The sequence below is a fragment of the Variovorax brevis genome, assembly GCF_030317105.1.
Classification (GTDB): domain Bacteria; phylum Pseudomonadota; class Gammaproteobacteria; order Burkholderiales; family Burkholderiaceae_C; genus Variovorax; species Variovorax brevis.
In genome coordinates, this window is record NZ_JASZYG010000001.1 from 288,358 (window position 1) to 1,080,302 (window position 791,945).

General features: G+C 65.5%; 700 protein-coding genes, 1 tRNA gene and 5 pseudogenes (1 of these 706 running past the window's edge). 332 read left to right on the top strand and 374 right to left on the bottom strand.

All coding sequences use genetic code 11. The annotated features are described in order from the left end of the window. The 7 genes and pseudogenes from QTI66_RS01145 to QTI66_RS01175 form a co-directional block, all read left to right on the top strand. Positions 1-351 carry the 3' end of a 1-aminocyclopropane-1-carboxylate deaminase/D-cysteine desulfhydrase gene (locus tag QTI66_RS01145; RefSeq protein ID WP_286556881.1) on the top strand. Its footprint begins 558 nt before the window's first position, so only the last 351 of its 909 coding nucleotides appear in the window; its start codon lies off the left edge, out of view; the stop codon is at positions 349-351. Further along, positions 329-922 (top strand): GNAT family N-acetyltransferase, encoded by a 594-nt coding sequence (locus tag QTI66_RS01150; protein WP_286556882.1) that lies wholly within the window; start codon positions 329-331, stop codon positions 920-922. The genes QTI66_RS01145 and QTI66_RS01150 overlap by 23 nt, the downstream gene beginning before the upstream one ends. A 26-nt stretch (positions 923-948) precedes the next feature. Next, the gene (locus tag QTI66_RS01155) at positions 949-1,953 is read left to right on the top strand and encodes an ATP-grasp domain-containing protein (RefSeq protein ID WP_286556883.1); all 1,005 of its coding nucleotides are present in this window, start codon (positions 949-951) and stop codon (positions 1,951-1,953) included. Between the two features lie 21 nt (positions 1,954-1,974). After that, positions 1,975-3,219, top strand: coding sequence for a DegT/DnrJ/EryC1/StrS family aminotransferase (locus QTI66_RS01160; protein WP_286556884.1), 1,245 nt, complete (start codon positions 1,975-1,977; stop codon positions 3,217-3,219). Between the two features lie 97 nt (positions 3,220-3,316). Continuing rightward, entirely contained in the window at positions 3,317-5,623 is a 2,307-nt protein-coding gene (locus QTI66_RS01165; RefSeq protein ID WP_286556885.1) for a VanZ family protein, read from the top strand. A gap of 85 nt (positions 5,624-5,708) precedes the next feature. Further along, positions 5,709-6,608 (top strand): hypothetical protein, encoded by a 900-nt coding sequence (locus tag QTI66_RS01170; RefSeq protein ID WP_286556887.1) that lies wholly within the window; start codon positions 5,709-5,711, stop codon positions 6,606-6,608. 306 nt (positions 6,609-6,914) lie between these two features. Beyond that, positions 6,915-7,733 (top strand): annotated as a pseudogene (locus QTI66_RS01175) (polysaccharide biosynthesis protein); the annotation flags it as partial. 39 nt (positions 7,734-7,772) lie between these two features. Here QTI66_RS01175 and QTI66_RS01180 read toward each other — a convergent pair. Then, a complete protein-coding gene (locus tag QTI66_RS01180; RefSeq protein WP_286556888.1) occupies positions 7,773-8,000 on the bottom strand; it encodes a hypothetical protein in 228 nt (75 codons plus the stop codon). Positions 8,001-8,817: 817 nt separating this feature from the next. Here QTI66_RS01180 and QTI66_RS01185 point away from each other — a divergent pair. The 9 genes from QTI66_RS01185 to QTI66_RS01225 all read left to right on the top strand — a co-directional run bounded on the left by QTI66_RS01185 (position 8,818) and on the right by QTI66_RS01225 (position 20,151). Continuing rightward, positions 8,818-9,231 (top strand): polysaccharide biosynthesis/export family protein, encoded by a 414-nt coding sequence (locus tag QTI66_RS01185; RefSeq protein ID WP_286556889.1) that lies wholly within the window; start codon positions 8,818-8,820, stop codon positions 9,229-9,231. A gap of 22 nt (positions 9,232-9,253) precedes the next feature. Further along, a complete protein-coding gene (locus QTI66_RS01190) occupies positions 9,254-9,595 on the top strand; it encodes a Rossmann-fold NAD(P)-binding domain-containing protein (RefSeq protein ID WP_286556891.1) in 342 nt (113 codons plus the stop codon). Then, positions 9,579-10,139: a sugar transferase gene (locus QTI66_RS01195; protein ID WP_286556893.1), complete on the top strand. Its 561-nt coding sequence runs from the start codon at positions 9,579-9,581 to the stop codon at positions 10,137-10,139. Before QTI66_RS01190 ends, QTI66_RS01195 begins: the two co-directional genes overlap by 17 nt. Before the next feature lie 328 nt (positions 10,140-10,467). After that, positions 10,468-12,777, top strand: coding sequence for a VanZ family protein (locus tag QTI66_RS01200; RefSeq protein WP_286556894.1), 2,310 nt, complete (start codon positions 10,468-10,470; stop codon positions 12,775-12,777). Between the two features lie 161 nt (positions 12,778-12,938). After that, positions 12,939-15,011 carry a transketolase gene (tkt, locus tag QTI66_RS01205; RefSeq protein WP_286556895.1) on the top strand — a complete coding sequence of 691 codons (2,073 nt, stop codon included), beginning with the start codon at positions 12,939-12,941 and terminating at the stop codon, positions 15,009-15,011. 17 nt (positions 15,012-15,028) lie between these two features. Beyond that, positions 15,029-15,847: a Cof-type HAD-IIB family hydrolase gene (locus QTI66_RS01210; protein WP_286556896.1), complete on the top strand. Its 819-nt coding sequence runs from the start codon at positions 15,029-15,031 to the stop codon at positions 15,845-15,847. Continuing rightward, positions 15,844-17,766 (top strand): glycoside hydrolase family 15 protein, encoded by a 1,923-nt coding sequence (locus tag QTI66_RS01215; protein ID WP_286556898.1) that lies wholly within the window; start codon positions 15,844-15,846, stop codon positions 17,764-17,766. Before QTI66_RS01210 ends, QTI66_RS01215 begins: the two co-directional genes overlap by 4 nt. A 117-nt stretch (positions 17,767-17,883) precedes the next feature. Beyond that, positions 17,884-19,305, top strand: coding sequence for a DUF3300 domain-containing protein (locus tag QTI66_RS01220; RefSeq protein ID WP_286556899.1), 1,422 nt, complete (start codon positions 17,884-17,886; stop codon positions 19,303-19,305). A gap of 3 nt (positions 19,306-19,308) precedes the next feature. Continuing rightward, positions 19,309-20,151, top strand: coding sequence for a DUF2950 family protein (locus QTI66_RS01225; protein ID WP_286556900.1), 843 nt, complete (start codon positions 19,309-19,311; stop codon positions 20,149-20,151). A 54-nt stretch (positions 20,152-20,205) separates the two neighbouring features. Here QTI66_RS01225 and QTI66_RS01230 read toward each other — a convergent pair whose 3' ends face one another. From QTI66_RS01230 to argA, 8 genes are all read right to left on the bottom strand, one after another. After that, positions 20,206-20,436 carry a hypothetical protein gene (locus QTI66_RS01230; protein ID WP_286556902.1) on the bottom strand — a complete coding sequence of 77 codons (231 nt, stop codon included), beginning with the start codon at positions 20,434-20,436 and terminating at the stop codon, positions 20,206-20,208. 211 nt (positions 20,437-20,647) lie between these two features. Continuing rightward, the gene (locus tag QTI66_RS01235; RefSeq protein WP_286556904.1) at positions 20,648-22,678 is read right to left on the bottom strand and encodes an ABC-F family ATP-binding cassette domain-containing protein; all 2,031 of its coding nucleotides are present in this window, start codon (positions 22,676-22,678) and stop codon (positions 20,648-20,650) included. A 45-nt stretch (positions 22,679-22,723) separates the two neighbouring features. Beyond that, a complete protein-coding gene (prmB, locus tag QTI66_RS01240) occupies positions 22,724-23,584 on the bottom strand; it encodes a 50S ribosomal protein L3 N(5)-glutamine methyltransferase (protein WP_286556905.1) in 861 nt (286 codons plus the stop codon). Continuing rightward, complete coding sequence (gene dapE, locus QTI66_RS01245) at positions 23,581-24,753, bottom strand: succinyl-diaminopimelate desuccinylase (protein ID WP_286556908.1); 1,173 nt, start codon at positions 24,751-24,753, stop codon at positions 23,581-23,583. The genes prmB and dapE overlap by 4 nt, the downstream gene beginning before the upstream one ends. A 13-nt stretch (positions 24,754-24,766) precedes the next feature. Then, a complete protein-coding gene (locus QTI66_RS01250; RefSeq protein ID WP_286556911.1) occupies positions 24,767-25,915 on the bottom strand; it encodes a PilT/PilU family type 4a pilus ATPase in 1,149 nt (382 codons plus the stop codon). Between the two features lie 60 nt (positions 25,916-25,975). After that, positions 25,976-26,800 carry a 2,3,4,5-tetrahydropyridine-2,6-dicarboxylate N-succinyltransferase gene (dapD, locus tag QTI66_RS01255; protein WP_286556914.1) on the bottom strand — a complete coding sequence of 275 codons (825 nt, stop codon included), beginning with the start codon at positions 26,798-26,800 and terminating at the stop codon, positions 25,976-25,978. 36 nt (positions 26,801-26,836) lie between these two features. Beyond that, positions 26,837-28,042, bottom strand: a complete 1,206-nt coding sequence (dapC, locus tag QTI66_RS01260; protein WP_286556916.1) for a succinyldiaminopimelate transaminase — start codon at positions 28,040-28,042, stop codon at positions 26,837-26,839. Positions 28,043-28,115: 73 nt separating this feature from the next. Continuing rightward, positions 28,116-29,465 (bottom strand): amino-acid N-acetyltransferase, encoded by a 1,350-nt coding sequence (gene argA / locus QTI66_RS01265; protein WP_286556919.1) that lies wholly within the window; start codon positions 29,463-29,465, stop codon positions 28,116-28,118. On the opposite strand from argA, the gene hrpA reads away from it, so the two are divergent. Further along, on the top strand, positions 29,464-33,549 hold the full coding sequence (hrpA, locus tag QTI66_RS01270) for an ATP-dependent RNA helicase HrpA (RefSeq protein WP_444814934.1): 4,086 nt from the start codon (positions 29,464-29,466) through the stop codon (positions 33,547-33,549). The genes argA and hrpA overlap by 2 nt on opposite strands. A 6-nt stretch (positions 33,550-33,555) precedes the next feature. On the opposite strand, the gene QTI66_RS01275 is transcribed toward hrpA, so the two are convergent. Then, the gene (locus QTI66_RS01275; RefSeq protein ID WP_286556922.1) at positions 33,556-33,714 is read right to left on the bottom strand and encodes a DUF3309 family protein; all 159 of its coding nucleotides are present in this window, start codon (positions 33,712-33,714) and stop codon (positions 33,556-33,558) included. 120 nt (positions 33,715-33,834) lie between these two features. Then, positions 33,835-34,746, bottom strand: coding sequence for a LysR family transcriptional regulator (locus QTI66_RS01280; protein WP_286556924.1), 912 nt, complete (start codon positions 34,744-34,746; stop codon positions 33,835-33,837). A gap of 106 nt (positions 34,747-34,852) precedes the next feature. Between QTI66_RS01280 and QTI66_RS01285 the strand changes: the two genes are divergently transcribed. After that, positions 34,853-35,602, top strand: a complete 750-nt coding sequence (locus tag QTI66_RS01285) for an SDR family oxidoreductase (RefSeq protein ID WP_286556925.1) — start codon at positions 34,853-34,855, stop codon at positions 35,600-35,602. A gap of 13 nt (positions 35,603-35,615) precedes the next feature. Here the strand turns inward: QTI66_RS01285 and QTI66_RS01290 are convergent, their stop codons facing one another. From QTI66_RS01290 to lptF, 5 genes are read right to left on the bottom strand one after another with little or no spacing between them, the layout of a single operon-like run. Continuing rightward, the gene (locus QTI66_RS01290; protein WP_286556927.1) at positions 35,616-36,794 is read right to left on the bottom strand and encodes a pyridoxal phosphate-dependent aminotransferase; all 1,179 of its coding nucleotides are present in this window, start codon (positions 36,792-36,794) and stop codon (positions 35,616-35,618) included. Beyond that, positions 36,791-37,732, bottom strand: coding sequence for a CysB family HTH-type transcriptional regulator (locus QTI66_RS01295; RefSeq protein WP_286556930.1), 942 nt, complete (start codon positions 37,730-37,732; stop codon positions 36,791-36,793). Before QTI66_RS01295 ends, QTI66_RS01290 begins: the two co-directional genes overlap by 4 nt. 56 nt (positions 37,733-37,788) lie before the next feature. Further along, entirely contained in the window at positions 37,789-38,169 is a 381-nt protein-coding gene (locus QTI66_RS01300) for a sirohydrochlorin chelatase (RefSeq protein ID WP_286556931.1), read from the bottom strand. Between the two features lie 5 nt (positions 38,170-38,174). After that, positions 38,175-39,287: an LPS export ABC transporter permease LptG gene (lptG, locus tag QTI66_RS01305; RefSeq protein WP_286556932.1), complete on the bottom strand. Its 1,113-nt coding sequence runs from the start codon at positions 39,285-39,287 to the stop codon at positions 38,175-38,177. Further along, entirely contained in the window at positions 39,284-40,393 is a 1,110-nt protein-coding gene (gene lptF / locus QTI66_RS01310; protein ID WP_286556935.1) for an LPS export ABC transporter permease LptF, read from the bottom strand. The genes lptG and lptF overlap by 4 nt, the downstream gene beginning before the upstream one ends. A gap of 21 nt (positions 40,394-40,414) precedes the next feature. Between lptF and QTI66_RS01315 the strand changes: the two genes are divergently transcribed. The 4 genes from QTI66_RS01315 to QTI66_RS01330 all read left to right on the top strand — a co-directional run bounded on the left by QTI66_RS01315 (position 40,415) and on the right by QTI66_RS01330 (position 44,201). Then, positions 40,415-41,920: a leucyl aminopeptidase gene (locus QTI66_RS01315; protein WP_286556936.1), complete on the top strand. Its 1,506-nt coding sequence runs from the start codon at positions 40,415-40,417 to the stop codon at positions 41,918-41,920. Then, positions 41,917-42,354 carry a DNA polymerase III subunit chi gene (locus QTI66_RS01320; protein WP_286556937.1) on the top strand — a complete coding sequence of 146 codons (438 nt, stop codon included), beginning with the start codon at positions 41,917-41,919 and terminating at the stop codon, positions 42,352-42,354. Before QTI66_RS01315 ends, QTI66_RS01320 begins: the two co-directional genes overlap by 4 nt. Next, positions 42,354-42,869: a beta/alpha barrel domain-containing protein gene (locus tag QTI66_RS01325; protein WP_286556939.1), complete on the top strand. Its 516-nt coding sequence runs from the start codon at positions 42,354-42,356 to the stop codon at positions 42,867-42,869. Before QTI66_RS01320 ends, QTI66_RS01325 begins: the two co-directional genes overlap by 1 nt. Before the next feature lie 126 nt (positions 42,870-42,995). Continuing rightward, on the top strand, positions 42,996-44,201 hold the full coding sequence (locus QTI66_RS01330; RefSeq protein ID WP_286556940.1) for a branched-chain amino acid ABC transporter substrate-binding protein: 1,206 nt from the start codon (positions 42,996-42,998) through the stop codon (positions 44,199-44,201). A 191-nt stretch (positions 44,202-44,392) separates the two neighbouring features. Here QTI66_RS01330 and QTI66_RS01335 read toward each other — a convergent pair whose 3' ends face one another. Next, complete coding sequence (locus QTI66_RS01335; protein WP_286556942.1) at positions 44,393-44,677, bottom strand: hypothetical protein; 285 nt, start codon at positions 44,675-44,677, stop codon at positions 44,393-44,395. Positions 44,678-44,801: 124 nt separating this feature from the next. On the opposite strand from QTI66_RS01335, the gene QTI66_RS01340 reads away from it, so the two are divergent. Continuing rightward, on the top strand, positions 44,802-45,602 hold the full coding sequence (locus QTI66_RS01340) for a molybdate ABC transporter substrate-binding protein (protein ID WP_286556943.1): 801 nt from the start codon (positions 44,802-44,804) through the stop codon (positions 45,600-45,602). 40 nt (positions 45,603-45,642) lie between these two features. On the opposite strand, the gene QTI66_RS01345 is transcribed toward QTI66_RS01340, so the two are convergent. The 7 genes from QTI66_RS01345 to QTI66_RS01375 all read right to left on the bottom strand — a co-directional run bounded on the left by QTI66_RS01345 (position 45,643) and on the right by QTI66_RS01375 (position 51,405). After that, positions 45,643-46,386, bottom strand: coding sequence for an amino acid ABC transporter ATP-binding protein (locus QTI66_RS01345; RefSeq protein ID WP_286556945.1), 744 nt, complete (start codon positions 46,384-46,386; stop codon positions 45,643-45,645). Beyond that, positions 46,361-47,110 carry an amino acid ABC transporter permease gene (locus tag QTI66_RS01350; protein WP_286556947.1) on the bottom strand — a complete coding sequence of 250 codons (750 nt, stop codon included), beginning with the start codon at positions 47,108-47,110 and terminating at the stop codon, positions 46,361-46,363. The genes QTI66_RS01345 and QTI66_RS01350 overlap by 26 nt, the downstream gene beginning before the upstream one ends. Before the next feature lie 10 nt (positions 47,111-47,120). Next, positions 47,121-47,816, bottom strand: coding sequence for an amino acid ABC transporter permease (locus tag QTI66_RS01355; RefSeq protein ID WP_286556948.1), 696 nt, complete (start codon positions 47,814-47,816; stop codon positions 47,121-47,123). A gap of 75 nt (positions 47,817-47,891) precedes the next feature. Then, positions 47,892-48,719: an ABC transporter substrate-binding protein gene (locus QTI66_RS01360; RefSeq protein ID WP_286556950.1), complete on the bottom strand. Its 828-nt coding sequence runs from the start codon at positions 48,717-48,719 to the stop codon at positions 47,892-47,894. Between the two features lie 188 nt (positions 48,720-48,907). Further along, positions 48,908-49,303: a nuclear transport factor 2 family protein gene (locus QTI66_RS01365; RefSeq protein ID WP_286556952.1), complete on the bottom strand. Its 396-nt coding sequence runs from the start codon at positions 49,301-49,303 to the stop codon at positions 48,908-48,910. Positions 49,304-49,484: 181 nt separating this feature from the next. Continuing rightward, positions 49,485-50,576, bottom strand: a complete 1,092-nt coding sequence (locus QTI66_RS01370) for an OmpA family protein (protein WP_286556955.1) — start codon at positions 50,574-50,576, stop codon at positions 49,485-49,487. 223 nt (positions 50,577-50,799) lie between these two features. Next, on the bottom strand, positions 50,800-51,405 hold the full coding sequence (locus tag QTI66_RS01375) for a class I SAM-dependent methyltransferase (RefSeq protein ID WP_286556957.1): 606 nt from the start codon (positions 51,403-51,405) through the stop codon (positions 50,800-50,802). A gap of 194 nt (positions 51,406-51,599) precedes the next feature. Between QTI66_RS01375 and QTI66_RS01380 the strand changes: the two genes are divergently transcribed. Together QTI66_RS01380 and QTI66_RS01385 are read left to right on the top strand one after the other, a co-directional pair. After that, positions 51,600-52,442: a YihY family inner membrane protein gene (locus QTI66_RS01380; protein WP_286556958.1), complete on the top strand. Its 843-nt coding sequence runs from the start codon at positions 51,600-51,602 to the stop codon at positions 52,440-52,442. After that, entirely contained in the window at positions 52,439-52,789 is a 351-nt protein-coding gene (locus QTI66_RS01385; RefSeq protein ID WP_286556961.1) for a hypothetical protein, read from the top strand. Before QTI66_RS01380 ends, QTI66_RS01385 begins: the two co-directional genes overlap by 4 nt. Positions 52,790-53,107: 318 nt before the next feature. Here the strand turns inward: QTI66_RS01385 and QTI66_RS01390 are convergent, their stop codons facing one another. Next, positions 53,108-53,833 (bottom strand): oxygen-binding di-iron domain-containing protein, encoded by a 726-nt coding sequence (locus tag QTI66_RS01390; RefSeq protein WP_286556963.1) that lies wholly within the window; start codon positions 53,831-53,833, stop codon positions 53,108-53,110. Positions 53,834-53,952: 119 nt separating this feature from the next. Here QTI66_RS01390 and QTI66_RS01395 point away from each other — a divergent pair, with 119 nt between their 5' ends. The 3 genes from QTI66_RS01395 to QTI66_RS01405 all read left to right on the top strand — a co-directional run bounded on the left by QTI66_RS01395 (position 53,953) and on the right by QTI66_RS01405 (position 56,688). Further along, positions 53,953-54,534, top strand: a complete 582-nt coding sequence (locus tag QTI66_RS01395; protein ID WP_286556966.1) for an RNA polymerase sigma factor — start codon at positions 53,953-53,955, stop codon at positions 54,532-54,534. Then, complete coding sequence (locus QTI66_RS01400) at positions 54,531-55,106, top strand: anti-sigma factor family protein (protein ID WP_286556968.1); 576 nt, start codon at positions 54,531-54,533, stop codon at positions 55,104-55,106. The genes QTI66_RS01395 and QTI66_RS01400 overlap by 4 nt, the downstream gene beginning before the upstream one ends. 79 nt (positions 55,107-55,185) lie before the next feature. Beyond that, the gene (locus QTI66_RS01405; protein WP_286556969.1) at positions 55,186-56,688 is read left to right on the top strand and encodes an extracellular catalytic domain type 2 short-chain-length polyhydroxyalkanoate depolymerase; all 1,503 of its coding nucleotides are present in this window, start codon (positions 55,186-55,188) and stop codon (positions 56,686-56,688) included. A 7-nt stretch (positions 56,689-56,695) separates the two neighbouring features. Here QTI66_RS01405 and QTI66_RS01410 read toward each other — a convergent pair whose 3' ends face one another. After that, positions 56,696-57,175 (bottom strand): hypothetical protein, encoded by a 480-nt coding sequence (locus tag QTI66_RS01410; protein WP_286556970.1) that lies wholly within the window; start codon positions 57,173-57,175, stop codon positions 56,696-56,698. 243 nt (positions 57,176-57,418) lie between these two features. Between QTI66_RS01410 and QTI66_RS01415 the strand changes: the two genes are divergently transcribed. Continuing rightward, the gene (locus QTI66_RS01415; RefSeq protein WP_286556972.1) at positions 57,419-57,745 is read left to right on the top strand and encodes a hypothetical protein; all 327 of its coding nucleotides are present in this window, start codon (positions 57,419-57,421) and stop codon (positions 57,743-57,745) included. A gap of 6 nt (positions 57,746-57,751) precedes the next feature. Here QTI66_RS01415 and QTI66_RS01420 read toward each other — a convergent pair whose 3' ends face one another. Together QTI66_RS01420 and QTI66_RS01425 are read right to left on the bottom strand one after the other, a co-directional pair. After that, on the bottom strand, positions 57,752-59,272 hold the full coding sequence (locus QTI66_RS01420; RefSeq protein ID WP_286556974.1) for a tripartite tricarboxylate transporter permease: 1,521 nt from the start codon (positions 59,270-59,272) through the stop codon (positions 57,752-57,754). Further along, entirely contained in the window at positions 59,272-59,694 is a 423-nt protein-coding gene (locus tag QTI66_RS01425; RefSeq protein WP_286557790.1) for a tripartite tricarboxylate transporter TctB family protein, read from the bottom strand. The genes QTI66_RS01420 and QTI66_RS01425 overlap by 1 nt, the downstream gene beginning before the upstream one ends. A 451-nt stretch (positions 59,695-60,145) precedes the next feature. On the opposite strand from QTI66_RS01425, the gene QTI66_RS01430 reads away from it, so the two are divergent. Further along, positions 60,146-61,588 (top strand): NAD(P)/FAD-dependent oxidoreductase, encoded by a 1,443-nt coding sequence (locus QTI66_RS01430; protein WP_286556975.1) that lies wholly within the window; start codon positions 60,146-60,148, stop codon positions 61,586-61,588. Between the two features lie 292 nt (positions 61,589-61,880). Next, positions 61,881-62,561 (top strand): redoxin domain-containing protein, encoded by a 681-nt coding sequence (locus QTI66_RS01435; RefSeq protein ID WP_286556977.1) that lies wholly within the window; start codon positions 61,881-61,883, stop codon positions 62,559-62,561. A 53-nt stretch (positions 62,562-62,614) separates the two neighbouring features. Here the strand turns inward: QTI66_RS01435 and QTI66_RS01440 are convergent, their stop codons facing one another. The 6 genes from QTI66_RS01440 to QTI66_RS01465 form a co-directional block, all read right to left on the bottom strand. Beyond that, a complete protein-coding gene (locus tag QTI66_RS01440) occupies positions 62,615-63,625 on the bottom strand; it encodes a porin (protein ID WP_286556979.1) in 1,011 nt (336 codons plus the stop codon). A gap of 28 nt (positions 63,626-63,653) precedes the next feature. After that, entirely contained in the window at positions 63,654-64,058 is a 405-nt protein-coding gene (locus QTI66_RS01445) for a JDVT-CTERM system glutamic-type intramembrane protease (RefSeq protein WP_286556980.1), read from the bottom strand. Beyond that, entirely contained in the window at positions 64,055-66,358 is a 2,304-nt protein-coding gene (locus tag QTI66_RS01450; RefSeq protein WP_286556982.1) for a choice-of-anchor D domain-containing protein, read from the bottom strand. Before QTI66_RS01450 ends, QTI66_RS01445 begins: the two co-directional genes overlap by 4 nt. Before the next feature lie 14 nt (positions 66,359-66,372). Continuing rightward, positions 66,373-67,686, bottom strand: coding sequence for an OmpA family protein (locus tag QTI66_RS01455; protein ID WP_286556984.1), 1,314 nt, complete (start codon positions 67,684-67,686; stop codon positions 66,373-66,375). Positions 67,687-67,725: 39 nt separating this feature from the next. Further along, entirely contained in the window at positions 67,726-69,945 is a 2,220-nt protein-coding gene (locus QTI66_RS01460) for a hypothetical protein (protein WP_286556985.1), read from the bottom strand. A 103-nt stretch (positions 69,946-70,048) separates the two neighbouring features. Beyond that, positions 70,049-70,534, bottom strand: a complete 486-nt coding sequence (locus QTI66_RS01465; protein WP_286556987.1) for a hypothetical protein — start codon at positions 70,532-70,534, stop codon at positions 70,049-70,051. A gap of 125 nt (positions 70,535-70,659) precedes the next feature. Between QTI66_RS01465 and QTI66_RS01470 the strand changes: the two genes are divergently transcribed. Beyond that, entirely contained in the window at positions 70,660-71,025 is a 366-nt protein-coding gene (locus QTI66_RS01470) for a DUF1428 domain-containing protein (RefSeq protein WP_286557791.1), read from the top strand. 102 nt (positions 71,026-71,127) lie between these two features. On the opposite strand, the gene QTI66_RS01475 is transcribed toward QTI66_RS01470, so the two are convergent. Both QTI66_RS01475 and QTI66_RS01480 read right to left on the bottom strand, forming a co-directional pair. Beyond that, entirely contained in the window at positions 71,128-71,727 is a 600-nt protein-coding gene (locus tag QTI66_RS01475) for a dihydrofolate reductase family protein (RefSeq protein ID WP_286556989.1), read from the bottom strand. A 193-nt stretch (positions 71,728-71,920) separates the two neighbouring features. After that, positions 71,921-73,042: a LysR family transcriptional regulator gene (locus QTI66_RS01480; RefSeq protein ID WP_286556990.1), complete on the bottom strand. Its 1,122-nt coding sequence runs from the start codon at positions 73,040-73,042 to the stop codon at positions 71,921-71,923. On the opposite strand from QTI66_RS01480, the gene QTI66_RS01485 reads away from it, so the two are divergent. From QTI66_RS01485 to QTI66_RS01495, 3 genes are all read left to right on the top strand, one after another. Next, positions 73,026-74,243, top strand: a complete 1,218-nt coding sequence (locus tag QTI66_RS01485) for a PKD domain-containing protein (protein ID WP_286556991.1) — start codon at positions 73,026-73,028, stop codon at positions 74,241-74,243. The two genes, QTI66_RS01480 and QTI66_RS01485, sit on opposite strands and share 17 nt — an antisense overlap. A gap of 297 nt (positions 74,244-74,540) precedes the next feature. Then, positions 74,541-75,188 carry a CoA transferase subunit A gene (locus QTI66_RS01490; RefSeq protein WP_286556993.1) on the top strand — a complete coding sequence of 216 codons (648 nt, stop codon included), beginning with the start codon at positions 74,541-74,543 and terminating at the stop codon, positions 75,186-75,188. Positions 75,189-75,190: 2 nt separating this feature from the next. Next, entirely contained in the window at positions 75,191-75,844 is a 654-nt protein-coding gene (locus QTI66_RS01495; RefSeq protein WP_286556994.1) for a 3-oxoacid CoA-transferase subunit B, read from the top strand. A 97-nt stretch (positions 75,845-75,941) separates the two neighbouring features. Here the strand turns inward: QTI66_RS01495 and QTI66_RS01500 are convergent, their stop codons facing one another. After that, complete coding sequence (locus tag QTI66_RS01500; RefSeq protein WP_286556996.1) at positions 75,942-76,562, bottom strand: hypothetical protein; 621 nt, start codon at positions 76,560-76,562, stop codon at positions 75,942-75,944. Between the two features lie 373 nt (positions 76,563-76,935). Continuing rightward, positions 76,936-77,928: a response regulator gene (locus QTI66_RS01505; protein ID WP_286556997.1), complete on the bottom strand. Its 993-nt coding sequence runs from the start codon at positions 77,926-77,928 to the stop codon at positions 76,936-76,938. On the opposite strand from QTI66_RS01505, the gene QTI66_RS01510 reads away from it, so the two are divergent. Then, on the top strand, positions 77,908-78,738 hold the full coding sequence (locus QTI66_RS01510) for a Crp/Fnr family transcriptional regulator (RefSeq protein WP_286556998.1): 831 nt from the start codon (positions 77,908-77,910) through the stop codon (positions 78,736-78,738). The two genes, QTI66_RS01505 and QTI66_RS01510, sit on opposite strands and share 21 nt — an antisense overlap. A gap of 7 nt (positions 78,739-78,745) precedes the next feature. On the opposite strand, the gene QTI66_RS01515 is transcribed toward QTI66_RS01510, so the two are convergent. Then, positions 78,746-79,144 carry a response regulator gene (locus tag QTI66_RS01515; RefSeq protein WP_286557000.1) on the bottom strand — a complete coding sequence of 133 codons (399 nt, stop codon included), beginning with the start codon at positions 79,142-79,144 and terminating at the stop codon, positions 78,746-78,748. Positions 79,145-79,261: 117 nt separating this feature from the next. Between QTI66_RS01515 and QTI66_RS01520 the strand changes: the two genes are divergently transcribed. The 18 genes from QTI66_RS01520 (at position 79,262) to QTI66_RS01605 (ending at position 104,976) form a co-directional block, all read left to right on the top strand. After that, positions 79,262-82,315, top strand: a complete 3,054-nt coding sequence (locus QTI66_RS01520; protein ID WP_286557001.1) for a PAS domain S-box protein — start codon at positions 79,262-79,264, stop codon at positions 82,313-82,315. Between the two features lie 155 nt (positions 82,316-82,470). Beyond that, a complete protein-coding gene (locus QTI66_RS01525; protein WP_286557002.1) occupies positions 82,471-83,274 on the top strand; it encodes a hypothetical protein in 804 nt (267 codons plus the stop codon). A gap of 12 nt (positions 83,275-83,286) precedes the next feature. Next, complete coding sequence (locus QTI66_RS01530) at positions 83,287-85,044, top strand: SulP family inorganic anion transporter (RefSeq protein ID WP_286557004.1); 1,758 nt, start codon at positions 83,287-83,289, stop codon at positions 85,042-85,044. A 98-nt stretch (positions 85,045-85,142) separates the two neighbouring features. Next, positions 85,143-87,830: a winged helix-turn-helix domain-containing protein gene (locus QTI66_RS01535; RefSeq protein WP_286557006.1), complete on the top strand. Its 2,688-nt coding sequence runs from the start codon at positions 85,143-85,145 to the stop codon at positions 87,828-87,830. 195 nt (positions 87,831-88,025) lie between these two features. After that, entirely contained in the window at positions 88,026-88,949 is a 924-nt protein-coding gene (locus tag QTI66_RS01540; protein WP_286557008.1) for a TauD/TfdA dioxygenase family protein, read from the top strand. Positions 88,950-88,992: 43 nt separating this feature from the next. Further along, a complete protein-coding gene (locus QTI66_RS01545; RefSeq protein WP_286557011.1) occupies positions 88,993-90,051 on the top strand; it encodes a beta-keto acid cleavage family enzyme in 1,059 nt (352 codons plus the stop codon). A 2-nt stretch (positions 90,052-90,053) separates the two neighbouring features. Next, positions 90,054-90,698, top strand: coding sequence for an RBBP9/YdeN family alpha/beta hydrolase (locus QTI66_RS01550; protein ID WP_286557012.1), 645 nt, complete (start codon positions 90,054-90,056; stop codon positions 90,696-90,698). A gap of 23 nt (positions 90,699-90,721) precedes the next feature. After that, positions 90,722-91,693 carry a quinone oxidoreductase family protein gene (locus tag QTI66_RS01555; RefSeq protein ID WP_286557013.1) on the top strand — a complete coding sequence of 324 codons (972 nt, stop codon included), beginning with the start codon at positions 90,722-90,724 and terminating at the stop codon, positions 91,691-91,693. Positions 91,694-91,708: 15 nt separating this feature from the next. Next, entirely contained in the window at positions 91,709-93,070 is a 1,362-nt protein-coding gene (locus tag QTI66_RS01560; protein ID WP_353506175.1) for an MFS transporter, read from the top strand. Between the two features lie 47 nt (positions 93,071-93,117). Next, positions 93,118-94,740 (top strand): 3-(methylthio)propionyl-CoA ligase, encoded by a 1,623-nt coding sequence (locus QTI66_RS01565; protein WP_286557015.1) that lies wholly within the window; start codon positions 93,118-93,120, stop codon positions 94,738-94,740. Between the two features lie 7 nt (positions 94,741-94,747). Continuing rightward, positions 94,748-95,758, top strand: coding sequence for a YeiH family protein (locus tag QTI66_RS01570; RefSeq protein WP_286557016.1), 1,011 nt, complete (start codon positions 94,748-94,750; stop codon positions 95,756-95,758). A 24-nt stretch (positions 95,759-95,782) separates the two neighbouring features. After that, the gene (locus QTI66_RS01575; protein WP_286557017.1) at positions 95,783-96,784 is read left to right on the top strand and encodes a Bug family tripartite tricarboxylate transporter substrate binding protein; all 1,002 of its coding nucleotides are present in this window, start codon (positions 95,783-95,785) and stop codon (positions 96,782-96,784) included. 49 nt (positions 96,785-96,833) lie between these two features. Further along, positions 96,834-97,271, top strand: coding sequence for a hypothetical protein (locus tag QTI66_RS01580; RefSeq protein ID WP_353506176.1), 438 nt, complete (start codon positions 96,834-96,836; stop codon positions 97,269-97,271). Positions 97,272-97,324: 53 nt separating this feature from the next. Next, complete coding sequence (locus tag QTI66_RS01585) at positions 97,325-98,884, top strand: phospholipase D family protein (RefSeq protein ID WP_286557019.1); 1,560 nt, start codon at positions 97,325-97,327, stop codon at positions 98,882-98,884. 254 nt (positions 98,885-99,138) lie between these two features. After that, complete coding sequence (wecB, locus tag QTI66_RS01590; protein ID WP_286557020.1) at positions 99,139-100,317, top strand: non-hydrolyzing UDP-N-acetylglucosamine 2-epimerase; 1,179 nt, start codon at positions 99,139-99,141, stop codon at positions 100,315-100,317. Further along, the gene (locus QTI66_RS01595; protein WP_286557022.1) at positions 100,314-101,777 is read left to right on the top strand and encodes a glycosyl transferase family protein; all 1,464 of its coding nucleotides are present in this window, start codon (positions 100,314-100,316) and stop codon (positions 101,775-101,777) included. Before wecB ends, QTI66_RS01595 begins: the two co-directional genes overlap by 4 nt. Next, complete coding sequence (locus QTI66_RS01600; protein WP_286557023.1) at positions 101,774-104,014, top strand: NfrA family protein; 2,241 nt, start codon at positions 101,774-101,776, stop codon at positions 104,012-104,014. Before QTI66_RS01595 ends, QTI66_RS01600 begins: the two co-directional genes overlap by 4 nt. After that, the gene (locus tag QTI66_RS01605) at positions 103,996-104,976 is read left to right on the top strand and encodes a DUF4434 domain-containing protein (protein WP_286557025.1); all 981 of its coding nucleotides are present in this window, start codon (positions 103,996-103,998) and stop codon (positions 104,974-104,976) included. The genes QTI66_RS01600 and QTI66_RS01605 overlap by 19 nt, the downstream gene beginning before the upstream one ends. Before the next feature lie 66 nt (positions 104,977-105,042). Here the strand turns inward: QTI66_RS01605 and QTI66_RS01610 are convergent, their stop codons facing one another. The 9 genes from QTI66_RS01610 to QTI66_RS01650 form a co-directional block, all read right to left on the bottom strand. Continuing rightward, positions 105,043-107,496, bottom strand: coding sequence for an efflux RND transporter permease subunit (locus QTI66_RS01610; protein WP_286557026.1), 2,454 nt, complete (start codon positions 107,494-107,496; stop codon positions 105,043-105,045). 25 nt (positions 107,497-107,521) lie between these two features. Continuing rightward, positions 107,522-108,637 (bottom strand): WD40/YVTN/BNR-like repeat-containing protein, encoded by a 1,116-nt coding sequence (locus QTI66_RS01615; protein ID WP_286557028.1) that lies wholly within the window; start codon positions 108,635-108,637, stop codon positions 107,522-107,524. Between the two features lie 12 nt (positions 108,638-108,649). After that, the gene (locus QTI66_RS01620; RefSeq protein ID WP_286557030.1) at positions 108,650-109,999 is read right to left on the bottom strand and encodes a DUF1329 domain-containing protein; all 1,350 of its coding nucleotides are present in this window, start codon (positions 109,997-109,999) and stop codon (positions 108,650-108,652) included. A gap of 10 nt (positions 110,000-110,009) precedes the next feature. After that, positions 110,010-111,707, bottom strand: a complete 1,698-nt coding sequence (locus QTI66_RS01625; protein WP_286557032.1) for a DUF1302 domain-containing protein — start codon at positions 111,705-111,707, stop codon at positions 110,010-110,012. 233 nt (positions 111,708-111,940) lie between these two features. Beyond that, positions 111,941-113,203: a porin gene (locus QTI66_RS01630; protein ID WP_286557034.1), complete on the bottom strand. Its 1,263-nt coding sequence runs from the start codon at positions 113,201-113,203 to the stop codon at positions 111,941-111,943. 83 nt (positions 113,204-113,286) lie between these two features. Continuing rightward, positions 113,287-113,964, bottom strand: coding sequence for a DsbA family oxidoreductase (locus QTI66_RS01635; protein ID WP_286557036.1), 678 nt, complete (start codon positions 113,962-113,964; stop codon positions 113,287-113,289). 282 nt (positions 113,965-114,246) lie between these two features. Further along, positions 114,247-115,623, bottom strand: a complete 1,377-nt coding sequence (locus QTI66_RS01640) for an FAD-binding protein (protein WP_286557037.1) — start codon at positions 115,621-115,623, stop codon at positions 114,247-114,249. A gap of 10 nt (positions 115,624-115,633) precedes the next feature. After that, complete coding sequence (locus tag QTI66_RS01645) at positions 115,634-117,544, bottom strand: GMC oxidoreductase (protein WP_286557038.1); 1,911 nt, start codon at positions 117,542-117,544, stop codon at positions 115,634-115,636. Next, complete coding sequence (locus QTI66_RS01650; RefSeq protein ID WP_286557039.1) at positions 117,541-118,341, bottom strand: hypothetical protein; 801 nt, start codon at positions 118,339-118,341, stop codon at positions 117,541-117,543. Before QTI66_RS01650 ends, QTI66_RS01645 begins: the two co-directional genes overlap by 4 nt. A gap of 227 nt (positions 118,342-118,568) precedes the next feature. Here QTI66_RS01650 and QTI66_RS01655 point away from each other — a divergent pair, with 227 nt between their 5' ends. From QTI66_RS01655 to QTI66_RS01665, 3 genes and pseudogenes are all read left to right on the top strand, one after another. Further along, on the top strand, positions 118,569-119,810 hold the full coding sequence (locus tag QTI66_RS01655; RefSeq protein ID WP_286557794.1) for a glycosyltransferase: 1,242 nt from the start codon (positions 118,569-118,571) through the stop codon (positions 119,808-119,810). Between the two features lie 208 nt (positions 119,811-120,018). Continuing rightward, positions 120,019-120,672: pseudogene (locus QTI66_RS39890) on the top strand (IS6 family transposase); the annotation flags it as partial. Positions 120,673-120,754: 82 nt separating this feature from the next. Further along, positions 120,755-120,988: pseudogene (locus tag QTI66_RS01665) on the top strand (DDE-type integrase/transposase/recombinase); the annotation flags it as partial. A gap of 159 nt (positions 120,989-121,147) precedes the next feature. Here QTI66_RS01665 and QTI66_RS01670 read toward each other — a convergent pair. The 11 genes from QTI66_RS01670 to QTI66_RS01720 all read right to left on the bottom strand — a co-directional run bounded on the left by QTI66_RS01670 (position 121,148) and on the right by QTI66_RS01720 (position 135,441). Further along, complete coding sequence (locus QTI66_RS01670; RefSeq protein ID WP_286557040.1) at positions 121,148-123,202, bottom strand: ATP-binding protein; 2,055 nt, start codon at positions 123,200-123,202, stop codon at positions 121,148-121,150. A 24-nt stretch (positions 123,203-123,226) separates the two neighbouring features. Next, entirely contained in the window at positions 123,227-123,817 is a 591-nt protein-coding gene (locus QTI66_RS01675; protein ID WP_286557042.1) for an SCO family protein, read from the bottom strand. Next, entirely contained in the window at positions 123,814-124,827 is a 1,014-nt protein-coding gene (locus tag QTI66_RS01680) for an ABC transporter substrate-binding protein (RefSeq protein WP_286557043.1), read from the bottom strand. Before QTI66_RS01680 ends, QTI66_RS01675 begins: the two co-directional genes overlap by 4 nt. 29 nt (positions 124,828-124,856) lie before the next feature. Beyond that, positions 124,857-125,969, bottom strand: coding sequence for an alpha/beta fold hydrolase (locus QTI66_RS01685; RefSeq protein ID WP_286557046.1), 1,113 nt, complete (start codon positions 125,967-125,969; stop codon positions 124,857-124,859). A gap of 2,304 nt (positions 125,970-128,273) precedes the next feature. Next, positions 128,274-129,260, bottom strand: a complete 987-nt coding sequence (locus tag QTI66_RS01690; protein ID WP_286557047.1) for a Bug family tripartite tricarboxylate transporter substrate binding protein — start codon at positions 129,258-129,260, stop codon at positions 128,274-128,276. Positions 129,261-129,306: 46 nt separating this feature from the next. Beyond that, positions 129,307-130,002, bottom strand: a complete 696-nt coding sequence (locus QTI66_RS01695; protein ID WP_286557048.1) for an SRPBCC family protein — start codon at positions 130,000-130,002, stop codon at positions 129,307-129,309. Positions 130,003-130,012: 10 nt separating this feature from the next. After that, complete coding sequence (locus tag QTI66_RS01700; protein WP_286557049.1) at positions 130,013-130,747, bottom strand: enoyl-CoA hydratase/isomerase family protein; 735 nt, start codon at positions 130,745-130,747, stop codon at positions 130,013-130,015. Positions 130,748-130,776: 29 nt separating this feature from the next. Further along, positions 130,777-131,601 (bottom strand): alpha/beta fold hydrolase, encoded by an 825-nt coding sequence (locus QTI66_RS01705; protein WP_286557050.1) that lies wholly within the window; start codon positions 131,599-131,601, stop codon positions 130,777-130,779. Continuing rightward, positions 131,598-134,015, bottom strand: a complete 2,418-nt coding sequence (locus tag QTI66_RS01710; RefSeq protein WP_286557052.1) for a xanthine dehydrogenase family protein molybdopterin-binding subunit — start codon at positions 134,013-134,015, stop codon at positions 131,598-131,600. The genes QTI66_RS01705 and QTI66_RS01710 overlap by 4 nt, the downstream gene beginning before the upstream one ends. Next, positions 134,008-134,532, bottom strand: coding sequence for a (2Fe-2S)-binding protein (locus QTI66_RS01715; RefSeq protein WP_286557054.1), 525 nt, complete (start codon positions 134,530-134,532; stop codon positions 134,008-134,010). Before QTI66_RS01715 ends, QTI66_RS01710 begins: the two co-directional genes overlap by 8 nt. Positions 134,533-134,550: 18 nt before the next feature. Continuing rightward, entirely contained in the window at positions 134,551-135,441 is an 891-nt protein-coding gene (locus tag QTI66_RS01720) for an FAD binding domain-containing protein (RefSeq protein WP_286557056.1), read from the bottom strand. A gap of 243 nt (positions 135,442-135,684) precedes the next feature. Here QTI66_RS01720 and gcvA point away from each other — a divergent pair, with 243 nt between their 5' ends. Next, positions 135,685-136,647: a transcriptional regulator GcvA gene (gene gcvA / locus QTI66_RS01725; RefSeq protein ID WP_286557058.1), complete on the top strand. Its 963-nt coding sequence runs from the start codon at positions 135,685-135,687 to the stop codon at positions 136,645-136,647. Positions 136,648-136,835: 188 nt separating this feature from the next. Here the strand turns inward: gcvA and QTI66_RS01730 are convergent, their stop codons facing one another. Beyond that, positions 136,836-137,183, bottom strand: coding sequence for a LysR substrate-binding domain-containing protein (locus QTI66_RS01730; RefSeq protein WP_353506181.1), 348 nt, complete (start codon positions 137,181-137,183; stop codon positions 136,836-136,838). Then, positions 137,111-137,725, bottom strand: coding sequence for a LysR family transcriptional regulator (locus QTI66_RS01735; RefSeq protein WP_286557059.1), 615 nt, complete (start codon positions 137,723-137,725; stop codon positions 137,111-137,113). The genes QTI66_RS01730 and QTI66_RS01735 overlap by 73 nt, the downstream gene beginning before the upstream one ends. Positions 137,726-137,864: 139 nt before the next feature. On the opposite strand from QTI66_RS01735, the gene QTI66_RS01740 reads away from it, so the two are divergent. Next, positions 137,865-138,326 carry a cupin domain-containing protein gene (locus QTI66_RS01740; protein ID WP_286557060.1) on the top strand — a complete coding sequence of 154 codons (462 nt, stop codon included), beginning with the start codon at positions 137,865-137,867 and terminating at the stop codon, positions 138,324-138,326. Positions 138,327-138,354: 28 nt separating this feature from the next. Next, positions 138,355-139,221: an ester cyclase gene (locus QTI66_RS01745; RefSeq protein WP_286557061.1), complete on the top strand. Its 867-nt coding sequence runs from the start codon at positions 138,355-138,357 to the stop codon at positions 139,219-139,221. A gap of 69 nt (positions 139,222-139,290) precedes the next feature. Here QTI66_RS01745 and QTI66_RS01750 read toward each other — a convergent pair whose 3' ends face one another. The 10 genes from QTI66_RS01750 to QTI66_RS01795 form a co-directional block, all read right to left on the bottom strand. Continuing rightward, a complete protein-coding gene (locus QTI66_RS01750) occupies positions 139,291-139,962 on the bottom strand; it encodes a VIT1/CCC1 transporter family protein (protein WP_286557063.1) in 672 nt (223 codons plus the stop codon). Between the two features lie 78 nt (positions 139,963-140,040). Continuing rightward, entirely contained in the window at positions 140,041-140,493 is a 453-nt protein-coding gene (locus tag QTI66_RS01755) for a universal stress protein (RefSeq protein WP_286557064.1), read from the bottom strand. A 26-nt stretch (positions 140,494-140,519) separates the two neighbouring features. Then, positions 140,520-141,458 (bottom strand): carbamate kinase, encoded by a 939-nt coding sequence (arcC, locus tag QTI66_RS01760; RefSeq protein ID WP_286557065.1) that lies wholly within the window; start codon positions 141,456-141,458, stop codon positions 140,520-140,522. Positions 141,459-141,460: 2 nt separating this feature from the next. After that, positions 141,461-142,465: an ornithine carbamoyltransferase gene (locus QTI66_RS01765; RefSeq protein ID WP_286557067.1), complete on the bottom strand. Its 1,005-nt coding sequence runs from the start codon at positions 142,463-142,465 to the stop codon at positions 141,461-141,463. Positions 142,466-142,492: 27 nt separating this feature from the next. Beyond that, positions 142,493-143,719, bottom strand: a complete 1,227-nt coding sequence (locus QTI66_RS01770) for an arginine deiminase (protein WP_286557071.1) — start codon at positions 143,717-143,719, stop codon at positions 142,493-142,495. Positions 143,720-143,756: 37 nt separating this feature from the next. Next, complete coding sequence (locus QTI66_RS01775; protein ID WP_286557073.1) at positions 143,757-144,698, bottom strand: amino acid ABC transporter substrate-binding protein; 942 nt, start codon at positions 144,696-144,698, stop codon at positions 143,757-143,759. A 33-nt stretch (positions 144,699-144,731) separates the two neighbouring features. Further along, positions 144,732-146,078, bottom strand: coding sequence for a putrescine-ornithine antiporter (gene potE / locus QTI66_RS01780; RefSeq protein WP_286557076.1), 1,347 nt, complete (start codon positions 146,076-146,078; stop codon positions 144,732-144,734). 23 nt (positions 146,079-146,101) lie between these two features. Then, positions 146,102-148,465 carry an ornithine decarboxylase gene (gene speC / locus QTI66_RS01785; RefSeq protein WP_286557079.1) on the bottom strand — a complete coding sequence of 788 codons (2,364 nt, stop codon included), beginning with the start codon at positions 148,463-148,465 and terminating at the stop codon, positions 146,102-146,104. Positions 148,466-148,497: 32 nt separating this feature from the next. Further along, positions 148,498-150,759 carry an arginine/lysine/ornithine decarboxylase gene (locus QTI66_RS01790; protein WP_286557081.1) on the bottom strand — a complete coding sequence of 754 codons (2,262 nt, stop codon included), beginning with the start codon at positions 150,757-150,759 and terminating at the stop codon, positions 148,498-148,500. Positions 150,760-150,777: 18 nt separating this feature from the next. Continuing rightward, positions 150,778-152,175: a DcaP family trimeric outer membrane transporter gene (locus tag QTI66_RS01795; RefSeq protein ID WP_286557083.1), complete on the bottom strand. Its 1,398-nt coding sequence runs from the start codon at positions 152,173-152,175 to the stop codon at positions 150,778-150,780. A gap of 222 nt (positions 152,176-152,397) precedes the next feature. On the opposite strand from QTI66_RS01795, the gene cax reads away from it, so the two are divergent. The 11 genes from cax to QTI66_RS01850 all read left to right on the top strand — a co-directional run bounded on the left by cax (position 152,398) and on the right by QTI66_RS01850 (position 164,651). After that, positions 152,398-153,495 carry a calcium/proton exchanger gene (gene cax / locus QTI66_RS01800; RefSeq protein WP_286557085.1) on the top strand — a complete coding sequence of 366 codons (1,098 nt, stop codon included), beginning with the start codon at positions 152,398-152,400 and terminating at the stop codon, positions 153,493-153,495. A gap of 122 nt (positions 153,496-153,617) precedes the next feature. Next, the gene (locus QTI66_RS01805; RefSeq protein ID WP_286557087.1) at positions 153,618-154,178 is read left to right on the top strand and encodes a DUF3302 domain-containing protein; all 561 of its coding nucleotides are present in this window, start codon (positions 153,618-153,620) and stop codon (positions 154,176-154,178) included. Between the two features lie 11 nt (positions 154,179-154,189). Next, positions 154,190-155,410 carry an HlyD family secretion protein gene (locus QTI66_RS01810; protein WP_286557089.1) on the top strand — a complete coding sequence of 407 codons (1,221 nt, stop codon included), beginning with the start codon at positions 154,190-154,192 and terminating at the stop codon, positions 155,408-155,410. Next, the gene (locus tag QTI66_RS01815) at positions 155,410-156,834 is read left to right on the top strand and encodes a TolC family protein (protein ID WP_286557090.1); all 1,425 of its coding nucleotides are present in this window, start codon (positions 155,410-155,412) and stop codon (positions 156,832-156,834) included. Before QTI66_RS01810 ends, QTI66_RS01815 begins: the two co-directional genes overlap by 1 nt. Positions 156,835-156,956: 122 nt before the next feature. Continuing rightward, positions 156,957-159,296: a DUF3141 domain-containing protein gene (locus QTI66_RS01820; protein WP_286557091.1), complete on the top strand. Its 2,340-nt coding sequence runs from the start codon at positions 156,957-156,959 to the stop codon at positions 159,294-159,296. Positions 159,297-159,366: 70 nt separating this feature from the next. After that, positions 159,367-160,149: an enoyl-ACP reductase FabI gene (gene fabI / locus QTI66_RS01825; protein ID WP_286557092.1), complete on the top strand. Its 783-nt coding sequence runs from the start codon at positions 159,367-159,369 to the stop codon at positions 160,147-160,149. 12 nt (positions 160,150-160,161) lie between these two features. Further along, positions 160,162-160,416, top strand: coding sequence for an RNA-binding protein (locus tag QTI66_RS01830; protein WP_286557093.1), 255 nt, complete (start codon positions 160,162-160,164; stop codon positions 160,414-160,416). Between the two features lie 18 nt (positions 160,417-160,434). Beyond that, a complete protein-coding gene (locus tag QTI66_RS01835) occupies positions 160,435-161,454 on the top strand; it encodes a hypothetical protein (RefSeq protein WP_286557094.1) in 1,020 nt (339 codons plus the stop codon). A gap of 62 nt (positions 161,455-161,516) precedes the next feature. Next, positions 161,517-162,395 (top strand): polyphosphate kinase 2, encoded by an 879-nt coding sequence (ppk2, locus tag QTI66_RS01840; RefSeq protein WP_286557095.1) that lies wholly within the window; start codon positions 161,517-161,519, stop codon positions 162,393-162,395. A 2-nt stretch (positions 162,396-162,397) separates the two neighbouring features. Beyond that, positions 162,398-162,958 carry a GNAT family N-acetyltransferase gene (locus QTI66_RS01845; RefSeq protein WP_286557096.1) on the top strand — a complete coding sequence of 187 codons (561 nt, stop codon included), beginning with the start codon at positions 162,398-162,400 and terminating at the stop codon, positions 162,956-162,958. A gap of 22 nt (positions 162,959-162,980) precedes the next feature. Continuing rightward, entirely contained in the window at positions 162,981-164,651 is a 1,671-nt protein-coding gene (locus tag QTI66_RS01850; RefSeq protein WP_286557796.1) for a SulP family inorganic anion transporter, read from the top strand. Between the two features lie 27 nt (positions 164,652-164,678). Here the strand turns inward: QTI66_RS01850 and QTI66_RS01855 are convergent, their stop codons facing one another. The 4 genes from QTI66_RS01855 to QTI66_RS01870 form a co-directional block, all read right to left on the bottom strand. Continuing rightward, positions 164,679-165,740, bottom strand: coding sequence for a DUF2950 domain-containing protein (locus QTI66_RS01855; RefSeq protein ID WP_286557103.1), 1,062 nt, complete (start codon positions 165,738-165,740; stop codon positions 164,679-164,681). Continuing rightward, on the bottom strand, positions 165,625-167,097 hold the full coding sequence (locus QTI66_RS01860) for a DUF3300 domain-containing protein (RefSeq protein ID WP_353506178.1): 1,473 nt from the start codon (positions 167,095-167,097) through the stop codon (positions 165,625-165,627). Before QTI66_RS01860 ends, QTI66_RS01855 begins: the two co-directional genes overlap by 116 nt. 153 nt (positions 167,098-167,250) lie before the next feature. Continuing rightward, complete coding sequence (locus tag QTI66_RS01865) at positions 167,251-169,716, bottom strand: hybrid sensor histidine kinase/response regulator (protein WP_286557104.1); 2,466 nt, start codon at positions 169,714-169,716, stop codon at positions 167,251-167,253. Between the two features lie 82 nt (positions 169,717-169,798). Further along, complete coding sequence (locus tag QTI66_RS01870; RefSeq protein ID WP_286557106.1) at positions 169,799-171,502, bottom strand: SpoIIE family protein phosphatase; 1,704 nt, start codon at positions 171,500-171,502, stop codon at positions 169,799-169,801. Between the two features lie 172 nt (positions 171,503-171,674). On the opposite strand from QTI66_RS01870, the gene QTI66_RS01875 reads away from it, so the two are divergent. The 8 genes from QTI66_RS01875 (at position 171,675) to QTI66_RS01910 (ending at position 186,514) form a co-directional block, all read left to right on the top strand. Further along, positions 171,675-171,926: a hypothetical protein gene (locus tag QTI66_RS01875; RefSeq protein ID WP_286557109.1), complete on the top strand. Its 252-nt coding sequence runs from the start codon at positions 171,675-171,677 to the stop codon at positions 171,924-171,926. A 502-nt stretch (positions 171,927-172,428) separates the two neighbouring features. Then, positions 172,429-172,701: a hypothetical protein gene (locus tag QTI66_RS01880; RefSeq protein ID WP_286557110.1), complete on the top strand. Its 273-nt coding sequence runs from the start codon at positions 172,429-172,431 to the stop codon at positions 172,699-172,701. A 44-nt stretch (positions 172,702-172,745) separates the two neighbouring features. Further along, entirely contained in the window at positions 172,746-173,147 is a 402-nt protein-coding gene (locus tag QTI66_RS01885; protein WP_286557113.1) for a hypothetical protein, read from the top strand. Between the two features lie 23 nt (positions 173,148-173,170). Beyond that, a complete protein-coding gene (locus QTI66_RS01890) occupies positions 173,171-174,163 on the top strand; it encodes a hypothetical protein (protein WP_286557116.1) in 993 nt (330 codons plus the stop codon). A gap of 202 nt (positions 174,164-174,365) precedes the next feature. Continuing rightward, positions 174,366-181,148: a LamG-like jellyroll fold domain-containing protein gene (locus QTI66_RS01895; protein ID WP_286557118.1), complete on the top strand. Its 6,783-nt coding sequence runs from the start codon at positions 174,366-174,368 to the stop codon at positions 181,146-181,148. 22 nt (positions 181,149-181,170) lie between these two features. Further along, complete coding sequence (locus QTI66_RS01900; protein WP_286557119.1) at positions 181,171-183,207, top strand: cholesterol oxidase substrate-binding domain-containing protein; 2,037 nt, start codon at positions 181,171-181,173, stop codon at positions 183,205-183,207. A 113-nt stretch (positions 183,208-183,320) separates the two neighbouring features. Continuing rightward, on the top strand, positions 183,321-185,378 hold the full coding sequence (locus QTI66_RS01905) for a hypothetical protein (protein WP_286557121.1): 2,058 nt from the start codon (positions 183,321-183,323) through the stop codon (positions 185,376-185,378). Between the two features lie 20 nt (positions 185,379-185,398). Continuing rightward, positions 185,399-186,514 (top strand): lipase family protein, encoded by a 1,116-nt coding sequence (locus tag QTI66_RS01910; protein ID WP_286557122.1) that lies wholly within the window; start codon positions 185,399-185,401, stop codon positions 186,512-186,514. 60 nt (positions 186,515-186,574) lie between these two features. Here the strand turns inward: QTI66_RS01910 and QTI66_RS01915 are convergent, their stop codons facing one another. Further along, positions 186,575-187,789: a glycerophosphodiester phosphodiesterase gene (locus QTI66_RS01915; RefSeq protein WP_444814941.1), complete on the bottom strand. Its 1,215-nt coding sequence runs from the start codon at positions 187,787-187,789 to the stop codon at positions 186,575-186,577. A 215-nt stretch (positions 187,790-188,004) separates the two neighbouring features. On the opposite strand from QTI66_RS01915, the gene QTI66_RS01920 reads away from it, so the two are divergent. After that, positions 188,005-188,346 (top strand): hypothetical protein, encoded by a 342-nt coding sequence (locus QTI66_RS01920; protein ID WP_286557125.1) that lies wholly within the window; start codon positions 188,005-188,007, stop codon positions 188,344-188,346. 62 nt (positions 188,347-188,408) lie between these two features. Here QTI66_RS01920 and QTI66_RS01925 read toward each other — a convergent pair whose 3' ends face one another. After that, positions 188,409-189,143 carry a hypothetical protein gene (locus tag QTI66_RS01925; protein WP_286557127.1) on the bottom strand — a complete coding sequence of 245 codons (735 nt, stop codon included), beginning with the start codon at positions 189,141-189,143 and terminating at the stop codon, positions 188,409-188,411. A 253-nt stretch (positions 189,144-189,396) separates the two neighbouring features. Between QTI66_RS01925 and QTI66_RS01930 the strand changes: the two genes are divergently transcribed. From QTI66_RS01930 to QTI66_RS01940, 3 genes are all read left to right on the top strand, one after another. Next, complete coding sequence (locus tag QTI66_RS01930) at positions 189,397-190,521, top strand: AI-2E family transporter (protein ID WP_286557128.1); 1,125 nt, start codon at positions 189,397-189,399, stop codon at positions 190,519-190,521. Between the two features lie 72 nt (positions 190,522-190,593). Next, the gene (locus QTI66_RS01935; RefSeq protein ID WP_286557129.1) at positions 190,594-191,052 is read left to right on the top strand and encodes an ion channel; all 459 of its coding nucleotides are present in this window, start codon (positions 190,594-190,596) and stop codon (positions 191,050-191,052) included. A 105-nt stretch (positions 191,053-191,157) separates the two neighbouring features. After that, the gene (locus tag QTI66_RS01940) at positions 191,158-191,898 is read left to right on the top strand and encodes a DUF3047 domain-containing protein (RefSeq protein ID WP_286557130.1); all 741 of its coding nucleotides are present in this window, start codon (positions 191,158-191,160) and stop codon (positions 191,896-191,898) included. A 179-nt stretch (positions 191,899-192,077) separates the two neighbouring features. Here the strand turns inward: QTI66_RS01940 and QTI66_RS01945 are convergent, their stop codons facing one another. Continuing rightward, on the bottom strand, positions 192,078-192,641 hold the full coding sequence (locus tag QTI66_RS01945; protein ID WP_286557131.1) for a BPSL1445 family SYLF domain-containing lipoprotein: 564 nt from the start codon (positions 192,639-192,641) through the stop codon (positions 192,078-192,080). 501 nt (positions 192,642-193,142) lie between these two features. Here QTI66_RS01945 and QTI66_RS01950 point away from each other — a divergent pair. Continuing rightward, positions 193,143-194,546 (top strand): MATE family efflux transporter, encoded by a 1,404-nt coding sequence (locus tag QTI66_RS01950; protein ID WP_286557132.1) that lies wholly within the window; start codon positions 193,143-193,145, stop codon positions 194,544-194,546. 31 nt (positions 194,547-194,577) lie between these two features. On the opposite strand, the gene QTI66_RS01955 is transcribed toward QTI66_RS01950, so the two are convergent. Continuing rightward, positions 194,578-195,498: a LysR family transcriptional regulator gene (locus QTI66_RS01955; protein ID WP_286557133.1), complete on the bottom strand. Its 921-nt coding sequence runs from the start codon at positions 195,496-195,498 to the stop codon at positions 194,578-194,580. Between the two features lie 84 nt (positions 195,499-195,582). On the opposite strand from QTI66_RS01955, the gene QTI66_RS01960 reads away from it, so the two are divergent. Genes QTI66_RS01960 through QTI66_RS02005 form a run of 10 tightly spaced genes read left to right on the top strand, consistent with a single transcriptional unit; the run spans position 195,583 to position 206,013 of the window. Then, entirely contained in the window at positions 195,583-196,653 is a 1,071-nt protein-coding gene (locus QTI66_RS01960) for an LLM class flavin-dependent oxidoreductase (protein WP_286557134.1), read from the top strand. Between the two features lie 37 nt (positions 196,654-196,690). Beyond that, on the top strand, positions 196,691-197,704 hold the full coding sequence (locus QTI66_RS01965; RefSeq protein WP_286557135.1) for a flavin reductase: 1,014 nt from the start codon (positions 196,691-196,693) through the stop codon (positions 197,702-197,704). A 34-nt stretch (positions 197,705-197,738) separates the two neighbouring features. Then, positions 197,739-199,157 (top strand): MFS transporter, encoded by a 1,419-nt coding sequence (locus QTI66_RS01970; RefSeq protein WP_286557136.1) that lies wholly within the window; start codon positions 197,739-197,741, stop codon positions 199,155-199,157. A gap of 42 nt (positions 199,158-199,199) precedes the next feature. Then, the gene (locus QTI66_RS01975; protein ID WP_286557137.1) at positions 199,200-200,180 is read left to right on the top strand and encodes a Bug family tripartite tricarboxylate transporter substrate binding protein; all 981 of its coding nucleotides are present in this window, start codon (positions 199,200-199,202) and stop codon (positions 200,178-200,180) included. 28 nt (positions 200,181-200,208) lie between these two features. After that, a complete protein-coding gene (locus QTI66_RS01980; RefSeq protein WP_286557138.1) occupies positions 200,209-201,831 on the top strand; it encodes a 3-(methylthio)propionyl-CoA ligase in 1,623 nt (540 codons plus the stop codon). Positions 201,832-201,836: 5 nt separating this feature from the next. Next, positions 201,837-202,307 (top strand): GFA family protein, encoded by a 471-nt coding sequence (locus tag QTI66_RS01985; protein WP_286557140.1) that lies wholly within the window; start codon positions 201,837-201,839, stop codon positions 202,305-202,307. A gap of 6 nt (positions 202,308-202,313) precedes the next feature. Next, entirely contained in the window at positions 202,314-203,333 is a 1,020-nt protein-coding gene (locus QTI66_RS01990; RefSeq protein WP_286557142.1) for a YeiH family protein, read from the top strand. A 53-nt stretch (positions 203,334-203,386) separates the two neighbouring features. Further along, positions 203,387-203,920 (top strand): 6,7-dimethyl-8-ribityllumazine synthase, encoded by a 534-nt coding sequence (locus QTI66_RS01995; protein WP_286557143.1) that lies wholly within the window; start codon positions 203,387-203,389, stop codon positions 203,918-203,920. Further along, a complete protein-coding gene (locus QTI66_RS02000) occupies positions 203,917-205,392 on the top strand; it encodes a coniferyl aldehyde dehydrogenase (protein ID WP_286557146.1) in 1,476 nt (491 codons plus the stop codon). Before QTI66_RS01995 ends, QTI66_RS02000 begins: the two co-directional genes overlap by 4 nt. Positions 205,393-205,410: 18 nt before the next feature. Beyond that, the gene (locus tag QTI66_RS02005) at positions 205,411-206,013 is read left to right on the top strand and encodes an NAD(P)H-dependent oxidoreductase (RefSeq protein WP_286557147.1); all 603 of its coding nucleotides are present in this window, start codon (positions 205,411-205,413) and stop codon (positions 206,011-206,013) included. A 350-nt stretch (positions 206,014-206,363) separates the two neighbouring features. Here the strand turns inward: QTI66_RS02005 and QTI66_RS02010 are convergent, their stop codons facing one another. Both QTI66_RS02010 and QTI66_RS02015 read right to left on the bottom strand, forming a co-directional pair. Next, the gene (locus QTI66_RS02010; protein ID WP_286557149.1) at positions 206,364-206,960 is read right to left on the bottom strand and encodes an acyl-homoserine-lactone synthase; all 597 of its coding nucleotides are present in this window, start codon (positions 206,958-206,960) and stop codon (positions 206,364-206,366) included. Between the two features lie 74 nt (positions 206,961-207,034). Next, the gene (locus tag QTI66_RS02015; protein ID WP_286557151.1) at positions 207,035-207,427 is read right to left on the bottom strand and encodes a DUF4902 domain-containing protein; all 393 of its coding nucleotides are present in this window, start codon (positions 207,425-207,427) and stop codon (positions 207,035-207,037) included. A gap of 317 nt (positions 207,428-207,744) precedes the next feature. On the opposite strand from QTI66_RS02015, the gene QTI66_RS02020 reads away from it, so the two are divergent. The 3 genes from QTI66_RS02020 to QTI66_RS02030 all read left to right on the top strand — a co-directional run bounded on the left by QTI66_RS02020 (position 207,745) and on the right by QTI66_RS02030 (position 209,980). Further along, positions 207,745-208,458: an autoinducer binding domain-containing protein gene (locus QTI66_RS02020; RefSeq protein ID WP_286557152.1), complete on the top strand. Its 714-nt coding sequence runs from the start codon at positions 207,745-207,747 to the stop codon at positions 208,456-208,458. A 230-nt stretch (positions 208,459-208,688) separates the two neighbouring features. Continuing rightward, a complete protein-coding gene (locus QTI66_RS02025) occupies positions 208,689-209,462 on the top strand; it encodes a hypothetical protein (protein ID WP_286557155.1) in 774 nt (257 codons plus the stop codon). A gap of 125 nt (positions 209,463-209,587) precedes the next feature. Further along, positions 209,588-209,980, top strand: a complete 393-nt coding sequence (locus QTI66_RS02030) for a response regulator transcription factor (protein ID WP_286557156.1) — start codon at positions 209,588-209,590, stop codon at positions 209,978-209,980. 84 nt (positions 209,981-210,064) lie between these two features. Here the strand turns inward: QTI66_RS02030 and QTI66_RS02035 are convergent, their stop codons facing one another. Then, positions 210,065-211,024: a Bug family tripartite tricarboxylate transporter substrate binding protein gene (locus QTI66_RS02035; protein WP_286557159.1), complete on the bottom strand. Its 960-nt coding sequence runs from the start codon at positions 211,022-211,024 to the stop codon at positions 210,065-210,067. Positions 211,025-211,038: 14 nt separating this feature from the next. After that, a complete protein-coding gene (gene argH, locus QTI66_RS02040) occupies positions 211,039-212,616 on the bottom strand; it encodes an argininosuccinate lyase (RefSeq protein ID WP_286557160.1) in 1,578 nt (525 codons plus the stop codon). Between the two features lie 103 nt (positions 212,617-212,719). Here argH and QTI66_RS02045 point away from each other — a divergent pair, with 103 nt between their 5' ends. Continuing rightward, on the top strand, positions 212,720-213,613 hold the full coding sequence (locus QTI66_RS02045; RefSeq protein WP_286557161.1) for a LysR substrate-binding domain-containing protein: 894 nt from the start codon (positions 212,720-212,722) through the stop codon (positions 213,611-213,613). A 49-nt stretch (positions 213,614-213,662) separates the two neighbouring features. Here the strand turns inward: QTI66_RS02045 and QTI66_RS02050 are convergent, their stop codons facing one another. From QTI66_RS02050 to QTI66_RS02065, 4 genes and pseudogenes are all read right to left on the bottom strand, one after another. Then, on the bottom strand, positions 213,663-214,091 hold the full coding sequence (locus QTI66_RS02050) for a hypothetical protein (RefSeq protein WP_286557162.1): 429 nt from the start codon (positions 214,089-214,091) through the stop codon (positions 213,663-213,665). Continuing rightward, a complete protein-coding gene (locus QTI66_RS02055) occupies positions 214,088-215,122 on the bottom strand; it encodes an L-idonate 5-dehydrogenase (RefSeq protein ID WP_286557164.1) in 1,035 nt (344 codons plus the stop codon). The genes QTI66_RS02050 and QTI66_RS02055 overlap by 4 nt, the downstream gene beginning before the upstream one ends. Positions 215,123-215,133: 11 nt before the next feature. Beyond that, the gene (locus QTI66_RS02060) at positions 215,134-215,907 is read right to left on the bottom strand and encodes an SDR family NAD(P)-dependent oxidoreductase (RefSeq protein WP_286557165.1); all 774 of its coding nucleotides are present in this window, start codon (positions 215,905-215,907) and stop codon (positions 215,134-215,136) included. A 12-nt stretch (positions 215,908-215,919) separates the two neighbouring features. Continuing rightward, positions 215,920-216,075 (bottom strand): annotated as a pseudogene (locus QTI66_RS02065) (D-glycerate dehydrogenase); the annotation flags it as partial. A gap of 404 nt (positions 216,076-216,479) precedes the next feature. Between QTI66_RS02065 and QTI66_RS02070 the strand changes: the two are divergent. The 3 genes from QTI66_RS02070 to QTI66_RS02080 all read left to right on the top strand — a co-directional run bounded on the left by QTI66_RS02070 (position 216,480) and on the right by QTI66_RS02080 (position 218,962). Next, positions 216,480-217,448, top strand: a complete 969-nt coding sequence (locus QTI66_RS02070; RefSeq protein ID WP_286557167.1) for a LysR substrate-binding domain-containing protein — start codon at positions 216,480-216,482, stop codon at positions 217,446-217,448. A 108-nt stretch (positions 217,449-217,556) separates the two neighbouring features. Continuing rightward, positions 217,557-218,129 (top strand): carboxymuconolactone decarboxylase family protein, encoded by a 573-nt coding sequence (locus tag QTI66_RS02075; protein WP_286557169.1) that lies wholly within the window; start codon positions 217,557-217,559, stop codon positions 218,127-218,129. After that, entirely contained in the window at positions 218,126-218,962 is an 837-nt protein-coding gene (locus QTI66_RS02080; protein ID WP_286557170.1) for an amidohydrolase family protein, read from the top strand. Before QTI66_RS02075 ends, QTI66_RS02080 begins: the two co-directional genes overlap by 4 nt. Before the next feature lie 111 nt (positions 218,963-219,073). On the opposite strand, the gene QTI66_RS02085 is transcribed toward QTI66_RS02080, so the two are convergent. The 5 genes and pseudogenes from QTI66_RS02085 to QTI66_RS02105 form a co-directional block, all read right to left on the bottom strand. Next, positions 219,074-219,859 carry an enoyl-CoA hydratase-related protein gene (locus QTI66_RS02085; protein WP_286557171.1) on the bottom strand — a complete coding sequence of 262 codons (786 nt, stop codon included), beginning with the start codon at positions 219,857-219,859 and terminating at the stop codon, positions 219,074-219,076. Further along, on the bottom strand, positions 219,856-221,250 hold the full coding sequence (locus QTI66_RS02090) for a 3-hydroxyacyl-CoA dehydrogenase (protein ID WP_286557173.1): 1,395 nt from the start codon (positions 221,248-221,250) through the stop codon (positions 219,856-219,858). The genes QTI66_RS02085 and QTI66_RS02090 overlap by 4 nt, the downstream gene beginning before the upstream one ends. Continuing rightward, positions 221,219-221,317 (bottom strand): annotated as a pseudogene (locus QTI66_RS02095) (3-hydroxyacyl-CoA dehydrogenase NAD-binding domain-containing protein); the annotation flags it as partial. The gene QTI66_RS02090 and the pseudogene QTI66_RS02095, both read right to left, overlap by 32 nt. Positions 221,318-221,384: 67 nt before the next feature. After that, positions 221,385-221,990: a glutathione S-transferase family protein gene (locus QTI66_RS02100; RefSeq protein WP_286557174.1), complete on the bottom strand. Its 606-nt coding sequence runs from the start codon at positions 221,988-221,990 to the stop codon at positions 221,385-221,387. A gap of 11 nt (positions 221,991-222,001) precedes the next feature. Further along, positions 222,002-223,231, bottom strand: a complete 1,230-nt coding sequence (locus QTI66_RS02105) for a CaiB/BaiF CoA transferase family protein (protein ID WP_286557176.1) — start codon at positions 223,229-223,231, stop codon at positions 222,002-222,004. Between the two features lie 203 nt (positions 223,232-223,434). Between QTI66_RS02105 and QTI66_RS02110 the strand changes: the two genes are divergently transcribed. After that, positions 223,435-224,403: a Bug family tripartite tricarboxylate transporter substrate binding protein gene (locus tag QTI66_RS02110; RefSeq protein WP_286557177.1), complete on the top strand. Its 969-nt coding sequence runs from the start codon at positions 223,435-223,437 to the stop codon at positions 224,401-224,403. A gap of 83 nt (positions 224,404-224,486) precedes the next feature. On the opposite strand, the gene QTI66_RS02115 is transcribed toward QTI66_RS02110, so the two are convergent. The 3 genes from QTI66_RS02115 to QTI66_RS02125 form a co-directional block, all read right to left on the bottom strand. Next, the gene (locus tag QTI66_RS02115; protein ID WP_286557180.1) at positions 224,487-225,713 is read right to left on the bottom strand and encodes an acyl-CoA dehydrogenase family protein; all 1,227 of its coding nucleotides are present in this window, start codon (positions 225,711-225,713) and stop codon (positions 224,487-224,489) included. A gap of 119 nt (positions 225,714-225,832) precedes the next feature. Continuing rightward, positions 225,833-226,852: a Bug family tripartite tricarboxylate transporter substrate binding protein gene (locus tag QTI66_RS02120; RefSeq protein ID WP_286557182.1), complete on the bottom strand. Its 1,020-nt coding sequence runs from the start codon at positions 226,850-226,852 to the stop codon at positions 225,833-225,835. 3 nt (positions 226,853-226,855) lie between these two features. After that, on the bottom strand, positions 226,856-227,632 hold the full coding sequence (locus QTI66_RS02125; protein ID WP_286557184.1) for an enoyl-CoA hydratase/isomerase family protein: 777 nt from the start codon (positions 227,630-227,632) through the stop codon (positions 226,856-226,858). 348 nt (positions 227,633-227,980) lie between these two features. Here QTI66_RS02125 and QTI66_RS02130 point away from each other — a divergent pair, with 348 nt between their 5' ends. The 3 genes from QTI66_RS02130 (at position 227,981) to QTI66_RS02140 (ending at position 234,846) form a co-directional block, all read left to right on the top strand. Further along, a complete protein-coding gene (locus QTI66_RS02130; protein WP_286557187.1) occupies positions 227,981-232,021 on the top strand; it encodes a Pls/PosA family non-ribosomal peptide synthetase in 4,041 nt (1,346 codons plus the stop codon). Between the two features lie 127 nt (positions 232,022-232,148). Next, positions 232,149-233,471 carry an MFS transporter gene (locus QTI66_RS02135; RefSeq protein WP_286557189.1) on the top strand — a complete coding sequence of 441 codons (1,323 nt, stop codon included), beginning with the start codon at positions 232,149-232,151 and terminating at the stop codon, positions 233,469-233,471. A 289-nt stretch (positions 233,472-233,760) separates the two neighbouring features. After that, positions 233,761-234,846, top strand: coding sequence for a lipocalin-like domain-containing protein (locus QTI66_RS02140; RefSeq protein WP_286557191.1), 1,086 nt, complete (start codon positions 233,761-233,763; stop codon positions 234,844-234,846). Between the two features lie 32 nt (positions 234,847-234,878). Here the strand turns inward: QTI66_RS02140 and QTI66_RS02145 are convergent, their stop codons facing one another. The 6 genes from QTI66_RS02145 to QTI66_RS02170 form a co-directional block, all read right to left on the bottom strand. Continuing rightward, entirely contained in the window at positions 234,879-235,496 is a 618-nt protein-coding gene (locus QTI66_RS02145; RefSeq protein ID WP_286557193.1) for a GNAT family N-acetyltransferase, read from the bottom strand. Further along, positions 235,493-236,587, bottom strand: a complete 1,095-nt coding sequence (locus QTI66_RS02150) for a PHA/PHB synthase family protein (RefSeq protein ID WP_286557194.1) — start codon at positions 236,585-236,587, stop codon at positions 235,493-235,495. Before QTI66_RS02150 ends, QTI66_RS02145 begins: the two co-directional genes overlap by 4 nt. 2 nt (positions 236,588-236,589) lie before the next feature. Further along, positions 236,590-237,072, bottom strand: a complete 483-nt coding sequence (locus QTI66_RS02155; protein WP_286557195.1) for a hypothetical protein — start codon at positions 237,070-237,072, stop codon at positions 236,590-236,592. 118 nt (positions 237,073-237,190) lie between these two features. Then, positions 237,191-237,862, bottom strand: a complete 672-nt coding sequence (locus QTI66_RS02160) for an ankyrin repeat domain-containing protein (RefSeq protein ID WP_286557197.1) — start codon at positions 237,860-237,862, stop codon at positions 237,191-237,193. Next, positions 237,859-238,665, bottom strand: a complete 807-nt coding sequence (locus QTI66_RS02165) for a TatD family hydrolase (RefSeq protein ID WP_286557198.1) — start codon at positions 238,663-238,665, stop codon at positions 237,859-237,861. The genes QTI66_RS02160 and QTI66_RS02165 overlap by 4 nt, the downstream gene beginning before the upstream one ends. Continuing rightward, on the bottom strand, positions 238,655-239,515 hold the full coding sequence (locus tag QTI66_RS02170; RefSeq protein ID WP_286557199.1) for a PaaX family transcriptional regulator: 861 nt from the start codon (positions 239,513-239,515) through the stop codon (positions 238,655-238,657). The genes QTI66_RS02165 and QTI66_RS02170 overlap by 11 nt, the downstream gene beginning before the upstream one ends. Positions 239,516-239,610: 95 nt before the next feature. Here QTI66_RS02170 and QTI66_RS02175 point away from each other — a divergent pair, with 95 nt between their 5' ends. Continuing rightward, a complete protein-coding gene (locus QTI66_RS02175; protein WP_286557200.1) occupies positions 239,611-240,390 on the top strand; it encodes a crotonase/enoyl-CoA hydratase family protein in 780 nt (259 codons plus the stop codon). A 77-nt stretch (positions 240,391-240,467) separates the two neighbouring features. On the opposite strand, the gene QTI66_RS02180 is transcribed toward QTI66_RS02175, so the two are convergent. Genes QTI66_RS02180 through mltG form a run of 4 tightly spaced genes read right to left on the bottom strand, consistent with a single transcriptional unit; the run spans position 240,468 to position 243,461 of the window. Next, the gene (locus QTI66_RS02180; RefSeq protein WP_286557202.1) at positions 240,468-240,833 is read right to left on the bottom strand and encodes a PilZ domain-containing protein; all 366 of its coding nucleotides are present in this window, start codon (positions 240,831-240,833) and stop codon (positions 240,468-240,470) included. After that, on the bottom strand, positions 240,830-241,825 hold the full coding sequence (locus QTI66_RS02185) for a DNA polymerase III delta subunit-related protein (RefSeq protein WP_444814935.1): 996 nt from the start codon (positions 241,823-241,825) through the stop codon (positions 240,830-240,832). The genes QTI66_RS02180 and QTI66_RS02185 overlap by 4 nt, the downstream gene beginning before the upstream one ends. 5 nt (positions 241,826-241,830) lie before the next feature. Next, positions 241,831-242,463: a dTMP kinase gene (gene tmk, locus QTI66_RS02190; protein ID WP_286557205.1), complete on the bottom strand. Its 633-nt coding sequence runs from the start codon at positions 242,461-242,463 to the stop codon at positions 241,831-241,833. Continuing rightward, positions 242,460-243,461 (bottom strand): endolytic transglycosylase MltG, encoded by a 1,002-nt coding sequence (gene mltG / locus QTI66_RS02195; protein WP_286557206.1) that lies wholly within the window; start codon positions 243,459-243,461, stop codon positions 242,460-242,462. The genes tmk and mltG overlap by 4 nt, the downstream gene beginning before the upstream one ends. Positions 243,462-243,575: 114 nt before the next feature. Between mltG and ygfZ the strand changes: the two genes are divergently transcribed. Further along, complete coding sequence (gene ygfZ, locus QTI66_RS02200; RefSeq protein WP_286557208.1) at positions 243,576-244,499, top strand: CAF17-like 4Fe-4S cluster assembly/insertion protein YgfZ; 924 nt, start codon at positions 243,576-243,578, stop codon at positions 244,497-244,499. An 85-nt stretch (positions 244,500-244,584) separates the two neighbouring features. Here ygfZ and QTI66_RS02205 read toward each other — a convergent pair whose 3' ends face one another. The 3 genes from QTI66_RS02205 to QTI66_RS02215 all read right to left on the bottom strand — a co-directional run bounded on the left by QTI66_RS02205 (position 244,585) and on the right by QTI66_RS02215 (position 252,391). Further along, positions 244,585-249,996, bottom strand: coding sequence for an ESPR-type extended signal peptide-containing protein (locus QTI66_RS02205; RefSeq protein ID WP_286557209.1), 5,412 nt, complete (start codon positions 249,994-249,996; stop codon positions 244,585-244,587). 584 nt (positions 249,997-250,580) lie between these two features. Then, positions 250,581-251,438, bottom strand: a complete 858-nt coding sequence (locus tag QTI66_RS02210) for a YbgC/FadM family acyl-CoA thioesterase (RefSeq protein WP_286557210.1) — start codon at positions 251,436-251,438, stop codon at positions 250,581-250,583. Between the two features lie 11 nt (positions 251,439-251,449). After that, positions 251,450-252,391, bottom strand: a complete 942-nt coding sequence (locus QTI66_RS02215; RefSeq protein ID WP_286557211.1) for an alpha/beta hydrolase — start codon at positions 252,389-252,391, stop codon at positions 251,450-251,452. 122 nt (positions 252,392-252,513) lie between these two features. Here QTI66_RS02215 and gbd point away from each other — a divergent pair, with 122 nt between their 5' ends. Together gbd and QTI66_RS02225 are read left to right on the top strand one after the other, a co-directional pair. Further along, a complete protein-coding gene (gbd, locus tag QTI66_RS02220; protein ID WP_286557212.1) occupies positions 252,514-253,650 on the top strand; it encodes a 4-hydroxybutyrate dehydrogenase in 1,137 nt (378 codons plus the stop codon). Positions 253,651-253,759: 109 nt separating this feature from the next. Next, complete coding sequence (locus QTI66_RS02225; RefSeq protein ID WP_286557213.1) at positions 253,760-254,206, top strand: CHRD domain-containing protein; 447 nt, start codon at positions 253,760-253,762, stop codon at positions 254,204-254,206. Between the two features lie 60 nt (positions 254,207-254,266). On the opposite strand, the gene QTI66_RS02230 is transcribed toward QTI66_RS02225, so the two are convergent. Continuing rightward, positions 254,267-255,250 (bottom strand): tripartite tricarboxylate transporter substrate binding protein, encoded by a 984-nt coding sequence (locus QTI66_RS02230; RefSeq protein WP_286557214.1) that lies wholly within the window; start codon positions 255,248-255,250, stop codon positions 254,267-254,269. 103 nt (positions 255,251-255,353) lie between these two features. On the opposite strand from QTI66_RS02230, the gene nthA reads away from it, so the two are divergent. From nthA to QTI66_RS02255, 5 genes are read left to right on the top strand one after another with little or no spacing between them, the layout of a single operon-like run. Then, a complete protein-coding gene (nthA, locus tag QTI66_RS02235) occupies positions 255,354-255,986 on the top strand; it encodes a nitrile hydratase subunit alpha (protein WP_286557215.1) in 633 nt (210 codons plus the stop codon). Then, positions 255,983-256,642 carry a nitrile hydratase subunit beta gene (gene nthB, locus QTI66_RS02240; RefSeq protein ID WP_286557216.1) on the top strand — a complete coding sequence of 220 codons (660 nt, stop codon included), beginning with the start codon at positions 255,983-255,985 and terminating at the stop codon, positions 256,640-256,642. The genes nthA and nthB overlap by 4 nt, the downstream gene beginning before the upstream one ends. Continuing rightward, on the top strand, positions 256,639-257,001 hold the full coding sequence (locus QTI66_RS02245) for a nitrile hydratase accessory protein (protein WP_286557217.1): 363 nt from the start codon (positions 256,639-256,641) through the stop codon (positions 256,999-257,001). Before nthB ends, QTI66_RS02245 begins: the two co-directional genes overlap by 4 nt. Position 257,002: 1 nt before the next feature. Next, positions 257,003-257,485 carry a PaaI family thioesterase gene (locus QTI66_RS02250; RefSeq protein ID WP_286557219.1) on the top strand — a complete coding sequence of 161 codons (483 nt, stop codon included), beginning with the start codon at positions 257,003-257,005 and terminating at the stop codon, positions 257,483-257,485. Then, positions 257,482-257,946, top strand: a complete 465-nt coding sequence (locus tag QTI66_RS02255) for a PaaI family thioesterase (RefSeq protein WP_286557220.1) — start codon at positions 257,482-257,484, stop codon at positions 257,944-257,946. The genes QTI66_RS02250 and QTI66_RS02255 overlap by 4 nt, the downstream gene beginning before the upstream one ends. Before the next feature lie 57 nt (positions 257,947-258,003). Here QTI66_RS02255 and QTI66_RS02260 read toward each other — a convergent pair whose 3' ends face one another. The 14 genes from QTI66_RS02260 to QTI66_RS02325 all read right to left on the bottom strand — a co-directional run bounded on the left by QTI66_RS02260 (position 258,004) and on the right by QTI66_RS02325 (position 272,272). Further along, the gene (locus QTI66_RS02260; RefSeq protein WP_286557221.1) at positions 258,004-258,222 is read right to left on the bottom strand and encodes a hypothetical protein; all 219 of its coding nucleotides are present in this window, start codon (positions 258,220-258,222) and stop codon (positions 258,004-258,006) included. A gap of 66 nt (positions 258,223-258,288) precedes the next feature. Further along, positions 258,289-259,359, bottom strand: a complete 1,071-nt coding sequence (locus QTI66_RS02265) for a patatin-like phospholipase family protein (protein WP_286557798.1) — start codon at positions 259,357-259,359, stop codon at positions 258,289-258,291. Positions 259,360-259,401: 42 nt separating this feature from the next. Further along, positions 259,402-261,753, bottom strand: a complete 2,352-nt coding sequence (locus tag QTI66_RS02270; RefSeq protein WP_286557222.1) for a Tex family protein — start codon at positions 261,751-261,753, stop codon at positions 259,402-259,404. A gap of 185 nt (positions 261,754-261,938) precedes the next feature. Beyond that, a complete protein-coding gene (locus tag QTI66_RS02275; RefSeq protein WP_286557223.1) occupies positions 261,939-262,877 on the bottom strand; it encodes a 2-hydroxyacid dehydrogenase in 939 nt (312 codons plus the stop codon). A gap of 67 nt (positions 262,878-262,944) precedes the next feature. Continuing rightward, positions 262,945-263,943 (bottom strand): Gfo/Idh/MocA family protein, encoded by a 999-nt coding sequence (locus tag QTI66_RS02280; RefSeq protein WP_286557224.1) that lies wholly within the window; start codon positions 263,941-263,943, stop codon positions 262,945-262,947. Between the two features lie 119 nt (positions 263,944-264,062). Continuing rightward, positions 264,063-264,824 carry an SDR family NAD(P)-dependent oxidoreductase gene (locus QTI66_RS02285; RefSeq protein ID WP_286557225.1) on the bottom strand — a complete coding sequence of 254 codons (762 nt, stop codon included), beginning with the start codon at positions 264,822-264,824 and terminating at the stop codon, positions 264,063-264,065. A 55-nt stretch (positions 264,825-264,879) separates the two neighbouring features. Further along, on the bottom strand, positions 264,880-265,794 hold the full coding sequence (locus QTI66_RS02290) for a LysR family transcriptional regulator (RefSeq protein ID WP_286557226.1): 915 nt from the start codon (positions 265,792-265,794) through the stop codon (positions 264,880-264,882). Between the two features lie 30 nt (positions 265,795-265,824). Further along, the gene (gene fdxA / locus QTI66_RS02295) at positions 265,825-266,154 is read right to left on the bottom strand and encodes a ferredoxin (RefSeq protein ID WP_286557227.1); all 330 of its coding nucleotides are present in this window, start codon (positions 266,152-266,154) and stop codon (positions 265,825-265,827) included. A 32-nt stretch (positions 266,155-266,186) separates the two neighbouring features. Next, positions 266,187-266,963 carry an enoyl-CoA hydratase-related protein gene (locus QTI66_RS02300; RefSeq protein ID WP_286557228.1) on the bottom strand — a complete coding sequence of 259 codons (777 nt, stop codon included), beginning with the start codon at positions 266,961-266,963 and terminating at the stop codon, positions 266,187-266,189. Beyond that, positions 266,960-268,129, bottom strand: coding sequence for a CaiB/BaiF CoA transferase family protein (locus QTI66_RS02305; RefSeq protein WP_286557230.1), 1,170 nt, complete (start codon positions 268,127-268,129; stop codon positions 266,960-266,962). The genes QTI66_RS02300 and QTI66_RS02305 overlap by 4 nt, the downstream gene beginning before the upstream one ends. Further along, positions 268,129-269,508 (bottom strand): FAD-dependent oxidoreductase, encoded by a 1,380-nt coding sequence (locus QTI66_RS02310; protein WP_286557231.1) that lies wholly within the window; start codon positions 269,506-269,508, stop codon positions 268,129-268,131. The genes QTI66_RS02305 and QTI66_RS02310 overlap by 1 nt, the downstream gene beginning before the upstream one ends. A gap of 83 nt (positions 269,509-269,591) precedes the next feature. Further along, positions 269,592-270,443 carry an ABC transporter permease gene (locus tag QTI66_RS02315; RefSeq protein ID WP_286557232.1) on the bottom strand — a complete coding sequence of 284 codons (852 nt, stop codon included), beginning with the start codon at positions 270,441-270,443 and terminating at the stop codon, positions 269,592-269,594. 11 nt (positions 270,444-270,454) lie between these two features. After that, complete coding sequence (locus QTI66_RS02320) at positions 270,455-271,225, bottom strand: ABC transporter ATP-binding protein (RefSeq protein ID WP_286557233.1); 771 nt, start codon at positions 271,223-271,225, stop codon at positions 270,455-270,457. Positions 271,226-271,240: 15 nt separating this feature from the next. After that, positions 271,241-272,272, bottom strand: coding sequence for an ABC transporter substrate-binding protein (locus tag QTI66_RS02325; RefSeq protein ID WP_286557234.1), 1,032 nt, complete (start codon positions 272,270-272,272; stop codon positions 271,241-271,243). A gap of 143 nt (positions 272,273-272,415) precedes the next feature. Here QTI66_RS02325 and QTI66_RS02330 point away from each other — a divergent pair, with 143 nt between their 5' ends. From QTI66_RS02330 to QTI66_RS02345, 4 genes are all read left to right on the top strand, one after another. Continuing rightward, the gene (locus tag QTI66_RS02330) at positions 272,416-272,916 is read left to right on the top strand and encodes a hypothetical protein (protein WP_286557235.1); all 501 of its coding nucleotides are present in this window, start codon (positions 272,416-272,418) and stop codon (positions 272,914-272,916) included. A 60-nt stretch (positions 272,917-272,976) separates the two neighbouring features. Next, positions 272,977-273,573, top strand: coding sequence for a DUF2239 family protein (locus tag QTI66_RS02335; protein WP_286557237.1), 597 nt, complete (start codon positions 272,977-272,979; stop codon positions 273,571-273,573). A 137-nt stretch (positions 273,574-273,710) separates the two neighbouring features. Continuing rightward, positions 273,711-275,009 (top strand): MATE family efflux transporter, encoded by a 1,299-nt coding sequence (locus tag QTI66_RS02340; protein WP_286557799.1) that lies wholly within the window; start codon positions 273,711-273,713, stop codon positions 275,007-275,009. A gap of 110 nt (positions 275,010-275,119) precedes the next feature. Further along, positions 275,120-275,410, top strand: coding sequence for a nucleotidyltransferase family protein (locus QTI66_RS02345; protein WP_286557238.1), 291 nt, complete (start codon positions 275,120-275,122; stop codon positions 275,408-275,410). Positions 275,411-275,550: 140 nt separating this feature from the next. Here the strand turns inward: QTI66_RS02345 and acuI are convergent, their stop codons facing one another. From acuI to QTI66_RS02385, 8 genes are all read right to left on the bottom strand, one after another. Next, positions 275,551-276,543, bottom strand: coding sequence for an acrylyl-CoA reductase (NADPH) (acuI, locus tag QTI66_RS02350; RefSeq protein WP_286557239.1), 993 nt, complete (start codon positions 276,541-276,543; stop codon positions 275,551-275,553). Positions 276,544-276,553: 10 nt separating this feature from the next. Beyond that, the gene (locus tag QTI66_RS02355) at positions 276,554-277,810 is read right to left on the bottom strand and encodes a catalase family protein (protein ID WP_286557240.1); all 1,257 of its coding nucleotides are present in this window, start codon (positions 277,808-277,810) and stop codon (positions 276,554-276,556) included. Further along, entirely contained in the window at positions 277,807-279,327 is a 1,521-nt protein-coding gene (locus QTI66_RS02360; protein WP_286557241.1) for a Dyp-type peroxidase, read from the bottom strand. Before QTI66_RS02360 ends, QTI66_RS02355 begins: the two co-directional genes overlap by 4 nt. After that, positions 279,324-280,625, bottom strand: coding sequence for a hypothetical protein (locus QTI66_RS02365; protein WP_286557242.1), 1,302 nt, complete (start codon positions 280,623-280,625; stop codon positions 279,324-279,326). The genes QTI66_RS02360 and QTI66_RS02365 overlap by 4 nt, the downstream gene beginning before the upstream one ends. Then, the gene (locus tag QTI66_RS02370) at positions 280,622-281,065 is read right to left on the bottom strand and encodes a hypothetical protein (RefSeq protein WP_286557243.1); all 444 of its coding nucleotides are present in this window, start codon (positions 281,063-281,065) and stop codon (positions 280,622-280,624) included. Before QTI66_RS02370 ends, QTI66_RS02365 begins: the two co-directional genes overlap by 4 nt. A 49-nt stretch (positions 281,066-281,114) precedes the next feature. Further along, complete coding sequence (locus QTI66_RS02375; protein WP_286557244.1) at positions 281,115-282,977, bottom strand: GMC family oxidoreductase; 1,863 nt, start codon at positions 282,975-282,977, stop codon at positions 281,115-281,117. Positions 282,978-282,995: 18 nt separating this feature from the next. Beyond that, a complete protein-coding gene (locus QTI66_RS02380) occupies positions 282,996-285,542 on the bottom strand; it encodes a hypothetical protein (RefSeq protein ID WP_286557245.1) in 2,547 nt (848 codons plus the stop codon). Positions 285,543-285,719: 177 nt separating this feature from the next. Further along, entirely contained in the window at positions 285,720-286,166 is a 447-nt protein-coding gene (locus QTI66_RS02385) for a universal stress protein (protein WP_286557247.1), read from the bottom strand. Positions 286,167-286,421: 255 nt separating this feature from the next. Between QTI66_RS02385 and QTI66_RS02390 the strand changes: the two genes are divergently transcribed. Beyond that, a complete protein-coding gene (locus QTI66_RS02390; protein WP_286557248.1) occupies positions 286,422-286,718 on the top strand; it encodes a hypothetical protein in 297 nt (98 codons plus the stop codon). Positions 286,719-286,782: 64 nt separating this feature from the next. Here QTI66_RS02390 and pgm read toward each other — a convergent pair whose 3' ends face one another. From pgm to QTI66_RS02410, 4 genes are all read right to left on the bottom strand, one after another. Continuing rightward, positions 286,783-288,444 carry a phosphoglucomutase (alpha-D-glucose-1,6-bisphosphate-dependent) gene (gene pgm, locus QTI66_RS02395; RefSeq protein ID WP_286557249.1) on the bottom strand — a complete coding sequence of 554 codons (1,662 nt, stop codon included), beginning with the start codon at positions 288,442-288,444 and terminating at the stop codon, positions 286,783-286,785. Positions 288,445-288,485: 41 nt separating this feature from the next. Next, complete coding sequence (locus QTI66_RS02400; RefSeq protein ID WP_286557250.1) at positions 288,486-289,181, bottom strand: ATPase; 696 nt, start codon at positions 289,179-289,181, stop codon at positions 288,486-288,488. Then, positions 289,178-289,522 carry a type II toxin-antitoxin system prevent-host-death family antitoxin gene (locus tag QTI66_RS02405; protein ID WP_286557251.1) on the bottom strand — a complete coding sequence of 115 codons (345 nt, stop codon included), beginning with the start codon at positions 289,520-289,522 and terminating at the stop codon, positions 289,178-289,180. The genes QTI66_RS02400 and QTI66_RS02405 overlap by 4 nt, the downstream gene beginning before the upstream one ends. Positions 289,523-289,584: 62 nt before the next feature. After that, entirely contained in the window at positions 289,585-291,048 is a 1,464-nt protein-coding gene (locus QTI66_RS02410; RefSeq protein WP_286557252.1) for an MFS transporter, read from the bottom strand. On the opposite strand from QTI66_RS02410, the gene QTI66_RS02415 reads away from it, so the two are divergent. Next, positions 291,047-291,277 (top strand): hypothetical protein, encoded by a 231-nt coding sequence (locus QTI66_RS02415; protein WP_286557253.1) that lies wholly within the window; start codon positions 291,047-291,049, stop codon positions 291,275-291,277. The genes QTI66_RS02410 and QTI66_RS02415 overlap by 2 nt on opposite strands. On the opposite strand, the gene QTI66_RS02420 is transcribed toward QTI66_RS02415, so the two are convergent. Together QTI66_RS02420 and QTI66_RS02425 are read right to left on the bottom strand one after the other, a co-directional pair. Continuing rightward, positions 291,268-292,680 carry an MFS transporter gene (locus QTI66_RS02420; protein ID WP_286557254.1) on the bottom strand — a complete coding sequence of 471 codons (1,413 nt, stop codon included), beginning with the start codon at positions 292,678-292,680 and terminating at the stop codon, positions 291,268-291,270. The genes QTI66_RS02415 and QTI66_RS02420 overlap by 10 nt on opposite strands. Beyond that, positions 292,680-293,885, bottom strand: coding sequence for a multidrug effflux MFS transporter (locus QTI66_RS02425; RefSeq protein ID WP_444814936.1), 1,206 nt, complete (start codon positions 293,883-293,885; stop codon positions 292,680-292,682). Before QTI66_RS02425 ends, QTI66_RS02420 begins: the two co-directional genes overlap by 1 nt. A 252-nt stretch (positions 293,886-294,137) precedes the next feature. On the opposite strand from QTI66_RS02425, the gene QTI66_RS02430 reads away from it, so the two are divergent. Together QTI66_RS02430 and QTI66_RS02435 are read left to right on the top strand one after the other, a co-directional pair. Then, on the top strand, positions 294,138-296,264 hold the full coding sequence (locus QTI66_RS02430; RefSeq protein ID WP_286557257.1) for a YfaP family protein: 2,127 nt from the start codon (positions 294,138-294,140) through the stop codon (positions 296,262-296,264). Positions 296,265-296,358: 94 nt separating this feature from the next. Then, entirely contained in the window at positions 296,359-296,724 is a 366-nt protein-coding gene (locus QTI66_RS02435) for a hypothetical protein (protein WP_286557258.1), read from the top strand. Between the two features lie 21 nt (positions 296,725-296,745). On the opposite strand, the gene QTI66_RS02440 is transcribed toward QTI66_RS02435, so the two are convergent. From QTI66_RS02440 to QTI66_RS02455, 4 genes are all read right to left on the bottom strand, one after another. Then, positions 296,746-297,588 (bottom strand): hypothetical protein, encoded by an 843-nt coding sequence (locus QTI66_RS02440; RefSeq protein ID WP_286557259.1) that lies wholly within the window; start codon positions 297,586-297,588, stop codon positions 296,746-296,748. A 117-nt stretch (positions 297,589-297,705) separates the two neighbouring features. Continuing rightward, a complete protein-coding gene (locus QTI66_RS02445; RefSeq protein ID WP_286557260.1) occupies positions 297,706-302,538 on the bottom strand; it encodes a DUF4062 domain-containing protein in 4,833 nt (1,610 codons plus the stop codon). Between the two features lie 167 nt (positions 302,539-302,705). Further along, complete coding sequence (locus QTI66_RS02450) at positions 302,706-303,197, bottom strand: methylated-DNA--[protein]-cysteine S-methyltransferase (RefSeq protein WP_444814937.1); 492 nt, start codon at positions 303,195-303,197, stop codon at positions 302,706-302,708. A 77-nt stretch (positions 303,198-303,274) separates the two neighbouring features. Beyond that, on the bottom strand, positions 303,275-304,270 hold the full coding sequence (locus tag QTI66_RS02455; RefSeq protein WP_286557263.1) for a LysR family transcriptional regulator: 996 nt from the start codon (positions 304,268-304,270) through the stop codon (positions 303,275-303,277). Between the two features lie 89 nt (positions 304,271-304,359). Here QTI66_RS02455 and QTI66_RS02460 point away from each other — a divergent pair, with 89 nt between their 5' ends. From QTI66_RS02460 to QTI66_RS02475, 4 genes are all read left to right on the top strand, one after another. Next, on the top strand, positions 304,360-305,541 hold the full coding sequence (locus tag QTI66_RS02460) for an MFS transporter (protein ID WP_286557264.1): 1,182 nt from the start codon (positions 304,360-304,362) through the stop codon (positions 305,539-305,541). A 255-nt stretch (positions 305,542-305,796) separates the two neighbouring features. Beyond that, positions 305,797-307,008, top strand: a complete 1,212-nt coding sequence (locus QTI66_RS02465) for a patatin-like phospholipase family protein (RefSeq protein ID WP_286557265.1) — start codon at positions 305,797-305,799, stop codon at positions 307,006-307,008. Next, on the top strand, positions 307,008-307,757 hold the full coding sequence (locus QTI66_RS02470; RefSeq protein WP_286557266.1) for an acetoacetate decarboxylase: 750 nt from the start codon (positions 307,008-307,010) through the stop codon (positions 307,755-307,757). The genes QTI66_RS02465 and QTI66_RS02470 overlap by 1 nt, the downstream gene beginning before the upstream one ends. Before the next feature lie 58 nt (positions 307,758-307,815). Further along, positions 307,816-308,598, top strand: a complete 783-nt coding sequence (locus tag QTI66_RS02475; protein ID WP_286557267.1) for a 3-hydroxybutyrate dehydrogenase — start codon at positions 307,816-307,818, stop codon at positions 308,596-308,598. A 211-nt stretch (positions 308,599-308,809) separates the two neighbouring features. Here the strand turns inward: QTI66_RS02475 and QTI66_RS02480 are convergent, their stop codons facing one another. Beyond that, on the bottom strand, positions 308,810-309,817 hold the full coding sequence (locus tag QTI66_RS02480; RefSeq protein ID WP_286557268.1) for an AraC family transcriptional regulator: 1,008 nt from the start codon (positions 309,815-309,817) through the stop codon (positions 308,810-308,812). 205 nt (positions 309,818-310,022) lie between these two features. On the opposite strand from QTI66_RS02480, the gene QTI66_RS02485 reads away from it, so the two are divergent. Both QTI66_RS02485 and QTI66_RS02490 read left to right on the top strand, forming a co-directional pair. Continuing rightward, entirely contained in the window at positions 310,023-311,471 is a 1,449-nt protein-coding gene (locus QTI66_RS02485) for an FAD-binding oxidoreductase (RefSeq protein WP_286557269.1), read from the top strand. Further along, on the top strand, positions 311,468-312,796 hold the full coding sequence (locus QTI66_RS02490; protein ID WP_286557270.1) for a tetratricopeptide repeat protein: 1,329 nt from the start codon (positions 311,468-311,470) through the stop codon (positions 312,794-312,796). The genes QTI66_RS02485 and QTI66_RS02490 overlap by 4 nt, the downstream gene beginning before the upstream one ends. Here QTI66_RS02490 and QTI66_RS02495 read toward each other — a convergent pair. Continuing rightward, complete coding sequence (locus QTI66_RS02495) at positions 312,750-314,000, bottom strand: Ig domain-containing protein (RefSeq protein WP_286557271.1); 1,251 nt, start codon at positions 313,998-314,000, stop codon at positions 312,750-312,752. The two genes, QTI66_RS02490 and QTI66_RS02495, sit on opposite strands and share 47 nt — an antisense overlap. A gap of 171 nt (positions 314,001-314,171) precedes the next feature. On the opposite strand from QTI66_RS02495, the gene QTI66_RS02500 reads away from it, so the two are divergent. From QTI66_RS02500 to QTI66_RS02545, 10 genes are all read left to right on the top strand, one after another. Then, positions 314,172-315,200: a TRAP transporter substrate-binding protein gene (locus QTI66_RS02500; RefSeq protein ID WP_286557272.1), complete on the top strand. Its 1,029-nt coding sequence runs from the start codon at positions 314,172-314,174 to the stop codon at positions 315,198-315,200. Positions 315,201-315,203: 3 nt separating this feature from the next. Next, the gene (locus tag QTI66_RS02505; RefSeq protein WP_286557273.1) at positions 315,204-315,728 is read left to right on the top strand and encodes a TRAP transporter small permease; all 525 of its coding nucleotides are present in this window, start codon (positions 315,204-315,206) and stop codon (positions 315,726-315,728) included. Then, entirely contained in the window at positions 315,725-317,002 is a 1,278-nt protein-coding gene (locus QTI66_RS02510) for a TRAP transporter large permease (protein ID WP_286557274.1), read from the top strand. Before QTI66_RS02505 ends, QTI66_RS02510 begins: the two co-directional genes overlap by 4 nt. Before the next feature lie 28 nt (positions 317,003-317,030). Then, complete coding sequence (locus tag QTI66_RS02515; protein ID WP_286557275.1) at positions 317,031-318,056, top strand: TRAP transporter substrate-binding protein; 1,026 nt, start codon at positions 317,031-317,033, stop codon at positions 318,054-318,056. Positions 318,057-318,113: 57 nt separating this feature from the next. Further along, positions 318,114-320,015: a TRAP transporter large permease gene (locus QTI66_RS02520; RefSeq protein ID WP_286557277.1), complete on the top strand. Its 1,902-nt coding sequence runs from the start codon at positions 318,114-318,116 to the stop codon at positions 320,013-320,015. A 12-nt stretch (positions 320,016-320,027) separates the two neighbouring features. Beyond that, a complete protein-coding gene (locus QTI66_RS02525) occupies positions 320,028-321,140 on the top strand; it encodes a LacI family DNA-binding transcriptional regulator (RefSeq protein ID WP_286557279.1) in 1,113 nt (370 codons plus the stop codon). Next, complete coding sequence (locus QTI66_RS02530) at positions 321,137-322,144, top strand: NAD(P)-dependent oxidoreductase (protein WP_286557281.1); 1,008 nt, start codon at positions 321,137-321,139, stop codon at positions 322,142-322,144. Before QTI66_RS02525 ends, QTI66_RS02530 begins: the two co-directional genes overlap by 4 nt. A gap of 12 nt (positions 322,145-322,156) precedes the next feature. Continuing rightward, positions 322,157-322,969 (top strand): amidohydrolase family protein, encoded by an 813-nt coding sequence (locus QTI66_RS02535; protein ID WP_286557282.1) that lies wholly within the window; start codon positions 322,157-322,159, stop codon positions 322,967-322,969. Positions 322,970-323,035: 66 nt separating this feature from the next. Continuing rightward, positions 323,036-323,713 carry a YceH family protein gene (locus QTI66_RS02540; protein WP_286557284.1) on the top strand — a complete coding sequence of 226 codons (678 nt, stop codon included), beginning with the start codon at positions 323,036-323,038 and terminating at the stop codon, positions 323,711-323,713. A gap of 104 nt (positions 323,714-323,817) precedes the next feature. Next, positions 323,818-324,102 (top strand): hypothetical protein, encoded by a 285-nt coding sequence (locus QTI66_RS02545; protein WP_286557286.1) that lies wholly within the window; start codon positions 323,818-323,820, stop codon positions 324,100-324,102. 56 nt (positions 324,103-324,158) lie between these two features. Here QTI66_RS02545 and QTI66_RS02550 read toward each other — a convergent pair whose 3' ends face one another. The 4 genes from QTI66_RS02550 to QTI66_RS02565 all read right to left on the bottom strand — a co-directional run bounded on the left by QTI66_RS02550 (position 324,159) and on the right by QTI66_RS02565 (position 326,829). Further along, on the bottom strand, positions 324,159-324,374 hold the full coding sequence (locus QTI66_RS02550; RefSeq protein ID WP_286557288.1) for a hypothetical protein: 216 nt from the start codon (positions 324,372-324,374) through the stop codon (positions 324,159-324,161). Between the two features lie 143 nt (positions 324,375-324,517). After that, the gene (locus QTI66_RS02555) at positions 324,518-324,967 is read right to left on the bottom strand and encodes a hypothetical protein (RefSeq protein ID WP_286557289.1); all 450 of its coding nucleotides are present in this window, start codon (positions 324,965-324,967) and stop codon (positions 324,518-324,520) included. 137 nt (positions 324,968-325,104) lie between these two features. Next, entirely contained in the window at positions 325,105-326,379 is a 1,275-nt protein-coding gene (locus QTI66_RS02560; RefSeq protein ID WP_286557290.1) for an extracellular catalytic domain type 1 short-chain-length polyhydroxyalkanoate depolymerase, read from the bottom strand. A gap of 27 nt (positions 326,380-326,406) precedes the next feature. Further along, a complete protein-coding gene (locus tag QTI66_RS02565) occupies positions 326,407-326,829 on the bottom strand; it encodes a ribbon-helix-helix domain-containing protein (protein WP_286557291.1) in 423 nt (140 codons plus the stop codon). A 187-nt stretch (positions 326,830-327,016) separates the two neighbouring features. Here QTI66_RS02565 and QTI66_RS02570 point away from each other — a divergent pair, with 187 nt between their 5' ends. Continuing rightward, positions 327,017-329,059, top strand: a complete 2,043-nt coding sequence (locus tag QTI66_RS02570; RefSeq protein WP_286557293.1) for an AsmA family protein — start codon at positions 327,017-327,019, stop codon at positions 329,057-329,059. Continuing rightward, positions 329,056-330,216: a YihY/virulence factor BrkB family protein gene (locus tag QTI66_RS02575; RefSeq protein ID WP_286557295.1), complete on the top strand. Its 1,161-nt coding sequence runs from the start codon at positions 329,056-329,058 to the stop codon at positions 330,214-330,216. Before QTI66_RS02570 ends, QTI66_RS02575 begins: the two co-directional genes overlap by 4 nt. Here QTI66_RS02575 and QTI66_RS02580 read toward each other — a convergent pair. Together QTI66_RS02580 and ku (QTI66_RS02585) are read right to left on the bottom strand one after the other, a co-directional pair. Continuing rightward, positions 330,182-331,033, bottom strand: a complete 852-nt coding sequence (locus QTI66_RS02580; RefSeq protein ID WP_286557297.1) for a tetratricopeptide repeat protein — start codon at positions 331,031-331,033, stop codon at positions 330,182-330,184. The genes QTI66_RS02575 and QTI66_RS02580 overlap by 35 nt on opposite strands. After that, positions 331,030-331,971, bottom strand: coding sequence for a non-homologous end joining protein Ku (gene ku / locus QTI66_RS02585; protein ID WP_286557299.1), 942 nt, complete (start codon positions 331,969-331,971; stop codon positions 331,030-331,032). The genes QTI66_RS02580 and ku (QTI66_RS02585) overlap by 4 nt, the downstream gene beginning before the upstream one ends. A gap of 245 nt (positions 331,972-332,216) precedes the next feature. Here ku (QTI66_RS02585) and ku (QTI66_RS02590) point away from each other — a divergent pair, with 245 nt between their 5' ends. Continuing rightward, on the top strand, positions 332,217-333,137 hold the full coding sequence (ku, locus tag QTI66_RS02590) for a non-homologous end joining protein Ku (protein ID WP_286557301.1): 921 nt from the start codon (positions 332,217-332,219) through the stop codon (positions 333,135-333,137). Positions 333,138-333,158: 21 nt separating this feature from the next. Beyond that, positions 333,159-333,932 (top strand): exodeoxyribonuclease III, encoded by a 774-nt coding sequence (locus tag QTI66_RS02595; protein WP_286557303.1) that lies wholly within the window; start codon positions 333,159-333,161, stop codon positions 333,930-333,932. On the opposite strand, the gene QTI66_RS02600 is transcribed toward QTI66_RS02595, so the two are convergent. Continuing rightward, positions 333,929-334,849: a LysR family transcriptional regulator gene (locus tag QTI66_RS02600; RefSeq protein ID WP_286557305.1), complete on the bottom strand. Its 921-nt coding sequence runs from the start codon at positions 334,847-334,849 to the stop codon at positions 333,929-333,931. The two genes, QTI66_RS02595 and QTI66_RS02600, sit on opposite strands and share 4 nt — an antisense overlap. A gap of 138 nt (positions 334,850-334,987) precedes the next feature. Between QTI66_RS02600 and QTI66_RS02605 the strand changes: the two genes are divergently transcribed. Beyond that, complete coding sequence (locus QTI66_RS02605; RefSeq protein WP_286557306.1) at positions 334,988-335,761, top strand: SDR family NAD(P)-dependent oxidoreductase; 774 nt, start codon at positions 334,988-334,990, stop codon at positions 335,759-335,761. 9 nt (positions 335,762-335,770) lie between these two features. On the opposite strand, the gene QTI66_RS02610 is transcribed toward QTI66_RS02605, so the two are convergent. The 5 genes from QTI66_RS02610 to QTI66_RS02630 all read right to left on the bottom strand — a co-directional run bounded on the left by QTI66_RS02610 (position 335,771) and on the right by QTI66_RS02630 (position 337,931). Then, positions 335,771-336,001, bottom strand: a complete 231-nt coding sequence (locus tag QTI66_RS02610) for a hypothetical protein (protein ID WP_286557308.1) — start codon at positions 335,999-336,001, stop codon at positions 335,771-335,773. A 70-nt stretch (positions 336,002-336,071) separates the two neighbouring features. Then, positions 336,072-336,254: a hypothetical protein gene (locus tag QTI66_RS02615; protein ID WP_286557310.1), complete on the bottom strand. Its 183-nt coding sequence runs from the start codon at positions 336,252-336,254 to the stop codon at positions 336,072-336,074. Positions 336,255-336,283: 29 nt separating this feature from the next. Then, on the bottom strand, positions 336,284-337,246 hold the full coding sequence (locus tag QTI66_RS02620) for a sigma-70 family RNA polymerase sigma factor (RefSeq protein ID WP_286557312.1): 963 nt from the start codon (positions 337,244-337,246) through the stop codon (positions 336,284-336,286). Beyond that, complete coding sequence (locus QTI66_RS02625; protein ID WP_286557314.1) at positions 337,227-337,532, bottom strand: hypothetical protein; 306 nt, start codon at positions 337,530-337,532, stop codon at positions 337,227-337,229. Before QTI66_RS02625 ends, QTI66_RS02620 begins: the two co-directional genes overlap by 20 nt. Before the next feature lie 129 nt (positions 337,533-337,661). Then, positions 337,662-337,931: a hypothetical protein gene (locus QTI66_RS02630; protein WP_286557316.1), complete on the bottom strand. Its 270-nt coding sequence runs from the start codon at positions 337,929-337,931 to the stop codon at positions 337,662-337,664. 268 nt (positions 337,932-338,199) lie between these two features. On the opposite strand from QTI66_RS02630, the gene QTI66_RS02635 reads away from it, so the two are divergent. Then, positions 338,200-339,207 (top strand): acyl-CoA dehydrogenase family protein, encoded by a 1,008-nt coding sequence (locus QTI66_RS02635; protein ID WP_286557318.1) that lies wholly within the window; start codon positions 338,200-338,202, stop codon positions 339,205-339,207. Between the two features lie 254 nt (positions 339,208-339,461). Next, the gene (locus QTI66_RS02640; RefSeq protein WP_286557320.1) at positions 339,462-340,094 is read left to right on the top strand and encodes a response regulator; all 633 of its coding nucleotides are present in this window, start codon (positions 339,462-339,464) and stop codon (positions 340,092-340,094) included. 73 nt (positions 340,095-340,167) lie between these two features. On the opposite strand, the gene QTI66_RS02645 is transcribed toward QTI66_RS02640, so the two are convergent. Then, positions 340,168-340,530: a response regulator gene (locus tag QTI66_RS02645; RefSeq protein WP_286557321.1), complete on the bottom strand. Its 363-nt coding sequence runs from the start codon at positions 340,528-340,530 to the stop codon at positions 340,168-340,170. Between the two features lie 196 nt (positions 340,531-340,726). Between QTI66_RS02645 and QTI66_RS02650 the strand changes: the two genes are divergently transcribed. Beyond that, positions 340,727-342,013 (top strand): phospholipase D-like domain-containing protein, encoded by a 1,287-nt coding sequence (locus QTI66_RS02650; RefSeq protein ID WP_286557323.1) that lies wholly within the window; start codon positions 340,727-340,729, stop codon positions 342,011-342,013. A gap of 15 nt (positions 342,014-342,028) precedes the next feature. Here the strand turns inward: QTI66_RS02650 and QTI66_RS02655 are convergent, their stop codons facing one another. The 4 genes from QTI66_RS02655 to QTI66_RS02670 form a co-directional block, all read right to left on the bottom strand. After that, positions 342,029-342,787: an MHYT domain-containing protein gene (locus QTI66_RS02655; protein WP_286557325.1), complete on the bottom strand. Its 759-nt coding sequence runs from the start codon at positions 342,785-342,787 to the stop codon at positions 342,029-342,031. Between the two features lie 164 nt (positions 342,788-342,951). Continuing rightward, positions 342,952-343,833 carry a plasmid replication/partition related protein gene (locus tag QTI66_RS02660; RefSeq protein WP_286557326.1) on the bottom strand — a complete coding sequence of 294 codons (882 nt, stop codon included), beginning with the start codon at positions 343,831-343,833 and terminating at the stop codon, positions 342,952-342,954. A gap of 80 nt (positions 343,834-343,913) precedes the next feature. Further along, positions 343,914-344,564, bottom strand: coding sequence for a glutathione S-transferase (locus QTI66_RS02665; RefSeq protein ID WP_286557327.1), 651 nt, complete (start codon positions 344,562-344,564; stop codon positions 343,914-343,916). A 121-nt stretch (positions 344,565-344,685) separates the two neighbouring features. Then, a complete protein-coding gene (locus QTI66_RS02670) occupies positions 344,686-344,943 on the bottom strand; it encodes a hypothetical protein (protein WP_286557329.1) in 258 nt (85 codons plus the stop codon). A gap of 170 nt (positions 344,944-345,113) precedes the next feature. On the opposite strand from QTI66_RS02670, the gene QTI66_RS02675 reads away from it, so the two are divergent. The 4 genes from QTI66_RS02675 to QTI66_RS02690 all read left to right on the top strand — a co-directional run bounded on the left by QTI66_RS02675 (position 345,114) and on the right by QTI66_RS02690 (position 348,539). Beyond that, entirely contained in the window at positions 345,114-345,773 is a 660-nt protein-coding gene (locus tag QTI66_RS02675) for a YybH family protein (protein WP_286557331.1), read from the top strand. Between the two features lie 336 nt (positions 345,774-346,109). Beyond that, the gene (locus QTI66_RS02680; RefSeq protein ID WP_286557332.1) at positions 346,110-347,300 is read left to right on the top strand and encodes a PQQ-dependent sugar dehydrogenase; all 1,191 of its coding nucleotides are present in this window, start codon (positions 346,110-346,112) and stop codon (positions 347,298-347,300) included. 32 nt (positions 347,301-347,332) lie between these two features. Next, positions 347,333-347,977, top strand: a complete 645-nt coding sequence (locus tag QTI66_RS02685; protein WP_286557334.1) for a c-type cytochrome — start codon at positions 347,333-347,335, stop codon at positions 347,975-347,977. Positions 347,978-348,230: 253 nt separating this feature from the next. Further along, entirely contained in the window at positions 348,231-348,539 is a 309-nt protein-coding gene (locus tag QTI66_RS02690; protein WP_353506179.1) for a hypothetical protein, read from the top strand. Between the two features lie 79 nt (positions 348,540-348,618). Here QTI66_RS02690 and QTI66_RS02695 read toward each other — a convergent pair whose 3' ends face one another. The 22 genes from QTI66_RS02695 to QTI66_RS02800 all read right to left on the bottom strand — a co-directional run bounded on the left by QTI66_RS02695 (position 348,619) and on the right by QTI66_RS02800 (position 371,764). Continuing rightward, positions 348,619-349,287, bottom strand: a complete 669-nt coding sequence (locus QTI66_RS02695) for a PqiC family protein (RefSeq protein ID WP_286557335.1) — start codon at positions 349,285-349,287, stop codon at positions 348,619-348,621. Further along, positions 349,284-350,918 (bottom strand): PqiB family protein, encoded by a 1,635-nt coding sequence (locus tag QTI66_RS02700; protein ID WP_286557337.1) that lies wholly within the window; start codon positions 350,916-350,918, stop codon positions 349,284-349,286. Before QTI66_RS02700 ends, QTI66_RS02695 begins: the two co-directional genes overlap by 4 nt. Positions 350,919-350,958: 40 nt before the next feature. Next, a complete protein-coding gene (locus QTI66_RS02705) occupies positions 350,959-351,630 on the bottom strand; it encodes a paraquat-inducible protein A (RefSeq protein WP_286557338.1) in 672 nt (223 codons plus the stop codon). Next, positions 351,627-352,250: a paraquat-inducible protein A gene (locus QTI66_RS02710; RefSeq protein WP_286557339.1), complete on the bottom strand. Its 624-nt coding sequence runs from the start codon at positions 352,248-352,250 to the stop codon at positions 351,627-351,629. Before QTI66_RS02710 ends, QTI66_RS02705 begins: the two co-directional genes overlap by 4 nt. A 253-nt stretch (positions 352,251-352,503) precedes the next feature. Further along, positions 352,504-353,412, bottom strand: coding sequence for an SDR family oxidoreductase (locus tag QTI66_RS02715; protein WP_286557340.1), 909 nt, complete (start codon positions 353,410-353,412; stop codon positions 352,504-352,506). Continuing rightward, complete coding sequence (locus QTI66_RS02720) at positions 353,409-354,350, bottom strand: glutathione S-transferase family protein (protein ID WP_286557342.1); 942 nt, start codon at positions 354,348-354,350, stop codon at positions 353,409-353,411. Before QTI66_RS02720 ends, QTI66_RS02715 begins: the two co-directional genes overlap by 4 nt. 98 nt (positions 354,351-354,448) lie before the next feature. Further along, complete coding sequence (locus QTI66_RS02725; RefSeq protein WP_286557344.1) at positions 354,449-355,465, bottom strand: NADP-dependent oxidoreductase; 1,017 nt, start codon at positions 355,463-355,465, stop codon at positions 354,449-354,451. Between the two features lie 79 nt (positions 355,466-355,544). Next, positions 355,545-355,994 carry a PaaI family thioesterase gene (locus QTI66_RS02730; RefSeq protein WP_286557346.1) on the bottom strand — a complete coding sequence of 150 codons (450 nt, stop codon included), beginning with the start codon at positions 355,992-355,994 and terminating at the stop codon, positions 355,545-355,547. Positions 355,995-356,019: 25 nt separating this feature from the next. Next, entirely contained in the window at positions 356,020-356,814 is a 795-nt protein-coding gene (locus QTI66_RS02735; RefSeq protein WP_286557347.1) for an SDR family oxidoreductase, read from the bottom strand. A gap of 15 nt (positions 356,815-356,829) precedes the next feature. After that, complete coding sequence (locus QTI66_RS02740; protein WP_286557349.1) at positions 356,830-357,111, bottom strand: Dabb family protein; 282 nt, start codon at positions 357,109-357,111, stop codon at positions 356,830-356,832. Then, complete coding sequence (locus QTI66_RS02745; RefSeq protein WP_286557351.1) at positions 357,108-357,332, bottom strand: hypothetical protein; 225 nt, start codon at positions 357,330-357,332, stop codon at positions 357,108-357,110. The genes QTI66_RS02740 and QTI66_RS02745 overlap by 4 nt, the downstream gene beginning before the upstream one ends. Continuing rightward, positions 357,332-359,167: an acyl-CoA dehydrogenase gene (locus QTI66_RS02750; protein ID WP_286557353.1), complete on the bottom strand. Its 1,836-nt coding sequence runs from the start codon at positions 359,165-359,167 to the stop codon at positions 357,332-357,334. Before QTI66_RS02750 ends, QTI66_RS02745 begins: the two co-directional genes overlap by 1 nt. After that, positions 359,164-359,640 (bottom strand): PaaI family thioesterase, encoded by a 477-nt coding sequence (locus QTI66_RS02755; RefSeq protein WP_286557355.1) that lies wholly within the window; start codon positions 359,638-359,640, stop codon positions 359,164-359,166. Before QTI66_RS02755 ends, QTI66_RS02750 begins: the two co-directional genes overlap by 4 nt. A gap of 125 nt (positions 359,641-359,765) precedes the next feature. After that, positions 359,766-360,941 (bottom strand): acetyl-CoA C-acyltransferase, encoded by a 1,176-nt coding sequence (locus tag QTI66_RS02760; RefSeq protein ID WP_286557356.1) that lies wholly within the window; start codon positions 360,939-360,941, stop codon positions 359,766-359,768. A 45-nt stretch (positions 360,942-360,986) separates the two neighbouring features. Then, a complete protein-coding gene (locus tag QTI66_RS02765; protein ID WP_286557357.1) occupies positions 360,987-362,465 on the bottom strand; it encodes a M20 family peptidase in 1,479 nt (492 codons plus the stop codon). A gap of 18 nt (positions 362,466-362,483) precedes the next feature. Further along, positions 362,484-364,586: a 3-hydroxyacyl-CoA dehydrogenase NAD-binding domain-containing protein gene (locus QTI66_RS02770; RefSeq protein WP_286557358.1), complete on the bottom strand. Its 2,103-nt coding sequence runs from the start codon at positions 364,584-364,586 to the stop codon at positions 362,484-362,486. A gap of 211 nt (positions 364,587-364,797) precedes the next feature. Continuing rightward, positions 364,798-365,493 (bottom strand): ABC transporter ATP-binding protein, encoded by a 696-nt coding sequence (locus tag QTI66_RS02775; protein WP_286557360.1) that lies wholly within the window; start codon positions 365,491-365,493, stop codon positions 364,798-364,800. Between the two features lie 47 nt (positions 365,494-365,540). Then, complete coding sequence (locus tag QTI66_RS02780) at positions 365,541-366,311, bottom strand: ABC transporter ATP-binding protein (RefSeq protein ID WP_286557361.1); 771 nt, start codon at positions 366,309-366,311, stop codon at positions 365,541-365,543. A gap of 19 nt (positions 366,312-366,330) precedes the next feature. Continuing rightward, positions 366,331-367,644 carry a branched-chain amino acid ABC transporter permease gene (locus QTI66_RS02785; protein WP_286557362.1) on the bottom strand — a complete coding sequence of 438 codons (1,314 nt, stop codon included), beginning with the start codon at positions 367,642-367,644 and terminating at the stop codon, positions 366,331-366,333. Between the two features lie 4 nt (positions 367,645-367,648). Next, positions 367,649-368,596 carry a branched-chain amino acid ABC transporter permease gene (locus QTI66_RS02790; RefSeq protein WP_286557363.1) on the bottom strand — a complete coding sequence of 316 codons (948 nt, stop codon included), beginning with the start codon at positions 368,594-368,596 and terminating at the stop codon, positions 367,649-367,651. A 92-nt stretch (positions 368,597-368,688) separates the two neighbouring features. Then, positions 368,689-369,933, bottom strand: coding sequence for a branched-chain amino acid ABC transporter substrate-binding protein (locus tag QTI66_RS02795; RefSeq protein ID WP_286557364.1), 1,245 nt, complete (start codon positions 369,931-369,933; stop codon positions 368,689-368,691). 187 nt (positions 369,934-370,120) lie between these two features. Further along, entirely contained in the window at positions 370,121-371,764 is a 1,644-nt protein-coding gene (locus QTI66_RS02800) for a 3-(methylthio)propionyl-CoA ligase (RefSeq protein WP_286557365.1), read from the bottom strand. A 178-nt stretch (positions 371,765-371,942) separates the two neighbouring features. Between QTI66_RS02800 and QTI66_RS02805 the strand changes: the two genes are divergently transcribed. The 5 genes from QTI66_RS02805 (at position 371,943) to QTI66_RS02825 (ending at position 375,493) form a co-directional block, all read left to right on the top strand. Beyond that, positions 371,943-373,424 carry a protein adenylyltransferase SelO gene (locus QTI66_RS02805; protein WP_286557366.1) on the top strand — a complete coding sequence of 494 codons (1,482 nt, stop codon included), beginning with the start codon at positions 371,943-371,945 and terminating at the stop codon, positions 373,422-373,424. Further along, positions 373,421-373,831, top strand: a complete 411-nt coding sequence (gene msrB, locus QTI66_RS02810) for a peptide-methionine (R)-S-oxide reductase MsrB (protein ID WP_286557367.1) — start codon at positions 373,421-373,423, stop codon at positions 373,829-373,831. Before QTI66_RS02805 ends, msrB begins: the two co-directional genes overlap by 4 nt. Beyond that, positions 373,828-374,367 carry a septation protein A gene (locus QTI66_RS02815; RefSeq protein ID WP_286557369.1) on the top strand — a complete coding sequence of 180 codons (540 nt, stop codon included), beginning with the start codon at positions 373,828-373,830 and terminating at the stop codon, positions 374,365-374,367. Before msrB ends, QTI66_RS02815 begins: the two co-directional genes overlap by 4 nt. Next, positions 374,364-374,645 carry a BolA family protein gene (locus QTI66_RS02820; RefSeq protein ID WP_286557371.1) on the top strand — a complete coding sequence of 94 codons (282 nt, stop codon included), beginning with the start codon at positions 374,364-374,366 and terminating at the stop codon, positions 374,643-374,645. Before QTI66_RS02815 ends, QTI66_RS02820 begins: the two co-directional genes overlap by 4 nt. Positions 374,646-374,707: 62 nt before the next feature. Next, positions 374,708-375,493, top strand: a complete 786-nt coding sequence (locus QTI66_RS02825; protein WP_286557372.1) for a peptidylprolyl isomerase — start codon at positions 374,708-374,710, stop codon at positions 375,491-375,493. 132 nt (positions 375,494-375,625) lie between these two features. Here QTI66_RS02825 and ygiD read toward each other — a convergent pair whose 3' ends face one another. Continuing rightward, entirely contained in the window at positions 375,626-376,489 is an 864-nt protein-coding gene (gene ygiD / locus QTI66_RS02830) for a 4,5-DOPA-extradiol-dioxygenase (protein ID WP_286557373.1), read from the bottom strand. Between the two features lie 62 nt (positions 376,490-376,551). Beyond that, a complete protein-coding gene (gene purL / locus QTI66_RS02835; protein WP_286557374.1) occupies positions 376,552-380,733 on the bottom strand; it encodes a phosphoribosylformylglycinamidine synthase in 4,182 nt (1,393 codons plus the stop codon). 136 nt (positions 380,734-380,869) lie between these two features. Between purL and map the strand changes: the two genes are divergently transcribed. Both map and QTI66_RS02845 read left to right on the top strand, forming a co-directional pair. Then, positions 380,870-381,682, top strand: a complete 813-nt coding sequence (gene map, locus QTI66_RS02840) for a type I methionyl aminopeptidase (RefSeq protein WP_286557375.1) — start codon at positions 380,870-380,872, stop codon at positions 381,680-381,682. 45 nt (positions 381,683-381,727) lie between these two features. Beyond that, on the top strand, positions 381,728-384,319 hold the full coding sequence (locus QTI66_RS02845) for a [protein-PII] uridylyltransferase (protein ID WP_286557376.1): 2,592 nt from the start codon (positions 381,728-381,730) through the stop codon (positions 384,317-384,319). Positions 384,320-384,361: 42 nt separating this feature from the next. Here QTI66_RS02845 and oxlT read toward each other — a convergent pair whose 3' ends face one another. The 5 genes from oxlT to QTI66_RS02870 form a co-directional block, all read right to left on the bottom strand. Continuing rightward, on the bottom strand, positions 384,362-385,729 hold the full coding sequence (gene oxlT / locus QTI66_RS02850; protein ID WP_286557377.1) for an oxalate/formate MFS antiporter: 1,368 nt from the start codon (positions 385,727-385,729) through the stop codon (positions 384,362-384,364). Positions 385,730-386,178: 449 nt separating this feature from the next. Continuing rightward, complete coding sequence (locus tag QTI66_RS02855; protein ID WP_286557378.1) at positions 386,179-386,322, bottom strand: hypothetical protein; 144 nt, start codon at positions 386,320-386,322, stop codon at positions 386,179-386,181. 203 nt (positions 386,323-386,525) lie between these two features. Continuing rightward, positions 386,526-387,194: a hypothetical protein gene (locus tag QTI66_RS02860; RefSeq protein WP_286557379.1), complete on the bottom strand. Its 669-nt coding sequence runs from the start codon at positions 387,192-387,194 to the stop codon at positions 386,526-386,528. 203 nt (positions 387,195-387,397) lie between these two features. Next, positions 387,398-388,807 (bottom strand): MFS transporter, encoded by a 1,410-nt coding sequence (locus tag QTI66_RS02865; RefSeq protein ID WP_286557380.1) that lies wholly within the window; start codon positions 388,805-388,807, stop codon positions 387,398-387,400. Between the two features lie 28 nt (positions 388,808-388,835). Next, the gene (locus QTI66_RS02870) at positions 388,836-390,779 is read right to left on the bottom strand and encodes a bifunctional sugar phosphate isomerase/epimerase/4-hydroxyphenylpyruvate dioxygenase family protein (RefSeq protein WP_286557381.1); all 1,944 of its coding nucleotides are present in this window, start codon (positions 390,777-390,779) and stop codon (positions 388,836-388,838) included. A gap of 215 nt (positions 390,780-390,994) precedes the next feature. On the opposite strand from QTI66_RS02870, the gene QTI66_RS02875 reads away from it, so the two are divergent. Then, positions 390,995-391,765, top strand: coding sequence for an IclR family transcriptional regulator domain-containing protein (locus tag QTI66_RS02875; protein ID WP_286557382.1), 771 nt, complete (start codon positions 390,995-390,997; stop codon positions 391,763-391,765). Positions 391,766-391,976: 211 nt separating this feature from the next. Continuing rightward, positions 391,977-392,204, top strand: coding sequence for a hypothetical protein (locus tag QTI66_RS02880; protein WP_286557383.1), 228 nt, complete (start codon positions 391,977-391,979; stop codon positions 392,202-392,204). A 4-nt stretch (positions 392,205-392,208) separates the two neighbouring features. Here the strand turns inward: QTI66_RS02880 and QTI66_RS02885 are convergent, their stop codons facing one another. From QTI66_RS02885 to QTI66_RS02945, 13 genes are all read right to left on the bottom strand, one after another. Further along, on the bottom strand, positions 392,209-392,775 hold the full coding sequence (locus QTI66_RS02885) for a DUF2939 domain-containing protein (protein ID WP_286557384.1): 567 nt from the start codon (positions 392,773-392,775) through the stop codon (positions 392,209-392,211). Beyond that, positions 392,772-394,148, bottom strand: coding sequence for a BatD family protein (locus QTI66_RS02890; protein ID WP_286557385.1), 1,377 nt, complete (start codon positions 394,146-394,148; stop codon positions 392,772-392,774). Before QTI66_RS02890 ends, QTI66_RS02885 begins: the two co-directional genes overlap by 4 nt. Then, positions 394,145-395,827 carry a VWA domain-containing protein gene (locus tag QTI66_RS02895; RefSeq protein ID WP_286557386.1) on the bottom strand — a complete coding sequence of 561 codons (1,683 nt, stop codon included), beginning with the start codon at positions 395,825-395,827 and terminating at the stop codon, positions 394,145-394,147. The genes QTI66_RS02890 and QTI66_RS02895 overlap by 4 nt, the downstream gene beginning before the upstream one ends. Then, positions 395,827-396,873 carry a vWA domain-containing protein gene (locus QTI66_RS02900; protein ID WP_286557388.1) on the bottom strand — a complete coding sequence of 349 codons (1,047 nt, stop codon included), beginning with the start codon at positions 396,871-396,873 and terminating at the stop codon, positions 395,827-395,829. Before QTI66_RS02900 ends, QTI66_RS02895 begins: the two co-directional genes overlap by 1 nt. Continuing rightward, a complete protein-coding gene (locus QTI66_RS02905) occupies positions 396,860-397,402 on the bottom strand; it encodes a DUF4381 domain-containing protein (RefSeq protein ID WP_286557389.1) in 543 nt (180 codons plus the stop codon). Before QTI66_RS02905 ends, QTI66_RS02900 begins: the two co-directional genes overlap by 14 nt. After that, positions 397,399-398,409: a DUF58 domain-containing protein gene (locus QTI66_RS02910; protein ID WP_286557390.1), complete on the bottom strand. Its 1,011-nt coding sequence runs from the start codon at positions 398,407-398,409 to the stop codon at positions 397,399-397,401. Before QTI66_RS02910 ends, QTI66_RS02905 begins: the two co-directional genes overlap by 4 nt. A gap of 26 nt (positions 398,410-398,435) precedes the next feature. Continuing rightward, complete coding sequence (locus QTI66_RS02915; RefSeq protein WP_286557391.1) at positions 398,436-399,413, bottom strand: AAA family ATPase; 978 nt, start codon at positions 399,411-399,413, stop codon at positions 398,436-398,438. A 25-nt stretch (positions 399,414-399,438) separates the two neighbouring features. After that, positions 399,439-401,967, bottom strand: a complete 2,529-nt coding sequence (locus tag QTI66_RS02920) for a fused MFS/spermidine synthase (RefSeq protein WP_286557392.1) — start codon at positions 401,965-401,967, stop codon at positions 399,439-399,441. An 18-nt stretch (positions 401,968-401,985) separates the two neighbouring features. Further along, positions 401,986-403,629 carry an arylsulfatase gene (locus tag QTI66_RS02925; RefSeq protein WP_444814942.1) on the bottom strand — a complete coding sequence of 548 codons (1,644 nt, stop codon included), beginning with the start codon at positions 403,627-403,629 and terminating at the stop codon, positions 401,986-401,988. A 165-nt stretch (positions 403,630-403,794) separates the two neighbouring features. Next, a complete protein-coding gene (locus QTI66_RS02930; protein WP_286557394.1) occupies positions 403,795-404,820 on the bottom strand; it encodes an HAD family hydrolase in 1,026 nt (341 codons plus the stop codon). Between the two features lie 157 nt (positions 404,821-404,977). Continuing rightward, positions 404,978-406,036 carry an amino acid ABC transporter permease gene (locus QTI66_RS02935; protein WP_286557396.1) on the bottom strand — a complete coding sequence of 353 codons (1,059 nt, stop codon included), beginning with the start codon at positions 406,034-406,036 and terminating at the stop codon, positions 404,978-404,980. Beyond that, entirely contained in the window at positions 406,033-407,022 is a 990-nt protein-coding gene (locus QTI66_RS02940) for an amino acid ABC transporter permease (protein WP_286557397.1), read from the bottom strand. Before QTI66_RS02940 ends, QTI66_RS02935 begins: the two co-directional genes overlap by 4 nt. A 3-nt stretch (positions 407,023-407,025) precedes the next feature. After that, positions 407,026-408,057: an amino acid ABC transporter substrate-binding protein gene (locus QTI66_RS02945; RefSeq protein WP_286557398.1), complete on the bottom strand. Its 1,032-nt coding sequence runs from the start codon at positions 408,055-408,057 to the stop codon at positions 407,026-407,028. Between QTI66_RS02945 and QTI66_RS02950 the strand changes: the two genes are divergently transcribed. Beyond that, entirely contained in the window at positions 408,056-408,193 is a 138-nt protein-coding gene (locus tag QTI66_RS02950; RefSeq protein ID WP_286557399.1) for a hypothetical protein, read from the top strand. The genes QTI66_RS02945 and QTI66_RS02950 overlap by 2 nt on opposite strands. Before the next feature lie 14 nt (positions 408,194-408,207). Beyond that, entirely contained in the window at positions 408,208-408,612 is a 405-nt protein-coding gene (locus QTI66_RS02955) for a DoxX family protein (RefSeq protein WP_286557400.1), read from the top strand. 9 nt (positions 408,613-408,621) lie between these two features. Here QTI66_RS02955 and def read toward each other — a convergent pair whose 3' ends face one another. From def to smc, 5 genes are all read right to left on the bottom strand, one after another. Then, entirely contained in the window at positions 408,622-409,161 is a 540-nt protein-coding gene (gene def, locus QTI66_RS02960; RefSeq protein WP_286557401.1) for a peptide deformylase, read from the bottom strand. Between the two features lie 68 nt (positions 409,162-409,229). Next, positions 409,230-409,493, bottom strand: a complete 264-nt coding sequence (locus QTI66_RS02965; protein ID WP_286557402.1) for a hypothetical protein — start codon at positions 409,491-409,493, stop codon at positions 409,230-409,232. Positions 409,494-409,601: 108 nt separating this feature from the next. Beyond that, complete coding sequence (gene ligA, locus QTI66_RS02970) at positions 409,602-411,677, bottom strand: NAD-dependent DNA ligase LigA (protein ID WP_286557403.1); 2,076 nt, start codon at positions 411,675-411,677, stop codon at positions 409,602-409,604. Positions 411,678-411,823: 146 nt separating this feature from the next. Continuing rightward, positions 411,824-412,921, bottom strand: coding sequence for a cell division protein ZipA C-terminal FtsZ-binding domain-containing protein (locus tag QTI66_RS02975; protein WP_286557404.1), 1,098 nt, complete (start codon positions 412,919-412,921; stop codon positions 411,824-411,826). A gap of 16 nt (positions 412,922-412,937) precedes the next feature. Then, entirely contained in the window at positions 412,938-416,465 is a 3,528-nt protein-coding gene (smc, locus tag QTI66_RS02980; protein ID WP_286557405.1) for a chromosome segregation protein SMC, read from the bottom strand. 1,130 nt (positions 416,466-417,595) lie between these two features. Between smc and QTI66_RS02985 the strand changes: the two genes are divergently transcribed. Beyond that, positions 417,596-418,288, top strand: coding sequence for a P-loop NTPase family protein (locus QTI66_RS02985; RefSeq protein WP_286557406.1), 693 nt, complete (start codon positions 417,596-417,598; stop codon positions 418,286-418,288). Here the strand turns inward: QTI66_RS02985 and QTI66_RS02990 are convergent. The 7 genes from QTI66_RS02990 to QTI66_RS03020 form a co-directional block, all read right to left on the bottom strand. Continuing rightward, positions 418,258-418,794 carry a disulfide bond formation protein B gene (locus tag QTI66_RS02990; RefSeq protein WP_286557407.1) on the bottom strand — a complete coding sequence of 179 codons (537 nt, stop codon included), beginning with the start codon at positions 418,792-418,794 and terminating at the stop codon, positions 418,258-418,260. The genes QTI66_RS02985 and QTI66_RS02990 overlap by 31 nt on opposite strands. Continuing rightward, entirely contained in the window at positions 418,791-419,888 is a 1,098-nt protein-coding gene (locus QTI66_RS02995; protein WP_286557408.1) for a sulfate/molybdate ABC transporter ATP-binding protein, read from the bottom strand. The genes QTI66_RS02990 and QTI66_RS02995 overlap by 4 nt, the downstream gene beginning before the upstream one ends. A gap of 62 nt (positions 419,889-419,950) precedes the next feature. Then, positions 419,951-420,859, bottom strand: coding sequence for a sulfate ABC transporter permease subunit CysW (cysW, locus tag QTI66_RS03000; protein WP_286557409.1), 909 nt, complete (start codon positions 420,857-420,859; stop codon positions 419,951-419,953). Beyond that, positions 420,856-421,764: a sulfate ABC transporter permease subunit CysT gene (gene cysT, locus QTI66_RS03005; protein ID WP_286557410.1), complete on the bottom strand. Its 909-nt coding sequence runs from the start codon at positions 421,762-421,764 to the stop codon at positions 420,856-420,858. The genes cysW and cysT overlap by 4 nt, the downstream gene beginning before the upstream one ends. Positions 421,765-421,774: 10 nt before the next feature. Then, on the bottom strand, positions 421,775-422,779 hold the full coding sequence (locus tag QTI66_RS03010) for a sulfate ABC transporter substrate-binding protein (protein ID WP_286557411.1): 1,005 nt from the start codon (positions 422,777-422,779) through the stop codon (positions 421,775-421,777). Then, positions 422,776-423,360, bottom strand: coding sequence for an RBBP9/YdeN family alpha/beta hydrolase (locus QTI66_RS03015; protein ID WP_286557412.1), 585 nt, complete (start codon positions 423,358-423,360; stop codon positions 422,776-422,778). Before QTI66_RS03015 ends, QTI66_RS03010 begins: the two co-directional genes overlap by 4 nt. A 136-nt stretch (positions 423,361-423,496) precedes the next feature. Beyond that, complete coding sequence (locus tag QTI66_RS03020; protein WP_286557413.1) at positions 423,497-425,146, bottom strand: phospholipase D family protein; 1,650 nt, start codon at positions 425,144-425,146, stop codon at positions 423,497-423,499. A 193-nt stretch (positions 425,147-425,339) separates the two neighbouring features. Here QTI66_RS03020 and QTI66_RS03025 point away from each other — a divergent pair, with 193 nt between their 5' ends. Continuing rightward, positions 425,340-425,984 (top strand): Crp/Fnr family transcriptional regulator, encoded by a 645-nt coding sequence (locus QTI66_RS03025; protein WP_286557414.1) that lies wholly within the window; start codon positions 425,340-425,342, stop codon positions 425,982-425,984. 9 nt (positions 425,985-425,993) lie between these two features. Here the strand turns inward: QTI66_RS03025 and QTI66_RS03030 are convergent, their stop codons facing one another. Continuing rightward, entirely contained in the window at positions 425,994-426,914 is a 921-nt protein-coding gene (locus QTI66_RS03030; protein ID WP_286557415.1) for a LysR family transcriptional regulator, read from the bottom strand. Positions 426,915-427,038: 124 nt separating this feature from the next. Here QTI66_RS03030 and QTI66_RS03035 point away from each other — a divergent pair, with 124 nt between their 5' ends. Continuing rightward, positions 427,039-427,686 carry an FMN-dependent NADH-azoreductase gene (locus tag QTI66_RS03035; protein WP_286557416.1) on the top strand — a complete coding sequence of 216 codons (648 nt, stop codon included), beginning with the start codon at positions 427,039-427,041 and terminating at the stop codon, positions 427,684-427,686. Positions 427,687-427,752: 66 nt separating this feature from the next. Here QTI66_RS03035 and QTI66_RS03040 read toward each other — a convergent pair whose 3' ends face one another. The 8 genes from QTI66_RS03040 to QTI66_RS03075 form a co-directional block, all read right to left on the bottom strand. After that, positions 427,753-428,301, bottom strand: a complete 549-nt coding sequence (locus QTI66_RS03040; protein WP_286557417.1) for an NADPH-dependent FMN reductase — start codon at positions 428,299-428,301, stop codon at positions 427,753-427,755. 93 nt (positions 428,302-428,394) lie between these two features. Further along, complete coding sequence (gene epsC, locus QTI66_RS03045; protein ID WP_286557418.1) at positions 428,395-429,303, bottom strand: serine O-acetyltransferase EpsC; 909 nt, start codon at positions 429,301-429,303, stop codon at positions 428,395-428,397. Positions 429,304-429,372: 69 nt separating this feature from the next. Further along, positions 429,373-429,588, bottom strand: coding sequence for a TOBE domain-containing protein (locus tag QTI66_RS03050; RefSeq protein WP_286557419.1), 216 nt, complete (start codon positions 429,586-429,588; stop codon positions 429,373-429,375). Between the two features lie 42 nt (positions 429,589-429,630). Next, positions 429,631-430,452, bottom strand: a complete 822-nt coding sequence (locus QTI66_RS03055) for an ATP-binding cassette domain-containing protein (RefSeq protein WP_286557420.1) — start codon at positions 430,450-430,452, stop codon at positions 429,631-429,633. Beyond that, on the bottom strand, positions 430,449-431,288 hold the full coding sequence (ssuC, locus tag QTI66_RS03060) for an aliphatic sulfonate ABC transporter permease SsuC (protein WP_286557421.1): 840 nt from the start codon (positions 431,286-431,288) through the stop codon (positions 430,449-430,451). The genes QTI66_RS03055 and ssuC overlap by 4 nt, the downstream gene beginning before the upstream one ends. 12 nt (positions 431,289-431,300) lie before the next feature. After that, a complete protein-coding gene (gene ssuD, locus QTI66_RS03065) occupies positions 431,301-432,470 on the bottom strand; it encodes an FMNH2-dependent alkanesulfonate monooxygenase (protein WP_286557422.1) in 1,170 nt (389 codons plus the stop codon). Positions 432,471-432,652: 182 nt separating this feature from the next. Further along, positions 432,653-433,237 carry an NADPH-dependent FMN reductase gene (gene ssuE / locus QTI66_RS03070; RefSeq protein ID WP_286557423.1) on the bottom strand — a complete coding sequence of 195 codons (585 nt, stop codon included), beginning with the start codon at positions 433,235-433,237 and terminating at the stop codon, positions 432,653-432,655. Positions 433,238-433,242: 5 nt separating this feature from the next. Beyond that, positions 433,243-434,271: a sulfate ABC transporter substrate-binding protein gene (locus QTI66_RS03075; protein WP_286557424.1), complete on the bottom strand. Its 1,029-nt coding sequence runs from the start codon at positions 434,269-434,271 to the stop codon at positions 433,243-433,245. Between the two features lie 154 nt (positions 434,272-434,425). Here QTI66_RS03075 and QTI66_RS03080 point away from each other — a divergent pair, with 154 nt between their 5' ends. From QTI66_RS03080 to QTI66_RS03095, 4 genes are all read left to right on the top strand, one after another. Next, positions 434,426-434,698, top strand: coding sequence for an oxidative damage protection protein (locus QTI66_RS03080; RefSeq protein WP_286557426.1), 273 nt, complete (start codon positions 434,426-434,428; stop codon positions 434,696-434,698). 15 nt (positions 434,699-434,713) lie between these two features. Then, positions 434,714-436,564 (top strand): bifunctional tRNA (5-methylaminomethyl-2-thiouridine)(34)-methyltransferase MnmC2/FAD-dependent 5-carboxymethylaminomethyl-2-thiouridine(34) oxidoreductase MnmC1, encoded by a 1,851-nt coding sequence (mnmC, locus tag QTI66_RS03085; protein WP_286557427.1) that lies wholly within the window; start codon positions 434,714-434,716, stop codon positions 436,562-436,564. Positions 436,565-436,576: 12 nt separating this feature from the next. Then, positions 436,577-437,479, top strand: coding sequence for a transglutaminase family protein (locus QTI66_RS03090; protein ID WP_286557428.1), 903 nt, complete (start codon positions 436,577-436,579; stop codon positions 437,477-437,479). 273 nt (positions 437,480-437,752) lie between these two features. After that, positions 437,753-441,739 carry a patatin-like phospholipase family protein gene (locus QTI66_RS03095; protein WP_286557429.1) on the top strand — a complete coding sequence of 1,329 codons (3,987 nt, stop codon included), beginning with the start codon at positions 437,753-437,755 and terminating at the stop codon, positions 441,737-441,739. Positions 441,740-441,745: 6 nt separating this feature from the next. On the opposite strand, the gene QTI66_RS03100 is transcribed toward QTI66_RS03095, so the two are convergent. Further along, a complete protein-coding gene (locus QTI66_RS03100; RefSeq protein ID WP_286557430.1) occupies positions 441,746-442,780 on the bottom strand; it encodes an AraC family transcriptional regulator in 1,035 nt (344 codons plus the stop codon). Positions 442,781-442,949: 169 nt separating this feature from the next. Between QTI66_RS03100 and QTI66_RS03105 the strand changes: the two genes are divergently transcribed. The 4 genes from QTI66_RS03105 to QTI66_RS03120 all read left to right on the top strand — a co-directional run bounded on the left by QTI66_RS03105 (position 442,950) and on the right by QTI66_RS03120 (position 447,077). Continuing rightward, on the top strand, positions 442,950-444,590 hold the full coding sequence (locus QTI66_RS03105) for an AMP-binding protein (RefSeq protein ID WP_286557431.1): 1,641 nt from the start codon (positions 442,950-442,952) through the stop codon (positions 444,588-444,590). Next, positions 444,587-445,474, top strand: a complete 888-nt coding sequence (locus QTI66_RS03110; RefSeq protein WP_286557432.1) for an SDR family oxidoreductase — start codon at positions 444,587-444,589, stop codon at positions 445,472-445,474. The genes QTI66_RS03105 and QTI66_RS03110 overlap by 4 nt, the downstream gene beginning before the upstream one ends. A gap of 120 nt (positions 445,475-445,594) precedes the next feature. Continuing rightward, a complete protein-coding gene (locus tag QTI66_RS03115; protein ID WP_286557433.1) occupies positions 445,595-446,416 on the top strand; it encodes an alpha/beta fold hydrolase in 822 nt (273 codons plus the stop codon). Between the two features lie 22 nt (positions 446,417-446,438). Beyond that, positions 446,439-447,077, top strand: a complete 639-nt coding sequence (locus tag QTI66_RS03120; RefSeq protein WP_286557434.1) for a cysteine hydrolase family protein — start codon at positions 446,439-446,441, stop codon at positions 447,075-447,077. Positions 447,078-447,126: 49 nt separating this feature from the next. Here QTI66_RS03120 and QTI66_RS03125 read toward each other — a convergent pair whose 3' ends face one another. Then, positions 447,127-448,287 carry an HPP family protein gene (locus QTI66_RS03125; protein WP_286557435.1) on the bottom strand — a complete coding sequence of 387 codons (1,161 nt, stop codon included), beginning with the start codon at positions 448,285-448,287 and terminating at the stop codon, positions 447,127-447,129. A gap of 291 nt (positions 448,288-448,578) precedes the next feature. Between QTI66_RS03125 and QTI66_RS03130 the strand changes: the two genes are divergently transcribed. The 9 genes from QTI66_RS03130 (at position 448,579) to QTI66_RS03170 (ending at position 457,765) form a co-directional block, all read left to right on the top strand. Beyond that, a complete protein-coding gene (locus tag QTI66_RS03130) occupies positions 448,579-450,372 on the top strand; it encodes a nitrite/sulfite reductase (RefSeq protein WP_286557437.1) in 1,794 nt (597 codons plus the stop codon). Beyond that, positions 450,369-450,779, top strand: a complete 411-nt coding sequence (locus QTI66_RS03135; RefSeq protein ID WP_286557438.1) for a DUF934 domain-containing protein — start codon at positions 450,369-450,371, stop codon at positions 450,777-450,779. Before QTI66_RS03130 ends, QTI66_RS03135 begins: the two co-directional genes overlap by 4 nt. Positions 450,780-450,824: 45 nt before the next feature. After that, positions 450,825-451,631 (top strand): phosphoadenylyl-sulfate reductase, encoded by an 807-nt coding sequence (locus QTI66_RS03140; RefSeq protein WP_286557440.1) that lies wholly within the window; start codon positions 450,825-450,827, stop codon positions 451,629-451,631. Between the two features lie 19 nt (positions 451,632-451,650). Beyond that, complete coding sequence (gene cysD, locus QTI66_RS03145) at positions 451,651-452,604, top strand: sulfate adenylyltransferase subunit CysD (protein ID WP_286557442.1); 954 nt, start codon at positions 451,651-451,653, stop codon at positions 452,602-452,604. Between the two features lie 157 nt (positions 452,605-452,761). Next, positions 452,762-454,069 carry a sulfate adenylyltransferase subunit 1 gene (locus tag QTI66_RS03150; protein ID WP_286557443.1) on the top strand — a complete coding sequence of 436 codons (1,308 nt, stop codon included), beginning with the start codon at positions 452,762-452,764 and terminating at the stop codon, positions 454,067-454,069. Between the two features lie 62 nt (positions 454,070-454,131). Continuing rightward, positions 454,132-454,461, top strand: a complete 330-nt coding sequence (gene fdxA, locus QTI66_RS03155) for a ferredoxin FdxA (protein WP_286557444.1) — start codon at positions 454,132-454,134, stop codon at positions 454,459-454,461. Beyond that, positions 454,419-455,483, top strand: coding sequence for an NAD(P)/FAD-dependent oxidoreductase (locus tag QTI66_RS03160; RefSeq protein ID WP_286557445.1), 1,065 nt, complete (start codon positions 454,419-454,421; stop codon positions 455,481-455,483). Before fdxA (QTI66_RS03155) ends, QTI66_RS03160 begins: the two co-directional genes overlap by 43 nt. A 90-nt stretch (positions 455,484-455,573) precedes the next feature. After that, the gene (locus QTI66_RS03165) at positions 455,574-456,116 is read left to right on the top strand and encodes a phosphatase PAP2 family protein (RefSeq protein WP_286557446.1); all 543 of its coding nucleotides are present in this window, start codon (positions 455,574-455,576) and stop codon (positions 456,114-456,116) included. A 314-nt stretch (positions 456,117-456,430) separates the two neighbouring features. Beyond that, on the top strand, positions 456,431-457,765 hold the full coding sequence (locus QTI66_RS03170) for a purine-cytosine permease family protein (RefSeq protein ID WP_286557447.1): 1,335 nt from the start codon (positions 456,431-456,433) through the stop codon (positions 457,763-457,765). On the opposite strand, the gene thiD is transcribed toward QTI66_RS03170, so the two are convergent. Next, the gene (thiD, locus tag QTI66_RS03175) at positions 457,707-458,573 is read right to left on the bottom strand and encodes a bifunctional hydroxymethylpyrimidine kinase/phosphomethylpyrimidine kinase (protein ID WP_286557448.1); all 867 of its coding nucleotides are present in this window, start codon (positions 458,571-458,573) and stop codon (positions 457,707-457,709) included. The two genes, QTI66_RS03170 and thiD, sit on opposite strands and share 59 nt — an antisense overlap. A 44-nt stretch (positions 458,574-458,617) precedes the next feature. Between thiD and QTI66_RS03180 the strand changes: the two genes are divergently transcribed. The 4 genes from QTI66_RS03180 to QTI66_RS03195 are packed head-to-tail and all read left to right on the top strand — an operon-like array spanning position 458,618 to position 461,689. Further along, on the top strand, positions 458,618-459,748 hold the full coding sequence (locus QTI66_RS03180) for an FAD-dependent oxidoreductase (protein WP_286557449.1): 1,131 nt from the start codon (positions 458,618-458,620) through the stop codon (positions 459,746-459,748). Beyond that, on the top strand, positions 459,745-459,942 hold the full coding sequence (thiS, locus tag QTI66_RS03185; protein WP_286557450.1) for a sulfur carrier protein ThiS: 198 nt from the start codon (positions 459,745-459,747) through the stop codon (positions 459,940-459,942). Before QTI66_RS03180 ends, thiS begins: the two co-directional genes overlap by 4 nt. An 11-nt stretch (positions 459,943-459,953) precedes the next feature. Then, positions 459,954-460,769 carry a thiazole synthase gene (locus tag QTI66_RS03190; protein WP_286557451.1) on the top strand — a complete coding sequence of 272 codons (816 nt, stop codon included), beginning with the start codon at positions 459,954-459,956 and terminating at the stop codon, positions 460,767-460,769. Beyond that, the gene (locus QTI66_RS03195) at positions 460,766-461,689 is read left to right on the top strand and encodes a thiamine phosphate synthase (protein WP_286557453.1); all 924 of its coding nucleotides are present in this window, start codon (positions 460,766-460,768) and stop codon (positions 461,687-461,689) included. Before QTI66_RS03190 ends, QTI66_RS03195 begins: the two co-directional genes overlap by 4 nt. Before the next feature lie 6 nt (positions 461,690-461,695). Here the strand turns inward: QTI66_RS03195 and QTI66_RS03200 are convergent, their stop codons facing one another. From QTI66_RS03200 to QTI66_RS03215, 4 genes are all read right to left on the bottom strand, one after another. Further along, positions 461,696-461,941 (bottom strand): hypothetical protein, encoded by a 246-nt coding sequence (locus tag QTI66_RS03200; protein ID WP_286557455.1) that lies wholly within the window; start codon positions 461,939-461,941, stop codon positions 461,696-461,698. A 49-nt stretch (positions 461,942-461,990) separates the two neighbouring features. Continuing rightward, complete coding sequence (locus QTI66_RS03205) at positions 461,991-463,151, bottom strand: ABC transporter substrate-binding protein (RefSeq protein WP_286557456.1); 1,161 nt, start codon at positions 463,149-463,151, stop codon at positions 461,991-461,993. A gap of 271 nt (positions 463,152-463,422) precedes the next feature. Further along, positions 463,423-464,367: an alpha/beta hydrolase gene (locus tag QTI66_RS03210; RefSeq protein WP_286557457.1), complete on the bottom strand. Its 945-nt coding sequence runs from the start codon at positions 464,365-464,367 to the stop codon at positions 463,423-463,425. Further along, on the bottom strand, positions 464,357-465,913 hold the full coding sequence (locus QTI66_RS03215) for a long-chain-fatty-acid--CoA ligase (protein ID WP_286557458.1): 1,557 nt from the start codon (positions 465,911-465,913) through the stop codon (positions 464,357-464,359). Before QTI66_RS03215 ends, QTI66_RS03210 begins: the two co-directional genes overlap by 11 nt. A gap of 368 nt (positions 465,914-466,281) precedes the next feature. Between QTI66_RS03215 and QTI66_RS03220 the strand changes: the two genes are divergently transcribed. From QTI66_RS03220 to QTI66_RS03240, 5 genes are read left to right on the top strand one after another with little or no spacing between them, the layout of a single operon-like run. After that, positions 466,282-467,325: an SAM-dependent methyltransferase gene (locus QTI66_RS03220; protein ID WP_286557459.1), complete on the top strand. Its 1,044-nt coding sequence runs from the start codon at positions 466,282-466,284 to the stop codon at positions 467,323-467,325. Continuing rightward, positions 467,322-467,921: a DUF2878 domain-containing protein gene (locus QTI66_RS03225; protein ID WP_286557460.1), complete on the top strand. Its 600-nt coding sequence runs from the start codon at positions 467,322-467,324 to the stop codon at positions 467,919-467,921. The genes QTI66_RS03220 and QTI66_RS03225 overlap by 4 nt, the downstream gene beginning before the upstream one ends. After that, entirely contained in the window at positions 467,914-468,711 is a 798-nt protein-coding gene (locus QTI66_RS03230; RefSeq protein WP_286557461.1) for a DUF1295 domain-containing protein, read from the top strand. The genes QTI66_RS03225 and QTI66_RS03230 overlap by 8 nt, the downstream gene beginning before the upstream one ends. Before the next feature lie 35 nt (positions 468,712-468,746). Beyond that, complete coding sequence (locus tag QTI66_RS03235; protein ID WP_286557462.1) at positions 468,747-469,355, top strand: DUF6134 family protein; 609 nt, start codon at positions 468,747-468,749, stop codon at positions 469,353-469,355. A 41-nt stretch (positions 469,356-469,396) separates the two neighbouring features. Then, complete coding sequence (locus QTI66_RS03240) at positions 469,397-469,813, top strand: DUF2177 family protein (RefSeq protein ID WP_286557463.1); 417 nt, start codon at positions 469,397-469,399, stop codon at positions 469,811-469,813. Positions 469,814-469,817: 4 nt separating this feature from the next. On the opposite strand, the gene QTI66_RS03245 is transcribed toward QTI66_RS03240, so the two are convergent. Continuing rightward, positions 469,818-470,474, bottom strand: a complete 657-nt coding sequence (locus QTI66_RS03245; RefSeq protein WP_286557464.1) for a ChrR family anti-sigma-E factor — start codon at positions 470,472-470,474, stop codon at positions 469,818-469,820. 5 nt (positions 470,475-470,479) lie between these two features. Continuing rightward, complete coding sequence (locus tag QTI66_RS03250; RefSeq protein ID WP_286557466.1) at positions 470,480-471,130, bottom strand: sigma-70 family RNA polymerase sigma factor; 651 nt, start codon at positions 471,128-471,130, stop codon at positions 470,480-470,482. 106 nt (positions 471,131-471,236) lie between these two features. Between QTI66_RS03250 and QTI66_RS03255 the strand changes: the two genes are divergently transcribed. The 6 genes from QTI66_RS03255 (at position 471,237) to QTI66_RS03280 (ending at position 477,086) form a co-directional block, all read left to right on the top strand. Continuing rightward, positions 471,237-472,598, top strand: coding sequence for an NAD(P)/FAD-dependent oxidoreductase (locus QTI66_RS03255; protein ID WP_286557468.1), 1,362 nt, complete (start codon positions 471,237-471,239; stop codon positions 472,596-472,598). Continuing rightward, positions 472,598-473,389, top strand: coding sequence for a DUF1365 domain-containing protein (locus QTI66_RS03260; protein WP_286557469.1), 792 nt, complete (start codon positions 472,598-472,600; stop codon positions 473,387-473,389). The genes QTI66_RS03255 and QTI66_RS03260 overlap by 1 nt, the downstream gene beginning before the upstream one ends. Next, positions 473,386-474,651, top strand: a complete 1,266-nt coding sequence (locus QTI66_RS03265) for an SAM-dependent methyltransferase (RefSeq protein WP_286557471.1) — start codon at positions 473,386-473,388, stop codon at positions 474,649-474,651. Before QTI66_RS03260 ends, QTI66_RS03265 begins: the two co-directional genes overlap by 4 nt. A gap of 326 nt (positions 474,652-474,977) precedes the next feature. Then, a complete protein-coding gene (locus tag QTI66_RS03270) occupies positions 474,978-475,574 on the top strand; it encodes a DUF6088 family protein (RefSeq protein WP_286557472.1) in 597 nt (198 codons plus the stop codon). Then, positions 475,567-476,604, top strand: coding sequence for a nucleotidyl transferase AbiEii/AbiGii toxin family protein (locus tag QTI66_RS03275; RefSeq protein WP_286557474.1), 1,038 nt, complete (start codon positions 475,567-475,569; stop codon positions 476,602-476,604). The genes QTI66_RS03270 and QTI66_RS03275 overlap by 8 nt, the downstream gene beginning before the upstream one ends. A 101-nt stretch (positions 476,605-476,705) precedes the next feature. Beyond that, the gene (locus QTI66_RS03280; protein ID WP_286557475.1) at positions 476,706-477,086 is read left to right on the top strand and encodes a Shedu anti-phage system protein SduA domain-containing protein; all 381 of its coding nucleotides are present in this window, start codon (positions 476,706-476,708) and stop codon (positions 477,084-477,086) included. Between the two features lie 201 nt (positions 477,087-477,287). On the opposite strand, the gene guaA is transcribed toward QTI66_RS03280, so the two are convergent. The 3 genes from guaA to guaB are packed head-to-tail and all read right to left on the bottom strand — an operon-like array spanning position 477,288 to position 481,117. Further along, positions 477,288-478,901, bottom strand: coding sequence for a glutamine-hydrolyzing GMP synthase (guaA, locus tag QTI66_RS03285; RefSeq protein WP_286557476.1), 1,614 nt, complete (start codon positions 478,899-478,901; stop codon positions 477,288-477,290). Continuing rightward, on the bottom strand, positions 478,901-479,638 hold the full coding sequence (locus QTI66_RS03290; protein ID WP_286557477.1) for an STING domain-containing protein: 738 nt from the start codon (positions 479,636-479,638) through the stop codon (positions 478,901-478,903). Before QTI66_RS03290 ends, guaA begins: the two co-directional genes overlap by 1 nt. Positions 479,639-479,647: 9 nt before the next feature. Beyond that, the gene (guaB, locus tag QTI66_RS03295; protein ID WP_286557478.1) at positions 479,648-481,117 is read right to left on the bottom strand and encodes an IMP dehydrogenase; all 1,470 of its coding nucleotides are present in this window, start codon (positions 481,115-481,117) and stop codon (positions 479,648-479,650) included. Between the two features lie 177 nt (positions 481,118-481,294). Between guaB and QTI66_RS03300 the strand changes: the two genes are divergently transcribed. Beyond that, on the top strand, positions 481,295-481,825 hold the full coding sequence (locus QTI66_RS03300; RefSeq protein ID WP_286557479.1) for a DUF4124 domain-containing protein: 531 nt from the start codon (positions 481,295-481,297) through the stop codon (positions 481,823-481,825). 9 nt (positions 481,826-481,834) lie between these two features. Here the strand turns inward: QTI66_RS03300 and QTI66_RS03305 are convergent, their stop codons facing one another. Beyond that, positions 481,835-482,167, bottom strand: coding sequence for an RnfH family protein (locus tag QTI66_RS03305; protein ID WP_286557480.1), 333 nt, complete (start codon positions 482,165-482,167; stop codon positions 481,835-481,837). Further along, complete coding sequence (locus tag QTI66_RS03310; protein ID WP_286557802.1) at positions 482,164-482,613, bottom strand: type II toxin-antitoxin system RatA family toxin; 450 nt, start codon at positions 482,611-482,613, stop codon at positions 482,164-482,166. The genes QTI66_RS03305 and QTI66_RS03310 overlap by 4 nt, the downstream gene beginning before the upstream one ends. A 61-nt stretch (positions 482,614-482,674) precedes the next feature. On the opposite strand from QTI66_RS03310, the gene smpB reads away from it, so the two are divergent. Together smpB and QTI66_RS03320 are read left to right on the top strand one after the other, a co-directional pair. After that, on the top strand, positions 482,675-483,151 hold the full coding sequence (smpB, locus tag QTI66_RS03315) for an SsrA-binding protein SmpB (RefSeq protein ID WP_286557481.1): 477 nt from the start codon (positions 482,675-482,677) through the stop codon (positions 483,149-483,151). A 74-nt stretch (positions 483,152-483,225) separates the two neighbouring features. Next, positions 483,226-483,609 carry a COG4315 family predicted lipoprotein gene (locus QTI66_RS03320; protein WP_286557482.1) on the top strand — a complete coding sequence of 128 codons (384 nt, stop codon included), beginning with the start codon at positions 483,226-483,228 and terminating at the stop codon, positions 483,607-483,609. A gap of 34 nt (positions 483,610-483,643) precedes the next feature. Here the strand turns inward: QTI66_RS03320 and QTI66_RS03325 are convergent, their stop codons facing one another. The 13 genes from QTI66_RS03325 to QTI66_RS03385 form a co-directional block, all read right to left on the bottom strand. Beyond that, a complete protein-coding gene (locus QTI66_RS03325; RefSeq protein WP_286557484.1) occupies positions 483,644-484,072 on the bottom strand; it encodes a hypothetical protein in 429 nt (142 codons plus the stop codon). A 144-nt stretch (positions 484,073-484,216) separates the two neighbouring features. Then, positions 484,217-485,101, bottom strand: coding sequence for a DMT family transporter (locus QTI66_RS03330; RefSeq protein WP_286557485.1), 885 nt, complete (start codon positions 485,099-485,101; stop codon positions 484,217-484,219). Positions 485,102-485,124: 23 nt separating this feature from the next. Continuing rightward, entirely contained in the window at positions 485,125-486,963 is a 1,839-nt protein-coding gene (gene typA, locus QTI66_RS03335) for a translational GTPase TypA (RefSeq protein WP_286557486.1), read from the bottom strand. Beyond that, positions 486,960-488,036, bottom strand: a complete 1,077-nt coding sequence (truB, locus tag QTI66_RS03340; protein WP_286557487.1) for a tRNA pseudouridine(55) synthase TruB — start codon at positions 488,034-488,036, stop codon at positions 486,960-486,962. Before truB ends, typA begins: the two co-directional genes overlap by 4 nt. Positions 488,037-488,038: 2 nt before the next feature. Then, the gene (rbfA, locus tag QTI66_RS03345) at positions 488,039-488,410 is read right to left on the bottom strand and encodes a 30S ribosome-binding factor RbfA (RefSeq protein WP_286557488.1); all 372 of its coding nucleotides are present in this window, start codon (positions 488,408-488,410) and stop codon (positions 488,039-488,041) included. 24 nt (positions 488,411-488,434) lie between these two features. Next, entirely contained in the window at positions 488,435-491,428 is a 2,994-nt protein-coding gene (gene infB / locus QTI66_RS03350) for a translation initiation factor IF-2 (protein WP_286557489.1), read from the bottom strand. A 24-nt stretch (positions 491,429-491,452) separates the two neighbouring features. After that, positions 491,453-492,937, bottom strand: a complete 1,485-nt coding sequence (nusA, locus tag QTI66_RS03355) for a transcription termination factor NusA (protein WP_286557490.1) — start codon at positions 492,935-492,937, stop codon at positions 491,453-491,455. A 17-nt stretch (positions 492,938-492,954) separates the two neighbouring features. Next, positions 492,955-493,599, bottom strand: coding sequence for a ribosome maturation factor RimP (gene rimP / locus QTI66_RS03360; protein WP_286557492.1), 645 nt, complete (start codon positions 493,597-493,599; stop codon positions 492,955-492,957). Between the two features lie 162 nt (positions 493,600-493,761). Beyond that, positions 493,762-494,988, bottom strand: coding sequence for a YbfB/YjiJ family MFS transporter (locus tag QTI66_RS03365; protein ID WP_286557493.1), 1,227 nt, complete (start codon positions 494,986-494,988; stop codon positions 493,762-493,764). 20 nt (positions 494,989-495,008) lie between these two features. Further along, positions 495,009-496,616 (bottom strand): ABC transporter ATP-binding protein, encoded by a 1,608-nt coding sequence (locus QTI66_RS03370; RefSeq protein WP_286557495.1) that lies wholly within the window; start codon positions 496,614-496,616, stop codon positions 495,009-495,011. Further along, on the bottom strand, positions 496,613-497,665 hold the full coding sequence (locus QTI66_RS03375) for an ABC transporter permease (RefSeq protein ID WP_286557496.1): 1,053 nt from the start codon (positions 497,663-497,665) through the stop codon (positions 496,613-496,615). Before QTI66_RS03375 ends, QTI66_RS03370 begins: the two co-directional genes overlap by 4 nt. Next, complete coding sequence (locus QTI66_RS03380; RefSeq protein WP_286557497.1) at positions 497,649-498,683, bottom strand: microcin C ABC transporter permease YejB; 1,035 nt, start codon at positions 498,681-498,683, stop codon at positions 497,649-497,651. Before QTI66_RS03380 ends, QTI66_RS03375 begins: the two co-directional genes overlap by 17 nt. 3 nt (positions 498,684-498,686) lie before the next feature. Continuing rightward, positions 498,687-500,483 (bottom strand): extracellular solute-binding protein, encoded by a 1,797-nt coding sequence (locus QTI66_RS03385; protein ID WP_286557498.1) that lies wholly within the window; start codon positions 500,481-500,483, stop codon positions 498,687-498,689. 52 nt (positions 500,484-500,535) lie between these two features. Here QTI66_RS03385 and fabI (QTI66_RS03390) point away from each other — a divergent pair, with 52 nt between their 5' ends. Next, positions 500,536-501,318, top strand: coding sequence for an enoyl-ACP reductase FabI (gene fabI, locus QTI66_RS03390; protein WP_286557499.1), 783 nt, complete (start codon positions 500,536-500,538; stop codon positions 501,316-501,318). A 116-nt stretch (positions 501,319-501,434) separates the two neighbouring features. Beyond that, the gene (locus QTI66_RS03395; protein ID WP_286557500.1) at positions 501,435-502,286 is read left to right on the top strand and encodes a DNA ligase; all 852 of its coding nucleotides are present in this window, start codon (positions 501,435-501,437) and stop codon (positions 502,284-502,286) included. Between the two features lie 20 nt (positions 502,287-502,306). On the opposite strand, the gene phnX is transcribed toward QTI66_RS03395, so the two are convergent. Genes phnX through QTI66_RS03420 form a run of 5 tightly spaced genes read right to left on the bottom strand, consistent with a single transcriptional unit; the run spans position 502,307 to position 508,172 of the window. Next, the gene (phnX, locus tag QTI66_RS03400; protein WP_286557501.1) at positions 502,307-503,122 is read right to left on the bottom strand and encodes a phosphonoacetaldehyde hydrolase; all 816 of its coding nucleotides are present in this window, start codon (positions 503,120-503,122) and stop codon (positions 502,307-502,309) included. 23 nt (positions 503,123-503,145) lie between these two features. Next, on the bottom strand, positions 503,146-504,267 hold the full coding sequence (locus QTI66_RS03405; RefSeq protein ID WP_286557502.1) for a TIGR03364 family FAD-dependent oxidoreductase: 1,122 nt from the start codon (positions 504,265-504,267) through the stop codon (positions 503,146-503,148). A gap of 17 nt (positions 504,268-504,284) precedes the next feature. After that, positions 504,285-506,009 carry a putative 2-aminoethylphosphonate ABC transporter permease subunit gene (locus tag QTI66_RS03410; protein ID WP_286557503.1) on the bottom strand — a complete coding sequence of 575 codons (1,725 nt, stop codon included), beginning with the start codon at positions 506,007-506,009 and terminating at the stop codon, positions 504,285-504,287. 14 nt (positions 506,010-506,023) lie between these two features. Next, entirely contained in the window at positions 506,024-507,115 is a 1,092-nt protein-coding gene (locus QTI66_RS03415) for a putative 2-aminoethylphosphonate ABC transporter ATP-binding protein (RefSeq protein WP_286557504.1), read from the bottom strand. Positions 507,116-507,131: 16 nt separating this feature from the next. Continuing rightward, a complete protein-coding gene (locus QTI66_RS03420; protein WP_286557505.1) occupies positions 507,132-508,172 on the bottom strand; it encodes a putative 2-aminoethylphosphonate ABC transporter substrate-binding protein in 1,041 nt (346 codons plus the stop codon). A 158-nt stretch (positions 508,173-508,330) separates the two neighbouring features. On the opposite strand from QTI66_RS03420, the gene QTI66_RS03425 reads away from it, so the two are divergent. From QTI66_RS03425 to QTI66_RS03435, 3 genes are read left to right on the top strand one after another with little or no spacing between them, the layout of a single operon-like run. Beyond that, positions 508,331-509,071 carry a phosphonate utilization associated transcriptional regulator gene (locus tag QTI66_RS03425; protein WP_286557506.1) on the top strand — a complete coding sequence of 247 codons (741 nt, stop codon included), beginning with the start codon at positions 508,331-508,333 and terminating at the stop codon, positions 509,069-509,071. 8 nt (positions 509,072-509,079) lie between these two features. Further along, positions 509,080-509,628 carry a phosphonate degradation HD-domain oxygenase gene (locus QTI66_RS03430; RefSeq protein WP_286557507.1) on the top strand — a complete coding sequence of 183 codons (549 nt, stop codon included), beginning with the start codon at positions 509,080-509,082 and terminating at the stop codon, positions 509,626-509,628. 5 nt (positions 509,629-509,633) lie between these two features. Further along, positions 509,634-510,503: an EamA family transporter gene (locus QTI66_RS03435; protein ID WP_286557508.1), complete on the top strand. Its 870-nt coding sequence runs from the start codon at positions 509,634-509,636 to the stop codon at positions 510,501-510,503. A gap of 7 nt (positions 510,504-510,510) precedes the next feature. Here QTI66_RS03435 and QTI66_RS03440 read toward each other — a convergent pair whose 3' ends face one another. Continuing rightward, the gene (locus QTI66_RS03440; protein ID WP_286557509.1) at positions 510,511-512,787 is read right to left on the bottom strand and encodes an arginine/lysine/ornithine decarboxylase; all 2,277 of its coding nucleotides are present in this window, start codon (positions 512,785-512,787) and stop codon (positions 510,511-510,513) included. A gap of 172 nt (positions 512,788-512,959) precedes the next feature. Here QTI66_RS03440 and QTI66_RS03445 point away from each other — a divergent pair, with 172 nt between their 5' ends. Both QTI66_RS03445 and QTI66_RS03450 read left to right on the top strand, forming a co-directional pair. Continuing rightward, complete coding sequence (locus QTI66_RS03445) at positions 512,960-513,385, top strand: NfeD family protein (RefSeq protein ID WP_286557510.1); 426 nt, start codon at positions 512,960-512,962, stop codon at positions 513,383-513,385. 29 nt (positions 513,386-513,414) lie between these two features. Continuing rightward, the gene (locus tag QTI66_RS03450) at positions 513,415-514,338 is read left to right on the top strand and encodes an SPFH domain-containing protein (protein ID WP_286557512.1); all 924 of its coding nucleotides are present in this window, start codon (positions 513,415-513,417) and stop codon (positions 514,336-514,338) included. A gap of 134 nt (positions 514,339-514,472) precedes the next feature. Here the strand turns inward: QTI66_RS03450 and QTI66_RS03455 are convergent, their stop codons facing one another. Genes QTI66_RS03455 through QTI66_RS03465 form a run of 3 tightly spaced genes read right to left on the bottom strand, consistent with a single transcriptional unit; the run spans position 514,473 to position 520,323 of the window. Further along, positions 514,473-515,774 carry a T6SS immunity protein Tli4 family protein gene (locus tag QTI66_RS03455; RefSeq protein ID WP_286557513.1) on the bottom strand — a complete coding sequence of 434 codons (1,302 nt, stop codon included), beginning with the start codon at positions 515,772-515,774 and terminating at the stop codon, positions 514,473-514,475. A 45-nt stretch (positions 515,775-515,819) separates the two neighbouring features. Next, positions 515,820-517,616, bottom strand: coding sequence for an esterase/lipase family protein (locus QTI66_RS03460; RefSeq protein ID WP_286557514.1), 1,797 nt, complete (start codon positions 517,614-517,616; stop codon positions 515,820-515,822). Between the two features lie 7 nt (positions 517,617-517,623). Next, on the bottom strand, positions 517,624-520,323 hold the full coding sequence (locus QTI66_RS03465) for a type VI secretion system Vgr family protein (protein WP_286557516.1): 2,700 nt from the start codon (positions 520,321-520,323) through the stop codon (positions 517,624-517,626). Between the two features lie 321 nt (positions 520,324-520,644). Here QTI66_RS03465 and QTI66_RS03470 point away from each other — a divergent pair. Next, a tRNA-Ser gene (locus QTI66_RS03470) sits at positions 520,645-520,735 on the top strand. A gap of 83 nt (positions 520,736-520,818) precedes the next feature. Here the strand turns inward: QTI66_RS03470 and QTI66_RS03475 are convergent. Continuing rightward, a complete protein-coding gene (locus QTI66_RS03475) occupies positions 520,819-521,775 on the bottom strand; it encodes a LysR family transcriptional regulator (protein ID WP_286557518.1) in 957 nt (318 codons plus the stop codon). A 144-nt stretch (positions 521,776-521,919) separates the two neighbouring features. Here QTI66_RS03475 and QTI66_RS03480 point away from each other — a divergent pair, with 144 nt between their 5' ends. From QTI66_RS03480 to QTI66_RS03505, 6 genes are all read left to right on the top strand, one after another. After that, positions 521,920-522,849, top strand: coding sequence for a Bug family tripartite tricarboxylate transporter substrate binding protein (locus QTI66_RS03480; protein WP_286557803.1), 930 nt, complete (start codon positions 521,920-521,922; stop codon positions 522,847-522,849). 4 nt (positions 522,850-522,853) lie between these two features. Further along, on the top strand, positions 522,854-523,912 hold the full coding sequence (locus tag QTI66_RS03485; RefSeq protein ID WP_286557520.1) for a 4-hydroxythreonine-4-phosphate dehydrogenase PdxA: 1,059 nt from the start codon (positions 522,854-522,856) through the stop codon (positions 523,910-523,912). Positions 523,913-523,943: 31 nt separating this feature from the next. After that, positions 523,944-525,116, top strand: coding sequence for an L-rhamnonate dehydratase (locus QTI66_RS03490; RefSeq protein ID WP_286557521.1), 1,173 nt, complete (start codon positions 523,944-523,946; stop codon positions 525,114-525,116). A gap of 107 nt (positions 525,117-525,223) precedes the next feature. After that, complete coding sequence (locus tag QTI66_RS03495) at positions 525,224-526,153, top strand: dihydrodipicolinate synthase family protein (RefSeq protein WP_286557522.1); 930 nt, start codon at positions 525,224-525,226, stop codon at positions 526,151-526,153. 14 nt (positions 526,154-526,167) lie between these two features. After that, a complete protein-coding gene (locus tag QTI66_RS03500; RefSeq protein WP_286557523.1) occupies positions 526,168-527,604 on the top strand; it encodes an aldehyde dehydrogenase family protein in 1,437 nt (478 codons plus the stop codon). 41 nt (positions 527,605-527,645) lie between these two features. Beyond that, positions 527,646-528,620 (top strand): tripartite tricarboxylate transporter substrate binding protein, encoded by a 975-nt coding sequence (locus tag QTI66_RS03505; RefSeq protein WP_286557525.1) that lies wholly within the window; start codon positions 527,646-527,648, stop codon positions 528,618-528,620. Between the two features lie 76 nt (positions 528,621-528,696). Here the strand turns inward: QTI66_RS03505 and QTI66_RS03510 are convergent, their stop codons facing one another. Beyond that, positions 528,697-529,815 (bottom strand): beta-ketoacyl-ACP synthase III, encoded by a 1,119-nt coding sequence (locus QTI66_RS03510; RefSeq protein WP_286557526.1) that lies wholly within the window; start codon positions 529,813-529,815, stop codon positions 528,697-528,699. A gap of 170 nt (positions 529,816-529,985) precedes the next feature. Between QTI66_RS03510 and QTI66_RS03515 the strand changes: the two genes are divergently transcribed. Further along, entirely contained in the window at positions 529,986-531,053 is a 1,068-nt protein-coding gene (locus QTI66_RS03515) for a cyclase family protein (protein WP_286557527.1), read from the top strand. A 71-nt stretch (positions 531,054-531,124) separates the two neighbouring features. On the opposite strand, the gene QTI66_RS03520 is transcribed toward QTI66_RS03515, so the two are convergent. Further along, positions 531,125-531,940, bottom strand: a complete 816-nt coding sequence (locus QTI66_RS03520) for a DUF481 domain-containing protein (protein WP_286557529.1) — start codon at positions 531,938-531,940, stop codon at positions 531,125-531,127. Between the two features lie 424 nt (positions 531,941-532,364). Then, entirely contained in the window at positions 532,365-533,633 is a 1,269-nt protein-coding gene (locus tag QTI66_RS03525; RefSeq protein WP_286557530.1) for a porin, read from the bottom strand. 243 nt (positions 533,634-533,876) lie between these two features. Here QTI66_RS03525 and QTI66_RS03530 point away from each other — a divergent pair, with 243 nt between their 5' ends. The 5 genes from QTI66_RS03530 (at position 533,877) to QTI66_RS03550 (ending at position 540,770) form a co-directional block, all read left to right on the top strand. Then, positions 533,877-535,043 carry an ABC transporter substrate-binding protein gene (locus QTI66_RS03530; protein WP_286557531.1) on the top strand — a complete coding sequence of 389 codons (1,167 nt, stop codon included), beginning with the start codon at positions 533,877-533,879 and terminating at the stop codon, positions 535,041-535,043. 51 nt (positions 535,044-535,094) lie between these two features. After that, on the top strand, positions 535,095-536,066 hold the full coding sequence (locus QTI66_RS03535) for a Bug family tripartite tricarboxylate transporter substrate binding protein (protein WP_286557532.1): 972 nt from the start codon (positions 535,095-535,097) through the stop codon (positions 536,064-536,066). A 1-nt stretch (position 536,067) separates the two neighbouring features. After that, positions 536,068-537,948, top strand: coding sequence for an alkyl/aryl-sulfatase (locus QTI66_RS03540; protein WP_286557534.1), 1,881 nt, complete (start codon positions 536,068-536,070; stop codon positions 537,946-537,948). A 245-nt stretch (positions 537,949-538,193) separates the two neighbouring features. Next, complete coding sequence (locus tag QTI66_RS03545; RefSeq protein ID WP_286557535.1) at positions 538,194-539,624, top strand: aldehyde dehydrogenase family protein; 1,431 nt, start codon at positions 538,194-538,196, stop codon at positions 539,622-539,624. A 36-nt stretch (positions 539,625-539,660) separates the two neighbouring features. Next, positions 539,661-540,770 (top strand): zinc-binding dehydrogenase, encoded by a 1,110-nt coding sequence (locus QTI66_RS03550; RefSeq protein ID WP_286557536.1) that lies wholly within the window; start codon positions 539,661-539,663, stop codon positions 540,768-540,770. A gap of 9 nt (positions 540,771-540,779) precedes the next feature. On the opposite strand, the gene QTI66_RS03555 is transcribed toward QTI66_RS03550, so the two are convergent. From QTI66_RS03555 to QTI66_RS03565, 3 genes are read right to left on the bottom strand one after another with little or no spacing between them, the layout of a single operon-like run. After that, complete coding sequence (locus QTI66_RS03555) at positions 540,780-542,432, bottom strand: alkaline phosphatase family protein (RefSeq protein WP_286557537.1); 1,653 nt, start codon at positions 542,430-542,432, stop codon at positions 540,780-540,782. Beyond that, positions 542,429-543,028, bottom strand: a complete 600-nt coding sequence (locus QTI66_RS03560) for a YceI family protein (protein WP_286557538.1) — start codon at positions 543,026-543,028, stop codon at positions 542,429-542,431. The genes QTI66_RS03555 and QTI66_RS03560 overlap by 4 nt, the downstream gene beginning before the upstream one ends. Then, positions 543,025-543,816, bottom strand: coding sequence for a CDP-alcohol phosphatidyltransferase family protein (locus QTI66_RS03565; RefSeq protein WP_286557539.1), 792 nt, complete (start codon positions 543,814-543,816; stop codon positions 543,025-543,027). Before QTI66_RS03565 ends, QTI66_RS03560 begins: the two co-directional genes overlap by 4 nt. Before the next feature lie 46 nt (positions 543,817-543,862). Between QTI66_RS03565 and QTI66_RS03570 the strand changes: the two genes are divergently transcribed. From QTI66_RS03570 to QTI66_RS03585, 4 genes are all read left to right on the top strand, one after another. Beyond that, entirely contained in the window at positions 543,863-544,861 is a 999-nt protein-coding gene (locus tag QTI66_RS03570) for a zinc-dependent alcohol dehydrogenase (RefSeq protein WP_286557540.1), read from the top strand. Positions 544,862-544,884: 23 nt separating this feature from the next. After that, a complete protein-coding gene (locus QTI66_RS03575) occupies positions 544,885-545,283 on the top strand; it encodes a 6-pyruvoyl trahydropterin synthase family protein (RefSeq protein WP_286557541.1) in 399 nt (132 codons plus the stop codon). Then, positions 545,280-546,356: a glycosyltransferase family 4 protein gene (locus QTI66_RS03580; protein ID WP_286557542.1), complete on the top strand. Its 1,077-nt coding sequence runs from the start codon at positions 545,280-545,282 to the stop codon at positions 546,354-546,356. The genes QTI66_RS03575 and QTI66_RS03580 overlap by 4 nt, the downstream gene beginning before the upstream one ends. 80 nt (positions 546,357-546,436) lie before the next feature. Continuing rightward, positions 546,437-547,228 carry a class I SAM-dependent methyltransferase gene (locus tag QTI66_RS03585; RefSeq protein WP_286557543.1) on the top strand — a complete coding sequence of 264 codons (792 nt, stop codon included), beginning with the start codon at positions 546,437-546,439 and terminating at the stop codon, positions 547,226-547,228. A 192-nt stretch (positions 547,229-547,420) separates the two neighbouring features. Here QTI66_RS03585 and QTI66_RS03590 read toward each other — a convergent pair whose 3' ends face one another. Continuing rightward, positions 547,421-548,434 carry a LacI family DNA-binding transcriptional regulator gene (locus QTI66_RS03590; RefSeq protein WP_286557544.1) on the bottom strand — a complete coding sequence of 338 codons (1,014 nt, stop codon included), beginning with the start codon at positions 548,432-548,434 and terminating at the stop codon, positions 547,421-547,423. A 109-nt stretch (positions 548,435-548,543) separates the two neighbouring features. Here QTI66_RS03590 and QTI66_RS03595 point away from each other — a divergent pair, with 109 nt between their 5' ends. The 13 genes from QTI66_RS03595 to QTI66_RS03655 all read left to right on the top strand — a co-directional run bounded on the left by QTI66_RS03595 (position 548,544) and on the right by QTI66_RS03655 (position 563,454). Beyond that, on the top strand, positions 548,544-549,566 hold the full coding sequence (locus tag QTI66_RS03595) for a Gfo/Idh/MocA family protein (RefSeq protein ID WP_286557545.1): 1,023 nt from the start codon (positions 548,544-548,546) through the stop codon (positions 549,564-549,566). An 8-nt stretch (positions 549,567-549,574) separates the two neighbouring features. Beyond that, on the top strand, positions 549,575-551,170 hold the full coding sequence (locus QTI66_RS03600; protein ID WP_286557546.1) for an acyl CoA:acetate/3-ketoacid CoA transferase: 1,596 nt from the start codon (positions 549,575-549,577) through the stop codon (positions 551,168-551,170). Further along, a complete protein-coding gene (locus QTI66_RS03605; RefSeq protein ID WP_286557547.1) occupies positions 551,163-551,942 on the top strand; it encodes an enoyl-CoA hydratase/isomerase family protein in 780 nt (259 codons plus the stop codon). The genes QTI66_RS03600 and QTI66_RS03605 overlap by 8 nt, the downstream gene beginning before the upstream one ends. Before the next feature lie 22 nt (positions 551,943-551,964). Continuing rightward, positions 551,965-553,473, top strand: coding sequence for an aldehyde dehydrogenase family protein (locus tag QTI66_RS03610; RefSeq protein WP_286557548.1), 1,509 nt, complete (start codon positions 551,965-551,967; stop codon positions 553,471-553,473). Between the two features lie 44 nt (positions 553,474-553,517). After that, entirely contained in the window at positions 553,518-554,762 is a 1,245-nt protein-coding gene (locus tag QTI66_RS03615; protein WP_286557549.1) for an ABC transporter substrate-binding protein, read from the top strand. A gap of 60 nt (positions 554,763-554,822) precedes the next feature. Further along, positions 554,823-555,689, top strand: a complete 867-nt coding sequence (locus QTI66_RS03620) for a carbohydrate ABC transporter permease (protein ID WP_286557550.1) — start codon at positions 554,823-554,825, stop codon at positions 555,687-555,689. Positions 555,690-555,732: 43 nt separating this feature from the next. After that, entirely contained in the window at positions 555,733-556,590 is an 858-nt protein-coding gene (locus QTI66_RS03625) for a carbohydrate ABC transporter permease (protein WP_286557804.1), read from the top strand. A 160-nt stretch (positions 556,591-556,750) separates the two neighbouring features. Continuing rightward, positions 556,751-557,863, top strand: a complete 1,113-nt coding sequence (locus QTI66_RS03630) for an ABC transporter ATP-binding protein (RefSeq protein ID WP_286557551.1) — start codon at positions 556,751-556,753, stop codon at positions 557,861-557,863. Between the two features lie 5 nt (positions 557,864-557,868). Next, a complete protein-coding gene (locus QTI66_RS03635; RefSeq protein ID WP_286557552.1) occupies positions 557,869-559,389 on the top strand; it encodes a GMC oxidoreductase in 1,521 nt (506 codons plus the stop codon). After that, positions 559,386-560,153, top strand: a complete 768-nt coding sequence (locus QTI66_RS03640) for a 3-ketoacyl-ACP reductase (RefSeq protein WP_286557553.1) — start codon at positions 559,386-559,388, stop codon at positions 560,151-560,153. The genes QTI66_RS03635 and QTI66_RS03640 overlap by 4 nt, the downstream gene beginning before the upstream one ends. After that, positions 560,150-561,766, top strand: a complete 1,617-nt coding sequence (locus tag QTI66_RS03645; protein WP_286557554.1) for a GMC family oxidoreductase — start codon at positions 560,150-560,152, stop codon at positions 561,764-561,766. The genes QTI66_RS03640 and QTI66_RS03645 overlap by 4 nt, the downstream gene beginning before the upstream one ends. 30 nt (positions 561,767-561,796) lie before the next feature. Beyond that, complete coding sequence (locus QTI66_RS03650) at positions 561,797-562,966, top strand: dihydrodipicolinate synthase family protein (RefSeq protein WP_286557555.1); 1,170 nt, start codon at positions 561,797-561,799, stop codon at positions 562,964-562,966. Next, positions 562,963-563,454 (top strand): heme-degrading domain-containing protein, encoded by a 492-nt coding sequence (locus tag QTI66_RS03655; RefSeq protein ID WP_286557556.1) that lies wholly within the window; start codon positions 562,963-562,965, stop codon positions 563,452-563,454. The genes QTI66_RS03650 and QTI66_RS03655 overlap by 4 nt, the downstream gene beginning before the upstream one ends. Positions 563,455-563,493: 39 nt before the next feature. Here the strand turns inward: QTI66_RS03655 and QTI66_RS03660 are convergent, their stop codons facing one another. The 7 genes from QTI66_RS03660 to QTI66_RS03690 form a co-directional block, all read right to left on the bottom strand. After that, positions 563,494-564,390 carry a RibD family protein gene (locus QTI66_RS03660; protein ID WP_286557557.1) on the bottom strand — a complete coding sequence of 299 codons (897 nt, stop codon included), beginning with the start codon at positions 564,388-564,390 and terminating at the stop codon, positions 563,494-563,496. Beyond that, on the bottom strand, positions 564,387-565,247 hold the full coding sequence (locus QTI66_RS03665; RefSeq protein WP_286557558.1) for a hypothetical protein: 861 nt from the start codon (positions 565,245-565,247) through the stop codon (positions 564,387-564,389). The genes QTI66_RS03660 and QTI66_RS03665 overlap by 4 nt, the downstream gene beginning before the upstream one ends. 95 nt (positions 565,248-565,342) lie before the next feature. Continuing rightward, a complete protein-coding gene (locus QTI66_RS03670; protein ID WP_286557559.1) occupies positions 565,343-566,422 on the bottom strand; it encodes a beta-keto acid cleavage family enzyme in 1,080 nt (359 codons plus the stop codon). Between the two features lie 41 nt (positions 566,423-566,463). Next, the gene (locus tag QTI66_RS03675; RefSeq protein ID WP_286557560.1) at positions 566,464-567,456 is read right to left on the bottom strand and encodes a Bug family tripartite tricarboxylate transporter substrate binding protein; all 993 of its coding nucleotides are present in this window, start codon (positions 567,454-567,456) and stop codon (positions 566,464-566,466) included. Between the two features lie 19 nt (positions 567,457-567,475). After that, a complete protein-coding gene (locus tag QTI66_RS03680) occupies positions 567,476-568,456 on the bottom strand; it encodes a quinone oxidoreductase family protein (RefSeq protein ID WP_286557561.1) in 981 nt (326 codons plus the stop codon). A 238-nt stretch (positions 568,457-568,694) separates the two neighbouring features. Then, entirely contained in the window at positions 568,695-569,288 is a 594-nt protein-coding gene (locus QTI66_RS03685) for an RBBP9/YdeN family alpha/beta hydrolase (RefSeq protein ID WP_286557562.1), read from the bottom strand. Positions 569,289-569,294: 6 nt separating this feature from the next. Then, entirely contained in the window at positions 569,295-570,146 is an 852-nt protein-coding gene (locus QTI66_RS03690) for a TauD/TfdA dioxygenase family protein (protein ID WP_286557805.1), read from the bottom strand. 186 nt (positions 570,147-570,332) lie between these two features. Here QTI66_RS03690 and QTI66_RS03695 point away from each other — a divergent pair, with 186 nt between their 5' ends. The 3 genes from QTI66_RS03695 to QTI66_RS03705 all read left to right on the top strand — a co-directional run bounded on the left by QTI66_RS03695 (position 570,333) and on the right by QTI66_RS03705 (position 573,838). Then, positions 570,333-571,349: an AraC family transcriptional regulator gene (locus tag QTI66_RS03695; RefSeq protein ID WP_286557563.1), complete on the top strand. Its 1,017-nt coding sequence runs from the start codon at positions 570,333-570,335 to the stop codon at positions 571,347-571,349. A 220-nt stretch (positions 571,350-571,569) separates the two neighbouring features. Continuing rightward, positions 571,570-572,772, top strand: coding sequence for a porin (locus tag QTI66_RS03700; protein ID WP_286557806.1), 1,203 nt, complete (start codon positions 571,570-571,572; stop codon positions 572,770-572,772). Positions 572,773-572,806: 34 nt separating this feature from the next. Continuing rightward, entirely contained in the window at positions 572,807-573,838 is a 1,032-nt protein-coding gene (locus QTI66_RS03705) for a YeiH family protein (RefSeq protein ID WP_286557564.1), read from the top strand. Between the two features lie 88 nt (positions 573,839-573,926). On the opposite strand, the gene QTI66_RS03710 is transcribed toward QTI66_RS03705, so the two are convergent. The 6 genes from QTI66_RS03710 to QTI66_RS03735 all read right to left on the bottom strand — a co-directional run bounded on the left by QTI66_RS03710 (position 573,927) and on the right by QTI66_RS03735 (position 580,774). Beyond that, the gene (locus QTI66_RS03710) at positions 573,927-574,292 is read right to left on the bottom strand and encodes a nuclear transport factor 2 family protein (RefSeq protein ID WP_286557565.1); all 366 of its coding nucleotides are present in this window, start codon (positions 574,290-574,292) and stop codon (positions 573,927-573,929) included. A gap of 281 nt (positions 574,293-574,573) precedes the next feature. Beyond that, the gene (locus QTI66_RS03715; RefSeq protein WP_286557567.1) at positions 574,574-575,719 is read right to left on the bottom strand and encodes an alpha-hydroxy acid oxidase; all 1,146 of its coding nucleotides are present in this window, start codon (positions 575,717-575,719) and stop codon (positions 574,574-574,576) included. Between the two features lie 4 nt (positions 575,720-575,723). Further along, positions 575,724-577,322: an acetolactate synthase large subunit gene (locus QTI66_RS03720; protein WP_286557569.1), complete on the bottom strand. Its 1,599-nt coding sequence runs from the start codon at positions 577,320-577,322 to the stop codon at positions 575,724-575,726. Then, a complete protein-coding gene (locus QTI66_RS03725) occupies positions 577,319-578,701 on the bottom strand; it encodes an MFS transporter (RefSeq protein ID WP_286557570.1) in 1,383 nt (460 codons plus the stop codon). Before QTI66_RS03725 ends, QTI66_RS03720 begins: the two co-directional genes overlap by 4 nt. Positions 578,702-579,120: 419 nt before the next feature. After that, positions 579,121-579,516: a hypothetical protein gene (locus QTI66_RS03730; protein ID WP_286557571.1), complete on the bottom strand. Its 396-nt coding sequence runs from the start codon at positions 579,514-579,516 to the stop codon at positions 579,121-579,123. A 4-nt stretch (positions 579,517-579,520) separates the two neighbouring features. After that, positions 579,521-580,774 (bottom strand): acyl-CoA dehydrogenase family protein, encoded by a 1,254-nt coding sequence (locus QTI66_RS03735; protein ID WP_286557572.1) that lies wholly within the window; start codon positions 580,772-580,774, stop codon positions 579,521-579,523. Between the two features lie 123 nt (positions 580,775-580,897). Between QTI66_RS03735 and QTI66_RS03740 the strand changes: the two genes are divergently transcribed. Then, complete coding sequence (locus QTI66_RS03740; RefSeq protein WP_286557573.1) at positions 580,898-581,896, top strand: GlxA family transcriptional regulator; 999 nt, start codon at positions 580,898-580,900, stop codon at positions 581,894-581,896. 18 nt (positions 581,897-581,914) lie between these two features. Here the strand turns inward: QTI66_RS03740 and QTI66_RS03745 are convergent, their stop codons facing one another. Continuing rightward, the gene (locus QTI66_RS03745; RefSeq protein WP_286557574.1) at positions 581,915-582,931 is read right to left on the bottom strand and encodes an AraC family transcriptional regulator; all 1,017 of its coding nucleotides are present in this window, start codon (positions 582,929-582,931) and stop codon (positions 581,915-581,917) included. A 141-nt stretch (positions 582,932-583,072) separates the two neighbouring features. Between QTI66_RS03745 and QTI66_RS03750 the strand changes: the two genes are divergently transcribed. The 7 genes from QTI66_RS03750 (at position 583,073) to QTI66_RS03780 (ending at position 590,059) form a co-directional block, all read left to right on the top strand. Further along, positions 583,073-583,459, top strand: coding sequence for a carboxymuconolactone decarboxylase family protein (locus QTI66_RS03750; protein ID WP_286557575.1), 387 nt, complete (start codon positions 583,073-583,075; stop codon positions 583,457-583,459). A 47-nt stretch (positions 583,460-583,506) separates the two neighbouring features. Continuing rightward, on the top strand, positions 583,507-584,562 hold the full coding sequence (locus QTI66_RS03755) for a beta-keto acid cleavage family enzyme (RefSeq protein ID WP_286557577.1): 1,056 nt from the start codon (positions 583,507-583,509) through the stop codon (positions 584,560-584,562). Positions 584,563-584,653: 91 nt separating this feature from the next. Further along, on the top strand, positions 584,654-585,967 hold the full coding sequence (locus QTI66_RS03760; protein ID WP_286557578.1) for an MFS transporter: 1,314 nt from the start codon (positions 584,654-584,656) through the stop codon (positions 585,965-585,967). Beyond that, positions 585,961-586,341: a Rieske (2Fe-2S) protein gene (locus tag QTI66_RS03765; RefSeq protein ID WP_286557579.1), complete on the top strand. Its 381-nt coding sequence runs from the start codon at positions 585,961-585,963 to the stop codon at positions 586,339-586,341. The genes QTI66_RS03760 and QTI66_RS03765 overlap by 7 nt, the downstream gene beginning before the upstream one ends. 55 nt (positions 586,342-586,396) lie before the next feature. Further along, positions 586,397-587,389, top strand: a complete 993-nt coding sequence (locus tag QTI66_RS03770; protein ID WP_286557580.1) for a Bug family tripartite tricarboxylate transporter substrate binding protein — start codon at positions 586,397-586,399, stop codon at positions 587,387-587,389. Positions 587,390-587,412: 23 nt separating this feature from the next. Beyond that, positions 587,413-589,041: a 3-(methylthio)propionyl-CoA ligase gene (locus tag QTI66_RS03775; RefSeq protein ID WP_286557581.1), complete on the top strand. Its 1,629-nt coding sequence runs from the start codon at positions 587,413-587,415 to the stop codon at positions 589,039-589,041. Between the two features lie 4 nt (positions 589,042-589,045). Next, positions 589,046-590,059 carry a YeiH family protein gene (locus tag QTI66_RS03780; RefSeq protein ID WP_286557583.1) on the top strand — a complete coding sequence of 338 codons (1,014 nt, stop codon included), beginning with the start codon at positions 589,046-589,048 and terminating at the stop codon, positions 590,057-590,059. Between the two features lie 90 nt (positions 590,060-590,149). Here the strand turns inward: QTI66_RS03780 and QTI66_RS03785 are convergent, their stop codons facing one another. The 5 genes from QTI66_RS03785 to QTI66_RS03805 are packed head-to-tail and all read right to left on the bottom strand — an operon-like array spanning position 590,150 to position 594,638. Further along, positions 590,150-591,223 carry an aromatic acid exporter family protein gene (locus QTI66_RS03785; RefSeq protein ID WP_286557584.1) on the bottom strand — a complete coding sequence of 358 codons (1,074 nt, stop codon included), beginning with the start codon at positions 591,221-591,223 and terminating at the stop codon, positions 590,150-590,152. Positions 591,224-591,236: 13 nt separating this feature from the next. Beyond that, on the bottom strand, positions 591,237-592,454 hold the full coding sequence (locus QTI66_RS03790; RefSeq protein WP_286557585.1) for an HlyD family secretion protein: 1,218 nt from the start codon (positions 592,452-592,454) through the stop codon (positions 591,237-591,239). Further along, entirely contained in the window at positions 592,451-593,956 is a 1,506-nt protein-coding gene (locus QTI66_RS03795; RefSeq protein ID WP_286557587.1) for an efflux transporter outer membrane subunit, read from the bottom strand. The genes QTI66_RS03790 and QTI66_RS03795 overlap by 4 nt, the downstream gene beginning before the upstream one ends. A gap of 59 nt (positions 593,957-594,015) precedes the next feature. Continuing rightward, positions 594,016-594,141 carry a hypothetical protein gene (locus QTI66_RS03800; protein WP_286557588.1) on the bottom strand — a complete coding sequence of 42 codons (126 nt, stop codon included), beginning with the start codon at positions 594,139-594,141 and terminating at the stop codon, positions 594,016-594,018. 41 nt (positions 594,142-594,182) lie between these two features. Beyond that, positions 594,183-594,638 (bottom strand): GAF domain-containing protein, encoded by a 456-nt coding sequence (locus QTI66_RS03805; protein WP_286557589.1) that lies wholly within the window; start codon positions 594,636-594,638, stop codon positions 594,183-594,185. A 236-nt stretch (positions 594,639-594,874) separates the two neighbouring features. Between QTI66_RS03805 and QTI66_RS03810 the strand changes: the two genes are divergently transcribed. Next, on the top strand, positions 594,875-595,021 hold the full coding sequence (locus QTI66_RS03810; RefSeq protein ID WP_286557590.1) for a hypothetical protein: 147 nt from the start codon (positions 594,875-594,877) through the stop codon (positions 595,019-595,021). A gap of 24 nt (positions 595,022-595,045) precedes the next feature. Here the strand turns inward: QTI66_RS03810 and QTI66_RS03815 are convergent, their stop codons facing one another. Further along, a complete protein-coding gene (locus QTI66_RS03815; RefSeq protein WP_444814944.1) occupies positions 595,046-595,465 on the bottom strand; it encodes a secondary thiamine-phosphate synthase enzyme YjbQ in 420 nt (139 codons plus the stop codon). Between the two features lie 80 nt (positions 595,466-595,545). On the opposite strand from QTI66_RS03815, the gene QTI66_RS03820 reads away from it, so the two are divergent. The 4 genes from QTI66_RS03820 to QTI66_RS03835 all read left to right on the top strand — a co-directional run bounded on the left by QTI66_RS03820 (position 595,546) and on the right by QTI66_RS03835 (position 598,970). Beyond that, positions 595,546-596,394, top strand: a complete 849-nt coding sequence (locus QTI66_RS03820) for a helix-turn-helix transcriptional regulator (RefSeq protein ID WP_286557591.1) — start codon at positions 595,546-595,548, stop codon at positions 596,392-596,394. Between the two features lie 75 nt (positions 596,395-596,469). Next, positions 596,470-597,363 (top strand): NmrA family NAD(P)-binding protein, encoded by an 894-nt coding sequence (locus tag QTI66_RS03825; RefSeq protein WP_286557592.1) that lies wholly within the window; start codon positions 596,470-596,472, stop codon positions 597,361-597,363. A gap of 109 nt (positions 597,364-597,472) precedes the next feature. After that, positions 597,473-597,790 carry a hypothetical protein gene (locus tag QTI66_RS03830; RefSeq protein ID WP_286557593.1) on the top strand — a complete coding sequence of 106 codons (318 nt, stop codon included), beginning with the start codon at positions 597,473-597,475 and terminating at the stop codon, positions 597,788-597,790. A 205-nt stretch (positions 597,791-597,995) separates the two neighbouring features. After that, entirely contained in the window at positions 597,996-598,970 is a 975-nt protein-coding gene (locus QTI66_RS03835) for a thioredoxin family protein (RefSeq protein WP_286557595.1), read from the top strand. 113 nt (positions 598,971-599,083) lie between these two features. Here QTI66_RS03835 and QTI66_RS03840 read toward each other — a convergent pair whose 3' ends face one another. After that, positions 599,084-599,653, bottom strand: a complete 570-nt coding sequence (locus QTI66_RS03840; protein ID WP_286557809.1) for a helix-turn-helix domain-containing protein — start codon at positions 599,651-599,653, stop codon at positions 599,084-599,086. A 49-nt stretch (positions 599,654-599,702) separates the two neighbouring features. Here QTI66_RS03840 and QTI66_RS03845 point away from each other — a divergent pair, with 49 nt between their 5' ends. Next, on the top strand, positions 599,703-600,617 hold the full coding sequence (locus QTI66_RS03845) for a DMT family transporter (protein ID WP_286557596.1): 915 nt from the start codon (positions 599,703-599,705) through the stop codon (positions 600,615-600,617). 51 nt (positions 600,618-600,668) lie between these two features. Here QTI66_RS03845 and QTI66_RS03850 read toward each other — a convergent pair whose 3' ends face one another. The 4 genes from QTI66_RS03850 to QTI66_RS03865 all read right to left on the bottom strand — a co-directional run bounded on the left by QTI66_RS03850 (position 600,669) and on the right by QTI66_RS03865 (position 604,650). Continuing rightward, positions 600,669-601,322, bottom strand: a complete 654-nt coding sequence (locus QTI66_RS03850) for a glutathione S-transferase family protein (RefSeq protein ID WP_286557597.1) — start codon at positions 601,320-601,322, stop codon at positions 600,669-600,671. A 64-nt stretch (positions 601,323-601,386) separates the two neighbouring features. After that, positions 601,387-602,403 carry a Bug family tripartite tricarboxylate transporter substrate binding protein gene (locus tag QTI66_RS03855; protein WP_286557598.1) on the bottom strand — a complete coding sequence of 339 codons (1,017 nt, stop codon included), beginning with the start codon at positions 602,401-602,403 and terminating at the stop codon, positions 601,387-601,389. Between the two features lie 62 nt (positions 602,404-602,465). Beyond that, positions 602,466-603,425 (bottom strand): 2-hydroxyacid dehydrogenase, encoded by a 960-nt coding sequence (locus QTI66_RS03860; RefSeq protein WP_286557599.1) that lies wholly within the window; start codon positions 603,423-603,425, stop codon positions 602,466-602,468. A gap of 28 nt (positions 603,426-603,453) precedes the next feature. Then, positions 603,454-604,650: a mandelate racemase/muconate lactonizing enzyme family protein gene (locus QTI66_RS03865; RefSeq protein WP_286557601.1), complete on the bottom strand. Its 1,197-nt coding sequence runs from the start codon at positions 604,648-604,650 to the stop codon at positions 603,454-603,456. 149 nt (positions 604,651-604,799) lie between these two features. Here QTI66_RS03865 and QTI66_RS03870 point away from each other — a divergent pair, with 149 nt between their 5' ends. Together QTI66_RS03870 and QTI66_RS03875 are read left to right on the top strand one after the other, a co-directional pair. Further along, entirely contained in the window at positions 604,800-605,525 is a 726-nt protein-coding gene (locus QTI66_RS03870; protein WP_286557602.1) for a FadR/GntR family transcriptional regulator, read from the top strand. 108 nt (positions 605,526-605,633) lie between these two features. Beyond that, complete coding sequence (locus QTI66_RS03875; protein WP_286557603.1) at positions 605,634-606,878, top strand: MFS transporter; 1,245 nt, start codon at positions 605,634-605,636, stop codon at positions 606,876-606,878. Positions 606,879-606,922: 44 nt separating this feature from the next. Here the strand turns inward: QTI66_RS03875 and QTI66_RS03880 are convergent, their stop codons facing one another. After that, positions 606,923-607,780 carry a helix-turn-helix domain-containing protein gene (locus tag QTI66_RS03880; protein WP_286557604.1) on the bottom strand — a complete coding sequence of 286 codons (858 nt, stop codon included), beginning with the start codon at positions 607,778-607,780 and terminating at the stop codon, positions 606,923-606,925. A gap of 226 nt (positions 607,781-608,006) precedes the next feature. On the opposite strand from QTI66_RS03880, the gene QTI66_RS03885 reads away from it, so the two are divergent. From QTI66_RS03885 to QTI66_RS03900, 4 genes are all read left to right on the top strand, one after another. Further along, on the top strand, positions 608,007-608,876 hold the full coding sequence (locus QTI66_RS03885) for a fumarylacetoacetate hydrolase family protein (RefSeq protein ID WP_286557605.1): 870 nt from the start codon (positions 608,007-608,009) through the stop codon (positions 608,874-608,876). A gap of 11 nt (positions 608,877-608,887) precedes the next feature. Further along, the gene (locus tag QTI66_RS03890) at positions 608,888-609,670 is read left to right on the top strand and encodes an alpha/beta fold hydrolase (RefSeq protein WP_286557606.1); all 783 of its coding nucleotides are present in this window, start codon (positions 608,888-608,890) and stop codon (positions 609,668-609,670) included. A 54-nt stretch (positions 609,671-609,724) separates the two neighbouring features. Beyond that, positions 609,725-611,065 (top strand): metal-dependent hydrolase family protein, encoded by a 1,341-nt coding sequence (locus tag QTI66_RS03895; RefSeq protein ID WP_286557607.1) that lies wholly within the window; start codon positions 609,725-609,727, stop codon positions 611,063-611,065. Positions 611,066-611,173: 108 nt separating this feature from the next. Continuing rightward, complete coding sequence (locus QTI66_RS03900; protein ID WP_286557608.1) at positions 611,174-611,557, top strand: hypothetical protein; 384 nt, start codon at positions 611,174-611,176, stop codon at positions 611,555-611,557. 1 nt (position 611,558) lies between these two features. Here QTI66_RS03900 and QTI66_RS03905 read toward each other — a convergent pair whose 3' ends face one another. Next, a complete protein-coding gene (locus QTI66_RS03905) occupies positions 611,559-612,455 on the bottom strand; it encodes a helix-turn-helix domain-containing protein (RefSeq protein WP_286557609.1) in 897 nt (298 codons plus the stop codon). Between the two features lie 145 nt (positions 612,456-612,600). On the opposite strand from QTI66_RS03905, the gene QTI66_RS03910 reads away from it, so the two are divergent. From QTI66_RS03910 to QTI66_RS03920, 3 genes are read left to right on the top strand one after another with little or no spacing between them, the layout of a single operon-like run. Next, entirely contained in the window at positions 612,601-613,590 is a 990-nt protein-coding gene (locus tag QTI66_RS03910) for a Bug family tripartite tricarboxylate transporter substrate binding protein (protein WP_286557610.1), read from the top strand. Positions 613,591-613,594: 4 nt separating this feature from the next. After that, positions 613,595-615,322 (top strand): thiamine pyrophosphate-binding protein, encoded by a 1,728-nt coding sequence (locus QTI66_RS03915; RefSeq protein WP_286557611.1) that lies wholly within the window; start codon positions 613,595-613,597, stop codon positions 615,320-615,322. 15 nt (positions 615,323-615,337) lie between these two features. Then, positions 615,338-615,763: a GlcG/HbpS family heme-binding protein gene (locus QTI66_RS03920; RefSeq protein WP_286557612.1), complete on the top strand. Its 426-nt coding sequence runs from the start codon at positions 615,338-615,340 to the stop codon at positions 615,761-615,763. Between the two features lie 161 nt (positions 615,764-615,924). On the opposite strand, the gene QTI66_RS03925 is transcribed toward QTI66_RS03920, so the two are convergent. From QTI66_RS03925 to QTI66_RS03945, 5 genes are read right to left on the bottom strand one after another with little or no spacing between them, the layout of a single operon-like run. Beyond that, complete coding sequence (locus QTI66_RS03925) at positions 615,925-616,902, bottom strand: Bug family tripartite tricarboxylate transporter substrate binding protein (RefSeq protein WP_286557613.1); 978 nt, start codon at positions 616,900-616,902, stop codon at positions 615,925-615,927. Further along, entirely contained in the window at positions 616,902-618,497 is a 1,596-nt protein-coding gene (locus tag QTI66_RS03930; RefSeq protein WP_286557614.1) for a bifunctional 3-(3-hydroxy-phenyl)propionate/3-hydroxycinnamic acid hydroxylase, read from the bottom strand. Before QTI66_RS03930 ends, QTI66_RS03925 begins: the two co-directional genes overlap by 1 nt. A gap of 4 nt (positions 618,498-618,501) precedes the next feature. After that, on the bottom strand, positions 618,502-619,365 hold the full coding sequence (locus QTI66_RS03935) for a fumarylacetoacetate hydrolase family protein (RefSeq protein ID WP_286557616.1): 864 nt from the start codon (positions 619,363-619,365) through the stop codon (positions 618,502-618,504). Between the two features lie 26 nt (positions 619,366-619,391). Continuing rightward, positions 619,392-620,297 carry a VOC family protein gene (locus QTI66_RS03940; protein ID WP_286557617.1) on the bottom strand — a complete coding sequence of 302 codons (906 nt, stop codon included), beginning with the start codon at positions 620,295-620,297 and terminating at the stop codon, positions 619,392-619,394. Then, a complete protein-coding gene (locus QTI66_RS03945; protein WP_286557618.1) occupies positions 620,294-621,355 on the bottom strand; it encodes an amidohydrolase family protein in 1,062 nt (353 codons plus the stop codon). Before QTI66_RS03945 ends, QTI66_RS03940 begins: the two co-directional genes overlap by 4 nt. Positions 621,356-621,435: 80 nt before the next feature. Here QTI66_RS03945 and QTI66_RS03950 point away from each other — a divergent pair, with 80 nt between their 5' ends. Both QTI66_RS03950 and QTI66_RS03955 read left to right on the top strand, forming a co-directional pair. Then, on the top strand, positions 621,436-622,338 hold the full coding sequence (locus QTI66_RS03950; RefSeq protein WP_286557619.1) for a LysR family transcriptional regulator: 903 nt from the start codon (positions 621,436-621,438) through the stop codon (positions 622,336-622,338). Positions 622,339-622,441: 103 nt separating this feature from the next. Further along, the gene (locus QTI66_RS03955) at positions 622,442-622,795 is read left to right on the top strand and encodes a hypothetical protein (protein WP_286557620.1); all 354 of its coding nucleotides are present in this window, start codon (positions 622,442-622,444) and stop codon (positions 622,793-622,795) included. A 37-nt stretch (positions 622,796-622,832) separates the two neighbouring features. Here the strand turns inward: QTI66_RS03955 and QTI66_RS03960 are convergent, their stop codons facing one another. From QTI66_RS03960 to QTI66_RS03975, 4 genes are all read right to left on the bottom strand, one after another. Continuing rightward, entirely contained in the window at positions 622,833-624,563 is a 1,731-nt protein-coding gene (locus tag QTI66_RS03960; RefSeq protein ID WP_444814938.1) for a cation acetate symporter, read from the bottom strand. Next, a complete protein-coding gene (locus QTI66_RS03965; RefSeq protein ID WP_286557621.1) occupies positions 624,560-624,868 on the bottom strand; it encodes a DUF485 domain-containing protein in 309 nt (102 codons plus the stop codon). Before QTI66_RS03965 ends, QTI66_RS03960 begins: the two co-directional genes overlap by 4 nt. Positions 624,869-624,997: 129 nt before the next feature. Next, entirely contained in the window at positions 624,998-625,744 is a 747-nt protein-coding gene (locus tag QTI66_RS03970; RefSeq protein ID WP_286557622.1) for a response regulator transcription factor, read from the bottom strand. Further along, complete coding sequence (locus QTI66_RS03975; protein WP_286557623.1) at positions 625,741-627,699, bottom strand: hybrid sensor histidine kinase/response regulator; 1,959 nt, start codon at positions 627,697-627,699, stop codon at positions 625,741-625,743. Before QTI66_RS03975 ends, QTI66_RS03970 begins: the two co-directional genes overlap by 4 nt. 157 nt (positions 627,700-627,856) lie before the next feature. Here QTI66_RS03975 and QTI66_RS03980 point away from each other — a divergent pair, with 157 nt between their 5' ends. The 4 genes from QTI66_RS03980 to QTI66_RS03995 all read left to right on the top strand — a co-directional run bounded on the left by QTI66_RS03980 (position 627,857) and on the right by QTI66_RS03995 (position 641,204). Then, positions 627,857-629,500 carry an acyl-CoA synthetase gene (locus QTI66_RS03980; protein WP_286557811.1) on the top strand — a complete coding sequence of 548 codons (1,644 nt, stop codon included), beginning with the start codon at positions 627,857-627,859 and terminating at the stop codon, positions 629,498-629,500. A gap of 26 nt (positions 629,501-629,526) precedes the next feature. Then, a complete protein-coding gene (locus tag QTI66_RS03985; RefSeq protein WP_286557624.1) occupies positions 629,527-630,717 on the top strand; it encodes an acetyl-CoA C-acyltransferase family protein in 1,191 nt (396 codons plus the stop codon). A gap of 10 nt (positions 630,718-630,727) precedes the next feature. After that, positions 630,728-632,722 (top strand): acetate--CoA ligase, encoded by a 1,995-nt coding sequence (gene acs / locus QTI66_RS03990; protein WP_286557626.1) that lies wholly within the window; start codon positions 630,728-630,730, stop codon positions 632,720-632,722. 229 nt (positions 632,723-632,951) lie between these two features. Then, positions 632,952-641,204, top strand: coding sequence for a non-ribosomal peptide synthetase (locus QTI66_RS03995; protein ID WP_286557627.1), 8,253 nt, complete (start codon positions 632,952-632,954; stop codon positions 641,202-641,204). Positions 641,205-641,255: 51 nt separating this feature from the next. Here QTI66_RS03995 and QTI66_RS04000 read toward each other — a convergent pair whose 3' ends face one another. After that, positions 641,256-641,747 (bottom strand): cupin domain-containing protein, encoded by a 492-nt coding sequence (locus tag QTI66_RS04000; protein WP_286557628.1) that lies wholly within the window; start codon positions 641,745-641,747, stop codon positions 641,256-641,258. A gap of 286 nt (positions 641,748-642,033) precedes the next feature. Here QTI66_RS04000 and adh point away from each other — a divergent pair, with 286 nt between their 5' ends. After that, positions 642,034-643,554: an aldehyde dehydrogenase gene (gene adh / locus QTI66_RS04005; RefSeq protein WP_286557629.1), complete on the top strand. Its 1,521-nt coding sequence runs from the start codon at positions 642,034-642,036 to the stop codon at positions 643,552-643,554. A gap of 11 nt (positions 643,555-643,565) precedes the next feature. Next, positions 643,566-643,973 carry a DUF779 domain-containing protein gene (locus tag QTI66_RS04010; RefSeq protein WP_286557630.1) on the top strand — a complete coding sequence of 136 codons (408 nt, stop codon included), beginning with the start codon at positions 643,566-643,568 and terminating at the stop codon, positions 643,971-643,973. On the opposite strand, the gene QTI66_RS04015 is transcribed toward QTI66_RS04010, so the two are convergent. Together QTI66_RS04015 and QTI66_RS04020 are read right to left on the bottom strand one after the other, a co-directional pair. Further along, complete coding sequence (locus tag QTI66_RS04015; RefSeq protein WP_286557631.1) at positions 643,964-645,355, bottom strand: aminotransferase class V-fold PLP-dependent enzyme; 1,392 nt, start codon at positions 645,353-645,355, stop codon at positions 643,964-643,966. The two genes, QTI66_RS04010 and QTI66_RS04015, sit on opposite strands and share 10 nt — an antisense overlap. Continuing rightward, positions 645,352-646,953 carry an AMP-binding protein gene (locus QTI66_RS04020; RefSeq protein WP_286557632.1) on the bottom strand — a complete coding sequence of 534 codons (1,602 nt, stop codon included), beginning with the start codon at positions 646,951-646,953 and terminating at the stop codon, positions 645,352-645,354. The genes QTI66_RS04015 and QTI66_RS04020 overlap by 4 nt, the downstream gene beginning before the upstream one ends. A 169-nt stretch (positions 646,954-647,122) precedes the next feature. On the opposite strand from QTI66_RS04020, the gene QTI66_RS04025 reads away from it, so the two are divergent. Together QTI66_RS04025 and QTI66_RS04030 are read left to right on the top strand one after the other, a co-directional pair. Next, on the top strand, positions 647,123-650,494 hold the full coding sequence (locus QTI66_RS04025; protein ID WP_286557633.1) for an AfsR/SARP family transcriptional regulator: 3,372 nt from the start codon (positions 647,123-647,125) through the stop codon (positions 650,492-650,494). 124 nt (positions 650,495-650,618) lie between these two features. After that, positions 650,619-651,596 (top strand): NAD(P)H-dependent flavin oxidoreductase, encoded by a 978-nt coding sequence (locus QTI66_RS04030; RefSeq protein WP_286557634.1) that lies wholly within the window; start codon positions 650,619-650,621, stop codon positions 651,594-651,596. Positions 651,597-651,645: 49 nt separating this feature from the next. On the opposite strand, the gene QTI66_RS04035 is transcribed toward QTI66_RS04030, so the two are convergent. Then, positions 651,646-652,500, bottom strand: coding sequence for a transporter substrate-binding domain-containing protein (locus tag QTI66_RS04035; protein WP_286557635.1), 855 nt, complete (start codon positions 652,498-652,500; stop codon positions 651,646-651,648). Continuing rightward, positions 652,497-653,030: a cytochrome c-550 PedF gene (pedF, locus tag QTI66_RS04040; protein ID WP_444814945.1), complete on the bottom strand. Its 534-nt coding sequence runs from the start codon at positions 653,028-653,030 to the stop codon at positions 652,497-652,499. The genes QTI66_RS04035 and pedF overlap by 4 nt, the downstream gene beginning before the upstream one ends. A 241-nt stretch (positions 653,031-653,271) precedes the next feature. On the opposite strand from pedF, the gene QTI66_RS04045 reads away from it, so the two are divergent. After that, the gene (locus tag QTI66_RS04045) at positions 653,272-655,422 is read left to right on the top strand and encodes a sigma-54-dependent Fis family transcriptional regulator (RefSeq protein WP_286557637.1); all 2,151 of its coding nucleotides are present in this window, start codon (positions 653,272-653,274) and stop codon (positions 655,420-655,422) included. A gap of 142 nt (positions 655,423-655,564) precedes the next feature. On the opposite strand, the gene QTI66_RS04050 is transcribed toward QTI66_RS04045, so the two are convergent. From QTI66_RS04050 to QTI66_RS04060, 3 genes are all read right to left on the bottom strand, one after another. Continuing rightward, positions 655,565-655,906, bottom strand: coding sequence for a high-potential iron-sulfur protein (locus tag QTI66_RS04050; protein WP_286557638.1), 342 nt, complete (start codon positions 655,904-655,906; stop codon positions 655,565-655,567). 13 nt (positions 655,907-655,919) lie between these two features. After that, entirely contained in the window at positions 655,920-657,710 is a 1,791-nt protein-coding gene (locus QTI66_RS04055) for a PQQ-dependent methanol/ethanol family dehydrogenase (RefSeq protein WP_286557640.1), read from the bottom strand. A gap of 288 nt (positions 657,711-657,998) precedes the next feature. Then, complete coding sequence (locus QTI66_RS04060) at positions 657,999-659,144, bottom strand: Kelch repeat-containing protein (protein WP_286557641.1); 1,146 nt, start codon at positions 659,142-659,144, stop codon at positions 657,999-658,001. 92 nt (positions 659,145-659,236) lie between these two features. Here QTI66_RS04060 and QTI66_RS04065 point away from each other — a divergent pair, with 92 nt between their 5' ends. Then, positions 659,237-659,620: a VOC family protein gene (locus tag QTI66_RS04065; RefSeq protein ID WP_286557642.1), complete on the top strand. Its 384-nt coding sequence runs from the start codon at positions 659,237-659,239 to the stop codon at positions 659,618-659,620. Between the two features lie 62 nt (positions 659,621-659,682). Here QTI66_RS04065 and QTI66_RS04070 read toward each other — a convergent pair whose 3' ends face one another. The 4 genes from QTI66_RS04070 to QTI66_RS04085 all read right to left on the bottom strand — a co-directional run bounded on the left by QTI66_RS04070 (position 659,683) and on the right by QTI66_RS04085 (position 665,445). After that, positions 659,683-660,192 carry a nucleoside deaminase gene (locus tag QTI66_RS04070; protein WP_286557643.1) on the bottom strand — a complete coding sequence of 170 codons (510 nt, stop codon included), beginning with the start codon at positions 660,190-660,192 and terminating at the stop codon, positions 659,683-659,685. A gap of 58 nt (positions 660,193-660,250) precedes the next feature. After that, positions 660,251-661,234, bottom strand: a complete 984-nt coding sequence (locus QTI66_RS04075; protein WP_286557644.1) for a Bug family tripartite tricarboxylate transporter substrate binding protein — start codon at positions 661,232-661,234, stop codon at positions 660,251-660,253. 259 nt (positions 661,235-661,493) lie between these two features. Next, positions 661,494-662,243: a DUF899 domain-containing protein gene (locus QTI66_RS04080; RefSeq protein WP_286557813.1), complete on the bottom strand. Its 750-nt coding sequence runs from the start codon at positions 662,241-662,243 to the stop codon at positions 661,494-661,496. A gap of 241 nt (positions 662,244-662,484) precedes the next feature. Continuing rightward, positions 662,485-665,445, bottom strand: coding sequence for a protein kinase domain-containing protein (locus QTI66_RS04085; RefSeq protein WP_286557645.1), 2,961 nt, complete (start codon positions 665,443-665,445; stop codon positions 662,485-662,487). A 222-nt stretch (positions 665,446-665,667) separates the two neighbouring features. On the opposite strand from QTI66_RS04085, the gene QTI66_RS04090 reads away from it, so the two are divergent. The 3 genes from QTI66_RS04090 (at position 665,668) to QTI66_RS04100 (ending at position 668,636) form a co-directional block, all read left to right on the top strand. After that, positions 665,668-666,657: an ABC transporter substrate-binding protein gene (locus tag QTI66_RS04090; RefSeq protein ID WP_286557646.1), complete on the top strand. Its 990-nt coding sequence runs from the start codon at positions 665,668-665,670 to the stop codon at positions 666,655-666,657. 100 nt (positions 666,658-666,757) lie between these two features. Continuing rightward, complete coding sequence (locus QTI66_RS04095; protein WP_286557647.1) at positions 666,758-667,351, top strand: DJ-1/PfpI family protein; 594 nt, start codon at positions 666,758-666,760, stop codon at positions 667,349-667,351. 34 nt (positions 667,352-667,385) lie between these two features. Beyond that, positions 667,386-668,636, top strand: a complete 1,251-nt coding sequence (locus QTI66_RS04100) for a tetratricopeptide repeat protein (protein WP_286557648.1) — start codon at positions 667,386-667,388, stop codon at positions 668,634-668,636. Between the two features lie 11 nt (positions 668,637-668,647). On the opposite strand, the gene QTI66_RS04105 is transcribed toward QTI66_RS04100, so the two are convergent. Further along, a complete protein-coding gene (locus tag QTI66_RS04105) occupies positions 668,648-669,163 on the bottom strand; it encodes an Lrp/AsnC family transcriptional regulator (RefSeq protein WP_286557649.1) in 516 nt (171 codons plus the stop codon). Positions 669,164-669,254: 91 nt separating this feature from the next. On the opposite strand from QTI66_RS04105, the gene QTI66_RS04110 reads away from it, so the two are divergent. Then, a complete protein-coding gene (locus QTI66_RS04110) occupies positions 669,255-672,863 on the top strand; it encodes an indolepyruvate ferredoxin oxidoreductase family protein (RefSeq protein WP_286557650.1) in 3,609 nt (1,202 codons plus the stop codon). 34 nt (positions 672,864-672,897) lie between these two features. Here the strand turns inward: QTI66_RS04110 and QTI66_RS04115 are convergent, their stop codons facing one another. The 3 genes from QTI66_RS04115 to QTI66_RS04125 all read right to left on the bottom strand — a co-directional run bounded on the left by QTI66_RS04115 (position 672,898) and on the right by QTI66_RS04125 (position 675,525). Further along, positions 672,898-673,413: a M23 family metallopeptidase gene (locus QTI66_RS04115; RefSeq protein WP_286557651.1), complete on the bottom strand. Its 516-nt coding sequence runs from the start codon at positions 673,411-673,413 to the stop codon at positions 672,898-672,900. 40 nt (positions 673,414-673,453) lie between these two features. Next, on the bottom strand, positions 673,454-674,494 hold the full coding sequence (locus QTI66_RS04120; protein WP_286557653.1) for a L,D-transpeptidase family protein: 1,041 nt from the start codon (positions 674,492-674,494) through the stop codon (positions 673,454-673,456). Positions 674,495-674,637: 143 nt separating this feature from the next. Next, positions 674,638-675,525, bottom strand: coding sequence for an SMP-30/gluconolactonase/LRE family protein (locus QTI66_RS04125; RefSeq protein ID WP_286557654.1), 888 nt, complete (start codon positions 675,523-675,525; stop codon positions 674,638-674,640). A gap of 179 nt (positions 675,526-675,704) precedes the next feature. Here QTI66_RS04125 and QTI66_RS04130 point away from each other — a divergent pair, with 179 nt between their 5' ends. After that, the gene (locus QTI66_RS04130; RefSeq protein ID WP_286557655.1) at positions 675,705-676,175 is read left to right on the top strand and encodes an NUDIX hydrolase; all 471 of its coding nucleotides are present in this window, start codon (positions 675,705-675,707) and stop codon (positions 676,173-676,175) included. Positions 676,176-676,268: 93 nt separating this feature from the next. On the opposite strand, the gene QTI66_RS04135 is transcribed toward QTI66_RS04130, so the two are convergent. Next, positions 676,269-677,264, bottom strand: a complete 996-nt coding sequence (locus tag QTI66_RS04135) for an SLAC1 anion channel family protein (protein ID WP_286557656.1) — start codon at positions 677,262-677,264, stop codon at positions 676,269-676,271. A 110-nt stretch (positions 677,265-677,374) separates the two neighbouring features. On the opposite strand from QTI66_RS04135, the gene QTI66_RS04140 reads away from it, so the two are divergent. Then, positions 677,375-678,328, top strand: a complete 954-nt coding sequence (locus QTI66_RS04140; RefSeq protein WP_286557657.1) for a GlxA family transcriptional regulator — start codon at positions 677,375-677,377, stop codon at positions 678,326-678,328. A gap of 25 nt (positions 678,329-678,353) precedes the next feature. On the opposite strand, the gene QTI66_RS04145 is transcribed toward QTI66_RS04140, so the two are convergent. Beyond that, positions 678,354-679,568, bottom strand: a complete 1,215-nt coding sequence (locus QTI66_RS04145) for an ABC transporter substrate-binding protein (RefSeq protein WP_286557658.1) — start codon at positions 679,566-679,568, stop codon at positions 678,354-678,356. 203 nt (positions 679,569-679,771) lie between these two features. After that, positions 679,772-680,584, bottom strand: coding sequence for a class I SAM-dependent methyltransferase (locus QTI66_RS04150; protein ID WP_286557660.1), 813 nt, complete (start codon positions 680,582-680,584; stop codon positions 679,772-679,774). Positions 680,585-680,846: 262 nt separating this feature from the next. Between QTI66_RS04150 and QTI66_RS04155 the strand changes: the two genes are divergently transcribed. Continuing rightward, entirely contained in the window at positions 680,847-682,001 is a 1,155-nt protein-coding gene (locus QTI66_RS04155; protein WP_286557661.1) for a CAP domain-containing protein, read from the top strand. Between the two features lie 9 nt (positions 682,002-682,010). On the opposite strand, the gene QTI66_RS04160 is transcribed toward QTI66_RS04155, so the two are convergent. Both QTI66_RS04160 and QTI66_RS04165 read right to left on the bottom strand, forming a co-directional pair. After that, on the bottom strand, positions 682,011-683,303 hold the full coding sequence (locus tag QTI66_RS04160; RefSeq protein ID WP_286557662.1) for a glycosyltransferase: 1,293 nt from the start codon (positions 683,301-683,303) through the stop codon (positions 682,011-682,013). Positions 683,304-683,472: 169 nt separating this feature from the next. Then, complete coding sequence (locus QTI66_RS04165) at positions 683,473-683,625, bottom strand: DUF2200 family protein (RefSeq protein WP_286557663.1); 153 nt, start codon at positions 683,623-683,625, stop codon at positions 683,473-683,475. On the opposite strand from QTI66_RS04165, the gene QTI66_RS04170 reads away from it, so the two are divergent. Next, positions 683,620-683,760, top strand: a complete 141-nt coding sequence (locus QTI66_RS04170; RefSeq protein WP_286557664.1) for a hypothetical protein — start codon at positions 683,620-683,622, stop codon at positions 683,758-683,760. The genes QTI66_RS04165 and QTI66_RS04170 overlap by 6 nt on opposite strands. Positions 683,761-683,791: 31 nt before the next feature. On the opposite strand, the gene QTI66_RS04175 is transcribed toward QTI66_RS04170, so the two are convergent. From QTI66_RS04175 to QTI66_RS04195, 5 genes are read right to left on the bottom strand one after another with little or no spacing between them, the layout of a single operon-like run. Then, positions 683,792-684,760, bottom strand: coding sequence for a Bug family tripartite tricarboxylate transporter substrate binding protein (locus tag QTI66_RS04175; RefSeq protein ID WP_286557665.1), 969 nt, complete (start codon positions 684,758-684,760; stop codon positions 683,792-683,794). Between the two features lie 28 nt (positions 684,761-684,788). After that, positions 684,789-685,985 carry a DUF5624 domain-containing protein gene (locus QTI66_RS04180; protein ID WP_286557666.1) on the bottom strand — a complete coding sequence of 399 codons (1,197 nt, stop codon included), beginning with the start codon at positions 685,983-685,985 and terminating at the stop codon, positions 684,789-684,791. Further along, complete coding sequence (locus tag QTI66_RS04185) at positions 685,982-687,079, bottom strand: hypothetical protein (protein WP_286557667.1); 1,098 nt, start codon at positions 687,077-687,079, stop codon at positions 685,982-685,984. The genes QTI66_RS04180 and QTI66_RS04185 overlap by 4 nt, the downstream gene beginning before the upstream one ends. An 8-nt stretch (positions 687,080-687,087) precedes the next feature. Beyond that, complete coding sequence (locus tag QTI66_RS04190; protein WP_286557668.1) at positions 687,088-687,966, bottom strand: amidohydrolase family protein; 879 nt, start codon at positions 687,964-687,966, stop codon at positions 687,088-687,090. Continuing rightward, a complete protein-coding gene (locus QTI66_RS04195) occupies positions 687,956-688,807 on the bottom strand; it encodes an HpcH/HpaI aldolase family protein (protein ID WP_286557669.1) in 852 nt (283 codons plus the stop codon). The genes QTI66_RS04190 and QTI66_RS04195 overlap by 11 nt, the downstream gene beginning before the upstream one ends. Before the next feature lie 75 nt (positions 688,808-688,882). Between QTI66_RS04195 and QTI66_RS04200 the strand changes: the two genes are divergently transcribed. Next, a complete protein-coding gene (locus tag QTI66_RS04200; RefSeq protein WP_286557670.1) occupies positions 688,883-689,788 on the top strand; it encodes a LysR substrate-binding domain-containing protein in 906 nt (301 codons plus the stop codon). 90 nt (positions 689,789-689,878) lie between these two features. Here the strand turns inward: QTI66_RS04200 and QTI66_RS04205 are convergent, their stop codons facing one another. Further along, the gene (locus QTI66_RS04205) at positions 689,879-690,784 is read right to left on the bottom strand and encodes a LysR family transcriptional regulator (protein ID WP_286557671.1); all 906 of its coding nucleotides are present in this window, start codon (positions 690,782-690,784) and stop codon (positions 689,879-689,881) included. Positions 690,785-690,912: 128 nt separating this feature from the next. On the opposite strand from QTI66_RS04205, the gene QTI66_RS04210 reads away from it, so the two are divergent. The 8 genes from QTI66_RS04210 (at position 690,913) to selD (ending at position 696,441) form a co-directional block, all read left to right on the top strand. Further along, positions 690,913-691,590, top strand: coding sequence for a type 1 glutamine amidotransferase domain-containing protein (locus tag QTI66_RS04210; protein WP_286557672.1), 678 nt, complete (start codon positions 690,913-690,915; stop codon positions 691,588-691,590). 98 nt (positions 691,591-691,688) lie between these two features. After that, complete coding sequence (locus tag QTI66_RS04215; RefSeq protein ID WP_286557674.1) at positions 691,689-692,045, top strand: hypothetical protein; 357 nt, start codon at positions 691,689-691,691, stop codon at positions 692,043-692,045. A 51-nt stretch (positions 692,046-692,096) separates the two neighbouring features. Next, positions 692,097-692,729, top strand: a complete 633-nt coding sequence (locus QTI66_RS04220; RefSeq protein ID WP_286557675.1) for an NAD(P)-dependent oxidoreductase — start codon at positions 692,097-692,099, stop codon at positions 692,727-692,729. 133 nt (positions 692,730-692,862) lie between these two features. Beyond that, a complete protein-coding gene (locus QTI66_RS04225) occupies positions 692,863-693,288 on the top strand; it encodes a hypothetical protein (RefSeq protein WP_286557676.1) in 426 nt (141 codons plus the stop codon). Positions 693,289-693,321: 33 nt separating this feature from the next. Then, entirely contained in the window at positions 693,322-693,816 is a 495-nt protein-coding gene (locus QTI66_RS04230; RefSeq protein WP_286557677.1) for a methyltransferase family protein, read from the top strand. Between the two features lie 120 nt (positions 693,817-693,936). Next, positions 693,937-694,431 carry a cupin domain-containing protein gene (locus tag QTI66_RS04235; RefSeq protein WP_286557678.1) on the top strand — a complete coding sequence of 165 codons (495 nt, stop codon included), beginning with the start codon at positions 693,937-693,939 and terminating at the stop codon, positions 694,429-694,431. Further along, positions 694,415-695,374 (top strand): dihydrodipicolinate synthase family protein, encoded by a 960-nt coding sequence (locus QTI66_RS04240; RefSeq protein ID WP_286557679.1) that lies wholly within the window; start codon positions 694,415-694,417, stop codon positions 695,372-695,374. Before QTI66_RS04235 ends, QTI66_RS04240 begins: the two co-directional genes overlap by 17 nt. Then, positions 695,371-696,441: a selenide, water dikinase SelD gene (gene selD / locus QTI66_RS04245; protein ID WP_286557680.1), complete on the top strand. Its 1,071-nt coding sequence runs from the start codon at positions 695,371-695,373 to the stop codon at positions 696,439-696,441. Before QTI66_RS04240 ends, selD begins: the two co-directional genes overlap by 4 nt. 63 nt (positions 696,442-696,504) lie before the next feature. Here the strand turns inward: selD and QTI66_RS04250 are convergent, their stop codons facing one another. After that, positions 696,505-697,035: a peroxiredoxin family protein gene (locus tag QTI66_RS04250; protein WP_286557681.1), complete on the bottom strand. Its 531-nt coding sequence runs from the start codon at positions 697,033-697,035 to the stop codon at positions 696,505-696,507. 29 nt (positions 697,036-697,064) lie between these two features. Further along, a complete protein-coding gene (locus QTI66_RS04255) occupies positions 697,065-698,165 on the bottom strand; it encodes a transglutaminase-like domain-containing protein (RefSeq protein WP_286557682.1) in 1,101 nt (366 codons plus the stop codon). Between the two features lie 284 nt (positions 698,166-698,449). Here QTI66_RS04255 and QTI66_RS04260 point away from each other — a divergent pair, with 284 nt between their 5' ends. Further along, positions 698,450-698,887: a hypothetical protein gene (locus QTI66_RS04260; RefSeq protein ID WP_286557683.1), complete on the top strand. Its 438-nt coding sequence runs from the start codon at positions 698,450-698,452 to the stop codon at positions 698,885-698,887. Between the two features lie 15 nt (positions 698,888-698,902). On the opposite strand, the gene QTI66_RS04265 is transcribed toward QTI66_RS04260, so the two are convergent. Then, complete coding sequence (locus tag QTI66_RS04265) at positions 698,903-701,047, bottom strand: glycoside hydrolase family 3 N-terminal domain-containing protein (RefSeq protein ID WP_286557684.1); 2,145 nt, start codon at positions 701,045-701,047, stop codon at positions 698,903-698,905. Positions 701,048-701,175: 128 nt separating this feature from the next. Here QTI66_RS04265 and QTI66_RS04270 point away from each other — a divergent pair, with 128 nt between their 5' ends. The 4 genes from QTI66_RS04270 (at position 701,176) to QTI66_RS04285 (ending at position 707,928) form a co-directional block, all read left to right on the top strand. After that, positions 701,176-702,477 carry a glucoamylase family protein gene (locus QTI66_RS04270; protein WP_286557685.1) on the top strand — a complete coding sequence of 434 codons (1,302 nt, stop codon included), beginning with the start codon at positions 701,176-701,178 and terminating at the stop codon, positions 702,475-702,477. 71 nt (positions 702,478-702,548) lie between these two features. Then, on the top strand, positions 702,549-703,871 hold the full coding sequence (locus QTI66_RS04275) for a glycoside hydrolase family 15 protein (RefSeq protein WP_286557686.1): 1,323 nt from the start codon (positions 702,549-702,551) through the stop codon (positions 703,869-703,871). Continuing rightward, positions 703,868-705,631, top strand: coding sequence for an ABC transporter ATP-binding protein/permease (locus QTI66_RS04280; RefSeq protein ID WP_286557687.1), 1,764 nt, complete (start codon positions 703,868-703,870; stop codon positions 705,629-705,631). The genes QTI66_RS04275 and QTI66_RS04280 overlap by 4 nt, the downstream gene beginning before the upstream one ends. After that, positions 705,628-707,928 carry a CocE/NonD family hydrolase gene (locus QTI66_RS04285; protein ID WP_286557688.1) on the top strand — a complete coding sequence of 767 codons (2,301 nt, stop codon included), beginning with the start codon at positions 705,628-705,630 and terminating at the stop codon, positions 707,926-707,928. Before QTI66_RS04280 ends, QTI66_RS04285 begins: the two co-directional genes overlap by 4 nt. Positions 707,929-708,021: 93 nt before the next feature. Here the strand turns inward: QTI66_RS04285 and QTI66_RS04290 are convergent, their stop codons facing one another. The 20 genes from QTI66_RS04290 to QTI66_RS04385 form a co-directional block, all read right to left on the bottom strand. Next, entirely contained in the window at positions 708,022-708,453 is a 432-nt protein-coding gene (locus tag QTI66_RS04290) for a MarR family winged helix-turn-helix transcriptional regulator (RefSeq protein WP_286557689.1), read from the bottom strand. Beyond that, complete coding sequence (locus QTI66_RS04295) at positions 708,450-708,872, bottom strand: GIY-YIG nuclease family protein (protein WP_286557690.1); 423 nt, start codon at positions 708,870-708,872, stop codon at positions 708,450-708,452. Before QTI66_RS04295 ends, QTI66_RS04290 begins: the two co-directional genes overlap by 4 nt. Continuing rightward, positions 708,863-709,327, bottom strand: coding sequence for a hypothetical protein (locus tag QTI66_RS04300; RefSeq protein ID WP_286557691.1), 465 nt, complete (start codon positions 709,325-709,327; stop codon positions 708,863-708,865). The genes QTI66_RS04295 and QTI66_RS04300 overlap by 10 nt, the downstream gene beginning before the upstream one ends. Before the next feature lie 261 nt (positions 709,328-709,588). Further along, positions 709,589-709,843 carry a helix-turn-helix domain-containing protein gene (locus tag QTI66_RS04305; RefSeq protein WP_286557692.1) on the bottom strand — a complete coding sequence of 85 codons (255 nt, stop codon included), beginning with the start codon at positions 709,841-709,843 and terminating at the stop codon, positions 709,589-709,591. 52 nt (positions 709,844-709,895) lie between these two features. Next, a complete protein-coding gene (locus QTI66_RS04310) occupies positions 709,896-710,969 on the bottom strand; it encodes a LacI family DNA-binding transcriptional regulator (protein WP_286557694.1) in 1,074 nt (357 codons plus the stop codon). Positions 710,970-711,127: 158 nt separating this feature from the next. Then, a complete protein-coding gene (locus tag QTI66_RS04315) occupies positions 711,128-711,916 on the bottom strand; it encodes an amino acid ABC transporter ATP-binding protein (RefSeq protein ID WP_286557695.1) in 789 nt (262 codons plus the stop codon). A 43-nt stretch (positions 711,917-711,959) separates the two neighbouring features. Next, a complete protein-coding gene (locus QTI66_RS04320) occupies positions 711,960-712,613 on the bottom strand; it encodes an amino acid ABC transporter permease (protein WP_286557696.1) in 654 nt (217 codons plus the stop codon). 42 nt (positions 712,614-712,655) lie between these two features. Further along, complete coding sequence (locus tag QTI66_RS04325) at positions 712,656-713,327, bottom strand: amino acid ABC transporter permease (protein ID WP_286557697.1); 672 nt, start codon at positions 713,325-713,327, stop codon at positions 712,656-712,658. Between the two features lie 105 nt (positions 713,328-713,432). Next, positions 713,433-714,260 (bottom strand): shikimate dehydrogenase family protein, encoded by an 828-nt coding sequence (locus tag QTI66_RS04330; RefSeq protein ID WP_286557698.1) that lies wholly within the window; start codon positions 714,258-714,260, stop codon positions 713,433-713,435. Between the two features lie 4 nt (positions 714,261-714,264). Then, on the bottom strand, positions 714,265-715,248 hold the full coding sequence (locus QTI66_RS04335; protein ID WP_286557699.1) for a 2-hydroxyacid dehydrogenase: 984 nt from the start codon (positions 715,246-715,248) through the stop codon (positions 714,265-714,267). A gap of 19 nt (positions 715,249-715,267) precedes the next feature. Further along, entirely contained in the window at positions 715,268-716,440 is a 1,173-nt protein-coding gene (locus QTI66_RS04340; RefSeq protein ID WP_286557701.1) for a lactonase family protein, read from the bottom strand. Then, the gene (locus QTI66_RS04345) at positions 716,437-717,087 is read right to left on the bottom strand and encodes a bifunctional 4-hydroxy-2-oxoglutarate aldolase/2-dehydro-3-deoxy-phosphogluconate aldolase (RefSeq protein WP_286557702.1); all 651 of its coding nucleotides are present in this window, start codon (positions 717,085-717,087) and stop codon (positions 716,437-716,439) included. Before QTI66_RS04345 ends, QTI66_RS04340 begins: the two co-directional genes overlap by 4 nt. Further along, complete coding sequence (edd, locus tag QTI66_RS04350) at positions 717,084-718,988, bottom strand: phosphogluconate dehydratase (protein ID WP_286557703.1); 1,905 nt, start codon at positions 718,986-718,988, stop codon at positions 717,084-717,086. Before edd ends, QTI66_RS04345 begins: the two co-directional genes overlap by 4 nt. Positions 718,989-719,153: 165 nt before the next feature. Next, complete coding sequence (locus QTI66_RS04355) at positions 719,154-719,942, bottom strand: transporter substrate-binding domain-containing protein (protein WP_286557704.1); 789 nt, start codon at positions 719,940-719,942, stop codon at positions 719,154-719,156. 184 nt (positions 719,943-720,126) lie between these two features. Then, the gene (locus QTI66_RS04360) at positions 720,127-721,188 is read right to left on the bottom strand and encodes an ABC transporter ATP-binding protein (protein WP_286557705.1); all 1,062 of its coding nucleotides are present in this window, start codon (positions 721,186-721,188) and stop codon (positions 720,127-720,129) included. A gap of 24 nt (positions 721,189-721,212) precedes the next feature. Beyond that, positions 721,213-722,052, bottom strand: coding sequence for a carbohydrate ABC transporter permease (locus QTI66_RS04365; RefSeq protein WP_286557706.1), 840 nt, complete (start codon positions 722,050-722,052; stop codon positions 721,213-721,215). Next, the gene (locus QTI66_RS04370; protein WP_286557707.1) at positions 722,042-722,956 is read right to left on the bottom strand and encodes a carbohydrate ABC transporter permease; all 915 of its coding nucleotides are present in this window, start codon (positions 722,954-722,956) and stop codon (positions 722,042-722,044) included. The genes QTI66_RS04365 and QTI66_RS04370 overlap by 11 nt, the downstream gene beginning before the upstream one ends. A 25-nt stretch (positions 722,957-722,981) precedes the next feature. Beyond that, positions 722,982-724,256: an ABC transporter substrate-binding protein gene (locus QTI66_RS04375; protein ID WP_286557708.1), complete on the bottom strand. Its 1,275-nt coding sequence runs from the start codon at positions 724,254-724,256 to the stop codon at positions 722,982-722,984. Between the two features lie 41 nt (positions 724,257-724,297). Then, on the bottom strand, positions 724,298-725,908 hold the full coding sequence (locus tag QTI66_RS04380) for an FAD-dependent oxidoreductase (protein ID WP_286557710.1): 1,611 nt from the start codon (positions 725,906-725,908) through the stop codon (positions 724,298-724,300). Between the two features lie 35 nt (positions 725,909-725,943). After that, a complete protein-coding gene (locus QTI66_RS04385; protein ID WP_286557712.1) occupies positions 725,944-726,972 on the bottom strand; it encodes a LacI family DNA-binding transcriptional regulator in 1,029 nt (342 codons plus the stop codon). 149 nt (positions 726,973-727,121) lie between these two features. On the opposite strand from QTI66_RS04385, the gene QTI66_RS04390 reads away from it, so the two are divergent. The 4 genes from QTI66_RS04390 (at position 727,122) to QTI66_RS04405 (ending at position 731,581) form a co-directional block, all read left to right on the top strand. Further along, the gene (locus QTI66_RS04390) at positions 727,122-728,681 is read left to right on the top strand and encodes a glycosyltransferase family 39 protein (RefSeq protein WP_286557713.1); all 1,560 of its coding nucleotides are present in this window, start codon (positions 727,122-727,124) and stop codon (positions 728,679-728,681) included. A gap of 7 nt (positions 728,682-728,688) precedes the next feature. Further along, positions 728,689-729,789 carry a glycosyltransferase gene (locus QTI66_RS04395; protein WP_286557714.1) on the top strand — a complete coding sequence of 367 codons (1,101 nt, stop codon included), beginning with the start codon at positions 728,689-728,691 and terminating at the stop codon, positions 729,787-729,789. Positions 729,790-729,946: 157 nt separating this feature from the next. Further along, entirely contained in the window at positions 729,947-730,441 is a 495-nt protein-coding gene (locus QTI66_RS04400) for a hemerythrin domain-containing protein (protein WP_286557715.1), read from the top strand. A 195-nt stretch (positions 730,442-730,636) separates the two neighbouring features. After that, complete coding sequence (locus tag QTI66_RS04405) at positions 730,637-731,581, top strand: extracellular catalytic domain type 1 short-chain-length polyhydroxyalkanoate depolymerase (protein WP_286557716.1); 945 nt, start codon at positions 730,637-730,639, stop codon at positions 731,579-731,581. Here the strand turns inward: QTI66_RS04405 and QTI66_RS04410 are convergent. After that, entirely contained in the window at positions 731,547-732,026 is a 480-nt protein-coding gene (locus QTI66_RS04410; RefSeq protein ID WP_286557717.1) for a hypothetical protein, read from the bottom strand. The genes QTI66_RS04405 and QTI66_RS04410 overlap by 35 nt on opposite strands. A 52-nt stretch (positions 732,027-732,078) precedes the next feature. On the opposite strand from QTI66_RS04410, the gene QTI66_RS04415 reads away from it, so the two are divergent. The 3 genes from QTI66_RS04415 to QTI66_RS04425 all read left to right on the top strand — a co-directional run bounded on the left by QTI66_RS04415 (position 732,079) and on the right by QTI66_RS04425 (position 733,397). Next, positions 732,079-732,483 carry a DUF3597 domain-containing protein gene (locus QTI66_RS04415; RefSeq protein ID WP_286557718.1) on the top strand — a complete coding sequence of 135 codons (405 nt, stop codon included), beginning with the start codon at positions 732,079-732,081 and terminating at the stop codon, positions 732,481-732,483. A 6-nt stretch (positions 732,484-732,489) separates the two neighbouring features. Further along, the gene (locus tag QTI66_RS04420; protein WP_286557719.1) at positions 732,490-732,726 is read left to right on the top strand and encodes a hypothetical protein; all 237 of its coding nucleotides are present in this window, start codon (positions 732,490-732,492) and stop codon (positions 732,724-732,726) included. A gap of 101 nt (positions 732,727-732,827) precedes the next feature. After that, positions 732,828-733,397, top strand: coding sequence for a ferritin-like domain-containing protein (locus QTI66_RS04425; RefSeq protein WP_286557720.1), 570 nt, complete (start codon positions 732,828-732,830; stop codon positions 733,395-733,397). 46 nt (positions 733,398-733,443) lie between these two features. Here QTI66_RS04425 and QTI66_RS04430 read toward each other — a convergent pair whose 3' ends face one another. The 3 genes from QTI66_RS04430 to QTI66_RS04440 are packed head-to-tail and all read right to left on the bottom strand — an operon-like array spanning position 733,444 to position 735,984. Beyond that, complete coding sequence (locus QTI66_RS04430; protein WP_286557721.1) at positions 733,444-733,836, bottom strand: response regulator; 393 nt, start codon at positions 733,834-733,836, stop codon at positions 733,444-733,446. 23 nt (positions 733,837-733,859) lie between these two features. After that, positions 733,860-735,605 carry a RecQ family ATP-dependent DNA helicase gene (locus tag QTI66_RS04435; RefSeq protein WP_286557722.1) on the bottom strand — a complete coding sequence of 582 codons (1,746 nt, stop codon included), beginning with the start codon at positions 735,603-735,605 and terminating at the stop codon, positions 733,860-733,862. Next, positions 735,592-735,984: a hypothetical protein gene (locus QTI66_RS04440; RefSeq protein ID WP_286557723.1), complete on the bottom strand. Its 393-nt coding sequence runs from the start codon at positions 735,982-735,984 to the stop codon at positions 735,592-735,594. The genes QTI66_RS04435 and QTI66_RS04440 overlap by 14 nt, the downstream gene beginning before the upstream one ends. Before the next feature lie 283 nt (positions 735,985-736,267). Between QTI66_RS04440 and QTI66_RS04445 the strand changes: the two genes are divergently transcribed. Then, positions 736,268-736,801 (top strand): DUF421 domain-containing protein, encoded by a 534-nt coding sequence (locus QTI66_RS04445; protein ID WP_286557724.1) that lies wholly within the window; start codon positions 736,268-736,270, stop codon positions 736,799-736,801. 80 nt (positions 736,802-736,881) lie between these two features. Here the strand turns inward: QTI66_RS04445 and QTI66_RS04450 are convergent, their stop codons facing one another. The 4 genes from QTI66_RS04450 to QTI66_RS04465 all read right to left on the bottom strand — a co-directional run bounded on the left by QTI66_RS04450 (position 736,882) and on the right by QTI66_RS04465 (position 743,242). Further along, entirely contained in the window at positions 736,882-739,305 is a 2,424-nt protein-coding gene (locus tag QTI66_RS04450) for a catalase (RefSeq protein WP_286557725.1), read from the bottom strand. A gap of 128 nt (positions 739,306-739,433) precedes the next feature. Continuing rightward, positions 739,434-741,671, bottom strand: a complete 2,238-nt coding sequence (locus QTI66_RS04455; RefSeq protein WP_444814946.1) for a xanthine dehydrogenase family protein molybdopterin-binding subunit — start codon at positions 741,669-741,671, stop codon at positions 739,434-739,436. 9 nt (positions 741,672-741,680) lie between these two features. Then, positions 741,681-742,709, bottom strand: coding sequence for an FAD binding domain-containing protein (locus QTI66_RS04460; RefSeq protein ID WP_286557727.1), 1,029 nt, complete (start codon positions 742,707-742,709; stop codon positions 741,681-741,683). Beyond that, on the bottom strand, positions 742,706-743,242 hold the full coding sequence (locus tag QTI66_RS04465) for a (2Fe-2S)-binding protein (protein ID WP_286557728.1): 537 nt from the start codon (positions 743,240-743,242) through the stop codon (positions 742,706-742,708). Before QTI66_RS04465 ends, QTI66_RS04460 begins: the two co-directional genes overlap by 4 nt. Positions 743,243-743,507: 265 nt before the next feature. Here QTI66_RS04465 and QTI66_RS04470 point away from each other — a divergent pair, with 265 nt between their 5' ends. Further along, positions 743,508-744,803, top strand: coding sequence for an Nramp family divalent metal transporter (locus tag QTI66_RS04470; RefSeq protein WP_286557729.1), 1,296 nt, complete (start codon positions 743,508-743,510; stop codon positions 744,801-744,803). Positions 744,804-744,839: 36 nt separating this feature from the next. Here QTI66_RS04470 and QTI66_RS04475 read toward each other — a convergent pair whose 3' ends face one another. Further along, a complete protein-coding gene (locus QTI66_RS04475) occupies positions 744,840-745,160 on the bottom strand; it encodes a hypothetical protein (RefSeq protein ID WP_286557731.1) in 321 nt (106 codons plus the stop codon). Between the two features lie 262 nt (positions 745,161-745,422). Between QTI66_RS04475 and QTI66_RS04480 the strand changes: the two genes are divergently transcribed. After that, positions 745,423-745,935, top strand: coding sequence for a DUF3016 domain-containing protein (locus tag QTI66_RS04480; RefSeq protein ID WP_286557732.1), 513 nt, complete (start codon positions 745,423-745,425; stop codon positions 745,933-745,935). A gap of 30 nt (positions 745,936-745,965) precedes the next feature. Here QTI66_RS04480 and QTI66_RS04485 read toward each other — a convergent pair whose 3' ends face one another. The 3 genes from QTI66_RS04485 to QTI66_RS04495 are packed head-to-tail and all read right to left on the bottom strand — an operon-like array spanning position 745,966 to position 748,936. Further along, positions 745,966-747,453 (bottom strand): NAD(P)(+) transhydrogenase (Re/Si-specific) subunit beta, encoded by a 1,488-nt coding sequence (locus tag QTI66_RS04485; RefSeq protein WP_286557733.1) that lies wholly within the window; start codon positions 747,451-747,453, stop codon positions 745,966-745,968. Beyond that, positions 747,450-747,776 (bottom strand): NAD(P) transhydrogenase subunit alpha part 2, encoded by a 327-nt coding sequence (locus QTI66_RS04490; protein ID WP_286557736.1) that lies wholly within the window; start codon positions 747,774-747,776, stop codon positions 747,450-747,452. The genes QTI66_RS04485 and QTI66_RS04490 overlap by 4 nt, the downstream gene beginning before the upstream one ends. Before the next feature lie 17 nt (positions 747,777-747,793). Then, the gene (locus tag QTI66_RS04495; protein WP_286557737.1) at positions 747,794-748,936 is read right to left on the bottom strand and encodes a Re/Si-specific NAD(P)(+) transhydrogenase subunit alpha; all 1,143 of its coding nucleotides are present in this window, start codon (positions 748,934-748,936) and stop codon (positions 747,794-747,796) included. Positions 748,937-749,034: 98 nt separating this feature from the next. Between QTI66_RS04495 and QTI66_RS04500 the strand changes: the two genes are divergently transcribed. The 4 genes from QTI66_RS04500 to QTI66_RS04515 all read left to right on the top strand — a co-directional run bounded on the left by QTI66_RS04500 (position 749,035) and on the right by QTI66_RS04515 (position 753,435). Next, positions 749,035-750,966 (top strand): AMP-binding protein, encoded by a 1,932-nt coding sequence (locus tag QTI66_RS04500; RefSeq protein ID WP_286557739.1) that lies wholly within the window; start codon positions 749,035-749,037, stop codon positions 750,964-750,966. 126 nt (positions 750,967-751,092) lie between these two features. Beyond that, entirely contained in the window at positions 751,093-751,548 is a 456-nt protein-coding gene (locus QTI66_RS04505; RefSeq protein ID WP_286557741.1) for a MaoC/PaaZ C-terminal domain-containing protein, read from the top strand. A 29-nt stretch (positions 751,549-751,577) separates the two neighbouring features. Next, complete coding sequence (locus QTI66_RS04510) at positions 751,578-752,489, top strand: NmrA family NAD(P)-binding protein (RefSeq protein ID WP_286557742.1); 912 nt, start codon at positions 751,578-751,580, stop codon at positions 752,487-752,489. Positions 752,490-752,526: 37 nt separating this feature from the next. Beyond that, the gene (locus tag QTI66_RS04515) at positions 752,527-753,435 is read left to right on the top strand and encodes an SDR family oxidoreductase (protein ID WP_286557743.1); all 909 of its coding nucleotides are present in this window, start codon (positions 752,527-752,529) and stop codon (positions 753,433-753,435) included. Positions 753,436-753,473: 38 nt separating this feature from the next. Here QTI66_RS04515 and QTI66_RS04520 read toward each other — a convergent pair whose 3' ends face one another. Continuing rightward, a complete protein-coding gene (locus QTI66_RS04520) occupies positions 753,474-754,241 on the bottom strand; it encodes a TetR/AcrR family transcriptional regulator (protein ID WP_286557744.1) in 768 nt (255 codons plus the stop codon). A gap of 104 nt (positions 754,242-754,345) precedes the next feature. On the opposite strand from QTI66_RS04520, the gene QTI66_RS04525 reads away from it, so the two are divergent. Continuing rightward, positions 754,346-756,142 (top strand): acyl-CoA dehydrogenase C-terminal domain-containing protein, encoded by a 1,797-nt coding sequence (locus QTI66_RS04525; RefSeq protein ID WP_286557745.1) that lies wholly within the window; start codon positions 754,346-754,348, stop codon positions 756,140-756,142. Next, positions 756,142-757,371 carry a CaiB/BaiF CoA transferase family protein gene (locus tag QTI66_RS04530; protein WP_286557746.1) on the top strand — a complete coding sequence of 410 codons (1,230 nt, stop codon included), beginning with the start codon at positions 756,142-756,144 and terminating at the stop codon, positions 757,369-757,371. Before QTI66_RS04525 ends, QTI66_RS04530 begins: the two co-directional genes overlap by 1 nt. Positions 757,372-757,421: 50 nt before the next feature. On the opposite strand, the gene QTI66_RS04535 is transcribed toward QTI66_RS04530, so the two are convergent. Next, entirely contained in the window at positions 757,422-758,372 is a 951-nt protein-coding gene (locus QTI66_RS04535; protein ID WP_286557747.1) for a Bug family tripartite tricarboxylate transporter substrate binding protein, read from the bottom strand. A gap of 79 nt (positions 758,373-758,451) precedes the next feature. After that, positions 758,452-760,374: an AMP-binding protein gene (locus QTI66_RS04540; protein ID WP_286557748.1), complete on the bottom strand. Its 1,923-nt coding sequence runs from the start codon at positions 760,372-760,374 to the stop codon at positions 758,452-758,454. Between the two features lie 184 nt (positions 760,375-760,558). Between QTI66_RS04540 and QTI66_RS04545 the strand changes: the two genes are divergently transcribed. The 3 genes from QTI66_RS04545 to QTI66_RS04555 are packed head-to-tail and all read left to right on the top strand — an operon-like array spanning position 760,559 to position 763,700. Continuing rightward, positions 760,559-761,740, top strand: a complete 1,182-nt coding sequence (locus tag QTI66_RS04545) for an iron-containing alcohol dehydrogenase (protein WP_286557749.1) — start codon at positions 760,559-760,561, stop codon at positions 761,738-761,740. A 34-nt stretch (positions 761,741-761,774) separates the two neighbouring features. Then, a complete protein-coding gene (locus QTI66_RS04550; protein ID WP_286557750.1) occupies positions 761,775-762,749 on the top strand; it encodes a tripartite tricarboxylate transporter substrate binding protein in 975 nt (324 codons plus the stop codon). A gap of 21 nt (positions 762,750-762,770) precedes the next feature. Further along, positions 762,771-763,700: an SDR family NAD(P)-dependent oxidoreductase gene (locus tag QTI66_RS04555; RefSeq protein ID WP_286557751.1), complete on the top strand. Its 930-nt coding sequence runs from the start codon at positions 762,771-762,773 to the stop codon at positions 763,698-763,700. Between the two features lie 175 nt (positions 763,701-763,875). Here QTI66_RS04555 and QTI66_RS04560 read toward each other — a convergent pair whose 3' ends face one another. Continuing rightward, positions 763,876-765,057, bottom strand: coding sequence for an acetyl-CoA C-acyltransferase (locus tag QTI66_RS04560; protein WP_286557752.1), 1,182 nt, complete (start codon positions 765,055-765,057; stop codon positions 763,876-763,878). A gap of 71 nt (positions 765,058-765,128) precedes the next feature. Continuing rightward, complete coding sequence (locus QTI66_RS04565) at positions 765,129-767,255, bottom strand: 3-hydroxyacyl-CoA dehydrogenase NAD-binding domain-containing protein (RefSeq protein WP_286557754.1); 2,127 nt, start codon at positions 767,253-767,255, stop codon at positions 765,129-765,131. Between the two features lie 125 nt (positions 767,256-767,380). Between QTI66_RS04565 and QTI66_RS04570 the strand changes: the two genes are divergently transcribed. Beyond that, positions 767,381-768,283 carry a LysR family transcriptional regulator gene (locus QTI66_RS04570; RefSeq protein ID WP_286557755.1) on the top strand — a complete coding sequence of 301 codons (903 nt, stop codon included), beginning with the start codon at positions 767,381-767,383 and terminating at the stop codon, positions 768,281-768,283. Between the two features lie 164 nt (positions 768,284-768,447). Here QTI66_RS04570 and QTI66_RS04575 read toward each other — a convergent pair whose 3' ends face one another. Both QTI66_RS04575 and QTI66_RS04580 read right to left on the bottom strand, forming a co-directional pair. Next, a complete protein-coding gene (locus tag QTI66_RS04575; protein WP_286557756.1) occupies positions 768,448-768,819 on the bottom strand; it encodes a type II toxin-antitoxin system PemK/MazF family toxin in 372 nt (123 codons plus the stop codon). Beyond that, positions 768,819-769,067, bottom strand: coding sequence for an AbrB/MazE/SpoVT family DNA-binding domain-containing protein (locus tag QTI66_RS04580; protein WP_286557758.1), 249 nt, complete (start codon positions 769,065-769,067; stop codon positions 768,819-768,821). Before QTI66_RS04580 ends, QTI66_RS04575 begins: the two co-directional genes overlap by 1 nt. A 292-nt stretch (positions 769,068-769,359) precedes the next feature. Between QTI66_RS04580 and QTI66_RS04585 the strand changes: the two genes are divergently transcribed. The 16 genes from QTI66_RS04585 to QTI66_RS04660 all read left to right on the top strand — a co-directional run bounded on the left by QTI66_RS04585 (position 769,360) and on the right by QTI66_RS04660 (position 790,548). Next, complete coding sequence (locus QTI66_RS04585) at positions 769,360-770,331, top strand: sugar-binding protein (RefSeq protein ID WP_286557759.1); 972 nt, start codon at positions 769,360-769,362, stop codon at positions 770,329-770,331. Positions 770,332-770,392: 61 nt separating this feature from the next. Beyond that, complete coding sequence (locus QTI66_RS04590) at positions 770,393-771,898, top strand: sugar ABC transporter ATP-binding protein (RefSeq protein ID WP_286557760.1); 1,506 nt, start codon at positions 770,393-770,395, stop codon at positions 771,896-771,898. Positions 771,899-771,914: 16 nt separating this feature from the next. Beyond that, entirely contained in the window at positions 771,915-772,895 is a 981-nt protein-coding gene (locus tag QTI66_RS04595) for an ABC transporter permease (protein WP_286557761.1), read from the top strand. Between the two features lie 261 nt (positions 772,896-773,156). Then, a complete protein-coding gene (locus tag QTI66_RS04600; RefSeq protein WP_286557762.1) occupies positions 773,157-779,600 on the top strand; it encodes an autotransporter outer membrane beta-barrel domain-containing protein in 6,444 nt (2,147 codons plus the stop codon). A 97-nt stretch (positions 779,601-779,697) separates the two neighbouring features. After that, positions 779,698-780,141, top strand: a complete 444-nt coding sequence (locus QTI66_RS04605; RefSeq protein WP_286557764.1) for a YidH family protein — start codon at positions 779,698-779,700, stop codon at positions 780,139-780,141. Positions 780,142-780,153: 12 nt separating this feature from the next. Beyond that, positions 780,154-780,552: a hypothetical protein gene (locus tag QTI66_RS04610; protein ID WP_286557765.1), complete on the top strand. Its 399-nt coding sequence runs from the start codon at positions 780,154-780,156 to the stop codon at positions 780,550-780,552. A 158-nt stretch (positions 780,553-780,710) separates the two neighbouring features. Continuing rightward, the gene (locus QTI66_RS04615) at positions 780,711-782,201 is read left to right on the top strand and encodes an arylsulfatase (protein ID WP_286557766.1); all 1,491 of its coding nucleotides are present in this window, start codon (positions 780,711-780,713) and stop codon (positions 782,199-782,201) included. A 61-nt stretch (positions 782,202-782,262) separates the two neighbouring features. Continuing rightward, entirely contained in the window at positions 782,263-782,733 is a 471-nt protein-coding gene (locus QTI66_RS04620; RefSeq protein WP_444814939.1) for a (2Fe-2S)-binding protein, read from the top strand. A 7-nt stretch (positions 782,734-782,740) separates the two neighbouring features. Further along, entirely contained in the window at positions 782,741-784,975 is a 2,235-nt protein-coding gene (locus QTI66_RS04625) for a xanthine dehydrogenase family protein molybdopterin-binding subunit (protein ID WP_286557767.1), read from the top strand. 4 nt (positions 784,976-784,979) lie between these two features. Then, positions 784,980-785,210, top strand: coding sequence for a hypothetical protein (locus tag QTI66_RS04630; RefSeq protein WP_286557816.1), 231 nt, complete (start codon positions 784,980-784,982; stop codon positions 785,208-785,210). Then, positions 785,203-785,769 (top strand): cupredoxin domain-containing protein, encoded by a 567-nt coding sequence (locus tag QTI66_RS04635; RefSeq protein ID WP_286557768.1) that lies wholly within the window; start codon positions 785,203-785,205, stop codon positions 785,767-785,769. Before QTI66_RS04630 ends, QTI66_RS04635 begins: the two co-directional genes overlap by 8 nt. Continuing rightward, positions 785,735-787,375 (top strand): cbb3-type cytochrome c oxidase subunit I, encoded by a 1,641-nt coding sequence (locus QTI66_RS04640; RefSeq protein WP_444814940.1) that lies wholly within the window; start codon positions 785,735-785,737, stop codon positions 787,373-787,375. The genes QTI66_RS04635 and QTI66_RS04640 overlap by 35 nt, the downstream gene beginning before the upstream one ends. Further along, positions 787,372-788,199 carry a c-type cytochrome gene (locus QTI66_RS04645; RefSeq protein ID WP_286557769.1) on the top strand — a complete coding sequence of 276 codons (828 nt, stop codon included), beginning with the start codon at positions 787,372-787,374 and terminating at the stop codon, positions 788,197-788,199. The genes QTI66_RS04640 and QTI66_RS04645 overlap by 4 nt, the downstream gene beginning before the upstream one ends. 113 nt (positions 788,200-788,312) lie before the next feature. Further along, positions 788,313-788,729, top strand: coding sequence for a hypothetical protein (locus tag QTI66_RS04650; RefSeq protein WP_286557770.1), 417 nt, complete (start codon positions 788,313-788,315; stop codon positions 788,727-788,729). A gap of 40 nt (positions 788,730-788,769) precedes the next feature. Beyond that, the gene (locus QTI66_RS04655) at positions 788,770-790,152 is read left to right on the top strand and encodes a patatin-like phospholipase family protein (protein ID WP_286557771.1); all 1,383 of its coding nucleotides are present in this window, start codon (positions 788,770-788,772) and stop codon (positions 790,150-790,152) included. An 84-nt stretch (positions 790,153-790,236) separates the two neighbouring features. Beyond that, positions 790,237-790,548 (top strand): hypothetical protein, encoded by a 312-nt coding sequence (locus QTI66_RS04660; RefSeq protein ID WP_286557772.1) that lies wholly within the window; start codon positions 790,237-790,239, stop codon positions 790,546-790,548. Positions 790,549-790,597: 49 nt separating this feature from the next. Here the strand turns inward: QTI66_RS04660 and QTI66_RS04665 are convergent, their stop codons facing one another. Next, positions 790,598-790,960 (bottom strand): hypothetical protein, encoded by a 363-nt coding sequence (locus QTI66_RS04665; protein WP_286557773.1) that lies wholly within the window; start codon positions 790,958-790,960, stop codon positions 790,598-790,600. A gap of 18 nt (positions 790,961-790,978) precedes the next feature. Then, on the bottom strand, positions 790,979-791,945 hold a 967-nt coding region (locus QTI66_RS04670), incomplete at its 5' end, for a tetratricopeptide repeat protein (protein WP_286557774.1).

Consider the following 791,945-nt stretch of genomic DNA (forward strand, 5'->3'; position numbering starts at 1 on the left):
GGTGTGACTCGCAGCGGCATGAAGACTCGTGTAATCGGCATTTCTGTCGCGCGCGAACACGACCGAGGCGCAAACGCGGTGCGCGCTTTGCTTTCCAACGATCTCGGTGGCGATTTAATTGAGTTCAAAGATGACTATCGATTTGGCGGCTATGAATTATCAAGCCCCGAGTTGGTGGATTTTTTGAAGGCGGTCGCGCGCGTTGAAGGGTTACCGTTAGATCTGACGTACACGGGAAAGGCGATGTTCGGGCTTTCTCGACTGCTACTTAGCGGAGAGATCGGAAAAGGTTCGAAAGTTGTGTTTTGGCATACAGGTGGGATGCTCAATGCGAATTGCCGTCGTCAGTGAGATTGGCCTTATGAAGAATCGAAGAAGTTTGGTTGGTAGCCGTACAAAATTGGTTGCCCTTGAGCGGCATCACCTTTCCAGGCGCGTCGAATTCATAAACGATGTGGCAGTTCAGGAGACCTTGAATTTTGACTACCCCACGTCTGTTGCGAAGACAGAGGCGTGGTTTGCGCGGACTCTATTGGATCGGGCGCGGGTCGATTTTGCACTAGAAGACGTTAAAACATCCGAGATCATCGGATTTTGTGGGTTGCTAGGTATAGATCGAAGTGTGCGGAAAGCGGAGTTGTATATATTTGTTGGCAACAAAGTTTATTGGGGTCAAGGATTCGGGCGTGATGGTTACAAATTGCTAGTGAATTATGGTTTCAGCGAACTTGGACTTCAAAGAATTTACCTGTATCAACTAGCTGATAACTTGCGAGCTGTCACTGCGACTGCAGCCTTGGGATGGGTAAATGAAGGCCTCCTGCGCAAGAACATCTATTCTCACGGGCTTTTTAAAGATCAACTGATTCTGTCGCTTTTGAGGTCTGAATGGGAAGGCCTCGATTTTTATGACGAAATTTGATTTTCACTTAAAGTGAATAAACAGAAATGACAAATATCTTGTTGAGTTGCGCTGGTAGACGCCACTATTTGGCCGAGTATTTTAGAGCCGCACTGGCAGGAAGGGGGCGGCTTATCGGGGCGGATATGGATTTGTCGGCTTCCGCACTTACGGCTTGTGATGCACAGTATGAAATGCCGCCGGTGTTTTCGCCGGATTATATTCCTGCGTTGAAAGAGGTTATACGTAAGGAGAACGTTCGTGCGGTGTTCCCGTTGAATGACCTTGAACTGTTTGCACTTGCCAAGTCGCGGAGCGAGATTGAAGACGAAACTGGCGCCTTTCTCTATGTTCCTTCGGAGCAAGCTCTCGAGATTTGTTCTGATAAATGGCAGACGAGGGCTTTTCTAACCAAAATCGGACTTCCGTCTATTCCCACGTTCCTTACTGTCTTCGATGCTTTACAAGCAATTGCAGACGGTCATGTATGCTACCCACTAATTGTCAAGCCTAGATGGGGTAGTGGATCTATCGGTTTATTTCGTGTGTATGACGAAGAAGATCTACTCAATGCGTTTGTTGCATGTGAGGTCGCTATTAAGAAGAGCATTCTGTCAGCCATTGGTTCGGAAAACACGGTAGTCATTCAAGAGATAGTCCAGGGGCCCGAATACGGACTGGACATTCTTTACGGGAATGACGCCGAGTTGATTGGTTTTGCCGCAAAGCGAAAACTTGCTATGCGAGCTGGCGAGACTGACAAAGCAGTGACCGTGGCGCCAGATGCTTTTGTGGAGTCGGTGCGAAAGATTCACGCAAGCATGCCACATCGCGGGAATTTGGATTGCGATTTTTTGGAAAAAGATGGTGAGCTTTATTTGCTTGAATTCAATCCTCGTTTTGGGGGAGGGTACCCGTTTACCCATCTTGCTGGTGCAAATCATATTGAGATATTGATCAGTAGCCTTGAGGGGCGGAGTCATCGCCCTTATAAATATGCGATAGGCAGCGCTTATGCGAAATGCGACACGCTCGTGAATGTGTCAATTTAAAATGGAACAAGCCATTACAGCATGCTAAATACGTCTTTTTCTCCTTGGCCTAGTTTTACTCATGAAGAGGCTTCAGCAGTTCAGCAGGTAATTTTAGCTAATAAGGTTAATTATTGGACCGGTACTGAATGTCGCACGTTTGAGCGAGAGTTCGCCGAATGGGTCGGCACGCAATATGCGGTGTCGCTATCAAATGGCACGCTGGCGCTTGATATCGCACTTAAGGCCCTTGGTATTGGCCCAGGCGACGAAGTGGTTGTAACGCCGCGCACTTTTATTGCCAGCATTTCATGCGTGGTCAACGCTGGTGCCACGCCCGTGTTTGCCGATGTTGATGATGTCAGTGGCAACATTACTCCCTCTACCATCACCCCCGTTCTGACGCCTCGTACCAAGGCCGTAATTTGCGTGCATTTGGGTGGTTGGCCCTGTGACATGGACGGAATCATGGCGCTGGCGGACCAGCATGGCTTGAAAGTGATTGAAGATTGCGCCCAAGCGCATGGCGCTCGCTACAAAGGCCGGAGTGTCGGGTCGATTGGTCACATTGGCGCTTGGAGCTTTTGCCAAGACAAGATCATGACGACCGGCGGTGAGGGCGGGATGGTTACCACCAATGATCGCCAACTGTGGTCTGCTATGTGGTCATTCAAGGACCACGGCAAGAGTTGGGAAGCTGTGTATGAAATGGAGCATCCGCCGGGCTTCCGTTGGGTCCACGAAGGCTTCGGTACGAACTGGCGCATGATGGAAATGCAGGCTGTTGTTGGCCGCATCCAGTTGCAACGCATGGCTGACTGGACCGCGAAGCGGACGAAGAACGCGGAGGCGATCCAGGCAGCCTGTCGTCCCTATTCAATTGTTCGTGTTCCAGATTTCGAAACGGCAGGCGCAGGAAGCGTTCACGCCCATTACAAGTGCTACGTGTATTTGCGCCAAGCGGAACTGAATGAAGGCTGGACGCGTGATCGCATCGTCTCGGCCATCACGGCCGCGGGCGTGCCTTGCTTTCAGGGCTCGTGCTCGGAGGTGTACCTCGAAAAGGCGTTCGACAACACGGGATGGCGACCCGCCGAGCGTCTTGCAGGAGCGCGTCGCCTAGGGGACGACAGCCTCATGTTCCTAGTGCACCCGACCTTGACGAGCCTTGAGATCGACAAGACATGCGCGGTCATTCAGGGCGTGCTTCAAGAGGCGAGTGCCAATTGTCAAATTGACGTTGAAGGTGAAAAAATTTTGCCTGAGATGGTTGACAGTTGTCTCTGATAGTCATGTTTGCCCGTCAACATGTGCTTGCCTGCCGGCACGGCGGGTGAATTCACGCAACAAGAAAATGTCGACTCTGGACAGGCTCAAGACTCGAATGAACGCTGCAACTGCAATCTCAAAATTCAAACGCTGGGCATTCTTCGTCGCCGGCATTGGTGTGCTTGTACTCGCGCTTATCCCAAAAGTACCTGACGGGATTCCTTCGACCGGTTGGGACAAGTCCAACCACATGCTGGCGTTCGCTGTACTGGGCCTTCTTGGCCGCATCGCGTATCCTGGGCGATTAGTCAGGGTGCTTTTGGGCTTGTTTGCGTATGGTGGTTTGATCGAGATTTTGCAGGCGTTCACACCCGAGCGCCAAGCGGAATGGACAGACTTCTTTAGCGATAGCCTTGGCCTTGGATTTTCTTGCTTGCTGGGTGCGGCACTCGATTGGCGGCCGCTCGAAAAATCCGTCGGGCCGGTGCTTGGCCTATCTCGCACGACCAAGCGCGTTGTTGCCTTAGCCGTCGACGCTGGTTTGTGCGTGCTCACAGTGCGGATTGCGTTGTCGCTTCGCTTGGAAGAGTGGGTCACTCTGGCCGGAAACTATTGGTGGGCCGTAGTTGGCGCTCTGGCGTTGGCGCTACCTCTGTTTGTGATCTTCGGCCTGTATCGCGCTATTTTCAGATACGGCGGCGGAAGCGCCGTAGCTGCGATCTGGCATGCCTCGCTCATCTACGCGCTCATGTATGCGATGGCATTCACTGTGGTGGGTGTAGAAGGCGTGCCGCGCACGGTCGGGTTGATCCAGCCGCCCCTTCTGCTAGTCGCCATCGCCGCATCACGCGCCATTGCGCGGAATTGGCTCGGTGGCAGCTATCAGCCAAAAGTGGCACGCGCAATGCTCCCCCGAGCGTTGATTTACGGTGCCGGCTCTGCAGGTCGCCAATTGGCTGTAGCGCTTGCGAATAGCCCGGACATGCACGTCGTCGGATTCGTGGACGACGACGATCGCTTGCATGGCGGCAACATCATGGGCTTGCGCGTCTACAGTCCAAGCAATTTGGGCGATCGCATTCGCGGACTCAAGGTCGGCACCATCTTGCTGGCCATTCCATCTGCGTCGCGCAAACGGCGCAACGAAATACTGGAAACCATCCTCGCAGCACAGGTGTCTGTGCGCACGTTGCCCGGTCTGACCGACCTTGCCAACGGTCGCGTTCAAACCAGCGACTTGCGTGAACTCGAAATCGACGACTTACTCGGGCGCGATGCCGTGCCCCCCAATCGCGAACTGCTCGGTAAGAACATCAAGGGCAAGGTTGTGCTCGTGACTGGTGCCGGTGGCTCCATTGGCAGCGAACTGTGCCGGCAGATCCTTAAGGCCGGGCCCGACACCTTGCTGTTGGTCGAGAGGAGCGAATACGCGCTTTACGCCATTCATGGCGAACTGCAGCAATTGCTCGCCGTTGTGCAAAGTGCGCCGCACATGCGCGTGGTGCCGCTGCTCGCATCGGTGCGCGAAGAAAGCCGTATGCGCGAGATCATGCGCACTTGGCGCCCCCACACGGTGTACCACGCCGCCGCCTACAAGCACGTGCCGTTGGTGGAGCACAATCCGGCCGAAGGCGTGAAGAACAATGTATTCGGCACCTTGGTCACAGCACGCATGGCGGCGGATCATGGCGTGGACGACTTCGTGCTGGTGAGTACCGACAAGGCCGTGCGTCCGACCAATGTCATGGGCACCAGCAAGCGCGTGGCCGAGATGGCGCTACAGGCGCTGGCCGAGAAGTATTCGAAGACGCCGGGGAGCACGCGGTTCTGCATGGTGCGTTTTGGCAATGTTTTGGGCTCGTCCGGCTCGGTGGTGCCGTTGTTCCGCCAGCAAATCAGGGGAGGCGGCCCGATCACGCTGACACATGAAGACATCACGCGCTACTTCATGACCATTCCCGAAGCGGCGCAGCTGGTGATCCAGGCCGGCGCAATGGGGAAGGGCGGTGAGGTGTTTGTGCTCGACATGGGGGCGCCCGTCAAGATCGTCGACTTGGCGCGCCGCATGGTGGAAATGTCGGGCCTCACTGTGGCTGACGCTGCCAACCCCGAAGGCGATATCGCCATTTGCATCACCGGGCTGCGGCCCGGAGAAAAGCTGTACGAAGAGCTGCTCATCGGCGACAACCCCTTGGCGACCGAGCATCCGCGCATCATGAAAGCGCACGAAGATTTTCTGTCCTGGAGCCAATTGGACATCCGTCTCAAGACGCTGTCGGGCGCGCTGGACGTGAACGACGTCCCCAAAATCCGACAGTTGCTGCAACTCATTGTGCTGGGCTACCGACCTGACGGCGCAGTCGTAGATTGGGTACACATGGAGCAACTCGCGACTCAGCGCGCACGACCGCTGGTGGCGTGAGCTTGTGCGGGACCAAATTGCCGCGAACGGTGGACGGCACGATGACTCGATCTACCAATTTGCGACGCACATGTCGCCACGGAAAATGACTGCAAATAAACTGCTTCAAGCTTTGACAGCATTGCTACTCATCACTGCTCTCACCTCAGCACTGAGCGGCGAGCCGATGTCGATAATGACGTGGGGAGTTAGACCAAGCGAATTGGCATTGCCATATGTCACTGAGATTCGCCATGGATGTCATGCCGATCCGCTCGTATGCGTTGAGCGTTACAAATCCAATGGTCAAATCAACTATGTCGCAATTGCGTTTGCGCAGCCGGAACTTCCCGAACTGAACATTGGGAAGGCAAGGGCGTACTCCTTGCTATCTGAACGCATACCAGAACTCAAGGAAATTGGCCTTGACGATTTTTTTGCGTTCATGAGAAAACTTAAGGCGACTGCGAAGGATAACTACCTTGAGCAGTTGATTGATGCAACCAAGTCGGCAAATTCAAGCCTGAGATTTGGAGTCACCGTTTACGAGGATGAGATCAGCAAAATCAAGCGGGACCAATCGACTTTCTCTCCAAGTGCACTAGCAAAGATAGATCGGGTAGCCCTCTATGTTCATTACCGAACCAATGGGAGCAACTATCCGGAGTATGTTCGTGCTGTCAAGGGGCTGTTTCCGAACGCGAAAATATACGGCGGCGTGTATCACTATGACAGAGCGGATTACATAAGGTGCAGTCAAGACCTTCCAGGTAAGTGCAGTAAAGAGCGTGAGCTTGGTACGTACAGAGATCTCTTGCAAATGCAGTTCTCCATGCTTTTCGAAGGGCAGCTCAATGGTCTTGAGTTTTATCCTGGATTCTTCGGGAACGAGTCGGCTTGGTCGGGATGGTCGAAGGAGCGTAGCTGCAGCGTGGATCGCCGAAGCGAGTGCGTCGCGAATAGCCAAGCAATGACAAGGGAGACGCTGCAGTTATTTAGGCGCTGAAGGCGAGGCCGCGTAGGCCCCCAAGTGGCCTAGCTGGGATTCGGGGCAAAAATAAATAATGAACGCATTTCGTCTTGACGGTCAGAACTTGGCCTTGAGCTGCTCCGCCCCGAACCCCACCCAATTGCGAGTTGTGCCGGCAGGTCCTAAAACACGTTTGGAGACGATCAAATTGCGTCAGCCGTTAAAACGGGCGGAGCTAGGCATTAACTTTGACCAAGACCCGCCGCAGGATTGGCATCAGCGATGCGAAGTGCTAGAAGGGGCGAGGGGTATGGCGACCTGGGCCCGTCGAAGTTGTGTGGGCCGCGAGTGGAGCACAAGCCAGCCGAGCGCGTGAAGAACAACGTGTTCGGCACCCTGGTCACGGCGCAAATGGCAGCGGAACATGGCGTGTGCGACTTCGTGCTCGTGAGTACCGACAAGGCCGTTCGGCCCACCAACGTCATGGGCACGAGCAAGCGTGTCGCCGAAATGGCGTTGCAGGCGTTGGCCGAGAAGTATTCGAAGATTCCCGGCAGCACGCGTTTTTGCATGGTGCGCTTCGGCAACGTGCTGGGTTCGTCGGGCTCGGTGGTGCCGTTGTTCCGCCAGCAAATCAAGGATGGCGGGCCCATCACGCTCACGCACGAGAACATCACGCGCTACTTCATGACGATTCCCGAGGCGGCCCAACTGGTGATTCAGGCGGGCGCGATGGGGAAGGGCGGCGAGGTGTTCGTTCTCGACATGGGCGAGCCGGTGCAGATCATCGACTTGGCACGCCGCATGGTGGAACTGTCAGGCCTCACGGTGGCCGACGCCGCCAATCCCGAAGGCGACATCGCTATTCGCATCACCGGCTTGCGCCCCGGCGAGAAGCTGTATGAAGAACTGCTCATCGGCGACAACCCCTTGCCGACGCAGCACCCGCGAATCATGAAAGCGCACGAAGACTTCCTGTCGTGGCAGCAGCTCAATCTTCGGCTGCAGGCGCTGTCGGCGGCCGTCGAGGTGAACGACGTGCCGCGGATTCGTCAATTGCTCCAGCTCATGGTGCAGGGCTACCAACCCGACAGCGAAGTCGTGGATTGGGTGCACATGGAACAGCTTGCTACGCAGCTGTCGCAGCCTCTGGTGGCTTGATTCGGCGTCGGCACTCGGCTACGCGATGTGGCTCGCGGGTCAGTGGCCGTCGACCGGGCCTGAGGGCTGAAACTCCCAACGCGACGCCGCACCGCTCTGTAGGTTCCTTGACAGCATGGCGCTGTCGATCAAGGTGACCTGGCTTTCCGAGCTCAGGTAGGTGCGGTCACCCGCGACTGCGGGGTTCGGATGCAGCAGCGCGCTGGCCGCCGCGACCAGCGCCAGTGCGGTCGTCGACCAAAACAGGCTGCGCGATGAGAGTTTCATTGCCTTGCTCCGGAGGATTGGAACGCGCCGGGATGCGCGATTTCAGTGCCTCTTAATTTAGGCGTCCGTCCCTGATTGGCGAAGTACGGACTGCATAGGGCCGATGTGACTTTTTCAACTGCGTGGACGCGACGCCGACTTTGCTTCTTGCCCGCTGACCTGAAGCTTTGGGCATCGATGGCCCTGCGATAGCGCTGTTGCGGCCCATGTAGTGGGCTTCGCGTGTCTTCTGGCACCCGATTGCCTTTTGCGATGAGCGCCCGTCTGACCACCGTCGGGCTCGAGCCGTCCTGATGCCCCCTCCGGGAACGACCCGGTCTCCCGCCGAACGACGGCGCCCCCCCCAAAGTCTCTGTAGATCAACACGCGCGGCCCGCTTCTGTGGGCCGCGCGTTTTCGCTTTGCGCGCAAACGCCGCCCCATCCACGCGCCTCGGACCGCGCCTGCAAACACGGCAGATGTGACCGAATTAACGTAACGAATGTTGCAAATTAGTGTGGCGTTAGAGGAACATCGTTTTATCAATTGGGAGTGAATTGTCACCAATTGATTTGGCCGCCGATTCTTCCACTTCACCTTGTTTTTGAACCAGGAAAGCGCGTAGCAATTGGCGTCTTTGCATGATCTTGGGCGCCTTTTGGGGGTGCATCTGGAGGTGATGACAGTGTAAGATTCCGAGACGCAAATGTGTAAGGAAATGAGACATTGCGTGACAATTTAAGAATATTCTCGGCCAATGTTTTTAACCGTGAATTGACTCACATCGCGGCCTTAACCCCTAGTTTTTCTTCTTGCCTCCATGTTGATTCCTTTTCCAATGCAAGTCGCAAAGGGCAGTTCCATTGCCCGCTCGTTGGCACTTTCATGCACGGTTTTGCTGATTACCGGCTGTTCCTTTTCGCCTGGAATTTCGTTCAGCGACCCTCAGCCGACCTTGAAACGTATTGTGGGAACCCAGCCCGGCAACGCCACTGATCGGCCGCCACCGGGGGCGTTGCAAGAGGTCACTCCCGAACTCATTCAGCGCCAGCGCGCGGTTCAAGCCAGCGATGTAACGGCCGACGTCAAGCACTTGTTCGGCACGCCTGGACCGTATCGCGTCGGCTCGGGCGACATCCTGAATATCGTGGTGTGGGATCACCCCGATCTCGCGATGCAACGCGCCCGGAAACTTTGCCACCCTGGTGAGTTTCTTGCGGCGCGGCTGGCCCTTGCCTCTGGGCGCTATTGACAACCGGCGCAGCTATGTGGGCTTGGACAACCTGGCGGATTTTCTGTCCACGTGCGTCATTCACCCGGGCGCCGCCAACCAGACCTTTCTGGTCTCCGATGGCGCGGACATTTCAACCACCGAACTGCTGCGCCAGATGGCCAAGGCGCTGGGCACGCCCGCACGTTTGCTACCCATCCCTTCCTCGATTCTGGGGTTCGGCGCCAAGTTGCTGGGCAAGGCGGATATGGCGCAACGCCTGTGTGGTTCGTTGCAAATCGACATTTCCAGGACGCGGGATTTGCTGGGCTGGCGTCCGCCCATCGGTGTCCATGAGGGTCTCAAAAAAGCGGCAGGGGGGTACTTGTGTGAAACGCGCGTTTGATTTCGTTTTGGCGCTGGCGGCAGCGGTGATCCTGCTGGGGCCTGTGCTGGTCGTTGCATTGGCGGTGCGTTTGACATCGCCGGGCGCGGTGTTGTACTGGTCCGAGCGAGTCGGGCGCAACAACCGCATCTTCAAGATGCCCAAGTTCAGGAGCATGCGCGTGGGCACGCCGGCGGTAGCCACGCACATGTTGGCCAACCCCCAGTCCCACCTGACGCCCATCGGCAGCTTCCTGCGCAAGAGCAGCCTGGATGAGTTGCCCCAGCTGTGGAGCATCCTCAAGGGCGACATGAGTTTCGTGGGGCCGAGGCCGGCACTTTTCAATCAGCAGGATTTGATCGAGCTGCGAACCCAGCGCGGCGTGCACCAACTGGTGCCCGGCCTCACGGGGTGGGCTCAGGTCAACGGGCGCGATGAATTGCCGATTCCCGAAAAAGTCAAGCTCGACATTGAGTACCTGCACTGCCACTCTATTTGGCTCGATTTTCACATTATTTGGCTCACCTTCGTAAAAGTTATTCGCCGAGAGGGGATTGCTCATTGAAGCGCATGAGTGTGACTTTTGATTTATACACGTTATAATTACTTTTTGTGTACACCAAATTCGGATGCCTGCGTTTCTAAAATCAGCCTCGGTGCACAACACTGAAGCCGGCGCCATATCTATAAGAAGTGTGACGTAGTTCACCTAATACAAGCGGAGAGGGCATTACGAGGATATTCGTGTAAATCGCATTGTTACTGTGTGATAAAAACTTATACCTTGTCGCTTAGTCAGTCATGTATTTACTCCATGCGAGCGCGGCCGTTTTGACAGCTGACGCTTTCGAAAAACAAAAATCCCTGTCTGATTTCAACCTTGGTGCTCTGCAATGAACGCCGGAGCTTCGAAACAAAACTTCAAGCGCTGGTCGTTCTGGGTCGCCGCCCTGGTTGTCCTGGTGCTGGCGCTGATGCCATTTGTTCCTCGCGAGATTCCCTCCACGGGCTGGGACAAGACGAACCACATGCTTGCCTTCGCAGTGTTGGCGCTGTTGGGGCGGGCTGCGTACCCGCGTCGTGCGATGTCCGTGCTGACGGGGCTTCTCGCGTACGGCGCCCTGATCGAAGTGCTGCAATCCTTGACCCCCTCGCGAGTTGCTGAGTGGGGCGACTTGCTTGGCGACGGCGTCGGCCTCGTACTCGCCTACGTCATAGGCTTGGCGCTCGACAAGCATCCCTTTCGAAACTCCGTCGGCCCGGTTCTCGGACTCTCCCGAGGCACAAAGCGAATCGTTGCCCTTGCAGTAGACGCCGGCCTCTGTGTGCTCACCGTCTGGATGGCACTGTCATTGCGCCTCGATAGCTGGGTCGCGCTTCAAGGAGCGCACTGGTGGGCCGTTGCAGGCTCCCTGGTTCTCGCATTGCCTTTGTTCGTGACCTTCGGTCTGTACCGCGCCATCTTCCGCTATGGCGGCGGGGCCGCAGTCACGGCAATCTGGCAGGCATCCTTGATCTACGCCTTGCTGTACGGCGTGGTGTTCGCTGTGATCGGCGTTGCCGGTGTGCCGCGCACTGTCGGGATGATTCAGCCTGCGCTCCTGCTGGTCGCGATCGGCGCATCACGGGGCCTTGCCCGGCATTGGCTGGGTGGCAGCTATCAAAAAAGGATCTCTCGCGTTGCGCTTCCAAGTGCCCTGATCTACGGTGCCGGGTTGGCGGGCCAGCAACTCGCTGCCGCACTCCTGAACAATCCGGACATGCAAGTCGTCGGCTTCGTCGACGACGATGATCGCCTTCACGGCGGCATGGTTCGGGGCATTCCGGTCTACAGCCCCGACAGCTTGAAGGAGCATGTCCGCAAGCTGGAAGTCAGCACCGTCCTGCTCGCCATTCCCTCCGCATCGCGCAAGCGCCGCAACGAGGTCCTCGCGTCGATCCTCGAAGCACACGTGGCGGTTCGCACCTTGCCGGGCCTGATGGACCTGGCCCACGGCCGCGTGCAGACCAGCGACCTGCGCGAACTGGACATCGACGACCTGCTGGGCCGCGACCCGGTGCCGCCCAACCAGATGCTGCTGAGCAAGACCATCTCCGGCAAGGTCGTCCTGGTGACGGGCGCAGGCGGCTCCATCGGCAGCGAGTTGTGCCGGCAGATCGTCAGGGCCGCGCCCGACACCTTGCTTCTGCTGGAGCGCAACGAGTACGCGCTCTACGCCATCAACTCCGAACTGCAGAAGGAACTGGCCGAAGGCGGAATCGCCGAGACCATTCGCATCGTGCCCTTGCTTGCCTCCGTGCGCGAGGAAACGCGCATGCGCGAGATCATGCGGACCTGGCGGCCCCACACCGTGTATCACGCGGCCGCGTACAAGCACGTGCCGCTCGTTGAGCACAACGTCGCCGAAGGTGTGAAGAACAACGTGTTCGGCACGCTGGTCACGGCCCGCGTGGCTGCCGAGTGCGGCGTCAGCGACTTCGTGCTGGTGAGCACCGACAAGGCAGTGCGGCCCACGAACGTCATGGGCACGACCAAGCGGCTGGCGGAACTGGTGCTCCAGGCTTTGGCGGAGAAGGCTGCCCATGTGCCAAGCTCTACCCGCTTTTGCATGGTGCGCTTTGGCAACGTGCTGGGCTCTTCCGGCTCGGTCGTTCCCTTGTTTCGCCACCAGATCAAGGAGGGCGGCCCGATCACGCTGACGCACACGAACATCACGCGCTACTTCATGACCATCCCCGAGGCGGCCCAACTTGTGATCCAGGCGGGCGCGATGGCGACGGGTGGCGACGTGTTCGTGCTGAACATGGGCGAGCCGGTGCGCATCATCGACCTGGCGCGGCGCATGGTGGAACTGTCGGGTTGTACCGTGTGCGACGCACAGAATCCCGATGGCGATATCGAGATCCAGATCACCGGCCTGCGCCCCGGCGAAAAGCTGTACGAAGAGCTGCTGATCGGCGACAACCCCTTGCCCACGCACCACCCGCTCATCATGAAGGCGCATGAGGACTATCTGGCCTGGGACGAACTCGGCGTCAGGCTGCACGCGCTCTCGGGTGCCGTCGAGGTAAACGACGTTCCCTTGATTCGCCAACTTCTCAAGGAGGTGGTGGTGGGCTATCAGCCCGATGGCAAGGTGGTGGATTGGGTCCACATGGAGCAGCGCACGGCGCAGCCGTCGGTCAATCTGGCCGCTGCGTGACCCCGGACCAGGTGATGGAACCCAACAAGGGAAGAATGCTGACGTCTTGAACTACCGGCGAAGGCTATGGTCATAGCCTTTCGTTCGTCGGCGGCCGAAGGATGATCCATCATCCGGATGCGCGTTCGCGCGAACAGCATCCACACGATTGGAGCTTCGGTATGAACGAAGAGGCTTTCCGGGAAGACGGTTCGCCAGACCGCCTGGCCATCGACACGATCCGCACGCTCGCCATCGACGCGGTTCAAAAGGCCAACTCCGGCCACCCCGGAACGCCGATGGGGCTGGCGCCGGTCGCGTACACCCTGTGGCGCGACTTCCTGCGCTACGACCCCGAGGTGCCCGATTGGCCGAACCGCGACAGGTTCGTGCTGTCGGTGGGACATGCCTCGATGCTGCTGTACGCCATCCTGCACCTTGCGGGCGTCAGGGAAATCGACGCAGACGGCAAGCCGACTGGCGCGCCAGCCGTCAGCCTCGACGACATCCGCAGCTTTCGTCAACTGGGCTCCAAGACGCCGGGCCACCCCGAATACCGCATGACCACCGGCGTGGAAACCACGACGGGTCCGTTGGGGCAGGGCTGCGGCAACTCGGTCGGCATGGCGATCGCGGAACGAGCCCTTGCTGCCCGGTTCAACCGCGACGGCTTCACGCTGTTCGACCACGATGTCTATGTGCTTTGCGGCGATGGCGACATGATGGAGGGCATCTCCGGCGAGGCCGCTTCGCTTGCCGCGCACCTGGCGCTCTCCAGGCTTTGCTGGATCTACGACAGCAACCGCATCAGCATCGAAGGCTCGACCGAACTCGCCTTCACCGAGGACGTGGGGAAGCGCTTCGAGGCCTATGGCTGGAACGTGCTGCACGTCGACGACGCCAACGACACCCAAGCGGTCGCCCGCGCGCTGGAGACTTTCAGGAACACCCATGACCGACCGACGTTCATCGTCGTGCACTCGGTGATCGGCTGGGGCAGCCCGCGCGCCGGGAGCGAGAAGGCGCATGGCGAAGCCCTGGGCGTCGACAACGTCCGCGCCACCAAGAAGGCCTACGGTTGGCCCGAGGACGCGCAGTTCCTCGTGCCACCGGGCGTTGCCGAATCATTCAACGCTGCAATCTCGAAGCGCGGAAAAGCTGCACGCGAAGCCTGGGTCGGTGAGTTCGAACGCTACCGTCAGCGCTACCCACACGAGGCGACCGAATTCGAACTGCTGCGAGAAGGCAAGCTCGCCCCCGGCTGGGACGCCGACATTGCAGACTTTCCCGCCGACCCCAAGGGCATCGCCTCCCGCGACGCGGGCGGCAAGGTGCTGAACGCCATCGCGCCGCATGTGCCGATGCTCATCGGCGGCGCTGCAGACCTCTCGCCCTCGACAAAGACCAACCTGACGTTCGATGGTGCCGGCTCGTTCGGGCCCAACACCCATGGCGGCCGCAACCTGCACTTCGGCGTTCGCGAGCACGCCATGGGCGCCATCGCCAACGGCATGACGCTGAGTTACCTGCGGGCTTACACCGGCACCTTTCTCGTCTTTGCCGACTACATGCGCGCGCCCATCCGGCTGGCCGCCATCATGGAAGTGCCGACCATCTTCGTCTTCACCCACGATTCCATCGGTGTGGGCGAAGACGGACCCACGCATCAGCCCATCGAGCATCTCGCGACCCTGCGCGCCATTCCCGGGCTCGACACCATCCGGCCGGCCGACGCCAACGAAGTGGCGGTGGCATGGAAGGTGGCGCTGGAGCACACGCACGAACCCACCGCGCTGGTGCTGTCGCGCCAAGCCCTGCCGACGCTGGATCGCACGAAGTACGCCTCGCCCGAAGGCTTGCGCAAGGGGGCCTATGTGCTGGCGGATGCCAGCGATGGCCATCCCGAGATTATCCTGATCGCGACAGGAAGCGAAGTTTCCCTGGCCGTCGATGCGCACGAGCAACTGATTGCGCAAGGCGTACGCTCGCGGGTGGTCTCCATGCCGAGCTGGTATCTCTTCGAAAAGCAAGACCGTGCGTATCGCGATCAGGTCCTGCCGCCGCAGGTTCGAAAGCGCCTCGCGATAGAGCAGGCCGGATCTTTGGGATGGGACCGCTACGTGGGAAGCGATGGCACGACGATCACCATGTCCACCTTCGGCGCTTCAGCCCCGCTTGCCAAGCTTCAGGACAAGTTCGGCTTCACACGCGACAACGTGATGAAGGTGGCGCGCGAACTCCTCGCGGCTCCATGACGGCGGGGACAAGACCCTTGAGCACCGCTGACATCCGCCTCGTCGTCTGCGACATCGATGGCACGCTGGTCCGGCACGACAAGAGCTTGTCAAGCGGGAACATCGAAGCAGCAAAGCGGCTGGTCGCCACGGGCACGCAGATGACGCTCATCAGCGCGCGCCCCATGAGCGGCATGCAGTGGATTGCCGAGGCCCTCCACCTCGACGGCCCCTTCGGCGCCTTCAACGGCGGCACCGTGTTCCATCGAACGAACGGCGTGATTGGCCAGCCCACCCGCTTCACCCCCGAACTCGCCTTGCGAATCCTCTCGATCCTCGACGCCGCGCAGGTCGACGTCTGGCTCTTCGCGCACGATCGCTGGTATGCGCGCGACGCGCTCAACCCCCATGTGCCGCGCGAGAAGCTCTCCGCAGGCATCGATCCGACGCTGCGCCCCGATCTTGAAAACCTCTGTGATGCAGTCGACAAGATCGTCGGCGTCAGCGACGACGCACCATTGCTCAAGCAGCTCGAGGCCACGCTGCTCGGTGCCACGCGGGACGAAGCCACGGTCGCGCTTTCACAGCCGTACTTCCTCGACGCCACCCCATTGCTCGCCAACAAGGGCGACGGCGTGGCGGCCGTTGCGGCGGCGATGGGCGTGCCGCTTCAACACGTCGCAGTCATCGGCGATATGCCCAACGACCTGCCGATGTTCGCCCGCGCGGGCCTGTCGATTGCGATGGGGCAGGCGCCTGATTCCGTGCGGGCGGCAGCCGACTGGGTCACCGCATCCAATGAAGACGACGGCGTCGCCCGCGCCATTGAGCGACTCATCAGGGAGCGCACTGCATGACGCGCAAGGCCAAGTCCCCGCCCACCGCAACTTCGCGCAAGGCTCCGACCACAAGGCCCCGGCAACGCCGACCCATCGAAGACTACGCCCTCATCGGATCCACCCACAGCGCCGCACTCGTGCACCGCAGCGGCGAGATCGAGTGGCTGTGCCTGCCGCACTTCGATTCCAGCGCGATGTTCGCCAGCCTGCTGGGCGACGAAGGCAACGGCAGCTGGGCCCTTCATGCGCGCGACGCAAAGGCGCGCGTCACGCGGCGCTACCTCCCTGGCACCGTCGTGCTCGAAACGACCATCCACACCGCCAAGGGCAAGGCCACGGTCACCGACTTCATGCCGCGCCCCACGCACGACGGCACGCACGAGCTGGTGCGCATCGTCCACGGTGTCGATGGCACGGTGGCCATGCACACCGCGCTGCGCATCCGCTTCCACTACGGCCAGTGGGTGCCGTGGGTCCAGCAGCGCGAAGGCGCCGTCAACGCCGTCGCAGGCCCTGACGCCGTGCGCATCACCTCAGGTGTTCCGCTCGTCAACAAGGTTTTTGCGAGCACCGCGGATTTCAGTGTGACGGCAGGCCAGGCCATTGCCTTTGCGCTGGAGTGGTACCCCTCGCACCAGAAGCCGCCCATCGCGCGTGACGCCTATTCGCTGCTCGCGCGCACCACCGCCGAGTGGAACGCATGGACCGTGCGATGCGCCTACGAGGGCGAATACAGCGACGCCGTGACGCGGTCTTTGCTGACGCTCAAGGCGCTCACCTACGAGCCCACAGGCGGCATCGTCGCCGCGCCGACCACGTCGCTTCCCGAGCGGCCCGGCGGCGAGAGAAACTGGGACTACCGCTTTTGCTGGTTGCGCGATGCCGCCCTCACGCTCTATGCGCTCATCGGTTCAGGCTTTGTGGAAGAAGCCAGCGATTGGCGATGGTGGCTGATGCGCGCCGTCGGCGGCTCGCCCGAAGAGGTGCAGGTGATGTATGGCCTGCATGGCGAGCGCACCCTGACCGAACTCGAACTCGACTGGCTTTCCGGCTACGAAGGCAGCAAGCCGGTGCGCATCGGCAATGGCGCACAGGCGCAGCGGCAGCTCGACGTGTATGGCGCCGTGATTGCAGCCTTTCATGCATCGCGAAAGGCGGGCCTGGCTGACATGGACAAGGTCTGGCCGCTGGAATGCGCCATCGCCCACAAGCTCGTCGTGTTGTGGAAGGAACCCGATTGCAGCCTGTGGGAAGTGCGCGGCGAGTTGCGCCACTTCGTCCATTCGAAGTTCATGTGCTGGCTCGCCTTCGATCGCATGATCGCCAGCGCGCAGGAGTTCGGCCTGGAAGGGCCCGTCGACTTGTGGCGCACCGTGCGCGATGAGATCCACGCCGATGTCTGCAAGCAGGGCTACGACGAAGCCAGCGGATCCTTCGTGCAGTACTACGGTGCGAGTGGTGTCGACGCTGCCTTGTTGTTGATGCCGCTGACCGGCTTCCTGCCCATCCACGATCCGCGCGTCGAGGGCACCGTGGCCCGCATCGAGCGCGAGTTGATGATCAACGGGCTCGTCTACCGATACCGCACCGAAGAGCGCGTGGATGGACTCGAAGGCGGGGAGGGCGCCTTTCTCGCGTGCAGCTTCTGGCTGGTGAATGTCTATGTCGCGATGGGCAAGCTAAGAAAGGCCCGGACACTCTTCAAACATCTGCTTTCACTGGGCAACGATCTCGGCCTGTATGCGGAGGAATATGACCCCGTTGCAGGACGTCAATTGGGTAACTTTCCGCAGGCCTTCTCGCACATCGGATTGATCAACAGCGCCCATGCCATCGTGTCCGCAGCAGGCGGCGTTTGGGAGCTGGCCGACTGTGATGGCAAGAAGAAACGCACATCGAAACGCGTCAAGCGACGGTCCGGTTCCAGGCCTTCTTGATGCGCTTTTCCAGACCATTGCCGCGTCTCGTTTTTCGTCTATGCTCGCGCCTCCGAACGCCTGATGTGTGCGACGCATCAAGCGCTTCACGCTCCGCAAGAGAGGCAAAGGAAGCACATGCGCAAGTACGTTTCTCGATGGCTGATCGGTATCGTCGTCCTCTGTGGCAGTGCGCTCATCCATGCGCAGGACAAGCTTGACAACGCACAGTTGGACCAGCTGTTCGCACCGGTCGCGTTGTACCCCGATGCGCTGCTCTCGCAGATCATGATGGCCTCCACCTATCCGGATGACGTCAAGGCTGCAGCCGAATGGTCCAGGGTCAATCAGACCCTCAGCGGCGACGATGCAGTGAAGGCCGTGCAGAACACCGCCTGGGATCCCAGCGTGCAATCGCTCGCCGCATTCCCCTCGGTGCTCGACATGATGGGTCGTCAACCGCAGTGGGTCGAGTCGGTCGGCAATGCCTTCCTCGACCAGCCGGAAGATTCGATGAACGCCGTTCAACGCCTGCGCAGGCAGGCCCAGGACGCAGGCACCCTGAAGACGACGGAGCAGCAAACGGTCACGGTCCAGGCGCAAGGCGCGCAGCAGGTCATCGCCATCGAACCGGCCAATCCGCAAGTGGTCTATGTCCCGAGCTACAACCCGACGACGGTGTACGGCACATGGGCGTACCCCGCCTATCCGCCTTACTACTACCCACCGCCACCGGGCTCCTACTTTGCGAGCGCCATGGTCGCGGGCATCGGCTTCGGGATTGGCGTTGCAGCGGTCAACTCCTTGTGGGGTGGCTTCAACTGGGGGCGTGGCGATGTCAACGTCAACGTCAACCGCTACAACAACATCAACGTGAACAACCGCCTGAGTGCGAACCAGACGAACTGGAACCACAACCCGGCGCATCGCGGTTCGACGCCGTATCGCGGCAATGCCTCGCGCCAGCGCTTTGATTCGCAACGCCAGGCCGGGCTGGCGAACCGGGGTGCCGGTGGTGGTGGCGCACTCAGTGGGCGCGACGCCCAGCGCGACCGCGCTGCGCGTACGCTTGAATCGCGCACGGGCCAACCGATCAGGGGACACGAAAGCGGCGGCCTCCAGGGCAATCGCGGCGGCGGTGCAGGCGATCGTGTCGGACAAGGAGGCGGAGGACGCCAGAACCCCGCCGCGCGGCAGCATCAGGATCGAAGCGCCGCGCAGGATCGCGCGCGCGCCGCCAACCGGGACAGCGCCTTCCGCGACGCAGGCAATGGCGACAAGGTGCGTCAGCAGGCGCAGCGGCCGGGCGCCAAAACCGCAGGCGCTGGTGGCGGTCTTCACCAGACCGCAGCCGGAGCGGGCTCGCGCCCCAACGCGGGGTCCAGACCCAATGCGGGCTCGCGGCCCAGCGCAGCGTCCAGACCTGCAGCGGCCTCCCGGCCAGCTGCCGCCTCCCGGCCTGCAGCGCATGCAGGCGGCGGCGCCAGGGCAGGCGGTGGCGCCCACGCGGGTGGCGGAGGCGGCGGCCACAGGGGCGGTGGACATGGCGGCAGGAGGTAAGTGATGCGATTGATCAGCACCCTCCAACTGCGCCGCGCCGTGATGGCGTGTGTCCTGGCATTCGTTCCCGCTGCCGTCGTGCATGCGCAGGCGGCGTATCCCACGCCCGAAACCGCAGCCGATGCATTGGCAACGGCACTCTCCCGTGGCGACCGCGACGGCGTGCGCCACGTACTGGGCGCACAGTTCATGCGCTACGTGCCCGAGCATTCTGTGGATGCCGACGATGTCTATGCCTTCCTCGAAGCCTGGTCGAAGGCGCATGGCATCGAGCAGGTCAACCCGACCAGGGCCTTGATGGTCGTGGGGGAGAGCAAATGGCCCTTCCCCGCGCCCATCGTGAAGTCTGCGCGCGGCTGGCAATTTGACCTTCGCGCCGGGCAGGCTGAAATGCAGGGCCGACGCATCGGCCGCAACGAACTCGCCGCCATCGGAACGCTGCAGATGCTATGCGATGCGCAGGCGCGCTATGCGCTATCGGCGGGGCAGGGCAAGCCCGCCAGCCGCATCGTGAGCACGACGGGTCGGCAAGACGGCCTCTATTGGCCTGACGTTGGTGGGCAGCAAAGCATCCTGGGCCCCGACGCACTGATCATGGAAGCGGACACCCCGCCCGATGCCGCGCTGCATGGCTACCACTACCGCATGCTGCCCGGTGCAAGCGACGCCAGGGGTTGTGCGTTTGTCGCTTGGCCTGCGCGCTATGGCACTGATGGGGTTCACAGCTTTGCGATCAGTTCTGATCGCGTGGTGCGTGAGCGCGACCTGGGCCCGGCCACCGCCAAGTCGGCAAGCCGCCTGGCGCGAGATCGCCTGGAAACCGGCTGGACGCCTGTTCAGCAGTAGTTCAAGGGTGGTGGGAAACTTGTCGCCCCCGAAGAGAGGGCGACGCTTGCGGGATCAGGCGAACTGGTCGCCGTTGCCTTCGACGCGTGACGCGTCGGCCAGCGCGGATGCAAAGATGCCTACTGCATGGGCGCGAAGCAACTCTTCGCGCAAGGCCGTTTCGAGTTGGACTCGTGCCGAGTCCGGCCGGTCGTGATCGTATTCCTCGTCGAGTTCGCAATGCAGGTAGTAGTCGACCCGCCTCATCAACCGCTCAATGGACGCTGTGATGTCCGATTCGTTCATTCAACTGCTCTCCCGGGTGATTCATGCCGAAGTGAAGAATGCCATCCGCATGAACAACACTGTCTCCCGTCATACCTAAATGTGAATAGATATGACTTTATACAGTGTCGGCAAATCACCTATCCCCCACAGGGATGGTGTTTCATGAGTTTCGTCGTGTGACAGCAACTTATTTTCAGCGACCCACGGGAACTCCCTGGGCGGAACATTATCACGCGCCGGTGGCTTCCAGTTCGTCTGAAATCTCCAGCCAGCGTTCTTCAAGTCTGGAAATCTCGTCGTTGACGGTCTTGAGACGCTTGCCGGCCTCGGCGATGGCTGCAGGTGGCAACGATTGCGCGAGTTGCGCCTCAAGTGCGCCTCGCTCCGCCGTTGCCGCGGCCAGGCGCTCGTCGATTTTGGCGATCTCCTTGCGAAGAGGCTTTTGGCGTTCGTTGCGTTCCTGGCGGGCTTGCGCGTCGTGCTGACGTTGCTCGCGTGAAGTCGCGGCAGGCGCCTCGGCCACCGGCGCCTTGACCGCGGCAGCGACAGCGACAGCGACGGGCGCGGGCGCCGGCGTCGCCGCAGCTGCCGTGCGGGTCGCTTCACGCGCTTCCTCGCGCAGGCGCTTGGCTTCGTCCAGCAGGTAACGCTGGTAGTCGTCCAGATCGCCGTCGAAATCGGTGACGGCGCCGCGACCGACGAGCCAGAACTCGTCGCACACCGAGCGCAGCAGCGCGCGGTCGTGGCTCACGAGCATCAGCGTGCCTTCAAATTCGTTGAGCGCAACGGCGAGTGCCTCGCGCGTGGCCAGGTCCAGGTGGTTGGTCGGCTCGTCCAGCAGCAGCAGGTTGGGGCGCTGCCAGACCATCATGGCGAGCACCAGGCGGGCCTTTTCGCCGCCGCTCATGGTGCCGACGGCCTGCTTGACCATGTCGCCGCTGAAATTGAAGCTGCCGAGGAAGCCGCGCAGCGCCTGTTCACCCGTCGCTTCCTTGACCGAGGAACCCAACTCGCGCGCCATGCGCACCATGTGCTCCAGCGGCGTGTCCTGCGGGCGCAGAACGTCGAGTTCCTGCTGCGCGAAGTAGCCGATGTTCAGGCCCTTGCCTTCGGTCACGGTGCCGGCCAGGGCGCCCATTTCACGCGCGATGGTCTTCACCAGGGTCGACTTACCCTGGCCGTTCGCGCCCAGGATGCCGATGCGCTGGCCCGCGAGCACCGAGCGGCTCACGCCGCGCAGGATGGTCTTCGGTTCGGCGTCTTCCATGACGTAGCCGAAAGACGCATGGCTGATCGACAGCATCGGATTGGGGATGTTGCCCGGCTCCTTGAACTCGAAGGTGAAGTCGGCTTCCGCCAGCAGCGGCGCGACCTTTTCCATGCGCTCCAGCGCCTTGACGCGGCTTTGCGCCTGCTTGGCCTTGCTGGCCTTCGCCTTGAAGCGGTCGATGAACTTCTGCAGGTGCGCGATCTTGTCCTGCTGCTTGGCGAAGGCGACTTGCTGCTGCTCCATCTGGAGCGCACGCATTTCCTCGAACTTGCTGTAGTTGCCGCCGTAGCGGGTCAGGTTGGCCTGGTCGATGTGCAGCGTGACGTCGGTCACCGCATCGAGAAACTCGCGGTCGTGGCTGATGACGATCATCGTGCCAGCGTATTTCTGCAGCCAGGCCTCGAGCCAGACCAAGGCGTCGAGGTCCAGGTGGTTCGTGGGTTCGTCGAGCAGCAGCAGGTCGCTGGGGCACATCAGCGCGCGGGCCAGTTGCAGGCGCATGCGCCAGCCGCCGGAGAAGCTGTTGACCGGGCCATCGAGTTCGTGGCTCTTGAAACCCAAGCCGAGGATCAGCGCTTGGGCGCGCGGCACGGCGTCGTGCTCGCCGGCGTCGGCCAGGTCGGTGTAGGCGTGGGCCAGGGCCATGCCGGCGTCGTGATCGTCCGGATCGGCCTCGTGCGCGCGCTCGGCCGCATCGAGGGCTTCGCGCAGTTCGACCAGGCGCGTGTCGCCGCCCACCACGAAGTCGGTGGCCGACTCGTCGGTCTCGGGCATGTTCTGCGCGACCTGCGCCAGGCGCCATTGCTTCGGCACGGAAAAGTCGCCGCCGTCTTCATGCAGCGTGCCGTTGAAAAGCGCGAACAGGGTGGACTTGCCGGCGCCGTTGCGGCCCACCAGCCCGACCTTTTCGCCAGGGTTGATGGTGACGCTGGCGCCATTGAGCAGGACTTTGCTGCTGCGACGCAGGACGACGTTTTTTAAGGTAATCATGTCAGTGTGGCCCGGCTGCTCAGTGTGAGCGCACAGGCCGTTGATTCAAAGGGATTCGCGGGTGACCAGCAATACCTGGTCTTCGCCCGCACTGGTGCTGAGCCATACCACTTCGAGTTCTGGAAATGCTGCTTCGAAATAGGCGCGTTCATTGCCGATTTCGAGCACGAGCACGCCGTCGGGCGTGAGACACCCTGGCGCTGCGGCGAGCATGCCACGAATGAAGTCCATGCCGTCTTCGCCGCCCGCCAGCGCCATGTCGGGCTCGGCGAGGTATTCGGCGGGCAGGGCACGCATGCTCTGCGAATTGACGTAGGGCGGATTGCAGAGAATCAGGTCGTAGGGACCACGCACGTCGGCAAGGCCGTCGGACTTGAGCAGGGTGATGCGCGAGTCGAGTTCGTGCCGCGTGACGTTGATGGCGGCGACTTCCAGCGCTTCGGGCGACAGGTCGGCTGCGTCCACCGTCACGTCCGGATAGGCCATGGCCGTGAGCACGGCGAGGCTGCCATTGCCGGTGCACAGGTCGAGCACGCGCTTCGTGTGTTCGCCGAGCCACGGATCGATGGCGCCGTCGGCCAGCAGTTCGGCAATGAAGCTGCGCGGCACGATGGCGCGCTCGTCGACGTAGAAGGACACGCCTTGCAGCCACGCTTCGCGCGTCAGGTAGGCGGCAGGCTTGCGCGATTCGATGCGCTCGGTGAAGAGTTGCCCGATCTTTGCGGCATCGGCCGGCGCCACTTCGCGTTCGGCCACTGAGTCCAAGTCGTCCAGCGGCAGGCGAAGGCGCCACAGGACGAGCCACACGGCTTCGTCAAAGGCATTGGTGGTGCCGTGCCCGAAGGCCACGCCCGCATCGGTCAGCCGCTTCGCGCCGACCTCGATCAACTGCATGACAGTACTCATACGCGGCCCAATTCTTCAAGCTTGTGCAGCGTGCGGCCGTAGATGTTCTTGAGCGTCTCGATGTCATCGACGGCAATGTGCTCGTCGATCTTGTGGATGCTGGCGTTGACGGGGCCCAACTCCACCACCTGCTTGCAGATCTTGGCGATGAAGCGCGCGTCGCTGGTGCCGCCGCTGGTCGACAGTTCGGACTCGATGCCGGTTTCGTCGCGAATGGCTTGCTGCACCGCCGCCACCAGTTCGCCGGGCGTGGTCAGGAAGGGCAGGCCGCCGATCGTCCACTTGAGCGTGTAGTCGAGTTGATGCGCGTCGAGCACGCCGTGCACGCGCTTTTGCAGCGATTCAGGCGTCGATTCCGTCGAGAAGCGGAAATTGAAGTCGATCACCGCGTTGCCGGGGATCACGTTGCTCGCACCCGTTCCGGAGTGAATGTTGCTGATCTGCCAGCTCGTTGGCTGAAACCAGCTATTGCCGGCGTCCCAGCCGCCCGCCGCGTTGATGGCCACCAGTTCCGCCAGCGCCGGCGCAAAGCTGTGGACCGGGTTGCGTGCCAGATGCGGATAGGCGATGTGGCCCTGGATGCCGTTGATGGTCAGCCGCCCGCTCATCGTGCCGCGCCGGCCGTTCTTGATCATGTCGCCGGTGCGCTCGACTGCGGTGGGTTCGCCCACGATGCAATAGTCGATGACTTCGCCGCGCTGGGCCAGCTTGTTGCAGACGATGACGGTGCCATCGACGCCCGGACCTTCTTCATCGCTGGTGAGCAGCAGCGCAAGGTTGAGGCGCGTGTCGGGTTGCGCCATGAGGAATTCCTCGATTGCGACCACGAAGGCCGCGAGCGACGTCTTCATGTCGCAAGCGCCCCGGCCGTAGAGCTTTCCATCGCGGTGCGTTGGCGTGAAGGGCGGGCTGGTCCATTGCTCCAGCGGGCCGGTCGGCACGACGTCGGTGTGGCCGGCTAAAACAATCGTCCTGGCGCCGGGCGCCTGCGAGCGCCGGATGGCCCACAGGTTGGTCACCCGAAAGTCTTCAGGGCCGCTCTCAATGGTTTCCAGCGCGAATCCCAGTCGCTCCAGCCGCTCGCCGAGGATCTGTTGGCAGCCTCCGTCTTCCGGCGTGACGGAGGGACGCGAGATCAGTTGTTCGGCAAGGTGAAGCGTTCGGGACATTGAAAGGGAAAGGCTAGAACCTCACGTCGAGCGTGATGTCCGTGAAAGTAGGCTCCTCGACCTGATCCATCAGGTTTCGGTCGTCGGGGCGTTCGGCGGGCGCGTTGCGGTTTTGCAGGCGCCACATCAGGTTGGTGGGCGAATCGGCGTTGGCCAGGCCCTCGGCGCGGTCGACCATGCCATCGAGAATGAGGCGCGCGATGTCTTCCTCGAAGGTCTGCGAGCCTTCGGCCATCGACTGCTCCATCGCTTCCTTGACGCTGGAGAAGTCGCCCTTTTCGATGAGTTCGGCCACCAGCGAGGTGTTGAGCATGACTTCCAGTGCCGGCACGCGGGCGCCCGAGGGCGTGCGCAAGAGGCGCTGCGCGATGATCGCGCGCATGGCCGAGCCCAAGTCGCCCAGCAGGGTGGGCCGCACTTCGACAGGATAGAAACTCAGGATCCGGTTGAGCGCCCGGTAGCTGTTGTTGGCGTGCAGCGTGGCCACGCACAGGTGGCCCGACTGGGCATAGGCAATGGCCGCGCTCATCGTCTCGCGGTCGCGGATTTCGCCGATCTGGATCACGTCGGGCGCCTGGCGCAGCGCGTTCTTCAGGGCGAGTTGCAACGACTGCGTGTCGCTGCCGACGTCGCGCTGGTTCACCAGCGACTTCTTGTTGCGGTAGGTGAACTCGATCGGCTCTTCCACCGTGAGAATGTGGCCGCTGGCGTGCTCGTTGCGGTAGTCCAGCATCGAGGCCAGCGTCGTGGTCTTGCCGGCGCCGGTGGCGCCCACCATCAGGATCAGCCCGCGCTTTTCCATGATGAGGGTCTTGAGGATGTCCGGCAGGTTCAGGTCGGCAAAGGACGGAATGGTCGACGGGATGTGCCGCACCACCACCGCATAGGTGCCACGCTGGCGCATGGCGCTGATGCGGTAGTTGCCCGCACCGTCGAGCGCGATGGCCATGTTGAGCTCGCCGACACGCTTGAGTTCGTCAATGCGGTCGGCAGGCACGACTTCGGAAAGCAGCGATATGGGCGCTTCGGCCGGCAACACCTGGGCGTTGATCGGCAGGCAGTTTCCGTTGATGCGGATCAGTGCCGGCGAGTGCGCCGAGAGGTAGATATCCGAGGCCTTGCGCTCGGCCATCAGTCGAAGAATGCGCTCCATCGTGCTCATCGGCTCTTTCCTCATCGTGTTGTCGTTCAAATCGAACCCGGTTGCCCGTGAAAACGGCGATCAGTCGCGCAGCAGATCGTTCAGCGAGGTCTTGGAGCGCGTTTGCGCGTCGACCCGCTTCACGATGATGGCGGCGTACATGCTGTATCGGCCGTTGTCCCGGGGCAGCGTGCCGCTGATGACAACAGAACCTGCGGGCACACGGCCATAGGTGATTTCGCCAGTCGCGCGGTCGTAAATCGGCGTGCTCTGGCCGATGTACACGCCCATCGACAGCACGGAGTTCTCTTCGACGACCACGCCTTCGACCACTTCCGAGCGGGCGCCGATGAAGCAGTTGTCTTCGATGATGGTCGGGCCGGCCTGCAGCGGCTCGAGTACGCCGCCGATGCCGACGCCGCCCGACAGGTGCACGTTGGCGCCGATCTGCGCGCACGAACCCACGGTGGCCCAGGTGTCGACCATGGTGTTTTCACCCACGTAGGCGCCGATGTTCACGTAGCTGGGCATCAACACCGCGCCCTTGGCGATGTAGCTGCCACGGCGCGCGACGGCCGGCGGCACGATGCGCACGCCGGCTTCCTTGAGCTCGCCCGCCGACAGGTGCGAGAACTTGGTCGGCACCTTGTCGTAGAAGCCGAGCGAACCGGCTTGCATCTGCTCGTTGTCCTTCAGGCGGAACGACAGCAGCACGGCCTTCTTGATCCACTGGTGCACGGTCCACTGGCCGACAGCTTCGCGGGTGGCAACGCGCAGGCTGCCGTTGTTCAGCTCGGCGATCACGTGGTCGACGGCGTCGCGCACTTCCTTGGTGGACGCGGTGGAGGAGATGTTGGCGCGGTCTTCCCACGCGGCTTCGATGGTCTGCTGGAGTTGCTGTGTCATTGGACTGCTCTGGTTTGAATGGGGGCAGGGCGCGCGTCAGCGGCCCTTCTGGACAAATTGGACGATGCGTTGTGCGGCTTCCACGCATTCGGCGGTGTCGGCCACGAGGGCCATCCGGATGCGGCCACGCCCCGGGTTGTCGCCTTGCGCGTCACGGGCCAGGTAACTGCCTGGCAAAACCGTGACATTGTATTGAGCGTAGAGCTCGCGGGCGAAAGCAGCGTCGTCGCCTTGCCACGCGGGCGGCACGCCGGCCCATAGATAAAAGCTCGCGTCGGGCAGGCGCACGTCCAGAACGGGTTCGAGCAACGGGGTTACCGCGGCGAACTTGGTGCGGTACTGGAAGCGGTTGTCCACCACGTGCGATTCGTCGCCCCACGCGGCGATGCTGGCCGCCGCCACGGCACCGCTCATTGCGCTGCCGTGGTAGGTGCGGTAGAGCAGGAAGGCCTTGATGATCTCCGCGTCGCCCGCCACGAAGCCGCTGCGCAGCCCCGGCACGTTGCTGCGCTTGGAGAGCGACGTGAGCGCGATCAGGTTCTTGAAGTCGCCGCGCCCGAGCTGCGCCGCCGCTTCGAGCCCGCCCAGCGGCGGCTCGTCACGGAAATAGATTTCGCTGTAGCACTCGTCCGATGCAATGACGAAACCATGCTGGTCCGACAGCGCAAAGAGCTTGCGCCACTCGTCCAGCGGCATCACGGCGCCGGTCGGGTTGCCCGGCGAGCACACGAAGACCAGTTGCGTGCGCTGCCAGACCTCGGCGGGCACGCTGTCCCAGTCCACGGCAAAGTTGCGCGCCGGCACGCTCGGCACGTAGTACGGCTCGGCGCCCGCGAGCAGGGCTGCGCCTTCGTAGATTTGATAGAAGGGGTTGGGCGAGACCACGATGGGCGCCGGCGTTGCGCTCGCGTCGATCGCCGTTTGCGCCAGGGCAAACAGCGCCTCGCGCGAGCCGTTGACCGGCAGCACCTGCGTCGCCGCATCCAGCTCCAGCTTGTAGCGGCGCTTGAGCCACGCGGTGAAGGACTGGCGAAGCTTCAGGTCGCCGGCGGTGGCGGGGTAGGCCGCCAGCGCGCCGAGCCCGGCCGTCAGCGCGTCCTTGATGAAGCCCGGCGTCGCATGCTTGGGCTCGCCGATGCCCAGGCTGATGGGCGCAAAGGCCGGATTGGGCGTCACGCCCGCAAATAACTGGCGCAGCCGCTCGAAGGGATAGGGCTGCAGCTTGGCAAGCAGGGGATTCATGTCAGCGATTATCGGTGACCGATATCACGCAATGGGCATTGCCGATGCCGCCAGGCCAGGACGAGTCCTGCGCTCAAGTGAGTTTTTTCACCAGCACGAGGCTCTTTCGATCCCAGTTGTACTTTCGTTTGCGTGCCTCGGGCAGCCAGTCGGGGTCGACCTGCTGGAAGCCGCGCTTGATGAACCAGTGCATGGTGCGGGTGGTCAGCACGAAGATGCTGTCCAGCCCCATGGCCTTCGCCCTTTGCTCCACGCGCTTGAGGATCTTCTCGCCGTCGCCTTGCGACTGCACGTTGGGGGAAACGGTCAGCGCCGCCATCTCGGCCGTGCGCGCCTCGGGGTAGGGGTAGAGCGCCGCGCAGCCGAAGATCACGCCGTCGTGCTCGATCACGGTGTAGTTGTTGACGTCGCGCTCGATCTCGGTGCGGTCGCGCTTGACCAGCGTGCCGTCGCGCTCGAAGGGCTCGATGAGCTGCAGGATGCCGCCGATGTCATCGGCCGTGGCCTCGCGCAGGCTCTCCAGCTTTTCGTCGACGACCATGGTGCCGATGCCGTCGTGCACGTACACCTCCAGCAGCAGCGAGCCGTCCACCGAGAAGGGCAGGATGTGGCTGCGCTCGACACCCGCTTCGCAAGCCTTGACGCAATGCTGAAGGTAGAAGGCCGTGTCGGTCGGCCGCTGCGCTGGCGCCAGCGTCGCCATCAGCTTCTTGGCGGTGTCCAGCGGCAGCTCGGTGTCGATCGGGTTGTCTTCGCTCACCGGATGGGTGGCGTCCAGCGCGATGCCCGGAATCTCCGTCAGGAAAATCAGCTTGTCGGCCTGGATCGAAATGGCGACGCTGGTCGCGACTTCTTCCATCGTCAGGTTGAAGGCCTCGCCCGTCGGGGAGAAACCGAAGGGTGACAGCAACACCATCGCCCCGAAATCGAGCGCGCGGCGGATGCCGGCCTGATCGACTTTGCGCACCAGGCCCGAATGCTTGAAGTCGACGCCGTCGACCACGCCTACCGGACGTGCGGTGATGAAGTTGCCCGAAATCACGCGCACCGTGGAGCCGGCCATCGGCGTGTTGGGCAGGCCCTGGCTGAACGCCGCTTCGATCTCGTAGCGCAACTGGCCGGCGGCTTCCTGCGCGCAGTCGAGCGCCACTTCGTCGGTGATGCGCATGCCGTGCGAATAGCGAGCCTCGTGCCCCTTGGCGCGCAACTGCTCGTTCACCTGCGGCCTGAAGCCGTGCACCAGCACCACCTTGACGCCCATGCTCTGGATCAGCGCCAGGTCTTGCGCGATGTTCTGCAGCTTGCCCGCCGCAATGGCCTCGCCCGCCATGGCGACCACGAAGGTCTTGCCCCGGTGCATGTGGATGTACGGCGCCACCGAGCGGAACCACGGAACGAAAGTGAAGTTGAAGACTGTGGACATGCGCCAATCAGAGGGAGTCGCGGGCCCGCGCGGTCCCTGGAAAGGACGGGGCGGGGATAATCCCGCGATTGTCTCCCAAGCTTTTCCTTTTGAGCCCCATGCTCAACCTTTGCCCTTGTCCGACGCAGCACAAACCACCGCCCTGAAGATCGAGTTCCCCGAGTCGCTGCCCGTTTCGGCGCGGCGCGACGAGATCGCCACCGCCATTTCCAAGCACCAGGTGGTGATCGTCTGCGGCGAAACTGGATCGGGCAAGACGACGCAGTTGCCCAAGATCGCGCTGGCGCTGGGTCGCGGCAAGATCAATGCGCCACCCGGCAAGGGCCGGTTGATCGGCCACACCCAGCCGCGGCGCATCGCGGCCAGCTCGGTCGCCAAGCGCATCGCCGAGGAACTGAAGACGCCGCTGGGCGAGGTGGTCGGCTTCAAGGTGCGCTTCCAGGATCGGCTGAGCCGCGACGCCTCGGTCAAGCTGATGACGGACGGCATCTTGCTGGCCGAGACGCAGACCGATCCGCTGCTCAAGGCCTACGACACGCTCATCATCGACGAGGCGCACGAGCGCTCGCTGAACATCGACTTCCTGCTGGGCTACCTGCGCGAGATCCTGCCGCGGCGGCCGGACCTGAAGGTCATCGTGACCTCGGCGACGATCGATGCAGACCGGTTTGCGCAGCACTTCGGATCAATCAAGGGTCCTGCGCCGGTCATCATGGTGTCGGGGCGGACCTTTCCGGTCGAGCAGCGTTACCGGCCTTTCGAGGAGTCGCGCGACTACGACCTGAACGATGCCATCGCCGATGGCGTGGACGAGTTGTGGCGCGATCCGCACAACGCGGGTGACATCCTGGTCTTCCTGCCCGGCGAGCGCGAAATCCGCGAGGCGGCGGAGCATCTTCGCAAGCACCTGGCGCATCAGCCTGTGATGCGAAACGCCGAGGTGCTGCCGCTGTTCGCGCGCCTGTCGCAGGCCGAGCAGGACCGCATCTTCGACGGCCACACCGGGCGGCGCATCGTGCTTGCGACCAACGTGGCCGAGACCTCGCTCACCGTGCCGGGCATTCGCTACGTGATCGACGCCGGCACGGCGCGCGTGAAGCGCTACAGCTTCCGCAGCAAGGTCGAGCAACTGTTGGTCGAGCCGATCAGCCAGGCCGCGGCCAACCAGCGGGCCGGGCGATGCGGCCGCGTGGCCGACGGCATCTGCATCCGCCTGTACGACGAGAAAGACTTCAGCGGCCGCCCGCGCTTCACCGATCCGGAAATCCTGCGCAGCTCGCTGGCGGGCGTCATCCTGCGGATGAAGTCGCTGCACCTGGGCGACGTATCCCGCTTTCCGTTCCTCGAAGCGCCGGCGCCGCGTGCCATTGCCGACGGCTACCAGTTGCTCAACGAACTCGGCGCGGTGGATGACGCCAACGAGTTGACGCCCATCGGCAATGAACTGTCGCGCCTGCCGCTGGATCCGCGTGTGGGCCGCATGATTCTCGAAGCGCGTTCGCGTGGCGCGCTGGAAGAGGTGCTGGTGATCGCCTCCGCGCTCAGCGTGCAGGACGTGCGCGACCGGCCGATGGAGGCGCAGACGCAGGCCGACCAGGCGCATGCGAAGTTCGATGACGAGAAGAGCGAGTTCAGTGGGTATTTGCGGTTGTGGAAGTGGATTCATGATGCGCGTGGGGGGCAGGGGGCACCGCCCTCACCCCAACCCTCTCCCGCGGGCGGGAGAGGGGGCAAGACACTCCCTCTCCCGCTTGCGGTCGAGGGCCGGGGTGAGGGCCTGCCCACCCACAAACTCAGCAACCGCCAATACGAGCAACTGCTGCGCCAGAACTTCATCAACATCCGCCGCGTGCGCGAGTGGCGCGACATCCATTCGCAGCTGCTCACCGTCGTCACCGAGCACAAGTGGCGCATCAATTCGACGCCCGCCAGCTACGAGCAACTGCACCTGTCGATGCTCTCCGGCCTGCTGGGCAACATCGGCTGGAAGCTGGAGGATGACGAAGCCTACCTGGGTGCGCGTGGCATCAAGTTCTATCGCCATCCCGGCGCGCACCTGAAGAAGAAGCCGGGCCGCTGGATCGTCGTCGCCGAACTGGTCGAGACCACGCGACTGTTCGGCCGGGGAATCGCCAACATCGAACCGCAGTGGCTGGAACAGGTCGGAGAGCATCTGCTCAAGAAGCAGTTGCTCGATCCGCATTGGGAGAAGAAGGGCGCACAGGTCACGGCCTTCGAACGCGCGACCCTGTACGGCCTCGTCGTCTACAGCGGACGGCGCATGGACTACACCAAGGTCGACCCCGTGGCGGCGCGCGAGATCTTCATCCGCGAGGCGCTTGTCGCCGGCCAGTGGGAGAGCAAGCTGCCCTTCCTGCCCGCCAACCGCAAGCTGGTGCGCGAAGTTGAAGCGCTCGAACACAAGTCGCGCCGCCAGGACGTGCTGGTGGACGACGAACTCATCTACGCCTTCTACGACGCCCAGCTTCCGCCCGATGTGTCGAGCGGCATCACGTTCGAGAACTGGTACCGCGCGCATTCGAGGGAGCAACCGCGGCTGCTCTTCCTGTCACGCGACGAGTTGATGCGCCATCAGGCCGCGGGCATCACCACGCAATCCTTTCCGCCCACGATTCGCCTGGGCGGTGTGGACTGCGCCGCGACCTATCTGCACGAGCCCGGCGATGCGAAGGATGGGCTCACCGTCACCATTCCGCTCTTCGTCCTGAACCAGGTGAGCGAAGAGCGCTGCGAATGGCTCGTTACCGGCATGCTCAAGGACAAGATCCAGGCACTCCTCAAGAGCTTGCCGCAACGGCCGCGCTCGCGGCTGGTGCCGCTGCCGGAAACGGCTATGCGCTATGCCGGGCAGCTTTCCTCGCCCGAGGCCTTTGGCCATGGATCGCTGACGGATGCCGTTCTCAAGCTGGTGCGCGATGCCACGAGCCTGGACGTCAAGCGCGCGGATTTCAAGCTCGACATGCTGTCCCCGCACATGTTCATGAACCTGCGCGTGGTTGACGAGCATGGCCGTCAGTTGGGTACCGGCCGCAACCTTGGCGCCATCAAGGCGGAACTGGGATCGCAGGCACGCGGTGCATTCCAGGCGCTCGCCGGGCTCAATGTGAAGAAGGCACCTGTAGCTCCCACGGATGGGAAAGCCGCCGGGGCGACACAGGCCAACTCAGCGCCGGCGCCCACCGCCAAGCCGGATGCGAACAGCACCTTGCCAGCTGGACAACGCTACACCGCATGGACCTTTGGCGAATTGCCCGAACTCATGGAAGTGCGACGCGGCTCGCAATCATTGATCGGCTTTCCTGCGCTGCTGGATGGCGGCGATGCCGTGACCATCGAAGTGTTCGACGAGCCGGACGTCGCCGCGGCCAAGCATCGAACAGGCCTGCGCCGACTCTTCGCGCTGCAGCTGAAGGACGCGCTCAAGTACCTGGAAAAGAATATCCCGGACATGCAGAAGATGGCCGTGGCATTCATGCCGTTGGGCACCCTGGAAGATTTGCGCGCGCAGATCATCGACGTGGCGCTTGATCGCGCCTTGCTGCAGGACCCCTTGCCCACCGACGAGTTCGCCTTCAAGCGCCGCGCGGAAGAGGGCCGTGGCCGTCTCACCTTGATTGCAAACGAAGTGGCGCGACTTGCGGGCATGATCCTTGCCGAATACGCCACCGCCGCCCGAAAGATCAAGGACACCAAGATCCAGCCCGAAGCCACGCAGGATGCCGCGCAGCAATTGCAACGCCTGGTCGGCAAGCGCTTCATCGCGGACACGCCGTGGGCAGCGCTGCAACACTTCGCGCGCTATCTGAAGGCGATCACCTTGAGGCTGGACAAGCTGCGCGCCGATGCGGCGCGCGATACCGCCAAGCTGGCCGAACTCAGGCCGCAGGAGCAACGCTACTGGCGGCTGGTGGCCGAGCGAAAAGGCGTGGTGGACGAAAGAATGAGTGAATTCCGCTGGCTGCTCGAAGAGCTGCGGGTGAGCTTTTTTGCGCAGGAGCTGCGCACGCCCCAGCCCGTCAGCGTCAAACGACTCGACAAGGCCTGGGCGCAGCTCGGAAGTTGATGAAGGCTAGATGCGTCCCATGAGCAGCAGGACGACCACCACGACCAGCACCAGACCCAACCCGCCGCTTGGACCGTACCCCCAGCTGCGGCTGTAACCCCAGCTTGGAAGCGCGCCAATCAGCAGCAGGACCACGACGATCAGCAGGATGAGTGAAAGCGACATGGACTTCTCCTAACGTGTTTTGAAAGAAGCCCCATGTTCGGCCCCGGCGCCCCGTTTCCCTAGGGACAGTGGCGCCTTCCGCGGTCAGGGGAGTCCTACTGAACGTGTCAGCGCGCATGCTCATGCAGGCAGGCCCTGGACCAGTCGCCGGGCAAGGCGCGGTTGCTGGAGCTGCGCGATCCACCACGCCAGTGCGCGCCCGTCGTGGTCGCCGCGCCAGGCGATGTAGAGCGTGTTGGGCTCGCGGGGATCGGCCATCGCTTTTTCGACCAGTTCGCCGCTTTGCAGCAGATGCGCGACGCGCTGGCGCGGCAACCAGCCGATGCCGAGGCCTTCCTTTTGCGCCATCACCTTGGCGCGCATGCTGGGCACGGCCAGCACCGGCTGGCCGCCCTGCAGGCCGTAGCTGCGGGCATCGATGCGGCGCGAGCTGTCCGCGACGACGATGGCCCGGTGCGCCGTCACCGCCTCGCGTTCGAGCGGCTCGCTCGCCTTGGCCAGCGGATGGCGGGGCGACACGGCGAACACCCAATCCATCACGCCAAGCTCCGCCCATTGCAGCTTTGGAATCGCGGGCGGCTCGTTGGTCGCACCCACCACCAGATCGGCTCGGCCGTCGCGCAGCGCTTCCCACGTGCCGCCCAGCACCTCGTGCGTGATGCGCAGCGATACGCCCGACTGCAGCTTGTCGAAACTCTGGATGACCGGCAAGAGGCTCTGAAACTCGATGACTTCGTCGGTCACGATCGACAGGCGATCCTCCCATCCGCTAGCCACCTGCTTGACCCGCTGCGTGAGCCGCGACATGTCCTGCGCGAGGCGCGCGGATTCCTGCGTGAGCAACTGACCAGCGGGCGTCAGCTGCAGGCGATAGCGCCGCCGGTCGAACAGCAGCGCATCGAAGCGCGACTCGAGCTGGCGTGCTGCGTGCGAGATGGTCGAGGGCGCCTTGCCCAGCCGGGCGGCGGCCCGCGAAAGGCTCCCGCTTTGCTGGATGGCCTCCAAAAGGGCCATTTCATCTTCGGTCAACATGTTCGGATCCTTCGAACGAGTTCATCGAAATGATGGTACGGCAAAGCTCGAATGGAAGAACACCATTCGTCTCACGGCAATTCGTCCGTATCGAAGGAGTTTGAAAATGAAGCGATTTGAAGGAAAGACAGTCCTGGTCACCGGCGGCAGCAGCGGCATCGGCCTTGCAACCGCCCAGGCCTTCGCCACAGAAGGCGCGCGCGTCGCCATCACGGGGCGAGATGCCACGGCGCTGGACACGGCGCAGGAGTTGATCGGTGGCGGCACGCTCGCCTTGCGCAACGATGCAGGCGATGTCTCGGCCGCCCGCAATCTGGCCGATGAATTGACACGCGCCGACGTCAGGCTGGACGCGGTGTTCATCAACGCCGGCATTGCCAAGTTCGCCGCGCTGGCCGATGTGAACGAAGCGCTGTGGGATCAGACCTTCAACACCAACGTGAAGGGCGCGTACTTCCAGATCCAGGCGCTGCTGCCGCTGCTCAATGCAGGTGCTTCCATCGTCATCAATGGTTCGATCAATGCGCACATCGGCATGCCCAGTTCCTCGGTGTACGCCGCGAGCAAGGCCGCGCTGATCTCATTGGCGAAGACGCTGTCGGCGGAACTGTTGCCGCGCGGTGTGCGCGTGAACGTGGTCAGCCCCGGCCCGGTGGTCACGCCGCTTCACAGCAAGCTGGGGTTCGATGCGGCCACGCTGGAAACCACAGTCGCGCAGATTCAGGCGCAGGTGCCGCTGGGCCGCTTCGGCACGCCGCAGGAGGTTGCATCGACCGTCCTGCACCTGGCAGCGCCCGAGTCGGCTTTCATCGTCGGCACCGAAATCGTGGTCGACGGCGGAATGAGCCAGCTCTGACGCCTGGCCGGCGTCAGAGCTTCGCGAGCCGCTCCAGCGCCGTGTTGATCGTTTCGTCCTTCTTGGCGAAGCAGAAGCGCACCACGCGCTGGTCGAATTCGTTGCCATAGAAGGCGGACAGCGGAATGGCCGCGACGCCGATCTCGCTCGTGAGCCACTGGCAGAAGTCTGCTTCACCCAGGTCGCTCACGTCCGAGATGTCGACGCACTGGAAGTACGTGCCTTCCGAGGGCAGCAGGCGCAGCCGCGTCTTGGCCAGCCCCGCGGCAAAGAGGTCGCGCTTGCGCTGGTAGAAGGCGGGCAATTCCAGGTAGGGCTTCGGGTCCGCCATGAAGGCGGCGAGCGCATGCTGCATCGGCGTGTTGACGGTGAACACGTTGAACTGGTGCACCTTGCGGAACTCGGCCGTCAGCGGCGCCGGGGCGGCGACGTAGCCCACCTTCCAGCCCGTCACGTGATAGGTCTTGCCAAAGCTGCTGACGATGAAGCTGCGCGCCGCCAGCCCCGGAAAGCGCGCAGCGCTCTGGTGCAGCGCGTCGCCGTAGACCATGTGCTCATACACCTCGTCGCTGATGACGAACACGTCGGTGGGTGCCAGCAGCTCTTCCAGCTTGCGCATTTCGTCGGCCGTCCACACCGTCGCGCTCGGGTTATGCGGCGTGTTGACGATGATCGCGCGCGTGCGCGGCGAGAGAGCGGCGGCGATCTTGTCGAAGTCGGGTCGGAAGGTGCCCGGCGTGAGCGGCACGCGCACCACCGTGCCACCCGCCAGGTCGATGTTGGGCACGTAGCTGTCGTAGCAGGGCTCGAGCACGATCACCTCGTCGCCCGGACGCACGATGGCCAGAATGGCGGTGATGATGGCCTGCGTTGCGCCAGCCGTGACGGTGATCTCGTCGGCCGCCCGGTACGTGTGGCCGTACAACGCCGCGACCTTGCTTGCGATGGCCTCGCGCAGCGCCGCGATGCCGGGCATCGGCGGGTACTGGTTGTGGCCCGCCGCCATCGCGAGGGTCACGTCTTCGAGCAGCTTCGGGTCGCAGCCAAAATCCGGAAAGCCTTGCCCGAGGTTTACCGCGTTCTTCTCCGCCGCAAGCGCGGACATGACGGTGAAGATGGTCGTGCCGACCGCTGGCAGCTTGGTGTCGATGGCGGGCGTGCGGGCTGGAACGTTGGGGGCTGCGGTGCTCACAGTTCGTAGTCCTCTTGATGACCGCTCAAGGCCTTGGCGATCAGGTTGCGGTCGAGTCGGTCGGAAAGCAGTTCGGCAAAGCGGAAGACGAAGTTGCGCAGGTAGGCGCTGCGCTTGAAGGCCACGCGGGCGATGTTCTGGCCGAACACCTGGCCCATGGGCTTCACGACGAGGTCTGCGTTGGAATCGTCGCGCACCGCCATCTCGGCCACGATGCCGATGCCCAGGCCCAGCCGCACATAGGTCTTGATGACGTCCGAATCAATGGCTTCCAGCGCGATGCGCGGCGTCAGCTTCTTGTGCGCAAAGGCGTGGTCGATGCGCGTCCGGCCGGTGAACGACGGGTGGTAGGTGATGATCGGCTCGGCCGCCAGGTCTTCGAGCGAAATGCGCTCCTTGCCGGCCAGCGGATGGTCCTTGGGCAGCACCAGCACGTGCTGCCATTCGTAGCAGGGCAGGGTGACCAGGTCGGGGTAGTCGGCCAGCGACTCGGTGGCGATGCCGATCTCGGCGATCTCGTCCATCACCATGCGGGCGACCTGGTCCGGCGAGCCCTGGTGCAGGCTCACGTTCACCTTGGGATAGGCCTCGCGCAGCCGGGCCACCGGCACTGGCAGCACGTAGCGCGCCTGCGTGTGGGTGGTCGCGATGGAAAGCGTGCCGCTGTCCTGCGCGCTGAACTGCTCGCCGATGCGCCGCAGATTGCCGACTTCGCGCATGATGAGTTCGATGCTCGCAATGACGTGCTGGCCGGGTTCCGTCACGCGCTTGAGACGTTTGCCGTGGCGGGCGAAGATCTCGACGCCGAGTTCTTCTTCCAGTTCGATGATGGCCTTGGAGACGCCCGGCTGCGAGGTGTGCAAGGCTTTCGCGGCTTCGGTCAGGTTCAGGTTGCGGCGTACCGCTTCCTGAACAAACTTGAATTGGTGCAAATTCATAACGAATTCCGTCTTTATTCGGATTTCATTATGCATTCGGAATCTATCAAATGTTTCTAGGCATCCTCAAATTTGATGGCAAGTTGGGCGAGCACGTCGATGACTTCAGGGGTCTCGCCCACGGCCCGGCGTAGCCTGAATGTGACGGCGGGATAGGCGGCCTCGAGGTCCGTCAACAAGCGCGGCAGGTCCTCCCGCAAGTGCTTGCCGACGCCCAGGAACAGCGGAAGGACGTCGACCGAGCCTACGCCTTCAGACACGAGTTCGTTCACGGCTGTGGGCAAATCCGGCCTAGCCGCTTCCAGATAGGCACAACGCACTGCCACCCCCGGCCCCGATTGCGCAACGCGCGCCGCGACTGCCTCGACGGGTTCCCGCCAACGGGCATCGCGCGAGCCATGCGCGAAAAGGACGATCCCACGAAGCGTCAAGTGCATGCCCGCTACCGCCGTATGACTAGCCACCCGAAGGCCCCCAGCGACATCAGCGTATAGATGATCCCCGGCGCGGCCGCCGTGATCCACGGCGCCCAGTTGCCCAAGTTACCGATGTAGCCAAACACGTTGTTCAGCAGGAAGAAGCTGATGCCGATCATCACGCCGCCGAAAACGTAGCTCGTGATGCCGCTCTGGCGGAAGTGCAGGTAGGCAAAGGGCAGGGCCAGCACCACCATCACCAGGCAGGACAAGGGGTAGAACACCTTGCGCCAGAACTGGATCTCGTATTTCTGCGCCGTCTGGCCGTTGGCGTCCAGATGCCGCACATAGTCGAACAGGGCGGCCGTGCTCATGCGCTCGGGTTTGAGCAGAGCCACCGACACCATCTCGGCGGTCAGCGTGGTCTTCCATTCCAGCTGCGGCGGGTGCGTGGTCTCGATGCGGGCGACGTCGCTGTCGGCGCGCGTTTCGTAGCGCTGGTGCTCCGCGCCCGTCAGCGTCCAGCTTCCACTGCGCGTGATGCGTGCCGATTGCGCGGTCGTCTGCGAGGCGAGGAAGCCCCGATCGTCGAACTCGAAGATGCGCGGGTCGCGCAGGCTGCCGTCGGGGGCAATGGACACGACATTCACCGAATAGGACTTGTCGCCCTGCTTTTCCTTGAGCCATGCGCCGGTGTTGCCCGTCATCACGTAGTAGCCCTTGTAGCGTGCCTGCAGGAGCTGCGACAGGCGGTCAGAGGCAGGCGTCACGTAGTCGCCAATGGCAAAGGTCAGGAACACGAATCCGAGCCCCATGAGCAGCAGCGTGCGCAGCGCCCGCCAGGGCCCCAGCCCGCTTGTGCGAAGGATGGTGTATTCGGAGCTTTGCGCCAGCCGCGCCATCACGAAGATCGTGCCGATGAGCACGGTGATGGGCAGCAACTCGTACAGGTGGCTGGGAATCAGCAGCGTCACGTAGAGCAGCGCCTGCGGCGTGCCGTAGCCCACCAGGTCCGCCCGGCCGATGGACTGGAGTTCATCGACGAAGTCGAAGAAGAAGAACAGGCACACAAAGCCGAAGGTGACGAAGCCCACCGACTTCAGCACCTCCACGTAGATCAGTCGACGAATGGTTTTCAAGGCTTGGGCTTGCTTTTCGATGAGCGGCGGGGAAGCAGCCGCGGTCCGTGCCAGTTGTTGTGGCGCTTGGCCAGCCACAGCAGCGTCAGGAGCAGCACGCCCCCGTGCAGCGCCACCAGATAAGCGGGCAGGCTGAAGCGACCCGAGCCGACCCAGCTCTCACCGAGATTGAGAAGGTTGTAGTAAATGACGAAGGCGAACAGCGCAAACAGCATGTTGCCGCTGCGGGTCACGCGCGGATTGACGCTGGAAACCGTCAAGGCCAAGATCACGAAGTTGAGCGCCGCGAGCACCATTCCGAAGCGCCAGCTGAACTGGCCCTGGTTGGGTGCCGTGGGGTCGCGCAGAAGCTCCAGCGTGGACTTGGCGCGCGGGCGCACCGCGTTGGGAGGCGTCGAGCTGTTGGTGCCGATCTTGGCGCCGTACACGTCGAACTCGCTGATCTGCAAGCCCGAGCCATCCATGTTGCGTTCCAGCCGCTGGCCATTGCGCAGCATCAGGTAGCGGGAGTCGTCGATGTTTTCGATCTGCCCCGTGTGCGCCGAGGTCACGAGTTGCTGGCCGTGCTCGATCGACGAGATGAAAATATTGGACGCCGTGGTGCCGTCCGCCGTGTCCTTGTCGATGAAGAACACGCGGTTGCGGCCCGCCGATTCCTGGAACTCTCCCGGCGCCACGCGGTCGATGTCGCCGCGGCTCTGGTAGCGGTCGCGCATGCCCTGGGTCTGCGAATTGGCCCACGGCCATCCCACGAAAGACAGCGCGCCGATGAGAATGAGCACCGGCCACGCGAACTGGAACAGGGGCTTGACGAAATTGCCCAGGCCCTGGCCGCTGGAGAACCAGATGGCCATTTCGCTGTCGCGGTACATCCGCGACAAGGTGCCGACAATGGCAATGAACAGGCAAAGGCTCAGGATCGTCGGCAAATAGCCGAGCGAGGTGTAAGCCAGCACCAAAAAGACTTCTGCTGGATTCACGCTCCCCTTGGCCGCAAGGCCCAGGGTGCGGATCAGCATCATCGTCACCACGATGGTGAAGAGCACGACGAACGTCGCGCCAAAGCTGCGCGCGAGTTCCTTGCGTAAAGAGGAATGGAATAACATCGTCTTGGGAAAAAAAGGATTATGGACTTTCAACTCAAGACCCTCTCTCTTTCTCAGTCCGCGGCCGACAAGGCTGACGCATTGATCGTCCTTGTTGCCGAGGGCGCGCTCCCGGCAAAAGACCCGTTGACAACGCTCATAGCCGATGCGCGCAAGTCGGGCGACCTGTCCGACAAGGCGGGCAAGGTGCTGAGTCTTTACAAACCGGTGCAGGGCGGGCCGTCTGCGGTCGTGCTGGTCTCGGTGGGTGATGGCAAGGCCTCGTCGGTGAGAAGCGGCGTGAGCGCCGGCATCGGTGCGGCCAAGGGCGGGAAGCCCAAGCGCGTGGTGGTGGTGTTCGCGCAAGCCGCCGATGAAGGCGCCGTGCGCGCCGCCGTGCTCGCGGCCTCGGACGCCAACTACGTCTACGTCGCCACCAAGTCCAAGGCCGAGCCGAGCACCCTGAAGACGGTCGTCATCGGGGTTCCGGATTCGCGCGCCGTGGCCAAGGCCTTCGACGAAGCGGTGGCCACGGCCGCCGGCGTCGAGTTTGCGAAGGAGTGGGGCAATCGACCCGCCAACTTCTGCACCCCGACGATGCTGGCCGACGCGGCTATGGAACTGGCTGGGTCGTCCAAAATCAAGTGCCAGGTGCTGGGCCACAAGGAAGTCACCAAGCTGGGCATGGGGGCCTTTGCCGGCGTGGCGCAGGGCTCGCACGAGCCACTGAAGTTCATCGTGCTGCACTACGCCGGCGCGGCGAAGGAGCAGGCGCCGGTCGCGCTGGTGGGCAAGGGCATCACCTTCGACACCGGTGGCGTCTCGCTCAAGCCGGCCGCCGAAATGGACGAAATGAAGTTCGACATGTGCGGCGCTGCCAGCGTGCTGGGCGTGTTCCGCGCACTGGCCGACATCAAGCCCGCCATCAACGTGGTGGGCCTCATTCCCACCTGCGAGAACATGAACGATGGCAAGGCCATCAAGCCTGGCGACGTGTTGACCAGCATGAGCGGCCAGACCATCGAGGTGCTCAACACCGACGCGGAAGGCCGCCTGATTCTTTGCGACGCGCTGACCTACGCCAAGCGCTTCTCGCCCGCCGCGGTGATCGACATTGCCACGCTCACCGGCGCCTGCGTGATCGCGCTGGGCGGCGTGCGCAGCGGCCTCTTCTCCACCGACGACGGCCTGGCCGCGGCGCTCGAAGCCGCCGGTGAAAGCTCGCTCGATCGCGTCTGGCGCATGCCGCTCGACGAAGACTACGGCGAAGGGCTCAAGAGCAACTTTGCGGACATGGCCAACATTGCGGGCAGGGCGGCGGGCGCCGTCACCGCCGCCAAGTTCCTGCAGAAGTTCACCAACGACTTTCCGTGGGCGCACCTGGACATTGCCGGCACGGCGTGGAAGAGCGGCGCTGCCAAGGGTTCGACCGGGCGGCCCGTGGGGCTGCTGGTGTCTTATCTGCTGGGTCGCGCTGCCGCTGACGCAGGCAAGGCCGCCGAGGCGCCGGCACGCAAAACGGGTCGCAAGTCGCGATCGACCGCGTGACCGGCATCGAGTTCCGCTTCAACGCCGCCGACAAGGTCGACTACGCCTGCCGGCTGCTGCGCAAGGCCGTGGCGGCCAAGGGCGCGCAATTGGTGGTCACGGCAGACCCCGTCACGCTCGGCGCCGTCGATGCCGCGCTGTGGCAGCTTTCGCCCACGGACTTCGTTGCGCATTGCCACGCCGACGCACAGAAGCAGGTGCTGAGCCGCTCACCCGTGGTGCTGGCGATTCCCAACGCAGGCTCGCTGCCGGATCGGCCTGTGCTCATCAATCTGTCGAGCGAGGTGCCCGTGGGCTTCGAGCGCTTCGAGCGGCTCATCGAGCTGGTGGGTTGCGATGAAGGCGAGCGGCAGGCCGGCCGCGTTCGCTGGCGGCACTACACCGAGCGCGGCTATGCCATGACGCGCATGGACCTGTCGGGGAAAGACGCCTGATGGCCACCACCGGCCGCACCCCGCCGCGCTTTGTGCCCACGCTCACGACGGTGGTGGAACTGCCGCCCGAGCTGCCCACCGGCACGGAGAACATGATCGACGACCTCGGCTTCTCTAGCATGCCCGAGCAGCCGCCGCCGGTCCTGTGGCAACCGCCGCCGCCCGTCGCCGCAGCGCCGCAAGCAACACTGGAAGAACCCTCTCAAGAACACTCGCAGGAACACTCGCAAAAACCGCCTCTTGCCCAGACCGCCATCCAGGTATCCGAAGAGGACGCCTTCCGTCTTGAAGAGCAACTGCTGCACCGCGTTCTTCAGCGTGTAGACCTTTCGTTGGAAGAGCGACTGACGGACACGGTGTCGGCCGCAGTGCAGCGCCAGCTCGACGTGATGCTGCCGCGTTTGCGTTCAGAAATCGAGACGGTTTTGCGATCGCTGGTCGTTGAAGCGCTGGCTCAGGAACTTTCCGAAAACACAGGGTCTACGCCAGCATTCCGGCCATCAACCTTCGGCTAAACTGCGCCGCGTTCAGGTGCACGGGCACCATGAACGGGCGCGGCGCGGAACTTGCTCAGCACCTGCGCCCGGTTTCACAACCGGTTTTTTTTACTCTCTCTCTTATCCATATCCTGGAGGTTTCCCATGCAATTGAAATGGACTGCAGTAGCACTGGCTGCACTTACGCTCGTGGCTTGCGGCAAGAAGGAAGAAGCCGCTGCGCCCGCCGCAGCGCCGGCGCCCACTGCGGCAGCGCCTGCGGCTGCGCCTCCCGCTGGAGCGCTCGTCGTCAAGATCGGCCACGTCGGCCCGACCAGCGGCGCCATTGCCCACCTGGGCAAGGACAACGAACTCGGTGCCAAGATGGCCATCGAAGACCTGAACGCAAAGGGCATCAAGATCGGTGACAAGGTTGCCAAGTTCGAACTGCTGGCCGAAGACGACGCTGGCGATCCGAAGCAAGGCACCGCAGTTGCGCAGAAGCTGGTTGACAGCAAGGTCAACGGCGTCGTGGGTCACCTGAACTCGGGCACCACCATCCCCGCTTCCAAGCTGTACAGCGACGCTGGCATCCCCCAGATCTCGCCGTCGGCCACGAACCCCAAGTACACGCGTCAAGGCTACAAGACCACGTTCCGCGTGGTGGCTGACGACACGCAGCTCGGCGGCACGCTGGGCAAGTACGCTGTCGAAACGCTCAAGGGCAAGAACATTGCCGTGATCGACGACCGCACCGCTTACGGCCAGGGCGTGGCTGAAGAGTTCGAAAAGGCAGCCAAGGCTGCTGGCGGCACCATCGTCGGCCACGAGTTCACCACCGACAAGTCGACCGACTTCAACGCCATCCTGACCAAGCTCAAGGGCGAAAAGCCTGACGTCCTGTTCTTCGGCGGCATGGACGCTGTCGGCGGCCCGATGCTCAAGCAAGTCAAGCAACTGGGCATGACCGTCAAGTTCATGGGCGGCGACGGCCTGTGCACGGGCGAACTGGCCAAGCTGGCTGGCGATGCCATCGGCGAAGACATGGTGGTGTGCGCTGAAGCCGGCGGCGTTGAAGGCGACTTCAAGCAACCGCTGGAAGACTTCAAGGCCAAGTTCAAGGCCAAGAACGGTGTTGAAGTGCAGATCTACGCGCCGTACGTCTATGACGCCGTGAACGTTCTGGCTGACTCGATGGTTCGCGCCGGCTCGGCCGATCCGGAAAAGTACCTGCCTGAAGTTGGCAAGACCAACTACAAGGGCGTGACCGGCCCGATCGCCTTCGACGAAAAGGGCGACATCAAGAACGGCGCGCTGACGCTCTACACCTACAAGGGTGGCCAGCGTACGCAAATCGCAGTCGTGCGCTGAGCAGGGAGCGGCGCGAGCCGCTTCACGCAACGAAAAAAGGGCCTTCGGGCCCTTTTCTTTTTCTGCATGTGGATGGCGCGAGCGGCGCGCGAGACGCCCGGCGAAGGTGCAGGCGTTGCGCCATTTCGGTGTGCGCCGCGTCAAGCGGCGGCCGTTGCGGCCTTCACGCGGCCATTGCGGCGCTTGGGCGCCTATCGCGCGTTGATGACGCTCGTGACGTTGCCGTTCGTGTCGACCGTGCACTTGGAGCGCCGCCCCGTCGCGGTGTTGGTGAGCTGCACGTCGTAGACATCGTCCATCGAGGATGGGTTGGAACCATCGACCCTGAAGTTGTCGGCTGGCACCTTGTAGTAGCGCGCCGCCGCAGCCACGCAATTGTCCCGTCCTTCGAGCGGCGCGATCGTGCCTGGCGTGGCGCCGCAAGCGGCAAGAATGCAGCAGGAGGCGAGCAACAGGGGTGATGTGGTCCAGTGCATGAAGACTCCGTCGATCAGGTGTTCCTGAACATACAACAAAGGTCCGCATGCGGGGCTATGCATTTGCTTTCATAGCTCGCAAGGCCGGATGGCAATGGGGTCACAGCTTCGTAAAGTTGCGCCGATGAATGCACTCTCAAGCTCCGGCCTTGCGTTGGCCGCCGTCGTGGCTGTTTCGGCGGCGCACGCGCAGGCCGTTCAACTGTATGCGGCGGGCAGCCTGCGCGAATCATTGACCGACATCGCACGCCAGTACGAGTCCGACGGCGGCCAGCCCGTGAAGCTGACTTTCGGCGCGTCGGGCCTGCTGCGCGAACGCATCGAAAAAGGCGAGCCGGCGCAGGTGTTTGCATCGGCGGACATGCAGCATCCGCAGCGTCTGGCGCAAACCAACCAGTGGGATGCGCCGGTGGTTTTCGCACGCAACCTGATGTGCGTGCTGGCCTCGCCTTCGATCGACGTCAACTCCGGCACGCTGCTGGACGCGATGCTGGCGCCAGGCATTCGCGTGGGCACCTCCACACCCAAGGCGGATCCGTCCGGCGACTATGCGTGGGAGCTCTTCCGTCGCGCGGACGCCCTTCGCCCCGGCGCGTTCACGGCGCTGGATGCCAAGGCGCTCAAGCTGACCGGCGCGCCTGGTTCCGCGCAGCCGCCTGCCGGCCGCGGCACCTATGGGTGGATCATGGAAGAGGGCAAGGCCGACCTGTTCGTCACCTATTGCACCAATGCGGCTGCGGCGCTGCGCGAAGTGCCGCGGCTTCAACGCATCGAGGTGCCGGCTGACCTGCAGGTGGCTGCGAGCTACGGCCTCACGGTGCGCCGCGATGCAGGGGATGCAGCGGCGCGGCTGGTGCAGTACATCCTGTCCCCCGCGGCGCAGGCCGTGCTGCGGCGCTACGGTTTCGGCGCACCGGTGCCCTGAGGTTCGGCGGTTCGCCCGGTCCGCATACGTCGGCAGCAAATCACACCGCCGCCGCGAAGGGCGTGCGGATGTCCGCAAGAAACTGTTGCGCACGCGCGTGCTGCGGACGGTTGAAGAAGTCTTCCGGCGTCGCGCGCTCCAGCACCTTGCCTTCGTCCATGAACAGCACGCGGTCGGCGACGTCGCGCGCGAAGCCCATCTCGTGCGTGACGCAGACCATCGTCATGCCGTCGCGCGCCAGGTCGCGCATCACCAGCAGCACCTCGCCGACCATCTCGGGGTCCAGCGCGCTGGTCGGTTCGTCGAAGAGCATCAGCGGCGGCTGCATGGCCAGCGCCCGTGCAATCGCCACGCGCTGCTGCTGGCCGCCCGAAAGATCGGCGGGAAATGCGGCTGCCTTGTGCGCAAGGCCGACGCGCTCAAGCAGGGCCATCGCGCGCTCGTTGGCCTGCGCCTGCGAAAGGCCGCGCAGCTGCACCGGTGCCAGCGTGCAGTTCTGAAGCACGTTCAGGTGCGGGAACAGGTTGAACTGCTGGAAGACGAAGCCGATGTGCGAGCGGAACTCGTTGAGCTTGATGTCGCGCGCATGGATGTCCTTGCCATCGACGCGGATGGTGCCGGACTGGATCGGCTCCAGCCGGTTGACGGTGCGGATCAGCGTCGACTTGCCCGAGCCCGACGGCCCGCACACCACAACCACCTCGCCCTTGTTGACGGTCTCGGTGACATCGACGAGCGCGTGGTACGCGCCATACCACTTATTGACCTTCTCGAACTGGATCATAGGCAGTGACTTTCTGGAGCGCATCGCGCGGTGTGGGCCGCCTGGCCTGTTGCTGGACGAGCCGGCGTTCCAGCCAGTAGGCAATGCGCGAGAGCCCGAAGCAAAGGACAAAATAACTCAGGCCCAGGAAGAAGTACACCTCGGCCGGCTTGGTGAACACTTGCGAATTGATCTGCGACGCGATGAAGGAGACTTCGGTGAGCCCGATGATGTAGCCAAGTGACGTCTCCTTGATGGTGGAGACGAACTGGTTCACGAGCGAGGGCAGCATCGAGCGCACCGCCTGCGGAAGCACCACGAAGCGCATGCTGCGCCAGTAGCCCAGGCCGAGCGAGCGTGCGCATTCCACCTGCCCGCGTGGCACGCCCTGGATGCCGGCGCGAATGATCTCCGCAAGGTAGACGCCATCGAAGATCACCAGCGCGATCAGCATGGTGGTGAACTGGTCCGTCTTGTAGCCCGTTACGCTGGGCAGGAAGAAGTAGGCCCAGAAGACCACCATCAAGAGCGGCGTGCCGCGCACCACGAACACCAGCGCGGTGATCGGCACGCGAATCCAGGCGAAGGGGCTCACGCGTCCAATGCCCAGCAGCACGCCCACCGGCAACCCGAGCACCAGGCCCAGCGAGGCCAGCAGCACGGTCAACGCCAGTCCGCCCAGCGGTCCGTTGGGGTATTGGCCGATGAGGAAGTAAAGCCAGTAGGTGTCGATCAGTTGGAGCATCGATTCACCTTCAGGCAGGCCGCGCCGGGAAGCGCTGCTGGTACCAGGCCGCCAGCCCGGTGATGAGGAGCGACACCGTCAGATAGGCGGCGGTCGCGAACCCGAAGGCTTCGAAGCTGCGAAAGGTCGCGCTCTCGACCTGGCCGGCCTGGTACATCATTTCGGCCGCGCCGATCACCGTCGCGATGCTGGTGTTCTTCCAGAGGTTGAGCGTCTGCGAAATGAGGGGCGGCACCGTGATGCGCAGCGCCTGCGGCAGGATCACGCGGCGCATCGTGGCCAGGAAGCCGAAGCCGAGCGCACGGCCGGCCTCGAACTGTACCGAAGGGATCGCGCGGATGCCGCTGCGGATGTCCTCGGCCATGTAGGCGGCGGTGTAGAGCGTCAGCGCAATGATCGCGCTCACCGCTTCGATGTTGCCCGAGTAGAGCCACGCCTTGATCCGTTCGGGCAAGAGCTCGGGTGCACCGAAATACCAGAACAGCATGTGGGCCAGCAAGGGGATGTTGCGGATCGATTCGACGTACGCAAAGCCGATCCAGCGCAGCGGCGCGGCGGGTGCCAGGCGCAGCAACGCCACGACCAGTGCGAGGGGCAACGCGAACACCAGCGTGGCCGCCGCAAGCTGCAGCGACAGCAGCAGCCCAGCCACGAGCATGTCGTGGTACTGGCCACGCAGGAGCATGGAAAAGTCGAAGACTGGCATACAGGACGAAGCCCCATCACGTGAAGTGATGGGGCCAGAGCTTAAGGCCGATCAGGCTGTTGAAGCGTGCTGTGCTCAGCCGTCGATCTTGTCGGTCTCGATCTTGAAGGGGCGCTTGTCGGACTTGGTCTTGGTCGTGGGCCCGAACCACTTGAAGTAGGTCCTCTCGGCCTCGCCGGACTTCTCCAGTTCGCGCAGGGTTTCGTCGACCACAGCCTTGAGGGCGGGCTCACCCTTCTTGATGCCGAGCGCCAGCGGCTCGACGCTCAGGTTGGTGGGCAGCATGGTGTAGTCCTTGCTGCGATCGCCCAGCTTGCCCATGTCGTCGACCAGGGACATTTCGTCGTTCACATAGGCAGCGCCCTTGCCCTGCTGCAATGCCAGGAAGGCCTGCTGGCTGGTCTCGAAGGTCACGACATCGACGTTGGGGACGGCCTTGCGGATGTTGGGCTCCTGCGTGCCGCCCTTGGCGGTGAGAACGCGCTTGCCGGCGAGTTGCGGCACGTCGGTGATGCCGCTGGCCTTCTTGACCAGCACCTTCTGGCCCGTCACGAAGGTGGTGAGCGAAAAGTCGATCTGCGACTCGCGCTCCTTGTTGTGCGTGAGCGAGGCGGCCAGCAGGTCGACGTGGCCTTGCTGAAGCTCGGGAATGCGCGCGGCCACGGCAATCTGCTTGTACACCGGCTTGACGCCGATCTTCCTGGCGACGGCTGCGCCGAGGTCGACTTCATAGCCGATCACTTCACGGGTCTTGGGATCGACGAAGCTGTTGGGCTCGTCCGTGCCGAGCACGCCGATGACGATCTGGCCTTTCTTCTTGATGTCGGCAAGTTGATCGGCTTGGGCAACGCCAGCCAGCATGAAAGAGGCGGCAACAATGGAGGCAATGAAGCGGATTCGCATGGTCAATTCTTTATTGAAGTATGGGTGATGGGCCCACGTTGGCCGACAGGTGCGGCCTCATCCCGACGCGAGCCTGTCAAGCGTAACGTCAAATTCGAACGATGCAAATCGCATATTCAAATGCCGCGGGCATCAGCCTTGGCGATGCCCGCGACGTTGAAGGTGCAACGCAGCGATTCAGTGCGTCGTCAATGCGCCGGCCCCGCGGGCGTCTCCGTGTGCATCACGCACCGCCAGCCATCGCCGGACCGAACCCAGGTCGATGAATCGACCATGTCCTGCGTCTCGCCCTTGCCGGACTTGCCGCGCGCGGAAACGCCTTGCTTCACGTGGTAAGTGAGGATGGCAGTCTTGTCGTTGGGGTACACGACGTCCATGTCGCTGAGTTCGAAAGACGTCAGCAGCATCGTTCCCTGCTCGGCCAACTTTCGATAGCCCGCGTGGTCGAAGGAAAACGCCCCGTGTGCACTGACCATCACCGCGGGCTCGTTGAGCATGGCGAGTGCTGCGTCGGTGTTCTGGTCCACCATCGATTGCCAGAACCGGGTTTCCAGATCAATAAGGGTCTTGTCTTGGGTTTGCATGGAATAGCTCCTTTTCGGGATAGGGCATTCCATCCTTTCACCGGATGGGCGGGCGGGGATCGGACGACGCACTGTCAGGCAGTAGAACTGCTCCTACGCCCCACCGCGCGCCGGGCCGCTCGCCGGCCTTCCTCGCAGCCGGCGCATGCTCTTGCAGCCGAACACCAGTCCGGCGCTGCGTTCAAGGCCCCTGTTCGCCCGTGGCGCGGATTTCGACGCGGCGATCGGGCTCCAGGCAGGCAATGAGCGCCGTGCGGTTCTTCGCCTTGCCCTGGCCCTTGCAATCGGCTTCCGTGACCTTGAGCTCGGTCTCACCGCGGCCTTCGGTCTGGATCACGTTGGCCGGCACGCCCTGCCTCACCAGGTGGTCACGCACGGCGTTCGCGCGGGCCACGGACAGGCGCTGGTTGTACTCGGTGCTGCCCAGCGGATCGGTGTATCCCACGATGACGATCGAGCGCGGCCGGAAGTTCGCGGCCTTGAGTTCCTGCAGCGCGGTGTCGAGGCGGGTGCGGCCAACAGGGGTCAACTCAGCCTTGTTGAACGCAAACGTACCGTCGGCTGCGATCTGGATATTTCGCGACGGCGGCGGCGGTGGCGGCGGAGGAGGCGGGGCGATCACCGCCGGCGGGGGCGAGGGCGGCGGCGCCTGTGCCACGCGCGGGGCCGGCCCGAGCGGGATCTGCAGGCCCACCGTGAAGAGCCAGTCGTCGAAGTGCCCCTGGTTGTTGATGAACCTGTTGCTGTTGTCGTCATAGCGGTAGCGCGCATCGGCCACCAGGCGGCCCCACGAGGCAAAGGGCCAGACGATGCCCAGGCCCGCATTGGCCATGAAACTCGTCTTGTTGTCGCTGCCCGTGGGCGTGCTCACCTTGTCATTGATGGCGCCGATGCCGGCCACGAGGTAGGGCTGCACGCTGCCCGGCTGCCAGGAGCGCAAGCCCTGGCGGCCCAGGAAGAACCACTGCGCGTCGAGCGAGGCGCTCCAGTTCTTGTATTTGGTGAGGTTGTTCAAGTCCGAATCGAGTTCCTCGTACTGGCTGCGCAACTCGATGTTCCAGTAGGGGCTGATCGGCTTGCCGACGGCCAGCCCGCCGCCCCAACCGTCGTCTGCACGGCGGTCGGTGTCCGGTTTGACGTAGGCGCCGAAAGGCGTGATGTACCAGCGGTCGTCGAAGTATTGTTGATCCGATGAGAAGACGGTCTGCGCATGGCAGGCGGCATAGGGAAGGGCAAGCACGCAGCAAGCCGCAATGGCGCGTCGGTTGAACATGAAAAGCCTCACGAAGTAGGGTGTTGATCAGGACCTTCAGCCGCGTTCATTGAAGCCGAAAAACACATGCGACCAAATCGCAGCTTGCAGTACACGCAACCGAGTGTTGCCCTGCGGTGTGGGTGACCACTTGCAGTTGCAAATCTTGCAGCGATTCAACCGCTCGAGTGGCGTGTCGGCAACGTCGCCAGTGCCACCCCCTTGCGCGACGACGGGTTCGCAACTATTGCGCCGCGCACTCCAGCGCGAACAGCGGCACATCCGAGCGCCGGCTGAGCCACATGCCACCGCCCAGTTCCCTGAACTGCCGCGACAGGCCGCGCCGGTACACCTCGGCGCGGTGACGAAAGAGTTGCGGGTCGGTCAGGTCTTCGTCCACGATGTCGCGTTCGTAGTCCTCTTGCGTCACGACCTCCAGGTAGAGGGCGCCCTTGCTCAACGCACCGAGGTTGCGCAGCGCGCGCTTCAGGTCCGGCGGGCTCAGGTAGGCCAGCACGCCTTGGCAGATGACCAAGTCGAAGGGCTCCCCGGCCTGGTAATCCACCACCGAACCGCGCTCCCAGCCGTAGCGCTTGCACAGGTACTCGCTGACCTCCACGCCATGAAAGCTGGCCTGCGGGAAGTGCCTCGCCACGATGTCACGCCACAGCCCGACGCCGCAGCCCACGTCCAGCACCCGGCGCACCGGCACACGCAGGTATTTCAGATAGGAGCAGACAAAGGCCCCCAGGCGCTCCACGTGCAGCGGGTCCGCCACCTTGGTCTTCTTGTCGAAGTAGTAGCGTTGGTAGTAGGACTCGTCGAAAGTGGCGGCGTCAACCGATTCCATGTGGGGATCCTTTGCCGGGGTGTCGGTCCCAGGCGCCTGCTTTTGGCAAGCGTCTGGGGAACGAACGAAAGCTGGGATTGTGGCGGTCCGCGACAGACGCCCCGAGGGCCGCAGGGAAGAGCCTTCACAATCGCCGTCCAGCGGCAGAAGTCTTTCGCGCCGCCAAACCAGTTGTGTTCCCCCACCCGCGATCCATGTTGACCCTGACCCGCTTGACCATTCACCGCGCCAGGAAAGAGCGCTTGCCCCAGGTTGCCGGGAGCCTGACGTTCACGACCTTGCTGTCCATCGTGCCCTTGCTGGCGGCGAGCTTTGCGCTGTTCATGCGCTTCCCGATGTTCAGGCGCTTCAAGGACGCGCTTCAGGACCTGCTGCTCAGCCGGCTGCTGCCAGCCGACATCGCACGCACGGTGCTGAAGTACCTGAACCAGTTCGCCGCCAACGCCAGCGGCCTGACGTGGATTGGCTCGCTCTTCCTGCTGTGCACGGCCGTCGCGATGTTGCTGACCGTGGAGAACGCGATGAACCAGATGTGGGAGGTCAGGAAGAACAGGCCCTTCTTCAAGCGGGTTGGCTTGTACCTGATCGTGCTGGCGGTCGGGCCGCCCGTGCTGGGTTTGAGCTTGTGGGCCACCTCGTATCTGCTGGGCATTTCGATCGGGCTGATCGGCGCGCCGCCGCCTTCCCTGGCGTTCGTGCTTGACCTCGGGCCCTTCATGCTCGGCGTGACTGCACTGACCAGCCTGTTCTACTTCGTTCCGAACACCACGGTGCGGCTGCGCGACGCCGTCGCGGGCGGCGTGACGGCCAGCCTGGCCTTTGAACTGGGCAAGCGCGGCTTTACCGCTTACCTCGTCAAGGTGCCGACGTACAAGGCGCTGTACGGGGCCTTCGCGGTGCTTCCGATGTTCCTGCTGTGGGTGTACTTCTCGTGGCTGGTCACGCTGGTGGCGGCGATGATGACTGCCAACCTGGCGCAGGGGCGGCGGCGAGCGGGTGGCGCAAGGCCCGTGCGTGCTCAGGTGTCTGCGCGATGAGCGCTCCAGAACCTCGCCGCGCGTCGATCTGGAGTCGCTTCTGGTCGCCCAAGGGCTTGCTCGAGCAGGTTCCGCCCGGGGCGTCTGCAGGCGAAGCCGAAGCGGTCTATCGCAGGAACGACATCTGGCTCAAGACCTACATGGACATGTACATCTTGCGGTGGGGCGCATTGTGGGCGACGTCGCTGGCTGTGGCGCTTGTCTTGATGGACGAGCCGGGGCTTCTGTTCTTTCTCGCGCTGGCGTTGAACCTGACGGCCCTGGTGGGCTTGATCGTCATGGTCATGGTTTATCGACGCGCGTCCAGGGCCGTTCGGGACCGGATTCAGGACGACGGCAGGCGATGACGCGGTGTCAAGGTCGCGTGACGCACTGTGGACAAGCAGCGCACCGCGTTCGCGCATGCGCCCCACGTCGACCGGCGAAGTCGGCACCGAATTGGCGCACCACACAATGAAAAAGTCGTTTGTGCAGTGCACCATTTCGAGAAAGTCAAGCCTTGGTTGTCCACCCTGGCGGTGGACGACTCTGTGGATATCTCGTGGTGGGGTGCTCCAAACCGGCGTGCTGCCTTGCGCCGGACAAAATGCACAGTGAATAGGCAGCGCCACGCTGCACAAATTCTTTCTTGTTGCACTGGCCCGCGCAGACTCGCGAACGTGCGATCAGCGCGCCCCGAGCGCTTCCGCCAGATGACGCAACATGGCACCTCCGTCGCCGCGCCATGCGCTTCCATGCATGCACGCCAGCGTGGTGGGCCGCTGGGCAGCCAGTCGCGCCAGGATCTCCCCGGTTTGCGGCGAATGCGCGTAGTAGTCCATCGCCTTTCGGAACTCCTCGCTCGGCCCAAGAATGTCCGACTCGATGAGCGCCGCTTCGCCATTGCCCGGCTGCGTGAACAGGTCGCCGCAGAAGAGGGTGCCGGTGCGCTCGTCCATCATCAGCCCGCATTCCCAGCCGTGCGGCACGTGCGGCGCGTCGAACCAGCGGAGGGTGTGCCGGCCGAGCGACAGCGTCTCGCCATCCGCCAGCGCGCGTGGCGGCCGGTCGGCCAGGTCGGTGATGGACACCATCGCCGCGACCTGGCTGCACAGGGGAGCGGCCTGCGGTGCGATGGCCAGCCACTGGTTGAGCGATCCGCACTCGTCCGCCTCGACATGCGAGAAGCTGATGTGGCGCAGCCCCGATGCCGGCATGACGGCATCGACCGCCTCGCGCACCAGCGGGAACAACTGCCGCAGCCCGGTGTGGAACAGCAGGGGCTCGTCATCGACCACAAGGTACTGGTTGAAGCTGAACGCGCCGCCCGGCAGCGCAAAGGGCGTGTTGATGCGGTAGATGCCATCGGCGATCTCGTGGATGCTGGTGCCGGACTCGTTGTTGGTGATCATCGAAATGCTCCTTGACGAAGGGTGTTGGGGACAGGATGTGTCACGAACCCGGCGCGCGTTACAGCGCGTGCGCTCTGCCGATTCTGCCGCTATGCTCGCGCCCCATGGAACGAGCTGCGATGTCCGTCGAGCTTGCGGCAGATGAGGACGCACCGTGCGAGGAGGCGTTCATCGCCATGCGCATTGCGGCCGCGGCGCCCGGGCTCGACCATTCAGCGGAGGCCGATTTCTATCGCCGCATGGCGCCGCGCGTGCGCCGCTACGGCTTGCGCCATTTGCGCGACGGGCACGCGGCCAACGACCTGATGCAACTCGTCATGGTGCGCGTCATCGAGCATCTGCGCGAGGGCAAGGTCCGTGAGCCGGGGCGCATCGTCTCTTTCGTATTCGGCACCTGCCGCATGGCGCTGCTGGAGCAACTGCGCGGCGAGTCGCGCCATGAAAGGCTGCTCGAACAGTGGGGCGACGTGCTGTCCGTGGCCGACATCTCCATCGAGCCGCGGCTGGACCACGAGCGCGTGGCCGACTGCCTGCAGCGCCTGGCCGAGCGCGAGCGCAGCGTGATCGTTCTCAGCTTCTACGAGGAGCGCACGGCCGACGATGTCGCTTCCATGCTCGGCACCACGGCTGGCAACGTCCGCGTGATGCGCCACCGCGGGCTGGCGCGCCTGCGCGACTGCGTCGGTGTGGGGCCGCAATGAACTCAGCGCCACCGGCCTGCCGCCAGCCAATCGCATTCGACACGCTCGTCGAGCATTGGCTTGGCGAACTCGACGATGCGCGCACACAGCAGGTCGACGAACACCTGCTCGGCTGCGATGCCTGCGGCGCGCAACTGGACGAAATCATCGCATTGGGCGAGGGTGTGCGAGGCGCCTTCAACGCCGGGCTGTTCGGCACGGCCGTTGGCGCGGATTTCCCGCGGCGGCTCTCCGGGCGGGGGCTTCGGCTGCGCGAGTACCGGGTCGAGCGCAACGGAAGTGTCAACTGCAGCATCGACCCGCAGGACGACGTGTTGATCAGCCGCTTGAGCGCGCCCTTGTCCGGCATCGAGCGGCTCGATCTCGTGCGGGTCGGCGTTCCGGGCGAGCCCGAGTTTCGCGCCGCCGACATTCCCTTCGACGCGGCCAGCGGCGAGGTGGTTTTCGTCATGCCTGCCGCGCGGCTCAGAAAGATGCCCTCCTACGTGGAGCACATGCGACTGGTCGCGGTCGACCCGTCGGGTGAGCGCCTGATTGGCGACTACACCTTCAACCATCGCGCGTCGGGCTGAGAGGCCATTGTCAGTGGCGCGCCGCCATCCGCAGCGGTCGCCCATCCCGGTCAAGGAAAAATTTCAAGGAGACAACCTGATGCGCAAGCTCGTTCTCGCCGCCGTCGCGGCCATGCTGCTGCCGGCGTTTCCGGCGCGGTCAGCAGTCCCGCTGCCAAAACTGAACATCGACACGACCGCCACGACCGTGTCGGGTCTGTCGTCGGGCGGCTTCATGGCCAACCAGCTCGGCTACGCCTATTCATCAACCTTCCGCGGCGTGGGCGTCTTTGCCGCCGGCCCGTACATGTGCGCGGGCCACAGCAACTACACGGCCTGCATGTACAACGCGTCCATCAGCACCCAGATGCTGAACACAATGCAGGCCGACATCAACAACTGGAGCGGCACGGCCATCGACAACAAGACAAACGTGGCGCAGCAGAAGGTCTACCTGTTCGTTGGCAACAGCGACACCACCGTCGGGCCGAACCCGATGAACGCTGTGCAGACGCAGTACACCGCGAACGGCGTGACGGCGGCCAACATGGAATACGTGAAGCGCGCCGGAGCGGCCCACACCTTTCCGACGGACTTCGATGCCACGGGCAACAACGGATGCGGCTCCGCCTCGTCGCCCTACATCAGCAACTGCAGCTACGACGGCGCCAAGGCGGTGCTGACCAAGCTCTACGGCCCGCTCAACGCCCGCAACGACGCGCCCGGCGCGGCCAACTACATCGAGTTCGACCAGACGGCCTTCACCAGCAACCCCGGCATGGCGCCGACTGGATGGGTCTACGTGCCTGCGGCCTGCGCGAACGGCACGACGGCCTGCCGTGTGCACGTGGCGCTGCACGGCTGCCAGCAGAACTACGCGACCGTCGGCGACCGCTTCATCAAGAACACCGGCTACAGCCGCTGGGCCGACACCAATCGCATCGTCGTGCTGTTCCCGCAGACGCGCGTGGACAACACCAGCCGCCCGACCTCCGCCAGCGGATCGCTCGCCAACCCGAATGGCTGCTGGGACTGGATCGGCTGGTATGGCAGCAACTTCGCGCAGCGCGCGGGCAGCCAGCAGGTGGCGATCAAGGCGATGGTCGACCAGCTGTCTTCGGGGAGCGGCGGGGGCGGGGGAGGCGGCGGCGGCGGCGCGTTGCCCGCACCGACCGGCGTCACGCTGTCTGCGGCAACGTCCAGCAGCATGACCATCGGCTGGAGCGCGGTGGCGGCCGCGCAGGGCTACAACGTCTACCGCAACGGCAGCAAGTCGAACACCTCGCCGGTTGCCGGGACCTCCTACACGGACACGGGCCTCGCAGCCGCCACGCAGTATTCGTGGACCGTTGCGGCCGTCGACGGGTCGGGGCTCGAAGGCGCCATGTCGGCGCCGGCCACAGGCACCACGTCCGGTGGCGAGGCGGCGGTGTGCTACACGGCGTCGAACTATGCGCACGTGAGCGCCGGCCGCGCGCACATGATCTTCGGATATGCCTACGCCAACGGCTCGAACCAGAACATGGGGCTGTGGAACGTGTTCTTCACGACGACACTGAAGCGCACGGGCGCCGACTACTACGTGATCGGCAGCTGCCCGTGATGACACATCACGCCGTCAGCCGCGTCGGCGTCGTGGCGGCGTCGTCGGGCGCCAGTTTCCTGAGCAGCGTCTCGTAGGCTTTCGGGTCGTCGCGCTTCAGCGCATCGATCTGTTCCTCGAGCCGTTGCAGGCGGGGTTTGCGCGCAGCGTCCTTGATGTCTTCGACGTCCTGCACGAGTTGCTCCAGGGCGACGACGCGTTCGTCCTGCTTCACCTTCTCGGGCAGGCGCTCCACCAGCAGCGCGACCGCGTCCAGCAGCCGTCCGATCTGGCGCCCGTAGCTGTGCTGCTGCAGCACGTCACGCTCGATGTCCGGTGCCGACGAGTTCACGTTGGTCACGCTGATGAGGCTGCCCACCGAAAAGTCGCTGCTGATCGGCTGGTAGAGATTGCGCGGCGCGAGCGCCGGCCAACTCCAGCCCTGGGGCCAGAACCACAAGCCATTGCTGGCCGCATCGCCCACCGTGCCGTTGCCCTTCGTTGCCATGCCGACTCCTGCGCGCCCGTTGGTGGCGCGGGGGGATCGTAGTGGGAATAGGTTGCCTGGGCGATTGCACTTAAGGCGTAGTGCAGGAGGCGAGGCGCGCGCCCGGACTATGATTTCCGCCCCGATCGATCCGCATTTTGACGAAGGTGCCGCAGTGCCGACGAATCCCCGAAGAAGGGCCGTGATGGGGCGCAAGCCTCTCAAGGACAACCTGCACCGCCCGGCCAAGCCGGGGCGCAACTGATGCCCCGCAAGGGACGCCACAGCGTCTATGTCGTCGAACTGGACGACCGCGTCTGGAACCACGGCCGCTTTCGGCGTGCCAATCCTGACTGGCAACTGGGCTGCCCCTTTGTCTATGTCGGCATGACGGGGCTGGACCCCGACCTGCGCTTCGACAAGCACAAGGCCGGCATCCAGGCCAACGCCTTCGTCACGGCCTACGGGCTGCGCCTGCTGCCCGAGCTCTACGAGCGCTTCAATCCGATGACCTACGAGGAGGCACGGTCGATGGAGGTCGAGCTGGGCATCGCGCTGCGCCGCAAGGGCTACGGCGTCTGGCAGGGATGACCCGGGCTATTCGTGGACCGGCGCGGGCTCCACATGGAGCGGACCGCGGGACTTGCGCAGCTTCATGAAGAACGCGATGGATTGCCACACCACCACGATGGCGATCACCGAGAGCAGCGTCGCGCTGATCGGGCGCGTGACGAAGCCGCTGAACGATCCTCGGCTGAGCAGCATCGCACGTCGGAAATTTTCTTCCAGCATCGGCCCCAGGATGAAGCCCAGCATCAGCGGTGCCGCCTCCATGTCCAGCCGCAGGAACATGTAGCCGATCAGGCCGAACACGGCGGTCGTGTAGATGTCGTCCAGGCTGTTGTTGATGCTGAAGGTGCCGATGCAGCAGAAAAACAAAATCGCCGGAAAGAGCACCGTGTAGGGGATCTTGAACACCGACAGCCAGTAGCGCACCAGCGGCACGTTCAGGACCACCAGGAAACAGTTGCCCACCCACATGCTGGCCACCAGGCCCCAGAAGAGGTCGGGGTGGCTGGCGATCATGTTCGGGCCGGGCTGGATGCCCTTGACGATGAAGGCCGCCATCATCAGCGCCATGACGGCGTTTTCCGGAATGCCAATGGCCATGAGCGGGATGAAGCTGGTGCGGGCCGCGGCTTCGTCTGCCGCCGCTTGCCCCGCCACGCCCTCGATGGCGCCGGTGCCGATTTCGTCCTTGTACTTGCTGAAGCGCTTGTCGGCGGCGTAGGCCGCAAACTGCGCGATCGTCGGGCCGCCACCGGGCAGGATGCCCAGGACGGAGCCAATCACGCTGCCGCGCAGGGCGCTGGGGATGATGCGCTTGAACTCGGGCCAGGTCGGGATGAGATTGATCTTGCCGTTGAAGGGTGTGAGCACGTTCTTGCTGTCGAGGTTTTTCACGACCTCCGCAATGCCGAAGCATCCCAGCGCGATGCTGATGAGGCCGATGCCATCCAGCAGGAAGGGCAGGTCCATGGTGTAGCGCGCCACGCCGCTGTTGACGTCGGTGCCGACCATGCCGAGCAGCACGCCGACCATGGCCATGGCCAGGCCGTTCAGCAGGCTGCCGCTGGAGACGAAGCTCACGCAGAAAAAGCCCAGCAGCATCAAGGCGCAATAGTCGGCCGGGCCGAACAGGAAGCCCACTTCGCCCAGCATCGGCGCCATGGTCGACAGCACGATGATGGCCACCGTGCCGCCGATGAAGCTGGAGATGCCCGCGGTGAACAAGGCCAGGCCGGTCTTGCCCTTGAGCGTCATCTGGTAGCCATCGATGCAGGCCACGATGCTGCTCGCATGCGGGATCTTCATCGTGATGGCGCTCACGCTGTCACCGTATTGCGCGCCGTAGTAGATGCCGGCCAGCATGATCAGCGCACCGCCGGTGGGAATGGAATAGGTCAGCGGCAGCAGCAGGCTGATGGTGGACAAGGGGCCCAAGCCCGGCAGCAAGCCCACCAGCGTGCCCACGGTGCAACCGAGGGCGCAATACAGCAGGTTCTGCAGCGTCAGGGCTTGTTCGAAGCCGAACGCGAGGTTGTGCAGGATGTCCATCAGTAGAGCGGCAGGTTAAGGCCGAGAAGGTCTTTGAAAGCAAAGGCCACGGCGACGAGGCCCACCGAGATCTTGATGTTGCGCACCACCGAATACGAGGTGCCCGCCAGGGTGGAGCAGAACACCAGGAACACGATGCCGAGGATCATGTTGATGAATTCCGACAGCACCGCGAAGCCGACCAGGCTCAGCAGGATCAGGGCGATGTTCTTGACGTTGTAGCTCAGGGGCACCTGCTCGACGAAGTGCGAGCGCACGACGGTGAGCAGGCCGATCACGAACAGGAAGGAGCTCACCATCAGCGGGAACAGCCCGGGGCCTGATCTGGCCAGCTCACCGATGTTGTACCTGAGCGCCACCACGCCAAAAAGCAGGGCGATGGCCATGAGGCACAGCCCCCTGACGAAGTTGCGGTTGCTCATGTTCATGGGGTGCGCTCCGGGGCGGGCCGATGGCCGCTGGGGTTGAAGGGGGCAGGGGCCACGGGTGTCTCCAATTCGTTGTGTTTTTCGTGACTTCGCTGCATTGGTTCATGCAGCCGGTGAGGCGTCACGGGTTGGAAACGATCGTATGGATGAGGGCTTTCAAACTGCTTTCGTTTTGCCCCACGCCCCTCGAAATACGTGTTATCACTAAGCGGGTTGCGGATCGCGTTCGCAGGCAACAGTTGCCAGGTTGACGCGTTCGGCGCCCGCCCGTTGTCCCGGCCGGCGCTCTTGCAAAAGGGGACGCCGGGTGGTATTGAGGGGGCATGGGCACGGACAGTGCCTTGCAACAGTTCCCGGCCTGACTCGCTTTGCCGGGTCAAGGTCAAAGAGTCATCCCGCGCCGCAAGTTGGCGGCGCAGCAATTCAAACGAAGGCCAAACCTCGAATGAGCCCTGATTCAACAGAAGCGCGCGACAGCATCGCCGCGCCAGAACCGAATGCACGGTTTGCGTCCACGCCCCAGCCAGGCAGCAGCGCCGCGGCCGCGCATCCGGCCGCCTCCGCACGGCAGGACTTGCATCGCATCGTGATCGTCGGCGGCGGTGCGGGCGGGCTCGAACTGGCCACCCGGCTCGGGCACAAGCTGGCAAAGAAAAAGCTGGCGCACGTCACGCTGATCGAACGCGAGCGGACGCACTTCTGGAAACCGCACCTGCATGAAATCGCCGCCGGCACGGTGGACGTGCACACGCGCGCCGTCGACTACATGGCCCAATCGCACTGGCACGGATTCGACTACCGCATCGGCGAGATGATCGGGCTGGACCGGGTCCGGCGCGAAGTCCAGGTGGCGCCTTATGTGGACGCGGGGGAGGGCGAGCACGTCGCGGGTGCGCGGGTGTTCGGCTACGACACGCTGGTCATCGCGGTGGGCAGCAACACCAACGACTTCGGAACGCCGGGCGTCAAGGAGTACGCCATCGCGCTGGAGACGCCGGAGCAGGCCGACCGCTTTCACCGCCGGCTGGTCAACGCGTGCATGCGCGCCAATGCCCAAAGCGAGCCGCTGTCGCCCAAGCAGCTTCAGGTGGCCGTCATCGGGGCGGGTGCCACGGGTGTCGAGTTGGTGGCGGAGTTGCACCACACCACGCGCACCCTGGTCTCCTATGGCCTGGACCGCATCGACCCCGAGCGCGACATCCGCATCAATCTCCTGGAAGCCGGCCCGCGCATCCTGCCGGCATTGCCCGAGCGCATCTCCAGTGCCGCCAACGGGCTGCTCGATCGCCTGAAAGTGCAGGTGCGCACCAACGCCCGCGTCACCGGCGTCACGGCGGACGGCGTGGAACTCGCCAGCGGCGAAACGATTCCAGCCGAACTCGTGGTGTGGGCGGCGGGCGTGAAGGCGCCAGAGTTCCTGACCACGCTCGACGGGCTCGAGACGAACCGCATCAACCAGCTGGTGGTCGGCCCAACCCTGCAAACCACGCGCGACGAATCGATCTTCGCGATTGGCGATTGCGCGGCGGCGCCATGGCTTGGCCACAAGGACGCGACGACGGTGCCGCCGCGCGCCCAGGCCGCCCATCAGCAAGCTTCGCACCTGGTGGGACAGCTCAAGCGCCGTATTCGCGGCGAGGAAATGCGGCCCTGGCGCTATCGCGATTTCGGATCGCTGGTTTCCCTGGGGGAGTATTCGACCGTCGGCAACCTGATGGGCGCGCTGGTCGGCGGCAACCTGTGGATCGAGGGCCTGTTCGCGCGCAGCATGTACCTGTCGCTCTACAAGATGCACGAGGTCGCGCTGCATGGCTTCTGGAAGACCGCGCTGACGTCGGCGGGGCGCTTCATCACCCGGCGCACGGAGCCGCGCGTGAAGCTGCACTGACGCAGGTCGTCAGGGCGCGCAAGAAGTTGAAGTTGTAGCGCACCCCGACCGCAAGCGATAAAGCAGTTCAGCTTGGGGAAGGGGCGTGGAACTTGAGTTGCATTCCTTGATTGAAGGCGTTACAAGCGACCTCGCATCCACCCGGGGCGAAACAGTTGCCCGGGCAATTCCGCCCTGATTCGGCAGGGTCCCGGTTTCCAGAAAGGAGACACGCGCATGCCTACCTGCATCACCAACTTCAGCGACAAGGCGGGCAAGCTGGCCTATCCGGCGCCCAAGGGTTGAGGTTGACATGGGAGACCAGAAACGCCCCGTGCAACCGGGAGAACTGGCGCCCGCGTTTGCGCTTCCGGCGGCCAACCGCGAAGGAATGGTATCGCTCGACAGCTCGCGCGGCAGCCCGTTCCTGATCGGCTTCTATCGCGGGCTGCATTGCCCGTTCTGCAGACGCCAGCTGCTGCAGCTCGCGCAGATACAGCCGGCCTTGCGTGCCGAGGGGGTCGAGACCCTGGCCGTGATCAACACACCGTTGGACAACGCGCGCCTGTATTTCCGCCATCGGCCGACGCCGGTCACGCTTCTGTGCGACCCGGATTGCGTCACGCACCGGGCCTTCGGCGTGCCCTATGGCGAGTTCCTGCCCGATGGCAGCCGCGAGCAGCCCGCATGGCCCTATCAGGGAAGCCTGGCGGAATTCATGGCGTCGCGCATCAACCCCACCGGCGAATTGCCGGAACCGCTGCAACCGATGGAAGCCCAGGCCGCACTCAACGTCAAGGACGGTTTCGAGCTGAACAAAGCGGACAAGGCAATTTTCGCAAGCCACGGCACTCAACTGGTTGGACACTTCCTGGTCGACGCGGCCGGCATCATCGGCTGGGTCCGGATCGAGGCGCCCGACGGGCCCAACGGTCTCAGCATCTTCCCGATGGCGGCAGAGGTCATGGCCGTCGCTGGCAGCCTCAGGCATTGATCTGTGTTTGCAGGCGTTCGACCAACTTTGGCAGACCCGACTGTTACAGGCAACTAGAAATTGAAGTTGTAGCGCACCCCGACCGCAATCGAGAAGCCGCGCGTCTGGCCGCGCACGCGGTCGTCCATGGCGATGACGTAGAAGTCGGTCAGGCTGTCGTATGCCCAGACGTAGGCCGCACTGGTCGTCGTTTGCTTGCGCGAAACGGCGATGCCGTCGGCCTTGGCCGTCGCGATCTGCGCCTGCACGGTGCCCGGGCCCAGTGGAATCGAGGCGCCGACCGAGACGATGTCGCTGTTGACTTCGAGCCCCTTGTCGCGCGTGTGCGTGTACTGGCCGAAGAGCTTGGCCAGGCCCAGGTTGTAGCTCGCGCCGAGTTGCCAGGTGTCTTCCAGCGTCGGGTCGTTGAAACCATCGTCGATGTCGACACGCTGCGCCGACAGCGAGCCAGCAAACAGGCCCTTGGCCATGACCACGGTGCCGCCGTACAGGCGGCCGGGGTTCGACTTTTCGCCACGCGCTGCCATCAGGCCGCCGGTGATGCCGTCGAAGTTGGGCGTGGTGTAGCCGATGGCCTCGTTCCAGTAGAAGTCGCCCTGCACGCCGATGAGATTGCCGGCGGTGAAAAGCTGGCGCACCGAGGGCGAGAAGGTTGAATTGCCCAGGGCGTTGAAGCGCACGGTGGTGTTGAACAGCAGCGATTGAAGGCGGCCGACACGAAGCAGGCCGTAGTCGCGGTGCGACAGCGACACGAAGTTCTCGCGCGACAGGAACGGATCGTCGTCGTTGCGGCCGAACTTCATGTCCTGGAAGCGAAAGAACGATTCGAGCGCCATGCCGGTCGTCCACCCGCTCTCGAACCCGTAGCTCGCCTTGACCCCCACGAACGTGGGTGACAGCGAGTTGCTGTTGAAGCGGTAGTCGGGCTCGAAACCGCTGGGCTCGAAGCGGGCATAGGAGAGGTCCGCAACGCCGTAGAGGCCGTAGTCAAACTGGGCGTAGGCGGGCAGGGTCAGCAGGCCGCCAACGGCAGCGCACCAGCGCAATTTGTTCTTCGTTTTCATGGGTGGTTCGTCGTGGCCTGTGATCCATTCACGCCATGCCTTGCGTTGCGGCAAGCCATGTCAAATTCATCGCCATGTGCAGCGCAATGCAGATGCGCACACGCCGCCAGCGGTTGTAGGCGGCGCCGATCAGCAGGGCGGGCAACCACACCAGCGCGGTCTGCCAATGGATGCCGACGAGCAGCAGGTGTGCGGCGCAAAAGGCCATCGCCGTCATGAGGTTGGCCAGCCAGGGGGCAAGGCCGCCATCAAGCAGTCGGTCGTGCAGGCCGGCGCGAAACACCGTTTCCTCAAGCACGGGTGCGATCAGCAGCGACACGAGCAACGGCCAGGGATGGGCCGATGCGGCTGCCAGCGCGGCCCCGGTGGCTGCCAGAAGGCCCGCGGCCAACAGCGACGCGGCGGCGGTGGGGCCGGGCGCTGCGGCTTTCATGGCTGCCGGGCGTCCGCGCGGGATGTGCGGTGGGCGTTGCGCCGACGGCGTCTGGCGTAGAGGGCTGCGAAGGCGAGCAGCACGAGGGCCCACAGCGTTGGATCGGTGGGGGAGCGGCCGCTGGTCATGGAGCAACCGCCGCCACCGCTCCTGGCGCGCGGATCGCCTTGCGCCGACAGGGCGACCGACTGGCTTGGCGGGCTGGCGTCGCTGGTGACCGTCAAGGTGCCGCTGGCGGGACCTTCGGACTGCGGGGCAAAGGCAACGATGACCGTGCATGACGCACCAGCCGGAAGCGTGAACGGCGTCGCCGGGCAGGTCTTGTTGCTGAGTGTGAACGGTCCGCTGACGGCAATGCTCTGCGTCGTCAAGACGCCCGCACCGGTACTCTGGATCGTCACTTCACCTGGCGCAGATACGCTGCCGACGCGGGTGTTGTCGAGTGAAAGGTCGGTGGGCAGCAAGCGCAGGCTCGGCGTCGGGCCTGACAAGCCCGTGCCGGACAGGGACATCGTCGGCGGTGGCGATCCTTCGGAGACGATCTGCAGGGTCGCGCCGCGTGCGCCGCGGCTCCCGGGCCTAAAGCGCAGGTCAATGCGGCAGGAATCCTTCTCGTACAGCGGGCGACCGATCTTGCACGCCTTCTCATCGCGCGAATCGCTGATGACGACTTCAAACATCCCGGAATCGGTCCCGACAGCGTTGATGAGCAAAGGTGTCACGCCGCCTGGCCCATTGTTGAACAACATGACCGATTGCACTGCGGACGTCGCGCCGACCGAGACGATGCCAAAGTCCGCTTGAGTTGGGGCACCGTTCCAACTCAGTACCGGAACGGCCGCTCCGACCCCGTTGCCTTTCAGATCAGCACTGTCGATGCCAGCGTTGCTCTTGACGTGCAATTTTCCGACATAGTTCTGTTGGACTGCAGGAGGTGAAAAGAGAACGCGAATTTCGCAGCTCTGTTGTCGTTCCAGAGGGGCGCAGGTCGTCGCACCGACGATGCTGAAAGCCGCCCCCTCGATGCTGACGGAGATGTCCTTGAGAGTGACGTTGCCTGAGTTGGTAACTCTCAGCGAGCGCGTGTCGAACAAGCCACCGACGGTTTGGTTTCCGAAGTCCAAACCATTCATGGGAGATAGCTCGACGTCAGGTTCAGGAGGGCTGGTCAAGCCAATTCCGTTCAAGACGTATTCCACCTTTTCATCGATGCCGTTATGCCGAATGATGAGTTTTGCGCTGCCTCCTCCACCCGGCTTTGGACTAAAGGTCACCCACACCTTGCAGGAGGCGTTCATCTCATAGTCCGTTTCCATGAGGCAGTCGGTGCTGTGCGAGAACTCAACCGGCGACGTGGATTCGACGTCGATCAACGAGAACCTGAGCTTGGTCGGGGCGACGCTTTTGAGCGTGAGTTCTTGCGGCGGGCTCGTCTTCCCCACTTCTGTGTCCGGCATCTTCGGGAACAAGGGCGGCGCGTCGATGCGGAGTTCAGCCTTCAGAACTTCGGTGGCCCTGCCCTTGAGAATGATGGGCCTCAGAGGAAGCTGGGGATCGATGTCGTCGACGCCGGCTCCCGCAGTCATTACGACATTGAGTTGGGTGGTGCGCGCACCGTCGGCGGGCGTCGATGTGAAGGAGATGGTGAGGTCACACACCTGGCCTCCAGCCACGGTTCCCTTGGACTCCAGGCCTCCCACAGAAATGCTCCCGTTGCAGGAGTTTCCCGTGATGGTAAAGCCGGCGGTCGTCTGGATCCTGGCCGTGTATTCCATGGCATTTCCGCGCTCGTTGCCGATCCGGACAAAGCGGGGGCTAAACGCCGTAGCGACCTGATTGCCGAAATCCAACTCATCGGCGATCAATTCATCCTTGTTGTTCCCAAGCGGTCTGGCCCTGCCGTCGCGTGCATCCAGCAGGAGTTTCCAGAGCTCTTTGCGGTCGTCGACATCTTTAGGGGCGGTTGCAATTGCAAGCAAGATCATCTCGTAATACAGATTGGACGGATCTGGCGGAACTGGCGGAACTGGCCTTGGAACTGGCCTTTTGTCCAGCGCCTTGATGAAGTCATCTTCGGTCTTCATGTTGAGGAAACCTGAACTGGAAGCGTAATAGCTGGAGTTCGACAAGTCGGGCCTGCCGTCTACTCTGCCTGTGCTGCTATGGCAGCTCCAGCACGTGCGATTGTTCCAGGCAGCCCAAGCCTTTTCTGTTGCTGCAGACGCCGAAAATGTCGAGCCGAGCAGAAGCACCGCAACGATTGCGCGCAATGAATTGGTAAGCAGCGTGCCTCTGATCATTTGAAGCTCCTGACTCAAACGCAACCCACGACCCGAAACTCCACACGCCGATCCAACGCGTCGCGCAGATCGTCAGTACCCAATCCCACCAGCGCCTCTCGTGATCCAACCCCAGCCGCGGTCAGCCGCGTGCCCAGCGCGCGGTTGTCGCGCTCGAGCATGCTTTCCATGGCTTCCGCACGCTGGCGCGACAGCCGTTCGTTGGCACGGGCGCTGCCGGTGCGGCTGGTGTGGCCCACGATGCGCACGCAAGCCTTTGCCTTGCCGAGCTCTTGCGCGAGCGTGGTGACCCAGATGTCGTACTGCTTGTCCAGGTCGCCGATGGTTTCAAAACTGGTGGTGCCGGGCCGAAAGAGAAACTTCATCGGCAACCGCTCCGACTCCAGTCCGGATGCCACGAGCTTGCCGAAGGTCTCGCGCGCTTCATCGCGCTTGCCCAGTTGCCAGTTCGTGAGGTACAGGCCGTTGAGCACGCGCAAGTCGCCCGGTTCAGCCAGCTTGGCGGCCTCCTTGTAGAGCTGATTGGCGGCGGGAACCTGTCCGCCGCTGTAGGCAATGATGGCCTCGTTGACGACGGCCGCCGCAGGCAAGCGAGCAAGGTATTCGGGGTCTGCCGGATCGCCGATGCGCGTGTTGACCTGGCACGAATTGATGTAGCCCGACACCGTCTTGTCCTTGTGCCACGTCGGGCTGTCGCTGTAGAACTTGAGCGGCTCGGGGTTGACGGTCCCGACCGTCGAGCGGTCCAACTGCTTGGCGACGACTCGCCCGGTGCGCAGGTCGATCACCGTGAGCCAGACGCGGAAGGCATCGGGCACGGTGTCGATCGAGCGCTTAACGTTGACCGGTGTCAGCGTGCCAATCAGCAGCAGCGGCTTGTCGTTCAGGGCTTGGCGCGTCAGCGGCTGCACGCGCCAGTTGGCGTGCCGGGTCTTGACGATTGATTCGAGCTGGCCGCCCATCTTGACGGTGCTTGCTGTTTGCGCGCCGGTGTTCGCGTCGATCAGCGGGTCGACGACCAATGTGCGCGATTCGTCACCCACGCAGCGGCGCGCCTGGTCGAGCAGCCGCGCGCCGGCGCGTGCGATCGACTCTTCGAAGGAGGTCGCCTCCGGCGCCTCCAGCTCTTGCGAAGGGGCTGCGCATTGCATCGGCAGGTCCGCAGGCGAAGACGAGGCGGAGGCCACCCTTGCAGGGGCCGCCGACGCAGCCGACGCTGCAGGCGTTGCAGAAGTCGCAGCGGGCGTGCCAGGCGACGGGGCGCTGCAGCCTGCCATCAGCGAGACCGCGAGACACATCGGATAGGGCGTGAATCTGAAGGCTCTCATGATGCGTGTTCCTGTTCGGTCGATCAGGTGCCGTTGTTGTCAGCGCACCGGATAGGCGGGGTCGGGCAAGGGGCCGTCGCAGCCAAGGAAGGCGCGCATCAATGCGGCCAGGGTTGGGTCTCCACGCGCCTTTTCAGCCAAGCGGTCCCGCGTGATCAAGGCATTCGGCATCGTTGCGTTCTGTGCAAGCGAGGGGGAGCCGCCACACGCATGTATTTGCGTTACCGGCCCGGCAGCGAGCCCGGAATCCCAGTCGAATTTCGTACCCAGTGCGGTGTGGCAGGTGCGGCAAGAGGTGGCAACCACTTCCCGATAAAAGCGTTGGGCCCCTGGCCTTCCGTCCTTGAGCCATGCCTCTGGAACGTAACCGTGGTCGGGCGTATCGGTGCCCGCCTCGTACCAGCCTTTCACCAGGCGGCGTGTTGGGGTATCGCCTTTGCCCTCGGTGGCGCTGACGAATTGGTTCAGGCGCCGCAGATCGGCGGATTGAATGGGCTCGCCCAGCGCGCCTGCCGAGCCGAACAGGAAATTGGCGGTATCGAATGGCAGGAAGCGCGAACCAAGGTAGGGCGAGGGGTTGCCTGTTTCTGGAAAGCGCCCGTTGTAGGCCGAGCCGCCGTGGCAGGCCACACACGCGCCGGGCAGGTACTTTTCTCCGCGGCCGTCGAGGTTGATCGAGGTCAGGAGCGAACCGTCGGGACCAAAGGTGGCGAACTTGGTGAAGGGTTCGTTATTGTTGGCGCCGGGGGTGACGGACCACTCCATGCCTACGCATGCCACCAGGCGCTCGCCATCGAGCGCGTGGGCAAGGACGTCATCGACTTCCTTCTGTGACTGGCCATCGGGACCCGGAGCGTTGCAGACCAGGAAGGCGATGTTGTCGGGCGCCTTTTCCGTGGCCGTCATCCGGCGCACGAGGTTCAAGTCCATCTTGTTGATGTAGGTGGCGCTGGCTTGCCTGCCGGCCGACTTGTAGGGTGGAAGCTCTTGCTCACGTTTCCACTCTTCCATTGTCACCGGCTCGACCATGTTGCCTTGCGCATCGCAGTCCTTTGCCATGCCGAAGGCACGGTAGTAGCGGCAAGCAGACAGGCGTGTGTCCAGGCCCTTGTAGGAAAGGAACTGGTCTTCACCTGGCAGAATGTTGGAGCCGCTTCCCTGGTTGAAGGTGATCATGCGACCGCGGACGTTGCCGTCAGGGCCGTTGGCCACCATCCGCGTGATCTTCGGCCGGCTGTTGCTGATCTGATGCGACAACTCGATCGGGGTGCCCACCACGTACCCTGCGGGGTTCGAGGACGCGGGCACGTCCAGTGTGGTGCTGTAGCCCTCGCAGGAAATGCGCAACCGCAGGCTCGCGCGCACCGCCACTGCTGCCTCGATCATGTAGTCCCCGAAGCGGTTGACGCGGCGTGGCGCCGTGACCATGGCGCCATCGGTCTGCAGCAGCTGCACGGTGGCGCTCGAGAAGCGCTGGAAGTATTCGCTTTGCGTGCCGCAGACGCCGCCATCTGCGAGGCCGACGTGCCCGTACAACCGAAGGTTGAGGGCCTCGGTCGGGGCTCGCGAAACTTGAATCGCCCTGGCCGTGGCGCTTCCCGAAAACGAGTCGCAGTTCTGCAGCACCGAACCGGGCGCATTGCCACAAAGAACCTGGTAAGTGTCGCCGGCGACCAGCTTGGGGAGGCTCACTTCGCCATTGGCATCGGAGTTGCCGGTGAAGACGACAGCACCGCTGTTGATGTGAACCACCTGCACGGGCACGTCGGGCAGGTAGATCTGGCGCAGTCCCGAGTTGCCGTCGGGGCTTGTCAATTTCATGTCATTGCTTGCGTCAAAGCGCAAGCGCAAAGCGCTGCCATTGAAGTCCGCAATCGCCGGCGGCTTGTGACGGGCCTGCGCGGGCACCTGTGCCGCGATCTCCAACGCATCCGACGACACCGCGTACTGCTGCTGCACGTAGCCACCCTTGCCATCCGACACCGTCACATAGGCAAAGTGGATGCCCGGCCCCGGGGGCAGCTTCCACACCGTGGTGGGCGCATTGCGGTTGTCGATGGTGCCGGCGGTGGCGCGCCATTGGTAGTTGAGCGTGTCGCCGTCGGCATCGCTCGCGGCAACGGTGAGTGTCGTTTGCTGCGGTCCGCTGTCACGCGGGTTGCCGGTGCCGCCACCGCCGCATCCGGTCGCGAGCACGACGACGCATGCGGCTTGCGCGTAGCGCGTCCAATGCCAGTCCAGCAGCTGCGTCACGCCCATGGTTGAAACCCCTCGTTGTTCGTCGCAAGGAGGAAGGGTGCAAGCGCGCACGACTCATCGACGGCGCACACGGGCGACCGACAGGGCGGAGCAATGGCATTCTTCATTCTTGTTCCCCTTCTCCTCTTTTCCGGAATCCTCTGCCCTTCCGGGGTGCTGGCAAATATTGCTTACGTACTAATTTGAAGTACGCTTGCTCCGTCAGCGTCATTCGTGGTATTTGGGCGCTTTCGTCGTGCGAGAATTCTTCGGCCAGGTTCTGCGCTTGCGTTCCAGGAATTCCAGACGAGGAGCACGCCATGAGGATCAACCACGTGCGGCGATGGGCCAGTGCTGCTGCGCTCCTGACCTTGGCATTGTTCTTTGGGTGTTCAGTACGGGCACCGATGGCAGGCAGCGGTCCTGCGGCGACCATCGAGCGGATCGAAGTCGTCAGATGAAAGCCCGCGTTCGACGGTGCCCGCTTCGGCAATGCGGGTGAATACGAGTTGGTCGTGGCGGTCGCCCATGTCAAGGTGGATCCAGCCCATCCGGCCAGGACTTCCGCATTCCGGCGCTGGCGCAATAGCTGCGTGGGGTGATCGGGCAACCATCTCCGGTTGTGTGGGTGCAGCCACTGTAGGCAATCTCCTGCGAGGCGCCTTGAGCGCGACTGACAGGATGCAACGGGCGAACGAGGGGAGCATCGGCTTCATCTTTCAAGGAGCTCCAGAGATGGCATACATAGACGGGTTCGTCATCGCAGTGCCAACGGCCAACAAGGACAAGTTCATCGAGCACGCCAAAATGGGTGACGTGGTCTTCATCGAGAACGGCGCGACACGTGTTCTTGAGTGCTGGGGGGTCGATGTCAAGGCCGGCAAGCAAACCGACTTTCAGCGCGCGGTGCAGGCGAAGGACGACGAAACCGTCGTCTTCTCGTGGATCGAATGGCCGGACAAAGCGACGCGCGATGCCGCGATGGACAAGGTCATGAAGGACCCGCGCCTCGATCCCAAGGTCAACCCCATGCCCTTCGACGGCATGCGGATGATCTTCGGCGGCTTTACGCCGGTCGTGGAGCTGGGCAACCCGCGCTGAGAGACCCGGCAACAGAGTTGCCGGCCGAGCTCACCCGCTGCACCTGGGCGACTGCGCCCGTCAAAGTGATCGACGGCAAGAACCTCTGGTGAGCGACGGCCTTCAAGATGACTTCGCGTCGCCTGATGACCCCTTCAGACGCCCGGCGACCTTGTAGGCATTGAGGATAACGCCGGACGGCATGGCTTTCGTGCTGACCAGTTCGAGGGAGCACGCCGGGGATCCCTGTGCAAAGAAGCGCTTCCCGGTGCCGAGCAACACCGGATAGACGACCAGCAGGACTTCATCCGCAAGCCCATGCTCAAGCAGCGTCGATGTCAACGTGGAACTACCCCAGAGGATGAGCCCGGGGCCAGCCTGCGACTTGATGCGGCGAATGCCCTCGACGAAGTTCGATCCAAGGACCTCGAACGGGCCCCATTCAAGACTTTCCGGACGGTGGGTCACCACATATTTGACAGCCGCGTTCAGGGCGTCCGCCATCGGACTGCCGGGTGCCTTTGGCCAGAAGTCCGACCACATGTCGTAGGTGCGACGGCCGAGCAGGAGATCGAAGCGCCCGCCATGCGCGGCGAGGAGTTCATCGCGGCCAGCGGGGGTGCGATAGGGCGCGGTCCACTCGGCGTAGGGGAAATCGTCTTCGCCGGAAGCCTGGATCACACCGTCCAGCGAGATGTGCGCCATGATCTTGAGCTGTCTCATCCGGATCTCCGTGCTTTGGGTTGGAGATTCGGCGAATGCTGACTCCCCTGCGGACGCCGCCGCTCTTGCCGATATTGCCACTTTGAAGTTGCACCAGAAAGCCGAAATGATCCTGGATGCAAACAGCTTCGGGAACTTCCGGCTCTTCGCCGCTTGCCTGGCAACGACCGGCGCGACCCAAGGGTGCAAGTGGTCAACGCAAGTTGCGTCCCATGACAGCGCGTGATGCCAGCTCGATGTGCTTTCGAATGAACACCTGCGCTGGATCGGCTGTCTTGTTCGTGGCCCAGAAGAGCATGATGGGTATCGTCCTGGCAGTGACCGCAGCGGGTAGTGCCCGAAGTTGAAAAGAGTCGCGTGCCAGTTTCAGCATGCTCTGAGGTATCACGCCCACGAGGTCTGATTGGCTGGCAATCACCAGGACTTCGAGAAACTCCGACACTTCGAGCGCCGTGTTCAGCTTCAGTCGCGACCAATCCTGGAGGGCGGGCACAGGGCTTTCGCCCTCGATACGGCGGCGCAAGGCAACGAACTCCCACGCACTCAACTCGTCCTCCGTACGAGCCTTCCGGATCGCAGGGTGACCCTGTCGCGCCACCGCGACGAGGGCGTCTTCAAAAAGCGCGATTTCATTGAACCGGCTTCGCCGCGGGGCCAGCCAATCGACCGTTGCGTCGAATCGACCCTCCAGCAATGCTTGCTCTTGCTCGACGGGCCGCGATCGTGTGCTGAACGACATCTCGACCCCGGGCGCGGCCACTGCCAGTTGCGCTCGCAGGTGCAGGGCAATCATGGGGCCCAAGGGGTGCGGCACGCTGACGAAGAATGATCTTGTCGATGTCTTCGGGTCGAAGCCCCGGGCGCCGGAGACCGAGTCGCGAACCGTGCCCAGGGCTTCGTGCAGCTTCGCGTAGATCGCGTCCGCAGTCGGCGTCAGGAATACGCCTCGCCCGTGGCGCACAAAAAGCTCGTCGTTGAACACGGAGCGCAAGCGCGCCACGGCATTGCTGACAGCGGGCTGGCTCATCGCCAGGCGCAGGGCCGCACTCGACAGGTTTCTCTCTTCATACACCGCTTCAAAGATGGGCAGCAGATTCAGATCGACGCTTCTGAGATTGATCATGTGAATACCTGTTCTACGAACTATCAAGTAGACCCAATTTCCCGCAAATCCGAAACTACCAACGTGGCTCCAACTTCTGAAGGGAAAGAAGCCACAAAACCTGGCGCTCCGACCTCGACTCCAGTTTCGATGCGAGGCGAATGTGCGCCAGATAACCTGCCAAACGGACACACGCATGAACAAGACCGCCATTGCCTCCATCGCCATTTCAGCCCTGCTCGCCGCTTGCGGCGGGGGCGGGTCTGACGCCGCCGCGCCCGCGGGTTCCGGCGGCCCCATAAGCACCAACAGCGGGAGCGGGCCTGACGCCGCCGCGCCCGGGGGTTCCAACGGCCCCATAAGCGCCACACCGGAGCCCGGTGCACCGGAAAAATCCAACCCTGAACCATCTGCGCCCAAGACCAACACCGCACCGGTCGCCAGCGTCGCCGCGGTACAAGGCGCCATCACCGGCAAGGCGTTCACGCTGGATGGCAGCGCAAGCGCCGACGTGGACGGCGACACGCTGACTTTTGCGTGGACGATTCAAATCGCCCCGGCCGGCAGCGCAGCGACGTTGAGCGTCAACACCCAGGCCAAGCCCACTTTCAAGGCAGATCTGGCGGGCGACTACGTTTTTGCCCTGGTCGTGAATGATGGAAGCTTCAACAGCCCGCAGGTCACCGTGACCGTTCCGGTTGCCAAGGCCACCTGGAAAGACGCCGACTGCAGCCGCGCTGGCACCGATCTGCCCGCATGTGCGACGCCGTTCTCGGACAACCTGGCATCCGTCACCGTGCAACAAGACCATGGCGTTGCCGCCTTGAAGTTCGAGACCCTCAAGGGCGGCCCCGCGAACACGCCCAGTTCGAACACCGGCATCAAGGGCAACCGCGCCACCCTGGGCATGGACTTCCTGCATGGCGTGAAGCTGTCCGAATTCGGGGGCATCCGCTTCAAGTCAAAGGACGACGGCACGGGTGAGACCGGCGCGGGCCTGCCGTACGTGACGTACTCCATCAGCAAGGAATGCGATGGCGCCGCCTGGAACAACCTGATCACCAACCTGGCGGACATGAACGCCTCGGTACCGGACGCCAACGGCTACGTGACGTACACCGCGACGATCGACAGCCCAAGCTGGAAATCCACCAGTTGGGGTACGCCGATCCGCGCAAGGGATGGCTCCACGCAAGTGTTGCCGCCCAACGGCGCGCCAACCGCTGCCACCCTGGGAGCGCTCATCGCCGAATACCCGAACGCCTGCATCTACAACTGGCCGAACCCCAGCGCTGCGGATCCAACGACGGCCAAGACGCCGGCCGTCATGTTCATGCTGGGCAATAGCGCGAACACCACGGCGAAGCACGTGTGGGTCCAGGACCTGAGGATCGGCAACAAGTCAATCTTCTGATCCCTTTCACGGAGGACAAGAGCGGGCCCTTCGGGGCCCGTTCCCTTGAATGAGTCCACGGATTGATGGACGAAGAAAGGTGCGACCCAAGGTTGCTCAGTCAGGCGCAGCACCACGCGGCCTTCCAAGGTCATTTTGCTCACGCGCATCTTCGGTCCCAAGCGCGTTGCATATCGATACAGACACTTTTACGCCGCTGCAGATCCCGACGCTGCCCCTAGAATTTGCCCTTGCAGAAGACTTGGCACGGCAAGTCCGCCGCCACTGAATCTGCGCCACGGGCACAGGAGGTTGGGCATGCACACGACGAGCGCGGAAGAGGCAGTCGCTCTGATCCCTGACGGAGCGAGCCTGATGGTCGGGGGCTTCATGGGCGTGGGGTCGCCAGAGCGCATGATCGATGAGCTGGTGCGCCAGGGGCGGCGCGATCTCACCGTGATCGCCAACGACACCGCGCTGCCGGGCGTGGGCATCGGCAAGCTGGTCACCGCGAAGGTGGTGCGCAAGGTGATTGCCAGCCACATCGGCCTGAACCCGGAAACGCAGCGGCAGATGCTTGCCGGCGAGCTCGAAGTCGAACTGGTTCCCCAAGGAACGCTCATCGAACGGATCCGTGCGGCCGGCCACGGCCTCGGCGGCGTGCTGACCCCCACCGGCATCGGCACCGTGGTCGAGGAGGGCAAGCAGAAGCTCGAGGTCCAGGGGCGGCTCTACCTGCTCGAAACTGCGCTGCATGCCGACTTCGCGCTGGTGCAGGCCTTCATGTCCGACTACCTCGGCAATCTCATCTACGCCCTCACGGCGCGCAATTTCAACCCGGTCATCGCGATGGCTGGCAAGACGGTCGTGGCCGAAGTCGAGCAGATCGTGCCGGTAGGAATGATCTCGCCCGACCATGTCGTCACGCCCGCCGTGCTGGTGGACTACCTCGTCGGGAGGAACTGACCATGGAAGCGCAGACTGTGATCGCGCGGCGCATCGCCCTTGAGCTCAGGGACGGCATGCTGGTCAACCTGGGCATCGGCATTCCAACGATGGTGGCGAACTACGTGCCGCAGGGCATGCACGTGTACTTCCAGTCCGAGAACGGGCTGATCGGCACCGGGCCCATTGCGGACGGCGCGATGGTGCAGGCGCGGCTCACCGATGCCGGCGGACGTCCGGTCACCGCGATTCCCGGTGCCTGCACTTTCGACAGCGCAATCTCGTTTGGTCTCATTCGTGGCGGCCACGTCGACATGACCGTGCTCGGCGGCCTGCAGGTGGATGCGCAAGGGCTGCTCGCCAACTGGATGATTCCCGGCAAGATGGTGCCAGGCATGGGTGGGGCCATGGACCTCGTGACCGGCGCGAAGCGCGTGGTGGTTGCCATGCAGCACAGCGCCAAGGGCCAGGCCAAGATCGTCCAGCGCTGTGCGCTGCCCCTGACTTCGGCAAGGCCGGTAGACCTGGTGGTCACGGAGTTGGCGGTCATCGAGCAACGGGACGGACGTTTGGTGCTGCTTGAAACGGCACCCGGCGTCAGCGTCGAGCAGGTGCTGGCCGCCACCGAAGCAAAACTCGAAGTGGCCGACGAGATCCGCACGATGCCGTTGGCCTGACCTCGCGAGCGATCGGCGAAGGCGTCCTCCATCATTCGATCTTGTGGAAAAGACGTTGGCTGACGCGCCATGTTGAGGCTCATCGGCTCGGACGATGTCAGGTCTCTTGCTCCAGAAGTTCGAGCATCTCGACGACGACATCGGAGTCGACAGTGATTCCGATCATTCGACCGAGATTGGGCATAAAGGCGCTTCCGAACCAACTGTGCTGCGCGGGGAGCGATTTGAAGCACCTCAGATGCGCCATGGCGACTCGAACGACCAGCCCCCGGGCCGCTTGCGTGCCTGGCTGCGTGGCGCTTGGGCCCTCCAATGATTTCACGGCGCTTTCGCAGCCCGACATCAGGGCGTCCATGTCGGCACGCAAGCGGTCGACCAATTCAGCCGATGCATCGAGATGCAGTCTCAGCCGCTTTTCGATTTCCGGTTCACGCAGAACGCCCAGGGCAGTCCTGAAGGCGCTGGCGGCACCAGCAAGCTCGCCCAGCGCGCCGCGCACTTCTTTCGGTGCCAGTCGGGAGCACGTCTCGCGTGCCTCCAGCGCTGCACGCGCAACTTCCTCCAAAAACGACGACGCGTTGTCGTGGCCGTTCAGCTTTGCCGGCAGATACACCGACAGGCGAGCAAGATCCTCAAGGGACGGTCGAGGGGCCACGGTCGGCGAGACGCTTACGCCTGGCGTGCGGACCGTTTGCACGGGACTCCTTTCGGGGTTCATCAGTTTCTCAGACAGTTGCGGCCTGACAGCGCGCTTTCGTGGGTGCCGTGAAGGCGCATCGGATATTCAGTGTCATGCGTCGTCATGGTGGTTGGTCGGCCTGTTCTCAAGAACAAGGATCACCGCGGACGGGTTGAGTCATGCGCGCTGCATGAAGGGCCCAGCCTGTCGAGCGCCCGGTCGTCCTCAAATTCCTTTCGCACACCAGGCGCGCAGGCGTTTGAGGCAGCGTGCGGGAATGTCCTTCATCGCGAAATGCTTGCGCGAAGGCTGCGGAGTTACGTCGAAGATTTTGCCCGCTTGCTGCCGGCACCACCCCCTCCTTGTGGGTGGGGGTGTGGGCCAACGACTTCGCGTCCGCCCGCAGGCCCACTCACGCGATGCTGTTTTCCAGCGCGTACCGAATCAACTCCGCAGTGCTTGAGATTTGCAACTTCTCAAGAATGCGCGTCTTGTGCGTGCTCACGGTCTTCACCGACAGGTGAAGCGCATCGCCGATCTCGGTGAGGCGTTGTCCCGCAGCGACCCGGCGCAAGATGTCGAACTCGCGGTTGGTGAGTTGCGCATGCCGCGGCGCTTCAGCGCTTCCATTGAGTTGCCGCACCGCGTGTTCCGCAAGGCTCGGCGTCACATAGGCCCCGCCTGCCGCCACCTTGTTGACCGCACTCACCAGCTCGATCGCGGCAAGGTCCTTGGTGACATAGCCATCGGCGCCGGCCTTGAAGGCCCGGATGGCGTACTGCTCCTCCGAATGCATGCTCAGGACCAGCACGCGCACGCCGGAGAATTCGGTCTTGATGCGCCGCACCAATTCCAGTCCGGTCATGCCCGGCATCGAAAGATCGACAAGCGCGAGGTCGAAGCGACTTTGCCGCAGCATTTCAAGCGCCTGGAAGCCGGTGACGGCCTCGGCCAGTTCCCAACGGTTCGCCGGGCCATCGAGCAAGCGCATCAAGCCCTCCCGGACGATCGCGTGATCGTCGACCAGAAGCACCCGCAGCGCGGGCTCGGGCGTGGCCAAGGGAAGGGCACTCATGCCGCCCCCATGGAACGCCTGGACTTGTAACCCCCAACTGAACTCGTGCCGCGTGTCATATGTAGAGTTGCCGCCGCGTGGAAAGCCATGGTCATGCGGCTTCTGACAAAAATCAAGCTTTGTTGCAGAAGTCACAGACCGGTCGCGGCGATTCGGAATATTCCTAATCCGGTGCTGGGATAAAGCCGATGCCCTGAAGGCAAGTCCGAAACGCCGCGGGGCGAAAAGCCGATGTTCGAAAAGCCGGCTTGCGCGCAACCTTGCGCCGCCGCCAACCTTCCGGCGCCGTTGCAACTCGGGAACTTCGCCATGAACACCGCGCCCCTGCATGATTCGCAGCCGTTTTTCACTGCCAACCGCATGATGTGCAGCGCTGCCAACGAGCAGCGCGAAGCGTCGGGCTTGCACGAGATGTTCGACCTCATCGGCGTACCGTTGGCGCACGGCGAGCAGCTGCCAGCCAGACCGTTGACCGCGCGCCGCCTGGCCGCTGGCGAGACGCTGATCTTCGAAGGCGCGCTGGCCGCGTCCATCCATGTGGTTCGCTCGGGATCGTTCAAGGCCTTCCGCACGGCGGAAGATGGCTATGAGCAGGTCGTCGGCTTCATGCATCGCGGCGACCTGATCGGATGCGACGCCCTGGCCGGCGATCGGCACCTGGTGGCTGCGGTTGCCCTGGAAGATTCAAACGTCTTCGGCATCGCGTTGCCCGACTTCTTTGCACTGGCGCAAAGCCATGCGGCATTCGACCGGGGCGTGATGCGGGCGGTGAGCAACGCCATGATCGACCTGACGCGCCTGGCCGACATGATGGCTGCCGTGGCGGCGGAAGTGCGGCTGGCGAGGTTCCTGATCCACCTGTCGCAGCGGCTTGCCGCGAGTGGCCAGGCGGGAAAAGGCCTTCGCCTGCAGATGACTCGCCGCGACATCGGAAGCTACCTCGGCGTTGCGCACGAGACCATCAGCCGCTCATTCACCGTGCTGTCCGACTTGGGCCTGATCGAGGTGGATCAACGCAAGGTCGAGATCCGCGACCTCGCTGCGCTGCACCGGTTCGCGCAGGGAACGCGCGTGCCGGCCAAGGCACATCTCGGCATCCTGGATGCCCCGCGGCCCGCACGGGCTGTGGCGCTGGCCTGACAGGCTCTCAGCGCTCCTTCGGGCTGGTGTCCTTCGCATTGTGGGCACTGGCAAGTTCGGCGATCCAGTCCCGCGCCTGCTGAAACTCCAGGCCCTTGTCGAAGTAGGCCAGGGCGCCGCCTTCCAGGTGGACCTTGCGCATGGAAGCCCAGCCGTACTGGGAAAGAATGATGACCTTGATGTCGGGGTAGTGCTGCCTGACATGGCGCATCACGTCCAGCCCCCGGTCACGCCCGCGCAGCTTGGCATCCAGCACGATCAGGTCCGGGTGCCTGGAAGCGATCGATTCCCGGGCCGTCTCGAAGTCTTGCGCGTAGCCGACAACCTCAACGCCCGGCGCAGTCGCCAGCAGGGCGCCAAAGCTCTGCTGTATTGACGCGGAGTCGTCGACCAATAGCACTCTCACTTCCGGCCTCGTGTACGTTGTACTCCATTCATATTGCCTCAGGCTTGGCAGCCCCGAGATGCGCTTGCTCAAGTCCTGCCTTGAAAGCTGCATGTTTTTGAGTCCAAATTCACCCCCATGCATTTCCTGGCTTCATGGCTTGAGAACCTGTCGATCCGCCAGCGGATCGTCCTGCTGCTGGCGCAGGTCCTGCTCCCCGTTGCGGCGTTCCTGGGGTGGATGCTTGTCGCCGACGCGCGGCGGGAGCAGGACGTCGCGCAGGAAAAGGTCCGGATCCTCGCCACGGGGACGGCCGCGGACCTCCAGCGCGTGCTGGACCAGTCCCGGGCCGCGCTCGAGCAACTGTCAGCACGGCCCCTGGTCAAGGCCCTGGATCCGCAGCGATGCGATCCGCTGGTCGGCGAGTACCTGGCGGCCGGCGCGGCCACGCTGGGCTACGCGGTTCGTGACGCGCGGGGCAACATCGTTTGCCGCTACGAGGTGGGCTCGCAACCTGTCCGCACGCTCTCCGACGCCAGCTGGGCCCGGCCGGCCTCGCCCGACGGCGCCTTCGGGGCGAGCAACCTGCTCGTGGACGAGCGCACGGGCTTGAAGTTCGCAGCGCTGAGCGTTCCCATTCGCGATGAGTCAGGGGCGCAGACCGGCCTGCTGATCATGGCCGTGGACTTGCTGGAGCTCAGCCAACAGTTGCTTGCCTCGACGCCCGGGGACGCCGTCGTCACGGTCCTCGATCGGACAAGAACCCTCCTGCTTCGCTCGACGAGAGCGCAGGAATTCGTTGGCGCTCGCCTTCCAGGCGCCGACGTGGACCCGGCGAGGGGCGCGCGGCAAGGCCACTTCTCCCTGACAGGGGTGGATGGGGTGCCAAGGCTGGTGGCCTTCGAGACCCTGCCAGGCGTGGACTGGCGCGTGGCGGCCAGCTTGCCCGAGGCCCAAGTCCTCGCGGACTACAACGCCGCCCTTCGCAGGATCGTCGGCGTGGCGCTGGCACTGTGCCTTTTCGCGTTCGCGCTGGCGTGGCGACTGAGCGCGGCCATCGCCCGTCCCATCGCTCAACTGCGGGAGACGGCCGCGGAGATCGCGGCCGGCAAGCAGGGCGTCCGCGCCAAGGTCAGCGGCCCGGCTGAAGTCGAGTCCGTTGCGCGGGAGATGAACCGGATCCTCGACGCGCGCGCCTTGAGCGAAGCGCGTTTGCGCGGCATCTTCGAGTCGGCCGTGGATGCCATCCTCACGACCGATGAGCACCAGGTCATCGTGCATGCCAACCCGGCGGCGGCAAGGATGCTGCGTTGCACGATGGACGCCCTGATCGGTGCGCCGCTGGATCGCTTCATACCCGCACGCTTTCGCGAAAGCCACCGGCGCGACGTGGCTGCGTTTGGCGGTGACCCGGTCACTGCACGCCCCATGGCGCTTCAGCGGGACGTCTCGGCCCTGCGCGCGGATGGCGTCGAGTTCCCGATCGAGGCGGCCATCTCCCGCGCGTCCGTTGCCGGTGGTGTGCTGTACACGGTGATCCTGCGGGACGTGAGCGAACGCCGCCAGACCGAGCAAGCCCTTCGCACCGGCGCCTCGAAACTGAAGGCAGCGCTGTCGAGCATGAGTGACGCCGTGTTCATCACCGATGCGCAGGGCCGCTTCATCGAGTTCAACGACGCCTTCGTGACCTTCAACCGCTTTGCCGACAGGGCGGCCTGCAAGACGACCCTGTCGGAGTACGCGGCGACGCTGGACGGCTTCACGCCCGACGGCCATCCATTGCCGCAGGAACAATGGCCCGCCGCCAGGGCGCTGCGCGGGGAGACGGCGACCGGCGTCGAATACCGGCTTCGACGCAAGGACAGCGGCGAGACATGGATCGGCAGCTTCAGCTTCGCCCCCATCAAGTCGAAGGAAGGCGCCATCGTCGGCGCCGTGGTGACGGGCCGCGACGTTTCAGCGATCCGCCAGGTGCAGGCGGACCTGGAGTCTTCCCACGTCGCGCTGCAACAGCTCATCGCATCAAAGGATCACGTCCAGGAAGAAGAACGCAGGCGCATTGCGCGCGAACTGCACGACGACTTGCAGCAGACGCTGGCCGCCATCCGCATGGACCTGCGCGCCATCGGCGATCGCTTCGGCGCCCGCGCGCCGGACCTGCGGGCGCTGCTGCAAGGCGCGGACAGCCTTGCCGAGCAGGCGGTGGTGTCGACGCGCCGCGTCGTCAACGACTTGCGTCCACCCATGCTGGACGACTTGGGGCTGCTGCCATCGCTGGAATTGCTGGTGGCCCAGTTCATCCAGAAGCACCGCGTGGCCTGCGCCATCGACGCACCCGAAGAAGTGTCCGATGAATTGGCGCCGACGCCGGCGATCGCACTGTGCCTGTACCGCATCGCGCAGGAGGCACTCAACAACATTGCCAAGCACTCCGACGCGAGCCAGGCAAACATCCGTTTGGCGCTTGAGCCCGGACCGTCCGTCTCGCTTCGCGTCAGCGACGACGGCCGGGGCATGGACCCTGACGCCAGGCGTGAGCCGCAATCCTTCGGCATCCTGGGGATGCGGGAACGGGTGCGTGCGCATGACGGAATCCTGAATATCCGCAGCACGCCCGAAGGCGGCACCGTCCTGGAAGTCCTCATACCCCTGGCCAACGCTCTTGGCGAAGCGCCGCCGGGGGACGACAAGCCGGATCACGCCCTGGTGCACGATGCGCTTGACGAAGCCCACGCACTGCCAAGGCTCCTGAGCCATGCGAGCCACCGGGCGCTGCAGGACGTCATCGATGCGCTGGCGGGCAACGTGGCCATCGTGGATCAGCACGGCGTGATCCGCTTCGTCAATCGTGCATGGACCGACTTTGCCGAGCGCAACGGAAACCCCGGCGCCGCCCTGGTCGGTCCGGGGGTGAACTACCTTGAGGTTTGCCGCCGCAGCGCCGGTGCAGACAAGTCGGCGCTGCACGTCGTCGAAGGACTCGAGGATGTGGCCAGGCGCCGCCGCACGGTGTTCACCTGCGAATACCCGTGCCACGCGCCCAACGAGATGCGTTGGTTCCAGATGCACGCAACACCCATGGCCACCGGGGACGTCATGGTTGCGCACTTCCTGGTCAGCCGCGAGAGCCATCCCCACGTCGTCTTTGATGCGGGTCGCACCGTTCAGGCAGCTTTCACTGGCGCGAGCTAGCGTGGGCGTGTCAAATGCGGCACATGCCCCGAACGATGACGAGACAAGGCTTCTGGTCTTCAACGATGCGCCGCTCGCCATGGCGGGCCTGCCTGTTCGCTGCCCTGTGCTCAGTGGGTCCGGGCGGCGGCGCATGGGCTTCGACGGCACCTGAAATGCGGGCGACCTACCAACAGATGCAAGGCGCGCTGGCCAGCAGTCCATTGCGGCGCCCGCTGCAACTGTCGTCGTCCGAGACCTCCGATGGGCTCAAGGGCGACGTCTATGCCGTCGTCAACCATCCCATGTCATCCGTGATCGCTGCGTTTGGCACGGCGTCGCACTGGTGCGATGCGCTGCTGCTGCATCTGAACAACCGTGATTGCCGGGTTTCCCGCAACGGGGCTGGCGAGATGATCACGCTGAGCGTGGTGCGCAAGTTCGACAAGCCCGTCGACGACGCATTCCAACTGCCCTTCACCTACAAGGTTGTCGATCGCGCCGCCGACCACCTCGAGGCGACGCTCACCGCCGGGGAAGGGCCGTTCGGTACGAGCAACTACCTCATCGTCCTCGAGGCCGTTGCGCTGGATGCGCGCAAGAGCTTTCTTCACTTCTCCTACAAGTACGACGATGGCACCGTGGCGCGCAAGGCGACGCAGGCTTACCTCGCCACTTTCGGGCGAAACAAGGTGGGCTTCACCGTCACGGGAAAGCTGCCCAATGGCGAACCCGAGTATGTGCGGGGGACGGCCGGCCTGGTCGAACGCAATGCCATGCGCTACTTCCTCGCGGTCGATGCGTACCTGGGTGCCGGAACGCCCGGCCAGGGCGCCGAGGCGCAATCGGTGGCCCGGCAGAAGGCGTGGTTCGCGGCAACCGAGAAGTACCCGAAGCAGTTGCACGAGACTGACCTGGCCACCTACCTGGCATTGAAGCGCAGCGACGCGCAACGCCGATCCAGGGCGCCTGCGAAGTAGCCAGGGCGATTCATGAGCGGCACCACAGGACGCTTGGGCGGCAGTGAAGCAACGTGGCTCCGGTGGTTTCCGGGCTTGCAAATGTTGCGTGCCTACGACCCCGCCTGGCTGCGCCACGACATCGTCGCCGGCCTGGTGCTCACCACGATGCTGGTGCCCGTGGGCATCGCCTATGCCGAGGCATCGGGCGTGGGCGGCATCTACGGCCTTTACGCGACCATCGTGCCGCTGCTGGTCTACGCGCTGTTCGGGCCCAGCCGCATCCTGGTGCTGGGCCCGGATTCCGCGCTGGCGGCGGTGATCCTGTCGGTGGTGCTGCCGCTGTCGGCGGGTGATCCGGGGCGTGCCATCGCGCTGGCGAGCGCGATGGCCGTCGTCTCCGGCGTGGTGTGCATCGCGGCGGGATTCGCGCGGCTGGGCTTCGTGACCGAGCTGCTGTCCAAGCCGATCCGCTACGGCTACATGAACGGCATCGCGCTCACGGTGTTGCTGAGCCAGTTGCCCAAGCTCTTCGGCTTCAAGGTGGAAGGCGAAGGGCCGTTGCGGCAGGCGTGGGCCCTGGGGGAGGGCGTGCTGGCCGGCAAGACGCACGGCCCGAGCCTGGCGATTGGCGGCGCGACGCTGGCGCTCATCCTGCTGCTGCAAAGGGTGCCGCGCGTTCCGGCCGTGCTGGTGGGCGTGGTGGCGGCGACGCTCGCGGTCGGCTTGTTCGGCCTCGAGCGCTTCGGCGTTGCGGTGCTCGGCCCGTTGCCGCAGGGCCTGCCGGCGCCTTCGCTGCCGCTCGTGAGCATGGCGGATCTTCAGCCGGTGTTGCTGGGCGGGCTGGCCGTGGCGCTGGTCGCCTTCGCGGACACGAGCGTGCTGTCGCGCGTCTATGCGGCGCGGATGCAGACCCGCGTGGATCCGAACCAGGAGATGGTGGGCCTGGGCGCTGCCAACTTCGCGGCTGGCTTCTTCCAGGGCTTTCCGATCAGCAGCAGTGCCTCGCGCACGCCGGTGGCCGAGGCGGCAGGCTCGCGCACGCAACTCACCGGCGTGGTGGGGGCCATCGCGATTGCGGTGCTGCTGGTGGCGGCGCCGAACCTGCTGCGGCACTTGCCGAGCGCGGCGCTGGCGGCAGTGGTCATTGCGGCGGCGCTGGGCCTCATCGTGATCGCCGATCTGCGCCGCATCCACCGCATCCAGCCCTGGGAGTTCTGGCTGTCGCTCGTGTGCTTCGCGGGCGTGGCGGTGTTCGGCGCCATTCCCGGCATCGGCATCGCCGTGGGCATTGCGGTGATCGAGTTCCTGTGGGACGGCTGGCGGCCGCATTCCGCGGTGCTGGGGCGGGTGGACGGGCTCAAGGGCTATCACGACACCGGCCGCTATCCACAGGCGCACCGCGTGCCCGGTCTGGTCCTGTTCCGCTGGGACGCGCCGCTCTTTTTTGCCAATGCGGAACTGTTCCGTGACCGGGTGCTGGCGGCGGTGGCGGATTCGCCCACGGCCGTGCAGTGGGTCGTGGTCGCGGCCGAACCCGTGACCAGCGTGGACGTGACCGCCGCCGATATCGTTGCCGAACTGGACGACAGCCTGCAGGCGCAGGGCATCGAGTTGTGTTTTGCCGAGATGAAGGACCCGGTCAAGGACAAGCTCAAGCGCTTCGGCCTGTTCGCCCGCTTTGGCGCCGAGACTTTTCACCCGACCGTGGGCGAGGCGGTGAAGGCCTACCTGCGCAGCCACGACGTCGCGTGGCGGGACTGGGAAGAGGAACCGGCGCGCCCTGTATGACCCCTTGCGATGTGCCACGCCCACGCCCATCACCCCACGCCACGGCGCCGGAGTAGACTTCCTGCCCCGCCTATCCAGCGCCAACTGCGACCATCCAAGTGAATCTTGAAGCCGGCAGTGCCAACGACGACCTGCTGCTCAAGGTCTCGCCCCCGCGCGTGCAGCGCCATCTCATTTCCCGACCGCGCCTGCTGGCGAGCGATGCCGCTTTCCACGGTTTTCCGGCCATCCTGATCCAGGCCCCTGCCGGCTTCGGCAAGACATCGCTGCTGGCGCAGTGGCGGCTGGAGCACCTGTCGCATGGCGTCGTCGTCGCCTGGCTTTCGGCCCAGGCGCGCGACAACCCGGAGCGGCTGGCCCAGGCCCTTGCGCTGGCGGTACGGCAAGGGGCCGGGCGGCCGAGTTTCGGCCATGTGCTGCTCGAAGCTGTCGGCCCCGGCGGCCTGGAAGGCATCACCATCTGGCTGGCCGAACTGGCCCAGACGGCGCTCGACGTGGTGCTCTTCGTCGACGAGGCCAATCGCCTCCCGCCGGCCTCGCGCGAGGCCCTGGCTTACCTGCTGCGCAACGCGCCGCCCAACCTGCGCACGGTGGTCGCCGCGCGCCCGGATTGCCATCTGGACATCGACGACCTCATCGCCTACGGGCAGTGCGTGGTGATGGGGCCGGCCATGCTGCGCCTCCGGCTCAACGAGACGCTGGAACTGGTTCACGGACGCTTCGGCACCCGGGTGGACAACGACACGGCCGCGCGCCTGCACGAGCTGACGGAAGGCTGGCCGCTGGGCGTGCAGCTGGCGCTGACGGTGATCGCCCGGGGTGCCGACGCGCGGGCCGACGTGGCGGGCATGGCCGCGCTGGGCGGCGCGCTGCGCGACCACATCCCGGCGCTGCTGCTGGCCAATCTGGAGCCCGAGGATCGCGAGTTCGCGACGCGCATTTCCATCCTGGACAACCTGCATCCGGATCTTTGCCGTGCGGTCGCCCAGGCTGAGGATGCCGCGGAGCGCCTTGTCCGGCTGGGCCGCGACACGCCGGTCTTTGTGGTCTCGGAGCAGGGCGAGTGGCTGCGCATGCACATGCTGGTGCGCGACGTGCTGCGCCAGGCTTTCGCCGGATTGCCGGCAAAGCAGCAGGCCGCATCGCACGCGCGTGCCGCCACTTGGCTGGCGGAACGCGGGCAGCTCGAACAGGCCGCCCGCCACGCGCTGATCGCAGGCCAGAACGAAAAGGCGTATGAGCTGACCGAGCGCAGCCTTTATGAATCCATCATGGCGCACGGGCGCCAGGGCGTGGTGCTCGAATGGCTGAACCAGTTGCCCGCCGCCGAGCTCGACCGGCGGCCGCGCGTGCTGCTGGCCGTCGCCTGGACGCTGGCGGCCAGCGAGCGCCACGAAGATGCGGGTCGCTTCGTCGACCGCATCCTCGCGAAATCCGAGGTGAATGACGCGCTGCGCTGCGAGTGCGCGCTCATCCTCAGCGGCGCGGCGGTATTTGCCGACGATCCGGACCTCTTCGCGCAACTGCACGACCCGTGGGCCGAGTCGCCGCCGCTGCGCGATCCGCTGCTCCTGCAGGTGCACGCCAACCGGACCGCGTACCGCAGCCTGCTCGAGGGCGATCCGGCCCTGGCGCGGCTGCGGCAGCAGCAGTCGCCGCGGGGCGACTTCGGCCGCGGCTATATCGGGCGATGGGGCGAACTCATCATCGGCCTGAGCTACGTCTGGGAAGGCCAGGTGCAACTGGCCGACAGCCTGCTGCAACCCGCGCTGGCCAGTGCAGATGCCGACCTCGGCCGGCGCAGCCGCCTCAGCTGCATGCTTGCGGCGCTGCTGGCGTCTGCGGTGTGGGAGCGCGGGCGACCTGGCGACGCCGCCGCGCTGCTGGCCGACCGGCTCGACGTGCTGGAGCACGGCGGCTTGCCCGAAACCCTGTTGCTCGCCTACCGCACCATGGCCCGCATGGCGATGGCCGACGGCGCCGAGCACCGCGCCATGGAACTGCTGGCCGGGCTGGACGCCGTGGGCACGGCGCGTGCGCTGCCGCGCTTGCGCGTCGCCAGCCTGGTCGAGCAGGTGCGCATGCACGCGCGCCGCTACCGCGCGCAGACCTGCCACGCGCTGTGCGAGCGCATCGACGCCATGCTGGACGGCGACGACCTGCCGAAAGGCCGTTTCTGGCGGCGCAGCGTCGATGCCTTGCGAGGCCTCGCCAAGGGCTATGCAGCCATCGCCGCCCAGGACTGGCGCGGCGCACTGGAACCCCTGGCGCGCGCCGGGGAACACGCGCAGCTGATCCGGCAGGAACGGCTGCACATCGAGCTGCTCGCGCTGCGTGCCTTTGCCCTGGACCGTTGCGGCGAAAAGCAAGCCGGCGCGCTCATGCGCGAGACCATGGACCTGGCCGCCAGCTACGGTCTGGTGCGCGTGTTCGACGACGCCCATCCGGACGTGGGCCAATGGGCGCGCGAGATCGGTGGGCAGGGTGGGGCGCCGGTTGTGCGGCCGCCATCGCCCGCACCGGCTGCGGTGCTTGCGGCCCCGTCCGAGCGCGAGGCCGCGCGGCACATCGCCACGCGCGGCATGGTGCTCACGCCCAAGGAGCGCGAAGTGCTGGATTTGCTGGCCCGCAACCTCTCCAACAAGGAGATCGGCCGCGCCATGCAGGTGGGGGAAACCACCATCAAGTGGCACGTGAAGAACCTTTTGGCCAAGCTGGACGCCGGCACGCGCAAGGAGGTCGTCGTCCGCGCACGCATTCTGGGCCTCATCCAGCCGACGGCCTGAGTTCCTGACACCCTGGCCGCCTGCCAGGGAGGGGCCCAACCGCCCCCCAAAGCGAGGTCCTCCCCCCTCCGCCAAGGAGGGGGTCTGAACCCGCTCCGAATCCTATTCTTCAGCCTGCAAGGTCGCAAAGGCGGCCACCCGATCAACAACGGGGCTGGCGAATCGAAAGCCGGCCTCCAACAACGGAGACAAGGCATGAACGCAACCATCCACGCAGACACGCAGCAAGGGGCCCCCGCTGTCGTCTCGGCCGCCGCACTGAAGACCTCGATCAAGGTCGAGCAACTCACCTGCACCATCGGCGCCGAATTGTCAAATGTCGACCTCGGCGCCGCCTCGCGCGATGCGGAAACGGTCGCCGAAATCCGCGGCCTGCTGCTCAAGCACCGCGTGCTGTTCTTCCGCGACCAGGACATCACCCGCGCCGAGCACGTCGCTTTGGCCCGCCACTTCGGCGACCTGGAAGACCATCCCGTGGCCGGCAGCGATCCGGAGAACCCGGGCCTGGTGCGCATCTACAAGTCGCCCGAGACGCCCAACGACCGCTACGAAAACTCGTTCCACACCGACGCCACCTGGCGCGAGAAGCCGCCTTTCGGCTGCGTGCTGCGTTGCGTGGAATGCCCGCCCGTGGGCGGCGACACCATCTGGGTCAACATGGTCGAGGCGTACAACCGCCTGCCGCAGGACATCAAGCAGAAGATTTCGACCCTGCGCGCCCGCCACAGCATCGAGGCCAGCTTCGGCGCCGCCATGCCGATCGAGAAGCGCCTGGCGCTGCACGCCCAGTTCCCCGATGCCGAGCACCCGGTGGTGCGCACCCATCCGGAAACCGGCGAGAACGTCCTGTTCGTCAACGCCTTCACGACGCACTTCACCAACTACCACACGCCGGACAACGTGCGCTTCGGCCAGGACTACACCTCGGCCGGCCGCGACCTGCTGGGCTACCTGATCGAGCAGGCGGCGGTTCCCGAGTACCAGGTGCGCTTCCGCTGGAAGAAAAACAGCATGGCCTTCTGGGACAACCGCAGCACCCAGCACTACGCGGTCATGGACTACCCCCCGTGCCACCGAAAGATGGAACGCGCCGGAATCGTCGGCGAAGCGACTTTCTGATCGGCCCTTCCTTTTTTCCCCAATTTCTCTACGAGGTCTTCAAATGAACTTTCTCGACGGCTCCCTCTATCCTGAAAACCAGCAACCCCTGATCATCACCGCCGCGCCGTACGCGCCGTCGTGGGTGCCCTCCGACTTCCCCGAGGACATCCCCGTCACGATCGACCAGCAGATCCAGAAGGCGGTCGACTGCTACAACGCCGGCGCCACCGTGCTGCACCTGCACGTGCGTGAACTTGACGGCAAGGGCAGCAAGCGCCTGTCCAAGTTCAACGAGCTCATCGCCGGCGTGCGCAACGCCGTGCCCGAGATGATCATCCAGGTCGGCGGCTCCATCAGCTTCGCGCCGGAAACCGAAGGCGCCGCGGCCAAGTGGCTCTCCGACGACACGCGCCACATGCTGGCCGAGCTCGACCCCAAGCCCGACCAGGTCACCGTGACCATCAACACCTCGCAGATGAACGTGGTGGAGCACTGGGAATACGAGGACTACAAGGGCACCTCGATGGAAGACCCGGCGGTCTTCAATGCCTACAAGGAAATGACCGTGCCGGCGCAACCGGGCTGGGCTGAAGAGCACATCCGCCGCCTGAACGACGCGGGCATCCAGAGCGCCTTCCAGTGCTACAACATCAACAGCTTCGAGTCGGTCGAGCGCCTGATGCGCCGCGGCGTCTACAAGGGCCCGCTGGTCATGAACTGGGTGGCCATCAGCGGCGGCATGGACCAGCCGAACATCTACAACCTGGCCAACTTCGTGCGCGCCACGCCGGACGGCGCGGTGCTGACGGTGGAAAGCTCGATGCGCAACGTGCTGCCGGTCAACATGATGGGCATCGCCATGGGCCTGCACGTGCGCTGCGGCATCGAGGACAACCTGTGGAACCAGGCCCGCACCGAGAAGATGAGCACGGTCAAGCAAGTCGAGCAACTGGTGCGCATCTCGCGTGAGTTCGGCCGCCCGATCGCCACCGCACAGCAGGCGCGTGAGATCAGCAAGATCGGCGTGTTCTACGACACCGTCGAGGAATCGCTGCTGGCCAACGGCTTCGCGCCCAACCGCAACGGCGCCCACCAGGGCTTCCTGCGCAAGGCGGCTTGAAGATGAGCGTTGCAGCGACCATGCCGACGGTGCTCATCGTCCCCGGACTGCGCGACCACGTGGACGCGCACTGGCAGACGTTGCTGGCCGCCGAGCTTCAAGCGCGCGGAACCCGGGTCCGCACGGTGCCGCCGATGGGCCGCACCGACCTCGACTGCGCGGCGAAGGTCGCGGCGATCGAGTACGAGGCGCAGGCCATCGACGGCCCGCTGATCCTCGTGGCGCACAGCGGCGGCTGCGTGATGGTCGCCCACTGGGCACAGCAGACCAAGCGCGCCGTTCACGGTGCGTTGATGGCCACGCCGCCGGACTTCGAGGAAGCGATGCCCGAGGGCTACCCCTCGCTGGAGGCGCTGCGCGAAGGCGGCTGGCTGCCGGTGCCGCGCGAGCGCCTGCCGTTCCCGAGCATCGTCGCCGCGAGCCGCAACGACCCGCTGGCGCAGTTCGAGCGCGTGGCCGATCTGGCACGCGGCTGGGGCAGCCATCTGTATGACCTCGGGGCCGTCGGCCACCTGAATCCAGCCTCTGGATTCGGCGCGTGGCCGCTGGCCGAGGCCTTCATCGCCGCGCTGGTACGCCAGAAGAGCCATGAAGGCGCGAGCGGCGACAAGGCATCGATGGCCGACCACGGGTCAGCCGAAGTTTGAGAAACACATCAAGGAGACACACCATGGCCAAGGCCATTCGCATTTACGAAACCGGCGGTCCGGAAGTCCTGAAGCTGGAAGACGTCGACGTGCGCGAGCCGGGCCCCGGCCAAGCGCGCGTTCGTCACACCTACATCGCCGTCAATTTCATCGACATCTACTTCCGCACGGGCCTCTATCCGCTGCCGCTGCCCAATGGTCTCGGCTCGGACGCCGTGGGTGTCGTCGAGGCCGTCGGCCCCGGCGTGACCGACGTCCGCGTGGGTGACCGCGTCGGCTACCTCATCGGCCCGCAGGGTTCGTATTCGCAGGCTCGCGTGATGCCGGCCGACGTGCTGATTCCGCTGCCCGAGGGCGTGTCGGACCGCACCGCCTCGACCCTCATGATGAAGGGCATGACGGCGCAGTACCTGTTCCGCCAGGTCTATCCGCTCCAGGGCGGCGAGACCATCCTGTACCACGCGGCCGCGGGCGGCGTCGGCCTCATCGCCTGCCAGTGGGCGCGCGCCATGGGCGTGACGATGATCGGCACGGTCAGCTCGGACGAGAAGGCCGAGATCGCGAAGGCCAACGGCTGCACGCACACCATCGTGACTTCGCGCGAGAACATCGCCGAGCGCGTGCGCGAGATCACCGACGGCAAGGGTGTGCCCGTGGTCTACGACTCGGTGGGCAAGGACACGCTGATGGCATCGCTCGACAGCCTGTCGCCGCGCGGCACGCTGGTGAGCAACGGCACGAGTTCCGGCCCGGTCGTGATCGACACGATGCTGCTGGCGGCCAAGGGGTCGCTGTGGCTGACGCGGCCGGCGATGATGCATTACATCCAGCCGCGCGCGCACATGCTGTCGATGGCCGACGAGCTGTTCGGCCACGTGCTGGCCGGCAAGATCGTGAGCGAGCCCAAGCAGAGCTTCGCGCTCGCCGACGCAGCCCACGCGCACCGCGCGCTCGAATCGCGCAAGACCACCGGCGCGACCGTGCTGGTTCCCTGACGCAGCGAGGCCACCATGGACATGCACGCGCTCGACGCGAAGAAGACGGGTGCCGACAGCTATCTGTTCGGCCCGCGCCAGGCCTGGTTCGCCTTTGCGATGACCATCGGCCTCATGATGGTCGACTACATCGACCGGCAAGTGATCGTCTCGCTCTTTCCGCACCTGAAGGAGGCTTGGGGACTGTCGGACAAGCAACTCGGCGCACTGGTCTCGGTGGTGTCGGTGACGGTCGCGCTGGCCGCGCTGCCGATTGCGCTCTTCGCCGATCGCGGAAGCCGCGTGAAGAGCATCGTCGTGATGGCCACGACCTGGAGCCTGGCCACCATCTCCTGCATGTTCACGCGCAACTACAGCCAACTGTTGGCAGCGCGTGCCGTGGTCGGGCTGGGCGAGGCGGGCTATGGCGCCGTCGGCTCGGCGCTGATCGCCAGCCACTTCCCGGCGCGCATGCGTGGTGCGCTGCTGGCGGGTTTCTTTGCAGCGGCGTCGGTGGGTTCCGTGCTCGGCGTGATGCTGGGCGGGCTCATCGCCGCGCGTTGGGGTTGGCAAGCCGCCTTCGGGGTGGTGGGCATTCCGGGCCTGGTGCTGGCGCTGCTCTATGCCAAGGTGCGCGACTACCGCACCGTGGACCTGACGCCGCGGCTGGACCGCGCCACGCGCTCGACCGGCAGCGCCGTGCGTGCCATCGTCCAGGCGCTGACCCGTTCGCGCACCATGCTGTGGGTGTGCATCGGCGGCTCGGCACAACTGATCGTCGTGTCGGCCATCTGGGCCTGGCTGCCCAGCTTCCTGAACCGCGTGCATGGCCTTGCGCCGGACCGCGCGGCGATCAGCGCGGCCATGGTGGTGCTCAGCGGCGCCGTCGGCAGCGTGGTGTGGGGCGCGTTGATTGACCGTGCCGGCCGTGGCCGCCCGCGTGCCAAGTTGCAGGTCATGGCGCTGTTGTGCATCACCTCGCTGGTTGTGCTGGTCCTCGCATTCGGTGCGCATCGATTCGGCATTGCGATGACGGCCCACGCCCAGTTCCTGCTGGTCATCTTCGGCGGCTTCCTGATGACCTGCACCGTCGGCCCGGTCTCGGCCGTGGTGATCGACGTGATCCACCCCGGCATCCGTGCCACCGGCGCCTCGGTGCTGGCCTTGTTCCAGAACCTGTTCGGCCTGGCGGCCGGGCCCTTCATCGCCGGCATCCTGTCGGACGCGTGGACGCTGGAACAGGCGCTGACGGCCATGCCGCTCTTCGCCGTGGTGGCCGGTTGGGCCTTCATGCGTGCCTCGCGCAGCTACGAACCGGATCTGCAGCGCGTGGGCCAGACCCTGAAGGATGAACAAGCCGCCCTCAACACCAATGCGGCCCACAGCGCCGTCGCGTGACCGCGCTGCCCCCAAACCCTTGATCGAATCGAATTGAAAGAACGGACATGAACGGATTGATGATGGATCAGCCTCTGCTGATCTCGACCTTGCTCACCCATGCCGAGCGCCACCACGGCGACCAGGAAATCGTCTCGCGCCGCGTCGAAGGTGACGTGCACCGCACCACCTACCGCGAACTCGGCCAACGCGCCCGTCGCCTGGCCAACGCGCTGCGCGCACGCGGCATCTGCATGGGCGACCGTGTCGCCACGCTGGCCTGGAACGGCTACCGCCACATGGAGCTGTACTACGCGGCTTCGGGCTCGGGCGCCGTGCTGCACACGCTCAACCCGCGCCTGCACCCCGACCAGGTGGTGTGGATCGCCGACCATGCCGAAGACCAGATCCTGTTCTTCGACCTGACCTTCCTGCCGCTGATCGAGGCCATCGCCTCGCGCGTGACGACCATCAAGGCCTTCGTTGCCATGACGGACCGCGCGCACATGCCGGCGCACTCCAAGGTGCCGAACCTGCTGTGCTACGAGGAATTGGTGGCCGAGCATTCGCCCGACTTCCACTGGCCGGTCTTCGACGAAAAGGCGGCTTCCTCGCTTTGCTACACCTCGGGCACCACGGGCAACCCCAAGGGCGCGCTCTACAGCCATCGCTCGACGATGCTGCACACCTATGCGGCCGCGTTGCCCGATGCGCTGAACTGCTCGGCCAGCGACGTCATCCTGCCGGTGGTGCCGATGTTCCACGTCAACGCCTGGGGCCTGCCGTACATCGCGTGCATGGTCGGCGCCAAGCTGGTGTTCCCGGGCCCGTGGCTGGACGGCAAGTCGCTGCACGACCTGTTCGAAGCCGAAGGCGTGACCCTGTCGGCCGGCGTGCCCACGGTGTGGCAAGGCCTGCTCACGCATGTGGAGAGCAACGGCCTCGAATTCAGCACGATGCGCCGCACCATCATCGGCGGCTCGGCTTGCCCGCCGGCCATGATGCGTGCCTTCCAGGACCGCTACCAGGTCAACGTGCTCCACGCCTGGGGCATGACGGAGATGAGCCCGCTCGGCACGGCCTGCACGCTCAAGCCTTCGCACCTGAAGCTGGACGCCGAACAGCGCCTGGCCATCCAGTCCAAGCAAGGCCGCGCCGTGTTCGGCGTCGACATGAAGATCGTGGACGAGAACGGCGCCGAGTTGCCGCACGACGGCAAGGCCGCTGGCGAGCTGATGGTGCGTGGCCCCTGGATCATCTCGCGCTACTTCAAGGGCGACAGCCCGCTGGTGCACGGCTGGTTCCCGACCGGCGACGTGTCGACCATCGATGCCGAAGGCTTCATGCAGATCACCGACCGCAGCAAGGACGTGATCAAGTCCGGTGGCGAGTGGATCGGCTCCATCGACCTGGAAAACATCGCCATGGCCCATCCGGCCGTGGGCATGGCCGCCTGCATCGCCGCGCGCCACGCAAAGTGGGACGAGCGCCCGCTGCTGGTGGTGGTGAAGAAGCAGGGCCAGGACGTGACGCGCGACGAACTGCTGGCCTTCTACGACGGCAAGATCGCCAAGTGGTGGACGCCTGACGACGTGGTTTTCGTCGACAACATTCCGCTGGGCGCGACGGGCAAGGTGCAGAAGAACCTCCTGCGCGACGCCTGGCAAGACCACCTGTTGGTTGCAGCCTGAGGCAATCATGACGACCTTGTCCCTCGCCGCGTGGCCGGCGCGAAGCCGCACGCTCTTCCCTGGCGTCATCGCCTGTGTGGTGGTGGCTGCTGCATCGACCTTCCTGTCGCAGCACTACGGTGCGCCGGTGATGCTGTTCGCGCTCATCCTCGGGATGGCGATGAACTTCCTGTCGGGCGACGGCCCCTGCAAGCCCGGCATCGAATTCACCGCGCGGCAAGTGCTGCGCTGGGGCGTGGCGCTGCTGGGCCTGCGCATCACCGTGGGGCAGGTCGTCGCGCTGGGCTGGCATCCGGTGCTTCTGGTGGTGATCTCCATGGTGCTGACCATCGGCGTGTCGATGATCGTCGCGCGGATGATGGGCTTCAACACGCTGTTCGGCCTGCTGAGCGGCGGCGCCACGGCCATCTGCGGCGCGTCTGCCGCGCTGGCCCTGGCGGCTGCACTGCCGGCGCATCCGCAGAAGGAGCGCGCCACGCTGTTCACGGTGGTGGGTGTGTCGGTGCTGTCGACCCTCGCAATGATTGCCTACCCGATGATCGCGCGCGCCCTGGGGCTGCCGGAACACGCGGCAGGCATCTTCCTGGGCGCCACCATCCACGACGTGGCGCAGGTGGTGGGGGCAGGCTACGGCATGTCCAAGGACATCGGCGACGTCGCGACGCTGGTCAAGCTGATGCGCGTGGCGATGCTGCTGCCGGTCATCCTGTTTGCCGTGATGTGCACCCGTGCGCTGGGCAAGGGTGCAGGCGGCCCACGTCCGCCGCTGCTGCCCTGGTTCGCAGTGGCCTTCGCGGCGCTGGTGGCGATCAACAGCACCGGCTGGCTGCCGTCGGCGGTCACCACGGTGGGCAGTGACTTCTCGCGCTGGTGCCTGGTGGCGGCCATCGCCGGCATCGGCATGAAGACGCAGCTTCGCGAACTGGCGACCGTCGGTCTCAAGCCGGTGCTGCTGATGTTTGGCGAAACCCTTTTCCTCGCTGTGTTGGCCCTCGCGCTGTTGCGTTGGGCGCCCTGATACGCATACTCAAGAAACTCAAACATGAAAACCAATCTGACAAGACGGCGCATCGCGCAGGCATCGCTGCTTTCGCTCCTCGGCATGGCGGGCCTTGCCCAGGCCGACAACGGAACGCCGGCGGCCAAGTGGCCCGAGAAGACCGTGCGTGTCGTCGTGGCCGGCCCCGCGGGTGCATCCGCGGACATCATCGCGCGCCTGGTGGCCGACGGCCTCGCCAAGGAGACCGGCCAGCCGGTGGTGGTGGACCCCAAGCCCGGCGCGGGCGGCGTGCTCGCGGTGAACGACCTGTCGCAGTCGCCGCATGACGGCTACACGGTGCTGGTGGGCGTCAACTCGCTGGTCAGCGAGATCCCGCACATCATCAAGATGCGCAACGACATGTTCAAGGAGCTCAAGCCCCTGGCCGAACTCGGCCGCGGTGGCCTGGTGATGGTGGGCGGCCCCTCGGTGCCGGCCAAGAACTTCGGCGAGGTGGTGAGCTGGGTCAAGGCCAACCCGGGCAAGGTCAGCTATGCCTCCTACACGCCCGGCACGGTCTCGCACGTGATCGGCCTGCAGCTCAACAAGGCGGCCGGCATGGACATGACGCACGTGGGCTACAAGGGCTCCACGCCCGCGCTGACCGACGTGATGGGCGGCCACATTCCGCTCATGTTCGACGGCATCGCGACCTCGCTGCCGATGATCAAGACCGGCAAGATCAAGGCCTTTGCAGTGAGCACGCCCAAGCGCTCGCCGCTGCTGCCCGACGTGCCCACCTTCGGCGAGCTGGGCTACCCCCAGCTGGAAACAGTTGCGTGGATGGGCCTGTGGGTCAAGCCCGACGTGCCCGCTGCGGTGCAGGAGAGCATCCGCGAAGCCGTGGCCAAGGTCATGGCGCAGCCGGCCATGCGTGCGCGCCTGCAAGACCTGGGTCTGGAGGCCGTGACTTCGCGCACGCCTGAAGAGCTCACCAAGTCGCTCAACGCCGACTACCAGCGCGTCGGCGGCGTGCTCAAGTCGATCGACTTCAAGCCGGAGTGAAGTCCACAATGCGTCTTCGATGCGTCAAACCAAGGACGGAGAGGACGGCATGGACAACTTGAAGGTCACTCATGACAGGCTGGATGGGCGCGATGCGCGTTCCAGCCCTTCCGCAACGCCCGCTGTGCGCGGCCGCGACACGGTCGTGCGCGCGGCACGCATCCTTGCCTGCGCCGCGGCACTGGCCGTGGCGGGATGCGCCTACTACCCATACCCCTATGGCGCCGTGCCGGTCGCGGCGCCGACCAGCTTCGACCGTTCCTTCGCGGCCGCCGGCGGGGCGATGCGTGACCAGGGGCTGGCCATCAGCGTGGAGGACCGCAGCAGCGGCACCATCGTCGGCCAGCAAGGCGCGGGCACCGTGACGGCCACCCTGCGCCAGCAGGCCGATGGCAGCGTGCGCGTGCAGTTCGACGCCACGGGTCCGCGCGATCCGGCGCTGATGGACCGCGTTTCCCAAAGCTACAACGCACGCATGGGACGCTGAACACGTCGTGCGCAAAACGCCAGGAGCGTTGCCATGGTGACCTGATGCACGGCATGCGCGCCTTCGTTGCCTGCGCCCTGTTGGTCCTCTTGACGGGGTGCGCGAGCTTGCCCGGCGACGTGCAGCGCATTCCAAGCCACGCGCTGCCCGACACCGCCGACACCCCGCTCGGGCGGGCCGTGCGCCGCGAGACGAATCAACACCCCGGCAAGTCCGGCATCCATGCGCTGGCCGTCGCCAACGACGCATTCGCCGCCCTGGTCATGCTGGCCGGGAGCGCCCAACGCAGCCTCGACCTGCAGTACTACATCTGGCATCGCGACACGACGGGCCAGTTGCTGTGGCAGGCGGTGTGGCAAGCGGCGGAGCGCGGCGTGCGCGTGCGCGTGCTGCTCGATGACGCGAACACGCGGGGCCTCGATTCGATGCTCGCCGCGCTGGATGCGCATCCCAACATCGAGATTCGCCTGTTCAATCCGTTTGCGAACCGCGGCTTCAGGGCAGGGGACTTCGCCCTGGATTTCGCGCGCGTGAATCGCCGGATGCACAACAAGTCCTTCACCGCGGACAACCAGGTCGCGGTGACAGGCGGGCGCAACATCGGCGACGAATACTTCGGCGCGCACAGCGACGTCGGCTTCCAGGACCTCGACGTGATGGCCGTCGGGCCGGTGGTGAATGAAGTGTCGACGCAGTTCGACCTGTACTGGAACAGCGCATCGGCGTATCCCGCAGCCGGCCTGATGCCGCCCGCCACGCCCGAAGGCGCTGCCGACCTGCGCGCCGGCTGGGCCGCAGTTCACGAGACGCCCGCCGCGCAAGCCTACGTGGCGGCGACGCGTCAGATTCCCTTCGTGACGCAATTGGCCGAGGGCAAAGTGCCGTTCGAATGGACCACCGCGCGGGTCATCTACGACGCGCCCGGGAAAGCGCTGCAGGCTTCCGGCGGCGCGGACCTTCAGATGCTGGCGCACCTTGAAGAGGGACTGGGCAAGCCGGAACAGGCGCTCGACCTGGTGTCACCCTATTTCGTGCCCGGCAAGAATGGAACAGACAGCCTGGTCCAGCTCGCCAGGCGTGGCGTCAAGGTGCGTGTGCTGACGAATTCGCTGGCAGCAACGGACGTCGGGCCGGTCCATGCAGGATATGCGAAGTACAGGAAACAGTTGCTCGAAGCGGGCATCACCATCTACGAACTCAAGCGCGGCGCTGCGCTTCCCGCCCGCAAGGACGCCGACCGGCGCTCGGGCGTGCCGGGCAGCGGTGCGGGCAGCGGGGGTTCCGAATCGAGCCTGCATGCAAAGACCTTTGGCGCTGACCGAAAGCGGCTGTTCGTCGGCTCGTTCAATCTGGATCCGCGCTCGGCCCGCCTCAATACCGAGATGGGCGTGGTCATCGACAGCCCCGCGCTCGCGACAGTCTTGGCCAACCAGTTGGACAGTCGGCTTCCAAACGAGGCCTACCTTGTTCGCCTGCAATCCGACGGCAAGCTCGAATGGGTCGAGCAGGGCGGGGATGGCGAAACGACATTCACGACAGAGCCTGAATCGGGCGCTGTGCGACGGCTTTGGATCGACTTCCTGAAGGTCCTGCCGATCGAGTGGATGCTTTGACGGCAGATTCGGGGGACTATCGCTGCGATGTCGCGTGCAGGTCGCCGCATGCCTCGGCTTGCGAAGCGACATCGAGGAAGACCTCGATCGCCAGCGAGCGCTTTGTGCGCGCGTCGCGCTCGAAGCCTGTGATTGGCAACGCTTGCGCAGCAGTGGGCCGCTACCACGCATCTTCATGACGGCGAGCTCTGGCCGACGCGCGCCGCAGCGCTTATGCTTGCGCTCCCGAATGGAAAGCGGAAAGCGGCACCGCCATGCCCAAGTCCAGCGACCCTCAAGCCCCGCACCCTGTCGCCTCGCCGCTGCAGGCGCTGTGCGTGTTTGGCACCCGACCTGAGGCCATCAAAATGGCACCCGTGGTGCGTGCGCTGAAGGCCGACGCTCGTTTCGCCTGCCGTCTATGCGTCACGGCGCAGCATCGCCAGATGCTGGACCAGGTGCTGGAGCTTTTCGATCTGGTGCCCGACGAAGATCTGGACCTGATGCGCCCCGACCAGACCCTGGCCGAGCTGAGCGCCCGGGCGCTCAGCGGGCTGGACAAGGTGCTGCATCGGCGCCCACCGCACATCGTGCTGGTACACGGCGACACCACCACCAGCTTCGTCGCCGGCCTGGCGGCCTTTTATCGGCGCATCCCTGTCGGGCACGTGGAGGCCGGGCTGCGCACAGGCGACCTCTACGCGCCGTGGCCGGAGGAGTTCAACCGCCGTGTCGTCGGACTGGTGGGGAGACTGCACTTCGCCCCCACACAACGCGCTGCCGACGCGCTCATCAAGGAGGGCGTACCGCCAGCGCACATCGCCGTGACCGGCAACACAGTGATCGATGCCCTGAAAGCGGTGAGCCGGCGCATTGACGACGATGCCGCGCTGGGCGCGCGCCTGGCGGCCTCTTTGCCGCCGCTGGATCCTTCGCGCCGCCTGATCCTCGTCACCGGCCACCGCAGGGAAAACTTCGGCGAAGGCTTCGAGAACATCTGCCGTGCATTGGCCACGCTGGCCGAGCGCCCCGACGTGCAGATCGTCTACCCGGTGCACCTCAACCCCAACGTGCAGGCACCGGTGCAGGCCATGCTGGCCGGCCGCGCCCACGTGCACCTGATCGCACCGCAGGACTACCTGCCGTTCGTCTGGCTGCTGAAGAATTGCCATCTGGTGCTGACCGACAGCGGCGGCCTGCAGGAGGAGGCGCCTGTCCTGGCCAAACCGGTGCTGGTGATGCGCGAGACCACCGAGCGGCCCGAGGCGCTGGCCGCGGGCACCGCCGAGCTGGTGGGTACCGACGTGCAGCGCATCGTGGGCGCCGTCCAGCGCCTGCTCGACGAGCCAGCGGCCTATCAGCGCATGGCCCTGGCCCACAACCCGTACGGCGACGGCACCGCAGCACGGCAGATTGCCGAGCGCCTTGCGCAATGGGACCGGAGCCTGGCATGACGCTGGACCTGGTCGACTTCCTCGCCTTCTTCTGGTTCTGTATTTCGATGCTGCTGCGCATTGGCATCGTGATCATCCTGATCAGTTCGATCGACGATTTCTTCATCGACCTGCACTATTGGCTGTGGCGCCTGGCGCATTGGCGCAACTGGCGACGCAGCCCCGAGCTGCCGGCCCATGCCGACGTGCTCTACCAGGACGAGCAGCAGCACATCGCCATCATGATCCCGGCCTGGCAAGAGGCGCCGGTCATCGCGCGCATGGCCGACTACCTGGCCAGGAGCTTCGACTACGAGCGCTACCACGTCTTCATCGGCACCTACCCCAACGACGCCGAAACGCAAGCCGAGGTCGACAAGGTGGTGACCCGCTATCCGCACATCCACAAGGTGGTCACGAGCCGGCCCGGCCCGACGACCAAGGCCGATTGCCTGAATCACGTCATTGCCGCCATCACGGACTTCGAGACCCAGCAGGGCCTGCACTTCGGCTGCCTGTCCTACCACGACGCCGAGGACGTGGTGCATCCGCTGGAACTGCGCGTGTTCAACCACCTGGTGCCGCACTACGACCTGGTGCAACTGCCGGTGATGCCGCTGGTGCGGCGCTGGACGCAAATGGTAGGCAACCACTATGTGGACGAGTTCGCCGAGTGGCACGGCAAGGACCTCCTGGTGCGCCAGCACCTGACCGGCCAAGTGCCCAGTGCCGGCGTGGGCACGGCCTTCAGCCGCAATGCGATCGCGTTGCTGCAAGAGATCAACAGCGGGAGGGTGTTCGATGACTCCACGCTGACCGAGGACTACGAAATCGGCGTTCGCCTGCACGAGGTGGGTGCGCGCGAGATGCTGGTGCACTATCCGGTGCGCTTCGAAGGCCGGCCGCCGGCCTGGTTCGGCCGTCCCGGCGTGCATGACATGGTGTGCGTGCAGGAGTACTTCCCCGACAGCGCGTCGCGCGCGGTGCGGCAGAAAGCGCGCTGGGTGGTCGGCATCGTGTTCCAGAGTTGGCGCAAGCTCGGTTGGCGCGGTGGACTGGGCATGCGTTATGTGCTGATGCGCGACCGCAAGAGCGTGCTGGCTTTTCCCTCGCTGCTGCTGGGCTACCTGATCGTGGTCGTGGTGCTGCTGCGCAACTTGCACGAGGCGATCAACCCGACCTGGTGGCGCTTTCCTCATCTGATTCCACCGGAAAGCATCTTCTGGACACTGGCCCTCGTCAACTTTGTCTTCATGCTCAACCGGTTGCTGCAGCGCTTCATTTGCACCCAGCGCTTCTTTGGCTTCTGGCAGGCCGTGCAATCGGTGCCACGCATGGTGGTGGGCAATCTCATCAACATCGGCGCCTTCTTTCGCGCATTCAGCCTGACGCGGCGCAGCGAACGCAGCGGCCGACCGGTGCACTGGGACAAGACCCACCATGTCTTTCCGGACCTGCACGCCGGAGAGCACGAGCCATGAGGCGATGGGGGGTACTCGGCCTTTTGGTGGCGCTGGGCAGTGGCGCAAGCGCGCCGGCCAGCGCCACCTGGCTGGCCGGTGAATTGCGCAGCTTTCGCAGCTATCCGCGACTGGCCGAGGCCCACCGCCTCTACCAGGAAAAGCGCTACACCCAGGCTCGCCAGCAAGTCGAGCAGGCGGAGCGCATCGATCCCGGCAACCGTGATGCCGGGGTGCTCAAGTTCAACATCTGCGACGCGCAGCAAGACCGCGCCTGCATCCGCGAACTCGGCCAGGCGTGGCAGGTTCGCAGGCCTGAAGACGGAATGGGGACCGCGATGCTCGGCTATGTCGCCCACCTCGAAGGGCGCGACGCCGACCTGGTGCAGTTGGCACCCGCAGCCCTGCGCCTGGGCAGCCTGCGTGCCACGACGCGCAGCACGCTCGGCCGCTTCTGGGTGGATGCCCTGCTGCGCCTGGGGCGTGTCGATGAGGCGGCAGCGGCCGTGGCCTGGCTGGATGCCAACCAAGTCGGTATGGATGCGCGGGATCGCAAGGCTTGGCAGGATGCCTTCGCCAAGCGCCCGGCCCAGCCGCCAGCGCAAGCCCCGGCCGCGGCACCGGCCCCGCCACAGGCTGCCGCCAGTGCTTCGGCACCTGCACCGGCACCGGCACCGGCACCGGCACCGGCATCTGCGCTTCCCCGCACCGACGCCCGCGCCGCACCTGCGCCCCGGCCGGCACCGCGGCCGCGGCAACCGACGGTCGCGCCCGCGCAGGTGTCGACGCCCGCCACATCCCCGCCGCCACCACCACCGCCACCACCACCACCCACGGCTGAATCGGAAGTCCTGCCTTTGATCGATGCGGCGCGCTATCCCGAGGCGGTGGCCAGGCTGCAGCAACTGCAGGAGGCGGGCCGCCTGAACGCGCCGGTGCGCGAGGGTCTGGTTCTGACGCTGCAAGGCCGCGACTGCGCCAGCGTGCTGCAACTCGTGCCACCCGATGCGTCCGCGCCGCTCACGACCGCACGCCAGCAACTCGCGGCTGGCTATTGCAGCAACGACGATGCGGCACGTGCTGGCCGTCATTTCGCTGCGGCGCGCACCTTGGCCGGCGACGATGGCAGCCTGGCTGCGCAGGCGCTCGCCGGAGAGGCCGGCAGCCTGGCGAAGGGTGGCGACGCCGCCAACGCCCAAGCCGCCCTGGCCGAGGCGGCTCGCCTGGCACCGCAAGACGCGCAAGTGCGTGCGGCCTACGGCTATCAACTGAGGGCTGCCGGCGCTGAGGACGAAGCGCTGCGCCAGTTCGAGGCCGCATGGCAACTCGATGGCCAGCGCACCGAACTGCTGCCCGAGATGGCGTTGCTCGCGCAGCGGCAGGACCGGCCCGAAGACTCGATCCGCCTTGGGCGCGCCGCGATCGACGAGCACGCCAGCATCAGCCGTCGCCTGGGTCTTTCCGACGAAGAGGCGCAACGCCGCCTGTTCGGCTGGCGCCGCGCGGTGCAGACGCAGGAGGACCGATTCAACTGGGACGCCAACACGATCGTGCGGCTGGACCATGGACCCGACAGCGGCCGTCCCTTGTCGCCGATCGACTATGCCCAATACGGCGGCTCGCTGAACCTGGGTGCCTCCTACCGCTACACCCCACTGGGCGCGCAACTGCCCACCTGGGCCTTTGCGCGCGCCGCCCAGGGCCTGCAGGACCGCAGCCTGGAGCTGCAGCCCGACAACCAGTTGCTGGGCGTGGGTGTGCGACAGCGCCTGTCGCAAAGCTACATGATCGTCGGCTCGGCCGAGTACCTGTGGCGCAAGTCCGCCGAGCCCGAGGACGATTTCATGCTGCGCCTGTCCGGCTCCCACACCTGGGCCGGCGACTGGAACCCCGTGGCCAGTGGCTGGCTCTACGCCAACGTCTTCGCCGACCTGGCCTGGCTGGTGCGCGCGCGCAACTATTACGTGACGCTGTCAGGTGAATGGGGCTGGCAGCACAAGCTGCAGGACGCACCCTTCAAGGCGACCGTCATGCCCTACCTGACAGGCGGCTACGCGGCCAGCAACGACAGCCTGGCACGGGTCGATGTCACACGCCTGGATGTCGGGCTGGGCCTGGCGTTGCAGACATGGCACCAGGAAGACAAATACCGCGCGCCCGCTCTCAGCCAGCGCCTTTCGCTGGAAGTGCGCCGGGTGGTGGGCGGCAACACCACCGACCGCCATACCGTGCAACTGAGATGGGCCGTGCTGCATTGATCGCCTCATGTATTGCCAGGCCCGGCCTGGGCCTGCTGATTGCCGCAAGCGCCCTTGCCATGGCGGCCGATCCGTCCGTTTCTCCGATGTGCCCGGCGTCACCGCAACGGACCATCATCTGGCAGCCTTGGGCCGCGCACGCCGGGCTCGATGCATCCGGTTGGCGCGCCCTGGGGCAGGAGGTGCAGCGCCAGGGTTACGCGCATGTGCTGCTGCAATGGGCCAGCTACGGCGACCACGAGTTCTGGCCGCGGGGCGAGGCGGGCTGGTTGGCCACAGGCCTGCGGCAATGGGAGACGACTGGCCTGAAGCTGATCTTCGGGCTCCACATGGATCCGGACTACTACCGCGTGTTGCAGCAGCCCGACCCGGTGTTGCGCGCGCACCTGGCCGCGAGCCGGGACAAGTCCGTGGCGCTGGCGCGCCGGGTCTTGCGCCGCCCGCCGCCGTTGGAGTTGGCGGGTTGGTACCTGCCGCAGGAGATCGACGATCTGAATTGGCAAAGCCCGGCGCGCGAGCGCATGTTGCGCAACTACCTGGCACCCATGCGGGATGCACTGTCGGCCATGGCGCCCGGTGCGCCGCAAACCCCGCTGTACGCCAGCGTCTTCTACTCGGGCGCCAGTTCGCCGGAAGACTTCGCCCGCATGCTCCTGCGCTTGCACCGTGGCACGGGTGTGGTGTGGATCGTCCAGGACGGCCTGGGCACGGACCGCCTGCCGCCAGAGCGCACGGCCGCGTACTTGAGAGCGGTTGCCAGCACACTGCCGCCGGAAGGCTGGCGTGCACTGCTGGAGGTCTTCGACGAGCAGCGCACTCCCGGCCAGCCACCGCGCTTCGAGCCCAGCGACGAGGCCACCATTGCGCGCCGCGCCGGCCTGTGGTGCTTGGCCACGGGCCGGCAGGCGCAGATCGTGTTTTCGCTCAACCAGGTGATGGCGGGCATGTTGCCGCTGCGCTGAGCCGGGGGCTGCGCATGACCATGAGCGAGGGAAGCGGGAAGGGTCGCCTTTCGCGTATCAAGCGTATCAAGCCACCGCGGTCGGCTCGACGCGCGGCACCTCGACACCCGCCAGCGCCGTCACCGGCTTGCGCAGCAGGAAGTGCGACAACGCCGGGATCAGCAGCACCGCACCCACCATGTTCCAGATGAACATGAACGCGAGCAGGATGCCCATGTCGGCCTGGAACTTGATGGGCGACAGCGCCCACGTCAGAACGCCAGCCGCCAGCGTGACGCCCACCAGCACGACGACCTTGCCGGTGAACTGCAACGCCACACGGTAAGCCTGGCCCAGCGTGGCGCCGGCGCGTTGCTGCGCGAGCTGCACGCTCAGCAGGTACAGCGCATAGTCCACGCCGATGCCCACGCCCAGCGCGATCACCGGCAACGTGGCCACCTTGACGCCGATGCCCAGCCAGACCATCAAGGCCTCGCAAAGCACCGACGTGATGACCAGCGGCACGACAGCCACCACCACGGCACGCCAGCTGCGGAAGGTGACGAAGCACAGCACGATGACCGCTGCATACACGAGCACCAGCATCTGCGTCCAGGCCTTGTGCACCACGATGTTGGTGGCGGCCTCGATGCCGGCGCCGCCCGCTGCGAGCAGGAACTTGCGATCGCCGTTGTTGTGCGCGTCCGCGAAAGCGGCGCTGGTTTGCACCACGCGGTCCAGCGTCTCGGCGCGATGGTCGGACAGGTAGGCGATCACCGGCATCACCGAGCATTCGGTGTTGAACAGTTCGGGGTTGTTCACGCTGGCCTGCTGCGCGCCGTAGTTCAGCACGTCCTGGTTGCGCGCGATCGTCAGCCACTTGGGGCTGCCCTCGTTGCTGCCGGCGGTGATCTGGCGCACGGCATTGGTGAGCGACATGGTTGTCTGCACACCCGGCACCTGTTGCAGCGTCCACGCGAGGCGATCGGCCTCGACCAGCGTCTCGTAGCGCAGGCAGCCTTCCTTGGCGGTCTTGACGATCACCGCGAAGGTGTCGCTCGACAGCGAGTAGTGGCCCGTGACGTACGCGTTGTCGCGGTTGTAGCGCGAGTCCGGCCGCAGTTCGGGCGCGCCCGGGTCCAGGTCGCCGATCTTCAGGTGCGTGCTCGCTGCGAAGCCCACGGCCAGCAGTGCGGCGGCCGCAGCCACGGTGGCCAGCGCCCAGCGTCGTTCGGTGAAACGTTCGAGCCAGCCGTAGACGCGGTTGATGCCGCCCGACTCGCCCTGTTCGGCGCGCAGGCTGCGTTGCGCCGCATCGTCGCTGACGCCGATGTACGACAGCAGCACCGGCAACAGGATCAGGTTGGTCACGATGAGCACGGCCACGCCGATGCTGGCGGTGAGCGCCAGGTCCTGGATGACCGGGATGTCGATCATCATCAGCACCGCGAAGCCCACGGCGTCGGCCACCAATGCGGTGAGTCCTGCCAGGAACAGTCGGCGGAAGGTGAAGCGTGCGGCCACCAGTCGGTGGGCGCCGCGGCCGATGTCCTGCATGATGCCGTTCATCTTCTGCGCGCCGTGCGACACGCCAATCGCGAAGACGAGGAAGGGCACGAGAATCGAATAGGGATCCAGCTCGAAACCGAGCCCGGCCACCATCCCCAGTTGCCACACGACCGCCACCAGCGAGCACGCAACCACCAGCGCCGTACTGCGCACGCAACGCGTGTAGAAATAGATGATGAGCGTGGCCACCAGCGCAGCAATGCCGAAGTACAGCGCCACCGCATAGAGACCTTCGATCAGGTCGCCCACCAGCTTGGCGAAGCCGATGCTGTGCATGCGGATGCCCGTGGGCTGGCCTTGCGCATCCGTCTCGTAGCGCGCGCGCATCTGCTCCAGCGCGCGCGACAGGCCGCGGTAGTCGATGCGCTGACCGGTCGAAGCGTCCTGGTCCAGCAGCGGCACGACGATCATGCTGGACTTGAAGTCATTGCCGACCAGTCCGCCCACCAATCCGGCGCGTGCGATGTTGCCGCGCAGCTGCTCGGTGGCGGCGGGCGAGCCGTTGTAGTTGTCGGGCATCACCGGACCGCCGCGAAAGCCTTCCTCGGTCACTTCGGTCCAGCGCACGGCGGGTGCCCACAGTGACTTCAGCCACGCGCGGTCCACGCCCGGCGTCAGGAAGAGTTCGTCCTGGATCTTCTTGAGCGAGGCGAGGTACTTCGGGTCGTAGATGTCGCCGTTGGTGTTCTCCACGACGATGCGCAGGGAGTTGCCCAGCCCGCGCAGGTCGGCGCGATGCTCCAGGTAGTTCTGGATGTAGGGGTGGCCCTGGGGCAGCATCTTCTCGAAGCTGGCGTTGAGCGTGAGCTTCGTCGCGGCCACCAGGCCCAGCAGCAGCGTGATGAGGCCGCAGGCCACCATCACCACGAGGCGGTGGTTGAAGATGAGGTTTTCCAGGCGCGAGCCGGAGCGGGTGTCGAACTGGTCGAGCGAACCCGGCGCGGACAGGTCCGCGGACGTGGGGGTGTGCATGTGCGTTTCTCCGCTGCCCGTTTTGTCAGGGCAGTGCAAGCGTTTGGGCGCCGCGCGGCCCGGCGATGACGACCGTGCCCTTGGCGGGGACGACCACCGCGGCGGCGGGGACGGTGCGTTCGGTGGAGGCGGCCTTGAAAGTGGCGCCTTCATCGTTGCTGGTCAGGATGTGGCCCGCCTGGCTGACGATGACGATGCGTCCGTCGTCCTGCCGCGTGCCGGCCGTCAGGCCGACCTGCAGGCCCGTGGGCGTCTGCTGCCAGCTGCGCCCGCCGTCGGTGCTGCGCAGCACGGTGCCGCGCAGGCCATAGGCAAGCAATGAACCGGCATTGCCGGTGACGCCGAACAGCGTGCCCTTGTAGGGCAGTTCGAGCGCGCGAAAACGTGTGTCGCCCTGCGCGAGCTTGAGCAGCAGCCCTTGCTCGCCGGCGATGTAGATGTCGGAGCCGATGCCACGCACCGCATAGAGGTGCAGGCCCTTGGGGTTGTCGACGGCATGCAGGCGCGGCTCCCAGGTGGCGCCACCGTCGGCGGTTTGCAGCACCAGGCCGAAAGCGCCCACGACGTAGCCGTTGGTTGCATCGCGGAACCACACGTCGAGGAAGGGGTTCTCGGCGCCTTGCGCCTCGAAGCGCCGTGCCTCTTCAAGCAGCGCTGCGGCGCGCTTCGGGTCGCTGGCCGACAGGGCCTCGGCCTCACGTGCGTAGTAGCGCGACATGACCTCGCCGACCTGACGGCCGTCGAGCTTGCGGGTCCAGGTCAGGCCGGCATCGGTGCTGCGCAGCACGATGCCGTCATGGCCCACGGCCCATCCGTTCCTCTCATCCGGAAAGGTCACGGCAACCAAGTCCGAACTCACAGGCACTTCGGCCTGCTGCCAGCTCTTGCCGGCATCGTCGGAGTAGACGATGTGGCCGCGCTGGCCCACCGCCACGATGCGGCTGCCGGCACTGGCCAGTCCGTTGAGCAATGCGCGCGATGCGAGCGGGCTCTTCACGGCCGGCGTGTCCAGCACGTCGCGCCAGCCCTTGTCCGGCGCGGCCTGTGCGGACCACGCCGCGACGCCAGCGGCGCATGCGGCAACCGACAGTGCCAGGGCCAGGGCGCGACCGCCCCGGGTGACTCGCTTCGCGCTCATCATGTCGCTCCCCGATCAGCGCACGCCGGAACCGGCGAGCGAATCGGCGGTCCACTCGCGGTCGGACAGCGCCTTGGTGTGGCGCAGACCGCCGGTTTCCGCGATGTAGCCCGTCAGCGAATAGACGCGCGATGCGAAGTCGTAGTGGCCGAACATGTCGGTGTACGGCGCAGGCAGGTCGTAGCTGGGTGCCATGTAGGCGAAGCCGGCGCGGTAGAGCTGGCCGCGTGCGTCATAGTTGTCCGACGCCAGCGCTGCCCACGAGTCCTCGTCGAGGTAGAAGGTGCGCTTGCTGTAGACGTGGCGCTTGCCGTCGCGCAGCGTGGCTTCCACGGCCCACACGCGGTGCAGTTCCCAGCGCACGAGGTCGGGGTTCAGGAAGTTGGGCTTGAGCAGGTCGTCCTGCTTGGACTGGTACACCGCGCCATAGGCGTTGTAGGGCACGTACATCTCCTTCTTGCCGACCAGCTTGAAGTCGAAGCGGTCCATCGAGCCGTTGAAGATGAAGGTGTCGTCGAAGGTCGTGGCGCCTGCGGTGCCGGGGTTGGGCGTGTCGAACGACAGGTCCGGCGCCACCTTGACGCGGCGCTGGCCGGGCAGGTAGCTCCAGGCGCGGCGGTCCTTCTGGCCGATGTCCAGCGGGTCGACGATCAGCAAGGCTTCACCGGCGCGGCGCGCGGGGCCCGTGTAGGTGAGCTTGATGCGCCAGTAGGTGTCGGCAGCGCTCTTGCTGGTGTCCCAGAACGGAAAGTCCTGCACGCTGACGCCTTCGGTGGCCAGGGCAGGGCGGCCGCTGGCATCGACGTTCAGGTTGCGGTACTTGGCCTCGTAGCTCTGGCCGTTGAAGCGCACCAGGTGGTTCCACATGGCTTCATAGCCGTCCTTGGGAATGGGGAACGGAAAGCCCGCGTGCACGCCTTCGATCGAACGGCCATCGTTGGTCGTCTTGGCCGTGACCGCGCTCTTGGCGGTGTTGTCCAGCACGAACTTCGGAAAGGTCACGGTGCGGTGCGTCGGGTAGACGTCCAGGCGGAAGTCCGGGTACTTCTGCAGCAGGGCCTTGGTGCCGTCGGTCAGCTTGTCCGCGTGGCTGGCCATGTTCTTGGCGTCGATCACGAGGCGCGGCTTCTCGCCGGCGAAGGGGTTGGGGCGCACGCCGTCGCCGGCCTTGAAGTCCGCCGGTGCCTTGGTCAGGCCACCGGTGTACGCGGGGATGGTGCCGTCCTTGTTGGCGCCTTTGTCGGCGCCGACCGGCGTGAGCGTGGTGCCGAGGGCCTTGGCCTCGTCGGCCGTGATGGCCGCCTGCGCGGCCAGGCCGGTCGATGCGGCAACGATGCCGGCGATCAATGAGCTGGAGAGTTTCATGGTGGTTGTCTCAGAAAGAGGTCTTGAAGGTGAGGCTCACGAAGCCGCGGTCCTTGAGCAGCGTCGTGAAGCCGTTCTGGCTGGTGACCGCGGTGCCGTTGGTGCTGCGGTATTCGCCGAGGTAGTCGATGTATTTCAGGTCGAAGCGGTACTTCTGGCGTACATCGACACCCAGGCCAACGCTGTAGTTGCCATTGCGCTGGTTGCCGCCGAAGACCGTGGCAGCGTTGCCGCTGAGGCCCACCGCGTAGGTCATGGGCGCATAGAGATCGATGCCGGGCCACACCTGGTACCAGGTGGGCGTGAACGCGAAGCCGGCGCCGACGTAGTTCTTGGTGGTACAGCCGTCCCACTTGTCCTTGCCGGCGCAGGCCGCGAAGCCTTCGGCAAAGAACAGGTTGGCGCCGCTGTTCACCTTGGCCCATTGCGACCACACCAGTTCGGCCGCCCAGGTGGCGGTGTCGAACAGCGGGGTCTTGTTGATCACGCCCACGGCGTTGACGAGCCCGTGGTAGGTGTCGCCGCGCGGGCCCTTGGTGTCGCCTTGCGCGGGCAGTCCGGGCGCGATGCCCAGAACCGTGCTGTTGAGCGGCGTGTTGTGGCGATAGGAGAGTTCGCTGCCCACGCTGACGCCGGCGATGTTCTTCGCCAGGCTCACGCCGTACAGGTCGATGTTGTCGGCGTAGATGAGGTTGTAGCGGCTGACGCCGGGGCCGACCTGCGTCAGGAAGGTCTGCGGCAGCTTGTCGGCAAAGGTGCGCCAGTAGGCGCCCATGGTGCCGTCCAGCCATGCGGGGCTCCAGCGTGCCGAGAGGCCGCCTTCACCGCGCTGCTTGGGCTCCGAAGGGTCGCCGCGACGGGCGAAGCCCAGTGCGGGCGAGATGAACTGGCGGTCCGGGCCGTTGAAGGCGAAGTCCACCGGGCCGAGGTAGGTGCCGCCCTCGGGATAGCGGTAGGACTCCCACTCGAGCATGTACTGCGCGGCAACCGAGAGATCCTCGGTCAGCTGGGCCTGCGCCGACAACTGGTTCAGCGGGCGGAACAGTTCCTTGGCTTCCACGCCCGGCGTGGCGAAGCCCTTTTGCAGGTCCAGTGGGTTCTGCGCATAGGCCACGCCGTGCAGGTTGCCAGCGAGGAACAGCGACTCGCCCCAGTACACGGTGTGGCGGCCCAGCTTGGCATTGACGGGCACTTCGCCGAGGTCGACGCCGCCGAAGACGAAGGCGTCGAGCAGTTCGCCCGAGGGGCCTTCGTAGTAACGGCGGGTGTAGTCGCTGTACTTCTTGCCGATGTAGCTGGGAATGTTGGACAGCGGCGGGTTCGGGTTGGTCTTGCTGTCCGCGCCGTAGGCGGCGTCATACCAGCCGGCGGCACTCACGCGACCGCCGTAGCGCTTCTTGTAGGCAATGTCGAATTCGGTCAGCAGGTCGAGGCGGTTCGAGACGGTCTGGCCCTTGTTGAAGCTGTAGGTGCCTTCGTCCGATACGGCCGAGTTGCCGATCTTCGAGTCGCGCTCCTCGACACGGTTCGCGTAGTTGTAGCGCACCGTGTTGTCCCAGCGCACCGACAGGTCGGGGTTGCCGGTCTCCAGTTCGAACGCGCTTGCGCCCGAAGCAAGAGTCACGAGGGCGACAGCTGCTGCGACGGCAGCGAGTGGGAAGGACGAGCGGGCTTCGAGGGATCCCGTCTTGCGTTTGGCGTGGTACACGTGTTTCCAGGTCTTGGTTTGTGGTCGGATTCCCCTGCATGCAGGGGGCTGTGGAGCGTGTGAAATTCTGTAAGCGACGTCCCCACCCCAGCCCCTCCTTGGTGGAGGGGGCGAGGGGGTGGGAAACCCTCAGGGCGTGCGCCTGGAGGCAGGTGCTCCGCCTGGAATCCGTGACCGCGGGCCTGGCAGCCGAAGCACGAATTCAGGGGTGGCCATGAGCACTTCGCCCGCTTTCAGAACGAGTGGCGGATGCCGATGTCGTACCCGACGGACGAGCTCGGCAAGGCGATGCCTGCACCACCGGGGATCGTGCCCGCGATGAAGGTGGGCGCGCCGGTGACGGCCAGCGAGGCGCCGTTCTTGTTTTTCAGGTAGGCGGCGGTCGTATACAGCGCCGTGCGCTTGGACAGGTTGTGCACGTAGCCAAGGGCCCACTGGTCGGACTTCGGCTCGTTCGTCACGCCGGCAATGTTCGCGCTCACGTGGTTGTAGTAGACCGCCGAGTAGGACGCCCGGATCACGCCGACGCCGACCGGCACGTTCACGCCGACAACGCCGCCATTGGCACCGGGCTTGGTGAACCCGGCTGGAATGGGCGAGTTGGCCGCCAGGTCGGTGACCTGCCTGTTGTTCGAATACTCACCGAAAAGTTTTACAAGCCCGAAGTCGTACGAGGCACCCAGGTTCCAGGTGTCCAGCGTGGTCGTGCTGCCAAGGTAGTAGTTGGAGCCGATGGTGCTCTTGCCATAGGCAACGGCGACGTCGAGCGGGCCGCTGGCGTACCCCAGGCGGCCACCGATGTACCGGCCCACGCGCGTGTCGTCGGCCGTGGCTGCGAGCGCCGGGTTGGCGGCAATCGCGGCAGCGCCGGGAGGGGTCAGGTTGCCCGGGTTCGTGCTGACCTTCTCGTTCATGGCGTACATGAACTGGCCATAGAGGCCGCCCAGGTTGGAAGGCAGGAAGTAGCCGACCGAATTGGAGGCGCGAACGTAGTTGCGATTCGACTGGAAGCCGCTGTTGGGCACGCCCAGGGCGGTGCCGCCGCTGGCGGTCGCGATCAGGCTGGTGCCCACGCCGTTGGTGTTGAAGGGATCGAAGATGCCGTCGTTCCAGAAGGTCGGGACGTAGTCGCGACCCAGGCGCAGTTCACCGAGCGTGCCGGACAGGCTCACCGTCGAGCGCCGGTTGAAGCTCAGGCCGCCGCCCGTCGCGGCGCCGCCGCCGTTGTCGATGGTGAGCCCCGCTTCCAGCCAGAAGCCGGCGGAGACGCCGCCGCCCAGGTCTTCCGTGCCGCGCAAGCCCAGGCGGCTGTTGTTGTAGCCACCGCTGGACAAGACCGTCTGGCTCTTGGTGACCGTTACTCCGGCCGGCGTTTCCGACTGGTTCTTGTAGCCGCTGACGGCGACGTCTGCCACGCCGAACAGCGTCACCGACGATTGGGCCGAGGCGGCGCCGGCAACAGCCAGCGAGGCCAGGGCGATGAGGGATTTCTTCATTTCCGTATGTCTCCAGAGTGAATGCGGGCGAGCGAGCGCCGCGGAACGTGCCGCTCGAAGCTCCCGGTGGTTTTGAATTGAAGCTAGGCGTCGAGCGCCCGCAACATGAGGTCGAGCAGCGCATCGGGCGATGCGGCGCCCGATAGCGCGAACGATTCGTCGAGAACAAAGCAAGGCACCCCGCTGATCGGATAGCGGAGCCTTGCGGGCACATGAGGGTCGATGCCAGCTTGCGCATCCCCGGCGTCGAGCCCGCACTCCAGCGCCAGTCGCTTGAGTACGGACGTATTGCCGATGTCTTCGCCCTCCATGAAATAGGCCGTGAAGATCCGCTGGATCAAACGGGCCTGCTGCGCGTCGGTGCCGTGGACGGCCGCCTGCGCGAGCAGCGCGTGGGTAGCGGCGGTGTTCGGCAACACCCCGATTCGATCGAACGCGAAGCGGATTCCCGCGGCGGTGCCGGCTTGCTGCACCTGCGCACGGCGCATTGCGACGGCTTCGGGGCTGCCGAGGCGATTCACGTAGAACGCCTGGTAGGGCAGGCCGCCCACCGGGGTGTCGGGGAGCAGGGGATACGAACACCACACGACTTGCAGTTGCACATCGGGCCGCAGCTCTGCCAGCCGGCTCGCGGCGGTGTCGAGATGGCGTGCTCCGATCAGGCACCACGGGCAGACGAAATCAAGGAAAACCTCGACCTTGAGCGAAGACTTCACGGTCTCGCTGCCTTGGCGTACCAGTACTGGTTCAGGCGAATTCATGAATCGATCCTGTGTGCGTGATGCGGTGTGCGGCTACCGGGTGCCAGTCGCGACGCGTGACGCGCAATTCGTGCAAACACGCTCTGAGGAAAGCCATGCCGTTCTCCGGTGGGGTGAGCCGCGCCCGACGCTGCGGCAACGAAGAATGGGAGGTGTCGGGCTATGCGTAAATTTATCGCCCGGCCCTGCGCGCGCCCCCCTTCCTGAGGGAGGGGAAGGACGTAAACAGCGGACTTGCCTTGCGTCTCCAGAAGTCCTGGAGCGCCATGTCCGCGATTGAAGTCAATGGATCCCGAAGATCGCGCCGAGCGCCTCATTGACGAACAGGTCGTCCGGATCCACGTTCATCTGTTGGCGGACAGCCAGGAATTCATCGATTTGGGAAGCGAAAGCCTTTCGCATGGCGGTGGGTGCGTCGGGCATGTACTGGAACGCCTTGGCCCAATGCGTGCGCGCGCGGGGAAGTTCGGCCATCCACACCGACAGGACCTCGGCCGCGAATTCGGCGAACAGCGGGGTCTTGTGATAGCTGAAGAGTTCCGCCATGCAAGTGCGTGTGTTGCCCCGGCATGACGAGAGAAGCGCATCGCTGTTGCGTATGAAGCGAAATCCCAGCGTCGAGTTGAGCGGGTACTGGCCGCGCACCTTCCATTCGTCGACCTTGGCCGCGGTCAGGGCAAAGGCTCTTCGCACGCTGTCGAATTCCTCATCGATATCAAAGACCACTTCGATGTCCAGAAGGCGGTAGCGATCCAGAAAGAAACCATAGTCCGCGCAATGCACATAGTGCGTGATGCTGGAGACATAGTCGCCCGGATCGAGCATCTGAAAACTGGCGCGCAGCACGTCGGGGATGAGTGACGGGTTGGATTCGATCGCGTCCAGCGCAAGCGCGCTTCCGAATTCATAGAGCCGGTCGCGAAAGGCGTTGGCCGGCGGCGCAAAGCTGTTGCGCGTGACGGGCAAGTCTGTCTTGTTGGCCTTCTGCATCCACAGGCTGTCGTTGAAGGGCATCCAGGAGACTTCGGCGTAGTCGTTGTCCATCACCAGGCCTTTCACTCCCGCGAGCGCGGTGTCGACGCGTTCCTTCCATTCGACAACGTGGACATTGAACATGGGAAGCACACGAATGCGGTAGCGCGTGACGATGCCCAGCATGCCGAGCGACAGGCGCAGCGCATTCATCACCTGGTCACCGTCGCGCTCGAGCGAGTACTCGCGCAGTTCGCCCTGCGAGGTGACCAGTTCGACGCCTTCGATCCAGTCCGAGACGGACGGCGTGTCGATGCCGGAGCCGTGACACCCCGTGGAGAAAACGCCGCCCATGGTGGCCTCGCCCAGCCCGATGCCCACGCTGGAAGGGACGCAGACCTTGCGATCCAGCATGAATTGCGCGAGCTGATCGACCGTGACCCCCGACCCCAGGGTGAGCACACCCGCTGCGGCGTCGAGCGAGAGCTCGGCAAAGTTCGCCATGCTGATGAGCAATCCGCTGGTCTGCACCAGCGGACTCCAGCTGTGGCCGCTGCCGACCACACGCACGCGCTGCTTCGTCCTGCGTGCCTCGGCCAGCACCGCGCACAGCGCTTCGACGGTGACGGGGGCATGGATGCCCGCGGGGGTGGCCGTGACGTTGCCGGCCCAGTTTTGCCAGATCACAGCGGCCCCTTCAGTTCAGTTCGTTGCCGCGGCGCAGCGCGTCAACCAGGTAGCTGCCGACGCGCATGGCGTTGGCCATGGCCGTTGCCATCGGGTTGACGCCCAGCGATGTGGGAAAGCAACTGGTGTCGACGACGAAGACGTTGGGGACCTCGTGCATGCGGCAGTGGCGGTCGAGCACGGACGTGCGCGGGTCGTCGCCCATGCGGCAGGTGCCCATCTGGTGGTCGCCGAAGAGCGTGAGCAACTGCGGGTCGGACAGCGTGAAGTCGATGCCGATCTTTTCGTAGACCGCGAAGATTTCCCGAAAGCGCGCCTTCATCAAGCGGAACAACAGTTGCTCGTGTTCGCCGAAACTGCGCGTGATGCGTGCGACCGGCAAGCCGTACTCGTCCACGTACTGCGGATCCAGCGTGACGCGGTTGCGCGGCATCGGATGGTCGTCGCCCGTGGTGCGCAGGTCCAGCTGGCGCGTGTAGTCGTCCATCTGGCCCAGGAGGTCCATGCCGATGGCGCCCCCCTGAAGCGAATTGACGGCGCCGTGCAGCGGGTTCTTCTTTTCCGCGGCCGTCATGATGCCCATCTTCCACCAGGAGTCGGCGGTCTCGCCCGGAATGAAGTAGTTGTCGTAGCTGGTGGTCGAGCCGATGTTGCCCAGCTCGGGGTGCAGCAGGCCCTGGTATTGCGGTGGCAACTGCACGCTCGAACTCATGTTGAAGAGATGGAACATCACGTTGCGGCCGACGTTGCCGTAGCGGTTGCCCAAGCCTTCGGGCGGTCCTGACATCAGCAGCAGGCGGGCGGACTGCACGGCCCCGCAGGACAACACCACATACTTCGCGAGCACTTCGTGCTTCACGGGCCGGTCGGGATCGGTGATGTCCAGATAGCGCACGCCATTCGCGCGCCGCAGGCGAGAGTCGTACAGCACCTCGTAGACCTTGGCGTTGCAACGCACGTCGGCATGCTCGGGCAGGTCGCGCATCTCCACCAGCGTGGTCGAGAAGACGCCGCTCTTGGGTGCATTGCTGCCCCAGCAAATGAAGTCTTCGCAAAAGCCGCACATGTTGCAGGCCGCGCGCACGCGGTCGGACCACAGCGCTTCGGGATCCTGGTGCCAGAAGGCGCTGCCCGGGCCATCCGGGACGGTGCTGGCAGCCTTGGCCAACTCCGCACGGGTACGGTAGCCATCGCTGCCGGGGTTGACCAGTGCGGTGGGAATGGGCAGGCACGTCACGCCGGCCGCCTGGGCACCGTCGAAGAAGAACTGGCCCACCGGTTTTTGCGGATAGGGTGGTGACGGATAGGGAAAGGTGGACTCCCAGCGGCCATAGCCGGCGACGTCCGGGTTCAGTGTCTTGAAGGCCTTGTACCAGGGGCTGCCCACCAGGGCCTGGTTCATCGCCTCTCGGTCGCCATTGACGGCCAGCATTGCCTCGGTGACGTTGAAGTAGGGCTCCATCTCGTCATAGGACACCGGCCAGTCGGCGACGTCGTAGCCCCATGCCCGGAATTGATCGAGCTGGCCCGTTTTTGTGTAGTGGCTGCGCAGCCGGAAATCGATGGGCAAGGCGCGCACGGCCCAGCCGCCCCACAGGTTGGAGCCGCCGCCCAGGGTCGTCGCACTCCATCCGCCGATCATGTTGGAGTTGAGCGGGCGGGCTTGCAGTTCCTCGGTGGGCCTGAAGGTGTTGTAGTCGCCCCGCGGCTGGCGTTTGCCGTCCGGCTTTTGTTGCTGGAATCGATATTCGTCGTGCAGGCCGGGGTCGAAAGGCGTGTTCACTTCCTCCTTCGGCAGCGACCAGTCGGCGCCCTGGTCGAGCACGACGACGCGGTAGCCGGCCTTGGCCAGCATCCAGCTCAGGGTGCCTCCGCCGCCGCCGGAGCCCACGATGACAAAGTCCACGCGACGTTGGTTCATGAGCTTGCCCTTTCGGTCGCAGGCGCAACGGCCTTGCGAAGGTCGGCCTGGATCTGCGCCACGAAGCGCGTGACCGCTTCCCCGGCCTGGGCGGGCGTGTTCTTGTTGCCGCGTCTTCGCGCCTGTCCCAGTTCGGTCAGCACTGCGGTTGCATAGCTGGGTTGGCCGGGTACGGCAGACTCGTTTCGCATGCCCAGGAGCGCATACAACACGTCGGCGGCAAACTGGTTCATGAAAACGCTGGCGGGGTACACGGTGCCTGGCCAGGCGGGCAGTGTGTCGGTGAAGAGCGCATGCGCCAGGGCCTCCCAGCCCGCGTCGTCGTGTGGTCTCGAGACGCCCAGGCAATAGGCCAGGTCGCGCAGCGTGTCGGCGTAGAAGGGCAGGCGGGCGATCTGCTGGTTCTGGCTGTCCAGCAGCACGTTTTGCGAGGGCACGATGCCGAAGGATGCGAACTCCTCCAGGCCCCTTTCAGCGCGCCAGGCCGCAACGCGATCCAGTGGCGAAGCCGCCAGCGGTTGAGCGGCGACGCGCTGCCAGCGTGCCTGCGCCTGGATGTCGTCCGAGGTCTCGCGCAGCAGGCCTTCGAAAAAGCAATCGAAGCCGGTGTCCGCCGGGGTCAAGGACTGCCCCGGTGCCCGCCAAGGCATGGGTTGGCCGGCGAAGGTCGGGTCGGCCTGCGGGTTGTAGGCCTTCAGTGCGATCCAGCGCTGCAAGGGCACGGCGCCCTGCGCCAGGGCCGCCAGATCGGCGCGCATCGTCGGCGTGAGCAGGTCCTCGATTCTCGGCAATGACATGGGTGCCTCCGGGGGGAAAGGTCGGGCCTTGCGCCATTCGGATGGCGTCTCGATTCTTCTGGGCTCGCGTCGTTCAGACCTTTGAGGGTCTTCAAAAGAGAGCGAGCACTAACACCAAATGGAAGCGCAGCGTAGTGATCATCGGCAACGAAGTCAATCAGCCAAAAAGTCGAGGGCATGCGGATCTGCACATGAGCCACACTGCAAGCAATGACCATGGGCAAACGGTGAAGATCGTCGTCGTCACCTACGGAACCGAAGGCGATACCCGCCCACTTGCGGCGCTGTGCCGGGCCCTCATGGATGCAGGCCACCAGGTCCTGCTCCTTGCCGACGCTTCGACGCTTGGGTCGGCGACGGGGTTGGGCATTCCCTCGCAGGCGCTGTCCGGCGACATTCGAACAGCCCTCCAGCCCAAGGCGAAACTTTCAGGCTCGAGTGGCAAGAAGGGCGGGTTCACCAATGCCGCAAAAGCGCTTGCTGAACTGGCCAATGCGAACACCGCCGCGTGGATGCGGGAAGTGGCCGATGCGACGGCGGGCTGCGATGTCATCATGGCATCGGCGCTGGCCGCGTTCGTGGCCTTGTCGGTCGCCGAATATCGGGGCATTCCCGCCATCGGCACGGGCTTCATCCCCATCACGCCGACCGCCGATTTCCCGTCGCCATTTCTGCCGCCTGGCTTGGTCCCGCGCGTCCTGAACCGATCCAGCCACCGCCTCGTCAATGAACTGGTCTGGCGGACCTTGCGAAAGACGACCAACGCGGCGCGCGCCAGCGTCTGTGGCCTGCCTGCGCGTGCGCACGTCTGGACAGACCACCCCATGCTGTACGGCGTGTCCCCCGCACTGATCGCTCAACCGCAGGACTGGCCACCGAATGCCCTGGCCTGCGGCCAGTGGGCGCTGCCTGATCCTCAATGGTCGCCGCCGCCGGAGCTCGAAGCGTTTCTGGCATCCGGCGAACCTCCCGTCTACGTCGGTTTCGGAAGCATGGCCGGCCTGGACCCGCACCGAACGACTGAAGCGCTGATCGCTGCAGTCGATGGAAGGCGCGCCTTGTTCTACCCCGGTTGGAGCGGTGTGGAGCCTCCCAGTCTTCCAGACAACGTCTTTGTCGTCGGTGACACACCCCACACATGGCTCTTCCCGCGGACGTCCATGGTGGTTCATCACGGCGGGTCGGGGACCTCCCATAGCGCAGCGCGAGCCGGCAAGCCGTCGGTCGTGGTGCCCTTCGCCGGGGATCAATTCTTCTGGGCGGATCGCCTTCGCCGTCTTGGTGTGGCGGACAGGCCAGTGAACGCCAGGAAGATGGACCGTTCGGAGATCATGCGATGCATCGCCTTCGCCGAACGGGACGAGGTCCGCGCGCAAGCGATCGAACTGGGAAGCCGGATGTCCGGGGAAGAAGGGCTGGGGAGCGCGGTCCTCGCAGTCGAGCGACTGGTAGCCGCTGGGGTGAAGTGATCGCTGGAAGGCAGCGGCGCCAGCGGAAGCGGTCGTAGACTCAAGAATGGCGGCCGGCTCAAATCGGCCACAAGCCGTCATGGAGTGGGGCCGCCCCGCGCGGCCGAGGTGGACCTGAAAGCAGCCATGAGGCCTACGCGACGGGCTTGGTTCTGTCGCGGTAACGACGCACGGTAAGCTGCGGCGAGATAAAAAATAAAGCCCTGCGATGATCGGCTCTCTGCACAAGATGATCATGCGGATGCATTACCCGCTGGAGGTGATGCTGACTTCCGTACGTTGGTACGCCACCTATCCGCTGAGCCTGCGCCACATCGAGGAGATGATGGCCGAGCGCGGCGTATTCGTCGATCACGCGACGGTTCATTGCTGGTCAATCAAGATCCTGCCTGTGCGGGCCGCGGTCTTTCGGCGACGCAAGCGAGCGGTGGCGATGAGCTGGCGCATGGACGAAACCTATACTAAGGTCGCGGGCCAATGGAAGTACCTGTATCGAGCGGTCGACCGTGACGGTCATACATGCAGCCGCACGATGCATTTTCGAACAGGCCATCGGTTTGCATGGTGCGCCTGAGAAAGTCACCTTCGACAGAAGCGGTGCTAACGGGGCCGCCATCCAGAGCATTCAAGCCGACTCCGGTGCGCCCATCGAGATGCGCCAGTCGAAGTACCTCAACAACACGTCGAACAAGACCATCGGGCCGTCAAACGCATCGTGCGGCCGACGCTCGGCTTCAAGTCATTCCGATCCGCACGAGCGCTCATTGCCGGCATCGAGACCATGTACATGATCATGAAGGGGCAGATGGACTGCCTCGAAGGCCAAGCCTCGTCCGCAGCAACGAAGTTCTACTCGCTCGCTTTCTCAGCGAAACGGCACGACGCGAACTTGCTCGGCCCGGCACTGCGACTGCGACAGAATCGCGCAGAGCCCTCGCTGGAAAGACACGCGGTTGCGATCGTCGTGCTAGCTGAACAACATGGTGGGGCAGGACCATCGAGGTGTGAAGTCGCGCATCAAGCCGATGCTGGGCTTCAAGGTCTTCGATCGCGCGGCCGTCACGATCGCCGGCGTCGAACTGCTGCATCGCATCCGCAAAGGCCAGTTCAATGTCGGCAAGCTGCGTCTTCGAGGCCAAGCCGCGCCTGCAGTTTGGAATGCCATACTTTCTGCCTGAACCGTCCAGCACTCTCGCCGTGTCAAGCGGCCACGATCAATTTTTGCGCCAGAGCCCCGCTGTGCGGGTGGCTTCACTTTGGCCCGCTCTCGGTTGCCTTGGCTCGTGCAGCCCGGCATCGAACACCACAAAGCTCGCATCTACGTTTTGAGGCGCCCATTACGTTGACTCCCCCAGGAGCTCTGGAAGCGTGAACGCAAACTTCGAGCCCATCCCAGGCGCACTCTCAAGGTGGATCGCCCCGCCATGGAGTTCGACGAAGCGTTTCGCAAGCGCAAGGCCCAGCCCCGTGCCTTCGGACTTCCGGAGCTGATCGCTCCTAACCTGGCGGAATTCCTCGAACACCAGTGCCTGCTGGTCCGGCGCAATGCCGATGCCGTTGTCGATCACCGCGATCTCGACTTCGCTGCCTTCAACGCCTTGCAGGCGCCTGGCGCGCAGGGTCACGCTGCCGCCAACGGGGGTGAACTTGACCGCATTTGACAACAGGTTTACCACCACCTGCATGATCTTGCGCTGGTCGGCCACCCAGTCGCCCAAGTTGCCGGCCGCGTCGAGCGACAGCGTCAAACCATTGCGGGTGACACGCTCTCGCACCAGCATCGCTGCGCTGTTGAGCGTTTCGTGGATGTCAAAGCGCGTGAGGTTCAGCTCCATGCGGCCGGCCTCGATCTTCGACAGGTCGAGCACGTCGTTGATGAGGCTCAGCAGATGGTGCCCCGAGCTGTGGATGTCGCGCAAATACTCGAGTTGCTTGTCGTTGACCTCGCCGACCATGCGCTCGATCAGCACTTCGGAGAAGCCGATGATGGCATTGAGGGGCGTGCGCAGTTCGTGCGACATCGCGGCCAGGAACTCCGACTTGTGCCGGTTCGCCGCTTCGATCTGCCTGCTCTTGTCCTGGATTTCGTGGAACTGGCGCGAGTTCTGGATGGCGATCGCCGCCTGGTCGGCGAAGGTTTTCAGGAGAGCGACCTCCTTGTCGTCGAACGGGTGCAACTCGTCACGCGTGACGATGATCGCACCGACGCCCCTTTCTTCCCAAAACATCGGCGCTGCAACAAAGGCGCGCGCTCCCCCTTGCGCGGCGACCCGCCTGGTAATCTCCGGTGCACGTTCGTCGGACACGACGTTGTCGAATCGAACAACGCACCGCTCGGCAATCGCACGGGCCGTCGACGTTGAATCAAGCGGCATGGGAAAACTGTCAGCGATGAATTTTCGGCTCTCGGGCGTACCGCTATACGCGACCATGTGAAGCAAACCATCTGACCCGATCAGGTTGATCTGCGACGATTCGGCGTGAAGCAATCGCTCGCCAGACTGTGCGATGTGGTCGAAGACCGGCTGCGCGTCGGCGACCGAACTGCTGATGACCTGCAGTACTTCCGCGGTGGCCGCGAGCCGCTCGTACAGGCGCCCCAAGTCGTCGCTCATGTGATTCAGGTTGCCGGCCAAAGCCCCCAACTCGTCGCGGTTGGGCACCTGCAACTTACTTGTGAAGTCTCCGGCGGCGATCTGATCGAAGCGCTCACCCATCAGCTTCAGCGGGTCGATCAACGACAACGAGATCGCATAGCCCAGCCCCAGCGCAAGGACAATGCTGCCTACCGCAAAAGCCACCACCCAGCGCCGCGAGGCCGTGTAGCCGTCATGGGTTTCGTCAATGCGCGCCAGCATGTCGGCCTCGGCCTTGTTGACGAGTTCATTCGTCAGGCGCTCGAGCCGTTCGGCATGCGGCCCCGCACGTTCAAGCTGCGCCATTCGTCCTTCCGTCACCTTGCCGGCGCGGACCAGCGCGATCACTTCGCCTACCGCGGTGGTGAAGCCGTCGTATTCAAGGCGCACGCGCTGTAGCACCTCAACTTCGTCCTTTGCAACGAACATCAACCGGTCGAGGTCGTAGCCGAACTGGTCGAGTTGGCGCAGCGTCGCGTCCAGCGTGGCCGGCTCGGGCGCCAGCATCGCCGTGGCCACGCTGAACAACTGCGAGGTGGTGCTGTGCTGCATCTGCCGGTATGCCGCGATCTTGCGTTGCAGTTGAACGAACTCTTCGGCGCGCTGGTTAAGCCGACCCAGTTCGGCGAGGCTGACCGCACCGATCGCGATCAACAGCCCCACGATGGCAAGAAACGCCACCAGCAGCTTGGTGTGCACCGTGGCCGGCGCTCGCGCGACGGCCATGGGCAGCCAGCGAAGCAAGGGTGCAATCATGGGGTTTCACGGCATCGGCGCAAGTCACTCACTCGACAGCATCTGGAGGTCTCGCTGCATTTCCCGCGGGTCGAAGTGCGTGCCCATGTATTGCACGCGCAGCATGCCGGCGCGGTCGATCAGCGACGTCAGGAACAGGTGATCGACACCCCCATTGTCTGCCGCCTTCGCATACGCGCCATAGCGTCGCACCACCTCGTCAATGCCCTTGGGGGCTCCGGTCAGGAAATACCAGCCTGGCATGTCAACCCCGAATGCTGCCGCATAGCTGCGCAAACGCGCCGGCGTGTCGTTCAACGGGTCGACTGTAATGGCCACGAACGCGTACCGTGTGTCGAACTCGCCGCCCAGGCCGCGCCCGACCTCGGCAAGCTTGGCCGTGAGAATCGGGCAGCTCGCGCTGCAGGTTGTGAACACGAAGGTGACCAACAAGACCTTTCCGCGCAGATCGGCGAGCGCAACGCGAGGGCCCTTTGCAGACTCCAGTGCGAAAGGCGGTGCCGGGCCGAGCATGGGCAGGCGCTCGTCGACGGTGCTTGGCGCGGCGTGTGCGATCAGCGACCCCGCCAACAGAGACGAGATCGCCAAGGCAACGCTGGCCGCGGCATTCCTCACGCCTTCAACTCCCGCTTCAGTTCATCCAGAAACCGCCAGTCCGTAGCTTCCGCAATGAGCTTTTGCGGCGTGGACTTGATCAGGCCGACGTCGCGCAGGCGCAATGCGTGAAAGCGCAAGGTGTCTTCTGGGTTGGCGGTGCGGTAGTCATAGTTGAGCTTCTTCAGCGCTTCGAGCCCGATGTCATACCGCGGCTCGTAGCCGTGGTCGCGCAGGTAGCCCGCCGCCTGTTGCGGCGAGGCCTTGCACAGGTCGACGGCCTTCAAGATCGCGCGCAGCACGTGTTTTGTCGCCACTGGGTTGCGCTGGAGGTAGTCGCGGTTCGCGCCGATCATGCAGCAGTAGTACTGCGACCAAGGCCGATCAACGTTGGTGTCTAACAGCACTTGGCCGACCTTCCGCGCGCGCAACTCCTGCGGCTCAGGAGGAAAGGCAAGGAACGCGTCGGCCCGCTTGTCGATGAACGTGTTCATCGCGCTTTCGCCGGGGCGGGCCAGCCAGGTGACGTCTTTCGGGTTGAGGCCCGCATACGAAAGCATGCTGGACAGCAGGATTTGGTCGCCCCCCATGTACTTCTCGCAGACAAGCGTCTTGCCCTTCAAATCGCTCAGCTTTCGCATGCTCCCGTGGCCGAACAGTTCCCAACAGCCCAGATGCACGCCTGCCAGCAATACCACACGCTTGCCCGCATCAAGCACCGGCAGGAAGCCGGTTGTGTACCACATGGAGATGTCGGCCTCGCCGCCCGCCAGCGCGTCCGGGCCGGCGCGCGTACCCAGCGGAAGGTATTGGACACTGCTGAACCCCTCCATGCGCAGCAGTTCGCCGGCCAGGTATTGCGGCGCAACACAGATCGACGGCGAATGGCAAAAGCGCACGCTGCCCGTTTCGGGCGGCGAGTCGGCGACGGCCGCGCGGTGTTGAAGCCCCACCAAGGCAACCGCTGCGAGGGCGGATGCACGTTCGAGAAGTCCTCGGCGGCTCGGTCCCGGCGACATGATCTTGTCCATGATGTTTGCCCGGTTCTGCATGGTTCGTATCAGCGACCGGCGGTCTTGCTCGCCGTCAACTCGGCCAGGAAGGCCTTCATCGCGAGGCTCATGGCCACGGTGGCCTGCGGGTCGGCTCCATACCAGATGGTGTGGCCGGCTGTGGAGTCGATGGCGACGGCGCGCGCCTTCGGGATCATCTTGACCTCGGCGGCAATGTTTTGCGGCGGGACAAGTTGATCTTGCAACGAATGGATGAAGAGGGACTTTGCCTTGATCGAACCCAAGGCCGCCTCTGCGCTGCCGTTGAAGCCCGGCGTGTCACCGATGCCGTCAAACGATCGGTACATGTAGAAGAGGTCGCGGGTATCCTGGACATCCAGATAGTAGGCCCCCATCGCCACGCGCCATCGCTGGTAGGCCTCAGCGGTATCGAGGTGCTGCTCCCACCACTCGCGGCTGTAGAAGTTGCTGGTGAGCACGGAGAGCGATTGCGTTGCGCAGTTCTTCGGGTTCTCGTCATAGTTTCCCCCGTTCCAACCCGTGCAGGACTCGATCATCGAGATCATCAGCGGCCAGAAAAAGCGGCTCCCGCTGCTGGAGATATTGCTGCCACCGACGATTGGAACGATGCCATCCATGAAGTCGGGGTAGCTCACCGCGAACTGGACGCTGTACTTTCCCCCCGACGAGATCCCGGTCACTGCGAGCAGGTGCGAAATGCCGAGCCCTTCCGTCACGAGCTTGTACTGCGCCTTCACCATGTCGCGGCCGGTGTACTGCGGGAACGCCATCTTCAGCCCGCTGTTGGTCGGGCTCGTCGAATGCTCGTAGCTGGTCTGCGTAGCGCCGAGCGAGTCGGTGCAGATGATGAAGAACTTGTCGGTGTCCAAGGCCCGGCCCGGTCCGATGTGATGGTCGATGTTGTGATGGTTGCCGCCAAACCCGTGCAGGAACAGGATGGCGTTGTCCTTCGCGGCGTTGAGCTTGCCGTGGGTGACATAGCTCATCTTCAGGTTCGGGATCACAGCGCCGTTTTCGAGCTTGAGCTCGCCAAGCTGGGCCATCTGGTGCGGTGGTTGGTCCTCCCAGTGGGCGCTGGCCAAGCTCGCCGCGCCGAGTGCCAGCCCGAAGACCGCACACAGCTTCCACAGCGCTTTCATCACTTCGCTCCTTTTCGAGCTCAGGACGGGATCATTGGCAGATTCAATGCTGAAAGATACTGCCGTGCGCGATGCATGTCGAGCAGTGCTCCACTTTGTTCGCCCGTCGTCCCTCAGCGGCGGGATTTGGAAGCCTTGTCGTAAGCGATTGGCCGCCGGTTCCTTTGGCGTGTGCGCTGTCGACCAGCCTTGCACGAACGCTCGCCGAGACCGGTGTTGACCTCAAGCCGCAGTGACTTTCCCGGCCTGCGCCAAGGCGTTTCGCATCGTGGCAGTTATACGGTTCTCCGGAGGCTCTGGCGCAAAAATTGATCCTGCATAGCGTGAATGACCTGGCGTTGCCGGTGCAGGCAATAGGCGATACTGACGCCGCCACTCGTTGTGTACTTGGTGTCGGGTGTCATCGGTGTCACCCGCGCCGACTCTGCACGCAGCGGCGTGCGACAAGGACGCAATTCTGCGGATGCGTCAATCTCAGCAAACAGTGAATCGGCGTACATCGAGATCCGGAGACGGCCTGCCGCCAGGCACCGCGAACATGGAAGCTTTATCTCCTCGCGCCATTGTGCTCCGGCCTGCGCCAGGGCGCCATGGCCAAAATGGGGAAACCGAAATTCCGGCGAAAGTTTCCGAGTCCGGGCCGTCCCGAAGATGGAACGACGGCATTCTTTCGCGATATGCGGCGAAACCGGGCGTTGGCTGGTAAGCGCAACACACTGAGTTCATGCGCATCAGCATGCGCCGCTGCGGTCGGGATCGCGCTCATGCGAAGGTACCGTGCCCATCGTTGACGAAAGCCTCATCAACGAGTCGGCTCGGCGCGCGCGCTCAATGCCCAGGGGGCATCCCAAATCACGCTCTATCTCGGCCAGCATGGCTTCCAGCTGACCAGGCGTGCGACCGAAGGGGTGGTCCGGTGCGACCATCATGCGTGAATACGAACCAGCCATGATGGGTGCGGATGTGCGTTGACGGTACGTCGCCGCGAAAAGCGCACACATCGGCCCCACCCTCCGACCAGCCGAACAACGCGGCTCGCTGCGAGCCTACAGCGTCGAGCATTGCTCGAAGGTCGTCCATCCGCACCTCGAGCGCCCGGGCTGCTGCTGAGGAAGTACTCGTCTCGCGCACGGTGAAAGATCTGGTCTCAGGCTCTGGCATATTGTTCAATGACCGCGGGCAGCAATCATTGAAGGGCGTTCCCGGAAAGTAGCAACTGTGCTCTGTCACGCATTGATCGGTCGCCGCGACATATGCTGCGAGACCCACCTTCGGGCTTGGCCGAATCGGTGGCAAAAATGCTTCGCCACCATAGAGAGGGGGAAAGAGGGGGTTCAATGCCTGCAATCGGCCCACGAACTCTTCGACGTCACGCTTGCCGTGACGAAGTGGGATGAGCCCGTTTTTCGTGTGCCCCAGAATGTCACCGAAACCTTCAGCGCTGTTTCCCGCCAAATGACGGCAAAGGTGCAAAACCTGCTTCGCCGATGCTGCCGCAAACGGCAGCTCATATTTGCATTGCAGCCACTCCGAGGGATACCTCCAAGGGCGACAAGGGGCCCAGCCGAGCCTGTGGAGCAGTTGCAGCCAAGGGCAGCAACCAGTCTTGAAGCGACATTACCCTCCGGAGCGATGGGTTCGTCTCTCTTCGAATCCCGCTCTTACCCAAGTGAAATTCGTCATGTAGATGACAAAGGAGGCAAAGACGCGCCTGCCGCGTTCGTTCGACTTGGCTCCGCTGTGCGCAGCAAGTCGTGTGACACGGGGTAGCTGGCCCGTGTGGCGGCATCGTTCAGGGTCAGCCACGCATGTTGACGATACTTCTCCTTGCCCTTCTCCTTTCGCAGCCCTCTGCCCATGGCCTCCATGAGGTAGAAGCTGGTGGTGACCTCGATGTGATTTCGGCCATGCACCCGACTTGACCGGGCTCGATCGAACATCTGGAATTCGCCACATCTGGTCCCATGCGGGGCCTTTCGCGCTCAACGGATAGGGTACGCAAGCCGCGGTGAAAACATCCTCCAAAAGAATGGTCCGTATCGACAGCGGATTATTCGACGCCCGCGGCAACGAGCCGCTATCACATCGGTTGGGCTCAAGTACGGCGCCTGGAGGTTCAGAACCACGCTGGCGAGCTTCACCGCCAAGACTTCAACGCAGCGTTGGCAGTTGTTCCCGCACGCGGGGCGAACTCATGCTGTGAGCCACAGTCCGGCAGACCATTGACACCAAGCACCCTCTCCATTTTTCCGCAACCGGACAGGGACGCACATTGAGTACATCAATACGGAATTTCGCACCTGTCTAATCGAGCTGAACTCCGCTGCGTCTGACCGCCTCGCCCCAGTGGGCGTATTCGCTCCGCACGAAAGCCGCCGCTTCCGCCGGGCTCTTGCTGAACCTCGGAATGGTGCCAATCTGCCGCATGCGTGCATCGACTTCGGGCGTCTGCATGGCCTTGTTCATTGCCACAAAGGTGCTTTCCACCAACTTGCTGTTCGTGCCGGCAGGATAGAGAAGCATCAGCCAGGTGACGGCGCTGAAATCCTTGAAGCCTTGCTCCGCAATGGTCGGCACGTTCGGCATCGTGCTCAGCCGCGTGGTCGTGCCCACGCCCAGCGCCTTGAGGCGACCGGACTGGACAAAGGGCTGCACGGCCGCTGCCGTCTCCAGGGCGAGAGACACCTGACCCGCGACCACGTCCGTCAGGCCGGGGCCACTGCCCTTGTAGGGCACATGCAGGATGTCGATGCCCGCACGGCGCTTGAAGTCTTCCATGGCCAAGTGGGACACCGTGCCGTTGCCTGAGGACGCGTTCGTCAACTTGCCCGGGTTCTCCTTGGCGTAGCGCACCAGCTGCTCCACGTTGCTGAAGGGCAGCGATGGATTGCATACCAGCACAAAAGGAAGGTCGCCGAGCAGTCCCACCGGCACGAAGTCCTTCATCGAGTCGTAGGGCACCGACTTGTACATGTGCGGGTTGGTCGCGACGGCGGACATGTGCGTGAGCATCATGACGCTGCCATCGGCCGGGGATTTTGCAAGCGCCCCCATGGCGAGACTTCCACCTTGGCCCGGCTTGTTGTCGACGATGTAATTGGCACCGGTCACGGCGGGCAGCTTGTTGGCGAGCAGCCGGGCCACGATGTCGGTGGCCTGTCCGGCAGGGAATCCGACGAGGATCTTCACGACCTGCGATCCATTGGAAAGCTGAGCGCGTGTTGCCCCGGCGAAGCTGACGCCTGCAGCAGCAAGGACGACGCTGCGTCGGGTGATTCCAGCATTCTTCATGTCTGTCTCCATCAATCTGTCAGTGGGTGGTGGAAGATGTCGCCGCTCAGCGTGCGAACAAGACGCCTGCCAGCGTCGCGAAGGAGCCGATGGCTGCCGCAATGGCAAGCCACCAACCGGGCACCTGCACGCCAGCAGGGACGATTGCCGCCGGCTGGACGACGGGGACTGCTGGCGCTGCAGGGGCCACCACAGCGCCAGTGTCGTCGAGGCCTGGCGATGTCGGCACCGCATTGCCTGCTTGACCTGCGGAAGTTTTCGCAATGGGCACCGCCACGAGCGCGCTCTTTGCCGCTGCCGGCACGTCGCCCAATTGCGCCTTGAATGCCTTGAAGAAGTCGTCGGCCATCTTGCGCGCGACGCTGTCGATGAGCCGCGAACCCACCTGTGCGAGCTTGCCGCCCACCTGCGCCTCGGCGGTGTAGGTAAGCTCCGTCTGGCCGTTGGATTCGGTCAGCTTGACGGAGGAGTTTCCCTTGCCGAAGCCGATCGCTCCTCCCTGTCCCTCGAACAACATGGTGCAGGAGCCGGGCGCATCGACATCCGACATCTTGAGCAGCCCTTTGAAGCGCGCACGCAGCGGACCGATGGCTGCGGCGACGATCACCTTGAATTCCTCCGCGGATGTCCGCTCAACGGACTCGCAGCCGGGCAGGCTCAATTTCAGGATGTCGGGATCGTTCAGTGCGTCCCAGACGCGTTGGCGTGGGGCCGCGATGGTTTGTGTGCCGGTGATTTCCATGATGGCTGCCTCAATGCGTGTTCTTCTTCATTGCACCCGCCGTGTTCACCATGGAATGCAGGCTGCGCGCATAGTCGATGGCAGCCTGCTCGTCCATGCGAGGCGCCACGCGCAGGTATTCCTTGAGGCCCAGGATCGCCGGGCGCGGGCGAGACAACAGCACGCCGACGAAGCGATCCACTTCGGCGTCCAGCTTGGCGTCCGGCACCACCTGGCTGACAAGTCCATAGGCCAGGGCGCGCTGCGCGTCGATGAAATCGGTGGAGTACGCCATCCAGAGAATGGCGTTGCGGTTCATGCGGTCGTATACCGCCGACATCACCATCGTCGGCATCACGTTGTGGCCGATCTCCGGAATGTTGAACGTGGCGGTGTCGCTGGCGAAGCTGACGTCACACAAGGACGCGATCGCTGTGCCGAAGCCCATGCAACGCCCCTTGATCACGCCGATGATCGGCACCTTCGCACCGCGCATGGCCTGGTAGCTGCCGAAGATGCCGTCGTATTCATCGCGGCGGGTATACGCCTCGGAGGCTGCGGGCGTCGGCCCGGCATCGCGAATCCGGCCGGTGCAGAAGTCCGGGCCGGCGCTGCGCAGCAGGACGGCATCGGACGTCTGATGGGCGGTTGCCAACAGTTGCGACAAGGCCGAAGCCATGCTGTCCGAAACGCCGTTGTCTTCGGTGCGGTTGAGGGTCACGGACAACAGGCGGCCCTGCTGTTCGATGATGAGTTGGGGGTGCATGAGAGTCTCCGTGGGTCAGTGGGTGGGGGTTATTGGCGGACCTGCTCGAAGTGGCGCAGCAGCGCCGCGTTGAACGCAGTGGGTTGGTCGACGTTGGGCAAGTGCCCCGCGTGGGCAATCGTTTCGAGCGCAGCGCCCGGGATGCGCTGTTGCAGGGTGCGCATCGCCTCGGGCAGCACGCCATCGTTCGAGCCGACGATCAGCGTGGTGGGAGTTGCAATGCGCGCCACATCGGCGAGGTAGTCCAGGCCCTGTATGGCCCGGGCGCATCCGACAAACCCTTTGACCGAGGTGGAAGCAGCGATGCCCTGAAGTCGGCTGGAAGTCTCGGGGTTCGCAGCAACGAACTCCTTTCCAAACCAGCGCTCGATCGTCGGTCCGGCAAGCGGTGCGCAGGTCCCGTGCTCATTGGCAAGCGCGATGCGCTCGTCCCAGGGCACGGACACTGCAGGCGGTGCGTCGGCTCTCGCGGCGCACAGCACGAGGCTCAGGAGCCGCGCACCATGCTGGATGCCCAGCCCGAACCCGCTCATGCCGCCAAGAGACAGCCCCACGTAGTGCGCCCTCGCGATGCCCAGTGCATCCAGCACCGCGATGGTGTCCGCGGCCAGGCCGTCCATGGTGACTGCGTGGGCCGTTGGCACCGGGGAATCTCCGTGGCCCGTGGTATCGATGCGAACCACATGCCAACCTTGCCCGGCGAGGAGTGCGGCCTGCTCGTCCCACATGAGGCCGGACGACAGGATGGAGTGGGTCATGACGATGGCCGGGTCTTTCGGATCGCCTTGCAGGCGCACCGACAGTTCTCCGTGGTGGCCGCGCACACGGCGCTGCTGGATGTCTGAGTTCGTCATTCGGATTCCTTCACCCCGGCCGCGCGCAGGGCGCGCCAGACGGCTTGCGGCGTCATGGGCAGTTCGTTGATGTTTGCGCCGACCGGAGCGAGCGCGTCGTTGATGGCGCTGGCGATCGCAGCGGGGCCGCCGAGGTATCCGGCCTCGCCAGAGCCTTTCTGACCGAATACCGTCAGAGGCGATGGCGTGCAGTGGTCGACGATGGTGATCGAGGGCACCTCTTCCGCACTGGGCAGGAGGTAGTCCATGAAGGTGCCCGAGAGCAGTTGCCCTTCTTCGGAGAAGGCAAACTTCTCGAGCAGTGCAGCGCCCAATCCATGGGCGACACCGCCGTAGGTCATGCCGTGGACCACGTCCGGGCTGATCATCACGCCGCAGTCGTGGCCGACGGCGTAGCGATGCAGGTGTGTCTTGCCGGTCTGCTGGTCGATGCTGGCGAGCACGACGTGCGACTCGAAGGAGTGGCACGGGTACATCTGCACGCGCCCGTCCTCTGTGGGCATCTTGCCGCCCGTGGGCACTTCCCAGCAAAACTTCTCCTGCAGTCCGGGCTCCATGCCCGAGGGCATGCAGTGGTACTTGCGGTGGGCGATTTGTACGAGTTCGTCCCAGGTCATTCGGCGAGCCGGATCGGCCTGCACAAGGACGTTGCCGTCCTCATAGACCAGCTCTTCTTCTGCCACCTCCAGGTTGTGCGCAGCGATCGTGAGCAGCTTGTTTTTGAGGATCTTTGCGGCACCGGCCGCGGCGCCGCCGAGCATGATGGCCATGCGGCTGCCCACCGGGCTGTTCGATGGCAGCGCGTTGAGCGAATCCGCATGCAGAACGCGGATGCTGTCCGGCTCTCGCTGCAGCACTTCGCCGACCACGGTCGACACCAGCGTCTCATGCGCCTGCCCCGAGGTGGACGTGCCCATCAAGGCCGTCACCGCACCATTGAGGTCGATGCGGATGAGGCAGGAATCCATCCACGTCGTCGTCTCGTTCTTCGGATTGAAGAGGGGCTCGAAGGCGGAATTGCCGCCGGAAGGCTCGAGGCAGGTGGACACGCCGATGCCTGCCAGCAAGCCTTTGGACCGCAGCGCGTCCCGCTGCTGGAGCAGCTCGTCGTATCCCGCCGCCGCGAGCGCCTTGTCCATCACGGCCTCGAAGTCGCCCGAGTCGTACCAGGTGCCGCTCGGAATCAGGTAGGGGAATGAGTCCTTGTGAATCAGGTTCTTGCGCCGAAGCTCAACGCGGTCCATGCCGAGGTAGCGGGCGACCCTGTCGATGCCCGTTTCGATGGCGTAGTTGGTCGGCGCCTGGCCGAAGCCACGCACCGCTTCCTGCGGCGTCTTGTTGGTCATCACCGAGTAGGCGTCGTACTCGACGCTGGCGATCTTGTACGGCCCCACGATGGCGCCCACGGGCTTGCCAAGCTGCAGGGGAGAGCGACCGGAATACGCGCCGATGTCATCGATGGCGCGCATGCGCATCGACTGGATGGCGCCATCGCCATTGAAGGCCAGGCTGACCTCGAAGATTCGGTCCGGCCCCTGCATGTCGCCGCCGCGCATGTTCTCCAGCCTGTCTTCCAGGAAGCGCACCGGCCGACCCAGCTTGCGAGCCAGGAAGCCCACCAGGATTGTGTGCTTGAGGCCGCGCTTCAAGCCGTAGCTGCCGCCCACGTCCACGTCGAAGTGCACGCGCACGCCGTTGCCGGGCAGGCGCAGGCACTTGGCCAGCAGGTCGGGATACTTGGGCATCTGGATCGAGGCCCAGACATCCAGGATCTGCGTCGCATCGTTCCAGCTGCAGGTGGCGACGAAGGTCTCGATCGGCACGGTGGAGCTGCGCGCCCACCGCGCCCGGTAGCTCAGCTGGTGCTCCGCTGCAGCGAAGTGCTCGTCGACCTCACCCCAGGTGAACTTGCGGTTCCAGATGATGTTGCCGCCGTGCGCCGGGTGCACCTTGGGCGCATCGGGCGCCATGGCTGCCTCGGGATCCACCACGTGAGGCGTGGGCTCGTACTCGACATTGACCAGCTCGGCGGCATCCTCGGCCAGGGCGCGGGTCTCCGCCACGACGGCGACGACCCACTCGCCGGCATAGCGCACCACGCCCCGCGCCAGCGGGTAGCGCGCCACTTTGGGCGCGTCGACCCCGGGCAGCATGGGATCGATGGCGTCATTGAGTTCCTCGCCGGTCAGTGCCTCGTGCACCCCCGGCATCTCCAGCGCGGCAGACGTGTCGATGGACAGGATCCGGGCGCTCGCATAGGGACTGGCAACGATGGCCACATGCAGCAGTCCCGCCGGGACCACGTCGGCCGCATAGTGGCCCTGGCCCGTGACGAAGCGACGGTGTTCCACCGCCCGGCGATGCCGGCCGACGTATTTGAAAGCCTGGTAGGCAGGGTGCTTCGGATCAGCCATGGGACACCTCCTCGCGCTTGCCTTGGGCTTGCTTGACCTCATATCCCGGCGAGGTGGCCAGCTTCACGGCATCAACGATCTGTTGGTAGCCGGTGCAGCGGCAGAGGTTGCCGCCGATCGCGTCACGGATCTGGGCCTCGCTGGGTTGCGGCGTGCGCTCCACCAGTGCATGACAGGCGACCAGCATTCCCGGCGTGCAGTAGCCGCACTGCAGCGCGTGCGTTTCGCAGAAGGCGTCCTGGATCTTCGACAGGCATCCGCGCTGCGGCGCCAGGCCCTCGACGGTGGTCACCGACATGCCATCGGCCTGGACGGCGAACATGCAGCAGGAACGCACAGGCTCACCGTCCAGCAAGACGGAACACGCACCGCAGATGCCGTGTTCGCACCCCACGTGGGTCCCGGTGAGGCCCAGGTGGTCGCGCACGAAGTCGACCAGTGTGGTGCGCGCTTCGATGGCGCGGGGCTGTATGACGCCGTTGACCTTGATTTCTACGGTCACAAGGGAGGAAGACATGGCGGTTGCTTTCTTGTCTCAGTGTTGAAGGGTGGATGCGGGGCTATGCGCCTGGACGGCTTTGAGCAGGACGCGCGTGAGCATCACGACGCCCAGATGGCGCCGGTAGTCGGCGCTCGCATGCAGGTCCGAACCCGGCTCGGTCTGTTGCATGGCGGCTTGGGCCATTTCCCTGGCCATGGCCGAATCGATGCGATAGCCGACCAACTGCCGGGCCAGTTCGGGGAATGCCCTTGGCGTGCCATCCACCCCGCCGACGCCGAAGGCCACGCGGCGGCAGACGCCGTCTGCATCCAGTTCGATCTGGCAGGCGGCAGAAGCCATGGCGAAGTCGCCACTGCGCATCGCGGTTTCATCGAAGGCTGTGGTGACGGTGCCTTGCCACACCGGCCACTCGATTCCGACGAGGCATTCGGTTTCACCGGTAGCAGTAAACATGGGGCCGAGAAAGAATTCCTGTGCGGAAACGTGGCGCTCTCCATCGGCCTGGCTTCGCAGCCGCAGCGTCGCATCGAGCACCGCTGCAGCCAGCGGCAGTTCGGCCGAGGGGTCCGCGTGAACCAGGCTGCCGCCGACCGTCCCGCGATTGCGCGTCTGGATATGTCCCACCCAGCGCAAGGCGTCGCGAACCAGCGGCAGCGCCGCATGAAGTTCAGTCCCGTGCTCCACTGTCCGCTGCCGGGTCGTGGCGCCCATCCGGACCCTGTCCGCCTCGATGCTTACCTGCCGCAGATCGGCAAGGCGGTAGATGTCCAGAAGCACAGTGGGCCTTGCGAGGCGCATCGCCATCATGGGAACAAGGCTCTGTCCACCGGCGATCGCCTTGGCATCCATGCCGTACTGGTTCAGGCAGTCCAGCGCGTGCTCCAGGGATTCCGCGCGGACGTAGTCGAAGGGTGCTGCTTTCATGTTTTCACGCGGGTTGGTTGTTGCTTCAAGTGGGGAGAGCAGGTCAGCGCGGTCGGTGGCGGCCTCAGGAAATCTCACATTCCTGTGCTGCTGCGTGTTTGCTGGTCTCTTCGTTTGTCTCGTTTCGGTAGGAGAATTCTGTTTTCCCGCCGCCTTCCGGGCAATCGATCAAAACTGGCCCAGCGTGAGAAAATCTCACAGCGCGGCGCACGCCCGGACGCCGCGACTTTTGCGAGTGCCATCATGAGAAAGCTCCCGCCGCTCAACGCCCTGAAAGCCTTTGAGGCCGCCGCCCGCCATGTCAGCTTCACCAAGGCTGCGGAGGAACTGCATGTCACGCACGGCGCGGTCAGCAGGCAGGTCACGCTGCTGGAGGATTGGCTGGGCGTCGCACTCTTCCAGCGCAGTGCCTCGCAGATAGGACTGACGGACAGCGGCCGTGCCTATGCGCAGGAACTCACTTCGCTTCTCGATCGCTTGTCCGTCGCAACGGCGCAGGCCACGCAGACCACGTCGGCCATCAACGTGAGCGCCCCGCCGACTTTCACGATGCGCTGGCTGATCCCGCGGCTATCGACTTTTCAACGCAAGCGACCTGGCGTGGAAGTGCGGTTGACCACATCGATTGCCCCGGTGCACTTCCAGGAGAACAAGTACGACATCGCCATACGGGGGGCGCTGGAGCCGATGACAGGGTGCGACTCCGTGCCCTTCATGACGGAGACCATCGTTCCTGTCTGTCATGCGGACTTCGTCGAGTCGGGAGGCTTGCACAGCCCCGCGGACCTGGCACGACATACGCTGATTCGCTACACGACCGAGCCCTACCCGTGGTCGACGTGGTTCGAAGCGGCGGGCCTGCAGAAGATCGCAGGCGTCGGCACGCTTGACTTCGAGCAGATGTACTTCGCCTTGCAGGCTGCATCGGAGGGACTTGGCGTGGTGCTGGTGCCGCTTTTCCTGGTCGCAGACGACATCGTGGCGGGAAAGCTGTGCGCGCCCTTCGGCTTGCATGGGGCGATGCATCGGCACTACTACGCCAATACTTCACCTGCGTCCGCTCACAACGCGGTGATCGCTGAATTCCGCGCGTGGCTCGTCGAGGAAGGACGCAGCACGGAACGCGCCATCACCCTCTGGGCGCAGGAGACCCTGAAGCAGGCCGACCCATCGGCCACGACAAGGACGCGAAGACGAAAGCCGTAGCCGACCGGGGGAAGCGCTCGCCAATGAGTTGAAAAGGTGGTCGCGAATGCCGCAAGGGCCGCTTTCCTGAGCACCATCAAATTGCGGCTCCTGGCCGTTGTGGATACATGTCCATAACGGCCAGTGGCTGCCACTGCCGACCGGCGGTTTCCTGGCACCTCACCTGGCCTTGCTTGCGCCGTCGGACTTCACCAATTCTCCTCCCACGGCGGCACAGGCCCGAAGCGCGCGATGAAAAAGTCGATCAGCACCCGCACCCGCGACGGCTGCGTACGATTTGGCAGGTAGACCAGATAGATGGCGCCCTCGGGCACCGGTTGGAACTGCCGCAGCAGCGGCACGAGGGTCCCTTGACGCACGTCCGCGCCCACCATGTGGAGCGGCAGCAGGCCTACACCGAGGCCGCAAAGGGTGGCCGCACGGACGGCCTCCAGGTCATCGGTCTCGAACGAAGCCGGAACCTTCAGCGCGTATTTCCGCCCGCCGCGCCGGAACGTCCAGACCCTTTGGGCGCGAGCATTGGAAAGAACACGCAGTCGTGCTTCTCCAAGTCCTCGATCCGGCGCGGCGTGCCGCGCTGCGCGAGATAGGCCGGCGAGGCGAGCAAGACGAGCCGGCTGACCGCGAGCTTTCGTGCGACCAGATTCGGCGCCGGGGGCGACGAACGGATGCCGAGGTCGAAGCCCTCGGCGCCCAGGTCCACCGTGCGATTGCTGCAGGAGAGCCTGACCTGGATCTTTGGATATTGCTGCTGGAATTCGACAATTGCGGGCAACACGTGCCGCACCGCGAACGCCGGGATCGCGGTCATCTTCACGACGCCGGCCGGCTCGGACTGAGCCTGCGTCACGCGTCGCTCGGCAAGTTCCGCTTCCTGCAGGATGTTCGCGCAGTGCTCGTAGAAGATGCTGCCGGCTTCGGTCAGGCTGAGCTTGCGCGTCGAGCGGTTCAGCAGCTTTACCGCCAGCGAGCGCTCCAGCGCGCTGACCTCCCGGCTCGCCAGCGATTTCGAGATGCCGAGCTTGTCAGCGGCGGCGGAAAAGCTCTTCGCGCCCACCACCTCCGCGAACACGTTCATGCCGGTCAGCCTGCTTTTCATTGCATATGCATTGGCAACAATGGGTTGAACTGGACACTATTTATCAGATTACCGCAACGAACTAAATTTCGTCGCACCGGCCCGATACCCGGTCCGGCAACGAAGCAAGGAGACAGTCATGCGCGGCGAATTGATCAAGGTGGGCCAACTCGAGATCCGCTATCTCGTCGATGGTGCGGAAAAGGGCGGGTTGGGCATGTTCGAGATGACGGTGCCTGCGGGGGCCATGGTTCCCCCGCCACACAGCCACACCGACAACGAGGAGTGCGTCTACGTCCTGGAAGGCACGCTGCGCTACTCCGTCGACGGGGTATCGCGCGACCTCGAGCCAGGTGACTGGATGTCGACGCCGCGGGGCTCGACGCATCACTTCATCAACAAGGCCAATGCTGTGGCGCGCGCACTGGTCATCATGACACCGGACATCGGGCCGCAGTATTTCCACGATGTCGGCGCCGTCGTCAACGCGGGCGGGCCGCCTGATCGAGCCAGGTTGGCTCAGGTGATGGCGCAATATGGACTGATTCCGGCGCGGCCGCAGGCACCGGAAAACCTGCCGGTCGAGCAGATCCCCGGCTGACATGTCCGACCGAACCAGGAGCAGGGTCATGGATTCCGGGGAACTGGCCCAGCGGTACTTCTCGGCCTGGAACCTGCGCGATGCGGGAGCCGTGCTCGAAACGTTTGCGCCGGGTGGCACGTACTGTGACCCCATCACCGCAGGACCGATTGCGGGTGAGGCGTTCCGGTCGTACATGGAGCAGCTGTGGTCGGCGTTTCCCGACTTGAGTTTCAAACCGGGGCGCATGGACTCGGCATCTGACGGCGTCGTGTGCGCCGCGTGGACCATGCTGGGGACCAACACCGGGTCGCTGCTGGGACTCCCACCGACCGGGAGGTCGGCATTCCTGCCTGGACTGGATGTGATTCATGCGTCCCCGGACGGGATCAGGAGCGTGGTCGGCTATTTCGACTCAGCCACCTTGCAGCGGCAAATGGACTGGCAAATCATCGTTCAGCCAAAGGAATGGGGGCTGATAACGTTGGGCAAGGGCGCGACGGTGCGTCGCAGGCCCTTGGCCGATGCCCAGACATTGACCGTCACGGAGATTGTCGCGCGCGACGACGAAAACACGGTCTTCGTCAACGAGCTATCGCGTCAGGTCCTGGCTGAGCTCATTGCGGGCGATGCCATGCAGACATTCACCAGCGTGGTCGGTGGGAACCGTTTGACAACGGTCGTCACTTGGGCGTCTCCCGAGGAGATGAAGTCTGCAATGCATAGCGGCCCGCACGCGCAGGCGATGTCCAGGTTCTTTGCAACGCCCGGGATCGAGGGAGCCGCCATCGATGTCTTCACGCGGCTGAAGGAAGGCAAGCAATACCGGCGCTGCCACGCTTGCCAGAAGATGGTGGCCTTGGCAGGGTCCACGGGCCGATGTGGCTGCGGGGAAGTTGTGCAGGCGATCGCCTGAGGGTGCGACGACGCCGTCGGTCGGGCTGGCGCCTGTCGTCTGGAGCCTGCCGGCCCTTTGCTGGTGAAATTAGCCGCCGAGCGCCATGATCGCGCCCACCAGGGCCGTGCCCAGCCCTGCCATCGCGAGCCCGACCTTCCAGCTGCTGCCATAGCCCGCGTAGATCCCGAGCGTATAGCCACCGACGAAGAGCATCGCAAGCGCAACGAACCGGGAGATCCACTTTGCCGCCGCCACATCCGGGATCAGCGCGAAGGGCAGCACCACCGGAAAGGTCGCCACGACCACGAGCAGGAAGATGGCGACGCCAGCGACCACGTCACCCGAGGTCAGGCGCGGCCGGTCGGGAACGGAGGGCAGGGCCACGATCCGGCCGCGGATGGCTTCGAGTTCTTGTGCCGCGACGAACTTTGCCCCGACATTCGACAAGGCGCCCGCGATGAGTTCGCGTCCGGCTTCGGCGCCCGAGTTGCGAACCGAGCGCACAAGCGAGATCGACCGCCCGCGATCGGTGAGGGTGCGCACTACATACATGACCGCATCGACCAGGCCCCAGGCCAGGTTGCATCCGATGGCGGCGATGTACATCTCCCGCAGTTGCTCGCGACCGGAGTCTGCTACCGATATGGCACCCGTGAAGCTGAGTGCCATGAACAGGCCGAACAGCACTTCCGATACACGGTCCACGGGATTGAGCACCTGCGTGCGCGCCGTGTCTTCGCGCTTGTCTTCGTTGTTCATCGGCTTCGTCTCCTGCCCGCGTGGTGGATCGACGTCGCCGTTCGCCATACCGGAGGAGAGGGCGTTGACGTCAGGGGTTCATGAATTCTTCGGCTCGTGGACGATCAGCACCGGCACCGGTGCGCCGCGCACGACGCCTACCGTGTCGCTGCCCCAGAGGATCCGCTCGATGCCCTTGCGACCGTGCGTGCCGATCACGATGAGGTCGGCGCCCCAAGCCCTTGCGTCCGCTGCGATCACGTCCGAGAGCTTGCTGTTGGGCGAAGAGAGCAGCGCAGTTTCCACCGTGACGCCGGCCATCTCCGCGCGCTCCTGGCCCTGCTGCAGGACCTGTTGCCCCTCGTCCTTCGTCTTGGTGAGAAGCTCCATGTAGGCCGCGTGGCCGGCGATTCCGGGCAGGGGCTTGAACTGGTCGACGAAGTGGACGAGCCGCAGCGCTGCGCCGACGGACGAGGCCAGGCCAATGGCATGGTCCAGGCCGAGCGACGACGGTTCGCTTCCATCGAGCGGGACGAGAATTCGCTTGTACATGGCGGCCTTTCAGTTGCGTGCAGATGTCAGGCGTACACAAGGGCGCCGGCATCGGCGGCAATGGTCGTGCCGGCATCGCCCGCCAGTATGCGGCCAAGGTCCGCGAGTTCGCCAATGGCTGCGCGCTTGCCGGTCGCACGCACGAAGCGGCACGCGGCCTCGACCTTCGGCCCCATGGAGCCGGCGGCGAACTTGAAGGCCGACATGGCTTCGGGCGTGGCGCGGCGGATGGCCCGCTGCGTGGGTTGGCCCCAGTCGACATACACCGCGTCCGCATCGGTCAGCATCACGTACAGGTCCGCGCCCAGTTCGCGGGCCAGCAGTTCGGTGGCCAGGTCCTTGTCGATCACGCACTCGATGCCGCCCAGCTTCTTGTGGTCGGCCTCCGGCCCATAGGCGGCCGGAATGCCGCCCCCGCCCGCAGCGATCACGATGGTGTTGTGCTCGATCAGCCACTTGATGGGCCGCAACTCGAAGATGCGCTTGGGCTCGGGTGATGCGACCACGCGGCGCCACTTGTCGCCGTCCTGCTTGAACACCCAGCCCTTTTCGGCGGCGAGCTTGTCGGCCGCGTCCTTCGGATACACCGGCCCGATGAACTTGGTGGGGTTGGCGAAGGCCGGATCATTCGCGTCGACCTCGATCATGGTGAGCAGCGTTGCGAAAGGGCGCTCGAAGGGCAGCAGGTTGCCCAGTTCCTGCTCGATCATGTAGCCGATCATGCCTTCGGTCTGCGCGCCCAGCACGTCGAGCGGATAGGTCTCGACCTCGGTGTAGGCCGCGCCCTGAAGGGCCAGCAGGCCGACTTGCGGGCCATTGCCGTGTCCAACGACCAGGTCATGCTGGCGTGCGACCGGCGCCAGCGAGCGCGCGGCGATGCGCACGTTCTCGCGCTGGTTCTCCGCGGTCATGGGCTGTCCGCGCCGCAGCAGTGCGTTGCCGCCCAGGGCGGTGACGATGAGCACCTTCAGTCTCCCAGCGTGGCGACCAGGATCGCCTTGATGGTGTGCATGCGGTTCTCGGCCTGCTCGAAGGCGATGTTCCACTCGGACTCGAACACTTCGTTGTTCACCTCCAGCCCGTCGCTGATGCCGTAGGTCTCGGCGATCTGCTTGCCCAGCGTGGTCTCCGTGTCGTGGAAGGCGGGCAGGCAGTGCATGAACTTCACCTGCGGGTTTCCGCTGGCTTTCATGAGCGCGGCGTTGACCTGGTACTTCATGAGCAGGCCGATGCGCTCCTTCCACACCTCCTTGGGTTCGCCCATGGACACCCACACGTCGGTGTGGATGAAGTCCACGTCCTTCACGGCGGCCTGTGTGTCTTCGGTGATCGTCAGCTTGGCGCCATAGCGCGCTTCCAGGCCGCGCGCGATGTCGGTGAACTCCTGCGAAGGCCACAAGGACTTCGGCGCGCAGATGCGCACGTCCATGCCCATCATGCAGCCCACGATCATCAGCGAGTGGCCCATGTTGTTGCGCGCGTCGCCCAAGTAGGTGTACTTGATCTGGCTGATCGGCTTGTCGCTGTGCTCGCGCATCGTCATGACGTCGGCGAGCATTTGCGTGGGGTGGTATTCGTCCGTGAGGCCGTTGAACACCGGCACGCCGGCGTACTTGGCCAGCGTTTCGACGCCGGTCTGGCTGGCACCGCGGTATTCGATGGCGTCGTACATGCGGCCCAGCACGCGTGCCGTGTCCTTGAAGGATTCCTTGTGGCCGATCTGCGAGCCGGCGGGGTCGAGGTAGGTCACGTTGGCGCCTTGGTCGTGGCAGGCCACCTCGAAGGAGCAACGGGTGCGCGTGGACGTCTTTTCGAAGATGAGGCAGATCTCCTTGCCGAGCAGGTGCTGCTGCTCGGTGCGCGCGTATTTGGCACGCTTCAGGTCGCGTGCCAGGTCGAGCAGGTAGCGGAATTCGCGCTGGGTGTAGTCCTGCACGGTCAGCAGCGAGCGGTTGCGCAGATTGAAGCTCATGGCAATTTCCTTTGGACAATGAATGAATCAATAGGCCGGGTCGCGCGAGATCGGGCAGGTCATGCAGTGGCCGCCCCCACGACCGCGCCCCAGTTCGGAACCGCGTACGGTGATGACTTCGACACCCGCCTTGCGCAGCAGCGTGTTGGTGTAGGTGTTGCGGTCGTAGGCGACGACCACGCCAGGCTCCAGCGCCACGACGTTGTTGCCGTCGTCCCACTGCTCGCGCTGCGCCTGCCAGGCGTTGCCGCCGGTCTCCACCACGCGCAGCGCCTTGAGGCCGAGCGCGTCGCGCACCACGTCGAAGAGATGCCCCTTGTCCTCGTGCACCTCGATGCCGCCGCCATCGGCGGGACGCGCGCTGTAGCAGCGCACCTGGTCCGCCACTTCGCGGAAGGCGGTGACCAGGTCGCGGTCGCAGAAGCTGAACACCGTGTCCAGGTGCATCGCGGCGCGGCTCTTGGGCATCAGGCAGCCGATCACGCGCGTGGCGCCGCCTTGCCTGAGCAGGTTCTCGGCCAGCTGGTAGACGGCCTGCCGCGTGGAGCGCTCGCCCATGCCGATGAGCACCACGCCCTTGCCGATGGGCATCACGTCGCCGCCCTCCAGCGTCGCGGCGCCGAAGGGTTCGTCGGTGTCGCCCAGCCAGAAGGGGAATCCGGCGTCCTTGAAGCGCGGATGGAACTTGTAGACCGCGCGCTGCAGCAGGGTTTCGGGCTGCCGTGCGCGCCAGTACATCGGGTTGCAGGTGACGCCCTGGTAGATCCAGCAGGACGGGTCGCGCTGGAACAGGGTGTTGGGCACGGGCGGGATCACGAAGTCCGTGCCGCCGAAGGCCTCGAGCATGATCGTCGACATCTCGCTCTTGGGGATGTCCAGGATCGCGATGCCACCGATGAGGTGCTCGGCCAGTTTGGCGGCCGGCATCTCGTCGAGCCAGGGCCGGACGGCAGCGCGCACGCCAAGGCCCACGTCGTTGACGGTGATGCGCCGGTCCAGCACCCAGTCGCGTGCTGTCTTGTCCTGCAACGTCTCTGCGAGCATCTCGTGCAGGTCGAGCACTTCGGTTTCCCGCTCGCGCATCTTGAGCACGAAGTCGTAGTGGTCTTTCTGCGCCTCGTGCACCCAGAGCACATCGTCGAACAGCAGGTCGGCCGCGTTGCCCGGTGTGAGCCGCTGGTGGGCCAAGCCGGGCCGGCAAACCATGACGGTCCTCAATTTGCCGACCTCACTGTGTACGCCAAGGGGATGCATGCAATACCTCCTTCAATGAATCAGGAAATGCGTTTCGTCACTCCGGCAGGGCAATGGCGCGGAAGAAGTCCAGCGCCCCGGATTCGGGCGCGCCGAAATAGCGCGTGAAGAGCGTGCCGAACAGTTCCGATCGGTACAGGTGGCTCAGGCTGCGGTCGATCGCCAGGCGGAACGCGTCATCGCCGCGGCGCATGGCCAGCGAGAGCGGCTCGCGTCCGAAGTTGCGCTGGATGAGCATCAAGCGGCCATTCGATGAAGCGCTCTTCGCAGCCTCGACAAGCACCGGCCTGTCGCCGAACAGGGCCGCGACCTTGCCGTCCAGCACCATCTGTGCGCCGGTGGCGTAGTCCGCCACGGTGACCACGCTGACTTCGATGCGCCGCTGGGCCAGCGCGTCGATCAGCGAGCGCTCGACGGTCGTGCCGCCCACGACGGCAAACACGACCTTCGACAGCAGCACGGCCGGCGCGGCACGCCAGACGGGTTGCGACACGTCGGGCCGGTCGGCCAGTGCGTCGTGCAATCGGCGCGGCGTGTCGGTGCGCACCAGGGCACCCAACTGTGCGTAGAAGATGGGGATGGAGAAATCGAAGGTGGCGCGCCGCTCCATCGTCGGCGTGGAGGTGCCGCACAGCAGGTCGATCTTGCCTTGCGACAGCGCGGTGAAGCGGTCCGACGCCGTGACCGGCACGAAGTCGATGGCCAGCGACGGCAGCTTCAGGTCGGTCTTGATGGAATCGGCGACGTTCTGGCAAAGCACGACGGAAAAGCCTGCGGGCTTGCCCGCATCGTCGGTGTATGCAAAGGGCCGCGTGTCGGTGCGGTAGCCGAAGCTGAGCTTGCCGGTCTCCCTGGCCTTGTCCAGCGCGCCTGCCGCGAGGGCCAGCGCGGGTGCGGCCATGACCAGGCACAGCAGCGTGCGGAGAAGAAGGCCCCGCATGAGGCGGCGTTCGCCGGAAAGAGGGGAGGAAGTGTTCATGGTCGTTCCTTTGGTGGCGCGTCGGTCAGGCGCTCAGGCGGGCCTGACGACGGCGGCCGCGCGCACCGGTGCCGGTGCGCCGCCGCGCCTGGCGGCGATCAGGCCGTAGACGATGTAGCCGATGGCCATCACCAGCATGCCGCCGAGCACGGCGTCCTTGCCCGCGGTGTAGAGCGCATAGACCGAATACAGCATGGCGACGATCGCGACGATGCTGTTGCGCCGGTACACGCCGGGCTCGACCTTGGCATTGCGCATCATCACGAAGAGGGCCGACAGCGAGATGATGTAGGGCACGACGTTGGTGACCACAGCCAGGTTGACCAGTGCCGCGAACTGCTCGCTCAGGTTGGGCGAGATGGTCGACAGCGCCATCACCGACTGCACGATGCCCATGATCACCATGCCCGCGATGGGCGCACCCATGGAATTGGCCTTGCCGAAGACGGCGGGGAACATGTTGGTGTCGGCCGCGTCCTTGGCCGTTTGCGAGAGCGTGAACTGCCAGCCCAGCAGCGAGCCCACGCAGGCCATGGCCGCCAGCGCCATCACGATCTGGCCGACGACCGGCGTGAACATCTTCGCGAAGGCCAGGCCGAAGGGACCGGTGGACTTCGCCAGTTCGGCGTTGGGCACGATGCCCTGGATCACCGTGGTCGAGAGGATGTAGATGATGGCCGCGCCCAGCGTGCCGAACATGCAGGCCAGCGGCACGTCGCGCTTGGGGTTCTCCACCGCCGAGGCATTCTGCGAAGCCGACTCCATGCCCAGGAAGGCCCACAGCGTGAGCGAAATGCTCGAACCCATGCCCTCGATCAGGCGCATGCCCTTGGGGTTCCACGCTTCGCTGAACGTGGCGCCGCTGAACCAGAACCACCCGGCGATCGACATGAAGCCGACCGGCAGGATCACGCCCCACACCGTGACCGAACCGATCTTGCCCGTCAGGCTCGGTCCGCCGAAGTTGGCCACCGTGGTGAGCCACAGCAGCGCGATCACGCCGATGCAACTCGCGACCGGCGTGGAAGAGAGCACCGGGAAGAACGCCGCCAGGTAGCCCAGCGCCGAACTCGCCACCGCCACGTTGGCAATGGCCAGCGACAGGAAGTACAGGAAGAAGACCTGGAAGTAGCCGTCCTTGCCGTAGGCGTCCTCGGCGTACGCCGCCAGCCCGCCGGTGCGCTGGTTGAAGATGCCCGCCTGCGCGAAGCCGTACGCAATGGCCAGCGAACCGATGGCCGTGACGATCCACGACAGCAGCGAGATCGCCCCGACCTGCGCCATGTTGGCCGGCAGCATGATGATGCCCGAGCCCATCATGTTCACCGTGACGATGAAGGTCAGCTGGACCACGCTCATTTTCTTGTTTGCATCTGCCATGTCGGTTCTCCTTGGGAGCGCGATTACTCGCGGACCACGTAGGTGTGGAAACGGATCCGTCCGTCTTTCTTTTCCTGGTACACGCCCTGCACCTCGTAGTTGAAGCCGGGAAAGCGGTTGAACGATTCCTCGAAGGCTAGGAAGTAGTCGAGCATGGGTTGGGCACGATCGTCCCAACGCTCGCCCGGCACCACCACGCCGATGCCCGGCGGGTAGATCAATGCCAGCGTGGCCGAGATGCGGCCCTTGACTTCGTCCAGCGGCACGTAGTCCACCCGGTTGTCGACCAGTGCCTCGTAGGCGTCCTTCGGCAGCATCGCCAGTTGCGGGAAGCTCTGGGCGCGGAAGCACCGCCGCTGCAGGTCCTTGACGCCGCGCTTGCGATAGAAGTCGTGCATCTCGCTGCACACCCGGCGAAGGCCGTAGTCGATGTAGCGCTCGCTGTGGGCGGCGTAGAGCGTCGGCAACACCTCCGACAGCGGCGCATCCTCGTCCCACAGGTTCTTGAACTTGACGAGCTTGGCGATCAGTGTGTTGAGCTTGCTTTCATCCTCGGCTGGCGTCATCAGGAACAGGATGCTGTTGAGGTCGCACTTCTCGGGCACCACGCGCTGCTCGCGCAGGAAGTTGGCCACCACCGTGGCCGGCACGCCGAAGTCCAGGTATTCGCCGGTGGCCCGGTCGATGCCGGGCGTGAGCAGCGCCAGCTTGTTGGGATCGACCATCGCATAGCCTGGCGAATAGCCCTTGTAGCCGTGCCATGTGCTGTCAGGCCCGAAGTTCCAGCACTGCTGCTCGCGCTTGAGAAGATCCGTGGGCAGGTCTTCCCAGGGCACGTTGCTCGCGTCGGTCGCAAAGCGCGAGCCGCTGATCGTGACCCGGTCCGGGACGAAGGGGTCGAAGAACCATTGCTCCTGCGGGTCGCGTCCCACCTTGGCGTAGTGGCGCGCGTATTCGCGCAGCTTCTTGCGCGCCTCGATGCCCAGTTCGATGCAACTGTCCCACATCATCTCGCCGGCCTTGCCGGCATGCATGCGGGCATTGACGTCGAGCGAGGCGAACAACGGATAGAAGGGCGAGGTCGAGGCGTGCATCAGGAACGACTCGTTGAATCGCTTGTGCCCGATGTGGCGCTGCTGATCGCGGATGTGCTCGTCGCGCTTGTGGATCTGCGAGGCCTGCGAGAAGCCCGCGCCCTGCTTGTGCACCGACTGGGTCGAGAACAGCCCCGGCATCTTTGCGTCGAGGTCCTTCAGCCGCATCGGGCTGTGGTCTTCGAACAGGGGATGGAAGGCGTTGTAGCCAATCCAGGCTTCGTCCCACAGCACGTAGTCGCACAGGTGGCCGATTTTCTCGAGCACCTTGCGCACGTTGTAGATGGTGCCGTCGTAGGTGGCGAGCTGGATGCAGGCCATGCGAAACGGCCGTTCGGCCTCCGCGCGCTTCGGATCCTTGACCAGCGGGTTCTGGCGGATCTGCTCGCGCAGGTACTCCTCGTCCCATGCGTCCCAGTCCACGGCGCCGATCATGCCGAAGGCGTTGCGCGCGGTGGGCAGAAAGATCGGGATGGCGCCAGCACCCACCAGCGCACCCTGGTGCAGCGACTTGTGGTTGTTGCGATCGAACAGCACCAGGTCGCCGCGCTTGAGCACCGCGTTGGTCACCACCTTGTTGGAGGTGCTGGTGCCGTTGAGCACGAAGTAGGTGCGGTCGGCGCCGAACACCTTGGCCGCCTCCATCTGCGCCTGTGCGGCGGCGCCTTCGTGAATGAGCAGGTCGCCCAGGTCCACGTCGGCGTTGCACAGGTCGTTGCGGAAGATGCTCTCGCCGAAGTACTTGAAGAAGATCTGCCCGGTCGGCGACTTGCTGTAGAACTGCCCGCCCTGGTGGCCCGGGCAGTCGAAGGCGATGTTCGCCGCCGAGTCGTAGGCCATCAGCCCCCCGAAGAAGGGCGGCAGCAGCGACAGCCCGTAGTCGACAAGGCTCGCGATCACCTGCTTGGCATAGAAGGCCGGCGTCTGCTGGCCCAAGTAGATGTAGCCGTCGACTTCGCCCGTCATGCCCAGCACGGCCATGTCGGCGATGCGGTGCGAGTCGGCCAGCGCCCACAGGGGCGTGCGAAAGCCCAGCGCGCGCACGCCACGGGCGGCATCGCGTGCGGCCTCCCGGCGATCGCCGTCGACCAGCGCAATGTAGGCGCCGACCGCCGCATCCTCCGAGAGGTCACGCGTGTAGCTGTCGCACACCTCGACCTCGTAGTTCTCGGCCCGGATGTGGTCGAGCAACTGTTGGGTCTGCAGGTTGAGGCGGTCCACGATGGCGACCACCTTCAGCAACCTGTGAAAGGGAATGGGAATCGTCGGAGCCTTGACGGAACGCGGGATCATGGCGTGTAGTCCTTGTCGATGCGGCGTGGCCACTACTCGATGACGCAGTCCACCAGCCAGCGCTTGTGGCCGCGCTTGTCGAAATCGAAGCGCAGGCCGTGGATGTCGGCCTCGAAGCCCGGGAAGCGGTCGTCGGTGTCTCGCGCGAACTTCAGGTACTCGATGATCGAGTCGGTCATGAAGCGCTCGCCGGGCATCACCAGCGGAATACCGGGAGGGTAGGGAACCAGCATCACGGCCGTGATGCGCCCCTTCAATTCGTCGATGGGCACGGGTTCGACCTTGCCATGCACCAGGCGGTCATAGGCATCGCAGGGCTTCATGGCGGGCTCCGGCAGATCGGTGTACATCGCGTTCATGGCACGCGCCGTGTCGTTGTCGCGGTAGCAGGCGTGCAGCGCATCGCACAGGTCGCGCAGGCCCCAGCCGGCATAGGCATGCGCGCCGGCAGCGGCAACGCTGGGCAGCGCCTTGGCCAGTGGCGCGTTGCGGTCGTAGTCGGTCTTGAAGTCCACCAGCGCGTCCACCATGGAACTCCACTTGCCGCGCGTGATGCCCAGCGAGAACAGGATGAGGAAGCTGTAGAGCCCCGTCTTCTCGACCACCAGGCCGCGCTCCCACAGGTACTTGCTGACCACGGCGGCGGGGATGCCCGATGCATCGAGGACGGCGCCCTTGCCCAGGCCCGGCGTGAGCAGCGTGACCTTGATCGGGTCGAGCATCACGTAGTCCTCGGCGAGCTTGCCGAAGCCGTGCCAGTCGGCCTGCGGATCGAGCACCCAGTCGGCAGTCTCCGGTGCCTTGTCCAGGTCCAGCCCCTCGGGCTGCCAAACGCGGAACCACCAGTCCGGCGACTTGAAACCGGCGCCGATGGAAGCCAGCGCAAAGCGGAAGTGCATGGCCTCGTCGTGCGTTTCCTGCACGATGGCGCGGCCGCTGGTGCCCTCCATCATGGCGGAGCTGACGTCGAGCGAGGCGATGATGCCGTAGTGCGGCGATGTCGAGCCGTGCATCATGAAGGCGTCATTGAAACGCGTCGTGTCTATCTTGCGCTTGTCGGACTCCTGGATGTGGATCATCGAGGCTTGCGAGAACGCCGCCAGCAGTTTGTGCGTCGAATGCGTGGCGAACACCAGCGTGTGGTCGGCGCGCGGGTAGCCGCGCGGCACGCCCATGGCATGGCGGCCGGCATAGAACTCGTGGAAGGCGGCGTAGGCGTACCAGGCCTCGTCGAAGTGCAGGGCATCGACCTGGTCGGCCACTTGCGCCTTGATCTTCTCGGCGTTGTAGCAAAGGCCGTCGTAGGTCGAGTTGGTGACGACGGCAATGCGCACCGAGCCCTTGGCGTCACGCGCGATCGGGCTGGCGGCGACCTTCGCGCGGATGGCTTCGGGCGAGAACTGGTCCAGCCCGATCGGGCCGATGATGCCGTAGTCGTTGCGCGCCGGCGTGAAGTAGATCGGCGTGGCGCCCGTCATGATCAGCGAATGCAGCAGCGACTTGTGGCAGTTGCGGTCTACGATCACCAGGTCGTCGCGCCCGGCCATGGAATGCCACACGATCTTGTTGGCCGTCGACGTGCCGTTGGTCACGAAGTAGGTGTGGTCGGCGCCGAACACTTGCGCCGCATAGGCTTCAGCCTCCTTGATGGGCCCGGTGTGGTCCAGCAGCGAGCCGAGTTCGGGCACCGAGATCGACAGGTCCGAGCGCAGCGTGTTCTCGCCGAAGAACTCGTGCAGCGCGTAGCCCACCGGCGACTTCAGGAAGCCGACGCCGCCGGCATGTCCCGGCGTGTGCCACGAATAGGCCGAGCGTTCCGCGTGGCGCGTGAGGGCCTTGAAGAAGGGCGGCAGCAACTGGTCGAGGTAGTCCTCGGCGGCCCGCATGATCTGCCGCGCCAGGAAAGACGCCGTGTCTTCGTAGAGATACAGGATGCTGTGCAGGTTGCGCAGCCCCTGCACCGCCTTGGGGGAGGTGCCTTTCATCGTGGCGCTTTCGCCGAGCGCAACGATGGGCAGGCCCGGCGCACGCAGGTGCACCGAATTCATCAGGTCGATGAGGCGTTGAGCGGCCGTCGCGCCGTCCTGCGCCGCTTCGACGCGGAACACGATGGCCGCCAACCCACGATGCGCGCCGGCCACGATGCCGGCGTCGGACGCGTTGTCGACCAGGATGGTCTTCCAGCCGTGCTCGGCCAACTCGTGCTGGATCTGGCGCAGGCGCACACCTGCCACGCTTTGGGCCGCGACGTCCTGATGCGCAATGAGAATCGGAAAAGACGACCTGAACTGCATGGCGTGCTTCCTTCGCTGTCAGAAGCTGACCTTGGTGGAGAACTGGAAGCGGTAGTCGTCCGCCGTGAGGCCCAGCTTGTTTTCGAGACGACCCCAGATGAACTCGCCGCCGATCAGCACGTTGGTGGCGAGCGAATAGAGCAGGTTGACCGATGAGTAGCTGCCTTTCTGGAAGGCGGTGAGGAGCTGGCCGTCGGTGTTGTTCTGGCGGTGCTCGCTGTAGCCGATGGCGCTCGACCACTTGTCGCTCCAGGCGTGGTTGTAGTACACCAGCCAGCCCACCGAGGGCACCGCTTCGGCATGCAGGGTGGCGTCCGGTGCGACGTCCACGCCGCCGTCGTTCATGTAGCTGGCAATGCCCTTGCCGCCCACGACCTGCCAGCTCAGCTTGTCCTTGCCGAAGGCCTTGAGCGTGCCGCTGAGGTTCAGCCCGTAGCCGGTGACATGACCCGACGGGTCGCCGTTGGGCGATGCGGTGTTCTGGAAGCCCACTTGGCGAACGATGCCGGCCGCCTTGACATGGCCCCAGTCGCGGTCGAGGCGGTACGACACCACGCCGTCGGGCAAGCGGTTCCAGCCGGTGATGGCGGAGCCCAGGGCCGGATCCACGCGGCTGATCTTGCCGGTGTCAATGGCCGAGTTGGGGGACTCCAGCGAGATGGCGAAGCTTCCGCCGTCCTTGCTCCAGGGGGTGACGCGCAACTGCGGATTGCGCACGAACACCATGCCGCTCGGTCCCCAGTAGTCGATGGTGTTGGGGAACACGTCGATGTCCATGAAGTTCGAGTAGGTCTGGCCGGCGCCGTACATGCCCAGTTCGGCCCAGGCATTGAGCCAGTGGATCTGCGTACCGCCGTTGGTGCCGAACAGGTCGAAGCTCACGTCGGTCTTGATCTGGCCCATGCTGGTCGGGATGAAGGACCTGAAGCCCAGGCTGGTCTGCCGCACGCTGAAGATGGTGGCGCCATCCCGCCCGCAACCCGGCGAGCCCGGGCAGATGATCGGAATCTGCGAGGGCCGCAGCGTCGCGTTCCAGTCGGGGTTCATCTGCTTGGCGTCGTAGATCGCGTCGAGCATCACCTGCCCGTAGAGCTCTACGCGTGCCTTGTCCGGATCGGGTGCCCCCTCTTGTGCAACGGAGTTCACCGAGATCACCGGAGCGCCCGGCGTGACTCTGGACGCCGTGGTCGCCGGGGCGGGTGCCGTGGTTGCGACGGCTGGGGCTGCGGCGGCGGCTGTGGCGGCTGCAGCGGGTGGTGCGGCCTTTTGCTGTTCCAGGGCCCTGACGCGCGACTGCAGGTCCTGGATGGTCTTCATGGCCTGGTCCAGCGTGGCCTTGAGCTCTTCGTTCGACTGGGCGTGCGAAACGCCGCACACGGCCAGCGAGACGGCAGCGGCAATTGCCTGTCGTTTCATCTTGTCTCCTCTTGCAGGAAGATCAGCGTCTTGTTGGATCAATCCGTTACCAGTTTCCGCGCGCCAAGGGCCGTGCACATTGAGTTTCGTCAATCGGCTGCGTTTTTTTGCCCCGCCTCTTGTCGCCGACCTTGACGTTCCTCAATGCGCTGCGCCGGGCTGTCACTAGCATCGGCGCATCACACCGCAGGAAGCCGGTTGTCCTGACCTGGCAGAGTGCCCATGAAACCACTGCTCCTGGAAATCCGGCGGAACCCGCTGCTGTGGCTTCTGGCTTTCGTGCCGGTGGCGTTCATCTGCGAAAAGTTCAGGCCCGAGGCGCACACACTGCTCTTCGTGCTGTCCGTGCTCGCCATCGTGCCGCTGGCCACGTTGCTGAGCCACGCCACCGAATCGGTGGCGGCCAAGACGGGCGATGCCGCGGGCGGCCTGCTCAACGCCACGCTGGGCAACCTGACCGAACTGGTCATTGCGTTCACTGCCCTGAGGGCAGGACAGATCATGCTGGTCAAGGCATCCATTGCCGGCGCGATCGTCACGAACACGCTGTTCATGCTGGGCGCGTCATTCCTCATCGGAGGCCTTGCCCATCACGTCCAGGACTTCAACCGGGTTGCCGCCCGCATGCAGGCCGGCCTGCTCTTTCTTGCGACCGTGGCGCTGCTGGTGCCTTCGGTGATGATCACCGCCGATTCGACCGCGGCTGCAGCATTCACGCAGACATTGAGCACGGGCCTGGCGGTGCTGCTCATCGTGGCCTACGCACTGGGCATGCTCTTCTCGCTGAAAACCCACAGCGAACTGTTTGCCAGCGCGGAGCACGGCGAGGAGGGCGAGTCGCCCTGGCCCATCGGGCTGGCCCTGGGCACGCTGGCCGGCGTGACGGTGCTCGTGGCGCTGGTCAGCGAGATCTTCGTCGAGTCGGTGCAGAAAGCGGCCGAGGCCTTCGGCATGACGCCGGCGTTCGTGGGCTTCATCATCGTCTCGCTGGTGGGCGGTGCGGCGGAAATGGCATCGGCTTTTTCCGGGGCACGCAAGAACCGGCTGGACCTGAGCGTGGGCATCGCGCTGGGCAGCGCGTCGCAGATCGCGCTGTTCGTGGCGCCGGTGCTGGTGCTGGTGAGCTATTTCATCGCGCCGACACCCATGGATCTCCAGTTCTGGCCGGGCGCGGTGGTGATGGTGCTCATCGCCACGCTCACGGCGGTCTTCGTCACGAACAGCGGTCGCTCGGCGTGGTTTGTCGGCGTGCTGCTGCTGATGGTCTACCTGATCTTTGCCATGACGCTTTACCTCATGCCGCCGGGCGCCGGGAAATGAAGGGAACACGGGTGGCAGCGAAAACCGCGCTTTTGTCGCCGGCATTGACGTTTCTCAAGTCGCTGCGTCGCGACCTTCTCTAGCATCGCCGGATCACCATGTGCAAGCTCAGGAGCCCAGAGATGCGATGCTTCGCTACAGGTCGGACCCGGGCGGCGCGTGCGCTCGGCGTGTTTGCATTCGCAGCACCCCTGGGTGCGCACGCCTCGTTCCTGCCGCCCGAGATGATGGCCTCGGCAGCGACCGGGCTTGCGTGGTTCATCATCTTTGCCGTTCCCATCGGCGGGATCGTGCTGTTCTGGCTGGTGCACGTCATGCCGGAGAAGATCGCGCACAAGCGGCACCATCCCCAGCGCGACGCGATCAAGACGCTTTGCCTGCTCTCATTGGTGTTCGGCGGCATGCTGTGGCCGATTGCGTGGCTCTGGGCCTACGTGAAGCCTGTGGGCTACCAGGCGGCTTACGGCACGGAGAAGCACGAAGACTACTTCCACGAGCAGGGCGAGCGGGCGCTCGCCGGCGAGATGCTCGAGCATGATATGCAGCACCTGCGCGAAGAACTCGACGCGATGGATGCCAAAGGCACGCTCACCGCCGAGCTCAAGGTCCTGCGCAGGAACCTGGCGACTGCTTCTGCGGCGGCTGCCGCCAGATCAGAAGGCCAGCCGGGCAACCCGACATAAGCGAGCAACTGATGGAAGCCCTGCTCCTTGCCATTTACGCCTTCTTCGTCTGGCTGATCTTCATCAAGTTCAAGTGGCTGCCGTGGAACACCACGTCGCAGGTCACGGTGGTGATCATCCCGATCGTGGCGCTGACGGCGCTGGTCCTGACGCTCAACGTCGTGGCGCCATCGTCCAGCGATGTGCGGGTCATCAAGTACGTGGTGCAGGTGGTGCCGCAGGTGCGCGGCCGGGTGCTGGAGGTGCCCGTGGAGCCCAACCGGCTGGTGAAGAAAGGGGAGCTGCTGTTTCGCATCGACCCGACCCAGTACGAGAATGAACTGAACGCCGCCAAGGCCAAGCTCGCCGCGGACGAGGCGAAATTCGCGCAGGCGGGCGCGGCCCTGGTGGACGCGACGGCTGGCGCACGCCAATTGCAGGAACAACTCAAGGCCGCGACGGGACAGGTCAAGGCGCTGCAGCCGAGGCTGGAACTTGCACGGCTGCGCGTTCGCCAGAACAAGGAACTGGTGTCCACGGGCGCGGGCGACCGCTTTGCGCTGGAGCAGGCCGAATCGACCTTGCTCGAACTGCAGGGCCAGGTCGCGACGGCCGCCGCGAACGAAGCGCAGGTCACCCAGAAGCTTTCCGGGCAGGTCAACGGCGAGCAGGCGTCGGTTGCGTCTGCGCGGGCGCAACTGGCCACCGCCAAGGCCCAGGTGGACCTGAGCCGCGCCGACCTCGGCAATGCGCAATGGAACCTCGACCAGACCGCCGTGTACGCGCCGACGAGCGGCTATGCCATCAACGTCCAGCTGCGCCCCGGTTCCTTCGTGGTGTCGGTGCCGCTGGCGCCGGCGATGACTTTTGTCGAGGAGACGTACCAGGTCATCGCGCTCTACAGCCAGAACGAGTTGCGGCTTGTCGAGCCCGGCAACCGGGCGGAGTTCACGCTCAAGACCTATCCGGGACACATCATCGGGGCCACGGTCGATTCCATCGTGTGGGCACAAGGCCAGGGGCAAATCGCACAGTCGGGCAACCTGCCCCAGACCGGCGTCTATCCGCAGGTGCCGGGCCGCTTCCCCGTGAAGCTCATCGTCGACGAAAAGAACCGCGACCTGTTCCTGGCGGCCGGCGCGGACGGCGACGGCGCGATCTACACCGAGCACGTGGAGATGATCCACATCATCCGCATGGTGATCCTTCGCGTCGGCGCCATCACCAACTACCTCGTCCTGAAGCTGCACTGATGCGCACGCCATCGCTTCGCCTGCGGATTCTTGCGGCATGCCTGGTTGGCGTGCTGGGAGGCTGTGCGCTCAAGGCACCGCCGACGGCGCAGGACCTGCAAAAGGACGTGCTCCCGCAGGCACCCTTGCCAACGGCCTGGCGGGCCGGCGAAGGCGTGGCGGCGCCGACGGCAGACGGCTGGCTCGTATCCTTCAACGAACCCGCCCTGACCGCGCTCGTCAACGAGGCGCTCGTCTACAACGCCGACCTGAGGGTGGCGGCCGCGCGCGTCGAGCAAGCCGCCGGCTACGTGAAAGTGGCCTCCGGCGCGTTGCTTCCCTCGGTGGGCATCGTCGGCTTGGGCGGCGGCAAGTCGGGCGGCGGTGGCGGCCTGGACGGGATCTTCCTGAATGCCTCGCTGGAGCTCGACGTCTGGGGCCGCTTGCGCTACGGACGCGAGGCTGCCAGGGAGACGTCCGCGGCCGCCGAGGCCGACTATGCCTATGCGCGCCAGTCGCTTGCGGCGCTGGTGGCCAAGGGATGGTTCCTGGCGGTCGAGGCAGGATTGCAGCGCACGATCGCGCAGGATTCACTGAAGTCCGCAGAAGGCTTGCTGCGCATCGCCGAGGATCGGCAGCGCGTAGGCAACGGCAGCGTGGCGGCGGTGGCGCAGGCGCGCGCGAGCGTGGGCCCGTACCGCGACACGCTCCGGCAGGTCGAGCTGTCGCGCGAGCAGGCCCTGCGATCCCTTGAGTTGCTGGTGGGTCGCTATCCTGCGGCGGAGATCGCGGTGGCGGATCGCTTGGCGGCCATGCCGCCGCCACTGCCCGTGGGCATGCCGTCGGAACTGCTGGAGCGCCGGCCCGACGTGGTGGCCGCCGAACGCCGCGTGGCAGCCGCATTCAACCGCGTGGGCGAAGCCAAGGCGGCGCAACTGCCACGGATCAGCCTGACGGCCGGCGGCAGCAACGTGACGAGCGACCTGATCGTGCTGAAGGACGTCGACAGCCCGGTGTGGAGCGTCGGCGCCAACCTGATCGCGCCGCTGTACCAGGGCGGTGCGCTGCGCGCCCAGGTCGAGATCCGTTCGGCCGAGCAGAAGCAGGCCGTCGCCGACTACGCGCGCACCGGCCAGCGGGCTTTCGGCGAGGTCGAAGGTGCGCTGAGTGCGGAGGCGGCCTTGCGCGAACGCGAAATCATCCTCGACGGTTATGTGCGCGACAGCACGGATGCGCTGGACCTGGCCCGCATCCAGTACCGCATCGGCACCATCGACCTGCGAACGATCGAGCAGAGCCAGCTCTCGTTGTATGCGGCCCGCACCTCGCGACTGCGCGTGCAGACCGAGCGCCTGGCCCAGCGCACGAACTTGTACCTGGCGCTGGGGGGCGGTTTCGACCTGCCGGCGATGACCGCGGGGGCTTCGCCATGCTGCAAGGACTGACGAAGGCGCCGCGAAGCCCTGCGCGTTTGAGCAGGCTCAATGTCCGCCGGCCTTGACCGGACTAGCGTCGTATGCCGGGGCGCGTGAAGCATCCCATCACCTTCATTTCAAGAGGTCAGCACATGGACACCGCAGCGCAACTCGCGCGAAGCCAGCAGATCGGGACCAAGGTCGCCAAGGTTTTCCAGAAGCGGATGCAGATCGCGCAGGACCAGTTCAGGGACCGGGTGAGCCACGCCGTCCAGGAAGGCGGCGAGGCGGGCTTGCCCACGGCCGGCATGGACCCGCTGGCCTTCTTCCAGTACACCGTCGATGCCACGCAGCGGTCGGTGCTTTTCCTGGAAACGCTCTGGCGGCGCGGCAACGACTTCGTCGAAAGCGCCTCGCACGGCCTCAAGCCGGTGCTGCACTTCGACTCCGAAATCGTGCTGGACGGGCGCACTTTCGAGCGGCCGGTGAACTACGCCTTGCTGCGCATCACGCCGCCCGAGGGCGTGACCATCGACGCGAAAAGGCGCCCGTACCTCATCATCGATCCGCGTGCGGGCCACGGCCCCGGCATCGGCGGCTTCAAGGACGATTCGCAGGTCGGCGTTGCGCTGCGGGCGGGGCATCCGGTGTACTTCGTCATCTTCTTCCGTGACCCGGAGCCGGGGCAGACGCTGCTGGACGTCTGCAATGCGGAGCAGCAGTTCGTGAAGAAGGTGCGGGCACTGCATCCGCGCAGCGCCAAGCCGGCCATCATCGGCAACTGCCAGGGCGGCTGGGCCGCGATGATGCTGGCCGCGTCCGACCCCGAGGACACCGGACCCATCGTCATCAACGGTGCGCCCATGTCCTACTGGAGCGGCGCGTGGAGCGAAGGCGAGGGCGACAACCCGATGCGCTATGCGGGCGGACTTCTCGGCGGCTCGTGGCTGGCGTCGATGGCCGCCGACATGGGCAACGGCAAGTTCGACGGCGCCTACCTCGTGCAGAACTTCGAGAACCTCAACCCCGCCAACAGCCTCTGGGACAAGTACTACCACCTGTTCAACAAGGCCGACACCGAACCCGAGCGCTTCCTGGAGTTCGCGAAATGGTGGGGCGGCTACTACCTGATGAACCGCGAGGAGATCGAGTGGATCACCGGCAACCTCTTCGTCGGCAACAAGCTGTGGAAGGGCGACGTGAAGGCGGCCAGTGGCAAGGCCTTCGACCTGCGCGACATCCGCTCACCCATCATCCTTTTTGCATCGATGGGCGACAACATCACGCCGCCGCAGCAGGCTTTCAACTGGGTGGCGGACGTGTATGGCAGCACCGCTGAAATCAAGGCGCGCGGCCAGGTCATCGTCGGGCTCGTGCACCAGAGCATCGGCCACCTGGGCATCTTCGTGTCGGGTTCGGTGGCCACGAAGGAGCATGCGCAGATCGTCTCGGTGCTCAAGAGCATCGAGATGCTGCCGCCGGGCCTGTACGGCATGTCGATCACCGAGCACAAGCAAAAGAAGGGTGAGCCGCAGTACGAGGTCGATTTCCAGGAGCATCGGCTCGAGGACATCGTCGCGCGCATCAACCGCCTCAACCGCGCCGACGAAAAGCCCTTCGAGGCCGTGGCCGCCGTGTCGGACTTCAACCAGCGCGCCTATGAACTCTTCGTGCGGCCCTTCGTGCAGGCGACGTCGAACGAACAGTCGGCGGAGTTCCTGAGGAACTTCCATCCCTTGCGCTTGCAGAACTGGGCGATGTCGAGCCTGAACCCGTGGCTGTCGTGGATCGCGCCGGTGGCCCAGGTGGTCAAGTCCGAGCGCAAGGCGCTGGCCGAGAACCATCCGATGCGCCGCCGCGAAAAGGTCGGCGCCGAGGTGGTCAGCGCCTCGCTCGACTACTACCGCGCGGTGCGGGATGCCCTCACGGAAGCCGGCTTCTTCGGCCTGTACGGCAACATGGCATCCGCCCAGCCTGGCGCAGATGCGGCGGAGCAGGGCGTGTCGGCGCCGCGCGACCTGCCGGAAGTTCGCGATGCACTCGCCGCCGTCGACCAGGGCGGCTATGTCGAGGCGATTGCGCGCGTGGCCTTCCTGCTCACGCAGGGAAGCGAGCCGCTGCCGCTGTCGCGCCTGGAGATGCGCAAGGAACTGGTCGCCACCTACGCCGACTTCCTGCCGGAAGTCACACCGCACGCCTGGCGAACCATCCGCGGCGTGCAGGAAATCATTGCGCGCTGCGACCCGGAACGGGCCCTTGCGACCCTGCCTGCCTTGCTGAAGGACCCCGGGGACCGCGAGCGCTTCCTGATGTTGCTCGGCAAGCTGGTGGCAGACAAGCGGGTGCTCGAACGCGAGCCCACCAAACAGCAGGTCGAACTGGTCGGGCGCATCCGCCAACTATTGGGCGTGAAAGAGGCAGGCTCGTCGGTGGTGGTGCGCGGACGCTTCCGCGCGGCAGCGCCTTCGAAACGCAAGAAGGCATCGCCATGAACACGCAAGACGAAAAGGCCGCACCGGTGGTTGCGCGACATGCGCCGGCCGATGGATCAAGGAGTGATCAATGACGATCGAACTGCCTCGCCCCTTGCTCAAGGGCGCCAAGGTACTGGTCTGCGGCATTGCCAACGATTCTTCGATTGCCTACGGATGCGCGGCGGCGTTTCGCGAACTCGGTGCTGACCTGGCCATCACTTACGCGACCGAGAAGGCCAGGGCCCATGTCGCGCCCCTGGCGACCGCGCTGGAGGCGCCGATCTTCATGCCGCTGGACGTGTCCAAGACGGATGACCTCGAAGCCCTGTTCCGCCGGATCGAGAGCGACTGGGGCCGGCTCGACGTGATGGTGCATTCGATCGCCTGGGCGCCCAAGGACGATCTTCAGGGCGGGCTGCTGCAATGCTCCGCCGAAGGCTTCGGGCAGGCGATGGACATCTCGTGCCATTCCTTCATCCGCATGGCGCGGCTCGCGGCACCGCTGATGAAAGACGGCGGCACGCTCTTCACCATGTCGTACTACGGCGCCAACAAGGTTGTCGCCAACTACAACGTGATGGGCCCGGTCAAGGCGGCGCTCGAAGCCTCGGCGCGCTACCTGGCCTACGAACTCGGACCGCAGGGCATCCGCGTGCATGCGATCTCGCCGGGGCCGCTCAAGACCCGCGCCGCCTCCGGCCTCAAGGACTTCGACCTGCTGCTCAACGAGGCCGCACAGCGCGCGCCACTGGGCGAGCTCGTCGACATCATGGACGTTGGCTACACCTGCGCGTTTCTCGCGACGCCCTATGCGCGGCGGCTGTCCGGCGAAACGCTCTACGTCGATGGCGGCGTGAACATCATGGCTTGAAGGAGATTGAACATGTCAAGGCTGTACCTGGGGAATATCGAGGAAGGCACCTCCGATGAAGAGATCAAGGACTTCCTCGTGAAGTACGGGTTTCCGGAGTACGAAAAGATCGAGCACGTGCCGGGAGCAGGGTCGAGGCCGGCCGCGGTCATGACTTTCGAAAGCGTCAGTCCGGAGGTCCTGCACAAGCTCAAGGAAAGGATCCACGACATGTACTGGAAGAAGGGCCGGCTCGTTGCGCAGGTCCTGAGCGACGACCGCGCCTGAGCTTGCGGGGGCGTCGCCATGGGACTCATCGGCCGGCTGTTTGGCGTCAAGGGCGCCAGGGAGGCACCGCGTGACGAGGAAGTGGGCCAGTTGGTGGCACGGGTCATCGAACTGAGTCCGCGCCTGCGCCTCGCCCGGGGCCACGAGGCACAGTTGCGAACCGGGATGGCCAAGGCCCTGGCCCACCTTCGCGAACTGGTCGCCGAATTTCCGCAGGCGCATGTGGCCAGTGCAACGGCCTGGAACGCCGACCCCTCCATCAAGGCCTTCTTCGCGTCACCCGACGACATCGGCATGGTGCTGAGTCGCTCCTCCGAGTTGAGCACCTTCTTCGAACAGGCGCCAGGTGCGCAGGAGGCCAGCGCGGTGCTCGGCATGGGCATGAACGAGCGCAAGACGCTGGGCGTGGCGCTGGAGGGCGACCGCACGCGCTCGGACGTTGCGCAGACCACGCTGAGTTTCTGCGATCACCAAATCCGCATCTGCGCCGCTTCCGATGACGACCTGCGAAAGGAGATCGTGCGGCGCTTGGTGGACCAGCTGGCCATCGAGGGGCTCAGCCGCATCGCCGCGAACACGGACCGCCGCGAGGTGCTGGAGCAGGAGCACGCGCTGCTGGCCACCCGGCTGCGGCTGCTCGAACGCCAAGGCAGGGGAATGCGATCGGTGATCGGCGGCGACGGCGAGGTCGATGCCGGCGAACTGGCACGCCTGCGCGAACGGCTGGAAGAGAACGACAACGCGCTCAAGGGCCTTGGCACGCGATCGGAAGCGCTGGACCGGGAACTCGAGGGCATGTGCGAGGTGTTCGCGCAAGCCAGCCAATTGATTCGCGTCACGGCCAGGCGGCTGCGGCTGAGTCCGATGAACGTCGTCTTGCCGGAGCAGGGAGCCAGCGAAGGCCACCTGCTGGACCTGCAGATCGCGCGGGTGCCGGGCGACCCGCCGCGCGAGCGTGCATTTGCGCTGGTGCGGGTGTCCCGCGGGGATGTGCCCAAACCCCGGAACCTGCTGGACGAAGCCGCGCGGCTGCTCTGAGTTGATGTGCCCGCACGAATCTTGAGTGAGATGGATCTTTCAAACCACCGATGGAGGCAGCAATGTCAAAGGGCGAGAAGCGACACCATGGGGAGAAGTCAAACAAGGAAGCATCCGGCGAAGCACCGGCAAACGGACGCGAGGAAGACTTGAAATCCGGCGCAGGCAAGGAGTTGTCGAACAAGGAATACGCGAAGGCGTTGCGGGAACTGCACGTCGAACTGGTCAAGCTTCAACTGTGGGTGCAGCATGCCGGCCTGAAGGTGTGCGTGATCTTCGAAGGACGTGATGGCGCGGGCAAGGGCGGCACGATCAAGGCCATCACCGAGCGCGTCAGCCCCCGGGTGTTTCGCGTCGTGGCCTTGCCGGCGCCGACCGAACGGCAGAAATCGCAGATGTACATCCAGCGCTACATTCCGCACCTGCCAGCCGCCGGCGAGGTCGTGATCTTCGACCGCAGTTGGTACAACCGGGCCGGGGTGGAGCGCGTCATGGGCTTTTGCAGCGAGACGCAGGCCAAGAGCTTCCTTGCGGGAACGCCGCTGGTGGAACGGGCCATCATCGACTCCGGCGTCATCCTGCTGAAGTACTGGCTCGAAGTGAGCCCCGAGGAGCAGACGCGCAGGCTCGAGTCGCGCATCGAAGACGGCCGCAAGCTCTGGAAGCTGACGTCGATGGACCTCAAGTCGTACAGCCGCTGGTACGACTACTCGCGCGCCCGCGACGACATGTTCAAGGCCACCGACCTGCCCAATTCGCCGTGGTACGTCGTGCGATCGGACGACAAGAAGCGTGGGCGCCTGAACATGATCAAGCACTTGCTCGCGCACATTCCGTACGAAGAGCTGCCGCGCGAAAAGATCAAGCTGCCCAAGCGGCAGGCGGAGGGCGACTACAAGGAGCTGGACCACCCGTTCAGGTACGTGCCGGCGGTCTACTAGCCATGGCAGGCCAGGCTGCCCCGGCGCTTCCCGCGGCCGTGTCCCTGCGCGACGGCCGGCAGGTGACGGTGCGCGAGATCCTTCCGCAGGACAAGGATGCCTTGCAGGCCGCCGTCAGCGGCATGTCGACGCAAGCGCGCTACACCCGCTTCATGGCCTCGATTCGCGAGATTCCGGACAAGGCGCTGGAAGCGGCAACGCATCCCGTGCCGGACAAGGAATTCGCGCTGGTTGCCGTGAGCGCGGAAGGCACGCCCGGCGAAGTCATCATCGGCGGCGCGCGCTACGCGAGCGAAGCCGGCAGCGACACCTGCGAGTTCGCCATCACCATCGTCGACGGCTGGCAAGGGCAGGGCCTGGCGCCACGGCTCATGGAGATGCTGATGACGGCGGCGCAGGCGCATGGCTTCCGCGTCATGGAGGGCTGCGTGCTGACGAGCAACGCTGCCATGCGCGGTTTGGCCAAGCGGCTCGGGTTCGAGGACACCCGGTTTCCCGGCGACGCCACAACGCGCCTGGTACGGCGCAATCTGGTCGAAGGCCATGCGCCAGCATCGGCCTGACGCGCGCCGTGCGACGCGTTCGATGCGCGGCGTGGCCCTTCCACTGCCGCAGTGGCTCAGCGAGTACAAGGCGGGATGGCTCAAGGCGGACGTGATCGCCGGGTTGATTGCAGCGGCCGTCGTCATTCCCAAAGGCCTCGCCTACGCGACGATTGCCGGGCTGCCGGTGCAGGTCGGGCTGTACACGGTGTTCATCCCGATGGTGATCTATGCGCTGCTTGGCAGTTCGCGGCCGCTGAGCGTGAGCACGACCACGACGATCGCCATCCTGACCGGCACGGCATTGGCGGAAGTGGCTTCGGGCGACAACGCCGCCGGGCTGGTGGCGGCATGCGCAACGCTGACCTTGCTCACCGGCGCCATCCTCGTGGTGGCGGGATTGCTGCGGCTGGGCTTCGTCGCCAACTTCATCTCGGAGCCGGTGCTGGTCGGGTTCAAGGCGGGCATCGGCATCGTCATCGTCGTGGACCAGCTTCCGAAGCTGCTCGGCATCCATGTCCCCAAGGGTGGGTTCTTCGAGCACCTGTTGTCCATCGTGCAGGCGCTGCCGCAGACATCGGTCGCGACGCTGGCCGCCGGTGCCATCACGGTGCTGGGCCTGGTCGCGCTGGAGCATTTCGTGCCGCGCGCACCCGCGCCCTTGATCGCGGTGGCGGGCGGAATCGCCGCGATGAAATATCTCGGCCTGGAGGCGCAAGGCGTCTCGGCGGTCGGCACCGTTCCGACGGGCCTGCCGCGGCTGACGGCGCCGGATGTGCACCTCGTGCTGCAGCTTTGGCCCGCGGCCATGGGGATTGCGCTGATGAGCTTCGCGGAGACGATTGCAGCGGGGAGGGCTTTCTCGCGCCACGGGGAGCCCGTGCCGCAGCCCAATCGCGAACTGCTCGCCACCGGCATCGCGAATGCGGGCGGCGCGTTGTTCGGTGCAATGCCGGCCGGCGGGGGCACCACGCAGACGGCGGTGAACCGTCTCGCCGGCGCATGGACGCAAGTGGCGGCGCTGGTCACCGCGGCGGCCGCCCTGGGCACGGCGCTGTTCCTCGCGCCCTTCATCGGGCTGATGCCGCACGCCACGCTGGCTGCGGTGGTCATCGTGTATTCGGTGGGCCTGATCAAGCCTGCCGAGTTCAGGGCCATCCTGAAGATCCGCAAGACGGAGTTCGTGTGGGCGCTGGTGGCGATGGCCGGCGTCGTGCTGCTGGGCACGTTGCAGGGCATCGTGGCGGCGATCGTCGTGTCGCTGGTGGCGCTGGCCTACCAGATGTCCGACCCGCCGGTGTATGTGCTGGGCCGCAAGCCCGGCACCAACGTCTTCCGGCCGCGCAGCGACGAACATCCGGAGGATGAGACCTTTCCCGGCCTATTGATCCTGCGAGCGGAAGGGCGCATCTATTTCGCCAATGCGCAACAGGTCGGACGAAAGATGCAGGCCTTCGTCGACGAGGCGCAACCCAAGGTCGTGCTGATCGACATGGGCGGCGTCTTCGACCTGGAGTATTCCGCGCTGAAGGTGCTGATCGAAGCCGAGCAGCGCATGCGCGGGGACGGCATCATGCTGTGGCTCTCGCGCCTGAACCCCGGCGTGCTGGAAGTGGTGCAGCGGTCGACGCTCGGCGACACACTGGGCCGCGAACGGATGTTCATGAACTCCGAGCTGGCCATTGCGCGCTACCAGCGCCAGGGCGCGGCCTGACGGGAGCGATTGGAGCGATGGGAGCCCTCAGCTTCCGGGCACCGCCACCTTTCGCCAGCTCGCATCCGGGTTGAAGCGCACCATGGCGCGCGCCGCCGCGTCGGTGCCGGGTCCGAGATCCTTCTCGTACACCGTGCCGTCGTGGCTGACGATGAGGCTCATCACGCCGGTTTCGCCGTAGCGGATCGGCCATGCGACCAGGGCGAAGCCGGCGCGCATGCGGCCCGAGATCACGTAGTCGTAGGCGCCGCCCGGCGCGTCCTTGCCCTGCGCCTTGAGGATCTTGAAGTGATAGCCGTGGTAGCCCGAGCCGCCCTTGCTGCCAGAGTAAAGCGGGCCCAGCGGACTCGGGTCCTGGCCCTGCGCATCGGGCCAGTACAGGCCGTCGTGCTTGCCGGGCGTGCTCGCGAACTTGTCGGCGTATTCGAGCACGCCGTTGCCGTCGCGGTCTTTCTGCGCGTATTCCTTTTGCGCGTCGAAGTAGGCAAGCACGGCTTGCATGGCAGAGAGTTCGTTTCGGCCGATGCGCCGCGAGCGCATCTGGTCGGCGCCGGCGTGCGTGTCGAAGCGCCACCCGGCTGCGCCCTTGACGATGGGAATGGGCAGCGTCCAGTCGCCATCGCCGGCGGCCAGGTGCGCGCGGTCGGGCTTTTCCAGCACCGTCTTGTGCTGCTTGGCCCAGGCGCCCAGGAAATCGTAGATGTCGTCGCGATCGACGCTGCCTTCGGGTACGAAGCGTCGCCAGTCGGGGCCGAGCACGGTCCGCAGGGCGCTCACGTCGCTGCTGGCGATGGCATCGGCAAAAGCCTGTGCCGCGGCGTCGGGCGAGGGATAGGCGTGCTGCGCAAACGAAGCGCCTGAAGCGAGCGACAGCGCGGCGAAGGCTGCCGCTGCCGCGAGGGTCTTGAACGATGGCATGTGCGGGGTCATGGTCCGGCCTTTGAGATGATTGGATTGCGTCATGGCGCAGCTTTCAGCGGCGTCCGCCGCCGCCGCCACGTCCGCCTCCGCCACCACCGCGCCCGCCGCCGCCGCCACCGCCTGCGCGTGCGCCGCCACCGCCACCGCCACCACCCGCCCGTGCGCCACCTCCACCTCCGTGGTGCTGCGCCATGGATTGACGGCTTGCGTCGCCGCGCGCTGCCTGCTGGCGTGCCTGGCCGCTTGCGCCACCCGCGCCGCGCAGGGCGTTGTCGCCGCCACGCGAAGCGGCCTGCGAGAACCCGGCGTCATTGCGGCCGCCCGCGCCTTGACGGTCTCCAGCGCCCTGGCGGTCACGCGCACCCTGACCAGCACCTTGCCGATCACCACCCGCTTGACGGTCACCGGCGCGTTGACGATCGCCCGCGCGATCGCCTGCGCGATCTCCGGAGCGATCGCCTGCACGATTCCCCGCACCTTGCCCGTCGCGCCCCGTCCTGTCCGCCGCCGACTGCGCGCGCTCCCGCGTGGCCGGATCATTGCGAAGCTCATTGCGCCCCTGGCCCGGATCCATGCCGCGCTGCTGCAACTGCGATTGCGCCTGCTGGCGCTGCGCATCGCGCGCCGAATCCCGTCCACGGAAGTCGGAGCGCTGATCGGCGCCTGCAACGTTCTTGCCAAATTTCTGCTGGCTGGCCGAGTCGCGGTAGGGAACACCCCGCCGATTGGCCGCGTTGTGCTGGAAGGAGGTCCGGTCGGCGCTGATCTGCCGATTGGTGTTGATGCTGTTGTAGCGGTTGGTGTTGATGTTGACGTTGCCGCCGCCCCAATTGCAATTGCCCCAGAGTGCAGCCGTCGCGGCGATGCCGACGCCGAACGCGATCCCCGTTGCCAGCGCAGCGCCGGGATAGTAGGCCGCCGGGGGCGGGTAGTAGTAAGGCGGGTACGCAGGGTAGGGCCACGCGCCGTACACCACCGTCGGGTTGTACGACGGCACATAGACCACCTGCGGATCCGCCGGCTCGATCTTGATGACGGTCTGCTGCGTCTGCGGCTCCTGCTCGACGATCACGTTCTGTTGCTCGGAGCTCTTGAGGCTCCCGTTCTTCTGCGCCTGCGCGCGAAGCCGCTGCGCGGAATCGAGAACGTCCTTTGACGAAGCGAGAAAGGCGTCACCCAGGTTCTGCACCCAGTCGGATTTGTCGCCCATGGTCTGGATCACTTGGGGGAAGGCCACCAGCGATTGCACGCTCGGGTCCCAGGGCTGATCGGCCACGGCCTTCACCGCCGCTTCGCCTTTCAGGTTGGGGTTGGCCTTGGACCATTTGGCGGCATCCGCGACGTCCGCAGGGTAGGTGGCCGCCATGAGCACCTGCGACAGCAGCGAGTCCGGATACAGCGCGATCGGCGCCATCATCTGGTCGAGTTGCTCCCTGGAGAAGGTCTGCTGGGCACCCGCCAGCTGCGTGAACAGCATGGTGGCAATCAGAAGGACGTTGGCGAATCGACGGGCTAATGCACGCATGTCGCCTCCTTTGTCGTTGAAGGCTGGAATGGCTTGCCGGGCGGCGCCGGCATTTGCAGCTTGGTCACGGTGCCATCGTGAGGCAACGAAGCGATTGCCCGATTGAGGAAAATCAATCGGGGAACCCATGAAAACGCCAACGCCAACGCGACCTCAGGCCGTTTCCTTGCGACCCTCGAAATAGGCCGCCAGTCGCGCCTGCTCCTGCTCGAACACCGGCATCCCGCCGAGAACCGCGTTCCAGTCGCCGGTGCGGCTGGCGCGGTCGATGTGCTCGCAGGCGGTGGCGAAGGCGAGCGCCCCGACCATCTTGCTGGCACCCGCCATGCGGTGCGCGAACTGGGTGACTTGCGGAACGTCGTCAGCGGACACGGCCTGCCGCAGCCCGGCCGAGTCGTCTTCGCAGGTTCGCCGGAAGGCTGCGAGGACTTCGCCCACCATCGACGCGTCGCCACCGCATGTCGACGTGAGCAGCGCCTCGTCGATGGGGCCTGCGGACGGGACGGCCTGCGGGCTTGCCGCGCCGGCAGCCGCAGCGGACGAGGAAGGAGCCCGCGGAATGGGCAGCCACCGATCGAGCTTTTCCGTGAGCTGCGCCAGTTCCACCGGCTTGACCAGGAAGTCGTCCATGCCGGCGGCGAAGCAGGTCTCGGCCTCTCCCTGCATCGCGTTGGCGGTGCAGGCGATGATCGGCACGCGCTCGCGCCCTGCGGCGGTTTCCAGCGCGCGGATGTTGCGCGCCAGGTCGTAGCCGTCCATGTGCGGCATGTGGCAGTCGGTGATGACCAGCCCGAAGCGGCCTGCCTTCCACATCTCCAGGGCCTGCACGCCGTCGTCGGCCGTCTTGGCGGCATAGCCCTGCGTTCGCACCTGGCGCAAGATCAGCAGGCGGTTGACGGGGTGGTCGTCCACCAGCAGCACCAGCGTGCCTTCCGTCTCGGCCTGTGCGGCGCCGGGCGCCACGCGGCGCATGGCCGTGGCCACCGGCAGCGTGCTGGCGATGTCGGCGCTTTCCTTCGGGGGCTCGGCAATGGGCAGCGCCATTTCCAGGGTGATCGTCGAGCCCTTGCCCGGCTCGCTTTCCAGCTTGATCGAGCCGCCCATGATGTGCGCCAGCTGACGCGAGATGACCAGACCCAATCCGGTGCCGGCCGGCCGCCGCCGCGCCTCGTCGCCTTCGGCCTGGGTGAAGGGCTGGAACAGGCGCCGCTGGTTTTCGGGCGAGATGCCGATGCCGGTGTCCTTCACCTCGAAGCGCAGGCTTTCCTGGCCCTCCGAGCGCCCGAGCCATTGCACGTTGATGTCGATCCAGCCCTCCGAGGTGAACTTGATCGCGTTGCTCACGAAATTGTTGAGGATCTGGCGCAGGCGCACCGGGTCGACCCGCAGGGCAGGGCTCACGCGCGGATCGACCATGCGCCGCACGATCAGTCCCTTGCTGCTGGCGTTGCCCAGGTAGATGCTCTGCACTTCCTCGATGAGGCGCTTGATCGACACGACCTCGGGACGCACCTCCAGCTTGCCGGCCTCGATCTTCGAGAAGTCGAGGATGTCGTCGATGATGCGCAGCAGCGATCGGCTCGATTCCCGCACGAGGCCCAGCGTCTCGCGCTGCTCGGCGTCCAGCTCGGTCAGGCTCAGCAGTTCCAGCATGCCAAGGATGCCGTTCATGGGCGTGCGGATCTCGTGGCTCATGGTGGCCAGGAAGGTGCTCTTGGCGCGGTTGGCGGCCTCCACCTCGGAACTGCGCAATGCCAGCGCCGCGTTGAGTTGCTCGATCTCGCGCTCCTTCTTCTTGCGCTCCGTCACGTCTTCCGACATGGTCAGCAAATAGCGCGGTTCGCCGTTCTCGTCGAGGATGGGAATCTTCTTGGCGTGGAGCACGCGCACGGTGCCATCGCGTGCGTGCAGGTCTTCCTCGGGGATGTCGATTTCGCGGCGCAGCGCGAGCGCTTCCTTGTCCTTGGCGGTGAAGAAGTCGGCCTCTTCTTTCGAACTGACGTAGTCGTGCACCGTCTTGCCCAGCAACTCCTTTTCGCTGAGGCCCGTCAGTTCCTCGAGGGCGCGGTTGACGCGCACGAGCTTCAGGTCGCTCGCGTTCTTGACCATGAACTGGTAGGGAATGTGGTGGATCACCGAGTTCAGGAAGGCGTTGGCCGTTTCCAGTTCAGCGGTGCGAAGGCGCACGCGCGCCTCGAGGTCTGCGTTGAGGGCGCGCAGGTCTTCTTCGGCCTGGCGCAGCGCAAGCTTCTGCTGTTGCTCGGCGAGCGCCCTGCGCACGGAAAAGCCCAGGCGACGCAAGCGGTACTTGAGCACGTAGTCGGTGGCGCCGGCTTTCATGCAATCGACCGCTTCCTCTTCGGTCAGGCCGGTGGAAATCACGATGAGCAGCATCTCCGGCCGCTCCTGGCGCACCTGCAGCACCATCTCCAGGCCGCCGACTTCGTAGGCGCAGAGCAGCAGGTCGAAGGCCTCTCGCTGCAGGGTCGCCAGAAAGTCCTCTGCGCTTTGCACCCACACGATGTCGCAGGAAAGGTCTTCGTCCTGCAGCGTGCCCTGGATGCGCTGCGCATCGGTGGGGTTGTCCTCGAGGTGGAGGACGCGGATGGCGGTGGTCATTTATGCCCCCACGCTCGGCACTTCGTGTCCTCGCTGCCCCCCGAGGGGGCGCGAGCTTGCTTGGGGCGGCCCGGCACTGCGCTCATCTGTTCGCGTCCTGCTCCGCCCGCAGCGAGTCGACGACGTCCTTGAACTCCTCGCGGTTGCGATCGCTCAGCGCGGAGAGGGCCTCGTGCGCGTGCAGGATGCGCTTTTGCACGGCGGCCAGGTCGCCTCCCGTGCCTAGGGCATAGAACTCCGGCGCGCCGGGAATGTCTTCGCGGATGGCGGCTTGCACCTGCTCCATGCTCAGTTCCTCGAACATGGCGCGCACGGCGGGCGTCACGCCCGACAGGACCACGCCGCCGTGGGCGACCAGTTCGTGCACCGTGCCCAGCCAGGTGCTGTCCATGTACTCGCAACCGGAGAGGTCCAGCACCAGGGCGCGCCCACCATCCAGCACGGCCAGGGCCGTTTCGTGGAAGGCGTCGCAATGCATCCAGCTGGCCCGGCCGCGCAATGCGAGGTGGGCGGCGTTTTCCGTTTCGCCATAGAACACCACGTCGCCCTCGGGCCGCGGCGCGCTGGCGGACGCCGCCGAGGGGAGTTCGGCGCCGTTGTCGAACCACGAGGCGCCCGCGTGCGCGTCGATGAGCAGGATGGTCACGTCATCGCGGTCCGCGCCCGCCGGCGCACCGGCGTGAAGCTGCGCCATGATTTCCTGCGCGCTGGACAGCGGCTTGGCGAGCACCTGCTCCAGCAGTTGCAGGTCGTGTTCCGAACCGGAGGGCAGGAGCCCGTCGGTGTAAAGGAGGATGCGGTCGCCCGCCAGCAGTTGCAGACGCTCCTGGCGGAAGTGCGCGTCCGGTGCCAGTCCGAGCGCGGGGCCCGTGCGGCGGATCAGGCTCGTTTCCCGGCCCTCGCGTGCATGCAGCACCGGCGGATGGCCCGCCGATGCCAGCGTGAGGCTGGATTCCGACGTGTCCAGCAGGCCAAAGACGGCGGTCAGGAACAGCCCCGGCGCGGCATGCGCCTCGCAGATCGAGCGGTTCACCGCGTCGAGCACCTGCGACGGCGGCAGTGCCAGGCCCGTTGCCGGATCCACCAGCACGAGGCGTTGCTTGAACAGCACCGAGAGCATTGCCGAAGTGACCCCGTGCCCCGTGGCGTCGGCGAGGTAGAAGGCAAGGTGACGCTCGCTGAGCCGCACCACGTCGTAGAGATCGCCGCCCACATGCTGCCCCGGTCGGTAGACCGCGTGAATGCAATAGCCCTCCATGGGCGGCGGGCTGCGTGGCAGCAAGGCGCGCTGGATGACCTCCGCGCGCTCCAGGTCGCGGCGCAGCACTTCGGAGGTCTCCTCGAGTTCGCGCACCTTGCGCTGCAGCTCGCGGTGCAAGCGTTCGCGCTCAGCCAGCAGTTGCCTGCGCTCGAGCGCGTTGCGCACCGCGACGCCCATCTCTTCCGTGTGCGGCGACTTTGGCAGGAAGTCGAAGGCGCCCAAGCGGATGGCGGCCAGTGCCGAGTCGAAAGTCTCCAGCCCCGACAGGACGATCCACATGGTGTCCGGCACGGCCTGGCGTCCCCAGCGCAGCAGCTCCAGGCCATCCATGCGCGGCATCATGATGTCGGTCAGCACCAAGGCGACGTCGGGGTGCGCGCGCAGCACCTCCTGCGCCGCGATGCCGTCGGCAGCTTCCAGGACCGGAGAGCAGCCGAGGTTTTCCAGCGTTCGCTTCACCATCAGCCGGGTCACCGGCTCGTCATCCACCACCAGCGCGATGGGCGGGACAGGATCGAGGTTCATCACATCCACTGGCAGTGCTGTGGGAGACAGATTCTCGGAGCCGGCGAGCGCAATGGCAAGCCATTGGCGCAGCGAGGCGCGCGGGCGCGGGCATACGTGCGGAAACAGTTTCTCGTTGTGCAGTACAACCATCCACTGATACCGTCGGGTTTTGATGTGAGACCCACGCCTCATGCAACATCAACAAGTCCTGACGTACAAAGGCTGGACCATCGACATCGAACTGTCGTCATCCACTCCGGGCGAGATGACGGGGGCGGCCATGCTGTCCCAAGGGGAGGTCCACCGATGCCGGATTTCCCTTACGCAGCGCACCCACAGCGTGGACTCCGCGACCGATGCCCTGACCAAGATGGCTCGCGGCTTCGTCGACGACTGGCTCGCACGCGAACACGACGGCGACACGGACTTCTCCGAGTTGTAGGCCGCGGCGGTTCGCGCCGCCAGACCCGTATCACCACTTCGCCGTTGATCGCCTTTTGGTTGACATCTTCGCGGCGGCGTGGCTGCGTCTAATGCGCTACTTGCCTTTTTGACGCCGGCACCGCCACCCATCGAATTGGGATTGCAATTTTTTGTGGCGGCGCACAGAATTCCGACCAGAATCAATTTCAGTCGCACAAAACACCGTTTTGGTGCAGCGTGCGGCTCTATTGGACGGCAGCCGCTTATAACGGGCGGCCGCGGTGGGGAGAGTATAAATCCTGTCAATAGCCCTGACACCCAGGGAAGGGAGAGCCGCGTCCGCGCGAAATCTCCGGGTGATTCCGGAACGGCATATAAAGCACAGGAATGTCCGGCGCACCGTAAATAACAAAAATCACAGGTGCACGTTCAGGCTGTCTGAAACGTAAAAACGCTTCTTGAAGGTGACGCGATCGCGCGTCCGAACCGAAATTCATCCTCTTATTGAAGGAGACTTTGTCATGGCCGTTCATACCTTGAATACAGTCCAGATTTCTGGATTGTCCGCCGCGGGCTTCAAACGATTGACAGAGCAAATAGGCCACTTGGGCCTCGATGTCACCACGACCGGCAATGGCTGCAACGTGACGGGACAGAATCTGGCGGGGAGCCTGTCGCATGATGCATCGACGGAAATTCTGACCCTCCAGATCCAGCAGGTTCCACCCGAGGCCACTCCGGGCTATTTCGTGGGCCGGCTCTACGATGAAATCCTGACCATCGCCAGGTCCTGACCGAAATTGAATGGTTTTATCAATTCACTGGAGAGGTAATTAAAATGGCTATTTACTGGGATCGGTGCACCGTCACCTTCACCAACAAAACCAACAGGCCCATGACCTTTTCGGAGGGCAACGCCACCACCGGCTTCATCGATGGCACGCCGACGGCCAATGTTGCCAACAATGAAAGCGGAACATTCACGGGATCCAGCACGTCGGCCATTCTTTCCGGGTGTGGCGGCAAAATTGTCTACAGCCTGAACGATGGCACGCTGGTCAATATCACCTACTGGACGGCCTATCCCTATGGTCCGGCAGACAGCAGTTATTACAACTGCGGTTTTCAGGGCGCCAATGCGAACCGCTACAAAGCCGCGAACAGCGACGTCAAAACAGAGAGCTCCAATGGCGGCGCCGGAAAGCGCGTGACCTGGACATTCGACGTCGTCGCCGGCTGACCCGGATTTGCATTCGAATTCCCGTGAACAAAGGGCTGACGCTCAATGAACTGGCCGCGCTGTTCGAGGCGGCCGTGATTGGCGATGGATCCCACTGTGTCGTTCGCGCCACTGAAGGCGTCGCTGCAGCAAAACCAGGCGAGCTTGTCTTTGTGGAAGCGACCGGCCAACTGGAGGCATGCGCCAAATCCAATGCTGCCGTATTGGCATTGCCTTCCGTCGTAGAGCATGGCGGATCCGGGCTATCGGTCAACGGATTGGCCTGCGCCGAACCGCGCTTGCATTTTCATGTGGCAAATCGCCTGCTCATTGCGCATGACGACCTGGCGGAAGCAGATGGCGAGGGCGTGTGGATTGCGAAAAGCGCCACGGTGCATGAATCGGCAAGACTTGCGCCCGGATGCGTGGTGCTAGCGGGTGCTTGCATTCACGCAAATGCTGTGCTGTATCCAGGTGCGGTCATCGAAAAAGATGCCAGCGTCGGCGCCGGCGCCATCATCCGGTCGCGCGCGGTCATTGCGCGCGACACGGTGATTGGCCCGTTGTGCGATATCGGAAGCGGGAGCGTGATTGGCGCCGACCCGCAGGAATTCGAAGCAGCCAACGGCGTCTGGACACGCAAGCCAGGGAAGACGCGGGTGCGCTTGGGCAAGCGCGTGGCCATCGGCGCCAATTCGGTCATTGAAAGTGGTGCGCGACGCGAAACGCGCATCGAGTCTGACGTTCTCATTGGTGGCCAGGTCTATATCGCCCATGACTGCGAGATTGACAAGGGCGTATTGATCATTGGCCAAAGCGGCCTGGCGTCTGGCGTTCGCATTGAAAACGGCGCCGCCTTGATGGGGCGGGTGGCCGTGGATGTGGATGTGCAAATTGGCCCCGGCGCATTGGTGCTGGCCATGAGCGCGGTGACAAAAGACGTTTCTGCCGGTGCGCGGGTTTGGGGAAATCCGGCACGATCACGCAATGAGGCGCTGCGCAGGCTCCACCGTCAAATGACGGACACGAATCACTGAGTGCAAACAGTTCTGCCACAAGAAAAAGACCATCGCCATCGAATTTGAACAACAGGCGATTCAAGCAGGGTAATCAAACGATGAACATCGACCTCGGCGCGCTGCGCAAGCGCGCCCGGTCAGGGGATTGCGACGCCGCCATCCGATCGGTCATGACCGGCATCGGTAGTGCTTTCTGAAAATTTTGCCTGGAGCGATAAAAATGTATACAAAGTATCAGCGCAACTGGCCTTCCGCCACAGCCAACGGAATTCAATTGACGGATCCCGTGGCCGTTCCGTTCAACGGCGACGTGGTACTGCTTGCGCGACAGGCGGCGACGCCCACCACCAAGCTGTATTACAACGTCCGCCACAACAATCCGGACGCCACCGATGGCAATGTCGAATATTCAGGCTGGTATGAACTGGACCTGACATTGATCGCCGGCAGTGGAATTGAGAAAACACCGGTCAGCCTGCGTCAATTGGGCGCGGGTTTGATCACGCTTCCCGCATCAGCGCTCGCGGTATTGCCCGCATCTGCCAATGCATTCCAGCCCGCCGACCAGCCCTTCACGGCGCTCAGCGACGAACGCTATATCTACATTTTCCGCCCGTCGGTCAATGGCACGATCTATCTGGATCGTTTCGTCCTGATGCAAGTGGCCGCGCCGCAAGAGGCCAACAACCAGGCGCGACAGGATGCTGACGCCAAGAAGCCGTCGCGCTATCAAATGGATCGCATCTGGGAATCACGTTTTCGTGTAAGCGGAAAAAAAGACACGCCCGCAGATGACACGGATGTTCTCGGCTACAGCAATATGCTTGGCCATCCCTTCATAGAACCGACGCAGGAATTGGCTACGGTACCGCGTATTCGGGATGGACGATTTGCGGTGGCATTGTTGCCAACGAGTGTCATGGATCAGCGGCGCTGGTATTTCTTCGTCCTGACCGCCACGAATATTGCGGCGGTGAGTTGGTCGCAAAGCGCCGATGGCCTTTTTGATTTCCTCACGCCCGCCGACGCTTCATTGCCGCCCTCCAAATTCGAAATTACGCCGCTTTACGACGACGGGACGACCGCATTGGCCAGCGAGGGCGGATTTTCCGCGCGAGTCTACGCGGAACAGGATCTGGCCAAGGACGGCACCAAGCTGCGCCGGGCAATGCGGCTGATGCTCACCTTTCCCGTCTCGGCCGGCGGCGTCGGGCTGACGCGCGCGCTCGCGGTGTACGACTTCGGCATCCTGCCTTCCGGACACCTGCCGGTGCCGCCCACACCGTTGAAGAGCCCCTTGATCGACGGCACGCTGGTGAACAAGAAGTTCACGCCGCCCGCGCCGCTGCCAGCCCGGTTTCCCGTTCCCGCCAACGTCGTTCATCTGGCCGGCAACGCGACGATCTACGCGTACCTGCTCGGCGGCGTGCAGCCGGCTGCCGCGCCTTTCGTGATGGACGGCGGTGACGGCCTGGTGCATTGCTACTACGCGGGCCTGGAAGGTCCGGCCCCGTATCCCTTCCTGGTGGCCCAGTACAGCCCCGAAGTCCAGCGGCCATCCGCAAAGCTGGCGTGGGTCGCCGGCGACCAGAACGGTTCGCTGGAACTCACCGCACAACGGCCCGGCACGACGCTGAACCAGTTGAAGGTGACGGTCAGCGACGCCACCAGCCCGTCGGCGCCTGCGGACCTGTGCAACATGACGGTCGACTACGGATCGGCGGTTTCCGGCATCGGCACGGAGGAGTGGACCGGCCTTCCCCGCGACCTGGCAGCGCTGATGGCCGTGCTCAACGGCTACGCCTCGGGCGAACTCGCCTCGCGCGGCGTGCAGGAGGGAAGCCAGCGCTATTTCGATTACGCCGGTGTGCGCCATCAGGCGCGGCTGCCCTTGAGCTCGGGCACGCAGAAGGGATGGCTGACGCTGGTCTCCACGCGCCTGGATCTGCCGCTGACGGAAGTCAGGGTGTCCGCTGGCAGCGGGGCGGGAAAGATCACGGTCGTCCTCGTATTCACCCAAGCCGGCAACGTCGTCACGCAGACCTGGAAGGACGCGCCTGCCACAGCCGATGGACTGCGAAGCGTGTTGCGTGGCGACGGGGCCTCCTTCTCCTACGAGCCCGCGGCGAGCGACCCGTGGGCATTCGCGCTCAGCGCGGCGGGCGGCAGTTCCACCTTGCTGTGCTACGGCTCCACGCTGATGTCTGCCGGCAAGACTTCCCTGACGATCTCCGCCGGGAGCACCAGCGACAAGGTGGACGTCAAGCTCTACAGCGAAAGCGTCGCCCAGCCCCTGAAGAAAACCGACAAGACGTTGAAAGACCAGCCCAGGGACAGTTCGCTGCTGGCCAAGGCGCTGCTCGCCATCCCGGAAGTCACGGCAGTCTTTCCCGTGATTTCCGCAAGCGACAACACGACGACCTCGCCCTACCTGCCGGTCGATGTGGACCTGCAGACCATTGCCACCACGGTGGACCTGCGCGTGCTCAGCCTGTTGTTTGGCTCGGTCGCGCCGGGAATTGCGGGGACGGTGGACCCCAAGACCGTCAGCGCCAACGTGATCCAGGGGCACCTCCAGAAGGCGCCAAAGACCGCCGACGTGCTGGTGAACCGCCTCGTGGCGCTGGTGGCCGTGGCGCCGCAACTGCCCAACAACGGCCTTGCCGCGCTGGTCGGCAACCAGGCGGGAAGCGCGACGCCGGCTTCCGGCAATGGCGCCTGGGTGAAAGCCACGCCGCTGTACGCGCTCAACCTGGCGGGTGCGTCGGCCATGACCGTGCCGACGAACCTGCCACGCAAGGACGGCCTGGCCCCGGGCAAGACCTTCACGCTGGAAGCCTGGGTGCGCCCGGACCTCAGCAACCTGGCCCCCGCGGCGAAGGGCATTGCCCGCCTGTTGAGCTTCAACGGCGAGAACGCCGGGCAGACAGCGCCCGGCCTGGTGGTTCCGAGTTCCTTCGTCACCGTCTACGCGCAGCCTGCGCTGCAGTTCGGCCCGCTGAAGAGCGCAACGGCCACGCCTTCGTTCGGCTATGTGCAGCCGAGCGACTGGTTCGCGCCGGACCAGGCGTTCACGCTGGAGCTCTGGTTCAAGCCCACCTCTCCGGTGAGTCCGCAAGGGATGAATGGCGCGCTGCTGCAGATGCTGGAGCCCAACAACCCTTCGTCATGCGCCCTCGACATCGCGCTGGATGCGTCGTTGACGCCGGTTCTCACCGTCAATGACGGCAACGCACTGGTGGCGACCAAGGCATCCGCGCCGGTTCCAGACAAGGTGTGGACGCAAATCGCGGTGGCGGGCCAGTGCCTCGACACCCAGAAGGGACTCTGGCAGGTCTCGCTCTACATCAATGGCCAGAACACCAGCATCAAGGACAAGCAGCTCACGATCGCCTGGGCTCCGACGGGGCCCAACGCCTTCTTTGTCGGCGGCAATGGCAACAGCGTCAACGGGAGCGCCGCCGCATCGCTGACGGAATGCCGCTACTGGGAAATCTGCCGCACGCGCACCGATATCCAGGACTCCCTTTACTTCACCCTGGCCGGCACCGAGCCCGGCCTGGTCGGCTACTGGCGGCTCGACGATGTGCCCGGTGCGCCCAACACACCCTGGCCCTTCAAGAATTCGGCCAAGGCCTCTGGCACGGAACTGGACGGCAGCATCCAGCCTTCGGTGGACCAGCCGGTCCAGAGCAACGCCGATGGCGCATTCCTGGCGCTTGCCGCGGGCATCGGCGGTGCGCCGCCACAAAAGGTCAATGCCTTCCTGCGCTCGACGCACTGGAACCATATCGCCGTCAGCTACCGGGCGGGCAGCGCCATTCGCCTGAACGCGACCAAACGCAATTTCGCCAATTGCGGGCACAACAGCAGCCTGAATCTCACGGACGCTTTCACCGTGGAAGCCTGGGTTCAGGTGGATGCTTCCATCCAACCGGTGCCCCAGACATTCCTGGGCAAGTGGGGCAAGGACGCCACCCAGCAGAGCTTCTGGTTCGGCCTGTCAGCCGATGGCCTGCTCAACCTGCAGGCGCAGTACGAATACACCGTGGGTGGCAGCAAGGTGCTTCAGATGGTGGACGCCAAGGCCACCGGCAAGAGCCTTCGCGACGGGCTGCCGCACTACGTCGCGGCGACGGTGAGCACGGGCACGACGGTCGACAAGTCGTCGCCGAACAATCCCCGCACGTTCGTGGTCGCCACCGTGACCTTGTACGTGGACGATCAGGCGCCGCAGATCATCAAGGTCAACATCCCGGAGAAGACGCCGAACCTCAACATCTACGCTGCCAGCGTGCAGACCACGGCAACGGACTTGCTGGTGGGCGCCGCCAAGGCGAGCCCGGTGGGCGCCGCATCCGACACGGCGCCGGAGGCGCAGATGTACCTCACCGGCATGGTGACCGGCGTCGTGCTGTGGTCGCGCGCCGCCAGCGGCGCCGACATCGCCAAGGCGAGGGCAGGGGGCATCGGCGAGCCGCGCAGCGGCGCCATCGCGGCCTGGTGGTTCCGCGAGCAGGCGGGCGTGGACGCCGTCGACAGCGTTGGAGGACTGGTTGCCAAGCTCAGCTCGGACGACCTCTGGGCCGTCTACAACCGGCTGTCGGAAATGCTGTTCTACGCCAACGGCAGGCAAATATTGGGTGCCCGCAACCTGACGCCGGACGACGCGGCCATGCAGAAAGGGTATCCGGGCGGGACGACGCAGTTCACGCTGGGCGGCTATCAGAACGCAAGCGCCCTGGAAGACACACTGGTGGTCCAGTTCAACGAGGTTCGCCTGTGGCAGCAGGTGCGCACGCCACGACAGATCACGGACATGAGTTTCGTGCGCCTGGTCGGCAATGAGGCCGATCTCAGCGGCTACTGGACCTTCGACTCTGAATCCCTGGCCGACCAAAGCCCGTCGGGCAACGGCGGCGTGATGTGGAACCACGCGGCGCCTTCGTTCGTGCTGTCCGCCGCGCCGGTGTCCAACGAAGGTCCGGCCGTTCGCAACGTGTACGGCGGCCAGCCGACGGAATACCAGCAACGGATCAATGGAACGCCGGCGGCGATCGAGTTCAGCGAGGTATCGCGCGAACCCACCAGTGCCCTGCAGCCCGACCCCAGGGACGGCCAGCCGCCCAAGCTCGTGGGCAGCATCGAGCGCGCCTACTACTACGTGTCGGGCAGCGTGGTGCTGACGCCGGGGTTTTACGCCGGTGCACTGCGCCTGGTCTACTTCGGGCAGATCCAGACGGACGCCACGCTGCTGGGCTACATCGAGGGCGCGCCACCGGTCCCCAGCGAGAACCTGACGCGTCCCTACTACGGCTCGGCCACGGGGTACTTCGGCTACTACAACGCCAGCAGCGTCACCTTCAACACCACCGAGACCACGACGCTCGTCTTCAATTCGAGTTCCTCGTACAGCAGCACGCTGAACCATTCGACCAGCGGCGGCTTCCTGCTCAAGATCGATTTCACGGAGAACGACCTGCTGTTCTTCACGAAGGCCCTTTCCAACGAGCTCAAGATCGGCATCAAGGAAAGCGGCAGCTTCGCGGACCAGTCGCTCGCCGTTGAAAACGCTTCCTCGAGCTGGGCACTGGCGGTGACGGATTCGCTTGCCTTGCGGGGCAACTGGGAGCGACCCAGCCCGCTGGTCAATCCGCAGGTGGGCCGGCGCTTCCTGCCGGACAACGTGGGATACGCGCTGGTGAGCTCGTTGACCGCCGACGTCTACCTGACCTTCAACGCGGCGACTGGTGCGTCGGTGGGGCGCTCGGTGGTGCCCAATCCCTACATACCGCCCGACAGCAACGTCATCACGTTCCGCATCAACCCGAACTACGTCAAGAACGGGACGCTGGACGGCAAGGTGGGGCTCTACACGGACCCTGACTACCTGCGGGCGGGGGCCGTGCCCGGCAGCTACTTCAAGCCCATCGAAGCCTACCGGTTGAAAAAGCAGATTGCCAGGAAGGCGCTCGACGAAGAAAAGTACTACGCCCAGCTCGACACCTACAAGCGGGCCCTGGGTTCCACCAAAAACCTGGACGACCAGGAGCCCTACCGTCTCGTGGATCGAAGCGCCAGCCAGGCGGTCGCACGCAAGGGGATTGCCAACACCTACGTGTGGACGGCAGCCGGCGGCATGCACGCCGAGCAGGAGCAGTTCACCGACCAGTTCACGACCACCTTCACCGGCGGCTACAGCGTTGCGAACCAGTTCGGGCCCGTGCTCGATTTCAAGGGCGCGAGCGGGGAGCTCGCCATGGTGGGCGGCTTCTTCACGCTCGACTGGCTGGCGGGCTTCAAGATCGACATCACCGCCACCAAGACGCGCACCAAGGCCAACACCTTCGGCCTGAACGTCGCCGTGGTGGGCGAGCCTGCGTTGCTGGGCGGCTGGGACGATGCAAGCAAGACCTATTCGGACAAGCCCGTTGCGGGCAAGGTCGCGAGCTATCGCTTCAACACCTTCTACCTGCCGCCCGATGCCGCCAACGGCAGCGTGCTGATGAAAGGCGACGGGCTTGCAGAGCCGGTGGTCGACGTCGAATGGCTTCGAGGCAACGAGCCCGACGCCCTGACGCTGCGCACCGCCAACACCGCGAACCCCGCCTGGCGTGTGCTGCATCGCGTCACCTACGTCAATCGCATTCCGCCGGGTGCCGACAACATACCCAGCCAGGTGCTGCCGCCGCCGGTGGCGCGCATCGTGGACCTGGACAACAACGAGATTTTGGTGGGCCTGATCATGGCGGCCCTTGGCCCCAACGACCCGAGCGCGCAGAACGTGGGCACGGCCGTCATGGCCGTCATGAATCCGACGGGCTCCGCAGGGAACTACCCCAGGTCGCAGCTGGGGGCCGTGGTTCCGTGGTGGGAAGCCTTCCTGAACACGACGCGCGGCGCCAAGCCCGACAAGGACAACTATCAGTTGCTCCAGGGGCTCCAGCTGGACATCTTGAAGTACGTGCTGGCCGGTTTCGAAGACGGCACGCTTCGTTCATAGCGACATACGGAAGGACACCATCATGGTTGAAGCACAAAGAATCGCCTGCAGCAACGACGGCTGGTACACGATGTCGTTCACCGCCCGGTCGGACGGCTTCGAGTCGCCTGCGACAGGCACCATCTGGCGCGGCCAGCAGCAGGTGATCGACCTGGCCAACTACCCGGTGCCAGAAGGGCTCTCGTTCATGCCCGGCGTGTCGATCGACGCGGATGGCCGCAGCCACCCGCCGCCGCCGCCGGCCGCCATCACCTTCAAGATGAACGGGCGCACGGCCTTCTATGACGTCACGGGCAACGTCTGGACGTGGGAGGCCGTGTTCAACAAGCTCGGCGACCCCAGTGGCCGGCCGACGCTGCCTGGCTTTCCGGCGGACGTGCCGCTCAATGTCCTGCCGTATCACAACTGGGACAACCAGATCAACTCGCCCGGTATGCTCACCTGCGCCCCGCAATCGGCCGGCGACGTCGTGGCCGTCTGCAATTGGGCAAAGGACAACGGCTACCAGGTGAGGCCGCGCGGCGTCATGCATGGCTGGTCGCCGCTGACCGTGGCCGTCAATCCCGATCCGAAGGCCAAGATCCTGCTGGTGGATTTCACGAAGGGGCTGTGCCAGGCGACCGTGCTGGCGGCGTCGGGCGGATTGCCCACCCGCGTCAAGGTGCAGACCGGCAAGACCATGCTGGACCTGCTGAAGTACCTGGAGGCCCAGCCGGGCGGCAAGGGCCCGGCGCCCGGCTACAGCTTTCCCCACACGCCCGCACCGGGCAACCTGACGGTCGGCGGCGTGCTGGCCATCGACGCGCACGGCACCGCGGTGCCGACGCCGCCGCACGACGACTTTGCGGCCAGCTACGGATCGATGAGCAACCAGATCCTGGAGTTCACCGCCGTGGTCACGGACCCGGACTCCACCACGCCTGACCAATATTCCCTGCGCACTTTCAAGCGGGGCGAGGTCGATGCCAAGCTGTTCCTGGCCCATGTGGGGCGGGCGCTGCTGGTCGATGCCACCTTGCAGGTCATCGACAACTACAACCTGCGCTGCCAGAGCTTCACGAACTTTTCCGATGCCGTGGTGTTCGCCGCGCCCAGCGGGGCGACACCGATCCCCAAGGACAGTTTTGCGGACTACCTCGAGCGCTGCGGGCGCGTGGAGGTCATCTGGTTTCGCACCGGCACCAACCCGTGGCTCCATGTGTGGAGTGTCGAAGCCAGCAAGCCGGGTGGGTCAACGGCGGTGAGCGCGCCCTACAACTACCCGTTTGCCGACCACGTTCCCGATTCGCTGCAGAAATTCCTGAAGATGCTGCTCAACGGCGTTCCCTCGGCCACCCCGCTGTTCGGACAGACGGCCGCCAACGTCACTGCGAATGGGCTGGACGGGAAGAACATGGTGGGCCAGTCCGCCTACCCGCCTTCGCGCGACATCTGGGGTCCGTCCAAAAACTCGCTGCTTTACATCCAGGACACGACGCTGCAGGTGACCGCCAACGGCTACGCCCTGCAGATGAAGAAGGCCGACGTGCAGCAAGCGGTGCACGACTTCACCACGAAGTTCAGCAGCTTGCTGGCTAGCTACGAGTCGGCCAGCAAGTATCCGATCAACTCTGCCGTCGAAATTCGCGTCACCAGCCTGGACGATCCGGCGCGCGTGGCCGCCGGGTCGGGGCAGGGCGCAGAAAGCCCGCTGATCTCCGCGCTCAGCTTCGATGACACGGCGAAGCAGAACGGGTGGGACGTCGCCTTGTGGGTGGACGTGCTGACCCTTCCGGGAACCGAACATGCCAACGCGTTCTATGCGGAACTGGAACAGTGGCTCTTGCAGCGCTTCTCGGGCAAGGCGGCGCGCGCCCTGCCGGAGTGGTCGAAGGGCTGGGCCTATTCCGCAGGCCAGGGCGCATGGACCGACACGAACTTCCTTGCGCATGTCCGCGAGGCGTTCAGCACGGGCCGCACCGATCGCAACAACTGGAAGTTCGCGGTCGATGGACTCAAGAAGTACGACAAGTCCAACCTGTACTCGAACCCGCTGCTCGAACAGTTGTTCACCGGATAGTCGCCATGTGGTCGAAGGCTGCGCCGGCCTTCGACGGATGGCGCAGCGCGCGCGGACCGAATAGACTGTGTCCGCGAAATCGCTCGCAGGCAGCAGAGGGAAATTGTCCTGATGTGGCAACCACCGACATGGGCAGCGTGAGGACCTTCATCGCCAAGGCGCCCGACGCGCCCTCATCGGTCTGGAAAGCCCGTGCGGCCTTCTGCCTTCTTCTGGCCATTTTTCTTTTGAGCGCCGCCAGGCCCGCGGCCGCCTGGGTCTACCCCGAGCATCGTCAACTGGCGCTGCTGGCCGTCCAGCAACTCGATCCCGAGCGCAAAGTCGTCTTCGACCAGTTGTGGCAAGGCGCACGCACGGGCGACGAGCAGCGCCTTTGCGCGCAGGGCGCCGATGCCACGCAGGAGCTCACGCCCGCATGCATCGATTGGGCCGCCTTGTCGGCCATCGCCGGCGACCATTCCTGCTCGAGCCGCGAGATGCTGGACACCGCACGCAACGCGGCGTGGATCCTTTCCGTGGCCGACGTGGCCGCGCAGCTCAAGCTCGACCTGGGGCGCCTGCCTGTGACGGCGGAACCCGAACTGAGCGGCAAGGCGCCGGATGTGTTTTCGGATGCGCAGCGGCGGCTCGCGAGCCAGGCGGTGCAGGCGCAACGCGTGAATGCGCTGCGCACCGCCGACATCCGGCTGCAACGCGCCGATCCTGAATACGCCACGCGGGCCGGCTCCAACAACGCGCACTTCCTGCTGGCACGCCCCAGCACGCTGGTGAGCCCGCTCGACTACGCGGCATTGACGCTGCGCATCGGCTCGGACGTCAACGCGGTCGGCGTGTATTCCTGGTTCCACCTGAGCGCGCTGCAAAAGGCCAGCCGGCTGCGCGACGAATCGCTTTCGACTGCGCAACGCAACGAACTCGCACGCGCCGCACTGGCCGACGAGGCCTTCGCGCTGCACTTCCTGCAGGACGTCTTTGCCGCGGGGCACATCGCCGGCTCGTGGGGCGACACGTCGCAGCGGCAAGGCACGCACGACTACTACAACCAGAGCGGGCTCGAAGTCTTCACCTGGCGTGGAGGAGGGCACTCGCTGGTGCTGATGGGCGATGCCCACATGCGGCCCGAAGATGCGCAAGGGGTGGCCGTGTCGATCCAGGCCAGCCTGCAGCAGGTGCTTGACGTGGCGTCCGGCCGCACGGGAGCGGCGGAGTTTCCTGCGACCCCGGTGGCGCCGGCCGAACCGGACGCGTTCAACGTCTGCCGAACCAACAACTTTCCCCAACGCGATCCCGGCATCCGGGCGCGCCCCGAAGACCTGCGTCTCCTTGAAAGCACGCTGGTGGCGACGCCGGTGCCGGGGCTGGGCCCGGGGCTGGGCGCGATGCCTCGTTTTCGCAGTGAGGTCGGCCCCTTCATCGGGTTGGCAGGCTCTATCGACGGGCGCGTCATCGACGGCAGCTTCACGAGCGCCGACGCTTCCAGGGGAACCGTGATCGGCCTGGACCTGTCGGTGCGGGCCGGCTTCGGGCTCGACGGCGTGATGGGGCAGTCGGGTGACGGCCTGGTCTACGCCTCGGTCGGATTCCGCGCGGATTCGCCTTCCAGCAACCAGTTCAGCGACACCTCACGCGGCGCACTCGGCGGCAACCTGAGCGCCGCCGTGCCCGCGCGCGCGGGGCTCTCGCTGCGCCTGCGCATGCCCTATTACCTGGTGCCCGGCGATCTCGTGCTGGTCTCGCCGATGTATTTTGTCAACCCGAAGGCTTACGCGGACATGGCCGTGGCGGCGGCCAACGGCGGCCTGCTGCGCCTTCAGTCGGGCTGGGCCACAGCCGTCGGGCGCTTCCAGTTCGTGCTCGGCCGCGAACTGGGTGTGACCTTCTACGGGTTGTCAGGTGACGACCAGTTGCTGGCGCCGAGCGTTGCGCCCGGCGGGCTGGGACGGGCGGTCAACTTCAAGTCCACTTCCTTCGAATTGCCGATTGCCGAGTACCGGCCTTACCGGGCTTTCTCGACCAATCAAAGCTCGTCCGTGGTCGTTCAACTGTTTGCAGCGGCCGACGTACCGCGTGGCGGCACCGTGCGCTTCCCCGTCGGTGCGCCGGCGCCGGAGCTGCGCACGGTCTGGTCGATCGGCGTGCGTTTGGTCTTCGACTGGCGCTACTACTACTGAACCGAAGCATGAGGTCTGCGATGGGCAATGCGCTCCACCCGTTTCCCTGGCGCGGCGCGTGGCATGCGTGCCTTGCCAGCGCATGTCTTCTGATGGGCGGCTGCACCTCGTCGCCACTGATGCCTTTTGCCACGGACACCGTTCCGCTCGTGCTGGTGCCTGCCACGCAGACCGGCACGCAAGACCGGCGGCCGCGCTTCCGGGAGATCTTCTGCGCGGTGCTCGAGGCCCGCGGAACCGCGTTGCCGGACTATCGCCCTTGCGACGAAGCATTGACGCGCCTGGGCGCCGAGGCGGCCGGAACGGGGCGCCCGGTCGATCTCGGCGGCTCGAAACGGCGACTGGTGGCGGTGGTGGTGCCGGGGGTCGGGTACGAATGCTTCGAGCCCTGGCTGCATGCGCCCGGAACCTTGCGCCAGCACGTGCAGCAGTTCGGCTACGACCTGGACATGGTCAAGGTCGATGCGCTGTCAGGCACCGCCAGGAACGCGCAGATGATCCGCGATGCGCTGATGGCCATGCCCGCAGAACCCGGCGCGCCGCGCCTCGTGCTCATCGGCTATTCCAAGGGCGCGCCCGACATCCTCGAGGCCGTGACCCGCTATCCGGAGATCCGCAGCCGCATCGCCGCGGTGGTGAGCGTTGCGGGCGCAATCGGCGGCTCGCCGCTGGCGAACGACGCCACGCAGGACCAGGCCAACCTGATGCGCTACTTTCCGGGCGCGACCTGCGGCAAGGGCGACGGCGGCGCCGTGGAAAGCCTGCATCCCACGACGCGCAAGACATGGCTGGCGCAGAACCCGCTGCCCAGGGACTTTGGCTACTACTCGCTGGTCACGCTTCCGCAGCCCGATCGTGTGTCGCTCATCCTTCATGGCAGCCGCAACAAGCTGGCGCAGGTGGATGCGCGCAACGACAGCCAGGTGATCTTCTACGACCAGATCGTGCCGGGCAGCACCTTGATGGGCTACATCAACGCCGATCACTGGGCGATTGCGCTGCCGATCAATCGCACGCGCGCCGTGGCGGCGGCGATTGCGGTCACGGAGAACGCGTATCCCAGGGAGGCGATGCTGGAGGCGTTGTTGCGCTTTGTGGAAGAGGATCTTGGGGGTGCGGGGGCGGGCGGTCGGTGAGGTCGCTCGCCAGGCAGTCCAACATGCGTAGCGGTCAGTGAAAGCGACGCATGATTGGGTTCAATCGTTGTTGCGCTCGCACCTTCGCGAATTGATCAGGCACGACGCATAGTCCGGGTCGTTCTTGAGCAGGAACATGGCCCGCGCCGCGACCGCGGTGTCGGCGAAGTCGCTGAACAAGCCGTCGACACCCGCTTCGTAGAAGGCCAGGTATTCGTTCACCGCGTTGCCGCCAAAGCTGCCGGTCAGTCGCTTTTGCTCACTGCGGAAGGTGTACGGGTGCACCAGCAGCCCGAGCTTGTGGGCATTGGCGATGACGTCGGTGGGCGCAAGCAGGACGCGGTCGCGCTCGTCGACGGCGCCATCCCCTGTGACGTCGGCACAGGCGCCGTTCTGGACAGTCTTGCAGGCACTCGGGATCAGGTAGGGCTTCCACGGGCCGATGCCGTCGGCGTAGCCCTTGACCTCCTGGAGGCCGCGCCACGTCACCAGGTCCTTGAACAGGCCATCGCGGTTCGACACCACCCAGTCGTAGGGCTTGTCGAAGGGCGGGCTCAGGTCCATGGATCCGTCGGGCTTCACGTCGTTCGCGTCGATCAGCTGGATCAAGCGCACGCTGGTCTTGTTGCGAAGGTACTTCAGGTTCGCCGTCTCGAAGGACTGGATGAACACCGGCGCATTGCGGTGGTTCCACCCCGCGGCGGCCAGCACCGCCAGCAGCCGGTCTTCCAGTGGCAAGCCGATGCTCTGGTGATAGGTGGGGTGCTTGGTTTCCGGGTAGATGCCGATGCGGCGACCTTCGTCACGCGACTTGCGCTTGGCCAGATCGATGACTTCGGCCAGCGTGGGGATCTCGAACTTGCCATTGAAGTCCTGGTCCCGGTCCGGGAAGGACTGCACCGCGCGCAACTGCTTGATTTCCGCCAGTGTGAAGTCGCTGGCAAAGAAGCCATCGGTCGCCACGCCATCCAGCATGACGGTGCGCCGCCGCGCCGCGAACTTCGGGAAGTCCTTGACGTTGGTGGTGTCGATCAGGTTGGGCTCGTGCCGCGCGATCAGGTGGCCGTCCTTGGTGGCGACCAGGTCGGGCTCGATGTAGTCCGCGCCCAGCGTGATCCCCAGCGCATAGGCCTCGAGCGTGTGCTCCGGCAGGTAGCCGTTGGCCCCACCCCGGTGGCCGATGACCAGCGGCGCGTTGTCGCCGCGGCGGCGGCTGCGCTCGTCGTGCGCGGTGGCCGGGGCCGTGGCGGCAAGAAGGGTGCCGCAGCAAAGCATGGCGGCGAAGAGTCTATTGAAACGGGCCAAGGCGTTCTCCTGTTGAAGGTTGCGACCGAAAGATATGTGCCGGCCGTGACAGCGGTAAGTCCTGCAGGGTAGTGTGCTGTCCCATGAATAGCTGCGCTAAATGACCTGTTCTGACGATTTGGGGTGCGCGCAGAATGAAGCAGGTGGCGCTCCCAGGGCCACGCTGCCTCCATCCAGGAGTTCAAATGAAATTGATGCGCTCGAAGTCCGCACGCACCCGGGCCGTGGCAGCCGCCGCGACGGGTGCGCATGCCACAGGCACCGTTGCATTGGGCACCATCGCGATGGGCGCCGTCGCCGTCGGTGCGGTGGCCATTGGTGCCTTGTCCATTGGGCGGCTTTTCGTGGGCCGGGTTCGAATCCGGCGGTTGGAGATCGACGAACTGGTTGTTCACCGCCTTCGCGTCACGGAGCAACTCACGACGCCGTCGACGCCGTCGACGCCCGATGCTGGCGACGTCATTGAAGCTTCGGAACCTGATGCCGCGAGTGCAGTCGTCGAGGAGAACGCGGCGTCGAAGCAGTAGGCACGAACGCGCGCAAGCGTGGGCCTTGCGTTGCCGGCGCGATCAGTACACCCTGACCGAACTCAAGCGGTCCGGATTCGTCCCGCCGCCGGTTTCGTTGAAGGCGCTTTGGGCGGCACGGACAGCTGCTTATCCAGAGCTTTCTTCGTCGCGCGGGAAAGACTCAGTTCCTTTCCCTTGACGAGCCAATAGCTCGCGAACGCCCAGATGCCGAGCGCTTCCACGGCAATGACGAACTTGTTCTCGCCAACCGTCCACTGGATGATCAATGCGATCACAGGCGAAGCCAGCATGAAAAACCCGATGATGGCGTACTTGAGCTTGTAGGGCGTTTGCGAGACCCCTTCAGGCAGGTACTTGAGGGTGTCGCGTGCCCTGAACCAGACCACGTAGACGAGGCAACCGAACAAACCGAAAGCGCACAAGCCGTGGGGGGTCCAGCCCCCGCATCCGTCGCATGTCCACTTCATGGGGAAGCAGGCGACGCCCACCGCAAAAATGGCCGCGGCATTCAAGGCGAGGTTTTCCTCCCTCGTGAATCCCTTGTAGAGATACAGGAACGCTCCCACGGCGAACAAGCCTCCGACGAAGACAATCCGGCTCGGGTTGAAGCCTGTATTCGTCGCCCAGTAGTAGGCACTCAAGGAATCCTGGATCGGAAGCCCGCGGTCGAACAGGAGACCGACGCCCACGACGACGATGGGGAAAGCGAACGCGATGTACGCCATGCCCACTCGCAGGCTGATGTACGTGTCGAAGACATGGTCGTAGAGTTTCTCGCCGGTGGTCGTGTCCATGTTGCCCTCCGTTCCTGGTTTGCCAAAAGCAGGTGTTGCGCAAGCCAGTCTTTGCGCTGGCCCGGCAACCTTTGCCTGCCGGGATTCAATTTGTACGGCAGTCGTGACGGGACACGCATCCCACACCTGAAGGATGTTTTGCCGGCACCGGGTTGCATACGGGTTGCTGAATGCTGAAGTCTTGAGAGTTATCAAGTCAAGCAGGAAGAATCGCAGGAACAATGCGACGTCCTCCACCTTGAAAGGTCGACCGATGGCAACCCTTTTCAAGCCTGACCTCGTGCGCGAGACGCGGTGGTCCAGGAAGCTGATGGATGTGCTCATCCGGGCCGGGCTCGTGCTGGCGCTAACGCTGCTGTGCTTCCGCATCTTCGCGCCCTTCATCACCATGATGGCGTGGGCGCTGATCCTGGCGGTGACGGTCTACCCGGGCCATCAGGCGCTCGCACGCAAGCTGGGCGGCAAACAGGGGTTGGCGGCCACCTTGCTTGTGCTGGGAGGGATCGCCCTGATCGTGGTGCCCATGGCCGTGGTGCTGGGCTCGATGGGCGATTCGGTCCATGAAACCGTGGAACGGGTGCGCGGCAACAAGGTGGAAATTCCCGCGCCGCCGCCCGGCGTGGCCGAGTGGCCCGTCATCGGCCCGAAAGTGCATGCCGCCTGGTCGCTGGCGCATAGCGACATGCCTTCGGTCATCCAGCGGATGCAGCCGCAGCTTGGCGAGCTGGCCGCCAAGGCGCTGGAGATGGTGGCGAGCATCGCCGGAACGGTGCTGCTTTTCATGGCCTCCTTCATCATTGCCGGCATCATCATGACCTTCGGGGAATCGGGTGCCCAAGCCGCGCGGGCCATCCTGGGGCGCATCGTCGGCAGCGAGCGGGGGGTGGAGTTCGCGACGCTGTCCACCGCGACCATTCGCGCGGTGTCATTGGGCGTGGTCGGCGTCGCCTTCATCCAGGCCATGGTCGTGGGCATCGTGATGATCGTGGCCGCTGTTCCGTTCGGCGGCGTGCTGGCGATGATCGTGCTGGTTCTGGGGATCGCGCAGGTGCCGGCGCTGCTGGTCACCTTGCCAGTCATCGCGTATATCTGGATAAGCGGCAATTACGCCACCGTGCCGGCCGTCATCTACACGGTGTTGCTGGCGGTCGGCGGCATGCTCGACAACGTGCTCAAGCCGCTCCTGCTGGGCCGGGGCGTGGATGCGCCCATGCCGGTGGTGTTGCTCGGTGCACTGGGCGGTCTCGCCGGCGCCGGCATCCTGGGCATGTTCATCGGCGCCACCGCGCTGAGCCTGGGCTATCAGATCCTCATGCGGTGGGTCGCAACCGATCCGGACGTCGTCGATGTGGAAAGCATATTGCCGCCTCCACCTTGAGACGGTGGGCGCCATTGGCATTGCAGGGGTGAGGGTGCGGGCGATGGCGCCGCTGAACGCAGGAGCTACACCATGCTGATCAATCTGGCGATCGGGCTGCCAACCGTCCTGCTGTGCCTTGTGCTGCAGGCGGTCTTCACGTTCTGGTGCGTTCGCTACTACTCCGAGCGAACTCACCGCGAGGCCAACGCCGAGAGGCCATTCGTCCAGATCCGCTCGCTCCTGCTCGTGATGGTCGTGCTGATGATGGGCAACTTCATCCAGATCATGATCTGGGGATTGCTGTTCATGGCGCTGGGAGAATTCAGGGAGTTGTACGAGGCGGTGTACCACTCTGCAGTGAACTTCAGTTCGCTGGGCTACGGTGATGTCGTGATGACCAGGCCCTGGAAGCTGCTGGGCCCGCTCGAAGCCGGGAACGGGGTGTTGATGTTCGGGTTGACCGGTGCCGCGTTGATGGCGATCCTGCAACAGATGATCAGGGGCCAGGTCGAAAGCACGGCGCCGGGTCCGTCCGACAAGGGGAACTGAGAACTGCGTGATGCTGGCCCGCATCGAGCGCCCGGATCCCGTTGGCGCGCGCCGCCGACAAGGGATACATTCGGCCGTGTCAGCCACACTGGATTCGAGGCCCCCTTGACCGCTCCGCAACGCTTTCTCATGTGGTTCCTGTCGATGGCCTGCGTGATGGCGGGCGCCGCAACCCCGGATCCGGGCGTGCCCTGTGAGCCACGCAGTCTTGCCTTCGACGACAAGAATTCAGGGTGGTCACACGTGCCGCTGTCCAAGCTCAAGCGCGACACGGTGTACGACGTGGTGCAGGAGGGCGATCGCAAGGCCGTGCTGCGTGCCACCGCGGACCGATCGGCCTCGCTGTTCGTTGCGCCGCTGAAGCCTGCGCTGCGCACGCCTGTGACGCTCAGCTGGGAATGGAAGACCGATGCGCTCATTGCCGGCGCTGACAACCGCGTCAAGGAACGCGAGGACGCACCCCTGCGCGTGCTGGTGGCCTTCGACGGTGACGTCGCCACCTTGCCCGAAGCAGAGCAGAAGCGTTTCAGTCGAGCCAAAAGCCTGGGCCGGCGCGATCCCCCCTACGCAGTGCTGATGTATATCTGGACCAACCAGGGCCCGGTGGACAGCGTGATTCCGTCGGCGCACACGAGCCAGATCAAGATGCTGGCTGTGGCCTCGGGGACGGGCGGCCTGGGCAGTTGGCAGCGGATGCAGCGCAACGTCGCCGACGACTACAAGAAGGCCTTTGGCGCGGAACCGGGTCCGGTGCTGGCGGTTGCCGTGATGACCGACACTGACAACACCGGCACGAAAGCGGTTGGAAGTTACGCCGGCATCCAGATCGACTGCGGGAATCGCTGATCGCCTTGGCTCCGCCGCCGCGAAAGGCCGCCCCTGGGATCCAGCCACTTTCCCGCCGGGGTTTCGCGCCGGCCAAATGACGGGCCAACTGCAGTGGTGCGGCGCGCGCTTGATCAGCCGTCATGCGATGGCGCGGCTGCGAAATCCCTGAACGCGCAGGGCTTTCGCGCCGCCCCACATCACAGGTCGAGCTTGTTGATCTTGGTGCCGTCGAGGCTGAGGTTGGCCATCAGGCCGGCATTGCTCAGCGCATAGCCCACGATGGGTTGCTGGACGGTCTGCGTGTCCACGGCCGCTGACGCGCCCACCTTGAGCATGGTCACCGACGCATCGGCACCGGCGGTCCAGCCCTTGCTTGCGCGAAACTTGTCCAGCGCCTCTTGCGTCATGAAGAGCACATAGACCGCCTTGGAGTCGGCGCCGGCGAGCAGGCCCACCGATGCGGCGGTGGTGCTGTAGTAACCGTCGGTCTTGCCGCCAACGCGCAACGCGCCCTGGCCGTAGGAGCCGCCCACACCCAGTCCAGCAGAAAGCACCGAGGGGAACACCAGCACGCCCCTGGCCTTGGCCGTCATTTCACGCGAGCCCGGCACCTGGGCGTAGAGCTTGGACAGCGAACTGTCGATCGACGCATCGATGCTGTTGCGACTGGCCGCCGGGTTGCCGCCCGTGGTCGACGTGGTGGTGCATGCCGACGCCAGCACGGCGACGAGCCCCGCGACAAAGAATGATCGCTTGTTCATGTGGATGTTCTCCTGTAGTTGCCTGGCGGTCATTGTGCGTTGGCCAGTGCGCATCGAACAAGCCACTGCGCGTAGGCCTTCGCCGCGTTCTCGTGACGTGCCAAACAGACGCTGCTGCAACCGGAAAAGCACGCACGCGCACGGGTCCACCGTGCTGCACCTGGCTGTTGCTCAATTCACATGACTGTTTTGCACGGCGAGTGCACCAGCCAAGGCCTTGAGGCGGGTGCTGTCCGTTTGCGTTGTTCGACAGTCGCCCGACAGCGCACCGCCGCTCACGGCCATGTTGGCCACTTGGCCCGTCGCGCCATTGCAGGCCGATAGCCATTCAAATTGTGCATGGACGACATAAGTCGATTTCATTTTACTTATGCGCTCTTCACCGGTGCAATCGGGTCTTCAACGACGAGAAGACGCAACACAGAGACGACCACATGACCACCAAAAACATTCAATTGCAGGCCGCGCCCCTCTTGGCGAAACGCTGGCCCGACTTGTCCAATGACTGCCATTGATCCACGTACGCGCCTCCTTCTGGAGGCCCCCATCGTGCCGACCGTCCTGCGCCTGGCAGCGCCCAACGTGTTGGTGATGGTTGCACAGGCCTGCGCCGGCCTTGTCGAAACTTATTTTGTCGGCAAGCTCGGTACCGATGCGTTGGCCGCCATGGCGCTTGTGTTTCCGATTGTCATGCTCATGCAGATGACTTCCGCAGGCGCCATGGGCGGCGGCATTGCATCGTCGATTGCGCGAGCACTCGGCGCGCGACGCCGGGCCGATGCCGATGCGCTGGTGATCCACGCGCTGGTGATTGCGCTGGGCTTCGGGCTTGCTTTCACGTTGGCGCTGCTGCTGGGTGGCCGCTGGCTGTATGCGCAGATGGGCGGCACCGGGGCGTCGCTCGATGCTGCGCTGGTCTACTCGAACTGGGTGTTTGCCGGCGCGGTGCTTGTCTGGCTTTTCAACTCGCTGGCGGCGGTGCTTCGTGGCACCGGCAACATGGCCGTGCCAGCCAACGTCACCGTCGCGGGCGTCGTGGTGCTGGTTCCACTGTCGCCCTTGCTCATCTTTGGCTGGGGTCCGATTCCTGGCATGGGCATCGCCGGCGGTGCGGTGGCGCTGCTCCTGTACTACCTCGTGGGAACGATTGCGCTCTGGATGTACCTGCGTTCGCCGCGTAGCCTGCTCAAGCCAAGCCTCGCGGGTGTGCGGCTTCGCTGGCCGCTGTTCAGCGACATCTTGCGTGTGGGCCTTGTCGGTGCAATCGCAACGGTGGCGACCAACCTCTCAATCGGCATCGCAACGGCACTGTCGGGGCATTTCGGGCCAGGCGCGATCGCGGGCTATGGCACCGCAGCGCGCCTCGAGTACCTGCTGGTGCCGTTGGTGTTCGGCTTTGGCGCACCGCTGCTGGCCATCGTCGGCACCTGCATAGGTGCTGGCAAAAAGGAACGCGCCCTCAAGGCCGCATGGATCGGCGCAGCGATGTGCTTTGCCATCACCGAGGCGATTGGTCTGGCGGCGGCCATCTTCCCGCGTCCCTGGTTGATGTTGTTCGGCGACAACCCTGCGATGCTGGAGGCGGGGATCCAATACCTGCGCGCCGTCGGGCCGCTGTACGGTTTCTTCGGCCTTGGACAGGTGCTGCATTTCGCGTCGCAAGGCTCAGGGCGCCTGTTCTGGCCTGTGGTTGCAAACATCGCACGCCTGGCCGTGGCTGGCATCGGGGGATGGATTGCGTTGAACTGGGGCGGTGAGTTGGTGCACGTATTCGTTGCGCAGGGCATGGCACTGGTGGTGTACGGCCTTGGCATCGCGGCCGTGGTGGCCGGCGGTGCGTGGTTTGGCCGCCTGGGCTGGCCGCGCACCACGGCCGGGTTGATACAACGCATCCAGGCGACCTGAAGACTCCACGAAGATCGGTCGGTCTTGGGATTCAGGCGACCGTCGCCACCGCCTGCCGGATCTTCTGCAGCAGCCAGGCCAGCGCCTGGTCTGCCTCGAAGCGCTTGTGCCAGGCGATGTACAGGGGCGAGGGCGCGAAGTCGATCGGCGGCTCGTGCATGCTCAGGCCGAACAGGTCGGCAAAGGTCGGCGCCATGCCGCTGGGCAGGTTGCAGATGTAGCCGGTGCGCGCCGCGATCGCCGGCATCGCGATGAAGTGCTGCACCACTGCGCCGATCGGGCGCTTCAGGTTCTGCGCGGCCAGTGTCTGATCGACCACGCTGCCGCGCCGCTCGGCCAGGCGGATCACGATGTGCGGGCGCTTGAGATATAGCTCCAGCGGAAAGCGCTTCCTGGTCAGCCGCTCGCGCTTCCAGATCAGGGTGGTGAGCCCGATGCTCGCCGCCACCTCGCTGCGCACGCCCGAGCCCTTGACGGGGGCGGCGTCCAGCACCACGTCGACCTCCCCGGCTTCCAGCGATTCGTAGCCCATTTCGCCCTCGGGCACGGGCACCAGCTTGATGAGGATGCCCGGTGCCTCCTGCGCGACCGCTTCGATCAGTTGCGGCGCAATCGCGAACTCCACGAGGTCGCCGCCGGCGATGCGGAACTCACGCTGCGCCAGCGAGGGCACGAAAGCTTCGCCCGCCTGCAGGGCGAAGCCGATCTGCGAAAGCGCCTGGCGCACCGGTGTCAATAGTTGCTCGGCCCGTGCGGTGGGCACCAGCCCGTCGCGACCCGACACAAAAAGCTCATCTCCCAGGGCGTCGCGCAGGCGCCGCAGCGCATGGCTCACCGCCGGCTGGCTCAGGGCCAACTTGTCGCTGGCCCGCGTCACGCTGCGCGTCTCCCACAGCTTCAGAAAGACCGCCAGCAGGTTCAGGTCGAAGGTGTTGATATTCAGTTTGTGCATAGGTGCAATCCAATCGTTTCATTTTACTTATCACCCTGCCAGAGTTGCAATCGGGGTTCTGAGACATCAACCCCGGAGACACACATGGCCAACAAGGCACCCCTTTCGATGGGCTGGTTCTGCCCGACGCTCGGCGACACCAGCGCGTTCGGCGACCCGACCCAAAACATCCCCCAATCCCTCGAGCACTTCGAGCGCGTCAGCCTGGCGGCGGAAGCCGCCGGCTTCGACTACATGCTCGTGCCCGTCACGCCCCTGTGCTGGGACGCATGGGTCACGGCCTCCTTCATGCTGGCCCGCACGAAGAAGTTGAAGGCGCTGGTGGCCATCAAGCCCGGCTACTTCCACCCGGTGGCGCACGCCAAGATGGTGACGGCCATGGACCAGCTCTCGGGCGGCCGCGTCTACCTCAACCTGATCGCCGGCCTCAGCGAGAAGGATGCCGTCGCAGAAGGCGGTCACGCTTCGAAAGAACTGCGCTACGAGCAACTCGAGGAAGAAGTGCGCCTCATGAAGCGCCTGTGGACGGAGGAGGGCGTCAAGTTCGACGGCAAGCACTACCGCGTCGACGGCCCGAAGATCGTGCCCAGCGTGGTGCAGCGGCCGCATCCGCCTTTCTTCCTGGGCGGCGGCTCCGAGCAGGCGGCCGAGATCTCGGCGCAGCACTCGGCGGTGCACCTCTTCTGGGGCGACTACCCGGAAAAGATCGGCGAGGAAATCAAGGCGATGCGCCAGCGCGCCGCCAAGTACGGCCGTGAGCAGGAGATCCAGTTCTCGATGCGCCTGCAGGTCATCGTGCGCGAGACCGAGGAAGAAGCTTGGGCCGCAGCCGATCGCCTGATCGAGGGCGCGGACACGCCCGCTGCGAAGGCCATGGTGACGCACCTGGCCAGCTCCGCCAGCTCGGCGGCCAACAACCGCCAGCGCGAGTTGTCCAAGACCGTGGGCCGAAAGATGACCCCGCACCTGTGGACCGGCATCACAGAGGTGCGCCCCGGCGCCGGCGTGGCGGTGGTGGGCAACCCGCAGCAGGTGGCGGCGCAGCTGCGCGAATTCGTCGAGGTGGGCTGCACCGGCTTCTGCCTCTCGGGATACCCGCATCACGAAGAGGCCGAGCGCTTCGGGCGCCTGGTCATGCCGTTGCTCATGAGCTGACGCGGCAAATCACCCAGACAAAACAGGAGACAAGACAATGACTGCAACGATCGACAAGACCCAGTTCCGCAAGGCACTTGGCGCCTTCACCACCGGCGTCACCGTCGTGACCACGCGCGGTGCCGACGGCAAGGACTATGGCCTGACGGCCAACAGCTTCAACTCGGTGTCCATGGACCCGCCGATGGTGCTGTGGAGCCTGGGCAAGACATCTTCGAGCATCCAGGCCTTCACCGGCTCGGAGCACTTCGCGGTGCACATCCTGGCGGCCGACCAGGAGGCGGTGTCCAACCGCTTCGCCAAGAGCGGCGCCGACAAGTTCGCCGGCATCAAGCCGGCGCGGGGGCACGGGGAGGTGCCGCTGCTGGACGGCTGCTCGGCCCGCTTCGAATGCCGCGTGGCCTACCAGTACGACGGCGGCGACCACGTGATCTTCGTGGGCGAGGTGCTCAACTTCGACACCTTCGCTCAACCGCCCTTGATCTTCCACGGAGGGAACTACGGTTTGCTGCTCAAGAAAGCCGATGAGGCGGACATCAGCGCCACCTTCGGCGGCGACTGGCTGGGCAACCTGCTGGGGCGTGCCTACTACCAGCTGCTGATGCCGATCAAGGCCAACCTGAAGGACAAGGGACTTCGCGACATCCACTACAACATCCTGAGCGTGCTGAGCATGGGCGATGGCCGCAGCTGCGACGAGATCGCGCGCCTGGTGTCGATCGCTGGCGACCACGTCGACACGTCCCACGTGATGGCGCTGGCCGAACGCGGCCTGGTGCGCATCGAGCAGGGCGACGCCGGTGCGCAACTCGTGCACTTCACCCCCGAAGGCCGTGCTTACGCCATGGAGTTGCTGGCCTGCTGCAAGGCTGCCGAAGGCGACGCCGAGCGCGAACTCGACTACCGCGAGGCGCAGGTGCTGAAGCTGCTGCTCAAGCGCGTCATCCGCTCCACCGCGAACGGCCTGCCCGAGCACTGGCGCAAGGAAAACTTCTGGCGCGAGAACAACATCTGGCGCGAGGAAGCCCAGACCGCCCAAGCCCACGCCTGAGCTGCAGGCAAAGAACTACAGAAGCGAGACAAGCATGCATGCAGAAATCACCCGGGGCGGCGAAGGCCTGCCCGCGGTCAGCACGGGGCGCGCGTGGTACGCCGTCGCCGTGCTCCTGGTCGCCTACATCTTCTCGATCATGGACCGGCAGATCCTCTCCCTGCTGGTCGGCCCGATCCAGAAGACGCTGGGCGTGAACGACACGCTCATCGGCCTGCTTCACGGCTTCACCTTCGCGGCCTTCTATGCCGTGATGGGCCTGCCGATCGCGCGGCTCATCGACCGCGGCAACCGCCGCGTGATCATTGCCATCGGCATTGCCGTGTGGAGCCTGGCCACGGCCGCCAGTGGGCTGGCCCACGATTACTGGCACTTGCTCGTCGCACGCATCGTGGTCGCGGTGGGCGAGGCGGTGCTGATTCCGGGCACGGTCTCGTTGCTGGCCGACCTGTTCACCGCGGACAAGCGCGGCCGTGCGATCGGCGTCTTCGGCGCCGCGGGCCCGGTGGGCTCTGGCGTGGGGCTGTTCGCGGGCGGCCTGATCCTCGGCGCGTACACGCTGTCACGGCCCGTGCTGCCCTTCCTGGGCGCCATCGAGCCTTGGCAAGCGACCTTCATCGCAGTGGGTTTGCCGGGGGTCGTGGTGGCGGTCTTCATGCTGGCCGTGCCTGAACCGCGCGTCGCAAGGAAGGATCGCTCTGGCGCCCAGCAGCCGGCGTCGAAGGCCATCAACGTTCCGCTGTCGCAGGTCATGCACTACATCGTGAAGAACGGCCGCACCATCGGCACCTTCATCCTGGGGGCCGGGTTCTTCAACATGTGCGTGTACGGCTTCGGCGGCTGGGCGCCAACTTACTTCGTGCGCCATTTCGGCTTGAGTTACCAGGAGATCGGCAAGCTGCTTGGCGCGCTGATGATCGTCGTCGGACCTGCCGGCACGCTCTGCGCGTCCTGGCTGGGTGAGCGCTGGATCCGGCGCGGCGTCGCCCACGGCTACATGCGGGTCGCGATGCTGGTCGCCGTCGGCATCACGGCATCGGGCTGCGCGATGGTGCTGGCGCCCACGCTGCAGCTTGCGCTCATCTTCCTGGGCTTCACCTGCTTCTTCTCCTTCTCCATGTTCGGCGTCGGCCCGGCCATCGTTGCGCAGATCACCCCTGCGCCGATGCGTGGCCAGGTCGCTGCCATGTACACCGGCGGACTGAACCTCCTGGGTGCGGGCCTCGGCCCGGTCGCGATCGGCCTGATCACCGACTACGTGCTGCGCGACCGCAACGCGGTCGGCACGTCCATGGTCATCGTGTTTCTCGTGGCCGGTTCGGTGGCGCTCCTGCTCATTCGCAGCGGCATCCGCTCCTTTGAAGGCTCGATGAAGCAGGCGGCCCAGTGGCGACTGGCGCGCGAGCCGCAAGACACCGCATCCGCCAGGGCCACCAGCGCGGCGCCGGGCTGACGCAATCAAGCAATCCATCAACCACAACGAAAGAGACAAGCCATGCAAATCACGAAATTCCTGAAGGCGGCCGCGGTCGCCCTGGCGGGCGGCCTGATCGCCCTGGGCGCCGCGGCGCAAAGCTTTCCGTCGAAGAACGTTTCGCTGGTCGTTCCCTATCCGGCGGGCGGATCGGGCGACTACTTTGCGCGCCTCATCCAGCCGGAATACCAGAAGCGGCTGGGCCAGGCGATGATCGTCGAGAACATCGGCGGCGCCAGCGGCGCGCTGGGCGTGCAGAAGGTGCTGACTGCGCCCGCGGACGGCCACTACGAACTGCTCGGCACGCCCATGGACCTGGTGCTCGCACCGATGGCCCTGGCAGCCGTCAAGCACAAGCCCGAAGACCTGCGGCTGGCGGGCGTGGTCGCATCGAGTTCGCTGGTGCTGCTGGTCAACAAGGACATCCCGGCCAACAACATCGACGAGTTCATTGCCTGGGCGAAGAAGCGGCCCAGCGTGTCCTATGGCAGCTCGGGCACGGGCTCGCTGTTCCATGTGGTGGGCGAGAAGTTCGCGCAAAGCACGGGCCTGAACATGGTGCATGTGCCCTACAAGGGCGGCAGCCAGTTCTTTGCCGACATCGTCGGCGGGCAGATCGACATCGCCTTCTGGACGCTGGCCGGCCCCACGCTCGGCCTCCTGAAGGAAGGCAAGGTCAAGGCGCTGGGCATCACCTCGCGCGAGCCGCATCCGATGTTCCCGGAACTGCCGCTGATGAGCCAGCACAAGCTGCTGCCGGACTTCACCTACGACCTGTGGCTCGGCGTGCTGGTGCCCAAGGCGACGCCCGATGCCGCGGTCGCCACGATCCACACCGCGATGAACGAAATCATCCAGCTGCCTGCCGTGCGCAAAGGCACGCACGACACCGGCGCCCAGTCGCCGCGCGTCATGTCGCAGGCCGAGCTGGACAAGTACTACGCCAGCGAGATCGAGCGCTACAGGCGCGTGTTCAAGTCGATCAAGCTGGAACCGCAATAAGCAATCTGATTCTTTGGAGACACAAGAAATGTTTGGTTTGATGATGGATCGCCCCCTGCTGCTGTCAAGCCTGCTCGAGCACGCCGAGCAGCAGTTCCCGGACGTGGAAATCGTTTCGCGCGAAACGCACGGCCCGCTCTTTCGCTACACCTACCGTGACCTCGGCGCGCGCTCGCGCCGCCTGGCCAAGGCACTGGCCGCCCTCGGCATGGCGCGTGGCACCCGCGTCGCCACCGTGGCCTGGAACAACCACCGCCACCTGGAGGCTTACTTCGCGGTCTCCGGCAGCGGTGCCGTGCTGCACACCTGCAACCCGCGCCTGCATCCCGAGCAGCTCGCCTACATCCTCAACCACGCGGAAGACCAGGTCGTGCTGCTGGACAGCACCTTCCTGCCGCTGGCCGAAGCCGTGGCACCGCTGTGCCCCGGCGTCACGGCCTGGGTGCTGATGACCGAAGCCGCGCAGATGCCCGCGCAGTCGAAGCTGGGCAACCTGCTGTGCTACGAGACGCTGCTGGAGGCACAGGACGACGTGTTCACCTGGCCCGAGTTTGACGAGCGCACGGCCAGCTCGCTGTGCTTCACCTCGGGCACGACCGGCAACCCCAAGGGCGTGCTGTATTCGCACCGTTCCACCATGCTGCACAGCTTTGCACTGAGCCTGCCCGACACGCTCTCGCTGTCGGCGCGCGACTGCGTGCTGCCGGTGGTGCCCATGTTCCACGTTAACGCTTGGGGCATCCCCTATGCGGCGCCGATGAACGGCTGCAAGCTGGTGCTGCCTGGCCCCAGGCTCGACGGCGCCAGCCTGTTCGAGCTGATGGAAAGCGAAGGCGTCACCTGCAGCGCCGGCGTGCCCACCATCTGGCTCGGCCTGGCCCAGCACATGGAGGCCAAGGGCGTGAAGCCTTCGACCATGCACCGTTCGGTGGTGGGCGGTTCGGCCATGCCGCAATCGCTGATCCGCGACTTCGACCAGAAGTTCGGCGTCGAGGTGCGCCACTGCTGGGGCATGACCGAGACCAGCCCGCTGGGCACGCAAGGCGCGCCGATGGGCAAGCATGCGGCGCTGCCCATCGAGCAGCAGTACGCACTTCGCAGCAAGCAGGGCAGGGCGGTCTTCGGCGTGCAGCTGAAGGTGGTCGATGCCAACGGCCAGGACCTGCCGCGCGATGGCCAGTCGGCCGGCGAACTGATGGTGCGCGGTCCGTGGATCGTGTCCGAGTACTTCAAGGGCGAGAAGCCTGCGCTGCAAGGCGGCTGGTTCCCCACGGGCGACATCGCGACCATCGACGACGACGGCATCATGCAGATCACCGACCGGGTGAAGGACGTGATCAAGTCCGGTGGCGAATGGATCAGCTCCATCGACTTGGAGAACGCGGCCATGGGCCATCCGGCGCTCGCGATGGCGGCGGTGATCGGCGTGAAGCATCCCAAGTGGGACGAGCGTCCGGTGCTGTGCGCGGTGAAGAAGCCGGGCCATGAGGTCGACAAGGCCGCGGTGCTCGACTTCCTCGGCGACAAGGTGGCCAAGTGGTGGCTGCCGGACGAGGTGATCTTCATCGACAGCCTGCCCATGGGCGCGACCGGCAAGGTCCAGAAGATGGACCTGCGCCTGAAGTACGCCGACGTGCTGGTTTCGGAGTGACCTCCATGGCCGATACGCAATTCCGGCCCTTGGCCGCCTCCTGCGGTTGTGGCGCGAGCCGCTTCCGCGTGAACGCGCGCCCCTTCGCGCGCTTCATCTGCCACTGCACGATCTGCCAGGCCTACACGGGCAAGCCCTTTTCGGACGTGACGGTGCTGCGCGCCCGCGACGTCGACGTGGAGGAGGGGGCGCAGGTCACCTACCGCAAGCACAAGCTGCCGCCCAACATCGAGCGGGGCACCTGCGCATCGTGCGGCAAGCCGGTGCTCGAGTTCGGCCTGGCCGGACCGGCCAAGCTGGCCTTCGTGCCCACCGCCAACTACGCCGACACCGCGGCGCTGCCGCCGGCTTCGCTGCACATGTTCTATCACCGCCGCGTGCGCGACGCGCACGACGGCCTGCCCCGCTACAGCGGCTACCTGCGCAGCCAGTTGGCCGTGATCGGGCTCATGTTGCGCGGCCTCTTTTCTGGTTGAAGCAACATGCTGACCCTGACCCGACTGCGACCTGCCGCCTGGCAGGCCGTCATGCCCGGCGCGCTGACCGCAGCCACCATCGCGCTCGCCGCCACCTTCATCTCGGAGCACTATGGCGGTCCGCAACTGCTCTACGCATTGTTCTTCGGCATGGCGTTCAACTTCCTGGCCGGCGATGCGCGCATCCAGCCAGGCATCGACTTCGTGGCGCGCCGCCTGCTGCGCTTTGGCGTCGCACTTCTGGGCGCACGCATCACCGTCGGGCAGGTCACGGCGCTGGGCATCGGGCCCGTGGTGCTGGTGGTGGTGGGCACGGTGGCGACCATCGCCTTCGGTGCCTTCCTGGGCAAGCGCCTCGAACGCTCCACCAGCGAAGGACTGCTGACCGGTGGGGCCGTGGGCATCTGCGGTGCATCCGCCGCGCTGGCCCTGTCGGCGGTGATGCCGAAGAACGCCGAGAACCAGCGCTTCACGCTGCTCACGGTGGTGGGCGTGACGGCCCTGTCAACGCTGGCGATGATTCTCTATCCCGCCATCGCCCGGCTGTTCGGCCTGGACGCAACGGATGCCGGCATCTTCTTTGGCGGCACCATCCACGACGTCGCACAGGTGGTCGGCGCGGGCGCCATGGTCTCGCCCGAGGCGGCTGACACGGCCACGGTCGTCAAGCTTCTGCGCGTGGCCTTGCTGGTGCCGGCGGTGATGGTCTTTTCCCTGATCTATCGCGGCCAGCAATCCGGGGCACAACCGTCCGAACGGCCGCCCCTGCTGCCGGCTTTCCTGGTGGGATTCATCGCACTGGTGGCCCTGAACAGCACCGGCGCGATCCCGCACGAGGTGAGCGGCGCGCTGAGCCAGGTTTCACGCTGGTGCCTTGTCGCTGCCATCGCGGGCCTGGGGGTGAAGACATCCTTCCAGCAACTCGCCGCCCTGGGCTGGCGACCGGTCGCGCTGATGGTGGGTGAAACGGTGTTCCTGGCCGCGCTGAATCTGGGCGGCATCGCATTGCTGCACCGATGGGGTTGAGCTGCGCGACGGGAAATCCACTTTTTCAGTAATCGCTATTCATCATGAATCACATGAACCAACTTCTTGAAGAATCCGGACAACGCCTGGCTGCCAGCGAGGAAGGCCGTGTTGCGTTTATCGAAGCCCAGTGGCACTCCGACATCGTGCAACAGGCACGCGAGGCGTTCCTGGATGAGATGGAGCGCCAGGGATTTGCCCGCGCCCGCATCGACGTCATCGGCGTCCCAGGCGCATTTGAAATCCCGCTGCTTGCGAAGCGCCTGGCACTTTCCGGCCGGTATGCCGCCATCGTGGGTTGCGCACTGGTCGTCGATGGCGGGATCTACCGTCACGAGTTCGTTGCCGCCACGGTGGTCAATTCGTTGATGACGGTGCAACTGGAGACGAACGTGCCGATACTTTCCGCCGTGCTCACACCGCACCATTTCCATGAGCATGTGGAGCATCGCAAGTACTTCCACCGGCACTTCGCGGTCAAGGGCACGGAAGCTGCGCAGGCGTGCGCCAGGACGATCGAGGGCTTGCGAAGAGTCGAACAGTCGTCGGCCGCGCGGCGCGGGACACCATCAAGGCAATCAGCATGAACAACTCACCATTTCAATCGGCTTCGACTCTTGCGGCCAACGAGCGCGTCGCGCGCATCTTCGGCGCGCAGCAAGCCGCCTTCCTGGCGGCCCCTTCACCCACGGCCGCCGAGCGGCTCGGCCGACTCAAGGCACTCAAGGTACAGCTGTCGCGCTACCAGGACGTGCTGGCTGACGCCATGAGCCGCGACTTTGGCCATCGCGCGCACGCCGAATCGAAGATGCTCGACCTGCTGGGTTCGATGCTGGAGCTCAATCACGCCATCTCCCATGTGAAGCGCTGGATGAAGCCCAGCCGGCGCAGCACTGAACTGCTGTTCCTGTCCAACAGCGTCAAGGTGATGTACCAACCCAAGGGCGTGGTTGGCGTGATCACGCCGTGGAACTTCCCGATCTACCTGGCCCTGGGGCCAGCCATCGCTGCACTGGCCGCGGGCAATCGCGTGATGATCAAGATGCCGGAAGCGACGCCGGCCACCAATGCCGTCTTCAAGACGCTGCTGGCCGAGGTCTTTGCGGAAGACCTGGTGGCCGTGGTCGGCGAGGAACTGCTCGACCCGAACGTCTTCACCTCGCTGCCCTTCAACCACATCGTCTTCACCGGCTCGCCGGGCGTGGGCAAGATCGTGATGCGCACGGCTGCAGACAACCTGACGCCCGTGACGCTGGAACTCGGCGGCAAGTCGCCAGCCCTCGTCACGCGCAACTACGCCGTGGCCGATGCCGCCAGGCGCATCACGCATGGCAAGTCCACCAACGCAGGGCAGATCTGCGTGGCACCCGACTATGCGTTGGTGCCGCGCGAAAGCGTCGATGCCTTCATCGCCGGCGTGCGGCGCACCTTCGACGCCTTCTTCGACAACAAGACGGCGGGCAATCCGGACTACACCTCGGTCGTCGACGAGCGCCAATACCGGCGCATCAACAAACTGCTGGACGACGCGCGGGCCAAGGGCGCGCACATCGAGTCCTGCGGCCCGGCGCCGGTGGGCGAGGAGCGCACGCTGCCGCTGCAAATCATCACCAACGTCACGCCCGACATGCTGGTGATGAAGGAAGAGATCTTTGGCCCGGTCCTTCCGGTGGTTCCCTACGACACCATGGATGAAGCCATTGACTTCATCAACGCGCGCGAGCGGCCGTTGGCCCTGTACTGCTTCGGCCACGACAGCGCCGAGCGCGAGGATTTGCTGCGCCGTACCCATTCAGGCGGCGTCTCGGTCAACGACTGGGGATGGCACGTGGTGAACCACGACGCGCCCTTTGGCGGCATCGGCAATTCGGGAATGGGCAACTACCACGGAGAGGAAGGCTTCCGGGAGTTGTCGCACGCGAAGACGGTGTTCAAGCGCCACCGCTTCTTTCCCATCGACCTTTTCTATCCGCCGTACGGCACGTTCATCCAGCGCATGGCGCTGAAGTTTTTCCTGGGCAACGCGGATCCGAAGCTCGGGTCGCCGGACCAGCACTGAAGCGACAGGCGCAATCCCTTGCAAGCATCGATCGTCATCGGTGATCCGAAAGCGCGGTCACGCACGGCACGTGCCGCGGCCATGCTGGCGACGGCGCTGACCGGGAACGAACCCGCGAAGTCGATCGAAGTCGTCGGGTTCGGTCCCGACGCATTGGGGCGCAAGCGCCGGGGCGTCGAGGCGGCTGTGGGCACCGTGGCCAGATCGCGCCTCGTCATCGTTGCGAGTCCCATCGACAAGGGTACCTACACGGACCTGCTCAAGGTTTTTCTCGGGCAGTTCGACGGCGTCACGGGCTTGCATGATGTGGTGGCCATTCCCTTGATGCTCGGTGCGAGCAGCGTTCACGGCACGGCGGCGGAACGCTTGCTCAAGCCAGTGCTGGTCAAGCTTGGCGCCCTTTGCCCGGCGCCGGGTCTCTTCCTGCTGGAAAAGGGTTTTGAAGATGGCCTGGCCATCCAGTCCTATGCGAACAAATGGGGGAACGTGGTGCGCGCCGGTGCCACCCTGCGTGCCCACGGCAGAAGGTCGGACAAGTCCCCAGTGACTCAAAGCCAAGGCGACTTGCACGCCTCAACGCTGCGCGACCAGGCACTCGCGTGCGACGCGCAGCAGCGGTAGCGGATCAGCGTTCGCATTCGCAATATCAAACCTGCAGCTCAAGCATGACAGGCGGAGTCGCCATCTGGCAGATGCCTACAACAAGCGCATCCCAGCAAAGGCAAGTGTCACAAAGACAAGCACGATGAAGATAACCGTGCCCCACACAGACGGCTGCCGTGATCGCGGTTCTTCTCTTTTTGGCGCGTTCAGCGACGCGTACTGGCTTGGTCGCTCTTCGCGTTCGGGGCGATCAACCCACCAGCCGGTGTTGTGCTCTGTGTTTTCTGGCATCCGGAAAGTGTATTTACAAAGTACTACCTTGTACTTCCCAGCCTTGTGACTTCTGCCCGCATCTGCGGAACTTCTTGTCAGTGCGTCCGCGCGGAGGAGGCGATGCGTTGTTGCGTGCGCGGCTTGACCTCGATCCAGCAGGCAAAGATGGGATGGCCGTCCACAATGAGTGGCGGACCGGCCCGGCGGGCCTCAAAGCCTTCGCGGCGCAGCAGACGCTCAATGCCCAGGGGAGACACCGTGATGATGCGCTCGACGCCATGCGCGCGCGCAAGCTCCAAAGCGCTTGTCAGCAGCGCCACCGCGACCGGCGAAGAAAATTGCCCGAGTGCGTTGCCCACCGGCGACGTGAAGTCCACGGCCGCAAAACGCGACAGCTCCCACACACGCGCATCGCACGGCGGCGCCACGCCGCCCATCAGCTGGGGAAATACCTCGCCGAGCAGGTAAGGTGTGGTGGTAGGCAGCAGCCGCGCCACGCCCACCACGTTTTCCGACGCGTCGCGCGCCGCAAGGTACATCGTGTCCTGGTGATCGAACTGGTCCCGCTCCAGACCGTGCTCCGTGACCAGGTCCCATCCCAATGTTTCAACAAAGACCTTGTATCTGTACCGTCCAACTTCCTCGAGCACTTGCGTTGTGAGCTGATGTGGCCGTCCTGCCAGTATTTCCATTGCTTCTTTCCGATGACATTTCGGAAGCATTTCAGCCCGCTGTGCGCCAGCGCGAAACTATCAGTTCTGATAGGTCACAGCGCGTAACGCCTGCAGACGGCGTGGAAAGCTGGTGTGTTCCAATCGATCGCATCGATCCAGGAGGCTAGGACCTCGAGACTTTCGTCCCACGGCAGGGCCGAATGCGCCTCGCCCACCACCTGCACATTGGTGCGCGGCAAGCCCAGGCGGATCACCCGGGGAACGGACGATGCCGTGTCCAACTGCCAGTCCCAACCGAGACTGACGCGCGGTTCGCTCGCGCCAACCCACTCCGTGTAACCAGAAAGTGTCGTTGCAGCCCCACAACGCGTCGGTGCGGGAGCCGGGTCATGATCGTCAATTCCAGAGATCAGATGAACCAGTTCGATGTCGCTGAGGTCTTGCCGGCGCAGGCGCAAGAGCCCATCCGGGGCCAATGGAAGCATTTTTTCTCCGTTTACGCGTGTGGGTCGCCTTCGTCAGGCGGGGAACCATCCGAGCTTGCGTGTGCCTTACCGTTTCATCAAGCCGGCCGGGGCCATCTCCGGCAGTGCTTTCGCGCCCCATTTCACGGTATGGCGCAAGATGCATCGGTTGAACGCTTTACAGGGGGCCGGTCGGGACGCGAACCTTCGCATCTCAAGAAAACCGCTGGGCGACCCGCATCTCCTTCACCGCGTGGGCACATGACACGCAACTTTTATATTTGGCATCTTGAGTCCGAACGGCTTGTAAGGCAAATCTACTCCTCGCCAGCTGACGTATGCAACCCTTCAATGAGCATCTGCTGACCGCACTGGACCGTGCCAGCAACGAACACGTGGTGTTCGATGCACTGCTGGCCGCCGCGCAGGAACTCGGCTTCGAACACTGCGCCTACGGCTTGCGGCTTGCCGTGCCCGTGTCCAATCCGAAGGTCATCACGCTGAACAACTATCCGAAGTCCTGGCAGGAGCGCTATGCCCAGGCGGGCTACCTGGCGATCGATCCCAGCGTGCGCCATGGTCGCCGCAGCCAGGAGCCGCTGCTGTGGTGCGATGAAGTCTTCGCGCCGGCACCCGAACTCTGGGAGGAAGCCCAGCAGCAGGGACTGCGCGTGGGCTGGGCCCAGTCCAGCCTGGATGGCTTCGGCGTCGGCGGCATGCTGACCCTGTCGCGCTCGGGCGAGGCGCTCACGGCGGCGGAACTCCAGGGCAAGGAAAGCCAGATGCGCTGGCTCGTGCAGGCAGCCCACCTTTCGCTGTCGCGTCTGATGAAGCCGCGGTTCGCGATGCGGCCGGAAGTGCCCCTGACGCCGCGGGAGATCGAGGTGCTCAAGTGGACGGCGGATGGCAAGACCGCCAGTGAGATCGCCGACATCCTGTCCATTTCGATTCCGACGGCAAACTTTCACATCCAGAACGTCGTGCGCAAGATGAAGGTTGCCAACAAGACGGCGGCTGTGGTGCAGGCCCTGCTGTCGGGCATCCTGCACTGAGTTCAAGCGGGCGGATGCGGGCCTTGCGGCACGCGGCAATGTCCACGTTGCAGCTGTTCGCAACCGCGCACTCCGCCGGTTGCCATCAAGAAAACTGCTCGACCTGCCTGAACGGCGCCGGGCATTCCGTGCAGAAAATCACGGCTTTCCCCGCCTGAAAGCTCGCTCCGCAGCCCGTCCTAACAACGTTGATAGTTACCTTCGGTTGCAGTTGTGCGTCCAATACTTCCATGGACTTCACAGCTTTCCGCACCGACACCGAGATTCGCGTTCACCTCGCGCCGCACGCCCTCATTGCCTGCGAACTCCAGCGCCGCTGGCGCAAGACGACGGTCATCCGAAAAGCCAGCTTCGACTTCATCGCCGGTGAGCGGGCAGCCGCCATGGACCAACTCCAGGCGTGGATTGGCGACACGCGCGCGGAACGGACCATCACCTGGGTCGTGGGGCCAACCGAAGCCCTGTACTTCACATTGCCCTGGTCACCGGAATGGGTCGACCGCAGCGTGCGCGACAGCTTCGCCCGGGAGCGCTTCGAGCAGCTCTTTGAACGCGATGCCCGGACCGCCGCTTTCTGCTTTGCGGACCCGTCGCCCGATGGAGGCCAACTGGTGTCCTGCATTTCGATCGAACTGCATGCAGAGATCGTGGCACACGCGAAGCGCTCCAGGTGCACGCTCGGGGGCATCAAGCCCTCCATAGCCGCGGTCTGGAACCGTTTTCGCGATGTGCTGGAGACGGAGGAGGGCACCCTGTGCGTGATCGACGGCGACCGGCAGACGATCGTGCGACATGACCGAAGCCGGATCAAGGACATCGTCGTGAAGCCCTGCACGCAGGAAGCCCGCGCGGCCGCGTCGCGCGCCGGTGTCTTTCGACGCTTCACCAACGTTCCTGCCGGCGTGACAACGGGCCAGTCTGCCGACCTTCAATTGCCGACGCGGCGGGGCTTCGTGGCCACCCAGGATGCAGCATGGGCTTTCGCGCTCTGTGGCGCGCTGTGACGCCACATCCGCCGCGGACGCAGCATGGCCTGCAGACCGCACAGCGTCCACGCATCAGTGCTTTCGGGCACGCTATGAGAAACAGCAGTTTCCTTGGCCTGCTCCAGTCGTCCAGGGTTCGCCCCGTGGCCAACGCTGGCGCACTGATTGCCGTGGTGGACGATGATTCCGGCATGCGGGCGATGCTGGGCCGTGTGCTTCGGCGCGCAGGCTACGAGCAGTGTGCTTTCGCATCCGGCGAGGAGTTTCTCGATTCACTCCATACGCAGCGACCGGCCTGCGCCATCATGGATATCCACATGCCGGGCCTGTCGGGCTTCGAGGTGCTCACGCGTCTGCAGGCCGATCACCTTCGTATTCCGGGCATCTTCATCTCCGCCAACGAAGACGTCGCACTTGAGCGCTTCGCTCGTGACATCGGTGCGGTGCGACTGCTGCACAAACCGTTTGCCAGCGAGGACCTGGTGCGGGCGGTCCGATGCGCCCTTGAACCGGGCTTTGACCGGATGCGCGCGTAGGGAAGGCCAAGGGCGCTTGCTGAATCTGATGCCGCGGCAGTTGGATGCCTCAACAGGACACCGCCGTGAGCACAGCGCTCGCTCTCAGTCCATCTGGATGTTGCCATTGCGAACGATGTCCGCCCAACGCCTGACTTCCTTTTCCATGAGTTCCGTCGCATCGACGGTGGAACCAGGGAACGGATAGGCCCCTTGATCGGCCAGATGCGCCGCAAAGCTCTTTTCGTTCGCGATGCCCACCACGGTGTCCTGCAACTTCTTGACGACGTCGAGCGGCGTTCCAGCGGGCGCCATGACGCTGTACCAGGACTTCACCACGACGTCGTTCACGCCACTCTCAGCCAAGGTCGGCACATTGGGAATGACGGAACTCCGCTTGTCGGCGGCAATGCCGAGAATGCGCACCGAACCTGCCTTGGCATATGGAAGTACGTTGGGGAGGTTCGCAAACACCACCTGTATCTGGCCGGCTTGCAGGTCCGTCGTCGCGGACGATGCCCCCTTGTACGGAATATGGGTGAAGCTGACATGGGCGCGGTCCATGAAGATCGCGCCGAGCAGGTGGTTGATCGAACCAATCCCGGCAGAGCCCATGTTGAGCTTTCCGGGATTTGCCTTTGCGTAGGCCACCAGCTCGGCAACGCTTTGGGCGGGCGCTTGCCTGGAAACTGCCAGGACGTTCGGCACGGCGGCGAATGTCGCGACATTGATGAATGCCTTCGTTCCGTCGAAAGGGAGCTTCTTGTAGAGCAGCGGTTGCACGGCTTGGCCCATGGAGCCCAGCAAGAGCGTGTAGCCATCGGCGGGCGCCTTGGCGACGTAGCCGGCGCCGATCGTGCCACCTGCACCGGCCCTGTTGTCGACGATGACGGGCTGGCCCAGCACGTCGCCCATGCGTTGCGCAATGAGCCGGCCCATCAGGTTGACGGTGCCGCCCGCGGCGAAAGGGACCACAAGGGTGACCGGTTTGGTGGGATAGGTCTGCGCGCAAGCGCCGCCTGAAATGCCGAGTGCCATCGCAAAAACGGCAGTGAACTTGAACATGTCGAATTCCTTCTTCATTTGAATCCATTGATTTCGAGCCGTGTCGGCTCCACGATTCGATCCACCGCACGATCAAGTTCCCCGCGCGCCTCGATCAATCTCTTGCGCGCTTCTTCCAGCCAGCGGACGTCGCCTGCGTGTTCTTCCCGCGCATGCGCCAGCAAGCGTTGAACCTCCAGCGGACCCACACTTCCTGCGGTGACCCGTGAATCGACGAACTCGCGTGGACTCAACGCCGCCTGCACCGAACTGTCCGGGAGCCCGACCGGCCTTCCGACTGTCTCCATCGCCGCCTTGTCGACCATTGCGCCGGTGAGCTCATGGGGAGAGACCGATTCGGTCAAGCTGTTGCGCACGACGCGCGCCACGATGTGATGAACCTGCCTGAACGACATGCCGCAGTCTCGAACGATGACGTCGGCCAGGTTGCTTGCGGTGCACCAGCTTTCCTTCAAGGCTGCTGCCATGCGGTCTTCGTGCACGATGAGCGTTTCCACCACGCCCGTGAACAGGTCCAGCATTCCCTCGGTTGTGGCGAGGGCCTCATCCAGGATCGGCGCTTCACGCATCGCCTGGTCCCCTGTTCCCTCGCCGCGGAACGTGGCCAGGGCGGTCGAAACCCAGGTGACGGAAGCGCCTGCGACGCGTCGGACGTATTCGAGCGCGGTGGGGTTTTTCTTCTGCGGAAAAATGCTGCTGGTCCCGCAGTAGCTGTCGTCGCATTCGACCAATCCGAATTCACTGGTCGACCAGACGTGCAGGTCTGTCGCCAGGTCGTTCAGGTCGGCCATGACGAAAGACAATGCGCTGAGCGCATCGACCGCGTAGAAGGCCTCACGACCCAGTTTCGAGTTTTCCACCAGCCCGTCGAAGCCCAGGAAGCGTGTGGTCCGTTCACGGTTTAGCGGCCAGGACGTGCCTGCGAGCCCGACGGTGCCCAGGGGATTGCGGTTGGTTCTGGCGTAGGCCTGGGTCAGGCGCTCGAAGCTGTCGTGAAGACGCGAACTGAAGCTGAGCAGGTAGTGGCCGAAGACCCAGGGCTGTGCCTGCTGCATGTGGGTATAGCCCGGCATGATCGTGCGTGAATGCTTCTCTGCCTGCTCGGCGATGACCACCTGGAGCGTGTTCAGCCGGCTCAGCACGTCGAGGATCCGGTTGCGCTGGTAGAGCCTTCGAACGGTTGCACCCTGGTCGATACGACTGCGGCCCGTGTGCATCTGGCCGCCGATGTCCTCTCCGATCGCAGCGAAGAGGTACGACTCCACCTGGAGAAGAAAGCTTCCTTTGTGTACGTCGATGGGGAAGTCGTCGCTCCCCATTTCCCCAATCGTCAGGAGTTGCTGAAGAATGGCTCGCCCGGCCTCCAGCGTGATGATTTCCTGTTCAACGAGCATCGCCGTGTGCGCCATGTCGACCGCGAGAAATTCATCGAATCTTTTTCTTTCTCCCTGGAGCTTGGGCAGGTCGTTGTATTTCAACTGACGTGCCGCGGCGGGTGACTTCAGGCGGGCGTCGCTGAGCAGGATTTCCGGGTGGTGGGTCATACGAGAATCAATTGGGCGTTGGATCATTTGCGTGGAGAAATGATGCAATGCCCGCCACCCTCATACAACTGCACAAGGGGCTGGACGCACATAACGGAATGTTATGCACCCAGGCTGTTGAAACCGCCGTTCCGTCGTTACATTGAAAGCAATGGAACTCAACCCTCGACAGCTCGATGCGTTCAGGAAGGTCATGCTGACTGGCAGCATGACGATTGCGGCCGAGCGGCTGCAGGTCAGTCAACCGGCAGTCAGTCGCCTGATCAAGGATCTGGAAGCGTCGCTGGGTATCCGCCTGTTCCGGCGCGAAGGCAACCGTTTGATTCCAGGCGCCGAAGCACAACGGCTTTTCCGCGAGGTGGATCTGTTCTATAGGGGCATCGAGCAAATCGAAAAGGTCGCGCGGGACCTGAAGTCCGTTCGCATCGGAAATCTTCGCATTGCCTCCTTGAGCGCTTTGGCGCTCCACGTGATTTGCGAGTGCGTCAACGAGTTCTCGTCAACGCATCCAGAGGTGGTGATTTCACTGGATGTGCGCAATTCCCTGAGCGTCCTGGAATTGGCGGCGGCCAACCAGATCGATATCGGCTTTGTGAATCAGAGGGATATCGAATACCCGGGAGTGAATGTCCATCCGCTTCAAAGCTTGCCGGCCGTTTGCGTACTTCATCGCAGTCACAAACTTGCTGGCAAGGAAGCAATGGCGATCCATGACTTCGAAGGCGAGTCGATTGTTTCGCTGGGTCAGAACAACCCGCTGCGCGTTCGTTTGGAGATGGAGTTGGACGCGGCGGGTATCCGCTATCGCCGTCCGGTCGAAACAACGCTGGCGTACTCAGCGTGCAATTTTGTTCGGGGCAATCTCGGAATTGCTGTGATCGACCCGTTCACCGCGAGGCACTTCACGGATCCGGACATCGTGTTCCGTCCCATCGAACCCTCGATCCCGTTCGAATGTTCATTTGTCCTGCCTGCCCACCAGCCGCGGTCGAAGGTCGTCGAGGACTTCATCGATTCAGTGAAAGGGTTTTTTTCTTCAAGGTGAAGCAGCACCCGGGCACAAGGCCACGCGCAACAACTTGCGGATCCTCAGACTATCGAGCCGGATCGTCGCCGGGCATTGCGTGCGTGATCAGCCCGGGTTGCAGTTCTCGAATCCTTTGCTCTTCGTAGTAGCCACCGTACTCGGTGTAGCGCAGGAATGGCTTGTGGCAGGTGCGGCAGGCCCACAGCTCGGATCGGTTGTAGGGGTGAAAGTGCAGTGCGATGGGCGCTTGCGGCGACCAGAGCGACGTCGCCGCGTCATGCAGTTCTTCAAGCGTCGGGTCGTCATCTTGCGGGTCGCGCAGGGAGCCCAGCAACTGCAGCGCCTTGTCCGAAGCCGTCGATGGAAATGACTCCCAACCGCGCGACGCAAAGGGCAGGCAGCGAGCGCACCCCGGCAGATGGCCATGGAGTGCAGCCTCGCGATCGACGTCCTCTCCGGTCAGCCGACGGTCCGATGGCCTTGCTGCCGCGTTCACTCGAAATCCAGCAGCACCTTCATCGCCTGCGACCGGTCGGCGGCAAGTGCGAATGCGCGCGCCGAGTCGCGGTACGACAGCGTTGCAGAAATCAGCGGCTTCACGTCGACCAGTCCCTTGTTCAGCAGTTCCACCGCCATCGCGAACTCCTCATGGAAGCGGAAGGCGCCGCGCAGGTCGAACTCCTTGGCGACGATGGCATTGATCGGGAGCGTCATTTCTCCGCCCAAGCCGAGCTGCACGATGATGCCGCGCGGGCGAACCGCGTCGAAGGCGCCGCGCAAGGCGCGTTCGTTGCCGCTGGCTTCGAACATCACGTCGAAGCTGCCCTTGTCGGCCGTGAAGCGCGCGAGGCCCTCGGGCTCCTCGGCCACGTTCACCACTTCGTCCGCGCCCACCTTGAGCGCCTTGCCGAGCGTGTGCGCGCCGACGTCGGTTGCGACGATGTGCGTCGCGCCGGCACGGCGTGCGGCAATGATGGCCAGCGCGCCAATCGGCCCACAGCCGGTCACCAGCACGCGCTTGCCCAGCAGCGGGCCGGCGCGGCGCACCGCATGCAGCGCCACCGACAGCGGCTCGGCCATGGAACCTTCACCGTCGCTCACCCTGTCGGCCAGTCGATGCGCCTGCCAATGCTCGACCACGATCTCTTGCCGGAAGGCGCCCTGGACGTGCGGCGTGCGCATCGCACTGCCGTAGTAGCGCATGTCCAGGCAGTGGTTCTGCAGGCCCTGCTGGCAGAAGCGGCACAGGCCGCAAGGCCGGCTCGGGCTGATGGCGACGCGCTCGCCGCCGACGAAGCCGCCGGCATCCGCTCCAGCCTCCTCGACGATGCCGGCCACCTCATGGCCCAGCACCATGGGCTCCTGGATGCGCACGGTGCCAAAGCCGCCGTGCTGGTAGTAGTGCAGGTCCGAGCCGCAGATGCCGCCACAGCGCACGCGCACGCGCAACTGGCCGGCGCCGGTGGCCGGCGTGGGACAGGTCTCGACGCGCAGGTCGCCGGGGGCGTGGATGACGAGGGCTTCCATGATTGCCTTGATCAGAGTTGGGCGGTCACGCCGCCGTCGACGTAGAGGATGTGGCCATTGACGAAGTTCGACGCATCGCTCGCCAGGAACACGCCCGCACCCACCAGGTCTTCGACCTCGCCCCATCGCCGCGAGGGCGTGCGGCCGATCAGCCAGGCGGAGAACTCCGCGTTCTTGACCAGTGCATCGTTGAGCTCGGTCTTGAAGTAGCCCGGCCCGATGCCGTTGACCTGGATGCCATGCTGGCCCCAGTCGATCGCCATGCCCTTGGTCAGCATCTTCAGCGCGCCCTTGGTCGCCGCATAGGGCGCGATGCCCGGCCGGCCCAACTCACTCTGCACCGAGCAGATGTTGATGATCTTGCCGCGCTTGCGCGGGATCATGCGTTTGGCCACGGCCTGCCCGACGAGGAACACGCTGTCGAGGTTGGTCTTGATGATCTCGTGCCAGTGTGCCTCCTCGAACTGGTCGAGCGGGGCGCGGCGCTGCATGCCGGCGTTGTTGATGAGGATGTCGATGGGGCCGACATCGCGTTCGATCCTTTCGATGGCGGCGGTGACGGCTTCGCCCGAGGTCACGTCGAATGCGGCGGTGAAGACCGTGGCGCCTTCGTCGCGCAATCGCGCGGCGGCTTGTTCGAGCTTGTCGCTGCCGCGTGCGTTGAGGACCACACGGGCGCCCGCGCCGGCCAAGCCGCGCGCCAGCGCAAAGCCGATGCCGGCGCTGGAGCCTGTGATGAGGGCGGTGCGCCCGGTGAGATCAAAGTTCTTGAGGACCGATTGCAAGGGTTTCTCCAGTCAGTGCGCGAGCACCTGCGGGTTCACGGGCGTCGGCGGCCGACCCGCCGACGGGCCCAGGCCGAGTGCAGCGATGAGATTCTCCGCCGTGAGCGCGGCCATGGCGTGGCGGGTGCGCACCGAGGCGCTGCCGATGTGCGGTGTCAGCACGACATTGGGCACCGTAGCAGGTCGGGGTGGGCAATATCGTGCACAGGGCTTGCGCGCGTGGATCAGTGCGTGATGACCCGAAATTCCCACGACAGGGCCTCGAAGACGCTGCATGAGCACGTGCCGCGCTCGCGGCCTGTCTTGGGACCGCCACCGCGGCATCGCCCGGTTGGATCCGCAGCCACAAGGAGCCATTCATCACGCGATCTTCAACCTCCGCTTCCTCCGACATTGCTGATCATGGGCGCCGTCACGGTGATTGCGATCGGTCACCGATGTTGCGCGCGGCAGTACGCTCAAGCGCGCGCTCAACGCGGCAAGCATGACGGCACGCCCTGAGGGAAAGCCGGCATTCGCACGCCGCCCGCACGCGGGACAATCGCAGCATCCCATGCTGCGAGCAAGGTCCCATGCAAACCGGCAAAGCCACCCAAATCCAGCTCGACATCACGTCCGACCTCCAGAAGTGGCGCGCCTTCTTGGCCATTGCAGAACTCGGCAGCCTGACCCGCGCAGCGCTGTTCCTCGACAGCAACCAGTCGCTGCTAAGCCGTCACCTCAATGCGCTGGAGCGCGAGTGCAAGGCGCGCCTTTTCAACCGCACCGGCCGCGGCGTCGCGCTCTCGGATGTGGGCCAGCGCATCTTTCCGCTGGTGAAGGCCCTGCTGTCGGACGCGGAGCAACTCGAACTGGAAATCCACGGCGAAGCGCGCGAGCCTTCCGGGCGGGTCACCATCGGATCGCTGCCCTCGATCACGAATCCAATCGTCGGGCGCCTGTTCAAGCAGTTGCGCGATCGTCACCCCGGCATCCAGCTCAAGATCCTCGAAGGCTCCAGCGGGCAGGTGGAGGAATGGCTTTCGGACGCGCGGGTCGACATCGCCATCCTGTATCGATACGGCAGCGCGTTGCACGAGCAGGAGCAGGCGCTGGCAACTGTTGACAGTTATCTCATCGGGCCGGCGGGCGACCGGCTGACGGCGAAGCCCGAGATTCCCTTTGCCTCGCTGCACGAATTGCCCTTCATCCTGCCGGGCGCGCCGAACGGATTGCGCACGGCCCTCGACGCGATGGCACGGCAGGAACACATCACGCTGGCGCCTGTTCTGGAGGCCGATTCGCTTCCGCTCATGCGATTGACGGTCGCCGAAGCCAGGCTCTACACCGTGTTGCCCATTCATGCCGTGTGGACGGAAGTGCAGGAAGGACGGCTACAAGCCGCCAGGATCGTCTCGCCGGCGCTTCAGCGGATCGTCTCCATGGCGTTGGCACGCACCAAGGGACCGGGCCGGGCCGTGTCGGCCGTGGCGTCGGAAATCGTCAGCATCGTGGAAGACAGCGCACGCAGTGGCATGTGGCATTCCGGCGGTCCTGAATGAGCCCCGCGTTGCACGCGCGCGCATAGCAGCGTTGCGCCGGGCACGGATGCGCGCGACGCTTGCGTCACCTAAGCTCCCTGGCAACGATTGACCACAGGAGACACGTGCATGCCCAGAATTTCCCTGCCCGCGCCCGAGACCATGAGCCCGGAGCAGCGCGCCGTCTACGACAAGATCGTCTCCGGTCCGCGCGGGCGCATCCAGGGCCCGCTTCGGGCCGCACTCCACAATCCTGAGCTCGCGGACAAATGGCAAGCCATCGGCGCCTTGCTGCGCTATGGAACGGGCCTGTCGCCGCGCCTGTCGGAAATCGCCATCCTCGTCACCGGCCGCGCCTGCAACTCGCCCTTCGAGTGGTACGCGCACCGCGTTGAGGCCGAGAAGGCGGGCGTCGAGCAACCGGTCATCGAAGCGCTTCTCGCGCAAACCGAACCACCCGGCATGTCGCCAGATGACGCGGCCGTCTACCACTACGCCGTCGAGCTCAATCGCCACAACTCGGTGTCCGACGCGACCTACGCTGTGGCCCTTGCACGTTTCGGCGAGCGCACCGTGGTCGAGCTGACGGCGCTGATTGGCTACTACACGATGGTCGCGATGACGCTCAACTGCCACGAAATCCCCCTGCCGGAAGGCGTGGCGCCGGCGTTCCCATTGCCCCAGAAAGCAGCCCTGCAATGAGCGAAGCGGACAAGAACGCAGGCATGGCCAGTGCGGGCTGGGACTGCCATGCCCATCTGTTCGGTCCCTACGACCGCTTTCCCCTGGCCTCCGGGCGAAGCTACACGCCGCCCGAAGCGATCGAGACGGCATACATGGCGCTGCTTTCCCGGCTTGGCCTTGGCCACGGCGTGCTGGTGCATCCCAGCGCGTACGGCAAGGATCACACGCTGCTGCTGCATGCGCTGGCCGCGCAACCCGCGCTGCGTGGCGTCGTCGTCGTGCAACCGGGCGACGCATTGTCGCTTTCCGGCTTGCGCGAACGAGGTGTGCGTGGAGCGCGGTTCAGCCATCGCAGCGGGCCGGGCACCAACTTCGCCGGTAGTGCATCGTTCGGGGACCTGCTTGCGTTGGTTCCCGCGCTGGCCGATGCTGGCCTCCATGCGGAACTCTGGACAGACTGCAAGGCATTGCCCGCCATCGCGTCGCAGTTGCTGGAATTGCCAGTCCCGATCGTGATTGACCACATGGGTGGCTTCGACGTCACCGCCGGCGTCGACGATGCGGGGTTCCGCACGCTGCTTGAACTGCTCGCCACTGGCAAGGTCTGGGTCAAGCTCTGCGCCTATCGCAACCTGCTGGGATCGCCGGACTGGGAGCAAGGACGGCCGTTCCAGCAGAAGATGGTCGAAGCCAACCCCGAGCGCCTGCTGTGGGGCAGCGACTGGCCGCACCTGCGCGTGACGCCCGAACCCGACGCCGCGCAATTGCTCGCCATGTTCAAGGACTGGGCGGGGAGTGATGCCGTTGCGGACAGGGTGCTGCGCATCAATCCGGAAGTGCTCTACCGATAGACGCGATTCATCGCATCCACGCGTTGCTGCAAGTCACGGTGTGCAACAGGTGGGGCGCGGACCTTCGCCCCAAAGCGGCCCTCGATGCCTGTCGGGCGCGCAAGGCCCGATTCAACGCCCCTCGTAACGTGGTGCGCGCTTCTCCAGGAATGCCCGCATGCCTTCCTTCTGGTCATCGCTGTCGAACAGCCGCTCGAAGTAGCGGCGCTCGAGCGCCAATGCGCTGTCCATCGGCACGTCCGCGCCCAGGCGCACCGCATCACGAATCGACTGAACGGCGAGCGGCGGCATGCCGGCGATCTGCCCGGCCAACTCGATGGCCCGCGTCAGCGCCTGCCCCGTGGGCACCAGTTCGCTCACCACATTGGCCATGTAGGCGTCGCCAGCGGGAATCATGTCGCCCGTCAGGCTCCACAGCAGTGTCTTGTAGCGGCCGGCGGTGCGCAGCAAGCGCTGGGTGCCGCCAGCGCCGGGCATGATCCCGACACGGATTTCAGGCTGCCCGAACTTTGCATCCTCGGCCGCAATGATGATGTCGCAGGCCAGCGCCAATTCGCAGCCACCACCCAGCGCGTAGCCTTCCACGGCGGCAATCACCGGCTTCGGGAGTTGCCGAACGACGTGGAACACGCGGTCGGTGTCGAGCCGCACATGGTCGTTCGGCCGCATGGTCGACATCTCGGCGATGTCTGTGCCGGCGACGAAATAGCCTTCGGCGCCAGTCAGCACCACGGCGGCAATCGCATCGTCCCTTGCCAGAGCTTCCAGATGCTCGACCAGGTCGCGCTTGACTTGGAGATTCAGCGCATTGCGACGCTCCGGCCTGTCGATGGTCACGATGCCGACGCGGCCCCTTCGCTCGACGCGCACCACGGGATGAATGGTCTCGGCATTCATGATGCCGCCTGCACTTCGCGTTGCAGCCACACGGAGCCGCGGTAGCGGTCCTCGCCGTAGCTTGCGCCGAGATTGCGAACCGTGCGGAGCACCGTGGCCAACCCGATGTCTCGCCCCCATGCCATCGGGCCGACCGGGTAGTTGACGCCCTTGCGCATCGCGGCGTCCACGCTGTCGGCGGACGCGATGCCCTGGTACACGGCTTCGGCGCCTTCGTTGACCAGCATGGCCACCGTGCGCATCACCAGCATGCCGGGCACGTCTGCGAGTTGCGAGACGTGCTTGCCCAGGGCGCCGAACAGGCCCGCGGCCTTGCGCACATCGTCAGGGCTTGCCTGGGCCGCCGCTGCGATGGCAATCCGGCTGCAACTGGCGTAGTCGAGCGCGAGGTCGAACAGCACCACCGCCTCTCCCCGCGCGGCGGCGCGCTCGGTCGCAGTGCGGCCATCGGTCAACGCGAGCGCGAGTCCGTCGACGCGCAGAAGGCCGTCGCCTTCCGTCCGCTCGATGCGGAATTCATCGAGCTTCCCCAACAGGTCGGCCAAGGCTTGCGCCGGGCCGAGGTCGCCTTCAATGCGAATGACCGCAGGTGCCCGGTCCGTCGCGAGTTCGTCGACAACCACCGCGGCAGCACCCTCCCGGTAGTCGAAGAAGCCACGGCCTGACTTGCGGCCGAGCCAGCCCGCATCGACCAGATCCTTCTGCATCAGTGAGGGCTTGTAGCGCGGATCATCGAAGAAGGACTGGTACACCGAACGCGTGACTGCGAAGTTGACGTCATGGCCAATCAGGTCCATGAGTTCGCAAGGCCCCATCCGGAAGCCACCGGACTCGCGCATCACCGCATCGAGCGTCGCGGGGGAGGCCACCTGCTCCTGCAACAGGCGCAGTGCCTCGCCATAGAACGGACGCGCCACGCGGTTGTCGATGAAGCCCGGCGTCGAGCGGCAGTGCACCGGCGTCTTGCCCCAGGCCAGCGCCGTCGCGAAGATCGTCTGCGCCACCTCCGGCGCGGTGACGTGGCCGCTGACCACCTCGACCAACGGCAGCACGGTGGCCGGGTTGAAGAAATGCATGCCGACAACCCGCTCCGGCCGCTTCAAGCGGCCGGCCAGTGCGGTCACCGAGAGCGACGAAGTGTTGGTGGCGACGATGGCATCGGGCGGCAATCGGTCTTCCAGTGCCGAGAGCGCATTGACCTTGGCTTCGAGCTCTTCGTAGATGACCTCGATGACCAGGCCGACGTCCCGCATTGCGTCGTCGGGCAGGGTGGACCGCACGCGCTTCATGACGTCGTCGCGCGTCGCGCGTCGCGCTGTCGAGCTTGCCGCGCGCCACCCGCTTGTCCAGGCTTGCGCGGATCGTGCTGAGGCCGCGTTCGACTGCTGCATCGTTGGCGTCGCGCAGGTACACGGTGTGACCGGCGGTGGCCGCCACTTCCGCGATGCCGCTGCCCATGGTGCCGGTGCCGATCACGATGACGCTCTTGTCCAGCGGAAGCGCGCCGCTGATGCTTGTGGATTGATCAGCCATCGACAGGCTCCGTGGATTGAAAGGAGGGGCGGGCCTGCAGGCTTGCAAACCAGTCGGCAAGACGCGGTGCCAGCGTTCGCCAGCCAAGCGATGCGAAGCGGTAGTCGAGATACCCGAGCGCGCAGCCCAGCGTCACGTGGCCGATGGAGAAAGGCGCGCTGCCGATCAGGCCGGCCTCCGCATCGAGCAGCTTGAGCGTGGCCCGTGTCTTGAGCTCGAAAGCGTCCACCAATGCCTGCAATGGATGCTCGCGTTCGCGCTCGTTGCGCCACAGGATCAACACATCGAGCAAGCCGTCGCCCAGCGCATGCCAGCGCAAGGCTTGCCAGCGTGCCTCGCCCTGTAACGGAAAGAGCGCGCCACCAGCCCGATCGTTCAGGTACTCGCAGATCACGATCGAATCGAAGAGTGTCGAGCCGTCTTCGCGCACCAGCGTCGGGATCTTCGACAGCGGGTTGTCCACCATGATGGCGGCGTTGGGTTTGAGCATGGCCGCAACCGAACGCACGAGTTCGAGTTCAGGCAGCATGCCGAGTTCGTGCGCGCAGATCATCACCTTTCGCACATAGGGCGATTTGGGTGACCAGTGCAGTTTCATGCTTGCCGTCATCAGATCGCTCCCGCAGTGCGCAATGACTGGATGCAGGCCGGGCTGTAGCCCAGTTCCGCCAGGATGTCGTCGCTGTGCTGGCCGAGCAGTGGTGGCGCGCTCTGTGTTTGCAGCGGCGACTCGGCAAAGCGCATCGGGCTCGCCACCTGCGGCGCATCCACGCCGCACGGGTGCGGCACGTAGCGCAGCATCTCGCGGGCCTTGACCTGCGGCTCCTTGAACACATCCGCCACGGTGTTGATGGGGCCGCAAGGCACGCCAGCCTTGTCGAGCGCCGAAATCAACCGCTCGCGTTCCCATTCGGCGAACACGTCGCGCAGCATGCCCGACAGCTCGCCGATGTTGCGCACGCGTTGCGCGTTGGTGGCAAAGCGCTCGTCGGTGATCCAGTCCGGCCGGCCGAAGACTTCGCACAGCTTCGCAAACTGGCCGTCGTTGCCCACCACCAGGATCACATCACCGTCGGCGCATGCGTACACGTCCTGCGGCTGGATGTTGGGATGCGCGTTGCCATTGCGGCGCGGCACCTTGCCCGAGACCAGGTAGTTCATCGCCTGATTGGACAATGTAGCGACCTGCACGTCGAGCATCGCGATGTCGATGTTGTCGCCCACGCCCGTCTCGTTGCGCCGCGCCAGTGCGGCCAGCACCGAGACGGCGGTGTACATGCCGGTCATCAGGTCGACGATCGGGATGCCGACCTTCTGCGGCCCACCGCCTGGGCGGCCGTCCTTCTCGCCGGTGACGCTCATCAGGCCGCCCATGGCCTGGATCAGGAAGTCGTAGGCCGGCTGGTCGCGCCGCGGGCCGGTCTGGCCGAAGCCGGTGACCGAGCAATAGATGAGCCGCGGGTTGATTTCGCGCAATGAAGCCTCGTCGAGGCCGTAGCGCTTCAGCGTGCCGGCCTTGTAGTTCTCCAGCACGATGTCGGCCTTGGCCGCCAACTCCTTGACGATCCGCTGGCCTTCGGGCTTCTCGAGGCTCACCGTGATCGAGCGCTTGCCGCGATTGACGGCCAGGTAGTAGCCGGCTTCCTTCGTGTCCCTGCCTTCGGCATCCTTCAGGAACGGAGGGCCCCAGGTGCGGGTGTCGTCGCCGGCGCCGGGCCGCTCGACCTTGATGACGTCGGCGCCCAAGTCGGCGAGGATCTGGCTGGCCCAGGGGGCGGCGAGGATGCGGCTCAGGTCGAGCACCTTGACGTGCGAGAGGGGGCCTTGGGTGGTGGTCATGCAATGTCTCCTTTGGATGGAGACGATTCTGGAATTGCGATGCGCTCCGGACTACGCCCTGGGCGGCAACGCTGTGATGCGCCGCGGCGCATACCAGCGGCCTGCATGGTGGCAGGCTGCATATCAGCTATGCGCAAGAGATTGATGCGACAGGGCGGCCATGTTCCTAAAGTTCACTCATCACGAAACCGGAGACATTGACCATGAATAGACTCATCAAATCGACCGCCGCGCTGGCCCTTGCACTGGCCGCAACCTCAGGATGGGCGCAGGCTTATCCAACCAAGCCGATCCGCGTGGTCGTGCCGTTCCCCGCAGGCGGCCCTGTCGACCAGACAGCCCGTGCGCTCGGCTCAAAGCTCAACACGTCGCTGGGTCAACCCGTCATCATCGACAACAAGGGTGGGGCAGGTGGGTTGCTTGGCGCCGATGCTGTGGCCAAGTCACCGGGGGATGGCTACACGCTGCTCTTCTCGTCGGCCGGCGCACTGGCCATCGTGCCGCACATCGTGCCGTCGATGCCCTACAACCCGCAAAAGGATCTGGTCGCTGTGACCCAGGCGCTCAAGGTACCGGCAGTGCTGGTCGTGTCCGCCAACTCGAAGTACAAGACCTTTGCCGACCTGAAGGCCGCCGCTACGGGGGATGCCAGCAAGATCAACTACGCCTCGGCCGGCAGCGGCACCACGCCGCATCTGCAAGCCGAACTGCTCAAGCGTGAAGCGAAGCTCAACATCAACCACATCCCGTACCGGGGTGCGGCTCCTGCGCTGACCGACCTCATGGGCGGGCAGGTGGACATGATGATGGTCGACATCCCGGTGGTGCTGCCTTTCATCCAGTCGGGCAAGCTGCGCGCGCTGGCGGTGACCAACGCCAAGCGAATCGCGGTGCTCAAGGATGTGCCCACCGTCGGCGAGCTGGGCTTGCCCAAGGCCGAGGCCTACAACTGGTACGGCATGCTCGCCCCGGCCCGCACATCGCCCGAGATCATCAACAAGCTCTACACCTCCGTCGGCGCTGCGTTGCGCTCTCCCGAACTGAAACAGCAGTTCGACCAGCAAGGGGTGGAAGTCGTGGGCAGCAAGCCCGAGGAATTCGGCGCCTTTATCTCCGCAGAATCGGAGCGTTGGGGCAGCTTGGCGAAGGCCGTGGGCGCCAAGATGGAATGAAAAAAATGCGGCCGAAGTGGCCGCCTTTTACTTGAGCTTCGCTGGCTTCACCGACTCGTCATGAGCGCTGAAGCCTTTTTCTTTTATTCCGACAAAGGCCGCTTGGCCAGCTCGAGCTTTGCGATGGCATTGCGGTGCACTTCGTCCGGACCATCGACGATGCGCACGGTGCGCTGGTGCGCATAGGCCTCGGCCAGCCAGAAGTCCTGGCTGACACCGGCCGCGCCGTGCGCCTGGATGGCCCAGTCGACCACCTTGCACGACATGTTGGGCGCCACCACCTTGATCATCGCGATCTCGGCGCGTGCTTCTTTGTTGCCGACCGTGTCCATCTTGTACGCCGCGTTGAGCGTCAGCAAACGCGCCTGGTCGATCATGCAGCGCGACTCGGCAATGCGTTCATGCCAGACCGATTGCTCGGCCAGTGGCTTGCCGAAGGCGATGCGTTTGCGCAGGCGGTCGCACATCAGTTCGAGCGCGCGTTCGGCGGCGCCGATGGAGCGCATGCAGTGGTGGATGCGCCCCGGGCCAAGGCGGCCTTGCGCGATTTCGAAGCCCCGGCCTTCGCCGAGCAGGATGTTGCCCACCGGAACGCGCACGTTCTCGAGCAGCACTTCCATGTGGCCGTGCGGTGCATCGTCGTAGCCAAACACCGAGAGGTGGCGCAGCACGCTCACGCCGGGCGTGTCGCGCGGCACCAGCACCATCGACTGCTGCGCGTGGCGCGGCGCCTCGATGTCGGTCTTGCCCATGACGATGAAGATCTTGCAGCGCGGGCTGCCCGCGCCGGACGAGAACCACTTGCGGCCGTTGATGACGTACTCATCGCCGTCGCGCGAGATGGTGCACTGGATGTTGGTGGCGTCCGACGATGCCACCGCGGGCTCGGTCATCAGGAAGCCGGAGCGGATCTGGCCGGCCAACAGCGGCTCGAGCCATTCGTCCTTCTGCGCCTCGGTGCCGTAGCGCTCGATGGTCTCCATGTTGCCGGTGTCAGGCGCCGAGCAGTTGAACACTTCGCCCGACCATGACACGCGGCCCATGATCTCGCACAGCGGCGCGTAGTCGAGATTGGAAATGCCGGGCACGCCGCGATGTTCATGCGGCAGGAACATGTTCCACAGGCTGGCGTCGCGTGCCAGCGGCTTGAGTTCCTCGATCAGCGGCGACACCTGCCAGGCATTGCCCGAGCGGCGGAAGGCGTCCATCTCCGCGTGGTAGCGCGCCTCGTTGGGGTAGATGTGCTGGTCGAAGAACTGCCGCATGCGCTGCAGCAGGCCTTGGGTCTTGGGGGAGGGGTCGGCAAACATGGTGTGTCCTTGAGTCTTGAAGGCCGCGTCCGGTCCTGACGCCTGCTGTTCAAGATTAGAACGCTGCCGATCGAAAGAAGCCGTCTCGCGTGTGACGATGCGGCCGCGAAAACGAAAAATCAGTCGAGACGCACGCCGGAGCGCTTGACCACCTCCGACCACTTTGCGGTATCCGTGCGAATCAGCGCTGCGAATTCCGTCGGTGTGCTGAGCCGCACTTCGATGCCGGCATCAGCCATCTGTCGAACGATGTCGGGCGACGACATGGCCGCGCCGATCTCATCATGCAATTTCTGGACGATGGTGTCGGGCGTGCCGGCGGGCGCGAGCACGCCGAGCCAGAGGGACATCTCGTAGTTGCCCATGCCGGGTGTTTCGGCGATGGTGGGCACGTTCGGCATGGACGGCAGGCGTTTGCGACCCGTGACGCCGAGCGGACGCACCCTGCCGTTCTTGACGTACTCGACGAAGTTCGACGCGGTGTCAAACATCATCGAGGTGCGGCCGCCAAGGAAATCAGTCATCGCGGGCGCGCTGCCTTTGTAAGGAACATGCGTCAGGTCGACCTTGGCCAGGCTCTTGAAGAGTTCGCCTGAAAGGTGACTGGTGGTGCCATTGCCCGCCGATGCAAAGGCCAACTCGCCGGGCCGCTTGCGCGCAAACTCGATGAGTTCGGCCACCGACTTGACAGGCACGTCCGGATTGACCACCAGCAGGTTGGATGTGTTGTGCGTCAGCGTGATGGGCGCGAAGCTCTTGATCGGGTCATAGCGCAGGTTCTTGTACAAACCCGGGTTGATGGTGAGCGAACCCATCGTGGCGAACAGCAGTGTGTATCCGTCGGGAGCCGAGGTCGCCACCGCTTCGGCGCCAATGCCGCCGCCGGCACCGGCGCGGTTGTCAATGATCACGGCCTGGCCAAGTCGTTCTGCCAGCTTCTGGCCCATCGTGCGTGCCATCAGGTCGGTCGCGCCACCGGCGGGGAAGGGCACGACGAGGCGGATGGGCTTGTCCGGGTAGCCGGCAGCATGGGCGGGCACGCCCAGCGCCGAGAGGCCGAGCGATGCGCCGGCCAGCAGCATCGAGCGCCGGGTAGGGCGCAGCTTGCCGGGATGCATGGGTGAATCAGCAGCGGCCATGGTTCAGCGTCCGGTGAAGACCGGGGCGCGCTTTTCCGCGAACGCCCGTTGTGCTTCCCTGGCGTCGTCGGTCTTGCCGATCAGCGCCGTCATGTCCTGTTCGTAGCGATAGCCGTCGCGCAGGCTCATGTCCTCGATGACGTTGAGGGTGTGCTTGCCCATGCGGGTCGACACCGGGCTCTTGGACGCGATGGTGGCCGCGAGTTCCAGCGCCTTGGGCATCAGGTCCTCGGGCGTGGTGCACTCTTCGATGATGCCGAGGCGATAGAGTTCGGCACCCGGCACGCGCATGCCGGTCAGCATCATCCGGCGCAGGCGCGAGTGGCTGAACAGGCGCATTGCGTGACGGCAGCCGCCGAGCAGTCCCACGTCGACTTCGGGCAGGCCGAGCGATGCTTTTTCCGATGCGATCAGGATGTCGCTGGAGGCGGCCATCGCCACGCCAGAGCCGAGTGCGGCGCCGTTGATCGCGCAGATCACCGGTTTGGCGCACTCCCGGATCGCATGAAAACATTCTCGGGTTCGTCGTGAATGTGCGGGCAGGTCGCCTGGCCCTTTGATGACCGAGGCGCGACCCTTGAGGTCGGCGCCAGCACAAAATACTTTGCCCGCGCCGGTCAGCACGACGACGCGCACTTCGTCCATTTCGGAGATACGGTCCAGCGCCAGCGTGAGTTCGTCGTTGAGCGTGCGCGTGAGCGCGTTTACCGGCGGACTGTTGAGCGTGAGGGTGGCGACAAAGTCGTTCAGCTCGTAGTTGAGTTGGGTCAGGTCGTTCATGGTCTCCGTTCCGGCGCGAAGCGCGCTCGTCTTGTTCGGTCCTGCCAGTCTATTGACGCGGCCCGAATGACGAAGCCATCGCCAGCGCAGAGCTGCTATGCGGGTTTCCGCAAGTCGCTGCGCACTTGCGGCGCTAAGGGCCATGGAGCATCAGCGGTGCGCCCTTGATTTAACATAATATACATTGTATTTATTTCGTATGGATCAACGAGACCCGGCGATTCACACAAGTTCGCACTTTTGAGGCATCTCCCCCGCGGGGCCCGAACTACGACTCCGCAGACAGCGAAAATCAAGGGGATCGCAGCCGGCCGATTCCCAGCCGCGTACTGCCTGCAGATTCCCCCGATGTATCTCACCAACGACAGCCTTTCTCCCCACGCCAACCAATCCGACTCGCCACCCATCGTCCACGGCCCACGGCGGCCAGACCTGATCCGGACCGAAATCCTCGCTGACCTGTTCGAAGCCACCGCTGCACGAATCCCCAACCAGACGGCACTGATCTCTGGAGACCAGACGCTCAGCTACGGGCAACTGGACCAGTTGGCGGATCGTGCGGCGTCCAGACTCATCGCTGCAGGCGTTCGTCCCGGACACATCGTGGGCTTGTGGCTGCCGCGTGGCCTGGAACTCCTGACGATGCAACTGGCCATCGCGAAGACCGGCGCCGCATGGCTGCCGCTCGACGCCGACACGCCCGTGGAACGCATTGCCGTGTGCCTGGACGACGCGGATGCCGTTGGCATCGTCAGTTGCAACGCGTTTGCGCCGCGCTTGGCGGCCATCGGCCGACCGGTGTGGGCTGCGGAAACCCTGTTGGCAGAGTCCAGCGATGCAACTGCGCTGCACCGTCGCCAGGACGCGCTCCCCGAGCATCCGGCCTACGTGATCTACACCTCCGGTTCCACCGGAAAGCCCAAGGGCATTGCCATCACGCAAGGCAGCATCTGCCACTTCCTGCGCAGCGAAAACGAGCTTCTCGGCATCCGTCAGGACGACCGCGTCTATCAGGGCTTTTCGGTTGCCTTCGACATGTCGTTCGAGGAAATCTGGATCAGCTACCTGGTGGGTGCGACGCTCTGGATTGCCCCCAAAAGCATCGCGTCGGACGCCGAGGCACTGCCGCAGGCGCTGATCGAGCAGCGCGTGAGCGTGTTGCACGCCGTACCCACGCTGCTGGCCCTGTTCGATCGCGACGTGCCATCGCTGCGCCTGATCAATCTTGGCGGCGAAATGTGCCCGGCAACGCTGGTGGAGCGCTGGGCCACGGCGGACCGACAGGTCTTCAACAGCTACGGCCCGACCGAAGCCACGGTGTCGGCCAGCATGGCGCAACTGAAGGCGGGCGAGCCGGTGACCATCGGCCTGCCGCTGCCCAACTACGCGATGCTGGTGATCGCCCCCGAGATGACGGGCGCGCCCACCCTGCTGCCGTTGGGTGAAGTCGGCGAGTTGTGCATCACCGGCCCAGGCGTGGCGGCGGGCTACCTCGGCCGCCCCGAGCTGACGGCCGAGAAGTTCCTGCCCAATCCCTGGGCGACCGATGCGAGCGAGGCCCGGCTGTATCGCACCGGCGACCTGGCGCGCATCGATGCGGACGGGCGCGTGCACTGCCTCGGACGCACCGACGACCAGATCAAGATTCGCGGCTTTCGGGTCGAACTCGGTGAAATCGAAGCCGCGCTGGCGCAGCAGCCCAACATCGGCACCGTGGCCGTGGTGCTGCGCGAGGTGCAAGGTGTCGATCAGCTGATTGCCTTCCTCGTGGCGGAGACCGCTGGCAGCGTGTCGGCGGTTGCACTGCGCACGGCATTGGCCGAGCGCCTGCCGCCCTACATGGTGCCAAGCCGATTCGAGCTGTTGCCCGAAATGCCGCGCCTCACCTCGGGAAAGATCGATCGCAAGACGCTCAAGGCCCAGCCTTTGAGCGAGGCAATGGCATCCGCGGAAGGCTCGGACGTGGCGCAAACGCCCGCCGAGACCGCCCTGTTCGAGGCCCTGGCCAAGCTGTTCCCCGGCTTGGGCATCCGGCGCAACCTGGACTTCTTCGACGAGCTCGGCGGCCATTCGCTGCTGGCGGCCCGGCTGGCTTCGCTGCTGCGCACGGATCCGCGCTTTACGCAGATCACGGTGCGCGACATCTACAAGCACCGCACGGTCGGCGGCATTGCCGCCGCACTGCAAGCCAGCAGCGCAGCACCTGCTGCACGCGTGGCCGACTGGACGCCGCCTTCGGCCTGGCGCCGCTGGCGTTGCGGCATTGCGCAGGCCGCGGCCATTCCGGGATTGGTGGCGCTGCGCATGGGCCAGTGGCTCGCGCCGTTTTTCACCTACCACTTCTACACGGGCGGTCCGGGCGATTCGATTCCCTACGCCATCTGGATGTCGATGCTCGTCTTCCTGCTGAGCACGGTGCTGGAGTTCGCGGTGGCGATCGCCGGCAAGTGGCTTGTCGCAGGCCGCTTGAAGCCGGGGCGCTATCCGCTCTGGGGCATGACCTATTTCCGCTGGTGGCTGGCCGACCGGCTGTGCGACGCGGCGCCCACGTATTTCATCAACGGCTCCTCCTTGCAGGCCTGGTGGCTGCGGGCACTGGGCGCACGCATCGGCGAGGACGTGAACATCGGCTCGGCAAAGGTGCGCGCACCCGATCTGCTCAGCGTGGGCGACGGCGCCAGTGTCGGCAACGCGGTCAATCTCGAGAATGCGCGGGTGATGTGCGGCGAACTCCTGCTCGGCCCGATCGACATCGGCGCGCAGGCGCACATCGGCTCCTATGCCGTGCTGGAAGGCAACACGCGCGTGGAGGATTGGGGCCATCTGGATGGGCAGTCCGCGCTCAGCGACGGGCAGACCTTGCCGGCGCGACGCATCTGGAGCGGCTCGCCGGCACGCGACGTCGGCGCCTTCGATCCCGCCTCGCTGCGCCCTCGCCCGGCGGTCGGCAAACGCCGCTTGACGGGCGAAGCCCTGTTCTTCGTCGCAGGCGCGATGCTGGTGGCCGCCCTCTTCTTCCTGCCAGTGTTCCCGACCTTCATGCTGATCGACGTGCTGGACGACACGGAGCGCTTTCCGTGGCTCGACGTGGGTTCGGGAAGCCTGCAGTTGGTCAAGTACTTCGGGCTGGCGCTGCTGGCAAGCCCCGTGATGATCGTGCTGACGGCGCTCATCTCGGCGGGCATTCGCTGGAGCGTTCTGCCGCGCTTGAAGAGCGGAAGCTGGCCGGTGCACAGCAACGTCTACTGCGGCAAGTGGCTGGTCAACCAAATCCAGGAATCCAGCCTCCAGGTGCTGCACGGCGTGTATGCCACGCTCTATGCGCCCTTCTGGTACCGGCTGCTGGGCGCCAAGGTGGGCCGCAACGCGGAGATCTCGACGGCGCTCGGCGTGGTGCCGGACATGCTCACGCTCGGCGAAGGCGCTTTCATTGCCGACGCCGTGCTGCTCGGCGACGAGGAAATCGACGGCGGCTGGATGTCGATGCAGCCCACGGTCATCGGGCGCCGGACTTTCATCGGCAATGGCGCCTACATTCCCGATGGCACCACCTTGCCCGAGAACGTGCTGATCGGCGTGCTGGGCCGCGCACCCGATGCGGACGTGGTCCGCAGCGGCGACACGTGGTTGGGATCGCCCGCGCTGCGGCTGCCGGCGCGCGAAGTCCTCAGCGGCCACCCGGAGTCGCTCACCTTCCATCCGTCGCCGCTGCGGCGCCTCGGACGCGGCGTGGTCGAGGCCTTTCGCATCGTCGTGCCGCATGCCATCGTGATTGCCGCGGGCTACAGCATCGTGCTGGCGGTCATGCCGATGGCTGCCGCCGGCAACTGGGGCGCGGTGCTGCGCGACCTGACGATGGACGGCCTGATCTTCGGGCTCTCGACCTTCGTGTTCGTGGCCTTGTTCAAGTGGCTGTTCCTGCGCCGCTACAAGCCGCGCGCAGTGCCGATGTGGACACCCTTCGTCTGGCTCTCCGAGGCGGCCACCAACATCTACGAAGGCATCGCGGTGCCCAACTTCATGAACTACCTGCGCGGCACGCCGTGGCTGCCAATGGCCTTCAACCTGCTGGGCACGCGCATCGGCCGCGGCGTGTACCTGGACACCACCGACCTGACGGAGTTCGACTGCGTGCGCATCGGCGACTACAGCGAACTCAACGCGCAGTGCTGCCCGCAGACCCACCTGTTCGAAGACCGGGTGATGAAGATCCACCACGTCGACATCGGCTCGCGTGTGAACATCGGACCGCGCAGCACGGTGCTCTACGGCGCCGTCGTGCATGACGGCGCGCAACTCGGCCCGCTGACGCTGGTCATGAAGGGCGAAAGCATTCCGCCGGCATCGCGCTGGAGCGGAAATCCCGCGGTGCCGACGGCCGCGGGCTGAGCCCGCATTCGACTCCCCGTGGCGCGAGCGCCGAAGGTATATTTGATGGCGCAGCCCATGCCTGTCGTCAGGAATCTCCTGCACGTCGGCGGCTGCGGCCAAAAAGAAAACCAGGGAGACAAATCGAATGAACAAGACGACCAGCACGGCCGTTGGACAGGCCGTGGGCCACGCCCACCACGTTGCCGCAAGCGCCCCGGCCAAGCCGAAGCTGAGCACCACCAAGGTGATCACCGCCATCTCCATCGGCAATGCGCTCGAGTGGTTCGAGATCGTGATCTACGGCTTCCTCGCCGTCACGATTTCCAAGCTCTTCTTTCCCGCGGAGAACGAAACCGTGTCGCTGCTCATCACGCTCGGCACATTCGGCGTGACCTTCTTCATGCGGCCGGTGGGATCGATCGTGCTCGGCGCCTATGCCGACTCCGCCGGACGCAAGAACGCGCTCACCCTGTCGATGACGCTGATGCTGGCCGGCACGCTGATGATCGCGGTCGCGCCCACCTATGCGCAGATCGGCATCTGGGCGCCCATCATCATCATCATGGCGCGGCTGCTTCAGGGCTTTGCGGCGGGCGGTGAGTTTGGCAGCGCAACGGCGTTGCTGGCCGAGCAAGATCCCAACCGGCGCGGCTTTTTCGCAAGCTGGCAGTTTGCGAGCCAGGGCATCACCACCTTCCTGGGCGCTGCCTTCGGCATGGGGCTGAACACGCTGCTCACGCAGTTCCAGCTCTTGTCGTGGGGCTGGCGCATTCCCTTCTTCTTCGGGCTGCTGCTCGGGCCGGTGGGCCTTTACATCCGGCGCCACCTCGACGAAGGCGAGGAGTTCAGCAAGGACGCCGCCACAAAGGTCGCGCCGGTGCGCTCTGCCCTGCTCGACCAACGCGGCCGCACGCTGGCTTCGATGGGGCTCATCATCCTGGCCACGATCATTTCGTACACGGGGCTCTACATGCCGACCTTCGCGGTCAAGCAACTGGGCCTGCCGGCGTCGGTGTCGTTCATGGGCACGGTCTGGCTGGGCGTGCTGCAGTTCTCGTTGGTGCCCTTCTATGGCGCGCTGTCCGACCGCATCGGCCGCATCGCCATCATGCGCAACGCGGCCATTGCCATGGGCGTGATCATCGTTCCGCTCTTTTACTTGCTGGTGACCTTTCCGTCGGTGCTCACGCTCATGCTGGTGTTGACGGCCATTGGTCTCGTGGCGACCGCCTACTGGGGGCCGATTCCGGCAACGATGTCCGAGCTGTTCCCGTCGAAGACGCGCGGCACGGGCCTGTCGGTGAGCTACAGCCTTGGCGTCGCGATCTTCGGTGGCTTCGCGCTCTTCATCAGCGCGTGGCTGGTGACGACGACCGGCAGCAAGATCTCGCCGGCCTTCTACATGGTGTTCGGCGTCGCCGTGAGTCTCTTCGCGTTGCGGGCGGCGCGGCGCTACGGGATCAAGTAGACGCGGCTTGGTCGCGGGATGGTGACTCTTTGTTTCATGTTCATTCGCACGAAGGGCCGTCCCGCCTGTATGTCTTTCGCATACGCCAAGCGACGTATGCAGCTGGCTAAATCGGGGTGACCGTGAAAAAGTAGTGCAAAGTACTCTTTCGGCGCACACTGGCGGCATGTAGTCTTCTTCCTACGGATAACCGTAGGTAACACTAATGTCAAAGAATGAACAAATGAGGGGGCGATATTTGCGCCCGAAAGCGAGCCGATGGCGAAGAAACGGGCCTGTCAAGTTTTTCGTGAAGGCCCTGTTCCTTGTGATTGCGCTCGTTGGCGCCGGAGCCTTGTACGTGTGGACTTCCGAGCCGCTGCCACCCAACGCGGCAGAGGACCACGCCACGCCGCAGACCGCGCAGTCCAGGGAACGCACCGCCGCCCTCCCCCCGCTGAATCTTCCTGCGGATGACGCACCGCATGGCTCGGCCATGGAATGGTGGTACTACAGCGGCATCCTTGACGGCAACACGGGCGGGCGCTATTCCTTTCATGCGGCCGTCTTCGTGGCCAACGGGCTGATCAAGCACACGGTCATGCACGCGGCCCTCACAGACCTGCAGACTGGCAAGCGCTACATCAGCCAGTCGCGCACCGGGGGTGTTCCGGCGCAGCAGGTACGCCAGGGATTCGACTTCAAGCAGGAAGGGTGGCAGGTGGCCGCCAACGCCAGCTCGCATGAGTTGCGCACCCGCTTCGATGGCGCCGCACTGGCGCTCACCCTGGGCAATGCAGGCCAGGTGGTGGCGCATCGCGCCGCCGGATCCGAAACGCCCGGGCTTCTCGATTTCGGCGCCAGCGGCATCAGCTACTACTACTCGCGCCCGCGCCTGGCCGCAAAGGGCGAGATCACGGTGGCCGGCAAGCCGGTCGCGGTGAGCGGCAATGTGTGGTTCGACCACCAATGGGGCGAATTCGACGTCCTGAACCTCGGCTGGAACTGGTTTGCCCTGCATCTGGCCAACGGCTCGGACGTGATGCTCTATGAGCTCTTCGACGGCGAAGGCAAGAAGGTCATGACGGCCGGCACGATCTCTACTGCGGAAGGCTCTGCGCCGCTGTCCCCGTCTGAGGTTGAACTGAAGCCGCTCAGCACGTGGACCAGCGCCAGTACAAAGATCAACTACAGCGTCGAGTGGAACATCAAGCTGCCGACCGGCACGCTGAACGTCAAGCCCTACTTCGCCGAGAGCGAATTCGACGCCAGCAATTCGAGCTCGAACATCTACTGGGAAGGGCCAGTCAAGGTCACGGGCAGCACCACTGGCGAAGGGTTCTTGGAACTGAGTGGCTACGACCGCTTGACCGCTGCGAAAGCCAAGGGCAAGTGACTGGGCGAGCGCGTCCGCTGGCTGCCGCGCCTTCAGCTCTTGCCGATTTCGTCCGCCCCTAAGGCTGACAGGCGCGCGCCCACCGCCTCGACGTCGTGACTGAGCAGCACGACGTCGTGCTTGCGGCCACTGCGGTCGCGCACCTGCTCCGCGAGCAGCGCCTCCGCACGAAAACCCAGGCTTTCAAAAATGGCGATGGCGCTGCGCTGGTCGGTGGTCATCCGCGCCACCAGTTTTTCCAGCCCCAGTTCCAGGGCCTGCGCAAAACAGGCCTGGATCAGGAGCCGGCCCAAGCCCAGTCCCCGGACCGGCCGTGCCACCAAAATGCGTATCTCGCCCACATGGGATGACCACGACAGCTCGTTGCAGTACAGCGTCGAGCAACCCACCAGACCGCCGGCGACGCGCGCCATCAGGCTCGGCAGGCGACCCAATTCGACCGACTCCCGGATCCACGCCCGGATGACCCGCGGCTGGCTGATGTCGCGGTCGATGAACAGCAGGTCATGCTCGGGAAGCCCTTGCGCAAAGGCGAGCAGTTCGGCTTCGTCGCCGGCGCGCAGGAGGTCGAGTTCGATGGGCTTGCCCTCGCACAAAACGGTGCGCGGATAGCTGATTGTTGAATCGGGTGCTGCTGCAGTTTGGTTCATACGGATCGCACTCCCAGCCACTGATCGACTTTGGGCCACATGCGCTTGACCGCGTTCGGTCCCGCGACCAGGCTCACATGGCCGCCCTTGAGGATCACTTCTTCCTTGTCGGTGGAGCCCACCTTGTCCATCAACGGATGCGCGGCCGCATAGGGCACGATGTGGTCGTGCTCGGCCACGATGGACAGCAAGGGCACGGTGATCTTTCCGAGGTCGACCGGGTGGCCGCCGACGGTGAGCGTGCCTTCGTACAGCGCGTTGTCCCACATCAGGCGCTTGATGGTCTCCTTGAAATACGCGCCGGCCAGCGGCAGCGTCTCGGCGCCCCAGCGGTCCATCATGCGGTATTGGCGGACGTATTCGTCGTTCCAGATGTTGTCCCACAGGCGCAGCGTGCTCACCACGCGGCCCGTCGGCCGAAGGGCGTCAAAAGCGCTGACGATGACGCGCGCCGGCACGATGCCCAGCGCATCGGCCGCCTTGTCGACGTCGAAATGGCGCTTGTCCGACCAGGCCTGGAACATCTCCAGCTTCCTGAAATCGACCGGTGTCGTCAGGCACACGAGGTTGCGCAGCGGCCCCTCGGGGTGCAGCGCCGCGTAGATCGTCGAGAGCACGCCGCCCATGCAGTAGCCGATGATGTTCACGTCCTCCACGCCGGCGTTTTGCTGCACGCGGCGAACGCACTCGGGGATGAAGCCGAGCGTGTAGTCCTTGAGTTCCAGATTCTTTTCGTCGGGGCGCGGCGCATCCCAGTCCATCACGTAGACGTCGTAGCCGGCTTTCAGCAGGAATTCGATCAGGCTTTGTCCGGGCGCCAGGTCGAAGATGTAGGCCTTGTTGGTCGTCGCCATGACGAGCAGCAAGGGAATGCGATAGACCTCCTCGACCATCGGCCGGTAGTGGTACAGGCTCAGCGTCCCGCGGCTCAACATGACGTCCTTGGGCGTCGACCCGACCGTGGCGATCGGCGCCCTCAGGTATTCCATGCCCTTGACGCTGCGCTGGACGGCGCGCCCGATTTCTTCCTGGATCCGTGCGACCCACGACTCGTCGGGCACCTGCGTTTCGGTGGGCGTTGCGGTGGCCACGATCAGGCGCCCTTCCCTGTGCGGCGCCTGGGGGCGGGCGCCGCCTTGCGGGGCGCGGACGCTTTGCGGGGCGCGGCCGGAGCGCCGGTGGCAGTGACGGCAGGGGCGACGGCCGTCGCAGCCGCTTGCGGGGGCTTGCGCGTGCGCGCAGGCATGGGTTTGGGCGTGATGCCCGCAGGCTCGGCGGCGCGCTTTTCACGCGTCAGCAACTCCAGCGCTTCCTCGATGCGTTGCAGGCGCACGCCGATGTCGATCAGGTCGTTGCGGGTGGGAAGGTTGAGTTCCTTCATGAGCGCGGCATTGCCCTTGACCACCGCCTCCTGCATGCGCACGGCAGAGCCCGACAGCAGGTGCACGGCGCGAGCGAATTCAGGGGAACCCATCTCCCTGCCCGCGATGTCATTGACGCGCGTCTCCCACTGGCTCAACGCTTCACGCCAGAGCTGCAGGGGGTCGAAGGCGGCGGGTCCGTTGTTGGCGGCCATCACGTAAGTCTCCTCGCGCGACAGCATGGGCCGGCGGCCCGGGATCGTCAACTCCTGGATGCGCTGAACGAAGCGCGCCGGGCGTCCGGAAGCGGGGTCTGCCGTCCGGGTTGGCGGGCTACCACTTGCCGTCGGCAGGGCGTTTTGCAGGCGCCGGCGCCGCTGACTTCGCCAGCAAGGCCATGGCGTCCGGCCGCTTGCCGCGTGCCGCGAAATCGGCGGCCGTCATGCCCTGCTCGTTCTTCATTTTCTGGTCGGCGCCTTCGTCGATCAGGTACTTGACGGCTTCAGCAGAGCCATACATGGCGGCCATCATCAGCGGCGTCGTGCCGTTGGGCGACTGCGCGTCGATGAAGGCGTATTTCTCGATCAGGATCTTCATGATCGGCACGTTGCCACTGGTGGCGGCGTAATGCAGCGGCGTCCAGCCTGTCTTGTTGACATCGGCGTCGCGTGCGAGGAGCTTCACGACCAAGTCCTGCTGGCCCTTGAGCGCGGCCATCATCAGCGGCGTTTCATCCTTGGAATTGCGACCGTCGATGTTGACCTTGGGCGAATCGACAAGCACCTGGATGACCCGCGGCGCTGGCTCGCGCATGGCAAGGAGCAGCGCAGTTTGTCCGCTCTCATCCTTGACGTTGGGGTCAAACCCCTGCGCGATCATGTCTTTCACGCCGCCGGGGTTGTCGCTGCGCACGGCCCTGAAGAAGTCGACATTTGCATCTGCAACGGCTGAAGTAAATCCAGCAAAAACAACCGCGTACAGAAAATATTTGAAGTAATTTCTCATGTATTGACGCCAGTGAATAGTGCCTCGAAATTGGCACTGGTGGCCTGCGCCACCTCTTCGATGGAGATCTTGCGCACTTCGGCGATCTGCTTCGCGACGAAGGGAACGTAAGACGGATTGTTGGTCTTGCCGCGGTACGGCACCGGGGCCAGATAGGGGCTGTCGGTTTCGATCAGCATGCGGTCCATCGGCACGAAAGCCGCCACGTCCCGCAGGTCCTGCGCCTTCTTGAAGGTCAGGATGCCGGAGAAGGAAATGTAGAAGCCCAGGTCGAGCGCCGCCCTCGCGACTTCTGCCGTCTCAGTGAAGCAGTGAAACACACCGCCCGCAGCCCGGCCCGACCCGGTCTCGCCCTCTTCCTTCAGGATCGCGATGGTGTCCGCCGAGGCGCTGCGCGTGTGGATGATGAGTGGTTTGCGCGTGGCCTGCGCAGCCTGGATATGCACCCGGAACCGCTCGCGCTGCCATTCCATGTCGGCCACGGTGCGGCCGCCCTTGCGCTCTTCCATCTGGTAGTAGTCGAGCCCGGTTTCGCCGATGGCCACGACTTTCGGACGCCAGGAACGCTCGATCAAACTCTCGACAGTCGGCTCCTCGATGTCTTCGTTGTCCGGATGGACGCCTACGGAGGCCCAAAAGTTGTCAAATTCAGCCGCGAGACCCTGCACGGCGTCAAATTCTTCCAGCGTGGTGCAGATGCAAAGCGCCCGGTCGACCTTGGCGGCCGCCATCGCGGCGCGGATCTGCGGCATCTCGGAAAGCAGCTCGGGGAAGCTCAGGTGGCAATGGGAGTCAGTGAACATCCCTCATTTTCGCCCACTGGCCCGAATCGGGGGTCGCGGACGCTGGGGGCGGACCAAACCACTGTCGCCAGATGCGAAGCGCGTCGGCCTGGTAGCGCCGCATCGCATCGACCAGGGCCAGGCGCTCGCGCGGTGCCATCAGTTCGGGTGGCAACATGGGATCGCGCAAGAGATGGCCAATCACGGCACGCCCCAGCAGCAGGGATTCGCGAGCGGCGGCGTCGGTATTGAGCGTGCGCAGTCGCTTGCCGCTGCGCTCCAGGGCTGAAACCAGGCGCCGGTACTCGGTGTTGAGCTTCTGGACGTCCCACAGGGCGCAAGCCTGCGCCTGCCGCGCTGCGTCGAGGTCGGTGATGCGCAGCACCAACGATCGCACCGACAGACCCAGCGCCGCCAACTGCTCGCGTTCGGCTTCGACACCACCCTGCAGGTTGTTGGGCCGAATGTGCAACTGCGGCTGGAAGGTTGCGAAGCCGCGCAGCGCCAAGGCGAGGCAATGGTGGCGCCATGTGGTCTTGTCGGCGCGATCGACCGTCCCGTCGTGCACCGCGAGCCAGTCGCCGCGCCAGTCGACGATGCCGGTGTGCTTGTGCTGCCAGTCATCGACCGTGCGCGACAGGGCCGTTCCGGTGTTGTCGATGGCGTAGGAACCACGCCCTGCCCGCCGTACCTTGCCGGTCTTGACCAGCCGTGTCAGGCCCACACGCACCGAGACCTCGCCAATGCCCACGAGTGCGGCGGCGCGGCACAGGCCCTCGACGGGGAGCGCGCTGCCGCTGACCATCAGCAGGTCCAGGATGAGATCGGGCGCCGTCGGAATCTCGACGGGAATATTACTTATCTTGTCCATCGTTGAGTAACAATGAAATATTACCTAAGATTCGGAGATTGATCCAACTGTGTAACTTTTGAGCATCCGATCCGTCCGGGCGCAAGGAGCACGCCATGTCGCAGGTGAGCTTTGAAGTCGCAGACGCCGTCTGCACCATCACCCTGAACCGCCCGGAAAAACGCAACGCGGTTGACGGCCCCACCGCGCGCACATTGCGCGAGGCCTTCGAACGCTTCGAGGCGGATGCCGGCCTGCGCGTGGCGATCCTGACGGGCGCCGGCGGCAATTTCTGCGCGGGTGCCGACCTCTCGACCGTCGGCAATCCGGAACTGCGCAACGACCTCGATCCGCAAGGCGGCGTCGACGCCCCGATGGGGCCGACGCGCATGGCGCTGTCCAAGCCGCTGATTGCGGCCATCAGCGGCTACGCGGTGGCGGGCGGGCTGGAACTCGCCCTGCTTGCGGACCTGCGCGTGGCAGAGCCGCAAGTCGTGCTCGGCGTCTTTTGCCGGCGCTGGGGCGTGCCGCTGATCGACGGCGGCACGGTTCGCTTGCCGCGCATCGTCGGCATGGGGCGTGCGCTGGACTTGATCCTGACCGGTCGGCCGGTCAGCGCAACGGAAGCGCTGTCGATGGGTTTGATCAACCGCATTTCAGCGCCCGGCAACGCGCTGGCTGAAGCGCGGGCGCTGGCGCGCGATATCGCCGCCTTCCCGCAGCAATGCATGTTGACGGACCGCCAGTCCGCGTATGCGCAATGGGACCTGCCCTTGGCCGATGCGCTGCGCCAAGAAGGCGTGCATGGCGTACCCATCGTTGCGGCCGAGGGCAAGGCCGGCGCCGATCGCTTCGCCAAGGGCGCCGGGCGCCACGGAAATTTTTCGAACGACTGAAGCGCCAAACGTCAGCGGTGATGGCGTGCGCGGCGATCGGCTTGCCGAGCGAAAGACGGCTGCTGCCGCCCGGATTCCTAGATCGTCTGCGTCGGCCGGTCGGAGGCCATGGTGCCGCCGAGCGCTTCCTCGATCTTGGCCTTGAGCTGGCGCGACTTCTCATCCGAGGGAAAGCGCACGCCGACGCCCGGCGCACGGTTGCCGGCCGCGCGGGCGGGCGTGATCCACGCCACCTTGCCGGCGACCGGATAGCGCTGCGGATCGTCCGGCAGGGTCAAAAGGACGTACACATCGTCGCCCAGCCGGTATTCGCGCGCGGTCGGAATGAAGATCCCTCCCTCGGCGAACAAAGGAATGTAGGCCGCATAAAGCGCGCCCTTTTCCTTGATGGCGAGCTGAATGACGCTGGGGCGCGGGGTGTTGGGGGGTGCGGATGTGCTCATGGGCGGCGTTTGGCGGAGTCTAGGATGGTTCGCGCTTCGCTTACAAGTGTTTCCAACATGAGTCCGGCATTGAACGGGTGTTCTGCGGTTTTTGCCGCATTGGCGAGTGATTTGGACCACATCGCCAGCGCCTTGACCGGCGGCGCGGCTGGCAGGTCAGCCACTTCGAAGAACCTTGGCGCCGCTCCGGTACCGACGGCCATCAAATCGTGGCAGAGCTTTTGCAGCACATCGATGGCCTGAGCGGGCGCCTGGTCGGAGATGGCACCGACGTCCCCGCGCTGCATGGCTTTCGGAAATTGCGACCACGCCTTGGCCGATTGGCCGGAGCGCGCCAGACGCAGCGCGTCGCTCGGCCGGCCGCCCGCCGCACGCAGCAAGGCCGTTGCCTCGGCCGCCGCAACTCCCTGCTCCACCAGCCAGGTGCGCGCATCAGCTTCCTGCGGCCACGGCATCGTGAAACCCAGGCAGCGACTGCGGATGGTCGGCAGCAGTTGCCACGACGCCTCGCTCGCCAGCACGAAGCGCACGTCGCCGACGGGCTCTTCCAGCGTCTTGAGCAGCGTGTTGGCGGTGATGTTGTTCATGCGCTCGGCCGGGTATACGAGCACCACCTTGCCGCGCCCGCGCGCGCTGGTGCGCTGGGCGAAGCCGACGGCGTCGCGCATCGCTTCGACGCGGATCTCCTTGCTGGGCTTGCGCTTCTTGTCGTCCAGGTCGGCTTGCGACTTTTCGTCCAGCGGCCAGCCGAGTTCGAGCATCGCGACCTCGGGCATCAGCACGCACAGGTCGGCGTGCGTGCGCACCTCGATGGCGTGGCAGCTGGGGCAATGGCCGCAGGCGCCGGTCGCGGTCGGCGTTTCGCACAACCAGGCAGCAGCAAGCGCAAGCGCGAGCTCGTACTGCCCAAGGCCCGACGGACCTTGCAGCAGCCACGCATGTCCGCGCTGCCTCAGCAACTCCGCCAGCGGCGCGGCGAGCCATCGGGTCATCGTCGTCATTCCAGCAAGCCTCGCTGCTGCAATGCGTCCGCGACCTGTTGCCAGACTTCCTCGCGCGAACGGTTGGCGTCGATGCGCACAAAGCGCGACGCGGCGGCGGCGCGAGCCGCGTAGCCAGCGGCCACGCGGGTGAAGAACTCGACGGATTGCGATTCGAACTTGTCCGGCGTACGGGCATCGGCCAACCGCGCGGCAGCGATCTCCGGCGGAAGGTCGAACCAAAGCGTGATGTCGGGCTGCAGGAGTGAATCCGAATCCGGCTTCGACTGCGCCCATTGCTCCAGGCTTGCCAACACCTTGGCATCGAAGCCGCGCCCTGCCCCCTGGTACGCAAAGGTCGCATCAGTGAAGCGATCGCAAATCACGACATCACCCCGCGCCAGCGCCGGCTCGATCACGCGCACGATGTGGTCGCGCCGCGCCGCGAACACGAGCAGCGATTCGGTCAGCGGGTCCATCGACTGTTCGAGGATCATCCCGCGCAGGGTCTCCGCCAATGGCGTGCCACCCGGCTCGCGCGTGCGTGTGACCGCACGGCCTTTGGAACGAAACAGAGCCTCCAGGGCATCAAGGTGACTCGATTTGCCGGCACCATCGATGCCTTCGAGCGTCAGGAACAAGGCGCTCACTGGTTGGTGCCCTTTTGGTAGCGGTTGACCGCCCGGTTGTGCTCGTCGAGCGAACTGCTGAAATGACTGGTGCCGTCGCCACGGGAGACGAAGTAAAGCGACCTGCTCGCCGCCGGCTGAACGGCCGCAGTAAGCGACGCCTTGCCCGGCATCGCGATCGGCGTGGGCGGCAGGCCGCCGCGGGTGTAGGTGTTCCAAGGTGTGTCGGCCTGAAGGTCTTTTTTCTTCAGGTTGCCGCTGAAGCCGGGGCCCAAGCCGTAGATCACCGTCGGATCGGTTTGCAGTGGCATGCCGATGCGCAGGCGGTTGACGAACACCGCCGCGATTTCGGGGCGATCGCTGGCCTTGCCTGTCTCTTTTTCGACAATGCTGGCCAGGATGAGCGCCTCATCGGCCGTATGGAGCGGCAGGTTCGGCGCGCGAGCCGCCCAGGCGGCGTCGAGCTTCTTGTCCATCGCCCGCATGGCGCGCTGCAGCAGGGCGAAGTCGGTCGAGCCCTTGGAGTAGGTGTAGGTGTCGGGAAAGAAACGCCCCTCGGCCGCCACGCCGGGTCGGCCCAGTCGCGTCATCAGGTCTTCGTCGCTCACGCCGATCGTCTCGGGCTTGAGTTGGTCTGCCTTGGCGAGCGCGGCGCGCATCTGGCGGAAGGTCCAGCCCTCGACCAGCACGAGGCTGCGCGTGGCCTCTTCGCCGCGCACGAGGATGTTGAGCAGCGTCTTGGGCGTGACGCCCGCTTCAAGCTCGTAGCTGCCGGCGCGCATTTGCCTGTCCCTTCCGGAGATGCGGAACCACCAGTACAGAAGCCGGGGTTGCACCGCGACGCCCGCATCGGCCACGGCCCGCGCAATGCCGCGCGGCGTGGTGCCCGGCTCGATCGACAGGTCGACCGACGGCGCTGGCAGCTTCAGCGGCTGGTGCACCCACCACAGGCCCCATGCGCCGACGCCAAGGCCCGCAAAGGCAGCCAGAAAGAAGATGGTGAGAAAGAAGCGACGCACGGAGCGAAAGTGGCGGGCAGCAGTGAATGGAGACGCTGTATGCGCGAATTCGGGACGCCGGGCCAGTAAGCCCTGCGAACCGAAAGGATCGTGGGCGACCATGATAATTCAGCGATGAACCCCGTCGTCCTCAATGGCGTGACCGCCCTTTCCCATCTCGGTGTCATTCGCGCCGAAGGCCCCGATGCAGCCAGCTTCCTGCACGGCCAGTTGACCCAGGATTTCTCATTGCTCGACGCGTCGCAGGCGCGCCTCGCTGCCCTGTGCACAGCCAAGGGCCGCATGATCGCGAGCTTCATCGGCATCCGGCCGCAGCCCGAGACCATCCTGCTCGTGTGCAGCCAGGACATTCTTGCAGCGACGCTCAAGCGCCTGTCGATGTACGTGCTGCGCGCCAAGGCGAAGTTGACGGACGCCAGCGCCGAGTGGGTGCTGTTCGGACTCGCCGGCACCGCCGTTGCCGCCAATGGTGTCGATGCATCGGCAGCGCCGGGGCAGCGCACGGCCGTGGGCGATGCGAACGTCGTCTCGCTCTATCCGGCCGACGGCGTGCCGCGCGCTTTGTGGATCGCGCCGGCCGGCACCCCAGCGCCCACCGGCGCCGGGCTGGATGCCGACTTGTGGCAATGGAGCGAAGTGCGCAGCGGGGTCGCGACGCTGACGGCGCCGGTGCTCGACGCCTTCGTCCCGCAGATGCTCAACTACGAATCCGTCGGCGGCGTCAACTTCAAGAAGGGCTGCTACCCCGGCCAGGAAGTCGTCGCACGCAGCCAGTTCCGAGGCACGCTCAAGCGGCGCGCCTATGTGGTCAATGCGCCTTCGGAAGTGAAAGCCGGCCAGGAAGTGTTTGCCGCAAAAGACGCCGAACAGCCCGTGGGCACCGTCGTGCAATCGGCGCCGGCGCCGGGCGGCGGCTGGGCAGGCATCGTGTCCATGCAGATCGCTGCGCTCAATGCCGGCGGCCTGCGCGCAGGCGGCGCCGACGGTGTTGAACTCTCCGTCGATCCCCTGCCCTACCCCTTGCTGGCCGACATCTGACCCGCAAGAAAAAGCGGCCCCCGCGCAGATGCACGGGAGCCGCTTTCGGGCCCGGCCTTCTCGACCGGGCAAGCCGCTTATCGGCTTACTTCCACTTCCAGCCCACGCCGGCGTTGACGCCAACTTCCCGGCCGGTCGTCGAGACGCCCGCACCCCAGGCCATCTTGCCGTCCTTGGCGATCTGCTTGTAGTTCAGGGCCAGGGCGGTATTGCCCTTGTAGTTGCCAAGACCCGCACCCACTGCCTTTTCGCCGGGCGCAAGGTCAGGCATGTAGGTGCCCGCCATCGCCATGCTCATGGCCGTACCCGCATACGCGCTGCGCGCCACGTCCTGGATCTGGTTCTGCAGGTTGCCGATCTGGTTGTTGACTTGCGCCACATCGCCATTGATCGCCTTGATCTGCGCCACGTTGGCTGCGTCGGTGTCTTCCGAGCCTGCGGCCACGCCGGTGATCTGGCGCGTTTCGCCTTCACTGCCGACGGACACGGCGCCCTTCGTGCTGGTCGTTGCCTGCACGGCGGCCGCTTGCGATTGGGTCGCACCCTTGGCCACATAGCCCGCGACACCCGCTTCACGCGTTGCCACCGAACCCGCGCCGATCGCCACGCCGCCGTTGGACTGCACGTTGGCGCCGAAGCCCAGTGCCGTTCCCTGCGAGCCCGAGACCGCCGCGTTGGTGCCGATGGCAACCGCGTTGGTGCTCAAAGCCTGGGCGCCGTGGCCCATGGCCACCGCGCTGGCGCCGCTGGCAACCGACTGCGGGCCGATCGCCACTGCGTTGCTGCCCGTGGCCGAGGAATCGTCCAGCGTGGAGTTCGCATGGAAGTACTTCGTGCCCTTCGTGTTGATGCTGTTGATGGCATCGCCCACGTTGTTGACTTGCGAGGTCGATCCGTCCGCGTTGTGCACGGTGTAGCTCGGCGCTGACCACGTACCGGTCGATGCGTCGTAGCTGGCGCCGCCACCCATGCTGGCTGCCACGCCGGCGCCGATGGATTCGACCTTGCCGTTGGTCGTGCTCAGGCTTGCCGTCATTTCAACGACGCCACCCGAGATCGACAACACCGTCGTCGAGAGCGAGCTGAGGCCTGTGTTCATGTCGCCGACGGTGGTCGTCAACTGGCCGAGGCTGCCTTCGAGGCCATCGACACGCGTGGTGAGGTTGCCCAAACCGGTCGACAGGCTGCCGACGCTTTCAGCGGTCGAGGTCGAGAGCGAAGCGAGGCCGGTCGACAGGCTGCCGACGTTACTCGTCAGCGAGCCCAGGTCGCCAGCGGTCTTGTCGAGGTTGTTCGCCACCTGGAACAGCTGGCTGCCGTTGACCGCATCGGTGCTCGATGCGTCGAGCTGGCCCGCGGCAACGTTCTGCACCTGGCGTTCCTTGCCCACGTCGCCCACGCTGAAGCTGCCAACCGGCGCGCTGCCAGCGAACGAGTCGTAGGTCGCGGTGCCAACCTGTGCGGTGGTCACGGCCGTTGCCAGGCGTGTGCGGGAATTGGCGCCGATGGCGACCGAGTTGTCATGGCCTGCGTAGGCGTTCGGGCCGATGGCCACGCTGTCCATGCCGTAGGCGATGCTATCCGCAGCGGTCGAGTTGGCGTGGAAGTACTTGATGCCCTTCGTGTTGATCGCATCGATGGCATCGCCCACGTTGCTCGCCGTGCTGGTCGAGCCGTCGGCGTTGTACACCGTGTAGGCCGGTGCGCTGATGGCGCCCGTTGCCGCGTCGTACGTCGCGCCGCCGCCCAGGGCTGCAGCCGTCGTTTCGCCTTGCTTGTCGCTGGAGGCTTGCACGGTGGCCAGGCCCGTCGAGGTCGAGGTCGACAGCGAGTTCAGGTTGTCCGACATGGCGCTCAGGCCCGTCGACGTGGACGTCGACAGCGATCCGATGCTGGTCGACAGGCTGCCGAAGCCGGTGGACATGGAAGCGCTCAGCGAACCGAGGTCGCCGGTTGCCTTTTCCAGGCCGCTGGCCACTTGATAAAGCTGGCTGCCGTTGATGGCGTCCGTGCTCGAAACCGTCACCTGGCCGGCAGCCACGTTCTGGACCTGGCGCTCGGCACCGAGCGCGCCCACGCTGAAGCTGCCGGCCGGCGTGCTGCCTGCGAAGCCGCTCAGGTTGCCCACCGTCGCGCCGCTCACGGCCACGGCTTTCTGCGTTTGCGAACCGGCGCCGATGGCGACCGACTTGTCATGGCTGGCGACCGCATTCGGGCCGATGGCCACGCTGTCCGCGCCGCTGGCGATGCTGTCGGCTGCCGTCGAGTTGGCGTGGAAATACTTGATGCCCTTGGTGTTGATGCTGTTCAGCGCGTCGCCCACGTTGGTTGCCGAGCCGGTCGTGCCGTCGGCGTTGTACGTGGTGTACGAAGGCGCGTTGATCTTGCCGGTCACCGGGTCATACGTGGCGCCGCCACCCAGGGCCGCGGCCGTCGATTGGCCCAGCTCGCCCGTCGTCGAATCCAGGCGGGCGATGCCCGTGGAGGTCGAGGTCGAGAGCCTGTCGATGGCCAGGCCCGTGGACGTCGAGAGCGAGTTCAGGTTGCTGGCCAGGTTGCCCAGGCCGGTGGAGGCCGAGCTGGAGAGCGAACCGATGCTCGACGCCGTCGAGGTGGACAGCGAGTTCAGGCCGCTCGACACCGTCGTCAGGCCCGTCGACGTGGACGTCGACAGCGAATCGAGGCTGGTCGACAGGCTGCCCATGCCGGTGGACATGGAGGTGCTCAGCGAGCCGAGTTCGCCGTTGGCCTTGTCCAGGTTGCTGGCCACTTGATAGAGCTGGCTGCCGTTGATGGCGTCGGTGCTCGAATTCGTGATGCGGCCTGCGGCCACGTTGTGGATCTGGCGTTCGACGCCCGCCGCGCCCACGCTGAAGCTGCCCACCGGCGTGCCGCCTGCAAACGAACCGAAAGTGGTGTCGCCCACCGTGGCCGAGCTCACGCCGACAGCGGCAGAGGTCTGCGCGCCGGCGCCGATGGCGACCGACTTGTTGTGGGTGGCGACTGCGTTCGGGCCGATGGCCACACTGTCCACGCCGGACGCCACGCTGTCCGCGCCCACCGAGTTGGCGTGGAAGTACTTGATGCCCTTCGTGTTGATGCTGTTCAGCGCGTCGCCCACGTTCGAGACCAGGGTCGTCGAGCCGTCGGCGTTGTACGTCGTGTAGGCCGGTGCGTTGATCTTGCCCGTGATCGGGTCATAGGTCGCGCCGCCGCCCAGGGCTGCGGCTGCCGTCTGGCCCGTCTGGTTGGTCATGGCCGTCACGTTGGCCAGGCCCGTGGAGGTCGAGGTCGACAGCGTCGCGATGCTGGAAGACGTGGAGGTCGACAGCGAATTCACGCTGCTCGCCACGTTGGCCAGGCCGGTCGATGCAGAGGTCGAGAGCGAACCGATGCCCGAAGCCGTCGCCGTCGACAGCGAAGTCACGCTGCTGGCGACATTGCCCAGGCCCGTCGACGTGGAGGTCGAGAGGCTGTCGATGCGCGAAGCGGTGGCGGTCGAGAGCGAACCGACGCTGGAGGCGACGTTGCTCAAACCGGTGGAGGTGGAAGTCGAGAGCGAACCGATGCTCGAAGCCGTGGCGGTCGACAGCGACGTCAGGCCGGTGGACAGGTTCGCATTGCTCGTCGACAAGCTGTTCAGGCTGGTCGAGACCGAACCCTGCACCGTCGAGAGGCTGCTGACGGCCGAAGCCATCGTGCCTACGGTCGTGGACATCGAGCTGACGGTCGTCTGGATGTTGCCGACGCTGGTGGACATCGAATTGGTGGCCACTTGCAGGCTCGAGGTCGTGGTCGACAGCGACGCGAAAGCCGTGCTGACGCCGTTGAGTTGCGAGCCGTTGACCGCGTCCGTGCTGGTGGCCGAGATCACGCCGGCAGCGACGTTCTGGATCTGGCGCTCGGCGCCGGCCTGGCCGACGCTGACGACGCCGGAAGCTGCGCTTGCGATGCCGGCCGCAGTGGCGCCCATCAGCGTGGTATTGCCGGTGTGCACGGCCGAGCTGGTCGAGCCCGTGCCCAGCGCCACGTCATTGGCGTTGCTGGCGACCGCCGACTGGCCGATCGCCACGCTGTTGGCGCCCGTCGCCTTGCTGTCCGCACCGGTGCTGTTGGCGTGGAAATACTTGACGCCCTTCGCGTTCATGCTCGCAAGTGCTGCGCCCACGTCGCTGGCCGTGCCGGTCGTGCCGTCGGCGTTGTAGACGGTGTAGGCCGGTGCGCTGATGGCGCCGGTCGTCGGGTTGTACGCCGCGCCGCCGCCCAGGGCTGCCGCCGTGGTCTGGCCCTGCTTGTCGGCCTCTACGCTCAGTGCGTTCAGGTCGGTCCACAGCGAAGAGATGTTCGTCATCGCGGTGCTGAGGCCAGTGGAAGTCGAGGTCGACAGCGAGCCGATGCTGGTCGACAGGCTGGTGTTGCTGGTGCTCAACTGGGCCACCGTCACCGCGTCCTGCGGTGCCGCGCCGTCCACCACGTTGGTGATGCGGCGCTTGACCGTTGCGCCGCTCACCGAAACCTCGGCGGTCGGGGCGGCGGAGTCGGTCATGTAGCCCGTGCCGGTGGGTGCGGCTGCCCCGGTCGCGCTGGCCGCGCCGAGGGCCACGCTGGACGCATACTGGGCCTTGGAGGAATTGCCCAGCGCAAGGCTGGCGTCCCCGCTGGCGATGCTGCCAAAGCCCATTGCCGCACTGGAAGCGCCGCTGGCCGTCGAGACGGCGCCCAGGGAGACGGAGTTCAGGCCCGATGCCGAACTGTTGGTTCCGATGGCCGTGGCGTTGGTCATGAGCGCGCTGGACTGGTTGCCCATGGCCAGGGAGTTCTGGCCGGATGCGGTGGCCTGCGAGCCGATGGCAGCCGAGCGGATGCCGGTTGCTTGCGCACCGCGCACGTTGTCGCCGCCGATGGCGACCGAGCCGACAGCCGAAGCCAGAACGCCTTGGCCCGCGGCCGTGGTACCCGACCCGCCGATAGCCGTCGCCGCTTGTCCGGACGCAGTGGCGTTGTAGCCCAATGCGGTGCTGGAATTGCCGCTTGCCAGGGATTGCAGGCCGTACGCCGATCCGTACACACCCGCGGAAGAACCCATGCCGGTGGCGACTGCACCCTTGCCGGTGGCCTGGGCCCAGGAGCCCAGCACGGTGACGCCCGCGAGGCCGGCGCCGCTGGCGTTACAGCCCAGCACCGATGAGTAGTTGTTGGAACCGTCCGTGCCCATGCCGGTGGTCGCGCCATAGCTGACCACACCGTCCGGACCCACGCTGCCAGCGGTGGGCGTGCAGCTGTTCGAGGCCTGATTCCAGACAGTCGCTTCACTCGGGAAAGCCATGAACATCAACGTCGCAGCGCCGCTCAGCGCCATCAGGCGACGGGTGCCACCGACGACATTGCTCACGAGGGAGCCGGACTTGCTGCGCTTGCCCTTGGCATTCGTCAGTTCCGATGTCGCGACCCATGCGCCCAAGGATTCGTTCCAGATGGTCTTGTGTGACTTGTTCAAAGTGTCCGCCTATTAATACAGATGAATAAGTGCAGTGGTTTTTGCGCCTGAATTGGCGCGGAATTCACCGCAGTCAATTGATGCCGTATTGCAGGAGGACCCGTTTTGGTTCGGGGTCACACTGCACTGTCAGTGACAGTCGGCGCCATATGTGTATTAGAAACTTTCGGGACACAATTGAATGCAAGCCCTGTCCACTGTGCGGCTCAAAGATTTCCGAGTGTGCGTGGGCGATTTCCTTGTGGCGCCGTCCAGCGCCAATTCGTGAAATAGTTGCGGGCAAAAAAAATCCCCGGGAACTTGCGTTCCCGGGGAAGGTTTCCTCCCGGCGTCCCTGACGGGATCATTGTGCCGGTATCTTGTTTTTCTAACCCGACCCTCTTGCTCGCTCTTTGTGTGACAACCAATGAATGAATTGGATCACGTTAGTTAATTGGCGGGTGCAGGAATCGTATTCAAGTAGGCAGGGAAAATTCCTTGATGCGGTTTCAGCCAATGTTAATTGCGGAAATATTCACAATTCTAATTATCCATGCCTATTCCTGAGGCGGACTCAGACTGCGGGTTTAAATCCATGCGGCAACTCATAGCAACTTCTTCATCTCGATATGGACAATTCCCGCCTCCTCGAAAGGCGCGCCGCTTGGCGTGTAGCCCAGGCGGTCATAAAACTTCTGCGCGCTCTGCTGGGCGTGGAGCGTCACTTCGCGGTCGCCGCGCGCACGGGCGGCGTCTTCGAGCAAGCGAAGCACTGCCGCGCCATGCCCGCCGCCGCGCATCGCACGGTGCACCGCCATGCGGCCGATGCGGGCAATGCCGGGCGCTTCTGACACGAGGCGGCCTGTCGCGATGACCTTGCCGAGGCGGTTGCGCGCGACGCCGTGCACCGCGACGGCGTCGTGTTCGTCCCATTCCATGTCGGCCGGTACGCGCTGCTCTTCGATGAACACGTCGCGCCGAAGTGCGCCGGCGCCTTCGCCCAGCGTGGCCCAATCGCCGGCTTCGAGCGTGCAGACCGCATCGCCGCGCTCATAGGCTTCGAGCCACTCGCGCAGCAAGGGCGGCACCGGTTTGGAGGTCTGCGTGGCGGGGTCGGCGAAGACGTAGACCAGCTCGGTCGACACCAGCAATTGATCGCCACGGAACAGACCGCCTTCGAACAGGATCGACGAATTGCCGATACGCACGCAGCGCATGCCGACGTCGAGCATGTCGTCGAACAACGCGGATGCATTGAATTCGATGGTCGCCTTGCGCGCATACAGGTCGCCGCCCAGCGCCAGCATCGACTCTTCATAAGGCATGGCGAGCGCGCGCCAGTAGTCGGCGACGGCGGTGTCGAAGTACATCAGGTAGTTCGCGTTGAAGACGATCTTCTGCATGTCGACTTCGGCCCAGCGAACGCGCAGGCGATGGAAGAAACGGAAATCTGCTTTTTTCATGGCTTTGAGCATCAGGGAAAAAGGGCTTGCTTCAGGGCACGCGCCGCATCGGCATGTGCTTGCAAGGCTTCGGGAATGGCGCGGCCCATCTTGATGAACTCGTGGGTCACGCCGCGATAGATCTCGAGGTCGACCTGGACACCCGCCGCGCGAAGCTTGTCGGCATAGGCGATGCCTTCGTCCACGAGCGGATCGACTTCGGCCAGGCCGATCCTCGCCGGCGCCACGCCGTCGACGTCGTCGGCGTTGAGTGGTGCGAAGCGCCAGTCGTCGCGGTCGGACCGCTCGTTGACGTACTGCGCGAAGAAGTAGTTGATGTGGGCTGCCGACAGCACAGGCGCGTCGCCAAGCGTTTGGTGCGACGGCGTGTCCTGGTGCGCTGTCGTGCCGGGGTAGAAGAGCAATTGCAGCGCGAGTGGCAGACCGGCATCACGCGCCATGATGGCGCTGACGGCGGCCAGCGTGCCCCCTGCGCTGTCGCCGCCCACGGCCAGGCGCGTGGTGTCGAGCCCCAGCGCATCGCCCTGCCCCGCGACGTGCTGCAACGCGTCCCACGCATCGTTGGACGCGGTCGGAAACTTGTGCTGCGGCGCGAGGCGGTAGTCGGTGGAGATCACCGCGCAGCCCGCCAGTTGGCTGAGCACGCGGCATAGCGTGTCGTGCGTCGTGATGCTGCCGATGGTGAAGCCCCCGCCGTGGAAATACATCAGCAGCGGGAGTCGCTCGTGCGAGGGCGCGTACAGGCGCGCGGGCAGCGCGAAGCCGTCACGTGCCGGAAGGCGCAGGTCTTCCACGCGGGGCAACGCGGGCTTGGGCACTTCGAGCACGCCAGCGCCTTTTTCATACGCTGCCCTGGCTTGCTCGGGCGTGAGTTCGTACAGCGGTGGATGGCCCGCGCGGGCCATGCGGTCGACCACGCCGGCCATCTTGGGCGTGAGGGCGGGCGCGTTCATCCGGCTGCCCTGTCGCTCTGGGGACGGACGTGTGCCGTCACAAGGGTTTTATTCATGTCCGTTGCAAGGTCCACTTTGTTAGATTGGGCGGCTCGCATCGTAACGGTCACCACGAAACCCACATGGCGCTCATTCAATACCTCACCCAGATCCAGTTCGACTTCGGCGCGATCAAGCTGCTCAGCAGCGAGTGCGCGCGCATCGGAATCAACAGGCCGCTCATCGTCACCGACGCGGGCGTGCGCGCGGCGGGCATCTTGCAAAAGGCGCTCGATGCACTGGGGGATCTGCAAGTCGCTGTGTTCGACCAGACGCCGTCCAATCCGACGGAAGCCGCCGTGCGTGCCGCCGTGGAGGTGTATCGCACGCAGCGTTGCGACGGGCTGGTCGCCGTGGGCGGCGGATCGGCCATCGATTGCGCCAAGGGCGTGGCCATCGCCGCGACGCACGAAGGGCCCCTGACCACCTACGCCACCATTGAAGGCGGCTCGCCGAAGATCACCGATCGCGTGGCGCCGCTCATCGCCGTGCCGACCACCAGCGGCACCGGCAGCGAAGTGGCGCGCGGCGCGATCATCATCGTGGACGATCACCGCAAGCTGGGCTTTCACAGCTGGTTCCTGATGCCCAAGGCCGCGATCTGCGATCCGGAGCTGACGTTCGGCTTGCCCGCGCGATTGACCGCCGCCACCGGTATGGACGCGATTGCGCACTGCATGGAGACCTTCATGTCGGCCGCCTTCAATCCACCGGCCGACGGCATCGCGCTCGACGGACTGGAGCGCGCGTGGGGCCACATCGAGCGTGCCACGAAAAATGGGCAGGACCGCGAGGCGCGGCTCAACCTCATGAGCGCGTCGATGCAGGGCGCCATGGCCTTCCAGAAGGGCCTGGGCTGCGTGCATTCGCTCAGCCACAGCCTGGGCGGGGTCGATCCGCGCTTGCATCACGGCACGCTCAACGCCCTCTTCCTGCCGGCGGTGATCCACTTCAACTCCGGTGCCGAATCGGTGCAGAAAGACCAACGCCTGCAGCGCATGGCGCAGGCGATGCATCTCGATTCAGCAGGCGACATCGGCGCCGCGATCCGCGAGATGAACGCACGCCTGGGCTTGCCCAAGGGCCTGGCCGAAGTCGGCGTCACGAAGGATCTCTACGGGAAGATCATCGATGGCGCCATGGCCGACCATTGCCACAAGACGAACCCGCGCCTGGCGACGCGCGAGGACTATCGGGAGATGCTGGACGCGTCGATGTAGCGCTGATTCCGGACCTTCACGCACCGGCGGAAGTCGCGGCGATGGCCGACATGACGTTCGGACGCAACAAGCCTATGCTGGGCGACTCTGGAACGAAGGAGTCAACACCATGAACCGATACGGCACTGTCTTGCGTGCTTCCCTTGCTGCCGGCGTCGCTGCCATTGCCTTGGCGGGCTGCGGGATGATGGGCTCATCGAACACGGCCAGCTTCAGCGGCGCGATGAATGCGTCGAGCGAGGTACCGCCCAACATGACGCGTGGCAGCGGCACGGCGGAGGCATGGCTCAACAAGGACACCAACGTCCTCAAGTACAAGATCACCTATTCCGGTTTGAGCGGACCGGCCACGGCGGCGCATTTCCACGGTCCTGCCGCGGCAGGTGCCAATGCCGGCGTCGCGGTGCCCTTTGCCAATCCTGCCAGCCCCATCGAAGGACAGGTCACGCTCACGCCCGCCCAAGCCGCCGACCTGATGGCCGGCAAGTGGTACGCCAACATCCACACGGCTGCCAACGCCGCCGGCGAAATTCGCGGGCAGATGTTGCCCAAGTAGGCTTCGAACTTCTGGCGTTGTTGCAACGCCAGCCGGTCCGCGCAGCTGCGTTTCGCAGGCCTATTCGGCCTTCACCCCCGCCGTTCGGATCACGTCTCCCCACTTGCGCGTTTCGCTGGCGATGAACGCATCGAATTCTTCGGGCGTACTGCCTGAAGGAAAGGTGCCCATCGCCTCGAGTTTGGCGCGCGTGTCGTCGGACTTGATGATGCGCGCCACTTCTTCCGACATGCGCTTGACGATGTCGCGCGGCGTACCCGCGGGCGCGAGCATGCCGGCCCACGTGCTGCCCGTGAATCCGGGGAAGCCTTGCTCGATGAAGGTAGGCACGTCCGGCACGGCCGGAAGACGTCGATCGCTGGCCACGCCGATCAGGCGAATCTTTCCCGCCTTGCCCTGGTTGATGAGCCCGGTGGGCGCATCGAAGAAAAGCTGGATCTGCCCGCCGAGCAGGTCGGTCAACGCCGGCACCGCGCCGCGGTACGGAATGTGGATCATGTAGGTGCGCGTGAGCGACTTCCACAGTTCCGTCGTGAGATGCGCCGCCGAGCCGTTGCCGGATGATCCGAAACTGATCTTGCCGGGGTTGGCGCGCGCATAGTCGATCAGTTCTTTCGCGTTCTTGAAGGGTGCATCGTTGTTGATGGCGGCGAGCAACGGCGACACGCCCATCAGCGAGACGCCAACGAGATCCTTTGCAGGGTCATAAGGCAGCTTTGGATAGAGCGTGGTGTTGGCCGCGTACGCCGCGATCACGACGCCGAACGTGCTCCCGTCGGGCGGCGCCTTGGCGACTGCATCGACACCGATCAGGCTGTTCGCGCCGGGCTTGTTGTCGATGATCACCGACTGCCCCAGGCGCGCCTGCAATCCCGGCTGCACGAGCCGCGCCATCTGGTCGGTGAAACCGCCGGGCGTGTACGGCACGACGATGCGGATCGGCTTGTTCGGCCACGCGGATTGCGCGATCGAAGGCGCTGCAATCGACACCGCCGCAGCGGCGGCTGAAAGGCTGAATGTGCGGCGGGAAAGGCTGGAAGGCATTGACGGCGTCTCTCGTTGGAATTCACCCATTCTCAAAGGCGAGGCAGCTCACGCCCCTCAGGGTTTGCCCATGCGATCGGCCGCTACGCGCTAGCATGCAGGCATGGCACACGATCACCACGACCACGATCATCCTGACGACCACAGCGAACTCGGCGAGATGGACCTGCGGGTCCGCGCGCTCGAGTCGGTGTTGACCGAAAAGGGCTACATCGACCCGGCTGCGCTCGATGTCCTCATCGACACCTACCAGACGAAAATCGGCCCCCGCAACGGCGCGCGCGTGGTTGCGAAGGCGTGGGCGAATCCGGAATTCCTGGAGTGGTTGCAAAGGGACGCGACAGCCGCCATCGCCTCGATGGGCTTCACCGGCCGCCAGGGTGAGCACATGGTGGCTGTCGTCAACACCGGGACGCAGCACAACATGGTGGTCTGCACGCTGTGCAGTTGCTACCCCTGGCCGGTGCTGGGCCTGCCTCCTGCCTGGTACAAGAGCGCGCCCTATCGCTCGCGCGCCGTGAAGGACCCGCGCGGCGTGCTGGCCGAGTTCGGCGTGCGCTTGCCGGAATCCACCGCCATCCGCGTGTGGGACTCGACGGCTGAAGTGCGCTACCTCGTCATTCCCCGGCGCCCCGCGGGCACCGAAGGCTGGAGCGAGGAAGATCTCGCCGAGCTGGTGACGCGCGACTCGATGATCGGCGCCGGACTCGCACGCACGCCGGAGGTGACGGCATGACCTACATCTCCCATGCGGACCTGGGCGGCAAGGACATGCCCGGCGCCATCGTGCCCGAGCATGAGGACGATCTCTTTCATGCGGACTGGGAACCGCGCGTGCTCGCCCTCACGCTGGCGATGGGCGCCACGGGTTCGTGGAACATCGACGCGAGCCGCAGCGCACGCGAGACCTTGCCGGCCTATGCGCGATTGAGCTACTACCAGATCTGGTTTGCCGCACTCGAAAAGCTCATGCTGGAACGCGGCCAGGTTCAACCGGATGAACTCGACGCCGGCCACGCGCTGCATGCGCCGCTCAAGGTCCATCGCGTGCTGAAGGCCGCCGACGTCCCAGCAGCCCTCGCCAAGGGCTCTTCGACCGAACGAGCGAGCAATGCGCCGGCTCGATTCGCAGTCGGTCAGCGCGTACGTACGCGTGCCGGCCACGTCGAGCATCACACCCGTCTGCCCGGCTACGTGCAAGGCAAAGTCGGCACCATCGAGCACCTGCATGGCATGCACGTGTTTGCTGACACCCATGCGCAAGGTTTGGGCGAGCAGCCGCAGTGGCTCTACACGGTTGTCTTCGAGGGCAACGAGTTATGGGGTGCCGACGCGCAGCCCGGCCTCCAGGTGTCGGTCGACGCCTGGGAAAGCTACCTGGAGAACGCATGACCCAGGCCACGCCGCACTTCGAAGGCATGCCCATCGCCGACGGCGAGCCGGTGTTTCGCGAGCCGTGGGAAGCGCACGCCTTCGCCATGGCCGTGACGCTGCACCAGCGCGGCCTTTTCACATGGCCCGAATGGGCCGAAGCACTTGCCGCACAGATCGCCTCGGCGCAGGCCGCGGGCGACGCCGACAAGGGCGACACCTACTACCACCACTGGCTTGCCACGCTGGAAACGCTGGTCGCACGCAAGGGCGCGAGCAGTTCGAGCGAACTCGCGCGTTACCGCGATGCGTGGGACCATGCGGCCGACCGGACGCCGCATGGCCAGCCCATTGAACTGAACGAGCAGGACTTTGCCTGACGTGATCAACACCAAGACGAGCTCGACCTCGATCGAAGCACTGGCGCGTGGTTTCTCCTCGCGCATTCCCCATTCCCTGGACATCGGCATGGTGTTCGAAGACGCGTCGCCGGATGGCAAGACGCGCATGCGACTGCCGCCACAGCCGCATTTGTCCGGTGACCGCGGCGGCGCCTTCTTCTTCAACGGCGTGCTGTTCAGCCTCGCCGATTCGGCCTGCGGCCTGGCCGTGCTGCGCTCGCTTGGGCAGTTCGTGCCCATCGCGACGCTGGACATGCGCATCGACCATTTCTCGCCGGCAACCATGGACGCCGATCTCGTGGCCGTCGCCGAGGTGTACCGCATGACCCAGTCGATCGCCTTCGCGCGCTGCGAACTGCTTTGCGGTCCGCAATCGAAGCTCGCAGCCAATGTCGTCGCGACGTTCATGCTGTCGTCGAGTTCGACACCGCATCCGTCCGCATTGACCGGAAACGTGCCATGAGCGAGCGCGACACGAACGACCTGCCCGTGACGCGCGAGCGCATCGTCGCGACGCTGCAATTGATGCCGTACGCACAGTACCTGGGCATCGTGCTGGCAGACAACGCTGCGGAAGAGGCGCCGCTGTTCCACCTGCCCTTCCATGCGCGACTGGTGGGCAACCCTGCCTTGCCGGCCATCCATGGCGGCGTCGTCGCGGGCTTCATGGAGGCCGCAGCGCTGGCCACGACTTACACGCAGATGGACGAGGTAGTCCCGCCCAAGCTGGTGGACTTCTCGATCGACTACCTGTCTTCCGCCCGCGCGGTGGACCTGTACGCGCAATGCGAGGTGCATCGCATCGGCAGGCGCATTGCGGCGATCGGCATTCGTTGCTGGCAAACGAGCCCCGATGCGCCTGTGGCGCTAGCCCGGGCGCACGTGTTCGTGGCGCCTTCATCGTCAGACGCATCGGTGGTGTGAATCTCGGCCCGAAGTAGCCCTGCAGCGGCGCTTCGGACCGGCGCGCGAACACCGACCCTACTTCTTGCCGCCGAACACCAGCAACGCCCCGCCCACCACGATCACCGCAACACTGGCCCAGGTCGGAAAGCGGACATCCTGCTTTTCATCGACGGACAGCTCGATCGGGCCGATCTTGGCGCGGTGCGTTTCCTTGGTGAAGCTGAAGCCGCCGGTGCCGATCGCGGCAATGCCGGCGACGATCAGGATGAGGCCGATGATGCGGGTCAGGTTCATTTTTCAGGGCCTCCGCCGGTGGCGCGACGCGATTGGACATGCGCCGAATGTAGCGAGATCGGAGGGCTACAGGGGCAAGACTTCGCGCTCGTTGCCACTGTGCAGCCACTGCGCGAACTCATCGGCCAGGCGCTCCGACTCAGCCGTGGCCTTGGCCCACACCTTCGAGCGCGCCGGGCCGTCGTTGCCGTAGCGGGTGAAATCGGTGCGGTCCGGCAGCTTGCCGTTGGGGAGCGTTCGCACCCATTCGGCATCAGGCGCCAGCACCACCATGCGGTCCAGGAAAGAGGTTGACTGATGGCGCCACTTCAATCCCTTGTCGAGCCAGCCCGGCACCACCGCCTTCTGGAAGTGCGGATAGAGCACAACGCCGTCGTCGTTGTTGTAGTCCAGGTGCAGGTGGTAGTCCGTGATGCCGCCGTCCCAGTACGCTCCGGGTGGCGCGCCGGGGATGTCGTGCACGGCTTCGAGCATGAAGGGAATCGAGCACGAGGCTTGCAATGCCGCTTCGAAGTTCGTTTCGCTCAGCGCCACTTGCCGCGAGCGGAAATCGTTGGTTGAGAACGGCAACGCCGCGCCCGGCGTCGAGAACACGACGCGCTCCAGCCACGCGCCCAGGCTCTTGCGGCGCACGCTGTTGGTGATGAAAGCGCCCAGGTAACCGAAGGGCGTGCGCGCCGACCCTTCGCGGCCCAGGATGTGCCGACCGCGCGAAGTGATGACGTGCAGCTTGTAGCGCGGATGCCGGAGCACCTGCGCGATGCGGCCGCCGTAGAACTGCCGCAGCCCGTCGCCGAACTGTGCGCTCACCTGCCGGGCGGTCAGGCGCTTCTGTCCCGGTGGCACTTCGAAATGCTGGTGCACATAGCCGTGCTCGAAGTCCTTGAACGCGGTGATCGAGTCGTCCAGGCAGGCATTGGCCAAGCGCCACGCACCGATGGAGGCGCCCACCAGATGCACGGGCTGGCTCGATTGGGTAAGCCACTCGCCGAACAGGAAGCGATCGATCGGCCCCAGGATCAAGCCCTTGGGTCCGCCCGCGGCACCGGGCACGACGCGCACGTCCTGCGGACGCAGCCCGTTTTCGGCGATGTGCTTGCGCGCGAGTGGGCCGGCGTAGACGCGCAGCGCTTTCATCGCGCTGGCGTTGGCCATGACGTTCGCTGGCGCTTCATGCAGTTACTTGCGCAGGCCCTGCAGCTTGGCGAAGGCGTTCGCCATCTGGCTCGACGGCGCGGGCGCGTTGTCGCGGCGCGCTTGCTGTCCGCGCCCTGCCCCTTCGAAGCGGTTGTCGCGCGGGCCGTCGCGGCGCGCGGGTGCCGCGTCCAGCTTCATCGACAAGCCGATGCGCTTACGCGCCACGTCCACTTCCATCACCTTGACCTTGACGATGTCGCCGGTCTTGACGACCTCGCGCGCGTCGTTGACGAACTTGTGGCTCAGTTGGCTGACGTGCACAAGTCCGTCCTGGTGCACGCCGAGGTCGATGAAGGCACCGAACTGCGCGACGTTGCTCACCGTGCCTTCGAGCACCATGCCTTCGACGAGGTCCTTGATGTCTTCCACGCCGTCGTTGAAGCGCGCCACCTTGAAGTCGGGGCGCGGATCCCGGCCCGGCTTTTCCAGCTCGCCCAGGATGTCCTTGACGGTGATGACGCCGAACTTCTCGTTGGCGAAGAGTTCGGGGCGCAGCGTCTTGAGCATCTCGGCGCGGCCCATCAGTTCAGCGATCGGTTTGCCAGTGGTGCTGATGATCTTCTCGACCACCGGATAGGTTTCCGGGTGCACGCCCGATTGGTCCAGCGGGTTGGTGCCGCCGCGAACGCGCAGGAAGCCCGCGCTCTGCTCGAAGGTCTTGGCGCCGAAACCGCTCACGTCGAGCAACTGTTGCCTGCTCGCAAACGCGCCATGCGCCTCGCGCCAGCGCACGACCGCCTTTGCCACGCTGGCCGACAGGCCCGACACGCGGGAGAGCAAGGGAACGCTGGCAGTGTTCAAGTCGACGCCCACGGAGTTGACGCAATCTTCGACCACGGCATGCAATGTCCGCGCCAGTTCGCTCTGGTTCACGTCGTGCTGGTACTGGCCGACGCCGATGCTCTTGGGGTCGATCTTGACCAGTTCGGCCAGCGGGTCTTGCAGGCGGCGCGCAATGCTCGCGGCGCCGCGCAGGCTCACGTCCACATCGGGCATTTCCTGCGAGGCGAACTCGCTGGCGGAATACACCGAGGCGCCCGCCTCGCTCACCACCACCTTGTCGACCTTCATTTCCGGCGCGCCGGCTTGCGCGGCCATCTTGGCGAGCAGCTTGATGAGGTCGGCGGCTAGCTTGTCAGTCTCGCGGCTGGCGGTGCCGTTGCCGATCGCGATCAGGTTCACGCCGTGCTTGGCGCACAGCTTGCCGAGGGTGTGCAGCGAGCCTTCCCAGTCCTTGCGCGGTTCGTGCGGGAAGACGGTGGCGGTTTCGACCAGCTTGCCGGTGGAATCGACCACAGCGACTTTCACGCCGGTGCGGATGCCGGGGTCCAAGCCCATGACGACACGCGGGCCGGCCGGCGCCGCGAGCAGCAGGTCGCGCAGGTTGTCGGCGAACACCTTGATGGCGACCTTCTCGGCCTCCTCGCGCAGGCGCGTGAACAGGTCGCGCTCGGACGAAAGGCTCAGCTTCACACGCCAGGTCCAGGCGACGCACTTGCGGATCAGGTCATCGGACGGACGGCCGGCGTGGCTCCAACCGAGGTGCAGCGCAATCTTGCCTTCGGCGATGCTGGGCTTTCCGGGTTCGGGTTCGACGGGCAACACCAGCTTGGCGTCGAGGATTTCGAGCGCACGGCCACGGAACACCGCCAGCGCACGGTGCGAAGGCACGCGGCCGATGGGTTCGTCGTAGTCGAAGTAGTCGCGGAATTTCGAGACGTCTGCATTGTTCTCGTCCTTGCCGGCCATCAGGCTGGACTTGAACAGGCCCTCGGCCCACAGCCATTCGCGCAACCGTTGCACCAGCGCTGCGTCTTCGGCCCACCGCTCGGAGAGGATGTCGCGCACGCCATCGAGCACCAGTTGCACGGTCGAGAAATCCAGACCGTCGGCGGCGGGCTTCACGAAGGCTGCCGCCTCTTCCTGCGGGTTGAGCGAAGGGTCGGCAAACAGCTTGTCCGCCAGCGGCTCGATCCCGGCCTCGCGCGCCATCTGGCCCTTGGTGCGGCGCTTGGGCTTGTAGGGCAAATAGAGGTCTTCCAGTTCCTGCTTGGTCGGCGCGAATTCGATGGCGGCGCGAAGTTCAGGCGTGAGCTTGCCCTGCTCCTCGATGCTCTTGAGCACCGCGGCGCGGCGGTCTTCCAGCTCGCGCAGGTAGCCCAGGCGCGCCTCGAGTTCGCGCAACTGGATGTCGTCGAGCCCGTCAGTGGCTTCTTTGCGATAACGGGCGATGAAAGGAACCGTGGATCCGCCATCGAGCAGGTCGACGGCGGCTTTCACCTGGTGCTCGCCGACTTTGATCTCGGCGGCGATCTGGCGAATGATTTTCTGCATGTCTGAAACGAAGCCCTGGGCACGTGCCGCCGCAGGGTGCGACGGCGCAAATCGGATAAAGGCGCGAAGTTTGCCATAGGGGGCGAGGCCCCCTGCATCCAGCCGTATCCGACAGGGGCGCCGCGCTTACTTTGGCGACATCGTCGTGACGACCGCGACGCATGTCGCTCCGACGCCGGCCACCCTCACTGGCATTCGGGCACGGGCGTTGGCAGGGGCTGACCGGCCAGATGCGCCGTCAGGTTCGAAAGCGCCAGTTCTGCCATTGCACGGCGCGTGCCGGTGGTCGCGCTGCCGATGTGCGGCGAGAGCACCACGTTGTCCATTTCGCGCAGTGCTTGCGGCACATTGGGCTCGTTTTCAAACACGTCGAGCGCGGCGCCTGCGATGGTGCCGCTGCGCAACGCCTCGATGAGCGCCGTCTCGTCGATGACCGACCCGCGCGCCACGTTGACGACGCATCCTTGCGGCCCCAGCGCCTTGAGTACTTCCGCATCGATCAGCTTGCGCGTGGCCGCGCCGCCGGGCGTGATGATGACGAGAAAGTCGCTCTGCGCCGCCAGTGCCGCCGCGCTGGGCACGTAGGCGTAGGCCACGCCATCCTTGGCGCTGCGCGAGGTGTAGGCAATGCTCATCCCAAAGGCCTCGGCGCGCTTGCCGATGGCTTGGCCGATGCGGCCCATGCCCACGATGCCCAGGCGCGCGCCGGACACCTTGCGGCCGAGCGGAAGCCCGCCTTTGAGCCACTTCTCGTTGCGGATGAACTGATCGGCTTTGGGAATCTGCCGCGCCCACGCCAGCATCAAGGCCATGGCGAGATCGGCCACGTCGTCGTTGAGCACGTTGGGCGTGTGCGTGACCACGGCGCCCTTGGCCTTGGCGGCCGCCACGTCGATGCCGTCGTAGCCCACGCCCATCACCGAGATGATTTCGAGCGCGGGCAACTGCGCCTGCAAAGCGGCGTCGATCTTCGATTCGCCACCGGCGGCAATGGCGCGGATCTGCGGCGCAACTGTTGCGAAGTCGGCGTCCGCCTGACGGTGCACGGTGTAGGTTGGAGAGGTCAGCAGCTCGATGAACATCGGCTGCGCATTGGCCATCGCAAGGATGTGGGTGGTGGGCACGCTGGATTTTCCCGGTCAGGTTGAAACCGCGAGCCTAACGCGCGGCATGCGGTTGCCGCAACTGCGTTCACACGATGGGCACCGCCGTGCGCTGCCCGGTGCGCGAGGCCTCCAGCACGGCCAGCGCGGCAGCCAGCGAGCGAATGCCGTCTTCGCCCGATGCCGACGGTGCGCCGTTGCCGCGAACCGCCTGCGCAAATTCCGCCAGGGAATGCGTGTAGAGGTCTCGTGGCGCGAGCAACACCTCGCGCTCCCCGTCCTGCGTACGCAGCATCACCTGGCCAATGGGCGCCTGCGTCATCACGTCGCGGCCGATGATCGATCCGGACGTGCCGTGGATCTCGATGCCGGTGCCGGCGTAGGCCACGTTGAAGGCGTCGTGCAGTTGCGCGAGCACGCCGTTGTCGAAGCGCAGCACGGCCATGACCCCGTCTTCCACCGGACCGCTGCCCTGTGTCATTGCCACAACTTCGACCGGTTCCGCGTCGAGGATGAAGCGCAAGGTGTCGGCGTCATGCACGGTGATGTCCAGGACCACGCCGCCACCGGCGTCGGGCTTATGCACGCGCCAGCCTTGCAGGTGTTCGGGGAGCTGTACCGCGTGAAAAACGCGGGCGAACAAGGGCTGGCCGATGGAGCCTTCGCGCACCAGTTGCCGGATTGCCTGGTGCGCCGCGGCGTTGCGCAGATGGTGGTTGGTGCCCAGCACCACGCCCGCGGCGTGGCAGGCGTCCACGATGGCACGCGCGTCTTGCAGCGTCAGTGCCAAAGGCTTTTCGCACAGCACATGCTTGCCGGCGCGCGCGGCGGCGATGGCCTGCGGCGCATGCAGTTCGTTGGTGGTGCTGATGTAGACGGCACCCACATCGGGACGGGCCAGCAGTTCGTCCAGCGAAGTCGTCGAGGACGCAATGCCGTGGCGTTCCGCGAACGCCGCCCCGCGTGCAGGGTCGCTGCTCAGCACCCCGACGATCTCGTGGCCCGGTTGCGCGCGAATGGCGTTGATCATCCATTCGGTCGCGATCGTGCTGGCGCCGATCAATCCCCATCCCAGGGTGCTGTTCATCGCCCGCTCCTTCCGTTGAGTGACGCAAGGGTCCGGTGACCCGTGAACGCTTCAGGGATTCGAACGATGCCCTGCCGCCCCTCGCAAGTCAACGCCAACCGTGGGGAGGTGGGCCACCGTCAGGGCATGATCTGCCCGCCGTTCACCTCGATCACCTGCCCCGTCACGTAGCCGCTGGCCGATTCGCTGGCCAGGAACAGGAAGGCGCCGGTGCATTCCTGCGCCGTGCCCAGGCGGCCCATGGGGATCGCATTGGCAAAGTTCTTCAGCACCTCGGCGCTGGAATGCCCGTCATGGAACGGCGTTTCGATGACGCCCGGCGCCACCGCGTTGACGCGGATCTTGTCCTTGACCAGTTCCTTGGCCATCGTGCGCGTGATGGTCGAGATGAAACCCTTGCAGGCGGCATACAAGCCCGCACCCGGTCCACCGCCCGTGCGCGCGGCCTGCGAAGTCACGTTGATGATGGTGCCGCCGCCGCCGGCCGACATCAGCGGAATCACACGCCGACTCACCGCGACGACCGAACGCGCGTTCAGGCGGAACACCGCCTCGATGTAGTCGTCGTCCGCATCCACGATGGGCGAACGCTTGACGAATCCGCCCGCGTTGTTGATGAGCACGTCGATGCGCCCGAAAGCCTCGTGCACGGTGTTGACCATGCGGTCGACGCTGGCCGTGTCCGTGACGTCGGCCTGCACGAGCAAGGCCTTGCCGCCAGCGGCTTCCACGTCGCGCGCCACGCCTTCGGCCTCGCTTCGGCTGCCGCGGTAGTGCACCGCGACGCGCGCGCCGGCGGCGCCCAGTTCACGCGCCACGGCAGCGCCGATGCCGCTGCTGGCGCCCGTGATCAATACGGCCTTGTTCTTCAGATCGTTCATGTCGGTTTGTCTTTCCTGTGCGTTGAAGAAAAAGAAGCCACCGCCATGCAGCGAGTCAGAGCGCAGCGGCTGTGGCTTCGAGTTGAGAAAGGCGCCGGGCCATGCGCCCGACGAAGTTCTGCGTGACGTGCGGCAGCACGCGCTGCGTCGGCACGATGATTCCCACGTGCAGGTCGTTGAGCACCGGCAGTTCGAAGGGCCGCCACAGCAATTCGCCGCGCTTGAGCTCCTCGATGAAGGCGATCTTCGAAAAGCACGAGATGCCCTTGCCGCCCATGATGAGGCGCTTGAGCAGCGGCGTGGAATTGCAGGTCGCGGCAGGCTCCATGTCGTCCCAGAAGGCGGCGAACTCCGGCGAGAGCGAACCGCTCAGCACCGGGTACGAGCTCGATCGCAGGAAGGGGTACTTGGCGCACTCCTTCAGGGACACGCTGGCGTTCTTGGCCAATGGATGACCCGGCGGCATCACCAGCCCGATGGGCAGGCGCGCCAGGCTCACGGCCGTCACGCCACCCGGCAGGCGGCTCACGAAAGACAGCCCCACGTCCACCTGCCCCGACATCACCAGTTGCGGCACTTCCATCGGCTGGATCGAGGTGATGGTGTACGTCACCGCAGGGAAGATCTGCAAAAACTCCTCGACCGCGGACGGGAGCATCTCCTCGAAGAAGGAGTCCATCGCCGCGACCTTGACGTGGCCGGTGCGCTCGCCCTTGAGCGCATCGAGTTCGGTGCGCATCACCTGGAACTGGTGCAGCGTTTCCTGGGCGTGCTTGAGCAAACGCTCGCCGGCAGGGTTCAGGCGCAAGCCGGTGGGCAGCCGGTCGAACAGCTCCACGCCCAGTTCGTCTTCCAGCTTGTGGATCTGCCGGTTGACGGCGCTCGCGGCCACATAGAGCCGCTCCGAGGCCTTGCGGACGGAGCCGCAGCTCGCCACCTCGATGAAGTACTTCAGGACACTGGCGTGCATCAGGCAGCCCTCCTCCCTGAAGATGCGCCTTCATGCAGCTTTGGCAATGGGGATTTCGCGCCCGATGGCCGGGTGGTCGCAAGGCACGCGGCGGCCTTCCGCCCCGCCGGGCGAACCCAGTGCGCTGACCTCGAAGAACTCGCGATTGATCGCCGTGTAGTGGGCCATTTCGGGCGGCAGCCGAAACTCTTCGTAGATGGCCTGTACCGGACAGGCCGACACGCAAACGCCGCAGTCGATGCATTCATCGGGGTGAATGTACAGAGTGCGCGCGCCTTCGTAGATGCAATCGACCGGGCAGACGGGCACGCAGGCACCGTCCTTGCAGTCGATGCAGGCCGTGGTGATGACGTGTGCCATGGCATGAACCCCTGGTTGACCGTGCGTGCCGCTCAGCGGCCCTTCCAGACCGGCTTGCGTTTCTGCTGGAACGCGAGCACGCCTTCGTTCGAATCCTCGGACCGCAAGGCATCCACCAGCGCGGGCAGGCGCATGCCGTGGGCCTGCGATGGCGAGAGCTGGGCCGTCTGGCGCACCACCTGCTTGATGGCCTTGAGCGACAGCGGCGCGCAGGCGAGCAACTGTTGCACCCAGCGGTCGACTGCGCCGTCGAGTTCCACACGCGCAACGACCTCGTTGATGAGGCCCATTTCCAGCGCGCGCTTGGCCTTGATGCGCTGGCCGGTGAGCATCATGCCCATCGCCTGGCGATAAGGAATCTGGCGTTGCAGCAGGAGCATGCCGCCGTCCAGCGGAAGCCGGCCCACCAGCGGCTCGGGCAGGCCGAAGCTCGCCTCTTCGCAGGCCACGACCAGGTCGCAGCCCAGCACCATCTCGAAGCCGCCGCCGAGCGCAAAGCCGTTGACCTTGGCGATGACCGGCACGTTGAGCGTCTCGCGCAGCGCGATGCCGCCGAAGCCGCCCGGACGCGACGCGGCCCAGTACTCCACGCCCTTGAGGTTCGAGGTGTTCTTGAGGTCGGCGCCGGCGCAGAACGAACGCTCGCCCGTGCCGGTGAGCACCACGACGCGCACGTCGTCGCGCTTTTCGATGTCTTCCCAGATGCGGATCAGCTCCGCCTCCGTCGGCAGGTCGACGGCGTTGAGCACGTCGGGCCGGTCGATGGTGACGGTTGCGACGTTGTTTGCGACTTCGTAGATCACGCTCATACGGTCACCACCTCGACCAGTGCGCGGGCTTCGGCCAGCACTTCTTCCGTGTGCTGCCCGAGCCGCGGCGGCTCGCGGCGAATGCCCGTCGTGGCGCCGGACATCTGGATCGGGCTGGCGACGAACTTGTATGGCCGCCCGCCGGCGTCTCCGCCTTCCAGGATCATCTGGTTGTGCAGGGTCTGCGGATCGACCAGCGCCTCGCGCATGTCGCGCACGGCGGCCGAGAGCAAGTCTTGTTCTTCGAGACGCGTCAGCCAGTATTCCTGCGTGTTGCTGGCAAAACGCTCGCGGAAGATGGCGTGCAGTTCAGCCTTGTGCTTGAACTGCGCCTGCAGGTCGGCAAAGCGCGGGTCTTGCGACAGGTCGTCGATTTCCAGCGCCGTGCAGATGTCGCGCAGCGGATGCTGCTTGAATGCGCCCACCAGCACCAGCGCGCCCGTTTGCGTCTCGAACACGCCCGACAGCGGCATCGCAGCCCAGTTGACCTCGGAGTCCTCCATCATGATCATCGCGGCCTCCTGCATCTGCATGGCCAGCATGGAGTTGTAGAGGGAGACAGCCACCTTCTGGCCTTCGCCGGTGCGTTCGCGTTGCAGCAGCGCGAACAGGATGCCCTGCACCATGTGCATGCCCGCCGTGTAGTCGGCCAGTGCCGTCGGGTAGATGGAAATCGGAATCGACGCATCCGCGCGCCGCGCCATCACGCCCGTCAGCGCTTGCGCCAGAACGTCCTGCCCGCCCTTGTGCGAATACGGTCCCGTCTCGCCAAAGCCGGTGCCCACGGCGTAGATGATGCGCGGGTTCAGCCGCTTGCAATCCTCGTAGCCCAGGCCCAGTCGCTCCATCACGCCAGCGCGGAAGTTGTTGGTGACCACGTCGGCATCGGCGATCAGCGCCTTCACCAGGTCCACCTGCGCCGGGTCGCGCAGGTCGATTTCAACGCTGCGCTTGTTGCGGTTCAGGCTGCAGAAGATCGGGTTGTCATGACCAGCGACCGGTGCGAAGGTCGAGCGGCTCAGGTCGCCCGCGCCCTTGCGCTCGATCTTGATCACGTCGGCGCCGTGGTCGGCCAGCATCTGCGTGCAGACGGGGCCCATCATCACCTGCGTGAAGTCGATGACGCGGATGCCGGCGAGCGGCAGGGTTTGTTGTGCTGTCGACATCACGCGGCCTCTGCGAACGATCGGGCGATCTCGGGCACGTCGGCGTTCGGACCCTTCTGGTCGCCAGGATCGGCGCCCTGGGCGCGCAACACGCGCTGCAGCTTGCCGATGTCGACGTTGCGCACCGACACGCCTGCGTCGAGTGCCAGCGCTGCAGCGGTGCCGGTGGCCTCGCCCATCGCCATGCAGGGCGGGATCTCGCGGGAGATCTTCTGCGCTGCCGACGTCGATGAGTAGTGGCGACCTGCCACCAGCAGGTTCTCCACACTGCGCGGCACCAGCGTGCGGTAGGGGTAGTAGTAGTCGCGGCCACGCGCCACGCTGTCTTCGAAGCGGGTGCGCTGGGCCACGTCTTCCTTCGACATGACGTACTCGCCTTCGAGCAGACGCGTCTGGCGGATGCCGGTCTGCGGCGCCATGTCGATCATGTAGCAGTTCTTGAAGCCCGGCAGCTTGCCGCGGATGAACTCGATCACCTTGTGGATGGTGTTGCGGCCCTGGATTTCAGCGCGCGTCAGGTCGGCCACCTTCAGGCCGTCCAGTCCCGCCATGTGCGGGCAGTTGCACCACACGACGCCCGGCAGCGGCGTCTTGAGCCACCAGCTGTCCCACGCGCCGCCGAGCATGTGCTTGACTTCGCGGTCGATCGCCATGAAGGCGGCGGGCTCTTCGTATTCGAAGCGCTCGGCCTCCTCGGTGTCGACGCCGCCCAGGCGGAAGACCGTCGTCACGATGTAGGCACCGCTGATGTGCGGTGCGCCGGCCGATGCGGCCACGTCCAGGTCGCCAGTGGTGTCGATCACGACCTTGCCCAGGATGGCTTCACGGCCGCCCTTGGTTTCGCAGACCACGCCCTTGACCTTGCCCTCTTCCACCAGCGTGCGCGAGAACCACGAGTGCAGGCGCAGGTTGATGCCGGCTTCCTGCACCATCTCCAGCGACGCGCGCTTGAACGCGTCCGGGTCGAAGGCGGCGGCAAAGCAGATGGGGTGCGGCTTTTCCTTGCTGTGGAAGTCGAAGGTGCCCCAGCGCTTCCAGCGGCGCACGGATTCGGGCAGGGTGCCCCACTCGTGCTGCTTGGGGTATTCGGCCAGGCCGTGCGAGGCCATGCGCTCGATCATCTCCATGCAGATGCCGCGCACCGAGATCTCTTTCTGGTGGCTGTCCCACATGTCGTCGAGCACCAGCACCATGCCGCCCGAAGCGAGGCCGCCCAGGTGGTTGTAGCGCTCCAGCAGCGTTACGCTGGCACCGTTGCGTGCAGCGGCCAGTGCCGCGGCCTGGCCGGCGGGACCACCGCCGACAACGACCACATCCGATTCGGCTGCGACACGAACGTCGTGCGCAGACTCTTGCATCCAATCGCCAATGCGGCTCATAGAAATCTCCTGTATGAAATAACGAGGTGGGACGGCGGGGAATGTTGGTGTCGCCGTCCGCGATGCACTGATGTCTTCTTGACTCAGTGCGAGGTGTCTTCGGGATGCCAGCGGATGATCAAACGCTCGGCCACGGTGACCAGCAGGAAGAACAGTCCGGACAAGGTGGCGCTCATCACGATCGCGGCGTAGAGCAGCGGCGAATCGAAGTTGAAGGTGGCCTGCAGGATCATGGCGCCGATGCCGACCGTGGCACCCACCCATTCACCGACCACCGCACCGATCACGCACATCGACGCTGCAATGCGCAAGGCCGAGAACAGATAGGGCAAGGCGTTGAGCAAGCGCAGGCGGAAGAAGATCTCCGTCTTGCTGGCCGACAGCACGCGCATCAACTCCATCGCCTGCGGGTTCACGGACTCCAGCCCGCGCACCATGTTCACCAGCGTCGGAAAGAAGCACACCAGCGCAGCGATGGTGATCTTCGGCTCCATGCCGTTGCCCATGATCAGAACGAGCACCGGGGCCTTGGCCACCAGCGGAATCGCGTTGAACATCAGCACGACGGGAAAGAAGATGTCTTGCAGCGTCTTGTTGTGCACGAAGATCGTCGCAATGGCGATGGCCGCCAGGTTGCCCAGCAGGAAGCCGCCCGCTGCTTCCAGCGCCGTGGGAATCAGGTTGTCGAGCAGCACGGCGCGCTTGGCGTAGAGCGTTTCGACCACCGCCCATGGCGAAGGTGCAATGAAGGGCTTGACGTCGAAGATCGCAATCACCGCCCACCACAGCAACAGCAAACCGCTGATGCCGAGCGCCGGCAGGATGCGACGACGCCACAGGCGCCGGCGACGCGCAGCCGCCCACTTCAGGTATTCGGCGTCGACGGGCGTTTGGGGCAGGACGGCCACGGGAGTCTCGAGGGAACTGGTTGTCATGGCAGCAGGCCTCAGCAGGTTTCCAGCACGCGGCGCAGGTGCGCCGTGAGCTGCACGAATTCAGGCGTCTCGCGGATGTCGAGCGTGCGGTCTTCCGGCAGGTTGACGGGCACGATCTCGCGCACGCGGCCGGGGTTGGCGGCGAGCATCAGCACGCGCTGACCGAGGAAGGCCGCCTCGTGGATGCTGTGCGTCACGAAGAGGATGGTCACGCCCGTGTCTTTCCAGACCTTGCGGATTTCCTCGTTGAGCCGGTCACGCGTAATCTCGTCGAGCGCACCGAAGGGCTCGTCCATCAGCAGGATCTTCGGGTCGCTGGCGAGTGCGCGGGCAATCGAGACGCGTTGGCGCTGGCCACCCGACATCTCGTGCGGCCAGGCGTTGGCGCGGTCTTTCAGGCCGACGAGTTCGAGCAGTTCCTGCGGCGAACGGCGACCCTTGCGGCTCGCGCCCTTGCCCACTTGCAGCGGCAACTCGACGTTCTGCAGCGCGGTGCGCCAGGGCAGCAGCGCGGCGTCCTGGAACACGAAGCCGATGTCACGGTTCTTGCGCGCGATCTCCGGCGTGGTGGAGAGCACGTCGATGCTGCCGCGGCTCGGCTCCAGCAGGTCGGCCACGACGCGCAGGAAGGTCGACTTGCCGCAACCCGAGGGACCGAGCAGCGTCAGGAATTCGCCTTGCGCCACATCGAGGTCGAGGCTCTTGATGGCGGTGACGTCGCGACGCTCCGTGAAGAAGCGCATGCCGATGTCGCGGCAGCTGATCGCCGGTGTGGCGTTCATGACGGCGGACATTTCTTAGGCCACCTTCGTCCGCGCTGCCGAAGTCGCCTTCAGCGCGTCGAGCGTGATGACGTCTTCCAGCTTCGGCGTCTTGGCAGTGAACTGGCCCAGGTCCGAATACAGGCTGATCTGCGACTGCCACACGGCCGGGTCCATCGTGCCCCAGCCCTGGGTCGCTGCCTGTCCGCCGAGTGCGTACTCGAGCATGACGTCGATGGCCGCGCGTTCATCTTCGCGCTTGAGGTTCGGATATTCCTTGATCAACAGGTCAGCCGCTTCATCGCGGTTGGCCTTGGCGTGCAGCCAGCCGCGCGAAGTGGCACGCAGGAAGGCCTCGATGACCTTGGGTTGCTTCTCCAGCGTTGTGGTCGATGCGTAGTACGGCAGCGCGTAGAGCTGCACGCCGGCATCCCACAGCGTCAGGTCGACACGGCCCGCGCCGAGCGCCTTCAACGCGGTGGTGCTCGTGAGCCAACCGGTGACGACGTCGACTTGACCGGTCAGCAGCGGCGCCATGTCCGAGCCAACGGTGACGACGGTCACGTCCTTCTCGGCGATCTTGTTCTTGGCCAGCAAGGCTCGCAGCAAGATGGCGGCGGTCGAGGGGATGCCCACCTTCTTGCCGATCAGGTCTTGCGGCTTCTTCACCGGGTTCTTGGCCAGCGAGAAGAAGGTGAAGGGATGCTTTTGTGCGCCAACGGCGAAGCACTTGATCGGCAGGCCTTGCGACACCGCCAGCATCACCGACGGGCTGGAAGACACCTGCCCCACTTCGTAGCGGCCCGAGGCCACGATGGCCACGCCGTCGATGTTCGGGCCACCGGGCTGGATGGCGAAATCAATGCCTTCCTGCTCGTAGAAGCCCAGACGCTTGGCGACGATCTCGCCCACCTGGTTGACGCTGGGAATCCAGCCCAACTGCATGTTGATCTTGGCCTTGCCCTGGGCAAAGGCGTCGATGGACAAGAAGCTGCCGGCCGAAAGACCTGCGGCGGCCAGCGAGGACTTCAGGATGCGACGGCGGCTGGCGTCGTGAGGGGTGAACATGGCGGATTCCTTTTTTGATTGAATGCAAACAGGACGAGTGAGCGGAATGTAGGAGTCGCTGCCTGTGCTGGGAAGCACCGTTTTTAGGAACCGGCGATCTAAAAATTGGCTCATCCGGGAGAACCCGAAGGCTCACAATCACCATGATGCGGGCCCTTCGGAAACTCCTCGGCTACGTCGTCACGGCGCTGCTGGTGCCGGTGCTTCTCTTCGAGGAATGGGGATGGGAGCCGCTGTCGAACTTCGCGGCGCGGATGGCGCGGCACCCGCTGTGGGCACGGGTGGAAAGACGTATCGCGGCACTGCCACCGCGAGGCGCATTGCTGGCTTTTTCGGTGCCCGTGGTCGCCCTCTTCCCCATCAAGTTGCTGGCGCTGTTTCTCTTCGGCGAAGGGCACTTCCTGAGCGGGCTGAGCCTGCTCATCGGCGCCAAGATTGCCGGCACGGCCATCGTGGCGCGGCTGTTCCAGATCACCCAACCCGCGCTGATGCAGTTGCCCTTGTTCGCACTCTGGTACGGCCGCTGGAAGTACTGGAAAGACCGCGTGTTGGCGATGGTTCGCGGCAGCCAGCCATGGCGCACGATGGGCGATCTGGGGCGCCGGTTGCGCCGCAACTGGCGCGCATTTCGCGGCGTCGATTAACTTTGTTTTGCAATTATATTTAGTCCGGGTATAATAAGTTTCTTAGTTGGAGTGATCCAAATGCCTACTGAGACTGCACCCGAACACGCCGACATCCCGCCCGCTTCGCTCACCGCCTTTGCCGGCTTCCAGAAAGTCGCCAGCGGCCCGACGGCGGACGTGATTGCCCAATTGCGCCAGAACCCTGCGCAGCCGGACGTGCTGCTGCGCGTGTTCGACGACGCGACTGGCAAACGATTCGATGTGGACCTGCGGCCCGAAGCCGCGGAAGGCACTGCATCGGCGAACGCGCCTGCGGCTGCCCCACCACGTGGCGTCGGCCGTCCGCGACTGGGCGTCGTGGCACGCGAGGTCACCTTGCTGCCGCGTCATTGGGACTGGCTCAACCGCCAACCCGGCGGCGCCTCGGTCGCGCTGCGTCGCCTGGTCGACGAAGCGCGCCGCGTCTACGCCGAGCGCGATTCGACGCGCGCGGCCCGTGAATCCGCCTACACCTTCATGACCGAAATGGCGGGCGACCTGCCCCATTTCGAGGAAGCTGCGCGCGCACTGTTTGCCGGCGAACGCACGCGCTTCGGTGCGCTGGTGGCCGAATGGCCGCAGGACGTGCGCAGCTATTTGCAATCCCTTTCCCAGCACGGCTGGAATCCTCAATGACGTCTTCCATCGACAACGCGGGCATGGCCGAAACGCCGCCCGCGGTGGCCCCTGCGCAAACCGCTTCCGCCCACCATCCCACCGGCAGCACCGAGACCCGGCCGTTGTGGAAAACCTTTCTCGCCTTTCTCGCACCCATGTTGCTCAGCAACATCCTGCAGTCGATGTCGGGCACCATCAACAACATCTACATCGGCCAGATGATCGGCGTGAGCGCGCTGGCGGCGGTGTCGAGCTTCTTTCCGGTGATGTTCTTTTTCATCGCCTTCACCATCGGCCTGGGCGCGGGCGCGTCGGTGCTCATCGGGCAGGCGTGGGGCGCGAGGCAGCGTGACACGGCGCGTGCGGTGGCGGGCACCACGCTCACCGTGGGCGTGAGCTTCGCGCTCCTGGTCGCCATCTTCGGCGGCGCCTTCACGCAGCCGATGCTGGCCGCGCTCGGCACGCCGCCCGACATCATTCCCGATGCGACGCGCTATGCCCGCATCATCCTGATCGCGATGCCGGGGCTGTTCGTGTTCCTGCTGTCGACGGCGATGCTGCGCGGCGTGGGCGACACGGTGGCGCCGCTCTACACACTGGTGATCTCGACGGTGCTGGGCCTGGTCATCACGCCGGCCTTGATCCGCGGCTGGTTCGGCTTGCCGAAGATGGGCGTGGCCAGCGGGGCTTGCGCCACGGTGGTGGGCTTCATCGTCGCGACCGTGTGGCTGGCCTTTCACCTGCGCAGCAAGAAGAGTCCGCTGGCGCCTGACGCGGACTTCGTCCGGCATCTGAAGATCAACCCGAAGCTGCTCAAAGGCGTTCTGAAGGTGGGCGTGCCCACGGGCGTGCAGATGATCGTCGTGGCGGTGGCCGAGCTGGCGCTGCTGTCCTTCGTCAACGCCTATGGGTCGAGCGCGACGGCGGCTTATGGCGCGGTGAACCAGGTGGTGGCGTACGTGCAGTTTCCGGCGATCTCGATTGCCATCACGGCGTCGATCCTCGGTGCGCAGGCCATTGGCGCGGGCCGGGTCGATCGGCTTGGCGCCATCACGCGGACGGCGCTGCAGATGAACGTCGTGCTCACCGGCTCGCTCGTGCTGCTCGGCTACCTGCTGTCGCGCCAGCTGATGGGCCTGTTCATCACGAGCGAACCCGTCATCGAAGTGGCGCAGGTGTTGCTGCACATCATGCTGTGGAGCTGCGTGATTTTCGGGATGGCGTCGGCGCTGTCGGGGATCATGCGGGCAAGCGGATCGGTGCTGGTGCCAACGCTGATTTCCGTCCTGTGCATTGCGTTTGTCGAGTTGCCCACGGCGTACTTCATGAGCCACCGCATCGGGCTGAACGGGGTGTGGATTTCGTATCCGGTGGCGTTCAGCGCGATGCTGATCTTGCAGGCGACGTATTACCGGATGGTGTGGCGGAAGAAGGCGATCACGCGCTTGGTTTGAACGCGGCCGGACTGAGCAAGTTGCACACCACTTGCCGACCACGCCGGTTGGGCGGTTGAATGCTAATCTCAAGCACTCGCCGCAATGAGATTGAATAAGGAACGGTAGCCATGCGACCTTCAGACGTGCTTGAACTCAAGAGAAGTGCAGTCCGCGAAGCGGCGAGCCGCTTTCCCGTGGCGAACCCGCGAGTATTCGGCTCTGTCCTTCACGGCACCGATCAGGAAGGCGGCGACCTCGATCTGCTCGTTGACGCGTTGCCCAATGCAACGCTGTTCGATCTGGGTGGCTTGCAAATCGAACTGGAATCCCTGCTTGGCGTCCATGTCGATCTTTTGACACCCGCTGATCTGCCATTGAAATTCCGCGCCCAAGTGCTGGCGGAGGCGCAACCGATATGAACTGGCTCTTGCTCCCTCGCCCCTCCGGGGAGAGGGCTGGGGTGAGGGGCTTGGGCCGTGGCTATTGCACTGCCTTTTCATAGGCCCGGAGCCCTCACCCCAACCCTCTCCCGGAGGGAGAGGGAGTAAGACAGCGGGCGCTACTGGCGTGACACGTTCACCACCACACGGCCGCGGATCTTGCCGTCGAGGATGTCCTTGCCCGCCTGGATTGCCTCGCCCAACCCGATCTCATGCGTGATCGCATCGAGCTTGCGCATGTCAAGCTGCTTCGCCAGCCGCGCCCACGCCTCGCGGCGCTTGGCCATCGGCGCCATCACGCTGTCGACGCCGTACAGCGTGACACCACGCAGGATGAACGGCGCAACGCTCGCCGGAAAATCCATGCCCTGCGCCAAGCCGCACGCCGCCACCGCGCCGCCGTAGCGCGTCGTCGCGCAGGCATTGGCCAGCGTGTGGCTGCCCACGGCATCGACCACGCCCGCCCAGCGCTCCTTGCCCAACGGCTTGCCCGGTGCAGACAGTTCCGACCGGTCAATGACCTCCGCCGCGCCCAAGCCCTTGAGAAACTCCGCTTCACCCAGCCGCCCCGTCGAAGCCACGACGCGATAGCCCAGCTTGCCCAGCAGCGCAATCGCCACGGTGCCGACACCGCCGTTGGCACCTGTGACAAGCACGTCGCCATCGCCCGGCTTCACGCCATGTTTTTCAAGCGCCATGACGCACAGCATGGCGGTGTAGCCGGCCGTGCCGATCGACATCGCCTGCTTCGCCGTCATGCCGTCGGGCAGCGGCACCAGCCAGTCGCCCTTGACGCGGGCCAGTTGCGCCAGGCCACCACTGTGGGTTTCGCCCACGCCCCAGCCATTGAGCACGACGCGGTCGCCGGGCTTCCAGTCGGCATGGGTGCTCTGTTCCACCACGCCTGAAAAGTCGATGCCCGCCACCAGCGGAAACTTGCGAATGACGGGCGCCTTGCCGGTGATGGCGAGGCCGTCCTTGTAGTTGATGGTGGAGTACTGCACCCCGACGGTCACGTCGCCTTCGGGCAGTTGGGCGTCGTCCATGGGGCGGACGGCGGCGCGGTAATGGCCGCTTTCGTCCTTGTCGATCAAGAGGGCCTGGAATGTCATGGTCGTCAGCTTAATCAAAAGTTTCGTCGCCGGTGGGTTCGTAGTGCGGCACGGCGTTCATGCGGTGGCGAATCTGCGACAGCTCCCAGTACATCCGCTTCCTGGCGCGGCTCTGGTTGCCCAGCGGCCGGTGTTCGGCAATGGTGTGCCACGGGTTGTACGACAGCCGTTTGGCAAAAGCCATCTGCGCGGGTGAATTGAAAGTCTGGCGCGGCAGCCGCAGGGTCGCGACCGGAATGCGCGGAGAGAGCTTTTCCGGCCACAGCACGCCGGCGTTCTCAATCGGCATGAGGTGCGGGTCGGTCTGCATCTGCATGCGCACCTCCAGCTCCACATCGCCTTCGGACAGCGACTTGACCATGGCGTTGCGCAGGTAGTCGTCCGGCGGGCGCAGCGGCAGGCGGGGAATGGGTGTCTTCATGCTGGAGGTGGGCCACACCGAATACATCATCGCCTGCCCTTCGCCCATGAGGTAGGGCACGCAGCTGAAGTACGGCGCCTCGAAGGGGCTGCTCTGGGTCTTGATGCACAGGCTCTGCATGATGAAGTCGAGCACGTGCGGGTCGTGGAAGTTGAGGAAGTAGAAGATCGACGCGTTCTTCACGCTGTTGATCTGCAGCGCCGCATTGGCCTTGGCGTCAGGCGTGACGAAGGTCTGGGTCGACACGCCGAACATGTCCAGCGTGTGCTGTTCCTCGTCGATGAGCTTGGGGCCTTCGACGCCCATGAGCTTGATGCTGATGCTCATGAAGCCGACGTCGTCGATGTCCGGCGTGATGTAGGGCCCTGGCCCCGAAAAGCGCACCCAGGCCTTGAAGGTCTGCGGCTTGGCGTAGATGCCGCGCCGCATGTGCTCGGGCAGGTTGTCGTGCACGGTGAATTCGCCGCGGCAGATGCCGTGCGTCTTGGTGTTGCCGCCGCGCTCGTAGCCGCCGGGCTTCCACAGGTCGCTCATCTGCTGGGTGAAACTGCGCACGATGGAATCGGTCCACGCCTCCTCGTCCACCAGCAGCCGCTCTTCCGCGATCTTCAGGCCCTCGTCCTTTCGCTGCTTGTTGATGAGCGAGGTGGTCAGGCGCAGCAACGGGTCCATGAGCAAGGCATCAAAGGCCGGCCGGAAGAAGGGATCGAAGCGCCGCTCGAAGCGCACGAAGGCCATGCTTGCATCGCTGATGGCATTGAGCAGCGCGTTGCCCGTGTTGGCGCGCGGCGTGGGCCGGCTGACGTTGGAGTCGGCGTTCAGGTTCGGGAGCGGCGGGGGGTTCATGGCGGCACCTTTGACGACGACAGGAATCGCAGGGCACGAATGCCGGGCAGGAAGAAGTAGCCGCCACCCACGACGGTGATGAATTGCGGCAGGCCCGCAAGGCGCCTGTCGCAACCATTGGCCACCGGCATGGAAAAGCCATCCGTCGGTGCGCCGCCGGGGTCCGGCAGCCGGTTGCCCATGAGCGGATCGCTCTCGCCATGCAGGCCGCCAAAGCGCGTGCCCGCAAGCCACGCGCCTTGCACGAACTCGAACTGCCGCGTGATGTTGGCACCCAGGCAGATGAAGTGCAGGCCGGTGCCCTCGGGTGCTTCCGTCGTTGCGCCTGTCGCAGCGGCCAGCGCCTGCTGCATCGAAACCGCCGTGCCGTACTCGCGCCCGCGCCGCAGCAGCCGATGAAAGCGCGTGGATGAAATGTGGTCGTTGTCCAGCGCCTCGGCATCGAAGCCCAGGGTGCGCCAAAGCCAGGCCATCGGTCCGTTGGCGCCACCGGGCGGCAAGTCGGCCGTGCGCGGATTGCTGCGGCGAATGTGGGCGCCGATGGGGCAGCGCAGGCCTTCGCTGTCGTTCCTGAAGGTGAAGGTGTTGATCGGATCGTTCTCACCCTCGATCGACACGTCCTGTCGTCCCACCAGCGGCTCGCCCTTCATCGTGCGGCCGACCATCGACTCGGCGACGTGCTCGCGGGCGGCAGCGTCGCCGTGCGCAGCGCGGTCGGCGTATTGCCAGAAGCGCGCGACGTCCTGGCGCAACTGGCGCAGCACGAGGTAGCTGCCATTGCGCCCGAGGTCCACCATGTCAGGCGCTTCCTCGGCGCGCGGCAGCTTGCCCTCGGGGTCGCGCTGCCCGTCCAGCAAGGGGCGGTCGGTGTAGGCGCCGTATTCGTTCGGGTAGCCCAGGAGATATTCGCCAAGGCACGACAGGTTGCTGTAGTCGAGCACCTCCTGGTCGCGCACGGGCCGCGTGCGGCGCCAGTCCAGCGTCGGCTCCGAGATGCCATCGACGAAGCCGAAGGGCTCCACGCCGTCCATGTCCGAGGTGGTGAGGCAACCCACCTGCTCGAAGCCCGCGCTGCACTGCGCAAGCACCTGGCGCTTCCACGCGTCGAGGCCGCCCGGCATCGCATAGAGCATGACCATGACATGGGGCACCACCTCGGGGCTGCCGCCCCATCGCCATTTCGACGGATGGTTGGCGCCGAGGTCGCCGAGCCTGCGCGCCCTGCTCTCGTCGGCGCTCATGCCGGCGATGAACTCGGGTGAAAAGCCCTGCACGATGTCTTCCTCCACGGCGAGTGCCCGCAGGCCGGGGCAGCTCAACGCAACCTGCATCGCGGTGCGTGGCGGCGGCGATCGCTCCAGCGCGCTGCTGACCGGGCACCTGGCCAGCCATTCACGCGCGGCATCTGCGTCGCGAACGCGCAGCAGGACGAAGCAGGCCTGGGTGAGCTTGCGATAGCCGAAGCGCACCAGGCCCTGGATGTCGTTCAGGTCGACGGATGGCATCGTCGAATTCATATCAACCTCAACCAGTCCAGCGCTTCTTCATCGCTCATGCCCGGCGCATCGACGCCCTGGCGGATGCGATGGTTGCGTTCGAGGTCGCCGAGCGTCAGCCCGGGGTAGGCCTTGTACCAGACCTGCGTGGGCAACTGATGGCGCCGCTGGTAGTGCTTGAAGAGCAGTTCGCGACGCGCACCGCCCAGGATGAGCCAGTCCGTGCGCGGCCATCCGAAGCCGTTGCTGAACACCAGGTTCAGGCCCCACGCCGCCTTGTTGACGAAGTCGTCCATGTAGCTTTCGTGGCTGCCGTCGTAGTTGCTGCAGAACAGCACCCGCGTCCTGTTGTCCATGAACACCCAGCGCGCGAAATGGATGGTCTGGATGCGCGCCAGATGGCCCTTGTAGAACACGTGGCGGGCGGCGTAATCGATGGCCAGCAGCACCACCATCACCAGCACACGGCGAAACCAGCCCGGCTTGACCGCCCCCAGCGCAGTGAAGCTGTTGGTCAGGTCGTGGTCCTCCAGCCGCTGCATGGCCCGCACGTCGTGGGCGTCGGGGCGCGGGCAGCACTCGGGGTCGCGCTTCTCATGGCGGCGCAATGCGATGGCACCAAGAATCGCCAGCACGATCCACAACGGAAGCAACACGATCAGCACCAGCGGGATGCCGAGCAGATGAATCAGGTTGCGGATCTTCCAGTCCGTTGGCGTCGGCGCGGGCGGCGTCAGGGTCAAGGCGCCGGCCTTGCGCTGTTGGTCGACGAATTCAAGCAGATGGCGGCGCACTTCCTGCGGATTGCGCGCCGCGGCCCCGCGCGGGGCCTGCGCAAAGAGCGCACGTTGCAAGGCGCTTTCTTCATGCACTTGTCGAACGGTGCGGCCGATGCGGTTGACGTAGTTCGCGCCGATGGGCAGGTCGTGCGCCTTCATCCATTGCACGAGGTCGGTGCCAGCACCAAAGCCCGCGCAGTGCCCGAAGATTTTTGCAAGGCCTGCGCCCGCCACCGTGGCGAACTCTGCAAGCTGCTCATCGCCGGGCCCGTCGCATTCGCCCACGAAGGCAAGGTACAGCAGCGGCACCTGTGGACGCGGCAGGTCGAAGGCCTCGAGGTCGCCCAGCGTCGAATCGTCAAGCAGCGCAAAGCGCGCAAAGTGAAGCCGCTCGAACAATCCAAAAGGGACCAGGGCGTTCTTGGCGTCGGCCATGCCCGGCTGCGTATGCAGGTTCATCCCCTCCAGCAAAACGCGCAGCGCCCCCTCGCGGCCGTCGGCCACCGCCGCCACCACGGTGAACGCCGATTGCGGGGTCACGTCGCCGCATCAAACTCGAGGCAGAAGTCGATCAGCCGCGTCTTTCCCCAGTACACCTTGCCCAGGTAGAAGTTGGGGCCGATCAGGCGGATCTCATCGCGGATCCACTTGGCCACGAGCGAGGTCTTCGAGTAGTCGAGCACGATGCATTCCTTGCCATCGAGCCAGCTCTCGCCCTTGTAGACCTTGGCGACGATGGCTTCCACGCCAAAGGCCGAGACCTTGTTCTTGAGTTCGCCCTTGCTGGCATCGAAGACCTTGCCCTGCCAGCCAAAGACGCTGATGATTTTCGCGATGCTGTCCGACACGTGCGTGCCCGGCACCACGATGGCAGTCCCCTTCGCCTCCCCGTCGGGAATGTCCCCGGGCGGGCTGGCCTTGAAGAGCTCATCGAGCTGCTCCTGCGACATGTCCAGAAGTTGCTGTACGTCGTATGCCATGGGTCTTCTCCTTGTGACGAAAAAAGTGTCAGCCAATCAAGGTGACGCGTCAATTTGTCGAAAGAGGTGTTTGCGTTGCGGTGCTCAGCACCATGTCGGCCGCTTTCTCCGCCAGCATGTAGACCGCCGCGGCCACGAAGAAGCCGGGGATCTTCGGAAAGGCCGAGGCATCCACCACCCGCAGCCGCGACACGCCATGCACGCTGAGCGTGCTGTCGAGCACGCCGCCTTTGTCGCGATCGCCGATGGGGCATGAGCACGATGCATGGTGGCCCCATGCCGTATCCCGAACGTACTGCGCAACGGCTTCATCGCTGTCGACGCCGGCGCCGGGTAGCACCTCTTCCCGAATCCATCCGCTGGCCACCAGCGGCGCCGTGAGTGCGCGTATCTCGCGGATCGCCTGCACGATGGCCTGAAGGTCGTCCCGTGCGCCCTCACCGCTTTCCTCGAAGTAGCGAAAGCTGATCAAGGGCGGATCGAGCGGGTCCGCGGAGCGAAGCCGCACGCTGCCGGCGCGGTTGCGCGTGTGGCCCTTGAGGATGGCCCACGTCATCTGGTCCGAGTGCGCGCTGATGAGCCTCGAAAAGCCCGGAAAGTAGCCCTCGAAGCGCGCGAGCAGCGCCATGCAGAAGATGTCGGGCTCGGTGGTGGCGCGGTCCGAGCGCGTCACCAGGCCCACGGCCGCGCCGTTGGAGCCATACATGCCGGTGCGCGATTTCTTCCAGATGTCCCACAGCGGGTCGCCGCGCTTCCACTGCGCCCCTTCCAGCACTTCCCAGGGCGCCTTCATGCGGTGCGTCAGCGCCACCTCGTAACGGTCTTGCAGGTTGCGGCCCACGGCGGGCAGATCGACGCGTGGCTCGATGCGCAGCTGGCGCAGGTCCAGCGCACAGCCGATGCCCGAGAGCATCAACAGCTGCGGCGTGTTGAAGGCGCCGCCGCACAGGATCACTTCGCGTTGCGCGCGCACTTCGCGCCGGTCGCCCTGCCCTGCGTTGGGCTTGGCGTGCGCACGATAGAGGTGCGCGCCCTTGAGGAATTCCACGCCGTTGGCCGCGCCGCGCGCATCGAACAGCACGCGCGTGGCCAGCGCGTCGAGTTCGATGTGCAGGCGATCCGGAAAACGCCGCTTCACGTCGATGAGGCGCTCGCGCACGCCGAAGCGGCGATGGCCGCTGGTGGCCAGCGGCGTGTAGCAGATGCCTTCGAAACTGCCGGGCGTGAAGCGACGCGAGTTCGGGTCGCCCACGCCGCCACGAATCCAGTTCCACGCGCTGCGCAGCGGCGTCGGCAGCTTGTGCGTGAAGGTGCCCACCGTCGAGACCACGGTGCGGATCAGGCCGTTGTCATGCAGCACCGACAGCGGCATCGACTTTTCGGTGCGCAGCCAGCCGTTCCACCCGTGGCCGGTGGGGTCAAAGCCGACGTGGCGCAGCAGGCGCCACACCGGCCGATGCCTGCAGTTCTCGATGCGCTGGGCGTAGCGCCGCATGTGCGACGCGTTCCAGGACACGTCGCTGGTGCTGCGCGCGATCTCGTCCCAATCCGAGTCGTGCGGGGGCATGAAGATCATGGCGTTGTGCACGGTGCAGCCGCCCAGCGCGGCGGCGCGCGGGTACAGCACGCCGCCCTTGTCGGGGGTGTACTTGGGGTCGCGCTTCTGCCGCTCTTCGTCGTCGTAGTGCCGCACGAAGAAGTCCCATTTGAGCGCGTCGTTCTCGCAGGCAAAGGCGTGGAAGGCCGGCACGTCGTAGTCGTCGGGCATGCGCTCGCCCTTGCGCGGGTCGCCGCCGGCTTCGATCAGGAAGACGCGCATGCCCTCTTCCACCAGCCGAGCCGCCAGCACACCGCCCCCCGCGCCCGAGCCGACGATCACGTAGTCCCAGTCGGGCGCCTGATCAGCGTTCATCGAAGAACTTGGCACCTCTCAGAAGGTCTTGAGGAATGCAATGAGCGCGCGCTTGTCGGCGTCGCTCAGTTCGGGCTCCTTGCCGAAGGACTTCTCGTCGGCGCTCAGGCCGTCCTGGCGATTGAACTCGGCCGTGCCGAAATAGTGGCCGCGGTTGACGACGAAATCGGGGCACTTGCTCAGCGCCAGCATGGGTTCGCGCAGGTCGGCGAAGTGCTTGCGCAATTCTTCGTCTGTCGCGCCCTTGGGGGCCGTCAGCAGGTTGGCCTTGAGCCGCAGGGCCAGCCCGCTCATCTTCGCCACGTGCTCGGCCTTGTCGGCGATGCCGTCTTCCTCGGCGCGCAGCTTCAGGTTCGACAGGATGCCGATGGGCACGCCCTTGGGAATGGGCCCGAGGACCACGTCCCCGCCTTCGGTGACCAGATCGGGCACCCAGCGGTGCAGCGTGCCTTGCAGCGGCTTCAGGGCGTCGGGCACGAAACCCACCGGAATGACGATCTCGCTGCGCTCGGTGGTGCGGTCGATGGTGCCGTTGACCTTGTTGCCCAGCTCCGGATCACGCTCGCGCTTCTCAGGCCACAGCATCTGCTCGATGGATGCGTCGAAGACCTTCATGCGGGCCTCCACCGAGGGACTGATGTCGAAGGGCCCTACGGTGTTGTTGAGCAGGTAAGGCCCCGTCGACCACAGGCCGATGAGCGAAGGAACACGGGTGTAGCCGCGCCCGCCCGCCGGCATGGAATAGGGACGCGGCTCACCGGTGAATGGGTCCGCCACCGTGATGGTCCCCACAGAAGGCAAGGACTTGTAGGTGCTCGATGAGAAGTTGTCCCAGATATTGCCGGCCAGCGCGTTCGTCGCCAGCGGGCTGCAGGCGTTGGTGCGCAGCAGCGTCGCGGGAATGCGCACTTCGGTCGACAGGTAGTTGTTCTCCAGGAAGTCCGGCGCCTTCACGATGGCGCGCATCTTGGCCTTGTAGTCGTCCGTCTGCGTCCATGTCCAGTAGCGCTTGAAGCAATCCAGATAACCCGGCCCCGCGCATTGGGCGGGCGCGGTGTTGACCTCCGGTGGCGGCGCCTTGCTCGAATGACAGCGCGCGCAGGTGTCGGCAAAGACGGTCTTTCCCTTGTCCAGCGTCGCCGCGTCGGCTTCGAGGTATTTGCTGCCGCCGGGCGCGTCCTTGAGGTGGTCGGGGCGCGCGGCCTTCAGGAAGAACAGCGCCGTGTTGGGCGTGCCCGCCTCGGTGGCCTGCCAGTAGACCGAGTTCTTCTGCGCGTCCGCGATCCTGATCGGCGTGATGGTCTTGCCGCCAACCACCGCGTTGAAATGCAGCAGCCATTCCTCGCTGAACAGGCCGATGTTGAGGTACACACGGTTGAGGGCACCGAGCAGGCCGACGGAGTCGGCGCCGTCCTTCAGCACATGCGGCGTGCGCACGGTTTCGTCAGCCTTGGAGAAGAACTCCGTCAACGGTCCGCTGGTGACGAAATCGTTGAACTGCTTGTTGTCCCGCTCGCCGCCGCTGAGCTTTTCCTGCCCCAGCCGCTTGGCCAGCGCCATGCGCTGCGGAAACTCGTACACGGCGTTCATGGTGCGCGGGTTGTTGATGCTGTCGGTGGACACGAGCGAGGTGTCCATCGAGCCCGGCCGGAAGGTGTGCGCCAGCTGGAACATGAAGTTGCGCCGTCCCTCGGGCTTGTTGGCGTTGTAGATGAACAGGCGGTCCACCCACATGTACTGCGCGCCGACGGAGGAGCTCAGGTTCTCCCACTTCGGATTCTCCGGATCGGCCGGCGGCTTGACCGGGCTCGGGCCGATGTGGCAGAAGCCGCAGGACATGCCGACGCGGTAGGGCCGCACCAGGTCCTTGCGGTTGTAGTAGCTGGGGTCGGTGTAGTACTTGTCGGCGTCCCAGGCCTTGGCGGCCTTTTCGTCGAAGTCGGGATTGGGAAAAAGCCGCAAGCCGGCGATGCCCGTGCCCCAACCGTAGAAGGAACCCACCGGCAAGGTCGTGCCGTCGCCCAGCGGCTTGCCGCGTGCGCCGATGGCCACGCCGGGGTACTTGGTCTCGTTCTCGAAGGGATCGGGCGCGCAGTCCTTGCTGCGCACGTCCAGCCACAGGCCGCGACGGTTCTTGTCCGGGCCGGCGGCCTTTTCGAAGCAGGGTTCGTTCACCAGCCCGAAGTAGTCCCACCGATTGGCGCGCGAATAGCCCAGGCCCGGATGCGAACTCACGATCTTCAGCAGGTCGAAGGCGCCGTAGGTGTAGTCGGTCATCTTCGACCAGAAGCGGTCGTTGCCGCCGCTCCACATGAGCCACATGTTGCGGCCCTTGACTTCTTCAGGCGTCAGCGCGACGCCGCCGTCCATGTCCTTGAAGTAGTCCTCGTCGGCGTGGGGAAACGAGGCGACGGTGCGGCCGACCGTCTTCGCTTCGTCCAGCACGGTGCCGGGAGCGGGCTCGTTCTTCGAGCAGCCGGCCAGCCAACCGGCCGCCGCCAGGCACACGGCGGCGATGGCGACGAACGGAAGCGACCTTGTGGTGGCCGAAAATTTCTTCTTCATTGCCACTCCTCCTGCGCGGATCGGCCAACGGGCAGATACCGATGCCGGCGAAGTGTGTTCGCGGGGTGCCGCTTTGGCTATTGGCCATGCGCGGTAACGCGAAGGAGGTATGTTTGCGGCCCAAGCAGCAGAAAACCCTGAAGCGATGTCACGGGGAGGCCATGAGGCCCCCATATTTCAGCGCAACACGAGCACGGGGATGTGCGAATGCGTCAGCACATGCAACGTCTCGCTGCCCATCAGCATCCGCGTGAGCCCGCGACGTCCGTGCGAGGCCATCACGATCAGGTCGCAGTCGTGCGTTTGCGCGAACTCGATGATGGACTCCGCCACCAGGTTCGTCTTGACCACCACGGCTTCGACATTGCCCACGCCCTTGGCCAGCGCGGCAGCCTTGACGGCATCGACCAGGGCCTGCGCCTTCTCGACCGACCGGGCCTGTGCTTCCTCGGACTGCACCTGGCTCAACACCGATGAACCGTCGAAAAAGCTGTGCGCCGCCAGATGCGCCACCGTCATTGCGCGCAACTCGGCGCCGCACAACAGACTCAGGTCAATGGCTTTGCTGACGGCTTGTTCGGACAAGGAGGAACCATCCGTGGCGACAAGGATGCGCTTGAACATGTGAATCTCCTCGCGTTATGACAATCCCCGATTTGACGCCCTTCCGGCGCAGAGCGAAAGCCCGGTCAGCGCGCCGATTCCATCCATCGGATCGGCAGCTTGATCGTCGCGCTGAGACTTCCTTCACGCCCGGAGCGCGTTTCGCATATCGGGACGGTCATCTTCCATCAACTTCAGCGACGTTTAAGGACCAACACAGAGACTGACATCAACAAGACAACAAGTCCTGATTCCGGACTGAAAGGATCAACCCAAATGAAGCGCTCCAACGCCGCCCAGTCGCCCCAGCCACTCACCCCCTCGCAGATTGCGCTCGTGCTCGAAATGCTCGAACTGCACCAGCTGGCGCCCAAGGAGACGGCCGCCATGTTCAACCAGGTCACGCAGGCCGGCGTGTTCACCGAAGCCCAGCAGGACGCGATCGAGATCCTGTTTTCACTGGAAGAGCGCGAAATTCCCGACGCCCTCTTCGACTTTGCGGACGACGATGCGCGCGACATCGTTCGTGAAAGCCTGCCGCACGAAGCGCGGCTCAGCTACGTGCGCGCCTGAGAAGAGAAACTACCTTGCCCTTGCGGCCATCGCGTGCTGGGCGCTTGCCGCAAAGACCAGGAACCTAAGAGCCGCCTGCCGGCGCAATGGCTGCATCCACCATCGCCTGCGCCTCCTGCAAGATGCGCTGCAGATGCTCCGGCCCCTTGAAGCTCTCGCCGTAGATCTTGTAGATGTCTTCCGTGCCCGAAGGCCGCGCCGCAAACCAGCCGCCGCTGGAAATCACCTTGATGCCCCCGATGGCCGCGCCATTGCCCGGCGCATTGCTCAGGATCTGCTCGATCTCGTCGCCCGCCATCTCGCTCGACTTGACCTGATCAGGCGACAGCGCACCCAACTGCTTCTTCTGCTGCGCATTGGCCGGCGCATCGACACGGCTGGACACCGGCGAGCCGAACTCCTGCGCCATCTCCGCGTACAACGTGCCGGGGTCGCGCCCCGTGCGCGCCGTGATCTCGCCTGACAACAGCGCTGCCGTGATGCCGTCCTTGTCGGTGGTCCACACGCTGCCATCGAGCCGCAGGAAGGTCGCGCCCGCGCTCTCCTCGCCCACGAAGCCGAGCGAGCCGTCCATCAAGCCCTCGGTGAACCACTTGAACCCGACCGGCACCTCGTACAGCCGCCGCCCCAGCCGCGCCGTCAGCCGGTCGATGAGCGCCGTCGACACCGCCGTCTTTCCCACAGCCGTTTGCGCACCCCATTGCGTGCGGTTGCGAAAGAGATAGTCGATGCACACCGACAGGTAATGGTTCGGCGGCAACAGCCCCGTGGCCGGCGTCACGATCCCGTGCCGGTCATGGTCCGTGTCGCATGCAAAGCCCACGTCGAAGCGGTCCTTGATCGCCAGCAACTGCTGCATCGCGTACGGCGATGACGGGTCCAGGCGGATCTGGCCGTCCCAGTCGCAGGTCATGAAGCGAAAAGTCGGGTCGACCGCGTCGCTCACCACCGTGAGGTCGAGCTTGTAGCGATCGGCGATGGCAGCCCAGTAGTGAACCCCCGCGCCCCCCAGCGGATCCACGCCCATGCGCACCTTGGCGTCACGGATCACGTCCATGTCGATGACGTTGCCGAGGTCTGAAACGTAGGTGTCCAGGTAGTCGTAGCGGTGCGTCGTCGATGCCTTCAGCGCCTGCGCCAGCGGCATGCGCTTGACGTCCGCGAGTTTCTGCTCGAGGTACTTGTTGGCCGCCGCCTGCATCGGGCCGGTGATGTCCCCGCCGGCCGGTCCGCCGTTGGGCGGGTTGTACTTGAAGCCGCCATCGCGCGGCGGATTGTGCGATGGCGTCACCACGATGCCGTCCGCCAGTCCCGTCGTGCGTCCGCGGTTCCACTTCAGGATCGCGTGCGAGATGGCCGGCGTGGGTGTGAACTCGTCGTTGGTGGCCAGCATCACCTGCACGCCGTTGGCCGCCAGCACCTCCAGCGCGCTCTGGGCGGCCGGCGCCGACAGCGCGTGCGTGTCGATGCCCAGGAACAGCGGCCCGTCGATGCCCTGCCCCGCGCGGTAGTCGCAGATGGCCTGCGTGATGGCCAGCACGTGCCACTCATTGAACGATCGTTCGAGCGAGGTGCCGCGGTGCCCCGAGGTGCCGAAAGCGACACGCTGCGAGACCACCGAAGGATCGGGCTTCTCGGCGTAGTAGACGTGAATGAGCGCGTCCACGTCGATGAGCGAGGACGCGGGAGCCGGCTTGCCGGCAAGGGGGTGGATTCTTTCGGCCATGCCGCCAGCGTAAGCGCACGGCGCGGGCTGCGCCAGTATTTTCAGTTGGGCCGCGGCCGCTTCAAGGGCACGACCGCCGCCCCGCCCTGATGCTCCATCGCCGCCTGCACGATGGGCCGCGCCCACTCCGGCGTTGCGCCCAGCGCGGCGGCGTCGCCGGCGGGCGGATACAGCACCTTGCCCTTGACCATGTCCAGCACCAGCACGGGATCGGGAATGTCCTCGCCCGGCGCGGCCTCGGTGCTGTTGTCGAACACCTGCAGGCGCGCCAGCCCGGGCATCAGGCGGATGAGGTTCATGCGCGAGGCCACCCAGCGCTCGCGGATCTTCTTTTCGGGGATGTCATGCCCGCCGACGGCGACTCGGGCGCTCACGCGGCGCATGTGGTGTTCGATGGAATCGAGCCCGCAAAAGAGCATCACCACGTCGTGGGTGCGCGCCGCCTTGGCGAGCATGTCGGGGATGGTCCGGGCGCCGAGGGTGGTTTCAAAGGCGAAATTGATGCCCTCGGCCATGGCGGCGGCCAGTTGCGCGCGGCCGAATTCCCACGCCTGGCCGTTGGCCTCTTCCACGCCCAGTCCGAGGGTGGCGACCAGTTCGCGGGCATAGGTGTCGGGGTTGAACCACGTCAGGCCATGTTCTGCCAGCAAGGCGCCGCCGACGGAACTCTTGCCCGCGCCGTTGACGCCGGCCAGCACGAAGACAAAGGGCCGTGCCGCTGCCGCCTTGCGCGTCAAAAGGAGGCACCCGCCTTGGGTCGTTTGGCGAGCTTGCCCTTCGATTCAAAGAGCGCCGCCACGTTGTGCGCCGCATCGGGCGCCTGCAGCACCGACAGGCGCGTCTTGAAGCGGTCGGACAGATCGTCGAGCACCGATTGCTCCCGTGCCCGCAGCGCCAGCAGGTCTTCGGTGAGTTGCTGGTAGGTCGAGGCATCCAGCAGCACCATTTCGACCGCCGCATGGTTGGTGATGGCCACGCTGCCCGACTGGCGCACCTGCCGCACCACGTCGCCCCACTTGTTCTTGACCTGGGAAGCGTTTTGGCGCGGCAATTCTTCGAGACTCAACAATGCAGACATGATGGACTCCTGTGTTGAGCCATTATGGCAAAAATGTCCAGACTTTGGGGAACTGGTCTATTTCAGACAGACTTCGAAGCGCCACGGCCGATCCATACCCACGCGCTCAGCGCACTCAACAAGGCGAGCGCCGCGCTCATCAGCATGACCCACCGGAAGCCCGACACGAAAGCCGCGTGGATCTGCTCGCGCAAGGCGGCGGCGAGCGCGGCGTCGGTCCCGGCCGGCAACCCCGCCTCGGCCAGACGCACACGCTGCGTGTCCAGGAAGGCGACCACCTCGGGCGACGCGTTGATCGATTTCAGCCCATCGCCCAGGCTGGCGTTGAAGGCCCAGGCCATGAGCAGGCCGAACACCGCAATCGCCAGCACCGCCGCCACGCGCGACACGGCGTTGTTCACCCCGGAGGCGAGGCCCGCCGAATCGGTGCCCACGGAATTCATGACCGTCGTGGTCAGCGGCGCGATGGTCACGGCCATGCCCAAGCCGAGCACCGACACCGCCGGAAAGAAACCCGTCCAGTAGTTCGCGCCCGTGCCCGGCACCGCGAACAGGGCGAATCCGGCGGCGGCAATCGTCGGGCCGATCACCAGCGGCAGGCGCGCGCCCACGCGGTCCACGAGTTGCCCCGACCACCGCGACAACGCAAACAGAATCAGGATGAAAGGCAGCAGCGCCCCACCGGCGGCAGTCGCCGAGTAGCCCTGCACCTGGATCAGGTTGAGCGGAAAGAAATAAAGCCCACCGCCGAGCGCCGCATACAGCAGCAGGGTCAGCACGTTGGCGCCGCTGAAGTCGCTGATCCGGAAAAGCCCCAGCGGCAGCATCGGCTCGCGCACGAGCCGCTCTGCCATCACGAAGGCGCCGCCCGCGACGACGCCCGTCACCAGCGCCGCGATCACCGGCCACGCGTTCCAGCCCTGCGACGGCGCCTCGATGAAGGCGTAGACGATGCCCGCCAGCGCCAGCGTGGCCAGCAGCGCGCCCAGCCAGTCGAGCGAGCCCGCGGAAGCCGCGCCGCGGCTTTCCGGCACATGGCGCCACGTGATCGCCAGCACCACCGCCGCGAGCGGCACGTTCACCAGGAAAGCCCAGATCCACGAGTAATGATCGACCAGGAATCCGCCGATCACCGGCCCGACGGCGGCTGTGACGCCGCTGAATCCCGACCATGTGCCGATCGCCCGGCCGCGTTCCTTCTCGGTGAAGTTCGCGCTGATGAGCGCCAGGCTGCCCGGCACGAGCATCGCACCGCCGATGCCCTGCACCGCGCGCGCCAGGATCAGCATCTGCACGTCGGCCGCGAGTGCGCACCCCACCGATGCGCCTGCGAACAGCGCCACGCCCAGCGAAAACACCTTGCGCCGCCCGAAGCGGTCGCCCATCGAGCCGCCCACGAGCAGCAGCGCGGCCAGGAACAGCGCATAAGACTCCACCACCCATTGCGCCTGAAAGGCCGTCGCGTTCAACTCGCGCTGGATGGCCGGCAGGGCCACGTTGACGACCGTGCCGTCGACAAAGGCCATGCTCGAACCGATGATCGCCGCCACCAGCACCCACGGCTTGGAAGCGGGAGGGCAAGGCTGGGCGTCGCACCCGTGCGCAATGAAGGCAGCGTCGCTGGGTGCTTTGCCGATCTGGGCCATGGAGTCAGCGGTTCATTCGTCGGGCGATGATGTGCTGGCGCACAAAGGCGCAATGTACGTGTTCGATGCGGTTTGCGCGAATGGCCGCATGGCCATTGCTCAGCTGTGATCCGTGGACCCCGCGCCCGCCGCCGCCACGCCGCTGCTTTCGCGCAGCCGCAGCGTGCTGAATACCGCCGCCGTGGCCGCGCAAGCAGCCGCCAGCGCCAGTGCAATCACCGACCCATCGCCCGGATGCCAGAAGCTGAAGATGATCGCCAGGATCACCGCGCCCAAGGTCTGGCCCGTGAGGCGCGCCGTGCCCAGCATGCCGCTCGCCGCGCCGCTGCGATTTGGTGGCGGCGAACTCACGATGGTGTGGTTGTTGGGCGACTGGAACAGCCCGAAGCCCAGGCCGCACAGCGCCATGCGCCAGACGATGTCCGCATTGGACGGGTTGTCAGGCAGCAGCGCCAGCAAGGCCAGCCCCGATGCGAGCATGCCCAGGCCCACGCCACCCAGCAGCCCATCGGGAAAGCGCCCGATGAGCCGCCCTGCGATCGGCGCCATCACCACGATCGCCAGCGGCCACGCCGTGATGAGCAAGCCCGCTTCGACGTGCGAGCGTCCGTAGAAGCCCAGCAGCAGGAAAGGCAGCGAGATGTAGGCCAGCATCTGCGCGCTGAACGCCATCACGGAGGTGCACATCGACAGCGCAAACACCGGGATGCGCAACAGGTCCACCGGAAACAGCGGCGCCACCTGATGGCGCTGGCGCCGGATGTAGAAGATGCCGACGCCCACCCCCGCCGCCAGCATGATCCACGCCGAGGGCGACGCGCCTGCCCCCGTGGCGCCGTCCCGCACGCCGAGCCCGTCGGCGCCAATGAAGACCAGCGAGAACATGGCCACGTTGAGCGCCACATCGACGAGCGAGAAACGCTCCTGCGCCCCCTTGGCCACGTTGTGCGGTAAAGCGCGCGCGCCCAGGATCAGCGTGAGGATGCCCAGCGGCACGTTCAGCGCAAAGAGCCAAGGCCACGACGCCACCGACAGGATGGCCGCCGCGACCGATGGCCCCGCCACCGAAGCGGTTGCGACCACCAGCGAATTGGTCGCCATGCCGCGCCCGAGCTGGCTCCGGGGATAGGTGAGGCGCACCAACGCTGAATTCACGCTCATGATCCCGGCCGCGCCCAGCCCTTGCAAGGCGCGCGCGGCGATCAGCGTCCCCAGCGAATTCGCGAAGGTCGCCATCACCGACGACACCGTGAACAGCGCCATGCCGACCAGATAGACACGCCGATACCCGATGCGGTCGCCCAGCGAGGCGAGCGGCAGCAGCATCACCAGCGTGGCGATCTGGTAGGCGTTGATGACCCAGATGGTGTGCGAGGGACTCGCGTTGAGTTCGTGCGCGATGCCCGGCAAGGCGAGGTTGACGATGGTCCCATCCAGCACCGCCACGGCGATGCCCAGGATGATGACGATCATGGACCGCGTGCGTTGCGGCTGGGGGAGTCCGTCCTGCATCACTGGCCGACCGGGCAAGGTTGCGCTTGCCGCCCACCCAGCGTCGCCCACGTGAGCGCGAGCGAGATGCCGACGCCGGCCGCTATGCCCGCCACCATGGCCAGCGGCGTGCCGGTGGTGAAGAAGCCGACGATGCCCATCATCACCGCGCCGGTGAGCATCTGCAGCGTGCCCATCAACGCCGAGGCAGTGCCCGCGATGACGCCGTGCTTCTCCAGCGCCAGCACGGCCGTGGTCGGAATCACGAGGCCCATGAAAGCACTGGCGATAAAGTAGAGCCCGATCAGCACCTCCAGCCTGTCGCCCCCGGCAACGAAGTAGCCCAGCAGCGCGAGCATGACGAGGCAGCACGCCAGCACCGCCCTCTGCACCATGGCCACCAGCCCGATCCGCTCGCCCAGCGCGCCGGTGAACTGCGATGCCCCGATGAACGCCGCCGCATTCACGCCGAAGGCCACGCTGTACTGCGTCGGCGTGAGCCCGTAGTGGTCGATGAACACGAAGGACGAATTGGCCAGGTACACGAAGAATCCACCCATCGCGAAGCTGCCGATGAAGACCAGCCCGAGATAGTGCGGATCGCGCAGCAGCACGCCGTAGGAACGCAAGGCGCTGCCCAAGCTGCTTTCCAGCCGTGCTTCCGCAGTGCGCGTCTCCTTGAGAAATACCCCCGTCAGCACCAGCCCCGCCACCGACGCCAGCGTGACGGCCCAGAACACGCCACGCCAACCGGTGAACGCGATCACGGCGCTGCCGGCCAGGGGCGCGAGGATCGGCGACACGCTGAAGACCAGCATCAGCAGCGACATGAGCCGCGCAGCGTCCGTACCTGTGTGCAGGTCGCGCACGACGGCGCGTGGAATCGCCATGCCGGCCGCAGCGCCGAGGCCTTGCAGGAAGCGGAAAGGAATCAGCGTGTGGATGTCGCCCGCCAGCGCGCAGCCCACGCTCGCGCCGGCAAACAGCAGCAGTCCGAAATACAGCGGCGGCTTGCGGCCCACCATGTCCGACACCGGGCCATACAACAGTTGCCCGATGCCCAGCGCAATGAAGAAGGCCGTCAGGCTCATCTGCACTTCGCCGATGTTCGCGTGCAGGCTGTTGCCGATGTCGGGCAAGGCCGGCAGGTACATGTCTATGGCGAATGGCCCAATGGCCGACAGCAGCCCCAGCACGAGGGCGATGCGCAGAAAACGGGAATTCATCACCCTATTGTCGCGATCACGGAAAGGTCGCGCTGCGGCGGGCGTGTGCGGGCTGTGCTAGCGCCAGACAGTGAGCGCGCATGAACGCCCTCCCCGGCTTGCAAAGCGCCTTGCGCCTACCGCATGGGTGGGTCTAGCCAATTCGGCCGATTGACGCTGGCATGGGCCATCCATAACGTCCAGTTACAAAGTTCTCACGCGCAATGCGAAGGCGTTTGCCCTCGCGCGATAGAGCACGCCCTGGAGACATCCATGACCAACCCGCAGGCAGCCGCGTCCATATCCGGTCTCGCAGAAGCCAGTGTCCGGGCGCTCCATCGACCGCGCCGATGCTTCCGGGCGGGGCGCCTTGCCCGATTGGCCGCATTGGCTGCCCTGACGACGGCTTGCGGAGGCGGCGGCGATGGCCAAGGCCCTACCTATTCCATCGGCGGCACGGTCACCGGACTGGCTTCCGGCACGTCGTTCCAGATCGCCAATGGCGGCGACAGCCTGTCGATATCAACGATAGGCGCGTTCACCTTCTCAACCAAACTGCCTTCGCAGCGGACCTATGCGGTCACGGTGTCGCAGCAACCCGTGGGCCAGGTCTGCAACGTGGGCAACGGCTCCGGAACGGTGGCGTCGAGCAACGTCATCAACATCGCCATCGCGTGCGTCAAGAGCCTGCCGGGCGGCACGGGAACGGTCGCGGCCTCGGGCGGCATGGTGTCCACGCCGGTCGCCGACGTGACGGTGCCGTCAGGTGCCAGCCTGAAGCCGCAGACCATCACCGTGACACCCATGGTGCCGCCACCGGGCCTGCCGTTGATGCTCACGGCCATTGGCGCGGCCATCGACGTGGCTGTCGATCAGCCTGACGCACTCAACGCGCCCTTTCTCATCACCCTGCGGTACGACGCCAGTGCTGTTGTGGATGAAGACCAGTTGGCGGTGGTTCACTACGACGCAGGCAACCAGCGCTATGAGCCCGTGACCATCGTCAGCCAGGACAAGGCGGCGCATTCGTTCCAGGTCGAGGCGCGCAGCTTCTCGCACTTCCTTGTTGTTGCCTTCAACACGGCCAGCCTGCCAACCAGCCGCTCGCTGTCGAACTTCTCGCCTTCGGCCAGCGGCTGGAACATTCCGAACTTCGGCAGCTACTACAGCCCGGGCGGCAACAGCCTTGGCATGTCGGCGTACGCAAGCTGGTACTTCGCCAACCGCCCGGGGTCGAACCTGGGCACGAAGTACGCGGCAGCGGGCAACGCGGGCATCGCGCAGTTGGTGGCGGCTCGCGCGCAAGTCGCGCAAAGCCAATACTGGGCGATGAAGTCCAGCACGGTCCTGGGCGCCCTTGGCAACGCAGCGACGGCGCGGCTCATGAAGGTCTACCTCGCAGCGTTCAATCAACCCATGGTGCTGCTGCTCGGCCAGAACGGCATCCCGAAGCACGCAGCCGTCCTCCATGGCTATGACAGCACCGGCTTCAGGTTCCATGACGTCGACGTGATGGGTGCCGAACAGACCCTCGCCTTCGACGGCACGAACTGGGGCCGCTACGCGGGCTACGACTCGTTCTCGTACGTGGCGCTTCCAAGCCTGGGGCGCAACGAAGACTTTGCAACGCTCACGACGCAGGCCGAGGGCGGCTTCGGTTCTTCTCCCCTGATCGGCTTGACTTCTCCCTCGCCGGGCCAGCAGATCCCCAACCGCAGCGTGGCGCTCGCAGGCAATCTCTCGGGCAGCTTGGGCACCAACGCCAGCATCGTTGCCTACGTGAAAGGCGTGCCGCAACGGGTCGCCGTTGCTTCAGGGGCGTTCTCAGCCACCATTCCGGTTTCCGCGGGGGACAACACCGTCGTGGTCGTGGCAGGCCCTGGCCTCGCGCAGCAATCCAACTGGTATGCGAATGCAGCCACGCTGATCGTCGATGTCACGGGCACCGGCTCGCTGACGAAGCTGCTGACCACGCTGACATGGGACCAGGACAACGCGGACGTCGACCTGTATGTGACGGAACCGCCGCCCGGCAACCAGACGTCCTGGTATTTCAATCGCAAGACCGTGAACAGGATGAACCTCGATTTCGACAACACGCGCGGCTTCGGTCCCGAGCACACGACCCTGGCAACGGTTGGCACCAACGCCGGCACGGCGCTTGCCGGCCAGTATCCGGTTGCGGTTCACTACTATTCCGACCACGGCACGGGCCAGACCGCCACCGGGACCGTGACAATCATGCTGAACGAAGGGCAGCCGAACCAGCAGCTGGTCTCGAAGAACTTCAGCATCGCAACATCGAATTCAAAGAACGACGATCCGGGTCGCACCGGGCCCGACTGGGTGCGCATTGGCACGGTGGATCTCGAGGCGGGCACGATCAAGCTTGCGCCTTGATTTTCGCGGCCCCACGAAGGTCGTGAACCTGTTCAAATGGGGCGGAGACACTCGCCAGACCCCTGTCGAATGCCTGCCTCACAAGGAGAGCCCCATGCCCGATGCTCGCGCAGCCACTGGCCTTTGGCGCTTCGTTCATCTCGCCGCGCTCAGCGCCTTGCTGGTCGCATGTGGCGGTGACAGCGGGTCTGACGCACCGGATGGCCCCGCATTCACGGTCGGCGGATCGGTGACCGGTCTGGGGCTGAACAAGTCGCTTCAGGTGGCCAACGGACGGGACTCCCTCTTCATCACGGTGTCCGGACCCTTCACGATGCCAACGCCGGTGGCGACGGGGCAAACCTACGAGGTCACGGTGTCGCAGCAACCCCTTGGCCAGTTCTGCAGCGTTGCCAACGGCACGGGAACGATGGGTTCGCAGAACGCCGCCAGCGTCGTGGTCTTCTGCGTCAACGCCTAGAAGGCTGTTGAGTGCGTTCCGCTACCAACGGAAGGTGGCGCCAAGCATCGGCCCGTTGAAGTTCAGGTTGTCGATGGTGCTGCCCGACTTCATGTCGTACGAGATGTAGCGCCACATGGCCGTCAGCTCGCCCCATGGGTAGGCATAGCTCACGCCTGCCGCAGCCTGCCAGGTGAGGCGCGACTGCCCTGTGCCGACGTCGGCATAGAACGGGAAGGACCACCTGCGCGTCTCGCCCATCGTGTAGCGGCCCTTGAGGCCCGCGATGCCATCCCACAAGGTCTCGCTGTTCTCGAAGCTGCCTGAACGCCCCGCCGGTGCAATCGGCCCCAGATCGCCCGAGATGCCCCAGCGCAACGAGGGCTTCAAGGCAAACATGCGTGCGCCTGCCAGCAGGTCGATGGACAGCGCCGGCGTCTGCATCACGCGGTATTCACCACCCAGGGTCCACAGCGAGCCTTTCAGATCCCAGGTGAGATCGGCCTGCGTGCTCAGGGGAATCGCATTGCCGCCGATGGTGAAGTCGCGTGTGCCGTACTTGCTGCCGCCGAGGTCGAGGTAGATGTAGTCGGTGAAGACGCCCCAGCGTCCGTTGTGGGCCTCGAAGGCGCCCATGAAGGTGAACTTCAGGCTGTCGATGACGGTGCCGGCGTTCACGTCGATGGTGGGCCCGCCAGGTGTACTGGGCACGCTGCTCGAACCACCGATGCTCGGAAAGTACCCGTACACCGACAACGAATAACGCCAGTTGCCCGTGCCCGTGTCGGCCTGCGTTGATTGCGCCGACGCCAGGCACGGCCCCAGTGTCGCCGCCAGAAATACGCATCTGGCAACAGTGGGGCGAAGGCGGGAAAACGTCCTCATGCGTGCATTGAACCACGCCCTTTCGCCCATGGCTAGACCATCTTCCCCGGCGTGGAATTGTGTTGCTTCCACCCATCTGCCCCGGCGCGCAGGGTCCGGAAATTGCAGGCCCCAAGCTCAAGGCCAGAGGGCAAGAACATCAACTGCCGCAGCAGTGATCGCCGACAGTTCGCCCGGTCGGCTCAGGCCACGTGTCAGGCGCAGCAGGATGCGGGCCACCGACAGGGCCTGCTCGCGTTGCAGGGTGGACGCTGCGGCCAAGCCACATCGCCAGGCGGCATGGCGGGCAGCAGCAGGTGCTTCCAGCAGCGCTCGGACGACGGCCTCCAGGGCAGTGAGGACATCCTCGGGCACGCCGGAGCGCAGCGCCAACTCCATGGCGGGCACCGTCATTTCCAGCACCGCAAACCGGGTGGCGATGGCGGATCTTGCCCTGGGGTTGTCGCGCACATACGCCGACGACAAGTGTGCGAGAGCCTGCTCCAGCGCGGGCACGTCGAGGGTCGGCGCGAGATGGACCCAGACTTCGCCGTCTTTCATGGCAATGGCCCGGTCGACAGCCGTCTGGCGTTCACCCAGTGCCGCCCAACGAAGCGCGACGCCGCGCAGCGCTGGCCTGGTCCAATCTTCCGCCGGCCAATGCCCTGCGCCCGCCTCGAAGCGGCGCAGGAGGACCGCGTCGGCGTGTGGCGCCAATGCTGCCACGCCGCCCGCCTGCGCAGCTTCATCAACCCAGCCCATCACTGTCTCCACGGTCGTGGGCAAGTCTTGACAGTCCGCGGCGCGGCTTACCCAGGCGCATGCACATCGCTCGCGGTCCTCGGCCTTGTCCAGCCCAAGCAGCCAAGCCTCGGCGGCCGGCAACGTGGCAGCCGTGAGAACCTGCGCAAGCGGGGCGAAGACCTTGTGGAAGTTGTAGTGCATCCTGGTCAAGGCCTGCACGGCTTCCATGGCCCAGGCGTCGCCCTCCGCAGGGGGCAGCCGCTCGCACAGGGCCGCGGCCAACGCCACTTCTCCTTCGGGTTCGAGCCATCGGCTGCGACTGCGCGCCTCCTCCACATCACCCAGGCGGCCGAGCTGGATCAACAGTTCGGGCTCGAATTTCTCAGGCCCTGCAAAAGCCATGACAGCGCGCTCGTTGCGGTGGGCATCCAGCCATGCCAGCACGCTTTGAAGCGCAGCGCGCGACAGGCTGGGGGCCAGATCCCGGAGGGCGTAGCCAATGATTCTCCGTTCGCCGGCAGCGCCGCCAAGCAGTTCTTCAATGGCCTGATCCACAAGCAACTGCGCATGGTCGAAGCCGGCCAGAGCCTTCAGCATCAACTGCGCGCGCAGCATGCCCGGTGCAAGGGCGCGCAGGCAGCGCGCATGCGTGGCCAACGCGCCTTCAACCGGCACCCACCGCGTCACCATCGCGAGGAGACCTTCCTCCAGGTTGAACTGCGTGCCAACGGCATGGGCGCCACGCTCATCGGCAGCCCGTTGCCAGGCTTCGGCCAGCCGTTCCCAAAGGGCATCCCACTGAGCCAGTGGCATCACCGGCACAAGCGCCTTGAGTGCCTCGGCACGCTGCTCTTCAGTATCCAGCGCCATCGACTGCGCCAGGGCCTCATCGCCCAGGCCTGCTTCGGCCATCAACCAGGCCGCCGTGCCACGCAGCGCTGCCAGCGGGCGCGGGCGATCCTTGATGCGGTGCAGAACGGCCAGCGCCCTCGGGCCTTGGCCCAGCACCGCCAGGCGCTCGGCAAGCGCACCAGCGGCGCGCGACCACGCCGCGGCATCGCTCAGCTCTTCCGCCTTGGTCAGCGCCGCGTCGATGGCCTCCGGCGGCAGGACGGGTGCAATCGCCGCCAGCGCATCCGGCAGGAACTTGTCGTGCCGCAGGTCGCCGAGTGCCTGCAAGGCTGACGCGAGGTGGCCTGCCAGCACCAGGCGTGGAAGCATCGGCACCAGCACATCGGCACGATCGTAGGAATCCAGGCCCCGGGTGGCCAGGCGCAGCGCAGCCTCGGGGCCTTCAAGGCGGGCAAAGGCAACAGCGAGCGCGCCCAATGCTTCCCGACGGTCGTGGCGGTCCTCGATTTCGCCGGCCAGTTCCACGGCAAGACGCAGTGCGCCGTCGGTGAGCCACGGTTCGAGCGCTGCAAGGGTCCTCGCCGGAAGGAGCATGTGCTTTTTCAGCGCCGCGCGCACAAGCCTTTCGAGCCCCGTTTCGCGCGGACCACCCGGCAGGAACGCGGTCATTTCGGCCATGGCCTGCAACCACTTCGGGCTCGGGTGGTCGGGAGCTGCCTTCCACAACTTCGTCAGCAACGGCCCGGCCACTGACGATCGTTGGGCCTCGGGCCAACACCGCACCATGCCCGCTGCGGCAGTGGCCCGCACGGTGGGGGCTTTGAGCTTCGCCCATTGCGCGAGCGCTGCCGGCCAGTCGCCGGCCTCGACCAGGCGCAGCGCTGTGGCACGCGCGAGCGCGCCTGGCCAGAACAGACTCAGCGGCCGCGGTGGTGGTGTCGCCTCGAGCGCGCGCAGTGCGGGCAGCAATTGCGCATCCAGCGCCGCCTGCAATGAACCCAGGTGCCAGGTGTCGTCGGTGTCGAACGCGCCGCGCAACTTTCGCCGGGCACACTCCGCCGCCACGAGTTCGATGAGACGGACCAGGGCGACCTGGGCGTCGCCGGGTTCGAGCAGTGGGCAGATCGCGGCGATGGAACGCGCTGCGGCTTCGCTGTCGGCGAGGCCCAACGCCTCCGACAGCGCGCCTTCGACGTCGCCGATTCCAGCCTGGTGCCGCAGCAAGGACACCATGGCAGCGCGCCATGCAAATGTCTCGCTGGTGGTGCGCACGCGTTGCAGTGCGATGCGCACGTCTTTCAATTCATCGAGTGCGGGAGCCAGGGCCGCGTAGGCTTCCAGCCGCTGATCGGCCGCCGGCATGGCTTCGATCACGCGCATCGCAACAGCGGGGGTCCAGTGGCGGTGCCGCACCAGCGCGGCCAGCAGTCCGGGGCTGTGGTTGGACGAACGATGCCCCAGCGTGGCGGTGGTCAGGGCGCATCTCAATTCCCCGGCCAGCGCCGGCAGTGGCTGGCCTGCCGTCAGGGCCGCGTCGTCAATGGCCTCTTGCGTCGCCCAAGCTTGGGCCACGTCGTGCTGGAAGCCGGCGACGCTGGGGTCTGCCAACTGTTGCGCCGCGAACCAGCGTGGATCACCCACCAGCGCGAGCAACGCAGCATCTTCACCGGCGCGGCGCAGGTGCGTGGCCAGGTGGCGCAAGGCGTAGCCATCGAAGCGTGGCCAGCGCGACGCGTCCGCAAGATCGCGCTGCGCAATGGCACGGTGCATTGCCGGCAGATCGAGTTCGTCGCGACTGCCCAGAAAGTCGGCAAAGGACTTGTGCACGATGCGCCAACCCTGGCGACCGCCCGCCAGGAATCGCCGCCATGGCTGCAGCACGCGCGTGTGGATCTCGTCCGCAGGGCGGCCCGCATGATCGGCGAGCCAGGCCGTGCTCACCGGTTCGCCGGCCACGCCCAGCAGGGCGAGCACGGGTCGCCAGAGGCCGGTCCACTGCGCATAGTCGCGCTGCGGCAGTTCGTTGAGCCCCATGCGGGCCCAGAAGTGGGCGTAGTAGCTTTCCAGGCCCACCGGCAAGCGCTCTGCTTGCAGGGGACGAAAGCCGGGCACGCCCTCGGCAATATCGGCCAGCACGTAGGCCAGGTACATGAAGTTGTCTTCCGCGGCCGCCAGCAGGTGAGCAACAAATCCGGCTTCGTCGAGCGCAGGCTTGGCTGCGGCAGCGGCTCGCGCCACTTCGGGTCGGCGCCATGCGGCATGCAGGCTCGCGGTAATGTCGTCGCGCTGCATCGCATCGCCGGCGGCCAGCTCGCGCGGCATCAGGCGCGTGCCAGGAGCGCTGGCCAAGCTGTAGCCACCCGGCCGCGTCGTGAGCAGCACGTAGACGTTGTCGGGCAGACGGGTCGGCAGCCGCAGGGTGTTGCGACCAGGTTCCGCGGGATCCGCCTCGTCGAGGCCGTCCAGCACGAGCCACAGGGGTTGGCCGAGTCGACGTGCCTTGGCGCCGGCCTCGGTCAGGCGGTTGCCCAGCCAGGTGGCGTCATGCCCCGCGTTGTCAGGCAGATGGTCGTACGGCAGGTCCCAGCGCAATACCAGTTCTGCGCAGAGGTGCCGCAGGCAGCCTTCGGGATCCACGCGGTTCTCGGCCACGCTGCAGAAGTACGCCGGCGCGTCCCACCGGCGCGCCACGGCGGCGGCCCATGCTGTCTTGCCCAGGCCGGCGTCGGCAATGAACACGAAGTAGCCATTTGGCCCGCGGGCGACGAAGTCGGTCAGTTCGTCGAAAAGCCGCTCCCGGCCGGCGAAGTCCTGCAGTTCACGCTCGATGAGCGGGCGGAAATCGACCACCGCGTCGAGCAAGCCAGCGCGCCCGGCGGCCGCCTGTGGACGCGCCACGTCGAACAGCCAGCGGTGCACATCGATCGCCACCTGGGCAGCCAGTTCGTCGCCATTGCTGAATGCGGCGCGCACGATGTGGTGGCGCTTCAGTTCCTGCTTGAAGTCAGCCAGGCGCGGCGCCGCTGCCGGATCGTCATCGCGCCCACCGGGGCCGAAGGCATCGATCGCCGCTTCGTCCTTGAAGTAGATGAGGCAATGCAAGCGGCGCTCGCGGGCGCGGCGATATTCGTCGTGGGTGATGCCCGAGCCCCATCGGCCGGCGAAGATGCCAATGTAGAGCTCGCTGCGGTCGACCTCGTCGAGCGAGGCCTTGCCGGTGGATTCGTCGCGGCTGCCGAAGTGCTCCATGCCGACGAACTTGGTCTCGCGCAGGCCATCCAGCACGCGCGCCACCGCTTGGCGCTCGGCACTCAGGTCGAGCGAGGTCGAGCTGACGAAGACCGGGGCAATCTGCGCCATGGGCTTGGCGCGCATGCCGTTCTAGTGTTCCGAATTGGAAGTTCGTTGAACAAGCAAATCTCTCGAAATCGATGTCAGGCAAGGCGCAAAGCACAGCCATGCCGAGCGCATGGCGAGCATTTGCAACGCCGCATGGCGTCGATTCCCGGCAGATTTGTTCAACGAATTTCCGATTCGGGACACTAGGGCTGGCGCAGATCGTCCGTTTCGAACAGCGCGGCCGTGCCATCCGCGGACACGCGCTGCGCACCTTCGACCGCCAGCATCTTCACCTTGACGCCCGCCCCGCCGTGCGCAGAAAAGCCGCCCGTCTGCTGGCCCGCCGCGAGCACGCGATGGCACGGCACCACCGGCGCAAAGGGATTGAGCCCCAGCGCCTGCCCCACGGCGCGCGACAGGTTCTTGTCGCCCAGTTCGTCCGCGATCTCGCCGTAGGTGCGCGTCTCGCCGGGCAGGATGCGCCGGGCAATCTCGTAGACGTTGCGATGAAAGTCCGGCACCCCGTGCCAGTCGAGCAGCACGTCGGACAGGTCGTCGTGGCCGCCGGTGAGCAGGTGCGTGATGCGGGCCATGGCGGCCTTCACGTCGGGCGGCGGCAAGCCTTCCCGAAGCTGCGCAAAGCGTCGATGCATTCGGGCCCGCGTCGCGGTGGCGTCGGCCTCAGGAAGCTGCACGCCAATGATCCCCCGTTCGCCCCACGCAATCCCGCAAGGACCGTAGCGCGTGTCAAAAAGTGCGAAACCTTCAGCATTCATATGACCACCGGTTGTTTGCGTTTTGTGATGCGCCGTGGAGGCGCGGCTTTGAAATCGGTTGGTGAGGGAGGTGTGTGGGGCATGGCGCCGTGCAGGACGACGTTGGCGCTCAGGAAGTCGAGCACCGCCCGGACGCGGGCGGGCAACTGTCCGCCCTTGCCGAGGTAGACCGCGTGGATCGGCTCGACCTCGTTCGGATTGAAGGGCTCCATGACGGGCACGAGGCGACCGGCCTCGATGTCGGCGCCCACGTGGTAGAGCGACAGCCGGCCGAGCCCGACGCCCGACATCACCAGCCGCCGCAGGCTCTCGCCGTCGCCGGCGCGCACGTTGCCGGACACCGGCACGTCGACCTGGCGCCCGTCCACGCGCAACGGCCAGTCAGGGACGTTGCGACGGTAGTTGGAGCCGAGGCGGTTATGCAACATGAGTTCCTGCGGGGTGTGTGGCGTGCCGTGGCGGGCAAGGTATGCGGGCGAGGCGACGATGGCCTGCCCCGTCTCGCCCAGCTTGCGGGCAACGAGGTCGGACGGCGGCAGGCGCCCCCAGCGGATGGCGATGTCGGTGCGCTCATCCATGAGGTCGACCACGCGGTCGGTCACGACAATGTCAAGTGTGATCTGTGGATGCAGTTCGAGCAAGGGGCAGACCAGCGGAATAAGCACATGCTGGCCGAAGGACACGCTGGCGTTGATGCTGACCCGCCCCCGCGGCGCGGCCCCGGCGGCGGCGCTGCGCTCGGCTTCATCCATATCGGCCATCACGCGCACCCCGCGCTCGTAGTAGAGCCGCCCTTCGGGGGTGAGCTGCAGCTTTCGGGTGGAGCGATGCACCAGGCGGGTCGCCAGGCGGGCTTCGAGCCGGGCGATGAGCTTGCTCACGGCCGAGGGGGTCATGCACAGGGCGCCGGCTGCGGCCGAGAAGCTGCCGCGCTCGACCACCTGGATGAAGGCCTCCATCTCGCCGGAACGGTTCACTTCGGTGCGGGGCATGGCTGGTGATTCGTGAATTCAATTCACAGTAGTTCGTCCAAGCGGCATTCTAGTCATCGAAGGCGTTTGTCTCCACCATACGGGGCATCATGCCAATCGCCCTCCTCGCCCTCACCGCCGGTGCCTTCGGAATAGGCACCACCGAATTCGTGATCATGGGCCTGCTGCTGCAGGTGTCCAGCGATCTCCATGTCTCCATCGCGGCCGCCGGCCTGCTGATTTCGGGCTACGCGCTCGGGGTCGCCATCGGCGCGCCGGTGCTCACCATCGCCACGCGCAAGATCCCGCGCAAGACCGTGCTGCTCGTGCTGATGGCCATCTTCACGCTGGGCAACATCGCCTGTGCCATCGCGCCGAACTACGAAATGCTGATGGGCGCGCGCTTCATCACCTCGCTGGCGCACGGCACCTTTTTCGGCGTCGGCTCGGTGGTCGCCACCGGCCTGGTGCCGCCGCAAAAGCGTGCGTCGGCCATCGCCGTCATGTTCACCGGCCTCACGGCCGCCACGCTGCTGGGCGTCCCTGCCGGTGCCTGGCTGGGCGTGCATTTCGGCTGGCGCGCGACTTTCTGGGCCGTGACCGTGATCGGCGTGATCGCCTTCGGGGTGCTGGCCGCCTTCGTGCCGCGCGCCAAGGCCGCCGATGCCGACGAAAAGCCGGTGGCCCTGCGCGACGAAATCGCTGCCATCGCCCAGCCGCAAGTGCTGCTCGGGCTGGCCATGACGGTCTTCGGCTACGCCGGCGTGTTCGCCGTCTTCACGTACATCCAGCCGCTGCTCACCCGCGTGACCGGTCTGTCGGAGGCGGCCGTGTCGCCCGTGCTGCTGCTGTTCGGCGGCGGCATGGCGCTGGGCAACATCCTGGGCGGCAAGCTGGCCGACCGGGCGCTGATGCCGGCCGTTCTCGGCACGCTGGCGGCGCTGGCCGTCGTGCTGGGCACCACGCACTTCGCCGTGCAGACGCCGGTCACGGCCGTCGTCTTTGCAGCAGTTTTGGGCATCGCGGCCTTTGCGACGGTGGCGCCACTGCAGATGCGCGTGCTCGAAAAGGCGGCCGGCGCCGGCCAGAACCTGGCGTCGAGCCTGAACATTGCGGCCTTCAACCTCGGCAATGCGCTGGGCGCCTGGGTGGGTGGCGTCGTCATCGACCGCGGACCGGGGCTCGGCGCGCTGGGCTGGGCGGCCGCGCTGCTCACGCTGGGCGGGCTGGCGCTTGCCGTATGGAGCCACGGGCTCGACAAGCGCACAGCCACCGCGTACGCCGCGGCTTGATGACTTGGTACCCCCTTTCATAAATACAAGCACATGAAACCGCGCCTTTCGCGCCATGGCGGCGTTGCAAATCCTCGCGATACCACAAGGTATCGCTGCGGTTTGCGCCTTGCCCTGACACGAAACGCATCGCTTTCATTTGTGCCCGTACTTATGAAATGGGGTACTTAGCCGTGAATGAGGACCTGGGACTGCAGGGAACCAATTGGGACGCAGCGCCAACTCACAGGGAATCGCGATCCCTACGATCGCTGCATGAAAGACACTCTGCCGCTCTCTTCCTCCAAGCAGTTCAGCTCCACGGCCCTCAAGGCCGGGGGCCGCAAGGCACTGGTGCTGCAAGGTGGCGGTGCATTGGGCGCTTACCAGGCCGGCGTGTATGAGGCGCTGAGCCAGCATCGACAGCAACCCCAATGGGTGGCTGGCGTATCCATCGGCGCCATCAACTCGGCGCTGATTGCCGGAAACGCACCCGACAAGCGGGTCGAGCGCATGCGCGAGTTCTGGCAACTCGTTTCCTCGGGGCCGACGCAGCGCCTGCCTGCATGGATGGCCAGCCGCGCCACGCTCAACCAGTGGAGCGCCAATCTGGGCGCGCTGTTCGGCGTTCCGGGCTTCTTCCTGCCGCGCATGTCACCGGCGTGGCTCATGGGTGCCGCGGCACCCTTGCTGAGCTATTGCGATACCTCGCCGCTCAAGCAGACACTGGAGAGGCTCGTCGATTTCGACCGCATCAACGCACGCGAAATGCGGCTGAGCGTGGGCGCCGTCAATGTGCGCAACGGCAACTCGATCTACTTCGACAACTCGGTGCAAAAGATCGGCCCCGAGCACATCATGGCCAGCGGCGCCCTGCCGCCAGGCTTCGCGCCGGTGGAGGTGGATGGCGAAGCGTACTGGGACGGCGGCATCGTCTCCAACACGCCGCTCCAGTACGTGCTGGACAACCAACCGCAGACCGAGCCGCTGGTCGTGCTTCAGGTCGACCTGTTCAACGCGCGCGGCGCCATGCCGACCACGCTGTCAGAAGTGATGGAGCGCCAAAAAGACATCACCTACTCCAGCCGTACCCGCCTGAACACCGACACGCTCGCGGCCAACGTGAACCTGCAGCAGGCAATTGCCGACCTCATCGACAAATTGCCGGGCCATCTGCGCAAGGACCCCAGCGTGCAGGCAGTGCAGGCGCAACTCACGCATGCGCCCATCGACATCTTTCACCTGATCTACCGGCACAAGCCCTACGAGGGCGACTCCAAGGACTACGAGTTCTCGCGCGCCACGGTGGAAGAACACTGGGAAGCTGGCCGGCGCGACATGGACACCACCATGGCGCACCCCGAAGAGATGCACAGCGACGCGCACACCAATGGCGTCACCACCTTCGACCTTGGCGAACCCGGCGCACCCCGCGTCAAACGGCCGCTCACCGCCCGCGCGATGGCTGCGGCAAGCGAAAGGAACTGATGCTCATCGACGACGTCCGCGGCAAGGCCTTTTCCATGCCGCTCACCAGCCCCGCCTTTCCGCCGGGCCCCTACCGCTTCCTGCGGCGCGAATTCCTCATCGTGACCTACCGAACCGACATCGACGCCCTGCGCGCCGTCGTGCCCGAGCCGCTCGAAGTGATCGAGCCGCTGGTGAAGTACGAGTTCATCCGCATGCCCGACTCCACCGGCTTTGGCGACTACACCGAATCCGGGCAGGTCATTCCGGTGCAACTGCGCACCCGCAAAGGCGTCGAGCAAGGCGCGTATGTGCACGCCATGTACCTCAACGACCATCCACCCATTGCCGGTGGGCGCGAACTGTGGGGCTTTCCGAAAAAGCTCGCCTCGCCCGTGCTCGACTACGAAACGGACGTCATCGTCGGCACGCTGGACTACGGCAAGGTGTGTGTCGCGAAGGCCACCATGGGCTTCAAGCACCGCGCGCTGGCGCCCGAACCCATCCTGGCCGGCATCGCGCAACCCAACTTCCTGCTCAAGATCATTCCGCACGTCGACGGCACGGCGCGCATTTGCGAACTCGTGCGCTACCACATGGTCGACGTCACCCTTCATGGCGCGTGGACCGGCCCTGCGTCGCTGGAACTGCATCCGCACGCACTGGCGCCTGTGGCAGACCTGCCGGTGCGCGAAGTGGTCTCGGCCGTGCACTGCATCGCCGACATGACGCTGGCGCTGGGCACCGTCGAATACGACTACCTGGCCTGACCTTTGCCTGCCACCGATCCGCCCATTCCATCCATTTCATTCTTTAGAGGAACCCGAGATGCAACTCAAGGACAAAGTCGCTTTCATCACTGGCTCGGCCAGCGGCATCGGCAAGGAAATCGCCATCGTGTTCGCGCAGGAAGGCGCAAAGATCGTGATTGCCGACCTCAACAAGCAGGCGGCTGACGCCACCGCCGCCGAGCTCAGGGAAACGGGCGCGCAAGCCATCGGCGTGGGCGTGGACGTGACCAGCGAAGAGCAGGTCAACGCAGCCGTCGAAGAGGCTGCCAAGGCTTTTGGCGGCATCGACATCCTCATCAGCAACGCCGGCATCCAGATCGTGCACCCGGTGGAGGAGTTCAGCTTCGCGGACTGGAAGAAGATGCTGGCCATTCACCTCGACGGTGCATTCCTCACCACCAAGGCGTGCCTGAAGCACATGTACGCACAGGGCCGCGGCGGCAGCGTGATCTACATGGGTTCGGTGCACTCCAAGGAGGCGTCACTGCTGAAGGCGCCATACGTCACGGCCAAGCACGGGCTCATCGGGCTTGCGAAGACCGTCGCCAAGGAAGGTGCGAAACATGGCGTGCGCGCCAATGTGATCTGCCCCGGTTTCGTGCGCACGCCGCTGGTCGAAAAGCAGATTCCCGAACAGGCGAAGACGCTGGGCATCACCGAACAGCAGGTCATCAAGGACGTGATGCTCAAGGAAACGGTGGACGGCGAATTCACGACCACCGACGACGTGGCCCGCGTGGCGCTGCTGTTCGCGGCCTTTCCGACGAATGCGCTCACGGGTCAATCACTGGTGGTGAGCCACGGGTGGTTCATGCAGTGAGGTGATGCACCAAAAAAGAAAATCCCCGGGGCCAAAGCCCCGGGGATAAATCCACCAAGGAGGGTGGAGGAGACAACCGGTGCAAGCATTTGGGGCATATCGCCGCTTTGGCTTGCGAATGCTCTTGACGCACGCAAGACGTATGCCGATCCCCTGCGCAGGCGTTTCGAATGCGCCGATGTCCTACAAGCGCTGCGACGACCCCGCTCTTTCACGCCGCTGAATCGTCGCGCTCACGCCGCCACACACCCGGCGGCTTGCCGACCAGCCGCTTGAACGCACGCGCGAACGCCGCTTCGGAGTCATAGCCGACATCCAGCGCAATGGAGGCCACGGTGGCGCGCGTCTCCAGCAGCATCCGCGCACCCGCCTGCATGCGCCACTGCGCGAGGTACTGCATGGGCGGCATGCCGACCAGCTGCGTGAAGCGCTCATGCAGGGCCGAGCGCGACAAGCCCACGCGCCGGCCCAGTTCATCGATGGTCCAGTCACGCGCCGGTTCCTGGTGCATCAGGGCGAGCGCGTTGCCCACGAAGCGATCCTGCAATCCGGCGAGCCAGCCGGCGCTGTCCAGCGGCAGGCTGTCGGCATAGCGACGCACCGCATCGACGAACATCATCTCGCTCATGCGCGCGAGCATCGCCTCGCCGCCGGGGCGCTTGGCGTGCGACTCGGCCACGGCCTGCTGCGTGAAGGCCGCGATCCATGCGTCGCCATCGGTCGCGCGCAAATGCATCATGCGCGGCAAGGCATCGATCAGCGGATTGAAGGGTTGCAGGTCACAGCCGATGAAGCCGCACACGATCGATGTCTCGGCGTTTTCCATCGACTCCTTGGGCGCGGCCAGCAGCACGTCCGGTCCGTTGTAGGCCACGCGCAGCGGAAACTGGTCGACCTGCATGCCGGGGAACCAGCTCAGGTCCGCCTGCGCGCGCATGCCGGGTGCGCTCGACACCACGTGCGCGTCCCCATGCGGAAACATGACGACGTCGCCCGCGCCCAGTTGCACCGACGGCCCGCCGGGAATGGCGGCCCAGCAGGTGCCCCGGGCCACCGCGTGGTACTCGATGACGTGGTCGACGCCGCGCATCAGCAGTGGCGCCAGTTCGCTTGCGGGCGGCGCCTCGGCCGCCCAGTCGCTCCTGGCGCTGATGTTGAAGAACACGGCGCCGCGCAGACGCACGCCGCGCAAGACATCCGACAAGGTGTCTTGGCTCATCGATGTGCTGCCGCGGTGTTCCGGTCAAGGCGGCCGGACGCGCGATCAAGGCCCTGTGACAAAACGCACTCACGCGCGGACGCGCAGTCAATTTCGCCGGACGCGGAGTGATGCGCGCTACAGCCCGAATTCGAAGAATGAATGCACCCGCTGCGAGGCCATTGCGACGGCTGGTTTTTCAACTCATTCATCTCAGGAGCACTCCATGCAATTCATGAACTACCTCTCGCTCGACAAGGATGTCCGGCAAGTGAGCTGGACCGACATCGATGCGCTGGCGTCGCAGATCAGCGGCGGGTTGCTGACCGCTGGGGACGAAGCGTACGACACGGCGCGCAAGGTCTGGAACGCTACCATCGATCGGCATCCCGCGATCATCGCGCGGTGTTTGACGGACAGCGACGTGCAGGCCGCGGTGCGCTTTGCCGCCGAACACCGCATGCTGATGAGCGTGCGCGGGGGCGGCCATCACATCGCAGGCAACGCGGTGGCCGAAGGCGGCCTGATGCTCGACATGTCGGGCATGAAGACGATCAGCATCGACGTGGCCAAGCGCACCGCGCGCGTGGGCGCCGGCGCCTTGCTCGCCGACCTCGACCGCGAAGCGCAGGCGCACGGACTGGCCGTGCCGCTGGGCATCAACTCCACCACCGGCGTGGCAGGACTCACGCTGGGCGGCGGCTTCGGCTGGCTGACGCGGCGCCACGGCATGAGCATCGACAACCTGCTGAGTGCAACGGTCGTCACGGCCGATGGCGCGATCCGCATCGCATCGGCCGAGTCGCAGCCCGAGCTGTTCTGGGCGCTGCGTGGCGGGGGCGGCAACTTCGGCGTGGTCACTTCCTTCCACTTCCAGCTGCACCCTGTCGGGCCCGAGGTCTACAGCGGTCTGGTGGTCTACCCCTTTTCGCAGGCGCGGCAGGTGCTGCGCGCTTGGCGCGACTTCACGATGAAGGCGCCTGACGAACTGAGCGTGTGGATGGTGATGCGCAAGGCGCCTCCCCTGCCCTTCCTGCCCGAGTCCGTGCATGGCAAGGAGGTGGTGATCTTTCCTCTGGTGTACAGCGGCAACGTGGAAGAAGGCGAACAGGTGGCCGCGCCGGTGCTGAAGTTCGGTGACCCGGTCGGCACGCACCTGGGCGCTGCACCCTACGCCGCCTTCCAGCAGGCCTTCGATCCGCTGCTTGCACCGGGCGGACGCAACTATTGGAAGTCGAACAACTTCAGCACGCTGAGCGATGCGGCGCTCGACACGGTGATCGCATCGGCCAGCAACCTGCCCGGGCCGGAATGCGAGATCTTCATCGCGCAACTCGGCGGTGCGATGGCGCGGGTCAAGCCCGACGCAACGGCCTTCGTGGGACGCGATGCGCACTACATCATGAACGTGCATGGCCGCTGGTCCAGCCCGCACGACGATGAGACCGTGAGAGCGTGGGCCCGTCGCGCCTTCGAGGATGCGGCGCCCCATGCCACCGGCAGCGGCTACGTCAACTTCCTCACCGAGGACGAAGCGGAACGCGTGGCCGCGGCCTACGGCACGAACTACGAGCGCCTGCAGGCGGTGAAGCAGCGCTTCGACCCGGACAACCTCATGCGCATGAACCTCAACATCGCGCCGGCAACGTCACCACATCGGAGGGTGCAGGTATGAGCAGGATCGATTCACTGGGGCAACCCGTCACGGGCGCCACCCACACTGCCCTCGCCGCCTACGAGCGTGCGTTGGGTGCCTTTCAAAGCTGGCGCTGCGGGGCTGAAACGCATCTGGCTACGGCGATGCAGGAGGCGCCGAACTTCGTGATGGCGCACGTGCTGCGCGCGTATTTGCTGCTGTGCAGCCGCGACCCGCGGCGCGTGCGGCAGGCGCGGGCGGTGCTTGCGCGCGCCGCATGCCTGCCGACGAACGAACGCGAGCGCCACCACATCGCCGCCATCGCCGCCGCGCTGGCCGACGACTACGGCGGCGCAAGGATGTTGCTGGGCGACTTGCTGCACCTGCACCCGCGGGACGCATTGGCGCTCCAGGTGGCGCACGTGTTCGACCACATCATGGGCGACGCCGAGAGCATGCGCTCGCGGGTGGCCGGCGTGCTGCCGGCATGGTCGTGCGACATGCCGGGCTACCACGCGGTGCTGGCGATGCACGCCTTCAGCCTCGAGGAGTGCGGCGAATACGAGCAGGCCGAGGAAGACGCCCACACCGCCCTCGCACTGGACGCCCACGATGCGCGGGCCCATCACGTGATCGCTCATGTCTGCGAGATGACCGACCGCGCCAGCGAGGGCGTGCGCTGGATGATGGAGCACGCCCTGGCGTGGGGCAAGGACACGCTGGTCGCCACGCATGGTTGGTGGCACGTGGCGCTGTTCCATGTCGCACAGGGCCAGTTCGACCAGGCGCTCGCCCTTTATGACCGGCACATTCGCGCGAGCGATGGCGGTGAGTTGTCAGACCTGATCGACGCAGCCGCGCTGTTGTGGCGCATCGGCCTGGCGGGTGGCGATCCGGGCGCCGCGCGTTGGAGCGAACTGGCATCCGCGTGGACGCCGCACATCGACGACGCGTTCTGCAGCTTCAACGACCTGCACGCCACGCTGGCCTTTGTCGGTGCGCAGGACTGGGACCGGGCACGGCATCTCGAATCGGCACTGGTGCGCTCGCAATCGCAGGCCACGCGCCATGGCGAAAGCACGCGGGACGTGGGCCTGCCGACCTGCCGCGCATTGATGGCCTTTGGACGCGGCAACTTCACGCTGGCCATCACCCTGCTGGCGAGCGTTCCCGAGATGGCGCATCGGCTGGGCGGGAGCCACGCGCAGCGCGATGTGATCCACCTCACGCTGCGCGAAGCGGTCGAGCGCGTGCGGCGGCCCGTACGGCGGATGCGCATCACGCCTGTCGCGGGCCATGCGCCCGCCGCCTCACGCCTCAGTAAATCGCCAGCAAGTTCTGCTGTGCTTCAAGATCGAAGCTGACGCCGTTGATTCCCACCGTCAGGCCGTAGACATTGCCCGGGGAAGAAAACGTTGCAGTGGGCGTACCGCTGATGACACCGGTGCTGGCGTCCAGGACAAAGCCTGCGGGCAATGCGCCTTCCTTCAGCGTGTAGCTGTACGTCGCACCTGTGAGCGCTTGGCCGGACATGTTGTCGATGGTCGGCGCGCACTGGAAAGGCTCTCCCACGAAGCCGGGGCAGTACGCATAGGCCAAGGTGATCGGCGAGCGCGCATAGACGCTCACGTAAGCGAAGCCCTGAACCGCATGTCCGTTGACCTGCCCGGTGGCGGCAATGCGGTAGGCGTCATTCACAGGCGCGCTCGGCACGCCGGAAAGCGTGCCGGTCGTGGCGTCGATCTGCAGGCCTGCGGGCGGGGTTTCGCCAGCCGCCCATGCATACGACAGCCCGGAAGGACGCGCCCCGGTGGGCACCACCGACACGGGCAGCCCGAGCCAGGCGCTCACGCCGCCGTAGCTGCCATAGCTCAGCGCCAATCCGCCGACGCTCATCTGCGTGGGGTAGTCCTGGACGACACGTGCCGTTCCGGCGCTGTTGGTCACCGTGGCCGAGACCTTGAAGCTGTAGCTGCCCTGGGTCGCGGCCGTGCCGTGGATGCGGCCCGTGGCTGCGTCGATGCCGAGGCCCGTGGGCAGCGCGCCTTCCGCGATGGCATAGGTGACGCTGTCACCCGGTTGCGCAACCCAGAATATTGCATTCAGCGGACGGAAGTCGACCTCCTCCCCGAAGTTCACGCTGGCGGGTGCGCTGTAGATCACCGAAGGTCCGAAGACGGCGATGCCCTGGCCGAAGACAAGCTCGTTTTTGACGCCCGATGCGCCGAGCTCGACGTTGAACGAAAAGGCCCCGATCTCCGTCGGTGTGCCCGACAGGGTGCAGTCCCTGTTCAGCGTCATGCCTGCAGGCAGGCGGCCGCCGACAAGCGCGCAGCGAGGCGAATGATTCTTGAGCCCCGAGATCCTCGGCTGCACGACGGTGGGATGCAGCACATAGGCCGACTGGCCCGCGTACGTGAAGGTCGGATAGAGGGTCTCGTCGTCTCCAACGCCTCCTCCGCCGCCGCCACCACACGCAACGAGCGACGCGCAAAGTGCCGCACCCAGGCCGCAGCGCGTCACACGCGCCATCCAGTTCTTCATCACACCCACAACGCTTCCTGCCATCTGATTTGCGCAGCACCCATCGGCTGCGGCCGGCACTTTACATCATGAAACATTTACTAACAGCTGAAGACGCCTCGGCTTCGGGACAACCCTCTGTTTTCCGTCTAGTAAATCGATACAGTAAATCGATGTAGTAAACCGATGTACTAAATCAGAAGCAGGAGACAAGCCATGACCCAGCTCTCGCGCCGTCGATTCGTGCAGTCCGCGGCCGCCACCGCCCTTCCCGCCCTGGCCGGCTTCCCCGCCATCGTGCGGGCGCAGGCGCCGATCTCGCTGCGCATGTCCTCGTCCATGACGGCCGATGACAACGCCGCGCACTACGTCTGGTACCAGCGCTTCCAGGCCAACCTCAAGGCCGCGACGGGCGATGCCGTCAAGCTCGATTACTTTCCCAACAACCAGCTGGGCAAGGAAAGCGACGTGGTGCAGCAGGTGAAGGTGGGCTCCATCGACATGATGGTGACGGGCTCCTCCATCTGGGCCACGGCCCTGCCCGAGATCGGCATGCTCGACCTGGGCTATGTCTTCGAAAGCTACGCGCACGCTGCCAAGGTGCTGGAAAGCACCGTCGGCACCTCGCTCAACAACATGCTGCAGCAGCGCGCGGGCTGCACCATCCTCACCTGGGCCTCGCACTTCGGACCGCGCAACGTCTACACCAAGACGCAGGTGAAGTCGCTCGCGGAGATCAAGGGCGTCAAGCTGCGCGTGCTGCCCACGCCGGCCTTCATCGAGACCTTCAAGATCATGGGCGCCATCCCCACGCCCATTCCCTTCGGCGAGCTTTACATGGCGGCGCAGACAGGCGTTGTCGACGGCTTCGAGCATGACGCGGGCACCGTGCTGGCCAGCAAGCTCAACGAAGTGACCAAGTCGTGCTGGCAGACCGAGCACCTCTTCAGCCCCATGGTGGTGGTGATCGGCAAGCGCGGCATGGACAAGATTTCAGCCGACTTGCGCCCCAAGTTCATGCAGGCGGTGGCCGAATCGTCGGTGCAGCAGCGCGAGATCGCCAACCAGAAAGCGGTCTCCGCCATCGAAGACCTCAAGGGCAAGGGCATGACCTTCTTCCCGATGGCGCCGAACGAACGCGCCGCCGTGCGCAAGGAAATGGAAAACAAGCTGTGGGCGGACTTCGCCAAGCAGTACCCCAGCACGGCGCCGCTCTTCGCGGCCATTGCCAGCAACAAAGCCTGAGCCATGCGCGCCGTGCTGGCACGCGTGTTCAAGGCCGTCGAGGCCGTGCTCGCCGCCTTGATGCTGGGCATGGTGCTGACGGTGTTCGGCAACGTCGTGCTGCGCTACGTCTTCAACTCCGGCATCGTGGTCTCGGAGGAGCTTTCGCGCTTCTTCTTCGTGTGGCTGACCTTCATCGGCGCCATCGTCGCCGTGCGTGACGGCACGCACCTGGGCATGGACAACGTGGTGGCGCGGCTGCCCCGGCGCGGCAAGCTCCTGTGCTTGGCCGCCAGCCAGGTGCTGATCCTCGCGTGCTGCGCCATCCTGTTCCTGGGCACATGGAATCAGCATGACATCAACGCCACGACCTCGGCGCCAGTCACCGGCCTGTCGATGATCTGGATCTTCGGCATGGGCTATGTGTGCAGCGTGTGCATCGGCCTGCAGGCGCTGGAAACGCTCTACCGCATCGCCACCGGCCACATCGGCGAGCGAGAACTGGTGCAGGTGAGCGAGCGCGATGAGCCGCTCGAGGTGGCGCGGTGACCATCGCGGTCTTCACCTTCTCGCTGCTCGGCGCCATGGCGCTGGGCATGCCGATCGCGTTCGCGCTGCTGGTGTGCGCCGTGGCGCTGATGGTGTCGCAGGGGCAGATGGACGCCACCATCCTGTCGCAGAAGCTCTTTGAAGGCGCCGACAGCTTTCCGCTGCTCGCCATCCCCTTCTTCATGCTCGCGGGCGAGTTGATGAACGCGGGCGGCATCTCGCGGCGCATCGTGCATTTCGCGCTGACCTGGGTCGGGCACTTTCGCGGCGGACTGGGCCTGGTGGCCGTGTTCGCCTCGGTGATGATGGCCGCCATCTCCGGCAGCGCGGCAGCCGACACGGCAGCCATCGGCACGCTGCTCATCCCGATGATGCGCGAGGCCGGCTACAACGTGCCGCGCGCCGCGGGCCTCATCGCGGCGGGCGGCGTCATCGCGCCCGTCATCCCGCCGTCGATCGGGCTCATCATGTTCGGCGTCATCGCCAACGTATCGATCGGCAAGCTCTTCCTGGCCGGCTTCTTTCCCGGCCTGTTGATGGGCGTGTCGCTGGCCATTGCATGGCAGTGGGTGGTGCGACACGACAAGGTGACCGTGTTGCCGCGCCAGTCGTGGGATGCGCGCCTGCGCGCCGGCATCGACGGCGTGTGGGCGCTGGTCATGCCGCTGGGCATCGTCTGCGCGCTGAAGTTCGGCATCCTCACGCCGACGGAAACGGGCGTGGCCGCGTGCGTCTACGCCTTCGTGGTCGGCGCGCTGGTCTATCGCGAACTCGCCCTGCGCCAGATCTACGCGCTGCTGGTGTCTGCCGCCAAGACCACCTCGGTGATCGTGTTCCTGATTGCCGCGGCGCTCGTGTCGGCGTGGCTGATCACGCTGTCGGACGTGCCCGCGCAGGTCGTCGCCTTGCTGCAACCCTTCATGGGCAGCAAGACACTGCTGATGTTCGTCATCATGGCGGTGGTGGTCGTGGTGGGCACCGCGCTCGACTTCGCGCCCACGGTGATGATCCTCACGCCGGTGCTGATGCCTGTCATCAAGCAGGCCGGCATCGACCCGGTGTACTTCGGCGTGCTGTTCATCATGAACAACGCCATCGGCCTCATCACGCCGCCGGTGGGCATCGTGCTCAACGTGATCTGCGGCGTCGCGAAGATTCCCATGAGCGATCTCATGAGAGGGCTGTGGCCTTTTCTCTGGGCCGAATTGATCGTTCTTTTCCTGCTCGTGCTGTTCCCGGCCCTCGTTCTCGTGCCACTGAAGTGGCTGAGTTGAGTCACGCATATTTCGAGGAGACAACCCCATGAAGCAACGCAAGACACGCCAGCGGCTCTTTCAATGGCTCGCTGTGAGCGCCGCAACGGCACTCATCGCCACGCCCGCGCTCGCGCAGTTCCAGGACCGCACCCTGCGCATCTCGCTCTCGGTGCCCAAGGAGCACCCCATGGGAACCGGCGCCCAGAAGATGGCCGCCTGCGCGCAGGACAAGAGCGGCGGCAAGCTCAGGATCCAGCCCTTCTACGACGCCGCGCTCGGCAACGACATCGCCGCCACGCAAAGCGTGCGTTCGGGCACGCTGGACATGGTGATCGTCTCCACGGCGCCGCTGGTCGGCATCGTGCCGGCGCTGGGCGTGTTCGACCTGCCCTTCCTCTTCGACAACGAGCGAGAGGCAGACCAGGTGCTCGACGGCAAGGCGGGCGACTGGTTCGCCGCCAAGCTGCCGGCGGTGGGCCTCATCAACCTGGCGTGGTGGGAGAACGGCTTTCGGCACACGACCAACTCCAAGCGCCCGATCACGCGCATCGAGGACTTCGACGGCGTGAAGATGCGCGTGATGCAGAACAACATCTACATCGACACCTTCAAGACGCTCGGCAGCAACGCCGTGCCGATGGCCTTCTCCGAGGTCTATTCCGCGCTGGAAACGAAGACGGTGGACGGCCAGGAGAACCCATACGCCAACATCGAGAACATGAAGTTCTACGAGGTTCAGAAGTACCTCACGCTGACCAAGCACGCCTACGCGCCTCTGGCCGTGCTGCTGTCCAAGAAGGTGTCTGACGGACTCTCGCCCGCCGAGCAGGCGGCGCTGCGCGATTGCGCCATCGTCGGGCGCGACGAAGAGCGCCGCGTGAACCGCGCGCAGAACCAGACCAGCGTCGCGGACCTGAAGGCCAAGGGCATGGCCGTCAACGAGATCAGCCCGCAGGAGATGCAGCGCATCCGCGACAAGACCCGCGTGATCTACGAGACGCACGCCAAGGCCATCGGCGACGACGCCATCGCGATGGTCTCCGGGGAACTCAAGCGCATCCGCGGCAACTGACCGGCGCAAGCACGCAAGCACGCAAGCACGCAAGCACGGAAGAACGGAAGACCATCGATGTCCGCAGACCTCGCCGCCGCCCTGCCCCATTCGCCCGCCGCCTTGCCGGGCTGGGGCTTTCGCCACGACACGCATCCCGGACGCTTGCTGGCCTGGCTGACGCGCCAGATCGAATACCTCTCGGGCATCGTGCTGGCGGTGGACGTGTTGGTGGTGTTTGTCTCGGTGGTCTACCGCTACATGCTGCACGACCCCGTCGACTGGGCGGAGGAAGTGGCGCGGGCTTTGATGATCGTGCTGGTGTTCTTCGGCGCCGCGACGGTGCTGGCGCGCAGCCAGCATGTGGGCGTGGACCTGTTTCGCCAGATGCTGCCGGCGCGCTGGCAGCCGGCGCTGATCCAGACGGCGCACTGGATCATCGCGGGCGTGTCGGCGAGCCTGTTCTACACCTCGATCCTGCTGCTCATCGATTCCTACAGCCAGACGACGTCGCTTGGGCTGCCGCAGTGGCTCTACGTGTATCCGGTCGTGGTTGGCAGCTTTTTCATGTCGATCTTCGGCGTGGCCAACGCGCTCAACGGGCCGGCGCGCATCGTGTTCGGCACGCTCGCGGCCAGCGTGGTGCTGCTGGCCGCGGTGTTCGGCTGGAATGCACTGGTGCCGGGCCATGCGCTGTCGCACGGGCTGCTGCTCGCGGCCGGCTTCTTCGGCAGCCTGGTGCTGGGCGTGCCCATCGGCTTCGTGCTGGCTTTTTCGTCGCTGCTCTACTTCTTGTCGGATCCATCGCTGCCCATGCTCGTGTATTCGCAGCAGGTCATGGCGGGCAGCGACCACTTCGTGCTGCTGGCCATTCCCTTCTTCGTGCTGGCCGGGTTGCTGATGGAGTCCAACGGCATGTCCTCGCGCCTCATCGAGTTGCTGCTGCGCATCTTCGGGCGGGTGCGCGGCGGGCTGGGCCTCATCACGATCACGGCGACGGCCTTCTTCTCGGGCGTGTCGGGCTCCAAGCTGGCGGACATCGCGGCGGTGGGCGGCATCGTGATGCCCGCGGTGCGGCGCACGCGGCAAGACCCCAACGAAGCCGCCGGCCTGCTGGCGTCGACGGCGATCATGGCCGAGACCATTCCGCCGTGCATCAACATGATCATCATGGGCTTCGTGGCGAACATCTCCATCGCTGGGCTGTTCATGGCGGGGCTGGTGCCTGCAGCCGTGATGGCGCTCGCGCTGGCGGCATTGGCCGTCATCTTCGGGCGCAAAATCAATCCTGACGAAGCCTTCGAGTCGCGAACACCCCTGCTCAAGCTGCTGGGCGGCGCGCTGGTCGCCATCGTCATGGTCGGGATGATCGGCAAGGGCGTGACCTCCGGCGTCGCCACGTCGACGGAGGTGTCGGCCTTCGCGGTCATCTATGCGCTGGTCGTGGGCAGCGCGGCCTTTCGCGAGCTGAGCGTGAAAGACATCGCGCGCCTGTTCGTGAAGTCGGCGTCCATGGCGGGCAGCATCCTGTTCATCGTGGCGGCGGCGTCGAGCCTGTCGTTCGCGCTCACCATCGAGCAGATTCCGCAGCTGGTTTCCGGCTCGATGATCGCCTTTGCGCACCAGTACGGCAGCGTGATGTTCATCCTGCTGTCGGTGCTGATGATGATTGTGTTTGGCGCCGTGCTCGAAGGCGCGCCCGCGCTCATCATTTTCGGGCCGCTGCTCACGCCGATTGCGCAGCAACTGGGCATCAGCCCGCTGCACTTCGGAACGGTGATGGTCATTGCCATGGGGCTGGGCCTGTTCTCGCCGCCCATCGGGCTCGGCCTCTTTGCCACCTGCGCGCTGACGGGCACACAGGTGAAAGACGTCGCGCGTCCTATGATGAAGTACCTTGCCGTGCTGCTGGCGACGCTGGTCCTGCTGGTGCTCGTTCCTTCCTTTTCCTTGTGGCTGCCCAGCCGGCTCGGACTCTAGCCAAACGACGACATGACCACGATCCAGGACGTTGCCAAGCGCGCCGGCGTGTCGGTGAGCACGGTGTCGAACGTGCTCAACGGCCGCGCCGACCGGATGCGCGCCGAGACGCTCTCGCGCGTCGAAGCCGCCATCGAAGCGCTCGGTTTCCGGCCGAGCAAGCTCGCGCAGCAGCTCAAGACGGGACAGACGCCGCTCATCGGCCTGCTCGTGCCGTCGCTCACCAACCCCATGTACGGCTACATCGCCCGCGAGATCGAGAACGTGGCGCAGGAGCAGTTCGGCTACCGGCTGCTGATCGGCAGCACCTACCGCGACCGCGAGAAAGAAAGCGCCTTCTTCGAAGACCTGTTCTCGCAAGGCGTTCGGCGCGTGATCGTGATCTCCTCGCTGGCCGACGAGCGCCACTTCGAGCTGGCGGCACAACGCGGCATGGTCGTCGTCAGCTACGACCGCGGCGCCACGCCCGGCCAGCGATCGAGCCTGGAGCACGTGATGCCCGACAACTTCGAGGCGGCGCGCATGGCCACGCAGCACCTCATCGACAGGGGCCACCGTGCGCTGGCCTTTGCCACTGTGGCAGGCATGACGATGAGCCGCAGCGCCAAGATCGACGGTTTCTACGCCGCGGCCGAGGCAGCGGGCTTGCGCGGCAGCGCGCAGGTGCTCGACGGCGGCCAGCTCAACGAGTACGGCGACGCGGTCATTGCCGAAGTCGGCCGCGCCACGGCGCTCAAGATCGCGGCGGCACCGAAGCGCCCCACCGGCATCGTCGCGCTCAACGACCTGATGGCGCTCGGCCTGATGGCCGGGCTGCGCGAAGCGGGCCTGTCGGTGCCGCGCGACGTGTCGGTCGTCGGCATGGACGGCCTTTTTCTTTCCACCCTTTCCAACCCGACCTTGACGACCGTCGAATTGCCGGTGCGCGCGATGGCACGTGCGATGGTGCAACGCGTGATGCGCCAGCGCGATGACACCGACATGGCCGACGAGCGCACGCTGGTCTTTGCGCCCACGCAACTGGCGCAGCGCGAATCGGTGGCGGCGCCGCCTTCCCGTTCAGAAGATGCGGCCCCTCGATCGTCCACGTCGGCCAAGGCCAAAGCGGCCAAGACACCCACATGACCACCGTCTTCGTTACCCATCCAACCGACAAGGCAGGCCAGTATTTCGGCCGCAAGGCCACCGATGCGCTGCGCGTCATTGCGGATGTTCGCTTCAACATCCACGCGCGCGACATGACGACGGACGAACTCATCGCTGCGGCGCAGGGCTGCGACGCCATCATTGCGTACCGGCAAACGCCCGCGCCGGCCGAGTTGTTCAGCCAACTGCCCGAACTGGCCGCGTTCATTCGCTGCGCGGTGGACATTCGCACGATCGACGTGGCGGCGGCAAGCGCGCATGGCGTGCTCGTGACGCAAGCCAGCGCGGGCTTCGTGCCGGCGGTGGCCGAATGGATCGTCGGCGCCATGATCGACCTGGGGCGTGGCACGAGCCAGTACGCCGCAGCCTGGCGTCAAGGCGCGCCCATCGCTCCATTCATGGGACGCGAATTGCGCGGGTCGACGCTGGGCGTGATCGGCTACGGCCAGATCGCGCAATACCTGTGCCGCGTCGCCCTGGCCTTGGGCATGCAGGTGCGGGTCAGCACGCCGGAAAGCATTGCGGCGCACGACGGCTTGCGCCAGGTGCCGATGCAGGCCCTGCTGGGCGAATCCGACTTCGTCGTGTGCCTGGCGCCCGCCACGCCGCAGACCGACAAGCTCATGAACGCAGCGGCCTTCGCGGCCATGCGGCAAGGCACGTTCTTCATCAATGCAGCACGCGGCGAACTGGTCGACGATGCAGCCCTGCTCAAGGCACTCGACGTCGGCCACCTCGCCGGTTGCGCACTCGACGTGGGCCGCGCGCCCGACCAGATGCCGACACCCGAACTGGCCCGGCATCCGCGCGTGCTGGCCACGCCGCACATCGGCGGTCTGACCCTGCCGGCCGTCGAACACCAGGCGCTGGAAACCGTCGCGCAACTGGCCGCACTTCAACGCGGCGAGATGCCGCGCGGCGCCGTCAATGCCGCCCACGCCACGCGCGTGAAGGCATGGATGCAACGCAGCACCGCCACCTGAAGGATCCAGCACATGCCCGCGAGCTTCGACAACGCATGCGACTGCCATGTGCACATCTTCGACGACGCGTATCCGCTGGCGCCCACGGCGACCTTCAAGCCGCCTCACGCGCCCGTCGCGGACTACCGCGAAGTTCAGCGGCAACTGCAATTCACGCGCGTGGTGATCGTGCAGCCCACGGGCTACGCATTCGACAACCGCTGCACGCTGGGCGCCGTGGAGCAACTGGGTCCCGGGGCCCGCGCGATCGTCGTGGTGCCCGCGGATACGCCGGACGTCGAATTGGCGCGCATGCATGCCGCAGGGGCACGCGGCGTGCGCTTCATGATGCTGCCGGGTGGCGTGCTGCCGTGGTCCAGCCTCGAATCCATCGCCGCGAGAATTGCCCCGCTGGGCTGGAACATCAACCTGCAACTCGATGGCCGCGAACTGCCGCAGCATGAGGCGACGCTGCGCAAGCTCCCCTGCCCGCTGGTCATCGATCACATCGGCAAATTCCTTGGCCCGACCACGCCGCAAGACGACGGCTTTCTGGCGCTGCGCCGCCTGCTCGATGCGGGCAACTGCTGGATCAAGCTGTCCGCGCCCTATGAAAGCTCACGCACCGGCAGCCCCGCGTTCGAAGACGTCGCGCTGCTGGCGCGCACGTTGGCCAGCAGCTACCCCGATCGGTGCCTGTGGGCCAGCAACTGGCCGCACCCCAACGTGAAGCCGCAGCCGGACAACAAGCCGCTGCTCGACTGGATGCTCGCCTGCACGGATCACAACGAAGCGACGCAGCGAAAAATCCTCGTCGACAATCCGGCGCGGCTCTACGGCTTCTAGCAGGCTTTCAACAGCCTGCCAGCGAGCGACAATGCCGCCTTGTTGTTCTTGCGGTCACGTCACGCCATGTCCGGATCCATCCCCACGCTCTCGCTTCTTGAAACCCGTGTACTCGGTGTTCTCGCCGAAAAGCAGCGCACCGTTCCGGACAGCTATCCGCTGACGCTCAACGCCCTCGTCTCCGGCTGCAACCAGAAGACGAGCCGCAATCCGATCATGGAGATATCGGACGCGGATGCGCAGGCGGCCATCGACAGCCTGAAGGGCTACAGCCTCGTAACGGAAAGCAGCGGCGGCCGCGCCTTCCGCTACGCGCACAACGTGGACGGCGTGCTGCGCATTCCGTCGCAATCGATCATCCTGCTGACGGTGCTGATGCTTCGCGGACCGCAGACGGCCGGCGAGCTTCGCATCGCGTGCGACCGCATGCACAACTTCGCAGACATCTCTTCGGTGGAAGGCTTCCTTGACGAGATGGCGGAGCGGCCCGCTGGCAGCCTCGTCGTCAAGTTGCAGCGCTTGCCAGGTTCACGGGAAAGCCGTTGGGCTCATCTGTTGAGTGGCGCGCCGGCCGAAGAGGTCTACAGCGCATCGGCCGCAGCGGGCGGTGGCAATGCCGACGTGTCGTTGGGGGAAATCGCCGCGCTCAAGGCCAACGTGGCGCGGCTCGAGCAGGAAGTCGCCGGCCTGAAAGCACTTGTCACGCGTATTACGTCCGAATTGGGTATGACCAACGACCTGTAGCGCTGAAGCATCATGGCTCTTGGCCGCATGCACGAATGAGCCCGAACGGCCTACACTGGTGTCGAAGTTGCCGTACCCGGCCTTCCACCCAAAGGGGATCCGTGATGTTCAACTTTCTGCAATTCAATCGCAACAGCCATCTCCGCCGCGCGATGGCGCTGCTCGAGGAAGCGCACATGGCTCGCCTCGAACATCAAGCCGCAGCCGAACACCACGCCGCACTGGCGCGCATGTATTCAGACCGTGCCAAGCGGCTTGAACGCGAGATCTACGGCACCGCACACCAGTCTTTGCAGGAGGGGGCGGCAGCGACCCCTAAAGTGGGCCATGACAAGCCCGCGATCTATGCGCTGGACGCTGCACGCCAACCCGATCACGCCAAGGGCTGACGCGCGTCCCGCATTTAATAGTTGCATCACGACCACTGGCCTGTGAGGCCAGTGGCTCACCGGGCGCTGGCTTGCAACACCGCAACGTCCGTCGATGCCCGCTGCAGCGCTTCCTTCTGTTTCTTTTCGGCGTAGAACGCCTGTGCCTTCTCGACCTGCCCCTGGGTCACCATCACCATCGCCGCCGCTTGCGCAAGCACGATGGCGCCCAGCACCGCGAGCGCAAGCAAGCGGTACGGATGAACACGGCGAAGGTACTCCAGCACAAACATGATCTCGCTCCTTTTGAAGACCATGCGATGTGCATGGATTGAGATCAATGGTGCCGGGAGAGGCGGCGGGCACAACGGCGTCAGGAACGCATCAAGATGTAGGACCGCGTTGTCTGGCCGCCGTTGATTTGCGGAAGAAGGCTTCAGCGCCGGCCGCCGCGCATGAACGAGATGAACACCGCGGTGAGCAACGCGCCGCCGGCGGCCGCCAACATCACCGAGCGCACTGGCTGCTCCGCCACGTATTGCTCGCCCTGCTGGCGCGCGGACTCGAGTTGGCCCTTGACCTCGCTGATCTTCTTGCCCGCGGAGTTGACGGCGTCCTTTGCATAGGCGCGTGCGGTGGCCATCGCATCCCTGGCTGTTTCTTCAGCCTCTTGCGCATAGGTGCGTGCGGCAACCGCGGCGTCAGCGCCCAGTTCGCTCGCCTCGTTGGCGCTGTCGGCCAGGCTTTCCTTGACGGACGCCAATGCATCGGCGCCGATGCCAGCAGACGCTTGCGCGATGTTCTTGGCGGTGTCGAGCGCAGCGAGCCCGGTGTCCTTTGCTTCGTCAGCAAGTTGCTGGGGGGTCTTGACGTCGTCGGTGTTCATGGAAACCTCGCTGAAATAGGCAGGCGGCCGAACAACCCCGTGCTGTTCGGCGAGACACGAGTCTGGCGCAACATGCGCCGCGCCCTGTAGGCGCGAGTGCACTTTGGACCCAGGGTTTTCGCTTGCGCAGCGCGTGCTTACATGGCAGGCGCGCGCGGGTGATCGAAGAAGAAGCGCAGCATTTCCGCACTCGCATCCGGCCCCTGGCCATCGGTGAACGAGCCCTTGGCGCTGCCACCCGACCACGCATGCGGCGCGCCATGCACCTTCCACATTTCAGCCAGCACCCGGCCGTCGGCGCTCCGGTAGACCGTGCGCGTGGCTTCCCGAACGCCGCCGGCGCTCACGCGCTGCGTTTCAAGCTCGCACGTGTCCCCCACGCAGGCGCCCATCACGTGGTCGCCATTGCTCGGATGCACGGTTGAATCGGCATCACCGTGGAAGGCGATGGTCGGCACGCCGCTCGCCTGGCGGCCCACGACGGGGGTTCCACCCATCATGGCCATCATGGCCGACGGCAGGTCGGAGGCCATGCCAGCCGCCAGCCCCGAGTGCACGCCGACCGCGGCGTACAGGTCGGGATAGGCATCGCCCAACACCGCCGACATCGCGCCGCCGGCGGACAGCCCCGCCACGTAGACGCGATCGGCGTCGATGCGGTATGTGGCCATCACCTCCCGTGTCATGCCGGCCAGCAGCGCCGGCTCACCGCGGTCGCGCTTTTGATGGTTGTGCTTGAACCAGTTCCAGCAGCCTTGCGGATTGGCCCGGCGCGACTGGCCGGGATACAGCACGAAAAAGCCTTGGGACAGCGCGAAATCATTCATGGCCGTGCCGGCCGCGAAGTCGTCAGGGTTCTGCGTGCAGCCATGCAGCATCACGACCAGCGGCAGCGCGCGATCGCTTGCATGCGGGGGAACGAACAGCTTGTAGTCGCGGTGGTCATGCCCGATGGCAAAACTGCCTGCAAGAAACTGCCCTTCGCCGGGCGGTGTATCGACGATCGGCGGTGGCGTGTCGACCACGACCTCATCCGGTGTGGGCTGCGGCACGAAGCGTGCGAGCACGTCGACGACATCCGTGAAGCCGTCCGCCTTTGCACCATTGGCCGCCTCAGGGCGTTTGAAGCCCTTGAAATCCTTGAAACCCTTGAAGCCGTTAAAGCCCTTGAAACCAGCGGCGCCACCGGCCGCGTTGGCACCGCTGGCACCGTTGACTCCGCTGGCCAAGGGGTCCGCATCGACGAATGCCGCCGTCGTCGCAGCGTGCGGTGCGTCTGCATGCGGTGCATCCGAAGGCTCAGCCTTGTTGCGCGACAGCGCGGCCTGGATCACGGCGGTTGCGCCGCGAAGATTGCCTGCGCGCACCATGCGCGTCGCTTCGGCCATGGTCTGCTTGAAATGGAAGTTCATGCGTTCCTTCGTTGAAATGGGGGAGGATCAGCCGATGCGCCCTGCGAGCGCCGCCTTGACGGCCGGACTCGCATGCAGGGCACCCAGCACGGTGATGGATTCGATGGTGGCCAGTGCCAAAGCCGGCGTCACATCCGGCGCAATGACTGCGAGCCCGAGCACGCGGATCTGCATCTTTTGCCCCGCCGCCTCGATGGCTTGCAGGTCGGCAGCGGTGTATTGCTGGATGCCCAACACCATCGACCGGCGCGAGACGACCTGGCGCACCACGTCGGTCTGCGCCGCCAACTGGTTGCGGATGGCGGTGCGGATGAGGTCGGTGCGGTTGGCATAGAAGCCTTCCTGCACCAGCAAGTCGATCTGGCCCAGGTCCACGCAGCCGATGTTGATGGTCAGCTTTTCGTCGGCAGGCTTGGTGATGGCAGCGAGGGATGTGCTTTTCTTGGGCATGACGCCATCCTAGCACCATCCACTTGGATGGTGCAATGGGCATTCCATGGCACCGCGAGGTGCGTTCGTCCCACAAGCACTGCGTCTGCCTTCCGACGGGCCGCTTCCCCTTGCCCGCTCACCCTTCTTGTTCTCGCGTGCACCCCCACGCCCAGGACGGCAGCACGCCCAAGTTGATGGACGACCCATGAAGATGCAGATTTCCGGATTCCCCCGCCGCCACCCTGTCTGGACGGGGCTGCTGGGCTTCCTTGTTCTGCTGATCGCGGTGGTGGTGCTGTTCGACTGGAACTGGGTGCGTCCGCCGCTGGAGCGCTACATCTCCAAGAAGACCGAGCGCGAATTCCGGATGTCAAACCTGGACGTCAAGCTCGGCCTGACGCCCACCATTGAGATGCGCGACGTCTTCTTCGGCAACGCCAAGTGGTCCGAGGAAGAAGAGCCGATGGCCCGGATCGAGAAGCTGGAGTTCTCTGTCTCCTTGCGCGACTTGCCCGAAAAATTCCTCATTCCACGCGTCGCCTTGACGCGCCCCAACCTCGTCTTCGAACGCTTGCCCGACAACCGCAAGAACTGGATTCTTTCGGAGCCGGACGACACCTCGCCGAGCAAGCTGCGCATCAGCACGCTGTCGGTGGACAACGGTCGTGTGCGCTACATCGACCACGGCGAGCCCTTCTCCATCGACGTGCAAGGCAGCACCTTCGACCCGGCCAGTCAGGAGAAGGTGAAGGACGCCAAGGCGCCGCCGGAGAACAACCGCTTCACCACGAAGTACGTCTTCAACGGCAAGTACCACGACGCCAAGTTCAGCGGCAACGCCTTGACCGGCGACGTGCTGAGCTTCCAGGAATCCGGCGAGTCCTTCCCGCTCAAGGGCGACCTGGAGGCGGGCACGACCAAGGTGTGGATCGACGGCACCATCGCCGACGCCGCCAACATCTCCGCCATCGACACCAAACTGCGCATCGAAGGCAAAACGCTCGCCAACCTCTACCCCTTCCTGCTGCTGCCCCTGCCGGCCTCGCCGCCCTATCAGCTCGAGGGCCACCTGATCCTCAAGGGCAACCGCTACACGATGGACGACTTGGCCGGCAAGATCGGCTCGACCGACGTCACCGGCCAGGGCGCCTACGTGGACAAGAAGCCGCGCCCGCTGCTCACCGCCAAGCTGCACAGCAAGCTCCTCAACATGGCAGACCTTGGCCCCCTCGTCGGCGTGCAGACCAAGGAGACCGGTGGCAAGCCAGCCGCCACGCAGGCGCAAGTGAAAGACCGCCCGGCCGCCAAGACCCAGCAAAAGGTGGCAGACCCCGACCACCTGCTGCCCGCCGGCACCTTCGAAGGCAGCCGCCTGCAGAAGATCGATGCCGAGGTCGACTATTCAGCCGTCAAGCTCCAGGTGCCGGACACCTTGCCGCTTGAAAGCCTGAAAGCCTCACTGCGGCTGAACGACTCCATCATGAAGATCGCGCCGCTGGACTTCGGCTTTGCCGGCGGCACCATCGCCTCGCGCGTGATGCTCGACGCGCGCGAACCGACGATCAAGACCGACTTGCAGGTCGACCTTCAGGGCATCCGCGTGGACAAGCTCATTCCCGACAGCCAGACCCTCGCCAAGGGCGCGGGCCGCTTCGGCGCGACACTGCATCTCACGGGCACCGGCAACTCCATCGCGGAGGCGGCGGCCAAGGCCAATGGCCGCATCGCGACCATGGTGGTCAATGGCAAGGTGTCGAATCTGCTGGACGCCGCGAGCGGCCTGAACGGCGGAAAGGTCATTGCCCTCTTGGCGGGCGGCGACAAGGACATCGTCATCAACTGCGGCGGCGCGGTGTTCGACGTGAAGTCGGGCAAGGGCAAGTCGAGCCTCTTCGTGGTCGACACCGAGCAGACGCAGGTGCTGGGCGACGGCTGGTTCGATCTGGAACGCGAGCGCTTCGACATGACGATCGCGCCCAAGCCGAAGGATTTCGGCATTCTTTCGCTGCGCACGCCGGTGCGGGTCTACGGCAGCTTCAAGAACCCGGAATTCGAGATCGTCAAGGGGCCGCTCATGGCGCGTGCCGGTGCCGCGATTGCGCTGGCCGTCACCGTGCCGATCGCCGCCCTGCTCCCGCTGATCGAGACCGGCCCGGGCGAAAACACCAACTGCGGCGCGGTCGACCAGAAGGTGGGCAGCGCGACAAAGAAGGCAACCGCGCCCAAGCCCCAACGGAGGCCCCAGTGAATCCCAAGTACCTCTTCGACCTGTGCCGCAAGGCCGTGACGGCGTGGATCGACGACTACGCGCCGAGCATGGGCGCCGCGATCTCGTACTACACAATCTTCTCGCTCGCGCCGCTGCTCATCATCGTGATTGCCGTCGCGGGCGCCATCTTCGGGCGCGAGGCGGCGCAGCACCAGATCGTGGCCCAGATCGGGGGGCTCGTCGGTCCCAACGGCGCAGCCGCGGTTGAAGCATTGCTGGCCAGCGCCAGCGATCCGGACAAGGGATTGATTGCCGGTGCAATCAGCGCCGTTGTGCTGCTGATCGGCGCGACGACGGTGTTTGCCGAACTCCAGAGTGCGCTGGACCGCATCTGGCACGTGCCTGAAAAGGAAAAGCCTTCGGGCGTGTGGGCGGTGCTGCGTGCAAGGCTTCTTTCCTTTGGCCTCATTCTCGGGTTGGCCTTCCTGCTCATTGTCTCGTTGATGGTAAGCGCGGCATTGGCTGCCTTCGACGCATGGTTCGGCGGCCTGATGCCGGGCTGGGAGCTGCTGCTGCAGGTGGTCAACGTCGTGTTCTCCTTCGGCATCGTCACGCTGCTGTTCGCGATGATCTTCAAGCTCATGCCGACGACGCCCATTGCGTGGCGCGACGTGTGGATCGGCGCGGCCGTGACGTCGGCCTTGTTCGAGTTGGGCAAGCTGGGCATTGGCCTGTACCTGGGCAAGAGTGGCTTCACCGAATCCTTCGCGGCCGCAGGCTCGCTGGTGGTGTTGATCGCGTGGGTCTACTACGCAGCGCAGATCTTCTTGCTGGGCGCGGAGTTCACCAAGGTCTATGCGGATGAACACGGCTCGCTGTCGGGCATCAAGGCGCAGGAAGCCACCAAGGCGATGGCACACGTCAAGGAGGTGGGCGCCCATGCAGCGGTGTCGTCGCTCGCGACCGAGGCCGAACTGGGCTCCGACGTGCCGGACTACTCGGGCATCGGCCGCGCCGCGCAAGCCCAGCGCGAAGTCGACCAGCGCGTGGCGGGCGCCAAGAAGCTCCTGGCGCAACAGTTGGCAGTGCTGCTGGTCGTGACGCTGGCGAACTACCTCACCCAACGCTGGACGAAGACCCAGCGCAAGCGCAGGAACCAGCTCAGCCGCGCGGCTGCAGACGCCGGTACGCGCTGAAGTGCCGGATGGCGAGTTGCTTCTGGCCTGATTGCGCGTACAGCAGCGCGGCGTTCTGATGGGCGTCCGCCATGTCGGGCGCGATGCGCAGGCACGCCTCGTAGCTGTCGATGGCTTCCTGCGTCCGACCCAGCGCCTCCAGCGCGACGGCACGGTTGTAGTGGATGAACGGGTCGTTCGCGCAATGCACGACCGCCTGCGCGTAGAGCGCTGCCGCTTCCTCGCAGCGTGACGATTCGCAGAGCAGGAAGCCCAGGTTGGTGTACGCATCGGCGTAGTCAGGCGCCGCGTCGATCACGCGCCGGTAGGCTTTTTCTGCCGCTTTCGGATCGCCCTCTTCCAGCGCTTCGGCCTTGGCGAAGAGCGCTTGCGGGTTGTCCTTCTTCGCGCTTGCGGGCTGCGACGGTTGCGCGTCGATGACGTGGACGGATCCGGCCGGTGGCGCCACGCCGAAGTCCATCATCAGTTGGCCGGTGTCGGCGTCCCATTGCGCGTCACCCCAGCGCACCGCGACCCGGTCGCCAACCGCCTTGATGCGAAAGCTGCCCGCCGATGCGTCCTGCGGCAGTGCCTTCTTGAGTTGGCGCAGCGACTTGAGGATCTGCCGCGTCGGAATGTCCGCCGCGCGCAGTTCATTGGCCGTGCGCAGCAGGATCACGTCCCGAAATGAAAAGCGGTAGGCCCGACCCGCCGCGCGCTCAGGCTGCACGAAGCCCAGTTCGATCAGTCCGTTGATGGCATGCCGCGTGAGGCCCAGCATCTGCATGATGCCGCGCAGGGTGTAGGGGTGGGTGCTGTCGAGCGAAGGCGCCGTCACTTCTTCATTCGTGCGCGCGGAGCCGGCGCCGTTGCTTCTTCATCAACGACCTTTTTGGGCGCGCGCTTGGCGCCCTTGGAGGCACCCGCGCCGGCCAAGGCCGTGACGTTGGCGCCGGCCGGCTTGGCGGCCGCGGTCTTCTTCGCCGGCTCGGGCTTGGCGGCGGTGCGCGACAGGCTGGCGCGCAGCATCTCCGTGAGGTCGATGACTTCGCCGCCGGAGCGGTCCTCGGCATGTTCCATCGCCACGACCTCCTCGCCAGCGATCTTGGCGTCGATGGCAGCCAGGATGCGCTTCTTTTCCTCGTCCTCGAAAAGTGTCGGGTCGTAGGTGTCGGTGGAAATCTGGTCGATCAGTTGAAGTGCCAGCTTCAGTTCGGCCGCGGACGGCGTCGATTGCTCGATGTCCAGGTCCTTGAGCGAGCGCACTTCCTCGGCATACAGGAGTTGCTGCAGCACCAGTCCCTCGTCGCTCGCGCGCACCTGCACGACGTACTGCTTGGACTTCCACGCCCACTTGGCCAAGGCGCAGCGGCCGCTGTCGAGCATGGCGGCCTTCAGCAGGTTGTAGGGCTTGCCGCCGCGCTTGTCGGGCGCCAGGAAGTAGGCCTTGTCGAAATAGATCGGATCGATGGCGCTCACCGGAATGAAGGAGACGATGTCGATCACGTGGCTGCCGCCGTCTTCGAGTGCCTTCAATTCCTCGGGCTGGAAGATCACGTAGCGGTCTTTCTCGAACTCGTAGCCCTTGACCATTTCGGAGCGCGGCACCACCGACTGGTCCTTCTCGGAAACGTATTGCTGCTTGACGCGCGAACCGTCCTTGGCCAGCAGGTTGAACCGGACCGACGCCGAGCTTTCGGTGGCCGAATACAGCTTGACCGGAATCGAGACCAATCCGAAACCAAGCGACAGCGAAGCGATCGAGCGTGCAGCCATGGACGTCCTCATCGGGAAGCGGAGATGCAAGCTTGCCACTTTTTGCGGCTCGCGAGAACTTTTGGACGCATATACCCCTGCAAGCTGTTGCGTAGCGGCCAAGTCCTGCAAGGGATGACGCCCTGGTCCGCCTTGTCCGCCGCTGGCTGGCGATCAGAGTGCCAAGGGTCCACGAAGGAGCCCTGCATGACGATCGACCCCACCAACACCGCCCTGCCTTGGCCACGCGAAAGGAGCGCCTGACCATGGCCACCGGAAGCCGCACCCTCTGGAAAGGCGCCATCACCTTCGGCCTCGTCCACATTCCCGTGGGCCTGCACGTTGCGAGCACCGAGCAAGGCGTGGACTTCGACTGGCTCGACAAGCGCAGCATGGACCCGGTCGGCTACAAGCGCATCAACAAGAAGACCGGCAAGGAAATCGGGAGCAAGGACATCGTCAAGGGCGTCGAATACGAAGACGGCAAGTACGTCGTTCTCTCGGCCGACGAGATCGAGGCGGTGTATCCCCGCACCACGCAAACCATCGAGATCCAGCGCTTCGTCGAGGCCAGCGAAATTCCCTTCGTGTACCTCGAGCGGCCCTACTACGTCGCGCCGATCAACCGCGGGCAGAAGGTCTACGCGCTGCTGCGCGAAGTGCTGGTGAAAACCGGCAAGGTCGGGCTCGCGAAAGTCGTGATCTCCACCAAGCAACACCTGGCCGTTTTGATTCCTTCGGGCCGCGCGCTCGTGCTCAACCTGCTGCGCTGGGGCGACGAGGTGAAGTCGATGGAAGGCCTGGACCTTCCCGCGGCCGGCGCCAAGGGCGCCAACCTCACGGCCGCCGAGATGAAGATGGCCGAGCAACTCGTCAGCTCCATGAGCGGCAAGTGGAAGCCCGAGGACTTCAAGGACGAGTTCAAGCACGAGGTCATGAAGCTGGTCGACAAGAAGGTCAAGGCCGGCAAGACCGAAACCGTGATCCAGCCGGAAGAGGAAGCGCCGTCCGAAGGCGCGGAAGTCATCGACTTGACGGAACTGCTGGCGCGCAGCCTGAAAGGCGGCAAGGCCGGTAAGGCCAGCGCCAAGCCGGCGGCGAAGAGCGCACCGGCAAAGAAGACTGCGGCACGCAAGAAATCGCCGGGTTCAAAGACAGCAGAGCCAAAATCGCGCAAAGTCGCGTGACCCCATCACGCCGGCTGAACGATGCGCATCGCGACCTGGAACATCAACAACGTATTGACCCGCCTGCCCCAATTGCTGGCTTGGCTCGACGTGACCGCGCCCGACGTGGCGTGCCTGCAGGAGCTCAAGTGCACCAGCAAGGACTTTCCGTTGGCGGCACTGAGGGAAGCCGGCTACGGCGCCATCGTTCACGGCCAGAAGACCTGGAACGGCGTCGCGATCCTGGCCAAGGGCGACGCGCCGATCGAGACGCGGCGCGGCTTGCCCGGTGACCCGGACGCCACGCAAAGCCGTTACCTCGAAGCGGCGGTGAACGGCGTGATCGTCGGCTGTCTCTACTCGCCGAACGGCAACCCGCAGCCCGGCCCCAAGTTCGACTACAAGCTCGCTTGGTCCGAGCGGCTCAACAAGCACGCCGCAGCGCTGCGCAAGACGGGCCATCCCGTCGTGCTGGCGGGCGATTACAACGTCGTCCCGACCGACCGCGACATCTACTCAATGGCCTCGTGGAAAGACAACGCACTGGTGCAGCCCGAGGCCCGCGCAGCGTATGCCAGGCTGCTCAAGCAGGGATGGATCGATGCGATCCGCCATCGCTATCCGCAGGAAGCGGTCTACACCTTCTGGAGCTACCTGCGCAATCGCTGGCCACGCGATGCGGGCCTGCGCATCGACCACCTGCTGTTGAGTCCTTCGCTGATGCCCCGACTGCTGGACGCGGGGGTCGACAAGGCCATGCGCGGCATCGAAGGGGCAAGCGACCACGCGCCTGTGTGGATTGAGTTGTCGGATTAGGCGCGACGAGCCTGCTGCGCGCCCGGCAATTCGCGTGTCCGCTCGACCAGCCAGTCGATGAACACGCGCACCCGCGGCATCATTTGCCGCTGTGTCGGGAACATCACCAGGACTGGCATCGGCGGCGGCGGTGTGTCGGCGAGTACCTCGACCAACTCGCCCGAGTCGAGCAAGGGAGCGATGCCGAAGCGTGGACTCTGGATGAAGCCCAGGCCCTGCAGGCAGCAAGCCCGATAGGCCTGCGCAGACGTCACGCAGACCTGGCCGCGCATGCCAATCGTCCGCAGCTTGCCGTTCACCACGAACTCGAACTGCGCGGCCCTCCCCGTCGAAGTGGACAGGAAGTTCACCGCCTGATGCTCGCGCATCTGGTCGATGGTCAAGGGGGTGCCGTGGGCGGCGATGTAGTGGCGGCTCGCGCACGTCACGACGGGCAGCTCGGCCACGCGGCGCGCGACAAGCCCGGAGTCCTGCGGTGTCCCGCCGCGCAGCACGCAGTCCACGCCTTCCCGGACCAGGTCGACCAATCGGTCGCCGGTGCCGATCACCAGTTCGATGCCCGGATAACGCCGGCAGAAGTCACCCAGGTGCGGGAACACGAGCGCCGCCGCCAAGCCCTCCTGCAGATCGACGCGCAAGCGGCCACGCGGTTGCAAGGCTGCGTCCCCCAGCAGCGACTCGGCGTGCTCGACCTCCTCCAGCACGCGCCGACAGCGCTCGTAGTAGGTCAGCCCTTCCGGCGTCGCACTGACGTGTCGCGTCGAGCGATTGAGCAGGCGCGCACCCAGGCGCTTTTCGAGGTGCTGCACCGCGTAGGTGACGTTGGAGCGGGGCATGTCCAACTCCTCCGCAGCAGCGGTGAAGCTGCCAAGGTCCACGATGCGGATGAACAGACGCATGGCGTCGATGCGGTCCATGGGCAGGCTCCCGATTGTTCGAATGCGCTGGACAGTGATTTCGACATTGCACCATTTATCGGACGGGTCTGCACGTTCACGATAGGACCACGCCTTCCCGGCGCACTCCATTCCTCAACCTTTCCAGGACTCAAGACCATGACCCGTTCTCACGCTTCCTCCCGCATCGCCCTGATCACCGGCGCCAACCGCGGCATCGGCCGCGCCACGGCATTGCAACTCGCCCGCGACGGCATCGATGTCATCCTCACCTACCGCACGCACCGCGAGGAGGCCGACGAGGTGGTCCGCGAAATCAGGGCGCTCGGCCGCATCGCCACCGCACTGCAACTCGACGCGGCGCAGGTCGCCACCTTCGACGTGTTCGTCGCAGGGGTGCGCGCCGTGCTGCGCGATACCTGGCAGCGCGACAGTTTCGACTTCCTCGTCAACAACGGCGGCGTGCAGGTCGCCGAGCCGCTCGAGAAGGTCAGCGAGGAAGGCTTTGACCGCCTCGTCGACGTGCATTTCAAGGGTGTTTTCTTCCTGACCCAGAAGCTGCTGCCGCTGATCGGCAATCCGGGTTCGATCGTCAACGTTTCCAGTGGCACGGCGCGCTTCTACACCCCGGACCGCGCGATTTACAGCTCGGTCAAGGGCGCGGTCGAAGTGCTGTCCCGCTACCTCGCCCACGAACTCGGCCCACGCGGCATCACGGTCAACGTGATTGCCCCGGGTGCCGTGGCGACCGATTTCAGCGGTGGAATGCTTCGTTCGAACGAGCAGGTCCAGAAGCACATCGCGTCGCTGACGCCGCTGGGTCGCTTCGGGGTGGCCGAGGATGTGGCAGGCGCCATCGGTGCGCTGCTGGGCGACGGCAACCGCTTCGTGACGGGGCAGCGAATCGAGGTTTCAGGCGGAATCCACCTTTGATCGGGACGTCTAGATCAATCCCCGCAATCGGCGCTGCGCGCGGTCAAGCCCGACGACCAAGCGGTTCTCGATGCTTTCAGCCTCTGTGATTCGCTCGTCGAGCCAGGCTGCGTCGGTGCTCGCGACCTGGGACATCTTCTGCATCATGACGACGATGAGGGCGTTTTGATCCTTGATCAATCCATCCCAGAGGTCGACATCCGCCTGGGCGCCTTGTATATCCACGTAGCTGGCCGTCATCGTTGTCTCCTGCGCGCTTGTGCTGCGTAGCGTAGCACTGCGCCCCGGCCCAACCACATGCAGGCAGACGCTACGAATGCTCAGGCGTGATCGGACTCAGCCACTCCTGGGCGGCTTCGCCGGGCGGCTTTGATCGCAGGCGCTCATCGGCCCACAGTTCGGCAGCGACCTCGTCGAGTTCCTGCGGGGCAACGGTGCGCCAATGCCGTTGCAGGTGGTGGGCGCAAATGGCGATCCAGTCATCTCTGTTCATGCCGTCAAGCATAGTTGAACACTGTGTATTTATCCAGTATTTTGTGCGACGGATTCGAAGACGGCCTCCTGCGCGATGTACGGCACAAAGTGGAAATCGCGAATCGCGACGATGTGCTCATCGCGCCACTTCAGCTCCACGAAAGCGCCCGGCCGTTCCACCCCGTGCTCGCGCCAGAACACCGCGAGCACTTCGCGGCCCTCCAGCCAGGCAGGCTCGACGCGCCAGTTGCCCAGGCGTTCGTAGTTCGCGAAGTAGCGGCCGACCTGGGCCCGGCCCGACGCACTGTGACGCGCCACCAGGTCCAGCCGGACCTCGTCTGCGAGCATGGCCCGCACCGCGTCCCAGTCATGGGCGTTGAAAAGCGTTGCGTAGCGTCTCAACAGCGGCGAAACGACACGCTCCGGCGACATCGACGGCTTGGGCGTTGCGGACGCAGCCTCCTGGCTCAACACACGAAGCTGCACGCGCCCCCGATGCAAGGCCGCCTTGACCGCTGGCACGCTCATCTCCAGTTCGGCCGCGATGTCCTCCAGCGAATGGTCGAGCACGTCCTTCAGGATCACGCAGCCGCGCTGCGCCGGCGGCAGCTGCAGGAAACACGACAGCGCTGCTTGCACGGCCTGGCGTCGCGCCAACGCGTTGTCCGGTTCCAGTTCATCGTCGTCCGCCACGTCCATGGCGGCTTCCAGCGGCTGCGCCGCGCGCAGGCTTTCATGGCGCCAATGGTCGATGGCGCGGTTGTGGGCAATGCGAAAAAGCCAGGGGCGCAGCGGCGGCAACGCCTTCAGGTCCGACAGCTCGTAGTAGGCACGAGCCAGCGTGTCCTGCACCACGTCCTCGCCATCGGCCACCGAGCCCGTCATGCGGGTGCAATAGCGGTGCAGTTCAGGCCGTATGCCGTCGACAAGCGCAAGAAACCGGCGGCGCGCCTCGTCGAGCGTGGCGATGATGGCGTTGTCGCCTGACCCTTCAGCTGCCGGCGAATCCATAGGAGCCGATCTCCTGAAGCTCGGTTGTGGCGGGCAGGGTTTCGCAGCGCTCGCGAATACCGGCCACGAAGGCCTTGAAGGAGGGAAGCGTGGTCAGCACGCTGCTGTCGACGCCCTCGTCATAGGTCGCGACGTGCACGAAGCTCACGCCATCGTCCTGCCGCACCGTCACATAACGAAAGCCCTTCGGACGCACGCGACCGAGTTCTTCGAACACCGCCTTCACCAGCCGCTCGTTTTCGGCCGAGGCATCGGCCTTGACCTTGTATTGAATCATTCGCTTCATGATCTCACCCTTTCGCCGCCGGCTGTGCGCCGGCATGGTTGCCGAACCACCGGTGTGCGCAGCACATCGGCCCGTCCAGCAAAGACGTTTGAGCAAGAGAAAAGGATGCGCCGTCAGCGGCGCATGACGTCAGCCGTGATAGGCCGTGGCACCACCGGAACGCGCCGGGTTCCAGATCTTCCACCACGGCCGCTGGTACTGCGACGACACGCTTTCTGCAACGTGCGGTCGGGCACTGGGCCCGCGCAGGCGTCGACGGCATTCGACTTCCAGCGAGTGCGCCACGCCGAAGGCTTCCCGCATGCCGTGCGAGGCCCGGGTGCGCCACTGATGGGCAAGTTGTAGAAGTTCGTCGTCCGACAACAGGGCGACGTCCGCGGGCGTGGGCAAGGCAGTCATGGCGAGCGCATTCTGAAACAGGTGGTTTCTTCAGTTTCGTCTTGCATATTGGCTCGTTTCGTCGTCCTGCGCCTACGCCGAATGTAAGAATTTTTCCTTCACAACCCGTCGTCTCCGTGTGGCAGGCTGGCTAACGCAAGACGCCCTGTTACGCGCCGCCCTGAATTGCCCCGGAGAATTTCCGCAAGCGGCAACGCGACACGGGCTCTTGTTCGAAGCTCACTGCAATAGTTGTTTCCCTCCAGACGAAGACGAGGCTTCCCACACGATGCTCGCGCCCGTATCCGAAGACGCTCTCAGCCGCCTCCAGCAGCAGTTTGGCGCCGCCCTGTCGCTGGCACACCTTGTGGAGGCCGGACTCGACAAGGTACCGACGCCGGGCGCCGGCCGCACGCTCGATCGCTGGCGCGTGCTGACCGACACGGGCGCCCACAACCTGTCGCTTGCCAAGCTCTTCGAAGGCCACATCGACGCGCTGGCCATCCTTGCAGAACTGGGCGGCCCGCCCTCGCCTGCCGGCGCGCGCTGGGGCACGTGGTGCGCGGAGACGCCGGAGGCGCGCGTCACGCTGGTGCAGGCCCCAGGCGGTGACGGAACGGCAGGGCTTTCCGGCACCAAGGCATGGTGCACGGGCGCCGCAACGGCGACCCACGCCCTGGTGAGTTGCTGGAACGCCGCCGGCGAACCCTGCCTGGCGGCCGTCGAGATCAACCAGCCTGGCATCACCGTCACGACGCGCGGCTGGTCGGCCGTGGGCATGGCGGAAACCGGCAGTGTCGACGTGGAATTCCATCAGGCCGCAGCCGTGCAGATCGGCAAACCCGGCGACTACACCCGGCGCCCCGGCTTCTGGCACGGCGAGGCCGGCGTTGCCGCGTGCTGGTATGGCGGCGCACTGGGCATTGCGCGCATGACGCGCGCCCTCACCGGCACGGAGCCGGACGCCCAGCGACTGGCGCACGTGGGCGCCATCGACGTCGCCATCGGCGCCGCAGCGTCGGCCCTTCGCGAATGCGCCGAGTGGATCGATGCGCACCCCACCGAAGACGCCCATCGCGTCGCCCTGCGCGAACGGCTCCTCGTCGAGGAAGCCTGCAACGTCGTGATGCTGCATGCAGGACGCGCGCTGGGTGCCGGTCCGCTGTGCCGCAATCCACGCTTCGCGCGCTTGATGGCAGACCTGCCGGTGTACCTGCGGCAAAGCCATGCCGAGCGCGACCTGGCAAGCCTGGGCCGCAAGGTGATGGAGTCGGAAGGCGCGCCGTGGACCTTGTGATCGCGGCTGCACGATCGGCTCGCCGGGTATGCAGCAACAGGAACAGCGAAGCGAGTGCGCGCTGATTCAGCGCTTCCCTGACAGACCCTCGACGTCCCATTCATCGGTGTTTTCCGACAAGCGTGGCAGACAAACGCTCTTTTGAGCGAAGGACACCCGCGAGACCCGACTTTGGCATCGTACAAGTGTCAAGTTGTGTGTCATCGTCCGCTCCACGCACACAGCGCAAAGCTTCATTCGCGCAGGAGAACACCATGATCAAGATCGGCATCGTCGATGACCACGCAATCGTCCGCACGGGCTTGCGGGACTATTTTTCCAACCATGTCGACCTGCGTGTCGTGGGCGAGGTCGGAACGGGCCGCGAAGCCATCGACCTGGTGCGCACGACCGAGATCGACGTGCTGGTGATGGACCTGTCCATGCCCGGCCAGAGCGGAATGGACGCGCTGGCGATGATCAAGGCCAAGGCGCCGGACCTGGGCGTGCTCATCCTCACCGGCTACCCGGAAGAACACTATGCGGTGAACCTGATTCGCCAGGGCGCTTCGGGTTACCTGAACAAGGAATGCGACCCCGCCGAGATCGTGAACGCGATCCGCACCATTGCGCTGGGCCGCCGCTACATCTCGCCGCCGGTCGCCGAACTGCTGGCCCGGCAGCTGGACCGCAAGGACAACGCGGCGCCGCACGAGCAACTGTCCGAGCGCGAGTTCCAGGTCTTCCTGAAGCTGGCCAAGGGCGAATCGGTCGGCGTGATCGGCGAGACGCTGTCGCTGTCGGTGAAGACCGTGAGCACCTACCGCTCACGGCTGATGGAAAAGATGAACCTCGCGACCAACAGCGACCTGACGTATTACGCGCTCAAGGCGCAGTTGATCGACTGAGATGGGTCCCCGGAGCGGCGCGCGCATTGCGCCGCCGCGCCACCGCCGCACCACAGGCCGCCGCGGGCGGCCATCACAGCCGACGTGAAACGTCCTTCAACGCGGCGTCCAATGCATCGAGGGTGTACGGCTTGACCAGCCACGGCGACATCTCGCCCGACGGCTGCGGCGTACCCGTCGCAAAGATCACCTCGAGTCCGGGAGAGCGTTCACGCAGCAGATCGGCCAGCTCGCGCCCCGAAACAGCAGGCAGGCCGACATCCGTCAGCAGCACGTCGAAGGCGCCGTCGAGATAGCGGATGCGGGCCATCTCGGCGCTTTCCACACCGATGGCGGAATGGCCGAGCAAGTGAAGGGCTTCCAGCGTCGTCGCCAGGGTGTCTCGCTCGTCCTCCACGACAAGAACGCGCAAGGGCCTGGGCGAATCGGTGGTCATTGGGAGCGGCAGGTTGTGGACGAAGCGATCAGCATGCCCTGCCCCGCGGCGCTGCGCATTCGGCGACGGGCGCGATCGCTTGTAGGCCTGCTGCTGACTCCGACAGCGCGCGGGGGCCTTGTCTGGCGCTCGCCGTGTGCGGCGCGGGCTATGGTGGCTCTCCCTGCTCCCCAGAGAGCGCCACGGCGGTCGCCGCATGAAGAAGAACTACTCGCGCATCAAAACCATCCTGCTGGTCTTCGTGCTCACGCTCGCCGGCACCCTGCTCGTGCTGAACATCACCACCGGCAGCGAAAAGGAGATCGACGAGCAGGTGAACCACGAATACGCGCTGCACGACGCGCAATACCAGCGCGCGCTGGGCGTGCTGCTCGGACCGCCCATCACGCAGGGCAACCGCTTCGAGGCGCTCTACAACGGCGACCAGATCTTCCCGCCCATGCTCGCCGCCATCCGCAGCGCGAAACAGAGCATCACCTTCGAGACCTACATCTACTGGTCGGGCGACATCGGCCGCGAATTTGCCGACGCGCTGTCAGAACGGTCGCGTACGGGCGTCAAGGTGCATGTGCTGCTGGACTGGGTGGGCAGCGCAAAGATCGACGAACAGTTCCTGCAAGAGATGGAACGCGCCGGCGTGCAGATCCGCAAGTTCCACAAGCCGAACTGGTACGACATCGCCCGCATGAACAACCGCACGCACCGCAAGCTGCTGGTGGTCGATGGGCGGGTGGGCTTCACCGGCGGCGTGGGCATCGCACCGGAATGGACGGGCAACGCGCAGGACGCCGGGCATTGGCGCGACTCGCACTACAAGGTCGAAGGCCCGGCCGCCCTGCAGATGCAAGGTGTGTTCATGGACAACTGGGTCAAGGTGTCAGGCGAGGTGCTGCATGGCGAGCGCTACTTTCCTGCCGTGCCTGCCGTGGGTACCGGTCGCGCACAGGTCTTCAGCAGTTCGCCTTCGGGCGGCAGCGAAAGCATGCACCTGATGTATTTGCTGTCGATCGCCGCAGCGACGAAAACCATCGACCTTTCGAGCGCCTACTTCGTGCCTGACAAGCTGACGATCCGCACACTTGTCGACGCCATGAAGCGCGGCGTGCGCGTGCGCATCATCACGCCGGGGCCGATCATGGATTCGCAGACCGTGCGCGGTGCCTCGCGCGCCAGCTGGGGGCCGCTGCTGGCGGCGGGTGCCGAGATCAGCGAATACCAGCCGACCATGTTTCACTGCAAGGTCTTCACGGTGGACGGGCTGCTGGTGTCGGTGGGTTCCACCAACTTCGACAACCGCTCGTTCCGGCTCAACGACGAAGCCAACCTCAACATCTACGACGAGGCCTTTGCCGCCGCCGAGACGGTGCGCTTCGAAGCCGACCTGAAGCAATCGAAACGCATCACCTTCGAAGCGTGGCGCGACCGGCCTTTGCAAGAGAAGGCGCTGGAGCACCTGGCATCGCTGCTGTCGCTGCAGCTCTAGCCGGCTGTCAAGAGATCAGGCGCGCTGCGCCGCCGGGATGCCTGCGGACTGGCGGATGAACTGGTCCATCGCAATGACGAAGGCGCTGCCCACCGCGAACACCAGCACCCACACCGGCATCTGCAAGGAGCTGATGACGCCGAAGCCATCGGGAATGGCGCGTGGCGTGGCGGTGGTGCAGATGAAGTCCGCCGCCGCCATGCCGGTGTAGTGCATGGCACAAACCGCCACGCCCATGATGAGCGCGCTCAGGATGCGCGTGGTCCACGTGGGTGTGTTGAAGGCCAGCCAGAGCGCGGCCGAGGCAGCCACCATCGCCATGAAGATCGACAGGGCCACGATCGGCATCTCCCACGCGATGAAGCCGCCGAAGCGCATGCCGTACATGCCCAGGTAGTGCATGAGCGCGACGCCCAGCCCGAGGAAGGAGCCCGCGCCGACGACGCGCCGCAGTTGCCTTGGCGCCTGCGCCACGTACACCAGTGCCACCGACGTGGCCGCCACTGCCGCCACGAGGGAGACGATGGTCTCGAGCATCGAATACGACACGCCCATGTTGATCTTCACGGCCAGCATGCCCACGAAGTGCATCGACCACACGCCAATGCCGCCCAGTGCAATGCCGGCGGAGATGGCGCTGTAGCGATTGACTTTGCCGTTGCGGCCGATGAGCCTGCGCGCAGCCGTCAGGGCAACCAGCGAACCGATGACGGCCATCGCATAAGACAGCACGACAAGGGGGATTTGGTACGTGGGCGTAACAGGGACGTTCATGCGATCAATTCGATGGAGCCGTTGGCGTTAATCTAATTGTATCTATTTGTGTCTCGATTTTGCCCAGACGAAATGTAACGGGCGCGACCCAGCTGGCGCCTCCATGTCGGCGCCTTTGAATCGGCCTGTGTTTTTCCAGCGCCCGCCCTCGAGCGGGCGCCTGATCAGAACGGCGCGGGGAGCTCAGCCTCGGCGTTGCTGCCGGAGCGCGCCATCAACTGGTCCAGCAGGTTCGCGACCTGCTTCTTGAGCGCGGTGTTCTCGGTCGTCAACGCGGCCACGCGCTGGCGCAGCGATTCGACCTCCGCCGAGTCGCCTTCGCCACCGTCCGCGGACTTGCCTTGCGACGGTGCATCGTCGGATGACTCGGCACGCGGCTTCTTCTTTGAATCGCGCACGCGCTTGGCGGCTTGCTTGAGTTCATCCTTGCCGGCGGCCGCAGCGGCGACCTGCTCTTCGGCCGGCAGCGAAGCGACGGCCGCGGCGGCGTTGATCGAAATCGTGCCCGACTTGACGGCCGCCACCAGTTCCGGCGTGGCCTGCTGGTGGATCTTTTCGATGGCCACGACCTGGCTGCTCTTCAGGCGCGCGGCACGGGCAATGGCCTCGCGCGTGTCCAGCGGCGCGGGCGTTGCGTGGTCGTTCGCGCTTGCTGCCGGCGCGTCGGTCGCGCCATCCTGCGACGCGGCGCCATCGGCCGACGCGGCGGCCACTGCCGCACGCTTGGCAGCGACGATCTCGCGCTTGCGCAGCGCCAGCACGCCGCGCTGGAAATCGGAGACGCTGCGCCGACCCAGGTGCTGGTCGATCATCCACAGGTGCACGTCCTCGATGGACTGGAAGCGCGTGTTCTGCACGGTCTGGAAGGGCAAGCCGTGCTTCTGGCAGATGCCATGGCGGTTGTGGCCGTCGACCAGCACGTCGCCCCACAGCACGAGCGCGTCGCGGCAGCCTTCGGTGAGGATGCTGCGCTCCAGCGATTCGTATTCCTCCGGGGTCAACGGGTCGATATAGGCTTTGAGTTCTTCGTTGACGACAATGTCCATGGTGGGCGCGATGTTCGAGTGGGGCAAAAGGGGTCGAATTGTAGTGACTCGGCGCGCCCCGAAACTCGGCCTCGACTGTGTTATGGCGGTGGAAAAACGACGCCCGTTTCGCCGGCTTTCCATGCCGGGTACTTCAACGTGGCGGCGGTCCACAAGGGCGAGGTGGTGAGGCGCGATAGCCAGTCTTGCAACGCGGGCCAGGGCTGGGCTGCAAACCAGTTCGCATCGGTTTGCGCAAACTGCCGGACGAAGGGCGCAATGGCCATGTCGGCCAGCGTGGGCCTGTGGGCGAACAGGTATGGAGCGTCACCCAATCGGGCGTCGAGGTCTTGCAGGAAGCGCGCTCCGTTCGAACGATGAAGGTGCGCGTCCGCGCCTTCATAACGGTCCGGGTACTTGTAGCGGTCGAGCTGCAGCTTGAAGTCGCCATCGCATTGCGCGATGAGCGCCAGCATGTCGCTGAGCGAGCCGCGCTCGGGCTGCAGCCACCCGTCGGGGTCGTGGCACCGCAGCGCCCATAGCATGATGTCAAGGCTCTGCTCGATCACCCTTCCCTCTGCCAGCACCAACACGGGCACGGTGCCCTTGGGGGAAGCTGCCAGCAGCTCGGCAGGCTTGTCGCGCAATACCACCTCGCGCAGTTCGCAACGCTGGCCCCTGGCCAACAGCGCAAAACGTGCGCGCATGGCATAGGGGCATCGCCGAAACGAATAGAGGACGGGGTCGGTCATGATGGGAAAGCATATGACAGGCACTTGGCGACATGCGAACGGCGCAGGGCGACGGTGCTTGTCAATGACGAGCAGGCGCACTCAGCGACCTGGTCACCGAAGACGCGGCAGGCCCAGCGTATCAACTCGCCGCGGCATCCCGCTCGTACAGCGCCCACTTCACGGTGAGGATGTCCGCGGCAATCTTGGCGGCGTTGGCGCCCGCATAGGTTTCAGCGGGATCGAATTCGAACCCCTCCTGGTAGCGCACGACCTCCCCGTAGTCCTTGTCGAACACCATCGGGCCGGTGAGCCCTGCAGGGTCGACGCCTGCCGGAACGGCCAGGAACTTGTCGGCGTTGGTGGCGCTTTGATAGAGGTCGACGGTCATGAGGGTCATGGCGAAATTCCTCGAAGGTTCAAGTTGGTGAAGCCCAAGGCAAGGAGGAATCTTGTCGCGCACTCGCACCCGTTGCAATCGGCCTTCGCCTACATCTGCATCCCGAAAATCTTGACAGCGCGTGCTTGTGCCAGCGGGTCTTGCAGCACCGGGGCTTGCGACCGACTCATTTGCCACCAGCCGCCTCGCGACGACACCACTGGCGCACTGTCGCCGATGGCATCGCCCACCGAGCGACTTTTCGGCATCGAGGCGATTCGCTTGATCTCACCAGGCAAGACCTGGGACGACGGGACAACCCGGCGCGGCGCCGCCTGCCTAAAGTTCATGCCTCTTCTACTTCTATACAAGGTGTTTTCATGAACGTCCGGATCGACCCCGCGTCGCGCATTCATCTTCCTGCGCACGACCAACAAGCCATCGCCCACACGCTGCGTACGCTCCAGCAGGGCTTTGTCGCGCGAGACGCGCAAATGCTGTGCGACGTCTACAGCGACGACGCCGACTGGGTGAACGCCTTCGGAAGCAGAAAGCGCGGCGGCGCGGAAATCGTGACCTACCTGCGCGGCTTGTTCAAGGACGGCAACTTCAATGCAGGCACGCTCGTCGCCGATCCCGAGATCACTGTGCGCGTGCTGAATGCCGAAACAGTGATCGTGTCGGGCCACCTGCGCATCCGCGGTCAGCGTCTTCTGAATGGCGGCGTGATCGAGGAACGCGACAATCACTCGATCCGTCTCCTTCAGCGACAGCCCGACGGCCGCTGGTTGATCGTGTCAGAGATGTACATGGACGCCAACCGGGAACAGACATACGCCGGGCACTCTTGAGAAGCTTGCGCGCAGATCCAGGCATCGACGACCGATTCGAGGGCAGAGCAACATGGCCCTTCGCTGGCCCTTGAATGGCCGCACTACGGGAACACCCGCATCCCGCTGAGCAGTTCCGGACGAGTCCCGATACAGCCGAGCCACAAAGGGTTCCAGCAATGCAACAGCGAATCGTTGTTGATTGTGAACAAATACTTGGCGAGATCGATCCCAACGTACAGAATCGCCGTGCGCATCGGCTTCGGGTGAGTCGATGGAGCTTCGCAGGCCCATCGAGGCACTTGTTGCCGCCGCCGCAATATGCAAGGTCCGGTCGAACAATAGGAGACAACTCTGATGCTCAAGATCACCCGATTCGCCCCCGTCGCGGCTGCACTGCTGTGCACCGCCGTGTGGGCGCAGACCCCGCCCACCGAAGAACCCGGCTGGGCCAAGGGCAGACCGAAGACAGAAGCGGCCAGCCGCATGGCGCCGGTGCCGGCCTTCCCGATTCCGACCGCGGCTGACAAGTTGCCCACGTCGAAGCTGAAGCTGCCGCCGGGCTTCAAGGTCGAAACCTGGGCTTCGGGCGTGCTCGACGCACGCGAACTGCGCAGCAACGGCAAGGGCACCGTGTTCGTGAGCACGCTCTTCGTCGGCAACAAGGTCTACGCCATCAGCGAGAAGGACCCGAAGCACGAGGCCAAGGTCATCATCGACAAACTGCCGATGGCGGCCGGGATCGAGTACTACAAAGGCACTCTTTTCGTGGCGACGAACAAGCAGATCCTGCGCTTCGACGACATCGATTCCAAGCTGGACAACCCCGGCCCGGGCAAGGTGATCTATGACAAGCTGCCCGGCGGCGACGATCACAGCTGGAAGTATCTGCGCGTGCACAACGACAAGCTCTACTACAACATCGGCGCGCCCTGCAACATTTGCGACCCGGGCGAGTACGCCAAGATCTACCGCATGAACCTGGATGGCAGCGGCATCGAGACCGTGGCGGCCGGCGTGCGCAACACCGTGGGCTTCGACTTCGATCCGAAGACGGGCAACCTCTGGTTCACCGACAACGGACGCGACTGGTTCAGCGAGGAACTTCCGAACGACGAGCTGAACGTGGTCACCGGCCCGAACCAGCACTTCGGCTATCCGTACTGCCACCAGGGCAACATCCCCGACCCCGAGTTCGGCTGGGGCAAGTCGTGCAGCGACTTCAAGAAGCCCGCCGCGCTGCTCGGCCCGCATGCCGGCTCGCTGGGCCTGAGCTTCTACAAGGGCAAGATGTTCCCGGCGAAGTACCAAGGCGCGATGTTCATCGCCCGCCACGGTCCGTGGAACCGTACTGTCAAGTACAACGACGTGTCGGTCGCATGGCCTGACGGCAAGGGCGGCGCCCGTGTCGAACCGTTCATGACGGGCTTCGTCCAGGACAACACCTACCTCGGCCGGCCGGTCGACTTCCTGGTGCTGCAGGACGGCTCGATGCTGGTGAGCGACGACCACGCAGGTGCGATCTACCGCATCAGCTACGGGAAGTGAGGCTGGCGGGCTCCGTCATCGCAAGCGCGGCCATGGCGGCCGCGCTTGTCGGGCTCGCCCCGCTGGCCAGCGCGCAGCAGCAGCCGGCCAGCAAGGCCAAGCCACCGGCTGCGGCGCCTGCCGCCGCGCCGGCAACGGTGCCCTACGCGCAGCGCTTCGCACAGGTGTGCGCGGCCTGCCACGGCGCCAACGGCCGCAATGACGCCATGCCGGGCACGCCGGCGCTGGCCGGCCAGCATTCCTTCTATGCCATCACGCAGCTCTTCCTGTTCCGCGAAGGCCGGCGCGACAACCCGGCGATGACAGCCATCGCCAAGGGCATGAAGGACGACGAGATGCGCGGCTTCGCGGACTTCATCGCGACGCTGCCGCCGGTTCCGCCCGCGCCACCGGCCACGCCCAACGATGCGGCCCGCATGACCAAAGGCCAGGCACTGGCGCAGGAACACAAGTGCCTGTTCTGCCATGGCGCCGACCTGAGCGGCGGACAGCAGGTTCCGCGCATCGCGCTGCAGCGGGAGGACTACCTCCAGACGACGCTGCGCGAGTTCAAGAGCGGCAAGCGGCCCGGCTACACGATGGCCATGGCGGGTGCCGTCTCGCAGATCCCGGTCGAGGATCTGGACACCCTTGCCTACTTCGTCTCGCGATTTCCCGCGGGCACGCCGGGCAAGTGAACTGGGGCGCACAGCGCCACACCCTGCCACGCACACAGCAAGCGCGCGTTCAAGTCGACGTACGCCGGCTATGTGCATCGGTCTACCCCCTTCGGGGCGGCGTAGTCCAGAAGCATGGATCATCCCTTTTGACGATACGCAAGTGTCTTAGCTTGCCCTATTGTTCCCATACGCCCCGTTGATGTTGGCCCCGAAGACCACACGACAAGAGCCATCCAGCGAAGGCAAAACGGCACAGCCAAAGGAGGTTGCCATGCAAGTCACGCAAAGCTGTTCACCGACAAGCCGTCCGATGCCATCGAGTGGCGAGTCGTCGTCGTCATCGCAATACCAGTTGCGCTTTCGATCGCTGTTCAGGGAAGGCCGCGCCTACGCATTTCCGTGCGATGTCGAAGGCCACGTGGACATCGATCTGCTCAGCGAGCGCGCCCGGGACAACTATTTCTTCGCGCGCATCTCGATCGGCCGGGAACTGTCGATTCCCGAGGTGTGCCGCTGCGACTCGCTGGCGCCCGCCGGCCCGCGGCAGCATTTTGCCGAAGGTGCGCAGGTTCACGCCTGAAGAACTGAGGGGATCGGTATCGCGCCGGGCGCGCCGGCGCAATGCCTTCGCGGGAACGAATCAGCTGAAAGGCTGAGCGCTACCCTTCGACCGGGCAGCGCGCGCCATGCCGCCCCGCCATCGACGCCACGCTCCCGGCAATCCCGTCGGCCAGCCGCCCCGTCACGCGCCGCGCGCCCTGCGCCACGCCTTCGAGCCCGCCCGACAGCGCCTCTGAAACCCTCAGGTTGCAGGTCACCAGTGGCTCTTCATCCGTGCGGCGAAGCGTCCAGCTGAATGCTCCATCCAGCTTGCCGCCCTCCACCGCATCGAACTGCCCCATCTGCACGACGACCCGGTACACGGGCTGGCCGCGCGATTGTCCGCTCTTGGTGACGTCCACCGCCGACAGCCGGCTCGCAATGCCAGCGGCCAGCGCATCCCGCAACTCGCTCTCGAAGGACGACGACCAGCGCGACTGCTCCAGGATCTCGACCTGCGCATCGGGCTCGTTCTGGCGGCGCACCACCATTTGCGGTCTGGCAAAGCGCTCGGGCATGGCGATGGGCGACACCTCGAAGTAGATCCGCTCGCCGGAAGAAGCCCGCGCTGCCGTAGCGGTGGCGGGCGCGGAAGTCACATCGCGCGATGGCTCGGCCAGCGTGTAGTAGCGCGTCGGCGTGCCCGCGCAGCCGGCCATGAGCACGAGTGCGGGCACGGCAGCCAGAACCCTGCGGGCCAGCCCTTGACGACGACAGGCGATCTTCATTTCTTGTCCTCCGGCTTGCCGCGCAGCAGCGACTCGGGGTGCCGTTCCAGGTAGTCGGTGAGCGTGCGCAGCGAGGCGGCCGAGCGCGTGAGTTCCTGAAGTGTCTGGCGCAGGTCCTGCTGGAGCGGCGAGTCGTTGGCCAGCGTGCGGTCCGCCGAGTTGAGCGTCTTGCGCACGTCCTTCATGGCCGCGGTCATCTCGGGCGTGACGTCCTTGTTCAACTGCGCGGCCAGCACTTCGACGCTCTTCAGGGTCTTGTCGAGTGAAACCAGTGCGGTGCGTGCGTCGTTGCCGATCTGCTCGATCGGCACCTTGTTGAGCTTGCTCGCAATGTCCTGGATCTGCGCCTGCAGGTCGTCCAGGCTGTTGGGCATGGTGGGCAGCTCGATCGGGTTTCTTTCGACATCGACCTTGACGGCCGGCGCCTTGGGGAAGAAGTCGAGCGCCACGTACACCTGCCCGGTCAGCAGGTTGCCCATGCGCAGTTGTGCGCGCAGGCCCTTGCCGATGAGAAAGCGAAAGCGCTGGTCGGGCGTCCAGTTGCCCTGGTTGGTCGTCTCGTAGGCGCGGCGGCGCAGGCGCTCCGGATAGATCTCCACGAACACCGGCATGCGGAATTCGCGCTCGTTGCGGTCGAACTCCACGCCGATGGATTTCACCTCGCCGATCACGATGCCCCGAAAGTCCACCGGCGCCCCCGGCGTCAGGCCGCGCAGCGACTGGTTGAAGTACATCAGCATGTGCCGGGATTCACCGTCGGGCTCGCGCATCGCGGAGGCCTCGTCATTGGCCAGCGCAAAAGCCGCGCCTTCGCCCGCGAGCTCGCCCAAGTTGTCATCCGGCGCCTGGAAGGCAATGCCGCCGAGCACGATGGTGGCCAGCGCCTGCGTGCGCAGGGTCAGGCCGCTGGCGCTCAGCTGCACGTCGATGCCGCTGGCGTGCCAGAAGCGCGTATTGACGCCCACGTACTGGTCGTAGGGCGTGTTGATGAACACCCGAAGCGTCACGCCGCGGCCGTCGGGGTCGAGCTGGTACGACGCCACCTGCCCCACCTTGATGCGCCGGAAAAACACGGGCGAGCCGATGTCGACCGACCCCGCGTCCCGGGCGTGCAGCGTGAACTGCCGCCCCGGCGCATCGCGCGTGATGATGGGCGGCACCTCCAGCCCTTTGAACTCGCTGGCCGTCTCTTCCGCGCTGCCGGCGTCCGCGCCGATGTACGCGCCCGAAAGCAAGGTGCCCAGACCCGAAATGCCGGAGGTGTCCAGCCGGGGCCGCACCACCCAGTAGCGCGTGTCTTTGGCGGTGAAGGAGTCGGCTTCCTTCTTGAGCTGCACCGTCACGTTGACGTGCGAGCGGTCGCGCGCCAGCCGGATGGTCTGCACGGTGCCGATCTGCACCTCCTTGTACTTGACGGCAGTCTTGCCCGCCTCCAGCCCCTCGGCGCTGAGAAAGGTGATGTCGATTTCCGGCCCGCGATTGAGCAGGATCTTTGCCACCAGCCAGAACCCGACCAGCGCCGCCACCACGGGAATGAGCCAGATGAGCGAAGGCATCCAGTCGCGGCGCTTGGCGACGACGGGCCGGGGCAGTTCGGTGTCCGGAGCGGACGCAGACTGTTCGTCGGTCATGGCGGAAGAACCTTGTGGCTGCGGTCGGGCCTGTGACTGCTCATGCGGTGTTCCGGATCCTTGTTGTTGAATTGTCGGTCGATGGGGCCGGCACGGATTCGTCGTCCCACGTCAGGCGAGGATCAAAACTCAGGGACGCCAGCATCGTCAACACCACGACCGCTGCAAAGGCTGCGATGCCAAAGCCGGCCGTGATCTCTGCAAAACCCTGGATGCGCACCAACCCGGCCAGGAGCGACACCACGAACACGTCGAGCATCGACCAGCGTCCGATCACCTCGATGATGCGGTAGAGCCTGGCCCGCTCCGGCCGACCCCATGCACTGTGCCGCTGCGCGCCCAGCGCGAGCACCATGAGCGCGGCCAGCTTGAACAGCGGCACCAGGAAGCTCGCAATGAAGATGATGGCCGCCAGCCCGTACGCGCCCGACACCCAGAAGTAGATGACGCCACTGAGGATGGTGTCGTACTGCGCCCCGAAAAGCGAGCGCGTGATCATCACCGGCAGCATGTTCGCCGGCACGTACATGATGGCCGCCGCAATCAGCAAGGCCCAGGTGCGGCTCAGGCTGTGGGGCTTGCGGCGGTGCAGCTTCGTGCCGCAGCGCCCGCACGGCTCTCCATCTTCCGCTCCGCGCCAGGCGGTGCCGCAGTGATGGCAGGCCATCAGGCCCATCTGTTGGGCCGTGCGGGGCGGTGCCTGTTGCGTCATGGCCCTGCATCCGGCTTCGGGCTGAACATCACCGTCCAGAAGGCCCGGGGATTGAAAGCCAGCACCGCCGTCAGCAACACCGTGAGCCCCACGAAGGCCCACAGCGCCGGCCCCGGAATCACCTGCGCCATGCTGGAGAGCTTGACGATGGCCACCAGCACGCCCAGCAGGAAGACCTCGATCATTCCCCAGGGCTGCAGCGCCTGCATGGCGCGCACCAGGATGTTGAACCCCGGCCGCGGGCCGCCGGAGCGCACGGGAACCAGCAGGTAGAAAAGAATGCAGAGCTGGAAGAAGGGAAAAAGCAGCGTCGTGGCGAGCACCAGCATTGCCACTTCCGACAGCCCGCCCGTGCTCAGGGCCACCACGGCGCCTACCAGCGTGGTCTCGTTGCTCAGTCCTTGCAGTTCGATCTCGACGATCGGAAAGGCATTGGCGATGACGAAGAGGATCAGGCAAGCCGCCGTGAGCGGCAGGATGCGCTCATGGAGCCGGCCCCAGGCCCGTTCGAGTTCCGTGCCGCAGCGCGGGCACGTGGCCACCTGACGGCGGCCCAGAGGCGCACGGTGGTACACCGCGTCGCATCCTTCGCAGACGATGGCTTCGGGGACTTCCTGCATATTCCGGGAAGGTAACCGATTCCTGTGTTGCGGGCCCGTCAGCGGATGCCGATTCCGCGGGGATCTTCAGGAGCGCGCCTTGGCTCCCTCGCCCCTCCGGAGGAGGGAGCAACAAGCCAACATTCTTGCTCGGGTGTTTCTCCCTCGCCCCTCCGGGGAGAGGGTTGGGGTGAGGGGCATGGGCGATGGATGCAATGCAGCTTGTCTACCGCCCGGTGCCCTCACCCCTGCCCTCTCCCGGAGGGAGAGGGAGTCAATCCGCCGCGCGCAGGGCGGCTTTCAGCTGGATGCCGATTTCGGGGCGCTCGAGGAAAGGGTCCGCCGGGTTCGCACCCGACACGATGCCTTCCATGCGCGACTGCACATTGCCCAGCGCCTTGGGATGGCTGTAGACGTAGAACTGGTCGGCCGAGATCGCGTCGAACACCTTTTGCGCGACGTCGGCGGCGGACACCTTGCCGCTGCTCACGGCCTTCTCGCTCATTGCCCGGCCGATGATCTGGCTCTTGGTCGGCTTGTTGGCGGACAGTTCGCCCGGACGGTTGCGGTCGCTCGCCGCGATGCCAGTCGGCACGAAATACGGGCACAGCAGGCTCGCGCCGATCTGGTCCGTGACCAGTCGCAAGTCCTGGTACATCGTCTCCGTCAGGCTCACGACCGCGGCCTTGGCGGCGTTGTAGATGCCCATGTTCGGCGGTGTGAGCAGGCCGGCCATGCTGGCGGTATTGGTGATGTGGCCGCGGTAGCCCGGGTCTTTTGCGGCGGCTTCCAGCATCATCGGCGTGAACAGGCGCACGCCGTGGATCACGCCCCACAGGTCCACACCCAGCACCCAGTCCCAATCGGCGACGGTGTTTTCCCAGACCAGGCCACCCGCGCCGACGCCGGCGTTGTTGAACACGAAATGCGGCGCGCCGAAGCGTTCCTTGACGGCCTGCGCCAGGCTTTCCATCTGCACGGCGCTGGACACGTCGACCTTGCGTGCCAGCACCTGTGCGCCGGCGGCTTCCATCTCGGCCTGCGCCTTGTCGAGCGCGTCCTGCTGCACGTCGACGAGCACGAGGTTCATGCCGCGCGCAGCGCCGATGCGCGCGCATTCGAGGCCGAAGCCCGAACCGGCGCCCGTCAATACAGCCGTCTTGCCCTTGAAATCCTGAATCATGCGGTCTCTACTTTCTTGAGTACGTAGCCAATGCGGGGGAAATGAACGTGCACCGTGCCGGCGCGCGGGTCGGTGCGGCTCAGGGTGAAATGGGTGCGCGTGGCGGCGACGAGATCGCCTTCCGTCGGTTCGGGGCCGAAGCTCTCGGCGGAAATCGCGACGCGCGTGCCCAGCGGAATGCCATGGTCGTCCTGGAAGGTGCTGTCGGTGAGCAGCGTGTGGGGCGTCGACGCCGCGGCCACGGCAATGGCGCCAGCCGAATCGAACTTCTCCATCTGGCCGTGGCCGATGGCGGCCATGCGGTCCATCCATGCGACAACCGCGGGCGTGTGCTGCAGGACGTCCGACACCGAGGGCGTGCGCACGCGCGTGAACCACAGCGGGTGATACAGCGCGAAGTCCGCCACGGTGGGCACGTTGCCGAGCACGAAGTCTTGCCCGTCGAGCATGTCGGAGATGCGGCGCAGGTAGGACTTGTAGGCCGCAGCGGCGTCCGTCGGGCGGATGCGCGTCATGTTGAAGCTCATCGCCTTGCGGTCTTCGGCAAAAGCCTTGCCGACTTCCGGTGGTGCCTTGCCGAACATGTCGCCCGCGCCCTTGGGCTGGAAGTTGAAGCCCATCGAGGTCCAGAACAGCGTCGTGTCACCCCACTGCGCCACCGTCCGGGCCAGTCCCTTGTCCTGCTTCGGATACAAGGCCGGATCGGGTGCGAGGTGTTCCAGCACGTCGCAGATGAGCGCGGTGTCGCAATAGATGTCGGCGCCGATCTGCAGGACAGGCGTCTTGCGGTAGCCGCCCGTGAGCGCCACCACGTCCGGCTTGGGCAGGATCGGCGGGATGATGACCGACTTCCACGCGAGCTTCTTGAAGCCCAGGATGGTGCGCGCCTTCTCCGCGAAGGGAGAGGTCGGATAGTGATGAAGGATCAGCTCGGCCATGGTGTTGTCTCTCTGCTAAAGGAAGTTCAGTCAATGCTCCGGGATAGCCGCCAATCCCGAAGCGACACGAAGTGCGTGCAGCCTGGGGGCGAGCTTCATCAGATCAGCTTGACCAGTTGCTTGCCGAAGTTCTTGCCCTTGAGCAAGCCGAGGAAGGCTTCGGGCGCCGACTCGATGCCCTGCGCAATCGACTCGCGCGGCTTGAGCTTGCCGGTGGCGACCAGCGTGCCCAGTTCCTTCAGCGCCTCGGGCCACACTTCCATGTGCTCGCTGACGATGAAGCCTTCGAGCTTGAGGCGATTGATGAGGATGAGCGAGGGGTTGGCCAGCGGCAGTGGTGCGCCGTCGTAGCCCGCGATCATTCCGCACAGGGCGACGCGCGCGAACGCGTTGGTGCGCAGCAGCACCGCGTCGAAGATGTAGCCGCCAACGTTCTCGAAATAGCCGTCGATGCCCTTCGGGCAGGCTTCCTTGAGCGCTTGGCTCATGCTCTTGGTGTCGGCGTGCTCGCGGTAGTCGATGCACACGTCGAAGCCCAGTTCTTCCACCGCGTACTTGCACTTGTCCGGACCGCCCGCGATGCCGACCACGCGGCAGCCGCGCGCCTTGCCCAGCGCCGCAAACGCGCTGCCGACAGCGCCGCTGGCAGCCGAGACGACGATCGTGTCGCCCGCCTTCGGGTTGATGATCTTCACCAGGCCGTACCAGGCCGTGACGCCCGGCATGCCGACCGCACCGAGGTAGTGCGACAGCGGCACATGCGTGGTGTCGACCTTGCGCAGCGCACCGGGCTGCGAAGCGTCGACCACGCTGTATTCCTGCCAGCCGCCAAAGCCGACGACCTTGTCGCCGACGGCGTATTTCGGGTTTTTGCTCTCGACGACCTCGCCGACCGTGCCGCCCTGCATCACCTGCCCCAGCGGCTGCGGCTGCGCGTAGCTCTTGGACTCGTTCATGCGTCCGCGCATGTAGGGGTCCAGGCTCAGGTAGTGATGGCGCACCAGGACTTCGTTGTCCTTGAGCTCGCGCGTCTGCGAGGTGACGAGCTTGAAATTGCTGGCAACGGCTTCGCCTTCGGGGCGGTTGTCGAGCAACTGTTGCTTGTTGGCTGGCATGGATGTGTCTCCTTGATCCGGTGAAGTCAGTTGAATACGCGCAGCGCTTGCGCCGTGCGCTCGCCGCGAAAAGCGCGGCTCAGTCGGTGGACGGTGGGCGCTGTTCGTTCGCACTGCCCGGCCCGACGGGCAGGCGCTTGCGCACGTACTTGAAAGTGCCCGTCGAATGGGCGCAGGCGCGGCCTTGTTCGTCGTAGATCGTCGCCTCGGTGAAGGCGAGCGTGGTGGTGCGGTGCATCAGGTGGCCCTTGGCGACGAGCGGGCCGACCGAGGGGTGCATGAAGCTCGTTTTCATCTCGATGGTGACGACGCCCACTTCCGGCGTGTCGCTGCGCGCCGCCGCGGCCATGGCGATGTCCAGCAGCGTCATGCAGGCGCCGCCGTGCGTCACGTCGAAAGTGTTGAGGTGCTCCGGCTTGGCCGTGTAGTGGATCTCCGACTGCCCGCCTTCGAACTTCGTCAGTTCGAAGCCGAGGTGCCGCGCAAACGGGATGCGGCTGGTGTAGGCGCGGGTTTCGATGTCGGACATGTGATTTGCCAGGGCCGAAAGAGGCTCAAGAGCCTGTGACGACGCTCACGCCGCCATCCACCGCCATCCATTGGCCTGTGATGTGCTTGCCAGCGTCGCTCGCGTAGAGGAGCGTGATGCCCTTCAGGTCTTCGTCGTCGCCCAGGCGGCCGAGGGGCGCGTGCGAAGCCATCTTTTCCTCACCGATCGACTTGATCAGGCCGGCCGCCATCTTCGTCATGAAGAAGCCGGGGCAGATCGCGTTGACGTTGATGTTGTACTTGCCCCATTCGGCCGCCAGCGTGTGCGTGAAGCCGATGACGGCCGTCTTGGAGGTGTTGTAGGCAATGGTCTGCATCTCGGGCGGGTTGCCGTTCAGGCCAGCGATGGACGCGATGTTGATGATGCGCCCCGACTTCTTCGGGATCATGTAGCCGCGTGCGACCTGTTGCGCCAGGATGAAGTAGCCGCGCACGTTGAGGTTCATCACCTTGTCCCAGGCTGGCACGGGATGGTCTTCGGCGGGTGCGCCCCAGCTCGCGCCGGCATTGTTCACCAGGATGTCGACCGCGCCCATGCGCTCGAGCGTTTCGTCGGCCAGGCGGCGGGTGTCTTCTTCCTTCGAGCAGTCCGCGGCGATCCAGCGCGCGTCGATGTTGGCGGCCTGCAATTCGGCGGCTGCCTGCTCCAGGTCTTCCGCCTTGCGCGAGCTCAGCATGATGCGTGCGCCGGCCTCGCCCAGCGCGTGGGCCATCTGCAGGCCCAGGCCGCGCGAGCCACCGGTGATGAGGGCCGTCTTGCCCGTGAGGTCGAACAGTTGCTGGATGGTTCGTTGGGTCATGTGTGTCTCCGGGAATCAGATTTCGTAGTCGAGCACGCTACGGGATTCGCGCAACGTGCCCAGGGTCGCAACGACCTGCTTGTGGTGCGGATGCACGAGGTACGCCTCGAGCGACGCCCTGTCGTCGAACACCGAATACAGCACCACGTCGTGGTTCGCCTCGAATCCTTCGGCGCGCACGGCCGTTTCGAACTCGCGCATGCCGGGCACGATGCCCTTGCAGCTGTCGAGTTCGGCCTTGAAGCGCGGCGCGTCGGCCGCGTTGAGGAGCTTCCACATCACGATGTGCTTGATCATTTCTTGTCCTTGGGTGGGTCCAGACGGGATCGTACGTAAATGAGCACCGCACCGACGGTCGCAATGACGACACCCGGCACGCCAATGATCCAGCCGAGCATCGTGTCGTTGCGTGCCGTGGCAATGCCCAGCACGAGCGCGAACAGCCCGCCGTAGATCAGGGTCCAGGTCCAGGCTTCGAGCCTTGCGTGCGGATTGCGCTCTTCGGGGGCATCGGCCATCAGAAAGCCTCTTCTGGCATGGCCACGCAAATCGGGTCGCGGCTCTCGACGACGTTGAGCCAGGCGCCGATTTTGGGCAGCTCGTAATGGAAGAAGTAGGACGCCGCGCCCAGGCGCCCTACCGTCGCGGGCTGCGCAGCTGCCGCGTCCAGCGCGATCGAACGCGTGGCCACGTCCAGCCACAGCCAAGCCAGCACGGTGTGGCCGAAGGCCTGCATGTAGGGCACGGCGTTGATCAGCGCATCCTTCGGGTTGCCGGTGGACCAGGCCTGGCGCGTCGCGGACACCACGCGGGTGAGCGCTTCGCCCAGCGCCTTTGCATGCGCGGCCACCTGCGGCACGCCGGCCGCGGCTTCGATGGATTCCTTCATGCGCGCAATCAGCAGTTCGAGGCCACGGCCGTTTTCCATGAGCACTTTCCGGCCCAGCAGGTCGGCTGCCTGAATCCCGTGCGTGCCTTCGTGGATCATGTTGAGGCGATTGTCGCGCCAGTACTGCTCCACCGGGAAGTCGCGTGTGTAGCCGTAGCCGCCGTGGATCTGGATCGCCAGCGAATTGGCTTCCAGGCACCACTCGCTGGGCCAGCTCTTGGCAATGGGCGTGAGCACTTCGAGCAGCAGGCGCGCGTCGTCGGCGGCCTGCGCGGAACCCGTCTTCTGTTCGTCGACCAGCCGAGCGCAATACAGCGACAAGGCCAGCGAGCCTTCGCAGTACGACTTCTGCGCGAGCAGCATGCGCCGCACGTCGGCGTGTTCGATGATGCGCACCTGCGGCCTGGCGGCGTCCTTGCCTTCCGGGCCGACCGGGCGGCCCTGCGGACGGCTCTTTGCGTATTCCAGCGAGGCGTAGTAGCCGGCCATGCCGAGCATCACCGCGGCCGTGCCGACGCTGATGCGCGCCTCGTTCATCATGTGGAACATGCAATGCAGACCCTTGCCGGGCTGGCCCACGAGGTAGCCGACTGCGCCGGCCTTGCCGCCGACGGGGTACTTGCCTTCGCCGAAGTTCAGAAGTGTGTTCGTGGTGCCGCGCCAGCCGAGTTTGTGATTCAGGCCCGCCAGTGCGACATCGTTGCGTTCGCCGGTCAATTGGCCCTGCGTGTCGACCATGCGCTTGGGCACGATGAACAGCGAGATGCCACGCGTACCCGGAATCAACTTGCCGTTTTCATCCGGAATCTTCGCCAGCACGATGTGAACGATGTTCTCGGTCAGCTCGTGGTCGCCCGAGGAGATCCACATCTTGTTGCCCGTGAGGCGGTAGCGCGGGCCGAGCGGATCGTCCTGGAAGTCCGCGCCATCCGGCACCGCACGCGTTGCCACGTCGCTCAGCGACGAGCCGGCCTGCGGCTCCGACAAGCACATCGTGCCCGCCCAGCGTCCCGAGAACTCGTTCTTCGCAAAGACTTCCTTCTGCATTTCGGTGCCATGCACCATCAGCAGATTGGCGTTGCCGCTCGTGAGCATGTTCGAGCCGATGCTCACCGACGCCATCGCAAAGAAACTGTTCGCCGCAGCCTGCAAGGTGAACGGTAACTGCATGCCGCCGATTTCGTAGTCCTGCGCGGCGCTCATCATTCCGGATTCGACAAAGGCCTTGTGCGCGTCGTGCGTGGCCTGCGGCAGGATCACCTTTTCACCGTCGAAATGCGGCTCCTGTGTGTCGACCGTGCGGTTGTGCGGCGCGTACTTCTCGCGGGCGATGCGTTCGCAGGTGTCGAGCACGGCGTCGAAGGTCTCACGTGAATGGTCGGCAAAGCGCTCGCGCTCGTTGAGCTTGTCGGCGTGCAGCCAGTCGTAAAGCAAGAAATCGAGCGTGGGACGGAGAAGGCTCATGGAACATCCTGTGAAGCGTGCGACGGCGGTGGCGAAGGCAGGCGCGCGATGGTGCCCTGCGCAATCGCGCAAAGCTTCTCGACGCCGTCCGTCACCGTGAACACCTCGCAGGTGCAGACCGATTGCGACGTACCCACGTGCACGGCCTGCGCCCGCGCGATCAGGCGTTCGCCTGTTGCCGGTCGCGTGTAGTTGATCTTGAATTCGGCCGTGACGACCGGGACTTGCATGGCGGTGCCGCCAGCGAATGTGAGTGCGTTGTCGGCAAGGTAGCTGATGACCCCGCCATGCACGAAGCCGTGCTGTTGCAGCAGCTTGGGGGCAACGGGCAGATGCAGCTCGATGCGCCCCGGAGAAGGCGCGTGCAGCTCGGCGCCGAGCAGCACGCTGAAGGGTTGCGAGGCCAATGCCTCACGTCCCATCGCGAGAAAGGCCTCCGGCGTCGCTTTGGACGATTCGGTGGACGCTTTCATTCAGTACCTCCAGCGCGCGAATTGCCTCATTCGGGAAACACCGCGGAACCGGCTTTGCCGGGCCGCTGGTGTTGCCCCCTTGAGGGGGTACTCGGCTACACGAAGTGAGCCGATACGGGGGTGGGTCAAATGATTTCGAAGACGCCTGCGGCGCCCATGCCGCCGCCGATGCACATCGTGACGACGACCTTTTTCGCGCCGCGGCGCTTGCCTTCGATGAGGGCGTGGCCTGTCAGGCGCTGGCCGCTCACGCCATAGGGGTGGCCGACGGCGATGGCGCCGCCGTTCACGTTCAGGCGGTCATCGGGAATGCCCAGCTTGTCGCGGCAGTAGATCACCTGCACGGCGAAGGCTTCGTTCAGTTCCCACAGGTCGATGTCGCTGACCTTGAGGCCCAGCTTGCCCAGCACCTTCGGGATGGCGTAGACGGGGCCGATGCCCATTTCGTCCGGCTCGCAGCCGGCGACGGCAAAGCCCAGGAAACGGCCCAGGGGCTTCAGGCCCTTCTGCTCCGCGAACTTCTCGCCGACCACGACGCAAGCGCCGCCGCCGTCCGAAAACTGGCTGGCATTGCCGGCCGAGATCAGGCCGCCGGGGATGGCCGTGCGGATGCCGCTGATGCCTTCCTTGGTCGTGCCGGCGCGGATGCCTTCGTCGTTCTCGACGGTGACTTCCTTGGTGCGCAGGCCCAGCACGGCGTCAGCCACGCCCATGGTCACGGTGATCGGTGCGATCTCGTCCTTGAACTTGCCCGCTTCCAGCGCGGCCGTGGCACGTTGCTGGCTGCGTGCGCCGTATTCGTCCATCGCGTCGCGGCCGATGTTGTAGCGCTTGGCCACGTTCTCCGCCGTTTGCAGCATGTTCCAGTAGATCTCGGGCTTGTTCTTCACGAGCCACGGGTCGGCCAGCATGTGCTTGTTGGCTTCGTTCTGCACGCACGAGATGCTCTCGACGCCGCCGGCCACGTACACGTCGCCTTCGCCCGCGATGATGCGTTGCGCAGCGGTGGCGATGGTCTGCAGGCCCGAGGAGCAGAAGCGGTTGATGGTCATGCCCGACGTGGTGATCGGCAGGCCGGCGCGCAGCGCGATCTGGCGCGCGATGTTGGAGCCGGTGGCGCCTTCAGGCGTCGCGCAGCCCATGATGACGTCGTCGACCTGGGCACCTTCGATGCCGGCGCGCGCCACCGCGTGCTGCACGGCGTGACCGCCCAGCGTCGCGCCGTGCGTCATGTTGAAGGAACCCTTCCAGCTCTTGGCGAGCGGTGTGCGGGCGGTGGAAACGATGACGGCGCTGGTCATGGTGATGTCCTTTGCAAGAGAGAGAGGGTCGTTCGGATGAAGGGGTCAGCCCGGCGACGCCGCACTGCCGGCGTTGCGCAAGAGCTGGTGATAGAACTGGATCATCTCGACGTAGTTGTCGATCGAGACGCGTTCGTTGGTGCCGTGGAAGCGCGGCAGGTCTTCGGGACGTGCGCGCACCGGCGAGAAGCGGTAGATGGCATCGCTCACGCCGGTGAACAGGCGCGAATCGGTTCCGCCGATCATCAGGCCCGGCGCCACGACGCCTTCGGGGAAGACCTGGCGAACCGATTTCTGGATGGCGGCGTAGCCCGCCGCATTGATCGGCGACACCGGCGATGGGTCGGTGTTGCCCGGATGCTGCCTGACCTTGATCGCGTCGACGGCCATGGTCTTGTGCATGTGCTGCTCCACGGAAGCCAGCGTTTCGCCGGGCAGGATGCGGAAGTTGACGGCCGCCTCGACATGCCCCGGCAAGACGTTGTCCTTGTTGCCTGCGTTCACGATGGTCAGGGCCGTCGTGGTGCGCAACATCGCATTGCTGCTCGGACCCGCTTCCAGCTGCTTTTGCACCAGCGGCCCGAAAAGCCACAGGTTGGAGAGCGCAAAGCGGTTGAAGCCGGTCATCTCGGGCGCCAGCGTGGTGAACATGCTTTCAGCCACACCGCTGATGGAGGCAGGCAGCGGATTCGCTTCCAGCTTGGCCAACCCCGCGCTCATCGTGCCGATGGCCGACTTGCCCGGTGGCATCGACGAATGGCCCGGCGCCATGTCCAGCGACAGGAAGAAGGTGCCGTAGCCCTTCTCGGCCAGGCCGATGAGCGCAGCCGGCATGTTCAGGCCCGGCAGCACGCCTTCGGTGACCAGCAGCCCTTCGTCGAGCACCCACTCCAGCCGCACGCCGCGGGACTTGAGCAATTCGGCGATGGCACCGGCGCCGCGCTTGCCGAGCACTTCCTCGTCGTCGCCGGAGATCAGGTAGATGGTTTGCTTCGGCTTGAATCCGCTGCCCACCAGCATCTCCACGGCTTCCATCTGCGACAACAGGTTGCCCTTGTTGTCCCAGGCGCCGCGGCCCCAGACGTAGCCATCCTTGATGACGCCGCTGAAGGGTTCGACCTTCCACTCCGCCTCCGTGCCGGGCGCGATCGGCACCACGTCCTGGTGCGCCATCAGCGCAATCGGATTGGCCTTGGGATCGCTGCCTTGCCACGTGTAGAGCAAGGCGTGCTCGCCCACCACTTCCTTTTTCAGCGTGGCATGCAGCTTGGGAAACTGCTGCGCAAGGTAGTCCTGCAGCTTGACGAACTCGCCGCTGTTGAACTTGGGATCGTCCAGGCTCGACACGGTCTTGAAACCGATGGCACCCGAAAGCCGTTTTGCAACGGCCTGCGCGTCCACCGCAACCTTTTGAACCGGCTCCACCTTGACCTGCCTTGAGGGCGTGCGCCAGGTGTTGATGCCGACCGCCGCGGCCAGTGCAACCAGCACCAGCAGCAGCCCGAGAAAAACGCGTTTGATCAAGTCAGGACTTTCCGTTGCTTAGCTGAATTGCTTGCCTTCTGCGGCCAGCTTGGCCAGCAGTGGAGCAGGTTCCCAGAACTTGCCGTCGTCGCGCGGGTTCTGCGCAAAGCGCTTCATTGCCGACGCCACGTTGTAAAGGCCCACCTGGTTCGCGTAGTGCATCGGGCCACCGCGCCAGATCGGGAAGCCGTAGCCGGTGAGGTACACCATGTCGATGTCACCGGACTTGCCGGCAATGCCGTCTTCCAGGATGTGCGCGCCTTCGTTGACAAGGGCGAACACCAGGCGCTGGACGATTTCTTCGTCAGAGATCTTGCGCGGCGTGATGCCTTCGTCCTTGCGATGCTGTTCGATCAGGTCGAGCACGACCTTGCTCGGGATCGCGTCGCGCTTGCCGGCCTGGTAGTCGTACCAGCCTGCGCCGGTCTTCTGGCCGAAGCGGCCCAGTTCGCACAGCTTGTCGGCGGTGCGGCTGTACTTCATGTCGGCACGCTCGGTGGCGCGGCGTTTGCGGATGGCCCAGCCAATGTCGTTGCCGGCCAGGTCGCCCATGCGGAACGGGCCCATGGCAAAACCGAACTTTTCGATGGCCTTGTCGACTTGCTGCGGCGTGGCGCCTTCGTCCAGGAGGAAGCCGGCTTGACGCGAGTACTGCTCGATCATGCGGTTGCCGATGAAGCCATCGCACACGCCAGAGACGACAGAGGTCTTCTTGATCTTCTTGCCGATGGCCATGACCGTGGCGAGCACGTCCTTGGCGGTCTGCTTGCCGCGCACGACTTCCAGCAGCTTCATCACGTTGGCCGGACTGAAGAAGTGCATGCCGACCACGTCCTGCGGACGCTTGGTGAAGGCGGCGATCTTGTCGACGTCCAGCGTCGAGGTGTTGGAGGCCAGGATGGCGCCGGGCTTGGCGACTTCGTCCAGCTTCTTGAACACGGCTTCCTTGACGCCCAGCTCTTCGAACACGGCCTCGATGATGAGGTCGCAGTCTTTCAGGTCGGCGTAGTCGAGCGTGGTCGACAGCAGCGCCATGCGCTGGTCGTACTTGTCCTGCTTGAGCTTGCCCTTCTTGACCTGCGCTTCGTAGTTCTTCTTGATCGTGGCGATGCCGCGGTCGAGCGCTTCCTGCTTCATCTCCAGGATCTTGACGGGGATGCCAGCGTTCAGGAAGTTCATCGAGATGCCGCCGCCCATGGTGCCGGCGCCGATCACGCCCACCGTCTTGATGTCGCGCTTGGGGGTGTCTTCCGGCACGTCGGCGATCTTGCTCGCCGCGCGCTCGGCCATGAACAGGTGGCGCAGCGCCGCCGATTCCGGCGAGAGCATCAGCGCCGTGAAGATGCGGCGTTCTTCGGCCATGCCGGCGTCGAACTTCATCTTCGTGGCGGCCTGCACGGCTTCCACGCACTGGACCGGCGCCGGGAAATTCTTGGCCATGCCTGCAACCATGTTCTTGGCGAACTGGAAGTAGGCGTCGCCTTGAGGGTGCTTGCACGGCAGGTTGCGCACCAGCGGAAGTTCTGCGCCCTTGGCTGCGATGTCCTTGGCGAACTCGATGGCTTCCTGCACCACCGTTTCAGCCGACGCGGCGACCTTGTCGAACAGCTTCTGGCCGGGCAGGCTCGCGAGCAGTTCGCTCTTGACGGGCTCGCCGCTCACAATCATGTTCAGCGCGGTTTCCACGCCCAGCACGCGCGGCAGGCGCTGCGTGCCGCCCGCGCCGGGGATGAGGCCCAGCTTGACTTCAGGCAGTGCCACGCTGGTGCCCGGAGCGACCACGCGGTAGTGCGCGCCCAGGGCCAGTTCGAGGCCGCCACCCATGCACACCGTGTGGATCGCCGCCACCACCGGCTTGGTGGTGGCTTCGACCGCGAGGATCACGCTCAGCAGGTTCGGCTCTTGCAGCGCCTTGGGCGTGCCGAATTCCTTGATGTCGGCGCCGCCCGAAAAGGCCTTGCCGGCACCCGTGATGACGACCGCCTTGACGGCTGCGTCGGCTTGCGCCTTGGCCAACCCGTCGGTGATACCGAGGCGGGTTGCGTAACCGAGGCCATTGACCGGGGGGTTGTTCAGCGTGATCACGGCAACGTCGCCGTGAACCTTGTATTCAGCCGTCATGCTGCGTTCCTTTGGATGGGAAGAAGTAATGGAATGAACCGGGAACATGGGCCTCTGGACGGGTGTCCGCCAGAGGAGCCTGCTCCGAAAAGCACGAGTGTTCTTTTTCGCGATTCTAGGCCTTTGTCCCCAGTGGGCAATCGACCCAAGTCTCTGCCGGGACAACCCGGCGCAATTTCAACTCAACAACGGGAAGCGGCCCGCATCGTATTCACACTTCGAGCCATTCCTTGCGCGTGGACGCGTCGGCGCGCAAGGAGTCTGGCGTACCGTCAAACACGATGCTACCGTGGCCCATCACGAGCGCGCGATCGGAAATGTGCATCGCAATGGTGAGCTTCTGTTCAATGAGCAACACCGAGATGCCGCGGTCCTTCAGGCGCTTGAGGTATTCGCCCACCAGTTCGACGATCTTGGGCGCCAGGCCTTCGGTCGGCTCGTCGATGATGATGAGGTCCGGATCGCCCATGAGTGTGCGGCAAAGCGTGAGCATTTGTTGCTCGCCACCTGAGAGCACGCCGGCTTCGGTGTGCTGGCGCTCCTTCAGGCGCGGGAACATGGCGTACATGTCGTCGAAGGACCAGCGACTGCCCTTGCCCGTGCCCTTCTGGCCGAGCAGCAGGTTCTGGTGCACCGTGAGCTTGGGGAAGATGTCGCGGTTCTCGGGCACGTAGCCGATGCCTGCGTGCGCCACTTCATAAGCCTTCTTGCGCAGGATGTCCTGGCCTTTCCAGTGCAGGCCACCTTCGGCATGCACGAGGCCCATGATGGCCTTGGCGGTGGTCGAGCGGCCGGAGCCGTTGCGGCCCAGCAGCGCGACGATCTCGCCCTTGCCAACTTCGAAGGAAACGCCATGCAGGACGTGGCTCTTGCCGTAGTAGGCGTGGATGTCTTGTAGTTTCAGCATGTCAGTTGTCGCGCTGCGCCTGTGTTGACTGTTGCTTGAGATTCATCTCAGTGCCCCGCCCCTTGCGCGTCCGCCACCGAGGAGCCAAGGTAGGCCTCTTGCACCTTCGGGTTGGAGCGCACCGCCTCAGGTGTGTCGAAAGCGATCACCTCGCCGTAGACCACCACGGCAATCTTGTCGGCGAGCCCGAACACCACGCCCATGTCGTGCTCCACCGTCAGCAGCGTGCGGCCCACCGTCACCTGCTTGATGAGCGCGATGAAGTGCGCCGTCTCGGTCTTGCTCATGCCGGCCGTGGGTTCGTCCAGCAGGATGACGTTGGCGCCGCCGGCGATCGTCACGCCGATCTCCAGCGCGCGCTGCTCGGCATAGGTGAGGTTCACCGCCAGCACGTTGCGCTTGCGGGCCAGACCCACTTGCTGCAGCAGTTCTTCGGTACGCTCGTTCGCGTCATCAAGCCCGGAGAGGAAGCGCAGGAACGTGTACTTGTAGCCCAGGCTCCACAGCACGCCGCAGCGCAGGTTCTCGAACACGCTCAGCTTCGGAAAGATGTTCGTGATCTGGAAGCTGCGCGACAGGCCCTTGCGGTTGATCTCGAAGGGCTTGAGCCCGTCGACCCGTTCGCCGTTGAGATGCACCTCGCCGCTGGTCGGCGTGAGCCGCCCGCTGATGAGGTTGAACAGGGTCGACTTGCCCGCGCCGTTGGGGCCGATGATGCCGATGCGCTCGCCCGCGTTCACTTGCAGGTTGGCGCCGCGAATGATCTCGGTCTTGCCGAAGCTCTTGCGCAGGTCTTTGAGTTCGAGTGCGTAGGTCATTTTTCTGCTTTCCCCTTGCTCACGCTGCCGTCTCGCGGCGCTTGATCTCGGCTTCGATTTCTTCCTGCGCGTGGCCCCATACGCGGGCAAAGCGCCGGCGCAGGATCTCGAACAGCACACCGCCAACGACGATGAGCACGGCCGCAATGGCCCAGCTCGCCACCGACGACGTGTCAAGCTCGAAGCCCGCCAGCCGCACCAGCGGGCCGAGCGCCGCGTTGAGCTGCATGTGATAGATCATCTCGACGACCGCCGCCAGGCCGGCCACGAGAATGGCCGCCGTGACAATCAGGCCTAGGTAGAGCTTCCACAGGCGATTGAACTTGCCGAAGGCCGCCACCCGCACGTTCATCATGAGCAGGCTGGCCACGCCGCCGGGCGCGAACATGACCATCAGCAGGAACACGAGGCCCAGGTACAGCAGCCACGCCTTGCTGATTTCCGACAGCAGCACCGACGCGAACACCAGCAGCACCGCGCCGATCATCGGCCCGAAGAAGAAGGTCGCGCCACCGAGGAAGGTGAACAGCAGGTAGCCGCCCGACCGCAGGGCGTTCAGGCTGTCGGCCGCGTTCACGATCTCGAAGTTGATCGCCGCCAGCCCGCCGCCGATGCCGCCGAAGAAGCCCGCGATGATGAAGGCGAAGTAGCGCACGCGCTGCGTGTTGTAGCCGATGAACTCGACGCGCTCGGGGTTGTCGCGCACCGCATTCAGGATGCGGCCCAGCGGCGTGCCCGTGAAGGCGAACATCAGCGCCGTGCAGACAAAGCAATAGACGGCGATGAGGTAGTACACCTGCATCTGCGAACCGAAGTTCAGGCCGAAGAAGCTGCTGTAGGTGCGGTCGGTGGTCACCCCGCCTTCGCCGCCGAAGAAGCCGGGAAACATCAGTGCCATGGCCGCCACGAGTTCGCCGATGCCCAGCGTGATCATGGCGAAAGTGGTGCCCGATTTCTTCGTGGTGACGAAGCCGAACAACACGGCGAAGAACGCACCGCCGAGGCCGCCCACAATGGGGATCAGCACCAGCGGCACGGGCACCGAACCCTTGGTGGCGAGATTCATCGCATGCACCGCGATGAAGGAACCCAGCCCCACATACACGGCGTGCCCGAAGCTCAGCATGCCGCCCTGCCCCAGCAGCATGTTGTAGCTCAGGCAGATGATGACCAGGTAGCCGATCTGCGAGAGCATGGTGAGCGCCAGGCTGCTGCGGAAGATGTGCGGCGCGACGATGAGAAAGATCGCGAACAGCGACCAGATCGCGATGCGGCCGATGTTCATCGGCTTGTAGCGATAGTAGGCGGTAGGGGTGGTGCGTGTGGTGCTCATTGTCTTAGTCCTCACGGGTACCCAGCAATCCCTTGGGCCGGAATATCAGGATCAGCACCAGGAACAGATACGGAAGAATCGGCGCCACCTGCGAGATCGTCAGCGACAACAGGGGATAGGCGAAGTTCTCGGGGGTGACGGTCATGCCCAACTGCTGCAGGGTCGACACGCCCGAATAGTCGAGCGCCACCGCAAAGGTCTGCACGATGCCGATCAGCAGCGACGCGAGGAAGGCGCCGGCGAGCGAGCCCATGCCGCCCACCACCACCACCACGAAGATGATCGAGCCGACCGAGGCCGCCATCGCGGGCTCCGTCACATAGGTGTTGCCGCCGATCACGCCGGCGAGGCCCGCCAGCGCGGCGCCGCCGCCAAACACCAGCATGAACACGCGAGGCACGTTGTGGCCTAGCGCCTCCACCATCTCGGGATGCTTCAGCGCGGCCTGGATCACCAGCCCGATGCGCGTGCGCGTGAGCAGCAGCCACACCGAGATCAGCATCAGGATCGCCACCAGCATGATGAACGAGCGCGACTTCGGAAACTGCGTGCCGTACAGGGTGAACAGCGGGCCTTGCAGTTGCGTGGGCAAGCCGTAGGGAACGGTGGACCGGCCCCACACGAGTTGCACCAGTTCGAGAATGAGGTAGGACAGCCCGAAGGTCACGAGCAATTCAGGCACGTGGCCGAACTTGTGCACGCGACGCAGGCTGTAGCGCTCGAACAGCGCCCCCATTCCGCCCACCAGCAGGGGCGCGATGAACAGCGCCGGCCAGAAGCCGATCACGCCCGAGAGCGTGTAGGCGATGTAGGCGCCCAGCATGTAGAAGCTGGTGTGCGCGAAGTTGAGCACACCCATCATGCTGAAGATGAGCGTCAGGCCAGAGCTCAGCATGAACAGCAGCAGCCCATAGCTCACGCCGTTGAGCAGCGAGATGACGAAAAATTCCATGGTGGTTCCACTCCCGATACGAGAAGAAAAAAGGGCCCGATCGTGTGTCGGGCCCTTCGCGACGCGGAGCCTGCGAGAGGCTCAGTGCCTCATCAACCCGGCTGGCCGGGGCGCTTCATCTGGCACGAGGTGGGCGTGCTGGCAACGTAGGCGTCGAAGTACTTCACGGGCACGAAGGTGTAGCCGGTGCCTTCGGAGTCAATGGGGTATTTGCCGCCAGCCTTTTCCCACTTGGTGATGAACAGGCCCTGCTGCATCTGGTGGTCCGCCTTGCGCATGTCGACATCGCCGTTGAAGCTCTTGAACTTCATGCCCTCGAGCACCGCTGCCACCTTGACCGGATCGGTCGACTTGGCCTTGACGAAGGCGTCGCTCATCATCTGGAAGGCGGAGTAGGCCGCATAGGTATAGAGGTCATCCTTGAACTTCTTGTTGAACTCCACACTCAGGCGCTGGATTTCGCCACCCATGTTGGCGTGGCCGTAGCCCACCTGGTAGACCTTGCCGGCCGATGCCGCACCCATGGCCGTGGGCGTGCCGCTAACCGTTCCGTAGTAGGTGTAGAAGTTGACGTTGCTCAGGCCCGCGTCATTCGCGGCCTTGATCAGCAGCGCCAGGTCCGAGCCCCAGTTGCCGGTGATGACGGTGTCGGCGCCGGAAGCCTTGATCTTCGCCACGTAGGGCGCGAAGTCGCGCACTTGCGCCAGCGGGTGCAAGTCTTCGCCGACGATCTCGACGTCGGGGCGCTTAACCTTGAGGTTTTCCTTGGCGTACTTGGCCACCTGAACGCCGTGCGAGTAGTTCTGGTTGATCAGGTAGACCTTCTTGACGCTCGGCTGGTCCTTCATGAAGGTCGTCAGCGCTTCCATCTTCATGGAGGTGTCGGCGTCGAGGCGGAAGTGCCAGTAGCTGCACTTGCTGTTGGTGAGGTCGGGATCGACCGCGGCGTAGTTGATGTAGAGCAGTTCCTTGCCCGGATTGCGCGCGTTGTTCTTCTCGACCGCATCGATGATGGCCAACGCAGCGCCGGAGCCGTTGCCTTGCAGCACGTAGCGTGCACCCTGGTCCTGCGCAGAACGCAGCGCAACCGTGGTCTCTTGCGGGCTGAGCTTGTTGTCGATGCCGATGATCTCGAACTTCACGCCGGCGGCGTTCTTCTTGTTGAATTCTTCGGCGAGGAACTGATAGGTCTTGAGCTGGTTGGTGCCCACGGCAGCCATCAGGCCCGACAGCGGGTCCAGCCAGGCGACTTTCACGGTCTCGCCCTTCTGGGCAAACGCGCCAGTGGCACTTGCCACGAGGATGCTGGCAGTAACAAATTTCAGAGCGAGCTTCATGTAAATCTCCAAGTTTCGAACGTGCGTCTAAGTCTCAAAAGCCGAGCGAGATTACAAGCCTTTGCACACCCAACCCTCAGGGAATGCCCCTAAGCAATCGAGTGGCGGGCCCGTTTCTATCACTCAGGTGACAGTGCGTGCGCTTTGTGTTCTACCGGGCGGTAGGAAATGCGCGATTTCTCAAGGGTCAAACGCCGGGCAGCTTGTAACCCTTGAGCAGTTCGCGCAGCCTCGTTTTCAGGATCTTGCCGGTGGCGCCGATCGGGATGGCCTCGACGAACACGACGTCGTCGGGAATCTGCCACTTGGCTGTCTTGCCCTCATAGAACGCAAGGAGATCCTCTCGGCTGACCTCCGCGCCCGGACGCTTGACCACGGCCACGATGGGACGCTCATCCCATTTCGGATGGGCCACGCCGATGCACGCCGCCATGGCGATGGCCGGGTGCGAGACGGCAATGTTCTCGATGTCGATGGAACTGATCCATTCGCCGCCGGACTTGATCACGTCCTTGCTGCGGTCGGTGATCTGCAGGTAGCCGTCTGCGTCGATCGTGGCGACGTCGCCGGTGGGGAACCAGCCGCGGCCCTGTTCGTCGGGAACCAGCGGATCGCCTCCCTCGCCCTTGAAGTATTCCTTGACGATCCAGGGGCCTTTGACCAGCAGGTCGCCGTAGGCCTTGCCGTCCCAGGGCAATTCCTTGCCGTCCACGTCGACGATCTTCATGTCGACGCCGAAGATGGCGCGGCCCTGCTTCAGGCGGATGGCCAGGCGGTCGTCCGGCGTCATCTCCAGATGCTTGTTCTTGAGCGTGCACAACGTGCCCAGCGGCGACATCTCGGTCATGCCCCAGGCGTGCAGCACCTCGACGCCGTAGTCGTCCTGGAAGGCGCGGATCATGGCCGGCGGGCAGGCGGAGCCGCCGATCACCGTGCGCTTGAGCGTGGAAAAGCGCAGGCCGTCGGGCTTCATGTGGCCGAGCATCATCTGCCACACGGTCGGCACGCCGGCGGCAAAGGTCACCTTTTCCTTTTCGATGAGCTCGTAGATGGACTTGCCGTCGAGCGCGGGGCCGGGGAACACCAGCTTGCAGCCCGTGAGCGCCGCCGAATAAGGAATGCCCCAGGCGTTGACGTGGAACATCGGCACCACCGGCAGCACCGAATCGCGCGCCGACAGGCACATGACGTCGGGCAACGCCGCGGCGTACGCGTGCAGCACGGACGAACGGTGGCTGTAGAGGGCCGCCTTCGGGTTGCCCGTGGTGCCGCTCGTGTAGCACATGCTGGAGGCGGAGTTTTCGTCGAAGGTCGGCCAGTCGTAGCGGTCGGACTGCCCGCTCATCCACGTTTCGTAGCTCACCAGGTTCGGGATGCCGGTGTCGGCGGGCAGTTTGTCGGCGTCGCACAGGGCGATCCACTTCTTGACCGTCGGGCAGCGCGCATGCACGGCCTGCACGATGGGCAGGAAGGTCATGTCGAAGGCCAGGATCTGGTCTTCGGCATGGTTGGCAATCCACGCGATCTGGTCCGGATGCAGGCGCGGGTTGATGGTGTGCAGCACGCGACCCGTTCCGCTCACGCCGTAGTACAGCTCCAGATGGCGGTAGCCATTCCACGCCAGGGTGGCCACGCGGTCGGAAAAGACCAGGTTCTCGCCCTCGAGCGCATTGGCGACCTGGCGGGAGCGGCGTGCAACATCAGACCAGGTGTATCGGTGGATGTCGCCTTCGACCCGGCGCGACACGATTTCGCCGTCGCCGTGGTGGCGGTCGGCAAATTCGAGCAGCGACGAGATCAACGACGGTTGGTCTTGCATCAAACCCAGCATGGAAAGTCTCCTTGGAATCAGTGAATGTCTCTCGGCCGAGTATTGCGCAGCGCAGCATCGCACCGCTTGGGGGAATGCCCGTAAGCAGGCGTCTCTGAAATTCTTCAACGCGTTCGCGCGGTAAGCCTTTTCAGCCCCGCCCAAGGCGTCTGGAAGCAGTTGCTGGACAATCCGGGGAATGAGCTCATCTTCAGCCGCCGCCGTCGCGGCAGACGCCCCCGTCGCATGGCGCGAGGGGTATTCCGGTCTCGGCCCGGCGTTCTACACCCGCCTGCGGCCCACGCCCCTTCCCGATCCTTACTGGGTGGGTCGATCGCAAAGCGTTGCCGACCTGATCGGGCTGGACGCGCAATGGTTTCGGGGCAACGAGGCCCTGCAGGCGTTCACCGGCAACGAACTGCTGCCCGGTAGCGACCCCTTTGCAACGGTCTATAGCGGCCACCAGTTCGGCGTGTGGGCCGGCCAGTTGGGCGACGGTCGCGCCATCATGCTGGGCGAAACGCAGGGCGGCTTCGAAATCCAGACCAAGGGCAGCGGCCTGACGCCCTACTCCCGCATGGGCGACGGGCGCGCCGTGCTGCGCTCGAGCATCCGCGAGTTTCTTTGCAGCGAGGCGGTGAACGCGCTTGGCATTCCGACCACGCGGGCGCTGTGCGTGACCGGCTCCGACGCCCGCGTTCGCCGGGAAGAGTTGGAAACCGCGGCGGTGGTCACCCGCGTGGCGCCGAGCTTCATCCGCTTCGGGCACTTCGAGCACTTCGCGGCCAACGAGTTCGACAAGGAATTGCGCCAACTGGCCGACTACGTCATCGACCGCTACTACCCCGAATGCCGCAGGACGCAGGAATTTGGCGGCAACGCCTACGCCGCCTTTCTTCAGGCGGTGAGCGAGCGCACGGCGGCACTCATGGCGCAGTGGCAGGCCGTCGGCTTTTGCCACGGCGTGATGAACACCGACAACATGAGCATCCTGGGGCTCACGATCGACTACGGCCCTTTCCAGTTCCTGGACGGTTTCGATCCGCGCCACATCTGCAACCACAGCGACAACTCGGGGCGCTATGCCTACAACCAGCAGCCCAACGTGGCGTACTGGAACCTCTTTTGCCTTGCGCAGGCCCTGCTGCCGCTCATTGGCGACGCTGACGTGGCGCGTGCCGCCCTGGAGTCCTACAAGACGGTGTTCCCCAACGCGTTCGAAGCGCAGATGCGCGCCAAGATGGGTTTGAGCACGGCCGACGCGGGCGACCGGCCATTGGTCGAGCAGTTGCTCAAGTTGCTGGCGGCAGAGAAGGTCGACTGGACCATCTTCTGGCGTCGCCTTTCGCACCACGTGGCCGGCAGCGCGGCAGAACCGGTTCGCGACCTCTTCATGGACCGGCCGGCGGCGGACGAATGGCTGCGGGTTTTTGCAGAACGCCATTCGCAGGAAAATGCGGAAACGGCTGGCGCGCTGATGCTGCGGAGCAATCCGAAATTCGTGCTGCGGAACCACCTGGGCCAGCAAGCCATCGAAAAGGCGGAACAAAAGGACTTCTCCGGCGTCGCAAGCTTGCTCCAGCTTCTGGAGTCCCCATTTGAGGAGCATCCCGGCCACGAGGAGTTCGCCGGATTCCCGCCCGACTGGGCGTCCACCATCGAAATCAGTTGCTCATCATGACCCACCCCATCGAAAAGACCGACGCCGAATGGAAAGCCCTGCTCGCCGAAAAAGGCGCCGAGCGCGGCGCTTTTGAAGTCACGCGCCATGCCGCGACCGAACGCCCGTTCACCGGCAAATACGAGGCGCACTGGGACGATGGCACCTACCACTGCATCTGCTGCGGCGCCAAGCTGTTCGAATCGGCCACCAAGTTCGACGCGGGCTGCGGCTGGCCGAGCTTTTCGCAGGAAGCGGTGCCGGGCGCCATCAAGAACATCGTCGACCGCTCGCACGGCATGGTTCGCACCGAAAATGTGTGCGCGAATTGCGGGGCGCACCTCGGGCACGTATTTCCTGACGGCCCGACTGAAACCGGCCTGCGCTACTGCATGAACTCCGCCTCCCTCGACTTCCAGCCTAAATGAAACTCCTGCTCGATTTTTTCCCGATCCTGCTGTTCTTCGGCGCGTTCAAGCTTTACGACATCTACGTCGCCACGGCCGTGCTGATGGGCGCCACGGCCATCCAGATGGGTTTCATCTACATGACCCATCGGCGCCTGCAGACCATGCAGAAGGCCACGCTCGTGCTCATCCTGCTGTTCGGAACGCTGACGCTGGCCCTGCACGACGAGCGCTTCATCAAGTGGAAGCCGACCGTGCTCTATGCGGCCATGGGCATCGCGCTGGCCGTCTCCTACTGGGCGCTGAAGAAGAACTTCCTGAAGATGCTGCTGGGCCAGCAACTCGACTTGCCTGACCGCATCTGGACGCACCTGAACATCGCGTGGATCGCCTACTGCTTCTTCATGGCAGCCATCAACGGCTGGGTCGCGGCCTACTACTCGACCGAGGCGTGGGTCAACTTCAAGCTTTGGGGCTATGCGTTTCCCATTGCCTTCCTCGTGGCGCAGGGCCTTTACATTGCGCCGCACCTCAAGTCGGACGAGCCCAGCACATGAACGCAGCCACCACCACGTCGCCTCCGACAGCCGCTGCGCTGGAGGCGCGACTGCGCGAAAAGCTGCAGCCCACGGTGCTCGAAGTCATCGACGAAAGCGCGGACCATGCGGGCCATTCGGGGGCCAATGCTGAAGGCTTTGGTACTCATTTCCGGGTGCGGATTTCCTCCCCCCAATTCGCTGGGAAGCCCCGTGTGGCGCGGCATCGGCTTGTGTATGATGCGCTGGACGATTTCATTGCCCGGGGCCTTCACGCCATTGCCATCGAAGCGCTCTGAGGCTTCCCGATCGCAACTCGCCGCCAGGAGCGGCGAATCAACCCACCCTCCTCTTGCTCTCCATGAAAAAACAACTTTTGCAGGCCGTTGCGGCCGCAGCGCTGCTTGGCCTGGTCTCCGTGGCTGCTCAGGCCCAGAACATCGCCATCGTCAACGGACAGCCGGTGCCCAAGTCACGCGTGGACGTGCTGTCCGCGCAGCTGGCAGCCGCCGGCCGCCCGGTCACGCCCGAGATGCAGCCGCAGCTGAAGGAAGAGGTCATTGCGCGCGAAGTCTTCATGCAGGAAGCAAAGAAGCAGGGCCTGGACGCCAGCGACGACTACAAGGCGCAGCTCGAACTGGCCCGCCAGGCCATTCTGATCCGCACGCTCTTCGAGAACTGGCGCAAGACCAACGCGGTGTCTGACGCCGACGTGCAGGCCGAATACGACAAGTTCGTCGCGGCCAACGGCGGCAAGGAATACAAGGCGCGCCACATCCTGGTGGAAAACGAAGACCAGGCCAAGAAGATCATTGCGGACATCAAGAAGGGCGCCAAGTTCGAGGACATCGCCAAGAAGCAGAGCAAGGATCCCGGATCGGGCGCCAACGGCGGCGACCTCGACTGGGCCAACCCGAGTAGCTTCGTGCCCGAGTTCTCGCAGGCCATGATCACGCTCAACAAGGGCGAGATGACGCAGACCCCGGTCAAGTCGCAATTCGGCTGGCACATCATCCGCGTCGACGACATCCGCCAGGCGCAACTGCCGAAGATCGACGAAGTCAAGCCGCAGATCACGCAGCAACTGCAGCAGCAGAAGTTGCAGAAGTACCAGGAAGACCTGCGCGCCAAGGCCAAAGTTGAGTAAGTAGCGCGCCCCCCGGGCCACGCGCTTCGCACCGCCACGCAATCAACCCCCGTGCCATCCGGCCGGGGGTTTTTTTCATTGGGGCGCAGGAACGTGCAGAACCGGGGTGATGCGTTGCAAACGCGCCCCTGCCTAGCCCCAAATGACTGAGCGCATCGAAATCGACGCGGACTGGAAGTTCTCGTTGAAGAAGCGCGGCTGCTCTTTCGCGGCATCGACCGCGCCGGCCGCGTAGAGCAGCGGCAGGTAGTGGTCGTAGGTGGGGTGCGCCTGCGTCGCCACCGCGCCAAGGCGCTGAAAGCCCGACAGCGCCGACAGTTCCCCTTTCCCGATCTGCTGGCCGACGGTCTTGTCGAATTCGATGGCCCAGTCGTAGGCCTGGTTGGGCTGCGCGTCGCGCCGCGTGGCGCGAAGGTTGTGGACGATGTTGCCGCTGCCGACGATCAACACGCCGCGGTCTCGCAAGGTACGCAACTGTTGCCCGACCATGTAGTGCTCGGCCGGCGCGCGGCTGTAGTCCATGCTGAGCTGCATCACGGGGATGTCAGCTTGCGGGAACATGGGCTTGAGCACGGACCAGGTGCCGTGGTCAAGGCCCCACTCGCTCTTGTCCAGTCCCAATGCGGCGCCGCTCACAGGTTGGCGCACGGCTTCGCTGATTTCCTGCGCCGCAAGCGGTGCGCCGGGCGCCGGGTATTGCTGGTCAAACAGCTCCTGCGGAAAGCCGCCGAAGTCGTGGATGGTCTTGGGCTTGTCCATGGCCGTGAGGTACCAACCGCCGCGCGTGAGCCAATGCGCCGAGACGCACAGGATCAACTGCGGCTTGCCATGCTTCGCGCCCATCTCCGCGCCGAGCGCCTGCCAGCTGCGACGCCAGGCGTTGTCGCCGATGGCGTTCATCGGACTGCCGTGGCCCACGAACAGCACCGGCATGCGAGGCGAGCGCTTCAGGCTCTTGAAGGCATCCACCGAAGCAGCAGCGAAAACAGACGACATCGGAAACACTCCCGTAGCCAGCAACGCGCCGCCACCCAGAACGGCGCGCCGGCGATGAATGCTCAGCCGACCCATTTGCGTGCGTTGCGCCAGATCTGCATCCACGGGCTGAACGCACTCTTGTCGCCGCTGGTCCAGCTCAGCTGCACGTTGCGGAACACGCGCTCGGGATGCGGCATCAGCGCGGTGAAACGGCCGTCGGCAGTGGTCACCGAAGTCAATCCACCGGTGCTGCCGTTCGGGTTGAAAGGATAGCGTTCCGTCGGCGCGCCTGCGTTGTCCACGTAGCGCATCGCCGCGATCGCCTTGCTCGCGTCGCCGCGGTGCTTGAAGTTGGCGTAGCCCTCGCCGTGCGCCACCGCGATCGGCATGCGGCTGCCGGCCATGCCGGCGAAAAAGAGGCTGGGCGAATCGAGGACTTCCACCATCGACAGGCGTGCCTCGAAGCGCTCGCTCTGGTTGGTGGTGAAGCGCGGCCAGGCTTCGGCGCCCGGAATGATGTCGGCCAGTTCGGCAAACATCTGGCAGCCGTTGCACACACCGAGGCCGAAGGTGTCGGTGCGGGCGAAGAAGTCCTGGAACTGCGCCGACAGCTTCGGGTTGAAGGTGATGCTGCGGGCCCAGCCGATGCCGGCCCCCAGCGTGTCGCCGTAGCTGAAGCCGCCGCAGGCCACGACGCCCTTGAACTCGGCCAGGTCGGCCCTGCCCGACTGCAGGTCGGTCATGTGGACGTCGTAGGCTTCGAAGCCGGCCTCGGTGAAGGCGTAGGCCATCTCGACGTGGGAGTTGACGCCTTGTTCGCGGAGGATGGCGACTTTGGGGCGGGCGGTCAGCAAGGCGGGCGCGGACGGGGAAGCGCCGATGCCCTCACCCCTGCCCTCTCCCGCTTGCGGGAGAGGGGGTAAGTGCACGTGCATGCCGGGGTCGGCCGCGGCGCCGGCGGCGGCGTGTTCCGAATCGGCGCAATCGGGGTTGTCGCGCTCGCGGCAGATCTTCCAGCTCACCGAATCCCAGACCTGGTGCAGGTCTTCCAGGCTCGCGCTGAAAACCGACTTCGCATCGCGCCACACTTCGACGCGGCCCTTGCCGGCTTCGATGGCCGAGCTGGCCGGGCGTGTCTTGCCGACGAAGTGGCTGTGCGCGCTGAGGCCGTGCGCACGCAGCGTCTGCATCACCTCGTTGCGGTCGGCGGTGCGTACTTGCAGCAGCATGCCGAGTTCTTCGCTGAAGAGCGCCTTGAGCGTGAGTTCTTCGCGTCGCGCGCTGACCTGTCCGGCCCAGTTCTTCGCGTCGCCGTACTCCGCGCGGCTGTCGCTGATGCCATCGCCTTCCGTCACCAGCATGTCGACGTTGAGCGCGACACCGACGTGTCCGGCAAAGGCCATTTCGCAGGCCGCGGCGAACAGCCCGCCGTCGCTGCGGTCGTGCATCGCGAGGATGCGGCCCTGGGCGCGCAGTGCGTTGACGGCATTCACGAGCTGGACGAGGTCCTTCGGGTCGTCCAGATCAGGCACCGCGTCGCCGCTTTGACCCAGCGTTTGCGCCAGGATGCTGCCGGCCATGCGATGCTGGCCGCGGCCGAGATCGACCAGCACCAGCGTGCTGTCTTCTTCCTGCGCGTCGAGTTGCGGCGTGAGGGTGCCGCGCACGTCGTCGATCGACGCGAAGGCGGTCACGATCAGGCTCACTGGCGAGGTCACGCGCCTGGCTTCGTCGCCCTCGCGCCACTGGGTGCGCATCGACAGCGAATCCTTGCCGACGGGAATGGAAATGCCGAGCGCCGGGCACAGTTCGAGCCCGACCGCCTTGACGGTTTCATACAGCGCAGCGTCTTCGCCCGGCTCGCCGCACGCGGCCATCCAGTTGGCCGAGAGCTTGACGCGCGAGAGTTCGATGGGCGCGGCCAGCAGGTTGGTGATGGCCTCGGCCACCGCCATGCGGCCGGAGGCCGGCGCGTCCAGCGCCGCGAGCGGCGTGCGCTCGCCCATGCTCATGGCCTCGCCGGCAAAGCTCTTGTAGTCGGCCAGCGTCACGGCGCAATCGGCCACCGGCACCTGCCACGGGCCGACCATCTGGTCGCGATGACTGAGGCCGCCCACGGTGCGATCGCCGATGGTGACAAGGAAGCGCTTGGAGGCGACCGTGGGGTGCGACAGCACGTCGATGGCGGCTTTTTGCAGCTGGATGCCGGTGAGGTCGAGCGGCTGGAACTGGCGGGCGACGGTCTTGACGTCGCGGTGCATCTTGGGCGGCTTGCCGAGCAGGACGTTCATCGGCATGGCGACCGCAGGGTCTTCGCTCCCTGCCCCTTCTTTGCTCCCTCCCCCTTCTTTGCTCCCTCCCCTTCCGGCGGAGGGTTGGGGTGGGGGCACGGCGGCGCTCGATGGGGAAGCCGTCGTGCCCCCATCCCGGCCTTCCCCCGGAGGGGGAAGGGGCAAGTCCACGTCGCCGACGAGCAGGTCGCGTTCTTCCGTTGCAATGCCGACCACCGAGAACGGGCAGCGCTCGCGCTCACAGAAAGCGGTGAACTGTTCGAGCGACTCCGGCGCAATCGCCAGCACATAGCGCTCCTGGCTCTCGTTGCACCAGATTTCCTTGGGCGCCATGCCGGACTCTTCCAGCGGCACCGATCGCAGGTCGAAGCGGGCGCCGCGGCCGGCGTCGTTGGTCAGTTCCGGGAAGGCGTTCGACAAGCCACCCGCACCCACGTCGTGGATGGCCAGGATGGGATTGGCCGCGCCCTGATGCCAGCAATGGTTGATGACTTCCTGCGCCCGCCGCTCGATTTCCGGGTTGCCGCGCTGCACGGAATCGAAGTCGAGTTCCGCCGCATTGGCGCCCGTGGCCATCGAACTGGCGGCGCTGCCGCCCATGCCGATGCGCATGCCGGGGCCGCCCAGCTGGATGAGCAGCGTGCCCGCCGGAAACTGGATCTTCTTCGTCTGCGTCGCGTCGATCTGGCCGAGACCGCCGGCGATCATGATGGGCTTGTGATAGCCGCGTTGCACCGTGTCCACGTCGCTGGCGATGGCCTGCTCGTATTCGCGGAAGTAGCCCAGCAGGTTCGGCCGGCCGAATTCGTTGTTGAACGCGGCGCCGCCCAGCGGGCCCTCCGTCATGATTTGCAACGGGCTGGCGATGTGCTCCGGCTTGCCGTAGGCGCCCTCGCCCGGCCAGAGCTTCGAGACGGTGAAGCCCGTCAGCCCGGCCTTGGGCTTGGAGCCGCGGCCGGTGGCGCCTTCGTCCCGGATCTCGCCGCCCGCGCCGGTCGATGCGCCGGGAAAAGGCGAAATGGCAGTCGGGTGGTTGTGCGTCTCCACCTTCATCAGCACATGGTGCAGCGCGCTTTCCTTCTGGTAGCTGGGGGCGTGCGCGCCGGCTTGCGCGCGGGCGGTGAAGCGCTCGATTTCGTGCCCTTCCATGATCGACGCGTTGTCGGCGTACGCCACCACCGTGTGCTGCGGGTTCGTGCGCTCGGTGTGGCGGATCATCGAGAACAGGCTTTGCGGCTGCGCCGCGCCGTCGATGGTGAAGTCGGCGTTGAAGATCTTGTGGCGGCAATGTTCGCTGTTGGCCTGCGCGAACATCATCAGCTCCACGTCCGTCGGGTTACGGCCCAAGCGCGTGAAGGCATCGACCAGGTAGTCGATTTCGTCATCCGCCAGCGCCAGGCCGAACTGGGTGTTCGCGGCCTCAAGGGCCGCCCGGCCGCCCGTTGCCACGTCGACGTGCGCCATGGGCGTGGCGGGCAGTTCGGCGAACAGCGCCGCCGCCGCGTCCACCGACGGCAGCACTGATTCGGTCATCCGGTCGTGCAGCACAGCGGCCACGGCGATCAATTGGTCGGCCGACAGCGCCGGCGCCTTGCCGAACAGGGGCGACTTCAGCGAAACATGGAACTCGGTGACCCGCTCGATGCGCCGCACCGCCAAGCCGCAGTTGTGGGCGATGTCCGTGGCTTTCGAGGCCCACGGCGATACCGTTCCCAGACGCGGTGCCGCGACCAGGGTCTGGCTCGCGCCGGACGCCTCGAAAGGCTCGCCGTAGGTCAGCAGGGCCTGGAATTGCGCCTGCTGCGCGTCGTCGGGCGCCAGGTCGGTGGCGACCAGATGCACGAAGCGGGCGCCGAGCCCGTCGATCTTCGGCTCGATGGCCTGCAGGCGGGGCAGCAACTGGCGGGCGCGGAAGTCGCTCAGGGCGCTGGCGCCGGCAAAGCGCGTTACGGTGGGGGCGGTGTGGGGCAAGGGCAGCGTCACTGTCGAAGGGGCCGGGTGGCCGCGGGTTGAGTGGGGCAAAACCGAAAGTGGATGCGGCAGGCCGCTGACTGGGGCCTTCCGCGCAAGCCCGGAATTTTAACGGGCCGGGTGGGATAATTCCCGGATGAGCATTACCTACAAAGACGCCGAAGGCGTGGCCGGCATGCGCGTGGCGTGCCGCCTCGCGTCCGAAGTGCTGGACTACCTCACACCGCACGTGAAGCCTGGCGTCACCACCAACGATCTCGACAAACTCGCCCACGACTACATCACGCAGGTCCAGGGCGCCATTCCAGCGCCGCTCAACTACATGGGCGCCAGCAGCGTGCCCTACCCCAAGTCGATCTGCACCTCGGTCAACCACGTGGTGTGCCACGGCATTCCGAACGACAAGGCGCTGAAAAAGGGCGACATCGTCAACCTCGACATCACCGTCATCAAGGACGGCTGGCACGGCGACACCAGCCGCATGTTCGTGGTGGGCGACGGCTCCATCGCGGCCAAGCGCCTGTGCGCCTTCACGTACGACGCCATGTGGCACGGCATCACGAAGGTCAAGCCCGGCGCGCGCCTGGGCGATGTGGGCTTTGCCATCCAGCGCTTTGCCGAAAGCAACGGCTTTTCGGTGGTGCGCGAGTTCTGCGGCCACGGCATCGGCCGGGGCTTCCATGAAGAGCCTCAGGTGCTCCACTACGGCAAGCCCGGCACGCTGGACGAACTCAAGCCGGGCATGACCTTCACCATCGAGCCGATGATCAACGCCGGCAAGCGCGACATCAAGGAATTCGGCAACGACGGCTGGACCATCGTCACGCGCGACCACTCGCTGTCGGCGCAATGGGAGCACACGGTGCTGGTCACCGAGACGGGCTACGAAGTCCTCACGCTTTCGGCTGGCAGCCCGCCTCCGCCGGACTTCGTGACCGCATCCGCCTGACGCCGCGTGAGCGCGCGCCCGGCCACCAGGACGTGGACAGCAGGCATGGTCGACATCCCCATGTTGCGTGACGCCTATCGGGCGCACAAGCTGTCTGTATTCGACTCGCTGCGCAGCGCCCACGCGCCGGCGCGCGGCGTGCACGCTGTGCTCAAGCAGCTTTCGTCGCTGGCCGACGAAGCGCTGCGGGCGCTGTGGGAAGCCGCCGACTTCGGCAACCAGTTCGCGCTGGTGGCCGTCGGTGGCTTTGGCCGCGGCGAGCTGTTTCCCTATTCCGACGTCGACGTGCTGCTCCTGCTGCCCGAAGGCGAGGCCGGCGATGCCGTCGAGCCGGAAAGGCTCGAAGCCTTCATCGGCAAATGCTGGGATGCGGGGCTGGAAATCGGCTCCAGCGTGCGCACCATCACCGAATGCCTGGCCGAAGCCGCCAAGGACGTGACGGTGCAGACCTCGCTGCTCGAATCGCGGCTGGTCGCGGGCGACAAGAAGCTCTACGCGACCTTCCGCAAGCACTTTCTCCTCTCCGTCGACGCCAACGACTTCTTCGCCGCCAAGACGCAGGAAATGCGCCACCGGCACCAGAAGTTCGACGACACGCCCTACGCGCTCGAACCCAACTGCAAGGAATCGCCCGGCGGCCTGCGCGACCTGCAGATGATCCTGTGGGTCACCAAGGCGGCGGGCTACGGCCAACGCTGGGATGAGCTCGCAAAGAACGGCCTGGCCACCGCCTTCGAGATCCAGCAGATCAAGCGCAACGAAGCGCTGCTGAGCCTCATCCGCGCAAGGCTGCACGTGATCGCCAACCGGCGCGAAGACCGTCTGGTGTTCGACCTGCAGACCGCCGTGGCCGCGACCTTCGGCTACGAAGGCGAATCGCAGCGCAAGGCCAGCGAGGCGCTGATGCGCCGCTACTACTGGGCCGCCAAGGCCGTCACGCAGCTCAACGAGATCCTGCTGCTGAACATCTCGGAGCGCCTGCAGCCGCAGGCCAACGTGCCCACGCGCATCAACGACCGCTTCTTCGACAAGGGCGGCACGCTCGAGGTGGCCAGCGACGACCTGTACCTGCGCGAGCCGCACGCCATCCTCGAGACCTTCCTGCTCTTCGAGAAGACCGTCGGCGTCAAGGGCCTGTCGGCACGCACGCTGCGCGCGCTCTACAACGCGCGCCACGTGATGGACAGCAAGTTCCGCAACGACCCGGTCAATCACGAGACCTTCATGAAGATCCTTCAGCAGCCGCGCGGCATCACGCACGCGTTCCGGCTGATGAACCAGACTTCGGTGCTGGGCCGTTACCTGCGCGTGTTCCGCAGCATCGTGGGCCAGATGCAGCATGACCTGTTCCACGTCTACACGGTCGACCAGCACATCTTGATGGTGCTGCGCAACGTGCGGCGCTTTTTCATCGTCGAGCATGCGCACGAATACCCCTTCTGCTCGCAACTGGCGGGCGGGTGGGACAAGCCGTGGCTGCTGTATGTGGCCGCGCTCTTCCATGACATCGCCAAAGGCCGCGGCGGCGACCATTCGCTGCTGGGCGCGCGCGACGTGCGGCGCTTCTGCAAGCAGCACGGCATCGACCGCGAAGACTCCAGGCTCATCGAATTCCTGGTCAGCGCGCATCTGGTGATGAGCCAGATCGCGCAGAAGCAGGACCTGAGCGACCCCGAAGTCATCGGCGCCTTTGCCAAGCGCGTGGGCAACGAGCGCTACCTCACCGCGCTCTACCTGCTCACCGTGGCGGACATCCGCGGCACCTCGCCGCGCGTGTGGAATGCATGGAAGGGCAAGCTGCTCGAAGACCTGTACCGTTCGACCCTGCGAGCCCTGGGCGGACGCATGCCCGACGCCGGTGCCGAGATCGAGGCGCGCAAGCGCGAAGCCCTGGTGCAACTCGCGCCGCACGCCCTGCCCTTCGAGGCGCACAAGTCGCTGTGGGACACGCTGGACGTGGGTTACTTCATGCGCCACGACGCGGCGGAAATCGCATGGCACGCGCGCCAGCTTTCGCGCCACGTGCCGCTCAAGGGCGTGCCGATCGATCCGCACGCGCCGGCCATCGTTCGCGCGCGCCTGTCACCCATCGGTGAAGGCTTGCAGGTGCTGGTCTACACGCCGGACCTGCCCGACCTGTTTGCGCGCATCTGCGGCTATTTCGACCAGGCGTCCTTCAGCATCCTGGATGCCAAGGTGCACACCGCCACCAACGGCTATGCGCTCGACACCTTCCAGGTTGTCACCACCTTCCTGCCGGAGCACTACCGCGAACTCATCAGCATGGTCGAAACCGACCTGACGCATGCGCTGAGCAAGACGGGCGAGCTGCCGGCGCCCGGCCGCGGCCGTGTGTCACGACGCGTCAAGAGCTTCCCCATCAAGACCCGCGTGACGCTGGTGCCTGACGAGAAAGCGCAACGCTGGCTGCTCAACATCTCTGCCAGCGATCGCGTGGGCTTGCTGTATTCAGTGGCTCGCGTGCTGGCCAAGCACCATCTGAACCTTCAACTGGCCAAGGTCACGACCCTTGGCGAGCGCGTGGAGGATACCTTCCTGATCAGCGGCTCCGAACTGCAGCACCATCGCGCGCAGATGGACATCGAAACGGAGCTGGTCGAGGTGCTGTCGATCTGAACGATTGCAGCGCCTCTTCCTTCTTCAAACCGGCATCAAACTTCAATGGGCAGGCACGGCGTCTGACCGCGCCGCCATTTCGGCCTGTGCTGTTGGCGTGACGGGCACCGTGTCGTTCGCCTTCAAGATGTGCGCGCGACGCATCGGCCGCAACACGAACCACGCCATCATTGCCGCCAAGGCATTCATCACGCTGGCCGCGATGAACACCGCATGCCAGCTACCCGTTGCAGTGGCCAACACGCTTGACAGCGGCACCAGCAGCGAAGCCGTTCCCTTGGCGGTGTAGAGCAGGCCGGCATTGGCGGCTGCGTACTTCGAACCGAAGGTGTCGGCACAGGTCGACGGAAACAGGCTGTAGATCTCGCCCCATGCAAAGAACACCAGGCCCGTGAGAATCACGAAGGCCACCGGGTTCTGGCCGTAGTGGTAGAGCGCCAGGATGCCGACCGCCTCCAGCGCGAAGGCCACGAACATCGTCGGCTCGCGACCGATCTTGTCGGACACCCAGCCGAAGAAGGGGCGCGTGACGCCGTTGAGCACGCGGTCGATGGCGAGCGCAAATGTCAGCGCCGGCAATGTCAGGCCCATGATGCTCACGGGCACGTCGCCGATGTGGAAGTCCTTGGCAATCGGGCCGAGCTGCGCCGTCGCCATCAGGCCGCCGGCCGCGACGACCACGAACATGAAGTACATCACCCAGAACACTGGCGAGCGCATCACTTCCACGGGCTTGAAGTCGCGGCGCGATTGCATCACGGCCCGCTCCTGCGAAGGCGTCTGCGCCTTCTGCTTGAGTGCCGAGCTGATCACGTGACGCGGGTCGGTCAGCATCAGCGAGATGATGAACACGACCAGCCCCTGACCGATGCCGAAGTAAAGAAAGGCAGACTCGTAGCCGCTCGTCTTGATCATCGCGGAGATCGGAAGGATGGTGAGCGCCGAACCCGCACCGAAGCCCGCCGCCGTCAGGCCCGCCGCGAGTCCGCGACGGTCCGGGAACCACTTGAGCGCGTTGCCCACGCAGGTGCCATACACGGCGCCTGCACCCACGCCACTGATGGCCGCCGCGACGTAAAGCAAGGCCAGTGAATCCGCATGGGAATTCAGCACCCAGCCCAGCCCGCACAGGATGCCGCCGCCCATGACCACGGGACGCGGTCCGAAGCGATCGACCAGGTAACCTTCAATCGGCACGAGCCAGGTTTCCGTCAACACGAAGATGGTGAAAGCCACTTGAATGGCAGCGCGCGACCAGCCGTGCTTGTCGGCGATCGGATTCACGAAAAGCGTCCATCCGTATTGGAGGTTCGCAATCATTGCCATGCACACAATGCCCATGAGCAATTGCATCCACCGGTACGACGCAGGCCGCGTGGCCATGCTCCTCAACGCACTGTCATTCGCCATGTTGTCTCCTGAAATATTTGACGATTGGTCCCTGTGCCTTGCCGGCGTCACTCGTGTTTTGCGAATGTGCCAAGCCGCTTATGTATTGCGGCCGATTGTGCGAATGCAGGCGCGTATAGAACTTGACGATGGTCAAGATTTGAAAAAACGTTCACGCGAATGTCCGTGAACTTTTTTTGGAAATTCAGAACGCGTTCAGGGCGGAGCGGTGACATGCATGTGGTCGCATGCCGCAATTCCTTGGAGCGAATGAGGAAGGGCAACGTGCGATCAACGGCGTGGCGATGATCAATTGCCGCGCGGACCTTGTGATGAGGACCCGCGCAAGATGCGAGCACGACGAATGCGTATGTCGAGGTGCTGCGAGAGAGATGCCGGAAGGCGAGTGGCTTCAAACCATGAAGCCGTCGGCGCGCGTCAGCAGTGGACGCCGCGCCGGTGTTGGACTGTCAGGCCGAGCGCTTGAGGGCCGCGCGCAGGGTGCGCACAAACAGCACGATGGGCATGTTCGCAACCAAATCGCGAATCACGGCACCCGCCGAATTCAGGGAAGCTGCTTCAGAAGACGGAGAATACGTGGGCACGCTGTTCATGACTGATTCCTTGGTTAACGATGGTTAATTATAGGGTTTACCCTTTAACCAGGGCAAGCCCTGATTTGAAGGAATCTTCGGGGTGAATTCGTAACGAAATTCAACGCGTGCGCTTCGGTGAGCCTCCACGCGCCAAAAACAATGGCCTCGCGCAAACCGCGAAGGCCATTTGTCGGTGTCACAGAACGCTGCGACGCGAGCGCTCAGGAACCCGTGAAGTACTCGAAGTCGTAGATGCTGCGATAACGCGACTTGCGCGCGGACTTGGCTTCCACCTTCAGCCCCCGGATGAACTCGGGATGGTCCCGCAGTTGCTTCTTCGCCAGAACCGGCCAGGTGCGTGCCCAGGCCTGCAAGCCCACACAAGCCCGCGACGACGCGAAGCACTCCGACTCCGACACAGCTTCCGCCGCATCGTCGTCATGCACCACAAGCCCGAACTCGCAAGCCAGTGCACGAATGCCGTTGGGTGACAGTCCGTCCAGCACGATGCGTTGATGGGTGCGGTACCTGCAGACGGCCCAGCGGCTCTGCTGCGAGGTTTTAAGGAAGTCGGTGCCGTAGGTGATCGATGCGCCGGTCAGGAGGCATTCGGCATCGTCGGGACCGTCAGAGACGATCAGCGGGCCATTGCGCACCTGACCTTTGAACCGTCGTCCTTCGATGGTGACGTCGATGAAGGTGCGGCCCTTCAGCGGGTGGTGGCGCACGGCGGAAACACCCTTGGCCCTCAGGCTCTGGAAATATTCGATGGCCTTGACTCGCATCTCGCCTTTCCATTTGGCGATGACGATTTCGGCGGGGTCCAGGCGACTCGGCTCAACTGCAACACGGTCCTCTTGGGGAGTGGTGTTGCCCGGAATTCTCTCCATCTTCTTTGTCCTCCGATGGCGTCGCTATCGAAAGTTCACGCCCCCTGCGCGCCTTGCGCTTGGCAGCCGACTCCCGATCACGCCAGCGTCGAAACTAACACCGGAGTACTCACATCGTTTGGACGGGAAGGAGAAGTGGTGTGCATTTGTGCACAGATGATCAACATTCGTACGCGCTGGTGTCAGCGCGTACGAATCATCAGTTAAGCGTGTGCTTTTACGAGGCCCGATTCATCGATCGTTTGCTGACGCAGACGGTCGTATTCGACCTTGGGAACCGGCTTGGCGTTGGCGTCGCCGAGGTCCTTCATCTGCACGCGATAGGTCTCACGCGCCGTCCACGCTGCGATGGCTGCAAGGATGGTCACGCACAGCGTGATGGAGCCGATCATCATCGGGATGCCGGTCGCGCCGGGAGGCGCCACGTACACGAACAGGGCCGGCAGCAACGCGGTCACGAGCGTGCCCAGGTTCTGCGAGATGGCCATGCCCGAAACGCGTGTGCGGGTCGGGAACATCTCGGGATAGAAGCTCGGGAACACGGCGTTGTAGCCCTGGTAGACTACGCCCCACATCAGCAGCGAGAACACGATGGCCATCGGCACGTTGTGGATGCTGATCGCATACAGGTAGCCGAAGGACAGCAGGCCCGCGCCGACGGCACCGACCATGATGGGGATGCGGCGGCCGATCTTGTCGGACAGGTTGCCCACGAACGGAATCACGATCACGGCCACGATGTTGCCCATCACGGGGATCCACAGGTACACGTCCTTGTCGAAGCCGATGCCGTAGCCCGGCTGCACCGCATAGGCAGCGCCGAAGATGGTGGTGACGACCGGAATGACGTTCATCAGCGAGCAGCACATCACGCGCAGCATGTCGCGCCAGCTTTCGACCACGGCCTGGATCACCGGCGCCTTGGGCGTCTTGCCCGAGGTATCGACGTCGACGAAGGCGGGCGTCTCATGGACTTCCTTGCGGATGATGTAGCCGGCAATGATCACGACGAAGCTCAGCAAGAAGGGAATGCGCCAGCCCCAGGAGTTGAACGACTCCTTGTCCATGTAGTGCGCCAGCGGCAGGAACACCGCAGCCGCAAGGATCTGGCCGGCCTGCACGCCCTGCAGCGTGAAGCTCGCAAAGAAGCCACGGCGCCCGAAGGGTGCGTGCTCCAGGATCATCGAGCTGGCGCCCGAGATCTCGCCGGCCACCGCGAAGCCCTGGATCAGGCGCAGCGCGACCAGCATGGCCGGTGCCCACAGGCCGACCTGTGCATAGGTGGGCAGCAAGCCGACCGCGATGGTCGAGAAGCCCATGAGGAACATGCAAACGATCAGCACGTTCTTGCGGCCGTGCGTGTCGCCCCAGTGGCCGAGCACGAAGGCGCCGATGGGGCGTGCGACATAGCCCACGCCGTAGGTCGCGAGGGAGGCGATGATGGCCATGCGCGGGTCGCCCTGCGGAAAGAAGATCTGCGGAAAGATCAGCGCCGCGGCCGTGGCGTAGATGAAGAAGTCGTAGTACTCCAGTGCGGAGCCGATCCAGCCACTGGCAGTGGCCTTCTTCGACTGGTGCTCGCCTTTCGGCTCGTGGTCGAGGGTTGTTGTCATTGAGATGTCTCCTGGTGGGAATGCGGGGTTAGTGCTGGGCGGGGGATGGGACGGGGGACGGAACGGGGGATGACTGGGCTTGCGATGCCATGCGTGCCGGCGCGTTGCTCGCGCCATAGCCGTCATAGGCGCCGATGCGCTGGACCACTTCGAAGAACAGGCCGTTCTCGAAGCTTTCGGTGTAGATGTGCAGGTAGTCGCCGGCGAGCGAACGGTCGAAGAGCACGCCTGCCGCGCGCATGCGCTCGAGCAGTCCGGCATCAACATCGACGCGCGTTGGCAGGTCGTCGTAGTAGTTCTGCGAAATGGGCACGAAGCGCACGCCATTGGCTTGCAGTTGCGCCACCGTCTCGAAGATGTCGTCGCAACGCAGCGCGATGTGATGCACCGCGCCGCCGCCGGTGACGTTCACCGTTTGCGCCGTGCGCGTGCGCTGGCTCAGGGACACGTTGAGCACCATGCGAACACTGCGGTCCGCGTTGGCGACGCCGCGGCTGCGGATCAGGCCGAAGGGGTCGGCAAGCTCCAGGCTTTCGCCCGGCTCCAGCCCGAGCACGGCACGCGAGAACAGCACCCAGGTGTCGAGTTGGTCCAGCGGCAGGCCGAGCGCGACGTGGTCGATGGCCAGCAGGCCGGCGCCGGGCACGGGGCTCGTGTCATCGAGAATGAAATCAGCCTCATACAAACCGGTGTTGCCCAACGCCGCCGGGACGAAGTGCACGAGGTTGCCGCCGGGCGAGACCATGGCGGGCACTTGCACTTCGTTCGGCCCGATCGGGCTGTCGTGGCGGCGCGAGCGCATGGCGGTGGCGCGCTCCACGGCAGCGGCCGGGTCTGCGGTGCGCAGGCCCAGCGCACACACCGAGGTGCCGTGCGCATCGAAGCGGCCACGCGCAAAGGAGTCGGGCTGCGCGTTGACGATCATGTGAACCTCGCCCTGCCGATAGAGCACCACCGCTTTCGAGCGATGACGTCCGACCCGGCGAAAGCCCAACTGCTGCAGCAAGGCACCCAGCGTTTCGGCAGAGGCTTCGTCGGCCGCGAACTCGATGAACGAGAAGCCGGACAGCGCGGGCTTGGACGGCGGGTTGAACAGGTCGACCCGCTTCATCACGTCCTGTGCGCGCACATCCGCCTCTTGCGCTGCCGCCCGGCCGAGCCGATCTCGCGCCTGGCTTTCGAGGTACAGCAGCGAGCGCATCGCGTCGACCGCGGTCCGGCGGTTGGGCGTTTCGCGAAAGACGTCGTTGAAGATCTCCAGCGACAGCGGCCCGGTGTAGCCGGCGCGCAGCACCTTCTCGAAGAAGCCAGCCATGTCGAAGTCGCCCTGCCCCGGAAAGGACCGGTGGTGGCGCGCCCATTGCAGCACGTCCATGGCCAGCAGCGGCGCGTCGGCCATCTGCAGGAAAAAGATCTTGTCGCCGGGAATGTCGACGATGCCGGCGGGGTCGTCCTTGAGCGAGAGCGTGTGGAAGCTGTCCAGGATCAGGCCGAGGTTGGGATGGTCGGCGCGGCGCACGATGCCCCATGCCTGCTCGTAGAGCCACGTGGCCTTGCCCCATGCCAGCGCCTCGAACCCGACGCGCAGCTGGCGTTGGGCGGCGCGCTGTGCAAGTTCCTGCAGCTGCGAGGCCGCCAGTTCCGCGTCGTCGATGACCAGGGGCGAGGTGTTCGAGCAGCAGAGCATCAGCTGCGCGCCCATTTCCTGCATCAGGTCGAACTTGCGTTCGGCGCGATCCAGGCTGCGCTTGAACTGCGCCTCGGGCATGCCTTCGAAATCGCGAAACGGCTGGTAGAGGTCGATCGACAGCCCCAGGTCCTCGTTGATGCGGCGCAGTTCAGCGGCCGAACCCTTGAAGTTGATGAAGTCGTTTTCAAACAGCTCATAGCCATCGAAGCCGGCGGCCGCGATGGCTTCGAGCTTCTGGCGCAGCGTGCCGCTGAGCGAAACGGTGGCAACGGATCGGTGCATGTCGGTCGCCGCGCTCAGAGCGGGCCGGTCAGCGTGGCGAGGCGGGGCGAAGGCGAGGCGGTCATGTCGTTTGTCTCCTGGTCGCCGTCTGATTGACAGCGTGTAACGACTGTAGGCAGGCTCCCCTCCCCCTACAATGCCGCTGGACCTCTTCGCGTGCGATGAGTGATCGCGTCCGTGCAGCGTGTGCACGTAATTCGGGTTTCACCCAAGGCATGACAGAGACCTTCGAGATCGATCGCAAGCTCCTCATCGAGGGGCTGGGCAAGGGCTTGCGCGTGATCGAAGCCTTTTCCGACGAACACCTGCGCCTGACGGCCACCGAAGCCGCCCAGCGCGCCGACCTCACCCGTACGGCCGCGCGCCGCTACCTGCTCAGCCTCGTGCACTACGGCTACGCGGGAACCGACGGCAAGTACTACTGGCTGCTGCCGCGCGTGTTGCGGCTCGGGCAGGCCTACATGGACGGCGCGCGCGTGCCGCGCATTGCGCAGCCCTTCATCCAGCGCGCGTCCATGGAGTGCGGCGAAACGCTCAACGTCGGCACGCTCGACGGCCACGAGGTGGTGTACCTGTCGCGCAGCAACGCGCCGCGGATCGTGTCGATCGGCTACCACCCTGGCGCCCGGGTGCCGGCGCACGTCGTTTCCCAAGGCTACGCCATCCTGTCGACCTTCGAAGACACCGCGCTCGACGCGTGGATTGCCAAGCACGAGATGGCGACGTTCACCGGGTTCACGCCGGCTGACCCTGCCCTGTTCCGCCAGGGCGTGATCGCCGCGCGATCGCTTGGCTATGCCTATGCCGACCAGTACCTCGACTTCGGCCTGTGCGGCCTCGCGGTGCCCCTGAAAGACCGCAAGGGCCACTGCCAGTACGCTGTGAGCGTGACGGCGCAACGGCAAACCTACCCCGGTGACCGCATGATCGAGAAGCTGCTGCCGGCGTTGCGCGAGGTGGCGGAGGCGTTGCGGCCGATCATCTGAGGCCCGGATGGCGAATAAGTCACAGCGGGGGGAAACACCCCCTTTCGCGGCTGTATACCTTTGATTACATTCGTGCGGTCACTTCACAAACCCAGATGAAATCACCCCTCGCCCCTTCGCTTGTCGCCACATCAGTGTCGACTCTTGCGCGTTGCGGCGGGGGGAAGTACTGGCTGAAGAACTTCAAGATTTTCAACAAGGTGGGTTTTCGATGAGTCCTATCGGCCGGATATTCAGGGCATTGATTCTTCTGGTGGCGTTGCTCGTGCCGGTCCTTCTCATCTGGTTTTTTGGCTGGTGGGGCGTTGGCGTTCTGCTCGTCATGTCTGCCCTCGTCGCCTTGACTGTGTTGTTCTCCACAGGCAAGGCCCGTGGGCGCGAAGAAACCCAAAGCGGCGACCGCACCGGCTATCGCACCACGTCTTTCGCCGACTTCTGACGCCTCACTGACCCGGCATCCGAAAGCCGCTGAGCTTCCAGTCGACAAGGCCCGCGCGCTTGAGGACGAAGTCGCCCGCGTTCGGCGTGCGCTTCGAGCCGACGAGCACGGTGGACCAGTCCACGTACTGAATCGTTGCGTCCCACTGGGCAAGCGCCAGTTCGCTCGCCTGCGCCACGGAGGTGAGCGGTGCCACGCGCATTCCGGGGGCCAGCAACTCGCTCGGCCGGCCCTGGATGAGCATCGACATCAGCAGCGTGGGCGAGGTGAGCGTGTCGCTCAACGGATCGACAAGCGCACGTGCGGCCTGGGCGGCGGCGGGCCCGGCCGGTCGACGGTCTTCGTCGGTCGAATCCAAGAGTTGCTCCTCCACCCTGAAGCCCATCGCCAGGCGCACGCTTCGGCGCAGCGCCTGCGCGTCGACGTGCTCGAGCAGCGCATCGACGTCGCGTTCGCGTGCGGCTTCCTTGAGTTCGCGAACGACCCAATAAGGGCTCGCGTACACCGCAGCCGCGCAGAGTGCCGCCACTGCCGCGACGGCTACCGTTCCGATCATTGCCTTGCGCTTCATGCTTGCTTCCTTGAAGGATTCAGGGGGCCGAGGGCGTTGCCACGCCACGGGGGGGGTGCGCTCGCCTTGTGCTGGCGCAGCCATTGGTCGTGCGCCTTGCGCAGGACAGTGGCACAGACGGGGCCTTTCCAGGGTGTGTCCGGCGCCAGGGTGCCCGCGTAGAGCTTGCGCTGGAGCGCGTCGATCTGCGCTTCGAGCGTGGGATCGTGCAGCGTCGCGGCCCATGCGCGCGGCGCGCAAGCGGCGTGGCGGCGGCACCAGTCGAGCAGGCGGGCATGCGCATTCTTCGGATCGTCCTGCGCGCAGGCATCGAGCACCGCGCGGAACATGACGTCGTCCGACACCTCGTGCGCCGCGCGTCGCGCCTGCCGGCTTGCGCGCCACTGCGGCCCCCGCACGCGCACGAGCCAGGCGAACGCGCCGATGGCCAGCAGCGCTGCCGCACCCCACCCCACCAGCGCCCAGTGAATTCGCCGCCGCCCCTGGGTGCCCGGCGCCGCGATGCCTGCCTCCGGCGCAATGGCGTCGCCGGCGTGGGCCCCGGGTGCTACCACAACCGTCACCGCGGGTGCCTGCGCCGTCTGTGGCTTGTTGCTGGCGGCATCGAACCAGCGCACCTCGATGGCGGGCAGCGTGTAGCGGCCGGCCTTCTCGAAAACGTAGGTCACGTGGTCGACGCGGCGCCCGCCTTGAAAGCCGCCCCGGTCGCCGTTTTCATCCTTGAGCACGGGGTCGGCGGTGAACACGCGCACGCCGTCCGGCGCCTCGAAATGCGGTGGCGGAATCATCATCGCCTGCGTTTGCGTGGCGAAGATGTCGATGGTGCGCACCAGCGCGTCGCCCGCCTTCAAGCCGGTCGTTGCGCGGTCGAAGCGCTGCTGGATGGTCAGCGGCGCCACCGGCAATGCGCGACCGCCCTGCGCCTGTTCTCCAGCAGGCAGCCGGGCGGTGATGCGGGTGGGTGGCATCGTGACGCTGCCGCTTTTGGGCTTGCCGTCGTCGCCGCTGTAGGTGAAGGCGATCTGCACCTGTGGCAAGGTGAAATCGCCCGCCTGCTGCGCTGCGAACAGGTAGGTTTTCTGGATCGTCGCGTAGGTCTCGCCAGAGACGGTTTCGGTGGCGAGCGCTGCGCGTTCGTCGGGCATCGTGAGGATTGCGCCGGGCACCTGGAGCGCAGGGAAGTCCGGCGCGGAGGTGAAGAAGTTCGGTGCCATCACGGTCACGTCGATCCGGATTTCCTGGCCTGCGAGCACGGGCTGCTTTGCGTCGACCTGCACGCGGATGATCGGTTCGGCTGCGTGGATGCAGATGGCACCGGCCAGCAACGCGCAAGCCATGACGCACCGGATCACACGGTGCAGCAGGCGCGTCATGGCTTGGCCTCCGCCGGCTTGGCCGTGCCGCCCTCGACCTGAAGCGCGAACTTGCGCGCGAGCAGTTCCGTGGGCGTGGTCTGGATGTTGCGCATCCAGGTCTCGGCCGATTGGGTCGTGGCCAGTTGCATCTGCTGCTGGCCCTTCTTGCCCTGTTCATCGAACTTGATCTGGTCGGGCGGAAGGTCCGGCGCCTGTTCATCCTCGTTCGGATCGTCCTTTTTCGGCGGCGGCGTCAGCTTCTTCATCAGCGCAAGGTTGGCTTGGGCCGCCTGCCAATCCGGGCGGCGCTTGAGGGCCTGCTCGAATCGCGATGCAGCCTGCTTGTATTGCTTCTGCTGCGCAAGCGCGTCGCCCTGATTGAAGTCGCTTTCTGGCGAATCGACCAGTGCGAAAGACTGGACCGCCTGCGCAAACTGTCCCGCGCGATACAGCGCAATGCCGCGCCACATCGGATCGTCGAACAGCGCGGCGGCGGCGGCAAAGTTGCCGTCTTCGAAGGCGCGGCGGCCCTGTTGGTCGTGCGTGAGCCAGAGGTCGATGAAGCGCTTGGGGCGCGTCGCCGGCAATGCGGGAGACGGCGCATCGTTGGAGGCGTCCGCGTCCGGCCCGGGCGCCTGCGCGAGTGCATCGTGCTGCGGCACGCCAAGCAGCATCGTCAACAGCAAGGCACTCACCCACCGCACCGTCCAGCCCTTGCGGAACCAGAGCGCGCCAAGCAAGGCAATGGGAATGGTGAGCCACCAGCCGGACTCCTTCCAGCGGGCGTTGGTTTCCGATTCCTTTTGCGCCAGGTGCGACTGCACGCGGCGCTGCACCCATTGCACATCGTCGTCGCTGTCCAGCGTGACGGTGGCGACGGGCACGTCGGCGTCGCTCTTCAGGCGCTTGAGCGCATCGACGTCGAGCTTCGAGAAAAGCTGCTGCCCGCTCGCGTCCTGCGCGAAACCGCCGCCCGCGCGGACCGGGCCGCCTTGCGCGGTCCCGAAAGCCAGCACCACCGGCAGGCTGCGGCCGCTGTCCACTTGCGCCTTGAACGCGGCCGACGCGGCGGCCTCCACGCCGTCGGTGAAGAAGACGATGGTGCCGGGTGTGTCCTCTTTCACCAGTGCGGCGTCGATGGTGCGCAAGGCCAATGCCGTGTTCTTGCCAGCGACCGGCATGATCCGCGTCTGCAGCGCATCGACGAAGGTCTGGATCAGCTTGCTGTCGTCGGTCAGGGGCAGCACGAGGTGCGTCGAGCCGGCGTACGCGTAGACAGCGGTGCGTGCGCCCTGCCGCTGGTCCAGCAAGGCTTTCACCTTGAGCTTGGCGCGCTCCAGCCGCGTCGGGCTCACGTCGATGGCATCCATGCCTTGCGACAGGTCGATGGCGATGGCCAGCGGCGCTTTTTCCTCGACGAAGGGTGGCCGCTCGCGCTGCCACGTCGGCCCGGCCATGGCGATCGCACCGAGGGCGATGAGCGCTGAAGTCAGATGCACCGGCCGCACGCGCCACGCCCCCCGCCGTTCCACCACGAGTGCATCGAGCAGGTGCGGCGCAATGGTTGCGCGCCAGCGGCGGCGCACGTCATCGCGCCAGCCGACGACCCATATGAGCAGGCCCGCGGGCAGCAAGGCCCAGAGCCACAACGGCCGCAGGAAGTGGAACTGCGCGAACGCATCGAGCATCGCGCCCATCACGCCGGCTCCCTGCCAGCGTCCGGCCCGTTCGCGACGCCGTTTCGTCGCTGTGCCGCCGCCCGCCATCCACGGCGCCCGAGCGACAGCATGGCCATCAGCATCTGGTAGGCGATGACGATCAGCACGCCAGCCCCCAATGGCCACATGAAAAGCTCCTGCTTCGGCCGCCACGACAGCGTCTTGTGGTTCTCGGGCGTGATGCTGTCCAGCGTGCCGTAGATCTGCTCCAGTTCGCGCTGGTCGCCGGCGAAAAAGAAGCGCCCGCCTGTGGCCGCAGCCGCTGAACGCAGCACGTCGAGGTCGACCTTGTCCTCGCCGGTCGCCGCAGGGTCGCCGATGCCCACGGTGTGCACCGTCACCTTGCGCTCCTTGGCGATGTCGGCGGCGCGCGCTGGCGGCATCTTGCTCGCGGTGTCGTTGCCATCGGTGAGCACGATCAGCACCTTCTGCTGCGCCTTGCTTTCGTCGAACATCTTGATGCCCAAGCCGATGGCGTCGCCCAGCGCGGTGCGCGGGCCCGCCATGCCCGGCAGCATCTCGCCGATGACGGACTGCACGAGCGCATGGTCCATGGTGAAGGGCACCTGCGGATACGGCGCGTCGCCGAACACGATGAGCCCGATGCGATCGCCCTTGCGCCGCGCCACGAAATCGCTGACAACCTGCCTGACGGCTTCGACGCGCGTCTCCATCGCACCGCCGGGACTCTTGAAGTCGCGCGTGTCCATCGACTGCGACAGGTCCAGCGCCAGCAGCAGATCACGCGCCGGCTGGATCTTTTCGATGGGCGGCTCCACGAACTGCGGCCGCGCCAGCGCCAGCACGATGAGCGCCCACGCCAGCGGTGCGAGCACTTTCTGCAGCCAGTTGCTGCGTGGCACGACTGCACCGGCGGAGGGCTTCAGGCCGGCAGCGCTGGCCACTTCACCGAAGAACGGCAAGCGGACGGACGCGCTCTCTTCCCGATAGGGACGCAGCAGCCACCACACGAAGATCGGCAATGGCAGCAGGCCGAGCAGCCAAGGGTACTCAAGCTGATACATGGCCTTCGATCCATTGGCGCGAAGCGGCCAGCAGCACGCGCACGTCCTGCGGTCCGATCCGCGACAGGGCATGCGCGTCGTGGTATTCGATCTCGCGCACCAGCGGCGCCAAGGCCCTTGCGCCGTGTGTCGCGTGGCCGGCGTGGTCTTCCAGGAACTGCGCCCACTGCGCGCCACTCAGGCCCGCCACTTGCTCGCGCGGCCACGCGGCGAGGGCGCAGCGTTTGATGAGTGGGGGCAAGGCGACCAGCACTGGCGTACCGTCCTCTGGCTCCTTCGCCCATTGCGTTTCGATGCGTTCGAGTTCGGCCAGCGCGTCGCGTCGATAGCGGTTGTGGCGATAGCGACGCACGGCGCGCCACGCGGCCCACAAGGCGAGCACGAGCAAGAGCACACCCAGCACGTCCCAACCGACGGTCTGCGGCTTCCACGAGACGGGTGGTGGCAAGGCCACGTCCGCCAGTTGCGTGATCGAAGCCTGCGCGCCACCCGACGAATCCGCTGCCACGCTGCGTACGAGGTCGGTCATCGCCGCTGCCCCCGCCTCGACTGGGCCGTGTCCTGACCCAGCAGCCTGCGCAACTGCGGCGCGGTTTCCTCGCCGGCCGACAGCGGCAGCACCGGCACGCCGATGAGATGCCGCCAGTCGAAGAGTTCACGGCTTCGCGCATCGACGAAGCCCGTGATGCCGCGGCGCACCGCGTCGTGGCCGAAGCCGAGCTCGACCTGCAGTTCGCCGTCGCTCACCACCAGGTCGCCCGAAGGCGGCAGCTCGCTCATGAAGGGGTCGTGCACGATCACCGCCAAGAGGTCATTGCGGGCGGCAATGCGGGTGAGCAGGTCGCGCGTCATGGCGTCGTGACCATCGAAGTCGCTGATGACGACCACCAGATGGTCGTGGTGCGCGACGCGCGCCGCATGCAGCAATGCCTTGTTGAGCTGGTCGCTGCCGCGTCCCGCAGGCGCGTCGGCACGCAACAGTTGATTGCGTCGCGCAACCTCGCCCAGCAGTTGAAGCACCGCGTCGCGGCTTCGCTGGGGCCGCAAGTCGGAGAAATCTTCGTCGCCGAACACGAGGCCACCCACGCGGTCACCGTCCGCCAGCACGCGCCAGGCCACCAGCGCCGCAGCCTCGGCGGCGGTGACGGACTTCATGGCGCGGCGGGTGCCGAAGAACATGTTCATCCGCTGGTCGACCAGGAGGAGCACGGGCCGGTCTTTCTCTTCGGAGTACACACGCACATAGGGCTGCCCGGTGCGCGCCGTCACGCGCCAGTCCATGCTGCGGATGTCGTCGCCGGGCAGGTAGGGACGCAACTCTTCGAACTCCAGTCCGCGCCCGCGCACCTTGGAGGCGTGGCGACCGGCCAGCACGCTGTGAACCGGCTGGCGTGGCATGAAGTGGAAGTCGCGTGCCGCGAACTCGAGAGACGCCAGCGCGCCTGCATCCACATGCACGCCCGGCCGCGCCGCGCCGGTGCTCGAGGCGGGCGCCGCGGGCAGTGCCCGCGCCCTGCCCGCCAGATGCAGACGCATTGGAATTCGCATGGCCTTGCCTCGCCTCAGGCCACCGCCACTTTCTGCAGCAGCCGGTCGATGACCGTGTCGGCATCGATACGCGCCGCATGCGCCTCGTACGACAGGATCAGCCGGTGGCGGAACACCTCGTGCACGACGGCCTGCACGTCTTCCGGCGTCACGAAGTCGCGCCCCTGAAGCCATGCGAAGGCACGCGACACCTTGTCCAGCCCGATGGAGCCGCGCGGGCTCACGCCCACCTGGATCCACTGCGCCAGATCCTTGTCGATGCCGGCCGCGTCGCGCGTGGCGCTGACCAGCGCGACGATGTATTGCTCCACCGCCTCGCTGACCTGCACGTTGTGGATCTCGGCACGCGCGGCAAAGATGGTCTCGGGCGCGAGCCGCTGTCCGGCCTGCGCGTGTGTCCCCTGCTCCGCCGACGCTTCTTCGGAACGCGCAAGCCGCACGATCTGGCCTTCGGCGCCGCCTTGTGGATAGCCCACGCTCACGTGCATCAGGAAACGGTCCATCTGCGCCTCGGGCAGCGGGTAGGTGCCTTCCTGCTCGATCGGGTTCTGCGTGGCCATCACGAGGAAGAGTGGCGGCAGCGCATGCGTCGCGCCACCGACGGTAATCTGCCGCTCTTCCATCGCTTCGAGCAAGGCCGCCTGCACCTTCGCCGGCGACCGATTCACTTCGTCCGCGAGGATGAGGTTGGCGAACAGCGGCCCGGGCTGGAAGCGGAACTCGCCCTTGCCGCCTTCGCTGAAGTAGATCTCCGAGCCGGTGATGTCGGCCGGCAACAAGTCGGGCGTGAACTGGATGCGCGACAGCTTGGCGTCCAGGTGTTTTGCGAGGCTCTTGATCGCGCGCGTCTTTGCGAGGCCCGGCAAACCCTCGACGAGCAGATGCCCGTCTGCGAGCAGGCCGAGCAGCAGGCGCTCGACCATCTTCTCCTGCCCGATGATGGATTCGGCCATCTGCGACTTGAGGACCAGTACGTCGTCGCGAGCGCTCATTCTGGAATGTCCTTGCTGTTGGCGGTCAGGGTCGCAGCGGACCGCCGCTGAACCACTGGTAGTAGGGATTGGCGGGATCTTCCCGCATCACTTGCCGAATATCGCGCGCCCAGCTTTCCTTGTCGCCTTCGTAGGCATAGAGGCCGGCGCTGTAGAAGCGATAGAGCTGCTGGCGCTCCTTCGTGACCTGCGCCTTGAACGCCTCGCTGGCGTTGACGAGCGGCGGCTCGCTGCGCGCGTCCAGCAGCGCCGACAGCACAACCGGGAAGTCGGCGCGGCGCACCCAGGTGGCGTACTCGATGCGCGGGCGATCGTCGGTCACGAGCGGGGCGTCGCCGGCGTAGCGCTCCAAGCCCGCGCGGTCCATGACCCAGGTGGCCATCAACGCGGCCGGCGAATCGATTCCGACCTCGCGCAACGAAGCCGCCACTTCCGGCTGGTTGAAGCGCGACTCGATGCGCGGCACCTCCAGCGCCATCGGCTGCATCGAACCGAGCAGCATCATCTCGTGCAGTTCGGTGGTCCACAGCGTGGCGTAGGGATACACGTCCAGAAAGCTGCGGATCAACGAGCGCGTGTCCTCCACGTTTTGCGTGGGCAGCGGCAGCCACTGGGCGACGATGCCGCCCGGTTTCAGGCGACGGGCTGCGAGGCGATAGAAATCGCTGGAATACAGGTTGACGACGCCCGCTGCGGACGGCGGCGGCGGCTCCAGCGTGATGAGGTCATAAGGCTTGTCGCTGCGCAGCAGTTCGCGGCGGCCGTCATGCACGCGAATGTCCATGCGTGCATCCGCCGTGACGCCGTAGTTGCCCTTGAACTGCGGCGCCGCACGCACCACAGCCGGCAGCAGTTCCGCGATCACCCGGTCCTTGAGTGGTGGATAGGCCAGCAGCGCGCCACCCGTGATGCCGGTGCCCAGCCCGATCACCAACGCCGATTGCGGTTCATGGCTGTGCACGATCAAGGGCAGCAAGGCCTGAAGCCGCATGTAGCGCAGCGAAGTCATCGCGTCGCCCGAGTTCGACACGCCCTGGATGTAGAGGCGCTTGAAGCGGTTTTGCCCCATGCGCTGCTCGACGACGGCCACGGTGCCGCCACGGCTTTCCTCGTAATACGCCAGTTCGCCGCCACGCGAACCGGTGAGCAGTTGCGCAAGCCTGTCCGGTGGGGCCAGCAAGGCACTTGCGATGGCCAGGCTCGCCAATGCCACGACGCTCCAGCGCGCGACGGGCTGCACTTGCCGGCCGGCCAGGACTGCCACAAGACCCACAAGACTCGCCGCCACCGCGAGCACGGCCAATGCGCGCACCAGCCCCAGCGCAGGCACCAGCACGAAGCCCGCCAACGCGGTGCCCAAAATACCGCCGACCGTGTTCAACGCCACGACGGCGCCGACGTCACGCCCCACGCGGGCGACGTCCACACTCAGCCGAAGCGCAATCGGAAACGCCGCGCCCAGCAGCAGCGTCGGCACGAAGACGATGCACAGCGCCGCGATGACGAAGCGCGCGGACATCGATGCGAGCAGGTTGCCGGTTGCGCCCATCACCGACTGCGCCGCCATGGATTGCCACTGCGTGAGCCAGTTGCCCAGCAGCACGACCTCCAGCAACGCCACGAGGCCAGCAGCCGCGATCAGCAGCGCGAAAGCACCCCACGGATCGCGCAGGCGATCGGCCTTGCGCGACACCCACGCACTGCCCAGCACCAGCCCCAGCAGATAAGTGGCCAGCACGATCGCAAAGGCAAAGCTGCGCGTGCTGATGAATTGAACGATGGTCTGCGACCACACGACTTCGTAGCCGAGCGCGATACCGCCTGCGATGGCATACAGCGCCAATGCCAGCCGCGGGCGATCGGCCGGTTCGTCCTGCGGCAGCGCTGCAGCCTTCGCGGCTTTCACAGGCTTGGTGGCCTTTGCGCCCCTCGTCGGCGTTGCTTGCGCCCTGCGCGCCACGGCCCGCTGCTCCAGCCACAACGCAGCCCCGGCAGCCAACACATTGAGCACCGCAGCCGCGAATGCACTCCCACGCACACCGAGCCACGGAATGAGGCAGAAAGCCGCCAACAGCGTGCCAACGATCGCGCCACAGGTGTTGGCGGCATACAGCCCTCCCCCCGCAGTGCCGACCTGCCCGGCAGCCGGCTGCACGGCGCGCATCAGCACGGGCAAGGTGCCACCCATGAAGACGGCCGGCACACCGACCGACACGAGAGGCAACACCCACGCCAGCAAGCCGACACGATCTTCCAGCGCGGCAAACGGCGCTGCCGCCACGCCCAGCCACAGCGTCGCCGCGACGCCAAGCACCGCGACGGCGAGTTCAAGCCATGCGTAAAAGCGAAACGGCCGGGCGCTGAAGTCCGCACGGCGCCCGAACCACCAGCCGCCCAGGGCCAGTCCGCCGAAGAACGCGCTGACGCCCACCGTCACCGCATACACATCGACGCCGACCACCAGCGACAGCTGCTTGATCCACAGCACCTGGTAGACCAGCGAGGCTGTGCCCGAGGCGAACAGCAGCCAAGCCGGCCACGCGAGAAGGCCCATCAACGCTCCGGCGCTCCCCTACTTCTTGGGCGCGCTCTGGCGCTGACGCATCGCGGCATCGACCTTTGCGTCGACGTCCCTGCGGACCTGGTCGATGCTGAAGCTTGCGGGCTTCTGGCTCGGCGGATAGGCCACGAATGTCTGCAGGAATGCAGCAGCCTTCATGGTGCCAATTTCCGTCAGATAGGCATTCTTCGCGATCCAGTCGTAGTACTGGTCCGAGACGATGTCAGCGCGCTCATAAGGATCCATGCGCAGATTGAACACCTTTGGCACGCGCAGGCACGTGAAGGGGTTGGCCCATACTGCAAAGCCACCCGGCAATCGTTGCTCGCAAAAGACGACCTTCCAGTCGCCGTAACGCATGGCCACCAGATCGCCGTCGTCGTTGAAGTAGTAGAACTCGTCGCGCGCGCTCTTGGGTTGCTGGCCCGTGAGGTACGGCAACTGGTTGTAGCCGTCGAGATGAACCTTGAAGCTGGTGCCGCCGGACTTGGGCGCCCACCCTTTCAACAGCCGGTCTTTCACGCCGGTGTCGCCCGCGGCCGCCATCAAGGTCGGGAACCAATCCAGGCCCGAAAACATCTCGTTGGACACTTCGCCCGCCTTGATCTTGCCCGGCCATCGCACCATCGCCGGCACGCGGAAGGCGCCTTCCCAGTTGGTGTCCTTTTCACTACGGAACGGCGTGGTCGCCGCGTCGGGCCAGGACCATTGGTTGGGCCCGTTGTCCGTCGTGTAGATCACGATGGTGTTGTCGGCAATCTTCAGGTCGTCGATCGTCTTGAGCAGTTTGCCGACATCCAGGTCATGCTCATACATGCCGTCGGCGTACTCGTTGCCGGGCATGCCGCTCTTGCCGCGGAACTCCGCCCGCACATGGGTGAACGCATGCATGCGCGTGGTGTTCATCCACGTGAAGAAGGGCTTGCCAGCCTTCACTTGCCTTTGCATGAAGTCGATGGCAGCGGCGGTGGTTTCGTCGTCGATGGTCTCCATGCGCTTGGTGGTCAAGGGGCCCGTGTCCTGGATCTTGCCGTCGGCGAACGAGTGCAGCACCCCGCGCGGCGAAAAGCCCTTGACGAAGGGGTCGTTCTTGTCCTTGGGCCAGTAGTCGCGTTGCGGCTCTTCCTCGGCGTTCAGGTGGTACAGATTGCCGAAGAATTCATCGAAACCGTGGTTGGTCGGCAGGTACTCGTCCTTGTCGCCCAGGTGGTTCTTGCCGAATTGACCGGTGGAGTAACCCAAGCCCTTGAGCGCCTGCGCAATCGTGATGTCGCCCTTTTGCAATCCCACCGGCGCGCCGGGCACGCCGACTTTCGAGAGGCCGGTGCGCAAAGGCGACTGCCCCGTGATGAAAGTGGACCGGCCGGCCGTGCAGCTGTTCTCCGCGTAGTAGTCGGTGAACATCATCCCTTCCTTGGCGATGCGGTCGATGTTGGGCGTCTTGTAGCCCATCACACCCATCGAGTAGGCGCTGATGTTGGTCTGACCGATGTCATCGCCGAAGATGACCAGGATGTTGGGCTTGGGCGCCTGCGTCTGTGCCTGCCCTTGCGCGGCCGGTTTGGGTTGCTGTGCCTGCGCATGGATGCTGGGGGCGAACAGCGTGCTGCACAGCACTGCGCTCGACGCCAGCACCAGCCGGCCGAGCCGGTGCATTCTTGAAAGAGACAAACTCATCGACTGACTCCTTGCAAACAGTTGATGTCCGCCGACGACCCGCACCCGGACCATCGGCCACTTGCGAAGCGCTGCCCTGCGTTGGCCGGCGTCGACGCTTACCCTCAATCCCTTTGTGCAACCGGGCGGTCGCGAAACAAGCCGCTATGGACTCTTCGCGTCGGGGTAGATCCGCTTCCAGTCGTTCTTCATGCTGACGACGTTCCATTTCTTCTGAACGGCTTCGTCCCATGCCTTGTCGAGCTTTCCCATCGAGGAGGTGCGGTCGTAGGCGAATTCGCGCACGGCGTCGTCGTGATGAACGATCAACGCAAGTCGCCGTCCGGGTCCGCCCATCGTGTACTGGAGCATCTGCAGGTCGCCATCCGAGTTGCCGAACGCAAGGATCGGTCGCTGGCCAATGTGCGTGTAGATGCCCACGGGCTTGCCAGGGCCGTCGTCGTTGAAGGCAAAGGTGGGCTCGCGCATCAACACCGGATCCGCGTACTTCACGGTCTGCGACGAGCCCACCACCTGTTCGGGCGGAATGCCGTACACGGCCTGCGTCCACGGCCGCATGAACTCGATCGTGCCGCCCGAGACGATCCAGGTCTTGAATCCCTTGGCGCGCAGATAGGCGAGCAGTTCCAGTTGCGGCTGGTACACCATGTCGGTATAGGCACGCTTGGTAATGGGGTGTCGCGCGGTGGCGATCCATTGGCGAATCGTCTTGTCGTAGTCGTCGGTGCTCATGCCCGCATTGGCCCGGAACAGCAACTGGAGCAAGGGCCCTTCGCCACCGGCCAGCGCCCCGCGCAGGTCATTGGCAGCCAGCGCCTTGTACACCGCGTTGTTGGCCCATTCAGGATGCTTCGGCGCTGCAGCCTTGACCTGGTCGATCATGAAGGCGAACTGCGTGTACATGGGTTGCTCGGCCCACAGCGTGCCATCGTTGTCGAAGGCGGCCACGCGCTGCTCGGGCGGCACGTAGTTGGGCGAGCCGCTGCGCGTCACGTCTTCGACAAAGCTCACGATGGCCTGCTTGTTGGGGCCATCGACCCATGAGGGCAACGCGTCATTGCCGGTAGAAACCGACGCGCAGCCTGCAACGCTGAAGGCGACGAAGCCCGTTGCAAGCCACTGCGACGCACGGCGCCACCATGAAGTCCGAGAACCGAAACCATACGCCATGTCCGAAGTCCCTGCTTCAAGATCGTTGGCTCCCTTTCATTCGGCTTTCCGCGCAAGGCATGCTGCGTGGGTTGCTGCCGGGAGGGTAGCTTGGCCCGGCAATGTCTGCAACGTTGAATTGAACCCGTCGCACTTTACAAAAGACGTAGGTGCCTCTTCAGATCTCGCGATAGCCCGTGGAGAGGCGACGCTCCAGCCACGCGCTGTAGCGTGACAGCCCGAAACAAAGAACCCAATACACGAGCGCGATGAACAAGTAGCCTTCGAGGTAGAACGGCCGCCACGTCGGGTCGCCGCCCAAGGCCAGGCCCAGCGCGCCAGTGAGTTCGAAAAGACCCACCACGGTCACCAGGGACGTGTCCTTGAGCGTGCCGATCACGCTGTTCATCAGCGAAGGCACCACCATGCGCAAAGCCTGTGGCAAGACGATGTCACGCTGCACGGGCCAGCGGCCAAAGCCCAGTGCCATGGCCACTTCGGTCTGGCCGCGCGGCACGGCCTGCAAGCCGCCGCGCACGATCTCCGCGAGGTAAGCCGCCACGAAGAGCATGAGCCCCGCCAGCACGCGAACGAGCACATCCGGCTGCCAGCCCGCGGGCCACAGCAAGGGCAGCAGGAACGAGGCCATGAACAGCACGGAGATGAGCGGCACGCCGCGCACCAGTTCGATGTAGGTCGCGCACAGTGTTCGCACCGCCGGCCATCCTGAGCGACGCCCCAGCGCAAGAAGCAGCGCGAGCGGAAACGCCAGGGCCAGGCTGACGACCGCCAAGCCGATGGTGAGGGGCAAGCCACCCCAGCGGTTCGTCGGGACGTATGCAAGCCCGAACAGTCCGCCGCGCATCAGCGTGACGAACAATGCGAGCACGAAGACCCACCAGACCAGCAGGCCGGGCCGCCATGCGCCGGGCCACGCACTCAGCATGGTCGTTGCGGCCAGCAGGCTCACCGCAATCGCCGGCCGCCACTGGTCTTCGTACGGATAGCGTCCGAAAAGGATGGGCCGCCACTTCTCCGCGATAACGCCCCAGCATGCGCCGCCATGCTCGCTCGCCCTGCAAGCATCCGCATCGGCCCTGAACACGGCGCGCAACACGGCCCAGTCGAACGCATGCCAGGCAAGCCACGCCAGCAGCGCAATCAGGGCCAGGGTAGACATGGCGCGCAGCGGCGTACTCCACAACTCCTTGCGCCACTGGATGGCGTTCGTGTTCATCGCCAGCCTCGCAAGGCCACGCGCGCGTTGTAGCGGTTCATCACAGCCGAAATGAGCAGCGAGAGCGCCAAGTACACGCACATGATGACGGCAATGCATTCGAAAGCGCGGCCGGTCGAATTGAGAGACGTGTTCGCGATCGACACGAGTTCGGGATAGCCCACCGCCACCGCGAGCGAAGAGTTCTTGGTGAGGCTCAGCAACTGGTTGGTGAGTGAAGGCACGATCACGCGCAGCGCTTGCGGCAGCACGACGATGCGCAGTTCCTGCATCGGCGAGAGTCCCAGCGCCTGCGCCGCCAGCACCTGCCCGCGCGACACCGACTGGATGCCGGCGCGCACGATCTCCGCCACGAAGGACGCCGTGTAGAGCGCCAGGGCCAGGACGATGGCGAGGTATTCAGGACTCAGCGCCGCACCACCGCTCACGTTGAACGACGAGCGCTCGGGCCACTCCAGATGCGTGGGCCACCAGCCACCCTCGCCGGCCACCGGCCACGGCATCGACAGGCCGCTCTTGCTCAGCCACACACCCGGCGCCAGTTCCATCGCCTCGGTCGAGTCAGGCAACAGTTGCGTCAACGCGAAGTAGAGCATCAGCAACTGAACCAGCAGCGGCACGTTGCGCACCGCTTCCACGTAGGCCGTGCAGATGCCTCTCACCAGCACATGCGGTGCGAGCCGACCGATGCCCAGCAGCGTGCCCAGCACCACCGCCAGAACGGCAGCCGGCAGTGCCGCTCGCACCGTGTTGATGAAGCCCGCAAGAAAGGCCCGCCAGAAGGGCTGGCTCGCATCGAAATCGAGCCAGCCTTCGCTGACCTCGAAGCCGGCAGGCTGCAGCAGGAAGTCGAAGCCCGATCGAATGCCCCGCGCCCGCAGCACCTCCAGCGCATGATGGACAAGCCAGACCGCACCGCCCGCCACGGCGGCAATCAACGCCGCTTGCAGCAACCAACCCAGCCAGACCGCGCGTCGGCTGCCCATCGATCAGCGAACCGGCGGTGCGTAGATCAGGCCGCCCTTGCTCCAGAGGTTGTTCGAGCCGCGCGGCAGCTTGAGCACCGACTTCGGTCCCACGTTGCGCTCGAACATCTCGCCATAGTTGCCTACGGCCTTGATCGAGCGATAGGCCCACTCCTTGTCGAGCCCCAGCAACTTGCCAAGGTCTTCGCTCGTGCCCAGGATCCGCTGCACCGCCGGGTCCTTGCTTGTGGCCTTCCAGGCGTCGACGTTTTCTTGCGTGATGCCGTATTCCTCCGCCTCGATGAGCGCGTTGGGCACCCACTTGACGATCGCAAACCACTCGTCGTCGCCTCGACGCACCAGCGGTGCCAAGGGTTCCTTGGAGATGAGTTCCGGCAGGATGACGTAGTCGTCCGGGTTGGGCGCTTCCTTGTTGCGCAGGCCCGCCAGCGCCGAGGTGTCGGTGGTGAAGGCTTGGCAACGACCCGCAAAGAAGGCCTTGAACGAGGCTTCGAAGCTTTCAAAGACAACCGTCTTGACCGGAATGTTCTGCGCACGGAACCAGTCCGACACGTTCTTCTCGTTGGTGGTGCCCGACTGCGTGCAGATGGTCGCATTCTTTAGCTGCTTCGCGCTCGTCACCTTGATCTTTTTGGGCACCAGGAAGCCTTGGCCGTCGTAGTAGTTGATGGTGGTGAAGTTGAACCCCAGCGATACATCGCGCGTCAGGTTCCAGGTGGTGTTGCGCGCGAGGATGTCGACTTCGCCGGCTTGCAGGGCCGAGAAGCGCTGCTGCGAATTGAGGGGCACGAACTCCACCTTCTTGCCATCGCCGAGCACGGCCGCGGCAATGGCGCGGCAGGTGTCCACGTCCAGCCCTGACCAGTTGCCTTGCGTGTCCGGCGCAGAGAATCCTGCCACGCCGTTGGTCACTCCGCACTTGACGGCGCCGCGCTGCTTGACGGCGTCGAGCGTCTTGCCGGCAAGGGCAGGCGACATGACGGCAAAGGAAAGCGTGAGTGCCAGAGCGCCGAGCGCTGGACGAAAGCGGGTCATGAATATTCCTTCAGGTTTGGGCGAACGGCAGTTTACGGGCGTCGCGCGGAACGCGCCGAAGCGGCATCGCCACAAGGTCATGGGCGAGCAGGTCGTCCGACTTGCACCACAATGGCGCCTTCTCATTTTTGACTGAAAGATTCAATAGTCATGATTCGTTCCGACGACACCGGCAAACTCGTACTGCGCCTTGCAGTGGGCATCCTCGTCCTTCTCCACGGCATCGCCAAGCTGAGCTCGGGCGTGAGCGGCATCTCGGGCATGTTGGCGGCGCACGGGCTGCCCGGCGCGCTGGCCTACCTGGTGTTCATCGGCGAGATCCTGGCGCCGGTGTTGGTGATCGCCGGCATCTACACGCGGCCCGCTGCGTGGATCATGGTCATCAACATGCTCGTGGCCGTCTGGCTGGCGCACGGCAAGGACCTGTTCGCCATCGGAAAGAACGGCGGCTGGGCGCTGGAACTGCAAGGCATGTTCCTTTTCGCCGCCGTCGCCGTGGCCTTCATGGGCGCGGGACGCTTCAGCGTGGGCGGCACCGGCGGGCGCTACAACTGAGGCAAGAACTCAGTCGTCTTCACTCGCATCGAGGCCTGGAAACAGGACCTCGGTGAAGCCAAAGCGCGTGAAGTCGCGCACCCGCATCGGATAGAGCTTGCCCAGCAGGTGATCGACCTCGTGCTGCACGACCCGCGCGTGAAAGCCGCTCACCGTGCGATCGATGGGGTCGCCGTAAGGGTCGAAGCCGGTGTAGCGGATGTTGGCGAAGCGCGGCACCACGCCGCGCAGGCCCGGCACCGAAAGGCAACCTTCCCAGCCCTCTTCCTCTTCGTCCCCGACGGGCGTGATGACGGGATTGAGCAGCACGGTGCGCGGCACGATGGGCGCATCGGGATAGCGGGGGTTGACCGTGTCGGTGCCGAAGATGACCAGTTGCTGGTCGACTCCGATTTGGGGCGCCGCGAGGCCCGCGCCATTGACCGCCAGCATCGTCTCGAACATGTCGCGCACGAGCATGTGCAGTTCGTCGGTGTCGAATTGGGCGACCGGTTGTGCCACGCGCAACAACCTCGGGTCGCCCATCTTGAGAATTTCGCGGATAGGCATGGGCGAATTATGAGTCGCCTGCCTCCTCCATCGCGTCTGTCATGACGCCTCGCCCGGGGAAAGGCCGCTCAGCGCCAGTAGCCCGGCCGGCCGTAGCCCCTGCCGCCGTAGTAGCCCCGACCGCCGCCGTAATAGCCGCCGCCCCCACCGTAATATCCGCGTCCGCCGTAGTAGGCGCCCCCGATGCCGATGCCCACGCTGACCGGCGGCGCGACCACCACCGGCGCGCCAGGCGCCGCGTACACAGTTTCCCCGTAGGCGCCATAACCCGGCGGCGCGACGACGCAACCACCCAGAATTGAAGCCGCGCCAACGGCGCCAGCCACTGCCATCCAGCGCAGGTATTTCATGTCCAGATCTCCTTGTTCAGGATGATTTAACGGCCCCCGCGCGGGGCTGTTGACCACTGGAATGTGAAGTACCGTAAAGCCCGGTAAAACTCAGGAATTCCCAAGCAATTCAAGCATTTGCGCTTCATCGATGACAGCGACGCCCAACTCCTGTGCCTTGTCGAGCTTGCTGCCCGCTTCGGCGCCGGCGACGACGTAGCTGGTCTTCTTGCTCACCGAGCCGGCCACCTTGGCACCGGCCGCTTCGAGCCGGTCCTTGGCCTCGTCGCGGCTCAGGTTGGGCAGCGTGCCGGTGATGACGAAGGTCTTGCCAGCCAGCGGCTTGGGGGCACGGGCTGCAGGCTCGCCCTCTTCCCACGTCAGGCCCGCGGCACGCAACTGCTCGACCACTTCGCGGTTGTGCGGCTGGTTGAAGAAGGTGTGCAGGCTTTGCGCGACCACCGGGCCCACGTCGTTCACTTCCAGCAGTTGCTCCTCGCTGGCGTCCATGATCGCGTCGAGCTTGCCGAAGTGCTTGGCCAGGTCTTTTGCCGTGCTTTCGCCGACATGGCGAATGCCGAGGCCGAAGAGGAAGCGCGGCAGCGTCGTCTTCTTCGATTTCTCGAGTGCATCGACGATGTTTTTCGCGGACTTCTCGGCCATGCGGTCGAGCCCCACGAGCGTGGTGAAACCGAGCTTGTAGAGGTCAGGCAAGGTGCGGATCAGGTTGGCATCGACCAGCTGCTCCACCAGCTTGTCGCCCAGGCCTTCGACCTCCACCGCGCGGCGTGCGGCAAAGTGCAGGATCGCCTCCTTGCGCTGCGCGCCGCAAAAGAGGCCTCCGGTGCAGCGGTAGTCGGCCTCGCCCTCCTCGCGCACGGCATCGGAATCGCAGACGGGGCATTTGCGCGGCATCGTGAAGATGGCGCCGCGCTGGTCGGCCGGCTTGGCAAGGCTTTCCGGCGCCACGCCAACGACTTCGGGAATCACGTCGCCTGCGCGGCGCACGATGACGGTGTCGCCCACGCGCACGTCCTTGCGGCGCGCTTCGTCCTCGTTGTGCAGCGTGGCGTTGGTCACCGTCACGCCGCCCACGAACACCGGCGCGAGCTTGGCCACGGGCGTGAGCTTGCCGGTGCGACCGACCTGGATGTCGATGGCCAGCACCTCGGTCAATTGCTCTTGCGCCGGGTACTTGTGCGCCACGGCCCACCGCGGCTCGCGCGAGACAAAGCCCAGCTGGCGTTGCAGCGCCAGGCTGTCGACCTTGTAGACCACGCCGTCGATGTCGTAGGGCAAGCCATCGCGCGCCCGGCCCATGGCTTCATGGAAAGCGACCAACTGCTCCGCGCCCTGCGCGCGCTTGGTCTGCGACGCCACCGGAAAGCCCCATGCCGAAAACTGCTGCAGCCAATCGAACTGCGTCGCGAAGTCGGGGCCGCCCTGTTCGGCGGGCGTGACCTCGCCGAGGCCGTAGGCAAAAAAGCTCAACGGCCGCGCCGCCGCAATGGCCGGATCGAGTTGGCGCACCGCGCCCGCAGCGGCATTGCGCGGATTGACGAAGACTTTTTCGTTCTTCTGGCCTGCTGCGATCTTCTCGCGCTGGCGCTCGTTCAGCGCCTCGAACTGGTCGCGGCGCATGTAGACCTCGCCGCGCACTTCGACCACGGGCGGTGCCTTGCCGTTGAGGCGCAACGGAATCTGCTGGATGGTGCGGATGTTCTGCGTGACGTCTTCGCCCACTTCGCCGTCGCCGCGCGTGGCGGCCTGCACCAGCACGCCGTCTTCGTAGCGCAGGCTCATCGCCAAGCCGTCGAACTTGAGCTCGCAGACGTAGTCGATGGCGGGTGCGTCCTCGGCCAGGCCCAGTTCGCGCCGCACGCGCGCGTCGAAGGCGCTGGCGCCGCTGGCGGTGATGTCGGTCTCGGTGCGGATCGACAGCATCGGCACCTTGTGACGCACCTTGACGAAGCCGTCGAGCACCTTGCCACCGACGCGCAGCGTGGGCGAATCGGGCGTGCGCAGCTCGGGGTACTCGGCCTCGATCGCCTGCAGGCGCTGGAAGAGCTTGTCGTACTCCGCGTCCGGCAATTCGGGCGCGTCGAGCACGTAGTAAAGGTGCGCATGGTGGCGCAGTTGTTCGCTCAATGCAGCGGCTTCGTTCGCCGCCTGCTCCCGCGTCGTCATCGATGTGATCCTGGATCGGCCCGTGGCCGGTTGTCATGGGTGGCCCGCGCACGGGAATCGGTGCGCGGGTGGCTCGGGTCAATGATAGACGCCGTCCTTCGCGGGAGGCGTGGCCAGTCAGCGCGTGCGCAACACGCGCACCGCCGTCAGCTGAACAGTCGCCGTGCCAGCGCAGAACCCGCAGCAAGGTCGCGCGTGTCGAGCGTGTCGTACAACTGCTCGAGATCGGCGCCGATGATGTCCATCGTGGCTTCGCGCAGCAGTTGGCCGTCGCCGTCCGTGACGACACCGTCCATGTCGCGCGCCAGCCCGGAGGCGGCATCGCGCATGCGCTCGAAGGGGCGCTCGGCGCGCTCGACCTGCGGCACGTCGAGGCTGAGCGTGAGTTCGCGGATGGCCGATTGCGTGGGGTCGTCGGCCAGCGCGGCCTGCGTGTCGAAGGACAGCCCGAGCACCGGCGGCATGCCCGCCTCGCCCGTGGGCAGCACCATGCGCCCCGGCATCATCCCGGCCACGAAGCCCAGCCGGGCGGCGGTCTGCTGGACGTAGCCCGGACTCCAGGCCGCATGCTGCGCGCGCAGCACGAAGCTCAGTTGCGCGTCGTGCGAACTTGCGAACTGATCCAGTTCGCGTGCGCGGGCGACTTCGTCGAGCATCTCGGGAAACTCCGGCGTGCCGTTGATGGCATCGGCAAAAGCCTGCGCCTTGACCACGAACTCGGAATACTCGATTTCGTTGAGCGCGCCCGTGCGGTTGGCCAACTGCACGCCCGCCTGGAAGCCGCGGTAGCGCTGGCCCTGCAGAGGCTGCTCCCACTGGCCGGTGCGCTCGTTGAGGCCCTCGATGGCCACCGGCTTGCTGCCGGCACGCCGCGTGGCGGGCATGGCGGCGAGCGCTGCATCGCCGGAGACGAGGTTGTCCAACGCAATGGGCGCGATCACGTCGATCAGCGGATCCAGCCCGCCGCGGCGCTCCACGCTGATGGCCGCCAATGCCGACGGCGCCGGCAGGTCGGGATCGAACAGCGGCTCGTGCCGCTCGTTGCCGGGCGGCGAATGCGGCTCGATGTGAAGCACCGGCTCTTCGTTGGTGCGTTCGGTGGCGACGGGCGCTGGCCCTTCGTTCGCCTCCTGCATTTGCGGTTGGCGCGGCGTGTTGCGCCTGAACATCCAGGCGTTGTAGCCGACGTAGGCGGCCAGCACGAGGCCGCCGAGGATGGCGAGTGCGACAGTCAAACTGCTCATGCGGTTCCTCTCCCGCTCAGGCCGCTTCGGCCATGCTGGCGGCGGCTTCCATGTCGACGGCCACGATGCGCGAAACGCCCTGCTCCTGCATCGTCACGCCAATCAGTTGTTCGGCCATTTCCATGGCGATCTTGTTGTGGCTGATGAAAAGGAACTGGGTTTCGCGGCTCATGGCGGTCACGAGTTTGGCATAGCGCTCGGTGTTGGCGTCGTCCAGCGGCGCGTCCACTTCGTCCAGCAGGCAGAACGGCGCGGGGTTCAGCTGGAAGATCGCGAACACGAGCGCGATGGCCGTGAGCGCCTTTTCGCCGCCCGAGAGCAGGTGAATGGTCTGGTTCTTCTTGCCGGGCGGCTGCGCCAGCACCTGCACGCCGGCGTCGAGAATTTCATCGCCGGTCATGACCAGCCGCGCATTGCCGCCGCCGAACAGCTCGGGGAACATGCGGCTGAAGTGCTCGTTGACGATCTTGAAGGTGCCGCCAAGCAGCTCGCGCGTTTCGCCGTCGATCTTGCGGATGGCGTCTTCCAGCGTGTTGATGGCTTCGTTGAGGTCGGCCGATTGCGAGTCGAGGAAGCCCTTGCGTTCGCGGGCCGTTGCCAGTTCGTCCAGCGCCGCGAGGTTGACCGCGCCGAGCGCTGCCACTTCGCGGTGCAGGCGATCGATCTCGCTTTGCAGGCCCGACAAGCGGACCTTGTCGCTTTCAATGGATGCGGCGACCGCCTCGATGTCGGCCTGCGCATCGGCCAGCAACTGTGCGTACTGCTCGAAGCCAAGGCGCGCGGCCTGCTCCTTCAGCTGGAAGTCGGTGATGCGCTGGCGCAGCGGATCGAGTTCGCGCTCCAGCTGCAGGCGTCGCTCGTCGCTCGCGCGCAGCTTGATGGTGAGATCGTCGTACTGGCTGCGCGTGGCGCCCAGGGACGCTTCGCGTTCGAGCTTGAGCGACAGTGCGTCCTGCAGCCCGGCTTGCGCGGCGGCATCCGACAGGCGTTCCAGTTCGGCGCGGGCGCGTTCATCTTCCTGCTTGAGTGCGACGTCTTGCTGGGTCGCGGTTTCGATGGCGCGGTTGAGTTCAGCGCGGCGCGCTTCCAGCGTGCGTTGCGAGAAGGTCGCTTCCTGCGCCTGCCGCTCCAGGCTGCGATGCTGCTCGCGGCTGGCCGCCAAGGCGCGCCCGGCTTCGATGACGCGCTCGTCGAGCTGGGCGTGGCGCTCCTGGCTGTCGGCCAGTTGCATGTCCAGTTCTTCGAACCGGCTTTCTGCGGCGACGCGCTTTTCCTGCAGTTCCTCGAGTTGGGCGTTGACTTCGCCGAGGTCGGTGGCGAGCTGTTCGCTGCGTGCGCGCGTCTGCTCGGCCAGTTGCGTCAGGCGCAGCGTTTCGACCTGCAGTTCGTGCGAGCGAGACTGCGTTTCGGCCGCTTCGCGCCGCGCCGTCACCAAGCGTTGCGCCGCATCGGCGTACGCTGCTTCGGCACGGACCAGCGCGGTACGCGATTCGTCGCAGATCAGCGTTTGGGCGCGCAACTGGCGCTCCAGGTTTTCCATTTCCTGCTGGCGTGCCAGAAGGCCCGCCTGCTCGGAATCCTGCGCATAGAAGTTGACACCGTGCGCGGAGACCGCATGGCCGCTCTTGACGTAGATGACGCCACCGGGCGGAAGCTTGTCGCGCAACGAGAGCGCTTCTTCAAAAGTCTGCGTGGTGAAGCTGTCGTGCAGCCAGTCGGCGAGCAGCGCCTGCAGGCCGGCATCGTTCAGGCGCAGCAGGTCGGCCAGGCGCGGCAAGCTGCCGGCGGCCGGCGGCAGCGCGGCGCTCGGTGGGCTGAAGAAAGCCAGCTTGGCGGGCGGGGCGTCCTTGCCCTCGGCGCCCAGGAAGCCGCGCACCATCTCCAGGCGACTGATCTCCAAGGCGCCCATGCGCTCGCGCAATGCGGCTTCCAGCGCGTTTTCCCAGCCTTGTTCGATGTGGATACGCGTCCACAGGCCGTGCATGCTCTCGAGGCCGTGCTTGGCGAGCCAAGGCGCCAGCTTGCCATCGGTCTTGACCTTTTCCTGCAGCGCACGCAGCGCTTCGAGGCGGGCCGACAGCTCTGCCTGACGCCCACTCTCGGTGTTGACGCTTTGCTGCTTGGTGCGGCGGTCCTCGTCGAGCTGCGGCACAGAGTCCTGAAGCTCATGCAGGCGCGCATCGGCTTCGCTGGCGGCTTCCTGTGCGGCGGCGGTCTGCTCCTGCATGTCGGCAAGACGCGCCTCGTCGGGTGCAGCCAGCGCGCGCTTGTCCGTTTCCAGGCGCTCGGAACGCAGGGTGAGCTGGCGAGTCTGGTCGTCGATGTTGCGCTGGTCGGCCGCCAGCACCTGGATCTGCTGCTGGATCTGCGCAACCGCGGTGCGCTGCGCATTGGCTTCGTCCTGCGCACGTTGCTGCGCTTCTTCCAGCTCGGGCATGCGCGCGTCGTGTTCTTCGAGCTGGGCGGCGAGCATGACGGCCTGTTCTTCGGCGTCGATGCCCTTGCCGGCGAGCGTCTCGATTTCCGCTTCGGCTTCTTCGCGGCGCGTGCCCCATTGCGCGACCTGTTCGCGCAATTGAAGAAGTCGCTGCTCGACGCGCTGGCGCCCTTCGACGACGAAGCGAATCTCGCCTTCGAGCCGGCCCACTTCGGCGCTGGCTTCGTACAGCTTGCCCTGCGCCTGGTTGACCTGGTCGCCCGCCGCATAGTGGGCTTGGCGAACGGTTTCGAGTTCGGACTCGACGTGGCGCAGTTCTGCGGTGCGCGCTTCGAGGTCGTTGATGGATTTCTCGGCGTCGGCCTTGATCTTGGCCTGGTCAGCTTCGCTCTCGGTGCGCTTGAGGAACCAGAGTTGGTGCTGCTTGCGCGTGGCGTCGTTTTGCAGCGTGTTGTAGCGTGCGGCGACCTCGGCCTGCTTCTCCAGCTTTTCGAGGTTGGCGTTGAGTTCGCGCAGGATGTCTTCAACGCGCGTCAGGTTTTCGCGCGTGTCGCCCAGGCGGTTCTCGGTCTCGCGGCGGCGCTCCTTGTACTTCGACACGCCGGCCGCTTCTTCGAGGAAGAGGCGCAGCTCTTCGGGCTTGGATTCGATGATCCGGCTGATGGTGCCCTGGCCGATGATGGCGTAGGCACGCGGGCCGAGGCCCGTGCCCAGGAACACGTCCTGCACGTCACGGCGGCGCACTGCCTGGTTGTTGATGAAGTAGCTGCTGGTGCCGTCGCGCGTTAGCACGCGTCGCACCGCGATTTCGGTGAACTGGCTCCACTGACCGCCGGCGCGATGGTCGGCGTTGTCGAACACGAGTTCGACGCTGGAGCGGCTGGCCTGCTTGCGGGTGGTCGTGCCATTGAAGATCACGTCCTGCATCGACTCGCCGCGCAGCTCGGACGCACGCGACTCGCCGAGCACCCAGCGCACGGCGTCCATGATGTTCGATTTGCCACAGCCGTTGGGCCCGACGACACCGACGAGCTGGCCTGGCAAGAGGAAATTGGTGGGTTCGGCGAACGATTTGAAGCCGGAAAGCTTGATGGAGTTGAGGCGCACGAGCTATCGACCTGCCTTGGCCTATTCGCCAAGGTATTGATTTGTAAGGAAAAACCTCGCAGCCACGGACTGCGGGCAGAGGCCAAGATGATAACGTGCGGGGCTGGTCTGAATCACCGGTGCAACCCTTTGTGGCGGGGTTTGTGATCGGTCGGCGATCGGCTTGTCGTTCATTCGGTTGCACAGGCAATGTGTGCTTGCTTTGAAGAGCGCTTGGCATGCGGCTTCCAAGGTGCATTGGCGTTCTCTTCGGACGCCGCCCGGCATGCGGCTCCCAAGGGCCTTCGTGTTCTGTTCGGAGGCCGTTCGACGTGCAGGTCCAAGGGGACATTCGTGTTCTCTTCGGGGGCCGTCCGGCGTGCGGCTCCCAAGGGACATTCGTGTTCTCTTCGGGGCCCGCCCGGCATGCAATGGCCGCTGGGCGCCTTCACTGTGGCGGTCCCTGCGGGACTTCCCTGCGCTGCTCGCCTTTCGCGGGGTCTGGCTCGAACTCGCTCCGCTGCGCTCCACTCAGACAATCGCCAGCCCTGATCCGCGAAAGGCTGCGCTGCTCGGCGCCACAGAGGCGGCGCCCAGCGGCCATCGCATACCGGGCTCCGGGGTGGCGCCAACGGTGTGGGCGTTTCCATCGAACCTGCGCGTTGATCCGTCGGTGCGCAAGAGCTCGCGGCGCGCGCACTCCTTGCTTGGGCACGACCGTCGAAACGTCCTGTTTACACCCCCACCGTGTGCGACTGACAGTTCACCCCCACCGTGTCCAGCGTCGGTGGGCGGTATGCCTGTGGGCGGCTGTTGAGCCTGCGGCGAGGAACGGAGCGACAGGCGGAAAAAGGGCCGCAGCTGTTTGAGGGCCACGCAGTGGACCGAGTTCTGCGGACCCCGCTTGTCGTGAGTACCAGCAGCGAAGTCCGAAGGACCGCAGGCGTCAGCCGACCACAGGCATACCGCCCGCCGACGCCGCCCCAACGCCCAAAGGCATACCGCCCACCAACGCCGCCTCCAACATAACCAGACTCAGGTTTCCATTGGCACCCAGCCCATCCATCGACACAATGCACCCCGGTCCCCCGCGCCACGCCCATAGAATGATTTGACCCGGCGCAGGCGCGCTTCATGCTTCGAAGGAAAACATGAGTTCTCTCAACTTCATTGGCGGCGAAAAAGGCGGTGTGGGCAAATCGGTGACGGCGCGCTTGCTTGCGCAGTACTTCATCGATCGCAACAAGCCTTTTGTCGGCTTCGACACCGACCGCTCGCACAGTTCGTTCACCCGCTTCTACCAGGGCTTTGCATCGCCCGTGGTGGTCGACAGCTTCGAGGGACTCGACACGGTCGTGAACGGCTTCGAGTCCAATCCGCATCAAAGCGTGATCGTCGACCTGGCGGCGCAAACGCTGGCGCCGCTGTCGAAGTGGATCAAGGAATCGGACCTGTTTTCGCTGTTTGCCGAGATGGGCATCGCCGTCAACTTCTGGCACGTGCTCGACGACTGCAAGGATTCGACCGACCTGCTCGGCACCCTGATCGACACCTTCGGCGACAAGCCGAACTACATCGTGGTGCAAAACTACGGCCGCGGGAGCGACTTCGGCTTGCTGCTGGGTTCGCAATCGCTCTCGAAGGCGAACCAGAACGGTGCGAAGGTCATCACGCTGCCGCGCCTGCACGACGCAAGCATGCGCAAGATCGACGCGCAGAACACCAGCTTCTGGAAAGCCGCCAACGACAAGGAAAGCCCCAACGCGCTGGGCCTGCTCGAGCGCCAGCGCGTCAAGAGCTGGCTGGCAACGACTTACGCTGCCTTCGACACGCTACCGTTGTAGCCGCCCGTCGCGCGCCCGCGGCTGAAGATCAAGCCGATCACCAGCACGGCGAACACCGCGAAGGCGATGAAGGACCAGTTGGCAATCGACAGGCCCAGGAAGGTCCAGTCGACCTTCGAGCAGTCACCGCTGCCCTTGAAGATCATCGGCAATGCGCGTTGCAGCGGGAAGGTCTCGATCATCCCGTAGATGTCGCGGCCGCAACTCACGAACTCGGGCGGATGCCACTGCAGCCAGCTCTGGCGCGCCGCCGTGAACGCACCGCCGATGCTGGCAATGATTGCCAGCACGGCCCACGTCAGGCGCAACCCGCGCCCTCGCGCGGCCGATGCGAGGCCGGTGAACAGCGCAACAGCCACCAGCGCATAGCGCTGCACCACGCACATGGGGCAAGGCTCCAGCCCCACCACATGCTGCAGGTACAGGCCGAAGGCCAGCATCGCGATGCATGCCAGGCAAATCAATCCGAAAGCACGGCGCGGAGCGCCAAAAAACCAATCGATCAAGGCGAAACCCAGTCTTCTTCAACGAACACCCGGGCCTTGCGAGGGGTGGCGACGACCTTGTCGCCTTCCTTCAGGCCCAGTTCGCGGAACAGTAGCGCAGGGATTTGCGCTTCGATGATGGTTCCGCTGCCCGGATTGTCTGGATTCGCATCCACCGGTTCAAGTTCCAGCCGCGCGGTCGGTCCGACCACGATGGCCCTGCCAATGGTTGCGACGATGCCGCTGGCGCCCGTCGTGTACCGTTCGACGCTGAGGTCGTGCGGCCGCACATAGGCAAGCGCCTTGGCGTCGCGCACCGCGCCGTGCTCCGGCGAATCGATGCGAACGCCCTGCACTTCCACCTCGCCGTCGTGCGCGCGGCCGTGAAACAGGTTCACGTCGCCGAGGAAGCCGTACACGAAGGGGCTCGCCGGATGGTCCCACACCTCCTGCGGCGAGCCGACCTGCTCGATGCGGCCACTGTTCATCAGCACGACGCGGTCAGCCACTTCCAGCGCTTCTTCCTGGTCGTGCGTGACGAAGATCGACGTGACGTGCAGCTCGTCGTGCAGGCGGCGCAGCCAGCGGCGCAGTTCCTTGCGCACCTTGGCGTCCAGCGCGCCGAAGGGCTCGTCCAGCAGCAACACCTTGGGTTCGACCGCCAGCGCGCGCGCCAGGGCGATGCGCTGGCGCTGCCCGCCGGACAGTTGCGAGGGATAGCGGTCGGCCAGCCAGTCGAGTTGCACCAGGCTGAGCAGGTCGTGCACCTTCTTCTTGATCTGCGCTTCGCTGGGCCGCAGGCTGCGCGGCTTCACGCGCAGGCCGAAGGCCACGTTCTCGAACACCGTCATGTGGCGGAACAAGGCGTAGTGCTGGAACACGAAGCCCACCTGCCGCTCGCGCACGTGCACGTCGGTCGTGTCTTCGCCCGCGAACAGGATGCTGCCCGTGTCGGTCGTTTCAAGGCCGGCAATGATGCGCAGCAGCGTCGTCTTGCCGCAGCCCGAGGGGCCGAGCAAGGCGACCAACTCGCCCGAGTTCACGTCGAGGTTGACGTTGCGCAGTGCGTGGAAGTCGCCGAACTGTTTGCTGACGTTCCGGATTTCGATACTCATAAATTTCTCTCTGTCTTTGCCGCCTCTCCCCTCGGGGGAGAGGTCGGGGTGAGGGCAGGTATTCAGGGGGTTGCAGGCACCGGCCGTTCAGGCGGCAAATCCGCCAGCGCCTTCATCTCCCGTTCGTGCCGCCATTCGATGACCGACTTGATCACCAGCGTCACCAGCGCAAGGATCGCCAGCAAGGACGCGACGGCAAAGGCCGCGACCGACTGGTATTCGTTGTAGAGCACTTCGACGTGCAAGGGCATCGTGTTGGTCTGCCCACGGATGTGGCCCGAGACCACCGACACCGCGCCGAACTCGCCCATCGCCCGCGCATTGCACAGGATCACGCCGTAGAGCAGCCCCCACTTGATGTTGGGCAGCGTCACGCGCCAGAAGGTCTGCCAGCCGGTCGCGCCGAGCACGATGGCGGCTTGCTCTTCATCGGTGCCCTGCGCCTGCATCAGCGGAATCAGTTCGCGTGCGATGAAGGGAAAGGTCACGAACACCGTCGCCAGCACGATGCCGGGCACCGCGAAGATGATCTTGATGTCGTGCGCCTGCAGCCACGGACCGAGCCATCCCTGCGCGCCGAACACCAGCACGTAGATCAAGCCGGCCACCACGGGCGACACCGCAAAGGGCAAGTCCACCAGCGTGGTGAGAAAGGCCTTGCCGCGGAACTCGAACTTGGCGATGGCCCAAGCCGCCGCCACGCCGAACACGAGGTTCAGCGGCACGGTGATGGCCGCGGTGATCAGCGTGAGGCGAATGGCGCTCCACGCGTCGGGCTCCTTGAGCGCCTCGAGGTAGGCGCCAAAGCCCTTGCGCAAGGCCTCGGTGGCGACCGCCGCGAGCGGCAGCACCAGGAACAGCGTCATGAAGGCCAAGGCCAGGCCGATCAGCGTCCAGCGCACCCAGGGCGATTCGGTGGTGCCAGCCTGCGCGCGGCGCACATTGCCGCGAAGCGAAGTCCCGCCGCTCATGACGATCCTCCGGAACGCTTGCGCTGCCATCCCTGCAAGCCATTGATGACCAGCAGCATGACGAACGAGATGATCAGCATGACCAGCGCCACCGCGGTCGCGCCGCCGTAGTCGTATTGCTCCAGCTTGCCGATGATGATGAGCGGCGTGATCTCCGAGATCATCGGCATGTTGCCGGCGATGAAGATGACCGAACCGTATTCGCCGATGGCGCGTGCAAATGCCATCGCAAAGCCGGTGAGCAGCGCAGGCATGATCGACGGCAGGATCACCCGCGTGAAGGTCTGCAGGCGCGTCGCGCCGAGCGAGGTGGCCGCTTCTTCAAGCTCCTTCTCGGTGTCTTCCAGCACGGGTTGCACCGTGCGCACCACGAAGGGCAAGCCGATGAAGATCAACGCGATGACCACGCCCGCCGGCGTGAAGGCCAGCTTGATGCCATGCGGCTCGAGAAACTGCCCGATCCAGCCATTGCCCGCCAGCAGCGCCGTGAGCGAGATGCCGGCCACCGCGGTCGGCAGCGCAAAAGGCAAATCGACCAGCGCATCGACGATCTTCTTGCCCGGAAACTTGTAGCGCACCAGCACCCAGGCCACCAGCAAGCCGCCGAAGAGATTGACCAACGCAGCGATCAGCGACGCACCGAAGGTGAGCCGGTACGACGCCATCACGCGCGCCGAAGTCACCGCCGCCCAGAACTGCTCCCAACTGAGCGTGAAGGTCTTGAAGACCAGCGCCGACAGCGGAATCAGCACGATCAGGCTGAGATAGAAAATGGCATAGCCCAGCGTGAGACCGAAGCCGGGCAGCACGCGCTTGGCCCCCTTGCCCTTTCGGGTGCCGGGCACACTACGTAAAACCGGCGCTGCCGGTTTGGATGGCAGCGCCGGTGAAACTGAAGCACTCATTGCTTGTGTCTTATTTGCCACCAGGCGTGTAGATCTTGTCGAACTGGCCGCCGTCGTTAAAGTGCACCTTCTGCGCTTCACCCAGGCCGCCAAACAGTTCCTGCACGGTGAACAGTTGCACCGGCTTGAAGAGGGCCGCGTTCTTCTTGAGAACCGCCTGCGAGCGCGGGCGCAGCGCGTGCTTGGCGGCAATTTCCTGGCCTTCTTCCGAATAGAGGTAGTCGAGGTAGGCCTTGGCCAGTTCGCCGGTGCCCTTCTTGGCGGTCGTGCGTTCGACGACGGCCACGGGGTTCTCGGCCAGCACGCTGATCGACGGGTACACCGCGTCGACCTTGCCGGCGCCGAATTCGCGGTCGATCGACAGCACTTCGGATTCGAAGGTGATCAGCGCATCGCCAATGTTGCGTTGCAGGAAGGCCGTGGTCGCGTCGCGACCGCCGCGCGCCAGGATCGGCACGTTCTTGAACAGCTTGCCGACGAACTCCGCCGCTTGCGCGTCGGTGCCGCCTTTCTTCTTGACGTAGCCCCAGGCAGCCAGGTAGGCATAGCGGCCGTTGCCGCCGGTCTTGGGGTTCACGACCACGACTTGCACGCCGGGCTTGATCAGGTCGTCCCAATCCTTGATGCCCTTCGGGTTGCCGTTGCGCACCAAGAACAGCATGGTCGAGGTGGTGGGCGATGCGTTGTCGGGGAATTTCTTGGCCCAGTCCTTGGCGACCACGCCGGCGTTGGCGAGGAAGTCGATGTCGGTGGTGGTGTTCATCGTCACGACGTCGGCGTCGAGGCCGTCAGCCACGGCACGCGCCTGTGCGCTGGAGCCACCATGCGCCTGGTCGATCTTGACGTCCTTGCCCGTCGTCTTCTTGTAGTGGGCGACGAAGGCGGCGTTGTAGTCCTTGTAGAACTCGCGCGCCACGTCGTAGGAAGCGTTCAGCAGCGTGGTCTGCGCCAGTGCCGGAATGGCGGACGAAGCGAGCGCCACGACGGCAAGGATTTTCTTGATTCTGGAAGTCATCTGGAAAAGGCCAAGGGTTCGAAAGTTGTTGCGCGAGACGGCTGCAAGGGCGCCGGCTCGTCGGTCAAGGACTGGAGCAGGGCCAGGCCGAGCGGCCACTCCCCATGCCCCGAGTCGATGTTGATGTGGCCCGCATTCTGCATGCGAACGAATTCGCTGCCCCAGGCGCGGGCATAGGCCCCCGCCAGGCGCACCGGGCAAAACGGATCGTTGCTGCTGGCCACGAGCACGCTGCGATACGGCAGCGGCGAATAGGGAACGGGCGCGAAGCTCGACAGAACGGCCTTGCGCTCAGGATCGGCCGGCGCCACGAACAGTGCACCGTGAATGCGCTCCACGGCCGCGGGCGAAAGATGCGTCGTGGTGATGCAGCCCAGGCTGTGGGCGGCGATCACCACCGGCCTGTCGCTGGCGAGAACGTGTTTTTCAAGCGTGGCGACCCAGTCGTCACGGTTGGGCGTCGCCCAGTCTTCCTGCACCACGCGGATTGCATCCGGCATGCGCTCGGCCCACAGGCTCTGCCAGTGGCCAGGGCCGGAGTCGCGCCAGCCGGGCACGATGATGAGTTGGAAACGGCTCACGCAGATTGTTATTCGGATTGCAGGACCGCGATTGTGCGAACCGGCGCTCGGATAACAAACGAATATCTACTTGTAAGAATATGGGGTTTTGGGCATAAGGAGGGTCGCCTTTGGCATCAAGGCGGCTGCCCGCGGATCAGAGAAGCTCTTCGCTCAGGAACATCGACACCAGCGAAAGCCGCAGTTGCAGGCGCCACTTCAGTGCCGGTTCCGAGTCGAGAACGACTTCTTTTTCGCCATCACGTGAAACCCACTGGAGCGCACCCGCCTCCCCCTCCCGGCTGCGAACCCGGTAGCTGAGCGACTCCTGCTCAGCCCGCAGCAGGGTCGACACGTGGCCTGCCAGCGCGGGGCTGTCGATGATGAGCGCCATCTCCGTGTTGCTGTGTGCGGAGCGGCGATCCATGTTCATGGAGCCGATCGAGAGCCAGCGTTGGTCCACCACGGCAAGCTTCGCGTGCAGGCGGCCGAGCGATCCGTACGGGCCGTCGTGCTCCCGTTCGCCGTCGGCGTCCTGGGGCATCAACTCGTACAACGCCACGCCACTTTCCAGCAGCTCGCTGCGGTAGCGCGCGTAGCCTGCGTGCACCAGTGGCTCGTCTGTTGTCGCCAGCGAGTTGGTCATGACCGACACCTGCACCTTGTTGTGGCCCGCGCGCCGCAAGACATCCAGGGTGCCGCGCCCCGGCACAAAATAAGGCGAGGCGACGAACACATCGAAGCGGGCCGACGCCAGGAAGGCGAGGTTGCCGGCTGCCACTGCGCCATCCGCGAACGATGCGTTGTCGACGTCGGCCTTGCGCGGCTCATCCGCCAGCACCTTCACTTGCGCCATGTGCAGGCTCACCCGCCCGTCGTCCAACTGGGAGCCCACGGCGCCCTGCCCCAGCGCGTCGAGGGCAGCCACGGGGCGGGTGGCCTGGGTGTCGGACTCGACGGCTTCGTCGAAGCGGCGACGGGCCTCCTCCGGCGATTCATTCCCGGTCGCCAAGCTCTGGATGGGGTAGGCATGGCGGCTGTTCCAGTATTCGTCGAACACCGCAGACAGTTCGCGCACCACCGGGCCGGCCGACAGCAGGTCCATGTCGATGAAGTTGACGGGCTCGCTGCGGTCGAAATATTCGTTCGCGATGTTGCGGCCGCCGCTCAGGGCAAAGGCGTTGTCGGCCACGAAGAGCTTGTTGTGCATGCGGCGGTTCACGCGGGAGAACTCGTGCAGCGACAGGAAGGCGCGCATGCCGACGGTGCCGTCGCGCGCGGCCAGCGGGTTGAACATGCGCACGTCGATGTTGGGATGGGCGGCAAGGCCCGCCAGGAGTTCGTCTTCGCCGCCCGCGTTCCAGTCGTCGACCAGCACGCGCACCCGGACGCCGCGTGCGCCGGCATTGCGCAGTTCGCCCAGGAACTGCCGGCCCGATGCATCGTTGGCGATCTGGTAGTACTGGACGTCCAGCGCCTTCTGCGCCCCACGCGCCAGCGCGATGCGCGCTTCGAAAGCCTGGTCGCCCGCGGGCAGCAGGCGCACGCCCGAAAGGTGGCTGTCAGGCTGCATCGACGCGGCCGCCACCTTGGCAAGGCGCGTATCGCCCACATCGGCATGTGCGTGCGACACGGTGCGATGCACGCTGTCGGGCAGGCTGGCGCATCCGCCAACCAATCCCAGCACCGCCGTCAGCAGCGCAAAACCGACCAGCGTCACGAATGCCTGGCTCACGCAATGCGCGAAGGCATCGATGGCCGCCTGAAGGCCCATCAGTGTGCGTTGAAGGTCGGTCCAGCGGTTCATGACAGTCGTGCCTGAAGAAGGAAAAAAGCCGCGCAGTCCATTGACATTGAAGATTCGCTAATCTAGGCAGATGCCGGCGCTTTCACGAGTACGCATTGCGCAGCGTGGAAGTGACATTGATCACACCCGGAGCCCAGCCCATAATCGGCGGCAGGCCCGCTCCGCAGGGCGCTCGCGCCACCCAGGTAAGCCCATGAATTCCGCAGATGACGATTCCAAAGGCCGCCTGCAGCAGGCGCTGATCGATGCCATTGCACCGCGCGGCCTCACGCGCACCTTTCCGGCCAACGCGATCCTCATCAATGAGGGGGATACGACCGACTCGCTCTACATCGTGCTGAGCGGACGCGTGAAGGCCTATGCAAGCTCCGAAGACGGCCGCGAAGTGGTGCTCACCGAATACGGGCCGGGCGAATACTTCGGCGAGTTGTCCATCGACGGCGAGCCGCGCTCCGCTTCGGTCAAGGCCATCGAGGCCTGTCGCTGCCGCGTGGTGCAGGGGTCGGAGCTGCAGCAGTTCCTGGCGGACCACCCGGCCTTTGCGGTGCACCTGACGCACAAGCTCATCCGCATGGTGCGCCGACTCACCGAACAGGTACGCAGCCTCGCCCTGCAGGATGTCTACGGCCGCATCGTGCGCGTGCTGGTGGACCTGTCGGAGCCCGTGGGCGACGAGCGCATCGTGCGCAACAAGCTCACGCAGCAGGACATCGCCGACCGCGTCGGATCCTCCCGCGAAATGGTCAACCGTGTGATGAAGGAGCTCACCTCCGGCGGCTACGTCACGCAGCGCGAGGGGCGCTTGGTGGTGCTGCGAAAGCTGCCTTCCGCGTGGTAGCGCGGTGCCTCAAATGGCGTAGTCGTGCGGCTCGTCGCCGTTGAGGTTGTCGGCCAGGAAGTCGATGAGCTTGCGCACCGCCGGCACCAACGCGCGGCGCGCCGGGAACATAGCATGCGAGATGCCCGGCGTCGGCCCCCAGCCGGGCAGCACCTCCGCGAGCAGTCCATTGCGAATCTCCGATTGGCACATGTAGTCGGGCAGCATTGACGCACCGATGCCGGCCACCACCGCGAACTTGATCGTCGCCAGGTCGTCCGCGATGTAGCGCGGGCTGTGGTGAAACATGTAGACCTCCCCGGCCGGCCCTTCCATCCGCATGCTGGCCCGGCCATCGCCGGCAGCGGACATCGCAACGGTGTCGAGGCGTTCCAGGTCCTGCGGCGCGGTCACCGGGCCTTGCCGCTTCAGCAGTTCGGGGCTGGCCACGAGGATGCCCCGGCTGACGCCGAAGTTCTTGGCCACGAGCGTCGCACTGTCCTCGATGGCGGGGCGCACGCGCAGCGCGAGGTCCACGCCCTCCTCGATCGGATCGACGGGCCTGTTGAGCACCATCATCTCCACCCGCACCTCCGGGTAGCGCTTCATGAAGATGGGGAGCAAGGGCCCCAGGCTGCTTTGCGCCAGCGTCACCGGGCAGCTGATGCGGATGGTGCCGCGCGGCTCGGTCTGCACCTGCGCCACGGCTTCGGCCGCCGTTTGCGCCGCATCGCGCATCGCCGCGCAGTGGCGCAGGTACAGCTCGCCGGCGGGCGTTAGCGACAGGCTGCGCGTGCTGCGCTGCAAGAGCTGCACGCCCAGTTGTGCCTCCAGATCCGCCACCCTCCGCGAGAGCCGCGACTTCGGTATGCCCAGCGCCCGCCCGGCCGCGGCAAAGCCGCCCCGCTCGGCCACCTCGGCGAAATAGACCATGTCGTTGAGGTCTAGCATGTTCATTGTCCTATTCGTGGAACGATCTATGCCATTTTTGCCTGCTTATCAAAGACTCGCAACATAAATAGACTTCTACCCATGCCGACATTCCGCCGGCCCACCTTGGAAAGAGAGCAAAGTCATGAAGCTGCTTCACGTTGATTCGAGCGTTCTGGGCACCAATTCCGTCTCCCGTCAACTGACGGCGGACACGGTGGCCGACTGGACGGCCACCCACCCCGGCACGCAGGTCGAATACCTGGACCTCGCCACCTCGGCGCCGAGCCACTTCGACGCCAATTCGCTGGGCTTCCGGATGCCTGAAGGCGCGGTGCTGAGCGAAGAGCAAAAGCGCGAGAACGTGATCTCGGAAAAGCTGGTGAGCCAGTTCCTGGCCGCTGACGTGATCGTCGTGGGCGCACCGCTGTACAACTTCTCGATCCCCAGCCAGCTCAAGGCCTGGATCGACCGCCTGGCGCAGCCCGGCCGTACCTTCAAGTACACCGAGAAGGGCCCGACGGGCCTGGCCACCGGCAAGACGGTGATCGTGGTGTCGACCCGCGGTGGCGTGTACTCGACCTCTGAAGCCGGCCAGGCCGCCGAGCATCAGGAGAGCTACCTGAAGGTGGTGTTCGGCTTCTTCGGCATCACCGACGTGCGCTTCGTGCGCGCCGAGGGACTGGCCATGGGCGCCGAGCAGACCGCGCAAGCGCTGGCCGCCGCTGCGAGCGACATCCGCCGCGCCAGCGCCGAAGCTGCCAACCAGCAGCGCGTGGCAGTTGCCGCCTGATCGACGGTCAAGACGCATCGAAAAGCCGGGACGACCGAGAGGCCGTCCCGGCTTTTTTGCGTCTTGTCACGCGTGCTGCTTGACCCAGGCCACGTACTTGTCGACCCAGCCCTGCAGGAACTTCTTGCTGCCTTCGCTGACGTGGCCCTTGTCGTCGAACATCCCTTCCTTGTTCTGGATGAAGCCCTCGGGCTGGCCCATCACCTTCATGTCGAGGTACGCGAGGATGGGACGCAGGTGCTGCTGCGCAGCCGCGGTGCCGATGGCGCCGACGGAGATGCCGATCACGCCCGCCGCCTTGCCTGCCCATGCACTTTGACCATAGGGCCGTGACGCGTTGTCGATCGCGTTCTTGAGCACGCCGGGAACCGAGCGGTTGTATTCGGGCGTGATGAACAACACGCCTTGCGCGGCGGCAATCTCCGATTTCAGGCGAAGCACGGACGGCAACTGGTTGCCGTCCTGGTCCTGGTTGTAGAGCGGCAGGTCGTCGATCTGCACATGCTCGAACGTGAACTCCGGCGGAGCGAGGTGCGCGATGGCCAGTGCCAACTTTCGATTGAGGGAATCCTTGCGCAGGCTGCCGATGACAACTGCGATCTTGATCTGGGTCATGAACTCTCCAAGGCTGAGTTTTGAAAGTGGCTCGGCTCCAGGGATGTGGAGCGCGGGCCGGCGCTAATGGTCAGACGTCGTCGCACCCTGCTGTCAGGGCACCGGACGGGCGTTTTGCAGGCTGGCCTGCGTCACGCTGGCGCCCGCGGGCACGTCCGAGGTAATCCACAAATTGCCGCCGATCGTCGCGCCTTTGCCGAGCGTAACGCGGCCCAGGATGGTGGCGCCGGCATAGATCACGACGTCGTCTTCCACCACCGGATGCCGCGGCAGGCCCTTGCGCAGGTTGCCTTCGGCATCCGTCGGAAAGCGCTTGGCGCCGAGCGTGACGGCCTGATAGAGCCGCACCCGCTTGCCGATGACGGCGGTCTCGCCAATGACGACACCCGTGCCGTGGTCGATGAAGAAGCCTTCGTCGATCTTCGCGCCGGGATGGATGTCGATGCCGGTCTGCCCATGCGCAAGTTCTGCCACGATGCGCGCCAGCAGCGGCAGGCCCAGTGCGTAGAGCTTGTGGGCCATGCGGTGGTGCGTCAGCGCCAGCACGCCCGGATAGCAGAGCAGCACTTCGTCCACGCTGCGCGCCGCGGGGTCGCCCTGGTAGGCGGCCAGCACGTCGCTGTCGAGCAGGCGGCGGATGTGCGGCAGTTCGGCTGCGAATTCGCGCACTGCCGCCGTGGCCTGCGCATCGATTTCATCGGCGCTGCGCGGATCGTGCCGCGCCACGTAGGTCAGTTCGAGCCGCGCCTGCAAGAGCAAGGCTTGCAGCGCGGAATCGAGCGTGTAGCCGACGTAGAAGTCTTCGCTCTCGTGGCGCAGGTCCGGCGGGCCAAGGCGCATCGGAAACAGCGCGCCCTTGAACTGCTCAACCACCTGCGCCATGGCGTCGCGCGACGGAAACTCGCGGCCGACCGGCACCCGTGAGCGCTTTTGAAGGTCCCGCCATTCGTCCCGCACACCCCGCAGGGCCTGGACAATCTCGCTCACATCGAAAACCGACATCTCAGCCTCCTGGCGCAAACAAACGCGCGCCGGTGGCGGATGGTAGGCCGGAACGCGAAGCGGCGTTGCTCAGAGCTTGGCGATGGACACTTCGGTCGATTTGACGAGCGCGACCACGTCGGAGCCGATGCGCAATTGCAGTTCGTCGATGGAGCGCGTCGTGATCACCGAGGTGACGATGCCCCACGGCGTTTCGACGTCGACTTCGGAGACGACGTCACCGCGAACGATCTCGCGAATCTTGCCCTTGAACTGGTTGCGCACGTTGATGGCCTGGATGGACATGGGAGTTCCCTTTCGAATGAATGAGTCAGTGAATGAATGGATCTAGACAGCCCAGCGCAGCGCATGCGCCGGCGGATCGAACCAGTGCGCGTCGGCCGTCGTGCTTGTCGCCTGCGCATCGGGCTTTTGCAGCACCCGGTCGAGGATGCGCTTCTCGATCGCCGCGAAGGCCGGGTCGCCCTGCGAACGGGGCCGCGCCAGCGTGATGGCTTCGTCCAGCGCAATCTGTCCGTCTTCGATCAGGATCACCCGGTCGGCCAGCGCAACCGCTTCCTGCACGTCATGCGTGACCAGCAAGGCCGTGAACCGATGGCGAAGCCACAGGTCTTCGATGAGACGGTGCATCTCGATGCGCGTCAGGGCATCGAGTGCGCCCAGCGGTTCGTCGAGCAGGAGCAGGCGCGGGTGGTGCACCAATGCCCGCGCCAGCGACACACGCTGACGCTGACCGCCCGACAGCCGCGCAGGCCATTCGCCCTTGCGCTCCAGCAGGCCGACCTGGGCCAGCACTTCCTCGCCGCGCGACTGCGCTTCGCGGGGCAGGCCGAGCGTCACGTTGTCGAGCACGCGGCGCCAAGGCAGCAGCCGCGCCTCCTGGAACATGATGCGAGCGTCGTCGTGCAGGCCGTCGACCGCCTTGCCGTCGGTGCGCAACTGGCCTTCGGACGGGCTCTCCAGCCCGGCCACCAGTCGCAGCAAGGTGCTCTTGCCGCAACCGCTGCGCCCCACGATGGCAATGAACTGGCCCGGCTCCACGGTCAGCTGCGTGTTGCGCAGCACCTCGCGCTGGCCATATCGCTTGTGCAGGCCGCGAAGCTCGACGCGCACGCCAGCGCTGCTGCTTGTTGAAGTCGTCGCGCTCATGCGTTCGCCCCTTGATAGCCGGGATGCCAGCGCAGCCACCAATGCTCCAGGCCGCGCGCAAACACGTCCGCCAGCTTGCCCAGCAGCGCATAGAGCAGGATGCCCACCAGCACCACGTCGGTCTGCAGGAACTCGCGTGCGTTCATCGTCAGGTAGCCGATGCCCGACTGCGCGGAAATCGTCTCCGCCACGATCAGGATCACCCACATCAAGCCCAGCGAAAAGCGCAGGCCCACGAGGATCGACGAGGTCGCGCCCGGAAGAATCACGTCCCTGTAGAGCTGCCAGCGCGTGAGGCCATAGGTGCGCCCCATCTCGATGAGTTGCGGATCGACGTTGCGAATGCCGTGGAAGGTGTTCAGGTAGATCGGAAAGAACACCGACACCGAGATCAGGAAGAGCTTGGCCGTCTCGTCGATGCCAAACCACAGGATGACCAGCGGAATCAAGGCCAGCGCGGGCACGTTGCGCACCATCTGCACCGTCGAGTCCAGCAGCAGCTCGAAGAAGCGCACCGAGCCCGTGAGCAGTCCGAGCAGCAAGCCCGCGCTGCCGCCGATGGCCAGGCCCAGCAAGGCGCGGCCGGCGCTGATCTTCACGTGCACCCACAGCTCGCCGGATACCGCAAGCCGCCACGCCGCCTGGAGCACATCGAAGGGCGCCGGCAGCACGCGCGTGGACAGCCAGCCGGCCGACGACGCAATCTGCCAGACCACGATCAACCCGATCGGCACCAACCACGGCACGAGCCGTCGCAAGAGTCCGACCGCGAAGGAGCGCAGCCCTTCGGTGGACAGCGTGCCTTGCGCCGGCAATGTCTGAACTTGTTCGCTCATGGGCATTCCACTTCAGCTTTGCGACGCGAGCCGCGAAGGCGCGTCGATGTTGGCGACGACCTCGCCGAACGGTCCGCCCGGCGATCCGCCTGCCAGGCGCGCACGCAGCTTGCGCGGCAGCAGCGGGAACACCAGTTCTGCAAACCGGTAGGCCTCTTCCAGATGCGGATAGCCCGACAGGATGAAGTTGTCCAGCCCGAGCGCCGCGTACTCCTCGATGCGCGCCGCCACGGTCTTGGGGTCGCCCACCAATGCCGTCCCAGCGCCGCCGCGCACGAGGCCGACGCCGGCCCACAGGTTGGGGCTGATCTCCAAATCGGCGCGCGTGCGCCTGGCGCCACCCGCATGCAACGCCGCCATGCGCCGCTGGCCTTCCGAATCCATCTTGGCGAACACGGCCTGCGCACGGACGATGGTCGCGTCATCCACGCGGCTGATCAGGTCCTCCGCGGCCTGCCACGCAGCGTCTTCGGTCTCGCGCACGATCACGTGCAGGCGAATGCCGAACTGGATGTTGCGTCCCTTGCGCGCAGCGCGTTCGCGCACGTCGGCGATCTTGCGCGCCACGTCTTGCGGCGGCTCGCCCCAGGTCAGGTAGGTGTCGACCTGCTCTGCGGCGAGCTCATGCGCGGCCGGCGACGAGCCGCCGAACCACACCGGCGGATGCGGCCGCTGCGTGGGCGGAAAGAGCAGCTTGGCGCCCTTCACGCTCAGGTGCTCGCCCGCGAAATCCAGGCTTCCACCTTCATGGCTGCGCGCAATGATTTCGCGCCAGATATGGATGAACTCGGCCGACTGCGCATAGCGCTCGGCATGGTCCAGGAACACGCCGTCGCCCTCCAGTTCGCTTTGGTCGCCGCCGGTGACGAGGTTGACGAGCACACGCCCGCCCGAGAGTCGATCGAAGGTGGCGGCCATGCGTGCCGCGAGGCTCGGCTGGTGCAGGCCGGGCCGCACCGCGACCAGAAACTTGAGTTGCTTCGTCGCGCCGATCAGGCTGGCCGCGACGACCCACGGGTCTTCGCAGGAACGCCCGGTGGGAATCAGCACGCCTTCGTAGCCGAGCCCATCGGCAGCGGAGGCGATCTGCTTGAGGTAGTCGAAATCGACGCTCCGGGCACCGTCGGTGGTGCCGAGGTACCGGCTGTCGCCGTGCGTGGGGAGGAACCAGAAGATTTGCATGGGTTGTGGTGCGTTGCTCATGTTCAAACGGTGAAGAGCGGGTTGTTCGTCATGCGAGATCCTTGGGTGGCGTTCTCCGGGCGTGCGTTGGCCCACGCCGCGCGTGCGCGGCGAAACAAGTTCAGTAAAAAGGGACGTCGACGCGGCCGGCTGCGAAAGCGATGCAGCCCGTGCCAGGTGCGTCAGACGCTACATCGCACGCGGGAGAAATGGACCGGCTCGAAGCCTGTCGCCGGTGGCAGGTGAAGCCCTTCGACCGCCAGCGATTCAGCGCTGTCGTCCAGCCGGAGCGCCAGGTCCGGATGCAGGGTGTAGGCGCCTTCAGGCGTGAGCGTCACTTGCGAATCGGTCGCGTAGACGCCTGCCAGGATCTGCCGTGCTGACAGCGACTGCAGCACGGGCCGCAGCGCGTAGTCCAGCGCCAGCATGTGATGCGGACTGCCCCCGGTCGCCAGCGGCAAGACCGTCTTGGCCTTGAGCGCGGACTGCGGCAACAAGTCCAGAAAGGCCTTGAGCACGCCGCTGTACGCCGCCTTGTAGACGGGCGTGGCAATCACGATGGCGCGGGCATGCGCCACCTGCGCCGCCGCTTTCTGCAAGGCGGGATGCGAGACGTCGGCCGTCAACACCGCTGTCGCAGGCAGGTCGCGCACCACGATCCGCTCGATGCGCGCGCCACGCACCGCCAGGCGCGTGGCCACTGCGTCGAGCAGTGCCGTGGAACGCGATGGCAGCGAGGGGCTGCCTGCAATCAGCAAGACGGTCATCGGGATTACTTCTGCTTGGCGGTGTAGATCTGGTCGAACGATGCGCCGTCCGCGAAGTGCGCCTTGTCTGCCGCCGCCCAGCCCCCGAAGGCCTGGTCGATGGTGAACAGCGTCAGCTTCGGAAACTGCTTGTCGTACTTGGCCTTGGCCTTGTCGGAGGTCGGGCGGTAGTAGTTGCGGCCGGCAATGTCCTGGCCTTCGTCCGAATACAGGTACTTGAGGTATTCCTCGGCCACGGCACGCGTGCCCTTCTTGTCGACCACCTTGTCGACCACCGTCACGGTGGGCTCGGCCAGGATGCTGACGGAGGGCGCAACGATGTCGAACTTGTCGGCACCGAATTCCTTGAGCGCCAGGTAAGCCTCGTTTTCCCAGGCCAGCAACACGTCGCCGACGCCACGTTGCACGAAGGTGATGGTGGAGCCGCGCGCACCCGTGTCGAGCACCGGTACGTTCTTGTAGAGGCTGCCGACGAATTCCTTGGCCTTGGCATCGCCGCCGTACTTGCGCTTGGCGAATTCCCATGCGGCCAGGTAGTTCCAGCGCGCGCCGCCCGAGGTCTTGGGGTTGGGGGTGATCACCTGCACGCCGGGCTTGACCAGGTCGTCCCAGTCCTTGATGCCCTTGGGGTTGCCCTTTTTCACCAGGAACACGATGGTCGAGGTATAGGGCGCCGAGTTTTGCGGCAGGCGCTTTTGCCAGTCGGGCTTGACGAGGCCGCCGTGCGTGACGAGCGCGTCGGTGTCGCCGGCCAGCGCGAGCGTGGCCACGTCGGCGTCGATGCCGTCGATGATCGAGCGCGCCTGCTTGCCCGAGCCGCCGTGCGATTGCTTGATCACCACGTCCTGGCCGGTCTTGCCTTTCCAGTAGGCGGCGAAGGCCTTGTTGTAGTCGACGTACAGCTCGCGCGTGGGGTCGTACGACACATTCAGCAGGGTGACAGTCTGGGCAAACGCCGGCAACGCCGAGAGGGCCATGCCGACGCCCAGGGTGGCGCCAATGGAAAGCTTGATAAAGTCGCGGCGAAGGCTCATGGTGTTTCTGCTCTCAGAATGCATATCAATGAAGCTGCGGATTCTGGATTCGGCATAAGGAAACGGGAACGACTGTGTTTTCACTTCCAAATAGCCAAATGAGCTAAGGCCGCAAAATCCCCTATTAACCCCCGACAAAAAAGCAGGCATTCCCATGGCACGCATGATTCAGTGCATCAAGCTCGGCAAAGAAGCCGAAGGACTCGACTTTCCCCCCTACCCCGGCGAACTGGGCAAGCGCATCTGGGAAAGCGTCAGCAAGGAGGCCTGGGCTGCCTGGCTCAAGCAGCAGACCATGCTGGTCAATGAAAACCGCCTGAACCTGGCCGACCTGCGCGCCCGCCAATATCTGGCGCGGCAGATGGAAAAGCACTTCTTCGGCGACGGCGCCGACGTGGCGCAGGGCTACGTTCCTCCGACACCCTGATCGCGCTGGCGCGACGTGGCCGAGCCCGTCGACTGGCGCGCCGACGGCGTGCCTCGCAGCGAACGCTTCGACGACATCTATCACACTGAAACGGGCGCGCTCGCCCAGTCACGCCACGTTTTCCTGGCGGGCTGCGAGCTGCCGGCGGCGTGGGCGAATCGCCCGCAATGGCGGATTCTCGAAACCGGCTTCGGGCTGGGACTCAATTTCCTGACAACTTGGCGGGCGTGGCGCGTTGATGAGGCGCGTCCGCGGATGCTGCACTTCGTTTCGGTGGAGGCTTGGCCTGTGTCGCGCGACGACCTTCTGCGTGCGGCTTCGGCGTATCCGGAACTCGCTGATCTCGCGGAATTGCTGGCAGCCCAGTGGCACGGCCTGCTGCCCGGCTTTCACCGGCTCGCCTTCGACGAAGGGCGCGTGCTGCTCACGCTGTGCATCGGCGACGTGCGGGCCATGCTGCGCGCGCAGCAGTTCGAGGCGGACAGCATCTTCCTGGACGGCTTCAGCCCGCAGGCCAATCCTGACATGTGGTCGCTCGATACGGTCAAGGGCGTGGCGCGCTTTGCCCGGCGCGGCACGCGGCTGGCGACTTGGACCGTTGCGCGTGCCCTTCGCGATTCTTTGGCGCAGTGCGGCTTTCAGGTGCGCAAGGAGCAGGGCCTTCCCCCCAAGCGCGATTGCCTGCGGGCTCAGTTCGAGCCCGCGTGGACCGTCCGGCGCCGCACGCCGCCCGCCGAGACGGTGGAGCGTGGCGGCACTTGCGTCGTCATCGGTGCAGGACTCGCCGGCGCCGCAGTCGCGGCCAGCCTGTCGCGGCGTGGCTGGCAGGTCACCGTGCTCGAAGCTGCGGACCGGCCCGCCAAGGGTGCATCCGGCCTGCCCGTCGGTCTTCTGGCCCCGCATGTGTCGCCGGACGATGCCCTGCTCTCCCGCCTGACGCGCGCCGGCATTCGCGCGACATGGCTTCAGCTTGAGCAATGCCTGAATCAGGGAACGGATTGGAGCCCCACCGGCGCCATCGAGCGCCGCGATACCGGCGACGAAGCCGCCGACGCGCGCCTGCCTGCGGGCTGGTCCGCCGCTGGCCCCAACGAATCGTGGCGCGCAACGCCTGATCAGCTTCGCGACGCGGGACTCGCTGAGGACACCGTCGCCCTCTGGCACCAAAGGGCGGGATGGGTGAGGCCGCAGCGACTTGTCGACGCGTGGCTGGCCCTGCCCGGCATTCGCGTGCTGACGAACGCCCGCGTCGCACACCTCGCGCACCAAGGCACGCAGTGGACCGCGTTCGATGCGCACGGCGAGGTGCTGGCGCAGTCCGATCGCATCGTCGTCGCGGCAGGCTTCGACAGCCACCTGTTCGCACCCGCCCTTCCCTTGCAACCGGTGCGCGGACAGGTTGCGTGGGGCCACATGCGCGCTGACGCCTTGCCGCCCGTGCCCATCAATGGCGACGGCCACCTGATCGCCCATGTGCCCGATGCCGATGGCGCACTGTGGCTGGCGGGATCCACCTTCGATCGCGACAGCATCGACACCACGCCCAGCGAGCAGGACACACGCACTAACCTGGCGCGCGTGGGCCGCTTGCACCACGCCGCGGCAGCGGCACTGGATCCGGATGCGCGCGGCGGCAGCGTCGATGCATGGGTGGGCGTTCGTTGTGCATCGGGCGACCGGCGCCCCTTGGTCGGACCCATCGAGGTGCATGAGCTGTCGGGTCCGTGGATCTGCTCAGCGATGGGATCACGCGGCCTGAGCTTTGCGGCGCTGTGCGCGGAGTTGCTGGCCGCCCGATGGCATGGCGAGCCGCTGCCGATTGCGGCCCCACTTGCCAAGGCACTCGACACACGCCGTCTCGAATAGCGATGAGAATGGATGATGGCCACCCGATACGACATCACCCACACCACGATCTATCGCTATCGCAAGCCGGTCAGCTTCGGGCTGCACCGCGTCATGTTCAGGCCGCGCGACAGCCATGACCTGCGCGTGCTGGCCACCGATCTGCAGGTCAGCCCCGAGGCGATGATCCGGCTGATCCAGGACCCGCACTCCAATTCCGTGGCGCTCGTGCATCCGCTCGGCGACGCCACCGAGCTGAAGATCGTCTGCTCCTTCAGCATCGAGCACCTGCCCGCGGAGGTCAACAACCTCGAACTCGACGCGTCCGCGCAGTACCTGCCCTTTGCCTACTCGGTGCAGGACCGCCTCGATCTCGAGCACTACCTGCGGCCCCACCACGACGACCCCGAAGGCGTGCTGATCCGTTGGGCGCAGCAGTTCCTTCAAGGCGGCGAGAGCAACGGCACGCGCGACGTGCTGGCGCGCATGAACGCCCACATCGGCCAGACGCTCAAGTACGAAGTGCGTGACGCCGAAGGCACGCAGTCGCCGCTGGAAACCCTGCAGCTCGGCAGCGGCAGTTGCCGCGACTACGCCCTGTTGATGATGGAAGCAGCGCGGCGCCTGGGCGTGGCGACGCGCTTCGTGTCCGGCTACCTCTACGACGCGGCGCTGGACACAGCCGTTCTCGGCGATGCGAAGGAAGACAGCGTCACGGGCGCCGGCTACACGCACGCCTGGCTGCACGCTTACCTGCCCGGCGCGGGTTGGGTTGCGTTCGATCCCACGAACAACCTGATGGGCAGCAGCCGGCTGATCCGCGTGGGCGTTGCACGCGACCCTTCACTGGCAGCGCCGGTCGCAGGCGTCTGGTACGGCGATGCCGACGCGTTCGTGGACATGGAAGCGTCGGTGCAAGTGCGGCGCTCGAACTGACGGGAGCGGGCGCTGGACTTTCCCAGCAGCCCTGGCGCCTTCCACGTCTCTCCACCAAGCTCGCAGACGCCTCGAAGTGCATGCCGTGCTCCCGCGGCTGGCCCTGTCCGGATCGTCCTCCTGCAGTCCGGGCTTGACCTTCTTGATGGCGACCGGCCATCACCCGGTTTGAGGAGCCAACGCAGGCACACCGGCGAAAGTGCCTAGACCGTTTTGAAGATTGCCGGCGATGCACTCGCCAAGCTACCCTGCCCGAACGGAAGGGACACTGCCATGGATTACATCGAGGAGCAGGTCAAGGCACGCCGCACGGCACTCAAGGACGACGAGATCTTTCGCAATGCCTCGGGTGTGTGGGGCCTGGCACTTTCCGGTGGAGGCATCCGCAGCGCAACCTTCTGCCTCGGCGTGCTGCGAGCACTGGCGCACACGTCGACCTTCCGGCGATTCGACCTCCTTTCCACCGTCTCGGGCGGCGGCTACATCGGCGCGATGCTCGGGCGCTTCTTCTCCCGCGCCCCGCGCGATGGTGGTGGCAAGGAAGTCGAGAAGCAATTCGGCGAGGCGGACAATCCCTGGTTCCTGTGGTGGCTGCGCGCCAACGGGCGTTACCTCATTCCGCACGGCGCCAAGGACACGACCTTTGCCGTCGCCCTCTTCATCCGGAACCTGTTCGCCGTGCACTTCGAACTGGGCCTGCTCGCGGTGCTGCTGGGCCTGGCCTTGTCGGGGCTGGACTTGCTGGGCTGGTGGGTGCTGGCGTGGCTGGGCTTCGTCGTGCCGACGCCCCTCTTTCCGGCGTTGCAAGGCTTGCCGCCCTGGTTCATCACGACCTTTCCGGTGGCCTGGCTTGCGCTGCCGGTGATCGCCCTGATCGGGGCGGCGCGCGCTTCGGCCTATTGGTCGGTGCTCTGGGTCTCCAGCGGCAAGCGACTGCTGCCCGCGTGGCTGCTGGGCTTCGCGCTCACGGCGATATTGATCGGGCTCTACTGGTGGTTGCCGGTGGGCATCGGGCCGGTGGGGCGAGCGCCGCGGCAGATCATCTGGATTGCGACCTCGGTGCTGCTGATCCTCTGGCTGTGCTCGGTTCCCATCTGCATCCGGTACCTCAAGAAGGTGCTGCCGGGCGATCCGCATCCGGCCGACTCGGCGCGAACGAACCTGACACAGGCGTTGGCGCGCACGTTCCGCGTGTTCAGCATCGTGGCGCTGGCGGGCATCGTCGATCGTTGCGCCTGGTTCATCGCCTTCGAGATGCAGGCCGTCTTCGAATTGGGCCAGGCTGAACTCGGCCTCTGGCTTGCCATTGCGGCCGCGGTCATTCGCGCCGTGGTCCCGATGACTTCCAAGCTGCTGCCCGGCGCCACGGGCACCGCGAGCGTGTTGATGGTGGGCCGGGTGCTGGGCTACCTGCTGACCTTCCTGCTGTGCGTCTGGTGGGTGTCGCTGGTGCAGACGGCGGTGCTGGGCGCGGCCTTCGTGGGCGGCATCGATGGCGTGTCGTATCTCAGTGCGGCGGGCATCCTGTTCCTCATCGCGGCGCCGGCGGTGGTCTATGTGATCCGCAGCGGCTCGAACGTGCAGTTCCTGAATCTTTCTTCATTGCACGCGTTCTATCGCGCGCGGCTGGTGCGCAGCTACCTGGGCGCGGCCAATGGCGATCGCTTCGACAAGGAAGCCGGACCGCTCGCTGCGCTGGGCACGGTGCACCCGGTGCCCAAGGAGAAGCGCGGCCATCGTCGCGTCGACGACGTGGAGTTCGATGACGACATCAGCATCAGCGACTACCAGCCGCAGGCATCGGGCGGGCCGGTGCACATCCTGAGCGCCTGCGTCAACCAGACGCGCGACCCGCGTGGTGGCTTGTTCAACCAGGACCGGCGCGGCCTGAATCTTTCGGTGGCGTCTGGCGGCTACAAGAAGGTGTCGCAGGGCGATTGGGAACCCATGCCGAAGGAAACGGCGTTGACCCTGGGCACGTGGATGGCCGTGTCGGGCGCGGCCTTTGCGCCGGGCTTGGGCGCCGCCACGCGCGGCGGCATCTCCGCATTGGCGACCTTCGCCGGCGTGCGGCTGGGCTTCTGGTGGGACAAGGCCACGCGCGAGAACAGCACGAACAAGGCACGCTTTTGCGCCAAGTCCGCGGGCATGGTGTCGGAGACCTTCGGCCATTTCGAAGGCACGGAAGGGGACGACTGGTTCCTGACCGACGGCGGGCATTTCGAGAACACCGCCGCCTATGCACTGCTGGCCGAGCGGGCCGAAGTCATTGTGCTGGCCGACTGCGGGGCCGACCCGCAATACGCCTTCGAAGACCTGGAAAACCTGGTGCGCAAGGCGCGCATCGACTTCCAGGCGGAGATTCTTTTTTGCCGCCGGCCCGACGCGCAGCCGGCGGAGCGACCCGCGCAAGACGTCAGCATGCCGCTTGCCACCGCGGCCAGGTCGGATGCGTTGAAGGCGTGGCCGGTGCTCTCGAAGTTCGGCTCGCTCAACGACCTCGCATCGTCCAACAGCTCGGCGTGCCTGGCGCTGGCAACCATCACCTACTGCGGGGAAAAGAGGTCGACTGGCATCCTCATCGTCATCAAGCCGAACCTGTGCAGCGGCTTGCCGGTGGACCTGGTGAACTTCAAGGAGCAGCACCCTGACTTTCCGCAGGAAACGACGGTGGACCAGTTCTTCTCGGAAGCCCAGTGGGAAAGCTACTACCACCTGGGCACCTTCCTGGGGGGTGAGTTGAACCGCGCATTCCTCGAATGCATGGTGCACGAGTCGGGCAAGTACTTCGTGCCCGACGATTGCTCGCCTTTCGAGGCCCGGCGCAAGCGCAAGGCCGACGTGCTCGCAGCCGCCCAGGGCGCCATGGCCGACCCCATGGCGGCGGGCGCCGCGGGTGTTGCCGCAGCTTCGGTCGCCAGCGCCGCGGCTGGCAGCAAGCGCCTGCCGTCGCGCATTGCAGCGCCGGCCACGGTCGGCGCGGCCACCTTGAGCTTCGGGGCGATTGCCACCGTCGGCATCGCCACCTGGCAAGCCATCGACACCGCCAAGAGCGCTTATGAAAAGCAACTGTCCGACGAGCGCTCGGCCCTTCGGGAACTGACGGAAGCGTGGGTCAAGGCGGTCCAGGCGCCTGCGAACGACAACAACACCGCGCTCTCGACCCTCGCGGCGGTCCTGGTCAGGACGGCGGACAACCTGTGCCCCACCGACGACGCCCAATGGTTCCGCAATTCCGACCTCGCGCAGACGGTGTTCGAATGGACCAAGGGACGCTGCGAGACCATCACCCAGGACGGCAAGCCGGAAGTGTGTTCCACCTTCCTGATGAGCATCAATTCGATCAAGGGCGCGGGCTCCAGTTGCCTGCGCAAGCAGGGCGGCGTCTTCAACGTGTTTCCGCGCCCGCGCTACTGGATCTACGACTACACCGGCACGGCTGACCGGCTGGAGTCCCACCCTTGCGACCAGGTGGCGATCGACAAGACCAACCAGATCCTGCTGGCGCAGAAGGAGCGGCCCTTTGCCTATCGCGAAGACTGCCGCTACGGTGGACGCTTTGCGCTGACGCCGGACCAGTTGATGAAGCACGAGCAGAAGGCGAAGGCAGAGTTGGGCGCAAGGCCTTCCGTCCCGTCGTCGGCGCCTGCGCCGAAGCCGGCTCCACCGCCGGCGCCCGTCCCTGCGCCCGCTCCAGTGCCCACGCCCGCCACCACCACGCCGGCGGCAGGCACGCCGTCGGCCGTGGCCCCGAGCTCGCCGCCACCGCCACCGCCACCAGTCACGCCGCCACAGGTACCCACCGCGCCGCCTCCTGCCGCCACCACGCCCCCCGAACCACCCAAGGCCGTGGAGCCACCACAGGCCACGACGCCCGTGCCTTCGTCACCCGGCACGCCCACCGGCAAGGGCCCGTGCACCGGCATCACCGTCTACATCCAGATCCACGGCCCGGAAATGCGCAACGTCGCGCGTGGCTACCGCGAGCAATGGCGCAGCCTGGGCGCCAGCGTGCCGCCCATCGACGACGTCGTTGCATCGGCGCGCACGCGTGGTCGCGCCAGCCCGAGCCCGGTGCGACAGACCACCGTGCGCTATCACGACGACGCATCGGTCACCTGCGCCTACGCGCTCGGCTACAAGCTGGGCGGAAGCGCCGCGAACTGGAAAGTGGAGCCGCTGGGCCCCCGGTTCACGCCCACGCCCAACACGGTCGAAGTGTGGATTCCCCCGGCCACGGTTCCTGCCACGGCCTATTGACGACCGTCAAGGCGCACCCGACAACTGCAGTTCGCTGCGGCTTCGATATTTCCCGGGCGATGCATTGAACCAGCGCTTGCATGCCCGCTGGAAGATGCTCTGGTCGGCAAAGCCCAGCAGGAAGGTGGCCTGGACCAGCGACACATCGCGCTGTCGCAAATATTGCTGGGCAAGTTCGCGGCGCGTGTTGTCCAGCAACTGCTGGAACGATGTGCCCTCGTCCTGCAGGCGCCGCTGCAAGGTGCGTTCGCTCATGCAAAGCGCACTCGCAATCTCTTCGCGGCGTGGCTCGCCCTCAGGCAGTTTCCGGATGATCGCTTCACGCGCCCGCTGGCTGACCTGCGCAGCGCCCAGGCGCTCCAGACCTTCGCCCAGCAGTCGCTCGTGCAACTCGGCCAGCAAGGGGTTGGACGTCGGCAAGGGCCGCAGCACGTCGGCCCGTTCGAACAGCACCACGTAGGCCGGCGCGTCGAAACGCAGGGGGCACTGGAAGGCTTCGTCGTAGAGCCGCCGATCCGCCGGCGCGGACTGCGCGAGTTCGATGCCCTTGGGATGCAACTCGCGTCCGGTGAGCCAACGGCAGAAGGCGATGAAAGTGAGCAGGTCAAACTCGTAGCGCTGGGGTGGCACGGGATGCTCGCCGCCAAAGATCTCGAAGCTGAGGCGGCATTCGGTGTCGCTGTACGCGAGCTTGACCTCGCCGCCTTCCGTCACGATGCGCAGGTATCGCGCAAGGCGTTCGAGTCCTGCCTGCAGGTTGGCGCAGGACATCATCGCGTAGCCCAGCACTTCGAAGCTCGCCAGTTGCGCCATGCGCGGTGCCGTGAGCGCAATGGCCGGATTGCCCGAGCGCTGCGCAGCCAGCTGCCACAGCCGGCTGAGCTCTTCGGAGGTGAAGCGCGCCTCGACGCGGCCCAGCGCCGACCAGTCCATGTCCAGTTCCCTGAACATGGCCTGCACGTCCAGGCCCTGCGACGCCAGCATGCTGGCGATGCCGCTGACCCAGGTGGACGACGTGGTGCGCCGAGTGCTGCTGCTCATGTCTCTGTCTCCTTGCTTCCGGCACGCGGATTGTCGTCGCAAAGCAATAAAAGTGGCCGCGAGAGCCACTGCCGGATCGGGCGTCCTTTCCTACGATTCAGCCACGCAAGACAAGCACCAGAGCCACCCCGGAACCCCTTCGCTTTTTCAACCTTCAGGAGTACACACCATGCGCATCAAGCCCTGGCTCGCCAGCTACCGCGAATACGACATTGCGGCCGACATCGATCCCCGTTCCCACCGATCGGTCGTCGACCTCCTCGAAGGCGCGATGGCGCGCTTTGCGGACAAGCCCGCGTTCCGCGCCTTCGGTCAGGTGCTGAGCTACGCCGACGTCGATCGCCAATCGGCCGCATTTGCCGCCTGGCTGCAGCATGAACTCGGCGTCAGGAAGGGCGACCGCGTCGCGGTGATGACGCCCAACCTGATGGCCTTTCCGATCGCCTTCCTGGGTATCGTGCGCGCCGGCGCGGTGCAGGTCAACGTCAACCCGCTGTACACGCCGCGCGAACTGGCGCATCAACTCAACGACTCGGGCAGCGAGATCATCGTGATCTACAACGGCGCCACGCCGACCCTGGCCGAGGTGCTGCCCCAGACGCGCATCAAGACGGTGATCACGGTGTCGCCGGGCGACGGAAGCGATGTCGAATTGCCCGGCCCGCCGGTCGATGCGCGCCTGGCCGGCAGCCGCACCTTTGCCCAGGCACTGCGCAAGGGCGCGACGCTGACCCGCCAGCCGGTGGAACTTGGCGCAAGCGACCCGCTGTTCCTGCAGTACACCGGCGGCACCACCGGCCTGTCGAAGGGGGCGTGCCTGTCGCACGGCAACCTGGTGGCCAACACCGAACAGTTCAAGGCGCTCATCACCGCCGCCATGCGGCCGGGCGAAGAGGTCATCGTCACCGCGATTCCGCTCTATCACATCTTCGCGCTGATGGTGAACTTCATCACCTTCTTCTCCGTGGGCGCGGAGAACTGGCTGGTCGCCAATCCGCGCGACATGGACGGCTTCGTCGACGTCCTCAAGGAGGCCCGGCCCAGCGTGTTCATGGGCGTGAACACGCTCTATGCAGGCCTGACGACGCATCCACGCATCGGCGAAGTGGACTTCTCCAGGTTGCGGCTTTGCGGCGGGGGTGGATCGGCCGTGATTGGCGCCACCTCGGAGAAATGGAAGGCGATCACGGGCAAGTACATCCGCGAGGGCTACGGTTTGTCGGAGACGGGGCCCTTGCTTGCCTTCAACCCGGCCGGGATCACCGATTTCAACGGCACGACCGGCCTGCCCTTGCCCCTCACGGACATCAAGCTGCTCGACGAAGACGGCAACGAGGTGCCCACGGGACAGGCCGGCGAAGTCTGCGCCAGGGGGCCGCAAGTGATGTCCGGCTACTGGAACCAGCCCGAGGCCAACGCGGCGGCGTTCACCGCGGACGGCTATTTCCGCACCGGCGACGTCGGCGTCCTGGACGAGCGGGGCTTCCTGCGGATCGTCGACCGCAAGAAGGACATGGTGCTGGTGTCGGGCTTCAACGTGTTCCCCAACGAGATCGAGGCGGTGGTCGGCGCTTGCCCCGGCGTGGCGGAATCCGCCTGCATCGGCGTGCCGGACGAGAAGACGGGCGAGGCGGTGAAGCTCTTCGTCGTCAAAACGCCGGGTGCCGAGCTGGACGCCGACGACGTGATAGCGCACTGCCGCAAGCAACTGACCGCCTACAAGGTGCCCCGCATCGTGCGCTTCACCGAGGCGCTGCCCAAGACCGCCGTCGGAAAGATCCTCCGGCGCGATCTTCGCAACGTCGCATGAACGCCAGCCCCTCCATTGCTTCATCCATCCAGGAGATGTCCACCATGATCGTCCAGCAATTGCTCCCCGCCGACCTGTTCAAGGGCAAGACCGTTTTCGTCACCGGCGGCGGCAGCGGCATCAACCTCGGCGTCGCCAGCAACTTCGCCGCGCTCGGCGCCCATCTCGCCATTTGCGGCCGCAGCCAGGAAAGGCTCGACAGCGCCGCGGGCCAACTGCGCGCCCTGAACCAGCACGTGGACGGCAAGGTCTTGGCCGTGGCCGCCGACGTTCGCGACCCCGCGGCGCTCGGCGCCGCGTTCGAGCGCACCGGGGCGCAGTTGGGCCCCATCGACGTGCTGGTCGCCGGCGCGGCCGGAAACTTCATTTGTCCGGCCGAAGAGCTGAGCCCGAACGGCTTTCGCACCGTGATCGACATCGACCTGATGGGCGCCTTTCACGCCTCGCGGCTCGGCTTCGGGCAGCTGAAGAAGACGCGCGGCTGCCTGATCTACATCTCGGCCGCGCAGGCCTCGGTGCCGCAGGTCTACCAGGCGCACGTGGGCGCGGCCAAGGCCGGCATCGACATCATGATGAAGAACCTGGCAATCGAGTGGGGACGCCACGGCATCCGCGCCAACAGCGTGGTGCCCGGGCCGATCGCCGGCACCGAGGGCTTCAAGCGCCTGGTGAGCGAGGACGACGCGGCGGAACTGCGCGATGCCTTGCCGCTGCGCCGCCACGGCTCGGTGGACGACATCGGGCAGGCCGCGGTGTTCCTGGCCTCGCCACTCGCGCAGTACATCACCGGCACCGTGCTCAAGGTGGATGGTGGCCTCTCGCTCATCGGCTCGGCGCTGCTGAACCGCCAACTCGAGGCGATGCCGCGGCCGGCCCGGGCCTGAGACCGCTTGCTGCCTGCTTCCTGACGCACGGCCTTGCGCCACACGCCCACGCTGGGCCATCCTTGACCCTGCGCCACCTCATCGCGCATCCCTTCAACCGAACCTCCAGGAAACTTGAAGATGCCCTACATCAAGACGAAAGACGGCACCCAGATCTACTACAAGGACTGGGGCCAGGGCCAGCCCATCGTGTTCTCGCACGGCTGGCCCCTGAGTGGCGACGACTGGGACAACCAGATGCTGTTCTTCCTGCACCAGGGCTTTCGCGTGATCGCGCACGACCGGCGCGGCCACGGCCGCTCCACGCAGACGTACACCGGCAACGAGATGGACACCTACGCCGACGACCTGGCCGCGCTCACCGCCGCGCTGGACCTGAAAGACGCCGTGCACGTGGGCCACTCCACCGGTGGCGGCGAAGTCGCGCGCTACCTCGGCCGGCACGGCAGTCAGCGCGTGGCCAAGGCGGTGCTGATCGGCGCGGTGCCGCCGATCATGGTCAAGACGCCGGCCAACCCGGGCGGCCTGCCGATCGAGGTGTTCGACGGCATCCGTGCCGGCGTGGCCGGCAATCGTGCGGAGTTCTATCGCGACATCACGCTCCCCTTCTACGGCTACAACCGCCCGGGTGCCAACATTTCGGAAGGCATCCGCCAGCACTGGTGGCTGCAGGGAATGATGGGCGGCATCAAGGCGCACTACGACTGTGTCAAGGCCTTCTCGGAAACCGACTTCACCGAAGACCTGAAAAAGATCGACGTGCCCACCCTGGTGATGCACGGCGACGACGACCAGATCGTGCCCATCGGCGCTTCGGGCCTGCTGTCGGCCAAGCTGGTGAAGGGCGCGACGCTCAAGGTGTACCCCGGCCTGCCGCACGGCATGTGCGCGACGCACCCCGATGTCATCAACGCCGACCTGCTGGCGTTCCTGAAGACCTGAAGATTCGCCCGAGGAGCCCGTCATGAGCGCACCCGCCATCGTCATCGGCGAAACCGGCCTGCTGCTGGTCGACCCCTACAACGACTTCCTCAGCGACAACGGCAAGCTGCAAAGCCGCGCCAAGGCGGTGATGGACGAGGTCGGCACCATCGCCCACATGCGCGAGGCGGTGTCGGCCTGCCGCGCGGCGGGCATCACGGTGTTCTACGTGCCGCACAACCGCGCCAGGCCGTCGGACTTCAGCAACTGGGCGCACCCCACGCCTTACCAGCTCGGCGGCCACCGCATCCAGCTGTTTGCCGAAGGCACCTGGGGCGCAGAGTGGCATCCGGACTTCCAGCCGCAGCCCGAGGACGTGATGATCAAGGAGCACCGCGGCTCCAGCGGCTTTGCCAACACCGACCTCGACATCCAGCTGCGCCAGCACGGCGTGCGCCGGGTCGTGCTCATCGGCATGCTGGCCAACACCTGCCTGGAAACGACGGGCAAGTTCGCCGTCGAGCTGGGCTACCACGTCACCCTGGTGCGCGACGCGACGGCGGCTTTCTCGACGGAAGCCATGAAGGTCGCCCACGAGATCAACGGGCCGACCTATGCGCACGCCATCATCACGACCAGCGAGCTGGTGGCCGCGCTGTCGGCCGAGGGGAGCGCAGCATGAGCAGCGCCGTCGTGATGTCGACTACGCGGGGCCACTGAGGACCGGCGAGTCAGGCCTGCCCCTCGCCCTCCGCACGGAACACGGCCGCCACCAGATCCGACTGCGTGATCATGCCGACCAGCCGCTTCTCGTGGTCGACGATGGGCAGGTGATGGTGGCCCGTGCTGCCAAAGAGCGGCACGAGGTCCACCAGCGGCCGGTCGACGCTGGAGATGCGCACGCGGCGCGTCATGATCTGGCCGACGACGTCGGGTTTGCTGGAGTGCACGGTTTGCGTCCAGCGGATCAGCCCCTTGAGCCGGTCGCCGAAGCCTTCGTGCAGGTCGAGGTCGGCCGCCTTCAAAAAGTCGGCCAGCGTCACGATGCCGACCACGCGCCGCGCGCCATCGACCACCGGCAGCGCCTTGATGCGCTTTTGCCGCAGCAGCGTCCACGCGTCCTGCAAGGGCGTTCCAAAGGACACCGTGACCACGTCGCGCGACATGACGTCGGCACAGGTGGTCTGGGCCAGCGTGCGGTGGTAGCTCTGCAATTGCGTCTGGCCCAGCAGCGCGAGCAGGTCGTCCCGCGGCACGTCCAGGAACTGGTTGTAGCGCGCCAGCACTGCGTCCAGGTCTTCCTCGGTGGCGCCCCTGGCCGCGTTGGCGGGCCCCGGCGCGGAGGTCTGCGGGTGCGGGTAGCGACGGCCCGTGGCGGTATTCCACGCGATACCGGCCATCACCATCAGCACCGAATTGAGCATGACGGGCACCAGCGCCGCGTGCGGATCGGTGATGCCCCCGAGCGCCATCATCAAGGCGCTGGCGCCGCCGGGCGGATGCAGGCAGCGCAGCGCCAGCATCAAGGCGATGGCCAAGCCCACCGCCATGGCAGCGGCAAGGTCCACCGGGGCGATCAGGCGCGCGCACAGGATGCCCACCAACGCCGACAAGGTGTTGCCACCGATCACGGCCCACGGCTGCGCCAGCGGACTGGCCGGCACGCCGAACACCAGCACCGCGCTGGCGCCCATTGGCGCGACGATCCACGTCATGGGGGCACTCAGCCCGGCCACGTGGCACAGCACCGCGGTGAAGAGAATGCCGAGCAGCGCCCCTGCCACCACGCGCAGGCGCTCGCGGCCGTTGATGGCGATGGGCGCAGGCCAGAAGGCACGCAGCCAGTCCGGTGATTTCTGAAGCGCAGCAGCGATGGCGGACGGCGAATTCATGAGCGGGGACGATCTCACTAACAAGGTGCCGCATTGTTACAGCGACACTGGGAGTCCTAGAATCCCGCGTTTCCCCGCGCCAATGGGCTAAAAACCCCCGGCAAATTGGGTGCCCGCCTTATCCGGAAACGGCACCTGATCGTCCCGCAACCCGCATGGATGCTGGTGAATAAGCTTATCCGCATAAAGCGCGAACCAAAAAATAGTTTGTTTCCATAAGGCGCCCTTCTACAGTCGCTGCTCGCTCTTGCAGCCCTGTGTGTGGGCATAGCTTTTTCGCAAGACTTCACGATGTACCAATACACAGAATTCGACCGCCAGTTCGTGCACCTTCGTGCCGGGCAATTCCGCGACCAGCTCGAGCGCTGGCAAAAGGGAAAGATCTCCGAAGACGAGTTCCGCCCCTTGCGCCTGCAAAACGGCTGGTATGTGCAACGCTATGCGCCCATGCTGCGCGTGGCCGTGCCGTATGGCGAAGTCTCCAGCGCCCAGTTGCGCGTGCTGGCGAAGATCGCCCGTGAATACGACGAGCCGGAAGCGGCCGTCTACAAGCAGGCGCTTGAGACGCAAGGCAAGCTCGGCACGCACAAGCTGCCGACGCACTACGCCCACTTCACCACGCGCCAGAACGTCCAGTACAACTGGATTCCGCTGAGCAAGTCGGCCGACGTGATGGACCTGCTGGCTTCCGTGAACATGCACGGCATCCAGACCAGCGGCAACTGCATCCGCAACATCACGAGCGACGAGCGCGCCGGCATCGCAGTCGACGAAATTGCCGATCCGCGGCCCTTTGCCGAAATCATGCGGCAGTGGAGCACGCTGCACCCTGAATTCGCCTTCCTGCCGCGCAAGTTCAAGATCGCCATCACGGGCGCAAAGGAAGACCGCGCCGCAACCGGCTGGCACGACGTGGGCCTGCACCTGGTCAAGAACGACGCGGGCGATTTGGGCTTTCGCGTGCAGGTCGGTGGCGGCATGGGCCGCACGCCGATCATCGGCACCGTGCTGCGCGAGTTCCTGCCGTGGAACCAGATCATGAATTACCTGGAAGCGGTGATTCGCGTCTACAACCGCTACGGCCGCCGCGACAACATCTACAAGGCGCGCATCAAGATCCTGGTGAAGGCCGAAGGCCAGCGCTACATCGACGACGTCGAAGCCGAATACAAGCAGATCTTCGAGCACGACGGCGCGCCGCACACGGTGACGCAAGCCGAACTCGACCGCGTGACGGCTTCCTTCGTGCCGCCGGAGCTTGCCAACCGCATCTATCAAAGCCCTGAAGAGACGGACGCCGAGCTCAAGGCCCAGGCCGCCGACGACGTGCAGTTCGCACGCTGGCTGGCCCGCAACGTCGCGCCGCACAAGAACCCGCTGCTGCGCGCCGTGACGCTGTCTTTCAAGCGCCTGCATCAAGCGCCGGGCGATGCCGACGCGAACCAGCTCGACACCATCGCACGGCTGACGGACCGCTTCTCGGCCGGCGAAGCGCGCGTGACGCATGACCAGAACATCGTGCTGCCGTGGGTGCATGCCGAAGACCTGCACGCGCTGTGGCTTGCAGCCCGCGAAGCCGGCTTTGCCAGCGCCAATGTGCACCTGCTGACCGACATGATCGCCTGCCCCGGCGGCGACTTCTGCGCACTGGCCAACGCACGCTCGATCCCGATTGCGGAAGCGATCACCGAGCGTTATCAAGACCTGGACGAACTCGACGACCTCGGCGAGATCGACCTGCACATCAGCGGCTGCATCAACTCCTGCGGCCATCACCACAGCGGGCACATCGGCATCCTGGGCGTCGACAAGGACGGCAAGGAGTGGTACCAGGTCACGTTGGGCGGCTCGGACGGCTCGCTGCTGTCGGGCACGCCGCAGGCCGGCAAGGTGGTCGGCCCCTCGTTCTCGGCGGCCGAAGTGCCGGACGTGATCGAGGCGGTGCTCAACACCTACCGCGATGTGCGCGACACCTCCGGCGCCAAGCGCGAAACCTTCATCGACACGCTGCGCCGTGTGGGCATCGAACCCTTCAAGGCCGCCGCCAATGGTGCGCGTTTCAAGGCCGAGGAGGTGGCAGCATGAACAAGACCTTGAAGCTCATCGCAGCCGAAGACCACGTGGACGATGGCGACCCGAACGTGCTGCAACTCGCCAACGACGCCGATCCGCTCGCCATCGAGGTGTGCCTTGCGGATGTGGAACGCATCGACCTGAACTTCCCCAAGTTCACTGACGGGCGCGCCTACAGCCAGGCCTTCCTGCTGCGCCGCCGCCTTGGTTACAAGGGCGACATCCGCGCCACCGGCGACGTGCTGATCGACCAGTTGGTGCAAATGGAACGCACAGGCTTTTCCAGCGCCGTGCTCAAGGAAGGCGTGGACGCCACCGATGCACAACGCCAGTTCGACCGCTTCTCGGCCTTCTACCAGGGCGATGCGGTGGAGACGGCGCCGCTGTTCCATCGCGCCGCCGACAAGACGGCTGCCTGACAACTGATTGCCCCACCAAAAAAACGCTTCGATCCCGCAACCGCCATGAACGCCATCTCGCTCTACGCCAAGCCCTCTGCCGACTTCGACGAAAAGGTTGCCGAGAGCGTCGCACTGCTGCAGCGCGCGGCGGGCGAGTTTGCGCCCGTCACGCAGGCTTCGAGCCTCGGCGCGGAAGACATGGTGGTGACGGACTTGATCCAGCGCTTTCGGGTTCAGTCGTCCATCTTCGTGCTGGAGACGGGCAAGCTGCACAAGGAAACGCTGGCGCTCATCGACCGGCTGCAAACGCACTACGCCCGCGAGATCGAGATCTATCGTCCGGACGGCAGCGAAGCAGCCAGCTTCGTCAAGGCCAACGGCGAAGACGCGATGTACAAGAGCCTCGAACTGCGCAAGGCCTGCTGCCACATCCGCAAGATGGAGCCGCTGGAACGCGCGTTGTCGGGCAAGCGTGCGTGGATCACCGGCCTGCGGCGCGAACAGTCCGGTGCGCGTGCCGAGGTCGAGTTCATCGAGCACGGCGAGCGCGCCAAGATCAACCCGCTGGCGCGCTGGACTTGGGGCGACGTGTGGCACTACATCGCCACCTACAAGGTTCCGTACAACCCGCTGCACGATCGCTTCTACCCGAGCATTGGTTGCGAGCCCTGCACGCGCGCCGTGACGCTGGGCGAGGACTTCCGCTCCGGCCGCTGGTGGTGGGAGCAGGAAAGCGCCAAGGAATGCGGCCTGCACGTGGCCGCCGACGGCACGCATGAAGCCGAAGAGCCGGCCGCCTTCGAGCCGCTTTCCGCGGTGTCGCCGCTGCCGCAGCAAAGCGTGATTCCGATCCGCGCCGTCCCGAACTGAATCGCCCCGAACGAACGAAATGAACGCCCGAACCGATCTCGACCTTTTGCAGATTCCAATGCATTCACCTGCGCGCCTGTCCAACACGCACCTCGACGCCCTCGAAGAGGAAACCATCTTCATCCTGCGCGAAGTTGCAGCCGCTTTCGAACGCCCCACGCTGCTGTTCTCCGGCGGCAAGGATTCGCTTGTGATGCTCAAGTGCGCCGAGAAAGCCTTTGGCGCCGGCCGCCTGCCCTACCCGCTGCTGATGATCGACACCGGCCACAACTTCCCGGAAGTGACGGACTTTCGTGACCAGCGCGCGAAGGAACTGGGCGCCGAACTGATCGTGCGCAGCGTCGAGGATTCGATGAAGCGCGGTACGGTGCGCCTGGCGCATCCGGGCGAATCGCGCAACGTGCACCAGTCGGTCACGCTGCTCGAAGCCATCGAGGAATTCCGCTTCGACGCGCTCATCGGTGGCGCACGCCGCGACGAAGAAAAAGCCCGTGCCAAGGAACGCATCTTTTCGCACCGCGACAGCTTCGGCCAATGGCAGCCCAAGGACCAGCGCCCCGAACTCTGGACGCTGTTCAACACACGCCTGGCCCCGGGCGAACACTTCCGCGTGTTCCCCATCTCCAACTGGACCGAACTCGACGTGTGGCAATACATCGAGCGCGAGAACATCGCCCTGCCCTCGATCTACTACACGCACAAGCGTGAAGTGGTGGAGCGCCGCGGCCTGCTGGTGCCGGTGACCGAACTCACGCCGCCGAAGGATGGCGAGCAGATCGAAGTGCGCGACGTGCGCTTTCGCACCGTCGGCGACATCACCTGCACCTGCCCGGTGGACAGCCTCGCCGCCGATGCCGGCGACGTGGTCATTGAAACTTTGGCCGCCGACGTGAGCGAACGCGGCGCCACGCGCATGGACGACAAGACGTCCGACGCCTCGATGGAAAAGCGAAAGAAGGACGGCTACTTCTAAAGGGCTTGTTGCTCGCCCCCAGGCTGCGCGCACTTCCTGCGCTCCGCCAACCCCCTACCGGGGGCGCCACCAGAGGCCCGGCAAAGCCGGTGCCCCGGGTGGCCCGCGTGAATACGGACAGATCGTTGTCGCCAGTGAGTGCGACGGAGAAATTTGAATGACTTTGACAACCGACGTGGCAGTTGAACTGGACACCGGCACCGCCCTGCGCTTCATCACCTGCGGCAGCGTGGACGACGGCAAGAGCACGCTGATCGGCCGCCTTCTGGTGGACAGCAAGACCGTCCTGCAAGACCAACTCGCCGGCGTGCAGCGCGGCGGCGAAACCGATCTGGCGCTCTTGACCGACGGCCTTTCGGCCGAGCGGGAGCAAGGCATCACCATCGACGTGGCCTATCGCTACTTCTCGACGGCCAAGCGCAAGTTCATCATCGGCGACGCGCCGGGCCATGAGCAGTACACGCGCAACATGGTCACGGCCGCTTCGGCTGCCGACGCGGCCGTGGTGCTGGTGGACGCCACCAAGCTGCCGTGGGCCGGCGAAGTGCTCGATGGCGAAGTCGTCGTGCAGAACCTGCTGCCCCAAACGCGCCGCCACACGTTGCTGTGCAAGCTGCTGCGCGTGCAGTCGATCGTGTTCGCGGTCAACAAGCTCGACGCGATGAACGATGCGCAGGTTGCGTTCGAGCGCATTTCGAGCGCGCTCAACTCCTTTGCCGAAGCCGCCGACATCAACGTGACGGCCATCGTGCCGATCTCCGCGCTCAAGGGCTGGAACGTGGCCTCGCGCCACGCCGACTGGTGCGACTACGAAGGCCCGAGCCTGCTCGAATTGCTCGAAAACCTTCCGGTCACGCAGCAGGACGAAGCCGTGCCCTTCGCCTTCCCGGTGCAATGGGTCGAAAAGTTCTCCGCCTCGGCCGACACCTCGCGCGGCCGCCGCGTGTTCTGGGGCCGCGTGGCCAGCGGACACATCGAGCCGGGCCAGACGATCACCATCCTGCCGAGCGGGCAAACCGCCACGGTGGCGCAGGTACTCGACCATGCACGCCACCCGAAGATCGTTCATGCCGGCCACAGCGGCGGCATCGTGCTCGATCGCGAAGTCGACGTGTCGCGCGGCGACTGGCTGCTGGCGCCCAACTCATTCGAAGCGACGCGCGAAATCACCGCGACCGTCGCCTGGCTGGACGACGAACCGCTGATGGCGGGGCGCGTCTACTGGGCGCTGCAAGGCCATCGCTGGGTCAAGGCCAAGGTGGCGCGTCTCGTCGACAGGCTCAACATCAACACGCTGGACGCTGAACCGGCGGACAAGCTGGAAGCCAATTCGATCGGCGACGTGGTGCTGGCGTTGCAGCAGCCGCTGGCCGTCCTGCCGTTCACGAAATCGCGCTCCTTGGGCTCGCTGGTTTTGGTCGATACCGCCTCGCACCGCACCGCCGCGGCCGTGCTGGTGCGCTGAAGCGCCCGAAGAAAGTAAAATCAAGGGTTTCCCCCGAATTCAAACTTGGCGCCAGACCTCCAATGACCCACGTCGTTTCCGAATCGTGCATCCGCTGCAAGTACACCGACTGCGTCGATGTTTGCCCCGTGGACTGCTTCCGCGAAGGCCCCAACATGCTCGTCATCGACCCCGATGAGTGCATCGACTGCGCGGTGTGCATCCCCGAATGCCCGGTCAACGCGATCTACGCCGAGGAAGACCTGCCGGGCGACCAGATCGCCTTCATCAAGATCAACGCCGAACTCGCGCTGGCCGACGGCTGGAAGAGCATCACCAAGCGCAAGCCCGCCCTTCCCGACGCGGAAGAGTGGAAAGACAAGACCGGCAAGATCTCGGAGCTGGTGCGCTGAGCACGAATCAACAGCCCGTCGAGACCGACGCCCTCGTCATCGGCGCCGGTCCGGTGGGCCTGTTCCAGGTCTTCCAGCTCGGCCTCCTTGAAATCTCCTGCCACGTGGTCGATGCGCTCCCAAGCGCGGGTGGCCAGTGCGTCCAGCTCTACGGCGACAAGCCCATCTACGACATTCCCGGCACGCCCGTGACCTCGGGTCGCGGGCTGGTCGAATCGCTGCTGCGTCAGATCGAACCCTTCGCGCCCCAATTTCATTTCGGTGAACAGGTCGCCACGCTGGCGCGCCAGGACGACGGGCGACTGCTGCTGACGACGAACCGGGGCACCGCATTCCTTGCGAAGACCGTCTTCATCGCCGCCGGCGTCGGGGCTTTCGTGCCCAAGCACGTCGCGGTCGATGGCATCGAGGCGCATGAAGGCACACGCCTGTTCTATCACCCCGAATCGCTTGAGCGCTTCACCGGGCTCGATGTGGTGGTCAATGGCGGTGACGACGCGGCACTGGAGGCTGCGCTGGTCCTGATTGGCCTCGCCTCATCCGTGACCTTGCTGCATCGCCGCGATGCCTTCCAGGCAAGCGACGAAACGGTTGCCAGGGTGCGCGAGCGCATGGCGGCCGGTGCGCTGCGCCTTGTGGTCGGTCAACCCCAGGCATTCGATGGGTCAACCCTACGCGTGGCCACGCCCGATGCGCAAAGCATCGACCTGCCGCTCGACGCCCTGATCGCCTTCCTCGGCATCTCGCCGCGCCTTGGACCCATCGCCGACTGGGGCCTGGCGCTGGAGCGCAAGCAGGTGCCGGTCGACACCGAGCGGTACGAGACGCGCGAGCGTGCCGTGTTCGCGGTCGGCGACGTCAACACCTACCCCGGAAAGAAAAAGCTGATCGTGTGCGGCTTCCACGAAGCCACGCTGGCGGCTTGGGCGGCAACGACGGTCGTTTTCCCCGACAAGTCGATTCCGCTGCAGTACACGACGACCAGCACGCGCCTGCATCAACTGCTGGGCGTCCAGCACTGATTCCACCTCCCGCCTGGCCGGCGGCGAAGCGGAACGAAACCTGAATCGCGAATTCACCGGGCGGCCACATTGGCTGCCCAGGATGGGCGCATGCAGGCGCTCAATATCGAACTCTTTGAATGGATCAACCACAGCCATGCGCCCGAAGCGTTGCTCCTGTGGTTTGCAAGTCATGGCGCGCTGCTCTGCGCATTGCTGGTGGTTGGCGTGTTGTGCCTGCGCCCCAGGGACGGCCTGTATGCCTTTGGCATCGTCGTGGCAGCCGCCGTGGCGGCCCTCGTCGTGCACGGCCTGGCCCGCGCGATCGACGAGCCGCGGCCTTTCATGCTGGGCCTGGGCACGCTTCGCATGGGGCATGGGCCGCGTGGCGCCATGCCGAGCGCACATGCGGCCGTGATGTTCACTTGCGCACTTTTGATGTTGCAGCGGCCTTCCCTGCGACTTGCAGGCCTGGTCGCGCTGGCGCTCGCCGCCATCACGGGATGGGCGCGCGTCTACGCCGGCGTTCATTTTCCTTTCGACATTGTTGGCGGACTGCTGCTGGCGGCGGTGATCGCGGCGGGCGCTCGTCTGGTGTCACGCCTGTGGCTGGCGGTCGCAAAGCCCCAGCTGACCCAAGCCCTGAACCGATAGCTGGGCGACACGTCGAACGGCCTTGAAATCCTCGCCGGACACAATGACGTCGTCGCGCCTACAATGTCCGCTCGCTAGGGGTGCTGGGTCGGCTTGCCGGCCTTGCTGAGAAAAAACCCTTTGAACCTGTTCGGTGAACCGACCCGGCTGAAACCGGGGAAGAACACCGGGGTCTTCCGTGTTGTTTACATCGGGGGACTGAGGCAATCCTCGCGCAGGGAAGCTGGTCAGGCCGCCGTCACATCAATTTCTTCCGTGCCGGCACTCACGCCGAACCGTGCCCACCTGCCAAACATTTGCATTGGAGCAATTGAATGGCAAATCCGAACACTTCCGCCCCGGCGGCCAACGAAGCGCTGACGCCGCTGCCGGACAGCGCACGCGCCTTCGGCTTGCACGACCACACCGCCCTGTGGTTCAGCCTCGGCGTGGGCCTGCTGGTCATGCAGGTCGGCGCATACCTGGTTCCCGCCGTCGGCACGCGCGACGCGGCGATGGCCATCGTGCTGGGTTCGTGCATCGGCGCGGGCCTGCTGGCGTGGACGGCGCGAATCGGCTGCGAAAGCGGCCTCGCCAGCGCCGGCCTCATGCACCGGACCTATGGCAGCGCCCTTGCGCGGCTGCCCGTCGTGCTCAACATCGTCCAGCTCATCGGGTGGACCACCTTCGAATTGGTCATCATGCGCGAAGGCACGCAGGCCATCGGCAAGCAGTCGGGCTTTGCCTTCGACGGCGCAATGGGCACCGTGCTGACGACGCTGCTGTGGGGCGCGGTGCTGCTGGCGCTCCTGGCCGGGTCCATGGTGCGGCTGGTGCGCCGCTTCGTGAGCCGATTCGGCCTGCCGCTGGTCGTGCTTTCGCTGCTGTGGCTGAGCTGGCAGTTCGCCACGCAACTGCACGCCAAGGGCTTCGATGCCTTCTGGTCGCGACCCGGGGACGGCAGCATGGGCATGTTCAGCGCGCTCGACCTGGTGATCGCCATGCCCGTCTCCTGGCTGCCGCTGGTGGCCGACTACGCGCGCCACGGCCGCCGCAGTGGCGCAGGCCTGGGCAGCGCCTTCAGCGGCACCTGGATCGGCTACGTGCTGGCCAATATCTGGTGCTACGCCCTGGGCGTGATGGTCGTCAGCGTGGCCGAGCCGGGCACGAGCCTGGTCACGGCGCTGCTGCTGGCGCAAGGCGGGCTCCTCGCGCTGGGCCTCATCCTCATCGACGAACTCGACAACGCCTATGGCGACGTGTATTCGGGCTCGGTGTCGGCGCACAGCCTTCAGCCGCGCTGGAGCGTGCGCCGCTGGGGCCTGTGGATCGCGGTGGCCTGCATTGCACTGGCGCTGGTGCTGCCCATGCACAGCCTGGAGCCTTTCCTGCTGCTGCTCAGCTCCGTGTTCGTGCCCCTTTACGGCGTGATCCTGGGGCGGCTCGGCACGGGTGGCCTGGCGGCGATGCAAACTGCTGCGCGCCGCGTCGACTGGCCCGCCGCCATCATCTGGATCGCGGGCATTGCCGTGTACCACGCCTGCGCCAAATGGGCGCCGCAATGGGGCTCGGCCTTGCCGACGCTCCTGGCGACTTTCGTGCTCGCCTGGCTTACGCGTCCGGCTTCAGCGCAAGGCGGTGCGTCGGCACTGGCGCAAAGCCGTGGTTGAGCGGACCGTGTCCGTGGCCGACCTGCACATCCGCACCGGCCTGCATGGCGCCAATGACGTAGGCGCGCGCCCGCGTCACCGCGTCGGGCAGCGTGGCGCCCAGCGCGAGATGCGCCGCGATGGCCGAGGACAGCGTGCAGCCGGTGCCGTGCAGATTGCGGCTCGAGATGCGGGCGGACGCGAGGCGCAAAGGCGGTCCGCCGGCCTGCTTCAGCAGGTCCACCACCTCGTCGCCGGGGAGGTGTCCGCCCTTGAGCAATGCGGCGTGCGCGCCCAGCGCAAGCAGTTCGTCCGCCGCCGCGTCGAGCGCGTCCACGCCTTCGATGGGATGGCCGATGAGCAATGCCGCCTCGTCCAGGTTGGGCGTGACCACCACCGCGCGCGGAAAGAGTTCGCGCACGAGGCGATCCACCGTTTCTGCCGCGATCAGGCGGTCGCCGCTGGTGGCCACCATGACGGGGTCGAGCACCACGTTGGGCAGCTTGTAGTGGTCGATGGCCCAAGCCACCACTTCGACGATCTCGGGCGCATGCAGCATGCCGAGTTTGACGGCGTCGACGCCGATATCTTCCACCACCGCCTTGATCTGCGCCCGCAGGAATTCCGGCGGCACGCCGTGAATGCCCGAAACGCCCTGCGTGTTCTGGGCGGTCAGCGCGGTGATGGCCGTCATGCCATAGCAGCCGAGGGCGGCGAAGGTCTTCAGGTCGGCCTGGATGCCGGCGCCGCCGCCGCTGTCGGAACCCGCAATGGTCAGGACGCGGGCGTAGCGCGTCGTTTCTTGCGCGCGGGAAAATGCATTGCTCATGTTGAAAATTATCAGCCACACCGCCGATGCGCCGCGTTGAAGCCATGAATCGCCTTCCAGACCTTCCCTTTCGCTCGGTCGCGATCCTCGGCGCGGGCCTGATGGGGCGCCTGCTCGCGGTCACGCTGGCGCAGTCGGGCTGCAAGGTCGACGTCTACGAAGCCGGCAGTGCGCAGGCCGAGGGCGCGGCTGCGCGGGTGGCGGCCGCCATGCTGGCGCCACTGGCTGAATCGGCCGTTGCGCCGGCGAGCCTGGTGCGCATGGGCCATCACGCGTTGGGACGCTGGCCCGAGCTGCTGGCTGCGCTCGAAGAGCCGGTGTTCTTCCAGCGCGAAGGCACGCTGGTGCTGTGGCATCGGCAGGACGCGCCGGAAGCGATGCGCCTGGCCCGCGTGCTGGAGCGCACCTGCGCCACCGTGCCGCAGTTGCTGGCCATGCAGTCGCTCGACGCTGCCGCGATCTGCGCGCTGGAGCCGGCCTTGGGCACACGCTTCCAGCAGGGGCTCTACCTGCCGCAAGAGGGGCAGCTCGACAACCGCGCACTGCTTGCGTCGCTGCATTCCACGCTGCAGGCCGCGCCGGGCGTTCGGCTGCATTGGCAATCGCCGCGCCAGCCGGATGACTTCTCGCCCGGCGCAAAGGGCCAGCCCGATTGGGTCATCGATTGCCGTGGCCTGGGCGCCCGACCGCAATGGAACGCGCTGCGCGGCGTGCGTGGCGAGGTCATCCGCGTGCACGCGCCGGAGGTGTCGCTGCAGCGTCCGACGCGGCTCGTGCATCCGCGCTATCCGCTGTACATCGCGCCCAAGCCGGACGGTGTCTTCGTGATCGGCGCCACCGAGATCGAGTCGGACGACATGTCTCCGGCCAGCGTGCGCTCCACGCTCGAACTGCTGAGCGCCGCCTATTCGGTGCACAGTGGCTTTGCCGAAGCGCGCATCCTCGAGATCGCCACCCAGTGCCGCCCGACGCTGCCCGACAACCTGCCCGAGATCCGGCAGATCGCGCCGCGCGTGATGCAGATCAACGGCCTTTACCGGCACGGCTTCATGATCGCGCCCGCCATGCTCGACATTGCGCTGGAACTGCTCACCACCGGCGAATCGCCGATGGCGGCGCAGTTCGGCCTGAACGCATCGGCCTGCCTGCAGCCCAGCCTCGAACCCACACCATGAAAGTCCTCATCAACGACACGCCGCACGAGTTGGCGTCCAACGCAACGCTGCCCGATGCGCTCCAGGCCATCCAGGCCACGCCTCCTTTTGCAGTCGCGATCAACCGCGAGTTCGTGCCGCGCTCGCAGTACCCCGCGCGCGTGCTGCGCCCCGACGATTCCATCGAAGTGATTCGCCCCGTCACGGGCGGCTGAAGCTTTTCAAGATGACCTCCTCCACCAAACTCCACGACCCCCTCGTCCTGTACGGCCAGGCCTTCGAGAGCCGCCTTTTGCTCGGAACGGCCCGCTACCCATCGCCCGACGTGCTCGAATCCGCCGTGCGCCGCGCCCGGCCGGCCATGCTGACGGCGTCATTGCGGCGCCAGACGGCCACGCCCGGCTCTGCCAGCAGCGACAACGGCTTCTGGGACATGCTGCGCGAACTCAAGGTGCCGGTGCTGCCCAACACCGCCGGCTGTCACAGCGTCGAAGAAGTGATCGCCACCGCCAGCATGGCGCGAGAACTGTTCGACACGCCGTGGATCAAGCTCGAACTCATCGGCGACGACTACACGCTGCAGCCGGACACGCTCAACCTCGTCGACGCCGCATCGCGCCTGATTCGCGACGGCTTCCAGGTGTTGCCGTATTGCACCGAAGACCTGGTGCTGTGCCAGCGCCTGGTCGATGTGGGCTGCCAGGCGGTGATGCCTTGGGCGGCTCCCATCGGCACCGGACGCGGCCCCGTCAACCCCTACGCGCTTCAACTGCTGCGCGAACGGCTGAAGGTCCCGATGCTCGTGGATGCGGGCCTGGGCCTGCCCTCCCACGCCTGCCAGGTCATGGAGTGGGGTTACGACGGCGTGCTGCTCAACACGGCGGTGGCGCTGGCGCAAGACCCTGTCGCGATGGCCGGTGCCTTTGCCGACGCCGTCGCTGCCGGACGCGCTGCGTTCCTGGCCGGGGCGATGGCAGCGCAGGAATCCGCCCAGCCCAGCACGCCGGTGCTCGGCACGCCCTTCTGGCATCACGCGTCATGAGCGAAGAACAACGCATGGCGCAAGCCATCATTTCCGCGCACCGCGATCGCTTTGGTGCGCAGGCGGACACGCCGGCGCCGCTGTTCACGCGCGACGATCCGGTCTACCGGGCCGCAAAACTGGCCTGCGCCACGCTCGGCTTCATCGAGGTGGATGCCGAGTGCCTGGCCCTCGCCTGGCAGGCGCAAACCGCGCGCACGACGCGCTTCGACGCTTCGCATTGGCCTGACACGCCCGCGGACTTCGGCATGGGCACCTTTCCGCCTGCCGCCCGCGCCAACGCCTTTCCCGCCTGCCCGCAGCAGCTTGGCCTTTACGCCGTGCTGCCGGATGCGCAATGGGTGGGCCGGGTGGCGCGCGCAGGCGTTCCCACGGTGCAACTGCGCTTCAAATCGGATGACGCCGCTGCCGTTGATCGCGAAGTGCGTGCCGCGGTCGAAGCGGTGCGCGGCACGCCGTCGCTGCTGTTCATCAACGACCACTGGCAAGCGGCCATCGCGGCAGGCGCCTACGGCCTGCACCTCGGGCAGGAAGACCTCGATGCACTCAGCCCCGCCAGCCTGCAGCAGATCCGCGACGCCGGCTTGCGGCTGGGCGTGAGCACGCATGGCTACGCCGAGATGGTTCGCGCCGACGCCGTGAGCCCCAGCTACATCGCCATGGGGGCGGTGTTTCCGACCACGCTCAAGCGCATGGCGACCATGCCTCAAGGCCTGGCGCGCCTGTATGCCTATGCGCGGCTCACGCGCGGCTATTCGCAAGTGGCCATCGGCGGCATCGACGCGCAGCGCCTGCCGGAAGTGATGGCATCGGGCGTGGGGTCGGCGGCAGTCGTTCGCGCCATCGTCAGCGCTGAAAATCCCGAAGAAGCCTGCGCGCAACTGCGCGAAGCGGTCGACGCCGGCATGGCGACCGCCTGAGCGCCATCAGCTCGATCGCGTCTTTTCCCGATGCAGCGGGAAGCGGTCGAGCATTCGCCGGCCCAGGGACGTGATGGAGAACACCACCGCTGGCGGCTGCTCATAGCCCGACAAGGTGCGCACGGGCGGCGGAATGTTGGCCTTCACGTGGCCCGCCATGCTCAGGATGCGCAGGCCATCGACATCGTCGCCAACCGACAGCGCGATTGGTAATTCGACCAAGGCCAGTTTATGCAGCAGGAGCAGCGACACGGACGGTGCTTCAGGCGCGCGGCAGCCTTGGCTTGGCGCGCTATTTTTTCTAGCTGACCAGGCGTCCGTTGGAGCCGATCACGGCCACGTCGACGAACTGGTTGCCCTCGCGGTTGGCGCGGCCAAAGCCGATCTTCACGCCGCCGAGGTCGTGGTTCTCGATGCCGGCCAGCGCGGCAATCACGGCGGCACGGCTGGGCGCCGGACCCGCGCGACGCAGACCCTCCACCAGCACCGCGGCATCCATGTAGCCTTCGAGGCTGGGCAGAGAGAAGGCCTTGGAGCCGTTGGCTTCCATGTCGGCCTGGTACCTGCGGACAATTTCGAAACGCGTCGCAAAGGGCGAAGGCACGACGATGGCAAAGCCGACGCCGCGCGCTGCATCGCCCATGGGCGTGAGCGAACCTGCCGTGATGGACAGGCCATACACCGTGCTGTTGCCGCCCGCGGCGCGCAACGCCTTGATGAACGCCGGTGCCGTGCCGGCCAGGCCCGCGATCACCACTTGCGGCGCCGCCTTGGCAATGGCAGCCGCTGCAGGCTCCACTTCGAGGCTGATGGTGCTCGGCGTCGTGGCGATGACGGCGGGTTCGAGCTTGAACTTGGCCAGCGATGCCTTGTAGGCCGCCAGCACGGATTGCCCCAGCGGATCATTCGAATGCACGATGCCGATCTTGCTGATGCCCAACACTGCGGCGGTCGCAATCAGCTTGTCGACTTCCTGATCGTAGTTGGCGCGAACCCAGAAGGTGTTGGGGGCCGTCTTCTTGCGAAGCGACACGGTGCCCGTGTTGGGCCCGACGACGGCCAGGCCCGGCACCGCGTCCATGACCTCTGCCGTCTGCCGCGTGCCCAGCGGGTGCAGCATGGCGACGACCGAGTTGTCCGCCGCAAAGGCCAGCGCGTTGGACTTGGCAACGTCCGGCTTGAACTGGTCGTCCGCCATGACCAACTCGACCTTGGTGCCGTTGATTCCGCCCGCCTTGTTGATGGCCGCGATGCAGGCACTGGAGCCCGCGAACAGGCCCGAGCCATTGGTCTTCTCGACACCGCTGTTGTCGAAGGTGGCGCCGATGCGAAGGGTCTTGGCCTGGGCGAACACCGGCATGCCCAGGACGGTGGCGGCGGCTGCGCCGGCGACGCGCGTCAGGACCTGACGGCGGGTGGTGGTCGACGAGGGAGACTTTGCGCTTGCTTGCGTTGCGTTCATGATCCGTCTTGAGTCTGGTTGCCGGTTGGTTGCCACCGCGCAGCTTCAAGATCCGCAACCTGCACAAGATGCAGTCAGGACATATCGACGGCGGCGCAAGGTGTTGAAAATCAACATGGATTCACAACTTGCGACCAAATGTAACGCATGAAAGTCGGCACTCACGATGACTGTTACTTTTGCGAAGGCGCAACTAGAACCAAGTGATTAAGCGGGTGTTGTAAATCCGGCGAGACCTTGGCGCGGGTGCCCACGGCGCACATGTTTTCGCTCAGGAAACGGGCGCGCTGCACTCCCTTTTGACGAACGAAGCGATCTGGGACATCGCCACCTTGGACTCCTCCAGGAAATCGGCGATCTGGAAGACATGCGGCAGGTCGGGCCACAGCGTGCATTCCGCCCGACCACCCGCTGCCTGAACCCCTTCGGCAAAGCGCAGCGAATCGTCGCGCAGCAGTTCCGTCGTGCTCGCCTGCAACAACAACGGCGGCAAGTCGTGAAATGTGCCTTTCAGCGGCGACGCATGCGGGTGCTCGGCCTCGGCGGGATCGTTCAGGTAGTTGCCCAGCACAAAGCCCGTGGCGGCGCCGGAGAACATCACATCGCTCTCGGCGTTGAGATGCGCCGAGGGACTGCCAAAGCTGAGGTCGGCAACAGGCGACAGCACGAAGGCGCACGCCGGCAAGGGCAGGCCTTCGTCGCGCGCGCGCTGCAGGGTGACCAAGGTCAGGTTGCCGCCTGCCGAATCGCCGGCAATCACCAGATGCCCCGGAGAAACACCTTGGGCCAGAACGTGCCTGTAGGCGGCGAGTGCGTCATCCGCGCCCGCGGGAAAGCGGTGCTCCGGCGCCAACCGGTAGTCCGGCAGGAAGACGCGGGCATCGAGCTGCTCTGCCAACCTGCGGGCGAACGCCCGGTACATCTGCGGCGCCCGGGTGATCCACGCGCCGCCGTGCAGGTACAGCACCAAGCGCTGCGGCGTGCGGCCGGTTGGCTCGATCCATTCACCATCGCAGTCCGGCGAAACGCGGTCAGGTCGGCCGGGCGCAGAGGTCGCGGCTGGCAACCATGAGCAGAACATGTCGAGCCGCTTCCGGACGAAGTCCACCGTGAGGCCCTTTCGCAGCCACAGCGGCTTGACCAGCCACCGCAGCAGCGTGTTGAAAACCTTGCGCTTGATCCATCCGAGGACACCCACCTGTAGTTCAACTTGCATTTGTTCTGAGCTCGCGCTTGAGGATCTTGCCGGTGGCCGTCATCGGCAACGATTCAACAATCTCGATGATGCGCGGGTACTTGTAGCCCGCCATGCGCTCCTTGCACCAGGCCAGCACTTCGTCCGGCGCCGCTTTCTGGCCCGGCTTGAGCACCAGCACTGCCTTGATCTCCTCGCCGTGCGTGTCGTGCGGAACCCCGATCACCGCCACGGTGGCGACAGCCGGATGCGTGCTCAGCACTTCTTCGAGCTCGCGCGGATAGACGTTGAAGCCGCCGCGAATGATCATGTCCTTGACCCGGTCCACGATGAACAGGTTGCCCTTCTCGTTGAACTGGCCGATGTCGCCCGAATGGAACCATCCGTCGCGAATGGCATCGGCCGTGGCTTCGGGTCGGTTGAAGTAGCCCTTCATGACGTTGTGGCCGCGGATGCAGATTTCGCCGCGCTCACCTTGTGGCACGGTGCTGCCGCTTTCATCGACCAGCTTGATCTCGACGCCGTACAGGGGCTGGCCGACGCTGCCCGCTTCGCGTTCGCTTTCCATGAAGGAGAAGGAGGCCACGGGACTGGTTTCCGACAGGCCGAAGCCTTCGAGCACCATCACGCCGAACTCTTTCTCAAAGGCCGTCATCACGGCCGTCGGCATCGCAGCGCCGCCCGAAAAAGCGACACGCATCTTCGCGGCAATGGCGGGAATGTCGTGACGCTCCTTGGCGCCGGGCAGGTTCAGGAGCGCGATGAACATCGTGGGCACGCCCGCGAAGATCGTGACGCCGTGCCTTTGCATGGCCGCGAAAGCGGCATCGGGTTCGAAGCGCGGCAGCAGCACGGCCGTGGCACCGACCATGACGGCCGCATTCATCTGCACGGTTTGCCCGAAGGAATGGAACAGGGGCAGCGTGATGAGGTAGGTGTCTTTCGAGTCCACTTTGCCCAGCAAGGCGGAGTTCGCGATGTTGAGCGCGAGATTGGCATGCGACAGTTCGGCGCCCTTGGGCTTGCCGGTCGTGCCCGAGGTGTACAGGATCACCGCCGTGTCGGTCTCCGAGGTCTGCTCGTAGTCGCCGGTGGTGGGCTGGCCGCTCATCAACTGGCCCAGCGTGCGGGCGCCCTCGATGGCGCTCGGCTTCGTCGGATCGGCCGTGATGACGATGAAGTTGCCGGTGCCCGCCTCCCTGGCGCCTGCTGCGCCTTCCTGGCCGAGCGGCAGTTCCGGGCTGCCTTCGAAGCAGAAGAAGGCCTTGGCCTGGCTGTCTTTCAGGTGGAAGGCAATCTCGGGCGCCTTCAGCAGCACATTGATCGGCACGACCACCGCGCCGGCTTTCAGGATGCCGTAGTACACCACCGGAAAAAACGGCAGGTTCGGGCAGGCCAGCACCACCTTGTCGCCCTTCTGGATGCCCATGGCGCGCAGCCCATTGGCGACCTGGTTGGCGGCGGCGTTGAGCTGGCTGTAGGTCAGAGACTTGTCCAGAAAGCAGATGGCCGGCTTGTTGGGCAAAAGGGCTGCGCTGCGCTGGAGATTGGCGGCGATGTTGAGCATGGAAATTCCTCCTGAGAACTTGAAAAGAAAACGGGTAGTTTGGCGCGCAGCGCCGAGCGTGCTTTGAGATGGCGGCCGGTACAAGCCAGCAATAGTTATTTGTCCATTGCAAACGTTTCTTGTTTTGCAATGCCCTTCCCTCTTTGGAGCCAGCGTGTGCGGCGCCTGTTGGCGCACGGCAGTTGGAAAGCCATGCACCGGACCGCGCACGATACGGCCTGAACTCGGACTTCGCCAACCCCAGTTTCCCTATGCGTTGGCCGATCGATCCGCCCCTGCACGGGACGGCGAGGTGATCCAGTCGGCACCTGCATGCGTACACCCATTGGTCGGCACACCACCTGTGCTGCGTATCAGAAAGTCACCGCATGCCCGGAAACACCGCCGTCGCCATCCAGTGGATCGAGCAGGGCCTCGTGCCGGACCGGGTCGTTCGCATCGGCATTCGCCGACTGCTCGATGCGCGGCTGGCCGAACTGCAAAGCGGCAACGCGGATGAGACGGCAGCGCAGACACGCGATTTCGTGCAAGCCATGCAGGACGCGGAACTGGCGCCACGGCCCGAGATGGCCAACCAGCAACACTACGAGTTGCCGGCGGCGTTCTTCGCCCATGTGCTGGGCAGCCACCGCAAGTACAGCTGCGCGTGGTGGCCCTCGGGCGTCGACACGCTGGACGAAGCCGAGGCCGCTGCACTGCGCATCACCTGCGAACGCGCAGGCCTTGCGGATGGCCAGGACATCCTGGAGCTCGGCTGCGGCTGGGGAGCGCTCACGCTGTGGATGGCGCGGCACTTTCCGGCGAGCCGCATCACCGCGCTGTCGAACTCGAACTCGCAGCGCCAGTTCATCGAAACGCAGGCGCGGCGCGAAGGCCTTGGCAACATCCGCGTGCTGACGCGCGACTTCAACGTGTTCGAGACCGATCAGCGCTTCGACCGCGTGGTCTCCGTCGAGATGTTCGAGCATTTGCGCAACTGGCCGCAGGCCTTTGCCAACGTTGCGCGATGGCTCCGGCCGAATGGGCGCTTCTTCATGCACGTCTTTGCACACCGCGAGGCGCCCTACCCCTTCGTCGAGCGCGACGCGAGCGACTGGATGAGCAAGCATTTCTTCACCGGCGGCGTGATGCCCAGCGACGACCTCGCGCTGCATTGCCAGGACGATCTGCGTATCCTGCAGCGCTGGCGGTGGGACGGCAGGCACTACCAGCGCACCGCCGAGGCGTGGCTGCGCAACATGGACGATCGGCGCAGCGAGATCCTGCCGCTCTTCCATGACACCTACGGACGTGACGCTGAAATCTGGTGGACGCGCTGGCGCCTGTTCTTCATGTCCGTGGCGGAACTGTTCGGGTTCAGCGCCGGACAGCAATGGTGGGTGAGCCACTACCTGTTCGAGAAGCGTGCATGACGACGCCGTCGCTCGCCCAGGGGAAGCATGACCCGTCCAGTGAAGGGGTCGCACAACCCACGCGCGTGCGCCAGATTGCCAACCTGGTCGTGTTCCAGTCGGCCTGGTTTGCCGCTGTACTGGGCGCCGCCCATCACGCCCCATTGCTCGGCACGGCATGCGTGATCGGCGCGATTGGCTGGCACGTCGCCATTTCCAAACGGCCCGGGCAAGAGGCGATGCTGGTGGCCCTGGCATGCGCCTTGGGTCTTGTGGTGGAGACGTTCACCGCACTGCAAGGCAACGTCAGCTACCCCTCGGGCCAACCCGTTTCGGGCCTTGCCCCCTACTGGCTGGTCGCCCTGTGGGGCTTGCTGGCCATCAGTCTCAACGTGACGCTGCGATGGCTGCGGGCGCGCTGGTGGCTCACTGCGGGCCTGGCCGCGGTGGCCGGGCCGGCCTCGTTCGTTTCCGGCGTCCGGCTCGGTGGTGCGCAGTTCATTGACATGACTTCTGCGCTGGTGACACTGGCCTGCATCTGGGCGCTGGCCATGCCGCTGCTGGTACGACTGTCCATGCGCTTTGACGGCGTGGCAACTGGAACGCGCCATGCATGAGCCTTCGCTTCGCGTTGCGCTTGGCGGGTTTGCAACGATGCTTTGCCTGAGCTTGCTGTCGTGGTTCGTCAGCCTGATGCGACGCGATGCGAGCCTGGTGGATCGCATGTGGGGCGTCTTCATTGCCAGCGCCGCGTTGACCTGGTTCGTCGCGCTGCCCTCGGTGGGTGCGCGGGGCTTGGCCATGCTGGTTCTGGTCCTGGTGTGGGCGCTTCGCCTGTGCATCTACGTCACCGTGCGCAACTGGGGCCATGGCGAAGATCGCCGATACCGGGAGATTCGCGTGCGCAACGAGCCCGGCTTCGGGCTCAAGAGTCTCTATCTTGTCTTCGGGCTGCAAGCCGTGTTGGCGTGGGTGGTGACAATGCCATTGCTGGTCGGCATGGCGGCGGATCGTTCTTTGCACGCGCTCGACATCGTGGGCATCGCGCTGGCCGCCTTCGGCATGTTTTACGAGGCCGTGGGCGATGCCCAGATGTCCCGCTTCAAGGCCGACCCTGCGAATGCCGGGCGCGTGATGGACCGGGGCTTGTGGCGATGGAGCCGTCACCCGAACTATTTTGGCGAGGCTTGCGTCTGGTGGGGCTTGTGGCTGGTGGCGGTTGGTGGCGCGGGATGGGCGGGCACGTGGACTGTCGTGTCACCCTTGTTGATGACGGTGTTGCTGCTGAAGGTCAGCGGGGTGAGCCTGCTTGAAAAAGACATCGGCGAAAGGCGTCCAGCGTACCGCGACTACATCGCGCGCACGCGCGCCTTTTTGCCCGGACCACCACGCAAGGGCTCGACATGACTCGGCCACAACCACGCACGTGGCTCGCAGTGTTGATGGCAGCAGGAATCCATGCGCACACTGCTGCGGCGAGCGGTGGCGTGTGGGACTTCGTCGCACTCCTGAACGGCGAGCCGATCGGCGAACACCGGTTCAGCGTCGTGGCCTCGGGCGATGGACGCAAGGTGGCGAGCGACGCGAATTTCACCGTCAAGTTCGTGGGCATCACGGCTTACCGCTACCGTCACCATGCGATCGAGCAATGGCGCGGCAATTGCCTGAAGGCACTCGATGCGACAACAGACGACGACGGCAAGGCCACCCAGGTCGACAGCAGGACCCAGGATGAACGCCTCATCGTGTCCACGAACGCCGGCAACGCCCGCACGATGCCGGATTGCGTGATGAGCTTCGCCTACTGGAACCCGGCGATCCGCACGCAAGCGCGGCTGCTCAATGCGCAATCGGGCGAACTCGAAGAAGTCCAGATCCGCCGGATCGGCACGGGCGACATCAGCGTGCGCGGGACGACGATGACCGCCACGCGCTGGCGCATCAGCGGCCCGCCGCGACCCATCGACGTCTGGTATTCGGCGCAGGACGAATGGGTCGGCCTGGACTCGACGGTGGCGGGCGGCCGCACGCTCAGCTATCGCCTCAAATGAAAAGCCGGCCCGGGCATCGAGAAACAAGAGAAAGCAACGCCATGAATGTTCGACAGTTCGCCCTCGCCTACGCAGCCGTCGCTGTGATCTTTCTGGCGCTGGATGCCATCTGGCTCACGGCCATGGCGGATCGCCTCTATCGGCCCGCGCTCGCGCACCTGATGCGAGAGCGCTTTGACGTGGCACCGGCCATTGTCTTCTACGCCCTCTATTTCGTGGGCGTGGTGATCTTCGCCGTGGCGCCCGGATTGCGCGATGGTGATTGGCAAAGGTCACTGGGCCTGGGCGCCCTTTTCGGCCTGATCGCCTATGCCACCTACGACCTCACCAACCAGGCCACGCTCAAGGATTGGCCGTGGCACGTGACGGTGGCAGACCTCGTGTGGGGCAGCTTCGTCACGGCGGTAGCCGCTGGCATCGCCTGCGCAGTCACCGCGAGGTTCATGCCCTCGCGTTGACCCTTCACAGGCCGACGATCGCGCCCATCCAGCGCGCGACGACGCCCTGGAACAGCACCTTGCCCCGCACGGAGGCGAGGCAGATGCATTCACCCTGCGCCAGCACCTTGGGTTCGTGAAGGATGCTCGGGTCCGCTTCGTCGAAATCGCCCGGACCGAACAAGGCACGGCCGTCGTGAAAGGCGCCGTGCAGCACCTGCGTCAGCTCGTTGTCGCTGTGCGTGTGAAAAGGCAGGCACTTGCCCGCGCCGATGCGCAGCAGGAAGACATTGGCGGCCGGGTCGTACGGCACCTTGACGCGGCACCAGCGCATGCCCGGCGCGATCCAGCGCCAGCGCGACGCCTGGCAGTCTTTCAGGGCGCGCGGCCACGCCATGCCCGCCGGAAGTTCCGGCCGCGTGCCCGCCGGCCGCTGGCGGCCGCTCGGGCGAGGTGCGGGTGAATCGATGGCCGCCCAAGTTTGGGCCAGAGCCTGCGCCGACACGTCAGCCGGCGTCACGTCTTCCAGCATGGCGCCGCCTACCGTCTCGAACAGCCGCACGCGCTCGCGGCAATGCGCGCAAAGTTCGAGGTGGCTGGCGACAACCAGTGCGCGTCCGCTGTCGAGCTTGCCGGCCGCATGGCCCAGCAGGAGGTCGTCGTCGGGGTGGTGTTGAATCATGATGGTCAAATCTCGCCGAGCATGCGACGCAGGTGGGTCACGGCCAGCCGCACGCGCGACTTGACGGTACCCAGGGGGATTCCCAAGTCTTGCGCGATCCGGGCGTGCGAATGCTCTTCGTAAAAGGACAGGCGCAGCACCTGCACCTGCTCCGCGGGCAGTTGCGCCATGGCCTCGCGCACGCCGCGCTCGCGCTGGCGCGCCGTGGCTTCTTCATCGGGCTGCAGCGCCGGGTCCGCGCGTTCTTCGCCCTCGGGCGCCTCGCCGTCCAGCAGACCGGAGCCTCCGCGACGGAAATGATCGACACGCAGGTTGCGCGCAATGGTGAAGATCCAAGTGGAGACGGCAGCGTGGCGGGCATCGAACATCGAGGCCTTGCGCCAGACGCTGATCATGGTTTCCTGCACCAGTTCTTCCGCCTGGCCCTCGCTGCTGCCGGCGCGCATCAAGTAGGCTTTGACGCGCGGCGCGAAGTGCTTGAACAGTGCGGCAAACGCCTGCCGGTCGCCGTTGGCAGCGACGGCGTGCACGAGTTCAGTCAGTTCCTCGCTGGTCGGCATGGATCGATCTTTTAGCGACGTGACGATCGACAGGTGGGCCGATCGCAGCCGGTTCGACTTCGATGCCGTTGCCGATGGCTGTCGGGCAGTGTTCATGGTGTTCATACGCACCGCCGGGAAATTAGATCACAGGGCCAGCAAATGAAGTAATCCAAAAGCCGGCGTTCGACGTACAAGCACCAACGCTTCAAAGGACGACGACATGAGGATGCGGCTTGCGCACGGCGAATACCCACGAAACACGCAGGCACCCGTGCTGGACGTGGCGGTCATTGGCAGCGGCATCTCCGGCCTGGGCGCGGCCTGGCTGCTGGCACAGCGCCATCGGGTGACGGTGTTCGAAGCCGACGGCCGGGCTGGCGGCCACAGCAACACGGTCGACGTGTGCACCCCGTCCGGAACGGTGCCGGTGGACACGGGCTTCATCGTGTTCAACGAAGCGGCGTATCCCAACCTCACCGCGCTGCTGGCGCATCTGGCGGTGCCGACCCAAGCATCCGAAATGTCCTTTGGCGTGAGCCTGGACGACGGCGCACTGGAGTATTCGGGAACCGACCTGCGCGGACTCTTTGCCCAGCGCGGGAATCTATTCAACCTGCGCTTCTGGTCGATGTTGCGCGACCTCGTTCGCTTCTACCGGCGCGCCCCGGTCGACGCGGCACGCATCGGGCTGATGCCGCTGGACGACTACCTCGACGCACAAGGCTACGGCCGCGCCTTCCGCGACGACCACCTCTATCCGATGGCTGCGGCGATCTGGTCCACGTCGGCCGCGCACATCGGCCAGTACCCGACCGAAGCCTTCGTGCGCTTCTGCGAGAACCACCAGTTGCTCCGGTTGGGCCGCCGCGACGCGTGGCGCACGGTGGACGGCGGCAGCCGCCGCTACGTCGAACGCCTGACCCGCGCGCTGGGCGATCGCATGCGGCTGAACAGCCCGGTTGCCGAGTTGCAACGTCTTGCTTCGGGCGTGCTGCTGCGCACGCGCGACGACGCGACGTGGCAACGATTCGACCAGGTCGTCGTCGCCACCCATGCCGACCAGGCGCTGCGCTTGCTCCCCGACGCCAGTGGCGACGAACGCCGGCTGCTCGGTGCTTTCGGCTACATGCGCAACCGCGCGGTGCTGCACAGCGACAGCGCCCTGATGCCCAGGCGCCGCGCCGTGTGGTCCAGCTGGAACTACGCCGCCGACCGCACGCGCAGCGACGCGCTGTGCGTGACCTACTGGATGAATCGCCTGCAGGGCATCCGCCAGGATGTGCCGCTGTTCCTCACGCTCAACCCGGTGACGGAACCGCGCGCAAACCACCTGATTCGCACCGGGATGTACGAACACCCGGTGTTCGACGCCGCAGCCATTCGCGCGCAAGACGAACTCTGGTCGCTGCAAGGGCAAAACCGCACCTGGTTCTGTGGCGCGTACTTCGGATCGGGCTTTCATGAGGACGGGCTGCAGGCGGGCCTTGCGGTGGCTGAGCAGTTGGGCGATGTGCGCCGGCCGTGGAACGTGGCCGGCGAATCGGGCCGCATCCGCTTGCGACCGCAACTGGCGAGGGCCTGATGCGCGCCAGCGAATCGGCTCTCTACACGGGCCATGTCATGCATCAGCGGATGCGGCCAGCACGCCATCGGCTGCGCTATCGGCTCTTCAGCCTGCTGCTGGACCTGGACGAACTGGAAGCACTCGATGGCCAGTTGCGCTGGTTCTCGCTGAACCGCTTCAACCTCTTCAGCCTGCACGAGCGCGACTACGGCGATGGCGGTGGGCTGCGCAAGCATGTCGAGCGCCAACTGCTGGTTGCCGGCCTGCAGGTGGGCGGTGCGATCCGGCTGCTGACGATGCCTCGCATCCTTGGCTATGCCTTCAACCCGATCAGCGTGTATTTCTGCCATCGGCTGGACGGCGACCTGCAGGCGATCGTCTACGAGGTGAACAACACCTTTGGCGAGCGGCACAGCTACTTCATTGCGGTCGATGCGGACGCGTGCCGCGACGCAACCATTATGCAGAGCTGCGCCAAGTCGCTCCATGTGTCGCCCTTTTTGGGGCTGGACATGCGCTACGGATTTCGAATCGATGCGCCGCGAGCCGACACGCCGCATCTGGCCATCGCCGTCAGCGCCAGCGATTCGCATGGTGGCGTGCTCATTGCCCGCTTCGACGCGCAGCGCAAGCCGCTTTCGGACGCCGCGCTTGCGGGCGCGTTCTTCTCGCATCCGCTGCTCACGCTGAAGGTCATCGTGGCAATTCACTGGGAGGCCCTGCGCTTGTGGATCAAGGGCGTTCCGCTTCATTCCCGTCCCGCCGCACCACCGCAGCCGGTGCATTCCATCAAACCCGAAGACTCATGAACACACCCGCTTCTCCTCGCGCTGGCTTTCGGTCGCAGCGGGCGACCCAAGGCGTTGCGAACCTGCTGTCGGCTTGCGCCGGCTGGCCGCTTCGCCGCCTCGTTGTGGGCCTCTTGCGCAAGGTGACGCACGGCACATTGAGCGTCGAGTTGCCGGACGGCGCGACGCTCGAGGGCCGGGGCAAGGCGGATGAGCCATCCGTCTCGATCCAGTTGCACCGTTGGCGCCCGTTGCTGCGCCTGCTCCTGCGCGGTGATCTCGGCTTTGCCGAGTCCTACCGGGACGGCGACTGGTCGACACCGGACCTGACAGCCCTGCTGGCATTTGGCCTGCGCAATGAAGCGAGTTGGGGCCGCACGCTCGATGCGTCCTTGCCTTTTGGGTGGCTGGGTCGCGCATTCCACGCGACGCGTGCCAACACACGACGCGGCAGCCGCGAGAACATTTCTTTTCACTACGACATGGGCAATGATTTCTATGCCCATTGGCTCGACGCCGACCTCATCTATTCGAGCGGCCTCTACGCGACCGGACAGGAGACGCTGGAGCAGGCGCAGGCGGCCAAGCTGGCGCGCATCATGGATCTGCTCGACCTGAAGGCGCCGGCGAAGGTGCTGGAGATCGGCTGCGGATGGGGCGCACTGGCGTTGGCACTCGCGCAGGGTCATGACGCACACGTGACGGGCTTGACGCTCTCGTCAGAACAGCTGGCGCATGCGAGGCAGCGCGTTGAAGCGTGCGGCCTGCAGGAGCGTGTCGAACTGCGCTTGCAAGACTACCGCGACGTCGAAGGCCAATACGATCGCATCGTCTCCATAGAGATGCTGGAAGCGGTGGGCGAACGCTACTGGCCGACGTACTTCGACACGCTGCGCGAGCGCTTGAGTCCCGATGGCCTGGCGGTACTGCAAGTGATCACGATCGCGCAAGAGAGCTTCGAGCACTACCGACACAACACCGATTTCATCCAGCGCTTCATCTTTCCGGGCGGCATGTTGCCCTCCGTCGCGGCCATGCACGAGCAGGCGGCGCGCGCGGGTCTGGTCATGGAGCAGGCGCAATCCTTTGGGCCGGGCTATGCGGCGACTTTGGCCGAATGGCGGCACCGCTTCCTTCGCGCCTGGCCCGCGATCCGTGGATTGGGTTTCGACGCTGATTTCCGGCGGTTGTGGGAGTACTACCTTTGCTATTGCGAAGCAGGGTTTCGCACTGGGCGCGTTGACGTCGGACTGTTCACGCTGAGGCACGCGAAGGCAGCGTAAAGGAACGCCGCACGCTCCTCAGCCCCACAAATGGGGCAAAGCGCGCAAATAAACGGGGTACCGGTTTGCTAAATACCCCATTAATTTCGCGCGCCAACGCCCTAAGTTCCTCGTGTTTCTCCCAGCGGCTTGAACGAGTTGATCTGCTTGAACATTGCAATGGAATGTCAGTGGAGAGTCACCCCGGCAGACACGGCTACCGAACGACCCAACCCGGTGTCACTCGGCTAACTCTCGGTTCGTCAACCTGCCATGCCTTGAGTCGGTCTGGTGACAAAGCAGAATGTCAGAAACTACGATAAACTTCTGACACCAGAGATCCAGTCATGAGCACGCTCCCCCGTTCCATCCTGTCACACACCCAATCCCTGCCCGAGGGCGGCGTGGTGTCGCCCAAGGAGTTTCTGCATCTCGGGAGCCGCGCCGCGGTTGATCAGGCGTTCTCGAGACTTGCCAAGGAAGGCAAGTTGCTTCGGGTGGCGCGCGGCACCTACGTCACGCCTGTGTCGAGCCGGTTTGGGACGCGAGCTCCAGCTCCTGAAAAGGTCGTGCAATCTCTGGCCGCCCAAAGCGGTGAGGTGGTCACACCGCACGGCGCCAACGCGGCCAACGCGCTGGGCCTGACACAGCAGGTGCCGATTCGCGAGGTCTATCTGACCTCGGGGCGCAGCCGCAAGCTGAAGCTGGGTCGCTACGAGGTGACGGTCAAACATGCCCCCCGCTGGATGTTGGCTCTGGGCGTCGGCCAAGCCGGCGCGGCCGTGCGGGCGCTGGCCTGGATGGGACCGTCGCATGTGCGCGAATCGCTGGCCGCCTTGCGGCGAACGCTTCCGTCTTCGGAATGGCAGGCGCTTACGTCGGGGCGTGCCGGCCTGCCCTCATGGATGGCCAGGGCGATCGGCGAAGAAGCGATTCGTGGCTGAGCCCTACTTCTCCCTCAGCGACGCGGACCGGGCCGAAGTCCTGGAAGTAGGCCGGGAGCGGACCGGCCGCCCGGCCCATCTAATGGAAAAGGACATCTGGGTCGTCTGGACGCTTGGCACGCTGTTCGGGTCGCCGGTCGGTACGGATCTAACGTTCAAGGGTGGCACGTCCCTCTCCAAGGCCTACCGCATCATCGACAGGTTCTCGGAAGACCTCGACCTGACGTACGACATCCGCAAGCTGATCGCCGACCTGACGGGAGGCGAGGAGTTCTTGCCGGCCAGCCGCAGCCAGGCCAGCAAGTGGACGAAAGCCGTGCGCGACCGGCTTCCGGCGTGGATCGCAGGCACGGTGCAGCCCGTGATTCAGGACGCACTCGACAAGGCGAAGCTGGGTGCGAAGCTGGAAGTCGCAGGTGCGGACAAGGACAAGTTGCTGCTTCACTACCAAGCGGTCAAGCAAGGGACCGGATATGTCGCTCCGGTCGTCACATTGGAGTTTGGCGGTCGGGCGACGGGCGAGCCGCACGCGGCCATACCGGTAGCGTGTGACATCGACGGCCACGTCGACGGAGTGACGTTTCCGACCGCCTCCCCGGTGGTCATGAGCGTCGCCCGGACCTTCTGGGAAAAGGCAACTGCCGCGCACGTCTATTGCGCCCAAGGCCGGATCCGCGGCGAGCGCTATGCGCGGCACTGGCACGACCTGGCGGCCATCATGAGAAGCTCGCACTTCGATGCCGTCGTCAATGATCGCGAAGTCGCACGCGCGGTCGCTGAGCACAAGTCGTATTTCTTCCCCGAGAAGGATGCCGCAGGCAATACGGTCGACTACTTCGCCGCCATCGCAGGTACCCTGCACGTCGTGCCCAAGGGGGCCGCACGCGAAGCCCTCGCCCTCGACTACGCCAGCATGCTCGAAGATCAAGTCATGGTAGGGGACGCGCTGCCCTTCGAAGACCTCATGCTGGCCTGCGCGGAAGTTGCAGCCAGAGCCAACGGAGCACCGACAACGACAGCGCGTCCCTGATCGTGAGCCCGTGCACTCGCATTCCACCAGCGTCAGCGTGTTCTTGAGCGTCTGGGCCCGGCGCGCATGTCTCTAAACATTGATGCAGCAAGGAGTTATCGATGGACGACGAGGCAGAGATACATCGAAAGAAGATCTCCGGCAAAACCTATATCAGTCCCGCTGTGGCGACGGCCGAGGGCTCGTTGCGCATTGCCTCCAAGTCATTGACTCCGAGGGCCCTATACGGGTTGATCCAACCCAACGATGAGGACGGCAATCCGACCGGGGAGTCCGTCTTCAATTTCAGGCCGCGTGCTTTCATCGTTGCGGGCTCTCTGGGCGAATTCGTCTCAGCGCAAGGTGTCAACACCGACAAGATGCGCTCCTTCGAGCTGTATCGCAACAGCATCGCGGGCATTGACATCATGACCTTCGACGAACTCTACGAGCGCAGCAAGTTCATTGTCGAGGCGGCAGCAATGCCGACACCATCGAACTAGCGCTACGCACCTGCGCCCTTCTCTTGGCTACGCGTGCCGAAGACCCGCAGCCCAGTTCCGCCCGCGATGTACAAGGAGCAGCTCGTGCCACGCCCGGGCAGGCGAAGATTTGCGCGGCGTGCTTTCGGCGCAGCTGTTCCGTTGGTGAAGTCCATGACCAATTTGCAGCAAGCTGCAGGAAGCCAGGGGCCGCTGGCTCCGTCACTCCCACTCAATCGTCGCCGGCGGCTTGCTCGAAACGTCGTAGGTCACGCGGTTGATCCCTCGCACCTCGTTGATGATCCGCCCCGACACCTTCTTGAGCAGCGCATAAGGCAGCTCTGCCCAGTCGGCCGTCATGAAGTCGCTCGTCTGCACCGCGCGCAGCGCAACCACGTAGTCATACGTCCGGCCATCGCCCATGACGCCCACGCTCTTCACCGGCAGGAACACGGTGAAGGCCTGGCTGGTGAGGTCGTACCAGGTCTTGCCAGACGCCTCATCCTTGAAGTTGCGCAGCTCCTCGATGAAGATCGCATCGGCGCAGCGCAGCAGGTCGGCGTATTCCTTCTTCACTTCGCCCAGGATGCGCACGCCCAGGCCCGGGCCCGGGAAGGGATGGCGGTAGACCATCTCCGGCGGCAGGCCCAGCGCCACGCCCAGCTCGCGCACTTCGTCCTTGAACAGGTCGCGCAGCGGCTCCAAGAGCTTCAGGCCCAGTTGCTCGGGCAGGCCACCCACGTTGTGATGGCTCTTGATCGTCACGGCCTTCTTGCTCTTCGCACCGCCCGACTCGATCACGTCCGGATAGATCGTGCCCTGCGCCAGCCACTTCGCGCCCTTGGCACCGGCGCTGGTGAGCTTGGCCGCTTCCTGCTTGAACACCGTGACGAACTCGCCGCCGATGATCTTGCGCTTGGCCTCCGGGTCGCTCACGCCGGCCAGCTTGCCCAGGAACAGGTCGCTCGCATCGACGCGAATCACCTTCGCGTGCAGCTTGCCAACGAACATGTCCATGACCATGTCGCCTTCGTTCAGCCGCAGCAGGCCGTGGTCGACGAACACGCAGGTCAGCTGGTCGCCGATGGCGCGATGGATCAGCGCCGCGGCCACCGACGAATCGACACCACCCGACAAGCCGAGGATGACTTCTTCGTCACCCACCTGTTCGCGGATCTTCTCGACCGCTTCGGCGATGTGGTCGCGCATGACCCAATCGGGCTTGGCGCCGCAGATGCCGAGCACGAAGCGGTTGAGCAGCGCCTGGCCCTGCACCGTGTGCGTGACTTCGGGATGGAACTGCACGCCGTAGAAGTGCCTGTCTTCGTCGGCCATGCCGGCGATGGGGCATGAATCGGTGGACGCCATCAGCTTGAAGCCGGGCGGCAGTTCGGTCACCTTGTCGCCATGGCTCATCCACACGTTGAGCATGCCGTGGCCTTCATCGGTCGTGAAGTCGGCGATGTCCTTGAGCAACTCCGTATGGCCACGTGCGCGCACGGCCGCAAAGCCGAACTCGCGCTTGTGCCCGCCCTCGACCTTGCCGCCGAGCTGGTGCGCCATGGCCTGCATGCCGTAGCAGATGCCCAGCACCGGCACGCCCAGCTCGAACACGGCCTGCGGTGCCTTGTCCGTGGTCTCTTCGTAGATGCTCGCGTGGCTGCCCGACAGGATCACGCCCTTGAGCGTGCCGTCCCTGGCGTAGTCGCGGATCCACTCGTCGCTCACGTCGCAGGGGTGGACTTCGGAGAACACATGCGCCTCGCGTACGCGGCGCGCGATGAGTTGCGTGACTTGCGAGCCGAAGTCGAGGATGAGGATTTTCTGGTGTTGCATTACAGGTGAACCATGCGGGAATCGGTGAAGACGACGCGGCCCTCGGCCACGTCCGAGGCGAGCATCTGCACGACCTCATCGAAAAATTTGGCGATCAGCTCCTGCGTGATCAACCCTTGCTCGGAATCCGACAGCGGAAGCCCTGACTTCTTGCGTCGCTGCTCGCTGCGATAGTCCACGAGGCTCTTGAGCGTCAGCAGCGTGGACGGAAAATCGACATAGCGCAATTCTCCCGCTTCGCCGCGCTGGCTCTCGATCATGAGCACATCGCGCAAACGCTTGCCTCCCGTCGCCAGCTGCCGCACCGACGACTTGTAGCCGCGGCTGGCAATCTGCTGCTTGTAGCGCTCGACACTTGCATCGTCCAGTTCGTCGAGCCCCGTCGGGCGGAACACCACGAAGCGGCCGTCCGGCGACTGCGCCTTCAGGTCCGCAATGGCCACCCGCGCAAAATTGTTGACGTAACCGTGCGCCAGCGCAAACGCGAGCGAATAGCCATCCTCGATCTGCGCCTTCATGCTGACGCGAATGACCGTGAGCGCCGCAAATATCGCCGACAGCAGCGTGAAGAGGCTGCCCCAGGACGCGACCTTGCCGGGGTCTTCCACCACCACCAGCACCGTTGCCGCAAAGGCCAGCAACGCAAGAAAGGCCGCGATGAGTCCGCGCGTCCTGATGCGCGCGGCCACCAGCTTCAGGTAGCGCCAGTAACTGGAAGCCCAGGAGGACGCAGACACGCCCCCGCCTCACTCCGCCCGGTAGTTGGGCGCTTCCTTGGTGATCTGGACGTCGTGCACGTGGCTCTCGCGAATGCCAGCCGTCGTGATCTCCACGAATTCCGCCTTGTTCTTCATGTCCTCGATGGTGGCGCAGCCGCAGTAGCCCATGCTCGCGCGCAGGCCGCCGGCCATCTGGTAGACGATGGAGACCATCGAACCCTTGTAGGGCACGCGACCCTCGATGCCTTCTGGCACGAGCTTGTCGGCGTTCGGGTTGCCGGTGGTCGCTTCCTGGAAGTAGCGGTCGGCGCTGCCCTGCTGCATGGCGCCGATGGAGCCCATGCCGCGGTAGCTCTTGTAGCTGCGGCCCTGGAACAGCACGATCTCGCCCGGCGCCTCTTCGGTGCCGGCGAACATGCCGCCCATCATCACGGTGCTCGCGCCGGCCGCGATGGCCTTGGCGATGTCGCCCGAATAGCGGATGCCGCCGTCGGCGATCAACGGAATGCCCGTGCCTTGCAGGGCCGTTGCAACGTTGTCGACCGCCATGATCTGCGGCACGCCCACGCCGGCCACGATGCGGGTCGTGCAGATGGAACCCGGGCCGATGCCGACCTTCACCGCATCGGCGCCGGCGTCAGCCAGTGCTCGGGCCGCGTCGCCGGTGGCGATGTTGCCGCCGATCACGTCGACCTGCGGATAGTTCTTCTTGACCCAGCGCACGCGCTCGATCACGCCGGCGCTGTGGCCGTGCGCGGTGTCGACCACGATGACGTCCACGCCGGCCTTCACCAGCGCCTCGACGCGCTCTTCCGTGCCCTCGCCCACGCCCACGGCTGCGCCCACACGCAAGCGGCCGGAGGCATCGCGCGCCGCATTGGGAAAGCTGGTCTGCTTGGTGATGTCCTTGACGGTGATGAGGCCCTTGAGCTCCCATTCCTTGTTGATGACCAGCAGGCGCTCGAGCTTGTACTTGTTGAGCAGCGCCTTCGCTTCTGGCAGCGTGGTGCCGTCGGGCACCGTGATGAGCTTTTCGCGCGGCGTCATGATCTCGGAAACCGGGACGTCGTAGCGCGTTTCGAAGCGCAGATCCCGGCCGGTCACGATGCCGACCACCTTGCCGCCGTCCACCACCGGGAAGCCGGAGATGCCCAGCTCGTCCGACAGTTGCATCACCTGCAGGACGGTGTGCGTGGGGGTGATGACCACCGGATCGCGCAGCACGCCGGACTCGTAGCGCTTGACCCGCGCCACTTCGGCCGCTTGCTGCTGCGCCGTCAGGTTCTTGTGGACAATGCCGATGCCGCCCTCCTGGGCCATCGCAATCGCGAGGCGCGCTTCGGTCACGGTGTCCATCGCCGCCGAAACGAGCGGAAGGTTCAACGTGATGTTGCGCGAGAGTCGGGTGGCGAGAGAGGTGTCCTTGGGCAGGACTTGGGAGAACGCTGGCACCAGCAACACGTCGTCGAAGGTGAGCGCTTTGCCGAGAAGGCGCATGGGTGAGGCTCCAAAAGACGGATTGTAACGATTGCTCAGTACTTACCCGGGAGAACGGGCTTGCCACCCCCAAGTCGGGGCAGGCAATATCGGCTCTGTTGTGGATTCACCGCGCCGCAGCCGGCTCGCAACGTTCAAACTCGTTGCAAAACGTAAGGCGGCGCTAAACTTCGTCGAATGAAAATCGTGCATTGGCTGGTTCTGGGGTGCGTTGGCTGCCTTTCGATGGCGGCGAGCGCCCAATGGCAATGGACGGATGCGGCCGGCAAGCAGGTCTTCAGCGACAAGGCGCCGCCGCCCGACGTCCCCGAGCGAAGCATCTCGCGTCGCCCGGCAACGCCTCCCCCCAAGACGAACTTCATGCAGAACGCCGCAGCACCCGCCACTGCGACCGAGGGTGCGCCGGCGGCTCCAGCGGCCCCTGTCGCCGCCGGAAGCCCCAAGCCCAAGGGGGTCGACAAGGAACTCGAAGAAAAGACGCGCAAGGCCGCCGAGGCTGAAAAGGCCAAGCAAGCGGCTGAGGCGCAAAAGCTCGCCCAGGCCAAGTCCGAGAACTGCAGGGTCGCCCAGCAAGGCAAGGCGACGTTCGACAGCGGCCTGCGTGTGGCCCGGATCAATTCCCAGGGGGAGCGCGAGATCATCGACGACGCCGGGCGCGCCGCCGAACTCAAGCGCCTTCAGGGGATCATCGACAGCGACTGCCGGTAGGTTTTTGACTCAGTAGCCGGCTTTGGCGCCCTGGCGGCGCTTGGCGAACAGGCCGGTGCCCCGCGCACCCTGCTTGGCAAAGCGCTCCCGGCGCGCCACCTTGGGGTCGACGGTCAGGGGGCGGCACAGTTCGATCCGGTCCAGGTCCTTCAAGGGGCGATCCCACGGAGCTTCCTTGCCCCAGATGCCGGCCGGCAAAGCACGCCAGTCGAGTTCGGGGTAGCGGCCCGGCAAACCACTCGCTTGCACGGCTTCAAGAACGGTGGCGGCGTCGGGCACGTTCAATTCCTCCTCGTACACGACGCGGGGCGCGGGCGAATACAAGAGGGTGACGCGCATCATTTGCCCTCCGCGTAGACATGCTCGGCACGCTTGACGAATGCCTCGACCAGCGTCGATGCGATCTTGTCGAACACGGGGCCGACCAGCGCCTGCAAGGTCGCGCTGTCGAAGCCGTATTGCAGGTCCAGTTCCACGCGGCATGCACGCTCGCCCTCCCCGCCGACGGGCGTGAACTTCCACGTGCCGTCCAGCTTGGAGAACGGGCCGGAAATCAGCTTGAGATGCACCTCCCGCCCTGGAACGTGCGTGTTGCGCGTCATGAAGCTTTGATGAAAACCACCGAACGCCAGGCCGACTTCCGCGGTCATCCCCGCATCATCCTGCTCGACGATGCGCGACTTGTCGCACCACGGCAGGAACTCGGGATAACGGGCCACATCGATCACGAGGTCGTACATCTCCTGGGCACTGAACCAGATAAGAACGGACTTGTGAACGGTTTTCATAGAATGGGAAGGCAGGCGCGATGGATTGTATTGAAGCCATGCAGACACCACATTGAAGATCATGGCCTCAAAAAAACCCGACACCTCCACCCGCATCGCCGACAACAAGAAGGCCGCGTACAACTACTTCTTCGAAGAACGCTTCGAGGCCGGCATGGTGCTGGAAGGCTGGGAGGTCAAATCCCTGCGCGAAGGCAAGGTGCAACTCACCGACGGCTACGTGGTCATTCGCAATGGCGAACTCTTCGTGCTGGGCTGCCAGATCAACCCGCTCAAGAGCGCATCAACGCATGTGAACCCCGATTCCGTGCGCACAAAGAAGCTGCTGTTGCACAAGGAGCAGATCCGCCGCCTGATCGGCAAGATCGAGCAGAAGGGCTACACGCTCGTGCCGCTCAACCTGCACTGGAAGGCCGGCAAGGTGAAGTGCGAAATTGCGCTGGCGAAGGGCAAGGCCGAGCACGACAAGCGCGACACCATCAAGGACCGTGAAGGCAAGCGCGAAGTCGAGCGTGCAATGAAGAGCCGGCATCGGTAGGTTTCGTCGGACACCGCTTCGAGGACTGCGGGCATACACTGCACCTTCGAATCGTCAACCAAGGAGAAAACGATATGAAACTACTTAGCGCCTCCATCCTCGCCGCGGCCCTTCTGGCTGGTTGCGGCAGCATGTCGACGAATGCGCCCGACGCGCCCACCAAGACCGTCGACGGCGTGCTCATCGGGCCGAGCGGCATGACGCTCTACACCTTCAATCGCGATGCAGCCAACAGCGGCAAGTCCGGCTGCAATGGCACTTGCGCTACCAACTGGCCTCCGCTGATGGCACCTGACGCGGCCAAGCCGATGGGCCCCTACTCGGTCGTCATCCGCGACGACGGCAAGAAGCAGTGGGCCTACAACGGCTGGCCGCTGTACTACTGGTCGAAGGACGCCAAGGCGGGTGACCGCACCGGCGACGGCGTTGGCGGCGCCTGGAAGATCGCCCGTCCCTGATCTTCGCGATCAGTGAACGGCAGGGCGCTGCGCTTCAGCAGCGCCCTTTTTTTGCCTGGCCGGGCGGGCAATGACCGCCGTCCCAGTGGTCGTCATGGCCGTGGTGATCATGATGGTAGTCGTGGTCGTCGTGCTTGCCCTTGTGCTTGCCACCGCGCTTCCAGTCGCCCTCGACCCAGCGGTAGCCGCCATCGGCGCGGACCCAGCGCCCCGGTGCGTAGACGTAGTCGACACGCGCCGGCTGCCAGTAGCCCGGCGCCCAGGCGTAGGCTCGTTCGTTCCAGTTCCAGCGACCCGGGACCCAGACCCGGCCCGGCTGTGGCGCAGGAACGTATTCAACGCGCGGCGGCGGCGGTGCCACCGTGACGATGCCCGGCACGTTGATGTTGACGGAGACTTGGGCGCTCGCGCCGAACGGGGCCGCGATGGCCGCAAGCGCAAGGACTGCTGCAGAAGTTCGCATTCTTTCCAACCTTGACAAAGATTCACGTAATCGTGAGTTGAACCCAGCGCGGCGCACGAGCTTGTCAGTACAAGCCGCGATTGCGCCACAGGAAACGCAGACTGCTGCGTGACAAGCCCCGGCGGGCACCTGTCCGGAGTCTTGCTAGGCGATGGCCGCCACGCGTGCGCGCCATCCAAGCCACTCATTGGCCACCAGTGCGCCGATGACCAGCATGCCGCCCGTCAGCACCGTGGGCGCCGGGACTTCGTTGGCGCCCACCCACGCAAGGGCAATGCCGAAGATCACTTCGAGCAGCGCGAGGAGCGACACTTCCGGCGCCTTGAGCACCCGGGCGCACATCACGGCGAGCACGCAGGGAATCGCGAGCTGGAACAGGCCCAGGAATGCCAGCAAGCTCACGTCATGCGCGTTGGCCTGCATGGGCCACGCCAGGGGCAACGTCATCGCGGCGGACAGCATGGCGCCAATCAGCACGGCGGGAACCAGATCGACGTCGTGGCCCTTGGCATGCGCGTGCTGGACGACGGTCCAGTTGCTCGCGCCCGCCAGCGGCACGCACAGCGCCACCAGCGTGCCGACCAATTGCCCTTCACCCAACTCGCTGCCGTACATCCAGGCGACGCCAGCGCCGGCCACCACGATCGCCCACCACGTTCGCGGCGGAAGACGGTGCCCGATGAAGATGCGCGCCATCAGCGCGGTGAACAAAGGACCGAGCGACATCGTCACCAGCACGTTCGCAGTGGAGGTGAGCGTCAGCGCCACCATGAAGGCCGTGTACATCACGGCCCAGCACAGGGCGGAAATCCACAGTTCGCGTCCGCCTTCGCGGATCTTGCGGAACACGTCGCGCCCCTGCCACAGGGACAGGATCACGACCAGCGAGAGCGCATTGAACAGGCTGCGCCAGAAGGTCACTTCAAAGCTGCGCGCCTGCTCCAGATGCCGGGTGACGACGCCGGCGGTGGCCCACATCAGGGTCACGCCGACCATCAGCCACACGGCCTTGCCGTGGGCGAGCTTCATATCGCCTGCACCCCGGAACCGACTCAGGCCGAGACGGTTTCGCGGCTCGCGCGCTTGCGCTCGTGTTCCTTGAGGTAGCGCTTGCGCAGGCGCACGCTCTTGGGCGTGATCTCGACCAATTCGTCGTCCTCGATGAACTCCACGCCGTATTCGAGCGTGAGTTCGATCGGCGGCGTGATCTTGATCGCGTCTTCCTTGCCGGACACACGGAAGTTGGTGAGCTGCTTGGTACGCGTGGCGTTCACGACCAGGTCGTTGTCGCGGCTGTGGATGCCGACGATCATGCCTTCGTACACCGGGTCGTTGGCGCGCACGAACATGCGGCCGCGGTCGTCCAGCTTACCCAAGGCGTAGGTGAAAATTTCACCGTCGTCCATCGAGATCAGCACGCCGTTCTTGCGGCTGCCGATTTCGCCCTTGTGCGGCTCGTAGCTGTCGAAGATGTTGCTGATGAGGCCCGAGCCACGCGTCAGGTTCAGGAATTCGTTGGTGAAGCCGATCAGGCCACGCGCCGGGATGCGGTATTCCAGGCGCACGCGGCCACGGCCGTCCGGTTCCATGTTGACCAGTTCGCCCTTGCGCTCGCCCAGCGCCTGCATCACGCCGCCCTGGTGGGCGTCTTCGATGTCGGCGGTCACGAGTTCGATCGGCTCGTGCTTTTCGCCGTCGACGGTGCGGAACACCACGCGCGGCTTGGACACGGCCAGTTCATAGCCTTCGCGGCGCATGTTTTCCAGCAGGATCGTCAAGTGCAGTTCACCGCGACCCATGACTTCGAAGATGCCTTCTTCGTCGGTTTCCTTCACGCGCAGCGCGACGTTGTGCTGCAGTTCCTTTTGCAGGCGGTCCCAGATCTGGCGGCTGGTGACGAACTTGCCTTCGCGGCCGGCCAGCGGGCTGGTGTTCACACAGAAGTTCATCGTCAGCGTCGGCTCATCGACCTTGAGCATCGGCAGCGGTGCCGGGTTCGTCGGATCAGTGACCGTGACGCCAATGCCGATGTCGGCAATACCGTTGATCAGCACGATTTCGCCGGGGCCGGCTTCCGTGGCTTGCACGCGCTCCAGACCCTGGAACGTGAGCACCTGGTTGACGCGGCCCTTCACCGACTTGCCGTCCGGACCTTCCATGACGACGACGTCCATCATGGGCTTGAGCGTGCCCTGGCTGATGCGGCCCACGCCGATGCGGCCGACGAAGGTCGAGAAATCGAGTGCCGAGATCTGCAGTTGCAGCGGCGCGTCCGGGTCACCCTTTTGCGAGGGAACGTGCTTCAGGATGGTGTCGAACAGGGCCGACATGTCGGGGCCCCACTGCTCGCCAGGAGCGCCCTCTTCCAGCGACGACCAGCCGTTGATGCCCGAGGCATAGACCACCGGGAAGTCCAGCTGTTCGTCGGTCGCGCCGAGCTTGTCGAACAGGTCGAACGCAGCGTTCACGACCTTGTCGGGGTTCGCGCCGGGCTTGTCGACCTTGTTCACCACGAGGATGGGCTTGAGGCCCAGGGCCAGCGCCTTCTTGGTCACGAAGCGCGTCTGCGGCATCGGGCCTTCCTGCGCGTCGATGAGCAGCACCACGCCGTCGACCATCGACAGCGCGCGCTCCACTTCACCACCGAAGTCCGCGTGGCCGGGGGTGTCGACGATGTTGATGTGCGTGCCTTGCCAGGTCACGGCGCAGTTCTTGGCGAGGATGGTGATGCCGCGTTCTTTTTCGATCGCGTTGTTGTCCATCACGGTGTCGACCACTTTCTCGTGCTCGGCGAAGGTGCCCGACTGGCGCAGCAGTTGGTCGACCATTGTGGTCTTGCCATGGTCAACGTGGGCAATGATGGCGATGTTGCGGATTTGATGGGTACTCATGGTGTCGTCTCGCAAAGAGTTGCGTTCAAGATGATTTGCTGGATTTCGATGGGGTTCAGCAAGCGCCCCGGGATCAGTTCGCCGGCGGTGACGTGGGCGGTGCCGAGGAAGGAAATACCGCCCTCACCCTCGCCCTCTCCCGCAAGGGGGAGAGGGAGTGAACCGCCCCCTTCCTCGCCGCTCTTGCCCCCTCTCCCGCTCGCGGGAGAGGGTTGGGGTGAGGGCAAGCCCGGCCCAAACACAGCCACAGCGTCCGCATCCGCCCACTTGCCACGCCGACGCAGGCCAGAAAGAAAACGCCCCGCATCTTCCCCACCCAGCGTGACGCGCGTGTGATCGGCAACGAGCGCCTCGGCAGGCATCAGTTGCGCGAGCCGCTCATCCTCGCTCATCGCCTCAAGCGATTCAAGCGTGATGCATTGCGACTCGTCGAATGAACCGGTGACAGTACGACGCAGGCTGCTCAGGTGCGCACCGCATCCCAAGGCCTCGCCGATGTCTTCGCCGAGCGTGCGGATGTAGGTGCCCTTGCTCACTTTGGCGGCAATGCGGATGGTCTTGGACGTTTCGAAGTCGGGTTCGGCTTCGATATCGAGCTTGTAGACCACGACGTCGCGCGGTGCACGTTCGACCTCGATGCCGTCGCGGGCATATTCGTAGAGCGCCTTGCCGTCCTTCTTGAGGGCGCTGTGCATCGGCGGCACCTGGCGGATCGGCCCGGTGAACTGCCTGGCCACGCGCTCGAGATCGGCAGCCGACACGTTCACCTCGCGCTCGGCGATCACGTCACCTTCAGCGTCAGCGGTCGTGGTGCGAATGCCCAGGCGCGCGGTGGCGACATAAGTCTTGTCGGCGTCCAGATGCAACTGGCTGAATTTGGTGGCCGCGCCAAAGCACAGCGGCAACACGCCCGTCGCCAGTGGATCGAGCGTGCCAGTGTGCCCGGCCTTTTCGGCGCGCAGCAACCACTTGGCCTTTTGCAACGCCTGGTTGCTCGAGAGGCCGAGTGGTTTATCAAGCAGCAACACCCCATGCACAGGGCGCCGCTGCACCCTTGTGCGTGGCGCGTTCATGGCTAGTCGTCTTTCGAACGCGAGGCGACAGCTTGCGCAATGAGCTTGTTCATGTCCGCCGCACGCTCGGTGGTGCGGTCGAACTGGAAATGGAGCGTCGGCACGGTGTGGATGTGCAGGCGCTTGAAGAGGCCGTTGCGAAGGAAACCCGCCGCCTGGTTCAGCGCGAGCGTGGTCTCTTCAGGGTCGCCCACGAGCAGGCTGAAGAAGACCTTCGCATGCGCATAGTCGGGCGTGACCTCGACGGCCTGGATGGTCACCATGCCCACGCGCGGGTCCTTCAACTCGCGCGCGATCAGCTCCGTCAGATCGCGCTGGATCTGATCGGCAACCTTGAACGCGCGGTTGGGAGTAGCGGCTTTTCTTTTGGGCATCGTGTCCAGGCTTTCGATCGGCGCTTACAGCGTCCGGGCGATTTCCTTGATTTCGAAGAACTCCAGCTGATCGCCCTCTTTGATGTCGTTGTAGTTCTTGAGCTTGATACCGCACTCGAAGCCTTCGCGCACTTCGCGCACGTCGTCCTTGAGGCGCTTGAGCGAGTCGACTTCGCCGGTGTAGACCACCACGTTGTCGCGCAGCAGGCGGAAATGCGAGCTGCGGGTGACGTGGCCGGACGTGACGTACGAACCGGCAACCGTGCCGATCTTCGAAGCCACGAACACCGTGCGGATTTCGGCCGAGCCGATGATCTCTTCGCGGCGCTCCGGTGCCAGCATGCCCGACATCGCAACCTTCACCTCGTCCACAGCGTCGTAAATGATGCTGTAGTAGTTCAGTTGCACGCCGTTGCCTTCGGCCAGCTTGCGCGCACCGGCATCGGCACGCACGTTGAAGCCGATGACGACCGCCTTAGAGGCGATTGCGAGGTTGATGTCGCTTTCGCTGATGCCGCCAACGCCGGCGTACACGATCTGCACCTTGACTTCTTCGGTCGCCAGCTTGAGCAGCGACTGCGCCAGTGCTTCCTGCGAGCCCTGAACGTCGGCCTTGATGATGATGCGCAGCGTCTGCACTTCGCCCGCCGACAGGTCGGTGAACATGTTCTGCAGGTTCGCGGCCTGGGCCTTGGCCAGCTTGGTGTTGCGGAACTTGCCAGCGCGGTAGGTCGCGATCTCGCGCGCACGGCGCTCGTCGCTCATCACCATGAACTCGTCGCCGGCTTGCGGCACTTCGGTGAGGCCCTGGATTTCCACCGGGATCGACGGACCCGCGGTCTTGATCGGCTTGCCGTCTTCGTCGAGCATGGCGCGCACGCGGCCATAGGTCGAACCTGCCAGCACCACGTCGCCGGTCTTGAGCGTGCCGGACTGAACCAGCACGGTGGCGACCGGGCCGCGGCCCTTGTCCAGTTGAGCTTCGACCACCAGGCCCTTGGCGGCCGCATCCACAGGCGCCTTGAGTTCCAGGATTTCGGCCTGCAGCAAAACCTGTTCGAGCAGGTCGTCCACGCCCTGGCCGGTCTTGGCCGACACGGGCACGAAAGGCACGTCGCCGCCGTATTCTTCAGGCACAACCTCTTCTGCCACCAGTTCCTGCTTGACGCGGTCCGGGCTTGCATCGGGCTTGTCGATCTTGTTGATCGCGACCACGATCGGCACACCCGCCGCCTTCGCGTGCTTGATGGCTTCCTTGGTCTGCGGCATGACGCCGTCGTCGGCCGCCACCACCAGGATGACGATGTCGGTGGCCTGCGCGCCACGGGCACGCATGGCGGTGAACGCCTCGTGACCCGGGGTGTCCAGGAAGGACACCATGCCGCGCTCGGTTTCGACGTGGTACGCACCGATGTGCTGCGTGATGCCGCCCGCTTCGCCCGCAGCGACCTTAGCGCGGCGGATGTAGTCCAGCAGCGAGGTCTTGCCGTGGTCGACGTGGCCCATGACCGTGACGACCGGTGCGCGCGGCAGCAGTTCTGCCGTTTGCGCCGACACGTCCTCGTCGGTGAAGGCTTCCGGATCATCCAGCGCGGCAACCACCGCGTTGTGGCCCATTTCTTCCACGATGATCATCGCGGTGTCCTGGTCCAGCGACTGGTTGATGGTCGCCATCTGGCCCAGCTTCATCAATTGCTTGATGACTTCGCCGGCCTTGACGGACATCTTGTGCGCGAGTTCGGAGACCGTGATGGTTTCCGGCACGTGCACTTCCAGGATGCGCGCCTCGACCGGTGCGGCCTGGATGTGTTCTTCCTGGCCTCCGCGGTCATTGCCGCGACGACCGCGCGGACCACCGCGCCAGTTGCCACGACCGACACCGCCGCTGGCATCGCCACGGGTCTTGATTTCCTTCTTCTTGGCAGGATCGCCAGCCCAGCTCGAGGAGAGCTTGGCGGACTTGACGTCCTTGCTGCCCGGTGCCGCGGTGGCGGCGCCGGCTGCGGCAGGCGCACCCGGACGTGCCGCCGGAGCGGCCGGCTTGTGCAGCGTGCCCTTGACGGCCGGCTTCGGCACTTCCTTTTCGGGCGCCTTGTGCGGCACGAGCACGCGCGCTGGCGCGTTCATCATGGCGCGGATGGCTTCGGCTTCGGCCAGGGCCTTGCGGCGACGCTCGTCCAGGTCCTTGGCGCGGGCGGCTTCCTCGTCGGCACGGGCCTTCGATTCAGCAGCGGCCTTGGCCTTGGCGTCTTCCTTGGCCTGGGCGGCGACGGCTTCGGCAGCAGCCTTGTCGGAAGCGACCTTGTCCGCAGCAGCGGCAGCGGTTGCAGCAGCGGCAGCGGCCTTGTCGGCGGCAGCCACTGCGGCCTTCGTCGGCGCTGGTGCGGGCGCTGCGGGGGTTTTCGCCGCGGCAGCCGCGGCCGCCTCAGCAGCCTGCTTGCGTGCGGCTTCGGCCTGGGCAGCCTGTTCGGCTTGCGCAGCCTTCTCGGCCTTCTCGGCCTTCTCTGCGCGTTCAGCCTGCTCGCGTTCGCGTGCTTCGGCTTCTTCGCGCACACGGCGCTTTTCCACCAGTTCTTCTTCTTGGCGGCGGATCAGTTCGGCTTGGCGGCGCGCGTCTTCCTCGCGACGGGCCAGTTCGGCCTCGTCCACGCGCGGGGCTGCCGGCGCAGCGGCTGCGGGAGCAGCGGCTTCGACGGGCGTCACGTGCGCATGAGGCTCGTCACGCTGGATGAAGGTGCGCTTCTTGCGCACTTCCACCTGGATGGTGCGAGCGCGCCCGGTGGCGTCTGCCTGCTTGATCTCGCTGGTCGATTTCTTGACCAGGGTGATCTTCTTTCGTTCGGAGTCGACGGTTCCGTGGCTGGCCTTGAGGAAGCCGAGCAAGCGCTGCTTGTCGGCCTCGGTCAGTGCATCGCTCGGCGTGGCTTTGGCCACACCTGCGCTCTTGAGCTGGTCAAGCAGGATTTCGGGAGTCTTCTTGAGTTCGTTCGCGAACTCGGCAACGGTGGTGCTGGACATATGTGGTTCGTGCCTCCATGACCGTCACTCTTGGCCGGCGAACCAATGTTCGCGGGCTTTCAAGATGAGGGCTTTGGCGTCATCGGCGCTTTGGCCGGTGATCTCGGTGAGTTCGTCGACCGCGAGGTCGGCCAGGTCGTCGCGGGAGTGAACTCCGGCTTCGGCCAGCTTGGCGATAAGTTCGGGGTTGAGGCCCTCAAGGTCGCGCAAGTCCTGGGAGACGCTTTCAACGTCTTCTTCCTTGGCGATCTCCATGGTCAGCAACGCATCCTTGGCGCGTGAGCGCAGCTCGTTGATGGTTTCTTCGTCGAAGCTTTCGATTTCCAGCAGCTCGGAGATGGGCACATAGGCCACTTCCTCGAGGCTGGTGAAGCCTTCGGAAATCAGGATGTCGGCGATTTCCTCGTCGACATCGAGCTTTTCCATGAACAGCTTGCGGCTCGAATCGGTTTCGAGTGCCTGCTTCTGCGCGGATTCGTTGGCGTCCATGATGTTGATCTTCCAACCCGTCAGGTCGGAAGCCAGGCGCACGTTCTGGCCGCCGCGGCCGATGGCGATGGCGAGGTTTTCCTCGTCGACCACCACGTCCATGGCGTGCTTTTCCTCGTCGACGACGATGGACGACACGTTGGCCGGCGCCAGGGCGCCGATCACGAATTGCGCCGGGTCTTCGCTCCACAACACGATGTCGACGCGTTCGCCGGCCAGTTCGTTGGTGACGGCGTTGACACGCGTGCCGCGCACGCCGACGCAGGTGCCGATCGGGTCGACACGCTTGTCGTGCGAGAGCACGGCGATCTTGGCGCGCGAACCCGGGTCACGGGCGCAGCTCTTGATTTCAAGCAAGCCTTGCTCGATTTCGGGCACTTCGTTGCGGAAGAGCTCGATCATGAATTCAGGGGCCGAGCGCGACAGGATGATCGGCGCACCACGCAAGGTGAGGTCGACTTCCATGATCATGGCCCGCACGCGGTCGCCGTTGCGCAGGTTTTCCTTGGCGATCATTTCGCTGCGGCGCAGGCGCCCTTCGACGCGGCCGGCTTCGACAATGATGTCGCCCTTGTCCAGGCGCTTGACGGTGCCGGTGAAGATCTTCTCGCCGCGCGACATGAAGTCGTTGAGCAGCATTTCGCGTTCCGCGTCACGGATCTTTTGCAGGATGACCTGCTTGGCCGCCATGGCGCCGATGCGGCCGATCGGCACCGAGTCCACCGATTCCTCGATGTATTCGTCGACCTCGATTTCGGGCATTTCTTCCTTGGCTTCGAACAGCAGGATTTCCTGGTCGGGCAGCTGCAGGCCGGCCTCGTCGGGAACGACGTGCCAACGACGGAAGGTCTCGTATTCACCGCTGTCGCGATCGACTGCCACGCGGATGTCCACTTCGCCCTGATAGAGCTTTTTGGTGGCCTGCGCCAGCGCGGATTCGACCGCGCCGAAAACAACGTCGCGCTCGACGTTCTTCTCGCGCGAGATCGCATCCACCAACATCAACATTTCGCGATTCATGCCACCACTCTCCTCGGTCAGTCCGACGCGTCCGCGCCGGAAATGTCAAACGAACCCTCACGGGTTTTGGCCCTGCGGCCCTTGAAATCCACAATGGGCGCGAGCCGCGCTTCGCGCAGCTCGTCCAGCGTGAAGCCCAGCGCCTGCAACGGTGCAGCCGCGCGCTTCCTGCTTATTTTTTGTCCTGGCTTGGCAGCAGGCGCGTCGCTCCAGACGATTTGCCATCCGCCGCCTTCGGCCCGCTCCAGCGTGCCGCGAAACTTCTTGCGGCTGGCGGCCACTGCCGTACCACCGGATGCCGCCGCATCCTTGCCCACCGCGCCAATGGGCGCCTTGAGCGTGATGTCGATGATTTCACCGGCAAAACGCTCGAAATCCTTTTCGCCACGCAACGGACGGTCGATACCGGGCGAGGACACCTCGAGCCGCTTGTAATCGACGCCATCCACTTCCAGCGTGAACTGAAGCTGGCGCGTGACCTTTTCGCAATCTTCCACCGTCAGGAGCGGTTCGGGAACGCCCGGCGCCGCTTCTTCTGATGTGGGGCCAGCCCAGGGCAAATCAATCGTGACGCGCAGCAATCCCCCTGCCGAGCGTTCGATCTCGATCAGGTCATAGCCGAGCCCGGCCACGGTTTGTTCCACTGTCTGCTGCAATGCCACGTGTTTCGATAATTCCTGGTGTCGCTCCGATGCCGCCTGCGCGTGACGCCACCGGTAAATGAATCGACCAATAAAAAACGGGCGGTGAGTACCCGCCCGTTTGGTCGTGAGTTTTCAATTATATGCCAGTTGCACAAAAATAGTGGTATTTCCGCCTTGCCTTCAACTGGCTGATCCGTGTTTTTCCTGATGCGCACGGCTCGCACTGCGCCACCAAACAAGGGCAAACAAGGCTGCGCCGAAGGCCAATGCACCAGCGGCGACCAGCAGTGGCACCGAAAAAGAGCCGGTGCGTTGCGCCAATGGTGCGGCAAACAGCGGCCCGACAATTTGACCCACGCCATATGACGCTGTCGCGTAACCGATCAAGCCGGCCGCGGCATTGCCGCGCAGGCGCCGGGCGTCGCGCACGGCAAAAAGCGTGATGGCGGTGAACGGCAAGCCCAGAAGCAGGCTGCCCAGCGCAAATCCTGCCGTGGTCGGCCACGCGACCGACAGCACCACGCCCACTGCCTGCATGGTGTAGCCGGCCGCCAGCAGCAGCCGGTTGTCCCAATGGGAAGGCGCGCGGGCGCCGATCAGGGCGCCCGGGATCACGGCCAATCCGAAAAGCGGCCAGAAAAGATCCGCCAATGCGGAACCCGGGAAGGCCTGCCGCGCGATCACCGGGAGGAAGGTCGCCGTGATGATGTAGCCGAAGCCTGCCAGCCCGTACAGGCCGACAAGCCAGCGGGCGTCGCTGCGGTCCGCCGCCGAAACGGGCGCCGCAACTGCCGCGGGCGAGGCGCCCGGCCCCGATGCCGTGGCTGCGTGGTGGTGGTTTCCGTCATCGAAGACCCGCCAGATCACGGCCGTCAGCACCAGCGCCATGACGCCGAAGACGATCCACGACGCGTCGGAGCCCCACCGGCCAATCGAGCCACCCAGCAGTCCCGTGACGGCGATGCCGATGCCCGGCCCGGTGTAGATCACCCCACCGAGCTTGGGCGAACTGGTCTCCGCGAGTCGGCGCAGGCCCCAGCCGGACGCGAACACGAAGGTCCAGGCGCTCATCACCCCGGCGGCCGTGCGCAGGACACCCCAGATGGTGAAGCCGTCCATGAGGCCCATGCCGGCCAGCAGCGCCGCCGTTGCAACGAGCCCGCCCCGCACCATCGCGACCGGCCGCATGTGGATCGCCGCGCAAGAAACCGCGCCCAGGAAGTAGCCCAGGTAGTTCAACGAAGCCAGCAGACCGCCGCCCTGCAGATCGATCTTGCCCTCGTGCAGCATGATCGGAAGCATGGGCGTGAAGGCAAACCGGCCGAGGCCCATCACCACCGCCAGCGTGACCATGCAGGCCAGGGCAGCGCGCCATGCACCGCGCGGGTCGTGTCGAAAATCGGACATCGGTGGCGACAAGACTTTTTTCAATCCGCCATGGCAGCGGCCACGAGCTTGCGCGTGTAAGGGTCTTGCGGCGCATCCAGCACCTGTTCGACGTCGCCGGCTTCGAGCACGACCCCGTCTTTCATCACGAGCACCCGGTGCGCCATGGCCCGGATCACTTCCACGTCGTGCGTGATGAGCAGGTAGCTCAGGCCACGCTCGCGTTGCAGGCGCTGCAACAGGCCCAGCACCTGCTTCTGGATGGTGACGTCCAGCGCGCTGGTGGGTTCGTCGAGGATGAGCAGTTGCGGATCGACGATGAGCGCGCGCGCAATGGCGATGCGCTGCCGCTGGCCGCCGGAGAACTCGTGCGGGTAGCGTCCGAGCAGACCCGGGAACTGGGATTCGTCCATGCCCACGTCGGCCAGCGCCGTCGCCACGCGCTGGCGGCGCCTGGCGGCATCGAGTTCAGGCGCGTGCACCGCTAGCCCCTCTCCCACGATTTCCTCGATCGTCATGCGCGGCGAAAGAGACGAAAACGGATCCTGGAAGACCACCTGCACGACGCGCCGCATCGCGCGGTCCGTGGCGCCACGCGTCCACATCTGCCCGCCGACGCGCAGTTGGCCGCCGTGCGGAAGCAAACCCAACGCGGCCAGCGCCAGCGTGGACTTGCCCGAGCCGGACTCGCCCACGATGCCCAGCGTTTCCCCCGGCGCAATGCGCAGGTCGGCGCCCTGCACGGCCACGAACTCGCCCTTGCTGAACCAGCCGACGATGCCCGGGCGGGCCACCGGATAGCTCACCCGCAACGCTTTCGCTTCCAGCACGGGCGCGGCGCCTGGCGCGGTCACGGCCGGGACATCGCGCGTGGGCCGGCTGTCGATCAGCTTGCGTGTGTACGGATGCCGGGGCGCGTCGAAGACGGTGGCGACTGGCCCATGCTCCACGATGTCTCCGTTTTCCATGACCGCCACGCGATCGGCAAAGCGACGCACCAGATTCAGGTCGTGCGTGATGAGCAACAACGCCATGCCGTGCTTGCGCTGCAACGCGTCGAGGAGGTCGAGGATCTGCGTGCGCAACGTGACGTCGAGGGCCGTGGTCGGCTCATCGGCCAGCAGCAGGCGCGGCTTGCATGCCAGCGCCATCGCAATCATGGCGCGCTGCCGCTGACCGCCCGAGAGCTGATGCGGAAAGGCGCCCGCCCGGCGTTGCGGGTCCGGGATGCCCGTCTCCGCCAGCAGCTGGATCGCTGCTTCGCGCGCCGCGCGGGCGGACAGGGCTTCATGGAGTTCCAGCACTTCGGCGATCTGTTCGCCGACGGGGTACAGCGGGTTGAGCGCCGTCATCGGCTCCTGGAAGATCATCGCGATCTCCTTGCCGCGCACGCCGCGCATCTCGCGCTCGGACAAGGCGAGCAGGTCGCGATCCGGCGCGTTGGCGCCCTCGCCTGCAAAGCGCGCCACGCCGGTGACGTCGGCGTTCTGCACCAGACGCAGCAGCGACAGCGCCGTCACCGTCTTGCCCGAACCCGATTCGCCCACCAGCGCCAGCTTCTCGCCCCGCGCGATCCGGAAGTCGACGCCGTGGACGACCTCCTTGCCGCCGAAGGCCACGCGCAGGCCCTGCACATCGAGCAGCGTCATTTGTCGGCCTTTCGGGGGTCGAGCGCGTCGCGCAAGGCGTCGCCCATGAAGGTGAGGAGCATCAGCGTGACGACCAGCACGCCGAAGGTCGACAGCGAAATCCACCATGCATCGATATTGGCCTTGCCCTGGCTCAGCAGTTCGCCCAGCGACGGCGTGCCGGGCGGCACGCCCAGCCCCAGGAAGTCGAGCGAAGTCAGCGCCAGGATGGCGGCGCTCATGCGAAAGGGCAGGAAGGTCACGACCGGCGTCATGCTGTTGGGCAGGATGTGGCGCCGCATGATCTGCATGTTCCCCACGCCCAGCGCACGGGCCGCACGCACATAGTCCATCTGCCGGTTGCGCAGGAACTCGGCGCGCACGTAGTCCGACAGCCCCATCCAGCCGAACAGGCTCAGCAAGATCAGCAGCAGGGCCACGCTCGGCGCAAACACCGCGCTGAAGATGATGAGCAAATACAGCTCGGGCATCGAACCCCAGATCTCGATGAAGCGCTGGAACGCCAGGTCGGTCTTGCCGCCAAAGAAGCCCTGGATGGCACCAGTGATCACCCCGAGCACCACGCCGATGAAGGTCAGCGCCAGCGCAAACAGCACGCTCACCCGGAAGCCGTAGATGAGTTGCGCCAGCAGGTCGCGTCCGCGGTCGTCGCTGCCGAAGATGTTCTCGCGCGACGGTGCGGCCGGGTTCGGCGAGGTCGCGAAATAGTTGAGCGTCTTCGGCCCGTAGGGATTGGGCGCGTAGATTGCCCAGTTGCCGCCCTGCGTGATGCGTTCGCGGATGAAGGGGTCGAGGTAGTCAGCCGGCGTCTCGAAGTCGCCGCCGAAAGTCTTCTCGGAATAGTCCCGCAGGATGGGGAAGTAGGTCGTGCCCTCGTAGCGCACGACGAGCGGCTTGTCGGTGGACAGCACCTCCGCGAACAGGCTCAGCACGACCAGCGTGCAGAAGATCAGGAAGCTCCAGAAGCCCAGCCGGTTGCGCTTGAAGCGCAGCCAGGCGCGCTTGCCCGGGCTCAACGAAGTGGGCGTCGGGCTAGTCGAACTTGACACGAGGATCTACCCAGACGTAGCAGAGGTCGGAAATGAGCTTGGTCACGAGTCCGATCAGGGTGAAGAGATAAAGCGTGCCCAGCACCACCGGGTAGTCGCGCCGGATCACGCTTTCGTAGCTCAGCAAGCCCAGCCCATCAAGCGAGAACAGCGTCTCGATGAGAAGGGAGCCTGTGAAGAAGGCACCGATGAAGGCCGCCGGAAAGCCGGTGATGATGGGAATGAGCGCGTTGCGGAACACGTGCTTCCACAGCACCTGCCGCTCCTCCAGGCCCTTGGCGCGCGCGGTCAGCACGTACTGCTTGCGGATCTCTTCGAGAAAGGAATTCTTTGTCAGCATGGCCGTGACGGCGAAGCTGCCCAGCACCATCGCCGTGACGGGCAAGGCGATGTGCCAGAGGTAGTCGACCACCTTGGCGCCCCAACTCAAGGTCTCCCAGTTCGACGAGGTCAGCCCCCGCAGCGGAAACCACTGCAGTTGCCCGCCAAACACCACCAGCAAGGCGACACCAAGCACGAAGCCCGGTATGGCGTAGCCGATGAGCACGACCAGCGTCGTGACGAAATCGAAGCGCGAGCCCGCCCTCACCGCCTTCGCCACCCCCAGCGGCACGGCGATGAGGTAGCTGATGAAGAAGGTCCACAAGCCCAGGCTGATGGACACCGGCAGCTTCTCCTTGACCAGTTCCCACACCGCCTTGCGCTGGTAGAAGCTTTGGCCCAGGTCGAAGCGTGCGAAGGACTTCAGCATCTGCCAGAAGCGCTCATGCGCCGGCTTGTCGAAGCCGTAGAGCTGCTTGATTTCCTCGATGCGCTTTTCGTCCAGCCCTTGTCGGCCGCGGTAACCGGCGCCGCTGGTGGCAGCGCGCTCGCCGCCAGAGTCTCGCCCCTGCAATTGCGCCACCATCTGCTCGACGGGACCGCCGGGCACGAACTGGATCACCGCAAAAGTGACAAGCAGCACCCCCAGCAACGTGGGGACCATCAGCAGCAAGCGTTTGAGGATGTAGCTGGCCATCGGTTATTTGTTGGATGGGGACGCCCACCAGGTACTCAATGCCCACGGGTCGGGCTGGTAGTACGGCGGAACAGTGGGTGGCAGCACGAAGGGTCGCGGCCGGTAGCCGATCAGGAAAGCGTCGCCATAGTACTGGGGCACCGAGTAGTACCCGTGCGAGAGCACGCGGTCGAGCGCCCGCATGGCGGCACCGAGTTCGGGCCGCGTGGTCGCGCCCACCACCTTCTGGAGAATCGCATCGACAGCCGGATCGGCAATGCCCCAGATGTTGTTGGAGCCCTTGGTCTCGGCCGCTTTCGAGCCATACAGCTCGAGCAATTCACCCCCCGGCGCCGTACTGCCGGGCAAGCGCAGCGTGGTCATCTCGAACTCGAAGTTGTCCATGCGCTGCTGCGAAAGCGAGAAGTCGACCGTGCGGAAGGTCATCACGATGCCGAGCTTTTGCAGCGCGGTCTGGAACGGTGTCGCCACCCGGATGATCGAGGGCTGGTCGTTCAGGAACTCGATGGTGAAAGGCTCGTTCTTCGCGTTGCGCAAGGCACCGTCGCGATAGGTCCACCCCGCCTGCTCGAGCAGCGCCCTCGCCTTGCGCAGGTTCTCGCGCAGGCTGCCCGGCGGTGCAGTGCTGGGCGAGATCACGGCCGGGCCGAACACCTCGGGCCGAAGCTGGCTGCGCAGCGGTTCGAGCAGGGCCAGTTCATCCGGCTTGGGTAAGCCTTCCGCGTGGAATTCGCTGTTCGGAAAGTAGCCTTCGACGCGTTTGTACAACCCATAGAAGAGCTGCTTGTTGAGCCATTCGAAGTCCATCGCGAGGCCGATCGCCTGGCGCACCCGGACGTCCTTGAACTTGGGACTGCGCACGTTGAACACGTAGCCCTGGAAGTCGCCGGGGTTGTGGTTCAGGAATGCCTGCTTCCTGATTTCGCCGGAGGTGAACTGCTTGCCCGTGTACTGGCGCGCCCAATTGCGCGACGTGAACTCGCGCATGAAGTCGAACTCATTGGCCTTCAGGCCCTCGAAGCGCGAGGTGTCGTCCAGATAGATTTTGTACGTGACGCGGTCGAAGTTGAACTGCCCTTTGCGCACCGGCAAGTCAGCGCCCCAGTACTTCGGGTCGCGCACATAGGTGATGTCGCGGCCCAGGCCAGCGCGCGCCGGCTTGTAGGGGCCGGACGCGATGGGCACGTCGCTGGTGATCTGGTCGAAGGGTTTGCCGCCGCCCCAGGCCCGGCTGAAGACGGCCATGCCGCCCACGACCAGCGGCAGTTCGCGGTTGGGGCTTGCGAAATCGAAACGGACGGTGCGCTCACTCACCGCCACCGCGCGTTGCACCTCGACGAAGATGGTTCGAAACTGCGGTGCCGCGAGCGGGCCGTTGAGCATGGTGAAGGAATGCACCACATCGGCCGCAAGCACGGGCGTGCCGTCGTTGAAGCGCGCCTTCGGGTTGATCCTGAAGGTGGCGGACTTGCGGTCCGGCGCCACTTCCACGTCCTCGGCAAGCAGGCCATAGGCGGTGGTGGGCTCCTCGGAGTTGCCGACGAGCAGGCTTTCGAACATCAGCCCACCGAGGCCGGCCGGCGCCGTGCCCTTGAGGGTGAAGGGATTGAACTTGTCGAAATTGGTGGGCCGGGTGGGCGGCACCATGCGGATCTCGCCGCCCTTGGGCGCGTCCGGATTCACGTAGTCGAAGTGCGTGAAGCCCGGCGGATACTTGATGTCGCCGAATTGCGCGTACGCATGGGCGGCCCATGAGGGAGCCGCCGAGAGCGCCAAGAACAGTAGCAGCCAACCTCGCATGCGAGAATTCTCGCCCAGGAATTTTCACGGGACCATCCCGAAGGGTATTGATATGGGCTTCCTCGCCGGCAAAAAACTCCTCATCACGGGCGTGCTGAGCAATCGCTCGATTGCCTACGGCATCGCCAAGGCATGCCACGCACAGGGTGCCGAACTCGCGTTCAGCTATGTGGGCGAGCGCTTCAAGGACCGCATCACCGAGTTCGCGGCCGACTTCGATTCGAAGCTGGTCTTTGATTGCGACGTGGGCGACGACGCCCAGATCGACAAGCTCTTTGCGGACCTTTCGCAGACTTGGCCCAGGTTCGACGGCTTCGTGCACAGCATCGGATTCGCACCGCGCGAAGCGATTGCCGGCGACTTCCTGGATGGCCTCTCGCGCGAAGGCTTCAAGGTGGCGCATGACATCAGCGCCTACAGCTTCCCGGCCATGGCCAAGGCAGCCTTGCCCTACCTCAACGACAAGTCGGCCTTGCTGACACTGACCTACCTGGGCTCCTTGCGCGCGCTGCCCAACTACAACACCATGGGCCTGGCCAAGGCCTCGCTGGAGGCATCGGTGCGCTACCTGGCCGAGTCGCTGGGGCCCAAGGGCATGCGCGTCAACGGCATCAGCGCCGGTCCCATCAAGACGCTGGCGGCCAGCGGCATCAAGGGCTTCAGCAAGATGTTGTCCGCCGTGGCGGACGTGTCGCCGATCCGACGCAACGTGACCATCGACGAGGTGGGCAATGTGGCGGCCTTCCTGCTGAGCGATCTGGCCAGCGGCGTTTCCGCAGAAATCACCTATGTCGACGGCGGCTTCAGCCAGGTCGTCGGCGGCATGGCAGAGTAAACCCGTACTCTCGGCAAAGCGTGTCGACCGTTCAGGGCGGTCGTCCGTTTGAAAGCCTGCCCGCTCCGGATCAACCGGGCGCGGGCCGCCTTTCCCTGAACTCCCCTCCCCTTGAAATGTTGAATCGTCGAACCTTGTTGCTCGCTGGATGGCTGTGCGCGTGCGCGCCTGCAATATTTGCCCGCGAGGCCCCACCGTCGCTGATGCAGGCCGAGGTCTACCGGCCCGGCATGCCGCTGGACGACTACTGGGTCAGCGAGAAGTTCGACGGCGTTCGCGGCTACTGGGACGGCAAGCGCTTCCGCACGCGCGGCGGTGAGCCGGTGGTGGCGCCGGACTGGTTCACGGTCAACCTTCCCAATGTGCCGCTCGACGGCGAACTGTGGGCCGGTCGCGGGCAATTCGCGCGGGCCATGTCGACCGTGCGCAGCCAGACGCCGAGCGACAACGCATGGCACGAGATGCGCTTCATGGTGTTCGACATGCCCGCCCAGCCGGGGCCCTTCACGGAGCGCCTCGCCGCACTGCGCAAGCTTCTTCCCATTCCTTCGGCCCCGTGGGTCGTGCCCGTCGCGCAGCAGCGCGCAACCACGGCCGAAGACCTGCAGGCGCTGCTCGACAAGACCATCCGCATCGGCGGTGAAGGCCTGATGCTGCACCGTGGCGCGTCGCTCTATCGCGGCGAACGCAATGCCGACCTGCTCAAGGTCAAGCCCTTCGAGGACGCGGAGGCGAAGGTCGTCGCCCATGTGCCTGGCAAGGGGCGCCTGACGGGCCGCGTGGGCGCCCTGATGGTCGAATCGCCGGAAGGCCGACGCTTCAAGCTCGGCAGCGGACTGACCGATGCCGAGCGCGATGCGCCGCCGGCCATCGGCACATGGATTACCTACCGCTACAACGGCACCAACGCCAGCGGCGTGCCCCGCTTTGCGCGCTTCATGCGAGTGCGCCCCGATCTCGGCGCGTGACGCTTCCCCGTTACGCAGGTTCAGGGCTGCTCGCCCCGGCGCAGTCGGGTCTCGATCTCGTCGAGCACCGGCAGCAAGTCGGCCACGCTGTCGATGACGAAGTGGGCACCCGACGCCTTGAGTTTCTCCGTGGCCGCTTCACGCAGCGCCTGCTGCCGCCCCGTGTCGAGCGCCTGCCAATCCGCAAGAGGCATGCCGACGGCGTTTCCACTGACGGCCAGCCCCACGGTCCAGGTGCCTGCGTGGATGCCTTCCTCGATGCCCACGCCCGTGTCGTCTACCTTGACCACCGATAACGGCGGCCACACCCCGAGATCCGCGAAGGTGCGATACATCATCAACGGACCGGGACGGCCCTCGGCCAGGTCGCCCGCGCACACGAGGTTGTCCGGTGCATAGCCGCCGGCCGCGGCAATGGGCGTGACGATCTCCATGATCGGGCGGTTGTAGCCGGTGGTAGAGCCGATCTTGAGCCCCCGCGCCCGCAGCGCATCGACCACTTCCACCGCACCGGGAATGAAGTCCGCAAAGTCGGCGACGATGGCCGCGTTCATCGGCGTGAAGATCTCGTAGAGGCGATCGACGTCGGCGTCGTCAAAAGGCCTTTCGTAGCGCGCCTCCCACTGCTCGGCAACGTGCGGCAGCTTGCCCAGCGCCTTGATGTGGTCCCACTTGGCCATGCCCATCGGGCCGCGCGCATCGTCGATGCTGATCGCGATCTCGAACTGGCGAAACAGCTTCACGAAAGCGCCCATCGGCGCGCAGGAGCCGAAGTCGATGATGGTGCCGGCCCAGTCGAAGACGACGGCGCGGAGTCGGGTGGGTTGGGTTGTCATGCGAGTCTGAATTGAGTTGGCCGCTACCACGCGGCAAAAACGTCTTCGGCAATGCCGAATGCCGTGCTCGCGCCAGTGCCACTGGTCACGAGCACCAGGCGCGTTGCGTCGTCGGGCGAGTCGATGAGGCAGTCCGTCGTGGCCGAGGACGGATAGATACCGACCCAGCGTTCGCTCACGCGGCACTGCTGGAGCTTGAGCGTCTTGTGCAGGTGCTCGAGTATGAGTTCGTCCACGCGCTGGTCCGCAAACGGCTCGGGCGCAGCGCCGTAATGGTGCGAGTCCCCAACCACCAGCGAGCCGTCGGCGCTTTGCACCACGATGAGATGGATGCCGTTGTCCAGCGACTCGCCTTCCTCGGCACGAATCTGCGTCAGCAGTTTCTGCGCGGCGGGCAACTGGCTGTAGCCGTGGTAGCGCACCAGGCTCAGGTCGGCCATGACCGAGCCCGGCAACGTGAACCCCGGCTCCGGCTGCACGCGCAACATGTGCAGGAGGCAAAGGCGCAATTGATGCGAGGTCAGGCGCTCGGCAAAGAGCCCGTTCAGGTCGGTGTTGGTGCACACGGCCACGCGTTCTGCGTGCAGCACGGCGCGGGATGTACGTACGCGCGGCGTCGCGACTTCAAGCACCGCCTCGCCAAAGCGAAAGGTCACGTCCATGTCCTCGGCAAGCCAGCGGGCCAGCAGGCCGATCGCCGTGCGCGACTCGACACGCATCTCGTGCGGGCTGTGGAGCACTCCCTGAGCGCCATCAAGTTGCAGCACCGGCGCGCGTTGGGCAGCTTCATCGACATCGAGCAAACGGCAACCCTCGCCCATCGGCGTCGCCATGAACTCCTTGAGCACTTCCAGCGCCTGCGGGCGAAAGGCCGTGAGCCAGAGACCCTGGTGCAAGGTGGCAATCCCGGCGGCAGGCGCGACGTCGCCCCATATCTCGCGCGAGCGACGGGCGCGGCGCCAGGTGTCGCCTGCGCCCTGCCCCGTCACCGTGATGAAGCCGAAGTTGCGGATCGACGCGCCGACACAGGCAGCATCGCGCTCCACCACGCACACCTTGAGGCCGCGCAGCGCGGCGGTGTACGCATGGGCCAGCCCGACGATGCCGGCACCGACGACGATGAGGTCGAAAGACTTGTCTGTCATGTGTGGATGAAGGAGGCTCAGCGGCTCGGCGCGCGCCACGCCTGTGTACGCAAGTCGAGCCACTTGCCAAGCGCGAGGTAGAGCAAGGTCACCAACGTCGACACGCCGGCAATGAGCACGGCCATCGCCGCGGCGGGCCCGGTGTCACCGGCTTCGTCCAGGTTGAGGATGGCGACCGATGCCAGCTTCGTATCCGGCGAATAGAGAAACACCACCGCCGAAATCGTCGTCATGGCGTTGATGAAGAAGTAGCGCGAAACGTCCAGCAGCGTCGGCAGGCAGATCGGCAGCGTCACGCGCCAGAAGGTCTTGTAGAACGGCACCTTCAGCGAGGCCGACACCGCCTCGAACTCCCCGTCGATGGACTTGAGCGCCGTCACCATCGTCAGGTGCCCGGTGGTGTAGAAGTGGACGATGGTGCACACCACGAGGATGCTCATCGTCTGATAGAGAAAGTTCAGCGGGTTGGCCGGCGCATTGAAGAAAAAGATGAAGCCCAGGCCGAGCACCAGTCCGGGCACCGCCATCGGCAGCATCGCCATCAGACGGATGAGCGGCCGCACGCCATCCAGCCCACGCGTCTTTTCCAGGAGGTACGCGCCAATGAAGACGATGATGGTCCCGAAGAAGGCCGTCGCCGCCGCCAGCTTGACGCTGTTGACCAGCGCACTCCCCAGCTCCGCATCGACAAGGCCGGAGACGTAGTGCGTCAGGCTCGGTGTCAGGTTGTAGGGCCACAGCTTGGCAAAGGATGCGAACACCGCCATGAAGAACACCGCCAGCATCAGCCCTGCGATCGCCATGCAGTAGAGCGTCATCGCCGCATCGAAGCGCGTCGATCGCCTGGGCACCAACGCGACGGCCCGCGCCGACAGTGCCGCGCTTTGCTTGCGCTGCACGAACCAGTCGATGCCGAAGGTGAGCGCCGCCGGCGTCAGGAGAAGCAGGGCCACCACGGCTCCGCGCTGGAAGTCCTGCTGGCCGATCACCAGCTTGAACACGTCGGTGGCCAGCACGTTGAAATTGCCGCCAACCACCTTGGGCACGCCGAAGTCCGTGATGACCAGCGTGAAGGTGACCAAGGCCGCCGAGATCAATCCGTACTTGGCGCCCGGCAGCGTGATGGTGAAGAACTTGCGCAGCGTGCGCGTTCCCATGGCGTCCGCGGCCTCGTACAAGCGTGCGTCAGCCAGCGTCAAAGCCGTCACCAGGATCATCAAAGTGTGCGGAAAGGTCGCGAAGCATTCGGCCAGCACGATGCCCGGCGCACCGTAGATGCCGTCGAAGCCGAGCGACAGCCAGAAGTCCTTGGCCACGCCCTGATTGCCGAACCAGTAGATCAGCGAGATGGCCGACAACAGCGACGGCGCCAGCAAGGGCAGCAAGCTGATCGTCCTGAAGAGCCCCTTGAACGGCATGCAACTGCGCGTGAGCGCGTAGGCGAATGTGAAGGCCAGCGGCACGACGATGAGCGTCACCAGCATCGAGACCCAGACGCTGTGCCAGAGGCTCTGGAGCAAGGCCGGCGACGCAAGGTAGGCCCCGAACGCGTGCAAGCCGCCGCCCTCGCCATCGAGCGCCTTCGACAGGATCAGCAACAGCGGCGCTACCAGCCCCAACAAGAGCAGCACAGCGATGCCGAGCAGGCCCAGATGGCCCAGCCGGTCGGTCCAGTGCACGCGCTGCTTCAGCGCCGAAGGTCTGGCGGCGGCAAGCAATGGTTGTGAGGCGACCTCGTTCATTTGTTGACAGGCACTCACGCCGCGGCCGCTGGAAACACGCGCAAGCGGTCGGCTCGCAACGCAAAGCGCACCGTTCCGCCCTCGTGCACATCGAACTCGCTCATCTGGTTGAGCGAGAACTGCAGTTGCACCGGCTGGTCGGGAATGCCCTCGACCGATACTTCGGCCAGGCAGTTGCCGCCCAGGAACTCCACGTGGCGAACCGTGCCGGCGCAGCGCATCGGGTCGTCGTCCCGAACGCCATCGACGACCCGGTCTTCCGGACGCAGATAGAGCGCGACCTCCCTGCCCGGCTGGAAGTCCGCACCGGCGCCCGGCGCGCAGTGCAGTCGCTTGTCGCCACACCGGTACCAACTGTCGCCCTCCGCAGTGGCCTTCAGGCGATTCACCTTGCCGACAAAGCCGGCAACGAAAGGCGTCGCAGGCTCGCGATACACCTCCATGGGCGTGCCCACCTGTTCGATCACGCCCTGGTTCATCACGACGATGCGATCGGCGACCGACAGCGCCTCTTCCTGGTCATGCGTGACCATGATGGTCGTCACGCCGAGCTTGCGCTGCAGCGAGCGAATCTCGTTGCGCAGGTGCACGCGCACGATGGCGTCGAGCGCCGACAGCGGCTCGTCCAGCAGCAAGAGCCCGGGCGAGGTCGCCAATGCGCGCGCCAGGGCAATGCGCTGTTGCTGGCCGCCGGACATTTGCGCCGGGTACTTGGCGCCGCTGCCCGGAAGGCCGACGAGCCGCAACAACTCTTCCACGCGCGGCGCCACCTGCGCCCGTGTCTGCTTCCGGTTGACCAGGCCATAGGCCACGTTGCCCGCGACCGTGAGGTTGGGAAACAGCGCGTACGACTGGAACATGATCCCGTAGTCACGACCGGCCGGCGGCAGCACCGAGATGTCGCGGCTGTCCTGCACGATCTTGCCGGCCGTCTGCGTCTCGAGCCCCGCGATGATTCGCAGCAAGGTCGTCTTGCCGCAGCCCGAGGGCCCCAGGAAGCAGACGAACTCGCCGCGGCGGATCGTCAGGTCGATGTTCTCCAGTGCCGTGAAGGCGCCGAAGCGCTTCTGGATGCCCCGCAGGCTGAGGTAGTTCGCGTCGCTCATTGCGGCAGCCCTCCGGTCAGGGGGCGGGCCGTTTCTCGGACTTCGCGTCGTAGCGCCTGGACCATTCGGCCAGCGTGCGGTCGCGGCCTGCGGCGGCTTGGTCGAAGTTGAGCTTGATCAGACGCGCCTCGTAGTCATCCGGAATGTTGGGCAGCTTGGGCGCCACGCCCGGCTGCGCGGTGATCGCGAAGTTCTTGCCGTAGAGCACCATCGCATCCTTGGACGACGCCCAGTCGGCGAGTTTCTTCGCGGCCTCCAGCTTTTTCGTGCCCTTGTAGATCGCGAAGCCTTCCAGGTCCCAGCCCAGTCCTTCCTTGGGGAACACGAGTTCGATCGGCGCACCCTTGGCCTTGTTGGTGTAGCCGCGGTATTCGAAGGAGATGCCCGCCACGTACTCACCGGCCGCCGCCATGTTGCAAGGCTTGGAGCCCGAGTGTGTGTACTGGCCCACGTTTTCGTGCAACGCATCCATGTACTTCCAGCCACCGCCCTTGCCGCCGTCGTCGCCCCACAGCTGCAGCCACGCCACCACGTCCAGGTAGCCGGTGCCCGACGATGCGGGGTTGGGCATGACGACCTGGCCCTTGAACTCCGGCTTGGTCAGGTCTTTCCAGGTCGTCGGGATGGGGATGTTCTTCTTCTTCGCCTCGACGGTGTTGAAGCACACCACGGCGCCGAACACGTCCATGCCCCACCAGGCGGGCGGCGACTTCTTGTCGCGGTACTGGCTCATGATCGCGTCCAGGTTCAACGGCGCGTAGGGCTCCAGCATGCCGTTGCGCTCGAACAGCGCCAGGCTCGTGGCGGCCACGCCCCAGATCACGTCGGCCTGCGGGTTGGCCTTTTCGGCGAGCAGTTTGGCCGTGACGACGCCGGTCGAGTCACGGACCCACTTGATGTCGACCTCCGGATGCACCTTGTTGAAGGCCTCCTGGTACGCCTTGAGTTGATCGGTTTCCAACGCGGTGTACACGGTCAGCTGGGTTTTTTGCGCCCAGGCGCCGGCGGCAAACGCCACGCCGAGGATGGTGGCCACGATGGATTTCGCATAGGTCATGGAACGAGCTCCTGTTCTTGAAGTAAAGAAATGTGGCTGCACGAGAAGACATCTTCGTGACACATCCCTCAAGCAAAATCGGGGCCCGCATCGCCGGATCGTCTATTGTCTTTTGTAAATCGTAGACAATCTGAGGCGGACAACCTACGATGGACTTCATGGTCAAGACAATTTCCAGCCACCCCGCCATCGCACACCTTCAGTGCAATTCATTGGCGAACCTGGTGCAGGCCGAGCTCGAACGCATGATTCTGGACGGCGAGCTGCCGTCGGGCGCCAAGCTGACCGAATCCACGCTTGCCGATCAACTCGGCGTGTCGCGCGGTCCGGTGCGCGAGGCCTTCCGGATGCTGGAGGAATCGGGGCTGGTGACCACCATCAAGAATCGCGGGGTGTTCGTGCGAGACGTGCCGGTCGAGGAAGCCCTGGAGATCTTCGAGGTTCGCGCCGTGATGGACCTGTACGTCGGCCGCAAGCTGGCGCAAGGGCTCGCCCCGGCGCAGGTCAAGGAACTGCGCCAATTGGTCGACGCCATGGACCAGGCTGGCAAGACCGACAACCCGCACGACTACCACCGCTTCAATCTCCAGTTCCACGACCGGCTGCTGGAGCTGGCCAACAATGCGAAACTCACCGCCACCTACCGCAAGCTGGTCAACGAGCTTTCGCTTTTTCGCCGGCAGAACCTGACGCGCGAATCGATGGCGATCTACTCGCGCGAGCATCGGCAGATCGTCAAGGCCATCGCAGCGGGCGACCCGGAGGCGGCCGGCCAGGCCATGTTCCAGCACGTGATGAACAGCCGTGAGCGCACGCTCAGCAACCACCAGAAAAAGCATCCCGCTGCGCAAGCCCGGTTGGCCGACGAGGCCGGGCAAGCCGCGCGGGCCGAAGCCTGAGGCACAACATGGCATTGACCATTCCGGATATCGAAACGCTTTTCGCGCGCCGTGGCGGCGAGCAATACAGCGGCGAGCCAGTCTCGCAGCTCGAACACGCCCTGCAATCGGCCCAGCGCGCCGAACTGGCAGGTGCCGACGACGAACTGGTAACGGCCGCCCTGCTCCACGACCTCGGCCACCTGCTCAACGAACAGGGCGAATCGCCCAGCCTGCGCGGCATCGACGACCTGCACCAGTACTTTGCGATTCCCTTCTTGCGCGGCGTGTTCGGCGAGCGTGTGCTCTCCGCCATCCAGTGGCATGTGGATGCCAAGCGCTACCTCTGCGCCACACGTGCCAACTATTGGGCCGCTCTCTCGGAGGACTCCAAACGCAGCCTTGAATTGCAGGGAGGCATCTTTTCGCCGGAGGAGGCGCAACGCTTCATCGCGAAGCCGCATGCGAGCGAGGCCGTCCAGCTTCGCCTGTGGGACGACCTGGCCAAGGAAGCGGATCGCGAGACGCCGCCGCTGTCACATTTCCTGGCGCGCGCACAGCGCTGCATGCTCGCGTAGCCGACGTGGCGTTGACCGGCCCCGTCGTCCTGGCCGTGCTCTTCGGCGCGCTGCTGCACGCCGGGTGGAATGCGCTCATCAAGTCCGGGCAGGACAAGTCGCTGGACACGGCGCTCGTCCACAGCCTGGGCGTCTTCATCGCCATTCCGATCCTGATGCACACCGGCCTGCCCGAACGCAGCGCGTGGCCGTACATGGTGGCGTCGCTGGTGATTCACCTGGGCTACTACGTGGCGCTGGCCGGCGCCTACAAGTACGGCGACCTGGGCCTCACCTACCCCCTGATGCGGGGCTGCGCGCCGCTGCTCGTGGCCCTGGGCAGCCTGGCCTTCATCGGCGAGCGGCTGGGGGCAATGGCGTGGGCTGGCGTGGCCCTGCTCTGCGTCGGCGTCGTCACGCTGGGCCTGTCGCGCTCGGCCATGCACATCGGCAGCGAGGCCAATCGAAGCAAGGCGCTGGGATTCGCGCTGGCCAACGCCGCCATCATCGCGCTCTACACGGTGATCGACGGCATCGGCGTGCGCGTCTCGGGAGACGCCGCCGCCTACGTGGCGGGGCTCTTCGTCTTCGACGGGATCCCGTTCATGCTGCTGGTGCTCTGGCGCCGCCCCGGCCGGCGCGGCGCCGCCTTCACGTACATGAAGGGCCGCTGGCCCATTGCCATCGTCGGCACCGCCGCGTCACTGGGCTCCTATGGCATCGCGCTGTGGGCGATGACACGGGCGCCGGTGGCCACGGTCGCGGCACTGCGCGAGACCTCGGTGCTCTTCGCCGCGCTCATCGGCACCCTCTTCCTGCGCGAAGCCTTCGGGTGGCAGCGCGCCATCGGCACGACGATCATCGTGGCCGGGGTGATGCTGCTGCGCCTGGCCTGAGCCGCGCTTACGCGTTCTCCTGCCGCACGCAATCCGCGTAGTAGCGCAGCTTGCCGGCCTCGTCGTGCCGCGCCACGAGGCCGTGGATGTCTGTCTCGAAGCCAGGGCACTCGATGTTGAACTGCCTTGCGAACTTGAGGTAGTCCACGATCTTCTTGTTGAACACTTCCCCCGGAATGAGCAGCGGAATGCCCGGTGGGTACGGCGTGATCAGGCTGGTCGTGATGCGCCCTTCCAGCTGGTCGATTTCCACCCGCTCGGTCTTGCGGTGCGCGATGTGCGCATAGGCGTCGCTCGGCTTCATGGCGGGCGTGAGATCGCTCAGGTACATCTCGGTGGTCAGCCGCGCCACGTCGTAGCGCGCATAAAGCTCATGCACGTGCTGACACAGGTCGCGCAGGCCCAGGCGCTCGTAGCCGGGGTGCGCCTGGCAGAACTCCGGAAGGATCCGCCACATCGGCTGGTTGCGCGCGTAGTCGTCCTTGAACTGCTGCAAGGCCGTGAGCAGCGTGTTCCAGCGGCCCTTGGTGATGCCGATGGTGAACATGATGAAGAAGCTGTAGAGCCCCGTCTTCTCCACGATCACGCCGTGCTCGGCCAGGAACTTGGTGACGATGCTCGCGGGAATCCCGCTCTTGGCAAACTTTCCGTTCAGGTCCAGCCCCGGCGTGACGATGGTCGACTTGATCGGGTCGAGCATGTTGAAGCCGTCGGCCAGGTTGCCGAAGCCGTGCCACTTGGCGGTGCGCGCCTCGCCCTTGATGATCCAGTCGTCTGCGCGGCCGATGCCTTCGTCGACGAGCTTCTCGGGGCCCCACACCTTGAACCACCATTCGTCCTTGCCGAACTCGGCCTCGACCTTGCGCATGGCGCGGCGGAAGTCCAGCGCTTCCAGAATGCTTTCTTCCACCAGCGCGGTGCCGCCGGGCGGCTCCATCATCGCGGCGGCCACGTCGCAGCTGGCGATGATGGCGTACTGCGGGCTGGTCGACGAATGCATCAGGTACGCCTCGTTGAACAGGTCGCGGTCGAGCGCGCGGTTCTGCGAATCCTGCACCAGCACGTGGCTGGCTTGGCTGATGCCGGCCAGCAGCTTGTGCGTGGATTGCGTGGCAAACACCAGCGACTCCTTCGGCCGCTCACGGCGCTTGCCCATGGCGTGATAGGTGCCGTAGAACGGGTGGAAGGCCGCGTGCGGCAGCCATGCCTCGTCGAAGTGCAGCGTGTCCACGTAGCCGTCAAGCATCTTCTTGATGGTCTCGGTGTTGTAGATCACGCCGTCGTAGGTCGACTGGGTCAGCGTCATGACGCGCGGCTTGACGGTGTCGGCGTCCACGTGCGCCAGCAGCGGATTCGCCCGGATCTTGGCCTTGATCTGCGCCGGCTCGAACTCGCTCTTGGGAATCGGGCCGATGATGCCGAAGTGGTTGCGCGTGGGCTTCATGAACACGGGAATCGCGCCCGTCATGATGATCGCGTGCAGGATCGACTTGTGGCAGTTGCGGTCCACCACCACCACATCGTCCGGCGCCACCGTGTGGTGCCACACCATCTTGTTGCTGGTGCTGGTGCCGTTGGTCACGAAGAAGCAATGGTCGGCATTAAAGATGCGCGCCGCATTGCGCTCGCTCGCCGCCACCGGGCCGGTGTGGTCCAGCAGTTGGCCGAGTTCTTCCACCGCGTTGCAGACGTCGGCGCGCAGCATGTTCTCGCCGAAGAACTGGTGGAACATCTGGCCGACCGGACTCTTCAGGAAGGCCACGCCACCCGAGTGCCCAGGGCAGTGCCACGAGTAGGAACCGTCTTCCGCGTAGTCGATCAGCGCGCGGAAAAACGGCGGCTGCACGCCTTCCAGGTAGCTCTTGGCCTCGCGGATGATGTGGCGCGCAACGAACTCCGGCGTGTCCTCGAACATGTGGATGAAGCCGTGCAACTCGCGCAGGATGTCGTTGGGGATGTGGCGCGAAGTCTTGGTCTCGCCGTAGATGTAGATCGGCACCTCCGCGTTCTTGCGGCGCACCTGCTCGATGAAGCTGCGCAGGTTGAGCACGGCGGGGTCGAGGTCGGGGCCGACGGTGAATTCCTCATCGTCGATCGACAGGATGAAAGCGCTGGCGCGGCTTTGCTGCTGGGCGAACTGGCTCAGGTCGCCGTAGCTGGTGACGCCCAGCACCTCGAAGCCCTCGGCCTCGATGGCCTGCGCCAGGGCACGGATGCCCAGCCCCGAAGTGTTTTCGGAGCGGAAGTCCTCGTCAATGATGACGATCGGGAAGCGGAATTTCATGGAGGAGGCTCCGAACTGACAAATGAGGGCGGAAGTGTAAGGAATTCAGATGAAGGCGCGTGAAGGGGCGCTGAATAAGTTGCGTTCCCGACATGCACAGCGATTCGGGAGTGGCTGCGGGACCCGGGTTTTTTGACGCAGAATCGGCGCCATCCACCCTTTGGGAGACCTCATGGCAGATTCCACCGTCTGGTGGCTGATCGCAGGCGGCGCGATCATTCTCGAGTTGATGTCGGGCACGATCTACCTGCTGCTGCTGAGCGCGGGTTTTGCCGCGGCAGCCTTGTCCGCCCACGCCGGGGCGAGCTTCACGACCCAGCTGGTCGTCGCGGCGGTGATCGGCGTCGGCGCAGTGCTGACTTGGTACCTCATCCGCCGCCGGCGTCCGGCGGAACCCCCGGCGGGCGCGAATCGCAACGTCAACCTGGACATTGGCGAAAGCGTGATGGTCGAGGCGTGGAACCCCGACGGCACCGCCATGGTTCGCTACCGCGGCGCGCAATGGACCGCCATCCCTCGCGCCGGCAACTCGCCCACCACGGGCCTGCACCGCGTCGCCGAGGTCGTCGGCAACCGGCTCGTCGTCGACAAGATCTGAAAAATCCAACCACCGAGGGGAAGCAAACCATGGAAGTCGCAGCGGTCATTCTGGTCATCGCCATCATCTTCATCAGCCAGTCGGTCAAGTTCGTGCCGCAGCAAAACGCCTGGGTGCGCGAACGCCTGGGCAAGTACAACGGCACCATGTCGCCGGGGCCGAACTTCCTCATCCCTTTCATCGACAAGGTGGCCTACAAGCACAGCCTGAAGGAGATCCCGCTCGACGTACCGAGCCAGATCTGCATCACGCGCGACAACACGCAGCTGCAGGTGGACGGCATCCTTTATTTCCAGGTGACCGACCCGATGCGCGCGAGCTACGGCTCGTCCAACTACATCGTGGCGGTGACGCAACTCGCGCAGACCTCGCTGCGCAGCGTGATCGGCAAGCTGGAGCTGGACAAGACCTTTGAGGAGCGCGACATCATCAATGCGCAAGTGGTGGCGGCCATCGACGAGGCGGCCTTGAACTGGGGCGTGAAGGTGCTGCGTTACGAGATCAAGGATTTGACGCCGCCCAAGGAGATCCTGCAGGCGATGCAGCGGCAGATCACGGCTGAGCGGGAGAAGCGTGCGTTGATTGCGGCTTCGGAAGGCCGGCGCCAGGAGCAGATCAACATCGCGACCGGGGAGCGTGAAGCATTGATTGCGCGCTCGGAGGGTCAGAAGCAGTCGCAGATCAACAACGCGCAGGGTGAGGCCGGGGCGATCACCGCGGTGGCGCAGGCGACGGCTGCGGCGATTGAACTGGTGGCGGCGGCGATTCGGCAGCCGGCGGGGGAACAGGCGGTGCAGTTGAAGGTCGCGGAGCGGGCTATTGATGCTTACAGCAAGGTTGCGTCTGATGCGACGTCAACTTTGATCGTGCCGAGCAACATGACGGAGACGGCGGCGTTGATTGCTTCGGCGATGCGGATGGTGCAGGCGGGGAAGCCGGCGGCGAACCCTTGAGGGCATTGCGGGCGTTGATGGGCACGCGCGGAGCATGTCCCGGTCGCATGGCTACTTTTGCAAGTTACGGCTGAGCGGAGCTATTGGTCAGAACGTGCCGGCCCCAGACCTCAAATTGACCTGGCGTTTGTCTGTCATTGACGCCCACCGCTCGCACTGGCCAGCTGCCATTCCCAAGAGCCCTGTTCCTGCGTCGAGGCGCGCGGAATGGCAGGCATGCTTTCGCCCTGCCGAACTGCTACGACACCCCGGTCGCGGCCTTGATGCATCCACTGGAAGTCCATGGGAGTGTGCGAGGCCGCGACTGCTTTCCAGATACCGCTCAGGGGGCAGGGTTCGCCCGGTCGGCAGCTCAGCGACGTGCTGACTGACACTGGTGTACGCGGGCGCACCGATCGCACGATGCCATCCCACAGCTGTATCACTTGGTCATCGGAGAGGCTGGAAGACGTCTGCTTGTCCTGAGGCACGCCGTTGGTCTGGCCGGTGAGAATTTTCAGCGACAGGGTGGGCTGTTGCAGCGATTGCTTGGCTGTACGCGTTTCGATGTTGAAAAGATGCTGCACGATCGGCCGAGAAAGCTTGTCCAGAAGCTCCTGCGCAGGCATGCCGCCCAGCATCGTTTCACGTTTGCGTAGCGTGACACCGCCGGCTTTGTTGAACAGGGCCAGGATGCGCTGATCGGCCACGGCGCTGCCGCGATCAAACAACGGTTCGCCAGGCTGTCCAGTGACGGCGTGGTAGTCCACCTCAACATGCACATCGGGACGGGATTCGTCGAAGAAGCGGAAGCTGCTGACCTCGTCGTCCTGTCCAACATTGAATACCACGCCCTGCTGGCAGAAGCCCGCCGGTGCACCTGTTGCATCGATATAAGGCAACAGTCGTTTGGAGATCATCCTCAAGCGTTCCTCGGTGGGCCCTGTGTTGACGTGAGTGTATTTATTCGGTGTGTCTCCAAGTGCCATGCTCTCGGGCACATAAGACTTCTCGTCAAAGATAACGTACCGTTGTCCCACAAGTTGATGCACCTCGCTTCTGATTGCGCCCTCGTAAAGCTCTTTGTCATGCCGTCGCAACATGACGGCGTATTCACCCAACTGCTCTGTCTTGAGCAACATCGGCCCCTTGGCTTCCTCATTGACAGCGCCTTGCAACTCGTCACGACGTGCCCGCACAGCTTTCACAAACGCATCAGGGGTGTAGAGCTCGCTTCTGACAGTTGCATAGACGCGCTTGAAATTCTTGTCCAGCCCGTAGTACAGCTCAATATTGCCCCAACCTCCCGTTTGCAAGCTAAAGCCCTTTGGCAGGTCGATCAGGTAGCGCCCCATGCAGTGGGTCTGGCGTTCGCTCGCGATAGGGTTCATGGTGGTGAGGGTGTATGTTGAAGAGGCCACCGCGGTGCAGGCTAACGCGCTGGCGGCAAGCAGCATTGCGGCTGTCCGGTACAGGGCACGCAAGGAATTCATCTGGAGCCTTCAAGGTTTGACTGCGGCAGGCTTGTCGGACTTGGAAACCAGTTTGCACAGGGAGTACAGCGACAGTTTTTGAACTGTGTCGTCTTTGTAGGCCGGTTCGTGTTCAACACCCTTGATCTTGAAAACTTGCAGGACCTTGGCGCAATCAAGGGGCGCGCGGCCTGAAGATGCGGGCACCGTGCCATCGCCAGATCCGTCTTGCCCGGCTGCGGCCAAATCCCAAGAGCTGGTCTCGTAGTCAAGTGTGTTGGTTTCAGCGTTGATGACGCGTTCACCGCCCACACGCTCGGGGTTGGAGCCTGTCATGCGCACCTCCTGCGCCGACATCTCATACACCTGCGCCGGTGTTGGCGCTTTGGTCCCTCCAAGCGGTTGCCGGTGGCCCTTTGTCATTTTCCAAGTCACCCGTTCGAAGCTCCTGGTCTCACCTTTTTTGTCGGCATCGCCAAAAAAGGCGTGAGTGTGCTGGTGATAGTCCTGTGAGGTTAGGGTTGTATGGAATTTCTTTGCCGTTTCAAGAAAATCCAGATAGTCGCCCCAAGAAATGGGAACCCCGCCGCTGGGCGTTAGCCACTCTTCCTTAACGAGCGCCCACCAACGGTCATTCCGTTTGTAGATTTCCTCGTATGGATCTGTGGCAGGCAAGGTCGCTGCAATCGATTTGCCATCTGGGCCATGGACCTCTAACCAACCTCTGTTGTATTTGTTGTCTTTGTTGTCTTTGTTGTCTTTGTTGCATTTGTTGTCATTGTTGTCTTTGTTGTCATTGGAGTAATTCTGCGTGGGGAGCAGTTCCAGCGCGCCCGGCGCCTGCGCGAACACGGCCGTGACTTGCCGGCCGGTGGTGCCGATGACCAGCGAGGCTTTGACAGATTCATCCCACATGCCAACCTTACAGCGGCGGTAAGCCACGGCTGCGCCGTTGGCAGGCATGACGCCGTTGATGATGCCGGCGATGAGCTTTTCGGCGCCATCCAGCTTGGCGCAGGCACGCGATACCAACCCGCCCATGGAGTGAGTGATGATCATCACCTGCTTGCATTCGATCTTTTGTGTGTGGTTGCGGGCGATCACCTCTTTGATGCGTTTCAGCAGCAGCTTGGCGGCGATCTTGTTGTCATCCAGCCAGTTGTAACCACAGGCATACACTGGCATGCGGCACCGCGCCAGCGCCTTCAATTCGTCTTCCGTGGGCTCTTCGAAGCAGCGCAGTGGCGTCCAAATGTTCTTACCGGGGTCATTTTTTTTGCGCCCCTCGAGCAACTGTCGAATGACATTTGTCGCGTTGGGCTTACGAACCCCATTGGCGTCGGGCTTGCCGTTGAGTTCCTCCTCAAGGAACTTGAGGTAACTGTGGTAGCTGCCTTCACCGACCTCACCCCAGCCTCGCGCGATGTATTCGTCACGATTGGCAATGCTGCCAACAGCGTTGGATGGCACCGCCCCCCCGGGGTCTACCACTGTCCGATCAGGATGCAGCAATTTCTGCCGCTTGCCCGGCCCCTCTTTAATCTTGTCGAAGAGAAGACCAAGAGGTGCACCAAGGCTGTTATCCAGCCGCCAGACAGGGGCGCTACCAGTGTGGATGTTGCCATTTCCCTTGAGGTTGCTCCCCATGATGCCCGGCACGAAAACAATGGGCAGAACGTACTCCGGCTGATAGCGCAGCGTCACGGGGTCGCAGCGTTCGGACTTCGTGAGGTTCCACTGGTAGCAATGAGCGCCGTCGGCACCCGGCACGGCCTGCGCGCTGCGTTCTTCGGTGGCGGCTGCGGCGTTCGCGTAGTCGTCGGTCATGATGCTGTTACTCCTGGATGCCAAGCAATTCGATGGTGAGTTGGGCTGGGTCCGTGCCCTTTTGCATGGGCACGATTCCGTCTGCGCCTGTGACGCCTTCGATCACCGCCCCGTCGTCCCGCTTGATGCGGTAGCGCATCCTCGAAACGGGTTTGCCTTCGGGCGTCTTGACGATGAACTGTTCGTTGAACTGAGCGTCAGGCCAACCGTTCGCAGCAATTGATCGGCTCTGTGGGCCCTCCAAGACGTGTGTCGCCGCCTGCTCGCGATGAAAGCCTGGCGTGCCATGCACGATCCCCTCGTCGGCATAGCGCGAGAAGCTGCGGCCACCTTGCAAAATCAGCTCTTTCCCGGCGCTGATGGTGATTCGCTCGGCCGTCTGGTTGATGTTGAGCTTGGCCAGCACGTGGATGCTGTCATTGAGCGCCTTGATGTCGATGTCGCCACTGGCCGCCACCAGCTTCATGCCCGCCTTGTGGGCGAACAGCTTGATGGCGTCCTTGACGCTGGCGAACAGGCCGCGCCCTACAACCAGGCTGGTGTGACCGCCGCTGGTGAAGGCGTTGTGTTCGTCGCTGGCAATGTGCGTGCTCTGGCGCGTGGAGGTTTCGATGCCCGCCGGGCTGGCCAGGACGAGGTGCGGCTTTGCGAGTTCGGGAAACACGCCGGCCTGGACATCGGGTTTGCAGTCGCCGCTGATGTCAGCGTTCTGGGCGGCGATGCCGTTGGCGACGTCTGACTGCTCCTTGCCGGACTGTTGCGCCTCGAACTTCTGCGCCAGTTCGGCCATCTGTTCGTGTTGCTCATGGGCCTTGGCCAGCCTGCGCTTGGCTTCGTCCATCGCCTTGATGTAGCCACTGGCCGCGGCGCGACCCTCGGTGGAGATGAGCAGGCCGTCCTGCGCACGCAAGACGCCGTGGCCGTCGGTGCGCAGTTCGAAGCCCTCTCCTCGAAGGTCGGCGCGGCCCCGATTGCCGTCGATGCGGGCAATGTGCCCCAGCGACAACTGACTGTGCTGATGGTCGCTCTTGAGTTGGACCTGAATCCTTTCGGCCGTGTCGTCCATCACGAGGTGATTACTTCGCCCGCCAGAGGCGTTGCCACTATCGGGCAGCAGTTCGCGGCTGCGGAAGCCGCTGAGCGCATGCTGACCGGGCAGGCTCCAAGGCGGCAGGTTCATCTGGTTGTGAACCCGCCCAGTGCAGATCGGCAGATCGGGATCACCACCGTAGAAATCGACGATGACTTCCTGCCCGATGCGGGGAATGTGCACGCCGCCCAGTTGATTGCCAGCCCATGGACTTGAGACGCGCAACCAGCAGGTGCTGTGCTGGTTCTTCTGTCCGATGCGGTCCCAGGGGAACTGGACCTTGATGCGGCCCAGGTCGTCGGTCCAGACGTTCTGCCCTTCAGGACCGACGACCAGGGCAGGCTGCGGACCGCCTGTACGGGGCTTTGATCGCGTCAGTTCCGGACGCAGTGGCTGCGCAACCGGATGGGCCGTCAGATCGACCTGTACGCGCCACTGCTGGCGCCGCTCGGTGCGGGCGTCAAGGTGCTGGCTGTCTCGCGCCACGTCTTCGATCAGCAGGCGGGTGTCGAGAATCAGGTACTCGGCATTGGCCCTGTGGCGCGGATGCTTCGCCAGCCTGAAGGTGCAACCCGGAACCATGCCCCTCAGATTTCCGCTGGCTTGGGCGCGTGATCCGTGAGAACGCAGGGCTTGCATCCGCAGTAGCGCAAGTTGCCCGCCTTCAGCTGCCGGCTCATTGCTGCCGGTGGCACCGGCCCGCGGCTGGGCGTAGTGGCTGCCGGCGCTGCCAGTTTGGCTGGCGTGCCATTCGTAGATTTCCTGATCGGCCTGCCCCGTAGGACGAGGGTCCCGGCTTCCGACGGCGAGGTCGGACTTGGGGCGGGTGTAGTCGTAGTCGCGGGTAGCGTAGCGGCCGCTTGTCAGGTGGTTGTGCGGCGTGAAGGTATGGATGTACTCCGCGTCAATCTTCCAGCCGGGCGCGTGGTATTCGACGATCTGGTACGCAGCACTGTCGTTGGGCTTGTACGCGCCCATGGCGTCGGAAAGCACCAGCCGGTGCTTGTCGTCGGAGTGCTCGAAATGAAAGGAAATCCCCCATTCCTGGCACAAGCGCTCGAAGAACGCAAAGTCGGATTCGTTGAACTGACACTGATAGTCCCGGACCGGGTACGTCTCGTACAGGCGCTTTTCAACGGAAAAGGGGTAGTCGGCCAACAGTTCATCGAAGATCTCGCTGACTGTCTTGTTCTGGAAGATCTTGCAGTCGGTGGTCAGGGTGGCCAAGTGCAGCCAGGGGCGCAACGTCAGCTTGTACTGAATGTGACGCCCTTCTTCGCCCCACAGTTGCGCGTCGGTGATGAGCGCATTGATCTGCCGCACGCCAGCGCCGATTCGGTCCACCGACGCACCCACGGCGCCAGGCAGGAATTCGCCGGCGCCGTCGAGGTCGATGGTGCAGGCGATCTCGCGACCTATGAATTGGTCCAGGTCAAAGTCCGCTGCACCCGAGGCGCCGAGGTTCAGCGCATCGGGGGTCTTGAGCAACAGTTCGTACTCGAACAGGCTGTTGACGCCTTCGCGACCGCAAATGCGGACTGGGTGCAGTGCCGGTTGGCCCAGAAATAGCGGTATCGCAGGCGACGCGACCCGCAGGGTGTGTGACAGATTCAGCAACAATTTCTCCCTGTGTGCGCAACTCTTCCTCTTCAAGGTCGGCGCACTTTTTTTATTGAACGCGCAGTCTAGCTGCCGGCACAAGGCTTGTTGCCTGCTCGTCCGGCTGGCGAGCCACAACAAGCCGTTTCTCAAAAGAATTTGTCCACGATCTCAAGTCGTCGGCTGCGCTCGAAGTCATCTTGTCGCAGCGTGCATGCCACCTCGTCCATGCGCATGTTGCGGGCGGGAGAGCGCCATCGGCCACGTGATCGACAATTGCGAACAATGCTGCCGCGCCGCCGAAATTCACGTCGCCGCGCTGCTACAATCGTGGGCTTCGGAGCGGTGGATGAGCGGTTTAAGTCGCACGCCTGGAAAGCGTGTGAGGGTTAATAGCCCTCCGCGGGTTCGAATCCCGCCTGCTCCGCCAAATGCGCGCCTCACATCGCGTCAGGTCATTCCAAAAACCTGCTGAAAGCCTCGCTCGTCGGGGCTTTTTTGCGTCTGGGCACTTCATGAAGCGCCCTTGCGTGCCGGGCTCCCGTCATGGAGCAACTTCAGGAACTCCACGGCCGGTTTGCTCAACGGCCGGTCCGTGCGAACCAGGCTGCCGTAAGCCTCCAGCGTCTGACCCATTCGGTAGGCCACGATGTGCAGGATGCCGTGCTTTGCATCATTCAGTGCGACGGCCGCCGGAATCACCGCAATCAAATTCGAACTGCGGATCAGGTTGATGGTCGTGAGGATCGAGCCCGTCTCGATCAGGCCCTTGGGAAGAGCAGCATGGTGGTCGCGGAATTCGCGGTCGATGAGGGTGCGCATGGGGCTGCCGGCCGGTTGCAGCACCCATGGATAGTCCAGCAGCGCCTCGAACTCGACACGGCGCTTGCGCGCAAGTGGATGGTCATTGCCCACGACGATGGCGAGTGCCTCGTCTTCGATCGCACGGAACGTGCAGTCGATGCCCGGGTGTTCGACAAGCCGGCCGATCACCACCTCCAGCACGCCATCGCGCAACTGCGCCAGCAGCTTGTCGCTCGTATCCACGGCGATCTCGAACGACAGCAATGGATACATCGCTTTCAAGCTGAGCAGCGCATTCGTGAGCCGGCCCGGTGACGCGGCCATGATGCTGCCGACCGAGAACTTGCCCGCGCTGCCGAGCTTCAGTTCGCCGAGTTCGCGGTTCAACGCTTCCATGCTGCCGCGGATGCTGCGGAAATAGCCCGTCACACGCACCCCGGCGGCGTTGAGCTGCAAGCCACGGCCCACGCGCTCGAACAAGGTCTGCCCGAGCGCGCTCTCCAGTTCGTGAAGCATCTTTGTGGCGGCGGGCTGCGTCAGCCCCAACTGCGCAGCGGCTGCGCGCAAGGTGCGCCGCTCCTCTATGGCCAGCATGAGGGCGATCTGCCGCATGCGCAGGCGGTTGAGCAATTGCGGGGTGCTGTCCTGCCGGTCGATAGAGCCCATTTTTGATCTCCTCAGGTTATCAATCGATCAAGTGTTTTCAGTTTACGGCAATCAATCAGCTGCCTACCATCGGCTTGTCGATCCCCACAACAGCCTGGAGACAAGCAGATGAAGAAGTTGATGACTGCATGCGCCACCGCGCTCATGTTTCTCGCAAGCCTGAGCGCCGCGCACGCCGACGAATGGCCCGCCAAGCCGGTGCGGATCCTGGTGGGCTCCCCGCCCGGCGGCGGCACTGACGCCATGGCCCGCGCCGTGGCCGACCGGCTCGGTCCGCTGCTCAAGCAACCCGTGGTCGTGGAGAACCGGCCGGGCGTTTCCAACACCATCGCAGCCGACGTCACGGCCAAGTCGGTCGACGGCCATACGATGGTGATGGGCGTGGTCACGGCGCATGGCATCGCGCCGCACATGCTCAAGCTTCCCTACGACAGCAACAAGGACCTCGTGCCGGTGGCATTCGTCGGCGCCGTGCCCAACGTGCTGGTGGTCAACAACGACTTGCCAGTTGATTCCGCAAAGGCGCTCGTCGCGTTGGCCAGGAAGGAGCCGGGCAAGCTCAACTTTGCATCGAGCGGCGCGGGCAGCACGCAGCACATTGCGGCCGAGATGTTCAAGGATGCCGCGGGCGTCGACATCTCGCACGTGCCTTACAAGGGCAGCAGCGGCGCGCTGGTCGACCTGATCGGCGGCCAGATCCAGATGAGCTTCGACACCCTGCCCTCGGTGCTGGGCCAGATCAAGAACAACAAGATCCGCGCGTTGGCGGTGACCACGGTCAAGCGCAACCCGCAGTTGCCCAACGTGCCCACCATGACGGAGGCAGGCTACCCGGCCGTTGCAATCAGTGCCTGGTACGGCATCTACATGCCGGCATCGACGCCGAAGGCCGTGCAGGCCAAGGTGCATGACGCCGTGAACGCTGTGCTGGTGCTGCCGGAGACCAAGACGCGACTCGACGCCATCGGCGCCGAGATCACACCGATGACGCAAGCGCAGTTCGCGGAGTTCCACGCGAGCGAGTTCAAGCGCTTCGGCGAAATCATCAAGAAAAACAACATCCGGATGGACTGACCCCATGAGCTCGAACACCCAACTTCCCGTCGTTGCAGTGACGCTCGGAGATCCTGCCGGCATCGGCGCCGAACTGATCGCCCGCCTGCTGGCCAAGCCCGAGGCCACCGCCCTTGCCAACGTGGTGCTGGTCGGCGACCGCTGGTTGTGGGATGAGGGCCAGCGCATCGCAGGCGTGGAGGTCGCGGTCGACGAAGTGACGGCGCTCCCGGAAGTGCGCGGTCGGGCCAGCACGCAGCGCCCTGCTTTCCTCGCCGTCGACACCATCAACCCCTCAGACGTGCACCGCGGCAAGGCAGAGTCCGCAGGCGGCCGCTCCGTGCTCAAGGTGCTCGACCGCTGCATGGACGCGACGGTGGCCGGCGACCTCGACGCCATCTGCTTCGCACCCCTGAACAAGCAGGCCATGAAGATCGGCGGCATGCAGCACGAAGACGAGTTGCATCATTTTGCCGAGCACCTCGGCGTGACCGGCTATTTCTGCGAATTCAACACGCTCGGCGACCTGTGGACTTCTCGCATCTCGTCGCATGTGCCGATGAAGGACGTAGCGGGCTACCTCAGCGTCGAGCGCATCGAACAGGCCGCCGGGTTGATCTACCGCTCGCTGCTGGCCAACGGCATTGCGCAGCCAAAGGTGGCGATTGCCGCGTTCAACCCGCACGGCGGTGATGGCGGCGTGTGCGGCCGCGAAGAGATCGACATCATCCAACCCGCGGTTAAGGCATTGCAGGCAAAAAGCTGGCCGACCGAGTCGCCCTTTGCCGGCCCCTTTCCCGCCGACACCATCTTCCTCAAGGCACAAGCCGGCGAATACCAGGCCATCGTGACCATGTACCACGACCAGGGCCAGATCGCGATCAAGCTGCTGGGCTTCAGCCGCGGCGTCACGGTCCAGGGAGGCCTGCCGATTCCGATCACCACGCCAGCACACGGCACCGCCTATGACATCGCCGGCCAGGGCAAGGCCAGCGTCGAAGCGACGTGGCAAGCCTTCCGTATCGCGAGCCGCATGGGCGCTGCGCACCGCCTCGCAGAGTCCCCGTCGTTCACCGCAGCCTGATTCACCATCACCATCAACCGAGACAACTGCCATGAAGATCAAATCCGTCCGCGCCCGCGTCTTTCAATGGAAGGGCAAGACCGTTCCGCCGCAGGGCAACTTCTGCTCCAACGCAATGGACCTCGTGTACTCCAGGACCGAGACCATGAGCACCTTCCGCTTCCATTCGTGGACGGTGGTCGAAATCGAGACCGACGATGGCATCATTGGCCTGGGCAATGTGGCGTTGGCACCGAAGATTGCCAAGGCCATCATTGACGAGTACCTCACGCCGCTCATCCTCGGCCAGGACCCGTGGGACTACGAATACCTGTGGCAGCGCATGTACCGCGCGACGCATGCCTGGGGGCGCAAGGGCGTGACCATGGCGGCAATCTCGGCCATCGACCTCGCCATCTGGGACATCCTGGGCAAGTCGGTCAACAAGCCGGTGTTCAAGTTGCTGGGCGGTCGCACCAAAGAGAAGATCCCCTGCTACTACTCCAAGCTCTACCGCACCAACCTCGATGACATGCAGGCCGAGGCGCAGAAGTACCTCGACCAGGGCTTCACGATGTTCAAGTCGCGCTTCGGCTACGGCCCGGCGCACGGCACCAAGGGCGTGACCGAAAACCTCAAGGCAGCCGAAGCCCTGCGCGAAGTTATCGGCTATGACAACGACTTGATGTTCGAGTGCTACATGGGCTGGAACGTCGAATACGCCAAGCGCATGCTGCCCAAGCTGGAAAAATTCCAGCCGCGCTGGGTCGAAGAACCGGTGATCGCCGACGACATCGACGGCTACGCCGAACTCAACGCCTTCACCAGCATCCCGATCTCGGGCGGCGAGCACGAGTTCTCGCTCTATGGCTTCAAGCAATTGCTCGAGCGCAAGGCGGTGAGCGTGGTGCAGTACGACACCAACCGCGTCGGCGGCATCACCGCCGCCCACAAGATCAATGCGCTGTGCGAGGCGTACAGCGTGCCCGTGGTACCGCATGCCGGCCAGATGCACAACTACCACCTGACCATGAGTTCGCTGGCATCGCCGATGAGCGAGTACTTCCCGATGTTCGACGTGGAAGTGGGCAACGAGCTGTTCTATTACATCTTCGACGGCGAGCCGGTGGCCGACAACGGCTTCCTGCAACTCGATGATGACAAGCCGGGCCTGGGCTTGACGCTGCAAACCGGGTTCCTCGACCAGTTCGACATCATCGAATAGGGCACCGCGGCCCAGCAAGTGGACTTCGCACTGCGAACTGCGCGGCAATGGACAGCAAGCGTTCATGGCAACGCGAACCAGCGTCAACACCTGAAGAAGAAACGGACATGAAAACTCCCTCCGCCGCCCGATACAAAGGTCTCTTTCCTGTCGTGCCGACGCCCTTCACCGAAAGCGGCGAACTCGATCTCGAAAGCCAGAAGCGCTGTGTCGACTTCATGATCGACGCGGGCTCGAATGGCCTTTGCATCCTGGCCAACTTCTCCGAGCAATTCCTCCTGTCCGACGACGAGCGCGAAGTGCTCACGCGTACCGTGCTTGAACATGTCAACGGCCGCGTGCCGGTGATCGTCACGACCACACACTTCAGCACCCGGGTCTGCGCCGCTCGAAGCCGCCGCGCACAAGACCAGGGCGCATCGATGTTGATGGTGATGCCGCCTTATCACGGTGCCACGTTCCGCGTTCCCGAGCCGCAAATCCATGAGTTCTACGCGCGGCTGTCGGATGCGGTGACCATCCCCATCATGATCCAGGACGCGCCAGCTGCCGGGACGCCGCTGTCCTCGGCCTTTCTTGCGCGCATGGCGAAGGAGATCGAGCACGTCAGCTACTTCAAGATCGAGACCGCGGGTGCTGCAGCCAAGCTGCGCGAGTTGATTCGCCTCGGAGGCGACGCCATCGAAGGTCCGTGGGACGGTGAGGAAGCCATCACGCTGGTGCCCGACCTCGACGCTGGCGCGACAGGCGCGATGACCGGCGGCGGCTTTCCGGACGGCATTCGACCGATCCTCGATGCGTGGCGAGCCGGGCGACGCGACGACGCCATCGCGGGCTACGAGCGCTGGTTGCCGCTCATCAACATCGAGAACCGCCAGTGCGGGCCGCTGGCTGCCAAGTCCCTGATGAAGGAAGGCGGCGTCATCGACTGCGAAGCGCCGCGCCATCCCTTCCCCGCGATCCACCCGGCATCCCGTGCGCTTCTGATCGAAACCGCCAAACGTCTCGACGCACTGGTGCTGCGGTGGGCACGCTGAACGTGAAAGCCAACATGCAACAACACGACAACCTCATCGGCGGCGAATGGGTCAAGGGCAACAGCTACAGCCCCAACCTGAACCCCTCGAACCTGTCCGACACCATCGCCGAATACGCGCAGGGCGACGCGGCGCAAGTTGCAGCGGCGGTCGCCGCCGCCACCGCCGCCTTCCCCGCTTGGGCCACGGGCAGCGTGCAAGCGCGCTCGGATGCTCTGGACAAGATCGGCAGCGAAATCCTCGCGCGCAAGGAGGAACTCGGCGCGCTGCTCGCTCGCGAAGAAGGCAAGACCAAGGCGGAAGGCATCGGCGAAGCCACGCGCGCCGGCCACATCTTCAAGTTCTTCGCCGGCGAATGCCTGCGGCTGTCGGGCGAGCTGCTGCCCTCGGTGCGTCCTGGCATCGGCGTGGAAATCACGCGCGAGCCGGTGGGCGTCGTCGGCCTGGTCACGCCGTGGAACTTCCCCATCGCCATTCCCGCCTGGAAGATCGCGCCGGCATTGGCCTTCGGCAATTGCGTCGTGCTCAAGCCCGCTGACCTGGTGCCAGGCTGCGCATGGGCGCTGGCCGACATCATCAGCCGCTCCGGTATTCCGGCAGGCGTGTTCAACCTCGTGATGGGCCGCGGCAGCGTGATCGGCGATGCGCTGGTCAACGATCCCGGCATCCATGCGGTGAGCTTCACCGGCTCGGTCGGCGTGGGCCGCCGCATCGCCTTGAAGTGCGTGGAGAACCACAAGAAGGTGCAGCTCGAAATGGGCGGCAAGAACCCGCAAGTCGTACTCGACGACGCTGACCTGAACCAAGCGGTTGAACTCAGCGTCCAGAGCGCCTTCTATTCGACCGGTCAACGTTGCACGGCATCGAGCCGCCTCATCGTCACCGAAGGCATCTATCCGAAGTTCATCGAGGCGATGAAGCAGCGCATGGCGAAGATCAAGGTGGGCGATGCGCTGGCGCAAGGCACCGACATCGGCCCGGTCTCCAGCCAGAGCCAGCTCGAGCAGGACCTGAGCTACATCGAGATCGGCAAGAGCGAAGGCGCCACGCTGGCTGCGGGCGGCGAACGGCTCAAGCTGGACACCGACGGCTTCTATATGTCGCCGGCCCTCTTCAGCGAATCGGTCGCTTCGATGCGCATCAACCGCGAGGAAATCTTCGGCCCGGTGGCGAGCGTCATCAAGGTCAAGAACTACGAGGAAGCGCTGGCGACCGCCAACGACACCGAGTTCGGCCTCTCGGCGGGCATCGCCACCACGAGCCTTAAGTACGCCACGCACTTCAAGCGCCACAGCCAGGCCGGCATGGTCATGGTGAACCTGCCGACGGCGGGCGTGGACTACCACGTGCCCTTCGGCGGGCGCAAGGGCTCCAGCTACGGTCCGCGCGAGCAGGGCAAGTACGCGCAGGAGTTCTTCACCACGGTGAAGACGGCCTACACGCTGGCTTGAGCAATCAGGCCGGGCAAATCCTGTCCATAACGAAAGCCCCGATGAAAACAAGCGGTTCCTCGATCGCAGCGCGCAAGCTCCTGACGTTGTCGCTGTCTTCCATGTTGGCCACGACGACACTCGCCGCCGACTATCCCAGCCGGCCGGTGGAACTGATCGTGGCCGCTTCGGCCGGCGGCGGCACCGACATCGTCGCGCGCGCTTTTGCCGAGGCCGCCCGCACGCACTTGCCTCAACCCTTTATCGTCGTCAACAAGCCCGGTGCTTCGAGTGCCATTGGTTTTGCCGACGTCGCCAACGCCAAGCCCGATGGTTACAAGGTCGGCGTGATGAGCGTGAACCTTGTCATCCTGCCCGCCTTGGGTCTCATGAAGGTCAACGCGGACGACTTCATCCCCGTGGCTCGGCTGAACTTCGATCCTGCAGCCATCACGGTGCGCGCCGATTCGCCCTGGAAGACCGTGGAGGAATTCATCGCTGACACAAAGAAGAAGCCTGGCGTCATGCAAGTCGGAAACGGTGGCGTGGGCGACATCTGGCACATCGCTGCGGCGGCGGTCGAGGATCGCACGGGCGCGCAGTTCAACCACGTGCCATTCCAGGGCGCGGCCCCGGCGGTCGCAAGCCTGCTCGGCGGCCACGTCGATGCCATCACGGTGAGTCCTGGCGAAGTCTTGCAGCATGTCCAGGCGGGCAAGCTTCGCGTGCTGGCGATCATGGCCGACCAACGGCTGGGTGGAACCTACGCCAGCACCCCGACACTCAAGGAACGCAAGATCGATTTGTCGATCGGCGTGTGGCGCGGCCTCTCCGTCCCCAAGGGCACTCCTTTGGACGTCGTGCAGACGCTGAGCAAGGCAGTGAGCGCGACTGCCGCCGAGCCAACCTTCAAGGAGGCACTGGCAAGGGCCAACCTTGGCGAATCGTATGCCGACGCCAATGGCTTCAAGGCGACCATTGAAAGCGACCGGGAGTCTTTGAAGAAGGTCCTTGCCAAGCTCGTGATCCAGAAATAATCAGATCGCCATGGCAAATACGGGCCCTCTCCGAGCCCGGTTGCTTTGCATCCTTGCTCCCGCTTTCCCGGAACGCTCAGAGCTTCTTCACAATCACACTGCCAATCGAATACCCCGCCCCGAAAGAGCAGATCACGCCCACATCACCAAGCTTGATGTCGCCCTGATGGCGATGGAAAGCAATGATGGAACCGGCTGACGCGGTATTCGCAAACTCATCCAGGATCACAGGCGCATCGTCCAGCGTGGCATCGCGACCGAGCAACTTGCGCGCGATGAACTGGTTCATCGACAGGTTGGCCTGATGCAGCCAGAAACGGCGCACGTCGGCGGGCGCATAGCCCAGCGTGGCCAGGTGCTGTTCGATGTGGTCCGCCGCCATGGGGCAGACCTCCTTGAACACCTTGCGCCCTTCCTGGCGGAACAACTGGTCGCGGTCGTCCGGGTCGCGGTCTTCGGCGCGCGACATGAAGCCGAAGTTGTTGCGGATGTTGTTGGAGAACGTAGTCAAGGCCTTGGTGCCCAGCACCTCGAAGGCACCGGCAGGCGCGAGGTCCAGACGCTCCACCAGCACGGCCGTACAGACGTCGCCGAAGATGAAATGGCAGTCGCGGTCTTTCCACGCCAGGTGGGCCGAGGTGATCTCGGGGTTGACCATGAGCACGGCCCGAGCGCCGCCGCTGCGCACCGCGTTGAAGGCCATCTCCAGCCCGAAGGTGGCCGACGAACACGCCACGTTCATGTCGAAGCCGAACCCCTGGATACCCAGCGCGGTCTGGATCTCCACGCCCATGGCGGGATAGGCGCGCTGCATGTTGGCCGAGGCGCAGATCACCATGTCGACGTCGCCGGCGGTCTTGCCGGCACGCGTCAGCGCGTCCTGCGCCGCCTTGACGGCGATCTCGGCCATCAAGGACAGCTCCGTGTCGGGCCGCGGCGTGAAGACGGGGCGCATGCGCGTCGGGTCCAGCACTCCGGACTTTTCCATCACGTAGCGGCGTTTGATGCCGGAGGCTTTCTCGATGAACTCCACGCTGGAGTTGACCAGCGCCGCGCGGGTGCCCGCCTCGATCTCGGCGGCGTACCTGGCGTTCTCCAACGCGGCGTACTGGTTGTAGGTCTCCACCAACTCCTCGTTGGTGATCACCTCGGGCGGTGTGAACAGGCCGGTGCTGCTGATGGCGACTCGATGCATGGCGACGTCTCTGATGGTTCTATGTGGGAAATGCGCAGCCGAACTGCGCGGGGCCAGGCAGATTGTCCACTACCGATCGGGGCCCGCCTCCAGCCACGGGTCAGTCCCGACGTTGATTTCTTGCCACTCAAAGTATCCTTCCCTTCGCCTTGTATCAAGCACGGAGACACATGGCCACCAACGAACAGGAACAGCGCTGGACCCAACGCCCTGACGGCTCCACCTGGGGCGATTTCGGACCCGACGACCAACTCGGCCGAGCCAACCTGCTGACCGCCGAAAAAGTGCGCCAGGGCCTCGCAGAAGTCCGCGAAGGCCTGACCTTCTGCCTCAGCCTGCCGCTGGACCTGCCGGGCGGCAACGTGCTGAACCCGAGGCGCCACCCGCCGGTGCTGCGCCCCACCCTGCGCGATGGCAAGCCGAACATGAACTATCGGCTGGAGCTGCTCAATCCACTCCACAGCGATGTGATCTGCGACGACCTGGCGATCCTGCACCTGCAGTACTCCACGCAGTGGGACAGCTTCGCCCACATCGGCCAGATGTTCGACGCCAACGGCGACGGCCTGCCCGAAGCGGTCTACTACAACGGCTACCGCGCAGGGCCGCACATCTTTGGCCCCGTCGACGGATCGGATGCCGGCGTGCCCGAGCGCGGCGCCAACGCGCGTTCGACCTCCGCGGCACGCAAGCTCGGCATCGAGCACATGGCGGTGCACGGCATGCAGGGGCGCGGCGTCATGATCGACCTGCAGGCCAACCTGGGGTCCGGGCGCACCCTTGTCGGCTACGATATCCTGATGCGCGTGCTCGACCAGGACCGCGTGGTGGTCGAACCAGGAGACATGGTCTGCCTGCGCACCGGCTTCGCGCAGGCGCTGATCGACATGAAAGGCCAACCCGACGGCGTTGCGCTGCAGGGCGTGGGCGCCGTGCTCGACGGGCGCGACGAACGGCTCCTGCAATGGATCACCGACAGCGGCCTGGCCTCGCTGATCGCGGACAACTACGCCGTCGAGGCGCACCCCGCCGAGCCGCGCGCCGGCCCCTGCGCGACGCTGCCCTTGCACGCGCACTGCCTCTTCAAGCTCGGCGTCAATCTCGGCGAGATGTGGCTCCTGACGCACCTGGCGGATTGGCTGCGCGCCAATGGACGGTCGAGGTTTCTGCAGACGGCACCGCCCTTGCGCTTGCCCGGCGCCGTGGGCTCGCCGGTCACGCCGATTGCGACGGTGTGAGAAAACAAAAGGCCCGCTTGCGCGGGCCCTTCTCAATGCCCCTCCAAAGGGCAAAGCACGAAGCAAGAAACTCAGTACTTGTAGCCAAACCCAACCGTCAGCAGCGTGTCGGTCGTCTTGCGCCCAGCCGGCACCTCCGTGGCATGGCGAATCTGCAGGCCGGTGTTCAGCGTCCATGCGCCGGCAATGGCGGTGGACAGGCCCGCATCGAAGGTGGTCAAGGTGCCCAGCCCGCTGCCGCCCGGACGGATTTCCAGGCGCTGCTTGAAGCTCGTGCTCGAACTCAGCCGATGCGTCGAGGTTTCGCCGAACAGCAGTTCACCGCCGCTGTGGGTCACGCCGTTGGTATAGGCCACGCGCGCTGCGCCCACACCCGCATAAACGTCGAACAGCATGTCGGCATTGCGAATGACGTGGTAGCCCGCGCCGACGTCAGCGCCGATGCGCGACTTCAGGCCCGCGACGTCATTCGTCTCGCCCTCGCCGGCACCGAACAAGAAGATCTTTTCGGTCAGGTTGTAGTCGTAGCGTCCGCCCAGGCGCAGGCTGTTCGCGTTGGTGGATTTCACGCCGTCGCTCTTGCTCGTGGCGTAGTTGGTGATGCCCCAGAAGCTCAGTTGATCTTGCACGGTGGCCTTGGTGGCGTCGGCTGCGCCGGACAGCACCGTGGTCGACGAATTGCCAGCGCTGATGGCGCCGCCGAGCGAGATGCCGCCGTGCCACTGGTTGTCCAGCAGCGTGACCGGCGCTGCAACGGGCGCGGGTGCCGCGACCGCCGGCGGGGCCTTGACGGTCTGCGCTTGCGCAGCACCGACAGCGCCCAGTGCCAAGGCACATGCGGCAGCGATACGGGTGAGGTGTGACAGATTGGATTGGGTACGGTTCATGATCCCTGGTTTCTTTTGTTTGGATAGCGTGCTGGGCAGACCGCGAGGCGCAGGCGATGGGCGTGCGGCGGGTCATGCATTCGAGAAAAAGTGGGGGTGCGTGCGTCAACGTTGATTCATAGGCACAAAGATCCTCCGCATGGAATTTCGATCGGACATGCTGGTGTGCGTCTTCACGTTGCGAACCAGCCCGGCATCAGGCATCGGCCCGAAACGCAAAGTTTGTGTTGAGCGTTGACCCCGAATCGGGCGCGCAGCGTCAGGCAACGGACCGTGACCTTCGTGCAGGCGCATCCGTGAAATAAGTCTCAGACTGCTGTCGCTGGCGCCCATCAACCGTTGCGTGCCGCACACGCCAGATGGATGCGCCCACAGGGCATCGACACAGGGCGCCAGTCCCTGCCTCGATGCCCTTGCTTCCAAATCAGAACGCGTGGCGAATGCCGAAGTCGTAGCCGTAGGCGCGGTCGGCGCGATAGCCCGGCGCGCTGGAGTTGACGACGTTGGTGTAGCCCGGCACCGGCGCGTCGGTCGAGGCCACGTTCACCGGGCTCACGGCCGCGCCGTTCTCGTTGCGGGTCACGGCAAAGGTGGCATACAACGCCGTGCGCCTGGAGAGGTTGTGCACATAGCCGATGGCGAACTTGTCGACTTTCGGATCAGGCGTGCTCAGTGGCACCGGACCGTTGCGCGTGAAGTTGTAGAACTCGCCCTTGACCTGCGCATAAGACGCCTTGATGAGGCCCGGGCCCACCGGCACCGACAGGCCGACCAGGAAGTTGTGCGTGTCCACGTTCATCGGCGGCGTGAGGGCGGGCGTCAGCGGAAAGGTCGCGATGTCCACGAAGTCCGTCTTGACGTCGACCTGCGAATACTCGCCGAACAGCTTGACCACGCCGAAGTCATACGAGGCGCCGACGTTGGCCGTGTTCACCCGCGTGGTGGAGCCGTAGAAATAGTTGTCGGCAATGACGCTGTAACCATAGGCCACCGCGACGTCGAGCGGGCCGCTGGCATAGCCCACGCGCGCGCCGGCATAGCCGCCGGTGCGCGAGAGATTGGCGCGCGCCGGATTGTTCTCCAGTTCCACCGAGTTGATGTTTTCGTCGAAGGCATACATCGCCTGCCCGTAGAAGCCGCCCAGGCCGCTGGGCAGGAAGTAGCCCACGGAGTTGGACTTGCGCGCGTAGTTGCCGCGGTTCAGGCTCAGCGTGGGCAAGGTGCTGCCCAGCGTCTGCGCGATCAGGCTGGTGCCCGCGCCCACCACGCCGAAGGGATCGAAGATGGCGTCGTTCCAGAAAGTCGGGTTGTAGTCGCGACCCAGGCGCAATTCGCCCCAGGGGCTGAGCAGGCTGACCGTCGAGCGGCGATCGAAGAGCAGGCCATTCGCCTTGCCGGCCACGCCGGTGTCGTTCCACAGCGTCGATTCCAGCCAGAAGGCCGCGCCCAGGCCACCGCCCAGGTCTTCCTGGCCGCGAAAGCCGAAGCGCGTCGAGGCGTTCCCGCTGTTCGTCTGGCTCCACTGGCTCTGCTTGAGGACCGGCTGCGGCGTGGCGCTGGCGCCCTGGAATTTGCTGGTGGTTTCGTAATAGCTGACGCCGGCATCGACGACACCGAAGAAGGTCACGGACGATTGCGCCGAGGCAATGCCGGCTGCAGTCATGGCAGCCAGGCAAACGAGATTTTTTTTCATGGAGTTGCTGTTGGGGTGAAAGAGGGACGGCCGTGGAGACCGTCGCCGGATCGCGCGTAACCAAATGCGTCTGGCGCGTCAAAGGTACGTGGCGAGCCCTTTTCCCCACCCACCCACGAAGGGTGGAAGGGCTTACCCGCACAACGCATGCATGCCGCCGCATTCGGTGAAACCCATCCCCCCGAGATGGGTGGACTGAAGCCGGGGCGGCGCTCCGTATCGTCCTGCCAACAAGGAGACTTCATGAACCGCACCCTCGCCACCCTTTGCCTGGCATTGGCCTTTCCATTGGGCGCACTGGCCCAGACGCAGGGCGTCAGCAAGACTGAAATCGTCATCGGCTCGATCCAGGACCTGTCGGGTCCGGCCGCGGGATTCGGCAAGCAGGCGCGTGCCGGCATGCAGCTGCGCGTCGACGAAGTCAATGAACAGGGCGGCATCCACGGCCGCAAAATCCGCCTGCTGATCGAGGACTCCGCCTACGACCCGCGCAAGGCGGTGCTGGCGGGCCAGAAGTTGATCACGCAAGACCGCATCTTCCTGATGGCAGCGCACATCGGCACCGCGAGCAACATCGCCGTTCTGCCGCTGCAGATGGAACGCAACATCGTCAACTTCCTGCCGCTCACCGGCGCGCGGGAAATGTACGAGCCGCCGAGCAAGCTCAAGTACGCGCTGAGCGTGCCCTACTACGACCAGTTGCTTGTGACGGTGCCCAGGCTCGTGAAGGAAAAGGGTGCGAAGCAGGCTTGCGTGCTCTACCAGGACGATGAAGCCGGGCTCGAAATGCTGCGCGGCGCCGAGGCCGGTCTGAAGACCATCGGCATGCAGCTCACCGAGAAGACCTCGTACAAGCGCGGCGCCACCGACTTCAGTTCGCAGGTCGCGCGGCTGAAGGCGGCCAATTGCGATTTCGTGGTGCTGGGCACCATCATCCGCGAGACCGTCGGCACCATCGCCGAGGCGCGCAAGAGCGGCTTCAACCCGACCTTCATCGCCACCACGGCCGCCTACACCGACCTGGTCCCCAAGCTGGGCGGCAAGAGCATGGACGGCCTCTATGCGGCCATGACCACGCAGCACCCCTACACCGACGAAGCCTCGCCCGCGCTGCGCTTCTGGGCCAACAAGTACAAGACGCGCTTCAACGAAGACCCGACCGTGGTCTCCGCCTATGGCTACACCGTGATGGACCTCTTCGTGCGGGCAGCAGAAAAGGCGGGGCCGCAACTCACGACCGAAAGCTTCGTCAAGGCCATGGACACGCTCAGCGTGCCGCCTGACATGTTCGGCACCGATGCACTGAGCTTCTCGGCCACCAAGCGCCTGGGCAGCGACGCCACGCGGCTGTCGCAACTGCAGGACGGCCGCTGGAAGGTGGTGTCGGGCTACGAGCGCGCAGGCCGCTGATCGCAGCCCGCTGCGCCCCTGAAATTCATAACGACTGAGACAGAGAACCCAATGAACAAGCGCACCTGCATCGGCATCGCCGCACTCACCCTGAGCGCGCTGGCGGCCGCACAGGCCTACCCTGCCAAGCCGATCACCTTCGTCGTGCCCTCCGTCGCAGGCGGCGGCGTGGACATCCTTGCCCGCACCCTTGCCGACGAGATGAGCAAGCGCATGGGCCAGCCCATCGTCATCGACAACAAGCCGGGCGCTGCGGGCATGCTGGGCGTGCAGGGCGTGGCGCGCGCCAATGCCGACGGCTACACCGTGGCGGTGACGCTCTCGGCGCCGCTGCTCACCGCCCCCTACCTGTTCACCAACGTGCCGTACAACGTGCGCCGCGACCTGGCCTTCATCACGCAGCTGTGCACCGGCCAACTCGTGCTGGCGGTGAACGCGGACACGGTGCCCGCAAAGAACATGAACGAGTTCATTGCATGGTCCGAAAAGAACAAGGGCCATGTGAGCTATGGCTCCTTCGGCATCGGCACCGCAGGCCACCTGATGAGCGCCTACCTCAGCGAATCGCGCAAGCTGGATATGGTGCACGCCGCGTACAAGGGCGAAGCGCCGATGATCCAGGACCTCGTTGGCGGGCAACTCGCCTGGGGCATCGCCTCGGTCGGTTCGCTCGCGCCGCACATCGCCAAGGGACGCGTGCGCGCGCTGGCCGTTCTCGGCGACAAGCGCCCTGCTGACCTGCCCAATGTGCCGACCATGGCGGAATCCGGCTTTCCCGACCCCGAGTTCAAGCCCATGGGCTGGGTCGCGATGATGGCGCCCGCCAACACGCCGGCCCCGATCCTCGAACGCCTCGAAGCCGAGGCGCGCGCCGCCGTGCAGACGCCGGCCATGAAGGCGCGCTTCCAGGCCTTCGGCATGGAAGCCATGGGCACCAGCAGCGCCGAGTTCCGCAAGGACTTCGACGCCGCGGCGCCGGTGGTCGAACGCCTCATCAGGATCTCCGGCGCAAAGGCTGAATGACATGAACGCCATCGACAAGCAGATGCTCGCGGCCGCCGAACCCGCAACGGCCGACAGCCAGTTCGAGGCCGCCCGCCGCGGCTTCATCGCCACCATTCCCGATGCGGAGATCCGCAGTGCCAAGGGCCACCTCGTGTGGAGCATGGCCGACTACGCCTTCCTGGACGACGCACAACCGGCGCCGACGGTGCACCCGGATCTCTGGCGACATGCGCAGCTGAATGCCATCCACGGCCTCTTCAAGGTCACCGAGCGCGTGTACCAGGTGCGCGGCTTCGACGTGGCGAACATCAGCTTCATCGAAGGCGACACGGGCGTGATCGTCATCGACCCGCTCACGGTGACCGAGACCGCTGCCGCAGCACTCAAGCTCTACCGCGAGCACCGCGGCAATCGCCCCGTGACGGGGATGATCTACACCCACAGCCATGCCGACCATTTCGGCGGCGCACGCGGTGCGATCGACGAGCAGGACGCCATCGCGCGCCGCGTGCCCATCGTCGCGCCCAAGGGCTTCATGTGGCATGCGGTGTCGGAGAACATCATCGCTGGCAATGCGATGGGTCGCCGAGCGATGTTCCAGTTCGGCGCGACGCTGCCGAAGAACTCCTGCGGCCATGTCGACTGCGGCATGGGCAAGGCCATCCCCATCGGCACGCAGACGCTGATGCCGCCCACGATGAGCATCGAGCAGGACACCGAGACGCACGTCATCGACGGCGTGAAGATCATCTTCCACCTGGCGCTGGAGAGCGAGGCGCCGTCAGAGATGTTCATGCACTTCCCTGACCTGCGCGCGCTCAACACGGCCGAGATCGGCGTGCAGTCGCTGCATAACCTCTGCCCCCTGCGCGGCGCCCAAGTGCGCGACGCGCGCCTGTGGTCGCGTTATCTCGACGAAGCGCTCGACCGCTATGCGCCGACCGCCGACGTCGTGTTCGCGCAGCACAACTGGCCGACCTGGGGCAACGAGACCATCCGCACCTACCTGCGCCAGCAGCGCGACCTCTACAAGCACCTGCACGACCAGACCGTGCGACTGATGAACCGCGGCCTCACCGGCATCGAGGTGGCCGAGGCGCTGAAGCTGCCCGAATCGCTGGCGCAGCCTTGGGCCAACCACGGCTTCTACGGGACCATCTCGCACAACGTGAAGTCGATCGTGCAGTACTACCTCGGCTGGTACGACGGCAACCCCGCGCACCTGAACGCGCTGCCGCCCGAGCAGTCGGCGCCTCGTTTTGTCGAATACATGGGCGGTGCCGATGCCGTGCTCGACAAGGCCCGCCGCGACTTCGCGAAAGGCGACTACCGCTGGGTGGCGGAGATCACCAACCACCTCGTGTTCGCGGACCCGAAGAACACGCAAGCCCGCGAACTCTGCGCCGACGCGCTGGAGCAACTCGGCTTTGCGACCGAGTCGGCCACCTGGCGCAATGCCTACCTGCTCGGCGCACAAGAGTTGCGCAAGGGCGTGCCCAACATCCGCCGCCGCAACATCAGCCGCGACATGGTCTCGGCCCTGCCGCTGGAAATGCTGCTGGACTACTTCGCCGTGCGACTGGATGCGCAGCAGGCCGAGGGCCTGCAGATGTCCATCGAGTGGCACAACCCCGACCTGTCCGAGCGGTGGTCCATGCGACTGGAAAACGCCACGCTGAGCTACCTGCCCGGCGCCGCACGCACTCCGCCGACTGCACGCGTGACGCTCGGCCGCGCGGCGCTGGCCGCCTTGCAGATGGACCCTGCCGGCCTGCCCGCCGCCTTTGAGCGTCTGCACGGCGAAGGCGTCATCAGTGTCGAAGGCGACGCATCGGCCGTGCATCGACTGCTGGGCATGCTGGAAGACTTTCCGGTCATGTTCAACGTCGTCGAGCCTTGATGCGCCGGGACTGAATCGCTGCCATTGACCCCAGCCGGCCGCGCCTGCCGCGGCTGCTCCTGCGCCGAAGTGACCGGATTGCGATAGCTTGCACAGCCTCCTGGTCGCCAGTCAGCCACTTCACCCGAGCCACTTCACCAGTCGCGCATGAGACACGGCGTTGCGAATTCCCGGCGCCACCCGTATCGGGTGGAGGCGGACCGCAAGCGGCGCCGGATCATGCCCTGCACTTTGATCAAGCCCTCATGACCACACCTCACCCTGCCCTGCGCGGCTTGCCGCCCTTTCGTCTTCTTTCCAACGGCCAACTGATCGACGCGCCAACGACCTTCGACGTGATCGACCCCGCGACCGAGGCCGTTGTCGCCCAGGCGCCCGCCTGCTCCGCCGATCTGCTCGACGCCACCGTGAACGCCGCGCAAGCCGCATTCCCGGCCTGGAAGGCAACACCCGTCGAACAGCGCCGCGAAAAGCTCGAAGCCCTCGCGCAATGCCTGAAGGACAACGCGGATTCGCTGGCGATGCTGCTCACGGCCGAACAGGGCCGGCCGCTCGCGCTGGCACGCCAGGAGATCCTCGGCTGCATCCACTGGTGCCGCACCGTCGCGAAGATGGAGTTGCCGACCACCGAGCGCACTGACAAGGCCGGCATCACCTGGAGCACGCGGCGCGTGCCGCTGGGCGTCGTCGCCGCGATTACGCCCTGGAACTTCCCGCTCACCATGGCCGTGTGGAAGCTGGCGCCGGCCCTGCTCGCGGGCAACACCGTGATCGTCAAGCCCTCGCCTTTCACGCCGCTGGCCACCTTGCGCCTGGGTGAACTGGCCGTGGGCATCTTCCCGGCCGGCGTGCTCAACGTGCTCTCGGGCACCGACGAACTCGGTCCACAGCTCACCGCGCATCCGGGCATTGCCAAGGTGGCGTTCACCGGATCGACCGCCACCGGCCGCCGCGTGATGGCTTCCGCTGCGCCGACGCTCAAGCACCTGACGCTGGAGTTGGGCGGCAACGACGCAGCCATCGTCATGCCCGACGTCGACGTGGCCAAGGTGGCCAAGCGCCTGTTCATGGGCGCCTTTCTCAACTCGGGACAGGTCTGCGTCGCGGCCAAGCGCATCTATGTGCACGACGCGATCTATGACGAGTTCGCCAGGGTGTTCGCAGCGGCGGCCGAAGCCGCCCCCGTCGGCAACGGCCTCGACGAGCGCACGGTGCTCGGCCCGGTTCAGAACAAGCTGCAGTTCGAGCGCGTGAAAGACCTGATCGCCGCCACGCGTGCCGCCGGCCATCGTTTCCTGACGGGCGGCACCTTGCCCGAGGGCCCGGGCTACTTCATTCGCCCCGCGGTGGTGGACAACCCGCCGGACGACGCACGCGTCGTCGTGGAAGAGCCCTTCGGCCCCATCGTGCCGCTGCTGCGCTTCAGCGACACGGACGAAGTCATCGCGCGCGCCAATGCCACCGACTTTGGCCTGGGCGCCTCCGTGTGGTCTTCCGACCTGGATCAAGCGAAATCCATCGGCGCACAGCTGGAGGTCGGCACGGTGTGGATTAACAGCGTACAACTGCTGGATCCGTTGACGCCATTCTCAGGACGCAAGCAGTCCGGCCTGGGCATCGAGAACGGCCCGGAGGGCTTGCTTGAATTCACCGCCATCCAGACCCTGGTGGCCTGACCCGATTCATCTGATTCACACATCGAGACTCACAACATGCAAATGCGATCCAAGGCCGTGGTGTTCCGCGGCGAGAACCTCACCGTTCACGTCGAGGACATCCTGGTCGACCCACCCGGCCCCGGCGAGGTGATGATCAAGATGGCCGCCTGCGGCGTCTGCCACAGCGACCTGTCGGTGACCAACGGCACCCTGCCCCTGCCGGCGCCCATCGTCCTCGGCCACGAGGGCGCGGGCGTCATTCACCAGGTCGGTCCGGGCGTGACCGGCCTGAAGGTTGGCGACCACGTCATCAGCAGCTTCGTCCACACCTGCGGCAAGTGCCGCTACTGCGTCGCCGGCCGCGCCAACCTGTGCGAAGGCGGCAGGACCGCGCCGGGCACCCTCTTCGGCGGCCATCGCCGCACCACGGATGCCAAGGGTGAAGCGCTCAACGTCATGGCCGCTTGCGGCGTGATGGCCGAGTACGCCACGCTGCACGAAAACAGCGTGGTCAAGATCGTGGACGACGCCCCGCTCGACCGCTGCGCCCTCATCGGCTGCGGCGTGATGACGGGTTGGGGCGCGGCCTGCAACACGGCCAAGGTCGAGCCGGGTTCGATCTGCGTGGTCTTCGGCGCCGGCGGCGTGGGCCTGAGCACCATCCAGGGCTGCCAGAACGCGGGCGCCACGATGATCGTGGCGGTCGACATGCTGGCCAGCAAGCTCGAGATGGCGAAGACCTTCGGCGCGACGCACGTCGTCGATGCATCGAAGTCGGAAAACCTGCTGAAGGAATTGCGCAAGCTGACGGGCGGCGGCGCTGACTATGCCTTCGAATGCGTGGGCTACGGCGAGATCGTCGCGCAGGCCTATGCGTGCCTTCGCAACGGCGGAACGGCCGTGGCCGTGGGCCTCGCGTCGCCGAGCGACACGACCACCTTGCGCACTGCCAGCTTTGCGTTTGAAGAAAAGACGCTCAAGGGCAGCTTCTACGGCTCGACCCGCCCGCGCATCGACTTTCCGCGGCTCGTGGCGCTGTACCAGGCCGGCAAGCTCAAGCTGGACGAACTCATCACGAAACGCTATCGCATCGAGGAAGCGCCGCAGGCCTTCGATGACTTGGCGAAGGGACGCAATGCGCGTGGCGTCATCGTGTTTGACTGAAACAAGGGTTCATCCCGGCCGGGGACGCGCGGGCGCCGGTCGGGCCGCATGACTGGCTGACTCCTCCGCGCCGTCGAAGGCCTCCAGCAGCAAGGGCGTCAGCGCGTGCATGCCCATCGTCGAGGGCGTTCGCGGCTCCAGCCCCGGCACGAAGCCCATCGCCTCGAAGCGCCGAAGCAAGCCCGCGTCGGCGCTGATGATGTGCACCGGCACATCCCACGAGGCGTTGGCGCCGCTCACGCTCGCCATCGGCTGATGGTCGCCGATCACGATGGTGACGAGCCCGGGCGGCGCCAGCCCCGACAGGTAGCTGCCCAGCCACTGGAAGGTGTAGCCCAGGGCCTCGACGTAGGCGGGCACGGGCTGAGTCCAGGAGGCCGGTGAATCCAGCGCCTGCGCCCGTTCGGCCGGCGAGTAGGCGTCGGCGCGCGTGAGGCGCTCCCAGTCGGACACGAAGGGCGCGATCGGCCTGAAGGGCGCATGGCTCGTGAGCGTCGGAAACACGATGAATCGCGGCGCGCGCTGGCCCAAAGGCGCTGCCAGTTCCTGTGCGTGCAGCAGGGCCATCGAAGCCTGATCCGGAATGCGCCAGTAGCCGAATTCCAGTCCCGGATAGCCGATGCCCGATGCATCGGCGTAACGGTCGAAGCCGTAGAAGCGGCCTTCGGGCCAAGGCCGCTGCAGGCCGGGCATCCAGTTCACCGTGCGCCATCCCCGCGCGTGGAATGAGCGCACCAGCGTGGCCCGGTCGCTGGACAACAGCAACTCGTAGGCGTCCGGGTCTTGCGTGTCTACACCACTCAGCAACGCGGCATGCGCGAGCCACGACGCGCCGCCGAAAGTGGGCGAGCGCACCCGCGCCGACACCACCTGCCGCCCACCTTGCGCCAAGGCACGCAACAGTTGCGCGCGCTGCGGCGCGAGCGCTGCCGCCTGTTGCGGATCGTCCAGCGAGGTCACGCCATAGGACTCGGCAAAGATCAGCAGCACGTCGACGCCGCGCACGCCCGCGAGCGAGTGGCCGTCAAAGTCAGGGCTGGGAGACAGATGCGAGGCCGCCACGCCCGGCAGCACGCGGCCCGCGACGATCTCGACCTGGCGCGCGATGGCGGGCGCCACGGGTATCGACATGAACCAGCGCGTGTCCCGCCCACCGATGCCGTGCGCAACGAAGCTGGCGAACATCAACAGCCCCACCACCCCGATGGCCGGACGCGCCGCGGGCCATGCGAGCCCACGCGCCACCACACGCCAGCAGCGCAAAGCCAAGGCATAGAGCAATGCCGGCAACGCCAGCGCAGCCACTGCAGCCAGGCCCAGTTGCCAGGCCGGCAGTTCCCCCATGCGCAGCACTTCCAGCACGTGGCGGCCGTCCCAGTACACGTTGACCGGACGGCCGAACACCGCCGCGACCGTCACGTCGAGGTAGCGCGCAACGATCCAGAGGGCCGTGACCGCCGCCAGCCACCGCAGCGCACGTAGGTCGGGCTGGCCGCGCCACGCCACCCAGGCCGCCAGCGCCGTCACCGCCATGGCCAGCTCGAAGGACAGGCGCCAGCCCGGCTGCGGCCACAGCGTGGGCCAGAGGTTCTCGATGGTGAGCAGCGCGTTCAGCACCGCCAGGGCAAGCCCCATCCGGAGCGCCCATCCGGCGGCCTTCATTGACGCTTGGCCTCGAACTCGATGATGAGCGGCACTTCGTCGCCGACCCAACCGTTGTCGACGCCGTATTTCATGCCATAGCTGCTGCGCTTGAAGCTGCCGCGCGCCGAGACGCCCATCACGTAGCTGTTGTCCAGGGGCGACTTGCCGCTCTTGTTCCAGGTGGCGGTCAGCGTCAGCGGCTGCGAGCGGCCCAGCAGCTCCAACTGCCCGGCGATCTCGAAGTTGCGCTCGGCCGTGCGCTTGGCGCCGGCTGCGGTGAACACCATGCGGGGAAACTCGGCCGTGTTGAGAAAGTCCGCGCTCTTGAGGTGCTGGTCGCGCTTGGCCTGATTGCTGAAGACGCTTTGCGTGTCGACCTCGATGCGCACGTTGCTGAGCGCACCGGTGCCCTCGTCGAAGGAGAAGCTGCCTCGCGCCGCGCGGAACATGCCCAGCACCTTCGCGTAGCCCAGGTGCTCGACCAGGAAGCCGATCGTGATGTGATCCGGGTCAAGCTCGTAGCGCGCCACCTGCGCTTGGGCCGACGCGGCCGCCAGCAACATCGAAGCGGACACCAACACGACGCGTGACACGCGGGCCAGGGATGTTTTCATTTTTCGGGCTCTCCAGGAAGGTGGCGATGGCGTCGCAGCCAGGCGACGTCGATGGCGAACGAGGCGGTCAGCACGGAAAGGCTCACGGCCGCAAGTGCCTCGCTCCACGCCGTATCGATGATCGGGCCCAGGCACACGATCAGGCAAGTGATCTGGGCCACGCACACGGCCTTGCGTCGCTGGCTCGGCGGCAGCGGACGCGCCATCCAGCGCCACCGCCATGCGGCGCCCACGAAGGCATAGCGCATGAGTCCCGCCGCGACCACCCACGCGCCCGCCTTGTCGAAATGCAGCACCAGCAGGCACAGCACCAGCACGAGCAGTGCGTCGCTTTCCATGTCGAAGCGGGCGCCGAACTCGCTCGCCAGTCCGCTGGCGCGTGCCAGCGGGCCATCGAGCGCGTCGAGCAGCGCGGCCGTGGTGGCCACGACGATGGCAGCCCACGCCGTCGTGACGGGATCGACCAGTGGTTCGCCGACCTCGGCCGCCAGCAGCGCGATCAGGCCGAGCCGCCCCAGCGTCACGCGGTTGGCCGCGCCAAAGCGGGCGTGCGGCGCATGCCGGTGCAGTTCCCGCAGCATGAAGCCACAGGCCGCTGCGAACACGATGACCGCCTTGGCGACGAACCACGCGGTGGGCGGACCCAGCGCGCTGGCGCAGCAGGCCAGCGCCACCAGCAGCAGCAGGCAGAGCGACGCATCGCGCCTGGCGTCGCGCCGCAATGCCGGCAGATGCGTCGCGCCGCAGGGGTGGCCATCGGTCGCCGGGGCAGCAGGTCGAGCAAGCATCGCCTTAAGATCCCTTGCCAGTGGTTTGATGAAACTTGGGAACCGCATGCCAGCATATCCTTCCAGCACCGCTTCTGACCAGTCAAGGGCTTGCTGGATCGTCGCGCCGGGCCGCGCCGAGATCCGCGATGAAGCGCTCGCCGCGGCAACGCCCGGCGACGTGCAGGTGCGCGCGCTGCACAGCGGCATCAGCCGGGGCACGGAAATGCTTGTGTTTCGCGGCCAGGTGCCCCCCAGCGAATTCGAACGAATGCGGGCGCCGTTTCAGGCGGGCGATTTTCCCGGGCCGGTCAAATACGGGTATGCGAGCGTCGGCACGGTGGAAGATGGGCCGCCAGAGCTGCGCGGACGGAACGTGTTTTGCCTGTATCCGCACCAGTCGCGCTACCGCGTTGCAGCACAGGCCGTGCAATTGATTCCCGAAGGCGTGCCGCCTGCGCGCGCCGTGCTCGCGGCCAACATGGAGACTGCCGTCAACGCCTTGTGGGACGCTACGCCGCGCGTCGGCGATCGGGTCGCGGTGGTCGGCGCGGGCGTCGTGGGCTTGCTGGTCGCGTGGATGGCGAGCCGCATGCCGGGGTGTGAAGTCGAAGTGATCGACACCCATTCGCCACGACGCGCCGTCGCTGAAAAGCTGGGCCTTGCGTTCGCCAGTCCGGCTGATGCCCAGCCCGATGCCGACCTCGTCATCCACGCCAGCGGAAATGCTGAAGGCTTGACCACCGCGCTGCGGCTCGCGGCCTTCGAGGCCACGGTGCTGGAAATGAGCTGGTACGGGCAGCAGGCCGTCACGCTGCCGCTGGGCCAGGCCTTTCATTCGCGCCGACTCGTGCTCAAGAGCTCGCAGGTGGGGCATGTCGCCACGGCGCAGCGCGCACGGTGGAGCCACGCGCGGCGCATGGCGCTGGCGTTGACGCTGCTGCGCGAGCCGGCGCTGGATGCCCTCATCACCGACAGCGCGCCCTTCGATGAATTGCCGGCCGTGCTGGCCCGCCTGTCCGCAGGCGCGCCCGACACGCTGTGCCAGCGCATCGACTACCCCTGACACGTCAACCGGAGCCATTCACCATGTACAGCGTCAACGTCCGCGACCATTTCATGATTGCCCACAGCTTCCGCGGTGAAGTCTTCGGCCCGGCCCAGCGCCTGCACGGCGCCACCTATGTGGTCGACCTGGAACTGCGCCGCCCCGAACTCGACGCCGACGGCGTGGTGGTCGATATCGCGCTCGCCACCGAGGTGCTGCGCAGCGTGCTGGGCGAACTCAACCTGCGCAACCTGGATGACGACCCGGCCTTCAGGGGACAAAACACCACCACCGAGTTCATGGCCCGCGTGATCTTCGATCGCATGGCCTTGCGCATCGCAGCTGGCGATCTGGGCGAGCATGCGAGCGGACTCATCGCCATGCGGGTGTGCCTGAACGAATCGCACGTGGCTTGGGCGGCCTATGAAGGTGCGCTTTGACGGCAGACTTGCGTTGCAGCTTCCTGGTGCCGGGTGACCTGAATACGCGCACCGGCGGCTACACCTATGACCGGCACATCATCGACGGGCTGCGCGCGCAGCAGTGGCAGGTGCACGTGCTTGCCTTGGGCGACGGCTATCCGGCGCCTGATGCGATGGCGCGCGAGCAGACGCGCCGCATCGTGGAGGCGCTGCCGGAGGGCACGCTTGCGGTGGTCGACGGGCTGGCGTTTGGCGTGATGGATGAGTTGGCCCGCGCGCATGCGCAGCGGCTTCGTTGGGTGGCGCTGGTGCATCACCCGCTGTCGCTGGAGACTGGCCTGGATGCGCTGCAGCAAAGCGCCCTCTTCCACAGCGAGCGCAAGGCGCTGGTGGCGGCGCGTGGGGTGATCGTGACCAGCCCCTTCACTGCGCGTGGATTGGCGGCGTTCGAGGTTCCGCTTGAACGCATCGCGGTGGTTGAGCCGGGGACGGAGCCGGCTCCTCTGGCGGCGGGTTCGGGCGGCGGCGACGCGTTGTCGCTGCTGTGTGTGGCCACGATCACGCCGCGCAAGGGCCACGCCCTGTTGATCGAAGCGCTTGCCGGGTTGAAGGACCGGCGGTGGACCTTGCATTGCGCTGGAAGTCTCAGCATGGACGCTGGCTGCACGCGGGCGCTGGCGGAGGCCATCGACGCGCACGGATTGCAAGGGCGCGTTGTGCTGCACGGAGAGCAGGACGCGACAGGCCTTGCCGCGCTTTATGACGTGAGCGACGCGTTCGTGCTGGCCTCCTTTCATGAGGGTTATGGCATGGCGCTGGCTGAGGCGTTGGCGCGTGGTTTGCCTGTGATCAGCACCCGAGCCGGCGCGATTGCGGACACGGTGCCCGCTGACGCCGGCGAGTTGGTTCCGCCCGGTGATGTGGTCGCGCTGCGCGCTGCGCTTGGGCGGCTGATGGACGACACGGATTGGCGCGACCAGTTGCGCGCGGGCGCGCAGGCCGCACGGCAGCGCTTGCCTACTTGGTCGCGCAGCAGCGAAGCCTTTGCGTCGGCGCTGCTGGATGTGCGGCAACGGCCGTTTCCGGCATGACGGGGTTCAGCGCCGACTGGCTTTCGTTGCGAGAGCCCTTTGACCACGCTGCTCGTTCGGCGTCTGCCGCGGAGTTGGACTTGCGCGGCCTGGCCGCACGACTGCGCAGCACTGACCCCACCCTTCGCGTGCTCGATCTCGCGTGCGGCACGGGCGCCAATCTGCGAGAACTCGCGCCGCGGCTGGGTGGCTCACAGCGCTGGGTACTGGTGGATCACGACCCGGTCCTGCTGGCCGCGCTGTCGCAGCGCTTTGCCGAATGGGCACGCGATGCGGCTCTCGTTGTGAGTACGACGGCCAATGGCCTGCGCATCGAAGGTGCGGACTGGGACGCCGAGGTGATTTCACAACGTCTGGACCTTGCGGCGTCGCTCGATGCAGCGCCCTTTCGCGACGCGCAATTGATCACTGCTTCGGCGCTGATCGACCTTGTGTCGCAATACTGGCTCGATGCCCTCCTCAACCATGCACGGGCGGCGAACGCAGCTCTGCTTCTGGCCCTGAGCGTGGATGGACGCGTGGAGTGGGAACCGCGCGACGCGGACGACGGCGCGGTGCTCAAGCTCTTCGAAATGCATCAACGTCGCGACAAGGGATTCGGTCCCGCCCTTGGCATCGGGGCACCGGGCCGTGCCGCGTCACGCCTCCAGGCGCTGGGCTACCAGGTCTCGCAGGCACGCAGCGACTGGCTCGTCGGGCCGGGCTCCAGCGCCATGCAGATCGCCATGATCGAAGGCTTGGCAGGCGCCGCTATGGAACAAGACCCGGCCGCGCGTGAGCGCATCGACGCATGGAAATTGCGGCGCTTGGCGATTGCTGCAGTAACGTCCCTGCGCGTAGGCCACACGGATCTTTTGGCAATGCATCCCTGAGTCGACGCTCAAGCGCCAACTCCGCGATGCGGAAAAATGGCGCGCGAGCGCAAGGGCGCAACTGCGCCGCGCAACCGGCAGCAGTGAGTGCAGCGGCACACCACGCGGCCAGCGAACTCGCTGAGTTGAAGGTATCGGCGTGCTGCGCCCCGAGCATCCCCGTGCCCGCGCCGCATCGCAGGCAGCCCCAAGCTACCCCGACTGCCGGAGCACCAACCGCGGCTCCACCAAAAACGTCTGCCGCGCACGCCCGGGCTCCTGGATGCGATCCAGCAGAATCGCCGCCGCATGCTCGCCCAACTCCCCGGGCCGAATGTCGATGGTGCTCAGTGGAGGATTCGAATGCGCCGCGTCCTGCACATTGTCGAAGCCCATCACCGCGAAGTCCTGCCCCGCGTGCATGCCTCGCTCTCCCAAGGCGGACAGCGCGCCGAACGCGACCACATCGTTGTAGCAAACGGCCGCCGTTGGTTGCGGCTTCTTGTCCAGTAGCGCGCTCATGGTGTCGTAGCCGCCCTTGCGCGTCGGTTGCGCCGGCACCAGCAAGTCTTCATCAAAGGCGAGTTGGTGTTCAGCCAGCGCCGCCCTGAACCCTTTCAGGCGCTGTTCCAGCACGACACCCGTGCGGCCGCCAAGAAAACCGATGCGCGTGTGTCCTGCCTCAAGCAGATGCCGGGTCGCCGCATAGATTCCGCGTTCGTTGTCGGCCCCCGCAAAGTCGTACTTGCCGGGACCAAGCGTACGGATCATCACCACCAGCGGCATGCCCCAGGCCTCCACTTCCTTGGGCAGCGTGCGCGGCGTGCCATACGCCGGACACAGCACCAGCCCCGCCGCGCCCTGCTCGCGCATCGTGCGCAAGACCTGGTCCTGGCGTTCGACATCCTCGTTCGTGTGCGCCATCAACACGATGTAGCCCGCCTCCACCAGCTTGCGCTCGACGCCCACCAGGATCTCCGCAAAAAACGGGTTGGTGAGGTCGTTGACGATCACGCCGATGGTCTTGGACGTACGCCCACGCAGTTCACCCGCCCGGCTGTTGTAGACATAACCCAGCTTGCGCGCGGCCTCGCGTACGCGCTCGGCCGTCTCCGCCGGAATCAGCGGGCTGTTCTTGAGAACCAGCGACACCGTCGACTTGGAAACCTCGGCCGCCGCAGCGACGTCGAGGATGGTGACTGCCTTTGTCGAATTGGACTTGCTCATCGTTTTCTAGGTGTTTTCCCGCACTTAAATAAAAGCGCTTGATCTTTTACTGGAACGTTCCAATAATTCATTCAACCGTTCCAATAAATGTAGCCGCAAAGGAGACAGCGTGGGAAACAATCCAGTCATCGGATGGGGCCTGATCGGGGCCAGCACCATTGCTTCGGAATACATGATCGAAGCGATCCGCGCACAGCAGGGGCACGAAGTCGTGGCTGTCGCAAGCAGCAGCGCGGAACGTGCAAAGGCCTTTGCCGCAAAGAACCAGATCGCCACCGGCTACGACTCCGTTGACAAGCTGCTCGCAGATCCGGCCGTGCAGGCGGTCTACATCAGCACGACCAACGAACTGCACCGCGACCAGGTGATCGCCGCGGCCGCAGCCGGCAAGCACGTGCTGTGCGAAAAGCCGCTGGCCCTGAACCTCGCCGATGCGCAGCAGATGGTGCAAGCCTGCGCCGAGGCCGGCGTGGTGATGGCGACGAACCACCACCTGCGCAACGCGGCCACGCACCGCAAGATTCGCGAACTGGTGCAAGGTGGCGCCATCGGCCGTCCCCTCTTCGCCCGCGTGTTCCACGCCGTCTACCTGCCGCCGCATCTGCAAGGATGGCGCATCGACAAGCCGCAGGCGGGCGGTGGCGTCATCCTGGACATCGCGGTCCACGACGCAGACACCCTGCGCTTCATCCTCGGCGCCGAGCCCGTTGAAGCCGTCGGCATCGCGCAATCCGCGTCACTGGCCCGCGAAGGGCTCGAAGACGGCGCGATGGCCGTGCTCAAGTTCGACAACGGCGTCGTCGCCCAGTTGCACGATGCCTTCACGGTTCCCTATGCCGGAACGGGCATCGAGATCCACGGCGACAAGGGCTCGGTCATCGGCCGCAACGTGATGACGCAGAAGCCCGTCGGCGAAGTCATCCTGCGCGACGCACAGGGCGAGCGCACCGTCACCGTCGAGCACGAAAGCCTGTACGCACGCGGCGTGGCCCAGTTCTGCGCCGCACTCCGCGGCCAGGGCCAACCCTCTGCGACTGCACTCGACGGCGTGCGTTCGCTCGCCACCGCTTTGGCCATTGCCGAAGCCTGCCGCACGGGCACATCCGTCCGCGTGGCCCCACCTCAAGCTTAGGAAATTCCATGAAAAAAGTGATCACCGCCGAGCAGGCGGCGGGATTGGTGCGCTCTGGCGATGTCGTGAGCATCAGTTCTTCCAGCGGTCTCGGTTGTCCCGACAAGGTGCTGGCGGCCCTCGGCGCACGCTTCGACAACGAAGGCCAGCCCCGCAACCTGACCACGCTGAACCCCATTGCCGCCGGCGACATGTACGGCATCAAGGGCATCGACCACATCGCCAAGCCGGGCCTCTTGTCCCGCGTGCTGGCCGGGTCGTACCCGAGCGGTCCCTCTTCCCTGCCGATGCCGGCCATCTGGCACATGGTCGTGGACAACCAGATCGAGGCCTACAACATCCCCAGCGGCATCCTCTACGACATGCACCGCGACGCGGCTGCAAAGCGTCCCGGCGTGCTGACCAAGGTCGGCCTCGGCACCTTTGTCGACCCGGACCTGCAGGGCTGCGCGATGAACGACGCGGCGGCCGCCAAGCCGGTGGTGCGCAAGGAGACTTTCGACGGACAGGAATGGCTCTACTTCCCGGCCATCGTGCCGCAGGTCGCGATCATCCGCGCCACGACCGCCGACGAACACGGCAACCTGACCTACGAGCACGAAGGTGCCTTGCTGGGCGGGCTGGACCAGGCACTGGCCGCGCGCAACAACGGCGGCATCGTCATCGCCCAGGTCAAGCGCGTGGTCAAGCAAGGCAGCCTGCGTCCGCACGACGTGCACGTGCCCTGCAACCTGGTGGACTACATCGTGGTCGATCCCGACCAGTGGCAAACCACGCAAACGCCGTACGACCCGGCCATCAGCGGCGAGATCGCGCAGCCGTTTGCAACCTTCGAAGCGCAAGCCTGGGGCCCCGAAAAGGTGATCTCGCGCCGCGCCGCGATGGAGCTGGCGCACGGCCATGCCGTGAATCTCGGCTTTGGCATCTCGGCCAACGTGCCGCGCGTGCTGCTCGAAGAAGGCCTGCACGGCGAAGTGACCTGGGCGATCGAGCAAGGTGCCGTCGGCGGCATGCCACTGCTCGGCTTTGCCTTCGGATGCGCATCGAACGCGGACGCCATCATGGCCTCGCCGAACCAGTTCACCTACTTCCAGGGCGGCGGCTTCGACGTGACCTTGCTGTCCTTCCTGCAGGTCGACGGCAACGGCAGCGTCAACGTCTCCAAGCTGGGCGCCAAGCCCTACCTGACGGCGGGCTGCGGCGGCTTCGTCGACATCACGGCGCATGCACGGCGCATCGTGTTCTCGGGCTTCTTCACGGCGGGCGCCAGGCTCGAAGTGGCCGACGGCAAGCTCACGATCCTCAAGGAAGGCAAGACGAAGAAGTTCGTCAAGTCGGCCGAGCACATCACCTTCAGCGGCGTGATCGGGCGCCAGCGCGGCCAGCGCGTGACCTACGTGACAGAGCGCTGCGTCATCGACCTCGAAGACGATGCACTGGTCGTGCGCGAGATCGCGCCGGGCATCGACCTGCAGCGCGACGTGCTCGACCAGGCGGAGATTCCGCTGCGCGTGGCCGAGGACCTTCGCCTGATGGACGCCGCGCTGTTTCGCGATGCGCCCTTCGGCCTGAAGCTCAAGGCCGGGGAGGTGCGTCGTGGCTGAGTCGCTGATTCAACTCGAGCGCGACGGCGCCGTGGCCACGGTCACGCTGAACCGCCCGGCCAAACTCAACTCACTGACGCCGGTCATGCTGGATCAACTTGAACTGGCAGCACGCGAACTGGACGCCGCCAGCGACGTGCGCATCGTCATTCTTCTCGGCGGCGGTGAGAAGGCCTTCTGCGTGGGCGCCGACATCAACGAATGGGCAGCACTGCAGCCGCTGGACATGTGGCGCCGCTGGGTTCGCCGCGGCCACCAGGTGTTCGACCAGTGGGCGCGACTGCGCCAGCCGGTCATCACGGCCATCAACGGCCATGCGTTCGGTGGCGGGCTGGAACTGGCGATCACGGGCGACATCCGGATCGCCGTCGACAGCGCTCAGTTCGCACTGCCAGAGGCTTCCATCGCCACCTGCCCCGGCTGGTCGGGCACGCAGCGACTGGTGCAGTTGGTGGGTGCCAGCCGCGCCAAGTATCTGGCGCTCAGCGGCACACGCCTGTCGGCTTCGGATGCACTGAATTCGGGACTGGTCCACGAAGTCGTGTCGGCGTCGGAACTCAGGCACCGCGTGACCGCATTGGCGCGCGAGATGTCGGCCAAGGCGCCGGTCTCGTTGCAACTGACCAAGCAACTCATCAACGCCGCTGCGGGCGAAGACACGGCCGCGACCCTCGAAGCCATGGCCGGCGCGTTAGCCGCCACGACGCAAGACGCCGCGGAAGGCATCCGCAGCTTCCGCGAGAAGCGGGCTCCCAGCTACCTGGGCCACTGAAACCTATTTCCTTGGACAACACATGAGCACCACTGAACTCTCCCCCGCCGACGCCCTCACCCGCGAACCCTTCATGGGCAAGCTGCTGATCAACGGCGCCTGGGTCGATGCGGCCGACGGCTGCACGCTGGAGCGCAAGTCTCCCGCACACGACAAGCTCGTTGCCATCTACGCGAAGGCCGGCGTCGCCGACGCAGAAGCGGCGATTGCCGCGGCGCGCAAGGCATTCGACAAAGGCCCCTGGCCGCACATGAAGGGCGCCGAACGCGCCCGCATCCTGCGCGCCGTGGCCGAAGGCATCCTGGCCCGCAAGCACGAGTTTGCGCTGATGGAAACGCTGGAGAACGGCAAGCCGCTCGCCCAGTCGCTCGCCGAGATCGAAGGCGCCGCCGACCTGTGGCACTACGCCGCAACGCTTGCACGCAACCTGCACGGCGACAGCTACAACACCCTGGGCGAGAAGACGCTGGGCGTCGTGCTGCGCGACCCGATCGGCGTCGTCAGCGTGATCACGCCCTGGAACTTTCCCTTCCTCATCGTCAGCCAGAAGCTGCCCTTTGCCCTGGCTGCCGGATGCACCGCCGTCGTGAAGCCCGCCGAGGTGACGTCCGGCACCACCGTGATGCTCGGCGAGATCCTCATCGAGGCCGGCATTCCGGATGGCGTCGTGAACATCCTGGTCGGTCGCGGCAGCGTGGTGGGCGATGTGCTGGTGACGCATCCGGACGTGGACATGCTGTCTTTCACGGGCTCCACCGGCATCGGCAAGGAGGCGGTCGCCAAGTCGGCGCAGACCTTGAAGAAGGTCTCGATGGAGCTGGGCGGCAAGAACCCGCAGATCATCTTTGCGGACTGCGACTGGGAGGCAGCCGTCGACGCCGCCGTGTTCGGCATCTACTTCAACGCCGGCCAGTGCTGCAACAGCGGCAGCCGGATCCTGGTGCACGAATCGATTGCCGAGCGCTTCACCGCGGCAGTCGTCGAGCGTTCGAAGCTCGTGAAGGTCGGCGATCCGCTGGCGGCCGGCGTGCAGGTCGGCGCCATCACGACCGACAAGCAACTCGACACGATCCTCTCGCACATCGAGGGTGCACGCCAAGGCGGCGCAACCGTGGCGCTGGGCGGCTCGCGCATCGACACGACCGGCATGTACGTCGAGCCCACCGTCGTCACCGGCGTGACCCGCGACATGGCGATTGCGAAAGAAGAAGTCTTTGGCCCGGTGCTCGCGGTGCTGACCTTCAAGGACCTCGACGAAGCCGTCGAACTCGCCAACAGCACGCTCTATGGCCTGTCAGCCGCCGTGTGGAGCCAGGACTTCAGCACCTGCCTCAGTGCCGCGCGCCGCATCAAGGCCGGCACGGTCTGGGTCAACACCTTCCTCGAAGGCCACGCCGAACTGCCTTTCGGCGGCTACCACGAAAGCGGCATCGGCCGCGAACTCGGCCGCTTCGCGACCGAGGACTACACCGAGACCAAGACCCTGCACATGCACATCGGCGCGCGCACCGACTGGTACCTGCCGCGCTGATTCCCCCCTACCCCAACCCTCACCCCCCACCTCTGGAGACAACCATGAAGAAGCAGCTCATCAGCCTCGCGATTGCCGCATCCGTCGCGGTCCCCGCCCTCGCCCAGCAACAAAGCGTGGAGGTCCTCCATTGGTGGACGTCCGGCGGCGAAGCCTCGGCCCTCAACGTCCTCAAGCAAACGCTCGAGAAGCAAGGCGTGACATGGAACGACATGCCCGTGGCCGGCGGCGGCGGCGAAGCCGCCATGACGGCCGTGCGCGCACGCGTCACGTCCGGCAACCCGCCGACGGCCGTGCAACTGCTCGGCTTCGACGTCCAGGACTGGGCGAAGCAAGGCGTGCTCGCCGACCTGAACGACCTGGCGGCCAAGGGCGGCTGGGACAAGGTGGTGCCCCCGGCGCTGCAGAAGTTCTCCAAGTACAACGGCAAGTGGATTGCCGTGCCGGTGAACCTGCACACCACCAACTGGATCTGGGCCAACAAGGACGTGCTGGCCAAGGCCGGCGTCACCAGCGAGCCCAAGGACTTCGACGAGTTCATCGCCAGCGCCGAGAAGGTGCAAAAGGCCGGCTTCATTGCCATCGCACACGGCGGCCAGCCATGGCAGGACGCGACCATCTTCGACAGCGTCGTGCTTTCCACCGGCGGCGTGGACTACTACAAGAAGGCCTTCATCGACCTCGACGTGAAAACGCTGAACTCGCCGACCACCCTGAAGGTCTTCCAGCGCATGTCGCAGATCCGCAAGCTGGTCGACAAGGACTTCTCGGGCCGCGACTGGAACGTCGCCTCGGGCCTGGTCATCAGCGGCAAGGCCGGCTTCCAGATCATGGGCGATTGGGCCAAGGGCGAGTTCGTCAATGCGAAGAAGGTGCCGGGCAAGGACTTCAACTGCTATCGCTTCCCGGGCACGCAGGGCACGGCATCCTTCAACACCGACAACTTCGCCATGTTCAAGCTGAGCGACCCGGCCAAGACGGCGGCGCAGATGAAGATGGCTGCCGACGTGATGGACCCGGCTTTCCAGTCGTCCTTCAACGTGATCAAGGGCGCAGCGCCGGCGCGCACCGATGTGGCCGATGCAGCCTTCGACGAATGCGGCAAGAAGGCCATCAAGGACGTGGCGGAAGCCAGCAAGAACAACACGCTGGTCGGCTCCATTGCCCACGGCCACGCGGTGCCTGCCTCGATGAAGAGTTCCTTCTACGACGTGATCACGCGTCACTTCAACGGCCAGATCGACGACAAGAAAGCTGTCGCCGAACTGGTGTCGGCCGCCAGGAACTGAGCGGCCTGATCGTCCCTTGAACCACGGGTGGCGAAAGCCGCCCGACCAGCGGAGCCCGCCATGAAATCCGGTTACCTACCCAAGCTGCTATTCAGCCCCAGCGTGTTTCTCGTGCTGGTGTGCGTGTACGGCTACATCATGTTCACGATCTACCTGTCCTTCACGACGTCGACGATGCTGCCGTCGTTCGAACTGGCGGGCACAGCCAACTACACGCGCCTGCTCGGACTGGACAACTGGCAGGTGTCGATCGGCAACCTCGCGACCTTCGCAAGCCTGTACATCGTCATCGCGATGATCATGGGCTTGGGGCTTGCGATCCTGATCGACCAGAAGATCCGTTCTGAAAGCGCCTTCCGCTCGATCTTCCTGTACCCGATGGCGCTGTCTTTCATCGTCACCGGCACGGCCTGGAAATGGTTGCTCGACCCGGGCGTGGGGCTGGAGCGCACGATCCACCTGCTGGGCTGGGAAAGCTTCTCCTTCACCTGGATCAAGGACAGCGAGATGGCCATCTATTGCGTCGTCATCGCGGCCGTCTGGCAGACCAGCGGCTTCGTGATGGCGATGTTCCTGGCAGGGCTGCGCGGCGTGGACACGGAGCAGGTCAACGCGGCCAAGGTCGATGGCGCCAAGACCTGGCAGATCTACCTGCGGATCATCTTGCCGCAACTGGGGCCGGTCTTCGTCTCGGCTTTCGTGATCCTGGCGCACATGGCAATCAAGTCCTATGACCTGGTCATCGCGCTGACCAATGGCGGCCCCGGCCGCTCGACCTGGCTGCCCTCGGTGTTCATGTACCAGTACACCTTCACCCGCAACGAGATGGCTGTCGGTGCCGCCAGTTCGGTGCTGATGCTGGTCGCGATCGGTGCCGTGGTGCTTCCTTACCTCTTCAGTGAAATGCGGAAGGTCAAAAATGGCTAATGCAACCACTCATGCCGTTGCCCACGTGCACGGCGCCAGCGGCATCGCGCCCAGGCTGGACATCGCACGCATTGCGCTCTACGCGGTCTTGCTCGTGTTCGCCGTGGCCTTCCTGATGCCGGTCTACGTGATGGCGGTGAACTCCTTCAAGCCGCTCGACGAAATCCGCACCGGCAACATGATGGCGCTGCCCATCGACTGGACGATTGCGCCCTGGCTGAGCGCCTGGAGCACGGCGCAGATAGGAGTGCAGCCCACAGGCCTGAAGCCCTTCTTCATCAACTCGTTCCTGCTGGTGATTCCGTCGGTGGTGCTTTCCACGTTGATCGGTGCGCTGAACGGCTACATCCTCACGCAGTTCAGGTTCAGGGGTGCGAACCTGATGTTTGCGGCGATGTTGTTCTCGGTGTTCATCCCCTTCCAGATCGTGCTGATTCCGATGGCCAAGACGCTCGGCTTCCTGGGGCTGGCAGGCACGGTGAAGGGCCTGATCTTCGTGAACACGGTGTACGGCATCGGCTTCACGACCCTGTTCTTCCGCAACTACTACGCGGCCTTTCCGACGGAGCTGATCCGCTCGGCCCGCATGGACGGCGCCGGCTTCTTCGGTGTGATGGGCCGCATCCTGCTGCCCAACAGCACGCCGATTATCGTGGTGACGGTGATCTGGCAGTTCACCAACATCTGGAACGAGTTCCTGTTCGGCGCTTCGTTCAGCGACTTCAGTTCGTACCCGCTCACGGTGGCGCTGAACAACCTGGTCAACAGCAGCACCGGCGTCAAGGAATACAACGTTCACTTCGCTGGCGCGTTCATCGCCGCCATTCCGACGCTGGTCGTGTACCTCGTGTCCGGCAAATATTTCGTTCGCGGCTTGATGGCGGGTTCCGTCAAAGGCTAGTCATGTTGACCTCCCCCAGGATCCGCGCACTTCGTGTCGCTCCTCCAACCCCCTCACCGGGGGCAACACCAGCGGCCCGGCAAAGCCGGTTCCGCGGTGTTCCCCGCGAAAACCTTCAGATCACTTGCGTCCTGAGCGACGCTTCCCCAAGGAGATAAGCATGGCATCCCTCGACCTCGTCAACGTGCAAAAGAGCTTCGGCCCCGTCAAGATCCTGCACGACATTTCCATCGGCCTGAAGGACGGCGAGTTCCTCGTCCTGGTGGGCCCCTCCGGTTGCGGCAAGAGCACCTTGATGAACATCATCGCGGGGCTTGAAGAGCCGACCGCCGGCACGCTCAACCTGCAAGGCCGCGACATCACCAATGTGGCGCCTGCCGAGCGCAACATCTCGATGGTGTTCCAGTCTTATGCGCTGTACCCGAACATGACGGTCGCACGGAACATCGAGTTTCCGCTGGAGATGCGCAAGGTCGAGAAGTCCAAGCGTGCCGAACGGGTCAAGTCGGTCTCGAAACTGTTGCAGATCGAGCATCTGCTGGACCGCAAGCCACGCCAGCTTTCCGGCGGCCAGCGCCAGCGCGTTGCGATTGGCCGCGCACTTGCGCGCGAACCCCAGCTCTACCTCTTCGACGAACCGCTCTCGAACCTTGACGCACAACTGCGTGTGGACATGCGCACCGAGATCAAGAAGCTGCATCAGCGGCTGAAGGCAACCATCGTCTACGTGACGCACGACCAGATCGAGGCCATGACGCTGGCGACGCGGATCGCCGTCATGAAAGGCGGCGTGCTCCAGCAACTCGGCACGCCGTACGAGGTCTACAACCGTCCGGCCAACACCTTTGTCGCCAGCTTCATGGGCTCGCCTCGCATGAATCTCATCAAGGCGAAAGTCGCAGGCGGCGCGCAGAGCCTGGAGATTCAGTCTGGTCAGAGCCCGCGCGTCAGCATCCCGCTGCCGTCTTCCATGTCTTCCACACTTCAGGCCTGCGCCGGCCAGGAAGTCATTGCCGGTATCCGCGCCGAAGCGGTGAGCCTTGCGCGAGACGGCATGGTGGCCGGGCCGATGCAATGCTTCGTCGATGCCAGGGTCGAAGTCATCGAGCCGACGGGCGCTGACACGCTGGTCGTGCTGAACCTGGGCGGCAGCGAATTCACCGTTCGCCTCGAACCCGACGCACCGCTGAAGCCGGAGCAGAACGCACGCTTCCTGGTCGATCTGTCGAAGCTGGTGTGCTTCGACGCCAAGAGCGAAACGCTGATCGCGTAAACGCCATGACCGCAATGCGCGCGTACGACGTGGTGATCATCGGCTCCGGTGTCGGCGGTGGCGCCGTGGCCCGGCAGCTGGCGGGCACGGGGGCGCGCGTGTTGATCCTGGAGCGCGGCCCGGTGTTGCCGCGGGAACCGCAGAACTGGGATCCTGAATCGGTCTTTGTCGATCTGCGCTATCGCAGCACGGAGACGTGGACGAACGGTGACCGCAAATTCCGTCCTGGCCAGTACTACTTCGTCGGCGGCCACACCAAGTTCTACGGCACCGCGATGTTCCGCTTTCGCGAGCGCGACTTCGAGGCGCACGATCTGGAAGACGGCATCACGCCTGCGTGGCCCATCGGCTACGGCGACCTGGAGCCTTGGTACGCGCAGGCGGAGCAACTGTTCGGCGTGCGTGGGCAGGCCGGAATCGATCCGACGGAGCCGCCGCGCAGCGCGCCGTACGCGCATGACCCCATCCCGCATGAGCCTGTGCTGGCGCAGATTGCTGCGCGGCTGAAGGCCCAAGGCCTGAAGCCGTTTCCCATGCCCTCGGCCGTCGATTACGGGGGCCTGTGCCGGCGCTGCGGCACCTGCGACGCCTTCCCCTGCCAGATCGACGCCAAGGGCGATGCCGAGATGTGCCTGGTTCGACCGGCACTGAGGCAACCCAACGTGGAGTTGCGCACCGAGATCATGGTCGAGCGGCTGATCACGGACGACACAGGCCGGCGCATCGTGGCCGCCGACGTCAACGAGCGCGGCGTGAAGACGCGCATCCATGCCAGCCTGTTCGTTCTCAGCGCGGGGGCCGTCAACTCGGCCGCCCTGCTGCTGCGTTCCGCCGACGCCCGGAATCCCCAAGGTCTCGCCAATTCCAGCGACGTGGTCGGGCGCCACTTCATGAACCACAACTGCACCGGCCTGATGGCCCTGCATCCCACGAAGCGCAACGACACGAAGTTTCCCAAGACGCTGTCGCTCAACGACTACTACTTCGGCGACGCCGACCGAAAGGGCGAAGGTCCGCCGCTGGGCAACCTGCAATTGCTGGGCAAGCTGAGCGAGCCGATCCTGCGCGGCGCAATGCCCGCTTGGACGCCGCGCCGGCTCCGCCAATGGGTGGCCGAACACAGCGTCGACTGGTACGTCATGTCCGAGGATTTACCTCACCGCGACAGCACCGTTCGCCTCAACAGCGACGGCAGCATCGACCTGCGCTGGCACCGCACCAACATGAACGCGCATCGCCAATGGGTGCGCAAGGCGGCGCGCATCATCCGGCGCACGGGCTACCCGATCGTGCTGACCAAGCCTTTCACCATGGACACGCCCTCGCATCAATGCGGCACGGTGCGCTTCGGCAATGACCCGGCGACTTCGGCGCTCGATCCCTTCTGCAAGGCCTGGGACCACGACAACCTCTACGTGGTCGATGCCAGCTTCTTCCCCTCCTCGGCCGCCGTCAACCCGGCATTGACCATCGCGGCGCAGGCGCTGCGCGTCGGCCATCACCTTCGCACGGAAGTACTTCAATGAACACGTCCCGACCCCTGGCACTGGTGACGGGTGCCCGACGCGGCATCGGTGCCGGCATTGCGATCGAACTCGCCTCGCGCGGCTTCGACATTGCGTTGACCGACATCGACGCCGCGGGCGCCGAACCCACGCTGGCCGCCATCGAAGCGCACGGCGCGCGCTGCAAGCTGTTCGAGTCCGACCTGGGGCACGTCGAGCAGCACGCGGCCGTCGTCGAGCGCATCGTCGAATGGCACGGCCCCATCGCCTGCCTGGTCAACAACGCCGGCATTCCGGCGCCGAGCCGCGGTGACCTGCTCGACGTGACGCCCGCAACCTTCGACCGCGTGCTCGACGTGAACCTGCGCGGCACCTTCTTTTTCACGCAGGCCGTGGCCCGGCACATGGCGGCCACGCCGTCCGAGCGCGCGCGCGCCATCGTCACCGTCTCATCCGTCAGCGTCGAGATGGCGTCGATCGAGCGCGGCGAGTACTGCGTTTCCAAGTCGGGGCTCGGCATGCTCACGAAGCTGTTCGCGCTGCGACTGGCGCCGCTGGGCATCGGTGTGTTCGAGGTTCGGCCCGGCGTGATCCGAACGCCGATGACCGAGGGCGTCGCCGGCAAGTACGAGCAACGCATCGCCGACGGCCTGGTGCCGATGGGTCGCTGGGGCTACCCCGAGGACGTGGCGCGCGCCGTGGCGGCCCTGGCGGGTGGCGAGCTGGGTTTCTCAACGGGCAGCGTCATCCACGTGGACGGCGCCCTTTCCATTCCAACGCTATGAAAACCGAAAGCTACGACTACATCATCACCGGCGGCGGCTCGGCGGGCTGCGTGCTGGCGAACCGCCTGAGCGCCGATGCCTCGGTGAAGGTGCTCTTGCTCGAAGCGGGCGGCCCCGACAGGCACCCCTTCTTCCACATGCCGGCGGGCTTCGCGAAGATGACGCGGGGCATCGGATCGTGGGGCTTTCAGACAGTGCCACAGAAGCACCTGAAGGACCGCGTGCTGCGTTTCACGCAGGCCAAGGTGATCGGTGGCGGCTCCTCCATCAACGCGCAGCTCTACACGCGCGGCGCCGCTGCGGACTACGATGAATGGGCCAGCGAGGAAGGCGCCACCGGCTGGTCCTATCGCGACGTGCTGCCCTACTTCAAGCGCTCGGAAAACAACCAGCGCTTTGCCAACGAATTCCACGCTTATGGCGGACCGCTCGGTGTGTCCAACCCGATCAGCCCGCTGCCGATCTGCGAAGCCTATTTCCAGGCCGGGCAGGAACTCGGCATTCCCTTCAACGCCGACTTCAACGGAGCGAAGCAGGACGGCCTCGGCTATTACCAGCTCACGCAGCTCAATGCGCGCCGATCGTCCACCTCCACCGGCTTCCTGAACAAGCAGGTGCGCGCCCGACCCAACCTGCAGGTGATGATGAACGCACGCGTGCTGCGCGTGATCGTGGAAAACGGGCGTGCCGTGGGCGTGGAAGTCGTCAGTGCCGACAACGCAACGCCGCGCGTGATCCGTGCGGACCGCGAGGTGATCGTGTCCTCCGGCGCGATCGGTTCACCCAAGCTGCTGATGCAGTCCGGCATCGGCCCGGCAGAACACCTGCGTTCGGTGGGCGTGGCCGTGACGCACGACCTGCCGGGCGTGGGGAGCAACCTGCAGGACCATCTGGATCTGTTCGTGATCGCGGAGTGCACCGGCGACCACACCTACGACAAGTACAACAAGCCGCAGCATGCCGCGATGGCGGGGCTTCAGTACCTGATGCTCAAGACGGGGCCGGTCGCCTCGAGCCTTTTCGAGACGGGCGGCTTCTGGTACGCCGATCCGAAGGCGAATGCGCGCTCGCCGGACATCCAGTTCCACCTCGGCCTCGGCTCCGGCATCGAGGCAGGCATGGCGAAACTGAACAACGCCGGCGTCACCTTGAACACCGCCTATCTGCGCCCGAAGTCGCGCGGCACGGTGCGGCTTGCGAGCAAAGACCCTGGGGACAAGCCGCTGCTCGATCCCAACTACTGGTCGGATCCGCACGACCGTGAGATGTCGATCAAGGGCTTGCGCCTGGCGCGCGAGATCTTCAGGCAGCCCGCCATGCGGCGCTACGTGCAGACCGAGGTGCTTCCGGGCACGCGGCTGGAGACCGATCAGGAATTGTTCGACTACGCCTGCGCCAATGCCAAGACCGACCATCACCCTGTCGGCACATGCCGCATGGGCCCCGCCAGCCATCCGGACAGCGTCGTGACGCCGGACCTGCGCGTGATCGGCATGCAAGGCCTGCGTGTCGTCGATGCCTCCGTCATGCCACGCGTTCCCTCGTGCAACACCAATGCGCCCACCATCATGGTCGCCGAGAAGGCGGCCGACCACATCCTCGGGCGCATCTGACGCGCCCCCTTCATCGCCAGGAGAATCCCCATGCAAATCACCCTGCCCCAAGCCGATGGCACGCTCAAGACCTACGTGCCGAAGGCCCAGCCGATCGTTCCTCGCGGCGCGCCGGCAAAGTTCAATCGCACCGTCTTTGCCGCGGCCCACGTGGTCGTGAATCCACTGGCAACGGTGGACCCGTGGGACGCGTCGCCCGCCATCGACTGGGAACGCACACTCGCTTTTCGCGAGCACCTGTGGTCGCTCGGCTTCAAGGTGGCCGAAGCCATGGACACGGCGCAGCGAGGAATGGGCGTGGACTGGCCTGTCGCGCGCGAACTGATCCAGCGCAGCCTGCGCCATGCCCGGACCATTCCGGGCGCGGACCTCGCCTGCGGCGTCGGAACCGACCAACTGTTGCCAGGCCCTGACGTGACCATTGCGCAGGTCGAGGCCGCGTACCGTGCGCAACTCGAAGTCGTTGAGGCCGAAGGCGGTCGCGCCATCCTGATGGCCAGCCGGGCGCTCGTGCGCTGCGCACGCAGCCCCGACGACTACCTGGCGCTCTACGGTCGCTTGCTCAAGGATGCTTCGAAGCCCGTCGTGCTCCACTGGCTTGGCGAGATGTTCGACCCTGCACTGCGCGGCTACTGGGGATCCACGGACATTCCGACCGCACTCGACACGGTCGCGAAGCTGGTGCGCGAAAACGCCTCGCGGGTCGAGGGCATCAAGGTCTCCCTGCTCGATGCGAAATGGGAGCTTGACCTGCGCCGCCGCCTGCCCGACGGCGTGAAGATGTACACGGGCGACGACTTCAACTACGCCGAGCTGATGGCCGGCGACGAACACGGCCACTCGCACGGCCTGCTGGGCATCTTCGACCCCATTGCACCGGTGGCCGCCGTCGCGCTCGGCGAACTGGCCGCGGGCCGCACCGGGCGCTTTCGCGAACTGCTGGACCCGACCGTGACGCTCTCGCGCGAGATCTTTCGTGCGCCGACGCGCCACTACAAGGCCGGCGTCGTGTTTCTGGCCTGGCTCAACGGCCATCAGGACCACTTCTCGATGGCCGGCGGCCTGCAGTCGGCGCGCGGCGCAGCGCATTTCGCCAAGCTATTCGAGCTGGCCGATGGCTGTGGCGTGCTCACCGATCCGGAACTCGCCACCTTGCGCATGCAGCGCTATCTGTCGGTTGCCTGCGGGCTTACGTCATGAGCATCGAACGCGACCTGGAGCGCATGGCCTTGCAGGAGCAACGGCTGCGCTTCGTTCAATTCGACAACGCTTTGGCATGGGAGTTGGGAACGCGGCTCCGGTCGCGCTGCGAGGCGCTCGGCACGCCGATGGCGATCGAGATCCGGCTGGCGCGTGAGACCGTCTTTTTCTTTGCGATGCCGGGCACCAACCCGGGCAATGCCGATTGGGCGCGCCGGAAGCGCAACACCGTCGAACTCCTTCACAGAAGCTCGTATGCCGTCGGCATGTCGCTCGAACTCGAGGGCCGCTCGCTCGAGCAGCAGATGGGGCTTCCAGCGCGCGACCATGCGGTTCACGGAGGAAGCTTTCCCATTCGACTGAGCGACGGGAGCTGCGTTGGGGCGGTCACTGTTTCCGGCGCGCCGCAACGCGAAGATCACAACATCGTGGTTCGCGTGTTGGCAGAACTGTGTGACGTGCCGCCGGACGAAGTCACCTTGGCGTGAAAGCGTTACTGGCGCCGGGAGCCGTTGCTTCGAGACTTGCTAAGCGGCGCCAGAACCGCGCAAGTCCAGATCCCACATCACATCCGCCCCCATGCGGTAGACCCGACTCGACGGTCGCAGGCACTCCGCCATCGACACGTTCTGCGCCAGCATGAGCCCCGGGCGCCCCTCGCCGATGACCACGGGCGCGACGCTCAGGTGCAGCCGATCCATGCACCCCTGTTCGATGAAGCGCGATACGGTCACGCCGCCGCCTTCGACAAAGATCACGCGCAAGCCGCGTGCTTGCAACGCCACCAGCAAGGCGCGCAGGTTCATGTTGCCCTCGACATCCACCAGGCCGGGAACGCCCAGCGTCTGGTCCTTGCCGACGCGCTCGGCGGCCTCGTGCTGCCGCGTTGCATCGCAAACCAGCAGCGTGCGCGCGCGGCGGTCAGACAGTGCGCGCAGCGTGGGTGGCAGCCGCAAACGCGGATCCAGCAATACGCGCACCGGGTTGTCTCCCGCCACGTGGCGCGTGGTGAGCTGCGGGTTGTCGATGGCGGCCGTGTCGGTGCCCACGATGACGGCGTCGCACAGGGCGCGCAGGCGGTGCAGGTGCTGCAGGACCTCTGCCCCGTTCACGTAGTTGGCGTCGCCGCCGCGCGTGGCAATGCAACCGTTGAGGCTTTGGCCCAGTTGCCCGACGACCCACGCAGGGCTGCCGGCGCTGCGGTCCAGGATGGGCTTGATGAGCGAGAACAACTCGACGGCCTCCGCGCTCCAGCCTTCGCCCAGTTCAAAGCCTGCCACACCGGGCACTGCCGGCCCGCCCTGCCCCACGCCCCCGTTGCGACGGCGCTGCACGATGTCCAGGCACAGCGACCACAGCGCGTCGATGCCCGCCCCGGCGGACAAGGCCGGGATCATGTGGGGGAGCGGCAGGCGGTCATTCACCACTTGGGCTTGTAGTACGGATCGTCCGTTGTCGATGTAGGCGCAGCGCCCGTGCCGCCGAATTGGGCGAACAGCAGCGCAGCCACCACCCACAGCGCGGCCACGGCGGCCACGATGAGCGTGGTCACCCACGGCCGCCGCCCTTCGCCGCCGCCGCTCACCGCGCGCACGAACGGCCCCGCTGCAAACGCTGCGACCAGCAGCAGCAATGCGCCGGGATGAACCGGCGTCAGCAAGGCCGTCCCCTGCGCCAGCGCCAGCCACACCAGCACCGCCGTCACGGCGCCGCCCGGCCCGAAGACGATGCGCGTCACGGGCCAGAGCCACAGCGCGACGCCGCCGACGGCCGCGCCCAGCGCGAGGTTCAACTCGAAGAGCAGTGCCGAGCCGGACATCATCGCCAGCGCCGCCAGCCCCAGGCTGGCCACCACCAGCACGGCGGCCGCGTCAGCGCGCTGCGGCGCCTCGTTGAGCACCGCGCAGATCACCGTCATGCCCGCCAGCCACGACGCAAGCTTGAGCAGCAGCGAAGCCGGGCCCAGCGCCAGCAGCGCCACCGTCCACGCGAGGCTGGCCACCAGCCACTGCGAGCGCCGGTTGGCGCCCCAGGCCTCAAGACCCACCCCGATGATGGAAGCCGCCGCATAGAGCCAGGGCAGCTTCTCCGTGAACGCGCCTGGGGGCCAGCGCCAGCCCAGCGTCCAGCTCACCGTGACGACAAGCGCCAACGCCAGGCCGGACGCCGCCCAGCGCGGACCGCGCTCCGGGCCGAGCGCGTTGCGCAGGAAACCCACCGCCGCCAAGGCGAGGCCCAAGGGCAGCGCCAGGCTCTGGAACAGTGGGTGGTGGAAATCCATTGCTCCGGTTATGCCTGCGCGCAGGGCGTTTCGTCAATGTCGGGCTTACCAAGTGTGCTGCCCCACAAATAACTGCTATTTGCGGGGACAGCCCACTACTTGGTCAGGCATTCCTCATGAATCGGCTTGCGCAGGAACCCCTGGTTGCCACCGTTGCGATTCGGTGCGAAGCCATTGGCCTGAAGCGTCTCTTCCGCCGTGTCGTAGAAAACGCCGATCTTCATGATCTCGCGCGCCTGTTGCGCCGTCGCGATGGGACGGCCAAATTCGCCGGAGATACGAACCAGCTGCTTGATCTGCTCGACGGAGCTCATCTTGCCTGTACGGGTCTGGTTCCAGAGCACATCCTCGATGCCGCACCGCACATGCAGGCCCAGGGCAATGCCGATCATGTTCACGGGCAGCACGTTCAACACCGAACTTTCCACGGTGACCACCGCGCCGTCCGGCGCAGCGCGCAGGAAGTTGGCCAGGTTGTAGATGTTCGCCTGATCCATGCCGCCACTGATCGCCACCCAGTTCATCACCAGTGGCCCCTTGTAGATGCCGCGGCGGATCATTCGCTCGATCGTTTCGAAGCTGTTGATGTTGTAGCACTGGAACTCGCTCTGGATTCCGGCGGCTGTCAGCCGGCGGATGTGTTCCTCGACCCAGCTGGGATTCGCGGGTACGACCATGTCCTTGTAGGTTGCGTACAGGTGCGGGAATCCCCGCGAAACGCCCTTGAAGTCATCCAGGCCGGCATGCTCCGTCACGTTCATCTGCGTCGTGTTGACGGTCACCGTCACCTGATCGGGCTTCGGGTCGAGTTCCGCCAGCATGTGCCGTGTGTCATCGCTCAGCCACTTGGCGGCTTCGCCCTCGGATTCAGGCGCGAAGCTGATGGAGCCACCCACCTGGATGATCATCTCCGGCACCCGGGCACGCACCCCGGCGATCAGCTCATTGAACATGGACAGGCGCTTGCTGCCCCTGCCATCGGGTTCGCGCACGTGCAGATGCAGCACGGTGGCACCGGCTTCGTAGCAGTCCACCGCCTTCTGGATCTGCTCCTCCATGGTGATGGGAATGTCTTCCGGGAAGTCCGAGGGAATCCAGCCTGGCGCATACGGCGCGGCTGTGATGATCAGCGGCTGCTGGTTCTCCGGGTACAGGTGTCCGTCAAGGAAGTTCATGATGATGGTTCTCCGATTTGAAATGTGGATGGACGGAAGGCTTATTCAGGGCTGATCTTGAGCTGGAGCCTCTTGATGATTTCCAGGTTGTGGGTCGAGGTCGCAGCCAATGTCTGCCGGAGCTGGTCCAGCGAGGCTTCTTGCGGAAGATCCATGCCTTGTGCAGCAAGCGCCCCGCGGAACTTGTCGGAGCGGACGACCTTGGCCATTTCGCTCTGGATCCGATCGACGATCGGCTTGGGCGTACTGCTCAGGACGAAGACACCGACGCTGGCATGCGGAAGGACAAAGTCCGGCAAGCCCAATTCACCAAAGCTCGGCACCTTGGGAAGATGCTGCGAGCGCGTCGACGATGCCACCGCAAGTGCCTTCAGCTTGCCGCTCTTGACGAACGGAACGACGTTGCTCACCACCTCGAAAGTCAGCTGAACCTGGTTTCCCATCAGGTCCACCATCGCTGGAGCCGAGCCCTTGTAGGGAACAACGAGCATGTCGTTCCCGCTCTTTTCCCGCAGCATCTCACCGAGGAGATTGGAACGTGTGCCGACGCTGAGGTTCGCGACGCTGACTGATCTTGGATTGCGCTTGGCGTACGCCAGCAGTTCAGCGACCTTGCCGGGTGGAAAGCTTGCGTTGGCCACCAGCACATGGACCATGCTGCTGGCTTCTGCGACATAGGTGAAGGTCTTGAGGACGTCATACGGCGTCTTGACGGTCAGCGGTATGTCGGTCAGGACGCTCGAAGGCCCCACCATCCAGGTGTAGCCGTCGGCAGGGACGCTCATCAGCGCCCGCTCGGCCACCACGGCCGAGCCGCCCGGCTTGTTGTCCACCAGCACGGTCTGACCCAGATTCACGCGCAGTTGCTCGGCGAGCAGCCGGGCAACCGCATCGGAAATGCCGCCAGGCGGCGCGGGGACGATCAAGCGAATGGGCTTGTCGGGCCATTGCTGTGCCAGCGAAGGCGTGACCACCGCAAGCCAGCAAAGCGCAATGATCGCGAAGAGCCGCAGTCTCAACAGACTTGGAACCATGGTTGTTCACCTCGAGGAATCAAATGACGAAGATGGAGGAGCCGGTGGTCTTTCGAGCCTCCAGGTCCCGATGCGCCTGGACAGCATCCTGCAAGGCATAGCGCTGGTTGATCTCGATACGTATGCGGCCCGCCGCCACATGCCCGAACAGTTCATCGACCAGCTCCGCCTTTTCGACCGGATCGGCGATGTAGTCGGCCAGGCCGGGCCGGGTCAGGTACAGCGACCCCTTGCGGGCCAGGATCTGCGGATCGAAGGGCGGGATCTTTCCGGATGCGGTGCCCACGCAGACCATCAGGCCGCGACGCTTGAGCGAGTCCAGCGAAGCCATGAAAGTGGCTTTGCCCACGCTGTCGAAGACCACCGAAACGCCGACCCCATCCGTCAGTTCACGCACACGGCTGGCGACGTCCTCGTGGCTGTAGTTGATCGTGTGGTCGCAGCCATGAAGGCGCGCCACTTCGGCCTTGGCATCGGTCGACACGGTGCCGATCACCGTCAGCCCGAGCAGCTTTGCCCACTGCGAGACGATCAGGCCGACTCCCCCTGCGGCCGCATGCAGCAGCACCGTGTCGCCCGCCTTGAAAGGGTAGATGCGGCGCACCAGGTACGCGGCGGACAAGCCTCGCATGGTCATGGCCGCGGCGGTTTCGCAACTGATGGCCTCCGGCAGCTTGATCAGCAATGCGGCGGAGATCAGCCGCTCGGTACTGTAGGCGCCGAGCGTGTTGATGAAGCCGGTGTAGGTCACGCGGTCGCCGACTTCCAGGTGGGTCACGCCAGCGCCGACCGCCTCGATCACACCGGCCGCTTCGTTGCCGATGCCGCTGGGCAGCGGGACCGGGTACGTGCCGCCGCGGAAGTATGTGTCGGCGAAATTGAGGCCCACTGCCACATGCCGGACGCGGACCTCTCCCGGCCCAGGATCGCCGACGTCGACGTCTTCGGAGCGAAGAACTTCGGGCCCGCCCGTTTCATGGAACTTGATGACTTTTGCCATGTCGACACCCCTCAGGTGTTGGTGCTCATTGGCACAGGCACTTGCGTGTGTTCAGCAAACAGCGCGTCGTACGTGAAATGCATGTCTATCTCCTTTGATTGATGAATGTGTGGGGGCTGAAGCAACAGGTGCATGGTCTGGTTTTTCACCCGTTGATGCTTGACATTGCACGCCGTGCACTTGCCCTTTCATGACAGCCGCCTTGCGGTTATGCGGGTGCGGCGCACTGCCGCGGCAATCAGGCTTCCAGGGACTGGATGAGCTGTTCAGCGAAGGGCCACTCACCGAATCCGGACGCAGGGTTGAGGTGGCCCACCGAACCCAGGTTGACCACCTCGCTTCCCCAGTGCTTCGCCATGCGGATCACGCGATCGAGGGACGCCAGCGGATCGTTGTTGCTGGCCGCCACAACGCTGCGAAAAGGAAGCGCGTGCTGCGGAACCGGCAGCCAGCCATTGGCTTGCAGGACATCCAGCGCCGGATAGCCCTGCGGCAATGGCAACCCGAAATCCGGCGGCGTCGCGAGCAAGGCGCCCTGGATTGCTCCGGCGCCGTGTTGATGGGCCCAATGCACCAGCATGACGACGCCTGCGCTATGCGCCACCGCCAGGATGGGCCCTTCGATGTTTTCGATGCTGCGCTGGATGGCGGCGACGCGAGCGGAACGACTCAGCTTGTCGGCATCCAGCGGCGGCACCGTGACGACCCGGCGCGCGGAAGACAGCCTGCGTTCCAGGTGCGTCTGCCAGTGGTCTTCCACATGGTCGCGCAAGCCGGGCACGATCAGGATCGTCGCTTGGCGCGAGCCATGCACTCCAGCGTTGTCCTGCATGCCCAGTCAGTACGGCACGTCGCCCACGATGGCCGTCCGCTCCATCTTGCGGTCGCATGGCGGGTAGTCCATCACGGCATAGTGCTGGGTCGATCGGTTGTCCCAGAACGCAACGCTGTTCTTCTTCCAGCGAAAGCGGACCTGGTATTCGGGGATGAAGGCCTGGCTGATGAGGTAGTTGAGCAACTGGCTGGCGCCGGGCGACTTGTCCAGGCCGCAGCGCACATTGGCCGGCGTATTGAAATTGGTGAAGTGTGTCGTGAAGCTGCCATTGACGAACAGCAGCTTCTCGCCGGTTTCCGGATGGGTGCGAACGACCGGGTGCTCCGCATCCGGGTACTGCGCCTTCAGCGCGTGACGCTTCTCGATCGGCATCGCCGCGCCGAAGCTCTGCTCGATGCCATGGCGCGCATAAAGGGGCGCAATCTTCTCCTTGATGTCCTCCGGCAGCTGCCGATAGGCCTCGACCATGTTGACCCACATCGTGTCGCCACCCACGGGTGGACATTCGACGCATCGCAGCACACAGCCCATCGGCGGCCTGTCGCGCCATGTCGCATCGGTGTGCCAGGAATTCTCGTGGCGATCCGGCGGGCTCGCGGGGGTCTTGTAGATCTGCACAAGTCCGGGGTAGTCGGGATGGCTGCCCACCACGGGGTGGTCCTCCAGTTCACCGAAGTGGCGCGCGAATGCGACGTGCTGGGCCCGAGTGATGTCCTGGTCGCGGAAGAACACGACGCGATGCTTGAGGAGCAGCGCACGGATCTCCGCCACCAGCGTCTTGTCTTCTGCAGCCGCTCCCAGGTTGACGTTGCTGAGCTCGGCGCCAATCGTGCAGGTGAGCGGCTCGACATGGATCGAGTTGCCCAGGGAGGTCGCGCGGACCACCGCGGGTCCCGCATCGAGGCATTGAGTCATGGTGTTTTCTCCTTGGGGCAAATGGGCAGTTGATGTTCGGGAGTGTCGTGACGACGGCCAGGTCCCGCTTGACAATCCACGACACGCACTTATCCTTTTGCGCCAGATTCCATTCGGTGTTTCGCAATGTCCCTGCTTGTCCGTTCTGCGTGCCTCACCAACTACAGCGAGGTCGCGCGGGCCGGCGGACTGGACCCGGTGCGCATGCTCTCCGAGGTGGGCCTGAATCAGGCGGTGCTGCACGATGCGGACCTCATGATTCCTGTCGAACGCGTCGGGCAACTGCTCCAGGCATCGGCTGCCAGGTCAGGCAACGAAAGCTTTGGCCTGTGCATGGCCGAGTCGCGCCTGTTGTCCAACCTTGGCGCCGTGGGCATGCTGATCCGCGACCAGGCCACGGTGCGCGATTCGCTGGATGTGCTGGTGCGCTACCAGACGCTGCTCAATGGATCGCTGTCGCTCATGATCGAGGAGTCGGCCGGCGTGGTCGTCATCCGCGAGGACGTGATGGCTGGCAACGCGAAGCAGTTCACGCGCCAGAGAATCGAGCTGGCACTCGGCGTGATGGTGCGATTGATGCGCCAGTTCCTTGGCGAGCAGTGGCAGCCGCGACGCGTGTGTTTCGAGCACCAGGCACCGCACGACACCAGCACGCATCACCGCCTGTTTGGCCCTCGCGTCGAGTTCGACTACCCGTTCAACTGCGTCGTCTGCACGAAGTCGGATCTCGATGCGCGCAACCCGTCGGCCGATCCGGCGATGGCACGCTACGCGCAACAGTTGCTCGACACGTCGGCCAAACTGCATGGGGAAACGATGCTCAAGGACGTGCGGCGCGCGATCCTCCTGCTGATGCCCAGTGGGCGTTGCACGATCGAACAGGTGGCCGACCATCTGGGCCTGGTGAGCCGCACGATCCAGCGCCGCCTGGATGAACAGGGAGAGACCTTCTCGTCCATGGTCAACGAGATCCGCAAGGAGCTTGCGCGGCGGCATGTCATCGAAAGCGATCGTCCGCTGACCGAGGTCGCCATGTTGCTCGGCTTCTCGGCGCCGAGCGCACTCTCGCGCTGGTATCACACCCAATACGGTTGCAGCGCCAAGGAGAGCCGGGCCAAACGTGGCGCCTTGGGCAAGGTCTGACGGCGCCCCGGGAGAGTCTGCGCCGCGTCCGAAAGCTGGCACGAAATGAAAAGTCCGTGTCGTCCAATGTGAAGCCGATTGCGTCTGCGGTCCCTAGAGTCTGGCCTTCGCACAACGCTGCAAGGAAAACAACGACATGGCCAACGCTCCCGTATTTGATGAGGCCCGGCCCGGAGCCTCCCGTCACCCTTTCCGCGACCTCCCCTTCCGGACGCGAAGAATTCCCCCAGCCTTCGCCGCTCTCTTTGTTTCATGCGGAGCGTGGGCCCAGTCGTCGGTCACATTGTTCGGCGTCATCGATGCCACGGTCAGCAGCTACTCGAACAAGGCCGAAACGCCTTTCGGCGAAAGCGTCACGACCGGCAGCACTGTGCAGAACAGTTCTGGCTACGCCGGCAGCCGACTGGGCTTTCGGGGCACGGAAGACCTCGGTGGCGGTGTGGCGGCCAGCTTCTGGCTGGAAGCCGGATTGCTCAACGACACCGGCGCCGGCTTTGCGTCCGGTGGGGCGCTTGCTTTCAACCGCCGTTCGACGGTCAGCCTGTCCGGGATCCTGGGCGAAATCCGCCTCGGACGGGACTACACGCCCACGTTCTGGAACGACGCCGTTTTCGATCCATTCACCTCCAACGGCGTTGGCATCAACCTGATTGCCACTGCGAGCGGCTTCAACACACCAGGCCAGGCCGCAAACGGGTTCCAGGCCAACCCCAACTACGTTCGCGCCTCCAACGCGGTGGGCTACTTCCTGCCGCCGAACCTGGGCGGCTTCTACGGCCAGGTGATGTACACCTTCAATGAGGCAACCAAGTACGACCCGGGCGCACTGACCCCGAACGTTCCCAACAGCCAGCGCGCCGGCCGCTACGTCGGTGGTCGCTTCGGCTACGCCAATGGCCCGCTTGATGCCGCTTTCGCGGCTGCCCGAAGCACGATCGGAGATCAGTTCTTCCAGGGCACGACCGCGTATCTCGACATCTGGAACCTGGGCGCCTCCTGGGACTTCGGCTTCGCGAAACTGATGGCCGAGTACTCGCACAACAAGCTGAAGATCGACTCCTCGACCAACCCGATCGGCTTCACGCCCCCCGGTGCCGACGGCGCACTTGTGGGCGTCACTGTGCCTGTCGGACCCGGCCTGATTCGCGCCGTCTACACCCAGGTGAAATACAACAACGTCACTGTGCTGAATCAGGCCCCTGGCCTGTCCGGCGATCCGAAGTCCGGGAAGTTCGCCCTCGGCTACGTGCACAACCTGTCCAAGCGAACGGCCCTGTACGCGACAGCGGCGCGCATCAACAACAAGAACGGTGCCGACCTGACGGTGGGCGGTCCAGCCTTCTACACGAAGCCGGTCAACGGCTCGACGCCGACGCCGCAGTCGTCCACCGGCTACGACATCGGCATCCGGCACAGCTTCTGACCGAACCCTTCGCTTCGTTGAAAGCACATCACAAATGACTGCATTGACCCTGTCTTGCTGGCCCGCGCTCGGACGCCAGCTGTTCCCTGGCGCCCTGGCCTGTGTCGTCGTGGCGGCGGCGGCCACGTTCCTGTCGCAGCACTATGGCGCGCCTGTCATGCTCTTCGCGCTGCTCCTGGGCATGGCAATGAACTTCCTGTCCGCCGACGGCCCGTGCACCGCAGGCATCGAGTGGACGTCGCGCCAGGTGTTGCGCATGGGCGTGGCGCTGCTGGGCTTGCGCATCACCACGGGCCAGATCGCGGCGATGGGCTGGCATCCGGTGATGATGGTGGTGACGTCGGTGGCGCTCACCATTTGCCTGGGCATCGTGCTGGCCAGGCTCATGGGGTATCGAAGCTTTTTCGGCTTGCTCACGGGCGGCGCGGTCGCGATATGCGGCGCCTCGGCCGCCATGGCGCTTTCTGCGGCCATGCCGAACCATGCCATGCGGGAACGCGCCACCCTGTTCACGGTGATCAGCGTCAGCGCGCTGTCGACGCTGGCGATGATCTTCTATCCGATGATCGTGCGCGCGCTGGGCCTCGATGCGGTGCAGGCCGGCATCTTCCTCGGGGGGACGATCCATGACGTGGCCCAAGTCGTCGGTGCCGGCTATGGCATGTCCACCGCCACGGGCGATGCCGCCACCTTCGTGAAGCTGCTGCGCGTCACGATGCTCCTGCCGGTGATCGCGTTCGCGGGTTTGCTGACGCGAACCCATCAAGGCAGCGCGGTCGAAGGCAAGCGTCCGCCGCTGTTGCCCTTGTTCGCGATGGCCTTCGCGGTGCTGGTCGCGATCAACAGCACGGGCTGGGTGCCCAGGGCTGCCACGCAAGCGGGCGTGGACCTTTCGCAATGGTGCCTCGTGGCCGCGATCGCCGCGATCGGCATGAAGACCCGGTTGAAAGACCTTGCAACGGTGGGATGGATGCCCATCGCCCTGATGGTGGGCGAGACGATATTCCTGGCTGTGTTCGTGGTCGCGTGGCTGCATTGGGGCGGCGCAGCTCCAGGATTTGCTTGATCGGCGCGCCAGCCTTCACCTCAACTTCAATCGGGCACGTCCATTCCGACAGCTGTCCGATCCGGAATTGGTTGCGGGAACTTCGATGCTACCCGGGAGACGAGTAGTGCACGTACGACTCGCGGACCACGCCGTCCTTGTCGAAGAACAGCACCTCGACGACATGCGTGCCCGTGATGCCCTTGTAGTGAATCGCAATGCTGTCGACGCCGCGCAGCACGTCGAGCACCGTGAACTTGATGTGGTCGAACACCTCGAAGCCCTTCTTCACGTAGGCGCTCAGCGCGGCCTTGCCTTGCACGGTGCCGCCAGGGTCGTGGCTCAGCCGCGCAACCAACGGGGAGTGAAAAATCACGTCGTCGGTGTAGAAGGCCAGAACGCGATCGAGGTCCTTCGACTCGAACGCGGCGACCCAGCGATTCACGTAGTCGGCCGTCTCTTCAATCGTCAGCATCGGCGTCTCCTCCGGGGCAGGTTACGGCGGCCCAATCCGGGCCGATCGTCGATCCAGTATGCCACGCGGCGGCCGTCATGGTCTCCCGAATGTGAGGTGACGGCAGCACTTTGCGCAGCCAGTCGCAAGACGACTTCCGGCCGTCTGCCGACGTTGGCGCCTTGGGTTGAAGATGTCTGCCACGACCGCAAGCAGTCGTGCGTTCGCGGCTGCACGCCATTCAGCAGCCGCTGCCCAGGAAGGTCGCGTTGATCGAAGCCGTGCAGCCGTGAAACTACGAGTCAGGAAGAATCTGGCAGCAGGATTCGTCGATCGACTTGCCGGACGTCCGTGACGCCGCAGAACGCCATCGTCAAATCAAGCTCCTTGCGAATCAGCTCCAGGCACTTGCTGACGCCGGCTTCTCCCATGGCCCCCAAGCCGTAGAGAAAGGCGCGGCCCAGGTACACGCCCCGGGCGCCCAGCGCCAGCGCCTTGATGACGTCCTGCCCGCTGCGGATGCCGCCGTCCAGATGCACTTCGATCCTGTCGCCGACGGCATCCACGATCGCGGGCAGGGCGGCAATGGACGAAGGCGCACCGTCGAGCTGGCGCCCGCCGTGATTCGACACGATCAGCGCATCTGCGCCGCTTTCGACGGCGAGTCGCGCATCCTCGGCGTCGAGGATGCCCTTGATGATGAGCTTGCCGCCCCACTGCTTGCGGATCCATTCGACATCGGACCAGTTCAGTGTCGGATCGAACTGCCGCGCAACCCAGCCGGACAGCGCGGCCATGTCGGTCGCCTCTTTGGCGTGGCCGATCAGGTTGCCAAAGCCACGGCGCTGCGTGCCCAGCATGCCCAGGCACCAGCGCGGCTTGGTCATCAGGTTGACGATGTTGGGGAGCGTCATCTTCGGCGGCGTCGACAGGCCGTTCTTGAGGTCCTTGTGGCGCTGGCCGATCACTTGCAGGTCGAGCGTCAACACCAGCGCCGAACAGTTCGCGGCCTTGGCGCGCTCGATCAGCCGGCGGATGAAGTCGCGGTCGCGCATCACGTAGAGCTGGAACCAGAAGGGCTGCTGCGTGTGCGCGGCGACGTCCTCGATCGAGCAGATGCTCATGGTCGATAGCGTGAAGGGCACGCCGAATTGTTCCGCCGCGCGGGCCGCGAGGATCTCGCCGTCGGCATGCTGCATGCCGGTCATGCCCGTGGGCGCCAGGGCCACCGGCATCGCGACGGCCTGGCCGGCCATGGTGGACTTCAGCCTGCGGTTTTCCAGGTTGACCGCCACGCGCTGGCGAAACCGGATGCGCTCGAAGTCGCTGCTGTTGGCGCGGTAGGTCGACTCGGACCAGGAGCCTGAATCGACGTAGTCGTAGAACATGCGCGGCACGCGTTGCCTGGCGAGCACGCGCAGGTCTTCAATGCTGGTGATGGTGGGCATGGCGTCAGACCACCAGTTCGATCAGGAAAGGTCCGCTGCGCTTGTTGGCCATCGCGAACAGGTCGGCAAAGGTCTGCACGTTGTCGGCCCGTGCCGCCTCCACGCCCATGCCCGTCGCAAGCCGGGTCCAGTCCAGGTCCGGGTTGCCGATGTCCAGCATGTCCAGCGCCGTCTGGCCGGGGCGTGCGACGCCGACCTGGGCCAGTTCGTGCAGCAGCACCGCGTACTTGCGGTTGGCCATCACCACGATGGTCACGTCGAGCTTCTCGCGCGCCATGCTCCACAGGGCCTGCAATGTGTACATGCCGGAGCCATCTGCCTGCAAGGCAACGACGCGCCGGCCCGGCGACGCCACGGCCGCACCGAGCGCCAGCGGCAAGCCGCTGCCGATGGCACCCCCCGTCAGGTTCAACCAGTCATGCGGGGCCGCGTGACGTGTGCCGGCATAAAAGGCGCGGCCGAAGGTGGCGGCTTCGTCCACCACGATGGCCTGCTCGGGGAGCAGCGCGCACAGCACCTGCGCCACCGATTCCGAGCTCAGCTTGCCTTGTCCGATCTCGTGCGCCTGCGCGGGCGCAGCGGGCATTTCGACGGGTGGTGCGCCGAGTGCCTCGCACAGATGCGCGAGTGCATCGGGCAGGTCTTCCTCGGCACGTGCCAGCACATGGACCACGGCGTCGCCCGGATAGGGACGCGAGGACTGGCCCGGGTACGCGAAGAAGGTGGCCGGCGTCGGTGTGCCGACGAGGATCAGATGGCGAATGCCCACCAACGCATCCCGCGCCACCTTGCCCACATACGGCAGGCGGTCGATGTGAAAGCGCCCGCGCCCACGCGCCACGCGTGCGTTGAAGGTGGTCGACATCAAGCGCGCACCCGTTGCCGCTGCGATGCGATGCGCGTGTGCGAGCGCCGATTCGCCGAGCGCGCTGCCGGCCAGCAGGATCAGCGTCGGCTCGCCGGTGCGCAGCACCCGCGCGGCCTGTTGCACGGCGGTGGGCGACGCCTTGGGTACAGGGATGGGCGCCAATGGTGCGGCCACTTGGCCGCCGCTGTCCCAGCAGGCGTCCGAGGGCAGGATCAGGCTGGCCACGCCACCGGGCGCAGCAGATGCAGCCTGCACCGCCGAGGCCGCCGCCGCGCCGACCGAGGCCGCATCGGTGACGGTGCGCGTCCACACCGAGACCGGTCGCGCCCAGCCTTCGGTGTCGGAGGTGAGGGGCGCATCCAGCGGGCGGTGCCAGGTGGCCTGGTCGCCGACGATGTTGACCACTGGCGTGTTTGCGCGATAGGCGTTATGCAGGTTGGCCAGGCCATTGGCCAGTCCCGGTCCGCAATGCAGCAGCGTTGCCGCGGGCTTGCCGGCCATGCGCGCGTAGCCATCAGCGGCGCCCGTGACCACACCCTCGAACAGACCCAACACGCAGCGCATGCCCGGAATGCGGTCGAGCGCGGCAACGAAGTGCATCTCGCTCGTGCCGGGATTGGCGAAGCAGGTGTCCACGCCGCTGGCCAGCAGCGTCTTCACCAGGCTTTCCGCGCCGTTGAGGGAGGTGTCGTTGACGAACGTGGATTCGTGGATCGAAGGAGGGCTTGAGGTCATGAACGCAGTTCGGCAGAAGGAAGGGCACCGGTGCCCACCATGGGCGTCGGCTCGTGTCGGGTGGATGCGCCGCCCAGGCGCCGTTCGTGCAGGCAGCGCGCGGGAATGCCGATGAGCAGCGCCGCTGCCCCCAGCAGCAACACCGCGGCAATCAGGTCGAAAGCCAGGTACAGGCTGCCGGACGAAGTCTTGATCGCGCCCACCATCACCTGGCTCAGCACGCCGGCGAGGTTGCCCATGCTGCTGATCACCGCAATGCCTCCGGCGGCGGCAGCCGGGCTGAGCAGGGCCGGTGGAACGGTCCAGAACAGCGACACCGCCGACAGCGCCGCCGCGGCGCCGATGCTCATGAGCAGCACCGACAGCATCATCTGTCCCTGCACGAAGCCGAGCAGCAGGAAGCTGAGGGCGCTGGTCGCCATGGTCAGCGCCAGATGCCAGCGGCGTTCCATGTGGCGGTCGGAACTGCGGCCCAGCAGGTACATGCCGATCACCGCGCCGACATAGGGCAATGCACTCACCATGCCGACGGTCTTGAGGTCTTCCAGCCCGAAGCCGCGGATGAGCGTCGGCATCCAGTACGACACCGTGTTCGAGCCGCTGTAGATGCAGAAATACACCACGCCCGCGAGGTACATCCGCGGATCGCGCAGCGCCTGCGCAAAGCCACCATGCGAGGCCTTGCCGCCGGCTGGTTCGCCCACCAGCGCGGTGGTGAGGGCCTGCTTTTGCGCCGCGCTCAGCCACCGCGCATCGCTGGGCCTGTCATCCAGCCAATACCAGCCGAGGACCCCGAGCAGCACCGCCGGCCCGCCCGTGAGCAGGAACAGCATCTGCCAGTCGCGCAGCCCCCACCAGCCGTGCAGGTGGGACATGATCGCACCCGCCAGCGGGCCGCAGACGATGCCCGCGCACACGCCGGAGATCAGGAAGGTCGCGACGATGCGCCCGCGCAGTGCGGCCGGAAACCAGTAGGTCAGGTACAGCATGACGCCCGGAAAGAATCCGGCCTCCGCCATGCCGAGAACGAAGCGCGCGGCGATCAACTGGGTCGGCGTGGTCACGAAGGCCGTGGCGACCGTGACCGCGCCCCACAACACCATGATCCGCGTGAGCGTGGCGCGCGCCCCCACGCGCTGCATGTACAGGTTGCTGGGAATCTCGAAGAGGATGTAGCCCAGATAGAACACCCCCGCGCCCACGCCGTAGGCCGCGTCGCTCAAGCCGATGTCCTGCACCATGCGCAGCTTGGCGAAGGAGATGTTCAGGCGATCGATCGCATTGATCATCATGGCGATCAGCAGAAAGGGCATCAGCCGCCAGATGAGCTTGCGAAAGATGCCCGGCAGATCCGCGTCATGCGGTTCGTCGTTGACCATGGGATGGCTCCAGCTATTACGTGAATCGAGTTGTGCGCCGGAGTTGGCAGATCCGTTTGCCAATTCAGTTTAGGGTGAGGAAGCGCTATTGCTGCTCCGGATTCGCGTTGCTGGACAAGGCCGCCCAAGTCATTGATCCCAAAGCAGAATCGCCAAAAACCATGCGGAGAAATCAGGGCCATTCCGTGTTGTCGGCCTTACATCCGGACATCGCAGGGACGTGGCAGTGCTGGCGGACTTCGATGCAGGCCGGCAAGGCGGCTGCGTAGCCGCCCAGCAAGATGTCGGTCGCACCACTGTGCTCGCAGGAGCGGCGAAGGCTCGGACTGCGACACAACAAGGCATGGCTGGCTGCCTGTGTCCAGACAGCAGCTTTGCGTCCGGCAGCGGACACCCGGAGCCCCCACCCGAAGGTCTCTTCAGGGCCCAAATGAGACATCCGCCACCCAAGGTTGGCCCGCCATGGAGCGCGCATTCAGGCCTCGCTGAACCGCCCTCGCGTCGATATGCCCGCACTGAGTGCGGCTGGTCGCCGCCGCTTCGCGCGCCATCAGCGTATCGGCCATCGAGTTCTCGGCACTTGCTTGTCGCTGGTTCGGGCTGGCGCTGTCGTTGATCTCAATGCAGGCCGCGTTGATCGTCTCCAGCGGCAGCCATGGCCGCTGAAGTCGGCGAGATGCAAGCCCTGCCATTGCGGGAGCAGGTGTGCCCTTCGAGTCAAAGAGGCCTCTCCAGCCGGCGGTTGTCAACTTGATGCAGGACACAGTGGACACGACCCGCATCAAAATGATCTCCAGCAAGGCGTGGATGCCCACAGGCCTAGCCCGTGATGTCCTTGCCGAAGATGGAGCGCGCAATCACGAGTTTCTGTATTTCGTTGGTGCCTTCATAGATCTCGGCGATCTTGCAATCGCGGTAGATCTCTTCCACTCTGTAGTGCGAGCCGTCGCAAGCCAGTTCCGCCATGAAGCCGTAGCCGCCGAAGATCTGCACACCGTCGCGTGCGAATTCCGCAGCGAGGTTGGTCGCGTACCACTTCGCCATCGCGGCCTCGGGCTCCGGGAAGGCCTCGCCCGAATCCATGCGACGCGCGGCCTTCATGTAGAGGTTGCGCGCGTTCTCGATCTCGGTGGCGCGTTCGGCGAGCTTGAACTGCCAGTGCTGAAACTGCGCCAGGGACTTGCCGAATGCCTGGCGCGTCTTCAGGCGATCGACACTGTGGTCGAAGGTCGCCTGCGCCATGCCGACGCCGCTGGCTGCGATGCCGATGCGCCCGTAGGTCAGGGTCTGCAGCGCGATCTTCAGCCCGCCGCCCACCGCGCCGACCAGGTTTTCGGCCGGCACCTGCACGTTGTCGAAATAGATGTCTGCCGTGAGCTGTCCGTGGTTGCCCATCTTCCGGTCCGGCGGGCCGACGCGCACGCCCGGCGCATCCAGATCGACGACGATCTCCGTCATGCGGCCTTCCTCCGCGCACAGCAGCACGACGAAATCGGCGACCGGCGCGTTCGTGATGAAGCGTTTGCGCCCGTTGACCACATAGCCGCCGCCTTCGCGGTTCGCGAAGGTCTGCATCGTCTTGATGCTGAGGTCCGTGCTCGCATCGGGTTCGGTGGTCGCGAAGCTGCCGATCTTCTCGCCGGCCAGGAGCGGCGCGAGGTAACGCTTCTGCAGCGCCGCCGACGCATGTTCCAGCGCGTGGCCGGCCAGGATGCAATGCACGTCCACAACCGCGGCGACGGAGTTCGAGTGATAGGCCAACTCCTCGATGAGCGCCGCGGTGGCGCACGCCGGAAACTTCAGTCCGCGGCCGCCTGCTTCGGCCGCGAAGGGGATGCGGAACAGTCCTGCATCGGCCATCTTGTGAAAGAGTTCGCGGGGGAAGTTCTCGATCGACTCCTCGCGATGCCCGATCTCCCACGCCACCGGCGCAACGTGTTCGTCGGCAAAGCGGCGGACCTCCTCGCGCACGGCCTTTGTCTCATCGGGCGTGAGAAGGTCGTGGTAAAGCCGTGGCTGGTGGCGTTCGGGGGTCTGCCGGCTCGGGGCGATCGTGTGGTCTCTGGCGCTCATGTCTTCTCGTTTCCTTGGGTGGGTGGGCTGGGCTGCCCCGCTGATGTGTGAGCAAGTCTAGGTTTCGGGCCCTTCCGGGTACATTGGCGAAACTGACGATTTCTGTGCGAGTTCCGACAAGCCATGCCGCGCGCCGCAATCCTTGCCTTTGATGGTTGCTATGCCTCAAGCCTTGGCGGGTTCGCCGATGTCCTTCAAGTGGCGAACTCGCATCTGCGCAGGCAGCAGGGCGCGTCCGCCGCGCTGTTCGAATGGCGTTTCGCGTCGCTCTCCGGTGAAGCCATCGCGGCCAGCAACGGCTTGCTGTTGTCGACGCACAAGATCGGCGCGCGCGAACACTACGACCTCGTGTTCATTCCGAGCCTGCACTACGCGGGCCACCGACAGTTCGACCAGTTGCTCAAGGGCCAGCCGGCCACCTGCGCCTGGCTCGCGTCGCAGTGGCGTCGCGGCGCCTGGCTGGCGGCAAATTGCACGGGGACATTTATCCTTGCCCAGACGGGTCTTCTCGATGACCGGGCAGCCACCACGACGTGGTGGCTGGAGCGGCAGTTCCGCACGCGCTTTCCGCGTGTCGACCTGCAGATGCGACCCGTACTCACGGAAGTCGACCGCCTGCTTTGCGCAGGCGCATCCGCGTCCTATCTCCTGCAGGCCATCCGTGTGGTCGAACGATTCTCCGGCCCGGCGATCGCATCGCAATGCGCCAAGAGCATGCTCATCGATGTGAGCCAGACCTCCCAGACGCCGTACCTGCCGCTGCTCGCGAACATCGCCCACACGGACGCAGTGGTGCATCGGGCCCAGCACTGGCTGCAAAGGAACATGTCCCGGCCGGTGCGCATTGCCGAGCTCGCCGGCGAGTTGGCGGTGAGCGAACGAACGCTGGTCCGCCGGTTCAACGCGGTGCTCGACCAATCCCCATTGACTTACCTGCAGCACCTGCGCATCGACTCGGCGCGTGCCCTCCTGGAAGCCAGCGATCTCGGTATCGACCAGATCGCCGTGCAGGTGGGCTACAACGACCCCAGTTCCTTTTCGCGCTTGTTTCGCGAGCGCATGGGTCTGAGTCCCGGCGCGTATCGGAATCGATTTCAGTCCTTGGACGCTGACGCCTTGTGAAATGCCACAAGGCGGCGCTCAGGCATCGGATCGTCCAGCACGGTCCTTCGTGCGGCGTCGCGCTCCCGCAACCTCGCCGAACTGCTGCCTGTACCACCGCGAAAAGGCGCTCAGCGCCGAGAAACCCAGCAGTTCGGCCACCTGCGACAGCGGCCGTGTTCCGTCATCGACGTACTGCGCGGCCAGCTCGCGCCGGATGGTGTTCAACACATCGGAAAACGTCGTGCCCTCGCGCAATAGAAGTCGATGAACGGTGCGCTTGTGGACGCCGAGGTGCTGAGCCACCTGCTCGACCGAACCGTGGCCCGAAGGCAGCAGCACCAGCAGGATGTGGCGCACGCTGTCGATCGAGCTCATGGGACCCGAGTCGGCAACTTCGAGAGTCCGCCGCGCATAGCGCGCCATCACCGGGTCGGCCATCGGATTGGGTGCATCCATGTCGCGCGTGGTGCAGACAAGCCCGTTGAAGTCCTGTCCAAAGTACACACCGTAGCCAAAGAGTTGAAAGTGAAGACTTGGATCGCGCGGTGGTGCGTGCACGAAGCAGACCCGCAGCGGGTTCCATGCTGGCCCGAGGAAAAACTTCAGGCTGCGAAACGTCACGCCGACCAGCAGTTCCGTCGCTTGCCGAGACGCTCCGTGATGGCGAACGAGGAACTCTTCGCGCAGCACGGCAATGCCGTTGCTCTCCTCGAGCTTCATGAACAGTGACTCGTTGAGCACGTGGCTATAACGCGCCATCGCCCGCACGAAGCGCCGGACCGTGGGTTCCTCGCGCGCCACCAGCGCCACGGCGCCCAGGTTCGATAGCTGCCGCGTTTCGGCCATGCGCAGGCCGAAATTGTCCAGCCCGCTGGCGGTCGCCGAAGCCTCGAACAGGGCCCGTACTGCATCGCTCGGGATCCGCAGATCAGGATCATGCAGGCAGGCCGGACTCAGTCCCACCTCGGCCAGCAGGACGAGCGGGTCGAGCCCCGCCGCTCGCGCCACTTCGGGGTAATTGGTCAGGCTGGCACTGCGAATGAGGTTCGACATGGGGTTCGCCCTTGCTGTCCTCGCAGGTTAAATGCATGTCACCTTGGGTCAATCGGCAAATCCCCAGGTCGGAACAATCACTCCATCGAATCAGCCGCAGCGTGCAAGCCACCTGCAGCACCACTTTCAGGAGACACGACCATGGAACACGACAACGCCCGATCTTCATCATCGACACCGGTGTGCGACCGCTTGCGCAGCACCGGCAACTGGAATCCCAACTGGGAACCCTTCGCCGAACTCGACCCTGCGTGGACGGAGAAATTCATGTCGATGGCCATGGCGCCGATGCTGTCGGGCGTGCTCGATGCGAAGACGGTTGAATTCCTCGCCATCGCCGTGGACGCCTCGTGCACCCATATGTATGGGCCGGGCGTACGTCGCCACATCCGCAAGGCGCTGGAACTGGGCGCCACGAAGGAAGAGATCACCGCCGTGCTGCAGTGCGTCAGCGTGCTCGGCATCCACACCATGAGCATCGGTGCCCCCATCTTGCTCGACGAAATGGCCTCAGCTTCGGCGCGCTGAGCCACCCCCCACCCGCTCCACTCCGCGAACTTCAAGGACAAATCATCATGCAATTCTTCGACGACTCCCTCCTCCCCGAAAACCAGCAACCCCTGGTCATCCAGGTCGCACCCTACGGCCCCCAATGGGACGCCAGCGACTCCGACGACATCGCCGTGTCGATGGACGACCAGGTCCAGAAAGCGGTCGATTGCTGGAACGCCGGCGCCACCGTGCTGCACGTGCACGTGCGTGAAGAAGACGGCAAGGGCAGCAAGCGTCTGTCCAAGTTCAACGAGATGCTGGCGCGCCTGCGCGAAGCGGTGCCCAAGATGATCCTGCAGGTGGGCGGTTCGATCTCCTTCGCACCCGAGGATGACGGCCAGGCCGCCAAGTGGATGACGGACGACACGCGCCACATGTTGGCCGACCTGAACCCGCGCCCCGACCAGGTGACGATCGCGATCAACACCAGCCAGATGAATGTGATGGAGCTGATGACCGAGGCCGATGTGGCCGGCACCTCGCTCACCAATCCGGCCTTGCAGGCGGCCTACACCGACATGATCGTGCCGTCGAATCCATCGTGGCATGTCGAGCACCTGAAGCGCCTCACGGCCAGCGGAATCCAGCCGCATTTCATGCTCGGCAACGTGACCCAGCTCGAGACGGTGGAGCGACTCATCCGGCGCGGCGTGTACATGGGCCCGCTGATGCTGAACTACGTGGCCATCGGCGGCGGCTTCGCCGGTCTGAATCCGGCGGACATGATGGAGTTCGTGCGCCGCACGCCCGACGGGGCGGTGCTCACGCTCGAGACCTTGAACCGTCACATCTATCCGATGAACACGATGGCCATCGCCATGGGCATGCATGTGCGCGTGGGCATCGAGGACACGCTGTTCGGGCCGACCGGCGAGCGCATGACCTCGGTGCAGCAGATCGAGATGATGGTGCGCATCGCTCGTGAACTGAACCGCGATGTCGCCAGCGGCGACGAGGCGCGCCGCATCTACAAGATCGGCGAGAGCTATCGCAACACCGAAGAGACGCTGGCACAGCTCGGCCTGGCGCCCAACCGCGCGCAAGGTCAACGCGGCGTGCCTTTGCGCGTCGCGGCCTGAAGCATCCGTGTGCGCGCTTCGCGCCGGCGGAAAAAAGAAATGGCAGCCGGACGCTGTCGCACACCCATAAGAGACACCAGAGACAAACGCCATGAACCACTCCCTGTCGGTCGCCGCGACCCATCCACCATTAAAAGACCCCGCCAGTAGATCGCGCATCTATGCGTTGTCGGTCTTCGCGCTCACCTTCGGCCTGATGTTGTCCGACTACCTGTCCCGGCAGGTCATCGGCGCAGTGATACCGGCCCTCAAGGCCGAGTGGGGTCTGCTCGACTCGCAGCTCGGCATGCTCGTGAGCGTGGTCTCGCTGGTCGTCGGCCTGTTGGTGGTGCCGATGTCGCTCGCCGCCGATCGCTGGGGTCGCGTCAAGAGCATCACGCTGATGGCTTTCGTGTGGTGCCTGGCGACTATCGCCTGCGGCCTGGCGCAAAGTTACGGGCAGTTGCTCTGGGCGCGGGCCTTCGTGGGTCTCGGCGAGGCGGCTTACGGGGCAGCAGGTGCCGCACTGCTGGCGCATGTGTTTCCCGCCAGGCAGCGTGCCGCGGTGATGGGCGCCTTCCTGTCCGCGGGCTTGTTCGGTTCGGTGCTCGGCGTGGTCCTCGGGGGCGCCGTCGCGGCCCAATCGGGATGGCGCACGGCCTTCTTCGTCGTGGGTGCGCCGGGCCTGCTGCTCGCCCTGATCTACCCCTTCGTCGTGCGCGACTACAAAACGGTCGCACTGACGCCGGAGGGCGAGGGCAGCACGGCGCCCGGGCGACTGCGCATTGCACGGATCGCGCGCGAAGTGTTCGCCGCTCGCTCGAGCAATTTCGCCTACCTCGCAAGCGGCCTGCAGATGGCAATGCCCGTGATGCTGATCGCCTGGTTGCCGACCTACTTCGTTCGCTTCCATGGGATGGACGTGAAGAAGGCCGCCCTGATGACTGGCGTGGCGGTGCTGGTGTCAGGCCTAGGCATGATCTTTGGCGGCGGCATGGCGGACCGGTTGAGCGCCCGTCACCCGCGGCGTCGAGCGCTTGTGCCTGCGCTCTATTCGGTGCTCACGGCTGTGTTCCTCATCGCCGCGTTCGCGCTCCAGCCCGGTCCGCTGGGACTGGGTTTGATATTCCTGGGCGCCTTGTTCGCGGCCGCGCAGGGCGGCTGCTCCGTCGCCCTCGCCTGCGATGTCACCCACCCTGGCGTGCGTGCGACGGTCACGGCGACGATGACTCTGGCCAACAACCTGCTCGGCCTGGCGCCGGGCCCGATCATCGTCGGCGTGCTCTCGGACCTCTTCGGCCTGAAGATTGCGCTCACGCTGACGCCCGTGCTGGCGCTGGCATCGGCTGTTCTCTTCGTTCTCGCCTCGCGCAGCTATGAGCGGGACGCGGCGCGCAATCGCGCAACGAGTACACCAACATGCTGATTCCCGACCATTCCAGCGGCACCGGGCCGACGCCCTCCACTGACGGATGCGCACGGTGGACCGATGTGCTTGGCGAGCAAGAGCTGGCCGCTGGCGGCGGGCGCTGGTTCGCGCGCCGCGGCGACCACGAGATTGCGCTCTTCTGCATCGAGGACACCGTGCATGCGATCGCGGACAGCTGCCCGCACGCCGGTGCGTCGCTCGCCCGGGGTGCGCTCCAGGGCACCACGATCCAATGCCCCGCGCATGGCCTGCGCTTCGACCTTGCAAGCGGCTGCATCCACGGCGCAGGCGGCGGGCTCGCGGTGCGCACTTACCCCGTTCGCGTACATGCCGGCCGCGTCGAGGTCGATCTCGGCGACGCAGCCAACTGATCCCGGGCTCGGCCCGACCACACCCACACCCCATTTCAATTTTCCGGAGTCACAGATGCAACAACCCTCGAAACCCCTGCGCCGCGCCATGCTCGGCACCCTTGCGGCCGCGTCCCTGCTGGCCATGGCACCCACCGCGCTGGCCCAGGCCTGGCCCAGCAAGCCGATCCGCCTGGTCGTCGGCGCGCCAGCCGGCGGCACTGCCGACACCGTCGCGCGCACATTGGCCGAAGGGCTGACGCCACTGCTCGGCCAGCCGGTCATCGTCGACAACAAGGCCGGGGCCATGGGCGCCATCGGCACCCAGGACCTGCTGCAATCGCCGCACGACGGCTACACCTTCATGGTCGGCGTCAACGGCCTGGTCAGCGAGATCCCGCACGTCGCGAAATCCCGCGTCGACATGTTCAAGGACGTCAAGCCTTTAGCCCAGCTCACCCAGACCGGCCTGCTGCTCGTGGGCACGCCGTCGCTGCCGGCATCGAACCTGCAGGAAGTCATCGCCCATGTGAAGGCCCATCCGGGCAAGGTGGGCTACGCCTCGTACAGCACCGGCTCGATGTCGCACACGATGGGGCAGGAGCTGAACAAGCTGGCCGGCCTGGACATGACCCATGTGGGCTACAAGGGCTCGCCGCCCGCGCTGCAGGACGTGATGGGCGGCCATGTGGCGCTGATGTTCGATGGCCCGGCGACCTCGGTTCCGCTGATCAAGGCGGGCAAGCTGAAGGCGTTCGCGGTCGGCGCGCCCAAGCGGCTGGCTGCACTGCCCGACGTGCCGACCTTCGCCGAACTCGGCTACCCGAAGATCGGCGACATCGCATGGATGGGCCTGTGGACCACGCCCGACGTGCCGGCCGATGTGCAAGCCAGGGTTCGCGAGGCCACGCTGAAGGTGCTGCAGCAGCCCAAGGTGATCGAGCGCTTCAGGGAACAAGGCCAGGACATCGGCCTGCCGCTGACGCCCGAGGAGCTGTCGAAGTCGCTGCGTGCGGCGTCCGACAGGCACGCCGCCAACCTGAAGGCCATCGGCTTCCAGCCTGAATGAACACGAATCCAGGAACACACATCATGAACGGACAAATGATGCAGCAACCGCTGCTGATCTCCACCCTGCTGACGCATGCCGAACGCCACCATGGCGAACAGGAAATCGTCTCGCGCCGTGTCGAGGGCGACATCCATCGCACCACCTACCGTGAACTGGCGGCGCGGGCGCGCCGCGTGGCCAACGCACTCGCCCAGCGCGGCGTCGAGTTCGGAGACCGTGTCGCCACGTTGGCGTGGAACGGCTACCGCCACATGGAGCTGTACTACGGCGTCTCGGGCTCCGGTGCCGTGCTGCACACGCTCAATCCACGCCTGCACCCCGACCAGGTGGTGTGGATCGCCGATCACGCCGAAGACCAGGTTCTGTTCTTCGACCTGAGCTTCCTGCCGATCGTCGAAGCGATCGCTGGCCGCGTGAAGACCATCAAGGCCTTCGTCGCGATGACCGACCGCGCGCACATGCCCGCATCCACCAAAGTGCCCAACCTGCTGTGCTACGAGGAACTTCTGGCCGACGCGAGCAACAGCTTCGACTGGCCGAGCTTCGATGAGAACAGCGCCTCGTCCCTTTGCTACACCTCGGGCACCACCGGCGACCCGAAGGGCGTGCTGTACAGCCATCGCTCGACCTTGCTGCATACCTATGCCGCGGCGATGCCCGATGCACTGAACTGCTCGGCGCGCGACTCCATCCTGCCCGTGGTGCCGATGTTCCACGTCAATGCCTGGGGCCTGCCCTATGTCGGTTGCGCGGTGGGCGCCAAGCTTGTCTACCCGGGTCCGTTCCTGGACGGCAAGAGCCTGTACGAACTGTTCGAGGCCGAGGGCGTGACGATGTCGGCCGGCGTCCCCACCGTCTGGCAGGGACTGCTGGCGCACGTCGAGTCCAACGACCTGCGCTTCAGCACCATGCGCCGCACCGTGATCGGTGGCTCGGCCTGCCCGCCGGCGATGATGCGCGCCTTCCAGGAACGCCATGACGTGCAGGTGCTGCACGCCTGGGGCATGACCGAGGTGAGCCCGCTGGGCACCGTCTGCACGCTCAAGCCGGCGCAACTGGCGCTGGGCAGCGAAGAACGGCTCGCGGCCCAGTCCAGACAGGGACGCGCCGTGTTCGGCGTCGACCTCAAGATCGTCGATGCCGACGGCAACGAACTGCCCTGGGACGGCAAGACCTCGGGCGAACTGATGGTGCGCGGCCCCTGGATCGTCGCCAGCTACTTCAAGGGCGCCGGCGGCAACCCGCTGGTGGAAGGCTGGTTCCCGACCGGCGACGTCGCTGTCATCGATGCCGATGGCTTCATGCAGATCACCGACCGAGCCAAGGACGTCATCAAGTCCGGCGGCGAGTGGATCGGCTCGATCGATCTGGAGAACATCGCGATGGCACACCCTGCAGTGGGCATGGCCGCCTGCATTGCCGCATTCCATCCGAAGTGGGACGAGCGCCCGCTGCTGGTGGTGGTGAAGAAGCCCGGTGTTGATGTCACCCGCGAGGAACTGCTGGCCTTCTACGACGGCAAGATCGCCAAGTGGTGGACGCCCGACGACGTGGTCTTCAGTGACACGATCCCGCTCGGCGCGACAGGCAAGATGCTCAAGCATCGCCTGCGCGAGCAGTTCAAGCACCACCGGTTGCCGACCGCCTGACGCAATGAACACACTCACGATCGGCGCGGTCCCCGGGCGTGCGCGCCTGCTGTTTCCCGGCGTGCTGGCCTGTGGCGTCGTCGCTGCGGCCTCCACCTTCCTCTCGGAGCACTACGGCGCGCCGGTCATGCTGTTCGCGCTGCTGTTGGGCATTGCGATGAACTTCCTCTCCGTCGAGGGCGGCACATGCAAGCCGGGCATCGAATTCGCGGGCCGGACGCTGCTGCGCATCGGCGTCGCGCTGCTCGGGCTGCGGATCACCGTCGGCCAGGTCGCCGAGCTCGGCTGGCAGCCGGTGGCGCTCGTCGTTCTGGCGGTGGTGCTGACGATCGTGGTGTCGATGCTGGCGGCGCGGCTCATGGGGTTCCAGACCCTGTTTGGTCTTCTCAGCGGCGGAGCCACCGCGATCTGCGGCGCTTCAGCGGCGATGGCGCTGGCCGCTGCGCTGCCGAACCACCCCCTGAAAGAGCGCGCGACGCTGTTCACCGTCGTCGGCGTGTCGGCGTTGTCGACGCTGGCGATGATCGTCTACCCGATGATCGCGCAGGCCATGGGACTGGACCCGCGTGCTGCCGGGGTGTTCCTTGGCGCGACGATCCACGACGTCGCCCAGGTGGTCGGCGCCGGCTACAGCATGTCGCAACAGACGGGCGACGTGGCCACCCTGGTCAAGCTGATGCGGGTGGCCATGCTGTTGCCGGTGATCGTCTTCGCGGTCATGCTGTCGCGCCGTCAGGCCGGTCAGACAGGTGGCCCGCGCCCGCCGCTGCTTCCGGGCTTCGTCATCGGCTTCGCGCTGCTGGTGGCGGTCAACAGCACGGGCTGGTTGCCGGCGGTCGTTGCCAAGGGCGGCAGCGATTTCTCGCGCTGGTGCCTGGTGGCGGCCATTGCGGGCATCGGCATGAAGACGCAGTTGAAGGACCTGGTCACCGTCGGCCTCAAGCCGGTGCTGCTGATGGTTGGCGAGACGGTCTTCCTGGTCGTGCTGGCGCTTGCGTTGATGCGCTGGCTGGCCTGAGTGCGGCACCCGAACGCTTCGAGATCTCGAACATGGCAGGGCGTATCACCGCCGCTGCTCGTTCGACGGTGACACTGCGTCCAGGCATGGTCAGTTGCCAGGCTTGTCAGTCAATAGTTGTTCCGCCTTTGAACCCGGGGCGCGAATTTCCCGTGGACGCGATCGCCAGGCGCGCGCCTTCTCCAGCACCCACACCGTGGCCCATGCGTAGAGCGCAATGACGACGAAGAGCGCCACGCGGCCAAGGGATGCCGTGAAGACGTCCTTGCCGCTGGCGCTGTCCTCGATGGCGGGGCCAAGGAGAATGAACATCGTGATCAGCGCATTGACCCAGAACGAAGGCGTCAATGAAGTGCGCCGCACGCGGAACAGCCTGGCGCCGGCCCACATCGCGGCCGCGACGATCCACAGCATCAGCATCCACAGGTTCGGCCGCAGGGACAGGCCCATCCACACCATCGCCGCCATGGCAGCGCCCATCAGCGTGGAACCGACCAGCTCCCGCCCGGCCGTTCGCGCGCTGGTGGAGCAGGCCTGCTGGCCCAGCGTGACCGATTTCATGACGGCCGCGAGGTAGAAGGCCGGGTTGGTCAGCGCCAGCACAAACACGGGCATCACGACCAAGGTGGCCCGCGCAGCCGTCCAGCTCGCCGATGCGCGACTGACCGGCTCGGGCGGCGCCAGCGCATTGCCCGCGACCGCCGGCGGATCCGGAAAGAGCGCATGCGAAACGCTGCTGACCACCGTGCCTGTGAGCAGGCCCACCGCGAGGGTCACGGCAAGCACCGGGGCCAGCGCCTGCTCCACCACGCCGGCCACTGGAACCAGCGTGATGGCGATGACCAGGATCGTCGTCAACGGGCTGGCACTGAGCGCGCCCTTGAAGAAAACGCCATACAGCAGCACAGCCGTCAGCATGAGGCCGGTGAACGCATAGTTCTCCAGCATCGGCACCATCAGCACACCCGCCACCAACAATGCCGCGACGATGATGGCCGTGACCACGCCCTTGACGAATGGATCCGGTGGCCCCGGCTTGCACAGCGCCAGCACGGCCATGACGCAGACTGCGAACGGCAGCGGCAACGCCATGCCGTAGGCGACCAGCACCGCCAGCCCCATGCCGACCGCGAGCCGCAACACGGCCTTGTCGGCGGGGTGCATGGTTCGCCGCGCTTCAGTAGACATAGGACAGGTAGCTCATCAGATGCATGTAAGCGGAACCCAGGCCGTTCATCAATCCGTGCTCGCCGGTGTAGATCAGCACCTCTGCCTGCCCGCCCAGCCGCACGCCGCGCAGCCTTGCGCGCTCTGTTTCGTCGAACTCGACGGCGACCGGAAAGCGTTGCGCCTGGCGCAGCCAGTCACGGTTGTTCTCGATGGGGGGCAGCGTGCCGGGCTGCGTCTGCTTGCCCGAACCCACCCCGCTGCCCACGCTGCGAACCCGCCCCTTGAAGACTTCGCCGGGCATCGCGTCGAGCGCGATCGCCACCCTGTCGCCGGGCTCGACGTTGCCGAGGTTGTTCTCGGTCATCTCGGCATTGATCCAGAGGTCACTCATCGAAATCAAGGTCAGCGCCGGCGCACCGGCCTGTGCAAACAGCCCGATGTCGGTTCGCAGATCGGTCACGCGGCCACGCGCCGGTGCAAGCACTTGCGTGCGCTTGATGTCGAGCTCGGCTTTCTCGATGGCCGAGCGCGCGCTCTGCAACTGCGCGTTGTTGTCGCCGCTGTCGCCCGCGGCCTCCTGGGCGCGGCGCAGATCCGCTTCGGCCGCTTTTTCCTGGCTGCCGGCGCGAATGCGGGCGGCGTGCGTCGTCTCGACGCGGCGCACGGAAATCGCGCCGGGGTCTTCCTTGTAGATCTGCTTCATGCGCAAGTCGTCCTGCTCGGCGCTGACGCGATTGGCCGCCGCCGCCTGCACCGCCGCCCGGGCGGCTTCGACCGCTGAGGCCGACGCGTTGACCGAACGGCGCACCGATTCGTAGTCCGAGCGGCTTCGCTGCAAGGCAATCTGGTAAGCGGTCGGATCGATGTCGAACAAAGGCTGGCCGGGCTGCACGTCATCGTTGTTCCTGACGTGCACCTTCAGCACCTTGCCCGAGACCTCGGCGGCCACCGGTACCACGAAAGCCTGCACCCGCGCCTGCGAGGTGTAGGGCGTGAGCCGGTCCGAGACGAAATACCAGGCCAGGCTCAGGACGATGAGCAGCGGCACGACGATGGCGCCGATGCGGCTGGCCTTGCCCGCCGGCGCTGGCGCGGGGGCTGGTTCGGGTATTGACGTCGTTGCAGGTTCTGGTGTCGCTGGAGTTGACGTCGTCACAGGCATCGTCACAGGCGTTTGCGCCGGCATCGTCGGCTTCGGGTCGGGCATGGCGGGTTCCTGGCTCATGGTCTTGCGCCTCCGGCAGGGGACGTTGGGGCATCGGCGCCGGGTGCCGGCAAGGGGGCGGCCAGCAAGTCTTTCCACTTGCTGCGCTGGCCCATGGTTTCTCGCGTCGCGTCATCGAGCACGGGTCGACTGCGGCCCTGCTCCCAGCCTCCGCCCATGGCCTTGTAGATGGCAACCAGACTCTGCGTGAGGTTGCCCCGGCTCGTGACCAGTTGGTCTTGCCCGGCAAAGAATGCGCGCTGCGAGTCGAGCACGCGCTGGAAGTCGACCAGCCCTTCGCGGTACTGGAGCGTGGCAATGTCGAGGGAGCGTTGCGCCGCCTTCACGGACTGCGTGAGAAGTTCGATCTGCTCGCGCGTCCTCGCAAAGCTGACGGCCGCGTCATCCACTTCGCGCGCCGCGCGCAGCACCGCGTCCTGGTACTGCTCGTAGAGTTGCTGGAAGCGCGCATCCTGCAGCAGCACGGTGTTGGTCAGGCGGCCATGATCGAACACGTTCCAGACCAGGCTGGGGCCGAGTGCCCAGTTCAGCGCCCGCGTCGAGGCCCCCAGCGACGTGGCCGACACGCCGATCGAGCCCAGCAGCGAGATCGAGGGATAAAGGTCCGCCTCGCTCACGCCGATCAGCGCGGACTGTGCCGCCAACTGCATCTCCGCGGCCCGGACGTCCGGGCGACGGCGCAACAGATCGGCCGGCATGTCGACGATGACGTCCAGTTCGGCCTGCGGAATGTCTTCCTTGCCCGTGGCCATTTCGGGCAAGGGTCCGGGTGCCCGGGCCAGCAGCGTGCTCAATGCGTTCTGCGTCTGGCGCAGTGCGATCTCGAGCTGCGGAATGGTGGCAAGCGTGCCGAGGTACTGCGCCCTCGCCTGCTGCACATCCAGTTCGGAGTCGTTTCCGCTCTTGAACAGGCGCTCCGTGATCTCCAGGCTGCGCCGTTGCAGCGCGGCGTTTTCCCTGGCGATGCGAAGCCGCACTTCGAACGTGCGGATCGAACAGTACAGGGCCGCCACCTGCGCCGCCATCAGCACCTGCACATCGTCGTACTGGGCGATGCTGGCGAAGTAGCCGGCATCCGCGGCCTCGATGCTGCGCTGGAACTTGCCCCAGAAATCGAGTTCCCAGCTGGCACGCAAGCCCGCTGAAAACGCAACCGCCTGGGTGTCGCCGCCGCCGGGCCTTCGCTCGCCCACGGCCAGCAAATCGCTCGTGGCCTGCTGCACTTGCGGGTAGCGCGTGCTGCCGGCAATGCCGAGCTGGGCCCGCGCTTCCATGATGCGCAGGCCGGCGGTCCGCACGTTCGGGTTCACGCGTTGCGCCTGCGCAATCAGCTGGTCGAGCACCGGGTCATGAAAGTTGCGCCACCACGCCTGCACCTCTTCACGGCCCGGCTTGGGTCTGGCAACTATTGCGTCGAGCGAACCGCCTTTCCACCCATCCAGCCAGGGGACACGTGGCCGCTCGAAATCAGGACCGACAGTGGTGCATCCACCCAACAGCATGACCCCCGCAAGAGCCACGTGTTGAATGGGCCGCCGCGCGGCTTGCACCACTCGCCCCCTCACGGAACGGGCTGCGACTCGCGCACCGCAGCGTGGGCATCGGGATGGGTGGCCACCCACCACATGAAGATCTGGAAGCCCACGGCGATTTTGAACTCGATGTCTGGCTGGCTCGGCGTGTTCATGATGGGCTTCGTTCGGTTCCTGCAACCGAAGGCGTGGCGCCTCAGCGGCCCAGTTGCTTCAGGCAACCGCCCAGCAGGCGAGCTGCGCTTTCAAGCAGCTGAAATTCTTCATCCGGCAACGGACAGCCTTGCATGTCGAAGTGGCTCAAGGTTCCCCACAGCATGCCGTTGTCGCCCGTGAGGGGAACGCTGTGGTAAGAGATGACGATGCCTTGGTAGGGATGTCCGTCGAGCCTCGGGTCGCTTCGCGAATCCTCGGTGCGAAACGACTGGTCGCGACGCACGTACTGGCAAAAGCTGTGTTCGAAAGGAACGGCCAGCAGAAAATCGGGATGGACTTCGCCGCGCTTGTCGCTCAGCAGCACATTGCGAAGGAGCCCACCATCAAAGCGGTAGATCGCGCTGTATCGATGCGGGACGCCCTCGTTCAAGTAATCCAGGGCTGCGCTGGGGCCCCCTCTGGACAGAACCGCGGCAAAAGTTTCTGCGTTGCGCACGTGCTGCTCTCCTGAACTTCGGCCGCGCAAAGTCTTGCGCTCCGACGCATGCTGGAGCAAGCACTGTACCGCGCATTGCGTCTGTCGCGGATGCGTAAAGCGCAGGGGTGCGAGCTGGGGTAGGCCCCGGTCGCACAGGCGAGACTCCGTCCGGCTGACAGACGGCAACTATTGCCCGTTCGATAGTGCAACTCTGGCAAGCGATTTCGCCGCCACGCACCATCAAGGAGCAATCGATGAATACAACGGCCCCGAACAAGCAGCCACCACCCGCAAAGCAGCCGCCCAAAGTTCCGGACGCGGACATGCAGAACGAGGAAACGGACAGCCACGACGACAACGGCGGCGACGAGAGCCAGAAGGACCCCTCTCAATCGGAGTGATTCCAGCCTTGCAAGCCCGGCGCCTCAGGCCCCCAGCAGATGGAGCGCGAGTTCGCGCCGATGTGGGCGCGTCCGGTGCTCCCAAAGGTAGATGCCTTGCCAGGTGCCGAGCGCCAACCGGCCATCGGTGAGCGGAATCGACAGTTGCACCGCAGTCAGCGCCGCACGCACATGCGCCGGCATGTCGTCCGGGCCTTCGTCGCGGTGACGGAACAGCGGATCGCCGTCCGGGACGAGACGCGCAAAAAAACGGTCGAGGTCGCCTCGCACGTCGGGATCCGCGTTCTCCTGAATGAGCAGGCTGGCCGAGGTGTGGCGAACGAAGACCGTCAGCAGACCCGTTGAAAGACCCGCTTCGGCGACCCAGTCCGCCACGGGTTGGGTGACCTCGATCAGTCCGCGGCCGCGGGTCTCGAAGGTCAATGAGGTGCTGAGTTGGCGAATCATCAGCGCAATGATGCTCTCGCTGGCGCCGATGGGTTGAAGCCAGGCGCCCTCACCCGCCAGCCCGCCATCGACAAGCCATGGCACGCGTTGTAGAAACCGCCATGCCGATGTCGCAACAGTTGTCTCACCTCCTGCGAACCGCGCGCGCGGGGCTGGGCATCAGCCAGCTCGAAATGTCGCTGCGACTGGGCGTGTCGCAACGCCACGTCAACTTCGTGGAGATGGGCCGCGCACATCCCGGCCGCGCGCTGCTGCTGGCGTGGATGCGCGAGGCCGGCGCCGAAGAATCGCTGCGCAATGCCGCGCTGCTGCATGCCGGCTACGCGCTCGACGCGCCCGGCATCAACGGTCATTCTTCCGCCACGACGCAAGCGCTGGCGGCCATGCGCCAGATGCTTCGCGTTCACCATCCGAACGCCGGGCTCATCTTCGACGCGGACTGGATGACACTGGACATCAACCCCGGCGCACGGTGCCTGTGCGACTTGCTCATGCCCGGCGTGTGGTCGGACCTTGCCGAAAGCCAGCAGTCGCTGGACATGATCGCTGCCCTGGCGCATCCCAACGGATTGCTGTCGCGGGTGCGCGAGGCGGCGCGGCCGGCGGCCCTTCTGCTCGCGCAGTTGCGCGCGGAGCAATGGGCGCGGCCTTCGCTCAAGGAGCGCGTGGACCGCCTGGAACACGCGCTGCAATCGCGCTATCGCCTGCCCACGCTGCAACCGGCGTACAGCCCGGGATCGCCCTACCTCGAACTGCACTTCGAGACCGCCCACGGCACGCTCGGCTTCATGCTGTTGCAGACCGTGTACGGACTGCCGCACGACGTGACCGTCGGCTCGCTGCGCACGGAGCTTTGGCTCCCTGTCGATTCGCGCACGGCCGACACGGTGCGCAGCCTCGTGGACGCCCCAACCGGAGGAGATTGACCCACGAGGTAGTTGAGCGCGACGTCGACCTTCTCCAAAGTGCGAGCACCTCCACTCCCGGAAAAGGATCCCTATATGTCCACCATCGCCGTCATGGGCGCCACCGGCCGCACCGGCGCAACCATTGCTCGCAAGCTGCTCGCGCAAGGCGTGAGGGTGCGCGCCCTCGCGCGAAGCCGCGATTCGCTGATGGACCTGGAACGCCTCGGCGCCGAAACCCTCGCCGGGCAGGCTTCCGATGCCCGCCATCTGACGCGTGCCTTCGAAGGTGCCGACGCCATCTACACGCTGATGCCGCACGACCCCACGGCTGCAGGCTACCTGCAGCACCAGCGCCGGCAAGGCGAAGCCATGGCGCAGGCCGTGCGCGACAGCGGCGTGCGACGCGTGGTGCACCTGAGCAGCCTGGGTGCCGATCAGGCGACGGGCACGGGGCTCATCGTGAGCCTGCATGAGCAGGAACTGCGACTCAAGGCCATCGAGGGACTCGACTTGCTGCTGCTGCGGCCCGGCGCATTCTTCGAGACCTACCTGGCAGCGCTGCCGTCCATCCGCGCGACCGGTGTGCTGGCGGATGCGCTGGCACCCGACCTGAAGCTGCCCATGCTGGCGACCGCAGACATCGCGGAAGCCGCCGCGCAGGCTCTCATCAAGCGCGACTGGCGCGGCACCATCGTTCGCGAACTGCTGGGGCCGCGCGACCTGAGCAGCCGCGAGGTCGCGCACGTGCTCGGCGTGCGCCTTGGCCTGCCTGACCTGCCCTACGTGCAACTGCCCTGCGACGACATGGCCCACGCTCTTGTCGAGGCCGGCTTCGCGCCGGACTTCGCCGAATTGCTCGTTGCCATGTCCCGCGGCATGAACGACGGAACCATCCGCTCACTGCAAGGCAGAAGCGCGCAGACCGCCACGCCGACCTCCTTCGAGCGCTACGCCGACGAAATCGCAGCAGCCTGGGCACGGCTTTGATGTACGGCACCACGTGCGTCGTTTGACAGTCACACAAGGCGTAACACGAAATCTCCAGGGCTCCGCACCTAACGGCGCCAACGCGGCACGGAATATGCGGCGCTGCAGGATGAACTTTGCCAACTTGCCAGAGCGCATGCGCACCGCGCTGGAAGATCTCACCGGCGAGATGGTGTACGCGCGCAGGAATGCCGACCTTGGACGGCTGGCCCTGCTTTGCTACTGCGAAGTGAAGCACTGGGCACGGCTGGCCGGTGAAGAGCGCCTGGCGCAGTTGTCGGGCGCCTTGGTTGCGGAGCAACCGGCCAGCGATCGAACGGAGTTTCTCGGACGCGTGGACGCCGTCATTGCCGAACTGGAGGATGTCTGCGAGCGCGCGGGCATCCATGAGGGTTCGAAGTCGCTGGAAATCGTCAGGGTTCAATAGGACACGGCTTCAGGACTTCTTTGGCGCCGAGTCGAACTGCTCGGCACTGCAAAGCACCAAGCCGCAGGCCATCATCACGCACGTCCGCCATTTCTTCCGCGCATCAAGCTGACGCCACGCCTCGGTCTGATCTCCCGGTGGACCACGACTACTCTACGACGCAGGGGTTCATTGCCTCAAGTTTGAAGCTTGAAAGGATGTTCGTATGAAATCGATTCGAAGCATGGCGGCAGCGGCCCTCACGCCCTTGCTGCTTCTGGGGGTCACCGCCGCTCCCGGCCTCGCCCATGCCGCGCGCGACATGCCCGCCCTTCACGCCGAACGCTGGGTGAACTCGACACCGCTCACCCCCGAAGCGCTGCGCGGCAAGGTCGTTCTGGTGGACATCTGGGAGTACACCTGCATCAACTGGATTCGTACCTCGCCCTACGTCAAGGCATGGAACCGTGACTACGCCAAATTCGGCCTGGTCGTGATCGGCGTGCATGCACCGGAGTTCGAGTTCGGCAAGCGCGCCGAGAACATCGACCGGGGCATTCGTGACCACCAGCTCAGCTATCCGATTGCGCTCGACAACGACTTTGCGATCTGGAAAGCCCTCGGCAACGACGCTTGGCCGGCGAAGTACCTCTTCGACGCGCAAGGCAAACTGGTGCGGAGGTGGGTCGGCGAAGGAAGCTACGACCAGATCGAGTCGGAGATCCGGCGCCTGCTCGTAGCGGCCACGCCCGGCGCCGCGTTGCCTGCGGTCAGCCGCGAGGCGAGCGCGTTTGCAAGAACCGGCGAACCCTCCTACCGCGGGATCACGCCCGAGACCTACGTCGGTACCGGGCGACGTGAGCGAGGCGCGTTCACCCTGGAGGGCAATTGGCTCAGTCAACGCCAATTCATCGAACTCCAGTCGGGCACCGGCAAGATCGTTCTTCCTTTCACCGCCAGCGAAGTGAATCTTGTTGTCCAGCCGGGGCCCTCGGGTGCATCGGCGATGACGGTGCTGCTCGACGGGCAGCCGATCGGCGACGCGCGCGGCGCCGATGTGGGCCCCGACAGCGTGGCGCGCTTCGATCGCTCAGGAATGATTCGGCTGGTCGCCGGCGCGTCGAAGAAAAAGGAACACGTCCTGACGCTGATCGCCAACGATCCAGGCGTGCAGGCGTACTCCTTCACCTTCGGGCCATGATCCAAGCGAGCGGCATCGCATGAAAGACGATGCCATGGGCGCCTGTGTCCGCTCAAGGTCCGCAGACGGAACCATGAAGCGCGAACACTTCCACCGTGCCCCATCCTCCCCCTCTACGTCACCACATTCCGGATGAAGCGCGTAACCGGCCCACCCAGCGCAACATACCCATAAGGCTGCGCACTGCTGTAGATCGCAAAGTCCCCCGCGCCAATCGTCCTCGCACCCTCGGCCAGCGTGACCTGCAGGCGCCCTTCGATCACGTAGACCATTTCCTGCCAGCCTTGCGGATCGGGGTCTGTCTCGTATCGCTCGCCTTTGGCCAGTGACCAGATCCACAACTCCACATCACGCCGGGCCGACGCGCTCCCGAGCAAGGTCGCATGGCTGTCGGCATGGATCCCGCGCCAGGCGACCGCTTCGATGCGCTGAGGCTGCCGCTGGGGATCGCTGACGATATCCACGAACTTGACGTCCAGCGCAATCGCCAGGCGATCGAGACTCGAAAGACTGATGTTGGTGTCGCCGCCTTCCAGGTTGACCACCATGCGCCGGCTCAGTCCTGCCGCATCCGCAAGCACGGCCTGGCTCAATCCGGCTGCCTGACGCAGACGCCTGACGTTGGACGCGACGTGGGCCAGGACATCGTCGCGCGGCGGCGACTTGCGCACTATATTGCTCATCGGTATGATGTGAACTTTACTGCGCATAGCATACGTCAGGGAGAACATCATGAACAGCACCTCGGCCGAGGCGACCCGCCCGTCTTCGGCCCTTTCACTGTCGCGCCAGGAGCTGGCGCTCATTGCAGTCACTTTCGTCTGGGGCGGGACATTCCTGGCGGTGCACATTGCCATGCGCCATGCCGGCCCGCTCTTCTTTGTCGGCATCCGCTTCGTCATCGCGGGATTGCTTGCGTTGATGCTGTCGCGGCGCCGCATGGCGGGCCTCACGCGACTCGAGTTGGGTGCGGGCGCTGCCATCGGGGTGAGCATCGTCCTGGGCTACGGACTTCAGAGCTACGGCCTGCAGACCATCTCCAGCAGCAAGTCCGCGTTCATCACCGCGATGTACGTGCCGATGGTGCCGTTGTTGCTATGGCTGGTGCTGCGCCGTCCGCCGCACTACATGGCCTGGATCGGCGTGGCGTCCGCGTTCTTTGGCCTGGTGCTGATGGCCGGCCCCGATGCCGGGAAAATTTCGCTCACAGGTGGCGAGATGGCGACGCTGGTCGGAACGCTCGCGATTGCAGCCGAGATCATCCTCATCGGCCAATTTGCGGGGCGTGTCGACAGCCAGCGCATCACCGTGGTGCAGCTCCTGGTGGCTGGCGTCCTGTCGCTCGCGCTGATGCCGATGGCGGGCGAGCAACTGCCCGCTTTTTCCTGGGTCTGGGTCGTCTGCGCCGTGGGGTTGGGGCTCGCGAGCGCTGTCATCCAGCTGACGATGAACTGGGCCCAGAAATCCGTTTCGCCGACGCGCGCGACCGTCATCTATGCGGGCGAGCCGGTATGGGCCGGGCTGGTGGGCCGGCTGGCCGGAGATCGCTTGCCGGCGTTGGCCCTGCTCGGCGCCGCATTCATCGTCATTGGGGTGATCGTGAGTGAACTGCGGCCTGGAAAGTCCGGCAGCCAGCCCAAGACGTAAACGACAGGCGGTTGCGCATGACAGCGCTCGCCCGCCCTCCCCTCAGCCGCCTCAGCCGCCGGCGGATGCGGCGGTGAAAACCGCGGCTTGCTCATCGTAGGCGCGCCTGAAGGCCGGTCGCGCTTCGCCGCGCGCGACGTAGGCGGCAAGGCCTGGATATTCGCCCAGCAAGCCGGATCGGATCAACCTGCGCAGCACCGTCACCATCAACAGGTCACCGGCGCTGAACGCACCATCGAGCCAGTGTGCTTCGCCCAGGCGAGCGGACAGTTCGCCCAACCGGACACGAATGCGATCCTTCACGAGTGGCAAGCGCTGCTCGCTCCAGCTCTGGCCATGCTCCAGGAGCACGGCCGTCTGCAGATCGATGATGGGCGGCTCCACGGTGCTGAGCGCGGCAAACATCCACGTGATCGCGCGCGCCCGGGCATTTGCATCGTCTGGCAGCAGGCCCGCATGATGCTGCGCGATATGGAACACGATGGCCCCCGACTCGAACAGGGCGAGATCGCCTTCCTCATAGGTCGGAATCTGCGCGAACGGATGAAGCGCGCGATGCGCGGGCTGCTTCATCTCGCTGAACGACACCAGGCGCACGTCGTACGGCTGGCCCACTTCTTCGAGCGCCCACCGAACACGCATGTCACGTGCCTGTCCCTTGCCACCGTCAGGGGACATCGCAAAGGCAGTGATGGTCGGGATCATGAAAAGCCTCCGGGTGATGCGATGGCGGATTCTCGCCTGACCCGGAGTGGCGTGCCCCCGCGCCCTACTCTGCCTTGATGTTGTTGTCCTTGACCACCTTGCCCCAACGCTGGGATTCGGTCTGCATCCACGCCGCGATCTGCTGGCGGTTCATGGCCGCTGGCTCGGAGCCGAGTTCCTGCAACTGTTTGGCGAACTCGGGGCGCGTCACGATGCGCTGAATGGCGTCCTGCAGCTTGTCGAGCACCGCGGGCGGCGTGTTGGCGGGCGCCAGCAGACCTTGCCAGGAACCCGTCACGAAGTTGGGAATCTGCGAGGCAACTGTTGGCACCCCCGGGGTGGCCGCAAACGGCTTGGCACTGGTCACCGCGATGGCCTTGACCTTGCCGCCCTTCACGAGCTGATTGGTGGCGACGACGCTCGCCATCGCGCTGTCGATCTGGCCGCCCGCGAGGTCGGCAAGGGCCTGCGCACCGCCCTTGTAGCCGATGATGTTGAACTCGAAGCCGCGGTCCTGCGCGAGCAGGATGCCGGCCAGCTGGCTGATCGAGGCCAGCGGCGTGCCGAAGCTGATGGGCTTGCTGCTCTTCTTGGCGTAGGCGGCAAGTTCGTCGAGGTTCTTCACCGGAAGATCGTTGCGCACCACCAGCAGGTGCGGCGAATAGGCCGGGATCGCGATGGGCGTCAGGTCCTTCTGCGGGTTGTAGGTCGTCTGCGGGGAGATGCTCGGGCCGATGGTCAGCACGCTCATGTCCAGCAGCAGCAGGTTGTAGCCGTCCGGCGCGGACTTCGCCACGTACGCCGCGCCGATGTTGCCGTTGCCGCCGGCCTTGTTCTCCACGATCACCGGCTGCTTGAGCATCTCGCCCAGCTCCTTGGCCAGGAGGCGGCCCAGCACATCGGAGGTGCCGCCCGCCGGGTTGGGCACGGTGATGCGGATCATCCTGTTGGGATAGCCTGCGGCGTCCTCCGCCAAAGACGGAAAGGACGCGCCGGCCAGCATCGCCGCGGCTGCCATGCCGAGCAGTGCGCGCCGGGCCAGGGGGCGCGCGTGCGGGGTGTTTGATGTCTGGGCTTTCATGGGGTATCTCCGTGGATGTGTGGACGAGAAGACGTGTGAATGCGAACGTCTGGTGAGGTGGGTCAAGGCGCCTGATGGATCACGTTCAGGAGCGGTTGCCCCTGCTCAAGGCGCACGATGTTTTGCGCCATGAAGCGGTAGCGGCGATCGAGCAGGCCCGGCGTCATGGCGGAGATGTGGGGCGTGGCGCGCACGTTGGGCAGTTCATGCAACGGCCAGCGCGAAGGGTTCACAGGCGCCTGTCCCTTCTTCGGGTACTGGTACCAGACGTCGAGGACGGCCCTGCCCAGCTGCCCGTCGCGCAAGGCTTCATACAACGCCTGCTCATCCACCACCTCTGCGCGGGCCACGTTGACCAGCAAAGCTTGCGGGCCCAGCAGCGCGAGCTGGCGCGCGCCGATCAGTCCTCGGGTGCTGTCGTCCAGCGGGCAGCAGACCACCAGGAACTGGACGCGGGGAAGCACATCGTCCAGCGCCGACGCGGCAACGAATTCGCTGGCCAGTTCGCCAGGCCCCTGTTTGCCGCTGCGCGTCACCGCGATCACATGCATGCCGAAGGCGCGCGCACGTCGCGCGATCTCCTGCCCGATGTGGCCAAAGCCCACGATGGCGAGCGTCTTGCCATCGGCCTCCTCATGCTGGGCGCGGCTGGCGTAGGCCTGCGCCCAGGCGTCCGCGTCCAGGCGCGCCGGGTACTGCCAGAGTTGCACGCAATGTTCCAGGATGGCGTGCAGGGTGAACTCGGCGATCGGCACTTCATGGCCGTGCACGTTGCACACCGTGGTTCCCGAAGGCAGCGACGCGAGGGCGATCTGTTCCGACCCCGCGCCGGGCACGTGCACCAGCCGGCAGCGCAGGCGGACCGCTTCGTCGGCGCTGATGCCGTTGCTGATGACGACGTCCGACTGGATGTCCCCCGACGCGGGGAAAGACGGGAGGCCCTCGACCTCGTACCCGGGGCCGAGCAGTGCGCTCAGTCGCGGCGCGTTGGGCGCATGGAGTCCGACGATCTGGATGTGCATGTGAAAGTCCCGGGAAGTGCCGGTCGAACTAGCGGCTTTCGCGCACGATGAGGTCTGTGCGCTGCTTGAAGTCGTCCTTGAGGCGCGTACCCAGCCCCGGTGCCACGGTTGGCTGGGCCATGCCTTCGCGGATCACCGGCAGGTCCGTGACGATGTCGCGGTACCAGGTGGCCAGCGTGGCGCGCACCACCTCCTGGTAGATGGCGGTCGGCGCATGCAAGGCCATCTGCAGGCCGGCCATCAACGTGACGGGGCCGGTGCAGTCGTGCGGCGCGAGCGGCCGGTTGTAGGCCTGGGCCAGCGCGGCGATCTTTCGCCCTTCGGTGAAGCCGCCGCACCAGGCCAGGTCCAGCATCACCACGTCGAGCGCGTCGCCGGCCAGCAGGTCGCGGAAGGGGCGCAGGCCACCCAGCGTTTCGCTGCCGCAGATCTGCACCCGCGTGCGGCGCCGCAGGTCGGCGAGGCCGGCGGCGTCGTCCATCTTGCACAGCGGGTCTTCGACCCAGAACACGTTGTATTCCTCCAGCGCCTGGCAGATGCGCAAGGCCGAGTGGCCGCCGAACAGGCTGTGCAACTCGCACATCACCTCGATGCGGTTGCCCACGGCCTCGCGGATCTTGCGGAAAGGCTCAAGGCCCTTTTCCAGGTCGGGCAGGCTGATGAGATGGCCGCCGCTCGCAGGCGCATGAATGTCGAAGGGCCAGATCTTCATGGCCTTGTAGCCTTCGTCGAGCAGGCTGCGCGCGAGCGTGCCGGCATCGCGCATGAAGGCCACCTGGTCGTCGTAAGGGCCCTGCGCTTCGTCCTGCGCGCCGATGTCGCGGCGCTTGCCGGTCGTGTTGAACGCGTAGCCCGCGCAGGTGTTGTAGACCGGCACGGTCGGGCGCGCTGCACCGCCCAGCGACTCGTGAATGGGCACGCCCTGCCGCTGGCCTGCCAGGTCCCACAACGCAATGTCGACGGCGCTGGCCGAACGCACTTCGACGCCTGAACCGTTGTAACCGACGTAAGGCGTCAGCAGATGACGCGAAATGCCCTCGATGTGCCGCGCATCGCGCCCCAGCAGCCAAGGCGCGAGCTCCTCATGCAGGCAGGTCTCGACCGAAGCGGCGCCGCGAAAGGTCTCGCCCAGGCCGACGAGCCCATCGCTCGTTTCAAGTTCGAGCCAGATCAGGCTGGGCCGGTCCGGCAGGCGGTAGGTACGAAGGCAGCGAATGCTTGACATGATTTACAGCTTTTTATATCTTTGGCGGGAAATTGGGTCGTTCGTGCGTCGATGAAGGCGTGAAAAGGATTGTCCCAGTCATCGAGTCATTCGAATTTCAGGCTTACCCTGTCAATAGCTGTCATATGAATTCATTGCAATCCAGGGTCATGGACAACGCTGCAGACCTTCACGCGCACACGCACAAGGCCGACCGACTGCTGGGCGACAAGGTCTACGAGGACCTCCTGCAACTGCTGGGCACGCCGGGCTTCGAGCCGCGTGCGCGGCTGCCCGGCGAAACCGCGCTGTCGCAACGCCTTGGCGTGTCGCGGCCGGTGCTGCGGCAGGCACTGGCACGCCTTCGCGACGAGGGCCGCATCTACGTGCGCAAGGGCTCGGGCACTTTCGTGACCGATGCGCTGCCCCAGGCCAAGCCCATCTCCATCAGCACGCTGCAGAACATCGCGGACATCCGCGCCTTCCTGGAGTTCCGCTTGTTCATGGAAGGCGAGGCCGCTGCCCGTGCGGCGTTGATGCGCACCACCGACCAGATGCACCACATCCGCCGGTGCCGCGAGCGCTTCGAGCAGGCGTTGTCGGAGGGAAGCGATGCCCTGGAAGAAGACGTCGCCTTCCACGACGCGGTGGCGCAGGCCTGCGGCAACCGCTTCTTCAGCATGACGATGACCGCCCTCGCCCCCCAGACCCGCTTCAGCATCGGCCTTTCGCGCAGCCTGGCGGGCCGGCCGCAGGGCGAACGGCGCACGGGTGTGTGCCTGGAACATGCAGCCGTTGAACAAGCCATCGAGCGGCAGGATGCAGGCGCCGCGCGGCAAGCCATGGAGGCGCATCTGCGCGGGGGCATTGCGCGGCTGTTCGGCCACCCGACCTGAAAGCCTGAAAGGGCGCGTCGACGCTGCGCGCCACTGCATCCATCGCGCAACGGCGACACAATCAAGCCCGCGGCCGTCGTTTTCGATCCGGCCGGGATCACTTGCCGCATGTCTTCCCCTCCAGCCCCCGACACATCCGCCTCATCCACGTTTTCCCTGCGGAAGATTGCGTTGCCGGCCTTCGGGCCCTCCCTGCTGTTCGGTCTGGGCGAAGGAGCCATCCTCCCCATCGTTCCCCTCACGGCGCGCGACCTTGGGGCATCGGTGTCCATGGCCGCGTTGATGGTCGCGCTGATCAGCATCGGCTCGCTGCTCAACAACATCCCGGCCTCGCTCATCACGATGCGCTGGGGCGAACGGTGGGCCATCGTTGTCGCCGGTGTCTGGAGCGGGCTGGGCATGGCGCTTTGCGTCGGAACCTCGCACCTTGGGCTGTTCGCGACGGGCTGCTTCATGGTGGGCATGTCGCAGGCGGTCTACAACCTGGCGCGCCAGAGCTACATGACGGATGCAGTGCCCGTCATGTACCGCGCGCGGGCGCTGTCGACGCTCGGCGGGGTCATGCGCATCGGCATGTTCGCCGGTCCCTTCCTGGCGGCGGCGGCGGTGCATGCCTTCGGTCTTTCAGCGGCCTACGTCATCGGCATCGTCGCGGTACTGGGCGCGGCGGCCATCGGCGCGCGCATCCCCGACCTGGAGGCCCCACCCCTTCCCGCAGGGCAGAGCGCGCCCGCCTCCATCACGCTCGCCTCGACGCTGCGGGATCACCGCCGCGTGTTTCTCACCCTGGGAATCGGGGTGGTGCTGGTCAGTGCGGTGCGGGCATCGCGCCAGGCCGTCATTCCGCTGTGGGCCGAGCACCTGGCGCTGGCCCCTGCGGTGGCCTCCCTGGTATATGGCCTGGCCGGCGGCATCGACATGCTGGTGTTCTATCCGGCCGGCAAGGTGATGGACCACAAGGGCCGACGCTGGGTCGCGGTGCCGTCCATGCTGATCATGGGCGTGGCCATGCTGCTGATGCCCTTGAGCACCGGATTCACCACGCTTCTGATCGCCTCGCTGGCCATCGGCTTTGGCAACGGCATCGGTTCGGGAATGATCATGACGCTCGGCGCCGACCACTCGCCGCGGCACGGTCGCGCGCACTTCCTGGGGGTGTGGCGCTTGATGTCGGACATCGGTTCTTCGTGCGGCCCGGTGTTGCTGTCCTTCCTGGCCGCAACCCTTTCGCTGGCCACCGGCATCGCCGCCACCGGGCTGATCGCACTGATGGCGGCCGGGGCGCTGGGGTACTGGATTCCTTCGCGGCGCACGGTGGGTGCGGGCAGCGGGGAGCAGGCCAAGGCTCGATAGGTCACGCCGACGCGATCACGGTCAACGCGCTCATTCCTGGGACACTAGATCCGCTCCCTGGGGACGCCGGTCACCGTCACCGGTGCCGGGTCGCGTGCAGCCCGCTTGAAGATCGACGGCGAGACGCCGGTGTGCTCCTTGAAGAAGCGCGAAAAGTTGCCCGGCGCGGAAAAGCCGAGATCCATCGCGACTTCGGTCAAGGCGCCCCCTTCCGCGACGCGGCGCATGGCTTCCTCGACCCGCACGCCGCTCCAGAAGACCTGCGGTGTCGTGTTGAGCTGATCGCGAAAGAGCGCAAAGAAGTGCGCGCGCGACAATCCGACCTTTGCGGCGATTTCATCGATGGTCGTGATCTCCGACACGTGCTCACGCATGTGTGCGATGGCACTGCGAAGCCGGTGATCGAGCATCACGCCGACACCCGCTGCAGGCGAGTCAACACCGCCTGTGGTCGATGCCGCGATCGCCGCCTCCAGCAGCCGCTCCACTTCGTCGTCGATGGCCGAACGCGACTTGTCCGCGGAGATGATCAGGTCGAGAACGCGCCAGCACGAGCGGCGCATCGCCGGACTGATGGGAACGCGCGGTGAAGGAAAGCGGAAGTTGCGCCCGGTTGAATTTCCCAATGCGTCCAACCATTGCCTGGAGATCATGAAGACGAGGAAGAGGCACGACCCGCTGCCCTCCATCACCATGTCGTGCGCTTCGAATGCGTTGACGCCCAGCGCGACGTTTTCGCCATAGGGCACGACCTCGGCGCCGACATTCGCGACCGCCCGCGTGCCGCCGAGCCACAGGGCCAGTTGCGATTCGGAATGGGCGTGCGACACCAGGTTGACGCACGATTCGAGAACGATCGCCGTGCCAAAAGCTCCCTCGTGCAGCGCGTAGGCCTCCGCCATCTTTTCCAATCCTTCACAGTGAGTCGATCACCGCAATTGTTCGCCTTGCCAAGCCTTGTATTGGCGCGCACCCGGGTAAGTCCCTAGCACTGCGCCGGACTCCCTGATACGCCGCCGGATTCATCGATAAGCGCCCAAAGCGCTGCGTTTTTAAAGTTGCTCCATCCCCGCGGCACCTTCACCGGAACCGCAAATCCGCAGAGAGAAATCACAGGAGCAAATTGAAATGCGCATCGCTACATACATCGCCGACGGCACCCGCCGCGTGGGTCTCGTTTCCGACGACGGCCTCACCCTCCGACCGCTCGACCTCACACCGCAGCAGGCGGCCGCAGGTGCCTTGAGCATCATCGAATCCATGGCCGAAGGCGGCCCTGCTCCGATCGCGGCCGGCCCCGCCGTCAAGGTCGCGGACGTCGCGCTCGACGCGCCGCTGCCCAAGCCCCGGCGCAACCTCTGGTGCGTCGGCCGCAACTACCACGCGCATGCCAGGGAACTTTCGGCATCGGTCTTCAAGGACAGCGGCGCGAAGACCGATGAGTGGCCCATCGTCTTCACCAAGGTGCCCGAATGCGTGGTCGGCCCGCACGACGACGTGCTGGTTCCCGGCGAGATCTCGACGCAGATCGACTACGAGGCCGAGCTCGCCGTGGTCATCGGCAAAGGCGGCAAAAACATCACGCGCGCCGCGGCCATGGACCATGTGTTCGGCTACACGGTCGTCAACGATGTGACGGCGCGCGACGTGCAGATTCGCCACGGCCAGTGGGACATGGGCAAGTCCTTCGACACCTTCTGCCCGATGGGCCCGTGGATCGTGACGGCCGACGAATTCGACGGCACCAAGACGCGCGTGCGTTGCTGGGTCAACGGCGAGTTGCGTCAGGACGGCCCGACCGAGAACATGATCTTCGACATCCCGACGCTCATCGAGACGATCTCGCGCGGCATCACGCTGTATCCGGGCGATGTCATCGCCACCGGCACGCCGGCCGGCGTAGGCATGGGCATGACGCCGCCGCGCTACCTGAAGGCAGGCGACGTGGTGCGGGTCGAAATCGATCGCCTGGGCGCAATCGAAAACAAGTTCGTCTGAAGCGCAGCACGATGACCACACAACTCATCAACGGACTGGCCGTCGAGATCGACGGCAATGGCGAGGCGCTGCTGTGCATCCACGGACTCGGCGGTTCGTCGAACACCTGGACGCCCTTGCTGCCTGCCTTGTCGCACTTCAAGGTGATCCGCCCGGACCTGCCTGGCAGCGCACGTTCGCCACTGCTCACGCAGCCACTGTCGATCGAAGGCTATGCCGCATCGCTCGAAAGCTTGCTCGCTGAACTGGGCGTCGAATCGGTGCACGTGATGGCGCATTCGCTCGGCACCGTCGTTGCGCTGCACCTCGCCGTACGCAACCCCGGCAAGATCAAGTCGCTGGCCCTGTTCGGTCCGCTGGTCGCGCCACCTGAAGCGGCACGGCCGAACATCGTGGCGCGTGCATCGGCAGCGCGTGGCGGCATCGCCTCCATGCAGGAGATTGCCGACGCCATCGTCAAGGCCGCCACCAGCCAGGAGACGAAGGCCGAGCAACCCGCAGTGCTGGCGCTCGTGCGCGAAAGCGTGATGCGCCAACCACCCGAAGGCTACGCGCAAAGCTGCGAGGCGCTGGCCGCGGCGCAGTCGGCGGAGATCGAGCGCATCGGCGTGCCGACCTTGCTCGTGACCGGCGACCAGGACGGCGTTGCACCGCCCGCCAACGTCGCCGCCATGGCGGCGCGCATCACCGGTTCCCGGCAGGTGGTCTTCGACGGCTGCGGCCACTGGACCACCTTCGAGAAGCCACAACGCTGCATGCAGGAACTCGAGCAGTTCCACGCATCGCTGGACTGATTCAGTTTCTTTTCATCAACCCATTTCCGGCATCACGGGCCGGAGGAGACAAGCATGACCCGCATCGCATTCACCAACGTCCGCATCTTCGACGGCACGGGCGAAGACACCTACACCGGCGACGTGCTCGTCGAAGGCAAGCGCATCGTCGATGTCGCCCGCGCGCCCAGGCGCGTGACCACCGACGACGCCCGCGTCATCGACGGCAAGGGCCGCTTCCTGATGCCCGGCATGACCGAGGCGCACACGCATTTCTCGTGGAACGACCAGCCGAGCCTGGCCGCCATCCAGTTCATGCCGCCCGAGGAACACACGCTGTGGTGCGTGCGCGTGGCCAAGCGCTATCTCGACATGGGCTGGACCTCGGCCATCGGCGCCGCCGCCGCCAAGCCGCGCCTGGACGTGGTGTTGCGCAATGCGATCGATGCGGGCGAATTCCCCGGACCGCGCTACCTCGCGGGCAGCCAGGAGATCACCACCATCGGCGCATTGGGCGACAACACCCTGCCGCACATGAAGTTCGAGGAACTGAGCTTCGGCAGCGTGTGCAGCGGTCCGGAGGAAATCCGCAGGTCGGCGCGCACCTTCATCAAGTACGGCGTCAATCACCTGAAGATCAACCTTTCGGGCGAATACATCGCCGGCCTGCCCGCCGAGATGTCGCCATTTGCAGAGGAAGAAGTCGCGATGCTCGCGCAGGAAGCCAAACGCTACGGCAAGCGCATGGCTGCGCATGCAAGGTCGAGCGAATCGGTCAAGCAGTGCGTTCGGCACGGCATCGAAATGGTCTACCACGCCAGCTTCGCGGACGAAGAGGCGCTCGACATGCTCGAAGCGGCCAAGGACAAGCACTTCGTCGCGCCGGGCATCGGCTGGCTCATCCGCACCACCTTCCACGCGGCAGAGTACGGCATAACAGAGGCCGTCGCCACGCAGATGGGCTACAAGCGCGAGTTGGAGATCGCCTCGGCATCGCTGCGCAAGATGCACCAGCGCGGCATCCGGATCCTGCCCGGCGGCGATTATGGCTTTGCATGGATGCCGCACGGCACCAACGCCAACGACCTGCAGTACTTCGTGGACTACATTGGCATGACGCCCAAGGAAGCACTGATGGCGGCGACCAGATTGGGTGGCGAAATCATGCTGCGTCCGGATGAGTTGGGGCAGCTGAAGGCAGGCTATCTGGCGGACATCGTGCTGGTGGATGGCGATCCACTGAAGGACCTGTCGATCCTGACCGATCCGGCGAAGATCCAGCTCGTGATGAAGGACGGCGTGATCTACAAGGATTGCGCGACGCCCGTGCCGGCGGAAGCCGCATTGCATCTGGAAGGGGCTGACTTTCCGCTGCGTGAGGAAGGCGTCAAGGAGGCGCTTGCCGAGATGCATTGAGCGCCAGGCGACCGAACGGGGTGGCAGGATCGCCGCAGTGCAGCATGACTACGCATTGCCCTTCCCCCCGGCACGGCGTATCGTGGGCGTCAGGAAGGAGCAGAGCCCATGCCCTCACCCAGAAGCCACGGACGCCACGAAACTGGCCGCATGCCCTCGGGCGCCTTCGGCAGCCCCATGCCCATCGCGCCCTCGGATGCCGCGCACTTGTGCGAACGCGCGGTGCAAGCCATCTGGCACAGCCTGGATGCGCATGACCTGCTGGACGCGCACGTCAGGGCGGATCTCGCGGATGTGCTGGAACCCCTGGCTGCGCTGGAATTCACCGACCGGCTTCCGCGGCTGATCAAGACGCTCAGGATGCCCGACCCCATCGACCCGTCCTACCTGTATTGGCTCACGCGCCGGCTCCTGACGCTGGTGCCCGAACTGCAGGCCGAGGAAGTCGCTCTCACCCGGCCCGCCGCCAAGCCGCCTTCGTCGCTGACCTGATTCAGCGCCCTGCGCGCGCGGGCACGGCCTGCGCGCCCGAGGCAATGCGCGCGCGAAACTCCGAGGGCGCGCAACCCGTTTCGCCCTTGAAGAACCGGCTGAAGTAGGCCGCGTCCTCGAAGCCCAACTGTTGCGCCACGTCGGCCACCGAGGCTTCAGTGTGGACGAGCACGCGCCGCGCTTCCAGCGCCAGCCGCTCGTGCAGGATGGCCAGCGCGCTCGTGCTGGACACGGCGCGGCAGACGCGGCTCAGGTGGTCGGCCGTCACGCCCAATGCATCGGCATAGAAGGCCAGCGGACGATGCTCGTGAAAATGCCGCTCGATCAGCGCTCGGTAGCGCTGCACCAGGGTGTCGCGCAAGGCCTCGCGCTTGCCGACGCCGGTGGTGGCCTGCTCCTGGCGCAGGAACCACAGCGCGAGCAGCACCACATGCGACTGCAGCGCCTCGGCGCGGCCCACGCGTTGCGCATGAAACTCCTCGCCCACGTCGTCGAAATGCCGGCTGCATTCGGCGGCGTTCGCGTCATCGAGCACCAGCGTTTGCGCCAGGCGCTGCGCCACCAGCGGCGAATGGGCACTGAGCGAGGCCAGCGCCGCGCTGGGCACCGACACCTGGCAGCCGCTGCTTTCGGGCTGGTACTCGAAGCTGTGCACCGTGCCGGGCGCGATCATCAACGCCGCCGGTGCGCGCAGCGCATGCCGTTCGCCGTCCACGGTGCCAACCATTGCGCCTTCGGTCAGCAACTGGAACTGGTGCAGCCCTTCGTGCCGGTGGGCCGGAATTCTCCAATGATGCTGCTGCGCGCGTACGCGGATCGACTCGTAGTGCAGGCTGTCTTCCGGTTGGAAGTGGCGCACTTCCTTGAAGGGGACGATGAGGAGCTTGCTGGGTCGCATGGCAGTGTCAGTTGGAGGCCGGAAATCTACAGGCGGCTTGCCGTTTCGTCCATGGTCGTGCAACAGATGCACGCCTAAGCTGAGGGCATTCCCTCACAACAGGGCGCCGGCGCATGGGCTGGTTGCCAGACAACAGGAGACAAGCATGTGGAATCGACGCGAACTGCTGCAACGGAGCGCCGCGCTGACGGCCGTGGGCAGCCTGGGCTTGCCGCGCTTGGCAGCGGCGCAACTCAACGGCACGGCCGCGATCATCTCGGGCTTTCCGCCAGGCGGCATGGGTGACAACGTGGCGCGCCCGGTGGCCGAGCGGCTGCGCGGTCGCTACGCGACGGCACTGGTGGTGGAAAGCCGCACCGGCGCGGGCGGGCGCATTGCGGTCGAATACGTCAAGCGCGCCGCGCCCGACGGGCTCACCATCCTGCAGATCCCCAGTTCGCCAATGGTGCTGTACCCCCACACCTACAAGAAGCTCAACTACGACACGCTGGCTGACTTTGCGCCCGTGTGCTCCACGGTGACCTACGCCTTCTCCTTCACGGCCGGACCGGGGTTGCCCGCCGAAATCAAGACCGTGGCCGACTACGTGACGTGGGCCAAGGCCAACCCCAAGCTCGCCACCTATGGCGTGCCGGCGGCGGGCTCCGCACTGCACTTCGCCGGCATGATGCTGCAGAAGGCGGCCGGCATCGAAATGACCAGCGTGCCCTATCGCGGCGGTGCGCCGCTGCTCAACGACGTGATGGGCGGCCAGGTGCCGGTCAGCTTCAACGTCATCGGCGAGGTGATGCCGCACATCAAGTCCGGCAAGCTGCGCTCGCTGGGCGTGACCAGTGCGCAGCGCTCGCCCTTCCTGCCCGAGGTACCCACGCTGGTCGAGCAGGGCTACAAGGATGTGATCGTGCAGGAATGGCTCGGCTGGTTCCTGCCGGCGAAGACGCCAGGCGACATCGTCAAGAGCCTGAACATGCAGGTGCGCGAGGCGCTGCAGGCCCCGGACTACATCACGCAGCTGGCCACCTACGGCCTGCAGCCCATTCACCAGTCGCCCGAGGAGTTCACGCAGGTCGTGAAGGCGGACCTCGCGAAGTGGGCGCCCATCGTGCGCGCCACCGGCTTCACCGCGGAGGACTGACCCCGTGCTTCGACTCACAGGCGCGCAGGCGCTGGTGCGCATCCTGGCGGGTGAAGGCGTGCCCTTTGCGTTCGGAATCGTCGGCGGCAAGCTCGCGCCGCTGATGCACGCGCTCTCGCAGCAGGACGCCGTGCGCTTCGTCGGCGTGCGCCACGAAGCCACCGCGCCGATGATGGCCGCTGCCGTGCACGCGGGCTCGGGCCGCATGGCCGTCGCGCTCGGCGAGATGGGTCCGGGCGGCTTGAACCTTGCGTCAGGCATGGGCGTCGCCTTCAACAACAACCTGCCGCTGCTGGCCGTCACCACCAACCAGCACCGCGCGGCGGCGTACCCGCACAGCGGCATGTTCATGGACCTGGACACGCAGGCGGTGTTCGCGCCCATCACCAAATGGAACGCGGTGGTGCACGACGCACGGCGCATTCCCGAACTGGCGCGGCGTGCCTTTCGCGAAGCCTTGTCGGGCCGGCCGGGACCGGTGCACCTGGACATTCCGCAGGACGTTCTTTCTGCCGCGACCGACTATGCGGATGACGAGTTCGATCTGGCGCCCTCGCGCTACCGCATCACCACGGGGCCGCGCCCTGCCGCTGACGCGGTGGAAGCCGCGGTGCGCCTGCTGCGGGAGGCCAGGCGGCCGCTGGTGGTGGCCGGCGGCGGCGTGGTGACGAGCGGCGCGGCCGATGCCTTGCGCGACATTGCCCGGCGCCTGCATGCACCCGTCGTGCCGACGCAGATGGCGCTCGGTGTTATCGCGAGCAACAGCCCGCACTTCATCGGCCACGGTGGCCTGATCGCGGGCGATGCGGTGCGCACAGCCTTCGAACAGGCGGACGTGGTGCTCAGCGTCGGTTGCCGCTATTCGTCGTGGATGTGGGACGAGCGCGGACCGTTCGCGCGGCGTGGGCATCGCACCATCAGCATCAACATCGATCCGTCCGCGCTGGGCCATCCGGCGGTGCATGAAGTGGCGATGCAGGCCGATGCGCGACTTGCGCTGCAGGACCTGATGACCGCGCTCGATGCAGCGCCGCCTCTCGCGCCCGATGACGAATGGCTTCGCAGCATCCGCACCGTGCGCGCAGGCTACGAATCGCGCCTGGCCGAACTGGCGCGAGACCCCGATCCGGTGATGCATCCGGCCGCGCTCGCCAAGGCCATCGGCGACGCCTTGCCCCAGGACGCATTGGCCGTGTTCGACGGCGGCCACACCACCTTCTGGAGCAACGACATCACGCCGGTCGACGCGGTGCGAACGCGCTTTCACGAACCCGGCATGAGCCACCTCGGCTTCGGCCTGCCCTATGCGATGTCCCTGCAACTGCAACACCCATCGCGGCCGGTATTCGACATCACCGGCGACGGCTCCTTCGGCTTCACGTTGAACGAACTCGACACCGCGCGACGCGCAGGGCTGAAGGTCGTCTGCATCATCCACAACAACGCGGCCTGGGGCATCATCCGCGCCGGCCAGAAGGCGCAACTGGGCTTTGAATTCTCGACAAGCCTGGAGGGCACTGACTACGCCGCCATTGCACGTGGCTTCGGCTGCCATGGCGAGACGGTGACCCGCGCCGAAGAGGTGGCCCCTGCCATCCAGCGCGCCCTCGCATCCGGCTTGCCCAGCGTGCTCGACTGCCGCACGCGCTTTACGCCGCACCCCGCAGGCCCGGCCTTCGGCAGCATGAACCGCTTCGGCTTCGACGCGCTCGTACCACCCTCCCATTCCTGACATGCTTCGCACACCATGACCACACTCACCCTCACCCAAGCCAACCAGATCATCGCCGCCGCGCTCGCGCATTCGAAGCAGTCCGGCTACGCGCCCATGGGCATTGCCGTGCTCGACGACGCGGGCCACCTCAAGGCCTTTGCGCGCGAAGACGGCGCGAGCATGTTCCGTTTCGACGTCGCGCAGGCCAAGGCCTGGGGAGCAGTCGGCATGGGCGTGTCGAGCCGCGTGCTGTTCGAACGGGCCAAGGGCAACCCGAACTTCTTCGTGTCGCTGTCCGGAACATCGGCGGGGCGCTTCCTGCCGCAGACGGGGGCGGTGTTGATCAAGGATGCGCAAGGGAAGATTTTGGGCGCGGTCGGCGCGAGTGGCGGGACGGGGGATGAAGATGAGGCGATCTGCATTGCGGGCGTGCAAGCTGCGGGACTCGCCGCAGGATGAATTGCTCCCTCGCCCCTCCGGGGGTGGGCTGACTTGCTCCCTCGCCCCTCCGGGGAGAGGGTTGGGGTGAGGGGCACCGGGCCTATCCACCGCCCCACCCGAACCACGGCCCGGAGCCCTCACCCCTGCCCTCTCCCGGAGGGAGAGGGAGATGAAGAGGGTTACTCAGGGAGCAGGCCGATTTCAACGGCAATCTGCCCCAAACGGCGATGCTCCTCACGCAGAAACGCATCGAACTGCTGCGGCGTTTGCGGCGACGCGGCGATCGGTCCAATCGTCAGCATCTTCTCAACAAACGCCGGCTTCTCCAGCATGGCGTTCACGCCCGCGTTCATCTTCATCACGATGGGTGCAGGCGTGCCGGCTGGCGCAACCATTGCCAGCCACCCGACCATGTCGAAGCCCGGCAAGCTCTCCGCCAACGCCGGCACGTTGTCCCACCCCGCGATGCGCTTGGGCGATGTCACGGCCAGCATGCGCAGGCGCCCCTGCTTCACCAGTTGCCCGGTCGATGCCACGTCGGCCACCAGCGCATTCACCTGCCCGCCGATGAGGTCCTGCACGCCCGTGCCGATGGAGCTGTAGGCCACTAGGTTCGTCTCGGCCTTGGCGCGAGCGTTGAACAGACGCGCGATCATCCCGCCGAAAGTGCGCGGGCCTTCGTTGGCCAGCGAGAGCTTGCCCGGATCGGCCTTGCTGCGCGCGACCAGGTCCTGCACCGTCTTGATGGGCGAATCGGCGCCCACGAGCAGCGCGAAGGGGCTGTTGGCCACGAAGGCCACGGGCGTGAAGTCTTTCAGCGGATCGTAGGGCAGCGTCTTGAACAGGTAGCTGTTGGTCACCAGCGCAGCAGTCGTCGCAAAGTAGAAGGTGTAGCCATCGGGCGGCGCCTGCTTGGCTGCCTGCGCGCCGATCACGTTCTGGCCGCCCGGCTTGTTGTCGACCACGAAGGGCTGGCCGATCGATTGCGACAGGCCTTCGCCGAGCAGCCGCGCGATGGTGTCCGGGCCTGAACCCGGAGGTTGCGACAGCACCAGCTTGATCGGCTTGGCAGGCCATGGCTCCTGCGCGCGCACGAGGCCGGCCTGCGCCAGCGCCGCGGCCGCCAGGCTCAACTGAAAGCTTCTTCTGTTCATCATCACGTTGTCGTCTCCGTTGTTATCAATGGGTTGTGCTGTGCCCGGCCAAGCCGGTGCGCCAGTGCGCGGAGTTGCGCGTCGAGATCGTTGGGCGTCGAAGCCACGCCGTACACATAGCGGTCGGGCCTGACGATGGCGGCGCGGCAAGCGTGGCGCTGGAACCATGCGGCTGCCACGCCTTCGGTTTCGCGCAAGCCTTCGCCCAGGCGCAGCGTGGTGATCCGGGGGATGGACGTCGCATCCACGTCGGCGGCATCGAAGCCTTCATCCAGCACCAGCCACCAGTCGTTGCCGGCCAGCGAATCGAAGCGCACGCGCTCACTGCCCTGCGCAATCCACGGCTGCGGAAAGATGGTGCCGTTGGCTGCATGCGGCATGGGCGACAGCAGGCCCGACTCCAGCCCCGGCAGCACGTCTTGACGCGGCATGTCGCGCACCACGCCGCCGCACTCGGCCAGCATGCGCGCATCGCGTTCGCGTGCCTTCGCCTCGTCGCGTTCGCAGATGACGGCGCCGATGACCTTGATGCGGCTGGTGAGTTGCGTCACGTGCTGCTTGCGTTCGATGCCATAGCTGTCGAGCAGCGATTCGGCTGCCGCGCCCTTCACGTCGCCATGGACCACGGCCGCCAGCTTCCAGGCCAGGTTGGCCACGTCGCGCACGCCCTGGCACATGCCCTGGCCCAGGAAAGGCGGTTGCTGGTGCGCCGCATCGCCTGCGACGAAGACGCGGCCGCTGCGCCAGGTGTCGGCCACCAGCGCATGAAAGCGATAGCTGGCCTGCCGCCACAGCTCGCCGTCTTCCGGCGACAGCCAGCGCGACAGCAGCTTCCATGTCTCTTGCGGCTCGACGACCTTGCGCGGGTCTTCACCGGGCTTGAGCGAAATCTCCCAGCGCCGGTGATGGCCGGGGCCGATCACCATCGTGCAGGGCCGGTCGGGCTCGCAATACTGCACGCTGGTGGCCGGCAACTTCGCGAGACCCCGCGCGTTGGCCAGCACGTCCACGACCAGCCAAGGCTCGTCGAAGGACAAGTCTTCCAGCGCAATGCCGACCTGCTCGCGCACGAAGCTCGATGCGCCATCGCAGCCCACCACGAATCGCGCCCGCGTGCTGCCGCCCTGCCCGTCGTCGCGCTGCCATTGCAGCGTGACGCCGTCCGCGTCCTGCGCCAGCGCCGTGACCTCGGTGCCGAGTTCGATGCGCGCGTTGTCCATCGACTGCACATGCGCCCGCAAGGCCGCCTCGACCGGCGGCTGCGTGAACACGTTCGATGGCGTGTAGCCCAGCGGATACGGCGGTGCCACCATCGTCAGCCGCTTGATGAGTTGGCCGTCCACGCCGAAGTATTCCGATGGCGTGAAAGGCTCCAGGTACGGCGCCACCGCGTCCACCACGCCCAGCTGCTGGAACACACGCAGGATCTCGTGGTCGATGGCGATGGCGCGCGGCTTGTCGTACACCTCGCGCGAACGGTCGCACACCCACACGCGCAGTCCCATGCCCGCGAGCAGGCCCGCCGCCACCGCGCCCGAGGGGCCGAAGCCGACCACCGCAACGTCGTATTCCACGTCGCGCTCTTCTGTGGATGCCATGCCTTCAGTCCTCGGCGCGGATCGGGTTCACCAGCGTGCCGATGCCTTCGATCTCGACCTCGAAGCTGTCGCCCGCCTTCATCCACACCGGCGGCGTGCGGGCCTGGCCAACACCGGCGGGCGTGCCCATCACGATCACGTCGCCGGGCTCCAGCGTGAGGACGTCGCTCAGCAGCGCGATGGTCTCCGCGACGCCCCAGATCATGTCGGTGGTGTTGGCGTCCTGCATGACCTTGCCGTTCAGCCGACCCTGGATCTTCAGGCCCGTTGCTGCTGGCGGCAGTTCGTCGGCGGTGACCAGCACCGGGCCGAATCCGCCCGTGCCGTCGAAGTTCTTGCCGATGGTCCACTGCGGCGTGCGCTTCTGGTAGTCGCGCACGGACATGTCGTTGAAGCAGGTGTAGCCGAACACGTAGCCCGGTGCGTCCTCCTGCGAGACATGGCGCGGCACGCGGCGGCCGATGACCAGCGCGAGCTCGGCCTCGTAGTCGAAGCGCTCGGACACGCGCGGCAGGATGCCCGGCTGCCCATGCGCCACGAAAGAGCTGGCGCCCCGAAAGAAGAACCACGGGTACTCGGGCTTCTCGCGACCGCCCTCTTTCGCATGGTCGAAATAGTTGAGACCCAGGCAGATGGTCTTGCCGGGCTCCGGCACCAGCGGTGCGAATTCAAGGCCGGACAGCGGCAGGCGCGCCGCACCCGAGGCCAGCGCAGCCTTGGCGGCCGCGGCAAGGTCGACACCGGCCGTCAGCGCGGCGCGCAGGTCGGCAGGCACTTGCGGCTGTGCGGCGTTCAGGTCGATGACGTTGTCGCCATCGACGAGGCCCAGGCGCTTTTCGGCGTTGTGGATGAAGGTGGTGAATTTCATGGCTGCTTTCGTTGAAGGTGTGTTGATCAGTCCGGCGTCTGCATGAAGAAGACTTGCCGTTGCGCTTCCTTGAGGCGCGCCGATGGCGGCTGCGAGATGCCCCACTGGTCGACGCGCCCGGGTGGCCAGGTCCAGTCGGCGGGGCCGCGCGCCACGTGGCTGTCGTCGATCTGCTCGACCTCGGCCGTGTACTCGATGACTTCGCCGAAGGGCCCGATGAAATAGTTGAAGGCGTTGTCGCCCGGCCCGTGGCGCCCCGGGCCCCATTCGATGCCGTGGCCCGCGTCTTTCATGCGCCCGCCGCCGCGCATCACCGATTCGAGGTCGGGCATCAGGAAGGCGATGTGGTTGAGGGCGTTGTTGTCGGTGTCGCCCAGCGCGAGGGTGTGGTGGTCGGCATTGCAGTTGAGGAAGGCCATGATCCGGGTGCGATCCGCCAGCTTGAAGCCCAGCGCCTGTTCGAGGAAGCGCTGCGAAGCATCGACCTTGGCGCTGTTGAGCACGGCGTGCGCAAGGCGGATGGGGCGGTCCCTGGCTTCGTGCGCGTCGGCGTGCTTGGTGTCGCCGTGCACCACCTGGAACAAGCGGCCGTCGGGGTCCCTGATCGTGAGGCCCATCCCGCCACCGGGCTCATCAATGGGGCCGATGGGTGTCAGCACACGTCCGCCAGCGCGCACCGCCGCATCGGCGATCTGCGTCAAGGCTTCCTCGCTGCGGGCGCGAAAGGTCGCATGGCGAATCTCGGTCGCATCGGCGCCGCGGTGCAGCGCCAGCAGATGGTGGTCTGCGCCGGTGCCGCGCAGGTAGAGCGCATCCTGCGTGCGCGCGGCAACGTCCAGATGCCACACGCGCGTGTAGAAGTCCTCGGCGCGTTCGAGGTCCGGCACGTTCAGGGCCACGCTGCGCAGCCCTTCGATCCAGGGAGATGTCATTTGGTTGCCTCGTTGAGCGGCGTCGATGCGAAGGCGCGTCCCAGAAAGCGCTGTGCATTGCCGTGAATCAGTTGCTGCGCCACGTCCGCGCCAAAGCCCGCGGCCTCGATGCGAGCCACCGGCGTGCGGTCGTGGAAGTTGAAGGGGTAGTCGGTTCCGAGCATCAGTTGCGAGGCGCCGAACGCCTGTACCAGGTGCTGGAGCGTCGGCGTGTCGAAGACCAACGTGTCGAAGAAGAGTTGCCGCGCCTGTTCCGTCGGCGAGGCCTGCACGGCTTCCTTCAATGCCGGAAAAACAGACCAGCCTTCCTGCAGGCGAGGCAACAGCGAAGCCAGCGTGCCGCCACCATGGCTGAAGGCGATGCGCAGGCCCGGCCGGCGCAGCATCAGGTTCGAGGTGATGACCGATGCCGCCGCGAGACCTACGTCCGTGGGATAGGCCAGCACCTGCTGCAAGGGCGCCGGGCCGACCAGCCGGTCCATGCCTGTCGGCTTGAGCGCGTGCACGAACACCGCCGCGCCCAACGATTCGCAGGCCTCAAAGAACGGGTCGAAACACGGATCGCCGATCGGCGTGCCATTGACGTTGCTGCCAATCTCCACGCCGGCAAAGCCCAGCACCTCGACCGCATGGCGCAGTTCAGCAATCGCCAGGTCGATGTCCTGCAGCGGCACGGCCGCAAGCCCGATCAACGCGCCACCGGACTCCGCCACCATGGCAGCCATCTGCTCGTTCAGAAAGCGAAGCAACTGTTGCGCGTCAGCCGGTTCCATCCAGTACGACAGCAACTCCGGCATCGGCGAGATGGCCTGGTGCGCAAGACCCATCGCCGGCAGATCGGCCAGGCGATGCGTCACGCTCCAGCATTTTTCGGAGACGGTGCGGAAGTTCTTGCCGGCGATCATCACGTGGCGATGGCACAGGCCGCCCGCCTCCGGCGCCACGGCGGTCGACGGCCACTGCGCCGGCACCTTGCTGCCAAGGTACGCGGGAAAGCTCTCCGGCACCACGTGCGCGTGGATGTCCACGCCGCCGCAGGCGCACCGCATTTCTTGCATCGTGTCTCCTGTTCGGCGCGAGTCTATGGAGCCTTGATACATTTATGAAGCGGATAGGCGATATACATAGAATCCACGCCATGGATATCAGAGACGTCGACCTCAACCTGCTTGTCGCCTTCGACGCCATGGCCGAACACCGCAGCGTGACCCGCGCCGCGGAGGCCATCGGCCTGAGCCAGCCCGCCATGAGCGCCGCGGTCGGCCGCCTGCGCCTGCTCTTCAACGACGCGCTGTTCGTGAAGACCGCCGCCGGCATGCAGCCGACGCCGCGCGCCATGGAACTGGCCGGGCCGGTGTCGCGCGTGGTGGAAACGGTGAAGGCCGAGATCCTGCCGGCGCCCGCCTTTGCGCCGCTCACCGCCGCCCGGGAATTCGTCGTGGTCACGCCCGACATTGCAGAGGTGCACTTCCTGCCGCAGATCATTGCGCGCTTCGCCGAAGACGCACCCCATTGCGCGCTGCGCACGCTGTCCATGCCGCGCCTGGCCGCCGCCGAGGCGCTGGAATCAGGCGGCGCCGAACTGGCGATCGGCTACCTGCCCGACCTGCAGAAGGCGGGCTTCTTCCTGCAAAGGCTCTTTGGCAACGACTACGTGTGCATCGTGCGCGGCCAGCATCCCACCGTGGGCGCGCGGCTCACGCTCAAGACCTACCTGGCCGCATCGCACGCCGTGGTGAGCCCTGACGGGCGCGAGCACCTGCTCGAACAGTTCCTGCAGCGCCAGGGCGTTCAACGCAGCGTGCGCGTGGGGCTGTCGCACTTCATGAGCCTGCTGCCCATCGTCGAAAGCTCCGACCTCATCGCCACGGTGCCGCGGGACCTGGCCAACATCTGCGCGCGATACGCCGACATCCGCATCGTCGACACGCCTTTCAAGTCACCCGTGGTGGAGGTGCATCAGTTCTGGCACCGGCGCTTTCACAAGGATGCGGCCAACATGTGGCTGCGGGCGCTGGTGCATCGGCTGTTTGCAGCGTGAAGTGTTGGCGTTGGCTGCCATCCCTTTCCGAAGTCGCCCACCGTCGCGCCGAACCGCTCTCAACACCCTTCATACTCCGGGGAAAAATGCAAAGGGAGTGAGCGTGACGCAAGAGCAGGAACTGTCGGACCAGGTCCGCGGCAGGACAGTCGATTTCATCTGGGACGAAGGCCCCACCAAGGGCATGACCCAACGGCACCATTTCCACGACGATGGCACCGTGACATGGGAAGCCGTCGAGAAAGGGGCTCCGGTGCCGGCCCCCGACCAGCATCGACCGAAGTACATGGCCAGCCGGATCAACGACGACGTGTGCCTGGTGTCCTATCTCTCGCGCGCCGGCTACACGCTGACCGTCGCGCTCAACTTCGTGGACGATTCGCTCGACGGCGTGGCATCGAACGACAGGCTGTGGGTTCCCGTGGGCGGCAAGTTCGCCTTCCGTCCCACAGCCTGATCGCTGCCCGCCCGTCGTCAGGGCGGGCGCAACCTCCTCAATGACTCGCCGCCGTCGAAGCGCCCAGGCCTGTCTCTGACCTGACCTGCTGCGCCGGATAGGCCGCACGCTCGCCAGCGGCCCGGTTGCTCTTGTCGAGCACCGAGAACAACCAGATGCCCACGAAGCCGATGGTCATCGAGAACAGCGCCGGCGAAGCGTAGGGGAACAGCGCCGAGCCCTTCGGATTGCCCAGCGTGGCCTCCCAGACCGACGGCGAGACGATGGTCAGGATCACCGACGACGCCAGCCCCAGGAAGCCGCCGATGACCGCGCCGCGCGTGGTGCAGTCCTTCCACAGCACCGACATGAACAGCACCGGGAAGTTGGCCGACGCCGCCACCGCGAAGGCCAGCGACACCATGAAGGCGATGTTCTGCTTTTCGAACGCAATGCCCAGCAGCACGGCCACGACGCCCAGGGCCACCGTCGTGATGCGCGACACCTTGAGTTCGGCGGCGCTGTCGGCCTTGCCCTTCTTCACCAGCGTCGCGTAGATGTCGTGCGACACGGCGGACGCGCCCGACAGCGTGAGGCCCGCCACCACCGCCAGGATGGTCGCAAAGGCCACCGCCGAGATGAAGCCGTAGAACACGTTGCCGCCCACCGCCTTGGCCACCAGCACCGCCGCCATGTTGGCCGCGCCGCCACCGCCCTTGATGGTGCCCGTGGCCGTGTCGGCGAACTCGGGGTTGGTCAGCACCAGCGTGATGGCGCCGAAGCCGATGATGAAGATCAGCAGGTAGAAGTAGCCGATCCAAGTCGTTGCCCAGAACACCGACTTGCGCGCCTGCTTGGCATCGGGCACGGTGAAGAAGCGCATCAGGATGTGCGGCAGGCCGGCGGTGCCGAACATCAGCGCCATGCCGAAGGAAATGGCCGAGATCGGATCTTTCACGAAGCCGCCCGGGCCCATGATGCTCAGCCCGATGGCCGAGGCTTCCACAGGGCTCTTGCCCGCGTTGCTGGCAATGTGCGTGCGCACCTCCACCGACTTGGCAAAGAGCGCCTCCGGGCTGAAGCTGAACTGGGCCAGCACCATGATTGCCATGAACGTCACGCCTGCGAGCAGCAGCACCGCCTTGATGATCTGCACCCAGGTGGTCGCGGTCATGCCGCCGAAGAGCACGTACACCATCATCAGCACGCCCACGAGCACCACGGCCACGATGTAGTCGAGCCCGAACAGCAGCTTGATGAGTTGCCCCGCGCCGACCATCTGCGCGATCAGGTAGAAGGCCACCACCACCAGCGTGCCGGAGGCCGCGAAGGCACGGATCGGCCCGGGCTGGAAGCGATAGCCCGCCACGTCGGCAAAGGTGAACTTGCCCAGGTTGCGCAAGCGCTCGGCCATCAGGAAGGTGATGACGGGCCAGCCGACCAGGAAGCCGATGGAATAGATCAGCCCGTCGTAGCCGGTCGCCATCACCGCGGCCGAAATGCCGAGGAAGGACGCTGCCGACATGTAGTCGCCCGCAATCGCCAGACCGTTCTGGAAGCCGGTGATGCCGCCGCCTGCCGTGTAGAAATCGGACGCCGACTTGGTCCTGCCCGCCGCCCACTTGGTGATGAACAGCGTGAGCACCACGAAGCCCGAGAACATGGCGATCGCGATCCAGTTGGTGGGTTGCTTGTCGGCCTGGCCGACATCGCCGCCCGCGGCCAGCGCCACGCTGCCGGCGAGCAGCATCGCCATCGCAATGAAGAATTTGACGAAAGGACGGCTCATGGCTTGGCCCTTTCCAGGATTTCTGCCGTCAGGCGATCGAACTCGCCGTTCGCGCGGCGGATGTAGATCGCAGTGATGACGATGGTGAACACGATGACCCCGAGCCCGATCGGGATGCCGATGGTCGTCACCCCGGTGCCGATCGGTGTCGCGAGGAATGGCTTGTTGAAAGCGATGAGCGCGATGTAGCCGTAGTACACGACCATCATCAACGCGGCGAGCAGCCAGCCGAAGCTGTTGCGCTTGCGTCGCAACTCCATGTACCTGGGGTCTGACTGGATCTTCTGAACGATGGGATCACGCATGACTTGGGTCTCCGGTAGGTGGGTTCGGCGCGATTCTGGGTCGCCGCTTCCACCCACGGGGGGAGACGCAAACATTCGTCACATTGCAAACTACATCGCTGCGCACATGGCGTGCGCACCCGCCGCAACTTACTCCCAGCTGACAGCGGCGGCGAACATGTAGCCCGCGCCGTAGACAGTCTTGATGATGACCGGATCATGCGGATCGACTTCGATCTTTCGGCGCAGGCGCGAGATGCGCACGTCGATGCTGCGGTCGGTGGGCAGCAGGTCGCGCGCACCCATGAGTTGCTCGCGCGTGAGGATCTGGTGCGGCCGCTCGACGAAGCAGCGCAGCACCTGGGTCTCGGCCGTGCCGAGCAAATGCTCGGTGCCGTCCGGCGCGCGCAGCACATTGGCCGCGCAGTCGATCCGCCAGCCCAGGAAGGTCGCATAGCGCCGCTGCATCGCGCCCGTTGCACCGGCCGCGGCCATGCGCCGGCGCAGGATGCTGCGCACCCGCGCCACCAGCTCGCGCGCCTCGAAGGGCTTGGTCATGTAGTCGTCGCCGCCCAGCTCGAGCCCCATCACGCGGTCCGCCGTGTGGCCGCGGCCGGTGAGGATCAGCACGCCCGCGTTGGTCTGCGCGGTGATGCGGCGCACCAGGTCGATGCCGTCCATGTCCGGCAGGCCGAGGTCGACGATGCACAGGTCGGGCTTTTCAGTTTGCAAGCGACGCAGCATGCCGGCGCCGGTCTGGAAGCCTTCGGCGTTGAAGCCGAATTCGGTGAGTGCATTGAGCACCAGCTTCATGACGGCCGCGTCGTCCTCGATCACGAAGATCAGGGAACGCGGCGCGCTTTCGTCGCGCAAGGGATGAGCCAATGGCGTGTTCATTCGCGTGCCGCCTCGATCGCATCGGAGAGCTGGACGGAGGTGAAGGGCTTGATCAACCACGGCACGCCGTCCACCGCGTGGTCGCCGGAGGCGTTGCCGCTCATGAGCACCACGGCGCGCGCAAGGTGCAGTTGGCGCGCGGTGGCCGCCAGTTCGCGGCCGCCGACATCGCCGGGCATCGCCACGTCCGACAGCAGCAGCGCAATGTCGGGGGTCTGGCGCAGCAGGGCCAGCGCGGCGCCGCCGCTGTCCGCCTCGATCACCGCATAGCCCAGGTCGAGCAGCGTGCGGCGCACCACGCGGCGCACTTGCGTTTCGTCGTCGACCAGCAGTGCCAGTCCGCGTCGGCCCGGTGCAGCGGGCGCCGCCGGCGCTGCGGGCGGTTTCGGGCTCCGCTCGCTCGCCGGCAGCCACAGCGAGATGGTGGTGCCCCGGCCGGGCTGGCTGCGCACGTCGATGGCACCGCCCGACTGCTTGATGAAGCCGTACACCATCGCCAGGCCCAGGCCCGTGCCGCTGCCCAGCTGCTTGGTGGTGAAGAAGGGCTCGAACATGTGGGCCACGGTGCGTGCATCCATGCCGCAACCGTCGTCCTGAACGTCGATGCGCACGCAATCGCCGGGCCGGGTCTGGAGCGCGGCGGCGGCGTCAGGGTCCAGTTGCGCCGGCCGCGCGCGCAGCGTCACAAGGCCGCCCTTGGGCATGGCGTCGCGCGCATTCAGGACCATGTTGAGCAGGGCCTGCTCGAACTGCGCCGCGTCGATCCACACGCGCAGCGGCAGCGCACCGACGTCGACCTCGACCCGCACCGCGTCCGGCAGGGAGTGCCTGACCAGCCGCTCCACGCCGCGCAGCAGGCCCGCCACGTCAGCGGCCCCCGCCTGCAGCGGCTGGCGGCGTGCGAAGCGCATCAGGCCTTTCACCAACTCGGCACCGCGCCGCGAGGCGTCGAGCGCAGGCTGGATGAATTCCGCCACCTTGGGGTCCTCAGGGTCCGCGTCCCTCAGCGCCGCGAGGTTGCCGATGACGACAGTCAGAATGTTGTTGAAGTCGTGCGCCAGCCCGCCCGTGAGGTGGCCCAGCGCCTCGAGCTTTTGCGCGCGCGAGAGCAACTCCTGCGAGCGCTTTTGCTCGGTGATGTCGAAGGTCAGCTCGAAGCAGCCGGCCACCGTGCCGTCGCCCGCGCGCTCGGGGACCAAAGAGGTGCGCACCGCACGCCGCTCGCCCGTATGGATGAACAGGTCGTACTCGAAGGTGACCGATTCGCCCGCCACCGCGCGAAGCACGTAGGGCTTGACCAGCGCATACACCTCGTCGCCCAGGAAGGCACGGGCGCTGACGGCCTCGGGTTTTGTCGAGTCGATGCGAAACCAGTCCTGGTAGGCGCGGTTCAGGTAGCGGTACACGCGGCGCCGGTCGAAGTACGCAACCAGCGCCGGAATGGAGTCCATCACCAGCCGCATGCGCTCCTCGCTGCTGACCAGTTCCGCGGTGCGGGCCGTCACGCGGCTTTCCAGCTCGGCGTTCTGCTCGCGGATGGTGCGCTCGGCGTTGCGCTGCGCGGTGACGTCGGAATACAGCGTGACGAAGCCGTGGCCGGGCAGCGGCTCACCATGGATGTGGAGCACCAGGCCACCGGGGCGGGTGCGCTCGATGTCGTGCGTCCTGAAGGTGCGCGCCGCCGCCACGCGTTCGGCCACCAGCGCCTCGGGGTCGCCCGGACCGTATTCGCCGCGCCGGGCGTTGTAGCGGATGAAGGTCTCGAAAGGCGTGCCCAAGCTCGCCATGCCCTCGGGGAAGTCGAGCAGGCGCTCGTAGGCACGGTTCCACGCCACGAGCCGCAGGTCGGCGTCGAAGATCGACAGCCCCTGGTCGAGCAGGTCGAGCCCGGCCTGCAGCGTTTGATAGCGCGCCAGTGGAGCCGTCTGTGCGGCCGCAATTGCGTTGTCTCTCAAGGGATCTCCCGGCGAATGTGGTTGCCACGACCCGAAACACGTGGTTTATAGCCGAGCCGGCCTTGCAAACATTCGTCATCTTTCGAGCCGAATGGTGCAACGTTCATGGCCGATGCTCGGGCTGCCATTGAAACACTGTCCGCCGGAGAACCACATGATGCGCATCAACCCTTACGCGATGGGACTCGACAAGAATGCTGCGAATTTCGTGGCGCTGTCCCCGCTGTCCTTCATCGAACGCTCGGCACAGGTCTATCCCGGCCGCACCGCCGTCATCTACGGCAGCGAGCGCCGGACCTGGGCGCAGACCTACGCCCGCTGCCGGCGCCTGGCCAGCGCGCTGGCGGCCCGCGGCATCGGCCCCGGCGACACCGTGGCCGTCATGCTGCCCAACACGCCGGCCATGTTCGAGGCCCACTTCGGCGTGCCGATGAGCGGCGCCGTGCTGAACACGCTCAACACCCGGCTCGATGCGCCGGCCATCGCCTTCATGCTGCAGCACGGCGAGGCCAAGGTGCTGCTCACCGACCGGGAGTTCTCCGGCGTGGTGGCGCAGGCGCTGTCCACGCTGGGCGCGCACCGTCCGCTGGTGATCGAGGTCGAGGACGACGCGGCCCCCGCCGGCCAGCGCCTGGGCGAAATCAGCTACGAAGACTTCCTCGCCGGCGGCGACCCCGAATTTGACTGGCAGTTGCCGGCCGACGAATGGGATGCCATTGCGCTGAACTACACCTCCGGCACCACGGGCAACCCCAAGGGCGTGGTGACGCATCATCGCGGCGCCTACCTCAATTCCGCCAGCAACGCGCTCGCCTGGAACATGCCAGATCAAGCGGTCTACCTGTGGACGCTGCCCATGTTCCACTGCAACGGCTGGTGCTTTCCGTGGGTGCTGGCGCTGGTGGCGGGTACGGGCGTGTGCCTGCGCAAGGTCGAGCCGGCCGCCGTGTACGGGCTCATCCGCGAGCATCGCGTGACCCACATGTGCGGCGCGCCGATCGTCTACAGCATGATGATCAGCGCGCCGGCCGAAGCGCGCGCCGGCATCGGCCACACCGTGCAGGGCCTCGTGGCCGGCGCCGCGCCGCCGGCCGCCGTCATTGAAGGCTGCGAATCCGCCGGCATCGAGATCACCCACGTGTACGGCCTGACCGAGGTCTACGGCCCGTCCGCCATCTGCGCGCGGCAGGATTCGTGGAAGAACTTGCCCATCGAGGAGCGCGCCCGCCTCAATGGCCGCCAGGGCGTGCCCTACCCGCTGCAACAGGCCGTGACCGTGCTCGACCCTGACACGATGCAGCAGGTGCCGGCCGACGGCGAGACCATCGGCGAGATCTTCTTCCGGGGCAACGCGGTGATGAAGGGCTACCTCAAGAACCCCGGCGCCACCGAGGAAGCCTTTGCCGGCGGCTGGTTCCACACCGGCGACCTCGGCGTGCGCCACCCCGACGGCTACGTGAAGATCAAGGACCGCAGCAAGGACGTGATCATTTCCGGCGGCGAGAACATCTCCTCCATCGAGGTGGAAGACGCCCTGCACCACCACCCGGCCGTGCTCAGCGCCGCGGTGGTCGCGCAGCCCGACACGAAATGGGGCGAAGTGCCCTGCGCTTTCGTCGAACTCAAGCCCGGCCACGACGGCCTGACGCAGGATGAACTCATCGACTTCTGCCGCCCGCTGCTGGCGCGCTTCAAGGTGCCCAAGCGCATCGTGTTCGGCGAACTGCCAAAGACCTCCACCGGAAAGATCCAGAAATTCGTGCTGCGCGAGCGCGTGCAGTCCGTGAGCGCCATCGAGTGAACGAACCCGCCCAAAGGAACCATGCCATGACCTCTCCCACCGAAGTCTTCATCGTCGCCGCCGCCCGCACCGCCATCGGCACCTACGGCGGCAGCCTCAAGGACGTGCCGCTGGCCGACCTGGCCACGCTCGCCGTCAAGTCGGCGCTGGAGCGCAGCGGCGCACCGGCAGACGCCATCGGCCACCTGGCCATGGGCACGGTCATCCCGACCGATCCGCGCGACGCCTACCTGAGCCGCGTCGCCGCCATCAACGCGGGACTGCCGAAGGAAACGCCCGCCTTCAACGTCAACCGGCTGTGCGGCTCGGGCCTGCAGGCCATCATCTCGGCGGCGCAGTCCATCCTGCTGGGCGACTGCGAGATGGCGATCGGTGCCGGCGCCGAGTCGATGTCGCGCGGCCCCTACCACGTGAGCGCCATGCGCTGGGGCGCGCGAATGGGCGACGCCTCGATGGTCGACTACACCGTGGCCGCCCTGCACGACCCCTTCCACAAGATCCACATGGGCATCACGGCGGAGAACGTGGCGGCGCAGTACGGCATCACGCGCGAGATGATGGATGCGCTGGCGGCGGAAAGCCACCGCCGTGCAGCCTCCGCCATCGCCGAAGGGCGCTTCAGGAGCCAGATCGTGCCGGTCGAGATCGCCACGCGCAAAGGCACCGTCGTGTTCGACACCGATGAGCATGTGAAGGCCGACACCACCGTCGAGACGCTGGCGAAGATGAAGCCCGCCTTCAGGAAGGACGGCGGCACCGTCACGGCCGGCAATGCCTCGGGCATCAACGACGGCGCGGGCGCGGTGGTGCTGGCCAGTGGCGCGGCGGTCAAGGCGCATGGCCTGACGCCACTGGCCCGACTGGTCGCCTACAGCCATGCGGGCGTGGAGCCGACCATCATGGGCATCGGCCCGGTGCCGGCCACACGGCGGGTGCTGGGGCGCGCTGGCCTGGGCATCGACGACCTGGACGTCATTGAATCGAACGAAGCCTTCGCGGCGCAGGCCTGCGCCGTGGTGCGCGAACTCGACCTCGACCCCGCCAAGGTCAACCCCAACGGCTCGGGCATCTCGCTCGGCCATCCCATCGGCGCGACGGGCGCCATCATCACCACGAAGGCGCTGTACGAACTGCAGCGCATCGGCGGCCGCTACGCGCTGGCCACGATGTGCATCGGTGGCGGACAGGGCATCGCAGCCATTTTTGAACGCGTTTAAGGAGCACAGCATGAACACCGCAACGACACAGGCCGCGACCGCCACGACCTCCCTGACCTACCCGCCTTCGGCGAACACCGTGCGCAACGCGCACGTCTCCGGCCGCGCCGCCTACGACGCCCTGGTGGCCGAAGCCCAGGGCGACCACCAGGCTTTCTGGGCCCGCCTGGCGCGCGAGTTCATCACCTGGAAAACACCCTTCACCAAGGTGCTGGACGACAGCAACGCGCCCTTCTTCAAGTGGTTCGAGGACGGCACGCTCAACGCCTCGTACAACTGCCTGGACCGCAACATCGAGCGCGGCCTGGGGCAGAAGACGGCGATCGTCTTCGAGGCCGACGATGGCACCGTGACGCAGGTCAGCTACGAGCAACTGCTCGAACGCGTCTGCCGCACCGCCAACGTGCTGCGCCTGCTCGGCGTGAAAAAGGGCGACCGCGTGGTCATCTACATGTCGATGTCGATCGACGGCGTGGTGGCGATGCAGGCCTGTGCGCGCATCGGCGCGATCCATTCGGTGGTGTTCGGCGGCTTTTCGTCGCAGGCGCTGCGCGACCGCATTGCCGACACCGGCGCCGTGATGGTGCTCACCGCCGACCAGCAGGTGCGCGGCGGCAAGCACCTGCCGCTCAAGGCCGTGGTCGACGATGCCCTGGCGCTTGGCGGTTGCGAGAGCGTTCGTCACGTGCTGGTGACGCGGCGCACTGGCGCCGACGTGCCTTTCGAGGCACCGCGCGACCAATGGATGGCGGACCTGCTGGCCGTGCAGCCGACGACCTGCGAACCCGAATGGGTGAGCGCCGAGCATCCGCTGTTCCTGCTCTACACCTCGGGCTCCACCGGCAAGCCCAAGGGCGTGCAGCACTCCACCGGTGGCTACCTGCTGCATGCGGCGCTGACCTGCCACTGGACCTTCGACCTCAAGCCCGAGGACGTCTTCTGGTGCACCGCCGACATCGGCTGGGTCACCGGCCACACCTACATCACCTACGGCCCGCTGGCGCTCGGCGCGACCGAGGTGGTGTTCGAGGGCATCCCGACCTACCCCGACGCCGGCCGCTTCTGGCGGATGATCCAGGACCACCTGGTGACGGTGTTCTACACGGCACCCACCGCGATCCGCTCGCTCATCAAGGCTGCGGAAAGCACGCCGACCGCCCACCCGCGCAACTACGACCTGTCGAGCCTGCGCATCCTCGGCACGGTGGGCGAGCCCATCAACCCGGCCGCCTGGGAGTGGTACCACGAGCACATCGGCGGCGGGCGTTGTCCGATTGTCGATACCTTCTGGCAGACTGAAACAGGCGGCCACATGATCACGCCGCTGCCTGGCGTGCACGACCTGGTGCCCGGCTCCTGCAGCCTGCCCTTCCCCGGCATCGACGCCGACGTGGTCGACGAGGCCGGCAACCCCGTGCCTTGGGGCCAGGGCGGCATCCTGGTGGTGAAGAAGCCGTGGCCCTCGATGATCCGCACCATCTGGGGCGACCCCGAGCGCTTCAAGTCCAGTTACTACCCGCAGGACTTCCAGGGCCGCTACTACCTCGCCGGCGACGGCGCCATCCGCGACGCGGACACCGGCAACTTCACCATCACCGGCCGCATCGACGACGTGCTGAACGTCAGCGGTCACCGCATGGGGACGATGGAAATCGAATCGGCGCTGGTCTCGTGCACCGCGCTGGTGGCCGAGGCGGCCGTGGTCGGGCGGCAGGACGACACCACCGGCGAGGCGATCTGCGCCTTCGTGGTGCTCAAGGGTCCCCTGCCCACCGGCGACAAGGCCACCGCGATTGCCGCCGAACTGCGCGCCTGGGTGGCCCGCGAGATCGGCCCCATCGCCAAGCCCAAGGACATCCGTTTTGCGGAGAACCTGCCCAAGACGCGCAGCGGCAAGATCATGCGGCGCCTTCTCCGCGGCGTGGCCAAGGGAGAGACCGCCGTGCAGGACACCTCGACGCTGGAGAACCCCGCCATCCTGGAGCAATTGGGACAGGTCTATTGAGACGTCCGGATCGAGACAAATTCCTACATTTTCTGTAGGGGATTTGCATCACCCTGTCGGCCAGCGACGACGTGGTGCTTTTCTCTGTGGCCTAAAGTTCACAAACTTTGTGAACTGGTTCCTTTTTGCGGCCGTGATGGAACGGCCGCCTTTACATGCACCATCTCAGGGCGACACCATATGAATCAATTGTGAAAAGCTGATTACGAGACAACGCGAAAGGATCTGCGTGACCGAGTTCGAAGGAACGACCCTGCGTCGGGTGCTGGAATATCACGCGGGGATCCGGCCTTCGGCTTCCGCCCTGCTTTCACCGGGGCATCCCTCCCTCAGTTATTTGCAATTGCTGGCCGCCGCGGACCACACGCGGCATTGGCTGGCCACCTTCGGCCTGGGCGCCCGATCCCGCATTGCGGTGCTGCTGCCGACCGGCATTCCGCTGGCCCTGGCCAACGTGGTGCTGGCCTGCAATGCGACGGTGATCCCGCTGCATCCCGGGCTGACGCCGCTCGAGCTGGAGGCGCTGCTGCGTGAAGCGCGCGCCGACGCTGTACTCGGCCGGCCCGGCGACGCCGTGGTGTCGGACCTGGCGCGGCAACTCGGCGTGCCGGCGCTTCCCTTTGACCTGTCACGACTCCTGCAAAAGTCGGCCGAGGCACCGCCGAACCGGCAAGACCACGACGCCTCGCCCGCGCCCGGGGACACCGCCTTCGTCCTCTTCACCTCGGGCACGAGCGGAAAACCCAAGCGCGTTCCGCTCACCCAGCAGCAGGTGCTGGCATCGGCGCGCAACATCGCACAGCACCTGGCCCTCACGCCGGACGATCGCGGCTTGCTGGTGATGCCGACCTTTCACGGCCATGGGCTGATCGGCGGCCTGCTGACGCCACTGGTGGCGGGTTCGTCGGTGGTGTGCACGCCGGGTTTCGATGCCGTGAACTTCACGCAATGGATCACCGGATTCGCGCCCACCTGGTACAGCGCCGCGCCCTCCATCCACCAAGCCATCGCCGACCTCGGGGCCAGGCTGGGGCCGGCGTGGCCGGAACATCGACTGCGCTTCGCCCGCTCGGCGTCGTCGGCGCTCACGCCGGCGTTGATGCGCGATCTGGAGGCGCTGTGGCGGGTGCCTGTCATCGAGGCCTACGCCATGACGGAGGCGGCCACGCAAATGGCCAGCAACCCCCTGCCGCCCGGCATCCGGAAACCGGGATCGGTCGGCCCCTCGGCAGGCGCCCAGGTTCGCGTGATCGACGCACAGGGACACGACCAGCCTTGCAATGTCGAGGGGCGCGTCGTGGTGCGCGGCCCGGCGCTGTTTTCCGGCTATGAGGACGCGCCCGAGCAGAACAAGGAGGCCTTCCTGGACGGCTGGTTCATCACCGGCGACCTGGGTTGGCTCGGCACCGACGGCTATCTCTGCATCGCGGGCCGAACGTCCGAACTCATCAACCGGGGCGGCGAAAAGATCGCCCCCTATGAAGTCGAACAGGCGCTGATGGCCTTGCCGGGCGTTGCCCAGGCCGTGGCTTTTGCCGCACCCCATCCAACGCTGGGCGAGGACGTGCATGCGGCCGTGGTGCTGGCGCGCAACGAGGTGGCCGACCCGCGCGCCCTGCGCCGGGCACTGTTCGGCGCCCTCGCCGACTTCAAGATCCCCGCCACCATCCACGTGCTCGACAAACTGCCCACCGGCACGGCCGGAAAGCTGCAGCGCCGCCGGATGCACGAGCAGATTCAATCCATTCCACGGGCATCGACGGGCGCGCCTGAAGTGCGCCAGCCGCTGACCGCATTGCAGGCACGCGTCGCCGCGCACTTCGAGCAGATCCTGGGCCAGTCCATCGGTGATGGCGATGAAGATTTCCTGGCGATGGGTGGCGACTCGTTGTCGGCCGCGCGGCTGGCGCTGGCGCTCAGCCAAGGCTTCGGCGTGCAACTCCCGGTGGCCCAGGTGCTGGCGTCGCCGTCCGTCACGGAGATTGCAGCGCTTGTCCAGGAGGCCATGGACAAAGCTGCCCTGCACGACGATGGGGCTCACGCCGCACACGATGATGCAGCGCCCCCCGATCTGCAGGACGCCGACGGCACCGCACCGCTCTTGCTTGCGCAGGAAGGCATCTGGTTCGTCGATCAGCTGGGCAGCGGCAACGCGGCCTACCACATTCACTCGGTCACGCGGCTGAAGGGTCAACTCGATGCCGGGCGCCTCCAGCGAAGCCTGCATGCGCTGCTCGCGCGGCATGCCAACCTGCGCACCGGATTCCACACCACGGACACCGAACCCGGGCAGCGCGTGATTCCGGCAGCGCAGGCGATGGAGCGCTTCAGCCTGCACCTCGTGGAGATGCCCGAGGGAGCGGACGAGACCCCGCGCATCGCCGCCCTCATCGCCGAGCCCTTCGACTTGTCGCATGCGCCCTTGCTGCGTGCCGCCCTCCTGCGGGTTTCTGGCGACGAGCACGTGCTTGTGCTGGTCGCGCATCACATCGTGGTGGACGGATGGTCGATGACTGTTCTTCATCGCGACCTGGGGCAGCTCTACGCATCCGGCGACGCCCCAGCGCTCCCCGCGTTGCCGCTGGCGCCGTGCGAGCATGCACGGTTGCAGCGCCAGCACTTCGAGCGCGGCGACATGCAAGCCGCGCTGGACTACTGGCGCGTCAAACTGCGCGATGTGCAAACGCTGGAACTGCCCGTGGACACGCCCCGCACTTCCAGGGCCGCTGGAAGCGCCGGCAAGACGCACGACTTCCGCATCGAAGCCGCACTTGCCACCGCGCTGAGGCGGCTCGCAAGACAGCACCAGGTCACGCTGTTCACCGCCGTGCTGACCGCGTTCCAGGCGCTGCTGCTGCGCTACACCGGCCAGACGGACATTGCCATTGGCGTGCCCGTGGCCGGGCGCGACGATCCGCGCCTGCTCGACGCGGTCGGCCAGTTCGTCAACACGGTGGTCGTGCGCACCGACCTGCAAGGGCAACCCGGATTCATCGAGTTGATGCGCCGCAATCGCACGACCGTGGTCGAAGCGCTGACGCACCAGCAGATGCCTTTCGAGCGACTGGTGGCCGAACTCAGTCCGCAACGCGACGCGGGCCGCAATCCGCTCTACCAGGTCTCCTTCTCGCTGGAGAACTTCGCCCATCGCGACCTCGCGCTTGACGGGCTGCAAAGCGAGCGCCTGGGCGTGCACTCGGCGTGCGCCAAGTTCGACTTGTCGCTTACCGTGATCGAAACCGGGCCCGGCGGGCACCTGGACGCCGAGATCGAGTACCGCACGGACATCTTCGCGCCGCGCTCGATCGAACGCATGGCGGCGCACTTCGGCAACCTCCTGTCGGCCATGGTGGTCGAGCCGCAAAGCGCCGTCACGCGCCTGCCGCTGATGGACGCCGCCGAGCGGCAACGCATGCTGGTGGCGTGGAACGATCCGCCACAGCCCCTGGCACACGATCATCAAAGCGTGCACGCGCTCTTTCGCGCACAGGCCCGCCTGACACCCGACGCGGTCGCGCTGCGCTTCGGCCAGCAAGACATGCGCTATGCCCAGCTCGACACGCTGTCGGACCAGCTCGCGCATGACCTTCGACGCCGCGGCGTGGTCCCCGGATGCGTGGTCGGCCTGTGCATGCCGCGTTGTTTCGGATTGGTCGTCGGCCTGCTCGCGGTGTTCAAGGCCGGCGGCACCTACCTGCCGCTGGATTCGGAACATCCGCCCGACCGGCTGCAGGCCATGCTCGTGGACGCGGCGCCACGCTTCGTGCTGGCCGATGCGCAACATGGTGGCGCACTGCGCCAACTGGATGCCGCGGCGAACTTCGGGATCATCGACGTGCCGGCCGACGGCGGCGCCATGCCGGCCGACGCCGTGCCCGCGGTGCGGGACTTGACGCGGCCCGAGCACGTCGCCTACCTCATCTTCACTTCCGGCTCCACCGGCATGCCCAAGGCCGCGCAATTGATGCATGGCGGCCTGGCCAACCACGTGCGGTGGATGAAGGACACGCTCGGGCTCACGCCCAGGGACCGCGTGCTGCACAAGACCTCCATCAGCTTCGACGCCTCGATCTGGGAGTTCCTGTCGCCCCTGGCCTGCGGTGCGCAGGTTGTGCTGGCGCCGCCCGAAGTGCATCGCGACATGCATCGGCTGGCAGCGACATTGCAGGCCAACGCCGTCAGCGTCGTGCAGTTCGTGCCGTCCGAGATGCGCGTGATCCTCGGCGAGGCGCAGATGGCGCAATGCACGAGCCTGCGCTACGTGCTGTGCGGTGGCGAGGCCCTGGACCGCGACCTGGCGCTCGCCTTGCGGCGCTGCCTGCCGGCCGTGCGACTGGGCAACTTCTACGGCCCGACCGAGGCCACCGTCGACAGTGCCTGGTTCGAGGTGGGCGAACAGGTGCCCGAGCGCGCCGTCGTGCCCATCGGCCGTCCGGTGGACAACGCCCAGCTCTACGTGCTGGACGCGCACATGCAGCCACAACCCGTGAACGTGGCCGGCGAGCTGTACGTGGGCGGCCTGGGCGTGGGGCGCGGCTATCTCAACCGGCCCGAACTCACGGCGCAGCGATTCCTGCCCAACCCCTTCCGGCCCGGCGAACGCCTGTACCGCACGGGGGATCTTGCGCGCTGGCTGGATGAAGGCGTGGTCGAATTCATCGGGCGCGACGACCAGCAGGTCAAGCTGCGGGGCTTTCGCATCGAGCTGGGCGAGGTCGAGGCCGCGGTGAATGCCTGTTGCGGGGTGACGATGTGCGCGGTGCTTGCGCGCGAAGATGTTCCGGGGCAACGCGAACTGATCGCCTATGTCGTCGTCGACAGCGCGACAGGCGCCGATGCGCCTGCCCTTCGAACGCAGTTGCGCGCAAGGCTGCCGGAGCACATGGTCCCCGCGGCCTTTGTGTTCCTGCCGCAGTTGCCCAGACTGGCCAATGGCAAGGTCGACCGGCGCCAGCTTCCGCGGCCCGAGAGCGAATCCGTGGCGTCGGACCGCACGGGACCCCGCTCTCCCGTGGAGGAAAGCCTGCACGACATCTGGCAGCACGTGCTCGGCAAATCGGGTTTCGGCATTCGCACCAACTTCTTCGACCTGGGAGGCCATTCCCTTCTTGCGACGCAGATCGTCTCGCGCGTGCGCTCCCTCTTCAAGGTCGACCTGCCCTTGCGCAGCATGTTCGAGCATCCGACCATCGAAGGGCAGGCGCGGCTGGTGAACGGCAAACTCGGCGGCCCGTCCTTTGCCGAAAGCACGGCACTCGCGCCCATTGCGTTGCTGTCGCGCGCACAGTCCTCGCCCGTGTCCTTTTCGCAGCGGCGCCTGTGGCTGCTGCATGAAATGGACCCGCGCGGTGCGGCCTACAACATGTGCGAGGCACTGCGCCTGCGCGGCCCCTTGCAGCACGCCGCGTTGCGCACTGCGCTGAACCAGATGGTGATGCGGCACGAAGCCTTTCGCACCACCTTCGAGCTGGGCGATGCCGAGCCCATGGCCGTCATCGGCGAGCCGCAAGCGGCCGTGTTGATCGAGCTCGACGGGAGCGGTTGGAGCGGCGAGGACGCAGAGTTCGAACGCCAGGCCGCGCACATTGCAGCGGAGCCATTCGACCTCGCACGCGCGCCGCTGCATCGCTTCATCCTCGTGCGCCTGGGCGAACAGGACCATCTGCTGGTGATGGTCATGCACCACATCATCGGCGACGGCTGGGCGTGGAACGTGCTGCTGCGCGAACTGCAGGCGCTCTACGGCGCGGCCGTGCAGGGCAAGACGGCCAACCTGCCCGCACGCGCCATCGACTTCATCGACTTTGCCGCTTGGCAACGCGCGCACATCGACGACGATGTGCTGGCCCTCCAGACCCGCTACTGGATGCAGCAACTGGCCGGATGGAGCCCGCTGAACCTGCCCGCCGACACCGCGGTGGTGCAACGGATCTCCAGCCAGGGCGCGCGGGCACGGCTCGAACTGTCCGGGGCCTGGATCGAGCGCGTGCAACGCTTCAGCGCGCAGCACAGCGTGTCGCCTTTCATGAGCTTGCTGGCAGCCTTCCAGCTCCTGCTTTCACGTTACTGCGGACAGGACGACGTGGCGGTCGGCACGCCCATCGCGGGCCGCACGCGGGTCGAGGCGGAGGAAGTGGTGGGCTCGCTCATCAACACGCTGGTGCTGCGCTGCCGGCTTCATCCCGAACAGGACTTTCACGCGTTGCTGGCGCAGGTGCGCGAGACCTGCCTGTCGGCTTTTGCGCACCAGGACATTCCGCTCGATTACCTCGTGGGACGCCTGCGCACCCAGGAGACCGGCGCCCGGGTGCCCGATCTTCGCGTGATGTTCAGCGTGCTCAACGTGCGCCGTGAATCGGTGCAGATGGAAGGCCTGGACGTCAGCTTCCTCTCGTTGACCCTGGGCGCGACCCAGGTCGACCTGGCGCTGAGCGTCGACATCGAGGGCGAGCGCGCCCTGTTCCTGACCTATTCGACCGAGCTCTTCTCGGCGGAGACGGCGCAGGCGCTGCTGGACAACTACGCGCAACTGCTGGATCGGCTGATCGAATCACCCGGCACGCCGTTGCAGGGGATTGCCCTGCCGACGCCCCGGCAACTCGCCCTGCTGGCATCGTGGAACCAGACGGCCGTCGATCATCCGCGCGGGCAGACCTTGCCCGGCCTGCTTTCGCTGCAGAGCGGCAACAGCGCGGTGGCGCTGCAGCAGTTGCCCGGCGCGACACTGCACTACACCGAACTCTGGTCGAGCGTGCACCGGCTGGCCCATGCCTTGCGCACCCGTGGCGTGCAACGCCGCACGCGGGTCGGGCTTTGCCTGGAGCGCGACCCCACCATGGTCATCGCGCAACTGGCCGTGCTGGCGGCCGGCGCCGCCTATGTGCCGCTGGACCCCGCGTATCCGAAGCAACGCCTGAACGACATGGCGCTGGACGCAGGCCTTGTCTTGCTGCTGACCCGGCAGGAGCAGGCATCGCTCTGGGAAGACCTCTCGCTGCCGACGATGCTGCTGGATGCGCCCGTGGATCCCACGGAACATCCGGACACGGCGCCCACGCCCGACGCCGCGCGTGACGCCGGCCCGGACGATCCGGCCTACGTGATCTACACCTCCGGCTCCACGGGCAAGCCCAAGGGCGTGGTGGTGCCCCACCGTGCCGCCGTGAATTTCCTGCTGTCGATGCAGCGCGAGCCCGGACTGTGCGCCGGGGACGTGCTGCTGGCCGTCACCACGCTGAGCTTCGACATCTCGGTGCTCGAACTCCTGCTGCCGCTGTCCGTGGGCGCCACGGTCGTCCTGGCCACCCGCGAACAAGCCGGCGACGGCTTGGCCCTGAGCGCCCTGCTGGAGCGCTCGCAAGCCAACGTGATGCAGGCGACGCCTTCCACCTGGCGCCTGCTGATCGACTCCGGCTGGATGGGCGGGCCGCGGATCAAGGCGCTCATCGGCGGGGAAAGCCTCAGCACGCACATGGCGCAGGCCCTGTCGGGGCGTGCGGGCGAGGTGTGGAACCTCTACGGCCCCACCGAAACCACCGTGTGGTCCACGTGCTGGAAAGTGCCGGGGGCGGCAAAGTCCATGTCGATCGGCCGCCCCATTGCGAACACACGCGTGCACGTGCTGGACGCGCACGGCAACTGCTGCCCTGTCGGCGTGTCGGGCGAAATCTTCATTGGCGGCGAAGGCGTGGCGCTGGGCTACCTGAACCGACCCGAGCTGACCGCCGGGCGATTCGTTCCCGAGCCTTTCGGCTCGCCGCCGGGTGCGCCCATGTACAGGACGGGCGACCGGGGCCGCTGGCGCCACGATGGCACGCTCGAGCACCAGGGCCGGCTCGACTTCCAGGTGAAGCTGCGCGGTCATCGCATCGAACCCGGCGAGATCGAAGTGCAGTTGCAAGCGCATCCCGCGGTGTTGCAGTGCCTGGTGATGGCACGCGAAGACCGGCCGGGCGATCCGCGCTTGGTGGCCTACGTGGTGACCGCCGACGGCACCTGCGACGCCTCGGCGCTCAGGGAGCACCTGCGCGCGACCTTGCCCGACTACATGCTGCCGCAGCACTTCGTTGCGCTGCAGGCGCTGCCACTCCTGCCGAACGGAAAAATCAATCGCGGGGCGCTTCCACCGCCCGGGCGCGAGCCACGCACGGTGCGAGGGCCCCGGCAAAAGGGTCACTCACCGGCGGAAGGCGCGCTCGCCAGGATCTGGGCCGACGTGCTGGACGTGGAGATCGAGGACATCGATTCGCACGACAACTTCTTCGACCTTGGGGGCGACTCGCTGAAGGCCGGCCGCACCGTCGTCTTGTTCGAACGGCAATGGGGATTTCGCATGGAGCCAAGGCGCTTCATTTTTGAAACGCTGTCCCAGTTGGCGAGCGGGATGGAACTGGGCTCGCCCGCTGAACAGGCGGTGCAGGCCACGCCGTCCGCGGAAGGCGGGGCGGGCTGGTGGAAGCGGCTGGTCAAGAACCTGCAGTGAGCGGCTGGAGTTCTGTCGCGCTTGGCGCAGCGTCATGGATCACCGACATGCTCAGGGCAAGGAGACGCCCGCCGCCGCTGCCGCGGCCCGAACCTGCGGCGGCCAGTTGATGTTGCCGGGATCGCGGCCGCTGGCCATTCCCATGAGGTAGCCAGGCTCTGATGCGATGTTCCTGAAGCCGCGGGAAACGCCGGGAGGTATCGCGATCGTGTCCCAGGTCTCGAGTACCACATTGCGTTCACCTGAAGGGCCCCAGAAGATTTCCCATCTTCCGGACAACACCACGAACACTTCCTGCGTCAGGTGGTTGTGCAGCGGCGCCGACTTGCCGGGTTCGCAGCAGACGATGTTGAGATGAAACCCCTCGGCCTCGAGCGGTGCGGCGGGCGGGTTGCCGAGCACCCTGAAGGTGCTTCGCTCGCAGCCTGGAATGGACGCATCCACGTAGTCGCCGGTCGGCTTCAGCGAGCGAAAGCGGGCGACGCGCATTTCCATTTCCGCAATCGTCGGGTTCGCATCTGTGATCGGGGCCGTGGGTGACATGGGCTGACTCCGCGAGCATCGGTGCTGCAGTGTAGTTTTGTGCTGTTGTGTCCGGGGCTGCCGCTTGCGCTGTCCCCTTGTGGAGCAACTGCGCCTTCCTGCAGCAGTGGCCCCCTCGCCCTGCGCGGTGCTGCATGCGACCGAGATTCCGGGAAAGTCCTTTCGTGGCAACGGCTTAGGTCGAAGCGCGTGTGGCTGGCCCTGCGTGGCCCGCGCCTTGCGCCATGCAAGGGCGAGCAACGACAACTTGCTCCACCCTTCAATCAACCCCGACCGGAGACGACTCATGGACATGGCAGAGATCAGCCACCTCGGCATCGCAAACCCCTACAAGAAGCAGTACGGCAACTACATCGGGGGCCAGTGGGTCGCGCCGATCGACGGGCAGTACTTCGACAACGTCACACCCGTGACGGGCAAGGCCTTCACGAGCATTCCGCGGTCGAACGCGAAAGACATCGAAGCGGCACTCGACGCCGCGCACAAGGCCAAGGCCGCGTGGGGCCGCACGTCGCCCACGGAACGCGCCAACATCCTGCTCAAGATCGCCGACCGCATGGAGCAGAACCTGCAGGTGCTGGCGGTGGCGGAGACGCTGGACAACGGCAAGCCCCTGCGCGAAACCACGGCCGCCGACATGCCGCTGGCCATCGACCACTTTCGCTACTTTGCGAGCTGCATTCGGGCGCAGGAAGGCGGCATCAGCGAGATCGACCACGAGACCTACGCCTATCACTTCCACGAACCGCTGGGCGTCGTCGGCCAGATCATTCCGTGGAACTTCCCGATCCTGATGGCGGTGTGGAAGCTGGCGCCAGCGCTCGCCGCCGGCAACTGCGTGGTGCTCAAGCCCGCCGAACAAACGCCGGCCTCGATCCTGGTGTTGATGGAAATCATCGGCGACCTGCTGCCCGCGGGCGTGCTCAACGTGGTGAACGGCTTTGGCCTGGAAGCGGGCAAGCCGCTGGCGTCCAGCCCGCGCATCGCCAAGATCGCCTTCACCGGCGAGACCACCACGGGCCGGCTGATCTCGCAGTACGCGAGCCAGAACCTGATTCCGGTCACGCTGGAACTCGGCGGCAAGTCGCCCAACATCTTCTTCGAGGACGTGCTCACGGCCGACGATGCGTACTTCGACAAGGCGCTCGAAGGCTTCACGATGTTCGCGCTCAACCAGGGCGAAGTGTGCACCTGCCCGAGCCGCGCGCTGATCCAGGAATCGATCTACGAGCGCTTCATGGAACGCGCGATCCAGCGCGTCGAAGCCATCACGCAGGGCCACCCGCTCGACATGGGCACCATGATCGGCGCACAGGCGTCGCAGGAGCAGATGGAGAAGATCCTCTCGTACATCGACCTGGGCAAGCAGGAAGGCGCGCAGTGCCTGACAGGCGGTGCGCGCAAGGTGCAGACCGGCGAACTCGCGGCGGGCTACTACGTCAAGCCGACGGTATTCAAGGGCCACAACAAGATGCGCATCTTCCAGGAAGAAATCTTCGGCCCGGTCGTGTCGGTGACCACCTTCAAGACCGAAGAGGAAGCGCTGGAGATCGCCAACGACACGCTCTACGGCCTGGGCGCCGGCGTGTGGACGCGCGACGGCGCACGCGCCTTCCGCATGGGCCGCGGCATCCAGGCCGGGCGCGTGTGGACCAACTGCTATCACGCCTATCCGGCGCACGCCGCATTCGGTGGCTACAAGCAGTCAGGCATCGGCCGCGAGAACCACAAGATGATGCTCGACCACTACCAGCAGACCAAGAACCTGCTGGTGAGCTACAGCCCGAACAAGCTGGGCTTCTTCTGAGGCGCGAGGGCATGACGCCGGACCCGCAGCCGCACGACCCGGTGCGGCGCGTGTCGGTCACGCCGGCCGCGCAGGCGCTCATCGAGCGTCTGCGTGGCGAGCATGGACCGCTGATGTTCCATCAATCCGGCGGCTGCTGCGACGGCAGCGCGCCGATGTGCTTCGCCCTGGGCGAGTTCATCACCGGCGATGCCGACATCTGCCTGGGCGAAGTGGCCGGCACGCCCTTCTACATGAGCCGATCGCAGTTCGAGTACTGGCAACACACGCACCTCATCATCGATGCGGTGCCGGGAAACGGCGGCATGTTCTCGCTGGAGCGGCCGACGGGGCTGCGCTTCCTGACGCGTTCTCGCTTGTATGAGGATGCGGAATGGGCGGCCTTGCAGGCGCAGGGTTGGCCTGGCGATCAGGCGTAGGCCTTGTGTCCCGAAGCAACGATCCCGGCCAGCGCATCCACTGCACAGTCGACTTCGTCCAGCGTGTTGTAGAAATAGAAACTCAAACGGCAACTGGCGCCGATGCCGAGCGCCTGGTGCGCGAGCGTCGCACAGTGGCAACCTGCACGCGCCTCGACCCCCGCGCGGTTGAGCGCGAGTGCCAGATCGACCGGATCGTGCCCCGCCACGTTGAAGGCGACGAGCGCGCTGCGGCGTGCGGCCTCGCGGGGCCCATGAATCGTGATGCCCTTGATGGTGCCGAGCCGCTCGAGCGCCCTCGCCGTCAGTCGTCGGCACCATGTCGCCACACGGCCCATGGCGAACTCGACGGCGTGGCGCTCGATGGGCCTGTCGCTGTTGAAGTACAGCGCCCGCTCCGGCGTCGAAGCCAGGTCGACAAGCAGGCGCAGCGCTTGCGCCGAGACGATGGCGCCAAGGATGTTCGGCGTTCCGGCGGCGTACTTCCAGGGCAGCGCGTTGTAGTGCACGCTGTCTTCGAACACCCTCCCCTCGGCGACCATGTCGCCGCCGTAGAGGAAGGGCAAGGACGCCTCCAGCAAATGCTCCTTCGCGACCAGCACACCGACGCCAAAGGGCGCCAGCATCTTGTGAAAAGAGAAGGACAGATAGTCGACGTCAAGCGCCTGCACGTCGATGAAGCTGCCCGGCACGAGTTGTGCCCCGTCGATCAGCAGGCGTGAACGGCGCTCGCCGTCCGGCTGCACGTAGCCGCTGGCATCGGCGATGGCGCGCACCGCTGCAACCGGATTGCGGGTTCCCAGGAAGTTCGAGGCGCCGGTGCAGCACACGAGCTTGGTGCGCGCATCGACCAGCGACGCGAGATGGTCCAGGTCAAGCTCCCCTGTAGCGGGATCGAAGCGCGCAATGCGCAGCGCCACGTGCCGCCCGAACTTCGGCAGGATGTCGCGGCACATCGCATGCCAGGGCACGAAGTTCGAGTTGTGCTCCATCTGCGTTGCAACGACGTTGTCACCGTCGCGAAACTCGGTGAGCAGCGAGTACATGACCGTGTTGTGCGCCTCGGTCACGTTGCGCACCAGCACGATGTTGTTGCGGCTGCGCGCGCCGACGAAGCGCGCGATGTCGTCGTATGCCGCCTCGAAAAGACGCGTCGTTTGCTGCGATGCGCTGGACTGTCCGCGATGCACGTTTTCATATTGCGGCGCCAGCGCGGCGTAAAGCCCGAGCAGTTCGCGCGGCGGTTGCGTGCTGGCGGCGTTGTTGGTCGCGATGCGCCCCGCTTGGGGAAACACGAAGTGCTTCCGGATCGCCTGCACGTCCCACGCGCCGATCGACACGGCATCCGTGCTGCGCAAGGCGGCGCCCATCGCGCGACTCATGCCGGATTCCCCACGCTCTCCATGCGTTCGGCATCCCGCGCGCGCAGCACGCGGCGCAGCGGCTTGCCTGCGGGATTCCTGGGGATCGCGTCCACCGGCACCACGTCGGCCAGCCGCTTGCACGGCGCCACGCGCTCGGCAAACCACGCCTTCAGCGCCTCTGCATCGAGATCGCTGCGCGGCACGACCCAGGCCACCGGCAACTCGCCCGTGCGTTCATCAGGCCGGCCGATGACGGCCGCATCGGCAACCGCGGGATGCGTCATCAGCAGGGCTTCCAGTTCGGCGGGCGCCACGGACTCGCCATTCACCTTGATCAGCTCCTTGAGCCGATCGGTGATGAACACAAAACCGTCCTCATCGATGCGGCCGATGTCGCCGGTGCGGATCCAGCCGTCGGGTGTCAGGGTGGCGGCCGTGGCCTGCGGGTTGTCGAGGTAGCCCGCAAAGAGCTGCGGCCCGCGGAACCACAGTTCGCCTTGTTCGCCTTGTGTCACGTCGGCACCCGTGGCCGCATCGACCACGCGCGCCTGCGTGCCCGGCACCACCTGCCCGACCGAGCCGGGACGCAATGCGCCGCGGACGTCCACCAGCGTCAGCACCGCCGACACCTCCGTCATGCCGTAGCCTTGCACCGTGGGGCACTTCAGGCGCGTGGACACACGCGCTTCCAGCGCCGCGCCCATGGGTGCGCCGCCCGAACCGACGATGCGCAATGACGACAGGTCGAAGGTGCCCACCATCGGATGCCCGGCCAGGAACTGCATGACGGGCGGCACGGCGATCACATGCGTCACGCGATGGGTCGCGATGGCGGAAAGAAAAGCCTCGGGCTCGAAGCGCGGCAGCGTGACGAGCGTGCCGCCCGCAGCAAGGCCCGACAGCGTGGTGAGCACAAAACCCATCGCATGAAACATCGGCAGGAAGGCCAGCGACACCATGCCCTGCGGCCAGTCGCTGCCCTCCAGGATCTGGCAGACGTTGGCCACGATGGCCCGGTGCGTCAGCATCACGCCCTTGGGCAGGCCGGTCGTGCCCGAAGAAAAGGGCAAGAGCGCCAGTGCGTCGGGATCGGCTGGCACCTGCGGCTCGGGCCCTGTGCAAGCCAGCAGGCTGGCCAGCGATAGCGCGTCGCCCGCTTGGGCGTCGCCAGCCACGATGAAGCGCTCGCAGCCGGTTTGCGCCGCGGCCTGGCGCACCGTGTCGAGCAGCGGCGGCACCGTGAAGGCAAAGCGCGCTTTCGAATCGCGCAACTGTTGCGCCAGTTCGGCCGCGGTGTAGCCCGGGTTGGCGCCGCTCACGCGCCCGCCCGCCGCCATCGCGCCGAGCGCGACGATGGCCCATTCCGGGCTGTTGGGGCTGCAGATCAGCAGGGTGTCGCCGGGCCGGAATCCTTGCGCAGCCAGCCCCGCGGCGACGCGGCCGATCTGGTGGTCCAGCGCCGCGCAGGTGATGGTGCGCCCGGTGCTGGCCTCGATCATGGCCGGCGCCGCCGGACGCTGGCGGGCCGCCTCGCGAATGAACCGGGGCACGGTCGTCAAGGGCAAGGCGCGGGCCAGAGGCCGGCCCTCGACAATGCGGGATGCGTTGATCGACATGCTTTGACTCCTTTGGGGGTGGACGGACGCCTTGCAGCCATGCGGGCGCCCTGAAGACTTAGCATCGGACCCCGGCGTGTTTGCAGCGTGTTTGCAGCGTGTCCAGGGCGTGCCCCCGGCGTGTCGTGGGCTTGGCAAGGCGCAGATCGCGAGGCTGGAAGTGCAAGGATTGCGCGTACTGCTGTTGGGGCAAGGGCGGCTCGAACTGGACGGCCAGGCCCTGACGCGCCTGCTCGCGCCCAAGCAACAGGCGCTGCTGTTCTACCTGGCGGCAGTCGGTGGCCCGGTCGCCCGCACGAAGCTCGCCTCGATGCTCTGGAGCGAGCTGGACGACGCATCGGCCCGGTCCAATCTTCGCGGTGCGCTGTCGCGCTTGCGCCGCTGGCTGCCCGAGTTGCTGCTGGTCGATGCGCAACACATCGGCCTCGCCCCCGGCGCGGCATTGGAGGTGGATCTGCACAGCTTGTCGCGCGCCATGTCGACGCCCGACATGGCGCCGGCTGCGCGGTGCGGGGCGGCGGACGCGTGGCGTGGCCCGGTGCTCGACGGCTTCGAAGTCACTGGCGCGGAGGGTTTCGAGGAATGGCTCGCACAAGCGCGTCCGCGTGCGCAGCGCGAACTCCAGTTGCTGCGCCACGACCTGCTTCGCCGCAGCGAAGCCGCCGGCGCGCTCGACGAGGCCGCCTCGCAGGCCCGCAGCCTGCTCGACGTCGACGATGCGGACGAAGCGGCGCACATGGCACTCATGCGTCTGCTGGCCGCGACAGGCCGGCGCACCGCCGCCATCGCGCAATACGAGGCCTGCCGCGCTGCGCTGCTGCAGCGACTGGGTGCGCGGCCGTCGGCCGAGTGTTACGCGCTGTACACCCGCATTCACTCAGACGCCGCTGCGCCGAAGGCCGAACGCGCGCCGCCAAGTGCCTGCGTGGCGCCATCGGATGCGTTGGCCGCAGGGAATGTCGCAAACACGCCGCCGCTCGCGGGGCCAAGCGCGCCCGACCTGATTGGCCGCGATGCCGAATTCGAGCTCGCGTGCGAGCGATTGAGCGACCCGGCCTGCCGCTGGCTCACGATCACGGGCCCCGGCGGCGTGGGCAAGACGCGGCTGGCGCAGTCCACCGCTTCTGCATGGGCGCCGCGTTGCCGTCACGGCGTGCTCTGGCTCAGCGGCCGCGTGGACGGCGGTGGCGCGTTGCAAGACGCGGAAAGCCTGATCCAGCAGATCGTGGCGCGCACCGGCGCCGACCGGCACGCGGCCGGAGCGCTGTTGCTGGTGCTGGACAACCTTGAAAAGGTGCCGGCGGCGCGCGGCTTCGAGCCCATGCTGCGCGAGCGCGCACCCGGCGTGAAGGTGCTGGCCACGTCGCGCGTGCGCGTGGGTGGCGGGCAGGAGTGGTTGCTGGAACTCGGCGGGCTCGGCCTCGCGCCTGCGGCACGGCTGTTTGGCGCCGCCGCGCGGCGGCTGGTACCCGACTTCGACGCCGACGCGCAGTCCGAGTCGGTGGAACGCATCTGCCGTCTCGTGGGAGGCCTGCCGCTGGCGCTGCAGATGGCGGCCCGAAGCGTCCACACCGCCGGCGTGGCGCCCGTGCTCGAGCATCTCGACAAGGGCGACCCGCTGATCGACGACGACCGCGAGGAAGCCGACCAGCACCGCAGCCTCGATGCCGTGCTCGAAGACTCCTGGTCGATGCTCGATGACGAGGCGCGCGACACGGCGCTACGCCTGTCCCAGCTGCCGGGCGACTTCGATGCCGAACTGGCGCGCGTCATCGGAGCCAGCGACGCCGCGCTGGCCACCTTGCGCGCGCATTCCTGGCTGACGCGCAGCGGCGACGCGCAGGGCGACGGGCGCCTCGGCTTTCATCCCCTGCTGCTGGCGTGGCTGCGTCGGCACGCCAGCGAGTCTGTGGCCAGCCTCACGGTGATGGAGCAGGTCGTGCATTGGCTCGACGAGCGGATGCCGCCGGTCTCGCCCTTTTCCGATCTCGCTGCGGGCGATGAGGAGGCCGCAGTCAGGGCAATGACGCTGGCTGGCAGCGCCAGCGCCTCGGCACCGACCTTGATGGCTGCGGCACGCCTCGTGGGCACGAGCCTGCAGCCCTCGCGTGCGGCGGACTGGACCGATCGCGCCGTGGCAATGCTCTTGCACGCCGACCGGCAAGCCGAGGCCACGAGCCTGCTGGCGCAGGCGCTGATGAATCACGACTTGCCAAGATGGCAACACGTGGGCTGGGGCCTCCGGCGCGCTGAACTGCTCAACGGTTGTGGCGCCTCCAGGGCCGCGCTGCGCGGCTACATCCATGCACTTGCCGAACTCGGGCTGTGCAACGCCGACATCGAACAGACGCCATGGGCCGACCTCGTGCCCGCGGCCCGGCGTCTGCTTGCACTGGAGGATTGGCCGGCGCACGAACCCGCTCGCGCCGCATTTTCGGCCCTGGTCTTGCGCAGCCTCTACTGCACCATGGGCTTGCTGGTGTTCTCGCCTGACCAGCGCCCGCTGATGCGCATTTCCCTGGAGGCAGACGTCCTCTTTCGACGCTTGCGCCTGCATGGGGGTCTTCGCGTGGGATCGAGCGCACTGGCTGTCTCGACCGCAGGGCACCCTGCCCTCGCGCGACGGCTTGTTGCGCGGGCTCAAAAACTGCAGGCCAGCGCGCCGGCCACCGATCCGCGCGTGAGCGCCCTGTTCAGCGAAAGCCGCTGCGTCGTGCTCTTCGGCCTGGGCGACTGGGACGGCCTGCCGCAGGAACTGGAGGCATCGGCGCAGCAGTTCGCCCGCCTGCGCTGCGGCCGGCAGGAAATGAACATGCGCGCACTCTCTGCGAAGCTCGCCTTCTTCGAAGGCCGGCTCGATGAGGCCTTGCGGCGCTTCCACGAACTCGACGAACTCGCGCTGCGTCGCCCCGGCGAATCGTGGCGTGCATGGGGCCCCATCGGACTGGTCGAAGTGGGGCTGTGCCTGGAGCCGATCGACGACGACATGCTGCGCGGCCACTACGAACGCGCCGTGCTGGCCATGACCGAAATGGAAAACATCGACGCCGCCTACACGATGCGCCGTCTCGGCCTGGCCGCGCGCCTGGCCTGGCGCAGCGGCGATCTTGCAGCCGCACGGGCGGCGGTGCACACCGGCGTGGCGGCGGCCCGGCGCATGCAAAGCGCGTGGTGGGCGCATGAGGGTTACGCGGGCGTGGGCGACACCTTGCTGGCACTGGGCGCGCATGAAGCCTCCAGCAGCGGCGAGCAAGGATTGCTGGATGAAGCGTGGCGAGCGTTCGAGCCTGCGCTGGCACTGCACGTGCGGCGCTTTCCGCCGGCAGTGATCCTGCAGTTGCGGCTCCAGGGCGCACGGGCCAAGGCACAGGGACGCGTCGAGGAAGGCAACGCGCTCTTGAAGCAAGCGATTGCGCATGCTGAGCGGCAAGGCATGCGGGTTGAACTGGCGCGGGCTTGCCGGGCCGTGGAAGCGGCACCGCCCGACCCAAACCAAGCCGCATGCGCAGGGTCGGGGTCACATTGGGGACGCCGGATCTGAAATTCCACACGCTACGCTTGCGTAGCATGGCGGCTCCGGCGTTTTCCCGCATCGCGCGATTCAACGACCTGGCTTGCGCCGCCAACTCCCAACCCCCCAGACATTCACCAGAAAAGAAAGCGACATGAAGACCCGCATCACCGAACTCTTCGGCATCGAGCACCCGATCATCCAAGGCGGCATGCACTACGTCGGCTTTGCCGAGTTGGCAGCAGCGGTGTCCAACGCCGGCGGCCTGGGCATCATCACCGGGCTGACGCAGCGCACGCCCGAGTTGCTCGCGCAGGAAATTGCACGCTGCCGCGAGATGACCGACAAGCCCTTCGGCGTGAACCTTACCTTCCTGCCGACCGTGAGCTCGCCCGACTACCCCGGCTACATCCGCGCCATCATCGACGGCGGCGTCAAGGCCGTCGAGACGGCGGGAAACAACCCGCAGAAGTGGCTGCCCGCGCTGCACGAAGCGGGCATCAAGGTGATCCACAAATGCACCTCGGTGCGCCATTCGCTGAAGGCCGAGTCGATCGGCTGCGATGCGGTCAGCGTCGACGGCTTCGAATGCGGCGGCCACCCGGGCGAGGACGATGTTCCCAACTTCATCCTGCTGCCGCGCGCGGCCGAAGAACTGAAGATTCCCTTCGTCGCTTCCGGCGGCATGGCCGATGGTCGCTCGCTGGTGGCAGCGCTCGCGCTCGGCGCCGAGGGCATGAACATGGGCACGCGCTTCATCGCGACGCAGGAAGCGCCCGTGCACGAAAACGTCAAGCAGGCCATCGTGGCCGCAAGCGAACTCGACACGCGCCTGGTGATGCGCCCGCTGCGCAACACCGAGCGCGTGCTCAAGAACGCCGCCGTCGACCGACTGCTCGAAAAGGAGCGCACGCTCGGCGCCGCGCTGAAGTTCGAGGACATCATCGACGAGGTGGCAGGCGTCTATCCGAAGATCATGCGCGAAGGCGACATGGAGGTGGGCGCCTGGTCGTGCGGCATGGTCGCCGGCCTGATCCGCGACGTGCCGACGGTCAAGCAGTTGATCGACCGCATCATGGGCGAGGCCGAAGCGATCATTGGCGAGCGGCTGGCGCGCTTCGCCGCGCGCTGAAATCCGCGGCGGCTGGGCCTGAACGACGCCGATCCTGTTGCGCGTCAGATCACGCCGCCTGCCACGCCACGTTCGCCCCTTCGAACATCTTGCGCAGCCCGTTGCTCGCGGCCAGTTCATTCATGGCGGCCTGCAAGGCTTGCGCAAGCTCGGTCGCGTCCTTCTTGACGGCCATGCCCACCGCCCAACCATTGCGTGGTGCGCGTGGCGCTGGAATGGGCGTGATCGCAAACCGTGCATCGCCGCGCAGCACCGACTCCATCTCCGAGGCCATGCCTGCCGCCGCGGTGAACTCTCCGCGCTGCAACGCCCGAGCGGCTTCCGCGCCGTTCTTCCACTGCGTATCGAGCTGATCGCGATACGCCCCGTTGTCCGCACCGATCATGAGCCAGCCCGCCAGCGACTGGCCCGGCACCGCGACCCTGGCGTCGCCCAGTGCGGAAAGGCTGTCGAGCTTCGGCAGCCGGTCAAGCTGGCGCGCAATCACCACGCGCTCACGGTAGTAAGGCGCAAAGATGTTGGCCTGCGGTGTTGCGTCCATCAGCGGCCTATCCACCGGCACGTGCAGCAGCACATCCGCCGGGCCGTAGCCGAGGTAATGGCCCTTCCACACCATGTTGCGCAGGTCGTCGTTCATGTTCTCGTCGGCGTTGAAGGGCATGAGCGACGGCCTCACGCCCAGCGCCTGCGCAAGGGCTTGCGCGATCTGCACGTCGATGCCCTGTCCTGCGACGTTGAACGGTGGCATGTCCTGGTACACCGCCACCGTCAGCGTGCCGCGTTCGCGGACGCGATCGAGGGGCGCAGCAATCGACATGGCCGGCGCGCCCACGAGGCCCGCACAACCGGCGGCGCCGAGCCAGCGCAGGCATGTGCGCCGCGACGGCTTCTGCAACGCATTCACTGCGCGCCTCCCAACGGCTTGTCGCGACGCGTTTCCAGGTAGGCCTTGATCGACCAGATGGCCTCCTGGCTCATCACGCCCTCGAAGGGCGGCATGTAGACCGCGCCGTTGCGCGTGCGCCCGTGCCGCACGGTGGTCAGGAAGAACTCATCGTTCTCCTTCACGCAAGCGGCCTTGCGCTTGTCGTCCTTGGCCGTGGCGCACTCGTTGTCGAGCTTGCGCAAGTCGGGCGCGATGCCGCCTGAAATCGCCTCCAGTCCGTGGCAGCGGGCGCAGTTCTGGTTGTAGGCCGAGGTTCCGATCTTGATGGCGGCGTCGTTCGCGCTGTAGGGGTTGGCGGGGCGCCACTCCGTGCCAAGCGGCGGCAGACCGGTGGTGTCGACCGCCTGCGGCGTCACGTCGCCGTGCGCCCAGGCCGACGTGGCGGCTGCAAGGCAGGCCAGCGCTGCGATCCACACGCCGGTGCGGCGCGCGGCCGGGTGCCATGCGCGGGCGGGTTTGGGCCTGGTTTGCGCGGCGGTGAAGTTCATCTGCGTCATGTGGGTCTCCTGCTGTTGGGGTCGGCTCACAAGGCGCAAACGCCATGCCACGGCAATCTGTTGCAGGCGGGAACACTAATTGCGTACCATGCTCCAGCGTTGCGCCACATCAAGGCACAAGCTGTGGCAAAGCCGCATCCTTGACCGGAATGCGCGGCAAAACGGCAAAGCGCTGTTCCAGAACGAAGCAATTGAGACAACCCACTCCCGAACAGGGAGAGGAGCCCACGAGATGCCCTTGTCCCCCAGCACGTCGACCGCCGTCGCCCGGCCCCAGGCGTGGACCACCCCGGCCGCCCTCACCGTCGCGCACAAGGAACAGCGCGACGAACTGATCGAGCAGTGGCACCAGCGCTGCGCCGCCCTGGGCTTGGCCCGCGTCGAACGCCCGGACTTCGCGCCGCTGGTGCGCAGTGACCTGGCCGTGGCACGGGAGCGCAACCAGCGCCTGTTCACGCACGCGGCGCCAGTGATGGAGATGCTGTTCGAGCAGATTGTCGACACGGAAAGCATGATCGTGCTGGCCGACGTCGAGGGCACCATCCTTCATTCCGTGGGCGACGACCGCTTTCTGCAGCGCGCCGACAAGGTTGCGCTGGCACCGGGCGTGAACTGGGCCGAGCATTCCAAGGGCACGAACGCCATCGGGACGGCGCTCTTTGAAGAATCGCCCACGGTCGTGCACGGCGGGGAGCACTTCATTCACGCCAACAGCTTCCTGACCTGCTCGGCCGCGCCGATCTTCGATCCGCGGGGCAACATGCTGGGCGTGCTGGACGTGAGCGGCGACCAGCGCTCTTATCACCAGCACACGATGGGGCTGGTGCGCATGTCGGCACGGATGATCGAGAACCAGTGGCTGTCCGACGACTACGGCAACCGGCTGCGCCTGCACTTCCACCATCGCAGCGAGTTCATCGGCACGCTGCTCGAAGGCATCGTCGTCGTGGGTGCGGACGGCAAGATCCTGGGCGCCAACCGCAGCGCGCTCGACCAGTTGGCCCTGAGCAGCGCGGCCTTGCGCATGCACAGCCTCACGAGCCTGTTCGGCACCACCGTGCCGGCCATCTTCGACCACTTCCGCACGCCCCTGCCGGTGCCGATGATGCTGAACCTGTCCAACGGGCGGCAGTTCTACGTGAGCGCGCGTTTCAACGGGCCGCAGCGCTCGCTGATGGCTGGGTCCGGGTCCGAGGCGGCGTCGAGCCGCGACACTGCGGCCACCGGGCAGCCGACCCACACGGCGACCGGCGCGAGGGCCACCATGAACCCGGCCACCGACGCCGGGCTCGTGCCGGCCGCTGGCTTCTCCGGGCTGCGCTACCTCAACACCGGCGACGCGCAGGTCGCGGCGATGGTGCAGAAGGTACAGCGTGTGATCAACCGCGACATCCCCTTGCTCATCCTCGGCGAAACCGGGACCGGCAAGGAGTTGCTGGCGCGCGCCGTGCACCAGGATTCGAACCGCGCCAAGCAGGCTTTCGTGGCGGTGAATTGCGCGTCGATTCCGGAGTCGCTCATCGAGGCGGAACTGTTCGGCTACGAGGACGGGGCCTTCACCGGCGCGCGCCGCAAGGGCGCTTGCGGGCGCATCGTGCAGGCCAATGGCGGGACGCTTTTTCTCGACGAGATCGGCGACATGCCGCTGGCCTTGCAGGCGCGACTGTTGCGCGCCTTGCAGGAGCGTTGCGTGACGCCGCTGGGCAGCCTGAAGTCGATTCCGGTCGACATTGCCGTGATTGGCGCGACCCACCGCAACCTGCGCGAGATGATCAACGCAGGCACCTTTCGCGAAGACCTCTACTACCGACTCAACGGCCTCGTGGTGCGGCTTCCTGCGCTGCGCGAGCGCAGTGATCTCGCGGTCGTCGCGCGACGCATCCTGCTGGCCGAGTGCCCCACGGAGACGCCGGAGATCAGCCCGGCCGTCATGTCGATGTTCACCGCCTATGCATGGCCCGGCAACGTGCGGCAACTGTCCAACGTGCTGCGGACGGCGGCCATCATGGCGGCCGGCGAGGCGCAGATCGAGGAGCAGCACTTGTCGGATGACTTTGTCGAAGACGTGCGGCAAGCCGGGCCCGTGACGCCGCGGCCTGCTGCTCTGGCGTTGTCTGCTGCCGGGCTGGTTTCAGCGCCACCAGCGGCAGCGCCTGCGCTTGCATCGACTGCTATCGAAGCGATGCGCGCGGACCCGCCCGCCCCGCTCGAAACAGCGCCGCCCGAAGCTGCCGCGCCGCGCACGCTGGGCGAAGCGGAGATCGACATGATCCGCCGCGTGCTGGATGAGGCCAAGGGCAATATCTCCGTCGCCTCGAAGCGCCTGGGCATCAGCCGCAACACGATCTATCGCAAGTTGCGCTGGGGCAAGGGCGACGCCTGAGCGCCTGCTGGCGACCGCGTCATACCGCTGTGTGCCGGCACGGCGCAGGGGTGTGCCGTTGTGGAGCAGTGACCGGCGCAGCGGCAAGGGTTTTCCGCAGGGCATCTCAACGACGCCTGCGCCGTCCGCATTCACTTGTCGATCAAGACCGCCCCGGCGCGCCGACCCACGCCATGCACCAGCCGGGGCCCGCCACCTGCTTGCGGCCGAACATGGCGCACCCGCCCCAGGCGTCGGTGGCAGCGCCTTGGTACAGCCCACAGTTGGCACAGCGCTGCGCGGCGGCGTGCTTGGGATACTTCGCGGCATCGACCTTCTTCGTGTCGTGCTTGTAGCCGAGCGCCACGGCGTTCTCGTCGGACTCTTCGACCTGCGCGGCTGCCAGCGCCGCGATGGGAAGCGTCGCCAGCGCACAGGCGCCGACGCATGCATGCACGACAAAGACACGGCGGCCATTCGGTGTGTTGTGAGCAATGGATTTCACGCGCCTTCTCCTCTCAGTTGGCCGCAAGCTTCGCGTCGCCCGCGGCAGCCTTTTTGGTCGCGCCACCCGCCGAAGGAATCTTGAACACCCACACCATGCCGCCCTGCTCCAGCAGGTTGACCTTCTTGGCCACCTCGCCGCCCCACAGCGGCACGGCACCGCCCCAACCCGACACGACGCTCACATATTGCTCGCCGCCCTGCTGCCAGGTGACGGGCGGCGCGACGACACCGGAGCCCGTCTGGAATTCCCACACCACCTTGCCCGTCTTTGCGTCGGCCGCCTTCAGGTAGCCCTCGGGCGTTCCCCAGAACACGAGGTTGCCGCCCGTGGTCAGCACGCCGCCCCACAGCGGCGCAGTGTTCTTCACTTCCCAGACGGTGCGGCCGGTCTTGGGGTCGATCGCGCGCATCGCGCCGATGTAGTCGGGGTTGAGCGGCTTGATGGTGAAGCCCGCCCCCAGGTAGGCAGCGCCCTTCTTGTAGGCCACGGGTTCGTTCCAGATCTCCATGCCCCATTCGTTGGCGGGCACGTAGAACAGCTTCGTGTCGGGGCTGTAGGCCATCGGCATCTGGTTCTTGCCGCCGAGGAAGCCCGGTGCGGCAAACACGGGACTGCCCTTCGAGCCACCGTCGCCGTCCGTCGGGGAGCCGGGGCGGTTGTCGGCAATGAAGTTGGGCCGACCGGTCTTCAGGTCGATGCTGCTCGCCCAGGTGATCTTCTTGACGAAGGGAAAGGCGTTGAGCAACTCGCCCGTGCTTGCATCGTTGACATAGAAATAGCCGTTGCGATCGGCCTTGCCGCCCACGCGCTTGCCGTCCATGTCGAAGGTGACGAACTCGTTGACGCCGTCGAAGTCCCAGCTGTCGTTGGGCGTGCCCTGGTAGTGCCACTTGATCTGGCCCGTCTTGATGTCGATCGCGACGGTGGAGCATGAAAACAGGTTGTCGCCCTGGCGCAGATGGCTGTTCCACGGCGCGGGGTTGCCGGTGCCGAAGTAGGCCAGTCCCGTCTTTGCGTCGTAGGTGCCGCCCAGCCAGGTCGCGGCGCCGCCGGTCTTCCACAGGTCGCCGGGCCAGCTCTTGTTGACGGTGCCCGAGATGCCGTTCTCTTTCTTGTTGCCCTCCTTGTCGTACGTGTAGCCCATGTGGCCTTCGACGGTGGGCCGCGACCACACCATCGCGCCTGTCCTGGCGTCGCGTGCCTCGACGCGGCCCACCACGCCGAACTCGCCACCCGAGACGCCCGTGAGGATCAAGCCGTTGGCGATGATGGGCGCGGCCGTGGCGGAGTAGCCTGCGGCGTAGTCGTCGATCTTCTCTTTCCAGACCACGTCGCCTGTCGCCTGGTCGAGCGCCACCAGTTGCGCATCGAGCGTTGCGAAGATCACCAGGTTGTCGTACAGCGCCGCGCCGCGGTTGACCACGTCGCAGCAGGGCATGATGCCTTCGGGCAGGCGGTGCTCGTACTTCCACAGCTTCTTGCCGGTGGTGGCGTCCAGCGCAAAGATGCGCGAGTACGACGCGGTGACGAACATGCGGCCGTTGTAGATCACCGGCTGCGCCTCTTGCCCGCGCTGCTTTTCGCCGCCGAAGGAGAAGGCCCACACCGGCGCCAGCTTGCCCACGGTGGCGGTGTTGACCTGCTTGAGCGGCGAATAGCGCTGGCCCTGGGTGTTGACACCCCAGGTGAGCACTGATCCCTTGGTGGTGGCTTCGTTCTGGATCATCTGGTCGGTGACCTCGGCCTGCGCCGCGGTCGCCAGGCCAAGGGATGCGAGCGCGAGCAAGAGCTTCGAATGCATGGTGTCTCCTTCGAGGATGTGGGGGTGGGTTCGGGCGAACGCCGAGCCATTCGTGCGTCCGTCACATCCTTGAAAGGGCAAGCGTCATGCCACCCGGAAAGTGCTCCGTGGGCGCTGCAAAAGCGGGGCTTTGATGCAGTGACCGTGCGGGTTATCCCGTTGGATCGCTCCAGCTTTGCGCACGGCGGGATGCGCCAGCGTTCCATCGCGATACAGCGATGGATGCGGCGAGGCCCGCACTGTCCTATGCAATTCGAAATGGCGCGATCACAGCGTCAAGCGGCACGGTCAACCCAGCGTGAACGCCTCATGCACGGCGGACTGCACGCTCCCGCCCAGCACCGCGCCGCCACCGGCAACGTAGATCCAATCGCCAATGGCAGCCGCCCCGACGGCATGCCGCGGCGTCAGCATCGGCGCATGACGCTGCCATGTGTCGGCGGCCGGGTCATAGCTTTCCATCTGGCCGAAGACGGTCGCTTGTCGCGGCACGCCGCCGACCAGGTAGCCGCCCTCCCCGCCCATGGCGTAGAAGCGTCCGCGGTACACCACGAGTCCGTGGCCCGAACGCGCTGTTGGCACCGGCGCGCGCAGCTCCCATGTGTCGCGGGCCGGCAGGTAGACGTGATGAAGGTCGGTGTTGTATTCGAAGGTGTTGAAGCGCCCGCCGATGACGTGGATCTGCCCCGCATGCGCCACGCAACCGACGTGGTCGCGCGCACCCGGCAGCGCCTTGCGCTGGCTCCAGCTGTCGGTGCGCGGGTCATACACCTCGTGCCACGACACACTGGCGCGTTCGCTGGCCGGCTCCGAGGCGCCGCCGATCAGGTGCAGTTGCCCGTCCAGCATGACGGCGGCGGCGGCACCGCGCGGACGCCGAAGCGGCGCGATGGTGCGCCAGCGGTCGGCCGCGATCTCGTAGGCGTAGGCATTGGCATCGGACAGCCGGTTCTGTTCGATGAAGCCGCCGAGCGCATACACAAACTTTTCGTCCGATGCGACGGCCACGTGGTTGGCGCCGCGCGGCAGCGGCGCACCCTGCAGCCACTGGTCCAGCCTGGGGTCGTAGATGTGGTGGTAGGCGCGATTGACGGCCCCTTCCCCGTAGCCGCCCACCACATGCATGCGCCCTGCCGTCGCTGTCGCCCACGCCATCTCGCTGCGCGGCAGCGGCATGGCGGCGCGGCTTTGCCATTTGCCGGCGGGGCCCGGTGGCGCAGGGCTGTCGGTCTTGCGTTGCGACTCTTGCTCAGGAGTCAGGTGGTGCGGCACGCCGCCTTGCAAGCGCGCGTAGGGCTGCGGCGAAGACGGGGCGATCGGGAGTTCGCCATGCCCCGCGTGTGCATCGGCAGAGGGGCTGTTGCTGCCGCGCAGGTTGCTGCAGCCGCCGAGGATGGCGCTGCCGGCAGAGAGGACCAGGGTGCGACGTCGCATGGCGAGCAGGCTCCTTTCGGTGCGGGGATTCTGTCACCGGCGAAGTCTTTGGCATGCTCGCGAATTCACCACTTGCCTTGCATGGAGCCCCGATGTCCACCACCAACGACCTTCGTCCCTTCGCCTTCGTGCTGGCCGTGCCAGACCTGCAACGCAGCACGGCCTACTTCCGCGATGCGCTGGGCTTCACCGTCGCGTGGGAGCCAGAGCGCACCGACTGGCAACTGGTTCGCCGGGGAAGCGTCAGCATCATGATGGGCCATTGCCCGGACGCGCTGCCACCTGCGCAAACGGGCGACCACAGCTACTTTGCCTATCTGCACGTCGACGATGCCGACGCCTTGCACGGCGAATGGGTGCAGCGTGGCGCGATCGTGATGCATCCGCCCATCGATCGGGAATGGGGCATGCGCGAGTTCGCGGTCAGGACGCCGGATGGCCACCGGTTGATGGTGGGGCAAGTGCTGCAGAACTGAAGCCCTCCCCCTCGTCTCTTGTGTCGCGGTCACACGAAGCAACGTAGAGTCATTGGACACCTTCACGCCGCGTCTTTCTTGGGGCTGCGCCGGGGCTCCGCCCATTGCGTCAAGATGCGGATCGCTTCATCCGCCATGCGTTGCTCGGCCGGCAGCCTGCGCGACTGCAGGCTGGCACCGGCCTCCTCCCGCAGTTCATCCACGTCGATGGGATGCCTTTCACTCGCCGGCAGTCCCTCGAAGGCCACGCCCGATTGCGCGAGCGACGCGGCGTAGAAGAGCCGGCGAATGCCCACGATGTGCATGGCGGCCACGCAGAGCGCGCAAGGCTCGCAGGTGGTGTACAGGTCGCACCCCGCGAGTTCGACGCGCTGCAGGCGTCGGCAGGCATCGCGAATGGCCTCGACCTCGCCGTGGGAGGTCGGATCGAAATGGGCGACCGAATGGTTGAAACCTTCGCCGACGATCTTGCCGTCTTGCACCACCACGGCGCCAAAGGGCTCGGTGCCGGGCGTGTGCAGCGCCTCGGCCGACAGCGCCAGGGCGCGCTGCATGAATTCCTCTTGAAACATCCATCTCCTTTCGGGTGCGATCTCTTTGTCGCGCCCCGAAAGTAGCACCGTTTTGTTCTTAGAGCTTGATGCCCGCCGCCTTCACCGTCGCACCCAGCACCCCCACCTGGTCCTTGACGAAGGTGTTGAACATGGCCACCGATTCCGGCTTCCCCACGATGCCCAGTTCGGTGAGTTTCTTCTGCACGTCGGGCAGCACCAGCACTTCGTTGCATGCGGTGTTCAGCCGGGTCACGATGTCCGCCGGCAGCTTGGGCGGGGCGGACATGCCGAAGAAGTTTTCAAGCACCAGCTTTGGCTGGCCGAGTTCGACCATGGTCGGCACGTCGGGCATCAGCGGCGAGCGTTGCGTGCCCGTCACCGCCAGCGGCACCAGTTGCCCGCTCTTGAAGAAGGGCACATAGGAGGTAATGACGTCGATGCCCACCGGAATGGTGTTGGCGATCAGGTCGGTGGTCATGGGCGCACCGCCGCGGTAAGGCACGTGCACCAGATTGAGCCCGACCGTCTTCTTGATCAGCTCGCCGTAGATGTGGCCGATGGAACCGGGGCCGCCCGAGCCGAATTCCATCTGCCCCGCCTTGCGCACCGCCGCCTCGAACTCGGCGTAGGTCTTGATGCCCGAGGGCTTGCTCGCCATGACGACCAGCGGCGCCGCGCCCAGGTAGGCGACGTGCGTGAAGCCGGCCACGGGGTCGTAGGGCTGCTTGTCGAGCGCGAAGGGACCGAGCGCAATCGGCGTGGTGTTCAAGAGCATCAGCGTGTAGCCGTCGGGTGCCGCAGCCGTCACCTGTGCGCCGCCGATGGTGCCGCCCGCACCAGGCTTGTTGTCGACCACCACGGGCTGGCCGAGCTTCTTGCCCAACTGCTCGGCCATCACCCGCGCCAGCACGTCGCTGGAGCCGCCCGCCGGAAAGGTCACGATGATCTTGATGGGCTTGTCGGGCCACTGCGCGAAGGCGGGCAAGGCGGCGGAAGCGACACCTGCGGCGAGGATCTGGAGTGCACCGCGGCGGGTGGCGTGGAAGTTGTGGGTGGTCATGGCAGTCTCTTCTCCGTTGGCGGGCCTTTGCCTTCCTGGCTTGCCCTGCGATGAAAACGAACTCATAGCAGGAATCAGGCCCACCGCGGCCCCTCGGCGGCTACCGGAAAGCGGTCCCGGGCTGATGATCCGCCTGCTGCCGGAGCCGGTCAATTGCGGGGATCCGCCATCGCTCTGGTGATGGCGCCACGTCCGATTGCGCCGTTCCCTCAGCCTGACCGTCGCCGCTTTCCGGGCTCGCCGGAACAGGACGTTGCGCTCATGGCTTGGCGCCGGCGCTCTCGTTGCGGAACGCCGCCTCTCCGGCGTCGGAGATCTCGACCCACTTCTTGTCGGGCACGGCTTCCGCGTCGTAGTTGTCGTGCCAGTTCCACCACTTGTAGGTCGGCGTTTGCGGATAGCCCTCGGGCGAGTCTTCCCAGACTTCCTGCCGGCCCAGCGGCGTGATGTCGAGGTAGTTCCAGGTGCCGCCCATCTGCTCGTCACCGCGGTTGTTGATGAAGTAGGTGCGGAACACTCGATCGCCGTCGCGGAAGAACACGTTGGTGCCATGCCACTCGTCCACGCCGAAGTCGGCGTCGAAGCTGTCGGTGATGGTGAACCACGGAATCTGCCATCCCATGCGCGCTTTCAGGCGCGCGATGTCCGCTTGAGGCGCGCGCGAGATGAAGACAAGCGTGGTGTCGCGGGCGTTGAGGTGCGCAACGTGGGCGACCTGGTCGGCCACCATGGAGCAGCCGCGGCAGGCGTGATCGGGCCAGCCGAAGACGCCGGGTTCGAAGAAGGCGCGGTAGACGATCAACTGGCGGCGACCGTCGAACAGGTCGACGAGGCTGGCCTTGCCTGAAGGGCCTTCGAAGGCGTACGACTTCTCCACGGCCATCCATGGCATGCGCCGGCGCTCGGCGGCCAGTGCGTCACGGGCGCGGGTGTTGGCCTTTTCCTTGATGAGGAGTTGGTTTCGGGCGGCCTCCCATGCTTGGGGCGACACGACGGGTGGTGTGTGCATGGCAGACGGTTCGGCTTTGCGTGCATTGGTCATGACTGAAGCTCCTGATGGGGTGAATTCGCGACGCGTGGCGCAAGCGTGAATGCATGCGCGGCGCATCGCTCGTTGTCGGGCCAGGAAGTAGTTTCGTGCCGGTCGTCCTGCGCCGGGAGTAACAAGTTTGGCGGGATTCCGATGGTGATGTTGCCGGTGTCACCACCAGCCGGCGGATGCCAGCTCATTCAACGCAGGCCACCCATCCTCAATGTCTTGAAGGCGCCGCCGGCCCCGACCGCGCCAGGTCGACGAGCGTCACGCGGATCTGCTGCGCCAGTTCGCCGACGGCGGCGCGGACATAGATGTTTTGACGATCGAGCAGCTTGACGCCGTCGTAGGTCAGCAGCTCGTGCATCGCCGGGTCGGCAAACTCGGCCTCGCTGGCGACAAAGCCCTCCAGCATCACCGGGATCATGCGTTTGCCGTCACGGAATGCGAGTTCGATCTCCTGCCGCACGTAGGGCGACTTCAGCGTGTCCGCGCCGAGCACGCAGACGAAGACGGAGCAGTTCTCGATGGCACGCTGTATGCGCGCCGGGAACTTGACCGCGCCGTCGAGGCCCAGCGTATCGACGAAGGAGCTGATGCCGTGGTCGCGCTCGAGTTGATCGGACAGGAAGGCGACCCACCCCGAGCTCGTCTCGCGCCGGTAGCTGATGAAAACCTGCGCGCCGGCACCTGCGGACGCACCCGAGCGCAGCGCCAGCGACAGTTCTCGCCCGAAGTCCGCGATGCTGGCGTAGCGGTCCGCGGCACGCGCGGCAAGTGCGCGTTGCACGACACGGCTGACCAGCGGTGACAGCTTGCGCTGCTGGTGCGCGAGCGCCTGCTGATGCAACGCGATCGGCGCTTGCTGCAGATTGGCGGTGCGCGTCTCCGGTGTTTCCTGCCCCTCATAAGGTCGAACGCCGCCAAGAAGCAGGTAGGCCAGGACCGCCAGCGCATATTGATCGCTTGCCGGTTGCGGCGCCATTCCGTCCCATTGTTCGGGCGCCATGTACGCCGGCGCGCCCAGCAATGCAAGGCCCGCATTCTCGGGACCGGCGATCGCGAAATCAGTGACGTAGATGTTCGATGCCGTGTCAAAACACACCGCCGACGGCTTCAGGTTGCCGTGCACGACGCCGCTCTGGTGCGCGTGTTGCAGGGCGTCCGCGAGTTGCACCAGCCACCCGGCAATGGTTTCCGTCGCGATGTCGCGCGCGCTGTGCAACCGCGCCGCGAGATTGCCGCCGCCCATGATTTCGTAGGCGATGAAGGGCACGCGCGAGCGTCGGCCGCCCCGAACGACATCGGTCTCGCCGTAGTCATCGACGCTGCAGATGTGCGGATGCTGCAGTCGCGCGGCGATGGCGGCCTCGCGCGCGAAGTGCTGGCGATAACCGGGAAACGAGGCGTAGTCGGGTGACAGGATCTTGATCGCCACCTCGCGCCCCGAGCGCTTCTTGCGGGCGCGGTAGAGCACGCCCTTGGGACTCGCCTGCAGGCATTCCGTCAGGTCGTAGATGTCCGCCAGTTCGGTGCCGGTCAAATTCAGCGGGCCAGCGTCCTCGGCCAGTGTCAACGCAATGGTCGTGGAGCCGATGCGGATCAATGCCCCCAGTGGAACGGGGTAGTCCCGGCCGACGGCCAGGCGCCGCCCATTGACGTAGGTGCCATTGCTGCTGCCGAGGTCCCTGATGCTGATGCCTTCAGGTGTACGCTGGATCGCCGCATGGCGACGCGACCACTGCGGGTCGGGCAGGTGGAAGCCGTCCGTGTCGCGGCCGATGGTCAGTTCTTCGCCACCGAGTACGACCTTGCGGCCGATGTAGGCCCCGATGTCGGCAGCGGTGACGGTCAGCGCGACTGCCGGCGCGCTGGCATCGGCGCTTGTCCCATTCGCTGGCCGGGCGCTGCGAAGCAGGTCGACGTCAGCCCGCTCTCCGGCCCTGAACATCATCGTGCGGTCGTCTTGTGCCAAAGACCCGGACGGCGCCTGCCGCGCCGTTTCTGGAGCAGCCGACGCCGCTGAAGTGCCCAGGATCACGGTTCGCGCGGCGGCGACCGACGGCTGTATCAGCGACGGCTGCTGTAAAGACGGCGACTGCTGCATCGATGGCGGCGGCAGCGGAGCCGACACCCGCGGCGCGCGCCTGCCAACAATTGCGTGCCAGATCCGCATCAGCACACTGGGCGACTGCGCGGCCGTAAGCACGATGGCTCGTTCGAAAGGCAGTGAAGTTGAAACAGGAGATGCGACGTCGAAGCGCGGCGATGGCAGTGCAGTGCGCGCAGGCCCACCGGCGAGTACGGCGCGCAATTCCGCGACGCTTTGCGGCCGATCGACGGGCCGCACCTCCAGCATCCAGTCGATGGCCCTCAGGAATTCCACCGAGCATCCCGGCACCGCTTGCGCCGCCAGCCGCGGGTGACTGTCGTGCATCACGCGCGCGACCGATGGCTCGGGCGCACGCCCCAGCAGCACAAAGTGGAGCGTCGCGCCCAAGGCGTAGAGGTCCGTCCACGGCCCCTGCGACAAGCTGTCGGACTCCGCATATTGTTCGATCGGCGCGTAGCCGGGCTTCAGGATCGTCGTCAGCGCCTGCGTACGGTTTTCGATGACGCGGCGCGCCGCGCCAAAGTCGAGCAATATCGGACGGCCATCCGGGTCGACCATGATGTTGTCGGGCGCGATATCACGGTGGTACACCCCCTCGCGGTGAAGCATTTCGATGGCGCTCAACAGCGGATCGAGCAGCGCGCGAAGCCAAGACTCGTTGGCCGGATGCAAATGCTCGCGGCAAAAATTCCTCAACGTCATGCCGCGCAGCACCGGCATCATCATGTACGCGGTGCCGTTTTCTTCCCAGAAGCGGTGGACCTTGAGCAGCGACGGGTGGTCGAACCTGGCGAGCAGCTTTGCCTCGTTGACGAAGGACCTCAGCCCGACACTGAATGTCTCCGCCGCAGCATCGGAGCGTGGAGACACGTTGTTGCCCTGCGAGCGCGCTGCCAGCGACGCCGGCAGGTATTCCTTCAGCGCGACCTCGCGGTCGAGCGAAAGGTCATTTGCCAGATAGACAATGCCGAACCCGCCTTCCCCGATGACTTTCAGGATTTCGAGTTCACCCATCCGCGTGCCGGGGGGCAACGGGGCCGTTTCGAAGTGAGGCGCATCATTCACGGCAGCAGTCATTGGGTCCGTCACGCTTGCCGCGCACGGGGCAGCTACGCTACTTTAGCGGCGCTGCGTCGTTATGGCGAACCGGCCGTCGACCCGTGCTTCCTGCGTCTGTCGGGAGCGTGAGGGCGGCGAGGCTGAGCGATTCACGGCGATCCATGACTGATGAGTCTGTTACTGTCCCGACGGTTCCAGCGACTTCACTTAAATCTGGAGGCGACTAACATGACCGCACCGCCGCACACGCCACTGCGCCTGCGCTTCATCCTCAACACCTTCTACTCCGGCCCGCAGGCGTGGTTCTTCCTTGCAGACGACCGCGGCTACTTTCGCGACGAAGGGCTGGAGGTCGAGTTCACCGAAGGCGACACGCTGGCCAACGCCGTTCCCAAGCTGATGAGCGGCGACTACGACGCCGGCTACGGCGACATGAACGCGCTGGTCGAATGGGCGTCTGCCCGGCCGCAGGACGCGCCCGTGGCCGTCTTCGCCATGCACAACCGCTCGCCCTACACCATCGCCGTGCCGGCCGCGAGCGCCGTGCGCAATGGCAGTGACCTCGCCGGCCGCACCCTCGTGACCCACCCCAACGACGCCGCATGGCGCATGTTTCCCGAGTTCTGCGCGGCCTGCGGCATCGACCCGGCCAGCGTGAAGATCGAGGAGTCGGCGCTGCCGCACCGCGAGATCGTCCCGCTGATGCTGCAGGGCCGGTGGGAAGGCCTGTTCGGCTTCGTCAACACCATCAACGCGCAAACCATCGAGGCCGGGCTCGACCCGAAAACCATGCTGCGCCACTTCGAATGGCAGCACCACGTGCCCTCGCTCTACGGTGCAGCAGTGATGGTGACCCCTGCCCTCCGGCGAGATCACCCGCAAGCCGTGGCGGGCCTGGTGCGCGCAGTCAATCGCGGCGTGGCCGACACCGTCGCCGACATCGAAGCGGCCGTGGATGCGGTCGTTCGACGCAACCCCGCCATCGACCGCGTGGCCAACCGGGCGCGGCTGGCTGGCACGCTGGCGCTGGAGATGGCGCACGGGGAAGGCGCGACGCTGGGGATCGGCGCGGTCGACATGGCCCGGCTGGCACAGACGACCGCGCTGATGTCACGGGCCAAGCAACTGGCGCATCCGCCGGCGCCCGACGATCTTTTCGACGGCTCCTTCCTGCCACCTGTCGAGGCGCGGGTGCGCTCGCTTGCCACCAACGCCTGACGCCTGGGGGTAAGACCCGCATTGTTGCCACAGCGCCGTTCGCGTAACGTCGCCCGCGGTTCATCCACCAACCGCGACTTCCCCACAAAGGAGCACACACATGCCAGGCAAGAAGATCCTCATGTTGACCGGTGAATTCACCGAGGAGTACGAAATCTTCGTCTATCAGCAGGCCATGGAGGCGGTCGGCCACACCGTGCACGTCGTCTGCCCGGACAAGCGGGCCGGAGACAGGATCAAGACCTCGCTGCACGACTTCGAAGGCGACCAGACCTACACCGAAAAGCTGGGCCACTACTTCACCATCAACAAGTCGTTTTCTGAAGCGGAAGAGCAACCCGGCCAATACGACGCCGTGTACTGCGCCGGTGGGCGCGGCCCCGAATACATCCGCACGGACAAGCGCGTGCAGGCCATCGTGCGGCACTTCCACGAGACGAAGAAGCCGATCTTCACCATCTGCCACGGCGTGCAGATCCTGGTCGCAGTCGAGGGCGTCGTGCGCGGCAAGAAGGTCGGTGCGCTGGGCGCGTGCGAACCGGAGGTCACGCTGGCCGGCGGCACCTACGTGGACCTGTCGCCCACGGAGGCGCTGGTGGACGGCACCATGGTGTCGGCCAAAGGGTGGACGGCCCTTGCCGCGTTCATCCGCGAATGCCTGAAGGTGCTGGGCACCGAGATCCGCCACACCTGAAAACGGGACGCGTCGGCTGCACGACAATGCGCCGATGAGCAGCAACCCATCCGAAGCGTCCTCCCTGTCGCCGCAAGCCGCGTTCGAGCGCGCCAAGCAACTCTTTCTCTCCGGCCTCGAATCGCTGGCCGGAGAGCGTCTTGAAGAAGCCGAACGGTCGTTCACCGAGTCTCTGGCGCTGATGCCCGATCGCGTTTCCACGCTGGTCAATCTGGCGGCTGTGCGCGTGAGGCTTTCGCGCCCGACCGACGTGCTCGTCACCACGCAACAGTTGCTCCGCATCGAGCCGAAAAATCCTGACGCATGGTTCCACCGTGCCGAGGCACTGGCGCAGTTGGACCGGCATGACGATGCGCTCGAAGCCTTTCGCCTCGCCGGCCAGTTCAACCCGGGTGTCGCCATGCCGTGGTATCGCCACGGGCAGATCCTGCAATCGCTGGGCCGTGACAGCGAAGCGCTGACATCGTACGAACACGCCGTCACCGCCGACCCCGGCTTTGCGCCGGCGTGGACCAACAAGGGCAACATCCTGCGGGAGATGTCGCGCCTTCCGGAAGCGGCGCAGGCCTTCCGCCAAGCCATCGCAAACGGCAGCACGGATGAACTGCACGCCTACTACCTCGCGTCCGTCAGCGGCGACGCACGTGCCGCCACGGCCCCCGGCGAGTATGTGGAAAGCCTGTTCGACGCCTACGCCGACGACTTCGACCATCACGTGGTGGACGTGCTGGGCTACCGCGCGCACGAAGTGCTCGCAAGGGAGGTGGTTCGCCTTTCTGCGGGGCGGCGCTATCACAGCGCGCTGGATCTGGGTTGCGGCACCGGCCTGTGCGGCGCGCTGCTCAAGGACAGCACCGACCGCTTGATCGGTGTCGACCTCTCAAGCCAGATGCTGGCCAAGGCGCAGGCCACCGGTCGCTACGAGCAACTCGTGCATGCCGACATCGACGGCTACCTGCAGACGCTGACGACGCGTCACGACCTCGTGGTGGCGGCGGATGTTTTCATCTACGTCGGCGAGTTGATGTCGGTTTTCGAAGGCATCGGGCGAGTCGTGGAAGCGGGCGGCATGTTCGCGTTCTCCGTGGAAGTCCTTCCGCCGGAGGAGGACGAAGATTTCGCGCTGCAACCCAGCCTGCGCTTTGCGCACACCGAGCGCTATGCGCGCGCTCTCGCATCAGCCAATGGCTTCGAGGTGATCGAGACCTTGCGCGCGCCGCTGCGGCACGATCAGCGGCAGGCCATCGAGGGGCTGTTCTTCTTCCTGCGCAAGACGGGCGCCTGACCAAGGAGGCTCTAACGCCGCCGAGGCGCCGCCGCGCCACCCGTCATCAGGTGCCCCAGCGGCAACGCGACCTCCGACTTCACCTCTCGCAGCACGATGCTCGAACGCACGTGCGTCACGCCCGGCAGGCTGAACAGCACCTCGTGCAGGAAGCGCTCGTACTGCTTCATGTCCGGCACCGTCACGTTCAGGATGTAGTCCGCCGGTCCGGTGGCGGACACGCAGCGCACGATGTGCGGGCTCGCGGCCACGGCCTCTTCGAAGCGCTGCACCAGCGACTCGCTGTGCCGGTCGAGGTTGACTTCCGCCACGGCCGAGACGTGCAAGCCCACCAGTTCAGGATCCACGATGGTGGTGTAGCCGCGGATGACGCCGCTCGCCTCCATCTCCTTGATGCGCTTCCAGCACGGCGTGGGCGACAGGCCCACGGCCTCCGAAATCTGCTGCACCGTCTGCCGGCCGTCACGCTGCAGCGCAGAAAGAATCTTGAGGCAGTGCTCGTCAAGAGAAACAGAACCAACGTTCATGGCGAAATCCGGGAGGAATCTTCTTCAAACAAGGGTCTTCGCCAGTGTATTGAGAAAACACTTGCGCCGGGTGCGGCAGAACAATTTGCGCATGACTGCCCCACACCTGCCCTCCTCCGCGATCCGCCGCGCCGACTACCAGTTGGCGGACAACCTCTGGGCCACGACCGGCTCCATCTTCCTGACCGGCACGCAGGCCCTGGTCCGCGTGCTGGTGATGCAGGGCCAGCACGACGCGGCGCGTGGCCTGCACACCCAGGGATTCGTCAGCGGCTATCGCGGCTCGCCGCTGGGCATGCTCGACCTGGCCATCTGGAAGGCCGGCGAGCGCTTCAAGCAGACCGGCATCCGCTTCGTGCCCGCCGTGAACGAGGAACTCGGCGCCACGCAGGTGCTGGGCACGCAACGCGTGGAATCGGACCCGGAACGCACCGTCGAGGGCGTCTACGCCATGTGGTACGGCAAGGGGCCGGGCGTGGACCGTGCGGGCGATGCGCTCAAGCACGGCAACGCCTACGGATCGTCGCCGCATGGCGGCGTGCTGGTGGTGGCGGGCGACGATCACGGCTGCGTGTCCTCGTCGATGCCGCACCAGAGCGACCATGCCTTCATGGCGTGGCGCATGCCGATCATGCAGCCCTCGTGCGTGGCGGAATACCTGGAGTTCGGCTTGTATGGCTACGAGCTCTCGCGCTACTCGGGCGCGTGGGTGGGCATGGCGGCCCTGTCGGAAGTGGTCGAGAGCGCGGGCACCGTCGACCTGGACGCTGTCAACGCACGCATCGCGGTCTGGGAAGACGCCGACACAGTCCGCGCCGCGACCGGCCACCAAGCCCCGCCTGACGGCCTGCACTACCGCTGGCCCGACCTGCCGTCGCTGCGCATCGAATCGCGGCTGGAAGACAAGCTCGCCGCCGTGGCCGCCTTCGCGCGACGCAACAGCATCGACCGCGAGATCATCACCAGCGGTCATGCCAAGGTCGGCATCATCACCTGCGGCAAGGCGCACCACGACTTGATGGAGGTCATGCGCCGGCTCGAACTGTCGTTGGAGCAGTTGTCGCTCGCCGGCGTGCGGCTCTACAAGGTGGGGCTGAGTTTTCCCGTCGAGCAGACGCGCATCAAGAGCTTTGCGCAAGGGCTGCAGGAGATCCTCGTCATCGAGGAAAAGGGCGCCGTGGTCGAGACGCAGCTGCGCGACATCTTCTACAACGCACCGGCCGATGCGCGCCCCGTCATCGTGGGCAAGCACGACCGCCAGGGCCAGCCGCTGGTGTCGGCGCTCGGCGAGCTGCGGCCTTCACGCCTGATCGAACTGGTGGCGCATTGGCTGGCCGTGCATTTCCCCGACAACCGCGACCTGGGCGACCACCTGCAACACGTGCGCGACTTCACGCCGCCCGAGTTGCTCGCCAACGCCAGCGACTCGGTCAAGCGCCTGCCCTACTTCTGCGCCGGTTGCCCGCACAACACCAGCACCAAAGTGCCCGAAGGCTCCACCGCGCGGGCAGGCATCGGCTGCCACTTCATGGCCAACTGGATGGACCGCAGCACCGCGGGCCTGATCCAGATGGGCGGCGAAGGCGTGGACTGGATTTCGCACGCCATGTTCACGAAGACGCCGCACGTGTTCCAGAACCTGGGCGACGGCACCTACTACCACTCAGGCTATCTCGCCATCCGGCAGGCGGTGGCGGCCAAGGCCACCTTGACCTACAAGATCCTGTTCAACGACGCCGTCGCGATGACGGGCGGCCAGCCGGTGGACGGCGTCATCAGCGTCGATGCCATCGCGCGCCAGGTCGAATCGGAAGGCGTGCGCAAGGTCGTGGTGGTGAGCGATGCCATCGACAAGTACGACAGCATCAAGGGCCGCTTTCCGGCGGGCACCGGGTTCCATGACCGCTCGGAGCTTGATGAAGTGCAACGGCACTTGCGCGAACTGGCGGGCGTCACCGTGCTCATCTACGAGCAGACCTGCGCCGCGGAAAAACGCCGGCGCCGCAAGAAGGGTGAACTGGCCGATCCACCCAAGCGCCTGTTCATCAACGAGGCCGTGTGCGAAGGCTGCGGCGACTGCACCGTGCAAAGCAACTGCGTGGCCGTGCTGCCGCATGAAACCCCGATGGGCCGCAAGCGCAAGATTGACCAGACCAGCTGCAACAAGGACTATTCCTGCGCCAAGGGCTTCTGCCCGAGTTTTGTCGGCGTCACGGGCGGCAAGCTGCGGCGCAAGAGCGGTGCTTTGGCCGCGGGCCGCGATGCTTTCCGCCACCATGTGAACGCCCTGCCCCACCCCGCTGCGCACGCGTGGACGGCGCCCTATGACCTGCTGGTCACGGGCGTAGGCGGCACTGGCGTGGTAACGGTCGGCGCGGTGATCGCGATGGCGGCGCATCTCGAAGGCAAGTCCGCCAGCGTGCTCGACTTCATGGGCTTTGCGCAAAAGGGCGGCTCGGTGCTCAGCTTCGTTCGGCTGGCCGACGTGCCCGAACGCTTGCATCAGGTGCGCATCGACACGCAGCAGGCCGATGCGATCCTTGCGTGCGACGTGGTGGTCGGCGCGTCCGCCGACGCGCTGCAGACCGTGCGACATGGGCGCACGCGCGTGCTGGCCAACGTGCACGAGATTCCGGTGGCCGAGTCCCTGCGCAATCCCGATGCCGACCTGCAGGTGGACCTGTTGCTCGCCAAGATGCGCTATGTCGCCGGCGAAGAACAGGTCGAGACCTTCGACGCGCAAGACCTTGCCGAGGAATTCCTGGGCGACACGCTGGCGGCCAACATCGTCGCGACGGGCTATGCGTGGCAGCGGGGCCTGGTGCCGCTGAGTCTGGACGCGTTGATGCATGCCATCGAACTCAACGGCGTGGCGGTAGGTGCCAATCAGTCGGCGTTCTCGCTGGGACGGCTTGCGGCGGGCAACTCCGCTGCCCTCGATCAACTGCGCGCCGGGCCCGCGCCGGGCCAGACCGCGGCTGAGAGCGATACGCGGCCGCTGGAAGACTTGCTTGCCGACGCGATGCGCCATTTGACGGGTTATCAGAACGCGGCATGGGCTGCTCGGTTCGACCAACGCATCCGCGCCCTGCAAGCACGCGAGCAGGCGCTGCAAGGCGGCGATGCAAGCCTGCCCTTCACACGCAACGCCGCGCGCAGCCTGCTCAAGCTCATGAGCTACAAGGACGAGTACGAAGTCGCGCGGCTCTACACCGACGGGACATTCATTGAGAAGCTGGCGGAACAGTTCGAAGGCGATCTGAAGCTCGAATTCCACATGGCACCGCCCCTGCTTTCGCGCCCGAAGAATGGCCAGCCACCGGTCAAGCTTCGCCTCGGCGCCTGGATGCTGCCGGCGATGAAGTGGCTGGCTTGGGGCAAGCGCCTGCGCGGCACGGCGATGGATTTGTTCGGTCACACGGAGGAGCGCCGCCTGGAGCGTTCGCTGATCGACAAGTTCGAGGCGCGGCTCGACGAATTGCAGGCGGGGCTTTCAGCCACCAACCAGAAGCTTGCGGCGCAGATCGCGGCGGTGCCCCTGAGCATTCGCGGCTACGGGCATGTGAAGCTGGCGAACCTCGCCTTGGCCAACGGGCGCGAGGCGGAACTGATGCACCGCTTTGCGCCGCAGCGCTATCCGAGGCCGGAGCTCCAGGCGAAGGCGGGGCAGATCCGGGGGATAGCAGTAGTTGCGCGATAGGCGCCGCGACGTGCATCCGTCAAAGGCGGATGCGTCAGCGAACCGCGCGCAAGGCGCCGTAGGGGTTCAGCGCCGTCCCCTTCCACCATTGCTTTTCCGGCCCGAGCAGGAACACGGCGAAGTGCAGGTGCGGCGCATCGGGCGCCGCGTTGCCGGTGGTTCCGACGAATCCGATCAGGTCTCCACGCCGAAGCTGCATGCCTTCGCGCAGGCCGTCGGCATAGCGGTCCAGGTGTGCGTAGTAGTAGGCCAGTTGGCTCGCCGGGTCGAACTGGTAGACGGTGAGTCCGCCCGGCTTGCTGTCGAAGAGCTTGACCAGCTTGCCGTCGTCCACGGCGCGCACCGGCGTGCCGCGCGGCGCCATGATGTCGAGGGCTTCGTGGCGGTGGCCGGGGCGGCCGTCGTCGAAGGTGTCGCGCACGGTTTCAGGCCGTATGCCTTCAACCGGAAATTGCAAGGTGCGGGCAGCGAGCAGCGCCAACCCGGCGCTCCCGACTTCGGCGTTCTGTGCCATCGCCCAAGTAGGCACAACAAGCCAAACGACAGCCATCACCGCCAGTCGTCGTCGCCACATGCACATCAGCCGCCCTTCAGGCCTTCACCTCGACCGCGAAGCCCGCCTTCGCCAACTGCGACAACCGCGCCGCATCCCAGTTGGTCAGGTGGATGCAGCCATTGGTTTCCTCATGTCCCACGCGATCGGGCGCCGGTGTGCCGTGAATGCCCCAATGCGGCTTGGACAGCCCCATCCACACGTTGCCGATCGGGTTGTTGGGCCCGGCCGCGACCTCCACCTTCACCGCATCCGCCGGCGCCTTCTTGAGGATCGACGGGTTGTAGGTGAAGGTCGGGTCCTTCACCTCGTTGATGATCTTCATCTTGCCCAGCGGCAGCGGGTCGAGCGGCCCGCCGATGCTGATCGGAAAGCCCGCAAGCGGCTTGCCCGTGCCGTCGAGCACGAATAGCATGTGTTCGCTTTTGTCGATCTCGATCGACTTGGCGGCCTTGACCACGCTGGCATCGGCTGCGCCCGTGACGTTGACGACAACGATCTCGTCGCCGGCCTGGAATTTCGCGCCGCGGTTCAGGTCCGCCAGGGCCTTGGGCGACATGTGGTGCTTTTCCGAGATGGCTTCGCGCAGGTTCTCGTAGCCCATCGACTTGAGCTTGGCGCGGTCGGCCATCTCCTTGGGGGTCGGGGCGTAGGGGCCGGCCACGTCCTTCTCGGTGATGGCGTAGGTGGCAAACAGGGGCGCGGTGTCGGCCTTCAGCGCGGCCCACGTCGCGGCGTCGACCTTGCCGGTCTCCGCGAGGCCGTACGACTTCTGGTAGGCCGCCACCACGCGGCGCATGTTGGCGCCGAAACCGCCGTCGATCTCGCCCGGCGAGAACCATGCGCGGTCGAGCAGTATCTGCGCGCGCATCACGGCGGCGCCACGCGAGCCTTGTGCGAGCACCGGCGTCTCGCTGGCTGCGTTGAGCTTGTCGAGTGCGGCGGGGCCGGACGCATCGGCGACAGCCTTCGAGGCGGTTCTTGTTGCGGCATTCGCCAACAACGGCGTGGCGCTAAGCGTGGCTGCGGCAATGCAGGCCGCCGCGGTGTGGAGAAAGGTTCGGCGTGCGGACGTCATGGTGGAGTGGACAACGGAGTGAAGACACCCGCACCTTAGGGTTCGCGGGCGATCAACACCTGTAGTCACAAGCTGACACAAGACATCGGCCCCTGTCGCATCCGTCCGGTTCCAGCGAACCGGCGGCGGCGCAGGTCATGCGCTCACTTCGGCAACCAGAACAAGGTGCCGGCTTTCATGTCGGGAACGAGAATGAACTTGCCGTCCCGCGACAAGCTGATGTCGGCTGCGGACTTGAACGACTGGGCGTAGGCCTCGGGCTTCGCGCCCTGCTTCTTCAGGTCGAGTTTCCAGACGCGACCATTTTTCCAGTCGGACACGTACAAGACGCCGGCTGCGTCGCGGGCCAGCCCATCGCCTCCACCGAACCCGTCGGCGACCTTTTCAACCGAGCCTTTGCCCAGGTCCAGCCGCAGCAATTCGCCGCTGGCGAAGTCGACCACGAGCATGGTTCCAGCACGCTCGAAAAGAAGTCCGTTGGGGCTCTTGATGCTGGCGTTCTGCGCCTCCGAGATGACCAGGGACACCTTGCCGGCCGGCGTGATCATGAAAATGGCGCCCTTTCCGCCCTTTTCGAGGTCACCGCTGTCCGAGACGTAGAGATTGCCTTTGCCGTCGACCACCAGATCGTTCAGGAACATCGGCGGCTGGGGGAAATCCTCCGCCTTGGCAAAGACAGTCGCGTTGCCCTGCTTGTCAATTTTCCAGACGCGCACCTTGTCGGCCGCATACACGGTGTTCTTGAACGCAGCCAACCCCTTTGGATCATCCATGCCCTTCGCAAACGGCTCGACAGTGCCCGACTTGCCGATGACACTGACCTTGCCGTCGCCGTCCTTCCCGAACTCACCGATCTCGGAAACGTACAGCCGGCCATCGGAACCGACGAGCACCGACTCCGGGGTGGCCAGGCCTTTCACGGCCCGCATCTCGTCGGCGCATGCCGGCAGGGCCACGCCGAGCAACGCAGTCGCGGCGGCCAACGCGCGTACCGACACATGACCCACTGGCATGAAGTTTCGGGAAATCATGGCGCACCTCGTGGAAGTTGCAAGGTGCGAGAGCTTACGCCGATATGTCGGTCAAGGCATAGCGCATCAGGTGGATCTGAAGAAAGGCACCATCTGCTCGTCGATGGACTGCAGCGAAACGAAAGCCTGAAGTCATGCTCGACCCATCGCTGACTTCGATCAACAAACGAAAATCCCCCATGACCAGAGTAACGTCCTGCGGCATCGTCATATTGAACACCGGGCAACAGGTCCTGGTCTGTCATGCGACCGGCACCGGTCGGTGGGATCTGCCCAAGGGCATGCAGGAGGCCGGAGAAAGCGCGCGGGCTACCGCGGTGCGCGAAGCGTGGGAAGAGACCTCGCTGGACCTCGATTCCCACGAGCTGGCAGAACTCGGCCTTTTCGACTACCTGCCGCAAAAGCGCCTGCATCTTTTCGGCTTGAAGGTTGGCGCAGGCGCGATTGACATCGACGCCTGCCGTTGCCATTCCACGTTTCCCGACCGCATCACCGGCCAGGAGGTGCCAGAGGTCGATGGCTATGCATGGAAACCGGTGATGCGCCTGGAAGAATGGTGCGGCAAGAACCTGACGCGGGTCTTCAAGAGCATCGACTGGGCGCGGTTCCAGGGGCTGCCTGAAGTGAAGACGGTGGCGGTGAAGCCCTGATGGCGCCGCGAGCCTCCGGGCGTCAGGCAGGCGCGCCAAGCCAGCGCCGCTGACGCCACCTGCGCCATCACCACGCCGGCCGACGTCCCCCGTTCAAGCGAACAGCTTCCCGTTGAGGGCGCCCCACACGGTTCTCACCGCAAGAACCCCCATCGCCACGCTCAACACACCCAGGAGCGCCATCGCGAGCCACCAAAGCGGCGCGCTCGAACGGAACTGCGCGTACTTCAGCGCCGCATTCACAAGCGCCGCCATCGGGAAGCCGATGGCCCACCACGCGGTCGAGAACTTGACACTCCGGCGCAACACCTTGGGCACGACCACCGCGAACATGAACAGCGCAAAGTAGAACAGCAGCGCCGCAAAGCGATCCACGCCGACGATGTTGCTGTAGGCAAGAAAGCCCACGGCAAAGGGCGCCACCAGGATCATCAGGGACGGCGTCATGGCGCCCGCCATCGGATCTCGGTGCACAAGACGGCTGACGATCATCGAAAAGAGCACCAGCGCCAGCACCGAACCCACAGCGCCGGCCATGAGGTTGAGTTCCGGCGCCCAAGCCATGGGCATGTGGCCTCCAGTCACGGGGATGTCGAGCGTCGCCACGCCCGGAATCAGCCAGGCCGGAACGGCGTGCGACGCTTCCACCTGTCCCTTGAGCAAGCGGGAGACGACGACGAAGCTGAGCGCAAAGGTCGCTACCACGCCCATGATCCAGATCGCCCGCGCAGCCGGTTCGCTGTAAGGCTCGGCGACGGCAGACAACAAGAGAATCGAGATCGCGATGGTCCCGAAGAAATTGCCGGCCACGGGGTGATGAAACTCCGCATGCACAGCCTGCGGATGCAAGGCGAGTTTCGCCAGATAGCCCAGCGAGATCACCACGAAAGCGCCCAACGCGAGTGCACCGATGGCTTCGCCGACAAGGACCGGCGCGCCGAGGCTGTCATGCGCCAATCGCCAGGCCAGCGCAAGACCCGAGAGCCCCATGACCGAAGCGAAGAGATTGACTGGCAGCTTGCGCAGCGCGCTTTCACCGGAAGTGTTTTCGAAAACCGCGCCGGGCGGGTTCAACATCTGGCCTTGCATGGCGGAATCCTTTGGCAGTTTTTGCAGGTCATGGTATTTTCTGCCAGACGCCCGCCACCCACGGCACCCACCGCACGACGTTTTCTGCCAATCATTGAGCCTTGTCAGCCATGCGCATTGCCATCCTTGCCTTCCCCCGATTCCAGCTGCTCGATGTCGCCGGTCCGGCAGACGTTTTCGCCGAGGCGTCGCGTCAGCTTGGCAAGCCCCGCGCCTATCAGGTGCAGGTGATCGCCGCCGAAGAAGGCATGCTCCGAAGCAGCAACGGGCTGCGGCTCGCTGTCGATGCGACGGTGGCGACGCATCGCGGTCGCATCGACACGCTGCTCGTCGCCGGCAGCCCCAACATCGAGGACATGGCAACCGATGCGCTGGTGCAGGACTGGCTGCGGCGCCAGAGTCGCGTCGTGCGACGCTATGGCTCGGTGTGCACCGGCGCGTTCGTGCTCGCGGCCGCCGGACTGCTCGACGGCAAGCGTGTGGCGACCCACTGGAATTCCACGGCGCGCCTTGCCGCTGAATACCCGCAAGCGTGCGTCGAAGCGGACGCCATCCACGTCAAGGACGGCAAGCTCTTCACCTCCGCCGGCGTCACGGCGGGCATGGACCTCGCGCTCGCGTTGGTGGAAGAAGATCACGGCCGCGACATCGCGCTGCGCGTGGCGCGCGAACTGGTGATGTTCCTCAAGCGTCCCGGCGGCCAGAGCCAGTTCAGTGCGCATTTGGCGGCGCAAACAGCAGAGCGTTCCGGTATGCGCGACGTACAGGACCATGTTCTTGCCAATCTGAAGGACGACCTGTCCGTTCCCGCCCTGGCGTCCCGTGCCGGCATGAGCGAACGCAGCTTCGCGCGGATCTTCCGCAGCGAGACGGGCACGACGCCCGCCGGGTTTGTCGAGAACGCAAGGATCGACGCTGCCCGCCGCCTGGCCGAGGAGTCGGACCTGCCGGCCAAGCGACTGGCTGATGCGGTGGGCTACGCGAATGTCGACGGGTTCCGGCGCGCCTTTGGCCGCCGTCTGGGTGTGAGCCTGGTGGAATACCGCAAGCGCTTTTCGAAGTGACGGGGACGTGCTCGCACGTTCAGGCTCACATCCCCGACAGCACATCTCCATGCTTCTGCCAGGTCTTGCCGTCAAAGCGAACGGGTTGCATCGACTTGATCGGCGCGAAGTCGCTCGGGCTGGTATCCACTGAAATGCCGGGGATCGAGAGCGGACCCTTCAGGTCCTTCATGCTCGCCGCCTGGCGCATCACGTTCTCGCGCGTCAGGTTGTCGCCGCACTGCCTGAGGATGTAGGCCAGCGTCCAGGCGGCGCTGTAGCCGTAGGTGTTGAAGCTGCTGGCGAGATCGCCTTCGGGGTAGTGCTTCTTCATGAAGGCGCGCCATTCGATCATGCCTGGGTCGTTGTCCCACAACGGGTCGCTCGGATCCTTGCCATAGGTGGCCGAGAGGATGCCCACCGACTTGTCCAGGCCCGCCGGCGCCAGCACCTGCCCGACGCTGCTGGACACGCTGTTGAGGTAGTGCACCGGCTTCCAGCCGAGGTCGGAGACCTTGCGGATGGCCTGTGCCGCGAACTTGGGGCCCCCGAGGTTGATGAAGACGTCGGCGCCGGACGCCTGCAACTGCACCATCTGCGTGTCGACGTTGGGGTCCGACAGTTCGTAGCTCGCCTCGCTCACGATCATGGCAGCCGCCTTCGCGCCCAGGCCGTCCTTCAACCCCTTCAGGTAGTCCTTACCGTAGTCATCGTTCTGGTAGAGCACCGCGATCTTCGCGTTGGGGCGCGTCTGCAGGATCTGCCTGGCATAGATGCGCGCCTCGGTCTGGTAGTTGGGCTGGTAGCCCATGGTCCACGGATGGCCCTTGGGGTCGTTCCACAGCGTCGCGCCGCTGGCCAGCAGGATCTGCGGCACCTTGCGCGAGTTCAGGTAGGCATGCACGGCCGTGCTGGTCTGCGTGCCGAGCGAGCCGAACATCAGCAAGACCTCGTCCTGCTCGACGAGGCGGCGCGTGGCCTCCACGGTCTTGGGCGGGCTGTACCCATCATCGACGCTGGCGAAAACGATCTTGCGGCCGTTGATGCCGCCCTGCTCGTTGAGCATCTTGAAGTACGCCGTCTCCACCTTGCCGATGGTGCCGTAGGCCGACGCCGGTCCGCTGTAGGGCATGGTCTGGCCGATGCGGATCTCGGTGTCCGATGCCCCCGGGTCGTACTTCTTCTGTGCCGATGCGAGCAAGGGGAAGGCGGCCAGCGCCGCAATGGCTGCAGCGGCGGCAAACAAGCGGCGGCTTGGCATGGCAGTCCTTCCGATGAAAGGGCCAGCATGCGGTTGGCGCACTCCAAGGTGGCGTCGGCGGCGCGCGCCGACCCGTGCGCGTCGCGGCGCGATTCTGCTCGCTTCCCGTGGGAAAAACATCCACCATCGGTGGGGTGTATCGCCGCTGGGACATCAGCGCGCATCGCGGTCGCGCTTGCAGCGCGCTTTGCACCGGACTGGCGCTATGCCACCGCCACGATCACATGCGCCTGGATCTTGCCGGCCACCGCGCCTTCGCCATGGCGCCCGGCGATCGCCTCCGTCGCGCGGTCCGTCGCGAGTTGAAGCAAGCTGGCGTCACGCGCCTCGATTTCGTTGCGCAGCGGCGTTCCCTGGCAATAGGCGGTGGCGGCGTCGCGGGCCGAGGGCGCGCGACTCAGCTTCTCATGCGTCTCGATCCCGATATCGGCGAAGCCTGCGCGACTCAATTCCTCGCGGATCAATGCAATGTCGTGATAGCCGTGCGGCGTGCGGGCGAGGAATCGCGGAGGGTCTTGCGGAAACACCGCAGCGACGGCGTTGGTGACGTCGTCGGCAAAGGCGTTCTCCTCGATGCGGTCCCACACACTGAAGACGAAGCGCCCACCGGGCCTCAGCACGCGACGCGCCTCGGCATGGCCGGCGACGCGGTCGGGGAAGAACATCGCGCCGAACTGGCAGCAAACGATGTCGAACGAGGCATCTTCGAATGGCAGCTCCAGCGCGTCCGCCTGCCGCCATTCGATGCGGCTATCGAAGCCCTGCCGGGCCGCGGCAAAGTCGAGCATGGGCTGGTTGAGGTCGGTCACCACGTAGCGCGCGCCGGCGCCAAGCAGTGGGGCAAGCGCCCGCGTGACCACGCCGCTGCCGGCCGCCGTTTCAAGCACCGCCGAGGGCGAGAAGCCCGCGACAAGCTTCGCCATGTCGGCGGCATAGTCCGCGAAGATCAGGGGGACCATCAGCGTGTCGTAGAACTTCGGGATCGAGCCTGCGAACACCTTGTCGCTTTCAGCCATAAATCCCCCTTGGAAGTCTGAACGGCGCCTTTGCTTTGACCAGAGAGGGACGGGCCTCTGCCGGAAGTCCGCCGCCTGGCGGGCATCGGCGACAACGCGACATGGTGGCCGTGCACGCCGGCTTCGTCAACGTCACAAGGTGCGATGGGCGACACCGCAGCCGAGTCCCGTACCTTGATCTTTCACTGGCCCGCCATGTTGCCGGGACCGCCTTGGCGTTCGCAGGGAGCCTGCCGGGGCGCAATTGATTACAGTGGTCAACATGATTTCGGCCGCCGCCTCCCAGACCCGCCTCCGGGCGCTTGCCTTCGCGCTTTCGGCGCTGACACTTGCCGGATGCGGTGGCGGCGGTGGCGGCGGTGGCGGCGGTGGCGGCGGTGGTGGAGATGGCAATGCCGGCGCACCCGCATCGCCCGCCGTCAATGCAAGCGCATCGCCTTCGACGCCCGAACTGCCCGCGGATGCCTCGCTCGTGACCTCCGTTCCGCCCGTGACCTACGCGGCCACGTCCGAGGAGTACAAGGCCTTCACTCGACTCAACAACGAGCGCCAACGCTGCGGCTTCGGCCTGCTCGCGCAGAACGCCCTGCTGGACGTGGCCGTGCGCGGCCATGCCAACTACCTCTTGCTGAACTTCGCCACGGGTCACTTCCAGGACCCCACTAAGCCCGCGTTCACCGGAAACAGCCCCGCAGACCGCGCCCGTGCGGCCGGCTATGCGTTCTCAGTCATCCAGGACGACCTGAGCGAGATCGATGGCTCCAGCGCCATCGCAGGCTACGGGGAGGCAGCGATCCGCGGGCTCCTGAGCGCGCCCTTCCATGCGCTGAGCCTGCTCTCTTCGTCGCGCGACCTGGGCATCTCGGTCATGAATTCGGACATGACCAACACCACCGCGAAATTCGGTCCGCGCGTGCTTGCGTCGCTCGCGCTGGGCATCTCGCAAGGCGCGACAGCGCAGTTGCCGGGCCGGGCACAGCTGCAGACCTTTCCGTGCGAAGGCACCACCGGAACGGCCTACCAGTTGACCAACGAGTCGCCCAACCCGATCCCGGGCCGCGACCTGCGCGTCCAGCCCATCGGGCAGCCCATCATGGTGGTGGTGCGAACAGGCCAGCAACTGCGCATCACGTCCGCTTCCCTGGTGAACAAGTCGAATGGTTCGCCCGTGGCCCTGCGCCCGGTGCTCGATTCCCGCAACGACTCGACCGGAAGCATCACGGACATGAACGCGGCGGTCGTCATGCCGGACGTGCCGCTGCAGCCCGGCACCGAGTACACGGTTACGCTGAACGGCACCAACACGACCACCACCAACGTGAATGGCGTGAGGACAAGCACAGGCACCAATCCGGCCATCACCACCAATGCCTCCGGCGCATTCACGAAGAGCTTTACGTTCAGGACCGGCACCTGAGCGAAGCGGTCACGCGAGCCGCGGTTTGCCCGCGCCAATCAGCGCCTCGATCGACGCCGTGCCCAACGCGACCGCGTCGTACTGCGCGAACTCCCGGGACAGCCGCTTCGCATGCTCGCGATATGAAGCTTCCGCGATGACTTTTCGAACTGCGCTTCGCACCGCGTCCGGCGTCGGCGTCGACGTTCGAAGATTGACGCCCGCGCCGCTCCAGGCCACGCGGGCAGCGACTTCGGGCTTGTCCTCCGTCGTGCCGGCGACGACGAGGGGCACACCATGCGAGAGTGCAAGCTGCACACCGCCGTATCCGCCGTTGGTCACCATCACCGACGTTCGCGGCAGCAAGTCCGCGTAGGGCAGCAAGGACGCAACGCGCACGTTGTCGGGCACGCGCGCCAAGCCGAGTTCCTGCGGCTGGCGTCCGCCGGTGGCCAGGACGACGAGCACGTTTTCATCTGCAAGTCCTTCGATGGCCGGTGCGAAGAGATCGGGCCTTGCGTTGGCGATCGTGCCTTGCGACACATGCACCACGGGCCGCGAGCCGTCGAGTTCGTCGAACCAGGCGGGACGCTCCACGCCGCTTGGCGGGTCCACCGGGAGAATGCCGATGAAGTCGATGTTGCCCGGCATGTCCGATCGCGGGTACTCGAAGCCGGGAACCGTCGGCAGGAGGAATCGCGAAATGTGCCGCGGCGCGTCGAACAGGAAGCCTGCGGGCTCCAGATCCACGAGCGCACGGGTGCGTTGCCAATGCCGCTGCACGCCGCGAAAGATGACATGCTCGACGAGCCAGTTGAGCAGCGCATTGCGCACGCGGCCCGCGGCCGTCGGCACCGGCGGCAGGCCGAGGCCGAAGGGTGCCGTGTCCCGGCTGCGAAGCACGCAGGGCAGCACACTCAAGGTCGCGAGCGGAATGTCCAGGCGTTCATGCGCGATCCCCGCACCGAACATCGTCGGGTCCGCAACCAGCACTTCGGGATGCCACTCGCGCACGATGGCGGAGATGTCGGCGTATTGCCCGGGCGCGGCGTCGATGAAGATTCGCGTCAGGTCGAAGCGCAGTTGATCGAGACCTTTCAGTTCAGAGCGCCCCGGAAATTCCTTCTCGAGTTGAAGATCGTCGTAGTCGCGTGCGACCGCGTAACCCGTGAAGTGCGCGCCGGTCGCCTCGATTCGGGCGGCATGTTTGCGGCCGCTGTACCAGCGCACTTCATGGCCACGCGCAACCATCGAGCGTGCCAGCGGAATCAGCGGGTTGATGTGCCCGATGACCGGTACGGTGGCGAAGAGCATCCGGGCCATGGCTGAACACCTCCTTCAGAAAAACCTTGCGCGGCCTGGCGGGCCGACATGACGCTCTGACGCAATAGTTGCGAGCTCACGCCCAGACGGAAGTCCGGCCCGCCCTGGAAGTTGATGTTTGCAGCATCGTCCAACAGAGGCCAATCCGCAAGAAGTCGACGTTCAGGTGCTATTGCCGCAGGATCTTTTCCATCGCCCTTCCCTTTGCCAACTCGTCAATCAGCTTGTGCAGATGGCGAATCTTTTGCATGAGCGGATCTTCGATGTCTTCCACGCGAACACCGCAGACCACGCCCGTGATGAGCGAACTGTTCGGATGCATCGCTTGCGCAACACGCTGGATGTCCCCACCCTGGACGATGTCGACCCCGAAGAGCTGGCGAACGCGCCCCTGAACTTCGTCGACAACGCGCACGACCGGACAGACAGGGCGCCCGCCGATACACGCCTGATGTAGCCGGAGCGGAAGCCAGCGCGGCGCCGGCCCTTCAATCGAGCCGGATTCCCTTGGCCTTGATCAAGCGGCCAAGGCTGTCCGCTTCGCGCTGGATGATCGCGGCCGTCTCGGCCGGCGTCGTCGACATCGGCTCGAGGCCCGCGTCGGCGATGGCCTTTTGCATCTGGGGCGCCGCTGTCGCCTTGCGGATTTCCGCGTGCATGCGTTCGACGATCTCCGGCGGCGTCCGGGCGGGCATCCAGAATCCCAGCCAGGTCAACACTTCCAGCCCTGGATAGCTCTCCGCCAGCGTCGGCACCTCTGGCATTGCCGGGTTGCGCTTGCCTCCCGTGTACGCGATGGCCTTGATGCGGCCAGACTTGATGTTCGGCAGTGCCGAGACCGGCGGCTCGAAGCCGAGCATCACCTGCCCGCCGATCAGGTCCGTCATGGCGCTCTGCTTGTAGGGCACATGCAGCAGTTCAATGCCTGCCGCCTCCTGGAACAGCTCGAAGCCCAGGTGCGCCGTGCTGCCCGACCCATACGACGCAAAGCTCAGCTTGCCGGGCTCCTTCCTTGCAAGCGCCACCAGTTCCTTCACGTTGCCGGCAGGCACCCTCGGGTTGGCGATGATGAACGAGCCGCCCTTCAGCGCCTGCGTCACGGGCACCAGGTCGGCCTGCGGGTTGTATGGCAGCTTCGACAGCAGGAAGGGCGTCATCGTGAACGGGTTGCTGGTCGAGAACAGGATGGTGTAGCCATCCGGCGCCGACTTGGCGACAGCGTCGGTGCCGATGGTCGACAGCGCGCCCGGCCGGTTCTCCACGACCACGGGCACGCCCAGTGCCTTGCCAAGCAGTTCGGCATAGATGCGCGCGAACACGTCGGACCCAACGCCCGCCGGTGTCGGCGTGACGATGCGGATGGGGCGGCTGGGCCAGACATCGGCGGCAAGCGTGGCCGTCGGCGCAAGGCCCAGGCACAGTGCGGCAGCCCCGACAAGGCGATGGAGCAGATTCATGAAAGTCTCCTGTGTGTTGTGTGTCTTGTCAGCGCGCCCGCAGGGGTGGATACGTGATGCCATCCAGCCCCGGCACCGTGACCTTTGCGGGGTCGTTGCCGTGGGCCTGCAACTGGTCCACCGCGTAGTCGGTCACGCAGCCCGACAGCAACTGGCGCGGGTCTTCCAGCACCACGCGCAGCCGTTTGTTGAGCGCAAGCCAGTCGTCCGGGCCGGCGATGGCGGGCATCTCGCCGACCGAAGTGGTGTTCGAATCGATCGCGGGGCGAATGACGGAACCGGGCTCGAAGGCCGGATAACCCTCGTACATCAGCGGCCCGAGTTCGCTGACGGTGCGCGTGCGCGTCCACAGCTGGCGCATCGGCGCCTCGAAGGCACGCACGGCGGCAAGGTCAGGCAGCTTTGCCACCTGGAAGTCCGGGCCATGCGGCGCGATGTACAGGCGCTCCAGCGGCAACTGTTTTCGCGAGGCGCCAAGGATCATGGCGGCCACCGAATTCGTGGTCCACGTGACGCCGGCGGTCGGCCTGCCCTGCTTGCCGACGATCAGCGCCATCGCGCGATTCCAGTCGATCTCATGGCAATCGAGCCAGGCAATCACGCGATGTGCGATGTCCATGCCAACCAGGAAGAAGGTCGCGATCATCACCGCGTTCATCGGCACGGTCGCGCCCGCGGCGTCGCCCTTTGCTTCGAGGTAGTGGGTGCGAAGGTCGGCTGCGCTGAAGCTCCCGGGCTGGCGCAAGGCACGCTCGAGATAGCGCTCAGTGAGTTCGCACGAGTAGTTCACGAGTTTGGCAATCGCCTGTTCGCGACCACGGTAGGCGGCCACCGCAATATGGTCTCGCCAGAGGGCTACAGAGTTCGCCGCGCGTGCGACACGCGTGCTCTCGATGAGTCGCTGCGACTCGTCGCGCCAAAGGCTGCCTTGCGGATCGAGTTCGCGCATCTTGAGCAGCGACGCGACCGCCGGCCCGTGGTGCGAGATGCCTGCCAGCTCCTTGAAGCCGCGCGTGGAAAAACGAAAGCCCTGGATCTCAGGATCGCGCCCGCCGCCTGGAAACAGCACGATGTCGGTGGCCGTGGCCACGATCAGCGGATCGTTGGCGGTGGCAGAAGCCGTCAGGGCCGCCAGCTTTGCGCCGATGCTGTCGGCGGTGGCGGTGTAGGTCTCGAACAGGCGTACCAGCTCGGGGCTTTCAGGGATCGATGCGCTTGCACTCATGACGCGCCTTTCATGCCTTCATCATCGAGCCGGTACACGCGGCTGGGCGTGCGAAACCGCACCGCGCCACTCAGGCTGTTCGCCACCACCAGGTAGTGCCGGCCGTTGTCCTCGAAGGCGCATGCGTCGGTGCCACCTGAAGTGGAGAAGGCTTGGTCCACCTGCATCCTGCCGCCCTCCATGCGATAGATCACCGAGTCCAGTCCGGGGATGGGTTGCTCACGCGTGCCGTGCAGGAAGTTGACCTGAACCAGCCGCCCGCCTTGCGCCGTCGCGATCCATTCGAACTCGCGTCCGCCCGGGCCGCTGAGCGTCTGGTGCACGACGAATCGGCCACCCTGCCACTGGTAGAGCAGCGTGTCGTGGTGAAGGTTGGCAAAGGCCAGCCACGACTCGCCTTCCGCCTCGAAAAAGCAGAAGGCCCGGCCCGTCTTTCCCTCGAGTTCCTGGAAAGGCTCGAAGTTGTCGCCGTTCCAGCGAAGGATTTGCGAGGGCACGGCATGGTCCGCGTACGCCAGCAATTTCTCGCCGCCGACCTCCATGAAAGCCCAGTTGTAGCCCCATGCGGAGCGCACCGTTTGAAACGGCACGAAGCGCTCGCCATTCCACTCAAAGATGCAGGAGTCGGCGGGTTGCGCAGGCGTCTCGTCGGGCATCGAGACGTTCTGTGCGAACGCCAGGAAATGCCGGCCGTCGAAGCTGAAGTGCTTCCACTGCTTGGCCGCGAACCCTTGCAACTTCTGAAAGGCTTCGAAGCGGCCGTCGACGATCTCGAAGATCGTCGACGACACGTTCAGGTCGTAAGGGTTCTGGCCCGTGCGCAGGCTCGCCGTTGCCAGGAAGCCGCGTTGACCGATGCGAAAGTACTCCGCGTCCTCGCCGCCCGGCACGTCGAGCCGCGCATGCTCGACAAAGCGGCCACCGTCCCAGCGATAGACCAGCGCATCGGTGGCGCTGTTGCCCAGCGTCATCAACGCGGGCTGGCCAGGCACGTCGTACGCGAGTTGCGGCACGACGAGGTAGCGCTCGCCCGCGTGAACAAAAGTTTCGACGGCGCGGGCGCCGGACGTATCGAGTTCCTGGATGCAGTGCATGGCCAGACTCAAAAGCCGAACAGGCGCGCCGGGTTGTCGACCAGCACCTTCTTGCGCGCGCCCGCGTCCGGTATCCAGTCGCCGATGAGGTTCAGCAACTCGCCGGTGTCGCGCCCGCCTTCGGGAATGTGCGGCCAGTCGCTCCCCCAGATCACGCGGTCGGGCACCGTGTCGACGATCGCTTGCGCCAGCGGCTTGAGCTTGGCGTAGTTGCCATCCTTTGCCAGCCGGTACGGACCCGAGAGCTTGAACCATCCCTTGCCGTCGTGCACCGCGCGCAGCAGGCGGTCGAAGTCGGTGCGTGTGAGGCCATCACTCTCCAGCATGTAGCCCATGTGGTCGATGACGAAGTCGCTTTCAAGGTCGGGCAGCGCGGGGATCAGGTCGCGCACCACCCAGCCCGGTGTGTAGAACTGGACGTGCCAGCCCAGCGCGCGCGTGCGTTCAATGCTCTGCCTGATGAACGTGCGCAACTGCGCGGTGGGCAGCGCCGAGCGCAGGAACAGGTCGAGCCGCAGCGCGCGCACGCCTCGGGCATGCATCGCCTTCAGTTCGTCGACGCTCGTGTCGTCATCGACCATCGCCACACCGCGGGCCCTCGAACCGGCGAGGTCGAGCGCATCGAGCATGCAACTGTTGTCCGTTCCGTAGAAGCTGGGCTGCACGATCACGAAGCGATCGACGCCGAGGGCGCCCAGCGCGCGATCGAGTTGCGCCAGATTGCCGTCGGGCAAGGTGTAGTGCGGATGCGGCACGCGCGGATAGCGATCTGCGGGGCCAAAGATGTGAATGTGCGAATCGCAGGCACCGGCAGGCACTTCGAACTGCGGGCGCGTCAGCGTGGCTGCGTCGCGCATGGGTTTGGAAAGCAGGATGTCAGTGCTCATGGTGTCTTTGAAAAGCCTCAGGGTTCACGGATGCCAGCGCTTGCGCGACGCGATCATGCATGGCCGCCAGCAGAAGATCGGTGTCGATGCCGGTCATGAGAAAGGGTGCGGCGCCGCGCCGGATGAAGTCGGCGACATAGGCCGCATCAGCGACGCCGCCGATCATCAACGCCTTGCCGGCGCGCTGGCACGCTGCCAGCGCGTGTTCGTGCGCTTCGCGCATCTTCGGATGCACCGGACCGCCCGCCACGCCGAGTTCGGCACTGAGGTCGTTGCTGCCGATCGCCAGCAGGTCAACGCCTTCGACGCGCGCGATGGCCTCGATGTTCTCGATACCGCGCGGACTCTCGATCAGCAGCTTGACGACCGTCGACCGGTTTGCCGTCTCGTAGAGTTGCTTCGGCGGCAGCTTGCGATAGTCGACACAAGGCAGCGTGCCAATTGCCGAGCGATGCCCGAGCGGCGGAAAGCGGCAGGCGGCCACCACGTCTGCAGCCTGCTCCGGGGTTTCGATGCGCGGCACGATGATGCCGCTGGCACCCGCATCGAGCAGACGCCCGATTACGCCGTATTCGCGCTCCGGCACCCGTACGAAAGGCACGATGCCGACGTCCAGCGCCGCGGCGCAGATGGCCCCGGCCACGTCGATGGGCATGGTGCTGTGCTCGAGGTCGACCCAGATCGCGTGGTGGCCAGTGGCCTTGGCCAGGCGCGCGATCTCTGCGGTGCGGGCACCGCGAACGCCAAGCGCGGCGACAGGCTGCCGGCGCGCCAGGCGTGCCATGACGGTGTTGGTGGCGCGGGCTTCGAGCCACGCGTCGTCGGGGTTGTTTGTCTCCATGCAGGCGATCGTAGGCAGCACGGCTTATATTTGGAAATACTGATTTCAACTCGATTTCCATACTTAAAACGTATCATGGAACTTCGCCACCTGCGCTACTTCGTTGCCGTCGCCGAAGAACTGAACTTCACACGCGCCGCCGAACGGCTGCACATTGCGCAGCCGCCTTTGAGCACACAGATCCGCGCGCTGGAGCAGGAACTGGAAGTGCAGCTTTTCGAGCGGGACAAGCGACGTGTCTTCCTCACGCAGGCGGGGCGGCACTTTCTCGATCGTGCGCGCGGCATCCTCGCCGAAGTCGAATCGGCCCGGGGCGAAGCACGCAGCGCGGCCACCGGCGAAATCGGCAAGCTGGCGCTGGGCTACACCGCATCGTCGATGCTCTCGGTCGCCCTGCCCTCGGCCATCCGGCGCTTTCGCAGCGAGCATCCGCGCGCCACCCTTTCATTGCAGGAGATGACTTCACTCGACCAGCTCGACGCCGTGCATGCACGTGCGCTCGACGTGGCGATCCTGAGGCGCCCCGACGTGGTGGTACCCACCGGCATCGTGATCGAGGAGTGGTACCAGGCGCCACTGCTTGCGGCCGTGCCCGAAGCGCATCCGCTGGCCAAAGGCTCGATCCGCATCGGCGACCTGCGGGACCAGCCATTGATTCTCTATCCGCGCCACGCGGGCATCGGGCTCTACTGGAAGGTTCAGGAGCTGTGCGCCAAGGCCGGGTTCCGGCCGAACATGGTGGAGGAAGCGCGCGACGCATCGACCATCATCGGCCTGGTCGCCGCCGGCGTCGGCATTGCGGTGGTGCCCAGCGATACGGAATGCATCGGCCTCAAAGGCGTTGTCTACCGCAAGCTTCTGGACAAGACGGCCGTGTCGACACTGCATCTGGCCTGGCGCGCCGGCGATGACAACCCCTACGTGAACCTGCTGCTCGACGGCCTTCGGCGTGCCACGCCAGGAAAGGGACGGCGCGGCTGAGCACGGCCAGCCGGCTCCGCGCCTCCGCCGGATGCCTCCCTGATCCTGCAGCGCTCGACCCTGCTGCGCGCACCGCACCGCACGCAGCCGTCACCCCTGGCTCTCATTCGTCCCAGCAAGAAGAAAATCCCGCAGCAGCCGCGCGCTCGGCCCGATGCGCCTGCCGTGCACCAGGAAGATCTCGAGCGGCGCCGTCTCCACCTCCGGCAGCACGCGCACCAGGTCGCCCGACGCGAGCAGCGCAGCAGCATCGTAGGCAGGAAGGCGCGCGATGCCTTCGCCGGCCAGCACGAAGGCCAGCCGTGACGCCGCGCTGTCGGTGACGATGTCGCCGTGCACCGGGATCTCGATGGCCTGCGCGCCAAGGCTCCCTGCGAACGACCGCTGCGTCGGCGGGTAGACCACCCAGCGTTGCTGCTCCAGCTCCGCGACCGTCGCAGGCGCGCGGTAGCGGCGCAGGTAGGCCGGTGAAGCGCACAGCATGGTGGGTTCGCTCACCAGGCGACGCGCGATCAGGTCCGAATCCGCCAGCGGCCCCGCGCGCACGGCCAGCTCCATCCCCTGCTGCACCAGGTCGACGTTGGCATCGTTCATGGCGACATGGAGGCGGATGGCCGGATAGCGCCGGCGGAACGCAAGCAACGCAGGCAGGATGCGCTTGTTGCCGAAATGGTGCGAACACGTGATGCGCACCTCCCCGCGTGGCTCGGCGCGTAGCAGTTCCATGCCGCGGATGCCGTCGTGTGCCTCGTCGAGCAGGCGCTCGCAATGCACGCGGAATGCTTCGCCCGCCGGCGTCAGGCTGAAGCTGCGCGTGCTGCGCTGCGCCAGCGGCACGCCGAGCCTGGCCTCCAGCGCGCGGACGTGGTGGCTCACGACGGCACGCGTCAGGCCCAGCGCACGCGCGGCGGCGGCGAAGCTGCCACTGCGCACGACGCTGGCAAAGACCGCCATCGCACGCAGTTCGTCCAGGATGGGTGAGGCATGGCGACTCATTTGTTCATTGTCAAATTCAACGAGCCAATTCGTCAACATCGGCGGGTCTACCGGGATATCGGCTGTCTCCTTAATCTTCGTTCTGCCCGGGGCAACCGGGTTATCTGAACCCACCCAAGGAGTGAATCATGAGCGTCAAGCATGTCCTGTTCGTTGTGACAAATGCAGCGGTGATCGGCCCGAAGCATCGCGCCACCGGATTCTTCTTTCCGGAGATTGCCCATCCCTTCGAGGTGCTCGACAAGGCCGGCATCGCGGTCGAGTACGCCTCGCCGCAAGGCGGCAAGCCGCCGGAGGACGGGTTCGACGGCAACGATCCCGCGCAGGTCGACTTCCTGGAGAGCGCTTCGTACCGCCGCCTGGCGCACAGCCGCAAGTTGTCCGATGTCGATGTGCTCGACTACGACGCGGTGTTCTTCCCCGGCGGCCTGGGCCCGATGGTCGACATCACCCGCAACCCGGAAGTGCAGGAGGCCGTTCGACGCGCCTGGACCGGCGGCAAGATCGTCGCCGCCGTGTGCCACGGTCCCTCGGCGCTGCTCGGCGTCACCCTGGACGACGGCACGCCGCTGGTGCGCGGCCGCAAGGTCGCCGGCTTCTCCACGGCGGAAGAAGACGGCTACGCACGCAGCGACGTGCCCTTCGACCTCGAAAGCGCACTGCGCGAGGAAGGTGCGCTCTACGAATCGGCGGATCCGTGGGCGCCCAAGCTCATGGTCGATGGGCGGTTGATCACCGGCCAGAATCCCGCGTCGGGCACCCTGGTCGGTGAGGCGATTGTCGAATCCTTGCAAAGAACGCAATGAACCTCTGGCACGCCCGGGCGTCAAAGGACGATCGAGGCCTCGTCGGTGCGGCGAGGCGATCGAAGCACGCTTCCCGGCGTTCGAGAGGTATCCCCGCAATGCGTCGACGATTCGTCTTCCTTGCCGTGGCGCTTGCCGTCACCGGCGCCACCGCCCAGGTCCCCATTGCGGGGACGGGCGTTGGCTCGCCGATCAAGGTTCAGCCCATCCAGATTGGTCCGCCCGCCGACGGCGGCGCCGCTGCCAGGCGGCAGGGCGCACAAGAGCCAGAGGAGGCGCGGCAACCCGCAGCGCCGCGCACGGCCCCACTGCCGACGCCGCTGGGCAATTGCAATGCCGGAGGCTGCTGGGACAGCCAGGGCAACCGATACAACAGCACAGGCGACGGTTCACGGTATGTCAGCCCGGAAGGACGGCTGTGCCAGACCAACGGGAATTTCATCCACTGCAACTGACGCGCGGAGGACTTGATCAGAGTCTCAGGATTCGAAAAGGGTGGTGCAGCCATGAAAATCATCGTTTTCGGGCCCACCGGTGGCACGGGTCGGCAACTTGTGGAGCAGGCGCTGGCCGCCGGGCACGACGTGACGGCATTCGCTCGCAACACGGGCGCGATCGAAGCCCGCCCGGGACTCGCGCTCGTGGCTGGCGATACCCGGGACCCGACTGCCGTTGAGCGCGCGGTTGCCGGCCATGACGCAGTGCTGTGTGCACTGGGTGGACGCCCGTGGCGGCGCCATGAGCAGGTGTGCTCAAGCGCGATTCGTGTCATCACGCAATCGATGGCGAGGGTCGGTGTGCGCCGGATCGTTGCCATCTCGACGTTCGGGGCGGGAAATACGCGCGCTCATGTGGGTTGGCTGGCCAGGACGCTGCTTTTCGGCCTGGTCCTGCGCAGCGAGGTCGCCGACAAGGAGGCCATGGAACTGGAACTGTCCGCGACGGATCTTGAATGGACCGTGGTGCGCGTGGGCCTGCTCACGGACGGTGCGGCGCGCGGGGCTTGGCGCGCCGCTGACGACGGCTCCATTCGCGGCATGGGAAAGGTGGCTCGCGCCGATGTGGCGGCCTTCATGCTTGACCAGCTTGCTGACGCCACGTGGCTGAGGCGAAGGCCTGTCGTCATGTACCAGGCCTGAAAAACCGGTTCCACGGCAGCCGTCCGGCACCCCGGCTCCCTCGGTTGCACCAGGCGAAAGACAGGAATAGCATGTTGCTGACCGTCTCGGGGGCTCAATCCGTGGAGCAGTTCAACAGTGCAAGGCTGACATCATGAGTGAACGGCGCATCCTCATCGTGGCGCACCGGACTGCGGCCTCGCCGAAGCTGCTCGCCGCCGTGGCCGAGCGGGCCGCACGCGAGCCGTGCAAGTTCACGCTCCTGGTTCCGCGGCCCTATTGGGACCCCGACACCGAGGAGGCAGCCATCACGCTGGAGCTAGCAATTCCGCTGCTCGACGCGGCCGCGGGCTCGCATGTGGAAGGGATCGTCGGGGCCACCGACCCGTTCGAGGCCGTGCACCAGACGCTGGAGCGCGAGAAGTACGACGAGGTCATCGTCTCGACGCTGCCAGAGCGGATCTCCCGGTGGTTGCGCCTCGACCTCGCCCATCGCATCGAGCGATTCGGCGTGCCCGTGAGCGTCGTGACTGCGGAGCAGTCGGAGCGCACGCTGTCGCCTGGAGCCGGGTCGGGCTGACCGGACACCGCGCGCCGATACGAATCTCCTGTCGTGCAGCGCGCCGCCGCGATCATCGGTTCCGCGATCTTCCTGGTCATCGCACCGGGCACGCTCGCGGTGTACGTCCCCTGGTACCTCACGCACTGGGACTTCGCGCCCGAGCTATTCCCGATCGCGCGCGTGCCCGGCGCCGCCCTGATCGTCGCCGGGTTGCCCATCTTGCTCGATTCGTTCGCTCGCTTCGCGTTGCAGGGCCTCGGCACACCGGCGCCCGTGATGCCTCCCAAGCGCCTCGTCGTCACCGGGTTCTTTCGCTACGTCCGCAATCCGATATACGTCGCAGTCACGGCGTTGATCGCCGGCCAGGGCCTCCTGTTCGGCAGCGTCACGGTGCTGGCGTACGGCGCGATCGTGTGGGCCGGATTCTTCTTGTTCGTTGTCGCCTACGAAGAGCCTGCGCTGGACGAGCAGTTCGGCGACGAGTACAAGCGCTACCGGGCGAACGTGAGGCGATGGTTGCCGCGCATCACCCCATGGCGCGAGTAGGTGGCAAGAACGCTGCGTGCGCGTCGTCGTCGAGCATCGCAGCCGCACTGCCTGGCTACTTCGAGCGAACGAGCTTGAGCGCAGGCGCTTCGGCCTTTCCTGACCGCTGACCAGACAGCTTTGCACCTGCTGCGTGCTGCCCGCCTTGACGCTCGACCGGACTCCGTCGATAGTCGCGCCGCGCATGTCGCGCGGATGGAGGCCACCATGAAGAACGCAAGAGTCGTTGTGTTGGGGTTGGCGATTTTCACGCTCGGTCTGGCGACTGGCCTGACGGCGCAAACGCTGACCGATTCGCCGCAACGTGTCGAGCAAAAGCGTACGGACCTGACGGGTGCACCGGACATGGAAGTGATCGCTTCCATTGTCGAGATCAAGCCGGGCGAAAGCAGCAATCTTCACGTCCACCATGGCGTCGAAGCCTTTCACGTCCTGCAAGGCTCCCAGATACAGGCCCCCGGCCAGGAGCCATCCATGCTTCCGACGGGGCTGACATCGATGAACCTTCGAGACGTCAAGCATGGCGGCTTCAAGGTGGTCGGCGACAAGCCGCTGAAGCTTCTCACGGTTCACATCGTCGACAAGGGCAAACCGCTCTATGACTACGCGAAGTAGCACCTTCACTCCCGACGCCTTCCACGGCATCCGCGCCATCCTCTATGCCCTGTTCGACGCGAATGAGAAGCTGGACCGCGCCGCGATGCGCCGCCAGGTGCAGTGCTGCCTCGCCAGTGGCGTGCATGGCATGGCCGCATTGGGGCTGGCAACCGAAGTCTCCAAGCTGAGCGAGGCCGAGCGCCGCACGGTGATGGACTGGATCGCCGAGGACACGGCGGGCCGCGTGCCATTGGCCCTCACCATCTTCGGCAGCTCGGTCGCCGAGCAGGTTTCGCAAGTGCGCCATGCGGAGGGTGTCGGCGCCGACTGGGTGATCCTGCAGCCGCCCGCCGCCGGCGCCTTCGGTGCGCAGGAGTACATCCGCTTCTTCGGCCGCGTGGCCGCGGCGACCGACCTGCCCGTGGCCATCCAGAACGCCCCGGCCTTCTTCGGCCGGGGCCTCACGGCCGACGAGATCCGCGACCTGGTCACGCAGCATCCCAACATCCGCCTCATCAAGGGCGAAGGCCCGGTGGTGGACATCGCCGCGCTCATCGAGCGCACCGAGCGCCGTGTGCCCGTGTTCAACGGGCGCGGTGGGCTGGAGCTGGTGGACAACCTGCGAGCCGGCTGCCGCGGCATGATCCTCGCGCCCGATTGCATCGACCACGCCGTGCGCGCCTATGAAGCCTTCCGCAGCGGCGACGAAGCGGGTGCCGAGCGCGCCTACGAGGCGATGCTGCCGGCGATCGTGTTCGTGATGCAGGGCATCGAGAACCTGCTGTGCTACGGCAAGCGCCTTTTCGGCGCGCGTGCGGGCATCGGGATTCATGACCGCGCACCTGCCATGCGACCGAGCGCCATCGGTGAAGCAATGGTTGCGCGCTACGCCGCCGCGCTGGGCCCGCTCGGTGACGGTGCGGCGCCGCTGCCACACAAGACAAATGGAGATACTGAATGACAACCGGCCCTGTCGACGCGCCCTCCCCTCGCCTCACCTCGCTGTCGCATGGCGGAGGCTGCGGCTGCAAGATTGCACCGGGCGTGCTCAGCGAGATCCTGCGCAACAGCAATCGCATGCCGATGCCGCCCGAGTTGCTGGTGGGCATCGAGACCTCGGACGACGCGGCCGTCTACAAGCTGACCGACGACATCGCACTTGTCGCGACGACCGACTTCTTCATGCCCATCGTCGACGACCCGTTCGAGTTTGGGCGCATTGCCGCCACCAACGCCATCAGCGATGTGTATGCCATGGGCGGCAAGCCCATCATGGCGCTGGCGCTCGTCGGCATGCCGATCAACGTGCTGTCGACCGGGGTGATCGGCCGCATCCTTGAAGGTGGCGAATCGGTGTGCCGGCAGGCGGGCATTCCGGTGGCGGGTGGCCACACCATCGACTCCGTGGAGGCCATCTACGGGCTGGTGGCGCTCGGCGTGGTGCACCCTTCCCGCGTCAAGCGCAACGCCGACGCCCGGGCCGGCGACCGGCTGGTGCTGGGCAAGCCACTGGGCGTGGGCGTGATGTCGGCGGCACTCAAGAAAGAGGCGCTGCCCGACGCGCTCTACCAGCAGATGATCGCGACCACCACCCAGCTCAACACGCCCGGCCCCGAACTGGCGCAACTGGACGGCGTGCATGCGCTGACCGATGTCACCGGCTTCGGCCTTGCCGGCCATGCGCTCGAACTGGCGCGCGGCGCGAACGCCGGCGTGGTCATCGACTGGGCGCGCGTGCCCCTGCTCGAAGGCGTTCGCGACCTCGCCGGGCGTGGCATGGTCACCGGTGCCTCGGGCCGCAACTGGGACGGCTACGGCAAGGACGTGTCGCTGCCTGTTGCCTTTTCGGCCACGGAACGCGCCCTGCTGACCGACCCGCAAACCAGTGGCGGGCTTCTGGTGTCCTGCGAGCCGGCTGCGGTGGAAGCCGTGCTGGCAATATTTGCGCGCCATGGCTTCCACTTTGCTGCGGACATCGGCGAGGTCGTCAGTTGGGCCGAAGGCGAAGCACGGCTGAAGATCGGCTGACGCGTCGGCGCCGCGCTGCCGTTGTCAGCGAGACGGCGCCGTTCCACCCAAGGATGCAACGCCCTATCCGGCGACGACGACCTCGAGGACCTTGGTGACGTGCGCAGCGCGCCAGTCGATCTCGCCCATCGCCATGTACCGCGGCCGACCCTTTGCATCGAGCACGAAGCTGGCCGGCAGTCCACGCGCGCCCCATGCGCGCAGCTGGCTCTGGCTGCGGTCCAGCAGCACGGTTCCGCGAATAGGCACTTCGCCGAGGAATTGCCGCACGCGCTCGGGCATCTCGCCGTGGTTGATGGCCAGCAATCGCAGGCCGCGAGGCGCAAGCTCTTCCAGCACGGCGTTGAGCGACGGCATCTCGACACGGCAAGGCGCACACCAGCTCGCCCAGAAATTGACGACGAGCGCGCGCCCCGCGAAGTCAGCGAGCGAGCGGCGCTGCTCCGTCTGGAAGTCGATGGCGTCGAGCCTCGGCGGCTGGGCAGGCCGCCACGGCACCAGCATGTTGGGCGTGTCAGCCTTGCTGGATGCTCCGACAGCCATTGCCGCGCCGCCCAGCAGCAGGCCACGGCGACGCAATGTGGGCGGAAGCATCGCGTCGCTTCAGATGCGAGCTTCGTCGTTCAGGCCGCGCGCTTTGACTGGATGGCGTAGCGGAAGGTGGCGGGGTCCAGGCTGTCCAGGCGACCCTTGGCGGTTTCGCCGTTGGGGTACATGAGGAAGGCGAGCGGCGTGCCTTGCTGGCTGCCGGGCAGGCGGACATCTTCGGCGTTGTTGTAGCCCAGCCAGTTCATTTCCCACGCGCCGAAAAGCAAGGCGTTGGCCGCGCGCACACGGGCGTCGGTGATGGGCAAGCCGCCCTTCTCTTCTTCCAGCATGACCTTGCGCACATCGGCCGGGTCCACCGGCACCCAGCCGTAGCCCTGCGCATAGAACTCGGCGCGGCAATGTTGCGCCCTGGAGATGTCGCCGCTCTTGCCCATGCTCTTGTAGCCACGGGACGAATCATCGACACGCACACCATAGACGTCGCGCGCGGGCACGCCACTGGCACGCGCGAGCGCGACGAAAAGGCCGTTGAGATCGGCACACTTGCCACCCAGGTTGCCGCTGGTCAGCACTGCGGTGACGTCGCCCGTGCCGCAGCCCCGCACGCTGCCTTCGCGGTGGCAGTTGGCGACGATCCAGTCGTAGATGGCCCTGGCCTTTTCCATGTCGGTGCTCGCGCCAGCGTCGCGCACGATCTTGCGCGAGGTGTCGGCGACGATGCCGTTCAGCGGCTTGTACTCGCTGGCGCGGAGCCAAGGGCGCAACTGCTCGCCGCTGACGCGGACAGCCTGCGGTGCGGCGCTCAAGTCGCTGCTGCGGTCGCGCAAGGCCACGCGGTTGGTGAGCGTGAGCTTCTGCGCTGCGCTGGGGTCGGTCCACTCCACCAGGAGCATGGTGGCGCCGCCGGTGCCGGTGATGACCTTGGCCTGCTTTGCGCCGGGCGCGTCAAAGCGGGTGTCGTCGAGGCGCTGGTATGCGCCTGAAGCATCGCTGAGTTGCCTGGCCGGCAGCGGCACCCACACCCGGCCCAGACCGGTGCGCTCGCTCAGGTCCACGGTGGTGGTGATGTCGTAGCTTCGCCATGCTTCGGCGCCCTGGCTATCGGGCACGGCGCGCGCACCGGCCAGCGAGGGCAATGCGATGGCGGAAAGGCTCAGGAAGTGGCGGCGTTGCATGGCGATGCTCCTCGGTGGATGGGAATGGGTTGGACCGCGAAACGCATTATTCACAGCGTGCCGCGCTTGTGCGAGAGGGGAATCCGGCATGGTCCTGCTATCCAGCGCTGCCGCAAGGTGGTAGATGGCGCACGTCGATTCAGGGAGGCCGGGCCGCGCCGATCCCTGTCTTCGACTGGCCGAATGGCCTGCTCCAATCGGTCGCGTCTTGTCAACCCGCAAATGGTTGATGGCAGTTCTTTCGCAAAAGGTAGGCTGAAGGTTTTCACCTGGAGGAGATCGGCATGCGCAGCTTGTTCTTGATGAGTTCCCTCGTGCTGACGGCAACCATGGCCATGGCCGGCCCGGAGCCGACCTTGCCTGGCGACATCAACATGGTCGCGCCAGCGGCCGACCTGCCGGCGCCCGTGGCCGGCTACGCGGGCAAGTGGACAGGAACCTGGATCGGCGCCGGCGATCGGCTCAACCATGTGCTGATCGTCGAGAACATTGCGGCCAATGCCTTCAGCGCCGTCTATGCATGGGGCGATTCACAGGGGGAATACGCCAACGCCAAGGCCGGCTGGCGTCGCATCAACGGCACGGTTGCCGACGGAAAACTTTCCGCGAAGATAGGCCAGGCCAACGTCGTCTACGTGCTCAATCCCAACGGGACCATCAGCGGCACCTACACCAATGCCAGGGGATTCGAATCGAAGGCGACATTGAAGAAGGACGGTTAGAGCCGAAGGCCCGGCTCAACACAACTCGATGGCCTGGCGCAGCAGGCCTGCGGGGTCGGCACTCGGTCCCACAAGGATCTCGACCTCGCCCGCTTCGAACACGGGCTGCAGGTCCGGACCAAGGTGGCGCAGCTCGGCCGCCGGCAGCGTCAGCGTCACCGAGCCGCCTTCGCCCGGCATCAAGCGCAGCTTCGCATAGCCCTTGAGCTCCAGCAGTGGCCGGGTGACGCTGCTCACCTTGTCGTGAACGAACAGGAAGACCGTCTCTTCCGCCTCGCGTTCGCCATCGTTGCGCAGGCTGACGCTGATGGAAAGCGTGTCCTGCTCGCGCACGCGCCGCGGCTCGACCTCCAGCGCGTCGTAGCTGAAGCGGCCGTAGGTCAAGCCGTGGCCGAAGGCATACAGCGGCGTGTTGGCGACGTCCTGGTACTTGCTCGTGTAGTAGTCGGCGGGGTTCATCGGCCGGCCGGTGGGACGCTGGCCGAAGAACACCGGCACCTGCCCGACGGCGCGCGGCCAACTCATCGGTGTGCGACCGCTCGGCGACACCCGGCCCGTGACCACATCTGCAATGGCGTGGCCAGCTTCGACGCCGAGGAACCACGCGGCCAGCAACGCATCGGCGTGTTCGGCGAGCCAGGGTACGACCAGAGGGCGGCCTGAAAACAAGACTGCGACGACGGGAATGCCGAGCGCGTGTGCACGCGCCGTCACCGCTTCGGCCAACGCCTGCTGTTGGCCGGGAAGCGCGGGCGTGGCCCGGCTCGCGGCCTCGCCGCTCATCGTGGCGCGCTCGCCCAGGCACAGCACGACGGCGTCAGCACCCTCGCACAGCGCGACAGCGCCTTCGATGCCACCGTCAGCGTCACCCTCGATGGCCACGCCAGACGCATGGCGTATCTCGGCCTGCGGCAGCGCGGCGCGCAGGCCGTCGAGCACGCTGACAGCCGGCTCATGTTCGCCGGCACCCCACCAAGGGCCTTTCATCTGGGTGTTGGCGTCGGCCAGCGGGCCGATGACGCACAGCGTCTTTGCCACCGCAGGCAAGGGCAAGCTGTCGCTCTCGTTCTTCAGCAGGACGATGGATTTGCGCGCGACGTCGCGCGACAGCGCGTGCCGCTCGGCAATGACGGCCTCAGGTTCTGGTGTCGCGCCACGTCGGTACGGATCGTCGAACAGCCCGAGTTGCTCCTTGAGCCGCATCACGCGCATCACGCAAGCATCTATTTCTTTCATCGTCACCCGGCCCTGCTCGAGCGCGGTGGGCAGGCCCTTGCGATAGGCGTCGGACATCATGTCGACATCGACGCCGGCCTTCAGCGCCAGCACCGCGGCATCGACGAGATCGGCGGCGACACCATGCTTGATCAACTCCGCGATGGCGTTGTAGTCGCTGATGATGACGCCGTCGAAGCCCATCTCGCCGCGCAGCCAGTCGCGCAGCAAGGGGATGTGCGCCGTCATGGGCACGCCGTTGAGATCGGTGAAGGCCGGCATCAGTGTCGCGACGCCAGCGCGCAGTGCCGCCTCGAAGCCCGGCAGATGCACTTCGCGCAGGGTTCGTTCGGAGATGTCCACCTCCGCATACTCCCGCCCCGCGTTCACGGCGCCGTAGGCAACGAAATGTTTTGCACAGGCGGCCAGCGCTTCGGCCGACGACAGGTCGGCCCCCTGGAAACCGCGCACCTTGGCCTGCGCGATGCGCGCGTTGAGCCAGGGATCTTCACCAGGCCCCTCCGCGGTGCGGCCCCAGCGGGGATCGCGCGACACATCGAGCATCGGCGCAAAGGTCAGCGCAAGACCTTCGGCCGCGCCTTCGCGAGCAGCCTCGCGGGCTGTGCGCTCCCACAGGCTTTCATCGAAGATGCCCGCCTCTGCCAGCGGGATCGGAAAGAGCGTGCGATGCCCGTGGATGATGTCCAGACCGATCAGCAGCGGAATGCCAAGCCGCGACTTCTCGACCGCCAGCCGCTGCATTTCATGCACGGGGCCGGCGCCGACCATGTTCAGCAGGTTGCCAATGGTGCCGTCGATGATCGACTGCGTGGAATCCCCGGCAATCACCGGGCCGGTGACCGTGTAGCCGGAGGCCGTCATCGTGAGCTGGCCCAGCTTTTCGGCGAGCGTCATCTGGGCCAAGAGGTTGTCGATACGACTCATCGGAAGACTTCGAGTGGAACCCAAGGGGCCTTAATGATGGCATGCTTGCGGCGGCCGGCGGCCGCAAGGCGCCGAAAGGAATCGATGAAACCAAACGTGACACCCCCAGACGACGACAGGAGCCCTGAGTGCTGAAGGATGACCGAAACCCGAAGGCACTGGCCGCCCTGCCCGACGAAGCCTTGATCGAAGCCGTGCAGCGCCAGACCTTCCGCTATTTCTGGGACGGTGCCGATGCCGCCAGCGGCCTGGCGCTCGACCGCCGCTCGATCGCCGGCCTCATCACGAAGGACAGGGCCGACGTCAAGGTCGCGATCGGCGGCTCGGGCTTCGGCATCATGGCCATGATCGTCGCGGTGGAGCGCGGCTGGATCACGCGGGACGAAGGCCTGGAACGCCTTCGGCGCATGCTCGACGCCCTGCTCCGCGCCACGCGCTACCACGGCGCCTTCCCGCACTTCATCCACGGCACGAGCGGCGAGACGATCCCGATGACGCCCAAGGACGACGCGGCCGATCTGGTCGAGACCTCGTTCCTCATGATGGGCCTGCTGTGCGCGCGCCAGTACTTCAGCGAGGACACGGCCGTGGCGCAACAGCTGCGCGGCGACATCAACACGCTGTGGCACCACGTCGAATGGGACTGGTTCACCCGCGACGGACGCGACGTCCTGTTCTGGCACTGGAGCCCGAAGCACGGCTGGGCCATGAACCATGAAGTGCGCGGCTGGAACGAGTGCCTCGTCACCTACCTGCTGGCCGCGGCCGCGCCGCGCCATGCGGTCGAGCCGCAGGTCTACCACCACGGCTTCGCAGCCGGGCGCGGCTTCCTCAACGGCGAGTCGTACTACGGCATCCAGCTGCCGCTGGGCATGGCGTACGGCGGCCCGCTGTTCTTCACGCATTACTCGTTCTGCGGCCTCGACCCGCGTGGCCTGAAAGACCGCTACGCCGACTATTGGGACCTGAACCGCCGCCACGTGCAGATCAACCGCGCGCATTGCGTTGCCAATCCGCACGGCTTCAAGGGCTACGGCGAATCGTGCTGGGGACTGACCGCGAGCGATGACTCCGAAGGCTACGGCTACCTGGCCCACGCCCCGGACGTGGACAACGGCACCATCACGCCGACCGCCGCGCTGGCCAGCCTGCCCTATGCGCCCGCCGAAGTGATGCAGGTGCTGCGGCATTTCCTCAGCGTGCATGGCGCCCGGGCGTGGCAGGAGTTCGGGTTCATCGATGCGTTCTGCGAAGAGCGCGACTGGTTCGCAGAGACCTTCCTGGCCATCGACCAGGGCCCGATCGTCGTGATGATGGAAAACCATCGCACGGGCCTTCTGTGGAAGCTGTTCATGAGCGTGCCCGAAGTGCAGGCCGGATTGCGCCGCCTGGACTTCAGCAGCCCGCATCTCGCGTCTTCGACACTGTGACCCTGACGAACCTGCAAGACCCGGCATTCGAGTCCTGGCTCGAGAGTCAACTTCGCCATTCGGCAAGCGCCATGCTCGCCAGCATCTCGCCGGTGTCGATCGTCAAGCATCGCCCGGGATTTGGCCAGACCGTGCGGCCGATTGCCGGCGCCATCGTCGCCTCGCCCGTGCTGGGCGACTGGAAACCGGACCCGGACTATTTCTTCCACTGGTTCCGCGACTCCGCCGTCGTCATCGATGCACTGCGCCTGCTCTACGTCGATGGACGTGTCGGCGACGAAGCGCTGCAGCATCTGCGCGACTTCACCCGCTTCAGCCTGGCCTTGAACCAACTCGACGGCCGCATGGCTGCCGCGAATCCGGAACGCCGGGCCCGCGTGGCGCCCGACTTCCTGCAGTACCTGCGCAAGGACGATGACCTCGCGCGCGCGCACGGCGATGCCGTCGCTGCCGAGACGCGCGTGAACCCCGACGGCACGCTCGACGTCTCCCGATGGTCCCGCCCCCAGCACGACGGGCCGCCGCTGCGCGCGCTGGCGCTGCTGCGCTGGGCAGGAGGCAAGCACCTCGACGCTGCGCTTCTGGCGGAGGTCAGCGCGCTGATTCGCTTCGACCTCGACTTCACGCTGCATCACTGGCGCGAACCGTCGTACGACATCTGGGAGGAGGAAAGCGGCCATCACTACTACACGCTGCGAGTGTCGGCGGCGGCGCTCGCCGAAGGTGCGGCATGGCTGCGGGGTCTGGGCGAGACGGAGCAGGCGCAGCGCTGCCTTGAGGCGTCGCAGGCCGTGCTGGGGCTGATTGACAACTATTGGGTGAATGAACAGTCAGGCGAGCAGGCAGTCGACCGCGACGCAACGCACGGCTACTACCGTTCACGCGTGCTGACAGACAACCAGCCCACAACGAAAGCGCTGGATATCTCGGTGATCCTGTCGGCCATCCATGGCGCGGGCACCGAGGCCCAGCACAGCCCCGCCGATCCGCGCATGCAATCCACGCTGGCGCGACTCGAAGCCCTGTTCGACGCGGCCTACCCCATCAACCACGGCCGCACCGCAAACCGCGGCCCGGCGATGGGCCGCTACGCCGGCGACGTGTACTTCTCCGGCGGCGCGTACTACTTCTCGACACTGGGAGCCGCAGAGTTCTGCTTCCGCGCTGCAACGACGGCCGACGATGCACGCCAATGGTTCGATCGCGGCGACGCCTACCTCGCCACCGTGCGCGCGTACACGCCCGCCAGCGGTGACCTGTCCGAGCAGTTCGACCAACGCAGCGGCGCGCAGACCTCGGCCAGGCACCTGGCCTGGAGCTACGCCGCCTTCATCTCCTGTGCCCGGGCGCGCCGCCTCGCAGTCGCAGCTCGCGAGGCACCGCGGACACCATGACAGCACCGTCGCCCAACCCCGCAGAGGCCGCAGCGAAAACCGGCGTCGTGCGCCAGGTCCGCGAGTTGCTCGGCGCCATGCGCGTGTCCGCGGTCGGCAAGACGCTGGCCGCGCTGGTGGGCGGCATCGTCGTCATCATCGCGATCACGGCCTATGGCCAGATCGAGCTCAACAGCTGGAACAAGCCCTTCTACGACGCGATCTCGCGCCGTGACGTGGGCGACTTCATCGAGCAGCTTGGCATCTTCGCAATGATCGCGGGCGCGCTGCTGGTCCTGAACGTCGCGCAGCGGTGGCTGGTAGAAACCTTGCAGCTGAAGCTGCGCGAGGCCCTGGTCACCGACCTCGTGGGGCTGTGGCTGCAGCCGCGCCGCGCGTTCTGGCTGCAGGGCAGCGGCCCGATGGGTGCGCACCCTGACCAGCGCATGCACGACGACACGCTCAAGCTGTGCGACCTGTCGGTCGGCCTCGGCGTGGGCCTGCTGCAGGCGGCGATGCTGTTCGGCAGCTTCGCGAGCGTGCTGTGGGTGCTCTCCCGCGACTTCAGCATCTTCATCAACGGCAAGGACCATGCCCTGCCGGGCTTCATGCTGTGGGCGGCCATTCTCTATGCGATCCTGGGCTCGCTGATGACCTACTGGGTCGGCAACGGCCTGGTCTCGCGCAACGCCGAGCGCTATGCGCGCGAAGGCGAACTGCGCTTCTCGCTGACCCGCATCAACGAGCATCTGGACGGCATCTCGCTGGCCAGCGGCGAGTCCGACGAAAAGCGCCGTGTCGCCATGCATCTGGTCGATGTCCTGCAGGCCACGTCGCGCGTGGTGCTGGGGCTGACCAACCTGACCTGGGTCACGGCGGGCTTCGGCTGGATCACCGTCATTGCGCCGACGCTGGTGGCCGCACCGCTCTACTTCTCGGGCAAGGTGTCGTTCGGCGGACTGATGATGGCCGCCGCAGCCTTCACGCAGGCGCAGTCGTCGCTGCGCTGGTTCGTCGACAACTTCAGCCAGATTGCCGACTGGCGCGCCACGCTGCTGCGCGTCGCCGGCCTGCGCCAGGTGCTGGCGTCCGACCTCGAGCAACAGCCGGGCGGCAACCGCATCGCCTATGAGGAAAGCGAAACCGGGACCCTCGAGATCGAAGCGCTCGAGGTGCGCGCCTGGACCGGACACGACCGGCTGGACGCCGGGAGTCTGGCCGTGCACCCCGGCCAGTGCCTGCTCATCCTCGGCGCGCCGGGCACCGAGAAGACCTTGCTGTTCCGGGCGCTCGCAGGCCTGTGGCCCTGGGGCTCCGGCACCGTGCGCCGGCCCCGCGGCGAGACCATCCACTACATGCCGCGCGGCACGCCCTACCTGCCGCGCGGCACGCTGGCCGAAGCGCTGTCGTACGGCATGGAGCACTCGACCTATCCGCGGGAAGCCATGCTGGCCGCGCTGGCGAGCGTGGGCCTGCAACGGCTGGAACCCTTGCTGAACAAGACGGGCCGCTGGGAGCGCGAGCTCAACATGGACGAACAGTTGCGGCTGGGTTTTGCCCGCGTGGTGCTGCAGGCGCCGCCCTGGCTGGTCATGGAGGAAGCTTTCGGCGCCTTCGATGACGACACGCTCGACCTCATCATCGACGTGCTGAACGAAAAGCTGGCGCACACGGGCATCATCCACATCGGCTCGGCCGCAGGTGCGCACGACCGGCTGTTCACGCACGTGGCGCATCTGGTGAAGGCGCCGGACGCCGTGCCCGAGGAGCTGAAGCCATGACCCTTTTTGCGCGTCGCTCCCTCGTGCTGCTGGCGCTTGCCCTGCCGGGCTGGGTGTGGGCGCAGAACTTCGGCTTCCGGCCACCGCGCGACCCTGACGATGTGGCTGCGGTGGAGCTGATGCGAGACCTTGCACAGCGCATCGTGCCGGTGTACCAGTCGGCCGACACCGATGTCTTCCTTTCGAACGTGACCGCCCTGCAGATCGTGAGCGGCGCCTGGCGTGCGGCCGACGACAGCAACAAGTCCCTGCGCACCCGCCAGCAGGGCAGGCCCTTCGACGAACAGGTCCAGCGCGCGATCATCGACGGCATCTATGCGCATGCGCGCGCCATCGAAGCGGGCGAGCGCATCCCCTTCGCCAAGGCCTACGTGCGCTCGTTCCAGGAAGTGGTGCCGCCGCTGGACAACCCGCAAGCCGCGGCCGTCATCGCGCGGCTCGAAACCCCGCTGGCGGTGTTCAGGGAGCCGGTGCGGCAAGCCTTCGATCGCTGGCGTGCGAAAGGCAGTCTCCCGCAGGCCGACGCCATTGCGCTCGTGCGCACCTGGCTCGAGTACGAGTCGCGGCGCAGCTTCGCGGTGCTGCTGCCCGAATTGGTCGCGGCGGAAAACCGCAGGCGCTATGTGGCGGAGGCCGACGTCTGGATTCCCGTGCGTCCGGGTGTCGTCATCCATGCCAGCGTGGTCCGGCCCGGCGACGGCAAGGTCAAGCTGCCAACGCTGCTGCGCTTCACGCTGGATCCCGCCGAGGACGATGCGCGGCGCAGCGCCGTCAAGGGTTACGCCGGCGTGACGGCGTACGTACGGGGACGCACGCCCGACGGCAAGGGCGACGCATGGCCCTTTGTGCGCGACGGCGAAGACGCCACGGCAGTCATCAACTGGATCGCCCTTCAACCATGGAGCGACGGCCGTGTGGCCATGCTGGGCGACGGCTACTCCGGCTACGCCGCCTGGGCGGCTGCGCGCAGGAAGCCGCCCGCCCTCAAGGCCATCGCCACGATCGCGCCGATGGCGCCGGGCGTCGACTTCCCGATGGCCGGACAGATCTATCGCAACGACATGGTGCGCTGGGCGCAGGAACATGCGATCGGCGGGGGCGCGCGAGCCGACTCCGACGCCGGGCCGGACGCCGGCCTCGATGCAAAGTGGCAGGAACTCGACGCGCTCTGGTATCGCGGCAACCGCCCCTATTGGGACGTGGACCGCGCCCTGCTGGGCAAGCGCAGCAACCTGATCCGGACCTGGCTGACGCACCCCAGCCACGATCTCTACTGGCGCAAGTTCCTGCCGTCGGCGCAGCAGTTTGCGCAGATCGACATCCCGGTGCTCAGCATCGCCGGCTACTTCGGTGGCAGCGCCGGCGCGCTGTATTTCCACAACCAGCATCGCCGCCACCGACCGCAGGCCGACACGACGCTGCTGCTCGGCCCTTGGGACGCGAACTCGATCCGGAACGGCACGGCGGCGCAGTTGCGTGGCTACACATTGGACCCCGTCGCACGCGTCGATCTGCCCGAGTTGCGCTACCAATGGTTAGACCATGTTTTCAAGGATGCGCCAAAGCCTGCGCTGCTGCAGGATCGCGTCAACTACCAGGTGATGGGAGCGGACCAGTGGCGCCATGTGCCGACGCTGGACGCACCGGATCGCCAACGACTGCGGCTGCGGCTGTACCTCGACACGCGCGAGCACGAGGGTGAGCACCGCCTGTTGCCGTCGGCACCGCCTTCGCCGTCGCCGTCAGAAGCCGGTGGCAGCGCGCGACTCGCGGTCGACCTTGCCGATCGCCGGGACGTGAGTGTTCCGTGGCCGGACGCACTGCGCAGCAAGCAACTGCCGACGCTTAACAGCATCCGCTTCGTCAGCGACCCGCTGCCCAGCGACACAGAGATCGACGGCAGCCTGCGCGGCGAGTTCGACATCACACCCTCGCGGCAGGACATGGACCTCAATGTCTCGCTGTACGAGCAGACGGCGAGCGGCGAGTTTCAACTGCTGTTCGAGCCCTACGACTTCCGCGCCAGCTACGCCCGCAATCGCGTGTACCGCCGGCTGCTTCGCGCCGGCGAGCGCCAGATGCTGGCGTTCACCACCGAGCGCGTGACCGCCCGCAAGCTGGCCGCGGGCAGCCGCATCGTGCTGGTGGTTGGCATCAACAAGCGCCCCGACCGGCAGATCAACTACGGCAGCGGCAAGGACGTGAACTCGGAGACCATCGCCGACACGCCGCGGCGACCTGTGCGCGTGCGCTGGCATGCGGGCAGCCATGTGGAGATACAGACTGACAGGCCTTGAAGGTGTGGACGCGTTGGCGCATCCGTCCGAGATGTCACATGGCTTGGACAAATCCACGCCAGCGCGCATCGAAATCATTCAGGGCGTCATGAATCAAACATCGAGGGCTTCCGTGCAACCCAGAAGCACCATCGCATCGTTGATTAACGCGATCGGCGATGGGCCCAATGCCCTGACAGCGTCATCGCAAACAGCGCCGGCGGTCACGAGGGCCGAGTTCAACAGTGACCTGCCGGCAGCCCGGATGGCGACGTATCTGCTGTTGCCGGCCTCGCGCGTAATCAGCCCGACCTTTTCAAGCAAGATCAGCCGCCGCGTTACGGCAGACAACTGAACGCCGAGAGGGCGCATCAGATCCGTCGTCGCCATGCGCCCGTTCTCGGCGCGCGACAGCATGCGCAGCAGACCGAAGTCGCCGAAGCTCAGTCCGTGAAATGTGCCGAGTTCTTCGTCGAGCTTGAGGTTCAGGCTCGCATGCGCGCGGCTGATGTTGAGACAGAAGTCGATGCTGTCGATGTTCTTCACTTGTCGTTCTCCAAGTGAGATGCGCGCTCCGCTTCGTTCAGCGGAGCACGGACAACGGATGACTTCAATCGGTTGTAGCCCCTTTCCCCATAGGACTGATGCTCTTGGCGCCACATCTCGATTAACTCATCGAGTTCAGCCTTGTAGTCGAGCAACGGGTCATCGCGCTCCTTCAGCAGATCAATGACTTCAAAGTCGAAGCTGTCCGCGCCATGTGCAATCCAGTCGCGCATCAACTCATTGTTGCGATGGCGCCTGAGCTTGAGTTCGAAGCGATGGCGGTTCATTGCCCCTTCGACATTCGTGCTGCCGCCGATGTAGACGAAGTGGTTGATCTTGTTCCTGATCATGAAGACGCCTGCGGGGACCATCTTTTCCAGGTACTGCTTCTTCAATGCACGCTTGTTCGTCATTGCCATGCCTCTACAAGCGCGGGCGTCAACACCACCGCTTGACAGCCCATGCGCACCGTGCGGCCACCGAACTTCGCTTCGTGGTCCCGTGCTTCCCGTTCGTTGGCAAACCAGTGCTTCGCAAAAGCAGGGCCCTTCTGCAGGACCTTGAAGTGCTCCAGTTCCGAAGCGGCGACATGACACAACGCCGGCCGATATCGCTCCCAGCTTTCAAAGCCTGCCTCCGCAGCGAGCAGCCGAAGAAAGTGTTTGCGCTGAAGCGTAGCGCGTCGACGAAACGCTTCTGGCAGCGCGACGCCGCGCAGCACCTCGGTGCCCAGCAAGCGTCGGAGAACTGGCAGAGATGTAGAGATCGAGTCCGATGTCGCAGCGCGATGAAGCCGCTTGGCTTCGCGCAGCACAAGCGCGGCAGAAGCGCTCTCAGTGAAAGGTGCCTGTTTGGCCGAAGAAATCCGTTGCATACCAACTCCAGGGTGGTGGGCCGATCTCGTTGCTGGCCCGGGAGGGTATGCAAGCGCGCGGCTTGCAGGGAAACAGGTGCTGACGCTTTCACGAGGCGGGCGCCCTTTGAGCCCGGGTGAAATTGTAGTGCGAAACAACGGACTGGCATTCAGAGCCGTGTCGTCGGGCACAGAGGAGGCGTCGAAAACGTGAACGTGGTCACGATGCCGGCAACGGCCCGGCCGCTCACGCCCTACGAATCAGCCGCGCGCGCTCGCCGTTCAAACCACTGGCGGCTCCAGCTTCGTCGCAACCCCATACAACGCCAGCATCCCCAGCACATGCCCCACCGCAACCCCCGGCTCCCCGGATTCAATCCGCGCAATGGTCTGGACGTGGACACCCAATCGGGCGGCTGCGACGGCCTGACCCTCGCCCGCGCTGGTGCGGGCCACCTTCGCCGCAGCACCCATGTCCTTGATTGCCTTGAGCACCTCATCACCGAGGTTCACCGAGATTCGTTTGCCTTGCGCCATCGTCGTATTGTCCCTGCCTGAACGCGTGCTGGCCGATCGCGCTGGAAAAGCTTCAGCCCGCAGCCGAAGCCACAACCCCCGCCCGCTGGCCCACGTCCGTGGACCCGCGCACCACCAGTTGCCCCGGCAACAGGATCTGCTGCGGCGGCCCATCGGCACCCCGCAGTCGATCGATCAGGCAGTTGGCCGCGGCGCGTCCGATCGACTCGGTCGGTTGGGCGATGGCGCTAAGCCCCGGCCCGATCAAATGCGCCCACTCGGGATCGTCGAACCCCAGGAAGCCCACGTCGTCGCCAAAGCGCCAACCGCATCGCGCGATGACGCTCGCGACGCGCAGCGTGACCACCGCATTGCCGGAAACGACCGCGCTGCGGCGGCCATCCCTTGCCTCCCTTGCGCGCAGCATCAGTGAGCGCACCGCCTCTTCCAGCGCAGCACCACTGTCTTCCGAGCACTCGAACACCTGGCCTGCAACGCGTTGCCCGTGCGATGAAACGCACTTGGTGAATGCAGCGGCGCGCTCCTGCCGGCTGCTCACGCCCTTCTTGGGTTCGGTGACGTACAGCAGTTCGCGGTAGTCGCAGTCGACCAGGTGCTTGCATGCGGTCGCCATCGCGGTCGCGCTGTCCAGCGCCACGAAGTCGGTCACCATGCCGCTGTGGCGCCGATCCACGAGCACTGCAGGTTTGCCGTGGTGCTTGATGGCGTCCACCACTTCAGCGCCGCGCCCCAGCGTGTTCAGGATGAAGCCGTCGACCTGGTAGCCCGCCAGCACATCGATGGCCTCGCGCTCGCGGCCACTGGCATTGCCCAGGTTGAACAGCATGACCAGGTAGCCCGCTTCCTGGCAGGCTTTCTCCGCCCCCCGCAGCACGGCGACGGAAAAAGGATTGGTGATGTCCGCCACGATCAGGCCGATGAGGCGCGAACGGCCGCGGCTCAAGGCTTGCGCCATCGGGCTGGGCGCGTACCCGAGCGACGTGATGGCCTGCTTGACGCGCGCGGCGATGTCGGGGCTGAGCAATTTCTCGTGATTGAAAAATCGCGAAACCGTGGCCTTGGACACGCCGGCCTTTGCCGCCACCGCCCCGATGGTGGGGCGACGAATTTGCAGGCTGTCGGTCATGGATTTCTAACGGTGCGCGCCATGAAGGGGCCGATCGGGGGAGATGGAGACGGATGAATTCTAGAGGCCGCAGCGCCCGCCTTCGCGCATGGCTTCATGCGTTGGCAAGCCCCCGGTTTCACCGAACACCTGCACCGCGCGAAGTGCGGCAATGACCATCAATGCGCCTGGTGCGAACTGAGGATCTGCCCCAGGAACTGGCGCAGCTTCTCGCTCTTCGGATTGGCGAAGAACTCCTGCGGCGCGCCCTGCTCGACGATGCGGCCATCGGCCATGAAGATCACGCGGTCAGCCACGCTGCGCGCAAAGCCCATCTCGTGCGTCACGCACAGCATCGTCATGCCGTCTTCGGCCAGGCCGATCATGGTGTCGAGCACTTCCTTGACCATCTCGGGGTCGAGCGCCGAGGTGGGCTCATCGAACAGCATGATCTTGGGGCTCATGCACAGCGCCCGAGCAATCGCCACGCGCTGCTGCTGGCCGCCGGACAGCTGGCTCGGATACTTGTTGGCCTGCTCCGGGATGCGAACGCGCTTGAGGTATTTCATTGCGACCTCCTCGGCCTGCTCCTTCGACATGCCGCGCGAGCGCATCGGCGCCAGCGTGCAGTTCTGCAGGATCGTCAGGTGCGGGAACAGGTTGAACTGCTGGAACACCATGCCGACCTCGGCGCGCACCGCATCGACGTTCTTGCCGCCGGCCGTGAGGTCGATGCCGTCGACCACGATCTTGCCCTGCTGCACGACCTCGAGCCGGTTGATGCAGCGGATCAGCGTCGACTTGCCCGACCCCGACGGGCCGCACACCACGATGCGCTCGCCGGCGCGCACCGACAGGTCGATGCCGGTCAGCACCTGGAACTGGCCGTAGAACTTGTTCACGCCTTCGAGCTTGATGATGGGCTCGCCCAGTGCGTGGTCGGGCAGTTGGACGTCGATTTCTTCCATGAGGAATGTCTCCTTGGGTTGTGGGAGCAAAACGGGCGAAAACTCAGCGGGCCAATGCGAGCGCGCGCTTGCGCTCCATGTGCCCGGCCAGCAGCGAGAGCGGCCAGCAGATGAGGAAGTACAGGGCCGCCACGGTGGTGAACACCTCCAGCGGCTGGAAGGTGGCGTTGTTGATGATCTGGCCGGCCCGCGTGATCTCGGTGAAGCCGATGATGGCCGCGAGCGACGTGCCCTTGATGATCTGCACCACGTAGCCCACCGTTGGCGGCAACGCGATCTTGAAGGCTTGCGGCAGCACCACGTCACGCATGCGGGCGGCGTAGTTCAGGTTGAGCGCTTGTGCCGCTTCGACCTGGCCGCGCGGAATGGCCTGGATGCAACCGCGCCAGATCTCGCCCAGGAAGGCCGCGCTGTTGAGGATGAGCGCGATGCCCGCGGCAATCCACGGATTGATCTCGATGCCGAGCACTGGCGCGCCGAAGAAGATCAGGAAGAGTTGCAACAGCAGCGGCGTGCCCTGGAAGATCTGGATGAAGCCGGTGGACAGCGCCTGGGCGACCCGGTTTTCCGAGGTGCGCCCCAGCGCGATCACCAAGCCGAGGATGGCGCCGCCGATGAAGGCGATCAGCGACAGTGCCAATGTCCACTTGGCCGCTTCGAGAATGAACAGGAACTCTGGATAGCCGAAGGTACGCATGGTGTGGTGTCTCTGTTGGGCGTTGTGAGGGCGGGTGCTCGTTCAGCGACGGTCGGGGTAGTTGAGCGCGTTGGCGTAGATCAGCTTGAACAGCGCCGAGAAACTCAGTGCCAGCGCCAGGTAAATCCCTGCCACGACGATGTAGATCTCGAAACTGCGGAAGGTCTGCGATTGCAGGTTGGCAGCCACCGAGGTCAGGTCATCGGCGGAGATCACCGACACCACCGCCGAACTCAGCATGAGCAGGATGAACTGGCTGGTGAGCGCGGGGTAGATGGCCTTGAGCGCGGGCTTGATGATGACAAAGCGGAAGATCTCCCAGCCCTTGAGATTGAGCGCCCTGCCCGCTTCGATCTGCCCCCTCGGAATCGATTCGATGCCGGCGCGGACGATTTCCGCGGCATAGGCGCCCAGGTTGACCACCATCGCCGTCAACGCGGCCGTGTAGGGCGACCAGCGCAGCCCGATGGCCGGCAGCGCGAAGAAGAAAAAGAACAGCTGAACGAGGAACGGCGTGTTGCGGATGACCTCGATGTACGCGTTGACGATGAAGCGCAACCACGCCGGCCCCGACGTCTTGCCCCAAGCACAGAAGACTGCGACCAGCAGGCCCAGCACCGTGGCAACGAGCGAGAGCTGGATCGTGATCCAGGTGCCTTTGAGGAGCAGCGGCCAGGCTGCAAGAACGGCGTCGAACTGAAACTGATAGTTCACTTGATGTGTCTCCGTGCTCGTGTTTCGATGCGTTGGTTGAATTCTATGAAACCGGTTTCAGAACACCATCAGGGATTTCCCGCGGTGGGTGCTCAAAGGCCCAAATCAGACCGGTGACTGCTGCGAACGCGCGATCTCGTCCAGCAGCGCGACGCTCATCACCTCGAAGGGCGCGGGCTTGCCGGTGTAGAGCTCGACCTGGCCGCAGAACTGGTGCAGCAGCATGCGTGTGCCGTTCACTGCGCGGCAGCCGGCAGCGCGTGCATCGCGAATGAGCTTCGTCTCCACGGGTATGAAAGCCGCGTCCATGACGAAGAGGTGACTCGCCAGTTGCTCGGGCGCGAGCGGGCTCGCATCCGGCGCGCGATAGCCGGCTGCGGTGGCGTTGACGACGCCATCGAAACCCCCGGCCTTGAACTGCGACGGCGCCCCCGCGAACTCGATGCCGAACTCGCGCGCAAAGGCCTCGCCCCGCTCCGCCGTGCGGTTGAACAGCGTGACCTTGGCACCGGCGCGTCGCATGCCCCACGCAATCGCACGCGCCGCGCCGCCGGCGCCCAGCAACGCGACGCGCCGGCCTTCGAGCGGACTCGCCTCCTCGATGGCGCGCACGGCACCGATGCAGTCCGTGTTGTAGCCCGTGAGAAAGCCGTCGCGGTTGTCGATGGTGTTGACCGCGCCGATCTCGCGCGCCGTTTCGTCCAGCGCGTCGAGGTGGGGAATCACCGCCTGCTTGTGCGGCATCGTCACGTTCATTCCGCGGATGCCGAGGGTGCGGATGGCTTGAACGCCTGCGGCCGCGTCATCGACACCGAAGCACACGAAGGTGTAGTCGACATCCAATTCGCGGTACGCCGCGTTGTGGACCTTGACGTTGAAGGTGAAAGGCTGGCCCGCCATCGAGCCGCAGAGCGTGGGAATGGAACCGGGCATGGTGCTACACCTTGGACAAATCGAATGCGGCCACCGGCTTCTGGCCGGCCAGCGCTTTCAGGAGATTGTCGGTGGCCAGTTCGGCCATGGCGCGGCGCGTCTCGTGCGTTGCAGAGCCGATGTGCGGCAGCGGCGTCACCTTGGGGTGCGTGCGCAGCCGCGAGTCCTGCGGCAAGGGCTCGACCGCGAACACGTCCAGCCCGGCCGCGCGCAAGTGGCCGCTGTCCAGCGCATCGAGCAAGGCCGCTTCCTGCACGATGGCGCCGCGCGAACCGTTCACGAAGATGGCGCCCCGCTTCATCAGCGAGAACGCGCGGGCGTCCATCAGCCCGCGGGTTTCCTCGGCCAGTGGCAGCGTCAGTGCGACGATGTCGGCGCGCGCCAGCACCTCTTCGAATGGCAGGCGCGACGCGCGGCCCGCCAGTTCGCCCGGAACCGGTACGTCGAAGGGGTCGTGGAACAACACCGGCATGCCAAACCCCAGTGCAGCGCGCCGTGCCACCGCTTGCCCGATGCGCCCGAATCCCAGCACGCCAAGGGTCTTGCCGTGAACGTCCCAGCCGAACAACTCTTCGCCGATGTTGCGCGTCCACTGGCCGTCCCGCACCAGCGTGGAAAGCTCGACCAGCCGGCGCGAAGTCGCCATGATCAGCGCGAAGACGGTGTCCGCCGTCGTCTCGGTCAACACGCCCGGCGTATGGCACAGCACGATGCCGCGCTGCTTGAGATACGGCAGGTCGTAGTTGTCGATGCCGACCGAAATGCTGGAGACGACCTCCAGTGCAGGCGCTTGCGCGAGGTCTTCGGCCGCGAGCTTGAAGCTCGATCCGATCAGGCCCTGCGCGTCGTGCAACGCCGCACGAAAGCGCGGCAGCTCTTCGGGGCGGCGCGGGTCCGCCACGGTCACGTCGTGCTGCGCGCGGATGCGCTCCAGCAGGTCGTCGGGGAGCTTGCGGAACACCACGACTTTTTTTCTCGAATCACCCATGCTGTGTCTCCTTGTTGGCTCAGCGCGGCATCGAACGGATCGACGACGGGCCGCCGGGAACGGCGAGGCGCTCGCCGGTGTCGCGCAGTTTGCCGGCATCGACCGCGTAGACCGCAATCTGCTTTTCGACATTGAACTGCACGAGGATGTACTTGCTGTCGGCGGTGAACACAACGCCCTGCCCTCCTTCGCCAGCGGGCAGGTCGCCAACGCGATGCGCCTGGCCCTCGCGGATTTCGAAAAGCACCAGGCGCCCGCGCTCCCGGCGAGCGGGATTGCCGGGCTTGAGGTTCGAGCCGTCCATGGACTGCGCAGCGATCCAGCGGCCGTCGGGCGAGATGGCAACGCCTTCGGGCAGCGAGGGCACCGTCAGGTGCTGCACGGCGCGGAAGGGACGCTTGGAGATGTCGACCAGGGTCAGCGTGTCGGCATCGCCCGACATCACACCGACGTCGCCCGGCAACCCTGCGAGCCCCACATTGCCGACCACCGCCCAACGGCCGTCGCCCGACACGTCGATCGCGTACGGTGCGATGCCGGTGGAAACGCGTTCGCGGCGTGTCGTGACGCCTCCAGACGCCACGTCCAGCACCATCACGCCCTGCTCGTCGCGCAGCGCCACCAGCGCCGACTGTCCGTCGGGCGTGAAGGTGACACCGGCCAGCCGAACTTTTGACAGCGCCAGCTCGCCCGTTGGTACCAGCGTCTTGCCCTTGATCTCGAAGGACGCCACGGTGCCGCCCACGGTGGCCGCCAGCAGCACGGTGCCGGCGCGGTTCACGGCCAGTCCCTGCGGGTGGTGCGCGAGCGTCACCTTGTCGATGACGCGTGGCGGCTTGGCCTCCAGGTCGACCAGCTGCAGGTAGTTTTCAAGCACGTTCTTCTGCGCGGCGCGGTCATAGCGGTTGGGCGCCGAGACGATCGCCAGCTTGCCGTCGGGCGTGATGGCCACCGCCTGCGGTGGCCCGGCGATGGCAGCGGCAACCTCGACCGTGGCCACGATGCGCGGCGGAAAGCTCGTTGCGTCGATCACGTTGAGCGAATCCGGCCCGGCGCCTTCAGGGAAGGTGTCGGTGCCTGCGACCCGCTGGTACTTGGCGTCGTTGGTGGAGACGATCAGGTCGGCCGCAAATGCTGTCGTGGTCATGGCGATGATCCCGCAGGCCAGTGCGCTTGCGTGTTTGAGTTTCATGAGGATGCTGCGCTCCGTTGCGTGGTGCGCGTCAGCGTGCAGGCTTCTCGCGCGAGTTCGGTGATGCGCGCCCAGTCTTTTGCCGCGACGGCATCGGCGGGCGTGAGCCACGAACCGCCGACGCAGGCGACGTTGGGCAGCGCGAGGAAGTCCGGAGCCGTTGCGAACGAGACGCCGCCGGTCGGGCAGAAGCTCACATCGGGGAACGGGCCGCCGAGGGCCTTCAGCATGCCGATGCCGCCGGCCTGCTGCGCCGGAAAGAGCTTCAACTCGGTGAAGCCGGCCGCGCGTGCAGCGATGACGTCGGACGGCGTCATCACACCGGGCAGCAAGGGCAGCGCGCTGTCGCGGGCTGCTGCGATCAACTCGGGCGTCAGGCCCGGGCTCACACCGAACACCGCGCCGGCCTTCAGCGCTGCGTCGAAGTCCGCGTTGCGGGTGATCGTTCCCACGCCGGTGATGGCGCCTTCGACCTCGTTCGCGATGGCGCGGATCGCCTCCAGCGCCACAGGCGTGCGCAAGGTCAGTTCGAGCACGCGAACACCGCCGGCCACCAGCGCGCGCGCCAGCGGCACCGCGTCTTCCAGCCTGTCGATGACGATGACCGGAATGACCGGCCCGGTACGCATGATGTTCAGGATGCTCATGCTGCAACTCCTTCGGTGAAGACGAAATGGCCATGGACGGGCGCCTCGTGTGGCTTGCCCGCCGTGGCATAAGGCTCGGCCGCTTGAAAGGTGATCGCACCCTCTTCCGCGCCCAGCGCGTTGGCGCGGAACGCGGCGAACAGTTCGCGGCCCATGCCGTGGCGCGACGCTTCGAGATCGACGATGGCGGGTTGCCGCGCCTGCCACTCGGCCGCATCGACGCGCACGTCGAGCAGGCCGCGCTCGGCATCCAGCACGATCGTGTCGCCATCGCGCACCCGCGCCAGCGGCCCGCCCGCCAGGCACTCGGGCGTCACGTGGATCGCCGCGGGCACCTTGCCTGAAGCGCCCGACATGCGGCCGTCCGTGACGAGCGCCACGCGGAACCCCTGGTCCTGCAACACGCCCAGCAGCGGCGTGAGCTTGTGCAGTTCAGGCATGCCGTTGGCGCGCGGGCCCTGGAAGCGGACCACGGCCACAAAGTCGCGGCGCAGTTCGCCGCGATCGAAGGCTGCCATCACGGCTTCCTGTGTGTCGAACACCAGAGCGGGCGCCTCCACCACGCGGTGCTCGGGCTTGACGGCCGAGGTCTTGATGACGGCGCGGCCGAGCTTGCCGGTGAGCAGCTTCAGTCCGCCATCGGCGCTGAACGGTGCCGATGCCGGTGCGAGCACGCCGTTGTCAGCACTCGGTCGTGGCACCTCGCGCCAGGCCAGCCGCCCGCCGTCGTCGAGGTGCGGTTGTTGGCGATAGCGCGCCAGCCCGCCGGGGCCAGCCACTGTGAGGGTGTCGCCGTGCAGCAGCCCCGCGTCGAGCAACTCGCCGATCACGTAGCCCATGCCGCCAAGCGCGTGGAACTGGTTCACGTCGGCCTTGCCGTTCGGATAGACGCGCGCCAGCAGCGGCACCACGTCGGAGAGGTCGCGGAAGTCGTCCCAGTTGATGACGATGCCGGCCGCTCGCGCGATCGCGACGAGGTGGATCGTGTGGTTGGTCGAACCGCCCGTGGCCAGCAGGCCGACAATGGCGTTGGCGATCGCGCGCTCGTCGACGACGCGGCCAATGGGCGTGTACTCGTCGCCCTCGGCACCAATTGCCACCGCCCGCCTCGCGGCCTCGGCGGTCAGCGCGTCGCGCAAGGGCGTGCCGGGGTTGACGAAGGCCGCGCCCGGCAGGTGCAGACCCATCACTTCCATCAGCATCTGGTTGCTGTTGGCCGTGCCGTAGAAGGTGCAGGTGCCCGCGGAGTGATAGGACTTCTCTTCGGATTCGAGCAAGGCGTCGCGCCCGACTTCGCCCTTGGCGAAGCGCTGGCGCACGCGCGCCTTCTCGTCGTTGGAGATGCCCGAAGGCATCGGCCCGCCGGGCACGAAGATCGTGGGCAGGTGGCTGAACTGCAATGCGCCGATGAGCAGGCCCGGCACGATCTTGTCGCAGATGCCCAGGCACAAGGCGGCATCGAACATGTTGTGCGACAGCGCGACCGCGGTGGACAGTGCAATCACGTCGCGGCTGAACAGCGACAGCTCCATGCCCGGCTCGCCCTGCGTGACGCCGTCGCACATCGCCGGCACGCCGCCCGCGAACTGCGCGGTCGCACCGGCCTCGCGTGCCGCCTGCTTGATGAGCGCGGGATAGTGCTCGAAGGGTTGGTGCGCCGACAGCATGTCGTTGTACGAAGAGACGATCGCCAGGTTGGGCAGGCGCATCTCGCGCAACATGATCTTGTCGCCTTCCGGTGCCGCCGCGTAGGCATGCGCGAGGTTCGTGCAACCGAGGGCCTGGCGGATCGGGCCCCTGGCGCGAGCATGTTCGAGGCGGGACAGGTAGGCCGAACGCGACGTGGCGCTGCGGCTGCGGATACGGTCGGTGACCGCCTGGAGAACGGGATGAAGGCTCAATGAACTCTCCTGCCGAGTGTGGCGTGGGTGGGGTGGCGTGAAACCGGTTTCAACTCGAGGCAAAAAAATCGCCAACCGGATCGACTGGCCCACACATCGAACATGTGGGAGGCCTTCGTCCGTCCGGCTGGCGCGGCTGGCAACTGTTGCCAGCCATTCACCGCATCACATCTTGGGCAAATCAACGCCAAGCCACTTGCGATAGAGCTTGTTGAGTTCGCCATTGGCCGTGTTGCGGGCGACGAATTCATTGACGTTCTTGAGCAGGTCATCCTGACCCGGCCGCATCACGATGCCCATGAACTGCTGGCGCAGCACGAACTTCTCTTCAAACGCGCCGGGCACGCGTTTGGAGATCTGGTTGGCCACGATGGTGGGGCAGCCGATGGCCTCGACCTGGCCGGAGATGAGCGCCTGCATGGCCGACGAATCGTCGTCGAAGCGGCGGATCTCGGTGCCCTCCGGCGCAGCGGCCGTGAGCGCCACGTCTTGCGTACTCGCACGCGTGACACCCACGCGCAGGCCCTTGAGGTCCGCCGCTGTCTTGATCGGCGTCTTGGTCGTGCCGTAGAGCACGATGGTGGCGGCCGAATACGGCGTGGAGAACTGCACCTGCTTCGAACGCTCCGGCGTGATAGCCAGCACGGCCACCAGCACATCGACCTTGTTGGTCAGCACATAGGGAATGCGGTTGGGCCCGGTCACGGTCACCATGTTGACCTTCACGCCCCAATCCTTGGCCAGCAGCCTGGCGACGTCGGCGTCGTAGCCGTCGGGCTGGTTCTGTGCGTTCGTCGTGGCGAAGGGCGGCACGTCCACCATCACGCCGACGGTGATCTCGCCCTTCTTCTTGATGTCGGACATGGACTGGGCGCAGGCGGTGAACGCGGGCAAGGCCAGGGTGACAAAAAGCCCCGAAGCAAGCAAGGCGCGGCGGAAAGCGAAGCGAATCATGCAAGGTCTCCTATGTGGTGGCTCATTGTATGAAACCGGTTTCAGGAACACCCTGGGGATTTCCCCTGGGAAGAGTTTTTCTTTGCGGTCGCTGGCTCTGCGCAGTCAGTGCGGCGGTGGCTCTGCACAGTGAGCGCAGCCGGTGACTCTGCGCAGTCAGTGCGGCCGGTGGCTCGTGGCCCGGTCAGTCCAGGCGCGAGCCGCTACCTGACGCTTCGAACAGGTGCACCGTTCCCGCCTTCGCTCGCAGGTGCAAGCGATCGCCCGGCGCCACGTCCAGGCGCTCGCGCACCAGCGCCATCACCTGTGTCGCGCCCCATTGCAGCGTGAGCTGAGTCTCCGAGCCCAGCGGCTCCACCAGCAGCACCTGCGCCGCCACGCCCTCGCCTGCCGCGCAGGGCTCCAGGTGTTCCGGACGCACGCCGCAGATCACCTCACGGCCGGCGTACGCAGCGGCGCCCGGCATGGGCAACAGCAAGCCGCCGGCCCCTGCAAAGCCTTCAGGCGTGCAATGCCCGGAAATGAAGTTCATCGCCGGCGAACCGATGAAGCCGGCCACGAACAGGTTGGCTGGCCGGTCGAACAACGCCAGCGGCGCACCCACCTGCTCGACGCGCCCGGCGTTGAGCACCACGATGCGGTCGGCCATGGTCATGGCCTCGACCTGGTCGTGCGTGACGTAGACGGTGGTGGTCTTGAGCTTCTGGTGCAAGGCCTTGATCTCGCCGCGCATCACGATGCGAAGCTTGGCGTCCAGGTTGGACAGCGGCTCGTCGAACAGGAAGACCTGCGGGTCGCGCACGATGGCGCGTCCCATGGCCACGCGCTGGCGCTGGCCGCCGGAGAGCTGTCGCGGATAACGGTCGAGCAGTTGCGCCAGGCCCAGGATGCCGGCCGCCCATCGCACCCGCTGCGCAACCTCGGCCCTGGGCCGGCCGCGGTGTTCCAGCGAGAAGCCCATGTTGGCCTCCACCGTCATGTGCGGATATAGCGCGTAGTTCTGGAACACCATCGCGATGTCGCGGTCCTTCGGGTCCAGTTCGGTCACGTCGCGCGTGCCGATGCGGATGCGCCCCTGCGTGACCGATTCCAGCCCCGCGATCATGCGCAGCAGCGTTGACTTGCCGCAGCCCGAGGGGCCCACCAGCGCGACGAACTCGCCATCGCGGATCGACAGGTCGATGCCGTGGATGACGGCGGTGGCGCCGTAGTGTTTTCGAACTTGCGCGAGCTGGACTTCTGCCATGAATGCGATGAATGGTTGGGACGATCACTTGAGCCCGGTGTGGGCCAGGCCTTCGACGAACTGCTTTTGCGCCAGCACGAACACGACGAGCACCGGCAGCGCGGTGAGCGTGGCCGCCGCCAGCTGGATGTTCCACATCGGTCCGCCGTAGGCGTCGGTGTATTGCGTCAGCGCCTGGGGCAAGGTGAACATGCCGGGCGTGGACAGGAACACGATCGGCTCCAGGTACAGGTTCCAGCTGTGCAGGAAGGTGAAGATGGCCACCGACGCCAACGCCGGCCGTGCCAGCGGCAGCGCGATGCTGCGGAAAATCCTGAAGCGCCCGAGGCCATCCACCCGCGCCGCTTCCTCCAACTCCACCGGCAAGGTGATGAAGAACTGGCGCATCACGAAGGTGGCAAACACGCTCGGCGCGCCGAACACCGGAATCAGCAAGAGCGGCCAGTGCGTGTTCACCAGCCCCAGCTTCAGGAACAGCTGGAACAGCGGCACGATGGTCACTTCCGAAGGAATCAACAGGCCAGTGAGCACCACGACAAAGAGCGCATTCGCACCCGGAAAGCGGATGCGCGCAAAGGCGTAGCCCGCCATCGACGAAACGACCAGCGTTCCGGCCGTGACAAGGGCAGCGATGTAGGCCGAGTTCCAGTACTGCTGCGCGAAGGGCTGGATGGTGAACACCTGCTTGTAGCTGCTCCAGTCCGGGTGCGCGGGAAAGAGCTGCGGCGGGAACACGAAGATCTCGCTGATCGGCTTGAGCGATGAGGTCACCATCCACCACGTGGGAAACACGAAGGGGATGAGCAGCACGCACATCAGCCCGTAGAGCGCCACCTTCACCCGCGGCGAGAGTTCACTGTTCATGAAAGACGAACTTCCTGCGCAGCTGCCACTGCGCCAGCGTCAGCAGCGCCACGATGACGAACAGCAGCACCGCCAGCGTCGAGCCGTAGCCGAAGCGCTGGAACTGGAAGGTCTGCTGGTACAGGTAGTACACCAGCACGGTGGTCGACACGCCCGGCCCGCCCTGCGTGAGCACCGCGATCTGCGCAAACACCTGCAGCGAGCCGACGATGGTGATGATGGAGGTGAGCAGCACGGTCGGGCTGATCAGCGGCAAGGTGATGCGCCTGAACTGCCGCCACGCCGGCGCGCCGTCGATGCGCGCGGCCTCGTACAGCTCGCGCGGCACGCCCTGCAGCGCGGCCAGGAACAGCACCATGTTCAGGCCCACGTTCTTGAACACCTGCACCACGATCACCGACACCATCGCGGTGCCTGGCGAGCGCAGCCAGTTGGGCCCCTCGATGCCCACCAGCGCCAGCACCCCGTTGATGCCGCCGTTGTGCTGCAGCAGAAAGCCCCACACGATGGTCCAGGCCACCAGCGACACCACCACGGGCGAGAAGAACAGCGTGCGCAAGAGCGTGATGCCGGCCAGCTTCTGGTTGAGCAGCACAGCCAGCAGCAGCGCCAGCGCAAGGTTGAAGACCACCAGGCCGACGCAGAACAGCGCAGTGGCGCCCAGCACGCCCGGCAGCGTCGGGTCTTGCAACAGTTGCTGGTAGTTCTGCGTACCGGTGTAGTTGAAGGTATTGGCCAGCACGTTCCACTCGTGCAGCGAATACCAGAACACCAGCGCCAGCGGCAGCAACACGAAGAGCGCGATGCCCGCTAGCTGCGGCGCGGCGAACAGGTAACCGGCCACACTGTCGCGGCGCGCCATCGTCCAGAACGAACGGCGCCCGTCTTGCGGCTCGTCGGTCATCGCTCGGTGCATCGCTGGCGATGGCTTATTGCGACAGCAGCGGACCGATCTGGCCGCACACCGACTGCATCGCCGCCTGGATGTTCGCTTGCGGCTGCCACACCGCGTCCAGGCCCGAGCGCACCATCTGCTGCAGCCGCGCGAAGCCGGTGTGGCCCGGCATCAGCTTGCCGGTCGAGATGCCCGAAACCACCACGGCGTCGAGCTGAGCCGGCGACAGCAGTGCATTGGTCTTGCCCAGCGTCTGCGCGTTGAGTTGCGACTTGCGTGCCGAGGGGAAGAACTGCGCGAGCCGGGCCGAGTTCTCCGGGTTCGTCATGTAAGCCACGAAGCGCGTGGCCGTCGGCGCGTTCTTGCTCGCCTTGAGCACACCCACACCCGCCTGCCCCACCAGCGCGTATTCGCCCACCGGACCCTTGGGCAGGGGCACCAGGTCCCAGGCGAAAGACTTGTCCTTGGGCAGCAGCGACGCGCGGCTGATCTGCGTGATGGTCATGGCCGCGTCGCCGGCGAAAAAGTCCACGCTCTGGCCCGGACCGGGGATGGCCTTCTTGTTGAACACCGCGTCGTGCACGAAGGTCAAGGCGTCCACCATCGGCTTGTCGGCCAGCGTGCAGCGCTTGCCGTCAGCGCTCCAGGGCGTGGCGCCCCAGCCATAGGTGACCGACGACAGGTATTGCCAGGCCTGGAAGTTGAAGTCGCGCACCACCAGGCCGCCCTTGCCGGGCTGCGACTGCGCCACGGCCTGCGCGGTGGCGATGGCGTTGGGCCAGGTCCATTGGCCGGCGGCGATCAATTCGGCCGGCGTCTTCGCGCCCGCCTTCTTGATGAGGTCGTTGTTGACGAACACGCCAAACGGCGAGGTCGAGAAGGGATAAGCGTAGAGCTGGCCGTCGCGGCTCCAGCGCTCGGTGGCGCTGGCAGGCACCTCCCCCAGGTTGTAGCCGGCGGTGGCATTGAGCGCCGCCGTGAGCGGCACCAGCGCGCCCGAATTGACGAAGTCGTAGGCCGAGGTCTCGAAGATCCAGGCCATGTCCGGCGCATTGCCGCCAGCGATCTGCGTGGTCAGCGCGGTGGTGTAGTTCTCGAAGGGCAGCGGCTCGAAGCGCACGTTGACGTTGGGGTTGTCCTTCTTGAAGCCCTCGGCGATGTCGTTGAAGAGCTTCAGGTGCGCTTCGTTGGCGCTCCAGATGGTCATGCGCAGGTTGACCTCCTGCGCCATCGCAACGCCGGCGAAGGAAAGCGCGAGTGCGCCAGTGACGGCAGCCAGCAGCGAACGTTTGCGAATGGAATGGGCCATGTTGTCTCCTCGGTTCTTGGTGAATGCGCGGTCGATGAAATTCAATAGGCCTGCACGTCAGGCCAGTGCAGTTGCACACCGGCCTGCTCGAGCCGCACGTGGAACCCGGCCAGCTGCGCGTCCGAGGCCTGCACCTGATGTGGCGTCGTGCCGGTGTTCAGGCAGTGCGCGGCCAGCATGCCGGCGACCTCGCCCACGTTCCATTCCACCGGATGCAGGCGGTAGCAACCGTTCGTGATGTGGGTGGTGGCGATGTTCTTGCCGCCGGCCAGCAGGTTCGTCATGCGCCGCGGCAGCAGCGCGCCCAGAGGAATCTCGAAGGGGCAGGAAGGCACGTCGATGTAGTTGTCGCCGCCGGTGGACGGGTGCAGGTCGATGCGGTACATGCCCACGCCCACGCTGTCGCGGTACTTCACCGCCCCCTGGTCGCCGCGCACGGCATGCGACAGGTGCTGCTCGACGATGCGCGTCACACCCAGGATGCGCCGGCTCTCGCGGATGTAGGGCGCCATGGCCAGGCCATGCCCGGTGCCGGTGACGTCGCCGCGCAGGCGCAGGCCCCGAAAGCCATTGCCGCCGTCCGCGCGCGGCGCCTCGGTCTGCAGCCAATAGAACATCGAATAAGACAGCTCGGCCGCGGCCTTGAGGTGGCGCTCCTTGTCGGCCTCGGACAGGTCGATGATCGAGGCGTCCATGTAGTCGATCATTGGCCAGTTCACCAGGCAGATGTCCGAGGCGTAGGCGCCCGGCACGAAGTTGCGGCGCGCCGCGATGCGCCGGAAGGTCCACAGGTTGTGGTCGCCGCCGCCCTTGCGCTGGTCGGCGTCCACCAGCAGCGGGTCGTCGTCGGGGTTGGGCGTGAAGCTGCGCTCGACGATTTCCAGCGTGCGCGGATGCGGCGCCTTGAAGCCCAGCAGCGGCCCGCCCCAGAAGCGGGGTTGCACGGTGCGCCAGTGGTCGTAGTTCTTCGGCTTGTCGATGGTCTGGTCGCCATCGACGTGGTCGATGGCAAAGCAGATCGACACCGCCTGCACGTTGTCCGGCTGCGCCGTGGCGGGCGCGCTCGGCTCGCCCGTGTCGGCTTGGCTTTCGAAGCCCTTGGCGTACTCGGTGCCGGTGAGCGGAAGCAAGTCGCCCAACTCGGTGGCGTCGATGACATAGGCGGCCGCGACCGTCACTTCGCGCCCGCTGTCGCGGTGGCGCAGGGTGACGGCGCGCACCCTGTCGCCCTGCGTGTCCGCCGCCACCGGACGGTAGGGCTGCAGCACGGTCAGCAGGCCGGCGCCGCGCCAGGGCGCGAGCATGGCCTCGAGCACGGCCAGCCCCACGCGCGGCTCGGCGCAGACGCGGCTCACCCAGCCGGCACCGGGGTTCAGGTCGGGCCAGGCGCGGCTGACCTCGGTCAAGGGATAGTGGTCGCGGTAGTACTGGCGAATGCCGTTGCGCAGCTTCCGATAGCGACGCGTGATGCCGAACTGCTCGACCCATGTGTGCTCGTCCGGCGGCACGGCCTGGCTGGTGAGCTGGCCGCCGATCCAGTCGTACTCCTCGCTCATCACCACGCGGCGCCCCGCCTCCAGCGCGCCGAGAGCGGCTGCGACGCCGCCCAAGCCACCGCCCACGATGAGGATGTCGGTCTTCAGTTCTTGCATGCTTGTGTCTGTCTTCCTGCTTGTTGGTGGGAGCGTCAGCGCGGCGCGGGCCCGAGCGTGTCGCCGGCGATGGGTTCGCAAGGCAGCAGCGCCTGCTGCACCGGCTCGTCGGCGCCACTTTCGATGCGCCGCACCAGCATCGCGGTGGCCTGCCGGCCCATTTCCTCGCGCGGGATGCGAAAGGACGCGAAGCGCGTGCGGCTTTCGGCGCGCAGGTGCGAGCCCAATGCCACCACCGACAGGTGCCGCGGCAGGTGCAAGTCGCACGCGTGGGCAGCGGCCTCCAGCCGCATGGCATCGGCCAGTTCGACGCAGAACACGGCCGTGGCGCCGCTTTGCAGCACCGCGTCCAGCAATGCGGCATCGCTGCCCGCGGTGTCGGTCATGTGCAAGGCGACACGCAGGTCGGTGCCGAGCGCGGCATGGAAGCCACGCCAGCGGTCGGCCGGGGATTCGGCGGGACCGGTGATGCCGAGGTAGGCCAGGCGCGTGTGGCCCAGGGCGCGCGCCTGCTGCACCAGCTGCCCGGTGGCGGTGGCGTAGTCGGCGCCGACGAAGGGCACGGGCGCACCCGCGTCATCGCGCCGGCCGATGGCCACGAAGGGATAGTCGCCGGCCACCAGCCGCTGCAGTTCGTCGCGGTCAAAGGCGCGGCCCAGCACGATGCAGCCGTCGGCGATGCGCAGCCGGCTTTCCTCGGCAAAGATCTTTCGCTGCGTGCCCTGGCCGGCGCCGGTGAGCAGGAGCAGGTCGTAGCCGCGCGCCTGCGCCTCTTCTTCGATGCCAAAGAGGAAAGGCAGGAAGAAGTCTGCTTGCGCACTCGGGAACGCCGGCTCGTAGGTGAACACGCCGAGGATCTGGTTGGAGCCCCTGGCCATGCGCCGGGCGATCGGGTCGGGCACGTAGCCGGTCTCGCGGATGATCTTTTGCACCCGCTCGCGGGTTTCCTGCGGGATGCGTGCCAACGCGTTTCCGGCGCCGTTGAGCACCAGCGACACGGTCGCCTGACTCACGCCGGCGAGCTTGGCGATGTCGAGCTGGGTCACGCGGCGCTGGGCAGCCATGGGCGGTGTTGATAATGCGTATTAGCGAGTTGCTAATGCGCATTATCTGGAGATCCGTCGACAATTCAAGAGGTGACCGGGGAGGGATTTCCCGTGGCGTTTTCGGCCGTTCATTTCAGGTTCAGTTGCGGGCCCTAGCGTTCGGCAACGTGCCAAGCTCATTCATATTCCGGACAGGCCTGCTGCGCTTGCGCCTGGTGGACGCGAGTGCGTCCATTGGATGGCTGATCGCCTGCGTCACGCTCATGCGCCTGGGGCTCGCAGCCACCATGCCGCTCACGCCGCAAGAGGCGTATTACTGGACGTGGAGCCGCTTCGTGGACTGGTCCTATTTCGACCATCCGCCACTGGCCAGCCATGGCATCGCGTTGACCACGCTGCTCCTGGGTCAGACTTCCTTCGCCATCAAGAGCGCCGCGGTGCTCTGGTCGCTGGGCTGGAATCTCTTGTGGGCACGGCTGGTGCTGGACATGTTCGGCGACCGACGGCTGGCCTTCTGGTCGCTGCTGGCGATCAACCTCACCTTGCTCTACGAGTTCTACGGCGTGGGCGCCACCCCGGACGCGCCGCTCATGTTCGGGTGGATCGGCGCGATCTGGGCCGTGTGGCGCGCAAGTGCCACGGGCCGTGGCGCCTGGTGGCTTGTGGCGGGACTGTTCGGCGGCTTGGCCATGCTGGGGAAGTACCCTGGCGTGCTGCTGCTTTCGGTCATGGTGCTCTACGTGTTGGCCGTGCCCGCGCAGCGCCACTGGCTGCGGCGGCCACAGCCCTATCTGGCGGTGGTGCTGGCGGCGCTCGTCTTCCTGCCGGTCGTGGTGTGGAATGCCCGGCACGAATGGGTTTCGCTGGCATTCCAGAGCAGCCGGCGGCTGGGCGAGATGCAAGGCCTCAAGCCGCGTTTCTTCGTCCTGCTGCTGGCAACGCAGTTCCTGCTGCTGACACCCTACCTGTTTGCCGTGTCGCTCCATGCCATGTGGCGCAGCGTGCGTGCCTGGGTGGACCGGCGCATTGCGCCAGCGGAGTTGCTGTTGCTGCTCAGCGCCCTGGTGCCGCTTGTGGTTTTCGTGGCGGCAAGCTTTCGCTCCAATGCCAAGATCAACTGGCTCCTTCCGGCATGGTGGTCGCTCATCGTGCTGGGCATGCGCCATGGCCTCGACCGCGGCGGTCAGCGCCGGTTGCGCGCATGGGGCCTGGCGTCGTCGGCGTCATTGCTGGTGGCGACGATTGCAATCGCGACCGTCCCCAATCTCCCCCTGCCCGGCGACCTGAACATCTGGAGCGGGTGGCGCGACGCCGCGCAGCGCGTGGATCTCGCCGTGGCCGCCGAACGCCATGCAGGCCGGCGCGCCTTCGTGTTTTCGCCCAACTACAAGATCAGTTCCCTGCTGTGGTTCCATCGGCCCAGCCAGGAACGCACCTACGCCCAGGACATCTTCGGACGCAAGGCGCTCCAGTACGACTACTTCCCGCAAACGGAGGACCTCGTGGGCGCGACCGGCTTCCTGGTGGTGTCCGACCAGGCGCAATCAACCCTTCAAGTCGACGCCATCCGCCCGCTGTTCGAATCGCTGGAGCGCGTGGATGTCATTGAAGTCGGCGCACTGGAGCGCCGCACACGCCGCATCGAGATCTGGCGCGGCACGGGCTACCGCGGCCGTCCGCAGCATCCGCACGGCGCCGTGGACCTGCCCGACGACGCCGCCTCGTGAGACGCGAATGCCAGAGTTGTCGATCATCGTTCCCACCTTCAACGAACGCGACAACGTGCAGGAGGTGAATGCCCGTGTCTGCGCCGCGCTGCCGGGCGTCGACTGGGAGATGATCTTCGTCGACGACGACTCGCCGGACGACTGCGCCGGCGCGGTGCGCAAGATGGGAGAAACCGATCCCCGCATCCGCTGTGTGCACCGGATCGGCCGGCGCGGCCTGGCGTCTGCCTGCATGGAAGGCATCCTCGCATCGTGCGCCCCGGTGGTGGCGGTCATGGATGCAGACCTGCAGCACGACGAGCGCCTCCTCCTGTTGATGCTCGACACGCTCCTGGACGACAAGGATCTCGACGTCGTGGTGGGCAGCCGCTATGTGGAGGGTGGCCACACGGGCAGCTGGGACGCCTCCCGCGCGCGCCTGAGCCGGCTGGCCACGCGCCTGGGCGCCATCGTGCTCAAGGCCGACCTGAAGGACCCGATGAGCGGCTTCTTCATGATCCGACATGCGGCAGCGCTGCGCTGCATCCGCAAAGGCATGTCGGGCGTGGGCTTCAAGATCCTGTTCGATCTTTTTGCAAGCTCGCCCGAGCCCTTGCGCTTTCGCGAGTTGCCTTACGAGTTTCGCAACCGCGTCGCGGGCGAAAGCAAGCTGGACAGCACCGTGGCCTGGGAATACTTCATCATGCTGCTGGACCGCTTCCTCGGCGGCATCGTGCCGATCCGCTTCATTGCCTTCGCCATGGTGGGCGGGCTCGGGCTGGTCGTGCACATGGCGGTGCTGGGAACCCTTTTCAAGGGACTGGGCCTTTCGTTCGTGGTCGCGCAGACCACGGCGACGCTCGTGGCAATGACCGGCAATTTCCTTCTCAACAACGTGCTGACCTACCGCGACCTGCGCCTGCGCGGATGGCGCCTGCTCACCGGATGGGCCTCGTTCTCGTTGGTGTGCAGCGTGGGCGCGCTGGCCAACGTCGGCATCGCCGACTGGCTGTTCGTGCAACGTCCTCAGCTGTGGGCTGCATCGGCGGTGGCGGGTGTGCTGGTCGGGGCGGTGTGGAACTACGCTGTATCGACGGTCTACACCTGGAAGAAGCCGCGAACGGCTTGAGGCGGGGCGGTCGCCTGCGTGCGGGGAAACACCGGCCGCTGAAGCCGATCGCCGTAGCCGTCCGCCCCCTCTCGTCCGAGACTTTCATGGCGCTCCCTCCTACGCGCCGGGCAATCGGCACGATTCATTCTCTGGCTCCCACCCACTGGAGCCCACGATGCCCACCACGAAACGCCAAGAGCCCGATGCATGCACCCTTCTTGATGCGGACCACCGCAACGTCAAGAAGCTTTTCAAGTCCTATGAAGAACTCATGGGTTCGAAGGCGGCCAGCGCTTCCCAGAAGAAGCGCGACCTTGCCAACCAGATCTGTACCGAACTCACCGTGCACGCAACGATTGAAGAAGAGATCTTCTATCCCGCCGTGCGCGAAGCCATCAAGGACGTCGACCTGCTGGAAGAGGCAGAAGTCGAACACGCCACCGCCAAGGATCTCATTGCCCAAATCCAGGAAGCCGCCGACGTCGACGACAAGTTCGACGCCAAGGTCACCGTGCTGGGCGAGTACATCGATCACCACGTCAAGGAAGAGCGCAACGAGATGTTCCCCAAGGCTCGTGCAGCGCGCGGGCTCGACCTGGTCGCCATGCGCGAGCAGCTCGAAGCGCGCAAGGAAGAGCTGATGGCAGAACTCACCGGCGCGACCGCTTGAGCAAGATGAACGCAGCGGCAGCCTGACGTTTGTCCGGCTACCGCTTTTTTCGTGAGTGTCCCGCAGGATGCGAAGCGCCGAACGCACCCGGCCGCCTCGCCCTGCTCGACCTCCACAGCAACGGAAGTTCCGTCTTGACCGAGGACAAACGCGCCCTCGGGTGCGCCACCATGCCTCAACCCTGAAAGTTTTCCCATGACTCATGGTGCGTCCTTGTTTTCCAATCCCTTTCAGCAGTGGCTCAGCATCACCTCGACGCTGACCAACATGTTCCTGCTCGAACCCGGCGCAGGCGGCGCGTCCGCACCTGCCGCTGGATCGATGACGGAAACCCATCCCGGCTACAGCCTGTTCATTCCCTCCCTTCTTGCAGGCGAGCCCAGGGGCCTGGTCGTCATGCTTCATGGTGCGATGCAGGATCCGGCAGACTTTGCGGCCGGCACTGCCATGAACGAGGCGGCGCAAGAGCAGGGCCTGATCGTTCTCTATCCCGAGCAGGCGGGGTCGGCCAACCCGCAGCGCTGCTGGAACTGGTTCGATGTCAAATCACATGCCAAGGGCACGGGCGAACCGGCACACATTGCTGCACTGACCCTGCAGGTGGTCGAGCGTTTCTCGCTGGACCCGCAGCGCGTGTATGTGGCAGGCATGTCGGCCGGCGGCGCCATGGCAACGCTCGTGGGCACGCTCTACCCGGAGATCTATGCAGCCGTGGGCGTGCATTCCGGACTGGCATCACACGTTGCTTGCGACGTGTCTTCAGCCCTTGCAGCCATGCGCGGCGAAGTACGCCCCGTCAAGGGAACGCCCTCGGGCATGCCGACCATCGTCTTTCATGGCGATGCCGACCGCACCGTGGATTTGCTCAACAGCGACGACATCATCGAGGCAGCCGTCTTGGTCGACGCCATCGTGACGGAAGAGCGCATGACCGGGGCAGACGGATACGCCTGCACGCAACGGGTGCATCGAAACAACGAGGGCACCCTGCTGGCCGAACACTGGATCCTGCACAACGGCCGCCATGCGTGGTCGGGCGGCAGCAACGCCGGGACATTCGCAGACCCCTTCGGCCCCGATGCCAGCCGCGAAATGCTTCGCTTCTTCAGCGGCTTTGCGTTGCGCCAGGCGCCGCAATAGCACCCGAAAGCTGCGGCGACATCGCCGCCGCACCGGTCTCCGCCCAGAAGCTGAAATCGACCGTTTCACGCAAGGCTCGCCATCCCTTGCTCGTGATGCTCAAGACCAGCGCGGGCCGGCGGCTGCTGGGTACGGAGGGGCGCTTGCCGACCGGAGGAAGGATGGCAGTGATCAAACCCGCAGCGCGCAGCACGCGCAGCTTGTCGACAGCAGAAGGCTCGTAAATCGTGTGAGGCAGTTCTCTGTCGGCAACTGCGCGAAGTAGCTCCATGGGCATCCTGGACTCCTTTTCAAGCAAGCTCGAACACAGTCTTCCAGACACAAGACGATTGGCGCAGCGGCAAATCGAAATGCATTGCGTAGGAAGGGCGTCAGCATTTGTGTCGGGCAATGCGAGTGCGCCCTTCTCCTGCACCGCGCACCAGACCCTGTCCGACATGCGCATGGCTTGCGTTGCCCAATGCTGGCGCACCCCAACCATTCCAGGAGAACTTCACATGGGCATCCTCAGCAACATCCTCGGCAAGATCTTTCCCTCTGCCCACGCAGCACCTGCGCCGGCCCCTGCCGCGCCGGGCACTGCACCGAATGCAACGGCCACGGCCACCGCCACCGCCGCGCAGCCTGCGCCGGCCGCCATGTCGGAAGTCGACGTGCAAAAGTTGCTCGACGACATGTCGGCGAAGTCGAGTGAGAAGCTCAACTGGAAGACGTCGATCGTGGACTTGATGAAGCTCCTCGGCCTCGACAGCTCGTTGACGGCCCGCAAGGAACTCGCGAAAGAACTCCACTACACCGGCGACACCAACGACTCGGCCAGCATGAACGTGTGGCTGCACCGCCAGGTCATGAACAAGGTCGCGGCCAACGGCGGCAAGGTGCCGGCCGATCTGAAGGATTGAGCGTCGATGGACCGTCCGTTCGACTACCGCAACTTTCACTTCCTCCTTCGGGTTGAGCCCAGGGATGCGAACCTGTTCATGCCCGGCGTTCGTTGCGAGTCCGGACCGCCGGGCACGCAGCCCGTCGCGCTTCCCCCGGACGCCGACCCCTACGCCTCTGAAGCCGAGGCGTGGCGGCACGCCGAGCAACAGGCGATGCGATGGGTTCATGACCGCACGGGCGACAGTCAGGGGCAGTTCTGATCCGCCTCTGATGCGCGCCGGTGCGCGCTTGTGCGTTCGCGGCCTACGACGGCCGACAGACTGCGATGACATGCACCCGACGCCATGGGCCCCATCGTCTCATGGCCTCTTCATTCAAGCGAAGAGATCCCAAACCGCCTCACCCGAGGCACACCTCATCAGGAGCAACTATGGCTGCAGAAGACTTCAACCCGGACAATCATGTGAACCAGGACGTTCTTTCGAACGACGACGTCGTGGATGTGCTCAACGACCTGCTCGAGAACACCCGCGACGGCGAATACGGTTTCCGCACCTGCGCAGAGCAGGTGGAAACTGCGAACGCAAAGCAGCTGTTCGCAAGCCGCGCCGAAGGATGCCGGCAAGCCGGTGAAGAGCTCATTCAACTCATCCGGACGCTGGGCGGCGAACCTGCCTCCGGCGGCACCACGGCGGGCGCACTGCACCGCGGCTGGGTGCAGATCAAGGGCAGCGTGGGCGCAGACAGCGAGCTGTCGATTCTCGAATCGTGCGAACGTGGTGAAGACAGCGCCGTTGCGCGCTACCGCAAGGCGCTCAAGCAAAATTTGCCCGCCAACATTCGCGCGGTGGTGCAGCGCCAGGCAGACGGTGCGCAGAAGAATCATGACCAGATTCGTGACCTGAGGAATGCGGCCCGCGAGCGCAGCTGACTCCCAGAATAAAAAAAGGCCCTTCGGGGCCTTTTTCAATGGGCGATCAGGTCGTTCTCACCTTGCGCTGGCGGTTGTGCCGCCGGCAGTGTTCAAGAAAACGGTCCAGCTCCAGGGTCTTGTCGTACACCGCACGTGCACCCAGCGCCAGGCAGCGCGCCCGGTGCTCTTTCGTGGCGGAATTGGTGAGCACGATCACGCGGTCGCGCTCCGCGGGATCCTTCATGTTTTCAAGCACGCCGAAACCCGTGCCCTGCCGCAAGAAGAGATCGAGCACCGCCAGATCCCAATCCTTTGGGTGTTCGTGCATCCACGCCGTCGCGGAAGCCTCCGTGTCTGCAGTCGCCACGACGTGTGCGTCGCATGTTTCGTCGATCAGGGCAATGAGTTGGCCGCGAAGTGTGGCATCGTCTTCGGCCAGAAAAATGGGCAGCGTCATGTCAGCCTTTTTGGAATGTTGGGTTATCGCGCCAGCGCCAGCGCGCGGGCCGTGCCACGACCGCGCACGGGCCGCACGAAGTCCGGGTGAAACGAGCGTTTGCTCCCGTCGGCAAATTCGATGTCGACGGCGAGCGCGTCTGCCGTCACGACTTGTCCGACGCCATAGCGCCTGACCCGGACCGAGGCCTGTGGCTCGAAGACCGCACGCGCAGGCTCGGCTTTGAGCGGCGTCGCGTGCGTCTCGACCGGTTCATTCGACCGCGCCTCGTACAGCGCGATGCGCCTGCAGTTGTCGCAGGTCGTGCAGCGCTCGCGCGGTGCTTGGCCCTCCAGGTGGGCCAGCAACAATTGCCAGCGGCAGAGTCCTGCCTGCGCGTAGAAGACCATGCCCTCGAGCGCGGCCTGGTCTTGCTCGCGCTTGGCGCGGTAGCTGTCGAGCATGGCGTGCATGGCCTGTGCGCCGATGGCGGGACGAAGCAGCTTGAGGCTGCCGTCCGCCGATTGCGCGACGATGCGGCGCTGACGCAGCAAGGCCAAGGCAACTTGCACCTTGCCGCGCGGTGCATTCACCTGGGCCTGCAGGCTCGGCAAGGTCCAGCCAGAAGCGACCGGTGCAGGGCTCGTCAGCGCCGCGTAGACGCTGTCGAGTTCCCTCGCGTCCGGATACCGGCCTGCCATGAAGAACTGCTGCACCGCCTTGTCGCGCGGCAGGTAGAGCAGCACGCAATCGGCCGGCTCTCCATCGCGCCCCGCACGGCCGGACTCCTGGTAGTAGCTGTCAAGTCCACCGGGCATCTGGTAGTGCACGACGAAGCGGATGTCCGGCTTGTCGATGCCCATGCCGAAGGCGTTGGTCGCCACCATCACGCGCACGGTGCCAGCCATGAATGCGTCCTGGGCCTCGCGCCGCTCGCTGGCGTTGCGGCCGCCGTGGTAAATCGCCACCGATTCGCCGGCGCCGTGCAGCGCGTCATGCACCGCCTCGGCCGCCTTGATCGTGGCGGCATAGACGATGCCGCTGCCCGCAAAACCCGTCACCAGCGCGAGCAGGCGCTCTTGCTTGTGCGCTTCGCTCGTGACCTGTTCGACCGCATAGCGCAGGTTGGGCCGAAAGGTGCCCGTGTCGAGCAGGCCTGCACGCGGGATGCCAAAACGCGCCATCACGTCGCGCGCCACGGCGTCTCCGGCCGTGGCCGTGAGCGCGAGAACGGTCGGCTTGCCGAGCGCCTGCCATGCGGCTTCTACTTCGAGAAAGGCGGGCCGGAAGTCGTGGCCCCATTGCGAGATGCAATGCGCCTCATCGATGACCAGCAGCGCGTTCGACGCGGTCTTCAGCAGCGCCATGAAGTCCTTGTCCGCGAGGCGTTCAGGTGTGGTCAACACGATGGTGGCGCTGCCGTCCTTGATTGCGCGCTCCGCAGCGTCGGTCTCGGCAGCGGTGCACTGGCTGTTGAGCTGCACGGCCTCGATGCCCCGGGCCTTGAGCTTTTCGCACTGGTCCTTCATCAACGCGATGAGCGGCGACACGACGATGGTGCGGCCACGCAGCAGCAGCGCCGGCAGCTGGTAGCACAGCGACTTGCCTGCGCCGGTCGGCATCACGGCCAGCGTGGACCGCCCTTCGAGAATCCGCGCAATCACTTCCTGCTGACCCGCGCGCAGGCGGCGCAGGCCGAAGACCTTGCGCAGGACACGCTGGACGCCTTGTTCGCCCTGCGACTCGCCTTGAGTTGCGCGGGCTGTGGCCGTGGCTTCAGAACGCGTCATCTTCGCCTGCTTCGTCGTCGTCAACTCCGGAAGCGGCCAACTCGTGCACAGCAGCCGCGGCCGGGTCATCGATGGACACGGCCGCATCCATGGCGTCCCGCGGCACGATGCCGATCCGGTCGGGCATGACGTCCGCATCGCTTGCGGGCGCATCGGCCTGCGCCGATGCGCGCTCGCCGGTGCCGGCTGCGTCGCTGCTGCTGTCGTGCGAGATGGGTAGCGCGCCCTGCGCTCCGTCGTCCGGCAACGCGGAACGGTTGCGATCGGATTGCACGTCGCTGCCGCTGTCGCTTGAATCGCTGGGGCCAAGTGCATCGATGTCCGTGCCGCCCGGATACGTGGGCGCGTGCTCGCCGCCGAGGATGCTGCTGTTGCTCATGAAGTCTCCTTGCCAGGGTGTCGTGACGCCGTAAGCGTCGATGACCCACCTTAGGTCGCAGCATCGGGGGCCACGTGGGAGCCGCGTGGGCACTTGCGTCGGACACCGCCGCACAGGCGCAGGCCACGCTGCGCCGCGCGGCCCCTTGGTTGAGTCCAGCCTACAAGCTCCGGATGCCTTTGCCCACGGTCGCCGGCCGGGGTCAAGCCTAGCGTTGAGGTCCTCGCTGAAAGGACCCATTCGTGCCCATGATTCATAGCCTGTTCGAGACGCAGAAGGCGCCATGAGCGAACTCACCGAGCTGTTCGCGCGCGAGTTCCCCGTGTGGCACATGGTGGTTCGCGGCTCCGTCGTGTACTGGTTCCTGCTGGTGGTTTTCCGCTTTGTCCTGCGCCGGGACGTCGGATCGATGGGCGTCGCCGACCTGCTCTTCGTGGTACTCGTGGCCGACGCCGCGAGCAACGCGATGCAGGGTGAGTACAAGTCCATCAACGACGGCCTGGTGCTGCTTTCCACGCTCATCGCCTGGAACTTTGCGCTCGACTGGTTGAGCTACCGCGTGGCCTGGATCGCGCGTTTCCTGGAGCCGCAGCCAGAGGTGCTGATCCGGCACGGTCGGGTGAACCGCAAGGCCATGAAGCGCGAAATGATCACGACGGAAGAGCTGCTCGGAAAGCTGCGTGAATCCGGCGTGGAGTCGATTGCCGAGGTGCGCATCGCACGGCTTGAAAGCGACGGACGGCTCAGTGTTTTCAAGACGGCCGAGAGCGAGAAGAAGCCAGAGACGCCGCAAGACGACGGGCCGCCGGGCCAGTAGCGAGGCAACTGCCCGTGCGTGCCCCAATAAAAAGGCCGCAGGCATCCCGCCTGCGGCCGATCACTGACCCTATCGACTACTCAAGCCTTCGGCGGATCGTTCTCACGCCCGAAATGCCGATGCAGGCCCAGTGCGGCGATGAAGTCCACGATGGCCTCGTCCGCTGCCGATGCATCGGCAAGGATCAACCCCGTATCCGGTGAGCCGTCGGGCAGCGTCATCGGGATCTGGGCTTCGGCCAGCAGTGCTTCGGAAGCGCCCAGCGCCAGGATGGTCTTGCAGTGCCAGTATTGATCGCGCAGGAACTCCAGCGTGTGCGCGTCGGCATCCAGGGCTTCCACGGCGTCCTTTCCGTCGGGCAGCACGAGCGCGTCGAACAGGAAACCGGGCGAGTTTTCCATCGTGGCGTCCGCGGCGAACTTCTCGCCGCCGATGCCGACGCAGGTGCCAAGCCGCGCGGCGACAAGCCGTGGAACCGCGCCCGCTGCAACCAGCGCCGAGACGAGTTTGCCAAGCGAAGCCCCTTCGACGCCATTGGCCACCAGGATCGCGATCTTGCGCGTCCGGATGCCACCGTCACCGGGCCGCGCCATCAGCGACAACGCGGGCGAAGTTTCGACTTCGGGAGGCACCGGGTTCTCCAGCGCCTTGGGCAAGGGGGCGGGCAAATCCATTCCCAGGTCTTGCGCGAGTCGGGAGGCAAGTTCGGGTGATGCGTTCAAGAGGCTTGCCACGACACGTTCCCGAATTGCAGGAACCGTTACCTTCGACAACTCGAAGCGGAAGGCGTTGCCGATGTGGGCCTTTTCAACTTCTGTCTGGCTTTCGAAGAACAGGCGCGCCTGCGTGTAGTGATCGGCAAACTTCTCCGGCTTGATCCGGACTTTGTCCGCACTCTCCTTGGCATCGATGCGTCGCGCCACGCTCGTGAAGCCCTGCGCGGCGCCGGCCTGGAACGGACAACCACCTGCGAGCGAGTTGGGCTCGTAGGCAACGCGGCCGCGGTGGATCGCCTGCCGGTGCATGCCGTCGCGCTGGTTGTTGTGCACTTGCGCAATCGGTGCGTTGATGGGCAACTCATGAAAGTTCGGTCCGCCCAGGCGGCTGATCTGCGTGTCGACGTAGGAATGGATGCGACCGGCCAGCAGCGGATCGTTCGTGAAGTCCAGCCCCGGCACGATGTGCGCCGTGCAAAAGGCGACCTGCTCCGTTTCGGCAAAGAAGTTGTCGGGGTTGCGGTTGAGCACCATGCGGCCAACGATCTGCACCGGAACGAGTTCCTCGGGAATGACCTTCGTCGCATCCAGGATGTCGAAGCTGAAGCTCTCGGCCTGCGCTTCCGTGAAGATCTGAAGGCCCAGCTCCCACTCCGGATACTCGCCAGCCTCGATGGCTTCCCACAGGTCACGTCGATGGAAGTCCGGGTCGGCGCCGGAGATCTTCACGGCTTCTTCCCAGACCAGCGAGTGCGTGCCCAGCTTGGGTTGCCAATGGAACTTGACGAGCACGGATTCACCCGCCTCGTTGACCAGCCGGAAGGTGTGCACGCCGAAGCCCTGCATCATCCGGTAGCTTCGCGGAATGGCGCGGTCCGACATCTGCCACATGAGCATGTGGGTCGATTCGGGCATGAGCGAAACGAAATCCCAAAAGGTGTCATGGGCGCTTGCGGCCTGCGGCATCTGGTGGTGCGGCTCGGGCTTCACCGCGTGCACCAAGTCCGGAAACTTGATGGCGTCCTGGATGAAAAACACCGGCATGTTGTTGCCCACCAAGTCCCAGTTGCCTTCGTCGGTGTAGAACTTGACCGCGAAGCCGCGCACGTCACGCGCCGTGTCCTTCGAGCCGCGCTCGCCGGCCACCGTGGAGAAGCGAACGAAGACGGGCGTGATCTTTCCGGCTTCCTTGAAGGGCGCCGCCTTGGTGTGTTGGGTCAGCGGCTCGTAGCATTCGAAGAAGCCGTGCGCGCCCGATCCGCGTGCATGGACGATGCGCTCGGGAATGCGCTCGTGGTCGAAGTGCGTGATCTTCTCGCGGAGGATGAAGTCTTCCAGCAGTGCCGGGCCGCGCGCGCCCGCCTTGAGCGAGTTCTGGTTGTCGGCAATGGCCACGCCCTGGTTGGTCGTCAGCACCTGGCCGCCGGAATCGACACGCACGCGGTCGAGCGTGTCGATCGTCGCGTTCACGCCCTCGCGGGCAATCGTGCCGGTCTTGCCGGAGAAGTTCTCCTCGGAAAGCGTGCTGGCGGCCGGCAGCCGTGACATCGGGCTGACCGTGACCCCCGCCGGTGTGGCGCGCGCATTGCCTTCTCCGTACTCCAGCGGCTTGTTGTCGTTGGCAGGCATGCCCTTCGCGAGTGACTGGGTGTCGATCGCTTTTTGCGTGGGCGGATCGCCTTTGCCCGCTGCGGGAGGCGCTGGTTGCGCCGGGCCGCTGTCGGTGTTGCGCGCAGCTGCGTGAGCGGCGTCGAGTTCAGCGGAAGAAGTGGGGGATTTTTTGGCCATGGAGGGTCTCGGGGATGGATGCGATAAAGAGGGAAGACCCAAGATGGGCTGCACCGCGGCGCGGCCGTGTAGGAAATGCCCGCGTCCGGCTGCGCACATCCGCACCTGCACCACCGACGACCCAGCGGTCAAAGCAGTTTGTCGATCGTGACGGGCAGCGCCCTCACCCGCTTGCCTGTCGCATGGAAGATCGCGTTCGCCACGGCCGCGGCAGTGCCGACGATGCCGATCTCGCCCAAGCCCTTGACGCCCAGCGGCGTCACCTCGGGATCGGGTTCGTCCACGAAGATGACCTCGATGGAATCGATGTCCGCATTCACCGGCACGTGGTATTCGGCAAAGCTGTGGTTCATGACGCGGCCAAGACGGTGGTCGGTCATGGCTTCCTCATGCAGCGCCATGCCGATGCCCATCACCACGCCGCCGAGGATCTGGCTCCTGGCCGTCTTCGGGTTGATGATCCGCCCCGCGGCCACGGCGCAGACGATGCGGGTCACGCGGACCACGCCCAGTTCTTCGTCCACCTTCACTTCCGCAAAGATTGCACTGTGCGTGTTGCGGGACTTGCGCAACATGCTCACCATGTCGCCGATGCTGGGCTTGGCGGTTTCTTCTGCCTCCAGCACGTCCTTGCCCGTTGCGGCCAAAGCATCGGCCAGGCTGACCCTTTTCGTTGGCGTGGCCTTGACCGAGATGTACCCGTCGCGAAACGCGATGTCTTCCAGGCTCGCCCCGTCGAGCGGCTTGCCTTCGACGTCGCCTACCGCCTTGAACAGCGTTTTCGCCAGCGACCGGCATGCCAACTGGACGGCGGCACCCAGCGAAGCCGCCATCCACGAGCCGCCTTCCACCGGCGCTGCCGGCAACGCGCTGTCGCCGAGCCTCACGGTGATGCGCGACATCGGCATGCCCAGCGTCTCCGACGCCACCTGGGCCATCACCGTGCAGGTGCCCGTGCCGATGTCGGAGCCCGCGGAGGCGATCTCGAGCTTGCCATCGGCCGTCAGGCGCGCGCGGGCGGTCGCCTTCATGAACATCGCGTCCCACATGCCCGTGGCCATGCCCCAACCGACGAGGTCGTTGCCCTCCTTCATGGTGCGCGGTGCCAGCGGGCGCTGCGCCCAGCCGAATCGCGCCGCGCCTTGGGCAAAAGCTTCACGCAGCGCCTTCGACGTGAAAGGCTTGTCGTCCATGGCGTCGACTTCGGAATAGTTCAGGCGACGGAATTCCAGGGGGTCGATGCCGGCCATGAACGCCATCTCGTCGATCGCAATCTCGAACAGGGTCATGCCGGTCGCGGCACCCGGTGCCCGCATGTCGCCCGGCGTGTAGGTGTCGACGGGCGCCATGGTGTATTTGCCGCTGGCGTTCTCGCAGGCGTAGTTCTTCAGCCCCCAGTTGCACACGTCCTCCATGTAGTTCTCGAAGCGCGACGTCGCCGTGGTGGCATTGTTGATGATCGACTGCAACCTGCCCTGGGAATCCGTGGCCAGCGAGACCCACTGAATGGCCTCCGGCCGATGCACATGGCTGAACATCTGCTGGCGCGTCAGCACCACGCGCACCGATCGTTCAAGCATCCTGGCCGCCAGCGTGGCAAGGTACACGTGGTACTGGGGCCGCAGCCCCGATCCGAACGCGCCGCCCACATAGGGATTCAGCACGCGCACGTCGTCATCGTCGAAGCCGAAGACCGCTGCGAGGTAGGCCTGCACGTTCTGCGAGCCTTGCGTCTTGTCATGCACGGTGATCTTGCCGCCGCCCTCCCACACCACGGTGGCGGCATGCATTTCCATCGGGTTGTGGAAATGCGGCGAGAGGTGGTATTCGGCCGAGTGCTTCAACGGGGCCGCATCGAAAGCCTGGCGGGCGTTGCCGCGCGCCTTGGGCGCCTTGAAACCCATGCGCTTTTTCCTGGGCTCGAATTGCTCGCGGAGTGCGACGCGCAGGTCGGTGTTGTGCGCCTCGCCCTGGAACTCGACGCGGATCAGCGCTGCCGCGTCGCGCGCCGCTTCGAGCGTTTCGGCCACGACCAGCGCCACAGGCTGCGCGCTGAAGGCGATTGTGTCGTCGTACAGCGCCCGAAACGGCGAGCCCGGAACCGAAACCTGGTCCGTGTAGTTGCGATCCAGCCAAGGCAGATGGGGCCGGTTGGCGTGGGTGATGACCTCCACCACGCCGGGCACGCGCCGCGCCGCCCCTTCGTCGATCGCCACGATCTTGCCCTTGGCGATGTCGCTCGAGACGACCCAGCCGTGGAGCAGGCCGGCGGTGTCGTACTCGGCGGCATAGCGTGCGCGGCCGGTCACTTTTTCGAATCCGTCGACGCGATTGGGCGCATCGCCGATGTGGGCACTGCTGTTCATCATGGGCTTTCAGGCGACCTGCTTGCGGGTTTGCGACTGCGGCGTGCCGGCGACGGCTTGCCGCAGCGCGCGAACGATGGCGCGCCGCGCGAGTTCGATCTTGAAATCGTTGCCGCCGCGGCCGATCGCCCCGCGCAACAATTGCCCGGCTGCTTGCAGGAACAATTCCGGGGATGGCATCTCGCCTTTCAGCAACGCTTCGGCTGCGGGCATTCGCCAGGGCTTGTGCGCCACGCCACCCAATGCGATGCGCGCGTCAACGATCCGGCCGGCGGCATCCAGCTTCGTCGCGGCTGCGACCGACACGAGCGCGAAGGCATAGGACAGCCGGTCGCGCAACTTGAGATAGCTGTAGTGGGTGTTGAATCCCTCGGCAGGCAGTTCGATGGCGGTGACGAGTTCTCCGGGTCGCAGAGTGTTGTCGCGCGATGGCTCCTCGCCCGGCAGGCGGTGGTAGTCGGCGAATGGAATGCGTCGTTCACCGTCGATGCCCTGGACGCAGACGGTGGCTTCCAGCGCTGCAAGCGCCACGCACATGTCCGAGGGATGCGTGGCGATGCATTGCTCGCTCGTGCCGAGGATCGCGTGGATGCGTGTGACGCCGCCGATCGCGCCGCATCCGGAGCCGGGCTCGCGCTTGTTGCAGGCCGTCGCCGTGTCGTAGAAGTAATAGCAGCGCGTGCGCTGGTTGAGGTTGCCGCCGTTGGTCGCCCTGTTGCGCAGCTGCGGACTCGCCCCGGCGAGGATGGCCGATGCGAGCAGCGGGTACCGCGCCTGCACACGCGCATCCCACGCCGTGTCGGCATTCGTGGCCAATGCGCCCAGCCTCAGGCCCCCGCTTGCCGTCTCCTCGATGCGGTGCAGCGGGAGGCGCTTGATGTCGATGATGGCGATGGGACGCTCAACGTTCTCCTTCATGAGATCGACGAGGTTGGTGCCGCCCGCGAGATAGCGGATCGCGCCCATGCTTGGGCCCAGGTTGCCCAGTTGCAGGGCGTGGACGACGTCGCCGGGCCTGGCATAGCTGAAGCGGTTCATGGCTTGCCGCCTTCCCGGGTCAACACCTCCATCACGGCGTCGGTGATGTTGGAATAGGCGCCGCAGCGGCAGAGGTTGCCGCTCATGAGCTCGCGCACCTCCTCGCGCGTCTTCGCCTTGCCCTCCGCGATCAGGCCGCGTGCGGAGCACAGCTGGCCCGGCGTGCAGTAGCCGCATTGCAAGGCGTCGTGGTCCATGAACGCCTGCTGCAAGGGGTCCAGCACTTCGTCAGCCCCAAAGCCACTCGACAGGCCTTCCACCGTCCGGACCTCGCACCCATCCGCGCAGACCGCGAGGATCAGGCAACTGTTGACTCGCTTGCCGTCCAGCAGCACCGTGCAGGCGCCGCACTGGCCGTGGTCGCAGCCCTTCTTGGTCCCGGTGAGATGGGCCTCCTCGCGCAGCAGGTCGAGCAGCGTCACCCACGGCTGTGTTTCCACGGGGTGCTCGAAACCATTGAGGTGCAGGACGATGCGAAAAGTGTCGTCGCCGACGCGGTCGGCACCGACGCGGGGAAGATCGTTGAGCTTCATGGGAATGCCTCGGGGTGGTGGTGGCTGGCCTCGCCCGTGGTGGTGACCCGCGGCGATCGAACCTGGCAAGAATCGGCAGACGGTATGGAAGTCCCCGCGCTTCGCATGTAGGACGAACCGCCCTCGAGAGCGTCGATGTTGGCCCGCGACCCTTCCGCCTATCGTCATGCGCTGACGCCGGAGCCCACACGGCCTCACGTATTTCGCCTATAGGCATCGCTGACTGGATCACTCACGCTACGGGCTCCTACAGGCCGGAGACACGATGGACACGGCATCGACCCTGCAAACCCCGGCAAATGCCGACAGCGACCAGAGGTGGTGGCGCAAGCTCGGCCCCGGGCTGATCACCGGCGCCGCCGACGACGACCCGAGCGGCATCGCCACCTATTCGCAGGCGGGCGCGCAGTTTGGCTACGGTGTGGGCTGGACGCTGCTCTTCACCTTTCCGTTGATGATGGGCATCCAGCTCGCCAGCGCGCGCATCGGCCGCGTCACCGGCAAGGATTTGACGGAGACGTTCGCGCGCTTCTGCCCCCAGTGGCTGGTCGCGTCGCTGGTGTTGCTGCTGGTGGTGGCCAACGTGATCAACCTCGGTGCCGACCTCAGTGCCATGGGCGCGGCCGCGACGCTGGTGCTGCCGGGCGCGCCGGGCTGGTATGCGCTGGCCTTTGGTACCCTCTCGCTGACGCTGCAGGTCTTCTTGCCGTACCAGCGCTACGTGCGCATCCTGAAGTGGCTCACGCTGTCATTGTTTGCGTACGTGGCCGTGGTGTTCGTCGTGCGGGTGGACTGGGTCGCGGCCATGAAAGGCACCTTTGCGCCGCACTTCCAGTGGAACAAGGACTACGTGACGATGGTGGTCGCCATCCTGGGCACCACCATCAGCCCCTACCTGTTCTTCTGGCAGGCGTCGCAGGAAGTGGAAGAGATCCATCGCGTGCCGGAAGACCACGCCCTGCGCGTGGCGCCCGAGCAGGCGCGCAAGCAACTGCGCCGCCTGCGCCTGGACACCGCCGTGGGCATGGGTTTTTCCAACCTCATTGCGTTCTTCATCATCACGGCCGCGGCGGCGACGCTGCATGCAAACGGCCAGACGCACATCGAGACCACGGCGCAGGCGGCTGCCGCGCTCAAACCGATCGCCGGCGAAGCGGCGTTCCTGCTGTTCGCCTTCGGGATCATCGGCACGGGCCTGCTGGCGCTGCCGGTGCTCGCGGGTTCCGCGGCCTCTGCCGTGGCCAGCCACTTCCGGCTGCGCAAGGGGCTCGACCTGCCGCTGGCCAAGGCCCGCAGCTTCTACGCGATCCTGGCGGCCGCCATGGTCATCGGACTGGTGATCGGCGAATCGGGCCTGGACCCGATGGCGGCTCTCTTCTGGGCAGCGGTCATCAATGGCGTCATTTCCGTGCCGGTGATGGCGGCGGTCATGGTGGCAGCGAGCAGCCGCAAGGTCATGGGCAACATGACGCTCAGCTGGCGAGGGAAGTTGCTCGGCTGGATCGCCACGGGGGCCATGGCCGCAGCGGCGGTCGCGCTTGGGGTCGTGTCGCTCTTGTGAGGCGTTCCTGGCACGCAGGCGAGTGACGTTGCGCTCCTATCCGACCTTGTTCAGCGTGTCGAGATCAACCTCGCCCTTGTCGCTTTGGAATATCGGCAAGCCCGCCTCGCCGCTTTGCTGCTGGCTGACGCCCGAGATGCGGTGGTCGCCCGTGTGGTACTGCGTGACCTTGCCGCCCCGCTCGATGACCAGACGCTGCTGCGCGGGAAAGAAGGCGTAGCGCAAGCCATCCTGCGATCCAGTGCTTCCCGGCTGGTCGAGGCCTGCGGGCCACCATGCTTCGGGCGGCGCCATGGGTTTCATCGGTTGCATCGGTTTCATGGGCTTCATGGGTTCCATCGGCTTCATCGGTTCCATGGAAGATTCCTTTTGGGTTGCAGCACGCCAGTTTGTGAAGCTGGCAGACGCTGCGGTGTAGGCGCGGGCGCCGGCGGCCTGCGCGCGTTGTTCACGGCCGCGCCTTCGCGCTGCGGCCCGAAGACGCCGCCCAACCGGATGGATTTCGCTCCCACGCGTTGGCAGTCGCAGGGCACGAGCGGTCGCGACTGACGGCCTGTTTCGAGGGGTCCAAAAAGCGTACATTCCGCAAACGCGGTTCTTTCGAATGAAGGAGAACGCCATGGCCCGATTCAACCGTCTCGCGGGCGCGGCCTTGTTCGCGGCCCTTGCCAGTTCAGCGGCAATGGCCGCGCAGTTGAGCGTCGTTTTCATCAACCCTGAACGCTTCCGCGACGCCGCCTATTCCAGGCCTTACGCCAATGCGAACGATCTCCTGGCGGTGCAACGCGACATGGAGCGGCATCTGAAAGGCCTTGCCGACCGTGGTCTGCCGCCAGGCGATTCGTTGCGCATTGAGGTGCTGGACATCGACCTTGCTGGAGAGTTCAACCCCTTCTGGCCGCGCACGGGCCACCTGCGCATCGTGCGCGACATCTATTGGCCGCGCATCAAGCTGCGTTACACGCTGACGCACGGCGACCAGACGATGGCGGGCGCCGAAGAAGAGCTTTCCGACATGAACTTCCTGATGACGGTCAACCCTTACTCCGAGGTCGACCGCTTTCGCTACGAGAAACCAATGCTCGATGACTGGTTCGCCCGACGTTTCGGCGCCCGGCAAAACGAGGACTGAGATTGACCCAGCGCCCGATGCGCGGATGCGTTACTCGATGGCCTTGCCCATGTCCTCGACCACCTTCTTGGCATCGCCGAAGACCATCATGGTTTTGTCCATGTAGAAAAGCTCGTTGTCCAGGCCAGCATAGCCTGCTGCCATCGAGCGCTTGTTCACGATCACTGTCTTGGCCTTGTAGGCTTCCAGGATCGGCATGCCGTAGATCGGCGTGCCCTTTTGCAACGCGGCAGGGTTCACCACGTCGTTGGCGCCCAGGATGATGGCCACGTCGGCCTGTCCGAACTCGCCGTTGATGTCTTCCATTTCGAACACCTGGTCGTAGGGCACTTCGGCCTCTGCGAGCAGCACGTTCATGTGGCCCGGCATGCGGCCTGCCACCGGGTGGATGGCGTACTTGACCGTCACGCCGTGCTCGGTGAGCTTTGCTGCCAGTTCCTTCACGGCGTGCTGCGCGCGCGCCACCGCGAGGCCGTAGCCCGGCACGATGATCACGGTCTCGGCGTTGCTCAGCACGAAGGCCGCGTCGTCGGCGCTGCCGCTCTTCACGGGACGCTGCTCCTTGGCCGCGCCGCCGGCCGTGGCCGCCTCGCCGCCGAAGCCGCCCAGGATCACGTTGAAGAACGAGCGGTTCATCGCCTTGCACATGATGTAGCTCAGGATCGCACCGGAGGAGCCCACCAGCGAACCCGCGACGATCAGCATCGCATTGTTCAGGCTGAAGCCGATGCCCGCGGCCGCCCAGCCCGAGTAGCTGTTGAGCATGGACACCACCACCGGCATGTCGGCGCCGCCGATCGGGATGATGATGAGCACGCCCATCACGAAGCTCAGCACCACCATCAGCAGGAATGCGTACCAGCTTTCGGTGAACACGAACACCAGGCCCAGGCCGATCGTGACCAGCCCCAGGATCAGGTTCAGCATGTGCTGTCCCTTGAACTGCACCGGCGCGCCCTGGAACAGGCGGAACTTGTACTTGCCCGAGAGCTTGCCGAAGGCAATGACCGAGCCGCTGAAGGTGATCGCGCCGATGGCGGCGCCCAGGAACAGCTCCAGCCGGTTGCCCGCCGGAATGCCATAGCGCAGGAAGCCATCGACGATGAAGGCGCCTTCAGGCGTGTTGACGCCGACAGCCGCAGCAACTGGCGCCTGCGTGATGCCAAAGGCCCACGGCTCGACGACAGCCGCCACGGCAATGAACACGGCCGCCAAGCCGATCATGCTGTGGAAGAAGGCCACCAACTCGGGCATCTGCGTCATCTCGACGGTCTTGGCGCGATACGCGCCGTAGCCGCCACCGACCACCAGGCCCAGCAGCACCCAGGCCATGCCGATGGCCTTGCCGCCCGAGAGTTGAACGATGAGCGCCGCGGTCGTCAGGATGGCGATGGCCATGCCGACCATGCCGAAGATGTTGCCGCGGATGGACGTCGTGGGATGCGACAGGCCCTTCAGGGCCTGGATGAAGCAGATGCTGGCAATGAGGTACAGCAGCGTGACGACATTCATGCTCATGCTGCGTTCCCCTTTTCAGCCGCGGGCGCCTTCTTGTCCTTCTTCTTGAACATTTCCAGCATTCGCCGCGTGACCAGGAAGCCGCCGAACACGTTCACGGCCGCCAGCGCCACCGCCAAGACGCCCATGGTCTTGCCCAGCGTCGTTTCGGTGAGCGCAGCCGCCAGCATGGCGCCCACGATCACGATGGCCGAAATGGCGTTCGTCACCGCCATCAGCGGCGTGTGCAACGCCGGTGTGACGGTCCACACCACGTGGTAGCCCACGTAGATGGCGAGCACGAAGATGATCAGGTTGATGACTGTGTGGGAAACGGGGTCCATGGCTTCTTGCTCCTCGATTACTTGCGGGTGACCTGGCCGTCCTGCGTCATTCGGCAGGCGGCGACGATGTCGTCGTCCAGGTCGATCTTGAGTGCGCCTTCCTTTGTGATGATCAGCTTCAGGAAGTCCAGCACGTTGCGCGCGTAGAGGGCCGATGCATCGGCCGCCACCAATGCCGGCAGGTTGGTCTCGCCGACGATGGTCACGCCGTGCTTGACAACGGTCTTGTCGGCTTCAGACAGCGGGCAGTTGCCGCCCGTCAGTCCTCCATTCATGTCCGGGCCCTTGCCCGCGGCGATGTCCACGATGACCGAGCCGGGCTTCATCGACTTGACCATGTCCTCGGTGATGAGGGTCGGCGCAGCGCGGCCGGGAATGAGCGCGGTGCTGATCACCACGTCGGCCAGCGCCACGCGCTTGGCAACCTCGACCTGCTGGCGCGCCAGCCAGCCCGGCGGCATCGGCCGCGCATAGCCGCCCACGCCTTCGGCCGCATCCTTCTCTTCCTGCGTGTCGTACGACACCTCGATGAACTTGCCGCCCAGCGATTCGATCTGCTCCTTGACGCTCGGGCGCACGTCGGACGCCTCGATCACCGCGCCCAGGCGTTTGGCCGTGGCGATGGCCTGCAGCCCGGCCACGCCGACGCCCAGGATGACCACGCGGGCGGCCTTCACCGTGCCGGCGGCGGTCATCAGCATCGGGAAGAAACGCTGGTACTTGTCGGCGGCCATCATCACGGCCTTGTAGCCTGCGATGTTTGCCTGGGACGACAGCACATCCATGCTCTGGGCCCGCGTGGTGCGCGGAGCGGCTTCAAGCGCAAAGCCAGTGAGTCCAGCCGCCGCAAGGCGTTGAAGGCCCAGCGCATCGAAGGGGTTGAGCATGCCGATGACGACCGTGCCCGGCTTCATGCGCGCGGCTTCGTTGTCATCCGGCGTTCTCACCTTGAGCACGATGTCCGCACCGAAGGCGCCTTCGACGTCCGTGATTTCTGCGCCAGCCGCCTGGTAGGCCGCATCGGTCGCGCTTGCCGCGACACCAGCGCCCGACTGCACGCGAACCGCATGGCCCTGCGCCACGAGCTTCTTCGCCGTCTCAGGCGTCACCGCCACCCGCGTCTCGCCGGCGGTGGTTTCGACAGGTACTCCTATGCGCATCAGCAAGTCTCCTGAAAAATTGCTTGTCGCGATCCTATCCTTACAGTGTTAATATTGCAAGCATGCCATCGACTTCCAGCGCCTTTTCGGAGACATCCATGGAAACTCGCAACACTGAATCGCCGTCGCCCAACCCGGTCATTGCCACCTCGCGCCACGAGGGAGAAGGGCCGCCGGCGAACCTTCGGCACTCGGCCCTGCGCCGCAGCGCCATCGAGGTGACGAAGCACGAGGATGGAAGCCTTCGTGTGCAGTGGCCGGGCGACGCCGTCACGCTGCGCAACGGCCCGGCCGAGCACAATGCACCGACCGACCGTGTCGTCGCCAACGTGGTCGACTGGCTACCGCTCTGGGCCAAGGTGCAACCCCTCACCGTCATGCTGTCGGAAACGGACAGCCAAGGTGGTCGCACGGAAGTCGACTATCGGCAGGCCTGGACTCGCGTCCAGGCCATCGCCCATGCACTGCTGGCACTTGGCCGCATTGGCAATCTGCCTGCGCCGGTCTTGGCACTGATCTCCGGCAACTCGTTGCATCAAGCGCTGCTCACCTTCGCCGCGCTCTACGCCGGATGGACCGTCATGCCGATCACGCCGGCCCATGCAACGCGCAGTGGTCAACCGGAGCGCCTTGCCCAACTCTTCAAGAACGTGAGTCCGGACCTTGTCTACAGCGAGTCCTTGAACGACGCGAAGGACGCACTCGATCGGCTCGACGTGCCAACGTATGCGCGCATCGACAGGCAGCAAGTCGAAGCATGGTCTGCAGCATCCCTGTCCGCAGCGCAGCACGATGCACTCGCGAATGCACACGCGCAAGCATCCGGCGAGCACGTCGCAAAGATCATGTTCACCTCGGGATCGACCGGCGTTCCCAAGGGCGTCGTCATGACGCACGCCATGCTCGCGGCAGCGCAGGCCACCTCTGCCGCCAACCTCTCCGTTCAACCCGCGTCGCCGCAGGTCTACCTCGACTGGCTGCCGTGGCACCACGTGATGGGCGGCAACGTCGTGCTCCATCGGCTGCTTCGGTTTGGAGGAACACTGCACATCGACAACGGGCGGCCCGCGCCCGGCAAGTTCGAGGAAACGCTGCGCAACCTGCGCAGCATCTCGCCCACCTTCTACTTCAACGTGCCGCTCGGCTACGCGATGCTCGCATCGGCGCTGGAGAAGGACGACGCGCTGGCCACCAGCTTCTTCAAGCGCCTGGAGTACATGTCTTTCGGCGGTGCTTCCTTGTCCGTGGAACTGGTGAATCGCTTGCGCGCGCTCTCGGTGCGCCACGTGGGCTACGCCCTTCCCATCACGTCGGGCTATGGTGCGACCGAGACTTCGGGGCCTGGCCTGAGCACGACATGGGACATGGCCAGCGGCGGCGCGCTGGGCCTGCCGGCGCCGGGCATCGTCGCCAAGCTTCAACCGTTGGACGGGCGATACGAGCTGTGCCTCGCGGGCGCCAGCCTTGCGTCCCGCTATGCAGACGACGTGGCCACCAACGTCGACGCCGAGGGATTCATCCGCACCGGCGATGCCGTGACATGGGTCGACGCCGAACGACCGCTCTTGGGACTGGCGTTTGCAGGCCGCGTGTCGGAAGAGTTCAAGCTTCTGTCCGGCACCTGGGTGCAGGTCGGCACACTGCGCCAGCGCGTCGTCGAGGCACTGTCGCCGCTCGTCAGCGATGCGGTGCTGACGGGGCATGACCGTGACTATGTCGGCGCCTTGCTGTTCATGAACGAGCGTGCGTTGCGCGCGGCGTTTCCTGAGGCCTCCGGGCTCACGCGTGAAGAGCTGGTACAGCACCCTCCCCTGCTGCAGTCGCTGGCCTCGCGACTCGATCGCCTGCAAGGCGGCTCCAGCATGCGCGTGCTGCGCGCCATGCTCATGGTTGAAGACCCGGTGGCCGAAGCCTTCGAGATCACCGACAAGGGCTACATCAACCAGCGCGCGGTGCTGCAGTGCCGCGCGATGCTGGTGGAGGCGCTGCATGCCCCGACACCGGATGCGTCCGTGGTGCGCCTCGATTGAACTGAGTCCCCAAGCCGCAAGCACGCAGAAATTTTTCGCGTCCCGATCGAATAGTTTTGCCTCCATCTTGACACTGTTAGGATTGGCATCTACGATTCCCCCATCGAACATTCAAGAGGCATCCCGATGAACACAGAGAACCGCTATCTGGAAGACCTTGCCCTCGGCGAACGCTGGGTCAGCGAGGCGGTCACCTTGACCGAGGACGACATCACCCGCTTCGGCCGCGACTACGATCCGCAACCGATGCACACCGACCGCGAGAGCGCGGCGCGTGGTCCCTTCGGCGGCATCATCGCCAGCGGCTGGCATCTCACCGCCCTGGTCATGCGCCTGAGCGTGACGTCTCGCAGCTTCGGCGGCACGCCGATCATTGGTGCGGGCGCCGATGAGTTGCGCTGGCTGCAGCCGGTGCGACCCGATGACACGCTGACGCTGGACCGCGTCATCGAACAGATCGACCCGCCTGCCCGCCCCGGCGGCCGCGGCACGGTGCGCACGCGCATGACGCTGCGCAACCAGCGCGACGAAAAGGTCATGACGATGGTCGCGATCGGGAAGATTCCCGTGCGCCCGTCCTGAGCGGCACAACGCATTTCGTGGAAAACGCCATGCCACCCACATCACCCATCCTCGTCACCGGCGCCGCAGGCAAGGTCGGCGCCATCGGTCCGACCGTGACGGACCTGCTGCTGCGCGACGGCTTCAAGGTGCGTGCCCTCGTGCGCCGCGAAGACGAACGCGCCGACGCGCTGCGCACCCTGGGTGCCGAAGTCGTCGTCGGCGACATGACCAAGCTCGACGACATGCACCGCGCCATCGCCGGCTGCCGCCGCGTGTACTTCGCGATGTCGGTGGCCGCAGGCTACCTCGAGGCCACGACCAACGCCGCCGCCGTGGCCCGCCACCACGGTGTCGATGCCTTCGTCAACATGTCGCAGATGACGGTCTCGCAGATGAGCATCACCGAGACCTCGCCCAGCCCGCAGCACAAGCAGCACTGGCTGGCCGAGCAGGTGTTGAACTGGAGCGGCCTGCCGGTGGTCCACGTGCGCGCCACGGCTTTCATGGACGTGTTCTTTCATCGCTTCGCCGTGCGTGGCATTTGCGAGCATGGCGAACTGCGCCTTCCCTTCGCCAATGGAAAGACATCGCCCATCGCGGCCTTCGACGTCGCGCGAGTGGTCGCGGCCGTGCTGTCAGACCCGGCGACGCATCTCGGCCACGTCTACGAACTCACCGGCCCGCAGTGCGAGGACATGCATGGCATCGCGGCGCAGTATTCGCGTGCTTTGGAACGCGACATCCGCTACGTGAACGTGCCGCGCGAGCCCTGGGAAGCGGAGCTGTTCGCCACCGCCAGCTCGCCCCATCTCGCGCAGCACCTGTCCGCCATGGCCTTGCTGCATCGCGAGAACCGCTATGACCGCCTGACCGCTGACGTGGAGCGCCTCACCGGAACGCCGCCAATGTCGGTGGAAGACTTCGTGCGGCGCAACGCCAAGGCCTACCTGCCCTCCTAACCCCTCCCCCTCCCACACTCACTACGGAAAGCACCTCATGTTCAAGAATGACCTCCTCAAAGGAAAACGAATCCTGGTCACCGGCGGCGGCACGGGCCTGGGCCGCGAAATGGCCTCCCGCTTCGCCGAACTGGGCGCCGACCTGTACCTGTGCGGCCGCCGCCAGGAAGTCGTGGACGCCACTGCGCGCGAGATCGCCGAACGTTATGGCGTGAAGGTCAAGGCGCATGCCCTGGACATCCGCAACCCGGAAGCGGTGGACAGCTACATCGAGTCCATCTGGCAGGACGGTGGCCCCATCGACGCACTGCTCAACAACGCGGCCGGAAACTTCATCAGCCGCACGGAAGACTTGTCGCACCGCGGCTTCGATGCGGTCGCCAACATCGTGATGCACGGCACCTTCTACGTCACGCACAGCGTCGGTCGCCGCTGGGTGTCGGATGCGCGCCAGACGCTCGAGCGCGGCGAGGCGCCGCCCACGCGCAGCGTCATCTCGATCCTGGTGACGTGGGTCTTCAATGGCGGCCCTTACGTCGTGCCCTCGGCCATGGCCAAGTCGGCCATCGCCAACATGACCAAGTCGCTGTCGGCCGAATGGGGACGCTACGGCATTCGCCTCAACGCGATCGCCCCCGGCGAATTCCCCACCGAAGGCATGAACGCGCGACTCTCGCCCGGCCAGAAGACCATCGGACGCGAAGCGCTCAACCCCATGGGACGCGTGGGCCGCATGGAAGAGCTGCAGAACCTCTCCACATTCCTGGTGGCCGACGGCGTGGACTGGATGACGGGCCAGATCCTCACGATCGACGGCGGCAACGCCATTGCGACCGGCGGCAACTTCTACGCCTATCGCTCCTACGACGACGGCGACTGGGCCCGCATCCGCGACAACATCCGCAGCCAGGACCAGAAGGACAAGCAGGTGCGTCGCGTGGCTTGAGCCTTCATGCCAGGCCTGCTGTCGCGGGCCTGGCACTGCTAGAGGTCGTAGAGGCCGCGTATGCCCGCGAACACCAGGTCGAGCGTCTGGTTGGTCAGTTGCTCCCGGCTGACCTTGGGGGCGCCGAAGGGATTGATGCGGTTCTCGATGATCAGCGTCGCAACGCCGTGCATGCACATCCACGCAATGCGTGCCACGTCATGCGCCTTGGCCTCGTCGGCCTTGCCCTGCGCGGCCAGGTAGTCGCCGGCGGCACGCGCCACCATCTGGTAGGACTGGCTGGCGGCTTCATTGAGTTCCGCGTGCGTTTCGGGCGAGCGGAACTGCGGCGCAAACATCAGGTGGAACAGCGTGGGATGCAGCGTCGCGAAAGCCACATAGGCCGACAGCAGCGTGCGCAGTCGCTGTTCGGGCGACATGGTCGGGCGCAGCCGCGCAAATCGGAACTCCGTCAGGTCGCGAAAGCCGCTGGCCGCGATGGCTGCAAGCAAACCCTCCTTGTTGCCGAAGTGATGCTTGGGCGCCACCTGCGACACGCCCACCTCGCTGGCAATGCGACGCAGGCTCAGTTCGGCCAGCCCCACTTCGCTGAGCTGGGCCTTTCCGCAACGCACCAGGTCTTCACGCAGGTTGCCGTGGTGGTAGGGGCGCGGCGCCGGTTCATCGTCGGCCCCGGCGCCGACCTTCACGGAGCGGGCAGCGCGCTTCGCCGCGACAGGCAGGGCCGCGGCCGCCTTCTTCCTCGGCGCACGCGGCGCACCCGTGGCTGCGACGGCAGCCTTCCTTCGTGTCTTCTCTGGTTCCATGGCCGAAATCTTAACACTCGATCTCCGGTTTCGGAACACGCTCTTGACTCATTTCTTAACATCGTTAATATCAAGATCCGAACACCATCCGAGGAAAGACAAGCATGCCCTCCTATGACCCGCCTCTCGCCGAATTCCGCTTCCTGCTGCAGGAGGTCCTGGCCTACGAAGACCGCGTCGCCTCGCTCCCCGGATTCGCGGACGCCAGCATGGACCTGGTCATGCCGGTGCTCGAGAGTGCCGGCGAGTTCGCGCGCGACGTCCTGGTGCCAATCAACAACCGCGGCGACGACGAAGGCTGCATTCGCGAGGGCCACACCGTGCGAACGCCAGCGGGCTACGTGCAGGCCTACCAGGCCTATCGCGATGCCGGATGGCCCTCGCTGGCGGGCGACCCGGCCTACGGCGGGCAGGGCCTGCCGATCACGCTGTCGACCCTGGTGCGGGAGATGATCGGTTCGGGTTCGATGGCCTTCGGCATGTACGGCGGCCTGTCGCAAGGCGCTTACCGGGCACTGCTGGCCCACGGCACGGACGCTTTGCGCGCGCAACTATTGCCACCGCTGGTGGACGGCCGCTGGACCGGCACGATGTGCCTCACCGAGGCCGACAGCGGCTCCGACCTGTCACGGCTGCGCACGCGCGCCACGCCGGCCGGCGACGGCACCTATCGCATCAACGGCAGCAAGATCTTCATTTCGGGCGGCGACCACGACCTGGCGGAGAACATCCTTCACCTGGTGCTCGCCCGCCTGCCTGATGCGCCCGCGGGCACGCGCGGCATCAGCCTGTTCCTGGTGCCCAAGAAGCTGCCGCGCACAGATGGCACCGCCCTGCCGGCGCACAGCGACAACCACGTGACCTGCACGGGCGTCGAGCACAAGATGGGCATCCGAGCGTCGGCCACCGCGGCGCTGGCCTTCGACGATTCGCTGGGCTGGCTGGTGGGCGAGCCCAACGGCGGCCTCAAGGCGATGTTCACCATGATGAATTCGTCGCGCATCGGCGTGGCGGTGCAGAGCATCGGCGTGGCCGAACTCTCCCTGCAAAACGGGCGCCACTATGCGCTGGAACGCCGTCAGGGGCGCGCGCCGGGCAGCGGTCGCACGGCGAGCGAGGCGTCCGACCCCATCGTGCAGCACCCCGACGTGCGCAAGAACCTGCTGACGATGAAAGCCATCACCGAAGGCGCGCGCGCCCTCTACACCGACGCGGCCATCGGGCTGGACATTCGCAGCCGCCATCCTGACCCCCGGGAACGTGCACGAGCGGAAAATCGTCTGGCGCTGCTGACGCCGGTGCTCAAGGCCTTTCTCAGCGACGGCGCGGTGGAGGTCACCCGCCTGGGCATCACGATCTTCGGCGGGCACGGCTACATCCACGAGAACGGCATGGAGCAACTGTTGCGCGATGCGCAGATCGTTCCGCTCTACGAAGGCACCAATGCGATCCAGGCGCTCGACCTGGTTCACCGCAAGCTGGCGCTCGAAGACGGCAAGGTGGTCGCGGACTGGCTGGAGGAAACCCGGGCGCTGGTGCGCCGCCACGCCGACAAGGCACCGCTTGCACCGCTCTGCACGGCACTGGGCACCGCCACCGAGCGCCTGGAGGAAGCGACCGGGCTGATGCAGCAGCGCAGCCGCGAAGACGCCGTGGCCGCTGCGGCGTCCGCCAGCGACTACCTGCGCATGTTCGGCCTGGTGGCGCTCGGTGCGGCGTGGCTGCGCATGGGCGTCGCAGCCTTGGCGGCAAGAGGTGGCGAATCCCCTGCCTTCTACGCCGGCAAGGTCAAGACCGCATGCTTCTATGGCAAGCACCTGCTGGTACAAACCGGCTCACTGCTGCAGTCCATTCAATCGGATGCCGGCGTGCTCATGAGCCATTCCAACGAGGAACTGTGATGACCGAAAAAAAATCAAGCCAGCCGCTCGCCGGCGTTCGCATCGTCGACCTCAGTTCCATCGTGCTCGGCCCCTTGGCGACGCTCACGCTCGCCGGGCTCGGCGCCGAGATCATCAAGGTCGAGGCAACCGAGGGCGACAACGTGCGCCTGGCCGGAAGCGCCCTGCACGACGACATGGGCCATGTGTTCCTGCATGGCAACCGCGGCAAGCAGAGCGTGGTGTTGCACCTCAAGAAGCCGGCGGCGCGCGAAGCGCTGTTGCGCCTGGTGGCCGATGCCGACGTCTTTTTGTGCAACGTGCGTCCGGCAGCCATGCGGCGCCTCGGCCTGGGTCCGGAAGTGCTCCAGGAGGTCAACCCGCGGCTGATCCAGGTGACCGCCTGCGGCTACGGCTCGCGCGGCCCGTTGGCGGACAAGCCCGCCTACGACGACCTCATCCAGGGAGCAGTCGGCATTCCCGCCCTCATGCAGCAGTACACCGGCGACGCACCCGGCTACGTGCCGCTGTCGCTGGTCGATCGCGTGGCGGGGCTGCACGCGGTCTATGCGGTCACCGCCGCGCTGTACGCGCGCGAGCGCAGCGGCGAAGGCCAGTACGTCGAGGTTCCGATGTTCGAGAGCGCGGCGCACTTCGTCCTTGCCGATCACCTGGCCGGCGCCACCTTCGAGCCTGGCGTCGGCCCAGCCGGCTACGACCGCTTGCTGTCCACGCACCGGCGTCCCTATCGCACTGCCGATGGCCACCTGTGCGTGCTCATCTACAACGACAAGCACTGGCGCGCCTTCTTCGCGGCGATTGGCCAGCCGGAGTTGTTCGAGCAGGACGCGCGCTTCTCCACGCAACGCCATCGCTCGATGAACATCCACGAGGTCTATGGATTCGTCGCCAGCGTCATGCCTTCGCACACGACGGCGCAATGGCGCAGCCTGCTCGATGAGGCCGACATCCCCAACCAGGTGCCCGCGACGCTCGACGAACTGATCGACCATCCGCAACTGAAAGCCAGCGGACTGGTCGGCGAGGAAACGCATCCCACCGAAGGCCGGCTGCGCACGCTCGGCTCGCCCACCTACTGGAACGAGACGCCGGCGCCGCCCTTGTCTCCCGCGCCGCGCCTGGGCGAGCACACGTGCGACGTGCTGGCGCGGCTGGGCTATTCGGCAGACGAACTGAAGGCGATGGCCCTTGACGGTGCCATCGCCTTCGCTTCGGACGCGGTGCGTTGAAAGCCCGACGGGCCGCCTGAAGGGCGGCCCGGGTCTCACAGCGTCAACGCTTATTGGCGCAACCCGTAGGTCTCGACAACTTCTTTCTCGATCGGCACGCGGGACTCCATGTACTTCTGGTAGTCCGCCGTGCTCATGTAGCGCGGCTCGCTGACCGCCCCGTCGAGTGCCTTCTGGAACACCGGGTCTTGCATCGCGGCCTTGAACGCGTCGTGCAGCTTCTTGATGCGATCCGGCGGTGTGCCCTTGGGCGCGGCAATGCCCCAGGGCGCGTCGTCGGCAAGGTTGAGGCCCAGCTCCTTGAGTGTCGGCACGTTGGGATAGCGCGTCATGCGTTTCTCGCCATAGACTGCCAGCAAGCGGAACTTGCCCGAATCCACGAACGGCGCCCAGCCGGTAGTGTCAGAAATGGCATCGACGTTGCCGCCCTGCAGGTCGTTCAGGCCGGGTGCGGAGCCCTTGTACGGAACGTGGCCCCAGTCGATGCCCTGCTTCATGCCGATCTTGTGCATCACCTGGTGGGGCACCGATCCGATGCCGATGGTTCCGTAGCTCAGCTTGCCGGGATTCTTCTTCGCGTATGCGGTGAACTCATTGAAATTCTTCCACGGCGAGTTGGCGTTGACGACCAACCCGAAGTCGAAGGCCGACACGCCGATGACGTAGCTGAAGTCCTTGATCGGGTCGAAGCTGGTCTTCACGATGAAGGGCTGCCGGATGAGCGTGTTGGTCACTTGCATGAGCGTGTAGCCGTCCGGTTTCGCGTTCGCCAGGATGCTGCCCGCCAGGGTGCCCGACGCACCGGGCTTGTTGTCGACGATCACCGGCTGGCCCAGCTGCTTCGACATGGCGAGGCCCAGGGCACGCAGCGGAACATCGGCGGTGGCGCCTGCGGTGAAACCGCAAAGCAAGGTGATGGGCCTGTCCGGAAAAGTCTCGGCATGTGCAGTCGCCATTCCGATTCCGGCCGCAACGACTGCGGTGCTGATCCATGGGTTCATCTCTATCTCCTGAGGTTGACAGGTGTTGGCGAAGCCACGGTGGCTTGCCTGCCCTGAAGTTCACGAATCCGGTGCGTGCCTATGACGCGATGGCGTCGGCGCGCAAAACCTCCGACGGCAGCGGCGTGGCGTACAGCGCCTCGACCGCCGCTGAACGCCGCTGCATGACGGCGCGCTGGTTGACGCTGCCCTTGTCGGTCAGCTCATAGGCTTCCAGCGACGGTGCTTCGACTTGAAGCAGCAGGCGCTCGACGCGCCGCGAGGCAGCGGAGGTGTCGCCGTTTCCTTCGCGCAGCGCGTCGATCAGGCGTTGGCGCACGACCGGGTGCGCGGCAAGCTCGGCCTCGCCGGCATCGCCACTTTTGCCACTTTTGCCGCTGGTGCCGCTGGTGCCGCTGGTGCCGCTGGTGCCGGTCGCGCCGATCAACGCCCGGCACGCAGCCGCGTCGAGCCAGGCCAGCGCCGTCACTTCCGCGCGCCCTTCGCCCACGATGACCGCCTCGCGCAGCAGCGGCGCGCAGGCCTTCAGCAGCGCCTGCCGCAGCGCACCGGTGCGCACCCAAGTGCCGTTGCCCAGCTTGAAGTCCTCGGCAAAGCGCCCGCCGAACAGCAAGCCAGCCTCGGGACGTTCAGCGTCCACGAAGCGCGCCGCATCGCCGAGGCGATAGAAGCCTTCGTCGTCGCGCACGCCTTCGATCGACGGTGCATTCACATAGCGCCCCGACACATGCGGTCCCTTGACCCGCATCTCGTATCGACCGGGCAACGTCGCATCGGGCACCAGCTTGATGACGCAGCCCGGCAGCGGCACGCCGATGCAGGCGGTGTCCGTGGCCTTCCACGTGCGCATCAGCACCGCGGAGGTGGTCTCGGTCGCGGCGTAGGCCGTGCCGATGACGATCTGCCGGCCCAGCGTCTGCTCCGCCACCCGCTGAAAGCGCTCGTGCGTGTCGGAGGGCAGCATGGCGCCGGCGAAGTAGGCGAACTCCAGGCTGCCCAGCATGTGGCGAGCGAAGGCCGGGTCGCGCTCCATCTCATCGACCAGCATCGCGTAGCCGGCCGGCACGTTGAAGTAGTAGGTCGGCGCGATCTCGCGCAGGTTGGCGAGTGTCTGCGCAAAGCGCCCCGGCAACGGGCGCCCATCGTCGATGTAGAGCGTGCCGCCGAAGCGCAGGAGCCGGCCCATGACCACGTTGCCGCCCATCACGTGGTGCCAAGGCAGCCAGTCGACCTGCACCATGGTTTGCTCGGGCCTGCCGACCACTATTTGCGCGTTGACCTGTTGGGCCGCGGCCAGCATGCGGTGCGTCATTTCGACGGCCTTGGGCACGCCGGTCGAGCCGGAGGTGAACATGTACTTGGCGACGGCATCCGGCTGGGCCCGCGGCTCGGACATGGCGCTGGCTGCCGCATGCGAACTCATGAACCCGTCGACAGTCACAGCGCCCTGCGGCGGGTTCGACGCAACGATCATGCGGCTCGCAGGAATGCCGCTCGCCTGCAAGGCACGTCCGAATCGTTCACCGTCCTGCGCGAACACGAGCCACGGCTCGACAAGCGAGAGCACACCACGCAGACGCTCCAGCGGTCCCGCCGCCAAGCCGTACGCGGGCGACACCGGTGCAACGGGCACGCCTGCCCAATGGGCCGCCCAGGTGAGCAAGGCGTGCTCGATGGAATTCTCGGAAAGGATCGCCAGCGGACGACCCGGGCCCGCGCCTGCTTCGACGAGCGAAGCAGCCAACCGGCACACCTTGTCCTGCGCTTCGGCGTAGGAAATGCGGCGCCACGCCCCACCTTCGTCACGCTGGGCCAGCAGCGTCTGCTGCGGCCGCAGCGCGGCCCAGTGCTTCAACCAGTGCACGACGGAATCGGGGTGATCGTCCAGTGTGCGCGGCGAGCGCAACAGCACCACGCCCGAAGACAAGCGCTCCACCTCGACGGCAGGTGGATCGAAGGTGGCAAGCGGCTGGGCCGGCAAGGGTTCACGGGTGGTCGGCATTTTCATCCAGTCCAATTAACTTAACGGTGTTATGTTTTGGATTCTGGACAGTTCACCGCATTTGGATAGACAGTAGTAACCCTTAGTTCAAATGCAACGCCAAAAAACTATCTTGACACTGTTAGGATGACGCCATATCCTGCCGCATCCCTCACCCCTCCACACATCAACGAAGGAGCCACGCATGCACACGACCGGTACCCATCTCTTCCCCGCCATGGACCGCGTGATCTTTGGCAAGCCGATGGCCGAAGCCGTCGCCGACGAAGCAAAGCGCCTGGGCAAGAAGCGCGTCTTCCTGATCGTCAGCCGCACGCTCAACACGCAGACCGATGCCATCGCCAAGCTGCGCGACGCGCTGGGCGATCGTTTCGGCGGCCTGTATGACGGCGTTCCTCAGCACACCTCGCGCGAAGTGGTGGCGACGGCAACGCGCGCGGCGCTCGATGCGCAAGCGGACCTGCTGGTGGCGGTGGGTGGCGGCTCGGTGGTGGACGCGGCCAAGATGATTTCCGTGTGCATGGAGCACAAGCTGACCGATCCGCGCCTCGAAGGCCTGGACGCCTTCGAGACCAAGCCGGGCCCCGATGGCAGGCCGATTCGCGCCGAGTTTCGTGGCCCCTCCGTTCGCATGATCGCGGTGCCCAGCACGCTTTCGGGCGGCGAGTACAACGCAGGCTGCCTGGTCACGGACACGCACCGCAAGCTCAAGCAGACCTTCTTCCATCCGTTGATGATGCCGCTGGCCATCGTGCTGGATCCGCAACTCGCGCTGCATGCGCCCGAGACGCTGTGGGTCGGCTCGGGCACACGCGCCATGGACCACGCCATCGAGGCGCTGTGCAGCCGCATGGGCAATCCGCTGGTCGATGCAGTGGTGCTCGACGGCATCCGGCGCATGGTGGATGCGCTGCCGCGCAGCCGGGCGAACCCGGGCGACGTCGAGGCGCGCCGCGACTGCCAGATTGCTTCCTGGCTTTGCTCCTATGGCCTTCAGTCGCGCGTGCCCATGGGCGCCAGCCACGCGATCGGCCATGTGCTGGGCGGCAGTTGCGACGTTCCTCACTACCTGTGCACGCCGGTGATGATGCCGGGCATCCTCCAGTTCAACCAATCGGCGTCGGAAGAAGCGCAGCGCCTGCTGGCCGCCGCGCTGGGCCATCCTGGCAAGAGCGCGTCGGAAGCCTTCCGGGCCTTCGCGCAATCGCTCGGCCTGCCGACGGGCCTTGCCGGCGTGGGGGTCGGTCGCGATCAATTCGACCTGATCTCGCAAAACACCATGACCGAGTTCTTCATCTTCAGCAATCCGCGCAAGGTGCGCACGCCGCAGGAAGTGCTGGAAATCCTCGAGCTCGCCGCACAGTGAACGACGTACAGCAGCCCGCTCCAAGGAGACAACCATGAACGACGCAATCGGTGGCATCAACCGCCGCACCCTGCTTGCCGCGGCCGCCCTGCTGGCCCCCGCGGCCCATGCAAAGGCGGGCTATCCGGCACGCCCCATCACCGTGATCTGCCCTTTCAGCCCCGGTGGAACGGCGGACGTGCAACTGCGCGTACTCACCGCTGCGGCATCGCGCGAAATCGGCCAGCCGATGGTGGTTGAAACCCGCGCCGGCGCGGCCGGAACGCTCGGGCCTTCGACCCTGCTCAACAGCGCCGCGGATGGGTACACGCTGTCATTCGCGACGGCCATTGCCCTGCTGCGCCAGCCCTTCATCCAGCCCACGCGCTACGACCCGGCAAAGGACTTCACCTACATCATCGGCGTGACGCGCTTCGAGTGCGGCCTGGTCGTCAGGGCGGATGCGCCGTGGAAGACGCTCGACGAATTCCTGCGCGACGCCAAGCGCAAGCCGGGCGGCATGTCCTACGGCACTGCGGGCCAGGCCACGGCCCAGCACACCGCGATGCTCAAGCTCGCCGACAAGCTGGGCATCGAATGGACCAACGTGCCCTACAAGGGTTCGGCGGACGTGTTCAATGCGCTCTCGGCCGGCCAGGTGGACGCGATTTCAGAAACCTCCGGCTGGGCGCCCTTCGTCGACAGCGGCAAGTTCCGCATCCTCGCCATGTACAGCGACAAGCGCCTCAAGCGCTGGCCCGACGCGCCCACGCTCAAGGAGTCGGGCTACGACATCGTCGAGTCGATTCCGTGGGGCATCGTGGGCCCGGCGCGCCTGGATCCGGCCGTCGTCAAGACCCTCTTCGACGTCTTCAGCAAGGCGATGCAAGACCCCGCCTTCATCAGCAATCTCGCGACGGTGGGCCAGGAAGCCTGGGGCGCGGATTCACGCACCTTTACCGACTACATGCTGTCGCGCATTCCGCTCGAACGCGAAGCCGTGACGCGGTATCGACTCAAGCAACAGTAGCCAGCCAACAGGAGCCAACGGATGACAACGAAACATGACAAGCCGATCCTCGTGACCGGCGCCGCCGGCGACGTCGGCGGCATCGGCCGCAACGTGACGGCGCTGCTGCTCGCCAAGGGACATCGCGTGCGCGCCCTGGTGCGGCGCGAGGATGAGCGCGCCGATGCACTTCGCGAGCTCGGCGCCGAGGTCGTGCAAGGCGACCTGACCGACCTGCATTCGATGCACCGCGCCATCGAGGGCTGTGCCCGCGTCTACTTCGGCATGTCGGTGTCGGCTGCCTACCTGGAAGCAACGGTCAACACCGCCGCGGTCGCACTGCACCACGGCGTTGAAGCCTTCGTGAACATGTCGCAGATGACGGTGACGCAGATGAGCATCACCGAGTCCACCGAAAGTCCCCAGCACAAGCTGCACTGGCTGGCCGAGCAGGCGCTGGCCTGGTCGGGGTTGCCGGTGGTCACGGTGCGCCCGACCGTCTTTCTGGAGGGCTTCTTCCTGCGCTTCGCGGCGGCCGGCGTGCGTCGCGCCAACGAACTCGCGTTGCCGATGGGCACCGGCAAGACATCGCCGATCTCGGCTGTCGACGTCGCGCGCTCGGTGGCTGCGATCCTCGACGATCCGGCACCGCACATCGGGCAGGTCTACAACCTCACCGGGCCCGAGTCCGCCGATCTGGCGCACTACGCGCATGCGTTCTCGCAGGCACTGGGCCGCAGCATCCGCTACCGTGACGTGCCGCTGGAACCATGGAGTCGCAAGCTGCTCGAAGCGGGCCTTCCGGCGCATCTGGTGCAGCACGTGTCGGCCATGGCCGCGCTCAACGTGCAAGGTCGCTACGACCGCATGAGCGACGATGTGGCGCGCCTGACCGGCGAGGCGCCGATGAGCGTGCACGACTTCGTCAAGCTGCACGCCGCGAGCTTCACGGCGCGAGAAGCTGTGTCCTGAAGGCTTGTTCCAGCCCATGAAGAAAGGCCAGCGGCTCGCGCCCTGGCCTTTTTTATTCTTCACGGACCGGCACGTTCGCGCTGGCCTTCCTGCAGGCGATTCACGAACTGCTCGGGGCCGCAGCACCTGGCCGCGAAACGCCTCTTCGGCAGTGAACTCTGCCGATGCGCCTTCTTCAGAAGATCTCGAACAGCCCCGCCGCGCCCATGCCGCCGGCGATGCACATCGTCACCACGCCCCACTTGGCCTTGCGGCGGCGCCCTTCGAGCAGGATGTGCCCGGCAAGCCGCGCGCCCGTCATGCCGAAGGGGTGGCCGATGGAAATGGCACCGCCGTCCACGTTCAGGCGCTCGGCCGGGATGCCCAGCGTCTGCTGGCAATAGATGGACTGCGAAGCGAAGGCTTCGTTGAGTTCCCACAGGTCGATGTCCTCGACCTTGAGGCCAAAGCGCTGCAGCAGCTTGGGCACCGCGAACACCGGGCCGATGCCCATTTCGTCAGGCTCGCAACCAGCCACCGCCATGCCGCGGAAGGCGCCCAGGGCTTGCAGGCCCAGGCGCTCGGCCTCCTTGGCTTCCATCATCACGCAGGCACTGGCGCCGTCGGACAGCTGCGAGGAATTGCCCGCGGTGATGAACTTTTCGGCACCCTTCACAGGCGCCAGCTTGGCCAGCGACTCATAGGTGGTGCCGGCGCGATTGCAGGTGTCGTGGTCCACGGTCACCTGCTTCTTGCTGACCTCGCCGGTGTCCTTGTCCTTCATCGCCATGGTGGTGGTGATGGGCACGATCTCCTCGCGATAGCGGCCGGCCTCCTGCGCCTGTGCGGTCTTGCGCTGGCTTTCCACGGAGAAGTGGTCCTGCGCCTCGCGGCTGATGCCGTAGCGCTGCGCCACGATGTCGGCGGTGTCGATCATCTCCATGTAGAGCTGCGGCTTGTGTTCGACGATCCACGGGTCCAGCCCCGAGCTGCCGTCGTCGCGCGTTCGGATGCCGGAGATGCTTTCCACCCCGCCCGCGATCATGGCCGGCGCGCCGTCCACCACGATGCGCCCGGCGGCAATGGCAATGGCCTGCAGGCCCGAGGCGCAGAAACGGTTGACCGTGGTGCCGGCGATGCTGAGCGGCAATTCCGAACGGATGATGGCCTGCCGCGCGATGTTGCGGCCGGTGATGCCCTCTGGATAGCCGCAGCCGAGGATGGCGTCCTCGATCAGCGCCGGGTCGACACCCGAACGCTCGACGGCGGCGCGCACCGCGAAGCTGGCCAGCGTCGGGCCGGGCGTGATGTTGAGTTCGCCGCGGTGCGACTTCGTGAGTGGCGTGCGGGCGGTGGAGACGATGACGGCCTGGCGCATGAGCTTGTCCTTGAGGTTTCAGGTGACGCCGCCCTCCCCCTGTCCGGGGGATGCGGCAGGGGTGGATGAGTTCAGCCTTGCGGCTGGTTGAGGCTCGAGAAATCCTTGCCCTCGGCCACGAGCTTTTCAAGCAGCGGTGCGGGCTGCCAGAACAGCGGGTTTTCCTTGGCGAAGGCGCGGATGTCTTCCAGCACCTTGGGCAGGCCCACCATGTCGGCATACTTCATCGGGCCGCCGCGGTGGCGCGGGAAGCCGTAGCCGTAGAGGAAGGTCACGTCCACGTCCAGCGGGCGCAGCGCGATGCCTTCGGCCACGACCTTGGCGCCTTCGTTGATCATCGCGGCCATGTAGCGGCGCATGATCTCATCGGCCGTGAACTTGCGCGGCGTGACGCCCTTCTTCTGGCGTTCCGCATCGACGATGGCCAGCACTTCGGGATCCTCCTGGCCGGCGCGTGCGCCTTGGGGATACAGGTACCAGCCGCGGCCGGTCTTCTGGCCGAACCAGCCGCGCTCGCAGATGCGGTCGGCCATCTCGACGTAGCGCGCCTTCGGGTCGCGCGTGGCGGCCTTGCGCTTGCGCGTGGCCCAGCCGATGTCGCCGCCAGCCAGGTCCGAGACCTGGAAGGGGCCCATCGGGTAGCCGAAGCCGCGCACCGCGGCGTCGATCTCGTAGGGGCTGGCGCCGTCTTCCAGGATGTGGTCCGCGGCCTGCCGGTACACGGCCAGGATGCGGTTGCCGATGAAGCCGTCGCACACGCCGGCACGCACCGGCACCTTCTTCATGCGCTTGGCGAGCGCGAAGGCGGTGGCGACCACGTCGGCACTGACCTTGGCGGGCACCACGATCTCCAGCAGCTTCATGATATTGGCCGGGCTGAAGAAGTGCAGGCCCACCACGTCCTGCGGGCGCGAGGTGCTGGCGGCGATGGCGTCGATGTCCAGGTAGGAGGTGTTGGTGGCCAGCACGGCACCGGCCTTGCACACGCGGTCCAGTTCCTTGAACACGGCCTTCTTGACCTCGATGTCCTCGAACACCGCTTCGATGACCAGGTCGACGTCGGCGAACGCGGCGTAGTCGGTGCTGCCGGTGTAGCGGGCCATCACCGCGGCCTTCGCCTCGGGCGTCATGCGGCCCTTGGCGATCAGGCCGTCGTAGACCTTCTCGACATTGGCGCGCCCGCGATCGATGGAAACCTGGTCGCGCTCGACCATCACCACCGGCAAGCCCGCGTCGAGCGCGGAAACGGCGATGCCCGCACCCATGGTGCCGCCGCCGACGATGCCCACGCTTTCCAACTTGCGCGGCTGCGCGGCCTTGGCCTCGGGCACCTTGGCCACTTCGCGCTCGGCGAAGAAGGCATGGATGAGGCCGGCGCGCTGCGGGCTGTCGATGCAGGCGAGGAAGGCCTCGCGCTCCAGCTTCACGGCCTCTTCAAAGGGCTTGTCGAGCGTGGTCTGCACGGCCTCGACGATCTTCATCGGCGAGAACAGGCCGCGCGACTTCTTCGCCGTGTCGGCCTTGGCAGCGTCAATCGCGGCCTGCGCGGCGGCGCGGTCGGCCAAGGCCTGCGCGTCGCGCGTGCGGCGCACGCCGGCGCCCTGTGCCAGCAACTTGTTGGCGTGGGCCAAGCCGGCGGCCTGTGCGTCATCGCCGGCGGCCAATTCGTCCACCAGGCCGAGTGACAGCGCTTCCTTGGCCTTCGCGTGGCGGCCGCTGAGCATCAAGTCCAGTGCGGCCTGTGCGCCGACCAGGCGGGGCGCGCGCACCGTGCCACCGGCACCGGGCATCAGGCCCAATTGCACCTCGGGCAGGCCCAGCTTGGCGTCCTGCAAGGCCACGCGGTAGTGTGCGGCCAGCGCGATCTCCAGGCCGCCGCCCAGCGCGGCGCCACGGATGGCGGCGACCACCGGCTTGTTGCACGCTTCGATGCGGTTGCACACCTCGGGCAGCGAAGGCGGCTGCGGCGCCTGGCCGAATTCGCGGATGTCGGCGCCGGCCACGAAGTTGGCGCCCTCGCCCACGATGAGGATCGCCTTCACATCCGGATCGACGTCGGCGGCTTCGATGGTTTCCTTCAGGCCGCGGCGAACCGCCGACGAGATGGCGTTGACGGGCGGATTGCCGATGGTGATGCACAGCACGTCGCCATGGCGGGCGCTGCGTACGACATCGGCGGGTGCGGAAGTGGGGGTCATCAGGTTGTCTCCAAAGCACGGTGGCCGCAAGCGGGTCTTGCCGCGATTCTGATATGGCAATCCAATATCTACAATTGCAGCGTTGATTGACACACTGTCAAGTCCTGCTTGACGGTGGAACCCACATGGACCAGAACGCCCTCTCCTTGTTTGTCGAGATCGTCGAAGCCGGAAATCTCAGCGAGGCCGCGCGCCGCCTGCGCATGAGCCGCGCCAACGTGAGCCACCGCCTCGGCCAGTTCGAGCGCAGCCTGGGCCAGCAACTGTTGAGACGCACCACCCGCCGCATCGAACCCACCGAGATCGGCCTGCGACTGTACGCGCACGGTTGCGCCATCCGCAACGAGCTGCAGGCCGCCAGCGAATCGGTGGCATCGCTCGGCCAGAGCCTGCAGGGGCGCGTGCGCTTGTCGGTGCCCAGTGGTTATGGACAGCTCGTCATGTCCGATTGGCTGGTGGAGTTCAAGCGCACCTATCCCGGCATCGTGCTGGACGTTGTGTTCGAAAACCGGGTGGAAGACCTGATGCGCGAGGAAATCGACATTGCCGTTCGCGTGATGTCCGAGCCGCCGCAGAACCTGGTGGCGCGCGACATGGGCCCGGTGCACTACGTGGCATGCGCCAGCAGCGCGTGGGCGCGCGAACACGGCTTGCCCGCGCAGCTGGAGGATCTGCGCCACGTGCCGCTGATCACCTCGGCCGTGCAGGGGCGGCAACTGCGCGTCTCAGCCTACCTGGGGCAGGATCGCCACGAGGTGCTGCTGGAGCCGACGCTCATCTCCGAGAACTTCCTCTTCCTGCGCAAGGCGATCCTCGCGAGCCTTGGCGTGGGCATCGTGCCGGACTACGTGTTCGAGTCAGAGCTGCGCAACGCAGAAGTGGTTGCCGCGTTGAGCGAGTGGCGCCTGTCGATCTTCGGCACGCACATGTACATGCTCTACATGCCGGGCCGCCACCGCACGCGTGCTGCCACGACCTTCATCGAGTTCATGCTTGCCAGGGCGAGGCCGGCGCGGGACGGCGCTTGAAGGAACGGCGAAATGTTCGCCATCGCGCGAGCACATCACCATCCTTTTTCCCCACAGCACCCACGGCGTACCGCGATTTTTCCGACGGATCACTTCGCGCCTGAAACGTGCAGCGCAGGGCCTGTCATCCAGGCGAGATCTGGAATGCTTTCCTTATTTCCATCTCAGTGCTCGCAGATGCCGCAAATGGCATCGAGCTTCTTGAGGGCCGCGCCAAGCACCTTGGTGTGCCCGGCGCCCCAAGGATGCGGCCGGCCACCACGCTCCTTCCAGTCGAATGACTTCGGCTGGAATGCAAGCACATAACCCACTTCGCCTTTGGGACCTTTCACGGCCAACGCGAAGGGGTTGTCCGCGTTGTATTCGGCGTGCGTCATCGGCAAGCCAATCACGATGCCTGTCCTGGCGTTGAACGCGACCGGGGAGATCACCAGCATGGGATGCTCGTTTTTCATCTCCTTGCCGGCGTGCGGGCTGTGGGCGATCCAGATGATCTCGGCGCGCTCGGGCACCCACAGTGCGGACTGTCTTGCCATCAGCCGATCACCTCGGCGCCGACCGGCGCGAAGGCCATCGCTTCGCCGCCGTGGCGCTTCGGATCGAATGCAGCAAGCATGTCCTCCAGCGTTGGCTCCGTCTCGGTCTCGATGACGATCCGGCCCGGCTTTGCAATCACGCGCACAGCCGTGCCTTCGGCGACGCCTGCGGCCTTTGCCATCGGCTTGGTCAGGCGCAGCGCAAGGCCGTTGCCCCACACGCTGATATGGCTCACGGAAGTTGTCATGGGTATCTCCTGTTCGGTTGATACCATTGTATCCACGAATCCATGTCGTGTCTACGCTCGTATCGACAAGCAATCCCGCGTCGCCCAGCGCGGGCGAGAATCAGTTCGTTCCCGATCAGGGAGTCGCCATGAATCGCGACCCCGCCCCTTCCATGAAGGAAAGCACCAATAGCGAGAGCCTTGCAGTCATTGACATTCTCGGCATAGCATCGCCCGCGGACAAATCCGCCCCGACGCGGTCCGCTGGAGAACGAATCCCGAACTCCAAAAACCAGATCGAATTGGAGACAACATGCTCAAGGCTGGTCGTTCCGCACTTTGCTGTGCATCTACTTTGGTAGTTGCCGCCACGCTCGCGTTGACTGCAACGCACGCCACCGCGCAGGAGAAGAAGAAGCTGGCGTTCATCGTCAATGCGTCTTCCGATTTCTGGAAGCTGGCCGAGGCCGGCGTCAAGAAGGCGCAGGCCGAGTTGCCCAAGTACGAGCTTCAGTTCAGGTACCCGGCGCAAGGTACCGCGGCGCTGCAGAATGCGTTGATGGACGACCTGGTCGCCGCCGGCACCAGCGCGATCATGATTTCCTCGGTCGATCCGAAGACATCGGTCGATGCCTTCAACCGGATCGCCAAGCAGGTGCCGCTGTTCACGACCGACAGCGACGCGCCGAACAGCAACCGCATCGCCTATCTCGGATCGTCCAACACGCTGGCCGGGGAGCAGGCTGGTGAGGTCGCCGTGAAGGCCTTGCCCAAGGGCGCCAAGTGCATGGGCTTCGTCGGCTTCCTCGGCGCGGACAACGCCAAGGAGCGCATTGCCGGGTTCAAGAAGGCCGTCGCTGGCAAGGGCATCGAACTGGTCGACGTGCGCGGTGACGACGTCGACTTCGCCAAGGCGCGCAGCAACGTCGACGACGTGCTGGCGGCCAAGCCTGACATCAATTGCATGGTCGGCTTCTACTCCTACAACCCACCGAAGATCTACGAAGCGCTGAAGTCGGCGAACAAGCTCGGCAAGATCACGGTGATCGCGTTCGACGAAGACCCGATCACGCTGGGCGCCGTCAAGGACGGCAGCTTTGCAGGCACGGTCGTGCAGCAGCCCTACGAATGGGGCTACCAGGGCATGAAGCTGATGGCCGCCTACCTGGAAGGCGACAAGTCCAAGATCCCGGCGGACAAGCTCATCATCGTGCCGACCAAGGTCATCGACAAGGCCAACGTCGACGCGTTCTCGGCGAACCTCAAGGCGACCCTGGGCAAGTAGTCAGCGTGCATGCCAAGCCGGTGCGGGCGACCACGCCGGCTTTGTCTTGTCTGCCTGCACGATGACCGAACCCTTTCTTCGACTCGCCGGAATCACCAAGTCCTATCCCGGCGTGACGGCGCTCGACCGTGTCTCGCTGGAGGTGTCGCGTGGCGAGGTCATCGGCCTGGTCGGAGAAAACGGCGCCGGCAAGTCGACGCTGATGAAGGTCCTGGGCGGCGTGGTCGCGCCGTCGTCCGGGGCCATTCATGTCGATGCGAATCAGGTCGACGCCTTGTCGGTGGCCGACGCAATCGCCGCCGGCATTGCCTTCGTGCACCAGGAACTCAACCTGTTCGAGAACCTCGATGCGGCGGCCAACGTGTTCATCGGTCGCGAGCCGCTCCATGGCGGCTTTCTCAAGCTGGTCGATCGCAAGAAGCTGCACGAGCAGACGCGCCCTTACCTCGACGTGCTGGGCGTGGACTTCACGCCGGACACGCCGGTCTCCGAGCTGTCCATCGCGCAACGCCAACTGCTGGAGATCGCCAAGGCCCTGTCCTTGAACTCGCGCCTGGTGATCATGGACGAGCCGACCTCCAGCCTGACGCTGTCCGAGACCGATCGCTTGATGCGCGTCATCGCCGACCTGAAGGCCCACGGTGTCAGCGTCATCTTCATCTCGCACCGGCTGAACGAACTGTGCGAATGCGCGGACCGCGTCGTCGTGCTTCGTGACGGCAAGAACGTCGGCGAACTGGCGCGCGACCAGATCTCGCACGCGGCGATGATCCGCATGATGATCGGCCGCGACCTCAAGGCGCTTTACCTGCCGCCTGCCTCGCCGCCCGGCGCCGGAGTGCTGGAGATCGATGCGGCGCAGACCCACACATGGCCCGGACGACCGGTGTCGCTGACGCTGCGGCGCGGTGAGATCCTGGGCATGGCGGGCCTGATCGGCGCCGGCCGCACCGAACTGGCGCGCGCCTTGGCGGGCATCGACACGCTGGCCGCCGGCGCGTTGACGCTCGACGGCGAAAGGGTCAGGTTCGCAACACCGCGCGACGCGATCGAGTGCGGCATTTTCCTGGTGCCCGAAGACCGCAAGCAGTGCGGCCTTCTGCTGGACGATTCGATCTGCGAGAACATTCTGCTGCCCAATCTGCCGCGATGTTCGACGGCCGGGCTGGTGCAGGAGTCCGTGGCGCTCGCGATGTCCGAGCAGCAGAAGAAGCGGCTCGGCATTCGCGCGGCAAATGTTCGAGTCCACACCGCAACGCTGTCGGGCGGCAATCAACAGAAGGTCGTGCTCGCCAAGTGGCTCACGATGAACCCGCGCGTGCTGATCTGCGACGAGCCGACACGCGGCGTCGACGTCGGCGCCAAGAGCGAGATCTACCGCATGCTGCGCGACCTGGCCGACGCCGGCGTCGCCATCCTGATGATCTCCAGCGACATGGAAGAAGTGATCGGGGTCAGCGACCGCATCGCGGTGATGCACGAGGGCGCCATCAGCGGTTTCCTCGATCGGTCCGGGTTCAGCGAGCACGAAGTCCTTCGGCTCGCGGTCGGCAAGGCGGTCCATTGAGAGGCTTGCACAAGAAATGCTCAAAAAAGACATTGGCCTGCTGATCCTCATCCTCGTCGTCGGCACCGTCGTCGCGATCATCAACCCGCTGTTCATCTCGCCGATCAACATCGCGAACACCGCGAATCTCGTCGGCCTGTTCGGCATCTTCGCGATCGGGCAGGCGTTCGTCATCATCACCGGCGGCATCGAGCTGTCGGTGGGTTCGATCATTGCGCTGCTGGGTGTGCTCTTCGTCGACCTGATGGTGAACCACGGCGTGCCCTGGCCGCTGGCGCTCCTGGCGATGCTCGCGCTCGGCGCCGTGATGGGGCTCGCGCACGGCCTGCTCATCACCAAGCTGCACCTGCAACCCTTCATCGTGACGCTGTGCGGCCTGTTGATCTATCGCGGCGCGGCACGGTACTACACCGCCGACGGCACCGCGGGCTTCGCCTTCGGCGACAGTTTTCCGACGCTCGAATGGCTGACGACCGGCCGCACCCTCGGCATCCCGCATTCGATGTACGCGTTCGTCGTGATCGCGGTCGTCATGTGGGTCGTGCTGCACCGCTCGGTGTTCGGGCGCTACCTGTTCGCCGTCGGCAAGAACGAGGAGGCGGCGCGCTATTCGGGTGTGCCCACCAACGTCGTGATCGTCGCGTCCTATGTGATCTGCGGCGTGCTGACTGCCATCTCGGCCATCTTCTTCGCGATGTACACGCGATCGATATCGCCTTCGTCGCACGGCAACTTCTACGAGCTCTACGCGATTGCCGCGTCGGTGCTGGGCGGCTTCTCGCTGCGCGGCGGCGAAGGTTCGATCGTCGGTGTCGTGCTCGGGACGATCCTTCTGCAGATCCTGCAGAACCTGGTCAACCTGCTGGGCATCCCGAGTTCGCTCAACTTCGCGGTGATGGGGTCGGTGATCCTGATCGGCGTGCTTGCCGATACGCAGTTCGCGGAATTCCGCAAGCGCAAGGCCGCGGCCAAAGGGGCAGCGGGACGCGCGGGGTAGCAAGCGCCCACGCACCGCTTGCGCAATCGCGAGCGAGGATGGTAGAAACGGCGGGCCAGCGATCGGAGAATCGGGCGGGATGGTGAAGGTGGGTAAATCCAGGGGACCTTGCCAATGTCTTTGCGCCCAGTCGTGCCCGCGCGGATATCGCGCGCAAACCGTGCGGTTCGCCAACGGCTCGCGCCATTCACGGCCGTGTCCGCGTATGTGGTCGCAGGCACGATTGCATCGTTGAATTCCAGGCTTGCGAGAGCCGACTGCGTGCCCAACCCGCCAGCCAACGGGCAAACCGTCACCTGCACCGGCCCCGCGCCGACCACCGTGCCACTCGATGCGTCCGCGGCATCCAATGTGACGGTCAACGTCAACGCGGACGCCGTGATCACCGGGACCACCAACCTCATCACGCTGGGTGCGGGCGCGCAGCTCAACAACTTCGGGAGCATTCAACCGGTTGCGCAGACCATCGGTGCCGTGGCGCTTGGCGAAAACAGCACGTTGCGCAACTTCGGTACGCTTGCAACCTCAGGGTTCAATGCGCTGACCTTCGCCAGCATCGGGGCCAACAGCGTGCTGCGCAACGAAGTCGGCGGGCGGATCATCGTCAACGGCGACCTCGCCACCGGCCTGATCGCCTCCAACACCGACGGCAACCAGCTGATCAACGCAGGGCAGATCACGCTGAATACCGTCCAGGGCTCGGGGATGTTCAGTCAGATGAGCAACCGGACGGTGCTCACGAACACCGCCACCGGCGCGATCGAATCCAACCTCGACCAAGCCTTCGGGATGGCGGCCATCTCCGGAGCCGGCCACGTGTTGCGCAACGACGGCACCATCGTCACGCGGGGCCAGGGCTCGCACGGGATGCTCCTCGTCCAGACGACCGGCTCGTCGATGACCAATGCCGGATCGATCACCACGTCGGGCGGCAGTTCGGAAACCGAGAATCGCGCCTTCGGCATGTTCGTGGCCAACGGACAAAGCAACACGCTGCTGAACTTGGCCGGCGGCGTCATCACCGCCAGCGGGATCGGCTCCAGCGCGATGGAAATCGCCGAGAGCACCGGCATCCTGCTGCGCAACGAGGGAACGCTGAACGTCAGCGGCACGGGCGCGCATGGTCTCTACGTGCTGACCGGCGGGGGCAACACGCTGGAGAACCGCGGCACCGTCAACACCAGCGGCCAGCGCGGCAACGGCATGCGCGCGGACGATGGCAGCAGCACCATCCTCAACAGCGGCGATCTGCTCGTTGGCGGGCGCGATGCCTTCGGTGTCTTCATGCAGGGCGACAACAACACGCTGCTGAACAGCGGCACGATCCGGGCATCGGGCGACAATGCCGATGGGGTGTTGTCCAACACCGTCGCGGGCGCCTTCGTGACGCGGATCGAGAACACGGGCTCCATCATCAGCGAGCGCAGCTTCGGGGTGCGTGGCGTGAACGGCCGGGAGAACGTGATCAATTCCGGCGTCATCCGCAGCGATGTCGGCACCGCGATCGACCTGCGCGCGGGTAATGACACGCTGACCTTGCGAACGGGCTCGCAGGTCACGGGCCTTGCCGAAGGCGGCACGGGAACTGATGGCGTGATCCTCGAAGGCTCGGGCACCGCCTCCAACGCCTTTGCCAACTTCGAGACCTTGCGGATGACCGGGAGCGACTGGACCTTTTCAGGCAGCGGTGCATTCGGCAACACCCAGGTCGAGAGCGGCGCGCTGCGCGTGAGCGGCACGCTGACCAGTCCGGTGACCGTGCAAGCCGCCACCCAACTGCACATCGGCACCGGCGCGGCGAGCGGCAGCGTAGCGGGCAACATCACCGACAACGGTGCGGTGGTGTTCAATCGCAGCGATGCGGTGAGCTATGGCGGCGTCATCAGCGGCACCGGGTCGGTGACGAAGAACGGCGCGGGCGTGCTGACCCTCACGGGCAGCAATACCTACGGCGGTGCGACCATCATCAACCAAGGCGTGCTGGCCTTCAGCAGCCCCAGCAACCTGGGCACGCTTGGCAACCCGATCGTGTTCGATGGCGGGACGCTGCGCTACCTGGCATCGGCCTTCGGCTTCATTGGCCGCCAGGTGAACCTGCTTTCAGGCGGCGGCACCGTCGACACCAACGGCTTCTCCAGCGAATACCGCGGCGTTGCGAGCGGCGTCGGCGGCATGACCAAGATCGGAGCTGGCACGCTGTCGATCACGGCCAGCAACACTTACACCGGCGGCACGACCATCAGCGGGGGCACGCTGCAAGTGGGATTGGGTGGCACCACGGGGAGCCTGGTGGGCAACATCGCCAACAACGCTGCCTTGAGCTTCAACCGCAGCGACGCCCTCACCTATTCGGGCGTCATCAGCGGAACCGGAACCCTGACCCAACTCGGCACCGGCACGACGACGCTCACGGGCGCGAACACTTATACGGGCGCGACGACCGTCAGCGCCGGTACGCTGCGCGTCAATGGCTCGATCGGCAGTGCAGTGACCACCGTTCAGAACAACGCGACGCTCGGCGGCACCGGCAGCATCGCCGGCTCGGTGACGGTGCAGAACGGCGGCCACCTCGCACCCGGCGCCAGCCCCGGTACGCTGACCATCGGCGGCGACCTGTCGCTCTCCGCCGGCTCCGTGCTCGACTACGAACTGGGCCAGGCCAACGTACCCGGCGGGCCGTTCAACGACCTGACGGTGGTGGGCGGCAACCTGCAACTCGATGGCACGCTGAACGTCACGCAGTCGGCTGGAGGCAGCTTCGGCGCAGGCGTCTACCGGTTGATCAACTACAGCGGCGCCCTGACCAACCAGGGGCTGGACCTGGGCGCGATGCCCGCCGGCGGCGGTCCGTTCTTCGTGCAGACCTCGGTGGCGAACCAGGTGAACCTGGTCAACACGCAAGGCCTCACGCTCAATTTCTGGGACGGGAACAACAGCGCGCTGTTCAACAACGTCGCGGTGAATGGCGGCACGGGCACGTGGCTGGCAACGCCCGCGAACGATGCATGGACCGAGAGCAGCGGCACCGTGAATGCGCCGTGGCAGCCAAACGGCTTCGCGATCTTCCAGGGCGCGCCGGGCACCGTGACGGTGGACAACAGCGCGGGCGCAGTGACCTTCAGCGGCGCACAGTTCGCCGTGGATGGCTACACGATCAACGGCCAGCCACTGACGACCACGACGGCCGACACCATCATCCGCGTGGGCGACGGCACGGCTGCCGGCGCCGCGATGACCGCCACGATCGGTGCAGTGATCCAGGGCAGCGGCGGCCTGGACAAGACCGACATCGGAACGCTCGTTCTCACGGCGGCCAACACGTACACGGGCAACACCACAGTCGACGGCGGCACATTGAGCGTGCGCGGTGGCGCCATCGGTTCGCCCGCTGCAAACGTGATCGTCGGCAATTCGGGCAACGGCAGCTTGCGGATCGAAAACGGCGGGCAGGTCATCGGCGACACGAGTACCGTCGGGGCCAACTCGGGTTCGCAAGGAGCCGTGGTGGTGACGGGCAGCGGCTCTGCGTGGACCACCAACAGCGGCCTCACGATCGGCGACGTCGGCGCGGGCTCGCTCACCGTCGAGAACGGTGGGGTCGTCCAGAGTGGGTTCTCGCTCGCGGCATTCCAGGGCGGCGCAACGTCCACCATCCGCGTGAGCGGCGTCGGCTCGCGCTGGACGACCAACTCATTCCTCAGCCTGCTGTCCGGCACGGGCACGATGACCATCGACCAGGCAGGCGAGGTGCGCGCCGGCAGCGTCGTGATCGGGGAGAACGCGGGCGCGCAAGCGACAACCACAGTCAACGGGCCGGGTTCGGTCTTGGTGAGCGACTCCACCTTCGAAGTGGCGCGCGCCGGCACTGGCTCGCTGACGGTTTCCGGCGGCGCCACCGTAACCAGCGCGCAAGGCTTTGTCGGGCGCGTCGCCGGTGGCGTGGGCAACGCCGTCGTCACCGGCGCTGGTTCGAGTTGGATCAACACGGGGCCTGACCTGACCGTTGGCAACGGCGGGACTGGAACGCTGACGATCAACGAAGGTGCGACCGTCAGCGCGCCCGCGACCTACGTCGCCTTCTTTCCGGGATCGGTGGGCACGCTGAATATCGGTGGAGCGAGCGGCAGTGCGGCTGCTGCGCCGGGGCTGCTCGACACAACCACCGTGGCGCTGGGCGACGGCACGGCCACGATCAACTTCAACCACACGTCAACGGGCTTCGAGTTTGCACCGCTGATGACTGGCACCGGCAGCGTCAACGCGCTGGCGGGCACCACGATCCTGACGGCCGACAACAGCTACACCGGTGCAACGACGATTGCGGCACCTGCCACGCTGCAACTGGGCAATGGCGGCACGACGGGCAGCATCACAACGGACGTGGCCAACGATGGCACGCTCGCCTTCAATCGTTCCGATGCAATCACCTACAGCGGCCTCGTCTCCGGCGCCGGGCGGGTCGTCCAGCAAGGCACAGGCACGCTGAAGCTTGCACCGTCGGCAGCCGGCGGCAACACCTACGCGGGTGGCACCGTGATCCAGCAGGGCGTGCTGGCCATGCCGGCCGACAACGTCCTCGGCGCGCCGACCGGCGGCGTGACCTTCAACGGCGGCGCGCTGCAATGGCTCGGCAGCTTCGAGCTGGCTGCGACGCGGCCCGTGTCGATCGAGGCCGGCGGCGCCACGCTGGACACGCAAGGCTTCGAAGCCATCGTCGAGCAGGGCATGACAGGGGCAGGCGCCATGACCAAGACTGGCGCAGGAACCTTGATCCTGCAGGGCGCCAGCACCTATGGCGGCGGCACGACGGTGAACGCAGGAACGCTCGTGGTCGGCGACGCGGGCAGCCCCGGCGCTGCGCTTGGTGGTGGCGGCACGGTCGTGGTCAACGCGGGTGCAACGCTGGGCGGCTACGGCAGCGTGACCGGTGACGTGGTGAACAACGGCGTGCTCAAGGTCGCCGATGCGATCGGGGGTGCAACAGTTGCGCCACTCGCCAGCAACGTGTCCACCAAGCTGAGCCTCCAGTTGCTCGCCAAGCCCGCGATCCTGGCCGGTGGGAATGGCAGTTTCACCATCAACGGCACGCTCCAAAACGCGGGCCTGGCGCAGATCGGCGCCGTCAACGGCACGCCCGGCAATACGCTCACCGTCAACAACTATGTCGGAGCGCCCGGCAGCCGTGTGGCGCTCAACACCTTCCTGGGCGCCGACAACTCGCCGTCTGACAAACTGCTCATCAACGGCGGCAGTGCGAGCGGGGCATCGACGCTGCAGGTCACCAACACGGGCGGCGGCGGCGCGCTCACGACAGGCGACGGGATCGTGCTCGTCGATGCGGCGAATGGCGCGACGACTGCGAGTTCGGCGTTTGCGTTGGGTGGCGCGCGACTCGCGGCCGGCGCGTTCGAATACCTGCTGTTCAGGGGCGGCGCGAGCAATGGCCAGAGCTGGTATCTGCGCACGACCTTGCCGCCGTCGTCAGAACCTCCTCCGCCCCCACCCCCTCCTCCGCCACCGCCTGCGCCGCCGCCTGCAGACCCGACGTTGCCGCCGCCACCTCCCGCACCTGCGCCGCCCACACCAGCCCCGCCTGCAACGCCGGCGCCTCCCCCCGTCGGCGAGGCCCCGCCGACGGCGCCCCCACCCCCCGTTGGCGCGCCGCCTTCCATCGTGCCACGCGTCCTGCTGCCCAACTACCGCGTCGAAGTCCCACTCGACATGTCCGTCCCCGTGCTCGCAAACCGCCTCGGCCTCGCCATGCTCGGCACCTACCACGACCGGGCCGGTGAAGACAGCGTGACCGCGACGGGCGAAGGCCCCAGCCGCATGGGCGCCTGGGGACGCGTGTTCGGCGCCAGCGGCGACGCCCGCAATGGCAGCGGCAGCACCAACGCCGATCGCTACGACGACTTCACACGCAACGGCCCTTCGTACGACTACAACGAGGCAGGCGTGCAAACCGGCATCGACCTGCTGCGCCGTGCCGACGCGACAGGCCAAAGCGATGTTGCTGGCGCCTTCATTGCCATGGGACACATCGACAGCAACGTCGATGCCATCTACGGCGGCAAGGCCGGCACGGCTTCGATGTACGGCTATTCGCTCGGCGGCTACTGGACGCGCAAGGGCACTTCAGGCTGGTACGTCGATGGCGTGCTGCAGGGCACGCGCTACGACAGCGTCAAGACGCAATCGATCTTCGGCGAAAAGCTTTCGACCGACGGCTGGGGCGTGGCGGCCTCGCTCGAAGGCGGCTACCCCTTCGCACTCGCACCGGGCTGGGCGCTCGAGCCGCAGGGCCAGCTCGTCTATCAGTGGACGAAGCTCGATGACGGCGCCGACAGCTTCGGCCGCATTTCCTTCGACGACACCAGCACCTTCTATGGCCGCATCGGTGCCCGGCTGACGCGCCGCATCGCGCAGGGCAGCGACCTGCAAGACCTCACGGTCTGGGCACGCGTGAACGTCTGGCATGCCTTCGACTCCGACGCCACGACCACCTTCACGAACCTGCAGGGCTTCAATCCGGTGGCGCTGAGTGCACCGCTTGGCGCGTCGACGTGGGCGCAGGTCGGCGTCGGCCTGTCAGGGCAATTCGCGCGCAACATGAGCGCGTTCGGCTCCGTCGACTACAACCGCTCGCTCAGCAATGGCGACAGCCACGGCTGGAGCGGCCGCGTGGGCGTTCGCTACAAGTGGTAGCTTGAAAGCGCCACGCCACGTACGTGGAGGTACGTGGTCGCCCGACTAGCTTGCGCGCGCGGCCGTTTCCACAATGCCTTGGCCGCCAACAACGACCATGGGTAGCAGCTCCACCCCACCCTCCACGGCACGCCCCGGCTCGCCGGAGCCGGCGCCGAAGTCATCCAGCGACCTGGCCCGGATGAACACGGACATGGCGATCGACCGGACGCTCATGGCGGCGGACCGGTCGCTCATGGCGTGGATCCGCACCGCGCTTTCGATGATCAGCTTCGGCTTCACGATCTACAAGATCCTCGAAGGCTTCCAGAGCGAAGGCATGACCCTGTCCAGGATGGAGATGCCACGCACCATGGGCCTCTTCCTGTCGGGCATGGGCACCGCGGCCATGCTGATGGGCACCGTCGAGTACTGGCTCAGGCTCAAGGGCCTGCGCAAGGCCAAGCCCTTTCGCCTGCTGCAGCCTTCGTTCGTGATGGCGCTGATCATGTCCGCAGCGGGCATGTTCATCTTCGCGGGCATCGCCTTCAGGCTGCTTTGAAACGGAGCCAACATGCTCGATGCATTGCTTGACGTCTGGCTCCGCATCTGGGACGACATCACCAGCGGCAGGCATGCGCCGGTGGCGTTCCGCTTCATCCTCCAGCCGGCGATGGCTGCCTTCCTGGCGTACCGGGCGGGCCGGCGCGACGCGCAGGACGAGAAGCCGCTCTACCTGTGGGCCTTGGTGGAAGACCGCGCGAAAAGGCGCGACCTCTTGCGCGAAGGGTGGGAACACATCGGCAAGGTGTTCATCGTCGCGCTCGTCATGGACGGCATCTACCAGTTCATCTCGGTGCGCTGGTTCTATCCGGGCGAGGCGCTGATGGTCGCGATCATCCTCGCGGTCTTGCCCTACCTGGTCTTTCGCAGCCTGGTCAATCGCATCCTGCGGCGCCGCGCCCATGACTGATCCACGTACGTGCCCCTGCGTGCTCGCCCGTATTGGCGCAGCCGCGGCGCCCTCCTAGCATCCCGTCGCATTCGCTGCGGCCTGCGTGTGCCCGGCCGATCCGTATCCCCAGGTGATTTCGAGGTGACCTGGCACCTCGCCAACGTTGAGGAGGTGCCATGACAGCCAAGAAGCCCAACATCCTGATCCTGTGGGGCGACGACGTGGGGTGGTGGAACATCAGCTACAACAGCCGTGGCCAGATGGGCTATCGAACCCCCAATATCGACCGCGTCGCCAACGAAGGCGTGGCCTTCACCGACTACTACGCGCAGCAAAGCTGCACCGCGGGCCGGGCCGCCTTCATCACCGGCCAGAATCCGATCCGCACGGGCTTGACCAAGGTCGGCATGCCGGGCGCGGACGTGGGCCTTCACAAGGAAGACCCCACCATCGCCGAAATGCTCAAGCCCCTGGGCTATGCCACCGGACAATTCGGCAAGAACCACTTTGGCGACAAGGACGAGTACCTGCCCACCATGCACGGGTTCGACGAGTTCTTCGGCAACCTCTACCACCTCAATGCCGAGGAGGAACCCGAAGATCCCGACTACCCGAAGGACCCCGCGTTCAGGAAGCGCTTCGGTCCCCGCGGCGTGCTGCATTGCAAGGCCGACGGCAAGGGCGGACAGGTCATCGAGAACACCGGCCCCTTGACGAAAAAGCGCATGGAAACCATCGATGACGAGGCCACCGAGCGGGCCCTGAAGTTCATCGACCAGTGCCATGCCGACGACAAGCCCTTCTTCCTTTGGTACAACACGACGGCCATGCACTTCCGCACGCACTGCGCGGAAAAGCACAAGGGCAAGAGCGGCGGCCAGGGCGACTACAACGACGTCATGGTCGCGCACGACGAGCACATCGGCGAAATGCTCGACAAGCTCGACGCGCTGGGTATTGCCGACAACACCATCGTGATGTATTCCACCGACAACGGCCCGCACTACAACAGCTGGCCCGACGCCGGCATCACGCCATTCCGCGCGGAGAAGAACACCAACTGGGAAGGCGGCTGGCGCGTGCCCTGCTTCGTGCGCTGGCCCGGCAAGTTCAAGGCCGGCACCGTCATCAACGGCCTCGTGTCGCACCAGGACTGGCTGCCCACCTTGCTGGCGGCTGCCGGCGACACCGACGTCAAGGAGAAGCTGCTGAACGGCTACAAGGCCGGCGAGAAGAGCTTCAAGGTGCACATCGACGGCTACAACATGCTGCCCTACCTGAGCGGCGAGACGCAGGCGAGCCCGCGCGATTCCTTCTTCTACATCAGCGATGACGGCGAGATCATGGCGGTGCGCATGCACGACTGGAAGGTCGTGCTGATGGAGCAGCGCGCCAAGACGCTGCAGTGCTGGTTCGAGCCCTTCGTCAAGTACCGCGCACCCAAGATGTTCAACCTGCGGCGCGACCCCTTCGAGCGCGCGGACGAGAACTCCAACACCTATTGGGACTGGGTGATCTCGCACGCCTACATCGTCTACGGGATGCAGGCGGTGGTAGCGCAGCAGATCGATGCCTTCGTGAAGTTCCCGCCGCGACAAAAGCCCGCGGCCTTCAACCTGGACGAGGTGCTGAGAAAGCTCCAGGAATCTTCCAGCGCCGCGCACTGAGCGCCCGCCCCCGCCAGCCCGGTCGTCCGGGCTGGTCTTCGTCGTCCTGAAGAGGCGGATCGTGGCCACGTCCATCACGCTGACCGTCAACGGCAAGACCGAAGTGCTGCAAGCCGAAGACCCGGCCATGCCATTGCTCTACGCACTGCGCAACCAGCTCGGCCTGCACGGCTTGCATTTCGGCTGCGGCCTGGCCCAGTGCGGCGCCTGCAGCGTGCACTATAACGGCGAGCCGCTGCGCAGTTGCGTCATGCCGGTGTCGGCGGCGGCCGGCGCCAACATCGTGACGCTGGAAGGCCTGGGTTCGCCCGACAAGCCCCATCCGTTGCAGCAGGCCTTCATCGACGAGCAGGCAGCGCAATGCGGCTATTGCATCAACGGCATGATCATGCAGGCGGCCGGCCTCCTGGCGACAACGCCCCATCCCACTGAAGCGCAGGTTCGCGAGGCCCTGGCCGGCAACCTGTGCAAGTGCGGCACGCACGTTCGCATCCTGCGTGCGGTGATGCGCGTGGCGGCCACCAAGCCCTGAACGCGCGATGGCTGCCCTGCAAGCGCCCCTGTCCCGCCGCGCACTGTTGCGTGCCGGCGGCGCGCTGGCCGTGAGCTTTGCCCTGGCCCCAACGGGCGGCGCGGCGAACGAGCCTGCGTCCGCAAGCCCTCCGCGCGGCCGGGCCGTGAGCCCGAACCAGGTCGATGGCTTCCTCGTGATCGACGCACAGGGGCGAGTCACGCTCTACAGCGGCAAGGTGGAACTGGGCACCGGCGCACTCACCGCGCTCACGCAGATCGCGGCGGAGGAACTGTCGGTGCCTTTTGAAAACGTCAGCACCGTGCAAGGCGACACGCTGCTCACGCCGGACCAGGGGCCGACCTATGCCAGCCTGACGATCCAGCAAGGCGGCGTGCAGATTCGCCGCGCCGCGGCCACGGCGCGCGAGGCACTGATCAACCGGGCGGCCCGCCAACTCGGCGTTGCAAGAACCACGCTGCGCGCCCGCAGCGGCAGCGTCGAGCCGGTGGCTGGCGGCAAGAGCCTGACGTACGCGGAACTGGTGGCCGGCAAGGGCCTGTCGATCAAGCTCGACCCGAAGGCGCCGCTGAAGGATCCGCGCGACTACACCCTTGTTGGCAAGCCCACGCCGCGGCTCGACATTCCCGCGAAGATCTTCGGGCACTTCGGCTTCGTGCAGGACGTGCGGCTGCCGGGGATGCTGCATGCGCGCACGGTGCATCCGGCTGCATTCGGCGCCACGCTGGCGTCGTTCGACGACACGCCCTGCAAGGCCATCCCCGGCTACGTGCGTGCCGTGCGGCAGGGCAACTTCCTGGCCGTGGTGGCCAACGACGAATGGGCGGCCATCCGCGCCTCGACCGCCATCGTCGCGCAGTGGAGCGATGGGACAGGCCTGCCGGACCAGGCCCGGCTCGTGCCTTGGTTGCGCAGCGCCAGGCTCGACCGAAAACAGGTGTTGCAGCAGACCGGCGATGCAACGCAAGGCCTGATCGGCAACGGGCGCCAGATGCAGGCGAGCTACGACTTCCCGCTGCACACGCACGGCTCCATCGGACCCTCGTGTGCGCTGGCCGACTACCAGGGCGGACAGCTCACCGTGTGGACGCCCTCGCAGGCGAGCCACCTGCTGCGCAAGCAACTGGCCACGATGCTGCGGCTGGCGCCGGAGAAGGTGCGTTGCATCTACGTCGAGGGCGCGGGCTGCTATGGCCGCAACGGCTCGGACGACTGTGCGTCCGAGGCCGCGCTCATCGCGATGCAGCTGGGCCGCCCGGTGCGCTTGCAATGGATGCGCGCCGACGAGCACGGCTGGGACCCCAAGTGCCCGCCCACCCTTCTCGACTACCGTGCGCGCATCGACGTGCAGGGCCGCGTTGCAGCCTGGGAAGCCGACATCTTCCTGCCCGAGCGCCCCATGAAGCGCTCCGGCGTGACCCTGCTCGGCGCCGTGCTGGCGGACTTGCCTCGCTACGGCCCCGAAAGCGGCATCTACGATCCGGGGCTGGGCATCCCCTATGGGTTCACGAGCAGCAAGCTCACGGCGCACTGGCAACTCGAAACGCCACTGCCCGCTGCATGGATCCGCGCGCCCGGCCGGATGCAGAACACCTTCGGCAATGAAAGTTTTGTCGACGAGATCGCGGCCGCAACCGGCGTCGATCCCTTCGACTTCCGCACACGTCACCTGAACGACAGCCGCGGCCTGGAGCTGCTCGCGCGCCTGCGCACATTTGCCAACTGGCGGCCACGCGGCACCGGCGCGCGCGACACGGGCGAGGTGGCGTTCGGGCGCGGCGTCTCTTACGCGAAGTACGAACTTGTGCGCACCTACGTGGGCGTGGTCGCGGACGTGGAGGTGCATCGCAGCACCGGCGCCATCAAGGTGCGGCGCGTGCTGGTCGTGCACGACTGCGGCCAGATCATCAACCCCGACGGCCTGCGCAACCAGATCGAAGGCAACGTGGTACAGACCGTCAGCCGCACGCTGGTCGAGCAGCTCGCTTTCAGTCGCAGCGCCGTCACCAGCCTGAACTGGGGCAGCTACCCGATCCTGACTTTCCCCGACGTGCCTGAGGTGGCCATCGAACTGATCGACCGGCCCGGCGAAGTGCCTTGGGGCGCCGGCGAGCCGACCACGTCGGTGATTCCCTCGGCGATTGCCAACGCCGTCTTCGACGCGACGGGCGCGCGGCTGCGTTCCCTTCCCTTCCGCCCGCCGGCGGTGATGGCGGCGCTCGCGCGCGTCGGGGCGAGGTAGCGCCATGCCGCAGTTGCTGACCGGGAACGAGGACGAGGCGAAGCGCGAACACGTCTCGGCCGCGTCGCTTAGGGAGAACGTCGCCTTCCACGGCAGCGCGGACGAGTTGTCGGCCGTGGCCAGCGCCGGCCCGCGTGGCGCCTTCGCGGTGGCGGGACTGGCGGTGCTCGTTCTGCTGGCGCTGTGGCTCAGCTTTTTCTTCTTCGTGTTCGCGCCGCGGGGCGGCAATGGCTGAGACCAGCCCCAGCGCCACCGCCATCGCCGTTGCCGAGGCGTCGGAACGCCGCTGGGCGCGCGTCGTCGCGGCCATCATCGCGCTGGTGTTCGCCGTGATGATCTACAGCGGCCTGCACTGGACGGCCATGGCGCCGGCGCGGGTCGAGACCATCGATGCCAGCACGCTGCATTTGTCGGGCGAGTTCATGGAAGCCAACTTGGGCACGGCCATGCAAGCCGACCGATCAGCGGCCGTGGTGCGCGTGATCGCGCAGCAGTACGCATTCGTTCCGCATTGCATCGTGGTGCCGGCGCAGACGCCGCTCACCTTCAGGTTGACCAGCCCGGACGTGGTGCACGGCTTCTTGATCGCCGGCACCAACATCAACAGCATGGTGGTGCCGGGCTACGTGTCCGAGGTGCGGGCCCGTTTCAGCAAGGCGGGCGAGCATGTCATGCCCTGCCACGAGTACTGCAGCGTCGGCCACGAAGGCATGTGGGCGCGGGTAAAGGTGCTCGACAAACCCGAGTTCGAGCGCCTGCATGGCAGCGCGCGGAGGGCGTCCTGTGCAGGGTAGCCAGCGCCTCGTGCTGGCCCATTTCTGGGCCGCATTCGCCGCGCTGGCCTTCGCGGTGCCGCTGGGCGCCTGGCAGATGCTGGTGCGCAGCCCGCTGCATTCCTGGGTCGACCCAGGACGCTACTACGCGGCCGTCACGGCGCACGGCACCACACTCGCCTATGTCTTTCCAACGCTGGTCGCGATGGGCTTCGGCTATGCGGTGTGCGCGGTGTCGCTGGGGCGGCCGATGCATGGCATGCGACTCGCGTGGGCCGCGCTCTGCATGGTGCTGGGCGGCGCCGCGCTCGCGCTCGCCACGGTAGCCGCGGGCAAGGCGACCGTGCTCTACACCTTCTATCCGCCGCTGCTCGGCAGTGCGTGGTACTACCTTGGCGTGCTGCTTGCCGTTGCAGGTTCGTGGATCTGGATCGGGCTCATGGTGTCGCACTTCCGGCGCTGGAAGCGGGACCATCCCGGCCTGCCGGTGCCGCTGGCCATGTTCGCCACCACCGCCGGCGCGTTGCTGTGGGGGTGGACATCGTTGGGCGTCGGCTCGGAGATCGTCTTCCTGATCCTGCCCAACGCTTTCGGCTGGACAGCCTCGATGGACGCCGGCCTTGCGCGCCTGCTCTTTTCATGGACCTTGCACGCCATCGTGTATTTCTGGCTGATTCCGGCCTACATCGCCTTCTACGTGCTGTTGCCACAGGCAGCCGGCGGACGCCTCTACAGCGACCGGATGGGCCGCATCGCCTTCCTGCAGTTGCTCGTCTTCTCGATGCCGATCGGGCTGCATCACCTGTTCACGGATCCACAGGTTGCGACCGGCTTCAAGTTCCTGCACGCAGTGTTCACCGGCATGGTGGCCGTGCCCACCTTCCTCACCATCTTCACCATCTGCGCCTCGCTGGAAGTGGCCGGGCGGCTGCGCGGGGGCCGCGGCCTGCTGGGCTGGGTAGCGGCGCTGCCCTGGGATCGGCCGCTGGTGCTGGCGACCGGGCTTTCGTTGCTCATGCTGGGCATGGGCGGCGCCGGCGGGCTCATCAACATGAGCTATGCAATGAATGCGACCGTGCACAACACACAGTTCGTGACGGCGCATTTCCACCTGATCTTCGGTGGCGCGGTCGTCATCATGTATTTCGCCATTGCCTACGAGCTGTGGCCGCGCCTGACGGGCCGCACGCTGCCGCCCAGGCTGATGCGATGGCAACTGTGGACCTGGTTCGCCGGCATGCTGGTCGTCACCCTGCCCTGGCACGTGGTGGGCATCATGGGCCAGCCGCGGCGCATGTCGTACTACGACTATGCCGACCCGGCCCTGGCGCCGCAGGCGATCTGGGTGAGCCTGTCGGCCATCGGCGGCTTCGTGCTGGTGTTTTCGACGCTGCTGCTGGCAGGGGTGCTGCTGGGTTCGCTGCGCGGCGCCAGGAGCCCGCAGACACCATTGCGCTTCTCGTTGGCGCTGAACCCGCCACGCCGGTTGCCGTCGTCCTTGAACGGCTTCGGCCTCTGGCTGCTGCTGGTGCTGGCGCTCACCGTGGCGAACTACGGCTTTCCGCTGGCGCAAGTGCTGTGGGTGCAGCGCAGCGTGGTGGCGCCGTATCCGGTTGCACCGCCATGACGACCAACGATGCCCCGGGCGCCTTGCGCGATCGCCGCTTCGCGGTCTGGACGGCGACGATCATCGTTCTCTTCTTGGCGGCTGGCACGGTCGGCTTCGTGTGGTTGCCGGCCGCGGACGCCGGGCGCAGCGCGCCTGCGTTGTGGGACGCCATCTGCAGCGCCATCGGCCTGCCCGCGCGCAACGCGCCGGCGCCCGCGGCTCAGGTGCGCGAGCCGGCTTCGCAGGTCGCCTGGACGGCGTCCACACGCCAGTTGCTCGCCGAGGGCAATGCCGCCAAGGGGGCCACGCTGGCGGCGGCCACGTGCGCGAATTGCCACGGCCCCGCGGGCATCACCGACGACGCGATCTTTCCCAACCTGGCTGGGCAAAGCCGGGCCGCGATCTACAAGCAGTTGCAGGACTTCAAGACCAGCCGGCGCAGTGCGTCCGTGATGGGTGTCTATGTTGCCCCATTGAACGACGCGGACCTGCGCGACCTGGCTGCGCACTATGCGTCGTTGCCTGCGCCACCCTCACGCGCGACGACCACGCCACCCGACGCGGTCGCACGTCGACTGGTCGAGTCCGGCGACCCGATGCGCGGCATCGCGGCCTGCGCGGCCTGCCACGGCCCCATGGGCTGGACCGAGGCCGCGCCCACCTTGCAGGGCCAGCAACGGGCCTACCTCGAAGTGCAGTTGCAGGCACTGGCCAGCGGCAGCCGGCACAACGACATCAACGAGCAGATGCGCAGCGTCGCCCGACGCCTGACGGCGCAGGAGATCAGCGCGCTGGCGCAGCACTATTCAAAAGCCCCGCCCGGTGATGGCCGCAAGCCATGAAGAAAAACGCGCGCCGTTTCACGTACGTGTGCCAGTGGCCGCCGGGATGGTCCTGTCGCGAGCCCGGCGCGATGATCACGGCCCCTCAACAGCGTCCTATCGGGTGAACGATCATGAAACAACTGCTCGGTTCATTGAAGTACCTTGCCGCTGCGGCCCTCATCGCATGGGTCGCAGGCTGTGCAGCCACGAACGACGCGCTCAGCAACGACAACCTGGCCGTGGCTGCCGGCTTCAAGGTCATCACGCCGCTCAAGCCCGACCAGCAGGCCTTGCTCGCGAAGCTGCCCAAGGACAAGGTCTCGCCCGTCAACTACAAGGGCACCACCTACTACGTGCTGCCCGATTCGATGAACAACCTGGCCTACGTCGGCGGCGCGCCCCAGTACCAGGATTACCAGCGCCTGCGCGTGCAGAAGCAGCTCAGCAACAACAACCTCGAGGCCGCCCAGATGGCCGAGATGAATGCCATGGATTGGGGCGGATGGGGTGGATGGGGTGGACCCGCTTTCGTCGGCTTCCGGCGCTAGCTTCAAGTCCTGGTGACGTCTCCGCGCACACGCTCGATGAATGCGGATTCGACTGCACCAGCGCGGTGGCCGCGCACTGATGCTGGGCCTGGCCGTGGCGCTGGGTGCCTGCACCACCTACGGCGTGGTCGAGAACGCTCCGCTGGCGCCTGATCCCTCCGGCCCTGCCTATTCCCTGCGTGAGTTCGCCAAGAGGCCCTACCGCCATTCGCGCGAGCTCACGCTTTCCGTCGCTTTCTCGGGCGGCGGCACGCGCGCCGCGGCCTTCGCCTATGGCGTGATGCAGGAACTGCGCGACACGCGCGTTGAACTGGAAGGCCGGACCGTGAGCCTGCTCGACACGATCAGCGTCATCAGCTCGGTGTCCGGGGGCAGCTTCACCTCGGCCTACTACGGCCTCTACGGCGATCGCATCTTCGTCGACTACGAGCAGCGATTCCTCCACAGCAATGTCGAAGGCGCCCTGCTGCGCGGGCTGCTGAACCCGCTGCGCTGGTTCAGCAGCCGGGGCCGAACGGAGATGGCCGTTTCCTACTACCAGCGGGCGCTTTTCGGCAACGCGACATTTGCCGACCTGATCCGGCCCGATGCGCCGTTGATCCTCATCAACAGCTCGGACCTGGGTTCCGGCGGGCGCTTTTCCTTCGCCCAGGAGTACTTCGACCTGATGTGCTCGGACCTGGGCACGTTTCCGCTGGCACGGGCTGTGGCAGCGTCGAGCGCGGTGCCCGTGATCTTCGGGCCGGTGGTCGTCGAGAACTACGGTGGCTGCGACAGCCGCCTGCCTCATTGGCTTGCAACGGTGAAGGCGCGCAACATCGACAACGACTACCTGGGCATGGTGGTGCACGATGACCTCGCATACCAGGACAAGGTCGGCCATCGGTACGCTCAATTCGTCGATGGCGGCATCACCGACAACCTCGGCCTTCGCGCGCTGCTGGATGCGGTGGAGCTGGCCGGCGGCGCGGAAAAATATGTGCAGGCGGTCGGCGTCGCGACGCCGCGCCGCATTGCCATCATCTCGGTCAACGCAGCGGTTGAAGCATCAGGGCGCATCGGCGAAACCAACCGCGCGCCATCGCTCGAGCACACGATGCACGCCGTCACCGATGCCCAGCTGCATCGCTACAACGTGGCAACGCTCCGGCAGACACAGCAAAGCCTGGAACGCTGGAAGCGCGAGCTCTCGACACCCGGGTGGCCCGTGAGTTCGTACTTCATCCAGCTCAGCTTCGAAGACGTGCCCGACCTGCCGCTGAGGCGCTTCCTGAACGACATCCCGACGACCTTTGTGCTGAGCCGGGAGCAGGTGGCCCGGCTGATTGCCGCCGGGCGCGAACTGCTTCGCAACAACCCCGACTATCAGCGCCTGCTCGCGAGCCTGCAGGCACAGGGTGCCAGCACTGCAACCAGCAGATGAACGCAATGACAACGCCAGGGAGATCCTCATGACCCAGCGAACCGGACGCCCTGCCACCGCGCAGCCAACACCCAAGGAGCCAACATGACAGTTCAATGCCGTCCCATCGTGGCCATCATCGCCTCATGCGCCGTCGCCGGTGCCTGCACCGTTGCCACCAACAGTCCACCGACAACCGGCGGCGACCCCGCGCCGCCGAGGGCACGCAACAGTTGCGTCGACGCCGTGGCTCGCGAGTTCAAGGTGCCGAAGGAGAACGTCAAGCTGATGGGCGGCACGACCACCATGAAAGACGGCATCTACATCGTGACCCTCAGCCCGGGCCCGGGACAACCGGCAGTGAATTGCACCGTTGACGACAACGGCGCCGTCGGGGAAGTGATCCGCGCGCGCTGAGCCAAGTCATGGGCGGGCACCTGCTCGCCTCAGAACCCGCCGCACGGCGTCATTGCGGATCCGGCATCGAGCCTCCGGCGGGCAGCACGATCGTCGCGCGTCCATCCGGGGACGTGACCGTGTCTGAATCATCCGCGGGTGGCGGCGCGCCGTTCTGGATCACTACCGTCGAACGGCCGTCGGGCGATGTCTCGTCCGCGAAGCGCGAACCACCGCTGGCGCGCGCCTGGTCCAGGGCAATGCCTGCGTCGCGTACGCATGCATCGCGCTCGGGGCGCGCCAGGTTCCCGCTGTTGCAGATGGCGATCTGCTGTTCGTAGCGACGCTGCGCAGCAACCGACTGCGCCAGCGCGGGCGCGCTGGCCTGCAGGGCGGCGCAGGCAATCAGGATCAAGGTGCGATCAAAGGCCATGATGCGGATCCCCTGCCCTCAATGAAACTTCAGATCGCTGCCCCAACGCCCGCGGGCCGTCGCGAGCAGGTCGGCCGCAGCCTGCGGTGCTCCCGCGCCGATGGCCGTCGAATACGCCAGCTGGTAAGCCCGCATCGTCGGTCGATTCGCGAGATTGATCCGGGCCAGCTCGAAGGCCCTTGCAGGGTCATTGCCGCTGCCGAGATAGAACGCCGCACCATGGTCGGCGAAGGCGAGCAGGTGGGATTCGAGCAGTCCGTCGAATCCGGCTCGCGCAGCTTGCAGTTGCATCTGCGCCTGCGTCGGGCTGCCCGTCGCGGCCATCACCTCGGCCAGCCGCCATCTCACCTCCGGATCACTGGCGGCAAGCGCGGGCCGCAGCAGCGATTCCGCAGCCTGGAACTGGCCGTCGCGCAGGCGGATCTCGGCCAGGTGCACGCGTGCCTTCACATAGCCCGGCAGGTACGCGATGGCCAGGGCATACCACTGCGCGGCCCGTTGGGGCTGGGGCACGGGAGCCTGCTCTCCCCACAACATACCCAGTTGAAAGCACGCCCAGGCCACGGCAAAGGGGGAAGCATCGTGATAGCCCGCCAGGGCCTGCTGGTAGATGCGGTCCGCTTCGTCGTAGTCGCCCAGGTCCACCAGCGTTGCGGCCAGCGGCACCAGGTCTTCCAGCCGGCCTGAGCGCTCGGCGAGCCTTCGACGCTCCTCCAGCACGACATTGAGCCGGGTTCCGCGCGCCTGATCGATGCCCAGCAACAGGCGGCTGGCATCGGGCTTCAAGGCGCCGCGTGCGCCCGCTTGCATCAGCAGGGCGCTGGCTTCGGAAAAGCGATGCGTGGCGGACGCCACCTGCGCGCTGACAAGCACTGTTCGCGGCGCGTGGGCGTCGAGTTCAGCAAGCTGCCTGACCAACGCATCGAGACGATCGTACGCGGCCAGATCGCCGAGAAATTGCGCCGCCATCTGCTCCTGCCCGACG

Excerpts from the sequence above, each read along its gene's own strand:
- QTI66_RS01150 (WP_286556882.1), top strand. The coding sequence starts at position 329 with ATGCGAATTGCCGTCGTCAGTGAGATTGGCCTTATGAAGAATCGAAGA.
- QTI66_RS01155 (WP_286556883.1), top strand. The coding sequence starts at position 949 with ATGACAAATATCTTGTTGAGTTGCGCTGGTAGACGCCACTATTTGGCC.
- QTI66_RS01160 (WP_286556884.1), top strand. The coding sequence starts at position 1,975 with ATGCTAAATACGTCTTTTTCTCCTTGGCCTAGTTTTACTCATGAAGAG.
- QTI66_RS01165 (WP_286556885.1), top strand. The coding sequence starts at position 3,317 with ATGAACGCTGCAACTGCAATCTCAAAATTCAAACGCTGGGCATTCTTC.
- QTI66_RS01170 (WP_286556887.1), top strand. The coding sequence starts at position 5,709 with ATGACTGCAAATAAACTGCTTCAAGCTTTGACAGCATTGCTACTCATC.
- QTI66_RS01180 (WP_286556888.1), bottom strand. The coding sequence starts at position 8,000 with ATGAAACTCTCATCGCGCAGCCTGTTTTGGTCGACGACCGCACTGGCG.
- QTI66_RS01185 (WP_286556889.1), top strand. The coding sequence starts at position 8,818 with ATGCAAGTCGCAAAGGGCAGTTCCATTGCCCGCTCGTTGGCACTTTCA.
- QTI66_RS01200 (WP_286556894.1), top strand. The coding sequence starts at position 10,468 with ATGAACGCCGGAGCTTCGAAACAAAACTTCAAGCGCTGGTCGTTCTGG.
- tkt (WP_286556895.1), top strand. The coding sequence starts at position 12,939 with ATGAACGAAGAGGCTTTCCGGGAAGACGGTTCGCCAGACCGCCTGGCC.
- QTI66_RS01215 (WP_286556898.1), top strand. The coding sequence starts at position 15,844 with ATGACGCGCAAGGCCAAGTCCCCGCCCACCGCAACTTCGCGCAAGGCT.
- QTI66_RS01220 (WP_286556899.1), top strand. The coding sequence starts at position 17,884 with ATGCGCAAGTACGTTTCTCGATGGCTGATCGGTATCGTCGTCCTCTGT.
- QTI66_RS01225 (WP_286556900.1), top strand. The coding sequence starts at position 19,309 with ATGCGATTGATCAGCACCCTCCAACTGCGCCGCGCCGTGATGGCGTGT.
- QTI66_RS01230 (WP_286556902.1), bottom strand. The coding sequence starts at position 20,436 with ATGAACGAATCGGACATCACAGCGTCCATTGAGCGGTTGATGAGGCGG.
- QTI66_RS01235 (WP_286556904.1), bottom strand. The coding sequence starts at position 22,678 with ATGATTACCTTAAAAAACGTCGTCCTGCGTCGCAGCAGCAAAGTCCTG.
- prmB (WP_286556905.1), bottom strand. The coding sequence starts at position 23,584 with ATGAGTACTGTCATGCAGTTGATCGAGGTCGGCGCGAAGCGGCTGACC.
- dapE (WP_286556908.1), bottom strand. The coding sequence starts at position 24,753 with ATGTCCCGAACGCTTCACCTTGCCGAACAACTGATCTCGCGTCCCTCC.
- QTI66_RS01250 (WP_286556911.1), bottom strand. The coding sequence starts at position 25,915 with ATGAGCACGATGGAGCGCATTCTTCGACTGATGGCCGAGCGCAAGGCC.
- dapD (WP_286556914.1), bottom strand. The coding sequence starts at position 26,800 with ATGACACAGCAACTCCAGCAGACCATCGAAGCCGCGTGGGAAGACCGC.
- dapC (WP_286556916.1), bottom strand. The coding sequence starts at position 28,042 with ATGAATCCCCTGCTTGCCAAGCTGCAGCCCTATCCCTTCGAGCGGCTG.
- hrpA (WP_444814934.1), top strand. The coding sequence starts at position 29,464 with ATGCGCCAATCAGAGGGAGTCGCGGGCCCGCGCGGTCCCTGGAAAGGA.
- argA (WP_286556919.1), bottom strand. The coding sequence starts at position 29,465 with ATGTCCACAGTCTTCAACTTCACTTTCGTTCCGTGGTTCCGCTCGGTG.
- QTI66_RS01275 (WP_286556922.1), bottom strand. The coding sequence starts at position 33,714 with ATGTCGCTTTCACTCATCCTGCTGATCGTCGTGGTCCTGCTGCTGATT.
- QTI66_RS01280 (WP_286556924.1), bottom strand. The coding sequence starts at position 34,746 with ATGTTGACCGAAGATGAAATGGCCCTTTTGGAGGCCATCCAGCAAAGC.
- QTI66_RS01285 (WP_286556925.1), top strand. The coding sequence starts at position 34,853 with ATGAAGCGATTTGAAGGAAAGACAGTCCTGGTCACCGGCGGCAGCAGC.
- QTI66_RS01295 (WP_286556930.1), bottom strand. The coding sequence starts at position 37,732 with ATGAATTTGCACCAATTCAAGTTTGTTCAGGAAGCGGTACGCCGCAAC.
- QTI66_RS01300 (WP_286556931.1), bottom strand. The coding sequence starts at position 38,169 with ATGCACTTGACGCTTCGTGGGATCGTCCTTTTCGCGCATGGCTCGCGC.
- lptF (WP_286556935.1), bottom strand. The coding sequence starts at position 40,393 with ATGTTATTCCATTCCTCTTTACGCAAGGAACTCGCGCGCAGCTTTGGC.
- QTI66_RS01315 (WP_286556936.1), top strand. The coding sequence starts at position 40,415 with ATGGACTTTCAACTCAAGACCCTCTCTCTTTCTCAGTCCGCGGCCGAC.
- QTI66_RS01325 (WP_286556939.1), top strand. The coding sequence starts at position 42,354 with ATGGCCACCACCGGCCGCACCCCGCCGCGCTTTGTGCCCACGCTCACG.
- QTI66_RS01330 (WP_286556940.1), top strand. The coding sequence starts at position 42,996 with ATGCAATTGAAATGGACTGCAGTAGCACTGGCTGCACTTACGCTCGTG.
- QTI66_RS01335 (WP_286556942.1), bottom strand. The coding sequence starts at position 44,677 with ATGCACTGGACCACATCACCCCTGTTGCTCGCCTCCTGCTGCATTCTT.
- QTI66_RS01340 (WP_286556943.1), top strand. The coding sequence starts at position 44,802 with ATGAATGCACTCTCAAGCTCCGGCCTTGCGTTGGCCGCCGTCGTGGCT.
- QTI66_RS01345 (WP_286556945.1), bottom strand. The coding sequence starts at position 46,386 with ATGATCCAGTTCGAGAAGGTCAATAAGTGGTATGGCGCGTACCACGCG.
- QTI66_RS01350 (WP_286556947.1), bottom strand. The coding sequence starts at position 47,110 with ATGCTCCAACTGATCGACACCTACTGGCTTTACTTCCTCATCGGCCAA.
- QTI66_RS01355 (WP_286556948.1), bottom strand. The coding sequence starts at position 47,816 with ATGCCAGTCTTCGACTTTTCCATGCTCCTGCGTGGCCAGTACCACGAC.
- QTI66_RS01360 (WP_286556950.1), bottom strand. The coding sequence starts at position 48,719 with ATGCGAATCCGCTTCATTGCCTCCATTGTTGCCGCCTCTTTCATGCTG.
- QTI66_RS01365 (WP_286556952.1), bottom strand. The coding sequence starts at position 49,303 with ATGCAAACCCAAGACAAGACCCTTATTGATCTGGAAACCCGGTTCTGG.
- QTI66_RS01370 (WP_286556955.1), bottom strand. The coding sequence starts at position 50,576 with ATGTTCAACCGACGCGCCATTGCGGCTTGCTGCGTGCTTGCCCTTCCC.
- QTI66_RS01375 (WP_286556957.1), bottom strand. The coding sequence starts at position 51,405 with ATGGAATCGGTTGACGCCGCCACTTTCGACGAGTCCTACTACCAACGC.
- QTI66_RS01380 (WP_286556958.1), top strand. The coding sequence starts at position 51,600 with ATGTTGACCCTGACCCGCTTGACCATTCACCGCGCCAGGAAAGAGCGC.
- QTI66_RS01385 (WP_286556961.1), top strand. The coding sequence starts at position 52,439 with ATGAGCGCTCCAGAACCTCGCCGCGCGTCGATCTGGAGTCGCTTCTGG.
- QTI66_RS01390 (WP_286556963.1), bottom strand. The coding sequence starts at position 53,833 with ATGATCACCAACAACGAGTCCGGCACCAGCATCCACGAGATCGCCGAT.
- QTI66_RS01395 (WP_286556966.1), top strand. The coding sequence starts at position 53,953 with ATGTCCGTCGAGCTTGCGGCAGATGAGGACGCACCGTGCGAGGAGGCG.
- QTI66_RS01400 (WP_286556968.1), top strand. The coding sequence starts at position 54,531 with ATGAACTCAGCGCCACCGGCCTGCCGCCAGCCAATCGCATTCGACACG.
- QTI66_RS01405 (WP_286556969.1), top strand. The coding sequence starts at position 55,186 with ATGCGCAAGCTCGTTCTCGCCGCCGTCGCGGCCATGCTGCTGCCGGCG.
- QTI66_RS01410 (WP_286556970.1), bottom strand. The coding sequence starts at position 57,175 with ATGGCAACGAAGGGCAACGGCACGGTGGGCGATGCGGCCAGCAATGGC.
- QTI66_RS01415 (WP_286556972.1), top strand. The coding sequence starts at position 57,419 with ATGCCCCGCAAGGGACGCCACAGCGTCTATGTCGTCGAACTGGACGAC.
- QTI66_RS01420 (WP_286556974.1), bottom strand. The coding sequence starts at position 59,272 with ATGGACATCCTGCACAACCTCGCGTTCGGCTTCGAACAAGCCCTGACG.
- QTI66_RS01425 (WP_286557790.1), bottom strand. The coding sequence starts at position 59,694 with ATGAGCAACCGCAACTTCGTCAGGGGGCTGTGCCTCATGGCCATCGCC.
- QTI66_RS01430 (WP_286556975.1), top strand. The coding sequence starts at position 60,146 with ATGAGCCCTGATTCAACAGAAGCGCGCGACAGCATCGCCGCGCCAGAA.
- QTI66_RS01435 (WP_286556977.1), top strand. The coding sequence starts at position 61,881 with ATGGGAGACCAGAAACGCCCCGTGCAACCGGGAGAACTGGCGCCCGCG.
- QTI66_RS01440 (WP_286556979.1), bottom strand. The coding sequence starts at position 63,625 with ATGAAAACGAAGAACAAATTGCGCTGGTGCGCTGCCGTTGGCGGCCTG.
- QTI66_RS01445 (WP_286556980.1), bottom strand. The coding sequence starts at position 64,058 with ATGAAAGCCGCAGCGCCCGGCCCCACCGCCGCCGCGTCGCTGTTGGCC.
- QTI66_RS01450 (WP_286556982.1), bottom strand. The coding sequence starts at position 66,358 with ATGATCAGAGGCACGCTGCTTACCAATTCATTGCGCGCAATCGTTGCG.
- QTI66_RS01455 (WP_286556984.1), bottom strand. The coding sequence starts at position 67,686 with ATGAGAGCCTTCAGATTCACGCCCTATCCGATGTGTCTCGCGGTCTCG.
- QTI66_RS01460 (WP_286556985.1), bottom strand. The coding sequence starts at position 69,945 with ATGGGCGTGACGCAGCTGCTGGACTGGCATTGGACGCGCTACGCGCAA.
- QTI66_RS01470 (WP_286557791.1), top strand. The coding sequence starts at position 70,660 with ATGGCATACATAGACGGGTTCGTCATCGCAGTGCCAACGGCCAACAAG.
- QTI66_RS01475 (WP_286556989.1), bottom strand. The coding sequence starts at position 71,727 with ATGAGACAGCTCAAGATCATGGCGCACATCTCGCTGGACGGTGTGATC.
- QTI66_RS01485 (WP_286556991.1), top strand. The coding sequence starts at position 73,026 with ATGAACAAGACCGCCATTGCCTCCATCGCCATTTCAGCCCTGCTCGCC.
- QTI66_RS01480 (WP_286556990.1), bottom strand. The coding sequence starts at position 73,042 with ATGGCGGTCTTGTTCATGCGTGTGTCCGTTTGGCAGGTTATCTGGCGC.
- QTI66_RS01490 (WP_286556993.1), top strand. The coding sequence starts at position 74,541 with ATGCACACGACGAGCGCGGAAGAGGCAGTCGCTCTGATCCCTGACGGA.
- QTI66_RS01495 (WP_286556994.1), top strand. The coding sequence starts at position 75,191 with ATGGAAGCGCAGACTGTGATCGCGCGGCGCATCGCCCTTGAGCTCAGG.
- QTI66_RS01500 (WP_286556996.1), bottom strand. The coding sequence starts at position 76,562 with ATGAACCCCGAAAGGAGTCCCGTGCAAACGGTCCGCACGCCAGGCGTA.
- QTI66_RS01510 (WP_286556998.1), top strand. The coding sequence starts at position 77,908 with ATGAACACCGCGCCCCTGCATGATTCGCAGCCGTTTTTCACTGCCAAC.
- QTI66_RS01505 (WP_286556997.1), bottom strand. The coding sequence starts at position 77,928 with ATGCAGGGGCGCGGTGTTCATGGCGAAGTTCCCGAGTTGCAACGGCGC.
- QTI66_RS01520 (WP_286557001.1), top strand. The coding sequence starts at position 79,262 with ATGCATTTCCTGGCTTCATGGCTTGAGAACCTGTCGATCCGCCAGCGG.
- QTI66_RS01525 (WP_286557002.1), top strand. The coding sequence starts at position 82,471 with ATGCGGGCGACCTACCAACAGATGCAAGGCGCGCTGGCCAGCAGTCCA.
- QTI66_RS01530 (WP_286557004.1), top strand. The coding sequence starts at position 83,287 with ATGAGCGGCACCACAGGACGCTTGGGCGGCAGTGAAGCAACGTGGCTC.
- QTI66_RS01540 (WP_286557008.1), top strand. The coding sequence starts at position 88,026 with ATGAACGCAACCATCCACGCAGACACGCAGCAAGGGGCCCCCGCTGTC.
- QTI66_RS01545 (WP_286557011.1), top strand. The coding sequence starts at position 88,993 with ATGAACTTTCTCGACGGCTCCCTCTATCCTGAAAACCAGCAACCCCTG.
- QTI66_RS01550 (WP_286557012.1), top strand. The coding sequence starts at position 90,054 with ATGAGCGTTGCAGCGACCATGCCGACGGTGCTCATCGTCCCCGGACTG.
- QTI66_RS01555 (WP_286557013.1), top strand. The coding sequence starts at position 90,722 with ATGGCCAAGGCCATTCGCATTTACGAAACCGGCGGTCCGGAAGTCCTG.
- QTI66_RS01560 (WP_353506175.1), top strand. The coding sequence starts at position 91,709 with ATGGACATGCACGCGCTCGACGCGAAGAAGACGGGTGCCGACAGCTAT.
- QTI66_RS01565 (WP_286557015.1), top strand. The coding sequence starts at position 93,118 with ATGAACGGATTGATGATGGATCAGCCTCTGCTGATCTCGACCTTGCTC.
- QTI66_RS01570 (WP_286557016.1), top strand. The coding sequence starts at position 94,748 with ATGACGACCTTGTCCCTCGCCGCGTGGCCGGCGCGAAGCCGCACGCTC.
- QTI66_RS01575 (WP_286557017.1), top strand. The coding sequence starts at position 95,783 with ATGAAAACCAATCTGACAAGACGGCGCATCGCGCAGGCATCGCTGCTT.
- QTI66_RS01580 (WP_353506176.1), top strand. The coding sequence starts at position 96,834 with ATGGACAACTTGAAGGTCACTCATGACAGGCTGGATGGGCGCGATGCG.
- QTI66_RS01585 (WP_286557019.1), top strand. The coding sequence starts at position 97,325 with ATGCGCGCCTTCGTTGCCTGCGCCCTGTTGGTCCTCTTGACGGGGTGC.
- wecB (WP_286557020.1), top strand. The coding sequence starts at position 99,139 with ATGCCCAAGTCCAGCGACCCTCAAGCCCCGCACCCTGTCGCCTCGCCG.
- QTI66_RS01595 (WP_286557022.1), top strand. The coding sequence starts at position 100,314 with ATGACGCTGGACCTGGTCGACTTCCTCGCCTTCTTCTGGTTCTGTATT.
- QTI66_RS01600 (WP_286557023.1), top strand. The coding sequence starts at position 101,774 with ATGAGGCGATGGGGGGTACTCGGCCTTTTGGTGGCGCTGGGCAGTGGC.
- QTI66_RS01605 (WP_286557025.1), top strand. The coding sequence starts at position 103,996 with ATGGGCCGTGCTGCATTGATCGCCTCATGTATTGCCAGGCCCGGCCTG.
- QTI66_RS01610 (WP_286557026.1), bottom strand. The coding sequence starts at position 107,496 with ATGCACACCCCCACGTCCGCGGACCTGTCCGCGCCGGGTTCGCTCGAC.
- QTI66_RS01615 (WP_286557028.1), bottom strand. The coding sequence starts at position 108,637 with ATGATGAGCGCGAAGCGAGTCACCCGGGGCGGTCGCGCCCTGGCCCTG.
- QTI66_RS01620 (WP_286557030.1), bottom strand. The coding sequence starts at position 109,999 with ATGAAACTCTCCAGCTCATTGATCGCCGGCATCGTTGCCGCATCGACC.
- QTI66_RS01630 (WP_286557034.1), bottom strand. The coding sequence starts at position 113,203 with ATGAAGAAATCCCTCATCGCCCTGGCCTCGCTGGCTGTTGCCGGCGCC.
- QTI66_RS01635 (WP_286557036.1), bottom strand. The coding sequence starts at position 113,964 with ATGAATTCGCCTGAACCAGTACTGGTACGCCAAGGCAGCGAGACCGTG.
- QTI66_RS01645 (WP_286557038.1), bottom strand. The coding sequence starts at position 117,544 with ATGAACCAACGTCGCGTGGACTTTGTCATCGTGGGCTCCGGCGGCGGC.
- QTI66_RS01650 (WP_286557039.1), bottom strand. The coding sequence starts at position 118,341 with ATGTCATTGCCGAGAATCGAGGACCTGCTCACGCCGACGATGCGCGCC.
- QTI66_RS01670 (WP_286557040.1), bottom strand. The coding sequence starts at position 123,202 with ATGATTGCACCCTTGCTTCGCTGGCTGCCCATGGCCGTCGCGCGAGCG.
- QTI66_RS01680 (WP_286557043.1), bottom strand. The coding sequence starts at position 124,827 with ATGGACAAGATCATGTCGCCGGGACCGAGCCGCCGAGGACTTCTCGAA.
- QTI66_RS01685 (WP_286557046.1), bottom strand. The coding sequence starts at position 125,969 with ATGAAAGCGCTGTGGAAGCTGTGTGCGGTCTTCGGGCTGGCACTCGGC.
- QTI66_RS01690 (WP_286557047.1), bottom strand. The coding sequence starts at position 129,260 with ATGAAGAATGCTGGAATCACCCGACGCAGCGTCGTCCTTGCTGCTGCA.
- QTI66_RS01695 (WP_286557048.1), bottom strand. The coding sequence starts at position 130,002 with ATGGAAATCACCGGCACACAAACCATCGCGGCCCCACGCCAACGCGTC.
- QTI66_RS01700 (WP_286557049.1), bottom strand. The coding sequence starts at position 130,747 with ATGCACCCCCAACTCATCATCGAACAGCAGGGCCGCCTGTTGTCCGTG.
- QTI66_RS01705 (WP_286557050.1), bottom strand. The coding sequence starts at position 131,601 with ATGACGAACTCAGACATCCAGCAGCGCCGTGTGCGCGGCCACCACGGA.
- QTI66_RS01710 (WP_286557052.1), bottom strand. The coding sequence starts at position 134,015 with ATGGCTGATCCGAAGCACCCTGCCTACCAGGCTTTCAAATACGTCGGC.
- QTI66_RS01715 (WP_286557054.1), bottom strand. The coding sequence starts at position 134,532 with ATGTCTTCCTCCCTTGTGACCGTAGAAATCAAGGTCAACGGCGTCATA.
- QTI66_RS01720 (WP_286557056.1), bottom strand. The coding sequence starts at position 135,441 with ATGAAAGCAGCACCCTTCGACTACGTCCGCGCGGAATCCCTGGAGCAC.
- gcvA (WP_286557058.1), top strand. The coding sequence starts at position 135,685 with ATGAGAAAGCTCCCGCCGCTCAACGCCCTGAAAGCCTTTGAGGCCGCC.
- QTI66_RS01735 (WP_286557059.1), bottom strand. The coding sequence starts at position 137,725 with ATGAACGTGTTCGCGGAGGTGGTGGGCGCGAAGAGCTTTTCCGCCGCC.
- QTI66_RS01740 (WP_286557060.1), top strand. The coding sequence starts at position 137,865 with ATGCGCGGCGAATTGATCAAGGTGGGCCAACTCGAGATCCGCTATCTC.
- QTI66_RS01745 (WP_286557061.1), top strand. The coding sequence starts at position 138,355 with ATGGATTCCGGGGAACTGGCCCAGCGGTACTTCTCGGCCTGGAACCTG.
- QTI66_RS01750 (WP_286557063.1), bottom strand. The coding sequence starts at position 139,962 with ATGAACAACGAAGACAAGCGCGAAGACACGGCGCGCACGCAGGTGCTC.
- QTI66_RS01755 (WP_286557064.1), bottom strand. The coding sequence starts at position 140,493 with ATGTACAAGCGAATTCTCGTCCCGCTCGATGGAAGCGAACCGTCGTCG.
- QTI66_RS01765 (WP_286557067.1), bottom strand. The coding sequence starts at position 142,465 with ATGAGCTTCAATCTGCGCAACCGCTCGCTGCTGACCGTGCAGGACTAC.
- QTI66_RS01770 (WP_286557071.1), bottom strand. The coding sequence starts at position 143,719 with ATGCATCCCCTTGGCGTACACAGTGAGGTCGGCAAATTGAGGACCGTC.
- QTI66_RS01775 (WP_286557073.1), bottom strand. The coding sequence starts at position 144,698 with ATGAACACTTCCTCCCCTCTTTCCGGCGAACGCCGCCTCATGCGGGGC.
- potE (WP_286557076.1), bottom strand. The coding sequence starts at position 146,078 with ATGGCAGATGCAAACAAGAAAATGAGCGTGGTCCAGCTGACCTTCATC.
- speC (WP_286557079.1), bottom strand. The coding sequence starts at position 148,465 with ATGATCCCGCGTTCCGTCAAGGCTCCGACGATTCCCATTCCCTTTCAC.
- QTI66_RS01790 (WP_286557081.1), bottom strand. The coding sequence starts at position 150,759 with ATGCAGTTCAGGTCGTCTTTTCCGATTCTCATTGCGCATCAGGACGTC.
- QTI66_RS01795 (WP_286557083.1), bottom strand. The coding sequence starts at position 152,175 with ATGAAACGACAGGCAATTGCCGCTGCCGTCTCGCTGGCCGTGTGCGGC.
- cax (WP_286557085.1), top strand. The coding sequence starts at position 152,398 with ATGAAACCACTGCTCCTGGAAATCCGGCGGAACCCGCTGCTGTGGCTT.
- QTI66_RS01805 (WP_286557087.1), top strand. The coding sequence starts at position 153,618 with ATGCGATGCTTCGCTACAGGTCGGACCCGGGCGGCGCGTGCGCTCGGC.
- QTI66_RS01810 (WP_286557089.1), top strand. The coding sequence starts at position 154,190 with ATGGAAGCCCTGCTCCTTGCCATTTACGCCTTCTTCGTCTGGCTGATC.
- QTI66_RS01815 (WP_286557090.1), top strand. The coding sequence starts at position 155,410 with ATGCGCACGCCATCGCTTCGCCTGCGGATTCTTGCGGCATGCCTGGTT.
- QTI66_RS01820 (WP_286557091.1), top strand. The coding sequence starts at position 156,957 with ATGGACACCGCAGCGCAACTCGCGCGAAGCCAGCAGATCGGGACCAAG.
- fabI (WP_286557092.1), top strand. The coding sequence starts at position 159,367 with ATGACGATCGAACTGCCTCGCCCCTTGCTCAAGGGCGCCAAGGTACTG.
- QTI66_RS01830 (WP_286557093.1), top strand. The coding sequence starts at position 160,162 with ATGTCAAGGCTGTACCTGGGGAATATCGAGGAAGGCACCTCCGATGAA.
- QTI66_RS01835 (WP_286557094.1), top strand. The coding sequence starts at position 160,435 with ATGGGACTCATCGGCCGGCTGTTTGGCGTCAAGGGCGCCAGGGAGGCA.
- ppk2 (WP_286557095.1), top strand. The coding sequence starts at position 161,517 with ATGTCAAAGGGCGAGAAGCGACACCATGGGGAGAAGTCAAACAAGGAA.
- QTI66_RS01845 (WP_286557096.1), top strand. The coding sequence starts at position 162,398 with ATGGCAGGCCAGGCTGCCCCGGCGCTTCCCGCGGCCGTGTCCCTGCGC.
- QTI66_RS01850 (WP_286557796.1), top strand. The coding sequence starts at position 162,981 with ATGCGCGGCGTGGCCCTTCCACTGCCGCAGTGGCTCAGCGAGTACAAG.
- QTI66_RS01860 (WP_353506178.1), bottom strand. The coding sequence starts at position 167,097 with ATGCGTGCATTAGCCCGTCGATTCGCCAACGTCCTTCTGATTGCCACC.
- QTI66_RS01865 (WP_286557104.1), bottom strand. The coding sequence starts at position 169,716 with ATGACCACCGCCATCCGCGTCCTCCACCTCGAGGACAACCCCACCGAT.
- QTI66_RS01870 (WP_286557106.1), bottom strand. The coding sequence starts at position 171,502 with ATGAACCTCGATCCTGTCCCGCCCATCGCGCTGGTGGTGGATGACGAG.
- QTI66_RS01875 (WP_286557109.1), top strand. The coding sequence starts at position 171,675 with ATGCAACATCAACAAGTCCTGACGTACAAAGGCTGGACCATCGACATC.
- QTI66_RS01880 (WP_286557110.1), top strand. The coding sequence starts at position 172,429 with ATGGCCGTTCATACCTTGAATACAGTCCAGATTTCTGGATTGTCCGCC.
- QTI66_RS01885 (WP_286557113.1), top strand. The coding sequence starts at position 172,746 with ATGGCTATTTACTGGGATCGGTGCACCGTCACCTTCACCAACAAAACC.
- QTI66_RS01895 (WP_286557118.1), top strand. The coding sequence starts at position 174,366 with ATGTATACAAAGTATCAGCGCAACTGGCCTTCCGCCACAGCCAACGGA.
- QTI66_RS01900 (WP_286557119.1), top strand. The coding sequence starts at position 181,171 with ATGGTTGAAGCACAAAGAATCGCCTGCAGCAACGACGGCTGGTACACG.
- QTI66_RS01910 (WP_286557122.1), top strand. The coding sequence starts at position 185,399 with ATGGGCAATGCGCTCCACCCGTTTCCCTGGCGCGGCGCGTGGCATGCG.
- QTI66_RS01915 (WP_444814941.1), bottom strand. The coding sequence starts at position 187,789 with ATGCTTTGCTGCGGCACCCTTCTTGCCGCCACGGCCCCGGCCACCGCG.
- QTI66_RS01920 (WP_286557125.1), top strand. The coding sequence starts at position 188,005 with ATGAAATTGATGCGCTCGAAGTCCGCACGCACCCGGGCCGTGGCAGCC.
- QTI66_RS01925 (WP_286557127.1), bottom strand. The coding sequence starts at position 189,143 with ATGGACACGACCACCGGCGAGAAACTCTACGACCATGTCTTCGACACG.
- QTI66_RS01930 (WP_286557128.1), top strand. The coding sequence starts at position 189,397 with ATGGCAACCCTTTTCAAGCCTGACCTCGTGCGCGAGACGCGGTGGTCC.
- QTI66_RS01935 (WP_286557129.1), top strand. The coding sequence starts at position 190,594 with ATGCTGATCAATCTGGCGATCGGGCTGCCAACCGTCCTGCTGTGCCTT.
- QTI66_RS01945 (WP_286557131.1), bottom strand. The coding sequence starts at position 192,641 with ATGAACAAGCGATCATTCTTTGTCGCGGGGCTCGTCGCCGTGCTGGCG.
- QTI66_RS01950 (WP_286557132.1), top strand. The coding sequence starts at position 193,143 with ATGACTGCCATTGATCCACGTACGCGCCTCCTTCTGGAGGCCCCCATC.
- QTI66_RS01955 (WP_286557133.1), bottom strand. The coding sequence starts at position 195,498 with ATGCACAAACTGAATATCAACACCTTCGACCTGAACCTGCTGGCGGTC.
- QTI66_RS01960 (WP_286557134.1), top strand. The coding sequence starts at position 195,583 with ATGGCCAACAAGGCACCCCTTTCGATGGGCTGGTTCTGCCCGACGCTC.
- QTI66_RS01965 (WP_286557135.1), top strand. The coding sequence starts at position 196,691 with ATGACTGCAACGATCGACAAGACCCAGTTCCGCAAGGCACTTGGCGCC.
- QTI66_RS01970 (WP_286557136.1), top strand. The coding sequence starts at position 197,739 with ATGCATGCAGAAATCACCCGGGGCGGCGAAGGCCTGCCCGCGGTCAGC.
- QTI66_RS01975 (WP_286557137.1), top strand. The coding sequence starts at position 199,200 with ATGCAAATCACGAAATTCCTGAAGGCGGCCGCGGTCGCCCTGGCGGGC.
- QTI66_RS01980 (WP_286557138.1), top strand. The coding sequence starts at position 200,209 with ATGTTTGGTTTGATGATGGATCGCCCCCTGCTGCTGTCAAGCCTGCTC.
- QTI66_RS01985 (WP_286557140.1), top strand. The coding sequence starts at position 201,837 with ATGGCCGATACGCAATTCCGGCCCTTGGCCGCCTCCTGCGGTTGTGGC.
- QTI66_RS01990 (WP_286557142.1), top strand. The coding sequence starts at position 202,314 with ATGCTGACCCTGACCCGACTGCGACCTGCCGCCTGGCAGGCCGTCATG.
- QTI66_RS01995 (WP_286557143.1), top strand. The coding sequence starts at position 203,387 with ATGAACCAACTTCTTGAAGAATCCGGACAACGCCTGGCTGCCAGCGAG.
- QTI66_RS02000 (WP_286557146.1), top strand. The coding sequence starts at position 203,917 with ATGAACAACTCACCATTTCAATCGGCTTCGACTCTTGCGGCCAACGAG.
- QTI66_RS02010 (WP_286557149.1), bottom strand. The coding sequence starts at position 206,960 with ATGGAAATACTGGCAGGACGGCCACATCAGCTCACAACGCAAGTGCTC.
- QTI66_RS02015 (WP_286557151.1), bottom strand. The coding sequence starts at position 207,427 with ATGCTTCCATTGGCCCCGGATGGGCTCTTGCGCCTGCGCCGGCAAGAC.
- QTI66_RS02020 (WP_286557152.1), top strand. The coding sequence starts at position 207,745 with ATGCAACCCTTCAATGAGCATCTGCTGACCGCACTGGACCGTGCCAGC.
- QTI66_RS02025 (WP_286557155.1), top strand. The coding sequence starts at position 208,689 with ATGGACTTCACAGCTTTCCGCACCGACACCGAGATTCGCGTTCACCTC.
- QTI66_RS02035 (WP_286557159.1), bottom strand. The coding sequence starts at position 211,024 with ATGTTCAAGTTCACTGCCGTTTTTGCGATGGCACTCGGCATTTCAGGC.
- QTI66_RS02045 (WP_286557161.1), top strand. The coding sequence starts at position 212,720 with ATGGAACTCAACCCTCGACAGCTCGATGCGTTCAGGAAGGTCATGCTG.
- QTI66_RS02055 (WP_286557164.1), bottom strand. The coding sequence starts at position 215,122 with ATGGAAGCCCTCGTCATCCACGCCCCCGGCGACCTGCGCGTCGAGACC.
- QTI66_RS02070 (WP_286557167.1), top strand. The coding sequence starts at position 216,480 with ATGCAAACCGGCAAAGCCACCCAAATCCAGCTCGACATCACGTCCGAC.
- QTI66_RS02075 (WP_286557169.1), top strand. The coding sequence starts at position 217,557 with ATGCCCAGAATTTCCCTGCCCGCGCCCGAGACCATGAGCCCGGAGCAG.
- QTI66_RS02080 (WP_286557170.1), top strand. The coding sequence starts at position 218,126 with ATGAGCGAAGCGGACAAGAACGCAGGCATGGCCAGTGCGGGCTGGGAC.
- QTI66_RS02085 (WP_286557171.1), bottom strand. The coding sequence starts at position 219,859 with ATGAATGCCGAGACCATTCATCCCGTGGTGCGCGTCGAGCGAAGGGGC.
- QTI66_RS02090 (WP_286557173.1), bottom strand. The coding sequence starts at position 221,250 with ATGCAGCAGTCGAACGCGGCCTCAGCACGATCCGCGCAAGCCTGGACA.
- QTI66_RS02100 (WP_286557174.1), bottom strand. The coding sequence starts at position 221,990 with ATGAAACTGCACTGGTCACCCAAATCGCCCTATGTGCGAAAGGTGATG.
- QTI66_RS02105 (WP_286557176.1), bottom strand. The coding sequence starts at position 223,231 with ATGACCACCACCCAAGGCCCCCTCTCGCACGTCAAGGTGCTCGACCTG.
- QTI66_RS02110 (WP_286557177.1), top strand. The coding sequence starts at position 223,435 with ATGAATAGACTCATCAAATCGACCGCCGCGCTGGCCCTTGCACTGGCC.
- QTI66_RS02115 (WP_286557180.1), bottom strand. The coding sequence starts at position 225,713 with ATGTTTGCCGACCCCTCCCCCAAGACCCAAGGCCTGCTGCAGCGCATG.
- QTI66_RS02120 (WP_286557182.1), bottom strand. The coding sequence starts at position 226,852 with ATGGCCGCTGCTGATTCACCCATGCATCCCGGCAAGCTGCGCCCTACC.
- QTI66_RS02125 (WP_286557184.1), bottom strand. The coding sequence starts at position 227,632 with ATGAACGACCTGACCCAACTCAACTACGAGCTGAACGACTTTGTCGCC.
- QTI66_RS02130 (WP_286557187.1), top strand. The coding sequence starts at position 227,981 with ATGTATCTCACCAACGACAGCCTTTCTCCCCACGCCAACCAATCCGAC.
- QTI66_RS02135 (WP_286557189.1), top strand. The coding sequence starts at position 232,149 with ATGAACAAGACGACCAGCACGGCCGTTGGACAGGCCGTGGGCCACGCC.
- QTI66_RS02145 (WP_286557193.1), bottom strand. The coding sequence starts at position 235,496 with ATGAACCAAACTGCAGCAGCACCCGATTCAACAATCAGCTATCCGCGC.
- QTI66_RS02155 (WP_286557195.1), bottom strand. The coding sequence starts at position 237,072 with ATGGCCGCCAACAACGGACCCGCCGCCTTCGACCCCCTGCAGCTCTGG.
- QTI66_RS02160 (WP_286557197.1), bottom strand. The coding sequence starts at position 237,862 with ATGAGAAATTACTTCAAATATTTTCTGTACGCGGTTGTTTTTGCTGGA.
- QTI66_RS02165 (WP_286557198.1), bottom strand. The coding sequence starts at position 238,665 with ATGTTCACTGACTCCCATTGCCACCTGAGCTTCCCCGAGCTGCTTTCC.
- QTI66_RS02170 (WP_286557199.1), bottom strand. The coding sequence starts at position 239,515 with ATGGACAAGATAAGTAATATTCCCGTCGAGATTCCGACGGCGCCCGAT.
- QTI66_RS02175 (WP_286557200.1), top strand. The coding sequence starts at position 239,611 with ATGTCGCAGGTGAGCTTTGAAGTCGCAGACGCCGTCTGCACCATCACC.
- QTI66_RS02180 (WP_286557202.1), bottom strand. The coding sequence starts at position 240,833 with ATGAGCACATCCGCACCCCCCAACACCCCGCGCCCCAGCGTCATTCAG.
- QTI66_RS02185 (WP_444814935.1), bottom strand. The coding sequence starts at position 241,825 with ATGACCCGATGGCTCGCCGCGCCGCTGGCGGAGTTGCTGAGGCAGCGC.
- ygfZ (WP_286557208.1), top strand. The coding sequence starts at position 243,576 with ATGAACCCCGTCGTCCTCAATGGCGTGACCGCCCTTTCCCATCTCGGT.
- QTI66_RS02210 (WP_286557210.1), bottom strand. The coding sequence starts at position 251,438 with ATGAAAAAAGCAGATTTCCGTTTCTTCCATCGCCTGCGCGTTCGCTGG.
- QTI66_RS02215 (WP_286557211.1), bottom strand. The coding sequence starts at position 252,391 with ATGAACGCGCCCGCCCTCACGCCCAAGATGGCCGGCGTGGTCGACCGC.
- gbd (WP_286557212.1), top strand. The coding sequence starts at position 252,514 with ATGGCGCTCATTCAATACCTCACCCAGATCCAGTTCGACTTCGGCGCG.
- QTI66_RS02225 (WP_286557213.1), top strand. The coding sequence starts at position 253,760 with ATGAACCGATACGGCACTGTCTTGCGTGCTTCCCTTGCTGCCGGCGTC.
- QTI66_RS02230 (WP_286557214.1), bottom strand. The coding sequence starts at position 255,250 with ATGCCTTCCAGCCTTTCCCGCCGCACATTCAGCCTTTCAGCCGCCGCT.
- nthA (WP_286557215.1), top strand. The coding sequence starts at position 255,354 with ATGGCACACGATCACCACGACCACGATCATCCTGACGACCACAGCGAA.
- nthB (WP_286557216.1), top strand. The coding sequence starts at position 255,983 with ATGACCTACATCTCCCATGCGGACCTGGGCGGCAAGGACATGCCCGGC.
- QTI66_RS02245 (WP_286557217.1), top strand. The coding sequence starts at position 256,639 with ATGACCCAGGCCACGCCGCACTTCGAAGGCATGCCCATCGCCGACGGC.
- QTI66_RS02255 (WP_286557220.1), top strand. The coding sequence starts at position 257,482 with ATGAGCGAGCGCGACACGAACGACCTGCCCGTGACGCGCGAGCGCATC.
- QTI66_RS02260 (WP_286557221.1), bottom strand. The coding sequence starts at position 258,222 with ATGAACCTGACCCGCATCATCGGCCTCATCCTGATCGTCGCCGGCATT.
- QTI66_RS02265 (WP_286557798.1), bottom strand. The coding sequence starts at position 259,359 with ATGAAAGCGCTGCGCGTCTACGCCGGCCCACTCGCGCGCAAGCACATC.
- QTI66_RS02270 (WP_286557222.1), bottom strand. The coding sequence starts at position 261,753 with ATGCAGAAAATCATTCGCCAGATCGCCGCCGAGATCAAAGTCGGCGAG.
- QTI66_RS02280 (WP_286557224.1), bottom strand. The coding sequence starts at position 263,943 with ATGAACAGCACCCTGGGATGGGGATTGATCGGCGCCAGCACGATCGCG.
- QTI66_RS02285 (WP_286557225.1), bottom strand. The coding sequence starts at position 264,824 with ATGAACGATCTGAAGAACAAGGCCGTATTGATCACGGGCGCCAGCAGC.
- QTI66_RS02290 (WP_286557226.1), bottom strand. The coding sequence starts at position 265,794 with ATGCACGCCAGTGTCCTGAAGTACTTCATCGAGGTGGCGAGCTGCGGC.
- fdxA (WP_286557227.1), bottom strand. The coding sequence starts at position 266,154 with ATGGCACACGTCATCACCACGGCCTGCATCGACTGCAAGGACGGTGCC.
- QTI66_RS02300 (WP_286557228.1), bottom strand. The coding sequence starts at position 266,963 with ATGAGCGTGATCTACGAAGTCGCAAACAACGTCGCAACCGTCACCATC.
- QTI66_RS02305 (WP_286557230.1), bottom strand. The coding sequence starts at position 268,129 with ATGTCGACAGCACAACAAACCCTGCCGCTCGCCGGCATCCGCGTCATC.
- QTI66_RS02310 (WP_286557231.1), bottom strand. The coding sequence starts at position 269,508 with ATGAGCCGCATTGGCGATTGGATGCAAGAGTCTGCGCACGACGTTCGT.
- QTI66_RS02315 (WP_286557232.1), bottom strand. The coding sequence starts at position 270,443 with ATGACAACCAGTTCCCTCGAGACTCCCGTGGCCGTCCTGCCCCAAACG.
- QTI66_RS02320 (WP_286557233.1), bottom strand. The coding sequence starts at position 271,225 with ATGAACGCCACACCGGCGATCAGCTGCCGCGACATCGGCATGCGCTTC.
- QTI66_RS02325 (WP_286557234.1), bottom strand. The coding sequence starts at position 272,272 with ATGTTCACCCCTCACGACGCCAGCCGCCGTCGCATCCTGAAGTCCTCG.
- QTI66_RS02330 (WP_286557235.1), top strand. The coding sequence starts at position 272,416 with ATGATGCGGGCCCTTCGGAAACTCCTCGGCTACGTCGTCACGGCGCTG.
- QTI66_RS02335 (WP_286557237.1), top strand. The coding sequence starts at position 272,977 with ATGCCTACTGAGACTGCACCCGAACACGCCGACATCCCGCCCGCTTCG.
- QTI66_RS02340 (WP_286557799.1), top strand. The coding sequence starts at position 273,711 with ATGTTGCTCAGCAACATCCTGCAGTCGATGTCGGGCACCATCAACAAC.
- QTI66_RS02345 (WP_286557238.1), top strand. The coding sequence starts at position 275,120 with ATGCGACCTTCAGACGTGCTTGAACTCAAGAGAAGTGCAGTCCGCGAA.
- acuI (WP_286557239.1), bottom strand. The coding sequence starts at position 276,543 with ATGACATTCCAGGCCCTCTTGATCGACAAGGACGAAAGCGGCCATTAC.
- QTI66_RS02355 (WP_286557240.1), bottom strand. The coding sequence starts at position 277,810 with ATGAACCCCCCGCCGCTCCCGAACCTGAACGCCGACTCCAACGTCAGC.
- QTI66_RS02360 (WP_286557241.1), bottom strand. The coding sequence starts at position 279,327 with ATGAATTCGACGATGCCATCCGTCGACCTGAACGACATCCAGGGCCTG.
- QTI66_RS02370 (WP_286557243.1), bottom strand. The coding sequence starts at position 281,065 with ATGGCATACGACGTACAGCAACTTCTGGACATGTCGCAGGAGCAGCTC.
- QTI66_RS02375 (WP_286557244.1), bottom strand. The coding sequence starts at position 282,977 with ATGAACGCTGATCAGGCGCCCGACTGGGACTACGTGATCGTCGGCTCG.
- QTI66_RS02380 (WP_286557245.1), bottom strand. The coding sequence starts at position 285,542 with ATGAAGAAGAAATTTTCGGCCACCACAAGGTCGCTTCCGTTCGTCGCC.
- QTI66_RS02385 (WP_286557247.1), bottom strand. The coding sequence starts at position 286,166 with ATGTTCAAGCGCATCCTTGTCGCCACGGATGGTTCCTCCTTGTCCGAA.
- QTI66_RS02390 (WP_286557248.1), top strand. The coding sequence starts at position 286,422 with ATGAAGCGCTCCAACGCCGCCCAGTCGCCCCAGCCACTCACCCCCTCG.
- pgm (WP_286557249.1), bottom strand. The coding sequence starts at position 288,444 with ATGGCCGAAAGAATCCACCCCCTTGCCGGCAAGCCGGCTCCCGCGTCC.
- QTI66_RS02405 (WP_286557251.1), bottom strand. The coding sequence starts at position 289,522 with ATGTCTGCATTGTTGAGTCTCGAAGAATTGCCGCGCCAAAACGCTTCC.
- QTI66_RS02415 (WP_286557253.1), top strand. The coding sequence starts at position 291,047 with ATGCTCGAACCGATGATCGCCGCCACCAGCACCCACGGCTTGGAAGCG.
- QTI66_RS02410 (WP_286557252.1), bottom strand. The coding sequence starts at position 291,048 with ATGGCCTTTGTCGACGGCACGGTCGTCAACGTGGCCCTGCCGGCCATC.
- QTI66_RS02420 (WP_286557254.1), bottom strand. The coding sequence starts at position 292,680 with ATGCAGGACGGACTCCCCCAGCCGCAACGCACGCGGTCCATGATCGTC.
- QTI66_RS02425 (WP_444814936.1), bottom strand. The coding sequence starts at position 293,885 with ATGAATTCCCGTTTTCTGCGCATCGCCCTCGTGCTGGGGCTGCTGTCG.
- QTI66_RS02430 (WP_286557257.1), top strand. The coding sequence starts at position 294,138 with ATGACCAACCCGCAGGCAGCCGCGTCCATATCCGGTCTCGCAGAAGCC.
- QTI66_RS02435 (WP_286557258.1), top strand. The coding sequence starts at position 296,359 with ATGCCCGATGCTCGCGCAGCCACTGGCCTTTGGCGCTTCGTTCATCTC.
- QTI66_RS02440 (WP_286557259.1), bottom strand. The coding sequence starts at position 297,588 with ATGAGGACGTTTTCCCGCCTTCGCCCCACTGTTGCCAGATGCGTATTT.
- QTI66_RS02445 (WP_286557260.1), bottom strand. The coding sequence starts at position 302,538 with ATGCGCGCCAAGCCCATGGCGCAGATTGCCCCGGTCTTCGTCAGCTCG.
- QTI66_RS02455 (WP_286557263.1), bottom strand. The coding sequence starts at position 304,270 with ATGCCCCGCACCGAAGTGAACCGTTCCGGCGAGATGGAGGCCTTCATC.
- QTI66_RS02460 (WP_286557264.1), top strand. The coding sequence starts at position 304,360 with ATGCCAATCGCCCTCCTCGCCCTCACCGCCGGTGCCTTCGGAATAGGC.
- QTI66_RS02465 (WP_286557265.1), top strand. The coding sequence starts at position 305,797 with ATGAAAGACACTCTGCCGCTCTCTTCCTCCAAGCAGTTCAGCTCCACG.
- QTI66_RS02470 (WP_286557266.1), top strand. The coding sequence starts at position 307,008 with ATGCTCATCGACGACGTCCGCGGCAAGGCCTTTTCCATGCCGCTCACC.
- QTI66_RS02475 (WP_286557267.1), top strand. The coding sequence starts at position 307,816 with ATGCAACTCAAGGACAAAGTCGCTTTCATCACTGGCTCGGCCAGCGGC.
- QTI66_RS02480 (WP_286557268.1), bottom strand. The coding sequence starts at position 309,817 with ATGAGCCAAGACACCTTGTCGGATGTCTTGCGCGGCGTGCGTCTGCGC.
- QTI66_RS02485 (WP_286557269.1), top strand. The coding sequence starts at position 310,023 with ATGCAATTCATGAACTACCTCTCGCTCGACAAGGATGTCCGGCAAGTG.
- QTI66_RS02490 (WP_286557270.1), top strand. The coding sequence starts at position 311,468 with ATGAGCAGGATCGATTCACTGGGGCAACCCGTCACGGGCGCCACCCAC.
- QTI66_RS02495 (WP_286557271.1), bottom strand. The coding sequence starts at position 314,000 with ATGGCAGGAAGCGTTGTGGGTGTGATGAAGAACTGGATGGCGCGTGTG.
- QTI66_RS02500 (WP_286557272.1), top strand. The coding sequence starts at position 314,172 with ATGACCCAGCTCTCGCGCCGTCGATTCGTGCAGTCCGCGGCCGCCACC.
- QTI66_RS02505 (WP_286557273.1), top strand. The coding sequence starts at position 315,204 with ATGCGCGCCGTGCTGGCACGCGTGTTCAAGGCCGTCGAGGCCGTGCTC.
- QTI66_RS02515 (WP_286557275.1), top strand. The coding sequence starts at position 317,031 with ATGAAGCAACGCAAGACACGCCAGCGGCTCTTTCAATGGCTCGCTGTG.
- QTI66_RS02520 (WP_286557277.1), top strand. The coding sequence starts at position 318,114 with ATGTCCGCAGACCTCGCCGCCGCCCTGCCCCATTCGCCCGCCGCCTTG.
- QTI66_RS02525 (WP_286557279.1), top strand. The coding sequence starts at position 320,028 with ATGACCACGATCCAGGACGTTGCCAAGCGCGCCGGCGTGTCGGTGAGC.
- QTI66_RS02530 (WP_286557281.1), top strand. The coding sequence starts at position 321,137 with ATGACCACCGTCTTCGTTACCCATCCAACCGACAAGGCAGGCCAGTAT.
- QTI66_RS02535 (WP_286557282.1), top strand. The coding sequence starts at position 322,157 with ATGCCCGCGAGCTTCGACAACGCATGCGACTGCCATGTGCACATCTTC.
- QTI66_RS02540 (WP_286557284.1), top strand. The coding sequence starts at position 323,036 with ATGTCCGGATCCATCCCCACGCTCTCGCTTCTTGAAACCCGTGTACTC.
- QTI66_RS02545 (WP_286557286.1), top strand. The coding sequence starts at position 323,818 with ATGTTCAACTTTCTGCAATTCAATCGCAACAGCCATCTCCGCCGCGCG.
- QTI66_RS02550 (WP_286557288.1), bottom strand. The coding sequence starts at position 324,374 with ATGTTTGTGCTGGAGTACCTTCGCCGTGTTCATCCGTACCGCTTGCTT.
- QTI66_RS02555 (WP_286557289.1), bottom strand. The coding sequence starts at position 324,967 with ATGAACACCGACGACGTCAAGACCCCCCAGCAACTTGCTGACGAAGCA.
- QTI66_RS02560 (WP_286557290.1), bottom strand. The coding sequence starts at position 326,379 with ATGAACTTCCATTTCAAGCAGACCATGGCCGAAGCGACGCGCATGGTG.
- QTI66_RS02565 (WP_286557291.1), bottom strand. The coding sequence starts at position 326,829 with ATGCCCAAGAAAAGCACATCCCTCGCTGCCATCACCAAGCCTGCCGAC.
- QTI66_RS02570 (WP_286557293.1), top strand. The coding sequence starts at position 327,017 with ATGAAGATGCAGATTTCCGGATTCCCCCGCCGCCACCCTGTCTGGACG.
- ku (WP_286557299.1), bottom strand. The coding sequence starts at position 331,971 with ATGGCTGCACGCTCGATCGCTTCGCTGTCGCTTGGTTTCGGATTGGTC.
- ku (WP_286557301.1), top strand. The coding sequence starts at position 332,217 with ATGGCCACCGGAAGCCGCACCCTCTGGAAAGGCGCCATCACCTTCGGC.
- QTI66_RS02595 (WP_286557303.1), top strand. The coding sequence starts at position 333,159 with ATGCGCATCGCGACCTGGAACATCAACAACGTATTGACCCGCCTGCCC.
- QTI66_RS02600 (WP_286557305.1), bottom strand. The coding sequence starts at position 334,849 with ATGGACCGCATCGACGCCATGCGTCTGTTCATCCGCATCGTGGACCTT.
- QTI66_RS02605 (WP_286557306.1), top strand. The coding sequence starts at position 334,988 with ATGACCCGTTCTCACGCTTCCTCCCGCATCGCCCTGATCACCGGCGCC.
- QTI66_RS02610 (WP_286557308.1), bottom strand. The coding sequence starts at position 336,001 with ATGACGGCCAGCTACGTGGATATACAAGGCGCCCAGGCGGATGTCGAC.
- QTI66_RS02615 (WP_286557310.1), bottom strand. The coding sequence starts at position 336,254 with ATGAACAGAGATGACTGGATCGCCATTTGCGCCCACCACCTGCAACGG.
- QTI66_RS02620 (WP_286557312.1), bottom strand. The coding sequence starts at position 337,246 with ATGGATTCGCCGGCAGCTGAAGGGTCAGGCGACAACGCCATCATCGCC.
- QTI66_RS02625 (WP_286557314.1), bottom strand. The coding sequence starts at position 337,532 with ATGAAGCGAATGATTCAATACAAGGTCAAGGCCGATGCCTCGGCCGAA.
- QTI66_RS02630 (WP_286557316.1), bottom strand. The coding sequence starts at position 337,931 with ATGACTGCCTTGCCCACGCCCGCGGACGTCGCCCTGTTGTCGGACGAC.
- QTI66_RS02635 (WP_286557318.1), top strand. The coding sequence starts at position 338,200 with ATGCTCGCGCCCGTATCCGAAGACGCTCTCAGCCGCCTCCAGCAGCAG.
- QTI66_RS02640 (WP_286557320.1), top strand. The coding sequence starts at position 339,462 with ATGATCAAGATCGGCATCGTCGATGACCACGCAATCGTCCGCACGGGC.
- QTI66_RS02645 (WP_286557321.1), bottom strand. The coding sequence starts at position 340,530 with ATGACCACCGATTCGCCCAGGCCCTTGCGCGTTCTTGTCGTGGAGGAC.
- QTI66_RS02650 (WP_286557323.1), top strand. The coding sequence starts at position 340,727 with ATGAAGAAGAACTACTCGCGCATCAAAACCATCCTGCTGGTCTTCGTG.
- QTI66_RS02655 (WP_286557325.1), bottom strand. The coding sequence starts at position 342,787 with ATGAACGTCCCTGTTACGCCCACGTACCAAATCCCCCTTGTCGTGCTG.
- QTI66_RS02660 (WP_286557326.1), bottom strand. The coding sequence starts at position 343,833 with ATGGACATTGTCGTCAACGAAGAACTCAAAGCCTATATCGACCCGTTG.
- QTI66_RS02665 (WP_286557327.1), bottom strand. The coding sequence starts at position 344,564 with ATGACCGACCCCGTCCTCTATTCGTTTCGGCGATGCCCCTATGCCATG.
- QTI66_RS02670 (WP_286557329.1), bottom strand. The coding sequence starts at position 344,943 with ATGACCCTCATGACCGTCGACCTCTATCAAAGCGCCACCAACGCCGAC.
- QTI66_RS02680 (WP_286557332.1), top strand. The coding sequence starts at position 346,110 with ATGCTCAAGATCACCCGATTCGCCCCCGTCGCGGCTGCACTGCTGTGC.
- QTI66_RS02685 (WP_286557334.1), top strand. The coding sequence starts at position 347,333 with ATGGCGGCCGCGCTTGTCGGGCTCGCCCCGCTGGCCAGCGCGCAGCAG.
- QTI66_RS02690 (WP_353506179.1), top strand. The coding sequence starts at position 348,231 with ATGCAAGTCACGCAAAGCTGTTCACCGACAAGCCGTCCGATGCCATCG.
- QTI66_RS02695 (WP_286557335.1), bottom strand. The coding sequence starts at position 349,287 with ATGAAGATCGCCTGTCGTCGTCAAGGGCTGGCCCGCAGGGTTCTGGCT.
- QTI66_RS02700 (WP_286557337.1), bottom strand. The coding sequence starts at position 350,918 with ATGACCGACGAACAGTCTGCGTCCGCTCCGGACACCGAACTGCCCCGG.
- QTI66_RS02705 (WP_286557338.1), bottom strand. The coding sequence starts at position 351,630 with ATGACGCAACAGGCACCGCCCCGCACGGCCCAACAGATGGGCCTGATG.
- QTI66_RS02710 (WP_286557339.1), bottom strand. The coding sequence starts at position 352,250 with ATGCAGGAAGTCCCCGAAGCCATCGTCTGCGAAGGATGCGACGCGGTG.
- QTI66_RS02715 (WP_286557340.1), bottom strand. The coding sequence starts at position 353,412 with ATGATTCAGGATTTCAAGGGCAAGACGGCTGTATTGACGGGCGCCGGT.
- QTI66_RS02720 (WP_286557342.1), bottom strand. The coding sequence starts at position 354,350 with ATGGCCGAGCTGATCCTTCATCACTATCCGACCTCTCCCTTCGCGGAG.
- QTI66_RS02725 (WP_286557344.1), bottom strand. The coding sequence starts at position 355,465 with ATGCCAGCCAACAAGCAACAGTTGCTCGACAACCGCCCCGAAGGCGAA.
- QTI66_RS02730 (WP_286557346.1), bottom strand. The coding sequence starts at position 355,994 with ATGTCCGACATCGAAACCCGCGCCTACACCAGCCGCATCCCGTTTGCG.
- QTI66_RS02735 (WP_286557347.1), bottom strand. The coding sequence starts at position 356,814 with ATGACCCAACGAACCATCCAGCAACTGTTCGACCTCACGGGCAAGACG.
- QTI66_RS02740 (WP_286557349.1), bottom strand. The coding sequence starts at position 357,111 with ATGATCAAGCACATCGTGATGTGGAAGCTCCTCAACGCGGCCGACGCG.
- QTI66_RS02745 (WP_286557351.1), bottom strand. The coding sequence starts at position 357,332 with ATGGCCGATGCCCCCGAAGAGCGCAATCCGCACGCAAGGCTCGAAGCC.
- QTI66_RS02750 (WP_286557353.1), bottom strand. The coding sequence starts at position 359,167 with ATGAGCCTTCTCCGTCCCACGCTCGATTTCTTGCTTTACGACTGGCTG.
- QTI66_RS02755 (WP_286557355.1), bottom strand. The coding sequence starts at position 359,640 with ATGAAAGCGTCCACCGAATCGTCCAAAGCGACGCCGGAGGCCTTTCTC.
- QTI66_RS02760 (WP_286557356.1), bottom strand. The coding sequence starts at position 360,941 with ATGACCAGCGCCGTCATCGTTTCCACCGCCCGCACACCGCTCGCCAAG.
- QTI66_RS02770 (WP_286557358.1), bottom strand. The coding sequence starts at position 364,586 with ATGACGGCTGAATACAAGGTTCACGGCGACGTTGCCGTGATCACGCTG.
- QTI66_RS02775 (WP_286557360.1), bottom strand. The coding sequence starts at position 365,493 with ATGCTGAAACTACAAGACATCCACGCCTACTACGGCAAGAGCCACGTC.
- QTI66_RS02780 (WP_286557361.1), bottom strand. The coding sequence starts at position 366,311 with ATGACCTACGCACTCGAACTCAAAGACCTGCGCAAGAGCTTCGGCAAG.
- QTI66_RS02785 (WP_286557362.1), bottom strand. The coding sequence starts at position 367,644 with ATGAGCACCACACGCACCACCCCTACCGCCTACTATCGCTACAAGCCG.
- QTI66_RS02790 (WP_286557363.1), bottom strand. The coding sequence starts at position 368,596 with ATGGAATTTTTCGTCATCTCGCTGCTCAACGGCGTGAGCTATGGGCTG.
- QTI66_RS02795 (WP_286557364.1), bottom strand. The coding sequence starts at position 369,933 with ATGAAGCTCGCTCTGAAATTTGTTACTGCCAGCATCCTCGTGGCAAGT.
- QTI66_RS02800 (WP_286557365.1), bottom strand. The coding sequence starts at position 371,764 with ATGCTGGGTTTGATGCAAGACCAACCGTCGTTGATCTCGTCGCTGCTC.
- QTI66_RS02805 (WP_286557366.1), top strand. The coding sequence starts at position 371,943 with ATGAGCTCATCTTCAGCCGCCGCCGTCGCGGCAGACGCCCCCGTCGCA.
- msrB (WP_286557367.1), top strand. The coding sequence starts at position 373,421 with ATGACCCACCCCATCGAAAAGACCGACGCCGAATGGAAAGCCCTGCTC.
- QTI66_RS02815 (WP_286557369.1), top strand. The coding sequence starts at position 373,828 with ATGAAACTCCTGCTCGATTTTTTCCCGATCCTGCTGTTCTTCGGCGCG.
- QTI66_RS02820 (WP_286557371.1), top strand. The coding sequence starts at position 374,364 with ATGAACGCAGCCACCACCACGTCGCCTCCGACAGCCGCTGCGCTGGAG.
- QTI66_RS02825 (WP_286557372.1), top strand. The coding sequence starts at position 374,708 with ATGAAAAAACAACTTTTGCAGGCCGTTGCGGCCGCAGCGCTGCTTGGC.
- ygiD (WP_286557373.1), bottom strand. The coding sequence starts at position 376,489 with ATGTCGTCTGTTTTCGCTGCTGCTTCGGTGGATGCCTTCAAGAGCCTG.
- map (WP_286557375.1), top strand. The coding sequence starts at position 380,870 with ATGAGCATTACCTACAAAGACGCCGAAGGCGTGGCCGGCATGCGCGTG.
- QTI66_RS02845 (WP_286557376.1), top strand. The coding sequence starts at position 381,728 with ATGGTCGACATCCCCATGTTGCGTGACGCCTATCGGGCGCACAAGCTG.
- oxlT (WP_286557377.1), bottom strand. The coding sequence starts at position 385,729 with ATGGCGAATGACAGTGCGTTGAGGAGCATGGCCACGCGGCCTGCGTCG.
- QTI66_RS02855 (WP_286557378.1), bottom strand. The coding sequence starts at position 386,322 with ATGAACAGCGTGCCCACGTATTCTCCGTCTTCTGAAGCAGCTTCCCTG.
- QTI66_RS02860 (WP_286557379.1), bottom strand. The coding sequence starts at position 387,194 with ATGGAGAGAATTCCGGGCAACACCACTCCCCAAGAGGACCGTGTTGCA.
- QTI66_RS02865 (WP_286557380.1), bottom strand. The coding sequence starts at position 388,807 with ATGACAACAACCCTCGACCACGAGCCGAAAGGCGAGCACCAGTCGAAG.
- QTI66_RS02870 (WP_286557381.1), bottom strand. The coding sequence starts at position 390,779 with ATGCACCGATCCGTTGCCACCGTTTCGCTCAGCGGCACGCTGCGCCAG.
- QTI66_RS02875 (WP_286557382.1), top strand. The coding sequence starts at position 390,995 with ATGACAGAGACCTTCGAGATCGATCGCAAGCTCCTCATCGAGGGGCTG.
- QTI66_RS02880 (WP_286557383.1), top strand. The coding sequence starts at position 391,977 with ATGAGTCCTATCGGCCGGATATTCAGGGCATTGATTCTTCTGGTGGCG.
- QTI66_RS02885 (WP_286557384.1), bottom strand. The coding sequence starts at position 392,775 with ATGAAGCGCAAGGCAATGATCGGAACGGTAGCCGTCGCGGCAGTGGCG.
- QTI66_RS02890 (WP_286557385.1), bottom strand. The coding sequence starts at position 394,148 with ATGACGCGCCTGCTGCACCGTGTGATCCGGTGCGTCATGGCTTGCGCG.
- QTI66_RS02895 (WP_286557386.1), bottom strand. The coding sequence starts at position 395,827 with ATGGGCGCGATGCTCGATGCGTTCGCGCAGTTCCACTTCCTGCGGCCG.
- QTI66_RS02900 (WP_286557388.1), bottom strand. The coding sequence starts at position 396,873 with ATGTATCAGCTTGAGTACCCTTGGCTGCTCGGCCTGCTGCCATTGCCG.
- QTI66_RS02905 (WP_286557389.1), bottom strand. The coding sequence starts at position 397,402 with ATGACCGACCTCGTACGCAGCGTGGCAGCGGATTCGTCGGGTGGCGCG.
- QTI66_RS02910 (WP_286557390.1), bottom strand. The coding sequence starts at position 398,409 with ATGCGTCTGCATCTGGCGGGCAGGGCGCGGGCACTGCCCGCGGCGCCC.
- QTI66_RS02915 (WP_286557391.1), bottom strand. The coding sequence starts at position 399,413 with ATGAGCGCTCGCGACGACGTACTGGTCCTCAAGTCGCAGATGGCCGAA.
- QTI66_RS02920 (WP_286557392.1), bottom strand. The coding sequence starts at position 401,967 with ATGGGCCTTCTCGCGTGGCCGGCTTGGCTGCTGTTCGCCTCGGGCACA.
- QTI66_RS02925 (WP_444814942.1), bottom strand. The coding sequence starts at position 403,629 with ATGCACCGGCTCGGCCGGCTGGTGCTGGCGTCGAGCGCAGTGCTGTGC.
- QTI66_RS02930 (WP_286557394.1), bottom strand. The coding sequence starts at position 404,820 with ATGGCGTATGGTTTCGGTTCTCGGACTTCATGGTGGCGCCGTGCGTCG.
- QTI66_RS02935 (WP_286557396.1), bottom strand. The coding sequence starts at position 406,036 with ATGAACACGAACGCCATCCAGTGGCGCAAGGAGTTGTGGAGTACGCCG.
- QTI66_RS02940 (WP_286557397.1), bottom strand. The coding sequence starts at position 407,022 with ATGGGCAGCCGACGCGCGGTCTGGCTGGGTTGGTTGCTGCAAGCGGCG.
- QTI66_RS02950 (WP_286557399.1), top strand. The coding sequence starts at position 408,056 with ATGAATATTCCTTCAGGTTTGGGCGAACGGCAGTTTACGGGCGTCGCG.
- QTI66_RS02945 (WP_286557398.1), bottom strand. The coding sequence starts at position 408,057 with ATGACCCGCTTTCGTCCAGCGCTCGGCGCTCTGGCACTCACGCTTTCC.
- QTI66_RS02955 (WP_286557400.1), top strand. The coding sequence starts at position 408,208 with ATGATTCGTTCCGACGACACCGGCAAACTCGTACTGCGCCTTGCAGTG.
- def (WP_286557401.1), bottom strand. The coding sequence starts at position 409,161 with ATGCCTATCCGCGAAATTCTCAAGATGGGCGACCCGAGGTTGTTGCGC.
- QTI66_RS02965 (WP_286557402.1), bottom strand. The coding sequence starts at position 409,493 with ATGGCAGTGGCTGGCGCCGTTGGCGCGGCTTCAATTCTGGGTGGTTGC.
- ligA (WP_286557403.1), bottom strand. The coding sequence starts at position 411,677 with ATGACGACGCGGGAGCAGGCGGCGAACGAAGCCGCTGCATTGAGCGAA.
- QTI66_RS02975 (WP_286557404.1), bottom strand. The coding sequence starts at position 412,921 with ATGAGCAGTTTGACTGTCGCACTCGCCATCCTCGGCGGCCTCGTGCTG.
- QTI66_RS02985 (WP_286557406.1), top strand. The coding sequence starts at position 417,596 with ATGAGTTCTCTCAACTTCATTGGCGGCGAAAAAGGCGGTGTGGGCAAA.
- QTI66_RS02995 (WP_286557408.1), bottom strand. The coding sequence starts at position 419,888 with ATGAGTATCGAAATCCGGAACGTCAGCAAACAGTTCGGCGACTTCCAC.
- cysW (WP_286557409.1), bottom strand. The coding sequence starts at position 420,859 with ATGAGCGGCGGGACTTCGCTTCGCGGCAATGTGCGCCGCGCGCAGGCT.
- cysT (WP_286557410.1), bottom strand. The coding sequence starts at position 421,764 with ATGAGTGCTTCAGTTTCACCGGCGCTGCCATCCAAACCGGCAGCGCCG.
- QTI66_RS03010 (WP_286557411.1), bottom strand. The coding sequence starts at position 422,779 with ATGACTTCCAGAATCAAGAAAATCCTTGCCGTCGTGGCGCTCGCTTCG.
- QTI66_RS03020 (WP_286557413.1), bottom strand. The coding sequence starts at position 425,146 with ATGAACCGCTGGACCGACCTTCAACGCACACTGATGGGCCTTCAGGCG.
- QTI66_RS03025 (WP_286557414.1), top strand. The coding sequence starts at position 425,340 with ATGAATTCCGCAGATGACGATTCCAAAGGCCGCCTGCAGCAGGCGCTG.
- QTI66_RS03030 (WP_286557415.1), bottom strand. The coding sequence starts at position 426,914 with ATGCTAGACCTCAACGACATGGTCTATTTCGCCGAGGTGGCCGAGCGG.
- QTI66_RS03035 (WP_286557416.1), top strand. The coding sequence starts at position 427,039 with ATGAAGCTGCTTCACGTTGATTCGAGCGTTCTGGGCACCAATTCCGTC.
- QTI66_RS03040 (WP_286557417.1), bottom strand. The coding sequence starts at position 428,301 with ATGACCCAGATCAAGATCGCAGTTGTCATCGGCAGCCTGCGCAAGGAT.
- epsC (WP_286557418.1), bottom strand. The coding sequence starts at position 429,303 with ATGTCGGTTTTCGATGTGAGCGAGATTGTCCAGGCCCTGCGGGGTGTG.
- QTI66_RS03050 (WP_286557419.1), bottom strand. The coding sequence starts at position 429,588 with ATGTCCATCCAGGCCATCAACGTGCGCAACCAGTTCAAGGGCAAGATT.
- QTI66_RS03055 (WP_286557420.1), bottom strand. The coding sequence starts at position 430,452 with ATGAGCGCGACGACTTCAACAAGCAGCAGCGCTGGCGTGCGCGTCGAG.
- ssuC (WP_286557421.1), bottom strand. The coding sequence starts at position 431,288 with ATGAGCGAACAAGTTCAGACATTGCCGGCGCAAGGCACGCTGTCCACC.
- ssuD (WP_286557422.1), bottom strand. The coding sequence starts at position 432,470 with ATGCAAATCTTCTGGTTCCTCCCCACGCACGGCGACAGCCGGTACCTC.
- ssuE (WP_286557423.1), bottom strand. The coding sequence starts at position 433,237 with ATGACCGTCTTGCTGATTGCAGGCAGCCCCTCGCTGCCATCGCGTTCC.
- QTI66_RS03075 (WP_286557424.1), bottom strand. The coding sequence starts at position 434,271 with ATGAGCCTTCGCCGCGACTTTATCAAGCTTTCCATTGGCGCCACCCTG.
- QTI66_RS03080 (WP_286557426.1), top strand. The coding sequence starts at position 434,426 with ATGGCACGCATGATTCAGTGCATCAAGCTCGGCAAAGAAGCCGAAGGA.
- QTI66_RS03090 (WP_286557428.1), top strand. The coding sequence starts at position 436,577 with ATGATGGCCACCCGATACGACATCACCCACACCACGATCTATCGCTAT.
- QTI66_RS03095 (WP_286557429.1), top strand. The coding sequence starts at position 437,753 with ATGGATTACATCGAGGAGCAGGTCAAGGCACGCCGCACGGCACTCAAG.
- QTI66_RS03100 (WP_286557430.1), bottom strand. The coding sequence starts at position 442,780 with ATGAGCAGCAGCACTCGGCGCACCACGTCGTCCACCTGGGTCAGCGGC.
- QTI66_RS03105 (WP_286557431.1), top strand. The coding sequence starts at position 442,950 with ATGCGCATCAAGCCCTGGCTCGCCAGCTACCGCGAATACGACATTGCG.
- QTI66_RS03110 (WP_286557432.1), top strand. The coding sequence starts at position 444,587 with ATGAACGCCAGCCCCTCCATTGCTTCATCCATCCAGGAGATGTCCACC.
- QTI66_RS03115 (WP_286557433.1), top strand. The coding sequence starts at position 445,595 with ATGCCCTACATCAAGACGAAAGACGGCACCCAGATCTACTACAAGGAC.
- QTI66_RS03120 (WP_286557434.1), top strand. The coding sequence starts at position 446,439 with ATGAGCGCACCCGCCATCGTCATCGGCGAAACCGGCCTGCTGCTGGTC.
- QTI66_RS03125 (WP_286557435.1), bottom strand. The coding sequence starts at position 448,287 with ATGAATTCGCCGTCCGCCATCGCTGCTGCGCTTCAGAAATCACCGGAC.
- QTI66_RS03130 (WP_286557437.1), top strand. The coding sequence starts at position 448,579 with ATGTACCAATACACAGAATTCGACCGCCAGTTCGTGCACCTTCGTGCC.
- QTI66_RS03135 (WP_286557438.1), top strand. The coding sequence starts at position 450,369 with ATGAACAAGACCTTGAAGCTCATCGCAGCCGAAGACCACGTGGACGAT.
- QTI66_RS03140 (WP_286557440.1), top strand. The coding sequence starts at position 450,825 with ATGAACGCCATCTCGCTCTACGCCAAGCCCTCTGCCGACTTCGACGAA.
- cysD (WP_286557442.1), top strand. The coding sequence starts at position 451,651 with ATGAACGCCCGAACCGATCTCGACCTTTTGCAGATTCCAATGCATTCA.
- QTI66_RS03150 (WP_286557443.1), top strand. The coding sequence starts at position 452,762 with ATGACTTTGACAACCGACGTGGCAGTTGAACTGGACACCGGCACCGCC.
- fdxA (WP_286557444.1), top strand. The coding sequence starts at position 454,132 with ATGACCCACGTCGTTTCCGAATCGTGCATCCGCTGCAAGTACACCGAC.
- QTI66_RS03165 (WP_286557446.1), top strand. The coding sequence starts at position 455,574 with ATGCAGGCGCTCAATATCGAACTCTTTGAATGGATCAACCACAGCCAT.
- QTI66_RS03170 (WP_286557447.1), top strand. The coding sequence starts at position 456,431 with ATGGCAAATCCGAACACTTCCGCCCCGGCGGCCAACGAAGCGCTGACG.
- thiD (WP_286557448.1), bottom strand. The coding sequence starts at position 458,573 with ATGAGCAATGCATTTTCCCGCGCGCAAGAAACGACGCGCTACGCCCGC.
- QTI66_RS03180 (WP_286557449.1), top strand. The coding sequence starts at position 458,618 with ATGAATCGCCTTCCAGACCTTCCCTTTCGCTCGGTCGCGATCCTCGGC.
- thiS (WP_286557450.1), top strand. The coding sequence starts at position 459,745 with ATGAAAGTCCTCATCAACGACACGCCGCACGAGTTGGCGTCCAACGCA.
- QTI66_RS03190 (WP_286557451.1), top strand. The coding sequence starts at position 459,954 with ATGACCTCCTCCACCAAACTCCACGACCCCCTCGTCCTGTACGGCCAG.
- QTI66_RS03195 (WP_286557453.1), top strand. The coding sequence starts at position 460,766 with ATGAGCGAAGAACAACGCATGGCGCAAGCCATCATTTCCGCGCACCGC.
- QTI66_RS03205 (WP_286557456.1), bottom strand. The coding sequence starts at position 463,151 with ATGAACGCAACGCAAGCAAGCGCAAAGTCTCCCTCGTCGACCACCACC.
- QTI66_RS03210 (WP_286557457.1), bottom strand. The coding sequence starts at position 464,367 with ATGCAAGTTGAACTACAGGTGGGTGTCCTCGGATGGATCAAGCGCAAG.
- QTI66_RS03215 (WP_286557458.1), bottom strand. The coding sequence starts at position 465,913 with ATGCTCAACATCGCCGCCAATCTCCAGCGCAGCGCAGCCCTTTTGCCC.
- QTI66_RS03220 (WP_286557459.1), top strand. The coding sequence starts at position 466,282 with ATGCCCGGAAACACCGCCGTCGCCATCCAGTGGATCGAGCAGGGCCTC.
- QTI66_RS03225 (WP_286557460.1), top strand. The coding sequence starts at position 467,322 with ATGACGACGCCGTCGCTCGCCCAGGGGAAGCATGACCCGTCCAGTGAA.
- QTI66_RS03230 (WP_286557461.1), top strand. The coding sequence starts at position 467,914 with ATGCATGAGCCTTCGCTTCGCGTTGCGCTTGGCGGGTTTGCAACGATG.
- QTI66_RS03235 (WP_286557462.1), top strand. The coding sequence starts at position 468,747 with ATGGCAGCAGGAATCCATGCGCACACTGCTGCGGCGAGCGGTGGCGTG.
- QTI66_RS03240 (WP_286557463.1), top strand. The coding sequence starts at position 469,397 with ATGAATGTTCGACAGTTCGCCCTCGCCTACGCAGCCGTCGCTGTGATC.
- QTI66_RS03245 (WP_286557464.1), bottom strand. The coding sequence starts at position 470,474 with ATGATTCAACACCACCCCGACGACGACCTCCTGCTGGGCCATGCGGCC.
- QTI66_RS03250 (WP_286557466.1), bottom strand. The coding sequence starts at position 471,130 with ATGAACACTGCCCGACAGCCATCGGCAACGGCATCGAAGTCGAACCGG.
- QTI66_RS03255 (WP_286557468.1), top strand. The coding sequence starts at position 471,237 with ATGAGGATGCGGCTTGCGCACGGCGAATACCCACGAAACACGCAGGCA.
- QTI66_RS03260 (WP_286557469.1), top strand. The coding sequence starts at position 472,598 with ATGCGCGCCAGCGAATCGGCTCTCTACACGGGCCATGTCATGCATCAG.
- QTI66_RS03265 (WP_286557471.1), top strand. The coding sequence starts at position 473,386 with ATGAACACACCCGCTTCTCCTCGCGCTGGCTTTCGGTCGCAGCGGGCG.
- QTI66_RS03270 (WP_286557472.1), top strand. The coding sequence starts at position 474,978 with ATGAGCACGCTCCCCCGTTCCATCCTGTCACACACCCAATCCCTGCCC.
- QTI66_RS03280 (WP_286557475.1), top strand. The coding sequence starts at position 476,706 with ATGGACGACGAGGCAGAGATACATCGAAAGAAGATCTCCGGCAAAACC.
- guaA (WP_286557476.1), bottom strand. The coding sequence starts at position 478,901 with ATGCAACACCAGAAAATCCTCATCCTCGACTTCGGCTCGCAAGTCACG.
- guaB (WP_286557478.1), bottom strand. The coding sequence starts at position 481,117 with ATGCGCCTTCTCGGCAAAGCGCTCACCTTCGACGACGTGTTGCTGGTG.
- QTI66_RS03300 (WP_286557479.1), top strand. The coding sequence starts at position 481,295 with ATGAAAATCGTGCATTGGCTGGTTCTGGGGTGCGTTGGCTGCCTTTCG.
- QTI66_RS03305 (WP_286557480.1), bottom strand. The coding sequence starts at position 482,167 with ATGATGCGCGTCACCCTCTTGTATTCGCCCGCGCCCCGCGTCGTGTAC.
- QTI66_RS03310 (WP_286557802.1), bottom strand. The coding sequence starts at position 482,613 with ATGAAAACCGTTCACAAGTCCGTTCTTATCTGGTTCAGTGCCCAGGAG.
- smpB (WP_286557481.1), top strand. The coding sequence starts at position 482,675 with ATGGCCTCAAAAAAACCCGACACCTCCACCCGCATCGCCGACAACAAG.
- QTI66_RS03320 (WP_286557482.1), top strand. The coding sequence starts at position 483,226 with ATGAAACTACTTAGCGCCTCCATCCTCGCCGCGGCCCTTCTGGCTGGT.
- QTI66_RS03325 (WP_286557484.1), bottom strand. The coding sequence starts at position 484,072 with ATGCGAACTTCTGCAGCAGTCCTTGCGCTTGCGGCCATCGCGGCCCCG.
- QTI66_RS03330 (WP_286557485.1), bottom strand. The coding sequence starts at position 485,101 with ATGAAGCTCGCCCACGGCAAGGCCGTGTGGCTGATGGTCGGCGTGACC.
- typA (WP_286557486.1), bottom strand. The coding sequence starts at position 486,963 with ATGAGTACCCATCAAATCCGCAACATCGCCATCATTGCCCACGTTGAC.
- truB (WP_286557487.1), bottom strand. The coding sequence starts at position 488,036 with ATGAACGCGCCACGCACAAGGGTGCAGCGGCGCCCTGTGCATGGGGTG.
- rbfA (WP_286557488.1), bottom strand. The coding sequence starts at position 488,410 with ATGCCCAAAAGAAAAGCCGCTACTCCCAACCGCGCGTTCAAGGTTGCC.
- infB (WP_286557489.1), bottom strand. The coding sequence starts at position 491,428 with ATGTCCAGCACCACCGTTGCCGAGTTCGCGAACGAACTCAAGAAGACT.
- nusA (WP_286557490.1), bottom strand. The coding sequence starts at position 492,937 with ATGAATCGCGAAATGTTGATGTTGGTGGATGCGATCTCGCGCGAGAAG.
- QTI66_RS03365 (WP_286557493.1), bottom strand. The coding sequence starts at position 494,988 with ATGTCCGATTTTCGACACGACCCGCGCGGTGCATGGCGCGCTGCCCTG.
- QTI66_RS03370 (WP_286557495.1), bottom strand. The coding sequence starts at position 496,616 with ATGACGCTGCTCGATGTGCAGGGCCTGCGCGTGGCCTTCGGCGGCAAG.
- QTI66_RS03380 (WP_286557497.1), bottom strand. The coding sequence starts at position 498,683 with ATGGCCAGCTACATCCTCAAACGCTTGCTGCTGATGGTCCCCACGTTG.
- QTI66_RS03385 (WP_286557498.1), bottom strand. The coding sequence starts at position 500,483 with ATGCGAGGTTGGCTGCTACTGTTCTTGGCGCTCTCGGCGGCTCCCTCA.
- fabI (WP_286557499.1), top strand. The coding sequence starts at position 500,536 with ATGGGCTTCCTCGCCGGCAAAAAACTCCTCATCACGGGCGTGCTGAGC.
- QTI66_RS03395 (WP_286557500.1), top strand. The coding sequence starts at position 501,435 with ATGTTGAATCGTCGAACCTTGTTGCTCGCTGGATGGCTGTGCGCGTGC.
- phnX (WP_286557501.1), bottom strand. The coding sequence starts at position 503,122 with ATGACAACCCAACCCACCCGACTCCGCGCCGTCGTCTTCGACTGGGCC.
- QTI66_RS03405 (WP_286557502.1), bottom strand. The coding sequence starts at position 504,267 with ATGACAGACAAGTCTTTCGACCTCATCGTCGTCGGTGCCGGCATCGTC.
- QTI66_RS03410 (WP_286557503.1), bottom strand. The coding sequence starts at position 506,009 with ATGAACGAGGTCGCCTCACAACCATTGCTTGCCGCCGCCAGACCTTCG.
- QTI66_RS03415 (WP_286557504.1), bottom strand. The coding sequence starts at position 507,115 with ATGAGCGACGCGAACTACCTCAGCCTGCGGGGCATCCAGAAGCGCTTC.
- QTI66_RS03420 (WP_286557505.1), bottom strand. The coding sequence starts at position 508,172 with ATGACCTATGCGAAATCCATCGTGGCCACCATCCTCGGCGTGGCGTTT.
- QTI66_RS03425 (WP_286557506.1), top strand. The coding sequence starts at position 508,331 with ATGGTCAAGACAATTTCCAGCCACCCCGCCATCGCACACCTTCAGTGC.
- QTI66_RS03430 (WP_286557507.1), top strand. The coding sequence starts at position 509,080 with ATGGCATTGACCATTCCGGATATCGAAACGCTTTTCGCGCGCCGTGGC.
- QTI66_RS03440 (WP_286557509.1), bottom strand. The coding sequence starts at position 512,787 with ATGAAATTCCGCTTCCCGATCGTCATCATTGACGAGGACTTCCGCTCC.
- QTI66_RS03445 (WP_286557510.1), top strand. The coding sequence starts at position 512,960 with ATGGCAGATTCCACCGTCTGGTGGCTGATCGCAGGCGGCGCGATCATT.
- QTI66_RS03450 (WP_286557512.1), top strand. The coding sequence starts at position 513,415 with ATGGAAGTCGCAGCGGTCATTCTGGTCATCGCCATCATCTTCATCAGC.
- QTI66_RS03455 (WP_286557513.1), bottom strand. The coding sequence starts at position 515,774 with ATGCTGCTTGCCGCCAGCGCGTTAGCCTGCACCGCGGTGGCCTCTTCA.
- QTI66_RS03460 (WP_286557514.1), bottom strand. The coding sequence starts at position 517,616 with ATGACCGACGACTACGCGAACGCCGCAGCCGCCACCGAAGAACGCAGC.
- QTI66_RS03475 (WP_286557518.1), bottom strand. The coding sequence starts at position 521,775 with ATGGGCTCTATCGACCGGCAGGACAGCACCCCGCAATTGCTCAACCGC.
- QTI66_RS03480 (WP_286557803.1), top strand. The coding sequence starts at position 521,920 with ATGTTTCTCGCAAGCCTGAGCGCCGCGCACGCCGACGAATGGCCCGCC.
- QTI66_RS03485 (WP_286557520.1), top strand. The coding sequence starts at position 522,854 with ATGAGCTCGAACACCCAACTTCCCGTCGTTGCAGTGACGCTCGGAGAT.
- QTI66_RS03490 (WP_286557521.1), top strand. The coding sequence starts at position 523,944 with ATGAAGATCAAATCCGTCCGCGCCCGCGTCTTTCAATGGAAGGGCAAG.
- QTI66_RS03495 (WP_286557522.1), top strand. The coding sequence starts at position 525,224 with ATGAAAACTCCCTCCGCCGCCCGATACAAAGGTCTCTTTCCTGTCGTG.
- QTI66_RS03500 (WP_286557523.1), top strand. The coding sequence starts at position 526,168 with ATGCAACAACACGACAACCTCATCGGCGGCGAATGGGTCAAGGGCAAC.
- QTI66_RS03505 (WP_286557525.1), top strand. The coding sequence starts at position 527,646 with ATGAAAACAAGCGGTTCCTCGATCGCAGCGCGCAAGCTCCTGACGTTG.
- QTI66_RS03510 (WP_286557526.1), bottom strand. The coding sequence starts at position 529,815 with ATGCATCGAGTCGCCATCAGCAGCACCGGCCTGTTCACACCGCCCGAG.
- QTI66_RS03515 (WP_286557527.1), top strand. The coding sequence starts at position 529,986 with ATGGCCACCAACGAACAGGAACAGCGCTGGACCCAACGCCCTGACGGC.
- QTI66_RS03520 (WP_286557529.1), bottom strand. The coding sequence starts at position 531,940 with ATGAACCGTACCCAATCCAATCTGTCACACCTCACCCGTATCGCTGCC.
- QTI66_RS03525 (WP_286557530.1), bottom strand. The coding sequence starts at position 533,633 with ATGAAAAAAAATCTCGTTTGCCTGGCTGCCATGACTGCAGCCGGCATT.
- QTI66_RS03530 (WP_286557531.1), top strand. The coding sequence starts at position 533,877 with ATGAACCGCACCCTCGCCACCCTTTGCCTGGCATTGGCCTTTCCATTG.
- QTI66_RS03535 (WP_286557532.1), top strand. The coding sequence starts at position 535,095 with ATGAACAAGCGCACCTGCATCGGCATCGCCGCACTCACCCTGAGCGCG.
- QTI66_RS03540 (WP_286557534.1), top strand. The coding sequence starts at position 536,068 with ATGAACGCCATCGACAAGCAGATGCTCGCGGCCGCCGAACCCGCAACG.
- QTI66_RS03545 (WP_286557535.1), top strand. The coding sequence starts at position 538,194 with ATGACCACACCTCACCCTGCCCTGCGCGGCTTGCCGCCCTTTCGTCTT.
- QTI66_RS03550 (WP_286557536.1), top strand. The coding sequence starts at position 539,661 with ATGCAAATGCGATCCAAGGCCGTGGTGTTCCGCGGCGAGAACCTCACC.
- QTI66_RS03555 (WP_286557537.1), bottom strand. The coding sequence starts at position 542,432 with ATGAAGGCCGCCGGATGGGCGCTCCGGATGGGGCTTGCCCTGGCGGTG.
- QTI66_RS03560 (WP_286557538.1), bottom strand. The coding sequence starts at position 543,028 with ATGAAAACATCCCTGGCCCGCGTGTCACGCGTCGTGTTGGTGTCCGCT.
- QTI66_RS03565 (WP_286557539.1), bottom strand. The coding sequence starts at position 543,816 with ATGCTTGCTCGACCTGCTGCCCCGGCGACCGATGGCCACCCCTGCGGC.
- QTI66_RS03570 (WP_286557540.1), top strand. The coding sequence starts at position 543,863 with ATGCCAGCATATCCTTCCAGCACCGCTTCTGACCAGTCAAGGGCTTGC.
- QTI66_RS03575 (WP_286557541.1), top strand. The coding sequence starts at position 544,885 with ATGTACAGCGTCAACGTCCGCGACCATTTCATGATTGCCCACAGCTTC.
- QTI66_RS03590 (WP_286557544.1), bottom strand. The coding sequence starts at position 548,434 with ATGAGCAAGTCCAATTCGACAAAGGCAGTCACCATCCTCGACGTCGCT.
- QTI66_RS03600 (WP_286557546.1), top strand. The coding sequence starts at position 549,575 with ATGAAAAAAGTGATCACCGCCGAGCAGGCGGCGGGATTGGTGCGCTCT.
- QTI66_RS03610 (WP_286557548.1), top strand. The coding sequence starts at position 551,965 with ATGAGCACCACTGAACTCTCCCCCGCCGACGCCCTCACCCGCGAACCC.
- QTI66_RS03615 (WP_286557549.1), top strand. The coding sequence starts at position 553,518 with ATGAAGAAGCAGCTCATCAGCCTCGCGATTGCCGCATCCGTCGCGGTC.
- QTI66_RS03620 (WP_286557550.1), top strand. The coding sequence starts at position 554,823 with ATGAAATCCGGTTACCTACCCAAGCTGCTATTCAGCCCCAGCGTGTTT.
- QTI66_RS03630 (WP_286557551.1), top strand. The coding sequence starts at position 556,751 with ATGGCATCCCTCGACCTCGTCAACGTGCAAAAGAGCTTCGGCCCCGTC.
- QTI66_RS03635 (WP_286557552.1), top strand. The coding sequence starts at position 557,869 with ATGACCGCAATGCGCGCGTACGACGTGGTGATCATCGGCTCCGGTGTC.
- QTI66_RS03640 (WP_286557553.1), top strand. The coding sequence starts at position 559,386 with ATGAACACGTCCCGACCCCTGGCACTGGTGACGGGTGCCCGACGCGGC.
- QTI66_RS03645 (WP_286557554.1), top strand. The coding sequence starts at position 560,150 with ATGAAAACCGAAAGCTACGACTACATCATCACCGGCGGCGGCTCGGCG.
- QTI66_RS03650 (WP_286557555.1), top strand. The coding sequence starts at position 561,797 with ATGCAAATCACCCTGCCCCAAGCCGATGGCACGCTCAAGACCTACGTG.
- QTI66_RS03655 (WP_286557556.1), top strand. The coding sequence starts at position 562,963 with ATGAGCATCGAACGCGACCTGGAGCGCATGGCCTTGCAGGAGCAACGG.
- QTI66_RS03665 (WP_286557558.1), bottom strand. The coding sequence starts at position 565,247 with ATGGATTTCCACCACCCACTGTTCCAGAGCCTGGCGCTGCCCTTGGGC.
- QTI66_RS03670 (WP_286557559.1), bottom strand. The coding sequence starts at position 566,422 with ATGAACTTCCTTGACGGACACCTGTACCCGGAGAACCAGCAGCCGCTG.
- QTI66_RS03675 (WP_286557560.1), bottom strand. The coding sequence starts at position 567,456 with ATGGTTCCAAGTCTGTTGAGACTGCGGCTCTTCGCGATCATTGCGCTT.
- QTI66_RS03680 (WP_286557561.1), bottom strand. The coding sequence starts at position 568,456 with ATGGCAAAAGTCATCAAGTTCCATGAAACGGGCGGGCCCGAAGTTCTT.
- QTI66_RS03685 (WP_286557562.1), bottom strand. The coding sequence starts at position 569,288 with ATGCAGGACAACGCTGGAGTGCATGGCTCGCGCCAAGCGACGATCCTG.
- QTI66_RS03695 (WP_286557563.1), top strand. The coding sequence starts at position 570,333 with ATGTCCCTGCTTGTCCGTTCTGCGTGCCTCACCAACTACAGCGAGGTC.
- QTI66_RS03705 (WP_286557564.1), top strand. The coding sequence starts at position 572,807 with ATGACTGCATTGACCCTGTCTTGCTGGCCCGCGCTCGGACGCCAGCTG.
- QTI66_RS03710 (WP_286557565.1), bottom strand. The coding sequence starts at position 574,292 with ATGCTGACGATTGAAGAGACGGCCGACTACGTGAATCGCTGGGTCGCC.
- QTI66_RS03715 (WP_286557567.1), bottom strand. The coding sequence starts at position 575,719 with ATGCCCACCATCACCAGCATTGAAGACCTGCGCGTGCTCGCCAGGCAA.
- QTI66_RS03720 (WP_286557569.1), bottom strand. The coding sequence starts at position 577,322 with ATGACCTCAAGCCCTCCTTCGATCCACGAATCCACGTTCGTCAACGAC.
- QTI66_RS03725 (WP_286557570.1), bottom strand. The coding sequence starts at position 578,701 with ATGGTCAACGACGAACCGCATGACGCGGATCTGCCGGGCATCTTTCGC.
- QTI66_RS03735 (WP_286557572.1), bottom strand. The coding sequence starts at position 580,774 with ATGAGCGCCAGAGACCACACGATCGCCCCGAGCCGGCAGACCCCCGAA.
- QTI66_RS03740 (WP_286557573.1), top strand. The coding sequence starts at position 580,898 with ATGCCGCGCGCCGCAATCCTTGCCTTTGATGGTTGCTATGCCTCAAGC.
- QTI66_RS03745 (WP_286557574.1), bottom strand. The coding sequence starts at position 582,931 with ATGTCGAACCTCATTCGCAGTGCCAGCCTGACCAATTACCCCGAAGTG.
- QTI66_RS03750 (WP_286557575.1), top strand. The coding sequence starts at position 583,073 with ATGGAACACGACAACGCCCGATCTTCATCATCGACACCGGTGTGCGAC.
- QTI66_RS03755 (WP_286557577.1), top strand. The coding sequence starts at position 583,507 with ATGCAATTCTTCGACGACTCCCTCCTCCCCGAAAACCAGCAACCCCTG.
- QTI66_RS03760 (WP_286557578.1), top strand. The coding sequence starts at position 584,654 with ATGAACCACTCCCTGTCGGTCGCCGCGACCCATCCACCATTAAAAGAC.
- QTI66_RS03765 (WP_286557579.1), top strand. The coding sequence starts at position 585,961 with ATGCTGATTCCCGACCATTCCAGCGGCACCGGGCCGACGCCCTCCACT.
- QTI66_RS03770 (WP_286557580.1), top strand. The coding sequence starts at position 586,397 with ATGCAACAACCCTCGAAACCCCTGCGCCGCGCCATGCTCGGCACCCTT.
- QTI66_RS03775 (WP_286557581.1), top strand. The coding sequence starts at position 587,413 with ATGAACGGACAAATGATGCAGCAACCGCTGCTGATCTCCACCCTGCTG.
- QTI66_RS03780 (WP_286557583.1), top strand. The coding sequence starts at position 589,046 with ATGAACACACTCACGATCGGCGCGGTCCCCGGGCGTGCGCGCCTGCTG.
- QTI66_RS03785 (WP_286557584.1), bottom strand. The coding sequence starts at position 591,223 with ATGCACCCCGCCGACAAGGCCGTGTTGCGGCTCGCGGTCGGCATGGGG.
- QTI66_RS03790 (WP_286557585.1), bottom strand. The coding sequence starts at position 592,454 with ATGAGCCAGGAACCCGCCATGCCCGACCCGAAGCCGACGATGCCGGCG.
- QTI66_RS03795 (WP_286557587.1), bottom strand. The coding sequence starts at position 593,956 with ATGCTGTTGGGTGGATGCACCACTGTCGGTCCTGATTTCGAGCGGCCA.
- QTI66_RS03800 (WP_286557588.1), bottom strand. The coding sequence starts at position 594,141 with ATGAACACGCCGAGCCAGCCAGACATCGAGTTCAAAATCGCCGTGGGC.
- QTI66_RS03810 (WP_286557590.1), top strand. The coding sequence starts at position 594,875 with ATGAATACAACGGCCCCGAACAAGCAGCCACCACCCGCAAAGCAGCCG.
- QTI66_RS03820 (WP_286557591.1), top strand. The coding sequence starts at position 595,546 with ATGGCACGCGTTGTAGAAACCGCCATGCCGATGTCGCAACAGTTGTCT.
- QTI66_RS03825 (WP_286557592.1), top strand. The coding sequence starts at position 596,470 with ATGTCCACCATCGCCGTCATGGGCGCCACCGGCCGCACCGGCGCAACC.
- QTI66_RS03830 (WP_286557593.1), top strand. The coding sequence starts at position 597,473 with ATGAACTTTGCCAACTTGCCAGAGCGCATGCGCACCGCGCTGGAAGAT.
- QTI66_RS03835 (WP_286557595.1), top strand. The coding sequence starts at position 597,996 with ATGAAATCGATTCGAAGCATGGCGGCAGCGGCCCTCACGCCCTTGCTG.
- QTI66_RS03840 (WP_286557809.1), bottom strand. The coding sequence starts at position 599,653 with ATGAGCAATATAGTGCGCAAGTCGCCGCCGCGCGACGATGTCCTGGCC.
- QTI66_RS03845 (WP_286557596.1), top strand. The coding sequence starts at position 599,703 with ATGAACAGCACCTCGGCCGAGGCGACCCGCCCGTCTTCGGCCCTTTCA.
- QTI66_RS03850 (WP_286557597.1), bottom strand. The coding sequence starts at position 601,322 with ATGATCCCGACCATCACTGCCTTTGCGATGTCCCCTGACGGTGGCAAG.
- QTI66_RS03855 (WP_286557598.1), bottom strand. The coding sequence starts at position 602,403 with ATGAAAGCCCAGACATCAAACACCCCGCACGCGCGCCCCCTGGCCCGG.
- QTI66_RS03860 (WP_286557599.1), bottom strand. The coding sequence starts at position 603,425 with ATGCACATCCAGATCGTCGGACTCCATGCGCCCAACGCGCCGCGACTG.
- QTI66_RS03865 (WP_286557601.1), bottom strand. The coding sequence starts at position 604,650 with ATGTCAAGCATTCGCTGCCTTCGTACCTACCGCCTGCCGGACCGGCCC.
- QTI66_RS03870 (WP_286557602.1), top strand. The coding sequence starts at position 604,800 with ATGGACAACGCTGCAGACCTTCACGCGCACACGCACAAGGCCGACCGA.
- QTI66_RS03875 (WP_286557603.1), top strand. The coding sequence starts at position 605,634 with ATGTCTTCCCCTCCAGCCCCCGACACATCCGCCTCATCCACGTTTTCC.
- QTI66_RS03880 (WP_286557604.1), bottom strand. The coding sequence starts at position 607,780 with ATGGCGGAGGCCTACGCGCTGCACGAGGGAGCTTTTGGCACGGCGATC.
- QTI66_RS03885 (WP_286557605.1), top strand. The coding sequence starts at position 608,007 with ATGCGCATCGCTACATACATCGCCGACGGCACCCGCCGCGTGGGTCTC.
- QTI66_RS03890 (WP_286557606.1), top strand. The coding sequence starts at position 608,888 with ATGACCACACAACTCATCAACGGACTGGCCGTCGAGATCGACGGCAAT.
- QTI66_RS03895 (WP_286557607.1), top strand. The coding sequence starts at position 609,725 with ATGACCCGCATCGCATTCACCAACGTCCGCATCTTCGACGGCACGGGC.
- QTI66_RS03900 (WP_286557608.1), top strand. The coding sequence starts at position 611,174 with ATGCCCTCACCCAGAAGCCACGGACGCCACGAAACTGGCCGCATGCCC.
- QTI66_RS03905 (WP_286557609.1), bottom strand. The coding sequence starts at position 612,455 with ATGCGACCCAGCAAGCTCCTCATCGTCCCCTTCAAGGAAGTGCGCCAC.
- QTI66_RS03910 (WP_286557610.1), top strand. The coding sequence starts at position 612,601 with ATGTGGAATCGACGCGAACTGCTGCAACGGAGCGCCGCGCTGACGGCC.
- QTI66_RS03920 (WP_286557612.1), top strand. The coding sequence starts at position 615,338 with ATGACCACACTCACCCTCACCCAAGCCAACCAGATCATCGCCGCCGCG.
- QTI66_RS03925 (WP_286557613.1), bottom strand. The coding sequence starts at position 616,902 with ATGATGAACAGAAGAAGCTTTCAGTTGAGCCTGGCGGCCGCGGCGCTG.
- QTI66_RS03930 (WP_286557614.1), bottom strand. The coding sequence starts at position 618,497 with ATGGCATCCACAGAAGAGCGCGACGTGGAATACGACGTTGCGGTGGTC.
- QTI66_RS03935 (WP_286557616.1), bottom strand. The coding sequence starts at position 619,365 with ATGAAATTCACCACCTTCATCCACAACGCCGAAAAGCGCCTGGGCCTC.
- QTI66_RS03940 (WP_286557617.1), bottom strand. The coding sequence starts at position 620,297 with ATGACATCTCCCTGGATCGAAGGGCTGCGCAGCGTGGCCCTGAACGTG.
- QTI66_RS03945 (WP_286557618.1), bottom strand. The coding sequence starts at position 621,355 with ATGCAAGAAATGCGGTGCGCCTGCGGCGGCGTGGACATCCACGCGCAC.
- QTI66_RS03950 (WP_286557619.1), top strand. The coding sequence starts at position 621,436 with ATGGATATCAGAGACGTCGACCTCAACCTGCTTGTCGCCTTCGACGCC.
- QTI66_RS03960 (WP_444814938.1), bottom strand. The coding sequence starts at position 624,563 with ATGAGCCGTCCTTTCGTCAAATTCTTCATTGCGATGGCGATGCTGCTC.
- QTI66_RS03965 (WP_286557621.1), bottom strand. The coding sequence starts at position 624,868 with ATGCGTGATCCCATCGTTCAGAAGATCCAGTCAGACCCCAGGTACATG.
- QTI66_RS03970 (WP_286557622.1), bottom strand. The coding sequence starts at position 625,744 with ATGAACACGCCATTGGCTCATCCCTTGCGCGACGAAAGCGCGCCGCGT.
- QTI66_RS03980 (WP_286557811.1), top strand. The coding sequence starts at position 627,857 with ATGCGCATCAACCCTTACGCGATGGGACTCGACAAGAATGCTGCGAAT.
- QTI66_RS03985 (WP_286557624.1), top strand. The coding sequence starts at position 629,527 with ATGACCTCTCCCACCGAAGTCTTCATCGTCGCCGCCGCCCGCACCGCC.
- acs (WP_286557626.1), top strand. The coding sequence starts at position 630,728 with ATGAACACCGCAACGACACAGGCCGCGACCGCCACGACCTCCCTGACC.
- QTI66_RS04000 (WP_286557628.1), bottom strand. The coding sequence starts at position 641,747 with ATGTCACCCACGGCCCCGATCACAGATGCGAACCCGACGATTGCGGAA.
- adh (WP_286557629.1), top strand. The coding sequence starts at position 642,034 with ATGGACATGGCAGAGATCAGCCACCTCGGCATCGCAAACCCCTACAAG.
- QTI66_RS04010 (WP_286557630.1), top strand. The coding sequence starts at position 643,566 with ATGACGCCGGACCCGCAGCCGCACGACCCGGTGCGGCGCGTGTCGGTC.
- QTI66_RS04015 (WP_286557631.1), bottom strand. The coding sequence starts at position 645,355 with ATGAGTCGCGCGATGGGCGCCGCCTTGCGCAGCACGGATGCCGTGTCG.
- QTI66_RS04020 (WP_286557632.1), bottom strand. The coding sequence starts at position 646,953 with ATGTCGATCAACGCATCCCGCATTGTCGAGGGCCGGCCTCTGGCCCGC.
- QTI66_RS04030 (WP_286557634.1), top strand. The coding sequence starts at position 650,619 with ATGAAGACCCGCATCACCGAACTCTTCGGCATCGAGCACCCGATCATC.
- pedF (WP_444814945.1), bottom strand. The coding sequence starts at position 653,030 with ATGAACTTCACCGCCGCGCAAACCAGGCCCAAACCCGCCCGCGCATGG.
- QTI66_RS04045 (WP_286557637.1), top strand. The coding sequence starts at position 653,272 with ATGCCCTTGTCCCCCAGCACGTCGACCGCCGTCGCCCGGCCCCAGGCG.
- QTI66_RS04055 (WP_286557640.1), bottom strand. The coding sequence starts at position 657,710 with ATGCATTCGAAGCTCTTGCTCGCGCTCGCATCCCTTGGCCTGGCGACC.
- QTI66_RS04060 (WP_286557641.1), bottom strand. The coding sequence starts at position 659,144 with ATGCGACGTCGCACCCTGGTCCTCTCTGCCGGCAGCGCCATCCTCGGC.
- QTI66_RS04065 (WP_286557642.1), top strand. The coding sequence starts at position 659,237 with ATGTCCACCACCAACGACCTTCGTCCCTTCGCCTTCGTGCTGGCCGTG.
- QTI66_RS04070 (WP_286557643.1), bottom strand. The coding sequence starts at position 660,192 with ATGTTTCAAGAGGAATTCATGCAGCGCGCCCTGGCGCTGTCGGCCGAG.
- QTI66_RS04075 (WP_286557644.1), bottom strand. The coding sequence starts at position 661,234 with ATGACCACCCACAACTTCCACGCCACCCGCCGCGGTGCACTCCAGATC.
- QTI66_RS04080 (WP_286557813.1), bottom strand. The coding sequence starts at position 662,243 with ATGCACACACCACCCGTCGTGTCGCCCCAAGCATGGGAGGCCGCCCGA.
- QTI66_RS04090 (WP_286557646.1), top strand. The coding sequence starts at position 665,668 with ATGACCGCACCGCCGCACACGCCACTGCGCCTGCGCTTCATCCTCAAC.
- QTI66_RS04095 (WP_286557647.1), top strand. The coding sequence starts at position 666,758 with ATGCCAGGCAAGAAGATCCTCATGTTGACCGGTGAATTCACCGAGGAG.
- QTI66_RS04100 (WP_286557648.1), top strand. The coding sequence starts at position 667,386 with ATGAGCAGCAACCCATCCGAAGCGTCCTCCCTGTCGCCGCAAGCCGCG.
- QTI66_RS04105 (WP_286557649.1), bottom strand. The coding sequence starts at position 669,163 with ATGAACGTTGGTTCTGTTTCTCTTGACGAGCACTGCCTCAAGATTCTT.
- QTI66_RS04110 (WP_286557650.1), top strand. The coding sequence starts at position 669,255 with ATGACTGCCCCACACCTGCCCTCCTCCGCGATCCGCCGCGCCGACTAC.
- QTI66_RS04115 (WP_286557651.1), bottom strand. The coding sequence starts at position 673,413 with ATGGCTGTCGTTTGGCTTGTTGTGCCTACTTGGGCGATGGCACAGAAC.
- QTI66_RS04120 (WP_286557653.1), bottom strand. The coding sequence starts at position 674,494 with ATGACGTCCGCACGCCGAACCTTTCTCCACACCGCGGCGGCCTGCATT.
- QTI66_RS04125 (WP_286557654.1), bottom strand. The coding sequence starts at position 675,525 with ATGATTTCCCGAAACTTCATGCCAGTGGGTCATGTGTCGGTACGCGCG.
- QTI66_RS04130 (WP_286557655.1), top strand. The coding sequence starts at position 675,705 with ATGACCAGAGTAACGTCCTGCGGCATCGTCATATTGAACACCGGGCAA.
- QTI66_RS04135 (WP_286557656.1), bottom strand. The coding sequence starts at position 677,264 with ATGCAAGGCCAGATGTTGAACCCGCCCGGCGCGGTTTTCGAAAACACT.
- QTI66_RS04140 (WP_286557657.1), top strand. The coding sequence starts at position 677,375 with ATGCGCATTGCCATCCTTGCCTTCCCCCGATTCCAGCTGCTCGATGTC.
- QTI66_RS04145 (WP_286557658.1), bottom strand. The coding sequence starts at position 679,568 with ATGCCAAGCCGCCGCTTGTTTGCCGCCGCTGCAGCCATTGCGGCGCTG.
- QTI66_RS04150 (WP_286557660.1), bottom strand. The coding sequence starts at position 680,584 with ATGGCTGAAAGCGACAAGGTGTTCGCAGGCTCGATCCCGAAGTTCTAC.
- QTI66_RS04155 (WP_286557661.1), top strand. The coding sequence starts at position 680,847 with ATGATTTCGGCCGCCGCCTCCCAGACCCGCCTCCGGGCGCTTGCCTTC.
- QTI66_RS04160 (WP_286557662.1), bottom strand. The coding sequence starts at position 683,303 with ATGGCCCGGATGCTCTTCGCCACCGTACCGGTCATCGGGCACATCAAC.
- QTI66_RS04170 (WP_286557664.1), top strand. The coding sequence starts at position 683,620 with ATGCATCGCTTGCGCAACACGCTGGATGTCCCCACCCTGGACGATGTC.
- QTI66_RS04165 (WP_286557663.1), bottom strand. The coding sequence starts at position 683,625 with ATGCATCCGAACAGTTCGCTCATCACGGGCGTGGTCTGCGGTGTTCGC.
- QTI66_RS04175 (WP_286557665.1), bottom strand. The coding sequence starts at position 684,760 with ATGAATCTGCTCCATCGCCTTGTCGGGGCTGCCGCACTGTGCCTGGGC.
- QTI66_RS04180 (WP_286557666.1), bottom strand. The coding sequence starts at position 685,985 with ATGAGTGCAAGCGCATCGATCCCTGAAAGCCCCGAGCTGGTACGCCTG.
- QTI66_RS04185 (WP_286557667.1), bottom strand. The coding sequence starts at position 687,079 with ATGCACTGCATCCAGGAACTCGATACGTCCGGCGCCCGCGCCGTCGAA.
- QTI66_RS04190 (WP_286557668.1), bottom strand. The coding sequence starts at position 687,966 with ATGAGCACTGACATCCTGCTTTCCAAACCCATGCGCGACGCAGCCACG.
- QTI66_RS04195 (WP_286557669.1), bottom strand. The coding sequence starts at position 688,807 with ATGGAGACAAACAACCCCGACGACGCGTGGCTCGAAGCCCGCGCCACC.
- QTI66_RS04200 (WP_286557670.1), top strand. The coding sequence starts at position 688,883 with ATGGAACTTCGCCACCTGCGCTACTTCGTTGCCGTCGCCGAAGAACTG.
- QTI66_RS04205 (WP_286557671.1), bottom strand. The coding sequence starts at position 690,784 with ATGAGTCGCCATGCCTCACCCATCCTGGACGAACTGCGTGCGATGGCG.
- QTI66_RS04210 (WP_286557672.1), top strand. The coding sequence starts at position 690,913 with ATGAGCGTCAAGCATGTCCTGTTCGTTGTGACAAATGCAGCGGTGATC.
- QTI66_RS04215 (WP_286557674.1), top strand. The coding sequence starts at position 691,689 with ATGCGTCGACGATTCGTCTTCCTTGCCGTGGCGCTTGCCGTCACCGGC.
- QTI66_RS04220 (WP_286557675.1), top strand. The coding sequence starts at position 692,097 with ATGAAAATCATCGTTTTCGGGCCCACCGGTGGCACGGGTCGGCAACTT.
- QTI66_RS04225 (WP_286557676.1), top strand. The coding sequence starts at position 692,863 with ATGAGTGAACGGCGCATCCTCATCGTGGCGCACCGGACTGCGGCCTCG.
- QTI66_RS04240 (WP_286557679.1), top strand. The coding sequence starts at position 694,415 with ATGACTACGCGAAGTAGCACCTTCACTCCCGACGCCTTCCACGGCATC.
- selD (WP_286557680.1), top strand. The coding sequence starts at position 695,371 with ATGACAACCGGCCCTGTCGACGCGCCCTCCCCTCGCCTCACCTCGCTG.
- QTI66_RS04250 (WP_286557681.1), bottom strand. The coding sequence starts at position 697,035 with ATGCTTCCGCCCACATTGCGTCGCCGTGGCCTGCTGCTGGGCGGCGCG.
- QTI66_RS04255 (WP_286557682.1), bottom strand. The coding sequence starts at position 698,165 with ATGCAACGCCGCCACTTCCTGAGCCTTTCCGCCATCGCATTGCCCTCG.
- QTI66_RS04260 (WP_286557683.1), top strand. The coding sequence starts at position 698,450 with ATGCGCAGCTTGTTCTTGATGAGTTCCCTCGTGCTGACGGCAACCATG.
- QTI66_RS04265 (WP_286557684.1), bottom strand. The coding sequence starts at position 701,047 with ATGAGTCGTATCGACAACCTCTTGGCCCAGATGACGCTCGCCGAAAAG.
- QTI66_RS04275 (WP_286557686.1), top strand. The coding sequence starts at position 702,549 with ATGCTCGCCAGCATCTCGCCGGTGTCGATCGTCAAGCATCGCCCGGGA.
- QTI66_RS04280 (WP_286557687.1), top strand. The coding sequence starts at position 703,868 with ATGACAGCACCGTCGCCCAACCCCGCAGAGGCCGCAGCGAAAACCGGC.
- QTI66_RS04285 (WP_286557688.1), top strand. The coding sequence starts at position 705,628 with ATGACCCTTTTTGCGCGTCGCTCCCTCGTGCTGCTGGCGCTTGCCCTG.
- QTI66_RS04295 (WP_286557690.1), bottom strand. The coding sequence starts at position 708,872 with ATGGCAATGACGAACAAGCGTGCATTGAAGAAGCAGTACCTGGAAAAG.
- QTI66_RS04300 (WP_286557691.1), bottom strand. The coding sequence starts at position 709,327 with ATGCAACGGATTTCTTCGGCCAAACAGGCACCTTTCACTGAGAGCGCT.
- QTI66_RS04305 (WP_286557692.1), bottom strand. The coding sequence starts at position 709,843 with ATGGCGCAAGGCAAACGAATCTCGGTGAACCTCGGTGATGAGGTGCTC.
- QTI66_RS04310 (WP_286557694.1), bottom strand. The coding sequence starts at position 710,969 with ATGACCGACAGCCTGCAAATTCGTCGCCCCACCATCGGGGCGGTGGCG.
- QTI66_RS04315 (WP_286557695.1), bottom strand. The coding sequence starts at position 711,916 with ATGGAAGAAATCGACGTCCAACTGCCCGACCACGCACTGGGCGAGCCC.
- QTI66_RS04320 (WP_286557696.1), bottom strand. The coding sequence starts at position 712,613 with ATGCGTACCTTCGGCTATCCAGAGTTCCTGTTCATTCTCGAAGCGGCC.
- QTI66_RS04330 (WP_286557698.1), bottom strand. The coding sequence starts at position 714,260 with ATGCCCGGTTCCATTCCCACGCTCTGCGGCTCGATGGCGGGCCAGCCT.
- QTI66_RS04335 (WP_286557699.1), bottom strand. The coding sequence starts at position 715,248 with ATGGGTGATTCGAGAAAAAAAGTCGTGGTGTTCCGCAAGCTCCCCGAC.
- QTI66_RS04340 (WP_286557701.1), bottom strand. The coding sequence starts at position 716,440 with ATGAAACTCAAACACGCAAGCGCACTGGCCTGCGGGATCATCGCCATG.
- QTI66_RS04345 (WP_286557702.1), bottom strand. The coding sequence starts at position 717,087 with ATGAGCATCCTGAACATCATGCGTACCGGGCCGGTCATTCCGGTCATC.
- QTI66_RS04355 (WP_286557704.1), bottom strand. The coding sequence starts at position 719,942 with ATGATTCGCTTCGCTTTCCGCCGCGCCTTGCTTGCTTCGGGGCTTTTT.
- QTI66_RS04360 (WP_286557705.1), bottom strand. The coding sequence starts at position 721,188 with ATGGCAGAAGTCCAGCTCGCGCAAGTTCGAAAACACTACGGCGCCACC.
- QTI66_RS04365 (WP_286557706.1), bottom strand. The coding sequence starts at position 722,052 with ATGAACAGTGAACTCTCGCCGCGGGTGAAGGTGGCGCTCTACGGGCTG.
- QTI66_RS04370 (WP_286557707.1), bottom strand. The coding sequence starts at position 722,956 with ATGACCGACGAGCCGCAAGACGGGCGCCGTTCGTTCTGGACGATGGCG.
- QTI66_RS04375 (WP_286557708.1), bottom strand. The coding sequence starts at position 724,256 with ATGGCCCATTCCATTCGCAAACGTTCGCTGCTGGCTGCCGTCACTGGC.
- QTI66_RS04380 (WP_286557710.1), bottom strand. The coding sequence starts at position 725,908 with ATGCAAGAACTGAAGACCGACATCCTCATCGTGGGCGGTGGCTTGGGC.
- QTI66_RS04385 (WP_286557712.1), bottom strand. The coding sequence starts at position 726,972 with ATGGCTGCCCAGCGCCGCGTGACCCAGCTCGACATCGCCAAGCTCGCC.
- QTI66_RS04395 (WP_286557714.1), top strand. The coding sequence starts at position 728,689 with ATGCCAGAGTTGTCGATCATCGTTCCCACCTTCAACGAACGCGACAAC.
- QTI66_RS04400 (WP_286557715.1), top strand. The coding sequence starts at position 729,947 with ATGCCCACCACGAAACGCCAAGAGCCCGATGCATGCACCCTTCTTGAT.
- QTI66_RS04405 (WP_286557716.1), top strand. The coding sequence starts at position 730,637 with ATGACTCATGGTGCGTCCTTGTTTTCCAATCCCTTTCAGCAGTGGCTC.
- QTI66_RS04410 (WP_286557717.1), bottom strand. The coding sequence starts at position 732,026 with ATGCGCATGTCGGACAGGGTCTGGTGCGCGGTGCAGGAGAAGGGCGCA.
- QTI66_RS04415 (WP_286557718.1), top strand. The coding sequence starts at position 732,079 with ATGGGCATCCTCAGCAACATCCTCGGCAAGATCTTTCCCTCTGCCCAC.
- QTI66_RS04420 (WP_286557719.1), top strand. The coding sequence starts at position 732,490 with ATGGACCGTCCGTTCGACTACCGCAACTTTCACTTCCTCCTTCGGGTT.
- QTI66_RS04425 (WP_286557720.1), top strand. The coding sequence starts at position 732,828 with ATGGCCTCTTCATTCAAGCGAAGAGATCCCAAACCGCCTCACCCGAGG.
- QTI66_RS04430 (WP_286557721.1), bottom strand. The coding sequence starts at position 733,836 with ATGACGCTGCCCATTTTTCTGGCCGAAGACGATGCCACACTTCGCGGC.
- QTI66_RS04435 (WP_286557722.1), bottom strand. The coding sequence starts at position 735,605 with ATGACGCGTTCTGAAGCCACGGCCACAGCCCGCGCAACTCAAGGCGAG.
- QTI66_RS04440 (WP_286557723.1), bottom strand. The coding sequence starts at position 735,984 with ATGAGCAACAGCAGCATCCTCGGCGGCGAGCACGCGCCCACGTATCCG.
- QTI66_RS04445 (WP_286557724.1), top strand. The coding sequence starts at position 736,268 with ATGAGCGAACTCACCGAGCTGTTCGCGCGCGAGTTCCCCGTGTGGCAC.
- QTI66_RS04450 (WP_286557725.1), bottom strand. The coding sequence starts at position 739,305 with ATGGCCAAAAAATCCCCCACTTCTTCCGCTGAACTCGACGCCGCTCAC.
- QTI66_RS04455 (WP_444814946.1), bottom strand. The coding sequence starts at position 741,671 with ATGAACAGCAGTGCCCACATCGGCGATGCGCCCAATCGCGTCGACGGA.
- QTI66_RS04460 (WP_286557727.1), bottom strand. The coding sequence starts at position 742,709 with ATGAACCGCTTCAGCTATGCCAGGCCCGGCGACGTCGTCCACGCCCTG.
- QTI66_RS04465 (WP_286557728.1), bottom strand. The coding sequence starts at position 743,242 with ATGAAGCTCAACGATCTTCCCCGCGTCGGTGCCGACCGCGTCGGCGAC.
- QTI66_RS04470 (WP_286557729.1), top strand. The coding sequence starts at position 743,508 with ATGGACACGGCATCGACCCTGCAAACCCCGGCAAATGCCGACAGCGAC.
- QTI66_RS04475 (WP_286557731.1), bottom strand. The coding sequence starts at position 745,160 with ATGGAACCGATGAAGCCGATGGAACCCATGAAGCCCATGAAACCGATG.
- QTI66_RS04480 (WP_286557732.1), top strand. The coding sequence starts at position 745,423 with ATGGCCCGATTCAACCGTCTCGCGGGCGCGGCCTTGTTCGCGGCCCTT.
- QTI66_RS04485 (WP_286557733.1), bottom strand. The coding sequence starts at position 747,453 with ATGAGCATGAATGTCGTCACGCTGCTGTACCTCATTGCCAGCATCTGC.
- QTI66_RS04490 (WP_286557736.1), bottom strand. The coding sequence starts at position 747,776 with ATGGACCCCGTTTCCCACACAGTCATCAACCTGATCATCTTCGTGCTC.
- QTI66_RS04495 (WP_286557737.1), bottom strand. The coding sequence starts at position 748,936 with ATGCGCATAGGAGTACCTGTCGAAACCACCGCCGGCGAGACGCGGGTG.
- QTI66_RS04500 (WP_286557739.1), top strand. The coding sequence starts at position 749,035 with ATGGAAACTCGCAACACTGAATCGCCGTCGCCCAACCCGGTCATTGCC.
- QTI66_RS04505 (WP_286557741.1), top strand. The coding sequence starts at position 751,093 with ATGAACACAGAGAACCGCTATCTGGAAGACCTTGCCCTCGGCGAACGC.
- QTI66_RS04510 (WP_286557742.1), top strand. The coding sequence starts at position 751,578 with ATGCCACCCACATCACCCATCCTCGTCACCGGCGCCGCAGGCAAGGTC.
- QTI66_RS04515 (WP_286557743.1), top strand. The coding sequence starts at position 752,527 with ATGTTCAAGAATGACCTCCTCAAAGGAAAACGAATCCTGGTCACCGGC.
- QTI66_RS04520 (WP_286557744.1), bottom strand. The coding sequence starts at position 754,241 with ATGGAACCAGAGAAGACACGAAGGAAGGCTGCCGTCGCAGCCACGGGT.
- QTI66_RS04525 (WP_286557745.1), top strand. The coding sequence starts at position 754,346 with ATGCCCTCCTATGACCCGCCTCTCGCCGAATTCCGCTTCCTGCTGCAG.
- QTI66_RS04530 (WP_286557746.1), top strand. The coding sequence starts at position 756,142 with ATGACCGAAAAAAAATCAAGCCAGCCGCTCGCCGGCGTTCGCATCGTC.
- QTI66_RS04535 (WP_286557747.1), bottom strand. The coding sequence starts at position 758,372 with ATGAACCCATGGATCAGCACCGCAGTCGTTGCGGCCGGAATCGGAATG.
- QTI66_RS04540 (WP_286557748.1), bottom strand. The coding sequence starts at position 760,374 with ATGCCGACCACCCGTGAACCCTTGCCGGCCCAGCCGCTTGCCACCTTC.
- QTI66_RS04545 (WP_286557749.1), top strand. The coding sequence starts at position 760,559 with ATGCACACGACCGGTACCCATCTCTTCCCCGCCATGGACCGCGTGATC.
- QTI66_RS04550 (WP_286557750.1), top strand. The coding sequence starts at position 761,775 with ATGAACGACGCAATCGGTGGCATCAACCGCCGCACCCTGCTTGCCGCG.
- QTI66_RS04555 (WP_286557751.1), top strand. The coding sequence starts at position 762,771 with ATGACAACGAAACATGACAAGCCGATCCTCGTGACCGGCGCCGCCGGC.
- QTI66_RS04560 (WP_286557752.1), bottom strand. The coding sequence starts at position 765,057 with ATGCGCCAGGCCGTCATCGTCTCCACCGCCCGCACGCCACTCACGAAG.
- QTI66_RS04565 (WP_286557754.1), bottom strand. The coding sequence starts at position 767,255 with ATGACCCCCACTTCCGCACCCGCCGATGTCGTACGCAGCGCCCGCCAT.
- QTI66_RS04570 (WP_286557755.1), top strand. The coding sequence starts at position 767,381 with ATGGACCAGAACGCCCTCTCCTTGTTTGTCGAGATCGTCGAAGCCGGA.
- QTI66_RS04575 (WP_286557756.1), bottom strand. The coding sequence starts at position 768,819 with ATGGCAAGACAGTCCGCACTGTGGGTGCCCGAGCGCGCCGAGATCATC.
- QTI66_RS04580 (WP_286557758.1), bottom strand. The coding sequence starts at position 769,067 with ATGACAACTTCCGTGAGCCATATCAGCGTGTGGGGCAACGGCCTTGCG.
- QTI66_RS04585 (WP_286557759.1), top strand. The coding sequence starts at position 769,360 with ATGCTCAAGGCTGGTCGTTCCGCACTTTGCTGTGCATCTACTTTGGTA.
- QTI66_RS04590 (WP_286557760.1), top strand. The coding sequence starts at position 770,393 with ATGACCGAACCCTTTCTTCGACTCGCCGGAATCACCAAGTCCTATCCC.
- QTI66_RS04595 (WP_286557761.1), top strand. The coding sequence starts at position 771,915 with ATGCTCAAAAAAGACATTGGCCTGCTGATCCTCATCCTCGTCGTCGGC.
- QTI66_RS04605 (WP_286557764.1), top strand. The coding sequence starts at position 779,698 with ATGGGTAGCAGCTCCACCCCACCCTCCACGGCACGCCCCGGCTCGCCG.
- QTI66_RS04610 (WP_286557765.1), top strand. The coding sequence starts at position 780,154 with ATGCTCGATGCATTGCTTGACGTCTGGCTCCGCATCTGGGACGACATC.
- QTI66_RS04615 (WP_286557766.1), top strand. The coding sequence starts at position 780,711 with ATGACAGCCAAGAAGCCCAACATCCTGATCCTGTGGGGCGACGACGTG.
- QTI66_RS04625 (WP_286557767.1), top strand. The coding sequence starts at position 782,741 with ATGGCTGCCCTGCAAGCGCCCCTGTCCCGCCGCGCACTGTTGCGTGCC.
- QTI66_RS04630 (WP_286557816.1), top strand. The coding sequence starts at position 784,980 with ATGCCGCAGTTGCTGACCGGGAACGAGGACGAGGCGAAGCGCGAACAC.
- QTI66_RS04635 (WP_286557768.1), top strand. The coding sequence starts at position 785,203 with ATGGCTGAGACCAGCCCCAGCGCCACCGCCATCGCCGTTGCCGAGGCG.
- QTI66_RS04640 (WP_444814940.1), top strand. The coding sequence starts at position 785,735 with ATGGCAGCGCGCGGAGGGCGTCCTGTGCAGGGTAGCCAGCGCCTCGTG.
- QTI66_RS04645 (WP_286557769.1), top strand. The coding sequence starts at position 787,372 with ATGACGACCAACGATGCCCCGGGCGCCTTGCGCGATCGCCGCTTCGCG.
- QTI66_RS04650 (WP_286557770.1), top strand. The coding sequence starts at position 788,313 with ATGAAACAACTGCTCGGTTCATTGAAGTACCTTGCCGCTGCGGCCCTC.
- QTI66_RS04655 (WP_286557771.1), top strand. The coding sequence starts at position 788,770 with ATGCGGATTCGACTGCACCAGCGCGGTGGCCGCGCACTGATGCTGGGC.
- QTI66_RS04660 (WP_286557772.1), top strand. The coding sequence starts at position 790,237 with ATGACAGTTCAATGCCGTCCCATCGTGGCCATCATCGCCTCATGCGCC.
- QTI66_RS04665 (WP_286557773.1), bottom strand. The coding sequence starts at position 790,960 with ATGGCCTTTGATCGCACCTTGATCCTGATTGCCTGCGCCGCCCTGCAG.